General features: G+C 43.3%; 712 protein-coding genes, 2 tRNA genes, 3 rRNA genes, 6 pseudogenes and 1 riboswitch (1 of these 724 cut by a window edge). Of the genes and pseudogenes, 461 read left to right on the top strand and 262 right to left on the bottom strand.

The window, feature by feature from the left end; genetic code table 11:
• Nucleotides 1-12: 12 nt before the first annotated feature.
• The 8 genes from murG (at nucleotide 13) to ABID99_RS21620 (ending at nucleotide 10,401) form a co-directional block, all read left to right on the top strand.
• A complete protein-coding gene (gene murG / locus ABID99_RS21655) occupies nucleotides 13-1,161 on the top strand; it encodes an undecaprenyldiphospho-muramoylpentapeptide beta-N-acetylglucosaminyltransferase (protein WP_090531263.1) in 1,149 nt (382 codons plus the stop codon).
• A 53-nt stretch (nucleotides 1,162-1,214) separates the two neighbouring features.
• Nucleotides 1,215-2,573 (top strand): UDP-N-acetylmuramate--L-alanine ligase, encoded by a 1,359-nt coding sequence (gene murC / locus ABID99_RS21650; protein ID WP_373615082.1) that lies wholly within the window; start codon nucleotides 1,215-1,217, stop codon nucleotides 2,571-2,573.
• Nucleotides 2,566-3,429: a cell division protein FtsQ/DivIB gene (locus tag ABID99_RS21645; RefSeq protein ID WP_175490020.1), complete on the top strand. Its 864-nt coding sequence runs from the start codon at nucleotides 2,566-2,568 to the stop codon at nucleotides 3,427-3,429. Before murC ends, ABID99_RS21645 begins: the two co-directional genes overlap by 8 nt.
• A gap of 1 nt (nucleotide 3,430) precedes the next feature.
• Nucleotides 3,431-4,774 (top strand): cell division protein FtsA, encoded by a 1,344-nt coding sequence (ftsA, locus tag ABID99_RS21640; RefSeq protein ID WP_090529889.1) that lies wholly within the window; start codon nucleotides 3,431-3,433, stop codon nucleotides 4,772-4,774.
• Between the two features lie 130 nt (nucleotides 4,775-4,904).
• Nucleotides 4,905-6,512, top strand: coding sequence for a cell division protein FtsZ (gene ftsZ / locus ABID99_RS21635; protein WP_090529886.1), 1,608 nt, complete (start codon nucleotides 4,905-4,907; stop codon nucleotides 6,510-6,512).
• A 428-nt stretch (nucleotides 6,513-6,940) separates the two neighbouring features.
• The gene (locus tag ABID99_RS21630) at nucleotides 6,941-8,185 is read left to right on the top strand and encodes an aminotransferase class I/II-fold pyridoxal phosphate-dependent enzyme (RefSeq protein ID WP_373615081.1); all 1,245 of its coding nucleotides are present in this window, start codon (nucleotides 6,941-6,943) and stop codon (nucleotides 8,183-8,185) included.
• 284 nt (nucleotides 8,186-8,469) lie between these two features.
• A complete protein-coding gene (locus ABID99_RS21625) occupies nucleotides 8,470-9,906 on the top strand; it encodes a glycoside hydrolase family 125 protein (protein WP_373615080.1) in 1,437 nt (478 codons plus the stop codon).
• A gap of 315 nt (nucleotides 9,907-10,221) precedes the next feature.
• Nucleotides 10,222-10,401 (top strand): histone H1, encoded by a 180-nt coding sequence (locus ABID99_RS21620; protein WP_090529881.1) that lies wholly within the window; start codon nucleotides 10,222-10,224, stop codon nucleotides 10,399-10,401.
• A 219-nt stretch (nucleotides 10,402-10,620) separates the two neighbouring features.
• Here the strand turns inward: ABID99_RS21620 and dapA are convergent.
• Nucleotides 10,621-11,518, bottom strand: a pseudogene (dapA, locus tag ABID99_RS21615) (4-hydroxy-tetrahydrodipicolinate synthase).
• A gap of 489 nt (nucleotides 11,519-12,007) precedes the next feature.
• Nucleotides 12,008-13,846, bottom strand: a complete 1,839-nt coding sequence (locus ABID99_RS21610) for a UbiD family decarboxylase (RefSeq protein ID WP_373615079.1) — start codon at nucleotides 13,844-13,846, stop codon at nucleotides 12,008-12,010.
• A gap of 171 nt (nucleotides 13,847-14,017) precedes the next feature.
• Here ABID99_RS21610 and ABID99_RS21605 point away from each other — a divergent pair, with 171 nt between their 5' ends.
• The 3 genes from ABID99_RS21605 (at nucleotide 14,018) to ABID99_RS21595 (ending at nucleotide 15,647) form a co-directional block, all read left to right on the top strand.
• Nucleotides 14,018-14,854 carry a sulfite exporter TauE/SafE family protein gene (locus ABID99_RS21605; protein WP_373615078.1) on the top strand — a complete coding sequence of 279 codons (837 nt, stop codon included), beginning with the start codon at nucleotides 14,018-14,020 and terminating at the stop codon, nucleotides 14,852-14,854.
• Nucleotides 14,855-14,995: 141 nt separating this feature from the next.
• Nucleotides 14,996-15,376, top strand: coding sequence for a DUF1634 domain-containing protein (locus tag ABID99_RS21600; RefSeq protein WP_188834409.1), 381 nt, complete (start codon nucleotides 14,996-14,998; stop codon nucleotides 15,374-15,376).
• 43 nt (nucleotides 15,377-15,419) lie between these two features.
• Nucleotides 15,420-15,647 carry a KTSC domain-containing protein gene (locus ABID99_RS21595; RefSeq protein WP_090529865.1) on the top strand — a complete coding sequence of 76 codons (228 nt, stop codon included), beginning with the start codon at nucleotides 15,420-15,422 and terminating at the stop codon, nucleotides 15,645-15,647.
• Here the strand turns inward: ABID99_RS21595 and ABID99_RS21590 are convergent.
• Nucleotides 15,644-18,088, bottom strand: coding sequence for an outer membrane beta-barrel protein (locus ABID99_RS21590; protein ID WP_373615076.1), 2,445 nt, complete (start codon nucleotides 18,086-18,088; stop codon nucleotides 15,644-15,646). The genes ABID99_RS21595 and ABID99_RS21590 overlap by 4 nt on opposite strands.
• 286 nt (nucleotides 18,089-18,374) lie before the next feature.
• On the opposite strand from ABID99_RS21590, the gene ABID99_RS21585 reads away from it, so the two are divergent.
• Nucleotides 18,375-19,691 carry an alpha/beta fold hydrolase gene (locus ABID99_RS21585; protein WP_373615075.1) on the top strand — a complete coding sequence of 439 codons (1,317 nt, stop codon included), beginning with the start codon at nucleotides 18,375-18,377 and terminating at the stop codon, nucleotides 19,689-19,691.
• A gap of 132 nt (nucleotides 19,692-19,823) precedes the next feature.
• Here the strand turns inward: ABID99_RS21585 and ABID99_RS21580 are convergent, their stop codons facing one another.
• Complete coding sequence (locus tag ABID99_RS21580) at nucleotides 19,824-20,294, bottom strand: DinB family protein (RefSeq protein WP_176625066.1); 471 nt, start codon at nucleotides 20,292-20,294, stop codon at nucleotides 19,824-19,826.
• Between the two features lie 136 nt (nucleotides 20,295-20,430).
• Between ABID99_RS21580 and ABID99_RS21575 the strand changes: the two genes are divergently transcribed.
• Nucleotides 20,431-22,212: a DUF885 domain-containing protein gene (locus tag ABID99_RS21575; protein ID WP_373615074.1), complete on the top strand. Its 1,782-nt coding sequence runs from the start codon at nucleotides 20,431-20,433 to the stop codon at nucleotides 22,210-22,212.
• An 84-nt stretch (nucleotides 22,213-22,296) separates the two neighbouring features.
• Here ABID99_RS21575 and ABID99_RS21570 read toward each other — a convergent pair whose 3' ends face one another.
• The gene (locus ABID99_RS21570; RefSeq protein ID WP_090529851.1) at nucleotides 22,297-22,539 is read right to left on the bottom strand and encodes a hypothetical protein; all 243 of its coding nucleotides are present in this window, start codon (nucleotides 22,537-22,539) and stop codon (nucleotides 22,297-22,299) included.
• A 153-nt stretch (nucleotides 22,540-22,692) separates the two neighbouring features.
• On the opposite strand from ABID99_RS21570, the gene ABID99_RS21565 reads away from it, so the two are divergent.
• On the top strand, nucleotides 22,693-23,613 hold the full coding sequence (locus ABID99_RS21565; RefSeq protein ID WP_090529847.1) for a DUF6263 family protein: 921 nt from the start codon (nucleotides 22,693-22,695) through the stop codon (nucleotides 23,611-23,613).
• 67 nt (nucleotides 23,614-23,680) lie between these two features.
• Here the strand turns inward: ABID99_RS21565 and ABID99_RS21560 are convergent, their stop codons facing one another.
• Both ABID99_RS21560 and ABID99_RS21555 read right to left on the bottom strand, forming a co-directional pair.
• Nucleotides 23,681-24,016, bottom strand: coding sequence for a hypothetical protein (locus tag ABID99_RS21560; protein ID WP_090529844.1), 336 nt, complete (start codon nucleotides 24,014-24,016; stop codon nucleotides 23,681-23,683).
• A gap of 19 nt (nucleotides 24,017-24,035) precedes the next feature.
• Entirely contained in the window at nucleotides 24,036-24,650 is a 615-nt protein-coding gene (locus ABID99_RS21555; protein ID WP_090529841.1) for a TNT domain-containing protein, read from the bottom strand.
• A 199-nt stretch (nucleotides 24,651-24,849) separates the two neighbouring features.
• Between ABID99_RS21555 and ligA the strand changes: the two genes are divergently transcribed.
• The 7 genes from ligA (at nucleotide 24,850) to ABID99_RS21520 (ending at nucleotide 35,501) form a co-directional block, all read left to right on the top strand.
• Complete coding sequence (ligA, locus tag ABID99_RS21550) at nucleotides 24,850-26,862, top strand: NAD-dependent DNA ligase LigA (protein ID WP_373615924.1); 2,013 nt, start codon at nucleotides 24,850-24,852, stop codon at nucleotides 26,860-26,862.
• Nucleotides 26,863-26,990: 128 nt separating this feature from the next.
• A complete protein-coding gene (locus ABID99_RS21545) occupies nucleotides 26,991-27,221 on the top strand; it encodes a hypothetical protein (protein WP_373615073.1) in 231 nt (76 codons plus the stop codon).
• A gap of 83 nt (nucleotides 27,222-27,304) precedes the next feature.
• Nucleotides 27,305-29,755 carry a DUF5686 and carboxypeptidase regulatory-like domain-containing protein gene (locus tag ABID99_RS21540; protein ID WP_373615072.1) on the top strand — a complete coding sequence of 817 codons (2,451 nt, stop codon included), beginning with the start codon at nucleotides 27,305-27,307 and terminating at the stop codon, nucleotides 29,753-29,755.
• Between the two features lie 55 nt (nucleotides 29,756-29,810).
• Nucleotides 29,811-31,790, top strand: coding sequence for a gliding motility-associated C-terminal domain-containing protein (locus tag ABID99_RS21535; protein ID WP_373615071.1), 1,980 nt, complete (start codon nucleotides 29,811-29,813; stop codon nucleotides 31,788-31,790).
• Nucleotides 31,791-31,941: 151 nt separating this feature from the next.
• Entirely contained in the window at nucleotides 31,942-32,640 is a 699-nt protein-coding gene (locus tag ABID99_RS21530) for a hypothetical protein (RefSeq protein WP_373615070.1), read from the top strand.
• A 132-nt stretch (nucleotides 32,641-32,772) separates the two neighbouring features.
• Complete coding sequence (locus ABID99_RS21525; protein ID WP_229701744.1) at nucleotides 32,773-34,152, top strand: pitrilysin family protein; 1,380 nt, start codon at nucleotides 32,773-32,775, stop codon at nucleotides 34,150-34,152.
• Between the two features lie 17 nt (nucleotides 34,153-34,169).
• On the top strand, nucleotides 34,170-35,501 hold the full coding sequence (locus ABID99_RS21520; RefSeq protein WP_188834400.1) for a pitrilysin family protein: 1,332 nt from the start codon (nucleotides 34,170-34,172) through the stop codon (nucleotides 35,499-35,501).
• Between the two features lie 91 nt (nucleotides 35,502-35,592).
• Here the strand turns inward: ABID99_RS21520 and ABID99_RS21515 are convergent, their stop codons facing one another.
• Together ABID99_RS21515 and ABID99_RS21510 are read right to left on the bottom strand one after the other, a co-directional pair.
• A complete protein-coding gene (locus tag ABID99_RS21515) occupies nucleotides 35,593-36,714 on the bottom strand; it encodes an AI-2E family transporter (RefSeq protein WP_090529820.1) in 1,122 nt (373 codons plus the stop codon).
• Nucleotides 36,715-36,915: 201 nt separating this feature from the next.
• Nucleotides 36,916-38,397, bottom strand: coding sequence for a glycine--tRNA ligase (locus ABID99_RS21510; protein ID WP_373615069.1), 1,482 nt, complete (start codon nucleotides 38,395-38,397; stop codon nucleotides 36,916-36,918).
• A 385-nt stretch (nucleotides 38,398-38,782) separates the two neighbouring features.
• Between ABID99_RS21510 and ABID99_RS21505 the strand changes: the two genes are divergently transcribed.
• The 11 genes from ABID99_RS21505 to ABID99_RS21455 all read left to right on the top strand — a co-directional run bounded on the left by ABID99_RS21505 (nucleotide 38,783) and on the right by ABID99_RS21455 (nucleotide 48,699).
• Complete coding sequence (locus ABID99_RS21505; RefSeq protein WP_188834398.1) at nucleotides 38,783-39,448, top strand: FAD-binding oxidoreductase; 666 nt, start codon at nucleotides 38,783-38,785, stop codon at nucleotides 39,446-39,448.
• 450 nt (nucleotides 39,449-39,898) lie between these two features.
• Nucleotides 39,899-40,606: an ATP-binding cassette domain-containing protein gene (locus tag ABID99_RS21500; protein ID WP_188834397.1), complete on the top strand. Its 708-nt coding sequence runs from the start codon at nucleotides 39,899-39,901 to the stop codon at nucleotides 40,604-40,606.
• Nucleotides 40,607-40,787: 181 nt separating this feature from the next.
• Entirely contained in the window at nucleotides 40,788-41,294 is a 507-nt protein-coding gene (locus ABID99_RS21495) for an outer membrane beta-barrel protein (protein ID WP_112654104.1), read from the top strand.
• A 103-nt stretch (nucleotides 41,295-41,397) separates the two neighbouring features.
• The gene (locus ABID99_RS21490; protein ID WP_176625038.1) at nucleotides 41,398-41,907 is read left to right on the top strand and encodes a hypothetical protein; all 510 of its coding nucleotides are present in this window, start codon (nucleotides 41,398-41,400) and stop codon (nucleotides 41,905-41,907) included.
• 72 nt (nucleotides 41,908-41,979) lie between these two features.
• On the top strand, nucleotides 41,980-42,570 hold the full coding sequence (locus ABID99_RS21485; protein WP_188834396.1) for a hypothetical protein: 591 nt from the start codon (nucleotides 41,980-41,982) through the stop codon (nucleotides 42,568-42,570).
• A 319-nt stretch (nucleotides 42,571-42,889) separates the two neighbouring features.
• Nucleotides 42,890-45,286, top strand: coding sequence for a gliding motility-associated ABC transporter substrate-binding protein GldG (gene gldG, locus ABID99_RS21480; RefSeq protein ID WP_373615068.1), 2,397 nt, complete (start codon nucleotides 42,890-42,892; stop codon nucleotides 45,284-45,286).
• A gap of 33 nt (nucleotides 45,287-45,319) precedes the next feature.
• Nucleotides 45,320-46,444 (top strand): DNA polymerase III subunit beta, encoded by a 1,125-nt coding sequence (dnaN, locus tag ABID99_RS21475; RefSeq protein ID WP_090529793.1) that lies wholly within the window; start codon nucleotides 45,320-45,322, stop codon nucleotides 46,442-46,444.
• A 113-nt stretch (nucleotides 46,445-46,557) separates the two neighbouring features.
• Complete coding sequence (locus ABID99_RS21470; protein WP_188834394.1) at nucleotides 46,558-47,247, top strand: DUF4397 domain-containing protein; 690 nt, start codon at nucleotides 46,558-46,560, stop codon at nucleotides 47,245-47,247.
• 8 nt (nucleotides 47,248-47,255) lie between these two features.
• Nucleotides 47,256-47,996, top strand: coding sequence for a DUF4397 domain-containing protein (locus ABID99_RS21465; RefSeq protein ID WP_373615067.1), 741 nt, complete (start codon nucleotides 47,256-47,258; stop codon nucleotides 47,994-47,996).
• A 45-nt stretch (nucleotides 47,997-48,041) separates the two neighbouring features.
• Nucleotides 48,042-48,509 carry a VTT domain-containing protein gene (locus tag ABID99_RS21460; protein WP_373615066.1) on the top strand — a complete coding sequence of 156 codons (468 nt, stop codon included), beginning with the start codon at nucleotides 48,042-48,044 and terminating at the stop codon, nucleotides 48,507-48,509.
• Nucleotides 48,490-48,699, top strand: coding sequence for a hypothetical protein (locus ABID99_RS21455; protein ID WP_373615064.1), 210 nt, complete (start codon nucleotides 48,490-48,492; stop codon nucleotides 48,697-48,699). The genes ABID99_RS21460 and ABID99_RS21455 overlap by 20 nt, the downstream gene beginning before the upstream one ends.
• A gap of 91 nt (nucleotides 48,700-48,790) precedes the next feature.
• On the opposite strand, the gene ABID99_RS21450 is transcribed toward ABID99_RS21455, so the two are convergent.
• From ABID99_RS21450 to ABID99_RS21430, 5 genes are all read right to left on the bottom strand, one after another.
• On the bottom strand, nucleotides 48,791-50,152 hold the full coding sequence (locus tag ABID99_RS21450; protein ID WP_175490016.1) for a VWA domain-containing protein: 1,362 nt from the start codon (nucleotides 50,150-50,152) through the stop codon (nucleotides 48,791-48,793).
• 4 nt (nucleotides 50,153-50,156) lie between these two features.
• Nucleotides 50,157-52,268 (bottom strand): LamG domain-containing protein, encoded by a 2,112-nt coding sequence (locus tag ABID99_RS21445; RefSeq protein WP_090529778.1) that lies wholly within the window; start codon nucleotides 52,266-52,268, stop codon nucleotides 50,157-50,159.
• A gap of 390 nt (nucleotides 52,269-52,658) precedes the next feature.
• Nucleotides 52,659-53,618: a zinc dependent phospholipase C family protein gene (locus ABID99_RS21440; RefSeq protein WP_139159996.1), complete on the bottom strand. Its 960-nt coding sequence runs from the start codon at nucleotides 53,616-53,618 to the stop codon at nucleotides 52,659-52,661.
• A 15-nt stretch (nucleotides 53,619-53,633) separates the two neighbouring features.
• The gene (locus tag ABID99_RS21435; RefSeq protein WP_090529774.1) at nucleotides 53,634-55,319 is read right to left on the bottom strand and encodes a hypothetical protein; all 1,686 of its coding nucleotides are present in this window, start codon (nucleotides 55,317-55,319) and stop codon (nucleotides 53,634-53,636) included.
• A gap of 87 nt (nucleotides 55,320-55,406) precedes the next feature.
• The gene (locus ABID99_RS21430) at nucleotides 55,407-56,165 is read right to left on the bottom strand and encodes a class I SAM-dependent methyltransferase (protein ID WP_090531254.1); all 759 of its coding nucleotides are present in this window, start codon (nucleotides 56,163-56,165) and stop codon (nucleotides 55,407-55,409) included.
• A 246-nt stretch (nucleotides 56,166-56,411) separates the two neighbouring features.
• Here ABID99_RS21430 and rpsT point away from each other — a divergent pair, with 246 nt between their 5' ends.
• From rpsT to ABID99_RS21380, 10 genes are all read left to right on the top strand, one after another.
• Complete coding sequence (rpsT, locus tag ABID99_RS21425) at nucleotides 56,412-56,666, top strand: 30S ribosomal protein S20 (RefSeq protein ID WP_090529771.1); 255 nt, start codon at nucleotides 56,412-56,414, stop codon at nucleotides 56,664-56,666.
• Between the two features lie 84 nt (nucleotides 56,667-56,750).
• Nucleotides 56,751-57,449, top strand: a complete 699-nt coding sequence (gene radC / locus ABID99_RS21420) for a DNA repair protein RadC (RefSeq protein ID WP_129571679.1) — start codon at nucleotides 56,751-56,753, stop codon at nucleotides 57,447-57,449.
• A gap of 154 nt (nucleotides 57,450-57,603) precedes the next feature.
• Nucleotides 57,604-60,003 carry a phenylalanine--tRNA ligase subunit beta gene (pheT, locus tag ABID99_RS21415; RefSeq protein WP_373615063.1) on the top strand — a complete coding sequence of 800 codons (2,400 nt, stop codon included), beginning with the start codon at nucleotides 57,604-57,606 and terminating at the stop codon, nucleotides 60,001-60,003.
• Between the two features lie 78 nt (nucleotides 60,004-60,081).
• On the top strand, nucleotides 60,082-60,372 hold the full coding sequence (locus ABID99_RS21410; RefSeq protein ID WP_090529765.1) for a hypothetical protein: 291 nt from the start codon (nucleotides 60,082-60,084) through the stop codon (nucleotides 60,370-60,372).
• 21 nt (nucleotides 60,373-60,393) lie between these two features.
• The gene (locus ABID99_RS21405) at nucleotides 60,394-60,684 is read left to right on the top strand and encodes a cell division protein ZapA (RefSeq protein WP_090529762.1); all 291 of its coding nucleotides are present in this window, start codon (nucleotides 60,394-60,396) and stop codon (nucleotides 60,682-60,684) included.
• A gap of 242 nt (nucleotides 60,685-60,926) precedes the next feature.
• Nucleotides 60,927-62,492 (top strand): ribonuclease Y, encoded by a 1,566-nt coding sequence (gene rny / locus ABID99_RS21400; protein WP_090529759.1) that lies wholly within the window; start codon nucleotides 60,927-60,929, stop codon nucleotides 62,490-62,492.
• Nucleotides 62,493-62,555: 63 nt separating this feature from the next.
• Complete coding sequence (locus ABID99_RS21395; RefSeq protein WP_373615061.1) at nucleotides 62,556-63,101, top strand: Mpo1-like protein; 546 nt, start codon at nucleotides 62,556-62,558, stop codon at nucleotides 63,099-63,101.
• 310 nt (nucleotides 63,102-63,411) lie between these two features.
• On the top strand, nucleotides 63,412-66,723 hold the full coding sequence (locus tag ABID99_RS21390; RefSeq protein WP_373615060.1) for a carboxypeptidase regulatory-like domain-containing protein: 3,312 nt from the start codon (nucleotides 63,412-63,414) through the stop codon (nucleotides 66,721-66,723).
• Between the two features lie 150 nt (nucleotides 66,724-66,873).
• A complete protein-coding gene (locus ABID99_RS21385) occupies nucleotides 66,874-67,572 on the top strand; it encodes a hypothetical protein (RefSeq protein WP_373615059.1) in 699 nt (232 codons plus the stop codon).
• A gap of 2 nt (nucleotides 67,573-67,574) precedes the next feature.
• Nucleotides 67,575-68,501 carry a hypothetical protein gene (locus tag ABID99_RS21380; protein ID WP_373615058.1) on the top strand — a complete coding sequence of 309 codons (927 nt, stop codon included), beginning with the start codon at nucleotides 67,575-67,577 and terminating at the stop codon, nucleotides 68,499-68,501.
• A 185-nt stretch (nucleotides 68,502-68,686) separates the two neighbouring features.
• Here ABID99_RS21380 and ABID99_RS21375 read toward each other — a convergent pair whose 3' ends face one another.
• Nucleotides 68,687-70,441: a lysophospholipid acyltransferase family protein gene (locus tag ABID99_RS21375; RefSeq protein WP_090529750.1), complete on the bottom strand. Its 1,755-nt coding sequence runs from the start codon at nucleotides 70,439-70,441 to the stop codon at nucleotides 68,687-68,689.
• 77 nt (nucleotides 70,442-70,518) lie between these two features.
• Here ABID99_RS21375 and ABID99_RS21370 point away from each other — a divergent pair, with 77 nt between their 5' ends.
• Both ABID99_RS21370 and ABID99_RS21365 read left to right on the top strand, forming a co-directional pair.
• Complete coding sequence (locus ABID99_RS21370) at nucleotides 70,519-71,388, top strand: helix-hairpin-helix domain-containing protein (RefSeq protein ID WP_373615057.1); 870 nt, start codon at nucleotides 70,519-70,521, stop codon at nucleotides 71,386-71,388.
• Nucleotides 71,385-71,912 carry an adenine phosphoribosyltransferase gene (locus ABID99_RS21365; RefSeq protein ID WP_373615056.1) on the top strand — a complete coding sequence of 176 codons (528 nt, stop codon included), beginning with the start codon at nucleotides 71,385-71,387 and terminating at the stop codon, nucleotides 71,910-71,912. The genes ABID99_RS21370 and ABID99_RS21365 overlap by 4 nt, the downstream gene beginning before the upstream one ends.
• Before the next feature lie 343 nt (nucleotides 71,913-72,255).
• Here ABID99_RS21365 and ABID99_RS21360 read toward each other — a convergent pair whose 3' ends face one another.
• The 4 genes from ABID99_RS21360 to ABID99_RS21345 form a co-directional block, all read right to left on the bottom strand.
• Complete coding sequence (locus tag ABID99_RS21360) at nucleotides 72,256-73,149, bottom strand: DUF4835 family protein (protein WP_090529741.1); 894 nt, start codon at nucleotides 73,147-73,149, stop codon at nucleotides 72,256-72,258.
• The gene (gene coaBC, locus ABID99_RS21355; protein ID WP_176625001.1) at nucleotides 73,146-74,348 is read right to left on the bottom strand and encodes a bifunctional phosphopantothenoylcysteine decarboxylase/phosphopantothenate--cysteine ligase CoaBC; all 1,203 of its coding nucleotides are present in this window, start codon (nucleotides 74,346-74,348) and stop codon (nucleotides 73,146-73,148) included. The genes ABID99_RS21360 and coaBC overlap by 4 nt, the downstream gene beginning before the upstream one ends.
• Nucleotides 74,349-74,469: 121 nt before the next feature.
• A complete protein-coding gene (locus ABID99_RS21350; protein WP_090529735.1) occupies nucleotides 74,470-74,802 on the bottom strand; it encodes a DNA-directed RNA polymerase subunit omega in 333 nt (110 codons plus the stop codon).
• A 31-nt stretch (nucleotides 74,803-74,833) separates the two neighbouring features.
• The gene (locus ABID99_RS21345; RefSeq protein WP_176624999.1) at nucleotides 74,834-75,760 is read right to left on the bottom strand and encodes an outer membrane protein assembly factor BamD; all 927 of its coding nucleotides are present in this window, start codon (nucleotides 75,758-75,760) and stop codon (nucleotides 74,834-74,836) included.
• 1,366 nt (nucleotides 75,761-77,126) lie between these two features.
• Between ABID99_RS21345 and ABID99_RS21340 the strand changes: the two genes are divergently transcribed.
• The 11 genes from ABID99_RS21340 (at nucleotide 77,127) to ABID99_RS21290 (ending at nucleotide 89,646) form a co-directional block, all read left to right on the top strand.
• Nucleotides 77,127-78,647 (top strand): 16S ribosomal RNA (locus ABID99_RS21340).
• A gap of 211 nt (nucleotides 78,648-78,858) precedes the next feature.
• Nucleotides 78,859-78,933, top strand: a tRNA-Ile gene (locus ABID99_RS21335).
• A gap of 99 nt (nucleotides 78,934-79,032) precedes the next feature.
• Nucleotides 79,033-79,109, top strand: a tRNA-Ala gene (locus ABID99_RS21330).
• A 242-nt stretch (nucleotides 79,110-79,351) separates the two neighbouring features.
• A 23S ribosomal RNA gene (locus tag ABID99_RS21325) occupies nucleotides 79,352-82,231 on the top strand.
• 226 nt (nucleotides 82,232-82,457) lie between these two features.
• Nucleotides 82,458-82,569 (top strand): 5S ribosomal RNA (gene rrf / locus ABID99_RS21320).
• The 16S, 23S and 5S rRNA genes sit together here with 2 tRNA genes alongside, the layout of an rRNA operon.
• A gap of 208 nt (nucleotides 82,570-82,777) precedes the next feature.
• Entirely contained in the window at nucleotides 82,778-83,017 is a 240-nt protein-coding gene (locus tag ABID99_RS21315) for a hypothetical protein (protein WP_090535008.1), read from the top strand.
• Between the two features lie 441 nt (nucleotides 83,018-83,458).
• Entirely contained in the window at nucleotides 83,459-84,526 is a 1,068-nt protein-coding gene (locus ABID99_RS21310) for an AAA family ATPase (protein ID WP_373615055.1), read from the top strand.
• Between the two features lie 182 nt (nucleotides 84,527-84,708).
• Complete coding sequence (locus ABID99_RS21305; protein ID WP_373615054.1) at nucleotides 84,709-85,593, top strand: hypothetical protein; 885 nt, start codon at nucleotides 84,709-84,711, stop codon at nucleotides 85,591-85,593.
• 424 nt (nucleotides 85,594-86,017) lie between these two features.
• Nucleotides 86,018-87,382 (top strand): ATP-binding protein, encoded by a 1,365-nt coding sequence (locus ABID99_RS21300; protein ID WP_373615053.1) that lies wholly within the window; start codon nucleotides 86,018-86,020, stop codon nucleotides 87,380-87,382.
• Between the two features lie 6 nt (nucleotides 87,383-87,388).
• Nucleotides 87,389-88,393 (top strand): O-methyltransferase, encoded by a 1,005-nt coding sequence (locus ABID99_RS21295; RefSeq protein WP_373615052.1) that lies wholly within the window; start codon nucleotides 87,389-87,391, stop codon nucleotides 88,391-88,393.
• A 62-nt stretch (nucleotides 88,394-88,455) separates the two neighbouring features.
• Nucleotides 88,456-89,646: a DNA cytosine methyltransferase gene (locus ABID99_RS21290; protein ID WP_373615051.1), complete on the top strand. Its 1,191-nt coding sequence runs from the start codon at nucleotides 88,456-88,458 to the stop codon at nucleotides 89,644-89,646.
• A gap of 267 nt (nucleotides 89,647-89,913) precedes the next feature.
• Here the strand turns inward: ABID99_RS21290 and ABID99_RS21285 are convergent, their stop codons facing one another.
• The 6 genes from ABID99_RS21285 to ABID99_RS21260 all read right to left on the bottom strand — a co-directional run bounded on the left by ABID99_RS21285 (nucleotide 89,914) and on the right by ABID99_RS21260 (nucleotide 99,300).
• Nucleotides 89,914-90,954: an IS110 family transposase gene (locus ABID99_RS21285; RefSeq protein WP_091169225.1), complete on the bottom strand. Its 1,041-nt coding sequence runs from the start codon at nucleotides 90,952-90,954 to the stop codon at nucleotides 89,914-89,916.
• Between the two features lie 1,317 nt (nucleotides 90,955-92,271).
• Nucleotides 92,272-93,840, bottom strand: coding sequence for a hypothetical protein (locus ABID99_RS21280; RefSeq protein ID WP_373615050.1), 1,569 nt, complete (start codon nucleotides 93,838-93,840; stop codon nucleotides 92,272-92,274).
• A complete protein-coding gene (locus ABID99_RS21275; protein ID WP_373615049.1) occupies nucleotides 93,837-95,690 on the bottom strand; it encodes a glycosyltransferase family 2 protein in 1,854 nt (617 codons plus the stop codon). The genes ABID99_RS21280 and ABID99_RS21275 overlap by 4 nt, the downstream gene beginning before the upstream one ends.
• 163 nt (nucleotides 95,691-95,853) lie before the next feature.
• Nucleotides 95,854-97,272 (bottom strand): cellulose biosynthesis cyclic di-GMP-binding regulatory protein BcsB, encoded by a 1,419-nt coding sequence (locus tag ABID99_RS21270; protein ID WP_373615923.1) that lies wholly within the window; start codon nucleotides 97,270-97,272, stop codon nucleotides 95,854-95,856.
• A 190-nt stretch (nucleotides 97,273-97,462) separates the two neighbouring features.
• Nucleotides 97,463-97,942, bottom strand: coding sequence for a cellulose biosynthesis cyclic di-GMP-binding regulatory protein BcsB (locus tag ABID99_RS21265; RefSeq protein WP_373615048.1), 480 nt, complete (start codon nucleotides 97,940-97,942; stop codon nucleotides 97,463-97,465).
• 11 nt (nucleotides 97,943-97,953) lie between these two features.
• Entirely contained in the window at nucleotides 97,954-99,300 is a 1,347-nt protein-coding gene (locus ABID99_RS21260) for a sensor histidine kinase (RefSeq protein WP_373615047.1), read from the bottom strand.
• A gap of 705 nt (nucleotides 99,301-100,005) precedes the next feature.
• On the opposite strand from ABID99_RS21260, the gene ABID99_RS21255 reads away from it, so the two are divergent.
• Together ABID99_RS21255 and ABID99_RS21250 are read left to right on the top strand one after the other, a co-directional pair.
• On the top strand, nucleotides 100,006-100,233 hold the full coding sequence (locus ABID99_RS21255; protein ID WP_373615046.1) for a hypothetical protein: 228 nt from the start codon (nucleotides 100,006-100,008) through the stop codon (nucleotides 100,231-100,233).
• Between the two features lie 302 nt (nucleotides 100,234-100,535).
• Nucleotides 100,536-101,516: an acyl-ACP desaturase gene (locus ABID99_RS21250; protein WP_091172035.1), complete on the top strand. Its 981-nt coding sequence runs from the start codon at nucleotides 100,536-100,538 to the stop codon at nucleotides 101,514-101,516.
• Between the two features lie 201 nt (nucleotides 101,517-101,717).
• Here ABID99_RS21250 and ABID99_RS21245 read toward each other — a convergent pair whose 3' ends face one another.
• Nucleotides 101,718-103,331, bottom strand: coding sequence for a mechanosensitive ion channel family protein (locus ABID99_RS21245; protein ID WP_373615045.1), 1,614 nt, complete (start codon nucleotides 103,329-103,331; stop codon nucleotides 101,718-101,720).
• A gap of 66 nt (nucleotides 103,332-103,397) precedes the next feature.
• Nucleotides 103,398-103,724, bottom strand: a complete 327-nt coding sequence (locus tag ABID99_RS21240; protein ID WP_188834777.1) for a hypothetical protein — start codon at nucleotides 103,722-103,724, stop codon at nucleotides 103,398-103,400.
• A 499-nt stretch (nucleotides 103,725-104,223) separates the two neighbouring features.
• Here ABID99_RS21240 and ABID99_RS21235 point away from each other — a divergent pair, with 499 nt between their 5' ends.
• Together ABID99_RS21235 and ABID99_RS21230 are read left to right on the top strand one after the other, a co-directional pair.
• On the top strand, nucleotides 104,224-104,520 hold the full coding sequence (locus ABID99_RS21235; RefSeq protein ID WP_373615044.1) for a GIY-YIG nuclease family protein: 297 nt from the start codon (nucleotides 104,224-104,226) through the stop codon (nucleotides 104,518-104,520).
• Between the two features lie 86 nt (nucleotides 104,521-104,606).
• A complete protein-coding gene (locus tag ABID99_RS21230; protein WP_090534274.1) occupies nucleotides 104,607-105,626 on the top strand; it encodes an aldo/keto reductase in 1,020 nt (339 codons plus the stop codon).
• A 196-nt stretch (nucleotides 105,627-105,822) separates the two neighbouring features.
• Here ABID99_RS21230 and ABID99_RS21225 read toward each other — a convergent pair whose 3' ends face one another.
• From ABID99_RS21225 to ABID99_RS21210, 4 genes are all read right to left on the bottom strand, one after another.
• Nucleotides 105,823-106,581 (bottom strand): DUF4846 domain-containing protein, encoded by a 759-nt coding sequence (locus ABID99_RS21225; RefSeq protein WP_373615043.1) that lies wholly within the window; start codon nucleotides 106,579-106,581, stop codon nucleotides 105,823-105,825.
• A complete protein-coding gene (locus tag ABID99_RS21220; RefSeq protein ID WP_373615042.1) occupies nucleotides 106,578-107,303 on the bottom strand; it encodes a M23 family metallopeptidase in 726 nt (241 codons plus the stop codon). Before ABID99_RS21220 ends, ABID99_RS21225 begins: the two co-directional genes overlap by 4 nt.
• A gap of 454 nt (nucleotides 107,304-107,757) precedes the next feature.
• The gene (locus tag ABID99_RS21215) at nucleotides 107,758-108,324 is read right to left on the bottom strand and encodes a pentapeptide repeat-containing protein (RefSeq protein WP_373615041.1); all 567 of its coding nucleotides are present in this window, start codon (nucleotides 108,322-108,324) and stop codon (nucleotides 107,758-107,760) included.
• Between the two features lie 179 nt (nucleotides 108,325-108,503).
• Entirely contained in the window at nucleotides 108,504-109,436 is a 933-nt protein-coding gene (locus ABID99_RS21210; protein WP_373615040.1) for a hypothetical protein, read from the bottom strand.
• 152 nt (nucleotides 109,437-109,588) lie between these two features.
• On the opposite strand from ABID99_RS21210, the gene pruA reads away from it, so the two are divergent.
• On the top strand, nucleotides 109,589-111,226 hold the full coding sequence (gene pruA / locus ABID99_RS21205) for an L-glutamate gamma-semialdehyde dehydrogenase (protein ID WP_176622226.1): 1,638 nt from the start codon (nucleotides 109,589-109,591) through the stop codon (nucleotides 111,224-111,226).
• Nucleotides 111,227-111,459: 233 nt separating this feature from the next.
• Here the strand turns inward: pruA and can (ABID99_RS21200) are convergent, their stop codons facing one another.
• From can (ABID99_RS21200) to ABID99_RS21180, 5 genes are all read right to left on the bottom strand, one after another.
• Entirely contained in the window at nucleotides 111,460-112,116 is a 657-nt protein-coding gene (can, locus tag ABID99_RS21200) for a carbonate dehydratase (protein ID WP_373615039.1), read from the bottom strand.
• 20 nt (nucleotides 112,117-112,136) lie between these two features.
• Nucleotides 112,137-112,889 carry a YoaK family protein gene (locus tag ABID99_RS21195; RefSeq protein WP_373615038.1) on the bottom strand — a complete coding sequence of 251 codons (753 nt, stop codon included), beginning with the start codon at nucleotides 112,887-112,889 and terminating at the stop codon, nucleotides 112,137-112,139.
• A 284-nt stretch (nucleotides 112,890-113,173) separates the two neighbouring features.
• Nucleotides 113,174-113,890 carry a carbonate dehydratase gene (can, locus tag ABID99_RS21190; protein WP_090534255.1) on the bottom strand — a complete coding sequence of 239 codons (717 nt, stop codon included), beginning with the start codon at nucleotides 113,888-113,890 and terminating at the stop codon, nucleotides 113,174-113,176.
• Between the two features lie 14 nt (nucleotides 113,891-113,904).
• Nucleotides 113,905-115,509, bottom strand: a complete 1,605-nt coding sequence (locus ABID99_RS21185; RefSeq protein ID WP_373615037.1) for a SulP family inorganic anion transporter — start codon at nucleotides 115,507-115,509, stop codon at nucleotides 113,905-113,907.
• Nucleotides 115,510-115,589: 80 nt separating this feature from the next.
• Nucleotides 115,590-115,922: a hypothetical protein gene (locus ABID99_RS21180; protein ID WP_176622231.1), complete on the bottom strand. Its 333-nt coding sequence runs from the start codon at nucleotides 115,920-115,922 to the stop codon at nucleotides 115,590-115,592.
• 151 nt (nucleotides 115,923-116,073) lie between these two features.
• Between ABID99_RS21180 and ABID99_RS21175 the strand changes: the two genes are divergently transcribed.
• Nucleotides 116,074-117,570 (top strand): acyl-CoA carboxylase subunit beta, encoded by a 1,497-nt coding sequence (locus ABID99_RS21175; RefSeq protein ID WP_373615922.1) that lies wholly within the window; start codon nucleotides 116,074-116,076, stop codon nucleotides 117,568-117,570.
• Between the two features lie 187 nt (nucleotides 117,571-117,757).
• Entirely contained in the window at nucleotides 117,758-118,192 is a 435-nt protein-coding gene (locus tag ABID99_RS21170; protein WP_090534315.1) for a GNAT family N-acetyltransferase, read from the top strand.
• 67 nt (nucleotides 118,193-118,259) lie between these two features.
• On the opposite strand, the gene ABID99_RS21165 is transcribed toward ABID99_RS21170, so the two are convergent.
• Nucleotides 118,260-119,156 carry a DUF6340 family protein gene (locus tag ABID99_RS21165; protein ID WP_373615036.1) on the bottom strand — a complete coding sequence of 299 codons (897 nt, stop codon included), beginning with the start codon at nucleotides 119,154-119,156 and terminating at the stop codon, nucleotides 118,260-118,262.
• Nucleotides 119,157-119,399: 243 nt separating this feature from the next.
• Between ABID99_RS21165 and ABID99_RS21160 the strand changes: the two genes are divergently transcribed.
• Together ABID99_RS21160 and ABID99_RS21155 are read left to right on the top strand one after the other, a co-directional pair.
• Nucleotides 119,400-120,515 (top strand): M42 family metallopeptidase, encoded by a 1,116-nt coding sequence (locus ABID99_RS21160; protein ID WP_090534250.1) that lies wholly within the window; start codon nucleotides 119,400-119,402, stop codon nucleotides 120,513-120,515.
• Between the two features lie 96 nt (nucleotides 120,516-120,611).
• Nucleotides 120,612-121,514, top strand: a complete 903-nt coding sequence (locus tag ABID99_RS21155) for a sugar phosphate nucleotidyltransferase (protein ID WP_090534248.1) — start codon at nucleotides 120,612-120,614, stop codon at nucleotides 121,512-121,514.
• A 76-nt stretch (nucleotides 121,515-121,590) separates the two neighbouring features.
• Here ABID99_RS21155 and ABID99_RS21150 read toward each other — a convergent pair whose 3' ends face one another.
• Nucleotides 121,591-121,977, bottom strand: a complete 387-nt coding sequence (locus ABID99_RS21150) for a hypothetical protein (protein WP_090534246.1) — start codon at nucleotides 121,975-121,977, stop codon at nucleotides 121,591-121,593.
• A gap of 344 nt (nucleotides 121,978-122,321) precedes the next feature.
• Between ABID99_RS21150 and ABID99_RS21145 the strand changes: the two genes are divergently transcribed.
• The 6 genes from ABID99_RS21145 to ABID99_RS21120 all read left to right on the top strand — a co-directional run bounded on the left by ABID99_RS21145 (nucleotide 122,322) and on the right by ABID99_RS21120 (nucleotide 131,287).
• Nucleotides 122,322-124,586: a glycoside hydrolase family 31 protein gene (locus ABID99_RS21145; protein ID WP_373615034.1), complete on the top strand. Its 2,265-nt coding sequence runs from the start codon at nucleotides 122,322-122,324 to the stop codon at nucleotides 124,584-124,586.
• A gap of 318 nt (nucleotides 124,587-124,904) precedes the next feature.
• Nucleotides 124,905-125,705: a hypothetical protein gene (locus ABID99_RS21140; protein ID WP_373615033.1), complete on the top strand. Its 801-nt coding sequence runs from the start codon at nucleotides 124,905-124,907 to the stop codon at nucleotides 125,703-125,705.
• 337 nt (nucleotides 125,706-126,042) lie between these two features.
• Entirely contained in the window at nucleotides 126,043-126,819 is a 777-nt protein-coding gene (locus tag ABID99_RS21135) for a hypothetical protein (RefSeq protein ID WP_188834762.1), read from the top strand.
• A 133-nt stretch (nucleotides 126,820-126,952) separates the two neighbouring features.
• On the top strand, nucleotides 126,953-128,200 hold the full coding sequence (gene dctA, locus ABID99_RS21130) for a C4-dicarboxylate transporter DctA (protein ID WP_176622243.1): 1,248 nt from the start codon (nucleotides 126,953-126,955) through the stop codon (nucleotides 128,198-128,200).
• A gap of 550 nt (nucleotides 128,201-128,750) precedes the next feature.
• On the top strand, nucleotides 128,751-129,629 hold the full coding sequence (gene sucD / locus ABID99_RS21125) for a succinate--CoA ligase subunit alpha (protein ID WP_090534235.1): 879 nt from the start codon (nucleotides 128,751-128,753) through the stop codon (nucleotides 129,627-129,629).
• 119 nt (nucleotides 129,630-129,748) lie between these two features.
• Entirely contained in the window at nucleotides 129,749-131,287 is a 1,539-nt protein-coding gene (locus tag ABID99_RS21120; protein ID WP_373615032.1) for a serine hydrolase domain-containing protein, read from the top strand.
• Nucleotides 131,288-131,554: 267 nt separating this feature from the next.
• On the opposite strand, the gene ABID99_RS21115 is transcribed toward ABID99_RS21120, so the two are convergent.
• Nucleotides 131,555-132,736: an asparagine synthetase B gene (locus tag ABID99_RS21115; RefSeq protein WP_218117107.1), complete on the bottom strand. Its 1,182-nt coding sequence runs from the start codon at nucleotides 132,734-132,736 to the stop codon at nucleotides 131,555-131,557.
• A gap of 275 nt (nucleotides 132,737-133,011) precedes the next feature.
• On the opposite strand from ABID99_RS21115, the gene ABID99_RS21110 reads away from it, so the two are divergent.
• The 3 genes from ABID99_RS21110 (at nucleotide 133,012) to ABID99_RS21100 (ending at nucleotide 134,509) form a co-directional block, all read left to right on the top strand.
• A complete protein-coding gene (locus ABID99_RS21110; RefSeq protein WP_373615030.1) occupies nucleotides 133,012-133,515 on the top strand; it encodes a hypothetical protein in 504 nt (167 codons plus the stop codon).
• Between the two features lie 104 nt (nucleotides 133,516-133,619).
• Nucleotides 133,620-134,057: a peptidylprolyl isomerase gene (locus ABID99_RS21105; protein WP_090534226.1), complete on the top strand. Its 438-nt coding sequence runs from the start codon at nucleotides 133,620-133,622 to the stop codon at nucleotides 134,055-134,057.
• 77 nt (nucleotides 134,058-134,134) lie between these two features.
• Nucleotides 134,135-134,509 carry a DUF5606 domain-containing protein gene (locus ABID99_RS21100; RefSeq protein WP_373615029.1) on the top strand — a complete coding sequence of 125 codons (375 nt, stop codon included), beginning with the start codon at nucleotides 134,135-134,137 and terminating at the stop codon, nucleotides 134,507-134,509.
• A gap of 370 nt (nucleotides 134,510-134,879) precedes the next feature.
• Here the strand turns inward: ABID99_RS21100 and ABID99_RS21095 are convergent, their stop codons facing one another.
• The 5 genes from ABID99_RS21095 to rlmH form a co-directional block, all read right to left on the bottom strand.
• Nucleotides 134,880-135,599 (bottom strand): hypothetical protein, encoded by a 720-nt coding sequence (locus ABID99_RS21095; RefSeq protein WP_373615028.1) that lies wholly within the window; start codon nucleotides 135,597-135,599, stop codon nucleotides 134,880-134,882.
• Nucleotides 135,600-135,686: 87 nt separating this feature from the next.
• Nucleotides 135,687-136,094: a Dabb family protein gene (locus ABID99_RS21090; RefSeq protein WP_176622251.1), complete on the bottom strand. Its 408-nt coding sequence runs from the start codon at nucleotides 136,092-136,094 to the stop codon at nucleotides 135,687-135,689.
• A 64-nt stretch (nucleotides 136,095-136,158) separates the two neighbouring features.
• Complete coding sequence (locus ABID99_RS21085; protein ID WP_188834759.1) at nucleotides 136,159-136,440, bottom strand: hypothetical protein; 282 nt, start codon at nucleotides 136,438-136,440, stop codon at nucleotides 136,159-136,161.
• Nucleotides 136,441-136,506: 66 nt separating this feature from the next.
• Entirely contained in the window at nucleotides 136,507-137,445 is a 939-nt protein-coding gene (locus ABID99_RS21080; protein ID WP_188834758.1) for a cation diffusion facilitator family transporter, read from the bottom strand.
• A 156-nt stretch (nucleotides 137,446-137,601) separates the two neighbouring features.
• A complete protein-coding gene (gene rlmH, locus ABID99_RS21075) occupies nucleotides 137,602-138,075 on the bottom strand; it encodes a 23S rRNA (pseudouridine(1915)-N(3))-methyltransferase RlmH (protein ID WP_129568404.1) in 474 nt (157 codons plus the stop codon).
• A gap of 63 nt (nucleotides 138,076-138,138) precedes the next feature.
• Between rlmH and ABID99_RS21070 the strand changes: the two genes are divergently transcribed.
• Nucleotides 138,139-139,947: a DNA mismatch repair protein MutS gene (locus ABID99_RS21070; RefSeq protein WP_373615026.1), complete on the top strand. Its 1,809-nt coding sequence runs from the start codon at nucleotides 138,139-138,141 to the stop codon at nucleotides 139,945-139,947.
• 194 nt (nucleotides 139,948-140,141) lie between these two features.
• Here the strand turns inward: ABID99_RS21070 and ABID99_RS21065 are convergent, their stop codons facing one another.
• The 5 genes from ABID99_RS21065 to ABID99_RS21045 form a co-directional block, all read right to left on the bottom strand.
• Complete coding sequence (locus ABID99_RS21065) at nucleotides 140,142-142,652, bottom strand: outer membrane beta-barrel family protein (protein ID WP_090534211.1); 2,511 nt, start codon at nucleotides 142,650-142,652, stop codon at nucleotides 140,142-140,144.
• Between the two features lie 349 nt (nucleotides 142,653-143,001).
• Complete coding sequence (locus ABID99_RS21060) at nucleotides 143,002-143,814, bottom strand: DUF4249 family protein (RefSeq protein WP_373615025.1); 813 nt, start codon at nucleotides 143,812-143,814, stop codon at nucleotides 143,002-143,004.
• A complete protein-coding gene (locus ABID99_RS21055; protein WP_373615024.1) occupies nucleotides 143,805-146,606 on the bottom strand; it encodes a carboxypeptidase-like regulatory domain-containing protein in 2,802 nt (933 codons plus the stop codon). Before ABID99_RS21055 ends, ABID99_RS21060 begins: the two co-directional genes overlap by 10 nt.
• A gap of 272 nt (nucleotides 146,607-146,878) precedes the next feature.
• On the bottom strand, nucleotides 146,879-147,583 hold the full coding sequence (locus tag ABID99_RS21050; RefSeq protein WP_373615022.1) for a LytTR family DNA-binding domain-containing protein: 705 nt from the start codon (nucleotides 147,581-147,583) through the stop codon (nucleotides 146,879-146,881).
• Entirely contained in the window at nucleotides 147,580-148,614 is a 1,035-nt protein-coding gene (locus ABID99_RS21045) for a sensor histidine kinase (RefSeq protein ID WP_373615021.1), read from the bottom strand. The genes ABID99_RS21050 and ABID99_RS21045 overlap by 4 nt, the downstream gene beginning before the upstream one ends.
• A 228-nt stretch (nucleotides 148,615-148,842) precedes the next feature.
• On the opposite strand from ABID99_RS21045, the gene ABID99_RS21040 reads away from it, so the two are divergent.
• Both ABID99_RS21040 and ABID99_RS21035 read left to right on the top strand, forming a co-directional pair.
• Entirely contained in the window at nucleotides 148,843-149,211 is a 369-nt protein-coding gene (locus tag ABID99_RS21040; protein WP_373615020.1) for a glyoxalase superfamily protein, read from the top strand.
• A 108-nt stretch (nucleotides 149,212-149,319) separates the two neighbouring features.
• Nucleotides 149,320-149,877 carry a transposase gene (locus tag ABID99_RS21035; protein ID WP_373615019.1) on the top strand — a complete coding sequence of 186 codons (558 nt, stop codon included), beginning with the start codon at nucleotides 149,320-149,322 and terminating at the stop codon, nucleotides 149,875-149,877.
• Nucleotides 149,878-150,068: 191 nt separating this feature from the next.
• On the opposite strand, the gene ABID99_RS21030 is transcribed toward ABID99_RS21035, so the two are convergent.
• The 4 genes from ABID99_RS21030 to ABID99_RS21015 all read right to left on the bottom strand — a co-directional run bounded on the left by ABID99_RS21030 (nucleotide 150,069) and on the right by ABID99_RS21015 (nucleotide 154,635).
• A complete protein-coding gene (locus tag ABID99_RS21030) occupies nucleotides 150,069-152,168 on the bottom strand; it encodes a putative porin (protein ID WP_373615018.1) in 2,100 nt (699 codons plus the stop codon).
• Entirely contained in the window at nucleotides 152,168-152,983 is an 816-nt protein-coding gene (locus ABID99_RS21025; protein ID WP_090534201.1) for a purine-nucleoside phosphorylase, read from the bottom strand. Before ABID99_RS21025 ends, ABID99_RS21030 begins: the two co-directional genes overlap by 1 nt.
• The gene (gene lpxK / locus ABID99_RS21020) at nucleotides 152,967-154,010 is read right to left on the bottom strand and encodes a tetraacyldisaccharide 4'-kinase (protein ID WP_373615017.1); all 1,044 of its coding nucleotides are present in this window, start codon (nucleotides 154,008-154,010) and stop codon (nucleotides 152,967-152,969) included. Before lpxK ends, ABID99_RS21025 begins: the two co-directional genes overlap by 17 nt.
• 169 nt (nucleotides 154,011-154,179) lie before the next feature.
• A complete protein-coding gene (locus ABID99_RS21015) occupies nucleotides 154,180-154,635 on the bottom strand; it encodes a hypothetical protein (protein WP_373615016.1) in 456 nt (151 codons plus the stop codon).
• Nucleotides 154,636-154,721: 86 nt separating this feature from the next.
• Between ABID99_RS21015 and ABID99_RS21010 the strand changes: the two genes are divergently transcribed.
• Complete coding sequence (locus ABID99_RS21010; RefSeq protein ID WP_373615015.1) at nucleotides 154,722-155,633, top strand: serine hydrolase; 912 nt, start codon at nucleotides 154,722-154,724, stop codon at nucleotides 155,631-155,633.
• A 378-nt stretch (nucleotides 155,634-156,011) separates the two neighbouring features.
• On the opposite strand, the gene ABID99_RS21005 is transcribed toward ABID99_RS21010, so the two are convergent.
• The gene (locus ABID99_RS21005; RefSeq protein WP_373615014.1) at nucleotides 156,012-157,010 is read right to left on the bottom strand and encodes a polysaccharide deacetylase; all 999 of its coding nucleotides are present in this window, start codon (nucleotides 157,008-157,010) and stop codon (nucleotides 156,012-156,014) included.
• Between the two features lie 562 nt (nucleotides 157,011-157,572).
• Between ABID99_RS21005 and ABID99_RS21000 the strand changes: the two genes are divergently transcribed.
• Complete coding sequence (locus tag ABID99_RS21000; RefSeq protein ID WP_373615012.1) at nucleotides 157,573-158,304, top strand: pyridoxine 5'-phosphate synthase; 732 nt, start codon at nucleotides 157,573-157,575, stop codon at nucleotides 158,302-158,304.
• On the opposite strand, the gene ABID99_RS20995 is transcribed toward ABID99_RS21000, so the two are convergent.
• The 4 genes from ABID99_RS20995 to ABID99_RS20980 all read right to left on the bottom strand — a co-directional run bounded on the left by ABID99_RS20995 (nucleotide 158,287) and on the right by ABID99_RS20980 (nucleotide 167,396).
• Nucleotides 158,287-158,451, bottom strand: coding sequence for a gliding motility-associated C-terminal domain-containing protein (locus ABID99_RS20995; RefSeq protein ID WP_373615921.1), 165 nt, complete (start codon nucleotides 158,449-158,451; stop codon nucleotides 158,287-158,289). The two genes, ABID99_RS21000 and ABID99_RS20995, sit on opposite strands and share 18 nt — an antisense overlap.
• Nucleotides 158,444-160,645, bottom strand: a complete 2,202-nt coding sequence (locus ABID99_RS20990; RefSeq protein WP_373615011.1) for a hypothetical protein — start codon at nucleotides 160,643-160,645, stop codon at nucleotides 158,444-158,446. Before ABID99_RS20990 ends, ABID99_RS20995 begins: the two co-directional genes overlap by 8 nt.
• A 175-nt stretch (nucleotides 160,646-160,820) precedes the next feature.
• The gene (locus tag ABID99_RS20985; RefSeq protein WP_373615010.1) at nucleotides 160,821-164,315 is read right to left on the bottom strand and encodes a gliding motility-associated C-terminal domain-containing protein; all 3,495 of its coding nucleotides are present in this window, start codon (nucleotides 164,313-164,315) and stop codon (nucleotides 160,821-160,823) included.
• Between the two features lie 117 nt (nucleotides 164,316-164,432).
• Complete coding sequence (locus ABID99_RS20980) at nucleotides 164,433-167,396, bottom strand: gliding motility-associated C-terminal domain-containing protein (RefSeq protein WP_090534183.1); 2,964 nt, start codon at nucleotides 167,394-167,396, stop codon at nucleotides 164,433-164,435.
• Between the two features lie 127 nt (nucleotides 167,397-167,523).
• On the opposite strand from ABID99_RS20980, the gene gcvP reads away from it, so the two are divergent.
• From gcvP to ABID99_RS20965, 3 genes are all read left to right on the top strand, one after another.
• On the top strand, nucleotides 167,524-170,415 hold the full coding sequence (gene gcvP / locus ABID99_RS20975) for an aminomethyl-transferring glycine dehydrogenase (RefSeq protein ID WP_090534181.1): 2,892 nt from the start codon (nucleotides 167,524-167,526) through the stop codon (nucleotides 170,413-170,415).
• A gap of 60 nt (nucleotides 170,416-170,475) precedes the next feature.
• Complete coding sequence (locus ABID99_RS20970) at nucleotides 170,476-170,850, top strand: antibiotic biosynthesis monooxygenase (protein ID WP_373615009.1); 375 nt, start codon at nucleotides 170,476-170,478, stop codon at nucleotides 170,848-170,850.
• Between the two features lie 177 nt (nucleotides 170,851-171,027).
• Nucleotides 171,028-171,447 (top strand): response regulator, encoded by a 420-nt coding sequence (locus tag ABID99_RS20965; protein ID WP_090534180.1) that lies wholly within the window; start codon nucleotides 171,028-171,030, stop codon nucleotides 171,445-171,447.
• Here the strand turns inward: ABID99_RS20965 and ABID99_RS20960 are convergent.
• Nucleotides 171,444-172,214 carry an MBL fold metallo-hydrolase gene (locus tag ABID99_RS20960; RefSeq protein WP_090534178.1) on the bottom strand — a complete coding sequence of 257 codons (771 nt, stop codon included), beginning with the start codon at nucleotides 172,212-172,214 and terminating at the stop codon, nucleotides 171,444-171,446. The two genes, ABID99_RS20965 and ABID99_RS20960, sit on opposite strands and share 4 nt — an antisense overlap.
• Before the next feature lie 83 nt (nucleotides 172,215-172,297).
• On the opposite strand from ABID99_RS20960, the gene recJ reads away from it, so the two are divergent.
• From recJ to ABID99_RS20940, 4 genes are all read left to right on the top strand, one after another.
• Nucleotides 172,298-174,001: a single-stranded-DNA-specific exonuclease RecJ gene (recJ, locus tag ABID99_RS20955; protein ID WP_373615007.1), complete on the top strand. Its 1,704-nt coding sequence runs from the start codon at nucleotides 172,298-172,300 to the stop codon at nucleotides 173,999-174,001.
• 156 nt (nucleotides 174,002-174,157) lie between these two features.
• On the top strand, nucleotides 174,158-174,898 hold the full coding sequence (gene lptB / locus ABID99_RS20950) for an LPS export ABC transporter ATP-binding protein (RefSeq protein ID WP_090534174.1): 741 nt from the start codon (nucleotides 174,158-174,160) through the stop codon (nucleotides 174,896-174,898).
• Nucleotides 174,899-174,905: 7 nt separating this feature from the next.
• The gene (locus ABID99_RS20945) at nucleotides 174,906-176,447 is read left to right on the top strand and encodes a GH3 auxin-responsive promoter family protein (RefSeq protein ID WP_188834616.1); all 1,542 of its coding nucleotides are present in this window, start codon (nucleotides 174,906-174,908) and stop codon (nucleotides 176,445-176,447) included.
• A 197-nt stretch (nucleotides 176,448-176,644) separates the two neighbouring features.
• Nucleotides 176,645-177,175 carry a transposase gene (locus ABID99_RS20940; protein ID WP_308421711.1) on the top strand — a complete coding sequence of 177 codons (531 nt, stop codon included), beginning with the start codon at nucleotides 176,645-176,647 and terminating at the stop codon, nucleotides 177,173-177,175.
• A gap of 159 nt (nucleotides 177,176-177,334) precedes the next feature.
• Here ABID99_RS20940 and folP read toward each other — a convergent pair whose 3' ends face one another.
• Nucleotides 177,335-178,189, bottom strand: a complete 855-nt coding sequence (gene folP / locus ABID99_RS20935) for a dihydropteroate synthase (protein WP_373615006.1) — start codon at nucleotides 178,187-178,189, stop codon at nucleotides 177,335-177,337.
• Nucleotides 178,190-178,365: 176 nt separating this feature from the next.
• On the opposite strand from folP, the gene ABID99_RS20930 reads away from it, so the two are divergent.
• The 4 genes from ABID99_RS20930 to ABID99_RS20915 are packed head-to-tail and all read left to right on the top strand — an operon-like array spanning nucleotide 178,366 to nucleotide 181,606.
• Nucleotides 178,366-178,857, top strand: a complete 492-nt coding sequence (locus tag ABID99_RS20930) for a DUF1599 domain-containing protein (protein ID WP_090534301.1) — start codon at nucleotides 178,366-178,368, stop codon at nucleotides 178,855-178,857.
• Between the two features lie 5 nt (nucleotides 178,858-178,862).
• Nucleotides 178,863-180,026: a BT_3928 family protein gene (locus tag ABID99_RS20925; RefSeq protein ID WP_274986810.1), complete on the top strand. Its 1,164-nt coding sequence runs from the start codon at nucleotides 178,863-178,865 to the stop codon at nucleotides 180,024-180,026.
• 4 nt (nucleotides 180,027-180,030) lie between these two features.
• Nucleotides 180,031-181,089, top strand: coding sequence for an ABC transporter permease (locus ABID99_RS20920; protein WP_373615005.1), 1,059 nt, complete (start codon nucleotides 180,031-180,033; stop codon nucleotides 181,087-181,089).
• A 10-nt stretch (nucleotides 181,090-181,099) separates the two neighbouring features.
• Nucleotides 181,100-181,606, top strand: coding sequence for a shikimate kinase (locus ABID99_RS20915; protein ID WP_373615004.1), 507 nt, complete (start codon nucleotides 181,100-181,102; stop codon nucleotides 181,604-181,606).
• 110 nt (nucleotides 181,607-181,716) lie between these two features.
• Here ABID99_RS20915 and ABID99_RS20910 read toward each other — a convergent pair whose 3' ends face one another.
• The 5 genes from ABID99_RS20910 to creD all read right to left on the bottom strand — a co-directional run bounded on the left by ABID99_RS20910 (nucleotide 181,717) and on the right by creD (nucleotide 186,335).
• Nucleotides 181,717-181,872, bottom strand: a complete 156-nt coding sequence (locus tag ABID99_RS20910) for a hypothetical protein (protein WP_373615003.1) — start codon at nucleotides 181,870-181,872, stop codon at nucleotides 181,717-181,719.
• A gap of 152 nt (nucleotides 181,873-182,024) precedes the next feature.
• Nucleotides 182,025-182,537, bottom strand: a complete 513-nt coding sequence (locus ABID99_RS20905; RefSeq protein ID WP_129568425.1) for a phosphoribosyltransferase family protein — start codon at nucleotides 182,535-182,537, stop codon at nucleotides 182,025-182,027.
• A gap of 133 nt (nucleotides 182,538-182,670) precedes the next feature.
• The gene (locus ABID99_RS20900) at nucleotides 182,671-183,066 is read right to left on the bottom strand and encodes a hypothetical protein (RefSeq protein ID WP_373615002.1); all 396 of its coding nucleotides are present in this window, start codon (nucleotides 183,064-183,066) and stop codon (nucleotides 182,671-182,673) included.
• A gap of 160 nt (nucleotides 183,067-183,226) precedes the next feature.
• Nucleotides 183,227-184,633 (bottom strand): 23S rRNA (uracil(1939)-C(5))-methyltransferase RlmD, encoded by a 1,407-nt coding sequence (gene rlmD, locus ABID99_RS20895; protein WP_373615001.1) that lies wholly within the window; start codon nucleotides 184,631-184,633, stop codon nucleotides 183,227-183,229.
• A gap of 334 nt (nucleotides 184,634-184,967) precedes the next feature.
• Entirely contained in the window at nucleotides 184,968-186,335 is a 1,368-nt protein-coding gene (creD, locus tag ABID99_RS20890; protein WP_373615000.1) for a cell envelope integrity protein CreD, read from the bottom strand.
• Nucleotides 186,336-186,491: 156 nt separating this feature from the next.
• Here creD and ABID99_RS20885 point away from each other — a divergent pair, with 156 nt between their 5' ends.
• Complete coding sequence (locus tag ABID99_RS20885; RefSeq protein WP_090534157.1) at nucleotides 186,492-186,803, top strand: hypothetical protein; 312 nt, start codon at nucleotides 186,492-186,494, stop codon at nucleotides 186,801-186,803.
• Nucleotides 186,804-186,926: 123 nt separating this feature from the next.
• Here ABID99_RS20885 and ABID99_RS20880 read toward each other — a convergent pair whose 3' ends face one another.
• The 4 genes from ABID99_RS20880 to kbl all read right to left on the bottom strand — a co-directional run bounded on the left by ABID99_RS20880 (nucleotide 186,927) and on the right by kbl (nucleotide 190,256).
• Nucleotides 186,927-187,508 carry a TetR/AcrR family transcriptional regulator gene (locus ABID99_RS20880; protein ID WP_090534155.1) on the bottom strand — a complete coding sequence of 194 codons (582 nt, stop codon included), beginning with the start codon at nucleotides 187,506-187,508 and terminating at the stop codon, nucleotides 186,927-186,929.
• Entirely contained in the window at nucleotides 187,508-187,921 is a 414-nt protein-coding gene (locus tag ABID99_RS20875) for a hypothetical protein (protein WP_090534154.1), read from the bottom strand. The genes ABID99_RS20880 and ABID99_RS20875 overlap by 1 nt, the downstream gene beginning before the upstream one ends.
• The gene (pheS, locus tag ABID99_RS20870; protein ID WP_175490108.1) at nucleotides 187,918-188,952 is read right to left on the bottom strand and encodes a phenylalanine--tRNA ligase subunit alpha; all 1,035 of its coding nucleotides are present in this window, start codon (nucleotides 188,950-188,952) and stop codon (nucleotides 187,918-187,920) included. Before pheS ends, ABID99_RS20875 begins: the two co-directional genes overlap by 4 nt.
• Nucleotides 188,953-189,065: 113 nt before the next feature.
• Entirely contained in the window at nucleotides 189,066-190,256 is a 1,191-nt protein-coding gene (kbl, locus tag ABID99_RS20865) for a glycine C-acetyltransferase (protein ID WP_373614999.1), read from the bottom strand.
• Between the two features lie 130 nt (nucleotides 190,257-190,386).
• Here kbl and ABID99_RS20860 point away from each other — a divergent pair, with 130 nt between their 5' ends.
• From ABID99_RS20860 to ABID99_RS20830, 7 genes are all read left to right on the top strand, one after another.
• Nucleotides 190,387-192,867 carry a DUF5686 and carboxypeptidase regulatory-like domain-containing protein gene (locus ABID99_RS20860; RefSeq protein WP_373614998.1) on the top strand — a complete coding sequence of 827 codons (2,481 nt, stop codon included), beginning with the start codon at nucleotides 190,387-190,389 and terminating at the stop codon, nucleotides 192,865-192,867.
• 167 nt (nucleotides 192,868-193,034) lie between these two features.
• The gene (locus tag ABID99_RS20855; RefSeq protein ID WP_373614997.1) at nucleotides 193,035-193,991 is read left to right on the top strand and encodes a rhodanese-related sulfurtransferase; all 957 of its coding nucleotides are present in this window, start codon (nucleotides 193,035-193,037) and stop codon (nucleotides 193,989-193,991) included.
• A 102-nt stretch (nucleotides 193,992-194,093) separates the two neighbouring features.
• Nucleotides 194,094-196,988 (top strand): triple tyrosine motif-containing protein, encoded by a 2,895-nt coding sequence (locus tag ABID99_RS20850; RefSeq protein ID WP_373614996.1) that lies wholly within the window; start codon nucleotides 194,094-194,096, stop codon nucleotides 196,986-196,988.
• A gap of 248 nt (nucleotides 196,989-197,236) precedes the next feature.
• Entirely contained in the window at nucleotides 197,237-200,260 is a 3,024-nt protein-coding gene (locus tag ABID99_RS20845) for a TonB-dependent receptor (protein ID WP_090534144.1), read from the top strand.
• 11 nt (nucleotides 200,261-200,271) lie between these two features.
• Nucleotides 200,272-201,753 carry a RagB/SusD family nutrient uptake outer membrane protein gene (locus ABID99_RS20840; protein WP_373614995.1) on the top strand — a complete coding sequence of 494 codons (1,482 nt, stop codon included), beginning with the start codon at nucleotides 200,272-200,274 and terminating at the stop codon, nucleotides 201,751-201,753.
• A 117-nt stretch (nucleotides 201,754-201,870) separates the two neighbouring features.
• On the top strand, nucleotides 201,871-203,223 hold the full coding sequence (locus ABID99_RS20835; RefSeq protein ID WP_090534140.1) for a glucoamylase family protein: 1,353 nt from the start codon (nucleotides 201,871-201,873) through the stop codon (nucleotides 203,221-203,223).
• A 102-nt stretch (nucleotides 203,224-203,325) separates the two neighbouring features.
• Nucleotides 203,326-204,123: a dienelactone hydrolase family protein gene (locus ABID99_RS20830; protein WP_090534138.1), complete on the top strand. Its 798-nt coding sequence runs from the start codon at nucleotides 203,326-203,328 to the stop codon at nucleotides 204,121-204,123.
• A 145-nt stretch (nucleotides 204,124-204,268) separates the two neighbouring features.
• On the opposite strand, the gene ABID99_RS20825 is transcribed toward ABID99_RS20830, so the two are convergent.
• From ABID99_RS20825 to ABID99_RS20805, 5 genes are all read right to left on the bottom strand, one after another.
• Nucleotides 204,269-205,441: a hypothetical protein gene (locus ABID99_RS20825; protein ID WP_354486488.1), complete on the bottom strand. Its 1,173-nt coding sequence runs from the start codon at nucleotides 205,439-205,441 to the stop codon at nucleotides 204,269-204,271.
• A gap of 104 nt (nucleotides 205,442-205,545) precedes the next feature.
• Nucleotides 205,546-205,761, bottom strand: coding sequence for a DUF2442 domain-containing protein (locus ABID99_RS20820; RefSeq protein ID WP_090534135.1), 216 nt, complete (start codon nucleotides 205,759-205,761; stop codon nucleotides 205,546-205,548).
• Between the two features lie 168 nt (nucleotides 205,762-205,929).
• The gene (locus tag ABID99_RS20815; protein WP_373614994.1) at nucleotides 205,930-206,655 is read right to left on the bottom strand and encodes a YebC/PmpR family DNA-binding transcriptional regulator; all 726 of its coding nucleotides are present in this window, start codon (nucleotides 206,653-206,655) and stop codon (nucleotides 205,930-205,932) included.
• A 151-nt stretch (nucleotides 206,656-206,806) separates the two neighbouring features.
• Nucleotides 206,807-207,760 (bottom strand): NAD-dependent epimerase/dehydratase family protein, encoded by a 954-nt coding sequence (locus tag ABID99_RS20810; RefSeq protein WP_373614993.1) that lies wholly within the window; start codon nucleotides 207,758-207,760, stop codon nucleotides 206,807-206,809.
• A 250-nt stretch (nucleotides 207,761-208,010) separates the two neighbouring features.
• Nucleotides 208,011-208,463, bottom strand: coding sequence for a type I restriction enzyme HsdR N-terminal domain-containing protein (locus ABID99_RS20805; RefSeq protein WP_373614992.1), 453 nt, complete (start codon nucleotides 208,461-208,463; stop codon nucleotides 208,011-208,013).
• A 378-nt stretch (nucleotides 208,464-208,841) separates the two neighbouring features.
• On the opposite strand from ABID99_RS20805, the gene holA reads away from it, so the two are divergent.
• Nucleotides 208,842-209,864 carry a DNA polymerase III subunit delta gene (gene holA, locus ABID99_RS20800; protein ID WP_176629129.1) on the top strand — a complete coding sequence of 341 codons (1,023 nt, stop codon included), beginning with the start codon at nucleotides 208,842-208,844 and terminating at the stop codon, nucleotides 209,862-209,864.
• Between the two features lie 7 nt (nucleotides 209,865-209,871).
• Here the strand turns inward: holA and ABID99_RS20795 are convergent, their stop codons facing one another.
• On the bottom strand, nucleotides 209,872-210,894 hold the full coding sequence (locus ABID99_RS20795) for a hypothetical protein (protein WP_176629128.1): 1,023 nt from the start codon (nucleotides 210,892-210,894) through the stop codon (nucleotides 209,872-209,874).
• 92 nt (nucleotides 210,895-210,986) lie between these two features.
• Between ABID99_RS20795 and ABID99_RS20790 the strand changes: the two genes are divergently transcribed.
• The gene (locus ABID99_RS20790) at nucleotides 210,987-211,364 is read left to right on the top strand and encodes a hypothetical protein (RefSeq protein ID WP_373614991.1); all 378 of its coding nucleotides are present in this window, start codon (nucleotides 210,987-210,989) and stop codon (nucleotides 211,362-211,364) included.
• 11 nt (nucleotides 211,365-211,375) lie between these two features.
• Here the strand turns inward: ABID99_RS20790 and ABID99_RS20785 are convergent, their stop codons facing one another.
• The gene (locus ABID99_RS20785) at nucleotides 211,376-212,020 is read right to left on the bottom strand and encodes a hypothetical protein (RefSeq protein ID WP_373614990.1); all 645 of its coding nucleotides are present in this window, start codon (nucleotides 212,018-212,020) and stop codon (nucleotides 211,376-211,378) included.
• A gap of 339 nt (nucleotides 212,021-212,359) precedes the next feature.
• On the opposite strand from ABID99_RS20785, the gene cysC reads away from it, so the two are divergent.
• The 12 genes from cysC to ABID99_RS20725 all read left to right on the top strand — a co-directional run bounded on the left by cysC (nucleotide 212,360) and on the right by ABID99_RS20725 (nucleotide 222,129).
• The gene (gene cysC / locus ABID99_RS20780; RefSeq protein WP_373614989.1) at nucleotides 212,360-212,920 is read left to right on the top strand and encodes an adenylyl-sulfate kinase; all 561 of its coding nucleotides are present in this window, start codon (nucleotides 212,360-212,362) and stop codon (nucleotides 212,918-212,920) included.
• A gap of 24 nt (nucleotides 212,921-212,944) precedes the next feature.
• A complete protein-coding gene (locus tag ABID99_RS20775) occupies nucleotides 212,945-213,775 on the top strand; it encodes a sulfotransferase (RefSeq protein ID WP_373614988.1) in 831 nt (276 codons plus the stop codon).
• 212 nt (nucleotides 213,776-213,987) lie between these two features.
• On the top strand, nucleotides 213,988-214,575 hold the full coding sequence (locus ABID99_RS20770) for a hypothetical protein (RefSeq protein ID WP_373614987.1): 588 nt from the start codon (nucleotides 213,988-213,990) through the stop codon (nucleotides 214,573-214,575).
• Between the two features lie 137 nt (nucleotides 214,576-214,712).
• A complete protein-coding gene (locus ABID99_RS20765; RefSeq protein ID WP_090528071.1) occupies nucleotides 214,713-215,120 on the top strand; it encodes an EVE domain-containing protein in 408 nt (135 codons plus the stop codon).
• Nucleotides 215,117-216,253, top strand: a complete 1,137-nt coding sequence (locus ABID99_RS20760; protein ID WP_373614986.1) for a carbohydrate-binding family 9-like protein — start codon at nucleotides 215,117-215,119, stop codon at nucleotides 216,251-216,253. Before ABID99_RS20765 ends, ABID99_RS20760 begins: the two co-directional genes overlap by 4 nt.
• On the top strand, nucleotides 216,250-217,338 hold the full coding sequence (locus ABID99_RS20755) for a family 10 glycosylhydrolase (RefSeq protein WP_373614985.1): 1,089 nt from the start codon (nucleotides 216,250-216,252) through the stop codon (nucleotides 217,336-217,338). Before ABID99_RS20760 ends, ABID99_RS20755 begins: the two co-directional genes overlap by 4 nt.
• 377 nt (nucleotides 217,339-217,715) lie before the next feature.
• Nucleotides 217,716-217,940 carry a hypothetical protein gene (locus ABID99_RS20750; protein ID WP_188834594.1) on the top strand — a complete coding sequence of 75 codons (225 nt, stop codon included), beginning with the start codon at nucleotides 217,716-217,718 and terminating at the stop codon, nucleotides 217,938-217,940.
• 299 nt (nucleotides 217,941-218,239) lie between these two features.
• Nucleotides 218,240-218,800 (top strand): NUDIX hydrolase, encoded by a 561-nt coding sequence (locus ABID99_RS20745; protein ID WP_090533975.1) that lies wholly within the window; start codon nucleotides 218,240-218,242, stop codon nucleotides 218,798-218,800.
• A 39-nt stretch (nucleotides 218,801-218,839) separates the two neighbouring features.
• Nucleotides 218,840-219,571, top strand: a complete 732-nt coding sequence (locus ABID99_RS20740) for a lysophospholipid acyltransferase family protein (protein ID WP_373614984.1) — start codon at nucleotides 218,840-218,842, stop codon at nucleotides 219,569-219,571.
• Nucleotides 219,572-220,124: 553 nt separating this feature from the next.
• A complete protein-coding gene (locus ABID99_RS20735; RefSeq protein WP_090533971.1) occupies nucleotides 220,125-220,598 on the top strand; it encodes a ribonuclease H-like YkuK family protein in 474 nt (157 codons plus the stop codon).
• Between the two features lie 59 nt (nucleotides 220,599-220,657).
• A complete protein-coding gene (locus tag ABID99_RS20730) occupies nucleotides 220,658-221,494 on the top strand; it encodes a sulfurtransferase (RefSeq protein ID WP_373614982.1) in 837 nt (278 codons plus the stop codon).
• 161 nt (nucleotides 221,495-221,655) lie between these two features.
• Complete coding sequence (locus ABID99_RS20725) at nucleotides 221,656-222,129, top strand: SRPBCC family protein (protein WP_188834591.1); 474 nt, start codon at nucleotides 221,656-221,658, stop codon at nucleotides 222,127-222,129.
• 32 nt (nucleotides 222,130-222,161) lie between these two features.
• Here the strand turns inward: ABID99_RS20725 and ABID99_RS20720 are convergent, their stop codons facing one another.
• Nucleotides 222,162-222,911 carry a DeoR/GlpR family DNA-binding transcription regulator gene (locus ABID99_RS20720; protein ID WP_188834590.1) on the bottom strand — a complete coding sequence of 250 codons (750 nt, stop codon included), beginning with the start codon at nucleotides 222,909-222,911 and terminating at the stop codon, nucleotides 222,162-222,164.
• A gap of 66 nt (nucleotides 222,912-222,977) precedes the next feature.
• Between ABID99_RS20720 and ABID99_RS20715 the strand changes: the two genes are divergently transcribed.
• Complete coding sequence (locus tag ABID99_RS20715) at nucleotides 222,978-223,538, top strand: 5'(3')-deoxyribonucleotidase (protein ID WP_373614981.1); 561 nt, start codon at nucleotides 222,978-222,980, stop codon at nucleotides 223,536-223,538.
• Between the two features lie 74 nt (nucleotides 223,539-223,612).
• Here the strand turns inward: ABID99_RS20715 and ABID99_RS20710 are convergent, their stop codons facing one another.
• The 19 genes and pseudogenes from ABID99_RS20710 to metK all read right to left on the bottom strand — a co-directional run bounded on the left by ABID99_RS20710 (nucleotide 223,613) and on the right by metK (nucleotide 243,467).
• Nucleotides 223,613-224,461 (bottom strand): hypothetical protein, encoded by an 849-nt coding sequence (locus tag ABID99_RS20710; RefSeq protein WP_373614980.1) that lies wholly within the window; start codon nucleotides 224,459-224,461, stop codon nucleotides 223,613-223,615.
• 21 nt (nucleotides 224,462-224,482) lie between these two features.
• The gene (locus ABID99_RS20705; RefSeq protein ID WP_373614979.1) at nucleotides 224,483-225,859 is read right to left on the bottom strand and encodes an acetylxylan esterase; all 1,377 of its coding nucleotides are present in this window, start codon (nucleotides 225,857-225,859) and stop codon (nucleotides 224,483-224,485) included.
• A complete protein-coding gene (locus tag ABID99_RS20700) occupies nucleotides 225,834-227,066 on the bottom strand; it encodes an acyltransferase (RefSeq protein WP_176622443.1) in 1,233 nt (410 codons plus the stop codon). The genes ABID99_RS20705 and ABID99_RS20700 overlap by 26 nt, the downstream gene beginning before the upstream one ends.
• Nucleotides 227,067-227,652: 586 nt before the next feature.
• Nucleotides 227,653-228,604 (bottom strand): annotated as a pseudogene (locus ABID99_RS20695) (TIGR01212 family radical SAM protein).
• 477 nt (nucleotides 228,605-229,081) lie between these two features.
• Nucleotides 229,082-229,873, bottom strand: coding sequence for a DUF5995 family protein (locus ABID99_RS20690; RefSeq protein WP_188834584.1), 792 nt, complete (start codon nucleotides 229,871-229,873; stop codon nucleotides 229,082-229,084).
• A 66-nt stretch (nucleotides 229,874-229,939) separates the two neighbouring features.
• Nucleotides 229,940-230,686, bottom strand: coding sequence for a sulfite exporter TauE/SafE family protein (locus tag ABID99_RS20685; protein WP_188834583.1), 747 nt, complete (start codon nucleotides 230,684-230,686; stop codon nucleotides 229,940-229,942).
• 72 nt (nucleotides 230,687-230,758) lie between these two features.
• The gene (locus ABID99_RS20680; protein ID WP_188834582.1) at nucleotides 230,759-231,241 is read right to left on the bottom strand and encodes a DoxX family protein; all 483 of its coding nucleotides are present in this window, start codon (nucleotides 231,239-231,241) and stop codon (nucleotides 230,759-230,761) included.
• 202 nt (nucleotides 231,242-231,443) lie between these two features.
• Nucleotides 231,444-231,887 carry a hypothetical protein gene (locus ABID99_RS20675; RefSeq protein WP_373614977.1) on the bottom strand — a complete coding sequence of 148 codons (444 nt, stop codon included), beginning with the start codon at nucleotides 231,885-231,887 and terminating at the stop codon, nucleotides 231,444-231,446.
• A gap of 842 nt (nucleotides 231,888-232,729) precedes the next feature.
• Nucleotides 232,730-233,755, bottom strand: a complete 1,026-nt coding sequence (locus tag ABID99_RS20670; protein ID WP_090533947.1) for a hypothetical protein — start codon at nucleotides 233,753-233,755, stop codon at nucleotides 232,730-232,732.
• Between the two features lie 148 nt (nucleotides 233,756-233,903).
• Entirely contained in the window at nucleotides 233,904-234,479 is a 576-nt protein-coding gene (locus ABID99_RS20665) for a hypothetical protein (RefSeq protein ID WP_188834580.1), read from the bottom strand.
• A 148-nt stretch (nucleotides 234,480-234,627) separates the two neighbouring features.
• Nucleotides 234,628-235,158, bottom strand: a complete 531-nt coding sequence (locus ABID99_RS20660; RefSeq protein WP_373614976.1) for a hypothetical protein — start codon at nucleotides 235,156-235,158, stop codon at nucleotides 234,628-234,630.
• A gap of 642 nt (nucleotides 235,159-235,800) precedes the next feature.
• Complete coding sequence (locus tag ABID99_RS20655) at nucleotides 235,801-236,289, bottom strand: hypothetical protein (protein WP_188834578.1); 489 nt, start codon at nucleotides 236,287-236,289, stop codon at nucleotides 235,801-235,803.
• A gap of 3 nt (nucleotides 236,290-236,292) precedes the next feature.
• Nucleotides 236,293-236,706 (bottom strand): hypothetical protein, encoded by a 414-nt coding sequence (locus ABID99_RS20650; protein WP_188834577.1) that lies wholly within the window; start codon nucleotides 236,704-236,706, stop codon nucleotides 236,293-236,295.
• Between the two features lie 372 nt (nucleotides 236,707-237,078).
• Complete coding sequence (locus ABID99_RS20645; RefSeq protein WP_188834576.1) at nucleotides 237,079-237,516, bottom strand: hypothetical protein; 438 nt, start codon at nucleotides 237,514-237,516, stop codon at nucleotides 237,079-237,081.
• Nucleotides 237,517-237,527: 11 nt separating this feature from the next.
• Entirely contained in the window at nucleotides 237,528-239,222 is a 1,695-nt protein-coding gene (locus ABID99_RS20640; RefSeq protein ID WP_188834575.1) for a hypothetical protein, read from the bottom strand.
• A 220-nt stretch (nucleotides 239,223-239,442) separates the two neighbouring features.
• On the bottom strand, nucleotides 239,443-240,483 hold the full coding sequence (locus ABID99_RS20635) for an AAA family ATPase (protein WP_373615920.1): 1,041 nt from the start codon (nucleotides 240,481-240,483) through the stop codon (nucleotides 239,443-239,445).
• A 761-nt stretch (nucleotides 240,484-241,244) separates the two neighbouring features.
• Nucleotides 241,245-241,763: a hypothetical protein gene (locus ABID99_RS20630; RefSeq protein WP_090533938.1), complete on the bottom strand. Its 519-nt coding sequence runs from the start codon at nucleotides 241,761-241,763 to the stop codon at nucleotides 241,245-241,247.
• A gap of 52 nt (nucleotides 241,764-241,815) precedes the next feature.
• Entirely contained in the window at nucleotides 241,816-242,061 is a 246-nt protein-coding gene (locus tag ABID99_RS20625) for a hypothetical protein (protein ID WP_354486516.1), read from the bottom strand.
• A 155-nt stretch (nucleotides 242,062-242,216) separates the two neighbouring features.
• Complete coding sequence (gene metK, locus ABID99_RS20620; RefSeq protein ID WP_373614975.1) at nucleotides 242,217-243,467, bottom strand: methionine adenosyltransferase; 1,251 nt, start codon at nucleotides 243,465-243,467, stop codon at nucleotides 242,217-242,219.
• Nucleotides 243,468-243,684: 217 nt separating this feature from the next.
• On the opposite strand from metK, the gene ABID99_RS20615 reads away from it, so the two are divergent.
• The 31 genes from ABID99_RS20615 (at nucleotide 243,685) to ABID99_RS20465 (ending at nucleotide 274,541) form a co-directional block, all read left to right on the top strand.
• Nucleotides 243,685-244,572, top strand: a complete 888-nt coding sequence (locus ABID99_RS20615) for a diacylglycerol kinase family protein (protein ID WP_090533934.1) — start codon at nucleotides 243,685-243,687, stop codon at nucleotides 244,570-244,572.
• Between the two features lie 5 nt (nucleotides 244,573-244,577).
• Nucleotides 244,578-244,913, top strand: coding sequence for a translation initiation factor (locus tag ABID99_RS20610; protein WP_090533932.1), 336 nt, complete (start codon nucleotides 244,578-244,580; stop codon nucleotides 244,911-244,913).
• 431 nt (nucleotides 244,914-245,344) lie between these two features.
• The gene (locus ABID99_RS20605) at nucleotides 245,345-246,178 is read left to right on the top strand and encodes a MotA/TolQ/ExbB proton channel family protein (protein ID WP_090533930.1); all 834 of its coding nucleotides are present in this window, start codon (nucleotides 245,345-245,347) and stop codon (nucleotides 246,176-246,178) included.
• Nucleotides 246,179-246,265: 87 nt separating this feature from the next.
• Entirely contained in the window at nucleotides 246,266-246,889 is a 624-nt protein-coding gene (locus ABID99_RS20600) for a biopolymer transporter ExbD (protein ID WP_112654858.1), read from the top strand.
• 6 nt (nucleotides 246,890-246,895) lie between these two features.
• Nucleotides 246,896-247,441, top strand: coding sequence for a biopolymer transporter ExbD (locus ABID99_RS20595; protein ID WP_090533926.1), 546 nt, complete (start codon nucleotides 246,896-246,898; stop codon nucleotides 247,439-247,441).
• Nucleotides 247,442-247,481: 40 nt separating this feature from the next.
• Nucleotides 247,482-248,312, top strand: coding sequence for an energy transducer TonB (locus ABID99_RS20590; protein WP_090533925.1), 831 nt, complete (start codon nucleotides 247,482-247,484; stop codon nucleotides 248,310-248,312).
• 223 nt (nucleotides 248,313-248,535) lie between these two features.
• On the top strand, nucleotides 248,536-249,456 hold the full coding sequence (locus tag ABID99_RS20585) for a substrate-binding domain-containing protein (RefSeq protein ID WP_354486518.1): 921 nt from the start codon (nucleotides 248,536-248,538) through the stop codon (nucleotides 249,454-249,456).
• Between the two features lie 17 nt (nucleotides 249,457-249,473).
• Complete coding sequence (locus ABID99_RS20580) at nucleotides 249,474-251,171, top strand: lipopolysaccharide assembly protein LapB (RefSeq protein ID WP_090533922.1); 1,698 nt, start codon at nucleotides 249,474-249,476, stop codon at nucleotides 251,169-251,171.
• 176 nt (nucleotides 251,172-251,347) lie between these two features.
• Entirely contained in the window at nucleotides 251,348-251,719 is a 372-nt protein-coding gene (locus ABID99_RS20575) for an NADH-quinone oxidoreductase subunit A (RefSeq protein ID WP_090533920.1), read from the top strand.
• 123 nt (nucleotides 251,720-251,842) lie between these two features.
• Nucleotides 251,843-252,385: an NADH-quinone oxidoreductase subunit B gene (locus ABID99_RS20570; protein ID WP_090533918.1), complete on the top strand. Its 543-nt coding sequence runs from the start codon at nucleotides 251,843-251,845 to the stop codon at nucleotides 252,383-252,385.
• Nucleotides 252,385-252,888 carry an NADH-quinone oxidoreductase subunit C gene (locus ABID99_RS20565; RefSeq protein WP_373614974.1) on the top strand — a complete coding sequence of 168 codons (504 nt, stop codon included), beginning with the start codon at nucleotides 252,385-252,387 and terminating at the stop codon, nucleotides 252,886-252,888. The genes ABID99_RS20570 and ABID99_RS20565 overlap by 1 nt, the downstream gene beginning before the upstream one ends.
• Nucleotides 252,889-253,026: 138 nt before the next feature.
• Nucleotides 253,027-254,238, top strand: coding sequence for an NADH-quinone oxidoreductase subunit D (locus ABID99_RS20560; RefSeq protein WP_354486519.1), 1,212 nt, complete (start codon nucleotides 253,027-253,029; stop codon nucleotides 254,236-254,238).
• Nucleotides 254,231-254,755 (top strand): NAD(P)H-dependent oxidoreductase subunit E, encoded by a 525-nt coding sequence (nuoE, locus tag ABID99_RS20555; RefSeq protein ID WP_090533912.1) that lies wholly within the window; start codon nucleotides 254,231-254,233, stop codon nucleotides 254,753-254,755. Before ABID99_RS20560 ends, nuoE begins: the two co-directional genes overlap by 8 nt.
• Before the next feature lie 3 nt (nucleotides 254,756-254,758).
• On the top strand, nucleotides 254,759-256,117 hold the full coding sequence (nuoF, locus tag ABID99_RS20550) for an NADH-quinone oxidoreductase subunit NuoF (protein ID WP_090533910.1): 1,359 nt from the start codon (nucleotides 254,759-254,761) through the stop codon (nucleotides 256,115-256,117).
• 115 nt (nucleotides 256,118-256,232) lie between these two features.
• The gene (locus tag ABID99_RS20545; protein WP_371328329.1) at nucleotides 256,233-257,222 is read left to right on the top strand and encodes a 2Fe-2S iron-sulfur cluster-binding protein; all 990 of its coding nucleotides are present in this window, start codon (nucleotides 256,233-256,235) and stop codon (nucleotides 257,220-257,222) included.
• Complete coding sequence (nuoH, locus tag ABID99_RS20540; RefSeq protein ID WP_112654853.1) at nucleotides 257,222-258,253, top strand: NADH-quinone oxidoreductase subunit NuoH; 1,032 nt, start codon at nucleotides 257,222-257,224, stop codon at nucleotides 258,251-258,253. The genes ABID99_RS20545 and nuoH (ABID99_RS20540) overlap by 1 nt, the downstream gene beginning before the upstream one ends.
• Before the next feature lie 17 nt (nucleotides 258,254-258,270).
• Nucleotides 258,271-258,768 (top strand): NADH-quinone oxidoreductase subunit I, encoded by a 498-nt coding sequence (locus ABID99_RS20535; RefSeq protein ID WP_090533905.1) that lies wholly within the window; start codon nucleotides 258,271-258,273, stop codon nucleotides 258,766-258,768.
• Between the two features lie 57 nt (nucleotides 258,769-258,825).
• Nucleotides 258,826-259,329: an NADH-quinone oxidoreductase subunit J gene (locus ABID99_RS20530; RefSeq protein WP_090533903.1), complete on the top strand. Its 504-nt coding sequence runs from the start codon at nucleotides 258,826-258,828 to the stop codon at nucleotides 259,327-259,329.
• A complete protein-coding gene (nuoK, locus tag ABID99_RS20525) occupies nucleotides 259,329-259,658 on the top strand; it encodes an NADH-quinone oxidoreductase subunit NuoK (protein ID WP_090533902.1) in 330 nt (109 codons plus the stop codon). The genes ABID99_RS20530 and nuoK (ABID99_RS20525) overlap by 1 nt, the downstream gene beginning before the upstream one ends.
• A 143-nt stretch (nucleotides 259,659-259,801) precedes the next feature.
• Nucleotides 259,802-261,715 (top strand): NADH-quinone oxidoreductase subunit L, encoded by a 1,914-nt coding sequence (gene nuoL, locus ABID99_RS20520; RefSeq protein WP_176622465.1) that lies wholly within the window; start codon nucleotides 259,802-259,804, stop codon nucleotides 261,713-261,715.
• Nucleotides 261,716-261,740: 25 nt separating this feature from the next.
• The gene (locus ABID99_RS20515; RefSeq protein ID WP_373614972.1) at nucleotides 261,741-263,216 is read left to right on the top strand and encodes a NuoM family protein; all 1,476 of its coding nucleotides are present in this window, start codon (nucleotides 261,741-261,743) and stop codon (nucleotides 263,214-263,216) included.
• 22 nt (nucleotides 263,217-263,238) lie between these two features.
• The gene (locus ABID99_RS20510) at nucleotides 263,239-264,621 is read left to right on the top strand and encodes an NADH-quinone oxidoreductase subunit N (protein WP_188834565.1); all 1,383 of its coding nucleotides are present in this window, start codon (nucleotides 263,239-263,241) and stop codon (nucleotides 264,619-264,621) included.
• 55 nt (nucleotides 264,622-264,676) lie between these two features.
• Nucleotides 264,677-265,321 carry a DedA family protein gene (locus ABID99_RS20505; protein ID WP_090533894.1) on the top strand — a complete coding sequence of 215 codons (645 nt, stop codon included), beginning with the start codon at nucleotides 264,677-264,679 and terminating at the stop codon, nucleotides 265,319-265,321.
• Between the two features lie 33 nt (nucleotides 265,322-265,354).
• Nucleotides 265,355-265,903, top strand: coding sequence for an inorganic diphosphatase (locus ABID99_RS20500; protein WP_090533892.1), 549 nt, complete (start codon nucleotides 265,355-265,357; stop codon nucleotides 265,901-265,903).
• 4 nt (nucleotides 265,904-265,907) lie between these two features.
• The gene (locus ABID99_RS20495) at nucleotides 265,908-267,248 is read left to right on the top strand and encodes a hemolysin family protein (protein WP_090533890.1); all 1,341 of its coding nucleotides are present in this window, start codon (nucleotides 265,908-265,910) and stop codon (nucleotides 267,246-267,248) included.
• 14 nt (nucleotides 267,249-267,262) lie between these two features.
• Entirely contained in the window at nucleotides 267,263-267,973 is a 711-nt protein-coding gene (locus tag ABID99_RS20490; protein ID WP_373614969.1) for a 16S rRNA (uracil(1498)-N(3))-methyltransferase, read from the top strand.
• The gene (locus ABID99_RS20485; protein ID WP_373614968.1) at nucleotides 267,970-268,629 is read left to right on the top strand and encodes a DUF4159 domain-containing protein; all 660 of its coding nucleotides are present in this window, start codon (nucleotides 267,970-267,972) and stop codon (nucleotides 268,627-268,629) included. Before ABID99_RS20490 ends, ABID99_RS20485 begins: the two co-directional genes overlap by 4 nt.
• A 218-nt stretch (nucleotides 268,630-268,847) precedes the next feature.
• Nucleotides 268,848-269,348: a biotin/lipoyl-containing protein gene (locus tag ABID99_RS20480; RefSeq protein WP_373614967.1), complete on the top strand. Its 501-nt coding sequence runs from the start codon at nucleotides 268,848-268,850 to the stop codon at nucleotides 269,346-269,348.
• Nucleotides 269,349-269,500: 152 nt separating this feature from the next.
• Nucleotides 269,501-272,584 carry a SusC/RagA family TonB-linked outer membrane protein gene (locus ABID99_RS20475; RefSeq protein ID WP_373614966.1) on the top strand — a complete coding sequence of 1,028 codons (3,084 nt, stop codon included), beginning with the start codon at nucleotides 269,501-269,503 and terminating at the stop codon, nucleotides 272,582-272,584.
• An 18-nt stretch (nucleotides 272,585-272,602) separates the two neighbouring features.
• A complete protein-coding gene (locus tag ABID99_RS20470; protein ID WP_373614965.1) occupies nucleotides 272,603-273,985 on the top strand; it encodes a RagB/SusD family nutrient uptake outer membrane protein in 1,383 nt (460 codons plus the stop codon).
• A gap of 169 nt (nucleotides 273,986-274,154) precedes the next feature.
• Nucleotides 274,155-274,541: a hypothetical protein gene (locus tag ABID99_RS20465; RefSeq protein WP_373614964.1), complete on the top strand. Its 387-nt coding sequence runs from the start codon at nucleotides 274,155-274,157 to the stop codon at nucleotides 274,539-274,541.
• A 68-nt stretch (nucleotides 274,542-274,609) separates the two neighbouring features.
• Here the strand turns inward: ABID99_RS20465 and ABID99_RS20460 are convergent, their stop codons facing one another.
• Complete coding sequence (locus tag ABID99_RS20460) at nucleotides 274,610-276,268, bottom strand: SUMF1/EgtB/PvdO family nonheme iron enzyme (RefSeq protein ID WP_090533880.1); 1,659 nt, start codon at nucleotides 276,266-276,268, stop codon at nucleotides 274,610-274,612.
• Between the two features lie 242 nt (nucleotides 276,269-276,510).
• Here ABID99_RS20460 and porV point away from each other — a divergent pair, with 242 nt between their 5' ends.
• Together porV and ispF are read left to right on the top strand one after the other, a co-directional pair.
• Nucleotides 276,511-277,680: a type IX secretion system outer membrane channel protein PorV gene (gene porV, locus ABID99_RS20455; RefSeq protein WP_354486528.1), complete on the top strand. Its 1,170-nt coding sequence runs from the start codon at nucleotides 276,511-276,513 to the stop codon at nucleotides 277,678-277,680.
• The gene (gene ispF, locus ABID99_RS20450) at nucleotides 277,680-278,162 is read left to right on the top strand and encodes a 2-C-methyl-D-erythritol 2,4-cyclodiphosphate synthase (RefSeq protein WP_188834556.1); all 483 of its coding nucleotides are present in this window, start codon (nucleotides 277,680-277,682) and stop codon (nucleotides 278,160-278,162) included. The genes porV and ispF overlap by 1 nt, the downstream gene beginning before the upstream one ends.
• A gap of 139 nt (nucleotides 278,163-278,301) precedes the next feature.
• Here ispF and ABID99_RS20445 read toward each other — a convergent pair whose 3' ends face one another.
• The 8 genes from ABID99_RS20445 to ABID99_RS20410 all read right to left on the bottom strand — a co-directional run bounded on the left by ABID99_RS20445 (nucleotide 278,302) and on the right by ABID99_RS20410 (nucleotide 287,727).
• Nucleotides 278,302-281,757, bottom strand: coding sequence for a glycosyltransferase (locus tag ABID99_RS20445; RefSeq protein ID WP_373614963.1), 3,456 nt, complete (start codon nucleotides 281,755-281,757; stop codon nucleotides 278,302-278,304).
• A gap of 66 nt (nucleotides 281,758-281,823) precedes the next feature.
• Nucleotides 281,824-282,003 (bottom strand): FeoB-associated Cys-rich membrane protein, encoded by a 180-nt coding sequence (locus ABID99_RS20440; protein WP_243770706.1) that lies wholly within the window; start codon nucleotides 282,001-282,003, stop codon nucleotides 281,824-281,826.
• A 41-nt stretch (nucleotides 282,004-282,044) separates the two neighbouring features.
• Nucleotides 282,045-283,238 (bottom strand): hypothetical protein, encoded by a 1,194-nt coding sequence (locus tag ABID99_RS20435; RefSeq protein WP_188834554.1) that lies wholly within the window; start codon nucleotides 283,236-283,238, stop codon nucleotides 282,045-282,047.
• Between the two features lie 292 nt (nucleotides 283,239-283,530).
• Nucleotides 283,531-284,358, bottom strand: coding sequence for a type 1 glutamine amidotransferase (locus ABID99_RS20430; protein ID WP_188834553.1), 828 nt, complete (start codon nucleotides 284,356-284,358; stop codon nucleotides 283,531-283,533).
• Between the two features lie 131 nt (nucleotides 284,359-284,489).
• On the bottom strand, nucleotides 284,490-284,936 hold the full coding sequence (locus ABID99_RS20425) for a hypothetical protein (protein WP_373615918.1): 447 nt from the start codon (nucleotides 284,934-284,936) through the stop codon (nucleotides 284,490-284,492).
• Nucleotides 284,937-284,961: 25 nt separating this feature from the next.
• The gene (locus ABID99_RS20420; protein WP_373614962.1) at nucleotides 284,962-285,588 is read right to left on the bottom strand and encodes a YbdK family carboxylate-amine ligase; all 627 of its coding nucleotides are present in this window, start codon (nucleotides 285,586-285,588) and stop codon (nucleotides 284,962-284,964) included.
• A 135-nt stretch (nucleotides 285,589-285,723) separates the two neighbouring features.
• Nucleotides 285,724-286,881: a RimK family alpha-L-glutamate ligase gene (locus ABID99_RS20415; protein WP_373614961.1), complete on the bottom strand. Its 1,158-nt coding sequence runs from the start codon at nucleotides 286,879-286,881 to the stop codon at nucleotides 285,724-285,726.
• A gap of 138 nt (nucleotides 286,882-287,019) precedes the next feature.
• Nucleotides 287,020-287,727, bottom strand: a complete 708-nt coding sequence (locus ABID99_RS20410) for an esterase family protein (RefSeq protein ID WP_090533863.1) — start codon at nucleotides 287,725-287,727, stop codon at nucleotides 287,020-287,022.
• Nucleotides 287,728-287,891: 164 nt separating this feature from the next.
• Here ABID99_RS20410 and ABID99_RS20405 point away from each other — a divergent pair, with 164 nt between their 5' ends.
• Together ABID99_RS20405 and typA are read left to right on the top strand one after the other, a co-directional pair.
• Nucleotides 287,892-288,680, top strand: a complete 789-nt coding sequence (locus ABID99_RS20405) for an esterase family protein (RefSeq protein WP_229701760.1) — start codon at nucleotides 287,892-287,894, stop codon at nucleotides 288,678-288,680.
• A gap of 115 nt (nucleotides 288,681-288,795) precedes the next feature.
• Entirely contained in the window at nucleotides 288,796-290,607 is a 1,812-nt protein-coding gene (gene typA, locus ABID99_RS20400) for a translational GTPase TypA (RefSeq protein ID WP_176622498.1), read from the top strand.
• 32 nt (nucleotides 290,608-290,639) lie between these two features.
• Here the strand turns inward: typA and ABID99_RS20395 are convergent, their stop codons facing one another.
• The 10 genes and pseudogenes from ABID99_RS20395 to ABID99_RS20350 form a co-directional block, all read right to left on the bottom strand.
• A complete protein-coding gene (locus ABID99_RS20395; RefSeq protein WP_188834550.1) occupies nucleotides 290,640-293,450 on the bottom strand; it encodes a S8 family peptidase in 2,811 nt (936 codons plus the stop codon).
• Nucleotides 293,451-293,547: 97 nt separating this feature from the next.
• The gene (locus ABID99_RS20390; RefSeq protein WP_090533853.1) at nucleotides 293,548-294,378 is read right to left on the bottom strand and encodes a M57 family metalloprotease; all 831 of its coding nucleotides are present in this window, start codon (nucleotides 294,376-294,378) and stop codon (nucleotides 293,548-293,550) included.
• Nucleotides 294,379-294,637: 259 nt separating this feature from the next.
• A complete protein-coding gene (locus tag ABID99_RS20385) occupies nucleotides 294,638-295,111 on the bottom strand; it encodes an aspartyl protease family protein (RefSeq protein ID WP_373614960.1) in 474 nt (157 codons plus the stop codon).
• 249 nt (nucleotides 295,112-295,360) lie between these two features.
• Complete coding sequence (locus tag ABID99_RS20380) at nucleotides 295,361-295,504, bottom strand: response regulator transcription factor (RefSeq protein WP_373615917.1); 144 nt, start codon at nucleotides 295,502-295,504, stop codon at nucleotides 295,361-295,363.
• A 152-nt stretch (nucleotides 295,505-295,656) separates the two neighbouring features.
• Nucleotides 295,657-295,989: pseudogene (locus ABID99_RS20375) on the bottom strand (response regulator transcription factor); the annotation flags it as partial.
• Nucleotides 295,990-296,062: 73 nt separating this feature from the next.
• The gene (locus ABID99_RS20370) at nucleotides 296,063-298,888 is read right to left on the bottom strand and encodes a two-component regulator propeller domain-containing protein (RefSeq protein WP_373614959.1); all 2,826 of its coding nucleotides are present in this window, start codon (nucleotides 298,886-298,888) and stop codon (nucleotides 296,063-296,065) included.
• Nucleotides 298,889-299,292: 404 nt separating this feature from the next.
• Nucleotides 299,293-300,792: a T9SS type A sorting domain-containing protein gene (locus ABID99_RS20365; protein ID WP_373614958.1), complete on the bottom strand. Its 1,500-nt coding sequence runs from the start codon at nucleotides 300,790-300,792 to the stop codon at nucleotides 299,293-299,295.
• 49 nt (nucleotides 300,793-300,841) lie between these two features.
• A complete protein-coding gene (locus ABID99_RS20360; protein ID WP_373614957.1) occupies nucleotides 300,842-303,124 on the bottom strand; it encodes a BamA/TamA family outer membrane protein in 2,283 nt (760 codons plus the stop codon).
• Nucleotides 303,125-303,128: 4 nt separating this feature from the next.
• Nucleotides 303,129-305,969 (bottom strand): translocation/assembly module TamB domain-containing protein, encoded by a 2,841-nt coding sequence (locus ABID99_RS20355; RefSeq protein ID WP_373614956.1) that lies wholly within the window; start codon nucleotides 305,967-305,969, stop codon nucleotides 303,129-303,131.
• Nucleotides 305,947-308,301 (bottom strand): AsmA family protein, encoded by a 2,355-nt coding sequence (locus ABID99_RS20350; RefSeq protein ID WP_373614955.1) that lies wholly within the window; start codon nucleotides 308,299-308,301, stop codon nucleotides 305,947-305,949. Before ABID99_RS20350 ends, ABID99_RS20355 begins: the two co-directional genes overlap by 23 nt.
• Before the next feature lie 223 nt (nucleotides 308,302-308,524).
• On the opposite strand from ABID99_RS20350, the gene dnaE reads away from it, so the two are divergent.
• Both dnaE and ABID99_RS20340 read left to right on the top strand, forming a co-directional pair.
• Nucleotides 308,525-312,109, top strand: a complete 3,585-nt coding sequence (dnaE, locus tag ABID99_RS20345; protein ID WP_090532008.1) for a DNA polymerase III subunit alpha — start codon at nucleotides 308,525-308,527, stop codon at nucleotides 312,107-312,109.
• A gap of 13 nt (nucleotides 312,110-312,122) precedes the next feature.
• Nucleotides 312,123-312,296, top strand: a complete 174-nt coding sequence (locus ABID99_RS20340; RefSeq protein WP_090532006.1) for an addiction module protein — start codon at nucleotides 312,123-312,125, stop codon at nucleotides 312,294-312,296.
• Nucleotides 312,297-312,418: 122 nt separating this feature from the next.
• On the opposite strand, the gene ABID99_RS20335 is transcribed toward ABID99_RS20340, so the two are convergent.
• Both ABID99_RS20335 and ABID99_RS20330 read right to left on the bottom strand, forming a co-directional pair.
• Entirely contained in the window at nucleotides 312,419-313,021 is a 603-nt protein-coding gene (locus ABID99_RS20335) for a hypothetical protein (protein WP_090532004.1), read from the bottom strand.
• 129 nt (nucleotides 313,022-313,150) lie between these two features.
• Nucleotides 313,151-313,561: a helix-turn-helix domain-containing protein gene (locus ABID99_RS20330; protein ID WP_090532002.1), complete on the bottom strand. Its 411-nt coding sequence runs from the start codon at nucleotides 313,559-313,561 to the stop codon at nucleotides 313,151-313,153.
• Nucleotides 313,562-313,692: 131 nt separating this feature from the next.
• On the opposite strand from ABID99_RS20330, the gene ABID99_RS20325 reads away from it, so the two are divergent.
• From ABID99_RS20325 to ABID99_RS20315, 3 genes are all read left to right on the top strand, one after another.
• Nucleotides 313,693-314,457: an SDR family oxidoreductase gene (locus ABID99_RS20325; protein WP_373614953.1), complete on the top strand. Its 765-nt coding sequence runs from the start codon at nucleotides 313,693-313,695 to the stop codon at nucleotides 314,455-314,457.
• Nucleotides 314,458-314,993: 536 nt separating this feature from the next.
• A complete protein-coding gene (trxA, locus tag ABID99_RS20320) occupies nucleotides 314,994-315,314 on the top strand; it encodes a thioredoxin (protein WP_090531998.1) in 321 nt (106 codons plus the stop codon).
• Between the two features lie 104 nt (nucleotides 315,315-315,418).
• Nucleotides 315,419-316,339 carry a DUF58 domain-containing protein gene (locus ABID99_RS20315; RefSeq protein WP_373614952.1) on the top strand — a complete coding sequence of 307 codons (921 nt, stop codon included), beginning with the start codon at nucleotides 315,419-315,421 and terminating at the stop codon, nucleotides 316,337-316,339.
• Nucleotides 316,340-316,542: 203 nt separating this feature from the next.
• Here ABID99_RS20315 and ABID99_RS20310 read toward each other — a convergent pair whose 3' ends face one another.
• Both ABID99_RS20310 and ABID99_RS20305 read right to left on the bottom strand, forming a co-directional pair.
• Complete coding sequence (locus ABID99_RS20310; RefSeq protein ID WP_090531994.1) at nucleotides 316,543-317,862, bottom strand: HAMP domain-containing sensor histidine kinase; 1,320 nt, start codon at nucleotides 317,860-317,862, stop codon at nucleotides 316,543-316,545.
• A 13-nt stretch (nucleotides 317,863-317,875) separates the two neighbouring features.
• Complete coding sequence (locus tag ABID99_RS20305; RefSeq protein WP_091172639.1) at nucleotides 317,876-318,553, bottom strand: response regulator transcription factor; 678 nt, start codon at nucleotides 318,551-318,553, stop codon at nucleotides 317,876-317,878.
• Nucleotides 318,554-318,765: 212 nt separating this feature from the next.
• Here ABID99_RS20305 and ABID99_RS20300 point away from each other — a divergent pair, with 212 nt between their 5' ends.
• Together ABID99_RS20300 and ABID99_RS20295 are read left to right on the top strand one after the other, a co-directional pair.
• A complete protein-coding gene (locus tag ABID99_RS20300; RefSeq protein WP_354486546.1) occupies nucleotides 318,766-320,223 on the top strand; it encodes a glycoside hydrolase family 130 protein in 1,458 nt (485 codons plus the stop codon).
• A 178-nt stretch (nucleotides 320,224-320,401) separates the two neighbouring features.
• The gene (locus ABID99_RS20295; protein ID WP_354486547.1) at nucleotides 320,402-321,070 is read left to right on the top strand and encodes a hypothetical protein; all 669 of its coding nucleotides are present in this window, start codon (nucleotides 320,402-320,404) and stop codon (nucleotides 321,068-321,070) included.
• On the opposite strand, the gene ABID99_RS20290 is transcribed toward ABID99_RS20295, so the two are convergent.
• Nucleotides 321,067-321,750 carry a phosphatase PAP2 family protein gene (locus ABID99_RS20290; protein ID WP_373614951.1) on the bottom strand — a complete coding sequence of 228 codons (684 nt, stop codon included), beginning with the start codon at nucleotides 321,748-321,750 and terminating at the stop codon, nucleotides 321,067-321,069. The two genes, ABID99_RS20295 and ABID99_RS20290, sit on opposite strands and share 4 nt — an antisense overlap.
• Before the next feature lie 80 nt (nucleotides 321,751-321,830).
• Between ABID99_RS20290 and ABID99_RS20285 the strand changes: the two genes are divergently transcribed.
• Nucleotides 321,831-323,765 (top strand): amino acid permease, encoded by a 1,935-nt coding sequence (locus ABID99_RS20285; protein WP_373614950.1) that lies wholly within the window; start codon nucleotides 321,831-321,833, stop codon nucleotides 323,763-323,765.
• A gap of 5 nt (nucleotides 323,766-323,770) precedes the next feature.
• Nucleotides 323,771-324,184, top strand: a complete 414-nt coding sequence (locus ABID99_RS20280; protein WP_373614949.1) for a DUF5655 domain-containing protein — start codon at nucleotides 323,771-323,773, stop codon at nucleotides 324,182-324,184.
• A gap of 186 nt (nucleotides 324,185-324,370) precedes the next feature.
• Here the strand turns inward: ABID99_RS20280 and ABID99_RS20275 are convergent, their stop codons facing one another.
• Nucleotides 324,371-326,320 (bottom strand): KUP/HAK/KT family potassium transporter, encoded by a 1,950-nt coding sequence (locus tag ABID99_RS20275; RefSeq protein WP_373614948.1) that lies wholly within the window; start codon nucleotides 326,318-326,320, stop codon nucleotides 324,371-324,373.
• A 257-nt stretch (nucleotides 326,321-326,577) separates the two neighbouring features.
• On the opposite strand from ABID99_RS20275, the gene ABID99_RS20270 reads away from it, so the two are divergent.
• The 12 genes from ABID99_RS20270 to ABID99_RS20215 all read left to right on the top strand — a co-directional run bounded on the left by ABID99_RS20270 (nucleotide 326,578) and on the right by ABID99_RS20215 (nucleotide 339,527).
• Nucleotides 326,578-327,033, top strand: coding sequence for a T9SS type A sorting domain-containing protein (locus tag ABID99_RS20270; RefSeq protein ID WP_175490060.1), 456 nt, complete (start codon nucleotides 326,578-326,580; stop codon nucleotides 327,031-327,033).
• Between the two features lie 246 nt (nucleotides 327,034-327,279).
• Nucleotides 327,280-327,891: a fumarylacetoacetate hydrolase family protein gene (locus ABID99_RS20265; protein ID WP_129570998.1), complete on the top strand. Its 612-nt coding sequence runs from the start codon at nucleotides 327,280-327,282 to the stop codon at nucleotides 327,889-327,891.
• Between the two features lie 2 nt (nucleotides 327,892-327,893).
• Nucleotides 327,894-329,612, top strand: coding sequence for a M23 family metallopeptidase (locus tag ABID99_RS20260; protein WP_373614947.1), 1,719 nt, complete (start codon nucleotides 327,894-327,896; stop codon nucleotides 329,610-329,612).
• Nucleotides 329,613-329,627: 15 nt separating this feature from the next.
• Nucleotides 329,628-330,089, top strand: a complete 462-nt coding sequence (gene bcp, locus ABID99_RS20255; RefSeq protein ID WP_091221880.1) for a thioredoxin-dependent thiol peroxidase — start codon at nucleotides 329,628-329,630, stop codon at nucleotides 330,087-330,089.
• Between the two features lie 52 nt (nucleotides 330,090-330,141).
• Nucleotides 330,142-330,987 carry a transketolase gene (locus tag ABID99_RS20250; protein ID WP_090531971.1) on the top strand — a complete coding sequence of 282 codons (846 nt, stop codon included), beginning with the start codon at nucleotides 330,142-330,144 and terminating at the stop codon, nucleotides 330,985-330,987.
• A gap of 95 nt (nucleotides 330,988-331,082) precedes the next feature.
• Nucleotides 331,083-332,048 carry a transketolase family protein gene (locus ABID99_RS20245; RefSeq protein WP_090531969.1) on the top strand — a complete coding sequence of 322 codons (966 nt, stop codon included), beginning with the start codon at nucleotides 331,083-331,085 and terminating at the stop codon, nucleotides 332,046-332,048.
• A 31-nt stretch (nucleotides 332,049-332,079) separates the two neighbouring features.
• Nucleotides 332,080-332,634, top strand: a complete 555-nt coding sequence (locus ABID99_RS20240) for an RNA polymerase sigma factor (RefSeq protein WP_090531966.1) — start codon at nucleotides 332,080-332,082, stop codon at nucleotides 332,632-332,634.
• A 51-nt stretch (nucleotides 332,635-332,685) separates the two neighbouring features.
• Nucleotides 332,686-333,729 carry a hypothetical protein gene (locus tag ABID99_RS20235; protein ID WP_373614945.1) on the top strand — a complete coding sequence of 348 codons (1,044 nt, stop codon included), beginning with the start codon at nucleotides 332,686-332,688 and terminating at the stop codon, nucleotides 333,727-333,729.
• A 17-nt stretch (nucleotides 333,730-333,746) separates the two neighbouring features.
• Nucleotides 333,747-334,253, top strand: a complete 507-nt coding sequence (locus tag ABID99_RS20230) for a hypothetical protein (RefSeq protein ID WP_090531962.1) — start codon at nucleotides 333,747-333,749, stop codon at nucleotides 334,251-334,253.
• Nucleotides 334,254-334,603: 350 nt separating this feature from the next.
• The gene (locus ABID99_RS20225; RefSeq protein WP_373614944.1) at nucleotides 334,604-335,797 is read left to right on the top strand and encodes an aspartate aminotransferase family protein; all 1,194 of its coding nucleotides are present in this window, start codon (nucleotides 334,604-334,606) and stop codon (nucleotides 335,795-335,797) included.
• A 448-nt stretch (nucleotides 335,798-336,245) separates the two neighbouring features.
• The gene (locus ABID99_RS20220) at nucleotides 336,246-338,522 is read left to right on the top strand and encodes a glycosyltransferase (RefSeq protein ID WP_373614943.1); all 2,277 of its coding nucleotides are present in this window, start codon (nucleotides 336,246-336,248) and stop codon (nucleotides 338,520-338,522) included.
• The gene (locus ABID99_RS20215) at nucleotides 338,523-339,527 is read left to right on the top strand and encodes a glycosyltransferase family 4 protein (protein WP_373614942.1); all 1,005 of its coding nucleotides are present in this window, start codon (nucleotides 338,523-338,525) and stop codon (nucleotides 339,525-339,527) included.
• Nucleotides 339,528-339,605: 78 nt separating this feature from the next.
• On the opposite strand, the gene ABID99_RS20210 is transcribed toward ABID99_RS20215, so the two are convergent.
• From ABID99_RS20210 to yihA, 5 genes are all read right to left on the bottom strand, one after another.
• On the bottom strand, nucleotides 339,606-341,309 hold the full coding sequence (locus ABID99_RS20210; RefSeq protein WP_373614941.1) for a M3 family oligoendopeptidase: 1,704 nt from the start codon (nucleotides 341,307-341,309) through the stop codon (nucleotides 339,606-339,608).
• Nucleotides 341,310-341,493: 184 nt separating this feature from the next.
• Nucleotides 341,494-342,420 carry an NAD-dependent epimerase/dehydratase family protein gene (locus ABID99_RS20205; RefSeq protein ID WP_373614940.1) on the bottom strand — a complete coding sequence of 309 codons (927 nt, stop codon included), beginning with the start codon at nucleotides 342,418-342,420 and terminating at the stop codon, nucleotides 341,494-341,496.
• 160 nt (nucleotides 342,421-342,580) lie between these two features.
• Nucleotides 342,581-343,186 carry a Crp/Fnr family transcriptional regulator gene (locus ABID99_RS20200; protein ID WP_373614939.1) on the bottom strand — a complete coding sequence of 202 codons (606 nt, stop codon included), beginning with the start codon at nucleotides 343,184-343,186 and terminating at the stop codon, nucleotides 342,581-342,583.
• Entirely contained in the window at nucleotides 343,174-344,028 is an 855-nt protein-coding gene (locus tag ABID99_RS20195) for a UbiA-like polyprenyltransferase (protein ID WP_373614938.1), read from the bottom strand. The genes ABID99_RS20200 and ABID99_RS20195 overlap by 13 nt, the downstream gene beginning before the upstream one ends.
• Nucleotides 344,025-344,666 carry a ribosome biogenesis GTP-binding protein YihA/YsxC gene (gene yihA, locus ABID99_RS20190; RefSeq protein WP_373614937.1) on the bottom strand — a complete coding sequence of 214 codons (642 nt, stop codon included), beginning with the start codon at nucleotides 344,664-344,666 and terminating at the stop codon, nucleotides 344,025-344,027. The genes ABID99_RS20195 and yihA overlap by 4 nt, the downstream gene beginning before the upstream one ends.
• A gap of 295 nt (nucleotides 344,667-344,961) precedes the next feature.
• On the opposite strand from yihA, the gene ABID99_RS20185 reads away from it, so the two are divergent.
• Nucleotides 344,962-345,450 carry a VOC family protein gene (locus ABID99_RS20185; protein WP_354486563.1) on the top strand — a complete coding sequence of 163 codons (489 nt, stop codon included), beginning with the start codon at nucleotides 344,962-344,964 and terminating at the stop codon, nucleotides 345,448-345,450.
• Nucleotides 345,451-345,674: 224 nt separating this feature from the next.
• On the opposite strand, the gene ABID99_RS20180 is transcribed toward ABID99_RS20185, so the two are convergent.
• Together ABID99_RS20180 and ABID99_RS20175 are read right to left on the bottom strand one after the other, a co-directional pair.
• On the bottom strand, nucleotides 345,675-346,412 hold the full coding sequence (locus tag ABID99_RS20180; protein WP_373614936.1) for a DUF1080 domain-containing protein: 738 nt from the start codon (nucleotides 346,410-346,412) through the stop codon (nucleotides 345,675-345,677).
• Between the two features lie 23 nt (nucleotides 346,413-346,435).
• The gene (locus ABID99_RS20175) at nucleotides 346,436-347,806 is read right to left on the bottom strand and encodes a Gfo/Idh/MocA family protein (RefSeq protein ID WP_090531940.1); all 1,371 of its coding nucleotides are present in this window, start codon (nucleotides 347,804-347,806) and stop codon (nucleotides 346,436-346,438) included.
• Nucleotides 347,807-348,164: 358 nt separating this feature from the next.
• Between ABID99_RS20175 and ubiE the strand changes: the two genes are divergently transcribed.
• The 6 genes from ubiE to ABID99_RS20145 all read left to right on the top strand — a co-directional run bounded on the left by ubiE (nucleotide 348,165) and on the right by ABID99_RS20145 (nucleotide 352,826).
• Entirely contained in the window at nucleotides 348,165-348,896 is a 732-nt protein-coding gene (ubiE, locus tag ABID99_RS20170) for a bifunctional demethylmenaquinone methyltransferase/2-methoxy-6-polyprenyl-1,4-benzoquinol methylase UbiE (RefSeq protein WP_175490059.1), read from the top strand.
• Nucleotides 348,893-349,627 carry an outer membrane beta-barrel protein gene (locus tag ABID99_RS20165; RefSeq protein WP_373614935.1) on the top strand — a complete coding sequence of 245 codons (735 nt, stop codon included), beginning with the start codon at nucleotides 348,893-348,895 and terminating at the stop codon, nucleotides 349,625-349,627. The genes ubiE and ABID99_RS20165 overlap by 4 nt, the downstream gene beginning before the upstream one ends.
• A 175-nt stretch (nucleotides 349,628-349,802) precedes the next feature.
• Complete coding sequence (locus tag ABID99_RS20160) at nucleotides 349,803-350,561, top strand: SDR family oxidoreductase (protein WP_373614934.1); 759 nt, start codon at nucleotides 349,803-349,805, stop codon at nucleotides 350,559-350,561.
• Nucleotides 350,562-350,722: 161 nt separating this feature from the next.
• Nucleotides 350,723-351,172 (top strand): GatB/YqeY domain-containing protein, encoded by a 450-nt coding sequence (locus ABID99_RS20155; protein ID WP_091172583.1) that lies wholly within the window; start codon nucleotides 350,723-350,725, stop codon nucleotides 351,170-351,172.
• A 217-nt stretch (nucleotides 351,173-351,389) separates the two neighbouring features.
• Complete coding sequence (locus ABID99_RS20150; protein ID WP_091172581.1) at nucleotides 351,390-352,163, top strand: alpha/beta fold hydrolase; 774 nt, start codon at nucleotides 351,390-351,392, stop codon at nucleotides 352,161-352,163.
• Nucleotides 352,164-352,826, top strand: coding sequence for a CBS domain-containing protein (locus ABID99_RS20145; protein ID WP_373614933.1), 663 nt, complete (start codon nucleotides 352,164-352,166; stop codon nucleotides 352,824-352,826).
• A 98-nt stretch (nucleotides 352,827-352,924) separates the two neighbouring features.
• Here ABID99_RS20145 and ABID99_RS20140 read toward each other — a convergent pair whose 3' ends face one another.
• Nucleotides 352,925-353,587, bottom strand: a complete 663-nt coding sequence (locus ABID99_RS20140) for a response regulator transcription factor (RefSeq protein ID WP_373614932.1) — start codon at nucleotides 353,585-353,587, stop codon at nucleotides 352,925-352,927.
• 263 nt (nucleotides 353,588-353,850) lie between these two features.
• Here ABID99_RS20140 and ABID99_RS20135 point away from each other — a divergent pair, with 263 nt between their 5' ends.
• The 18 genes from ABID99_RS20135 (at nucleotide 353,851) to ABID99_RS20050 (ending at nucleotide 374,326) form a co-directional block, all read left to right on the top strand.
• Nucleotides 353,851-354,732 carry an NAD kinase gene (locus ABID99_RS20135; protein WP_354486567.1) on the top strand — a complete coding sequence of 294 codons (882 nt, stop codon included), beginning with the start codon at nucleotides 353,851-353,853 and terminating at the stop codon, nucleotides 354,730-354,732.
• A 9-nt stretch (nucleotides 354,733-354,741) separates the two neighbouring features.
• Nucleotides 354,742-355,527, top strand: coding sequence for a DUF6089 family protein (locus ABID99_RS20130; protein ID WP_373614930.1), 786 nt, complete (start codon nucleotides 354,742-354,744; stop codon nucleotides 355,525-355,527).
• 165 nt (nucleotides 355,528-355,692) lie between these two features.
• Nucleotides 355,693-356,214 carry a biopolymer transporter ExbD gene (locus ABID99_RS20125; protein ID WP_090531923.1) on the top strand — a complete coding sequence of 174 codons (522 nt, stop codon included), beginning with the start codon at nucleotides 355,693-355,695 and terminating at the stop codon, nucleotides 356,212-356,214.
• 381 nt (nucleotides 356,215-356,595) lie between these two features.
• Nucleotides 356,596-357,336 (top strand): isoprenyl transferase, encoded by a 741-nt coding sequence (locus ABID99_RS20120; RefSeq protein WP_090531922.1) that lies wholly within the window; start codon nucleotides 356,596-356,598, stop codon nucleotides 357,334-357,336.
• Between the two features lie 63 nt (nucleotides 357,337-357,399).
• A complete protein-coding gene (bamA, locus tag ABID99_RS20115; RefSeq protein ID WP_373614929.1) occupies nucleotides 357,400-359,952 on the top strand; it encodes an outer membrane protein assembly factor BamA in 2,553 nt (850 codons plus the stop codon).
• Nucleotides 359,953-359,968: 16 nt separating this feature from the next.
• Entirely contained in the window at nucleotides 359,969-360,499 is a 531-nt protein-coding gene (locus tag ABID99_RS20110) for an OmpH family outer membrane protein (protein ID WP_121232083.1), read from the top strand.
• A gap of 48 nt (nucleotides 360,500-360,547) precedes the next feature.
• Nucleotides 360,548-361,060, top strand: coding sequence for an OmpH family outer membrane protein (locus ABID99_RS20105; RefSeq protein ID WP_090531918.1), 513 nt, complete (start codon nucleotides 360,548-360,550; stop codon nucleotides 361,058-361,060).
• Nucleotides 361,061-361,284: 224 nt separating this feature from the next.
• Entirely contained in the window at nucleotides 361,285-361,797 is a 513-nt protein-coding gene (locus tag ABID99_RS20100) for an OmpH family outer membrane protein (protein WP_176622575.1), read from the top strand.
• Nucleotides 361,798-361,863: 66 nt separating this feature from the next.
• Nucleotides 361,864-362,709: a glutamate racemase gene (gene murI, locus ABID99_RS20095; protein ID WP_090531914.1), complete on the top strand. Its 846-nt coding sequence runs from the start codon at nucleotides 361,864-361,866 to the stop codon at nucleotides 362,707-362,709.
• A 313-nt stretch (nucleotides 362,710-363,022) separates the two neighbouring features.
• On the top strand, nucleotides 363,023-364,093 hold the full coding sequence (gene nuoH / locus ABID99_RS20090) for an NADH-quinone oxidoreductase subunit NuoH (RefSeq protein ID WP_373614928.1): 1,071 nt from the start codon (nucleotides 363,023-363,025) through the stop codon (nucleotides 364,091-364,093).
• A gap of 132 nt (nucleotides 364,094-364,225) precedes the next feature.
• Nucleotides 364,226-364,816 carry a 4Fe-4S binding protein gene (locus ABID99_RS20085; RefSeq protein WP_373614927.1) on the top strand — a complete coding sequence of 197 codons (591 nt, stop codon included), beginning with the start codon at nucleotides 364,226-364,228 and terminating at the stop codon, nucleotides 364,814-364,816.
• Between the two features lie 26 nt (nucleotides 364,817-364,842).
• Nucleotides 364,843-365,361: an NADH-quinone oxidoreductase subunit J gene (locus ABID99_RS20080; protein ID WP_373614926.1), complete on the top strand. Its 519-nt coding sequence runs from the start codon at nucleotides 364,843-364,845 to the stop codon at nucleotides 365,359-365,361.
• On the top strand, nucleotides 365,358-365,663 hold the full coding sequence (gene nuoK, locus ABID99_RS20075) for an NADH-quinone oxidoreductase subunit NuoK (protein ID WP_373614925.1): 306 nt from the start codon (nucleotides 365,358-365,360) through the stop codon (nucleotides 365,661-365,663). The genes ABID99_RS20080 and nuoK (ABID99_RS20075) overlap by 4 nt, the downstream gene beginning before the upstream one ends.
• 100 nt (nucleotides 365,664-365,763) lie before the next feature.
• A complete protein-coding gene (gene nuoL / locus ABID99_RS20070) occupies nucleotides 365,764-367,824 on the top strand; it encodes an NADH-quinone oxidoreductase subunit L (RefSeq protein WP_373614924.1) in 2,061 nt (686 codons plus the stop codon).
• 5 nt (nucleotides 367,825-367,829) lie between these two features.
• Entirely contained in the window at nucleotides 367,830-369,434 is a 1,605-nt protein-coding gene (locus ABID99_RS20065; protein ID WP_373614923.1) for a NuoM family protein, read from the top strand.
• A gap of 7 nt (nucleotides 369,435-369,441) precedes the next feature.
• Complete coding sequence (locus ABID99_RS20060; protein WP_188832894.1) at nucleotides 369,442-371,421, top strand: mucoidy inhibitor MuiA family protein; 1,980 nt, start codon at nucleotides 369,442-369,444, stop codon at nucleotides 371,419-371,421.
• 7 nt (nucleotides 371,422-371,428) lie between these two features.
• On the top strand, nucleotides 371,429-372,922 hold the full coding sequence (locus tag ABID99_RS20055) for an NADH-quinone oxidoreductase subunit N (RefSeq protein ID WP_373614921.1): 1,494 nt from the start codon (nucleotides 371,429-371,431) through the stop codon (nucleotides 372,920-372,922).
• Nucleotides 372,923-373,018: 96 nt separating this feature from the next.
• Nucleotides 373,019-374,326: an ammonium transporter gene (locus ABID99_RS20050; protein ID WP_373614920.1), complete on the top strand. Its 1,308-nt coding sequence runs from the start codon at nucleotides 373,019-373,021 to the stop codon at nucleotides 374,324-374,326.
• A 200-nt stretch (nucleotides 374,327-374,526) separates the two neighbouring features.
• Here the strand turns inward: ABID99_RS20050 and ABID99_RS20045 are convergent, their stop codons facing one another.
• A complete protein-coding gene (locus tag ABID99_RS20045) occupies nucleotides 374,527-375,051 on the bottom strand; it encodes a dihydrofolate reductase family protein (protein ID WP_373614919.1) in 525 nt (174 codons plus the stop codon).
• 305 nt (nucleotides 375,052-375,356) lie between these two features.
• Complete coding sequence (locus tag ABID99_RS20040) at nucleotides 375,357-377,366, bottom strand: KUP/HAK/KT family potassium transporter (RefSeq protein WP_373614918.1); 2,010 nt, start codon at nucleotides 377,364-377,366, stop codon at nucleotides 375,357-375,359.
• Between the two features lie 314 nt (nucleotides 377,367-377,680).
• Between ABID99_RS20040 and ABID99_RS20035 the strand changes: the two genes are divergently transcribed.
• The 3 genes from ABID99_RS20035 (at nucleotide 377,681) to ABID99_RS20025 (ending at nucleotide 382,468) form a co-directional block, all read left to right on the top strand.
• Nucleotides 377,681-378,289, top strand: a complete 609-nt coding sequence (locus tag ABID99_RS20035; RefSeq protein ID WP_373614917.1) for an alpha-ketoglutarate-dependent dioxygenase AlkB — start codon at nucleotides 377,681-377,683, stop codon at nucleotides 378,287-378,289.
• 118 nt (nucleotides 378,290-378,407) lie between these two features.
• Nucleotides 378,408-380,387: an amidohydrolase family protein gene (locus ABID99_RS20030; RefSeq protein ID WP_373614916.1), complete on the top strand. Its 1,980-nt coding sequence runs from the start codon at nucleotides 378,408-378,410 to the stop codon at nucleotides 380,385-380,387.
• 173 nt (nucleotides 380,388-380,560) lie between these two features.
• Nucleotides 380,561-382,468: a class II glutamine amidotransferase gene (locus ABID99_RS20025; RefSeq protein ID WP_176622594.1), complete on the top strand. Its 1,908-nt coding sequence runs from the start codon at nucleotides 380,561-380,563 to the stop codon at nucleotides 382,466-382,468.
• Between the two features lie 147 nt (nucleotides 382,469-382,615).
• On the opposite strand, the gene ABID99_RS20020 is transcribed toward ABID99_RS20025, so the two are convergent.
• Both ABID99_RS20020 and ABID99_RS20015 read right to left on the bottom strand, forming a co-directional pair.
• A complete protein-coding gene (locus tag ABID99_RS20020; protein ID WP_176622597.1) occupies nucleotides 382,616-383,005 on the bottom strand; it encodes a hypothetical protein in 390 nt (129 codons plus the stop codon).
• 55 nt (nucleotides 383,006-383,060) lie between these two features.
• Nucleotides 383,061-383,717, bottom strand: a complete 657-nt coding sequence (locus ABID99_RS20015) for a LysE family translocator (RefSeq protein WP_373614915.1) — start codon at nucleotides 383,715-383,717, stop codon at nucleotides 383,061-383,063.
• A gap of 168 nt (nucleotides 383,718-383,885) precedes the next feature.
• On the opposite strand from ABID99_RS20015, the gene ABID99_RS20010 reads away from it, so the two are divergent.
• Entirely contained in the window at nucleotides 383,886-385,520 is a 1,635-nt protein-coding gene (locus ABID99_RS20010; protein ID WP_112654787.1) for an MFS transporter, read from the top strand.
• A 110-nt stretch (nucleotides 385,521-385,630) separates the two neighbouring features.
• Nucleotides 385,631-386,086, top strand: a complete 456-nt coding sequence (locus ABID99_RS20005; protein ID WP_112654786.1) for a dCMP deaminase family protein — start codon at nucleotides 385,631-385,633, stop codon at nucleotides 386,084-386,086.
• Between the two features lie 218 nt (nucleotides 386,087-386,304).
• Here ABID99_RS20005 and cmk read toward each other — a convergent pair whose 3' ends face one another.
• A complete protein-coding gene (gene cmk, locus ABID99_RS20000) occupies nucleotides 386,305-386,982 on the bottom strand; it encodes a (d)CMP kinase (protein WP_090531876.1) in 678 nt (225 codons plus the stop codon).
• A gap of 71 nt (nucleotides 386,983-387,053) precedes the next feature.
• On the opposite strand from cmk, the gene arfB reads away from it, so the two are divergent.
• Nucleotides 387,054-387,464, top strand: coding sequence for an alternative ribosome rescue aminoacyl-tRNA hydrolase ArfB (arfB, locus tag ABID99_RS19995; RefSeq protein ID WP_373614913.1), 411 nt, complete (start codon nucleotides 387,054-387,056; stop codon nucleotides 387,462-387,464).
• A 155-nt stretch (nucleotides 387,465-387,619) separates the two neighbouring features.
• Here arfB and ABID99_RS19990 read toward each other — a convergent pair whose 3' ends face one another.
• The gene (locus tag ABID99_RS19990) at nucleotides 387,620-388,579 is read right to left on the bottom strand and encodes a lipid A deacylase LpxR family protein (protein WP_373614912.1); all 960 of its coding nucleotides are present in this window, start codon (nucleotides 388,577-388,579) and stop codon (nucleotides 387,620-387,622) included.
• Between the two features lie 191 nt (nucleotides 388,580-388,770).
• Between ABID99_RS19990 and ABID99_RS19985 the strand changes: the two genes are divergently transcribed.
• Nucleotides 388,771-389,202 (top strand): hypothetical protein, encoded by a 432-nt coding sequence (locus ABID99_RS19985; RefSeq protein WP_373614911.1) that lies wholly within the window; start codon nucleotides 388,771-388,773, stop codon nucleotides 389,200-389,202.
• Nucleotides 389,203-389,337: 135 nt separating this feature from the next.
• On the opposite strand, the gene lon is transcribed toward ABID99_RS19985, so the two are convergent.
• Nucleotides 389,338-391,812 carry an endopeptidase La gene (lon, locus tag ABID99_RS19980; protein WP_090531869.1) on the bottom strand — a complete coding sequence of 825 codons (2,475 nt, stop codon included), beginning with the start codon at nucleotides 391,810-391,812 and terminating at the stop codon, nucleotides 389,338-389,340.
• A 367-nt stretch (nucleotides 391,813-392,179) separates the two neighbouring features.
• On the opposite strand from lon, the gene ABID99_RS19975 reads away from it, so the two are divergent.
• Complete coding sequence (locus ABID99_RS19975; RefSeq protein ID WP_090531867.1) at nucleotides 392,180-392,830, top strand: tetratricopeptide repeat protein; 651 nt, start codon at nucleotides 392,180-392,182, stop codon at nucleotides 392,828-392,830.
• 21 nt (nucleotides 392,831-392,851) lie between these two features.
• Here ABID99_RS19975 and ABID99_RS19970 read toward each other — a convergent pair whose 3' ends face one another.
• Both ABID99_RS19970 and gpmI read right to left on the bottom strand, forming a co-directional pair.
• The gene (locus ABID99_RS19970) at nucleotides 392,852-393,376 is read right to left on the bottom strand and encodes a hypothetical protein (RefSeq protein ID WP_139160021.1); all 525 of its coding nucleotides are present in this window, start codon (nucleotides 393,374-393,376) and stop codon (nucleotides 392,852-392,854) included.
• Nucleotides 393,377-393,404: 28 nt separating this feature from the next.
• Nucleotides 393,405-394,928, bottom strand: a complete 1,524-nt coding sequence (gene gpmI / locus ABID99_RS19965) for a 2,3-bisphosphoglycerate-independent phosphoglycerate mutase (protein WP_373614908.1) — start codon at nucleotides 394,926-394,928, stop codon at nucleotides 393,405-393,407.
• Between the two features lie 195 nt (nucleotides 394,929-395,123).
• On the opposite strand from gpmI, the gene ABID99_RS19960 reads away from it, so the two are divergent.
• From ABID99_RS19960 to ABID99_RS19940, 5 genes are all read left to right on the top strand, one after another.
• Nucleotides 395,124-395,519, top strand: a complete 396-nt coding sequence (locus ABID99_RS19960) for a DUF4783 domain-containing protein (RefSeq protein ID WP_373614907.1) — start codon at nucleotides 395,124-395,126, stop codon at nucleotides 395,517-395,519.
• A gap of 168 nt (nucleotides 395,520-395,687) precedes the next feature.
• Nucleotides 395,688-396,533, top strand: coding sequence for a carboxylating nicotinate-nucleotide diphosphorylase (gene nadC / locus ABID99_RS19955; RefSeq protein ID WP_373614905.1), 846 nt, complete (start codon nucleotides 395,688-395,690; stop codon nucleotides 396,531-396,533).
• A 103-nt stretch (nucleotides 396,534-396,636) separates the two neighbouring features.
• Nucleotides 396,637-397,290, top strand: coding sequence for a glycerol-3-phosphate 1-O-acyltransferase PlsY (gene plsY, locus ABID99_RS19950; RefSeq protein ID WP_176622607.1), 654 nt, complete (start codon nucleotides 396,637-396,639; stop codon nucleotides 397,288-397,290).
• Nucleotides 397,291-397,295: 5 nt separating this feature from the next.
• Nucleotides 397,296-398,096 carry a M48 family metallopeptidase gene (locus ABID99_RS19945; RefSeq protein ID WP_373614904.1) on the top strand — a complete coding sequence of 267 codons (801 nt, stop codon included), beginning with the start codon at nucleotides 397,296-397,298 and terminating at the stop codon, nucleotides 398,094-398,096.
• A 51-nt stretch (nucleotides 398,097-398,147) separates the two neighbouring features.
• Nucleotides 398,148-398,879 (top strand): YqjF family protein, encoded by a 732-nt coding sequence (locus ABID99_RS19940; protein ID WP_373614902.1) that lies wholly within the window; start codon nucleotides 398,148-398,150, stop codon nucleotides 398,877-398,879.
• Between the two features lie 164 nt (nucleotides 398,880-399,043).
• Here the strand turns inward: ABID99_RS19940 and tnpA are convergent, their stop codons facing one another.
• A complete protein-coding gene (gene tnpA / locus ABID99_RS19935; RefSeq protein ID WP_373614900.1) occupies nucleotides 399,044-399,511 on the bottom strand; it encodes an IS200/IS605 family transposase in 468 nt (155 codons plus the stop codon).
• A 290-nt stretch (nucleotides 399,512-399,801) separates the two neighbouring features.
• On the opposite strand from tnpA, the gene ABID99_RS19930 reads away from it, so the two are divergent.
• Nucleotides 399,802-400,599 (top strand): DUF3050 domain-containing protein, encoded by a 798-nt coding sequence (locus ABID99_RS19930; protein WP_373614898.1) that lies wholly within the window; start codon nucleotides 399,802-399,804, stop codon nucleotides 400,597-400,599.
• Nucleotides 400,600-400,684: 85 nt separating this feature from the next.
• On the opposite strand, the gene ABID99_RS19925 is transcribed toward ABID99_RS19930, so the two are convergent.
• The 6 genes from ABID99_RS19925 to ABID99_RS19900 all read right to left on the bottom strand — a co-directional run bounded on the left by ABID99_RS19925 (nucleotide 400,685) and on the right by ABID99_RS19900 (nucleotide 412,067).
• The gene (locus tag ABID99_RS19925; RefSeq protein ID WP_373614897.1) at nucleotides 400,685-401,479 is read right to left on the bottom strand and encodes an FHA domain-containing protein; all 795 of its coding nucleotides are present in this window, start codon (nucleotides 401,477-401,479) and stop codon (nucleotides 400,685-400,687) included.
• A 24-nt stretch (nucleotides 401,480-401,503) separates the two neighbouring features.
• Nucleotides 401,504-405,580, bottom strand: a complete 4,077-nt coding sequence (locus ABID99_RS19920) for an FtsW/RodA/SpoVE family cell cycle protein (protein WP_373614896.1) — start codon at nucleotides 405,578-405,580, stop codon at nucleotides 401,504-401,506.
• A 3-nt stretch (nucleotides 405,581-405,583) separates the two neighbouring features.
• Nucleotides 405,584-407,017 carry a protein phosphatase 2C domain-containing protein gene (locus ABID99_RS19915; protein WP_090531841.1) on the bottom strand — a complete coding sequence of 478 codons (1,434 nt, stop codon included), beginning with the start codon at nucleotides 407,015-407,017 and terminating at the stop codon, nucleotides 405,584-405,586.
• Between the two features lie 91 nt (nucleotides 407,018-407,108).
• A complete protein-coding gene (locus ABID99_RS19910) occupies nucleotides 407,109-408,074 on the bottom strand; it encodes a hypothetical protein (RefSeq protein ID WP_188832904.1) in 966 nt (321 codons plus the stop codon).
• 18 nt (nucleotides 408,075-408,092) lie between these two features.
• On the bottom strand, nucleotides 408,093-409,520 hold the full coding sequence (locus tag ABID99_RS19905) for a serine/threonine-protein kinase (protein ID WP_090531837.1): 1,428 nt from the start codon (nucleotides 409,518-409,520) through the stop codon (nucleotides 408,093-408,095).
• Between the two features lie 249 nt (nucleotides 409,521-409,769).
• Nucleotides 409,770-412,067, bottom strand: a complete 2,298-nt coding sequence (locus ABID99_RS19900; RefSeq protein ID WP_373614894.1) for a family 20 glycosylhydrolase — start codon at nucleotides 412,065-412,067, stop codon at nucleotides 409,770-409,772.
• A gap of 180 nt (nucleotides 412,068-412,247) precedes the next feature.
• On the opposite strand from ABID99_RS19900, the gene ABID99_RS19895 reads away from it, so the two are divergent.
• The 12 genes from ABID99_RS19895 (at nucleotide 412,248) to ABID99_RS19840 (ending at nucleotide 432,728) form a co-directional block, all read left to right on the top strand.
• The gene (locus ABID99_RS19895) at nucleotides 412,248-413,183 is read left to right on the top strand and encodes a ring-cleaving dioxygenase (protein WP_188832906.1); all 936 of its coding nucleotides are present in this window, start codon (nucleotides 412,248-412,250) and stop codon (nucleotides 413,181-413,183) included.
• Nucleotides 413,184-413,191: 8 nt separating this feature from the next.
• Nucleotides 413,192-413,815 (top strand): alpha/beta hydrolase, encoded by a 624-nt coding sequence (locus ABID99_RS19890; protein ID WP_373614892.1) that lies wholly within the window; start codon nucleotides 413,192-413,194, stop codon nucleotides 413,813-413,815.
• 275 nt (nucleotides 413,816-414,090) lie between these two features.
• Entirely contained in the window at nucleotides 414,091-414,675 is a 585-nt protein-coding gene (locus ABID99_RS19885; RefSeq protein ID WP_176622628.1) for an RNA polymerase sigma-70 factor, read from the top strand.
• Nucleotides 414,676-415,036: 361 nt separating this feature from the next.
• On the top strand, nucleotides 415,037-415,993 hold the full coding sequence (locus tag ABID99_RS19880) for a FecR family protein (protein WP_373614891.1): 957 nt from the start codon (nucleotides 415,037-415,039) through the stop codon (nucleotides 415,991-415,993).
• A gap of 28 nt (nucleotides 415,994-416,021) precedes the next feature.
• Nucleotides 416,022-416,198, top strand: coding sequence for a DUF4974 domain-containing protein (locus tag ABID99_RS19875; protein ID WP_373614890.1), 177 nt, complete (start codon nucleotides 416,022-416,024; stop codon nucleotides 416,196-416,198).
• Between the two features lie 268 nt (nucleotides 416,199-416,466).
• Nucleotides 416,467-419,790 carry a TonB-dependent receptor gene (locus tag ABID99_RS19870; protein WP_188832910.1) on the top strand — a complete coding sequence of 1,108 codons (3,324 nt, stop codon included), beginning with the start codon at nucleotides 416,467-416,469 and terminating at the stop codon, nucleotides 419,788-419,790.
• Between the two features lie 57 nt (nucleotides 419,791-419,847).
• On the top strand, nucleotides 419,848-421,341 hold the full coding sequence (locus ABID99_RS19865) for a RagB/SusD family nutrient uptake outer membrane protein (RefSeq protein WP_373614889.1): 1,494 nt from the start codon (nucleotides 419,848-419,850) through the stop codon (nucleotides 421,339-421,341).
• Between the two features lie 176 nt (nucleotides 421,342-421,517).
• Nucleotides 421,518-424,289, top strand: a complete 2,772-nt coding sequence (locus ABID99_RS19860; protein WP_373614888.1) for a family 78 glycoside hydrolase catalytic domain — start codon at nucleotides 421,518-421,520, stop codon at nucleotides 424,287-424,289.
• A gap of 14 nt (nucleotides 424,290-424,303) precedes the next feature.
• Nucleotides 424,304-425,464 carry an acyltransferase family protein gene (locus tag ABID99_RS19855; protein WP_373614887.1) on the top strand — a complete coding sequence of 387 codons (1,161 nt, stop codon included), beginning with the start codon at nucleotides 424,304-424,306 and terminating at the stop codon, nucleotides 425,462-425,464.
• 22 nt (nucleotides 425,465-425,486) lie between these two features.
• A complete protein-coding gene (locus ABID99_RS19850; RefSeq protein WP_373614886.1) occupies nucleotides 425,487-427,757 on the top strand; it encodes a beta-N-acetylhexosaminidase in 2,271 nt (756 codons plus the stop codon).
• A 480-nt stretch (nucleotides 427,758-428,237) separates the two neighbouring features.
• On the top strand, nucleotides 428,238-430,541 hold the full coding sequence (locus ABID99_RS19845; protein ID WP_373614885.1) for a glycoside hydrolase family 3 N-terminal domain-containing protein: 2,304 nt from the start codon (nucleotides 428,238-428,240) through the stop codon (nucleotides 430,539-430,541).
• Nucleotides 430,542-430,550: 9 nt separating this feature from the next.
• Nucleotides 430,551-432,728, top strand: coding sequence for a GH92 family glycosyl hydrolase (locus ABID99_RS19840; RefSeq protein WP_373614884.1), 2,178 nt, complete (start codon nucleotides 430,551-430,553; stop codon nucleotides 432,726-432,728).
• Nucleotides 432,729-432,828: 100 nt separating this feature from the next.
• Here ABID99_RS19840 and ABID99_RS19835 read toward each other — a convergent pair whose 3' ends face one another.
• Nucleotides 432,829-433,629 (bottom strand): NAD(P)H-binding protein, encoded by an 801-nt coding sequence (locus tag ABID99_RS19835; RefSeq protein WP_373614883.1) that lies wholly within the window; start codon nucleotides 433,627-433,629, stop codon nucleotides 432,829-432,831.
• A gap of 112 nt (nucleotides 433,630-433,741) precedes the next feature.
• On the opposite strand from ABID99_RS19835, the gene ABID99_RS19830 reads away from it, so the two are divergent.
• Nucleotides 433,742-434,260, top strand: a complete 519-nt coding sequence (locus ABID99_RS19830) for a lipocalin family protein (protein ID WP_373614882.1) — start codon at nucleotides 433,742-433,744, stop codon at nucleotides 434,258-434,260.
• A 109-nt stretch (nucleotides 434,261-434,369) separates the two neighbouring features.
• On the opposite strand, the gene ABID99_RS19825 is transcribed toward ABID99_RS19830, so the two are convergent.
• Nucleotides 434,370-434,984 carry a YhcH/YjgK/YiaL family protein gene (locus tag ABID99_RS19825; RefSeq protein ID WP_188832917.1) on the bottom strand — a complete coding sequence of 205 codons (615 nt, stop codon included), beginning with the start codon at nucleotides 434,982-434,984 and terminating at the stop codon, nucleotides 434,370-434,372.
• Nucleotides 434,985-435,250: 266 nt separating this feature from the next.
• Between ABID99_RS19825 and kduI the strand changes: the two genes are divergently transcribed.
• From kduI to ABID99_RS19810, 3 genes are all read left to right on the top strand, one after another.
• On the top strand, nucleotides 435,251-436,081 hold the full coding sequence (gene kduI / locus ABID99_RS19820) for a 5-dehydro-4-deoxy-D-glucuronate isomerase (protein ID WP_176622652.1): 831 nt from the start codon (nucleotides 435,251-435,253) through the stop codon (nucleotides 436,079-436,081).
• Between the two features lie 30 nt (nucleotides 436,082-436,111).
• Nucleotides 436,112-436,927 carry an SDR family oxidoreductase gene (locus tag ABID99_RS19815; RefSeq protein WP_112654753.1) on the top strand — a complete coding sequence of 272 codons (816 nt, stop codon included), beginning with the start codon at nucleotides 436,112-436,114 and terminating at the stop codon, nucleotides 436,925-436,927.
• A gap of 496 nt (nucleotides 436,928-437,423) precedes the next feature.
• Nucleotides 437,424-438,284: a DUF4350 domain-containing protein gene (locus ABID99_RS19810; protein ID WP_373614881.1), complete on the top strand. Its 861-nt coding sequence runs from the start codon at nucleotides 437,424-437,426 to the stop codon at nucleotides 438,282-438,284.
• A gap of 60 nt (nucleotides 438,285-438,344) precedes the next feature.
• On the opposite strand, the gene ABID99_RS19805 is transcribed toward ABID99_RS19810, so the two are convergent.
• The gene (locus tag ABID99_RS19805) at nucleotides 438,345-439,280 is read right to left on the bottom strand and encodes a type VI secretion system baseplate subunit TssG (protein WP_373614880.1); all 936 of its coding nucleotides are present in this window, start codon (nucleotides 439,278-439,280) and stop codon (nucleotides 438,345-438,347) included.
• A 114-nt stretch (nucleotides 439,281-439,394) separates the two neighbouring features.
• On the opposite strand from ABID99_RS19805, the gene ABID99_RS19800 reads away from it, so the two are divergent.
• Together ABID99_RS19800 and ABID99_RS19795 are read left to right on the top strand one after the other, a co-directional pair.
• Complete coding sequence (locus tag ABID99_RS19800; protein ID WP_091172409.1) at nucleotides 439,395-440,288, top strand: TssN family type VI secretion system protein; 894 nt, start codon at nucleotides 439,395-439,397, stop codon at nucleotides 440,286-440,288.
• A 21-nt stretch (nucleotides 440,289-440,309) separates the two neighbouring features.
• Nucleotides 440,310-441,449 (top strand): hypothetical protein, encoded by a 1,140-nt coding sequence (locus ABID99_RS19795; RefSeq protein WP_373614879.1) that lies wholly within the window; start codon nucleotides 440,310-440,312, stop codon nucleotides 441,447-441,449.
• Nucleotides 441,450-441,534: 85 nt separating this feature from the next.
• Here the strand turns inward: ABID99_RS19795 and ABID99_RS19790 are convergent, their stop codons facing one another.
• From ABID99_RS19790 to ABID99_RS19775, 4 genes are all read right to left on the bottom strand, one after another.
• Complete coding sequence (locus ABID99_RS19790) at nucleotides 441,535-442,512, bottom strand: ankyrin repeat domain-containing protein (RefSeq protein WP_373614878.1); 978 nt, start codon at nucleotides 442,510-442,512, stop codon at nucleotides 441,535-441,537.
• A 20-nt stretch (nucleotides 442,513-442,532) separates the two neighbouring features.
• Nucleotides 442,533-443,969, bottom strand: coding sequence for an ankyrin repeat domain-containing protein (locus tag ABID99_RS19785; RefSeq protein ID WP_373614877.1), 1,437 nt, complete (start codon nucleotides 443,967-443,969; stop codon nucleotides 442,533-442,535).
• Nucleotides 443,970-443,971: 2 nt separating this feature from the next.
• Nucleotides 443,972-444,463 carry a hypothetical protein gene (locus tag ABID99_RS19780; protein ID WP_373614876.1) on the bottom strand — a complete coding sequence of 164 codons (492 nt, stop codon included), beginning with the start codon at nucleotides 444,461-444,463 and terminating at the stop codon, nucleotides 443,972-443,974.
• Nucleotides 444,464-444,599: 136 nt separating this feature from the next.
• Nucleotides 444,600-444,932, bottom strand: a complete 333-nt coding sequence (locus ABID99_RS19775; RefSeq protein ID WP_373614875.1) for a DUF4870 domain-containing protein — start codon at nucleotides 444,930-444,932, stop codon at nucleotides 444,600-444,602.
• A 231-nt stretch (nucleotides 444,933-445,163) separates the two neighbouring features.
• On the opposite strand from ABID99_RS19775, the gene ABID99_RS19770 reads away from it, so the two are divergent.
• The gene (locus ABID99_RS19770) at nucleotides 445,164-447,083 is read left to right on the top strand and encodes a LuxR family transcriptional regulator (protein WP_373614874.1); all 1,920 of its coding nucleotides are present in this window, start codon (nucleotides 445,164-445,166) and stop codon (nucleotides 447,081-447,083) included.
• Between the two features lie 104 nt (nucleotides 447,084-447,187).
• Here the strand turns inward: ABID99_RS19770 and mnmE are convergent.
• Nucleotides 447,188-448,653 (bottom strand): annotated as a pseudogene (gene mnmE, locus ABID99_RS19765) (tRNA uridine-5-carboxymethylaminomethyl(34) synthesis GTPase MnmE).
• A 203-nt stretch (nucleotides 448,654-448,856) separates the two neighbouring features.
• Between mnmE and ABID99_RS19760 the strand changes: the two are divergent.
• A complete protein-coding gene (locus ABID99_RS19760) occupies nucleotides 448,857-449,915 on the top strand; it encodes a nucleoid-associated protein (RefSeq protein WP_373614873.1) in 1,059 nt (352 codons plus the stop codon).
• A 136-nt stretch (nucleotides 449,916-450,051) separates the two neighbouring features.
• Nucleotides 450,052-450,363: a hypothetical protein gene (locus tag ABID99_RS19755; protein WP_373614872.1), complete on the top strand. Its 312-nt coding sequence runs from the start codon at nucleotides 450,052-450,054 to the stop codon at nucleotides 450,361-450,363.
• Between the two features lie 11 nt (nucleotides 450,364-450,374).
• On the opposite strand, the gene ABID99_RS19750 is transcribed toward ABID99_RS19755, so the two are convergent.
• The 4 genes from ABID99_RS19750 to proS all read right to left on the bottom strand — a co-directional run bounded on the left by ABID99_RS19750 (nucleotide 450,375) and on the right by proS (nucleotide 454,368).
• Complete coding sequence (locus ABID99_RS19750) at nucleotides 450,375-451,196, bottom strand: TIGR02757 family protein (protein ID WP_373614871.1); 822 nt, start codon at nucleotides 451,194-451,196, stop codon at nucleotides 450,375-450,377.
• An 18-nt stretch (nucleotides 451,197-451,214) separates the two neighbouring features.
• Complete coding sequence (locus ABID99_RS19745; protein WP_354486607.1) at nucleotides 451,215-451,622, bottom strand: SMI1/KNR4 family protein; 408 nt, start codon at nucleotides 451,620-451,622, stop codon at nucleotides 451,215-451,217.
• A gap of 28 nt (nucleotides 451,623-451,650) precedes the next feature.
• Nucleotides 451,651-452,790 carry a cystathionine gamma-synthase gene (locus tag ABID99_RS19740; RefSeq protein ID WP_373615916.1) on the bottom strand — a complete coding sequence of 380 codons (1,140 nt, stop codon included), beginning with the start codon at nucleotides 452,788-452,790 and terminating at the stop codon, nucleotides 451,651-451,653.
• 105 nt (nucleotides 452,791-452,895) lie between these two features.
• Nucleotides 452,896-454,368 (bottom strand): proline--tRNA ligase, encoded by a 1,473-nt coding sequence (gene proS, locus ABID99_RS19735; protein ID WP_373614870.1) that lies wholly within the window; start codon nucleotides 454,366-454,368, stop codon nucleotides 452,896-452,898.
• 100 nt (nucleotides 454,369-454,468) lie between these two features.
• On the opposite strand from proS, the gene ABID99_RS19730 reads away from it, so the two are divergent.
• From ABID99_RS19730 to ABID99_RS19720, 3 genes are all read left to right on the top strand, one after another.
• The gene (locus ABID99_RS19730) at nucleotides 454,469-455,404 is read left to right on the top strand and encodes a hypothetical protein (RefSeq protein ID WP_373614869.1); all 936 of its coding nucleotides are present in this window, start codon (nucleotides 454,469-454,471) and stop codon (nucleotides 455,402-455,404) included.
• A 33-nt stretch (nucleotides 455,405-455,437) separates the two neighbouring features.
• Entirely contained in the window at nucleotides 455,438-456,919 is a 1,482-nt protein-coding gene (locus tag ABID99_RS19725; protein WP_176622915.1) for an OmpP1/FadL family transporter, read from the top strand.
• A gap of 229 nt (nucleotides 456,920-457,148) precedes the next feature.
• The gene (locus tag ABID99_RS19720; protein ID WP_373614868.1) at nucleotides 457,149-458,933 is read left to right on the top strand and encodes a DUF885 domain-containing protein; all 1,785 of its coding nucleotides are present in this window, start codon (nucleotides 457,149-457,151) and stop codon (nucleotides 458,931-458,933) included.
• Between the two features lie 190 nt (nucleotides 458,934-459,123).
• Here ABID99_RS19720 and ABID99_RS19715 read toward each other — a convergent pair whose 3' ends face one another.
• Together ABID99_RS19715 and ABID99_RS19710 are read right to left on the bottom strand one after the other, a co-directional pair.
• Entirely contained in the window at nucleotides 459,124-460,971 is a 1,848-nt protein-coding gene (locus ABID99_RS19715; protein ID WP_090531705.1) for a type VI secretion system baseplate subunit TssF, read from the bottom strand.
• Nucleotides 460,972-460,975: 4 nt separating this feature from the next.
• The gene (locus tag ABID99_RS19710; protein WP_373614867.1) at nucleotides 460,976-461,410 is read right to left on the bottom strand and encodes a GPW/gp25 family protein; all 435 of its coding nucleotides are present in this window, start codon (nucleotides 461,408-461,410) and stop codon (nucleotides 460,976-460,978) included.
• Between the two features lie 220 nt (nucleotides 461,411-461,630).
• Here ABID99_RS19710 and ABID99_RS19705 point away from each other — a divergent pair, with 220 nt between their 5' ends.
• The 32 genes from ABID99_RS19705 (at nucleotide 461,631) to ABID99_RS19550 (ending at nucleotide 508,578) form a co-directional block, all read left to right on the top strand.
• A complete protein-coding gene (locus ABID99_RS19705; RefSeq protein ID WP_090531702.1) occupies nucleotides 461,631-462,149 on the top strand; it encodes a type VI secretion system TssO in 519 nt (172 codons plus the stop codon).
• Between the two features lie 8 nt (nucleotides 462,150-462,157).
• The gene (locus tag ABID99_RS19700) at nucleotides 462,158-462,646 is read left to right on the top strand and encodes a type VI secretion system transmembrane protein TssO (protein WP_373614865.1); all 489 of its coding nucleotides are present in this window, start codon (nucleotides 462,158-462,160) and stop codon (nucleotides 462,644-462,646) included.
• A 37-nt stretch (nucleotides 462,647-462,683) separates the two neighbouring features.
• On the top strand, nucleotides 462,684-463,646 hold the full coding sequence (locus tag ABID99_RS19695) for a PKD domain-containing protein (protein WP_090531699.1): 963 nt from the start codon (nucleotides 462,684-462,686) through the stop codon (nucleotides 463,644-463,646).
• 31 nt (nucleotides 463,647-463,677) lie between these two features.
• Nucleotides 463,678-466,041, top strand: a complete 2,364-nt coding sequence (tssR, locus tag ABID99_RS19690) for a type VI secretion system protein TssR domain-containing protein (RefSeq protein WP_090531697.1) — start codon at nucleotides 463,678-463,680, stop codon at nucleotides 466,039-466,041.
• A 3-nt stretch (nucleotides 466,042-466,044) separates the two neighbouring features.
• Nucleotides 466,045-468,522 carry an ATP-dependent Clp protease ATP-binding subunit gene (locus ABID99_RS19685; RefSeq protein WP_373614864.1) on the top strand — a complete coding sequence of 826 codons (2,478 nt, stop codon included), beginning with the start codon at nucleotides 466,045-466,047 and terminating at the stop codon, nucleotides 468,520-468,522.
• A gap of 95 nt (nucleotides 468,523-468,617) precedes the next feature.
• Entirely contained in the window at nucleotides 468,618-469,058 is a 441-nt protein-coding gene (locus tag ABID99_RS19680; RefSeq protein WP_188832938.1) for a type VI secretion system contractile sheath small subunit, read from the top strand.
• Between the two features lie 32 nt (nucleotides 469,059-469,090).
• Nucleotides 469,091-470,473: a DUF5458 family protein gene (locus ABID99_RS19675; RefSeq protein WP_176622928.1), complete on the top strand. Its 1,383-nt coding sequence runs from the start codon at nucleotides 469,091-469,093 to the stop codon at nucleotides 470,471-470,473.
• Between the two features lie 224 nt (nucleotides 470,474-470,697).
• The gene (locus tag ABID99_RS19670; protein WP_090531690.1) at nucleotides 470,698-471,270 is read left to right on the top strand and encodes an NAD(P)H-dependent oxidoreductase; all 573 of its coding nucleotides are present in this window, start codon (nucleotides 470,698-470,700) and stop codon (nucleotides 471,268-471,270) included.
• A gap of 107 nt (nucleotides 471,271-471,377) precedes the next feature.
• The gene (tssD, locus tag ABID99_RS19665; RefSeq protein WP_090531688.1) at nucleotides 471,378-471,776 is read left to right on the top strand and encodes a type VI secretion system tube protein TssD; all 399 of its coding nucleotides are present in this window, start codon (nucleotides 471,378-471,380) and stop codon (nucleotides 471,774-471,776) included.
• 74 nt (nucleotides 471,777-471,850) lie between these two features.
• Nucleotides 471,851-472,243 carry a type VI secretion system tube protein TssD gene (tssD, locus tag ABID99_RS19660; protein ID WP_090531686.1) on the top strand — a complete coding sequence of 131 codons (393 nt, stop codon included), beginning with the start codon at nucleotides 471,851-471,853 and terminating at the stop codon, nucleotides 472,241-472,243.
• Nucleotides 472,244-472,355: 112 nt separating this feature from the next.
• Nucleotides 472,356-473,255 (top strand): hypothetical protein, encoded by a 900-nt coding sequence (locus ABID99_RS19655; RefSeq protein ID WP_090531684.1) that lies wholly within the window; start codon nucleotides 472,356-472,358, stop codon nucleotides 473,253-473,255.
• A gap of 3 nt (nucleotides 473,256-473,258) precedes the next feature.
• A complete protein-coding gene (locus ABID99_RS19650) occupies nucleotides 473,259-473,870 on the top strand; it encodes a hypothetical protein (protein ID WP_373614863.1) in 612 nt (203 codons plus the stop codon).
• A 19-nt stretch (nucleotides 473,871-473,889) separates the two neighbouring features.
• Nucleotides 473,890-475,761: a type VI secretion system Vgr family protein gene (locus ABID99_RS19645; protein ID WP_373614862.1), complete on the top strand. Its 1,872-nt coding sequence runs from the start codon at nucleotides 473,890-473,892 to the stop codon at nucleotides 475,759-475,761.
• Between the two features lie 2 nt (nucleotides 475,762-475,763).
• Complete coding sequence (locus ABID99_RS19640) at nucleotides 475,764-476,639, top strand: hypothetical protein (RefSeq protein ID WP_373614861.1); 876 nt, start codon at nucleotides 475,764-475,766, stop codon at nucleotides 476,637-476,639.
• 36 nt (nucleotides 476,640-476,675) lie between these two features.
• A complete protein-coding gene (locus ABID99_RS19635; protein WP_373614860.1) occupies nucleotides 476,676-478,046 on the top strand; it encodes a PAAR-like protein in 1,371 nt (456 codons plus the stop codon).
• Between the two features lie 18 nt (nucleotides 478,047-478,064).
• Complete coding sequence (locus ABID99_RS19630) at nucleotides 478,065-478,841, top strand: PoNe immunity protein domain-containing protein (RefSeq protein WP_373614859.1); 777 nt, start codon at nucleotides 478,065-478,067, stop codon at nucleotides 478,839-478,841.
• A gap of 231 nt (nucleotides 478,842-479,072) precedes the next feature.
• On the top strand, nucleotides 479,073-480,728 hold the full coding sequence (locus tag ABID99_RS19625) for a glycoside hydrolase family 28 protein (RefSeq protein ID WP_373614858.1): 1,656 nt from the start codon (nucleotides 479,073-479,075) through the stop codon (nucleotides 480,726-480,728).
• On the top strand, nucleotides 480,728-481,720 hold the full coding sequence (locus tag ABID99_RS19620) for a pectinesterase family protein (RefSeq protein WP_373614857.1): 993 nt from the start codon (nucleotides 480,728-480,730) through the stop codon (nucleotides 481,718-481,720). The genes ABID99_RS19625 and ABID99_RS19620 overlap by 1 nt, the downstream gene beginning before the upstream one ends.
• Before the next feature lie 8 nt (nucleotides 481,721-481,728).
• Nucleotides 481,729-483,630, top strand: a complete 1,902-nt coding sequence (locus tag ABID99_RS19615; RefSeq protein ID WP_373614856.1) for a glycoside hydrolase family 105 protein — start codon at nucleotides 481,729-481,731, stop codon at nucleotides 483,628-483,630.
• Nucleotides 483,631-483,654: 24 nt separating this feature from the next.
• On the top strand, nucleotides 483,655-485,151 hold the full coding sequence (locus ABID99_RS19610; RefSeq protein ID WP_373614855.1) for a tagaturonate reductase: 1,497 nt from the start codon (nucleotides 483,655-483,657) through the stop codon (nucleotides 485,149-485,151).
• A gap of 8 nt (nucleotides 485,152-485,159) precedes the next feature.
• Nucleotides 485,160-486,812 carry a UxaA family hydrolase gene (locus ABID99_RS19605; protein ID WP_373614854.1) on the top strand — a complete coding sequence of 551 codons (1,653 nt, stop codon included), beginning with the start codon at nucleotides 485,160-485,162 and terminating at the stop codon, nucleotides 486,810-486,812.
• Nucleotides 486,813-487,089: 277 nt separating this feature from the next.
• The gene (locus ABID99_RS19600; protein ID WP_188832947.1) at nucleotides 487,090-488,103 is read left to right on the top strand and encodes a zinc-binding alcohol dehydrogenase family protein; all 1,014 of its coding nucleotides are present in this window, start codon (nucleotides 487,090-487,092) and stop codon (nucleotides 488,101-488,103) included.
• Between the two features lie 3 nt (nucleotides 488,104-488,106).
• Nucleotides 488,107-489,654 carry a glycosyl hydrolase family 65 protein gene (locus tag ABID99_RS19595; protein WP_188832948.1) on the top strand — a complete coding sequence of 516 codons (1,548 nt, stop codon included), beginning with the start codon at nucleotides 488,107-488,109 and terminating at the stop codon, nucleotides 489,652-489,654.
• Nucleotides 489,655-489,875: 221 nt separating this feature from the next.
• A complete protein-coding gene (locus tag ABID99_RS19590; RefSeq protein ID WP_373614853.1) occupies nucleotides 489,876-492,632 on the top strand; it encodes a hypothetical protein in 2,757 nt (918 codons plus the stop codon).
• A gap of 5 nt (nucleotides 492,633-492,637) precedes the next feature.
• Complete coding sequence (locus tag ABID99_RS19585; protein WP_373614852.1) at nucleotides 492,638-494,536, top strand: glycoside hydrolase N-terminal domain-containing protein; 1,899 nt, start codon at nucleotides 492,638-492,640, stop codon at nucleotides 494,534-494,536.
• Nucleotides 494,463-495,446: a glycoside hydrolase family 95-like protein gene (locus tag ABID99_RS19580; protein ID WP_373614851.1), complete on the top strand. Its 984-nt coding sequence runs from the start codon at nucleotides 494,463-494,465 to the stop codon at nucleotides 495,444-495,446. The genes ABID99_RS19585 and ABID99_RS19580 overlap by 74 nt, the downstream gene beginning before the upstream one ends.
• A gap of 2 nt (nucleotides 495,447-495,448) precedes the next feature.
• Nucleotides 495,449-499,270: a malectin domain-containing carbohydrate-binding protein gene (locus tag ABID99_RS19575; protein WP_373614850.1), complete on the top strand. Its 3,822-nt coding sequence runs from the start codon at nucleotides 495,449-495,451 to the stop codon at nucleotides 499,268-499,270.
• Nucleotides 499,271-499,279: 9 nt separating this feature from the next.
• A complete protein-coding gene (locus tag ABID99_RS19570) occupies nucleotides 499,280-502,042 on the top strand; it encodes a family 78 glycoside hydrolase catalytic domain (protein ID WP_373614849.1) in 2,763 nt (920 codons plus the stop codon).
• 13 nt (nucleotides 502,043-502,055) lie between these two features.
• Entirely contained in the window at nucleotides 502,056-503,177 is a 1,122-nt protein-coding gene (locus ABID99_RS19565; protein ID WP_373614848.1) for a glycosylase, read from the top strand.
• 33 nt (nucleotides 503,178-503,210) lie between these two features.
• Nucleotides 503,211-505,604, top strand: a complete 2,394-nt coding sequence (gene galB, locus ABID99_RS19560; RefSeq protein WP_373614847.1) for a beta-galactosidase GalB — start codon at nucleotides 503,211-503,213, stop codon at nucleotides 505,602-505,604.
• A gap of 480 nt (nucleotides 505,605-506,084) precedes the next feature.
• Entirely contained in the window at nucleotides 506,085-507,641 is a 1,557-nt protein-coding gene (locus ABID99_RS19555; RefSeq protein ID WP_373614846.1) for a sodium:solute symporter, read from the top strand.
• A 10-nt stretch (nucleotides 507,642-507,651) separates the two neighbouring features.
• Nucleotides 507,652-508,578, top strand: a complete 927-nt coding sequence (locus ABID99_RS19550; RefSeq protein ID WP_373614845.1) for a dihydrodipicolinate synthase family protein — start codon at nucleotides 507,652-507,654, stop codon at nucleotides 508,576-508,578.
• Between the two features lie 84 nt (nucleotides 508,579-508,662).
• On the opposite strand, the gene ABID99_RS19545 is transcribed toward ABID99_RS19550, so the two are convergent.
• Entirely contained in the window at nucleotides 508,663-509,556 is an 894-nt protein-coding gene (locus ABID99_RS19545; protein WP_354486636.1) for an AraC family transcriptional regulator, read from the bottom strand.
• A 436-nt stretch (nucleotides 509,557-509,992) separates the two neighbouring features.
• Here ABID99_RS19545 and ABID99_RS19540 point away from each other — a divergent pair, with 436 nt between their 5' ends.
• The 25 genes from ABID99_RS19540 (at nucleotide 509,993) to ABID99_RS19420 (ending at nucleotide 553,282) form a co-directional block, all read left to right on the top strand.
• Entirely contained in the window at nucleotides 509,993-510,658 is a 666-nt protein-coding gene (locus ABID99_RS19540; RefSeq protein WP_188832957.1) for a DUF3826 domain-containing protein, read from the top strand.
• Nucleotides 510,659-510,764: 106 nt separating this feature from the next.
• Nucleotides 510,765-513,950, top strand: a complete 3,186-nt coding sequence (locus tag ABID99_RS19535; RefSeq protein ID WP_373614844.1) for a SusC/RagA family TonB-linked outer membrane protein — start codon at nucleotides 510,765-510,767, stop codon at nucleotides 513,948-513,950.
• A gap of 12 nt (nucleotides 513,951-513,962) precedes the next feature.
• Nucleotides 513,963-515,771: a RagB/SusD family nutrient uptake outer membrane protein gene (locus tag ABID99_RS19530; RefSeq protein WP_373614843.1), complete on the top strand. Its 1,809-nt coding sequence runs from the start codon at nucleotides 513,963-513,965 to the stop codon at nucleotides 515,769-515,771.
• Between the two features lie 62 nt (nucleotides 515,772-515,833).
• A complete protein-coding gene (locus ABID99_RS19525) occupies nucleotides 515,834-517,495 on the top strand; it encodes a polysaccharide lyase (protein ID WP_188832960.1) in 1,662 nt (553 codons plus the stop codon).
• A gap of 76 nt (nucleotides 517,496-517,571) precedes the next feature.
• On the top strand, nucleotides 517,572-520,664 hold the full coding sequence (locus tag ABID99_RS19520; RefSeq protein WP_373614842.1) for a DUF6298 domain-containing protein: 3,093 nt from the start codon (nucleotides 517,572-517,574) through the stop codon (nucleotides 520,662-520,664).
• A gap of 621 nt (nucleotides 520,665-521,285) precedes the next feature.
• Nucleotides 521,286-522,668, top strand: coding sequence for a glycoside hydrolase family 140 protein (locus ABID99_RS19515; RefSeq protein WP_373614841.1), 1,383 nt, complete (start codon nucleotides 521,286-521,288; stop codon nucleotides 522,666-522,668).
• Nucleotides 522,669-522,670: 2 nt separating this feature from the next.
• Nucleotides 522,671-523,621, top strand: coding sequence for a glycoside hydrolase family 43 protein (locus ABID99_RS19510; protein ID WP_373614840.1), 951 nt, complete (start codon nucleotides 522,671-522,673; stop codon nucleotides 523,619-523,621).
• Nucleotides 523,614-525,449: a six-hairpin glycosidase gene (locus tag ABID99_RS19505; protein ID WP_373614839.1), complete on the top strand. Its 1,836-nt coding sequence runs from the start codon at nucleotides 523,614-523,616 to the stop codon at nucleotides 525,447-525,449. Before ABID99_RS19510 ends, ABID99_RS19505 begins: the two co-directional genes overlap by 8 nt.
• On the top strand, nucleotides 525,449-526,903 hold the full coding sequence (locus ABID99_RS19500) for a sialate O-acetylesterase (protein WP_373614838.1): 1,455 nt from the start codon (nucleotides 525,449-525,451) through the stop codon (nucleotides 526,901-526,903). Before ABID99_RS19505 ends, ABID99_RS19500 begins: the two co-directional genes overlap by 1 nt.
• 8 nt (nucleotides 526,904-526,911) lie before the next feature.
• Nucleotides 526,912-529,698, top strand: a complete 2,787-nt coding sequence (locus ABID99_RS19495) for a glycoside hydrolase family 2 TIM barrel-domain containing protein (protein WP_373614837.1) — start codon at nucleotides 526,912-526,914, stop codon at nucleotides 529,696-529,698.
• 3 nt (nucleotides 529,699-529,701) lie between these two features.
• Nucleotides 529,702-532,455: a family 78 glycoside hydrolase catalytic domain gene (locus ABID99_RS19490; RefSeq protein WP_373614836.1), complete on the top strand. Its 2,754-nt coding sequence runs from the start codon at nucleotides 529,702-529,704 to the stop codon at nucleotides 532,453-532,455.
• Nucleotides 532,456-532,467: 12 nt separating this feature from the next.
• Nucleotides 532,468-533,193, top strand: a complete 726-nt coding sequence (locus tag ABID99_RS19485) for a DUF3826 domain-containing protein (RefSeq protein WP_373614835.1) — start codon at nucleotides 532,468-532,470, stop codon at nucleotides 533,191-533,193.
• Between the two features lie 7 nt (nucleotides 533,194-533,200).
• Nucleotides 533,201-534,331 carry an exo-alpha-sialidase gene (locus ABID99_RS19480; RefSeq protein ID WP_373614834.1) on the top strand — a complete coding sequence of 377 codons (1,131 nt, stop codon included), beginning with the start codon at nucleotides 533,201-533,203 and terminating at the stop codon, nucleotides 534,329-534,331.
• Between the two features lie 298 nt (nucleotides 534,332-534,629).
• A complete protein-coding gene (locus ABID99_RS19475; protein ID WP_373614833.1) occupies nucleotides 534,630-536,030 on the top strand; it encodes an acetylxylan esterase in 1,401 nt (466 codons plus the stop codon).
• Nucleotides 536,031-536,033: 3 nt separating this feature from the next.
• Entirely contained in the window at nucleotides 536,034-536,918 is an 885-nt protein-coding gene (locus ABID99_RS19470) for a sugar phosphate isomerase/epimerase family protein (protein ID WP_373614832.1), read from the top strand.
• A gap of 9 nt (nucleotides 536,919-536,927) precedes the next feature.
• Nucleotides 536,928-537,527: a hypothetical protein gene (locus tag ABID99_RS19465; protein WP_373614831.1), complete on the top strand. Its 600-nt coding sequence runs from the start codon at nucleotides 536,928-536,930 to the stop codon at nucleotides 537,525-537,527.
• Nucleotides 537,528-537,537: 10 nt separating this feature from the next.
• Nucleotides 537,538-538,851, top strand: a complete 1,314-nt coding sequence (locus ABID99_RS19460; protein ID WP_373614830.1) for a hypothetical protein — start codon at nucleotides 537,538-537,540, stop codon at nucleotides 538,849-538,851.
• Nucleotides 538,848-539,597 carry an L-rhamnose mutarotase gene (locus tag ABID99_RS19455; protein WP_373614829.1) on the top strand — a complete coding sequence of 250 codons (750 nt, stop codon included), beginning with the start codon at nucleotides 538,848-538,850 and terminating at the stop codon, nucleotides 539,595-539,597. The genes ABID99_RS19460 and ABID99_RS19455 overlap by 4 nt, the downstream gene beginning before the upstream one ends.
• A 23-nt stretch (nucleotides 539,598-539,620) precedes the next feature.
• Nucleotides 539,621-540,700, top strand: coding sequence for a Gfo/Idh/MocA family protein (locus ABID99_RS19450; RefSeq protein WP_373614828.1), 1,080 nt, complete (start codon nucleotides 539,621-539,623; stop codon nucleotides 540,698-540,700).
• An 8-nt stretch (nucleotides 540,701-540,708) separates the two neighbouring features.
• Nucleotides 540,709-542,298 (top strand): sodium/solute symporter, encoded by a 1,590-nt coding sequence (locus ABID99_RS19445; protein ID WP_373614827.1) that lies wholly within the window; start codon nucleotides 540,709-540,711, stop codon nucleotides 542,296-542,298.
• Between the two features lies 1 nt (nucleotide 542,299).
• Complete coding sequence (locus tag ABID99_RS19440; RefSeq protein WP_373614826.1) at nucleotides 542,300-542,527, top strand: hypothetical protein; 228 nt, start codon at nucleotides 542,300-542,302, stop codon at nucleotides 542,525-542,527.
• Nucleotides 542,528-542,543: 16 nt separating this feature from the next.
• Entirely contained in the window at nucleotides 542,544-544,499 is a 1,956-nt protein-coding gene (locus ABID99_RS19435; RefSeq protein ID WP_373614825.1) for an alpha-L-rhamnosidase C-terminal domain-containing protein, read from the top strand.
• Nucleotides 544,496-547,804, top strand: a complete 3,309-nt coding sequence (locus ABID99_RS19430) for a glycoside hydrolase family 2 TIM barrel-domain containing protein (RefSeq protein WP_373614824.1) — start codon at nucleotides 544,496-544,498, stop codon at nucleotides 547,802-547,804. The genes ABID99_RS19435 and ABID99_RS19430 overlap by 4 nt, the downstream gene beginning before the upstream one ends.
• Nucleotides 547,801-551,142, top strand: a complete 3,342-nt coding sequence (locus ABID99_RS19425) for a glycosyl hydrolase (protein ID WP_373614823.1) — start codon at nucleotides 547,801-547,803, stop codon at nucleotides 551,140-551,142. The genes ABID99_RS19430 and ABID99_RS19425 overlap by 4 nt, the downstream gene beginning before the upstream one ends.
• Nucleotides 551,143-551,239: 97 nt before the next feature.
• Nucleotides 551,240-553,282, top strand: a complete 2,043-nt coding sequence (locus tag ABID99_RS19420) for a glycoside hydrolase family 127 protein (RefSeq protein WP_373614822.1) — start codon at nucleotides 551,240-551,242, stop codon at nucleotides 553,280-553,282.
• A gap of 597 nt (nucleotides 553,283-553,879) precedes the next feature.
• Here the strand turns inward: ABID99_RS19420 and ABID99_RS19415 are convergent.
• Genes ABID99_RS19415 through ABID99_RS19385 form a run of 7 tightly spaced genes read right to left on the bottom strand, consistent with a single transcriptional unit; the run spans nucleotide 553,880 to nucleotide 563,504 of the window.
• Nucleotides 553,880-556,192, bottom strand: coding sequence for a DUF5703 domain-containing protein (locus ABID99_RS19415; protein WP_373614821.1), 2,313 nt, complete (start codon nucleotides 556,190-556,192; stop codon nucleotides 553,880-553,882).
• A gap of 2 nt (nucleotides 556,193-556,194) precedes the next feature.
• On the bottom strand, nucleotides 556,195-557,616 hold the full coding sequence (locus tag ABID99_RS19410) for a sialate O-acetylesterase (protein WP_373614820.1): 1,422 nt from the start codon (nucleotides 557,614-557,616) through the stop codon (nucleotides 556,195-556,197).
• Nucleotides 557,617-557,625: 9 nt separating this feature from the next.
• Nucleotides 557,626-559,191, bottom strand: coding sequence for a sodium:solute symporter (locus tag ABID99_RS19405; protein WP_373614819.1), 1,566 nt, complete (start codon nucleotides 559,189-559,191; stop codon nucleotides 557,626-557,628).
• Nucleotides 559,188-560,354: a four-carbon acid sugar kinase family protein gene (locus ABID99_RS19400; protein WP_373614818.1), complete on the bottom strand. Its 1,167-nt coding sequence runs from the start codon at nucleotides 560,352-560,354 to the stop codon at nucleotides 559,188-559,190. The genes ABID99_RS19405 and ABID99_RS19400 overlap by 4 nt, the downstream gene beginning before the upstream one ends.
• 4 nt (nucleotides 560,355-560,358) lie before the next feature.
• Nucleotides 560,359-561,399, bottom strand: coding sequence for a 4-hydroxythreonine-4-phosphate dehydrogenase PdxA (gene pdxA, locus ABID99_RS19395; RefSeq protein WP_090531597.1), 1,041 nt, complete (start codon nucleotides 561,397-561,399; stop codon nucleotides 560,359-560,361).
• Nucleotides 561,396-562,328: a dihydrodipicolinate synthase family protein gene (locus ABID99_RS19390; protein ID WP_090531595.1), complete on the bottom strand. Its 933-nt coding sequence runs from the start codon at nucleotides 562,326-562,328 to the stop codon at nucleotides 561,396-561,398. The genes pdxA and ABID99_RS19390 overlap by 4 nt, the downstream gene beginning before the upstream one ends.
• Before the next feature lie 9 nt (nucleotides 562,329-562,337).
• On the bottom strand, nucleotides 562,338-563,504 hold the full coding sequence (locus tag ABID99_RS19385) for an iron-containing alcohol dehydrogenase (RefSeq protein WP_373614817.1): 1,167 nt from the start codon (nucleotides 563,502-563,504) through the stop codon (nucleotides 562,338-562,340).
• A 419-nt stretch (nucleotides 563,505-563,923) separates the two neighbouring features.
• On the opposite strand from ABID99_RS19385, the gene fbp reads away from it, so the two are divergent.
• The 21 genes from fbp to ABID99_RS19280 all read left to right on the top strand — a co-directional run bounded on the left by fbp (nucleotide 563,924) and on the right by ABID99_RS19280 (nucleotide 603,431).
• Entirely contained in the window at nucleotides 563,924-564,967 is a 1,044-nt protein-coding gene (gene fbp / locus ABID99_RS19380; protein WP_188832977.1) for a class 1 fructose-bisphosphatase, read from the top strand.
• A 126-nt stretch (nucleotides 564,968-565,093) separates the two neighbouring features.
• Entirely contained in the window at nucleotides 565,094-567,571 is a 2,478-nt protein-coding gene (locus ABID99_RS19375; RefSeq protein WP_373614816.1) for a TonB-dependent receptor, read from the top strand.
• Between the two features lie 287 nt (nucleotides 567,572-567,858).
• Nucleotides 567,859-570,072 carry an alpha-N-acetylglucosaminidase gene (locus tag ABID99_RS19370; protein WP_373614815.1) on the top strand — a complete coding sequence of 738 codons (2,214 nt, stop codon included), beginning with the start codon at nucleotides 567,859-567,861 and terminating at the stop codon, nucleotides 570,070-570,072.
• Nucleotides 570,072-571,244 (top strand): acyltransferase family protein, encoded by a 1,173-nt coding sequence (locus ABID99_RS19365; RefSeq protein ID WP_176623019.1) that lies wholly within the window; start codon nucleotides 570,072-570,074, stop codon nucleotides 571,242-571,244. The genes ABID99_RS19370 and ABID99_RS19365 overlap by 1 nt, the downstream gene beginning before the upstream one ends.
• 555 nt (nucleotides 571,245-571,799) lie before the next feature.
• Nucleotides 571,800-572,759, top strand: coding sequence for a family 43 glycosylhydrolase (locus tag ABID99_RS19360; RefSeq protein ID WP_373614814.1), 960 nt, complete (start codon nucleotides 571,800-571,802; stop codon nucleotides 572,757-572,759).
• Between the two features lie 14 nt (nucleotides 572,760-572,773).
• Nucleotides 572,774-574,756 (top strand): alpha-L-arabinofuranosidase C-terminal domain-containing protein, encoded by a 1,983-nt coding sequence (locus ABID99_RS19355; protein ID WP_373614813.1) that lies wholly within the window; start codon nucleotides 572,774-572,776, stop codon nucleotides 574,754-574,756.
• 36 nt (nucleotides 574,757-574,792) lie between these two features.
• A complete protein-coding gene (locus ABID99_RS19350; RefSeq protein ID WP_373614812.1) occupies nucleotides 574,793-576,934 on the top strand; it encodes a family 43 glycosylhydrolase in 2,142 nt (713 codons plus the stop codon).
• A 186-nt stretch (nucleotides 576,935-577,120) separates the two neighbouring features.
• On the top strand, nucleotides 577,121-577,936 hold the full coding sequence (locus ABID99_RS19345) for a DUF6597 domain-containing transcriptional factor (RefSeq protein ID WP_373614811.1): 816 nt from the start codon (nucleotides 577,121-577,123) through the stop codon (nucleotides 577,934-577,936).
• Nucleotides 577,937-578,007: 71 nt separating this feature from the next.
• Nucleotides 578,008-578,388 (top strand): nuclear transport factor 2 family protein, encoded by a 381-nt coding sequence (locus ABID99_RS19340; protein ID WP_373614810.1) that lies wholly within the window; start codon nucleotides 578,008-578,010, stop codon nucleotides 578,386-578,388.
• 234 nt (nucleotides 578,389-578,622) lie between these two features.
• Complete coding sequence (locus tag ABID99_RS19335) at nucleotides 578,623-579,411, top strand: isocitrate lyase/phosphoenolpyruvate mutase family protein (protein WP_373614809.1); 789 nt, start codon at nucleotides 578,623-578,625, stop codon at nucleotides 579,409-579,411.
• A 304-nt stretch (nucleotides 579,412-579,715) separates the two neighbouring features.
• A riboswitch (SAM riboswitch) is annotated at nucleotides 579,716-579,829 on the top strand.
• Nucleotides 579,830-579,950: 121 nt separating this feature from the next.
• The gene (locus tag ABID99_RS19330; RefSeq protein ID WP_373614808.1) at nucleotides 579,951-580,520 is read left to right on the top strand and encodes a TlpA disulfide reductase family protein; all 570 of its coding nucleotides are present in this window, start codon (nucleotides 579,951-579,953) and stop codon (nucleotides 580,518-580,520) included.
• A gap of 444 nt (nucleotides 580,521-580,964) precedes the next feature.
• Complete coding sequence (locus ABID99_RS19325; RefSeq protein ID WP_373614807.1) at nucleotides 580,965-584,039, top strand: SusC/RagA family TonB-linked outer membrane protein; 3,075 nt, start codon at nucleotides 580,965-580,967, stop codon at nucleotides 584,037-584,039.
• Between the two features lie 6 nt (nucleotides 584,040-584,045).
• The gene (locus ABID99_RS19320; RefSeq protein ID WP_373614806.1) at nucleotides 584,046-585,482 is read left to right on the top strand and encodes a SusD/RagB family nutrient-binding outer membrane lipoprotein; all 1,437 of its coding nucleotides are present in this window, start codon (nucleotides 584,046-584,048) and stop codon (nucleotides 585,480-585,482) included.
• A 172-nt stretch (nucleotides 585,483-585,654) separates the two neighbouring features.
• Complete coding sequence (gene idi, locus ABID99_RS19315; protein ID WP_254780176.1) at nucleotides 585,655-586,197, top strand: isopentenyl-diphosphate Delta-isomerase; 543 nt, start codon at nucleotides 585,655-585,657, stop codon at nucleotides 586,195-586,197.
• A 173-nt stretch (nucleotides 586,198-586,370) separates the two neighbouring features.
• Complete coding sequence (locus ABID99_RS19310; RefSeq protein ID WP_373614805.1) at nucleotides 586,371-590,558, top strand: two-component regulator propeller domain-containing protein; 4,188 nt, start codon at nucleotides 586,371-586,373, stop codon at nucleotides 590,556-590,558.
• A gap of 469 nt (nucleotides 590,559-591,027) precedes the next feature.
• Entirely contained in the window at nucleotides 591,028-594,210 is a 3,183-nt protein-coding gene (locus tag ABID99_RS19305; RefSeq protein WP_217633183.1) for a TonB-dependent receptor, read from the top strand.
• 14 nt (nucleotides 594,211-594,224) lie between these two features.
• Nucleotides 594,225-595,928, top strand: a complete 1,704-nt coding sequence (locus ABID99_RS19300) for a RagB/SusD family nutrient uptake outer membrane protein (RefSeq protein ID WP_090531381.1) — start codon at nucleotides 594,225-594,227, stop codon at nucleotides 595,926-595,928.
• Nucleotides 595,929-595,996: 68 nt separating this feature from the next.
• Nucleotides 595,997-597,499: an RICIN domain-containing protein gene (locus ABID99_RS19295; RefSeq protein ID WP_176623039.1), complete on the top strand. Its 1,503-nt coding sequence runs from the start codon at nucleotides 595,997-595,999 to the stop codon at nucleotides 597,497-597,499.
• A gap of 54 nt (nucleotides 597,500-597,553) precedes the next feature.
• A complete protein-coding gene (locus ABID99_RS19290) occupies nucleotides 597,554-599,089 on the top strand; it encodes a glycoside hydrolase (protein WP_373614804.1) in 1,536 nt (511 codons plus the stop codon).
• A 22-nt stretch (nucleotides 599,090-599,111) separates the two neighbouring features.
• Nucleotides 599,112-601,544, top strand: a complete 2,433-nt coding sequence (locus tag ABID99_RS19285) for a glycoside hydrolase family 2 TIM barrel-domain containing protein (RefSeq protein ID WP_373614803.1) — start codon at nucleotides 599,112-599,114, stop codon at nucleotides 601,542-601,544.
• Between the two features lie 48 nt (nucleotides 601,545-601,592).
• Nucleotides 601,593-603,431: a beta-galactosidase gene (locus ABID99_RS19280; RefSeq protein ID WP_373614802.1), complete on the top strand. Its 1,839-nt coding sequence runs from the start codon at nucleotides 601,593-601,595 to the stop codon at nucleotides 603,429-603,431.
• Between the two features lie 81 nt (nucleotides 603,432-603,512).
• Here the strand turns inward: ABID99_RS19280 and ABID99_RS19275 are convergent, their stop codons facing one another.
• The 5 genes from ABID99_RS19275 to ABID99_RS19255 all read right to left on the bottom strand — a co-directional run bounded on the left by ABID99_RS19275 (nucleotide 603,513) and on the right by ABID99_RS19255 (nucleotide 610,424).
• Nucleotides 603,513-604,355: a hypothetical protein gene (locus ABID99_RS19275; protein WP_373614801.1), complete on the bottom strand. Its 843-nt coding sequence runs from the start codon at nucleotides 604,353-604,355 to the stop codon at nucleotides 603,513-603,515.
• Between the two features lie 68 nt (nucleotides 604,356-604,423).
• Nucleotides 604,424-605,005, bottom strand: coding sequence for a cupin domain-containing protein (locus ABID99_RS19270; RefSeq protein ID WP_373614800.1), 582 nt, complete (start codon nucleotides 605,003-605,005; stop codon nucleotides 604,424-604,426).
• Between the two features lie 284 nt (nucleotides 605,006-605,289).
• The gene (locus ABID99_RS19265) at nucleotides 605,290-605,469 is read right to left on the bottom strand and encodes a histone H1 (protein WP_090532015.1); all 180 of its coding nucleotides are present in this window, start codon (nucleotides 605,467-605,469) and stop codon (nucleotides 605,290-605,292) included.
• Between the two features lie 156 nt (nucleotides 605,470-605,625).
• Complete coding sequence (locus ABID99_RS19260; protein WP_373614799.1) at nucleotides 605,626-608,028, bottom strand: glycoside hydrolase family 127 protein; 2,403 nt, start codon at nucleotides 608,026-608,028, stop codon at nucleotides 605,626-605,628.
• A 26-nt stretch (nucleotides 608,029-608,054) separates the two neighbouring features.
• Nucleotides 608,055-610,424, bottom strand: a complete 2,370-nt coding sequence (locus ABID99_RS19255) for a beta-L-arabinofuranosidase domain-containing protein (RefSeq protein ID WP_373614798.1) — start codon at nucleotides 610,422-610,424, stop codon at nucleotides 608,055-608,057.
• A 347-nt stretch (nucleotides 610,425-610,771) separates the two neighbouring features.
• Between ABID99_RS19255 and ABID99_RS19250 the strand changes: the two genes are divergently transcribed.
• The 13 genes from ABID99_RS19250 (at nucleotide 610,772) to ABID99_RS19190 (ending at nucleotide 635,481) form a co-directional block, all read left to right on the top strand.
• Nucleotides 610,772-613,798 carry a SusC/RagA family TonB-linked outer membrane protein gene (locus ABID99_RS19250; RefSeq protein ID WP_373614797.1) on the top strand — a complete coding sequence of 1,009 codons (3,027 nt, stop codon included), beginning with the start codon at nucleotides 610,772-610,774 and terminating at the stop codon, nucleotides 613,796-613,798.
• Between the two features lie 25 nt (nucleotides 613,799-613,823).
• Entirely contained in the window at nucleotides 613,824-615,215 is a 1,392-nt protein-coding gene (locus ABID99_RS19245) for a SusD/RagB family nutrient-binding outer membrane lipoprotein (protein WP_354486681.1), read from the top strand.
• A 122-nt stretch (nucleotides 615,216-615,337) separates the two neighbouring features.
• Complete coding sequence (locus ABID99_RS19240; RefSeq protein ID WP_354486682.1) at nucleotides 615,338-616,276, top strand: dihydrodipicolinate synthase family protein; 939 nt, start codon at nucleotides 615,338-615,340, stop codon at nucleotides 616,274-616,276.
• Between the two features lie 6 nt (nucleotides 616,277-616,282).
• Nucleotides 616,283-617,284 (top strand): 4-hydroxyproline epimerase, encoded by a 1,002-nt coding sequence (locus ABID99_RS19235; RefSeq protein WP_354486683.1) that lies wholly within the window; start codon nucleotides 616,283-616,285, stop codon nucleotides 617,282-617,284.
• Nucleotides 617,285-617,386: 102 nt separating this feature from the next.
• Nucleotides 617,387-618,739 (top strand): NAD(P)/FAD-dependent oxidoreductase, encoded by a 1,353-nt coding sequence (locus ABID99_RS19230; RefSeq protein ID WP_373614796.1) that lies wholly within the window; start codon nucleotides 617,387-617,389, stop codon nucleotides 618,737-618,739.
• 427 nt (nucleotides 618,740-619,166) lie between these two features.
• Nucleotides 619,167-620,069: an AraC family transcriptional regulator gene (locus ABID99_RS19225; protein ID WP_090531406.1), complete on the top strand. Its 903-nt coding sequence runs from the start codon at nucleotides 619,167-619,169 to the stop codon at nucleotides 620,067-620,069.
• A gap of 39 nt (nucleotides 620,070-620,108) precedes the next feature.
• Complete coding sequence (locus ABID99_RS19220) at nucleotides 620,109-621,908, top strand: DUF885 family protein (RefSeq protein ID WP_373614795.1); 1,800 nt, start codon at nucleotides 620,109-620,111, stop codon at nucleotides 621,906-621,908.
• 72 nt (nucleotides 621,909-621,980) lie between these two features.
• Nucleotides 621,981-623,414 carry an APC family permease gene (locus tag ABID99_RS19215; protein WP_373614794.1) on the top strand — a complete coding sequence of 478 codons (1,434 nt, stop codon included), beginning with the start codon at nucleotides 621,981-621,983 and terminating at the stop codon, nucleotides 623,412-623,414.
• Between the two features lie 26 nt (nucleotides 623,415-623,440).
• Complete coding sequence (locus ABID99_RS19210; protein ID WP_373614793.1) at nucleotides 623,441-625,663, top strand: putative Ig domain-containing protein; 2,223 nt, start codon at nucleotides 623,441-623,443, stop codon at nucleotides 625,661-625,663.
• A 196-nt stretch (nucleotides 625,664-625,859) separates the two neighbouring features.
• Nucleotides 625,860-627,344 (top strand): aldehyde dehydrogenase (NADP(+)), encoded by a 1,485-nt coding sequence (locus ABID99_RS19205; protein WP_373614792.1) that lies wholly within the window; start codon nucleotides 625,860-625,862, stop codon nucleotides 627,342-627,344.
• 90 nt (nucleotides 627,345-627,434) lie between these two features.
• Nucleotides 627,435-628,835: an aminopeptidase P family protein gene (locus ABID99_RS19200; protein WP_373614791.1), complete on the top strand. Its 1,401-nt coding sequence runs from the start codon at nucleotides 627,435-627,437 to the stop codon at nucleotides 628,833-628,835.
• Between the two features lie 675 nt (nucleotides 628,836-629,510).
• Nucleotides 629,511-631,808, top strand: coding sequence for a prolyl oligopeptidase family serine peptidase (locus ABID99_RS19195; protein WP_373614790.1), 2,298 nt, complete (start codon nucleotides 629,511-629,513; stop codon nucleotides 631,806-631,808).
• A gap of 97 nt (nucleotides 631,809-631,905) precedes the next feature.
• Nucleotides 631,906-635,481 (top strand): family 43 glycosylhydrolase, encoded by a 3,576-nt coding sequence (locus ABID99_RS19190; RefSeq protein WP_373614789.1) that lies wholly within the window; start codon nucleotides 631,906-631,908, stop codon nucleotides 635,479-635,481.
• A 94-nt stretch (nucleotides 635,482-635,575) separates the two neighbouring features.
• Here ABID99_RS19190 and ABID99_RS19185 read toward each other — a convergent pair whose 3' ends face one another.
• From ABID99_RS19185 to ABID99_RS19140, 10 genes are all read right to left on the bottom strand, one after another.
• Entirely contained in the window at nucleotides 635,576-636,481 is a 906-nt protein-coding gene (locus ABID99_RS19185; protein WP_175490047.1) for a PepSY-like domain-containing protein, read from the bottom strand.
• A 246-nt stretch (nucleotides 636,482-636,727) separates the two neighbouring features.
• Nucleotides 636,728-637,348, bottom strand: a complete 621-nt coding sequence (locus ABID99_RS19180) for a tetratricopeptide repeat protein (RefSeq protein ID WP_090531421.1) — start codon at nucleotides 637,346-637,348, stop codon at nucleotides 636,728-636,730.
• The gene (locus ABID99_RS19175; protein ID WP_090531423.1) at nucleotides 637,336-638,514 is read right to left on the bottom strand and encodes a M48 family metallopeptidase; all 1,179 of its coding nucleotides are present in this window, start codon (nucleotides 638,512-638,514) and stop codon (nucleotides 637,336-637,338) included. The genes ABID99_RS19180 and ABID99_RS19175 overlap by 13 nt, the downstream gene beginning before the upstream one ends.
• The gene (locus ABID99_RS19170) at nucleotides 638,496-640,652 is read right to left on the bottom strand and encodes an urea transporter (protein ID WP_188833001.1); all 2,157 of its coding nucleotides are present in this window, start codon (nucleotides 640,650-640,652) and stop codon (nucleotides 638,496-638,498) included. The genes ABID99_RS19175 and ABID99_RS19170 overlap by 19 nt, the downstream gene beginning before the upstream one ends.
• On the bottom strand, nucleotides 640,649-642,004 hold the full coding sequence (locus ABID99_RS19165) for a diaminopimelate decarboxylase (protein ID WP_188833002.1): 1,356 nt from the start codon (nucleotides 642,002-642,004) through the stop codon (nucleotides 640,649-640,651). The genes ABID99_RS19170 and ABID99_RS19165 overlap by 4 nt, the downstream gene beginning before the upstream one ends.
• A 9-nt stretch (nucleotides 642,005-642,013) precedes the next feature.
• Complete coding sequence (locus ABID99_RS19160; protein ID WP_188833003.1) at nucleotides 642,014-643,069, bottom strand: ATP-grasp domain-containing protein; 1,056 nt, start codon at nucleotides 643,067-643,069, stop codon at nucleotides 642,014-642,016.
• 2 nt (nucleotides 643,070-643,071) lie between these two features.
• On the bottom strand, nucleotides 643,072-643,314 hold the full coding sequence (locus tag ABID99_RS19155; RefSeq protein WP_090531431.1) for a PqqD family protein: 243 nt from the start codon (nucleotides 643,312-643,314) through the stop codon (nucleotides 643,072-643,074).
• Between the two features lie 72 nt (nucleotides 643,315-643,386).
• A complete protein-coding gene (locus ABID99_RS19150; RefSeq protein WP_090531434.1) occupies nucleotides 643,387-643,764 on the bottom strand; it encodes a PleD family two-component system response regulator in 378 nt (125 codons plus the stop codon).
• Between the two features lie 103 nt (nucleotides 643,765-643,867).
• A complete protein-coding gene (locus ABID99_RS19145; protein WP_188833004.1) occupies nucleotides 643,868-644,563 on the bottom strand; it encodes a LytTR family DNA-binding domain-containing protein in 696 nt (231 codons plus the stop codon).
• Between the two features lie 10 nt (nucleotides 644,564-644,573).
• A complete protein-coding gene (locus ABID99_RS19140; RefSeq protein WP_188833005.1) occupies nucleotides 644,574-645,767 on the bottom strand; it encodes a sensor histidine kinase in 1,194 nt (397 codons plus the stop codon).
• A gap of 482 nt (nucleotides 645,768-646,249) precedes the next feature.
• Here ABID99_RS19140 and ABID99_RS19135 point away from each other — a divergent pair, with 482 nt between their 5' ends.
• On the top strand, nucleotides 646,250-646,933 hold the full coding sequence (locus ABID99_RS19135) for a Type 1 glutamine amidotransferase-like domain-containing protein (RefSeq protein WP_188833006.1): 684 nt from the start codon (nucleotides 646,250-646,252) through the stop codon (nucleotides 646,931-646,933).
• A gap of 7 nt (nucleotides 646,934-646,940) precedes the next feature.
• Here the strand turns inward: ABID99_RS19135 and ABID99_RS19130 are convergent, their stop codons facing one another.
• Both ABID99_RS19130 and ABID99_RS19125 read right to left on the bottom strand, forming a co-directional pair.
• Entirely contained in the window at nucleotides 646,941-647,552 is a 612-nt protein-coding gene (locus tag ABID99_RS19130) for a hypothetical protein (protein ID WP_188833007.1), read from the bottom strand.
• A 47-nt stretch (nucleotides 647,553-647,599) separates the two neighbouring features.
• Complete coding sequence (locus ABID99_RS19125; protein WP_188833008.1) at nucleotides 647,600-648,319, bottom strand: 2OG-Fe(II) oxygenase; 720 nt, start codon at nucleotides 648,317-648,319, stop codon at nucleotides 647,600-647,602.
• Between the two features lie 113 nt (nucleotides 648,320-648,432).
• On the opposite strand from ABID99_RS19125, the gene ABID99_RS19120 reads away from it, so the two are divergent.
• The 8 genes from ABID99_RS19120 to smc all read left to right on the top strand — a co-directional run bounded on the left by ABID99_RS19120 (nucleotide 648,433) and on the right by smc (nucleotide 658,319).
• A complete protein-coding gene (locus tag ABID99_RS19120; RefSeq protein WP_218117122.1) occupies nucleotides 648,433-648,786 on the top strand; it encodes a DUF488 domain-containing protein in 354 nt (117 codons plus the stop codon).
• A gap of 99 nt (nucleotides 648,787-648,885) precedes the next feature.
• A complete protein-coding gene (locus ABID99_RS19115; RefSeq protein WP_188833009.1) occupies nucleotides 648,886-649,737 on the top strand; it encodes a methylated-DNA--[protein]-cysteine S-methyltransferase in 852 nt (283 codons plus the stop codon).
• Nucleotides 649,738-650,031: 294 nt separating this feature from the next.
• Nucleotides 650,032-650,355: a hypothetical protein gene (locus ABID99_RS19110; RefSeq protein ID WP_139160014.1), complete on the top strand. Its 324-nt coding sequence runs from the start codon at nucleotides 650,032-650,034 to the stop codon at nucleotides 650,353-650,355.
• Nucleotides 650,337-651,002 carry an ATP-binding cassette domain-containing protein gene (locus tag ABID99_RS19105; RefSeq protein WP_176623099.1) on the top strand — a complete coding sequence of 222 codons (666 nt, stop codon included), beginning with the start codon at nucleotides 650,337-650,339 and terminating at the stop codon, nucleotides 651,000-651,002. The genes ABID99_RS19110 and ABID99_RS19105 overlap by 19 nt, the downstream gene beginning before the upstream one ends.
• A gap of 61 nt (nucleotides 651,003-651,063) precedes the next feature.
• Entirely contained in the window at nucleotides 651,064-652,038 is a 975-nt protein-coding gene (locus ABID99_RS19100; protein WP_188833010.1) for a pepsin/retropepsin-like aspartic protease family protein, read from the top strand.
• Nucleotides 652,038-653,471: a hypothetical protein gene (locus ABID99_RS19095; RefSeq protein WP_188833011.1), complete on the top strand. Its 1,434-nt coding sequence runs from the start codon at nucleotides 652,038-652,040 to the stop codon at nucleotides 653,469-653,471. Before ABID99_RS19100 ends, ABID99_RS19095 begins: the two co-directional genes overlap by 1 nt.
• Nucleotides 653,472-653,652: 181 nt before the next feature.
• A complete protein-coding gene (locus ABID99_RS19090) occupies nucleotides 653,653-654,438 on the top strand; it encodes a PhzF family phenazine biosynthesis protein (RefSeq protein ID WP_176623103.1) in 786 nt (261 codons plus the stop codon).
• 338 nt (nucleotides 654,439-654,776) lie between these two features.
• Nucleotides 654,777-658,319, top strand: a complete 3,543-nt coding sequence (gene smc, locus ABID99_RS19085; RefSeq protein WP_354486712.1) for a chromosome segregation protein SMC — start codon at nucleotides 654,777-654,779, stop codon at nucleotides 658,317-658,319.
• A 230-nt stretch (nucleotides 658,320-658,549) separates the two neighbouring features.
• On the opposite strand, the gene ABID99_RS19080 is transcribed toward smc, so the two are convergent.
• From ABID99_RS19080 to ABID99_RS19065, 4 genes are read right to left on the bottom strand one after another with little or no spacing between them, the layout of a single operon-like run.
• Complete coding sequence (locus ABID99_RS19080) at nucleotides 658,550-660,076, bottom strand: S41 family peptidase (protein ID WP_090531456.1); 1,527 nt, start codon at nucleotides 660,074-660,076, stop codon at nucleotides 658,550-658,552.
• Between the two features lie 54 nt (nucleotides 660,077-660,130).
• Nucleotides 660,131-660,739, bottom strand: a complete 609-nt coding sequence (locus tag ABID99_RS19075) for an HAD hydrolase-like protein (protein WP_354486713.1) — start codon at nucleotides 660,737-660,739, stop codon at nucleotides 660,131-660,133.
• Nucleotides 660,739-661,038, bottom strand: coding sequence for a hypothetical protein (locus ABID99_RS19070; protein WP_091163022.1), 300 nt, complete (start codon nucleotides 661,036-661,038; stop codon nucleotides 660,739-660,741). The genes ABID99_RS19075 and ABID99_RS19070 overlap by 1 nt, the downstream gene beginning before the upstream one ends.
• Nucleotides 661,039-661,042: 4 nt before the next feature.
• Nucleotides 661,043-661,702 carry an ABC transporter ATP-binding protein gene (locus ABID99_RS19065; RefSeq protein WP_090531462.1) on the bottom strand — a complete coding sequence of 220 codons (660 nt, stop codon included), beginning with the start codon at nucleotides 661,700-661,702 and terminating at the stop codon, nucleotides 661,043-661,045.
• A gap of 395 nt (nucleotides 661,703-662,097) precedes the next feature.
• On the opposite strand from ABID99_RS19065, the gene sucC reads away from it, so the two are divergent.
• Complete coding sequence (gene sucC / locus ABID99_RS19060; protein ID WP_354486715.1) at nucleotides 662,098-663,291, top strand: ADP-forming succinate--CoA ligase subunit beta; 1,194 nt, start codon at nucleotides 662,098-662,100, stop codon at nucleotides 663,289-663,291.
• A gap of 122 nt (nucleotides 663,292-663,413) precedes the next feature.
• Here the strand turns inward: sucC and ABID99_RS19055 are convergent, their stop codons facing one another.
• Nucleotides 663,414-664,127, bottom strand: a complete 714-nt coding sequence (locus ABID99_RS19055; protein WP_354486717.1) for a PH domain-containing protein — start codon at nucleotides 664,125-664,127, stop codon at nucleotides 663,414-663,416.
• A gap of 122 nt (nucleotides 664,128-664,249) precedes the next feature.
• Nucleotides 664,250-665,236 (bottom strand): acyl transferase, encoded by a 987-nt coding sequence (locus ABID99_RS19050; RefSeq protein WP_373614788.1) that lies wholly within the window; start codon nucleotides 665,234-665,236, stop codon nucleotides 664,250-664,252.
• Nucleotides 665,237-665,467: 231 nt separating this feature from the next.
• Here ABID99_RS19050 and ABID99_RS19045 point away from each other — a divergent pair, with 231 nt between their 5' ends.
• Entirely contained in the window at nucleotides 665,468-665,947 is a 480-nt protein-coding gene (locus ABID99_RS19045) for a DUF1203 domain-containing protein (RefSeq protein WP_373614787.1), read from the top strand.
• Between the two features lie 93 nt (nucleotides 665,948-666,040).
• Entirely contained in the window at nucleotides 666,041-666,718 is a 678-nt protein-coding gene (locus ABID99_RS19040) for a lipid-binding SYLF domain-containing protein (protein WP_354486722.1), read from the top strand.
• 53 nt (nucleotides 666,719-666,771) lie between these two features.
• On the opposite strand, the gene ABID99_RS19035 is transcribed toward ABID99_RS19040, so the two are convergent.
• Entirely contained in the window at nucleotides 666,772-666,912 is a 141-nt protein-coding gene (locus ABID99_RS19035) for a hypothetical protein (RefSeq protein WP_167516217.1), read from the bottom strand.
• Here ABID99_RS19035 and ABID99_RS19030 point away from each other — a divergent pair.
• Nucleotides 666,911-667,132: a hypothetical protein gene (locus ABID99_RS19030; RefSeq protein WP_373614786.1), complete on the top strand. Its 222-nt coding sequence runs from the start codon at nucleotides 666,911-666,913 to the stop codon at nucleotides 667,130-667,132. The two genes, ABID99_RS19035 and ABID99_RS19030, sit on opposite strands and share 2 nt — an antisense overlap.
• Here ABID99_RS19030 and ABID99_RS19025 read toward each other — a convergent pair.
• The 3 genes from ABID99_RS19025 to ABID99_RS19015 form a co-directional block, all read right to left on the bottom strand.
• On the bottom strand, nucleotides 667,118-669,553 hold the full coding sequence (locus tag ABID99_RS19025) for a penicillin acylase family protein (protein ID WP_373614785.1): 2,436 nt from the start codon (nucleotides 669,551-669,553) through the stop codon (nucleotides 667,118-667,120). The genes ABID99_RS19030 and ABID99_RS19025 overlap by 15 nt on opposite strands.
• Nucleotides 669,554-669,586: 33 nt before the next feature.
• Nucleotides 669,587-670,165 carry a thermonuclease family protein gene (locus tag ABID99_RS19020; RefSeq protein WP_373614784.1) on the bottom strand — a complete coding sequence of 193 codons (579 nt, stop codon included), beginning with the start codon at nucleotides 670,163-670,165 and terminating at the stop codon, nucleotides 669,587-669,589.
• 167 nt (nucleotides 670,166-670,332) lie between these two features.
• On the bottom strand, nucleotides 670,333-670,683 hold the full coding sequence (locus ABID99_RS19015) for a VOC family protein (RefSeq protein ID WP_090531475.1): 351 nt from the start codon (nucleotides 670,681-670,683) through the stop codon (nucleotides 670,333-670,335).
• Nucleotides 670,684-670,933: 250 nt separating this feature from the next.
• Here ABID99_RS19015 and ABID99_RS19010 point away from each other — a divergent pair, with 250 nt between their 5' ends.
• The 3 genes from ABID99_RS19010 (at nucleotide 670,934) to ABID99_RS19000 (ending at nucleotide 673,174) form a co-directional block, all read left to right on the top strand.
• Nucleotides 670,934-671,194 (top strand): (2Fe-2S) ferredoxin domain-containing protein, encoded by a 261-nt coding sequence (locus tag ABID99_RS19010; RefSeq protein ID WP_091163031.1) that lies wholly within the window; start codon nucleotides 670,934-670,936, stop codon nucleotides 671,192-671,194.
• 104 nt (nucleotides 671,195-671,298) lie between these two features.
• Nucleotides 671,299-672,243 carry a helix-turn-helix domain-containing protein gene (locus ABID99_RS19005; RefSeq protein ID WP_373614783.1) on the top strand — a complete coding sequence of 315 codons (945 nt, stop codon included), beginning with the start codon at nucleotides 671,299-671,301 and terminating at the stop codon, nucleotides 672,241-672,243.
• Nucleotides 672,244-672,328: 85 nt separating this feature from the next.
• Nucleotides 672,329-673,174: an SDR family NAD(P)-dependent oxidoreductase gene (locus tag ABID99_RS19000; protein WP_373614782.1), complete on the top strand. Its 846-nt coding sequence runs from the start codon at nucleotides 672,329-672,331 to the stop codon at nucleotides 673,172-673,174.
• Between the two features lie 231 nt (nucleotides 673,175-673,405).
• On the opposite strand, the gene ABID99_RS18995 is transcribed toward ABID99_RS19000, so the two are convergent.
• Together ABID99_RS18995 and ABID99_RS18990 are read right to left on the bottom strand one after the other, a co-directional pair.
• Nucleotides 673,406-673,936, bottom strand: coding sequence for a ferritin (locus ABID99_RS18995; protein WP_373614781.1), 531 nt, complete (start codon nucleotides 673,934-673,936; stop codon nucleotides 673,406-673,408).
• A gap of 127 nt (nucleotides 673,937-674,063) precedes the next feature.
• Nucleotides 674,064-674,423 carry a hypothetical protein gene (locus ABID99_RS18990; RefSeq protein ID WP_373614780.1) on the bottom strand — a complete coding sequence of 120 codons (360 nt, stop codon included), beginning with the start codon at nucleotides 674,421-674,423 and terminating at the stop codon, nucleotides 674,064-674,066.
• Between the two features lie 349 nt (nucleotides 674,424-674,772).
• Here ABID99_RS18990 and ABID99_RS18985 point away from each other — a divergent pair, with 349 nt between their 5' ends.
• The 8 genes from ABID99_RS18985 (at nucleotide 674,773) to ABID99_RS18950 (ending at nucleotide 688,621) form a co-directional block, all read left to right on the top strand.
• Nucleotides 674,773-676,635 (top strand): glycoside hydrolase family 13 protein, encoded by a 1,863-nt coding sequence (locus ABID99_RS18985; RefSeq protein ID WP_373614779.1) that lies wholly within the window; start codon nucleotides 674,773-674,775, stop codon nucleotides 676,633-676,635.
• Between the two features lie 42 nt (nucleotides 676,636-676,677).
• The gene (pgmB, locus tag ABID99_RS18980) at nucleotides 676,678-677,328 is read left to right on the top strand and encodes a beta-phosphoglucomutase (protein WP_373614778.1); all 651 of its coding nucleotides are present in this window, start codon (nucleotides 676,678-676,680) and stop codon (nucleotides 677,326-677,328) included.
• A gap of 116 nt (nucleotides 677,329-677,444) precedes the next feature.
• A complete protein-coding gene (locus ABID99_RS18975) occupies nucleotides 677,445-679,754 on the top strand; it encodes a glycoside hydrolase family 65 protein (RefSeq protein ID WP_373614777.1) in 2,310 nt (769 codons plus the stop codon).
• 95 nt (nucleotides 679,755-679,849) lie between these two features.
• Nucleotides 679,850-681,568, top strand: a complete 1,719-nt coding sequence (locus ABID99_RS18970; RefSeq protein ID WP_373614776.1) for an alpha-amylase family glycosyl hydrolase — start codon at nucleotides 679,850-679,852, stop codon at nucleotides 681,566-681,568.
• 210 nt (nucleotides 681,569-681,778) lie between these two features.
• Nucleotides 681,779-683,149, top strand: coding sequence for an MFS transporter (locus tag ABID99_RS18965; RefSeq protein WP_373614775.1), 1,371 nt, complete (start codon nucleotides 681,779-681,781; stop codon nucleotides 683,147-683,149).
• 110 nt (nucleotides 683,150-683,259) lie between these two features.
• Entirely contained in the window at nucleotides 683,260-685,734 is a 2,475-nt protein-coding gene (locus ABID99_RS18960) for a TIM-barrel domain-containing protein (RefSeq protein ID WP_373614774.1), read from the top strand.
• A 406-nt stretch (nucleotides 685,735-686,140) separates the two neighbouring features.
• Complete coding sequence (gene glgB / locus ABID99_RS18955; RefSeq protein WP_373614773.1) at nucleotides 686,141-688,330, top strand: 1,4-alpha-glucan branching protein GlgB; 2,190 nt, start codon at nucleotides 686,141-686,143, stop codon at nucleotides 688,328-688,330.
• A 99-nt stretch (nucleotides 688,331-688,429) separates the two neighbouring features.
• Nucleotides 688,430-688,621: a hypothetical protein gene (locus tag ABID99_RS18950; protein ID WP_090531498.1), complete on the top strand. Its 192-nt coding sequence runs from the start codon at nucleotides 688,430-688,432 to the stop codon at nucleotides 688,619-688,621.
• A gap of 14 nt (nucleotides 688,622-688,635) precedes the next feature.
• Here ABID99_RS18950 and ABID99_RS18945 read toward each other — a convergent pair whose 3' ends face one another.
• Together ABID99_RS18945 and ABID99_RS18940 are read right to left on the bottom strand one after the other, a co-directional pair.
• Entirely contained in the window at nucleotides 688,636-689,412 is a 777-nt protein-coding gene (locus ABID99_RS18945; RefSeq protein WP_176623145.1) for a DUF6348 family protein, read from the bottom strand.
• A gap of 225 nt (nucleotides 689,413-689,637) precedes the next feature.
• Nucleotides 689,638-690,297 carry a hypothetical protein gene (locus ABID99_RS18940; protein WP_373614772.1) on the bottom strand — a complete coding sequence of 220 codons (660 nt, stop codon included), beginning with the start codon at nucleotides 690,295-690,297 and terminating at the stop codon, nucleotides 689,638-689,640.
• A 396-nt stretch (nucleotides 690,298-690,693) separates the two neighbouring features.
• Here ABID99_RS18940 and ABID99_RS18935 point away from each other — a divergent pair, with 396 nt between their 5' ends.
• The 11 genes from ABID99_RS18935 (at nucleotide 690,694) to ABID99_RS18885 (ending at nucleotide 704,972) form a co-directional block, all read left to right on the top strand.
• On the top strand, nucleotides 690,694-693,111 hold the full coding sequence (locus ABID99_RS18935; RefSeq protein WP_373614771.1) for an ABC transporter permease: 2,418 nt from the start codon (nucleotides 690,694-690,696) through the stop codon (nucleotides 693,109-693,111).
• A gap of 226 nt (nucleotides 693,112-693,337) precedes the next feature.
• Nucleotides 693,338-693,889 (top strand): acyl-CoA thioesterase, encoded by a 552-nt coding sequence (locus tag ABID99_RS18930; RefSeq protein WP_090532037.1) that lies wholly within the window; start codon nucleotides 693,338-693,340, stop codon nucleotides 693,887-693,889.
• A 50-nt stretch (nucleotides 693,890-693,939) separates the two neighbouring features.
• Complete coding sequence (locus tag ABID99_RS18925) at nucleotides 693,940-694,140, top strand: YqaE/Pmp3 family membrane protein (RefSeq protein ID WP_090531506.1); 201 nt, start codon at nucleotides 693,940-693,942, stop codon at nucleotides 694,138-694,140.
• A 118-nt stretch (nucleotides 694,141-694,258) separates the two neighbouring features.
• Complete coding sequence (locus ABID99_RS18920; RefSeq protein WP_373614770.1) at nucleotides 694,259-695,605, top strand: sigma-54-dependent transcriptional regulator; 1,347 nt, start codon at nucleotides 694,259-694,261, stop codon at nucleotides 695,603-695,605.
• 699 nt (nucleotides 695,606-696,304) lie between these two features.
• Nucleotides 696,305-696,382, top strand: a complete 78-nt coding sequence (gene kdpF / locus ABID99_RS18915) for a K(+)-transporting ATPase subunit F (RefSeq protein ID WP_083879072.1) — start codon at nucleotides 696,305-696,307, stop codon at nucleotides 696,380-696,382.
• Between the two features lie 9 nt (nucleotides 696,383-696,391).
• Complete coding sequence (gene kdpA, locus ABID99_RS18910) at nucleotides 696,392-698,107, top strand: potassium-transporting ATPase subunit KdpA (protein WP_373614769.1); 1,716 nt, start codon at nucleotides 696,392-696,394, stop codon at nucleotides 698,105-698,107.
• Between the two features lie 2 nt (nucleotides 698,108-698,109).
• Complete coding sequence (gene kdpB / locus ABID99_RS18905; protein ID WP_373614768.1) at nucleotides 698,110-700,140, top strand: potassium-transporting ATPase subunit KdpB; 2,031 nt, start codon at nucleotides 698,110-698,112, stop codon at nucleotides 700,138-700,140.
• Between the two features lie 109 nt (nucleotides 700,141-700,249).
• A complete protein-coding gene (locus ABID99_RS18900; protein WP_373614767.1) occupies nucleotides 700,250-700,816 on the top strand; it encodes a K(+)-transporting ATPase subunit C in 567 nt (188 codons plus the stop codon).
• 129 nt (nucleotides 700,817-700,945) lie between these two features.
• Nucleotides 700,946-701,992 (top strand): porin, encoded by a 1,047-nt coding sequence (locus tag ABID99_RS18895; protein WP_373614766.1) that lies wholly within the window; start codon nucleotides 700,946-700,948, stop codon nucleotides 701,990-701,992.
• Between the two features lie 125 nt (nucleotides 701,993-702,117).
• Nucleotides 702,118-703,248 carry a sensor protein KdpD gene (locus ABID99_RS18890; protein ID WP_373614765.1) on the top strand — a complete coding sequence of 377 codons (1,131 nt, stop codon included), beginning with the start codon at nucleotides 702,118-702,120 and terminating at the stop codon, nucleotides 703,246-703,248.
• Nucleotides 703,249-703,250: 2 nt separating this feature from the next.
• Nucleotides 703,251-704,972 (top strand): ATP-binding protein, encoded by a 1,722-nt coding sequence (locus ABID99_RS18885; protein ID WP_373614764.1) that lies wholly within the window; start codon nucleotides 703,251-703,253, stop codon nucleotides 704,970-704,972.
• A 22-nt stretch (nucleotides 704,973-704,994) separates the two neighbouring features.
• On the opposite strand, the gene ABID99_RS18880 is transcribed toward ABID99_RS18885, so the two are convergent.
• A complete protein-coding gene (locus ABID99_RS18880) occupies nucleotides 704,995-705,756 on the bottom strand; it encodes an NUDIX domain-containing protein (protein ID WP_090531523.1) in 762 nt (253 codons plus the stop codon).
• A 189-nt stretch (nucleotides 705,757-705,945) separates the two neighbouring features.
• Here ABID99_RS18880 and bglX point away from each other — a divergent pair, with 189 nt between their 5' ends.
• The 11 genes and pseudogenes from bglX to ABID99_RS18825 all read left to right on the top strand — a co-directional run bounded on the left by bglX (nucleotide 705,946) and on the right by ABID99_RS18825 (nucleotide 726,932).
• Nucleotides 705,946-708,252, top strand: a complete 2,307-nt coding sequence (gene bglX, locus ABID99_RS18875; RefSeq protein WP_188833034.1) for a beta-glucosidase BglX — start codon at nucleotides 705,946-705,948, stop codon at nucleotides 708,250-708,252.
• A gap of 937 nt (nucleotides 708,253-709,189) precedes the next feature.
• Nucleotides 709,190-712,462: a TonB-dependent receptor gene (locus tag ABID99_RS18870; protein WP_090531529.1), complete on the top strand. Its 3,273-nt coding sequence runs from the start codon at nucleotides 709,190-709,192 to the stop codon at nucleotides 712,460-712,462.
• 28 nt (nucleotides 712,463-712,490) lie between these two features.
• Nucleotides 712,491-714,260, top strand: a complete 1,770-nt coding sequence (locus ABID99_RS18865) for a RagB/SusD family nutrient uptake outer membrane protein (RefSeq protein WP_090531531.1) — start codon at nucleotides 712,491-712,493, stop codon at nucleotides 714,258-714,260.
• 77 nt (nucleotides 714,261-714,337) lie between these two features.
• Entirely contained in the window at nucleotides 714,338-717,952 is a 3,615-nt protein-coding gene (locus ABID99_RS18860; RefSeq protein WP_373614763.1) for a VCBS repeat-containing protein, read from the top strand.
• 10 nt (nucleotides 717,953-717,962) lie between these two features.
• Nucleotides 717,963-719,285, top strand: coding sequence for a vanadium-dependent haloperoxidase (locus tag ABID99_RS18855; RefSeq protein ID WP_373614762.1), 1,323 nt, complete (start codon nucleotides 717,963-717,965; stop codon nucleotides 719,283-719,285).
• Nucleotides 719,286-719,300: 15 nt separating this feature from the next.
• On the top strand, nucleotides 719,301-720,866 hold the full coding sequence (locus tag ABID99_RS18850) for an FG-GAP repeat domain-containing protein (RefSeq protein ID WP_373614761.1): 1,566 nt from the start codon (nucleotides 719,301-719,303) through the stop codon (nucleotides 720,864-720,866).
• Between the two features lie 16 nt (nucleotides 720,867-720,882).
• A complete protein-coding gene (locus tag ABID99_RS18845) occupies nucleotides 720,883-722,436 on the top strand; it encodes an FG-GAP repeat domain-containing protein (protein WP_373614760.1) in 1,554 nt (517 codons plus the stop codon).
• A 169-nt stretch (nucleotides 722,437-722,605) separates the two neighbouring features.
• On the top strand, nucleotides 722,606-723,067 hold the full coding sequence (locus ABID99_RS18840; protein WP_373614759.1) for a hypothetical protein: 462 nt from the start codon (nucleotides 722,606-722,608) through the stop codon (nucleotides 723,065-723,067).
• Nucleotides 723,068-723,079: 12 nt separating this feature from the next.
• Nucleotides 723,080-723,343, top strand: a pseudogene (locus ABID99_RS18835) (hypothetical protein); the annotation flags it as partial.
• Complete coding sequence (locus ABID99_RS18830) at nucleotides 723,341-725,395, top strand: glycoside hydrolase family 2 TIM barrel-domain containing protein (RefSeq protein WP_373615915.1); 2,055 nt, start codon at nucleotides 723,341-723,343, stop codon at nucleotides 725,393-725,395. The pseudogene ABID99_RS18835 and the gene ABID99_RS18830, both read left to right, overlap by 3 nt.
• A 217-nt stretch (nucleotides 725,396-725,612) precedes the next feature.
• A complete protein-coding gene (locus tag ABID99_RS18825) occupies nucleotides 725,613-726,932 on the top strand; it encodes an NAD(P)/FAD-dependent oxidoreductase (RefSeq protein ID WP_354486780.1) in 1,320 nt (439 codons plus the stop codon).
• Between the two features lie 111 nt (nucleotides 726,933-727,043).
• On the opposite strand, the gene ABID99_RS18820 is transcribed toward ABID99_RS18825, so the two are convergent.
• Both ABID99_RS18820 and ABID99_RS18815 read right to left on the bottom strand, forming a co-directional pair.
• The gene (locus ABID99_RS18820; protein WP_188833038.1) at nucleotides 727,044-728,246 is read right to left on the bottom strand and encodes a glycosyl hydrolase family 8; all 1,203 of its coding nucleotides are present in this window, start codon (nucleotides 728,244-728,246) and stop codon (nucleotides 727,044-727,046) included.
• Nucleotide 728,247: 1 nt separating this feature from the next.
• Nucleotides 728,248-729,198 carry a LysR family transcriptional regulator gene (locus ABID99_RS18815; RefSeq protein WP_188833039.1) on the bottom strand — a complete coding sequence of 317 codons (951 nt, stop codon included), beginning with the start codon at nucleotides 729,196-729,198 and terminating at the stop codon, nucleotides 728,248-728,250.
• 89 nt (nucleotides 729,199-729,287) lie between these two features.
• Between ABID99_RS18815 and ABID99_RS18810 the strand changes: the two genes are divergently transcribed.
• From ABID99_RS18810 to ABID99_RS18795, 4 genes are read left to right on the top strand one after another with little or no spacing between them, the layout of a single operon-like run.
• Nucleotides 729,288-730,028 (top strand): TolC family protein, encoded by a 741-nt coding sequence (locus ABID99_RS18810; RefSeq protein WP_373614758.1) that lies wholly within the window; start codon nucleotides 729,288-729,290, stop codon nucleotides 730,026-730,028.
• Entirely contained in the window at nucleotides 730,021-730,692 is a 672-nt protein-coding gene (locus ABID99_RS18805) for a TolC family protein (protein WP_373614757.1), read from the top strand. Before ABID99_RS18810 ends, ABID99_RS18805 begins: the two co-directional genes overlap by 8 nt.
• An 18-nt stretch (nucleotides 730,693-730,710) precedes the next feature.
• The gene (locus tag ABID99_RS18800; RefSeq protein ID WP_188833040.1) at nucleotides 730,711-733,956 is read left to right on the top strand and encodes an efflux RND transporter permease subunit; all 3,246 of its coding nucleotides are present in this window, start codon (nucleotides 730,711-730,713) and stop codon (nucleotides 733,954-733,956) included.
• Nucleotides 733,949-735,076 carry an efflux RND transporter periplasmic adaptor subunit gene (locus tag ABID99_RS18795; protein WP_373614756.1) on the top strand — a complete coding sequence of 376 codons (1,128 nt, stop codon included), beginning with the start codon at nucleotides 733,949-733,951 and terminating at the stop codon, nucleotides 735,074-735,076. Before ABID99_RS18800 ends, ABID99_RS18795 begins: the two co-directional genes overlap by 8 nt.
• A gap of 346 nt (nucleotides 735,077-735,422) precedes the next feature.
• Here the strand turns inward: ABID99_RS18795 and ABID99_RS18790 are convergent, their stop codons facing one another.
• The 8 genes from ABID99_RS18790 to ABID99_RS18755 form a co-directional block, all read right to left on the bottom strand.
• On the bottom strand, nucleotides 735,423-736,853 hold the full coding sequence (locus ABID99_RS18790; protein ID WP_373614755.1) for a serine hydrolase domain-containing protein: 1,431 nt from the start codon (nucleotides 736,851-736,853) through the stop codon (nucleotides 735,423-735,425).
• A 72-nt stretch (nucleotides 736,854-736,925) separates the two neighbouring features.
• On the bottom strand, nucleotides 736,926-737,465 hold the full coding sequence (locus ABID99_RS18785) for a hypothetical protein (protein WP_090531554.1): 540 nt from the start codon (nucleotides 737,463-737,465) through the stop codon (nucleotides 736,926-736,928).
• Nucleotides 737,466-737,480: 15 nt separating this feature from the next.
• Entirely contained in the window at nucleotides 737,481-738,413 is a 933-nt protein-coding gene (locus ABID99_RS18780; RefSeq protein ID WP_090531556.1) for an aspartate carbamoyltransferase catalytic subunit, read from the bottom strand.
• A 167-nt stretch (nucleotides 738,414-738,580) separates the two neighbouring features.
• On the bottom strand, nucleotides 738,581-739,129 hold the full coding sequence (pyrR, locus tag ABID99_RS18775) for a bifunctional pyr operon transcriptional regulator/uracil phosphoribosyltransferase PyrR (protein WP_090531558.1): 549 nt from the start codon (nucleotides 739,127-739,129) through the stop codon (nucleotides 738,581-738,583).
• 89 nt (nucleotides 739,130-739,218) lie between these two features.
• A complete protein-coding gene (locus ABID99_RS18770; protein WP_373614754.1) occupies nucleotides 739,219-739,614 on the bottom strand; it encodes an ACT domain-containing protein in 396 nt (131 codons plus the stop codon).
• Between the two features lie 194 nt (nucleotides 739,615-739,808).
• Entirely contained in the window at nucleotides 739,809-741,776 is a 1,968-nt protein-coding gene (rpsA, locus tag ABID99_RS18765) for a 30S ribosomal protein S1 (RefSeq protein WP_090531562.1), read from the bottom strand.
• A 193-nt stretch (nucleotides 741,777-741,969) separates the two neighbouring features.
• Nucleotides 741,970-742,392: a lipocalin family protein gene (locus tag ABID99_RS18760; RefSeq protein ID WP_090531564.1), complete on the bottom strand. Its 423-nt coding sequence runs from the start codon at nucleotides 742,390-742,392 to the stop codon at nucleotides 741,970-741,972.
• A 40-nt stretch (nucleotides 742,393-742,432) separates the two neighbouring features.
• The gene (locus ABID99_RS18755) at nucleotides 742,433-743,104 is read right to left on the bottom strand and encodes a hypothetical protein (RefSeq protein ID WP_090531567.1); all 672 of its coding nucleotides are present in this window, start codon (nucleotides 743,102-743,104) and stop codon (nucleotides 742,433-742,435) included.
• A gap of 239 nt (nucleotides 743,105-743,343) precedes the next feature.
• Between ABID99_RS18755 and tyrS the strand changes: the two genes are divergently transcribed.
• From tyrS to ABID99_RS18740, 3 genes are all read left to right on the top strand, one after another.
• On the top strand, nucleotides 743,344-744,627 hold the full coding sequence (tyrS, locus tag ABID99_RS18750) for a tyrosine--tRNA ligase (protein WP_373614753.1): 1,284 nt from the start codon (nucleotides 743,344-743,346) through the stop codon (nucleotides 744,625-744,627).
• Nucleotides 744,628-744,795: 168 nt separating this feature from the next.
• Entirely contained in the window at nucleotides 744,796-745,515 is a 720-nt protein-coding gene (locus ABID99_RS18745) for an antitoxin Xre-like helix-turn-helix domain-containing protein (protein ID WP_229701613.1), read from the top strand.
• Nucleotides 745,515-745,967 (top strand): RES family NAD+ phosphorylase, encoded by a 453-nt coding sequence (locus tag ABID99_RS18740; protein ID WP_373614752.1) that lies wholly within the window; start codon nucleotides 745,515-745,517, stop codon nucleotides 745,965-745,967. Before ABID99_RS18745 ends, ABID99_RS18740 begins: the two co-directional genes overlap by 1 nt.
• 130 nt (nucleotides 745,968-746,097) lie before the next feature.
• On the opposite strand, the gene ABID99_RS18735 is transcribed toward ABID99_RS18740, so the two are convergent.
• On the bottom strand, nucleotides 746,098-746,958 hold the full coding sequence (locus ABID99_RS18735; RefSeq protein ID WP_090466905.1) for an RNA polymerase sigma factor RpoD/SigA: 861 nt from the start codon (nucleotides 746,956-746,958) through the stop codon (nucleotides 746,098-746,100).
• A 228-nt stretch (nucleotides 746,959-747,186) separates the two neighbouring features.
• Here ABID99_RS18735 and ABID99_RS18730 point away from each other — a divergent pair, with 228 nt between their 5' ends.
• Together ABID99_RS18730 and ABID99_RS18725 are read left to right on the top strand one after the other, a co-directional pair.
• Entirely contained in the window at nucleotides 747,187-747,834 is a 648-nt protein-coding gene (locus ABID99_RS18730; protein ID WP_090531573.1) for a DUF2975 domain-containing protein, read from the top strand.
• A 3-nt stretch (nucleotides 747,835-747,837) separates the two neighbouring features.
• The gene (locus ABID99_RS18725) at nucleotides 747,838-748,038 is read left to right on the top strand and encodes a helix-turn-helix transcriptional regulator (RefSeq protein ID WP_090531574.1); all 201 of its coding nucleotides are present in this window, start codon (nucleotides 747,838-747,840) and stop codon (nucleotides 748,036-748,038) included.
• A gap of 374 nt (nucleotides 748,039-748,412) precedes the next feature.
• Here the strand turns inward: ABID99_RS18725 and ABID99_RS18720 are convergent, their stop codons facing one another.
• Entirely contained in the window at nucleotides 748,413-750,656 is a 2,244-nt protein-coding gene (locus ABID99_RS18720; RefSeq protein ID WP_090523258.1) for a sodium-translocating pyrophosphatase, read from the bottom strand.
• Nucleotides 750,657-750,811: 155 nt separating this feature from the next.
• Between ABID99_RS18720 and ABID99_RS18715 the strand changes: the two genes are divergently transcribed.
• From ABID99_RS18715 to ABID99_RS18700, 4 genes are all read left to right on the top strand, one after another.
• On the top strand, nucleotides 750,812-752,248 hold the full coding sequence (locus ABID99_RS18715) for an APC family permease (RefSeq protein ID WP_090523263.1): 1,437 nt from the start codon (nucleotides 750,812-750,814) through the stop codon (nucleotides 752,246-752,248).
• Nucleotides 752,226-753,632 carry a D-alanyl-D-alanine carboxypeptidase/D-alanyl-D-alanine-endopeptidase gene (gene dacB / locus ABID99_RS18710; RefSeq protein WP_373614751.1) on the top strand — a complete coding sequence of 469 codons (1,407 nt, stop codon included), beginning with the start codon at nucleotides 752,226-752,228 and terminating at the stop codon, nucleotides 753,630-753,632. Before ABID99_RS18715 ends, dacB begins: the two co-directional genes overlap by 23 nt.
• 68 nt (nucleotides 753,633-753,700) lie before the next feature.
• Nucleotides 753,701-754,156, top strand: a complete 456-nt coding sequence (locus ABID99_RS18705; protein WP_373614750.1) for a hypothetical protein — start codon at nucleotides 753,701-753,703, stop codon at nucleotides 754,154-754,156.
• Between the two features lie 25 nt (nucleotides 754,157-754,181).
• Nucleotides 754,182-754,493: a hypothetical protein gene (locus tag ABID99_RS18700; protein WP_373614749.1), complete on the top strand. Its 312-nt coding sequence runs from the start codon at nucleotides 754,182-754,184 to the stop codon at nucleotides 754,491-754,493.
• A 168-nt stretch (nucleotides 754,494-754,661) separates the two neighbouring features.
• Here the strand turns inward: ABID99_RS18700 and ABID99_RS18695 are convergent, their stop codons facing one another.
• Both ABID99_RS18695 and ABID99_RS18690 read right to left on the bottom strand, forming a co-directional pair.
• On the bottom strand, nucleotides 754,662-755,705 hold the full coding sequence (locus tag ABID99_RS18695) for a response regulator (RefSeq protein WP_373614748.1): 1,044 nt from the start codon (nucleotides 755,703-755,705) through the stop codon (nucleotides 754,662-754,664).
• Nucleotides 755,702-756,889, bottom strand: coding sequence for a PAS domain S-box protein (locus ABID99_RS18690; protein WP_373614747.1), 1,188 nt, complete (start codon nucleotides 756,887-756,889; stop codon nucleotides 755,702-755,704). The genes ABID99_RS18695 and ABID99_RS18690 overlap by 4 nt, the downstream gene beginning before the upstream one ends.
• 186 nt (nucleotides 756,890-757,075) lie before the next feature.
• Here ABID99_RS18690 and ABID99_RS18685 point away from each other — a divergent pair, with 186 nt between their 5' ends.
• The 5 genes from ABID99_RS18685 (at nucleotide 757,076) to ABID99_RS18665 (ending at nucleotide 765,661) form a co-directional block, all read left to right on the top strand.
• Nucleotides 757,076-758,317 (top strand): YdcF family protein, encoded by a 1,242-nt coding sequence (locus ABID99_RS18685; protein WP_373614746.1) that lies wholly within the window; start codon nucleotides 757,076-757,078, stop codon nucleotides 758,315-758,317.
• 71 nt (nucleotides 758,318-758,388) lie between these two features.
• Nucleotides 758,389-759,267, top strand: coding sequence for a hypothetical protein (locus ABID99_RS18680; protein WP_373614745.1), 879 nt, complete (start codon nucleotides 758,389-758,391; stop codon nucleotides 759,265-759,267).
• Nucleotides 759,268-759,645: 378 nt separating this feature from the next.
• Nucleotides 759,646-762,918 (top strand): SusC/RagA family TonB-linked outer membrane protein, encoded by a 3,273-nt coding sequence (locus tag ABID99_RS18675; protein WP_373614744.1) that lies wholly within the window; start codon nucleotides 759,646-759,648, stop codon nucleotides 762,916-762,918.
• Between the two features lie 24 nt (nucleotides 762,919-762,942).
• On the top strand, nucleotides 762,943-764,472 hold the full coding sequence (locus ABID99_RS18670; protein WP_373614743.1) for a RagB/SusD family nutrient uptake outer membrane protein: 1,530 nt from the start codon (nucleotides 762,943-762,945) through the stop codon (nucleotides 764,470-764,472).
• Nucleotides 764,473-764,719: 247 nt separating this feature from the next.
• Nucleotides 764,720-765,661 (top strand): helix-turn-helix domain-containing protein, encoded by a 942-nt coding sequence (locus tag ABID99_RS18665; RefSeq protein WP_373614742.1) that lies wholly within the window; start codon nucleotides 764,720-764,722, stop codon nucleotides 765,659-765,661.
• 285 nt (nucleotides 765,662-765,946) lie between these two features.
• On the opposite strand, the gene ABID99_RS18660 is transcribed toward ABID99_RS18665, so the two are convergent.
• The 5 genes from ABID99_RS18660 to ABID99_RS18640 all read right to left on the bottom strand — a co-directional run bounded on the left by ABID99_RS18660 (nucleotide 765,947) and on the right by ABID99_RS18640 (nucleotide 769,613).
• Nucleotides 765,947-766,642, bottom strand: coding sequence for a Crp/Fnr family transcriptional regulator (locus ABID99_RS18660; RefSeq protein WP_373614741.1), 696 nt, complete (start codon nucleotides 766,640-766,642; stop codon nucleotides 765,947-765,949).
• A 269-nt stretch (nucleotides 766,643-766,911) separates the two neighbouring features.
• The gene (locus ABID99_RS18655; RefSeq protein WP_090523305.1) at nucleotides 766,912-767,559 is read right to left on the bottom strand and encodes a response regulator transcription factor; all 648 of its coding nucleotides are present in this window, start codon (nucleotides 767,557-767,559) and stop codon (nucleotides 766,912-766,914) included.
• Nucleotides 767,560-767,585: 26 nt separating this feature from the next.
• Nucleotides 767,586-768,392, bottom strand: coding sequence for a histidine kinase (locus tag ABID99_RS18650; RefSeq protein ID WP_354481199.1), 807 nt, complete (start codon nucleotides 768,390-768,392; stop codon nucleotides 767,586-767,588).
• Entirely contained in the window at nucleotides 768,376-769,029 is a 654-nt protein-coding gene (locus ABID99_RS18645) for a hypothetical protein (protein ID WP_354481201.1), read from the bottom strand. Before ABID99_RS18645 ends, ABID99_RS18650 begins: the two co-directional genes overlap by 17 nt.
• Nucleotides 769,030-769,064: 35 nt before the next feature.
• A complete protein-coding gene (locus tag ABID99_RS18640; protein WP_129569397.1) occupies nucleotides 769,065-769,613 on the bottom strand; it encodes a hypothetical protein in 549 nt (182 codons plus the stop codon).
• Nucleotides 769,614-770,025: 412 nt separating this feature from the next.
• Here ABID99_RS18640 and ABID99_RS18635 point away from each other — a divergent pair, with 412 nt between their 5' ends.
• Nucleotides 770,026-770,574 (top strand): inclusion body family protein, encoded by a 549-nt coding sequence (locus ABID99_RS18635; protein WP_090523319.1) that lies wholly within the window; start codon nucleotides 770,026-770,028, stop codon nucleotides 770,572-770,574.
• Nucleotides 770,575-770,676: 102 nt separating this feature from the next.
• Here the strand turns inward: ABID99_RS18635 and ABID99_RS18630 are convergent, their stop codons facing one another.
• Nucleotides 770,677-771,837 (bottom strand): hypothetical protein, encoded by a 1,161-nt coding sequence (locus ABID99_RS18630; RefSeq protein WP_373614740.1) that lies wholly within the window; start codon nucleotides 771,835-771,837, stop codon nucleotides 770,677-770,679.
• A gap of 314 nt (nucleotides 771,838-772,151) precedes the next feature.
• Here ABID99_RS18630 and ABID99_RS18625 point away from each other — a divergent pair, with 314 nt between their 5' ends.
• The 3 genes from ABID99_RS18625 to ABID99_RS18615 all read left to right on the top strand — a co-directional run bounded on the left by ABID99_RS18625 (nucleotide 772,152) and on the right by ABID99_RS18615 (nucleotide 776,804).
• Entirely contained in the window at nucleotides 772,152-774,650 is a 2,499-nt protein-coding gene (locus tag ABID99_RS18625) for a glycoside hydrolase family 9 protein (protein WP_373614739.1), read from the top strand.
• Between the two features lie 4 nt (nucleotides 774,651-774,654).
• Nucleotides 774,655-776,241: an AGE family epimerase/isomerase gene (locus ABID99_RS18620; RefSeq protein ID WP_090523330.1), complete on the top strand. Its 1,587-nt coding sequence runs from the start codon at nucleotides 774,655-774,657 to the stop codon at nucleotides 776,239-776,241.
• 197 nt (nucleotides 776,242-776,438) lie between these two features.
• Nucleotides 776,439-776,804, top strand: coding sequence for a hypothetical protein (locus ABID99_RS18615; protein ID WP_090523334.1), 366 nt, complete (start codon nucleotides 776,439-776,441; stop codon nucleotides 776,802-776,804).
• 152 nt (nucleotides 776,805-776,956) lie between these two features.
• On the opposite strand, the gene ABID99_RS18610 is transcribed toward ABID99_RS18615, so the two are convergent.
• Nucleotides 776,957-777,376, bottom strand: coding sequence for an OsmC family peroxiredoxin (locus ABID99_RS18610; RefSeq protein WP_090523343.1), 420 nt, complete (start codon nucleotides 777,374-777,376; stop codon nucleotides 776,957-776,959).
• A 111-nt stretch (nucleotides 777,377-777,487) separates the two neighbouring features.
• Nucleotides 777,488-778,558: an NADH:flavin oxidoreductase/NADH oxidase gene (locus ABID99_RS18605; RefSeq protein WP_090523348.1), complete on the bottom strand. Its 1,071-nt coding sequence runs from the start codon at nucleotides 778,556-778,558 to the stop codon at nucleotides 777,488-777,490.
• Nucleotides 778,559-778,762: 204 nt separating this feature from the next.
• Between ABID99_RS18605 and ABID99_RS18600 the strand changes: the two genes are divergently transcribed.
• Both ABID99_RS18600 and ABID99_RS18595 read left to right on the top strand, forming a co-directional pair.
• Entirely contained in the window at nucleotides 778,763-779,299 is a 537-nt protein-coding gene (locus ABID99_RS18600; protein ID WP_373614738.1) for a GNAT family N-acetyltransferase, read from the top strand.
• A 61-nt stretch (nucleotides 779,300-779,360) separates the two neighbouring features.
• Nucleotides 779,361-779,930 (top strand): hypothetical protein, encoded by a 570-nt coding sequence (locus tag ABID99_RS18595; protein ID WP_090523357.1) that lies wholly within the window; start codon nucleotides 779,361-779,363, stop codon nucleotides 779,928-779,930.
• A gap of 303 nt (nucleotides 779,931-780,233) precedes the next feature.
• Here ABID99_RS18595 and ABID99_RS18590 read toward each other — a convergent pair whose 3' ends face one another.
• From ABID99_RS18590 to ABID99_RS18575, 4 genes are all read right to left on the bottom strand, one after another.
• Nucleotides 780,234-781,121 carry an esterase family protein gene (locus ABID99_RS18590; protein ID WP_090523363.1) on the bottom strand — a complete coding sequence of 296 codons (888 nt, stop codon included), beginning with the start codon at nucleotides 781,119-781,121 and terminating at the stop codon, nucleotides 780,234-780,236.
• Nucleotides 781,122-781,182: 61 nt separating this feature from the next.
• On the bottom strand, nucleotides 781,183-782,004 hold the full coding sequence (locus ABID99_RS18585; protein ID WP_373614737.1) for an alpha/beta hydrolase: 822 nt from the start codon (nucleotides 782,002-782,004) through the stop codon (nucleotides 781,183-781,185).
• A gap of 98 nt (nucleotides 782,005-782,102) precedes the next feature.
• Nucleotides 782,103-783,065 (bottom strand): MBL fold metallo-hydrolase, encoded by a 963-nt coding sequence (locus ABID99_RS18580; RefSeq protein ID WP_188833059.1) that lies wholly within the window; start codon nucleotides 783,063-783,065, stop codon nucleotides 782,103-782,105.
• Nucleotides 783,066-783,414: 349 nt separating this feature from the next.
• Nucleotides 783,415-784,509 (bottom strand): AI-2E family transporter, encoded by a 1,095-nt coding sequence (locus tag ABID99_RS18575; protein WP_373614736.1) that lies wholly within the window; start codon nucleotides 784,507-784,509, stop codon nucleotides 783,415-783,417.
• A 324-nt stretch (nucleotides 784,510-784,833) separates the two neighbouring features.
• Between ABID99_RS18575 and ABID99_RS18570 the strand changes: the two genes are divergently transcribed.
• Nucleotides 784,834-785,010 carry a DUF6496 domain-containing protein gene (locus tag ABID99_RS18570; RefSeq protein ID WP_167516215.1) on the top strand — a complete coding sequence of 59 codons (177 nt, stop codon included), beginning with the start codon at nucleotides 784,834-784,836 and terminating at the stop codon, nucleotides 785,008-785,010.
• An 85-nt stretch (nucleotides 785,011-785,095) separates the two neighbouring features.
• On the opposite strand, the gene ABID99_RS18565 is transcribed toward ABID99_RS18570, so the two are convergent.
• From ABID99_RS18565 to ABID99_RS18555, 3 genes are all read right to left on the bottom strand, one after another.
• A complete protein-coding gene (locus ABID99_RS18565) occupies nucleotides 785,096-786,067 on the bottom strand; it encodes a Gfo/Idh/MocA family protein (RefSeq protein ID WP_373614735.1) in 972 nt (323 codons plus the stop codon).
• 122 nt (nucleotides 786,068-786,189) lie between these two features.
• On the bottom strand, nucleotides 786,190-787,182 hold the full coding sequence (gene mgrA, locus ABID99_RS18560; RefSeq protein WP_373614734.1) for an L-glyceraldehyde 3-phosphate reductase: 993 nt from the start codon (nucleotides 787,180-787,182) through the stop codon (nucleotides 786,190-786,192).
• A gap of 80 nt (nucleotides 787,183-787,262) precedes the next feature.
• Nucleotides 787,263-787,610: a winged helix-turn-helix transcriptional regulator gene (locus tag ABID99_RS18555; RefSeq protein ID WP_373614733.1), complete on the bottom strand. Its 348-nt coding sequence runs from the start codon at nucleotides 787,608-787,610 to the stop codon at nucleotides 787,263-787,265.
• 106 nt (nucleotides 787,611-787,716) lie between these two features.
• On the opposite strand from ABID99_RS18555, the gene ABID99_RS18550 reads away from it, so the two are divergent.
• Nucleotides 787,717-788,235 carry a lipocalin-like domain-containing protein gene (locus ABID99_RS18550; RefSeq protein ID WP_373614732.1) on the top strand — a complete coding sequence of 173 codons (519 nt, stop codon included), beginning with the start codon at nucleotides 787,717-787,719 and terminating at the stop codon, nucleotides 788,233-788,235.
• Nucleotides 788,236-788,343: 108 nt separating this feature from the next.
• Here ABID99_RS18550 and ABID99_RS18545 read toward each other — a convergent pair whose 3' ends face one another.
• The 7 genes from ABID99_RS18545 to ABID99_RS18515 form a co-directional block, all read right to left on the bottom strand.
• Complete coding sequence (locus ABID99_RS18545; protein ID WP_373614731.1) at nucleotides 788,344-789,675, bottom strand: folylpolyglutamate synthase/dihydrofolate synthase family protein; 1,332 nt, start codon at nucleotides 789,673-789,675, stop codon at nucleotides 788,344-788,346.
• Nucleotides 789,676-789,820: 145 nt separating this feature from the next.
• The gene (locus ABID99_RS18540) at nucleotides 789,821-790,639 is read right to left on the bottom strand and encodes an energy transducer TonB (protein ID WP_090523406.1); all 819 of its coding nucleotides are present in this window, start codon (nucleotides 790,637-790,639) and stop codon (nucleotides 789,821-789,823) included.
• Nucleotides 790,640-790,914: 275 nt separating this feature from the next.
• Nucleotides 790,915-791,316, bottom strand: coding sequence for a biopolymer transporter ExbD (locus ABID99_RS18535; protein WP_090523411.1), 402 nt, complete (start codon nucleotides 791,314-791,316; stop codon nucleotides 790,915-790,917).
• Nucleotides 791,313-792,026 carry a MotA/TolQ/ExbB proton channel family protein gene (locus ABID99_RS18530; RefSeq protein ID WP_090523416.1) on the bottom strand — a complete coding sequence of 238 codons (714 nt, stop codon included), beginning with the start codon at nucleotides 792,024-792,026 and terminating at the stop codon, nucleotides 791,313-791,315. The genes ABID99_RS18535 and ABID99_RS18530 overlap by 4 nt, the downstream gene beginning before the upstream one ends.
• Nucleotides 792,023-793,090: an SPOR domain-containing protein gene (locus tag ABID99_RS18525; protein ID WP_373614730.1), complete on the bottom strand. Its 1,068-nt coding sequence runs from the start codon at nucleotides 793,088-793,090 to the stop codon at nucleotides 792,023-792,025. Before ABID99_RS18525 ends, ABID99_RS18530 begins: the two co-directional genes overlap by 4 nt.
• A gap of 40 nt (nucleotides 793,091-793,130) precedes the next feature.
• Nucleotides 793,131-795,002, bottom strand: coding sequence for a hypothetical protein (locus tag ABID99_RS18520; protein ID WP_373614729.1), 1,872 nt, complete (start codon nucleotides 795,000-795,002; stop codon nucleotides 793,131-793,133).
• A 27-nt stretch (nucleotides 795,003-795,029) separates the two neighbouring features.
• Nucleotides 795,030-798,122: a tetratricopeptide repeat protein gene (locus ABID99_RS18515; RefSeq protein WP_373614728.1), complete on the bottom strand. Its 3,093-nt coding sequence runs from the start codon at nucleotides 798,120-798,122 to the stop codon at nucleotides 795,030-795,032.
• A gap of 271 nt (nucleotides 798,123-798,393) precedes the next feature.
• On the opposite strand from ABID99_RS18515, the gene ABID99_RS18510 reads away from it, so the two are divergent.
• From ABID99_RS18510 to ABID99_RS18490, 5 genes are all read left to right on the top strand, one after another.
• Nucleotides 798,394-799,491, top strand: a complete 1,098-nt coding sequence (locus ABID99_RS18510; protein ID WP_354481247.1) for a hypothetical protein — start codon at nucleotides 798,394-798,396, stop codon at nucleotides 799,489-799,491.
• Nucleotides 799,492-799,678: 187 nt separating this feature from the next.
• Entirely contained in the window at nucleotides 799,679-800,713 is a 1,035-nt protein-coding gene (locus ABID99_RS18505) for a LacI family DNA-binding transcriptional regulator (RefSeq protein ID WP_354481250.1), read from the top strand.
• Between the two features lie 108 nt (nucleotides 800,714-800,821).
• Complete coding sequence (locus ABID99_RS18500; protein ID WP_354481252.1) at nucleotides 800,822-801,871, top strand: glycoside hydrolase family 43 protein; 1,050 nt, start codon at nucleotides 800,822-800,824, stop codon at nucleotides 801,869-801,871.
• 191 nt (nucleotides 801,872-802,062) lie between these two features.
• Nucleotides 802,063-802,920, top strand: coding sequence for an SDR family oxidoreductase (locus tag ABID99_RS18495; protein WP_354481254.1), 858 nt, complete (start codon nucleotides 802,063-802,065; stop codon nucleotides 802,918-802,920).
• 67 nt (nucleotides 802,921-802,987) lie between these two features.
• Nucleotides 802,988-803,569 carry a Crp/Fnr family transcriptional regulator gene (locus tag ABID99_RS18490; RefSeq protein WP_354481257.1) on the top strand — a complete coding sequence of 194 codons (582 nt, stop codon included), beginning with the start codon at nucleotides 802,988-802,990 and terminating at the stop codon, nucleotides 803,567-803,569.
• Here the strand turns inward: ABID99_RS18490 and ABID99_RS18485 are convergent.
• Complete coding sequence (locus tag ABID99_RS18485; protein ID WP_373614727.1) at nucleotides 803,566-804,156, bottom strand: HD domain-containing protein; 591 nt, start codon at nucleotides 804,154-804,156, stop codon at nucleotides 803,566-803,568. The genes ABID99_RS18490 and ABID99_RS18485 overlap by 4 nt on opposite strands.
• Nucleotides 804,157-804,323: 167 nt before the next feature.
• Here ABID99_RS18485 and ABID99_RS18480 point away from each other — a divergent pair, with 167 nt between their 5' ends.
• Nucleotides 804,324-804,764 (top strand): hypothetical protein, encoded by a 441-nt coding sequence (locus tag ABID99_RS18480; protein ID WP_090523456.1) that lies wholly within the window; start codon nucleotides 804,324-804,326, stop codon nucleotides 804,762-804,764.
• Between the two features lie 23 nt (nucleotides 804,765-804,787).
• Here ABID99_RS18480 and ABID99_RS18475 read toward each other — a convergent pair whose 3' ends face one another.
• The 3 genes from ABID99_RS18475 to ABID99_RS18465 are packed head-to-tail and all read right to left on the bottom strand — an operon-like array spanning nucleotide 804,788 to nucleotide 807,563.
• On the bottom strand, nucleotides 804,788-806,335 hold the full coding sequence (locus ABID99_RS18475) for an FAD-dependent monooxygenase (RefSeq protein ID WP_354481265.1): 1,548 nt from the start codon (nucleotides 806,333-806,335) through the stop codon (nucleotides 804,788-804,790).
• A 57-nt stretch (nucleotides 806,336-806,392) separates the two neighbouring features.
• Nucleotides 806,393-806,632, bottom strand: a complete 240-nt coding sequence (locus ABID99_RS18470; protein WP_176623248.1) for a hexameric tyrosine-coordinated heme protein — start codon at nucleotides 806,630-806,632, stop codon at nucleotides 806,393-806,395.
• Nucleotides 806,633-806,690: 58 nt separating this feature from the next.
• Nucleotides 806,691-807,563, bottom strand: a complete 873-nt coding sequence (locus tag ABID99_RS18465) for a helix-turn-helix domain-containing protein (protein WP_090523469.1) — start codon at nucleotides 807,561-807,563, stop codon at nucleotides 806,691-806,693.
• A gap of 655 nt (nucleotides 807,564-808,218) precedes the next feature.
• Here ABID99_RS18465 and ABID99_RS18460 point away from each other — a divergent pair.
• The 9 genes from ABID99_RS18460 to hmpA all read left to right on the top strand — a co-directional run bounded on the left by ABID99_RS18460 (nucleotide 808,219) and on the right by hmpA (nucleotide 814,256).
• Entirely contained in the window at nucleotides 808,219-809,040 is an 822-nt protein-coding gene (locus ABID99_RS18460; RefSeq protein ID WP_373614726.1) for a sensor histidine kinase, read from the top strand.
• 163 nt (nucleotides 809,041-809,203) lie between these two features.
• Complete coding sequence (locus ABID99_RS18455; protein WP_373614725.1) at nucleotides 809,204-809,611, top strand: hypothetical protein; 408 nt, start codon at nucleotides 809,204-809,206, stop codon at nucleotides 809,609-809,611.
• Nucleotides 809,612-809,622: 11 nt separating this feature from the next.
• Nucleotides 809,623-809,955: a hypothetical protein gene (locus tag ABID99_RS18450; RefSeq protein ID WP_176623254.1), complete on the top strand. Its 333-nt coding sequence runs from the start codon at nucleotides 809,623-809,625 to the stop codon at nucleotides 809,953-809,955.
• Nucleotides 809,956-809,977: 22 nt separating this feature from the next.
• Nucleotides 809,978-811,096 carry an ATP-binding protein gene (locus ABID99_RS18445; RefSeq protein WP_373614724.1) on the top strand — a complete coding sequence of 373 codons (1,119 nt, stop codon included), beginning with the start codon at nucleotides 809,978-809,980 and terminating at the stop codon, nucleotides 811,094-811,096.
• Between the two features lie 86 nt (nucleotides 811,097-811,182).
• Nucleotides 811,183-811,620, top strand: a complete 438-nt coding sequence (locus ABID99_RS18440; RefSeq protein WP_090523487.1) for an Rrf2 family transcriptional regulator — start codon at nucleotides 811,183-811,185, stop codon at nucleotides 811,618-811,620.
• Between the two features lie 373 nt (nucleotides 811,621-811,993).
• Nucleotides 811,994-812,380, top strand: a complete 387-nt coding sequence (locus ABID99_RS18435) for a group III truncated hemoglobin (RefSeq protein WP_373614723.1) — start codon at nucleotides 811,994-811,996, stop codon at nucleotides 812,378-812,380.
• 31 nt (nucleotides 812,381-812,411) lie between these two features.
• Nucleotides 812,412-812,705, top strand: coding sequence for a cupin domain-containing protein (locus ABID99_RS18430; RefSeq protein ID WP_373614722.1), 294 nt, complete (start codon nucleotides 812,412-812,414; stop codon nucleotides 812,703-812,705).
• Between the two features lies 1 nt (nucleotide 812,706).
• Nucleotides 812,707-813,003, top strand: a complete 297-nt coding sequence (locus ABID99_RS18425; RefSeq protein WP_373614721.1) for a hypothetical protein — start codon at nucleotides 812,707-812,709, stop codon at nucleotides 813,001-813,003.
• Nucleotides 813,004-813,041: 38 nt separating this feature from the next.
• Nucleotides 813,042-814,256, top strand: coding sequence for an NO-inducible flavohemoprotein (hmpA, locus tag ABID99_RS18420; RefSeq protein ID WP_373614720.1), 1,215 nt, complete (start codon nucleotides 813,042-813,044; stop codon nucleotides 814,254-814,256).
• 77 nt (nucleotides 814,257-814,333) lie between these two features.
• On the opposite strand, the gene ABID99_RS18415 is transcribed toward hmpA, so the two are convergent.
• The gene (locus ABID99_RS18415; RefSeq protein ID WP_373614719.1) at nucleotides 814,334-815,674 is read right to left on the bottom strand and encodes a polysaccharide deacetylase family protein; all 1,341 of its coding nucleotides are present in this window, start codon (nucleotides 815,672-815,674) and stop codon (nucleotides 814,334-814,336) included.
• Nucleotides 815,675-815,887: 213 nt separating this feature from the next.
• Here ABID99_RS18415 and ABID99_RS18410 point away from each other — a divergent pair, with 213 nt between their 5' ends.
• On the top strand, nucleotides 815,888-822,370 hold the full coding sequence (locus tag ABID99_RS18410; protein ID WP_373614718.1) for an alpha-2-macroglobulin family protein: 6,483 nt from the start codon (nucleotides 815,888-815,890) through the stop codon (nucleotides 822,368-822,370).
• 383 nt (nucleotides 822,371-822,753) lie between these two features.
• Here ABID99_RS18410 and ABID99_RS18405 read toward each other — a convergent pair whose 3' ends face one another.
• The 7 genes from ABID99_RS18405 to ABID99_RS18375 form a co-directional block, all read right to left on the bottom strand.
• On the bottom strand, nucleotides 822,754-823,308 hold the full coding sequence (locus tag ABID99_RS18405; protein WP_373614717.1) for a carboxymuconolactone decarboxylase family protein: 555 nt from the start codon (nucleotides 823,306-823,308) through the stop codon (nucleotides 822,754-822,756).
• A gap of 17 nt (nucleotides 823,309-823,325) precedes the next feature.
• Entirely contained in the window at nucleotides 823,326-823,871 is a 546-nt protein-coding gene (locus ABID99_RS18400; RefSeq protein WP_373614716.1) for a carboxymuconolactone decarboxylase family protein, read from the bottom strand.
• 66 nt (nucleotides 823,872-823,937) lie between these two features.
• Nucleotides 823,938-825,224, bottom strand: coding sequence for an MFS transporter (locus ABID99_RS18395; protein ID WP_373614715.1), 1,287 nt, complete (start codon nucleotides 825,222-825,224; stop codon nucleotides 823,938-823,940).
• Nucleotides 825,225-825,229: 5 nt separating this feature from the next.
• Nucleotides 825,230-825,532 (bottom strand): hypothetical protein, encoded by a 303-nt coding sequence (locus ABID99_RS18390; RefSeq protein WP_373614714.1) that lies wholly within the window; start codon nucleotides 825,530-825,532, stop codon nucleotides 825,230-825,232.
• A complete protein-coding gene (locus tag ABID99_RS18385; RefSeq protein WP_373614713.1) occupies nucleotides 825,493-828,000 on the bottom strand; it encodes a TonB-dependent receptor domain-containing protein in 2,508 nt (835 codons plus the stop codon). The genes ABID99_RS18390 and ABID99_RS18385 overlap by 40 nt, the downstream gene beginning before the upstream one ends.
• A 27-nt stretch (nucleotides 828,001-828,027) precedes the next feature.
• A complete protein-coding gene (locus tag ABID99_RS18380; RefSeq protein WP_373614712.1) occupies nucleotides 828,028-828,540 on the bottom strand; it encodes a carboxymuconolactone decarboxylase family protein in 513 nt (170 codons plus the stop codon).
• Between the two features lie 236 nt (nucleotides 828,541-828,776).
• Complete coding sequence (locus ABID99_RS18375; RefSeq protein ID WP_176623271.1) at nucleotides 828,777-829,325, bottom strand: hypothetical protein; 549 nt, start codon at nucleotides 829,323-829,325, stop codon at nucleotides 828,777-828,779.
• A gap of 278 nt (nucleotides 829,326-829,603) precedes the next feature.
• On the opposite strand from ABID99_RS18375, the gene ABID99_RS18370 reads away from it, so the two are divergent.
• On the top strand, nucleotides 829,604-830,080 hold the full coding sequence (locus ABID99_RS18370; protein WP_090523523.1) for an organic hydroperoxide resistance protein: 477 nt from the start codon (nucleotides 829,604-829,606) through the stop codon (nucleotides 830,078-830,080).
• Nucleotides 830,081-830,180: 100 nt separating this feature from the next.
• On the opposite strand, the gene ABID99_RS18365 is transcribed toward ABID99_RS18370, so the two are convergent.
• From ABID99_RS18365 to ABID99_RS18345, 5 genes are all read right to left on the bottom strand, one after another.
• On the bottom strand, nucleotides 830,181-830,861 hold the full coding sequence (locus tag ABID99_RS18365) for a metal-dependent hydrolase (RefSeq protein WP_373614711.1): 681 nt from the start codon (nucleotides 830,859-830,861) through the stop codon (nucleotides 830,181-830,183).
• Nucleotides 830,862-830,888: 27 nt separating this feature from the next.
• On the bottom strand, nucleotides 830,889-831,311 hold the full coding sequence (locus tag ABID99_RS18360; protein ID WP_373614710.1) for a hypothetical protein: 423 nt from the start codon (nucleotides 831,309-831,311) through the stop codon (nucleotides 830,889-830,891).
• A 233-nt stretch (nucleotides 831,312-831,544) separates the two neighbouring features.
• A complete protein-coding gene (locus tag ABID99_RS18355) occupies nucleotides 831,545-832,345 on the bottom strand; it encodes a DUF1223 domain-containing protein (RefSeq protein ID WP_373614709.1) in 801 nt (266 codons plus the stop codon).
• A 192-nt stretch (nucleotides 832,346-832,537) separates the two neighbouring features.
• Nucleotides 832,538-833,299, bottom strand: a complete 762-nt coding sequence (locus ABID99_RS18350; protein WP_373614708.1) for a LytR/AlgR family response regulator transcription factor — start codon at nucleotides 833,297-833,299, stop codon at nucleotides 832,538-832,540.
• Nucleotides 833,280-834,302 carry a sensor histidine kinase gene (locus ABID99_RS18345; RefSeq protein ID WP_373614707.1) on the bottom strand — a complete coding sequence of 341 codons (1,023 nt, stop codon included), beginning with the start codon at nucleotides 834,300-834,302 and terminating at the stop codon, nucleotides 833,280-833,282. The genes ABID99_RS18350 and ABID99_RS18345 overlap by 20 nt, the downstream gene beginning before the upstream one ends.
• A 403-nt stretch (nucleotides 834,303-834,705) precedes the next feature.
• On the opposite strand from ABID99_RS18345, the gene ABID99_RS18340 reads away from it, so the two are divergent.
• From ABID99_RS18340 to ABID99_RS18305, 8 genes are all read left to right on the top strand, one after another.
• Complete coding sequence (locus ABID99_RS18340) at nucleotides 834,706-835,245, top strand: RNA polymerase sigma-70 factor (protein WP_175489876.1); 540 nt, start codon at nucleotides 834,706-834,708, stop codon at nucleotides 835,243-835,245.
• Between the two features lie 83 nt (nucleotides 835,246-835,328).
• Entirely contained in the window at nucleotides 835,329-836,399 is a 1,071-nt protein-coding gene (locus ABID99_RS18335; RefSeq protein WP_373614706.1) for a FecR family protein, read from the top strand.
• A gap of 195 nt (nucleotides 836,400-836,594) precedes the next feature.
• Nucleotides 836,595-839,963 (top strand): TonB-dependent receptor, encoded by a 3,369-nt coding sequence (locus ABID99_RS18330; RefSeq protein ID WP_176623289.1) that lies wholly within the window; start codon nucleotides 836,595-836,597, stop codon nucleotides 839,961-839,963.
• A gap of 4 nt (nucleotides 839,964-839,967) precedes the next feature.
• The gene (locus ABID99_RS18325) at nucleotides 839,968-841,446 is read left to right on the top strand and encodes a RagB/SusD family nutrient uptake outer membrane protein (protein WP_090523568.1); all 1,479 of its coding nucleotides are present in this window, start codon (nucleotides 839,968-839,970) and stop codon (nucleotides 841,444-841,446) included.
• A 74-nt stretch (nucleotides 841,447-841,520) separates the two neighbouring features.
• Complete coding sequence (locus ABID99_RS18320; protein ID WP_373614705.1) at nucleotides 841,521-843,719, top strand: alpha-N-acetylglucosaminidase; 2,199 nt, start codon at nucleotides 841,521-841,523, stop codon at nucleotides 843,717-843,719.
• Nucleotides 843,720-843,784: 65 nt separating this feature from the next.
• Nucleotides 843,785-846,742, top strand: a complete 2,958-nt coding sequence (locus tag ABID99_RS18315) for a beta-galactosidase (RefSeq protein ID WP_373614704.1) — start codon at nucleotides 843,785-843,787, stop codon at nucleotides 846,740-846,742.
• Between the two features lie 14 nt (nucleotides 846,743-846,756).
• Complete coding sequence (locus ABID99_RS18310; RefSeq protein ID WP_373614703.1) at nucleotides 846,757-847,884, top strand: acyltransferase family protein; 1,128 nt, start codon at nucleotides 846,757-846,759, stop codon at nucleotides 847,882-847,884.
• 129 nt (nucleotides 847,885-848,013) lie between these two features.
• Nucleotides 848,014-851,241 (top strand): GH92 family glycosyl hydrolase, encoded by a 3,228-nt coding sequence (locus tag ABID99_RS18305; protein WP_373614702.1) that lies wholly within the window; start codon nucleotides 848,014-848,016, stop codon nucleotides 851,239-851,241.
• A gap of 48 nt (nucleotides 851,242-851,289) precedes the next feature.
• Here the strand turns inward: ABID99_RS18305 and ABID99_RS18300 are convergent, their stop codons facing one another.
• Together ABID99_RS18300 and ABID99_RS18295 are read right to left on the bottom strand one after the other, a co-directional pair.
• The gene (locus ABID99_RS18300) at nucleotides 851,290-852,318 is read right to left on the bottom strand and encodes a LacI family DNA-binding transcriptional regulator (protein WP_354481305.1); all 1,029 of its coding nucleotides are present in this window, start codon (nucleotides 852,316-852,318) and stop codon (nucleotides 851,290-851,292) included.
• A 473-nt stretch (nucleotides 852,319-852,791) separates the two neighbouring features.
• Complete coding sequence (locus tag ABID99_RS18295; RefSeq protein ID WP_373614701.1) at nucleotides 852,792-853,022, bottom strand: helix-turn-helix domain-containing protein; 231 nt, start codon at nucleotides 853,020-853,022, stop codon at nucleotides 852,792-852,794.
• Between the two features lie 304 nt (nucleotides 853,023-853,326).
• Between ABID99_RS18295 and ABID99_RS18290 the strand changes: the two genes are divergently transcribed.
• From ABID99_RS18290 to ABID99_RS18255, 8 genes are all read left to right on the top strand, one after another.
• Complete coding sequence (locus ABID99_RS18290; RefSeq protein ID WP_373614700.1) at nucleotides 853,327-853,521, top strand: hypothetical protein; 195 nt, start codon at nucleotides 853,327-853,329, stop codon at nucleotides 853,519-853,521.
• Nucleotides 853,522-853,851: 330 nt separating this feature from the next.
• Complete coding sequence (locus ABID99_RS18285; RefSeq protein WP_373614699.1) at nucleotides 853,852-854,481, top strand: RNA polymerase sigma factor; 630 nt, start codon at nucleotides 853,852-853,854, stop codon at nucleotides 854,479-854,481.
• Between the two features lie 104 nt (nucleotides 854,482-854,585).
• On the top strand, nucleotides 854,586-855,683 hold the full coding sequence (locus tag ABID99_RS18280) for a FecR family protein (protein ID WP_373614698.1): 1,098 nt from the start codon (nucleotides 854,586-854,588) through the stop codon (nucleotides 855,681-855,683).
• Nucleotides 855,684-855,878: 195 nt separating this feature from the next.
• Nucleotides 855,879-859,157, top strand: a complete 3,279-nt coding sequence (locus tag ABID99_RS18275) for a SusC/RagA family TonB-linked outer membrane protein (protein ID WP_373614696.1) — start codon at nucleotides 855,879-855,881, stop codon at nucleotides 859,155-859,157.
• Between the two features lie 68 nt (nucleotides 859,158-859,225).
• Nucleotides 859,226-860,575, top strand: coding sequence for a RagB/SusD family nutrient uptake outer membrane protein (locus tag ABID99_RS18270; RefSeq protein WP_373614695.1), 1,350 nt, complete (start codon nucleotides 859,226-859,228; stop codon nucleotides 860,573-860,575).
• A gap of 22 nt (nucleotides 860,576-860,597) precedes the next feature.
• Nucleotides 860,598-861,728, top strand: a complete 1,131-nt coding sequence (locus ABID99_RS18265) for a redoxin domain-containing protein (RefSeq protein WP_373614694.1) — start codon at nucleotides 860,598-860,600, stop codon at nucleotides 861,726-861,728.
• A 3-nt stretch (nucleotides 861,729-861,731) separates the two neighbouring features.
• Nucleotides 861,732-863,234 (top strand): redoxin domain-containing protein, encoded by a 1,503-nt coding sequence (locus ABID99_RS18260; RefSeq protein WP_373614693.1) that lies wholly within the window; start codon nucleotides 861,732-861,734, stop codon nucleotides 863,232-863,234.
• A gap of 342 nt (nucleotides 863,235-863,576) precedes the next feature.
• Nucleotides 863,577-866,528, top strand: a complete 2,952-nt coding sequence (locus tag ABID99_RS18255) for a M16 family metallopeptidase (protein ID WP_373614692.1) — start codon at nucleotides 863,577-863,579, stop codon at nucleotides 866,526-866,528.
• A 105-nt stretch (nucleotides 866,529-866,633) separates the two neighbouring features.
• Here the strand turns inward: ABID99_RS18255 and ABID99_RS18250 are convergent, their stop codons facing one another.
• Entirely contained in the window at nucleotides 866,634-867,095 is a 462-nt protein-coding gene (locus ABID99_RS18250; RefSeq protein WP_373614691.1) for an Lrp/AsnC family transcriptional regulator, read from the bottom strand.
• A gap of 215 nt (nucleotides 867,096-867,310) precedes the next feature.
• Here ABID99_RS18250 and ABID99_RS18245 point away from each other — a divergent pair, with 215 nt between their 5' ends.
• The 3 genes from ABID99_RS18245 to ABID99_RS18235 all read left to right on the top strand — a co-directional run bounded on the left by ABID99_RS18245 (nucleotide 867,311) and on the right by ABID99_RS18235 (nucleotide 870,621).
• Nucleotides 867,311-868,333 (top strand): PLP-dependent cysteine synthase family protein, encoded by a 1,023-nt coding sequence (locus ABID99_RS18245; RefSeq protein ID WP_373614690.1) that lies wholly within the window; start codon nucleotides 867,311-867,313, stop codon nucleotides 868,331-868,333.
• Nucleotides 868,334-868,347: 14 nt separating this feature from the next.
• Nucleotides 868,348-868,797, top strand: coding sequence for a protein-disulfide reductase DsbD domain-containing protein (locus ABID99_RS18240; protein WP_373614689.1), 450 nt, complete (start codon nucleotides 868,348-868,350; stop codon nucleotides 868,795-868,797).
• 150 nt (nucleotides 868,798-868,947) lie between these two features.
• The gene (locus ABID99_RS18235; RefSeq protein ID WP_373614688.1) at nucleotides 868,948-870,621 is read left to right on the top strand and encodes a protein-disulfide reductase DsbD family protein; all 1,674 of its coding nucleotides are present in this window, start codon (nucleotides 868,948-868,950) and stop codon (nucleotides 870,619-870,621) included.
• 501 nt (nucleotides 870,622-871,122) lie between these two features.
• Here the strand turns inward: ABID99_RS18235 and ABID99_RS18230 are convergent.
• The 3 genes from ABID99_RS18230 to ABID99_RS18220 are packed head-to-tail and all read right to left on the bottom strand — an operon-like array spanning nucleotide 871,123 to nucleotide 872,131.
• Nucleotides 871,123-871,734, bottom strand: a complete 612-nt coding sequence (locus tag ABID99_RS18230; protein ID WP_373614687.1) for a hypothetical protein — start codon at nucleotides 871,732-871,734, stop codon at nucleotides 871,123-871,125.
• The gene (locus ABID99_RS18225; protein WP_373614686.1) at nucleotides 871,718-871,894 is read right to left on the bottom strand and encodes a hypothetical protein; all 177 of its coding nucleotides are present in this window, start codon (nucleotides 871,892-871,894) and stop codon (nucleotides 871,718-871,720) included. The genes ABID99_RS18230 and ABID99_RS18225 overlap by 17 nt, the downstream gene beginning before the upstream one ends.
• A gap of 36 nt (nucleotides 871,895-871,930) precedes the next feature.
• Entirely contained in the window at nucleotides 871,931-872,131 is a 201-nt protein-coding gene (locus ABID99_RS18220) for a hypothetical protein (RefSeq protein ID WP_373614685.1), read from the bottom strand.
• Nucleotides 872,132-872,287: 156 nt separating this feature from the next.
• Between ABID99_RS18220 and ABID99_RS18215 the strand changes: the two genes are divergently transcribed.
• Both ABID99_RS18215 and gap read left to right on the top strand, forming a co-directional pair.
• A complete protein-coding gene (locus tag ABID99_RS18215) occupies nucleotides 872,288-873,316 on the top strand; it encodes a GlxA family transcriptional regulator (protein ID WP_373614684.1) in 1,029 nt (342 codons plus the stop codon).
• Nucleotides 873,317-873,329: 13 nt separating this feature from the next.
• Complete coding sequence (gene gap, locus ABID99_RS18210; RefSeq protein WP_373614683.1) at nucleotides 873,330-874,307, top strand: type I glyceraldehyde-3-phosphate dehydrogenase; 978 nt, start codon at nucleotides 873,330-873,332, stop codon at nucleotides 874,305-874,307.
• 800 nt (nucleotides 874,308-875,107) lie between these two features.
• Here the strand turns inward: gap and ABID99_RS18205 are convergent.
• Entirely contained in the window at nucleotides 875,108-875,884 is a 777-nt protein-coding gene (locus ABID99_RS18205) for an SDR family oxidoreductase (RefSeq protein ID WP_373614682.1), read from the bottom strand.
• A 52-nt stretch (nucleotides 875,885-875,936) separates the two neighbouring features.
• Nucleotides 875,937-876,515, bottom strand: coding sequence for a TetR/AcrR family transcriptional regulator (locus tag ABID99_RS18200; RefSeq protein WP_176628695.1), 579 nt, complete (start codon nucleotides 876,513-876,515; stop codon nucleotides 875,937-875,939).
• Between the two features lie 1,135 nt (nucleotides 876,516-877,650).
• Between ABID99_RS18200 and ABID99_RS18195 the strand changes: the two genes are divergently transcribed.
• The 10 genes and pseudogenes from ABID99_RS18195 (at nucleotide 877,651) to ABID99_RS18150 (ending at nucleotide 892,128) form a co-directional block, all read left to right on the top strand.
• Entirely contained in the window at nucleotides 877,651-880,761 is a 3,111-nt protein-coding gene (locus tag ABID99_RS18195) for a SusC/RagA family TonB-linked outer membrane protein (protein WP_373614681.1), read from the top strand.
• 17 nt (nucleotides 880,762-880,778) lie between these two features.
• Nucleotides 880,779-882,401 carry a RagB/SusD family nutrient uptake outer membrane protein gene (locus tag ABID99_RS18190; RefSeq protein WP_373614680.1) on the top strand — a complete coding sequence of 541 codons (1,623 nt, stop codon included), beginning with the start codon at nucleotides 880,779-880,781 and terminating at the stop codon, nucleotides 882,399-882,401.
• 135 nt (nucleotides 882,402-882,536) lie between these two features.
• A complete protein-coding gene (locus ABID99_RS18185; RefSeq protein WP_373614679.1) occupies nucleotides 882,537-883,547 on the top strand; it encodes a winged helix-turn-helix domain-containing protein in 1,011 nt (336 codons plus the stop codon).
• 22 nt (nucleotides 883,548-883,569) lie between these two features.
• Nucleotides 883,570-885,168 (top strand): solute:sodium symporter family transporter, encoded by a 1,599-nt coding sequence (locus ABID99_RS18180; protein ID WP_373614678.1) that lies wholly within the window; start codon nucleotides 883,570-883,572, stop codon nucleotides 885,166-885,168.
• Between the two features lie 57 nt (nucleotides 885,169-885,225).
• Entirely contained in the window at nucleotides 885,226-886,683 is a 1,458-nt protein-coding gene (locus ABID99_RS18175; RefSeq protein WP_373614677.1) for a hypothetical protein, read from the top strand.
• A gap of 112 nt (nucleotides 886,684-886,795) precedes the next feature.
• Nucleotides 886,796-888,766, top strand: a complete 1,971-nt coding sequence (locus ABID99_RS18170) for a hypothetical protein (RefSeq protein WP_373614676.1) — start codon at nucleotides 886,796-886,798, stop codon at nucleotides 888,764-888,766.
• 216 nt (nucleotides 888,767-888,982) lie between these two features.
• Nucleotides 888,983-889,114, top strand: a pseudogene (locus ABID99_RS18165) (NAD(+)--rifampin ADP-ribosyltransferase); the annotation flags it as partial.
• Nucleotides 889,115-889,197: 83 nt separating this feature from the next.
• Nucleotides 889,198-889,356: a hypothetical protein gene (locus ABID99_RS18160; protein WP_373614675.1), complete on the top strand. Its 159-nt coding sequence runs from the start codon at nucleotides 889,198-889,200 to the stop codon at nucleotides 889,354-889,356.
• 212 nt (nucleotides 889,357-889,568) lie between these two features.
• Nucleotides 889,569-890,504 (top strand): M1 family aminopeptidase, encoded by a 936-nt coding sequence (locus tag ABID99_RS18155; protein ID WP_373614674.1) that lies wholly within the window; start codon nucleotides 889,569-889,571, stop codon nucleotides 890,502-890,504.
• A 25-nt stretch (nucleotides 890,505-890,529) separates the two neighbouring features.
• The gene (locus tag ABID99_RS18150) at nucleotides 890,530-892,128 is read left to right on the top strand and encodes a M1 family aminopeptidase (RefSeq protein WP_373614673.1); all 1,599 of its coding nucleotides are present in this window, start codon (nucleotides 890,530-890,532) and stop codon (nucleotides 892,126-892,128) included.
• Nucleotides 892,129-892,984: 856 nt separating this feature from the next.
• Here ABID99_RS18150 and ABID99_RS18145 read toward each other — a convergent pair.
• The gene (locus ABID99_RS18145; RefSeq protein ID WP_373614672.1) at nucleotides 892,985-893,542 is read right to left on the bottom strand and encodes an ABC transporter permease; all 558 of its coding nucleotides are present in this window, start codon (nucleotides 893,540-893,542) and stop codon (nucleotides 892,985-892,987) included.
• A gap of 66 nt (nucleotides 893,543-893,608) precedes the next feature.
• Between ABID99_RS18145 and ABID99_RS18140 the strand changes: the two genes are divergently transcribed.
• Together ABID99_RS18140 and ABID99_RS18135 are read left to right on the top strand one after the other, a co-directional pair.
• Complete coding sequence (locus ABID99_RS18140) at nucleotides 893,609-893,872, top strand: TraM recognition domain-containing protein (RefSeq protein WP_373614671.1); 264 nt, start codon at nucleotides 893,609-893,611, stop codon at nucleotides 893,870-893,872.
• A 26-nt stretch (nucleotides 893,873-893,898) separates the two neighbouring features.
• Entirely contained in the window at nucleotides 893,899-894,243 is a 345-nt protein-coding gene (locus tag ABID99_RS18135; RefSeq protein WP_373614670.1) for a hypothetical protein, read from the top strand.
• Between the two features lie 71 nt (nucleotides 894,244-894,314).
• Here ABID99_RS18135 and ABID99_RS18130 read toward each other — a convergent pair whose 3' ends face one another.
• Nucleotides 894,315-894,905, bottom strand: a complete 591-nt coding sequence (locus tag ABID99_RS18130) for a TetR/AcrR family transcriptional regulator (protein ID WP_373614669.1) — start codon at nucleotides 894,903-894,905, stop codon at nucleotides 894,315-894,317.
• Between the two features lie 290 nt (nucleotides 894,906-895,195).
• Here ABID99_RS18130 and ABID99_RS18125 point away from each other — a divergent pair, with 290 nt between their 5' ends.
• The 17 genes from ABID99_RS18125 to ABID99_RS18045 form a co-directional block, all read left to right on the top strand.
• Complete coding sequence (locus ABID99_RS18125; RefSeq protein WP_373614668.1) at nucleotides 895,196-896,260, top strand: efflux RND transporter periplasmic adaptor subunit; 1,065 nt, start codon at nucleotides 895,196-895,198, stop codon at nucleotides 896,258-896,260.
• Nucleotides 896,261-896,269: 9 nt separating this feature from the next.
• The gene (locus tag ABID99_RS18120; RefSeq protein WP_373614667.1) at nucleotides 896,270-899,377 is read left to right on the top strand and encodes an efflux RND transporter permease subunit; all 3,108 of its coding nucleotides are present in this window, start codon (nucleotides 896,270-896,272) and stop codon (nucleotides 899,375-899,377) included.
• A gap of 10 nt (nucleotides 899,378-899,387) precedes the next feature.
• Nucleotides 899,388-900,680: a TolC family protein gene (locus ABID99_RS18115; RefSeq protein WP_373614666.1), complete on the top strand. Its 1,293-nt coding sequence runs from the start codon at nucleotides 899,388-899,390 to the stop codon at nucleotides 900,678-900,680.
• 27 nt (nucleotides 900,681-900,707) lie between these two features.
• Nucleotides 900,708-901,286 (top strand): TetR/AcrR family transcriptional regulator, encoded by a 579-nt coding sequence (locus ABID99_RS18110; RefSeq protein WP_373614665.1) that lies wholly within the window; start codon nucleotides 900,708-900,710, stop codon nucleotides 901,284-901,286.
• Between the two features lie 174 nt (nucleotides 901,287-901,460).
• The gene (locus ABID99_RS18105; RefSeq protein WP_373614663.1) at nucleotides 901,461-902,051 is read left to right on the top strand and encodes a TetR/AcrR family transcriptional regulator; all 591 of its coding nucleotides are present in this window, start codon (nucleotides 901,461-901,463) and stop codon (nucleotides 902,049-902,051) included.
• 212 nt (nucleotides 902,052-902,263) lie between these two features.
• On the top strand, nucleotides 902,264-903,358 hold the full coding sequence (locus ABID99_RS18100) for an alkene reductase (RefSeq protein ID WP_373614662.1): 1,095 nt from the start codon (nucleotides 902,264-902,266) through the stop codon (nucleotides 903,356-903,358).
• A gap of 50 nt (nucleotides 903,359-903,408) precedes the next feature.
• On the top strand, nucleotides 903,409-904,188 hold the full coding sequence (locus ABID99_RS18095) for an SDR family oxidoreductase (RefSeq protein WP_373614661.1): 780 nt from the start codon (nucleotides 903,409-903,411) through the stop codon (nucleotides 904,186-904,188).
• 17 nt (nucleotides 904,189-904,205) lie between these two features.
• Nucleotides 904,206-905,210 (top strand): NADP-dependent oxidoreductase, encoded by a 1,005-nt coding sequence (locus ABID99_RS18090; RefSeq protein ID WP_373614660.1) that lies wholly within the window; start codon nucleotides 904,206-904,208, stop codon nucleotides 905,208-905,210.
• Nucleotides 905,211-905,493: 283 nt separating this feature from the next.
• Nucleotides 905,494-905,979: a hypothetical protein gene (locus ABID99_RS18085; protein WP_373614659.1), complete on the top strand. Its 486-nt coding sequence runs from the start codon at nucleotides 905,494-905,496 to the stop codon at nucleotides 905,977-905,979.
• A gap of 14 nt (nucleotides 905,980-905,993) precedes the next feature.
• The gene (locus ABID99_RS18080) at nucleotides 905,994-906,590 is read left to right on the top strand and encodes a hypothetical protein (protein WP_373614658.1); all 597 of its coding nucleotides are present in this window, start codon (nucleotides 905,994-905,996) and stop codon (nucleotides 906,588-906,590) included.
• A gap of 810 nt (nucleotides 906,591-907,400) precedes the next feature.
• Nucleotides 907,401-909,758 (top strand): TonB-dependent siderophore receptor, encoded by a 2,358-nt coding sequence (locus tag ABID99_RS18075; protein ID WP_373614657.1) that lies wholly within the window; start codon nucleotides 907,401-907,403, stop codon nucleotides 909,756-909,758.
• 1 nt (nucleotide 909,759) lies between these two features.
• Nucleotides 909,760-910,962 carry a PepSY-associated TM helix domain-containing protein gene (locus ABID99_RS18070; RefSeq protein ID WP_373614656.1) on the top strand — a complete coding sequence of 401 codons (1,203 nt, stop codon included), beginning with the start codon at nucleotides 909,760-909,762 and terminating at the stop codon, nucleotides 910,960-910,962.
• A 659-nt stretch (nucleotides 910,963-911,621) separates the two neighbouring features.
• Complete coding sequence (locus ABID99_RS18065; protein WP_373614655.1) at nucleotides 911,622-914,738, top strand: SusC/RagA family TonB-linked outer membrane protein; 3,117 nt, start codon at nucleotides 911,622-911,624, stop codon at nucleotides 914,736-914,738.
• A 10-nt stretch (nucleotides 914,739-914,748) separates the two neighbouring features.
• Nucleotides 914,749-916,152, top strand: a complete 1,404-nt coding sequence (locus tag ABID99_RS18060; protein WP_373614654.1) for a RagB/SusD family nutrient uptake outer membrane protein — start codon at nucleotides 914,749-914,751, stop codon at nucleotides 916,150-916,152.
• 19 nt (nucleotides 916,153-916,171) lie between these two features.
• Complete coding sequence (locus ABID99_RS18055) at nucleotides 916,172-918,109, top strand: hypothetical protein (RefSeq protein ID WP_373614653.1); 1,938 nt, start codon at nucleotides 916,172-916,174, stop codon at nucleotides 918,107-918,109.
• 15 nt (nucleotides 918,110-918,124) lie between these two features.
• A complete protein-coding gene (locus ABID99_RS18050) occupies nucleotides 918,125-921,763 on the top strand; it encodes a hypothetical protein (protein WP_373614652.1) in 3,639 nt (1,212 codons plus the stop codon).
• Between the two features lie 90 nt (nucleotides 921,764-921,853).
• Nucleotides 921,854-922,746 carry the 5' portion of a GDSL-type esterase/lipase family protein gene (locus tag ABID99_RS18045; RefSeq protein ID WP_373614651.1) on the top strand. Its footprint extends 655 nt past the window's final position, so the window shows 893 of its 1,548 coding nt (coding positions 1-893); it begins with the start codon at nucleotides 921,854-921,856; its stop codon lies beyond the right edge, outside the window.

The following is a 922,746-nucleotide window of genomic DNA, read 5'->3' as shown; positions in this document are numbered from 1 at the left end:
GATAAAAGCAGTATGAAAGCAGCCAATCAAAAGCACCCCCTTCAGGGGGCGGGGGGGGCGTCGCCGCGTATCATCATAAGCGGTGGCGGAACAGGAGGACATATCTTCCCGGCTATCTCTATTGCCAATGCTTTAAAACATATTGATCCCAATACCGAAATCCTGTTTGTGGGCGCTAACGGCCGCATGGAAATGGATAAGGTGCCGGCGGCGGGTTACAAGATCATCGGTTTGGATATTCAGGGGATTCAGCGCGGTTCTATCGTAAAAAACCTAATGTTCCCTATCAAACTTGCCAATAGTGTACGCAAGGCTATCAAAATCATTAAAGATTTTAAGCCCGACGCTGCAGTAGGTGTAGGTGGATATGCATCGGGTCCGTTATTGTATGCTGCATCACTGAAAGGGATCCCATACCTCATACAGGAGCAAAACTCGTATGCAGGTATTACCAATAAATGGTTAGGTAAACATGCCCAAAAAATATGCGTGGCCTTTGATGGTATGGAGAAGTTTTTTCCTGCCGACAAGATCATCAAAACAGGTAACCCTATCCGTAAGGATGCGGTGAACATTGCCGGTAAGCATATGCAGGCTTTGGAGTTGTATCATTTGTCGCACTTTAAAAAAACGATACTGATAACCGGCGGTAGTCTTGGCGCGCGTACGCTAAACAATAGTATCATGAACGGTATAGATAAGCTGCTGGCTGCCGATGTACAGGTGATATGGCAAACCGGTAAGTTTTATTATAAAAGCATTATCGAAAAACTGGGCGAAAATTATCACCCTGATCTGCAGATCAGGGAGTTTTTAACCCGGATGGATTTGGCTTACGCCGCCGCCGATATTATCATATCAAGGGCGGGTGCAGGCACTATTGCCGAGCTGTGTGCCATTAAAAAGCCGGTGATCCTGGTGCCTTCGCCAAATGTGGCCGAAGATCATCAAACAAAAAACGCGTTAGCGCTGGTGCATGAAAACGCAGCCGTTTTTGTTGCCGACAGAGATGCTGAGGCAAAACTGGTTGACCGGGCGCTTGAATTACTGGAAGACCGCGACCTGCAAAAAAAATTGAGCACAAACATTGGTAAAATGGCCATGCCAAATGCCGATGAAGTAATAGCAAAGGAACTTATCCAAATAATAAGTAACAATTAAAATGATGGTCCTCCTCTTCCAAAGGGAGGAGGGCCTTTTTAAAACAAATTGAAATGGAACTGCACGATATAAAAAGAGTTTATCTCATAGGCATAGGCGGCATCGGTATGAGCGGCCTGGCACGCTATTTCCATCATTTGGGTTGCATTGTTTGCGGATATGACAAAACGTCGACTGATTTAACAAACCAGTTGCACAACGAGGGGATCCAGGTTGTTTTTGAAGATCATGCGGATTATATCCCCATGAGTTTCCAGAAACCATGCAACGATACGCTGATTATTTATACACCGGCGGTACCGAAGGATTCGCACATTGTTAACTATTTTAAAAACCACGGCTTTGAGCTCTATAAACGCTCGCAGGTTTTAGGCTTGATCAGCAAGAGCTCATTTACTATTGCTGTGGCGGGTACACATGGCAAAACTACCACCTCAACCATGGTAGCGCATTTGCTTAAGGCATCGGGTAATGATTGCTCTGCTTTTTTGGGTGGTATTTCATCAAATTACCAAACCAATGTGCTGTATGGCAAGAACAACGTAATGGTGGTTGAGGCCGATGAATATGATCGCTCGTTCCTTACCCTATATCCGGATGTGGCTATCATCACCTCAATGGATGCCGATCATTTGGATATCTATGGTGATCACGCGCATCTAACCGAATCGTTTAAGCTGTTCGCTTCGCATATAAAACCGGGTGGTACGCTGGTGCACAAAAATGGTTTGCCTTTGGATGGTGGTTACACCTATGCTTTCGAAGATGAAACTGCTGATGCACATGCTTCAAACGTGAGGATCATTGACGGCGATTTCTATTTCGATTATAACAGTAATGCGGTAAATATCACGGATATAAAAATGGGCATAGCCGGCACCCACAATGTGGAGAACGCCGTAGCAGCCATTGAAGCGGTGCTGAAACTGGCTATATCACCGGAAAATATTAAAGCAGCATTAGCATCTTTCAGAGGGGTTAAACGCAGGTTTGAATACATAGTTAAAACGCCAGAGCATATCTACATTGATGATTATGCGCATCATCCCGAAGAATTGAGGGCTTGTATATCATCAATAAAAAGATTATACCCGGCTAAGAAGTTAACGGCCATATTTCAGCCTCATTTATTTACCCGCACCCGCGACTTTGCCGATGGTTTTGCCGAGGTGCTGGATATGGTAGACGAGCTGATATTGCTGGAAATTTATCCGGCGCGCGAATTGCCGATAGAAGGGGTTAACTCGCAAATGCTGCTTAACAGCATGCAATTGCAAAATAAAAAGATACTGAGTAAAGAGGCCGCGGTAGCCGCTGTAGCTGCCGAAAAGCCCGAACTATTGTTAACGGTAGGTGCCGGTGATATTGACACGCTGGTACAACCTTTAAAACAAGTATTAAGCAATGAATAAAAAACTCATTTGGAAGCGTCTGTTAATAGGTTGTGCCTGGGTAATAAGCCTGGGTGGCCTTGTGGTGCTTATGAGTTTTATTGAAACAAAAAAAGCGGGTGTAAAGTGTACCGCGGTAAACGTAAGCATCCCCGGCGGGCAATATTTTATTGACAAGCAGGAGGTTGATCATATTATTGAAGTTACCAGTCACTCATTGGTAGGCAGGCCTATCGAAAATATCAATATCCAGGAACTGGAAGATAAATTGAAAGCGAACCCGTTTATTGAGTTTGCTAAAGTTTATACCGAAATGGACGGTGTACTGAGGGTTGAAGTAAGCCAGCGCCAGCCGATATTGCGCATCATGAACCATTATGATATGGATTTTTATGTAGATCAAAACGGCTTAAAGATTCCGCTATCATCAAACTTTACCGCGAGGGTATTGGTAGCTAATGGTTTTATCGAAGAGCTGTTTACCAACCGGGTTGATTCGTTACATACGCGCCTGGCTAAAGATTTGTTTAAAACGGCTGATTATATCCGTAAGGATTCGCTTTGGGATGCACAGATAGCGCAGATGTATGTGAACAGTGAGCGCGAGATAGAGCTGATTCCGAGAGTGGGCAACCAAAGGATCCTGATCGGTAATGCGGATTCGCTTAACGTAAAGTTGAACAACCTGCAGGCTTTTTACAAGCAGGTGCTGCCAAAGGTAGGCTGGGATACTTATAAAGTGATCAATGTAAAATATACCAACCAGGTTATTGGTATAAAAAATGAAAATATAAAAGCAGATTCAATTAAGGCAGCTAAAACTGCCAAACAGGATTCGCTTAGGACGAAAAGGGATACATCTCAAATTAAATTGTAATATGGACAAAAGCTCAACTCAGGAAAAAAGTTCGCCAATTGTAGTAGGATTGGATATCGGGACTACCAAGATATGTGCCATTGTTGGGCGCAGGAGCAAGAACGGGAAGATTGAGGTTTTAGGGATTGGCAAGGCCGAATCTGCGGGTGTGACGCGCGGCGTGGTGTCAAATATAGATAAAACAGTACAAGGCATTCATCAGGCGGTGGAGGTGGCGGGCTCGCAATCAAATGTAGAAATCAGGGTAGTGAACGTAGGCATTGCAGGTCAGCACATCAAAAGCTTGCAACACCGCGGTTTAATAACCCGTCGCGATCTGCAATCAGAGATCGGTCGTAAGGATATTGATAAGCTGATAGAGGATATGTATAACCTGGTGATGCCTCCGGGCGAGGAGATCATCCATGTGTTGCCACAGGAGTTTACTGTGGATAATGAACCTGGGATCAAAGATCCGATAGGTATGGCTGGCGTTAGGCTTGAGGCTAACTTCCATATTATATCTGGTCAGGTTACGGCCATCAAAAACATCGTAAAATGTGTTAACAAGGCCAGCCTGGAAAGCCAGGAACTGATCCTTGAGCCGCTTGCATCTTCAGAGTCTGTATTGAGCGAAGAGGAAAAAGAAGCGGGTGTAGTATTGGTTGATATTGGTGGTGGTACTACCGATGTGGCCATCTTTCACGAAGGTATCATTCGCCATACAGCCGTTATTCCGTTCGGCGGCAACAGCGTAACTGAGGATATCCGCGAAGGCTGTTCAGTAATGCGCAACATTGCCGAGCAACTGAAAGTAAGGTTTGGATCTGCCCTGGCCGATGAGAACAAGGAAAATGAGATTGTATGTGTGCCAGGTTTGCGTGGCCGTGAGCCAAAAGAAATTTCGGTGAAAAACCTGGCTTATGTAATTCAGGCCCGTATGGAAGAGATTGTAGAGCATGTTTACTACGAGATCAAATCATCAGGCTACGAGAAAAAGCTGATTGCTGGTATCGTGATAACAGGTGGTGGTGCGCAGTTGAAACACTTGCGTCAACTGGTTGAGTTTGTTACCGGTTTGGATTGCCGCGTAGGTTACCCAACCGAGCACCTGGCTAAAAACGAAGTGCTGCCGAAAGGTACATACGAAGAATTGCAGAGCCCAACTTTTGCTACCGGTATTGGTTTGCTCATTAAAGGGATCCAGAAAATGGAATACATGAATGAAGCGATCCCTGCCGAAGTGAAAACGGCTAAGCCAAAGTACGATGCGAAAAGTAAAGAAGGGGGCTTGTTAGACAGGCTGCTGAAAAAAAGCATCACATTTATTAAGGATGACATTAAGGATGAGGACTTTCTGAAATAATATTTATTCACAAGGGTTAAACTTATTCACATTGCTCACAAATGTGGATAAATCTTGTTGAAAAAGTGTTATTATTACGATGGTAAAATCTAATGTTGGGTTGAATTACATATAGCTGAAAACGAAGATTATGCATTTTGAAATGTTAAAAGAAAAATCGTCAATCATCAAGGTAATTGGTGTTGGCGGTGGTGGTGGTAACGCGGTAAACCATATGTACAGGCAAGGAATTACCGGTGTTGATTTTATAATATGCAACACTGATGCCCAGGCATTGGAGCTGAGCCCTATACCTAACAAGGTGCAATTGGGTGCCAGTTTAACCGAGGGCATGGGTGCAGGCTCAATACCCGAAGTAGGCAAAAATTCGGCTATTGAAAATATCGACGATATTAAACAGATGTTGGGCGTTAATACCAAAATGCTGTTCATTACAGCGGGTATGGGCGGTGGCACGGGTACAGGCGCAAGCCCTATCATTGCCAAGGCAGCGCGCGAAATGGATATATTGACGGTGGGTATCATAACCACACCTTTCTCTTTTGAAGGTAAACGCCGTAAAATGCAGGCCGATGCTGGTTTGGAAGAACTGCGTAAATATGTCGATTCGTTCCTGGTGATCTCGAACGACAGGTTACGTCAGATCTTCGGTAACCTGACAATGAGCTCTGCATTTGCCCAGGCTGATAATATATTGACTACAGCAGCTAAAGGTATTGCCGAGATCATCACCTTGCCGGGCTATATCAACGTCGACTTTAAAGATGTGCGCACGGTAATGAAGGATAGCGGTGTATCTATCATGGGCAGCTTTAGCGCAGATGGTGAAAACCGTGCCCTTAAAGCTGTTGAAGGTGCATTGGCATCGCCATTGTTGAAAGATAATGAGATTGAAGGTGCAAGGTATATATTGCTGAACATCAGCTCGGGCCTTAAAGAGGTTACCATGGATGAGATCAGCGTAATTACTGATTATATCCAGGAAGAAGCCGGCTTAGCTGCTGACCTGATCTGGGGTAACTGTATCGACGAAAACCTGGGTGAGCAATTATCGGTAACCATTATTGCTACCGGTTTCCAAACCAAAGATGAGCGCGAAAAGGAAAACAGCAACAAGAAAATAGTTTCAATGCTGGTTCCCGAAGAGCCTCAGCAGGCAAGGCCGGTTAACGAATTTATTAAACCAGTTAAGGTTGATGCTCCTGCCGAGCCTTATGCTAAAGCACCTAAAGAAGATGCAAAGCAAGCTGGGTTGTTTGATATGTTTGCCGGTAGTCGCCAGGAAGAACCTGCTGTTGTAAGGCATAGCCTAATGAATGAAGAGCCAGAGGTTGATAACGAGCCGGATACTGCTGGTTTCACTTTTAAAATGAGTGAGCCGGTGAGCTATGAGCAGCCTGTAAGGGAACAGCCACGTATGCCCGAGCCTGAACCAGAGCCAACTCCTGCACCGCAACCTGTTGGGGCTGATGATAACAAAACCAACGAATCTATAGAAGAGCAGTTAAAAAAATCGCGCGAGCGCATTATGAGACTGAAAGACCTGAGCATGAAACTGCGTACAGGTAATATTCAGGAATTGGAAAATGTACCGGCTTACAAACGTAAAGAGATAGCCCTGCAGGATACCCCGGCATCTGACGAAAGCCAGATCTCACGTTTTTCCCTGATGCAGGATAGTGAAGGTAACGTGGAGATCAGGAATAATAACTCGTATTTGCACGGAAACGCGGATTAAGAAGAGATGCAAGACTTTTAGAGTCAAGAATCAAGAGAAATAAAAACCACAATAATTGAAAGGGAGATCAACAAAAGAATTATATCTGAGCGTTGATCTCCCTTTTTGTTATTATAGTAAAAAAATGTCATTTCGATAGAGCAGGGCGGGGCAGAGGACGTTGGGGCGAAAGAGAAATCTTGTACGCTATACGATAGTGCGTTGTATGTAGTAATTGCAGAGCGTACAAGATTTCTCCTCACCCGATCACACAGGCCATCACTCTGTTCGTCGAAATGACAGCAGTTTTATATTTAGGGAAAGAATATCTCTTCTCTTGATTCTTGCTTCTTTCCTCCAAGTTATAACCTATTCTAAAAAGTTATAGCTATTGTTTAAAGGTGTTTTAACGGCTATATTTGCATTTAAATTTATAAAAACAATTCATTTTGGATTTATTTGATAAAATAACAAAAAGCTTAGGTGGGCCGATAGGTCAGCATCAAAAGTGGTCGCATGGTTATTTTTCTTTTCCTAAGCTGGAAGGTGAGATAGGCCCGCACATGGAGTTTAAGGGAAAAGAGCATTTAGTTTGGAGTCTTAACAATTACCTTGGCTTGGCTAATCATCCCGAAGTAAGGCAGGCTGATGCGCAAGCCGCTGCCGATTACGGTATGGCTTACCCTATGGGTGCAAGGATGATGTCGGGAAACTCAATTCATCACGAAGAGCTGGAGAACAACCTCGCTGCTTTTGTTGGCAAGCAATCGGCCTTTTTGCTAAATTACGGTTACCAGGGAATGGTATCTATAATTGATGCACTGGTTGACAGGAATGACGTTATTGTTTACGATGCCGAATCGCACGCCTGTATCATTGATGGCGTACGTTTACATATGGGTAAACGCTTTGTTTATCAGCACAACGATATTGAAAGCTGCGAAAAACAGCTGGAACGTGCAACTCGCCTAACCGAACAAACCGGCGGCGGGATTCTGTTAATTACCGAAGGTGTTTTTGGTATGTCGGGCGCGCAAGGCAAACTTAAAGCAGTTGCCGATCTTAAAAAGAAATTCAACTTTCGTTTATTGGTTGATGATGCGCATGGTTTTGGTACCATGGGTAAAACCGGTGCCGGTACGCATGAAGAGCAGGATTGTATGGATGAAGTGGATGTGTACTTTGCTACCTTTGCTAAATCAATGGCCGGTATTGGCGCTTTTGTAGCTGCCGATCAGGATATCATCCATTATCTGCGTTACAATATGCGTTCGCAAACTTTCGCCAAAGCATTGCCTATGCCAATGGTATTAGGTTTAAAAAAGCGCTTTGAAATGCTGAAAAGTCAGCCGGAGCTTCGTGAAAAATTGTGGCAGATTGCAAATGCTTTGCAGCAAGGTTTACGGGAACGTGGTTTTGACCTCGGAGTATCAAATACTATGGTTACCCCGGTATTTCTAAAAGGCGATCTTTTTGAAGCCACCGCCCTAACCCGCGACCTGCGCGAAAACTATGGCATCTTTTGTTCGATAGTAGTGTACCCGGTTATCCCTAAAGGATTAATTGTACTAAGGCTGATCCCAACAGCGGCTCATAGTTTGGAGGATGTACAACGTACCCTTGATGCTTACAGTGCTATCGGTGAAAAATTAAAGGCCGGTTATTACAAAGAGAATAAACTGGAAATTGCTTAAACGCATTTGATAATACTTAGAAGCCTCGGAGAGATCCGGGGCTTTTTTTGTTTTTTTTTGCATCTGATGTAGAGGCGCATCACATGCGTCTCTCGTTTGAAATGCCGCTATGGTGAATAAATTACGAGGGGCTTTTGCCCTTTTAGTAGACGTATGTGATGCGTCTCTACGTTGAAGATTACCACCCCTTGAAAATCCTTGATAAAACGTTCCTAAATTATTTTAGCAAGCTTTTTTGTTTAACAAAAACCCTTTTCTATTTTTACGCCTACCATATCAAAACCATGAAATTAACCAGACGACATTTTATAAAAATTAACAGCGTTGCGGCTGCCGGTATCGGTTTAGGTGTAACTCCTGTATTTGCTTCGGCTGTGGCTCCTGCCTTTGAAAGCCAGCGCCCAAAACTGGCCGACCGTAAGTTTACCAGTAAGGCGGTTGAGGCCATCATTAAAAAAGTTAAGGCCGATATTAAAGACCCTGAAGTTGCGTGGCTTTTCGAAAACTGCTATCCAAACACTTTAGATACTACCGTAAACTATTCTGAAAAAGATGGTAAGCCTGATACCTTCGTAATCACGGGCGATATTAATGCTATGTGGATGCGCGATTCGTCGGCACAGGTTTGGCCATATTTGCCACTCATTAAAAATGACCCAGCATTAAAAAAATTAATCCAGGGTGTATTGAGCCGCCAGGCTAAGTGCGTGATCATTGACCCATATGCAAATGCCTTTAACGAGGGCCCAACCGGCAGCGAGTGGGACAGCGACCGCACCACCATGAAACCCGAATTGCACGAGCGCAAATGGGAAATAGATTCACTTTGCTACCCTGTAAGGCTGGCTTATAATTACTGGAAAATAAGTGGCGACAGCAGCTTTTTCGACGAGAGCTGGCAAAAAGCAGGTAAGATCATCCTGGCTACTTTCAAAGAACAGCAACGTAAGGATGGTAAAGGCCCCTACTTTTTCCAGCGCAAAACCGAAACACAAAGTGATACCGCACCAAACAGAGGCTATGGGAATCCCGTTAAACCCGTTGGTTTGATCTGCTCTATCTTCCGTCCGTCGGATGATGCAACCATTTATCCATTCCTGATCCCCTCAAACTACTTCGCGGTAGCAAGCTTAAACCAAATGGCCGAAATGTACAGTACCATCGGTCATGATAATGCTACCGCTGATGCTTGTAAGGCTTTAGCAACAGAGGTTCAGGCGGCACTTAAACAATATGCTGTTGGCCATCACCCGCAATTTGGTCAGGTTATCCCGTTTGAGGTTGATGGTTATGGAAACCAACTTTTCATGGATGATTCGAACGTTCCAAGTTTGTTGGCTCTGCCTTATCTTGATTCGGTAAAAGTTGATGATCCGTTGTACCAAAATACCCGTAAATTTGTACTGAGCGATAGTAATCCTTACTACTTTAAAGGCACCGCTGCCGAAGGCATTGGAGGTCCGCACGTGGGTATAGGTTATATTTGGCCAATGGCAATCATTATGCGCGGTATTACATCAACTGATAAAGCAGAGATTGTACAGTGTATCAAATGGCTGAAAAGCACACATGCAGGCACCGGTTTCATGCACGAATCCTTTAATAAAGACGATGCAAAGGACTTTACCCGCAAATGGTTTGCCTGGGCTAACACTTTATTTGGCGAATTGATACTAAAAGTGCACGAACACTACCCTGACATACTACAACAGACTTTTTAAACCAGCTGAATATGTTAATACTTAATAGTATTTAAAATACTACGTTTAAGTTGTATGGTTTGCTGTAAATATTATTTATGCCGAATTATGGCTTGTATTTTAATTATTAATGAATCTTATTTTTAAATATAGGTTTGATTTAAACTTTTTAATAAAAAATAAGCAACGGTTAATAAATCAAAATGGGCAAAAATGTGGAAAAAAACCACTGTTAAGGCCGTATTTTTTGGCTTCAAAAGTTTTTAATTACCAAAAAACATTTTAGCTTAGCTTTAATTAAAACAATAAACCTCAAAATTTAAAAGGAGTAATTAAATGAAAAAATTTACTGAAGTAAAAGAGCTTGTAGCAGCTTTAGAGGCCGACGCCGACAAATTCTACAATAAAGGAAACAGCGCTGCCGGTACACGTGTACGTAAAGGTATGCAGGATCTTAAAAACCTGGCACAGGCAATCCGCCTTGAAGTTCAGGAGGCGAAGAATAAAGAGGCTTAGTAAGATTTTTATCATCTTATTCCAATAAAAAACCCGGTCCATGGACCGGGTTTTTTATTTTATGGAAAGCTTTCGACATGTGACTAAAAAAGCCCTCCAGGGAATATAAAAAACGTCATTGCTATGTACGAAGCAATCGCAAACTTTACAGGGTATACCTGCTAATAGGGAATTGCTTCGTACCTCGCCATGACGCCTGTAGAGGATGATTCTTGTATTTTATGCTTTTACTGCTACCGGAGCCAGCTTTTTAAGCTCTTCCACAATAGCACCGGCAGTTTTTTCGCTTACCTGTACCAATGGTAGCCGCACTGTATCGCCGCAGATGCCTAATTGTTTTAGGGCAGTTTTAACACCTGCAGGGCTACCTTCGGCAAACATTAATCGGGTAAACTCAATCAGATCAAAATGCGCGGCATGTGCTGCTTTGTAATCGCCGTTCAGCAAAAGCCTAACCATGTCAGATAATTGACGCGGCAAAGCATTACCAATAACAGATATCGCACCAACTCCGCCTAAAGCCATCATGGGCAAAGTAACCGGATCATCGCCTGATATAAACAGGAAATCCTCGGGCTTGTCGCGCATCAACTGGTTAAACAGGTCGAAATTGCCCGATGCTTCTTTGATACCGATTATGTTTTTAAACTCCTTTGCCAGGCGTACAGTTGTTTCAGCGCTGATGGTACTGCCTGTACGGCTTGGTACGTTATACAGGATTATAGGTAGTTTAGTATTTTGTGCTATAGCCCTGTAGTGCTGATAAATACCCTCCTGGGTAGGTTTGTTATAATGCGGACTTGCTGAAAGTATAGCATCATAGCCTTCTGTATCAAACGATTTTATTTGCTCAACAACTTCATGAGTATTATTACCGCCAATACCCGCCACCAGGCCAACGCGCTTATTTACCACTTCGGCTGTGAAAGCCCAAACCTGCTTTCGTTCAGCCTCGCTCAATGTGGCACTTTCGCCGGTTGTACCTAACGACACCAGGTATTCCACCCCGCCATCAATCAAATGTTCAATCAGGTTTCTCAACCCGTTGTAGTCAATTTGACCATCCGCATGAAAAAGGGGTTACCATAGCTACCCCTGTTCCGTAAAATATATTCATGATTAAAATTAAAAGGATGCTAATATAGTGATTAGTGATTGTAGATTAAGAGTTTATTAGAGGTTTATTTTTTGAAAAAGTGCCTTGATTGCGTTTAAAGTTAGATTTTGGATAATTGGGATGTTTAATTTGAATGGATTGAAATACATCTTTAAATATTGGGCTAATGTAAAGGTTACCGTGGGGACACGGCAACGGGGATGTATGTATCTTCTTTTGGCGCAAGTGTTGTGCGGTTGATTGTGTGAGGGTTCACTTGTGACTTTTTAGTACAATAACATCTCAAATCCGAAATTAATAATGGCGTTGCCTGCGGCCGGGCTATCCGCTCATACGCCTGCAGGCATTCCGCTCATGGCCGGTATCCGCTACTATCCCTAAGCAAAAACCTTAAAAAAATAAAACAAAGCATTTCAAAACGCATTGCCTTTAGCCTTTAGCCTTTAGCCTTTAGCCTTTAGCCTTTAGCCTTTAGCCTTTAGCCTTTCCTCAAATAATCCCAAACAACGATCCACCCTTTTCACCAAGCTTATCAACCGTTTTCTCTACTTCCGGTACCCGCTCCAACACGGGGGCGTGATGTGGTTTTATCCGGGCATCAATAATCAGTGGACCTTTACAGCCCCAGTGTTTATGCTCGGTAATGCTGCCAACACCATAAATATCATGCGACGGGTTGCTGCGGGTAAAGGTTACCCAGACGAAATTGTTAATGGTTTGGGCGGCAAAACCGGCATCATCACAAAGCACTATTAAAGGCAAGCCGGTAAGGTCTTCATCCTGCAGGCTGTATTCTATAATGCTGATAATATTATCTATGTCCTTGTGATTTACATGTTTGGGCACTTCAACCATGAGCACACCAGGCATGGCCATTTTGTAAGCGCTGATAGGGCGGGGGAGACTAAACCAATCGGGCAGCTCAGCCCACAGTTCACGCTTGATTTCGCCGGCTACGGTAACAGCTATTTTACTACCCGAGTTTAAGCCTTCGCCGCTATAGTCAAGCGTATCGATAGTTGTATTGGTATAAAAATGCAGGTCGCGGGTAAGATCTATCCTTTGCAGAATGTGCTTCAGGAAACCGCCAATATCGTTTACATTAAGTTTTGGGTCATCTTCCTGCGCGGCAATGAATAGGTATTTAGCAAGACTTAGCTGGCCTTTGCCCAATATGTGATTGGCGATAGTAACTATCTCCTGCGGCTTACGCTCTTTGAGATAGGGGGTATAGCGCTCGCTGCCAATGGCAAAAAGCAGGGGATGCACACCTGCCGCGTCAACCGCATTCACAGCATGTAGGCCGGGGATTTCTTTAGGAATAGCCGAACCTGTAATTTCATGGATCAAAGCCCCAAAGCTGGTGTCCTCCTGCGGCGGGCGACCAACCACAGTGAACGACCATACAGCATCTTTACGGTGATAAACGTTATGTACTTTCATCAGCGGGAAAGGATGTACCAAACTGTAATAGCCCAAATGATCGCCAAAGGGCCCTTCAGGTTTATTTTCGTGCGGCATAACTGTGCCGGTGATCACAAAATCAGCATCAGCCGAAATACAGAAACCTTCGGCATCATAAAAATATCGGAAGCGACGGTTCCCTAATGCACCTGCAAAAGTCATTTCTGATAAGCCTTCGGGCAGGGGCATTACGGCAGCTACCGGATGTGCCGGTGGCCCGCCTACAAAAATGCTGACTTTTAATGGTTGCCCTTTGGCATTGGCTTTGGTTTGATGCACGCCAATACCCCGGTGTATCTGGTAATGTAAACCGATCTCCTGGTTTTGTACATAGTCATTACCGGCAAGCTGGATGCGGTACATGCCCAGGTTGGCGTTCATAATGCCCGGTTTGTCGGCATCCTCAGTATATACCTGGGGCATGGTAACAAACGGGCCGCCATCCATAGGCCAGTTTACAATTTGAGGGATATCGCTGATGTTGCATTTGCCAAATTTAATTGGCGCACTTGTGCCACTTTTCAAGGGTAATGTCGAGAGCGCCGTTAAGCCAACACCAGCATATTTAAAAGGATTTTTTAAAGCCTTTATGGGATCGTTTTTAATATCGACCAGAACCTTGATTTTTTCGAGCGTGTCCCTGAATATGAATTTCGACCTGTCGAGCGTACCAAACAGGTTTGATACTGCGGGGAATTTGCTGCCTTTTACATTCTCAAATAATATAGCGGGCCCCTCATTTTCAAATACACGTAAATGTATTGCAGCCATTTGCAGATAGGGATCAACCTGTTCTTTGATACGAACCACGTGACCATTTTTTTCGAGATCGGTAATGCAGGCTTGTAAACTTGAGTAACCCATAGGGCGAAATTAAGAAATTAGTTCATTGGGAGGATTCATTTCATTGTCATCAGGATATTTTCAATAGTTGTATTACAAATAGTAATCTACGATTAACACAAGCAATGATTTGTCGGCTCCCTGACCTAATGATAAATTCCTTACTTTAGCTAGCAAATATCAATCGCCCCTATGTCGGTAACTATACTAACGCTTATTATACTTGTTGGGTCGTATTTGGCGGGCTTGCTGGGGTCGTTAACCGGGCTGGGTGGCGGGGTTGTTATTATTCCGCTGCTTACTATTTTACTTAGGGTGGATATTCAATACGCCATCGGGGCTTCGCTGATCTCGGTTATTGCTACATCATCAGGTTCTGCAGCAGCTTACGTTAAAGAAGGTATCACTAATATCAGGCTGGGCATGTTCCTGGAGATTGCCACTACGGCAGGTGCTATGGTTGGTGCATTGATAGCCATTTATATTCCCACAAATTTTATAGCTGTTTTATTTGGTGTCATCCTGATCTTATCGGCGGTAATGTCGTTACGAAAAAAATCGCAACAAATCCATCAGCAAAAAAGTGTATTGGCCGAGAGGCTGAAACTAAACGGCAGTTTCCCCGGCCCGGCAGGCGAAATTACTTATTCGGTAAGGAACGTAGGTGGCGGCTTTTTCATGATGCTTTTTGCGGGGGTAATATCAGGCTTGCTGGGCATAGGTTCGGGAGCGCTGAAAGTTTTGGCGATGGATGGTGTTATGCGCATCCCTTTTAAGGTATCAACTACTACCAGCAATTTTATGATAGGGGTCACCGCAGCAGCAAGCGCGGTAGTTTACCTGCAACGGGGGTACATTGATCCCGGGCTTTCGATGCCGGTAGCTATTGGGGTTTTATTAGGTGCCTTAAGCGGATCAAAAATATTGGTACATACTTCATCGTCGGGATGGCTACGTGTAGTTTTTGCCGTGGTGGTTACGTTTTTGGCATCGCAAATGATATATAAAGGAATTACAGGGACTATATAATTTGTCATTAGGTCATTGCGTCATTAAGTCATTTTTGTGTGAGGTTAAGTGACATGGCTGGTCGACCTGATAAGAAAAATGACTTAATAAAGCAATGGCGGGTAAGAATGACTTAATGACCAAATGACATAATGATATAAAATGAGCAAATTCAAAGATACCGATATGCAGGCCGTGATAGGCTGGATACTGCGCGCGGGAGTGCTGGTATCAATGAGCGTTATTTTTATTGGCGGGGTTATTTACTTGTACAGGCATGGGCAAACCCATGTTGATTACAGCAAGTTTGTTGGTGTGCCCGATTTTGTGAGTAATCCTGGTGGCATTATACACGGTATCTTTACTTTACGTGGCCGGGCAATTATACAGGCGGGGATAATTTTGCTGATAGCTACGCCGGTTATCCGGGTGTTATTTTCGGCCATTGGCTTTATTATGGAAAAAGATTACCTGTACACAGCCATCACTGTACTTGTGTTGCTTATTATTTTAACCAGTATGATAAGCGGTCACGCGGGCTGACATTTTAAAAACTTTTTTGTATTTAATATAGTATATATAATAAATGCAACGACGTACAGTACAATCATCGGCTTTAAGCAGCGTTGGCTACGATCCGGACGCCCGCATTCTTGAACTTGAATTTCGGGAAAATGGCGGTGTGTGGCAGTACTTCGGTTTTCCTTTATCTGCCTATAATAAGTTTATTGGCTCCGATTCGCTTGGGCATTTCTTTGTTACCCGTATAAAGGGTAAATACCCCGAGTTAAAGGTTAGGTACGCACATCATTAATTTCCGGTGCGGCGGCGCTCATCATCATTACCCGTATTGCGTTTGTTAGCCGATTTAATGGTGCTTTTGCCAAAACGATAGGTAAAATTGAGCCTTACGATGCGCGTATCGCGTTTATTTACCTCCGAAAGATCAATGTTTTGATAATTGGCATGGTTGCGCCCCCTGTCGGTATTAAATACATCGTTTAGTGCTAATTTAATAGTGGCCCGCTTATCCAATATTTGCTTGCTGATACCCGCGTTTACCGAATAGCTTGCTTTTAATTCATTGATGCCGTAAATGGTTGGGGTTTCATACCTGCCCGATATTTCACCAAGTAATGTACCGGTGATGGTGAAGTTTTGTGTACTGCCAAAAATAATATCCTGCTTACCCCTGTCAAAATCCCCGTTTTGTGCGTAAGCTTTGTAACGCACATAAATAGCATCAAGATTAAAACTGCCCGACCACCACCTGGTAAATTGTACAGGCGCGTAGAATGAAGCCCCGTAAACAAAGATCTGCCCGAAGTTTTTACGGAGAGTTATGTTAACCTTAGTCGAATCGTTTTGTTGATATACCGGGAAATCATAAGCATTATTGGTAACTGTATAATACAGTTCGGTTGAAAAGGTTTGATTATAAGTATGGGAGATTTGTATGGTGTTGGTATATTCCGGCTTTAGCTGTGGGTTGCCGGCCCGATAATCATATAGGTCGGTGTAGTACAAAAATGGATTGATATCTTCGTAAAGTGGCCTGTGAATACCTCGGTTATAACCAATACCGATAATGTTTTTTTTATCGGCCTCATAACTTATCTGTACCTGCGGAAAAAGGTTAAAATAATTATTGGTGTTTATCGCCGGTACCCGCTCATTTAATCCCCATGATTTACCGGTTGCATGAGTGTTTTCGGCACGTATACCTGCCGTAATATCCCACTTACCTATTTTATTTAAATAATTGATATATCCCGCGCTCACCGCTTCGGTATAAAGGAACCTGTTGCTGAAGTTGGGGTCGGCCTCATATATGTTGTTTATTTTGGGGCCAAAAATGAGATTATTATTGCTGCGGGTGTTGTTATATTTAATGCCTGTCTCCAATCGTGAGGTTTTGTTTAATGGGTTAACAAAATCAACTTTTGATGTCCAGATGTGGATATCTGACGGCGAAAGGTTTTCCAACTCAAGATCATCGCGGTAAGTATTGCCCGCCGGGGTGAAAAAGCTATTGGTAATGAATTCATTAGAGTGACGGGTGTAGGTTGAATAGTTACCATCTACCGAGATACTGCGGCCGCTTTTATCCAACACCGCGTTATAATTGATATTGTAGTTTAAATAGTTGCTGCCCCTGTCAAGGTTTGAACGGGCCCTGATTATTGAATCGAGCTGATGCTGATTGCTGATGTACAGGTCGTTGTGCTTTGTAAAATCATCACTCCTGATAATTCCGCTTACTAAAAAGCCTATAGTTTGCTTTGGGTTGATGGTATAATCGGCCCCTATTTTAAAGTTGTGGTTAGTGGTTTTTTGAATATTGTTATAATCAACATCGTAATTACTCAGGGTTTCGTTATAAGTAATGTTACGGTTGGTTGTAATAGTGCGTGTGCCTTTATTATTATCGTAAGTGTAATTTCCAAAAATATTGAGCTTACCGGTGCGGTTGTTGAAAACAATGCCTGCTGTACTTTTGTAATACTTTCCATAACCCGCCATGGCAGTAACCGTACCGTTGGTGCCCAGGTTTTTACCCTTTTTTAAAATGATGTTGATGATACCTCCGCCCGAGGCGTCATATTTGGCCGACGGGCTGCTGATCATTTCAACCTGGTCGATAGTGCTGCTTTGCATACTGCGGAGCAAACTGGTAAGATCATCGCCGGTAAGGTTGGTAGGTTTACCGTCGATGGTTATTAATGCTGCTTGTCTGCCATTAATACTTAAAGTTTCGTTACTGTTAACCCTTACCCCAGGCGATTGCCTTAGTATATCAAAGGCCGAGTTTCCCTCGGCCAGGATGCTGTTTTGTACACTTAATACAATTTTGCCGGGCTTTACCTCTATGTAAGGCTTCCGGGCAACTACTTTAACTTCCTGCAGTTGGTTGTTTGAAAGTTTTAAAACAATATCATTGGCAGTTATTATTTGACCAGCGTTAACCTTATATGGCCCCGTATAAACTTTTACGTATCCTATTTTACTGATAAGTATTAAATAGCTGTCGGGTTGCAGGCCGGTAAATTCAAACTGCCCGTTTTTATTTACAAGGTTTGATTTTAATATAGATGAGTCGGCAGCCGCAAGGAGAATGGCTGTAGCTGCATCGGCGGGCTGGTTGTTTTCTGTTAAAACTTTACCCTGTATTATTGAAGATTTTGTTTGGGCGAACGAAATACAATACCCTCCCGCCAGGAATGCAAAAAATAAGCCTGCTATTAAAACCCTCATTAATCAGTAATGTAGAAAATTGCTATAGTTTAAAAGATTATAAAAATGTACCGCAATATAATACAATATATATAAAATTATATGTATTGTATTGGTATTTTAATTATATAATATAAAAGAATGTTGCAACATTAGTATGGATTATGTCGGGTAAAAGGTTTTTACAGTGCAGCATCAAATATTGTTTACAAAAAAGCATGCAACAGTATAAATAAACAAAACAACCTGATTTTTTCTTTATTTTCGGCCTCAATACATCATCGCACTGTATATTGACCATTATAACATGAAAAAACTTTGTCTGTTTATATTAGTTGCCTGTTTTGCAGGGGATTTATTTGCACAAACACCTCCGGACAATTATGCTACAGCTTTAAATAAATTTAAACAGCTATACAATAACAATCAGCCGGATAGCATATACAGCTTGTTTGGGCCAGAAATGAAGAAGGCACTTTCACAAGCCGATTTCAAAAGTACAACGGTGCAGTTAAAAACACAATTGGGCTCATTGTTACAGGCTGATTTTGAAAGCTATGAAACCCCGATAGCGCATTATAAAGCTACATTTCAGAAAAGTGTTTTTTTATTAAATCTGTCGTTAAATGCCGATAATAAATTTACAGGCCTGTCATTGACACCGTACAAAGCGTCGGCTACAACTGCTGCGGCAAGTACCGCGGCGGGTACAACCATAGCTACCGATCCTTCTCTGGTCGAATTACCTGTAACGGTTAAAACTTTATTGGGTTCAATATCGGGAACGCTGGCTATGCCGAAGGACGCTAACGGTAAAGTGCCGTTGGTATTGATCATCGCCGGCTCTGGCCCTACAGACAGGGACGGTAACAGTCCAAAACTGGGCCTCCATGCCAATGTTTATAAGATGATAGCTAACGAGTTGGGAAAAAAAGGCATAGCATCCTTGCGTTATGATAAACGTTTGGTAGGGCAAAGCACTACATCCATTAAGGAAAACGAGATCAGGTTTGAGGATTATGTAGAAGATGCCGCCGCCTTGCTTAACATGCTTTCGTCAGATGAGCGTTTTTCACGGATAATTATTCTGGGGCACAGCGAAGGTTCGTTGGTTGGCATGATGGCTTCGCTTGATGAGCCGATAAAAGGCTTCATATCAGTGGCCGGTGCCGGTGATTCGGCAGATAAGATTCTCACTGAACAGATGAAAGCGCAACCTGCTTTTATATCTGAAGGCTTTAACCGGATGCTTGATAGTTTGAAACGTGGTAAAACAACCGATAATATCGACCCCGCTTTGTATTTTATAGCCCGGCCGAGTATTCAAAAATATTTGATGTCATGGTTCAGGTATAATCCGCAACGCGAGATCAGGAAGGTAAAAGCACCAATATTGATCATCCAGGGAACCACCGATTTACAGGTAACTGTTGGTGACGCCGAAAAGTTGAAAAAAGCAAAGTCAGATGCTATACTTGATATTATCCCCAACATGAATCATGTGTTGAAAGAAGCCCCGGCAGATAAGGAAAAGAACAAAGCGACTTATAATGAGCCTGATTTACCGCTTAAACCGGAGTTTGTAACGGCGATAACAAACTTTGTGTTGAAGACAACGAGGTAACCTTATTAAACATACGTCATTGCGAGGAACGAAGCAATCCCAAGCTGTACAGAGAAACTTTACATAGCCGCTCTGCTAATTGGGGATTGCTTCGTTCCTCGCAATGACGGTTGTATATGGTTATCTTACATATCACCAAGCCCCCAATAACCTCCTGATCACGATGATCTCGGCAACGTGGTAAGCATTGTGATCGGCAGCTTGTAACGCTTCCCGAAGTATAGTTTGCCCGTCGCCATGCGGAATTTTTTTATAGATATCCCCGCTTTTCACCAGTTCTATTAGCTCTTCCAAATCGCTGTCAATCTGTTCAAGGCTGTTATCCCAGGCTGCATCATCTTTTGGTGAAAGCTCTTTTGGCCAGTAATCATCGGGCCAGTTTGGTGATTCGTGGCTGCCGTCTTTGCTAAATTCAAGCATATCCCACTGGGCTATCCGGATATGTTCAACCAGTTGCCATATAGTATAAGGAAGTTTATCAACTTTAACCCCGCGAAGATTGGGCGGTAAACCATCGAGCGCTTTTTTCAGATCTGCATGTGCGTTGCCACCTTGCAGCAAATGCACAATTTCATTTACTAAGACTTTATGTTCATTATTCATAGGTAATCCAAATTATAACGACTAATTCTCGCACCCCTTTAGGGGGCCGGGGGCTTAAAGTAACAAATTCGTCGCCGGTTTGATTTATTTGGCTTAAAAGTTTTAAGTTTATGCTTCATTGTAAAACTCATCAGTTGTGGTCAGAAACATATTCTTAAAATTAGCACTCGCCGTTGTTTTATTCATGGTTGCCTTTATCGGCTGTAAAAAAGATGGGGGCAGCGGCACCGGCCCATTGTTAGGGAAGGATGATGAAGCTTTTATTAAATACGAGAACACGTTTCTGGATAACTTCTGGAAGTTGAACCCCGATTGGGCAACTTCGGCAGGATATCACAAATACGATAGCTTGATGGTGTTGCCTAATGAGCAAAGCCGCGATAAACTGGTAACCTTTGCCAAATACCAGGTTGATTCGTTAAGCCGCTTTGAGGTAAACACTCTTTCTGAAGCCAATAAGATAGATTACAAGATTCTGCAAAATCAGCTTGAATACCTGCAATGGCAGGTGCGCCAGTTAAAACAATATGAGTGGGACCCATCGTCATATAACGTTATCGGCACCTTTGCTTACATCCTGAACGAGCACTATGAGCCTTTGCCAAAACGTTTGCGTCATTTTTATCAGCGTATGTCGTTTATTCCGCAGTATTACAAAGACGCCCAAAAACAGATTAAAAACCCGGTGGCCGAACTTACCAGCCTGGCTATTGAGCAAAACCTGGGTGGGCTTGATGTAATAGGAAAAGACTTCGCCGATTCGCTTAAGAAAACCAATATCCCCAAAGCTGAGCAAAAGTTAATGACCGACAGGGCTGCGCAGAGCGTGGTTGCCATTAAAGCCTATGCCGATTGGCTTAAAGCACTTAAAAATGATCACCCAAGAAGTTTCAGGCTGGGTAAGGATTTATATGAGGATAAGTTTAAATACGAAATTGTAGCTACCAACACTGCCGAGAAAATCTACAATGCTGCCGTTGAACGTAAAAAATACATTCACCGTGAGATGACTAAGATCAGCAAGCAACTTTGGCCAAAATACTTTGGTAAACAGGCTGCACCAGCCGATAGCCTGCTGATAATAAGCCAGCTGATAGATACCCTATCATCAAAGCATGTAAAGCCTGAAGATTTTCAGTCATCAATTGAACAAATTATACCAAAGCTTAATGCCTTTGTTAAAGCTAAAGACCTGTTAACGCTCGATCCGTCAAAACCATTGATCATTCGTAAAGAGCCTGGTTATATGGCGGGTGTGGCAGGCGCATCTATGAGCGGCCCTGGCCCGTACGATAAAAATGGTAATTCGTACTATAACGTAGGCAGCCTGGCCGGCTGGAGCAAGGAAAAGGCCGAAAGCTACCTGCGCGAGTACAACAATTATATTTTACAGATCCTGAGCATTCATGAAGCTGTGCCGGGGCATTATGTACAGGGCGTATACTCCAATAAAGCCCCAAGTATCATCAAAGCTGTATTTGGCAATGGTGCCATGGCCGAAGGCTGGGCCGTATACACCGAGCAAATGATGCTGGAGAACGGCTTTGGCAATAACGAGCCCGAAATGATGCTAATGTGGTATAAATGGAACCTGCGTTCGGTATGTAACACCATTTTGGATTATAGTGTTCATAGCGGCAGTATGACCAAAGATGAAACAACTAAGTTATTAACCCGCGAAGCTTTCCAACAACAGGCCGAAGCTGATGGCAAATGGAAGCGCGTTAGCGTAACCAGTGTTCAGCTTACCAGTTATTATACTGGCTATAAAGAAATCATAGATTTGAGGGATGCCTATAAACAAAAAATGGGTGATAAATATAAACTGAAAGAGTTTAACGAAAAGTTCCTGAGTTACGGCAGTGCACCGGTTAAATTTATCAGAGAAGCCATGCTGGCTAAAACCAGCGGAAATTAATTGATAGTCCACGGGTATAAACTCATGGACTATGAACCATGGGTTTATCTCCCATGAACTATCAAATTCTTTTTTATTAACAGCTTATGCGTAATGATTTTTTATCTGGTGCTCAAGCTGGGCCATGACGTTTTTCTTTAGCTTACCCTTATAGCAGGTACAGCCGTCCTTATCCAGGTTAAGTTCGGCAATTGTCTTACCCTGGTAAATCACGCGGAAATTTCCTGCTTCGTTGGGTAAAATTGCCAAAATACGTTCATCTTCTCCCGAAAAATTGATCAGCACATGAAACTGGTGCTGTGGTATAAATGCTATCTGCTGTAACATAAAAACCTCTCTTTCCGCTAAATTAGGTGTGTGAAAAATTAAAGAGCCGAGCGCAGTATAAAGTTAACGAATTTGTTTTTAATTAATTGTTAGGAATTTTAAGTTTTTTGTAAGAGATATTATAATATATTTAGCGCTTACATATTACCAATCATGAAGAAAATTTTGATGGCCGGTTTACTGGTTATAGGAGCGGTAACCGGTTATGCGCAGAAGGTAAAACCGGCTTTAAAACTAATTAAAGGTAATAGTTATTACTTATCTACTACGGCACACTCTGTTGTAAAGCAAACTATAAATGGGCAGGTTAATAATATCGATATGACGATTGACGGCAAAATGTCATTCAAAGTATTAAATGCTAATGATTCTCTTTATTATATGGAGGTTAACTATACCAAAGTGGGTATGAAAATGCAGCTGCCTACGGGTAATGTAACTTTTGATTCTGATAATAAGGATACCACAAATATTATGGCCAGAATCATGTCGGGCATAACCAATAAACCATTTACGGCAACGCTAACCAAAAGCGGCCGGATTAGGTCGATAGAGAACGCCGAGAATATGATCACATCTATGATAGATGGCTTTAAGGAGGTGCCGGCCGAAAAGAAAGAGCAATTGAAAACGCAGCTAACCCAATCTTTTGGATCAGGGGCGCTTAAAAGCAACCTGGAAATGGCCATGTCGGTGCTGCCCGAAACGGCGGTGGCAAAAAATGATAAATGGACAATTAAAAATAACCTGGAAGGTGCTATGAGCGCGAAGGTCATATCTGTTTATCAACTGGTTGATATCACTCCGCAGAGCTACCTGATACACGGAAATGCCACACTTGAAACAGATAATACTGCCGGTTATAAAACCGTTAGTAATATGCCCATGAAATACAATATGAAAGGTACTATGGTAGCTGATGTTGTTGTTGACAAGGCTACCGGCTGGATCTCCAGTTCAAAATTAAAGCAAAACATTGACGGTACTGTCGAAATAAAAGATAACCCGCAAGTTCCGGGCGGTTTAACATTCCCTATGAGTGTTACCAGCGAAACATCAAGTACCGACCATTAATTAAAACAGATAGTAATAAAAAAACCTGCCGTAACCGGCAGGTTTTTTTATTGTATAAACAGTGGTATTACAATATCCAAAAGCCTTCAAAATAAAGTTTATACCTTGTTGGCTGAAACTCGCCATATGCGAAAACAGCAATAGAGTTCCCCTTTTTAGTATAATATAGCCTGAGCCTTTCGCTGCCCTTGTATAAATTAAGAAAGTCGGCATTAAAGCCGCCTGTTTTTACAATGGTTTTAAAGTCGTCGGGTGTAATTACCTTATGCAGATCTTCAAAATTATTATTGGCAAAATCACCGAACTTTATATCACCGGCAGGCAGTTTAAATGTTTTATGTATTACCTCGGCTTCGTCTCCATCAAACAACAATGATTTTGTTACTTCATATTTTGTGATCATATTTTAATATATCGCGTTTTTATTGTTTTACCTCTTCAATGTAACCGCCTGCTTTCAGGTCGTTAACAGTGGCTGGTACTTCATACTGGATACCCAAGCCCGGTTTGCCAAACCATGGAATAATTTTACCCTCCCTAACTTTGGCTATAGGCTTCAGGATCTTGTAAATTTTGTACGGCTTGCTAAGAGTATTATCCGGCAAAGCACGCATTGGGAAAGGTACGCCTTTTGGCGATACAAAAGTGCCTTTATCCTGAAAAGTGCCGGTAGAATCGCTATAACCGCCATAGCGGTCAATCAACACACCCTTTTTTAGAGTAATGATGATAAGATTTACTGCGCCACGATTTGGAGGCCAGCCGCCATTAAGGTTGTTGGCGGTAAAGAATTTTTCAAGCGCGTCCCATTTTTCGGTTTTCCAGAGCAGCCAAGCCGAATCGGCAAGGGCTTTTTTACTGCTGGTGTCGGCAAAATCAGCAACCGAGCTTTTAAAGTCATCATAAGTAATGCCCCGTACCGGCAGTTTGTGATGGTTTGCAGCAGGGTTGTGGGCATGTTTTAGTGGTTTTGTTTGCGCGGTTGCCAAAAAAGGCATCAACCATACTGACAGGATCAGGATTTTTAGTGTTTTCATTCGATGTAGTTTTTTGTTTGATAAATCTACTATGTGCTCCGCGTTTATGAAAGAGATTTATCATATTTATTTTATTGGTATTATATGCAATATCATATGCTAATTATTGTTATTGCATGCCAAAAAAACGTTATTGCCAAAAGCCGGTATTTACCGTGGTGAAAAGGATGAAATAAAGGAAATTATTACCTTCGTACCTATGTCATCAGCTGAAACAAAAAAACAAATAGAGGTATTAACCGCCGAACTTAAACAGCACAATTACAACTACTATGTGCTGGCTATGCCAACCATTTCTGATTTTGATTTTGATAAAAAACTGGAGTTGCTTAATAAACTCGAAAAAGAATACCCGGAGTTTGCTGACCCTGATTCGCCAACACAAAAGGTAGGCGGTGATATAACCAAGGAATTTGTAACCGTTAGGCACCGCTGGCCGATGTTATCGTTGGGCAATACCTATAATGAACAGGAGCTATTTGATTTTGATCAGCGGATCCGCAAAGCCATTGGTGATAACTTTGAGTACGTATGTGAGCTTAAGTTTGATGGTTTGAGCATGAGCCTCACTTATGAAGACGGCAAACTGGTGCGGGCCGTTACCCGCGGTGATGGTGTACAGGGTGATGAGGTTACCACCAATATTAAAACCATTCATACCATACCTAAGCGCCTGCATGGCGAAGGCTATCCCGGCTATTTTGACATCCGCGGTGAAGTGTTCATGCACCGCAAAGCTTTTGACAGGTTGAATAATGAACGTATCGAAAGTGGGGAGGTTCCTTATGCTAATCCCCGTAACTTTGCCTCAGGCACAGTAAAAATGCAGGATTCGGCCGAAGTAGCCAAACGCCCGCTTGATTGCTTCCTGTACTTTTTGTACACCGAAAAAACAGTATTTAAAACCCATTGGGAAAGCCTGCAGGCTGTTAAAACCTGGGGGTTTCATACCAATGAGCATAGTGAGCTTTGCGGGGATATTAATTGCGTTTTGGAATTTATTAATAAATGGGATAAGGAACGTTTTAACCTGAGCTATGATATTGACGGCATTGTTATTAAAGTAAATAATTACTCACAGCAGCAGGAGCTTGGCTTTACCGCCAAATCGCCGCGCTGGGCTATATCTTACAAGTTTAAGGCCGAAAGGGTGGAGACCGAGCTCCTTGAAGTGACTTACCAGGTAGGCCGTACAGGTGCTGTAACCCCGGTGGCCAATTTAAAGCCTGTACTGCTTGCAGGCACTACGGTAAAACGCGCGACGCTGCATAACGCCAATGAGATCATCCGGCTTGACCTGCATGAGGGAGATACCGTTTTTGTTGAAAAGGGCGGTGAAATCATCCCAAAGATCATTAGCGTAAACCCTGAAAAACGTAAGGCCAACGCTGTGCCTGTTGTTTACCGCGTTACCTGCCCGGCCTGCGATACTCCGCTTGAGCGCAAGGAGGGCGAGGCTGCGTTTTATTGCCCCAATGATGAAGGCTGCCCGCCGCAGATTGTTGGAAAGATGCAGCATTTCATTGGCCGTAAAGCAATGAATATTGATGGGCTGGGTGATGAAACTATCGAAACCTTATACAGCAAGGGCTTTATAAGCCACATCAGCGATATCTATGAGCTGCATACCCATGCTGCCGAATTGAAACAGTTAGGCCGCTTTGGCGAAAAATCGATCAATAATATGCTTGATGGTATTGAGGCATCCAAGAAAATGCCTTTCGAAAAAGTGCTGTTTGGTTTGGGCATCCGTTATGTGGGCGAAACGGTGGCCCGCAAGCTGGCTTTCCATTTTAAATCGATAGATAAATTAATGGGAGCGTCGGCTGAAGAACTTACAGCTGCCGAAGAAATAGGCGAACGGATAGCCCAAAGTATAACCGAATATTTTGCAGGTGAAATCCACCGGCAGGAAATACAAAAACTAAGGGAGCAGGGCCTGCAATTTATTGCCGAAGAAAAAGAAGTTGTACTGGCCAGTGAAAAGCTTGCCGGGATGAACTTTATTATATCGGGAACATTCGGCAACTTTTCGCGTGATGAGCTGAAAGATATCATTGAACAAAACGGTGGCAAGATATTGAGCAGTATCTCGGCTAAACTCAATTACCTGGTCGCGGGTGAAAATATGGGCCCTGCCAAGTTAGAAAAAGCTAATAAACTTAATATACCCATTATCAGCGATGACGATTTACTCGCACTGATAAAATAAGCATTCCCGTGTTGTTTATTTTGTTTATTAATGAGGAATTTTATTTTTTGAGCTCAGAAATTACGTTATTTGTATTACCGAAAGGACCCCATAATTAATTAAACGTACTAATGTTCGAATAATTTACTATGGAAAAATTTATACCTATACAAGAAAATATCTTTTGTGAACCCTGTAAGGAATGCGGCGAAAGGCCAGTTATAGAGCAGGTTAAAGGTAAATTTATTGTGAGGTGCCCTGAAAGCAAATCGCATTATCAAACAAAGCCAGGCCTGGTTGATATTAAGGATTGGAACATCAAAAATAAGCCACATCCGCCTCTTGGCAACAAAGATATATCAAAGAAAAAGGCATCCTAACCGGGTGCCTTTTCACATTATTTAACAATTTGGCGCTGTAACAATCAATTAATAAGTTTCATCTTAGCATAAACATCTGCTTAATGAAGCCAGCCTTAGTTGCGTTATTTTTAATATTCAATTTTTCTTCATATGCCCAGCAATTCAGCATTAGTGGTAAAATAACCAACCAGGAAGGTAAGCCCGTCCCCTTTGCATCCGTTTTTATAAAAAATACTACTATAGGGGTATCCGCCAACAGCGAAGGAACCTACCTGCTGCGTTTAAATGGCGGCATGCAGGAAATTCAATACAAAGCAGTTGGCTATGCCCAGCAAAGCAAAATAGTTAACCTTGCAGCTAACCAGGTTATCAACATCAGCCTGCAAACAGAAACTTACCAGCTTAAGGATGTTACTGTGCATGCAGGGGCTGAAGATCCAGCTTATGCAATTATGCGTAAGGCCATTAAAAAACGCAAAACCTATCTTAACGAAGTTAAAGCCTATACCTGCGATATCTACATCAAAGGCTTACAAAAACTATTGGCCGCCCCAAAAACTTTTATGGGTTTTGATGTGCAAAAAGCTACCAGTGAAGCCGGTCTTGATTCAAACCGCCGCGGGATAGTTTACCTTTCTGAGTCGGAATCAAAATATAGCTTTATAAGGCCCGATAAGGTGCATGAGGAACAGGTGTCGTCAAAAGTGTCGGGCCGTAACCGGGCGTTCAGCTTTAACCGGGCATCGGATATGGCGGTTAATTTTTACCAGAACTATGAAACCTGGCGGGGTATGAGTAACCGCCCGCTGGTATCGCCGGTGGCTGATAACGCCATGTTTTATTATAACTATAAGTACATAGGTACTTCAGTTGAGAATGGCGAAACTATTAACAAGATCCAGGTAAGCCCTAAACGGGCACATGACCCATGTTTTGAGGGGTATATTTATATTTTGGATGATAGCTGGCGCATTTACGGGTTGCAGCTTTACATCACCAAAAAGGCTAACATCAATTTTGTTGATACCCTTAAAATTAACCAGCAGTTTTTCCCTGTTAGCGAAAAGATTTGGATGGCATCCTCTGTTAAATTTGAATTTACAGGAGGTTTGTTTGGATTTAAATTAGGAGGTTACTTTATTTCGATCTATAAAAACTACAACCTCGACCCTGCATTAAACAAAGCCGATTTTAACGAAGTGCTCCGGATCGCCAAAGGCATCAGCAAAGATTCTGCTTACTGGAACCAGGCCCGGCCAATCCCGCTTACCGCCGAAGAGGTTACCGATTATACCAATAAAGATAAACTCGCCATAAAACGGGAATCAAAAGAGTACCTCGACTCACTGGATAAAGCCAACAATAAATTTAAACCGGTAAACCTGCTTTTCACCGGCATCAATACCCGCAATCGATACAAAAAAGAATATTTTCATTACGATCCAATCATCGGCTCCCTGCTTTATAACACAGTAGAAGGTTTGGCTTTTGATTACGGCGCATCGTACAGCAAATTGATTGATACAGTCAATAACCGCTATTTTATGCTGAGCGGCAAGGTGCGCTATGGCTTCTCCAACCATTTGTTCAATGCTTCGGCAGGTGCGGCTATCCCGGTAATGCAGCGGTTTACGCTGGGTTTAAGCGGTGGTTCGGATATAGCTGACCTGAATAACCAGGCTCCCATGTCTACCTTTGTGAATACAGTTCACAGCCTGTTGGCACAACAGAATTTTAAGAAATTGTATCAGAAGCAGTTTGCTTTGGCTTCACTTTCGGGCAGGGTGACCGGCGGTTTGCGCGGCAGCGCATCGGTTGAGTGGGCTAACCGTAAATCGTTGTTAAACACGGCTTCATTCAGTGTTTTTGATCCGCACGCCCATCAGTTTACGTCCAATAACCCGTTGGATCCTGATCATAATACGCAGTTGTTCGCCGAAAATCAGTCGATCACCGTAAACCTGCAGGCCAGTTATGATTTCAGCAATAAATACGAAACCTATCCTTCAGGTAGGCGCTATCTGCCATCCAAATATCCAACCATCAGTTTAAACTACACTAAAGGCATCAGCAATGTATTGGGTTCAGATGTTAATTATGATAAAATCAGCGCGGAGATTTCAAGGGCAGATATTAGCATGGGTTTTTATGGCAGTAGCTCATTTTTTATAGGAGCCGGTAAATTCCTGAATGCTAAGAGCGTATTCTTCCCCGATTATTTCCACTTTGCAGGCAACGAGGTGCTTTCATACAAGCCGAGGTTAAACCGATTTCTCTTACTGGATTACTACGATTTCAGTACGCCTGATAAATATCTTGAAGGGCATTTTGAACACAACTTTTCTGGTTTCATCACCAATAAGATCCCGCTGATCCGCAAGTTTAAACTGCAGGAGATCGTGGACGTAAATTACCTGTACACTCCCACGCTTAAAAACTATACCGAACTGGGTTTTGGATTGCAATATCTTAATATCCGTTTGATGTATGGCGTATCATACAATGGAGGTACTGAGGCAAAATCGGCAATAAGGCTTGGGATAAGCTTGTAATATGCTAATTATTAATTGCACTTAATATGGTGTAGATATTAGTAATACTGTATATTTGGCTCAAACTATTGTGCCTGAACATATCATCAACTTGAACCTTTTACTAAAAAGAGCTGCATTGCTGTTTGGTGTTATACTTTTAACTTTTGTTAAAGTGTATGGACAGCAGTTTTATGCCGCTACTCAAGAGGGAATTTTACAACAGGTAACCATTACCCCTAACGGCCCGGTTTCAAAAAATGTTAACGGTTGTGGGTCGGGGTATCTTTCCATTGCACTTTGGGGTAATAAAATTTATTATACCCAGGCTTCTGGTGAATTGAGTGTAGCTGATATAACCGGAGGTAATACCCCCCAGGTAACTAATTGCCAGTATTTAACATCGGTATCCTTCGTGAATTCAATGACGGTTGATAAAAATGGCATTCTGTACATGGCCAACTTCAATTCGCTGTACAAACTCGATCCTAAAAATCCCGTGCTTGTTAACCTGGGAATCATGCCGTACGGAGCTTCAGGCGATCTTGTGTTCTATAACGATAAGCTATATATGGCAAGTTATAGTGGCATTGTCGAAGTCTCCCTCGATGATCTCTCCCAAAGTAAATTAGTTATACCTATTACAGATGGGTTTGTATATGGTTTAACATCGGTAGCTTCCAGGGGGGCTGTAACGGTATATGCTATTGATGTAAACAATAGCAAGTCGGAGCTTATAGAGCTCGACCTGAAAAATATGCATATAAAAGGTATTGCCGGTTCACTGCCCTATATAGTTTATGATGCCGGCAGTACTGTTGAAACAGGTGAAATACCGGTAATTAAGCTTCAAAGCATTAATGTGACCCGAGAGTGCAATGTGGTGAATAAAGGGCGGGCCGAAATTATTTGCGCCCCACACGGAAATCAATACACTTACAAACTTAATACCGGAGAAAGTAACACAACGGGTATTTTTGATAACCTGCCTCCTGGTAATTACCAGGTTACTATTACCTCATTTGGTGGTGAAGAGCCTAAAATATTTCCATTCACTATTCCTGATTTTTCACTACAAGACCCCGTTGTTACTTTTAATAAAACGGATCCGGTTTGTGATATCGCGGGTTCGATTAAATTGGAAACAAACGCCGATAAAGCGTTATACCGGGTACAATATAACAACGCGGTTTACCCCATTGACCATGTTTTTGCAAATTTAATCCCGGGTTTTTATCACTTTTCAATTATAACACCAAATGGCTGTTTGCTGTACGAAAAAGATTGCACCCTCGTACAGGAAGTATGCCCGCCAATTGTTGTAAATGATATTGTCATCAAACCTGAATGCGATTTTTACGGCGAAGCAAGTGTTACCGTACTCACAGCAGCTCATCCGGATAATTATACATATAGCTTAAACGGTATAAGCAATACCACAGGCGTGTTTAACAGGGTGCAACCAGGTTCCTATCAATTGGTGATAGTTTCATCTGGCGGAGATAGGGTTGGAAAACAAGTTCCCGTACCCGATTTTACTTTGACCAAACCTTATGTAACATATACCGCTAAAAACGCAATTTGTACATTAGCGGGGCAGGTAAAGTTTAACACCTATGTAGAAGGGGTAGCTATCGGCACTATTAAGCATGGCGACCAAAATTATACACCCGATGAAACAATAAGGGGCCTCAGCGCCGGCACCAACCACTTTGTCCTGCTGGATAAGCAAGGTTGTATCATTACCGAATTGGATATAACGATAACGCAGGATTCATGTGAGCCGGTTACGTTTTTCAATACTTTTACACCCAACGGCGATGGCGTAAACGACTTATTCAGGCCCAATCAAAGCAGTAATCCCATAGCGTATAAACTTACGGTTTTTAACCGCCTGGGTCAGCGGCTATTTGAGTCGGAAAGTATATATGATGGTTGGAATGGCAATTATAATGGGAAACCTGTGCCTACAGGTGTTTACTACTGGATGTGCAACTATACCATGGGCGATGGACAGGTTGAGGTTCAAAAGGGACATGTAACCTTGCTGAGGTAGCTTGAATGTGTTTGTTTACAATAGGCGAGCTAAATGACAGGCTTAGTCTGTTTTTCCATGATCAGTGTTGCTGCAAATGGATATTATAACCGCGGCAAAAATCAGCGAAATCACCATCATTAAATTCAAACCAACGGTTTAACTTTGCCACATGATCAAGAATATCTTCGCTTGCTTAATAATCATGCTTGTAGCTTTTGGCTGCACTAAAAAAAATGTGCCGCATTACACCATATCAAGGGTTACCAAATCAGATACAGCCACCCAGTTAACCGTTAAAATAGATGGCAGGCTTAAATGGGCCGAACTGCTGAGCATCACCTCACAAATTAAAGCCGACAGCGCTAAGCTGAGCAACCTGCAGCTTAACTTTTTGCTTCCTGGTCATAATGATAAAAGTACCGGTGCTAATACCTTTTACGCCGTAGCCCGCTATCCGCAAGGAGATAAAGTTACCATGCAGGATACCACTAAAGATGCTGATGGCAATATCGTTAGGCTAAACATACTTGGCCTGTCGCCCGAAAAAGCAAAATACCTGCTTGGTTTAAACCCTGCCGACCTCAACGGGAAAAATATCATAGGCAGGTTTATTGACGATAATAACCATACTGTTATTGTTCCGTTTACTGATATGGCAGGCGAAAAAAAAGAAACTTATATTATTGAGCTTGATACCACCGGCACAGTAGTATCCCGTACCATTCCCCTCATGGACAACCGCGATGGCATTGAAAAGCTGCATGTAAGCCAGGCAGGCGATTATATTACCATAAAAGACAGCGTGCTTACCCAATACGCCGCTCATGACATGGGTTTGCCTTATAATAGTATTAAAGCCGGTATTTAACTGCTGTTTGTAAATATGCCAAAATCACCACAGGCTTAATTTCGTTTTAAAAAATTAGGGATAAGCGGTTAAATCATTCATTTGTTTAAGATTATACCGATATATTTATAGTGTTAAAAACATTGTAAATATATGAACCGAAATTTTATCAAAATTTTTGCATTAGGCATGGCCGCGGTTTTTAGCGCCGGCATTGCTAATGCCCAGGTGAGGTTGCCGGAAGGCTACTTCCTTAAAACATTGCCAAACGGCCTGGATGTGCTGGTGATTGAAAACAGCAAAGTACCTTTAACTACCATTGAAATAGCTGTAAAAAACGGTGCTTACACAGAGGGGCCGGAGTTCAGCGGCCTGTCGCACCTGTTTGAGCACATGTTTTTCAAAGCCAATAAAGATTATCCAACCCAGGAGAAGTTTTTAAAACGTACGCAGGAGCTCGGCGCTATCTGGAACGGTACCACTAATACTGAGCGCGTAAATTACTACTTCACTTTTGACAGGGACAGTCTTAAAGCAGGGTTAAAGTTCATGAACGCGGCTATCCGTTTCCCAATTTACCGCGAGGAGGATATGAAAAAAGAGCGCCCGGTGGTTGACGGCGAATTTCAGCGAGCCGAAAGCGATCCTGGTTTCCAGCTTTGGTATGGCATGCAGCAAAAGCTTTGGGGTGATCTCATTACCCGCAAAAACCCTATCGGAGTGCACGAAGTGATCAACACGGCTACGCCCGAAAAAATGATGATCATTAAGGATAAATATTATTTTCCTAACAATAGCTTGCTGACTATTTGCGGCGATGTTAAGCATGATAACGCTTTTGCCCTTGCCGAAAGCATTTTTGGCGACTGGGCCAACAGTGGTTTCGACCCGCAAACCAAATTCCCTATACCCGCATTTAAGCCTTTAACCAAACCTGAGTATTTTGTAAAGGAAGCCACCATTGCCCAAACACCTTATATGGAGTTTACCTGGCAGGGGCCTTCATATCCAACGGATTCAGCTTCAACTGTTGCTGCCGATGTGTTTTCGACCATTGTGGGCTTAAACTCATCAAAACTGCAGCAGGCATTGGTTGATAAAGGTTTGGCCAGCGGTGTCTATGTAAACTACACTACCAGCCGTTATGTAGGCCCTATCGATATTTTCGTGGTGCCTAACCCTAACAAGCTTAAAGAATGCTATACCGAGTTAATGAACCAGGTAAATATGTGGAACAAGGACGACTATTTTACCGACGAGCAAATGGCTACTGCTAAAGCTATCCTGCACCGTAATGACATTAAAGCTAAAGAAAAACCTTCATCATTGCCAAGCCAGATCAGCTACCAGTGGTGCAGCACCTCGTTTAATTTTTATACCGACCTTGATGCCAACTATCAGAAAGTTACCCGTGCCGATATTAAAAAGTACCTGGAGACTTACGTAATTGGCAAGCCATATGCTGCCGGTATGATCATAGCGCCCGAGTTAAATAAAACAGTAAACGCGGCTTCATTTTTTGCAGCCAAGTAATTTAAAACTACCTCATCATGATGAAAAAATATATAATTGCCCTGCTGGTAGCAGCGGCTATAGGGAATACAGCCAAGGCGCAAAAACAGGCCTATGAAACCACGGTAGATGGCGTAAAGGTTATTGTACAGCCAAGCGGCAACGATATTGTTGAAGTACAAACCATCATAAAAGGCGGCGTGCAAAACTACCCGGCTACCAAAGCGGGTATTGAGTCGCTGGCAATGAGCGCCCTTACCGAATGCGGTACTTTAAAGCACGATAAAAACAGCTTTAAAGATGAGCTGGATAAAGTAAGCGCCACCGTTTACGGCAGCAGCAACAAAAACTATTCGGTAGTGCGCATGAACTGTATTAAAGGCGACTTTGACGTGGTTTGGCCTTTATATGTGGAGGCTATAACCCAGCCGAAGTTTGACGAAAAGGAGTTTGCGCGCATTAAGCAGGATGCCATCAATAACATTAAGCAAGAAGATTCACAGCCCGATAATGCCATTGATAAGTATGCCGATAAGGTAGCCTTTGCTGGCACCAACTACGCTAAAGACCCAAGCGGGACCGTAGCTATTGTTACAGCCTTAACCCCTGCCGAAACAAAGGCTTATTATCAGTCGATACTGACCAAATCTCGCATGGTAATTGTTGTGGTTGCCGATCTTGACCAGGCTGCTATTGAAGCTAAAGTAAAGGGTATGCTGAGCGGTATTAAACAAGGCCCGGCTTTCGCGTTTAAAAAATCGACTTTCAGGGCCGACAAAAACAGCATCAATGTTGAAAAACGTGATTTGGCTACCAATTATGTAGAAGGTATCGCCAGTGGTCCTGCCGCCGGTACGCCCGATTTTAACGCTTTTAATGTAGCCATGCGCATCTTCTCGAACATGCACTTTTTAGAGGTACGTACTAATAACGGTTTGTCATATGCCCCACAGGCATGGTTTAGCGCGGGTCAAACCTCAACTGCCAAGTTCTCTGTTTCAACAACCGAGCCTGATAAATACATAGCTGTGTTTGATAAGCTGGTTGATAAAATTAAACGCGAAGGTTTTAAACCTGAAGATGTAGCCGATATGAAGGTTACTTACCTTACCGGTTTTTACTATAAAAACGAAACCAACAGCGCCCAGGCATCATCAATAGCAGCAAATGAAGTATTGCATGATAACTGGAAACGTTCATTAACCCTGGTTGATGATGTAAAGAAACTCACTCCCGATGATGTGAGCAATGCATTCCGTAAGTATATCAACAATATTGTATGGGTATACCAGGGCGATCCTAAAAAGGTAAATCAATTGCTGTATATTAACGGTACACTGCATAATGGAGATAATCCGGTGATGCACTAATTTAGGTAAAAGGTTAAAGGCGAAAGGTTAAAGGTAGCTGTATCTGTGCTCATCTTTAACCTTTCGCCTTTTGTTTTTGGCCTTTCGCCTTTCAGCTTTTGCCTTTCACCTCATCCTCCGGCAGCACCGCTTTTTTCCTGGTTTTAGTCCAGCCGGCCCCTTTAGGTCTGGTGGGTACAGTATCGCCGAGGAGTTTGCCCCAGGGTTTCAGGGTGTCAATCCTGTCGAAGATGATTTTGAGGACTGCTACAAATGGAATGGAAAGAAACATGCCCGATAAGCCCCAAAGTAAATTGCCTAACAACACAACCACAATGGAGATAAGCGCGTTGATCTGCACTTTTGATGACACAATGCGCGGTACCAGGATATTATTATCAATAAACTGGATAACAAGATAAGCTATGATCACTCCTAACTGCGTTGTGTAACCGTCTTTGGTAACCGTTGCCATCAGCACGGGAAGTGAGATGGCTATAATGCCGCCCAGGTAGGGCAGCAGGTTAAGGATAGCGCCTATTACACCTATCAGGATGCCATACTTAACACCCAGTAATATCAGGGCCAGCGAATTCATGACAGCAACTATCACCATCTCAATCAATAAACCCTGGATATAGCTTTGGATGGCCGATTTGGTTTCTTTCAAAACATCGGCAACCTGTTTGGAGTTTTCTTCAGAAAATACTTCGTAAATAAAATTCAGGAGCAGGGTTTTGTAAAACAATACCAGGAAAACATATACGGGTACCACAAATATCAACCCAAACGTGCTTAACACATTGCCAAGTGTGCGGCCTACCAGCGCCTGGCTGTTATCCATAGCGTCTTTGATAAGCTTATCCTGCTTTTGAACTGAGTAGTTAAATGTGGTAGCTACCCAGTCTTTAAAGGTGATGAACATTTCACCAAACTTCTTTTTAAGCGTGGGCAGCGAATCTCCAAACTGGATGATCTGGGTAGAAAGAAAATAGAACAACCCTGTCAGTAAAATAGCGCCAAGCAGCATAGCCAGGCATATAGACAAAATTTTGGGCACTTTATGTTCCTGCAGCCAGTTGCTAACAGGGTTAAGCAAAATAGCAATAAAAGCCGAAAAGGCAAGCGGGATCATCACATCTGCCAGTTGGGCAAACACGTAAACCAATAATATCAATCCAAAAAGTATAACAGTACTTTTAAGGTAAAAGGGGTATTCTTTAACAGCAGGCATAGACGCAGGATTTTACACTGAAAGGAACAAGACAAACAATTGTTTGCTTCGCCGATAATTAGCCCGGAGGGATGCAGATTGGGTTGGTATGGTGTCCGTCCGTTTTGTGAACGAAACAGCTTGTCGGGAATTGCAAAAAAGCCTGCACGGTTAATGCAGGCTTTGGACATATTATGATTACTTGTTAATCTATTAACTCTACTAACTCAACACATTCCGCCAGCTAACCAAATCGCCGATGATCTTATCCAACTGATCGGCAGGAACGCGTTCCTGGGCCATGCTGTCGCGGTGGCGGATAGTTACGGTGTTATCTTCTAAGGTTTGATGATCTACCGTGATGCAGAAAGGCGTGCCGATAGCATCCTGCCTGCGATAGCGTTTACCGATAGCGTCTTTTTCTTCGTACTGGATATTGAAGTCGAGTTTTAGTTTATCCATGATCTCGCGTGCTTTTTCGGGCAGGCCATCTTTTTTAGTAAGCGGGAAAATAGCGGCTTTAACCGGTGCCAGGCAAGGGTGCAGGCGTAACACAGTGCGGCTGTCCTGTTTATCTTCGGTGCTTAGGTCTTCCTCTTCGTAAGCGTTGATCATGGTAAGCAGGAACATCCTGTCTAAACCTATCGATGTTTCAATTACGTAAGGTACATAGTTGCCAAAAGGCTTACCTGTTTCAGGATCAACCTCGGGGTCAAAGTATTGAAGTTTTTTGCCCGAAAATTTTTCATGCTGACTTAAATCGTAGTTTGTACGGCTGTGGATACCTTCAACCTCTTTAAATCCGAATGGGAATTCAAACTCAATATCAAATGCAGCATCGGCATAAAAAGCAAGTTTGGCGTGCTCATGATAGCGATATTTAGCGGCATTGGTACCCAGTGCAAGGTGCCATTTTAAGCGGGCTTCTTTCCACTGGTCAAACCACTCTTTTTGTGTGCCGGGGCGAACAAAGAACTGCATCTCCATTTGTTCAAACTCGCGCATGCGGATAATGAACTGGCGGGCAATAACCTCGTTACGGAAAGCTTTACCTATTTGCGCAATACCGAAAGGGATTTTCATCCTGCCCGATTTTTGCACGTTAAGGTAGTTTACAAAGATCCCCTGCGCGGTTTCAGGACGAAGGTAAATGGTATCGGCATCATCAGCCACAGCGCCCATCTGGGTGCTGAACATCAGGTTAAACTGGCGCACTTCTGTCCAGTTGCGGGTGCCGCTTACCGGGCAGGCAATTTCATGCTCAATGATCAGATCGCGCAGGCGGGTCAGGTCTTCGGCTTTCAGGGCCTCATCCATGTCATGCTGCAGTTGTTCAGCTTTATCGGTTTTGCCTTCGCTGTCGTATTTAGCTATCTTGTCTTCCAGCAATTGGTCGGCGCGGTAGCGTTTTTTGGAGTCTTTGTTGTCGATCATCGGGTCGCTGAAGCCATCAACGTGACCGCTTGCTTTCCAGATCTTAGGGTGCATAAATATGGCCGAATCAATGCCTACAATGTTATCATTCATTTGCACCATGGCTTTCCACCAGTAGGTTTTGATGTTGTTTTTGAGTTCGGCGCCATTTTGGCCATAATCATAAACTGCGCTTAAGCCATCATAAATCTCGCTGGAAGGGAAAACAAAGCCATATTCCTTGGCGTGCGATATAACATTTTTAAAAAGTTCGTCGGTTGATTTGCTCATAATAGCTGCAAAGATAATTTTTGATTTCGGATTTGGGAATTTCGATTTCGGATTTACTTTGAGATAAGTGTTACCTAAAAATATCGTTTTCTTAAAAGCTGCTTCTAATAAAACCTTATTTCCAGGTATCTTTTTTTCTGAACGCGTATGGAGAGAGCATTCATAACTATACAAACCAGTCCGGTAAATAGGATTGCATTCATTGTTTGTTATCAAACGATGCTTTAAGGGGTGTTAACTTTTGAGAAACCTTACCTTCATATATTCCGCATATTCAGTCAGCCATTTCTCATAATTTGTAAACCATCTACAATTATTGTCAATAGTTATAAACTATTGGCTGTTTTGCATTATTATTGTATTAAGCCTGCGATACCGATCACAAATGGAACAAATCGTAAAAATACTTTCCGCAAAATATGTTACCCACAATGTGAGGCAATTCAGGCTTGAAAAACCTGCCGGTTACAGCTTTATTCCGGGTCAGGCTACCGAATTATCAATCAATATGGAGGGCTGGCGTAATGAAACACGTCCCTTTACTTTTACTTGCCTTAACGATGATAATTATCTTGAGTTTACCATAAAAACTTATACCGACCATGATGGTGTTACCAATAGGCTAAGCAAGGTTAATGAAGGTGATGAGCTTATTATTCGCGACGTTTGGGGGGCTATTGAATATAAAGGACCCGGTTACTTTATTGCAGGTGGTGCAGGTATTACCCCTTTTTTGGCTATACTAAGGCAATTAAATAGAGATGGTTCAATTGCCGATAACAAGCTTTTCTTTTCCAATAAAACTGATAAGGATATCATTTTGAGGGATGAACTGAAAAGCATCCTTGGTGCAAACGCGCATTTTACTATTACCGGCCAAAAGGACAGTATGTATGATCAACGGCGCATAGATGCCAAATTTCTGAAAGCTGAAATAAAAGATTTCTCAAAGCATTTTTATATATGCGGCCCTGACGCGATGGTTACTGAGCTCAGTGACATATTAGGGCAACTCGGAGCTGATAGTGACTCCGTGGTATTTGAAAGGTAGTTTATGCGGAGACGCATCACGTGAGGTCTTCTATGCTTTGTCTTGCATGTTATCCCTGCATATTACAGACACATGTGGTGCGCCTCTGCAAAACACCTTTATTATTGGTTGGCATTTATAAAGCTGTACTGTTGTCCGTCCGCCCCGGGGATCATACTCCGAAGGACAAAAGCAGACAAGCTTTATAAACTATTGAATTGTAATACGTTTTTTACAAAGTATATGTTGCCTTATCGCCTCAAAAGGTTTTCAGAATGACATTCACATGAACTTTTTAACCTTTGAGGTACATAACAATCTTCTGATTTTTAGGCTGTAAACTACCATCCGGAATGGTTTGCAGCGAACCGGCTCCTCTAGACGGACGGACACCACAAAAGAACTCTCCGCTTTGCATGAATCTCAAATCTCCCGTCTCAAATCTCATATCTAAAGCATATTTTTACAGCCATGAGTATCAGTGTTGAGGCATTAACCAAGGTTTATGGTGTACAAAAGGCTGTTGATGGCATCAGTTTTACTGCCCAGCCGGGTGTATTAGGTTTTTTAGGGCCTAATGGTGCAGGTAAATCAACCACCATGAAAATCCTTACCGGCTTTATCCCGCAAACATCGGGTATGGCATCTGTGTGTGGGTTTGATGTGGCTAAGCAGCCACTTGAGGTTAAACGCCGTATCGGTTACCTGCCTGAAAGTAACCCGCTGTATACGGATATGTATGTTAAAGAATCGCTGGGCTTTGTTGCGGGCATCCATAAAATTCATGAACCTGCCAAACGTATGGCCGATATTATTGAACAAACAGGCCTCGGCCCCGAGCAGCATAAAAAGATAGGGCAGCTATCCAAAGGCTATCGTCAAAGGGTAGGGCTGGCACAGGCCATGCTGCATGACCCGGAAGTACTGATACTGGATGAGCCAACTTCCGGCCTCGATCCAAACCAACTGATAGGGATCCGCCAGCTGATCCTCGATTTGGGTAAAAGCAAAACCATTGTACTATCAACCCACATTATGCAGGAGGTTGAAGCCGTTTGCAGCCAGGTGATTATCATTAATAAAGGAATTATCGTAGCCAATGATACGCTGCAGCAACTCCGGAAAAACAACGGCGGCAAATCGTTGGAGGAGGTGTTTATCAGCCTTACCAATAATTAAAAAACAAATCATCGCTCCGTATCCGAAAGGACGTAGTGGAGTAATTATCATCTATAACTATTACCCATTTAATATTTTTTTAACATTTTTTGTAACGAATTGCTGGTTTGTAACATCTATATAGGCGAACCGGCAAGGCGGAGGTACCCCGCCATGCCAAACTTTATTACATTATTGTTATATGAAAAAACTATTATTATCATTAGCCTTTTTAGGCTTTACCGCTATCGCGGCCCACGCTCAATCAGCAAATTCAGACGGCGGAAAATTCAGTATTGGTGTTGATGCAGGTTTGCCTGTTGGTGACGCCCACAAGATTTCAAACTTCGCTATTGGCGGCTCATTGAAGTATGATCATCCAATTGCCGATCAGTTATTTTTAACAGGTTCGGCAGGTTATACACGTTTCCTATATAAAAAAGAGATCAAAGATTTTTTTGGTAAATCAGGAGCGGGTTTTATCCCGGTTAAAGCAGGCGTTAAATATTATTTTGACGATGCCTTTTTTGCCGAAGGTCAGTTGGGTGCGGTATTCGGTACAGAAAGTGGTGCCGGCACCGCGTTTGCTTACTCACCTGGTGTAGGCTATAGCTTTGCAGGTGGACTGGAAGCTGGTGTACGTTACGAAGCCTGGTCAAAAAACGGCACTACAAGCCAGGTTGCATTGCGCGTAGCTTTTAGGTTTTAATTAAACTACTGTCAACCTTTAGAATAAGCCCGGGAAATGTTTTCCGGGCTTATTGTTTTTCTTCATAATTATTAGCCGGGCAATATTGTATTTTCGGCCCGATATGAAAAAACTGTTATTGCTGTTCCTTATCCTCCCTGCTTTTAAAACCTATGCCCAGGATGTACCGAAACCTTCTACCGCTTTTAGTGCCGGGGTTGAATTTGGTATTCCATCGCGCAGTTTGTACAATGTAGGTGTTGGTGCATCGCTAAAGTTAGAGCAACCTGTTGTAAGCCCGGTAAGCCTAACGCTCACAGCGGGGTTCAGCAGTTTCTTTCGCAAAGATTCGCCTTTTAACTACGGCCATTCGGGCGGTGATGTCTTTGTACCGATAAAAGCAGGTGTACGGTATAATGTAGGTTCGGGCGTGTTTTTTGAGGCCGAAGCAGGTAGCGCCATCGAACTTAATTATGACGAGCGTAAATTGTTCGCCTTTTCCATTGGCCCGGCAATCATGATCCCTACCGGTACCGATAGCCGCAATTTTGAATTGGGCTTGAGGTATGAAAGCTGGTCGGCCCATACCTTGCAGCAAACAGCTATCAGATTTGCTTACAGATTTGGCAGGTAAATATTTTATTTTTAGCCGATATATTGCAGAAGGGCGTATTTTCGTTAAATAGCACCTGTAATCTTACATAACATGACTTATAAACCTATCCACATCACATTCATTTTATTGTTTACTGTATTTTCATTTGTAGCCAAAGCGCAGCGTGGCGAACAAACATCGTTAAGTGCAGGGTCTGGAATAATAGCTCCGCTTAACATGAATTACCGCAATGATAACGGTACCGATTTTAATGTAGATGCCGGCTTTAGCGTTAACCTGAAGCTGGAAAAGCCGATCACCGAAACCCTGCATTTTACAGTCGGCACCGGCTTTGTTTTTACCGCATCAACCCCGCAGTATTTATTTTCAAGCAACTCGTCAAACGTTTTCTACGATGACCACTATCATGATCTGTATGCTTACCTGCCGCTAACCGCGGGTTTGAAATATTACTTTACAAAATACCTTTATGTAAATGCCGAAACAGGCAGCGCTTTCAGCATCAATAGTAGAGCACGTACCTCATTTATTTACGCAGGAGGGGCAGGAGCTGTTGCGCCTATTGGCCCTCATCACGGGCTCGATTTTGGTTTGCAATTTGAAAGGGGATACAAGAATACCGATTACGACCATGCTATTAATCAGTTGGTGTTAAATGTGGCTTATAAGTATAGGTTTTAGGATTGGGTAGTTGTCCGGCTTTTGGCCACAGGTGGTTGGGTCCTGGAAACGGACGGACAGAGGTTTTAGTAGCAGATATTAAAGTGGCAGTTGCAGTAGTGTTGCCCCACAAGCTCAAAAGTCCCCCGGCAAGTTCAAGCGTCCTTCGCTTGAACTACGCTTTAAAAGGAGCGTCCACGCTTAAACCCGCAAAGGGGTTTTAAAATAATTAAATCCGATATCTCTCCCCGATATCCGATATCTCTCCCCGATATCCGAGCACACTTTGCTTTGGCGCATTATTGTTGTAATTTCGGCGCTTAATACAATATAATATAACGTGCTGAGTATCCTTAAAAAAGAAATAGCATCCTACCTCAGTTCGCTGGTGGCCTATGTTACCATCGGTGTATTTTTACTGGTGCTTGGCCTATTTTTGTGGGTATTCCCTGATTCAAGTATACTGGAGTACGGGTATGCCGGGCTCGAAAGCTTGTTCAGCACTGCGCCGTACCTGTTCATGTTCCTTATCCCGGCCATTACCATGCGCTCCCTTGCCGAAGAGCGTAAGGAAGGCACTTTTGAACTGCTGTTTACCCGCCCTTTAAAAGATTGGGAAATAGTACTGGGCAAATACCTTGCCTGTTTGTTAATAGTACTTTTTGCTTTACTGCCCACACTGGTTTACTATTATTCGGTAAGTGCATTGGGCATGCCGCAGGGCAATATTGATACCGGCGCAGTGATAGGCTCATACATCGGTTTGTTTTTATTGGGAGCAGTATTTGTGGGGATAGGTTTGTTTACCTCATCCATCACTAAAAATCAGATCATTGCCTTTACGATATCCGTTTTTCTGTGTTTCTTTTTTTACAGTGGGTTTGATTCAATTAGTCAGTTGCTCTCATTGCAGGACCTGGGATTGCAGAATTTAGGTATCACCCAGCACTATGATTCGGTAAGCCGTGGTGTGCTGGATACCCGCGACCTGGTTTATTTCATCATCACCACCGGTATATTTATATGGCTTACCCTGTTTGTGCTGGCAAAGCAGCGCCAAAAGGGGGTAGGCGGTACTGTGATGATCGGCGTTTTAGGAGTTTTGTTTTTTCTGGGGATCCTGTCATCATTTACTTTTACCCGTTTTGATTTTACTGCCGAAAAGCGTTATACCATATCGTCCATCAGTAGGCAAATCATGGATAAGCTGCCTAAAAAAGTAAAAGTGGTGGTGTATTTACAGGGCGATAACCTGCCGGGCGGCTTTAAACGCCTGCAAAGCGCTACACGCGATATGCTGAGCGATTTGCAAGCTTACAGTAAAGGTAAAATTCAGTTCGAGTTTCGTGACCCATTGAAAGGTTTAAACAACGATCAGCAGAACGAAGTGATCCAAAACATGGCTGCCGAAGGTGTTGAGCCAACCAACCTGAGCGTTAAAACTGATAATGGCGTAAGCCAAAAGCTTATATTTCCGTCGGCGTTGGTATCGGCAGATGGTAAGGATATCCCGGTAAAGCTATTGCTGAGCAGGATAGGCCTCTCGCCCGATGAAGTACTGAATAACTCTATCCAAAACCTGGAATATGCATTTTCATCGGCCATAAAAAAAGCGGTTAACGGGGGCAGGCCACAAATCGGCTTTACCGAAGGCCATCATGAACTAACCGATTTACAACTGAACGATGCCATGAAAACCCTTGCCGATGGTTTCCAGGTAGGCCGGGTTGATTTGAATGCAATTTCCTTTGCCGATCTGCAAAAGATCAAATTGCTGGTGATAGCTAAACCAGATCAAAAGTTTTCGGAAATAGAGAAATTTAAGCTTGATCAGTATATCATGCACGGAGGCCGGGTATTGTGGACTATTGACCAGGTTAGCGCCGAACTGGATAGCCTTCGCGGGCATGGCGGCGAGCAGCTTGCTTTTCCAAAACAGCTTAACCTGGATGATCAGCTTTTCCGTTACGGCATCCGTATCAATTATGATCTGATTGCTGATATGAACTGCTCGCAAATTCCCATCAGCACCGGCAATGTTGGCGGGCAGGCGCAGATCCAGATGCTGCCATGGCTGTATTACCCGGTATTTATTCCGCTAAGCAAACACCCGGTGGTGAAAAATTTGGACGGCATCAGCAGCGAGTTTGCAAGCACTATTGATATCCTCGATACCAAAAATGTAAATAAAACGGTGTTGCTAACCTCATCGCCCTATAATAAAAAGTTAACAGCTCCGCACATATTATCATTGCAGGCTTTGGAGCAGGAGCCAAACCCTAAAGAATTTCAAAGTACACCTAAAATAACGGGTGTATTATTGGAAGGCAGTTTTGTAAGCGACTGGCAAAACCGTCCGCTGCCCGAAGGGCTTAAAGAGCAAGTTGCCATAAAGCAACAAAGCGAGCCTACCAAAATGATAGTGATTAGCGATGGTGATATTTTAAAGAATCAGGTAGGCAGCGATGGTTCGCCTTATCCGCTGGGTTATGATCATTATACCCATCAAACCTACGGTAATAAAAACCTGCTGCTTAACATAGCCGATTACATGACCGACGACTCGGGGCTGATAGCCCTGCGTACCAAGGAAATTAAGATCCGCCTGCTGGACAGGGCACGTATCCGCGGCGAAAAATTGTACTGGCAGCTGGTTAATACTGTTGCACCGCTGATTTTAGTGTTAATATGTGCTATTTTTCAACATTATTTACGCAGGCAAAAGTATGCCCGTTAAATTTTCTATTTTTGATAGATTAATTACAACCATATGAGATTTATTGTTTCTACCTCAACATTACTCAAACAACTGCAATCGGTAAGTGGTGCGTTAAGCAGCAGTACTGTGCTGCCGATACTGGAAAACTTTTTGTTCGAGATAAAGGATGGGAACTTGACCATTTCTGCTACCGACCTGCAAACCAGCATGACCACCTCTTTACCGGTTGAGGCTAAAGAGAACGGCAGGATTGCTATCCCGTCGCGTATATTGTTAGAGACCCTGAAATCATTACCGGAGCAACCTGTTGCTTTTTCGGTTGATGATAAAACCTTCGCCATTGAAATTAATGCCGGCGATGGTAAATACAAACTAAGCGGCGAAAACGGCGAGGACTTTCCAAAAATCCCGGTTGTTGAAAACGCTTCATCAGTAAATCTGCCTGCTTCAGTTTTAGCCGAAGCTATCAACAAAACTATTTTCGCGGTAAGTAATGACGAGCTTCGCCCGGCTATGACAGGCGTTTACTGCCAGCTAACAACATCGGCCCTTACTTTTGTTGCTACAGACGCACATAAACTGGTTCGTTACCGTCGTAAAGATGCAAAGGCTGCAAGCACTACATCATTCATTCTGCCTAAAAAAGCGTTAACCCTGCTTAAATCATCATTGCCAAGCGATGATGTGAATGTATCTGTTGAGTATAATTCCACCAGTGCTTTCTTCAAGTTTGGCAATATCAACCTGGTATGCCGTTTAATTGACGAGCGTTACCCTGATTACGAGGCGGTTATTCCTCAAAATAACCCTAATAAATTAAATATCGACAGGCTTACCTTCCTGGGGTCGTTAAACCGTGTGGCTATTTACGCTAACAAAACCACCCATCAGGTAAGGCTTAAAATAAATGGCAGCGAGTTAAATATCTCGTCAGAAGATATCGACTTTGCTAACGAGGCCCACGAGCGTTTAAGCTGTCAATATGAGGGCGAAGACATGGAAATTGGCTTCAATGCAAGATTTTTAATAGAAATGTTGAAGAATTTAAGCTGCGAAGAAGTATCTTTGGAAATGTCAACTCCAAACCGTGCCGGCTTATTACTGCCGCAGGGAGGTGATGAGAATGAAGACGTGCTGATGCTGGTTATGCCGGTGATGCTCAATAGCTATGCTTAAGTGTAAACTTAAATTATAAATCCAAAACTAAGTCCGGTATCATAAACCGGACTTTTTTTGTTCAGCACCCGATACCAAAAATTACAGTAAGCAGTTATAGCTTATAATTGTATATGAATATTAAGGTTAAAGCTTTATTGATCATTATAGCCATAACGGGCTACCTTACGTCTTGCAAAAAAAATAATGATAAGCCCGATGCCGTGGATTCGTCAACGTCATCGCTAAACGTTATTAATGCCAGTTTTAATAATGTTAATATTTATGTTAATGGTACGAGAATAAACAATACAACAACATTTTATCCGGGAGGCACGCTCGGGTATATTTCGGTAAAAGCGGGTACACAAAGCTATTCGGTTAAATTAGATGGGCCAAATAATCCCAATCCGCTGTTTAGCCTGCCTTTAACTTTAAGTAAGGATTCTGTATATTCATTTTACGTAGCTGGTAATACGGTCGACCAGGTTTTTAAAACTACAGATGTATTGGTTGCCGATACAAATAAACAGGCAAAGATCAGGTTTGTAAATGCTTCGCCAGATGCCGGAAATATAAGCGTGCACTTTGAAGGTACAACAGCTGCCCTGGATACCCCAAAAATGAAAGATCTGGGTTTTAAAAGTACTTCAACTTTTTATTTGGTAGCGCCCGGGGAGCATAATATGGCGCTGCATTCGGCCGCCTTTCCGGGTACCATTGTAAGGGATACGGTATCGCTAAGCGCCGGTAAGATATACACTTATTACGGTTACGGCAATAAAAGTACAGGCCTGGCAACCGGTTTGTTCATCAATCAATAATTACATTAATGGTTAATAAAAATAAAAGCAAGGTACTGGTTTCGTTTTTTATAGCTGTGCTATGCGGACTTTTTATCTGTGCTGTTTCTTCGTGCGGTAAGGGGGGCAATGCATCATCAGTAGGCCTCAATACCCAGTTTCAAATCGTTAATTTAAGTCCCGATATCCAGCCGGTATACCTTTATCAGCATTTTATCAGGTATAATACCACTACCTATACTTATCCAAATAGTTCGGGATATTTTTACCTTTCAACACTTGAACCGCCGTTACAGTTACGTACAGCTACCGCGGCGCCGGTTATTTTGCTGCAATTTGATACTACGCTTAAAGCCAACAGGAAATACACGATGTTTATAACCGGCTTCAGAAAGGATAGTTCGTTTGTCAGTTCATTTATACTATCTGATAGTACCGGTTTGCCAGCCATAGGTAAAGGAAAAGTAAGGTTTGTGCATACTTCACCCAACACATCAGCCCTGGATCTGCGGGCTAATGACACCCTTGTGGTTAGAGGTACTACCTTTAACAAGGTATCTAAATACGTTGAACTTACTGCCGGTAATTATAACTTTACCATTACCACTACCCGAACGCCCACGACAATTGAAACAACCCTGCAAAATATAACTATACAAGACGGGCGCGCCTATACCATTTATACCAAAGGTATTGTTGGCAGCGCCGACTCATTGGCCTTTGGCGCGGGGGTACTTACTAATAATCTGCTTAGTAAGACACTTCAGTAGCGGCGTTTTGTTTAATATTTATATTTTTGGGCAAAATTTTAGCCTGTGGAAGTAATAAAAAGCATAATCGACTTTATACTGCATATTGATAAGCACCTGGTACAAATAACCAGCGCTTACCAGGGATGGACCTACCTGATCCTTTTCCTGATCATATTTGCCGAAACAGGTTTTGTAGTAACCCCTTTTTTACCAGGCGATTCACTGTTGTTTGCGGCTGGCGCGTTAATAGCCGGTGGTAGTTCGGGTTTGGATATCTGGCTGCTGGGCATCATATTAATTGCCGCTGCCTTTATCGGCAATACCGTCAATTATCTTTTAGGCAACTATTTAGGCCCTAAAGTTTTTAAAGAGGAAAATAAGATCCTAAAGCTCGAATACTATCTTAAAACCAAAGCTTTTTTTGATAAACACGGCGGCAAGGCGGTGATTTTTAGCCGTTTTATGCCTATTATCCGCACTATCGCACCTTTTGTGGCCGGGTGTTGGCAGGATGCCTTTTTTAAAGTATAGCCTTTATAACATCGTCGGCGGTGCATCATGGATCATTGTGTTCCTGTTTGCGGGTTACAAATTAGGGCAGGTACCGGTGATAGCTAAAAACTTTTCGCTGGTAGGAGTGATCATCATTCTCATCTCGATATTGCCACCCATTTTTGCCGCTATAAAAGGCCGTAGCGCCAAAGTTTCTGAGGGGCAATAAAAGCCTGTTCAGCATTTTCAAATATCAAAAGCCTGTGCAGGATATAATTCCGACACAGGCTTTTTGTTTATTAAACAGGATGGTGGTTTATTCAATCGCCATCGGTAACCACTACATTAAAGCGACGACTTCTGGAAAACGGCGTTTTGGATTTGTCTGAAAATCCGGTTACTTCAAGTTCGATTGTGTAACTTCCGGCCTCGTGCGTTTCATGTATAGTACCGGCGTACCCACCTTGCTTTGCCGCCGACAGGATACTCCCGCCCTTTATGTGCGGCAAAAGGTCCTCCTCCGTCAACCGCTGCCTGTAAAGCAGATCGAGCTTCGCCAAATCGGGATGTTGTATAGTGTCCATTGTTTCTTCAGGCAGCTTTATGTTTTTAAGGTCTGATGCATAAGCTTTAATTGCGCTATTCTGACTTAGTTTGGGACGGGTAACCAAAGCACGTATTTGTTGTCCGGTTATCGGCTTTCCATCATCCGTTAAATGTGCATGATAAGTAATAGGCTGTCCTTTGCGTACAATAGCAGGGGCATCAACTGTAAGCTGAAGCGGAGCGGCATTGCCTGAAGGTGCGTATTCAAAAGCACCGCCTGTCAGGCCCTGCGGGGTTGTACCGCCATACATGATCTGGATATACCATAGGCCTACCGCCGGGTTAGGAATGTTAAATACCACATAGGCCCCTCCCTGTAAGGTAGGCATTGGTGTAATTACCACGCCGGCCGGCGTTACAAGTGTTACACTTAATTGATTAAGTCCGGGCTGGCCGTTTGTGAACGTATAATTAGGATCACTCCATACAACCGAAAACTGCCCGAGGTCGTTGCCTGCAGATACGGTGGCCGGAATCAGCAGGTAATCATAGGCCTGGGCTACTTTGTATCCGTTTGCAAGTAATTGTGCAGCAGGAGTTTGCGCCCTGATCTGGTTGTAAATTTGCATCATATTGAAAACATAGGGGGCATAATAATACTGGCCGCCGCTCTGGGTTGCAATTTGCTGCATTAAGTTTTGGTCAGACGCCGGCCCCATTGCACATGAATATACGGGAGGGGTGCCGGCAGGTAATGGCAGGGGATTGGTGCCGCAGTTTTGATAACCGTCAGAAAGCAGCACCAGGCCTTTATTTACACCGGCAGGAGCACTTGAAAGCATATTTACAGCGGTTTGAAGCCCTCCTCCCATATTGGTGCAGCTTCCGGTGAAACTTAGGTTTTGTACAGCTGCAGCTGCTGTAACCGGTACGGTAAGGTTTTGATCAACCTGTGCCAGGTTATAGGTTACTCTTCCGTTGGTGTCGTAGGATGCCACGCCAATATAATCGCCAGGGAGCGCATTGTTCAGGAAAGCTTTGGTATCGATGACTGTGATTGCGACATAATTTGAAGTTGTCATGCTATATGAAGTGTCTACCACAGGTATAGCGACAACAGGTGTTGAAGTTGGCATGGCTTTATGAATTAAAAGAAGGTGAAACATTAGTTGATTGGAGAAGCTGACCGCATGCGGTATTGTATTTAAGTGAAAGTATGGTAAGCTGAGTAGCCCATACAATAAAACCGGCAAGTATGGCGGCTGCTTCCAGGCCTGTTACTATGGCTATTACTTTACGAAGGATCCAGAATAAGGCATACCATCCTGCGGATGTCAGCACAAACTTGATAATGGTCCACATAAGTCCCTGCTGATATATTACACCTACAAAACCAATAGCGGCTGTGGCGCTGATTGCTTTTCCGGCCATTGAGCTCATGGCATTCATTACCGTTTGATTTGCACGGAGCAGATTATAAATACGCGTGGCGATATTGCCGGTGGTAGGTGCCAGCCCCACAGCCTGAAGGAAACCTACAGTAAGCGCAAAGATGAATTGGATCCACCAGAGCGTACAGTCTGATTCGGCGCCTATAGCCCCTTCGTAAACGAGCATGTCTGCCTTTACACCATGGTAAATAATACGGGTTATGCCATTGGTATCGGTGCGGGTAAAAACGCGGGACAGATTGGCATTTTCGTCAAACATTTGCCGGGCTTTTTCATAAGCGTTATCAAACTGCTGGCGAAAGCCTTCTGTTGCCGGGCCTCCGTTTTTACTGCCGAACCAATCTTCAAATTGTGCCCAGCTTTCCTCTTTATGATCTTCGGTAAAAACTTTGGGCTGACTGGCAAATAGGATATCAGTAGGCGGCGGTACAGGCGTTTCTACGTTTTGATTGAGATAAATAGCGTTGATGGATTGTGGGATGCCCAAAAGCGCAATCTGCTCGGTAGTTAAAACGTTTACGGTTTGGAGCTGCTGCACAGCACCGTTATCCAGTTCAAGGGTTGATTTGTCGGTTGTATCTATCGGCGGGTTAACGGTGAAATCAAAATTTGAAATTAAACGGTTATCGGTTATCACGTCATTGTACATCCATTGAACAATTTCTGATTGTTCCAAACATACATTCCAGATGCGCAGGTTTTGGATAGAACCGCCGAAGTTGTCGATGATATTTCCGTTCGAATCATATTGAGCGCCTACGAGTACATGCCCGTTTGGAACCGCGGTAACCGGCGAAGGAAAATAATCGATAGCCTGAAGGTTACCGTTTACGTACAAGCTAAGGGCTTTAACATCGCTATCATAACTTAGTGCAAAATGATAATAGCTTAGCGGCAAAACTGAGGCTGCTGATGCTAAAGAAATACTGTCGCTGTTACGCTGGCCTATAACCTGGTTGTTTTGATAGCTTACTTTGTATTCCCATGCGCCGTTCAGGCCATAACTTAACAGGATACCGTTGCTGCTGCTGCCCGGGAAGAACCAGCCTTCAATGGTATAAGGGGCGTTTCCGGGAATGCTGTATTCGGGAAAGGAGCCGCAATCAACATAACCATCCGCTCCCAGTACAACAGATGGAACATTGAACGCGTATTGTACATTGTTTTTGAAATTAAGGGCTATATTATTTCCGGAACTGTCTACCCCCGGCATTTCCGAAAAGTCGCTGTAAAATATAAGGTTGGGATTTTGGACAGCGCTATAATTATTCACCTGTACCGAATCATTAAGGATATCTTCAGCGTCGCGCACGCTATTCCAGATCATAATCCTTCCAAGCTGGCCCTGTAGGTACCAGATCGGGCTACTCTGCTGCATTACAGCCCCCAGCAGCATATTGGTACCGCTTGCAGGCAGCGTTCCCGAAAAGGTGCTTTGCGCAACAGCCACGCCATCAACATAAAGCGATAAGCTGGAAGTTGTACCATCAAATACAGAGGCCAGGTGGTGCCATTCGTTGACAGTGATGGGTAAAGTTGATTTGATCAGATACGGTGCGATGCCTACATAGGCGTAAACATAACCGGATTCAAGAAATAATTGGTATTGTCCGCCAACCGCATTGTCAACATTGCCAACTACGGATTGAAATCCGTTAAGGCTCGACACGTTTACCCAGGCCTCCAGGGTAAAGGAGGTTAAATTGTTTAGTACGGTTGGTGTACCGCAATCTACATAAGCGGTGTTTCCGAGTTGCAGCACACTTGATGCCCATCGTGGTGCTAAAGTTAAATTTGCCATAAGATGATAGTTTATAGATGTAAATATTCAGTGATATAAAATGCCAGTCACTCGATATGGCCTCCTGTTTATTTAATTCTCTATTAGGTTTAGGGCTTGTGGCTAAAAGGGGAGGTCAAATCAACTTCCTGATTGATTTAACTAAGTTAGGAGGGTTGTAAACCGGGTAATAGCGTATAAATACCTAATGGAAAAATTGCGTATAAATACCAATGATAACGGGAAATGAAGCAGATGAGGCAGCAATTTCTAATGATTGATTATGCTGCCATGTTACGATTGTTTCAGATAAGAAAGGTGATAACTGGTGTTAGCCCTTTCGCTGTTTTCGTGGAGCTGATACGGAGAATATAAAGAAGGCAGGGGAAGGCTGCCGGGTTTGATCGTTAACTATTTTATTATTAATGCTTTGCCTGATCGGTAAAGCATTTCTTCTTGCCGAAGCTTTGCCTTTTGTTCGATGCTTAAAGGCTGTGCGATAAGCTTGTTCAGGTCGGGCTGCCCTGCATCAACCCAGGCCGAGTACCAGAAACTACCCACGGAAAGAATAGATGCCCGCATTTGCCTTGCCACCATCCCCTTCAGCATTTTGTGATAAGTCAGGCTATAGGCCACGGAGTAATCGGTAATTTGCTTTTTGCCATGCTGTACCAACGCGTACTTTTTGTCCTGCGGGTAGGTTTTGTTCAGTATGCGCTCAAAGCGTAAAACCGTATCAACGGTTTTGTAAGTAGCCTTGCATATACGGAATGCTTCGTTCAACGGGTTTTCAATATACCGGGCCTTGCCAACGTAGTAATTATAATGATCGGCAAATAACTCGGGCAGGCGGCTTTCCCAAAGGGCATGGATGCCGGTTTGCCCCGTAAGCTGGCCGTTGTAGTTTTGGGTTAGGTGCAGCGGTACGTGTGCATCGGCAATATAATGCCCTAAATAGGCAGATGCATTAAGGATGGCCGTTGTATCATGGGCTTTCAAAGCCCGTACCAGCCTGTAATACTGGTACTGAATGGTCCAGGGAACAGTGCCGTATTTAATGATGGTATCTTTTGAGTATTTGGCAACGGCATCCTTCCATTTTTTAGGCATAGCCTCAAAGGGTTTTTTGCCGTAACGGTCGGCATCAAAGAAATGGCGTGGCGCTTCTGATGAGTCAACATAGCGGCGTTTGTCGGCGCTAACGGCATGTTCGGTTATATAATCGATATTGCATCTGTAAAAATCTGCCATGGCCTTCGGTAATGTGAAAACTGCCAGCCGGTTAATACGATAATGTGCAAAGAATCCCCATGATGAGCATAACATGATTAAACAGGTACCAGTTATGCTTAAAATTATGCGGCGGTTCATGAGGCAAAGATGCAATTAAAGGGGGAGTTTTAAATTATACTTCTCCCTTAATTGGCTGCTTACCTTATTGGCTTCATCAATAATACTCTCCGGGAAACCGACGCCTTTTAAAACAGCGATGCCATTTCGGTTTTTGAGCAATCCCTCTTTAATTTTATAATCAAATACCAAGCGGTCATCACCAATCACTTCCTCAAAAGAGAAAACTTTGTAATCGCTGCCCAGTAATTCGGCCAGTTCCAGATCGTGTGTAGATACAAAAACGAAGCTTTGATTGTGGATAAAGTAGCTTAGTACGGCTTTCGCGGCGGCTATCCGTTCAATGGTATTTGTACCCCTGAAAATTTCATCAATGATTACGAGGCTGTTTATGGGTTTGCTGGCAATGGTTTGTGCCACTATATTTTTAACAGCTAATGCCTCGGCCTGGAAATAGCTTTTATTATCGCCCAAATCGTCGGTCATATCAATGCTGGTAAATATTTTGAGCGGAGGAGCCTGGTATACTGTAGCAAAACTGGTGTTAATGGTTTGCGATAGCAAAGCGTTTATAGCAATAGCCCTGATAAAAGTGGTTTTACCCGACATGTTGGAACCAGTTACCAAAATGCCTTGTGTATTATCTATAGCGATAGAATTTGACACGCAGTTTTCAATAAGCGGGTGATAAAGATTTTTAATAATGATATGAGTATTGCCGGTTGTAAGTTGAGGTTTGCAATAATGAGCCGCGCCATCACGTACCGATTGGATGGAAATGGCAACATCAACCTCAGCCACCGCTTCATAAACAACTTTAATGTCACTAAGGTATTTGTTTACCTTGGTGATGGATTTTATAAATACCAGCGGCTCAATAAGCAGGAACATTTTCAGCCATTCGGTAACCAGGTAGTAAATATCGGTAGGGTCAATAGCGGCTTTATTTTGCAGGGTGATATAATTTAACGAATTTTTGAGTTTGCCCATATTAACCATACTGAGGCGGGTATTTTCATTATCCCTGAGCAGGTTGTGGTTCTTAAGCCAATTTGATACCTTGAATAAAACCAATAACTGCGGTAGCGAATGTGTGTAGTTCAGCATCTGGGTTTTATTACTGTAATGAATAACTACATTGGCTATCATTAATACCAGCAATAGCAAGAGCATAAACTGGTTGGGAACAATAAAAAGGCTAAATGCCACTCCAATGATCAAAAACGGCGCTATGCTGATATAAAAATTGCCAATTGCCGGAAACATGGAATGATGCGGTTTCTTAAAAAGCTCCGGTAAGTAGTAGGCATCACTGTTCCCTAACTCAGATAATTTAAGCTCGGCTGCCTCTCTCAATTCTTTGTCGGCGGTGACATTGCCGATCCGCTGTTCAAGCGTTTCAAAATACTCTTCTGAAATTTGCGGGGAGTGTAATTGCTTATATAGGTATTGTTGCCCGGGTTTTGAATTGGTACGGTCGATAAATTCAAATACGCTGTCGATGTCAAGGTCGGTGGCAGTATCGGCAGAGATCCCGCTTGAGCCGCCATAAGCTGTAAGGTAGGTGCTGATCGGTTTGAAATTTCTGCTTGCAATTATGGGTTTGCCCCAGCGTTCTTTTATTTCGGTAAGTTTCTTTTTTTGTTGGGCTTTGTTTTTTAAATGGCTTATTAAAATAAATATAAAAGGCAGCAGTATTATAATAATGATCCAGTATATCATGTTTAAGTAGTATTAATAAGCCACTGTGTTTGCTAATTAGATAATACCCGCGTGCAATTGTTTCACCGATACGAAATAATGTTGATCTTACAGTTTCCCCGAATAAACCTTCGTATCGTAATTAATAACGATAACGCCATCCTGCTGAAATTTATCAAAAAGTGCATGCAAATCGTTAATCATTGGCCCGTACCCCTCATCGCCACGTGCAGGCATGTATGATGATGACAGCAGCCTGCCTTTTAATCCTTCAAAATCAAATACCTGTTTATTGGCGAATATTTCCAGGTGAACGGGTTGCGGCTTAAAGAAAGCAGCGATATGTTCGGTATCGATGTTGCGGTGATCAACCTTTACGTAATCGCGGGCATGTTTTACAATGAGTTCATCATATTCCTGTTCAAAGGCCGATGTTGTTTTTCTTTCATTCCAGATGAGGGCAACAATGCCATCCGGTTTCAGGATCCTTTTAAATTCAGCACAGGTTTTTACGGCATCAAACCAATGAAAAGCCTGTCCGGCTATAATAGCATTAATGCTATTACTCTCGATGCCGGTATTTTCTGCAGTGCCGTTTCGGGGGATAAAACCGTTATATGAACCGAGTAACTCGATAGCTTTTTCGCGCATCTCCAAATTTGGTTCAATGGCAATTACCCGGTAGCCTTTTTTCAGGAACAATGCGGTAGAGATCCCTGTACCTGCACCAATATCGGCAATGAGCTTATCCTGTGTTAAGCCGTAAGCGTCATGTAAAAACTTAACAAGTTCGTCGGGGTAGCCGGGACGGTATTTTACATAATCTTCAACCCGGTTGCTGAACCTGGTGGTGCTGTTGGTAACCATAAACGCAATAGTTTTAATTAATAGTAACGCAGCAAAAATCATTGTGTTGTATAAACACTTCGTGAATGCGGGGTTAACAGCTTGTTAATTTGAGAGGTCTTCACGTCTTAAGGGTTCAGGTAATCAATCACATTATCAACCTAATCATCCTGAAATATAAATCAAAAAACCACTTGCATATTAAATTTAATCGCTCTATATTTGCAGTCCTTAAAATAAGTAGAAAAGAATAACAAGCTATACGAGATGGCAAATCATAAATCATCATTAAAAAGAATCAGGGCAAACGCTGCGAAGCGTCTGCGCAACAGGTACCAGGCTAAAACAACCAGGAACGCTATTAAGAAATTAAGAAACACTACTACCAAGGCCGATGCTTCTGCACTGTTGGGTAAAGTGATTTCAATGCTTGACCGTTTAGCTAAAAAGAACGTTATTCACAAAAACAAAGCTTCGAACAATAAATCAAAGCTTACTAAATTTGTTAACGGCTTAAGCTAATCTTAGCTATTAAAATATACCAAAGGGGATAGTGTACCAACGCTATCCCTTTTTTTGTTTGGCGCTTTTTCATACTTTAATGCCGTGGAAAACTACGAAAGCAAGATCAGTATTAAATCATGGGCTGAGGAAGACCGCCCGCGTGAAAAACTTAGTGGACAAGGGCGCCGCGCCCTTACCGATGCCGAGCTGATCGCCATCCTTATCGGCTCGGGCAGCCGCACCGAAACCGCGGTTGAACTGAGTAAGCGCATCCTGCGCCATTATGATAACGACCTGAACAAGCTTGGTAAGGCTTCCATAGCCGAATTATCCAAATTTAAAGGAATAGGGGAAGCCAAAGCTATATCTATTATTGCCGCTCTGGAGATCGGCCGCCGCCGTAATGAATTTGAATCGGGTGCCATTGAGGTGATCACGTCAAGCAGGGATGGGTACAATATTATGCGCCGCCATTTGATGGACCTGAACCACGAGGAATTCTGGATCATACTATTAGGCCGTTCCAACAAAGTATTAGGGAAGGAGCTGATCAGTAAAGGAGGTTTGTCGGCTACGGTATGCGACCCGAAGATCATCTTTTATTCAGCCCTGCAATACCAGGCCAGCGGCCTCATACTGGTGCATAACCATCCGTCGGGTAACCTGAAACCCAGTAACGAAGATATCCAGCTCACCAAAAAAATAAGCGCCGCCGGCCGGATGCTGGACATGGGCGTGTTTGATCATTTAATCATTACCGACGCCGGCTACTTAAGTTTGGCCGATGAAGGGTTGATGTAGTTTTAATTTGAAGATTTGAAAATGAGGCGATTTGAAATTGACCTAACATTTTCAAATCTTCAAATTGGATTAATTTTTAAATAAAATACCTTTTACCTTTCGCCTTTAACCTTTCAGCCTAAATCGTATCTTTGCCGATTATCATTTCGGAATAATGAAAATATCTTATAACTGGCTTAAAGAATTTATTGATACTGATAAAACGCCCCAGGAGATTTCTATCATCCTTACCGGAACCGGTTTGGAGGTTGAAAGCCTGGAAAAGGTACAGGCTGTTCCCGGCGGACTGGAAGGCCTGGTAATTGGCTATGTGAAAGAGTGTGTTGACCATGCCAATTCTGATCACCTGCATGTTACCAAAGTTGATGTTGGCGGTGCGGAAGACCTGCAGATTGTTTGCGGCGCTGCTAACGTAGCTGCCGGGCAAAAAGTGGTGGTTGCTGTAGTAGGTACTACTGTTTACCCAACCGGCGGCGAGCCTTTTGCTATCAAAAAATCAAAGATCAGGGGCGAAGAATCTCACGGGATGATCTGTGCCGAGGATGAGATAGGTTTAGGAACCAGTCATGCCGGTATTATGCTATTGCCGGATGATGCTCCTGTAGGTACTCCTGCTAAAGAATACTTTAAGCTGAACGACGATTACATGTACGAGATAGGCTTAACCCCTAACCGTGCCGATGCGGCTTCGCATTTAGGTACTGCAAGGGATATTGCCGCTTTCCTGAAAATTGGTATCAATAAGCCCGATGTAAGTGCGTTTAAAGTTGATAATACAAGCCGTACTATAAAGGTTGTAGTGGAGAACGAGCAAGCTTCACCGCGCTATTCTGGCTTAACCATCAGCGGTGTTGAGGTTAAAGAGTCGCCACAATGGTTAAAGGAGCGTTTGGCTGTTATTGGCATCCGTGCTATCAATAACATTGTGGATGTTACCAACTATGTACTGCATGAGCTTGGTCAGCCCTTACATGCTTTTGATGCCGATGAAATAACCGGCGGTAAAGTGTTGGTGAAAAACTATGCTGAAGGCACTATATTTAAAACTTTGGATGATGTTGACAGGAAACTATCTGCCGATGACCTGATGATTGGCAATGCCGAAGAGCCAATGTGCATAGCAGGTGTATTTGGCGGTGCTAAATCAGGTGTTAAAGAATCAACCAAAAATATCTTCCTGGAGAGTGCCTATTTCAATTCTGTATCTGTTCGTAAAACTTCAAAAAGGCATGGTTTAAAAACCGATGCTTCATTCAGGTTTGAGCGTGGTACCGATCCGGACATGACCGTTTTTGCATTGAAACGTGCTGCATTGTTGATTCAGCAGGTGGCAGGTGGTGAGATATCGTCAGAAATCTCCGATCATTACCCAGCACCGGTTGCTCCCTTTGCTGTGGAAATCACCTACAATACCATTGATAAGCTGATTGGTAAAAAGATTGGCCATGATGAGATCAAAGGTATTATCACGGCACTTGATATCAAGATAGTGAATGAAACTGCGGATTCATTATCGTTACAAGTGCCTCCATATCGTGTGGATGTTACCCGCGATGTGGATGTGGTTGAAGAGATCCTGAGGATCTATGGTTATAACAACATCGAGATCCCTACACAGATCAGGGCATCCCTAAATAACTCCATTCGTCCGGAGAAAGATACCGTTCAAAACCAGTTATCTGATTTGCTGAGCGCGAATGGTTTTAACGAGATCCTGGCTAACTCACTTACAAAATCTGCCTATTCGGATAACCTGGATACTGCCGTTAAGATTCTGAACCCACTGAGCAGCGATCTGGATGTAATGCGTCAAACCCTGCTGTATTCTGGTTTGGAAGCTATAGCCTATAATCAGAATCGCCGTAGCTCAGATTTGAAATTTTACGAGTTTGGAAAGGTGTACAGTGTTAAAGATGATAAGTACACCGAAACCCAGCGTTTCAGTATTTTGATCACCGGTGCTAATACTGCCGAGCAATGGAACCAGAAATCAAAACCGGTATCATTCTATAATATCAAGGCTGTGGTTGATGGTGTTTTGCAGCGCCTGGGCATCAGCAACTTTACAGTTGAGGATGCAACGTGTAAAAAAATGTCGTTTGGCATTCAATACATGTTAAATGGTAAGCAATTGGTGAAATTTGGGTCGGTAGCTGCAGCTTCTTTAAAAAAGGCGGATGTTGACAAAGAGGTATTTTATGCTGATTTTAATTTCGACCTTGTGCTGGCAGCTATCCGTAAAAATAAGATCGTTTACCAGGAGGTTTCAAAATTTCCGGCTGTTAGGCGCGATCTTTCTATGTTAATAGACCAAAGCGTATCATTTGGCCAATTAAAGCAAATTGCCCAGCGTACCGAGCGTAAATTGCTGAAGGAAGTTGATGTGTTTGATGTTTACCAGGGTGATAAGCTGCCTGCAGGTAAAAAATCATATGCTTTGAGTTTTATCATCCAGGATCTGGAAAAAACGTTAACAGATAAGGCAATTGATTCTATTATGCAGAAATTAATTTATAATTTAGGAAAAGAAGCCGGAGCAGAAATTAGAAAATAGTGAATGGTTGATTGGGTGAGTGGTTGATCTGGTAGTTTAACCATTCACTCAATCAACTTAATCAACCAATAACCAAACATGGCCTCATTAGCAGAGCAGTTAAATAAAATTGTAGATAAAACCGAGCGCCTGATTGAACTGTGCGCTGCTTTGCAGGAGGAAAATGACCTTTTAAAACTGGAAAGTGAGGCACTTACGGTAGCTCTGAACGCCAGTAAGGCCAAGACAAAAGAACTGGAAGAAAAATTAAAAGTTGTTAAAGTTGCCAAGTCTTTTTCTGAAACAAATGAAAAAAGTGTTGACATTAAGCAAAAAATTAACGACTTTGTGCAAGAAATAGATAAGTGTATTGTATTATTGAAAAAATAGTACAAAAAGTGAAAAGCTCAAATGGGAGAAATCTCAATAAAAATAAATATTGCTGACCGTGTTTACCCCTTAAAGGTTAACATGGAGGAAGAAGAAATAATACGCAGGGCGGCTAAGCTGATCAACGACCGGATAAAAGAATATCAGGAAAATTATGCGGTTAGGGATAAGCAGGATTTACTTTCAATGTGTGTGCTGCATTACGCAACGTCATCATTGAAGGCAGAAAAGAAAGTTACCGTTGAGGATACAGAGGTGACTGAAAAAGTTTATCATTTAGATCATTTGTTGACCGAATTTTTTTCGAAGTAATAAACGTTCTTTACATAAATATACAAGAGCACATTAAGATTTAACCGCAGTTAAATTTTAGGTTTCACTATTAAAAACTTAACGCTTCAATATTAAGCGGATCAAGAGGCATGCGTTAGTTGCGATTAACGTTAACCAACCCATGGTCCCCAATATCCGGAATGAGGTTTTAAATACATGATACTTAAAAATTAGTTGCGGTTTTTTTATTTACATACATATATAACACCACCAAACCTAAAATGGACATATTACTATACGTCATCATCGGCCTGCTGGCAGGCGCCATCATTGGCGTGCTCATAGGTCGCTTCCTATTATTAAAGCTTTTTAAAGACCAGGAAACATCGGCTCAGAATAAAGTGAAAAAGATCTTAAAAGACGCTGAAAACAATGCCGAGATCCTGAAAAAAAACAAATTGCTTGAAGCTAAAGAGAAGTTTTTACAAATGAAAGCTGAGCATGAGCAGGAAGTAAATAATAAAAACAATGCGGTAAATCAGCGCGAAAATAGTGTTAAACAAAAAGAGCAATCATTAAATCAGCGCCTGGAAAATGTTAACCGCAAGGAGAGCGAACTTGATAACACCCGCAAAAATCTTGAAAAACAAACTGAAATAGTTGTTAAAAAGCAAGACGAGGTAGAGCACCTTAAAAACCAGCACATTCAACAGTTGGAAACCATTGCCGGCCTATCAGCCGAAGATGCCAAAAACCAATTGGTTGATACCCTGCGCGAGGAAGCCCGTACCAAAGCGATGATCCAGATCAAGGATATTGTTGACGAGGCTAAGCTTACTGCTACTAAAGAGGCTAAGAAAATAGTTATCCAAACCATTCAGCGTACTGCTACCGAAAGCGCTATCGAAAACACAGTGTCTATTTTCAATATTGAAAATGATGAGATCAAGGGCCGTATCATTGGCCGTGAAGGGCGTAATATCCGTGCACTGGAAGCCGCAACAGGTATCGAAATCATTGTTGATGATACCCCCGAGGCTATTATCCTTTCGGGTTTTGACCCGGTAAGGCGCGAAATTGCCCGTTTGGCTATGCACCGTTTGGTTACTGATGGTCGTATCCACCCGGCACGTATTGAAGAGGTAGTTGCCAAAACCAAAAAGCAGATAGAAGAAGAAATTGTTGAAATTGGTGAACGTACCGTTATAGACTTGGGCATTCATGGTTTGCACCCGGAGCTGATCCGGATGGTTGGCCGTATGCGTTACAGGTCATCATATGGGCAAAACCTGTTGCAGCACTCACGTGAGGTTGCCAACTTCTGTGCTACCATGGCTGCCGAGCTTGGCTTGAACGTTAAAATGGCAAAACGTGCGGGCTTGCTGCATGATATTGGTAAAGTACCTGATGATAACCCTGAACTGCCGCACGCTATTTTGGGTATGCAATTGGCTGAAAAATATAAAGAACACCCTGAAGTTTGCAATGCTATAGGTGCCCACCATGATGAAATTGAGATGACCTCAATGTTATCGCCGATAATCCAGGCTTGTGACGCTATATCAGGCGCACGTCCTGGTGCACGCCGCGAGGTTGTTGAAAGCTACATCAAACGTTTGAAAGAACTGGAAGAACTGGCATTATCATATCCGGGTGTCGAAAAAACATTTGCTATCCAAGCCGGCCGTGAGTTACGTGTTGTGGTAGAGAGCGAAAAGATCAGCGACGCGCAATCAGAAGTTTTGGCTGCTGATATTTCAAACCGGATCCAGACAGAAATGACTTATCCTGGTCAAATCAAAGTTACCGTTATCCGGGAAACCCGTTCGGTAGCATTTGCCAAGTAATCATTATAAAATTAAACGAGACCCTTTCGGCACAAAACCGAAGGGGTTTTTTATTTTTACAACGTGGCAGCAAAAGCAGATAACAAACAGAAGGCAGCAGTTAAAACTACTGCAAATATTGATGAACGCCCTGTGGATCGTTATTTCAGGGAATATGAAGAAGCTCACCAGGATAGGGTTAACAAAATCATACACTATGTCTTTATCCCAACTTTGGCATTTAGTCTCTTTGGGTTGATCTGGGCTATTCCTTTTCCTCATTTAGGCTTTTTAGGAGCCTACAATGACTATTTTAACTGGGCTTCTTTTATTATAGCAATTGCCATCTATTTTTATTTAAAGTTATCGCCAATTATATCTTACTTCATCTTATTTATTTTATTAGGGTTTAGTTATGGTATAATAGAACTTGTAGCGTGGCAGCAAGCGGGAGGGCCCGTTATGTGGCTATTATGTGTTTCTGCGTTTATTCCCTCTGCAAGCGCGTTACTTATCGGCAATAGCCGTGAGCCGCAGTTTGCAGCAAACGGACTCAACATTAAATCATTAGCTATAGCGCCTGCTTACTTACTGAAACAATTGCTTAATAAATTGAGAATCAAAAGTTGATTTTAGTATTTACGTATTAAGTATTTGTTAAAATGCTCATTACCGTTGCCCTTTAAATACTATATAACAGGGACATTTTTTAGCTGTGACGAACATAATTGTGTAATTTATCTCCGATAGTAGATAAATAAAAACTTAATATTTCGGCGCATTATATTTGGTATTTTATTGATAATCAGTATTTTTCTATTGGGTTTCGGGCGTCTGTGTCAGGTAAAGAAGAAATCATTAAGTAGTTGTTAATATAATAATCTGATGTTAATGTAGAATTAACATTGGTAGGGCAATTTTGTGCAATAAAAATTCACAAATGAAAAAGCTCTACTTTATTATTTTAACACTAATAATTATTGGGGTTGGGGGCGTTGCAAACGCTCAGATCACCACCTCGGTACTTACCGGTAAAGTTACAGATCAAAAAGGTACCACTCTTCCGGGTGTAACCATTACTGTACTTAATACCAGCACAGGTACCAGGTATGGTGCACAAACCAACGGCGAGGGCCGTTTCTCGGTTAATAACATTAACCCGGGTGGCCCTTACACGGTAACCGCTACTTTTATCGGTTATAAAAAAGACGAAAAAAGCGATCTTACCCTTCAGTTAGGTAATGCTACTTTAAACTTTGTATTGCAGGATGCAACTACAACCCTGCAGGAAGTTAAAGTAAAAGCATCTGCTGGTCCGGCCAAAACAGGTGCAAGTACCCGCATTGGTCAAAACCAGATCCGTACTGCTCCTTCAATTAACCGCAGCTTGCAGGATTTAACCAGGAATACCCCTCAAAGTAACAATAACTCATTTCAGGGTACCAACTACCGTTATAACAACGTAACACTTGACGGTGCTATCAATAACGACGCCATCGGTTTTAGCCCATCATTAGGTGGTCAGAACAATGCGTCAGGCCAGGTAGGCAGCAGTACCCGTACAAGTCCTATTTCTCTTGATGCTATCCAGGACATCCAGGTGTATGTTGCCCCTTATGATATTAAAATCGGTAACGTATTAGGTGGTAGTATCAATGCTGTAACCCGTAGTGGTACCAATAACTTCAGCGGAGCGGTTTACGGTTATGGCCGTGGCTCGTTCATGGTGGGGCCAAACAACGCAGCAGCTGCTTCTGGCGGTGATGGTTCAAAGCTTAATGATTTTCATGATTACCAGGCCGGTATCCGTTTAGGTTTCCCTATCATTAAAAATAAATTATTCTTCTTTACCAATGAGGAAATCGCCCGCCGGCAGGACCCTGTTATCAGAGGCCTTGACCACAACGGGGCGTCTAATATACTAAGTCAGGCTGATGGCGATAAATTGGTTACCGCTTTTAAATCATTTACAGGCGGTTTGGATCCGGGTACATATAACAATACCACGATTTTCTCTAACTCAAACAAATTCTTTAACCGTTTGGATTGGAATATCGATGACCACAACCAGTTAACTATCCGTAACAATACCATCAGCTCAAAAGCTACTAACTTAGAGCGCGATCAACAAAACTTCCGTTTCAGCGGTATCGATTACACTTCACACAATAACTCAACTTCAACTGTTGCTGAGTTAAAATCAAGATTCAACAGTAGCCTAAGCAATAGCCTGGTATTAGGTTATTCAAATGTACATGACTACCGCGATCCTAATTCAGATCCGTCTTTACCACAGATCGAAATCACAGGCCGTACTCCTGGTACAACTATTTTCATGGGTACTGACCGTGAGGCAGCTATTTTTGACATGCACCAGAAAACAGCTGAGTTCACTGATAACCTAACCTGGACAAAAGGCAAACACACTTTTACTTTTGGTACACACAATGAGTTTTATAATATCACCTATAATTTCGTAAACTCATGGAACGGTAGGGTAGCTTATAGCAGTATTGAAGATTTTATCGCCAATAACCCCAGCCGAGTACGTACGAACTTTAATTACACCAATAATACCCGCGATTATATCCTGGCTAATCCTTCTGCTCAATTCAAAGTTAACCTAATGAGTTTGTATGGACAGGATGAAATTCAGTTAACAGATAACTTCAAGTTAACGGTAGCTTTACGAGCCGACTATGCAGGTGTGCCTAACAAACAACCGTTAAGCGATAAAACAACCAACGCACCGGTTGATCCTAACTACGGTAACACTTATACTTATACCAAACCAAAAGATATTAAACAGAATTATCTGGGTAATATAGAGTGGAACCCACGTGTATCATTTAACTATGACCTAAACGGCGATCAAAGCGTTGTTTTACGTGGTGGTAGTGGTTTCTTCACTGGTCGTGTTCCATTTGCATGGTTTGGTTACGCATTTTATAACAACGGCAGAACGTATGGAGCTTATGACGTAAAAGCTCCAAGTTCTGGTATTTCAGGCCAAACACCAGGTACCAACCCGGTGCAAACTGCTGCTAATGGCGAACTGAATTATGTTAACAAGCAAATACCTGCTGTAAATACCTCCGCTTCAGGTGCAACGCAAGTTGATATGATCGACAATAACTTTAAAATGCCACAAGTTTGGAGAAGCAGTTTGGCTGTTGATTATACTACTGATGATCAGTGGAAATTTACGGGCGAAGGTATTTATACTAAAGTTATTCATGACTTGAAATTTCAACAGGTAAACACGCTTGATCAGGTAACTTATTACGTATACGATACACAAAAACAACAGCCCATATTTAATAATACCGCCACCGCCCTTAATAAAGGTAAGATCAATACGGCGTATACCAATGCTTACCTATTATCAAATACAAGCGAAGGCTACCGTTACAGCTTAACCGCACAGATAGCTAAAAACACGCAATTTAGCCCAACCAGTGCTTTGAACGTGTCTGTTGCTTATACTTTTGGTCACTCAAAAGATGTTACGAATGGTATCCGTAACTCAATGGAATCAAACTGGCAATTAAATCAGGCTTTAAATCCTAATAACCCGGGTATAGCCAATTCAAACTTTGATATCCGCCACCGTATCGTATCAAACTTGAATTTCAAACATGATTGGGATGCGGCTCAAAAATATACTGCAAACTTTACCTTCTTCTTTAGCGCACAATCTGGTAATCCATATACTTATGGTTTCTATCCAAATGCTATCGATGGAACAGGTCAGCAAGTTAGCTTAGCTTATGTCCCTAAGCATGGTGAAACAGTGAATTTCTTCTCTGATATAATAGGTGGTCAAACTGCAGCGCAACAGGCGGCAGCATTTGATGCATTTATTGATAAGAATTCTTATCTGTCATCTCGTCGCGGTAACTTTACTGAACGTAATGCTGCATTTACACCTTGGAATAATCAATTGGATTTCCGTTTTACTCAAGACTTTAAATTTGGTGGCAAACACAAACAAATGATCACCTTTACTTATGATGTTATCAATCTGACCAACCTCTTGAATAAAAAATGGGGCCAATATTATTTCTCGGCTAATACATATAACTCAACATCAAGCATTGGTTTAACACCTGCAAAAGGTGGAACCCCTTCATTTGAAAATGCTCCTACAACTTATCCTAAGTATGTATTTAAGGATCCGGGAGTACCATACTCAGTTGATTTGTTCGCTTCACGCTGGCAAATGCAATTTGGAGTACGTTACAGCTGGTAATCGTAAAACAAAATACAGTTATAGCAAAAAATTACAAAGCGCCTTGTCGGTATCCGGCAGGGCGCTTTTTTTATTAAATGTTATATTCATTTGCGGCAATGCAATTAGTTGCAAATGTTGTTTCTTTGCACCAAACTTTATCACAACGTAATGTATATTATTCTTAGCGGGGATTCCCGGCTTCCTATTACCGCGGCGGTATGTCGCGGTGTATTCATGTCTTTTATTTTTTTGTTAATTAGCTGCGGCGATGCAAAAGCACAGCGTTTTTTTAGGGATAACTATGATGATCCGACAAGTGGCATCGGTGTTAATATAGCCTATGATGCCCCGGTTGGTAATTTGCAGTACACTTATAAACCGGCAATTAATTATGGTTTAAACTATTACAAATTTGAAGATGATTTCACCATCACCGCTGGTATTGGTTACCGCATCTACAAGCCTAAGCAGGATGTTTTTTATTATGCTGTTGGGGATAACGATTATGGAACGATCACTTATTCTGATTTCAGGAGTTACATTGGGTACATTGGGGGAGCCTATAATATTGAAGTAGCCGAAGGTTTTAAATGTTTTGGAGGCTTTAACTTTGGTTTGTACATAACAAAATTCAGCTTGCATTCGGTTGATGCTTTGCGCGACGCCACAACGGTAATAGACGGCGAGCAGGAGATCTATATCGCTCCAAAGCTGGGCCTTGCAATTGATCTCAGCGATGATCTTCAATTGAATTTGCAGGGGGCCTATAACGTATTTGCCACTACCGGAAAAAAAAGATGGAATGATAGGGTGGGCACGATTTATTCATCATTCACAATTGGTTCGGGCATAATCTTTAAGTTTTAAGTATGAAAAAAATATATTATATACTGGTTTTTTTTGCAATGTATGCAGTTAACAGCTGCCAAAAAGGTCCTTATCCCTACATTACTGTAGACCAAGCCAAGCAAATAGACAGCGTGAGGCACCCCGCGGTGCAAAACGTTGCGTTTATATACAATAATGAAGTTTATTTTGTAGCTGATTTTCCGGGTAAGGCGCTGCGCATAACAAATTCGGGCGGGGGCAAAAAATTTGTAAAAAGCTCACATGATCATACTAAATTCGCATACTTAAGCAGCGGTAGTGTAATAGAAATAATCGACCGGACAGGTAAGGTTATAACTGCACTGACGAATTATAAGGACGTGCGAAATTTTGATTGGAGTGTAGATGATAAAACATTATACATAGTAAATGGCGAAGATATAGTTTTTTATGGCCCGGCTTTAAAGGTGCCTTCCATAACCTACGAGGGTGGATACTATGATTTTATATCGGCAGCGATTTCTGATAAAGGTGATTTTGCTTATATATTGAAAAAGTACAACTTTTCGGCGCTTGACCAATATGAAGTTGTGATTAAGCCCGCCAACGGCGGTACAATGAAGATATTTAAAGACGATAATAACGATTTCCCGATGGCATATATCAATTTCGCCGCCAACGGTAATGATATGATGCTTGGTTTCAGAGAGCTTCATTCCGGAACTGATGATCTGGACAAAGTTTATTTGTTTGATGGACTAAGTGCTTATCCTACTGTAAAAATCGGCGCTACCAGCTCACGGTATAGTACACCTGTTTATAATAGTAAGGTGCAGTATCTGCTTTGGGGTATTGATAACGATCAGGATAAGCATCAAATAGTGGCTACTTATCTGAAAGATGACGTACCTGATAACAATAAAATCCTTGCTGATTACGATGGGGTACAGTATCTCGATTGGAAATAAAGAAACGAGGATGCGGATTATTTTTGCGCCCTCGTTTTTCGTTACCTGAAGACATCTTTAGCCTGTAAACAGTAAACTGGGATGGCAGTTTGGTTGCCTCAGATAACTCGCATTACCACTGGAACACAAAAAATGCCGCTGCAAAATCTGAAACGGCATTAATAGGTTTGATGTAAATTTGGCTACTACAAGTTTTTACCAAGCTTATCCAGTATATCCTGCGGTACTTTTTCAAGATCGAGTACCAGGAAACCGTCAAGGCAGTCGGCAAATTTAGGGTCGATGTTGAAGCTGATGATCTTAGCGTTAAGGGCAATGTATTGACGGAGCAGTACAGGTACTTTCATATTGCGGGTTTCTACTTCCGATATCAGGTTGTCGAGACCTTTAAAGCTGTCTTCACCGGCCATAAGCAGGTCGGTATCAATTTTGGCAAAATCAACCTTGAATTTTTTGCGTGGTTTAACATACTGCGCCATTTCATGGTCAAAGTGGTTGCGGTTAATATAATCGACAATAAGCGATTTGGAAAACTTAGAAAAGGAGTTACTGATACTTACCGGGCCTATCAGGTAGCGATACCTGGGGTTATCTATCAGGAATTTAAGGATGCCTTTCCAAAGTAAAAACAGCGGAAGCGGTTTAGTCTGGTATTCTTTGCGGATCCATGAGCGGCCCAGTTCAAGGCTGCGTCGTAACACTGGTATAAACTGGGTTTTAAGTTTAAACAGCTCATTTACGTAAAAGCCCTTTTTGCCTACGCTGTAAAATATCTCGTCGCCCAAACCAATGCGGTAAGCGCCTACAATCCGTTTGGCTTCAAAATCCCAGATGAACAGGTGATGATAATAAATATCATATTCATCAAGGTCGATAGCTTTGTTTGTACCTTCACCAACCTCGCGGAAAGTGATCTCGCGTAGCCTGCCTATTTCCCGTATCACATTAGGGATGGTTGACGTCGGAACGATGAACACCTCGTAGTTCTTCTCAGTCCAAACTTTATAGGTTTCGCGCAGCGGTTCAATTTCTTTCTCAAGAATGGCGCTATCTATTTCAGGAGAAACCTCTTCGGCTTCGCGTTTAATTTTAAACAGGTTTCGCGGGTTGAAGATCTTTTTTTCCTCTTCCAAACCTGTGCCTAAAGCATAGGTACGGGCGCGTAAAAAGTTGAGCAGTTTGGCACTGTTGGTATAGTCGGGGATATCGGTCACATTAATGGGTTTCCCAATGCGCAGCTTAATAGTATGCCCATGTTTGTTAAATAACTCTGACGGTAATTTTGCCGTACGCAGGGTAGGGTGCAGCAAGCTAAGAAAGTTAAATAACAGGCCATTATTGCCGTGGAAATAAATAGGCACCACCGGGACTTTGGCTTTGGCAATGATCTTACCTACAACCGGGTGCCACATACGGTCGGTCACCTGTTTTTGTTCTACCTTAAAGGTTGATACCTCGCCGGCCGGGAAAATACCTATCGGGGTGCCCTGGTTTAACAGCTCAAGGGTGTTTTTTAGGCCGCTTATGCTTGATGAATGTTCAACATTTTCAAAAGGGTTTACCGCTATAAAATAGTCGGCAAGGTTGGGGATTTTTTTAAGCAGGAAGTTGGCCATCAGCTTTGAATCGGGGCGGGCCATGCACAGAACTTTTAATAACACCATACCCTCAATACCTCCGTAAGGGTGATTGGCAATAGCTATAAAGGCTCCGTCTTTAGGTATGTTACGGAGCTCACGCTCATCAAACTCAACATCAATACCACAACCTTCTAATATGGCATCAACAAAGTCGGGGCCTTGCTTGGGCTGTGCCTGGGCAAACAGGTCATTAACCTGGTTTATTTTCATTAGCTCCATCAATAAAGCGGCCAGGCCCGGCATTTTCAACTTATCCAGTTTGGTGGCTTTGGCAAACTCTTCGGTGGTTATAACTTTCATTGTTTTTTATAGCAGTATGTTTTAACAAATAAATATCCTAAATTTTTATTTAATTTAACGCCTGGAACATATCATAAATGAGGCCGCAAATTAAAAACTACCTGTCTGTCACAAAAAAAGAGTGGAACGGAATGGTAGTGTTGATTATTTTAATTGCAATGGTTTTGCTGACCCCTTATTTGTTTCAGGCAAACCACAAAGATAATATAATAAATTTTAAGGCTTTTGATAAAGCGGTAACCGATTCCGATAAAACGGGCGATATCCCGGCAAAGGATGAAGTTTTTGCGGGTAATCGCAATGTCCGTTCTGCTACACTCTTTCAATTTAATCCCAATAACTTACCTCTTGCAGGTTGGATAAAGCTTGGCCTTACTGAACATCAGGCAGAGGTAATTAAACATTACGAGCAAAACGGCGGACGATTTTATACCAAAGGCGATGTGCAGAAAATGTACAGCGTTAGCCCGGCAGAATATAAAATCCTTGAACCGTATATTAACCTGCCCGATGGGGCTGCTTATCACACAAAAAAAGTTAAACCGGGAGAAGCAATAGAAATTAATACCGCCGACTCGGCGAGGCTTACCATGATCCATGGGATTGGCCCTGCATTTGCCCGGCGTATCGTACATTATCGCGAACGGGTTGGCGGCTTTTATAATAAGGAACAGTTAAAAGAGGTTTATGGCATCGACGAACAAAAGTATAACCAGATCAAGGCTGATATTGCTGTTGATGGTAGGCATGTTATTAAAGTGAATATTAACACAGCTACTTTTAATGAGCTTAAGCGCTTTCCCTATCTCAGTTACAAACAAATGGATGCTATTGTAGCTTATCGCGATGAGCACGGTAACTATAGTGCCCTGAACGACCTGAAAAATATTGCAATACTTAATGACGGAATTTTGCGTAAAATTGGGCCTTATTTAGTTTTCAAATGATAGCCCAGCAAATTAAAGCAGCCATAAGGGATATTCCCGATTTCCCGAAACCGGGAATTGTTTTTAAAGATATCACGCCCATACTGAAAGACCCCGGATTATGCGAAAGCATCATCGATGCTTTTGTTGAACAATTGCAGGGAACCCGGATTGATGCGGTGGCCGGTATCGAAAGCAGGGGCTTCCTGTTTGGGCTTACGCTTGCAACCAAATTAGGGGTGCCGTTTGTACCCGTGCGCAAAGCAGGTAAGCTGCCTTTCACTATAAAACAAAAAGCTTATAAGCTGGAGTACGGCACCGCCACCATCGAGCTGCATACCGATGCCTTTGAACCCGGTCAACATATATTACTTCATGACGATTTGCTGGCTACCGGTGGTACAGTAACTGCGGCCAGCGAGCTTATCAAGGAAATGGGCGGTATAGTTTCCGGTTTTTCCTTTGTAGTGGGGCTTGGTTTTTTGACTGGTAAAGAAAGGATTACGCCTATTTGTGATAAGCTGATAGTGCTGGCGGATTATTAAGCCGTAACAAAATGGGGTATCCATTTTGTTGATTCTTTGTCGGAGGGCATGGACAACGATTGTCCTGCTTACAGTTGCGGGCCTGTGCGGGGGCGCGTTAGATTGCAGTGAAAAGCCCGCAGTGCGCGGAGGCTTTTGCAATGGGAACGGGAGGACTTGCAACGGAAAGCCCGGGCCGCAGGCAACGCCCATGTTATAAAGTCAATCGAAATAACACGCTCAATAATCAGTGACTTACAAATTGTAATTATCAATAAGCCAAACTAAAAAGCCTGCTCTTGTAAGTAGGGATTACTTTGCCGTTCCTCAACTTCTTTATTTGTTTTCAAACTAACAGTAAGGATTATTTCTGCAACGTTTGATATTTATTCCCATTCGCAGGGTCGAGCTTTAAAAATAGGTTCATGGCGGTTAACCGTTCCTGGTTATCGGCCTTGCTATAAATGGAAACCAGTTCATCACTTTTTGCTGTGTAAAATATAAGCGGAAGCATCGCGCCCACACGTTGCCGGTCTATTTGCTGTAGTAAAGGTAGCAGGGCATCAATAGCTTTGCGACCTTTGCTCACATTATCGGCCATCAGATCGAGGCCGTTGCGGTGATAATCATACAAAAAGCTGCGCAGCGGATTATATAGTTTATTATTCAGGTTTTCGGATAACCAGTAACGGTTTACATTGCCATCAAAGGCTTTCCAGCCACCGTATGATGATGTTTGCGCATTGGTTACGATGGTCTGTGCAGCTAAAAAATATGGCGTGCCTCCAAACTTTGAAAACGTGTCATAATCAAGGCCGATAATAATGTTGGCGTAAAAAGCCATGATCGAACTTAAATTTCCCTGAAAATTTTGATCGGTATAGTCAATGGTCTGACCCTCGGTATAACTAAAGCTAATATCTTTATCATTAAGATTTAACAGGGTGGAGGTGTATGATGTGCCATAAACCGGCCGGGATGATTGTACCTGCAGTTCGCCGGTAAAATTACTGCTGCCATCCCAGTTGGTAATGTTCAGCACAAAATTGCAATCTATTCTCTCCTGCGGCAAAATTGGATCAGCACTCCATTTGCGGCCGTTCAGGAAATCCTTCATGGCAGTTTCCAACGTTTGAAAAACGCGCTTATTCGCAACCTGTATCTTGGGCGATAACACTTGTATACGTGCATTCAGGTCCTGGGCTACAGTTCGGCAGCAAAGAAACATCAGCAAAGTACAAAGCAGCAATTTTTTCATCCGTTTATCAGTTGGGCAACTCTATTGCAAATATCGCGGGCTACCGCTTCCTTGCTTTTCAGGTCGAAAGTAGTTTTCTTAAGCTCACGATCAATAATGGTTATTTTATTGGTATCGCCTGCAAAACCGGCACCCGCGTCATTGAGCGAATTTAGTACAATAAAGTCGAGATTTTTCTTTTGCAGCTTGGTTATCGCGTTCATTTCCTCATCGTTGGTTTCCAAAGCAAAACCAACCAATATTTGTCCTTCGCGCTTAGCCTCGCCAAGAGTTTTTAATATGTCAGTGGTTTTCTTCAATTCTATGCGGAGATCGTCGTCTCTTTTCTTGATCTTTTGAGTGGCAACATCAGCCGGGGTATAATCGGCAACGGCAGCGCTCATAATGCAAGCCTTCGCATCGCCATAAGCGGTTAAGCAGGCCTCTAACATTTGTGCCGCCGAAATAACATTAACCCGTTTTATATTTTGCTGCTTGCTGATTTGCGCAGTAGGACCGGTCACTAAAGTAACTTCGGCCCCCATCAAAGCCAGTTCATCTGCGATAGCAAACCCCATTTTGCCCGACGAATGGTTGCCGATAAACCGTACAGGGTCTATAGCCTCGTAAGTAGGCCCGGCGGTTACCAGTATTTTATGACCGGCTAAAGGGAGTTTTTTTTTTGATTCCGCTTCCAGGAAATCAACAATTTCTTCAGGTTCGGCCATCCGGCCTTCACCATGCAAACCGCTGGCAAGTTCGCCGTTACCGGGCGGAATCATGATGTTATCAAATGATTGCAGCCTGCTTACGTTTTGGCGGGTAGCCTGGTGCAGCCACATATCCAGGTCCATAGCCGGAGCAAAATAAACCGGGCATTTTGCCGAAAGATATACCGCGCTAAGCAGGTTATCGCAAAGGCCGTTAGCCATTTTAGCAATGGTGTTGGCCGTGGCGGGGGCAATAACCATCATATCAGCCCAAAGCCCAAGTTCAACATGGTTGTTCCATTCGCCGGTATCAGCCTTAAAATAATCAACCAGCGCCGGGTTTTTTGAAAGCGTTGAGAGTGTAAGCGGTGTAATAAAGTTGGCGGCATCGGCAGTCATCACCACTTTAACGTTAGCGCCGGCTTTAACCAGCAGCCTAACCAGCAGTGCCGATTTGTAGGCTGCAATACTGCCGCAAACTCCTAAAACAATGTTTTTGTCTTTAAGCATAAGCTCAGATCCGCCAATAGGCGAAAGGATAAATATAGGCTAAAATAGAAAAAACTCCCGATAGGGGAGTTTTTCACGATATAAATAAATTTCCGAAGCTGCTTTTTTAGGAGCCGGGAGACTAAACTTCTTTAGTTGGGTTACGGTAGTATACTTTACCATCTAAAAATTCCTGAACGGCAACTAATGACGGTTTAGGTAATTTTTCGTAGTATTTTGAAATTTCAATTTGCTCACGGTTTTCAAACACTTCTTCAAGGTTATCATTTGATGATGCAAATTCAGAAAGTTTCTGGTGAAGCTCTTCTTTAATGTTGTTCGAGATCTGGTTTGCCCTTTTTGACATAATCACAAGCGACTCATAGATGTTCTCTGTTTTGGTATCCAGCTCGCGTAAATCGCGGGTTACAGTGCTGCTGGCTGCTGCTGGTTTATTACTGTTGTTAGCTGTCATATCTTAATTTAAACTCTTTAATATATCTTAATTAATATGGTATTTTTTGCGGCTGATTTTTTTCAGATGGCGATGTTGTTGTTACGGTATCTTTCTTTAAAAGTTTCTTTGCGGTTTTTTCATTGCTCATTGCTTCGGCAATTAAACGCTGCGCCTGTTTTATGCCCTGCTGGCTGTCTTTTATATATGCCTGAGTTTCGTGCAGGTATTTACTATTCGGATATTTTTCTGCAAACTGGTCGGCATAAGCTATGGCCTGGTTAAAACGGTCTTCCTGTTTGGTTTCAAAGCTATGGTAAGCATACTGATATTGCGCTTTAACAATAAGGTATTCCATTTCTTCGCCATATTTGGTATCAGGATAGTCGCGCAGTGCATTGTTGAACGCAATCACTGCCGATTGATAATCGCTGATGGTTAAATAAAGTTTGGCGTTGGCATAAGCTTTGGTTTCCAGTTTGTCACGCAGGTTCTGGATCAGCTTGCTGGCCTCGGCTACACGGTCGCTTTTGGGATAAAGGTTAATAAACAACTGCAAAGCGTCGATAGCTTTTAACGTATTGTCCTGGTCAAGCGAATATATCGGCGAATCAAGGTAGTAGCAATAAGCAGAGAAAAAGCGGCATTCCTCAGCCCTTGGGCTTGAAGGATAGGTATCGGCGAACGTTTTAAAATGATATCTTGCCGATGTATAATCTTTTTGTTTGTAATACGTAAACGCGTAGTAATAAAAGAGGTCTTCTGCCCCTTCACGGCCACGGTATCGCTCCACCAATACCTCAAATAAACCTAAAGCTTTGTTATAGTCCTTTTTATTATAGTACTTAATAGCTTCCTGGTATTTTTTAGCGTAATCGTTACTGGCTTTTAACTTTTCGTATTTGCTTTTACAACTGCCAAGCGTAATAATTACGATAGCTAAAACACTGGCTAATAACGTTAGTTGCTTTTTAAACATTCTGCAAAGATAGTTAATAATATAAATCAATCAATTTTTATTTAGCCGCTAATATATAACGAGGCTTTGGCTCGGTATCTATATATATAGTGTATTTAACATCTTTTAACTATTGTCGGGTTGGAAGGGTAAGCTTCCTGGATTAATACGATTAAAATGTCCGTTTCTTATATCGTGTATATGTTTTTTTGGGGTTTCATTAACCTGAGGGTTTTAAGGAGGAGAATTATAGTATGAACATTTGATTTGTAGAATAACTATGCATAGCTTAATGTTAATTTTTTGAGTGCAGGTTGAGACCTCGCAGTCTCTTAAGTTAATAGCCTTGGGTGGCAGTTTAACAATAGTGGAATTGAAGGCATATGTTATGAATTGATAAGTTACGCCAGAGGTACAAAAGGTTTGTAGATATCGAATTGATAAAATAATCTTTAGTGTGCCGGAGGTATGCAAGTCATTGTTGGGGGAGTTTCCGGCGGTTGTCTTCCTAAGTATATAGTAGAGTTGCAAATGGATAAGTTATCTATAGTCCCGATGTTGATGAGTCCTGATTTTTGTAAGTGTTAACTGCGGTGCTCAAAACAGCAAGCTGAATGAGGGCGTTGCCTTCGGCCGGGCTATTCGCTCATACGCCTGCAGGCATTACGCTCGTTGGCCGGTACCCGCTGCTATTCCTAACGCTGGTTTTCGAGGCTTGTATAAACTTTTTTGCCTGATGTATAGTATGTTAAGGAAACATTAAGGGAAATAGGTAGAAATAATTTGGAGAAGGCGTAAAAGTGGCTACCTTTGCAGCCCGCAAACGAGGAAGTGAGTTAGCGGGTTAGTACATTAAAAGGATAGAAAAGTAAAGGAAAAAAAAGATTAAAATCTTTTTGTGGGAATGAAAAAAAATCCACACCTTTGCAGCCCGCAAACGAGGAGAAGAAGAGAGAGAAGCGGGTCTGAAACTTTAAAAATAAATAAAAAAAAGTTTTGGAAATAAGAAAAGGTTTTCTACCTTTGCAGACCCAAACGGAAGGGTGCTTGAGAGAGCGAAAGAAGTTGAGGCTGAGCGAGTTCAGTCAATAAAAGAAGGGAGAAAGTTAACGATGGTTAATGAGTAAAACAAAAGAGCCGGAAGCGATTTTCGGGGAAACAAACTGACAAGTTAAGCAATGCGAATTGCGACGACATAATAGCTGATTCGGATGATGAAGCGAGCAAGTTCTTTTAAGAAATGGAAATCATGTAGCGTAACGGGAGGCGAAGTCTAACCAAGGTTAAACAAAGCTGAAGAGTTACAAAAAGAAGAGAGACTGTATAAAGATATATAATACAGATTCTATTAATTAATAATAGGGTCAGTGGTTAAACAAAACATTTTACAATGGAGAGTTTGATCCTGGCTCAGGATGAACGCTAGCGGCAGGCCTAATACATGCAAGTCGGACGGGATTTGGGAGCTTGCTCCTAATGAGAGTGGCGCACGGGTGCGTAACACGTATGTAACCTACCTTGATCAGGGGGATAGCCTCTCGAAAGAGAGATTAAGACCGCATAACATTATGATATGGCATCGTATTATAATCAAATATTTATAGGATCAAGATGGGCATGCGCAACATTAGCTAGTTGGTGTGGTAACGGCATACCAAGGCGACGATGTTTAGGGGATCTGAGAGGATGACCCCCCACACTGGTACTGAGACACGGACCAGACTCCTACGGGAGGCAGCAGTAAGGAATATTGGTCAATGGACGGAAGTCTGAACCAGCCATGCCGCGTGCAGGAAGACGGCCCTACGGGTTGTAAACTGCTTTTGCAGGGGAATAAACCCCGGTTCGTGAACCGGGTTGAATGTACCTTGAGAATAAGGATCGGCTAACTCCGTGCCAGCAGCCGCGGTAATACGGAGGATCCAAGCGTTATCCGGATTTATTGGGTTTAAAGGGTGCGTAGGCGGCTTTTTAAGTCAGGGGTGAAAGACGGTAGCTCAACTATCGCAGTGCCCTTGATACTGAAGAGCTTGAATGTACTTGAGGTAGGCGGAATGTGACAAGTAGCGGTGAAATGCATAGATATGTCACAGAACACCAATTGCGAAGGCAGCTTACTAAAGTATGATTGACGCTGAGGCACGAAAGCGTGGGGATCAAACAGGATTAGATACCCTGGTAGTCCACGCCCTAAACGATGAACACTCGATGTTGGCGATATACGGTCAGCGTCTAAGCGAAAGCGTTAAGTGTTCCACCTGGGGAGTACGCCCGCAAGGGTGAAACTCAAAGGAATTGACGGGGGCCCGCACAAGCGGAGGAGCATGTGGTTTAATTCGATGATACGCGAGGAACCTTACCCGGGCTTGAAAGTTAGTGAATGTGACAGAGACGTCACAGTTCTTCGGAACACGAAACTAGGTGCTGCATGGCTGTCGTCAGCTCGTGCCGTGAGGTGTTGGGTTAAGTCCCGCAACGAGCGCAACCCCTATGTTTAGTTGCCAGCATTTAAGGTGGGGACTCTAAACAGACTGCCTATGCAAATAGAGAGGAAGGAGGGGACGACGTCAAGTCATCATGGCCCTTACGTCCGGGGCTACACACGTGCTACAATGGATGGTACAGAGGGCAGCTACCTGGCAACAGGATGCCAATCTCATAAAGCCATTCACAGTTCGGATCGGGGTCTGCAACTCGACCCCGTGAAGTTGGATTCGCTAGTAATCGCGTATCAGCAATGACGCGGTGAATACGTTCCCGGGCCTTGTACACACCGCCCGTCAAGCCATGGAAGCTGGAAGTGCCTGAAGTGCGTAACCGCAAGGAGCGTCCTAGGGTAAAGTCGGTAACTGGGGCTAAGTCGTAACAAGGTAGCCGTACCGGAAGGTGTGGCTGGAATACCTCCTTTCTGGAGCAGTATCTCTGAGTAATTCGGAACTGTTACCTACATGATATTTCTTAAAACACAAAAAAAAGACAAAAGGAAACCCAGAAGATGAAGCCATCTGTGGAATGTGTAAACGAAAGTAAGCACAGGACAAGTGGCAGTAAGCAGTGGCAGCAGCAGTAGGCAGAAAAGTCCTGCAAACTGCAACTGATAACTGCAACTAAAAACAAATAGTCCTGTAGCTCAGCTTGGTTAGAGCACTACACTGATAATGTAGGGGTCAGCAGTTCAAATCTGCTCGGGACTACAACAAGGCAATTAGCGAGTTAAGGAATTAGTGAGTTAGTGAATTGAAAAGCAATCACTAATTCAATAAATCACCAAATCACTAATTAATTTATCCTTCGGGGGATTAGCTCAGCTGGCTAGAGCACCTGCCTTGCACGCAGGGGGTCAACGGTTCGAATCCGTTATTCTCCACCAAGTATTCTACAGTAACTATAATATAGGTTACGCTACAGATGAAAACTAACGTTCTTTGACATATTGGAAGAAGTAATTGAAAACAAGAGAAAACAACAGATAGGAAGTTGTTTGATTGAGAACCAAGATTACAAGAATAAAGAAACAAGAGTAATCTTGCTTCCTGACTCCTGAACTCTTGACTCTGTCGAACGACGGACTAAAATAAAGACATACCTTGCGGCGCAAAAGGCGCAAGAGTAGAAGAAAGTAAGAAAGGGTACACGGGGGATGCCTTGGCTCTCAGAGGCGAAGAAGGACGTGATAAGCTGCGATAAGCTGCGGGGATTAGCAAATATGAATTGATCCGCAGATTTCCGAATGGGGAAACCTAGTTATTTGAAGAATAACTGCATAAATGCGCTAACCTGCCGAACTGAAACATCTAAGTAAGCAGAGGAAGAGAAAACAATAGTGATTTCCAGAGTAGTGGCGAGCGAAATGGAAGAAGCCCAAACCTGTTATGTTACGGCATAGCAGGGGTTGTAGGACCACAACATGAATATTAAATAGAACCGGAAGGGGGTGGGAAACCCTGCCATAGAGCATGAGAGCTGCGTACGGGTAATAGATAATAGGATAGTGGTATCCTGAGTACCGCGAGGTCGGAGACGCCTTGTGGGAATTTGCCGGCACCATCCGGTAAGGCTAAATACTCCTGAGAGACCGATAGTGAACCAGTACCGTGAGGGAAAGGTGAAAAGAACCCCGAACAGGGGAGTGAAATAGAACCTGAAACCGTGTACTTACAAGCGGTCGGAGCCTGGTAACGGGTGACGGCGTGCCTTTTGCATAATGAGCCTACGAGTTACTCTTCCCTGGCAAGGTTAAGTGTTTAAGACACGGATCCGAAGCGAAAGCGAGTCTGAAAAGGGCGTATAGTCAGGGGAGGTAGACGCGAAACCTTGTGATCTACCCATGGGCAGGTTGAAGGTGCCGTAACAGGTACTGGAGGACCGAACCGATAAACGTTGAAAAGTTTCCGGATGACTTGTGGGTAGGGGTGAAAGGCTAATCAAACTGGGAAATAGCTCGTACTCCCCGAAATGTTTTTAGGAACAGCCTGGCGGTTGAGTTATAAAGAGGTAGAGCTACTAATTGGGTGCGGGGGAGTCAAATCCTACCAAATCCAGATAAACTCCGAATGCTTTATAATATACGCTGGAGTGAGGCTATGGGTGCTAAGGTCCATGGCCGAGAGGGAAAGAACCCAGACCATCAGCTAAGGTCCCTAAATTATTGCTAAGTTGAACTAACGAGGTCCGATTGCACAGACAGCTAGGATGTTGGCTTGGAAGCAGCCATTCATTTAAAGAGTGCGTAACAGCTCACTAGTCGAGCGATCGGGCATGGATAATAAACGGGCATCAAGCAGTATACCGAAGCTATGGATTCACAGTAATGTGACTGGTAGGGGAGCATTCTATTTGTCGGAGAAGCAGGAAGGTAACTGACTGTGGAGGGAATAGAAAAGCAAATGTAGGCATAAGTAACGATAAGGCGGGAGAGAAACCCGCCCACCGAAAGACTAAGGTTTCCTGATCAACGCTAATCGGATCAGGGTTAGTCGGGGCCTAAGGTGAAGCCGACAGGCGTAGCCGATGGACAACTGGTTAATATTCCAGTACTTTTTATTACTGCGATGCGGTGACGGAGTAGTGACACTGACGCGAACTGACGGAATAGTTCGTTAAAGGCTGTAGGTATAGAGTTTGTAGTTAAGTACGCAGACTTTGCTGAAAGCTGATAGTACACCGAATCTTCGGACAAGGTGATAGTTCAGGTAATCAGACTTCCAAGAAAACCCGCTAAGCTTCAGGTAATAAAAACCCGTACCGTAAACCGACACAGGTAGTCGAGGAGAGAATCCTAAGGTGCTCGAGTGAATCATGGCTAAGGAACTCGGCAAAATGGCCCTGTAACTTCGGGAGAAGGGGCGCTGGCAGCAATGTCAGCCGCAGTGAAAAGGCCCAGGCGACTGTTTAACAAAAACACATGGCTATGCAAAATCGCAAGATGACGTATATGGCCTGACACCTGCCCGGTGCTGGAAGGTTAAGAGGGGATGTTAGTCGCAAGGCGAAGCATTGAATCGAAGCCCCAGTAAACGGCGGCCGTAACTATAACGGTCCTAAGGTAGCGAAATTCCTTGTCGGGTAAGTTCCGACCTGCACGAATGGTGTAACGATCTGGGCGCTGTCTCAGCCATGAGCTCGGTGAAATTGTGGTATCGGTGAAGACGCCGGTTACCCGCAACGGGACGGAAAGACCCCATGCACCTTCACTATAGCTTAACATTGATATCGGATACAGGATGTGTAGGATAGGTGGGAGACTGTGATCCGGCTTCGCTAGGAGTCGGTTAGTCAACGTTGAAATACCACCCTTTCTGTATTTGGTGTCTAACTCTACAAAGTGGAGAACATTGTTTGGCGGGTAGTTTGACTGGGGTGGTCGCCTCCAAAAAGGTAACGGAGGCTTTCAAAGGTAAGCTCAGTACGCTTGGTAACCGTACGCGGAGTGCAATAGCATAAGCTTGCTTGACAGTGAGACAGACAAGTCGAGCTGGGTCGAAAGACGGATATAGTGATCCGGTGGTTCTGCATGGAAGGGCCATCGCTCAAAGGATAAAAGGTACGCTGGGGATAACAGGCTGATCTCCCCCAAGAGCTCATATCGACGGGGAGGTTTGGCACCTCGATGTCGGCTCGTCACATCCTGGGGCTGGAGAAGGTCCCAAGGGTTGAGCTGTTCGCTCATTAAAGTGGCACGCGAGCTGGGTTCAGAACGTCGCGAGACAGTTCGGTCCCTATCTGTTGTGGGCGCAGGAAGTTTGAGTGGGGCTGACCTTAGTACGAGAGGACCGGGTTGGACTAACCTCTGGTGAATCTGTTATGCCGCCAGGTGTACTGCAGAGTAGCTACGTTGGGAATAGATAAGCGCTGAAAGCATCTAAGTGCGAAACTAGCCACAAGATGAGACTTCCATTGAGGGTCGTAGGAGACTACTACGTTGATAGGTTACAGGTATAAAGGTGGTGACATCATAGCCGAGTAATACTAATTGCCCGAAGCTTTCTTCAGATAGAAAAAAGGGTTGATAGTAATTGGATCATAGTTCATAGTAATATGGAGCGATGAACCATGAACTATCAACCACAAACAAACAACAATGCTGTTGTTTTCTCTACATTCAATTCCTTCTTTCAATAATATGTCATTTATGAGGCTGAAAGGCCAAAGGATAAAGGCGAAAGGTAAGAAACCTTTAACCTTTTACCTTTAAGCTTTCACCTTAATAAAAAGAAATTCAGGTGCCTATATCGGCGGTGTCTACCTCTTCCCATTCCGAACAGAGAAGTCAAGCCCGCCAGAGCCGATGGTACTGCGGTAAAACGTGGGAGAGTAGGTCGGTGCCACCCTTTATCACCTTCAATGGTGCTACATCGCAAAAGCCTTAGTTAATTACTAAGGCTTTTTTGCGTTTAAAGGACTTTTTCATAAGCCTATCGTACTTTCCATAGCGCGCTTCAGCGGCAACAAAAAATACAAGTTAATACACATACTTTTTATTGTGGTAATAATAACTTACGATGATTTTTTTATGTTTGCGCTTCCAAAAATAGCCCCATGGAATTTGAAAAATTAGCAGCCCAAATTAAAGCAGAAATAGCAAAACTGGATACCACGCCCGAGCTTGATAAAATCAACAGGGCTTTTGACGAGAAGATCCGCAAGGTGGAGGAAGCCCGCCGTGAGAAGCTGGCTACCGTGCCCGACAACGCCGTAGAACGCAAAAAACTCATCGCCGCGCTTGAAGCCCTTGGCGAAAAATATGTTGAACCGGCTAAGAAGAAAAGCAGGGAATAAGGGATTGGTTTTGTAGAAGAACTTAAAAGGTCTGCCAGGTTTGGCGGGCCTTTTTTGTTTGTTGGGGTGTCTGGTTGTGGGAGGCAATGATGGTTTCGGAGCATTAGCACTTACTTGTATTGTACTGTTCAATTTTTGAAAGTGTAAACACCTGGTGTTTTATAGTAAAAATGAACGCCTGATAATCAGTGTGTTATAAATTGGTAAGTCTGTTCAAAATCACGATTTGAACAAATTGTATTTGATAATCAGTTGTTTATGTAAATTGGTTTTTTAACGTTGAACACCCGGTTTTTAAAAATTGAACACTAACAAAATGCTGTCACCATTGGGGGGCTTTTTAGTGGGTAAATTTGAGTGCCTTTCATGATTGCCGGCGGGTTGGCGGCAAATAACGATGGATGTTTCGGGCTTTTGAGCTGCCGGACGGCGCGACAAATTATGGACCATACTGCAGAAAAACCCCTGGTTATTCAAATGATTCAAAATGAGGTGCGGGAAGCGGCGGCTAAGCTTGGGCGAAAGGGAGAGGTGATGATCTCCGACCCGGATGCGGTGGTTGAGTTGTTTGATATTTACCCGGCCAATGAGTGGATGGCCATGGAAACTGGACACGAAACGCCGCAAATGCTGTTTGGTAACTTCTGGCTGGAGGGCGAGCTGTGCATCCTGTTTGCCGATACCAATATGGGCAAAAGCCTGCTGGCGGTGCAGCTGGCCGACAGCATTACCCGGGGCGAACCCATTGCTCCCTTTACGCTTGGGGCCGAGGCCTCGCCGGTGTTGTATATTGATTTTGAACTTACGGGCAAGCAGTTTGAACAACGCTATACAGACGGTCAAAACCGTTACCAGTTTGCCACCGAGTTTTACCGCGGCGAATACAACCAGTTTAACCGTGCAAGCTCGCATTATCAAAAGCTGGACAGGTATGTGATTGAAGCTTTAACGCGGGGCATTAAGCGTACCGATGCCCGGGTGCTCATCATTGATAATATTACCTGCCTGCGCAACGGAACCGAGAGCGCCGGGGCTGCCCTGTTGCTGATGAAGGAACTGAAAAAGCTTAAAACCCGCCATGGCGTGAGTATCCTGGTATTGGCCCATACGCCTAAGCGTAACCCGCGGCTGCCGCTGAGCCGCAATGATTTGCAGGGGAGTAAAATGCTCATCAATTTTTGTGACAGCGCTTTTGCCATGGGCGAAAGCCACTTGATGCCCGGCCAGCGGTATTTAAAGCAAATTAAGCAGCGCAGCACTGCCGAAACTTATGGTGCCGACAATATATGCCTTGCCCAACTGGAGCGGCATCAGGGCTTTTTAAAGTTTGTTTTTACAGGCCATGACTGCGAGAAAAACCACCTGCGCGATGCCTCCAGGCAAGAACGCGAACGCATGCACCGGGAGGCTAAAAAATTAAGCGATGAAGGTTTAAGCCAGCGGCAGGTAGCAGAGCGGCTCGGGATGAGTGTGGGAAGTGTGAATAGGATGCTGAATAGCCGGCTGTAAACCTCCAGGTATGTATTAAGCTGGCGTACGCGTGTAGCGTGTGTCTTATCGGTTGTGTGATGATTCAGAGTTAGTATGCGAAGCACACGCGACACGCTTGCGCCAGCGAAGAGCCGGTTTGCTTAATTTACCTTGTCAGAGCAAGGGGAATTTCCTAATATTGATAATCTAAACTCAAATATATGTCCAAAAGTCGTAGCAATTCTGAAGTTGCTAAAAACGCACCCGAAATATCTCCAGAATTAAAAAAATGCTTTATAGTGACCCCAATCGGAGAACCTAACTCGGAAATTAATCAAAAAGCCTTTGGATTAATAAATGCCGTAATGCGACCCGCATTAGAGCTATTTTCTTATCAACCCATTGCGGCAAGCGATATTTCAACACCTGGTTCCATAAATAAACAAATAATAATCAGATTATACGAGGATGACTTAGTAATAGCTAATCTGACGGGCTTAAATCCTAATGTAATGTACGAACTTGCTGTTCGTCACGCAATAAGGAAACCGGTTATTATCATGGCTGAAAAAGGCACCAAACTACCTTTTGATTTGATAGATCAACGCTGTATCTTTTACGAAGATAGTTTGTATGGCGTTGAAAAAGCTAAAGAAACATTGTGTAACTTTTTGGGAGAAGTGTTGAAAGACTCGGATATTAATAATCCAATTTATGACAGCATTCAAGAACAACAAGTAATTAAGAAAATTGACATTAAAGACGATTTTAATAGCTATATTATTTCACGATTTGATAAACTTGAAAGGTTCATCGTTGAATCGCAATCTAATCGTAGCCCCAAATCTTTCTTTAATAATATTACTCGACCTTTTATCCGTATAGCAGTAAAGACTGGTGATGAGGACTCTGAAACAACAAAAGAAAAGATTTCAAAATTAAGTAACATGTATTTACCATATATAGAAGGTGTGACCAGTCCTACGAATGGGGAATTTTCGATTGTGTTAAACTCCAATAGACCCGTTGGGATTCTCGAGTCTATAAAGTCTCTTTTGCAAGAATTTAACTATGAATCTGACATACGTCGGATAATCATGGACTAATTATCATCATATGATCGGCGCGAGTATTCAGCTTAGGACAGAACGATGAGTACTTATGAAATATCAAATTGCAGTACCGCCAAGATTTTGCCTATGCTAACACCCACTCCTATCGGTTGGATAGTACATGTTAATTTAAAAAAAAGACATCTACGCTTGCGTACGCGCGTCGCGTGTGCTTAATATGCCAAGTATGTGACGGAATTTGACAGGATTCTTTTATTGTTGAATTGGTATTGGGGGAATAAGAGATTGCAAGTTTGGGGATGAGGTAACTTAGCAGTCGAGGCACAGGCTGTACTCATGGGCCAGTAAAGGGCTTAATAGAACTGATTAGGTAATTATTCACCAGTATAGATAATGTCAAAATAATATTTGTTTTTATTTAATTTATATATATAATTACGTGCTTATCACATAGTTTATGGAAAATGAAGGTTTAGCATTTCAGCCCCCAAACGATTTTTCAATAAAAGTTTATCCGACAAAGGAGCTTTTTATAACAATGCTCGTTAAGGATATCACTATTAGGGACGCTATTGGCGATTTGGTGGATAACTCTGTCGATGCCATTAAAAAAAATTCCGGTAATCCAAGTTCTCTTTCAAACTTCGAAATTCATATTGAGGCGAGTCAGAAATATTTTTCGATATCAGACAACGGAGGTGGTTTAGAAGTTAAAGTTGCGAAAGAATCGGCTTTTTGTTTTGGCAAACCTAAAAATTATGTTCAAGGAGTTCACACGATAGGCCAGTTTGGAATTGGAATGAAAAGGGCTTTTTTTAAATTAGGTAATTATGTCGATATCCATTCAGATGCATTAACGTCGTCCTTTGAAATGCATATAGATGTAGATATATGGAGAGAGAAAGAGGAATGGGATTTTACATTTGACAAATTTCAAGAACATATCAGTAATCCGATCGAGAAAACAAGGACATTAATTAGCGTATCTAAGTTAAATTCAGATGTTCAAGATCAATTTAATGATAAGCAATTCATGATAGATCTTAAAAATGAAATTGCTTTGGAACATATGTACTCGATTAATAGAGGCCTAAATATTTTTATTAATAATGAAAAGTTGGTCTCAAAAAATATTACATTAATCTATGACGAAGAAAAAGGTATAGTACCGGCATATTGGAAACATAGTTTTAAGAATACTCTGCAAGCAGAGATTTTAGCGGGTATATCTGATGATATTAATAAAGAGGGAGGCTGGTATGTTTTCTGTAACGAGAGGTTAATACTTGGACCCGATACTTCTGAAAAAACTGGCTGGACCGGAGCTAATGGCAACGAACTTCCGAAATATCATGATCAATATTTCCGATTTCGTGGATATGTATTTTTTAATGCAGATGACTCTTCTCTCTTGCCATGGAATACGACTAAAAATGGCATGAATATGGACTCTCCCGATTTTTTATATGTGAGAAATCAGATGATTATTATCGGCAAGCAGGTTAAAAAGATCATGGATGACATGAAAAAGGAAAGAGAGCGAGGAAACCCTGAATCGAAGCAGAATTTAAATAATGTGGTTAAAAGAGCCGCTGTAGTCCCAGTTGTTAAAGTGATGTCTAACAAGCAAAGTCTCCCAACTGTATATAAATATCCCGAAACTATTATTTCACCAGCTCCAAAAGCAAAAAAGGGGACTAAAATAACATTTTATAAACCAGACCCAATAGTACAGAAGGCAAAAAAGTATTTCGAAACAGATGACAAAGACGTTGCTGGAGAGTTAGCCTTTGATTATTTTTTTGAAAATGAAATAGAATAAGGTTTTATGGGCAAACAGATAAGCAGACCAAATTTTGAATCAATAAATTATACAATACGACCGGGTAAGAGTGTTGAACGTAAAATGCTTTGTGAAGCTTTTGCTCGTCTGTCGATTTTGGATAATATTAAAGACTATATCTATATTGGCTTTGGATCTACCTATTTTACAGATTTTAATTTGTTTCATAAAACATTAGGTATTTCAAAGCTAATAAGCATTGAGAAGGAGACAGACTTTGAAGATCGAATTAATTTTAATAAGCCTTATTCGTGCATTGATGTGAAATTCGGCGCGTCATCTGAAGTACTGCCAAGATTACCATGGAAAGATTGGACCCAAAAATCCATCATCTGGTTGGATTACACCCAACCGTTAATGAACTACATGTTAGGTGATATAAGAACGGTAATTTCTGAAGCAAAGCCTGGGAGCTTGGTTTTAATTTCAGTAAACATAAACCAAGATAAAAGGGATAGTAATGAAAATAAAGAAGGCGATAACGGTTTAACGAATAAACAATTAAGAATTAAGTATCTTGAAGATAGAGTAGGAAAAGAACATATTCCTCAGTATGCATATGGACTTAACTTAAACGTGGAAAATAATAAAAAGGTCATTCGTGAAATTATAAATAACATGATTGATTCTTCGCTTCTTTTAAGAAATGTGGATTGTGATGAGGAAGAAAAATTATCATACCTTCAGCTTTTTAATATTCACTATAAGGATGGTGCTGAAATGCTAACCGTAGGAGGAATTATTCATAATTCAACTCAAATGCAAAAAATAAATGAGATGAATTTTTCCAATCTTGAGTTTATAAGTTTTGATGATAAGTGTTTCAATATAGTTGTACCTAATCTTACTTTGAGAGAGGTTCATGCTTTGGATATGTTTCTTCCTTCAGTGGATAAAAAGTCTATTGAGTTACCCCTTTTTGAAGAAGACATAAAAAATTATTCTAAAATATATAGATATTTTCCAAATTTTACAGAAGCTAATTTATAACTACAGTAGATAATTTGCATATTGGATTTTAACGCCACGATTTTTTACCTTTGCGCTCCAAAATGGTAAAAAAGTATACAGTAATTGATCTATTCGCAGGAGCAGGCGGATTTGGCTTGGGGTTTTCAATGGCTTCTTTTAACTTGCTTTTGTCTTTAGAAAAAGATAAATGGGCGGTAGACACTTTAAGACATAACAATCCTGACCACTTAGTGATCCAAGATGATATAAGATCTTATAAGACTAACAATGAAATTTTAAATATCGTCAAATCTCCGCCTGATGTAATCATCGGAGGACCTCCCTGCCAAGGATTTAGTCTTGCCGGTCCATCAAAGGATCCAAAAGACCCTCGAAATTCACTATTTAGATATTTTGCCCGTTGGGTTAGTGTAATTCAACCCAAAGTCTTCGTTATGGAGAACGTTACAGGGTTACTGCATAGAAAAAATGCTAATGGCGATAAAGTATTAGATATAATACAAGCCGATTTCAGAAGTAAAGGTTATCATACTGAAGTCTGGCAACTCAACGCGGCTAACTACGGTGTTCCTCAATTGAGAAACCGTATTTTTATCGTAGGGAATTTATTTAATAAAAAGATTGGGGCTCCTCCACAAAGCCATTACACCACAGCCCCCATTAATGTTAACAATTTATTACCGGCAGTTACTGTTTGGGATGCAATTAGCGATTTGCCCAAAATTGAAGCAGGAGAAGGTATAGAATATATGCCTTACACTGAAAATTCAATAAGTACTTATCAGGAATGGGCAAGGCTAAATTCAGAATTGGTATCCAATCATGTTGCTATGAAACATACCAAAAGACTCATCAATAGATTTAAATCTATACAGGAGGGAACTGATAGAGATGAATTACCTGAAGAATTAAAAGTTCGTAAAAGAAATGGAAATGGGAAAATTTCAGAAATAAGTTATCAATCAAACTATAGACATTTAAAGCCTCAAGCAATTTCTTACACAATACCGGCATCCTTCTACTCAAATTTTATCCATCCAACGATTCCAAGAAATTTAACATCGAGAGAAGCTGCAAGGATTCAATCATTTCCTGATAACTACGTTTTTCAAGGTAAGCGAACGATGATTTCAAGCAAGCTTTTGAAGAAATTAGGAAAGGAAGACCTCGATCATCTTTCTCAATACAATCAAATTGGAAATGCTGTTCCTCCATTGTTGTCAAAAGCTATCGCAACCCATATTAGAGCATTTTTAAATGTAAACACATAATCCATTTTTGCTTCTTGCAACCTATACTTAGCCCACCAACTCCAAGCTACCTCCGCTGCTGCAAGCAAAACCTGTACATAGCAACTGACCACAAGGCACAGCATTGCGGTAGCAAAAAATCCTGCAATTATATCCGCGCCTTCCGGGCTTTGCGCCCCCGGCCGCGTTAGATTCTGTGTTGATATGCAAAAGTTATTTTTTATTTTTGAGTCTTAGGCAGCTTTATGTTAGCCTGTTTAGGGCAGTCCTTCAATTGAAGCGACTGCTCTAACTATTTTCGGATATGTGTGCATTCTGTTGAAGGTAGTCTTTTTCGAATGGTTTGTTGGTTTTGTATATAGTGTATACCATCTCCAATAATTTTCTTTGTACTGCTACAGTAGCTTTCATTTTCACGCTATTTCGGGATACGATCCGGACAAATATAGCTTTATATCTTTCTGAATGTCTTATGGCCGCTAATGCAGGTAAGTGCATGGCTTTTCGTAAATGCTTGTTCCCCCTTTTAGATATCTTGGGTTTGCCCTTAACGGATGAGCCGGATTCTTTTTCCCTGACATCCAGCCCGGCGTAACTGGTCAGCTGCTTTTTACTCCTGATCAGCTCAAAGCCGTTTGTTTCGGCTATGATCACAGTGGCCGTTAATAAGCCGACTCCAGGAATAGTGGTAATGGTAGCCAGTGTTTGTTTTAAATGTTTGTCCTGTGCTACAGCTGTTCTAATCTCAGTAAGTATTTCTTTAAGTTGTTCACCAATCATCTTTATCCTGTCCATCATTCTGCGGATAGTATCTTCCCCCGGAAAAGCTTCGGACTGTTCAGCATGTAGCTGGTTCTTGATCATGGTTCTTTCTGCAATAAGTTGTTCTCTTTCACGGGTTATCTGCCGCAGGGTCCTGAACACCCTTTTGGGTTGTACCCAGTTATCCAGTTTCTTTTCAAGTCCGAACATGGCTATGGCAAAAGACATTGATTTATCGGTAATTGTTTTGATCTCCAGTGTCTTGAAGAAGTTTGAGATCTTGTTGGGCATGACAATACTTACAGCATACCCTTTGCCGGCCAGATAATAAGCAAGGCGCTCGTGGTATACACCTGTGGCCTCCATTACATATCTTAATGGATATTGGGGGATGCTTTGCTTGTTTATCCATACTTCCAGGTTTGCAAATCCTTTTTCATTGTTTGGAAAAATCTTGTTCGCATAAACTGTTATAACTGCCTGCTCATCCATCTTGCCGATAGAAACCACCAGCTCTTTTTGAGCCACATCAATACCTACTACTTGTTTTAATAATCTGCTTGCCATTGATCAAAGTTTTTAACTGTTATAAGTGAAAACCTTTCTTCGTTTTTCCTCCTGTTGGTTATCCTGGATATACTGCCTGGTCGTATTCCTTACATTCTGTTCAAACTCAAAAAAGTAAAGGAGTGAGGCTATATCTAACGCTCAACATGCTCAAGGCTGTTTGGGATTGCTGTGCTCTCACTCTTTTCACTCATAAAATCATTACAATAATATTAGATGTAAACATAGGAGGGATTGCAGCGGAAAACCCACAGCCTTGCTCAGGCCTTGGCGAAGGGGCAAGGCGAGGATTTGCAGCGTAAAGCCCGGGCCGCAGGCAACGCCATTATTTGATTTCGGAATTGGGATTTTCGATTTCGGATTTAAGGCATTAAGAGACAGCTGTTATGCTGAGTGTTTAAATCCGTGGCTCTGAAGGTGAAATGATATCTCCACCACGTCATTGCTGAGTTACGAAGCAAACCCCAGCAGGCAGATAAAAGACTTTATTCTATAAACTTACATCGTCGCGCTCCTGGCCGCGCGGGGCCAGTTACGTTTTTCGCTATTGTTCATTTTTTAAGGTGCTCAAGAAGGCTCCGCCGTTTGTCGCCACAAAAGTAACCAAAAAGGCTTGCAGCAGAGAGGCTTCTTTGCGCGCAACCTGGCCCCATAGCCATCGGCGCGGCCTTTACCCTGCAAAACGAACAGAACCACGGGCTGCAATTATTTTGCCCCGATTCGCACGCTATGCCTCCGCTTCTGCAAAAACTTGCTATGCCCCTGCAGCCGCACCGCCCAGCATCGTTCTGCTCGTTTTCACCCGAAGCTGATCTGCTGCGAAAAAACACATTTTTTATCTTGTCATGGGTAGCTTGTCGAAACATAGTGGGTAGGGCCTCTGCGCGCGACCCTTCGACAAGCTCAGGCTGACAGGCCTTTGCACTCAGGTTGACAACATTAAAACGGGTGTCATGCTGAGGTTCTCGAAGCATGGTGGGTGAGGCCTCTGCGCGCGACCCTTCGACAAGCTCAGGGTGACATGCCTTTGCACTCAGGTTGACAACATTAAAACGGGTGTCATGCTGAGGTTCTCGAAGCATGGTGGGTTAGGCCTCTGCGCACGAACCTTCGACAAGCTCAGGCTGACAGGCCTTTGCACTCAGGTTGACAACATTAAAACGGGTGTCATGCTGAGGTTCTCGAAGCATGGTGGGTTAGGCCTCTGCACGCGACCCTTCGACAGGCTCAGGGTGACAGGCCGCTATCACTGCAACTGCCACTGCTACTGCCACTAAAAAACTAACTGCAAACTGCCCACCAAAAACTGCCCACTGATTACTGCAACGTCACAACCTTATACAAAATCCAACCGTCGGTTTCGTAGGCGCGTTTATAGTTTACACCACTGTTGAGGCGGCGGATTTCGGGGATGTACCTGTCGCTGAGCTGGGTGTAGCCGGTGAAGGGGTTTTTGGGGGTGGCTATCAGGATATAGTCGTCGTATTTGTATGGGGTTTCAATGGCCGACAGAAACGAGTTGAGCTGGTAGGGCAGGGTTAGTTTTTTGATATTGTTGGTAAAGGCCACAATGGGGTATGATACGGCATCGTCCATGAGGATGTGCGTACCATTGGGCAGGCTATTGATATAGGCTGCTATTTCTTTGCTTTCGTTTTGATCGGTATTAGGTTCCAGCCGGCTAAGGGTGGTGATGAAGCGGCGCTCGTCGGTAATGAGCGAGTTGGTTAAAAAGGTGTAGCCGGTATACAGCTGCAGTACCATTACAAAGGCCAGGCCCAGTTTAAGGGGCAGCATATTTTTAATGGTACGCACCTTAAATATGATACACAGCAGCGCCACAAATAAAAATATAAGGTAGTACTGGTAGGTGAGGAACAGCTTATCGTACTTAATGTGCAAAAACTCAACAAAGGCAAACAGGGTGAGCACGGTTAGCACATGATAAGTGCTTTCGCGCAGCAGGTACAGGCCAAACAGTATCAGCGGACAAAAATATATCACCCTTAATGATACCAGGATGCTGAGTTCGGGCAGCTGGTAGTTTACGGCAGTGGCGGCGGTGTCATAATTCAGCTTGTCGACCAGTACGTTCCAGGTGGCCAGGGGGCTTTCCATAAAGTAGTTATAGTCGCTGGCGTGGGTTTGGTTAAGCAGTTTATAGCAAACCAGCGATACCACGGGCAGGATAAACAGGATCACGTAAATGGCAAAAGTTTTATTGATAAGCTTACGCCTTAACGACGGACTGTTAAAGCTCATGAACAGCCTGAAAATGGATTCCTTTTCGCCCAGGTTAAGGCTGGCCAGCGTGATAGACAGTACCAGCGGAATAAAGAACAGCGTAAGCCAGATAAAGCGGTAATCGCAAAAAATGAGCAATACCAAACACATGCTGGCTATGGATACGTGGAACGTGGTGTTTGAGCGGTAAAACTTAAGCAGGTTAAGGAAAAACAGGTACACGAAGATCACTACCAGGTAAATGGCTTTGCCCGAGCAGGCCATGTAAATGATACCGGGATGCAGCAAAAATAGCAGGGCTACCATGATGAGGTAAAAATCGTCCTTCACCCTGATAACAAACGAGCGCGAAATAAGATAAAAGAAGCCTGCCGTACCCAGCGCCGATGCGATGACCGGGGCGAGGTAACTGTTTACCCACGAAAATATAAGCGAGGAGTAAAAGGGCAGCAGCGGGGCGGTTAGGCCCATTACTTTAAGGCGGTTGCCCAACCCCTCAAACACGATCTTTGTTTTTTCGACATAAAAAAGGCTTTCCTGGTTATAATAGCCTAAGTGGTTAAGGTATACGCCGATAACCAGGTACCAGGCGGCCAGCACCAGGGTAAATATAAACAGGTATGTACTTTTGGCAATTTTCATTTAATAACGTTTGTGGGGTTATTAACCTTACTTAAACCGTGGTTGGTTTTTTCCCAGTAAAACGGATTGGTGATAAGCTGGTACAGGCCCATATAGGCCGCTACCGAGTGCATGAGCCAGTAAACCGGGTTGGCAATGGCAAACAATATGAGCTCGAAATAGCGGCGTTTAAATACGGCCATCATGTTGATATAGATCATGAGGATATTACCCACCATGAGGTTAAATATCGACATGAACAGCACCCAGTCCGGAAACAAATTGCGGATGGTTGAAAAATCAAATATGAGGTAACAGATAAAGATGATGAGCAGCACCGGGTAAATTAAAAAGGTGGCAGATGTGGCGCCGATGAAAAAGTTAAAACCCAGGAAACCGCGAAAGCCTATTTTACGGATGAGGGCCGGCGGGTTGCGCATGTGCACCAGGTAGGTTTGCATGTAGCCCTTGATCCAGCGCGAGCGCTGACGGATCCAGTTCCAGAAGTTGTTATTAGCTTCCTCGTACGTGGTGGAGTTTACTATGGCCACCTTATAGCCTTTGGCATAGGCGCGTACGCCAAGGTCGGCATCTTCGGTTACGTTAAAGGGGTCCCAGGCGCCAAGCTCAATCAGCGCGTCCATTTTAAAGTGATTGCTGGTGCCGCCCAGCGGGATGGGGATATCCAGCGTATCCAAACCGGGCAGCATATAATCAAACCAGTACGAATACTCGAGGGTGAACATCCGGGTGAGGAAGTTTTCGTTGCGGTTAAAGTAGTTTAAGGCGCTTTGGATGCAGATATAGTTTTCGGGCAGCTTATGAAACAGGGCCACCACTTTTTTAAGCTGATCGGTATCGGGGATATCCTCGGCATCATAAATGGTGAGGTATTGGCCCCTCGAAAAATGCAGACCGTAGTTACACGCTTTGGGCTTGGTTTTAGGCATGTGGAAAGGCACCACAATAACTTCAAACACAGCGGGGAAATCGAGGTTTTTTACGGCGTTTAATGTTTTATCATCATCTTCTTCAATAAGCAGCTTGATATCCAGCTGCTCGCGCGGATAGTCGAGGCTTTGCAGGTTCCAGATGAGTTTTTTGATCAGCTTATCTTCCTTGTAAACGGGCAGCAGGATGGTGTAAACAGGCAGCTCCTCGTTTACGATAGCGCGCAGATCATTTTTGGTGACGGCCTGGTGCAGCTCAAACCGGGAGCCTACCAGCGCCAAAAACAGTTTGAAGATGATAGCTATCAGGAAAAACGAACTGATGATTAAGTTAATGGTGATGGATACGTTTTTGAAGTTGAGGAACAGGCCGATGGCGGTAATACCCCACAAGGCAAAAATGAAAACAAGCTGTGATGTGGTGAACGTTGTTGAGGCCGAGCTTTTTGGGTCGCGCTTAAGGAGCTCGAAAACGGATGCCTTCACATATTTTTGCCCGGTAAGCTTGTGGCTTAGCCAGGTGATCTCCAAATCGGATGCTACGATAACTTCGGGTTCCATGTCATAGGTAAACCTTACAAAATCAAGGAAGAGTTCATTGCCGGGGTCGGCCATAACGGTAACCACCTTATTGTTTTCGATGCGGAGAGGGAGGCCCAGCTGGTCGTTGGCAAATTTAAGGTCAACCTGGTCGAGGATTTTCTGGTCGAAGGCTTCCTGGCGGATTTCGGCAAAGTGGTAGCCCGCGTTGCCTAAGGCGCGTTCATAGTTTTTGCGGGAAACATAGCCGAAGTTAAGGGCTATTTTGAGGTATGACATACCCGATCTTTCCGAAAAAGCATGGATCTTTTCCTGGTCGGCCGGCGAAATAAATCCGTGGGCAACCAAAATTTCAGGAACAGAAATACTCAATGTATCCATATTAGGTGTTTTATAACCTCACCCCCCGCCCTCTCCAAAGGAGAGGGAGCTTTTTTTAAGCCTTCTCCTTTCGAGAGGGCAGGCGGTTTGTCATTGTATTTATGATGATGCCTTAGCGTCATTTTCTTAAAACCCTCTCCTTTGGAGAGGGCAGGGTGAGGTACTAATCGTTAAACAGATCCTGCGATTTTTGAACTTTTGACCGCACATACAGGAACGAAAGCAGGATCAGGATCAGGATGCCCAGCAAAATGTACAGGTTATAGCTGTCCCAGAAACGGGTAAGGCCGCTCTTGGTATCGATGTATTCCAGGTTTTCGCTGGATTTGTTGATGTTGAACAGGTACTTGTTGGAGTTAACATCCGAGATACAAACGTTGCTCGACAGGGTTGAAAGCTGCTCGGTAATGGATTTGGATACCGCCAAAAAAGCTTCAGAAACATGCGTGCCGGTAGCGGTAAGCACCAGGGTAGCATTGTTGCTTACGCCGTAAAAGATTTGCGCCAGGCCGTTTGATACCGTATCCGAAAGCGCGTAAACCGGTTTATTATTATCGGTGTTGTACAGCCTGAAGTTCCTGTCGAACTGGATAGGGGCATCGCGAAACTCCTTAAGTATTTTATCATCTTTTGACAGCAGGGCTATGATATTGTATTGCTTGAAGTCAGTTTGTTTCAAATCTTTCGAGTAAACAAACTCGGGGAAGTTGTTGGCGTTGATGTTATTGTTAAGCTCATAAATGATCTCGCCCATAGCGCCGGCGGCATATTTGGCGTATTCCTCGCTTACTACAATTTTGGTTGTTCCGTTGTTAAAGGCCTCGGGATATTGGTAAAAGCTCAGGTCGCTGGTGATGAAGGGGTTTTTTGATTCGAGGTATGATTTGTCAACGTCAACTTCGGCAAAAAAGTTGGTGAAGCTGTTGCGGCAGTTGCCGTTGGTAGGGTAAAACCTGAATTCGGCCTCCAGCGTGTTGTATTTATGGTGCTGATAACGGTTAATGGTGATAGAGCTGTTCAGCTTGCCCGATGCATCCAGTTTTTCGCTGCTGATGAGCAAACCGTTAAGGTATATGTTGAAGAAACCGCGGTCGCCGGGGGCAAGGCCGCTGTAATTGGCAACAAAACGGATCTCCACTTCTTTAGGGGTGAAGCTGAAATCACTGTTTTTAAAGCTGTAAGCGCTTTTCAACGAGCCGATGCCCGACAGGAAGTCGCTCACGCCGCCAATTTGTTTTAAGGATAGCTTTGAACGGTTTTCATCGATAGTTTTAAAGAAGGTGTTCTCGGCCTTGTTGATCAGCAGGTAATCGCCATAGGTTGAGTTCAAGATGTTCATGTTGCCCAGGGCGGTGATGGCCTTTTCATAACCTGTATCGTCGCCGCCGGTAACAAACAGCACCTCTTTGGGCGATTGCTCCTGCGTTACGGTTTTAACCGGCACAAACCGGCCTTTTACATCAACCATGTGCACAATGGTATCAGTGAGCAGGCTTACCGATTTATGCAGGTAGAATAAACCCTGCGCGTTTTGCGGGGTAACTTTTACCAATGCGCGCGCATCGGCAGGTAATTTATCAATGGCGCCTACCCTGATGTAGTTACGAACGCTGTCGGGCAGTTTGCTTTCTTCGTAAACGGCAATTTCACGTGTTTGGGTCTTTTTTAACCTTGAATAGGCCCAGGCTACGGCTTTAAGGTCATGCAGGCTTGGGTTTGACGGGTAAACGATAGCTTTTTTGGAGTCGAAGCAATTGCTGATATTTACGTTATCAAAAAAGTTTTTTATTGCTTTTAACCAGCGACAGGTATGAGTAGTTTTTGATCCTTAACCACATAGCCGGGTTATCCAGGTCTTTACACTGGTCGTCGGTAATGGTGAGCAGGGTTTTGATCTGGATCTTGAGGAACTTATCGGGGCTCAGGTCGGCACGGCTCAGGTTAAGGGTGATTTTCTGGATAGAATCGGGGCCCAGGCGGCTGCTGTATGCCGGTTTGTTATTAATAACCAGGTTAATGTACGAATGCGATTTTATCAATGCCTGCGACGGTTCAAAAAATAAAACCAGTTTACTGCCATTCATTTCAATCAAAGGGGTGATCTTGAAGTAAAATGAAATAGCGCCGCTCATGCCGTATACCACCTCATCGTCATGGCCGTAGGCTTTAAAGGATGCAATGCTGTTGCCCTGAGCCTGCGAAGCCGTGTTGAATAATAGGATAAAGGCTAATAAGGTAAAAAACTTATTCATTGATATCAATATTAATTTATTACGTAAAATTCTACTCTGAAATAATTGCCGTTGTCATCGCTGCGGTAGCTGAGCTCGCCGCCCATTTCCTGTGTCATCAGCTTGGCAATGGATAAACCCAAACCCAGGCGGCTTTCGGTAACGCCGTGAGTATCGTTAAGCGTTTTAAGCTTGTTGAACATCATGTCCAGCTCCTGCTGGCCTATGGCTATACCTTCGTCAATGATCTCGAAAACAAAACGCTGGCGCTGCAGGCTGGTTACTACCTTAATGCTGTTATTGGTTTGCGAAAATTTGATGGCGTTTGATAGCAGGTTTTGAAACACCTGGCCTGCAAATACTTTGTCGAGCCGCACGTTGAGGGGCAGCTTCAGGATGTTATCCACCAGGTGGATGTTTTTCATGAGGGCTGTTTCGTACAAGCCTTTAAAAACATGCATTACTTCAACGTTGATATCAAAGATCTCCATGTTGAATTTCATATCCGGCGATTCGATCTCCTTAACATCCATCAGCTTGTTGAGCATATACTGCATCTTATCAGCCGATTCGGCGATGTAGCCCACAAATTCTTTCTGGTCGGTGCTGAGCCTGAAATCCTCTTCCCTGATCATGTTGTTGCTCATTATAATAGAGCCGATGAGGTTTTTAAGGTCGTGCCCGGCAATATTGATAAAGCTGTTCTTTTGGCTGTCGAGCTTGCGGAGCTGCTCATACTGATGATCGATGAGGTTATTTTTTTCGTTGATATCCTTGTTTTGCTGTTTAAGCTGCTCGTTTGATTTTTCGATCATGATCTGCGCGCGTACTTCACGCTGGATCACCTTGTAACGCGCCCGGGGGACCAGGCATGATATGCCCGCGATAATGAAAAATATTTGGCCGCCATTACTTAATATAAGGTCTAAATTATATTCACTTAAAAGGTTGTAAAAAATAGCTAGCAGCAAAAAGGCCATTAAAGTTTGTATAATGGAATTCAACGGTTCCCAAAAAACCTGTAAATTAAAGAATAGTATAATGGTTGCAAAAAGCAGGAAGTAAATATTAAGGTGTTGTATGTTCACAAGGTTGCACAACATGGCTGTTGTGGCCGATAGCATAAAAAAGCTGATATGGAGCAGTATGCGGTAACTGTACTTTTTTGCTTGGAAAAGGTTATGTAAGCCTAAAATGAGCATGATAGTAATTAACCTGCCAATAAGAAACTGCAACCAAATATTAGGTTCGTATATATAGTCAATTATGGAAAAGGTAGGGTAAAGCAATATAATTGTCCAGATTATATTATTGGTTTGATACCATGCTTTTTTGGAGGTCTCTCTAATTAATTCTTCGTTGCTAATTTGAACAAACATTATTTGTTATCTTGAATTGTAATTAAAAATTAAGGCCGCTGTTTAAATTAACTCCGTTAATTATTTGATAGACAAATATATTCGTTATACGATAATTTAAACAGGTTTGTTGTTACTGTTGCCAACAGTAATAATTGCCGTTGCAAAAAGCCGTCCAATTCCCCGGCAAGTTCGGAAGGTCGCTTTTAAACCGGGCCAAAGTTTAAGCAAGGGCATCAGTATTTATGGCTTGCGCAAATCCAGAACGAAAGCTCAACGGCCCAAACGCCATTAAAAAATCCATTTTTCTGCTGTTCAAAAAGCTGGGCTTTAAAAGCATCAGGCTGCCTGTGGCTTTTACTTCCTTTTGGCCCGGCGACAACTGCGCAGCTATTTACCTATATAGATAAAGGTGTTGAGCAATGCAATACTTACGGATTTAGGTTAGTTATAGATTATCATTACGGCCGCTTAAATGATAATAATTACCTTACAGAAACACCCCTGGTAATTGATTTGTGGCTAAAATTAACTAAAAGGTATAAAAACGCAGATTATAGTAACCTGTTTTTTGAGAATTATAAGGAACTGCCCCATATTAACCCCAAACTGTGGAAAGTTGCCGCGGATAATATTGTTACGCTTATCCGTAGATTGATAAACAACAAACCCTGATCGTAAGTGCATCAAATTATATCAGCATCTATGAGCTAAGCAGGTTGTAAGGTGGCCGATAACCATATCATCTGCAATTTTCACTTATACGAGCCTTTCTTTTTTATTCACCAGGGCGCAAGCCGGATAGGTGACCAGGTTTCAATCACCGGGGTATCATTTCCATACAATGCGGAAAATTTTCCTGCACTTAATCCAAAAGCAAAAAATACCTGCGACCAAAGCAATTACCGGACGTACCCGCGAGATGGTAACGGACAATCTATAAATGATAAATAGCAAATTATAAAAAATCGGGTCTTGAAATATAATGTACCCATTATTGTGGTGCGTAAAGCGTCTATAACAAATATGCCGATGCACATAGCCGCCGCCGTTATATTAAATCTGTACGCAAGGCTTTAAAAGAGCTTGATATTTTTGGCATGCTTTGGGATTATAACAGTAGTTTTTCACTGTTTAACGGCAGGCCGGTTATGGGAAATTTCCCCTTGTGTATGAAAGACGCAATTAGCGCCGTACAGTGAAATTTTAAACATTAATGTTACAATTTTATTACCTTTGCTCACTAATATACAGTTATGAGATTTTTTGAAGAAAAGCGCAGAGAAGTAATGGTGCATATCGAAAAGTTCATGTTAGAAAAGATACATGAATACCTGAAACCGATTGATACCATCTGGCAGCCGTCTGATTTTTTGCCCGACTCTTCAAGGGACTCGTTCTTTACTGAAATTAAGGAATTGCAGGAAAGCGCCGCGGGCCTTTCATATGATCTGATCGCCGTTTTAATTGGCGATACTATTACCGAAGAGGCCCTGCCTACTTACGAATCATGGCTTACCATGGTTGAAGGGGTATCTGACAATGAAGAGGGCGGCTGGATGAAATGGACCCGCCACTGGACCGGTGAAGAAAACCGCCATGGCGACCTGCTTAACAAATACTTGTACCTGTCTGGTCGTGTGGATATGCGCATGATGGAGATCTCCACCCAATACCTCATCTCCGATGGTTTTGACATCGGTACCGGTCATGATCCGTACCGTAACTTTATATATACCTCTTTCCAGGAGCTGGCAACCAATGTATCGCACCGCCGCGTGGCCTCACAGGCCAAGAAATACGGCGATCCGCTGCTTTCAAAAATGTGCGGTGTTATCGCATCTGATGAAGCCCGCCATGCCAAAGCTTACAAATACTTTATCGAAAAAATATTTGAGGTAGATCCAAGTGAGGCTATGGTAGCTTTTGAGGATATGATGCGTAAAAAGATTGTGATGCCTGCCCACTTCCTGCGTGAGGTTGGTTTAAAGGTTGGTCAAACTTTTGGTCACTTCACCGATGCTGCACAGCGTTTGGGGATCTATACAGCTATCGACTATGTGGATATCCTGAAAGAGCTTTTGACCGACTGGCACATCGAAAGTATCACAGGTTTGGACGAAGCGGGCGAAAAGGCCCGCGATTACGTGGTAAACCTTCCGGCCCGCTTACTGCGTGTAGCCGAGCGCATGAAAAACCCAATGCTGGAGTATAAGTTTACCTGGATTAACGGTTGATTTTAGCTTAAAGCTTTGCTTTGCAATCGGTTTGATAAGCTTCTTTTTCACTTTTCTGGCGCAAGTCTTGTGTGGCTGGCATGAGGGTGAATGACTTGTGCCCTATCCGATAAAGCGCTTCTTTTTCATAGCTTTGTGCTTTAAGCTTTTTGCTTATAGCTTCTTTCCTATAGCCTTCGGCTTTCGGCTTATTAATGGCTTTTAGCTTTCTTCCCGTTCTATCTTATACCCCGGTTTTTTATACCCATTGGCAACGTAGTTTTCGGGGATCTGGATGTGGCTTCCATCGCGTACAGCTGTAAAATGCGGCGACATGATCTCCATGCCTGCTTCGTTAAACTTATCCTGTATGTTTTGATACAATGCCGAATAGATCACGGCCATTTTGCCGGGCTGATCGGTATAAGCATTTATCTGGTAGCTTACATTAAAATCATTCAAAGCGGTTTGCAGTACAAACGGTTTTGGGTTGGCAAGAATGCCTTCTGTTGCTTCAGCCGCGCTGATGAGCAGGTTATGAATGGTTTCCCAGGGGGCATCGTAGCCTATAGTAACACTGGTATTCAGTATCAAACCCAAAGTTTTTGATGATGAAGTATAGTTAACCGTAGCACCGCTTAAAATGGTAGCGTTGGGCACGGTTACATCTTCGTTTTTAATGGTACGCACACGGGTAACCAGAAGGTTTTTCTCAATCACATCGCCCATAATTTCGCCAACTTTGATGCGGTCGCCAATTTTAAAGGGGCGCATATAGGTAAGCACAATGCCCGATACCATATTGGCAATAGCCGAGGAGGAACCTAACGAAAACAATACGCCTATAAACACGGTAACCCCCTGGAACACTTTAGACTGCGATCCCGGCAAGTAAGGAAATATCACCACAAACATAAACGCGTACATCAGTACCCGGATGATATTGTAAGTTGGGATGGCCCATTCAGGGTAAAAGCCTTTTAAAGCGATGGCCCCGTTTGCTATTTCGGTAGCTATAAATTTTACCAGTTTTACAATGTAGCGGGTAACCAGATAAATAACTGTTATGGTAAGCAGGTTGGGTATAAAACGGACAATGGCCAGCAGGATACTTTTCAACGGGTTAACCACAAAGCCGATCAACTGTGTGGCGATAGGCTGCGAGGAAGGGAAAATATAAAACAATACCGGTAAGGCCAGGTAAACCAGCAACAGGATAATGAACAGGCGCGCAATATTTATCAATCCACTGATAAACGGAAGTAGCCGCGAGGCATAGGCTATTGGAGCTCCTTTTTCTGCCAGCTTTTTAACACGGTTTTCCCATCCCCGTATAATTTTAAGTTTTATCCACCTAAAACCTTTATTAACAATCCAGATCAGCACAATAAGCAGTATAATAACCGCCACGGCCTCAAGCACGTTTGTAATTAGTTGTTTAGGGCTGTTGCTTTCAAAAACGTTGCCGAGCTTATTTTTTAATATAGACAGATAGCTTGCTGCCAGCTGCGGCCGGTTCAGTTCGGAGTAAGAGGCATCGGTATTATTAACGCCCATGATCATCTGGCCGTTGTAGGTTATTACCGATATGGACGTATCGTTTTTAAGCGTTAACGAATCCGGGTTAAAATCTATCCGGCTCATCAGGGCCTTAATGCGTTGGGTAACAATCCCGGCGCGCTCTTTAGGATCAAACAATCCCTGCGGGGCATAAAATTTAAACAGGGTATCCCGGTTAATGATCACCGGTTCGCCGTTTTTTTCAGGGAGTTTTTGTGCCCGTGTGGTAAATGCAGCAAACAGAAAAAGGATGAGCAGGCTATAAATTTTAGGCATAGGGATGTTTTTCTGTTAAAGCTAAAAATTATTTGGCTCATTTCAATTTGCTTAGCGTTATGCCCACTATCCTTCTTGTACCAGATCCGTCCCCAAATTACCGGCAATTTTGCTGAACAGATCGTTCAGGATCGATTCGACGGTGAGCGAATTTACGTCATCAACATAATGCTCATTCCGGGTAATCCAAAGTTCGTTACCGTTAATCGCGATGCTGAACAGTGCGCCTTCATAAACAGCAGGCAACGAAATTTCAACCGCCCCGCCTTTGCGCTCAACGGTGAAATTTAATTCGCTTTTTCGTTGCTCCTGAAACAGCGGGTTAAGTTTTTCGTGCAGTAACTGGTATAACTGGTTGATGTCGGTATTGGTATGGAGGGTGATGATTTTCATAATTTGGTATATTAGCGATGTATTAAATAGTACAAAGTTGAAGGAGGGATTGTTTGTACTCGACTTTCCTCTGATTATAAAAAAATATGTCATTGCGAGCGAAGCGCGGCAATCTCGTAGCTATGCTCCGCGACTTTGCATATCACAGAGGCATAACGAAGAGATTGCCACGTCGCCCGAATGCTCTTTAGCCCGTGCTGCTCCTCGCAATGACATAACTTTTAATGGTTGGATTATATATGTGCCAATCCAATATGTCATTGCGAGCGAAGCGCGGCAATCTCGTAGCTATGCTCAGCGGCTTTGCATATCGTAGAGGCATAACGACGAGATTGCCACGTCGCCCGGACGCTCTTTTGCCCGTGCTGCTCCTCGCAATGACATAACTTTTAATGGTTGGATTATGCATGTGCCAATCTGCCTCCCCGCAATGAGGTGGATGTTTAAAAATGGTGTAGTTTAATATTAATTCTTTTAGATTAGCGCCAAACCTTATCTAATGAAAGTACACCAATACTTCGCTTATATTTTAACAAACAAAGCTAACACAGTGTTGTACGTAGGAGTATCGAGTGATTTACATAACAGGATATTAGAGCATAAGAAAAAGATCTATAAAGGTTATACGGCAAAATATGCGTGCGATAAATTGGTATACTTTGAACAATTTCAATGGATAGACGATGCCATAGCCAGAGAAAAACAATTGAAAGCAGGATCAAGGCAAAAGAAAATTGATTTGATAGTGGCAGCTAATCCATCGTGGGGAGATTTAAGTGTAGACTGGTATGATTGATCTGCATAGCCGCAATGCATTGGCTACAAGATTGCCGCGCTTTGCCAATAACATATTTTAAAACGTTACACAAAACATCACCATATATGAACTACAAATTATTAGGCCGCTCGGGCCTTAAAGTTTCTGAATTATGCCTGGGCACTATGGGCTTCGGTACCGAAGGCGGGTGGGGCGCCGAAAAAGATGCCAGCTTTGCCATTATGGATGCCTTTGCCAATGCAGGCGGCAATTTTATTGATACCGCCAATGTTTATAAACTGGGTACCAGCGAGAAGATCATTGGCGAATACCTGGGTAATCATGACCGCGATTATTTTGTGCTGGCTACCAAGTACACCCTAAAAGATAATACTACCAATCCCAATGCATCGGGCAATAACCGCAAAAACATGATGCGGAGCGTGGAAGAAAGCCTTAAACGCCTCAAAACTGATTTTATTGACGTGCTGTACCTGCACATCTGGGATAATATTACACCTATTGATGAGGTGCTGCGCGGGTTAGACGACTTGATAAAACAGGGCAAAGTAACCTATGCCGCTATCAGTGATACGCCCGCATGGGTAGTATCAAAAGGGAATACCCTTGCCGGGCTGATGGGCTGGAGCCAGTTCATCGCTTTACAGGTGGAGTACAGCCTGCTGGCCCGGACTGCCGAGCGGGAGCTGATACCGATGGCAAAACATTACGGCATGACGGTTACCCCATGGGCCCCGTTGGCAGGTGGTGCTTTAACCGGTAAATACCTGCGCGGCGAACAGGGACGTGTAAAACCGGAAAGTAACCGCCGTAACGACAGGGCTAAAACTATTACTGAAGTGGTTGTTGGCATCGCCGCTGAATTAGGGGTATCCGAAAGTACTGTTGCCCTGCAATGGATGATGGACAGGGATTTTAGTTGCATCCCTATTGTGGGCGCTACCAAAATTGACCAGTTAAATGATAACCTCAAGGCCATCGATACCAAATTAACTCCCGAACATTTCAAAAAGCTCAATGAAGTTAGCGCTATTGAATTAGGTTTCCCCGGCGACTTTTTCAATGAGGATGCCGTGAAAATGAACAGTTTCGGTGGGTTTTATGACAGGGTTGAAAAAAGATAATTATCTCCTGCATTATATAAAAATTGTCATTTCGACTGAGCAAGGGCTGGTTTGAGCACTGGGGCAAAGGAGAAATCTCCTATGGTGTACAACGTTGCTACTTATCTACAGCATGGCGTAGGAGATTTCTCCTCACCAGCCCCGCGCTTTCCCCAACGGGTTCGTCGAAATGACAATTGGGTATTTATTATTCCTCCTAAAACCGCTTCAGATAATTTTTACTGATCAACTCGCCATACATGATCCCGCTGTGCTGGTCCATAGCAAACCAGGGTGAATCATATTTTAGCACCTGGATATTTTGGGCCGGCATAAAACTCTGCGCCAGTAAAAATTGCTTTTGATGAGCGGCATTTTCTACAACATCGAGCACAATAAAACAATGCCCGGGCGAGCCCCCACGGATGAACACATCACCTGGTTTTACATCATTGGGGTTAGCTACAGTTTTTAATTCTTTTTGCAGGGACAGGGTGCCGGCATAACTGAACACCAGGTTCATGTAATTTAAAAATGCCGGGTACGAATAATCGGGTTTGGCTTTCAATACCCAATGGTCGTTTTTGTAGCGATAGCCCTTGGCATAGTGAGCATAGTCGCATTTAAAACCACTGGTAAAGTTGAAAGAAATTTCGTCGAATTTTTTTTGCTGATAAAGGTATTCGGCACGGAGGCGCATCACTGCGTCGGCGCATTGCTGTAAGTCCTGGTTGCCTATGCTCATGTCAATAACCGCAGCGGTGTAAACATCGGTGCGGGCAATATCGCCTTTGTAAGTTTTGGTTGGTGTGCCCGCCGGCTTTAAAGGTAAAGCCTGCAGCCATGCCCCAAAACTGCCGGGCGACGCTGTTATACGCTGATAGCCTGCCGGTACCGCGAACCTTTTAATCACATTATCCGGAGGAGCAATGTTAATATTCAAAAATAAGAGCAGGCAGGTGATCAGGATTTTCATAACGTTTTGACTTTTTTTAGCTGTTCATATGGGTTATAAGGAACGGGGATACCATCTATCAGTTTAAATGCCGAAAAATGCAGGTGGGTAGGCGAACGTTTTTTATAAGCGTTATAACCCGTGCGGCCAACTTCGGCTATTTTTTGTCCCTGCGTAACGTAGTCACCCGGTTTTACAAAAATCTGCTTATTGTGCGCATAGTACGTAAAAATATGAGTTGCCGGATGATAGATCCAGATAAATTTGCCTCCCCGCATATTGCTGTTGGGTTCCCATTGATTGGTACAGGCTATCACCCAGCCGTCATCTACACTAACTACATCAACAGGGTTACCGGTACGGTCATCGATACAATCCTGGTTTTTATCATTAATAAAAATGTCATGTGCAGGATGGGCGCCATGCTTGTTGCCGTCAAGATAGCGGTAACCCTTATCGAAGTAACCATTACCGTGAGTACCGCCAATGGCGCTGCTTTTATAGCCCTTTAAGGGGAATACCCATTGTGTTTTTGGAATGATCCGCTCAGCACGGATCATTTCCAGGATGTTAATTCGTTTTAACAGGGTTTCAAATTGCTTTTGAGCTTCCGGTTTTTTGACACCACCGTTTAAAACCAGGTTATTAAAATCATTGAATTTGGTAAACGCAGAAGTGTCGGCCTGAGCTAAAGCCCCGGTGCTTATCAACAGAAAAGAAAAAAACAGGACAAGTTTTTGCATAAGGTTTGTGGTCAGTAAGTAGTTTCAAGATGTCAAACGCGTCATTGCGAGGAACGAAGCAATCCCAGATTAGCAGATCCGCTCTGTATAGTTCGCGATTATTAATATCTATAATTTGTTTTTTATAGGTATTAATGAGTTCGCTTCGCTCGGTTGTCTTCGTTTCTTATAATGACGTGATTGTAAGTTATTAAGTATATTTTTTTCGATCAGTTGTATAACATGGGCGTTGCCTGCGGCCCGGGCTTTCCGTTGCAAGTCCTCGCTTTTCCTGCCCGCAACTTCTCTACACGCTGCGGGCTTTACACTGCAATCCCTAACGCGGCCCACGCGCAACACCGCTAAAATATATTTTACATGTCATTAGGTTTTTTTCAGGGCTTCCCTGATGGTTACTCGCAATGACGATTCTTAATTTTATGCTTTTGATATTAACTAATAAGTCGCCAAAATATTATCCTATCCGGATATCATATTTGGCAAGCAATCCTGGTAAACCATGAAGCGAGAACTTTGCTTTTTTGATGATGTTATCATCCGGATCGATGATGAAATTATAGGATGTGCTCAGGTCGGCGTTTTTAAGGATGGTACGACTGAAGAAGGCGTTTTTAAGATTACAGTTAATGAATTTACAATCGCTCAGGTCGGCCTCGGTCAAGTCGGTTTCCATCATGGAACAATCGGCGTAGGTAGCCTTCTTGTTCTTCTTTTTATAAAACACGGCATTATCTAAAATACAATCCTCAAAATGCACTTCGAACAAAAAGTCGTTAGCCTTACCAAAGTTTACGCCGCTTATTTTGCAGTGCTTAAAACGAATGTTCTGCAAACCGGTGTTGCCTAACTCTGCAAGAAGCAGGTTACATGTATCAAACAGGCAATCGACAAAAGTAATGCCCGTAAGGTGGACATGCGCAAGGTCGCAGTTGATGAATTTACAGTTTTCGTAAGTGGTGCCGTTGAGTTGGCCAGCGGTTATTTTGGTGAAAGTTTGATCTTCGTAGAGTAGCGGTTGCATGGGGGCAAATGTAAAAGGTTAAAGGGAATGGGATGGTTTCCGGTCTCTTTAAATTAAATGAAAATGATCAACCACCATGCTTACCGGATTTGCATGGCGTACAAGATTCTCTTTCGCACCTGCGCAATCTTGCTTCGCTCAATCGATAAATCAGGTTGTAATTAACAAAATAGGAGTTATCATTCAGCCATATTGTTCAGCACTTCCAAAAACTTTTCCGATGGATAAATCTCGATATTATTATTTTTTATTTTATACCGTAGTTGTTCAAAAACACCATCCTTATACCAGATCAGATTATTGCTAACCCCTCCGGGCCCCTGTTTACTCATATTATCAACGACGGGGATAATCGAAGTAACAGCATTGACAACCGCTAATGTTTCAAGCGGATATATAATTGCAGCATGCCTGTGAGGTACCCCGATAATCGCTCCCCAATTGCCAACAATACTTTGTTTCTCCAGGTCAAATACAATATTCGGTGCGAAAAAATGATCGCCCTGGGCAAGTAGGACTTCAAATTCGCCTATTTTCTCCCTCGAAATACTGCACGGATATTTCTGCCTTACATTTTCAACGCCTTTTTCAAACAGCTCATCGTAGGTTTTATTCCATTTTTCCGCTTGCTCAGGTGTTATTGTCTGAATTGCATCCGGCAAATCAAATACTAATACCTTAGCTATTTCGCCTGCAATCATGCTATAGATCTTATTTTCTTCGCCTCCGTATTCCAGGTAGCCTAAAGGGTAAAGGCGGGTGGCAAGATATTTCTCTATTGCTTCGTAATCGTCAACGATCGCGTTAAAATCCTTATCGAACAGATAAGTCCTTATCAGTGCATCAAAATGGCCGGAAATTAATTCATAGTAGTTTCGCCTCTCGTCTTGCTTGCATAATTGTGCAACATTTGTTAAACCTAAAATATTCAATCCAAAATCGTTAGGCCCAACCTTTATTGAAGCATCATCTTCTATCTTGTAACTGATGTTCTTCTTGTAAAAAAACTTATCAATTGCCTTAATAAAATCCCGGTATTCAGCGTCACTAAAAAAAGAAGCCCATTGGGGTGCTACAACATTATTACGAGGGCGTTTAAAAAAGGAAAACATATTTAGGATTTTATGTTAAAGATGCCGAACTTTTTTCCATCCACAAATAAATTAACTACAACTACGGGTTTCCTCCACCATTATTTTGACATTCGCCTACCCAACCTTCCCCTGCAAAATCCCTATCTTTGCGGCAACATAAATTATCATCTATGCTTAAAGGATTTTTTAATGTTCCGGCACCGGTAAATGAGCCCGTTTTAAATTACGGTCCGCGGAGCTTGGAGCGTGTGGCGCTTAAGGCAGCTTTAGAAGCCGGTCGTGCCCAACAATTAGATATACCTATGTACATTGGCGGCAAGGAAGTACGTACCAACACTAAGCTGGAAATTCGTCCGCCGCATGATCATAAACATTTGCTGGCTACCTTCAGCGAAGGTGATGCAAGTCACGTCACAGCCGCTATTGATGCAGCCCTGGCAGCTAAAGCCGACTGGGAAAACCTGGCCTGGGAACAACGTGCTGCCATATTCCTGAAAGCTGCCGAACTGATTGCCGGCCCATACCGTGCCGAAATCAACGCAGCCACCATGCTTGGTCAGTCAAAGAACGCTTATCAGGCCGAGATCGATTCGGCTTGTGAGTTGATCGACTTCCTGCGTTTCAACGTGGAGTACATGACCGAGATCTACAAACAACAGCCGCCGGTATCGGGCAAAGGTGTTTGGAACCGTGTAGAACAACGCCCGCTTGAAGGATTTGTGTTCGCGCTTACACCATTCAACTTCACGGCTATTGCCGGGAACCTGCCTGCATCTGCAGCCATGATGGGCAATGTAGTGGTTTGGAAACCTGCTTATACGCAAATCTACGCTGCTAACGTGATCATGAAGATTTTTAAAGAAGCCGGCGTACCTGATGGCGTTATCAACCTGATCTACGTTGATGGCCCTGTTGCAGGCGAAGTGATCTTTAACCACCCTGATTTTGCAGGAATCCACTTTACCGGTTCAACCAAAGTATTCCAGAACATCTGGCAAACTATCGGTACCAATATCCACAAATACAAAACCTATCCGCGCATTGTGGGCGAAACCGGCGGTAAAGATTTTGTACTTGCCCACCCGAGCGCCAACGCCGATGTGGTAAGCACTGCCCTTGTTCGCGGCGCTTTTGAATACCAGGGACAAAAATGTTCGGCTGCTTCAAGGGCTTATATCCCGGCTTCATTGTGGCCTGCGGTAAAAGCAAACATGCAGCGCGACATTACTTCGTTTAAAATTGGCCCGGTAGAAGATTTTGAAAACTTCATCAATGCCGTGATCACCGAATTGTCGTTTGACAAACTGGCCAAATACATCGACGCTGCTAAAACCGATGAGGGCGTTGAAATTGTTGCCGGCGGTAACTACGATAAAAGCAAAGGCTGGTTCATTGAGCCAACTGTGCTAAAAGTTGAAGACCCATATTACGTAACCATGTGCGAGGAGCTTTTTGGCCCGGTACTAACCGTATATGTTTACGAAGATGATAAATTTGATGAGATCCTTGAGGTGGTAGATAAAACTTCCATATACGCGCTTACAGGCTCAATCATCTCGCAGGACAGGTATGCTATTGAAAAAGCTACCACCCGTTTACGCAACGCGGCAGGTAACTTTTACATTAATGATAAACCTACAGGTGCGGTAGTTGGTCAGCAGCCATTTGGCGGCGCAAGAGGGTCGGGCACTAATGATAAAGCCGGTTCAATGATTAACTTGCTTCGCTGGGTATCGCCACGCACCATCAAAGAAACCTTTGATCCGCCAAAAGATTACAGGTATCCGTTTTTGGCTAAAGAAGTGTAGTTGAGAAGAGAGTCAAGAAACCAAGCTTCAAGAGACAAGAAGAAGCTGGTTTAAGAATCTTTAGGTCATAGCTTAGAAATAAAAAGAGTCGAAGATCGGAAATGTTAAAACCCGATTTTTCGACTCTTTCTTGTTTTCTTATAAGCTATTGAATCTTCCGGTCTTGATTCCTGACTCTTGACTTCTTGAATCTATATTCTCGATTCCTGACTCTTGACCTCTTGCTTCTATTCTCACTTGAATTTAAACACAGCATCCATATTCTCATTGCTGGATGTGCTTACTTTCATATCGTTGATAAGGCCGGTGCTGAGGCTGTAAACCCAGCCGTGTACCGAAAGTTCCTGGCCGTTTTTCCAGGCATTTTGCACGATAGATGTTTTGCAAAGGTTGTTCACGTTTTCTATCACATTCAGTTCAACCAGGCGGTTACTGCGCTCAGTTTCATCGGTAATAGCATCAAGCTCATCGGCATGTAAACGGTAAACGTCTTTAATGTGGCGCAGCCAGTTATCAATCAGGCCGAATTGGTTGTTACTCATAGCGGCATTAACTCCACCACAACCGTAATGACCGGTCACTATTACGTGTTTTACTTTCAATACGTTCACGGCATAGTCAAGTACGCTCAGCATATTCATATCCGAGTGTATAACCATGTTGGCGATGTTGCGGTGCACAAAGATCTCGCCCGGGGCGGTATTGGTGATCTGGTTGGCAGGTACGCGGCTGTCCGCGCAGCCTATCCAAAGGATAGGGGGCTTTTGCCCGTTAGCCAGCTTATCAAAATATTGAGGGTCTTCGGCTAAAGCACCTTCAATAAATTTTTTGTTCCCTTCCAGTAAGCCTTCATAGGTGATATGACTGGTATCATGAATTTGAGCGCACATATATTTTTGAGATTGATGTTTTAAGATGCGGTTTGACGTTTTCTGCCCGATGCAAACATACGGCTAAGTTTATGCAAAGCAAGCGGCGAAACGTCATAATACATAATGGTGAGCAAAATAACAGGGATAAAATAAAATATGGCAAACTCATACAGGTTAAAAAAGTATCCGCCTGCCAGTGCACCAAACAGGTAAAAGCCAAGCACTGTAAACCTGATCAATATTTTATTACCTGCCGTTTCGGTATTTTCTGTGCGGGGATGAAACCATTCGGCCACCTCACTGCCCAGATCGGTAAATAAACCGGTTAAATGACTCGATTTGATCAGGCCGCCCGAGATATTGGAAACCAGGCTATTCTGCAATCCCATCGAAAACAAAATAGCGCTGATCACAATTTCGCGCTCCATCTGTGTTTCCCGGTAAAAATTATGCCCGTAAATGGCAACTCCCAGTAAAATAACAGCTTCAATTACCATTGGGGTGGAGTTTGCCCGCCACCTGCTTTTATCATCAAATGAACGTACAATAAAACTGGATACAAAAGCCCCGGCAAAGAACATCAGCAACCAAACTAAAAAGATGATCATCTGGCGGTAGTTTTGTTCAATAATGTGTTTGGCGAGGTTAGCCACATGCCCGGTAATGTTAGATGTAAAAGCCAAAAAAGCCAGCATGCCCGCCACGTTGGTAACGCCCGCTACAAATGCCGTTGACGAGGCCAGCATCAGGTTTTCTTTAAGGGTACGTTGTTCTTTTACAGCTTTAAGCATAGATATTTCACGGCAGGGGTTCAGTTACAATTTACAAAACCTTAACCAAGTTTATATAAGCTTGTTTGATGCAACGGATAATATTTTAACAAGCCCCCTCTAAATCTCCCCCGGAAGGGGAGACTTTTAAAATCAGCTTAGCTTTTTAAGCCCTCCCTTCCGGGGAGGGTTTGGGTGGGGCCGGCTAAAAAAAATCCCGGCCACTTCCTAAGAGCCGGGATCAACTTAACAATCAAACCTCCCTACGCCCCTTACAGCGTCGGAAGCACTGATCAAATTATATTTTAGTGTGCAGCTACAGCTTCAACGTCAAGCTCGTATACGTAGCCTAAATTATGCGGGCTGCTGCTGCTTACTTTAAGATCCTTCACCAATCCGCTGCCCAGGTCAATTACCCAACCGTGTACTTCAAGGTCATGGCGTTCTTTCCACGCGTTTTGGATAATGGTGGTTTTACACAGGTTATATACCTGCTCGGTAACGTTAAGCTCAACCAGGCGGTTAACTTTGGTGGTCTCGTCGGTTATACGGTCAAGTTCATGGCTATGCAAACGGTACACATCCTTAATATGGCGCAGCCAGTTGTCAATTAAACCAAATTGTTTGCTGCTCATAGCAGCGGCAACACCGCCGCAACCATAGTGCCCGGCAACAATAACGTGTTTTACTTTTAGTACGTTAACGGCATAGTCAAGTACGCTCAGCATGTTCATGTCTGAGTGTACGCATACGTTGGCAATATTGCGGTGCACAAATACTTCGCCGGGTTTGGTTCCGGTTACTTCGTTAGCCGGTACACGACTGTCTGAGCAGCCTATCCACAGCACTTCAGGACTCTGACCTTTGGCCAGGTTCTTAAAGTACTCACCATCCTCGGCAAGTTTACGCTCAACCCAGGCGGCGTTGTTTTTAATTAAAGTACTGTAACTGCTTGATTGGGCCAGTTTAATATTGTTTGTATCTATTACGGCTTTGCCGTTTGTTTTTTCTTGTGTTGACATTGTTTTTCGATTTTTTAGTTAGGGTTATAAACCAGTTCTTTTAAAGGAGGTACGTCATACTTGTCCTTTACATCGTTCAGTTGCACAATAATGCCCTTGGTATAGGCATTGTGCTTGTAATTATGGATGATCTCCAGCACATCCGGATCGATGTACCTTGAGTTCGATCCGTCGATCACCACTTCGGCGCCTTGCGGTAAACTGGTAAGCGTTACCTGTATGGCAGCCTTGTTCAGGAAGGATACTTCCTCGGCCAGCTTAATCCTGATAACTTTTTTGCTGCCGTTCTTTTCCAGATGATAGAAATAAGGGTTACGCAGGTTGGTACGCAGAATATAAAAGATCCCTACCAGCATGCCTATGCCCACACCAATAAGCAGATCGGTCATAACAACGGCCACAATGGTAACTACGAAAGGGATAAACTGGCTCAAGCCCTGGTGCCACATGTGCTTGAAAAGACTTATACGAGCCAGTTTATACCCAGTCATCAGCAGGATCGCTGCCAAACACGACAGCGGGATATGGTTAATTAAAGACGGTATCGCCAGTAAAGCAACCAATAACAATATGCCATGCAGTATGGCGCTCACTTTAGTGCGGGCACCCGCATTCACGTTTGCCGACGAACGAACAATCACCGCCGTCATGGGTAAACCGCCAAGCATACCGCTAACTATATTGGCCGTTCCCTGTGCAAGCAGTTCGCGGTTAGTGGGCGAGATACGTTTGATAGGATCTATTTTATCTACAGCCTCCAGGCTCAGAAGTGTTTCTAAACTGGCAACCACCGCAATGGTGAAGGCCGTTATCCAAACCTGCTTGTTGCCTATCTGGCTAAAATCTGCCGATTTAAACAGCGCAAAAAATTCGGCACTGCTGTTCACCAGCGGTATGCGTACAAACTGCTTATCAAGCAAGGCGAAGCTTGTGCCGTTAAAGGCCAGGCTTAAACCTATCCCGGCCAGCACCACCAGCAATGGCGCCGGAACAACAGCCAGCTTTTTAAACTTAGGCCAGTAAATCATGAATGCCAGGGATACCACGCTGATGATCACCGCGCCATAATTGATCCGGGCAAAAGCCCTCGTTATACCTGAAAAGGTATTGTGTTCATCAATCTGGCTGAAGCCCTCATCGCCCTCAAAATCGGCATCATAGCCAACCGCGTGCGGAAACTGCTTCATGATCAAAATAATACCTATCGCTGCCAGCATCCCCTCAATAACCGATGACGGGAAGTAATTGGCAATGGTACCGGCTTTAACAATTCCAAGTATGATCTGGAAAACACCCGCCAGTACCAGGGCCATTAAAAAGGTTTCGTAAGCGCCAAGCGTAGTAATGGCATTAAGTACAATTACTGTTAAACCGGCTGCAGGACCGGCTACACTTAATTGCGAGCCGCTAAGCGTACCTACCACTATACCGCCAATAATGCCTGTTAATACGCCTGCGAAGAGCGGTGCGCCCGATGCCAGCGCTATACCTAAACACAGCGGCAAAGCCACCAGGAAAACAACGACACTTGAAGGAATATCCCTTTTTAAATTTTTGGGCAGAAAATATTTTTTTAGGTTGAGATTGCCCATAGCAGCCTCACCTTGCTTGATTTGCATAAGAATGAAAAATTGAGTAAAACTTTAAAATGAATTAAATAGCATTGCTATCCGGATAGGGAAGTATCCGGTTAATCATTTTAAACGTTGGGCGGCGGCGTGGGGACCACAGGGTGATATACCTGCTTATATAAGGCGTTTTCCTGGTTATGGAGAACTTTGGTTTCGGCAATAAATGTGATGAAGTTTATGGTATGAAGGTCATACTCATCGAAGATTTTTTTCTCCTTCACAAGGTCTTTTTCGGGGCTGTCTTTTTCAGTTTTGCTTTCCTGCTCCAGCTGAAGGATCACCGCGCTTACCGTTTTATTATCAAGATATAAAAAAACAGGTGCAAGCGAAATGCCCATCTTTATTACAAAGACGGTCATGAACAGCGCCACTACCCATATTTTATTGTTCCTGATCTTCATCAACACAAATATATAAAAATCCGTTATTAAACCACCAGAATAAGTAAGCAAAAGCTATTCTTACAATATAATTACTATTTTTAGACAATTACTAACAACCTGAATTGTGGATAAAAAGCTTGATCTGTTAAGGCTAAAACGTCATGAAGCCATGCAGGGCGGAGGCCCGGTACGTATTGAAAGTCAGCATAAAAAAGGAAAATTAACGGCACGTGAACGTTTGCATTTTTTATTGGATGAAGGCTCTTTCCAGGAGATAGGGATGCTGGTTACCCACCGCTCCATTGATTTTGGTATGGAGAAAGAAAAATATCCCGGCGACGGTGTTGTTACAGGTTATGGCACCATAAACGGTCGGCTCACCTACGTATTTTCCCAGGATTTTACAGTGTTTGGCGGCTCGCTTTCCGAAACCCATGCCGAAAAGATCTGCAAGATCATGGATCTCGCCCTAAAGAATGGCGCTCCTCTTATCGGCCTTAATGATTCGGGCGGTGCGCGCATCCAGGAAGGTGTGGTATCCCTTGGCGGTTATGCCGACATTTTTTACCGTAATACTATGGCATCCGGCGTTATTCCGCAAATCTCGGCTATTATGGGGCCATGCGCAGGCGGTGCTGTTTACTCGCCCGCCATTACCGATTTTATTTTAATGGTTGAGCATACCTCATACATGTTTGTTACCGGGCCCAATGTAGTAAAAACGGTTACGCATGAAGTGGTAACCTCCGAAGAACTGGGCGGTGCCAATACCCACGCCAGCAAATCGGGCGTTACTCATTTTGCCTGTGCCAATGAAATAGCCGCCATTCAGCATATCAAAAGCCTGCTGAGCTATATGCCTCAAAATTGTGAGGATAAAGCTCCTGCCGCTCCCTACGAAAACGGCGACGAGCTTAGGCCTGAGCTAAACGCCATCCTGCCATCAATAGCCTCACAACCCTATGATATCCGTGAGGTTATTGATCATATCATCGATAAAGCTTCGTTTTTGGAAGTGCATAAAGATTTTGCCGAAAACATTGTGGTGGGCTTCGCGCGTCTGGCAGGCCGCAGTATTGGCATAGTGGCTAATCAGCCCGCTTTTTTGGCCGGGGTATTGGATATCCATTCATCAACCAAGGCTGCCCGTTTTGTGCGCTTTTGCGATTCCTTCAACATTCCGCTGCTGGTGTTTGAAGATGTTCCCGGCTTTTTGCCCGGTACCGACCAGGAATGGAATGCTATTATCACCAATGGCGCTAAACTATTATATGCTTTTTGTGAAGCCACCGTTCCGCGTGTTACTGTAATTACGCGCAAGGCTTATGGAGGTGCTTATGATGTGATGAACTCCAAACACATTGGTGCCGATATGAACTTCGCCTGGCCATCGGCCGAAATTGCGGTGATGGGAGCCAAAGGTGCCGCCGAAATCATTTTTAAACGGGAGATCACGAAGGCCGAAGACCATGAAGCCAAGTGGCTGGAAATGGAACAATTATATTCCGATACCTTTGCCAATCCCTACCGTGCTGCCGAACGCGGATTTATCGACGAAGTTATTGAACCTGCCGAAACGCGCATTAAACTGATCCAGGCATTCAAAATGCTGGAAAATAAAGTAGTGAATAACCCGAGGAAGAAGCACGGGAATATTCCTTTGTAGGTTAAAGGCGAAAGGTAAAAGGCCAAAGGTTTGCACGTCCGTTTTTTCCGGCGCAAGTATTGTAGAGCTGCCAGTGCAGGGATTACTTGTGCCTTTTAGCCTATCCGGTGTCATTAAAAGCTTTGCGTTTGGCGAATTTGAAAAAAACCTTTTACCTTTCGCCTTTTACCTTTCGCCTCAAAAAAAAATGAAAAACATCTCTATCGAACAAATCCGTCCGGAGCTTACCTGGCGGTTAAGGCAACGTATCTTATATCCCGAAAGCAAACTTTATGAAATGGAGATGGAGGAGGATAACCACGGGTATCACTTTGCTGCATTTAAAGATAATCATATCATAGCGGTAGTATCCCTCTTTAATAAAGGCACCGAATGGCAGTTTCGCAAATTTGCTGTTGATGAAACAGTTCAAAAAATGGGCATCGGTAAAGCAATGCTGGAGCATATAACCGATTTTGCCCTTACTAATGGAGGCGCGTTATTATGGTGTAATGCCAGGGTATCGGCCATTGGTTTCTATTTAAAACATGGCTTCACACATACCGGCAAGCTTTTTTCAAAAAACGGCTTCGACTACGAGATCCTCGAAAAACAACTTATTCCTTCCCCAGGCCAGCAATAACAAGAGTGGTAAGCTATCGAGCGCACAACTGTTTTAGGCTTTGTGCATTTTGCTTTCCGCTTTATAATTACTCTTTCATCAAATCAACAATAATAGCTTTGGCAAAATCATTCGGTTGCTTTTGGTTTGAGATCTTAGCCACCTCAAGTGCGGCGTCAATATCTCCCTGCGCTTCATAAACCACCGCAAGGTTGTAAGCAGCTCTGCTGGCCAGTTTTAGGTCGGGCCCGTCAATAAGCGGGTTTAGTACCTTGAAAGCCTGATCAAATTTTCCGGCTTTGATCAGTTCTACCGAGCTGCTTAGCTGGTCGCCATTAGTATACAGGGGCCTGTCATGATAATCGGTGTACGGCAGGTAATCCTTTAGGGCATCCAATGCCGAATTACGGATAGCATCAAATAAAGGCCCGCCATGGGCAAGTAAGCTGGATGCATTACCATAAGGATTATTGTCATTTATTTCAGCCTCGCCGTTTAGCCTTTTAAAGTAGATGCCATTGGCTTCATAAAGAGTAAAGCTGGTTTTAACCACCGATACCCGGTAAACCGACGGTACGCCGTTATAATAATCCTGCTGCAATTTGGTTTCGCCTTTAAAATCCTCAAACGCGAGCACATAAGAAGCGTTGTATTTTTTTGACAGAAATTTCACCGAATCGGTATTGGCGGTAAAGTTAACCGAATCAACCAGTTGTACAACTTTTACACCGGGCAGCGCATGCAGCTGTACCGCTGCATGGTTTATAGCGGTATAAGCGGCGGCTTTAAATGTAGTTAATACGCGTTTATTGCGGTTACGGGCCGAATCGGGCATGTAGTGGTTAATGACCACGATGGTTGTTTTTGCCCTGTTAAAATTCAGCTTCGGCGCGTAATCAACCGGAACATTTACATATTGAGGTACGCTGCATGCTGCTAAAAAACATGCCGCAAATAGGATACAAGTTAGCCTGAATAGTTTCACCTTATTAAAAATTAAATATCGCGGAAAGGTATAACATAAGTATGAATGCTTTATGAAATAACCGGTCATTTTTGTATCAAAACAAACCAGCGCCTTCATTGTGACTAAATATTTTCAAAAACGTTTAATATTGATTTTATATAATTGATATACCGCTTATATCCCGTTTAATTTTAGTGCAATGTCATGAGCTTTATTATATTTGCTGTATTACTACATTTAGATTGAAAACATTAATTCAATATGGCTAAAAAGAAATCTGACGCCCCACAGCATACTTCCGTTGTAAACGAAACTTCACTCGCGTTTTTTGAAAAATATATTAACAACCCCTCACCTACAGGTTTTGAATGGAAAGGCCAGGAGCTTTGGCTGGAATACCTGAAGCCCTATATTGACACCCATTATGTTGATAATTATGGCACCGCGGTTGGCATCATCAATCCTAAAGCCGATTACAAAGTAGTTATTGAAGCTCATGCAGATGAGATTTCATGGTTTGTGAATTACATCACTAACGATGGCTTGATATATGTTATCCGCAATGGCGGCTCCGATCATCAGATAGCACCTTCAAAACGTGTAAATATCCATACCGATAATGGCGTGGTTAAAGCTGTTTTCGGCTGGCCTGCTATCCACACCCGCCTGGGCGGCGATAAAGAAGAAGCGCCTACCCTTAAAAATATCTTTTTAGATTGCGGTTGCACCTCAAAAGAAGAAGTTGAAAAACTGGGTATCCACGTAGGTTGTGTTATCACTTACGAAGATGAATTTATGGTGCTTAACGATCGCTATTATGTTGGCCGTGCGCTTGATAACCGTGCAGGCGGGTTCATGATTGCCGAGGTTGCCCGTTTACTTAAAGAAAACAATGTAAAACTTCCTTTCGGTTTATATATAGTTAACGCGGTACAGGAGGAGATAGGTTTACGCGGTGCCGAAATGATAGCGCATAAAATTAAACCCAATGTGGCTATTGTTACCGATGTTACGCATGATACCCAAACACCAATGATCAACAAAATTACCCAGGGCGACTTAGCCTGCGGTAAAGGCCCTGTTGTATCATATGCTCCGGCAGTACAAAACAACCTGAATAAGCTGCTTATTGAAAGTGCTCAAAAAGCGGGCATACCGTTCCAGCGTCAGGCATCATCACGGTCAACAGGGACCGATACCGATGCTTTTGCTTACTCAAATGACGGCGTGCCATCGGCATTAATCTCATTACCTTTACGGTATATGCATACCACGGTCGAGATGATCCACAAAGAAGATGTTGATAACGTAATCCGTTTGATATACGAGTCGCTGCTGAATATCCAGGCCGGCCAGGACTTTAGGTACATCAAATAACAAAAAGTACAATTTGTAAAACAATAAGGGCAAAAATCCATTCCTTATTAACATTAATTATAAAATAGCTTTTAACAAATACCCCCGATACTATCTATGAAACCAACCTTACTGATATTGGCCGCAGGGATGGCCAGCCGTTATGGCAGTATGAAACAAGTTGACGGCTTTGGCCCCAACGGCGAAACAATTATTGATTACTCAATATATGATGCTATAAAAGCGGGCTTTGGCAAGGTGAGTTTTATTATACGCGAAGAGTTTGCCGAAAACTTCAAGGCGATTTTTGAGCCTAAGCTTGCCGGCCGCATTGAAACAGACTATGTATATCAAAGCTTTGATCTTAAGCCATTTGGTATTGATAAAGAGATTGAACGTGCCAAACCATGGGGAACAGCCCATGCCGTGTTAGCGGCCCGCAACCAGATCAACGAGCCTTTTTGTGTGATCAATGCTGATGACTTTTACGGCTATGATTCATTTGAAAAAATGGCTAAATTTTTAACCACCGACGTTAAAGACGACCAGTATTCAATAATCGGATACCAGATTGACCGTACATTATCTGACTATGGCTCGGTATCGCGTGGTGTTTGCAGCGTTGATGATAATGGTAACATGGTTGAAATTAACGAACGCACTGAAGTTTATTTTAAAGAGGACGGCAGCGTAGCTTATAAAGACGCAACCGGCGAACATCCGCTTGATAATGAAACACGTGTATCGATGAATTTCTGGGGATTTACACCGGCTATTTTCAAGCAAAGTGAAGATATGTTCAGGGAGTTTGTTGCTGCTAACGAAAACAACCCGAAATCGGAGTTCTTTATTCCCCTGGTTGCCGATAAGCTGATCAAAAATGGTACAGCCTCTTTTAAGGTGATCCCAACCGGTGCAAAATGGTTTGGAGTTACTTACAAGGAAGATAAACCAATAGTGCAAAAATGTATCTCCGACCTGGTTACAGGCGGCGTTTACCCCGAAAAACTTTGGGACTAATTAATATTTGCTCCTTCAAACAAAAAGCTCCCGTTCGGTTGGAACGGGAGCTTTTTGTTTGATATGGCTTCCTAAATTAGTCCTGGTAAATAAAGAATGTTTTTTGATCACCGTCTTCATAAACGTGCAGGGTTTTCTTAACCACCTGGTTATTGGTTTTAACTTCCATAATGTAATCACCATCTTCAAGGTTGGTTAAAACATAACCCCTTTCAACATCGGTTTTGGTTGATACAACGTCTTTCAGCAAAAGTTCATTTTGTTTGCTGTAAACGCGTACGAATGAACGGCCGTTTTCTGATTTTGCGAGCGTTAACTTAACACCGCGGTCGTGATCAAGGGCTTTAAAGGTAACAACCTCTTTAGCTTTAGGAGTTACATCGGCGGCTTTAGCTGCTGTAGTAGCAAATACACCTGCGCTTAATAAGAAGAATAGTGCTGATAATTTTATTGAAGTTTTCATAATTTTGAGCTTTTAAGTATGTTAAATATTTTGTGTTTGTTATTTTCAATGATCAAATGAACAACATTAATTTTAAGTGCTAAAAAGTGTTATACCAGCACCGAAAAGATATAGACCAATACCCAAAAGCATTCGGCAAACACCAAAAACACACTAATTATCAGTATTTTACAAGTTGGTCGAAAATTAAAGGGTGTTGATCGGGCAGGAAAGCGGGTTGGTCGTTTTCGGGGATGAAATAGAAAAATCCATGCAACGTTTTCAAAATCTACATTTAACAAAACCAACCTAACCAAACAACGTTGCCTTTAAGTACCTTTATCTATTCCGGGTACCCCACAGGCATGAATTTAGAAATTGCAGGTAATGTACAGGGCTTTAAACAACAGGATGGTATTTTAACAATTAAAACCGCCGAAGCCGAAGCAAGGGTTTATATCTATAGCCCTACAATTATCAGGGTAAGCATCAGTAAAAATTTCAACCCGGATGATCCTTCCTTTGCGGTAATCAGGCAGCCACTGGCCGATTTCGATTTTGATGAGTCATCGGCCAATATTGATATTACTACACCAGCCTTGAAGCTCAGTATTCAGAAATCGCCTTTAAGGTTCAACTTTTTCACGGCTGCAGGTAGCTCGCTGAGTGAAGATGACGCCCGCTTTGGTACAAACTGGCAGGGCGAACGGGTGACCTGTTATCGCCGGTTGTTTGAGGGTGAACGGTTTATTGGCCTGGGCGAAAAAACCGGTAACCTCGACAGGCGTAGCGCGGCCTACGTAAACTGGAATACCGATGCGCCAAACCACACGCCCGAATCCGATCCGCTGTATAAAACCTTTCCTTTTTTTATAGGATTGCACAGCGGGTTAACTTACGGTTTGTTTCTTGACAATACCCATAAAAGCTACTTCGACTTTGGTGCATCCACAGATGAGGAAACAAGCTGGTTCGGGGCAGATGGCGGCGATTTGAATTACTACTTTTTCGGGGCACAAGGTGTTGCGAAAATAATTGAAGATTATACCTGGCTTACCGGCAGGATGGAAATGCCGCCGCTCTGGAGCCTGGGCTATCAGCAATGCCGATGGAGTTATATGAGCGCCGATGAAGTATTGAACATCGCCCAAACCTTCCGCAAAAAACAGATCCCTGCCGATGTAATGTACTGCGATATCGACTATATGGACGATTTCAAGATCTTCACCTGGAACAAAAAAACTTTCCCTAAACCCAAGCAAATGCTCGATAAACTAAAGGCGATGGACTTTAGGCTGGTTACCATTGTTGATCCGGGAATTAAGGTAGAAGAAGGTTATAAGGAATACGATGAGGGTATTGAGCAGGATTATTTTGCCAAATATCCCGACGGCGAAAATTATACCGGCTATGTGTGGCCGGGCCGCTGTCACTTTCCGGATTTTTTCAGGGGAGAGGTACGCGAATGGTGGGGAGCAGCCTTCACCGCTCTTACTCAACCCGGCGTTGAAGGTTTCTGGAATGATATGAACGAGCCTGCCGCCTGGGGGCAAAATATCCCCTGGATAGTAAAATTTGGAGATAAGTTTATGCCGGAAGTGCGTAATGCCTATGGCATGCAAATGGCCCGCGCCACTTATGATGGCACAAGAAAGATCATGGGAAACAAACGACCGTTTGTACTTACCCGGGCAGCCTATTCGGGCACGCAGCGCTATTCGGCCGTGTGGACGGGCGACAACACCGGCACCGATGCCCATATGCTTTTAGGACAACGACTGGTAAATAGTTTGGGCATTACAGGTATGAGTTTTATCGGGGTGGATATCGGCGGCTTCAGCGGCAATCCTACGCCTGAGCTCATGGTACGCTGGAACTCCCTGGGTGCATATACCCCAATGTTCCGCAATCATGCCATACAAGGTAGTAAAATGCGCGAACCGTGGGAATGGGGTAAAAACAATGAACAGATCATTAAGAAGGACATTGAACAACGGTACAAACTCCTGCCCTACCTGTACAGCAGCTTTTATCAATCAACCCAAACCGGCCTGCCGGTAAGCCGTACATTAGCTATTGAGCACAGTTTTGACGGGAATGTTTTTGATGAGCGCTTTCAAAATGAATTTATGTTTGGCGACGCGATGCTGGTTGCTCCTGTTGAAAGCACTAAACTAACCGAAGATGTTTACCTGCCCCGAGGCTCGTGGTATAGGTTAAGCAGCGATAAGTTTTATGAGGGAGAACAGATTGTTAATGTTCAGGCGCCATTAACCGATCTGCCGGTATTTATAAAAGCAGGCGGCATTATCCCTATGCAAAGTGTTGTACAAAGCACCAATGAAAAAGGCGACGGTATATTGCAGGTACACGTATGGAACGGCAGGGAAGCAAATAGTTTTATTTATTATGAAGACGATGGCGTATCATATGATTATGAGCAGGGTGTTTATTATAAACGTGTTATCAGTTTCAATCCCATAGAAAAGAGCCTCAGTTTATCATCAGTTGAAGGCTCATCTAAATCGAGGTTTATGCAGCTGAAATTTGTTTTGCATGGTTTTGATGGGGTTAAGCTTCAGGAAGAAATAATAGAGAATAAAAGCGGAGAGATTGAAGTGAAATTATAATTGTTGTTTCATTTCTTGGGTAGTGATCGAACCAGTCTCATGGTTTGTAATACGCGGCGGGAGGGGGGCTCAGGCGCTCTAAACAGGCCGGCCTGCCATTCGGCCTCAGAGAGCTCTGATAAGTTATAGAAACTTTAAAGAATGGCAGGCTCCAGCCGAGTCTCCTAACCGTGGGCGACACATTGGCTAACCTTTTGCCCTTACTCATCGTTCAAAATGGGTATGAACAACATTATAGCATTCTGCTCCTAAATATTTTCAAAATTTCTTTAATTAATTGATAATAAGTTAACTTTGCGCGGAATTAAAATCCTAAACATGAAACACAAGTACAAAATTATAGTATTGCTGCTTGCCGGTATTACTGCCATTTACACTTCGTGCCATAAGCTTAACATGGCGCCTAACAATCAAAGTACAGTAAGTAAGAAAGAAGCGAGTGTGCAAATTGCGCAAAGCCTTGTTGGCATTTTTAACCCCGAAAACGGCGGGTTTGATTTTAAGAGCGGTTTAAGTATGCCAACCGATCTATCCCTGAACAAAAAAGGTAAGATCAAAGTACAATCTATTGACCCTCAGCCACAGTGCGGCGCCAAAATGGATACTACGATCGCATTTAATTTAGATCAAAGCGATACCTCAAAAATAGATATCTGGGCTAAGGTTAAATATGAGCTTACCTGTACCAATGGAGTACCTTCAGGTGTTACGGCTAATGATAGCTTAAATATGACTATGGCAGGCAGCGGTTTTACGATGGTTTTAAAAATGGGTGAAAACCTGATACTTAGAAGCCTTAATCCGGGTGTTGAACACGCGCAATACTCTTTTGATGGCCCTGTGAATTATTATGCCAGGGTTAACTACACCAAACCTACAACAGACCAGCCAAATGTTGAAGGCACCTTTAACTACAATTTCAAATCAATTGTTGTTGATCCAACAAAAGACCCCGATTTTATTTTAAGCGGAAGTGCTGCCTTTTCGAGTAAAGGAAGTATCGGAAAAAATGTCTGGAACTATAAAGGGACGATAACGTTTTTAGGGGGGCACAAAGCTAAGATCACTATCGACGGCACGGTTTATACTGCCGATCTGATGACAGGCGAAGTTAATTAAATTCGTTTTTAAATATATGTAGAGCCCTGCTCCCTAACCGGAGGCAGGGCTTTTTGTATGCTATGGTTTTTCAAAACGGCATGCTTTTTATCACCTGTGTATTTGTTAAAAAAACGGGGAATATTTTCCACGTATTTTTCCCCGAAGCGGGGAAAGCAGGTAGTGGGTGTGTTTTGTGTTCCGTTGCTATCAGCAGTATAAATCTTTAACTGTTTTATAAAAAAGAAAAATGAGCCTAAAAACACATATCCCGGCCGTTTTTTTTGCGAATTTTTTACCTGGTGGTATGCTTATTGCCAATTGAGGCAAAGAGATCTAAACTTTATCTTATACGTTTATGAAACTAAATCTACGCAGTGTATTACCTTTATTAACAGGTGTGGCTATTCTTTATTCAGCCTGTACAAAAACAGGAATTAATGTAAAATCCGATCCATCAACTGTAAAAGCAAGCGATAATGTAGCCAGTTCGGCAATTGCAGATAACCTGGCAAAATCATTGGCCGGTTCATTTGGAGGGGCCAGCCTTAACGACGGTGTTACCCCCTCAACCAATGCCTCATCAAAGCTTAAAGTACAGAGTACATATAGTTGCGGTTTTTATATTGATACCAGCCTGAACCGTGTATTTAATCAGGGTGATACTTTAAAAGCAACCAAAACAGGCGGTACCAAATATTATTTTATTTGTGACGGCAACAAAACTGTTGGTTATGATTCGGTTGATTCATTAAACACGGTAGGCAGTGGTCCGGGTTATTCATTCGTTTACAATATTGTGCAGAAATATAAGGTTAGGGGCCTTAACACCAATAACTCAAACTTCTCGCTTGATGGCCCTATGAAAGCCTATGTTGATAACGAATACACTAAATACAAAACGTTTAGCAGGGTGCATAATACCTATGTGTTTACTAACCTGTATGTACATGGCAACGATAAGTTTGATATCACCAGCGGTACAGCTACTTTCCGTTCGGAAGGAAAAACAAACGGCGGGGGCTGGGATTACAGCGGCACTATCGTTTTCCTGGGCAACCACAAGGCAAAGCTGACTTTCCTTAATAAAATTTTCTTAATTGATTTACTAACCGGTAAATCAACGCCTGCATAATCACGATCTTTCAATCAATCAATTATGCCCTGTGCCGGTTTTCGGTACGGGGCTTTTTTGTGCCTGAAACAATAACTTATTATATTGCCGTCCCATCCTGTTGCTCCCCCTTTAGGGCGCCGGGGGATCAATCATGAAACGCCTCTTATCAAACCTAACTTTTCAGGTACTTATTGCCATTGCCCTTGGGGTAGTGGCCGGCTTATACGTTAAAGGCTTTGCCCCAACTGCCGAACTGATTAGCAAGAAGTTCATCAGTCTCATCACCATGCTGATTGCGCCTATCATCTTTTTAACCATTGTGCTGGGCATTGCCGGCATGAGCGATATGAAAAAAGTGGGCAGGGTAGGCGGTAAAGCTTTGTTATATTTCGAGATCGTAACCACCTTCGCGCTTGTCATCGGCGTTACCGTAGCCAATATTATTAAACCCGGTGCCGGTTTTGAAAACCATGCTGCAAAAATGGATACCGGCAAATTAGCCGTATACGAAAAAGCCGCCGCCGAAATGCACTGGGGCGACTTCCTGGCCCACATAGTACCTTCAAACATCTTCAAAGCTTTTGTTGAAGGCGATATTTTGCAGATCCTGTTTTTTGCGATACTGTTTGGTTTTGGGTTAAGCCGGATGGGTAAAAGTGGCGAAGCGGTTATTCAGCTATTTGATAAGCTTTCGAAAGTGTTTTTTAATATCATGAAAATAGTGATGAAGGTAGCGCCGATAGGGGCCTTTGCGGGGATGGCTTTTACGGTGAGTAAATATGGCATCCAAACATTGAAGCCATTGGCCCTGTTGATGGGCTCGGTTTATCTGACCATGTTCCTGTTCATATTTGTGGTATTGAATATTATTTGCCGGCTGTTTAAGTTCAGTCTTTGGGAGTACCTGAAGTACATCAGGCAGGAGATCCTGATCGTACTGGGCACATCCTCGTCGGAGTCGGCTTTACCGGCCATGATGGAGAAGATGGAAAAGTTTGGCTGTTCCAAATCGGTAGTAGGTTTGGTGATCCCAACGGGGTATTCTTTTAATTTGGATGGCACTACCATTTACCTGTCTATGTGCGTGATATTTTTGGCGCAGGTGTTTAATATCCCGCTTTCGCTGGGGCAGGAGCTAACCATAATCGGGATACTCATGATCACCTCCAAGGGCGCGGCGGGTGTAACCGGCAGCGGTTTTATTGTATTGACCAGTACGCTTACAGCCATCAAAATAATACCGGTAGAAGGTTTGGCGATATTAATAGGGGTCGACAGGTTTATGTCGGAAGCACGGGCCATTACCAATGTGATAGGGAACGGTGTTGCTACTATTGTGATTGCGAAGAGTGAGGGGGAGTTTGTTGAACAGCCGGCTGAAAGGGGAGTTAATGAATAAATCGGATATATATATATTATTAACAATTTTCAAATCACTGGTATTGTTAACTGGTTTGACATTTACTGCGATCAATTTTATCCCGGGTATTTCTGGCGATAAAGTGAAACTTAAAAAAGCCGGGATTATATTTCTTGCTACGTTTTTGGTGTTCGTTTTAATTACAGCGGTTGAATTTGCAATTGCATTCAATTAGTAATTAGCCACGTTATGGATGGCAGTGTAATGATTTCGGATTTTGTCTGAACCCGAATCTACCAGAATGAAAAGCAAATTCAATAAATTGCTAAAATTCGCTTAATTCGAGTTCAGACAAATAGCCTGGGCCGCAGGCAACGCCCTAATTTAGTTGGCAGTAGATAGTTTTCAGTTGACAGTTTTATTCAACGGGAACTTTATAATCATAAAAAATTTAAAACACATAAACACCCTATAACCACATCCAATCCCCTTAAAAGTCACTTTTATGTTAACATATAAATTTAGATTACAATAGGGTTTGACATTCGGGCAAAAACTTTAGCTTTGCCGTACTAAAACGAAAAAACCAATGAGTGTACTCGTAAATAAAGATTCAAAAGTTATTGTACAAGGTTTCACCGGTAAAGAAGGGTCATACCATGCCGAGCAAATGATTGCTTATGGTACTCAGTTAGTTGGTGGTGTTACACCAGGTAAAGGTGGTCAAACCCATTTAGACAGGCCGGTTTTTAACACGGTTAAAGATGCCGTTGTTGCAACCGGTGCCGATGTATCCATCATTTTTGTGCCTCCTGCTTTTGGTGCAGATGCTATTATGGAAGCTGCTGAAGCCGGCATTAAGGTTATTGTTTGTATTACCGAAGGGATCCCTACAAAGGATATGATCGCAGTAAAAGAATATCTTACAGATAAGGATGCACGCCTGATTGGTCCTAACTGCCCCGGTATCATCACTGCTGATGAGAGCAAAATTGGTATCATGCCTGGCTTTATTTTCAAAAAAGGTAACGTTGGCGTGGTTTCAAAATCAGGTACTTTAACTTATGAAGCGGTTGACCAGGTGGTTAAAGCCGGTTTGGGTATCACTACAGCTATCGGTATTGGTGGCGACCCGATCATTGGTACACCAACCAAAGAAGCTGTTGAATTATTAATGAACGATCCGGAAACTCATGGTATCATCATGATTGGCGAAATTGGCGGAAATATGGAAGCTGATGCTGCCCGCTGGATCAAAGCGAACGGTACTAAACCGGTTGTTGGTTTCATTGCTGGCCAAACAGCGCCTCCGGGCCGCCGTATGGGCCACGCAGGTGCTATTGTTGGCGGTGCTGACGATACTGCTGCTGCTAAAATGAAGATCATGGCCGAGTGCGGGATCCGTGTGGTTGAATCACCAGCCGAAATTGGCGCTGCCATGGCTGAAGAACTGGCTAAGTTAGCGTAAAGCTTAAGGCGTAAAGCCGAAAGCGAAAAGCTTTTTAATATTGAAGATCCCGGTCATGATTTGGCCGGGATTTTTTAGTTTTAAAAATAATTTGGAGTACTTTTTCCGTATCTATGTATATGGTCAAAAATCTGCTTAAATCCGCTTTTGCCCTCTTGTTGGCTACGGTAAGTTACACCTCCACTGCCCAACCCTACAAGCCCGCAGTGTTTACTGATCCCGACAGATTAAAAAAGATTCAGGCTACTTTCCCGGTAATCGATCAGCTTTATAAAAAATATGCTGAAGATAATCACTGGCCGGGATTGGTGTATGGCATTGTGGTTGATGGTAAGCTGGTACATACCGGTGGTTTAGGATATACCGATATTGATGCCAGGATCAAGGCTGATTCATCGTCGGATTTTCGGATCGCCTCCATGACCAAAAGCCTTACCGCTATGGCTATCCTAAAACTCAGGGATGAGGGCAAGCTAAAACTGGATGATCCGGCTTATATTTATATCCCCGAGATGAAGGGGTTGAAATATTTGACCAAAGATGCTGTCCCGGTAACCGTAAGACACCTGCTTACGCATACAGCAGGTTACCCGGAAGATAACCCATGGGGCGACAGGCAACTTGCAGTTAGCGATGAAGAACTCCTGGCGTTATACAAAAAAGGTGTTTCATTTTCCAATGATCCCGGTCAGGGCTATGAGTACAGCAACCTTGGTTTTGCTACGCTGGGATATATCATCAAAAAAGTATCGGGCAAAACTTACGAGCAATACATCACAGAAAATATCCTTAAACCGTTAGGTATGATACATACCTATTGGGAATATGCCAAAGTGCCCAAAGATAAACTGGCGCATGGCTACCGCTGGCTTGATGGTAAATGGGTTGAACAACCTCTGCTGCATGACGGGGCTTACGGTGCGATGGGCGGCCTGATCACCACTATTGAGGATTTTAGCAAATACATAGCTGTGCATATGGATGCCTGGCCTCCGCGCGATGATGCCGAAACCCTGCCAGTAAAACGTAGTTCTATCCGGGAAATGCAGTACCCCTGGGATGTGAATTATTTAACTGTAAATGCCAAAACAACCACGGGCAGACCATGCCCCAATGTCAGTGCCTATGCCTACGGTTTGCGTTGGGCAAAGGATTGTGATAACCGCGTATACATTGGTCATACAGGGGGCTTACCGGGTTTCGGCAGTCAGTGGAATATCTTGCCGGAGTACGGTGTGGGCGTTGTTTCATTTGCCAACCTGACCTATGCCCGTGCTGGTTATCCCAATAACCAGGCTCTGGATACTTTACTGGCTCTTTCGGGTATAAAATCACGGCAATTGCCGGCATCAGCCATATTAGAGCAACGTAAAAATGATCTGCTTAAAGTTATTGCTGATTGGAGCAAGGCTAAAGAAAGCGGCATTTTTGCTGATAACTTTTTTATGGATTATTTCCCCGATAAACTTCAAGCAGCCGCAACTGAAGCTTTTGCAAAAACAGGCAGAATAATAAGTGTCGGTGATATTGTTGCCGAGAACCAGTTGCGCGGTTATTTTATTATCAAATGTGAAACTGGAAATATCAAAGTGAGTTTTACACTTACACCCGAAAACCCGCCATTGGTACAGGAGTTTCATTTTGATGTGGTGCAATAATAATTGTTAAAATCTTGGGCTCGTTTGTAACGAGTGCGCTTAATATGGTTTGGTGATTGCATTGCCTCTTGCGTTATAAACGCAAACCCAGGTTGCGCACTCGTTACAAACGAGCTCGAGTATAAAGCTTGTTTGCAAATGAGTGCAAGTAGGAATCTCAAAAAAATGTCATTGCGAGAAGGAACGACGAAGCAATCGCATGCTATACAGAGCGGCTATGCTTCCGTGCGATTGCCACGCTACGCTCGCAATGACATTTTTTTGGTATCACGTTTTCTGTTTTTTCTTCTTCGCCGCCGGGAAAAGCACATTGTTTAATATCAGCCTGTAGCCAGGAGAATTGGGATGAAGTTTCAAATCTGTCGGCGGATCATTTACAGCATGTTGATAATCTTCAGGGTCATGACCGCCGTAAAAGGTCCATTGGCCTTTGCCGTATTCGCCGTGAATATAGCGGGCTTCATTGGCGGTTTTCATTTCGCCCATAATGGTAACGCCCGGTTTGAGCATGCTTTTGTTATAAGCAGTAGTTAAACCCATAAAACCTTTAATTACTTTGTCATGATCCTGCGTAAGCATACTCGGCACCACATCCCATTTGGCCGAAAAATCAAACAGTGTGAAAAAATCACGGGTGCGGTCTACCTGGCGGGTAGTGGTAACATCAATATTGCTGAAGGAATGCGAAATGGGGTTCATATCCAGCGTAAAATTCTGAAAGGCGAACGTTTGACTAAAATCGAGTTTGGATTGCGCGTCCTGGTCGGCAGCATCACCGTCGAACATACGTTCGCAGATATCTGTATTAGCAGCCGATAGTGCAATGTCAAAAGTATCGGTACCTGAGCACATGGCAAACAGGAAGCCGCCGCCTGCGCAAAAATCTCGGATGTTTTGGGCTACGGCCAGCTTCATTTTTGATACCTTGCTAAAGCCCAGTTTATGGGCCATGGTCTCCTGGATTTTGATATCATCGGTATACCATTGCGCGTAACGGAAGGCGCCATAAAACTTGCTGTATTGCCCTGTAAAATCCTCGTGGTGCAGGTGCAGCCAATCATACTTAGGCAGTTCGCCGTGGATCACCTCTTCGTCGTAAACTACGTCGTACGGAATTTCGGCATATTTTAAAACCAAGGTAACTGCATCATCCCAGGGCAGCTTGTTTTTGGGGGAGTAAACCGCCATGCGGGGGGCTTTCTCCAGTTTAACCAGGTCCATATTTACCGATGGATCGCTTACTTCGGTAATAATTTCGGTGGCTTTGGCATCGGCAATAACTTCGTAGCTTACCCCGCGGATCTTGCACTCTTCCTCAACTTTTTGCCCGTACTTCATCATGAAACTGCCACCACGATAGTTGAGCAGCCAGTCGACTTCTTCGCCGTTTTTGAGCACCCAGAAAGCTATCCCGTACGATTTCAGATGGTCCTTTTGCTCATCATCCATAGGGATTAAGATAGATGCAGCCCGCGACGTTAAAGGTAAAAGGTAAAAGGCGAAAGGTAAAAGGAACTTTAGCTTTATAAGTAATAGACGAAATGTAAGAGGTGAAAAGTTATTGCCTGATGAATTATTCACGATCCTTGTTAATTTGTTTACTGCCGGGTTATCAAATGTAACGAATAAAGGGCTAATGTATTTTAACCATTTTTAACACATAAGGGCTTCTGGCTATATGCATGTTGTTTTAGCTTTATGGCGTTGTTAAATCTGGTCCTTAAATGAGTTTATCTGTTATTGTCAGAAATATTTTCCTTGTCGGTGTTTTATTAATATCCTGTTTGGCCGCGCACGCGCAGAACGGAAGTTCGGGTATGCGCCTCAATCGTGATGCGTTGATTAAAAAGCTTACAGAAGCCGACAGCAGTCTTGTTTTTAAGCAGGACACAGATATCAGCCTGTTGCCAAATTTTGTCGCCACAGATGCCAATGGAAGCCGGGCCCAACTAATTGGCAAGCCCGATGAGCTGGCAATAGTTAAATGGACTTACGTTTTTACCACCGACGAAAAAGTGAACCTCGCCGAACTGCAAAAACTGGCCTGGTTTGCCAATACTTTGGGTGATCAGGAAGGACTCGACTGGTTTTTTGCCCAACTGGCCGAATTGGGTAAAGATTATAAAAAGCCGCTTTCGGAAATTAAAATGTTTGATTCAAAAAGAAAAGGCGAGATTAGTTATTCGCCAAAACAAAGATTACTTACCATGACTTTTACACCCTGGTAATTAATAAATATTCAAACCTTTCACCTTTAACCTTTCGCCTTTAACCTTTTTCTTTAATCCTCAATTTTATTACCTTTGCCAACTGTTTTCTAAAAAACAAAAACATGAGCAAAGCAATAATCAAAACCGAAAAAGGCGACATGACCGTAGAGTTTTACGATCAGGATGCCCCTAATACCGTTGCTAACTTTAAAAAATTAGCAAAATCAAACTTTTATGATAACGTGATATTTCACCGTGTTATCCCTAATTTTATGATTCAGGGCGGCGATCCAACCGGTACCGGTGCTGGTGGCCCAGGCTACAAAATTGATTGCGAGCTTACCGGCAACAACCAATACCATGACCGTGGTGTGCTTTCAATGGCACATGCAGGCCGCAACACTGGTGGCTCACAGTTTTTCATCTGCCACAATCGCACAAACACTGCCCACCTTGACCGTAACCACACCGTTTTTGGTAAAGTGATTGAAAATGTTGACGTTGTTGACGCTATTCGCCAGGGAGATAAAATTTTAGGAATCGAAGTTATTGAAGATTAAGTGAATTTTGATGAGGTGAGTAGTTTATTGGTTAAACATAATAAACTACTCATCTAATCAGCCCCAACAAAAAATATATGAATTTACAGGGAATTGTATCGGTATCAGGAAAACCGGGTTTATGGAAAGCTTTGGCACAAAATAAAACCGGCTATGTGCTGGAAAGTTTAGATGCACAGAAAACAAAACTGATAGCCAACCTTTCTACAGCCAAATTAGCTGCTTTAAGTGAGATCACCATTTTTGGTGTTGAGGATGATATCAGGTTAACTGATGTGCTTGAGCGCATGAAATCAGCATCAAACATACCTGACGTTAAAGCCGACGGTAAAGCGTTGCGTACCTTCTTTTATGAAGTAGCGCCAGATCATGATGAAGAAAAAGTTTACTCATCTGATATTAAAAAGGTAATAGCCTGGGTTCCAGATATTAAAGCCGCTTCCAATTTTTGAAGAGGCCGATCCTACCCAGGCACCTGCCCCGGTTGCAGAAGAACCCGTTGCCGAAGCTGTAACAGCTGAACCGGAAGCTGAGCCAGCAGCACCAAAAGCAAAAGCTAAAAAAGCCACAAAAAAAGCCGAATAATCGGCTTTTTTTAGTTATAGCGATTCCCATCGTCCTGCGTGCTTTAAATGATGTCATTTCGAAGCCTGGAAGGATGGAAATTGTGAAGGCAAGGCCGAGAAATCTTATACGCCCTGTAAAACGTTGATTTTATGTCGTAGAAGATTTCTCCTCACCCATCCCGTTTGTTCCCCGGCCGGTTCGTCGAAATGACATCTTCTTTATGATATTATAAGAACATACGGGTATTTAAGAGCATTACTCGGTATCAGTATAAGCATCGCCCCCAATAAAGATCATTGTATTTGTTGCGTGTGCAGGTGAACCCGAAGCACCTAAGGCAAATGATTTTTTGATCACCTTGCTGCCATAATTCAGTTCGATGGTGTTGCCGTAAATTTTGTAGGTGCCGCCTTTGCCTCCGGTTTTTTTCCAGGCGCTGGCAGCAGGTGTCATGATTCCGCCGTTTGATCCTTCAGTAAAATGAGTATCATCAATAAAATTGATCTTTTTGATTACCAGGGCATTTGTGCCGTTGCCATAATCGCTGCCGCTTACTTTTTCATATCCTTTTTTTAGCTTAATACTGCCTGTATACGGATAGGCCGGGAACCAATTGCCTTCACCCAACTTATAATCATAGGTTTTTCCTTCGTTATTAGTAAGATAAAAGGTTGCGCCCGTTTTTTTCCAGGTTCCCCAGGCTTTAGGGCGGCTGCTTTTAGCGGCTGTTACATCCAGCGTTTCAATTGGCTCATCACCAACGTCAAAGTATTCGCCGTTTTTAAATAATACTACGGGTTCAAAGGCAATGGCAGCAGGATAGCCACTTACAGCCCTGAAATACCATCCTTCAACGGCAGGAGCAGCCTTTGCTGGTTTGTGATAGGCGCCTCCGCTTTTTGCATTAGCGGTGGCGCTTAAATGTAATGTGAAGCTTGAAATAGCAAGGCAAATAGCCAGGTGTTTAACTTTCATATCATTTAGTGTTTTGGTTAACTTGTATTAATTAACTCAAACATAAATGATTGGTTTGCAGGAATCTGATTAAGCTTTTGTTAAAAGCTATACATCCATCGCATCATAAACAATAACCTTTTCCCAAAGATGGCTGCAGTTTTTAATAAACTCCAGGTGGATAGGATGGGTTTGATAAGTGGCTTGTCCGGCCAGATCGCTGAAAAACATCAGTTCGGACACCGCCCAGGAGTTATCTACTACGTCGCGTTTTTCGGTACTGGCTACGATACCTACGCGAAGTTTGCGTATGGTTTCAATTTTGGCAAGGGTTTTAACTCCGGCTACCAATTTATCACGGTCTTCTGTTGATCCCGGATTTTTAAGCCAGAAAAACACATGGTGAACTATTGGCCATTCTTCTTTTTGCTCTTTCAGCGATATTGCCGATGCTGTAACTGTACCTGCAGCCAGTGCCGCTGTTGTGGTTATGAATTTTCTTCGGGTTGATTTCATGACAGGTTAAATAATCGCTTTCAAGGTAGTAAGAATTATTTAAAACGTTTATAAGTTGTTTCAATCAAAACACATCCAAAACATAAAGCAGCACAATAACAGGCAGCACATTTAAAAATATCACAAGCCCGATGTTCTGATCCTGCACATCTCTCTGCGCATAGCGGGACAGGAATATGATAAAAACCACATAGTAGATAAGCGGAAAAACGAATATTACGGAAAGCAGCAGTCCCGCCGAGCTCATAAGCTGCCCCCAGCCTAATATAACCGGCCATGCCATCATTCCGACGATTTCAAGAAAAGTGATAACGGATAGTACTTTTAAGGTTTGGGCTTTGCTCATGTTAAGGTAATTGTTTACCTCAAAAATAAGAAAACTGAGGGGTTTTATGAAATATGAAGAAGCAGCCTACAAACACTCCGGCTGCTTGCACCCTTCTTCCGAAAATTCGGGTTCAAAAGTGCTGTGGCTGATATCAAGATGTTCCAGTCGGTGGCGAAGGTCATGCTTGATATTATCAAAATCGGCCATGGCTTCAGGCTTGATCACCAGGTGGGCAGTAAGTGCGTTTTCGGTGGTGCTGAGTGCCCAAACGTGCATGTGGTGAACATCAACCACACCTTTGGCTTTTTTAAGTTCGGCTTTGATCTTGTCAAGGTCCATTTCGGCAGGTACGCCGTCCATTTCCAAACGCAGGCTGGCTGTAAGCAAGCTCCAGGTGCCGCGTAATATCACAAAACCTATTATCAGGCTCACTGTGCTGTCAATCCAGTACAGTTTGGTAAAGTATATGATAATACCAGATATCACCACACCAAAGGATACTATGGCATCAACAGCCATGTGCAGGTAAGCGCCTTTAATATTGAGGTCGGTATCTTTATCTTTAACAAACAGCCACGCTGTAAAAGCGTTAATGCCAATGCCTATAAAAGCAACCCAGGCCATGGTGCCGCCCGATACTATTTCGGGGTTCATGAAGCGCGTAATAGCCTCATAAATAATAAAACCAACGGCCGCAAATAATATTACCGCGTTAAAAAAAGATACGATGATGGTCGACCGCTTATAGCCGTAGGTATACTTACTGTTAGCGCTTACTTTGGTGAGTTTAAAAGCAAGCAAGGCTAACGCGAGGGAGGCCACATCGCTCAGGTTATGGCCGGCGTCGGTTAACAGGGACAACGAGTGTGTAATAAAACCTGTAATAGCCTCAACCACCACAAACACCGAGTTAAGCACTATGCCCCAAATAAAAGCCGAATTTAAATGATCAAGCTTAGGGGCATGGTCGTGATGATGGTGCCCGTGCGAATGTGAGTGTGAATGATCGTGACCTGCTGACATTTAACAAAGGTAGGTAAAAACCTTGATTCGCATGATTTTAGGATTTCCTGAAATAAGCATTTGCTGTAACATCGTTGTGGTCATAATCCCGCTCCGTATCTGTTTATTTGATCAATCATCAGGGCAATCCTTAAATCCTAAAAATCATGGTTCGGATTATTCATGATGATAAGGCTCTCCCTTCATAATGGTATATGCCCTGTACAGTTGCTCCACAAAAAACAGGCGTACCATCTGGTGCGAAAATGTCATGCGCGAAAGAGAGATCTTGTCGTTAGCCCGCTGGTAAACGGAGGTATCAAAGCCATAAGGCCCGCCTATGATGAATATTAAATTGGCAGATGTGGTAACTTCTTTTTTATTGATATAAGCTGCAAACTGGGTTGAGGTAAATTCAGAACCTTTCTCATCCATCAGGATCACAAAATCAAGCGGGGTGATTTTCTTGAGGATCAACTCGGCTTCTTTGGCCTTTTGCTGCTCGGGGCTCAGCGCTTTGGTGTTCTTCAACTCGGGGATTTCGGCAAGCTCCAGTTTGGTATAGTGTTTTAGCCGTTTTACATATTTATCAATGCCTTCCTTTAAATAGGCATCCTCTGTTTTTCCAACGGTAAGGAACGTGATCTTCATATCTGCAACAAATAAACGTTTATTTAAAATATATGTGTTTATTTTGGTTGAATTTATCTGCAAATGGAACAAACAATTATAAACGATTATACTCAAAGAGCAAGCCTCGCCGCTGCAGAAGCGGCCAAATATAAAAAGCTTGCCAATACCTATTCACTGCTGAGGCTCGGCATTTTTGCCATGGTGGCTGTAACTATAGCCTTTGCCATTCACTTCGATAATTTTAGTATTATCGCCATAGCCTTTGTATTGCTGGTTTTTGCCTTTGCCTGGCTGGTAGCGCGACAAAGTGCGTTTGAAAAGCAGAAACAGTATTATGACGATCTGCAGCAGGTAAATGAAAACGAGATAGTTAGTATCCAAACCCACGGAACTATCTACAACGATGGCGCGCGCTACGCTAACGACAAACACTTCTACACTTCCGACCTGGATATTTACGGTAATGCATCGTTATACCAGCTCATCAACCGTGCAGCTACTACCCCGGGAAATAATAAACTGGCAGGTTGGCTCAATGCCCCGGCAAGCAAGCAAACCGTATTACAGCGGCAGGAAGCCGTTAAAGAAATAGCCGCTAAGCACAGCTGGAAGCTCGATCTGCAAACACGGCTCATTTTCGCCATAAAGCAGGACGTGAACCAGCTTAAAAACCTTTTCAAATACCTGCACATTCCGCTCGATATGCCAGGCGAAAAATGGCTTGCCGCTTATACCAAAATAGCGCCTTACTTGTTTACGGCGTTGTTGGTTGTCGCTTATTTTTATTCGCCGGTGAAGCTTGCGGCCATCGTGGTTGGCTTGTTTAATATGGGGGTGGTGTTTTCAAAAGCAGCCTACATCAGCAAAGCCGATCTTATTGCCGGTAAAATAGGTGATACTTTATCCAACTATGCAAATGTATTTAAGTGCATTGAAGACCAGCAATGGCAGGCCGGTTATAGCAACACCCTGGCGCAACAGCTAAAAACAGACAAGACATCGGCCAAAATAAAAGAACTGGGGGAGTTGATCAATAAGCTTAATTATCATCTTAACCTGTTAATCGGCTTTGTGCTCAACCTGTTTTTCTTATGGGATATCCGCCAGATCATCGCCATTGAAAACTGGAAACGTCAAAACCAGGACAGCCTTGAAGCCGCTTTTGATGTCATTGCTGAATTTGAATCGCTGTTAAGCCTGGCCGGTTTGGCCGTAAACTATCCGGATTGGAGTTTTCCTGTTATTGACGACAGGCCGGGCTATACCCTTACAGCTAAAGCCATTGCCCACCAGCTTATTGACGCCACCAAACGTATAGAAAATGATTACGAACTGGATAACACCTTTAAGGTTGATATCATCACCGGATCAAACATGGCCGGTAAGAGCACCTTTTTGCGTACCGTGGGCATTAATACCGTGCTGGCCTTAAGCGGTGCCCCTGTTTGCGCCCAAAGTATGCAGGTATCGGTGATCACCATGATCAGTTATATGCGCATCAAAGATTCGCTCAATGAAAGCACCTCAACCTTTAAGGCCGAGCTTGACCGCCTGCAGATGCTGCTGGCCGCGGTTGAAAATGAGCCTAAAGTGTTTTTCCTGATTGATGAAATGCTGCGCGGTACCAATTCGGTTGATAAATACCTCGGCTCAAAAGCGGTTATCGAGCAGCTCATCCACAAAAATGCGGTGGGTATGGTAGCCACTCACGATTTACAGATAGCCCATCTCGAAACCAAATATCCTGATTACGTACGTAATTTTTATTTTGATATCCAGGTAGTGAACGGCGAAATGCTGTTTGATTACAAGATCAAGCACGGTGAATGCAAAACTTTTAACGCCTCGCTATTGCTTAAACAGATAGGGATTGAGGTGGACGCAGAATAGAACCGGGATTTTGTCTGAACTCGAATTAAACGAATTTTAAGAATTTATCGAATTTTAAAATTCTGTCAATTCAATGAATTCAACAAATTCGAGTTCAGACAATCCTGGTTCAGAAAAAGAGCCGGAAGCATTTACGCTCCCGGCTCTTTAATTTTTTCTTATATCCTGACTCTAACAGTCTTGACTCTTAAAGATTATCGGCCTCCTGTAGGTGAACCGCCGGCACCCTGGTCGCCTTGTTTCATGTCATCATTGTTGATGCCTTTTTTCTGCTGTTGCGGGTTGCTGAAGCTTAATTTACCGAAGCTGTAGCTAAACGTTACACCAAACGAACGGAATGGGAACGCAAATTTGCTGCTTTGCGTAAATGTTGGTGTTTTTATGTCGGTATTAAAGTTTTTGTAAGTATTGAATGGCTCAATGGCATTAATACCCAATGCAAGTTTCTTTTGCATAAACTGTTTTTTAAAGCCAAAGCCCATAATGCTGAACGATGGATTTGAGCCCTGAATGGTGCGGCGTGCCGAATTTTCAACAGCAAATGCCTCAGCTATAAAGTTGTTTGGCAGTGTAAGCTGAGCACTTAAAAATGCGTTGTACTGCACATAAGTATTGGTTTGTGTTTGTTGATGCGTAAACTGGTCGATAGCGGTTGGTTTGTAAGTGTAAGCGTTGATTTGTCCGCGTATGGTCAGGATCTTGAATGGGGTTACCGAACCAAAAAAGCTTGCGCCATATGAGTTATTTACACCAATGTTTTGATAGGTAGTTAAAGTAGCGTTCTGATCACCATTAGGTGGCAGGTTTTCAACTATACCTTCAATTAGGCCTGATGTATGCTTATAATAAGCCGACAGGTTGATCACAGACGATTTTATGAATGTGTTATAACCCAATTCAACTGTTTGCGATATTTCGGGCGCTAAGTCGGGGTTACCAACTGTTTGCGCTGTAATATTGCTCCTGTTAACAAAGGGGTTCAAAAACTGTAAGCTTGGGCGTGTTATACGCTTGCTATATGATAATTTGATAGTTTGAGTAGGTGTAAGCGCCTTTTGAAAAGTTAAGCTTGGTATAAACGTATTATAGTTTTGATCAAAAGGGCTAAGATTTTGAGCACTATTGATTGGCTCGCCGTGAATATCCGTATTTTCAAGCCTCGCACCTGTCATGATGGAGTAGCCTTTAGGCAGAGAGAAAGTTAATACGGTATAACCGGCCCAAACTGTCTGATTATAATTATACCTGTTTGAGTTTGGATCGCTGAATACAAAACCGCCGTTTCCGTCCGGTACAAAATAATCCGAAATACTTTTTATCCTCCTGATGATGTTTTTGCCGCCGGCTTCCAGCTTAAGCAGTTTGCTTACAGGTAAAGTATAGTCGGCTTGTATGGTATACTCGTTGTTTTTACCGTTAATATTGTTTTGAAGGGAATCAAACACCGCCGAATACAAGTTAGTATAATCGGTAACAATTTTGCTATGGCTCCATTGTGCAGACAGGTCCAATTCATGACCTTCTTTTTTAAATTTGTGCGTGTAATCAATGTTCCAGTCAAAGCCACCAAAACTATTGTGACCGCGACCATCAGAAGTGTAAGACTGATCTTTGGTGTGATCAAAATAATAGGTTTGATTTGTGGTTGACAGCGAATGCGGATCAAAACCACCCTGATTTAAACGGATAGAAGTACGTAAGTTGTTGTACGCGTTAAAATCATAGCCAGCCGAAACAGAACCTATTACGCCGTGACGTTTAACGCGGCTGGTTCCGGTAGATGTTTGCTCATAGTGTTTGGTAGGGTCGTTATAATTAAAGTTCTGATCGCTTGAGGTAAGCGAGGTTTGAGGCCACGTTGCGTTACCACCGGCGTTTGCCGATAAGCTAAACCTGTTGTGGTTATAGTTGATATTGGCGTTGCCGTTGTTTTGACGTGTACCAACACCACCGCTGATTGAACCGCTGATACCCGAAACATTTTTTTGCTTGGTAATGATGTTCAAGATACCGGCCGAACCTTCTGCATCATATTTGGCAGATGGTGAAGTTACCACCTCGATACTCTTGATCTGGTCGGCGGGGATGGTTTTCAATACATCCGATAAGCTGGCAGATGTAGCACCGGATGGCTTGCCATTGATCAATACGCGTACGTTTTGGTCACCACGAATAGATACGTTACCGTTAAGGTCGACAGCAACCAAAGGCACTTTCTGTAACACATCGGTAGCGTTACCGCCTACCGATGTAAGATCCTTTTCGGCGTTATAAACTATCTTATCGATCTTGTTTTCGATTAATGCGGCCTGGCCAACTACGGAAACTTCTTTAAGCGCGTGTGAGCTTGGGGCCAACAGTACCTGACCAAGCTTGGCATCTGGTTTTGATGGGGTAGTGGTTACCTGGTCAATATATTTAGTTGGGTAACCTATAAAGGAGATAGCCAGCTTATATACGCCCGGCTTTATATTGTCCAATTTAAAGTTACCTTTTTCATCGGTTACAACACCGGTAATTGGCGATTTGCCCCCGCTGCGATATAAACCAACCGAGGCGTAGTCCATTGGTTTTTTGGTTAGCGAATCAATGATAGTGCCTGATATTCTGCCTGTTGTTGTAGGTCCGCCGCCGCCCACACCAAACTGGGCCTGAGCCGATAACGCGAAGCAGAATAATGCAATAAGTATGTAAAAACGTTTCATTTAGTATTATTTTGGTAATTGGAGGCGAAAATACTTTAAATGTTACATGCTGAATTTTTATTTTTTTACAAATAGTGCATTTGTAATGTATAAGTTACACTATTATGATGTAACCGGGGATTTTACAATGGGGGATTAAAAGGGGGATTTGCGACGAGGCGACAATATATAAACCATGTCAATTACGAGTGATAAAACTTAGGGGAGATAAATGACAACACCAGGGAAGATTTACAAAGTTTTGAAACTTCGTAAATCTGGATTCAACGCTGTTTTTTAGGAAAAGCGCAAGTCAGCCCGGACCGGGGAAACTTGCGCCAATAGATGATTCAATACCAATTATCAGATTTTACTCTGTCGTTACCCTCAAATTCAAGGTATCGGCTTGCATAGCGGTAAAAATACCGAGGCCGTTAACAACATTGGTTGGGGTATTTACCAGGTTTTGTGAGCTGCCGCGGGTATTGCTGGTTAATATATTAATGTATTCGTCGTTTACCCTTAGCAATATTACTTTATAAGCCCCGTAGTATTTGAAAGTGGTTTGCGTTATGCTGTAAGTAGAGGCTCTTTCGGTATTGATCTCGAAGCTTGGGTTCCTGTTGTTCCTTACCGCTATAATCTCAAAAGGATTACTATCGGTGTTTTTGAAAAGCAGCATATGCTGCAACGAATCGGGGTTGGTCCAGGTAATGGTAGCGCGCACCTTATCGTTATAAGCCTGATCAAGCGTATTGGGCTCATGAAATACACTGTCGGTTAGTTTAAATCCAACTGGTTTGCCCGGCATCACTGTTGACGCGCTCACAACCATATTGTTATAGGTAAACTGCATGGAATAAGTTTTCCCTGCAGTTATGAATGAGGCATCAGCATATGTGTAAGTTCCGTTTGTTCCTTCGGTGAGTTTTACAGTCTGTGTACCATTGCTTACATTAATTGTCAGCCCGGTAATGGCCGATCCATAAGTAGCAGTATCCGTCAGGTCTTTTTGCTGATAAACTTTTACTGAAAGCGGTTGGCCGGCAATCAGGTATGCTTCAACAACAGGTTTGTTCACCGCATCCGTATCAGAAGAGTTTTTTTTGCAGGCCGATGCCATCATCAGGCAACCGGCTATCAGTGCAAAAAATGTATATCGTATGTATGTTTTTATTTCCATCTTAAGCTTAATGTAATGTTAGGGGTAAAGCCGAGGTAGTTAACATCGGTAGTGATAACCTGATTGTTTTGCATTTGGTATTCGCGGTACCAGGTGTTGGTATGATTGTAAACGTTGAACAGCGACAAGCCTATAGAGCCTATTTTATGCCCGTCTATCTTCAGCAGGTCATATGAAACCGACATATCCAATCTGTGATAAGCCGGCAAACGTTCGGCGTTTTTATCGCTTATGTTGAGGTAAGTGATGCTGTTGCCGTCAACCGTTTTAATGGTGTAGCTGGATAAGGGGGCAGTATAAGGATGCCCGGTGCTGAACAGGAAAGTAGCAGCAAAATTCCAGCGCTGGTAATGGTACATGTTAATGGATTTAAACTCATGGCGCACATCTTGGTCGGCAGCGTAATAATCGGTTCCAAAAGCTAAGAATTTATTCTGGGCCTGGGCAAGGGTATAGCTGATCCAGCCGGTATAACGCCCCATCTTTTTCTGTACCAAAAACTCAATGCCTTTAGCACGACCGGTTCCCTCATAAAAGTTTTCAGTTACGGTTTGTGTTTGATTTTGGTTGGCCTCCATCCTGAAACCGCCGCCGGCAGGCTGTGTTTGCCTTACGGTGTACTGGGTAAGGCCGCTAAGCGTTTTGTAGTATCCTTCAACGCTGAATAAAAGCTCGTCCGTTTCGTAGCTGGTACCCAATATGAAATGCCTTGACATCCCAACGGGGATATTGCTGTTGTTTGATAGTACCCAGAAATTACGGTTCCCGGCTAAAATATCCTCGCGGATAACCTGGTTTTCAAACTGGTAAAACTGCCCGGTAGCGCCTTTTATGGTAAATTTATCGGTAAGGCTATAACTTGCCGACAGCCGGGGCTCAAAATAAGGCTTGGATGTAGGGCCGAAATAACTGGCCCGCAAACCAGGCTGAATATGAAATTTATTGTTTGGGTCGATAGCCAGCTCGGTGTAGAAACCCGCTAATATGGCATTATTATGCTGGTTGATGAGCTTGCTGGTATCGTTTTGGGTATACTCGTAATCTATTTTTTTATAAGATGCAAAACTACCGAACAGTAGCTTGTATTTGTTGCTGGCCGTCCATTCCCATTCAGATTTGTAGCCTACATCCTTCAGGTTGTTAGTCTCCAAAGTTCCGTTGCTCAGTGTGTGCGAAATGCCGTTGGTATCAATCTGTGCAAAGCCCGAAGTGCTCCTGTTCCTGTCGTTGAAATAGGATGAGTAGGTGATGTAGTTGTTGGAGTATAGTTTCTTATTCCATTGCCTGAACCATTTGATACTGCTGCCCAGGTTTCCGTATTTGGTATAATCGGTTATGTTGATACCGCTGCTGCCCGACGACAGGAACGATGGCAGGCCCAGTTCCCTGCTGTTATCTGTTTTATCTGTACCTGTGTACAAAGTCCATGATACCTTATCTTTTTGACTGATGCTGTACGTGTACTTGGCATCAAAATCATAAAAGTAGGAGCTTGGGGTAATCTGGTTAGCAAAACCGCCGCCGCCAAAGCCTCCCCGGCCACCACCACCCGGACCGCCGCCCTGCGTGGTTGATGTTTGATTAAACTGGTTGAAGATCTTGTTGTAAAACGGCCCCTGGTACGAGCGCCTTACCGCTAACAGCAAGGTCGATTTATCAGAAAGCGGCGTTTCCAGGTAACCGCTTGCGCTCAATAAACTCAAATCGGTACCAATATTAGTTTCGTTCTTGTTACCCTCCTTGCCGTTGAGTTCGGTAACGCTCGAAAGCCTGCCGCCATATTTGGCCGTAAAGCCGCCTTTATATAATTGCACATCCTTAATGGCACTGGCATTGAAAGCACTGAAAAAGCCATACAGGTGATCAACCTGGTAAATGGTAAAACCATCCAGTACAACCAAATTTTGGTCGGGGGTACCGCCGCGTACGTATGCACCTGATGATGACTCGTTGGTACCGCTTACGCCGGGCATCAGCTGAAATGCACGCAGCACATCCTTATCACCCATGGTTGGCAGCTTATCTAAATTAGCCGGCGAAAGCTGTAACACGCCAACCTGCCTGCTATCGGTATTCATAACGCCGCTTTTTTTACCGGTAATAGTAACTTCATTTAAGCTGTTGAGCGATGAATATAACCCAAAGATCAGCGGCGAATTCAGCTTTTCGCTGCTCAGCCTAAAATAGTCCGTTTGGTAACCTGTATAGGAGACCTCCACTACCGATGTATCTGAAGGTACCCTGAACATCGTAAAATAACCATCAGCATTGGTCATAACGTTGAGGTCGGTTCCCCTGATCTTCACCGTAGCCGATGGCAGCGACTCGCCTGTTTGCTGATCAATTACCCGCCCGTTAATACTCACCAAAAAATGTTTGGGTTTGGCTTTGGGCGCCTCAATCTCTTTAGCCTTTACCGCATTGGCTGCCTGCAGTGAGAGTTTGTTGAGTTTTTGCAGCCGCGCCAGATCGTCGGTGTTTTGGAGGATGTAGATAGTGCCGGTTGATTCTATCCAGTAATGCAGGTTGTTTTCATTACAAACCTTGGCAATTACATTTTTAAGCGGTTCTTCAAAAAAGTGCTCCACAACGTCCATTTCATGTAAAGGCTCCCGTTCAAATACTATGCGGACTTTATAGTTCATGGCCAGTGTATCAAAGAGCTCATCAAGCGGGCACGAAAAAAAATGGTTAACTACAATCTTTTTTAGCTTTTGTTGGGTTTGCTGACTATGGGCCACCGTACCGCACAAAATCAGGGAGCTTATTAACATTAGGGAAAATTTCTTCATGTAGGGGTATATTTTCTTCGATGCCGAAAATGCAGCATGTTTTGAAGCACCTCAAATAAAATCGACCATGGGAGGTTTTCTGTAGACCAGATGCCCGGATGTGTGGCAGGGGGATTTTGCTTAGTAGCAGTTGTTAGTGGCAGTTGCAGGTTGGAAAAAGAATATTAGTTAGAGGCAATGGCGGGTGGTTGCATATGTTAATTGGAAATTGCCTTTAACCTTGTCTGAAGGCAAAGACCTCAAAAACAGAACCAAGATGATTAGGAAATACCCTACACCTTCCCAATCATCCTGTTGATCACATCGCGATATCCGTCGCTTAAAGGTATCTCGGTATTGATGAGTTTGATACGGGCACGGCGCATTTGGGATACATGGTCGAGGTTAACGAGGTATGATTTATGTACCCGGAAAAACTGGTCGGGCGGTAATTGCAGCTCAATAGCTTTGAGGCTGATACGGGACAATACCGGTTTTTGCTGATTGATGAGGTGTACTTTAATATAATCTTTAAGCCCCTCAATGTATTCAACCTGGTCAAAGCTGATCTTAACGAGGTTATAATCAGCATGCAAAAAGAAATAGTTTTTAGTGGTTGGCTGCGGCACATAACTGCGGCGAAGCTCATATAAGTCGAGCGCTTTGTGGCAGGCCTTCAAAAAGCGGTCTAAGGGTACGGGCTTAACCAGGTAGTCAACCACATCAAGTTCAAAACCTTCCAACGCAAATTTTTCATAAGCGGTTACAAATATCACCATGGGCTTTTGCGTCAAACTCCTGATGAGTTGTAAACCATTGATGCCGGGCATGTATATATCGCTGAAGATAAGGTCTATCTGTTCTTTTTGCATGGCAATGATCGCCTCGCCCGCGTTGCGGCAACGCGCCACTACCTGTATGGTGTTTACATGCTTCAGGTTATCTTCCAGCAAGTCGAGCGCAAGTGGCTCATCGTCAATTATTAAACATCGCATCATTTAAGTTCCAGTTGTAGCATAACTATATAAGCCTGCTCGTTTTTGTTGATATATAGATTGTGTTTGCCGGGGTATAACAGCTCAAGCCGGCGTTTAACATTAGCCAGACCAATACCCGAGGCATTATCTTTACTTTCTTCGGTTGGGTTGTACACGTTTTGTACACTGAAACGCAGGTTCTTTTCGTCGGTAAAGAGTGTGATAGCTATAGCAGGGGCTTCAATATCTCCAGTGCCGTGTTTAAAGGCATTTTCAACAAAAGGGATCATCAGCATGGGTTCGATGCTTTTTTCGGGAGCTTTGATATCCGAACTGAAACTGATCTTCACCTGGTCGCAGAAACGGAGTTGTTGCAGCTCGATATAGCTGCGGAGGTAGTCTTCTTTTTGGCACAGCATAACTTTTTCGGCATCGGTTACATAAAGCATATACCGGAGCAATTTCGAAAGCTGGATGAGCGTAGGTTCAACTGCCGAAGGGTTTAACCGCGAAAGCGCAACCGCACTGTTAATCACATTAAAAATAAAATGCGGACTGATTTGTGAGCGTAAAAAAGCCAGTTCAGAGATCAGTGATGCATTATCAATATCCTTTTTTTTGTTGATAGCCTTAAATTGATCGGCCAGGTAATGATAGGCAAAGCTGCCGGCGGTAACAGATAATAAGGGGAAAATAACCAGGAACGGCCCCGGGGGGCGACGATGATGCCCCATCCAGGGAAAATGAGGCACAGGGAAATAATGCCGTACTTCCGTTAGTATTACATTGAACACCACAAAGGAGGCGAGCAAGGCAAAAAAGTAAAGCCAGATATTATTTTTTAAGATCCTGGGAATAAGGAAAAACGCATTCAGGTAGAATTCGGCCGCGAGCACCAGGTTAAAACTGATAATGTGCCCAGGTGAAAAAGCAGGCTGCGGAAAGCCGCGCATATCCGGCCTGGAAATGATGGGCGTAAAAATGATCAACGCCCAAAATAACAGGTGGATACAAATTTCGATAATCAGCGCCGGCTTTATCCGTTTAAACATATCATGCTAAGGTAGCCTCATTTTAAACCCGCATTCAATGTAATAGACGATGGGGCAAAATGTGCCGACGAAAGTACGGTATCTGTTGTATGGAAACCTAATTTCAGGTGCTGCACAAGGCATATTTAACATCTATTAACATTTGAAGGCAGCTAATTGAAAACAAGCGGTTTCGCTGTATAAAAAAGGTGGCATTTTCCGTTAAATTTGTTTAACAACTAATTACCTATGTCAATAACAAAACCCATCCTCCGAATTTTTGATTATGATAAAGCCATTGAATTTTATATCAACTGGCTTGGCTTTAAAACCGATTGGGAACACAAACCCGAAGGTGTGCCGGTATATATCCAAATTTCCCTGCGCGATGTAGTGCTTTACCTCTCCGAACACCATGGCGATGCCAGTCCGGGCAGCCATATAGCTATTGATGATTTTAACGAGCTAAGAGATTACCACGCCCACCTCATCGCCAAAAAATATAAATATAACCGTCCCGGTTTGGAAGTACCCGAATGGAATGACAAGGCTATTATGATGACGGTTCACGACCCATTTGGTAACAGGTTAACCTTTAGTGAGGAGTTGAATAGGTAAGCCTGTTGATCCTTCCTTTTTTAGCGCAAGTGTTGTGTGGTTGGCTGGAGGGGCGCTCACTTGTGCTTTCTTTATGCTTTTATAATTGTATTTAACTATTTTCAGTGCGTGAGTACTAAATACAAATTCGCTAATCCGGAGGGGATATACTTCGTGACTTTCGCCGTTGTTCATTGGGTCGATGTTTTTACAAGAAACATTTATCGTGATATCTTACTTGATAGTTTTCGTTATTGTATAAAGGAAAAAGGTTTAATTATTTATGGGTTTGTCATTATGAGCAATCATGTTCATTTGCTCATAGGCAAAAAAGCTGATCAAAGTTTATCAGCCATTATGCGGGATATGAAAAAGTTTTCATCTGTTAAGATTATCAGGGAAATTATAGAAAACCCGGCAGAAAGCCGAAAACTCTGGATGCTTAAACTCTTTGCTGACACAGGAAAAGCAAATACAAATAATACCCATTATCAGTTATGGCAACAAGAAAATCATCCGATAGAAATTGAGCCACACTCAAATATGTTTGATCAAAAGTTGAATTATATTCACCAAAATCCTGTTAAAGCAGGATGGGTTAACGAACCTTCAGCATATGTTTATAGTAGCGCCGCTAATTATGAAGAAAAAGGAGGGGTTTTGTTGGAAGTTGAGGTGGCATATTGATATTAGTTCCAGAAGGCACAAGTCATCCACCCTCATGCCAGCCACACAAGACTTGCGCCAGAAAAGGAAAGGGGAATAAATTCGTTTTCGGCAGCTTCTCGTTTTTTAACGCAAGTCTTGTATAACAGAAAATAAAAGCCCGAAACTAACACTTAATTGGTTTCGGGCTTTTTAATATCCGATGATCTTTATTAATTATAAAATGTCCATGAAACACCGAATTTCAGGATGGCATCCTGTTGTGGGTAACGGTTAACCGTGTAATAGCCTTTACTCCAGGCACGCTGGTTGATGTAATCATAAGCAACAAACAGGTTGGTACGCTGCAAGGTTGCTTTGAAAAATACGCCAAATATCGGATAGGATGAAAATGTTACGTTTGCGCCGTTATAAAACTGGCCCAGTCCCGGGGCATATGACGGGGCAACATATTCTGTATTATACCTTCCATTTATACCCATACTGGCATGCAGTACATTAAGCAAAACCCTGTTAACATATAAGCTGCTGTAAGCATATACTTCCGGTGTACGAAGCGTATTCTGATAATCGGTTTTTTGATATACCACATAGTTATCAAAATGCAGGCTCCGGTAAGTGAAGTTTTTACCCAAACTTACTTTTAAAAGGTTGATAGAGTTGTTAAGCTGAGCCGGGCGCACATCGGTACCGCCATCTTGTGCTGTAAAATACAGGTAATTGCTGATCAAAAAGTATTCGGCTTTTAAATCAATTTGCAGGGCATTGTTAATGTAATTAAACGATGCGCTGGTAGTTTTTTGATTACTGAAATCATTATGAAAAATATAATGATTGGAGATCCAGTTATTATAAACCAGCGGGGGCGAGCTGTTTTGTGAATAGGCTTCTAAAATGATCTTGCCGGTTTTTTTGCCGCCTGCCAGGGTAAGTTTGGCATCGTATAAATAATTGCCAAAGTCGCGGCCCTGGGCAATTTGCCTGAAATCGGCATCAAGGGCTATACGATCGCTGAAACGGTAGCCCAATTTAGCTTTCAGCGTAATGTCCTGGAAAGTATTGTGCTGTACTTTATCCTGATGAATATATTTTGCGCCATACTGGTTAAGGGTGGTATCGCTAACATATTGGTTGTACGAATAAAAATCATGTACAAGCCCTAAGTCAAGCTTAAGCTCGTTCTTTACAAATTTTACCGATTTACTTCGCAGATAAAAGCTATACGAAAACTCATTTTGAATATGCGTGACGACTGTTGAATCCCTTGACCGATTATTGCTGTAATAATAGTCAGGGAATACATTATAGGTATCAACACCGCTTTGCTTGTACAGGTACCTGCTGTTTGATATATGAAGGGTATGCGATACACGTTGGGTAGGCAGGATCTTTGAATTGTCCTTCCCCTTATTCAAACTATCTATCCGGCCTAAATAATAAAACTGCTTAATGTAAAGGCCCTTATCATTCCAGTTTTCATAACTATACGGTAAACGTACCGCTGCCCTGTCTTTTGAAAAGGCGTTGTTTACATTGGTACTGGTAAATACCGAATCGTTGAGAATGCTGCCGGTTTCGGGGGCCTTAAGATTGTTGAACAAAAGGTTGGCCAGCAAGTTATACCGTTTGCTTTTTGATTCGTACCACGTAAAAATAGAAGCATTCAAATCGCTCACGTTTTGGCCCAGCACGTTGTTAAAGTTGTAGAAACCCTTTGATCCGTTGAAATTAAGGTTAAAACCGATGTTCCAGTTGGGCTTTATGTTTTGGGTATGAACGATATTAAACAGTTGGATGGCCGAACCACCAAAGGCATTATACAATGTTAGTTTGGTATAAGGTACACGCGTGTTATAGTAATTAATATCCTGGGGCTTTAAAGCGTAAATATCAAGCGCATGCAAGCCGAGGTCAAAGCCTATGGCCCTGCTGGGCTCAAAAAGCAAAGGCCGTTGTGACAAACCAATATTACCTAAATGAATTCGGGGACTGCGCGGATCAATAAGCGGGCTATAAATCTCAAAGTTGGTGATACCAGTGTCAATCGGGAACAGCTGCGTACTATCATTCAGCAAACGCTCGTTGGTAACACGGATAAATTTGGAGCTAAAAACTACCGAATCTTTTTTGTTTTCTTCCTTTCGCCTTAAACTGTCCAGCAGCTGATCGTCGGTCATTTGTTTTTCCTGCCGGCGCGCGGTATCACGGGTAGGCAGGTTACGCGGGTTAGTGCGGTTGCCATACTGCGCAAAAGCAGCCTGTACCGACAGGCACATCAGCAATAAAAAAATATATTTGAGCTTTTGGCGCATTAATTACCGGCTATCAGTTCTTTAAGTATCAGGGTCATTTTGGGCTCGGCTTCCTGCGCAATAGCAATAATCTCCTCCAATGTTATGGGCTTAAGCACTTCCGGGAAGCCTTCATCTGTTAATACCGAAATAGCAAATGTTGGGATGCCCATGTGGTTAGCAACAATTACTTCGGGTACGGTGCTCATACCAACGGCATCGCCGCCAATGATACGCAGGTATTTGTATTCGGCACGGGTTTCCAGGTTAGGGCCGGTTACGGCTACATATACTCCTTTATGGCAGGTAATGTTATTTTTTTGAGCGATGGCTAAACCCTTTTCGATCATATCATGACGGTAAGGTTCGCTCATATCCGGGAACCGTGGGCCAAGCTCTTCATAATTGCGGCCAACCAGCGGGTTTTGAGGCTGCAGGTTAATATGATCTTCAATGATCATCAGGTCACCCTTTTTAAAATCGGGGTTAAGCGAGCCGCTGGCGTTTGAAACATACAGCGTTTTAATGCCCAGGTATTTCATCACCCTAACCGGGAAGGTGATCTGCTGCATATTGTAGCCTTCGTAATAATGCAAACGGCCCTGCATGGCCACAACTTTAACGCCTGCAAGGGTACCAAAAATCAGCTTACCCGAATGGAACTCTAATGTTGAGATAGGGAAATCAGGAATGTTGGAATACATCAGCTGTTTTTCAACTTCAATTTCTTTTACCAGGCCGCCAAGGCCGGTACCTAAAATTATACCCACTTCGGGTTCAAAATCGCCTATCCGGTTTTTGATGTACCGGGCGGTGCCTTCAATATTGTCTAACATATGTTTGTACTAATTCGTCAAATTGTTGTTGCCCGTTATTTAAAAAACTAATGCCTATGGGTAGCACCAAAATGGGCAGTTTTTTAACCATCGCAAGCAGGTCCTGTTCCCCTAAACGCTGTGCATCCTTTTCTGTTGTGATGATCACTTTTTTTTGTGATGCACAGGCCGAAAATTCATCGGCAAGTTTACTGATATTTTTTAAGCTAAAACGGTGATGGTCGGGATAATTGTGATGAACAACCAGTGGTGTTTGCTTTTTCAGGTGCGCCAATAAGGGTTTTGGATTAGCTATTCCCGTAAGCAGGAAAACCGCGGTTTTATCGTCGATGGCATTTGTAACCGGGGCCCCATAGATAGTTTGGGCCGGCAGGTACCTTATGGTGGTGAAAAATAGCGACTGGTGCGGAAACGGTTTGACCCGTTTAATCACGCGGCCTTGTTCCAGATCGGTAAGCGAAGCCGGACATTTACTGATGATGATGACATCCGCCCTTTTACGCCCGCCGAATGGTTCGCGCAGGTTACCCGCCGGGAGCAGGAAATGAGGTTCGTTAACACGGCTGTAATCAAAAAGTAAAATGCTTATGCCCGGCTCAAGCGCGCGGTGCTGGTACGCATCATCCAAAATAATAACATCATGATGGTCTTTTAACTGCTCAACGCCATCAACCCGATTTTCGCAAACGGCAACATCAAGATCCTGAAATTTATGTTTGAACTGCGCAGGTTCGTCACCGATATCTGAGGCTTTGCTTTCGCCGGATGCCAGTAAAAAACCTTTGGTAATACGACCGTAGCCCCGGCTAAGCGTGGCAATTTTATAATTATCCTTCAACAGCCTGATCAGATATTCGGTCATAGGGCTTTTGCCGGCACCGCCAACATCCAGGTTGCCGACTACGATCAGCGGCATGTCAAAACCAGTGCTTTTGAAAATTCCCCGGTCATAACACCAGTTGCGAATAGTCGTAACCAGGCCATAGATCAGCGAAAATGGGATTAAAAGCCAGCGGAGGAATTTCATAAATGATTTTGCGGGCCGTCATTGCGAGGTATGAAGCAATCCCCGATGTGCAGGTCGGCAGTGCAAGCCCCCCTGTATAGTTTGGGATTGCTTCATACCTCGCAATGACGTCTTTCTTCTTTTAAATTTCTGAAGAACAACAAAGTTAATATTTGATGCCGATTTACTATCAGTCTATCACCCCAAACTGCTTTAAATGATGTGTAAAATGCTTTCCGTGCCATATGGTCCACTCGTAATAATCCATAGGGCCAAAAGCACCGTGGATCACTTTAACATCGGGGGTATTGAAATACCTGTCGAATGTGTCAAGCTCTTTCATTAGCTGATTAATAGCTGTTTCCAAATTGGGGTAGATTAAGGTATCAGCCAATTCTTCCAAAAAGATATTACGGGGTATTTCGGCATCGGTATAAACGGCGGCGTGTTTACTTGCAGCTGTATTATCATCCGGGCCATCCCAGGCTGGTATTTTTACACCGTTGGTATACTGAACCTGGTCAATAAGGTGTTCGATCATTTGCTGCGGTTTCATTTTGCCCCAAAGCGGCGCTGCTTCGGGCTGAAGATTAAGCATTAAGCGGTACAGCACTTTGCGGTTGGTAATATCAACAAATTGGTTCACGGGTTAATGGATGTTTTAGCAAATATAAAGGAGTGATTGCTTGTTATATTAAAATTTGTATTTTCATTTTTTTAGATCGCCATCACATGAAACATAAACTTACCTTACTGTTGTTAACATTGTTAGCTGCACCGGCATTTGCACAAACCGATAGTAAACTCAGCGCTAAATTAAATGAAGCTGTCAAAGGTTTTCAGGGCCAGGTTGGCATCTATGTACATAATTTAAAAAACGGCAAAACGGCGGAGATCAATGCAGATACGCTGTTCCCTACAGCCAGTATGATCAAAGTGAGCATTCAATGCGGGGTGATGGATAAGATAGAAAAAGGTGAGCTGAAGTATAATCAAAAATTAGTTTACCGCGATTCATTGCTTTATGCGGGTGAGGATTTGCTGGGCTCGTTCAAAGATAAAGACACGGTACAATTGAGTAAAGTGGCTATGCTCATGATCACCATGAGCGATAATACCGCAAGTTTGTGGCTGCAAAAGCTGGTGGGCGGCGAATATATCAACAACTGGCTCAATCAAAATGACTTTAAGGTAATGCGGGTGAATTCACGTGTGCCGGGCAGGGAAGCTATCCGCAGGATCTATGGTTGGGGAGTAAGTACCCCGCGCGAAATGTGCCGCCTGTTCGCCATGATCCGCGAAGGGAAGGCGGTAAGCCCGGCAGCCAGCGAGCGGATGTACCGTAACATGGGCCGCATTTACTGGGATGAGCACGCGTTGTCGCAAATTCCGCCTTATGTACATACCATTTCCAAACAGGGGGCGGTTGATGAATCAAGGTCGGAAACTGTGTTGGTAAATGCCCCGCATGGAGATTATGTGTTTTCGATCATTACTAATCATAACAAGGATACCAGTTGGACACCCGACAATGAAGCCGGATTGCTGATCAAAAAAGTATCGGCCCTGCTTTGGCATTATTTTGAACCTGGAGATAAATGGCAACCTGCACAAGGAGTTGACAAGTTTATGTTGAATGAGTAAATAAATTAAAAGGTCATTGCTGCTTCTCATAGCGTAAAGTCTTGAGAGAAAGCTGATAGATAGATGCAGGCCTCTATTGTGAATATACTGTTAAATTAAGGTGAAAAAAATATGAGATTTATATAAATGGATGTTATATGGTGCAAAAGAATTAAATTGTAACAAAGCCCATAAAATTATTAAAAATCATGTTTATATTTACAATTCAATTACGGGTATCCAAACCCGGATTTGTGATAAGGTTTAGGTTTAAAGCCCCATGCAGCGAGTGCTATGGGGCTTTTATTTTAGGGTATCATACTCAAAAAACTTAAAAACTAAACTTCGTAAGTCTGCGCATTTGCACTGCTAACTGCCACTGTGCACTGCCAGCTTCCCTCATGGCGCTTCACTAAACTCTTCATCCACACTTTCGCGTAAATCATACAGTAACCATTGCTTACCGGCAATCGATCGTGTTTTTGACTGCAGTAGTTTAATGAAATCGTTAACGCCCACAGGTTCATTGCCGTTTCCATGTATCAATACAATGCTGCCATTTTGAGGCTGTTGGCCTTTAGCCAGCCATGCATCGGTACCAACCGGGATCAAGCCGAAACCGGTAATCCGGTATACCAGTTGCTGATCAGATACCAGGCCGGGAAACCTGAAAAATACGGATGGTAATAGCCCATTACGCAGCATGGCCTGTTCTGTTTCCAGTACTTCATAACTAATATCTGTTCCTGGTTCAAGTAAAAAGTTTTCTTTAAGCGGAGCTTTCAGGCTAACCCGGTGATTGAAGGAATGATTGATCCAGGTGATGTAGATCTCACGGTTGGCCTGCATTTGTTTTAGCCAGTCCAGGTCCTGCGGGTGCTGGCGCATCCAGATGCCGGTTATGGAAAGCGCTATTGGTACAGGGCGCTCTACCTTTTTAAATTCAGTGAAAATATCAGTGAAAATGCGTTTATCCAGCGGGCGGTGCGATGGGCAAAGGTCGGCGGTAAGGCTGATGCCTGTTTGTTTGGGGATGCCGCTTTCGATGCCTGCGTCCTGAATGTTGACAGATTGTTTTTCGGCTTTACTGAGCGCCTTTTGATAAGGCGTACTTTTAAAAAACTCACGCGCCTGCTCCATCGTCATGGGTTTGATCTGGTAAAAGCTGCTTTCGTTTATTTTGGTTTCCAGTGTTTGCGGGTTCACCATCAACAGGTAATTGCGCCCCTCATTATCAAAGCGGCGAAGGATCATCCAGTCTTGCGGATAGTTGTGCGCCCAGCCATAGTAAGCCTTGTAATTCCCGATTTTACGGTAGATGGTTTGCGCTGATGCTTCGCGGCAAAGAGGGAGTAGAATAAAAAGTGATAGCGTTATTTTAAGAAGGTGTTTGTTCATGGGCATTTGTTTTCCAGTTTCTGCCGGTAAGTATACTGCTTACAACTAATATCAACATAAAAATGGTTATTGGAACAAACATGTAATTATCAAAATGTTGATGTTCAACTTTTGATGGCGGCATGCTATTTAATCCCGAAAGCGGGGGGTGTCCACCCCGGCGACTTTGCATTCATGGGTTGTTCCAAAAGCAAAATCAGGCGGTATATCTTTATCAATGTTATAATCAACAAAAAGTTGCTGCCAATTAAGATGGCATTCACAATATTGTTTTTATAACCTCGGATAATGGCCCTGCTAAAATAAACTAATGTACTTATGGATGAAAAAGTCCATATTACTAAATAATCCCACGGTGAGGCTGACATTACAAAGTAGGTATCGTGCAAATTGAAATCATAGATTACGCTTCTTTTTACTATTTCAAAAAAGGCAGGCCAACAAAAAGGCCAGCGCATATATGGCAAACAGTACGCCCAGTTCGATAATGACTTGTTTAGGCTTCATGGTTTAAAGTTAAATATATCTGCCAACTTATCTAAATGATCTATAACTTTGAAGTATGACCCGTCTATCTGTCAACATCAACAAAATAGCCACCCTTCGTAATTCGCGGGGGGGCAATAATCCCGACCTGATCCACGTTGCTAAAGACTGCGAACGTTTTGGCGCGCAGGGAATAACGGTGCACCCCCGGCCCGATGAGCGCCACATCCGTTATAACGATGTGTTCGAACTTAAGAAAATTGTTACTACCGAGTTTAATATTGAAGGCAATTGCCAGGAACAAAAATTTATCGACCTGGTGCTTGCCAATAAACCCGAGCAGGTTACCCTGGTACCTGATGTATTAGGGCAGATCACCTCTAATCATGGCTGGGATACTATCACTAACTATCATTATTTAAAAGATATGATAGCGGTATTTAAAGAAGCCGGCATCCGGGTATCTATTTTTGTTGATCCAATACCTGCAATGGTTGAGGGCGCCGCCAAAACTGGTACCGACCGTGTAGAACTTTATACCGAAGGCTATGCTACTCATTTTCCGCAGGGGAAAGAGCTTGCTATTGCTCCATATATCGAGGCTGCAAAAGTTGCGCAACAGGCGGGATTAGGCCTTAACGCCGGGCACGATTTGGATTTACATAACCTGAAATATTTTGCAGAAAATATACCCGGTCTGCTCGAAGTAAGCATTGGTCATGCCCTGGTAAGCGATGCCTTGTATTATGGTTTGGAAAATACTATCCAAATGTACCTGAGGCAATTATCGCTAACGGATAATGCTTAAACTGCCCGATAATAAGCCACAGCCCGAGCTGAGGTTAATAATATAATAATAGCTGCCCGCAGGTAATGGTTTGCCATTATAGGTACCGTTAAACGGGTGGCTATATCCTATTGAGTTAAAAACGTTTTTGCCATACCGGTTAAATATTTTTACGGTGGCCGCCGGATAGTTCTCCCATACCGGCTATCTGCCAGTAATCATTGATACCGTCGTTATTTGGGGTAATTACATTGGCAATATTAAGGTTTGAAAGGCCCACGCTTACATCAACCTTTGTGCGGGTGCTTTCACAAGCGTTGCTAAAACGGCTTATATAATAGCTTCGGTTGGCGGTAACGTTTACTTTAAATTTGCCATTAGGCTCTTCATCAAGCGGAGTAGTGCTGGTTTCACTATCATAAAGCCTGTAGGTTGACGTTGCTACTGGGTTTTTTACTGGTATTATTGTTTCGCCCGGGCCGCACAATTGAAAGCTGCTTATCACAGGCGGATCGATAACAAGCTCCTGGTTAAGCAGGGTAATGTGATAGGGCACAGCGCAGCCGTCCGGATCTATGGTTAGCGTATATGTTCCGCCGGGAAGCCCGTCGATATCTAGTGTGTTGCGTATTACATCTCCGGCTTCATTTGTCCACCTTAATGGTGGTGTACCGCCGTTTGTATTGATAAGCTTTAAATTACTGATGCTGCCATTCGCTGCATCGCAGGAAGCATTCACTTTTTGAAGCCCTGAATCATCAATGCCGGGATTTGAACTGGTTAAGGTGATGAGAATAGATTTGGCAAAACAATTTCCGTTATAGCATTTGGCGTAATAGGTGCCAACGCCAACGCCATCCAGTTTAGGGCCGCCGGACTGTACTAATTGATCCTGGTCATTATACCAGTCGATGCCAATAACATTCTTTAAATTTTGCAGGGTGATTGATCCGTTGTTTTTAAAACAAGTTGGATTAACCTTCACATAATCGGCGGCCGATGTCGAAATCACCGGTTGGGTAAATTCAGATGAGCTGTTATTAAGTGTAGCATTTGCCACCAGTTTTTTATTGTGAAAATCGCCGGTAAACTTCCAATTACCCGTCGCATCTGCAACAACCGTAACCAGGTATTGTACCGGGTTACAAACCTGGCAATCAGTATTGTCATTATAAATGTAAATAGCAGCTCCGGGCGATGCCGTTCCTGAAAATTCGGCGGCACTGTTTACAACTATATTAATGTCGGGAATGGCTGTGCCACTTGATATCAGGTATGGTGTTGTATTACATGAGATACTGTTTTTGGCTATAGTAATATTGGTTGACTCGACCGCATAGAAAGCGCCGCCGTCGTTACTAAAGATATTGATATCGTCATCATTATCATCGCCAATAAAAGCATTATTGCATTTAAATAAGTACATACCCGAATTACCCGGTATACTGCTTTGCTTATTACGCATAAAAGTGAAGCTGTTTACAGATATAAACTGAAATTGTGTAGAACAAAAATCATTGTCGGCTACCTGTGTATTGCTTCCCTGAAACCGTACAAGTATGGATGCCCCGTTTACGCGGTTATCCTGACCGTTCACATCAAGTGAAAGTGAGTTGTTGATAAACTTATTATCAGTTCCGTTTAAGGCTATCGCGGTAGCAAAATAGTTTCTTTCTTTGGAGGTAGGGCCACCCACTAATGAGTTATCGGCGGTTATATCAAGTGCATACCCTAATTCAACAACATTTGTTCCCGATTCGTCATAACCAATAAAATTTGATTGGATATTGATATTATCATTATTCTTTGAGTCGGTTAGTGAGTTGGTGCCGCAATACACACCGTAGATGTTATCGCAAAAAACATTTCCTTTATCCGGTGCGCCTATGGTAATATTGGTACAATCGTAAGCCGATATAGCGGTGAAAAGCAGGTTGCCGTTAAAGTTTGTGAGTTTGCTGCTGTAACCTTTTATGCATAAGCCATATATTTCCACATTGGTAACTTCGGTCATCAACAGGGCTGCTGCCTTAGTCCCCGGAAAAGTATAGCTTATATCGGGTATGATATAAACCCTGGCGTCACTTCTGCTGAGTTTGGGTGTCGGCTGCGTGCTGCCGTCGATAATTAAATTGGAGGTAACCTCGGGGAGCTGCGTAAAAAGTGTGATGGTCACGCTGCCCGGCAGGTTAAAATTAATAATATCCTGCTGAATTGTGCCGTTGGCTGCTGCATTAGTAAGGGCCTCACGCAGTGTGCCTGTTCCTGCATCGGCATTACTCGTAACGGTAAATACCGTGGCCTCTGCATTTAAACAGGTCAGCAATAAAAATAGCGTAAACAGAAACAACTTGTGTTTCATGGCGGCAACACAATTTGGAATGTTAGTTTATAAATTGATTTGGGCAATAAACTGGTTCGTTAATATTGGTTGATATTGCCTGCCAGTAAGTTACGATTTTTGTTTAATATCCTTTATAATATAATATGCCCGCCGCAAAACGGAGCGGCAGGTTATTCATGATATTGTTAAAAAATTACCTGATCAATGTAAGGTTGCCCGATAGCAGCTTACAAGGAGTATTTAGGTTAATGATATAGTAATACACTCCCGAAGGCAGCAGCCAGCCATTAAACTGCCCTGAAAATGGTGTGGCGTATTCTTTTGACTCGAACACCCTTTTTCCGTAACGGTTAAAGATCTGAACTAAAGTGCCGGGGAATTTTTCAAGGCCTTCTATCTTCCAGTAATCGTTTATACCATCGCCGTTGGGGGTTATGGTATTGGAGAATTTTACATCGACCAATACAACTTCGATATGTGTTTTGGTGCGCGGGCTTTCGCATGATCCTATGCTGTATGAGATATAATAATCACTGGTTTCGGTTATTAATACTTCAAAATTGCCGGTATTACTGGTTTGAAGCGGCGTTGTTGATGTAGCATCGGCATATAAATTATACATGCCTGTAGTTTTGTTTAAAACAGACAGGCCTACTTTTCCGGGCAGACAGATCCTTTGGTCGTTTAATACCGGTGCATCAGGAATGAATTTTTGGTTGCCAACCTCCTTGCTGAATGGTAACGGAATTGCACAGGTAGTGTTATCAGTAACTGTCAATGAATAAGTGCCTTTGCCCACATTTGTTAAATCTTTATCGTTCCCCACGGTATTGCCGGTGGCGTCGGTCCAGATAAATTTATATGGAGGCACACCGCCGGAAACATCGATGCCTGTAATGCTGCCCAATAGCTGGTCGCACTCATCTGTTTTGGCTACCGGGGCATTATTTGCCGAAAATTGTAACAAAGGGGTTGCCTGTATTACCCAGGTGCCCAATACAGAAGCACATCCGTTTTTATCGGTTACATGAAGCGTATATGAACCGGGGGCGGCGTTTGGAACATCGGTACCGTAACTTACTGTTGTACCGGCTGCATCAACCCATTGATAAGAACTTGGCTTTATACTTCCCTCAAAATCAATATGCAGGCTGCCATTGTTGAGCCCGCAGGTAGTAGGTGTGTTAATAAGGTTTTTAATGGTAAATACCTCGGGTGCCAAACGGTTAACCGTAAAATAGGCATCGTTGCTGCATTGCGTTTGAGTATTTAACGCGTTCAGCCGGTATGTGCCGTCGGCGAGGGGAGAAATATCCAGGTTTGCAGGGTTAGTAGGTATTGGGTTACCTTGTGGATCGTACCATTGAAATTTATCGGCATTTGGTGCTGAAACCCCGGTTATAGCACCATTATTTTCACCGCATTTCGCGGGGGTTACAACACCACCATAAAAAATTACCGAATTTGTTTCTGAAATAGTTATCGGCGGGGTAGAATAAGGACTGCACTCGCTTTGATCTGTGAGTACGAGGGTATAGGTACCGCCTTTGACTCCTACCAGATCTTTTGAAGTCCTAACGGTTTTGCCCGCGGCATCCAGCCATTTGTAGGTAAGTGTACCTATCCCTGAGGGGATGGGTGTAATGTTTTTTATGCTGCCGTCGGCTACCCCGCATTGAGCAGATTTTACCGTCATGGTTGAAAGGTCATAATCAGGACCTGGCTTGGCTTTAATGTTTACAGCCGGGCTTGAGGTTACAGCGCAGCCAGCCTCGTCATAAATGGTTACCGTGTAAGTGCCTTGGGGTAAAGAGGCCGACTTGGTTGTTGCCGCGATATTGCCATTCTTATCTTTCCACGCAAAAGTGATATTACCTGTACCTCCTGTAAAGTTCACATCAAACGGAAATTGTTTCTGACGGCATTCCGGTACCGGCACAATTACATTCTGTATTTTGATCCGCGAATCTTTTACCTCAAAAAGCTGCGTAACTTTCTGGCAGCCGCCAGGGTATTGCGCTGTTAACTGGTAAGTGCCTGGTAAAAGATTTTTTATACTCTGACCATCGCCAACGGATGCAAGACTGCCATTTTGTTCCTTTTTATCCCAATGGTATAACAGGCCGCTCCGGTTTTGCTGTATGGTAATACTACCCTGGTATGCACAAGTGTAATTTTTTATTACAATATCACTTTCCCTGATCACCAATGATGAAAAAGGCGAGGTATTTTTATTAGCATCAGTTGCCGTGGCTATTACAGCCTTACTGATAGTTCCCGAGTAAGACCATTTACCGCTCCCGTCAGACTGTACGGTAGTAATATAGGTTTTACCCTGGCATATCGTTCCGCAATCGTCCGAAAAGAAAAGCTCGATAGCCGAGTTTGGTGTGGCTATTCCAGATACAGCTGTGCTGCCAAAATTAAGCACCTGCACATAGGGGACTGTATAATAGTTGCTAATGGCACTTATACCATAGTCACTGTTACAAAAAATGCTGTTTCGGGTTATCAATGTATGAGCGCTGTTAAGGGCTTCGATGCCGTACTGATTATAACCTATATAATTTTTATCGGTAGCAAGCGGGCCGCCAATGGTACCCGATGAGCTTTCGCCGGCCCTGATGCCCTCGCCATTCCCGAGGTTGGCGGTACCGGTGATATCAGTACCAATTTTGTTGCCGGTGATATTGAATGTGGCCCGTTCAATATAAATGCCGCAATAACGCTGGCCCGATATGATATTTGCATTAATGTTCACAGTGGTGTAATCGGTGGTTACATTAATGCCGTATGCTTTGATAAAGGCGCTTTGCTGAAACAGCAGGATGTTTTTAAAATCTTTTTTCCCGGTATAATCCGTACCTATTTTATTGTTTTGAATGTCAACAACGCTTGGGGTAACATTGAAATTATATCCGCGTATGATATTAATATTAGTAACATTGGCCGATATAACATTGCCCATGTTAGCAGCTGTACCACCTATGGTGGCTGTTTTGCTCAGTACCAGGTTAACACCGTTAATATTGCTTGCCGCGGTATAGCCATCATCCAATAAACCTATGATATTGCTTTGAATAAGAATATCGGCAAGCCCGTTATTATAGTAATAAGAGTTGTTAACAATGCCGTTGATGTTGCCGCATATGACGTTGCCTTTACCCGGCGCGCCTATAATAATAGCCGAAGCATCGCCCTGGATCACAATGCCCGAACCCTGTCCGAGGTCAGGATTGGCAAAGCTGGTAATGCGGGCAAAATTGCGGATATATAACCCATAAATCCCGATGCTTTTTGCCGTTGCCCCGCCGCTGTTAATATCACCGTTAATGAAAAGGCAGTTAAAGTAGGCTGGCGAAGTTTCAGGTTCGATGATAACCCTTGCATCAGACACGCCAAAGGCTATACCGGGCTGACTTGTACCATCAATTACTAAATTTGAAGTTACCGCGGGCAATTGGCTTTTTAACCTGATGGTGCGGTCAGATACAAGCGTTCCCGGTAATTTAAACTGGATGATATCAGGCGTTGCAGTGCCATTAGCCGCGGCGTTGGTTAAAGCCTCGCGCAGCGTTCCCGGACCGGTATCGGCATTGCTGGTTACTATAAATGTAGCGCCTGAGGCTACATTGCAAAACAAGATCGATATTAGTAGTACTAAAAGTGATAATTTCTTAACAAACATTGATTTAGGTAATCAGCTGCAAAATACACTTTTTTGCTGTAAGTACACTGTGAATATTATATTGATCAGGTGGTGGTTATACAATAAACAACATCAAAATAGTGAAATGCTGTATGGTTACCTGATGATTGACAAACTGCCTGAGAGCAAATTGCAGCTTTTACCGAGATTTAAAATATAATAGTACACTCCCGAAGGAAGTTTGGTGCCATTATAAGTTCCGTCAAACGGTACGCTATACCCTTTTGATTCAAATACTTTTTGCCCGTACCTGGTAAATATCTGGACTATTGCCTGCGGATAATTTTGAGCATTGTTTATTTTCCAGTAGTCATTTTTACCGTCGCCATTAGGTGTGAACGCGTTTGGGATATCAATAGCAGATAAGCTGATGGTTATTTGCGCCTGGGTTCGTTCGCTTTCGCACTGGCCGCTAACCTTGCTTATATAATAAATGCTATTGGGGTTTGCTTTGATTTTGAAGATGCCATTGGTTTGTTCATCCTGGTATTGAGTGCTTGTTTGCGAATCATAAAGACGATAGGTATTCCCGGCAGATGGAGAACTGACGGATAGCAAAGCTTCGCCCGGAGCGCATAATTGCAAGGGGGCAATTACCGGCGCATCTATGCTGCTGTTTTCATTTAAAACAGTATAAATGCGACTTGCCATAACGCCGCAACCACCGGCGTCCTGAACCTGCAGCGTGTAATCCCCGGCACCGACGTCTGTAAGATCTTGCGATGTAACCAAATGCTCACCGGCTACATTAAGCCATAAATAGGTGTAGGGTTGTGTGCCGCCTTTAACCTGAATGTTTTTTATACCCCCCGTATTTAATCCGCATTGATCATCGGTACGGGTTTCTGAGTTTGCCACTATTTGCAGGGGATCAATTTCGTTAACGGTAAAATCATGCGGATAAAGCGTTTCACAGCCGTTTGCATCGGTAAAGTAAACTTTATAAGTGCCGGGTTTAAGGTTTGGGACATTTAACCCCGTACCTGCAGGTTGCCCTTCGGCGTCAATCCAGCGTGCTGTTTTAACAAGGTTATCTGTAGGTATTACGGTAATTGAGCCGTTGTTTTCACCTGTGCAACTGTTGTTAATATTAGCGTTATAATTTGGATAGACGGTTGCAGGAGTAGCATCAATAGTGTATTCCGGACTTTTCTCGCTACAGCTAAAATCATTGCTTGCAATCAGCTGATAAGTACCAGGTCCAACATCCCTAAGATCGCTTGAATTACTTGCAATTTGGTTGTTGATTTTATTTATCCACTGATAATGGGTTGCGTTTGGCGCGGTTATGCCGGTAATTGAACCGGTTGGTCCATTACAGCCTGCATTTGATTTATGGATGTTTGTTAAATCAATCGTTATTGTTTTTGACTTTAGCGTTATAGGGGCAGTTGTTATCGTGCCGCAGCCGGGGCCGGTAATTTTTAAGGTATACGTTTCTTCTGGTACCTCGTTGAGGTCTAGATTATGACCAACGACCTGATTTTGGCTATTAGTCCATGTGTAGGTATAAATATCAGTTGGCTGGGTAAAGGAGGTGACCCTGATATTAGTTATTGAACCGTTACTTCCATTGCAATCGGGTGTGTGCTTATTTATTTGACTGTCATCTACATTGGCCGACAAAGAGGGTTGCGTATATTCGGACGTGGTTCCGTTTATGGTTGCGGTAGCTAAAACCGAGCCGGTTAAATGGGTGTTGTAAACCCATTTTCCGTTATTATCGGCAATCGTTGATGCAAAATATGTTTTGGGAGAACAAGTGCCACAGTCATCTGCATAAAATAATTCGATAGATGAGTGTGGAGTTGCGGTACCGCCAATGCTGTTATTGGTAACATTAGTGATGCTTGCCTGCGGCAGCGGACTGTACAGGCTATAGCTGTAAATGGGGTAAAAATCTTTGGCGCAAAAAAAACTGTTTTTGTTAAAAGACACCTTAAGAGTTTCTGTTAATTGTAATGGTTTACAATATCCAACTACATTGGCATCTTTAGGGTCGGTAGTGCCTATTTGCACATCACCCTGATAGTAAAAAACAGCTATTCCTGCACCCGGTATATTTAGCTTATGAGTGAGCGTTTTATCTATACCAATATAGTTTCTTAATATGGTGAGTTTACCGATACAATTAGAGGCAAATAAAGGTCCCTGGAAACCCGCTAGCTCGTTATCCGCTATAGTAATAGTGTTTTTTCCGGCAGGACTTCCACTTCCTATGTTAAGCCCAATACATGAGGGTATAATATCGTTAACCAGGTAATTTACACCGACCTTGTTATTCCTGATCAGAAAATTAGCAGGCGGTGAATCATCGTAGGAGTTCCACTGATAAATGGTCAAACCATTGGCAAATAAATTACCTTCGCCAGTCGTGCCACCAATGTCTATTTGTCCGGCAAGAAAGAAAAAATAAGCGCCTTGGTTATATTGTAAATTGGGTGATGTGGTAATTCCGTCAATTTCAATGTCGCAGATATTATCTTTTAAAGAGATGTTTTCACAGGTTTGACTTTTATGGTCAAAGTTAGTAGCTATCGGGAAATAAAATCCAACGATAATATTACCTTTTCCTGCCTGGCCAATTTGTATATTTTTACTGTTTTCTATATTGATACCTTGCCAGAAATAGTTGGTTTGCGTAATTGTATAGGTTGCGCACTTAATATATAAGCCAAGTACGGCTACATCAGTTTGATCATGAATGAACAAGCCCGAGACCTCCTGTGTATAATCGGCCGTTTGAAAAAGTGCAACTTTAGCGTCACTTATGCCAAATTTATCACCCGGTTGTGTGCTGCCGTCAATAATTAGGTTTGATGAAACATCCGGCAATTGGGTTAACATTGTTATCGTCCTTCCCGCCTCGCTCAAATCCGGTAAATTAAAATAAATATAATCCTTCTCCGCACTGCCATTGGCTGCCGCCAGGGTGAGTGCCTCGCGCAAGGTACCCGGCCCCGAATCAGCATTACTGGTTACCGTGAAAACAGCTGAAAAGCTTTTAAAGCTGATAAAAAGAAAAATCGTGATAAAAAGTAAAACTCGCCTGCCCGTCATGTTTAGGTATTCAAGAGCCAAATTACATTTTTTTCCTGTAAATGCATTGTCAATATCATATTAGCTAATTGTTACTCATGTTGCAAAATCGTACCTTTGCGGTAAATTTAAGAGGGACGATTAATTCATGAAGTTGAATACAACCTATCAGGAGCAGTTTCAGTCGAGGCACATTGCTCCAAGCGCGGCCGACACGGCCAAAATGTTAAAAACCATCGGTGTAAGTACGCTTGATGAATTAATAGAGCAAACCATACCGCAAAAGATCAGGCTTGCCAAACCGCTTAACCTGCCCGCGGCAAAAAGCGAGTTCGATTACCTGAACACCTTAAAGCAAACAGCTTCAAAAAACAAAGTTTTCAAGTCATTCATCGGCAAAGGTTACTATGATGTGATTGTACCGGGCGTTATTCAGCGCAATATTCTTGAAAACCCCGGATGGTACACGCAGTACACCCCATACCAGGCCGAAATTGCACAGGGCCGCCTGCAGGCTTTGTTAAACTTCCAAACCATGGTTATTGACCTTACCGGTATGGAAATTGCCAATGCTTCATTGCTTGATGAAGGTACTGCCGCTGCCGAGGCTATGTTTATGCAATATACCTTGCGTAAAAACAACAGCGCCAACGTTTTCTTCGTTTCTGAAGAAGTGTTCCCGCAAACTATTGATATTTTAAAAACCCGTTCAGAGCCTTATGGCATTGAACTGAGAATAGGCGACCACCGTACCGTTGAATTAACCGACGATATGTTTGGCGCTATTGTACAATATCCTGCCGGCAATGGCGCGGTTTATAACTACGCCGATTTTGCTGCAAAAGGTCATGAAAAAGGTATTAAGCTTACCGTTGTTGCCGATATCATGAGTCTTGCGCTATTAACCCCTCCGGGCGAGTGGGGTGCCGATATCGTTGTTGGTTCATCGCAACGTTTTGGTGTACCGATGGGTTTTGGCGGCCCGCATGCTGCTTTCTTCGCTACTAAAGAAGAGTATAAACGTTCTATCCCGGGCCGCATCATCGGCGTTACTATCGACAGCGCCAATAATTATGCCCTGCGCATGGCCCTGCAAACCCGCGAGCAGCACATTCGCCGCGATAAAGCTACATCAAATATCTGCACCGCACAGGCACTGTTAGCTATTATGGCTGGTATGTATGCCGTATATCATGGTCCGGATGGTATTAAGCTTATAGCAGAGCGCATTCACGGCTTAGCAATATTATTAGCCAAAACCTTAGGGCAGCTTGGCTATGAGCAATTGAACGATGCTTACTTTGATACTGTTAAGTTTGATGTGGGGAACCTTGTTGGTCCTATCCATTCGGAAGCATTAAATAACGAAATGAACCTTAACTACGAAGGTTCAATAGTAACTATAGCAATTGATGAAACCACTTCGGTTGAGGATATCAAAACCATGGTAAGGTTCTTTGCCAAAGTTAAGGGTAAAACATTTAACGATGTTGATTTCGATGGCGTTAATGCAAGCCTTGAAACTGTTATTCCTACAGAACTTCAGCGTACTTCTGCATATTTAACGCACAGTCTGTTCAATACCCACCGGTCTGAACATGAAATGTTGCGTTATATCAAATCATTGGAGGCGAAAGATCTTTCGCTTTGCCACTCTATGATAGCTTTAGGCTCTTGTACCATGAAACTGAACGCTACCACCGAAATGGTACCTGTTACCTGGGCCGAGTTCAGTAAAATTCATCCATTTGCCCCAACCGACCAGGTTGGCGGTTATATGCAGCTGTTTGATGAGATCAACAATTGGCTAAGCGAAATCACCGGTTTTGCAGCCATGAGCCTGCAGCCAAATGCCGGTGCGCAAGGCGAATATGCCGGTTTAATGGTAATCCGCGCTTATCACAATGACAGGGGCGATAGCCACCGTAATATTGCTCTGATCCCTTCATCGGCACACGGTACCAACCCTGCATCTGCAGCTATGGCCGGTATGAAGATAGTGGTGGTTAAGTGCGATGATAACGGAAACATTGATGTTGCCGACATGCGCGCCAAAGCTGAGCAATACAAAAACGAGCTTTCATGCCTGATGGTTACTTACCCATCAACTCACGGCGTATTTGAAGAAAGCATCATTGAAATTTGCGAAATTATTCATGAAAACGGCGGCCAGGTTTATATGGACGGTGCTAACATGAACGCGCAGGTAGGTTTAACAAGTCCGGCCAATATCGGTGCCGACGTTTGTCACCTCAACCTGCATAAAACATTCTGTATCCCTCACGGTGGCGGTGGCCCCGGCATGGGCCCGATCGGTGTTGCAAAACATTTGGTTCCTTATTTGCCGGGTCATGCTGTGGTTGATATCGACAGAGGTAAATCAATCCATGCTGTTTCTGCAGCGCCATGGGGTTCTGCATCTATCCTCATCATATCACATGCTTACATTGCCATGATGGGTGCCGAAGGCTTGACTAACGCTACCCGTTATGCTATCCTGAATGCCAACTACATTAAAGCCAGGTTACAGGAACATTACCCTGTACTATATGCTGGTGCTAATGGCCGTTGCGCGCATGAAATGATCCTGGATTGCCGCTCATTTAAATCGGCAGGTATCGAGGTTACGGATATTGCTAAACGTTTAATGGATTATGGTTTCCATGCACCAACCGTATCATTCCCGGTTGCGGGTACGGTAATGGTTGAGCCGACTGAATCAGAGCCTAAGCATGAGCTCGACCGTTTTTGCGATGCCATGATCTCTATTCGTCATGAAATTGCCGATGTGGTTGACGGCCTGGCCGACAAAATAAACAATCCTTTAAAAAATGCGCCACATACTGTAGCTGTAATTACCGGCAACGAATGGGAGCACCCTTATACCCGTCAAAAAGCGGCATTCCCGCTGCCTTATGTTGCTGCCAACAAATTCTGGCCTTCGGTGGGCAGAGTTAATGACACTTATGGCGACAGAACGCTGATCTGCTCATGCCCCCCGCTGGAAGAGTATGAGTTTGAAGAAAGCGTGATTGAATAGCTTTTAAATCAACCCTCCCCTAAACAAGGAGGGTTTTTATTTTTCACACTAATATATATTATGAGTTTAGCTAATCCTGAAGGTAATTCAAAAGTCTCTCCCTTTAGGGGAGATTTAGAAGAGCTTATCGCTCAAACACCACAGCCCCCTTATTATGCGGTAATATTTACATCCCTACGTACCGGTGTAGAGCAAGGCTATAGCGATATGGCTGTTGAAATGGTTGAACTGGCCCGGCAGCAGGAAGGTTTTCTGGGCGTTGAATCGGCGCGTAACAATGTTGGAATAACGGTGTCTTATTGGCAGTCGGTAGAAGCTATTAAGAACTGGAAAGCTAATGCCCGGCACCTGTTTGCCCAGCAGCAGGGGCGCGATAAATGGTACCTGAATTATAAAGTACGCATTTGCCGGGTGGAGCATGACTACGCCTTTTAAATTCAATGGCTAATTTCTGTTCCGTATTTTTTTGAACTTTATTTAATTGGCCAGATTAAATAAAATATTCACGTTGCGGAGCCGTTTTAATGTATTGTTTTTTATAATTTACAACTATAAGGAATATAACCTTTTGAATTGTGGTCTCGTATAAAACAACGCGCTTAAATTTTAGATATGAATGTTAACAATAAAGCCATAAGTGTATTGCTGGTTGATGATGATGAGATAAATAACTTTATCTCCATAAAACTGATAAAGAAAGCTTTACTTAATACAGAAATTATGGCCTGCCTGAACGGAAAATATGCGATTGAGCAACTTTCTGATATCCAGAGAAAAGACCCTAATAAACTACCCGATTATATTTTGCTTGATATTAATATGCCCATTATGAATGGCTGGGAATTTTTGGATGAGTATAAGCGCCTCAACCTCGATCCCCTGGGCAAAAGCAAGATCTATATTATTTCATCATCTGTTTTCAGCAACGATATTAACAAAGCGCGTTCATATCCGTTGGTTAAAGATTTTATCTCCAAGCCGCTCAACGTTGAAAAGATAAAAGAACTTTTTGAGGTAGCTGCCGAAAATTAAGCCGGTTTAACCTTAAAATGGTCTCCTTCTGTTTCAACGGTTCCGATAGTGAATGATTTAGCATGGTAAAACAGGCATTTCCATCCTTCGGCGGCAGCCTTTTTACCATATTCTTCGCGCAGCATCATAGCCTTGCGGCCGTCCATATCGTATTTGGCTATGAATTTCCTCAACAGTTGCTCTGGTTCGGGAAGCTCATCACCGCCAAAAAATACTTTTTCGCTTTCTATATCAAACCAAAATACCTGATGCGCCGGGCAATGACCACCCGAATGTTCATACCTGATCCCTGGTTTAAACTCACCGCTGCCTTCAACGAAAGTTATCTTAGCTCCGGCCTGTAATGCTTCAAATATTTCAACATGGTATGATGAGCCTTTCCCGCTGATCCCAAACTCCCATTCCTGTTTATTGATCACATGTTCGGCCTGCGGGAAGCTGGGTACTAATTTACCGTTCCGCTCAACTACCAAACCGCCAGAGTGGTCATAATGCAGGTGCGACATCATCACCAGGGTTACGTCATCCGGATCGAAACCCGCATTACGGATGTTTTGGTGCAGCATGAGCTCGTCGCGGGTATCTTTAAAGCCCAGACCGGTATCCAATACAATCAGATCGGTTTTTGTTTTGATGAGGAAGGGGTTAACGTGAATAAACAACGAAGCCGGGCGATCTTTGGGGTTATCGGTTTCGGGATTGAACGGGATAAATTTCTTGGTTGCATCAACCGAATATGAGCCCTCACCTAAAGCAAAAAATTCCATAGTAAACGTAGTATCAGATTTTGAATGTACCTTTGGCTCTTTAACAGAGCATAAGTATATTTACTGTTTCAAGCTGCAAAGATATGAATAAACGTTGGGCGCTAAAGGATAATACAAACCATGATGATGTAATAAAATTAGCCGCCCAACTCAACATTGATACCGTACTAAGCGCTATGCTTGTGCAGCGTGGTATTACCACCTTTGAAGATGCCCGCTATTTTTTTAGGCCCGATCACCGGCACCTGCATGACCCATTCCTGATGAAGGATATGGAAAAGGCCATCCTCCGTATAGAACGGGCCATGGCAGCAGGCGAAAAGATCATGATCTACGGTGATTACGATGTGGATGGCACCACAGCGGTGGCGCTAACCTACAGTTTTTTCAGAAAGTTGTATACCAATATTGAATATTATATCCCCGACCGTTATAAAGAAGGATATGGGATATCTACCCAGGGAATTGACTATGCTGCTGAGCACGGTATTACCCTGATCATAGCGCTGGACTGCGGCATTAAATCAGTTGATAAAATTGACTATGCCAATGAAAAAGGCATTGATTTTATCATCTGTGATCACCATTTACCCGGAGCATCTATCCCGAACGCGGTAGCGGTGCTTGACCCCAAACGCGAAGATTGCGAATATCCATATAAGGAATTATCCGGCTGCGGCATTGGCTTCAAGCTGATCCAGGCCTACGCCGAAAAGAATGATATCCCGGTTGAAGAAGTAAACTGCTATCTCGACCTGGTGGTGATCAGCATCTCATGTGATATAGTTCACATCACCGGCGAGAACAGGGTGCTGGCTCACTTCGGCCTGCAAAAAATAAATACCGATCCGTGTATAGGCGTTAAAGCTTTAATGGAGATAGCAGGCAAGACAGGGACATATACTATATCAGATGTAGTATTTTCGCTGGGTCCGCGCATTAATGCAGCCGGCAGGATAGACGACGCCAAACATGCGGTTGAATTGCTGATAGCTACCGATAAAGACGTTGCCAAAGAAAAAAGCGCCATGATCAACGTGCGCAATACCGAGCGAAAAGGGCACGATCTTAACATTACCGACGAAGCGCTTGGCATGATAGAAAGTGATGAGGTGTTGATTGCCCGTAAATCGACGGTGGTTTTTAATGAAGACTGGCACAAAGGTGTTATCGGTATTGTGGCTTCGCGACTAACCGAAAAATATTACCGACCAACCATTGTGCTTACCCGTTCAAACGGGCATGTAGCCGGGTCGGCTCGTTCTGTTTTAGGATATGATTTGTATGAAGCGCTTTGTGGCTGCAAAGACCTGCTGATCCAGTTTGGAGGGCATAAGTATGCGGCCGGCCTTACCATGGCCCCCGAAAACCTTGAAGCTTTTATTGAAAGGTTTGAAGAGGTGGTAAGCTCTACCATAAAACCCGAACAATTGATACAGCAAATACAAATTGACGCCGAATTACGTTTAAGCCAGATAGAACCAAAATTTTTCAGGATCCTGAGCCAATTTGCTCCTTTCGGACCCGAAAATATGGCGCCGGTTTTCATAAGTAAAAATGTGTATGTTAGTGGTAACGCGGGTTTGGTTGGCGGCTCGCACATTAAAATGAGCGTAATGCAGGAAGGATCGGCAGCATTTGATTGCATAGCCTTTAACCACGGCCAGTACCTGGAACAATTAAGGCCGGGTGTTCCGTTCGAAATGTGCTATTCGATAGAAGAAAATGTTTGGCGCGAAAGAAGAACCATACAGTTGAATGTGAAGGGGATACGATTTGGAGATTAGAGGTTGGTGATTGGAGATTAGTTGGCTTGGTTCATGGTTGATAGATCATGGTTCATAGTCTGAAATTTTAATCAACAGAATCAGCAAAATCAAAATCATCAACGGTTAAATATCAGGGTAATCCATGAGTCCCATAAATCATGGTTCAGACAAAAAATGATACTAAGAGCAGATAATTTAGTTAAGAAATACAAGCAGCGTACCGTTGTTAACGACGTGTCTTTTGATGTGGCACAGGGCGAAATTGTTGGTTTACTTGGGCCTAACGGCGCGGGTAAAACCACATCATTTTATATGATAGTAGGTTTGATAAAACCTAACGAAGGCACTATTCACCTGGATAATGAAAACATAACCCAGGACCCCATGTACCGCCGTGCCCAAAAGGGCATAGGCTACCTGGCGCAGGAAGCGTCGGTATTCAGGAAGCTTTCGGTTGAGGATAACATCAAGGCCGTGCTGGAAATGGGCGATATGTCTAAAGAAAAGCAAAAAGATAAGCTGGAAGAACTGATCGATGAGTTTAGCTTGCACAAAGTGCGTAAAAACCGGGGCGACCTGCTATCGGGTGGTGAGCGCCGCCGTACAGAAATAGCCCGCGCGCTTGCTGCCGAGCCAAACTTTATCCTGTTGGATGAGCCTTTTGCCGGGGTTGACCCGATCGCGGTAGAGGAGATCCAGGCGATGGTGGCCAAACTGCGTACCCGCAACATCGGTATATTAATAACCGACCACAACGTGCAGGAAACGCTGTCGATTACCGACCGCGCATACCTGCTTTTTGAAGGTAAAATATTAGAATCAGGCGTGCCCGAGGTATTGGCTGAGAATGAAATGGTGAGGAAAGTGTATCTTGGGGCAAACTTTGTGCTTAAACGAAAGGTTTTTCCTCAATAATAACCCTATGACCCTCTTTAACTCCGTATTTACCTGGTTCATGAAAAAGCGTATCCACCAGATAGAGCTTTTTATGAAGTACCCTAATGAAGTGCAGGAAGAATGGTTTGAGCAACTGGTATCGGTTGCCGAAAATACAGAGTGGGGAAAAAAATACCAATATAAAAGTATCGAAAACCTGAACCAGTTCAAGGAACGGGTGCCTATACAAAATTACGATACGTTAAAGCCTTACATTGAGCGGATGCTTAAAGGTGAAAAAAATGTGCTGTGGCCTTCAGAGATCCGTTGGTTTGCCAAATCATCAGGTACTACCAGCGACAGGAGCAAATTTATCCCGGTAAGTGAAGAAGCGTTGGAAGAATGCCACTTTAAAGGCGGTAAGGACCTACTTACCATTTATTTCAATAATCAGCCTAACGCCCGTATGTTTACGGGGAAGATCCTAACACTTGGGGGCAGTCACCAGATCAGTCAGTTAAGTCCGGATACTTCCTTTGGAGATCTTTCGGCGGTGATCATGAAAAACCTGCCCATGTGGGCCGAATTTCACCGTACACCGCATTTAGACATCGCCCTGCTCGAAAACTTTGAGGAAAAAATTGAGAAGATAGCCCATGCTACCAAGGATGTTAATGTTACCAGTATCAGCGGCGTACCCACCTGGAACCTGGTGTTATTTAAACGCATCCTGGAGATCACCGGCAAAAATAACCTGCTTGAAATTTGGCCCAACCTGGAAATGTATTTCCATGGCGCGGTGAATTTTACACCTTACCGCGAGCAGTTTAAAAAGCTGATCCCTCACGAGGATATGTATTACCTCGAAAATTATAACGCTTCCGAAGGCTTCTTCGGCATACAAGATACCAAAGAGCCCGGCGATATGCTGCTGATGCTTGATTACGGTGTTTTTTACGAGTTTTTACCGATCGAAAACCTTCACGATGAAAACCCTGAAACGCTTACCCTTGATGAGGTGGAACTGAACAAAAACTACGCGCTCATCATATCAACCAATGCGGGCCTGTGGCGCTACATGATAGGGGATACCATTAAGTTTTCGTCGCTTTCGCCGTTCAGGATCCAGATCACAGGTCGTACCAAACATTTTATCAATGCCTTTGGCGAGGAGGTAATCATTGACAATGCCGAACGTGCATTGGACGAAGCCTGTTCACAAACCGGTGCCGTTATCAGGGAATACACGGCAGCTCCTGTTTATTTTAACGGCAATGAATGCGGTGCCCATGAGTGGATTATTGAATTTGAAAAGAAACCGGCCGAGTTTGAGCGTTTTGTTGACCTGTTGGATGAAACCCTGCGCCGTATCAATTCTGACTACGACGCCAAACGTTTTAAAGACCTGGCCCTTCGCCGCCCGATGGTACGCCGCGCACCTGATGGTACTTTCTTTAACTGGATGAGAGAAAAAGGAAAATTAGGCGGTCAGCATAAGGTACCACGCCTGGCTAATGACAGGGAATATGTGGACGCTATTTTGAAAATGATGGAGGGGGCTTTTCAGAATCAGGACTTTAAGAATTAAGAAGCAAGAAAAATATAAAGTTGTTATAGTGAGTAGCAGGCCGGAGGCCTGGGGATAGTTACCACTCGGCTGGAGCCGAGCGGTGGCGGAATAATAAAAAAATATATAAAAAAAACACGCTGATGCTCGGCTCCAGCCGAGTATCGACTATCAAGCGGCCTCTGGCGGCCGTAGTCAAAGCCTAAAATCAAACCTAAATCATATCAGAATTCAGAAAAGCCAATACAGATCGCCCGTTTTTCGTAACCCTCACGATAGTTGGCTGGATAGATATTTTCACCCGGTCTGAATATTGCGAAGAGTTTTTAAATAACCTGGAATTTTGCAGAAAAAACAAGGGCTTAAAGGTGTATGCTTATTGTATAATGAGTAGCCATATTCATTTGATTATTGAATGGGAGGAAGCAAAACTTCCGCAAATTATAAGAGACCTCAAAAGTTATACAGCTAAGCGTATTATAGCATTGATAACTAATAGCTATACGGAAAGCAGAAAAGAATGGCTGCTTTACATGTTCAGGTACTTCGCGAACAGCACTCAACAAAACAGCGAATATCAATTTTGGCAAAAGACCATGCATCCTACTGAACTAATAACTGCCAAAGTATTTGACCAGAAGGCAGAGTATATCCATAATAACCCGGTTGAAGCGATGATCGTTAATGATCCGATAGCATATGTGTATAGTAGCGCTAATCCTGACTCTGTGTTTAAGGTTGATGAGTGACCTTTTGTTTTGGTTACTGCGGCCGGGAGGCCGCGAAATAGTCGACACTCGGCAAGAGCCGAGCGTCAGCGTGGTGTATGTTGGGGAATAAACAAAAGGCGCCGGCGCTCGACTCCTGCCGAGTGCCAAACTATCAAGCGGCCTCCCGGCCGCCGTAGCTCAAATCTGGCAAGCCTCCCAAATCTTCACCGCCTCCACGGCCTCTTTCACATCATGTACCCTCAAAATATTGGTACCTTTCGTCAATGCAATAGTATTTAAAGCTGTAGTACCATTCAACGCCTCTTCCGCCGTATTCCCCAGTAAACCGTAGATCATCCTTTTACGGGAGATACCAGTAAGCACCGGTAAACCCAACATATTAAATTCATTCATCCGGCTCATCAGTTCATAGCTATGCTCCGCTTTTTTGGCAAAGCCAAAGCCCGGGTCGAGGATCACGTCATGTACGCCAAGCCGTTTTAATTCGCTGTATTTCGAGAGAAAATAATCAAACACTTCGCGAAATACATCATCATATTCGGTCAGTTGGTTCATGGTTTGCGGTGTGCCTTTCATGTGCATCAAAATATATGGCACTTGCAGGCGGGCAACAGTAGCAAACATGTCACCATCAAGCATGCCGCCTGATATATCATTGATAATATGCGCGCCGCCTTTTATTGCCGCTTCGGCAACCTTTGCCCGAAAAGTATCTATCGACATGATAGCTTCCGGGAATTGGGCAGCAATAGCTTCAACAACAGGCAATAGCCTGTCTGTTTCTTCCTGTGCTGAAATATCAACCGCTCCGGGGCGTGATGAATACGCGCCAATGTCTAAAAACGTTGCACCATCGGTCAGCATTTTTTCTGCTTGTTTTAAGGCTTCATCAACACCGGGTTTGCGGCTATCGGCAAAAAACGAATCGGGTGTAATATTGATAATGCCCATCACTTTTGGCGATGAAAGATCAATCAATCGGCCCCCGGCATTAAGTGTAACTTTTTTACTGAAAAATGTATTTTTAGTCACGGTTAGTTAAGTGTTGCAAAGTTATAATACGGCAAAGTTAACTAACTTTACAGGCGCAGGCTTCAAAACCTCCCAACATTTAAGCTTTACAACGTACAACAAACAAAACACATCATCTTTTGACTAATACAGCAGCAGAATACGAAGGCGTAATTAATATATGTAAGGGCCTTTTCATGAAAAAGACCCGCGATTACGGCACCGCCTGGCGCATCCTCCGTCCGCAATCCATTACCGATCAGATTTTTATCAAGGCCCAGCGCATCCGCACTTTGGAAGAGAAGAAAATTTCAAAAGTGGGCGATGATATCACCGGCGAATACATTGGCATTGTTAACTATTGTGTGATTGCCATGATGCAGCTGGAATGCGGCCCCGAAATGTCGACCGAGCTTAACCCTGATCATGTGAGCCAGATGTTTGACGAGAAGGTGAATGAAACCAAAGAACTGATGTTTGCCAAAAATCATGATTACGGCGAAGCATGGCGCGATATGCGCATCAGTTCATTGACAGATCTGATACTGATGAAACTGCTCCGCGTAAAACAAATAGAAGATAATCAAGGCCTTACAGAAGCTTCAGAAGGTGTAAAAGCCAACTACCAGGATATGCTGAACTATGCCGTTTTCGCGCTGATCAAGCTTAATATACATCTGGGCAAATAAAGCTTATGAAAAATACATCATCAAATAGCGCTGTAATATGGATCCCACGCTTATTGGTGGGCTTATTGTTTATATTTTCGGGAGCGATCAAAGCCAATGATCCGCTGGGCTTTTCGTATAAGCTGGTTGAGTATTTTGAGGTTTTTCATATGACTTTCCTCAATGGGCTTGCGCTTACGATGGCTATTGTGTTATGCGCGCTTGAAATGTTGCTGGGTTTCGCTTTACTAATAGGTGCCCGCGCTGTTAAAGTTGCCTGGGGCTTGTTATTGTTGATTATCTTTTTTGGCTTTTTAACTTTTTACTCGGCCTTTTTTAAAGTGGTGCAAACCTGCGGCTGCTTTGGCGATGCCATTCCCTTAACACCATGGCAGTCCTTTAGTAAGGATATGGTTTTGCTTGCTTTGGTGCTGGTATTGTTTGTAAAGCGCAAAGAAATTAAGCCATTATTTAGCGCGAAGGTTGGCGATAAGTGGCTGATCTGCGCTGCCGTAGTTTCGGTTGGCATCGGCGTATACACCTACAACTTTTCGCCGGTCATTGATTTTTTGCCATATAAAATAGGTGCTAACCTACCCGATGAAATGAAGATCCCGCCTGGTGCACCTCTTGACGAGTTTGAACTTACCTATCACCTCAAAAACAAAAAGACTGGCGCTACCAAGGTAATGAACGATAAGGAATATCTTAAAAGTAATATCTGGAAGGACGCCAGTTGGGAAGTTGTTGGTGACCCGGAAAACCGCCTGGTGAAAAAGGGATATGAGCCTAAAATTCGTGACCTGGCTATCCAGGATGAACAGCGGAACGATTATACCAAAGAATTACTTTCGAGCCCTTTTTATAGCCTGTTCATTGTAGCCTATGATTTGAGCGAAACAGATAAAGATGCGATCAACCGTCTCAACGCATTGGCAATCAATTTAACCGATAATTATAATATCCGTACCGTACTGCTCACCTCAAATTCCGCAGCCGATGCCAAAGCGTTTGCCAAAGAGCATAAGCTGATCAGCGAAATCTTTTATGCAGATGGTGTTCCGCTGAAATCAATGGTGCGTTCCAATCCGGGCGTTTTGTTAATTAAGAATGGCACCGTTATTAATAAATGGCATTATCATTCGGTGCCTAAATACGAAGACATAGTAAAGGAATACTTACAGAAATAACCAAATGATCCCCTACCTGCTCCGCAAATTAATGTACGGGCTGGCAGTAATGCTGGGGGTGGTGTTTGTTGTTTTTTTCCTGTTCAATATTTTACCTGTCGACCCTGCCCGCATGACCCAGGGACAGCGTGCCGACGTACAATCGCTTCAGGCCGTACGCAAAGAGTTTGGGCTGGATAAACCGGTACCGGTGCAATTTGCCTATTATCTGAATGATCTTTCCCCATTAGGTATCCATCTTAATACGGCTGACGAGCAACAGCGCTACGGCTATGTAAAACTATTCCCGGTGAGCAAAAGCAAAGTGCTGGCGTTGAAATGGCCTTATTTAAGGCGTTCATACCAAACCCGTAAAGATGTAGCTTCATTATTGATGGAAGTGATCCCGAATACACTGGTGCTTGCCGCGGCTGCCATGATCTTCGCTATTATTATCGGTGTTTTTTTAGGCGTAGTAAGTGCTGTAAACAAAGACACCTGGATTGATAAGCTGGCTATTAGCTTTTCTACATTAGGCATTTCGGCTCCGTCATTTTTTGCCGGGATTATCATTGCGTGGATCTTTGGTTTTGTGCTCAGCAATTACACGCATTTAAACATGTCGGGCAGTTTGTATAGCTATGACCCGTTTAAAGGCGAAGTGATCACACTGAAAAACCTTGTACTGCCGGTAATTACTTTGGGCTTGAGGCCGCTGGCCATTATTGTACAGCTTACCCGCAATGCGATGCTTGATGTTTTGGGGCAGGATTACATCCGAACTGCCAAAGCGAAAGGATTAAGTAACCGGACGATTATTTATCGTCACGCGCTTAAAAATGCCATGAACCCGGTAATTACCGCCATTGCCAACTGGTTTGCGTCGCTTTTGGCAGGTTCGTTTTTTGTGGAATACATTTTTGGTTATAACGGATTAGGCAAAGCTACTGTTGATGCTTTGGAAATGTCGGATTTTCCGGTGGTGATGGGCTCTATATTGTTTATCGCGTTTATATTTGTGGTGATCAGTATCCTGGTGGATGTTATCTATGTTTGGATTGACCCTCGGGTAAAATTAAGCTGAAGAAATTTTTATGAAATATTTTATTGTGGGCTTTATGGGGTGTGGCAAAACAACCTGGAGCCGCAAACTTGCCGCCAAATGGGGCTACGAATTTATTGATCTTGATCATGTGCTCGAAGCCAAAGCAGGCATGAGCATAGCCGAATATTTTTCCTCATTTGGCGAGGATGCATTCCGTAAACTGGAATCGCAGGTATTAAAAGAAACTGAATATGCCGAAAATACGGTGGTATCGACCGGTGGAGGATTGCCTTGTTTTTTTGATAACATGGATTGGATGAATGCCAACGGTAAAACTCTCTACATAAAGCTATCTCCCAAAACCCTGGCCGACAGGTTGGAGAACAGCAAAACCATTCGTCCGGTATTGCAAGGGAAAAAAGGCGATGAACTGGTAGAATTTATCACCGGCAAACTGGCCGAGCGTGAAGGTTTCTACCTGCAGGCAAGCAACATCGTTGAAGGGATAGATATGTCGGTTGAGAAGCTGGAAGAGGCGCTGGGGGTTAGTATTTAAAATTATGCTATAGTTTGCGTTAGGGATTGAAGCGGATACCGGCCTGTGGCTAATGCCCGTGCAGTATGAGCGGAAAGCCCGGCCGAAGGAACGCCCAAAACACGAGAATACTAATTCTCATTTTGTCCTTTTAGTTTATCCCAAAACTCTTTGGAAGAAATTTTTCTGCCATTTTCGGCATCAGCTATACCTGCATCAATATGCCGTTTTTCAGCTTCAGATAAATTTCCCCACCAGTCTCTTGTATAATTAATCTTTTCTGCCATTTTTAAATTATAAAAACCAAGAAGAGGAAAGTGTCATAACCTTTGTGTTGCTGCTCTGCTTATGCCGGATTGCTTCGTATTTCTTACAGCAATGACGATCTCTATAAAATGATTTATTGAATAAAAACCAGTTGAATAAGACAGAATTCATCCTACCTTAAATAAACCGCATCCTCTTCACCGTCTTCTTCGTCAAGCACTACATCAACATGCTCCTTAATAACAGTTGAAAGGGCTACCCCGGCAAAGTCGGTTGTAATGGGGAAGCTTTTATGATTGCGGTCAACCAATACCGCGGTACGGAGCTTTTTCAGCGGAACATCCAAAAATACACCAAAGCCGTAAGCAAGGGTTTTACCGCTGTTCAGCACATCATCAACCAGTATCACCACTTTATTACTGCATTCTTCTACCTCAAAATCAATATTGGCGCTTAAGCTACTGCTTTGTTTTTCAAGTTCGATAGTAAGCAGGCGGCTTTTGAAAGGCGCAATGCCATCGAGGATGGTTTTCAGGCGCTCGGCAATGTGGTTACCACGCGGTAGGATACCGGCTATCAATATTTCATTCTCGTCAAAATTATCCTCCAGTATCTGGTAGGCCATCCTGTCGAGCTTTTGCTGGATCTGTTGCTTATTTAGTATGAGAAGCTTTTTTTCAGGCATGTTATTGTTGGCATTATTTGATGCTCTCTTATAAGGAGCTTTTATGCGGAAGCAGGATTCAACTAAAATAGTCCATTCCATATTGCGTCTTCGGGAGAAGGGGCCGCACGTCTCAAATTTATATAAATAAAACTTACTTAGCGTAAGGGAAAAACACAAAGTTTGCGCCTTCGGGAACCACTACAAATACGCACATAAATTGGTACGGATCTTTGTAGCTGTTAATAAAGCGTTCTTTCAGTACAGGCTTTATAACGTCTCGTTCTACAAATTCTTCCAATGTAGAAGCATGAATACTCCATTCCGAGTTTAAATCATGACGATCAAGGATTAATTCGCCTAAACTAAGTTCGTGCTGATGAGCTATGAAAATAGGGTAGGAAGAGAGTCCTTCGTTAATGATCTCTTCGGCTATTTCTTTAATTGAGTCGTTAAAATATTTCAGGTCACGCTCCAAACTTATCAGCGGACTATCAGCCGCCGGTTTGTTGCGTTCATTTCCTTCGTTAAGCAGTTCTTCAGGGTTCATGACCGTTGATTTTTTTGATTACGCTGATTTCGTTGATTTTTTTGGGATTACACCGATTTGTTTTTGTGATCGTACCGATTCTTAAACATCATAGCTATGAACTATCAACAATGAACCATACGCTAAGAAAAACTAATCTCTAACCTCTAACCTCCAACCTCTAATCTCTCAAAACAAGCAACACCACATTCTCCACGTGCTGGGTATGCGGAAACATATCTACCGGCTGAATTTTAACCGTATCATATTTTTCTTTTAGCACCAGCAGGTCACGGGCCTGGGTGGCGGCATTGCAGCTTACATAAACAATTTTAGGAGCTTCAATTTCCATTAAGCGGGCTACTACATCAGGGTGCATGCCTGCACGTGGCGGGTCGGTAATGATCACATCCGGCTTGCCATGCTCAGCTACGAAATCGGCCACCAATACATCTTTCATATCACCCGCATAAAACTTGGTGTTGGTGATATTGTTAATGGCCGAATTTACCTTAGCATCTTCAATAGCGGTAGGCACGTATTCAACACCAACAACTTCGCGCACGTGGCCGGCAACAAAGTTAGCGATGGTGCCTGCGCCGGTGTAAAGGTCATATACCAGTTCATCGCCTTTAAAATCAGCGAAATCACGGGTTATTTCATATAGCCGAAGTGCCTGTACAGAGTTGGTCTGGTAAAATGACTTAGGCCCTATACGGAACTTGATGCCATTCATTTCCTCGTGGATATATTCGGGGCCTTTAAAGGCTACAACATCCTGGTCAAAAATAGTATCGTTCTTTTTCTGGTTTACGATATATAACAATGAAGTTATTTCCGGGAAACGGGCGTCAATATGGCTCATCAGGTTATCGATCTCGCTTTGTTCTGCGTAAGCAAAAACTACAATCACCATGATCTCGCCGGTTGATGAGGTACGTACAACCAAATTACGGAGCATGCCGCTGTGATTGCGCAGATCGTAATAAGTATAACCTTGTTGTACAGTAAAATCACGGATCTCGTTCCGAAGGCTGTTTGATGGTTCGGCCTGCAGATAGCAATGGTTTACGTCCAGGATCTTATCAAACCTGCCCGGAATATGAAAACCCAGAGCATTCATGTTCAGTGTACCATCTTCTTTGTTTTCACCATCGTAAAGCCAGCGTTTGTTGGAGAAGGTAAATTCAAGCTTGTTGCGGTAATATCTGTCGGCCGGCGAAGGCACGATAGGCATGATACCTTCAACGTTGATCTTGGCCAAACGGCTTAAAGCATCGACAACCGATTTTTGTTTGAATTTAAGCTGGGCCTCGTAGGTCATGTGCTGCCATTTGCAGCCACCACAGGTGCCGAAATGCTCGCAAAAAGCTTGCGTTCGGTATTCAGAAGCTTGTTTTAATTCGGTGATCTTGCCTTCGCCGAAGTTTTTCTTACTACGGTATACCTGTACATCTGCCACATCGCCGGGTACGGCCTTATCTACAAAAAGCACAAAGTCATCGGCTTTGCCTACGCCTTTGCCTTCTTCGGCAATGTCAATGATCTGTACGTTCTCAAAAAACTTTGGTTTGTTAGCTTTACTCATCAGGCTGCAAAGTTAACCCTATTTATTTAATCCTGAAAATGGGAGAGGAGGGACAAAAGAAAGCCGGTCGCCTTTAAAAGACGTTACGATCTTAAGCAGGATCTCTAAGCAAATAAACTTAGCAGATAGTTAACCATATTATCGTCAACGGTAATATCTTCTATCTCAAATTGCTCATCAATCAGGTCGGAAAGTTCTGTTAGTTCGCGGCTCATAAAACAAAAAATTACTATGCTAACATAGTAATTTTTAAACTAAAAACCAAATCGGTATAAGGTTTAATTACCAATCAGTAAAGATTTATGAAAACTTTGCTGATTGGTATATGCAATGCTTAATTTTTATCCCAATTTATCTTGCGCGAAAAGTACATCAACACGGCTATAATGATAAACAGCGCGATACTGCCAACCATTAAGGCAAGATCTTCCAGTTGAATGATGACAAAAATAAAGGCATAAAACACCGCTAAAATAAAAGCGAACAGTAACGCCGCCTTCCCGTTTTTTAGCAGGGATGATATAAATACGGATATAAGTGCTATGGTTGACACAGAAGCAATTAGATAAGCCATGTTGTAGCCAACCTGCTCAGAAAACGACAACAGCAACGTATAGTAAATAACCATAGTCGCGCCAATCAATATGTAGTTGAACATATGTATCGGTTGTTTGCGGATAACCTCAGTTAAAAAGAGAGATATAAAGGTAAGGAGGATAATGAATATAGCATACTTACTGGTACGCATGGTTTTCTGGTACTGATCAACCGGGAGGCGAAGTTTTACACCAAAAGTGGCCTCTTCCAGTTTTTTGTCGTTATCCAACGTTTTTTGCTGACCGGTCCACTGTTGCGGGAATGGCCGGTTGTAATACATCATCCGCCAGCTGGCGCTAAAGCCGCTGGTATCAACTTTAGAATCATCGGGGAGGAAATTGCCATCAAAGCTCGGGCTGCTCCAGTTGCCATTTACCCGCACATCGGTAGTTTTACCCATTTGTAAAAAGCTTAATCCTTCACTGCCTTTCAGATCAAGCGTGTAATCAAATGGAATTTCGTTATTGTTTATTGCTGAAAGGTCAACACCGGCTTGCAAACCATTGCCAAATACGGATTCAAATGAAGGCTCGGCGCCAAGTATGGGTTGAGTGGTTTTTATAACCGGGTTGCTTTTCAAACCTTTCAGGTCGCTCACACTAAATTCAAACCTGGCTTTATTTAAAAGGAGCTGGTTTATATTTATACCGAGTGAGGAGAGATCAAGTTTGGCAAAATTGCCGCTTATTTTTACCTGCGTATTATATACAGCTACATCAAAAATGCCCCGGTGCCTAAGCTGTGTTGTAAGGCCTGCCTTAATGTGAAGGTTGTCGGGGAGTATATACAAGTTTTCTATAAGCGCCTGCTTAGTGGTGTCGGTCATATTTATTCCTTTTTTATAAGGGATAACCAATATCGGGCCTTTGATAATCTGGCTGGCCGACCAGCTTTCTGATACCTCTTTGGCCGTTTCACCCTGTCTGACTGCACGTTCGGTTACCAGGTTTTGGACGAAGGCTGATGGAATTAAGAGTAAAAGCGCCAATAGCCCGATAAAGATCAATTTAAATGTTGCCGACTCCCTGAGCCAGCCCAATGTTGTTTGTTTTGGTGATTGTTCCTCTATCATGATTGCTTGGGTATAAAGTACTTTGTATTTCAAAGTTTCTGATTAAAAAGAAAGGCTTTGCTTAAGCCTGTGACAAATATAATGTAAAGTACTTTGTATTTCAAAGTAATTGTCGATTTTTTTAGGATTAGAAACTCTCTTCTTTAATGATATGTACCAGATCACCATTTTTTGATAGTTTTATTGCTGATGAAAAAGACCGATGAATATATGTTGAATAGAATAATGTGGAAAGCTGACAAACATGAGATTTGTACAATGTTAGATGACCATACATCTTTTTTCAACGATCTTTCAGAACCGATTAAATTATACCTGAAATCTAATTTAATAGCAGGTTTGAGCGGGATCCCGGTGCTTTTCTTTACTAAATCTTCAAACCAATGGACATTACTTTGTACGAAACAGGTGATAGGTTGTAGCGGAGAAAATATTTTCAGAATCAATTTTCAGAATATTGCTAAAATAGAGGCCTTTCAAACCAATAGAAACATGAAATAAAAAAGAATGGGATAAGTTATCCGTTTTTGATGATGAGGGCAACTGTCATATTTTATATGTTAGTAACGGATATATTCATAATGTCTTGCACAATATTCTGTTAATGTGCCGCCAATTAGCTACTTAAACCGAAACCGCCGCCTTAACCAGATAGGGCAGGATCTCTTTCTGAAAAGAAACAAAATTTTTCCGCACATCCGAATCACTTACCGAAGTAAATGCAAAGCTAAACACGATGCTTTTACTGCACTTGATCAGGAAGCGTAAGCGCTGTTGGTAAGTTTCGTGCTTGCGGATGCCGGGCAATTGGATAAACGATGCCATGAGCAGTTCTTCCAGTTCGTTAGATAGGTTCTTTAAAAAATCCTGTGAGTTAGTTGACTCTCGGATGAAATCCCAGCCGATAAACTCGTTACAAACAGTATAGGAGAGGCGGCAGGTTTTCATGATGAGGTTATTGAGATAAACCTCTTCATCAATATCATTCCAATTGCTTTGTACCAGGTCGTCAACGCTGGCTTTAATGTAGTCCATCAGCAGTACGTGTAATACGGCCTCTTTGCTATCGAAGTATTTATAGATGGTTGCCTTGGCAATTTTTGCCTTTTTGGCAATCTCGTTAACACTGGTTTTATGGTACCCGAATTTGCGGAAAAGTTCCTGTGCCGCCCGCTTAATACTATCTTTTATTTTATCGGCTTCCATTAATTAGTTACTTGAATTTCAAACTGGGTAACAGCTACCCTATAGGTTCTTAATGCCTTTGTGGCCGGGGCTTTTACCGGTGTGCCATCTTCAAGGCTAAACTTTGAACCGCTGCAGGGATCGGTTACCGTAAAGCCTGTATTGTCAATTGTTACGGCGCATTTTTTTTCGGGCTGATAGCTGCTACACCGGTCGTAGGCCGCATAAGTGCCGTTCACTTTACGGTAAATGATCAATCCGGACACACCATAACCATTAACGGCCACCGCGCCGCCCGCAACGTTAAGGGGGCTCAATGCCGGTGTGCCCAATGCGGCCTGGAAATTAACAGGTACACTCGGTACATTATCGGTTGCTTTTCCGCACGAAAAGCAACCGATAACTACCAATAATATTATAGTGAGTTTCCTCATAACATTTCAGTTTGGAACTGTTTAAGGAAACGTACATCGTTTTCTGAAAACAGGCGCAGGTCGCGGATTACATATTTTAAGTTGGCGATACGCTCCATACCCATACCAAAGGCAAAGCCTGTATATTTTTTACTGTCGATACCGCAGTTTTCCAAAACGTTAGGATCAACCATACCGCAGCCTAAAATTTCCACCCAGCCACTGTGTTTACACATGTTACAACCGGCACCGCCGCAAATGGTACACGAAATATCCATCTCGGCTGATGGCTCGGTGAACGGGAAGTATGACGGACGGAAACGTACCCTTGTACCTTCGCCATAAAGCTCCTGCACAAAGTGGTAAAGGGTTTGTTTCAGATCAGAGAAAGATACATTCTCATCAACATACAAACCTTCAACCTGGTGGAAAAAGCAATGCGCGCGGGCCGAAATAGCCTCGTTACGATAAACCCTGCCCGGCATAATTGCACGGAACGGTGGTTTGCCGGCTTCCATCATCCGTACCTGTACAGATGAGGTGTGGGTACGCAGCGCAATATCATCTTTACCATTATTCTTTTTAATAAAGAAGGTATCCTGCATGTCACGTGCCGGGTGCTCTTCGGGGAAGTTCAGGGCCGAGAAATTATGCCAGTCATCTTCAATTTCCGGGCCTTCGGCAACAACGAAGCCTAAACGTTTAAAAATATCGATGATCTCGTTACGCACCAACGATAACGGGTGGCGTGAGCCAACAGTGAAACCGTCACCGGGTAAAGTAAGATCGATTTCGGATTTTGCAGAGCCCGTATCCGCTGTAACATTTTCCTTCAGCTCGTTATATTTAGCCTCGGCCAGTTGTTTAAACTCGTTAAGTACCTTGCCGAAAGTGCGTTTCTCTTCCGGACTAACGCTTTTAAACTGCTCAAAAAGGTCTTTAATAATACCCTTAGTGCCTAAAAATTTAATCCGGAACGCTTCCAGTTCGTCGGCATTAGCAGGCGAGAAAGCATTGATCTCGGCGGTATATTGGTCTATCTGAGCTTGCATTATAATGTATTGTTTGTAATTCTTTTTGTTGTTATCTCTGCCCCCTGATTATTGGTGGCTAAGGAGATAGCTGTTATAGATTGATATTTGTGCGCAGGGCAGCAAATATACGACTATTTAAGCACTCCCAGTTCCTTACCCACCTTAGTAAACGCTGCAATAGCTTTATCCAAATGGTGCATATCATGCGCTGCCGAGATCTGTACCCTGATCCTTGCTTTACCTTGCGGTACTACCGGATAGTAAAAGCCTATTACATAAATACCTTCGTCAAGCATTTTGGCTGCAAATTCCTGGGCCAGCTTGGCATCATATAACATAACCGGGACTATAGGATGTACGCCGGGTTTAATATCAAAACCTGCTTCCGTCATTTTTTTACGGAAGTATTGCGTATTGCTTTCCAGTTTATCGCGAAGCTCGGTGGTTTCGCTTAGCATATCCAATACCGCTATCGAAGCACCGGTAATGGCAGGTGCCAAAGTATTTGAGAACAGATATGGGCGTGAGCGCTGGCGCAGCATGTCAATGATCTCTCTGCGGCCCGATGTGAAACCGCCCGAAGCACCACCCAAAGCTTTACCTAATGTACCGGTGATGATATCGATCCTCCCCATCACATTATGGTGCTCATGCGTACCACGACCGTTTTTGCCCATAAAGCCCGAGCAATGGCTCTCATCGATCATGACCAGCGCGTTGTACTTATCGGCCAGATCGCAGATTTTATCTAACTGGGCAATGGTGCCGTCCATGCTGAAAGCGCCATCGGTAACGATGATTCGGTGACGCAGTTCCTGCGTAGCTTTTAATTTTTCTTCCAGGTCGGTCATATCATCATGCTTGTAACGGTAGCGCTGGGCCTTGCAAAGGCGCACACCGTCAATGATCGAAGCATGGTTCAACTCGTCAGAAATTATGGCATCCTGATCATTAAATAACGGTTCAAACACACCGCCGTTGGCATCAAACGCTGCCGCATATAGAATGGTATCTTCAGTGCCCAAAAATTCAGCTATCTTTTTTTCAAGCTCTTTGTGTATGTCCTGTGTACCACATATAAACCGTACAGACGATAAACCGTAACCATGCGTATCCATGGCATCTTTGGCGGCCTGTACTACTTTGGCATTACCCGATAGGCCGAGGTAGTTATTGGCGCAAAAGTTAATTACTTCGGCACCGCCCTGAACAGTAATATCGGCGCCCTGGGGCGAAGTAATGATCCGTTCTTTTTTGTATAACCCGGCGTTTTCAATTTCGGTTAACTCCCGTTGTAAAACCGGCTTTAGTGTGTTGTACATAGCATGCGTGTTTTAAAGAGGGCAAAATTAAGCATTCGCGGGCATTTGATAAGGTTTATTAAACCTTAAATAATTATTAACTGAATAATAAAACATTTTTAGGCCATAACACATTACCCATAAGTAACATATGAGAAAATATATACTACTATTAATCACTGCTTTTTGCGTAATAAGGGCCTCTGCACAGCAATCGCTTTTGACAGGAAAAATAACCGATAAGGATGGACAGGCCATTCCTTTTGTTTCTATTTATATCCGTAATTCCACCTATGGTACTACCGCCAACGAAAACGGAATTTACCAGTTTAAACTTGCTCCCGGTACCTATAATGTCATATATCGCTATGTTGGATATACTGAAAAGATAGAGCAGGTCACCATAACAGATCAGGATCAGGAACATAATGTACAAATGGCCGATGAAGTATTTGCCACCAACAGGGTAGCCGAAACCTATCGTAAAAACCGGGATGCTGCCGATACCATCATGAAGCAAGTGCTGAAAAAGCGCAAATACTATATTGAGGAGGCCACTTCATACTCCTGTGCTGTTTATATCAAAGGTGTACAAAAATTACTGAGCGTACCTAAATCATTGTTGGGCCAGGAGGTAAGGAAAACGCTCGATTTGGATACAAACGGTAGGGGGATACTCTACCAGTCCGAATCAATATCTGAATACAATTTTCAAAAACCAAACAAGGTACGGGAGATTACTATCGCCAACCGGATGGCTGGCCAGAATACAGCATTTGGCTACAAAAAGGCATCTGATCTACAGGCTAATTTTTACCAGAATGTATTTACTATAAACGGGTTAGCTACCCGTGGCTTTGTTTCTCCGGTTGCTTCATATGGTCCCAGGTTTTATAATTACAAATTGCTTGGAACCTCAGTTGAAAATGGCCATACCATCCACAAAATCCAGGTGATTCCGAAACGCGGGCATGGTCAGTATTTTCAGGGCGATATTTATATTGTTGACGGCGACTGGCGCATTTACAGCGTTGACCTGTTTGTTGAAAATAAAACGAGCAACCTCAATCTGGTTGATACATTAAAGATCAGGCAGCAATACGTAGCCATAACCGATAGCGTATGGATGCCTGCATCAACCCAATACAGTTTTAAAGGGGCCGTCTTCGGATTTAAATTTGGCGGATATTATGCGGCTGTTTATAATAACTATAAAATCAACCCGACATTTCCTGATAACTTTTTTACCGGTGAGATCCTGAAAATTGATACGGTAGCTAATAGTAAAAAGCCGGGCTACTGGGCCGATGCGAGGCCCATACCCTTAACTGCTTTTGAGGATCGTGATTACAAAAAAAAGGATGCCTTTGAAGAATATAAAAAGACGGATACTTATCTGGATTCGCTTCAGCATCATAAAAATCATATCAACTATCCTGGCTACCTGATTTTTGGTTATGCTGCCAGCAATAAAAGCAACAGGGATTCATTGTATATTTTTCCGTTTATACAAACCTTTTATTACAACACGGTTGAGGGCTTTGGCATTAATGCAAAGGTAAGCTATATCCGTACCATTGATGATTTTCATTCATTGACAATTACACCCGCCTTGCGTTATGGTTTCTCTAACAAAATCTTCAGCGCCAACATAGGTTTTGAGTATAAGAACGATCCTTTCCATAACGCTAAGTTTTATGCTGATTTTGGCAGCGATGTGCTTGATCTTAACAATGTAGGCACGCGTTCGTTATATTTCAACACGCTGAGTACGCTTCTGAGCGAAAATAACTATGTTAAATATTACCGAAGCCATTATGGCGATTTCGGCTATCAGCGCGAAGTGTTAAACGGCGTGTTTTTAAAAGGAGGTTTGTCGTATTCAAGTCGTTCGCAGCTTTACAATACGTCTTTTAGCAAGATAAAGGATATTAAAGATCGCCAGTTTACATCAAATAATCCATTAGCTCCGCCGGGTACTCCGGCTGATGACCATTCCTTTTTGTTTCCTGACAATCAGGCGCTTGTATTTAACGCGTCAGCTACTTTTACTTTTGATCAGCGGTACGAAACCCGGCCCACCGGCAAGTTTAACCTGCCGTCAAAATATCCAACCTTAACGGTAAACTACCGTAAAGGGTTTAAAAATATCATCGGCTCGGATGTAGATTACGATTTTGCCTCTGTCGATCTTTCGCAGGACCATATCCGTGTCGGTCTTTCGGGCTATTCATCATTTAAAGTATCGGGCGGAGGCTTTTTCAATAACAACAACCTGTACTACATGGATTATAACCACTTTTTAGGTAACCAGGGTACCACTTTTGATCCTACCTATGTAGGTAGTTTCCACTTCCTGCCTTTTTATACCTATAGTACCAACGGTGCGTTTTTAGAGGCGCATTACCAACATAATTTTGCAGGTTCACTATTTAATCATATCCCGTTGTTAAGAAAGTGGAAGCTTGAAGAAATTATCGGTGCCAACTACCTCACCACGAAAAATAACCGCAATTACCGCGAGTTTTACGTAGGCGTACAGCGCCTAATTTTCCGTGTTGACTATGGTATCTCCTACGCCGGCGATAAAAAATACATCCAGGGGTTTAGGATCTTTTACGGGATAAGGTAAGGGAGTCCGGAAGTCGGAAAGTCCGCTTAAGTCCGAAAGTTTTGCTCTTGATTTAATGGTTGACTTCTTACTTACGGACTTTCTGACTTCAGACTTTCGGACTACGAACAAAGTTCGTATCTTTGCGCCGCTCATTTAACACTGTTTGCAGCAGTATCAATGATTTTATGAAAATGTATAATACCCTACTATACTATTGTTATTCGACAATAGCTAATGCGGAGCAATTTGCTGCCGATCATTTAAAATTTTGTAAAAGCTTAGGTTTAACCGGGCGCATTATTGTGGCCGATGAAGGGCTTAACGGTACTGTTTCGGGTACTGTTGAGGCATGTAAAACTTATATGGATACTGTACACGCCGACGAGCGTTTTGCCGGTATCGACTTTAAAATTGATGAAGTAGATACGCCTTCCTTTGTAAAAATGCATGTGCGTTATAAATCAGAGATTGTACATTCAGGTCTTCGTGATCCGAATCTGATCGACCCGAAACAAAAAACCGGTAAACACCTGGAGCCGAAAGAGTTTTTGGCGATGAAAGACAGGGAAGATGTGGTTGTTTTGGATGTACGTTCAAATTACGAACACTCTTTAGGCAAGTTCAAAAACGCGGTGACCCTTGATATTGATAACTTCCGTGATTTTCCGGCCATGATCAACGAGCTGGCCAAGTACAAGGATAAAAAGATCCTGACATACTGCACCGGTGGCATTAAATGCGAAAAAGCATCGGCGTTGTTGTTGCACGAAGGTTTCCCCGAAGTGTACCAGTTGCATGGCGGCATCATTAAATATGGTAAAGAAGCCGGCGGCGAGGATTTTGAGGGCAAATGCTATGTATTTGATAACCGCCTTTCGGTTGATGTAAACAGCGTGAACCCGGTTGTTATTTCAACCTGTTTAAATTGCGGCAAAACCACACCAAAAATGATCAATTGCGCCAACCCTGAGTGCAACGAACATTTTACCCAGTGCGATGAATGCGGAACCGCTATGGACGGCTGCTGCAGCGATGCTTGTAAAGAGCATCCGCGTAAACGGGTTTATGATGGTACCGGGTATTATGTAAAAGTACCTCAACCGGTAAATGTGAGTAAAAACAAACTGCAGCCAATAGCATAACAGCTGTGGCACAATTAATTATATAAGGCTTACCCTCAAGGGTAGGCTTTTTTATTTTGTCGGGTACAAACACTACTTTAGCAAATTGAGCCGCTACATCCCATGCGTAAAACCCTGTGTATTATTATCGTTCTTGTTTTTATATCAGTTTGGCCCGCGTGGTCGGTAGATATTAAAAGTGTAGGTGTTCCTTATATTCAAAACTATACCAAGGCAACTTACCAGTTTGGTAACCAAAACTGGTCGGTAACGCGCGATGAGCACGATATTATGTACTTTGGTAATGCCGAAGGCCTGCTCACCTTTGATGGTAAATACTGGCAGCAATACCACATGCCCAACGGCTTAATTGTACGCTCAGTTAGTGCTGATGGCAAGGGCAGGGTGTATGCCGGCGGATATGGTGAATTTGGCTACTGGCATAACGATGGTAAGGGCATTTTAAAATATACCTCACTCGTTAACCTGGTGCCGAAAAACTTTTTACCGGTAACCGAAGAGATCTGGAAAATATATTGCGATAACAACAGGGTGCTTTTCCAATCATTTGGTGCTATCTATATTTATTCGGCTGGTAAAATTGAGGTGGTAAAAACACATGAGCCGTATTTGTTCCTTTTTAAATGTGGTAGCCGCTTTTTTGTAGAGCAATTAACAAAAGGGCTTTTTGAGCTTAAAGGTTCAAAGACTGAATATATTGAAGGCAGCAGTATTTTAGGCGCAAGTGGTGTGTTATCTATTTTGCCATTTCAACAGCGTAAATATCTCATTGGTACGGCAAAAAATGGTTTATTTATCTACGATGGTAAAACAGTTAAGCCATGGGTGAGCCAGGCAAATGATTTTTTAAAAACCTACCAGCTGAATAATGGCGCGGCCATCGCCGATAAGTATTTCGCCTATGGTACCATTCTTAATGGTATTGTGATCGTTGATACTGCCGGTCGTGTAGTGCAGCATATCAATAAAGCCAGCGGTATGCAAAACAATACGGTGTTAAGCCTTTATACCGATGCCAGCCAAAACCTTTGGGCCGGACTGGATAATGGTATCGATAGAATTGAGGTTAACTCGCCTTTGTATTTTTATTTCGATAAAACCGGGAAATTCGGTACGGTTTATTCAAGTATCATTTTTGATAAAAAGATCTATCTCGGCACTAACCAGGGGCTGTTTTACAGCGATTGGCTGCCCGATAATCATAACAGCCCCTTTCAAACATTCGACTTTAAACTGATTCCCGGTTCGCAGGGGCAGGTGTGGGATTTGTCGTTACAGGATAACAGGTTGCTTTGCGGCCATAACGACGGAACCTACCAGGTAAATGGAGCTTCGTTAAAAAAGATCTCGGATGTAACAGGCGGTTGGACCATTAAGAAAATGGCCCCCGATATGCTCATGCAGGGCACTTATACCGGCCTGGTGATCTACCGGAAAGATGCCGCGGGCAATTGGCAATTCAGCCATAAATTAGCGGGTTTCAGTGAACCTTCACGCTATGTTGAACGTGATGCCAAAGGTCAAATTTGGGTAAGCCACGCTTATAAGGGTATTTATAAACTTACTTTAAGCGCCGATCAGCGCACTGTGGTATCACACGTTTATTACGACCAAAAACATGGTTTGCCGGGTAGTTACAACATTAATGTATTTGATCTCGATAGCCGCACGGTTTTCTCGTCAGATTTGGGTTTTTATATGTATGACGATATTACCGACAGGTTTTATAAATATCAGCAGCTTAACAGCAAACTGGGCACATTTGCCACCTCAAGTAAGATCATTAAGGCTATAGGTAAAAAATACTGGTTCATTAACCAGGGCAGGGTTGGTTTGGCCGATATGTCTGTTACCGGGAAGCTAACCATCGATACCAACAGGTTTTCTATCCTGAACGGACAGATGGTACAGCATTATGAAACCATTAACCGTATCAACAACTCAACCTATTTGATAAGTGTTGATGACGGGTTTGTGATATTAAACGATGCAGATGCCCAACTGCCCAATAGGATCAAAATACCTGATGTTTTGATCAGGAGGATAGAGAATGTTACCGATAAGGTATCGTTGATAACTGAAGCAGCAGAACAGAGTAACAATATTGAGGTTCCTTACGCCGAAAACAACATCCGCATAAGCTATTCTTTGCCTTACTATACGCAAGCCAAAATAAGGTTTCAGTATTATCTGGAAGGTTATTCGCATCAATGGAGCGAATGGACGCCGCAAAGCCAAAAAGAGTTTACCAACCTTAACCAGGGTACCTATAGTTTTAAGGTGAGGGCTAAGGTGAATGATCAGTACCAATCTGCTGTTTCAACAATAACTTTTACGGTATTGCCGCCATGGTATGCCGGCAAAATAGCGCTGGTGTTTTATGTATTGCTGGCTGTATTGCTATTTTATGTGATCAGGTATTACTACGGGCTTAAATTGAAAAAACATCAGCAGCAGATTCAACAAAAGCTGCAGAAAGAGAAGGAAGAATTTTTGAAGCAGGAGGCTATAGCCAATGAGCAGCATATCATCAACATAAAGAACGAGCAGTTGCAAGCCGACCTGGCCAGTAAAAGCCGTGAACTGGCAAATTCGGCTATGAACATAGTTTACAAAAATGAGCTGCTGCAAAAGATAAGCGACGAGCTAACTCACCTCAAAGGAGAAGATGGTAAAAAGCTGGCCGACGAACAATTGCGCCGCATCCAGAAAGTGATTGATGAAGGTATGAGCGATGAGCGTGACTGGAACATATTTGAAACCAGTTTTAATGAAGCGCACGAAAATTTCTTTAAAAAATTAAAAGCCGGTCATCCGGACCTTGTACCCAATGACCTTAAATTATGCGCTTACCTGCGCATGAATATGAGCAGTAAGGAGATGGCATCGCTGCTCAATATTTCATTGCGGGGTGTCGAAATTCGTCGTTACAGGCTGCGCAAAAAGCTCAATCTGGAGCATGATAAAAACCTCACCGAGTTTCTCATCGAGCTTTAACACTACATCATTACCTCTCATTGTGCTATTTAGTGGTATTGGGTACTAAGCGGGCTGTGTAGTAGTTGGTTTTATTTTAACTGTCTGTTAAATAGGTGTTTGTGTTTTATAAAAACATTTCGTGTGAAAGTATTCTTATGCTGATGTATTAATGTTGAGTTACATTATTTGCTAAAGGCTGATTATCTGTACAGCTTTGCAAATCAATAAACCAATTATTTTTCGATCCGTATTATTTATTAACCACTATGAAAAGAATATTTACTATTTCAGGGTTGATGTTGTTACTGTTGTTTTGCTATGACGCGGCGTTTGCACAAAACGTTACACTAAAAGGTAAAATAACTGACGGAAAAACAGGCGAGGCTTTAATAGGCGTGTCTGTTTCAGTTAAAGGAACAACTATAGGTACCCAAACAGACGTAAACGGAGCCTTTACCCTCCAGGCACCGGGTAATGCAACTTTATCAATTGCTTATATAGGTTATGCTACACAAGAGGTAGCAGTTAACGGGCAAACAACCATAAACGTAGCCCTGCAGCCAAAGACAAACGAATTGCAGCAGGTAGTTGTTATTGGTTATGGTACGCAGCGAAAGCTTGACGTAACCGGTTCGATAGCTACTGTTAAAGGCGCCGATGTTGCCAAACAAGCTTCACCTAACGCATTGAGCGGTTTACAGGGTAAAGTATCAGGTGTACAAATCACCAACAGCGGTACACCGGGTAAATCACCAGACATTACTATTCGTGGTTTAGGTACTATTTATGGTAATACCAAACCGCTGTTTGTTGTTGACGGTGTTTGGTATGATGATATCAGCTTCCTTAATCCGCAGGATATCGAAAGCTTCAGCATTTTGAAAGACGCGTCAAGTACAGCTATCTACGGTATCCGTGCAGCCAACGGTGTAGTTTTGATAGGTACTAAACGTGGTACAAAAGGTAAACCGGTTATTAATTATAATGGCTATGTAGGTTTGCAGGCTGTTACCAACCAGGTAAAAATGGCAAATGCCAATGAATATGCCACTGCGGTAAATGAGCTTTCGGCATTAAATGGTGGCGATCCGATATTCAGCAATCCTTCATCATACGGTAAAGGAACCGACTGGTATAAACAAATATTGCGCAAGGCATTTACTACAAACCATGAGGCTTCAATAAGCGGTGGTACCGATAAGTATACTTACAACTATTCGTTTGGTTACCTTAACCAGGATGGATTAGCCAAAACCAACAATTATCAGCGTTACACCGTTCACTTGTCAAATGATTTTAAGCCAACTAAAAACTTAAAATTCGGATATACCGCAAGTGGGTTGTCTGACGTATCGCGCGATGTGAATGGCGATATCTTTCACCAGTTATTTGGCGCGGCCCCTACACTACCCGTACGCAAAGCCGATGGCAGTTATGGCGATCCTAACGACTATGGAACCGGCGATGGTAATAACTATAACCCGCAGGCTACTATTGATTTTTTTAATCAGCGCACAAAAAACAAGCGTTTTACTTATAACGCTTATGGCGAAGTTACCTTCCTTAAAAACTTCAAATTTAAGTCGAGCTTTGGCGGCGATATCAGCCAGAATGAAGTACGGGGATATTCTCCTCAATACTTTGCTACCTTAAAACAACAGAGTAATAAAACCAATCTGGACATCAACCATACTGATGTACGTAACTGGATCTGGGAAAATACATTAACCTATGATGTTAAAATAAAGGATCATAAAATTACAGCCCTGGTGGGTTACAGTGCTCAAAATTACCGAACTAAACAAATAGATGGTAAGGCCGATAATGTTCCGTATGTAAAAAACGGCAGTATCAGGAGTTCATTTCCGGATACCGCCAATATAAATTTCTTTCCAACTCCCGGCAGTCAGGCTCACAACCGCGCATTATCACAATTTGCACGTGTCAATTACTCGTTTAAAGACAGGTATTTGTTGAACGCCTCCATTCGTCATGATGGTGCGTCGCAGTTTTATGGCCAGCATACTTATGGTAATTTCCCGTCAATTGGTGCCGGTTGGGTAATTACCAACGAGGATTTTATGAAAAATCAGAAGGTATTCAGTTCGTTAAAGGTTCGGGGAAGCTGGGGAAAGATAGGCAACTCTGGTGTGCCTATTAACCCGACAGTACAAGTTATTGCCACCGATCCTTACCTCACTGGCTTATTTGGTAACCCGCTTAAAACTTATCCGGGTGCAAGTATTAACTCCATAGTACCCCCATCTATCGTTTGGGAAAACACCGCGTCGTCAGACTTTGGTATCGAGGGCGGCTTGTTTGATGGCAAACTTACTTTCGAAGGTGATTATTACGATCGTAAAACTGAACATGCTATTTTCGCAATTCCAGTGGCTGGTTCATTAGGTACAAGTAACAGTTCATTGATAGGTAACCAGGCAACTATCCAGAATAAAGGTTGGGAGTTTTCATTAGGATGGAGAGATAATCCGTCAAAGGATTTCACTTATAGTATCAGCGGTAACCTCGGTATTAATACTAATAAGGTCCTTAATGTAATAACCGGCCAAAACCCAATTTATGATGGTGGCGAAGGTATTGCCAACGGCGCATTGGCTACCCGCACCGTGGTTGGCCAGCCGATAGGCCAGTTTTATGGCTACAAAGTAACAGGCATTTTCCAAACAGCAGCGCAGGTTGCAGCTTCAAAACAACCGGGCGCAGCCCCTGGCGATTTCATTTACCAGGATACCAATAACGATGGCATATTGGATAGCCGCGATCGCGTTGCACTGGGTAGCCCGCTGCCAAAATATAACTACGGTATAAACACATCATTCACCTACAAAAACTTCGACCTTGCGTTAGATTTTCAGGGCGTTGCCGGTGTAAGTGTTTATAACGCCAATATCGCTTACCGCTTCGGCAATGAAAACTTTACTCAGGATTTTTATGAACACCGCTGGCATGGAGCAGGTACTTCAAATACCTACCCTTCAGTAAACGTTGGTAAAAATAGTAATGCCGCCCCTAACTCTTTCTATGTTGAAAGCGGTGCATACTTCAGGATGAGGAACGCGCAGCTGGGCTATACCATTCCGGGCGAATTCCTGAAGAAACTGAATATTTCAAAAGTCAGGATCTATGCAAACGCGCAGAACGCCATCAACCTGTTTGGTTACAAAGGCTTCTCGCCGGAGATTGGTGGTGCTGTAGGCAGCCGTGGTATTGATGCAAGTGTGTATCCGTTATTTGCTACCTATAATTTTGGTGTTAACGTTACTTTTTAATCAATATAAAGATGAAAAATAGTACAAAATATTCGCGTAAGGTCGTTGCTTTAGGTCTTATCGCTTCAATTATATCGTTTCAAAGCTGTAAAAAAAGCTTCTTAAATGTTGATCCGGCTCAAAATACCGCGGCAACCCAATTTTTCAAAACCCAGGATGATGCTACTAAAGCGGTTAGCGCCATGTATGCTAACCTGCGCGAGTGGAACAATATCGCTTTTGCACCTATTGCTGTAGAGAGCATGGGTTCTGACGATGTAGAAAAAGGCAGTACCGCAAGTGATGCTACCTTCTTTAATGACTATCACAAATTTACCATTACTGCGGGGGATGCCCAATTGGGTGGTTTCTGGAAAGGTCAGTACCAAAACATCAATTTTGCTAACCAGATCTTGACCAACGTGCCAGGTATTACCATGGACGAAACTTTAAAGGCAAGGTATTTGGCCGAAGCTAAGTTTATCAGGGCTTATTCATATTTTAGGTTGGTTAGGGCTTTTGGCGATGTGCCATTGCGTTTAACCTTACCTAAAGATGCGTCAGAATATAACCTGCCGCGTACAGCAAAAGCACAGGTTTGGGCTGCCATTGAAACGGATTTGACTGATGCAGCCAATGTGTTGCCGCAAACCTACAGCTCGGCCGATATCGGTCATGCTACTAAAGGCGCCGCTATTGCATTGCATGCAAAAGTTGCCATGTACCTGAAAAAGTGGAGCGATGTATTGAATTATACCAACCAGGTAATGGGCATGGGCTATTCGTTGTTTCCTGATTACGAACAAATGTTCCGTACCAATCATAAAAACAATCAGGAATCGGTATTTGAAATCCAGTGCGCATTGATCCCTAACAATCCCGATGCTTCAAACTCACAGTACTCGCAGGTACAGGGTGTACGTGGTGTTACCGGAGGCGGCTGGGGCTTCAACGTGCCAAGTGCAGGTTTAGCTGCTGCTTACGAAACCGGCGACCCACGCCGTGATGCGACTATCATTTTCAGGGGCGAAACTACGCCGGAGGGTGATAAGATCCCGGCCAGCGGAGATAACCCGATGTATAACCAAAAATCATACGTTCCTTTTAGCCTGTATGTATCTGGCTTTAATGAAGGCTGCCAGCAAAACAAGATCGTTTTACGCTATGCTGATGTATTGCTGATGAACGCTGAAGCTAACAATGAGCTTGGTAATTCAGCAGCTGCCTTAATTCCGTTAGAGCAGGTTCGTGCCCGTGCCCGTGCCGGTAACGCCGCTATCTTACCAAAGATAACCACAACTGATCAGGCAACCCTTCGTAAAGCTATATACCAGGAAAGAAGGGTTGAACTGGCTATGGAATTTGAACGTTATTTCGACGTGATCCGTCAGGGTAGGGGTACCGAAGTTTTTGGCTCACGCGGTTGGAAAGCCGGCAAAAACGAAGTTTGGCCGGTGCCACAAAATGAAATTGACCTGAGCGGTGGCGCATTAACACAAAACCCTGGTTATTAATTAGCCAATAAAATACACACAGTTGATTGATGATGAGGTTGCCTTGTTGGGTTTAACGGGCAACCTCTCTTTTTTTAATGAAAACCCTGTTTTTCATATCCAAATGCAAATAGCTTTATGAAAAAACTATTTATTACTCCGGTATTTATATTGGCTGCCATTTGCGCCTTTGCCCAAAAGCAAACAAAAAAATCAGAAGACGGCATTAAGCCCGTTGGTATTATAAAAAACCTTACCGATAGCGCTTTGCTGGATGTGGTGCAGCGCCAAACGTTTCGTTATTTCTGGGACTTTGGTCACCCGGTGAGCGGTCTGGCCCGTGAGCGCAGCAACACTTCTTTTGATTACGGTAACGAGGTGGTGACTACCGGCGGTTCGGGATTTGGCATCATGTCGCTCATTGTGGCCGATAGCCGCAAATGGATCACCCATGAGCAGGCGGTTGACCGTATGGTTAAGATCGTTAACTTTTTATACAAGGCCGATGCTTTTCACGGCGCTTTCCCGCACTGGTTAAACGGCGAAACCGGTAAAGTGATCCGTTTTGGCCGTAAGGATGATGGTGGTGATATTGTTGAATCAGCTTATCTTTTCCAGGGTTTATTGTGTGCGAGGCAATATTTCAACGGCGATGCGCCCAAAGAACGTCGCATCCGTGATGTGATTAGCTGGATGTGGGGTGAAATGGAATGGAACTGGTACACCCGCGATGGCCGCGACTACCTTTACTGGCACTGGAGCCCCAACAATGGCTGGGCCATGAATTTCCCGATCCACGGTTTTAACGAATGTTTGATCACTTACGTGCTTGCCGCATCTGCCGAACGTTACCCCGTTAGTGCCAATGTTTACCATAATGGTTGGGCGCAAAGCGATTTCTTTAAAAATGGAAAAACTTTTTACGGTTTTAAATTGCCGCTTGGTTTTGATTACGGCGGTCCGCTATTCTTCTCGCAATATTCTTTCCTCGGCCTTAATCCTAAGGGATTAAAGGACGAGTATGCCGACTACTGGGAACAAAATAAAAATCATACTTTGATCAATCATGCTTACTGCGTTGATAATCCTAAAAAATTTAAAGGCTATGGTGAAAATTGCTGGGGCTTAACTGCCAGTGATAACTTTGAGGGGTACAATGCACATTCGCCAACTAACGACCTCGGCGTAATTACGCCTACGGCCGCGTTATCCGCATTCCCATATACCCCGGAATATTCGATGAAAGCGTTGCGTCATTTTTATTATGACCTGGGCGATAAGATCTGGGGCGAGTATGGCTTTACCGATGCCTTCAGCGAGTCGCATAACTGGTACGCCAACTCCTATTTAGCCATCGATCAGGGCCCGATCATTGTGATGATTGAAAACTACCGGACCGGTTTGCTCTGGAAACTTTTCATGAGCTGCCCCGAGGTTCAGGGTGGTTTGAAAAAACTGGGTTTTGAAAGCCCTGCTATCGTGAAAAATTAATTCGGCATAAAAAATAAACAAAAGGCCGTTAAAGAGGTTAAATTTGTTTTAAAGCAACGGCGGTAATTACGTCGGTTGCAAAACAAAGAAGCATTTTAACCCATGATCAAAACAATACGAATTACAGGAATGCTAAGCTTACTCTTAGCATTCTCTTTTTTAGCCAAGTCCCAAAATTTGACCTCGTTTGACAGGGGCAGCTTTATTTTTAAAGTAGACACACTACCATACCGAATTTTATTTCCAAAGCATTTTAATCCGGGTCAAAAGTACCCTTTATTGTTTGTATTACACGGTTCGGGCGAACGGGGAAACAATAATGAGTCGCAACTGGCTTATGGGGCACAACGGTTCTTACAGGACAGCTGCAGGGAGTTATACGAGTCTATCGTTGTTTTTCCGCAATGCCCGGCAAAAAGTTACTGGAGCAATGTAAAGCAGGTTACGGATTCGGCAACCAATAAGCGCAAATTTATTTTCCAGGAAAATGCGCCGCCAACAATGGCGATGATCATGCTGATGGGACTGGTTGACCAGTTTTTAGATAAGCCATTTGTTGATAAGCACAAAGTTTATGTGGGAGGCCTTAGCATGGGTGGTATGGGGACATTTGAAATCATTGGCCGCGAACCTAATGTATTTGCAGCAGCCTTTGCCATTTGCGGCGGCGATAATACGCTGAACGCGAAGAAATACGCTAAAAAAGTTCCGCTCTGGATCTTTCACGGTAATAATGACCCGGTAGTACCTGCCGATCACTCGCAGGTAATGGTTGATGCTATTAAAGAGGCGGGAGGCAAGCCGCGATTTACGCTATATCCAGGTGTAGGGCACAACAGTTGGGACAACGCGTTCAACGAGCCTGATCTGTTGCATTGGTTGTTTTCGCATAGTAAGTAGGAGACGGGTAATACAAAAAACATGTCATTGCGAGGAGGAACGACGAAGCAATCGCATGCTATACAGGGCGGTCACGCTTCCGTGCGGTTGCCACGCTACGCTCTCAATGACATGAATTTTTAGCTTGATTGGAAAAGCTATTAACCTATTCTTCTCCCTCTGATTTTTTAGGAAGATTTTTGGCGTTAAAACGTGGCTTGAATCCCAATTTGGGTGCGGGAGTTTCGGCGGATGGTGTCTGAGGCTCTTCCGATGGAGTTTCTTCTTTTTTTTCTTCTACAGGTGTTTCTTCAACTTCAGTAGCTTTAGGCTTTATCATTGCCGCGTTAAACCGTGGTTTAAAGCTAAGTTTTGGCGCAGATACCTCAGCAGTCGGTTTTTCTTCTTCAACTGATGGTTGCTGAGTTTCGGCTAATGGTTCTACCTTGCTATTTTCAACAGGTTCCTGCTCTGATTCAGCTGACTTCGGCTTCCTCATAGCGGCATTAAACCGTGGTTTAAAGCCCATTTTGGATGCAGGTGATTCAGGCTCCTGTATTTTAGGCTCTTCAACTACCGGTGCTTCTTCTTTTTGCTCTTCAGCAGTTACATCGTTTTCAATCGGCTTAGGTTTTACCATGCCGGCATTGAAGCGTGGTTTAAAGCCCATTTTAGGCGCTGGAGTCTCTGCAGGTGGCGTCTGTGGTTCAGCCACCGGGTTTTCCTCTTTTTTATCCTCTGCCGGTGCTTCAGTTTCGGCTGGCTTCGGTTTTACCATTGCAGCGTTGAAACGTGGTTTGAAACCGGGTTTGGCTGGTGTTGCCGGTATTTCAACAGTGGGAGCAGGAGTTTCGGTCTGTGGCTCTTTATCTGTTTCGGGTGATGTTTCGCTTTCCGCCGGTTGAGCCTTCGCCATGGCAGGGTTAAAACGCGGCTTGAATGCTGGTTTTGGTGCAGTTTCAGGCGATGAAGCTTCTGATGCAGTAGGCTCCGTTGCTTGTTCCTTAGGCTCCTCAGCAGAAGGAGCAGGCTTAGGTGTCGTTGCCGGACGGAACTTCGGCGTAAAGCCAACTTTGGCCGGCGTAGCGGGTTCTGTTAAACTTTCGGTTATGGTTTGTTCGGCCAGCGGGTTTTTGATATGTGCTTTTTCGGTTTTAACTTCAAGCGGAACCGGGAACCGCCGCCTTAGTTTATTAAACCAGTATTTTTTGGTATGGTCGAAGCTTTTTTCGCCCATCTGTTCAAAGTGATCTTTAAATTCAGAAAACAAAGCAGGTTCGCCCTGTTGCAGGGCGGCAAGATCAATTCTTTTCTTCTTTAAAAATTCTTCAAAAACCATTTTGTTTAGATATGAGATGTTAGATAGGAGATTTGAGATAGGAGATTTGAGATAATTGAAGGTTTAGAGCCTTGTCTCATATCTCACGTCTCATATCTCAAATCTTATAATGTTACATCTACACCCAGCTTGTTAAAACGGATGCCTTTTTCGGTTTGGCCCCAGTCTTCACGTTCCTCATCGGTAGCGTTTAATAACTGTGGAAACCATTCCAATGGGAAAGCCTGCGGCTTGCCACCATCAGTTTCCACAAAAAGAAGGCCGTTAGCAAAGGTAACCTTTACTTTTTTTTCTCCTTTACGTGTGTTGAATAGTGGCATGATGTTTCTTCTTTATGTCATTGCGAGGAGGAACGACGAAGCAATCGCATGCTGTACAGAGCGATGATGCTTCTGTGCGATTGCCACGCCATCGCTCGCAATGACATGGTGTTTATTGTTTGAGTGGAACTAAATCCGAAATCGAAATTCCGGAATCCGATACCAGGATTACTCCGCCATGTTATGGTAAACAGCCTGCACGTCGTCGTCTTCTTCCAAACGGTCAATCAGTTTCATAATTTCAGGAACCTGATCTTCGCTAACAGCGTGGAATGATTGCGGGATACGCTCCAGCTTGGCCGATTTTACTTCGATACCCATCTCTTCTAACGCTTTTTGCATTTTACCAAAATCTTCAAAAGCTGTATGGATTACCGCAATATCGTTGCCATTTTCATCGGCTTCAACAAATATTTCTTCCAAACCTGCGTCTATCAATTCAAGTTCAAGCTCCTCCAGGTCGCGGTCGCCTGGCTCAAAAGTGAAAACTGATTTACGGGTAAAGATAAAATCAAGAGAGCCGGTTTTGCCTAATGAGCCACCGTATTTGGTAAAATAGCTGCGTACGTTGGCAACGGTACGGTTAGTGTTATCGGTAGCGGTTTCAACCAACACTGCAACACCGTAAGGTGCGTAACCTTCGTAAACAAGCTCTTCATAATCTTTTTCGTCGCGGCTGCTGGCGCGTTTAATGGCGGCTTCAACACGGTCTTTAGGCATGTTTACAGCCTTGGCGTTTTGTACCGCGGTACGTAAGCGTGAGTTGGTGTTAACATCGCCGCCGCCGGCTTTTACAGCCATTACAATTTCCTTACCTAAACGGGTAAATTGCACTGCCATTTTGGCCCAGCGCTTAAACTTTCTTTCTTTGCGGAATTCAAATGCTCTTCCCATGTTTTTTTAGTTCATTGTTCATGGTTGATAGTGATAGATCAACCTTGTTGTATTACAAAGCTTTGCCTTATAAAGACAAGGCGGTAAATATAATATTTGTTTATATAACGACGGATAAAAACCTTTATCCTTTATCCTTTCGCCTTTAACCTTAAATTATCGTTTTCAAATTGGTCAACATGTCGGCCACCATTTTTGGTAAGTCATATTCCAGTTTCCAGCCCCAGTCGTTTTGCGCGTAGCTGTCGTCTATTGACTTTGGCCAGCTATCGGCGATGGCTTGTCGCGGGTCGTTATTACTGTAACTGATCTCAAATTTAGGGATCAGTTTTTTGATCTCTGCTGCCAGTTGTTCGGGCGTGAAGCTAATGCCAGCCAGGTTATATGATGAGCGGATGCTGATCTGTTCGGCAGGTGCATCCATCAAACTGATGGTAGCTCTGATGGCATCATCCATATACATCATGGGCAGGGCGGTACCTTCAGCCAGAAAGCTTTCATAGCTGCCGGTTTTTAATGCCTGGTGAAATATATGTACGGCATAATCGGTAGTGCCGCCGCCTGGGTTTGCTTTCCAGCCTATCAGGCCCGGGTAACGGATACTGCGTACATCAAGGCCGTATTTATTAAAATAATATTCGCACCAGCGCTCGCCGGCCAATTTACTAAAACCATAAACCGTGTTAGGATCCATTACACAATACTGCGGCGTATTATGCTGCGGCGAATGCGGACCGAAAACCGCTATTGAGCTTGGCCAAAAAACTTTACTTACCTTAAACTCAACTGCAAAATCAAGCACATGCAGCAAACCGGTCATATTCAGGTCCCAGGCCATTTTGGGTTTTTGCTCGCCTACTGCCGAAAGAATGGCAGCTAACAGGTAAACTTGTGTGGGGCGGTGCTTACCAAATATATGGTGCAGGTTGTCTTTATCAAGTACATTGATCAATTCAAATGGTCCGCTGCTTCCGCGCATGGCATAGGTAGGGCTGTTAATATCCGAAGCTATAACCGTTTCGGCCCCATGTATATTTCTCAAAGCCATTACCAGTTCGGTACCGATCTGGCCGTTGGCGCCTATCACTAAGATCTTTTCGCTCATGCAATATTGAGTTTACCGCGCAAAGGTAGGAAATTGGTTTATTAAGTGAGTGGAAGTGAGTCCGAAAGTCAGATGTCCGTAAGTCTGGAAGTCCAAGCCAATTTTAATCTTTCGGACTTACGGACAATTGGAGAAGTTACAAGTCAGCCATAGCGCTACCCTACACTCAAGACTTGCGCCAGTGAGGGCAGAAAATGCTATACACATTCCATAAATTCTTCAAATTCGTTTAATTCGAGTTCAGACAGCTTCAGCCCTTCACATACCCTGGCAACTCTTCAATAAACTGGTAAGTACATTTTTCGTGGTCGATAGTACAATAATAATGCTGCAAACCGTTGCTAACCGCCAGCAAGGATACTTTATGAACCATATTATACCGGGCAATCTGATCGAAGGTTTTTTGATCGATAGTTACAGATGGGGCTTTACATTCAACCATTAAAATGCGTTGCCCGTCGGGGTTAAATACCACAATGTCGGTACGTTTTTGCAGGGTGTTGAGCTTGAGGCCGCCTTCCAGCTTAATTAATGAGCGGGGATAGTTTTTTTGTTTGATAAGGTATTGTACAAAATGCTGGCGTACCCACTCTTCGGGTGTAACGATGATGGTTTTCTTACGGATCTCGTCAAAAAGCGTTAATGTTCCGTTATCGTCGCTTATTTTAAAAGGATAGGGTGGCAGATTAAGCGGTTGGAGCATTTTTTATTTAGTAGTAAATAATAAGCTGATGTTGTAAACAAAGAACATTGGCCCGCTCAATTGCCGCGGGAGGGCTGTTACTTTTGTCTTGATACAAAAGTAACCAAAAAATCAAGTCAGCAGATAGGTTTCTTTGCCGCACAATGCCCGTGCTGCAAAACATGCAGAACCACGGCTGCTGAATTTTGCCCACCCACACAATCCTTTGTAGCAAAATTCGCTAATGCCCTTGCCATCACACATGGCCATCATTGTTCTGCAAGTTTTCGCCCGAAACTTTTCTGCTGACGGAAATTTAAGATGTATCGATATCTTATCGCCCTAAATTAAAATACATTCCACTTTTGACTTTTGACTTAGTACTTTTGACTGCGAAATATGACTGCTGCCGAGATATTAAAGGACCTTAAGAACCGTAAGTTTAAACCGCTGTACCTGCTGCATGGTGAGGAACCTTATTTTATCGACTTGGTAAGCAATTACATTGAGCATCACTTGTTGCCCGAGCATGAGCGCGGCTTCAATCAAACCGTGGTTTACGGCAAGGATACCGACATCATGACCGTGCTCAATGCCGCCAAGCGTTACCCCATGATGGCCGATTACCAGGTGGTACTGGTAAAAGAGGCGCAGGACATGAAATGGGGTAAGGACGATGATAACAAAAAAAGCATCGACCCTGTATTGAGCTATCTCGAAAATCCGCTGCCAAGTACTATTCTTGTTTTTTGCTATAAATACGGCAAGTTTGATAAGCGCAAGAAAACATACAAAGCCATTGAAAAGAACGGGCTTATTTTTGAGTCGGCCACTTTATATGATAATAAAGTGCCGGCCTGGGTTGAAGGTTATGTAAGCGAGAAGGGTTACAAAATGAACCAGCAGGGATCGGCCATGATTGCCGAGTACCTGGGCAACGATCTGGCTAAAATTGCCAACGAGCTCGAAAAACTGATGCTGAATGTTAGCGCCGGGCAGGAGATTACCCTGAAGCATATCCAGGATAATATTGGTATCAGTAAGGAGTACAATGTATTTGAGCTGCAAACGGCCCTCACCAAAAAAGATGCTTACAAGGTAAACCAGATCATCAATTACTTTGAAGCCAATCCCAAATCAAATCCCATTGTTTTGGTGCTCGGCAACCTGAATAACTTTTTTAGCAAGGTGCTGGTGTACCATTACGTAAAAGACAAAACCCCGCAAAACCTAGCCCGCGAAATGGGCGTTAACCCATACTTTATTAAAGATTATGAGCAGGCCGCCCGTAACTACCCGCTTGGTAAAATTTTCCAGGTGATCAGCTATCTGCGCGAATATGATTTGAAAAGTAAAGGCGTTGAATCAAACGCGCCGCACGGTGAGTTGATGAAGGAGCTGATGTTTAAGATACTGCATTAGTTCACAACTAATTGTTGCTGAATAGTTTTGTGGATATGGAAGTGGTTTCCCCTTTATTTATCCGTATGTTTGGGATTGTTTTGCGTACGGATAACTGTAAGCCCGAATAACCCTCTATTTTTAGTGTGACAGGAGTTTGGGTGTTTAGTACTTTACATGAAAGACTGTAGTTTGATTCACCCGAGTAGTTTTTCGTAACGTATGAGGTCAAATTATTTCTTGTTCCTTCGGCATGGGCTTTATCCATACTAAAGTCGTACAGTTCATTATCGATATAGATTCGGTAGTAGCTTGCCTTTTGTGGGGTATGGTCTTCAATGTTTATTGACAATTGTCCAATTATGCGTTCAGGAACTATAGTTTGTTCTATATTGTTTTTTGATACTTTTAATACAGATTTATAAAAGAAAGCATCTTCCATAAGGTTGTAATTAACGTTATGATCATCGGAGGGAAAAAATTTCGCATCGGAAAGTGGAGTTTCGGGAAATAAACCGTTGGGCGAAGGTATTTGCCAAAATTCTCCCAGCTTATTTAAGCTACCTTTTTGGGTGCCGGCGGTGATAATTAAAGTGTAATCGCCAGCTTTTAGAGAATCTTTTATGGTTCCGAAAGGTGTTGAGTTGTTTATTTCTCTTCTGAAGTTTTTATTAATCCTGAATAATTTACCATTATCTTCTGGCGATAAGTTTTCTTCCAGGCGGCTTACCTGCGTACCTGTGCTGTCATAAACAATATACATGATCTTAGCATAATATTTATCATCCGATGGTAAGACAACCACGTTTGGTATTATCGCATTGGTTTGTAAAGCTGATATGATAGGAGTTGCTTCTTTAGTAAAACCGGCCACCGTAAACAATACCTGATATTTTTTATTTACATCGGTCAGTGTACTACCACCGGGGGTGTTCCCATTATCTGGATGTTTACTTGTGTCGGTTGGTTTAATAGTATTCGGTAAGGCTTCTTGTTTTTTACAAGAACAAATGAATGCTAATAAAGACAAAAACAGCAGGATACGTTGCATGACAGATTTAAGTTATCTATCAAAAATACAAAATAATTATATACTGTATCGGCAGTTAATGATGATCTTTGGCAAGATTTATTCTGATTAAAATGACCCTATCCTCGCAATCAAAAGTTAATATAGCATCCGGCATGATCCGCGTATCGGCGGTTTTGTACCTGGTTTATTATTATTTGAACGGCGGAAGGTCGGCTTCTTTTCCAATCGCTTTAGCAACGTGCATAGCGCTGGGCATTTTACTTTTACTGGCTTTATTTATCAGGCGGGGTTATAAATGGGCAAAATGGCTGCTATTAGGCTTATTAATCTTAACTATAACGCCTGACGCTATAAATCTGCCCGCAACTTTTAAGGCAAACTTTTATGCAGGCTGCATCGCTGTTATAATTGACCTGTTACAAATAGGGGCGCTTGTTTTACTTTTTATGCCGGATAAAGAAGAGCCGGTTGCCGAGGATGCTGAATAGTTTTTTAATGATTATTTGTTAAAAGGTACCCGGCTTATGATAGCATACATGAGGCCGCCAATTGTAACAATAAACCATAAGAAATATAAAGACTTTTTCAGGTCATTTATTTCTCTATCCTCTTTCAATACTAATGCCCTGAAAGCCGGTGAAAAAAGTGTCAGTGCGATCATAAAAAAAACGAACAGGAGTGAAACGAGCGAATAATTTGCAGCACGGCCAACCCCTTCTTTTATAGAACCGGCAATAAGAGGGATATTCCAGCCCGCTAAAAACACAATTAATGCTGCAGTTTTAAATGGTATTCTGCCCTGCCCCTGCATTTTCTTAACCTGGTAATATTGTACCTGGTTATTGACGGTTTTATTAAAGAATCCTGTTGCTTTTATGTTTTCAATTATGTCATTGTAAGGCATGTTTGCTGTAAACATAACTTTTTTAGGGTATGACGATACGTTGTGTATTATCTTGATGCCGCTGCCGGCAATTGAGGATGCATATTCGATTTGAACAATATCATCAGCGTTGAAAAATAACTGACCTAACAAACCAAGGTTAATCTTGAGTACAGAAGTATCAGCTTTCAAAGCTGCAAAAGGTTTGGAGACTTTGGTATTGCCAACATAGGCACCCCCGTTAAGTAAAAATTCGTTCATGTTTATTGTGATAGGTTCTTTAGCCCACAGTAAATATTTCATAAAAACGGGTCCTCAAATAATCTCCAAAATCATTTCTGATAAATTAAATAACGTAACATTTTTGTTAAGTGTAGCGTTGGTTAGTGTTTGACCGTATACATCCATTTATTCATTAAATCTTCATTTTTAGCCGGTATTGGTTACTTTTTTCTCCTGACTTTCCGTTGTTCAGTGTTGCATGTAATTGATTATTTACAATGTAACAAAATTCATCAGCCAATTAATTTCCTAAGTTCACTTATCCTAAGCAATATGTTAAGCTGATCACTAAGGCATATTAAATAAAAAAATTAAGGCATGATACTTTTATTTTGCGGATTATCAGGTACGGGAAAAACTACTTTGGCAAAAAGTGTGGCCGCCGAATTAACAAGCCTGGGTATTAAAATTGAAATTATTGATGGTGATGAATACCGCGCGGCACTGTGCCGTGATCTCGGCTTTAGTAAGGAAGACCGGAACGAGAACATCCGCCGCCTGGGCTTTGTAGCCAGTCGTTTCAGCGCTCAGGGTATTGTTACCATAGTGAGTGCTATAAATCCATATGACGATGTCAGGCAGGAGCTTGCCGAAAAATATGATCATGTAAGCATTATCCACGTGGATTGCCCGGTGAACAAGCTGATAAGCCGCGATACCAAAGGCCTGTATAAAAGGGCGTTGCTGCCCGATGGGCATCCTGATAAACTACCCAACCTGACAGGTATTAACGATAGGTTTGATGTACCTGTTAAGCCCGACCTATACATTGATACCTGCAATTATACCATACAACAAAGTACCTCATCACTGCTCTATTATATTATAAATAACCTGCATCCTGTTAAGCAGACCAATAAGATACCAAGCTACTCCTGATAAAAGGACGCTAATAACAGATTTATGCAAAAAAGAGTACTGATCATTACCGGGATGCACCGTTCCGGAACCTCGCTTATTACCCAGTGGTTGAGCAAATGCGGCCTGCAAACAGGCGAAAAACTGGTACCCGGTGGCCATGGCAATGTGGAAGGGCATTTTGAAGATATTGAATTTTTAAAAATGCACGAAGAGATCCTGGCCGGCCATAACCTGCCCAAAACCGGGCTTACGGTTGAGCATGTGGCCCAGTTTACCTTGTACGAAAGGGAAAAGCTTAAAAGCATTATTAAAGTTAAACAACAGTTATACGACCAATGGGGCTGGAAAGACCCGCGGACCTGCCTGTTTCTGGATGTATATAAAGAACTGCTGCCCGATGCCTGTTACCTGGTTATCCTGCGTGATTATCAGTCGGTAGTTAGTTCACTTTTGCGGCGTGAATTTAAGTGGATGGAAAACAGGTACATGGCGCGTAAATATTTTTCAAGGCTGGTATGGACAAAATTTCGCCGCGGCCGCCGCATGGTGCAGTTTTATAATGATCATGCCACCGAATACCTGAAAGTTTGGATAGCCTATAACCAGGATATTTTAAAATGTATTGAAACACTGCCCCGGGATGCATTTGTAGTTGTTAATTATTCGATGCTGAAAGACGCGGATGAACAGGTTTTTGAGTATCTGAAAGACAAGTGGAACCTGGTATTAAAATACTCCAGATTTAAGGACATTTTTAAGGAAAACCTGATCGGCCCCGATGTCGCTTTTGAACAATATATCAACGATAAAACCCTCATTACGCAGGCCATAAAACTACAGGCCGGGCTTAAAGAATATATGCCGACTGATTAGTATCAAAAGTTTTTTGCGGTTTATTATACATTGTTGCGAAAGAAGTAAACAGGTATCTGTGCAATAAAGTGTAAAGGTAGCTCAATTTGTGATACAATCGTTATTATGGTTTGATAATCAGTTAATTATTTCTCCAAATTCGTTTTACTCAATGGCTTAAGTACCCCTTGTTACGGTGCTGATTTAGCCGTTGTAAAACGAAGGAGGAGGATATGAAAGCTAAGTTTTTTTGCTACTTGCCCTACAGAGTAGTTACGGGGCTTTTGATCATCATGTGTTTACATTCGCGGGGTTTTTCGCAGGCGGCGAAAATCGGGTCGCTGGCATATTTAAGGGCGCGCAACGGAATTGGCGGGTTTAACCTGGGCGGCTTGTTAACCGGCGAGCAGGAACAGGCTTTAACTTACATTGATGGAGAAGGCAGCAAGCCCGATGCGGATAGCTGTGTTACCTATGAATATCATCCGGATAAGCAGCTGGAACTGGAAGACGGGCTAACCGCAACTCATATTTGTGTACGTACATGGCAAAATAAAATAGTAAATATTTATGTTTTCTTTAACCGTAACCAGGGCTATAAAATGCTCAGTAAATTTTTGCACTGGTACGGTACCTTCACTGCAAAGCCAAATGATTACCAGGACGTTTATCTGTGGGATTCGCGCACGGTAAAACTATTGTTGAGCTATCACCCCGATGATGACCAGGGAATTGCTGTTTACACTTCTGTTCCTTTAACAAACACTATCAACGCACAAAATGCTAAAAGGCTAACCCAGTTGTTAACCAGTAATGAATAAGTGAAGACTTTATTAACCCCTACTTCACCACTCCACCCCGTAATTTCATTGTAACAATACCCTGTATTGCCTGTAGCGCATTTTAGTTTACGCTCCCTTTTTTACATTTTTACGTTACAAAAATTTATACCGTACAAATGCAACATTGGTTAGTAAAAAGTGAGCCCTTTAAATACAGCTGGGAAAAATTCAACAAGGATGGTCGTACCTTTTGGGATGGTGTGCGCAATTACCAGGCACGCAATAACCTGAGGGAAATGAAGGAGGGCGACCTGGTGTTATTTTATCACAGTAACGAGGGTAAAGAGATTGTAGGCATAGCCAAAGTTGTTAAGGAAGCCTACCAAGACCCCACAACCGATGATACCAATTGGGTAGTGGTTGACCTGGCCCCGGTTGAAGCCCTGAAAACCCCGGTAACCCTTGAACAGATCAAAGCCGACCCTAAATTACAGGATATTGGCCTGGTAAGGCAGGGGCGTTTATCGGTAATGGGAGTAAAGCGCGAAGAGTTTGATTACATCTTAGCGCTGGGCAGTAAATGAAATGTGGAAGCATCTTAACGGGTTATTTTGTTAAACCGGGCCTTGTCGCCGTTTTATTGGTATTGCCGGGACTTGCAAAAGCGCAGGATGCTTTCAGCGCCTTTCCCGATCTGTTTACCACCCCTTACGGCTATGTTGCGAAACATGTAAAGCAAGCGCCGGTAATTGATGGCGATCTGGAAGATGCTGTATGGCAGCAGGCCAAATGGACCCGGGATTTCCAGGATATTGAAGGCCGCCTCAAACCGCAGCCACCACTGCAAACCAACGTTAAAATGCTTTGGGACGATAGCTGCCTGTATGTAGCAGCCCGCATCAGAGATCCGCATGTTTGGGCTACGCTTAGCCATCATGATGATATTGTTTACAAAGACAATGATTTTGAGCTGTTTATCGATCCTGCCAACAGCACGCATAGTTATTTTGAAATTGAGGTGAATGCCCTCAATACCATTTTCGATTTGTTTTTGACCAGGCCTTACCGAAATGACGGCGCCGCGGTAACCGGTTGGGATGCGCACGGCTTACGGTCGGCGGTAAAAGTTGAGGGCACACTGAATGATCCTACGGATACCGACAAAGGCTGGACGGTTGAAATGGCTATCCCATTTAAAGCCATAGCCGGTGGCTTTAACCGGGCTGTAATAAAAGATGGTACTTTGTGGCGCATCAATTTTTCGCGGGTGCAGTATGATACCAAAGTGCAGAACGGAAAATATGTAAAGCTGCAGGATAATACCGGGCATAACTTGCCCGAGTATAACTGGGTTTGGAGCAACCAGGGGCTTATCAATATGCATTACCCCGAACGCTGGGGCTACCTCCTCTTCAGAGATCATGAGGCCGATGACGCGAGGTTTAAAATGCCTTATGCCGAAGAGCAAAAAAAATACCTATGGCTGGTTTATTACAAGCAAAAGCAGTGGTTTAAAGATCATCACCAATACTGCACCTCGTTAAACAACCTGGGTGTTGAAAATAAGGTAACAATAACAGGCTATACTAACGAACTTAAGCTGGAAGCAACTGCCCATCAGTTTATAGCTTATATTGCCGATAGTAAAACCAAAGCGACCTATAAAATTGACCAGGAGGGCCTGGTGCAGCAGCAGATAATCCCTAAAACTCCATGAATAAGCGCGAATTTTTAAAGGCTGGTTTACTGGCCGGCGTGGCTGCCCAGTTGCCCTTAGTAAGCAATGCCGCTGTTGAAGCTGCCAAGAGCGGCAAGAAAAAGGCCATGAAAAACTGGGTATGGATCAACCCTAACCCCAAAGATACAGATGATGAGCTGGCCACCCGCTACGCTTCCTATAAAGCATCGGGCATCACCGGCATATTTTTCGAAAACGACAGCGAACGCCATTTTCGTGCCGCTAAAGCTAAAGGACTGGAGGCCCACCGCTGGATCTGGACTTTTAACCGTGCCGAACTGGTAAACGAAAAGCCCGAATGGTACAGCAAAAACCGCAAAGGCGAATCATGTGCCGATCATCCGCCTTATGTGCAGTATTACCGCTGGCTGTGCCCATCGCGCCCCGAAGTTCAGGAGTATTTAACCAAAACTGTCGATGATATTTTAGCTAAAGATTATATCGATGGTATCCACCTGGATTACGTGCGTTACTGCGATGTGGTGTTACCGGTAAACCTTTGGGATAAATATAAAATTGAGCAAACCAAAGAGCTACCCGAATATGATTTTTGCTACTGCGATGTTTGCAAAGCCAAATTCAAGGAAGAATATAACCAGGACCTCGATCAGATCCAATACCCAGAAGCCAGCCTTTCATGGCGCTTGTTCAGGTATAATAACATAACCCGGGTGGTTAATGGTATTTCGACAGTTGCCCATCAGCATAAAAAGCAGATAACAGCAGCCGTATTCCCAACACCCGAAGTTGCCCGCCGCAACGTAAGGCAGGACTGGACAAACTGGAACATGGACGGCATTTGCCCCATGATATACCATGGTTTTTACAAGGAAGGCGTGAGCTGGATAGGCAATGCCGTAGCCGAAGGCGTTCATTTCCTGGCCGGAAGGTTCCCGCTGTATGCAGGTCTGTATTTATCCGATTTTAAGAGTGATGATGAAATTCGCACCGGTATACAGGTGGCGCTTAAAAACGGCGCGATGGGCGTGTCTTTCTTCGGTAATGTAAGGCCGGAAGTGCTGGCAATACTGAAGGATGAAGTTGCGGCGTTTAAGGCTTCGTAACCAATTAAAGTTTATACATGATATGTCATTGCGAGGAGGAACGACGAAGCAATCTCGTAGCCGATGCAGATCGTACATGCATTGGCTACGAGATTGCCTCGCTACGCCCGCAATGACATGTTTTTATTTTGAATTTAAGGGTAATAACCTTTCGCCTTTAGCCTTTTCCCTTTCACCTAAAAAATCATCCCCGCATTTTGTCCAATAGATCGCTTAGGGTCGCGGCTTCATCTTCGGTGAGGTTATTGCTCAGAATTTCTTTGGTTTTGTATACGTCATGCAGATCCGATGTTTTAAATATCTGTTAGATGTGTCTTTGAATGAGGAGAACCTCAGGGTCTCCCGCAGAGGACCCTGAGGGAACAAAATAAATACATATGATCAATAATAGTAATTATCACGTTGCGTGGTGCCCATTTTGCAATCAGGGTTGGGTTGATATTATAAAAGACTCTTTAACCAGTAAACTGTTTTTACTTTGTGCCGAATGTGATACTCTTTGGGATGATCCTATTGATGTTGAGTTAGGCAATCCTATAGTATCGAAGATGGAAATTAATATGGAAGAACCAATATTGAAAGAAATTAAAGACAACGGTTGAGATAAGTTTCTGATTTCTATCAACGATTTTTGACTTTAAAGGCCGGAAGTGCTTGCTATACTTAAGGACGAGGCGGCTGTGTTTAAGGGGTACCATTGTATTGTAAGAAAGTGTCGTTTCGACGAACCCGCTGGGAAAAGTGCAGGAGGGTGAGGAGAAATCTCCCATACGCCATGCTTCCCAACATGCATAGCCACTGGCAGGGTGTACAAGATTTCTCTTTCGCTCCGGGCGTTCATTCCCTTCCCTGCTCTGTCGAAATGACATTTTTTTAATAAAAAGATGTCTATTTTTAGGCCATGCATCACCCTGAAGATAACCCCTGGAAAATAACGTCCCAAAAAAATATCTACGATAACCCCTGGATCAACCTAACCGAATACCAGGTTATTAACCCTTCCGGTAATCCCGGTATTTATGGTAAAATACATTTTAAAAATGTGGCGATTGGTGTTTTACCCTTAGACGCTGAACTAAATACTTATCTTGTAGGGCAATTTCGCTTCGCATTAAATCAGTACAGCTGGGAAATGCCAGAAGGTGGTGGCCCTGAAGGTACGGATCCGCTCGAATCGGCCAAACGTGAATTGCTTGAAGAAACCGGGTTAAAAGCCTCTCAATGGACGGAGATCCAGCGCCTGCACCTCAGCAATTCAGTAAGCGATGAGTTGAGCATATTGTACCTGGCCCGGGGCCTTGAACAGTTTGAAGCCGAACCCGAAGAAACCGAACAGCTGATTATCAGAAAAGTGCCTTTTGCTGAAATTTACCGTATGGTTTGCGATGGCGAGATTACTGATTCCATGACTGTGGCCGCGGTACTTAAAGTGCGACTGTTGCTAACAGAAAACCGTTTGTAAATTATTGCATTACTGAAAAAAATATAACTTTGCCCATTGATGAAGAAGTTATTAGGTTATATCCTGTCGCCCTTTGCCATAATTGCATTTTTTTTAGCCCTGGTTATTTTTCAGCCCATCCAGTGGATCTGCTTTCGTTTTTTTGGCTATGCCGCGCACAAACGTTCGGTTGATATCCTGAACTTATGCCTGTTCCGCACTTTTTATATCATTGGCGATACGGTAACTTTTATCAATAAGCAAAATTTGCCGATGGGTAGGCCAATTATATTTGTGGCCAATCATCAAAGCCTGCTCGATATCCCCCCGCTTATTTATTACCTGCGCAAGTATCACGCCAAGTTTGTTTCTAAAATAGAGCTTACCAAAGGGATCCCCTCTATCAGTTACAATCTGAAACACGGCGGCGGTGCTAATATCGACAGGAAAGACTCCCGCCAATCCATGACCGAAATGATAAGTTTAGGTGAGCGCATGAAAGCCAATAACTGGTCGGCAGTGATCTTTCCGGAAGGTACCCGCTCTAAGGATGGTGTAGTACGGTCTTTTCAGCCGGGAGGTGTTGCCATGCTGCTAAAAAAATGCCCTGAAGCATTGCTGGTGCCCATCGCCATAAAAAATAGCTGGAAGGTTGTACAATATGGCTTTTATCCGCTTAATACTTTTATATCCATGACCTGGACGGTACTTGAACCGATTGAGCCCGGTAAAACCTCGATTGGCGACCTGGTATTGGAAGCCGAGAACAAGATCAAGGCTGCGTTGTCCTGATTTCGGATCTCGGAATTTCGATTTTGGTTTTTTTTATTTTTGGCTCGCGCGGATAAAAAGCGCGGGATTGAGCGATTCCCTCCCTTGGGAGGGGTAGGGAGGGGTTTCATAGACTTGTTTACATCGTCAAAATAGCGGATAAACCCCTCCCTGCCACTACACTTCTCCAACGCACCCCTCCCCAAGGAGGGAATTCGAACCTCTTCCGAACATCCCAACTGGTCGAAGTTTAGCGATAGCGTAACTTCGTCCTAAAATGCCTTAAGCTTTCAGCTTAACTATACAATCAATTTACTTTTCCGCTTCCGCAAGCAGAATTCTTGCCCTGTTTTGGGACGAAGTTACGCTATCGCTAAACTTCGACCAGTAAAAAAACTCTTTCCTCTTTAATTTCGAAATCCCAAATCCGATATTCGAAATGCAACCAACCTGTTAATAATCAGATAAATGTTAACAAATAAATCACACGTTATTTACGTTAATATGAAACGTTATCGCTTATTTTTATAGACCCATAAAAGAGGTCGCCTAAAATTTACCTAAAATAATTTTTATGACCTGGAGAAAATTCAGCGGCGAAGTAATCCAATCGCCCATTATGGAAGAGGTTGAAAAGGCAATTGAACGCGAAGCCCTCCTTGGCAACAAGCTAAAAGTATGTATCGGCACCGACTCGCAAGTTAAAGGATCCGTAACGGATTTTGCAACGGTGATTGTGTTTCTGCGCGAAAAACGCGGCGCTTTTATGTTCATACACCAGGAGCGTACTTCGCAAAAAATGAGCATTAAAGAAAGAATGCTGAGCGAGGTGCAGAAGTCTATCGACATTGCTTACAAGCTTTGCGATTTGCTCGACCTGTATGATGTGGAGCTTGAGGTACATGCCGACATCAACACCAACCCGATGTTTAAAAGTAACGCGGCCCTGCACGAGGCTATGGGTTACATCCTGAGCATGGGTTTTGTGTTTAAGGCCAAGCCCGAGGCTTTTGCAAGCTCATACTGCGCCAATAAAATAGTGCAGTAAATTTGCCGAAACCCAAAGCGTGTATCTATATTTGATATTAAAACATATCAGATATACCTATGTCGCCACTTATTGAAATCAACGACCCGGCTTTAGCCGCACAGGATACTATTCTTATTGATGCCCGCGGAGGGCAGGACTCTTACCAGCGTTACCTGGCAGGCCATTTAAACCACGCCATCTACGCCGACCTTGATCAGCACCTTACCACTAAACCCGATGACCCTGCCTTTGGCGGCAGACATCCGTTGCCTAATATACAGGAGTTTGCTGTATTGTTAGGTAACTGGGGCATTACACCCGACAGTCACGTAGTGGTTTATGACGATAAATCAGGCGCGTTCAGCGCATCACGTTTGTGGTGGATGCTGCGGGCAATTGGTCATGAAAACGTACAGGTACTAAATGGCGGCTTACAGGCCGCTAAGGATGCAGGTATAACATTGAGCACAGAAGCTTATACGCCGGTTGCGGTTGATCCGTATCCGGTAACACACGAATATGCAAATACTGTTGAGATAGCGGAGGCTGGAGAAGCTGCACAGGATCCCTCACGACTGGTAATTGACGTACGCGAAACGCCACGCTACCTGGGCCAGACAGAGCCTTTGGATTTGATAGCCGGCCATATCCCCGGTGCTTTAAACCTGCCTTATATCAACAACCTCGGTGCCGACGGTAAGTATTTACCCGCTGATGAGTTGCGCAAGGCTTATGATGCTGCAATTGGCGATGTAGCGCATAGCGAAGTAATAGTTCACTGCGGTTCGGGTGTTACAGCCTGCCATACCTTACTGGGTATGGATTACGCAGGCATCAACGGCCCAAAGCTTTACGTTGGCTCCTGGAGCGAATGGTCAAGAAGGGATTTGCCAATAGGGAAGGAAGATCGGTAGGGTCAGAAAAAAATGTCATTGCGAGGAACGAAGCAATCGCACGGACGCAGAGCGGTTCTGTATGGTATGCGATTGCCGCGCTACGCTCGCAATGACATCATTTTATAGCCCATTGGGCGAGTCGACCAAAACACTTATCCGTCCCTTCTTGTTACGTCATCGTGAAAACATACGTTTTAAAAAAAGAACAATCCATTCCTGTCAGCCTTGATCAGGCCTGGGATTTTTTTTCGTCGCCATTAAATTTGGCTAAGATCACACCCAGTGACATGAGCTTCGTAGTAACATCTGATTATACCGCCGAGACAAAAATGTACCCCGGAATGATCATCACTTATAAGATCTCGCCGTTATTAGGTATTAAAATGAACTGGATGACAGAGATCACTCATGTTGATGATAAAAAGTATTTTGTTGATGAGCAGCGTTTCGGGCCATACGCTTTATGGCACCACCAACACCATTTTAAAGAAATTGACGGTGGAGTGCACATGACCGACCTCTTACATTACGCTATCCCTTATGGTGCAATAGGGAGATTTGCTAATGCCGTTTTCGTTAAAAGCAAGGTTGAACAGATTTTTGATTATCGTACTAAGGTTATTGAGGAAATGTTTGGGAAGTACAAGTATTAAACCACGGGTTGAAAGCCAGCGGTAGTGTTATATTAAAAGATATTAATGCCTGCTTCCCTGTATGCCGAAAGTTCTTCATTGTCGGGAGAAACATCGGTAATGATGGTATCCAGTTCTGTTACCGGGCCTATGTAATAAGAATCGGCTTTGTTTATTTTTTCTAAGGTGGATAAGGCGATGGTTTCTTTAGATACTTCGATCATTGTTTTCTTGATCTCGGCCTCTTCATAATCCCTTGTTGTGATACCAATGGCAGGGTGCACACTGCAAATCCCGAAAATACAAAGATCGGCCCGGATATTCCTGAAGGCATTGATGGTTTCATGGCCGATGGTAGTAAAGGACGATTTATACAGACGCCCACCGGCAAATATGACCTCAACCGTTGGATGATCTTCAAGCGCGCTTGCAACAGGAAAGCTGTTGGTAACCACGGTGATCCTCAAATCATCCGGCAGGCTTTCAGCCACAGCTAAGGTTGATGTACCGCCGTCAAAAAGTACAACCTGTCCGTCTTTTAAAAAGCTCAACACTTTTGATGCGATGACTTTCTTAGAGGCAATATCATGCTTTTCCCTCGCGCGGTAATGGTGCGGAATGGGAGAGTGGGCAACCGCGCCGCCCCTTACTGCTGTTAGCAACTTCTGGTCGGCCAATACTTTAATATCCCGGCGTACAGTATCTTCCGAAACATTGAGTTTTTCGCTCAGTTCGGCAAGCATAACTTTGTTGTCTTTTGATACGTGATCTAAAATGATCTGGAGTCTTTCTTCTCTTACCATGTTTGCAATATGATGCAAATTTATAAATAATTTGCAAAATATTGCAATTTTGTTTTGATTTGTTGCATGAAAACGCAAACAAAGAAAACTATCGCCATCGATATGGACGGTGTTATGGCCGATGTTGAGCCGCAACTGATCAAATATTATGAACAGTTGTACGGTATTACGAAAACCCTTGAGGCTATTGATGGCTTATCACATGCCGAGGCTTTTCCCTTAGATGCTGCAACGAAGGCTTCCCTGAACCTGCCCGGATTTTTCCGTACGCTGCCGGTTATGCCCGGCGCTATTGAGGCTGTTAGAAAACTGATGGAAGATTACGAGGTATACATTGTATCCGCCGCAACGGAATTCCCGCTGTCGTTATCCGAAAAGTTGGAATGGCTTCAGGAATATTTCCCGTTTATCAGCTGGCGTAATATTGTGCTGTGTGGCGATAAAAGTATCATCCATACCGATTACATGATAGATGACCATTGTAAAAACCTCGACTATTGCAGCGGCAAAGCCATCATGTTTAACGCGCATCACAACAAACATGAGCACCAGCACGTGCGGGTTCACAATTGGGATGAGGTGTTGAACCTGTTTGAAATGGAAAAAACTTCTGCAGATTTAGCATAGCAGAATCTAAAGGAGTTTTTTGACTACCCTATTGCTTTAAGCTTTATGCCTTCCGCTTTTAGCTTTTTATAAGGCTATTTCGTATCTATCCGGTAATTAAGTGATGCCGAAAAACTGGTGCCCGCGCCGGTATTGCGCCCGGTAATAAAGGTGCCGCCTGTTAAAAACAGCGACAGGCTTTTAGCGAATGCATGACCGTAGCTTAGCGATACCTGGTTAAAGGCAAAGTTTTTACTGGCGCTTGGGTTTACGTTAAAATCCTTATTGATACTGGTAGTATAAAAGCCGCCCACGCTTAGGGAGATCTGCTCGCGGAACTTTTTATCAAGCGTTAAACCATAAGTGGCATTGTACCTGTCCTGGAAAACACTTTCGTAACCAAAGTACTCGCGTACACCGTTTTCAAGAATGAAGAATGAGTTTTTGCCGAATAAATGCCCGCTGCCGGCAAAGGCCAGTTTAAGTTCTCCCCCTTTTTGGTTATAGCCAAGTGCGGTGTTGGTATACATAGGTACAATAGCCGTGCCCTGTAAGCTGAAGTAATATTTATAACTGATATTGGCCAGGTAATACCTGATACCCACTTCCAGGTCCTGGAAACCTGAGCTTTTGCTTGTACCAAGATCAGTACTAAAAGTATTTATTACATAAGGCGCAAGTACTGATAGGGTAAACCTGCGGCTTAAGCCAACTTCTGAGTATAAGGAATAGCTCCATGAGCTGAACTTGCCATTATTGGCAAAGGCACCTTTATGGCTGTCGGCATCCCAGGCTTTATTGGCAAAAAAGTAAGTTGCTGATGGCGATAGTGAGATCCTGCCCGGCCTTACCGGGAACCCTCCTGCATAACTTTTACCGGTAGCAAAGGCGAATATTACTATCCCCGTAAGCAAATATTTTGATAAAGTATTTTTCAAGGTCATGTGTTTAAGATTTTAAAAGTTTTAAAACAAACCAAAGGTATCGCGCATCCAACGGCCCTCATAATCTTTGTATACCTGGCTCACCTCATGTGCAAGGTTTTTAAATACCAATACGTGTTTATCAGTATTTATTGAGTTGAACACCGCGTAACCATTGGCTGGCGGTACGTAGGGATCTAAAAGGCCCAAGCCTAAAATTGTTGGACATTTTATAGTTGTTGCAAAGTTTTTTGCATCGTAATAATCAAGATTGTTTAATACCTGGTTAAAGGTTACGCCGGGTTTGCTTAAAACATATTTTTTAATATCGTTAATGGGCCATTCAACAGCGCCAACCAAATTGCGGATATCGCTCATGATGGGGTTTTGTGCCGAGCAAAGGTTTATACGACGATCGACGCCTGAAAGTGCAAGCGATAAATAACCGCCCATACTACCGCCGGTTGCCAGGATCTGATCGTGTCTTAAATTGGGCTGCGCGTAAATAAAATCAACAGCGCGTACACAATCCATAATTACGCCGCGCATCACATATTTGTTTTTATCTTCAATATGATAGGAGATAAAGGCATCCCGCTCGGTGTGGATCACATCGCGACTGGTACCTTGTCCGCGCGTGTTTAGGGTGATGATCACGAGGTCGGGGTCATCACCTACAATGGGATATAGCTTTACCTGGTAGCCGGGCAAACCCAGCAGTACCGAAAATTTCTTGTTTTTGTTTTTGCTGATAGGTACCGTCATGTAACCGCGGATGGTAAGGTTATCCAGCGATTTCATTTCTATTTCGTAAACCTTGCGGTTTTCGGTGTTCATGGATGGCACTTCGGTGATTTTGTAATTGGGTTTCACTTTGGCCAGCTCATCTTTGGCGGTTTGCCAAAACTGGTCAAAGTCGGCCGGCCTGGCATATTGCGACCGGATTTCCTCCGGCCTGATCCCAAAAGCGCGGCGAGTGGTATCGTCATAATCGCTCACATTGATCATCATGTTAACCTTGTAAAAACCTGTTTTTAGGTTGGGTACCTCAAAATCATATTTGGAAGTGCTTTTTTTGCCCAGATTTACCGGCTTTGACAGGGTTTTAACAATTTGCCCATTTTCGGTAGTGATATTGTATGATATGCTGCCTTCCTGGTTAGTATCATAAGTGTTTTTAATTTCAAAGCTGAACGAGGCTGTTGAACTGAATATACCATCCTTATTATTGATAGTTAATACCGTTGATACTTCATCATCACCACCGCTTTTGCCGGTATTCTCCGCCGGGTCTTTTTCGGTTTCCTGTGCCATGGCCGGTAGGGCGGCACACCAGGTCAGTAAAACGAAAGCAATGATCAGTAGTTTGTTAGCGTTTTTTAGCATGTTGTAATTAGGCTTTAATCTTAGCTGATTCATTTTCGGGATTACGTGCTTTGTTTTTAATCAGGAAATCAGACTTACGGATATAATGATTAAGTGGTTCTTCAATTAATTTAAACAACGTTATGGAAACGACATTTAAAACGATAAAGGCATACAAAAGGTTTAAGCTATCATACTCAAAAGGCGAATGCCAGTCGACACCCCATTTATCATAAAGCTCAAAAACATAATCGTTAAGACTGTTCATGCCCTGATGGATGAAATTGTACATAAAGCCTAAGTGGATCAGGTAAAATATGTAGGAGCTTTTGCCCAGCAGTTCAATAAAAGGGTGTGCTAAAAACTTTTTAAGGAGGGTAGTTTCGGTGAGCAGACCATAAAAGAAAATGGCAATCGAGGTAGCCAGCAGATAGTTATTAGTTATAATGCCCCAGGGATTATGCAAGCCTGCCTCATATCCTTTCGGGATGGTCAAGGTGGACATGATCCACACGCAAAAAAAGATCATGAAAAAACCCAGGTAAGTGAACTTCTTTTTGCTTGTACCCTCCAGTTTTTGTTTCCGAACAATAAGCGCCAGCTGAATGCCCGCGTAAAACTCAAAGCATCGGCCTAAAAAGGTGTACAGCATCATGAACGTAAAGTTGCCGAAGAAACCGAACCAGTTTACATGACTAAAGATGAATACAAGCAAAGCCCCTAAACCGGTAACCGCGATAGGCTGTATATAAAACTTTTTGTATTTAGTGGCGATAAGGAAAATAAATGGCGCCGAAAAGTAAAAACATTCTTCAACCGTGAGCGACCAGCCCTGTGCAATGCCTGTAAACTTAAACTGATCAAAAAAGCCGCGCACAAAAACGATATTCATGAAAAACATAACCACCGGGTTTTGCCCTGCCGTTACTGTTGGACTTTGCGTAAAATGATAAGCTATGAACGCCCCAATGGTAAGCAATGCATACATGGGATAGATGCGCGCCACCCGGTTTTTAAGGTATTGCAGAAACCAGGCTTTTGTTAATTTAAAACTATCAAAATAACGAAATGCGATCAAAAAGCCCGAAAGCACAAAAAAAATGGTAACCCCGATATGGAACTCATTAAAGAAACGTTGCACAGAGTGGGGAAATTTCTCATCAAACACATAGGCAAAATGCGATATGAAAACCAGGTAAGCTGCCATGGCCCTTACACCTGTTAACGCCGGAATATAATTGGATTGTGCTCGTTGTGACAAAATGGACGTATTTTAACTTTCAGATGAATTTAATTATACGTAAATGTTTGCAAAAGAGATACCAATGTTTAAGAAGCAACAGCCGGCAAGTGGTGATATTTTAAGTTGCAGTGGCAGTTTTTAGTTGCAGGGAGAAGAGTATTGATTTGCTTATTCGTTAAACCAGAACCGGGATTTGGGGGGACTGGCCGGATTGATGGATTTTGTTGACTCGTAAGTTTCCAAAGCTTTTTTATAACATCGTCATCGCGAGTACCCATCAGGGAAATCCTGAAAAAAACCGTGATGACGTATAAAGTATATCTTAGCGATGGTGCGCTGGGCGCGTTAGTGATAGTAGCGGATACCGGCCTTGTGGCTAATGCCCGTGCAGTATGAGCGGATAGCACGGGCCGCAGGCAACGCCCATATCACAAAACAGATCCAAAAATACCTTTGATAATCAATACTGCGCTATTGTTGGTGTTGTCACCAACAACTTCTATTTGTTCAATATACCATTATTCTTAATTGCTTTACCATTAATAGCCGAGGGGTAAATGTTGTTGGTGACAACACCAACAACGGCAGAGTAATCCGGCAAATCCTATAAATCAAGGTTCAGGCGGCTTCCCTGCACCACACCTCTGCTTAAAATTCTCTGATCAATGTAATACTGGATCTCTGATTTTTTCAATCCCCAGTTGGGGGCGATGAGCAGTTCGCGGTCGCTGAGGCCGAAGAGGCGCTGGATCACGATATCCGGGCGAACAAGGGGCAGTAACTCGCACAGAAAATCGGCATATTCATCAATGCCAAACAGGTGAAATGGCTCGCGTTTGTATTTTACGCCCATTACCGAGCCTTCAACAATATGCAGGTGATGGAATTTTACAAACTTGATCTGTTTAAAACGGTTGATCTCGTCGGCATATTTTCAGCATCATTTCTTTAGTTTCCCAGGGGAAACCGAAAATAGTATGCACGCAGATATCCAGTTTCGAGTTTTCGACCAGGCTCAGGGCTTTCACCAGTTCTTCGTGGCTGCAGCCCCGGTTGATCTGGTTTAGGGTTTCGTTATAGATGCTTTCCATACCCATCTCCAAATCAACATCAAAACGGTCGGTGTAGCTTTCCAACAGGGCAATCTTTTCGGCGTCAATACAATCGGGCCGGGTACCTACCGAGAGGCCTACAATATCTTCGGTACCGTAGCTTAGGGCTTCATCGTACAGCATTTTCAAATAATGCGCCGGGGCGTAGGTATTGGTATTGGGCTGAAAGTAAATAATAAACTTATCGGCCTTATTGCCTTTACGGGCGCGTTCCATACCTTCCTCAACCTGTTGGCGTACGGTGGGGGCGTTGCGGCTTACAGAAGGCGTAAATGAATCAACATTACAATAGGTACAACCGCCGTAACCTTTTGAGCCATCCCGGTTGGGGCAGGTAAAACCACCATCAACAATTACTTTAAACACACGATGGCCTTTGTATTTTTCCTTAAGCCATGGCCCGTAATTGTTATAGCCTTTTTCCCAGGTTGTTATTGTTTGCATTTATGATTTCACCGATTTTTGGATGAAGGCACCAATTAACAGCTGCTTTCATCGATCAGGGGGCAAAGATAATGAATTTTGATGAGGGAGAGTTTATTGTTAGGAAGGCTTATATAGTACGTTATATACTTTATATTTAATTGACTGCCCGGCGATACACAATATTAATTATTATTGTATTATAAATAATCTAAATTCCAAAGTGTGTTACACATAGGCTCAACGCTCGAAACAATTGGTTTACTTGGTGTATACCTGTGTAATATTCCGCTATATATTTATAAAATACTGTGTGCAGTGTTTACAGGGCAACACCTTCCCAGCTATCGGTATCTCTTTTATGTACCTCAATGGCTTAACGATTATGTGAAGTTTTTTGGTGGAGGAATGCTGGTATTGTTTTTTGTGCTGATCGCAATTTACAAATAGGATCTCCCACCTCTTCTTACAATTTAGCGTTTACCCAGCGCTAAACATCTAATTCACCTTTAAATAAGTCTTTTTATAAGTACTCAAAATCTCAGTTATTTTGGATGGGTCCCGTTTTTCAAACAGGTGAATGATCCATACGGTAATACGCAGCATCCCAACCGGGTTAACAATGCCAAGTCCCAGTTTATTGATATCACTATCCCTGCTGGCAATTTGCTTAGGATAAGCATCCCCGTTACGGGTAAACAGATCTTCGGCAAAGCACCAGGCGCCATCGCGGGCGTTGCTAAGGGCAAACTGGATGAGGATGGAATTATTTTGCGCATGCAGGCCCGCCAGTGACAGCAGCGGCGAGATCCGGTTCAGCTCGCTGATCACCTCGTAAGTAAGTGCCGAAAGTATAGTATTGATGGAATTAAAATCATTATGGACCTCGGTTAGCGGTTGGTTAAGATTTCGCGCTACTTCAACAACAGCAACACCCAAATCAAGGTTGATATGCGCGTTCATTCCAATGAGCAGGTGCTGCAGTACCAGTCTGGATGATTTATCAAAAATACTGAAAGCCAACTCCCACGACTGTGAGCAGGGCTGTTTTTGCTGCCAGCAATAGTAAGCCATAATGTACCTGTTGGCGAAGATCACGTCCAGTTGTTCCATGCGGGCAGGGTTTTCAAACTCACCGTTTTGGATGCCTTCCCTTACCTTGCAGGTAACCTTATGGTACAGGGCCGCGAAATACCCCGCCCTGCTGTCGGTTTTTATAGCGTCGGCAATAATAGCCTCTAACTGTTCAATAATCTGGTTAATAGTTTGGGCTGGTGCAATAGGTTCCATAGCAGGCAGATAAGTCCAGGTAAATTATTTATTTTAAAGATAGGTTTTTTGTTGATGGCTTGTACATCAGGTTTTTATGTTGAACAGGCAAAATACAATTAAAAATAGCCCGATAAGCAGTAAACCCCAATATACATACCTGAAAAATGAAGCGCTATTTAGCTTGTGATTAAGATATCGTCCTAAAAAAATCGCGGGGAAAACAGCCGGTAGCGACATGATAAAATATTTCAATACTTCCCCGGTAATTAGCCCTTTAAAAATATAGCCTGCTACACCAATTAAGCTTACCGGTAAAAAGTATCCCTGAAGTGTTGCCCTGAAATTTTGAGCGCTCCATTTGCGCATGTTACCATAAACAACCAGCGGTGGCCCGTTAACGCCATAGGCCCCTCCCAAAACTCCTGATAGAAACCCACAGATAAACAACCATAATTTACTATCATGATTAAGCTTAAAGCTGTTTTTGCCAAACATGGCATATAACGAGTAAAGGATGATGAGGGCACCCAGCCCTGTTTTTACCCAAAACTCGTTGCCATATATTAAAATCAGCAAGCCGATGGGGATGCCTGGTATAGCAAAAATGATAAGCCATTTCGCGCTGTTAAACTGGATGCTGCTATGATCCTGTATCACCACTACCAGCGCAATCAAAACAGAAATGAGTACCGAAAGCGGAACGGCAACGCCAAGAGGGATAAATATGCTTAGTAGTGGTACAGCAACCAGCGACTCGCCAAAACCAAAGGTCGATCGCACCAGTGTAGCAATAAAACTTATAATAAAAATGTAAAGAAAAACAGTGTACATATCAATGTGTATTAAACCTATTGATCATTTGCCGGGGAGGCTTAATGATCAATAGGCTGTTATTATTTTTTATTACGACTTAGTTGTGCCTCGTTTAGACGACAGAATGGAATCGACAGAAAATATGCCGCCTCCCGAGATCAGCAGCGAGATTAGTCCGGCGATATACAATAAATTGATCTCATATCCCGGTGGACCGAAAATTGGTCCGTTGGGAGTTAAACCAATGGTTTTTACCGAACTGAAACCATAATCAATTTGAATACCGAACATGGCTACAAGCATAATGCCGATAAGTGGCAAGGCGGTTAAGCTTACCATAAACCCGGCAAACATGGCCAGGCCGCCAACCAGTTCTGTTACGGTTGACATCCATGCCATAGCATGCGGGAAAGGGACATGTATCTGGGCCAGCAGGTTTCCGAAGGCTTCGGGACCTTTAATTAATTTTGCCCAGCCATGTGCCATAAAGCCGAAGCCGATAGTCAGACGCAGAAACAGGGGAGCTGATTGCCGGTAATTTTTACCGGTTATTGAAAAAATATGTTTGATCATGATTTAAAAAAAATTGATATGCAGTGATCATTTAGGCCGTGTATACAGATGCCGCTGCAGATAGCAACATCAATAACAGAAAAGCCGGGGATCATTAAAAAATTGAATACAAAGAGCCGTAAGGCGTTAGTGGACAATGCTTAAATTAAACGCACAACTTAATTGTTGCATGGCGAGAAGCATAAAATGGGGCAGGAAAGGTTCAGATCAATAACGACCTGTTTGCCAAATAAAGCGGGATGGTATTTAAACCCCGGGCAGCGGGGTAGGGGTATAAAACAACAAGCCTTTTTAACGGGGCTATGCTCCCAAAAAATGCTGCCGCAACAACAATTGCCAGGAGCAAGGGGATTGTTGTTTTTGATACAACTTCCTGGTATGGTATAATTTTATCGCCGCTATTGTATGCGTTACATACGTCATCAACAATAGCTTTGATATCGCGCGGGGCCTTTTGCTCTTTATTTTGAGACGAATGGCTGGCGAGCGAACACAAAGTATTCCTTACCGGGCAGTAGCCAAGCACCAGGAAAATCACCATCATCATCAAACTTAGTGATGAACGTATGGGCTTAATGTTTTTTCCGCGTATCATGCTTTGGCCTTTAACAATGTTTTTGGCGTAATGGTTAAACAGGTATCGCAAAGATAATATGTTTTAAAGAACGGTATTGTAACAAGATAATGCACAACAGGAGGAGATTAAATTAAAACCAGGCCGCGTGAGATATGCGTGGCTGCGTTTTGAAAGCTAACAAAGGTAAAATTCAGGACTTTTTGCCAAAAGCGATGAGCTTGATAACATGCATAACACGGCAGCAAACGCTAAAGATTTATATAAAGCGCCGAATACGCTGTAATTTACGGCACAAATAAGTGTAAAGTTATTTTGATTTTGTTGCGTGTTGGAGGTTTATTGCTAATAATATCCTAATTTTTTAACCTGAAAGAAATAATAATTGTAAAAGTGCCTTTCGTATATCAAAAAACGACTGTTTAATAAAACTATAGCCAGTTTTATACGTACTAATTATTGTATTAATTAATTATTCACCTAAAATTAAACACTATGATTACGTTATTATTGGCATTAAGCGCAAGTGCATTATGCGGTTTTTTTGTTGCGCACAGTACAAAGGAAAATGAATGTTAAATGTAATAGACTAAACGGGGTAATTATGTGAAAAGGCTGATCAGAGATGATTAGCCTTTTTTGTTGGATACTTCTTTCGGTACGAACGTTGGCTTTCGCTACCGCAAGGCCAATGTCATTAAGTTAAGGAATCCCCCAGAGGGGGTACAGGTTTGTAGCAATATAATAACACCAAAATAACCGTGCCAGAGGTACGGAACACCGGAGTTGTGTACCTCTGGCACACCGGAAATTCATTCCTATCCATCTCTACAAACCTTTTGCACCTCTGGTGCAGCCTGTCAATTTCTTAACTTAATGACATTGCGCGTGCGCCAGCGAAAGGGCAGGGTTTTTTAAAGCTTTTCGATATTTATATAGTTGATTACACTTTCGGTCAAATAATCAAACAAAGCGAGATCTGATTTTGGGAAATAAGGGGTGATAGGATAGAATCCTTTATCGTCTGCCGAACCTTTAACGATTTTTGGAGGAGCTTCAGTAATATGGTACCAATAAGTGCTCAGGTCGCGCATGAAAAATTCGTAAGCAGCCCCTATTATCCCAATTCCTGGTTCAAAAACAAATCGGTCCATACCGCGATAGTAACTTACGCCGTCCTGTATCCAACTGTCAAGCAACCAAAATTTGTATGCCTTTTTGCCTTTATCCGAAATTATATAAGACAAATTGAGCATCGGGCCGCCTTCTACGCCCAGGCTGGTTTCAGAATCATACTTGTTGTAGTTTGAAGAAAAAGCACCATTCGCCCGGTAATATGCAGATTCATATTCGGCCGTACTTCGCATTTTTGCATTCAAATTAAGTCGAAATCCGGCAGGCTGTTTATTAGCACTATCGCCAACTGTTAAAAACTCTGTAAAACAATCGGTAGCATTACAATAATAGCCGTCGTTTTTTTTAAGTATCAACTCGTAATTAAAATATTTCAATCTATCCAAGCCATCTTTTCCCTCGTTCTGGTATCTTGAAAATTTGTTTTTCATTATATCATATAACTCATTCAAGTTAATTACTGGTGCTTTCAAAGTATCAATGTCTATTTTCTGCCATTTCGGGTCTTTGCTAAAAAGAGAAGGCATCACAGAAAATACAGCTAAGTCCTTTTGGTTAAACAAAATGTTAAATATTTCAATTGTCAGGTCGGTTTGTGGTTGTGTAAATAGGCTACTTTTAAGGGTCACTCTGTGAGCCGAGGTGCCTTTTGGTAAAGCAGCAGCGTCGAGCAAAACATATCCGGCAGGCGGAATTTGAAAATTTCGGAACATCATCCCATTATTATTAAACCCTTTCGGCGGTTGTTGAGCCGTCGCGATTTTAATTGTACCGAAAAGCAGTAGTATTAAAGCTTTTTTTTTCATATTTATAGTGTAGATATAATACCAACGTAGCAATTGCCTCAATAATCTTAGTGAACATGCGTACTTCAGCGGAGAATTTCCAAAGTAATTAACAACCCCGTTATATGTTTACAATTAGCCATTTCATAGTTACATACCCTGGTAAATTCTAATTCATCGCGAGAGGCATCACTATCGACTTAAGTAAAATACAATCAATAAAATTCAGTTTCTCATTATCGCCGAAATTGATGAGGTTTTGTATTGAATTTCCAAGCTGATCATACCGTTCCTGCCGTTTTTCATACATCAATTTTGTTTTTTCATCCAGTTTGCTTTGATAATCGTTATTTTCCCAGCCCGTCATAAATCCGCAACCAGCATTATTTGTAATCATCAGCGGTAAAATATAAGTTCGACCACGTAGGTTCTTTACCTGGTCTATATTTACGCCTTGCTGATTTATTATTGTAATAACTTTCGCAATCCCATCTTTTATAAAAATGGGGGTGGTTGTGGTATAAGTAACATTGGTAAGTTGATGCTGATTGTTAATATTAAAACGTATAAATACACAGCCTTTCCAACAGGTACTTTTTGCTGAATCAATGTCAGGTTTGTAATTATTTATAAAAGCATACTTTATTCCATCAAAACCCCTGATCACATTATCCTTAGAATGGATTTGCGCCATAGATAATTGGGACAATAACGGAAACAAAAAAAACAAGAACAACTTTTTCATAATGTTTGATTAATTGCAGCTTTTTCCAGTTAAACCTTCTCTTTGAAACTCGGTATAACACCAACCAAGAATAGTAGTATCGCCACCGCTTCATAGTATTTCTCTTCATTATGACGCCCCATGGCTCCACCAAAGCCCTTTTACAGCATTACCTATTACCTTTGGTGAGCACCGGTATGAAGATCGGAGACAACATAACGGCTTTTCCGGTAAAGTCTTTGTTATTGAACTTCAAGTACGATTCCAAATACCCATTGGTGTAATACTTATTGGAATTAGGTAATTGGGGCTCATAACTCACCGGGATCAACAAAGAAACGTCTTTATAGGATTTTATCCTGGCATACTTTTCAAGCGTCGCCTTGTCATCATGCCATTTTTTCCTGTTATCGAACGCCCTAACAAACGTAGAATCTGCACTGTCCGAGAACCGCATGTCTACCACCTTTCCATTCTTGTCAATGTCAATTTTCAACACCGCAAACGTCGGTGTTGTGGTAGACATATACGACGGATTATAAAAGGAGTTGTACACGGTACCGGAGAATTCAGTTAAAAGACTATCAGACAGGGTATGTTTATATTTGCCTTCACCCAGCATTTTGTCTTGCGCCTTCACTGTATTTATCCCAACACAAAAGGAAATTAAAACAGCAATACTTTTTAACGGATTTTTCATATCAAATTTATTTACATCTTGTACCTAATGAGCCAATTGAATAGGCAGATTGAGTAGCTGCAAAACTGCCCGATAATCCCATATCTTTTGCGACTGTGTATAGGAAAGTAGTTGTCTGATCGAGTCCACCCAAAGATAAATTCTTTGCATCATTAGGAGGTATTCCAGGAAACATCGTCGTTAACGACGCGCTCATTTTGTTAACGTAATCAATAATTATATTCTCATGTTGATTCTTAGGATCGACTCCTTCCGCTTCCAGATAGGCATGTAATGCCTCATGTATGATAACCGTTAAAATTTATTAAAATATACTGCAAATATTTTTTTATAAATGCCCCGTCAGTATTGATATATATATATAAACGATATTGAGAGTATACATTTGTGACTATAAAGCCTCTTAATAATAGTTAATATATGCCGTTATAGGTGGTTTATTCTGAGCGTAATGCATTTAAGGGTTTGATATTCAATATTGCCCTATAATTTTTAACCGGCAGGAGTATGTAGCGCTTGATGCTGTGGCCCGAGTATTCACTCCTTTCCGGTATTGAGCTTATGATGTTACAGAAGTCATAACAATAAAAAATAGTATTGCTATAAACTTTTTTCATAGTCGTCTTATGCCGTATGGCTTGTTCAATGTCGACTGTCCCTTTTCTTATCCGTTACAGGGAGTATATTTTCTTTATCTATAGTGGTTACTTGTTGACGAGTGGGTAACAGTCTTATTTTATGGCTTACATACTCATTCGCATCACTTTTTTCGACGATGTAAAAGACATATAATGTCTGTGCGGTTAAGTCACTGGTCTTCTTGGCTCGCTCTATGAGGCTGGAAAGGCTGACAAAGTTGAAAGCGGTTATTTGATCACCACTTATCTTCCGTCCCGGGTCTTTTACATTGAATACGAAGGTGGGATAATTGTTAAATTTTAGACAAGGACATTGGATTGCATAATATTTATACTGCGACTCTACGCCAATATCCCACATCCGATCTTTTACCGGGGTATTAGCCGTATCGAGAAGATAGTAAATCGTATCTATATTACTCACAGCCTTTTGAGCCGATGCCGAAAGAGCGACACAGAATAAAATTAGTGTTGTTAAAAGATTTTTCATCATACTTTAATCGTTACAGTTTCCAGGCAATTTATCTGTTGAGTTAAGGGAAGATAAATAAAAACCATTTATTTGAGTATCAGTAAGCGAATATTTGGTTTTAATGGCATTGTATGCTTGCTGTAAATTGGCTGTTTGAGCTGCGGTTGTGGTAGGATCAGAGGTGTTCAGTCCATATAGCATTGCCATGGCATATTCTCCATCGCTGTGAGCCCTGTTGTCCCACGATTTTAACGAACTAACCGCCTGATCGAAGTATGAAGTCAACATCACCGAATGATTGCTGAAGTTAGAAGGGAGCCCGTCTATCGTGCACCATTGGTCTATAGAAAGCAGCCAGTTATTTTTGCTAAAATCTGTGTATCCTTGCGATGCATTATCTTGCGCAGTGGCAAGTCCATAATTTATATAGGCATGCATTGTTTCATGAATTATTGTAGCCGCAATTAATAACCGCGAGCTATGCAATAACATTTGTGTATTTAATGTAACAGTGGCACTTTGACCAATGCCTGTCGGCTGTGACCTTGTTTCTCCTAACTGATATGTTAATTGCGTGCTACCAGGTTGCGTAGCTGCCCAGGGCAGTGCCGCATCCCGTAATCGGTGAAGGGCTCCAAATTGAATTCGGCGTTTCGTTGTCACAGTTCATGCATCCTAAAAATTGGTCGTGATTTTTGCCTCCGTAAATATTTAGCTTGCTTTGCGCTTTTGCAGTACAAGCAATAATGATAATTAGAAGGTATGACTATTTCCAGTTTTTTCATGTTATTTATATACTGAAATTGTCGTTCAATTACGAAAGTCGTGAAAATTGTCGTTATAATATTTAGGTATATCCTTAACTATTTGCTGCCGTTCTTCGCTCACCGCATTTACAAACGGTTCCCATGATCGTTTCGGATTCTTTCTATTTACGGTCATATATCCTTTAGACTTACCATTTTCGTCAAGTATAATCGGCGGACATTTTGCTTTTTTATTGAAAGGGGAATAATCACTCTTAGTACTTCCGTACACGCCATTCGGATTCCATATTGAGTTAGTCTCGTGGGTAGACCCATATCTCCCCAGTGTGTTCCAGATGGAATTAGGATCATCATTTGTACACGTGACACACCCTAAAAATTGATCGTGATTTTTGCCTCCGTAAATATTTAATTTAGACTGGGCTTTTATTGACAATGCGGACGATAAAAAGAACGCAAGCGAGATGATAATTTGTTTCATAATCAATTATATTAAGGACATTTTGTTCCAACTGAGTTGCCTTTTCTGACATCTCGTTCCGAGTCGTTGGCATATTTAATACTGCTATCATCCACGATTCCTCCTTTTGCAAGCGCCAGCGCCTTATCAGCAGGAAAGGAAGGATTATATGCTAATATCGCATCTTTAAGCTGTCCAATGAAGTATTCAGCCATAGTTATGTGCCCGCCTGTTACGACCTTGGTTTCGTATCCGGCTCCCGGGTCGATCCAATAATCGTATGGGTCAGCGCCGACCACGCTGGTAAAATTGGAGTGAGCAACAACTTTTACCATCGGATACTTGGCACTGAAACCAGCATCACCAAGCGTTTTGTGTTCTAAGTTTAAATAAGCGTGAATGGCTTCATGATAAAGCGTTACGAGCCGGTATTCGTTCGATGAATTGGCAAGCACAAAGGGGTTGAGATATACCTTGTAGCCGATCGTATGTCCGTCTTCTGTTGCATTATTGCCGGTAAAATCAGCCGCAGGGCCATCAACAAACGTAATGCTTTTACTGCTTGTTGTGCCGAAGGCTTGATACAGTATCCTTGCAATATTAGTGTTGAGAGTGGTCAACTGCGCCACCAATGCCCGGGCGCATTGGTAGTTCGTACTGATACTATCTCGTATGTCTGTGTTGGGAATGGTAACCTGAGTTGATGTTACAACGGTTGCACATGGCACGTTTCCATTTGGTGGAGGAAAGCCATCTCCAGGAGGATCGGTCGGAAGCGGTTGTAGCTGGTTCACCGTCACACTGTTAACACTGATCTTGCCAAGGTTATCAATCGCGTTTGTTGGCACACATGGTGCAGGAGAAGGAGGAGTTGTCGTCCCTCCGCCGCCCCCTCCACCGCCGCCAGTTCCGGGAATAGACCCGCCACCACCGCCACCGCCTGAATCCCATGTGCCCGAATAGGTGGTGACACAATAGCTGTCAAGCACGACGGTTCCCGTGCTTTGCCCATTATAGGAGCTTGTTTGTGTCCAGGTGTAGCAGGTTGTAATCTCCGTTAAGTTGGCTTTTATCGCATCAGTCTGGGTTTTGCCGGTAGTAGCAGAAGTAGCCGAAGCACTGTCAGGCGATATCTGCCCACTGATCGTACCGTTTTTGTACGTCCATGCATTCACAAACTTACCTTTTGGAGTGGAATAGAGCACTACGCCGGTAAAGGCGCTGTCCCGCTTGTTGTATTTGTTGCGATCAAGTTTCCTGAGATCACCTTTGAGATATGACGGGTCGCCGATAATAGTCATAATGTAGGCTTGATAGACGCCAAGCGACTTTATCAAGAGGAATGAGCTTTTACTGTTCGCTGCTTTGTATTCCGTCCCGGTGGTTTGTTCTTTTATGCCAAGGGCAAGCTTTCCCGAGGTCACTGCGTCTATCGGCATTTCGAGCACCTCGTCATCGAAGCGTGTATATGTTGTACCGTTGTTCCAATCAGGCTTTACACCTTGGCTCCAATCTTGGCCGACTGATGCTGCCTGCACAGAGAGTTTGGTGCTGGCAGGATACGATTTTTCGTACCAACTTTTTGCTTCGTTGACAGCGGCAGGATTTGCAGCAGGCGGCGTAGTCACATGGTTATCTTTTTTACAACTGCCGATGATTACGGCGATGAGCGTGATAGGCGCACATAGAAGTAGTAGCTTTTTAAAAGCCGGTTTAGGTTGTTTCATTATTTTAGTAGATTGTCTTTAGGCAAGATAATAACTAAATAATAAATTAAAGAATATTTAATATTTTTATTTATGCACATGGAGCCTATTAGGGAAAGGCATTAAAATGGTATTACCTATGCGCTACCATGATTTTGCTAAAATATTGTAGTTTTATAGTAAGTATTTGCTAATGATATCGATTAACGTGAATACCTTTGCTGCAATATCCCAAACCACTTTATCCCCCCGCCACCCCCAACACCCTGTTTACCGCCGATAAGCTCATTTCCAACCTGCCGGCAATCTGCCTTTGGCTCAAACCCTGCTTATGAAGCGCGAGTACATCTGCGGCCCGGCGTTGCCGTTCTACCTGGCTGTAGCGGCGCAGGTGTTTTACCTCGTTATCGGTATGGGAGAATACAAACTGCAAAAAGCCATTTTGCCTTTCCAGCCGGCCAAGGCATACGTTATGGCTGCCGTACATTTCGGCGGTGCTGCGTTGTTTTACCTGTTTTAGGTAGCGGTAGCCGGGCAGGGTTTGGCTTTCGGCCATGGCGAAGGCGCTGTCGGCAAAGTTGATGAGCATTTTGCTGCCCTGCAGGTCGTTACGGGTAATAGGCAGTGAAGGGTTGCGTTTAGGGGTGTGGGCCAGCACCAGGATGCTGAGGCCATGGCGGGTTTTAAGCAGTTTGAGCTGTTTCATGAGCGAGAGGGCCTGGCTGCTGCGTTCGGTGCCGTTGCGCAGGCAGGTAATATTATCAATAATGAGCACCCTGGCATCGGTACGCTTGATTGCGCGGCTAAGGCCGTGGGTGATAAACTCATCAAATGTTTTAAAATCTTGCGGCAGGCCGGTCATTTGGTTAAACTCACCCCGGTAAAAATTTTCGTGAAAGGTATGGGTGGTGCTGCCATCGGTATAGCGCTGTTCAAATTGTTTGCCGATGAGTTCAAAATCAATGTAGAGAACCGGGCTGGGTTCGGCATCCATTTTAAAAGGTGTGATGGCTTTGCCGCGGGTAATGCTGTCGCCCAGTTGTACGGTCAGCAAACTTTTGCCCATGTTGGTATCGGCAAACAGAATGCACAGCTCACCCTCAAGCCAAAACTCGCCGAACAGCATCCGGGGCGTTTGGCGTTCGCGTTCCATCTCCATCCATGTACTGGCCTGGTGAATAATAAAAGCATCGGGAGGGATAGCGTCAGGGTCATAAACCCTCGGGCGGATCCCTCTTTTAGCGTCTCTTCGCGCCGCCTCGCGCACATCGGCGCGGATCATTTCCACAACCAGTGGTCGTCCATTTTTTTCAACATAGTGTTATGTCGTTGATAAATTAATGCTTGGTGTTTAGGGCAAAGTCGTAAGTCCCGGGTAAAGCGGCATAAGGGTTCAGAAGAAATAAAAAAAGCGAAGGATTGCGCGATTCCCCTCTTGAGAGGGGTGGAGGGGTGTGTTACTCTACGCGCGACTTATCGCTTGTATAACACACCCCTGCTCCCGCTTTTTCCAACGCGCCCCCCCCTCTCGAGAGGGGAGTTTGATGTGTTTAAGCTGAATTAACCTCATAAGGTAACGGCTATGCTCCCAGCGGAGGGAATTAAAAACCTTCCGAACACTTACGGCATAACCCCGACTTATGGCTTCCGGCTCAGAACTATTGACTTAATGCGCCCGGGGAAATTTTCATAACCCCTCTCCAAAGGAGAGGGGTGTGTGAGGGGCAAATTTAGCTGTAGGTTTTTGCAATATTGGTGGCGCTGTTTTGTCAGTACCTTTCGATAAAATGGAGGGTTCAAATAAAAAACTCAAAAAAACAGCAAAAAATACATGAAAAATACAAGGCAAAAAACGCGTTGAACCGCTGCTTTAATGAGCGGTTAAATTTACTGGTGAAAAGCTTTAATTGTTGATAATCAAATATTTAACTATGTTTCACCAAAAATGCTAAATAGTTGATTTTTAAGATGTTTCATTAAACGCTTGTTTCGCGTTTCGGCTCTCAAAAAATGGAACACTTGTGATTTTTAAAAAAAGAAGGATCAGGAAATTTCACTTTTTTTTCGGGAATCAAAAAAATGGGACACCTCATTTGTTACAATTCCGGGGTGCAGGCTAAACACCACTTTAACTTGCAGTACCATACTTATAACAAGGCAAACCAACCATGCCGCAAACCATTTAAGTGATAGCCTGGTGTTTATAACGGCCTTAAAAAAGAATACGGTCATTACCAGCAAGGCTAAAGCTATAGCATACGTAAACTGCTCCCAACTGCTCACCGGTATATACCTGAACACATACACAGAAAACATGGCGCAGCTGCCCGCCAGGCTGGCAAAGCTCATACGCCTGATGAAGACCCATTTGTTGGTTTCGAGCAATATGATAGCCGCTATAACCATGACTACCCATTTACTGCATGCAACAACGTTGGATAACAATATGGCCTCGGGCGTAACCACATAGCCAAACTTTTGTTCAATGAACCATGCGGTTATCATGACTGATGCGGCAAAGTTTATGATGGCGGTTATGGCGTTTCGGGTGTTAGCAGGCATTTAAATTGGGCTCGGGGATTTTGGGTGATAAATGTATGTATTTATAATTTAATTAGGAAAGCGGGAGTTTGGTTCGAATGGTGTTGTTTTTGTCAGCAGGAAAGCTTTGGGCGAAACCGGGCAGAACAATGCGGGGGTTGCGGGTACGGAAGGGCATAGCAAGTTTTTGCAGAAGCAGTGGCTGGAGGGAGCGAAGCAGGGCAAAATAATTGCAGCCCGTGGTTCTGGCTGGTTTGCAGGTAAAGGCCCGTGCGGCAAAAAAGCCTCCCTGCTGACTTGATGTTTGGTTACTTTGCATCTAAGGTAAAGTAACAGCCCCGGCGGTAACTGAGCGGGCCAATGATTTTTGTTATTACTAAAGTACTTTCCTGTCTTATAAACAGGATGGCCCCAAAACAACAATAGCGACAGGTAAGCCCGTCGCTATTGCGTATATTATATAGGTGTAATTAATTACAACCCGAAGGCTGCTTTAACCTGATCAACATGATCAAGCTTTTCCCAGGTGAACAGCTCAACTTCGCGTTCCAGTTTGCTGCCGTCGTGGCCAACAAAAGTTTTGGTAACTACCTCGTTAGGTCTGCCGAAGTGGCCGTAAGCCGCGGTTTCGCTGTAAATGGGGTTACGCAGTTTAAAGCGGGTTTCAATGGCGTATGGGGTCATATTGAAAATGCCTTCTACCTTTTTGGCAATGTCGCCGTCGTGCAGGTCGACCTTGGCGGTGCCGTAAGTATTTACGTAAATACCCATTGGCTGTGCAACACCTATAGCGTATGATACCTGAACAAGCACTTCATCGCACAAACCGGCGGCAACCAGGTTTTTAGCGATGTGTCGGGTAGCGTAAGCGGCCGAGCGGTCGACCTTTGAAGGGTCTTTACCAGAGAAAGCGCCGCCACCATGTGCACCTTTACCACCGTAGGTATCCACAATAATTTTGCGGCCGGTTAAGCCGGTATCGCCATGCGGCCCGCCGATAACAAATTTACCGGTTGGGTTAATGTGGTATTTAATATCATCGTTAAAGAAGTGGGCGTATTTAGGGTATTTAGCTTTAACACGTGGAATCAGGATACTGATGATGTCGGCGCTGATTTTGGCAAGCATGGTTGGCTCGTCGTCAAAATCATCGTGCTGGGTTGATATAACGATGGCATCAATACGCTGCGGTTTGTTGTCGTCGCTGTACTCAAGCGTAACCTGCGATTTTGCATCCGGGCGAAGGTATTTGATCTCGTTGTTTTCGCGGCGGATGGCTGCAAGCTCAATTAATAAAGCGTGGGCTATATCAAGGGCAAGCGGCATATAGTTGTCGGTTTCAACAGTGGCATAGCCAAACATCATACCCTGGTCGCCGGCACCTTGTTCTTCTTTGGCGGTGCGGTCGACCCCCTGGTTAATATCGGGCGATTGTTCGTGGATGGCCGATAGCACACCGCATGAACTGCCGTCAAACATATATTCGCCTTTGGTGTACCCGATCCTGTTGATCACCTCGCGGGCAATCTTCTGTACGTCGAGATAGGCTTTTGATTTTACTTCGCCGGCTAAAAAAACCTGGCCTGTGGTTACCAGCGTTTCGCAGGCAACTTTCGATTCGGCATCAAATGCTAAAAAATGATCAATCAGCGCGTCCGAGATCTGATCGGCCACTTTATCCGGGTGACCTTCTGATACAGACTCTGAAGTAAATAAATATGACATAAAATTTAAATAAGTAAAGTAAAAATCGACTGGGAGGGTTTTAAGACGGATCGGGCAGTAAAAAGAAGCATGGTTTTAGCACTTTTTTACGTGGTTGCAATCCGGCTCCGGTGTAAAAAGGAGCATTAAATCAGTCCACATTCGGGCGGTAAAAATAAAACAAATTTCACAAAGCCGAAAATACATTTACTTTTGAAGATTGAAATAATATATATAGTTGAAACGGAAAGCGTTATTTATAATAAACCCAATTTCGGGCGGGAAGAAGAAGGACGGGGTGCCTGAACTGATTAAAGATACTGTTGATGCCGGTGTAATGGAGCCGGTTATAGCGTTTAGCGATGGCATAGCCCATGCGCGGGTAATAGCGGCCGAGGCTGTAGGCAAATTTGATACCGTGGTGGCCGTTGGCGGTGATGGCACGGTTAATGAAGTGGCTTCGGCCATTGTAGATACTGATACGTCGCTTGGCATAGTGCCATTTGGCTCGGGCAACGGGCTTTCGAGGTTTTTAGGGATCCCTATGGATACACGGGATGCTATTAAAAACCTTGCCTCTGGCCGTACCGAAATTATTGATTCGGCCAGGATTAACGGGCAGCCGTTTTTTAATATGGCAGGCATGGGGTTTGACGCCCACATCAGCGAGATCTTTTCGCATGGTAAAAAGCGCGGTTTTATCAGTTATATAAAATCGTCGATAAAAGAGGTGGTTGGCTACCAGCCGCAAAACTATCACCTGGATATCGACGGAAAGAAATATGATTATAAGGCATTTATGCTCAGTATAGCCAATTCTTCGCAATATGGCAATAATGTGCATATATCGCCCAAAGCAAGCCTGCAGGATGGTTTGCTGGATGTTTGCGTGATAAAGCCTTTTCCGTTGTGGAGGTTTCCGGAGATGAGCATGCGCATGCTGATTAAAGCAACCGAAAGCTCCAAATACGTAGAAATTATCCGCGGTAAGCAGATCCTGATAAAAAGGGAGCATACCGGCCCCATTCACCTGGATGGCGAACCGCAAGTGGCGGGTACTGGCATAGATATTACTATATTGCCAAAATCATTAAAGGTTATAGTTGGCCCGTCATTTAAAAATTGATCAATATGGCTAAGAAAAATTTTACAGGCGTAGTTTACTCAACCGACCCCGATTTTCAATACCAGGAAAACGGCGGGGGAGGGGCCGAAACATTGCCGCCACAGCAGCAAAATCTTAAAATATATCTTGACCGTAAAGGAGGCAGCAAACTGGTTACCCGCATTGCCGGGTTTATTAGTGCCGATGCTGACCTGGAAGCTTTGGGAAAAAAGCTAAAATCGAAATGCGGGGTTGGAGGTTCGGTTAAAGATGGCGAAATACTGATCCAGGGCGATTTCCGTGATAAAATACTGGTATTATTACAAACCGACGGGTATAAAGCTAAAAAAGCCGGCGGGTGATCTGAAAAAATAAACAATTATAAACCGGTAGTTTAACAGACTTATTTAAAAGATGCGCTTTTAAACAAAATGTACAACTATCTGTTACAAAGCTTGCATCATAGTTAAAAGGTACAGATACCTTTTATAAACTTAAAAAAAACGGGCTATTTTAGCTTGGTAACACAAATTTTATGTGTTATCACTTGCTATTTTTAAAAAAAATGGTTTTCATTGCATATAATTGTGTTGGTAACACACAATAAAATTGTAATGTTGCGTTTATATTCACCAACAATACACAGAATGATATTCTGTATTAAAAAATTGTAAAGAATAACATAAATGGTTTTTTTAATTCAATAAAATTCTATTTTTGTTATTCCCAACAAACAGCGCATTTTAACTAACTTATAAAATAAACAAAAACAAAAACTAAAAATTCAAAAGTAATGGCAAACGCACCAACAAAACCAACTACTCCTGTTAAGAAAGAAAGCTCAAGTGCATCTGGCATGTTTGCTTCTTTAACCATTCCAATCTGTCTTATTGTTACAACCTGTATCTTTATATTCATTTTAGGCGATCCAAGCCACTTTAAAGGTGGTGATGTTAACGCTTACCCAACAGACATTTTCGGCACAGTTCACAGTGGTGGTGTTATCGTACCGGTGATCATGGGTTTCTTATTAATGGTTATCGTTTTCTCTATCGAGCGTTTCATCGTTATCAGCAAAGCTTCAGGTACTGGTAGTGTTGATAGCTTCGTAAGGAAAATCCAATCTCTTTTAAATGCCGGTAACATTGCAGGTGCTTCTGCAGAGTGCGACAAACAAAAAGGTTCTGTTGCTAACGTTATCAAATCAGCACTGAAAAAATATGGTGAAATGGAAGCTGAACCAAACCTTGACGTTGACCAAAAAACTTTAGCTATCCAAAAAGATATCGAAGAAGCTACAGCTTTGGAAATGCCAATGCTTGAGCAAAACTTAACTATCATCGCTACTTTGGTATCTATCGGTACATTAACTGGTCTGTTAGGTACGGTTGTGGGTATGATCAAAGCGTTCTCTTCATTAGCAACTGCCGGTGTACCTAACCAGGTTGAACTATCGGCTCACATTTCTGAAGCCTTGATCAACACTGCATTTGGTATCAGTACTTCAGCTATTTCAATTGTTATGTACAACGTATTTACATCAAAAATTGATAAGTTGACTTACGCTATTGACGAAACCGGATTTAGCATTGTACAAACATTTGCTTCATCTCACAAAAATAAATAAGAATATATTAGTGCTATGCCTCATGCACAATAAGTTAGGGGCAAGATAGTTAATACTGAAACACTATATATTTTTAAGAAATTTAACATGGCAAGGATAAAAGTTCCAAGAAAGAGCACCGCAATTGACATGACCGCTATGTGCGACGTGGCGTTTCTGCTGCTTACTTTCTTCATCATGACCGCAAAAGTAAAAACCGAGGATCCGGTACCTATTGATATACCAAAGTCTTCAATCCAGCAGCCAGTGCCTGAGTCTGATTTTGCTACAGTATCTGTAGGTAATCAAAAAGCTTTCTTTGGTGTTGAAGGTGTTGATATCCGCAAGGAAATGTTGAATCAGATGGGTTCAATATATCATATGACCTTTACACCTGAAGAACAAACAAGGTTTTCTTCTATCAATTCATTTGGCGTGCCAATGAACCAGTTGAAACAGTTTATCGCTTTGTCTGCTGATCAGCAAAAGAAATATGCACAGCCGGGTATCCCGAGAGACTCTGTTTCGGCAGAGCTTACCAACTGGATTCGCCAGGCCCGTATAGCTACCAAAGCCTTACATAACAAGGAACTTCGTTTAGCTATTAAAGGTGATAGCAAAGAGGAATATCCGGTTATAAAGGATGTTATCGGTATTTTGCAAAAGCAAAAAGTTAACAAGTTTAGTTTAATTACGGATTTGGGCAGCGCCGGTGGTGCTCCAAAAAAATAAAAGACCATGGCAGAATTAGATACCTCCGGGGGAGGCAAACATAAAGGCGGTAAGGTTCGCAGTAAGAAGCAATCAACCCGTGTAGATTTAACCGCGATGGTTGACCTGGCTTTCTTGTTGATCACCTTCTTCATCATGACCACTACACTCGCTAAACCAAAAGCGATGGACTTGGCCATGCCTGATAAGGATGAAAAAACAAAGGATCAGATGGATATTGCCGCTTCTCGTTCGATGACCATTTTATTGGGAAGCGACGATAAATTGGAGTGGTACATCGGCGAGCCGGGAAAATCAGCGCCCACAATTGACAATTTTGGCCCTAACGGGTTACGTAAAACGTTAATTGAAAAAAGCAAAGAAGTACAGCAAAAAACAGGCAAATACATGTTTGTTGTGATTAAACCAAGCGATAAATCAAAATATAAAAATATGGTTAGCACGCTTGATGAGATCAATATCGCCAATATCCAAAGCTATGGTATCGTTGATATTTCAGCACCGGAGATTGAGTTGCTTAAAAAAGACGGCTTGTACAACGATAATAAATAATATTAAATAACGTTATAAACTTCCATTAAAGCCTTAACAGATGTTAGGATCAAAATTAGACATACTAAAGCAGGAATGGATCGACGTTGTTTTTAGTAATCGTAATAAAGCCTATGGCGCTTACGAGCTAAGGAAAGAGAATTCAAAAAACACCAGCAGGTCGTTGATCATTGCTATTGTGGTTTTTGTATTTATAGTTTCTTTGCCAACTATCATCAACAAGATCAAAGGTCTTATCCCAGCGAAAGACGAAAAAGTGAAGATAACAGACGTGGTTCTGTTGCCTCCGCCACCGGTTGACCAAACCAAAAAACCACCTCCGCCGCCACCTGAACCGCCAAAACCAAAGGTAGACCAGGTACGTTTCCCTCCTCCGGTTGTAAAACCAGATAACGAGGTTAAGGAGAAAGATCCACCAACAGTAAAAGAGCTTGCTGTTGCTGATCCTGGTCAAAAAGACCAAAAAGGTGATCCTAACGCCGACATTAGAATTGATGAGCCGGTAGGTAACTCAGACGTTAAGCAGGTTGTCGAAGCCGATCCTAACCAGATCTTTACTTCTGTTGAGCAAGTTCCTGAATTTGCCGGCGGTTTGGAGAAATTTGGTCAGTATTTGAGCAAAAATATCAGGTATCCGGCCGTAGCCCGCGAAAACAATACACAAGGACGTGTAATTTGTACATTCGTTGTGGAAAAGGATGGTTCTTTAACCGATATAAAGGTTGTAAGAGGCATCGGTAGTGGCTGCGACGAAGAAGCAGTTCGTGTATTGAAAAATTCACCAAAATGGAAACCGGGTATACAAAACGGTCGTCCGGTTCGTGTACAATACAGTGTTCCAATCAGCTTTACTTTAGCATCTGAAGAATAAGTAATGCCATTTAATTACAATAAAGAGCAAAAATCGCCCAAAAGGCGGTTTTTGCTTATTTTAGGAACTGCTGCATTTATTTGCTTTGTGGTTTTAGGTCTCATGATCATGTTTTGGGACGCGCTCCCGCTGCAACTGCAACATTATCAACGTTTACTTTTCGGTGCGTTTATTATAGGATATGCGATTTTGAGGTTTTCGAGATTGTTTAAGAAGGATCAGTATGAAGATTAAATTAGGGGTTGTATATGTATTGGTTTTAATTGTTTTAATAGCCGGTTTACAGGCTTGTAAGCAAAAACAAGTAAAATCCGTACCAACCGACAGCTTCAACGCCGGAAGAGCAACTTTCGTAGCCGATGAATCTTTTTCGCCTATAGTAGCACAGGAAGAATATGTTTACAGAAGCCGGTACCCCAACGCCGACCCGGTATTTATTTATAAAACAGAAAACCAGGCTGTAAATATGTTGTTAAACGACAGTGTTAGGCTTGCGGTATTATCGCGCACGCTTGATACCGCGGAGCGTAATATAATAACGCGCCGTACGTTGAGTGTTGAGGTAGTACCTTTTGCGGTTGATGCAATTACATTAATAGTTAATAAGTCATCAAATGATACCGCTATTACTGTCGCTCAATTAAAAAAGGAGCTTAAAGGCCAGGGGAACGGAAATAAAACTATAGTTTTTGACAATCCGAACTCAAGTTTGGTAAGGTATTTGAAGGACTTCTCTGGTAATAAGGAGTTTAAGCAAAAGAATATATACGCGCTTAAATCAAATATCGAAGTTATTAAGTATGTAAGCGAACATCCTGACGCATTAGGCATTATAGGCTTTAGCTGGATTAATAACCCAGAAAAAGAGTATGCGGATTATGTTGAAAAAGTGAAAGTTGTAGGGGTTAGAGATGAAGGAAACAAACAGTATCCTAATGAATATTTTAAACCTTCGCAAGAATCACTTGTCTTAAAACAGTATCCCTTGAGCAGGAGTTTATATTTGATCAATTGCTCAAGTAAGAATGGTTTGGCAGCGGGATTTGTTACGTTCCTGGCCAGTGATGTGGGGCAACGGATAATACTGAAATCGGGTTTACTGCCTGATTCAATTCCCCCGAGAGAGATAATTTTAAAAAAGTAAACTATAACTAAATAAAGATGAAAATGATCAGTAAAATAGCTAAGGCTTCATTAGGACTGGTATTTTTAGGTTCATCATCAGTTTTTGCGCAAAGTCTTGCCGACGCCAAAAAAGCTATTGACGCCGAACAATATCAGAAAGCAGAGTCGATGCTCAAAACGCTTACTACTACTCAGCCAACCAAAGATGAGAATTTCTTTTATCTGGGTTGGGTGTACATTAAACAGGACTATGCTGATTCGGCGAAAGTCGTTTTCAATAAAGGTATTGCTGCAAATCCAAAATCAGCATTAAATTATGCCGGTTTAGGTGCTGTTGCCCGTTTGGATAAGGATAATTCCGGAGCAACAACCAACTTTAATCAGGCTGTAGCTTTGGCAGGTAAGGACGCAAAACCTTACACGTATGTAGGTTTATCATATTTGCTGCCTACTACCACCGATAAAAAAGTTGCGCCCGCTGATGCAGATGCTGCTATTGCAGTACTGACTAAAGGAAAAGCTATTAATGCGAAAGATGTTGATTTGCTTATCGCTTTAGGTGATGCTTACCGCTCTGTGTTAAAAAGTAACGAAGCGTACTCAAACTATTCTGACGCTTCTACGCTTGATCCTAAAAACCCGGCTGCTAAGGTTGCAACCGGTGTATTGTATAAATTTGCTAATAACTTTGATGGCTCTGAGCAGCAATTTAAAGACGCATTGGCTATCAACGCCAACTATGGCCCTGCTTACCGCGAGTGGGCTGAAACCGACCTGCGCTGGTCATTAACTGACCCTAAAATGGCTTCTGCTAAAATTAAGGAAGCTGTTGATCACTACAAACAATACCTGAGCTTAACAGATCAGTCGGTAGAATCTCAAATGCGTTATGCCGACTTCCTGATCCTTGCAGGTGATTATAAAACTTTACAGCAGGTGGCTACTGATCTGTCAAAATCAGCAAGCACTAATGCAAGGGTTTATCGTTATCTGGCATATGCCGCTTACGAAAATAAGGATTACCAAAACGGTTTAACCGCCATCAATACCTGGTTCCAGAAAGCTGATCCGAAACGTATCATCCCGCGTGACTATTTATATCAGGGTCGTTTGCAGGTTGCCCTTAACCAGGATTCGGTAGGTATACTTACTCTTAAGAAAGCTTTAACACTTGATAGCACCCAAACTGATGTGTATGCTGAGATAGCTAAATCATATTTCCGCCAAAAGAAATATGCTCAAGCTGGTGATGCTTACAGGGAAGTTACTCTTAAAGGTGGTCACAGCGTTAAATTAACCGACTATTTTTACGAAGGTATCAGCTATTATTATGGGTACGATACAAAAGCTCCTAACGATTCACTGCTTACACGTGCCGACAGTGCATTTAGCTATGTAATTGCCAAAACAGCTACCAGTCCGTTTCCGGATGCATTTTTATATCGTGCACGTGTTAACGACCTAAAAGAAAAAGACCGTAATAACATTTCAGGATACGCGAAGCCATACTACGAAAAGTATATCGAAGTAGTTAACGCAAAGGGCGCCCCTGACGAAAAAACCAAGAAAAGTTTAGCGGAAGCCTATGCTTATCTGGGTACTATTTACCAGTATAAAGAGAAAGACGACGCTAAAGCATCCGAAAACTTTGCTAAAGCGCGCGAGCTGGATCCTGCTAACAAAAGTGCCGCAGCTTACTTTCAACACAAAGGTGGCGCTGGAAAAGGCAAATAACATTATAAATTAACAGATATGAAGGGTCTCCTAAAAAGAGGCCCTTTTTTTATTCCGGTTTGAGAAATTGATTAATGACGGCGATTTGTAATCAATATTAATAACGAATTGCAGAAATGATTAACAACCTTATAAATCACACTTTTTTATTATTAAGGCATTAGTATATTTGCAGCATGGAAGCACAAAGTTTACCGGTTAATTATTTACCCATCATATTTCAAATGGTGGTTGCTTTAGGGTTTGTGGTAACAACAATGTTTGTAACGCATAAAATAGGCCCCAAAAGAAAAACAAAAGATAAGCTGACCCCTTTTGAGTCGGGTATTGAGGTGGTGGGTAATGCCCGTACTCCAATCTCCATTAAATATTTCCTGGTAGCCATTTTGTTTGTGCTGTTTGATGTGGAGGTTATTTTTATGTACCCCTGGGCGGTAAATTTCAAGGCATTAGGTACTACCGGTCTTATTGAAATGTTTATTTTCATGGCGACACTTCTGCTGGGTTTTATCTACGTAATAAAAAAGGGAGCTTTAGACTGGGATTAAGTTTAGATTGATTCTAAATATACCCCCTCTATACCCGTAGTGTACTTTTTACATCGTTATTATTGTAAATTTGCTGCTATTATCCACATTTAGTGGTGATGGTTTTTCTATCAATTTAGTTCAATGAGTGATATTCAATTAGTTGATGCCCCTGCCGGAGTTGAAGGCGCCGGGTTTTTTGCTACCTCGCTTGATAAAGTAATAGGCATAGCACGCTCAAATTCATTATGGCCTTTGCCGTTTGCCACTTCATGTTGCGGTATTGAGTTTATGGCCACCATGGCATCTCATTATGATCTTTCGCGTTTTGGTGCCGAGCGTTTAAGCTTTTCACCCCGCCAGGCCGATTTATTAATGGTTATGGGTACTATAGCCAAGAAAATGGCTCCTGTACTGCGCCAGGTATACCTGCAAATGGCCGAGCCACGTTGGGTAATGGCTGTTGGCGCCTGCGCTTCAAGCGGTGGTATATTTGATACTTACTCCGTTTTGCAAGGTATTGACGAGGTTATCCCGGTTGACGTTTACGTACCTGGTTGCCCGCCGAGGCCAGAGGCTATTATAGATGGTTTTATGAATATTCAGGAGCTGGTAAAAACGGAATCCCTGCGCCGCAGGAGCGAGCCTAAATACCAGGAGTTATTAGCTAAATACGGAATTCAATAATGGCTAAGATACCTAACGAAGAGCTTATTAAAGCTATAGCCGATAAATTTGATACTTTAGTAACGGTTGTTGGTGAGCCGTATGAACTGCTTACCGTTGAAACTGGCCGTGAAACAATCATCGATCTGCTTACTTTCCTGAAAACGGATCCGGCCCTTAAATTCATTTTCCTGACAGATATTACAGGTATTCATTACCCTGAACAGGAAAAGCCGATAGGCGTTATTTATCACCTGCATAGCCTCACTACTAATACCCGTATCAGGATCAAGGTATTTTTGGCTGATGCTGATGTGCATATCCCAACTGCTACGGTGCTTTGGGATGGTGCAAACTGGATGGAACGCGAAACTTATGACCTTTTCGGGGTGCTATTTGACGGTCACCCGGATTTGCGCAGGATTTTGAACGTAGATGATATGACCGCTTTCCCAATGCGTAAGGAGTTTCCGCTGGAAGATCCTAACCGTGTTGACAAGAAGGATTTCTATTTTGGAAGATAATACATAGATGGAAACAAGAAATTGAGACATAAGAAACAAGAAATAGGAAAGTAAGAAAGGGGGAGGAAGTTTCCCGTCTTGACTCTTTATTTCTTGATTCTTGACTCTGAAAATTCCTGACTCTAATTAATAATACTGATGCAAAATCATCCTGTATATACAGATAACGATCCGCAAAGCGAGCTATCAACCCTTAATCTGGGGCCAACTCACCCTGCTACCCACGGGGTGTTTCAAAATGTGCTCCAGCTTGATGGCGAACGCATCGTTAGCGGTGTATCAACCATTGGTTATATACACCGCGCATTTGAAAAAATTGCCGAGCACAGGCCTTTTTACCAGATAACCCCGCTTACCGACCGTTTAAACTATTGCTCATCGCCTATCAATAACATGGGCTGGCATATGACAGTTGAAAAGTTGTTAAATATCCAAACTCCAAAGCGCGTTGATTACCTGCGCGTAATTGTGATGGAGCTTGCCCGTATAGCCGATCATATCATTTGTAACGGTGTATTGGGTGTGGATACCGGCGCGTTTACAGGCTTCCTGTACATGATGGAGCACCGTGAGGCTATTTATGAAATATATGAAGAAGTTTGCGGATCGCGCCTTACAACAAATATTGGCCGTATCGGTGGTTTTGAGCGTAACTTCAACAGCCGTGCGTTCGATAAGCTGCGCGCATTTTTAAAGAACTTCCCTAAAACCCTTAAAGAGTTTGAAAGCCTGTTTAACCGTAACAGGATCTTTGTTGACCGTACCAGGGACGTAGCTGCTGTTAGCGCGGAAACTGCTTTGAGCTACAGCTGGACCGGGCCGCTTTTACGTGCTGCCGGTGTTGATTACGACGTAAGGGCTATGAACCCATATTCATCGTACGAAGACTTTGAATTTGAAGTTCCGGTAGGCGACAATGGTGATGTTTACAGCCGTTTTTTGGTTCGCAACGAAGAAATGTGGCAAAGCTTAAGGATCATTGAACAGGCTTTAGCCAAACTTGATAAAGAACCAAGCGATATTTTCCACGCTGATGTACCTGAATTTTACCTGCCTCCAAAAGAGGAAGTATATAATAACATGGAAGCTTTGATCTATCACTTTAAAATTGTGATGGGCGAAATTCCAACCCCCAAAGCTGAAGTTTATCATTCGGTTGAGGGAGCTAACGGCGAGCTGGGATTTTACCTGGTTAATGATGGTGGCCGTTCACCGTACCGTTTGCATTTCCGCAGGCCAAGCTTCATCAATTACCAGATGTATGCGCCAATGAGCCGCGGTATGTTATTATCAGATGCTATTATTAACATGAGTAGTTTAAACGTTATAGCCGGAGAGTTAGATGCTTAGAGTTGACGAAGCTCAGGAACCGGTTGAATTTTCGCCGGCACTGATCAGCAAATTTGATGAAATAGTTAGCCGTTATCCGCAGGGGAAGCAAAAATCGGGCTTACTGCCGATCCTTCACCTGGTACAGGCCGAATTTGGCTGGGTAAGCGCGCCTGCAATGGATAAGGTTGCCGAATATTTAAGCATCCTGCCTATTGAGGTATACGAAGTTGCTACATTTTATACCATGTACTTTTTACGCCCGCAGGGCAAGTACGTACTGGAAGTTTGCCGCACAAGCGGCTGCTGCCTGGTAGGTGCCGAAAAGATCATGGATCATATAGAGGAAACCCTTGGTGTAAAAGAAGGTGAAGTTACTCCCGACGGCTTATTTAGCTGGAGAGGGGTAGAGTGCCTTGCTGCCTGTGGTTTTGGCCCCGTATTGCAAATTGGCCCTGAATATACTTTTTATGAAAACCTGACCAACGAGTCGGTAGATAAGTTGATCAGTGATTTAAAAGCGAAAGCTAAGAATTAAGTTATGGGACGGAAATTACTTTTAGAACATATAAACGTACCCGGCATCAACACATTTGATGTTTACCGTTCAAAAGGTGGCTATGCTTCTGTGGAGAAAGCATTGAAAACCATGTCGCCTGAGGCGATTGTTGAAGAGGTTAAAAAATCGGGCTTACGCGGTCGTGGCGGTGCGGGTTTCCCTACCGGTATGAAATGGAGCTTTTTGGCTAAGCCCGAAGGCGTTGCGCGTTACCTGGTTTGTAATGGTGACGAATCGGAACCTGGTACTTTTAAAGACCGCTACCTGATGACTTATATCCCTCACTTGCTGATTGAGGGCATGATTGTATCAAGTTTTGCGCTTGGTGCTAATACATCATACATCTACCTGCGCGGCGAAATGATGCCGCAGGTAAGGATCCTGGAAAGAGCTATCGCTGAAGCAAAAGCAAAAGGTTTCTTAGGAAAAAACATCTTAGGTACCGGTTACGATCTTGAGCTTTACGTTCAGCCAGGCGGTGGCGCTTATATCTGCGGTGAAGAAACCGCTTTATTGGAATCATTGGAAGGTAAACGTGGTAACCCGCGCATCAAACCTCCGTTCCCGGCTATTGCAGGTCTATACGGTTGCCCTACAGTGGTAAACAACGTTGAATCTATAGCGGCAGTTGTACCTATCATTAACGAAGGAGGCGACGAATATGCTAAAATAGGTATCGGTCGTAGTACAGGTACCAAATTGATCTCTGCAGGTGGTAACCTGAAAAAACCAGGGGTTTATGAAATTGAACTCGGTGTACCTGTTGAAGAATTTATTTATTCTGATGAGTATTGCGGTGGTATCGCCAACGGCAAACGCTTGAAAGCAGTTGTTGCAGGTGGTTCATCAGTGCCGATTTTACCGGCTAACCTGATCCTGAAAACTATCAATAACGAAGCCCGTTTGATGAGCTATGAGTCATTGTCAGATGGTGGCTTCGTAAGTGGTACTATGTTGGGTTCGGGTGGTTTCATCGCTTATGATGAGGATGCCTGTATTGTACGTAATACCTGGAACTTTGCCCGTTTTTATCATCACGAAAGCTGCGGACAATGTTCGCCTTGCCGTGAAGGTACCGGCTGGATGGAAAAAGTATTACATCGCCTCGAGTATGGTCATGGCAAAATGAGCGACATGGACCTGCTGGTAGATGTATCTAAAAAAATAGAAGGAAATACCATTTGTCCGCTGGGTGACGCGGCAGCATGGCCTGTGGCCAGTGCTATTCGCCATTTCAGGGATGAGTTTGAATGGCACGTAACTAATGCGAGCGAAGCAACTTCAACAAACTATGGTTTAGCGCATTATGCTGATCCGCTGAAGGTTGTAGAGACTGCGTAACCCCTCTAAATCTCCCCGATGGGGAGACTTAAAAAAGAATGAAACCCTATTAAGCCCTCCCCAAAGGGGAGGGTTGGGTTGGGTGATTTATAAACGACGTTATTATTAAATGTCAATGAAAGTAACAATAGACGGAATAACCGTTGATGTAGAACCCGGAACAAGCATCCTGAACGCCGCAAGGCAAATAGGAGGTGATATTGTTCCGCCTGCAATGTGCTATTACTCTAAGCTACAGGGTAGCGGCGGTAAATGCCGTACCTGTTTGGTTAAGGTTACCAAAGGATCAGAAAAAGATCCGCGCCCTATGCCTAAACTGGTGGCTTCATGCCGTACCGGTGTTATGGATGGGATGGAGGTACAAAATATTACTTCGCCGGAGGTTATTGAAGCCCGTAAAGGCGTGGTAGAAATGCTGCTGATCAATCACCCGCTTGATTGCCCTGTTTGCGACCAGGCCGGCGAATGCCACTTGCAGGATCTGGGCTTTGAGCATGGAGCAGCTAAAACGCGCTATGAATTTGACCGCCGTACATTTGAAAAGATAGACATAGGTGACAAAATTCAGCTGCACATGACCCGTTGCATCCTTTGCTACCGTTGTGTGTTTACTGCCGATCAGATCACCAATACCCGTTTACATGGCATCCTGAACAGGGGCGATCATTCTGAAATTTCCACTTACATCAGCAAGGCTGTTGATAACGATTTTTCGGGTAACATGATTGACGTATGTCCGGTAGGTGCTTTAACTGATAAAACTTTCCGCTTTAAAAACCGTGTTTGGTTTACCAAGCCTGTTGAAGCACACCGCGATTGCGATAAATGCTGCGGTAAAGTAACGCTTTGGTACAAAGGCGAAGATGTGATCAGGGTAACCGGTCGTAAGGACGTTTATGGTGAGGTTGAAGAGTTTATCTGCAATACCTGCCGATTCGATAAAAAGAAAACTGCCGATTGGGTTATTGAAGGCCCACGTAAAGTATCTCACCACTCTGTGATCAGCGCTAACCATTACGAGTTTACACCGCTGCCGGTTGTTAAAACCAACCCGGTACTGATGGAAGCTAATAAAGAACAATTTGAAAGGGAGACCCGCTTATAATGGAAACTACCGATTTAATATTCAGGATCGTACTGATCGTTGTGATTTTCGCTATCAGCCTGGTTGTGGCTATGTATTCAACCTATGCCGAACGTAAAGTTGCTGCATTTTTCCAGGACAGGATAGGCCCTAACCGTGCAGGTCCATGGGGTATTTTACAGCCCCTTGCCGATGGCGGTAAGATGTTTTTGAAAGAAGAGATCATCCCTACCAATGCAACTGGTTTTCTGTTCATTGTTGGCCCTTCGCTGGCTATTTTAACTGCTTGTATTGGTTCGGCTGTTATTCCATGGGGATCAGCTATTCAAATTGGCGGTCGTACTTTTGATTTACAGGTTACCGATATTAACGTAGGTGTACTCTACATTTTTGGTGTGGTATCATTAGGTGTTTATGGTATTATGATTGGTGGCTGGGCTTCCAACAATAAATACTCATTATTAGGCGCTATCCGCGCGGCATCACAAAATATTAGCTACGAAATTTCGATGGGTTTATCCATTATCGCATTGCTGATGCTTACCGGTACTTTAAGCCTTAAGGAAATCGCGGAGCAACAACATGGTTTTGCCTGGAATGTTTGGAGACAGCCACTTGGCTTCCTGCTGTTCCTGGTGTGTGCTTTTGCCGAAACTAACCGTTCACCATTCGATTTGCCTGAGTGTGAAACCGAGCTTGTAGGTGGTTATCATACTGAATACTCATCAATGAAATTAGGTTTTTACCTGTTTGCCGAGTATATCAACATGTTCATTTCATCGGCGGTAATGGCTACCCTGTACTGGGGTGGTTACAATTACCCTGGTATGGATTGGGTTGCGGCTCATGCCGGACCAACCATTGCACCGCTTATTGGCGTTGTTGTATTATTTGGTAAGATCTTCTTCTCTATCTTCTTTTTCATGTGGGTACGCTGGACTATCCCGCGTTTCCGTTATGACCAGTTGATGGACCTTGGCTGGAAAATATTAATTCCTTTGGCCATCACCAATATCGTGCTGACAGGCGTGATTAGTACATTACTTAAATAGATTGGAGTTTTTAAAAAATGGAATCATTAAGCAATAAACGAAAAGTACTGGAAGTTAAGCCACTCAATTTTTTAGAGCGTGCTTATCTGCCGGCCATTGTGGGCGGTTTATCCACTACAATGAAACACTTTTTCAAAAAGCCGGTAACCATCAGCTATCCTGAAGAAAAGCGTGAGTTTTCAGAGAATTTCCGTGGCATGCATTCGCTTAAACGTGATGAGGATGGCAGGGAACGTTGCACAGCCTGCGGCCTTTGCGCATTATCGTGCCCGGCAGAAGCTATTACCATGACAGCTGCCGAACGCCAGAAAGGTGAAGAACATCTGTACCGCGAAGAGAAATACGCTGCTGTTTATGAAATCAACATGCTGCGCTGCATTTTTTGCGGTTTATGCGAAGAGGCCTGCCCTAAAGAAGCTATTTATCTTGACGGTGATATCGTACCTGCCGACTATTTAAGGAAGGATTTTATTTACGGTAAAGACAAATTAGTAGAAGCGCCCTTAAATCAATAAAGAAGTTTTATACCTTTGCCCTGCCTAAAAGGGTAAAGGTATTTTGTAAATAAAAACATGAGTACATTTTACTTCATCGCATTTTTGTCCATATTCTTTTCGATATTGGTAATCTCGGCCAAAAATCCGGTACATAGTATCCTTTATCTGATCCTTACTTTTTTTACTTTCACCATTCACTACATTTTGCTTAACGCTCAATTTTTGGCGATAGTAAACTTCATCGTGTACATGGGCGCTATATTGGTATTGTTCCTGTATACGCTGATGCTCATCAACCTTAACAAGGAGTCGGAACCTGTAAAGCCTTTCATGGTTAAAATAGCCGGTGTTTTTGGCGGCGGCATCTTGGCTGTAGCTGTTGCATCTTCACTTAAACTGATGGGCGCATCAAACCCGGTATTGTTACAAAACCCTGATCTGGGCCTTGTAAAAAACTTAGGTAAAGTATTGTTCAACGAATTTTTATTGCCATTCGAAGTATCATCTGTATTGCTTTTATCAGCTATGGTAGGTGCGGTATTATTGGCCACTAAAGAAAAAGAACCTAAAGCAGCATAATGGAAAGTTTAACAAATACTATGCACGCCGTGCCGCTTAATCATTACATATTGTTAAGCACAATCATTTTTGCTATAGGCGTAATGGGCGTATTGATCCGCCGTAATGCAATCGTGATCTTCATGTCAGTCGAGTTGATGCTTAACTCGGTTAACCTGCTGCTTACCGCGTTTTCGGTATACAGGGGTGATGCAACCGGGCAGGTGTTCGTGTTTTTTATCATGGCGTTGGCCGCTGCTGAAGTTGCAGTTGGTTTGGCTATTATCGTGATGATCTATCGTAACACAAACTCAATTGATATCAACGTACTGAACAGGTTGAAGTGGTAATAGTTATTTCGGATTTCGAAGTTTCGATTTCGGAATTGTAATAGCTGATTAGTAATAAAACAAACGTTGTTGCCTCTTTCCCGCAATAGCGATTAGATAATTAAAAACGTATAACGTAACGCGTAAAACGTACAACATCGAACATGGATAAATATATCTGGCTTATTCCAATACTACCGTTAGCCGGTTTTGTTATAAACGGACTTGGCCGTAATTCATTATCAAAAAGTGTAATTGGCTTTATTGGCAGTTTGCTTGTACTGGTATCATTTGGTTTAAGCATTGCAGCTTTTTTCCAGGTAAAATCAACCGGAGTTCCTATTAATGTCAACTACTTTACCTGGTTTGCGGTTGGGTCATTAAAATTTCCTTTCGCATTCCTTATAGATCAGTTAAGCGCTATCATGCTGCTGATCATTACAGGCGTTGGCTTCCTGATCCACCTGTATTCTATTGGCTACATGCATGACGACGAAGGTTTCGGGAAATTTTTCGCTTATCTCAACCTGTTCGTTTTCTTCATGCTGCTGCTGGTTTTAGGTTCAAACTACCTCATCATGTTTATTGGATGGGAGGGCGTAGGCTTGTGCTCATACCTGCTGATCGGTTTCTGGTTTACCAATCCTGATTATGCAGATGCAGCGAAGAAAGCGTTTGTAATGAACCGTATCGGTGACCTTGGTTTCTTATTAGGCATCTTCACCATTATTTATGTTTTCGGTAGCATCCAGTTTGCAGAGATCTTTCCGAAGGCAGCTGTTATGAAATCAGGCGCTGGTCCACTGTTTATCATTACCATTTTACTATTTATTGGTGCCTGCGGTAAATCTGCGCAGTTGCCGTTGTTTACCTGGTTGCCAGATGCGATGGCCGGCCCAACTCCAGTTTCGGCTTTGATCCACGCTGCTACCATGGTTACAGCCGGTATCTATATGATTGCCCGCTCAAACATATTCTATACTTTATCTCCGGATACAATGGAGATTATTGCTTATGTAGGTTTGGCCACGGCTCTTATTGCAGCACTTATTGCGTTAACGCAAACAGATATTAAAAAGGTATTGGCTTATTCAACAGTATCTCAATTGGGGTATATGTTTTTAGGCCTGGGTGTTGGTGCTTATACAGGTGCTTTCTTCCACGTGTTAACACACGCTTTCTTTAAAGCTTTATTATTCCTTGGTGCAGGGTCAGTGATCCACGCCATGAGTGGTGAGCAGGATATGCGTAAAATGGGCGGCTTGAAAGGCAAGATCAAAACTACGTTCACCACCATGATGATCGGTACTGTAGCTATCGCCGGTATCCCTCCTTTGGCAGGTTTCTTTTCAAAAGATGAGATCCTGGCACATGCTTACGCCCATAGCCCTATATTCTGGGCTGTAGGTGTATTAACTGCTATGCTAACCTCATTCTACATGTTCAGGATGATGTACCTTACATTTTACGGAAAATTCCGTGGTACCCATGAGCAGGAGCATCATTTACATGAATCGCCTCCAACCATGACTATTCCGCTTATTGTGTTGGCTATACTTTCATTTTTTGGTGGTTTTATAGGTGTGCCGGAAGTATTACACGGGCATCACGAACTGGCACATTTCCTTGAACCAGTTTTCAAAAAATCAAATGAGATTTTGGGCGAACATCATTTGTCCGAATCACTTGAGTATGCTTTAATGGGTACTTCGGTAGTATTGGCTTTAGCTGCTATGGCATATGCTTATGTTAAATATGCTAAAAATGGTAGTGTACCTGTTGCCGATACTGAAGAGCGTCCGGCGTTGACCAGCTTATCATACCACAAGTTTTACCTTGATGAACTTTATGACCTGATTGTTCGCAAACCACTCGACTGGCTTTCAACCTTCTTCTATAACATCATAGAGCGTTTAGGTATCGATGGTTTGGTGAACGGGATTGGCAGAGGAACAATTGAAACCAGTAAAGGCTTGCGCCTGCTGCAAACAGGTAATGTAGGTTTCTACATATTTATAATGGTACTGGGAATTATCGCGGTATTACTGTATAGCGTATTTGGATTAACTAAAATATAAACGATAAGCGTTTAGCAACATAAAAATGACCGTTAGTATATTACTTTTTTTGCCAATAGTTGCCGCTGTTATAACTGCCCTGCTTAAAAACGGGATAGCTAAACATGCTGCATTATTTTTCTCTGTTGCCCAACTGGTAATAGCGCTTATATTTTTAAGCAAATTTGTTCCGGATGCATCAACCCAGTTTGTAATTGATGTGCCATGGATCAGCAGTTTTGGAATTTACTTCAGTGCCGGTATTGACGGGATCAGTATGATCCTGGTTTTGTTGACCACTGTGCTTGTACCATTAATTATTTTAACAACCTATCAGCATCAACATAAAAACGAAGGTGCCTTTTATGGTCTAATTCTGTTTATGCAGGCTGGTATGCTGGTTGTATTTACCGCCCTCGACGGATTTTTGTTTTACGTTGGATGGGAAGCGGCATTGATCCCGATCTACTTCATTTGTGCCCTTTGGGGAGGTGAAAACCGCATCCGTATTACCATTAAATTTTTCATCTACACCTTTGCCGGTTCGTTGTTCATGCTGGTAGGCATTATCTACCTGTACCTCCAATCTCCCGACAAAACTTTTGATATCCACAATTTCTATAAAATGACTTTGGATGTTAAACATCAGAGCTGGATCTTCTGGGCGTTTTTTCTGGCCTTTGCCATCAAGATGCCTTTGTTCCCTTTCCATACCTGGCAGCCTGATACTTATACCGAAGCTCCATCTGGCGGGACCATGATGTTATCAGGTATCATGCTTAAAATGGGTATTTACGGTGCTATCCGCTGGATGATCCCTAATGCCCCGCTTGGCTTTTATCATTTCCAGGCGTTGGCCATGATCCTTGGGGTTATAGGTGTAGTTTATGCTTCTATTATCGCCTTTAAACAAAAAGACGGAAAACGCCTGGTGGCCTATTCATCAATAGCACACGTTGGCCTGATTGCTGCGGGTATTTTTGCCTGGAATATTGCCGGTGTTCAGGGTGCCATGATTCAGATGCTTAACCACGGTATTAACGTTGTTGGTATGTTCTTTATCTGGGATATCATCAGCCGCAGGCTAAATACCCGTGAGATAGATCAGCTTGGCGGTATCGCGAAGGTAGCCCCTAAATTTGCAATAGGTTTCCTGATCATATTATTAGGTACAGTGGGATTACCGCTTACCAATGGTTTTATTGGCGAGTTCCTGTTGCTGAAAGGTGTATTTGATTTTAGCGTACAGCATTATGTAAACCTGGTACTGGCTGCAGTTGCAGGTCTTACCATCATTTTTGGTGCGGTTTACATGTTACGCCTTTATAAAAACGTAATGCAGGGTGAAACCAACCCGCTTACAGCTACTTTTGCTGATGTTAGCGGTACTGAAAAGTTAACGTTGTGTATCATTTGTGCCCTGGTTATTGTATTGGGCATTTATCCTCAGCCTATTCTGCATATATCTGAAGCTGCGGTAACGCAACTGGTAAATCAGATAGGTTCAAAGTTTACAATGTAGGTTTAAGATTTTAAAGAAAAGAATGAATACTATAATCATCATATCTGTTTTACCTATAGTGCTGCTGTATTTAGGGCTATATAAAGCGCAAAAGGCTTTGCTGCCCGTTACTGTTATAGGATTGCTGGCTGCCTTGGGTTTTGCAATTTGCCAATGGACTTCAAAAGATACAGCTGAGCCGCTTTATACCGGCATGCTGTTGTTCAATAATTTCTCGGTTGTATTTTCAAGCGTTACCATTATATCTACTATCCTGATCCTGTTGCTGTCAAAAGGTTACTTTGAGCGTATCAGCAGGCACACGGCGGAATATTATGCTATTATCCTGTTTTCACTGACAGGCATAATCGTAATGGTATCGTTTAATAACCTTGTGATGCTGTTTATCGGCATCGAGATCATGTCGGTGAGCTTATACATCCTGGCGGGTATTAAAAAGAGCGATTTCGCTTCAAATGAAGCAGCTTTGAAATACTTTTTGATGGGTGCTTTTTCAACCGGTTTCCTGCTGTTTGGTATGGCGCTGTTGTACGGATCGTCAGGTTCATTCAATATCGATACTATCAGGGAGTATGTAATTAACCATCCACATATCGATCCTATGTTTTATACAGGCATAGCCCTGATCATTGTAGGTTTATGTTTTAAAGTAGGTGCAGCCCCCTTTCATTTCTGGACACCGGATGTATACGAAGGTGCGCCTACGCTGATCACGGCTTTCATGTCTACAGTAGTTAAAACGGCGGGGTTTGCAGCTTTCCTGCGTTTATTTTCAGCCTGTTTCCAGCCATTGTCTGACTTCTGGACACCAATAATACTTGTAATCACTATTATTACCTTATTTATAGGCAATATCACCGCGTTGTATCAGCAAAGCTTTAAGAGGATGCTTGCATTTTCAAGTATCTCTCACGCCGGCTACCTGTTATTTGCAATCGTGTCATTAGGCGCTGCTTCAGGTAATTCGGTATTTGTATATGCGACAGCATACTCGATAGCTTCAATCATCGCGTTTGGCGGTTTAATATTAGTACAGCAACAAGGTGGAAGTGATAACTTTGAAAGTTTTAATGGTTTGGGTAAGAAGAACCCGTTCCTTGCCTTTGTATTAACTGTAGCCATGCTTTCATTGGCGGGGATTCCGCTTACTGCAGGCTTCATCGGTAAATTCTTCATGTTTTCGGGAGCGGTAGGCCGTTATCATATCGGTTTAGTTATTATAGCTGTGATTAACGCTATCATTAGTATCTTTTACTATTTCAGGGTCATCATCGCCATGTACTTCCGTACCGACGAACGCGCAGAGCTTGCTGTGCCGGTTTATTATAAAGTAGTATTCGCACTTTCAGCTCTCGCTACAATCCTTATTGGTGTTTATCCCGATCTTATAGCCCGTTTCATATAATCGGTATTGATAACTGCAAATTGATATAATATTTGTAGTTTTACAGATATAGTGAATGGAAAGTTTCTGGGAATACCTTCAAAATTTAACTGACGCACAATCCATAATAAGCAGGGGTGGTTTTTATCTCTTGCTTATTGTTGTTTTTGCTGAAACCGGTTTATTCTTTGGTTTCTTTCTGCCCGGCGATTACCTGCTGTTTATGGCTGGGTTATTGTGTGCCGCTGGTAAAGTTGATGTTTCTATAACTACGCTGGTATTGTCATTGATAGGCGCCGGAGTATTAGGCAATTTTACCGGGTATTGGTTTGGTTACCGAACGGGGCCGGTATTATTCAATAAAAACGACTCACTATTTTTTAAGCGGCGCTACGTAGTACTGGCCAGTGAGTTTTACAACAAACATGGGGGGATGGCGCTTATTTTAGGGAGATTTTTCCCTATTGTTAGAACATTTGCTCCTATATTTGCAGGTGTTGTTAAGGTTGATATTAAAAGATTTTCGGTTTATAACCTTATTGGCAGCGTGGCCTGGGTATGTGTATTTACGCTGGGCGGTTTTTTTTTAGGGCGAAGGTTCCCTCAACTGCAGGATTATCTGCAATACATTGTACTGGGATTGATAGTAATTACAACAATTCCGCTGGTTATTGCTTATGTTAAAAAGAAACTTCGTGAAAAAAACGAAAAAATAGATTAGTTAATAATTTTATATACTATATAATAAAGATAAATGAGTACTCTGCATCCATGGCACCAGGTTTCACCAGGTGATAATATCCCTGAAATAGTAAACGCTATTATTGAAATTCCAAAAGGATCAAAAGCGAAATATGAAATTGATAAAGAATCAGGCTTGCTGAAGCTCGATCGTGTGTTATTTTCATCTGTAATGTACCCGGCTAACTACGGCTTTATCCCTCAAACCTATTGCGATGATAAAGATCCTTTGGATATCCTTGTACTTTGCTCAATTGATGTTTTCCCAATGTCTATCATTGAGGCTAAGGTAGTAGGTGTAATGCACATGGTTGATAACGGAGAGCAGGATGATAAGATCATTGCAGTGGCTAAAAATGACATGTCGGTAAATTATATTAACGACTTAAACGAATTGCCTCCACATGCCATGACCGAAATTGTTCGCTTTTTTAAAGACTACAAAAAATTAGAAGGCAAAAACGTAACCATCGAACATTTGTTAGGTGTGCGTTACGCACATAAAGTGATAAACGAGAGTTTGGAGCTGTACAAGTCTACGTTCCCTGTGTATCAATCTTAAATAAATGGACCCCGCACATTACGAGATTAGTTTATTTTACATTTTCGCTACCATATTTTTGGTTTTACTCAATGGCTTTTTCGTAGCTGCGGAGTTTGCCATGGTAAGGGTTCGGGGTTCGCAAATTGAAATTAGGGCTAAAGGCGGCAGCGGCGTAGCCAAAGTTGCCAGGGGCATACTGCATAATTTGGATGGTTACCTGGCTGCTACACAGCTGGGTATTACCATTGCTTCACTGGCCCTTGGTGTTGTGGGCGAGGAGGTTGCGACCAACCTTGTGATCCGCGCTTTCCTGAGCGTAGGCATAACTCTTTCTCCCGGTTATATTACGGCCAGTCATATCCTGGCTTTCAGCTTTATTACCATCATGCACATAGTTTTTGGTGAGCTTGCGCCTAAATCGTTAGCTATCCAGAAATCGGTACGTACAGTGATGGCTGTTTCATTGCCGCTCAGGTTCTTCTTTGTGGTTTTTAGGCCATTTATTTGGGTGCTTAATAATTTCGCAAATTTCATCCTGAAATTGTTGGGTATAAGCACCGTTGAAGGCAGTGAAACCCATCATAGTTCGGAAGAACTGCAATACCTGTTGGAGCAAGGTAAAGAGACTGGTGCACTTGATTCAAATGAGCACGAACTTATCCAGAACGTGTTTGATTTTAACGAGCGGGTGGTAAAAAACATCATGGTACCACGTACCAAAATTTCGGGAGTAGATATTGCTTCAACCAAAGAAGAGCTGCTGGATATGATCATCAACGAAGGTTATTCGCGGATGCCGGTTTATGACGATGTGATAGATAAGATCATAGGTATAGTACACGCAAAGGATATTTTGCCACTACTGGCCCGGAACGAGGAGATTGTACTGAAAGATATTATCCGCAAACCATATTTCATACCGGAAACCAAAAAGATCAACGATCTGATGGCCGAATTGCAGCAAAAGCGTATCCAGATAGCTATTGTACTTGACGAGTTTGGCGGCACTGCCGGTATGGTTACGCTGGAGGATATTGTAGAAGAATTGGTTGGCGAAATCCAGGATGAGTATGATGAAGAAAAGCCGATTGTCGAAAAAGTAAATGAGCGGGAGTTTATAGTTAATGCGCTTGCATCTATTTACGATGTGAACGAGCATTTACCACATGATTTACCTGAAGATGGCGACTTTGATACCGTATCGGGCTGGCTTGGAGATATCTTCGGAAAGATCCCCGATGTAGGCGAGCAGAAAGAATCGAACGGGTACAATATCACTGTACTGAAAAAATCCGACCAGAATATTGAATCAGTTAAACTCGAATTACTGATAAATGAAGAAGATGCAGTAGATTTACATTAATCTGCTTTTCCAAAATGCAACTTTTTTATACGCCTGATATTAACGCCTCGCATCCCCAATACTTTCTAAGCGAAGAGGAAAGCAAACATGCTATACGTGTGCTGCGCCTTGAAGCAGGCAACGAGGTACAATTGATTGACGGCAGGGGCGGTTTATACACAGCCCTGATCCATGACGCGCACCCCAAGCGTACCATTCTTAAAATTACATCCGTATCTACCGAATTTGAAAAACGCAACCATTACCTGCACCTCGCGGTAGCTCCGACCAAAAATATCGAACGCCTGGAGTGGTTTTTAGAGAAAGCTACAGAAATAGGTATTGATGAGGTGTCATTAATTATCACCCAGCGGTCGGAACGTAAGGAAGCCAAAACAGAGCGTTTAAATAAAATTATTACGGCGGCTATCAAGCAATCCCTTAAGGCTTATCACCCCATATTAAATGAGCCGGTAACGCTAAATCAGCTACTTGATAAACCTTTTGAGGGGCAAAAGTTTATTGCCCATTGCGAACCCGGAGAGAAGTTCAATCTGAAAGACGAAATAACCCCGCAAGGCCGTTATTTAATATTGATAGGACCGGAAGGGGATTTTGCTCCGGCTGAGATTGATAAGGCTTTGCACAACGGGTTTAAACCAATATCTTTAGGTACAAGTCGCCTGCGTACGGAAACCGCCGCATTAGAGGCTTGTTTTGAGATAAATTTTTTAAATAGGGTATGAAAAAGGTAGCAGCATTGGTTATTTTATTTGCGGTTATAGCTATGAGCAGCTTTAATGCCCCCGCCTATAAAATTGCACGCCTTAAATACAGCGGTGGCGGCGATTGGTATGGCGACCGCACGGCTTTACCTAACCTGATCAAATTCTGTAATGAAAACCTCAAAACCAATTTTGATGATGACGATGAGGTAGTAGAGGCGGGCAGTGCTTCTTTATTTAACTATCCGTTCACTTTTATGACAGGGCATGGTAACGTGATCTTTTCCGATCAGGAAGCCCGTAACCTGCGTAAATACCTCACCGGCGGCGGCTTTTTGCATATTGACGATAACTATGGGCTCGATCAATATATCCGCCCGCAAATGAAGAAGGTGTTTCCCGAGCTCGATTTTGTTGAATTGCCTGTTAACCACCCCATTTACCATCAAAAATATGACTTCCCGAACGGCTTGCCCAAAATTCATGAACATGACGGTAAGCGCGCTCAGGGTTTTGGTTTGATATACAAGGGCAGACTGGTTTGCTTTTATACCTATGAGTGCGATTTAGGCAATGGCTGGGAGGATTATGGCACCTATGCCGGCGATACCCAGGAAGCCCGCCAAAAAGCTCTTAAAATGGGCGCAAATTTAATTCAGTATATTTTTACTCAATAGGAGCTGCTCTTATCCGCAGCTTTCAATCCCTTTTAACACTATCGGGGATCGAATTTACTTATTGCTGCATTGTAAGTGAAATTATATATAAAGCAATTGAATAATTATAAGCTATAAGCTTTTTGCATTTTGCTTTCAGCTTTTATATAATATGTTTAGCTTTATACCAATCCCCTAAACAAATAATATATAAACCGCTTATCCTCAATCCAAATCCTATGTATAAATTGAGTATTAATGACCGTTACAGTATTGAAGCTGAAAGAACCGTTGCGACAGGCCTACTTATTAACGGGGTTAAAAGTAAAGCCGATATTAAACAATTAAGGCCCGGAATCTATCATGTCATTGAAAACAACCGCTCATACAATGTCGAGATAGTTAGTTTTAACGGTAACGAGAAAACTGCTGAAATAAAGGTTAATAACCATATTTATCATATTACCGCTAAAGATCAGTTTGATATATTACTTGATAAGCTTGGGTTTAGTGATTTAAACAGTGCCAGGATTAGTGAAATAAAAGCCCCCATGCCGGGTTTGGTGTTGAAAGTGTTTGTAAATAAAGGAGATATCATAAAAAAAGGTGATAATCTCTTTGTGCTTGAAGCCATGAAAATGGAAAATATTATCAAATCGCCGGCTGATGTTGTTGTTGAAAAGATATTAATAAAATCAGGAGATAAAGTTGAAAAAGGGCAGATCTTAATGTCGTTTTAACTGAGTGTTATAGCTTAAATATGCGATAATAACATTTTTGTAACGAACTGAACGTAATTTTAAGGCTTTTGTTGTTTCTGCACATTTTTTTTACGAACTTACTTTCTTAATTAACAATATTAACTTTTATGAAGAAACATCTACTAACAGTCATGTTACTGTTTTCTTGTATGGCTATGGTTTTTGCTCAAAACCGGGTTATTACAGGTAAAGTAACAGACCAGAAAGACGGCTCGCCCTTACCGGGAGTAAGCGTAACCGTAAAAGGCGTAACCGGGTTGGGCACCCAAACCGATATCAACGGTAGTTACAAGCTCAGTGTTCCAGCCACTGCAAAAGTTTTAACTTTTAGATTTTTGGGATATAAGCAAGCTGAACTTGCTGTTGCCGGTTCGGTACTTAACGTGCAATTAGAGAGCGATTCTAAGCAACTTACAGAAGTAGTTGTAGTTGGTTACGGAACCCAACAGCGTCAGGCTATTACAGGGTCCATAGCAACAGTTGGTTCGAAAGAAATACAGAACACGCCGGTTACAACACTTGAGCAGGCCATTCAGGGTAAGGCGGCAGGTGTAAACATTCAGGCCAACAATGGTAAACTGGGGCAGGGGATTAAAATCAGTATTCGTGGTAATGCTTCCATAACTGCAGGCAATCAACCATTAATTGTTGTTGATGGTATTGTTATAACAAGCAGCGATTTATCATCTACTTCGGCTTCTACCGATCCGTTGGCCGACATTAACTTTAATGACGTTGAATCAGTTCAAATATTAAAAGATGCTTCTGCATCTGCCATATATGGTGCGAGGGCATCTAATGGTGTTTTGCTTATTACAACTAAAAAAGGTAAAGCCGGCGATGCAAAAGTAAATTTAACAGCGCAATGGGGTACAAGCAATCCTTCCCGTCACAGGAAGTTCCTTAATACAACGCAGTGGCTTGCATTATTTGAACGTGCGGCGCAAGGGGCAGGTAAGCAAGATTTCTTAAATCAGGATCCGGAGAACCCAACTTATGCTACTGTTGAGGACGCAATTGCAGATGAAAAATCATTTGTTGAAAGCAGGTTTACCAGGTACTCAGCCGGCAGCACAGATTGGACAAAAAACAATACAGATTGGGAAAAGCAAGCTTTTCAGCATGCACCTCAACAACAATATGATTTAAATATTTCGGGAGGAACGGAAAAAACTACCTATTATATAGGAGGCCAATATCTTGATCAAACAGGTATCCTTAAAGGGAATAATTTCACACGTGCTTCGGGCAGATTAAATTTGACAACCAAGTTATACAAAAACCTTGATGTGGGTATGAACTTTAATTTTACTCACTCATTAAATAAGCGGGTTGATAATGATAATTCCTTTGGTACACCTTTGCAAATAGTAGCGTTGTCGCCGGTTACACCCGTAATTGATCCCCGCAGCGGCTTGTTGAGCGGTACTCCTCCCGGAGCTTCGAGCAATTATCCGCTGTATTACAACCCATTAATTAATGTTGATAATGCGTATTACCATACAAACGTTTACAGAACATTAGGAAATATTTACGGAAACCTGCAAATAGCAAAGGGTTTAAACTTCAGATCGGAGTTTGGTATTGATCAAACAAATCAAAATGAAGACAGCTATTCAGGTGTTGCAACTTTCAGAAATACAAGCCAGGCTAACGGGTCCGGAGAAAACACCAACACCAATATTGTACATTATACTATAAATAACTATTTCTCATATAAAACTTTATTTGGGACCGATAATAGTTTGGACGCTACCTTGGGTACAAGTTATGAATATAACCACTTTATGGGTAATGATATTCAGGGAAACCAGTTTCCTTCAGATGCTTACAAACAAATAGTATCTGCTGCAATTAAATCAGGAGGATATTCATCTCAGTCTGAATATAGCTTCGTTTCATATTTTGCCAGGGCAAACTACGCGTATAAGAGTAAATACCTTTTATCGGCCAGCGCACGTACCGATGCATCATCAAGGTTTAGCAAAAATAACAGGTACGGCTTTTATCCTGCTGCTTCTGCCGGTTGGGTAATAAGCCAGGAAGACTTTTTGAAGGATTCAAAATCACTGAGCAACTTGAAACTTAAATTAAGCTATGGTTTAACCGGTAACGCTGAAATTCCAAACTACGCTGCTTTAGGTTTGTTTTCAGGTGACGCTGGATACAATGGCGTGCCCGGTCAGCGTTTTTATCAACTGGCAAATCCTAATTTAAAATGGGAAACAACAGCACAGATAGATGCGGGTTTAGAGTTAGGTTTTTTTAATAACAGGTTAACGGCAACTTTTGACTATTACCGCAAAAACACCAGGGATTTGTTACTTGATGTAAATGTGCCGCAAACACTGGGCATAGCCACCCAAACGCAAAATATCGGCAAGTTATATAACCAGGGATATGAAATAACTGTATCCTCAGATAATTTTGTGGGTAAGTTTAAATGGTCTACCGCGTTTAATATTGCATACAATAAAAATGTTGTTACCCATGTAAATGGTTTAATTATTGGATCTAATGATTTAAATAGGGTTGTCGAAGGCCAGCCAATTGGGGTGTTTTACGGACCGGAATACGCCGGCGTTGATCCGGCAAATGGTGATGCATTGTACTGGACAAATACACATGATGCAAACGGTAAGATTATTGACCGTACAAAAACGAATGATTACAATAAAGCAGAAAGAGTTGTTTTAGGTAACCCAACTCCAAAGGTTACTGGTGGCATAACCAACACATTTTCATATGCAGGCTTTGATCTTGCCGTCACTTTTCAGGGGGCATTTGGTAACAAAATTTATAACAGTGGCGGGCAGTATATGAGCGACAATGGAAGCAATGGGTTTGATAACCAAACACTTGATCAATTAGCTTATTGGAATAAACCTGGCGATATTACGAATATTCCTGAGCCCCGCTTGTTTTATGCTAATGGTGCAAGTCCGTCAAGCCGTTACCTATCAGGAGGCTCATATGTTCGGTGCAAAACTGTAGCTTTTGGTTACAATATCCCTAAAGATATTCTGTCGAAAATCAAAATTGACAGGGCCCGTGTTTTTGTCAACGCTTACAATCTATTCCTGATAACTAAATATAAAGGTTGGGATCCGGAAGTTAATTCAGATTACCAGGCAAGTAATATTAACCTGGGGGTTGATTTTTACTCCGCACCCCAGCCCCGTACAATTACTTTTGGTGTGAACATAGGATTGTAATACTTAATAACTACAGAGATGAAAAAAATTAGATCATATATAAAGATAATAACAGCTTTTGGCATCGTTATTACATTAGGGGCTTGTAAAAAACAATTGGATCTTAAACCATTTAACTATACAGATGCTGCAGATGCTATAAAAACTGAAAAAGATGTACAAAGTACCCTGGTTGGAACCTATAACCGTGCAGGACTCGCTTATGTATACGGCGGGGATGTATTTTTAATGCCCGATTTAATGGCGAGTCAAACTGTGATTGATTGGGCCGGCACTTTTCAGGACCTTACACAAATGGTAAGCCAGAAAATTACAATAAGTAACCAGTATGTCAACAATTTTTGGCTTGATGCATACAGGATAAATAACCAAGCCAATAACGTGCTGGCGAATATAGATAAAGTAAGCAACGCAAATAAAAATTCAGTAGAGGGGCAGGCTAAGTTTTTGCGCGGTTTAATTTACTTTGATTTGGCCCGCTTATTTGGTAAAGCCTGGAATGATGGCGATCCTAATACTAATCTTGCTGTTCCAATTGTACTTAAGCCTACAACTATAATTGGCTCCGATTCATATCCTGCCAGAGCAACAGTTGCAGCGGTTTATGCACAGGCTATTTCCGACCTGACTGATGCCGAAGCTAAAGCAACTAAAACTGTAAACTCATCTTATTTTTATGCCAGCAGTTATTCTGCATCAGCTATACTTGCCCGTATTTATTTACAGCAAGGGCAATATGCCAAAGCAGCACAGGAAGCTACCAAGGTAATAAGCAGCGGTGCTTACAGCTTAGTTGATAGTTATGCAGCAGAATTTCATTTGCCAAACCAAAATCCAACCCATTTTGATAATACTACAGAAGATGTTTTTGCAATACAGGTTACTGCTCAACAGGGAGTTAATGATTTAAATACTTTTTATGGTTCTGCCGATTATGGTGGCCGGGGTGACATTTCTTTAAAGAGTAGTTTTCTTAACGACTTTGAGGAGGGTGATGATCGTTTGGCCGTTTATAATGAGGATTCGGATGGGTCGCTTCGGGTTGACAAATTTGATAACTTATACGGAAATGTAATAGTTATCCGTTTGGCAGAACTTTACCTTATTCGTGCTGAAGCGAATTTCAGGTTAGGAACATCTACAGGAGCTACACCAGTTGCCGATATTAACGCAATAAGAACCAGGGCTAAATTGGCCCCCCTTGCAACTGTTAACCTGGCTCAGATATTAAAGGAAAGGCGTTTGGAACTTGCTTTTGAAGGAGGGTTCTTTTTACATGACGCTAAGCGTCTTCAGCAGAATGTTGGGGCTTTGAAGTTTAATGACGATGCATTAGTGTTCCCAATTCCGCAAACAGAGATGAATGCTAACAAGAATCTCGTGCAAAATCACGGCTACTGATAGTCAAAAGAAATTTTATAGCCAAGGTAAAATCCCGGATAACATATTGTTTTCCGGGATTTTTTTATCGATTTTATTTTGACATCTGTAGTTGTTAATTACTGCCTAAATGTGATTAACTTGTTATAGTTATACTAATCAACTAAAGCACAAGAAAACCTAAAACACCATGAAAGATGAGCAAATCCTTACAGCCCTGAATGCCCACTGGCAAGCATCGGCCGCTGGCGATATCAACACAGAGCATGATATTTACGATGATGATGTGATCTGTGATTATCCCCAGTCGGGTGAGCGAATTTTTGGGCGAATTAATTTACAGGCCTTGCGCGGGCATCATCCCGGTAAACCATCAGGTTTCCGTGTCAGGAGGATTCTGGGAAAAGGTGATACCTGGATCACGGAGTATATGATCAACTATCAGGAAAAGCCGGTCTACACGGTAAGCATTATGGAGTTTCGTGAGGACAAGGTAATACATGAAACACAGTACTTTGCCGATCCCTTCGAAGCCCCCGCCTGGCGAAGCCAATGGGTTGAGCCGATTGATGGATAGATAAAACTTTAAAACAAATAAGGCCTCTCATTACTGAAAGGCCTTATTTCAAATATCTGCTATAAAAATTATCTTGTTTTAAACGGTTTAGCTTTTTTAACCGGGTAATGTGGTTTGCCATTAGGGTTAATTTCAGGAGCACCAACTAAGGTCATTGCACAGCGGAAACCAACCTCGGCACTAGCCTCGTCCTGATCCATAAAACGACGGGTAGCAGGGTTTAGCCAAAACGCCATATCGTTCCATGATCCACCTTTGTATACTTTAGAATGGTCATTAACCAGCGTGGTTGTGCCGTAAAGAGCTTTATTAACTTCGTCTTTTTCGCCTCTCGCATCCGGGTTGTAAGCTTTACCCGAGTTTTTAGGCAGCAATGAATCAACCGGCAATGACCCTGTTTGAGGAGTTGCAAGCGGCGCGTTTGGATTGGCGCTTTGCGCGACTGTATTTTGTTGCTGTAAAGCTAAAAGTTCGCTGTATTTTAGTTTCTTATTGGCATGTGCGGGATCTTTGATTGGCTTGCCGTATTTATCTTTTGCATAAAGTCCTTTGCTTGGATCTGCAAGGCGTTTGTTTGAAAACTCATTACCGCGGAAAGGGTTAAAATCTTCAAACTCCTCAAATGATGTTTGGCGGTAGGTATCAGCAACCCATTCGTTAACATTACCCGCCATGTTATATAAGCCAAAATCATTAGGTGCATATGAACGTACGGGGGCGGTAATGTCTGCCTTATCGTTCAGGTAACCGCCAACACCGGCGTTATCACCGTTGCCGCGTTTAAAGTTTGCCATGATCAGGCCGCGTGTTTTCTTTTTTGCCGAACGTACACCCATACCGTTCCATGTATATATTTTGCCATCATCGATGTTTTCAAACTGGGTGTTTCCTGCAAGCGCCAATGCTGCATATTCCCATTCGGCTTCTGATGGTAAGCGATACGCTTGCTTAAGGATCCCGTCTTCCATACGTACAGGCCTAACGGCTTTGCCGCCCTTCCCTGTACCTGCCTGGGCATTAGGGCTCAGGTTAGGCATCATTTTTTTACCATCAATGCCTGCCCCGGTCATCTGGCCGTTCAGGTAAATATCAGTATTAAAAGGCTGTCCGTTTGCTGCAATGCCGGCGTCACCGCCACCGCCTTTTTTGCCCATATCTTTCCACGCTACCATTTTTCCGGTTTCGCGTAAAATGTTTTCGTTGGTACGGTCGGTGCGCCATGAGCAATAATCCTGTGCCTGGTCCCAGGTTACGCCTACAACAGGATAATCCTGAAAAGCAGGGTGACGCAGGTAGTTATCTACATATGGCTCATTATAAGATAAGGGATGACGCCAAACCAATGTATCCGGCACCGCATTGTAATATAACTCACGATCCTGCGGGAAAGTAATGTTTATCCAATGCAGGTAATCAAGCCAATCCTGATTCGATACTTCGGTTTCGTCCATGTAAAAAGAGGGTACGGTAACCCTGCGGCGTACATTATTGTAATCGTAAGTTATGTCCTGGTCGGCGCTGCCTCCCATAACAAAAGTACCACCCTCAATAGGCACCAATCCGGGTCCTGGAGATGGATGGCTTTGCCTGAAACGCTCATAGCCGCCGTTGTTTTTATCGTTATAAGTTATACCCGTTTTTTGCGATTGCTCACGTTTACTGCAGCTACTCATCACGGCACCTAAAGCCAACAATCCCAGAGCAGTTTTAGTAAAAAGTATTTTCATATTTTTACAGTTATATTAAGTGGTAAATTTATAAAAAAATGGATACAGTGCTTATGCTAATGAACCATTATTTAGAAATAAATACTACAATTATCAGGGGTTTTAACGAAAAATTAATGAAATTAGTTGCGTTGATTTAAATTTTTGATTTAACTTTCAGCAAAAGTGCGGACTTGAAAATGTGAAGCAAGTCATGGTCCTATGTTTATAAAATACAAATTGTTAAAACCTAACTCCTACAAATGAAGTTTTTTACATTTCGAGGCCTTGCTATTATTACCCCATTTTTATTGCCACTTGCTGCAACTGCGCAAACAAATCCTAACGGAAGTAATATCAATGCAATTCCCACCGAGGTCCCTTTTTTAAATATTTCACCCGATTCGCGTTCGGGAGCTATGGGGGATGCGGGCGTGGCTTTGTCGCCGGATGTAAATGCGAATTTTTGGAATCCGTCAAAGCTTGCATTTTTAGAAAGTAATGATGCGTTGTCTGTATCATACAGCCCCTGGTTAAGGCACCTTGTTCCTGATATAAGCTTATCATACCTGAGCTATGCCCATAAAATTGATGAGCGGAATACAATAGGCGCTTCGCTCCGCTATTTTAATTATGGTTCTATCCCACTTGCCGATGAAAATGCCAACGATCAGGGTAATTACACGCCAAACGAGTATTCATTAGATGTTTCATTTGCCCGTAAGTTTGGCGATAACTTTTCATTAGGCCTTACCGCGCGGTATATTCATTCAAATATATCAAGTATCGCGTTTGCTACCAGCTCAAGCCAGACAGCCAGAGCAGGCAATGCTTTTGCGGCAGATGTTTCATTGTACTATACAGCGCCCTATGGCGATGGTAACCTTTTTGCCTTTGGTACACATATATCCAATATTGGTACAAAAATCAGCTACAGCGATGTGGGCAACAAGTATTTTTTGCCGGCCAATTTGAAATTAGGGGTGGCTAACACCTGGCAGTTAGATGATGTTAATGAGTTTACAGCAACCTTTGACATCAACAAACTGATGGTACCAACCCCGCCCCTCCGCGACAAAGATGGTAAGATCATTAAAGGTAAGGATGATAATGTATCGGTGCCGGCGGGTCTTTTTCAGTCGTTTGGCGATGCACCGGGTGGTTTCAGTGAAGAGTTGAAAGAGATCAGCTTTTCGCCGGGTGTTGAATATTGGTATAACAAACAGTTTGCTGTACGGGCAGGCTATTTTTATGAAAACCCCAACAAAGGCGACAGGCATTATGTTACCATGGGTATTGGGTTTAAGTACAGTGTTTTTGATTTTGATTTTTCGTACCTGGCAGCCAGCCAGCAAAATAGTGCCCTGGCCAATACTTTGCGCTTCACCTTGTCGGCAAATTTTGGCGGTACAACAAATGCTTCTAAAAGATAATGGGTAAAATTAAGGTAGGTTTTGGGTTTGATGTACACCAGTTAAAAGAAAATCACCCCTTCGTTTTGGGCGGAGTTAAACTTGAGCACCATGCCGGTGCTTATGGCCATTCAGATGCCGATGTATTGTTACACGCAATTTGTGATGCCCTGCTGGGGGCGGCAAACCTGCGCGATATAGGCTTTCACTTTTCAAATAAGGATGACAGATGGAAAGGTATCAGCAGCCTGGTCCTTTTGCAGCATGTAGTTGCCCTGATCAAAGAAAAGGGTTTCACAATCGGCAATATTGATGCTATGGTATGCCTTGAGGCTCCGAAGATCAACCCGCATATCCCGGCAATGAAAACCTACATAGCCGAAGCTGCGGCTATTAGCGAAGAAGATATTTCCATTAAAGCTACTACCAACGAGCAAATGGGTTTTATCGGTAGGGAGGAGGGCGTTGTGGCTTATGCGGTTTGTTTGATTGAAAGGGAGTAAGGAAGCAATCTGTAGTTACAAACTAAGGGCATAGTCGTCCGAAGTCTCCGACTTCGGACAGCGGAATTGAAAAGAAAATGCTATTCGAAGTCTCTGACGTCGAATCTGTTGTAGTTTGTAACTACAGGCTCTTTTAATTCTAACTATAATGTTTATACAACAAATACACAATTGCCGCAACTATCGCCACGCCAATTATCATATATATCGGCTGCGCTTTTTTGCTTCCCGAACCATCAACTTTCACATTACCCGTACGCTTAAGCACTCCCCATCCGCTCAATTCGCCTTTCAATGCTTTTCGTAGCGATTTAAACAGCACGTAATACATTAACTGCCGCCACATAAAACGCTGCGGAATGATATAGATGAGTTTCTTGTAGTCTTCCTTTTCCATCCGGAAAGCGATGATACCTACTATAAAATCAACCACCACAAATGCTACGTAATAAAGCAGCATCTTTTCGGGTTTTTCACCGAACAGGGCGAATAGCATCATCAAATCTGCCAGAGGGGAAAACAGCGGCAATATGATCTGGAAGATAAGGATGTTTGGCATCCCCACCATCCCGAAGAACTTGTACTTTTTGTTAAACAGCGCGTCGCGGTTTTTCCAGAAACTTTGCATCACACCAAAACTCCAACGAAAACGCTGTTTAAGCAACATGTTTATCGTCTCCGGCGCTTCGGTATAAGCAATGGCTTCGGCGCAGTTACGCACTACGTAGCCTTGTTTCAGGATACGCATGGTAAGATCACAATCCTCGGCAAGAGTATCATAGGTAAACCCGCCTGCACGGAAAATAGCCGATTTACGGAACGCACCAATAGCCCCCGGTACAACCGTAATACTATTGATGAGATCAAACGCGCGGCGGTCCATATTTTGCGCAGTAATATACTCTATCGACTGCCAGCGGGTGATGATATTGGTTTCGTTGCCAACTTTAACCGTTCCGGCCACAGCACCTATTTCCTCATCGGTAAAGTAGGTCATGAGCTGATAAACAGCATCAGTTTTGAGTTGGGTATCAGCATCAATACAAACCACAAAATCATTTTGGGCATGGGTGATACCAAAGTTTAATGCTGATGCCTTACCTCCGTTTGGTTTGGTTAGGATCTTGATGAGCGGATTACCTTTATAGGCGGATTCTACAACCTCAAATGTTTTATCTTTTGATCCGTCATCAACAAAAATGATCTCGAACGATGGATAATCGGTTTTAAGCAAGCTTTGTATTGTTGCTACTGCGTTAACTTCCTCGTTGTAAGCAGGAACAATGATGCTCACCGCAGGCATCACATCGGCATCGCGATCAAGCTTTTTGGATTTTTTATCCACGCTTCGCTGCCTTACAGCCAAAATGCCAATAAGCACAATGCGGCCAATAGCCAGGAATATAGCCGACAGGAATATATAGATCAGCGCCCAGTTTATATAGTAATAACCATGAATAAAAACATCATAGGCGGGCCCGAAAATGCCTGTGCTTGGATCCGGTTTAATCGGCGGCATCAGATCATCCTTAGTTTTGCCCAGCACATCGGCAATAGTGGTAAACTGGTATCCTTGCGATTTAAAGTAATGAATGATTGCAGGAAGGGCTTTAACGGTCTCTTCACGGGTATCACCTCCTGCATCATGCAGTAATATCATCGATCCGTTATCTTTTTGCCTTATGGTGCGGGCAATAATACTATCGGCAGTTACGCCGGGCTGCCAATCCCAGGGATCGATAGATTCGCCGATGGTGATATAACTTTGACGGCGGCTTTCTGCAACCGGAATAACCTCGGCAAGGGTTTGCGGCTCGGCATCGGCATTAAATGGCGGGCGGAACAGGATAGTGCTTCGGCCGGTTACCGATTCAATAAGTTTACGCGTGGAGTTAAGCTCCAGGATCACCCTTTTTAAGCTGATGGTTGAAATATCGGGGTGGAAAAACGTGTGATTGCCTATTTCATAGCCTTCTTCGTATTCGCGCCGCAGCAACTGTATGTTTTTTTCGGCCATGGAACCCACAACAAAGAATGCTGCCGGTACCTTTTCGGCTTTAAGGATATCTAAAATACGTGGGGTAAAATCGGGGTCGGGGCCATCATCAAAAGTTAAAACTACTTTCTTAGGAGCATAACCATACCTGCGGATCACATATTTAGTGGGAAGTTTTATATAATGCTGATCGAGAATGGTAAATGTAGATGTATCCATTTTTACATCAATTACCCCGGTGGTAGGCGTGGTAATGAGATCAAGCACCTCGCCATCACCATCGTAGTCAACATTTACACGGTTGTTTAAACCTACAGATGTAAGTTTCCGCATATCCACACCTGTCTTTTTCAATGAGTCTATCGACAGGTTTTTCTGGAAAAATGTCCACAAACGCGGATCTTCGGCACCTAAACGCCATAAAGCCACGCCGCCGGTGGCCCAGTCGTCGGCCATGCGGATTACATTAAAGTTTGTTGCCGCGTCTGTAAAGTATATGGAATGGTCAAGACTGTCCTTGTCCATATAAGTGAAGTGTAAATTTGCCGAATTTGGATCAAAGGTGATCTTGCTTTTTTGCTCTTCGGCGGTACTGATAGCCTGCTGATAACCTATAGTTTTACCTACACTGCCTTCGGGCCAGTCATAGGCGCCGCCTGCGAATGTTAAAATTATTTTTTCTGACGGAACTTTCGAACATACATCATCGAGGATTTGCTCAACCCAGCGCTGATTTGAAAGATCGCCGGCATTAGTTGCTTCATAATGTTCATCAATAGCCATGATGAATAGGAAATCGTTTACATGCTGGAGCTTTGTGATATCAAAGCTTTCATCCTCCGGCACTACGTTTTGAGTAACCAGGAAACCTTTGGCATGCAAGGTTGCATAGAGCTCATTTTGAAAAGCTATGTAATTTTTACTGTTGCGGTCCCTCACTTCATCAAAATCAACATTGACTCCCTTCAACTTGTTTTTGGTGAGCGAGTTAGCTATGCTGTTAATAAAATTACTACGAAGTGTTTTATTGTTAACAATACGGTCTACATCTTTAGTATCATAGCCGCCGTGTGTGTTGTTGTAGTTTACGTAGTTTGACAGTGATACAATAATCGGCTTGTTGTATTTTTTATTGAGGTTCATCAGCCCGGTATCGAGCTTGGTTACAACGGTATCAGTTTTAGGTAATATAGAAAAGCCTTCGCTCACTACCATATCCAGGTGGCCAATATTCACCACCAGCGAGTTATAAGCCTGGGGTTCCCACGCACGATAAAAAGCGGCGTTTATACGGTCTTTATTGTTAGGTTGTTTAAGCTGGTGTAATTTTTTTGCCCTCTCAAGTGCTTCTATTTCAGATTTTTGAATTTTGAACGATTTGAACTTCGTTGACTTTTTTAATTGCTCGAGTTCCTCCCTGGTCATTTTTTTGGGAGCAGGGTTAAGGTTGGGAAGCTCGGGGTAATAGGTTGAGCGGATAGTAACAATAACGGCTATTATACCAATAATCAATGCAGCCAGTAGTACACGGCTCAACCATTTAAAACGGTTCCACCTACCGGGATTATCAGCCTGAAAAACTTGCTTGCTTGATGACATTAAGAAAAATTACTTTATTAAAAGTATGGGTTACTTATGAAGATTGTATGAAATAAGAATTGGGCATTATTTGGTGGTTTTTCCGGGTTCGATACCTGAAAAATCAACACCGCATTTGCAATTGCCACCGCAGCTTTTTTTAGTAGTAAGCGCCCTGTACATCATACGGCCAATGTAAAAAACAGCGCCTGCAAAAAGTATCGCGATAATGATGATCTGCATATTCATAAAGACAAAATTAAGCATTATTTAATATATACGTACAGACAGGGTAATTAGTACAAAGTTTAACGGGGCATAAAAGCAACCGTGCCGCCAACCCAGTTGTAATCTTTATTATAACGTACGCCTATCATTTTTCCACGGCTTAACCGCGCAAGGTTTATGGCAAGTGTGGGTTTTTTATCCCCATCGGGCCAGAGATAAAGCAACCTGATCTCGGCCTTTACGCCGCCTTCCGGCGATTGTACAACAGGTTCGTAATTTACCTTTTCCTGTAAAATCCAGTTTTCAGGATCTGTAATAGTTGTTATGTCTTCCTTACTAATATCGATAATTACACCCTGACCCGCAAAGGAGAACAACGGTTTAAGCACATAGTTTTCCAAATTGGCAGGGATTTGTTCTAACTGGTGCAAAAACTGAGTTTTGGGAATGTAATTGCCTGTTAAAAAAGGCATGGTGAATTTACTGACCCGATAAAACCAGTTGGGATGAGTGATCCATTCAACCTCAAGGGGCTGCCTGATATCGGCCACTTTGGTAAAGATCTCCGGATCGCCCGCTATCTCATCAAATATTAAACGATTATAAATGCGTTTAATTTGTTTCTTTTGGTCGCCCACCATGTAGTAAAGCTTTTTGCCATCCTGGATCAGGTCGGACAATGACACAACCGGCGTGCCGATGTACTTTTGGGTAAGGTAAAAATCAACCGATGTTTTTTGCTCAGGGGCGTTTACATCCATTAGCACAACTTCATCAGGATGGTAAGTACCTACGATTGTCTTTTTGAGCAGATCGAGATAGTTTTCCCTGTCCAACCCTCCGAAAAAGATAGTTTCGTCGGCAGGGATATCATAAATTTCCCGGTAGGTATTGCCCAAATGTACCTGGAAGCCATAAAGTGAAGGAAAGCCCTGTAATTCGATGAGTTTGGGTACGATATTGCCCTGCTCATCCTTACAGATGCCAAAATCCAGGGCGATAAAATGCGGGTGATCATTTTCATTGGCCACCCGCCAAAAATCAGGAATAGCCCGTTCGGTCAGTTCTTTGAAATTGGGCTTGAGGATAGTATCAACAATATCATTACCGGCGGCGATGAGCTTATTACGAAAATCGGCAGTCAAAAACACCGGTGTTTCCGCAACACGGAACGGAACAGGTTTACGTAGCCCTTCATTAAGAAGATTCAGAAATTGACTGTACTTTTCCTCGCTGAATGTGTTGTTAAATGTTTTTCTGGCTGATGGATTCATCGATAATTATTTTTAAATCAAAGTCATATTGAGTTTTAAATCCGTGACCTCTAAAGCTGAAATGACATCTCCACGCCGTCATGCTGAACTTGTTTCAGCACCCCACAAGAAAGGTAGGCGATTTGCTTAGCATGTGGCTTAGCAAGTGGGGTGTTGAAACAAGTTCAACATGACGATAATTTATTAATCGGGTCATGCTGAGCCTGTCGAAGCATAGTGGACAGGGCCTCTGCGCGCGTCCTTCGACAGGCTCAGGATGACAGTCCCGCTACACAAAAAATGAAATTACAGTTTATATCACACCCAACGCACTTTCTACCGCCATATCCAAAAAATTAGGAATAAGCGTATGCTGGGTATGTGTTATTTTATCCGGATCGTCGAGGCGTTCCAGCATCTCGCGGTATTTAACTTCTCCATGCTCGCTGATCACTTCGTCCTTTTTTTCTTCGCGAAGCAACATGCCTTTCATGCCCCCGGCATCGGCCTCGGGGTGAAATTGGGTGGCAAAGAAATAATCGTTATACCTGATGGCCATCATTGCCCTTGGTAAATCAACATGCGGACGTTCTTTTTCTATCGCCACCAGTTGCATACCCAGCTCTTTAAAGCGTTTTTCATCCGGGTTGATCACCTGCCAGCTGCGCGAATCAACAGCGTAAAAAGGTTCGGCTAAACCTTCAAATAATGGCTCATTTAACCCAAGCCCGGTTTTATTTACCGGCAGTACGCCAAACGACGGCGAGCGCCGCATATTAATATCGCCGAGCTTGTAATAACGGCACATTAACTGAAACGAGTGGCACACAAAAAACACATGCTTTTTATTGCTGTTGTTAGATAAGTTGTGATCTTCCAGTTTATTAACCAGGTTAAAGTATTTCTTTTCCCACTCGGTACCCTCGGTTTCCAATGGATTGCCGGGTCCTCCGCTTGATATATAAATATCAAAATTGAGATCGGCCATTTCGCATTTGCGGCGTACATCAAAGATCTGGTAAGTTAAATTCAGATCGTGTTCGGTTCGGTATCGCTTTAAAATATCCTGGAAACCGCGCATACCCTCGTTCGCTATCCCATCATACAGATCAAGTATGGCCACTTTTATTTCCGGTTTCATATGCCCCCTCTAAATCTCCCCTGATAGGGGAGACTTTTTGTTTTAATGTTTAAAAAATAATCTCCCCTTTTATATCCCAAACTGTTTAAAGCCCTCCCTTCCGGGGAGGGTTTGGGTGGGGTGAGTGGGGCTTACAACCCCTTCAAAGTTTGTGAGGTGATATAATCCACCACGTCGGCAAAGTTATTGTTTTGCTGGTAAATGGCCAGCTGCCTGTCGGCTCCAGTGCCATGCTCCAGGATATTGTGTACATATTGCAGGTCATCGCGTGAGCCGAGTTCATCAACTACATCATCTACAAAATCAAGTAGCTCCAAAATCAGCGAACGGGTGTTTACCTCCATTTCCTTACCAAAATCTATCATTTTGCCGTCGATACCGTACCGGGCTGCACGCCATTTATTTTCGTTAATGAGCGCGCGCGAATAGTTAATAAACTTCATGTTTTGCGCCCTGAGCTTGTACAACTTGGCACATAAAGCCTGGAATAAAGCGGTAAACGCAATGGTTTCATCAACCAGCATAGGGCAGTCGCAAATGCGGAACTCAATAGTCTCAAAGAAAGGATGTACCCGGATATCCCACCAGATTTTTTTGGCGTTATCAATGCAATTGGTTTTTTACCAGCAGTTTAATGTAGCGGTCATACTCCTCGATACTGCTAAAATAATCGGGGATACCGGTGCGCGGAAACTTATCAAAAACCTTGGTACGGAATGATTTGAAGCCCGTGTTCCGCCCTTCCCAAAACGGCGAATTGGTTGAAAGGGCATACACATGCGGCAAAAAATAGCGCACCTGGTTGGCAATATGAATAGCCATATCGCGCGACTGGATGCCAACATGCACATGTAAACCAAAAATGAGGTTGGAGCGGGCCGCCTCCTGCATCTCATCCACAATTTCAAAATACCTGGGGTTATCGGTAATTAATTGATGCTGCCAGTGCGAAAACGGGTGTGTACCCGCGGCGCCAATCCGCAGACCAATATCACCCGCCAGTTGCGCTACCGTGGTACGAAGCTTACTTACCTCCTTGCGGGCTTCCTGGGTATTGCGGCAAATATGTGTACCTACCTCAACTACAGCCTGGTGCATTTCGGCTTTCACCTGGTCTTCATGGATTTTTTGGGCTGCATCCACAATTTTTTGCTCATGCGATTTTAGCTCCCGCGATACCGGGTCAATCACCATAAATTCTTCTTCAACGCCTAAGGTAAATTCGTTCATAATTGGTTAGGGTTATGATATTTCAAATCCCCTCTTGAGAGGGGGGCGCGTAGGGTTGTGTGATAGCAGGGGTGTGTTTCTGCGAGCGATAACACACCCCTACACCCCTCTCAAGAGGGGAATCGCACATGCCCTTTATTTCTTAGCCGCTTTTTTGGGCTTAGTCACTGCTTTTTCTTTCACTGCGGCAGCTTTTACCGCCGGTTCTTTTGCCATAGCTGCTTTTGCTGCGGGTGCTTTGGTTGTTTTGGTTTTCTTCGGTTTACCCTCGTCTTCAATAGCATGGTCAACCACAGCCACGGAAACATCTGCTTTAACAGCCGCTTTTTTTGCAACTGCTACCAACGGCATTTTTGCTGCCGAAGTTTTTACAAATTCGCCCCAGGTAAGGTTGTCTAAGTCGTCTTTTTGTTTTTTTGCGCGTTCAATGGCATAATCGGCGGCTGTTTCAACCACCCATTCAAAGTTTTCCTGGCCTACGCTGGTAACTTCGGCGTCGGGAGCAGGGTTACAAAAATCAATAGCGTAAGGTATGCCATCGCGAACGGCAAACTCCACTGTATTAAAATCGTAACCTAAATATTGGTTTAGTTTTATCACATAATCTTTAATGGTGTCCAATAGCTTTTTAGATGCAGGTGCTTTACCATGCTCATAGCGCAGGTGGTGCGGGTTGCGTGGCTCATACTGCATAATGCGCACATGCTTGCCGCCAATGCAATAGCAGCGAAAGTAATCGTCAAAAACAACCTCTTCCTGCAGCATCATTACATACTGTTTGGTTTTATCGTATTTGCTGAAAAAATCTTTCTCATTTTCCAGTTTATAAACTTCTTTCCAACCGCCGCCGTCAAAAGGTTTCATATAGGCAGGGAAACCTACATAGTTGAAAATGCCATTCCAATCTAACGGGTAGGCCAGGTTGCGGAATGATTTATTGGTGGTATCATCAGGAAGTTCCTTTGATGGCAGAATTACGGTTTTAGGTACAGGCACTCCAATTTTTACAGCAAGGGCGTTGTTGAAAAACTTTTCGTCGGCACTCCACCAAAAAGGGTTGTTGATTACCGCTGTACCGCAAATAGCCGCGTTTTTTAGGGCCGCGCGATAGTAAGGCACATCCTGCGAAATGCGATCGATGATCACAGCATAGTCAAGCGGTTCGGCCTGCATTACCTTATCGAGCCGCACAAACTCGGCACTGATGCCTTTTTCTGCTTTTTGGTTCACACGGTCAACAAATGCCTGCGGAAACGAATCTTCCTGTCCGAATAAGATACCAATTTTTTTCATGATAGTAGGTGTTTATATGTTTGTTTTTCTTTGGGTTTCAGGTTGATGTAAATCTTGCTCTTTATTTTTCCATTTTTTTCCTGTCTCTTAAACTCTTGCTTTTTATTTTCTTGTTTCTTGAATCCTGATCTCTTGTTTCTATTTAATCGTTGATAAATAATGCGGGAACATTTCGCGCCAGATGGGCCAGTCGTGATTGGCAAAAGGGCGGATATCCAGCCAGTGTTTAATGTTTTTTTGTTTTAAAATATTTGAGAGCTGGATATTATACCCTTTACATATGTCATACTCGGATGTACCAAGTACAATGTTCATTTGCCAAAGGTCATGATGGTTACTGCCCGGCAAAAAATCGACCGGGTTATTATAAAAAATGTTATCATCATAATAACCATCGGTAAACATTTTAATATCAAAGGCCCCGCCCATGGTAAACAAATGCCTCACCTTTTCAGGATGTTTGAACGCGAAATTGGCGGCATGATAGCCCCCAAAACTACAGCCGGCGAGAGCTACCTTGCCAACGCCTGTTTCATGCATGACCCAGGGGATGAGCTCGTTTATCAACATGCGATCGTATCCTGCATAGGTTTTGGCCCTGTCGGCCGGGTGGATGCCTTTATTGTACCAGCTGCGGTCGTCGATAGTATCGGGGCAGTAGATTTTCACCAGTCCATTATCAATAAACCATTTTACACTCTCGATCAGGCCGAAATCTTTGTTTTGATAATAGCGGCCTTTGGTAGTAGGGAAAACGATCACAGGATAACCGCGGTCGCCGAATACCAGCATTTCGAGGTCGGTGTTGGTGTTGGGTGAGTGCCAGCGGTGAAATTTTTCGGTCAAAGCTTGTAGTTTTTATAATGATTGTAAGTTAGGAGGTTTGTTTGAAAAAGGCAACAGCCTGATAATATTAATCCTTAGCCGCCAAAAAGTAAAAAGTATAGCTTATTTTTGCGCCCTTAATTTTAATTTAGAAAGAGATGTACCCGGGCTGGCTTGATACTGAAATGACAATAACCGAACAAGAAATAAATATAACCTCGGCACTGCTGGAGCGGGAAGTGACCTTAACCATCCTGAAGCCGGAAGACAGTGATATCGCCGAACCGCTAAACCTGCTGCTGCTTAATGACGGACAGGAGCTTGAGAACCTCGGATTAAAAACCACGCTCGAAACATTATATAATACCAATCGCCTTAAGCCGCTGCTGATCGTAGCTATCCATGCCGGAGATAGCCGCCTGGATGAATATGGCATTGCTGGTAAACCCGATTTTAAAGGCCGGGGTGCCAAAGCAGGTGTATATACACAATTTATAAAGGAAGAACTATTGCCTCAATTACTACAATTAACCAGCTTTACTGAATTTGATGCAACGGCCTTTGCAGGCTTTTCGCTCGGCGGTTTATCCGCATTTGATATTGTTTGGAATAATCCGGCATTGTTCAATAAAACAGGCGTTTTTTCCGGTTCGTTTTGGTGGCGGGGAAAAGACCTGTCCAAAGGCTATACCGACGCCGACAGGCTGATGCACCAGGTGATCAGGGAAACTAAAACCAAACCGGCTATCAATGCCTGGCTGCAAACCGGCACTAAAGATGAAACCAGCGATCGAAACAAAAACGGCATTATTGATGCCATTGACGATACTATCGACCTGATCAAAGAAATGGAGATGAAGGGCTTTAAACGCCCTGAAGAAATTCAATATGTTGAAATAGTAGGAGGCACCCATAATCCCGCTACATGGGGCAAGGCGATGGCCAAGTTTTTGGTTTGGGCTTTTGGGAGATAAGGTATTAACTGCCTTTTGATACTTTGATTACATTAATTATTACCTATAACTTCTGAACGCTTTATAATCTCATATATTAAGCGTACCTTTGCGCCAAATTTTAGGGAGCATTTTCATGCAAAAAATAAGAAATATCGCGATTATAGCGCACGTTGACCACGGTAAAACTACTTTGGTTGATAAAATTCTGCACAGCTGTGCCATTTTCAGGGACAATGAGCAAACCGGAGAGTTAATCCTTGACAACAATGACCTTGAACGTGAGCGTGGTATCACCATCGTTTCAAAAAACGTATCTGTAAGGTATAAGGATGTTAAGATCAACATTATTGATACCCCTGGTCACGCCGATTTTGGTGGCGAGGTTGAGCGTGTATTGAAAATGGCCGATGGTGTATTATTACTTTGCGACGCTTTTGAAGGCGCTATGCCTCAAACTCGTTTCGTAACTCAAAAAGCTTTGGCTTTAGGCCTTAAGCCAATTGTAGTTGTAAATAAAGTTGATAAAGAGAACTGCCGCCCCGAAGAAGTTTACGAACAAATTTTTGAATTATTCTTCAACCTTGAAGCTACTGAAGAGCAACTGGATTTCCCGGTTATCTACGGTTCATCAAAACAAGGCTGGATGAGCACCGATTATAAAAAACCAACAACGGATATTTTCCCGTTAATGGATGCTATTTTGGAAAACATTCCTCCGGCGCCTATTGCTGAAGGTACTTTACAAATGCAGATCACCTCTTTAGATTATTCATCTTTCGTAGGTCGTATCGCTATCGGTCGTGTGGCACGTGGTACCATTAAGGAAAACCAACCGGTATCTTTGGTAAAACGCGACGGCACCATCCAAAAATCAAGAATAAAAGAGCTTTATACATTTGAAGGCTTGGGTAAAGTACGTGCTACTGAAGTTAGCTCGGGCGATATCTGTGCCGTAGTTGGTATTGAAGGTTTTGATATTGGCGACACCATTGCCGATTTTGAAAACCCGGAACAACTGGAAGTAATTAAAATTGATGAGCCAACAATGAACATGTTGTTCACCATCAATACTTCACCTTTCTTTGGTAAAGAAGGTAAATTTGTTACTTCACGCCACCTGCGCGATCGTTTGTACAAAGAGATGGAAAAAAACCTGGCGCTTAAGGTTGTTGAAACCGAATCGCCTGATTCATACCTGGTTTATGGTCGTGGTATCCTTCACTTATCAGTATTGATCGAAACTATGCGCCGTGAAGGTTATGAATTGCAGGTTGGTCAGCCGCAGGTTATTATTAAAGAGATCAACGGTGTTAAATGTGAGCCGGTTGAAACCCTGATTGTTGACGTACCGGGTGATGTTGCAGGTAAAGTAATTGAACTTGTAACTCAACGTAAAGGCGATTTGTTGATCATGGAGCCTAAAGGCGATTTGCAACACCTTGAATTTGATATCCCTGCACGCGGCATCATCGGTTTACGTAACAACGTGTTAACTGCAACAGGCGGCGAGGCTATCATGGCACACCGTTTCAAAGCATACGAACCATGGAAAGGTCAGATCCCGGGCCGTTTAAATGGTGTATTGGTATCAATGGATACCGGTAAAACTACTGCTTTCGCAATTGATAAATTACAGGATCGTGGCAGGTTTCACGTTGATCCCGGAGTTGATATTTATGAGGGCCAGATTTTAGGTGAACACATTCGCGATAACGATTTGGTTATCAACCTAACCAAAGGCAAGCAGTTAACCAACATGCGTGCATCAGGTAGTGATACCAACGTACGGATTGCTCCGGCTATCAAATTCTCGTTGGAGGAATCAATGGAATATATCCAGGCCGATGAGTATATTGAGGTTACGCCGCAAAGCATCCGCTTGCGTAAGATCTATCTTAACGAAAACGAACGTAAGATCAACGCTAAGAAATTTGTTAGTCAATAATTTTCAATAAACAAGTATATGAAGCCCTTCGGTTAACCGGAGGGCTTTTTTGTTATCAGTTTACCATTGTAAACTACTTTGCCATTTAGTTCGATGGTATAAACATATATGCCTGCCACGAGGTTTACGGGGATGGTGTTTTGTAATTCATTGATGCTTTTAACCAGAGTTAACTTACCATCGATGCTGTATAGTTTAAATTCGTAATTATTGATATCGCCGCTGATGATATTGATCTGTCCGGCAACAGGGTTGGGGTATATAACAAATTGGTGGGGCTGTAAATAAACAGCATCGGCTATGTTGGAGTATATGATATCGCCGTTGATTGTGGTGAGTTTTGCCCGGTAATATTGTTTGCCCCGCCGGGGATTATTGTCGGCGTATATATAATCTACCGCTGTACTAACCGGGATGGTATTTAAAGTATCGTATTGGCCGGCAGCTGTTGTTTTTTCCCAGGTGATGGATTTAAGATTATAAACACTGCCCAACTGCAGGTTGAGCACAACGGTATTGTTAACTACATTTGCCAATAATGTTTTTACATAGCAGCCAACCCCCTGTGTGGTAGCATTAATGGTATAACTTTTTATGCCCTCAAAACCACCGCCTGTAGCGCTCACCGCAAAATAAGTTGAAGTTTGTTGTTGCGCGGGTATGATGATGCTGGTATCAGCAGTTGATACAAGTTTTTGAAGCAGGTTATCTTTAATAGTATAAACGCTGTAGCCTATGCTGCCTGGCTGGGGTTTCCATTGCAGGAGTGTGCCGCTGGCGCAATTATACCCTATATCAAGTGTTAAAGGTTTTGAAATGCTGAATTCCGCACTGGTAAAAGTTTGACCCCCGATATCCATTTTAAGCATGGTTTTGGTAAAAACATCGGGCGTTGTCCAGGTATAATAGCGGTTTTTAAGGGTGGCATTATTAATGGCCTGCCAGGTTTGGCCATGATCATAGCTAACGCTTATTGTACCCGATGCGGTATTGAATGAGCTTTGCCATCTCAGGTAATTATCCTCGGCGGCAAAAAGCTGGTCGCCGGCCGAGGGGTAGATCCATTCGAACCGGTTTGAAATAATCTCCTGGTGGGCAACATGAAATTTTTGAGCACCGGCAGTAACCCTCCTGCCCTTAACATGCACCATATATATGCCAGCCACGGGGTTTTGTAAACTTATTTGTTCTGTATTGTTTAATGTATCCACTCGTCTTTTTGCCGGGGCAGATAACGAATCGGCAGAAGGGAAGCTGCTAAGCACCCATGGTAAAATTTGCTGCCCGGATGGTGTTGTGACGGTAAGATCAAGATCATTTACCAATGCCCATGGTGCGTTAACGGCCGCCGCGGGGTCATTCCAGGCCAACGAAACTTTAAGCTCACTGCAATTCGCGGGGACCGTTATGGAATAGTCTGTTTGTGTAGCATTGCTGACAGAGCCGGTAAAAGTGCGTTTTTCATTGATGGTACGCAATGCTTCCAATGCATTCAATAAACCATAGCCTGTTTTATGGCTGGGACCTGATGAGCCTGTTTCATTGGCCGAGTTAATGAGTACACTTTTTATAAGCGCGGCAGATGGCATCTGTTTATATTGTGTTTTATAAGCTTGCTGCATCAAAGCTACCGTGCCTGATGTCAGGGCTGCCGCGCCAGACGTACCATCTTCACCATCCGCGATTAATTCGGGCTTGATGCGGCCATCATATGCCGGTCCTGCCGAGCTTAAGGGTTCGGGGACACCCGTCCTGCCGGTGCCGCCAACCACCAATACATTTTTAGCCTGCTTAAAGTCGCCCGAGAGGTTGGCTACCCCGCTTATGCCGCTGTAAACCCCGCTTTCGGGTGCAGAAGTGCCGATATTGCCCGATGAAAATACATGCACCAGCGAATCATTTTCAAAGATCTGCTGATCATAAGCGGCACTTTCGGCCCCATAATAATTTTCAATGCCAGTACCATACGAGTGGTTTTGCACCGAAATCCTGAATGATTTAAAAACGGTAGTGCTATCGGGCATTAATTGTACAAAAGATGATGACGTGAAATTTACTTTGGGTGCAACTCCCAGGCCTTTGATATATGAGTTGCCGTTGCCGCCTATGAGGGTTGCCATGGTGGTAGCATGCCCCGATGTGATATCAGAGGTTTTAAAGGATGTGAAGCTGCGGCCTAACAGATCGAGATCATTATCGTAGCGGTCTTCTTTTACCGAAACGTTAACGCCGGATCCGGTTATACCCGGAAAATTAGCCCCTATAGCCGATATGGTATTTAAGCCGAGATCTATATCGCTAATGGCAAGTTCTTCATGAGGTTGGCGCACCTCATTGGCAAATAATATATAGTCCTGCTGAAGTAAGGCAGGTAGGTTTTCTAATTTGATTTTAAGACGTACTAAGTTGCCGGTTTGGCCGGTAATGGCTCCGGATTGTTGAATGTGCTTAATAACGGTGTCATTAACAGCTGTAACTGTAACCTCAATGGCTTGTGTGTGTGCCGGGTGCTGCTTCCAGTTTTTTGCAAGGTTATCCGAAGCTTTCCAGATGGGGGAAGCGGCGCTGTTATTTATAATATTAGCATCGCTTTTGATAGCCGAGGCTGATGATACTACATAATAGTTATAGGAAACCCGTTTGATGATATTGTATTTCCGGTTATCGATATGTGCCGGATCTTTAAATTTTACAAGGTGATACTGGTTGGGATTTTTTTGCGGAGATAAAGATGTTGCCTTATAAAGTGAGACAATTGCCTCGTCGCTCATGTGTTTTTGTGACCATGACACTTTAAAGCTTAAAAAAAGGAGCAATATGGTAACAGGTAGTCTTTTTGTCATAGGCGGTAATGTGATCAAACCAATAAAGGGGAGCTGCAGCATCCCCTTTATTGATAAAGCTATTTAGTTGAAATGTAAAAAACAACTATAGGCGCTATTAGTATAAATAGTTTAACGCTATCTGATCGTTGGCATTAAACGTACGGTCGGTACCGCTTGAGCAGGCTAACATCCAAGAGCCGGCATCTGCCTTGGTTGGTGTGCCCGGAATGTTGATAGCGCCTATGCCTGCCGAACCTTCGTTTACATGTCGGCCGCCGCAGCTGAACGCGCGGTTCATATAGTCGGTATGACGGAAACCGATACAATGGCCCAACTCGTGCTGAATAACTGATGTTACATAACCCAGATCAGGGTTAGTGCCATAAGCCTGTTCGTTGGTGTTCATCTGGATTTGGCTATACGGGTCGCCCGATGAAGTAGGGAAGCCTGATGAACCTAAAGTGATATAACCGCCGCTTGGGCCCTCGTTAAAGCCGATGATATCGATTGTGCCGCCACTGCTAACCATTTGAAATTTAAGCGTGAGGTTTAAAGCATTGTAACGTGCAACCGCCGCGGTAGCCGCGTTAAGGTAAACAGTAGGCAGGTTTGTAACTGATACGGTTACTGTCCTGGGCAGATTTTTAACCAGGTTTGTGGTACGGTACTGCTCAACATCGGCAATTCTTAAGGTAGGGCTGGTGCTTGCTTCGGCTAAATTAGCTTTAGTGAGCAGGATATCTCCTTCAACAAGATAGCCATCGCCCTGCCTGCGCACTTCATCGGTGCTGAAGCCTAAGTTTGTAATACTTTTCAGTACATCATCCGGAATAGCGGTTGGGCTGGTGGTTGTAGTTTTTGCAGCCTTGTCTTTTGAACAGGAGAATAGTACAGAGACTCCGACAAGCACGCTTAGTCCGATCCCTAATAATAGTTTTCTTTTCATTGTTTTCGTTACGTTTTAGATGTAAAAGAAGAATTAATTTCAGCAGCCGGCCAGCGCTATTAACTTATACGCAATATATAAATAAAATGTTATGAATTTATTAATAGAAAATAACAAAAAAATATTCTTTTTAGGAATTATTGTCTTTTTATTCGATTGATATCGAAATTATAATTGTCATTTTGACTATTATGCCAATTATAGCTTTGTTATAACCCAATGGGTATTTTTGGAGCAGACCCTTGTTGATTAATTAAAATTACCTTCGAATATATAAGGCCCCGCGTAAGCTTGACAAAGGCTTTTTTAGTTTCAGTACCCGTTTCCCATAGTCAATAACGGCTTTATATTTCATTAAAATATCTCCGCCCAAAACACCCAATACCTGCGGGTACCCCATTTGGCCGTAGGCGACATTAATAGTGGAAAGATCAAGCACAGCTACTTCAAATTCGGCGATAGGCAAGTCGCCGATGTGCAGGTCGCTGACTGTTGCTGTAAAAGATTCCATGGTATTAGTGCCGAGGCCAGTGGAGAGTTTATCGCTGGCTAAGATGTTCATGGTTTCATTGGCTTCGGAAAGCACCGTTTGATCAAAAGCGGTTTTTGACGCGCCGGTATCCAGCACCATAATAAAAGTTTTTTCAAACAGCATAACTTCAACCAGCGGGTGGAAACCATCGTCATGCAGGTCGATAATACGGAGCGGGACAGATATAATCATTGCAGGCATGCCAATTACAGATGTGCAAATGTGCAGATTAAAGCAGTGATTATTATTGATCCTGTTAGAAAAAAAATCCGGCAGTAGTTTTAGGATTTAATTAGATGGCATCTTTCACGGTGTGATCTTTCAATTGTGATAAGGTTTAGGCTTTAAAGATCACCAACAGGGAGTTAATTTTAACAACGCCTTTTAGTTTCTTTATAACGCTAAATTAGCGTTAACCATTAAGCCCTGCAATACTGAAAAAGTGGTATATCAGAATGCGCGGAATTTATTAATAGCTTCTACTTTATTTTGTACCTGCAGTTTGATGTAGGTATTGCGGATGTGTTTTTTAACGGTTCCGGTAGAGATATCGAGGCGATCGGCGATTTCTTTGTACTGGAGGCCGCGGGCCAGGTGGTTAAGTACTTCAACCTCGCGTTCGGTGAGGCTTTCGGCAGCAGGGGCAGGCAGTTTATCGGGTCGGCATTGAATGATGCGATGACCCTTCGCGAGATATAGGCGCTCATGGGGGAACCGCCTGCAGCAATTTCGGTAATGGCGTTCCTAATCTCATCGGCCGAAGATTCTTTGAGCATATAGCCGGTTGCGCCGCTTTTTAAAGATTCAAAAATATTGGTGTTGTCATCGTTGATGGTGCACATCAAAAATTCGGCATGCGGGACAAAGGGCTTGGCCCGCCGTATAAATTCAATGCCCGACATGCCTTCGAGGTTTATATCCACGATAAAGATATCCGGTTTAAGCTGGTCAATTTTTTTTAATACGGCTTCGGCATTGGAATAAGAACCAATTAAAGTTACACCGCTCATATCATGAATAATCTGTTCCAGCCCGCGCCGGTAATGTAAATTATCCTCTAACAAAACTATCTGGAGCATGCTTTTCGGTAAATATAAAATGCTAATTTCCTAAATTATCCCGGCTTTCTTTATACCTATTATGGGGTATACGCTAAAGGTTTAGTTTAAGGCCGATGGATGTGCCTTTACCGTGGGCGGTATCAATTTTCAGTTCGGCGTTCAATCTTTTTGCCCGCGTGTGAATATTCCGGATGCCCATGGTTTCGTGCTTGCGCACATCAGGGTCAAATCCGCGCCCGTCATCACGGATGCTGATCTGCAGCCGGTTTTTGTAAAGATTGATTTCCAGAAACGCGTTTTGTGCCTCCGAATGTTTAACAATATTGTTTAATACTTCCTTAACAAGGAGGTATACCTGGCGCCTTTTTTCGCCGCTGATGGTAACCGGGGTTTCGCTGACGGAGGCATTTACATGGAGGTCAATATTGCTGTATTCAAATATTTTAATGGCTTGTTTATGAATAAAGCCGGCCAGGTTGCTTACTTCGTCGTTTTCAGCATCAAGGCTCCAGATAATTAACCTTACCTGGGTAGATATATCGGTAATGGCTTCATGAATAGCGTCAATCTCCTTAAAAGCAGGCTGATCGGCTGTTTTGCGGCTGAGCAATTCGGTCCTGAGCTTAATACCGGAGATGCTTGCCCCTAAATCATCATGCACCTCACTGCTGATGCGCTGTCGTTCGCGCTGCAGGGCAAGGGCATTTTCATAGTCCTTTTTTTGTAAGCCGATGATGGATTGATAATATTTCCGTACCAACAGGAAAGCGATGATTATGGCACTTAATACAGCCACCACCTGCAGCCATAGCTGTTGGTACCATAAAGGCATAACGTCAAATTTAAAAATGAGCGGCTGGCTTAACTGGTTAAAACGGTCGGCAGCCAGGGCTTCTAACTCATAGTTTCCGGGGGGCAGCAGGTCGAACCGTTTTTCGCCGGAAGGCGCGACGCTCCAATTTTTATCAACCCCCTTAAGCCTGAAGCGGTATTGTATTTTGCCCATGCTTTTGTAGGATAGGGCAACGCAGTTAAATACAACAGGCCGGCCGTAAGTAAAGCTGTTTTGAGTTCCGGGTATCCCATCATTAATCAACACCGGTTTAGGCAGGGCGGTGTTCCCTAAATTTTGAGTAACGGCTATGCCCTGATCTGTAGCTATATAATAATCATGACCGTTCTGTACCACATCGGCAACGTTATCTGAAGGGAGCCCGTTACTGGTATTGAGTAAACTTATCCGGTAATTTTGATAATGATTATAGAAGCTGATAATGCTTACACCGTTTGCGGTGCAGACCCATAGTGTATTGTCATCTGTCCATACCAGTTTACGGATATCGCCTGAAAAAATAGCAGGAGATCTAAATTGAACAATTTTTTCGCCGACCAGCAAAAACACCCCCTGAGCTTCTGTGCCTATCGCACATACATCATTATTTGATGCCAGGCTCTTAACAACATTTATTCCTTTATCGGCCAGGATACGAATAGAGGAAAACTTGCCAGCGCCCCCGAAAGGTACAAACTGGTATAACCCGTAAAGTGAGCCTACGAGCATCTTACTCTTATACCATGTAACAGATGTCATACGTATAGGCTTAAAATTGTACCCCATTTGATGTTTCAACTCATCTGTCAAAACGCCAACTGCATTTTGTGTAAGAAAATATACTGTGTCGGATCGTGCAGCAATTCCTTTTATCGGGCCATAAAAAATTTTTACAGAATGCCATGATAATGGGGCCTTATTCGAAATATCTAATCTGAATATACCATTATCGGTACCAATCATGAGCCTGTTGCCCGGAATTGTAAGCAGATTGGTTATCCGGTTAAAGTCAGACCTGTCTTGATTTATAGTTATAGTACCAATCGGAGGCGTTTGATTTGCGCCAAGTTTCATATAACTCAGTGTGCTTAAAACATGCCCGGTAAAAAGGTAGCCTCCTGCAATGGCCAGTTTTAAAACATCTTCATTGGCCAGCCCGCTTTCTTTGTTAATGATTTTTACTTCGGGGTTAGTACTTAAAAAGAAGCCTTTGTCATAGCTGCCAAACCATAAATTATTTTCCCGGTCAATAACCGTGGCGGTAGTGATGTTATTATTAAGGTAATTTTTCCGTTCGCCGGTAAGATAGTTAATAATGTAGGTGCCCTGTTTTACCGTTGTAACGGCAAACGTATTTTTGCCGGTAAGGTAAACCGAAGTCACATTGCCGGTAAAATAGATCTTATTGAGCGGGATGATGCCGCTTTTTTGATACCGATAAACGTGTACCCAGTCCTTTGTTATCAGTAACAAATAATTTTGCTGTAAAGCCAACCGGTAAGGTTTGGTATTGGTATTGGCGGTTTGAAAACTTAACTGGCCGGCCTTAAGCTCTTCTTCGAGGATATCAAGATCATTTTCAGATAGGACGATCTCTTCTCCGTCAGAACCATAAATGTACCCGTTCAAATGCCGAATAGCATGTCTTTCCGATTTTAACTCTTCAAAATGATATACTTTGGTACTAAGCCCGTAATTTACACAGAGCTCATTATAACGGTTAAAAAAGAAATTGGCGAAGGGTGAAACGATTACTTTTTGAGATGAATTAAGCTTATGTATAAGCCCGTTTTCATAGTAACATACCCGGTAGTTATTACAGTAAAAGAAAATCCGGTGATAATTATCCTCGGCAATCCGGAAACACTCATTGTTTTCCAGCCCATCGGCCGATGTGAAGTTTTTAAAATGCTGGCCGTCAAACCTGCTCACGCCTTTATCGGTGGCCAGCCAGATAAAACCCCTGCTGTCCTGCATTAAATAGTTAACCCTTGAACTGGGCAGGCCATCAGGGGCGCTATAATTTTTCAGGTAAACTAACTGATATGGAATGTCGGCATATACCCGGCCCGGGAATAGAAACAATGTTAATATTAAAAGTTTAAAAAAAGGGCTTTTTAGCGGCATTCTATAATTTGTATCAATTTAACATCGCTGCTTTTTATCAATATGCAATGATACGGTGTATCGCTTTGTTTTGTTGTATCACCGATAAATTTAAAAAGAAATGATTTGCATTGAAATACAGTTTGAAAGCGGCGAGGGAGCAGATCCAGTGTAAAACGGACGTGTATATATGATTGATTGCCCATTAAAGCAAACAGCACAATAGCTTTTGGCTAATTGTGCTGTTTGACACTATGCTGTATGCTAAGATTAACTTTCGTTACATTGGGACGTAAAATTAAAACGGATACCCGATTGCGAGGTTAAATACGCTGCGGTTAAAATTAAAATCTCAACCGGTTGGCCAATACTATTATCTTTAATCAATGATTTATTATTATTTTTTGTTTTTTCATTATATCGTCGCCGTTTATAACGTGCAGGAAGTAAATCCCATTCGGAATATCTGCTGTACTTATTTTTATTTTACCTTTGATGCTAATGCCTGATTTTAACACCTTCCCTTTCTCATTATATAAAGAAACTTTATAATTTTCATATGAATTGCCAGGCACATCTGTTACATCCATGTCCGACGAGAGGTTTTTAATGTCTATATTTAATTCAGAGTTTGCTGGATTGGGATAAGCAACCAATGAATTGTTGGCAAATGAACTGCCACAATAAGTGTTATAAGCAACCCCTCGATACAAATCTATACCACATGGTTGCGTTACTTCGCATTGATAGTAAAATCTTGTGCAGGGAGCCATTGGATAACTTACAATCTGTAGTCCTGAGTTAATTAAAGCACCACGGGTTCCTCCCGTATTTTCTACATACCATTTATAATTGCCTGGTACTGTACCTGGTATTTGCTGAGCGGTTGCTGTTAGATATTGATAATGACTTGATTGATCGGACCTATCAACAACATTGCTTACAGTTAATGTTTGCAACCCAACGGCGATATTCTTTGTTAAAACTGCATTTTGCAATGTGGCTGTTAAGTCTCCATATTGAGAGAATGATGAAGGATTGTTTGTTACAGTAACGGAGTTTCCTGTAGATGATCCAACAATATTCACGTTGCCAGTTGTGGACCAAGTAACGGCTCCCGAATATAAATTGCTTCCTTGGTTAACTTTATAGACAGTATTCGTTCCGTTACAAAAATTATCCGGCCCAGATATGCTGACATCCAATGATTTGTAAATTACTATTTTATATATGTATATGTTGCCGTAGTTCTCAAAAGCAGTTGTAGTTCTGGAATTAATCCAAACGTGTGAATAGTCGATTCCCGGTGTGAATATAAACTCAGGTGTTTGTGGGCCAACAATAGTATTGTCTCCATTGAATTGCAGTGCTGGATTTGAAGAATTGGTCATTAAATCATAGGCTGGAATGGGAGTTGTATCGACATAACAATCCCTCCCGTAAGTGTAATCAGGAGTGTTAGTTAATTGCAGTTGTAACGCAGGAGGATGTGGCCCATAATTAGGATCGCCATCACCAAAATTACATTTCATTACAATCCTATATTTATATCCCTTTTGAAATAAATATTTAATCGTAAAGCTGTCTTGTTCTTTTTTCCATCCATGATCTGGATAATAAATTCCGGAAAGCGTCAGTGGATTTTTATCCAAGTATGCTGCGCCAGGGTTCCCTGTTACACCCCGCCACTCGTAACCAAAAATTGTCTGAGCATAAGTTCCGGCAGGTACGCATTGTCTATACGAACTACAGTGTTGAGAACCGGCAAAAGTTTGAGCGAAATAACTGTTATAAATATCAAATACTGTACTGTCAACTTTAATTTGTGAATAAGTGTTAAAATGTAGCAGGGTTGTGATTAAAATAATAAATAATTTTTTCATGCGTAAGGTTTATATTGGTACGCATAAATATATAAATATTATATATTAATTAAAATGGATATCCTATAGCTAAATTAAATACACTTCGATTAAAGTTGAAATCCCAACGAGGCTCGTTAGCACGAACATAAGGTGTTCGTAACGGGATACCTAAATCGGTACGAAGTACCAGTACCGTTAAATCAAACCTTAAGCCGAAGCCGGCATCAACGGCAAAATCGTTATAAAATTTCTTGCTGAACACTGCTCCCGGTTGTAGGCTGTTGGAGTGCAGCAGCCAGATATTACCTGCGTCAACAAATAAAGCTCCGCGTACAATGCTGAACAATTTTGGGCGGTATTCGATATTAGCTTCTATTTTGATATCGCCCGATTCATCTGCCAGGAAACCTCCGGTACCTAAGCCGGTTTGTGGGTCAAATGAGCCTGGTCCGATGGCCCTCGCCCTGAATCCCCGCAGGCTGTTTGGTCCGCCAATAAAAAACTGCTGGCTGTATGGCAACTGGCTTGAGTTGCCATAAGGTAAACCAACACCCACTATGAACCTTGTGGCAATAGTGCTGTTGGGTGCGGTTTTATGGAAATACCTGATCTCGTTTTCAAACTTTACAAACTGGTTAAATATCGCGCCGAAAAGTTTTTTAGGTTTTCCACCGGCACTATCGGCACCGGTTACCAAACCATATATGTTATTTGAGAGGGTTACTTTGCCATTGTAATAGAACGTATTGGTGCGGTAATCTTCGTTGGTATTGGTAAAGGTATAGCTGTAGCTTGGGCCCAATATAAACTGCTTGTCAATTACATGCTTTAAGGCCGGATTAACAGGGCCATTAGCCGGATTAATACTTGCCTTATATTCGTCGGATACGCTCAATGGATTTACAAATTGAAAATTGATGAGGTTGAGCTCATGCGAACGATGTTCTGTTTCGCGCCATTGATAACCAAATGATAAGTTATATGAATTTAAGTTGTATAGTTTTTGACGGTTTACTATGGAGTAACCAAGACTCAGGTTAGTATGCGGGATATAAGCATCGGCAGCCTTCGGGTAAATAGGCCCTATAAAACGTGGCCACGACAGTGTGGTTTGAATACCGGCCTGGTACACGTTATAGCCGGCATTTTGCCCCCCTGCCTGCACGTCGGTACTACCAAATAGGGTTACTTTCAAAGCCTCGGCGCCTTTAAAGGCATTACGGTTAAGCCAGTTGAGGTTAACCTGAGTACCTGTATAGTTTGCAGAGGTGGTACGACCTAATATATCAAGCGAGAGTGATTTCTTTTTGTATTGTGTGAGGAAGTAATAAACATCCAGCTTTGATGAATCGGCAGATACATCCTCAAACCTGTTTTTTACAAATTTGTAAGGGCCGAGGTTAATGAAGCGGTTAAGCGAGTTGTTATGCGCGGTGCGGTTGTAAACCTGGCCCGGGCGCATCAGCACGGTATTGGCAAAAGTGTAAGTATGCACTGTGTTGCGACGCTCAACAATGTTATACCATTTATAAAAAATGGCTTTGTCCTTCATCAGCGAAGTATCCCTTAACGAGTAACTCGGATACACATAAATATTGTTGATGGTATAAATGTTTTGGGCGCGACCAGGTGTTTCATTTTTAACAGCCACAAAAATATCAACCTGGTGCCCGGCTATAGTGCTATCCACGTGCATGATCAAATCTTCGGGCGAGAAATAATAAAAGCCTTCTTCTTTCAACCGGGCGTCAATACGCAGGCGTTCGGTTTTAATAACATCAAGGTTATATTTATCGCCAACTTTTAGCAGCGTTTTTGCCGATGTTCCGGCTACGGCGGTATCGATAGTGCGGTTACCCTGCGGAAATACTACTTTCCTGATTTTATAGCCCGGCCCGGTTACCGCGGTATAAACCGCTTTGGCAACTTTTGACGTTGGTTTTTTACTTACCGTATCACCGCTAACCTGCGCCTGAAAATAGCTTTCATTTTGCAGCCTGTTTTGCAGGATTTTGCTGTTTTGATCAAGGTTAACAGAACTAATAAGCACAGGAGGCTCACCTTTTTTATTAAGCCAGTGGGCAAGGCCTTTGGTTTTATTGGTTTTTGTTTTAAAGTACAGCCACAGTTTAAATCTCAAACCTAATATGGTACTGTTGGGCACAGGCCTTAGTAAAGCCCCAAGCTCTTCACTTAAAGCTTTTTTCTCGCTCTTTTTCAACACCGAATCTTTGATCACAACCTCGCCGCCTGTGTATAGTTTTTGGCCGGGCGCCAGGAACTTAGTGGTACTGCAGGCACTTAGTAAAACACATGATGAAAGCAGTATATATTTTAAATGTTTGGTCATGGGCTTAGTTTGAAGTAGTTTGCGGTTTGTTATCCTGTTGCTGCTGCATATTTTTTTGCTCCAGTGCTTTATCTGCTTCGTCCTGTTTTTCTTTTTTTTCTTTTTGTTCCTGTTTGTATTGGCGGCGTAACCGGCGTTCTTCAGGGGTAAGTTTGCGGAAGATCTCGCGGAAGCGGTTATAATCAACTGTTAAGGTAAAGCCCACACCGGTTTCAATGATCTGTCCCTGTATCACAATAAATTCGTCGCGGCGATAAGCGCGCAGGGTATAGCGTCCGTCTTTACTTAGTTTGTAGGCTATAGACACGTCGCCGGCTATATTAGATGCTTTTTGGCCCGGCTGATTGCCTTCCAGGTTAAAGTTATTGCCCACACTTACGGTAAGCCTGTCGTTCAGGAACCGTTTAGACAGGCCAACGTTGAGGTCGGTACGATTGGTGGCCGTGCCAGATGAATAATCCTCACCTGAGGTTAAACCGAAATTCAGATCAACTCCTGATATTAAACTTCCTGCGAGCCTGTTTAACTGGTCAGATAACAGGCTGCTTACGCTATTACGGATGGTGCCCTCTACGGTAGTACCCGCACCCTGGCTTTGCAGCGGATTATCGCCAATAAAGTGCCCCAGTACAAGTACACCTAATACTTGTTTATTAAGCTCGTTAGGATCCTGGCGTATCTGGGTAAGGCGGGTATTAACTGTGCTTACCACATCGGATGACACAGAATACGAGCTATCGGGCAATACAATGTCAAAGCTGATAGTTGGTGTGAGCAACTGATCTTTCAGGTTAAGGTTAACATTGAAAGGTAGTTTTTGCTTGTACATCGTACTATTTTGCGCATCCGAAAGCTGGTTTGAAACCAGGTCAATAGGTGGTACATTGGCTACGTAAATAGCGGTAAGATCAATATTGGCACTGGTTGGGTCGCCGGTCCAAACAATGGTGCTGCCTTTTTTAAAGTTAAAAGTGCGCTTGACAGTTGCATAGGCCAGGTTGTACGAGCCCGAGTTAACCACATAAGTACCGGTAAGGTTTATTTTGCCGCTTGGATCAATGCCGCCATTCAGGCTGGCCTCGCCTTTAAGATGTACGATATCGCCGTTTCGCTCATCAACTACAATAGTAAACGCTGCATTTTTGTTTACGTTGATAGTTGCAGAAACATCCAAACCCGTAACATCCGATTTCTTGAGCGAATCCAGTTGCCTGGCCAGCAAGATGGAATCCATTTTAGGGGCATCTTTATCAATAAAGTCAACCACACCCTTCCGGTCTTCCAGCGCCGGGTCGTTGGTAGGCAGCACAAAGGTCATGTCGGTTTTGTCATTAACAGTAAGGTTGGCATCAACCACCGGCTTAGTCATATTGCCGCGGATCTTGATGCGGGTATCCACGTACAGTTTACCGTAGTAAAGTTTGTTATCGACCTGGGTGGAGTTGGTCACCCTGAAGTTATTGGCGTTAATATCCATGCCGAAGGCAAAATCGGTGTAAGTTTTGGTGTAGATACTGCCGCTTACCACAGCCTTGTTGCCGGTCGAATCAACCAACGTAAAATCATTAAAGCGGATGCCTTCGTTGTTAAACGTAATGCTTTCCTGCGGCATGCGGAAGTAGGAGTTAAGCATAGCCACGTTGAAGCCTACTTTGCTAAAGTTGATATCTCCCCGTACCGAAGGCGCATCTGTAGTGCCTGATATTTTAAGTGCTCCGGTAATATTACCCGTGGCATTACGCAGGTTACCAAAGCTAAATCCCTCGATGCTCTTCATGCTCAGGTTCACGATATTCAGGTCGAGATCAAAACGGCTTTCGGGCGAGGTGTAGTAAGTGCCGTTCAGGTCAACCTGGTTGCCTTTGCCGGTTATACTCATTTGTGCTGCATACGCATTCTCGGTTTGGTTATTTACTTTGAGGGCAATGTTGCCCACAGTATCGCCCTTAAAGTTAAAATCATTAACGTTGATAGCAGCTGTAAATACTGGTGAGGCCTGGAAGTTACTTACCGTGGCATCTCCATTAATAACGCCACCTACCTGTAAGGAATCCTGCTTAGCCATTTTGGTAAGGGCTTCAATATGGAAGTTATCGAATTTGATATTCAGCGGACTGTTAAATTCCTGCGTACTGCTGTTAACACTAAGGATCTGGTTGTTGTTGCTGATGGTGAAGTTATGCGCCAGGATCCCTTTTGGCCCATATTGTAAAAAGTTATCGTCACTAACGGCCCATGGCAAATAATCCAGCAATAGGCCATCTTTATTAAAGCTGAACTGGTATTCGTTAGGTAATATGCTGAAGGTACCAGCTATACGGAAGCGTTCTTTTTTTGCCGCATCGCGGATTTGAATGTTTAAGCCTGCTTTGTTGTCCTGCGCAGCTCCGGAAATGCTGGCATACAACAGGTCGACAGACGATCCAACTTTAACCTCATCAACTGAAAGATTATAGTTAAGCGCGTTGTTAGCGGTGTTAATGTTAAGCGACGCTTTATTAATGGTATTAGTGCCGTAAACCACTTTGGGTATGGAGCCTTTAACAACAAGTTCACCGCTTTGGCTGTTGAAACTGCCATTCAGCAAAACAGGGTCGAGCTGTTTCAGATCGGGGGCAAACTGGGTAAGCAATGGCGTTTTAACCAGTTTGGCTTCAAACGTAAACTGCTGCGGAGAATATTTAACTGCAGGTGCCGGCTTGGTTTTGACGGGTTTACCGCCTTTGGTTTTTACCGCCACTTGTTGACCACCGGCGATAGCAGTGTTAAAATATTTATTGATCACATCCTGCAAGGCCGGAGCAATTTGGGTAAACTTGTACTTACCGGCCATATGGGCTGTCATTATAGATGTTTTTCAGGTGTAATGTACTACTATCAGCGCTGGCGGTAGAGATGAGGCTGATGGTATCCATCTGGATCCGTTGACCTTTGTTCACCACCAATAGATCGGTAGCTTTAATATCGGCGTTCAGGTAATCCGGATCGGCGGTTGGTACATCGGCCACGATCTTGCCATGGAAACGCATATCGTCCTTCACAAAATTCAGGTTTTTAAGGTTGATGCTATCCACATTAAGAGTAGCCTTCACTGCTGGATATTTTTTATTGAGATCAGCCTTCGCATTTAGGCTAAAATTAATGTTAGGATCTTTCATGGTAGCAACAGCGGTATAAGCCCCGTTGCTCGATGTACCTTTCATTACCAGGTTTTTGTACGTATAGCCTTTAACATAAGCCTTTGCAATATTGCCATTAAAAGCGATGCTGGCTTTTTTAGGATCGAGGCTTGTGCCTTTCACGTTGGCGCTCATGGTTATGCGGCCAACCATTTGCGGCTGTTTGGTAAGTGCGCCCACATTAAGTTCATTCGCCTTAATGTTGGCGGTATAAGTGGCCGCGTTTTTGTTTTTCCCGTTTTTTAAAGCAGCTACCAGATCAACTGCGCCATAACTCGAGCGCAAGCCCATTTTGGTATTAAAGCTGTACATGCTGCCTTTAAAAGTACCTTTCAGGTTCATTTTTTCGGGAATGCTCACATTTGGCGGGATGCTGCCGGCGGGGGCCAATTTGGCAATATCACTGCGACTGGTGCTGAAATCGGCAATGTTTACATCAAAGGTGGCCTTGTTTACGTCGGGCAGCCCTTTCATTTTAGCTGAAGCCTTGATATGCGTGCTGCTTAAGCCGGTAACTTCCAGGTTGGGGATCTCGAGGTTGTTCACTTGTCCGCTTACCCGGCCGTTGATCTTAAACACCGTACCCGGCGATGATTTAAAGGGCTCCATATTGGCCATGGTTGGCATCAGCAATAAAACATCCTTTAGGCCCAAACGGCTACCATCTAAATTGGCATTGATACCCAGCCCGCCAATGTTTTTGGTGATGGCATCAATAGAAGGGTAACGTACCTGTACCGACTTTTGCAATGTGGTATTCGGCGTTTCCAGTAACAGGTCATTCATATAAGCGTTAGTTGGCCCGTACAGGAAGGCAGTATGGAATTTATTGATCTTTAAACCGCTTTTTTCGGTAAAAGTAAAGGAGTTAATCTTGCCCGAAATGGTATCCGGGCTGTAGGAAATATTTTCGGCTTCGGCATTCAGGCTGCGGATATCCATGTGCCCGAAATCCAAGCCTTTGGGGATCGCTTTCTGCGCTTCGTTATCGAACTTAATATTATCGTTAGTAAAAGTAACCTTGCCAATGGTAGCCCTCCAGGCCGATTTGGTTGGTGATGATACCAGCGTATCCAGCTTTTTAATTGTTTTAACAACTTCTTTAACTACAGTTTTGGGTTTTGCGAGGGTCAATCCGGCTTTGGTATTGCTTAGCTCAATATTTTTAATTCCTACTTTTTGATTTTTCAGATCGATCTTATCCATCTCCACCAAAAATTTGCTTAGGTCTACCTTTGCACCCATTTCGGCGCTTTGGTAATCGACTTTGATTTTGGAGATATCGATCACGCCTAAATTCAAATCCATATTTAGTGGAGTGGTGGCGGTATCAGGTGGTGGGATAGCTTTGGTTGGTGTTTGGATGATCTTCGCGTTTACATCGCTCAGGGTAATTTTGGGTATGGTAAATTTCATTTTATCCATATCAAAATCCTTAACGCGGGTGTCAAAATGGCCTAATAAAAATTTCACATCGTTGCCGGTAATAGCATCCTTATATTTTACGTTGATCTTATCGAGGATGATCTTATCAACAGAAAACTTCATGGTTGATGTAGTATCGGTAGGTTTTACTTCTTTCTTTTGTTCGCCAACAAAAGCTTTGATGATGTAATCGAAGTTGAAAACGCTATCGGCACCCCGGTTTACATTGGCAGTGATGCCCTGCAGGTTTATCTCGTTCACTTCAACCTGGCTATGTAGCAGCTTGAGCATGCTGATATCAACCTTTAGTTTTTCGCCGGCTATAAGGGTGTCTTTTTTCTGGTCTTCAAAGTATACATCTTCCAAAACCAGCAGCTTGGGCAGGCCAAGGCTTATATGACCAATCTTAACCTTGGTATGGATCTTATTTTGTAAAAAAGTTACCGCTTTGTCTTTCGCAAAGTTTTGAACAGCAGGAACCTGTATTAAAATTACTACAAGGATAACCAGCAGAACTACACTAACCAGTATCCAGAGTATTGTTTTAAGGGCTATTCGTAGTGTTTTTTTCAATTGTATACGTATTTCAAAGGTGAAGATAGGGTTGCTTAATATATGCAAATAATACGCCACAAGCCCCCTCTAAATCTCCCCCGGAAGGGGAGACTTTAAAGCCCTCCCTTCCGGGGAGGGTTGGGAGGGGCTGGTCGCTTTTGTTTTTCAACATCCAAAACCATAAACTTGTTTTTTTGAATAACTTTGTAACTCATAAAGATTTTGTTGAAACGGATTAACTATGCCTGATTTTTCTCACCTCCACGTACATACTCAATTCTCCCTGCTCGACGGTGCAGCCGATATATCCAAGCTGTATAAAAAAGCCGCTAAGGACGGAATGAAGGCCCTTGCTATTACCGACCACGGCAACATGTTCGGCGTATTTAAGTTTGTGGCCGAAGCCGGCAAACACAATGTAAAACCCATTGTAGGCTGCGAGTTTTACGTGGTTGAAGACAGGCATAAAAAACAGTTCACTAAAGAAAATAAAGACGTACGCCGCCACCAGCTGATGCTGGCCAAAAACCCTACGGGCTACAAAAACCTGGTGAAGCTATGCTCATTAGGGTATATGGAAGGCCTGTACAGTAAATGGCCGCGTATTGATAAAGAACTTATTTTAAAATACCACGAAGGTATCATTGCTACTACCTGTTGTATTGGGGCTTCGGTACCACAAGCTATTTTAAGGGATACGCCCGAAAATGCCGAAAAGGAGTTTAAATGGTGGCTGGATTTGTTTGGTGAGGACTTTTACATCGAGTTGCAGCGCCACGAAATTCCGGAGCAGCAAATTATCAATAATGTGCTGCTCACTTATGCCAAAAAGTATAACGTAAAAGTGATCTGTTCAAACGATTCGCATTACGTAGATCAGCAAGACTCAAACGCGCACGATATTTTGCTTTGCGTAAACACAGGCGATATGCAAAGCACCCCAATAGCTACCGACGAGGAAGGTGGTAAAGGTTATCGTTTCGGTTTCCCTAACGATCAGTTTTACTTTAAAACACAGGAGGAAATGGGCAAGCTGTTCCATGACCTGCCCGAGTCACTGGATAATACCAATGAAATTGTTGACAAGGTGGAGGTGTTAAAGCTAAAACGCGATATCCTGCTGCCCAACTACGTAATTCCTGAAGAGTTTAAGATCCACAAAACACCCGATGCCGATACTTTAAATCAATGGGAATACCTGAAGCACCTTACCTTTATGGGCGCCAAGGAGCGTTATCGTGATATTAGTCCGGAAACCGAAGAACGCATCAATTTTGAGTTGTTCACCATTCGTACTATGGGTTTTGCAGGGTACTTCCTCATCGTGGCCGACTTTATCAGGGCTGGTCGTGATATGGGCGTGTTCATTGGCCCGGGCCGTGGTTCGGCGGCGGGATCGGTAGTGGCTTACTGTACCGGGATCACCAATATTGATCCGATGAAGTACAACCTGCTGTTTGAGAGGTTCCTGAATCCCGACCGTAAATCGATGCCCGATATTGATACGGACTTTGACGATGCCGGTCGGCAAAGGGTTATTGATTATGTGGTTGATAAATATGGCAAAAACCAGGTAGCGCAGATCATTACCTATGGTTCGATGGCTGCCCGCACCAGTATCCAGGACGTGGGCCGTGTATTGGATATGCCGCTGGCCGATGTAAGTGCCATGAAAAAGCTGGTGCCCGAAACCCTGGGTATCACCCTGAAAGATGCCATTGAACAGGTGCCTGAACTGAAGGAGATCCTGAACGGTAACGACCTTAAGGCACAGGTACTGCGTGAAGCTGAAAAACTGGAAGGATCGGTACGTAATACCGGTGTACACGCCGCAGGTATCATCATTGCCCCTTATGACCTTACCGAGATTGTACCGGTAGCAACAGCAAAAGATTCAGACTTACTGGTTACCCAATATGATGGCCGTGTGATTGAGGATGCCGGTGTAATTAAGATGGACTTTTTGGGTTTAAAAACCCTTACCATTATAAAGGACGCGCTGCGCATGATCAGGCAAAATCATGGTGTGGTGATCGATATCGACTACATCCCGCTTGATGATATTAAAACTTATGAGCTTTATCAGCGTGGCGATACCAACGGTACTTTCCAGTTTGAAAGTGATGGTATGCAAATGTACCTGCGCGAGCTTAAGCCCGATAAGTTTGAAGACTTGATAGCCATGAACGCCCTTTACCGTCCGGGCCCGATAGAGTATATACCAAACTTTATTGCCCGTAAGCATGGCCGCGAACCTATCGTGTTCGACTTGCCCGATATGGAGGAATACCTGGGAGAAACCTATGGTATTACCGTATACCAGGAACAGGTGATGCTTTTGTCGCAAAAGTTAGCAGGCTTTAGTAAAGGCGATGCCGACGTTTTGCGTAAGGCGATGGGTAAAAAGCAGATTGAGGTACTCAACAAAATGGAAGCCCAGTTTATGGAGGGCGCCGTTGCCAAGGGCCACCCTAAAGATAAGCTTACCAAAATCTGGACCGACTGGAAGGCATTTGCCCAGTACGCATTCAATAAATCGCACTCTACCTGCTACGCTTTCGTGGCATACCAAACGGCTTATTTAAAAGCGCATTACCCATCTGAATATATGGCGGCGGTTTTAAATAACCAGAATAACATTGAAAAAATCACCTTCTTTATGGAGGAGTGCCGCCGTATGGGCGTTGAGGTTTTAGGACCGGATATCAATGAGTCGGATATGGCTTTTGCGGTGAATAAACGCGGGCAGGTACGTTTCGGGTTAACCGGCGTAAAAGGTGTGGGTGATAAAGCGGTGGAAAGTATCATTGAAGAACGTAATGCCAATGGCCCGTTTGAAACGGTATATGATTTTGCACGGCGCTCAAACACCCGCAGTGTTAACCGTAAATCGTATGAAAACCTGGTTTATGGCGGCGCGTTTGATGGCTTCGGGATTCCCCGTGCCCAGTTTTTTGCCAAAACCGAGTTGGGTACGTTAACCGGTGTTGAACGGCTCATTAAGTACGCTAATGATTATCAAAACGTGCAAAGCAGCTCTCAATCATCATTATTTGGCGGTTCGGTAGCATCATATGTACCGGAGCCGGCTATGCCCGATGTTGAGGAATGGCCGTTGATAGAGAAGCTGAAGTACGAGAAAATGGTTATCGGGATCTATTTAACCGGTCACCCGTTAGATAATTATAAGGTTGAGCTTAAACGTTTCTGTAACGCTACCATCAGCGATCTGAAGCTAATGCAAAAAGCCCGCTCGGGCGAAGGCGGTGAAGATGTAACCGCTGCTTTTAATGAACTGCGCCGTCGGGGTGAGCTGCGGATTGGTGGTTTAGTATCAAGCGTTCAGCATAAAATGACCAAGACCGGTAAACCCTTCGGCACGTTTGTGTTTGAGGATTACAATGAATCGTACGAGTTTGCTTTGTTTGGTGATGATTATGTCAAGTTCCGCAATATGATGATGGAAGGCTACTTCCTGCATATTAAAGGAAACATTGAAGAGAAATTCCGCCAGAAAGATAACTGGGACCTGCGCATCGCGGTAATGGACCTGCTATCAGAAATGCGCGATAAGCTTACCAAATCATTAACGGTTTGCATTGATGTGCAAATGCTCAACAGCAAACTGCTGGATGATATTCAGCATATGATAGATGATAACAATCAAAAGTACCCGGTAAAAAACTGTAAGCTTCGTTTCCAGATCAAGGATAGAGAAGAGGTTATGCTTGTTGAGCTGTCATCCAAATCATTTAAAGTAAATCCAAGCGATGATTTTATGGCCGGGATCCTTAGCTTGACAAATGAGGAGCCGGTGTTGAGTTAAAAAGTTTTTTACTATGGAAGAAAAGAATCAAAACGAACCGCAAGATCATTGGGATGATGAAGATTTTTTGAATGAAATGCAATCACGAGTTGACGATTATGAAAGTGGTAGAGTAAAAGGTATTTCGTGGGAAGAGTTTAAAGCTAAAATCAGAAACCGTCATAATGATCTACTTTCAGAAGGGTAAAAATAGCATCACTGTCTTGAATTTGCGTGATACATTAAAATCAATAACTTGTGGTAGGTGTTTTCAACGTACTACAGGCTAAAAAAAAGACCATTAACTTTTCGATGAGGTTTTATTTGTTTTTATTCCCTAAATCTTCTCTTAGGTATATTAAATATTATTTTTGGAATTTCAGGCTTAGTTCTCTCGACAAGATAGTCTATAAAACAAATTGAATCTGTCAATAAAACGTCGATCAAATTTTCCCGGATTTTTACGTCAGTTGTCAAATTGTAAGATTCAATTGATTTAAACAAGCCTAAACAGCTTAACAAATAATAATCCAGTTCATCAGTTAGAAGTCCCACAGAATTTGGATCAACATCATATCCATATTCACTACCATAATATTTATCATATTCAGAATCTATTTTGATCTGAATACTTTTGGCCACTTTTAAATAACTTTCAAACTCATTAAAAAATTCTTTAGATGGGAAGTGCTTGTTTTTTGCCGATAATTCACTTCTTTCGCTAACATAGGAGTCATGATTATATTTACTATCGATATTGGGGTAATTCCAAGAGTATTCAGATTTGACTATTCCGCCAATTATTTCGAGCTTTTCGGAACTTACAAATTTTTCGATTCTTAGTGCCTCGATGATTTTTTCTAAATCAATCGCTTTTTCAGCGGATTCAAGGCTTTTTAAACGCTTAGAGAAAACTTCAAGTATTTCTTCCATCACATTAGTTTAATATTTCAACTCGCGCTCGTTTTTAACGAGTGCATAACCTTGGTTTGCGTTTATAACCCAACGGGCGATACAATCGCCCAACCATATTAAGCGCTCGTTGCAAACGAGCGCAAGAGCTTATACGCTTTCCTTCACCACGTCATCATCCTGTTTCACTAAAGTATAACAAGTATAATCAGGCTGAATTACTTCGCCGTTGGCGTTAGTAATGGTCATGTAGTGGCTGCCCCATCTTTCGAGGGTATAAAATATAGATGATAACTCCTGGCCTATGGGAGTAAGGGAATATTCAACCCTTGGTGGTACTTCGGGAAAAATGTGGCGGGATACTATGCCGTCTTCTTCCAGTTCGCGGATCTGTTGTGAAAGCATCTTTTCGGTCATGCCGGGAATGGCCCGGTTTATCTCGCTGTAACGCTTCTGACCACTTAATAATTGGTTGATTATACTCAGTTTCCACTTACCACTAATTACGCTTAGCGCCGCTGCCATAGTGCAGGAGTGATCGGAATGTCTGTTTTTTGTCATAATGAAAAAGGCGATATATCGATTGCATCAAACCGGCCCATAACCTACCAAAAAGTATGTTGCACACAAAATGGTGCATTCTTGTGGGGAGCTATAACTCACTGTACCTTTGATGTATCAAAACAAAGATAATGAAAAAGTTACAAGGAAAAACAGCAGTAATAACAGGCGGCAACAGTGGTATAGGCCTGGCCACAGCACAGGAGTTCATTGCACAAGGTGCAAAAGTGATTATCACCGGCAGGAACCAAAAATCAATCAACGAAGCGCTTGAAACACTTGGTGCCGATGCTCATGGTGTAATTGCCGACAGCGGCGACATCAACCAGGTTAAACAACTGGGTGAAAAAGTAAAAGCCATTGCCGAGAAAATTGACATCGTATTTGTTAATGCAGGTATTGGCCAGTTCAATTCAACTGAGCAGATGAGCGAGCAGATGTTTGATGATATCATGAACATCAACTTTAAGGGTGCTTACTTCAGTATTCAGCAATTGTTGCCTTTAATTAATGACGGCGGTTCTATTATTTTAAATACATCAATCAACGCGCATATTGGTATGGCCGGTGCAACTGTTTATGCAGCAAGTAAAGCAGCATTGCTTTCATTAGCTAAAAACATTTCGGCCGAGTTGTTGCCACGTCGTATCAGGGTTAACTCAGTAAGCCCTGGCCCGGTTGTAACACCTTTACACACCGCCGATAAATTAGGCTTAACACAGGAACAGTTAGAAGGCATGGGCTCTGAATTGATCAAACAGATCCCAATGGGCCGTTTTGGTTTGGCCGAAGAAATTGCCAAAACAGTTACTTTCTTCGCTTCCGACGATTCAACATTTATAACCGGTGCCGAGTTGATTGCCGACGGTGGTATGGCTACTTTGAAAGGCGCATAAGCCCCCTCTAAACGGCGTAGCCCTCATGAGCACTAAAAGCAAATTAACTGCGAATAATCTCCCCCTGAAGGGGAGACTTTAAAAATTGCTCCCGGAATAAATTGGGTGAGATATAGTGAATCGGAGTAATACATTAAACGACTGGTGGTTTAACTGCCAGTCGTTTTTTTGTCTGAACTCGAATTTCGATAATTAAACGAATTGACAGAATAAAAGGCAAATTCAATAAATTCAAATAATTACTTAAAATTCTTGTTCAGACAATAACATATTGCAGAGCGTAATGTTAATTAATACCGCCAATGTTAAAAAGTAACCCGCCCAAACAGTTGTATATGTGCTTTGTAAACAGGTTATTTGTGTTAATACGTCATGTCGCAAAGCTATATCTGAAGGTGTAAATGCGACAAATGGTCATGCCTGCGTTAAGGGCGTGGATTATAATAATATAATTGTCACATTGTCAGTAACGCACTTGTGGCAAGCAATTTGAATAGCATATATTTGTAAATACAAAATTTAAACAAATAGAAATCATGGCTTTAGAAATAACTGATGCAAACTTTGACGAGCTTGTCCTGAAATCAGACAAACCGGTATTAATTGACTTTTGGGCTGAGTGGTGTGGTCCTTGTAGGATGGTAGGTCCGGTAGTTGAAGATATTGCAAAAGAATATGAAGGCAAAGCTGTTGTTGGTAAAGTAGATGTTGACAACAACCCAGGCATATCTGTAAAATACGGTATCCGTAACATCCCTGCCTTATTGTTCTTCAAAAACGGCGAAATTGTTGATAAACAAATCGGTGCTGTGCCAAAATCAGTATTAACTGATAAACTGGTAAAACAGTTAGCATAACTCAAAGAGGCTTATTTAATGCTACACACTGTAGCATTAACACAACATATTTTTTGAAAAAGCGTTGCAATTTTGCAGCGCTTTTTTTATGTCTATATTAGCCTATGCCCAAATTAAACGATGATCAGCAAATAAGGCAACTGGCCAATCTCGAATTGCTGGCCCGGCAGGTGGTTGAAGGTTTTATCACCGGCCTGCACCAAAGTCCTTTTCATGGCTTTTCTGTGGAGTTTGCCGAACACCGGCTGTATAACAACGGCGAATCGGTAAAAAATATCGACTGGAAGCTGCTGGCCCGTACTGATAAATTGTTTGTAAAGCAATTTGAAGAGGAAACTAATCTTCGCTGTTTTTTGCTGCTGGATACATCATCATCAATGAATTTCCCCGAAACGGGTACCAATAAACTTCAGTTTTCTGTTTATGCCATAGCATCGCTGATGTACCTGTTCAAAAAACAGCGCGACGCTTTTGGGCTTTGTTTATTTTCGGATAAGATAGACTGGATCAGCGCGGCAAAATCAACCACTACGCACCTGTTTTATTTATATGCCGAGCTGGAAAAAATGTATGCCAGTCCTAAAGTAAACACGCAAACCAATATCACCAATGTGCTGCATCATATTGCGCAGGAAATTCATCAGCGTTCGCTGGTGATCATTTTTAGCGATATGCTGGAGAATAATCTGAATGCCGAAAAGCAGCAAGCTTTATTTGCGGCAATTCAGCATTTAAAGTTTAATAAGCATGAGGTAGTAATTTTCAATGTTACCGATAAGCAAAAAGAACTTGAGTTTAATTTTGATAACCGTCCCCATCATTTTGTTGATATCGAAAGTGGTGACGAGCTGAAGGTGAACCCGGCCCGCATCCGCGACGCCTACAGGGCATCGTTAAAAGAGTACCGCCATCAGTTGGAGTTAAAATGTGCACAGTATCATATTGATTTGGTTGACGCCAATATTCATGAAGGCTACCATCATATCTTGAACACGTACCTGGTTAAGCGGAATAAGATGATATAAAGTATTTTCATTATTAAAACGGATCATGAGCGTTTCGGAATATGCAATGCTGTAATTCAATAGTAAGACACATGTGATGCCTCTCTACGGAATAAAAAAAGGCTGTTACCACCGGAAAACAGCCTCTATAGTTAAATAGGGGATCTACTTATAAACTAAACCTTGTAAAGGTATTGATACAATGTGAAGATTAAGTGAAGTCGTTACTCACGGTTAAATATGAGGAATATGCTCGTTCCCCTGTCTTTTACCGAATCTATTTTTACCCTGATGCCATGAAAAGCGGTAATACTTTTCACAATAGCTAAGCCAAGGCCGTAGCTTTCCTTTTCTTCGGTCTCAAATTTTTCAAAGCGGTTAAAAGCGTTTTCTATTTGTTGTTGATCCATCCCCGCACCTGTGTCTGTAATTTCCAGTGCATACACATCTTCCTTCAATTCATCGGCAACGGTGATACTGCCTTTGGGCTTATTGTATTTAATAGCATTGTTTATCAAATTGAACAATAGGGTATGCATTAGGGGGCGGTTACCCATAATGGAGTAGATGTATTTAATGTTATTGTTGAAGGTGAGATGTTTTTCTTCCAAACGGTCTTCCAGTTCTTCCTGTATCTCCATAATTACACCTGCTATCATCACCACTTCGGCTTTGTCATATTGATTATTTTCAACTTTTGAGATGAGCAGCAGGCTGTTAATAATAGATTTAAGCCGGTTTAATGTTTTCAGCGAAGCGTGCATCTTGTTTTCGCTGGCTTCGCTGAGTTCTTCCTGCAATAAAATATTCTCCAGCCGGGAACTGATAATTGATATGGGCGTAAGTAACTCATGCGATACATTGGCAATGAACTGTTTTTCCAGCGCAAACAGGTTACTGATCTTTTTCATGAGTGTGCTGATACTGTCATCAAGCAGTTCAAAATCCTGTGTGGTGGTCTGGATCTTTTCATAATCAAAGTTCATAGGATCATTTACTTTGATCAGCTTGCGGTCGATGATCTTATAAAAGGGCGCAAGCAAAAATTTGGTAAACACCAGGTCGCTTACCAGTGTGAGGGCGAGTGCTATTATCAATGTCAAAAGGGTAAACCTTTTAATGATGGATTTTAATTCCTCAATGGAGGTAACTGACACGCCAATTTCAAGCAGATAGGTATGGTTGTTAAAATTAAACTGGTGAGTCAGGATGCGATAAGTTTGCGTAACCAGGTCACTGGTACGGGTTTCGGTTGTGAACTTTACAGCTTTCGTTTCGGTGGGTTCAAATTTAACAGGGGTTATAATAATGAACTCCTCTTTTAAAATATTATAATCGGTATAAGGCTTTTGATTAGCAAGCTTGCTGCTAATCTCTTTTGAACTGAGGTTTTTAAGCGTTTCTCTTTCATTTTCCTCAAGCCTGAGCTCTACATGATTATACGAGATCTTCTCGATAGAAAGCAGGATAAGCAGGCCAGTGAAAAGTATAATGGCTAATTTGGTTAACGTATTATAAAGGGCCAGTTTTACCTGTAATTTCATGAGGCTGTTAATTTCAAATGTTGATGCGGTAGCCGATGCTCCTTACTGTTTCAAACCAATCGATGGGAATATATGCCGACAGCTTTTTACGCAGGTTTTTAACGTGCACATCCACAAAGTTAGAGTCGGAATTTATTTCCAATACATCGCCCCAAACATGTTCGGTGAGGTTGGTGCGTGATATTACCCTGTTTTTGTTTAGCACCAGGTAGTTGAAAATTTCAAACTCTTTTTTGGTGAGGGTTATACGCTCATCATTGTAGGTAACGGTACGGTTTTGTATGTTGATCTTTAACCCTTTTACATTAATGTCATTACTCTCCAGGCGGTGTTTGCGGCGGGTGATGGCGTGCATGCGGGCTAATAGCTCGTTTAATGAAAACGGCTTTGCCAGGTAATCGTCGGCACCCTGTTCAAGGCCCGATACCCGGTCGTCAACAGCGCCGCGGGCGGTGAGGATAATTACAGCATCTTCGCGTTCGTTCATGCCTTTCAGCATTTTAAGCAGGTCAAAGCCGTCACCGTCGGGCAAGCCCAGGTCGAGCAAGATAAAGTCATAATTGTTTACGAAGATTTTTTCAGATGCCGATTTTTTGGTGCGGGCATGTTCAACCGTAAAACCTTCGTGGCTTAAAAATTCATCAACCTCAAGCGCAAGGCCTTTTTCGTCTTCAACAATTAGTACGTTCATAATTGTGTATTTACAGGAACTATCAATAAGGGTTACAGGATCAAGATTATTCACGGCAGGCAAAGTACCGTACCGAAGATTAATAAAGTATGAAGATAGGCTTTTATAGCGGCCTGTAAAGTGTCATTTTTTAAATCTTGCGTTTAAATTAAAAAAGCGCAAATCAATTTGCGCCGATTGGTGTTACAAACTAAAAGCTACCACTTCATTGTATGAGACTTTCTATCGAACGCAAACCCATCCGGGTAAATCCAGATCCGAAACGTGTAATAGCAAGATTTTTTTTTAATGGTAACGACCGTGCTAAAGAGGTTATTGAGCGTGTAATGCTGATCAGCGAAGATGATGCTTTTGGCATTGTATCTCCCTTGCTGCAGGAATATTCCAAAAGGCACCGTAATATAACCCGGGTGCTCAACAGGCATTGCAGCAAGCTTAAACCCTTGTTTTTAGAGCTCAATATTGATTTTGATACGCTTACCGTTTACCGCAAGCTGCTCATCGGCTCTTATTTTACGCATGAGTATTCAATAGAATCGGCCGCCTTCTTTAATCCCTCGATAGTTGAAGATCCCGACCAAACCGAGCTTGAAGACGGCCAGCGCAGGGTGATCATCAGCTTCCGGGCGGTAGGCGAGGGGCATATCTCTTCCATAACTTTTCGCCGGGCCTGGATAGATAAGGATAACAACATCAGCATACAACCTGCGGGCAGTTATATTGATGAAGCCGAAATTGTGAGGAATGCCGTTTATAATAAAAAGCTTTTTTTTGAAAAAGCAGCCATCACCCAAATTAATATTGATGTTATAAGCGAACTGGAATCAAAACTCGATCATCATTTTGAGTACGCCAACCTGCGCCGGATCATTATGGATTCGCAAAAATTACAGGAAGACGATATGAAGCGGCTGGAGTATGATAAAGTGCTTTGGCTCGCCGATTCCTATTATGAAATTGTTTTTTCACTGGATACCGATATTTCCGACAGGGTGATCTTCCCGATATCTGAATATGAACGTAAGGGTATTGAGGATGCCCGTTTTGTACAGTTTACCAACGATGACGGCAGCAAACTATATTACGCTACCTATACAGCTTATGATGGCTCGCTGATTATGCCCAAACTGCTGCAAACAACTGATTTTTATAATTTTAAGATCATGCCTTTGTACGGAGCCGGTGCGCAGAATAAAAACCTGGCCTTGTTTCCGCGTAAGGTGAACGGCAAGTATGTGATGATATCGCGGATAGACGGCTGCAATAACTATATCATGTATTCGGATAAGATCAATATCTGGGAAAAGCCGGTGATGCTGCAACAGCCTAAATTTAGCTGGGAGTTTGTGCAGATAGGTAATTGCGGCTCGCCCATTGAAACACCCGATGGATGGATCATGATAACCCATGGTGTTGGTCCCATGCGCCGTTATGTGCTGGGTGCAAGTCTGCTTAAACTGGATGACCCAACGGTTGAAATTGGCCGCCTGCGCGAGCCTTTACTAATCCCCAACAGTGATGAGCGGGAAGGCTATGTACCTAACGTGCTTTATTCATGCGGGGTAATTGTACACAACAATAAACTCATTATTCCATACGGTGTTTCCGACTCATCAACCGCCTTTGCCGAAGTATGCCTGGATGAGCTTTTGAAAAAGCTTAAAGCCTGAAAAGAGCTTAATGCTGAAAGCTCAAAGCAGAAAGCTTTGTGTTTGAAAAGCTTTCAGCCTTAAGCTTTCAGCTTTTAGCCTGTATTTATATTGTTGATTATAAGTCATTTAACTTTCACGTAAATCTCATGATGTATTATTAGTTAAAACTTATTCTTCTTTTTCAAGTTAAATAAATATGAAAAAGATAATTTTAAGCTTAAGCATAATACTGTTTTCGCTTACAGGTTTTAGCCAGGCACTTAAACCTGTAAAGATAGATAGCCTTGTCACGGTTTCATTACCCGAAGGCTTTACTAAAAAGGATACATTAGGCCAGCAGATATACCAGGGTAGTGCATCATTAGGTAATATTCTTGTTTTACGCGTGCCAAACGTTAATACAAAACCTTTAAACAAGGAGAGCGACTTGAAAGATGTATTTAAAACCTACATCAAAGGTATTCAAAAACAATCTGTTAATGGCAGTGTAATGTATCCGCGTGATACCACTATCGGTAAACTGGAAGGAAAGGTATTCACTCTCAGGATTGATAACAGCGGTTCAACCGGCGAATCTCCGGAGTTAAGAAATTTTATCCTGTTATATACCCAGGACGTAACCTATACTTTTGAATATAACTATCCGGAGCAAAGACTTGATCTGGCAAAGGCCGAACTGAAACAATTTTCCAGTTCTATCAAAATCGCACCTACTTTAGATCGCCGCGATCAGTATTTGTCTGACGCAAAAGGCATGTCTGCCCCGGCCAAAATAGGTATTTATGGCGGCGGCGCAGTTATAATACTGATTATCGTGTTAACCGTGATCAAACGTAAAAACAGTCAACTGGAAGCTGGAGTTTAATTGGCGACAGGGGCTTTTTTGAATACGTTATCGAGCAGGCCCCGGTTCCATTTGGCCGAATTGATGAACTGCTTACCATCAAGCCATGTTAACCAAAATATAGTAACAAACACACCAATAGCCGAGCCGGCAAGCACGTCTTCATAAAAGTGCTCGGTTAAATAAATTCTTGAATAGCCAACCATTATGGCAACAAACAAGGCTGGGATTCCCCAGCTTTTGTTTTTACAGAGGTACGTTATGACCAACGCGGCAGAAAAAGCACTCACCGTATGCCCGGACGGAAAACTGTATTTCTCCAATATATAAACTCCTTCTACGGTATGTACCCTGCTCCACTGGCTGGCAAAGTATAGCTTTGGCCGGGGAGCGATATAAATGTATTTAAGGATTTGTGCCGCGATGGATGTTATGGCATAGCTGGAGGCCATTAACAGCCAGCTGCGGTAGCTGAATAAAAGCATAGCAAGTGATACTATCACGGCTGTGGTGCCGTCGCCGATATCTGTAACATAAGGCTCAATGGTATCAAGCCAGGGGTGGTGCCAACCATTTACGGTAAAAAAAATAGCTTCACGGGTAAATAGCAGTTTGATAGTCAGGCAGGTGGCTAAGACGATAAGGTAAAGGATAAAAAAAGGGCGGATCCTGTGCAACACGTCTTTTATTCCTATCTTCATGTTGCAAAGTAAGCATATACTTATTCAATGCAAAAAAATGATTAATTTTGAGATTGGTTAGCACTTATTAATTAAACTACATGTCGAAAAGTATCTTTCGTAAAAAGTCGGTAGCAAAAATTTTAAATGATGTTGAATGTGGTTTTAGTGATAGTGAGCATCCCGGTACAACGTCATCCCAACTCAAAAAAGAACTTAACGTAAAAGACCTCACCCTCATGGGGATAGCCGCCGTTGTGGGGGCAGGTATATTTTCGACAATTGGCGAAGCCTCTTTCCACGGCGGCCCCGCGGTTTCCATCCTGTTTATTTTAACCGCTGTTACCTGCGGCTTTTCGGCTCTTTGTTATGCCGAGTTTGCCTCGCGTATCCCGGTTGCGGGCAGTGCGTATACCTACGCTTATGCCTCTTTTGGTGAATTGATAGCATGGATCATTGGCTGGGACCTGTTAATGGAATACGCCATTGGCAACATCGCGGTAGCCATTTCCTGGAGCGAATACTTTGTAAACCTGCTGGAAGGCTTTCATATACATATGCCCAAGTTTCTGACTATGGACTATGTTTCGGCCCTGCGCGGGCATGAGCAGGTTCAGGCAGCAGGTGCAAACCTGGCTGATATCAGTGATAAAGTAAAAGCAGAAGCACTGGCCTGGGATCAGGCGCCGGGCATAGGTGGTTTTAAGCTCATTGCCAATTTACCCGCCCTTTTAATTGTTATCATCATCACTTACCTGGTTTATGTGGGCATCCGCGAAACAAAAAAGGCCACCAATGCTATGGTGGTTTTGAAGATAGTGATTGTTATAGCAGTTATAGTAGTCGGCTTTTTTTATGTAACACCTGCCAACTGGCACCCATTTATGCCTAACGGTTTCAGTGGCGTTATGAAAGGCGTATCGGGGGTGTTTTTTGCTTATATCGGCTTTGACGCCATCTCAACCACAGCCGAAGAATGTGAAAGGCCCCAGCGCGATCTGCCCCGCGGCATGATCTATTCGCTGGTGATTTGTACAGTATTGTATATCCTGATAGCATTGGTGCTTACCGGCATGGTAAGTTATAAAGACCTGCAGGTTGGTGACCCACTGGCCTTTGTTTTTGCAAAGGTGGGCTTAAATAAGATTAGCTATGTGATCTCCATTAGTGCGGTTGTTGCTACAGCGAGTGTATTGCTGATATTCCAGTTAGGCCAGCCCAGGATCTGGATGAGCATGAGCCGCGATGGTTTATTGCCTAAAGCATTTTCACGTATCCATCCAAAATATCAAACACCTGCTTTTGCCACGGTAGTAACCGGTTTTGTGGTGGCTATACCGGCCCTGTTCATGAACCTTACCGAAGTAACTGATTTGACCAGTATTGGTACCCTGTTTGCATTTGTACTGGTTTGCGGCGGTGTGTTGTTGCTGCCGCGTGAAGAGGCTGTTAAAGGCAAATTCCATTTACCATACGTGAATGGTAAATTTATTATACCAATTATCACACTGGTGATTTTGGGTTCGGTCGCCTGGTTTAAACCGGCCGCGCAAGTTGAGATGATGCAGTTTAAGAAACTAAAAGACCGTAGCGACATCATTGATAATATGGATAACAATGACAAGCTGAGCCTGCTTAAAACTACCAATCAGCTTTATAACGCTAATGTAACTGCCCAGCCCGACTCGGCTAAAAAATATTTTAAGGATATAGAAGAGGATAAATTCAATACCGCGCTAAGGAAAACGAACGATATCAGCGATGGTAAGAAGTATTATTTAGGTTTTGATGGCTTCCTGTATAATTTCCCTAACTATCTTTTCTTTATCCTGATCATTATTATAGCGGTTTACAGCTTTATTAAAAACTTCTCGCTCATCCCTGTTTTGGGGCTGATGAGCTGTTTTTACCTGATGACGGAACTTGGCTATACTAACTGGCTCAGGTTTTTGATATGGCTGGTGATAGGTCTGGTAATTTATGCTACTTACAGCTATAAAAACAGCGTGCTGGGCAAAGAAATCAAAACCGCGTAAAACTTATGTGGACCTGCCCTTTATGCGAACGTGAATTTACCGCCACCAACCAGGCGCATTCATGTCGCGACAGGGAACTATCGGAAGCGCTAAGTGGCAAAACGCCCCACACCATAGCGCTGTTTGATCATTTGATTGATGAGTACCTGCAAATTACCGAAATTAAAGTTTATCCTACCAAAAGCATGATAGCATTGGGAGCAAGGATAAACTTTGCTTATGTTACCCAATTAGGTAAAAACTTTATTGATGTGGTATTTCCCTTTAAACAGGTTTATGACGATAACCTGTGCTTCAGTAAAATAAAACAAGTGCCCGGCACCGATCAGTATAATCACTACTTCAGGATGTATTTTAAGGAAGATATTAATGATGAAGTGCGGAAATATATGCGGATGGCTTGGGAAAAAAGTAAATAACTATATAACTACCGCAGGCTTTCAGCCTGTGGGTGGCATAATGTAAGCTTTCAGCTTACACCCTTGAGCTGAAAGCTCAAACCATGGTATACCACGGGCTGAAAGCCCGCGGCAGATTGAGCGACAGAATGTAAAAAGAAAAGCCTCCCGTTTCCGGAAGGCTTTCAATATTAAAAAGGATTGCAATTAATTAACCCGGTGGATTTCAATGGCCTCAGGTATGGCAAGTACCAGCGGTACTTTCTCTACCGTTACAAAACTCAGGTCGAGTCCAAAACCGCGCTCTTCGGATAAGCTCACTTTTTTAAGCTGCTTGTAGTAATCCATTATAAATCTTTCGATGAAAGACAGGTTGTGTGAGCGTGAGAAGATCTTTTCGATCACCACAAAACGGAAATCGCCCACAATTTTATGCCTATTCAGTGACTTGTAGGTACTGGTAATATCAACCTCGCCTTTTTTAACAAGGTCTTCCACTACTTTCCTGAATAGCAGGTTTATTTGCTGTTCAACGCGGAAGCCGAGCTTAAAGTCAATCCGGATGAGTTTATTTGGCACTAAATGGTCAACTTCGTATTCGCGTTTGTAAGGCTCGTCCACTACGTCAACGTGTACCAGCCAGTAGACATCGGCACGTTTAGGCTGCTTTTGAAGTATGGAATAAACAATTTTTGATTCAATTTCTGAATTGAAGTTGGCACTGGTTAAGTACACCAATTGAGAGGCGTATTTAGGTACACTTTCGTCGGAGCTTAACTCCTTTATAATGTCAAAATAGTCTTCTATCTCAACAAACTTCACATAGCGGTTCCTGATCTTGCGGGCGGTATGCCAGGTCCACATCACAGTAAACAATACAAAACCTATCGACAGTGTAAACCAACCGCCATCTAAGAACTTATGCAGGTTACCGGTAAGGAAGGTTCCTTCAATAAGCAGGTAAACCGCCAAAAACGTATTGATGATATAATTGGGCACTTTTTTGCGCTTCAGGAATTTGGATACCAGTATGGTAGTCATAAGCATGGCTACGGTAATACTTAAGCCGTAAGCAGCCTCCATTTTATCCGAGTGTTTGAATATCAGCACCACACCTAAACAACCGGCCCAAAGCAGCCAGTTAACGCTGGGCACATATAACTGTCCTTTTTGCTCTGATGGGTAGTTGATCCTAACTTTTGGCCAAAGATTAAGCCTTACCGCTTCGGCAATGAGCGTAAACGAACCTGATATCAGCGCCTGGCTGGCAATGATGGCCGCTACTGTAGCTATGCCGATACCATATATCAGGAACCATGTTGGCATGATTTGATAAAAAGGGTTTTGAGCGTTAAGGTCCATAACGTGCCCGTTACGTTGTAGCAGCCAAACTGCCTGGCCTAAATAGTTTAGGATAAGGCAAATCTTAACATAAACCCAGCTTACGCGGATATTGGCTTTACCGCAATGACCAAGATCGGAGTACAATGCTTCGGCACCCGTGGTACACAGGAACACCGCGCCTAATATAATGAAGGCGCCATCGCTTGAGCTTGAGGTAAGCAATTTAATGGCATAGTACGGGTTTAACGAGCGGATAACCCATGGATCATGTACGATATAGGTAACACCTAAAAAGCCCATCATCGTAAACCAGACGAACATGATAGGCCCGAATGCCTTACCTACCAGTGATGTGCCGAATTGCTGTATGATAAATAAAGCGGTAATAATGGCCATTACCACATATACAGTAGGCAAATTAGGGTAATAGGTTTGCAAACCTTCAATGGCCGATGATATGGTAATTGGCGGGGTAATAATGCCATCGGCCAAAAGGGCGCAGCCCCCTACAATCGCCGGTATAATAAGCCATTTTGCTTTACGCCGTACTAATGAAAACAGCGAGAAAATGCCGCCCTCACCCTTGTTATCGGCCCTTAGGGTTATCACCACATACTTTAAAGTGGTTTGCAGGGTTAATGTCCAAAAAATGAGCGAAACACCTCCAAGAATTAATGTTTCTGAAATTTGACGCTGGCCAACTATAGCCTTGAATACGTATAATGGGGAGGTACCAATATCACCGTAAATTATTCCTAAACTGATTAGAAAGCCCGCGGCCGACAGTTTATGCAGATCTTTATGATTTGACACTTTTATGATTTAGAGATGGCAAAAATATTAATTTTTTTGGTTAAACCATTAGAATGATTAAACGTATAAGGAAATTATGTGTCTATTATACAATAAGGCTGTGCATTTTGTTAAAATTTGTTAAAAAGTTTTACAAAAACACTAATATTTAATGGGATGAGGGCATTATTTATACTTTTGTAGAATCATACTAAATAATGAGGCGAAATTTTACATATTCTTATGTTTATACCTATACATGGGTCGTGATAATTGCGATGGCAATTTTCGTGAACTTCGCCTTTGTTGCCGATGGTCATTCGCTAAAGTCTGATACCGTGTATCTTAGGGGTAAAACTAAAGCTGCCAAAACCTCTTATTTAAAGAATGGCTTGCACCTTTCGCTTCCTCCATTAAAACCCGCTGTTACTTCAAGTGTAAAATTGAATGTATCCCGGCCCGATGATAAACTACTAACTGATGTGCAATTGTACCCTAACCCGGTAACTGACCAGATCAATCTTAAATATTCCATTTCGCGCAATACCAACGTAACCATTAAAATAATGGATGTGCTGGGCAATGATATTTCTACCCTGTTTTCGCAAAGGGTTGAATCCGGCGATCATAATCTGAATTACCCGATCAGCAATAAGCTGGTCCGCGGCTTTTACTTTGTGCGCGTTGTAGCCGGTACCGAATCTGTTATTAAAAGGATTTCGGTTATTAATTAACAAATAGCTAAAGATTATGTCATTATAAGCGAAGCGCGGCAATCTTGTCGTCAATGCATGTCCGATCCGTATAGCTACGAGATTGCTTCGTTGCCCCAAGCGCACTTTACCTATGCCGCTCCTCGCAATGACATGATTTTTAATGTAGAAGTAATAACGCAAAAAATGTCAATTATTAATACACCTTCAAAACCTTCCTCCCAAACCCATCAATTTTTTTAGCTTTGGCGATTATAGCGTTCATTTATGAAAATTATTGCCATTGGCCGCAACTACGCCGAACACGCCAAAGAACTCAATAACCCGGTACCCACAACGCCGGTTATCTTCATGAAGCCCGATACGGCATTATTAAAAGAGAACAAGCCTTTTTACCATCCCGATTTTTCGGAAGATGTTCACCATGAAATTGAATTGGTTTTGAAGATCAGTAAAGAAGGCAAGCACATCAGCGAGAAATTTGCCGCTAATTACTACGAAGAAATTGGCTTAGGTATTGACTTTACCGCACGTGATGTTCAGGCACGCCACAAAGAAAAAGGCCTTCCCTGGGAACTGGCTAAAGCCTTTGATGGCTCGGCGCCCATCAGTACTTTTGTGCCTAAGACCAAGTTTGAATCTGTTTATGATATCAACTTTAAGCTGGATATTAACGGCGAAACCCGCCAGCAGGGCAACACCCGCGATCTGCTTTTTTCGTTTGAGAGCATCATCGCCTTTGTTTCAAAATACATCACCCTAAAAAAGGGCGACCTGATATTTACCGGCACCCCACCAGGTGTATCAAAAGTAAAAATCGGCGACAGACTTGAGGGATACCTCGAAGATGAGAAAATGCTCGATTTTTACGTTAAGTAAGCATGATAAAAAAAATATTGGTTACAGGCGCAATGTGTTTGGCGCTTTATTCAAACGCATTTGCTCAAAATATTATACAAAGCAGGGCTTACCCGCAAAATTATTTCAGGTATCCGCTTGATCTTACGCCACCCACTACAGCCGGTTCATTTGGCGAGTTAAGGCCGTCACATTTCCACTCCGGGCTCGATTTTAAAACCAACCAGCGGACAGGCTACCCTGTGCATGCAGCTGCCGAAGGTTATATATCAAGGGTACGTGTTCAGTTTGGCGGTTTTGGGAGGGCTATTTATATTACCCACCCCAATGGGTATACTACGGTTTATGGTCACCTGCAAAGTTTTAGTCCAGCGGTTATTGAGCTGGTAAAGAAATACCAGTACGAGTACCAAACCTACGAAGCCGATTTTAAACTTACACCAACACAGGTGCCGGTAAAAAAGGATGAGGTGGTAGCCATTTCAGGAAATGCCGGTGCATCGGCCGGGCCGCATGTGCACTTTGAGATCAGGGACAGTAAAACAGAGGAAACTATCAATGCACAGCTATTTGGTTTAACCATTCCTGATAAAGTGCCGCCTACAATTACCGCTATTGGTATCTATCACCTCAACGGAAAACCGTTCAGCGAAAAAACGCCCAGGGAGTTTTTAGGCGTTACGGGCTCAGCAGGTAATTATCATCTCCTTAAACCACAAACGCTGGAACTAAGCGGCAATATCGGATTCGGGATTAATACCACCGATATGAACAGCACGTCGTTTAATCATAACGGCGTTTATTCTATAGAGCTAAAACTGGATGGCAAAACCGTGTATACCTTTGCGGTTGAACGTTTCGCGTTTGATCAGACCCATGCCATCAATGCGTATATAGATTACCCTGCATTTGAATCATCCCGCAGGTGGATGCAGAAATGCTTCATCCTGCCCGGCAGCCGGATTTCATTGTATCCGCAATCGGTAAATAACGGCATTATTACGTTCGATGATAACGCGACGCATGATGTGGAGTATATTGTAAAGGATGTGGCGGGCAATACAGCATCGCTTAACCTTAAGGTTAAATCATCTCCGTTTACAAACCCACAGCCTGTAAAACCTACCGGTACTATGTTTTACTATGACAAGCGGAGCGAGTTTAGCAACGACAAAGTGAAAGTGGTCATTATGCCAGGTAACCTTTATGATGACCTTGATTTCCAATATTCAGCATCAGCCAAACCTGCAGTTGCTTATTCTGCCGTGCACCATATCCATAACCGGTTAACGCCCATTCACGATAATTATGAAATCTGGATCAAGCCCGATGTCGACCTGGGTAAGTACACTGATAAGGCGGTTATTGTAAGTTCATGGGGAGGCTGCCAGGGCGGTTACTTTAAAGATGGCTATGTGATATCGCAGGTAAGTGCCTTTGGCGACTATTATATCAAGGTAGATACGGTAGCCCCGGTTATTCGCCCGCTCAATATCAAAAATGGGAGCAATATGAAGACTGCCCGCAGTATTAATCTCAGAATGAGCGATAATTTATCAGGAATTAAGAGCTATACAGGCACAATTGATGGTAAATGGGTGCTAATGGAGCATGATTATAAAACTAAAATATTAAGTTACACCTTTAATAACGATATTGCGCCCGGTAAACACGTGTTTAAGTTGACTTTAGTTGATAACAAGAATAATTTTTCGGAATTTTCCGCCGATTTTTCCAGATAAGTACCTAAATAAGCCATGACAACATTAAAAGAAGGCGATAAAGCTCCTGCTTTTACCGCTAAAGACCAAAACGGCAAAGAAGTATCCCTTGCCGATTATAAAGGCAAAAATGTGATCCTTTACTTTTATCCTAAAGATGATACCCCCGGCTGTACTGCCGAATCATGCGATTTCAGGGATAACTATCAATCGCTTTTAAGCAAAGGTTTTGAGGTGATAGGTGTAAGTACCGACGATGAAAAATCGCACAAAAAATTTGAAACCAAATACAGCCTGCCATTTACCCTGATAGCCGATAATGAACTTAAAATTGTTGAAGCTTACGGCGTATGGGTTGAAAAAAACATGTACGGCAAAAAATATATGGGTACAGCCCGTACCACATTTATAATTGATGCAGAAGGGGTTATTACGCATGTGATCAGTAAGGTTGATACTAAGGCCTCGTCACAACAGGTGCTCGATCTTGTAAAATAAGTGTTAAAAACACAATCAAAATAGCTACTTTAGCAGTTCCTAAATTCCATTAATGAAAGCAGACTTACAAACATTAGAAAAAACCGCGTCACAAATCAGGCGCGACATTGTACGCATGGTACATGGCTGTCAATCAGGCCACCCGGGCGGCTCATTGGGCTGTACCGATTTCTTTACCGCATTGTATTTTTCGGTAATGAACCACGATCCTAAATTTAATATGGATGCAGTTGGCGAAGATATTTTCTTCCTGTCAAACGGCCATATTTCCCCCGTGTTTTACAGCACATTGGCACATGCCGGTTATTTTGATAAAGCCGAACTTGCAACTTTCCGTAAACTGAACGCGCGTTTACAAGGTCACCCAACCACACATGAGCACCTTCCGGGTATCCGTATTGCTTCGGGTTCATTGGGCCAGGGTTTATCAGTAGCTATCGGCGCTGCATTGGCAAAAAAATTAAATGGTGATAAATCATTGGTGTTTACCCTGCATGGCGATGGCGAGATCCAGGAAGGCCAGATTTGGGAAGCTGCGATGTTTGCCCCGCACAATCATGTTGATAACCTGATCTCAACTATCGATGTTAACGGTCAGCAAATTGATGGTCCTACCAAACAGGTACTTTCATTAGGCGATCTTCGCGCTAAATGGGAAGCTTTTGGCTGGGATGTATTGGATATGAAAGGTAATGATATGGCCGATGTGGTTAGAGTACTTGAAGAAGCAAAAAGCCGCACAGGTCAGGGTAAACCGATCATGATCCTGATGCATACCGAAATGGGTTACGGTGTTGACTTTATGGTAGGCAGCCACAAATGGCACGGTGTTGCGCCAAATGATGAGCAGCTTAAACTGGCTTTAGATCAGTTAGAGGAAACACTGGGCGATTATTAACCCCCCGGCCCCCTGAAGGGGGAGAGTCAAAAACATCAGTTTATATTATCACGATTTAATTCCAATCCTTCCCGATTGCGGAGGGAATTTGAACAATGAAAAAATACACTTACACAGATAAAAAAGATACCCGCTCGGGCTTTGGCGCCGGGTTGCTGGAAGCAGGCCAGAAAAATGATCAGGTTGTTGCACTTTGCGCCGACCTTATTGGTTCGTTAAAAATGAACGATTTTATTAAAGCATTCCCTGAACGTTTTGTACAGGTTGGTATTGCTGAAGCTAACATGATCGGTATTGCTGCCGGCATGACCATCGGCGGTAAAATTCCTTTCACCGGTACTTTCGCCAACTTTTCAACAGGCAGGGTTTATGATCAGATCCGCCAGTCGGTGGCTTATTCAAACAAAAACGTTAAAATTTGCGCTTCACACGCCGGTTTAACTTTGGGCGAAGACGGTGCTACCCACCAGATTTTGGAAGATATAGGCCTGATGAAAATGTTACCAGGCATGACTGTTATCAACACTTGCGATTACAACCAAACCAAAGCCGCTACTGTTGCTATTGCTGAGTATGACGGCCCGGTTTACTTACGTTTCGGCCGCCCGGTTGTTCCGATCTTTACCGATCCCGATCAAAAATTTGAAATTGGTAAAGCGTGGATGGTGAACGAAGGCGCCGATGTAAGTATCTTTGCTACAGGTCACCTGGTATGGCAGGCTATCCTTGCGGGCGAAATTTTAGCTGAGCAGGGTATCGATGCCGAGATCATCAACATCCACACCATTAAACCGTTGGATGAAGAGGCTATTTTGAAATCGGTGGCTAAAACAGGTTGCGTAGTTACTGCCGAAGAACACAACCGTTTGGGTGGCTTAGGCGACAGCGTTGCCCAGGTGCTTGCAGTGCACAATCCATCACCACAGGAGTACGTAGCTGTAAATGACAGCTTTGGCGAAAGCGGTACACCTGAACAACTGATGACCAAATACGGCCTGGATGCAGATCATATTGTGGCAGCGGTGAAAAAGGTGATAGAAAGAAAAAACAAAAAAGGTTAATTAAACCTTTAACATTAATAAAATTCTAAAAATGTCGGTACAGGTTGAAGATTCAGAGATATTAAGCAAGTTTCAGGACGAAAAAACCCGGAATGAGGCATTTAACCTGTTGTTAAAAAAATACCAGCAAAAAATATACTGGCACATCAGGCGCATGGTTGTTGATCATGACGATGCTGATGATCTGGTTCAGGATGTTTTTGTAAAGGTTTGGAAAAACCTGGCCGGTTTCAGAAACGACGCGCAACTGTACACCTGGATGTACAGGATAGCATCCAACGAATGCATTACTTTTTTGAATAAGAAAAAACAAAAAAATAATGTTTCGTTGGATGATGTTGCTTATGAGCTGGCCGATACGCTGGCCGACTCAACCTATTTTAACGGCGATGCGGCGCAGCGGAAGCTGCAGGAGGCACTGCTTACCCTGCCCGAAAAACAACGGCTTGTTTTCAATATGAAATATTATGAAGACATGAAGTATGAAGAAATGTCGCAGGTTTTGGGTACCAGTGTGGGGGCTTTAAAGGCTTCGTTTCACCTGGCAGTCAAGAAGATAGAAGCTCATTTGCTTGGCAGGGATTAATTTTTTAATTTACGTTAAACCTTTTAGCACTATACCAATCTATAGTTGTGTATGAAAAGCGATATGGACAATAGGGAATGGCTGGATGATTTCATCGCGCTGAAACAGGTTAGCAAAACTAACCCGTTCACAGTGCCTGAAGGCTATTTCCATGAGTTAGCGCAGCACATTACAACACGTATAAGGCTTGAGGGATTAAAAAATTATCCATCTGCAGGGTATACCATACCCGAAAACTACTTTGACGAGCTAAGCAGCAACATCCGGAGCCGTATAAATATTGAGCGTGCTTTAAGCGCCGGTGATTCGGGATTTACCGTTCCCGAAAATTATTTTGATGAGCTGAGCAGCAATATTCAAAGCCGGATTGTGGTTGATGAAGCCATGAATGCGGGAGAGGGCTTCACGGTACCCGAAAACTATTTTGACGAGTTAAGCAGCAATATCCAAAGCCGTATAGCGGTGGGGGAGGCCATGAACCTGGCTGATGAAGGCTTCACCGTACCCGAAAATTACTTTGATGAACTGAGCAGCAACATCCAAAGCCGTATCGCGGTTGAGGAAGCCATGGGCGATGAAGGGTTTACTGTTCCTGAAAATTATTTTGAGGAGCTAAGTGCCAATATTCAAAGCCGCATAGCAGTTGAGGAAGCAATAAATGCCGGGCACGAAGGTTTTGTTGTACCGATAGATTACTTTGATAAGCTTAACCAGCGTATCCTGGATAAAACAGTTAATGCTGAAGTTGAAGAGGAGCAGGAGATTGATAATGTTATAAGCATTAACAAAGCAAAACCTGTACAGAAAAAAGGAATAGTGAGGAGGCTTTGGTTGTCGCCAACCATCAGGTATGCTACAGCGGCCTGCTTTGCTTTAATATTAGGTGTGGGTGTTATTTTCAGGGGAGATATCCAGGCGCCGGATCATAACCATTCTTACTTGCATGAGCAGGTATCATCGGTGCCGGTTGATGAAATAAAAAGCTATCTTCAGTTACACATGGACGCAAGCGATACCCGTACGCTGATAGATGCAAACCAAAAAAGCAACACAAGTAATGCAGACGAAGATCTGTCGGATTATATAGATAATTAAACAGAGGAAAAAATTTAATGAGTAAATTGATCAGGCATATTTGTATTGTGTTATTTGTTATGGCATTAGGCTATGAAGCTGTGGGACAGGTTAACCGCTTTGTTCCGGCTCAAACGCCCTCAAGGCCCCAACTTAACCCGGTACGTCCTAATGGCAACAAAAAGGGCGCTATGGGTAAAAGACTTGAGGCTGCCCGTAACAGGTATATCAGCCGCCAGCTTGATCTTACTGATGAAGAGGCTAACAAATTTTGGCCGCTTTATAATCAGTACCAGCAGGAGCTTACTGCTGTACGCATTCTGAAGCGTTTAAATAACTCCACTTCATCAACCAACGGCACCGAGCAAATAGATAAGGAAATCTATTACGAAAGCCAGCTGGTTGGGATCCGTAAACGCTACCGCGATTCCTTTGCCAAGATCCTTCCGCCCGAAAAGGTGAGTGTCCTGTACAAAAGCGAACAGGAATTTAACGATGAGCTCATCAAACAACTTAGCGAACGCAGCGAGAGAGCGGGGAATTAGGGGTAGTGATTAGAGGTTGGAGTTTAGAGATTAGGTTTCTTTTCTTCCTAATAAATCAAGATCATTTTAAAAATACGTTTACAGATGGATTTTCGTCCATCTGTTTTAGTTTATCTTTGTCGGTAAATCTAAGTAGGTCATCATTGCGGACCTAAGACTTACGAAGTTTTTAAAACTTCGTAAGTCTTAGCTCTACTACTCGTCATTGCGAGATACGAAGCAATCCCCTATAAGCAGAGCCGCTCTGTATAGTTCGCGATTGCTTCGTATCTCGCAATGACGTCTTCTCTTAAAACCTGCATTGGATAATTGACTTAAAACTTTGTACTTAAGACTTAGAACTTAACAACATGCCTACTCTTCGCCAGCTTTTTTTAGCCAATAACGCGCAAACCACTAATTTTCCTTTATTGCTTGAATTTGAGCGTGCCGAAGGTATTTATATGTACAATGCGGAGGGCAAACCCTATATCGATCTGATCTCAGGCATCGGTGTAAGTAGCTTAGGCCACAGCAACCCCTATGTTATTGAGGCTATTAAACAGCAGGTTGATAAATACATGCACCTAATGGTTTACGGCGAATATGTACAAACCCCGCAGGTGCGTTTTGCCGAAAAGCTTGTTTCCGTATTACCGGCGCCCCTCCAGTCGGTATATTTTACCAACTCGGGTGCCGAGGCCGTTGAGGGGGCATTAAAGCTTGCCAAGCGTTTTACGGGCAGGCAGCAGGTTGTTGCTTGTCTTAACTCGTATCATGGCAGCACACATGGCGCATTGAGTGTTATGGGCAATGAGGAGTTTAAACAGGCTTATCGTCCTTTATTGCCGGGCGTGAATTTCATCCGTTTTAATAACCCGGAAGATCTTGTGCTGATAACTGAAGAAACCGCCTGCGTGATTATCGAAACCATCCAGGGTGAGGCCGGCATCCGTGTGCCGGATCTTGCATATATGCAGGCTTTACGTGCCCGTTGTACCGAAACCGGTACGCTGTTGATCCTGGATGAGATCCAGGCGGCGTTTGGACGAACAGGAAAGCTTTTCGCGTTTGAGCATTTTGATATCGTACCAGATATCCTGTTACTGGCAAAAGCTTTAGGCGGCGGGATGCCGATAGGGGCGTTCATTTCATCAAACCAGATCATGGACGCGTTAAAGGAAAACCCGATCCTTGGTCATATCACTACCTTTGGCGGGCACCCTGTATGCTGCGCGGCAGGTTTAGCGGCACTGGAGTTTCTGCTGGATAACAACCTGGTATCCGGCGTAGCCGAAAAGGAAGCTTTGTTTCGGGATTTGCTTGTACACCCGGTTATACAACAGGTACGCGGCAAAGGCCTCATGATGGCTATCGAACTGGAAAACTTCGAGCTCAATAAAAACATAATTGACCGTTGTATCGAAAACGGTGTAATAACCGACTGGTTTTTACATTGCAGCAACTCCATGCGTTTGGCGCCTCCTTTGATCATTACCCACGACGAGATCAGGAAAGCTTGTGATGTAATTATAGAAGCGATTGATTTCTACACTAATAAATAAAATATAACATTCCTCCTCGTGAAATGAGGAGAAATCTTCTGCGGACAGTTAAGAAACCATGCAAATCCAGCCTCGATTGTGTATATGATTTCTCTTTCGCGTTAACGCGAAATCTCATTACTGCTCTATACTAAATGAAAAGAAGTTTTCTTCAGCCCATTTGCGAATCAAAGAAAGCCGACAAGCACAACGATGTTGGCTGAGTCAATTCTGTGCTATTCTTCCTTGTAAATTGCCTGTTACAACACCTTCATAATTCATAAGGATTATAGTTTGAGTTAAATTGGTATGGTTTGTGTATTTATAGCAATGCCTATAAAAACAATGCTTTCGGTGTCCTAAAGGCAATAAATAAGGTCACTGATGCATCTTTTTAAGGTCACCCTGCTTTTACAATTAATTAAATATTGTAAAACGAACTATCAAAGCATCTATACACAATCTACATATGAAAATAGCATATATATCAACCTATCCCCCCCGCGAATGCGGCCTTGCAACATTTAATAATAATTTGATGCGTGCCATCAGTTCAAATTTTCCTGAAAGGCACACCTTAGCACAAAATGGCTTTGTTGTGGCACTTAATGATTCGGAAAACCTACAGGAATATGAATACCCGGAGGAAGTTAAATATATCATTCGCCAAAATCACCAGAAAGATTATATCCGTGCAGCCAATTATATCAACACCAGTAATGCCGATGTATGTATTATGGAGCATGAGTTTGGCATTTACGGCGGCGAAAGCGGCATTTATATTTTACCGCTGATCAATCGTCTTGAAAAGCCGCTGATATCCATTTTACACACGGTATTGAAAGATCCGAGCTATGTGCAGCGCATCATTATTCGCGAAATTGCCGAGCAATCATCGAAGGTTGTGGTGATGAGCAAACGTGCTGTAGATTTCCTGACCAATATTTATGAGATCCCTGCCGACAAGATCCAGATCATAGAGCATGGCGTACCTGATGTGGAAGCCCCTGCCGAGAATCCGGTGAAAAGCTTGTCGGCTTTTAAAAACAAAAGGGTGATGTTAACCTTTGGTTTGCTAAGCCGTAACAAAGGTTTGGAAACTGTAATAAAAGCATTGCCTAAAGTAGTAGCGAAGCATCCTGATGTGATGTACGTGGTATTGGGTAATACACATCCCGGGGTTATCAAAAGTTCGGGCGAGGAGTACCGCGATCATTTGAAATCGCTTGCGGCGCAGTTAGGCGTTTCGAAGAACCTGGCATTTATCGCCAAGTTTGTTTCCGAAGAGGAATTGGTAAACTATTTAACTGCCTGCGAAATTTACGTAACACCATATTTAAACGAAGCACAGATCACCAGCGGTACCTTATCATATGCGGTTGGTGCGGGTGCAGCTGTGGTTTCGACTCCATACTGGCATGCTACCGAATTGCTGGCCGAAAAGCGTGGCAGGCTATTTGATTTTAAAAATTCGGAAGCGCTGGCCGATACCGTTATTGAATTACTTGATCAGGACCGAGTGCTGAACGAACTGAAAGAAAACGCTTACCAATATGGTTTGCATTTACGCTGGCCTGTTATTGGTGCCGAATTTATTAAAGTGGCTCAGGAATCACTGGTACGTTTTGATTTCAGTGATAAAATTCTGCGTAACAGCATCGTTGATCCGGAGATCCTGCCGAAATTCAGCTTGACCCACGTATTGCGGCTAACCGATGATACCGGGATTGTACAACATGCCAAGTACGGGATCCCGAATTTAAAAGAAGGTTATTGTTTGGATGATAATGCCCGTGCGCTCATTATGGCACTAATGGCTTATCAACGTAACGGGAGCCGGGAAGCATTTGAACTGCTGCCTATTTACCTGAGCTACATCCACTATATGCAAACTGATGATGGTAATTTCCGCAACTTCCTGAGTTTTGACAGGCGCTACCTGGACGAGGTTGGGTCGGAAGATTCATTTGGCCGTACCATTTGGGCCCTCGGCCATTTGATTGGCTGTGCGGCCAGCAATTCATACCGTGAATTCGCCCTGGAGATCTTCCATAAATCGGTGCCGCATTTTTCAGCGCTGAAACATTTAAGGGGTGTGGCAAATACTATAATTGGTATCAGTCTTTACCTGCAGGTTTATCCTACAGATGAAGGCATGGTTAAAATATTGGCCAACCTTACCCAGCCATTGATTGATGCTTATAACAACACCCAGTCTGATGATTGGCAATGGTTTGAGGAAAAGATGACTTACGATAACGCCATCCTGCCGCTGGCCTTACTGCACTCATGCGAGATTACAGGTAATGAAGAGGCCAGGAAAATAGCTTTGGCAACTATGGCTTTCCTTGATCAGCTTACATTATCAAACGGGTATTTAAGTCCTGTTGGTAACGATGGCTGGTATTACCGTGGCGGCACATTCCCTACATTTGATCAGCAGGCTATTGAAACCATGGCTATGGTGCTGATGCATTTCCAGGCATACCAGATCTTCAGGATACCGCAGTATATTGAAAAAATGTTCCTGAGCTATAAATGGTTCCTCGGCGAAAATACTTTGCGGGCACCGTTGTATGACCATGAAACCAAAGGCTGCTGCGATGGTTTGCTGCCTGGCGGTATTAACCGTAACCAGGGAGCTGAAAGTACACTGGCTTATCTGATATCGCACCTTACGGTGTTGAAAGCCTTTGAGCTGGAATATGAGTACAATAAATACGGCCAAAAAATGCAGATCTGTTAAATGAAGGTAGCTGTATTAGCCCCTGTTGCCTGGCGCACGCCGCCCAGGCACTACGGGCCCTGGGAGCAAATAGCATCAAATATAACCGAAGGGATCATCAAAATGGGGGCGGAGGTAACTCTCTTCGCCACGGGCGATTCGATAACCGCGGGTAAGCTTAATGCCATTTGCGACACGGGTTATGAGGAAGACAGAACACAGGATGCCAAAGTGCTGGAATGCCTGCATATCAGTAACCTGATGGAAAAGGCCGGTCAGTTTGACATTATTCATAATAACTTTGACTTTTTGCCGCTTACATACTCAGGCCTGATTAAAACGCCGTTACTCACTACCATTCACGGGTTTTCATCATCAAAGATCATCCCTGTTTATAAAAAATATAATAGCCGGGGGCATTACGTTTCTATCAGCAATGCCGACCGTAGTCCTGAGCTTGATTATTTAGCCACGGTATATAACGGCCTCGATACCCGTGATTTTCAGTTTTATGAACAGCCGGATGATTACCTGTTGTACTTCGGTCGTATCCATCCCGACAAAGGAACTGCCGAAGCTATCGATATCGCCAAAAAAAGTAAACGGAAATTACTGATAGCCGGTATAGTTCAGGATACCAACTACTTTAAGGAAAAGATAGAGCCATTGCTTTGTGCCGATGTGGAGTATATAGGCCATGCCGGGCCTGATAAGCGGCGGGAGCTTTTAGGCAGCGCTTATGCACTATTGCATCCCATCAGCTTTGATGAACCTTTTGGCCTGAGTGTGGCTGAAGCAATGCTATGCGGTACGCCGGTCATAGCTTTTAACCGGGGCTCAATGCCTGAATTAGTCAAAAACGCACAGACCGGCTTTTTGGTTAATACGGTTGATGAAGCCGCCGAAGCAGTTGGCTGGCTCCGTCAGATTAGCAGGGCTGATTGTTATGACTGGGCAAATTCGCAGTTTTCGAGCGATAAAATGGTGAAGGATTATTGGGAGTTGTATAATAGGGTATTGGATTAAAAGCAAAAACTGCCGCGGCAGACAGGTATAAAACAACAAAAGCGCCACTGGCGCTTTTGTTGTTTATGAGAGAAAATTTTAATTTAATTTATCCAACTCTGATTTAACAAACTCAGCCAGTTCTTTTACATAGGCCGCGCTAAAGTCAAACTTGATCCCTGCGGTTTCGTAAATCTCTTTAATAGTTTTAGTGTAACCGAGTTTAAGGGCGTCTAAATATTGTTGCAAGCCCTTTTCCGGATTTTCTTTGTAGTTTTTCCATACAGCGATAGCGCCTAACTGGGCCATGCCGTATTCGATATAGTAAAATGGCACCTCGAAGATGTGTAGCTGTTTTTGCCAAAGATTTGCTAATGCTTCGCGATGTTCGCTCCAATCGGTAAAACCCGCGCCGAATGGTTCAAAGATCTCGATCCAGGCGGTTGTACGGTCGGCATCGGTATGGTCGGGGTTGGTATAGATCCAGTGCTGAAACTGATCGACAACGGCCACCCAAGGCAGGGTTTTCAAAACATCAACTAACTGATCACGTTTGGCGCGTTTAAGATCTTCCTCGTTATCAAAATACACATTCCAGTTATCCATCGAGATCAGCTCCATCGACATGGAGGCTAATTCGGCAACTTCGGATGGGCAATGTTTAAAATCATTCAGTTCCAGATCGGCAGTAAGGAAAGTGTGTACCGCGTGACCGCCTTCGTGTACCATAGTAGTTAAATCGCGGAAGGTATTGGCCGAATTCATGAAGATGAAAGGCGCGCCGGTTTCGGCCAGCGGATAGTTGTAACCACCCGGGGCTTTGCCTTTACGGCTTTCCACATCAAACAGGCCGTTATCTTTCATGATCTCCAAACGTTCGCCTAAATAACGATTGATGTTGCTGAAGCACTGGATAGATTTTTCGATCAGGTCTTCGCCATTCTGAAATGGTTTAAGGGCTGGTTTGCCAGAAATATCCACATCCATATCCCATGGCTTAAGGGCAGGTAAGTGCAAAGCCTCGCGGCGCTTTTCGGCCTGGGTTCTTAGAATAGGCACTATTTCGGTTTCGATAGCTGCATGAAAAGCGTAACAATCCTGCGGGGTATAATCAAAACGGCCTAAAGCCTGGAACATATAATCGCGGAAGTTTTCAAAATTGGCGTTTGTTGCTACTGTGTGACGAAGCTTACGCAAATGGTCGAAAAGTTCATCGAGTTTGTCTTTATCCTGTAAACGGCGGCTGGTGATCTTTTCCCAAACTTCCTGGCGTTTAGCACGATCAGTGCCTTTTAAAAATACGGAAGCTTGTTCTAACGTAAATTCCTTATCATCAACATGAACAGACATGGAACCGGTTATAGACTGGTACTTCTGCTGTTCCACCTGGATTTCAGTTTGTACCGGGATATTTTCCTCGCGGAAAAGTTCCAATGCTTTTTTTACAGCCCGTAAAAAAATAAAATATTTTTCGCCATCCAGTTTATCAACAAATGCGCTGGCAACCAGCTTTTTATTCAGTTCGTTACTATATGGAGCAATTTTGGGCTCAATTTCGGTAGCAAAGTACTGGAACTTTTGAAGCAAGTCTTCGCTGGTGGTATCGCAGGTCATGCGGATATAGCGCCATGCGAAATCTTCTTCCAAAGCTGCTTCCAGCTCACTTTTATCGCGCAGCCATTTCTCCAGTTCTTCAACTGAGTGGATTGGACGATCTAATAATTCTTTATAAAAAGGCTCAAGGGTTTCCCATTTAATATCAAGGGAAGCCGGGATATATGTTCTTGTTTTTTTGTGGATCATGGTTTTTAGATGTGCAGATATGCAAATATGCGTATTTAGTCCGTAAGTCCGCAAGTCGGAAAAGTCCGTAAGTTGGAATTAAAAAGAAGATATTCCTATTAAAAAAGCCCGAAAGTTACATCTTGACTTCGGACTTGCTGACATCGGACTTGCCGACAAAAAAACAACTTTCGGACTTTCGGACTCACCCTTTATGAAGCGTTTTCGATATCTCAGTTATCGCATCCTCGTAGCTTGTTGGTTTAAAGTTGAACGCTTTCTCAAATTTGCTGCTATCGAAAATATAATCGTGATCGTACTGGTAATACATCTCCACTGTACCCATTACCACCTTTTTAAATAAACCGAACAGCCACAGCATAACTTTATTAACGCGTGTATATTTTGGTTCAACTTTATAAACCCCGGCGGCTATAGCCAAAAACTGTTTACCGGTGATGGCCGGCGGGGTAGGGAGGTGCCAAATCTGGTTGCCGCTATTGGGATTTTGACCAAGCATGAACATAGCTTTACCTGCATCGGGCACATAAATAAAATTGTGTTTACAATCCGGATTGCCTATCCATTGCGCGTTTTGTTTTTTGGCGTAATTGCTAAGCACCATCATATCAATAAAGCTGTTGACCGGGGCGCCATAAAAATCAGATGCGCGGGCTATGGTTGCGTTGATATTGCCGGCTTTAACTTCATTCATGAGCATTTCGGCGATGCCCGCTCTTATTTCGCCTTTAACGCTGCTGGGTTTATACGGGGTATCTTCGGTCATGGAGCCGTTAACCAGTCCGTACATGTAAACGTTATCAAAAAATATTAAACGGGCACCGGTGGCTTTGGTAACATTGATCACATTCTGCATGATCACCGGCCATTGCGCCCGCCAGATGTCTTTATCATAAACCAGGCCGGCAACGAGATAAATTACTGTCGATCCTTTTGCTGCCGACAGTACTTCATCGTAATTGAGCAAGTCGGCTTTTTGCCAGGTTACTTTATCATTATTATTTGTGTTAACCGGTTTGCGGCTAACTAAACGGATGGTTTCGTTATGGTTGATTAATTCTTTGGTGAGGATGTTTGCTACCGGACCGCCGGCTCCTAATATAGTATGCATGATCTTTTTCGTTTTGTGTATTACAAAGGTAGGCTGCCTTTGTAAATCAAAACGTTAACAAAAGATAAGGAATTTCACCTCTCCTAAATCCTCTCCAAAGGAGAGGACTTTAAAATTTATGCCTTTACTCCCTCTCCTTTGGAGAGGGCAGGGGTGAGGTTTAAGCGCTTATTTTCATGATCCTTCTCCTGATCCGCGAAAGCGAAACCGGAGTGATCCCTAAATAATTGGCAATATAATGCTGGGGGATGCGGTATAAGGCTTCGCCACCTGTTTGTAAAAGATCGGCATAACGTTCTTCGGGCGATTGGGTGATAAAGGAAGTAATACGTTCTTCGTAACAGATGAGATAGTGTTCGGCTGTTAATCTTCCAAAACGCTCCATCTTAAAACCGAGCAGCTCATTCATGCACGCTTGTTGTAAGTTTTTGTGGCTTAAATTTACGATTACCGAATCTTCAAGTGCCTGGATATAGTTTGCAGCCGGGGTGCGGGTAAGGAAACTTTTGTATGAGCTTAGCATTTCATCCTCAAAGCTGAAATAGCCGGTTATTTCCTCGCCGTCTTTAACATGATAATAGCGTACGGATCCTTTTACTACCAGGCCGATGTGATCGCACACTTTACCGGCCTCTACATAAAACCTTTTCTTTTTTAAGGCATCTACCGTTAGGTATTGCGATAAAGCCTGCCACTCGTCGTCGGTAAGCGGAACATATCTCTCAAAACACTCCCGAAACTTGTTAATGGCCTTTAGTGAATCCATATCCTGTCGAGCAAAAACAATACAGCAAATACTACGCTGGCAATGCCATTGGTAGTCATAAAAGCAAAGTTAACGCGGCTCAGGTCGTTTGGTTTTACAAGCAGGTGCTGGTAAACAAGCATGGCGCAAAAGAACGCGATACCAATGTAGTACAGGAAGCCTACCTGAGTTTCAAATGCGGGCATCATGATAAAAACAGCCGAAAGCATATGTAAAAAGGTAGATAGTCTTAAGGCGTTCACTTTACCTAAATACGCCGGGATAGAGTGCAGGTTTTGGCTTCGGTCAAAATCTTCATCCTGCAGGGCGTAAATAATATCAAAGCCGCTTACCCAGCAAAGTACGGATAGTGAAAAGAATATGGGTGTAATAGCAAACTGACCGGTAACCACTAAGTAAGCACCGATAGGAGCAAGCGATAAACCCAATCCTAATACCAGATGGCAGAGCGCGGTAAAACGTTTAGTTGCGCTGTAGCCCATTACCACAAATAAAGCTACCGGCGATAAAAAGAAACAAAGCCTGTTGATGAACCAGGTAGCTGTAATAAACAGCAGGCAGTTGATAATAACAAATGTTAAAGCAGCTTTTGGGCTGATCCGGCCGGCTGGGATATCGCGCTGTTTGGTACGTGGGTTTTGAATGTCAATATCCCTGTCAAGGTAGCGGTTAAAGGCCATTGCCGAATTACGGGCAAATACCATACATAAAACCATCAAAACCAGCTTTAGCCAGTCGAAATGATATTGGGTGGTAGTTACTGCCAAAAAGAAGCCGATAAATGCAAACGGCATGGCAAAAATGGTATGAGCGAATGTTACTAAGGATAAGTATTTTTTCATTGTTTATTATTCTCAAGAGGGGAACTAAAAAACTGCGGTACTTCAAAATTTTGATTTACTGCATCAATAAACTCAAGTATCTCTTCGCGGCCTTGCTGTGTTTCTGACGATGTGATAAAAAACTGTGGCATTTCATCAAATGTAGCCAACAGGGCTTTTTTAAACCGGGCAATAGTTTGATCGGTTTTAATGTTCGATTGTTTATCGACTTTGGTAAATACCAGCACAAATGAAAGGCCTTTTTCGCCAAGCCAGTTGCAAAATTCAAGGTCGATCTTTTGTGGCTCGAGGCGACTATCAATCAGCACCATTACGCATTGCAAGCTTTCGCGTTCGTCAAGGTAAGTATGGATGAACTTATCCCATTTGGCTTTTTCCGTTTTTGATGCGCGGGCATAGCCATAACCGGGTAAATCGACAATGTACCAGCTCTCGTTGATCAGGAAATGATTGATCAGTTGCGTTTTGCCGGGAGTTTGCGACGTTTTGGCAAGGCCCTTTTTACCGGTTAATGTATTGATAAGGGATGATTTGCCCACATTTGAGCGCCCGATGAAAGCGTACTCCGCTTTAACGGGTGGAGGTAACTTGCTTACCTGGCTGTTGCTGCAAATAAATTCGGCCGATTTTACGATCATTCTGCAAAGGTAGGGTTTTGTTTTGGATGTTATAAAGTCGGATTTGTTGTTATAAAGTTGTAATGTTTTAAAGTTGAAATGTTATTAGATTGTTGATGGTTGTAATGTTTTGTTCAAGCCAGCGTAGTGCTTCAGGTTTGAAACTGAATCAAAATTAATAAAAATAGATGTTTAAACATATTTTACATGTCGCCGACACGGTCCGGATTAAAATAGCTTAAATTTGTGACAGTTGATGATGTTTGTAGGCAACATTCCAACTTTACAACATTTTAACCTTCCAACAAGAAACAACATGAACAATTATAAAATACCCGCCCAAACTCGCATTGGTCACGTACATTTAAAAGTAAGCGACCTGCAAAAATCTCTTGATTTTTACTGTGGTTTGTTAGGCTTTGAAAAAATGGTGATGTACGGCGATCAGGCTGCATTTATATCTGCAGGTGGTTATCACCATCATATTGGCTTAAATACCTGGCATAGCAAAGGCGCTTCACCGGCCCCGGAATACGCACCGGGCTTATACCATACTGCCATCTTATATCCCGAAAGAAAAGACCTGGCCATTATACTTAAAAGGCTGATTGATGCCCGTTACAATATTACAGGAGCATCTGATCATGGTGTATCTGAAGCCATCTATCTTAACGATCCCGATCAAAACGGGGTTGAGCTCTACTGGGATCGCCCCAAAGAACAATGGCCTGTAGATCAGGAAGGGAATTTGACCATGTTTACCCGCAGGCTGGATATAGAAAATTTACTGCAACTGGCTAATTAACAGATAAGAAGCAAACAAAAAAACTCATTGAGGGTTATATATTCAACGGGGGATTAAAAAGATAATTCATCTTTCCCGGTCATTGGGAGGCGGAACGGCGAAGCAGTCCTCTGCCGGCGATATTGCATGGTTGCCTGCTGTTAAGGATTGCTTCGTACCCCCAATGAGTTTTTTGATAAAGATAAAACTGTTGCGCGAAGGTACGAAGCAAAAAATTATAAATATTATAATTCCTTTATTTTAATGCTCCTGAAATAAGCTTTATGCCCATGGTCCTGCAGTGCGATCAACCCGGTTTTGGCGTTGCCATAGTCGGGGTAATCTTTCCATTTACCTTCGGCTTTTTTCCTTTTCCAGTCGCTGGTCCAGGCTTCAAAAGCTAAAATCTTTTTGCCGTTTAGCCAGTGTTCAACATGTCCGTTATTGAAAATAATTTTACTGGTGTTCCAGGTGCCAACCGGGGCTACCTTTTTTGAAGCGTTTGGCAGGTACATGGCATAATCACAGCCAGTTTTTTGCCAGTCTTCCAGTTTTTCGGGCCAGCCTGTATCGTCAATGATCTGGTATTCGGGGCCGGTTTCATAGGGGCCATGGTATTTTGGATCTTCAACCACATGGTATATTACACCGCTGTTACTGCCTTTTTCTATCTTCCATTCCCATGAAAGCTCAAAATTGGTATAAGCTTTATCGGTTACTATATCACCGCCGGTATCACCCTGCGCTGCTCCAAGACAAACCAGGGCACCATCAATAATAGTCCAGTTTTTTACCGGACCTTTTTTATTAAAGCCATGCCAGCCTTTTAGTGTTTTGCCATCAAATAAATTTATCCAGGTACCTTTTGCAGGAGTAGCTTGTTTAGGAAGTTTAGCGTTATGAACCGGAATCCCTGACGTTTGTACGCAAACTAAGCCTGCAGCAGCCAGTGCCAAACCCAATTTTTTAAACTGTTGTTTCATAATAAGGTATTTGCTGTGATCTGTTATTTTTTGACAACCTGCATTTTTTCCGGATCCCAGAACATGGGGCTGTTATTGTAATAGCTGTCATTACACAGCAGGGCAGGGGCTGCCGCACGATAGCCAAATATCGCATCTTCAGTTACCTTGCCTTTATTGCGGATAGCCGTAAAAAAGTTCACCATATGATCATATGGCCCACCTTTGTATCCTTTTTCGGCATCATACGTGATCTCTTCGGGCGGTAGCATTTTTTTGCGTTCGGCATAACCGCTGCCTGCTTTTTTGAGTTTATCAAGATAGAATGGATCATCAGAGTCCATCACTTTATTGCGTTTAAGCGTCACTTTATCCCATGTTATATCCATTGAGCCTTCGCTGCCTACCAGTTTAAGATAAGTGGTACCGCTGGTGCCATCCACGAAGTTGCAACGTAAGGAAAGATTAAAGGCTGGATGAGCCTGCGTTTTGCCGTAATCAAAAGTGCCTAAAAGTACATCAGGTACTTCGCGGCCATCATTCCAGAAACGTAAGCCGCCGGATGCATAAATTTTATTAGGGCCAACTGAATCGGTTATAAAATGCAGGCTTGAAAAAAGGTGAACAAAAAGGTCGCCCGCCATGCCGGTGCCATAATCAGTATAGTTTCTCCAGCGGAAAAAGCGTTTTTCATCAAACGGACGCTTTTTGGTATTGCTGATATAAGTTTCCCAATCAACAGTTTGGGGTGAGGCATCTTCAGGGATGGGGTATTGCCAAACCTCAAGCGGCGCGCGACGGGCCCAGAAACCTTCGGCGTAGTTTAATTCGCCGATAGCTCCGCTTTTTAACAGCTCATGTGCTTTTTCATTGCCTAATGATGATACCCCCTGGCTGCCTACCTGGAATATCATTCCTGTTTCTTTTTGCGCTTTGATCACCGCCGGCCCTTCGGTAATGGCGTGCACCATCGGTTTTTCGCAATATACATGTTTACCGGCGTGCATGGCATCAACAGAAATTTGCTGGTGCCAGTGATCAGGTGTGGCAATGATTACAGCGTCAATGTCTTTACGGTTCAGGATCTCTTTGTAAACCCGGGTAGTAAAAATGTCGGCTCCCCAGCGGGTTTTAGCATCTTTTAAGCGACCGTCATACAAATCGCATACGGCTACCAGTTTAACACCGGGCACCTGCAGGGCGGTGATGGTATCCTGGGTACCCATACCACCGGCGCCAATGAGGGCGATGTTTACCTGGTCGTTAGGACTGTTGCCGATGAGGCGTTTTTGGATGGAAAAAGATTTGGCCTGGCTTTGGCTGGCTAAGAGGCCCGATCCGGCAGCTACGGCCGCGGTTGCAGTGGTTAGTTTTTTAATAAAACTGCGGCGCGAGGATTCTTGTTCGTCTTTCATAAGGATAAGGAAACAAATTTTAAATGTGATTTGCCGGAGTGTGCCGGCTGAAATTGGTTTTTAAAAATAATGAATTGACTTAACATTTTCATAATTGTAGTAATATAAAATCGGTTTAGTTACAGCGTAACGCATAGGTGGTCCATTTGGCCTGCGCTGCGTTGGGCCACCATCCTCTATCCTTCGGATAAAGAGGGTAAGAAAATATATAAATTAAAATCCCCTCTTTGCGAAGCAGAGAGGGGTGGCGAGCGTAGCGAAGTCGGGGTGAGTTAACTTGTCAGCCCTGTTTCAGTATTCGTTTTTCACCCGTGTTAGTGTTAATGCATTCGGTATACAATCATTATCTTTGCCCGCGATGAGCAAAACCATAACACCGTACCATGACGAGCAGGCTACCAAAAAAGAACAGGTGGCAGATATGTTCAACAATATATCAAAAACCTATGATTTCCTTAACCATTTCATGTCGCTTGGTATTGATATCATCTGGCGTAAAAAGGCCATTAACGAATTAAAGAAGGATAAACCCAAACTGATACTTGATGTTGCTACCGGTACCGGCGATTTTGCTTTTGAGGCTTTATCTATCCTGAAACCTGAAAAAATTATTGGTGTAGATATTTCAAGGGGGATGCTTGACATCGCGGAGCAAAAAATAGCAAAACGGGGTTTAAGCGATAAATTTGCTGTAAAACTTGGCGATTCGGAAAAACTGCCGTTTGAGGGCGCGGAGTTTGACGCTGTTACGGTTGCCTACGGTGTACGTAATTTTGAAAACCTGGAAAAAGGCCTTGCTGATATAATCCGGGTGCTAAAACCCGGAGGGAAGGTGGTGGTGCTTGAGTTTTCAAAGCCTAAAGTATTCCCGGTAAAGCAGTTGTATAATTTTTACTTCAGCTATATTACCCCGGGGATTGGTAAATTGTTTAGCAAAGATGCAAGGGCGTACAGCTATTTGCCCGAGTCGGTAGCTGCTTTTCCTGATGGGCGGGCTTTTGTGGGTTTGATGGATAAAGTAGGCTTTAAGAATACCAAATGCCGGCCTTTAACGTTTGGTATCTGTTCAATATACACCGGTATTAAATGATTATAAACCGTTACCTGCTTGTAGTTGTACTTATTTTTAGCAGCAATTTATTGTTTGCTCAGCATGTACCTGCATGGGGTGGCGGTGCCGATCAGCAGGATCTGAGCTTTGGCTTCAGTTTCACGTATGTAAGCACCGATTTTAAGATCGTCAATCAACCCAATTTTCGCAACGCGTTTTTAGATGAGAACGGTGTGCAGGTTAAAGGGCCGCTTAACAGGATCAGCTCAAAAAGTTCACCGGCTTTCGGAGTAGGTTTTTTGACCCGGTACAGGATCACTGAGCACCTTGAGGTACGCACCACACCTTCATTAATTTTTGCCGACAGGGTTTTGCATTATTCTTATGTCGATCCCTCGGAAGATGTGGATAAAAAAATACAAACCACTTCGGTTGACATTCTCCTGCAATTGAAATTAAAATCAGACAGGCTGGGCGATTTCAGGGCTTATGTTGTAGGCGGCCTGAAATATACCCAGTCCATAGGCTCTAAGAAAAACGCGGATGCCAATCTTGACCTTTCAGAGAAGCTGGTTAAAAACGTAGGTGGCTTCGCCTCGTATGAGGCGGGCGTGGGTTGTGATATTTATTTTGAATTTTTTAAGCTTTCGCCCGAGATTAAGATCTCCAATTCATTAGGCAACGTACTGATGCGCGAGTATAACCCTTATTCGGCGCCCCTCAGCAGGTTGGGCTTACGTACCATTATGTTTAGTTTGATTTTTGAGTAGAATGTAATTTTCCTAAATCTCGCGCTCATTTATAATGAGAGCGTAAAATAGACTTGCGTTTTCAACCCGATATTGGGGTGAGTAAAATCCTCCCTTTCAAAAAACATCCTTACTCCCAACCGACAATATTTTAAAGTAAAAAACATAATTTCGCTGTTTATAGTTATCAATACCTATGAGTAAGATTGCCTTAATTACAGGAGCTACCGCCGGCATTGGCGAGGCATGCGCACACGTTTTTGCCCGTGAAGGCTATGACCTGGTATTAACCGGCCGCCGGTTAAACAGGTTAGAGAAACTGGCCAAACACCTGAATGATAAGTATAACGTAGAGGTTGCGGTTTCGTCATTTGATGTGCGTAACCGCGAAGATACCATCAACAGCCTGGAAGCTTTGCCGGCCGAATGGAAGAAAGTAACTGTATTGGTTAACAATGCAGGTTTAAGCCAGGGGCTTGACCCCATTCAAAAAGGCAGCATTGATGATTGGGAAATCATGATTGATACTAATATTAAAGGTCTGCTGTATGTAAGTCGCGTAGTATCAAACTGGATGATAGAAAATGGTAAGGGACACATTATAAATCTTGGTTCGATTGCCGGTAAGGAAGTTTATGCCAATGGAAATGTATATTGCGCTACCAAACATGCAGTTGATGCTTTAAATAAAGGTATGCGGATTGACCTTTTACCTCATGGCATTAAGGTAACGGCGATACATCCGGGGGCTGTGGAAACCGAGTTTTCGGAGGTGCGCTTTAAGGGTGATAAGGAAAGGGCCAAAAAAGTTTATGATGGTTTTAAACCATTGGTGGCCGAAGATGTGGCCGAAACCATCTGGTTCATTGCATCACGACCGGCACATGTTAATATTAACGACCTCGTGATCATGCCTACGGCACAAGCTAACGCAGGTACGATATTTAGGGGGTAGAGGGGAAGTCTGAAGTCGGAAAGTCAGTAAAGTCCGAAAGTAAGACAAGGCTGCTTTATTAACCAAACAAATCCTTCGGACTTTCGGACATCGGATTTCCGGACTAAAACGAAAAACTTCCGGACTTTCCGACATCGGACTTCCGGACTAACATAAAACATATGTCATTAATTACACAAATAGACCAGGACATTAAACTGGCCATGCTTGCCAAGCAGGCAGATCGTTTACAGGGGTTGCGTGCCATCAAATCGGCATTGCTTTTGGCTAAAACCGAAAAAGGTGCTGCCGATGAACTAACCGAGGATGCTGAAATTAAAGTATTGCAAAAGCTGGTAAAACAGCGTAAGGAATCGGCCGATATTTATAAGGAGCAAAACCGCGACGACCTGTACCAGGTGGAAATAGCCGAAATGCTGGTTATTGAAGAATATCTTCCGCAACAAATGAGCAAGTTTGAAATTGAAGGCTACCTTGAAGAGCTTATTGGCAGGATAGGCGCTACATCCGTAAAAGATATGGGCCGCGTAATGGGTATGGCCAGTAAAGAGCTTGCGGGCAAGGCTGACGGTAAAACAATATCAGAGGTGGTTAAACAGTTATTGGGTTAAGCTTTTACCATTTAATTAGTACAGCGCTTTTTGCGTAATGTTGTGTTAATGTTAATCTTATTTAATAAAAGCTTAACATTACTACATTGGTAAATAATTACTATACTTGCTAAATGTCGTTCGTAATAAACTAATTTTACAGCGGAATAACAGGAATTTGTACTGAAAGCGATTTTGGTATAAGATAAGTTTGAAAAATTAATTTTTAATATTTTATATGGAGTTCGTGCTTAAAGAGGAACACGGTTTTAGTTACATCGATGAGGGCGAAGGAGAGGTGCTGTTACTGCTGCATGGTTTAATGGGGGCACTGAGCAATTGGGATGGTGTTATTAATGAGTTTAAATCAAAATACAGGGTTATTATCCCTATGCTGCCTGTTTATGACATGCCGCTGATCAGTACCGGGGTAAAAAGTTTATCGAAATTTGTACATAAGTTTATAAAGTTTAAAAAGCTCAGCAATATTACCTTATTGGGTAACTCGCTTGGCGGGCATGTGGCACTGGTTTATTTAACCACGCATCCCGAAAACATAAAAGCCCTTGTTTTAACCGGTAGCTCAGGCTTATATGAAAATGCTTTCGGCGGCTCTTTCCCGCGCAGGGAGAGTATAGATTTTGTGCGCGAAAAAGTGCAATTTACATTTTACGATCCGGCTATTGCCACCGATGAGTTGGTGCTTGATGTTTTTCAGACCATTAACGACAGGCATAAGGTGATCCGCTTGCTGGCCATGGCAAAATCAGCCATCAGGCATAATATGAAAAAAGATCTGCATAAGATCACTATCCCGGTATCTTTGATATGGGGACGAAATGACAAGATCACCCCGCCCGAGGTAGCTGTTGAATTTCATGAACTGCTGCCCGATTCGGAACTTCATTGGATTGATAAATGCGGACACGCCCCTATGATGGAGCACCCTGAAGAATTTAATACTTTACTTAAACAGTTTTTAGCTAAATTAGAAACCAAAGTAAATGCATAGATGATAGCACTTGACCTGATAGCTGACTCAATACCGCCGGTACACACTTCTGACACCATTCAGAAAGTGCTTGACCGAATGATTGAGTTTCGCCTCAGGCATTTGCCTATTGTAAATGAAGAGCAGTTTTTAGGTTTGCTTGCCGAGGATGACCTGATAGCCGAAAGTGATTATCAAACGTCCATAGGTGCGCTGGCCCTTTCGTTGGTTAATCCCTACGTGCTGGAAGATCAGCATATTTATGATGTTATCCGGCTGTTTTATGAGCAGCAGCTTACCATTGTACCGGTGCTTGACGCTAAAAGCAATTATCTTGGGTTGATATCTATTAACGCCATTACAGAATATTTCGCAAAAATAACTTCAGTATCCCAACCGGGAGGCATTATTGTACTGGAGATCAACAATAAAAATAATTCGCTTGCGCACATGGCGCAGATAGTTGAATCGGACAATGCGCAGATCCTGAGCTCCTATGTTCAGTCCTTTCCCGATTCAACCCGGATGGAAGTTACCCTTAAGGTTAACAAGCAGGATATTTCGGCCATAACTGCCAGCTTTCTTCGGTATGAGTATGATATCAAAGCTACCTTTAATCATACCGATATCAACGATACCACCCGAGATAGGTATGATTCGCTCATGAATTACCTTAATTTGTAGTATTAAGTCATTAGTCCGAAGCCTTGAGTCGGCTGTGCATGACTTTTTCGCACAATTTAAACTACTGACTTAAGGCTCAGAACTTCCGACTTGGGACCTTAAACCAAATTATAAGCCTGCGCAAACATCACTGCATCATAATTATTTTTCAGGTGCAGTTTGTTCTTGATGTTTTTACGGTGCGTTTCGGCCGTAGCCGGGGCAATGAACAGCTTCGCGCTGATCTCTGCCGAACTCATACCCATGGCAATATATTTCAGAATTTCTTTTTCGCGCCGGGTAAGTGTTAAAAATAACAGGTTATTATGGCGTAAAAAAGCGATCTCATTCATAAGCCTGTTTACCTTGGTGGTGATATGATGCACAGGATCAAGCTTGCTGGCTATAGTTAGCATGTATGTAGCATCGCCTGCTTCATTGCGTGCAAAAACCTTGGTATTGCTCACAAACAATTGCCACTCCGGGTTATCAGGTACACGTACCTGCTGAAAGTAGGATACCTGCTCCTGTGTTTTGCTTTTTATCAGGTGCAGAATTTTAGGTACGTACTCGTCGCTGTCTTCAGTGTTAAAATATTTCAGGTGATATGTTTCAGGGCCCATGGCCTGCAGTTCGCCGAGCGTGGTACCCAGTATATCGAGGCCTACACTGTTCATATACACTATCTGCAGCGTTTCAACCTCATGAATTATTAATGCAGAAGGAAGGTCATCAGCTATTGACTGTATATCCGATAGTTTTTGGGTAAAAGTTTTATCCATCAATAAAATAACCGTTGTTTAAATATTGGTAAGGTAGGCCAAAATAGTTAAACTTAATTATTTTACTTTGAAGTTATTTATCTGTTAAAGCAATTAAAATGGCTTTATTAGGAAATATAAGCAAACAATTGTGCACAATTTGCCATTATAAGAAAAATGTATGGGGATGGACGGATTATGGTGTTTACCGTATGGCGGTATTAATTATTTATGCCTTGCTGCATTAATGTACTTTCAAAGTTCGATATTCGCTTTTTTAAAAAATGAAAATAGCAGTTTACGGCAGGCCGTTTAATGAGCCATCTGTTTTACCTTTTATACAGCAGGTTTTTGATAACCTTGCACAGCATGGTGTTGATATTTATGTTCACCAGCAACTCCACGAATATTTGCAGGATAAACTAACCACAGTGCAATATAAAGTGTTGCGCCCGGCCGAAACCTTAAAAGGCTTTATTGATATTTTTATAACGCTTGGAGGCGATGGTACCCTGCTTGATACGGTTACCTTGATTCGCGATTCGGGGATCCCTGTTATTGGTATTAACTTTGGCCGCCTGGGCTTTTTGGCCAGTGTTAATAAAAGTGATATTACGGCAGCCATTCATGCCGTGGTGAACAGGCAGTTTACCTGCGATTGCCGCGAATTGCTTACCGTCGACTCGGACCCTAATGTTTTTGGCAGCAATAATTTTGCTCTTAATGATGTAACCATCCATAAACGCGATGATGCCGCCATGATCATAACCCACGTATTTTTGAACGATGAGTTTTTAAATTCATACTGGGGCGATGGTATTATCATCTCAACATCAACCGGCTCAACAGCTTATTCATTAAGCTGCGGAGGGCCTATTATTTTCCCGCAGTCAAACAGCATAGTGGTAACCCCGGTATCACCTCATAACCTTAACGTGCGGCCTATAGTGATCCCTGATACCAGTAAGCTTTGTTTTGAGGTGGAAAGCCGCAGCGCTAATTATATCATCTCCTGCGATTCGCGGACGGAAGTTTTAGATCAAACAGTTAAGTTTCATGTTCAAAAAGCCAGTTTTCAGTTAAATTTAATTCGCCTTAGTAATGAAAGCTATTTAACTACGTTAAGGAATAAACTGCTTTGGGGCCTTGATGCCCGTAATTACTAAATTTGATTGATGCCTAAATTTTTACTTTTTGCCATATTCTTGTTTTTTACTTATCAGCTGCAGGCCCAAACCTGGGAAATAGGCGGATCGATAGGCGGTGCGGGGTACATAGGTGATCTTAACCCCAATAACCCTGTTAAAATAAGCGGCGTTTCGGCGGGTATCTTTGGTAAAAGAAATTTTAATGGCTATTTTTCAGCTAAACTGAATATTGGTGTTGGTAATATATCGGCTTATGATAACAGGTCCGGCTACAAGCAGTTTCGTGATCGTAACCTTAACTTTAAAGATCAATTGCGGGAGGTAAGTCTTATCGGCGAGTTTAACTTTATGAACTATATCCCCGATGCCGGACGAAACAAATACACACCTTATATATTTACAGGTATTGGCGTTGCATCTTACGCGCCGCGTGCACAGGATTTTGACGGTCGTGAGATTAGCTTAAGGCAGCTAAAAACCGAAGGCCAGGCTAAGCCTTATGGCAATAACACCGTCGTAATCCCGTATGGTTTAGGTATCAAGTATAATTTATCCGGTAAGTTTACAATTATGGCCGATATGGGTTACCGCTATGCATTTACAGATTACCTGGATGATGTAAGCGGTGTATATGCCGATAAAAGCAAAATGACCACGACCGGCGCTTTACTCTCTGATCGTTCGGGCGAAAAAACCGGCAATTATATTGGTACCGTTGGTTCTCAGCGCGGCGACTTTAAATCGCATGATACCTACTTCTTCCTTAACTTTACAATCTCATTTACTTTTGTAACAGCAAACTGCTACTTCTAATTACATTAGGCCTGTAACAAGTGTTGTGGATTTATTGCGTCTCTTTAGATAATAATTCAATATTTAATTCGTTTTAAATTTAAAATACAATATTTAATTCTGTGTGTATATTGTATTTTGAAATTTAGTATTGTAATTGATTATTAACCTAAAATCTTTAAAGTCATGGCCGAATTAAACTCATCTCCCCAAAATGGCGGCGGAAAGCACAAACGCAAAAAAATAAACGCCCGCGTTGATCTTACTGCAATGGTCGATCTGGCATTCCTGCTTATTACCTTTTTTATCATGACCACCACGCTGGCTAAACCAAAAGCTATGGATTTGGCTATGCCAGATGACGGTGGCGACGGAATGCCGGTTCCGGCAAGCCGAACACTGACTGTTGTTTTGGGCAAAAATAATAAGGCCATGTATTTTCTGGGCGAGCTTAAAAATCCGATCATTGCACCTTCGGTAACCGATTTTTCAGCCAATGGCATTCGCAGGGCCATCATCGAAACCAATAAAAAAGTACACGACGGCTCGGGCAAAAGCATGATAGTATTGGTAAAACCAAGCGATAAATCACAATACAGCAATTTGGTGAGTACGCTTGATGAGCTGGCTATTACCGGCATTCAGCAATACGCTATAGTTGATATTATGCCCGCCGATGTTGACGCGCTTAAACAAAAAGGAATATAAAAGTGTAACGCAATTGTAAGCAAATTTACAGGCGGTTTTTTGAGGCCGGCAGCTTTCATTATCAGGCAGATAATGGCTGCCGGCTTTTTTATTTTTTGAGCTTTAAACCAAAAATTATGAAAAATCATGGTTTTGATGGCTGTTTAGGCAGTTTTAATATATTATTCGCAATAACATTTTCTTTTAACGCGGGATACTAAAAAAATACAAAGTAAGTTTTACCTTTGTACCCTGAAAAATCCGTCAATTTGCGTGACAAAAATGGCAGATGCAGGTAATTAATAATTGATTAGTCTAACAACCGAATATCGCAGACCATAGTATTGATGAAAAATTTTACACAGGTGTGTTTGTACAGGGTGGCTTTTGATAAAGAGTAATATGGATTATTTGGATCAGATTGATTTGTCGAGACTACCACAGCACGTAGCTATTATTATGGATGGCAACGGGCGTTGGGCAAAAGGGAAAGGCAAATTAAGAATATTTGGCCATCACAACGGTGTAACATCTGTTAGGGATGTTGTTGAGGGGGCCGATAAATTAGGTATTAAATATATTACCTTATATACATTTTCGTCCGAAAACTGGAACCGCCCCAAGCTGGAGGTTATGGCTATTATGGAGTTAATGGTAACCACTATTCATAAAGAGGTTCCCGGCTTTATGAAGAACAACATCAGGCTAAATGCCATCGGCGATCTGGACACATTGCCCGAAAAATGCCTTCGCGAACTTAATAACGCTATTGAAACAACAGCCGGTAATACCGGTGTTGTGCTTACGCTTGCTTTAAGCTATAGCTCGCGCCGCGAAATTGTACGGGCCGCAAAAAATATAGCCATAAAGGTAAAAAACGGCGAGTTGAATGCGGAAGATATTAATGAAGAGGTTTTTGAACAAAACCTTTTTACAGGCGATATGCCAAACCCCGAACTGCTGATCAGAACCAGCGGTGAATACCGTATAAGTAATTATTTATTATGGCAGATTGCTTACGCCGAGTTGTATTTTACAACCAAATTATGGCCCGATTTCAGGAAAGAAGACCTGTATGAAGCAGTGATCGATTTCCAGAAACGCGAGCGCCGTTTTGGCTTAACAAGTGAGCAGGTGAACTAAATTTTTACTTTTAACAAATTTTAACAACTGTATAAATTATTTTTAGCCCACTAAAATATTCGAATGTATAAATTTCTTTTTGCTATTCTTTTCTCGGTTTTGGCTACTACGGCTTTCGCCCAGATATCCAATGGGCCGAGGCCTACGCTTACAAAATCGATACCGGCTGATAGTTTAAGTTATCTTAATCCTAAAGATTATATTATTGGTGGCATTTCTGTTAGTGGCGCAAAATATCTTGATAAAGACATCCTGATCCAGTTATCCAAATTAACCAAAGGCGATCGTATCAACCTGCCTGGCGAGCGTAATGCCGAGGTAATTAAAACCTTATATCAACAGGGCTTATTTGATGATGTTCAGTTAAACATCACCAAAATTAATATGGATACGATTTACCTGGAGATTGCCGTATTGGAGCGTCCGCGTTTATCACGCATGCACTTAACCGGCATCCGCAAAGGCGAAATTGAAGATGTTCAGAAAAAATTGAACGACCGTGTAGGCAAGATCGTAAATGAAAACCTCATCAGCACAACAACTGCTATCATTAAAAAGCATTTTAACGAAAAAGGTTTCTTAAACACTACCGTTACCATTACCCAACGCAAGGATCAGGGGGATGTTAACAGTGTTATATTGGATGTTGCCATTGATAAAAAGACCAAGGTTAAAATTAACGACGTTATTTTTGAAGGCAACAAAGCATTTAAAACAGGTACGTTGCGCGGATTTTTAAGTAAAACCCGTAAACGTAAATGGTATAACCTATTTGGTTCAAAGAAATTTAAACAGGATAAATACGAAGAAGATAAACAAAACCTGGTTGAAAAAATGCAGGCCAGGGGATACCGTGATGCTGAGATCCTGAGCGATTCTGTATGGAAACATGACGATGAAACCGTAAACGTAAAGCTGAAAGTATATGAAGGCCCTAAATATTACTTCGGTAATGTTAAGTTTTCGGGCAATGCCAAATATAATACCGACCTGTTAAACAGGATCCTCCATGTTAAAAAAGGCGATGTGTTTAGCGAAGACGAATTGAACAAACGTTTAAGCGGCCCAACTCCGGGCAATGATGATATTTCGTCGTTATACCTTAATGACGGTTATCTAACCTTTAATGCGGATCCGGTACAAACAAGGGTTTATAATGATACTGTAGACGTTGACGTAAGAATTTATGAGGGCCCTCAGTATACTATTAACCGCGTTATGTTAAAAGGTAACGATGTTACCAACGATAAGGTGGTAATGCGTGAGATCCAGACTAAGCCCGGTCAAAAATTCAACAAAGACTTGCTGATCCGCAGTGCGCGTGAAATTGGCCAGCTGGGCAACTTTGACGAGCAAAAAACCGAACCTAAACCAACCAACATCAATCCGCAGGATGGTACTGTTGATTTGGTTTACAACGTAGTTGAAAAACCTTCAGACCAGATCGAGCTTTCGGGTGGTTTTGGTGGCGGCCAGTTGGTAGGCACCTTGGGTTTAACCTTTAATAACTTCTCTATCCGTAATATCTTCCACCTTAAAGCTTACAAACCGCTACCAAAAGGCGATGGTCAGAAACTGAGCTTAAGGGGGCAATCGAGCGGTCGTACTTATCAAAACTTCTCGTTCACATTTTCCGAGCCGTGGTTAGGCGGTAAAAAGCCAATCTACTTTGCATTGTCGGCTTATACACAGGGAAGCTCAACCGGTCAGTACTATCCAAAATCAAGCCCTTACTATAATAAATTGCGTATTAATGGTATTGGGGTTACCTTAGGTAAACGTTTAAAATGGCCTGATAACTATTTCCAGTTAAACTACTCGCTTAACTTTGACCATTACAGTCTTGATAACTATGGTGGTTACCTGTTTACCAACGGTACATCATATAATATTAAGTTAACCCAGGAGTTAACCCGTAACTCTATTGACGCGCCTATCTTCCCGACACAGGGTTCAAACATTAAGTTTACGGTACAAGCTACGCCGCCATACTCATTGTTTAACAATATAAACTATAAAATAGCTACGCCGGAAGAACGTTACCATTTTGTTGAATATTATAAATTTAAATATGATGCGCAGTGGTTTTCGAAACTGGTAGGTAAGTTTGTATTGATGTCGCAGGTAAGGTTTGGTTTCCTTGGCCAGTACAATCACCAGGTTGGCCCATCACCGTTTGAACGCTTTAAATTAGGTGGCGACGGTATGCAGAGCTACCAGTTTTTACAGGGTAGCGAGATCATCGGTTTACGTGGTTACCAAAACTTCTCAATAGTGCCTGAAGGCTCAAACGAAACTCAAAATAATAATACAGGTAGTGCGATCTACAATAAATACACACTGGAGCTTCGCCACCCGGTTATTGCAAGCCAGTCGGCAACGATTTTCTTGCTGGCCTTTGCCGAAGGCGGTAACGCATGGAACCAGTTTAGCCAGTTTAATCCGTTTAACGTAAGGCGTTCGGTAGGTGTGGGCGCAAGGATATTTTTGCCTATATTTGGCTTACTGGGGTTAGATTATGGTTATGGCTTTGACAAAATACCGGGACAACCGGATGCTAATAAAGGCCAGTTCCATTTTACAATTTCTCAGAGTTTATCCGGCGGATTTAATTAATTTGCGTACCGAATATATGAAGAAGATAATTTTAGTGGCCTTTTTAACGTTAACTGCTTTTGCAGGCGCTTATGCGCAACGTTTTGCTTATGTTGATTCGGAGTATATATTAAAGCACATGCCCGAATATGCCTCATCACAAAAGCAATTAGCTGCATTATCTGATCAGTGGCAGAAGGAAGTTGATGGCCGTTTTCAGGAAATTGACCGTCTGTACAAAGCCTACCAGGCCGACCAGGTGTTGATGACCCCTGATATGAAAAAACGTCGTGAGGCTGAAATTGTAGAAAAAGAAAAGGCGGCGAAAGATTTTCAACGCCAGAAGTTTGGTCCGGATGGCGAGCTTTCACAAAGAAGCACAGCGCTGATTAAACCAATTCAGGATAGGGTGTCTAAAGCTGTACAAGCAATTGCCGAAGGCGATAACCTGGATATGATTTTTGATAAAAACAGCGAGGTTATTATGTTATATGCTAACCCGCGGTATGATAAAAGCGCGGATGTTATAACCAGATTAGGACTAAAACCCGGGGTATTTGCTAAATAATTTGAATTAAAATAAATCGAACTATTATTTAAACACAGAAAAAGGAAAATGAAAAAACTATTTAAAGTTGCCTTAGTTGCAGTAGGTTTGTTATTTGCGGGCAGCTTTGCAAATGCTCAGACTAAGATCGGCCACATCAACTTCAATCAGCTGATTGATATGATGCCCGAAACTAAAACTGTAACTGCTTCGATACAGGCTTATCAAAAAACATTTATTGATCAGCTTACTACAATGAATAATGAGTACCAGACAAAAGGCCAGGACTACCAGTCAAAAAGGGCAAGCATGACCGATGCTGTACGTACTGCTAAAGAAAACGAGCTTACCGATATTCAAAAACGTATGAATGATTACCAAAACAATGCCCAGCAACAGGTTGATGCTAAAAGGCAGGAATTAGGTAAACCGCTTATTGATAAAGCTACCCAGGCAGTACAGGCTGTAGCTAAAGAAAAAGGCTATGCTTACGTATTAGATTCATCACAGATCACCTTATTGGTATCTCCTGATGCTGATGACCTGATGGCAGCTGTGAAATTAAAATTAGGTTTGAAATAAGAAATACAAAAGACATAAAAAAAGCGCCCTGATTAAACGGGACGCTTTTTTTATGTTTGCCATTTAAATTACACATTGTTATTTTAGCCGGGTAAGGGTAGCTGTCAAATGTTCCTGTTCATTGTAAGCTCTCCCCAGGTTAGTTCATGAGTAATTTGCTGATACACGTTACAAAAACAAACAGATAATTATTATCCATTATTAAACACAGGACACAAAACAAAATGAAAAAACTATTTAAAGTCGCCTTAGTTGCAGCAGGTATGTTGTTCGTGGGTAGTTTTGCTAAAGCGCAAACAAAAATAGGCTATGTTAATTTTAGCCAGGTTATTGACCAGATGCCTGAAACTAAAACTGTTTCTACAACATTACAGGCCTATCAAAAAACATTCATTGATCAGTTAACCACTATGAACAATGAGTTACAAACCAAGGGTGCCGATTTGGAAAAAAACGGTTCAACTTTGACAGATGCTGCCCGTTCAGCAAAAACTTCTGAACTGCAGGATATTCAGAAACGCATGAACGATTACCAAAACAATGCTCAGCAACAAGTTGATGCTAAAAAACAAGAATTGGGCAAACCAATTATTGATAAAGTATCGGCTGCTGTACAAGCTGTAGCCAAAGAAAAAGGTTACGCTTATGTACTGGATTCATCACAGGTTAGCATGATCGTATCTCCTGCAGGCGACGACCTGATGGCTGCCGTGAAATTGAAATTGGGTTTAAAATAAAATCACCTTTAAGTAAATTATACAAAAGCGCCCCGTAATTACGGGGCGCTTTTTTTATGTTTGTATATGTCAAATCAACCAATTGGTATTTTTGATTCGGGTTATGGCGGGCTAACAGTGTTCCGTTCTATCATTGAACAACTGCCCGGCTATGATTATATTTATATGGGCGATAATGCCCGTGCTCCCTATGGTAACCGCTCATTCAGTACCATACACCAGTATACCTGGGAATGTGTGCAGTGGATGTTTGACCAGGGATGCCCCTTAGTGATCCTGGCGTGTAATACGGCATCGGCCAAGGCATTACGTACCATTCAGCAGCAGGACCTTAAACAGATAGATGATCCGTCGAAAAGGGTATTGGGCGTTATCCGCCCTACGGCCGAGGTTATTGGCGATTATACTAAAACCAAAGAGATTGGGGTGCTTGGTACAAAGGGCACCGTACAATCTGGCTCATACCTGCTGGAGATCCAGAATTTTTTCCCCGACATAAAAGTTTACCAGCAGGCCTGTCCGCTTTGGGTGCCGTTAATTGAAAACGGGGAATACGATAAACCCGGTGCGGATTTTTTTGTGCAGCTGTACCTGGACCAAATCATGGCACAATCGCCCAACATCGATACCATTTTGTTGGCTTGCACACATTATCCTATTATCCAGGACAAAATAAAAGCACATTTGCCCGAACGCATTAATGTTATAGGGCAGGGCGATATCGTGGCTAAAAGCCTTGTTAGTTATTTAAACCGCCACCCCGAAATTGAGCAAAAACTTAGTCGGAACGGCGAAAATAAGTTTTATACCACTACTGATGATACTGCCGATTTTGACCATCATGCTTCGCTGTTCTTCTCGGCCCCGGTAAAATCAACGTTTATATCGGCAAATGATTTGGTGAAGTGTTGATTCCCACACGTCATTGCGAGGTACGAAGCAATCGCGAACTTTACAGAGGCTCTACATATCGGCTCTCTATTTTGGGGATTGCTTCGTACCTCGCAATGACGTCGCGACGAAACCCTGCATGTTACGTAGAAGGCACAAGTCAGCCACGCTAATCCCATCACACTAGACTTGCGCTAAAAAACGAAATTAAACCATCCACCTAATCAACCCAATCAACCATTCACCTGATAAACCCTATCAACTTAATATATAATTTAATCATTCTAAATAACTCAACATTTAGTAAGTTTGCACCCTTAAGCAAATATTCCTGTTGAACTATTATTTTACATATTTTATTGCAGCAATTGGGTTGTTCAGTTTTTCGGCCTTTTTCGCTTTATTCGGTGTATATGCCGAGCGTAAAATATCAGCGTTTATACAAGACCGGCTCGGTCCAACGGAAACAGGAAAATATGGTTCACTGCAAACGCTGGCCGATATTTTAAAAATGCTTCAGAAAGAGCTGATCGTCCCGGCCGCTGCCGATAAATGGTTGTTTATGCTGGCCCCGGCCGTAATATTCATAGCCGTATACCTCGGTTTCGCCGCGCTACCCTGGGCCCCCGGGCTTATCCCTTCAAAGACTAATATCGGCCTGTATTATATCTTTGCCATTATTTCCATCGAAACATTGGGCATCCTGATGGCAGGCTGGGGATCAAATAACAAATACTCTATCCTGGGCGCTATGCGCTCGGCAGCACAGATCATTTCGTATGAGATCCCTGCCGGTTTTGCCATTATAGCTGTTGTGATGATAGCACAAACGCTGGATTTGCAGGTGATTTCGGCCCAGCAGGGGATCCTGGCGACGGAAAAAGTTAAATTCGCTGGTTTTTGGGACGTATCTCAAATAGGCGGTTTTTTTAGCTGGAACATATTCCGTGCACCTCATTTACTCATCGCATTTGTGATCTATTTTATAGCTTCATTGGCTGAAAGTAACCGTGCGCCTTTTGATATTCCGGAGGCGGAGTCTGAATTGGTAGCCGGTTTCCATACCGAGTTTACAGGGATTCGCTTCGCGCTGGTATTTTTGGCCGAATATTCGATGATGTTCCTGGTATCCATGATAGCAGTAATATTGTTTTTAGGTGCCTGGAATACGCCGCTGCCCAACATAGGCGGCGTTAAATTGGCAACATGGACTACCAATGTGCCTTGGGGGATATTATGGGTAGTATTAAAAACATTAGGCCTGGTGGGTGTTCAAATGTGGATCAGGTGGACATTACCCCGCTTGCGGGTTGACCAGCTCATGAACCTTTGCTGGAAAGTATTGACCCCGGTGGCTTTCGCTTGTATGCTGATATCGGGTGTATGGAGGTTGTGGCTGATGTGATTTTTAATTTCGGATGTCGGATGTTCGATTTCGGATTTAAAAGAATTAAGTTTTATAATTAATTGAATAATAAGAAACAAGGATTAGCAGTAGTAAAGGAAATATCCTGAGCATCCTAAAATCCTAAAAATCATGGTTCAGAAAGTAATAAAAGCGTTTACAACGGCGTGGAAAGGTTTAAGCCTTACCATCCGGCATCTCTTTGCGGGTAACGGCAAAAGGGAGATTGTAACCGTGAGCGATAGTAATTACTTTAAGCAACTGGAGCATGGCACAAATACCATCCAATATCCTAAGCAGCAACTGCCGGTACCTGAAGTGGGCCGCTACCAGTTGGATGTGGAAATGGATGACTGTATCGTATGTGATCTGTGCGCCAAGGTTTGCCCCGTTAATTGTATCGATATTGAATCGATCAAGGCTACGGAAGCTATCGGCCAAACATCCGACGGCACTACCAAACGTTTGTATGCAGCCAAGTTTGATATTGATATGGCCAAGTGTATGTATTGTGGGTTGTGTACTATTGTGTGCCCAACTGAATGCATTACCATGACCAACCAGTACGATAAAACAGTTTTTCAGCTAAGCGATCTGGTTTACCAGTTTTCGGATATGACGCCCGAAGATGCCGCCGAAAAGCGTGCCCTTTTTGACAAACAACAGGCCGAAAAACAGGCTTCCAAATTAGCCGCCATGAAACAAAAGGAGGGTGGGGCATGACCTTGATGCGGGTGTTGTTTTATCTGATGAGTTTTATCGCGGTTGGCTCGGCGCTATATGCTGCTTTAAGTAAAAACCTGGTCAGGAGTATTTTTATATTTTTTGTGACCTTGTTTGCATTAGCTGGTTTGTATGTATTGGCCCTTGCAGATTTTGTGGCGGTAACCCAAGTGGTGATCTATGTAGGGGGCATCCTGGTGCTCATCCTTTTTGCATTTATGCTTTCTGGTCGTGAAACGCTAAATGTGATAGAGCAACACAAAGGAAAATTCATTAACATGGCTAAAGTACCGGCGGTTATACTGGCTGCGCTGTTTTTAGCGGTGATTGTAAACATTATCCTTAAAGCCGATGCTGATAACCTGCCATGGGTAAAACAGGCCATCGCACAAAAAAATGAGACAACGCCAATCTCTTCAACTATAGATAATATAGGCGTTAACCTCATGACCACCTACCTGCTGCCTTTTGAAGCCATTTCTGTTTTATTGCTGATGGCTTTGGTAGGTGCGGCGCATTTATCACGTAAGGAGGGCAGGGCATGATCACGTCAACCGATTTTTTACTCGTAGGCGCGTTATTGTTTTGCACAGGCATGTACATGATTGTATCCAAACGTAACTCCATCCAGGTGTTGATTGGTATTGAGCTGATGCTGAATGCCGCCATTTTAAACCTGGTAGCTTTTGGTAAATATGATAAGCTGAATAACGGCGGACAGGTGTTCGCCTTGTTTGCAATTGTGCTGGCCGCGGCAACAACAGCGGTTGCGCTGGCCATCGTCCTGAATGTTTACCGGCGATATAAAACCATTGACCCGGATGAGATTAAAAATTTGAGGGATTAAAAAAACGTAGAGACGCATAATTGCGTCTCCCGCAAGACAAGCGGATATGTACATTCGGAGACGCAATTATGCGTCTCTACAGAGAAGATAAAAAAACTAATTGGGCACCGCGCTTTTACATACCGATCCAACCATCATCAGCTACACCATTGCAGCTGTGGCTTTGCCGCTGTTTGCTGCTTTGATCAATTTTTGCCTGCCTGTAAAAAGTAAGGCAGCTGGCTGGGTCTCAACCCTGACTATTTTGGTTGGTTGTGTATTATCGGCTATGGTATTTGCAGCGGTTTGGAACCGGCAACCTTTGCATACACAAACACTTTGGTTTACCATTGGTAACACCAAAGTTTTCGCGGGGATCTTGCTTAATAACCTCTCGGCGATGATGTTGCTGCTGGTATCGCTGATTGCCTTGCCGGTACATATCTACTCTACGGCATACATGAAGCACGACGACAGGTACAGTCGCTATTTTACCTACTTAAGTTTCTTTTGTTTCAGCATGCTGGGTTTGGTTGTGGTAGATAGCCTGGTGTTGTTCTATGCTTTCTGGGAGCTGGTGGGCTTTTCGTCATACCTGCTTATCGGTTTTTGGTTTACCAGGGATAAAGCCGTACAGGCCAATAAAAAAGCCTTTATCATGAACCGCATTGGCGATATCGGTTTGCTAAGTGCTATCATTATCCTATTTGCCCAGTTCCATACGTTTGATATCGCTACGCTTTTCATTAATGATAATCTGGTATTTAAATCGGTTATTCATGATGGTTTGTGGATCTCTGCTTCAGAGCAGATTCCCGCTGTATGGCAATACGTGGCCTGCATTGGTGTATTTATGGCTGTTGCGGCAAAATCGGCGCAGTTCCCTTTACATACCTGGCTACCTGATGCCATGGAAGGGCCAACCTCGGTTTCTGCACTGATCCACGCGGCTACTATGGTGGCTGCCGGTGTATTTCTGCTGGGCAGGGTTTATCCTTTGTTTACCGATACGGAGTTAACGGTTCTTGCCGTAATAGGTTGCTTTACCGCTTTCATGGCCGCCACTATCGCGCTTACACAAAACGATTTGAAACGGGTGCTTGCTTACTCAACCATATCGCAACTGGGTTATATGATCCTGGCGATGGGGGTTGGGGCTTATGGCTCTTCTTTATTCCATTTAGCCACGCATGCTTTCTTTAAATGTTTACTGTTTTTGGTGGCCGGTGTTGTGATCCACGAAATGCAGCATATCAGGGAGGAAAATGACCTGGATATCGACCCGCAAAATATTCAGTACATGGGTGGCTTACGTAAAAAGTTGCCGCTGACCTTTGTGGTCGCAGTTATTGGTTCACTGGCGCTTATAGGTATTCCGCTTACTTCGGGCTATCTGTCAAAAGATGGCATCCTGATCCAGGCGTTTGAATGGAGCGAGGGTAGAAACGCATGGCTTAAACTGATCCCGGCAGGTGCATTATTTACCAGTTGGCTTACTGCCTTTTACGTATCAAGGTTAATAGTGAAAATATTTTTCGGAGAGTTTCGCTTGTTGAAACATCACCCTGACATTAAACTACATATCAGCGATGGAGGTTGGCAATATCGTGTGCCATTGATCCTGCTGGCGGTTTGCAGTTTGTTCCCCTTGTTTTCGCTTAATCCTTTCTTTTATGAAAAAGCCTGGCTATTCGAAAACTTAAAACCTGCCGAATTCATGGCCCGCGAAAATATCTACCATACCATTATTCCGATAGGGGTGAATATCTTAAGCGTTTTTGTAATGTACGCGGCCTATGCTATCTACGTAAAAAGAAATACTTTCTCGTTTCCGCAAACCGGCTTCTTTTACCGCTTATCCTATAATCAATGGTATCTGGATAAGATCTATAAGAAAGTGATTGTAAAACCAGTACTTGGCCTGGGCAAAACCTGTTTTTGGTTTGATAGGAATATCATTGACGGGCTGATCCATTTAATTGAAAGGCTGAGCAGGAAGGTGGCAGACCTTACCGCCTGGTGCGATAAATATATTGTCGACGGATTTTTGCATTTAATGGCTGCATTAGTGCAAAGTATTGGCAATTTTGCACGTAAGTTTCAAAACGGCAAGGTGCAGTATTACCTGTATAGTATGCTGCTCATTGTGTTGGTACTCTTTATTTTAAAAATACTGATCTGAATTTAATGAACCTACTAACCCTACTCATATTTATACCTGTACTGTTTGCGCTGGTGATCGTATTGCTGCCATCGTCGGTTCGGGGGAGTTTTAAATATATTACCCTGCTGGCTACGCTTTTGCAGCTGGGTATCAGCATCGCGATCTACCTTAACTTTAAAACAGGTGCGGCAACGGCAGGTATTAACCATGAAGACCAGTTTCAGTTTGTACAGAAACTGCCATGGATTGCCCTTAACCTGGGCAGCATGGGCAAAATGCAGATAGATTATTTTGTAGGGATAGATGGCATTTCGGTAACCCTATTGGTAATGTCGGCACTGGTGATGGTGGTTGCTACGCTGGCCTCCTGGGAAATCAAGAGCAATCTCAAAGGTTTCTTCCTTTTGTTTTTACTGTTGGATATGGCCGTGATGGGTGTATTCTGCGCTTTGGATTTCTTCCTGTTTTACCTGTTTTATGAGCTCATGTTACTGCCGCTCTATTTCCTGATCGGAATGTGGGGCGGTGTACGCCGGGAGTATGCGGCCATCAAGTTTTTCTTGTATACCCTGTTTGGTTCAGTATTTATGTTACTGGTGATGGTAGGTTTATACCTATCAGTAAATGATCCGGCTACAGGTAGCCATACTTTCAATATTATCCAGATGATGAACCCTGCCAATTATACCCAAGGTTCGGTATTTTCAGTGGCGGCACATCAAACTATATTGGGGATGCCTGCGCGTACGGTTGGTTTTGTGGTATTGTTTATTGCATTTGCCATCAAAGTGCCGGTTGTGCCTTTACATACTTGGTTGCCCGATGCGCACGTTGAAGCGCCTACACCGGTATCTATCATTCTTGCCGGTGTGCTCCTTAAAATAGGCGGTTACGGCATCATCCGCATCTGTCTGGGAATTTTCCCGGAGATAGCATCATCCGGCGCTTTTTGGCTTGGGTTGATTGGGGTTGTTTCGATATTATATGGTGCCTGCAACGCGCTGGCCCAGCGCGATCTGAAGCGGATGATCGCTTACTCATCGGTATCGCACATGGGTTTTGTGTTACTGGGTATTGCCTCGCAAACTGCCGAGGGGGTAAGCGGCGCGGTAATGCAAATGGTAAGTCACGGCTTTTTATCATCAATGCTGTTCTTTTTGGTAGGTGTAGTTTATAACCGCGTACACGACAGGGATATTTATCATTTTCGCGGGTTGGGCACTCAGATGCCTCAATATACAGCCTTTGTTATGGTGGCTTTCTTTGCCTCACTGGGGCTGCCGGGCTTTTCGGCATTTGTGGCCGAAGCATTTACACTGACGGGTACATTTAAATCGCCAACGGTTAACGGTTTGCTGCCATACTGGATGGCTGTTTGCGGTTCGGTAGGGATCCTGTTGGGAGCGGCTTATTTCCTGTGGACGCTGCAGCGCATGTTCTTCGGAAAAGTATCACTTAAAGGCGGCGAGGTTTGGAAAATAGCACTTACCGATGTAAGCATCCGCGAAAAGCTGGCATTGATACCAATGGCTGCCGCAGCATTGGCTTTAGGTTTGATGCCGTCGTTGGTGTTTGGAAAAATCAATGATTCGGTATTGGCATTGATACAGTTTTTACAGGCTAAATAAAAAAATAGTGTTTCAACATAAATTCATTTATGGAAAAGTGCATACACCTGCATCTTTTATTTACGCTGCCCCCGGCAACCCGGGCATAAGCGAAATAACAGATGGTATGTATTTAACCGAAGGAATTATGTTTAAAAAATTATCTATCGCAGCAGCATTGCTTTTTATCGCTGCAGCAACAAGGGCCGATGAAGGCCAGAAGGTAGCCTCAAAAGTTCAGAAAGTAACCGTGTTTTTGAACGGGGCGCAGGTAAGTCGTACAGCGTTAGTCAATATCAGCCCCGGCACATCAACGCTGGTGTTTGAAAACCTGTCGCCTGGAATTGATGTGCAGAGTATCCAGGTAAATGCAGGCGGCGATTTTACCATTCTTTCGGTTAATCACGAACTTGATTTTGCCGATAATGACATCAGGCAAAAAAACATACAGGCTATTGAGGCGAAGGTAAAACTGGTAAGAAACAAAATAGCCTTGCAAAATAACATGCTCTCTATTTACCAGGAAGAAGCTAATACACTGGCTAAAAACCCGGTGAGCAACGGTACTAATGTTGCGCTGGATCCGATCAGGCTGAAACAGACACTCGACTTTCAGACAGCTCGCTTAAACGAGATCAAAAAGAATCAGCAAGCCGTAAATGATCAGATAGATTTGTTTAACGACGAGCTGGAAGATTATAACAAACAAATTGCAGAGATAAACAAAGCAGGTGTTAAAACAACCAGTAATGTTTTGGTCACCGTATCGGCAAAAGTTGCGTTGCAGGCAAATTTTACTTTAAGTTATCTGGTGCGAAACGCCAACTGGTTCCCTACCTACGATATCCGTGCTAAAAATGTGAACAGTCCAATAACTATCGTTTACAAAGCCAACGTGTCGCAAAAAACGGGTGAGGACTGGAAAAGCGCTAAGCTTACCTTATCAACCGGTAACCCAAGCGTAAATGGGGCGAAGCCCGAGCTTACGCCTACCTATCTTAACTTCGGTATGTACTATTCAGGTACTGGTGTTCCAATAACTAAAGTAATGGGTAGAATAGTGAGCAGGGATGATAACAGCTCCATCCCTGGTGTAAGCATCAGGGTAAAAGGTACATCAATAGGGGCCGTAAGTGATGCCGGTGGAAATTACAGCATCCAGATACCTAACGCCAATGCTGTGCTTACTTATAGTTTTATTGGATATGAAACATTAGAAAGGCAGGCCAATGCGCCAATGATCAACGTGGCGCTAAATCCGTCTTCACGACAGCTTAACGAGGTGGTTGTTGCAGGTTATGGCACGGAATATAAAAGGGATTTGACCGGTGCTGTTGCGAGAATACAAGATAAAAATATAATTAACACGGTTCCTATCGAAGTAAAAAAAGAAGAGAACCAAACCAATATTGAGTTTAACATCGCTAACCCTTATACGGTACCAAGTGATGGCAAACAGTATGCGGTTGAAATTAGCCAATATAATATTGATGCTACTTATCAATATTACGTGGCGCCAAAATTGAGTACCGATGTATTCCTCACCGCGCAGCTTACCAACTGGAATAAATACAGTTTTCTTTCGGGCGAGGCCAACCTGTTTTTTGAAGGAACATACATTGGCAAGTCGCTGATTAATACCGATGCTACTACCGATACACTGAACCTATCGTTAGGTACCGATAAAAATATTGTTGTTACCCGTACGCTGGAGAAAGGTTTGGCCATGCGCCAGTCATCAGGTTCAAACCAAAAGGAAACCCGTAACTGGCTTATCGACGTAAAAAACAGGAAAAGCCAGTCGGTTAATTTATTGGTTGAAGACCAGGTACCTGTTTCGCAAAATAAAGATATCGAAGTAGAGGCGCAGGAAACATCAGGCGCAAAACCTGATGCAACAACAGGTAGGGTTTCATGGAATTTCATGTTAAATTCGCTCGATGAAAAGAAGGTGAAACTAAAATACCAGGTTAAATACCCCAAAAATCAATCAGTAATAGTACAATAAAATATAAATGCACGATCTGCTTCCCCATATATCAGTTCAGTTAACCAATGTTTTTGGCAGCATACCCTATTTTATGCCCGAAATTTATTTAACCGGGCTGTTTTTGGTAGTGCTGATAACCGACCTGATATTTGGGCGCAGATCTGTAAAGCTTTGTAAAATAGTAGCCTGCGCCGGCTTGCTGCTGGTGTTGTTTAAAGACCTGCAGCAGGTAGCCCTGATCCTTGACGGCGATCATGTTATCTTCGGCAGTATGTTACTGCTGCGCCGGTCGGCGGTATTTTTCAAGATCATTATCGATCTGCTTTCATTCATTCTCCTGTTAAATTTTACCTGGGATGACAAGCTGAAGGTGCATCCAAAAGGCTTATCAGACCTGTATACCATTTCCATAGCATCTATTTTAGGTCTGCATTTAATGGCTATGGCTATTAACCTGCTCTCGGTTTATCTTGCCATCGAGATGGTATCCATAGCATCATACCTGATGGTGGCTTACCGGTCTGAAACTGCTTTAAGTACCGAAGCCGGTTTAAAGTACGTGCTTTTTGGCGCGGCATCATCGGCTGTTATGCTATACGGGATCTCGTTATTGTACGGCTTCAGCGGCTCGCTGGATCTGCCGGGTATTGTAGCCCAGTTGCCTAATGTAAACCCGGTGAGCGCTTCATTTGCTTTAGTACTGGTGCTGATTGGCATAGGGTTTAAATTATCATTTATGCCAATGCATTTTTGGGTACCCGATGTTTACCAGGGGGCGCCCACGCCGGTTACCGCATATCTTTCAACCGTACCTAAAATAGCAGCTTTTGCGCTGCTTGTAAATGTGATGCCTTTGTTCCTGTTTTCGGCCGACTGGAAGGGGATTGATTTTAGCATTGTTTTATCAGCTATTGGTATCATCACCATGATAGCCGGAAATTTTGCAGCCGTTTTGCAAAGTAATGTAAAAAGGATGCTGGCCTATTCAAGCATCGGCCATACCGGCTTTGCTTTAATGGCGGTAGTTACCTTTAATTTACAGGGCTTATCATCATTAACCTATTACCTGGCCGTTTACGCGCTGGCCAATATTGGGGCGCTGGCACTGGCATCATACTTCAGCAATATTGTGGACGCTGAAGAGGTGGAAGCTTACAAAGGGCTGGGCTTAAAATACCCTGTAGCCTCGGTTTGTTTTGTAATTATCCTCATTTCTTTAACAGGGATCCCGGTTACTGCGGGGTTTACGGGTAAACTGTTTGTGTTTTCGGCGGCTTATAGCGCTTATGAGCAAACACACAGTATCTGGCTGTTGTCGCTGATGATAACCGGTGCTTTAACTACGGTAGTATCATTGTTTTATTACCTCAAAATTCCTTTGTATTTATTTCTGAAAAGGACAGAAAATGCCGAAGTTGCCAGTGAAAGATCTTATAATTTACTTGTTTTAGCTATTGTTATTAGTTTTCTGCTCGTTTTATTGGGGATTTTTCCGAATTCTGTCCTGAAATATCTGTAGTTGTTGTTTTTTTTCAACAAAAGTCAATTAGTTTCTTTTGTTTTTAGAAAAAATCATACCTTTCGTGCTGATTTAAAACATATTTTTTCTGAATACATGAAGAGGTATTTCCCTTTTTTCCTGATCTTAATTATACTTTCACTTACTTTCGTTTTTCCGTCGGTTGATTTTAAGAATTCCGGTCATCCCAATTTTAATACGGGCGATATAGCCTGGATGCTGATGTCGACGGCGCTGGTTTTGATCATGACTCCCGGTCTCGCGTTTTTTTACGGGGGAATGGTTAATAAAAAGAACGTGATCTCCACCATGCTGCAAAGCATCATTTGTATGGTGATCATTACAGTAATGTGGGGCATCTTTGGATTTAGCTTAGCCTTCGGCGATAGCTTTTATGGCCTTATCGGTAACCCCGGAACTTATTTCATGATGAAAGGCATGTTAGGTAACGCCACCTGGAAAGCCGCGCCAACCATTCCTTTACTGCTTTTCGCTATGTACCAGTTAAAATTCGCCATTATTACCCCGGCGCTTATCACCGGTGCATTTGCCGAGCGTATCCGTTTTAACTCGTACATTATTTTCCTGGTACTGTTTTCTATTTTCATATTCTCGCCGCTTGCGCATTGCACCTGGCACCCGGATGGCATATTAGCCAAATTTGGTGTGCTTGACTTTGCAGGCGGTACGGTAGTGCACATGTCGGCCGGATGGGCTGCTTTGGCATCGGCCTTGTATTTAAAACGCCGTAACGAGGCTAATCATTCTCCGGCACGGATTACCTATGTAATGATAGGTACGGGCTTGTTGTGGTTTGGCTGGTTTGGTTTTAATGCCGGTTCGGCTTTTGGCGCTAACGCTTTGGCGGTTACCGCCTTGGCAACCAGTACCACTGCTTCGGCAGCTGCCGGTGTTACCTGGATCTTTTTTGATATGCTGCTTGGCCGCAAACCATCTGCAATGGGTACCTGTATTGGCGCTGTTGTAGGTTTGGTGGCAATTACGCCTGCCGCCGGCTTTGTATCGGTACCGCACTCGCTGGCTATCGGTATCATATCGGCTGTGGTGAGTAACCTGGTTGTGGAATGGCGTACCCGTACTTCTATTGATGACACGCTTGATGTATTCCCTTGTCACGGCGTTGGCGGTATGGTGGGGATGCTGTTAACCGGCGTATTTGCCAGTCAGCATGTAAATGCTAATAATACAACAGGCAACGGCTTGTTTTTTGGCGAGACACACCTGTTCCTCGTACAGTTGGTAGCATTGGTGTGCGTATCGATATTCGCATTCTTTGGGTCATTATTATTGTTAAAGATCACCGACATGATCTCGCCTTTAAGGGTATCGGCCGAAGAAGAAGAACAAGGCCTTGATATCAGCCAGCACGGCGAAAAATTATAATCACGTATTTCCAACCAATCCAATAAATCTAATGAAATTCCCGGCCGCAAGGCCGGGTTTTTTGTTTTAAGGGGTAATTGAAAATATTAACGCGGGTTCAGGCGGCTACATTTGAATGACTTTTTAACAGGAGCGTACACGCTCCCTGATATTATGGTAAGCGTGAATCCATTAGGGAAAAAAAACTTAAAAATCTCCCTTTACGCCCTGGTATAATAAAGCAAAGCCGCACCACAGGCAAATGGTTTACAATTCATCAACTTTAACTCTAAATCATTTTTTAAAGGGTTAAAGGTTTGTTGTCCGTTACCGATCTCAGCGGGGTTTACAAGCAAATAAAACTCATCAACCAAATCATGTTGAATTAAGGATGATACAAACGAATCTCCCCCATAAACAAGGATGTCTTTACCATTTTTCTTTTTCAATGTTTCTATCGCCTCCTTTACGTCACCGCCTATTATTGTTGTATTGTCCCATAGGCTTACTTTAAGGCTGTTTGAAAAAACAACATTTGGAATATCCGCGAAACGCCTTCCAAGCTTATATTCAGCGTCATTAGGGTTGTTTGCTATTGCTGTCCAATAGGGAATAAAACCTTCAGCTGTTTTTCGTCCATGTAAAATACAGTCCACATTCTTAAGATTATCGATACTGAAATCAGACATTCTGCTGTCCCATTTATTGTTGAGTGCAAGGTTCATTTGTAATTTTAACTTTCTCATGCCGATCCGTTTTAGGGTAAATTGATATTACAAAGTTACAGGCCCAGCGGCTGCAGAATAAGGCATGATCACGACATTATACCGTTATGATTGCGACATTTTAGAAGTATTCGTCCCGCGTTCGTTTGCAACGAGAGCTTAACCTGGATTAGCGTTTATACGCGATGGGCGATGCGATTGCCCGGCCGGAATAAGCACTCGTTGAAAATAAGCGCAAAAGGGAGAAAAATAAAGCCCCTCTTTGCAAAGCAAAGAGGGGCAACACATGTAGTTAGGTAGTGGAAGTTAATACATAATGGTTAGCCCTACGCAAAAACTTTCTTACCCATACCTTCAACCGCTTTATGCGTAACCGGGTCAACCCTTTTTATGTGGATATTATTAACCGGTTTTACCACCAGCGGAATCTTTTCAATGCGTGTTTCACTGGTATCAAGCCCAAAAGCCTTAGCTTCTGACTGGGCCAGTTTTTTAATGGCAAAATAGCTGTTGAGGATAAAGCTCTCCGATACATTGAACACGTTATTATACGACAGGAATTTCTCCATGATCACAAACCTGAAATCGGCAGCCATATTGTGTTGTTTTAATGATGGGTAATTGCTGGAGATATCAATCTCGCCACGTTCAACCATATCTTCAACTACTTTACGGAACAATACGTTTACCCGCGGCTGGATCCTGAAGCCCAAACGGAATTCTACGCGGATGACTTTGCCCGGCTCAATTTGGTCAACACTGTACTCCATAGTGTATGGCTCGTCGGTGCGTTCAATGTGCACAAACCAATAGGTGTCGGCACGTTTAGGACGGCGGCTCATGATGGAGTAGATGATCTTTTCTTCAATCTGTTTGCCATTATTGGCTTTGGTAAGATAGATCAGGTGCGTAGCGTATTTGTTTATGGTAGCATCATTGCTCAGCGCGTTTAGTAAAGGCAGTTTCTCCTTGATATCGGTAAAATGAAGGAAGCGGTTATTGATTTTACGGGCCTTAAACCAGGTGTACATCGTAAAGATCAGACCAACTTCAAATCCCACAAAAAACAAACGTTTTAGTATTTTAACCGCGTTAGCTACAAAAAAGGAGAATTCGACGGTTACAAATAAGCACAGGATAATGGTAACCAGCCATACAGGCCAGTGCTTTACATAGCGCATAAAGTAATACATTAAAATTGTAGTGCTAAGCATAGCAATGGTGATGCTGAAGCCGTAAGCAGCCGTCATTGCGCTTGAGGTACGGAAATAGAGCGATACAAGGATACAACCAATACACAGTATCCAGTTAATGCTTGGAATATAGATCTGCCCGCGGATATTTGACGGGTATTTGATGGTGATCCTTGGCCAGAAATTCATGCTCACCGCCTCACTAATGAGCGTAAATGAACCACTGATCAACGCCTGGCTGGCAATAATGGTTGCCAGTGTAGCCAAAGCTATCGCGGGTAGCAGGAAGAAATGGGGAACGATTTCAAAGAAAGGGTTAACGCCGGTAAAGTTCTTACCCGGTGCTTGTGACAGCACCCAGGCGCCTTGCCCCAGGTAGTTTAATATCAGGGTTGTTTTCACAAAGATCCAGCTTACCTGGATGTTACGCCTGCCGCAATGGCCCAGGTCGGAGTATAGGGCTTCGGCACCCGTAGTACACAAAAATACCGCGCCTAACAACCAGAAACCTTTAGGATGGTCCATCAGTAAATGGGCGCCATAATAAGGATTGAGAGCTTTAAAAATAGAGGGGAAATGTGTTATTTGTATAGTGCCCAATACGCCCAGCATAATAAACCACATCAGCATGACCGGCCCGAATGCCGAACCGACCACCTTGGTGCCAAACTGCTGAAAAAAGAACAGCAATAAAATGATGCTAATTACAATAATGAGGATCAGGTTATTGCCAGGGACAATAACAGTTGAAAATGCCGGTACTAAATTTAAACCTTCGATGGCCGATGTTACAGAGATGGGTGGGGTAATGATACCATCGGCAAGCAAAGTACCTGCGCCAATTATAGCTGGGATTGCCAGCCATTTACCGTAACGTCTTACCAGAGCATATAATGAAAAAATACCGCCCTCGCCTTTATTATCAGCCTGCAGCGTAATAACGATATACTTGAAAGTGGTTTGCAGTGTGAGTGTCCAGAAGATACAGGAGATAGAGCCTAATACCAGCGCGGGGTTCACCTTACCGCCTTCAACCAACAGGGTTTGAAAAACATACAGGGGAGAGGTACCAATATCGCCAAAAATAATACCGAGAGTAACGATCATACCCGCGAAAGTGAGTTGCTTAACGTGCGAATTCATGAAGTGTATAAATTGTTAGGGGAAAAGAGGGGATGATACCAGCTGCAATGAAGGAACTTATTGTCCGTTTTGTAAATTTTGCTGTAGCAGCGATAAACAATGCCATCGTAAATTTATTTTGTATTGTGAGGCCGCATGGCCAATAAACATGCCACAACGTTTTTTGCTTTATTTACAGGCTTGTGTTATAGGAGTTTATCAAAATGAGAAAGATTTTCTCAATATGAGGAAAAGCTATCAAAATGATAGGTTTTATCATTCTGATAGCAGAGTGGCCCATCGTGTTTTATGGTATGTAATACAGATATTTGAACATGGACCTATTCAATAATGACCAGCTGAACCTGTTTGGCGCACCAAAAAACTTATTACCTTTTGATGGAGAGGTATTGCTTTATCCCCATTTTTATAAGGAAGATGTATTTACGCGGCTGGTTGAGGAAACCCCATGGAAGCAGGATAAAATGAAAATCTATGGCAGGGAAGTGAACTTCCCCCGGCTTACGGCCTGGTACGGAGAGCGCGATGAGGTATATGTATATTCAGGTGTGGTAAATGTGCCGGTTAAATTTAGCCCGCTGCTCAATAGCATTAAGCAGGCGGCGGAGCAGCAGTGCGGTCGCCGGTTTAATACAGCGCTGCTTAATTATTACCGTGACGGTGGCGATAGTATGGGCTGGCATAGTGATGATGAAAGCGAGCTTGGCGGTAACCCTGTCATCGCTTCGGTATCATTTGGCGCTTCGCGGGTTTTCCAGTTTAAGCATAAGCGGCAAACGAATGCTAAAGTATCTGTCGTACTTAACAACGGCGATCTGCTGATTATGCAGGGGCAAACGCAGCATCACTGGCTTCACCAGGTACCCAAAACAAGCAGGATGCTGGGGGCGAGGATTAATATAACGTTTAGAAGTATTGGGTGAAGATTTTTTGCTTTGATGATGTGATTGGTCAGAAAGCGCATTTAAGCGTCCCCGCACAAAAAAACTGTTTTGTAACATCCCAAACAAACCGCTATCTTACATTAACATTACTGACCTTATGAAAACACCTTTATTATTATTTGCCGCCTTTTCGGCCTTAATAACAAACGCCAATGCGCAAACCGATTTGCCAACCGACAGCGGTACCTTTTTTCTGCATAAGTTTGAGCAACACATTGGTAAGGAAACCTATTATGTGCACAAGTATAAAGATGCCGTTCATTATAATGTCAATTTTAAGTTTGTTGACCGCGGTTCGCCGGTGCCGCTTACTGCCGAGTTGAAGGTGAACCCCGTAGCCGATCCGTTGGAATTGACTATAAAAGGCAATACTTCAAGGTTTTCGACCATTGATGATAAAATAACCATTCGCGGAGGTGAGGCTGCAATCAGGGTTAACGATTCATCATATACACAAAAAGTACTGCCGCTCAGCTTCCCGGTAGCGGGCTATTCGCCGGGCACTGTGCAGCAGGTGCTCATCCAGTATTGGAATAAACATAAACAACCTGCAAGCATCCATACACTGCCATTTGGCGCGGTACAGATCAAAAAAGCAGGTATTGATCAGTTTACGTTTAACGGTAAACCACTTACACTTAACCGGCTCACCATAAGCGGACTGGTTTGGGGTAACGAACTGGTTTGGACTGATAATGAGGGTAAACTCATATGCCTGATCACTAATGACGCCGAAGGTGACAAACTGGAAATGATGCGGGTACCTTACGAAGAACTGTTACCACAGCTCATCAGTAAGGCGGCTACCTACGGTATGGAACTATTTGCGAAAGCGGCCGCACCAACAGGTAAAACAGATAAGATAATAGCTATTACCGGTGGTAACCTGGTTGACGTAAATACAGGTACAAGCATACCTAATGCCGTTGTATTGATAGAAAATGGCATTATCAAACAAACAGGTAAGGTTGGCACAGTTAAGATACCTGCAGGGGCTAAGCTCATTGACGCCAAAGGGAAAACCATTTTGCCCGGCCTGTGGGATATGCACTCGCACTTTGAACAGGCCGAGTGGGGGCCGGCCTATCTTGCAGCAGGTGTAACTACTGTGCGCGATTGTGGTAACGAATTTGGTTACATCAACGCTATAAAAGCCGCTATTGATGGAGGCAAAGGCGTGGGCCCCAACATCATTAAAGCTGGTATTATTGACGGCAAAGGGCCTTATGCATTGGGGATTATCCAGGCTGATACTAAGGAAGAGGCTATAAAGGCTGTAGACCGTTATAAAGAAAATGGCTTTCAGCAGATCAAGATCTACAGTTCGGTAAAACCGGCTATAGTTAAAGTTATTTGTGATGAGGCACACCGGTTGGGTTTAACTGTAACGGGCCATATCCCGCAGGGGATGACCCTTCAGCAAGGGGTTGATTCGGGGATGAATATGGTTAACCACGTGCAGTATGTGTATGCCATCATGAAACGGGATAAGGACAGGTCGGTTATTTTCGATGACTCGGTAAGTATCGCGGCTATTAAGTTTATAAAAGAACATCACGTGGTGATAGATCCTACGATAGGTGTTTTCGAGCTCGCCTTCCGTAACGTTAAGGATGATATAACCAAACTGGAGCCTAATTATTATACACTGCCGCTGCCGCTTCAGGCACTGTTTAAAAACATGGGCGAAGAACCGGAGAAGGCCGCTAAGCTGAAACCCTTGTATGAAAGCATGAAGAAGACCGTTAAGGTATTGCATGATGCCGGAGTTACTATTGTTGCAGGCACAGATATGGGGTTCCCCGGCTATAGTCTTGACCGCGAACTTGAATTATATGTTGAAGCCGGTCTTACCCCGGCGCAGGCTATCAAAACAGCAACGATAACACCGGCTATGGTGATGGGACTTGATAAAACAACAGGTTCGGTTGAAGCGGGAAAGCAAGCCGACCTTGTTATTATCGATGGTGATCCGCTGCGTAATATCAGGGAAATCAGGAAGGTATCAGTAGTAATAAAAGAGGGCAGGATCTATGACCCGGTTAAGCTGCACCAGATGGTTGGGTTTAAGAAATAGGTGTGTGGTTTATTGGGTTGATTAGGTTAATGGTTGGTTATCAGTGTAATAACTACTCACTAAATCAACCATTCACCAAATCAACTTGGCAATCAATAAACTACTAATTTATGACAATAGATTTTACCGATACTTCATTTTAAAATGATACCTTTGCAGCCTCATTCCGAATCATGAGCGATCAGATTAAACATGAATGCGGTGTGGCATTTATCCGCTTACTAAAGCCACTATCTTATTATCAGAAAAAGTACGGAACTGCACTGTACGGCCTGAACAAACTTTATCTCTTAATGGAAAAACAACACAACCGCGGCCAGGATGGCGCAGGTGTTGCTACCATTAAACTGGATATTGAACCGGGCAAAAGATACATCAGCCGTCACCGCTCAATGGCCTCAAATGCCGTTGCCGATATTTTTGAATATATCCAAAAGAAATTTGCGGAAATTCAAAAAGAAACCCCGGAAAAGATGGCTGATGCTGAATGGCTTAAAGAACACGTTAGCTTTACCGGCGAGGTTTTGTTAGGGCACCTGCGTTATGGTACCCATGGCAAAAACAGCATTGAAAGCTGCCACCCGTTTTTAAGGCAAAACAACTGGATGACCCGTAACCTGGTTATTGCCGGTAATTTTAACATGACCAATGTTGATGAATTACTGCAACAACTGTATGCGTTAGGCCAGCATCCAAAAGAAAAGGCCGACACAGTTACTGTGCTCGAAAAAATAGGCCACTTTATCGATACCGAAAACCAGGGCTTGTTTGATCAGTACAAACGCGAGGGATTGGACGATAACAGGGAGATCAGTAAGCTTATAGCTAATGATATGGATGTTGCCAAGATCCTCCGTAAATCGGCCAAGAACTGGGATGGCGGCTATACGATTGCCGGGATCCTTGGCCATGGAGATGCCTTTGTAATGCGCGATCCGGTGGGTATCCGCCCTGCATTTTATTATTATAATGATGAGATCGTTGTTGCGGCATCTGAACGCCCTGCTATCCAAACGGCATTTAACGTGCCGATGGAGGAGATCAGGGAAATCCGCCCCGGCCATGCCTTGATCGTTAAAAAGAATGGTAAGATAACCGAGGATATGTTCAGCGAGCCAAAAGAAAAGAAAGCCTGTTCTTTTGAACGGATCTACTTTTCGCGCGGCAGCGACTCGGCCATTTACCGTGAGCGTAAGCAATTAGGTCGCCTGCTTTGCCCGCAGATATTGGATTTTGTTAATCATGATATTAAAAATACGGTATTCTCCTACATACCAAACACCGCCGAAGTGGCCTTTTATGGTATGGTTGAGGGCATGCACAAGTATGTAAAGAAATATCAGCACGAAAAACTGCTTGAGCTTGGAAGCGACATTACCGAAGAAAAGCTTACCGAAATATTACAGGTAGCCCCAAGGGTTGAAAAGATAGCCATTAAGGATGTTAAACTGCGTACTTTCATTACCCAGGACGCGGATCGCAGCGAAATGGTGGCCCACGTATACGATACTACTTACGGATTGATCAAAAAAGGCACCGATACCTTAGTGGTATTGGATGACTCTATAGTTCGTGGTACTACGCTGAAACAAAGTATCCTGAAAATCCTTGACAGGCTTGGCCCTAAAAAAGTAGTTGTGGTTTCGTCTGCTCCGCAGATCCGTTACCCCGATTGTTATGGGATCGACATGTCACGTATGGGTGAATTTGTGGCATTTGAAGCAGCAATCAGTTTGTTAAAAGAGATGGGCAGGGAAGATGTGATCCTGGATGTTTATCAAAAATGTAAAGACAGCCAGAAACTGCCGAAGGAGGAAGTTGAAAATTATGTGAAAGAGATTTATGCCTTGTTTACCGATCAGCAGATCTCTGACCGTATTGCGCAGATCATCACACCTAAAAATGTGAATTGCGAGGTACAGGTAATTTATCAAACATTAGATAACCTGCACATCGCTTGTCCTGATAACCTTGGTGATTGGTATTTCAGTGGTGATTACCCAACCCCAGGTGGTAACAAGGTTGTTAACCGCGCCTTTGTTAACTGGATGGAAGGTAAAAACCAAAGAGCTTATATGTAATGCCCCCTAACCCCCTAAAGGGGGAATGATATACGAGGCGATGAGTTTTTCATCGCCTTTTTTGTTTTAAAAGAAAATCATTGTTTAGACAATGACAAGAAATATGTCACAGCGCACGTAGTGACAATACCAACAACCACGAAAGTTTTATTTTATGAGTGAAAGGATAATCGATACTTGCATAATCAAAGTCATTGCATAAACAAGCTTTAAAAAAAAGAAGGAGAATACTTTTAGGCCGGTAGAAATAAAGTTTTCGTTTTGCGGTGTTGTTATCCTGTGTATTCTTTTGACCGCAAAATAAGTAAACCAGAAATAAGTGAACAGGGGAAATAATGAAAAGAAAATAAGCCCTGAAAAAGTACGCATTGGCATTAGGAATGGGAGGTTGAAAAAATGTAGTAAAATCAATAATATAGTGCCTATAAGAAATAGCTTGAATTGTTTTGCATTTACCCATTCGGTTTTATTCAGTTTTGAATAAACAACTAAGTCAACCGCAATAAAAAGAAGTATATAAATGATTTCCTGGAACATGACAAAAAGGTTTATGGTTTAAAGTAAATGTAGCGAATACTGATAGAAAAGTTTCCTATGATCCTACCGGTGCCGCAAATACAAAATGTGTAACCAGCTTATCAATCAGCACCAATGAGGCGATAATGAGCGCGATACCGGCAACCTCATTTAAACGGTGGATAAATTTAACCGAAATACGTGCCCGGAGTTTATTAGCATAAAAAGCTTTGAGGGTATCCATACCAAACTGGATGATGAGTATGGTAAGGAACATAACGGCTATATGAAAGGATCTGTGCGGGGTGCCCACCAGGAATGTGGTACTGGCCGCGCCGATCACTACCGTCCAGTGGAAGAGGAGGGTAGGATTAAATATGCACATCAGGAAGCCTTTAAGTACATAACCAAAGCGGTCGGCGCCTGATGGGACTTTGTTTTCATAATTGATCTCGCTTTTTTTGAACATGTAATATAGGCCAAGCGCGAATAATATGGCGCTGCCTACAACGCCTGCTATAACTTTGGTATGGTCAGATACATCGATATATTGCGAACCAAACAGGATTGCTCCTACAAAAACCACATCGCTGCAAACCACGCCAAGGGCAAGCGAAACACCGGCATGAAACCCTTTTTCGATACTGGTTTTAATGAGCGCAAAAAAAACCGGGCCGGTAATAAATGTAAGTACTAATCCAAACCCGATACCCGAAACAATGGCTTTTATCATTAAGTTAAGCTTTGTTCTTTTTTGAACATTGCGAATATGCAATTTTATCTCATAAACAACGAAAGTTAAAATTGTGATTTAATTTATTTAAAAAAAGACCAGAGAGTTTTACCAAAATTGAATTATGTTTAGAAATTCAAAAATCAAATCTGTACAACCTATTTTAAAATGGAACAAAACAATGCTAAGAACTACGGTACAGCCCTGTATACGCTGATTACCGTGTTTTTCTTTTGGGGCTTTTTAGCCGCCTCCAATGGTATTTTCATACCTTTCTGTAAAGAGCACTTTCACCTTACCCAGTTCGAATCACAACTTATCGACTTTACATTTTACGGTGGGTATTTCATCGGTTCATTGATACTTTACTTTGCATCACAAGCCAGTAAAGTTGATATTATGAACAAGTTAGGTTACAAAAATGGTATCATTTTAGGCCTCGTTGTTTCGGCAGTTGGTGCATTGGCTATGATCCCTGCTGTAGCTTCGGGCGCGTTTGGTTTCATTTTGGCTGTATTCTTTATTATAGCTGTTGGTTTTTCGTTACAGCAAACAGCTGCAAACCCATTTGTTGTTGCATTAGGCCCCCCTGAAACCGGTTCAAATCGTTTAAACTTTGCAGGCAGTATCAACAACATAGGCGCTTTATTAGGCCCGGTAGTAGTAAGTGTGGTATTATTTGGTTCGGCAACCGCAAAAACTGCCGCTGCTGATGTTAAAATATCATCAATCAATAATCTCTATTACCTGTTAGCTGGCTTGTTCATTGCTGTTGCTTTGTTCTTTTGGTTTTCGAACCTGCCAAAGGTTACCAGCGATGAAAAGATCGAATCAAGCTCAAAAGCAAATACACCATTGCTGGTGATGTTTGTAGCGTTTTGTTTGATACTTGCAGCCGATCCTATCAGCAAGGCTATAGGCATACCGAGCCAATATTTTGTATATGCTTCGTTAGCTATAATTGTATTTACACTGATAGGTACCATTTTCGCCGCTAAAAAGAGTAAAGAAGGCTGGGGCGCCATGCAATACCCGCAGTTAATATTGGGTATGCTTGCTATATTTACTTACGTAGGTACTGAGGTTACTATTCAAAGTAATATGGGTTCATTATTAAAGACCCCGGAATTTGGTTCTTTTGCTGAGTCAGACATTGCTCCATATATCTCATTATACTGGGGTAGTTTAATGATCGGTCGTTTTGCGGGATCTATTGATGCGTTTAATCTTTCAAAATCGGTTAAATACGTTTTATATATTTTAATCCCTTTCCTCGCATTTGGCATAGTGCTGCTGGTAAATGTTTTCTCGGGCGCTAACGTAAGCCACCTGTACGCTTATGCAATTTGCGTAGCCATCCTGATCGTTGCTTTCTTTATCGGTCAGCAAAAACCAACCCGTACTTTATCGGTACTCGGTTTATTGGGCGTGGCGTTCATGCTTGCAGGTTTATTTACTACAGGCAAGGTAGCTACCTTCGCGTTTATCAGCGGTGGATTATGTTGCTCAATCATGTGGCCGTCAATCTTCTCGTTAGCTATTACCGGTTTAGGAAAATACACCAGCCAGGGCTCGGCGTTTTTGATCATGATGATTTTGGGCGGTTCGATCATCCCGCCGCTGCAAGGTAAAATTGCCGATGGTGCCGGTAATGTTGTTCCGGGTATGAGCGGTATCCACTTCTCATACATCGTACCTGTAATAGGTTTCGCATACCTTGCTTATTTTGCATGGAAAGTTAGCCGTGAGCTCCGTCATCAGGGTATCGATCTTGACCACGTCGAAGTTAAAGGCGGACATTAATCTTTTTAGAAATTAGAGGTTGGAGATTAGAGGTTAGGCCTTTAATTTTCAACCTCTTTTCTTTTTATAATAATTTTAACTAATCTCAACTCTTTAACCTCCGATCACCGATGACAAAACCCAGCTTCGATCAGATTTTTATGAACCTGGCCACTGATCTGGCCGAGCGGTCGCATTGTGTTAAGGCGCATGTGGGGGCGGTTTTAACGCGTGATACGCGCATTATTTCCATAGGCTATAACGGTCCGCCGGCTGGAACACATAATTGTGATGTGGAATGGCCCGAAACAGGTTGTGCGCGCGATTCAAAAGGCAGCTGTTCACTTGCCCTGCATGCCGAAGAAAACGCGATACTTTATGCGGTAAAAAATGGGGCGCGACTTGAAGGCGCTACGTTGTATACCACGCTGTCGCCATGTTTGCCTTGCGCAAGGCTCATCTATTCGGCCGGGATCACCCAGGTTTATTATGATAAATCATATGCCGAGTATAAAGGCTTAGCAAGCGACGAAGGGGTAGATTTTTTAAACAGGTTTGGGGTGAAAGCGGAGAAGTTTAACCGTTGATTTTTTGATTACGTTGATTTCGCTGATTTTTTCCGGGATTTCACCGATTGATTTTTGATTACACTGATTAATTGGGGGGCTGATATAATCATCAGTTTCTGAATAAAAAAAGCGTCATAAGGTTTTTGCTTATGGCGCTTTTTATTCAAGGGTTGAATCTAATCTCTGATCTCTGAAAAGAAACTAATCTCCGATCTCCAACCTCTAATCACTAACCGCTACTCCGCAATAAACGGTTCAATATGGCTTATGGCAAACATCAATTGCTCATCCTGGCTCAGGTCGGTGTTGTCTAATATAATGGCATCTTCGGCGCGGGTAAGGGGGCTTTCCTCGCGGGTGGTATCCTGGTAGTCGCGGTGTGCCAGGTTATCAAAAACCTCTTCCAAAGTAATGTTAGGGTTGGTTGGTAATAACTCTTTATAACGGCGTTCGGCACGGATCTTTGGATCGGCAGTCATGAACAGTTTCACCTGCGCGTCAGGGAACACAACGGTACCAATATCCCTGCCATCCATAATAATGTTTTTGGAGCGGCCTAAACGCTGCTGCTGCCTTACCATGGCCGCGCGCACTTCTTTTATAGCTGCTACCGAGCTAACTTTATCAGCTACGTGCATCTGGCGGATCTCTTCAGACACGTCCTCTTCATTTAAGGTAATAAAGGTTTTATAATTTTGCGTATGAAAATTAAGATGGATATTATGCAAGGCATCCGCTATCTGGGCATGATTTTCAAGATCAATGTTATGCCTTAAAAAGTATAAGGTTACGGCACGGTACATAGCGCCGCTATCAACATAGATAAAATGAAGCTCTTTTGCTAAAGCTTTTGCCAGGGTGCTTTTCCCGCACGAAGAATAACCATCAATGGCTACTACGATATTGTTGTTCATAGAGCTGCTAAAATAGCAAATTATTAGCAAATGGCCTGATAGCGGTAACTCAATAAGGCTTATTTTTGAAGATGAATTTTACTAAAGCAGATCTTCAAAAGGAAACAAGCTACAAAACATCAAGAAGCGGAGGAAAGGGCGGCCAAAACGTAAATAAGGTTTCGAGCAAGGTTGAACTGTTATTTTCAATAGGTTCATCCGCTTTGTTTAACGATGAGGAAAAGCTGCTGCTAACCGAAAAACTACAGAACAGGCTTAACAAAGATGGTTACGTGCAGGTAATATGCGATGAAGAACGAAGCCAGTATCTCAATAAAGAAAAAGCAATTGAAAGGTTAACATCGCTGCTAACAAAAGCCCTTCAAAAGCCTAAAGTGCGCAAACCCACCAAAGCAAGTAAAGCTGCAAAAGCCGCAAGATTGGACAACAAGAAAATGCAATCGGTAAAGAAAGAGAATAGGAAAAATGATTTCGGGGAATAGTTAAGCGAACTCTCTAAAGCTATGTCATTGCGCAGCGTGGCAATCGCATACTCTACAGAGTGGCAATGCTTCCGTGCGATTGCTTCGTTCCTCGCAATGACATGATGGTTCAGGTAGCGGTTCTTCTAATCACTGACCTCCAACCTCTAATCTCTTTATTTAAACCTATAAAACCCGGTAATTGATCCCCATTGATGCGAGCGGAACATTTCCTTGGTGTCTTTGGTGTGGAATATAGCTGCTATATCAAACGCGAAACGGCTGGTTGTAAAAGCTACACCTACCTGCTGGCTAAATATAAACGGTTTCTTTTCTGAAACAACTTCCAGGCTGTTTGGATCGTCATGTTTGCGGAACAGGCTGCCCTGGATGGTTGCATCATAACCAACCAAATTGGCTAAAGGCTTGTAGTAAAAAAAGATCTCGTGCTTGTGCAGTAATTTTTCCTCGCCACCGGTTGATACCGTACTTTGGGTACTGATGGAATTGAACAGCTGGTTAAAATTACCCAGGCGTACCATACCCCCGGCACCCGCACCGGTAAAGCCGTTACCCAGGTTGGCATACGAGCTAAAGCTCAGGTCAATCCATGAGGCACGGGCCAGCAGTTTATTATACTCGGCCGAAAGATTGAGCTCCACATCATTTTTGATCTGGTATTGCCAGCCGTTAAGTTTGTAAAAACCGAAAGTATTGTGAATAAGCTTCTGAACAGGTTCGCCGCCCGCAGCCGGGCCTACCAGGCCTATCTGGGCACCAAGCTTCAGATTACTTTCGTTTTTGTACAGTAAGTTAAGTGTTGAACCTATATAAGTATATGCAGCAAACGGCCTGTCAATATCAAAGGGACCGCGAACATAGCCCGATTGGGGGTTGAACATTTTTTGCCCTAACTCAAATCCTAAAACTTTGTTTTGAAGATCGTTTTCGGTTGGTTTAACTGTAAGCGCTTTTCGGTAATAAAAGAAAATGCCATTGGTGTAATACCTGTCAGATCCCTGACCAAGGAATGAATCATTGTCAGTTTGGATACCAAATTCATGACCGCGGGTTTGTGCAAATAAACAGGTAGCGCTTAACAGGCATACCAGTGTTAAAAATAGTTTATTAGGCATTGGGGTTTATATAGTATAATAGTATATATGTGCGCTAATATATAAAAAACCCGATGCAAATAAAGCAGTTATAAATTTAGGGAATGTTACAGTTTGAAATTTGGTTGATGAGAAAGAAATGAATTAGGGTTTTACTAAAAATAAAACGAAATTTAAAAGGCAAATCAAACAACCCATAATACCATATTTATATGAACGTGCAGCAGCAAACCGGAGAGTATATTGCCAGCCAACCCGAACCCAAACGTGGTGATATGCAAATTTTACATAAACATATACTTCAAATATTACCGGGATGTAAGCTATGGTTTGAGGATGGCAGAAACGCTGAAGGCCGGATTGTTAGCAACCCTAACGTGGGATATGGATCTTACACCATAAAATATGCTAACGGAACAACCCGCGAGTTTTTTCAGGTTGGTATGAGCGCCAATACTACGGGGATTTCTATCTACATACTTGGTATTAAGGATAAAAAATATTTACCCCAAACATATGGAAAAGAAATAGGCAAAGCGAGCGTGACAGGGTATTGTATTAAGTTCAATAATTTGAACGATATAAACATTGATATACTTGAAGCGGCAATAAGGGATGGGGTTGAGATTACCAATGAAAATTAAACTTCAAGCCGGGGATTCTATTTTAAGTTGGGCGTTATGTTTCGATACCTTGTCATGAAGAACTTCTAAAACAAAAAAGTTTTACAGCGTGTAACTGTAAAACTTTTTTGTTTTATGCCGGGAAATAGCCCCGCTTTAATTAATGGCTGTTTTTTCGTCTTCTTTAACAGTAAGATTTATTGGATTTTTAACCTTTTCGTTAAGCAGGGCTAGGGTTATCACATCTCTCATATCGGTAACGTAATGAAAGCTAAGGTCTTTGATGTAATCTTCCTTAATTTCCAGAATGTCTTTTTGGTTTGATTTGCATAGGATGATCTCTTTTATGTTGGCACGTTTTGCAGCCAGGATCTTTTCTTTGATACCGCCTACAGGCAAAACCCGACCGCGGAGGGTGATTTCGCCCGTCATGGCCAAATTAGGCTTTACTTTACGCTGCGTAAATGCCGAAACCAGTGCTGTAAGCATGGTAACACCCGCCGACGGGCCATCTTTAGGGGTAGCGCCTGCCGGTACGTGTACATGCACATCCCACTGATCAAACAGTTTAGGGTTGATGTCAAAATCGGCAGCGTGGGCGCGCAGGTAAGCGAGGGCAATAGTTACCGATTCTTTCATTACATCGCCAAGGCTGCCTGTAAGTGTTAAGCGGCCTTTTCCGGGGCTTAAACTGGCTTCAATAAACAGGATGTCGCCGCCTACAGAAGTCCAGGCCAGGCCTGTTACAACGCCTGCAACGTCATTGCCTTCATAAAGGTCTTTATCAAAAATAGGTGCGCCCAGTATCTTTTCGATATCTTTTTTACTTACAACACTGTTGTAAGGCTCTTCCATAGCTATGTTCTTAGCCACGCCGCGCACAACCGATCCAATCTTTTTCTCCAGTGAACGTACCCCCGATTCGCGGGTGTAATCAACTATCACCTTTTCGATAACATCTGCTTTAAGGCTTACATCTTTTATTTTTAAGCCATGTGCTTCGCGCTGTTTAGGCACCAGGTGTTGCTTGGCTATCTCAATTTTTTCTTCAATGGTATAGCCGTTCACTTCAATGATCTCCATCCTGTCTAACAAAGCAGGCTGGATCGTGCTCAGCGAGTTGGCGGTAGCAATAAACATTACGTTTGAAAGGTCGTAGTCCATTTCAACATAATGATCAGAAAAAGTGCCGTTTTGCTCGGGGTCAAGTACCTCAAGCAGGGCAGATGAAGGATCGCCCCTGAAATCGTTGCCTACTTTATCTATCTCATCCAAAATAAATACCGGGTTTGATGCGCCCGCCTTTTTTATCGACTGGATAATGCGACCCGGCATAGCACCAATATATGTTTTACGGTGACCCCGGATCTCCGCTTCATCGCGGATTCCGCCTAATGCCATGCGCACATATTTACGGCCCAAAGCTTTGGCTATTGATTTACCTAACGATGTTTTACCAACCCCCGGAGGGCCAACCAAACAAAGTATCGGAGCTTTCATGTCGTGCTTTAATTTCAATACGGCCAGGTATTCGATAATACGTTGTTTTACCTTATCTAAACCAAAGTGATCTTTATCAAGGATCCTTTGCGCCCGCTTAAGGTCAAAGTTATCTTTGGTAAACTCGTTCCAAGGTAAATCAAGCAACAGTTCAAGGTAATTGATCTGAACCGAGTAATCGGCGGCTGCGGGATTGGTACGGCTCAGTTTTTCAAGCTCTTTGTTAAAATGATCTTTAACTTCTTTTGCCCATTTCTTTTTGATGCCACGCTGGCGCAGGCTCTCAATTTCCAGGTCGGGCGTATTGCCGCCCAGCTCTTCCTGTATAGTTTTTAGCTGCTGGTTAAGGAAATAATCCCTTTGCTGTTTATCCAAATCGACACGTACTTTGGTCTGGATCTGGTTTTTTAATTCCAGCATTTGCAGGTCGAGCGTTAAATGCTCAAGCACAAGGTTGGCACGTTCGCGCAGGTTGGCAATTTCAAGCAGGTGTTGCTTAGCGGTCATATCAGCGTTCATATTTGATGATATGAAGTTGATCAGAAACGATGTACTTTCGATATTGCGGATTGCGATCCCTGCTTCACTCGGGATATTTGGCGAAAGCTGGATAATATTCATGGCCATATCCTTAATGGATGATACCATGGCTTTAAACTCTTTATCTTCCTTGATTTTTATCTCATGAAAAGGTTCAACTGTGGCTTTTATATAGGGTTCGCTCTGTACTTCTTCTTTTAAATAAAAACGTTTTTTGCCCTGGATGATAACGGTGGTGTTACCATCAGGCATTTGCAGCATTTTTATAATGAGTGCTATAGTGCCAACTTTGTTAAGCTGGTTAAAAGTAGGGTCTTCAATCCCCACATCCTGTTGCGAAACCACCCCAATCATGCGGCTGCCTTTATTGGCATCGCGGATTAGTTTTATTGATTTATCCCTGCCAACTGTAATTGGGATCACAACACCCGGGAAAAGTACAGTATTGCGCAAGGGTAAAATAGGCATTACATCGGGCAGTTCCTCATTATTCATCTCCTCCTCATCTTCCGATGACATTAGCGGGAAAAATTCTGAATCCTCGTTTATAACCGGTAAAGCATTTTTAAAATCAAACGGATCGAAATTCATTATTATATTTTGTAGAATAAAACGTCATGTTGTCAGCCTGTAAGATAGTATCCACTTCAATTACAGGTTAAATTGCGATTATCAATCGCACATAACAATGGTTCAAGAGCTGTGCCAAGTTACGATAATAAATAACAACAATTAATCTGGTGATTTAACGTACTGGGTATATGTTTGTTACAAATTTGTAAAACGAATTGTAAATAAATAAGATTTTATTGGTAAAGATGAAAAAAAGTCATAGTATCGCTGTGCTTAAATTATTTGTAGGTGTAAAAATTTTTACACAAAACCACAATATGGCATAATAATTTAGGGTATTAATAGTTAATATTATACCATATTTGTTTTACCAGTAATCCGTTTAATGAAGTTATCAGTTATCCTGCCCCTTCTGATCATGTCTTCGCTCGAGTCGGCTATAGCGCAAAACGCTTATGTACGGCTCGGCCAGCAGGCGCTTATGGATGGCGATTTCCGTTCGGCGGTGTCACACCTGGAAAAGGCGTGCATAACTGATTCAACAAATGCAAACGCTATGTGGATGCTGGGCTACTCATACTACCACAGCGATAACTACAAAAAATCGATACTGGCATATACCAAGGTAATTGCCGTAAAGCCGGCCGATGCAACAGCTTATTATTACAGGGCAAGGGCAAAAAGCTACCTGGGGAGAGATAGCCAGGCTTCGGCGGCGGATAAGGAATTGTACCTGTTAGGCGCTATTGTGGATCTTACAAAGGCCATTTCTATTAACAGCGATCTCAGGGATAACAAATACTACCAAAACAGGGGCATAGCTTACCGCGACTACGGTATGTTTAAATTGCAGGCGACATCTCGTTTTTATGACAAAGCAAGGGGAATAAACTCGTTAAAGGCTTCAGTTGCCGATCTGGAAAAAGTACTGGCAGATAACCCGGGCCGCATGGACATTTCCGCACTGATCGATCAGTCAAAAGAGAAACTCATCCAGGCTACTACAGGGGTTAATACTTTAGTGAAGCAGCACTAAAATCCGGTTAAACTTTCTCTTTTACCTTTTAGGCAGGGTTCCCTGCACTTTGTAATCGTTCCGACCCATCAATTTCACATGTTGTGTTTTTTGGATCAGGTAAAGCGAATCGGGAAAATAACTCAATTTTTCGTTGGTTTCGTACAGCAGGTTTTTGGTGTGGTTATAGATCAGGATCCACGCCACTTTATCGCCGGCTTTTTTGATGATGATGCGGCGGGTTTTAAGCTCGGGGGTACGGGCCTTATAAATAATAGCGCTATCGCTTGTACTAACTGTATAACTGTTTTTCCAGGCCGGGCGGTTAATGTCCGACTGGATAAACAAATTAAGCTCCTGGTTCCAGTTGCCAATGTGTACTACTTTGGTTTCGGTAACGCCATTGTGGGTAACCGTTTTGTTTACCGCGGGGTTTAACCTGGTAAGCCGTGCCGAATCGGCCCTGAAAAACTCTTTCAGGTCAAAGTAAACCAGTTTGGCACCGCTTTGCCTGTTATCGGGCCGGCAGGAATATAAATTTGCTATTAACAATAAAAAGCCGCCCATCAGGGCGGCTTTGCTTATGTTTTTTGGATTACACCAATACATTACCAGTCATTTCGGGAGGGATGGCAACACCTAATATACTTAATATGGTTGGCGCCACATCGCCCAGTTTTCCGTCTTTTACTTCTTTTACATCTTTGTCAATCACGATACATGGTACCAGGTTGGTAGTATGTGCCGTATTGGGCGACCCATCTTCGTTGATCATGTAATCGGCATTGCCATGGTCGGCCAGGATAATGAACGAATAACCATTGGCCAAACCTGCTTCAACAACAGCTTTGGTGCAGCTGTCGGCAGTTTCGGCTGCTTTAACCACCGCGCTGAAAACACCGGTATGGCCAACCATGTCGGTATTGGCAAAGTTAAGGCAAACAAAATCAGGCCAGCCGGTTTCCAGTTCAGGGATAATGGCGTCACGGATACCCGCAGCGCTCATTTCTGGCTGAAGATCATAAGTAGCCACTTTTGGTGATGGTACTAATAAACGTTTTTCGTTATCAAATTCTTTTTCGCGCCCACCCGAAAAGAAGAAGGTTACGTGAGGATATTTTTCGGTTTCGGCAATCCTGATCTGTGATTTACCTGCGTTTTGCAGGATCTCGCCCAATGTTTTGGTCAGATCTTCCTTGTTGAAAACAACCTGAACATTCTTAAACGTTTCATCATATGGTGTCATAGTGATGTAACGGATAGCCAGCGGGTGCATGTTGTATTCGGGGAACGACTTTTGAGTTAGAGCGATACTGATCTCTCGGCCCCTGTCGGTCCGGAAGTTAAAGCAGATCACCACGTCGCCATCTTTAATAACGGCTAAAGGTTTACCTGCGTCATCAACAGCAACTATCGGTTTTACAAACTCATCGGTAACACCTTCAAGGTAGGAGTGTTTGATGAGGTCGGTAACGTTTTGGGTTGATGTGCCAATGCCATTAACCATCAGGTCGTAAGCCAGTTTAACACGTTCCCAGCGGTTATCACGGTCCATAGCATAATAACGGCCTATCGCCGAAGCTATCTTAGCGCCGGTACCTGCAATATGCTCTTCAAGTTCGGTAACAAAGCCCAAGCCCGATTTAGGGTCGGTATCGCGGCCATCTAAAAAGGCATGGATGTATACATTGTTAACATCCAGTTGTTTAGCGGCATCGCAAAGGCCTTTCACATGGCGAATGTGCGAATGTACACCACCGTCAGATACTAAACCGATAAAGTGTACGTCTTTATTGTTTTGTTTCGCGTATTCAAACGCATCTTTCAATACAGGGATAGTTGGCAGCTCATTGTCATCAACTGCCTTATGAATGCGGCCAAGTTCCTGGTAAACCACGCGGCCTGCACCAAGGTTCATGTGACCAACTTCCGAATTGCCCATTTGCCCGGCAGGTAAGCCTACTGCTGTTCCTGAAGCTTCAAGCTTTGAATTTGGATATTGTTTAAGCAGGCCATCAACAAAAGGAGTATTGGCAGCCAGTATAGCGTTTGATTGATCGTTGCGGCCATAACCCCAGCCATCAAGTATTATTAGTGCGAGTTTCTTTTTGTTTTCCACAATGCAAATATAAAGGCAACTGGGTACTTTATATATAATTTTTTAATTTAGGTTAGCAGCCTGAAATAAAACTTAAATTATACTGTTAGTGTTTATTATACAGTTTAATGAACATAGCTTTTTAGTTTATTAAAAAACGAGTAAACACTTAACCGCTCTTTGTAACTTTAGCACCCATTAGTACGTTATTATTGTATGAAATTAATATACCTGCCGTCGTTTATTTTTTTACTGCTGCTCCCATATGTCTCATCGGCAGATGCTATAGATAACGTAGCCAATCTTTTAAAAACAGGTAATACTAAAGAGCTTTCCAAACTATTTGCCAATAATGTGGAGATCACCATTATGGAAGACGAGAATGTTTATTCGCAAAACCAGGCCACGGTTATACTGGATAAGTTCTTCGCAAGGAATAAGCCTAAAGGTATTAAGCTGTTACATAAAATAAATTCGGGGGGTAATTATCATTTCGGTGTTTATATTTTGAGTACCGATAAGGGCGAATTTCGGGTCGCCATCACGCTCAAGGATGCAGGCAAAGGCACCAATGTTGTCGAATTAAAAATTGAAGACGAAAAGGTGAAATGACTTAGTTCATGGATCATGGTTAATGGTTCATAGCACCTGTTTGGAGCTGAACCGTTTTCATAGTCAGAGAGTTGCCATGAACCATGAACAATGAACCATTATCTTTACCGTAATCAATCCCCTCCATTTAAAAATTGTTGTTACTTTTGACACTCAAAAAGTACACAATTGGATAAAGAACTCATACACCAGTTTATAAATAATACTTTAAGTGAGGATGTGGGCGATGGCGACCATACCTCGCTTTCAACTATCCCGGCCGACGCTACCGGCAAAGCAAAACTTTTAGTTAAGGACGAAGGAATACTGGCCGGTGTTGAGCTGGCCGCCGAAATATTTCATGTGGTTGATCCAAACCTTAAACTTAACGTGTTTTTGCAGGACGGAGCCCCGGTTAAATATAACGACATAGCTTTTGAGGTTGAGGGCAATTCGCGCAGCATTTTGACCGCCGAGCGTTTGGTACTAAATTGTATGCAGCGTATGTCGGGAATTGCTACAAAAACCAGACAGATAGTTGATTTGCTGAAAGGGACTAATACTAAAGTTTTAGATACCCGTAAAACCACACCGGGGCTTCGTTATCTCGAAAAATGGGCGGTACGCATAGGCGGAGGCGTAAACCACAGGTTTGGTTTGTACGATATGATCCTGATTAAGGATAACCATGTAGACTATGCCGGCGGGATAAGGCAAGCTATTGAAAGTGCTAATCAATATTTAACCGACAATGGGAAAAAACTTGCCATTGAAATTGAGGTGCGCAACCTTGATGAACTGGAGCAGGTTTTACAAACCGGCCGGGTTAACCGCATACTGCTTGATAATTTCAATTTTGATGACCTGCGGCAGGCTGTTGGTATAATACAAGGGCGTTATATTACCGAAGCTTCGGGCGGTATCACCATTGATAATATACGTGAATATGCCGATTGTGGGGTCGATTATATTTCTGTAGGGGCGCTTACTCATTCGGTTAAAAGCCTTGACCTTAGTCTGAAAGCCGTAAAATAGGGTAATTAAAATATCAAATAACACATTGTTAAACAAAGTTTAGTGGTAAAAGCGCTGTGATTAAAACGCTTTTACCGCTTCAATTTTGTAATATTGCAGGAGAATGATAACCGTTTACTCTGTTACAGCACTTATAATGGCTTATCTGTGCGGCTCAATACCTACGGCTGTTTGGATTGGTATGGCTTTTTACAATGTGGATGTACGCGAGTACGGAAGCGGTAACGCAGGTGCTACAAATACTTTTCGTGTGCTTGGTAAAAAGGCGGGCATCCCCGTGATGCTGCTTGATATATTTAAAGGCTGGGCAGCAACAAACTTCGCTTATTTCATTGGTGCATCTGCTACAGGTGCTATCAATTCAACCGCATACACCAATTATGAACTGGCTTTAGGCATAGCGGCAGTTATGGGCCACCTGTTCCCTATTTTTGCAGGTTTCAGGGGCGGCAAGGGCGTAGCAACTTTGTTTGGAATGATTTTGGCTATACATTTTCATGCTGCCTTATTATGTATAGTGGTTTTTATAACGGTGTTACTGATCTCAAAATATGTGTCGCTTAGCTCAATTGCAGCTGCCTTTACTTACCCTATAGGCGTTACATTTGTTTTTCCGACACCTATCCGGTCGATAGTAATTTATGGCATGTGTATTTGCGTGCTTGTGCTGGTAACCCACCAAAAAAACATTGAACGCTTAATAAGAGGCAAAGAATCGAAAGTTAATTTTTTTAAGAAGAAAACAACAGTTGCCTAATCACCATGAAAAAGTTTAAACCTGTATTAGTCCTGATAGCCATCATGGCTGTCTTTTCCTGTTCAACTGTGCCGTTAACCGGCCGTAAACAGCTGAGTCTTGTTGGCGATGCCGAAGTGAACCAGTCGGCAGCGGCAAGCTATAAGCAACTGCTTTCCGACCCTAAAACTAAAGTGGTGGCCAGCGGTGCCGATGCGCAACGTGTTAAAACCATTGGTAACAGACTGGCGGTAGCCATTGAAAAATACCTCAAAGAAAACGGTTATGGCGATCAGTATAGCTTTAATTGGGAGTTTAACCTGATCCAGAGCAGTGAGGTTAACGCCTGGTGTATGCCTGGCGGTAAAGTTGCGGTTTACAGCGGGTTATTACCTGTAGCCAATACCGATGCCTACCTTGCCGTAGTTATGGGCCATGAAATTGGGCATGCTATTGCCCGTCACTCAGCCGAACGGATCTCGCAGGAGATGTTGGTGCAAGGGGGCGGACAACTGGTAGGAGCGGCGACAAGCCAGCAGTCGCAGGCTACACAAACCGCCATAAGTACTTTATATGGTGTTGGAAGCCAGCTGAAATTGTTGGCCTATTCCCGTAAACAAGAATCGGAAGCCGACCGTTTAGGGTTGACCTTTATGGCCATGGCCGGTTATGACCCGCATAACGCCATTGCTTTTTGGCAACGCATGGCAGCCCAAAATAAAGGCGGTGCTCCACCCGAATTTTTGAGCACTCACCCTGCTGATGCAACCCGTATTGCCAATATCCAAAACCTCATACCCGAGGCCATGAAATATTATAAAAAATAATTAATCATTTTAGTGGATCCCGCCCGTAAAAAAGGCGGGATTTTTCTTTTTATGGCTAAAAGCGAATTTTTAAAAGCCCGGTGGAAAAATCTCGTAATGCTAAATTACGAGGTTGATGCGGCAATATTAAAACCTTATACGCCGGCAGGCACGCTGCTCGACCTTTGGGAAGGCAAAGCACTGGTAAGTATGGTTGGTTTCATGTTTTTGGATACCCGGGTACTGGGTATTAAATGGCCCTGGCATGTAAACTTTGAAGAAGTTAACCTGCGATTTTACGTGCGATACTTTAATGGTACCGAATGGAAGCGCGGCGCTGTTTTTATAAGCGAAATAGTGCCTAAAAGCATGATTGCGCTCATTGCCAACAATCTTTATAAGGAACATTACCGCGCCTTGCCCATGCGAAGCTCTATAACCGCGACAACAGATCACCATACCCGATTTTTATACGAATGGAAACTTAACGGGCGCTGGAATAAGCTTGGCGCTACGGCAAGCGACACCCTGGTTGATATTAAGCCCGGCAGCCCGGAAGAGTTTATTTTAGAACACTACTGGGGATACAACGGTTTAAGCGAAATAAAAACAATGGAGTACCAGGTTGAGCATATTTCATGGCAAACCGGTTTGGTGCGCGATTATGTTTTTGACGCTGATGTTGCCCCACTCTATGGTGAAGCATTTAAGCCGTTTTTGGAAAAAGAGCCGGTTTCGGCCTTTTACGCGCTTGGGTCGGATATCAACGTACGAATGGGGGAGAAGATAGTGGTGGGGAGGTAAAGAGTTATGTGAAAGGGAGTGATGCTTCGAGTCTTTATGGTAAACTTATGGAAGTGAATTATTAAGCATGACAATCTGCCCCAGAGGGGCAAAAGGTTTGTAGAAAAAATAAATGCCCTTCCTTTTACAGCCCCCAGAGGGGCTGAACAAAGCCAATAAGTTAATTATTGAGGCAATTTAAAGATATATTGTTCGTCAAATTCTATATTGAAATCATTTAGCATTTTCCTGTATTCGTCTAAAAACGTAATTTTTCGATGATGCTCTTGCTGGTTTGCTATGTAGTTTACCACTTTATCAATTTGCGACCTGCTATTACTAAAAGCTCCATATCCTTCCTGCCACTGAAATCCGCCATTAGCTAATTTTTGTTTATTAACCCATTCGGACGAGTCGCTTTTTATAAATCGTACAATTTCGGAAATAGATTGTTTAGGATTTAATCCAATAAGTAAATGCAGATGATCAGGCACATTGTTGATAGCAATTAGTTTATGCCCCTGGTTTTGAACAATTGAGGTTATATACATTCTTAACCGCTCAGCCCATGTATCTTCAATTAATGCCATACGATATTTTACGGCGAAAACGATGTGGATATATAACTGAGAATAAGTGTTATTACTTGCCATACATTGTGATCAGGTTCGTTAAGTTGAGCACCTCTGGTGCTCTAATCAAATTTACATTATTTTTCTACAAACCTTTTGCCCCTCTGGGGCAGCCTTTCAATTTCTTAAATTTAAGTTAATGATATCGCTTGTAGCAGTAATCTGATCCGTTCCGAGTTAGCTGTGCTTTAAATCCTTATTAAAGCAACTATAATTAAATAATCCCCCATCACCCCGTCGTCAAAAAAAATAATCAGTTCATTAATAATCACGTTGTTTGCTATTTTTGCCACCCATACAATTTTTGATACATGGCAAATTACAGCAACCGCATTGCACATTTGAAAAACGAGATCCAGCCTTTACGCGATCAGCTTATCAGTCACGAGCTTTATAAAAATATTACATCGCTTGATGAGCTTACTGTTTTTATGGAGCATCATGTGTTTGCTGTTTGGGATTTTATGTCGTTGTTAAAAGCTTTGCAGCAAAAGCTTACCTGTACTGTTACCCCATGGATGCCAACCGGGAACGCCAATACCCGTTATCTTATTAATGAAATTGTTGCGGGCGAAGAAAGCGATATCGATGAACAGGGAAACCGTGCAAGCCATTTCGAACTTTATCTGCGTGCCATGCAGCAAGCGGGGAGTACCGCCGAAGGCATCAATAACCTGTTTAATGAATTAAACTTCGGTAAGCATATTGATGAAGCGCTGATCATTGCCAATATTCCTGTTGCCGCCCGCAATTTTGTGCAGCACACATTTGATGTTATCGATACCAATAAAGATCATCTGCAAGCTGCGGTATTCACCTTTGGCCGCGAAGATTTGATTCCGGATATGTTTGTGAGCATAGTAAAAGAGCTGAGCCAACAATTGCCGGGTAAGGTTGATATATTGTTATACTATCTTGAGCGCCATATAGAAGTTGACGGCGACCATCATTCCCAACTGGCCTATCAAATGACTGCCGAACTTTGCGGCGATGATGACAGCAAATGGGCCGAAGCGACTGTTGCTGTTAAAGAAGCATTACAGGCGCGCATTGCACTTTGGGATGGGATTTTGGAAGCGATTAAAGTACAGGAAATAAGTTCCCTTTAACCATATACCGATAGAAAAGGTTATTTCGACAGCGCATGGTTGGGGATTTTTCTTTCGCCTCCTAACGCCCGTTCTTGTCCCAGCTCTATCGGTTTGCTATCGTAGTATACAAAAACACCGCCGATTCTCCCAATATTACCTGGTCGCCTTCGCTTAGGGGGTGGCCAATTTGAGTGGAATTGAGTTTGATCATTTTGCCATCGGCCGCGATATGGATCTTGGTTTTATTGCGCGGGGGCACGCCGCCTTCATCGGCAAAGATCATGAAGCGCTCGCTTTCGCCGTCCCATTCAATATGGGCATGCTGCCTGCTGATGTATTTATTACTTTCGTCCCTGCTCTCTCCCGGAAAAACAAATTGATTTAGCCTGAACGATCCATTTTCGGTAACAGACTTTTTATCCCTCCCGATGTAGAGTTTGGGGTCAGTAGCTTTGATCAGGTATTCTTCTTTTTCGGCCTCACCGCTCAGGATGCGTAAATAGGCTGTAAAGGAGGCTGCATTGTGTGCAACCTGCTTGCGGGTATTCATGATAAACGCAGCATCCAGGTCGGGGATCCTTTTCGCGTCTGCCGGGAGCTCATCGGTGAACTCAACATCCAGCGTCCAGTCAGAAGGTAAATTGATGTCAAAATCGTCGGCTATTTTTTGAACCTCGTTTTTGAACAGCGCTTTATCATGTACATAAACCGCACCCTCATAAATAGGCTTATCCTCGGCATCGGCAACTATAAAAAGCTTCAGCTCTTTAATATGGCCGCCTTCTCCACCTTCTATCTTTTGTAACGATTCTTTAATGAAACGTAATATAGCCTCACGTAAGCTTTTTACATCCCAGGGTTGTTTTTCGCCGCTTCTTTTAAATAAACTAAATGCCATTTGCTCTTCCTTTCTGCTTAAACACTATTCTTCGGTAGTGGTTTCCGTTTCCATGCTTTTTATGTAACCTTTTTTAAGCAGGAAAGGGATCACATGATTGCCGGCCAGGTGTACCGCGTCTGATGATCCGCGGGTTGATTCTATCCGGATACAAACCACCATATAGCCGCTGCCTTTTTCTTTTGGTGCAAAGAAAACATACCAGCCATCGTTAACGCTCTGGTTCCTTACAATACGTTCCGGCGTACCGGTTTTGCCCGCTACCTTGATGCCTAATATAGGCGTTTTAGGCGCGCTTTGCTCAATCATATATTGTTTTAACAAAGCAGCATAACGCGGATCTTCGGCCAGCTTGATACCGCTTTTTACAGCCACTGTTGAATCGGCAATTTTTAGCGCGTACCTGTTGGGCAGTAACATACCGTCATTAGCCACGCCTGATACCAGCCTCGCTACCGCCGCAGGAGTAGCAATCAGTTCGCCCTGCCCCCAGGCCATACCCGAAATACCTTTAGCCCTTGTTTTATGGATATTGTTAGGATCGTACCGTGGTTTGGTATTAAATTCGGTTTTACGCCATAAGGTGCGCCATTTATCTTCCTGGGTGGCGTTCAATACCGGTTTATTATAATAGTAACCGCCTACACCATGTAAAAACATCCCTGTTTTAAGGTACAGCGTTGCCATGTACTCTTCCAGGTGTTCCTGGTTGGCCAGTTTAATAAAATATACGTTGTTTGATTTGGCAATGGCGCGCTCCATGGTGATCATCCCGGTTTCGTCGGGCTCGATGCCCTTGGTACGGATCCGCTCCTGGGTGCTTACATGATATTGTATTGCAGATGCAGCGATGCCTAATTTATTAAATGCCGACATCGCCGTTAAAACTTTAGCCGTTGAACCCGGCTGACTGGCATAGGTAAAACCCAGATCGGTAGTGGTTAACCAGGTAGCCAGTTTATTTTGATCGGCCAGTGGCATAGTCAGCTGGTCCCAGTTGTGTACAGGAGGCAGCGGGTATTGTGCCGATGTAAGCACATCGCCGGTGTTGGATTCCATGATAACTACCGAAACCCTGTTATCATACAGCGAAGTATCGGAAGCGATAGATTGCTGAATACTGGTTTGCAGATCGGCATCCATCGTAAGCTTTACATCGCGGTTTTTGTTTTTGAAAGCCTCGACTTCAGGGCCGTTGATATCACTTACCAGCAGGTTGGCCAAAGCGCTGTAGTCTTTTTTAGCTACGGTCATTTCTTTCATTCCGCGGGGCAAAAACCGGTCTTCCTGGTAACGTGATGCCTTCACATTATAATTGGTGATAGGCATATGAAACCCGCGAAGTTCGGCGGCATGCTCATACTCGGCAAAATAACCGTTGGTGCTGCCATTAAATACCCCGGTGTTTTGATCGCCCGTCCAAAAAAACGTTTGTTCTTCAAAAGGATAAAACCTATCCAGGCGCTTATGCATTGCCGAATCCAGGTCATAATGCAGCATGCCCGAAGCGCTTAATTTGTTCTTTTGTTTTTCGATAAGTTCGGGTTTGCTGGTAGCGAGGATAAGGCCGTTACGGTCATATATAGTACCGGCCTGCAACCTGTTCATCAATATAGCGATACGCGGGTTATAACTAAACATCCGCAGGCCGCTTTTATCGGCAACCAAAGCAGGTTTTACAACCCATTGCTTATTATCTGTTGTGTAGCGCGATACATTCACCACCAATAATACCACTCCGGCAAGCGCGGCTGCCAATGCAGGTACCAGGTTTTTATCCTGCTGTTTGGTGATATAATCCATTTGCACAGCGGTTCCCCTTACTGATGAAACCGACAGCAGGAAGCCCGCGGCCAGCAGATTTATTACCAATGATGAGCCGCCGTAACTTTCAAAAGGAAGGGAAACGCCGGATAACGGCAATGCCCCGATGGAGCCGCCCGCAATCAGCAAAAACTGCACAAAAGTACATACGCCTATGCCCGCGCTGAGGTAAAACAGCAGGGGCATCCCCGTTTGCCTGCCTATGATGATGGAACGGTGCAGGTACAACAAAAACAAGATGAACACCGCGGCCATGCCAGCCCAGCCAAACTCTTCACCAATGGATGGCAATATCATATCGGTATGTGCTTCGGGGATAGTTTTGGCAAAACCCTGCCCAACACCTTGTCCGCTTGCCCCTCCACTGGCCATGGCCCAAAGTCCGTTAGCTACCTGGTCGCCGCCGTAAACCTCATTATTCCAGGCGTCCTGCCAAATGGCCTTACGCTCAACCAAACGCTCCACCGGTCCGGGGATAATTTTATCGAGACCGGGGATTTTATCGATGGTTAAAAAAGCAGTGATCACCACGAGCGCCATAATGGCCGATTCACTCAACCTCCTCCGCCTGAAAAATACTACGCTCCCAAGCGAAAAAAATGTGATGCCGGCGCTAAGCCATATATTATCAAAAAACCAGGTAGTGAGCACAAATAGCACCACAAAGCCCGCCATATACAGGAAATCGCCCCGTGAAAAAGAGAACAGGATGATGAACGTAAAACAAATCACCATGGCCGGCCCCAGATCGCCCAAAACCAAAAACAGCAGCAGGGTTATTATCGTGGCGATAAGTGCAAAAGAAAAGAACGACCAGCGCTTGCTCCAGCTGGCGTATTGACTGATGAATTTTTCGTTGGTGGCAAAAAATCCGGCAAGGAAAATAACAATGAGGTATTTTACAATTTCGCTTGGCTGAAAACCCAGCAGGTTAACTTTTACACCGCTACCCTCGGGGCCGGTACCAAACAAGATGGTGGAAAACAGGATGCCCATGGCAACAATAGCCCAGGGCCAGCCGTTGGCGGCGCTCCTGCTCCATTTAAAAACAAGCAACCGGTAAAAGCCCGAGTCGGGGTTAAGGCGGCGAAGGTTAAACAGCTGAATGATGCAGATCCCCGCCATGCCGATGCCCAAATAAACAAGCGTATCTTTAGCCAGGAACCTATCGCGCAGTGGGTCTTGCAGGCTTAAAAGCGTAAGGAATGAGATACCGGTAAGCATCATGATCAGGGGTAAAATGATCTGATCAGCATTAGGATACCGGGCGCTGAGTAACAGGTGTACGATGATAAAGCTTGCAAAAAAGCTTCCGGCTATAATCCAGTACCACATGTTAAACTCCTCCTGGTAGCGCACAATAAAAGCACCCTCTTTTTTCAGGATGTTAAAATCGCGGGTAGAGAGCAGCTTGATACTATGAGGTGCCTGGCTAAATTTAAAGGTTACGTCTTTGTCCAGTTCGTCAACGCCCTGCGAGCGGCCAAACTCAAAACCCGGCTGCATGGGCAATACCGAAAATGCTTTGCCGGTTGGCAATTTGGCAAATACAAACCGCCCTTGCTCATCGGTACGGGCAAAAGCTGTTAGTGACTGCAGTACCTTCTTTTTCTGATCGTTAAGTACATACAGTTTTTTGTATGATGAGGCATTTTCCGAATAAGAGGTTTTAGCCCCGGTCTCCTCATCGCTGAAAATACTATCACGGGGTAATATCATGGTTAGCTTTACCAGTACACCGGGCACAGGTTCGCCTTTGTGGGCTATTGTACCTTTAATGCTGTATTCGCCAAGGTTGAGATCGGTTTGAGCGCCCAAAGTAGGAGGATTTTTCAATTCCTGTTCAAAGCGGATGGAATCATCGCCGGTATAGCCTAAAAGTGTGCGGGAGGTAAGTACGCGTTTCTTGAAAGTTTCACCGCCTTTTTCAAAGGCCTCGTCGGCATTTACGTAGTATTTACGTTTGTTAAGTTCGCCGGTATTATCTACCAGGTCGCCGGTTGTTTTACGCGATGCTATTACCGATTCAATGTAATCAACATCCTTCGGATCGTCAAAATAATACCCTTTTTTAAGCAGCGCCTTTACGTTTTGAGCGGTATTGGGCGAGTTAAGGTTTACGATGGTTCCGTCCTTCAGACGCTTATCAACATCAGTGAATTTAAGTTGCAATACGCTGAAAAGCTTCACAAATAAAACGGCCAGCAATATGCCTGTAAGCAACAGGAACAGCCGTTCCATTCTCCTGCCGGGTACTTTGGGGTTTTCCTGGGCCATTTATCAGTGAGTAGCTTTAGTTGGGACAGAATCAGTTTTGAACATGCTGCCAAACAACCTGCCCGAGATGTATTTTTTATTAGGGAACATGTACAATGCCTGCACCGGCGTTAAGCAGTTATTGAACTGCACATTTTTTAGCACAAGGGCATCGTTATGTGTTACGATAGCTGTACCAAAGCCATCAAAAGCAACGCTATCCAGCACTACATATTTACAGTTGGCAGCCAGCGCGATAGCCGGGCCAGAATAGGTGGAATCTTTTTTAAATACGACGGCGCCCTTTGTTTTAATATACAGGCTATCCTTATTGATATGCAGCGTATCGCTCAGCACAATAGGCTGCTGAAAATCAGCCGCTGAAAGTAACAACGTATGGCCTTTTAATTTATTGATAGTATCCTGGAGCTTGAGCTCCACCGCGTTTTTAATATGCTGAGCTACCAACGTATCTGTTTTTTTAGGAACAGCAGCCTGATCTGCATTCTTTTTAAACTGCCAGATAAATCCACCCAAAAAAATAAAGCAAAGCAGGGTAAGTACAGCCACTGTGCCGCCATTGCCTTTGGTTTTTACCACAGGATCAGGCTCTTCTTGCCTTTTTACCGGGGCGGGTGCAATTGCTTCCGGCTGTTCGGCAACTTTTACAGCAGCAACCGCTGGTTTCGTGGCGCTGTGTTGCTTGCGCTCCTTATCGTTATGTACCAGTACAACGGTCACATTATCTTTTCCACCACGGTTATTGGCTGCATCAATCAGTTTTTTTCCCTTTTCGGGCAGGTTATCGCTGCTGGTAAGGATATTGGTGATCTTGCTTTTATCAACAAGGTCGGTTAAGCCGTCGCTGCAAATGAGCAGGATATCGCCCGGCAAAAAGGGCGAGTTACCTGTCTCTACAAAATCGGGGTCCTGGCCTATTTGCCCGGCAAAACCAAGCGCTTTGTTGATCTCGTTGCGTTTGGGGTGGTCCATGGCCGCTTCCTCGGTCAGCCGGCCCGAATCTTCCAGGAAGCCCACAAAAGAGTGATCTTTCGAGATCTTGATCAGCGAATAATCTCGCAGCAGGTACAGACGGGTGTCCCCAACGTGGGCATAATAAAATTTATTGTTGATCATATCAACCACGGCCAGTGTAAGCACACAGGCCATGTTTTCAAGATCTTTGTTCTGTACTTTTTCGTCGTAGATCCGTTGATTGGCAATGGTAAACGTATTTACCAATAGCGGCACAATATCGCCGGCTATATATTGCAATTGCTCCAGGATGGTGGCGCGGGCAATTTCGGCAGCTATTTCGCCGCCGGCATAACCGCCAACCCCATCAACCACACAGGCAATGATAAAATTACCATCACCAGATTTTTCGGCAATAAAAACGTCCTCGTTATTTTGCCTTTGCCTACCGGTATCTGTTATCCCGAAAAAATTATTTGCCATGGTTTTAACTGGATTTTTTTATGTCGATAAAATGAGCTACCAATAACAGCACACATATTGCCAGCAGCCCTATTGATAATACCTGTGACATTTATGGTTCGGGTTTAAATATGTTAATACCTACTATGCCATTGAGCAGAATCCTGGAGTTGAACGGCAGCTCAACCCATTGCGGCGAGTTCACGTCGCTCCCGGCTACTTCCAGTTCGTTGATCAGGGTGCGCTCGCCAAAAGACGCCATGTAAAACTTACCATCGGCTTTATTTAACCTGATGCGCAGGTGGGGGGTGTTCACCCATTCAGACGGCACCTTAAACACGGCCTGCTCGTCCCTTTCCTCATCACTGCCCGATACAACAATATCATCATCCTTGATCAGGTACTCCACCTTGCGGCCAACAAACTGCTTATCGGGCATAATGGTTTCCAGCCGGGCCAGTACTTTGGTTCCGGGCTTAACTACGTCCTTTTCATTGTGCTGCAGGTCGTTAGCATAAGGCAATTCGTAATAACCTTCGCTGTAATAAGTAAAGCCTTTTAAAACCTCGTTACTGATATCCAGGGTTTGGGCAACACCCGTTTGGCGCGGAATGAATGTAACCCGCAGGTTCTCATCTTTTTTAGCGCTTGTGCCGGGCAGCAGTTTGCCTATAAAACCCTTATCGCCGCGTTTATAATCCGGGTGCGATACCAGCCTGAATACCCATTTTGAGCTTGAAGGTTCCACCTTTTTGCCTACTTCCTGGTGTTCGCGCAGCAGTTCATAGAATTTTTTAACAGATTCATTAACGATAATGCCGAACAGGCCAGAGCGGTTATTTACAAAATCCTGGTAATCTTCTTCGTTAAAGCTGATGATAAATTCGTGGTAAAAAACTATCCTGTCGGCAAAAGAAAGCTGCTTGATCGATTCCTTGAATTTTTCGATGATGTACAAATACACGTCATCGGGCGTTAGCGCTTTTATTTTTACAGCCTCCTCGTTTACTGGTTTTCCGTTTGGTAAAAACCAGTCCTGAAGGCCTATCCGTTTCCAAAATGTTGATTTAGGTTCCATTCTGTATTTGCTAAATCATTAAAAGTTTAAGTTAGAGGTATCCGCTTTTTTCACACTATCGCGATAAAACTGGGTATCTTCCTTTTGTTGTTTTGCCCGTTGTATGTTACGCAATATCGAATCGGCGGTTGAATCAACTTCCGGTGGAATATTGCTCTCATCTTTGTAATCACTGGCCTTAGGCTGCTGTACAGAGTCTTTTTTTTGGGGTGGGATAATTTTACTACTTGCAGCCGAATCGGTTGCCTTTTTTGAAGGTTTAAACAGCCTGCTAACCACCCCATTATAAATACGCCCGCCAAACTTATCCATCACCACTGCCGAAAACACGGTAAAACCGCAAAGCAATATTATGAACATAATGAAGATCGGCTTTGACATGCGCACGGCTTTGCTATCAGCAGGCTCGTTGCTAACTACCTGTGCCGGTTGCTTGTTCTCGTTTTCCTGGTAATATAGCACCAGCCCCTGCAGTCGTTCATTTTCCTTCAATAAAACTTCGGTATTCCACGATTCATCGGGGTGCGTTGGACTGATAGCGCCGATACTGCCCTGCATCAAAGCTTCCTGCAATTCAATGCCGTTGGCATACCGGTTATTGATGTCTTTTTGCAGACATTTAGCTACAATCTGTAATAACCAGGCCGGAACCTGCATCTGCATTTCCTTTTTCTCGTCCGACCAGCTTTCGGGCAGGTTTTTGCGGCGCAGCTCCATTACATCAGGTATCTCCGACTCCATGTGGGCCAGCATCACGGCGTTGCGTGCTGTTTCGCCATTATCTTTTAGCGGGAAAGGCACCTGCCCGCCAATCAATTCATACAGGATGATGCCGTAGCTGTACACATCTGTTTGGAAATACATCAGGCCTTCATTTTGCTCGGGCGCCATAAATTCAATAGCGCCCGCATGACGGATACTGGTACGGCGCTGATCATCAGACATGGCCGAAAGACCAAAATCAAGCAGCACGTAGTTACCGGTATGTACGTTGAACTTTACATTGTTGCTTTTGATGTCGCCGTGCTTTACCGAAACTTTGTGACAGTGTGATAACGCATTTGCCAGCTGATCGGCCAGTTTAATGATCTCTTTAATGCTGAAGATAGCCTCATGCGGTGGTTTCAGCAGGTCTTCCAGATCGGGGCCATCAATATATTCCATTTCGATAAACGGGAACGAACCACTTTCGGTAATGCCCGAATTAAGAATCTTAACCACATTTGGGTTAGGCTCTTCGTTTACCTTTTTTAGTTTTTCGACCTCGTTCTGGAAATTGCGAAAATTTTTATCGTCGGTGCTTTCGGTATGAATAGGAGTGGGCAGGAGCTTTACCGCTGTGATAATAGGCCCATAGCGGCGACCTTTATAAACAGAGCCCTGACCGCCCGTTCGTAAAGCCCCCATGTTTTCCAAACCTTCGGTAATAGTAAATACTTTGCTCATTGAGTTATACTTGGGGAATGAGTATTCGTGACAAATATTAAAAACTTTTTACTCAACATAACGCAGGCATTAGTGTTTGGTATAAAAATATAAAAAAATAACCGCTGATTAGGGTGATTTCGTTGATTACGCTGATTATGAATGTTGTCTGAACTCGAATTTATTGAATTAAAAGAATGGACAGAATGCTCAGCAAATTCAATAAATTCCCTTAATTCAATAAATTCGAGTTCAGACGACCATAGTTCATTAATTCACAATTATCTCATCCACCATCAACCAGGCCTTCGCTCCGGCAATATACTCACCCGGCGGAATAATCCCTTTGTTAGTTGCTTTTACCCTGATATATCTTGCCTGCTGTGCTTTGATGTTTGCCCTTACAGCGTTGATGCCGTTATCCGGGAAATCAGTCTGGCGGTAAACTTCGGTATAATTGCTTCCATCTGTTGATACCTCAAAGGTAAGCAGCGTTGGCTCCCACATTTTTTGCCAATGGTATTTTAATATGTTAATGCCAAGCTTTGATACGTTTTGCACGTTTCCCAGATCAACTACCGCTTCAAGGTCATCTCCACTGAAGCCATGCCATTGCCCGTCATTATAAAGCTTGCTGCCGAAGATGCCGTTCACCAAACCAAAGGTATTACCCGGATTAAACCCTCCCTGCGGCTGGTTTTTAAGCGTTACCGTTTTGCCTATGGCCTTGTGAATGGTAAATGACTTTTCATAGGTTCGGCCCTGCTGCCTGCCATTATTAAAAACAGCTGCTTTAATAATCCCTGGTGATGCTATTGTAATTGCACCTGTGTAACCTTTGCTGTTTAAGCCTGGCTCAGTACCATCTGTTGTATAAAATATTTTAGCGCGGGGTAAAGTTGTTTGGAGATTTAACGCTACCCGATGATCTGCAGTTTCTGTTACCGAATCGGTGATCTCATCAAATACATCAGCCGCGTTTATATTTAACTTTTTGAGCAAAGGCTGCTGGTACCTTAGTCGCTTCAAAAAATCCGGATAGCTTTTATTTTCCTTCGAACTCCAGGCAACTTCGGCCAAAGCCAGCATTCGCGGGAACAATTGCCGCTCGGCCTGTGCGGGGCTGGCCATGTATTCGCTCCAGGCGTTGGCTTGTACACCTTTAATATATTTTGCTTCCTCGCCGCTTAATTCATTAGTTATTGGTTCGTAATTATAGACCTTGCTTAATGGTGTGTATCCGCCGCCGGCTAATGGCTCGGCCCGGTAAAGTGACTGGTAGTAATCCAGGTATACATATTTTTCGGGCGTCATGATGGCATCATGATGCTGTTTGGCGGCGGCTATTCCACCTTCTTCGCCAGTCCAGCTCATGACGGTTGCACCAGGGGTAAGCCCGCCTTCCAGAATCTCGTCCCAGCCTATGATCTGCCGGCCTTTACTGTTCAGGTATTTTTCCATGCGGCCGATGAAATAACTTTGCAGTTCCTTCTCATCTTTCAGGTGTTCGTCCTTAATGCGCTGCTGGCATTTGGGGCAGACCTTCCATTTGGTTTTAGGGCATTCATCACCGCCGATGTGAATATATTTTGAAGGGAACAACGGCAGTACCTCATTCATCACATTTTGTAAAAAGGTAAACGTTTCGTCATTGCCGGCGCAATACACATCGTCAAAAATGCCCCAAAATGTTGCGGTTTTATATGGCCCGCCTGTACAGCCCAATTGCGGGTAAGCAGCCAGCGCCGCCAACGCATGGCCCGGCATTTCAATTTCCGGGATTACGGTAATGTGCCTTTGGGTGGCATATTCTACAATTTCTTTAACCTCATCCTGGGTATAATAACCGCCATAACGTTTACCATCAAACCTGTGCGGACTATCCTTTTTGTGGCCAATGATGGTTTCATCGCGGTAAGCCGAAATGCTTTGCAGTAAAGGATATTTTTTTATTTCGATGCGCCAGCCCTGGTCATCAGTTAAGTGCCAGTGAAAAGTATTGATCTTGTATAGTGCCAGCAGGTCTATCCATTTTTTAATGGCTTCGGGTTTAAAAAAGTGGCGGCTTACATCTAAATGCATTCCGCGGTATGCAAAACGGGGGTAGTCGGTAATGGTATAGCCTTGTATGGTTACTTTTCCGTTGGTTACCTTTAATAGTTGCGTAAGTGATTGTAGACCGTAAAACACACCGGCTGCATCATGGCCGCTAATTTTTATCTGTTTAGCAGTAACCGATAGTTTATATCCCTCTGGTTGGGTAACATATTTATCATCTATATTTAATTGAACAGGAGCATTCGACCTATGATTTGCCCGGAGGCTGAAACCTGAAACAGATTTAAACCAGGTATTGAAAAATGTAAGGTTATCCCGGCCGATGTTGGGTGTGGTACCTATTGCTGTTGATTGATTAAAAGTAAAAACCTGGTTTGCGTTTGTCTTTACCATTATAACCGCCTTAGGGATAATACCTTCCTCCTTTACCTGAGCGTTAGTTACCGCTGCAAAAAGCAAGCATAACGGAATACAACTGAGAAATTTGCGGAATGTAAACAGGTTGACCATCAATGTAAATGTAAAACCGAATATACTTTTTTTGCCGAAAGGCGGATAATGAAATCGTTTAATAATAAAAAACACCGTCCCGTTTTTCTTATCCTACATCAAGTGCCGCCGGCGATTTTGACCGTAATTTTGAATCATAATAACACAGCAAGTATTAAAATATTTAAAACAAGGAAAACAATGGAAAACACTATAAACGGCATTCACCACATCACTGCAATTGCAGGCAATGCCAAAAAAAACTATGATTTTTATACCCGTGTATTGGGCTTAAGGTTAGTTAAAAAAACCGTAAACTTTGATGATCCCGGTACATATCACTTATATTATGGCGATGGCAACGGTACTCCCGGCTCCATCCTTACTTTCTTCCCATGGGAAGGCATTACAGCAGGTCGCCGGGGTGCAAGGCAGGTGACTGAAATTGGTTATTCGGTACCTGAAGGTAGTTTGGATTTCTGGTTGAAAAGGTTTGAGGATAACAATGTGATCTACAACAAACCGGCCGAAAAATTTGGCGAACAGTACCTTACTTTTCTTGATCCTGATGGGTTGAAATTTGAGCTTATCGTTCCCAAAAAAGCCGATGACCGCACGCCATGGGAAACTGCCGAGGTAACCGCAGCCAATGCTACCAAAGGTTTTCACAGCATTACTATTACATCAAATAAAATTGAGGCTACTGCCAAAATATTAACCGGTGTATTAGGCTATCGCTTGCTGGAACAGCATGTTAACCGCTACAGGTTTATTACCGATGCTGTCGAAAATGCAGCTATAGTTGATTTGGTGGAAGTTCCGGGAGAAGTTGCCGGTCATGTAGCGGGTGGTTCTGTTCACCACGTAGCATTCCGCGTACCAAACGAAAAAGTATTGATGGAATACCGTGAAAAGATAGCAAACCTTGGCTTGCATATCACCGACAAAATAGACAGAAACTATTTCTACTCATTATACTTCCGCGAACCAGGTGGTGTTTTGTTTGAGATAGCAACCGATAACCCAGGCTTCGCGGTTGATGAACCAGCCGAATTATTGGGCACAGGTTTAAAATTACCTGCACAGTATGAAAACCTGCGCGGCGAGTTGGAAAAAACATTACCATCATTAGTTTAATCAAACAGATGTACAGGCACACAAAACAGCTTGTTTCGGCGGGAGTTCCCGCCGAACAGGCCAAAAAAGCCATCATTATGCTGCATGGCCGCGGCGCATCGGCAAGCAGCATGATCTCGCTTAAAGATCATCTTGAATTAGATGGATACGCTATCTATGCACCACAGGCCAATCAACATAGCTGGTACCCCTACAGTTTTATGGCCCCGGTTCAAAATAATCAACCGGCACTTGATTCGGCCCTTGAAGTAATTGACGAACTGGTTGAGGACCTCAGGCAAAAAGGAATAGCGCGGGAAAATATCTATTTCCTCGGTTTTTCGCAGGGCGCATGTTTAACGCTTGAATATACCGGCCGAAATGCCGGCAGGTACGGGGGGATTATCGCTTTCACCGGCGGATTGATAGGAGAGAAGCTGGTTAAGGAAAGCTACAAAGGCGATTTTAACAATACCCCGGTACTGATCACCACCGGCGACCCCGACCCGCATGTACCGGTTAGCAGGGTTAATGACAGTGTTGAAATATTAAAAGAATTAAATGCAGATGTAACCCTCAAAATATATAAAGGCCGCCAGCATACTATTTCCCGTGAAGAAATTGTGTTGGCAAACGAAATACTGAAGAATTGATTGTTTTCAAAGTTGAGTGTTTAAGAGTGGAGAGCTGCCCGGAGGGGTGGCTCTCTTTTTTTTGCCGGATAGTATTGACCAACCTGTATAATAAATAAGTTATGCCTATGCTTCTGACAACCTTTGGGTTATTTTATATTAATAACCAGTACTTTGAAATGATGGTTAAGTTATTCATAATTAGTAGATAAGCTTATTTTTACTTTTTAAATATATTAAATTAATATTTAAGTAATTTTAGCCTTTGTTTCCCGGACGAACTTAATTAGTAAACTATGCCCGACAAAATTGTGATGAGCGATATGCAGCTCATCAGCCGGTTAAAGGCTGATGATGAAGCGGCGCTTACCATGATTTACAGGAGGTACTGGGCTTCACTTTTTAAAGCGGCTTATAATATCTTAAAAGACAGGCAGGCATGCGAGGATATTATCCAGGAACTGTTTATTAAGCTTTGGGATTGCCGGGCCGAAGTGGAGATCAATATATCGCTTAAAGCCTATCTGTATGCATCGGTACGTTATGGGGTTTACAGGCAAATCCGCACAGGTACCCCTGTAAGAAGCGAGATTTTTGACGATCTGATAGAGCGCCTGCACACCCCAGCTACCCACAACACCATTGAGCATAAAGAACTGCTATTGCAAATAAACCAGGTAATTGATACCCTGCCCGAAAAATGCCGGGAAGTTTACAAACTGAGCCGCGAAGAATGCCTTACCCATAAGGAAATAGCCCTGCAGCTAAATATATCCACTAAAACCGTCGAAAATCATTTAACCAAAGCGCTTCGCCAGTTGCGCGGCTCGTTAGGCTCTGCTTTTATCCTGGAAGCGTTGATGTTTTTTTTAGATAAATAGCATCAAATGAAATCTTAGCTATTTAAAAATGTAAAATATTTATTCCGTTGGTTTTAACCAACAGTGAAATAATTCGAAAAGTCTGGCTTTAGCCCAATTATACAGGCGGGTTTAGGCTAAAGCCCTCTTTATCGCTATTTAATATTCCGTTGGTTAAAACCAACGGCAATGAAAATTCTATTGAATGATTAGAGACTTGATTGTTTTTACACAGCTTTTCACCGGATTTTTTTTGGGGGAGATAATTGATTTTCGGCTAACATTCGTTTGTTAAAGCCTATTTACAAAATCTTTTAATTTTTTTTCATTTCGACGTAGGGGATACCCCCGTTTTTTTACTCTCCCTAACAAAACCACATTTGTGCAAAAAGAAGAATTTTTACAACTGATAGATAAATACCTGGCCGGGCAGGCAACTGCCGCGGACAAGGAACAGTTGTTGAATTTTTTCGAAAGCTTTCAGGGTGATACCGACGAATGGGATGAAAAAATAATTGGTGTAAAACAGGAACTGGAAGACCGCATGTTAAGCAACATCAGGCAGGCGATAGCCGAGCCGGTGGCTAACAAGGGCCCAAAAGTTATAAGGTTACATTTTTTCAGAAATGTTGCCGCTGCTGTTATCCTGTTGGCCGTGTCGGGCATTGCTGTTTATCATTGGTGTATTAAACATGAACAGCAAAAACTGGTTGCTCAAAACAAAGCAATTGTAAAGCATGACGTTGAGCCTGGCGATAACAGGGCTGTTTTAACCCTTGCCAATGGCTCCAAACTGATACTCGATTCGGCTAAGATCGGCTTGCTCAATCAATCGGGTAACACCAGCATTAATAAAACGCAGGATGGGCAGGTGGTTTACACCGCGGATAAAGATCAACAGCAAAATGGACCGGTTGCCTATAACACCATTAGCACCCCCAGGGGCGGCCAGTACCGGGTAGTGCTTCCTGATGGTTCAAAAGTTTGGCTTAACTCTGCCTCTTCACTGAAATTCCCTACGGCATTTACAGGTACCGAACGTGATGTTGAACTCACCGGTGAAGGATATTTTGAGGTGGCCAAAAATAAGGCGAAGCCTTTTAATGTAAAGGTTAAAGATATTAACGTGGCCGTATTGGGCACGCATTTCAATATCATGGCTTACAACGATGAGGCCGCTGTTAAAACCACTCTTCTTGAAGGATCGGTGAAATTAACACAAGGTAATACGAGCAATTTATTAAAGCCCGGTCAGCAGGGCATTATAAATGATAAAAACATTAAAATTATTGATGTTGATACCGACGAAGCGGTAGCCTGGAAAAAATGGCTTCTTTGACTTTGAGCGGGCAAACATACAAGTTATTATGAAGCAGCTTTCGAGGTGGTATGGTACCGAAGTAATATACGAAGGTAAAATACCTGATGATGAGTTTGTAGGTAAGATCAGCAGGGATGTAAAACTATCGCAGGTATTGCACATCCTTGAATTAAGCCACGTGCGTTTTAGGATTGAGAACAAAAAAATAATTGTTGCGCCTTAAATACCGGCAGCTGATTTTTAACTACTAAACCCAAACTATGAAGAAACACTGACGATATAATCTCAAAATATTCCAACCTAAGCTCCCCTTATCTAAATGAAAGAAAAGCCGGAAGCGCTGCAACGCTTCCGGCATAATGAATTGGATCAAGCTTTCCTGAGTTTTCAATAACAGATTTTTTTAACCCAAACATCACGAAGTTATGCATTTAAACTTTACTGGTAAAGTATTTAGTGCCTTTGGTACACATTCAAAACTGTTTTTGACGATGAGATTAACCGTCTTATTATTAACCCTCGGCTGCCTGCAGCTAAGTGCTAAGAGCTTTTCACAATCCATAACCCTGAATGCGAGGGGAATAGCGCTTGATAAAGCTTTTAAAGCAATTGAAAAGCAAAGCGGCTATTATTTCTTTTACAGGTATAAGGATATTTCAAAAACCAAACCGGTTAATCTTTCACTAACTAACGCTTCATTACAGGAAGCGTTGCAGCAATGTTTTAAGGATGAGCCTTTAACCTATATTATAGATGATAAAAATATCATCGTAAATAAAAAGAAAACGCCCGATGTAAGCCCTGCCCAGGTACCCATAACCATAAGCGGTATTGTGGTAGATGATAAAAATCAAGCCTTACCAGGTGTTAATGTTAAAGTAAAAGGTACCAATGTTGGTGCCATAACCGGGGTGGACGGTAAGTATACCTTAAATGCCGAAGATAACGCAGTTTTGGTATTTACATTTATCGGTTTTCAAACCAAAGAGGAACCGGTTAATAAAAGAACAACTATCAACGTTGTTTTAAGTGAAGATAACAAGGAATTAAAGGAGGTAGTTGTTGTAGGCTACGGCAACCAGGAGCGTAAGGATGTAACGGGCGCTGTAGGTTCGGTAAAAATGGGCAATATCAAAGAGATCAAAACAGCGAGTCTTGATCTGAAACTGGCTGGCCAGCTCGCGGGCGTAACCGTAAACCAGGTAACCGGCACTCCGGGCGGTGGTGTATCTGTTAATATACGTGGCGCGGGTTCAGTGGGTGCCGGTGATGACCCTTTATATGTAATAGATGGTTTCCCCATTTCTCCGGGGTTTGATCAATATCAAAACCCTTTAAGTACCATCAACCCCGACGATATAGAAAATATCAGCGTATTGAAAGACGCTGCTTCTACAGCTATTTATGGTTCGCGCGGTTCAAACGGTGTAATATTGATTACTACCAGGAGGGCGAAAAAAGGAGAATCATCAGTTACGGTAAATACTTCAACAGGTATCCAAACCATATTGCCTAAAAGCAAATTAAAAATGATGACCGCCGAGCAATTTGCACAGTGGCGTAAGGAGGCTATCCAGGATGCCAATGCTGTTAACGGAACAAATAACCCGATTCCCGTTGAGTACCAAAATCCGGCAGCTTTAGGCAAGGGAACAGATTGGTTTGACGCAGTAACCAGGGTGGCGCCGATACAGAATTATGACGTAACGGTTTCTAACGGTACTGAAAAAGCACGCTCCTTGTTTTCGATGGGGTATTTCGACCAACGGGGAACGGTACTCAATACCGGGTTTCAGCGCTATTCTTTAAAAGGCACAATGGATGCTGATGTGGCAAAAAATGTTATTATTGGCTTAAGTATAGCGCCCACGTACAGTTTACGTAACCAGCAGCAAACAGATGGGCATTTTCTGTCGGCAGCATTAAGCCAGGCTTACCTTGAAAGCCCGCTTACCCCCGTAAAACAACCTGATGGTTCGTATACCAATGTTATAGGATCACCCGGTACTTTCCAGAACGTGAACCCGGTAAGCGCGCTGGTTAATACAACAAACATGTATAAGCAATTCCGTACGCTGGCCAATGCTTATGTGGAGTGGAAAGTAATTGACGGGCTTACACTACGGTCGACCTTTGGTGTTGACTATCAAAATAGTAACGGTGATTATTTCCGGCCGTCGTTTTTAGGGGGCTTTAATGCACCTAACCGCGATGGTAAACAAGTAAAAGCTGTTGGTTCATTTAACTCATCAAACACATTTAACTGGCTTAATGAAAATTCAGCTACCTATAAAAAAACTTGGGGCAATCATACATTGACTGTTTTAGGCGATTATTCGATTCAGCAGGAAACCAATCGTTACCGCTTAACATATGGTACAGATTTTCCTGATGATGCAATCCAATCCTTAAGCTCTGCAACAACTATAACCGCAAACACTATTAATGAAGAATGGAGATTGCTATCCGTAATAGGGAGGGTTAACTACGCTTATAAAGATAAATACCTGCTGAGTGCCTCTATCAGGCGCGATGGTTCATCAAGATTTGCCCCTGGGCACAGATGGGGTACGTTTCCTTCGGTTTCGGGCGGATGGCGTATTTCGGATGAATCATTCTTTCCTAAAACTTCTTTTATCGACCAGGTTAAATTTTCGGGCAGTTATGGCCATGCGGGTAACAACAACGTAGCAAGTTATATGTGGGTATCGCAGGTTGACGATACTAACTACACATTTGGCGGCGCACTTTCGCCTGGCAAGTCGCTAACAGATCTTGGCAACCAGGAACTTGGCTGGGAAACCACTAAACAGTTTGATTTTGGTGTTGACATCTCGTTATTAAAAGGCCGTGTTTATTTAATAGCCGAGTATTATAACCGTTATACCGAAAGGATGCTTCAATATATCCAAATACCAATAGTTTCCGGTTATAGCAGTGCTTTAACAAACGTGGGCAATGTGCGTAACAGGGGTTGGGAGTTTACCCTTACAACCAAAAATATCGTTGGAAAGGGATTTAACTGGAGTACCGATATGAACATTTCGTTCAACCGTAATAAAGTAATCAGCTTGGGCCCTACACCCTACATATATGATGCACCAATTAACGATAACCCTACCAGCATAACGCAGGTGGGGTTACCATTGGGGCAATTTTATGGTTATATTTTTGAAGGAATATTCCAAAACCAGGCCGAACTTGACAAATACCCGCATTTTGACGGTGAACAGGTTGGTAATATCAGGTATAAGGACGTTAATAATGATGGTATCATTGACGGGCATGATCAGGTGCCTATCGGTAATCCGTGGCCAAAGTTTACTTTCGGTTTCAACAACCACCTATCGTATAAAGGCTTTGACATGAATATCATTTCGGCAGGATCTGTTGGTGGGCACGTATTTGATATGTACAAGCAATTTACCACCAACCTTGATGGGGTATTTAATGTTGAGCAATCGGTAATACAGCGCTGGCGGTCGCCTCAGCAACCGGGGGCGGGCAAATTGCCAACAACGGTATCTAACACTAACCTTGCACGTGATTATTACCCTTCATATTGGGTTGAAAGCAACTCATACCTGATGGTTAAAAATATTGACCTTGGATATAATTTCAAAACCAAATTCAGCAAGAATTTCAGGGTTTATTTTAGTGCCCAAAATGCTATCCTGATTACAGGCTACAGAGGCGGAAGCCCCGAGGTAGGGATTGAGGGGCAGGATGGCAACCGGTCTTTATCGCCCAATGTAAACTTTACAGGTTATCCGGTCTCGGCTGTTTACACATTGGGATGTAACGTAACATTTTAAAGTATAAAAGCTTTTAACGGATCAATTGATAAGTTCAAACTTTAACAACTGAAAAGCATGAAAAAATACATATACCTTTTGGTTTTTCTTTGTGTTGCGATGTTAAGCAACTGTAAAAAAGATTATCTGAGTCTTCAGCCCACCGATACTCAAAATGGTATTAACTTTTTTAAAACCAAATCTCAGTTCATTCAGGCCACTAATGGTGCATATGCCCCGCTTCAGGGCTTATATAATGGTTCATTTTGGGCCATGGCCGAAATGCGTTCCGACAACACATCGTATGAGTATGACCCTGATGACCGCTCCGGAACAGGTAACGAAGAAATAGATGAATTCCGGGAGTTGAATAACAATGGCATCGTAGAGTCTTTCTTTAACGCTTGCTATATAGGTATTGGCCGGTGTAATGTTATTCTTGAGCGTTTGCCCGCGGCTAAACTTGATGCTGGAGTTTCAGATACGATAGCCGGACAGGCATCGTTTTTAAGGGCGTTTAACTATTTTAATATTGTGCGTATGTTTGGCGATGCCCCTTTGGTACTCACAGAAGCGCAATCTGTAGCTGATGCTTTTAAAGTTGCCACTAAAAGTCCGGTCGCTAAAATTTACACCCAGATAATAGCTGACGCGCAAACTGCCATTGCCAAGTTGCCGGTGAAGTATACAGCCACCGGCGATAAAGGGCGTGTAACCAAGGGCACAGCCGAAACTATGCTGGCCGAAGTTTACATGACCCAAAAGAAATTTGATTTGGCCATCCCGCTGCTTCGTGCTGTTATTTCATCGGGTGTTTATAGCCTGAATGCTGATTATGCCGATAACTTTGATATTCATAAAGAAAACGGCTCTGAATCGATATTTGAGATCCAGTATATAGAAGGCCCGAATGGTTTGGGCAGCGATTTCGTAGACACATTTATCCCCTGGGATTATTATGATACTGATATTACCGGTCATGACATAGCTAATGGGGCTCAAAACGGTTGGAACATCCCTACCCAGGACCTTGTAAATGCTTATGAAGAAGGTGATAAAAGGAGGGATGCTTCGTTGACTGATTTTACATCAGACGAGTACGGCATCGATCTGCCTTTCATAAAGAAGTATCAGAGCATTGCATCGGTACCAGGCATTACCGGCAACAACTTCCCGGTTTATCGTTATGCAGATGTTTATCTGATGCTTGCGGAGTGTTTAAACGAACAGGGCTTCGCAGCAGGTGGCGATGCTTTCAAATACCTGAACCTGGTTAGGCAGCGCGCCGGTCTTGAACCTAAATCAATGGGCAATGCCAATCCCGATTTAAATGTTACCAGCCAGGATGGGTTTCGCGCGGCGATAGCTCACGAACGCCAGGTTGAACTTGCCTTTGAAAATCACCGCTGGTTTGATCTTTTGCGTACAGGTAAAGCAACAGAGGTAATGAAAGCGCATGCTACCCGCGAACGGGCTTACAAAAATAGCTCATGGCAAATTAATTCTGCTGCGTATAGCAATATCCGTTTGCTTTTCCAATATCCTGTTAATGAGGCTAACCTCGAACATTAATAATGTTACATGGCCGGGGTGAAACTTTTACCGGGCTATATTACGTTTATAGGTGTATATTGCGATGAACGCACATTTTGTGGGCAGGCTCGATGAAAAATTTCAGGTGCATATCAAAACAATATTGCTGTTAAAGTATATTTAATAGCATGAACTATTAAAACCCCAAAAAAGGTATGTGTAAAAAGGTATGCACACGCGTTATTATATTGTTTTTTTCTTTTCTGCCAATAATTGTACAAGCACAAAAAGTGCCGCCGGTTCCTCCGCCGTTCCGGGTTGATAACCTGGTTTGTGAATACAAAATAAATCCCATCTCTGTCGACGATGCCGCTCCCCGTCTTGGCTGGAAACTAATAACCCGGGATCGCAACATTCAGCAAATTGCCTATGAAATAAGGGTAGGCAGTAATGCCGTATCCTTACTGAAAGGCAAAGACCTGCTCTGGACCTCGGGAAAAGTTAATTCCAATGAATCGCTGCATGTTTACTATGGCGGCCCCGCGCTCGCTTCACGTCAGAAAGTTTACTGGCAGGTACGCGTCTGGAACAACAGGCTGCAGGTTACCCCATGGAGCATGGTTAACTCATGGAAAATGGGTCTGCTTAAACCCGCCGACTGGAGTGCCAAATGGATAGAAAATAATTACCTGTCGGATACTACCGGTGGCCCATGCCCCATGTTCAGGAAAACATTTAAGCTTGATCATAAGGTACGTGCGGCGCATTTATACATTACTGCCCACGGTTTATATGAGGCGCAATTTAATGGTAAACGAATTAGCAGCGACTACTTTGCTCCCGGCTGGACGAGTTACAATAAACGCCTGCAATACCAGGTTTATGATGTAACTGCCGACCTGCTAAAAGGCGATAACGCTGTTGGCGTAACCCTTGGCGATGGCTGGTACCGTGGTTATACCTATAATCGAAAAAAGAATGTGTATGGCACCAAGCTCGGTTTGCTTTTTCAGTTAGAAGTGGTGTATACTAACGGTAAACGGATACTCATTAATTCGGATAAAACCTGGAAGGTAGCCTATGGACCGATCCGTTCATCATCATTTTTTGATGGCGAAGTTTATGATGCCCGCAAGGAGAAGAAAGGCTGGTCGACCATTGCTTACAAAGATTTAAACTGGGATTCGGTGCGCACCGTTGATACCGTTAAAGAAAATTTAGTGGCCACATTTGGTCCGCCGGTGCGCAAACACGAAATGTTTAAGCCGCTTAAAGTGTTTACCACTCCCGCGGGCGAGCATGTGGTTGACTTTGGGCAAAACCTGGTTGGCTGGGTACAGTTTAAATTAAAGGCAAAAGCAGGCGATACGGTAAAGCTGTTCCATGCCGAGGTTTTGGATCAGAAAGGGAACTTCTACACAAAAAACCTGCGTACAGCCAAGCAGGAGAACGTATATGTTTTTAAGGGCGATAGTATTGAAACATTCGAACCTCATTTTACCTTCCAGGGCTTCAGGTACCTGAAGGTTGAAGGATATGAAGGCCAGTTGGATTCGACCAATGTGGCTGCCTTTGCCTTGTACTCGGATATGGCGCAAACGGGTATGTTCTCTACCTCCAATCCGCTTATCAACCAGTTGCAGCATAATATTCAATGGGGGCAAAAGGGCAATTTTATCGATGTACCTACCGACTGCCCCCAGCGCGACGAGCGTATGGGTTGGACGGGCGATGCCCAGGCTTTTTCCCGTACCGCTACCTTCAATATGGATGTGGCCGGATTTTTTACCAAATGGCTAAAAGATCTTTCGGCCGACCAGCATAAAAACGGCGCGGTACCCTATGTGATCCCTAACATGCTGGATAGCGCTTCGGCAGCAGCCTCAGGATGGAGCGATGTGGCAACTATTGTCCCCTGGAATATTTACCTGGCTTACGGCGATAAAAAGGTATTGGAAAACCAGTACCCAAGCATGACCGCCTGGGTGGGTTACATTACCCGGCACACCCGAAACGGCCTTTGGGACACCGGTAACCACTTTGGCGACTGGCTTTTTTATGCCGGCACCGACTATGAGGATGGTGCCGCCCTTACCGATAAAAACCTGATAGCGCAGGCTTTTTATGCCTATTCAACTCAACTGGTTATCAATGCTGCCACCATATTGGGTAAGGAAGATGATGTTAAAAAATATACCGCGCTGTTAGCTGATATCAAAAAGGCTTTCCAGGCAGAATACGTTACACCTAACGGACGTATGATCTCGGGCACACAAACATCATATGTACTGGCCCTTAACTTCGACCTGCTGCCCGAAAACCTGCGCGAATCTGCCGCCAAAAGGCTGGTAAACAATATTGAAGATTATGATGAACACATTACAACAGGCTTTTTAGGCACGCCGTATATCTGTCATGTGTTAAGTCGTTTCGGTCACACCGATATTGCCTATGACCTGTTGATGAAAGAATCATACCCTTCATGGCTTTATCCCGTAAAAAACGGGGCTACTACCATTTGGGAGCGCTGGGATGGCATAAAACCCAATGGTACTTTTGAAGACCCGGAGATGAACTCCTTTAACCACTATGCTTATGGCGCCATTGGCGATTGGATGTACCGGGTTATTGCAGGGATCAATACCGACGAGAGTAGCCCTGGCTTTCATAAAATAAATATCTTCCCGCATCCCGGCGGTAAATTGACCAATGCCAATGCCGAGCTGGAAACATTATACGGAAAGGTAAAATCGGCCTGGAGTATTGATAACGGTATTTTTACCCTTGATGTAATTGTGCCGCCAAATACTACTGCTACGGTCACTTTGCCCGCGGTTGATGGCCCGGTAACAGAAAGTAATATCGACATTAATACCAATAAAGATATCGCTAACATCAAACCGGCCGGCGGCGATATGCAGATGGATGTGGGCTCGGGTATTTACCAGTTCAAATACATTTTAAAAACCCATAAAAAAAATAGCTAATGGTACTATAATACATGGCAACTATGGTAATCAATCAGCAGGAAGCGCTTAAAAACACAGGCACAACAAAGGCAAGCCGCCCAAGGCTTTTGTCGCTTGATTTTTTCAGGGGATTTACCGTAGCTGCCATGATCCTGGTAAATGATCCCGGCGATTGGGGCCATATTTACTGGCCGCTTGAACACTCCAAATGGAACGGCTGTACCCCAACAGACCTGGTGTTTCCCTTTTTCCTGTTTATGGTAGGCGTATCTATCGTATATGCCATGGAAAGTAAAAAAGCGGATATAGCTAATCATAACAAATTGCTGTTATCCATCCTGCGCCGTACGCTGATTATCATAGTCCTTGGCGTTTGTTTACCACTGATCAACGATTTTCAATTCGCGCATCTGCGTTTTCCCGGTGTGTTGCAGCGCATCGGGCTTGTTTTTGGCATAACTGCCTTGCTGTACGTTAAAACCGGCATCCGTACACAGGTAATTATTGCTGTAAGCTGTTTAATTGGTTATTATTTATTGATGACGCTGGTACCTGTACCGGGTTTTGGTACACCTAACCTTGAACCGGCAACCAATTTGGGCGCCTGGATTGACAGATCGGTATTTACCGAAAACCACCTTTGGAGTTCCTCCAAAACCTGGGACCCGGAAGGCTTGCTTGGGACAATCCCATCTGTTGCTACCTGTTTGTTAGGTGTATTCACCGGTACCTGGCTCAAAATGGGCAAGCTTGCAACCCGTGCTGATCTGTTTAAAATAATGGGAGCCGGCATCGTATTGATCATACTGGCCTTGATCTGGAATCCATTTTTCCCCATCAACAAACAATTGTGGACAAGCTCGTTTGTTCTGCTTACCGCGGGTTTGGCTATTAATATTCTTGCATTATCATACTGGTTTATCGATATCAAAGGGAATAAAGCCTTACTGCCTCCATTTTTAGCGTTCGGGCGTAATGCCATTGCTGCCTATGTTTTGGCCGATATTATCCCGGCTTTAATAGCTGCCATCCCGGTAGGTAAAACCAATTTATGGTCGTTCACTTATGATCAGTTATTTGTGCCATATCTCTCGCCCGAAAACGCTTCACTGGCCGGAGCTATCCTAACTGTGCTGATCATTTTTATCCCGGTTTGGATCCTTTACAAAAGGAATATTACCATTAAGGTATAATCTTTATCCATCATCTACCGAAATGAAGAAAACACTATCTTTTAAACATATTTTACTATTCACCTCACTGCTTTTATTGGCAATAACGGTAAACGCACAGTTTCATATTATTCCGCAGCCGGTGAGTTTAAAAGCAGGGAAGGGCAGTTTTATTTTAAGTAAGTCTGCCGTGATCGGGGTTAATAAAGAGACAGAACCAATAGGCAAATACTTGCAGGATTACCTTAATCAAAACTACGGCCTGCAAACAACGGTGAAAGTTTTTGAAAAGATCCCTGCCAAAACAGCCATCAGGTTAAACAATGTTTGGTCGAACGCGGAGAGTGCCTACACCATGAATATAAATCCTGCATCGGTAAGTATCAGCGGTAGCGGGGCTGGTGTTTTTTACGGGGTACAATCACTAATTCAGTTGTTGCCGACAGATAAAGCAGCACCCCTAAAAGTTACTGCCTGTACCATAGCCGATCAGCCACGTTTTGGCTGGCGTGGCCTAAGCCTTGATGTAAGCCGCCATTTTTTTACGGTTGATGAAGTGAAAAAATACATCGACGTTATGGCGCATTACAAACTGAATACTTTTCACTGGCACTTAACCGACGATGAAGGCTGGCGCATCCAGATTGATAAATATCCGCGCCTTACCGAAGTTGGTGCCAGGATCAGCTACTATGCCAAACGGGGCGAATTCCGTAAGCTGGACAATCTGATAGATGACGGTCGCGACGGGTTTTATACCAAGGATGAAATTAGGGATGTGATTAAATATGCGCAGGACAGATTTGTAACCATCCTGCCCGAAATTGAAATGCCGGGCCATAGCGAGGCTGCTATTTTTGCTTACCCGCAACTGGGCTGCCAGGATTCAACAGGGGCTAAACACCGCGTGCGGATGCTTGACCCGAGTGAATATACTTTCAAATTTATGGAAGATGTGCTGACAGAAGTGATAGCGCTGTTCCCGAACCAATACATTCATATCGGCGGTGATGAGGCCGAGATGGCCGACTGGCTCAAAAGCCCTACAGCCGTTGCCCTCATGAAGCGTGAGCACCTGAAAAGCGAAAAAGAAGTGCAGAGTTATTTTATTAAACGGATAGAAAAGTTCCTGCTGTCAAAAAATAAGAAGTTGGTTGGTTGGGACGAGATTTTAGAGGGTGGCCTTGCCGAATCCGCAACAGTAATGAGCTGGCAGGGTGAAGCCGGGGGCATAGCTGCCGCCAGGATGCATCATCATGTAGTAATGACGCCGCTGCCATACATGTACTTTGATGCCCCGCAAGCCAATGAGGATCTGGAACCAATAGGCTGGAACCCGCCGGTTACCTGGCAAATGGTTTATAACTATGAGCCGCAGTCGAAAGAGCTGACCAATGCCGAAGCCGGGTATATCTTAGGTGCCCAGGGCAATATCTGGAACGAAAAGGTGCCCAACGCGCAGCACCTGCAATACATGGTTTACCCTCGTGCCCTCGCCGTGGCCGAACTCACCTGGAGCCCGAAAAATGAAAAAAACCTGGAACGTTTCGGCTGGAAAATAAAAAACCAGTACGGCCTGTTTAAGTTGTGGGATTTCAACGCCCGTCTGCCTGATATTGACGGCGTAGGCAATATAATTACCAATAAAAGCCGGTTTAAACTAACGCTGAGCTACCCGCTGAAAGGAGCTAAAGTGCGGTACGCGTTAAACGGCAAAATGCCGGATGCCAATGGCCCGGCTGTACCTTTCCCGGTAAATATCAATGTACCCTTAAAAGACAGCATCGGTTTAAGAACCTTCACCACCTGGACATTGAATGATCAGCACATTCGCCAAATGGCCAGCATCAGGCGGGTGAATATCAAGCCTGCACATGAAAAAGTTGCTAACCTCAAACCCGGTATGGCTTACGAGCTTTTTAAAACGAGGGAACGCGATATAGATAAGCTGAGAAATGAAAAGCCAACGGAAACCGGCGAAACAAGCCTGATTGTACCCGTTAAAATTGCAACCGAAGGTTTTATCAATTGGGTTAAAATTAAAGGTTTTATCAAAATAGACAAGGAAGCGGATTATGAATTAACTACCGGTTTTGAGGTTAGCCCCGCTTTGTTTTTGGATGAAGTACCGGTAATTAAACCCGGGCTAAATACTTATGTAGAACCGCAAAAAGCTCTATTACATTTAAAAAAAGGCATCTATGCTTTAAGCGGACATTACATGGCTGATAAAGCTAATGAGAATCAAACCCTGATAGAATTGAAGGTAGCCGGAGGGGAAAAGCTTTATCCTAAGTTTTATTTGATGCATTAAAAATAAAAAGTGTCATTGCGAGGAACGAAGCAATCCCCGATTTGCAGGTCCGCCCTGTATAGTTCGCGATTGCTTCGTTCCTCGCAATGACGGTTCTCATTGTGCATTTATAGGGTAATTAACCACCAAACCACTTACCTATGCAAAAGAAAATATGCTTACTTAACGTCCCATCAGGGTCTCTCGCAGAGGACCCTGATGTCTACGCCACGCCGGTTCGCTGTTCTGAATATCCTGGTAAATGTTTAGAACGCAAAGAACCTCAGGGTCCTCTGCGAGAGACCCTGAGGGAACATGATGAAAATATGCCGTTGTTGGTGTTGTCACCAACAACTCCTATGATTTTTATTTTCTGAAATGCCGCATGAAAAGTTGTTGGTGACAACACCAACAACGGCGAGGAGGACAAGCAACGATGCTTTGCATGTGGGAGACGCATGTGATGCGTCTCTACATTTGAAAATTAAATATCTGGATACTATGCAAAAGAAATTATGCCTACTGATCGCGTTTGCTTTTGTAATTAACATCGCAGCCGCGCAGGTTTATAAAGACCCCAAGGCACCTGTGCCTGTACGCGTGAAAGACTTGCTAAGCCGTATGACGCTGGAAGAAAAGGTGGGCCAGATGAGCATGAACTCGTTAAAAGGCTCGATGCAAAACCCAATTGCTTATGGCGTTTGCGAAAGCCCTTTTACCAATATCAATGATGTAGCATCACGCTCAATCGCTGCAAAAAAATATGCTAAAGAAAAAACAAGACTTGGTATCCCGCCTATACAAATAGGCGAGTGCCTGCATGGGCAACTGGCAGCAGGCGCTACCATCTTTCCACAGGCTATAGCGCAGGGCAGCACCTGGAACCCGGCGCTGATTGAAAAAATGGGTTCGGTAATCGCTTATGAAGCGTCCTCGTCAGGAGTTGACCAGGCGCTTTCGCCTTTGTTCGATCTCATCCGCGACCCGCGTTATGGCCGTAATGAGGAATGTTATGCCGAAGATCCATATCTCGTAAGCAGGATGGGTACATCGTTTGTAATTGGGATGCAGGGTGATCCTTCGCAAACAATAAACGGTATTGGTAAAAACAAAGTGATGTGTACAGCCAAGCATTTCGCGGCCTACAGTATCCCCGTGGCAGGTATCAATTTAGCCCCGGCATCAGTAGGGGAAAGGGAGCTACGGTCGATGTTTTTGCCGCCTTTTAAAGATGCCGTGCAAAATGCAAATATTTACGCTGTGATGCCGGCTTACAACGAAATTGACGGCGTGCCTGCACATGCTAACCATTTCCTGCTGCAAACCATATTGCGGGAGGAGTGGGGTTTTAAAGGCTATGTTTTTTCGGACTATGAAGGTTTAAAACATTTATACACTTTTCATCATATTGCCAAGGACGCCGAAGGCGCTGCTCCAATTGGCCTGAACGCCGGAGTTGACCTGGAAGCGCCAAGCCCCGATGTATATGATAAACTGATTGGCCTGGTGAAAAGCGGAAAAGTAAAAGAAGCGTTGGTTGATAGCGCTGTTGCCCGTATCCTTACTATAAAATTTAAAGCAGGTTTGTTTGAAAAGGCATTGCCCGATACATCAGCGCTAAAGAAACGGGTACACACGCCGGATCATATCGCCCTGTCGCAGCAGATAGCCGAGGAATCGATCATCCTGCTTAAAAACGATAAACGGCTTTTACCGCTCAATATGAACAGCCTGAAATCGTTGGCGGTTATCGGCCCCAATGCCAACCAGGTTCAGTATGGCGATTACAGTTCAACCCGCGACAGCCGCTCGGGCACAACAGTGCTTGATGGCATAAAACAGTTGGCCGGCAATAAAATAAAAATCAATTATGCTAAAGGCTGTGCCCTGTCGGGCCAGGACAAAAGCGGCTTTGCCGAAGCCATCACAGCAGCAAAAAACAGCGATGCTGTGGTTGTAGTTTTGGGTACCACCAGTGTGGTATTCTCCGGTGTTGGCTGGAACGGGCATGCACCCGAAAGTGAGCCTAAAGACCCATTCACCTGCGGCGAAGGCTATGATGTAACCGACATTGATCCCGATGGGGTACAACGTGAACTGTTGCAGGCTGTTTATAAAACAGGTAAACCTGTAATTTTGGTACTGGTACACGGCCGGCCGCAAAGCATCAGTTGGGAAAAAGAAAATATCCCGGCTATTGTGGAGACCTGGTATCCGGGCGAAAGGGGAGGCAATGCCATTGCCAACATCCTGTTCGGCAAGGTAAACCCATCAGGCAGGCTTACGGTATCTATCCCGCAGTCAACCGGGCATATCCCGGTTTTTTATAATCATGTGGCATCCAACAAAGGTTTTTATCACAATCCGGGTTCAACCGAAAAACCGGGACAAGACTATGTTTTTTCATCGCCGGATGCGCTGTTCCCCTTTGGTTATGGATTGAGCTATACTTCATTTAAATACAGTAATCTGCAGGTATCGGCAGCTTCGTTCCGAAAAAATGAGACTATAACGGTTTCGGTAGATGTAACCAACAGCGGCAGCATGGCCGGTAAGGAAGTGGTACAAATGTACCTGGGCAATAAGTTAAATTCGGTAACTACGCCTGTAATGGCCCTCAAGGGTTTTGACAAGATCAGTCTTAAACCCGGCGAAACCAAAACGGTAAAGTTTACGGTAAAGCCCGAAGATATCGCTATCTGGAATAATCAAATGAAACAGGTAACCGAACCCGGTACATTTGATGTGATGATAGCACGCTCGGCCGAAGATGTTGTGTTAAAAAAGACAATTGAATATAAATAGTAAAAGGTCATGAAAAAGCTGATTGCCGTTTTATTAGTGTTGACTTTGGCTGTTGAGGTTAATGCGCAATCGTATAATAAATACGTAAACACCTTCATTGGCACTTCCGCAACAGGGCATACCTTTCCGGGCGCTACGGTGCCTTTTGGTATGGTTCAGCTTAGTCCTGAGACCGGGAATTTTGGTTGGAACTACTGCTCGGGATATCGTTATGAAGATAACGTGATCACCGGTTTCGCGCATACCCATTTAAGCGGTACAGGTGGTATTGATTTAGGAGATGTGCTGTTTTTTCCCTTTCAGGGCGATCAACCTCAAAATTTTCAAAGCAAATTTTCTCATCAGGAAGAAAAAGCATCGCCCGGTTATTATGAAGTGATTTTGGGCGATAACAATATTAAGGCTCAACTAACTGCTTCTGCCCATACTGGTTTGCACCGGTATACTTTTACAAAAGCCGGTAAAGCACATTTGCTTGTTGATATGCAAAGCGGACTGGTTGATAGCCCGGAGCAATTGGCTGAGCATGTTTCTGACGGGGAGATCACTATCGATAGCAAAATAACTATCAGTGGTTATGCCTTCACCAGCCAATGGGTAGATAAAAAAGTATATTTCACGGCTGTTTTTAACCGCCCGTTTACCGGACAGCATTTTATTGATGGCGATAATAAACGCCGCTTAATATTGGATTTCGATCTGAAACCCGGTGAAACTATTGAAGCTAAAGTTGGGGTATCGGGTGTAAGTATTGCCGGTGCGCGTAAAAACCTGCTGGCCGAAACACAGCACAAAACATTTGAACAGGTAAAAACGGAAGCAGCCCGTACATGGGAAAATAATCTTGGTAAACTTAAAGCCAAAGGCAGCAAAAAAGAGAAAATAGCATTTTATACCAGCCTGTACCACGCCTTGATCCAGCCTAACAACATTGCGGATGTTGACGGTCAATATCGCGGAGCCGATAGCCTGGTGCACCGATCCGCTGATAAAGTTTTCTATTCTACGCTATCATTATGGGATACTTACAGGGCCGCCCATCCACTGTATACTATTATTTGTCCTGAAAAAGACGGGCAAATGGTAGAGAGCATGTTACAACACAACGGCGTGGCAGGTATGCTGCCAATCTGGACGCTGTGGGGTAAGGAAAGCTACGCCATGATCGGTAACCATGCCGTACCGGTAATTGTAGATGCCGCGCTGAAAGGGATTAAAGGTTTTGATCGGCAAAAGGCATTTGCTGCCATTAAAAACACGCTCACACATAATAAAAATCCAAAATACGATTGGAGCCTATATTTGCGTTATGGCTACCTGCCATCAGATACTGTAAAACGCGAAGCTGTTTCCCGTACACTGGAGGCCGCTTACGACGATTGGTGCGCCGCTCAATTAGCCAAGGCGCTGAACAAACAAAGTGACTACAATTATTTCATCAAACGATCTCTGTTTTATAATAGCCTGTTTGATAAAAGCACGCGCTTGATGCGTGGCCGAAAATCAAACGGCGAATGGGTACAGCCTTTTGCCAATTTAGATAGTGGCCAACTGGCCATTGGTGGTGACTATACCGAAGGCAATGCCTGGCAATATACCTGGCAGGTTCAGCATGATATTCCGGGTTTGACTAAACTCATGGGCGGCAAAAAAGCATTTTCAGGCAAACTGGATTCATTGTTTACTATGGATTCAAAAGTGTTTGGAAAAGGCTCAACGCTTGATGTTACCGGGTTAATAGGCCAGTATGCACATGGCAACGAACCTAACCATCATGTGGCTTATTTGTACACGCTTGCCGGGAACCCTGCCAAAACACAGGAACTGGTAAGGCAAATTGCCGATCAGTTTTATATAAACAAACCCGATGGCCTCTCTGGCAATGATGACTGCGGACAAATGTCGGCCTGGTATATCTTTACTGCTATGGGTTTTTATCCCGTTAATCCGGCAGATGGCCGTTATGTTTTTGGTGCGCCGCTATTAGATAGGGTTAGCATTGCTTTACCTGGCGGCAAAAGTTTTGTGATAGAAGCAAAGGGGCTATCCGAAGAGAATAAATATGTGCAAAACATCAGCTTAAATGGTAAACCTTACCCCAAAGAATATATTACACATAAGGATATTATGAAAGGGGGGAAGCTGGTATTTGTGATGGGCGATAAGGCGAAAGCGCCGGGGTTTTAAGGTTTTTGAGTTCAAGCGTCCACGCTTACTATTTGTTAGATGTGAGCGTGGACGCTCACGCTTTGAGATGGTTCAAGTGTGGACGCTTAAATCTGCGTCATTAAATCAAGACCTGGTATTGATGAGCTAATACCGGTCCAACGTTTATACTCTCCACAACTTTCCATTCCTTCAACTCCCTGATAAACTCCGGTTTTTCAAAGCCTGAATCAATAGCAGCTCGTGTATAAAAATCAGCCTTTGCGGGGTGCTTGGGCGAGCATCCGTTAAAAAGATAACCGAATGCCTCTTTCGCCAATATCGCTTTGCTAATGCCGATACAATCATCAAGATGGATGAGGTTTACTGGCGCGTCTCCATTAGGGATCTCCTTTTTACCGGCAAAAAACCTGCCGGGATCGCGTCCGGGGCCAATCAACCCTGCAAAACGGATGATGGTTGTTTTAAAGCCATCCTCAGCACGGAAAAGGTTCTCAGCTTCAAATAATATCCTGCCGGCTTCCGTATTGGGCTGTGGATCGGTTTCTTCATTCACGTGCCTGTTGTTATCGGCATAAACCCCTGTGGAACTGACGAAAATCACTTGCTGTATAGCAAACCTTTTTATGGCATGGACAATGCCTTTAACCTTCTGTAAAAAAAAATCACCCTCACCGCTGCGGCTTTTGGGCGGAATGGCTATCCACAAAACATCGCAATCAAAAAAATCGGCATCATATATTTCCTCGTTCGGCGAAAAGTTAACTACATAGGGCCGGATGCCCAAAGCAGCCAGGTTATCCATTTTTGCGGTAGAAGTAGTTGAGCCTTTTACCTGCATGCCATCGGCAATTAACGCTTTACACAATGCGCTGCCGTACCAGCCGCAGCCTAAAATACTGATCTTTGTTTTACCGGGCATGTTATAAAAATAATGCTTTGGCGCAAAGGTAATTAAATAATGATATGGTGTTTGGCTGCCGTTAATATGCTTTTGTTTTAAACTTTTTGGGCATAACAGGCGTTATTGGTTTATGAAGAAAGAGATCATTGCAACCTCTGTAGCATTAGGTTTAACTGCTTTAGCTTTACAAGCAACCCGCTGCAAACCGCTTGAAACTGTTCCTTATGTCGATTTGAAAAAATATGTTGGTTCCTGGTTTGAAATTGCCGCTTTCCCGCAATGGTTTGAGTCGGGTTGCACTTTTACTTCGGCAGCCTATGGTTTAGCAAAAGATGGTAGTATCATTGTTAAAAACCGTTGTATAAAAGATAATAAGATAAAAATTGCCGAGGGCAGTGCTGTTGTTGCTGATAAAACAAGTAACGCAAAGTTGGAAGTACAATTTCAGTGGCCATTTAAAGGTAAATACTGGATCATTGCTTTGGCTGATGATTACAGCTATGCCATGGTAGGGCACCCGAATAGAAATTACTTATGGATCCTGAGCCGCCGTTCAACACTTGATGAACAGATCTATAATCAGTTGGTGGTACAGGCTGCCAATCAGGGATTTGATGTGCGAAAGCTGGTGAAAACGGTGCAGGTGTAGGTGAAAAAAATGTCATTGCGAGCGTAGCGCGGCAATCGCACGGAAGCAGGGCCGCTCTGTATAGCATGCGATTGCTTCGTCGTTCCTCCTCGCAATGACATGAAAAAATTTACTTCACCACTTTTATCTTAATAACCAATTTCTTCACCTTATCATAACCATCAACCTTGATATTAGGGCGGTGGCCATCACTGGGGAAAAACAGGAAAAATTCATTGGGAGTGGCGGTGTAGTATTTACCCTCGCCGCTGTAGTTGGCACCGTCTTTAGCCGGGTCATAGGGTTTAGTAACGGTAAGGCTTTCAATAGGGGCGACACCGATCTTTTCCTTGCCTTTGATCACATATTGCAGGTCGATATAGTTTTGGTGCGATTCCCAGGCCGATTGTTCAAACTCTTTGGAAGGGCCTTCAGTAACGGATGCATAAACATTATCGCCATCTATAGGATATTTGCCGGGAGCTATCTGATCAAGATTGCGTTCGCGCAGAAATTCAAAAGCCTTATCCCATACCGCTTTATTGGCGGCATATTGTTTCGCAAATTCGAGGTTATTGGTTGATGAGTTTAATTTAAGCTTTAACCCATTAGCCCAAATGCGGCTTTTTACCCATGTTTTTGCGCTTTTAGCTGTAAGCTCCTGCTGCTGGGCATTAGCAATGCCTGCAATAAGTAAAAAGACGGTTAGTAGCGCGATGTTTTTATAGGCTGCTAATTGTTTCATAGTTTATTAGTTTACCGGTTATTGAATTGGCGTTGCCCTGGTTCGGCAGCTCATTATGTACCAATAATACAAGCTTAATTAATTAAAATGATATATGATCTGTTAAATATTTACTTTAACGTTATAGTTTAGCTTTTAAATGGTTTAGTAATCGTGTTATCACTATAACGTTGGAGTGAAAATAAGGCTTAAATGGCTTTTGAAATCGTTTATAAGATTGTAGAATTGTATTTATTAACAAAAGATTTTCTAAAACAACATTTGCTTTGAAAACAATACACAGCGTCCACCCAACGGATTTTAAAAGCTACGATACCACTACCATACGCGAAAGATTTTTGATAGATAAACAGGTTCAGCCCGATCAGATCAATTGTACCTATACCCATTACGACAGGATGATCGTTGGCATGGCTAACCCGGTAAGTAAAACACTTGAGCTGCCAAATTACCCGAACCTGCGCGCCGAATATTTTTTAGAGCGACGCGAGATCGGGATCATTAACGTAGCCGGTGCCGGTGTAGTAAAAGCCGACGGAGAAGTCTTTGAAATGAATAAGCTTGATTGCCTGTACATTGGTAAAGGGACAAAAAGCGTGACTTTTGAAACTGCCGATCCATCAGTGCCGGCTGTATTTTACCTGCTGTCATCGCCGGCACACGCGGTATACCCAACAACCCTGCTTACCCACGCTGATGCGGTTAAGGTTGAACTGGGTTCGGTAGCAACGGCAAACAAACGCACTATCAATAAATATATCCACCTGGAAGGTGTACGGAGCTGCCAGCTGGTAATGGGACTTACCATATTACATGAAGGCAGCGTTTGGAACACTATGCCGGCGCACGTGCACGACAGGCGTATGGAGGCATATTTTTATTTCGATGTACCTGCCGGCCAGAAAATTTTTCATTACATGGGCGAAGGACAGGAAACAAGGCATATCACCATGGATAATTACGATGCCGTGGTATCGCCGCCGTGGAGCATCCACTCGGGCAGCGGTACGGCAAATTACAGCTTTATTTGGGGTATGGCAGGCGAAAACCTCGATTACACCGATATGGACGCCATAGCTATAACAGATCTGAAATAATTATACATCAACCTTAAAAATATAGTTTAAGTGGAGAATCAATTTTCATTAGCCGGTAAAGTAATTGTAGTAACCGGCGGAACAGGCATATTAGGCAAAGCATTTATAGATGGTATTGTTGAGGCGGGGGGCGCGGTAGGCATTCTTGGCCGTAATGCCCAGGTAGCAGAAGAACGTGCCAACGCCATAAATGCAGCCGGGGGCAAAGCCATAGCACTGGTGGCCGATGTAATGAACGAGGCCGAACTGGTAGCCGCCAAAGATAAATTGCTGGCAGCTTTTGGCAGGATAGATGGCCTGGTGAACGGTGCGGGCGGCAACATGCCCGAGGGGGTTTTGCAGCCCGACGAGGATATTTTTAAAATGAACATCGATGGCATGAAAAAAGTAATGGAGCTGAACCTTTGGGGTACACTGATCCCTACACAGGTTTTCGGCGAAGCCATTGCCAAAACGGGTAGAGGCAGCATTGTTAATATATCGTCAATGAACTCAAAACGCGCCATAACCAAGGTGTTAGGCTATAATATAGGCAAGGCCGCTGTTGATTGCTATAACCAATGGTTTGCGGTTGAGCTGGCTAACCGTTATGGTGATGCAATAAGGATGAACGCGTTGGCACCTGGTTTTTTCCTTACCGAACAAAACCGTTACCTGCTCACCAAACCCGAAGGCGGTTATACCCAAAGAGGCGAGCTGGTGATCAAACAAACGCCGTTTAAACGCTTTGGCCATGCCGATGAACTGAAAGGAGCACTGGTATGGTTGCTGAGTGATGCCTCGGTATTTGTAACCGGTTCGATGATCTGCGTTGATGGCGGGTTCTCGATTTTTGGAGGAGTTTAGGGGAATAAGATAACTAAGGTCATCCCGAATTTATTTCGGGATCCCATTGTTAAGGTCAGCTTCATACATGACAGTTACTTGGCGGGTGGGGTGCTGAAACAAGTTACCCATGACATAATAAAAAATACAGTCATGCTGAACTTGTTTCAGCACCCCACATGCAAGACCGCTTGCATAGCCGCTCAGCGCGTGGGATCCCGAAATAAATTCGGGATGACGGGTAGTGTAAATGTCATTTCACCTTCAGAGGCCTCCGGATTTAAACACTCAGCATGACCGCCGAGATATATGGCCGTAAAACTGGGCACAAACACAAGTGTTCAATTTTTTAAAAAACAAGGTGTTCAATTTTTGACTTTGTGAAAAATTAACTTGTTGATTATCAATGGTTATGTGTTCATTTTTGCTAAAGAGGTGCTTTTTACTAAAGTTAACTTGTTGATTATCAGTATTGTTTTTTTTTGAAGGTGAGTGAAAGTGTTTACACCTAAAAAAATTGAACACCTGGAAAATAGATAAAAAAGTTAATTCTATGGTGATAACACCTACCGCAGGCTTACCAAATAATAAAGCTACTATGAAACTAAGATCATCCCTTATAGCCCTGTTCTCCCTTGCCGGCTTTGCCGCAAGCGGTCAAACAGTAACGCTCGATTATTATTTTAACCATGAGGTACACAAAGGTGTCAACGGGCAGTCGGAGCGGTTCCATTACCTGTGGGATGAAGCGGATAATAACGGTTTCAAGATCTTTGGCGAGGCTTTTACAAGCCGCGGCGCTAAGCTGGATACGCTTGGCACAGCGCCTACATTGGAAAACCTGAAAGGTTCATCAGTTTATATCATTGTAGACCCTGATACCAAAAAGGAGAGCCCGAACCCAAACTATATCCAGGAAGATGATATTGAGCAAATTGCTGCCTGGGTAAAAAAAGGTGGTGTGCTGCTGCTGATGGCTAACGACAGCGTTAATGTGGAACTGCCTCATTTCAATAACCTTGCTGCTAAATTCGGGATGCATTTCAATAACGATCTGCAAAACCATGTAATTGATGATGCTCATTTTGAGGATGGTGCTGTCTACGTAAAAAACAATCCGGTATTGAAGACAGCCACTAAGGTTTTTATGAAAGATGCCTGTTCAATTGGCTTAAGCGGTGTTGCTGTATCTGTGCTTAAAAATAAAGAAGGAGCAACTATTATAGCATCTGCCAAATATGGTAAGGGGACAGTAATAGCTGTTGGCGATCCATGGCTTTACAATGAATATGTGAACGGCAGGCTACCTGCCGGATATGAGAATGATAAGGCAGTGAATGATGTTGCCTACTGGCTGTTGAAGCAGGCGAAGAGGTAATTATATATGAAAGTCATTTCAAACATACTCCGGGGTGTAAAAATGAGATTGGTATCATCATCACCCCAAATAAGTAGTATAACCAAGCGTAGCATTGGCCCCTGCTCCGCCGATAACCAATTTTTGCGAGGCAGGATCGGCAAGAAGGTTAAATTGCACGCCGGTGCCTAACGGTATAAAGTAGGATAACAATACGTCAATAGCTTTTGCAGCAGATGTGCCGGGTAAAAACTCCAGCATCCGGGTGGCGCTCACCGGGCCTATGTTCATGATTAATTTTCGCTCGGCCGCAATAACCTGCCCGGCAATAAAGTTTACACCTAAAGTACCGGCGCCAAGGGCTGTTCCGCCATTTGTAATCGTATTGTTTTTTTGTTTCGGGTATACCGTTTTGTAATGCAATGATAAGGGTACATTGAACATCATATTAATGATACTGCTTACAAAATTTATATTATTGCGCTGCTCATGTATTACAGGTAAAACATGTATTAAAATAAGCATCTGCTTTTTTGTAAAACACTCAAACTCCTGCCATTCCGTTAAAAATATATTGATCAGCTCATCGTATTCATTTTTTTTGTCGAGCCGGTTTTCATAAAGCTCGACCAGTGTTCTGAAATAGTTAAGCTCGGCCTCAAATGGGGCAAAAAAGCGGCGGGTTTGTTTTTCTTCCTCGCGGCGGGCTTTAATATCTTTGATCATGTCCTCCTCGGTGATCATCACACTCGAAGCAGGCGGCCGGTGAAACAATCCCTCGGGCAGCATATCATAAAACCCATCGCGGTTAACCCAAATGGTGGTTACCGGTTTTTTACTTTCAGTTTTTTTATCAGCCGTTATGCCTGCTATCTCCTTATCATAGGCACGCTTTTTAGGGCCTTTGGGCAGTATTATTACATCGCCGGTACTAACCATTTCATTTTCAATAATTTCTGCCGCTATAGCTGCCGCTTTAAAGTCGGTATCAATTTGATTAGGCTTTTTTATTCTCATTTGTGATTTAAATAATTGATGCTATCCAAAACAATAACCAATATTATCGGTAATTGATTATACTAAATTGAAATTTATATAAGATAGCTGCCCGGGCCTACATATTTGATACTCATGAACCTTAAATCGTTTTTTATAAGTTATCTGATAGCTCCTGTCCTGTTCTTCATTGCTGCGCTGATCATGTCGGTAGTGAACAAGAAAAACAAATATCTAAGTAACAGGCGCCTTATCATCACTTTACTTTTAACGGCTGTTATATTGGGAGTTCCGGGCTTTTTGGGCTTTTTAGGTATGCAGTTTATGCCGTGGGGGTACTTATTTTGCCAACTGATATATTTAGGTATGGGTGTATTTTACACCTGGCTTGCAGGCAAATACCATGAAGATCAGTTTCTCGATAAAAAATGGTTTTTCCTCGTGGCTTCTTTAATATCATGCTTGCTGGGGATGTTTCTTTTCAAGCTGGCATTTAACTGGCTTAATGATATGCAATATGGCCTGTGGGCCTCAACCAGTATCCTGATATTTTTATTACCGCCGGTTTTTTGGTGGGGGTACATCGCCTTTTTAAGCATCCCGCTCGAAATTTACAAGGTTTGGCAATATCCCCGTACGCCTGAAGAGATCAGTATGGAACACCTGGATTTTGACAGGCTGATGGTGCTCGAACTTGATCTGTATAAAAACACCGACGATCCTGAACCGCTTAAAGTAAAGGCCAAAGCACCGCCAAATATGAACTTTGGCCAGTGGTTTCAAAAGTTTATTGATGATTATAATCTTAAATTTCCAAAATCAACGGTGCAGTATAAGCTTAATAATAATGAAAGCTATAAGTGGATCTTTTATATTAAGCCGTCGTTTTTTAAGCAACGCCACTTTATCGACCCGGACCTTAATATTACAGAAAACCGGATAACCGAATCGGTAACCATATTTGCCAAACGTGTATCGGAAGTGGTAAGTGAACCCGCCCGTACCGGCGACCAGGCCATTTACCTGTAAACTTGATTAAAACAAAAAAACATGATCAGCCCACTAAAACATAAACCTGTGAACTGGATAGATGGAATGAAAATTTCCAGCGCACATTTTGTTAATACTGATAATTTTATTCATGATATAGTACGCGACGCCAATTCGCTGCTGCTCAACAATAATAATTTCGGGCTGCTTCCACCCGCACAAGGGCAAAGCTCATCGCTGGATATCCAGATCACCGAACGGGCATCAGGCCAGGTTCAGGTAACTTTAAACCAGTGTAACGCCATTACTGCCGAAGGTTTCAGGATTGATATTACCCGTGCCGAACAACCGTTAACATTTAGCCATTACTTTGGCCAGGAAACTATCAATGAAGCATCAGAAACCTATTATGTGCTGCTTACCGTAAACCCCTTTGAACGTGTACCCTCAGGCACACCCGACCCGGAAGAACAACCCATCCGCTATCCCGATATCAGCAAACATTACAGTATCACTATTTTGCCGGCGTCACAATTGAACAGCATGGGGGCGCACTTTATGGAGGTTGGTAAATTTGTACGAAGCGGAAGCACCTTTCAGGCCAATGTAAGCTATATCCCACCATGTACCGCGCTGATAAGCCATGCTGGCCTGATGACCTATTATGAAAACTTTGGGGCACAGATCAACAACCTTCAGCTGCTTTCGTTCCGTATTATTGACAAGATCACCTCAAAAGATTCGGTATCTACCATCGGTAAAAATGTAAAGATGCTGTGCGATAAAATGCTTGATTATATCGCGAGGATCTATTTTTCATACCGAAACCTGATCTATCTTCAGCCGCCTATCCAACTGGTTTCCTGCTTTTCGGAAATGGCACATCTGTTTTTCAGTACTGTTAAAAGCATGCCGGGAGCCGAACGGGAAGAATTGCTTAAATATTTTTATGAATGGAAGGATGTAACACCCGGTAATTTTGAAGAGCTTTTAGCCCGTTTGATCGAAATAGTTTATAATCATCATGAGATAAACTCGTCAATGACAGCGATTGATGAATTTATGCGGGTAATTGTTGCTCTGTGGAATAAGCTTAGTACATTAGAATACATAGGGCAGCGTAAAGAGAATATTGTAGTTGCCGAGCAGCAAGCCATACAAACCATACAAACTAAACGTACCTGGACATTGCTTGATTAAGTATGGTTAAAAGGTTTCAATAAAATAAATGCCTGCCGTTTCCATATATTGCGGCAGGCACTCATCATAAATCAGTATCGTTTTATTACCGACTTTCGGCACCCGCCATTAACAGTTGTTCCAATATTTCGGTATAACCGCGCTCACTGGCAAAATCCATAGCGTGCCGGCCGTTATTATCTACAGCGTTTACATCAGCGTTGTTTTCGATTAAAAAAGCTGTAAAATCATTAAATCCGCACTGTGCTGCCACAATAAGCGGAGTTTCGCTAAAGCTGTTGCGCGAATCGACCTCGGCCCCCGCCTCAAGCAGCATTTTGCCAAGATGATAGTTGCCCATACCCGCCGCGTAGTGCAGTGCCGAATTGCCATTCTGTACATGCAGGTTAACATCGGCGCCATTTTTAATCAACAGTCCGGCTACGTGTATATTGGAGTTATTAACTGCAAATATCAGTGGACTAACGCCGTCGTTATTTAATCCGTTTACATCCCATATGCCCGACTTGAGCAAAGCGCTTATCGTTTCGCTATGGTTATTGTAAACCGCCTGGTGAAGCGGTGTGTTGCCGTTGTCATCCTTTTGCGCGGTTTCACCGGCCGACAATTTTGCAACCAGGTCGCGCATGCCGTTAGCTGTAGCGTGATCGAGCAAACTGTAACCGGCATTGTCTTTAACGGCGATATCGGCACCTAATGAGATCAGGTAAAGCGAGGTTTCTGTTTTACCCGCAAGTACAGCATAAAAAAGAGGTGTTTGCCCATGGTTATTACCAGCATTCACATCGGCACCGGCATCAGTTAATAATTTAATCAGGTCTTTACTGCCGCTGCGCGCTGCGCAATGCAGGGGTGTTTCGCTTAGGTTATTGCCCATGTTAACATCAGCGCCGGCATCTATAAGCATTTTGGCAATATCCTTTGCACTTTTTAAGCATACATAATATAAGGGTGTATTGCCCAGGCTATCGCGTTTGTCAACATTAATCCCTCCCTTTTTCAGCAATGTTTGTACTATCCCTTTTTGTGCGTTTTTACACGCGTTTAAAAACATATTATCCATAGGTATCTATTTATTACAGGCTATGCAAGCATCAGTTTAACAACAGCTTCGTTATTATGCTGAACTGCTACATCAACCGCTGTTTGCCCCGCATTATTTACATTTTCAACCGTCGATCTGTCTTTATCCAACAACAACGAAACTATCTTTTTGCCCGACATTTTATCGCCATTTGCAGCAGCATACATCAATGCGGTGTTACCGGTTTTATCGGCGTAGGTGGTATCGGCATTATTGTCAAGCAGCAGTTCGGCAATATTGTATTTAATTTCATTGCCTTTTTGTGCAAAATTCATCAGCGGTGTTTTGCCCCAAACGTTAGGTTTATTGATATCGCAGCCGGCTTCAACCAATTCTTCTGCCAGTACAATATTTAAATCGGCCAGGTAACCGGCCTGGCATACTATGTTTAAAGCAGTGTCTCCATCGTTATTCACCGCTGCGTCAAGATCAAGTCCGTGCTTGATCAATATACGCAGCATTTTCACAATATCTTTCAGGTCGCGGCTCATGCCCCTTCCAAAATTACTCACGGCCTTTGTAAGCAGTATAAAAACAACGGTATCACCATTACCTGTCCTGAAATTCACATCTCCGCCACCTTCGGCCAGTAAACGGACCATTGGCTCTGAGGGATACTCGCAGGCCAGCATTAAAGGTGTGCGTTTGTACTGATCAGAAAAATCATCCAGGTCTGCACCGGCTTTGATAAGTGCTTCCACGGCTGTGAAATCACGGTTCAATACAGCTTCATGAATGCTCATCCCTCCGGTAGCTATGTCGGTTTCATCGCCCGATAGCAGTGCAGCTATTTCCTTTACCCCGCTGCGTTGCGCGTAAGTAAGGGGCGTTGTATCAAATATATCTTTATCTTCTGTATCAATGCCGCTGTTTTCTATCAATATCTTTACTGTTTTCGTTGCTGCATCTATGGCTCCGGGTATGGTTTTGCGGTGGACGAGTTTATCACAGATAACATGTAAAAGATTTTTTCCTTCCGATTCCGTTGCATCCATCTTTACGCCGGCATTGCCCATAGCCTCGATAAAAGGGTACATATATAACTGGCCGGCCTCAAAATAGGCTAACTTGCCCGAATCGTTTTTCTTTTTAGGGTTGATACCGAGTTCCAGCAGCGCAGTGGCGGTATCAAATATTTTCTTCGCCTTATCCTCAGGTGAAGTACCCTGCAAATCAAACCTGGTGCCAGTGAGTGCGTGCAAAGCCGTGTTGCCGTATTTGTCGGCCGTGGGTTTCAAACCCGTACCTGTTAAAAACCGGATGGCTTCCGGATCGGTAAAACGGGCTGCAAGGTGGAACAGGTTTTCTTCCTGCTCATTTACTATATGAATATCAGTTAAATTCTGATACATGCCCATCACATCAATGGCATTGGGCGCCGGATTAAACATGTTGCGATGATAGGCATCCCTGATCTGGTTAAATTCGTTTGTCATATTTAAATTCGTTCTTTGGCTATCTGCAACGCATCGTCAATGTTTTTATAATTTTTGTGCGCAATGGGGGTAGCAATCTCAATAACCTTTTGATATACTTCAAGCTGCAGCCAGCAATCTGTTTTAAGCCGCGTTATATTATCCTTCGCCAACTCACCAAACAAAGCAATATATTTTGACGTAAGGGGCAGTTTGTATTCATCTGCAAGATTTTGCTTTTCCCTGATGGCTTTGTAAAAATTATCGCTGTTAAGCCTTATCCCGCCCTGATCAATCGGCATTAACATCCGGGCCTTATCAAGGCATACCAGTGTTTCACGATAGCTGCCAAGCCAGTAAAAACATAAAGCCAGGTTAAACATACCTGCCGGCCGCTGGGGCGTTTCCGTTTTTAAAAGCAGGTATGCTTCGGCGTAACGGCCCTGGTAAATCAGGTTAATAATTAAAAGCTCTTCAGCACCCTCCGGAGGCACCTGTGATGATTGTAGCAGCATAAAGCCTGTTGAATTGATTTAAACCCGGAAAGCCGACATTTGTTGGCGGTCCGGGTTCGTTAATTAAAATATAGTGACAGGTAAAAGGTAAAAATGACTTTCCGGACATCGCCGTTTGCTTGCCTTTGTATGAGAATTATTTGGAGAAATCAAATTTGCCTTCAAACAATTTACCCACCACCGGCAAGGGTTTAATAGCTTCATTATTGGCGGTTATAATACCCAGCAGCAGCAATACAAACGTAAGGGCACTGATAACCAGCGATACAACCGAAAGGGCCGGGATAATAGCTGCCAATACCGCGAGAGCAACTCCCAGGATGACTGATAAAATAATGAGGCCGAGCGACTGCCCAAGGTGATAATTAACCAAAGGGCTTTTATCGGCGCGCTTTTTATATTCAAGATAAGATACGATCCAACCAATAATAGTGATGTAAGCCATAATGGACATGCTTTTGTTTGTCATAACTTTTTGTTTTTTAAGGTTAAACGATAAATGATGTGACCCAAAATTAGCTGCCCATATACCCTCACTCAAAAAAAAGGGCGACTACAAGCCGTCTACAATCTTGATTGACAGCGTCTACAAATCATCTACAACAATTACTTAAACTTCTGTGTTATAATGCTGGTAATTAATTATCAGCTTAATATCCGGGTAATACCTAAAGCAAGAAATAATACTTTTTATATGCCTTTGAAGAATAAAGTCGCCGCAATAACCTCCTTTTTTTTAGTATCATACATAACCATAGCCCAGGCCCAATCACTCGTAACTGATTCTTTACAGCAAGTTTTAAAAACTGCCGGTAACCACGAAAAACCGGTTGTAATGGCTGAACTTGCCCGAGCCACTGTTGAAAAAAACATTGATGCATCCATAGCAAACGCAGGCAAGGCCCTAATCATGGCAAAAGAGAACGCCGATGCCGGTGCGACCGCTTTTTGTTATGCTACCATGGGGTATTTGCTAATGCAGAAAAACCAGCAACACCGGGCTTCCCTTTTTATCGACAGCGCGGTACAGATTGCCGCAAAATCAAAAAATAACGTGCTGGTTTCTTTTGCCTGGCTGCGCAAAGGCTGGCTGGAACTGGTAAAAGGAAATAATGAAAAGGCCATGTCAGGTTTGCTGAAAGCCGAACAACTAATACAATACGCCGACGGTCGGCGCGCATTTAGCTATAAGACGCTCATCAACCATTACATCGCCAGTATTTACGCTTATGGCAGCGATACCCTTAAACAGCGCAAATACGCGTACGATTGCCTTTCGGCGGCTAAGCAAAGCTTATATCCGGATGATTTATTGTTAGGTTACATGACGCTGGGCCACAGTTTTTTCTCCGCATTTGAAAAGAATAGGTCCAGGCGTGTGCTGCTTGATTCGTCAATGGTATATTACCGGATTGCGTTAGCCACCTACCGGCATAATGCAGAAAAAATACTTTTGCAAAGTAACGCTTCGGCAACGGCCCTTAATATCGCAAACAGTTATTTCAAATACTATCCTCCCGCTTATAAAGACAGCGCTAATAACTATGTTAATATGGCACTTGATATTGCCAGGCGTACCAACGGTAAAGAAATAATTGCCAATTGCTACGGCATATTGAGCGAATATGCGCTGCGCGAAGGGTCGCCCAAAAAGGCAGAACAGTACCTGCTCACAGGGATATCCGAATTAAAGGATTCTGCCCCCGGCGTCGCTATCACACGGTCGCGGTTAATGTTAGGACTTGCAAACGTAGCCGAAAAAAGCGGCGACAAGGCCAAAGCGCTCGATTATTACAAAAAATATATCGACTACTACAGCAAGGTATTTGACAGCCAGAAACTGGCTACCGTTCAGCAACTGGAAGAGGAATATCAATCTGTACTTAAAGAAAATGAGATTGCCCGCCTGCGCGAACGCGCCGATTTTAATAAGCAACTCAACTGGCTTTATGTAGCTATCGGGTCGGCAAGTATTATTTTACTCGGGCTGTTGTTAAGCTCTTACCATTACAAACTAAAAGCATCGCAGCAGCAAAAACAGCTTACCGAACAGGAGAAAGAAGAAATAAAGCTTTTGGCACAATTACAACAAGCCGAAGCCCGGCGCTTAATGCTCGAGAAACAGGAAGCCGAACTGCAGGTTTCCCTGCGCGAAAAGGAACATGCCCATGCAAAGGCCCAACAGGAGTTGTTACAGGACCGTACTGAATGGCTGGGAAAAGAGTTACTGGCCGGTTCATTGAAGATTGAAGAGAAGAACGCTATACTCGAGTTGTTAAAAGAAAAATCGCGCAAAGCCGATTCGCCGGCTGTAGCCAGGCAGATGGGCCGCATCATTAACCAAAACCTGCGGATGGATAAAAGTATTGATGAGCAGCAGGTCATAAGCCAAAGTCATCCCGGTTTTTTCAATGCCCTGCAGCAACAGGCCGAAAACAGCCTTACCCGCCTCGACCTAAAATATTGCTCATATATTTTAATGGGGCTTGATACCAAGGAAATAGCTAACCGCCTTGGCGTTGAGCCAAAAAGTATCCGCATGGCCAGGTACAGGCTTAAACAAAAACTTAAATTAGCTAAAGACGACGATCTTGACCAATTTATCGGCAGGGTTGGTTAGCGTAAGGTAGAAGTGCAGGTGAACGCTCTCAATATTAGCAAAAAGGAATAATACCTTATTTATGAATTAATGTTTAAGTGTAAGCATTTGTCAACTTGCGTAATTTACTTGCCGATACAAAACTTACTAAATATATTCTCCAGCAAATCATCCGTAGTAACAACACCGGTGATCTCACCGAGGTAGTGAAGCGCCTGTTTAATATCCATCGACAAAAAATCGGAAGTTATGCTGCCATCAATACCGCCCAATACCCTTACAAGCGCCTCTTCAGTTTTTTGTAAGGCTTCGAGGTGGCGGATATTGGTTACCAGGGTTTCGTCACCACTGAGCTGGTCTTTTACCGCAGAGGAGTAGATCTTGTGTTTCAGATCGTCAATATGATGTTTTTCTCTTTGGCAGAGATAAAAATTATGTCCAGAAGTCCGAAAGTCCGAAAGTCAGGGGATGGAGAAGTGAATAAACTTCGTTCCCCGAAACTGTAAGCATTATCGAATAAATCAGCGAAGCTTCTTTCGGACTTTTCGACTTGCTGGCTTTCCGACTTATTTAACAAATCTGCTTTATTGGCTACCACTAACATGGTAACCCCGGGTTTTTGCAGGCTGGCGATATCACTATTCAGTTCTTCAATAGTAATTTTAGCGGCGTCAAAAACGTAAACCAACAGGGCCGACTGGCCGATCTTTTCCATGGTGCGCTGTACGCCTATCTGTTCAATGGCATCGGTAGCTTCCCGGATCCCGGCAGTATCAATCAGCCTGAAATTAATGCCCTGGATATTCAGCACCTCCTCAATCGTATCTCTTGTGGTACCGGGGATATGGCTCACTATGGCACGCTCTTCATTAAGCAGGGCGTTCAGCAGGGTTGATTTGCCCGCATTTGGCCTGCCTGCTATTACCGTGTTTACACCATTTTTAATGGCATTACCCAACTCAAATGAATTAATTAGCCGGCCAACAATTTTGGTAATCTCGTGGATCAACTGTTTCAGTTGGTCTCGGTTGGCAAACTCTACATCTTCCTCAGCAAAATCGAGTTCCAATTCAATGAGCGAAGCAAAGTTTACCAGTTGCTCGCGTAGGGCCTGTAACTGAGTGCTGAAGCCTCCGCGAAGTTGTTGCAAGGCCACCTGCTGCGATGCTTTGGAATTGGAGGCGATCAGATCGGCCACAGCCTCGGCCTGGCTCAGGTCGAGCTGACCATTGAGGAATGCCCTTAGCGTAAATTCGCCGGGTTTGGCCGACCGTGCTCCTTTTTTGATGAACAGCTTAATGATACTTTCAATAATATAACCCGAAGCATGACATGAAATCTCAACTACATTTTCGCGGGTGTATGACCGCGGACCAACAAACAACGATACCAGCACCTCGTCCAAAATCAAATCGCCATCGGTAATACTGCCGAAATGGATAGTATGCGATGCCTGTTTGCTCAGGTCTTTGCCTTTAAAAACACTGTTGGCTATGTTTATGGCATCAGGGCCCGAAAGGCGGATCACAGCAATGGCGCCCACGCCGTTTGGTGTGGCAAGGGCAACTATGGTATCGGTATTATCTGTCATTTTTTAGTTGATAGTTAATGGTTCATAGATCATAGCCTAAGCCCGCCTAATTTACCAAAGTGCAAAGGTCGTTATTTCGTGGTGATTTTTCTCACCTACTCCTCCTAATCCATCTCCATATGACTTGAACATGAAAAACGCGGGCACACCATGAACTATGATCCATGAACCATTAACTAAAATCTTTACCTTCGCAGGCAATTATGGTAACTTTTTTTGAAGCTTCGCTCGAAACTATTTCGGTACATCACGTTGGTAATCAGTCGCAGGAAGAGACGTATGCACTTTCCGAACAGCCATTGGAATTAAAGGATGAGATTATTCCCAACCTGCTTATGCAATATTTTCTGAAACCTTTTGAAAAGGCTAACGAGGTTTATCACCTGATGCACAGCAGTGGCGACCTTGAACTAAACGAGCTGCACCACTTTGCCACACAGGTATTTGATGACAACACTAAGTTTCATGAGGCATCTGAGAAAATAGCGAAGCATTTATACAAGGTTACCAATCACCCTAATATTAAAGGCGGCGAGCTTTATGTGGTTTACTTTAATAAAGTGCAAATTGAAGGCAACCCACTGGATGCCATCGGTATCTTCAAGTCGGAAAACAAGGAAACTTACCTTAAAGTTTACCCCGACAAAGGTGGTTTCCAGGTTGACTATGAGCAGGACGCTATCAACATCAATAAGCTGGATAAAGGTGTATTGATCTTCAATATCGAAAAAGAGAACGGCTACAAGGTAGTTGTGGTCGATAAAACCAACGGCGGGCAGGAAGCCGCCCGTTTTTGGAAGGACGATTTTTTGCAGTTGAAGATCCGCAATGACAGTTTCAACCAAACCAACAATACCTTGGGCATTTACAAAAACTTCATCACCGAAAAAATCGATGAAGAATTTGAGATGAGCAAGGCAGATAAAATCGACCTGCTGAACCGCTCCATGAAGTATTTTAAAGAAAAGGAAACCTTTGATATGGATGAGTTTTCAAATGAAGTGATCGGCAACGAACAGGCCATTGAATCATTCAAAACTTTCAAAAACCAGTACGAGCAGGAATTTGACAGCCCTATTGCCGATAATTTTATTATATCAGAAAATGCGGTAAAGAAGCAGGCCCGTATTTACAAAAGCGTTTTAAAGCTTGATAAAAACTTCCACATTTATATTCATGGCGATAAGGAACTGATTGAGAAAGGTTTTGACGATGGGAGGGCGATGAATTATTATAAGGTTTATTTTAAGGAGGAGGCGTAGAAGATTAAGCTTTAAAATTTAATAAACCTGATACACTGCAACATCGCATCTTCAAACAGATGTTTAGTAAACCTTTCCATTTGTGAAAAGTCATACTGGTACAACACAGTATTACTAACCAAATCACAACACACAAATGAAAAGGTCATTCATAATCATCTCATTGTTATTCGTCATTACAAGCTGCAGCGTATTACAAAATGGGGGCGTTCCGCAATATGCACTTGGCATGAGCGAAAAAGATTTTACAGCCTCTCAACGGTTTAACCTCTCGCTGGTCGAAGCCACACCAGGCCATTCTATTTACAAGCGTACTATTGAAGCCGATGCCCAAAGGGTAATTGCAAACATGTATTACTATTTTGATGATGGTAAATTAGTGCGTATGCGCCGGGTAGAAGAACCCAAACCCATAGTTATAGTTGAGCAAAAACCAGCCACTTTATAACCGATAAATGATCAAAACTGCACTCCCCAACGCTCTTCAATCCCCAAACCAAACAAGGCAAAATCATATTTAACCGGATCGTTAGGATCGAACTCACGGAGTCTTTCGGTCAGTTCAACGGCCGTTTGCCAGTCGGTTTGTTTTCGAGCGATAAGGTTGAGTTTGCGCGATACCCGGTCCACATGTAAATCAAGCGGACAGATCAGGTCGGAAGGTTTGATGCGGTTCCAGATGCCAAAATCAACGCCGTTATCGTCCTTCCGCACCATCCAGCGTAAAAACATATTCAGCCTTTTGCAGGTTGATTTTTGCGATGGCGACGATACATGCTTTTTAGTACGATGCGGAAAATCGGGCAAAGAAAAGAAATATGATCGAAAGCCCCCCAACCCCCTAAAGGGGGAGTAATCGCCATCTTCGGGAATAAACGCGTCTTCGAGGGACTCAAAGCGCTCATAATGCTGCCTGAAGAAAGCGATAAAATATAAAGTATCCACATCATTAAAAGTGCGGTGCTTGAACTTTAACAGCTTTTTCAGATCAGGCTCTTCATGATTGATGATGAAATCATAAGGCGCGCCATCCATCAACGTAATAAGTTCTTTGCATTTTTTGATAATGGTAACCCGTTGTCCCCAGGCCAGTGTGGCAGCCCAGAAACCCATGATCTCGATATCCTGCTTTTGGCTAAACATGTGCGGGATGGTTACCGGATCATTCTCAATAAATTCGGGGCGATTGTATTGGGCAACTTTAGCGTCGAGGAAGGATTTGAGAGCTTCGCCCCCTGCCCCCCTAAAGGGGGAACTGTTCTTATTGTATCCTATATCCATGTGCCGAAATGTTCACATTTAATATATTTCACGTGAACCACTGTTTATCATACCTATTGCTTCCATAAAAGTAAGAGCAATAGGTTCGTAGTCGGTTGAGTAATCATTAAAAATGCCCACTGCATTTCGCTTAAAGCCAATAACGTGGCTCATTATTAAAAAATCACAAAAGCCTATAATATTCTTATTCTCGCTTTCGACAAATTCTTCTATAATCCTATTGAGTGACCAAAAAGAAAACATATACTCCTGCCATCCATAATCATCAAACCCGTTTACAACAGAATAAAGCGCTTTAAAATCATCGGGAAAGCTAAAACTTAAAATAGTTTCAGCTTTCTCAAAATCCGCGGCAGTTGCGGGTGGCTTCATTTTCACCTCACATTCATCCCAAAACTCAATAGCTTCCTTTATCCAATCCTCCATAAGAAAGTTTTGATTAAAGGCTCATTTTTTAGCTTAACGCCTGTTTAATATCCTCCAGCAAATCTTCGATATCTTCTACACCTACGCTCAGGCGCAGCAGGTTATCAACTACGCCTGCTTTTTCACGTTCGGCTTTAGGAATTGAGCCGTGGGTCATGCTTACCGGGTGGTTGATCAATGATTCAACACCACCTAATGACTCGGCCAATGAAAACACTTTAAATGATGATGCAATACGGAAAGTCTCCTGCAGATCGGCACCTTTCAATACGATGCTGATCATGCCACCAAAATCGCGCATTTGTTTTTTGGCGATATCATGATTAGGATGATCGGTAAAGCCCGGCCAGTAGATCTTTTCAACTTTTGGATGATCTTTCAAAAACTCGGCTATCTGCTTTCCGTTTTCGCAATGAGCTTTCATGCGCAGGTGCAGGGTTTTGATACCACGCAAAACTAAAAAGCTATCCATAGGTCCTGGTGTAGCACCGCAGGCATTGTAGATGAACCAGAGCTTTTTATAAAGATCCTCATCGTTCAGCATCAATGCGCCCATCACCACATCACTATGGCCGCCAATGTATTTGGTTACCGAATGCATTACAATATCAGCACCCAGATCTATAGGATTTTGCAGGTATGGTGATGCAAAGGTATTATCAACCACAAAAAGCAGATTCTTTTCTTTGGTGATCTTACCTATAGCTTCTATATCCACAATCCGCATGGTTGGGTTGGTAGGTGTTTCAATCCAAACCAGCTTGGTTTTATCATTTACATGGGTACGTACAAGCTCCGGATCAGACAGATCCAAAAAATGGAACTTGATACCGTAATTGGCAAAGATCTTAGTGAATATCCGGTACGAACCTCCGTAAAGGTCATTACCGGTAATAACTTCATCGCCAGGCGCAAGCAATTTCATCACCGCATCAGTTGCACCCATTCCGCTCGAAAAAGCCAAGCCAAACTTTGCATTTTCCAAGGCAGCCAAACAATCTTCCAAAGCCTTACGGGTAGGGTTAGTACCACGCGAGTACTCATAGCCCTTATTATCTCCCGGCGATTTTTGCCAGTAGGTTGATGTTTGATATATCGGCGTCATAATAGCGCCGGTAGTTGGATCGGGCTCCTGCCCTGCGTGTATTGCTTTAGTTGCGAATTTCATGGTTGTGCTGTAAGCACGGTCCATAGTCGATAGTTCATGGACCATAGTAAAAAACAATTAATCATAGCTATGGACTATCGACCATAAACTATGGACTTTACAAAACTAATATGCCCTCGCAAACAACACCCGCTGCGTCGATGGCTTACCTGTGAAGATACATTTACCTTCTTCCTGTTTATTATTCAAAGGTATGCAACGGATTGTCGCCTTAGTTTCCTCTTTTATTTTTTGTTCGGTTTCGGATGTGCCGTCCCAGTGCGCGCTGATAAAGCCTGGCTGTTCGTCGAGCATGCGTTTAAACTCGTCCCAGGTATCCACCTCGGTGGTGTTTTCGGCACGGAAATCAAACGCTTTTTTATAGATATTTTGTTGGATCTCTTCAAGCAGGTTTTCGATAGTTTGTGCAAGACCTTCCTGGTTAACAGTTTCTTTAGTCTTGGTATCACGACGGGCCAGTTCAACTGTTCCGTTCTGCATATCACGGCTGCCTATGGCTACGCGTAATGGAACACCTTTCAGTTCGTATTCAGCAAATTTAGCTCCCGGGCGATGAGTATCGCGGTTATCAAACTTAACCGAAATACCTTTAGCCTTAAGTTCCTTTTTTAACGAATTAACATAGGCGCTGATATTATCCAGCTCTTCCTGGTGCTTGTAAATCGGAACAACCACTACCTGAATAGGTGCCAGCTTTGGAGGCAATACTAAACCCGCGTCATCGCTGTGGGCCATAATAAGCGCTCCAATCAAACGGGTTGAAACACCCCATGAAGTGGCCCAAACGTGTTCAATTTTATTTTCTTTGTTGGTGAACTTTACATCAAAAGCTTTTGCAAAGTTTTGTCCCAAAAAGTGTGATGTGCCGGCTTGCAGGGCTTTACCATCCTGCATCAGCGCCTCAATACAATAGGTATCCAAAGCCCCTGCAAAACGCTCGTTAGCTGTTTTACGACCTTTCACCACCGGCAAAGCCATCCAGTTTTCGGCAAAATCGGCATATACATTCAGCATTTGCTCGGTTTCGGCTATGGCCTCATCAGCTGTTGCGTGGGCTGTGTGGCCTTCCTGCCATAAAAATTCACTGGTACGCAAAAACAAACGCGTACGCATTTCCCAGCGCATTACGTTTGCCCACTGGTTAACCAGGATAGGCAGGTCGCGGTATGATTGGATCCAACCCTTGTAAGTGTTCCATATAATAGTCTCTGATGTTGGACGGATGATCAGTTCTTCTTCAAGCTTGGCTTCCTCGTCAACAATAATATTTCCTTCGCCATCATTTTTGAGGCGGTAATGGGTTACAACAGCACATTCTTTGGCAAAACCGTCAACATGGCTGGCTTCTTTACTAAAGAATGACTTAGGTATTAAAAGCGGGAAGTAAGCGTTGCTGTGACCGGTGTCTTTAAACATCTCGTCAAGTACCGCCTGGATCTTTTCCCATATCGAATAACCGTACGGTTTAATGATCATACAGCCTCTAACCGGCGAATACTCGGCCATGTCAGATTTAATTACTAAGTCGTTAAACCATTGCGAATAATCTTCGTCTTTACTAATAACACCTTTGTTCATATTGATTGGATAGAATTTGGACTTGTGTAATTGTTGTATATTGCTGCCAAATTTATAAATTTAAAACTTATTTGACCTTGCACTTTTTACTTACCTGTATATGAAACGGAACATCGCGATAGGAATGTTTATTATCGGTGCCATGGCATTGAGTTCCTGCTCTACAACCAAGCTTGCATCAAACCAAAGTAATGACAACGTTTATTTTTCTGATGCACGAGCGGGCGATGAACCTGTTTATGCACAACAGCCGACTTACAACCAAACCCCGGTTGCAGAGGATGGATATAGCGATGACGACGATGATTACTTTTACTACGATGATTATTCGGCACGTATAAACCGTTTCAGTTACTTTTCTCCTTTCGGCTATTATGACGACTTTTATTCGGCGTACAATAACTATCCTTACTACAACTATGGATTGAGCTATGGTGGTTTAGGATATTATGGTGGTGCTGGTTATTACAACGGCTGGGGATTGGGTTATGGCGGCTACTACGGCGGCCTTGGCTTAGGATTAGGTTATGGATACGGCGGTTATTATGGTGGCTGGGGCTTAGGCTACGGATATGGTGGATACGGCGGTTATTACGGCGGCGGTTATGGATACGGTGGATATGGCGGTTACTATGGTGGAGGCTATGCTTCGTCAGGTACAGCACGGCCTTATCGTGGTAATGGCAATCCTTTTGCAGGCAGCGGACGCCGCCCTGTTAGCAGTGCCACTTCCGGTATAGGCTACATTCCCGGAGGCCGTAACAGACCATTGGGCAGCAGAACGAACACTTACAGTAACGGCAGCAGCAATAGCGGAAATAACAGTTATAATAATAACAATGGCACCCGCTATGCACGCCCGGCCCGTACGGACGCGGCGCCTACCCGTGATGCACAGCCGGTTTACAGACAGCCACAGGTTGAACGTACATCGCAGCAACCATCGTATACGCCATCACCAAGCTCAAGCGGCGGCAGTTCACGCAGCACCGGCAGCAGCAGTGGCGGCGGTGGCGGCAGACCATCAAGACCATAAACCTAAATCTTATATTTTATTTACCTGAATTTTATGAAAATCAAGTATTTACTAAGCATAATTGCTATAGTAGCAATTACTAAAGATAGTTTTGCGCAATACTCACAGGATGCCATCAGGTTTTCAACCTTTCAAACCGGTTCAACCTCACGTATCAAAGCTATTGGCAACGCCGGCACAGCTGTAGGCGGCGATTTAAGCTCAGTTAGCGGCAATCCTGCCGGCTTAGGCTTTTTTACACACTCGGAGGTTAGTATTACCCCTGAGTATGATAACTCCAAAATAAGCTCCAGCTTTTTTGGGCAGGCAGGCAGCGCCAACCGTAACGATGTGAACATGAGCAACGCAGCCATCGTATTTTATCAGCAACTAACTACCCGTGGGCGCGACAAAAGCAAAGGCTGGCTAAGCATCAATTATGGCGCGGGCTACAGCCGTACCAATAACTTTTATGAAAACGTTGCTTACGGCGGTACAAACCAAACCAGTTCTATTTCTGATTACTATGCCGGTATTGCCAAGCGCGAAGTATCTCAATATGGCAGTGTTAACCCTAAGGGCCTTGATGGATGGGCATATGATCATGTCCTGATCGATAATTTCGGCCCGGCATCAGACCCGAACTCATATTCAAGCACAGTGAATGTTCCGGTAAGGCAATTGGCGGGGATTACCCGTACCGGCGGCCAGTCGGAGTTTAACCTTTCGTTCGGTGCCAATTACAGCAATAAGCTTTACTTAGGTTTGGGACTGGCTATTACCGATATCAGGTATAATTCGCACGCCAGGTTTACCGAAAATGGCAACGCCATTATAACCAATGGCGGCAACCCTACCGACTTTTCATCCACTTTTGCGCAAGACCAAAGCACCAAAGGCTCGGGCTTTAACGCCAAATTAGGTATTATTTATAAACCTATACAAGCTTTACGCCTGGGCTTTGTATTTACCTCACCAACGTTTTATAATATTGATGATTCATATTCCGAAGGGCTTGCCACGCAATACACAGGTGGCAAGAGTCATCAAAACGAATCCGAACCATATCAGCTAAGCTACAATCTGCGTACGCCGTTAAAATTAGCAGGTGGCGCGTCTGTTTTCATAGGCAAATATGGTTTCATAAGCGGCGATGTTGAATATATCGATTATACCACTACTCATTTAAGCAGTAACGACAGTTATACTGCCGATGGTGACAACAGTGATATCAAATCACTTTACCGTTCAACAGTGAACCTTCATGTGGGCGCCGAAGTAAACGTGAACAGCCTCGTTTATCTGCGCGGCGGTTACAGCCAGCAGGGTAACCCGATGAAAGACCTTGGCAGTGATATTAAAACAGTTAGCGGCGGTATAGGCTTTCATTTTGGTGCTTATTTTGTTGACGCTACTTACGCCAGGGTAACCGGCAAGCAAACCATTTTCCCTTATGAGGTAGGTGCAACCAGTCCTTTTGCCGATTTGAAAAAAACTAACAATAATGCATTCCTTACTTTAGGGTACCGCTTTTAACCGTTGATTTTTTTGATTGATTACGCTTATTGCGTTGATCTGTTGTACAGCCTGTCTTTTCGCTACGAAAAGACAGGCTGTTTCATTTAACGTATATCGTTGTGCCGTTGTTGATGTCGTCGCCAGCAATGCCGAAAGAGTCAAAATGTGCTATTATCAGCGAAATCAACGTAATCAAAAATATCAACGGTCAAATTAAGTAACTTGCCATTCATAATTTAAATTGACCATGAACAAAAATCTACTTAAAAGCACCGGTTTGTTAGTGTTATTGACTGGTATCGGCATTAATGCCCGGGCGCAGCAATCAGCCGAAACAAAAGCATGGGTAGCCAAATCAAATGAGTATACCAAAATCATTATTGATCTGGATAAAAAATACTCGCCCGAATACGGATCATCACAAGGCCTGGCCGAGTATGACAGTGACATAGCTATACCAACCCTCCAAAACATCATGGCCGAACGCAAGGATGAAGAGGCCGTTGTCGCTAAACTTACCGAAGCCCTTAAGACTGAAAAAAATACTTTTATTCAACAGGATATCAATATCATTATAACCCACCTCAAACTGGGTTTTCGCCAGCAGGACTTTGAGTTGAGCCGTCAGGTCCCTTTTTTGAATGCGTCCTCAACCATTTACAGCGGACTGGAAACACTGCTTGACGATCAAACCCCCGAAGCCCGTCGCCAGGCAGCGGTAATGCGTATCCGTAAATATGCAGGACTGGAAAAAGGTTATAAACCATTGACAACCATTTACAGGGAACGCCTGCAGCACCAGATGGGCGGCAAAAACATGATCTATCCGTCAAAACAACGCATGGAAACCGATCTGTCACGCAATGCGAGTATCGTGAGCGGCATTGCCGAGCTTTGCACCAAATACAAGGTGACCGGCTGGGAACAACCTTATGCCACTTTGAAAAAACAGCTGGAAGATTATGACAAATGGGTAAAAGCAAACGTACTGGTAAAAGCCCGTACAGATTTCAGGCTCCCACCCGAAGAGTATGCTATGAACCTCGAAGCTTATGGTATAGATATTCCCCCTGCAAAGGTAGCAGAGATGGCCCATATGCTGTTTAAACAACTGCAGGATGAAATGCAACCTATTGCTGAACAGATAGCAAAAAAAAGGAACCTGCCATCAAGTGATTATCGTGCTGTGATCCGCGAACTAAAAAAAGAGCAGATTCATGGTGATTCTATTATTCCGCTGTACGAGCAGCATTTAAAAGATATTGAAGGCATCATTCGCGATCATCAACTGGTAACGCTGCCAAACCGCCCGGCTATTATCCGTTTAGCTACGGCCGCCGAAACTGCGCAGAGCCCGGCCCCCCACATGGTGCCACCACCATTTCTGAACAATACCGGCCAGCGTGGCGTATTTGTACTGCCATTAAACATGCCCGCATCACCCGGCGAAAAAGCTACAGACAAGTATGACGACTTTACTTTTGATGCCGCTTCATGGACCATCATAGCCCACGAAGCTAGGCCGGGCCACGAATTACAGTTTGATAAAATGGTAGAAGAAGGGGTATCGCAGGCACGCGCCCTGTACGCTTTTAACTCAACTAATGTGGAAGGCTGGGGCTTATATTCCGAATACATTACCCGCCCTTACATGCCTTTAGAAGGACAGTTGGTTTCGTTAGATTATCGCTTGCTCAGGGCCGCGCGCGCCTTCCTTGATCCTGAATTGCAGGCTGGTAAGATAACCCAGCAACAGGCGCTTGATGTATTGATGAACGATGTAGTACAATCACGTGCCTTTGCCCGCCAGGAAGTTGAGCGTTATACCATTAACGCTCCCGGCCAGGCCAATAGCTATTTTTATGGTTTTACCAAAATGATTGCCCTGCGCAAAGATACCGAGGCTGCATTAGGCAACAAATTCAACGCTTTGCATTTCCATGATTTCATCCTGTCGCAAGGGATCCTGCCGCCGGCATTGATCCGCGAGGCGGTAATGAATGATTTTGTGCCGAAGGAGAAGGCGTTGTAAGTTTTCTATAAAACGCAAAAAGCGGGATATTTTAAAATTATCCCGCTTTATTAGTTATTTACGATGTCGCGATAGAGCAGGGGGAGCAAGCGTGACAAAATAATGCAGCCCGTGATTCGGTCCGATTTGCAGGGCCAGTCGCTTAATAACAAAAGAACACAAGGGCGATGACGGTATCGATATGTATACCTTATTCCGTAAACACCCTATAATTAACATCCATTACGCTCCGGCTTTGCAGCTTTGATTTTAGCAGCTCAAGCAGCGTGGCCCATTCCGGTGCCGAAAGTTCATGATCGGCCGGGGTTATATAAATATCGGTTGTTTTAATAAAACCTTCTCTGGGATTGGCTGAGATACTTACCCCTTTGCTTACGCGGATGTTTTTCATTTTTGCTCCAAGCTCATATCTGCAGAAACTTGTTAGATCGGCAAGGGTAACTATGCGGTCTTTAGTGGTGAGGCCGTATTTATAGGCCTGGATCCGCTCGGAAGCTCCAAGGCTGTTTCGGCCGCCCGTGGTCGTGGTAAGGAGCCTTAAAGTATCCGGCTTAAGTTTAATGGCTTCCGCCTGTTGTAGCTTTGAGCCTTTGCGGATATTGTTGGCATTATCGGCAAGTGTTGTCCAAAAACTGAGGTATAACATGGCCGCTTTGTTTGCCGGTTTTAGTACCAGGTAATTTACCAGTTCATGATTATCTTTTGAACTTTTGGATTTTTTTTCGATAACGGAAATATTTTGCTCCAGTGTTTTTAGGGCCGTTGTTAAAAAGTCGCTTCCGTATGCGGCAAAGGCCGCTTTTTCGTCGCGAAGCAGCTCAAACAAATATTCGATGGTTTGCCGGGCGTTACGTGCATCAAAACGCTCGGCGCCACCGTTCCTGATGGAGTAACTGCCCTCATAATTAATACCGGCCTGGCTATACGGGATCTCGTTATACCGAACGTCATTGTCGTCATGCAGCTCATGGATCGATAAAAAATGATCATAAGCACCTGGTTTTATTGGGATGATATCGCTGATCTCCTTGATCCTGAATTTTTGTTGGTGAAGCCGCCTGCTCATTACCGGGAAACAGTTTAAATGTAACTGCAGTTCATCAATGGCATTTGCCGGGATTGCCGCCGGGAATACGATCTTGAACCACAGGCAGGGCTTAAGTGCTTTCAAATCCTGCTCGTTAAAAAACGACAGCAACTCAACCGGATAATTTGCTTTGAAGTCGGTAATATTGCTTAGCCGCTCATCGGTAAGCGAAATAAAATGATTGTTGTAATAGGTCCTGACGTCGCGGGTTATAAGGTTAATGATATGCTGATCATAAAAAACAGGTTTCTGATCGTCGGCTTGTTCATCAGCGTAAATGAGGCCAGGTTCAGTATCAAGCTGTGAACCATCCAGGTAAAATTTAGTTACCTGGAGCAGGCTGTAAAAATCGGTATTGCTGATGTAAACAGGCCAGTCGAAATAGATTCCTGCATTTTTAAAAGTATTCAATGCTACTGCTGTTTCAATGCCTATCCAAAGGGTGTTAGGTTCGCCAAAAGCACCGGTGCGGACGTTTAGCAATGTATTCTTCTGCCCATTTTCAATATGTTCCTGCAGCCTGCCCCCGTTGAAGCTGTATTTTATTTCTGCATTAAATACAGAGTTAGCACCTGCCGGTGTAAAGTAAATGTCCAGTTGGTCCGGGCTGGTTTTGCCAACCTCTGCTGCCAATTGTTTCCGGAAATAAAAATGATTGCCGATGTTCAATATTTCTGAAGCCTCGATGGGTTTACCTTTTAATATGGCATGGGCGGGGAGCGGGGCCGTTAAATAGTCGGAAGCCAGGATCCTGGATATTTTGTTCAGGATGCGATGCTCCAGGTTTTTAACATCATTGTTTAAGTTGAACAACTCGGTGCTTAGGGCTTCAATCAAAAGCTTTACCAGCGGATCAACATCATTTACGTTTTGAACGCCCCAAAACTCGGTAGCGTTCTTCAGCATGCGGTTCCTGATCTCTTCTTTTGAATTATAAAATATAGCGCTCATAGGTTTATGCTGATAGCGGGCTTAGGAATAAAGCAGTTTTGAACAAATATGTTTCGCCGGTTTTGTTCAATTTGCCTTTAATAGTAATATCTACTTTCTTTTTTATTTCGCTCACATTGCGCAAGGGGTAAAATTTGTTGATCTCGGTAATGTTCACGCTGATATCAATATCATAAATCCTATTTTCAAATTTGCTGATAGAGCGCAACAACGATTGCCTCAGCTTTTCTTTCCAAATAGTCTCACTCATAATGAGTTCAAAATCCATATCCCAAATCTCGCAGCCAAATTCGGGGTTGTAACGGTGCTCGCCAAAACGGGTAAAAATAATGAGTTCGATGTATTGCGATATAGACGCGCCAAGGTCTTGTTTATCAAGGTCCTGGCCATTATTGATATGGCTAAAACGGATCGGTTTTGAATAAAGCGGGTTTAGCATAAATGATATTATTGGATTTCGCTTATGTTAAATTTTAACTTTTTATAAACATTTATTTTCAAAAATAGTTGTAGATATGTTTTATTGGTTACAAATAGTTGATAAAGTGTTGATTTTTTGATAATTATTACACTATTGGTTAATTAATAAATAATGAGTTAAGTATTATAAATGCAGCTTTTTTAGCTGTAAATAAACCGAACCGATACTATAATATTAGATGAAACCTGTAAACAATAGCGACCTAAACCGGGCTTATCGCAAATTCATGATGTACCTTATTACATTACTGGGTTTGGCCATCATTATCGTTTACTTCTTTTTTGCAACCTCGGGCCGTGAGCTTGAATTATTAAATGACCGCGTTAAAAAAACAGATCAGCTGATAGCGCTCCGTACCGATATCAATAACAGCTTTGAATTGATCCTGCTGCGCATGCAGCAACTCTCGCAGTATGCAAAAATGAATTCGCAGGAGCTTAATAACCAAACGGTACTGCTCAATGATATCCAGGAGAGCAATCAGCATATCCGTGAGCGGCTGCAAAGTAACCCTTACCCGCTTAAAAGTTTTGAACTGTATAAAAAGCTCAGCAACGATATTGAAACCATTGCCAGCATCAAAGATTCGCTTTTTACCACACGTTTCCAGATCGAAAGCCTTCGCTCACAGTTAGAGTCATGCAGCCGGGTAAATAAATCGGCTATTAACCAGTTAAACCATCACTATCCGCATTAATAAGCCATATGTTAAAATTTAGTTTAAAAGAACGGAGAGAAAAATTCCTGTTTTTCATGGGGATGTTTTTAGTGACGTCGGTGATATTGTGCGTGGCTATATTTTATAATTATGGCAACGAAGGGTTAGTATCAAAAAACGAGTTTGCTAAAAAAGTAAACGAAGAAGAGCAGTTTGAAAGCCTTGTTACAGAAGCGTTACCAACCGTTGATACCACGTATCATAAAATAGTAAAGTTTAACCCCAACGTGCAGGCCGTTTTTTTGGAAAATGACATCAGCGGTTCAATAGGTGCTGTAAAATCATATTACAACCGCCGCCCTTATGACGCGCGGTATAAATGCTTTATCCACGCTTCAAAACTGTTGCAGGCTCTTTTTTATGATAAGCGCGAACTAACGGGCAATTATAACGATATCAGGAACATAAAAGGATCGGTTGATGACTGCCACATTGCACAGCGGCAATTGCAGCAAAACATGAGCATGGCCCGGTAAGCATCATCATACATCTACCATATATAACCTAAGCAAAATGAAAAACGATTACAACGACGGGAGGCCCGTCGATACTAACCGGAACACCTACACCTTTCTATACATTTTTACTGGTGTAGTTGTTATTGCCGGTATCATTTTCCTGCTGCGTAGTTCATTGTTTGAAAAGAGAGTGATCAACGCCCGTATCCTGAAGGACGAGATAGCCCTGAACGAGCACCTGGTTTACTCGGATAATACGGCTAATGCAAAAAGCTGGCTTTGGGAGTTCGGCAATGGCGATAAATCAATTCAACAAAACGGGAGCTACCGCTTTAAAAAAACAGGCGACTATATCATACGGCTTACAGTAGACGGCAATTTGACGCAGCAATTCCCGGTTAGCGTAAAAGATAGTACCCCAACCATAGCTGCCGATACCCTGATTACAATTAACGGCCCCACACAGGGAATTGTAAATGAACAGGTAAGGCTTGAGGCGCAGGGTAACGCCCGGATTTTTGAATGGTCATTTGGGGAAACCGGCCGGGTGGATGTTAAAGGACCAACTGCACTCTACACCTTTCATAACCCCGGTACCTATTTCATCAAACTGAGCACGGATAAAAGCAGGCGCCCGGTCTATCACCGCATGCGTATTACCAATCCCGATTCAACATTTGCCAACCAGATCGTAAACCCTGGTGAAAGTGAGCGCCGTGTAATCGATGATATCAGGGCACACCTGCAGGCCATAGCCAACGGCGGTGATTTTAACCGTCATTATTATTACCTGGTTAGGAGGTATTTCTGCGGAGATGAGAAAGTTACCGTAAACCTTGAAGATAACGGCGAAAGCAAACGGACTGATTTTTACTCCTACTGTATGCGGTTAACTTTTGGAGGTGGCATCAGTGTTGACGAAGCACAAGTTACCCTAAAGCCAAAATCAAACTGTTCAAGCATGCTTTCGGTAAGGCAGCATGCAACCACTGCCGCTCCCGAAAAGAGGCCCAGATAATCTATTTTAAAACCTATTTGCATCAACCAACATGAAAAATATATTAAGCTTCGTTTTTTTAACCTGTATAGTAATTGCGGCCCGGGCGCAATCGCCGGTATCGCTTGGCAAAACGGTGGTAACGCTACCCAAAGCTTTTGAAAAACCTGATGAGCGTACCAGCATTTACAATACCGACGACCGTACTTCCCTGCCATGGATCGTATTTTCGGACAGGGCCGAAAATTATACATATACCTCGCCGGGCGGAACGCTGGTAATGAAAAAAATAAGTTTCATGGAGCCTTTTTATGTAAGTGAACAAAAAAACGGTTTTATAAAACTGATTAAGTACCAGGCAGGCATGGTACAGGGTAAAAAGCTTACCAATAAAAAAGGCTCGCAAAGTTACGGATGGATCAGCATTTCAAAGGTGTTGCCCTGGCAGTCGGCTTTTACCAGCACAAATGGTTATCCCGAAAAATATATCACCATTATAAGTGGTGCCGGCCCGCTTACTATGCCCGATTATTATTATGACAAAACTGATTCGGCATACATTTTTGCCGGGCCCGATCAAAGCCAGAAAAAAACCAAAGTGGCCCTGCACAATGTAGTTTATGTATACAAAAAATCTGACGACGGAAAAAAAGTATTGGTAGGGTCCGATCCGCAGTTGATTGCCGATAATGCAGCTGGCAGTGTTTATGGCTGGATAGCCGCCGACGCCGTTCATAGCTGGGGCGATAGGCTATATATCGGGTCGGCAAGGGAAAACCAGCCATTGATCAATGATTCTATTGCAAGGTATATCAACAGTTCCCTGAAAACCAATAATAGCAAGGGAGGTACGGGCTATTTTGCTTTTGATCCCTTACTGGCCGATAATGCTCCCTTGTTATTGAGCATGCCTGTAAGCTCATCTGCTTCGGGTAATCTTAGCCTCGGCTTCGCAACCGATGTTTATGATAAAAGCCATAACAGTGTGCTTAATATCAAAGGCGGGCATTTAGCATATAAGGATTATCTCAAGATCCGCAGCAATGTTCACCACGTTAACATTGTGTTTGTGGTTGATGGCGGCAGCCCTATGCGCAATTATTTTTCGGGTATTACCAGCACTATTCAATCATTTGAAGATATTTTTGATGCGCATGCCAGGGGTAACCAGGTTAGATATGGGGCTGTAGTTTACCGTAACGCGTCCGGCTGTCAAACCGGGGGCATCCAGTCAACCCCGCTTAACGCCGATTATCGTAACCTGGTAAAATACCTCGAATCACAGTCAACAGTAACAGGTAACTGTGCCCCGGTGATAAGTTCCCAACCTGTTTTTGATGGTATCCGCACGGGCTTAAGCCTTTTTGGCAATCATCCCGACGAAACCAACCTGGTCATCCTGATTGGTGCCACCGGTGCTTTAGATCGTAATTCGGTAGGGGTTAATACGGTGGCCAGTCAGATAGCGGCCGCCAACGCCCGCTTGTTAGCTATCCAGGTATTTAGCGATTACAACCCTATCTACAATGATTTTGTAATCCAGGCAAGACAAATTGTATCACAATCTGCGGTAAAGCTGGCCGATTATAAAAAACAGCGCATGGTGAATGGAGAAGGCCTTACCAACGTGCAGCAATTCAATACATCACTGTCCGATTCGGTTTCTTTTTACCTCGATTATCCCAAAAAGAGCCTGATCCAGGGCGCTGTGGTGTTTCCGCCCAAGAGAGTGGTAAAATCAAACCAGGCCATGAGTTTGGCAGTTGAACGCCTGATGCGCGAAACAGATTATGATATCCGTAACCAGATCCATACGCTCGACAGCGCATTCAGGCTTACCGGGCGCGAAAACCGTTATGTACAGCCGCTGGTTATGCAGCAGCAGGGGCAGCCATCAACCGATTTGGGAAACAATATGCCGCATAATGCTTTCAAATATTACCTCAGCGCCGAAGCACCCAGGAACCTGGTAAACGAAAGCAAGGGGCAGCTGCAATATCTGCTGATATTGAACGAGCAGGATTATAAGCAGCTGACAGATCTGCTGTCGCTCATGATAGGCGAAAACCTGCAGCGGGACGCGTCCGATTACCGCTCAAAGCTGGTTGATAATTATGTTGACATCGCTGCGAAGCATTTAGGGCTTAACTTATCTGGCGGTGATATTAAAGACATGACCCTGGCCGATTATTTTCTGCGGGTTACCAGTTTACCCTTACCCGGCAAAAAAGATTTCTATAATAAAAAGGTGAATGATCTTAAACACAACGATGATATGCCGCAGGCACAGTTTGAGGAATATATCCACTATTTGATCCATAGCAGTGATGTTATTAAACAGGCTGCTATTACCAACCAACACTTTACGTCAAACGGCAAAACCTATTATTATATAACCCAGGCTAACCTGCAATAGCATATGAATATAGTTAATTTAAGCGAGTCGGTGAAAACGGCGGTGCGGGTAGCGCAGTCATTAGCCAAAGAATATCACCATAAGGAATTCGGTCCGGCGCACCTTTTAAAAGGCTTGATGTACCAGGAAGTGGGGTTGAAGAACCTGCTTCAATCCATCGGGAAGGACACGGCTTACATAAGCGATTGGGCCGAAGTGCGCATTGAAGATTATTCGGCCGCGTTAACCGTGCCCGACGAAATGTTAGGTAACAGCCAGGTAAAGCAGGTATTTGAAGAAGCCGATAATGTGCGCATAAAATTAGGCCAGGATTTGATTACGCCCGTTTGTGTGTTGATTGCGTTAATAAAGCCCAATGTGGGTTTTGATGCTAACCAGCTAAAATCCTTCCCGGTAAAAGAACGCGAGTTACTGGATATTTATTTGAGTAATGAGGATGTTAACCATGCGGTAAATCCCTCTGCGCAGGCCACAAACGGCAGCGATGCACTCAAACAAACAACAGCATTACTCAAATACTGTGTAGACCGCACAAGCCTGGCCAAACAGGGTAAGGTAGATCCTATCATAGGCCGGGAGCGCGAAACACGGATGGTGATGGAGATCCTGAGCCGGCGCACCAAGCCCAATGTGATGATCACCGGCGATGCGGGCGTTGGCAAAACAGCCCTGGTTGACGGGTTCGCGCTTAGCATTGTAAACGGACAGGTACCGGCGTCGCTTAAGAATGTACAGCTTTTTGAACTTGATCTGGGTTCATTGATCGCGGGGGCATCTTACAAAGGAGAAATTGAAGACAGGTTAAAAAACATCCTGCGCGAGATAAAGCAGTTTGAAAAAGCGATCCTGTTCATTGATGAGATCCATACCCTGCTCGATAATAAAGGGCCGATAGGCGGCGGTGTTGGTAACCTGCTGAAACCGGAGCTTGCCCGCGGCGAAATAACGGTGATTGGTGCCACTACTATCGACGAATACCGCAAAGTGATTGAGCCCGAACAGGCATTTAGCCGCCGGTTTGAGGTGCTGCAGGTAAATGAGCCCGATACGCCTACAGCTATAAAAATGCTTAAAAAACTGGTGCCCCAATATGAGGAGCACCACAACTTAAAGATAGATGATAATACTGCAGAAGAATGCGTAAGACTGGCGCAGCGCTACATGAAAGACCGTCGCCTGCCCGACTCTGCCTTCGACCTGCTCGACCGTACCATGGCTGCTATCCGTTTAATGAACGATACCACCGATACTGCCCTTTCCGAACTCCGCACCGAACTGAACGAATTAAAAGCACTGAATGATGCGGGTGATTTGATCGGAGCGTACAAATGGCTTTACACCGTGTATCGCAATAAAATAAGCGCGGTGTTGTTAGGTCAGCTGGAAGATGAAACCCAGGTTGATACTTTTGAAACGCCTGATGAATACATCGCTTACTTTGAACGCAATTTGAGCCGGCTTGAGGAATTGGCTCAAAATAAAACCGAGGTAGTAGATAAACATGATATTGCCGCTATTATCTCCTATAAAACAGGCATTCCCTTAGGCAAGATCCAGGCACAAGAGAAAGAAAGGCTTTTAGGCATGGAAGGCTTCCTGAAAAAACGGGTTGTTGGGCAGGACCAGGCGTTGAAAGCCGTTTCTGATGCCATACTCGAATCGCGGAGCGGACTGAACAAAAAAGGGCAGCCCATCGGCTCATTCTTTTTGCTTGGCCCAACAGGCACCGGTAAAACGGAGCTGGCCAAATCAATAGCCGAGTTTTTATTTAATGACGAAAAAGCGATGATCCGCTTTGATATGTCGGAGTTTAAGGAGGAGCATTCGGCCGCATTGCTGTATGGCGCGCCGCCGGGCTATGTGGGGTATGAAGAGGGCGGCTTGCTCGTAAACAAAATAAGGCAGCAACCTTATTCGGTTGTGCTGTTTGATGAAATTGAAAAGGCACACCCATCGGTATTTGATATCTTTTTACAGATCCTGGATGAAGGGCATATGCACGACAGGCTGGGCAAGCAAGGCGATTTTTCAAACGCGCTGGTGCTATTTACCTCAAACATTGGCAGCGAGTGGGTATCTGAGCAAATTAGCCGGGGGCATATGCCTACATCAAACCAATTGATGGAAGTGATGGCCAATAAGTTCAGGCCGGAGTTTTTGGCGCGGTTATCAGAAATTGTACCCTTTGCACCTATACATGAAGAAAATGTAGTACGCATCTTTGAGATCCAGCTCAAAAGCCTTATACAGGCGCTTGATAAAATGGGCATAAACATGCAGTTAAGTGCCGAAGCCAAAAATATGCTGGCTTTAAGCGGTTTTACACCCAAATATGGTGCACGGCAGCTATCGGCGGTGATCCGTAACCAATTGCGCAGGCCAATATCACGCTATATTATTTCAGGCGAACTGAAAAAAGGTAATACTATCGCCATAGATAAAAAAAGCGATGATACTGAATTATTGTGGAGCATTAGTTAAGTAATTTAACTGAAATACATACTGTTAAAAACAATTTTATAGTTATTGCATTATAACATAAACACTTTCATACTTATCATTTATTAAATAAAGCTATGTTTAATTACGAAATAGGGGGAAACGAAACAAAAGTTGATTCCTCAGAAGCATTTGGTGAGATAGCTCCCAATAAAACTTTGTTTATTCAAAAATTAACTGATAATGAGCCGCTGAGACCGGAGAAGGTTGAAGGACTTAAAAATGTTGAAGAGGTTTTTGCTCATTACAAGCCAAAAGTAAGCGTTGAGCTTGAAAGAGAAAACGGATCAAATGTTACTGAAACCCTGCACTTTAATAATCTTGGCGATTTTGCCCCAAAAAACCTGGTACAACAAAGCAAATACCTGCATAAACTTAATATTCAGCGCGAGATGTACCTCAATATCATGAAGCAGCTGAAAACCAACAAAACGCTGAAGTCAACCCTTGATAACGCCGAAACCAAACAGGCCTTTATTGAGGCGTTAAAAAATATAGTAACCGAGCTTGACCAATAATTAGCTAATCCTAAACATTTAACAACACGATCATGGCAACACCAAACGAGCAGATCCTGAATGAAAATTCAACAGACCAGGCTCTTAAAATAAAAGAAAGAAGCGGCGCGGCACCTCTATCAACCAGTTTAGATAAACTATCAAAAGTTGGTGGTTTTGATTTGCTGGAAGCTACTATTGATGGCCTTCAAAACCTGAACCCCGAACGCAAGGCCCGTAAACAGATCTTTTTAACTGATGATGAGAAGAAAGGGGAGCGCGAAGAACTTAAGCTGAAGCTTAATCAATGGATAGAAGCTTTGGAAAGCGGCGAATCAGTTAGCGATACTATTCAGAAAAGCGCCGAAAAACTGCAAAGCGTTGAAGAAAACCTGAACAAAAATTTACTCAATGTATTGGAAAGCACCCGCGAGCTTGAACAGGCTTACCGCACAGTGCATTTGTTTTATAAAAACACCGAACAGGATAAGCTGAAGAATGTGGTATTAATGAATGCCACGATCGATCAGTTGAAAGAGCTTGATAATCCGCGCTTTATTGAATATGCTGCAAATGAACTCAAGCAAAATTATGACAGGCTGGATCTTCGTCAAAATTATTCAATCCTGGTTGTACCCGGCTACCTTGGCTCAAACAAGGTAGTTGAACGCTGGTCAAAAATAGCCTATGATAATAAAGTAATGCTGGTGACCGATTTTGCGGATCTTGAACAACCGGATGATGTGATAGACCTGTTTACATCAGCCAATTTAACCGGCGGCGATGCCTTTAAATCAAACACCATCATGACTTGTAACTGGCTGGTAGGCCGCGGCAAAGTTGCCGAAGCGGGTGAAGAGGATGACTTATATATCCCGGGCTCTGCAGCATTGGCGGGTAAAATGTATTATACGCTGATGTCGCAGGTTACCGCCGGTAAAAAACACGGAGCGGTTAACGAGGTGGATGGTGTACGCTTTGACCTTAAAAAGAGCGAGATCTCGCACCTGGAGCGCATTGGCCTGGTACCTATGGTGAATGAGTACGGCAAGGTAATGGCATTCTCGGCCAAAACTTTGTTTAACGGCGATAATATCGGTTTGCAAACCTATTCGGTAGTGAGGGTATTTGATTATATCACCAAAGTATTATTCGACTTTTTGAACCGCCGAGCTTTTGAAAACTGGACTTCAAAAACAGAGCAGGACCTGCGCTCGCAAATTGTGAAGTTTTTGGATAACATCCAGGGGCCCGACAGGCTTATCGAACGCTTTAAAATAATCAGGTTTGAGCGCGATGAACAGCAAAAGGACCGCATTCACCTTGATATTAATATCACGCCATATTTTCCCGCTAAAAGCTTTGTGGTAAAGCTTGACGGGCAAAAAGGTGAGGATGCAAGCCCAACCTGGAACAGCGAATATAAACAGCAGTAATATCGCGGTACACAACGTTGTGAAGTGGTAATGAATCCCTTTTAAAATAAGGAAGCACCTACTGGAGCGATATCGGATATGTGCAAAACAATATATTGGCTCCGTAGGTGCCTCCTGTTAGGAGGTGGGTTTTAAAAGCGATATTCAACCGTTAAACCAGCGCTGTGTGCATTTTAGGTTAATTTAACCGAAGGCCTAACTTTATTTATTGTTAAATATGGTTTATGTTTGCATTGATGAGGCAGCTATTGATCATTAATGCAGATATAGATAAAACACCAACAACAGCGGCATTGATCAATGCCTATAAAGACGGGGCCCAGGCCGCCGAAGCTGTAGTAAAAGAGATAGCCATCGCCGATCTTAAATTTAATCCCAACAAGCAATTCACGCTAAGCAATAACGAGCCCGAACCCGACCTGGTGCAAGCTGTAAACGCGATAAAATGGGCATCGCATGTGGTTATATTTTGCCCGGTTTATAAAGATTCGATCAACTCAAAAATTAAAGGTTTTTTTGATCGCGTTTTTATGCCCGACCAGGTTTTTATCAGCGGCTCGTCGGTTAATTTCAATGGCCGGTCAGGACGTGTGGTTTCTATATTGGATGAAGCTGCCTGGCAGGACTGGCAGGTTGATATGAAGCCAACCTATCTGGCAGTAAAAAAACTAACCCTCGAAAAGCGCGGCATCAAGCCTGTGCATACCAGTACCATCGGGCATCTCTATAACCTCGATAATGAGTACAGTAAAAAGTGGATTCAAAAATTATATTCTTTTGGGTTAAAACTTATTTAAATAAATATTTAATATTTTCTCAAAACAATAAATTAATTACATTGTAGTTATTAAAGTAATGCGCAAAGCATCTACTTTAAATTATTAACCTCTTAAAATTTATCATTATGGCTTTCAAAGCAAGATTAAATTTTTCGGGCAAGGACTACGATGTGCTCACTTGCTCCTATGCATTAAACCGCGATGTAGACTCAAAAGGACGCCCGTCCTCAGGTATTTACGGCGGTACTATCGATATCGAGATCGAGTCGACTGAAGACACCTCCATTATCGAATCAATGGTTAACAACCAGTACAAACCGATTGCCGGAACTTTGCTGATCAAAAAATCTGAGGAAGACGCTAAAATGAAAGAGTTGTCTTTTGAAGATGGCTACATCGTGAAGTATTCTGAAGGTATCGACATTACAGGCGCAACTCCAATGAGTTTGAAGTTTGTGATCTCGGCCCGCAAGTTGAAACTGGGAAGCGCCGAGCACGTGAACGATTGGCCAGGTAAAAACTAAGCCCGGCCGATTTTGTTATCTGTTTGTGCCGAAGGGGCACTTAATTTATTTATCTACTTAAAACTTTATTGATCATGGCTTTCAAAGCAAGAATTAGTTTAGGATCGAAAGAATTCGATGTGCTGCAATGCAGCTATTCATTAAACAGGGACGTTGATTCAAAAGGCCGTCCGTCATCAGGTGTATATGGTGGTACTATCCAGGTTGAGGTTGAATCAACCGAAGATACTTCGGTTATCGAATCAATGGTGAACAGTCAGTACAAACCAATCCACGGCACTATTACCTTCAAAAAATCTGAAGAAGATGCCAAAATGAAGGAGCTTAATTTTGAGGATGGTTACATCATTCAATATAACGAGGGGATATCGATTATCGGTAACAACCCAATGTCGTTAAGCTTTGTGATATCGGCGCGTAAGCTGAAAATAGGCAACGCCGAGCACGAAAACGACTGGCCTAAATAATATATCAGTACAATTGATTTGTACTGTCTTTTAAAAAGATACGGAGGAGATAGTAACATATTTTCCTCCGTGTTCTTTTTACAGCTTTTGTTTAGGTTCAGTTATAAACCTTATGAAAAGAAAGAAGAGAATAATAAACCCAGCCTTACCCACTACAAAGAAAAAGGTGAAAAAATCGTCGGTTCCAACCCCCATGGAATACGTGCAGCTTTTTAATACCTGTGTTATTAAAAAGGAAAAAATTGCTGCTGTCGATAAGATCATCGATGAAAAGGTAACCGTAAACCGCCCCCGTTACGAAAGTATTTCAAACCTGGTACGCCTTGGTACTAATGCGCCGTCGGCTGCCGGAAATAAAAATCTTTTCGCATCGGTGTATACCCCTTTTTTTGATCGTTATAACACCACACCGCTATCATTAAACCCAACGGCGGCTAATGCCAAACCCGAAAGTGTTTTGGATCTGATGATCAAACCGCAAATGACAACCGGCCTTTTGGGAGGTAATTTTTTTGATACCGGGAGGTTTACTCCAAACGATCCGTTCACGTTTATGAACCTTTTTGGCGGCGGCGGAGCTATCCCCTGGTATTTTATTGCCTGCGTACATTATATGGAGTGTTCGTTCAGTTTCAAAAAACACCTGCACAACGGCGATCCGCTTACCGGTTATACGGTACAGGTGCCCGCCAATCGCCCAAAGGTAGGTCATGGCCCTCCGTTTACTTTTGAGGAGAGTGCTGTTGATGCTATTAAACTGATGAAGTATGATAAGGTAACCAATTGGAGCCTGCCGTTTATTTTGCAAAAGCTGGAGGGATATAATGGTTTCGGTTATAACAAAAAGGGCATTCACACGCCTTACCTCTGGAGTTTTTCGAACCAGTATGTCAAGGGCAAATATGTCAAAGACGGTGTTTTTGATGCCGAAGCGGTATCCCAGCAAATGGGCGCGGCAGTTATCCTTAAACGCATGGAAGACAGGGCACTGATCAGTATTCCCAGAAATTAACCAATGAAAAGGATCGTTAAATATATGGTATTATTACTGCTTGCTACCGGGTTGGCAGGTTCGGCCGTGGGCTGCAGTGGTAACCCTAAAGCCCCGGTTGCTGATACTGTCAAAACCATAGCTAAGTCGGCCTCCCGAACCGTACATAAGTCGGCCCTTACCGACGAGCAGTTGTTCCGAGCCTGCCTGAAACAGTTTAAAGCCGCTGCCCTGCAAAAAAACAAAAAACAACTGGCCGCCATGTTTTACTTCCCGCTGCAAACAGCACCCCAATGGTCGAACGAAGATTTACGATCTGCTACGGTTAACCCTGCTGAGGGACTGGTGAGCGGGGCAGAATATCCGCAGTACGAGCCTACTATATTGAGTGCTGACGCGCTTCGTCTTATACCCAAAAGTACCGAAGACGATCTGTCGGAAATTGACGCTGCTACCGACGAAAATTATTATAAAGTTATTGCAAAAGTTACAGATAAAGGTAGTAAGCTTTACGAGTTGCAGCAACAATATGAGCAAAAAAATGGTAAGGAAACATCGTACGGGTTTGTTTTTGGCAAGGTTAACGGGCAATATAAAATTATAAGTTACTACAGCCCATGGCCTGTTAAAGGTTAATGGATTTTATAGCCGAATTATGGAAAAGAAACTAAAAGTAGATATCAATATTGAAGGTACCCAGATCACCCATTTCTCTACCTTTAACCTTGACCAGCGTTTTAATGAGCACCATACTTTTCAGCTCAGGTTTAACCATGATATGGTTGAAGAGTACAACGCTGTTACGCTCGAAAACTCAAAGGACTTTATTGGTAAAAACATTACCGTGCAATTTGGCACAGCTGATAGCGGCGAAAATAAATTTAGCGGTATTGTTACCAAGGTAGAGCTTTCGCAAAGCCATGGGTTTCATGGTGATATCCTGGTGAGCGGCTTTAGTCCGACCATCCTGATTGACCGGGGTCCCGATCTCGGCTCGTATCTTAACAAAAGCCTGAGCAGCATTATTCAGTTAGCTACCCAGGATGCACCGGCAAATGATCTGAACCTCAACATCAAACCAACCAATACTTCGCCCATTGATTATATCATTCAATATCGTGAAAGTGATTTTGAGTTTATCAACCGTCTTTCGGCCGAGTATTACGAATGGTTTTATTACGATGGTGCTAAACTAAATTTCGGTAAGCCCGATAAGCTGGAGGAGGTTGCTCTTATTTACGGTCGTGATCTGCACAGCCTGCAATATGCAATGCAGATAGCCCCCTTAAAGCATAACAAGTTTGCTTACAACCCCAAGCAGGATGAACTGCTTTCGTCAGAGCCGCAAGGCTCTTCGGGCAGCACGCCGGATCTTTCGCATGCCATCAGCGCGTCAAACAAAGTTTTCAGCAAAGTTTATAATGAACCATTGGCTGTTAGGGTAAATAACAAAAAAGAAATAGATGATTTTGTTAATAACCAGCAAAAAGCGCTGATATCCGAATTGCTTACCATTGTAGGCAATGGTGACAACCCTATGGTGGGCCTGGGCAAAATACTTAATGTAAGCATGAGTGTAAGGGGTACAGGGGCTTTTGAATTACAGGATTTTGGCAAGTTCCTGGTTACTGCTGTTTATCACCAGATCGACGGTGTTGGCCATTACCAAAATACGTTTGAAGGCGTTACTGCCGATACGGAGCGTATCCCGGTTGCTGAAGCCGAAAAGCCAAACCCGGATATGCAGCTGGCCGATGTTACCGACAACGCCGACCCGGATGGGCATGGCCGCGTTAAAGTAAAATTTAAATGGCAATGTACCGCGAATGATGTTACCGAGTGGCTCAGGGTAGTTTCTCCTGACGCAGGCAGCTCGGATAAAGTAAGCAAGAACCGCGGCTTTGTTTTTATCCCCGAAGTTGGCGACCAGGTGCTGGTAGCATTTGAGGAGGGTAATATTGCCCGCCCGGTTATTATTGGCAGCATGTTTAGTGGTAAAACAGGCACAGGCGGCAGTCAAACCAATAAAACCAAAGCGCTTACTACCCGAAGCGGTAACACCGTGATACTGGACGATAGCAATGGCAGCATTAACGTTAAAGATCCCAGCGGTAACGTGGTAACCCTTAATGGCGACGGTACGGTAACCATTTATGCGCCAAACACCTTAACGCTGGTATCAAAAGATATTAACATTAATGCGGGCAATAGCATTAACATAACATCATCGCCGGCCAAAGAAGGCGGGGGTGACGGTGTTATCAATGTTACAGCCAAAAAATCGATAGCGGTAGCGGCGCAGGATGAAGGTATTACTACAAATGCGAAAAAAGATATTGCCTTTACCAGCGAAACCGAAAGCATCAAACTTTCTGCATCAGCCAAAGACATCACTTTTGATGCGGCGGCCGGCAAACTTTCATCAAGCAGCAAATCGGCCGAGATCAGCTCGACCGACAAAATGCATCTCAATGGCGGCAGCCTTGCGCATATTATAGCAGGCGATGTTGAAATTAACCAATCATGATCATGAATATATTACCGGTAAATATAGCTCAAAGCTCATGGTACCAGCTTAGCTCATCCAACCGTACTATAATCGGCACAAAAGTACTTGAGTTTGTGCAAGACAGGTGGATTGAAATAAAACTCATTAGCCATGACGATAAGCAACGGGTTTATGAATATACCCTGCTTGATCAAAATATGGATGGTTCGGCGCTGATCCATGAATGGGCAGCAGATATGGAATGGTTCCAGTCGCCGGTACAGATCATAACAGATCTGGAAGGGAAATTTATCGGCATCAATAATTTTAATAGTATCGCTAATTGCTGGCAGCAGGGCTTCCGGTCAAAAATCGCCAAAAAATATCGTCAGCAGGATGGTATCGATGTAATGCTGTCCGAAACAGACAAATTGCTGCAGGATCCTAAACGCTTTCTGCAATCATTTATGGGGTACAGCCATTACCGGTGCTTTTTTCAACCGTTTTACAGGGAATGGCAAGCTAATGAAAGCTCTTCCCTGATACTAAAAGGTTTTTTCGGCACAATTGACCTGCCGCTCGTCATCTACAGTTTTACCGAACAACATGGCAACACCGTAACCATAATTAACGAAGCCGAGGTTGACGAAGAAAGGTTTGAAAGACCTGTTTTAGTGAGGATGCTAAAGGACCTTACCAATACCTATAACCTGAAGGTTGACCTGCAAACCGAGATGGAAGAGATTTACAAATTTGAAAACAACATACTGCAGGAGGCCGATTTGTTTTTGCAATTACATGTGCCATCATTTTATACCGTTGTAACGGCACATCAATGCAGGCGGATTGAACAGCATGAGCTTCCGAAGGAACGCGTTGATAAGCACGAGCTGAGCAACAGTATACTGCATGTATAAGGCTGAAGGTTTAGTACTAACAAAAAGTAATATCCGATGTCAAAAAAATATATTCCAAATAATAGCTGCCTTAAGTGCGATAAAGGGTCGGCTCCTGTGCGGTTAAAGGTAACGCATCATAATAACACAAAAATTTATGGTGAGTTCCTGGCCAGTGAGGCCGATATGGTGCCGGGTGAAAATATTTTGCCTATGGGCAGGTGTTCGGTAACGGGTGGCAGCTGCAAATTTGACCCTGTTTACTGGGACAAGACCAATAAAGGTGTTAAGGTTAACGGCTACAAATTATTATTTGAAGATGCGAACCTGTTGTGCAAACAAGGCGGCAAAATAAGTGTTGACTTTAATGCGCCAAGCGGTATGAGCACAGCCGGGGCGCTTGTTACGGGTGCCGGTGCCGGAACGTTCAACTATGGTTCGTACACCAACACCCTTGATATATTGCAGCGCGGTACCATTTATGATGTTGAAAACGGCAAGATAAGCCTGGTACGGAGCAACAGCGAAAGTGATTACCGCAGGCACGGTAATTACGGGGAGATGAAGGACAACGTTTATCATCGGCAGGAAGGTTTTCGCGACGTAAGAAGCGAGCACCCTGTAATTGATATTGATAAACCTACGGCTTCGGGCATTGATGGAGCTTACGCCAAAGATAATGGGTATAAAATTACAGACGGTAAATACAATACAGCATCGATACAAAATACGACAACCGGCCGCGAGTTAAGCGAGCGATGGACGCGAAATCACATCGACAATAACGGGGCGATAAACCCGGCAGACGAAGCAGGGGTTAGACTGGCAAATACAGATGGCAGCCTGAACCGAGAGGTGATCAGGGTTAAGCCCGACGGAACCATGCAGTCAGAAACTATAAACTCCAACGGCTTTAAAGCTACCCGCGGACAAAGTGAGGCTTTGGAGATAAAAACCAGCAGGGCAGGCAATTTTATGAATGGTGTCAGGTCGTCCATGCTCAATTCAAAACCTCTTACAGCCTTGTCCGAATCTAATTTTTCGCAGGCGGTACGTAATAGCAGAATTGCCACTGGCGCAAATGACGGCCTGTTTAAGGCAAGCCAGGCAATTGCACGTTCTCCGGCTTTAAGTGTGGCTGGCAAAGTTGCCGGCCGGGGGCTTATAGTTGTTGGTATCGCCCTTGATGCAGTAAGTATCTATTCGGCGTATGAAGAAGAGGGCGGTTTTGGCAAAAAAACAAAAGAAGCGGTAGGCGGTGCTGCCGGTGGCCTTGCCGGCGGTATAGCCGGCGCCGAAATAGGTGCAATGATAGGTACTGCTATATGCCCCGGGGTTGGTACGGTGGTTGGTGGTATTGTTGGCGGGGTTATCGGAGGCCTGGCCGGAAGCGGCATTGGTAAATCAATTGCAGGATGGTTCTCATAAATTTAAACAATTTATAAAATGGGTTTTTTTGATAAATTATTTGGCGGAGGTGGAACCACGGCAACACCCGAAACGCAGTTAAGAGCAGAATATAAAGACGCTGCTTTCTTTAAAAAAATGTTTGATAAGAAGCAGTCGATAATAAAAATGTACCAGGAACAAAATGTCACCCTGAAGCAGCAGGAAAAGTTTCGTCCGATAAACAACTGGGTGCTTGCTATGGAACATCTTGACCTGGTTTATTTAAACTATTCTGCCGGGAATGATATCAGCCTGTGTTATAATGAATATATAACAGCTGCCGGATACTACGGAGAAGGTTGGGATGCCGACGCGTTTTATGCTGATATGATTGATATGGTAGCCTTAGGCAGCCTACTTGATGTACCCGACGAGGTATACGAGCCCGTTATTAATTATATCCGCCAGTCGGATAGTGGTTCCAGTTACCCAACCTGGACACCGGATGCTTTACTATGGTATATCATCAACACCAAAAAGCCGGGGAGCGGCCCGCAGCCGGATACGCTTATCACCGAAGCTTACAGGGATATTTATGATTTAACAAAAATGCCTAAAGCCGATGCGGAGCGCGAAATGAAACTTTATCTCGACAAATGGTACAGGTTGCATAAAGACGATTCATGGTATGAAAACCACAAAAAAGAAGGCTCATATAAAGGCTACTGGAGCTGGGAGGCAGGCGCGGTAACTAAGATATTGGGGCTTGATGATAGCGGTTACGCTAATCATCCAAATTATCCTTATGATATGGTGCACTGGTCGGCTTCCTAATTGCGCGGTATCAAATAAAATCACCATAAACCGGAGTTGATTTGAGTTTTACTGAAGCAATCCGGTACTCCTTTTAGGCCGCTCAAATTTACGCAAACGTTTCTGGGAACGTTTGCGCGGTTTTAGTTGGGCAAATCCTTTTTTTTATTGCCGTCAGCCTTTAATCTTGTTTAGGCTTTAATGTTCCTTCACCAATTATAGGGCGATAAATAGCTGTTTTAAAATAAAAACATGTCGGTAGTAAAAACAAGGATAGGGATAGCGGTTTTGCTTTTGGCGGGTTGCGTCACATCGCGGGTACAGGGTCAGCAGTATTCCTGGCAACATTTGCCGCGGGTAAATAAACCTGAATTTAAAAAGGATACCATCAACATTTTAAAATACGGAGCCAAAGCGGATGGCATTACGTTAAATACAACAAGTATCAATAAAGCGATAAGCGCCTGTAGCGCCAAAGGGGGCGGGGTAGTGCTTATTCCGCAAGGCTTGTGGCTAACCGGGCCGCTGGTGATGAAGAGTAATGTAAACCTGCACGTAAGCAGGGCGGCGCTGTTGCAGTTTACCGATGATAAAACTCAGTATAAACTGGTTGAAGGTAACTATGAAGGCCATGCCGCTGTGCGCAATGAATCGCCGATATCGGGTACCAACCTTACCAATATCGCTATTACCGGCGAAGGGATCATTGATGGTCACGGCGATGTTTGGCGGGCTATCAGTAAAGAAAGGCTTACCGAAGCCGAATGGAAAAAATTAGTAGCCTCGGGTGGGGTGGTGAGTGAAAACGGCAAATCATGGTATTCTTCTGAAAGTTACGTTAAGGGGTTAAAAACACCCGGAGCAGGAGTGATAGGTAACGGTAAAACAATTGCTGACAACGAACCTTTTAAAGATTTTTTCAGGCCTAATATGCTGGTGCTTACCAATTGTAAAAAAGTATTGCTGCAGGGCGTTACACTTCAAAATTCGCCCGCATGGGATATCCATACTTTACTATGCGAAGATCTTACCGTACAGAACGCAAGGGTCAGGAATCCCTGGAATGCCCAGAACGGTGACGGAATCGATGTAGAATCATGCCGGAATGTGTTAATTGAAGGCAGCACTTTTGATGCCGGCGATGATGGCATCTGTATTAAATCGGGCCGGGATGAAGAAGGCCGCAAACGCGGTAAGCCCACTGAAAATGTCATTGTACGGAATAACGTGGTTTACCGTGCCCACGGCGGTTTTGTGATAGGTAGTGAAATGTCGGGCGGGGCGCGTAATATTTTCGTGTCTAACTGTACGTTTATTGGTACTGACATTGGCCTGCGTTTTAAAACCACCCGCGGCAGGGGAGGCGTGGTAGAAAATATTTTTATCAAGGATATTGCCATGAAAGATATTCTTCATGAGGCTATTCTTTTTGATATGTACTACGGCGGCAAATCGCCCGGCGAAGCGGATGATATAAATGACCAGGCTGTTGTGCCGGTAACCGAAGCCACACCTTCGTTCCGAAAGTTTTATGTAGATAATGTAGTATGCAACGGTGCTGAAAAAGCGCTCATGATTCGGGGGCTACCCGAGATGGGGATTAAGGACATCCATATAGAAAACAGTACTTTCAAAACTGTTAAAGGAGCAGATGTGATAGAAGCACAGAACATCTTTCTGAAAAATATCCACCTCGAAAATAAAGAAACCAACCCGCTCATCAATGTTCAAAACAGCAGCAGCCTTACGTTTGATCATATTACCTATGGCAATACAGAGTTGTTGTTTAAGATCAGCGGTAAAAAATCGCAGCAAATAAAATTGCTGAATACCGATGCCGCCAAGGCTAAGAACAAAGTTGAGTTTGCTTCAGGAGCAGCCGAAAATGTAATAACCGGTTCAAAATAATGAAGAGAGCGGCGCTATTGATATGGATTGTTTTTGCACCGGCATTATTGCTGGCGCAGGCTGTTGTTTATCCGAAGCGCTTTACCGTAGCGCAGGATGGCAGCGGCGATTTCAAAACTATTCAGCAGGGCGTAAACGCTGTTCGTGATCTGTCGCAGCAAAGGGTTAGCATTTACATAAAAGCCGGAATATACCACGAAAAACTGGTAATCCCCTCCTGGAAATGTAATATCGAACTGATAGGCGATGGCCAAAATAACACCATCATCACCAACAGCGATTTCTCGGGTAAAGCAAACCCGCAGGGTAAGGATGCTTTCGGAAAAGCCGAGTTTACAACCTATACTTCGTACACGGTTTTGGTGCAGGGTAACGATTTTATCGCCCGGAATTTAACCATAGCAAATGCCGCAGGCCCCATAGGACAGGCCGTGGCTTTACATGTTGAGAGCGACAGGTGTGCCATAATCAATTGCCGGCTGCTTGGCAACCAGGATACGCTTTATGCCGGTACCGAAAACATCCGCCAGTTTTATAAAGACTGTTATGTGGAAGGTACAACCGATTTTATTTTCGGCGAAGCCACCGCGGTTTTCCAAAACTGTGTAATCAAAAGTCTCCGAAATTCTTTTATTACAGCTCCCGCAACTACACCGCGACAGCGATTTGGTTTTGTGTTTTTGAACTGCCGGCTTGAAGCAGCTGATACCTCTGTAACAAAGGTTTACCTGGGCAGGCCCTGGCGGCCATACGCCAGATCTGTTTTTATCAATACAACAATGGGGAGCCATATTTGCGCCCAGGGCTGGGATAACTGGCGTAACCCGGAAAATGAAAAGACCGCCTTTTTTGCCGAATATAAAAGCAGCGGCACCAATATCAGCAAACGTGCGCCATGGTCGCACCAATTAACTGAGGCCGAAATGAAAAAATATACATTGAATAATATTCTTGCCGGGAGTGATAACTGGGATGTAATGTCAATAAAATGAGCTGTATAATGAAGAAAATATTATTGTTATGTGCTTTCCTGTTCGCGGGCCTGGGGCTAAGGGCACAAACGCTGCCATGGTCACAGCGGATGGCTAACACGGCTATACATATCTGGGCAGATTCGTTACCGGGCGCCAACTGGTCGTATGACCAGGGGATTGTTTTGCAGGGGCTGCAAAGCGTTTGGCAGCAATCGGCCCGGAGTGAGTATTTTACTTACATCCAGAAATCGATGGACAGGTATGTGGAGGCAGATGGATCCATCCGTACCTATAAAGCCAAAGATTATACGTTGGATAATATTTTATCAGGCCGTAGCCTGTTGTTTTTGCAACAAGTATTAGGTACTGAAAAATACTACAAAGCTGCTTCATTACTTCGCAAACAGTTGGACGAACAGCCAAAAACTCCTGAAGGCGGTTTCTGGCATAAAAAAAGATACGCTAACCAAATGTGGCTCGATGGCTTATACATGGCCGAGCCTTTTTATGCCGAATATGCTTCCGTTTACCATGAGGATGCGGACTTTGATCAGATAGCCGATCAGTTTATCTGGATGGAGCAGCATGCGCGCGATGCTAAAAAAGGTTTGTTGTATCATGCCTGGGACCAGAGCAAAAAAGAACGCTGGGCTAACCCGCAAACCGGTCTTTCGGCCAGTTTATGGGCCCGTGCCGATGGCTGGTACGCGATGGCACTGGTTGATGTGCTGTCGTATTTCCCGGCCAATCATCCTAAACGAGCGGCACTCGTTGCCATTTTAAAGCGCCTTGCGGTGGCTATACAAGCTTGCCAGGACCAGGGCACAGGTTTGTGGTACCAGGTGCTCGACAAGGGTAACAAAAAAGGTAATTACCTGGAAGCATCGGCTTCGTGCATGTTTGTGTATGCGTTGGCTAAAGGTGCAAGGGAAGGCTATCTGCCTCAAAAATATTTGCCTGCTGCCCGAAAAGCTTATGATGGTATCATCAAAAACTTTATTGAAACCGATGCCGATGGACAGGTAAACCTGAAAGGCACGGCAGGTGCTGTAGGCGTAGGTGGCGAACCATATCGCGATGGCAGTTACGAATACTATACCGGGGTAAAGACTGTCACCAACGAAACCAAAGGTGTTGGTTCATTTATGCTGGCCAGTGTAGAGATGGAACGTTTAGCCAATCTGAATGCCGGTAAAGGCAAAACCGTACTTTTAGATAGTTATTTTAATAACGAATACCATAAGGATATTACCGGTAAAAGCATCCAGTTCCACTACAAGTGGGAGGAACAGGATAATAACGGATTTTCGCTTTTTGGACGGATCTTTAATAATTACGGATTACATACCAAAACTTTAAGTGAGGCGCCGGATGATATAAATTTGAAGAAAGCTTCGGTTTATATTATTGTTGACCCCGATATCCCGAAGGAAAATCCGGATGCTAACTATATTGAAGAACCACATATTAAAGCCATCAGTAATTGGGTGAAAAATGGCGGCGTACTGGTGGTTTTAAACAACGATACCGGTAATGCCGAATTTACGCACCTCAACAAACTGATGGCCAAGTTTGGTATCAGCTTTAACCTAAATAGTGTTAACAGGGTTGTCGGCCGCAATTTTGAGCAGGGAGCTATAAACATCCCTTCGGATAATTCCATTTTCAAGACGGCGCACAAGGTTTATATCAAAGAGTTGAGTACCCTGCAGCTAACCAAGCCCGCTGTACCGCGGTTAACTAACGGCAAAGACATCATCGTAGCTACCGCCAAATATGGTAAAGGCACTGTGTTTGCCGTTGGCGACCCCTGGTTTTATAACGAATATACAGATGGCCGAAAGCTGCCACCCGACTATGACAACTTTAAAGCAGCCAACGATTTGGTAGGCTGGCTGGTGAAGCAGATTCCTCAAACAAAAAAATAGTAACTTATTACAATTCAAAAGAACATGATATTATCAAGATATAACCTCAACAAAACAACCGTACCGGCGGCAGAATTACCTCCTGCTAACGTATTTGACCTGCCCGAAAAGGTACTGCAATTTGGTACCGGCGTACTGTTGCGCGGCCTGCCCGATTATTTTATCGACAAGGCTAACCGTGCCGGCATTTTTAATGGCAGGGTGGCAGTTGTTAAATCAACCGATAAAGGCTCAACTACCGATTTTGATATGCAGGATGGTTTGTACACCATTTATTCAAAGGGGATTGAAAACGGCGAAGAAGTTAATGAGCAGGTGATCTGTTCGGCGATCAGCCGGGTGCTTTCAGCCTCAGGCGAGTGGGAAGAGATCCTGGAGATAGCGCGCAGCAAAGATTTACAAATAGTGATCTCCAATACAACCGAGGTTGGCATCCAATTGGTGAAGGAAGATGTACGTAAGCATCCGCCGGCATCATTCCCCGGCAAATTGCTGGCTATTTTATATGAACGATACAGGGCATTTAACGGCAGACCGGATACCGGTTTGGTGATCATCCCAACCGAGCTAATTATCGATAATGGCAAAAAGCTGGAAGCCATAGTTTTAGAGCTTGCTCACTTGAATAAACTGGAGCCTGCTTTTATGGATTGGCTGGAGAGCAGCAATAGTTTCTGCAATTCGCTGGTGGACAGGATTGTGCCCGGCAGGCCGGATCAGCAGTTAACTGACGCCATGGAAACCGAGCGTGGTTATACCGATAACCTCAGTATCATGTCCGAAACCTACAGTCTTTGGGCTATCCAGGGCGATGAGAAAATAGCCGAAGTGCTATCTTTTGCCCAGGCTGATAAGGGTGTTGTAATTACGCCTGATATTGAACTGTTCAGGGAATTGAAACTTCGCCTGCTTAATGGTACGCATACCTTGAGTTGTGCCGTAGCTTATCTTTCAGGCTTCAAAACGGTTAAGGAAGCCATGGACGATGCGCATTTCACCAAATTCATCACTCAACTGATGTTTACGGAGATCATGCCATCTATCCCATACCAGATTGATGAAGATGTAGCCCGTGATTTTGGTAACAAGGTGCTCGACAGGTTCCGCAACCCCAACATCAGGCACGAGTGGCTGAGCATTTCGGTGCAGTACGCTACTAAAATTAAAATGCGGGTTATTCCGTTATTATTGAACTATTACAAACAAAACAATAAGGCGCCTCAAATGATGGCCCTGGGGTTTGCAGCTTTTATCCGCTTTATGCAGATTACCGAGACGGCTGATGGTAAATATACCGGAACAGCACATTCGGATAATTACGCGGTAACTGACGACCAGGCACCTAATTTGAGCAAAGCATGGAACGGAGCTGATGCGGAAACAGCGATTGCAGCTATCCTTAAAAATAAAAGCCTTTGGGATACCGATCTGACAACGTTACCTGGCTTTACAGAAGCAGTGACAGCACAGTTTAAACTTATTAACGAACAGGGAAAGCTGGAAATAAGCGCTATTAAATAGTAGGACAGATGAAACAGAATATATTAAAAGTACACCCTGCCGATAATGTGCTTGTAGCACTTACAGATCTGCAGGCTAATGAGCAGGTTACTTACCAAGGTGAAACTTATATAGTAAAAGAGTTGATCCCGGCAAAGCATAAATTCGCTGTTACCGAGATTCCCGAAGGTGGCGAGATCATCATGTATGGCGTACTGGTGGGCAAAGCTCAAAGCCTGATCCCGGTAGGCGGATTGCTCAGTACCGCTAATGTAAAACATGCGGCAAACAGCTTTTTAACAGGCCAAAGCCATACTGATTGGCACAGGCCTGATATCAGTAAATGGGAAGGCAAAACATTCAACGGCTATCACCGCGGAGACGGCAGCGTAGGTACTGCGAACTATTGGTTGGTAATACCGATGGTTTTTTGCGAAAACCGAAATATTGAAGTATTGCAGGAGGCCCTGGTAAAACCTTTGGGTTATGGTCGCAAAAAAACATACGAGATCAAAGCGCAGGAGTTGATAGGTAAAATAAAAGCAGGGGCGGAGATAGATGAGGTTTTATACACCGAAATAGGCAGCGATACTGCTCAAAGCGCTGGTAATAAAGTTTTCCCGAATGTTGATGGGATTAAATTTCTAACGCATACAGGCGGTTGCGGGGGGACCCGCCAGGATTCAACTGCGCTTTGCGGTTTGCTGGCCGGGTATATTACGCACCCTAACGTTGCAGGGGCAACAGTATTAAGCCTTGGCTGCCAGAATGCCGAAGTGAAGACCTTGCAAGAGGAGATCAATAAACGCTCGCCGGAGTTTAACAAACCACTTTACATTTTAGATCAGCAGAAAACAGGTAAAGAAGCCGATTTAATGGAGCTGGCTATCAGGCAAACACTTGCCGGTTTGATGCAGGCTAACCAATATACCCGTAAACCGGCCCCTTTAAGCAAGCTGACCATCGGTTTGGAGTGCGGCGGGTCGGATGGCTTCTCCGGTATTTCGGCAAACCCGGCTATTGGTTATACTTCTGATTTGTTGGTGGCCATGGGCGGTTCAGTTATTTTGGCTGAGTTCCCGGAGCTTTGCGGTGTGGAACAAAACCTGATTGACCGTTGTTTGGATAAAACTAAAGCCGAGCGCTTTGCCGATCTGGTACGTACCTACAGCCAACGGGCCGAAGAGGCCGGTTCTGGTTTTTACATGAACCCGTCGCCGGGTAATATTAAAGATGGCCTGATCACTGATGCCATCAAATCTGCCGGGGCAGCCAAAAAAGGCGGCACATCGCCGGTTGCGGATGTGCTGGATTATCCCGAAAAAGTAACACAGCCGGGGCTAAACCTGTTGTGTACCCCGGGTAACGACGTGGAATCGACCACGGCCGAGGTTGGCTCGGGCGCTAATATCGTATTGTTTACTACCGGTTTAGGTACGCCAACCGGCAATCCAATAGCTCCGGTTGTAAAAATCGCCACTAATACTGCATTATTTAACCGAATGAGCGATATTATTGATATCAATACCGGTACTATTGTAGAAGGTGACGAAACCATTGAACAGGCGGGCGAACGCATCCTGGATTATGTGATAAAAGTAGCCAGCGGCGAAATTGAAGTTCATGCTGTGCGCCACGGTCAGGATGATTTTATTCCCTGGAAAAGAGGGGTTTCGTTGTAAAAAGATAAAAGTCTCAATTCATAAGTTCTGAGAGTGGCTTGAATTTATTGAATGTAGTTTACAGACAGATAAAATCATAGCCATTGGTTTTAACCAACGGAATAATGTGCAGCAATAAGAGGGCTTTAGCCTAAATTCGCTTGTATAATTGGGCTAAAACCAGGACTTTTAGCTTTTAGCGTTGGTTAAAACCAACGGCAATGAATATATTTAAAATAGTTTCTAAGTATAAAAAGTTGAATTTAACTTCAGACTTAGTACTACTAACTTAACACCAATGAAAATACTAACCTGTACAACACCCGGTCAATTGGATTATGGCACTGCTGATGTACCCCAATTAAAACCGGGTAATGCACTACTCAAAATAAAACGTATAGGCATTTGCGGCACCGATCTGCATGCCTTTGAAGGTACTCAGCCCTTTTTTAGCTATCCACGAATTTTAGGCCACGAACTTGCTGCCGAACTGGTTGAAGCTGGCGATGCCGAAGGTTTTGGAAAAGGTGAGGCTGTTACTTTTATTCCGTATTTCAATTGCGGGCATTGTATCGCTTGCCGTTCGGGCAAACCAAATTGTTGTGTAAATATCCAGGTTTGTGGTGTACATACGGATGGCGGCATGGCCGAATACCTGCAGGTACCATCACATTTATTGGTTCATGGCGAAGGTTTGAGCTTTGACGAACTGGCCCTGGTTGAGCCCCTTGCTATTGGTGCTCACGGGGTACGACGGGCCGATGTAAAGCCGGGTGAATTTGTACTGGTTATTGGTGCAGGCCCAATCGGCTTAGGTATTATGGAATTTGCCCGCATTGCCGGAGCAAAAGTCATTGCTGCCGATGTGAACGAACAGCGTCTTAATTTTTGCAGAGAAAATTTGAAGGTTGATTATACCATCAACGTAAAAAACGAAGATGTGAATGAGCGCCTGAAAGAGATCACCAATGGCGATATGCCTACCGTGGTGATTGATGCTACCGGCAATCAAAAGGCTATAAACGGCGCGTTTTTGTACCTGGCGCATGGCGGCAGGTATGTGTTGGTTGGTTTACAGCGCGATGAAATTATAGTAAGTCACCCCGAATTTCACAAACGCGAAACTACGCTGATGAGCAGCCGGAATGCTACCCGCGAGGATTTTGAACACGTGATCCGGTCGATGAAAAACGGCCTTGTCAATCCTCAAACTTATATTACCCACCGGGTAAAATTTGATGAAGTAAAAGATCAGTTTGAAAGCTGGCTAAACCCGGCGAATGGGGTTATTAAAGCTATTGTAGAGGTGTAGGTGATGATAAAAAAGACGTTTTTTACCGGGCTGTTTTTTTGCATGATAGGTAGTGCTTTTGCGCAGCAAAAGCACGTGTTGGGTTTTGATAAACTGAAAACCTATGTCAATAGCTTTAACAAGACAGACACTGAAACGGTTAAAAACTACATCACTAACGATCATGCTTACGAATGGCTTGCCAAAAATGTGCCTTTGTTTGAGTGTCCGGATTCGGCCATTCAAAAAATCTATTACTATCGCTGGTGGACATTCAGGAAACACCTAAAACAAACACCCGATGGCTTCATTTTTACCGAATTTATAACGCCGGTTAGCTTTACCGGCGTTTATAATAGTTCAAGTAGTGCGCTTGGTCACCAAATTTATGAGGGGCGCTGGCTGCATGATCCGCAGTACATCAATCAGTATATCAACTTTTGGCTATATGTTGATCCTAAGCAAAAGAAGCCCCATTTGCATGCGTTCAGCAGTTGGATAGATGACGCGGTTTACAATTATTACCTCGTAAACCTTAATAGAAAATTTGTTGAACAAGCCTTGCCTTTGCTTAATACTGATTATTATGTTTGGGAAAAGGAAAAACAGCTGCCTTCCAAATTGTTCTGGCAGTTCGACGTGCGCGACGCGATGGAGGAAAGTATCAGCGGGGGGCGCAAAATAAAAAACATCCGGCCTACTATTAACAGCTACATGTATGGCAATGCCGTGGCTTTGTCAAAAATGGCTGCGCTAACAGGTAATGATTCGCTAAAAACAAAGTATACACAAAAAGCAATCGAGCTAAAAAAACTGGTGCAGGATAGTTTGTGGAACGACAGCGCATCCTTTTTTGAAGTACGTAAACCCGACGGGCATTTTGCCAACGCCCGCGAGGAATTGGGCTTTATCCCCTGGTATTTTAACCTGCCCGATGATAAACCTGTTTATGCCAAACAATGGGATCAACTAACCGATATCAAAGGTTTTAACGCTCCATGGGGCATTACCACTGCCGAACGCAGGCACCCTTTATTCCGTACCCATGGTACCGGGCACGGCTGCGAGTGGGACGGTGCGGTATGGCCTTTTGCCACTACGCAAACATTAAAGGGCCTGGCTAACCTGCTTACGGCTTATCAAAATAAAGGCGCTATGACACCCGGTATTTTTTATAATGAACTGCATAAATATGCTCTTTCGCACATCAAACGCGGACTGCCTTATTTGGGCGAGTATCAGGATGAAAAAACAGGTTACTGGCTTAAAGGGGATAACCCAAGAAGCAGCTATTACAACCACTCCGGTTTTTGCGATTTGGTTATCAGCAATCTCGTTGGCCTGAAACCTCGTGAAGATAATCTACTCGAAATTTTCCCGCTCATCCCCCAAAACCAATGGAAATGGTTTGCGCTGGATAATGTGCTTTATCACGGGCATACTATCAGCGTAGTTTGGGATAAAACCGGTACTAAATATCACAAAGGCAAAGGTTTTATCATTTATGCCGATGGTAAGGCAATATCCCGGAGTACGCAACTGAAACATGTACTGGTGAAACTCCCGGGTTAAATCCTGACTCATTTTCTCTCTTTTATTGGCTTGTTGGCTTTAATGATGATAATATCGTATAGTAGATAGAGAAAATATCAGATGAAATTGCAGCAGCGTACTGATATTTTTGAATACTATACAACCAATTAAGTTCAAAACTAAAGAGTAGGTTTAAGAAGCTAATTCGCTTCAAATATTGAAAACCGGCTCTGCGTACGCCTGTCTAAATACCAATGAAAATGAAGATGTTTAACCGTTTCCTGCTGCTGTTGCTTATATTAATCTCTTGTTTTCATTCAAATTTAAACGCACAGGGAAAGTCAAAAAAAGTCACCATTGTTACCTTATCTAAGCATCATGCAAGGATAAGCTATGGCGTACAAAAGTTGATTCAGGCTTTACAGCATGCGGGATATTCAGTTACTGAACAAACTTATAAAGGCGCAATGCCTTCCGGTAGCGCAATAGTTATTGGGCTGCTTACCGATGCTCCGGTTAAGAAATTCGCGGCTGCTGCAAATAGTCAACCCCGAAAAGAGGGCTTTATCATCAGTGATAGCGGCCTTAAAAATAAACTCCTGATAGCAGGTGCCGATAATTCAGGTGCGCTTTATGGCTGTCTTGAACTGGCGGATAGGATCAATTTAAATAACAAGCTTCCCGTAAATATCAACCTGCATGATCAGCCCGAAATGGTTTTGCGGGGTACCTGTATTGGGGTGCAAAAGCCTGCGCTACTTCCCGGTCGGGGTACTTATGAGTACCCATACACGCCGCAAAATTTCCCATGGTTTTATGATAAAGCTTTGTGGATCCGTTATCTGGATTCGTTGGCGCATAACCGAATGAACTCTTTGTATTTGTGGAATGGTCACCCTTTTGCCTCGCTGGTACGGGTAAAGGAATATCCTTACGCTGTTGAGGTTGATGACGCTACTTTCAAAAAAAACGAAGAGATCTATAGTTTTTTGGCCGAGGAAGCTGATAAACGTGGCATCTGGCTTATTCAGGGTTTTTATAACATCATCGTATCCAAACCCTTCGCCGAAAAAAATAACCTGAAAACGCAGGACAGGAACCGACACATCGTACCCGTCATTGCCGATTATACCCGTAAATCTATTGCTGCTTTTGTACAAAAATACCCTCACGTTGGATTGTTGATTACACTGGGCGAGGCTATGGAAGGTGCGGGTCAGGATGATATCGACTGGTTTACGCAAACCATTATTCCGGGCGTAAAAGACGGGTTAAAAGCCTTGGGTCGCACGGATGAGCCGCCGATTGTGCTCCGTGCGCATGATACCGATGCGCCCACAGTGATGAAATACGCCAAACCTTTATATCACAATCTGTACACCATGGCCAAATACAACGGCGAGGCGCTTACTACTTATGAACCACATGGTCCATGGGCTGATCTGCATCGTACTTTGAGTAATATCGGTACCGTGCAGATAGAAAATGTGCATATCCTTGCCAACCTGGAGCCTTTCCGCTATGGCTCGGCCGATTTTATTCAGAAATGTGTGCAGGCCATGCATACTGTTTATGGAGCAAATGCCCTGCACCTGTATCCGCAGGCGTCGTACTGGGATTGGCCTTATACAGCAGATAAAACGGATGGTAAGCGCCTGTTGCAATTAGAGAGGGATTGGATCTGGTACAAGGCATGGTCGCGCTATGCCTGGGATAGCAAAAGGGAAAGGTTCGGCGAAATAAGTTATTGGGCAAAGCAATTGGCCGATAAGTATGGCTGCGATCAGGTTCATGGCGAAGCAATTTTAAGAGCTTATGAACAATCAGGCAATATCTCGCCCGAGTTATTGCGGCGTTTCGGGATCACCGATGGTAACCGCCAAACCATGACTTTGGGGATGCTGATGAGTCAACTGGTTAATCCTGAAAAGTATGGTTTGTTTTCGCTGCTGTATAACTCCGAAAGCCCTGTTGGTGAAATGATGAGCGAGTATGCCGAGAAGGAGTGGAAGCACCAGCCGCACATAGGCGAAACACCGGTTAAAGTTATCGATAGTGTAATAGTGCAAGGGAAAAAAGCTGTTGAGGCTATCGACGAAGCATCACTGAAAATTAGTAAAGATAAAGCCGAGTTTGCCCGCTTAAAAAATGATATGTATTGCTATAACGCAATGGCCAATAATTATGCTTACAAAGCAAAAGCAGCTTTATGGGTGTTGCGCTATAAATATTCAGATGATGTTGCCGATCTGGAAAAGGCTTTACCCGAGTTGCAAACCAGTTTGGATTATTATAAGCAATTGGTGAAACTAACTGAAAATGCTTACCTGTATGCCAACAGCATGCAAACCAAACAACGCAAAATCCCGGTTGGAGGCAATGATGCCAAAATGAAAACCTGGGCCGAGCTTTTGCCGGTTTATCAAAAGGAACTGGATAATTTTAAAAGAAATATCGATTCATTGAAATCGCCTCAAACACAGCAAAAACAAAAGGAGGTTGTAGTTTTGAAAGATGCACTTGTGAGGTTTGAAAATAGTGGCAGTAGCAGTTATCAGGTCAAAGCCGGCGAAGTGGTATTTTCCGATACAGCAGCAGCCATCAAAAATATCGCAAAAGAACTGGCGGCTCTAAAAGGTGTAAAACTATCCAAGACCGATCAGCAGAAGAACGGTACAACAATCAGTTTTAAAAATGATAGACCAGTAAAGGTACTGGTTGGTTTTTTCAATAGTAAATTGCCTCAATACCTGCCCGAGCCGCAATTGGAAACAGATGCCAGCGCCAATGATTTTGGCCAGGCCGATATTAAAATTGCCAATGCCATTCAAATTGATGGCTTGCCGCCCGTAAATATTCATACCTATACCTTCAAAGCGGGTTCAAATACGCTTACCCTGGGTAAAGGTGCGGCAATGGTTTTAGGCATTGTTGACGCGGACGCAAATGTGCCTGTATATGATGCAGGCCTGAGCAACGAAGGTAATATCAAAGATTTACGCTGGCTTTTTAACTGAGATCTATGAGTAGCAGAAGGAGCTTATTTATTGTAATATTCATTCTTGGGGTTGTACAAGCTTTTGCCCAGCAGCCCCTTAAGCTTTGGTATAAACAACCCGCTCAAAAATGGACGGATGCTTTGCCTGTCGGTAATGGCAGGATAGGAGGCATGATTTACGGTGGGGTTACCGAAGACCATATCCAATACAACGAACAAACCCTATGGACAGGAGGCCCGCGCGACTATAACCGCAAAGGTGCAGTAAAATATTTAGAGCCCATCCGCAAACTCCTTTCCGAAGGCAAACAAGCCGAAGCAGAGGCCATGGCCCAGCAGCATTTTATGGGTACGAAAAGCAATGAAGCTACTTATGCGGCTGACTCGGCGAAATGGTTCAATATGATGAGTTCGTATCATTTACCGCAGGACGTGCTATTTCATGATAATAACCTTAGAACTATCAGTTTGCCAACTGAACAGGGCTGGGAAATAACACCCGGTTTTGAAGGCTTGGATGGTGCATTTTGGTTCATTAAGCATTTTAATATTCCTGCCGGTTGGAAGGGGAAAAACCTAATAATTAGCTTAGGAAGGATACGAGATATTGACCGGACCTGGCTTAACGGAGATTACATCGGCACAACATCGGGTAACGCTTACAGGAAATACATTATCCCTTCTGATAAGGTACATATCGGCGAAAACAGGATCGCTGTACAGGTAGTTAATTTTTACGATAAAGGTGGATTTACAAGCAACGCTAAAACTTTATCGGTTTATCCCGAAGGAAACGAAAGTGATGGGATTAGCCTTGCCGGTCAATGGAAATATTTCATCCAGGATGATAGCCCGCCGGCATATCCCCGTTACAATGCCGATTACCAGCCCTTCGCCGATCTGTACCTGCAATTTCCAAAACAGGATATAACTGATTATAAACGCGATCTTGATCTTACTAATGCCACCTCCCATGTAAGCTACAAAGCCAACGGTGTTACCTACACTCGTGAGTATTTCAGCAGTACGCCCGATCAGATGATGGCCGTACATCTTACTGCCGATAAGCCGGGTAAAATTACGTTGAAGGCGTTAATGAGCAGTCTGCATAGAAACTATGTAACCCGTAAAATTGATGACTATACACTCGCGCTGTCTTTAAAAGTAAAAAGTGGTGTTTTGCGTGGCGTAAGTTATCTGCATGTACAGGCGGCAGGAGGCAAGCTTATAGTAAGCCCCAAAAATATAACTGTTACAGGAGCTAACGAGGCTACGTTTTACCTCACAGCTGCAACCAATTTTAAAAATTATCACGATGTCTCGGGCAATCCCGAGGCTATCTGTAAAAAACAAATTGCGGCTGTAACCACTAAGGGCTATGCAACTATCAAAGCTGCTCACATCAGAGATTATCAAAAATATTTCGATGCATTTTCCATTGATTTAGGCAAGGGAGAAAACGCGGAGCTGCCAACGGACGAAAGGATTCTGAAGTTTAGCCAATCACCTGATCCTTCGTTTATCAGTTTATATACGCAATATGGCAGGTATTTGCTGATCTCCTCATCCCGGCCGGGCGGTGGCCCGGCGAATTTGCAGGGTTTGTGGAATAACCTGCTTACACCGCCATGGGGCAGTAAGTTCACTACTAATATCAACATCGAAATGAATTACTGGCCTGCCGAGGTACTTAACTTATCTGCTTGCAGTCAACCGTTTTTTAGCATCGTTGATGACCTTTCCAAAACCGGGCATGAAACCGCGGTTGAGCATTACGGTGCTCCGGGTTGGGTGCTGCATCACAATACAGATCTGTGGCGCGGTACTGTACCTGTTAACGCATCCAATCATGGCATTTGGGTTAGGCGGCGCTGCCTGGCTTTGCCACCAGTTATGGGAACATTATTTGTATACCGGCGATAAAGAGTTTCTACAAAAACGGGCTTATCCCGAAATGAAGGGTGCAGCCGAGTTCTTTGTGCATTTTTTGGTGAAAGATCCTAAAACTGGCTACCTCATTAGTACGCCATCCAACTCGCCGGAGCATGGGGGTTTGGTTGCCGGGCCAACGATGGATCACCAGATCATTCGCGACCTGTTTAAAAACTGTATCGAAGCTGCCAAAGTGTTGAATATTGATAAGGCTTTCGCCGATACACTCAAATTCAAATACAGTCAGATAGCACCTAATAAAATCGGCAGGTACGGTCAGCTGCAGGAGTGGCTGGAAGATAAGGACGATACGACGGATACCCACCGGCATGTTTCGCATATGTGGGGTGTCTACCCCGGCACTGAGATCTCGCTTAAAACTCCCGAACTGTTAAAGGCTGCCGAACAATCTATGAAATACCGTGGCGATGAAGGCACTGGCTGGAGCATTGCCTGGAAGGTAAATATCTGGGCACGGATGCACGAGGGTAATCATGCTTATCTGATGCTGAGCAAACTGTTATCACCTGCGGACGTAACTTCCGGGAAAGAGAAGGGAGGCGTTTACCATAATCTGTTCGATGCACACCCGCCATTTCAAATTGACGGAAATTTTGGCGGCGTAGCAGGTTTAGCCGAAATGCTTTTACAAAGTCAGGGTGATGTTATTGAACTGCTTCCAGCTTTGCCAACTGCATTACCGCAAGGTAGCATCAAAGGTATTTGCGCAAGAGGTGGTTTTGTACTTGATTTTGAATGGCAAAATGGTCGGTTGAAAAGCCTGCAGGTGCTTTCCAAACTGGGTAAAACCTGTCGCTTAAATTATGGCGGAAAGACCATAGATGTCGAAACTCAAAAAGGTAAAAGCTATCGCTTTGACGCCGATCTGAAACAATTATAAAGATGGGCAAAACTCAAAAATATCACAGAGAGATCGCAGAAAAAGAACTAATTGTTTGGGAGCAGTGCGATTCTCCTTTTGAGAGAGTAATAACCTATAAAAAGACAATAGAGGAGTTTAAGGTGTGGAGGGCTGTGCGATTCCCTCCCCTGGGAGGATGTAGGGAGGGGTTTCAGCGAGATGCCTTGTCGTTACAAAGGCGTATAAACCTCTCCCTGCCAACACGCAATCCTAACGGGCCCCTCCCAAGGGAGGGAATTGCCAATTCATTGACTATTACTCTTGAGATGAGCAGAGAGGAGTGTTTCTCTTTTTTTAAACTGATCACCTCACTGCTGTTTTTGCTCCTTTTTTCACATAGTTACCTTTTTGCACAGCGTAGTGATATCTCATTAAATACCAACTGGAAAAGTATTGCCGATGATAACAACCCAAAGGCAAACGCCGGTTTTGAGCAAACCGGTTTTAATGATGCTAAATGGGAAACGGTAAATGTTCCTCATAACTGGGATACATACGGCGGCTATCGCCGCCTGAAACATGGCAACAGACATGGTATCGCACGGTATCGTAAAATATTCCCGCTTGAAAATAAGCAAAATGATAAGCGGTATTTCCTGTGGTTTGAGGGCGTTGGCTCATACGCTACGGTTTGGCTTAATGGTAAGCAAGTTGGCTATCACGCGGGCGGGCGCACGTCATTTACCATTGATGTAACGGATGCTATCAAAGCAGGCAAACAAAATCTGTTATGCGTTAAGGCTGATCACCCTTCGTTTATCAAAGATTTGCCATGGGTTTGCGGGGCCTGCTCCGATGATCCGGGTTTTTCGGAAGGTTCGCAGCCAATGGGTATTTTCAGACTGGTGCATTTGATGGTCACTAACGCCGTCAGGATTGAACCTTTTGGTGTACATATCTGGAATGATACCACCGTCCGTGAAAAATCGGCCACGCTTAATCTCGAAACTGAAGTTAAAAACTACAGTGGTAAGCCGTCTGCGATAACCGTGACAAACAGCATGGTTGATGCCGCTGGCAATACTATCGCGCAAGCAAAAGCAAAAAAAATATTAAAAGCCGGTGAGGTTAATACGGTAAGTCAACAATTTTCCGATGTTAAAAATGTGCATTTATGGTCGTTGGAAAAACCTTATTTATACAATGTGGTAACAGAGGTTTGGGCCGATGGAAAAGTGATTGACAGAACTCAAACCTCTTACGGTATCCGCTGGATCAACTGGCCCATTGGCCGAAATAATAAGGATAATCGTTTCTACCTCAATGGCAAGCCTGTTTTTATCAATGGCATTGCCGAGTATGAACACCTTATGGGCAAAAGTCAGGCTTTTGAAGCGCAGGAAATCAAAGCCCGGGTAATGCAGGTAAAGGCTGCAGGTTTTAATGCTTTTCGGGATGCTCATCAGCCTCATAATCTTGCATATCAGCAGTATTGGGATAAGCTGGGCATTTTATGGTGGCCGCAATATTCGGCACATATCTGGTATGATTCGCCGGAGTTCAGGGCCAATTACAAAGCTTTACTGATTGACTGGGTGAAAGAACGGCGCAATAGCCCGTCGGTAATATTATGGGGATTACAAAACGAAAGTAAGTTACCGGCCGATTTTGCCCGGGAATGCAGCGATCTCATCCGCAAGCTTGACCCTACAGCCTCATCGCAACGCAAAATAACAACCTGTAATGGCGGCGAAGGTACCGATTGGGACGTACCTCAAAACTGGACGGGTACCTACGGCGGTAACCCGCTTACCTATGGAGATGACCTGAAAAAACAAATCTTAGTAGGCGAATATGGTGCATGGCGAAGCCTTGGTTTACATACCGAAGGCCCTTTCAATGCAAATGGGCCGCTGAGTGAAGACCGTATGACCCAATTGATGGAAACCAAAGTCCGCCTGGCCGGGTCTGTAAAAGATCAGGTTGCGGGGCATTTTCAATGGCTGCTCTATTCGCATGAAAACCCTGGTCGCACACAAGGCGGCGAAGGGCAGCGGGAACTGGATAGGGTTGGCCCTGTTAACTATAAAGGTTTGTTTACACCTTGGGGGCAGCCAACCGATGCGTTTTACATGTACAGGGCCAATTATGCGCCTAAAGGTAGCGAGCCGATGGTTTACATTGTATCGCACACCTGGCCCAACCGTTGGCTTACTCCGGGTAAGAAGGATAGCATCATTGTTTACTCCAATTGCGATGAGGTTGAGCTTTTTAATGATCTCAACCATGAGTCTTTAGGTATACGAAAACGACAGGGTATCGGCACGCATTTTCAATGGCATGGCGCAGATATCAAATACAATGTGCTGTATGCTGTGGGATATGTTAATGGTAAGCAGGTAGCGCATGATGAGATCATGCTGAACCATCTGCCTTTTGCACCTCATTTATCTAAAGAAAATCCTTCTATCCTTAAACCGGAAGCGGATTACAACTATTTGTACCGCCTCAATTGTGGCGGACCGGATTATACTGATACCTACGGCAATACCTGGATGGCCGACAAACACCAGGATAATAAACATCAACCCGGCTCCACATCATGGACGGATGATTATCCGGGTATGCCTCAGTTTTTTGCCAGTCAGCAACGCACTTTCGATAGAATTGGTAATACGGCTGATGATGCCTTGTTCCAAACATTCAGGTATGGTTTGAATAAATTGAAATTCAACTTCCCGGTGCCGGACGGTGATTATCATATCGAACTATATTTTACCGAACCCTGGTATGGCACAGGCGGCGGGATGAACTGCTCGGGCTGGCGTTTGTTTGATGTAGCCCTGAATGGCAAAACCATGATCCGCAATCTTGATATCTGGAAAGAAGGTGGGTATGACAAGGCACTTAAAAAAAGTATCACTGCGCATGTTACAGGCGGGATGCTAACCATATCTTTTCCAAACGCTGCAGCCGGCGAAGCAATCATATCTGCTATTGCTATCAGTACTTTAAACAAAACAGTAAAGCCACAACAGGCAGGTAATGGAATAATTAGTCAGCTACAGGGAAATAATAAATGGGTAGTAAAAAGCTGGATGGACATCGGCCAGAAACAATACACCGATGCGGGGGGAACCTTTAACGATCTGCCGCCAATATTTTACGGGGCCGATTGGATAAGCACTGCTAATTCAGCCCAGACGCAAACCGGTTCATTTATTTTAAATGCCGATGCTGATGTTTATGTTGCTATGGATGTACAGGCATCACAAAGGACAGATTGGGTTGCCGATTATGAATATACCGGTTTATTTGTAAAAAATGATTACGATGGGGGGCATCAACTGGCTGTTTACAGGAAACGTTTTAAAAAGGCTGATGTAGTTACGTTAGGCGAAAATAAAGGCAGGTTCATGTACACTGTGGTGGTGCTGCCTGTTACTTCGCTGCAACCTGCTACTGACCTTCGTAAAACCGTAAGTTATAAAGCGGAGACGGCTGAGATAAAAGGCGATGGTTTAATAGCCGACACCCTGAACGGAAAAAAAGTAATTAAATTTAACAGCGTGGCAAGCGGCAGTGTGGCATTCGTGTTAACACCGGGTGTTGCCGATCTGTACGCCTTGCGCATAAAATATTATAACCAGAGCAATCAAACTTTTACGGCAAAAATGCAATTACTGGCCGCCGATGGTACGGTGATGAAGGAGGAGGAACTGAGTTTTAAACCGGTTGCTAAAAATAAATCTGGCACGGTTGCAACCAATACGGGCACAAGTATCAACGCGGGGAATTATAAGCTGGTAATCACAGGAATTAAGGCCGATGGTTTGGCTGTTTCGGGTATCGAAATGCAATAAAATATTAACATGAAAAAAAGGATCAGCCTGTTGTTTTTGTTACTGCCCTTCGGCCTTTTTGCGCAAAGCCTGAAGGTGTTAAACCTGCAATGCGAGTACAAAACCAATCCGTTGGGTATCGAATCGCTTAAGCCAAAGCTGAGCTGGCAAATGCAAAGCGATGCCCACAGCACCCTGCAAACCGCTTACCGGGTTTTGGTTGCCGGTGACGCTGCTAAACTCAAAAGTAATATTGCCGATATATGGGATTCGGGAAAGGTATCATCCGGTGCATCGCTGCAGGTTTCATGTAATGGTAAGCCTATGCAAGCCGCAAAAACATATTACTGGAAGGTAATGGTTTGGGACAACCATGGCAAAGCATCGGCATGGAGTAATACTGCCAGCTGGCAAATGGGCCTGCTTATAAAAAAAGACTGGCATGGTGCCGATTGGATAGCTTATGATAAATTACCTGATTCATCGGCCATTGTTCCCTTTTATCATGGCAAAGGGCCCAAAAAATTGGGTGCTGCTAATGATGTTTTGCCTTTGATTAGGAAGGCATTTAATGTGGAAGAGAAGTTAAAAAAAGCTACACTTTTTTTATGTGGGTTAGGCCATTTTGAGTTGAGTTTGAACGGAAAAAAAGTTGGCGATCATTTCCTTGATCCCGGGTGGACAAAATATGATAAGCAGGCACTATATGCGCCTTTTGATGTAACTGAGCAGCTTATCGCCGGAAAAAATACCATAGGCGTAATGCTGGGCAACGGATTTTACTATATCCCGCGGGATAAGCGTTATCGCAAGCTCACCGGTGCCTTTGGTTATCCTAAAATGATTTGCCGTTTGATGCTGGAATATGATAACGGCAAGGTAGAAAATGTTGTTAGTGATGGCTCATGGAAAACGGCACCTTCGCCGGTTACTTTCAGCAGCATTTATGGTGGCGAGGATTATAACGCTAACCTTGAGCAACCGGGTTGGAATACCAACAATTTTGACGACTTAAAATGGCGAAATGTTGTTAAAGTAGATGGCATACCCGAATTGAACGCGCAAATGGCCGAGCCTTTGAAAATTATGCAGGCGTTGAAGCCTCAAAATAAAAAGCAACTTGCTAATGGTGCATGGATCTATGATTTGGGCCAGAACTTTTCAGGAATCCCGCAAATTACTGTGCAAGGTAAAAAAGGAGATACCGTGCGTATTATCCCCGCCGAATTGGTGAATGAAGATGGCAGCGCTAATCAGAAAGCTTCCGGCAGTCCACATTATTATGATTATGTGTTGAAGGGCAACGTTGTTGAAACCTGGCACCCCTTGTTTACTTATTACGGTTTCAGGTATTTGCAGGCGCAGGGCGCTGTTCCCCAAGGAGAAACCAATGTATCGAAGCGACCCGTGATCGTTGATATTAAAGGGTTGCACACCCGTAACAGTGCCGAAACCGTGGGCAGTTTCGCCTGTTCAAATGAGCTGTTTAACAAAACGTTTAAACTGATTGACTGGGCCATGAAAAGTAATATGGCCAGCGTATTTACCGATTGCCCTCACCGCGAAAAACTGGGCTGGCTGGAAGAAGCGCATTTAGTCGGCAGCTCCCTGCATTACAATTATGATATCGTGGGCCTTGCCCGCAAGTGTATTAACGATATGTGTATTTCTCAAACAGAAGATGGGCTGATCCCCGAAATTTCGCCTGAATATGTAAAGTTTGACGAGCCTTTCCGCGATTCGCCTGAGTGGGGGAGCAACGCGGTGATCCTGCCATGGTATGTGTACCAGTGGTACGGCGATAAAGAGGTGCTTACGCAGAACTATGATATGATCAAGCGATACCTGGCTTATCTCGACAAAAAATCAAAAAATCATTTGCTGTATCAGGGTTTGGGCGATTGGTATGATCTTGGTCCAAATCCTCCCGGCGTTTCGCAGTTAACACCACAAGGAATTACGGCAACTTCGCTGTATTATTATGACCTTGATATAGCCAGAAAAATAGCTACGCTGCTTGGCAAAAACGATGATGCAGCATCATACAAAAAACTGGCTGCTGAAGTTAAACGGGTCTATAACAAAACGTTTTTTAATACTGACACTAAACAATACGGCACAGGCAGCCAGGCTGCCAACGCTATGTCGGTTTATGCCGGTTTGGTTGAACCACAATATAAAACTGCTGTGGTTAACAATATTGTAAAAGACATCCGCGACCGTGGTAATGCCCTTACCGCCGGTGATATTGGTTACCGTTACCTGCTGCGCGTGCTGGATGATGAGGGCCGTTCGGATGTGATCTACGATATGAACAGTCGTGCGGATGTACCTGGCTATGGTTATCAGTTGGCTCACGGTGCCACAGCCTTAACCGAATCATGGGCGGCATTGCCTTCGGTATCCAACAACCATTTTATGTTGGGGCACCTGATGGAGTGGTTTTACAGCGGTCTGGCCGGGATCCGTCCGGCAGATGATGCCATCGCATTTAATAAAATCGAGATCAGACCAGAAACAGTAGGCAACGTTACCTGGGCTAAGGCTAATTATCAATCGCCCTATGGCAATATTTCAAGCAGCTGGACGAAGGGCCAGGGGCAGTTTAAATTAGAAGTGAAAATCCCCGCAAATACTATCGCAAGTATTTTTCTGCCCGTAAAAAGCAATGCCGCTGTTATGGTAGATGGGCAAAATATCAAAACCCGCCATGATCTTAAGTTTATCGGCTATCACGATGGAAAAGCAGAAATCAAGGTGGGATCGGGTAATTACACATTTATCGCCAAATAATATTAAAACTAAAATGAAACACATTTTTAAATCATCTGCATTCCTTATCTGTACTTTGTTACTACTTAGGGCACATGCCCAGGAAGTACCCGAAAAGGTGATGAAAGATATTTACGAGCAGGTTAAAACGCCTTACAAATATGGCCTGGTGATAGCTCCCGAAGATAATAGCCAAAAGGCTGATTGCCCTACGGTTTTTCGCCAGGGTAACAGCTGGTATATGAGCTATATTATTTTTAACGGTCGGGGTTATGAAACCTGGCTGGCCGATAGTAGGGACCTGCTGCACTGGAAAACACGGAGCCGCATCCTTTCATTTTCGGACGATACTACCAAATGGGACAATAACCAAAAAGCCGGTTATGTCGGTTTGCAGGATTATAAATGGGGTGGATCATACAAATTGCAGCAGTATAATGGCAAATATTGGTTATCGTATTTTGGCGGGCAAAGCAAAGGCTATGAGAAAGGTTTACTATCCATAAGTGTGGCTTCTACCGATAAAGATCCGGGTACGGTTCACGAGTGGCAGGGATTAGATCATCCGGTATTGTCAAGTATTGATAAAGATGTAAGCTGGTGGGATAACCATACGCAATACAAACAAACCATGATCTGGGATAAAAAGAAGCTAACCGGTCACCCGTTCATTATGTACTACAACGCCAATGGCGACAGCGTTAATAAAAAGCGAGGAGCGGAGCGCATTGGCATGGCTGTGTCTGATGATATGCTGCACTGGAAACGCTTCGGTAAAGACCCGGTATTGAATCACGGCGACGGTATTACCGGCGACCCGTACATTCAGCAAATAGGAAATGTATATGTCATGTTTTATTTCGGCGCTTTCTGGAAAACCGGCGACTCAGGCGTGTTTAACCGCTTTGCCTGCTCGTATGACCTGGTGCACTGGACAGATTGGACAGGGGAGAAGCTCATTCAATCGTCTGAGCCTTATGATAATATGTTTGCCCATAAATCGTGTGTGGTGAAATACAAAGGCGTGGTTTATCACTTTTATTGTGCTGTAAACAAAGCAGATCAGCGCGGTATAGCGGTTGCCGTGTCGAAAGATCTGGGTAAAAGTGAGCTCAACTTTGTTGCGCCGCCTGTTAAGAAAAGCAAAACGAAATAAATGAGGTTTCATTATCTATATACGCTGTGTTTAATGTTTTTAGTAACCGGCTTTGCATCGGCGCAAAACGTACGCAGAACCGAAAGTTTTAACACCGGCTGGAAGTTTTTTTGGGGAGATGATTCGGCTGCAAACGCGGCGAAATATGAGGATAGCCGCTGGCGAAAACTTGAGCTCCCACACGATTGGAGTATCGAGGGTAAATTCGACAGTAAAAATCCTACTACACAGGCCGAGGGTGGATTGCCTGCAGGTGTTGGCTGGTATCGTAAAAGCTTTCTGATCCCTGCATCGTCAAAAACTAAAACTATTTTAATTGATTTTGACGGCGTTTTTCACAACAGCGAAGTTTGGATCAATGGACATTATTTAGGCAAGCGGCCCAACGGCTATATTTCGTTCAGGTATGATTTAACACCTTACCTCAAATTCGGTACACAACAAAATGTTATGGCCGTGAGGGTTGATAACAGCGATCAGCCTAATTCACGCTGGTACACTGGATCGGGCATTTACCGCAATGTTTGGCTAACCACTGCCAATAAAATCCATCTGCCGCAATGGTCGTCATTTATAACCACGCCGCAGGTTGATCATCAAAAAGCAGAGATTTATATTCGTACGGTTTTGCCGGTTTCTGTTAACTCAAAGTTTAAGCTTAAAGCTTCTGTTTTGGATGATAATGGCAAGATTGTTGGATCTGTCACTACTACCGTAAAGGACACTGTAATTCAACAAAACGTTCAGGTAAACAATCCTCAATTATGGTCGATAAATCACCCCTATCTGTATAAAGTAAAACTGCAGTTGTTTGCTGCTGATAAGGTTATCGATGATTACACAACTACCACAGGTATACGTTATTTCAACTTTGATACAGATAAAGGTTTCAGCTTAAATGGTGAGCCGATGAAAATTCATGGCGTATGTCTGCACCATGACCAGGGAGCTTTGGGTACTGCCGTTAATACCCGCGCAATCGAACGGCAATTGCAGATCTTAAAGGATATGGGTTGTAATGCTATCCGTACATCTCATAATCCTCCCGCGCCGGAATTACTCGACCTATGTGATAAAATGGGTTTCCTGGTGATGGACGAGGCTTTTGATATGTGGAAGAAGAAAAAAAGCAAGCATGATTACCACGAAGATTGGGATAAATGGCATGTGAAAGACCTGAAAGACCAGGTTTTACGCGATCGTAACCATCCATCTGTTTTTGCATGGAGTATTGGTAACGAAATAAGGGAACAGTTTGATAGTACAGGTGTAAGTATTGGTCGCGAGCTGGTTAAAATTGTAAAGCAACTGGATAATACCAGGCCGGTTACATCGGCACTGAGCGATGCCGATCCTAAAAAGAATTTCATTTATCAGTCGGGCGCGCTTGACCTAATTGGCTTAAATTATCACCAGGAGGTTTATGTAGATTTTAAGAAAAACTACCCCGGTCAAAAGTTTATCGGTACCGAAAATATGTCGGCCCTGGCAACAAGGGGGCATTATGATATGCCGTCGGATAGTATCAGACGCTGGCCCAAAGATGGCAAAACACCTTTGAAGGATGGCAATGCTGATTTGACGGTATCAGCCTACGATAATGTTTCAGCCTATTGGGGCTCAACGCACGAGGAAACCTGGAAGATCATCAAAAAGTATGATTTTCTTTCAGGGCTTTTTGTGTGGACAGGCTTTGATTACATCGGCGAACCAACCCCGTACTTATGGCCGGCCCGCAGTTCGTACTTTGGCATTGTTGATTTGGCCGGTTTTCCGAAAGATATTTATTACATGTACCAAAGCGAGTGGACAAATAAGCCGGTTTTACATCTTTTACCGCACTGGAACTGGAAACCCGGACAAATGATTGATGTATGGGCTTATTACAACAATGCCGATGAAGTAGAAGCATTTCTGAATGGCAAGTCGATAGGTGTGAGGAAAAAAAATGGCGAAGATCTGCATGTGATGTGGCGTGTGAAATATGAACCGGGAGTTTTGAAAGCGGTATCGCGCCGTAATGGTGAAGTGGTGTTGGCAACGGAAGTGGTTACAGCGGGCGAGCCTTATAAAATACAGCTAAAAGCAGATCGGGATAAAATTAAAGCCGATGGTAAAGATCTTTCGTACATTACCGTATCTGTTTTGGATAAAAACAACGTTCCGGTGCCCGATGCTAATCAGTTGGTGAAATTTAAAGTAACCGGGCAGGGAATACTAAAAGGTGTGGATAACGGTTCACAAACAGATCTGGAACCTTTTGTATCTGATCAGCATCGCCTGTTTAATGGTTTGGGATTGGCTATTATCCAATCTAAAGCTGTTGCCGGGGAAATTACCATTACTGCTACGGCTGGTGGACTGAAACCGGCTCACTTAATTATTGAAAGTAACCGTATCGCTTTTAAATTACAATTACAAAAATAAAGAGTGAATATGAAGTCCTTAAAAATAGTTTCAGGTGTAGTTTTTATAATTATAGGAGTTCTTTTCTTTATCTTTTTAAGAATGCTGAATGACCCGGAAATTGAAGGTGAATCTGGAAGGATCGGTTTAGATACATATTTCATTTCCCTTATCCCCATAACAATAGGTCTGATTATTTTATTCTTTAAAAAAAAGTGAAAAAAAATTGCAGCCGCCGCTTGGCTCCGGCTGAGTGGCAGCTATCAAGCGGCCTCTGGCCGCCGTAAACAAGTGTGGTGTATACCGGCCGGAGGCCGGAGAATAGTTGCCACTCAGCCGGAGCCAAGCGGCGGCGTTTTTTGTTTGTATATTTATTTGTTGGTGATAATATCCTACAATAGCAGGCGAAAATATTACAGTAAAGGCTAACAGCAGTACGTTACATTTGTTATGCAATTTATAAACCATAACATTAAATTTACTGTACTACCCGATTAACGCATGAAAGTGTTGCCCGTGTTAGATTTTACCATTATAGGTATTTACCTTATAGCTATGGTGCTGGTGGGTTTTTATTTTTCGCGTAAAAATAAAAATGCCGAGCAGTTCACCGTTGCATCTGGTTTAATACCGGGCTGGGCTATCGGTTTATCAATTTATGCTACTTTTTTAAGCAGTAACACCTTTTTAGGGGTACCCGGCAAAGCCTACGGCGGCAACTGGAACGCTTTTGTGTTTAGCTTATCGATGCCATTTGCAGCCTGGATAGCCGTAAAATATTTTATACCATTTTATCGTAATACCGGCAATATTTCAGCCTATACACATTTCGAAAAACGCTTTGGTCCATGGGCCAGGGTTTATGCGGTTATTTGTTTTTTGCTTACGCAGATAGCCCGCATGGGATCTGTATTTTTTGGTATAGCGTTAAGTCTGCAGGCGCTTACCGGTCTGTCTATGAAGTCCATTATGGTGGTAATGGGAATCTCTATTATCCTGTACACAGTATCAGGAGGGATCAAAGCTGTGATCTGGACAGAAGTTGTGCAGGCCATCATCAAGACTTTAGGAGCGCTGCTGATCATTTATTTGGTGGTAAACAGCATCCCCGGCGGCTTTGATAAGATCGTAGAAATTGGCAAAGCTGATCACAAATTCAGTCTGGGTAGTTTTTCATTGAACCTTACCGAACCAACTTTTTGGGTGATCCTGTTCTACGGTTTCTTCATCAATCTAAATAATTTTGGGATGGATCAAAATTATATCCAGCGTTATCATGCGGCTACATCTACTAAGCAGGCTGCCAAATCAGTTTGGCTTTGTGTTGGTATTTATGTGCCCGCTTCTTTCCTGTTTTTTGTAATAGGGTCATGCTTATATGCTTACTACAGCCAGCATCCTGATCTGATCTTAAGCCTTAAGCACCAGGTAGCTATCGAGCGCCTGCCTGCAACGGCTTCGGCAACCGATGTTTCGGCATTTATGAACAAATTAACCCCTGCCGATTACGGTGATAAGATCATGCCGCATTTTATGGTTACCAAAATCCCGGCAGGATTGGTTGGTATTATTGTAGCTGCTATTTTATCAGCTGCCATGAGCACCATCAGTTCGGGCATGAACTCATCAGCTACTGTTTTTACCATCGACATTTACAAACGCTACTTTAAGCCGCAACTCAATGATAAAAATACATTGAACGTCCTGCACATTGGTACCGTACTTTTTGGCTTTGCAGGCATGGCGGCAGGCATAGCCATGATAGGGGTAAAAAGTATTCTTGATTTATGGTGGCAGCTTTCGGGGATTTTTGCAGCAGGTATGCTCGGTTTGTTTTTGCTGGGCATTATCAGCAGGCAAACCCGTAACCATGAGGCCATCATTGCCAGTATCATAGGTGTTTTGGTGATCCTTTGGCTTACTTTTCCGTCACTCATTCCCGAGCAATACGCCGTTCTTCGCAGTACGCTCAATACCAACATGATCATTGTTGCGGGTACCCTCGCTATATTTTTAACAGGAATATTTTTAACCAAAACAAGGCAGTTAACAGTTTAATAATCATCAAATGGAACAATCAAAAAAGGGTTTTATCCCGGTAATGTTAACGCCTTTTAAAGATAACGGTGCTATTGATTATGCAGCGCTGACCCGCTTAACCGAAATGTACCTGCGCGCGGGTGCGGCCGGTGTGTTTGCCAATTGCCTCTCGAGCGAAATGTTTGAACTGAGCGGTGAGGAGCGGTTAGCAATTATCAAACACGTGGTTGAAACTGTTGATGGCGCTGTTCCTGTTGTAGCTACCGGTACCTTTGGTGGCCCGGTTGAAAAGCAAGCTGATTTTATAAAGAGGGTGTATGATACCGGCACTTCAGCGGTAATTGCTATTACCAGTTTAATGGCCGATGCAAATGAGCCGGATACTGCGCTTAATGATCGCGTTTTTGATCTTTTTGATCAAACAGAAAATATTCCTTTAGGGTTTTACGAATGTCCCGTGCCATACAAAAGGTTATTATCGGCAGAACAGCTTCATCATTTTGCAGCAACAGGCAGGGTAATATATCATAAAGATACCTGTCTTAAAATTGACGTGGTAAAACAGAAATTGGAGGCAAGTAAAATTAACTCAGCTTTTGGTTTGTATGATGCTTACATGGTTCATGCGGTTGAATCGCTTAAAGCAGGTTCGGCGGGATTGTCATGTATCCAGGGGAATTTCTTCCCTGAGCTTATTGTTTGGTTATGCAATCATTATGCCGATGCATCGCGCCAGCATGAGGTTGCCATGGTACAGGAATTTCTAACCGAAAATATGGATGTGATGCATAATGTTTACCCGGTTATTGCTAAATATTATCTTACCAAACGCGGTTTGAAAATATCTACCACCACCCGGCGCGATGTTGGCTACTTTTCGCCAGCCATCCGCAATAAGATCGAGGATCTGTATAGTAGTTATACTATGTTGCAAAGTGAGATAGGTATTGATTAGTCTTAAGTCGAAAGCCTTAAGTTCTAAGTAAGAAGTCATGATTTGACTCAAGACTTTCGACTAAGGACTTGAGACTTAACCAAACTAAGCAGAAATCGCCTGCTTTTGTCCTTTAATATACCGGCGTTTATACTCAAGCGGGGTCATGCCGGTAACCCGTTTAAAGTGTCGGTAAAAATTAGAGATGTTGTTATAACCGCATTCAAAGCACAAAACCTCGGTGGGTAATTTGTCCTCAATCAAAAACCGGCAGGCATGACTGATCCTGATCTCGGTTAAAAAATCAAAATACGTTTTCTTGGTCATCAGTTTAAAATATCGGCAAAAGGAGGTGACACTGAGGTTGCCAATGGCCGCTATTTTTTCCAGGCTGATCTCCTGTTTATAGTTGGCCAGCGTATAGGAGCATACTTTATTAAGGCGAATGGTGTCCGACTCATTAGATTGGTGAAAATCGCTGTGTGATAAAGTTATCGGTTCAAAATCTTCATTTTCGGCCAGTACTTTTAGTATGGATAGCAGGATAATGATCCTGTCGAGGTTGGTGGCTTCCGCTGCCTGCCGCATCAGTTTGGCCAGTTCGGTTCTTGCTTCGCCCTTAATTACCATTCCGCTTTTAGCTTTCTCAAACAACTTGGGCAGCATGAACGCTTCGGGTAAATTTAACAAATAACGACCAAGGCAGTCGGGCAAAAAGTGGATCACGATCACCTCAACATTCAGCCCGGAATCAGGTAAAAAATATTCGTCCTTGCACCGCCAGCAGTGTGGGAGGGCCTCTCCCAGCAATGTAATTTCGCCTGGCGAAAAATTGCTGATATTATCACCAATAAACCTAACCCCTTCGCCCTTTATTACGTAGTGTAATTCAAGCTCGGGATGGTAGTGCCAGATACCCCGGAAGGTGGGCAAAATATCATGCCTGATACTGAATGAATTTTGCGGTTTAACCGCGACCTTGAGAAAATGGGGCTTCATTTTGTAAAAATCAATAAAGATTAGCAGGTGAGCGGACAATTAAGTATGCGTCGCGCTGGTTTATATTTTAAAAGTAGTAATTTTTAATCAAACTCAATTTGCACCAATGTAATTTTCTTTTGACAAAAAATTACGTTAACACGAAAAGCGGGTTATGATAAGATTGTATAATAAATAGATAAATACAAATAGGAAAGGCAAAGGCTAACCATTGATATTTGTTAAAGCAACTTGTAAATCAGGCTGCAGGATACCAGGAAATATAAACCAATAAAATTAATTATACTTTTTATCAGGCTTTTAGAACTGACAAGATTTTAACAGTTAATTAATTGTGATATGAACAATTAATTGCGTAAAAAAAATTGCAGGACACCATATACTTTTTTAAGGGCTTTTATAAAAACTGTAAAGAATTTAACCAATTGAAACAACCATGAAACACTTTAAATACATAGTGATATTGTTATTATCAGTTGCAATCAGTGAGGCTTTCGCGCAGGCACCAGTGGATAACAACTACCTAAAAGTTATAACCGAACGTTCAAATAAAATTGTTACAGGAGCAGGCATTACCGACTCGGTAAAATTTAAGAAAGTGCGTGATATTGTAGTTGCCCAATACAGTGATTTGAACACCATTTATGATGCGCGTAAAGCGAAAGTAAATGATATTAAAACCCAGATGCCCGATGATAAAGCAGGTGCCAATGCCAAAATCGCCCTTGTAGATAGTAATGTGGCTAAGCAGGTTAAGGTTTTACATACCTCATATATCAATAAGCTGAATAAGGAATTAAGCGCTGATGAGGTTGATAAAATAAAAGACGGTATGACCTACCGCATTTATCCAATCACTTATACCGCTTACCAGGATGAAATACCTACCCTTACCGGGGAGCAAAAAGACAAAATTAAAGGATGGCTGCTTGAAGCCAGGGAGAATGCTATAGATGCCGAATCGGCAGAGAAAAAACATGCCTGGTTTGGGAAGTTTAAGGGCCGCATTAATAATTACCTATCCGCACAGGGCTACGATATGAAAAAGGAGGGTGAAGAGTGGCAAAAACGGATCAAAGAGCGGCAGGCAGCAAAACAATAATTTTTGAACTAACCTAAATATCCCGGTATCATGAAATAAGCTTTAGCCGGGCAAACCAATTATACTAATTAATTAACCTGATCATGAAAATTAAATTATCAAGTTTATGAGAAAACTTTTCCTCTTACTTTCGGTGTTGCTGTGCTTAGGCAGCGCGCTAAAAGCCCAGGACCGTAATATAACAGGTACGGTTACGGACGAAAAAGGTGCTCCCCTGCCAGGGGTTGCCATCCAGGTAAAGGGCAGTACTACAGGTACTATCACCAATGCCGATGGTAAATATTCAATTAAGGCTACTAATCTGCAGGCCATTGTGGTTGGGGCTAAATTTCTTGGATACAATTACCAGGAAAAAACACTGAAGATTGGCGAAATGAATGCCGACTTTAAAATGGTACCATCACAAAATGCCCTCGATGAGGTTGTGGTAGTAGGTTACGGTACTCAAAAGAAGGTCCACTTAACAGGTGCTGTTGCCGCGGTGGATATGAAAACTATCCAGGATATACCAACCACTAATCTTGCTGCCGCATTACGCGGAACCAATGCTGCGGTAAGTGTTACCGGTGGTATTGCAAGGCCAGGCCAAAGCGGAACCATCACTATCCGTAACCCTGTTTTCCTGGCAAAGAATGGCGGTAGTACAACACCATTATACATTATTGATGGTGTACAACGTAGTGAAGCAGATTTCAACCTGCTTGATCAAAGTGAGGTGGAGAACATTTCGATATTGAAAGATGCAGCCGCTGCCATATACGGTATTTTAGGCGCGAACGGCGTTATCGTTGTAACAACCAAACGCGGCCAGGCCGGCGGGCCAAAGGTAAGCTTCAGTTCATCAGTAGGTATTGCCGATGCAATTCAGCTTCCTAAAATGATGTCGGGCTTTCAGATGGCTACTTATTTGAATGATATTGAGCAAACCAGGTATAACCACACCATAACACCCGAAGGTTATATCAACGGCGATTTAAGCAATAAAGACTTAAAATATTATACGCCGGATGAGCTTGAGTACTTTAAAAATAATAATCAAAATTTCCTGGAGCAGGCATTTAAACCGGCAGTAACCAGCAGGAACGCGTTGAGCATAACCGGCGGTAATGATAAGGTTACTTATTTCGCAGGCGCAAATTATGTAAACCAAAACTCCAACTTTAAAGGCGTAAATACCAACCGCTTTGGCTTCAGGGCCAGTGTCGACGCAAAAGTGGCGAAAGGTTTAAAACTGTCATTGTCATTGAGCGAAGATCTTGCCAAAAGCAAAATTTACTGGTATAAACTATCAAGTACCAGCGAAAGCCCCGATAACGACTTTCTGTCGCTTAACCAGGCACCACCATGGCAAAAATATTTTATCGACGGGCATCCTGTATATTTAGGAACCAGCAATAACGATAACCTTAACTTTTTTGCTGTTCAAAATTCTAACAACTACACAGGTAACAATAACACTGTATTTAATGGTTTAGCCAATTTGAGTTACGAAATTCCGGGTATTAGCGGCTTAACTGCCAATGTTAGCTACAACCGTAATCTTAATAATGCCTTTAACAAGCAATATGGCTCAACGTTTTATTACAACCAATACTCGGGCGAAGGCGACAATAACCATATTCCGGGAGGAACTGTGGTAGGCGTAAAAGCTATTAAAAATGGCGACAGGGTGCGCCTTACCCCTACAATGGCAGATAATTACCAGTTCAACGCCAACCTTACTTACCATAAACGTTTTGGGGCGCATGAAATTACTGCACTGGCTTTGTATGAGCAATATGAGTCATATAGTGAAGGTGTAGCTGCCGAAGCCGACGGAGTAATTGTAGGCGGAAAAGATAACCAGACATTCACCATCGGTGATCAATCGTCAAACCAGGCCACATTGGTGAAGGAATATGGCCGTAAAGCTGTTGCAGGTAGGATAAATTATGCCTACGCCGATAAATACCTGGTTGAATTGGCCATGAGGGCGGATGCCAATACCAACTTTGCACCGGGCCACCAGTGGGGATATTTCCCTTCGGCTTCAGCAGGCTGGGTAGTTTCAAAAGAAAACTTCTTTAAATCAGTAAGCTTTGTTGATCTTTTGAAATTCAGAGGTTCGGTAGGTTTGTTGGGTTCTGATAATACACCGTCATTCTTATACGCGGTTAACTACCAGTTTGGTACCGGCAACAAAGGCGGTGCTGTTTTCGGCGGCAATAGCGACAGGGGCCTCGGCGCACTGCTAAATATCGCTATCCCGAACGCTAATTTAACCTGGGACCATGACCTGAAAACAAACTACGGTTTAGATGCCGCTTTCCTGGGTAACCGCTTATCAGTTTCGGCCGATTATTTCTGGGAGCACCGCTATGATATGCTTGCATCGCTGAACACTTCAGTTCCTGTAACTATAGGCGCAGCGCCATCTGCCGAAAATTATGGTATTGTCAATACTTTCGGATACGAGATCTCTGTAAGCTGGAAAGACAAAATCGGTTCTAATTTTAGCTATAATTTTAGCCCGTTCTTTTCCTGGAGTGATAATAAATACATTAAATACGATATCGCTGCAGCGCAGGTGGGTACCATTCAAGATTTGACCGGTAAATCAAGCGATCAGGGAACACTGGGATACAAATCACTCGGTATTATCCGTACACAAGCCGATGCCGACGCGATCATTGCAGAAAGGGCCGCAGCAGCTGGTGGCGCGCAAAACGTTAAGATTTTTGGTTACGTGCCTTCACCTGGTATGATCAATTACGTTGACAAAAACGGCGACGGTGTTATCAAACAAAACGATCTCAACGACCAGTTTTATTTAGGTAAGAAATCATCAAACCACTACAATCTTGGTCTGAACTTTGGCGGTGCGTATAAAACATTAAGCTTAAATGTGGTTATGGGAATGAGCTGGGGTGGCAACCAATCAATTGAGAGCGCCGCCATTAAACAAGCCACGGCTAACCAGAACAGGCCTGTATTCTGGGCTGATCACTGGACCCCATCTAATCCAAATGCTAAATATCCCGACCCTTATTACTCGGACGATGTGAGTGCTACAAGTGATTTTTGGTTTGTTAGCCCCTTCACCTGGAATATCTCCAGTGCTAACTTAAGCTATACCCTGCCTGCTTCCATCACCAAAAGGCTCGGCATGTCAAGCATAAGGGCGTATGTGGTAGCTACAAACCCAATCAACTTTGTAAACCCGTTCCCCGAACATTATCGTGATATTTCATCACCATTTGGGGCATATCCCAACTTACGCACAGTATCTTTTGGTTTAAACTTAGGCTTCTAAACTTTGAAAGACATGAAATTATTTAAAACCATATTTGCAGCTTTGATCGTATCAGCCCTGTTTACAAACTGTAAAAAAGTGCTTGATAAGGAAGATCTTACACACAGCACCCCCGGCCAGATTTTTAATGACTCAACGGTGGCTATTTTAAACATCAATTACCTGTATACAGCAAACCAGCCTGGCTGGTTTGGCGATACCGGCGGCGCTATTGGCAGCGGAGGCGACAAATGCGACGAATTTTACAGCGATAACGCATACGTAAAAGGCACGGTTACCATCGAAACTGTTGGTGACATCGGTACCTCGGTGAATATCAGCAATAACTACGGCCGGATCCGTAACATTAACCAAACCCTGCAGGATCTCGACGCCAGCACCTTGCCTGCCTCTACCAAAAACAGGTATAAAGCACAGGCTTATTTTTGGAGGGCTTTCAGGTATTTTGACCTGGTAAGGTTATATGGAGGTGTTCCATTGGTATTAAAACCGCTTGATGCTATTGGTCAGGACGCCAAAAACGCGGCGCTTTTGCCTCGTAACAAAACCTCAGAATGTTTTAAACAAATTGTGAGCGATCTGGACAGCTGTATAAAATATCTGCCCGCCAAATGGAGTGGCAGCGATTACGGTCGTATTTCATCGGCTGCTGCGGCTGCCTTTAAAGGAAGGGTGTTGCTAACTTATGCAAGTCCTCAATTTAACCCCAGCAACGATGCAGCCCGCTGGCAAACAGCTGCAGACGCCAATGATAAGGCAATGCAGATATTATCCGCTAATAACTACGGTTTAAACCCTTCGTATGATAATATGTGGTTTACCGAAAACAGCAGCAATCCTGAGGCAATTTTAATAACAGGTTTTAACACGTCATCAACCGATCAAAACCAGAATAACAATACCTATGATAACGCGACCCGTCCGGCCTATTTAGGTACTAAAGGCGGTTCCAATCAACCTACATGGGATATTGTAAAATCATACCCGATGCTTGACGGAAAAGCACCAGGTACCTCGTTAAAGTATACATATGATGATGCAAAGTTTTTTGATAACCGCGATCCAAGGTTTAACAAAACTATTGCCTACAACGGTTGTAACTGGCCTATAAACGGCAATAGCTCTTATCGCCTGTGGACTTACTTTTATTACAATAAAGCGGATGGTTCCGGTGTTAAAACCACTGAACCGGCATCGGCAACAGGCTCAGGTTTCTACCTGCGCAAAGCTATTGACCCTAACGTCAGTGTGGCAAATACACCATATGTTGGTACAGATTGGATGGAGATCCGTTATGCCGAAGTTTTATTGAACCAGGCCGAATGTGCCGCAGCGTTAGGCAACGTAACTACCGGTTATACCAATATAACAGCTATCAGGAAACGTGCCGGTATTGAAGCAGGTGCCGATAACCTTTACGGTTTAGATGCAGGCATGAGCCCTGATCAGATGATCAACGCTATCATGAATGAACGTAAAATTGAATTTGCCTTTGAGGGTAAACGCTATTGGGACCTTCGCCGCCGTAAACTGCTCGAAAGCACATTGAACGGTAAAAAGAGAACGGGGCTTACAGTTACCCTTAATAACAACGCAAGCGGTAAAGATTATCTTACCGGTACAAGAGATGCTTTAGCAGCTACATCATTGGATGCCCTGTACAGCACATCTTTCACCGTTAAAACTAAAACTATGGATTCTTATAACATTGCGGTTCAGTCGGGCGATTACTTTTTCGGGATCCCTTCGGCGGCATTGTTAAATAATATCAATTTACAGCAAAATAACACCTGGGGTGGGCCGTTTGATCCGCTTCAATAATAAATTAATTGAACGATGGGTGCCTGCTAACCATTTAACAAAAGAAGATTACGAATACAAATATGAAAAAACACACAGCTTTATTTTTAGTAGCAGCGGCATTGGGTTTAGCTAAACCGGCTTTTGCCCAATACCCTGAAGTGCCGGAGAAGGTTAAAGCAGAGAGTGAAGCTTTGATGAAAGAGGCTACCCGTCGTTCAGATTCAGCATGGGCGGTCGCCCTGCCCATTATCCAGGCCGATCAGCGCCGTGGCAAAGTATACGTACCATGGGCCGCGCGCCCGACCGATTTGCCGCAGGCCAAGATCCCGGCTTTTCCGGGTGCCGAAGGCGGTGGTAAGTTTACCTTTGGCGGCCGCGGTGGTAAGGTATATGTAGTTACCAGTTTGGCAGATAATGGCCCCGGCACTTTGCGTGAAGCTTGCGAAAAAGGCGGCGCACGTATAGTGGTATTTAATGTTGCGGGCATTATCCGCATCAAAACACCGATTATCGTGAGGGCTCCGTATATTACTATTGAAGGCCAAACTGCTCCGGGTGATGGCGTTTGTATTGCAGGCGAATCATTTTGGGTGAATACACATGATGTTGTGATCCGTTATATGCGTTTCCGCCGCGGCGAAACCAATGTTGGCCGCCGTGATGATGCTTTGGGTGGCAACCCGGTGGGCAACATCATTGCCGATCACGTATCTGCAAGCTGGGGCCTGGACGAAAACTTTTCCATGTACCGTCACATGTTTGATCCCGGCGATGGCTCGAAAGAAGAGAAGCTGGGTACCGTAAATATCACTATCCAGAATTGTATTTATTCAGAATCATTGGATTACTGGAACCACGCTTTCGGCTCAACAACAGGCGGCGAAAACAGCTCATTGATGCGTAACCTTTGGGCCGATAATACCGGCCGTAACCCATCTGTTGGCTGGAATGGCGTATACAACTTTGTAAACAATGTGGTATTTAACTGGCATCACCGTTCAATGGACGGCGGCGATTATACCACCAATTACAACGTGATCAATAACTACTTTAAACCTGGTCCGGTTACACCTAAAGATGAGCCGGTTGGTCACCGTATCCTGAAACCGGAATCGGGCAGGAGCAAGCTGAAGGAAAAAGTGTTTGGTCGTGTTTATGCATCAGGTAATATTATGGAAGGTTATCCCGAAGTAACTAAAGATGCGTGGAACGGTGGCATCCAGGTTGAAGGCCCTGGTGGCAAAGAATTGCCTGACGCCGGCCAATACAAGGATTACATGAAATCGGATGTTCCGTTCCCTATGCCTCCGATGACTATCCTATCGGCAAAGGATGCCTTTAAATTTGTTATCGCTAATGCCGGCGCAACACTGCCAAAACGCGATCCGGTTGATGTGCGCATCACCGAACAGGTACGTACAGGTAAGATCACTTACAAAGAAATGAACACCGATACTGCTTACCAGTTTAAAGTGCGTAAATTACCTAAAGACTCGTACAAACTGGGTATCATCACTGCTCCATGGCAGGTTGGTGGTTATCCTGAATATAAAGGCACGCCTTACAAAGATTCGGACAATGATGGCTTGCCCGACAATTGGGAACTGGCTCATGGCTTAAACCCTAAAGATGGTAAAGATTCGGCCCTGCCTGCAAAAAATGGTGGCGGTTATACCAATATCGAAGTATATTTAAATACAGTAGCCGCTAAAGGCGAAAAGAAATTGGCTTCGTTAAAATAATAAAGACACTATAATGCGGGGATTGAGGTTTATAAGGATTTATTTTTGGGTTGGTTTAATGACTGGGGGGATGTTTATGCATTCCCCCTTATTTGCACAAGATAAGAAAAAAGCCCCTAAACCCCAACCGCCTGTTGCTGCCGATAAAAACGGCAAATTAAATTATACCGTAGCGCCCAACGGCGACCGTATTCCTGATTATTCATATTGCGGATATATGGCTTCCGAAAAGCCGATCCCTTTTGTAGCTGTAAAAGTTGTGGTGCCTGTAAAAGCAGGTGACGCAACATTGAGGATCCAGGCTGCCTTAGATTACGTAGCTGGTTTACCTGCAGATAAAGATGGTTTTCGCGGAACGGTGCTGCTCAACAAAGGCACATATCAGGTTAACGGCAGCCTTAAAATAAATGCATCCGGCGTTGTATTGCGGGGAAGCGGGATGGCCGCCAACGGTACCATACTATTCGCTGCCGGAACGGATAGGGAAACCTTTATCCATGTTACCGGCAAAAACGACCGGCTAATATCCAAAGAAATTAAAATTACCGATGCATACGTGCCGGTAAATGCTAACACTCTACACATTGCCGATGGTGCAGATCTTAAAAACGGCGATCTGGTTTTAATTCACCGTCCAAGCACACAGGCATGGATCAGCACCATTAAAACCGACCATTTTGGCGGCGACTTAACTGCCCTGGCCTGGAAACCCGGTGAGCGTGATGTTTACTGGGATCGCAAAGTAACATCAGTTGACGGCGACAAGATAACCCTTGATGCACCTTTAACCACGGCTTTAGATTCGACTTATGGTGGCGGTTTGATAGCATCTTACCAATGGCCCGGCCGAATAGCCCGGGTTGGTATCGAAAATTTAAAACTGCAATCTGCATATAACACTGCCAATGCGAAAGACGAAGCTCATCGCTGGATGGCAATCACCATAGAAAATGTGAGCGATGCCTGGGTACGCCAGGTAACATTTGAGCATTTTGCAGGTTCGGCGGTGTTTGTTGGTACTACAGGTAACCGGGTAACGGTTGAGGATTGTAAATCGCTCGCGCCTGTTTCGGAAATAGGGGGACAGCGTCGCAACACTTTCCTGACTATGGGGGGGCAAAACCTCTTTCAGCGTTTATATTCCGAACAGGGTTTTCATGATTTTGCTACCGGGTATTGCGCGCCAGGGCCAAACGCCTTTGTGCAATGTATGTCGGTAGGTTCGCTGGGCTTTAGCGGAGGTATTGATAGCTGGGCATCGGGCGTTCTGTTTGATATCGCTAACATCGATGGACAGCCCTTAAGTTATATGAACCGGGGACAGGACGGACAAGGCGCCGGATGGAGCGCCGCCAACAGCCTGTTCTGGAATTGTACCGCAGCCCGTATGGATTGCTATCAGCCGCCAACGGCTCAAAACTGGGCTTTTGGTACCTGGGCGCAATTTGCCGGCGATGGCTACTGGAGCACATCAAACAGCACCATAAGCCCACGCAGTTTTTATTACACGCAGTTAGCTAACCGCTTAAATAAAGATATAAGCAAGCAAGCTGATATCCTGTATCCGGCTACTGAACCTTCAAGCAGCCCGACAGTTGAGCAGGCCGCCGAATTGATGGCCGCTGCCCGCAAACCGGCTGTCACAATCAGCAACTGGATTGATCAATCACCTAAAAGAAATTTGATTAGTATAGAATCGGCAGGTGCCAAAACTATTGACGAGGTAGGCTATAAAAATGCTGCACCTGTAGCATTAGCACCAAAAATGGTTGTTACCAATGGCTGGTTAACCCGTGGCAATGTTGTATTAACAGGCAGGCACTTTGAAACCCCGTGGTGGAATGGCACGGTTCATCCCGATTATACTGAAAAGGAAGCCAAACCCGCCATCTCCCGTTGGGTACCCGGCCAAACCGGCACAGGGTTAACGGATGATCTGAACGCGGTAACCGATTGGATGCGGAAAGATAATATCGTGGTATTTGAACACAACTATGGCTTATGGTATGATCGCCGCCGCGACGACCATGAGCGCATCCGCCGGATGGACGGCGATGTTTGGGCCCCGTTTTATGAGCTACCTTTTGCCCGCAGCGGTAAAGAACTGGCTTATGATGGTCTAAGCAAATACGATTTAACTAAATACAATAGCTGGTACTGGAACCGCCTGAAACAATTTGCCGACCTGGCCGATGAGAAAGGTTTGGTATTGGTTCACCAAAATTATTTTCAGCACAATATTATTGAGGCTGGCGCACATTACACTGATTTTCCATGGCGCACGGCAAACAATATCAATGGCACCGGTTTCCCGGAGCCTGTACCTTATGCCGGCGACAAACGCCAGTTTATGGCTGAGCAGTTTTATGACGAAACCGACCCGGCAAGGCGCAAGCTTCACATTGCCTACATCAATAAATGTATGGACAACTTTGCAGGTAATACCGGGGTGATCCAGCAGATTGGAGCGGAATTTACTGGTCCGCTGCATTTCATGAAATTTTGGGTAGAAACCATTAAACAATGGGAAACCACACATAAAAAGAAACAGATTATCGCTTTAAGCGCTACAAAAGATGTGCAGGATGCTATCCTGTCCAATCCGGCAACAGTTTCGGTCATCAATGTTATAGATATTCGTTATTGGTATTACCAGGCCAACGGAACGGCCTATGAACCCATTGGCGGCCAAAGCCTGGCCCCACGTCAGCAGGCCCGGATCTTTAAGCCAAAGGCTTCATCATTTGAGCAGGTTTATCGTGCGGTACACGAGTATCGCACCAAATACCCGGATAAAGCTGTGCTTTATTCTGCCGATGGTTATGATCATTTTGGCTGGGCGATATTTATTGCCGGGGGATCATTGCCCGTACTGCCCGCTGGAACCAATAAAGCTTTTCTGACCGATGCAAGCAACATGAAACCGGTTGATCTGCCTGGTTCGCCTAAAGATCAATGGGGGCTGGCTTCATCAAAAGGATATATAGTTTACAGTAATGGTGGTGGTATCCACCTTGATTTATCTGCAGGTATTACTTACAAAGCACAATGGATCGACCCTAAAACCGGCGAGCTTTTACCCGGTAGCGAGACGATAAAAGGCGCTGCAAATACAGAAATTAAAGGACAGGGGAATGGGGCTGCAATTTTGTGGCTGAGCAGGAATTGAAAGGTTAGGAAAAAATAAAAGCGGAGGGCTTGCACGATTCCCCTCTCGAGAGGGGCGGAGGGGTGTATTTAACAAAGCGGTAATAAACGCGGACGAAACACACCCCTGCCAACGCTCAGCCAAACGCGCCCCCTCTCAAGAGGGGAGCTCGAAAAAATAGAGGGATTAAAGAAGAAAGGGCCAGTGCGATTCCCCTCTTGAGAGGGGTGGAGGGGTGTGTTTAACAAAGTGATAATGAACGCGGACGAAACACACCCCTGCCAACGCTCAGCCAAACGCGCCCCCTCTCAAGAGGGGAGCTCGAAAAAATAGAGGGATTAAAGAAGAAAGGGCCAGTGCGATTCCCCTCTTGAGAGGGGTGGAGGGGTGTGTTTAACAAAGTGATAATGAACGCGGACGAAACACACCCCTGCCAACGCTCAGCCAAACGCGCCCCCTCTCAAGAGGGGAGCTTGAAAAAATAGAGGGATTAAAGAAGAAAGGGCCAGTGCGATTCCCCTCTTGAGAGGGGGCGGAGGGGTGTGTTTAACAAAGCGATAATGAACGCCGAAGAAACACACCCCTGCCAACGCTCAACCCAACGCGCCCCTCTCAAGAGGGGAACTTGATAAATTTATAATTATGCTTAAAAAATCTACCATATTAATTGCCATTGCTTTAGTGCTTTTTTCATTCAAAAGCAACGATGTAATGCCTCGTTTAAGCATATCCGCTAACCACCGCTATTTTATGGCTGGTGATAAGCCATTTTTTTGGCTGGGTGATACAGGATGGCTGCTGTTCTCTAAACTGAAAAGAGAAGAGGCCGAGCAATACCTTGATGTCCGTGCCAAACAGGGTTTTAACGTGATACAGGTAATGGTGGTGCATAGCATCAAAGAAACCAATGCCTATGGCGATTCTGCCCTAAGCAATAAGAATATCGCATTGCCAAAAACAACTCCCGGCAATGCCTTTGGCAAGGGAAACGAATATGATTATTGGGATCATATCGACTGGATCATCACCAAAGCTGCCGAAAAAGGATTATATCTTGCGTTGGTTCCTGTTTGGGGATCGGTAGTTAAGGAAAGCCATATTGGTGCTGATAAAGCAAAAGCTTATGCCGGATTTTTGGCCAAAAGATACCGCGATCACCCCAATGTGATCTGGATGAATGGCGGCGACATTGCCGGTTCAGATTCATTAAAAACCTGGAATGCTATTGGTAACACTTTACATGAACTGGATGGAAAACATCTGATAACTTACCATCCGCGCGGCCGTACGCAATCATCGAAATGGTTTCATAATGAAGATTGGTTAAGCTTCAATTGCTTTCAATCCGGCCATCGTACTTATGCGCAGGATACTTCTAAAAAAGATTTAAGATACGGCGAAGATAACTGGCGTTATGTTGAAACAGATTACAATCTATCACCCATAAAACCAACGCTTGATGCCGAGCCATCCTATGAAAAGATCCCTTACGGATTACATGATATCAAGCTACCCCGCTGGACAGCTGCCGATGTAAGGCGCTATGGCTACTGGTCGGTTTTTGCCGGGGCCTGTGGGTATACGTATGGCGATAATGATGTGATGCAAATGCACAAACCAACAGATAAAGGCAGTGCTTACGGCTCAAAAGGATATTGGTACAATTCGGTAAATGATCCGGGAGCAAAGCAGATGGTCTATCTGAAAAAGTTAATGCTGTCCCGCCCATACCTTGATCGTGTGCCGGATCAATCGTTGATCGCCGGTAATAACGGTGTAAAGTATAACAGGCTGATAGCTACCCGCGGTAAAAACTATGTCTTTGTTTATACCTATACCGGCAGGGAGATCAATATCAATGCTGATAAACTGGAAGGCACAAAACTGAAAGCATCATGGTTTAACCCACGCAACGGGCAAACTACGACTATCGGAACCTTCGCGAAAGCTAAAATAATCAAATTTAAGTCCCCAGGAAAAGTACCAAATGGTAACGATTGGGTGCTCATTATTGACGCGATATAACAGTGAAAAAAGGAATTAAACATATCACTTTACTATTTGCCATTGCATTGATATTTTCATGCAAGGCAAGTAAAAGCGTGTACCTTTTTACTTCATTTCATGAGCCTGCTAATGAAGGCCTGCGCTTTTTGTACAGCTATGATGCTTACCACTGGAATGCTATTGACCACATTTTCATTAAACCGGAGGTTGGCAACGCGAAAATCATGCGTGATCCATCCATAGCCCAGGGACCTGACGGGGTTTATCACCTGGTATGGACAACCGGCTGGAAAAACGATAAAGGCATCGGCTATGCCAGTTCAAAAGATCTGATCCACTGGTCGGCCGAAGAGCATATTGAGGTGATGGCTAATGAGCCCACCGCGGTGAATGCCTGGGCACCGGAGTTGTTTTATGACGAGGAGAACAAATATTTCATTATTGTTTGGGCTTCAACCGTACCATTCCGCTTTCCGAAGGGACACGAGGATGAAAATAACAATCACCGACTGTATTACACCACAACTAAAGATTTTAAAACTTTCAGCCCCTCACAGCTTTTCCTTGATCCGGATTTTAGCGTAATTGATGCTGAGATCGTAAAGCGGGCCAAAAATGATTATGCACTGGTGATGAAGGATAATACCCGGCCTAACCGTAATATCCTCGTGGCCTTTAGTAATAATCCTCTGGGGCCTTATAGCAATTATACTCCGCGATTTACCGAACCTTTCAGTGAAGGCCCCAGCATGACCAAAGCCGGTGATAACTGGCTGATTTATTATGATTCGTACCGTTTAAAAAGATATGGCGCCATGCGTACAACCGACTTTGAAACTTTTACCGACCTGGCCGATAGCGTGAGCATACCGGTAGGGCACAAGCACGGCACCATATTTAAGGTTACCAAAAAACAGCTTAGGCAGCTTTTACAGGCAGCCGGGCAAAACAAAGCAGCTAAACATGAATAAGTTCATCATCATATTGTTTTTTTTATCGATGGCCGGGATAGCCAGTGCGCAGGATACCGTGCATTACAGCGGCAATACCTTAGCCAATGTCGATTACCATCATGGGCAATTAAACCCGGCGATAGGCGTGCACAGCCAGCAGATCTTCAGGGCTAACCGTGAACATCCGGAACTGGCCGATGGGTTTGGCTTTACCTACAACCATGCGCCCATGCTGGCCTACTGGAACAATACTTTTTATGTAGAATACCTGAGCGACAAGGTAGGCGAAAGCGTGCCACCGGGACAAACCCTGCTCATAACCTCAAAAGGTGGTGAAGCATGGTCGAAACCAACGGTAGTTTTTCCTCAGTATAAAATTCCTGATGGAACTACCAAAGAGGGGCACCCAGGCGTGGCGAAAGACCTGTATTCGGTGATGCACCAGCGTATGGGTTTTTATACGTCGAAATCAAAACGCCTGCTGGTGCTTGGTTTCTATGGGATTTGCCTGGATGGTCATGATGATCCGAATGATGGTCTGGGCATTGGTCGCGTAGTGCGCGAGGTATTACCAAACGGCAAATTCGGACCGATTTATTTTATCCATTACAATCCAAAATGGAACGAAAAGAATACCTCGTATCCTTTTTATAAAACAAGTAAGGACAAAGGTTTTGTACAAGCTTGCGATGAGTTGATGGCCAACCCGCTGATGATGATGCAATGGGTTGAGGAAACCGACAGGAAAGATCCGCTGATCCCGCTGCATAAGGATTATAAAGCATTTAACTTTTATCACTTACCCGATGGCCGCGTGGTTGGCTTATGGAAATACGCGCTTACCGCTATCAGTACTGATAACGGCAAAACCTGGCCGACAAATGCTGCCCGTGCACCGCGTTTTGTAACTGCCAATGCTAAGATCTGGGGGCAGCGCACATCCGACGGCAAATATGCTACAGTGTATAATCCTTCGGAGTTCCGCTGGCCGCTGGCCTTATCGGTTAGTAAAGACGGATTAGATTATACCAACTTGCTGTTAGTTAACGGCGAGATCACCACCATGCGTTATGGCGGCGCTTATAAATCATACGGGCCACAATATACACGCGGCATTGAAGAGGGGAATGGCATCCCGCCGGGTGGTAAGCTTTGGGTTACTTACAGCATGAACAAGGAGGATATCTGGGTATCATCCATCCCGGTGCCGGTTACCGAAAAGGCGGATGCGCATGCAAACGAGGTTTTTAACCAATTGCCTGCCGGCAAAGAACTGGAGAAATGGAATACCTATAGCCCGCAATGGGCCCCCGCGGCTATCGATAAATCGCCCGATGGTGAACGCGCGTTGACCCTAAAAGACAGCGATCCATTTGATTTTGCCAAAGCTGAACGTGTTGTGCCTGTTTCTAAAAAATTAATGACCGATTTCACCATCACTGCCGGGCAAAACAATACCGGTATGCTGGACATCGAATTTCAGGATGAAAAAGGCACCGCTGCTATCAGGCTTACGCTTGATTCTGCGGGGCAATTCAGGACCAAGGCCGGTTATCGCAACAAAAACTTCATGAAGTATGAAGCCGGTACGCAATATCATGTAGTGATCAAGCTGAATACCGATACCCGCTTTTATACTGTGAATGTAAACGGCAAGGATGTACTTACTGGCCTGTTTTTCGCGCCGGTGCTAAGCGTAAACCGGGTGGTGTTCCGTACCGGGGATATCCGAAGGTTTCCGGATGCAGATACGCCTACCGATCAGGATTTCGACCGGCCAAATGCCGGAGAAGCAGCGAAGCAAGCCGTGTTCTACATCAAATCATTTAAAACAAGCAATTATTAATGTTACGCTTAATAAAATATTGTTGGTTGACGATCTGCCTGCTTAGCCCCGGACTTGCAGGGGCGCAGGTTGTTTTGCCTAAAATATTGGGCAACAATATGGTATTGCAGCGTAATGCTCCCGTGCCCGTTTGGGGAACAGCCTCGCCGGGCGAAAAGGTAACAGTAAAGTTTGCTAAACAAACAAAGGCAACTACGGCTGATGCGGCGGGTAAATGGATGGTAAAGCTCGAGGCGATGCCCGCATCAGCCAAACCATCAACATTAACTATAAAAGGTATCAACACTATCCAACTGCAAAATATATTGGTAGGCGAGGTATGGCTCTGCTCCGGCCAGTCGAACATGCAGTACGAAATGCGCAAAAACAGCAAAGTGAAAAAGCCGGATACCAGCACGGAAAACTCGCCGGTTGATGAACTTGACCACGCACATAACCCGCAGATCAGGATTTTCCTGGTTACGCAGAAAAACTTGTTAAAGCCCGATTCTAACCATTCGGGATGGAGCGTGGCCGAAGATTCGGCTTTGAGGGCTTTTTCTGCGGCAGGGTATTTCTTTGCTAAAAACCTGCAGCATGATTTGAAAGTGCCGGTAGGTATTATTTCATCGGCGGTGAGCGGCAGCAGGATTGAGCCCTGGGTATCACAGGAGGGTTTTGATGCCATTCCGTATTTTAAGGCCAACAACATTAAAATTGAGGGTAATCCCGGTAAGTTCTACGCCAAAATGATTGAGCCGGTTGCCCCCTTTGCGCTGAAGGGCTTTTTATGGTACCAGGGCGAAAGCAATTGCTTTTTAGGCGAAACCATCAGTTATACCTATAAAATGGAGGCGCTCATCAACAACTGGCGTAAGCTATGGGGCGATAAAACGCTGCCATTCTATTACGTGCAGATAGCGCCTTATTATTACACCCAGGGAAAAGGGCCGGTAACTTATACGCCATTTACAGAACCCGAATTGCGCGACGCCCAGGCCGCTGCACTGCAGATCCCACATACGGGGATGATTATCACTACCGATCTGAATGATGACCTTAAAAACATCCACCCGCCATTTAAATGGGAGATAGGCAGGAGGCTTGAATTACAGGCACTTGCCAATACCTACAAAAAGCCGGTAGTTTTTTCGGGTCCGATGTACAAAAGCATGAAAATAAACGGCGACAAGATCATCCTTGAGTTTGATCACGTGGGTGCCGGCTTGGTAAGTCACGACGGTAAACCGCTCACCGATTTCACCATTGCTGGTGCCGATGGAAATTTTGTAACCGCCACCGCCATAATAAAAGGAAACACGGTTGAGGTATCGGCCCAATCGGTTGCCAAACCTGTAGCCGCGCGCTTTGCCTGGTCGGAGTCGGCTCAGCCTAATTTTTATAATAAGGAGGGGTTACCTGCCGCGCCATTTCGCACGAATAACCCTTTGAAATTTACTTTAACTGCTAACTGAATATATAAATGAGATCTGCCTGCTTTAAAATATGGATTGCTTTGCTGTTTGTCATCAACTGGTCGGTAAGCCGTGCCCAGGAAACACAAAAGCTGTTCCTGTCGGGTACAGGGAGCGACCATACCGTAAACTGGCAGTTTTATTGTACAGCGGGCAACAATTCAGGCAAGTGGACAACGATCCCGGTGCCTTCAAACTGGGAATTTCAGGGTTTTGGAAAATACAACTACGGTCTTGCTAAGGATAGTTTAAGAGGCAAGGAACAAGGGCTTTATAAGTATGAGTTTAATGTGCCGGCGTCATGGCGGGGCAAAGCCATAAACATTGTTTTTGATGGCTCGATGACCGACACAGAGGTGAAGCTAAACGGTAAATCGGTCGGGCCAATTCACCAGGGATCATTTTATCGTTTTAAATATGATGTAAGTGCGTTGCTTAACTACGGCAAATCCAATCTGCTTGAGGTTACGGTATCCAAACACTCCACCAATGCATCGGTAAACGCGGCCGAACGTAAAGGTGATTTCTGGATCTTCGGTGGAATTTTCAGGCCGGTGTTTTTAGAAGCTGCCCCTAAAACGCACATCAGTTACTATGCCGTTGACGCTAAAGCTAATGGTAATTTAAAAGCACAACTAAAACTGGTATCTGTAAAAAGCGGCACGGTAACAGGGCAGGTGTATACCTTGGCGGGGCAAAAATTTGGTGCTCCATTTTCTGTTAAGGTCAATGCGGGTGATACTGTTGCCAATCTAAGCACACATATTGCTTCGCCTAAATTATGGTCGCCGGAGTTTCCTAACCTGTATAATGTGGTGTTTGCCCTAAATGAAAATGGTAAGCCTGTTCATACAGTAAAGCAACGGATCGGTTTTCGTACGGTTGAATTAAGAGAGCACGATGGCATTTATGTAAACGACGCAAAGATCAAATTTAAAGGCGTAAACCGCCATTCTTTTTGGCCAACTACAGGCAGGGCATTAAATAAAAAGGTAAGCATCGGGGATGTTCAGCTGATGAAGGATATGAACATGAACGCCGTACGCATGTCGCACTACCCGCCCGATGATCATTTCCTGGATGTATGTGATTCATTAGGTCTTTTTGTACTGGACGAACTCACCGGCTGGCATCATGCTTATGACGATGTGGTTGGTTCAAAATTGGCTAAGGAAATGATCGAAAAAGATATTAATCATCCATCCATCGTGCTATGGGATAATGGTAACGAAGGAGGTTTTAACTTCAACCTCGATCATTGGTTTGATGAATTGGATATTCAAAAACGTCCGCTCATCCATCCCTGGGGCATCTTCCGTGGAACGAATACACAGCATTATATCAATTATGATTATGGCACCAACACCGGTATAAACGGTCACGATATATTTTTCCCCACCGAGTTTTTACACGGCTTGTACGATGGCGGCGCGGGTGCCGGATTGGATGATTTCTGGAAACAAATGTGGCATACACCAATTTCGGCAGGTGGTTTTATCTGGGATTTTGCCGATGAAGCTGTGGTGCGTACCGATAAAAACGGAGAATTGGACAGCGATGGCGATCATGGTCCCGATGGTATTGTTGGCCCTTACCATGAAAAAGAAGGCAGTTATTATGCCATTAAGGAAATCTGGAGCCCGGTTTATCTCGAACCCCGCAAAATAACTCCGGCATTCAATGGGACATTACGTTTAGAGAATAGATATTCCTATACAAATCTTAAACAATGCACATTCAGCTATAAACTGGCAACACTTAATGGAGCGAGTTCAGTAAATAAAATAGGTACTATTGCTTCACCAGATGTTGCGCCGGGGCAGTATGGAAACCTGCAGCTACAATTACCTAAAGATTGGCAGAATTTCGATGTGCTTTATGTATCTGCTCTTGACGTAAACAAGCATGAACTGTTTACCTGGAGCTTCCCGGTGAGCAATCATGATAAGATCACTAAGCGCATCATTACCAAAACCGGCGGAAGCAAGGCTGTAATTGCTGAAACAGATTCGCTGTACAAGGTGAAAACCAGTAACGGGATCGAGCTGGCGTTTAACCGCAATTCGGGCATATTGGTTAGTGTGAAAAACGCCAAGGGCGATATCCCTTTTAACAATGGTCCTGTGTTAGTTGAAGGGCAGGATCAAACAGGTTTTGAAAAGCTCAGCTATCATTACGAAGGCGATAACCTCGTGATTGAAGCCGTATTCCCGCCAAAAAAATCAGAGCCTTTGTTGAGGTGGACAATCTACCCTCCGGGCTGGGTGCAGCTTGATGTTAAATACTGGCCAATTGGTGAGGATGCCACATTAATGGGCGTTAATTTCTCTTTCCCCGAAAGAAATATCAAAGGCGTAACCTACATGGGCGATGGTCCTTACAGGGTATGGAAAAACCGCATGAAAGGTACATCACTTGGTGTTTGGGATAAAACCTACAACAATACCATAACGGGGCAGGGTAAAGTTGTTTACCCTGAGTTTAAAGGCTATTACTCTAACTTATACTGGATGAAGCTGCAAACCACCGGGCAGCCGGTAACCATTGTTTGCAACAGCCGCGATGTTTTTATGCGCCTGTTTACGCCGGCAAATCCTGCAAAGGTTTACAATACAGCACCGGCTTTCCCTTCGGGTGATATCTCGTTTATGCACGGTATAACGCCGATAGGCACCAAATCGCAAAAGCCTGAAAAACTTGGCCCGGGCGGACAAAAGAACCAATATTTTAATTACGACAGGAATATAGAAGACGCGCTTTCGCTGAACCTGTATTTCGACTTTTCGGGTAAATAATCAATGAGAAGGTTCGCACATATCAGTTTGGCTGTGGCAGTTATGTTAACCTGCCTGGGCAACTGCTATGCGGATGCGCATATCGGCCTGCAAAACCTGAAATGTGAAATGTTGAATAATCCTTTAGGCATTGGCACCGGTAAGCCCCGGCTTAGCTGGCAGATCACCAGCGATACACGGAATACCAACCAGGTTGCCTATCAAATTTTAGTGGCTTCAACTCCCGAAAAGCTAACAGCAGGGCAGGGTGACTTGTGGGATTCGCGCAAAGTAAATTCAGCTGAATCCATCATGGTCAACTATGCAGGCAAACCGTTAATCAGCCGTGCTGCATGTTACTGGAAAGTCAGGGTATGGACAAATAATGGTGCAAGCGGCTGGAGCCAGCCCGCTAAATGGAGTGTGGGACTTTTAAACTCCGCCGATTGGAAGGCTAAATGGATTGGTTGCGATCGTGGTTTTTCCTGGGATAGCATTTCTAAATTTTCCCGTCTTTCGGCACGTTATTATCGCCGTGGGTTTAGTTTAAATAAAGGGATCAAACGCGCCACTGCTTATATAGTTGGTTTGGGACATTACGAGCTGTATGTGAATGGGAAAGCCATTGGCGATCAGGTTTTAGCCGAAGCACCTACCGACTATACCCAATTGGTTAAGTACAATACTTTTGACGTTACGGACTACCTGAGGCATGGCGATAATGCCATCGGAGCGGTATTAGGCAATGGCCGGTATTTTACCATGCGGCCAAAATATAAGCCTAAAAAGATCAAGGAATTTGGATTTCCCAAAATGCTGCTGCAACTGGAAGTTGAATACACTGACGGAACAAAGCAAATCGTCATAAGCGATGATACCTGGCATTTTACTGCCGATGGCCCCATCCGTACTAATAACGAGTATGACGGCGAAGAGTATGATGCCACTAAAGAATTTCCGGGATGGAACAGCGTGGGTTTTGATGACAGCCAATGGCTTAAAGCCGAACTGGTGCAGGCACCCGGTGGCAAGCTTGACGCGCAAATGAACGAGCCGATCAGGGTGATGGATACCATCAAACCTATTAATATAACTCAGCTCAAAAAAGACGTATGGATCCTGGATCTGGGGCAGAATATGGCGGGCTGGGTACAGATGCGTGTAAAAGGAAACCGGGGAGATAAAGTAACCCTTCGTTATGCGGAAACACTGCAACGCAACAATGAACTTTATGTTGCAAATCTTCGCGATGCTAAAGTAACCGACGTTTATACGCTTAAAGGCGGAGTGGAAGAAGTATGGCACCCGTTATTTGTGTACCACGGGTTCAGGTATGTGGAGATCAGCGGTTATCCCGGTAAGCCTGAATTAACCGATTTTGAGGGACAGGTGAGTTACGATGCCTTGCCGACCATCGGTCGTTTTGAAACATCTAACGCTATCGTCAATAAGATCTATCACAATGCATATTGGGGCATCCTGAGCAATTACAAAGGTATGCCTGTCGACTGCCCCCAACGTAACGAACGTATGCCCTGGCTGGGCGACAGGGCGGTAGGTTCGCTTGGTGAAAGTTTTGTATTTGCCAATGGTAATTTCTACGCTAAATGGCTGGATGATATAGCGCAATCGCAAAAGCCGGATGGTGCCATCCCTGATGTGGCGCCTGCTTACTGGAATTATTACAGCGATAACATGACCTGGCCCGGAACTTATATCCTGGTCGCCGATATGCTTTACCGCCAGTTTGCCGATAAAGCGCCCATTGAAAAGCATTACACCTCCATGAAAAAATGGATGGATTACATGCGGGTTAAGTACATGAAAAATAACATCGTCACCAAAGATAAATATGGCGACTGGTGTGTACCGCCCGAATCATTGGAGCTGATCCATGCCAAAGATTCATCATTAAATACCGATGGGCAACTGATTGCCACAGCCTATTACTATCACCTATCCGGCTTGATGGAAAAGTTTGCCGTAATGCTGCACAGACCTGCCGACGCACATTTTTTTGCCAATATGAATCGGAATGTAGCCAAAGCATTTAACGATAAATACCTTGATGAAACTACATCGAAATACAGCAACAATACGGTTACCGCTAACCTGCTACCGTTGTATTTCGGGATCACGCCAACAGCCAGTAAACAAGCGGTATTTAAAAATATAGTGGCTAAGATCAATGAAGCTCATGACCATATCAGTACCGGCGTTATCGGAACCCAATGGCTGATGCGCGGGCTTGCCGAATTTGGTCGCCCAGATCTGGCCTGGAAAATTGCATCTAACACCTCTTACCCAAGCTGGGGCTACATGGCCGAAAGGGGCGCTACTACCATCTGGGAATTATGGAACGGTGATACAGCTAATCCGGCTATGAATTCACGTAACCACATCATGCTGCTGGGCGACCTGATTGCCTGGTTTTATCAGGATATAGCCGGGATAAAAACGGTTAATGCCGGCTTTAAGCAAGTAGTGATGCAACCGGCAATTATTAAAGGGTTGGATAGTGTTAACACTTCGTATCAAACAGCCTATGGTATTGTAAAGAGCAATTATACCAATACTAAGAACAGTTTTAACTGGCATGTTACTGTGCCGCCAAATAGTTCGGCGCTGGTTTATATACCGACAAAAAACATGGATGAAGTAACCGAAAGCGGGAAGAAAATATCTGCCTTTAAAGATATTAAACAAGTAAAGATGGAGAATAGTAGAGTGGTACTCAGCATTGGCTCAGGTGATTATGATTTTGAAGTAAAATATTAAAGCAACATTGATATGGAAAAATTAAACATGGCGGGTGCAATGCTGATAGCTTTACTATCGCTGTCGGGTACGTTGAAAGCCCAGGAGCAACAGGCAACCAAAGCAGCTCCATCTCCCGAAGCACTGGCCAAAGCCGATGCTGAAGTGGATAAGAAAGCCTCGGATTGGGTTGCCTCCTTGTCGCTTACGGACACAGCAAAGGCTACCCGGGTGAAAAATGTAATTGCAACCCACCTCAAAGCCATCCGCGACTGGAATAACAGTCATTCGTATGAGTCAGTACCGGCAGGTATTGATCCGGCTACCGGCAAAGCTTTGAGCACTATGGACAGGCAGATTATCATTAATTCGTCGCTGCCAAAATCGGTACATGAAAACCTCATGGCTGGTTTGCGTAACGACCTTACCGAAGAACAGGTTGAAGCCGTACTTGATAAATACACCATTGGTAAGGTAGCCTTTACACTGGCCGGTTATAAAGCGATTGTACCGGATCTGACACCTGTTGAAGAAGCAGCGATCCTCGCTAACCTGAAGCAGGCCCGCGAACAGGCTGTCGATTTTAAGAATATCAAACAGGTATCGGCCATTTTTGAGATTTACAAAACCAAAAACGAGCAATACCTCAACAGCAACGGCCGTAACTGGCACAAGCTATACGGTGATTATACTAAAGCCATCATCGCGAAAAAAGCTGCTGACAAAGCAGCAAAGGATAAAGCCGCCAACCAAAAATAATTGTACTATGTTAAAAAAAATCTTGTTCGCCGGTGCGGTAAGCTGTTTATTCATGATCACTGCCTTTGCTCAAAATCCATGGCGCAAGGGGATTGTGAAGGATGAGTTTATATATGATAAAGCACCGTACCCGGAATGCCATGCGGCAACCATAGTCGAAACACCAACCGGCCTTGTGGCCTCATGGTTTGGCGGCACTAAAGAACGCAACCCCGATGTATGTATCTGGGTTAGCAGGTTTGTTAAGGGCAAATGGACAGAAGGTATCAACGTAGCCAACGGCATCCAGAACGATACTTTACGCTATGCCTGCTGGAACCCGGTGTTGTACCAGGTGCCCAAAGGCGAATTACAGCTTTACTACAAAATAGGACCGAGCCCTGCAAAATGGAAAGGTTTTGTAAAAACATCCAAAGATGGTGGCATCAGCTGGTCAGAGCAAAAAGCCTTGCCCGATGGCTTTTTAGGGCCGATCAAAAACAAACCGGTACTGCTTAAAAACGGCACGCTGTTAAGTCCGGTAAGTACCGAAGGCAAAGCATGGCAGGTGCATTTTGAGGCCACCAAAGATTTCGGTAAAAACTGGACAATGATAGGCCCTATCAGCGATGGCAAGGATATGAAAGCTATACAACCGAGTATTTTAACTTATAAAGATGGCCGGCTGCAGGCACTTTGCCGCAGTCAGAACAGGGCGATATTGAGCACATGGTCCAAAGATGGGGGACAAACATGGTCGCCTTTGGAAAAGACCAGTCTGCCGAATAACAACTCCGGTACTGATGCGGTGACCTTGAAAGATGGCCGCCAGTTATTGGTTTATAACCATGTTTTGCCCCCGGGAAACCTGGCTAAAGGTGCCCGCACGCCATTAAATGTCGCTGTATCTAAAGATGGTATTACCTGGTACGCAGCCTCGATCCTGGAGGATTCACCAATCAGCCAGTATTCTTACCCATCGGTTATCCAAACTTCGGATGGGATGGTGCATGTGGTTTACACCTGGCGCAGGCAAAAAATAAAACATGTGGTTATCGATCCGGCAAAATTAGAGATGAGGGAAATAAAGGATGGTATTTGGCCTAAGGTGGATGGTTATACGCCGCCGGTTCCAACGGGTGAGACTAAGGATTTGTAAGGAGTGAGGATAGTATCATTAGGCAACTCGGTTGATAAGTAAACCGGGTGTCATGCTGAGGCCCTCGAAGCATGGTGGGCGGGCCTTTACGCGCGACCCTTCGACAGGCTCAGGGTGACAGCCCTGTGTGAAGAGTGAATTTGCATGGCGTATACATCAGGGTCCTCTGCGAGAGACCCTGATGGGACGGTGAAAATACGGTATGTAGAGACGCATCACATGTGTCTCCTTTAGGATAAGCAAATATGACTGACACACGGAAGACGCATGTGATGCGTCTCTACAAAAAAATAAAACGATGAAAAAACTGATCTATGCACTGGTAACCTGCCTCACGGCGATGAGTTTCACTGCCCATGCGCAGCAAACTACCGATGCCATGTACAGGAAAACCCTGAAAGAGGTGCTTGATGAAGTGCAGGAGAAATACCACGTAAAGATCAAATACACTGCTGCCCAGGTTGATGGTAAATGGATTAATTACGCGCAATGGCGTTTAAGGCCCAATGTGGATACCACGCTGGCCAATATCCTTACCCCGCTTGATTTGAAGGTAAACAAAGAGGCTCCCGGCAGGTATAAATTAAAAGAATATGAATACTTCCGCTGGTCGGTTAGTGATGGCTGGAAAGAGCTTGACAGGATAGCCGCCCAGTATCATGACCGTGACACCTGGGAGCAACGCAAGGCCGTATTAAAACCAGAGCTTTATAAAACTTTAGAACTATCCCCGCTGCCTCCTAAACCTGCTTCCAAGCCTATCATTACCACTAAAAGAATTTTTGATGGCTATACAGTTGAGAATATCGCTATTGAAATTTTGCCCGGCTTGTACATCAATGGCTCATTATATAAACCATCCAAAATAAAAGGTAAGATCCCGGTGATATTAAGCCCGGATGGGCATTGGGAACACCAGCGTTACCGTGCCGATTGCCAGATCCGCTGTGCGTCGCTGGCGCGGATGGGGGCGATGGCTTACAGTTACGACCTTTTTGCCTGGGGCGAATCATTGCTACAATTTAAGGATGAAGATCATCGCCGCAGTCTGGCGCAAACTATCCAGGCACTTGGCGCTATCCGGATCCTGGATTATGTGCTTTCGCTTAAGGAAACCGACCCTGAGCGGGTAGGGATCAGCGGCGGCTCGGGAGGCGGAAGCCATACCGTTTTAATGACGGCACTGGATGACCGGATCAAACTAAGCGCCCCGGCTGTATCGGTGTCATCTTATTTTTATGGCGGATGCCCTTGCGAAAGTGGCATGCCTATCCATCAATGCGGCAACGGAACCGACAACGTAGAACTGGCAGCCATGGCAGCACCCAGACCTCAGCTACTGATCTCGGACGGGCAGGACTGGACGGCCAATATGCCAGAACATGATTTTCCGTACCTCCAGAAAATGTATGGCTACTACGGAGTTACCGATAAGGTAGAAAATGTGCACCTACCCAACGAAGGGCATGATTTCGGTCCATCAAAACGGGCCGTGTTATATGCTTTCGTAGCTAAGAATTTTCACTTGGATCTTAATAAAATTAAAAATAGCAGCGGCGATTTCGATGACCAAAAGGTCACCATCGAAAAAGAACCTGCTATGTATGTATTTGGCGACAAGGGCGAAAAACTTCCCGCAAATGCAATAAAAGGTTTTGATCAGTTGGAGAAAGTATTTGCGCGGGCAATAAAAAAATAGGTTATGAAAAATAGATTGATATCAGGTTTTTGGATAGTATTAATGGTATGTGCCTGCAGTGTGCCTGCAATGGCTCAAACCGCATCAAACCAGCGCTACAAGGTTGCGGTAGTTGATTTGATGATCCTTAAACGGCAAAAGTTAGGTGCATTTCAGTTAGCTAAAGAGATTGGTGCCGATGGCGTAGAGGTAGATATGGGCGGCCTCGGCGACCGCGAAACATTTGATAATCAACTGGCGAAGGATTCGATCAGAAATGTATTCCTGAATAAGGCAAAAGAGCTGAACCTGGAAATCCCATCCATGGGCATGACCGGTTTTTTCGCCCAATCATTTGCCGAACGGCCAACAGCGGTCAAAGCTGTTACCGACTGTATCAACACCATGAAACAAATGGGAGTTAAAGTGGGCTTTTTGCCGATGGGGATAAAAGGTGACCTGATGAAATTCCCCGAACTGCGTCCGGCTATTGTTTCCCGCCTGAAAGAGGTTGGCAAAATAGCCGAAAAGGCAGGAGTTGTAATAGGCATTGAAACAGCGCTGGATGCCAAAGGCGAGTTGCAGCTATTGAAAGATATAGGCTCGCCTGCCATCAAAAGCTATTTCAATTTTGAAAACGCCATCAGGAACGGCCGCGATCTGGATAGCGAGCTGAAAATTTTGGGTAAAAAACACATTGTTCAGATCCATTGTACCAACGATGATGGCGTTTGGCTGCAAAACGACCCTAAAATCAACATGGAGCATGTAAAAGCCACTTTAGATAAAATGGGCTGGACAGGCTGGTTAGTGATTGAACGCTCGCGCGATGCCAAAGACCCACGTAACGTAAAGTGGAATTTCAGCGCGAATACCACCTATGTAAAATCAATATTTCAGGCTAAGTAATTAACGTAAATGAATATCCGCCGCATAGTTGTTTTGTTAATGCTGTTAAATGTTAGTTTGACAGGTAGCCTCTTTGCGGCCGAAATCTGGGTATCGCCTAAAGGCTCCGATACAAATACCGGCACCCGCGAACAGCCGCTGGCAACTGTAGCCATGGCCATCAGGAAAGCCCGTGAACTGAGACGGCTAAACGATCCATCAATAAAAGGTGGCATTTATATCAAAGTCGCGGCTGGAGTTTATATGTTAGATGAACCGTTATTTATCCGCCCTGAAGATTCTGGTACTGCCGATAGCCCAACTATTATTGAAGGCGAGGGCATAGGTAAAACTGTTTTAAGTGGAGGCATTAAAGTAAGTGGTTGGCATAAAGTTGATTATGCAATCCCCGGTCTGCCTGCGGAAGCCAAAGGTAAAGTATGGGTTGCTGATGCACCAATGATTGGCGATGAACCTTTTCAATTCAGGCAGCTATGGGTGAATAATGAAAAGGCCATTCGAGCCCGGGATACCGAAGCACCGTTTATGAACCGCATCCTTTCCTGGAATCATAAAACCCCAAACTTGTGTAATCCCGTGGCCAGCCTCTGCGGATACGTCTCACCTTAAGGGTATGGAGATGTTTATTCATCAGTGGTGGGCTATCGCTATTTTACGGGTTAAGGCGGTTAAAATGATGGGAGATAGCGCCCGCTTGTTATTTTATCAGCCCGAAAGCCGCATCCAGTCAGAGCACCCCTGGCCTGCGCCCTGGATCTCCAAAAAAACGGGTAACTCCGCATTTTATCTCAGCAATGCCATCAGTTTTCTGAACAAACCCGGCGAGTGGTATCACGACCGGAAGGCTAATAAAATTTATTACAACCCTCGTAAGGGCGAAGATCTGCAAACGGCCACAGTAACCATTCCCCAATTGGAAACATTGGTGAAAATGCAGGGTACTGTTGATAACCCGGTAAACTATATCAACTTTAAAAATATCAGTTTTGAACACAGCGGCTGGCTACGGCCATCCAAAGAGGGCCTGGTGCCGCACCAGGCGGGGATGTATATGCTGGATGCTTACAAACTGAAAATTCCCGGTACGCCGGATAAAAAAGGATTGGAAAACCAGGCATGGGTAGGCCGGCCAAAGGCTGCTGTTGAGGTGGCGTATGCGTCGCACATTGTATTTGATGGCTGTGGTTTTGAACATATTGCTTCAACCGGACTGGATTTTCAGCGCGGCACACATAATGATATAATTAAAGGCAGCCTGTTTAAAGATATTGGCGGCACCGCGATCCTTGATGGCGTTTATTCGGATGAAGCACAGGAAGTGCACCTGCCTTATAACCCAAGCGATAAACGGGAGATCTGCACCAATGATACCATTGCCAATAATTTAATCACCAATACTACTAACGAAGACTGGGGCTGTGTCGGCATCGGCGCGGGTTATGTTAGGGGTATCAGCATAACGCATAACGAGGTTTGCGATGTAAACTACACCGGCGTCAGCATGGGCTGGGGCTGGACCAAGATTGTTAACGCCTTGGGCGATAACAGTATCACGGCCAATAAAATCCACCATTATGCCCGCAATATGTACGATGTGGCTGCTATCTATACACTATCGGCACAACCCGGTTCGGTTATCAGTGATAACTATGTGGACAGCATTTACAAAGCCCCTTACGCGCATGACCCGCAGCATTGGTTTTACCTGTACACCGACGAAGGCTCGTCGTACATCACCATAAAAAACAACTGGTGCCCGGCAGATAAATTTCTGAAAAATGCCAACGGTCCCGGTAATGTTTGGGAAAATAACGGTCCGCAGGTTGATGCTGCTGTTAAAAATGCCGCCGGGTTGGAGGCAGCTTATAACTACCTGCTTAAATACAAATCGCTAAACCGGGACAATTGGCCCATTAATCACAAAACAGAATGAGACAGTTGAGAAAATATTTGCTGTTTGTAATCGCTTGCAGCGCTTTTTTTATATCAATAAGCGGCTGTGATTTTCCGGTTAAACACAAAGCCGGCCGAACAGATACTGTGGCTACAATAAAGCCGCATTTGATTGCGCGGCCGGTTGTTATTGAAGTTATAGCTCATGATAGGGCAAGCTTCGATCCGCATCCCATTTACGATATGACCAAGGGCATATTGAATGATGTGGATGATATCCGTAAATGGAAAAATCATGTTACCATTTATCTCCACATTCCCAATCCGGAAGATGCACTTAAGGAAATAAAGAAGGCTTATCCCGAAGACTCGATCAAATACTACGAAAAACCTTTCTACTCATTTAACCGGAAAATGTGCGCAGATACCATTAGCTCTAAACAATGGGAAAATATAGTCATGACCGCTAACCTGGTTCGTGATCCAAAGCTTCAGCAGGAGTATTTAAGCTACCACGCCACGCAGTTTAAAAACTGGCCCGAGGTAGCTCACGGCTTTTGCAACGCTAATTTTCAGCAGTTGCTCGTGTTCAAAAACGGCAGGCAGTTAATGTTGGTCATCAGCATACCCAAAGGGGAAAGCCTTGATAAGCTGAACCCTAAAACCACAGAAAATAACCCAAGGGTAAACGAATGGAACCGCCTGATGAAGAAATACCAGGAAGGCATTCCCGGCACAAAACCGGGCGCGGTTTGGGTTGAATTTAAACCTTTCCATACTAATTAAAGCATCAGCAATAAGATATAAAAATGAAAATAGGAATATTAGGATTAGGCGAAGGGCGCAGTACCATGTCGGCAGTATTGAAAAGCAAAAAGCTTGAACTGAAAATGGTATGCGATATGAATATTGAAATGTGTAAACACCGCGCGGAGGAGTTTAACTTTCATCAATACACCACCAGCTACCAGGACATGCTCGATGATGCCGAAATAGATATCATTGCCATTTACACACCCGATCACTTGCATGCCGAACATGTTAAACAGGCTCTGCTGCATGGTAAACACGTGGTATGTACCAAACCATTTATCGATGATTTGAGCAAAGCTGCCGAACTGCTTGAACTGGTTGAGCAAAGCTGCAAAAAAGTTTTTGTAGGCCAGAGTTCGCGCTTTTTTGAGCCGATGAAGAAGCAGCGCAAAGATTATGAGGCAGGTTTGATAGGGGACTTAATAACCATCGAGGCTTATTATCATGCCGATCACCGTTGGTTTTTGGAGAAGCCATGGTCGTTACAACAGGCTTTTAAATGGCTGTATGGAGGTTTAAGTCACCCGGTTGATTTTATTCGCTGGTATTTGCCTGAGATTGAAGAGGTAATGGGGTACGGTATGTTGAGTACCAACGGCGCTAAAGGCGGCCTAAAAAACCCGGACACCATGCACTTTATATTTAAAGCAAAAGATGGTCGTATTGCCCGCGTAAGCGGTTGTTATACCGGTCCGGTGCAACCCGTTACCCGCGACAGTGAAATGAGCTGTATTTTACGTGGTACCGAGGGTTGCAGTCAGGGCGATTATATGGACCTGCGCTATGCCATCACCGATAATACCGGCGAAGAACGCATCATCACCTGGGAACATAAGCTGAAACACTACTTCAGGTTTGAAGGCAAAAGCCACCACGCCGGGGAGTATCAAAATTACCTCGAATACTTTGCGGATAGCATCACCGAAGGCTATACCGCTTACCCTGATATTAAGGAAGGGATAGGCACTATTGCCCTGCTTCAGGCTATGGACAGATCATTGCAAACTGGTAAGCCTGTAAAGGTTGATGACATTCTTACTGAGTTTAATTTAACGGTAAATGAGTTAAGCGCATGATATTAGGCATGAGCAATATCGTATCGCGCCTTACGCTGCTGGATTACTCGGTGGTGGCTGTGTACCTGATTGTCTTGATGATAATCGGGTTTCGCGCCAGCTTTAGTAATAAAAACAAAACAGACGAAACGCTTTTCCTCGCCAATAAATCATTGGGTTGGGCGAGCATTGGTTTTAATATGTGGGGCACCAATGTGGGGCCATCAATGTTGCTGGCCTTTGCCAGTATTGGCTATAGTACGGGTATAGTGGCGGTCAACTTCGACTGGTATGCCTTTGTTTTCCTGATGCTGCTTGCCATGGTTTTTGCGCCTAAATACATAGCGGCCAAGGTATCAACCATGCCCGAGTTTATGGGCAACCGCTACGGAGATTCAACCCGTAATATTTTGGCCTGGTACGCGCTTATCAAAATGCTCATCTCGTGGTTGTCGTTAGGTTTGTTTGCCGGTGGATTTTTAGTAAGACAGATCCTTGGCATCCCCATGTGGCAATCTGTTATTGTGCTGGTATCATTCGCAGGCTTATTCGCATTTACCGGTGGCTTAAAGGCTATTGCCAAAGTAAATGTTTTCCAGATGTTGCTGCTCATCGGCGTATCGCTCACATTAACCGTTTTAGGTGTAAGCAGGGTCGGCGGGTTATCAGCGTTATTCCATCAAACGCCTGCAAATTACTGGAACCTCATCCATCCGGCAAGCGATGTTAAATACCCATGGTATGCTATTTTGTTGGGCTACCCGGTATCGGCTGTGGCCTTTTTTTGTACAGATCAGGCTATGGTACAATCGGTATTAGGTGCTAAAAACCTGGAGCAGGGGCAGCTTGGCGTTAACTTCATTGGCTGGCTCAAAATATTATCGCTGCCGCTGTTTATTCTTACGGGTATATTGTGTTTCATTCTGTTCCCGCATCTCAGCGATCCGGCATTAGCTTACATGACTATGGTTACCAATCTCTTCCCTCCGGGGATGAACGGATTAGTTATCGTGGTATTGATAGCTGTTTTGATAGGTACCGTCGGCTCGTCCTTAAACTCGCTGAGCACAGTGTTTACGATGGATATCTACGCCGAAAAGATCAATCCTAACGCCACTAACAAAGATCTCATCAGAGTAGGGCGTTACACCGTAATTGGTGGCTGTCTGTTTGCTATAGGTATGGCCCTTGCTATCGACAGTATTAAAGGACTTAATTTGTTCGATGTATTTCAATCGGTATTGGGTTTTATTGCGCCGCCATTGGCCGTAGTTTTTTTGCTTACTGTTTATTGGAAACGTACTACCCGAAAAGCGGTAAATATCATTCTTTCGGCAGGTTCGGCTTTTAGTTTGGGGACTGGTGTGGTGTACCTGTGGGTATTACCGCCCGATAAGTATAGCTTTTGGCCGCATTACCTGATGCTGTCGTTTTTCATATTTGTGTTCCTGGCGGCATCTGCCGTGTTTATTTCGCTGCTTGATAAAACACCTGCCGTTTACGTTGCAACAGAATCTGAAATGGAACACACTTTAAAGCCTACTAAACGCGTGAAGATTGCCTGGGGACTCCTCACTATAATCATGATCGCTTTATACCTCATTTTCAACGGACATTAAAATGCATAAAATATCTACCCATGTAAAATTTAACAGGCTTCATGTTTTCATCATGTTGTTAAGCTTCATGTTTTTGGCTGATATGGCAAAAGCGCAAAAGGCTACCTGGATCTGGTATCCCGGCGATTATGAAGTGTGGCTGAGCAACCGGATGCAAAACCGACGCACCGAGCGAGGTGCATTTCTTTCCGCCATTCTGGAAACTGGACAGCCATTATGTACTGGTTGATTTTCATAAGGATTTTATGCTTGCCAATCCAGAAACCGTTGAACTGGCTGTTGAAGGGCAATACAATGTAAAGCTTGATGGTAAGGCATTGGCGGGGTACCCTAAAAATATCCATGTGCCGGCTGGCAGGCACAGGCTTAGTCTCAAAGTCTATAACCAGGCTGCTGCCCCTTCTATATTTGTTAAGGGGCAGCAACTGGTGTCAGATACTTCATGGCTGGTAACTTATGAGGACAAGGAATGGATTGACGAATCGGGGAAAACCTCAGATATCTCGGCCACAAAATATGTAAATGCCGGCAACTGGAATTTTGACTCGGCAGATAAGCTGCCCTCAGCATTCCGCCTACCCACAGAGGAACATAAGCCGGAAAAAACCGAGCGGAAGGAACATTCCATTTTGGTTGATTTTGGAAAAGAAACATTTGGTTACGCCAAGCTTATCGGCTTAAAAGGCAAGGGCAATATTAAACTCTGCTACGGTGAATCAAGAGAGGAAGCCTTATCCTTAACTAATTGCGAACTGCTGGATAGCGTTTATATCGATCAGCCACAAAAAGCCGATTATACCATGGAGGGTTCGCGTGCTTTCCGTTACATCAATGTATTGTTTGATGATAGTGTGAGTGCTGACGATGTTGCTATGCTTTACGAGTATTCGCCGGTTGAGCAGCGTGGCAGTTTCAAATGTTCCGATGAACTGGTTAATAAGATCTGGGATGTTTCGGCTTATACCCTGTACCTGAATACCCGCGAGTTTTTTATCGACGGCATCAAGCGTGACAGGTGGATCTGGTCGGGCGATGCTTATCAAAGTTATTTGATGAATTATTACCTGTACTTTGATTCGCCAACGGTTACCCGCACCTTGTATGCGCTGCGTGGTAAAGACCCCGTAACCAGCCACATCAATACCATTATGGATTACACTTTTTACTGGTTCATGGGTATCTATGATTATTACCAATACACCGGCGATAAAAGTTTTATTAAACAAATGTACCCCCGCATGCAAAGCCTGATGAGCTACTGCCTGCAACGCCGCGATAAAAATGGCCTGATGGAAGGCCTTCCCGGTGATTGGGTATTCATTGACTGGGCCGATAAACTCAGCAAAAAAGGTGAAGTAAGCTTTGAGCAGTTACTGCTCTGCCGCAGCCTGGAAACCATGGCTTTATGCGCCAATATCATGGATGATAAAACGGGTAACGATCAATATCAAAAACTGTCGGCCGGTCTCAAATCAAAGATCTTCTCCCTGTATTGGAATAGCGATAAACATGCCTTTGTGCATAGCCTGGTTGACGGTAAGCAAAGCGATAATGTAACCCGCTATACCAATATGTTCTCCATATTTTTTAACTACCTCAACCCAGGTCAGCAGCAGGAAATAAAAAAATACGTGCTGCTGAATGATAACATCCAGAAAATAACCACCCCATACATGCGCTTTTACGAACTGGAAGCCCTTTGCGCCATGGGCGAGCAAAGCTATGTGCTTAAAGAGATGAAGGATTATTGGGGCGGGATGCTCAATTTAGGCGCAACCTCTTTTTGGGAAGAATACAATCCGGCTAAAACAGGCACCGACCGCTACGCCATGTACGGGCGACCATTTGGTAAAAGCCTTTGCCATGCCTGGGGTGCCAGTCCGATATACCTGCTGGGTAAATATTATCTCGGCGTAAAACCAACTGCACCGGGTTATCAGCAATATGTGATCGAGCCTAAATTGGGTGGCCTGCAATGGATGGAGGGTAGTGTACCGACTGCTGATGGAGATATCAAAGTATCATGCAGCACCAAACAAATTAAAGTGAGCAGTAATGCAGGAACTGGCCTTTTGCGGTTTACCAGTACAGCAAAGCCAGTTTGTAAGGAGGGGGAATTAGCTGCTAAGGGAAACGGCATTTATGAGCTTATCATCCAAAAACAAAAACAGTACACCATAAATTACAGCGCAAAAAAATGATGAAACGGCTCTTATCTATCCTGCTTTTAACAGCATTTTCATCAACAGGGCTTTACGCGCAACTGGTTGATAAAACGCCCGCGCCCATCCCTAACGTGCCTATGGTTTATGATGCCGAACCCTGGGAAAATCCTTTGGTTGATGGCATCAACCGGGATGCGGCACGGGCTACAGCGTATTCGTACAGCAGCATCAAAGAGGCATTGGCTGGCGACAGGGAAAAATCAGGCAGGATGTTGTCCCTGAATGGTTATTGGGATTTTAGCTACGCTGCTAAACCGGCCGATGCGCCGAAAGATTTTTATAAAAGCCGGGTAAGCGGTTGGAAAAAGATCATCGTTCCCTCAAGCATTGAGATGCAGGGTTATGATAAACCCATTTATAAAAGTGCGGTTTACCCGTTCCGCCCGGTTAACCCGCCTCATGTGCCGCAGGATTATAATGGCGTTGGCAGTTATCAGCGTACGTTTACCCTGCCAGCCAACTGGAAGGACATGAACATTACCCTGCATTTTGGCGGGATAAGCTCTGGTTTTAAGGTTTGGCTCAACGGTAAGTTTTTGGGTTATGGCGAGGACAGCTTTTTACCATCGGAGTTTAATATTACCCCATACCTGCAGGCTGGCGAAAATGTGGTGTCGGTACAAGTGATCCGCTGGAGCGATGGTTATTTTCTGGAAGACCAGGACCAGTGGCGCATGAGCGGCATCCATCGCGAAGTAATGCTTTTGGCAGAACCTAAATTGCGCATAGCCGATTTTCAATGGCAGGCTAAACTGGATAAGCAATACAAAGACGCTGTTTTCAGTATTCGCCCGCGCATTGAAAACCTCACGGGCAAAGCAGTACCCGGATATAAAATTGAAGCAAGGCTTTTCGACAGGAACAACAAAGAAGTATTGCAGAAGCCTTTAGAGCGAAGTGTGGAAAGCATCATCAACGAGATCTACCCGCGATTGGATAACGTGAAATTTGGTTTGCTGGAAACTACACTGAAAAATCCGGATAAATGGAGCGATGAAAAGCCAAACCTTTATACACTTACTTTATCATTAGTTGACAGCACCGGCCAAACATTGGAAGTTAAAAGCTGCAAGGTGGGCATCAGGAGTATCGAGTTTAGTAAAGAGGATAGCAAGCTGCTGATTAATGGCAGGGTAACCTACCTGTACGGCGTAAACCGGCCCGATCATGATCCCGCAAAAGGAAAAGCATTATCGCGCGAAGATATTCTCAACGACGTGCGCACCATTAAACGTTTCAATTTTAACTGCATCCGCACCAGTCATTACCCTATGGATCCGTACCTGTATGACCTGTGCGATGAGTATGGGATACTGGTCATAGACGAAGCCAACCTGGAAACTCATGGGCTGGGTTCAAAGCTAAGCAACGACCCCATGTGGACCGGCGCTTACCTCGACAGGGCTACCCGCATGATAATGCGTGATAAAAACCACCCGAGTGTGATTATCTGGAGTTTGGGTAACGAGGCCGGCAGAGGGCCAAACCATGCGGCAATGGCCGGTTGGATCCATGATTTTGATATCACCCGCCCGGTTCATTATGAACCTGCGCAAGGCACGCCACAAGCCGAAGGATATATCGATCCAACTGATCCGCGGTATCCTAAAACTAACGATCATTCGCACAGGTTGCAGAACCCCATAGATCAGCCTTATGTGGATATTGTAAGCCGGATGTATCCCGGCATTTATACCGCACCTTTACTGGCCAATCAGCAGAATGGCGATACCCGCCCGATATTTTTCGTGGAGTATTCGCATGCGATGGGCAACTCCAATGGAAATTTAAAAGAGTTTTGGGATCAATGGCGATCAACAAAGCGGGTTATTGGTGGGGCGATATGGGAGTTTAAAGACCAGGGTTTACTAAAACATGATTCGACAGGTAAGGCATACTATGCCTACGGCGGTGATTATGGCGAACGTTATTTTGATAATTTTACCATCAAAGGTATCGTAGCATCCGACGGTCGCCCGAAACCTGCCATTTACGAATGCAAGCATGTTTTTCAACCTGCGGTTTGTGAACTGGTTGATGCCGATAAAGCAACTATCCACATCAAAAACTGGCATAGCGTAGCTTCACTGGGCGATTATGACGTTACCCTGCAATTAAGAGAGGACGGAGAGATCATCCTGAAAAAACAAATTCCCCGTATCAAACTTGCAGCCGGGCACGATACAACCATCAGCATTAAACAATACCTGCCTGGTTTAAAACCCAATCACGAATACCTGGCCGATATTCATTTTGCCCTTGCCGAAGATGAGCCCTGGGCCAGCAAAGGCTATGAAATAGCAAGCGACCAAATTCAGCTAACCCAGCCTAAAACATCAACTACAAATGTGGATGCCAAGCATTATCCGGAAACCAAACTATCCGAAGATGGCAAGGCTTACCACATCAGCGGAAAAGATTTTGAGATAGGCATCAGCAAAACAAATGGCGCTTTAACCTCGTACGTGTACAAAGGTAATCAGCAGGTATTTGCTCCTCTATTGCCTCACTTTACCCGCCCGGTTACAGATAACGATCATCGTGGCTGGAAAATGGAAAAGAAACTTGCAGCATGGTTTAAAGCGGTGCCCGTTTTGAAGAAAATCTCCGGTCAAAAAACAGGAGGCGGTTCAGTGGTGGTTACAAGCGTTTATTCTATGGTTAACGATAGCGCTTCGGTACAAGTAAATTATACAGTCCGTGGTGATGGCTTGTTAAATGTTGCTTATGCTCTTGATGTTAAACCGGGTTTGCCAAACCTGCCTAAGGTTGGCATGCAAATGGGCATTGCGCAGGCCGACAGCAATATTAGCTATTACGGGCGGGGGCCGTATGAAAACTATATCGACAGGCGTACAGGCTCGGAAGCGGGGATCTACTCGCAATCCATTAATCAATTCATGGAATCTTATGTAGTTCCGCAGGAAAACGGTAACCGCACCGATGTACGCTGGATGTTGCTGCATCATAAAACAGGTGGATTGCTGGTAACTGCCGATAGCTTGCTGAGTATGAGCGCCTGGCCTTATACTGAAGAGAATATTCAAAAGGCAAAGCACACCAATAAACTAAAAGATGCCGGTTTTATTACGCTGAATATCGACCTCATACAGATGGGTGTAGGAGGAAATGATAGCTGGTCGGAAGTGGCAGAGCCTTTGGAACAGTACCGGATCCCGGCAAAAAAATATAGTTACAGTTTTTACCTGAAGCCTTACGAGGGTAAACCCGATGCAGCAGGTAATACGGCATATCAGATCAAATTTAACAGGAAGCCATGAGGAAATACGTTTTTATAATTTGCCTTTGCTGCCTGTTTTTACCGGGTATAGCCCAGCAGCGAAAAGTATCTCTTAAAAATGATGATTTGAAAGAGGCCTTTTTGCATCCGCCGGAATCGGCAAAGCCATGGGTGTTTTGGTACTGGATGCAGGGAGCAGTAAGTCGGGAAGGAATAACTGCCGATCTGCAGGCCATGAAGCAGGCCGGAATTGCCGGGGCTTATTTAATGCCCATCAAAGGCCCTGCTAATCCGCCGTTTATTACACCATCAATTAATCAGTTAAGCCCCGAATGGTGGGCAATGGTAAAATTTACCATGCAGGAAGCCGATAGGATAGGCGTAAAACTGGCTCTGCATGATAGCGATGGCTTTGCGCTGGCCGGTGGCCCATGGATAACGCCTGAGCTTTCTATGCAAAAGGTGGTATGGTCAAAAGTTGAGGTTGAGGGCGGCAAAGCTTATCATGATACTTTGCCTGTTCCAAAGCACTATAAAAACTATTATAAGGATATCGAAGTACTGGCCTATCCGTCGCTCCCGGGCGAGGGAGTAAGTAGTTATGATGAGCATCTGAAGGTGAGCACCAGCGTGCCAAATACCGATGTGCAGTATCTCACTGAAAAAGGAAATACCAAAAACTTTACCAGCAACGAGCATTGTTGGCTGCAGCTTGAATTTGAAAAGCCCTTTACCTGCCGCTCGCTTGTTATACATACTTCGGCAAGTAATTATCAGTCGCAACGGCTGTTGCTTGAAGTGAGCGATGATGGTAAAAGTTTTCGCTCATTAGGTAGGTTGGAATCTCCACGCCACGGCTGGCAGGATGGCGATGCGGAGATCACCCACGCCATCGCACCTACAACAGCAAAATATTTCAGGTTTACTTATGATAAAGAAGGTTCTGAACCGGGAGCCGAAGACCTTGATTTTGCAAAATGGAAGCCAACGCTAAAACTATCGCGCATTGAGTTATTGGGTGAGCCCCGCATCCATCAATATGAAAGTAAAACTGGCGAGGTTTGGCGTTTAAGCAAGCAAACTACAGATGTTCAATTACCGGCTGATCTTTGCGTAGATAAAAGCAAGGTTATCAACCTTACTGATAAATTAGGAGTAGATGGTAAACTGAACTGGCAGGCACCTGCCGGTAAATGGACTATCATTCGTATCGGTCACACTTCAACCGGGCATACTAATGCTACAGGCGGTGGCGGCATCGGTTTGGAGTGCGATAAGTTCAATCCCGAAGCGGCTAAACTACAATTTGATAACTGGTTTGGCGAAGCGATAAAACAGGTTGGCCCGGACCTGGCTAAACGGGTTTTAAAGATTTTTCATGTGGATAGTTGGGAGTGCGGAAGTCAGAACTGGTCGCCGGTTTTTGCTGCTGAATTTCAGAAGCGGAGGGGATATGACCTGCTACCATATCTTCCATTAATGGCCGGTATACCAATGGAAAGTGCTGAAAAATCTGAAAAAGTACTGGCCGACGTAAGGCAAACGATAGCCGAATTATTGGTAGATAATTTCTACGGTACGATGGCTAAGCTGGCACACGAAAAAGGCTGCACATTTACAGCTGAAAGCGTGGCCCCAACCATGATGAGCGATGGCATGCTGCATTACCAAAAGGCAGATATCCCGATGGGGGAATTTTGGTTCAGGAGCCCTACGCATGATAAGCCCAATGATATGTTGGATGCCATTTCGGGAGGGCATATTTATGGCAAAAATATTATCCAGGCCGAGGCTTTTACCGAGTTGCGGTTATTATGGGACGAGCACCCCGGCATGCTTAAAACTGCTGCCGACCGCAATTTTGCCCTTGGTATTAATCGTTATGTTTTTCATGTAAATGTGCATAACCCATGGCTTGACCGCAAACCGGGTATGACGCTGGACGGCATCGGCCTGTTTTTTCAGCGCGATCAAACCTGGTGGGAGCCGGGTAAGGCATGGTTTGATTACATTAGTCGTTGCCAGGCCATGCTACAGCAGGGGCATCCGGTTGCCGATATCGCTGTTTTTACCGGCGAGGAAACACCGCGCCGGGCTATATTACCCGATAGGTTAGTGAATACTCTGCCGGGGATTTTCGGTGCCGAAAGGGTGAAGCAGGAAAAGGAGCGGTTAGCCAATAAAGGTGTCCCTATCATCAGTTCGGTTGAAGATGCAAGCCACTCGGCTAATACGGCACTGCCCGAAAACTGGATAGATCCATTGAGAGGCTATGCCTATGATTCTTTTAACAAAGACGCTTTACTGCGTTTAGCTACAGTAAAAAAAGGCAGGATCATTCTGCCCGGCGGGGCAAGTTATGCCATGTTGGTGATACCGGGTGTAAGCCAGATGTCGCCTCAGCCATGGCAGTTATCGGCAGAAGTAATAAAAAAGCTTCAGCAATTGGTAAATGAAGGCGCTACGGTTTTATTGGGCGATGAGCGGATGAAAACTACTTTATCTAATGGCTCAGCAGGAAAGGTACTCATCAGCCCATATCAAAAAGAGACGTTTGATGAATTAGGTCTCTCCCGTGATCTGATAGCGAGCGACTCCGTTGATCAAACGGCAAAAGGCATTGCATGGATACATCGTAGCCACAACGGCCTTGATATTTATTTTATTTCCAATCAGCAATCTTTGAATCGTACAATTAATTTGTCATTGAGGACGGCAAGCCGCGTGCCCGAGCTTTGGGATCCTTTAACCGGTGAAATAAAGCAGTTGAGTAGTGTGAGCAAATCCGGTCGTACAAATATTACGCTTGATTTAGCAGCAAATGGTTCTGCGTTTATCGTTTTCAGAAAGGGAGCTTCCGTTTTAAAAAATGTGAATGATAAACCTGCTCATTTTAAAACGGTACAAACTTTTACAAACTGGCAGGTACAGTTTGATCCTAAATATGGCGGCCCTGCAAAACCGATTATGTTCGATAAACCTGAAGATTGGTCACGGAGCGAAAACGACAGTATAAAATATTATTCGGGAACGGCGGTTTATAATCAAACACTTCAGTTTACCGCAAAAGCAGGAGCCAAAACCTATCTCGATTTAGGAAATGTTGCCAATATGGCCGAAGTGTATTTGAATGGTATCAACTGCGGCACAGCCTGGACATTTCCGTATCGGGTAGATCTCAGCAAAGCCATCAAATCAGGCGAAAATAAACTGGTAATCAAAGTAACCAACACCTGGGCTAACCGCCTGATGGGTGATCATGCCCTGCCCGAAAATAAACGTATTACCTGGACAAATGCGCCTTACCGTTTGGAAGGGCGCTCATTGTTGCCGGCCGGCTTGTTAAGCCCAGTGAAGTTGCTCACATCTATCCCTTAATGATATGAAATGGATTTTTAAATATATTGGAATAACCACGTCTTCGTCCCCACAGGGTCTCTCGCAGAGGACCCTGTGGTCTTCGCTTACTCCCGAAATGAAAACATTGTATAAGTATTTTATCATCCTATTATTGATAATTGCCGGCAATGAACTATCGGCCCAAAACAAAGCCCTGGTAAACACCAGTAAAAGCAGTTACGCCAAACTAAGCAGCCTTGATATGGGCGCGGTACAATGGACAGGCGGCTTTTGGGCCGACAGGTTTAAGGTTTGTCGTGATACCATGATCCCCAACCTGTGGCGCGTTTATACCGATCCGAAGATCAGTCATGCTTACCGCAATTTTGAGATAGCCGCCGGGTTGGATACCGGCTCACACGAAGGCCCGCCATTTCATGATGGTGATTTTTACAAACTGTTTGAAGCCGTGGCCAGTATGTACGCTAATACGCATGATCCCAAACTGGATGAACTGATGGACAAAACCATAGCCGTTATTGCTAAAGCGCAGCGGGCTGATGGTTATATCCACACACCAACCCTTATTGAAGAGCGCAAGAACAGCGACAAGGAAAAAGCTTTTAACGATCGTCTTAATTTTGAAACGTATAACCTTGGTCACCTCATGACAGCGGCCTGTGTACATTATCGGGTTACAGGCAAAACCACTTTGTTGAAAGTGGCTATCAAGGCTACAGACTATCTCTATAAATTTTATAAAACGGCCTCGCCCGAACTGGCGCGGAATGCCATTTGCCCTTCGCATTACATGGGCGTAGTGGAGATGTACCGCACCACGCGCGATCCACGATACCTGGAACTGGCTAAAAACCTGATAGACATCCGTGGCTTGATGAAGGATGGTACAGACGACAACCAGGACAGGACACCTTTCCGGCAGCAAACACAGGCGATGGGGCACGCGGTGAGGGCCAATTATCTTTTCGCCGGTGCTGCCGATGTGTATGCCGAAACAGGTGATACAACCCTGATGCATACTTTAAACCTGATGTGGAACGATGTGGTTAACCGCAAAATGTACATTACCGGTGGTTGCGGGGCCTTGTATGACGGTGTTTCGCCGGATGGTACTTCTTACAATCCTAACGAGGTGCAAAAGGTACATCAGGCTTATGGGCGGGATTACCAATTGCCAAGTTTTACAGCGCACAACGAAACTTGCGCCAACATAGGCAATGTACTCTGGAACTGGCGCATGCTGCAGGTAACCGGCGATGCCAAATATGCGGATGTAATGGAACTTGCGTTGTACAACAGTGTACTTTCGGGGATTAGTCTTAACGGTCGTAACTTTTTATATACCAATCCGCTGGCTTATTCGGATAGTTTGCCATTTAAGCAGCGTTGGTCTAAGGATAGGATAGGGTATATCAAACTTTCTAACTGCTGTCCGCCAAATGTGGTGCGTACCATTGCCGAGGTAAGCGATTATGCGTACAGCATATCAGATAAAGGGTTGTGGTTTAATCTGTACGGCAGCAACACCATAACCGCTAAATTGAAAGATGGCACCCCGGTAAAACTCACTCAAACTACAAATTACCCCTGGGATGGGAAGATCCATATCAGGTTTGATGAAGTACCGGGCAATAAAGCATTCTCAGTATTTTTGAGGATCCCTGGCTGGTGTAAGGGCGCAAGTATCAAACTCGAAGGTCAGCCGGTGCCGCAGTTAGATACTACGCCTGGAACTTATACGCAAGTTAACGCCGTTTGGCGAAAAGGAATGACGATTGATCTCGACCTGCCAATGCCGGTAACCCTAATGGAAGCAAACCCGCTGGTTGAGGAAATCCGCAATCAGGTAGCGGTAAAACGCGGCCCGGTGGTTTATTGCCTGGAATCGGCCGATCTGGCTAAGGGGCAAAAGGTTTTCAATGTGGCTTTATCTGCCAATAATCAACTTAAGCCCGAAATGATCAGGATAGATAACAGTGAGATCATGAGCTTAGCCGGCAAAGCTGACCTGCGCGATGAAAACAATTGGAGTAACCGGCTTTATAAAGTAGTATCCGCGCCAAAACAAAACGCTGTTGATATCAGGCTGATCCCATATTATGCCTGGGGTAACCGGGGACATGTGGATATGGAAACGTGGATGCCGTTGGACAGGTAGTTTCGAGGCCAAAGGTGAAAGGTGAAAGGCAAAAGGTGAAAGGTCAAAAAAGCTCCACGCCGCCGCTCGGCTCCCAGTCGGGTGGCAACTATCAGGGCGGCCTCTGGCCGCCGGGACTAAAGCAGCCTTTTGTTCTTACACTTAAAACTTCGGCCGGTAATTGGTGGCGGTTGTTTTTTCGTCCCAATATGTGTTAGCTGAGCTTCAGCCGGATGGTATGAAATATCGATATTCACCCCCGCAATTTTGGTGGCATTATTTTGTCAGTGCTATTTATAAATGAGGTGATCAATTCCAAAAAAGCCTAAAAACCTTTAAAAAAACAAGAAATAAAAAAGGTTTTTTTACCTGTCTTTGAAATAAGGAAAGTTTACTCTTTAAAGTTTTAGTCATTGATAATCAGGTATTTAATGATGTTTTGGGTAGATTGTTATCTATTTGATTATCAGTGTGTTTCATTTTTAAGGTGTTCCGCGCTTTCACTCTCAAAAAATGGAACAGTCTCTTTTTACAAAAAAGAGCAGCGGGAGTTTTTTCAATTTTTTTTTGAGAATCAAAAAATTGGGACACCCTTTTTGTTACAAATGAACGAGGGAATTATTGGGCTAACATCATTGTAATATCCTTCTTTCTATCTTCGGGGAGAACTTTTAAATCAACCACTTTGCCATCCTTCAGCGTAGCTTCAACCGTAGTGTTATAAGGTGCATGAAGTTTAAAATGCACATCCCAATCCTTTGGCCAGGCGGGGAACAGCGTGATCTTTTTATCGTCAACCTGCATCAGCATTTCCTGTAAGCCGATCATGCCTGATCCTCCCCAATTATGATCAGGTGTCCAGTCGAAGCCCGGCCCCCAAAATGCCGGAAAGCGCCTGCCCGAGTTTTTGAGCTTGAAGGTTGTTAGTTTGGCTGCCTCACCGGTAAGACCTAAACGGGCCGCAAAAATATTGTCCTGTTTCCAGCCAATGCCGCTCCTGAATTTGGCTACAAGGGTGTCCAGTTTCCATGTATTCAAAGCGGTATCCAATCCCGGTTTGCCCAAGCCAAATATGCCCCATGGAAATACCGGGTAAAATTGCGTGTTTTCCTCGTTGTTAACCCGCTCCCATGATTTTGCCGGGGTAAGGGTTTTATGCCCGTTAATCTCAGCAAATGTAATAGGAGGGATACGTTTTAAAAAGCCTTCCAGTTTGCCACGCTCTTCTTTGCTCAGGTAATTATCCGGTAACGCCAGCATCCGTTTGGTGATGGTTTGCAGGGCAGCGATAGTCGAGTTGGAATTATAGGCCATTTTGAAAGTCTCGGCAGATGAACCGGGATATAATACAAGATGCCCATTGCCATCAAGCGCTTTGGCGCTGCGCTTGCGCGAAAGGTATTGGTAATGCTCATCAAAAAAACTGAGGCAGCTTTCAATAAAGGGAATGTATTGGTGGATATCGTCGCCTTTGTAGCGCTCGGTTTCCAGCATCATGAGGCAAAACTCAAATACGGTGTCCCAGGTATATTCGAGCCAGGCGTTGTACTCTAATCCTTTATCAAAATCGGCAGGGCGTTTCCAGGTATACTCGGCGCTATTGGGCAGACCGAAGTTCTCCACTTGCTCGGTAAAGCATGCGCCATTATGGCCCCAGTAAACCTTACTGCGTAACTCTGCGTTTTTTAGGGAACGGAGATAGAAATCAAACTCCGGCTTCATCATATCAATATCGCCGCTTTTGAGCATCGGGAAATAAACCAACCGCTGGTTTTGGGCCGTCATCAGGCCACCGCCCCAGTTGCGGAAATCAGGTGTAAAAGCATATTGACGATTGACAAAAACTGGATCGTAGGTAAAAAATCCGCCGTTAAATTTGGTAGGCGCTTGTCCGTAAGCATTACAGCCAAGCATGTACCTGAAAAGCTGGTAGTTTTTACCGGTTTGCCAGGCTGTGGTATCATTGTCAGGCTTGTTAGTATTGATGTAGATAAAACTTCTGTCCCAATATTGTTTCCACCAGTCGGCTGTTTTTTGCCAGGCGGATTTGGTGTTACTTTCAGCTTCTTTAACTACTTTTTCGAGGCCTTGCTGCCATTCATTTACAGATCCAGTTTGTTGGGTATTGAGATAGATCTCGATATCCTGCTTGGTTGCTGGTTTAATGCTCTCCAATTTCCATCCTTCAAAATCGGCGTTGAGGTATTGGCCTTTAGTGTTACCTACAGGTTTTAGATTTTTACCCTGCATCAGCCCGCCAAAGGTTAAATTTTTAAGCGGATTGTACATTTGATCCTTAACCGCATCCATCCCCTGCTGCTTTACCGTAACATCAAATATGGTAGAGTCAAGGTTGTGGTGATAGAACTGAATGGCATTGCCTTTAAAGGCGATGTTATCCTTCAGCGTTCTGACATCATTACGCGGGGCAAACTTCCAGGATCCCTCATTTTTTTCCAGGCCTTTCACTTCCCGGTCACGATAACGCCAGCTTTCAAAAATGGCTTCGGTTTTTATGGCTTTATTGCTGCTGATGTTAAGGTGGATCACCGGGCGGTAAACATCAACCCAAAGCTTTATTTCAGCTTTTAAATCGCCGTTTTTTCCGTTGATGAGTACCGAACCATTTTGGAGTTTCAGCTCCTGTTTAAAATCGTTGCCGTCAAAAGGATTGGGTGATAGTTTGATCCTAACACGGCCGGGTTTGAGCATGGCGTTATTTTCGTCAAAAGTGCCACTCCTGGCGATGTAAAAAATCAGCTCGCCTTTTTCAACCCATACGTTCAGCCCTATATCGCCGCCTCCGCAGGGCATGGACTGGCCTGAATTTTGGCTTTGGCTGGTCCACACTTCATTGTATTGTTCAATGCCTTTATTTTGAGCTAACACGATGTTGCAGTACAGGAAGCAGAGTAGCAGGAGTTTTTTCATAATTACCAGTCGTCGGTTCTGAAGGAAGAAACGGGAAGCCCATTGGTACCGAACAGATCACCCACAACAAAATCTTTGAAGGCGTAACGCACGGCCACAGGCTCTTTTACTAAGGGTGAAGATACAATAATTACACTGCCCGATATCATGGCCTGCGCAGGGTAAAACATTTTGTCTTTACCTGCTATCTCAAAGTTTTGGATAGGTTTGTTGAACGAGGTAAGCCCGTTTTCGGCATGCTCAAACCTGATGGTCGCCTGGTTACCGTCAACAGTCATTTCCTTATATAGCGGACTTGCATAATCGAAACCTTTAATGCCATAAGTTTGGGCTAACGCCAAGTAGGCCAATCTTGTGCCGATAGGTTCTTTGCGCGGAGGGTGGATGAGTGCTTGCTCACCCATATCAAGCGATACAGCCATACCGCTGTTAGGTATAGTTGTTAGCGATTTTCGCTGAGCATCACGCAGATAGGCCGAATTATATTTACCTCCACTATTATAAGGCGGAAGCTGCGCATAATCATACGGGGCTATCTGCACATAATAAAAAGGGAAATCACCTTGCTGCCATAGCTCACGCCAGCGTTTTACCATGGCGGGGAATAGTTTTTCATATTGATCCGGCCGGTCGTAATTTGATTCGCCCTGGTACCAGATGCAGCCTTTGATGCCATAACCAATCACCGGGTTCAGCATACCGTTGAACAGGGTAGTAGGCGTGCGTGATACAGCTTTAATGGAGTCTGTTTTGGCCAGGATTTTTATCTCCGGAAAATCTTTCAGTCCGTCAGCATCCATCCAGGCTTCGGCGTTCGAGCCCGCGTAACAATCACTGATTAAACCTATGGGTACATGAAGTACCTCATTTAATAATCTGCCGAAATAATAACCTGTAGCACTAAAGTTGGAGACAAATTCGGGGGAGGCGACATGCCATTCTGATGGTTTGCTATTGTCCTGTACTTCGGTTACTGATGAGTGGGGAACGGTGTAAATATGGATGTTGGCGTTAGATGATTTAAGTATAGCATCAACAGAACCGCTTATTGGCTGGCTTTTATACCCCTTCATAGGGATCTCCATATTTGATTGCCCGGTGCACAGCCAAACTTCGCCAATAAGCACATTGTTTAATGTTATAGTATTACCATCGCTGATGGTGACGGTGTACGGGCCGCCGTAAACGGGGGTGGCAACTTTAACAAGCCATTTGCCATTGGGGTTTACTTTGACTTTGTAGCTTTTTTTGTTCCATGAGGTGTTAACGGTAACCGTTGAGCCTGCCTTGTCCCAGCCCCAGATTGGGGCCGCACTTTGTTGCTGCAGAACTACGTTGTCGGTAAAAATGGATGCCAGTTTTACTTGTGCCTGCGATGATATAAATAGGAGCAAACCCAGGCCTGATGCAAGTAATTTTTTCATTGCTATAAATTATTTGGTAAGCTTTCCGGCTCGCTTAGCCTCAAGCCATCCGCTGAAAAGGAGGTTTTTATTCAACTCGGGTTTAGGGAAAAACAAGCTGGCCACATAGCCTACTATGATTACCACCAGGTGACTATACACCCCGAGCATGTATTTATGCTGATTGAAATTGTACCTGCCTAAATCAAGCAAGATGTGTTTGTCCGTACCCAAACCAATTTTAGTTGATGTTAAAAAAGCATAGCCCGTAAACAGGATGCAGGCAATAATGCCGATGTTCACCCCCTGGCTATTAGCCCGGCTGCTGAACAGTCCCAATAAAAAAATTCCCGCAATACCGCCCGAAAATATAGCGTACAACGTGAATACAATGCCCAATGCACCTTCATCGCCGGCAAGCAGGTAAAGGGTAGCTATGCCCATCGCGCCAAATCCGGCCAGTACTACTATCCATCGTCCTGCTTTTAGGTATTCTTTATCCGATTTATTGGGCCTGAATTTTTTGTAGTAGTCTTCTACGCCAATGGCAGAAAGGCAATTCAGATCGGCGCCGAGGCTGGAGATCGCCGCCGAGATCAGCGCAGCTAATATCAATCCTACAACCCCGGTAGGCAATTTACTCATGATAAAATAGGGGAAAACTGCGTCGGCTTTAATGCCTGCCGGTAGGGGATTTTGTTGGTAGAAGGCAAACAAAGCAGTGCCGATAAACATGAACAAAGCCCATAAAGGAACGGTAAGTGCCACACCCAATATCGATGCCCTGATAGCCGCTTTGTCAGTTTTAGCGGTAAGGTAACGCTGCACCATGGTTTGATCTGTGCCGTATTTTTGGATGGCGTAAAACACACCGTTTATGGCCATTACAATAAATGTGAGCTTTTTGAAATCCCAGGAGTAAGGGCCAAAGTTGTTTTTGTGATTTACGCTGGCAATATGCCAAAGCTCGGGAAAGCCGCCTTTGATTGAACAGATGAGGATGATAAATGAGGCTATACCGCCGCCTATCAGCAGAAAACCCTGTACCACATCTGCCCAGATTACAGCCTCAATCCCACCAATAAGTGTGATGACGATGATCACGAATCCTATCACCCAGATAATGGCGAATGTGTTGGTGTTGGTCATGTTGGATAGTGCCAGTGCCAGCAGAAAAAACACAGTACCCATTTTTGAAAAATGGGTTAATACAAAACTGATAGAGCTGTAAAAACGGGCAAACAAACCAAAGCGTTTTTCAAAGTACTCGTAGGTGCTTACGCCTATAACCTCGCGGTAAAGGGGGACGATAAACCATACCATCAACAGCAATACAATAGGTACCATTAAACCCTGAACAAGCAGGATCCAGTTAGAGGCAAAGCCCTCACCCGGGTAGGCTAAAAAGGTTACACTGCTGATGAGTGTTGCCATTAACGACATGCCTATTGCCCATGCCGGGATGGAACCGCGTGATACGAAATATTTTTTGGTTGAATTTTGTCCTTTCGAAAACTTAAGACCGATGGTTAATGAAATGGCCAGTGCCAGGGCTATGATGATATAATCTGCCAGGTGCAGGGTTTCATGTTTCATATGCAGGTATAATTATTGGTTGCCCAAACGGGGGCAGGCCAGGGGTAGCTGCCGGGTTTTAAAGTTAAACATAATTGGTTATCGCCCGCTATGCGCATATGAATAACTCCCGGAGCTATTAGTTTTGAGGGATATAATTTTTTGATGTTTAAACGTTCAAGTATGGCCCAGGCCGTTGCGCCGCCCTCAATCAGCAATTCGTGAAGATCCGTGTGGTCAATAACCTGTTTTACAATAGCGGCCATTTTGTGGCTCAGCAATACCGGGTCTACCTTTATATCCTTTATAAAATCGGGATTTATGGCGATGATGGCGTTGTTGCCAGATACAATGCTTGATGCTACATGACTGGCAAAAAGGGCATGAACATTGTCACCGCTGGTTTCGGCACAGATGGTTGCTGCCGGAACGTAATGTACCGGGATATTGTTATGCTTGCCATCTTGAAGATTCAGCTTACCCTGAAAAAAAGTGCTGCCAAATACGAACAAACGCCTGCCTGTGGTTTCGGGGTCAGGGGTTTCGATCTTTTGCGGTGATGTTAAGTATTCAAGTAGCGTGGTAAACAAATTTGCTGAACCCGCCAAAAGCGTATTGTTATCTGTTTTGCTGATCCAGTATTTAAGATCATCCTCGTTTTCAGCCGCTCCTATAATAATTCCCGTAGATGGAAATTTGTCTTCTTTTTTTATTAATGAGATACTTTCATCAGCTCTCAATAATTCAACAATATTTGAGCTTAAGGCGGGGAAGGTTGGGTCGTTGGCGAAATCACTCAGGTGAATAGGTTGGCCATTGTAGTGAAATGTATCGCCTATGACTTTTTTTGAATGGTGAGGATTGCCGGGCACAATCAGAGCTCTTTTTAAACCTGATGCCGTCAACTGGCTTTGCAGTTCCTCAATAATGTTCCCCCGTAAAACGGAATCTATCTTCTTGAAAAGAAACCGGGGTTTTAACCGCTGTAATCGGATGGTAAGATCATGAACAATATTCTTCGCTTCATTTACAGCCAGTGAACGGGTATCGGTAGCGATAACAAGCAGGTCGGCATCGCAGTATTCATCAACAGTAGTGCTCACCTCGGTTCTTAACCCGTGGTTAAGACCTATGCCCGCCAGCTCGGCGGCTCCTGTTAAATCATCTGCAATTACAGCGATCATATACTTATACTTTTATCCGGTTTTTGCTCAACTGTACCGCCGATTCAATTGCCAGTATCATAGCATCGCTGCTGGCCACGCCTTTGCCTGCAATTTCAAAGGCTGTCCCATGATCAACCGAGGTGCGGATAATAGGCAGTCCCATAGTGATGTTAACGCCTTTCACGCTGTCCATTTGCTGCTTTTCGGCGTTCCATTTAAAACCGGTAAGCTTAAAGGGGATGTGGCCCTGGTCGTGGTACATAGCTACCACACCACCATAATACCCGGTTGATGCTTTGGAAAATAAAGTATCGGCAGGTACAGGGCCTTCTGCATCGTAACCTAATTTTATTGCTTCCTGAACAGCAGGGAGGATCTCAAAATCATCTTCGGTACCAAACAAACCTGAGTCACCTGCATGGGGGTTAAGTCCGGCTACACCTATCTTCAGGTTTTTTTCTCCAAGGGAAATAAGGCCATCCTGTAAAAGTTCGATTACTTCAATAATGCGGTCTTTCTTAACCAGGTCACAGGCCTGCCTTAGTGATACGTGGGTGGATACATGGATCACCTTCATGTTATGCTCAACTAGTAGCATGGCATATTTTTTTGTACCGGTATAATGGGCATAAATTTCGGTATGTCCGGCAAAATGATGCCCGGCTTCGTTAATTGATTTTTTGTTGATAGGCCCGGTTACCGTTGCGTCAACCTCTCCGTCAAGAGCCAGTTCAATCGCTTTTTTTACTGCTTCAAATGAGGCATTGCCTGCCATTGCCGATATCTCACCAAACCGCAACTGTTCCATATCCACATTTTGCAGATCAAATACATCAGGCTTGCCAAACTCAAAGTTTGCGTTGCGGATATCTTTTATCGAATTGATGCGTGCATCGAAACCCAACCGTTTTACGATATCAAAAAATACACCGGTATCGCCAATGATCACCGGGCGACAAATTTCAAACAGCCTTTCGGTAAGCAGGGCTTTAACAGCTATCTCAGGGCCGATACTGGCCGGATCACCCATGGTTATAGCTATGATCGGTCTTTCGGCTGTCATTGGTAAATCGGTAAACTAAGATTTTCAACATTGAGCATACGCTGCAGTTTTCTTTGCAGATCGGCAGCTTCAGCTTCATTAACTTGCAATAAAGGGGGCATCATGTAAGTACGGCATAACCCAGCGCTTTGCATTAATGATTTTAATGCGGCCAATGATTCGCCCAGCAGGCGTTTGCCCTGGTAAATATCACCGATAAGATTGGAATGCCTTTGTAGTTGCAGCGCGGCGGCTTCGTCGTTATTGTCGGCAGCAACTATCATTTTGTAATAAATATCCGGGAACAGGTTTCCTGTACTTGGCACCAGGCCGTCGCTGCCGGTAAAAAGCGCGTGGGCAGATTGCGCACCCCAACCCAAAAAGTGACTGAAATCGGCTCTGTCGGCCCATAGTTTAAGCGAATCTTTTAAACGCTCGTGATTCCGTTCCGAATCTTTAGTCCCAACAATATTTTCGTGGTGACTTAATTCGTCGAGAAGGTTTAGGTTTATCGATACATTGGTTGTAGCCGGTATGTTGTAAACTATCAGCGGGATAGGTACTTCGTTTGCCAGCGTTTCAAAGTATGTTTTAATTTCGTATTCAGTTAAAGTGAAATAGGCAGGTAAGTGTGCTACTGCAACGTCAATACCTTCGTCGGCACAGCGTTTGGCGAGGTCAATTGAATCGGCCAGGCAATTGGATGAAATGCCTGCATAAAGCAAGCGGCCAGGTTGCCTTATAGAAACAGCACATTTAATGAAATCGAGCTTGAGCTCGTTTGATAGCGACGCTGACTCGCCGGTAGTTCCCAATATGAAAGGTACGCCTCCGTAGTTAAAGATGCTGTCGAATATTTTTTCAACTGCTTCGTGGTCAAGTTTGTAGTTGTCGGTAAGTGGCGTAATTGATGGCACTACCAGGCCGTTATATTTCTTTTTTAGTTTCATTAGTATGTTTTAATAAGCAGCCTCGTAAATGTTAACGGCATCATCTATGTTTATCGGTCGCGGATTGTTTTTAAGCAAGCGCGTAATTTTCATGGCATCGGCGGCCATTTGGGGTATGGTGTTTTTATCTATGTCTATTTCTTTCAAGCTTGCGGGGATTCCGCAGTCCTTAATCAGTTGCCTGATCTTTTCAACACCGGCATGAGCCGTTTCAAAATCGTTGATGCTGCTGTTACAACCCAATGCACGGGCAACGGCAGCATATCGCTCAGGTGCTGCCGGAATGTTGTATTCCATTACAAACGGCAGTAACAACGCGTTTGATAAACCATGGGCAATATGATACAGGCTGCCCAACGGATAGGAGAGTGCATGTACGCCCGCAGTGTTAACCGGGCCTAAACAAAAACCACCCATTAAACTGCCAATAGCCAATTGTGTACGGGCATCTTCATCAGTGCCGTCATTTACTGCTTTAACCAGGTTATCAGCTATAAGCCTGATCCCTTCAAGTGCATACATATCTATAAAAGGATGTGCGTATAGATTGGTATAAGCTTCAAGGCAATGGGTTAATGCATCAAGACCTGTGGCCGCGGTAACCTCTGTTGGGAGACTTATCATCAATGCCGGATCAATGATCACCACATCCGGAACCAGGTGAGGGCTTATAATGCCTTTCTTCTGGTTATCCGCATCATCTATCAATATAGCGTTGGGTGATGCTTCGCTGCCTGTACCCGCTGTTGTAGGTACACAAATGAGTTTTTTATTGCGATTTTTAAGCAAACCGATTCCTGTTATATCTGCCAATGTTTGATTATTGTCAATCTGTGCAGCTATGAGCTTAGCCACATCAAGCACACTGCCGCCGCCAATGCCTATGATCACATCGGCTTCAGTATGTTTTACAGATGCAAGCAAATCTCCAAAATCCTTGAACGAAGGCTCCCGTACTATGGAGGTATCAACACGAGCGTTAATCCCTGCTTCTTTAAATTGAGCCAAAAGTGGTTCAAGTTTATTTAATAGCGGACTGATGGTAATAATTAAAGCTGATTTATACCCGCCGCTGATAACATCACCGGTTAATTTAAAAAGCGAGTTTTTGCCAACAATTACCTGGCCCGGAAACCGGATAGTGATGTCGCGATAAGGATGTACAGTTTGCGGCATATACTTATATATTAATAATAGCTGGCCCTGGTTAATTGGTTTTGATATAAAACAAAGATGGATAATGCCGCCTCCCATTTTTATCCAACCGTTATCCAATTATTATACGATATTATCAAAAGGGATATCTGCCGGTAAGTTATTATGATATGATCTGCCTGTAATTTGCTTTAACAGGTAGTTGGAGTAGTAAATAATCGCTAAAATATAAGGAGACGGGGCATGACAGTTCGGCAACTAAAGGCCGGTAACTTAGCAAAAAGTTGAATATAAGGATAAAGGGCCAAGTTTATAAAGGTCGTTTATCTTTTAATGCTTTTATTCATCGGTGGTCAAACCGCCATCTCCTAATTATAAATCATCCGGCTAAACTCCGGTATTTTTTAATATTTCTGTTAACCAATTAAATACATATCTCCATGAAAGTAGTAAAAACGTTAGGACAATTTATTATAGAGAAACAAGCAGATTTCCCTTTTGCCAAAGGCGAACTGTCAAGGCTTTTGCGGGATATAGGCATTGCCGCTAAAATTGTTAACCGCGAGATTAGTAAAGCAGGACTTATCGATATCATAGGCGAAACCGATTCTGTGAACTCCCATGGTGAACGTCAGAAAAAGATGGATGTTTATGCCAATGAACAATTCATTTCGGCATTGCGCAGTGGTGGTGAATGCTGCGTTGTGGCTTCTGAAGAGAATGATGAACATATCCTGATAGAATCAGAGATCTCAAAACATGCCAAATATATTGTGGCGATTGACCCGCTTGATGGCTCATCAAATATTGATGTGAATGTAAGTGTGGGCACCATATTTTCTATCTATCGCCGTAAATCAACCGAAGGTGCAGCTAAACTGGAAGATGTATTGCAAAAAGGTACTGAGCAGGTAGCGGCCGGTTATGTAATTTACGGCTCATCAACAATGCTGGTTTATACAACTGGCAAAGGAGTTAACGGCTTTACACTTGATCCATCAATAGGCGAGTTTTGCCTGTCGCACGCTGATATTAAAATGCCTAAGGATGGCTATATTTATTCTATTAATGAGGGGTATTATACCCATTTCCCTTTAGGCGTAAAAAAATATATTAAATATTGCCAGGTTGAAGATATCGCTACCAACCGTCCGTACACTTCAAGGTACACAGGTTCAATGATTGCGGATATCCATCGCAACCTGATTAAAGGCGGAATCTTTTTATATCCAACTACCGCGCAATATCCAAATGGCAAACTAAGACTGGTTTATGAATGCAATCCGATGGCCTTTATTATTGAGCAGGCGGGTGGTTTAGCGTCTACAGGTTATGAGCGGATCCTTGATTTGGATGTTAATGAACTTCACCAGCGCTCGGCTATTTTTATCGGTTCAGAAAATATGGTTAAGCGGGCCGAAGATTTTATGCTGGCCTTTTCTTCGCAACAGTCAGCCATAACCCAACATAAACAGGTTATTTAGTTAGCAAAGAGCTTCTGTTTACAGTTTGGTTATTATCAGGCTGATAAATGAAGTTATTTCATGCGCTTTGATATAAAAATTAGGTAAGACTAATTTTTTTTATTTGTTTTGTATATTGTTTACAATATGCCAAAGCGAATGAAGGTGTTGTTTTTACTGTCTCTTTTGTTAATGCCGGTAGTGGTTTTTGCCCAGCATGGTTCCCTCAGGGGAAAGCTTACCGCGGGTAGTGAACCGCTTTCTTTTGCTACCGTTGCCCTTTTCGGAACTTCTATTGGGGGTACAACAAATGATAAGGGTTATTACCATTTGAAAAACGTTCCGGCAGGTACATACACGGTTGTGTTTTCTAATGTCGGGTATGTAACCGGGCGTTACAATGTAAGCGTAAAACCGGAGGAAGCTACCGTATTGAATGGTAATCTCCAGGAAAGCAGTTCTAAATTGAATGAAGTAACTGTGACTGGAGTATCCCGGAAAACAGAATTGAGAAGTAATCCCATACCTATCGCGGTAATGACCCGGAAAGAGATGGATCAGAATGTAAATAACAACATTATTGATGCTATAGTAAAAGGGGTGCCGGGGGTTAACGCGGTTACTACCGGACCTAATATCTCCAAGCCATTTATCAGGGGATTGGGCTACAATCGAGTTTTAACTTTGTATGATGGTGTGCGACAGGAAGGACAGCAATGGGGCGATGAACACGGTATTGAGATAGACCAGTACGGTATTGGTCGCGCAGAAGTAGTGAAAGGACCGGCAAGTTTAACCTATGGCTCGGATGCACTGGCGGGAGTGATCAACATAATCCCTTATCTGCCGGCTGGCGAAAACAATGTTTTGAAAGGTGACTATACTGCCGATTACCATACCAACAATGGAATGATCGGTACCTCATTGGGTTTATCTTATAAGAAGAACGACTGGCGGTACGCCTTTCGGGCTACCGCAAAAGCCGCACATGCTTATCATAACAGCGTTGATGGTTATGTATATAATACAGGTTTCCGCGAGTTTAATCTATCGGGCATGGCGAGGGTTGATAAAAACTGGGGGTACTCGCAAATTGCCGCTACAGTTTATGATAATCGGCAGGAAATTCCTGACGGTAGCAGGGATTCGCTTACGAGGCAGTTTACCAAACAAATAGCCGAAAGTAGTACAGACAATATCAGGAACCGGCCAATTGTTAGTAACGATGAGTTAAGATCATACAGCATAACGCCACTACATCAGCGCATTCAGCATTATCGAATTTACTCGCATAATGAATTTAAGTTGGGCGAAGGAAGCAGTATCAATGCTTCGTTCGGGCTGCAGCAAAGCGTCCGCAGAGAATATAATCATCCCACACAGGTAGATCAGCCGGGATTGTACGTAGTGCTTAATACACTTAATTATGATCTGAAATACAATTTGCCAACTATTGCAGGTATTGAAAGCACCCTTGGTGTAAACGGCATGTACCAAACTAATCGCAGTAAAACGGCAACTGACTTCCCCATCCCGGATTATAACCTGTTTGATGCGGGGACTTTTTTCTTCGCAAAAAAAAAAATCGGAAAAGTTGATATTTCGGGCGGCTTGAGGTATGATAACAGGCACATCCGCTGGAATGATTTTTATGTGGGGCCAAACTCCAAAAACGGGTTTGAGCAGCATGTGAAATTGCCGGATACGGCAGGTGCGCATTTACAGTTTCCGGCTTTTAAGCATGTTTACCAGGGTGTTTCAGGGAGTTTGGGGATAACTTATAATATTAGCGAACGCTTGTTGTTTAAGGCTAATATTGCCCGGGGGTATCGTGCGCCAAATATCACTGAAATAGGCTCGAACGGGCTCGACCCAGGTGCACATATCGTATATTTAGGCAACCGTAGCTTCAATCCCGAATTTAGTTTGCAGGAGGACTTGGGCTTCATCGCCTACCTGAAAGATGTTGACCTAATTGCCGAGCTGTTTAATAATCACATCAATAATTACATTTACCAGGCTAAACTTACTGATGCCAATGGCAATCCTGTGGTGATTGTACCGGGTAACAGCACTTATCAATACCAGCAAAGCAGTGCCCGCTTGTATGGGGCCGAGTTTACGCTAAATGTGCATCCCCAAAATGTTAAATGGCTGGCTTTTAACAACAGCCTGGCTTATGTAACGGGAATCAACGGCAATAAACAGCTTATTGATGAATCTAACGGCGCAGCTAAATATCTGCCATTTATCCCGCCACTGCATATCCGGTCGGAATTTAAGGCGAGTTTTCAGAAAGCGTATGGTGCTTTTTCTAAGATTTACTTTAAGGCCGAGATGGATGCTTATACTACCCAAAACCGCTTTTATGCTTTGGATAACACGGAGACAGCTACGCCCTGTTACGCCCTCTTTAATATCGGAGCAGGCACTACTATCAAAAATAAATCGAACAAGCCTGTTTGCGAGCTTTTTTTACAGGTGGATAATTTGTTTGATAAAGCCTATCAATCCAACCTTAACCGTTTAAAGTATTTTGAATATTACCAGTCGTCGCCGAACAGGCACCTGGGTATTTATAATATCGGGCGAAATATCAGTTTTAAAGCTGTTTTTCCTTTTTGATTTATTTTTAATGAAATATGGCTTTTTTTGTTTTTATTGCCTTGTGTTTCTGCACATCATGTAAGCGTGCGATAATAACGTGCCATCAGGGTCTCTCGCAGAGGACCCTGATGTATACACCGGGCAAATTCGCCGTTCTGAATGCCCTCGAAGAAGTATAGAACGCGGCTGAACCTCAGGGTCCTCTGCGAGAGACCCTAAGGGGACGTGAAAGTGTGCGATAATGATTTCAAAATTTATCGGGCGATGTGCCTAAAACTCAATAATCATAAAAATATCTAAAGTAAATGATATATAAAACAAAGGTTTTCATTTGTATGCTGCTGTGTGGCATATGCGGTGGGGTGATCAGCGCTCAGGCGCAATTGCAAGTGCCGGCTTCTTATGATTTAATTAAACGGGTGGTGCCCGGTCATGCACAAAATTTTGTTGTTCAACCGCTTTCTGAAAATGAAGCCAAAGATGTTTTTGAAGTAGAAGGTGCTAAAGGCAAAATTGTACTCAGGGGCAATAATGGTATCGCAGTGGCATCGGCCTTATACTATTATCTCACCGAATATGCACATTGCCAAATCACCTGGAACGGTACAAATCTGAACCTTCCCGTAAAGTTACCTATACCAGCTCAAAGGGTTCATAAAACTACGCCTTACCAATACCGGTACTATCTTAACTATTGTACCTATAGCTACAGTATGAGCTGGTGGAACTGGAAACGGTGGGAAAAGGAAATTGACTGGATGGCGCTGCACGGAATCAATATGCCGCTGGCCATAACCGGGCAGGAGTATGTGTGGGATAAAGTTTATAAAGGCATGGGCTTTAGCAGTAAAGATATGCAGGACTTTTTTACCGGCCCCGCATATTTTGGCTGGTTTTATATGGGCAATATAGATAAATGGGACGGTCCGTTGCCCGCAAGCTGGATAACCAGTCACCGGGATTTGCAGATCAAAATATTGCAGCGCGAACGCGAACTGGGTATAAAACCGGTACTACCCGCATTTACAGGTCACGTGCCGGCATCGTTTAAAAAACATTTCCCCAACGCCAAACTAAAGCAAACCAACTGGAACAACGGCTTTGCCGATACCTATATCCTGGATTCGGAAGACCCGCTATTTGCGGAGATCGGAAAGAAATTTATACAGGAGCAAACCAGGGTTTATGGTACCGATCATTTGTACTCTGCCGATACCTTTAACGAAAATGAGCCGCCGTCAAACGATCCTAAATTTCTTTCGGAACTAAGCGCGAGGGTTTATGACGGTATGAAAGGGGCCGATCCGAAAGCTGTTTGGGTAATGCAGGGCTGGTTATTTTTTAGCGACCGTAAATTCTGGCAAAACGAGCAGATCAAAGCGCTACTGAATGCTGTACCTGATGATCATATGATCGTACTTGACCTCAATACCGATTATGAACCGATATGGAAACGGACTGAAGCATTTTACGGCAAACCCTGGATCTGGAACATGCTGCATAACTATGGCGGTAACAATAGCTTGTTTGGCAGGATAGAGGCGGTAGCAACGCAGCCGGCGCAGGCCCTTAATGATCCTAAATCGGGGAAAATGGTTGGCATTGGTTTAACAATGGAGGCCATTGAACAAACCCCCGTGCTTTATGAACTGATGACGCAGCATACCTGGCAAAACAAGCCAATTGACCTTGATCAATGGCTGCCGGAGTACTTGTTTAACCGCTATGGTGTAAAAAGCCAGGATGCGCTTGATGCCTGGCAAACACTCAGGACTACCGTTTTTAACGGCAAGGATATTCGTGATGGTGCTGAATCGATCATTACCGGCAGGCCAACGCTTGATTCGGCCGCTATATGGACACGTACCCGTTTAAATTACAACCGCAAAGACCTGCTGCCTGCCTGGGATAAAATGATTGCCGCCATCCCTGTATGCAGACAAAGCAGCGGTTTTAACTACGATCTGGTAGATGTAACCCGGCAGATATTAGCTAATTACGGCAGGCCGCTGCAGCTAAAATGGATCAAAGCCTACAAGGATAGGGATGAAAAGGCTTTTGACAAGTATACGGTCGAATACCTTAACCTGATAACAGATATGGACAGGCTGCTGGCTACCCGCAAAGATTTTATGCTGGGCCCATGGATAGCCGATGCCCGGAGCTGGGGAACTACCCCCGGTGAAAAGGCGCTTTATGAAAAAAATGCCCGTAACCTGATAACGCTTTGGGGCGGTGCTGATAGTCCATTGCATGAATACTCGTGCAGGCAGTGGAGCGGTTTGCTCAATGACTTTTATAAAGTACGCTGGCAAAAATTCTTTGATTTATTGAAGGGATCATTTAAAACAGGTAAAGAACCCGATTTTAAACAATTTGATAAATCGATAAGCAACTGGGAATGGCAATGGGTTAATTCATCCAAAACTTATCCCGTTGCTCCTGCCGGCAGCAGCACCATTGTTGCAAAGCAGCTTTATGAAAAATACAGAACAAACATGGGTAACGATCTTAAGTAATGGATACATCGACAGCTAAATCTGCAACTACCGTGGCAAAGCCCGCAAGGTTATTATCGTTAGACGCCCTTCGTGGGTTTGATATGTTTTGGATCATGAGTGGGGAAGGGGTAGTGCATGCGCTTGCTAAAGCTACCGGCTGGCCGCTGTTGGTATGGATGTCGGGACAGCTACATCATACCGAATGGAATGGGATCACCTTTTATGATATGATCTTTCCATTGTTTTTGTTTATTGCCGGGGTTTCCATGCCTTATTCAATGGGCAACAAAGTTGCTAAACATGGGGTAGCTCACCCATATCTGTTGCCGTCCTCAGCCAAAGGCGAAATTTATCGCTCCATGATCAGGCGTACCATTATCCTGTTGTTTTTAGGGGTGGTTGTTAACGGCTTGTTTAAGTTTAACGGTTTAGAGAATACACGCTTTGCGAGTGTGCTTGGACGTATCGGCCTGGCCTGGTTTTTTGCGGGTGTAATTTATCTGAATTTTGGTACCCGGGGGCAAATTTTATGGTTTGGCATTTTACTGCTGGGCTATTGGGCTGCCATGGAACTGATCCCCGTACCTGGTTACGGGGCAGGGGTTTTAACCATGAACGGCAGCCTGGAATCTTACATCGACCGTTTATTACTTCCCGGTCGCCTGCATGATAAGGTGCATGACCCTGAAGGTATCTTATCTACCATTCCCGCTATTGGTACCGCCATGCTGGGGATTTTTACAGGCCAGTTCCTGAAGCTGGAATCTGCAAAATGGCCAATGTGGAAAAAGGGTGTTTGTTTATTAGCAGCCGGTATTTTATTTATCGGGTTAGGGATGCTTTGGAATCTTGCTTTCCCCATCAATAAACGTTTATGGACAAGTTCGTTTGTAATGTTTGTAGGTGGATGGAGCCTGATTTTCCTGTCTGTATTTTACCTCGTGATTGACGTTGCCGGATACAAAAAATGGGCATTCCCTTTTGTGCTCATCGGGGTAAACTCTATCCTGATCTACCTGGCATCTGAAGGGATGGTTGATTTTCAGCATACAGCTAATTTTTTGTTCGGGGGAATAATAAGTCATCTTGCTCAAAGCTGGCAACCGGTGTGGGCCGCTATATCTATTGTATTTGTACAGCTTGCTTTGTTGTACTTTTTATACCGAAATAAGATTTTCCTGAAAATATAAACTAAGAAGCTGTTTGAATGTAGAGACACATAATTGCGTCTCCCGCATGCAAGGTCAAAGTAGTTTGAATTCTTTCAACGGCTCTCGTAAGTTTAAATTTTCCCTTAAAGATGCATTGTTGTTTAATCTGCAATGCGTGTTGTTTTGCCCCTCTGGGGCAAAGGATATTTCTATAATTTTTTATGCTACAAACCTTTTGCACCTCTGGTGCACTTGTCCTTAAGAACATCTCAATTAATATCATTTGTCAAATTATAAAAACCCCCCTCTGGTGCACCTGTCCTTAAGTACATTTCAATTAGTATCGTTTATCAGTTTATAAAATCCCCCAGAGGGGGAAAAGGGTTGTAGTAGACAATTTTCAACCTCTTATCCGAACCCCAGAGGGGTTCAACTTACGCTGGTTACTCAATTAGCTATAGCCATTTGACTATTAATTTGTAAGCTAACTTGAGTCTGCGAGTGACGAAATCAGAAAAATAATTAAGATAAAATCGTATTAAATTAGTTAATTGTTAAAATAACACTTAATATTGAATTGTTTTTACCTTTATTATGACCAGGCGCATACTTTTCTTTTTTACACTTGTTTTGATTGGCACAGCTTCACGTGCGCAAAAACAAATGATCCCAAATCCAATAACCGGGGGATACTTCGCCGATCCAACTATTGTGAAAGATAAAGGCCGCTATTTTATTTATGCCACAATTGATCCCTGGGGCGATAAAGAGCTGGCTGTGCTGGAAACTACTGATTTTATTAAGTTTACACGTCATCATATCAACTGGCCTACCAAACAAACCTGCACTACTCCAGCCTCGCTCAATGAAATGGTTTGGGCACCATCTGTAGTAAAAGGAAAGGACAACAAATTTTACATGTATGTAGCCGTGGGCGGTGAAGTTTGGGGAGGTGTAAGCGATACACCGCTTGGTCCATGGAAAAATTTAAAGAGCGACAATACGCCTATGGTAAAATCTACAGATTATCCGCAGGTGCATAATATCGATCCGGATTGCTTTATTGATAGTGACGGCAGTGCTTATTTGTATTGGGGATCAGGATATAAATGGATCAACGGACATTGTATGGCTGTAAAGCTAAAGAATGATATGGTGTCGTTTGACGGGGTGCCGAAAGACATTACCACGCCTCATTTTTTTGAAGGTGCGCATATGATTAAACGTAACCAAACTTATTACCTCATGTTTTCGGAAGGTAAAGCCATCGATGCCACTTACCAGGTGGGTTACGCTAAAGGAAACAGTCCGCTGGGTCCTTTCCTTGAGGATGAACACAGGGTTATATTGAACACGTCTGCCGATAGTACTGTGATTGGTCCCGGCCACCATACCACCTTTGTTGAAAAAGGACAGCGCTATATTTTATACCACCGCATTTTTCCGCAAAAAGAATCCTTTGTATTACGACAGCTGTGCCTTGATAGTTTAAATTTTGATGCGGATGGTAATATTAAAAAGGTAAGCACTAAAGGAGTACAAAAGTTCAATTAACCCTATAACCTGTTATGATGAAAAAAATAGCCTATACAGCGCTGTTATTAACACTTGCATTTACCTGGTTTGGAGCCTCTGCGCAGCAAAAAGCAGATGCCACAAAACCCAAAAAGATTAGTCCTGACCTTTTCGGGATCTTTTTTGAAGATTTAAGTTATGCGGCAGATGGAGGCCTTTATGCCGAACTTATCCAGAACCGCTCATTTGAATATAACCCGGCCGATAACCGTGACTGGAACTCGATGACCGCCTGGAAATACCAAACAGATGGGTTTGGTTATGGTACCATTTCTGTAGAAACGGCTGCTCCAGTTCACCCCAATAACCCGCATTATATTTTACTTGATATTCAGGATGAAGGGCAAAAGGGAGTTGGGCTCGAAAATTCAGGGTTTGACGGGATTCCTGTAAAGGCGGGTAAAAACTATGATTTTTCCGTTTTTTTAAATGTGATTTCAGATCAGTCTTTACCTGTAAAGGTCGCCCTGGTTGACAGGAAGGGTAAAGAATTAGGCTCTTCTTCATTTACGACATCTGATAAAGGCTGGAAAAAATATGCCGAACAGATTCATGTTAATTTTGACAACGACAGTGCCAAACTGGTATTGTTGATTAAAGCGAAAGGGAAAATCGGGATAGATATGGTGTCATTGTTCCCGGAGGAAACTTTTAAAAATCATAAAAATGGATTGCGGGCTGATTTGGCGCAGGTTATCGCCGATATAAAACCAAAGTTTATGCGTTTTCCCGGCGGCTGCCTTACCCATGGGGATGGCGTCGCCAACATTTATCGCTGGAAAAATACCATCGGCCCGGTTGAGCAGCGGGTAGAGCAACGTAACATCTGGAATTATCATCAAACAGCAGGTTTAGGTTATTTTGAATATTTTCAGTTTTGTGAGGATATCGGTGCAAAGCCTGTTCCTGTACTTGCGGCAGGAGTGAGCTGTCAAAACTCTGGCGGTACGTGGAGGATAGGTTCTACCGGGCAAAAAGGTATCCCGATGGAAGAAATGAAAGCCTATGTACAGGATGTACTCGATCTGGTAGAATATGCCAACGGGCCCGTTACATCTACCTGGGGCGCAAAACGTGCCGCGGCGGGTCATCCGGCACCTTTTAACCTGGAATACCTTGGTATAGGTAATGAAGATAAGATCACCGGCGTATTTGAAGAGCGTTTCAGAATGATCTATGATGCCGTGCACAAGGCCCATCCCGAAATTAAAATCATCGGTACGGTAGGCCCGAGCCCTAGCGGCGATGACTTTGAGAAAGGCTGGAAACTGGCCGATCAGCTTTCGGTTGGTATTGTTGATGAACATTACTATGAAAAGCCGCAATGGTTTTTAAAAAACACCCAACGTTATGATGCATACAACAGGCTTAGGTCAAAAGTTTATATAGGCGAATATGCTTCGTGGGGTAATACCCTGTTCAATGCCTTATCAGAAGCGGTTTACATGACTAGTTTAGAACGTAACGGAAATGTGGTTAGAATGGCGTCATACGCACCGCTTATTGCCAGGATTGGCCACACTTCATGGAACCCCAATTTGATATATTTTAATGGCAATAAGGTTTTTCCAACGGTTAACTATTACATTCAGCAGCAGTTTGCTGCTAATTCGGGCAATGAGTATTTGCCGGGTGTAATAAAGCTTAAAGGTGAAAAAGCGGTTATTGACACTACCGCGGGTGTTTCAACCGTACGCGACTCCGCGACAGGAGATGTTATTCTGAAGATTGCCAATGCAGGTAATGCAGCCGTTTCGGGAGAGGCTGATCTGTCAAAAATTAACAAACTGCCCAAGTCGGCAACACTTACTGTTATTACAGGCAATCCGGAGGTGAAGAATTCTGCCGATAATTCGCAAGCCATCGTCCCACAATCATCAGTAATAAAATTGCAAAAGAAGTGGGCTTTCACCGTACCTGCCTATTCATTGACGGTTGTCAGAATTAGCGGCAGAGAGATAGAAAAGCACAAATAATTATCCTGAATATTCGAAAAAAACAAATCATTATACATGAAAAAAATAGTTTTACTGGGCGTTTTAGTCAGCTTTTACACGGCGGTCATAGCGCAGCCGCAGCAAAAGTTCAGCGCCTACCTGTTTACTTATTTTACAGGCGGTAAAGGCGGCGAAGAAATTCGTTTTGCCTTGAGTAATGATGGTTATCATTTTCGCGCCTTGAATAACAATCACCCTGTTTTAAATTCGGCTGATATCAGTGCTACCGGCGGTGTACGCGACCCGCATATCATGCGTGCTGCCGATGGTAAAACTTTTTATATGGTAGCCACAGACATGAACACCGAAAAATATGGCTGGGGACCGGATTATTCAATGGTATTGCTAAAATCAACCGACCTGGTACACTGGAGCTCTAAAACAATTGACATCACCAAAACTTTTGCAAAGTTTGCAGGTGTGAACAGGGTATGGGCACCGCAAACCATTTATGATCCGCAGAAGAAACAGTATATGATCTACTGGTCGATGCGTTTTGGCGAAGAGGCAGACAAGATCTATTATGCTTATGCCAATAAAGATTTTACAGGCCTTACAACCGAGCCTAAACAGCTTTTCTTTAAGCCGGATGGCGGTGCCTGTATAGACGGGGATATTGTTTATAAAAACAATAAATACTACCTGTTTTTCAAAACAGAGGGATCAGGTGCAGGTATAAAAATAGCCGTATCGAATAAGCTAACTTCTGGCTATGTATTGCGTGATAAATACGTACAGCAAACCAAAGACCCGGTAGAAGGGGCGGGTACTTTTAAATTAAACGATGGCAGCGGTTATATTTTGATGTATGACCTATATACACAAGGTAAATACCAATTTACCAAGACAACCGATCTTGAAAACTTTAAACTGATTGACGACGAGGTGTCCATGAATTTCCATCCGCGCCACGGTACGGTGATGCCAATAACTTCAAAGGAAGCCGCTGCACTGACTGCTAAATGGGAAACGCCGGAAGATGTCATACTTTCACCGATAAACAAGCAAATTAAAACCATCAATATTGTTTTAGATACGGCGAACCATAAAGCTCACCTGCCTGTAATGCCGGGTACTGATTTAAAATCATTTGATCCTCATTTTACCTTGTTTCCAGGTGTTACTATCAGCCCGGCAAAACCACAGGATTTTACCAAAGGCCCGGTTAAATATTCTGTAACTATAGCAGGTAAAAAAGCGCAGGTTTTTGAGGTTACTGCCCAGGAAACCCATAACCCGGCTATTGCAGGATACTATGCCGATCCGGAGATCCTGTACGCCGAAAAAACAGGCAAATTCTATATTTATCCTACCAGCGACGGCTTTGATGGTTGGTCGGGCAAGTATTTTAAGGCTTTTTCTTCAGATGATATGGTGAACTGGAAAGATGAGGGTAAAATTCTTGATTTGCCGCAGGATGTGAGCTGGGCAAAAAAGAATGCCTGGGCTCCTTGTATCATCGAAAAAAAGATTGGCAACGAGTATAAATATTTCTACTATTTTGCCGCCGCTCAAAAAATAGGGGTGGCAACGGCAAATGACCCGGCTGGGCCATTTACAGATTCGGGTAAACCTTTAGTGGCACAATTGCCTGAAGGTGTTAAAGGCGGACAGCAGATTGACGCCGATGTTTTTGCCGATCCGCAAACAGGTAAAAACTATTTGTACTGGGGCAATGGCTATATGGCAGTGGCCGAGTTAAACGATGATATGATTTCATTAAAACCGGGTACTACCAAAATCCTTACTCCTTACTCGCATTATAACGAAGGTACATACGTGTTTTACCGCAATGGAACTTATTACTTCATGTGGTCTGAAAATGATACCCGGAGCCCTAATTATAGTGTGCATTATGGTACTTCTAAATCTCCACTTGGGCCAATAGAGGTTCCGGAGCAAAATACAGTTATCGCCAAAGATGCAGCAAAAGGTATTTACGGTACCGGCCATAACTCAGTGATCCAGATCCCGGGTACCGATGAATGGTATATTGTTTATCACCGGTTCAACTACCCCAAAGGCATTACCATGGGCGATGCCGCAGGATACAACCGTGAGGTATGTATTGATAAAATGGAATTTGATGGCAATGGATTGATCAAACAGGTACCCCCTACACATGAAGGTATAAAACCTGTACAGGTTAAAAAGTAACCTCGGTTTATATAAATAATGGTATAGCTGCTATGTGAACGTATTGAAGGTTCACATGGCAGCTTTTGTTTTATATAAAATTAAACACGTATTAGCTTTAAGCTTTGTGCCTTCCGCTTTAAGCTACTAAAAATATGTTCCGTTTTTTACAATTTGACGACTTCGTTGTATCCTATATTTGTAATCATGGTTTTCAAAGAGATGCTTCCGGAGCCAAGGCTGCAGCCTTACATCAAGTGCTTCTATCTGTATGAATCTGATTCGGACAGAAGCTACGATGATATTGTGTTCCCGAGCGGTACCATGGAGGTAATCTTTAACCTCGGTGCCGGAATTTGGAAATCAAAGAAAGGTGATACATTTTTTACCACTCCTCCAGTTGAACTTTGGGGCCAGATCACTAAACCTTTGCCCATTCAATCTGTAGGGCGCAATATTATGCTCGGCTTCCGTTTTTACCCGCATTCGGCTGCTTACTTTTTTGATGAAAATGTATCAGAATTTAACAACGAAATCGTTGATGCCACGCACGTATTCGGACCTAAATTAAGAACGCTTTATTTAAAATTATTGGAGACCGCCGATCTGAATGCGAAGGTGGCCATGATTGAAGATTATTTGCGGAGCCGTTTATCGGCAACCGAAAAAAAACATTCGAAGATCAAATTTATCGGGGATATTGTCAGTAGTCTTAAAAAGAATTACAGCGACGATAATATCCTGTCTATTTCCAGCCGTTATAACATTTCCTCACGGCACCTTAATACCCTTTTTTCGCAGTATACAGGTTTACCGCCAAAATTATTTTACAAAATAAACCGCTTTCAGCATAGCCTTAACCTGGTTAGCGCTAATGAAGAAAAGCTAACGAATGTAGCCTACAGCGCCGGTTATTTTGACCAGGCACATTTTATAAAGGAATTTAAGCTTTTTACAGGTTTTACACCTAACTCATTTGCTGCTCAGGCGTCGCCTATAAACCAGGCGTTAGCGGGCAGTTAATACTCTTCCGTTTTATACAATTTTGGGCTATTCGAGCCACATAGTTTTGCTGATATAAAAAAAACAACAAAATGAAATCAGCAAAAACACCACAGGAGGTGCACGCGGTACTTGCAGCCGCTTTTAACACCAAAGATGTAAATGTAGTTATGAATGTGTATGATGCCAACGGTATTATTTTTCCCGAGCCGGGAAAAGAAGTATCAGGCAAGGCTCAATTTGAAGAGGCCGTTAAAAGCATCTGTGCGGTTCCGGGAGTAATGGAAATCAAAACCGTTTACTGTCTGCAATCGGGCGATGTAGCGGTAGGCCGGTCGGAGTGGAGCGTCACCGACAATGGCAAAACACAGATTGCCGCAAAAGGGATAGAGTTAATGAAACAACAACCCGACGGCAGCTGGAAAATTGTCATCGATCATGCATTCGGAGCTGAGGCTAATCTCGTAGCCTGATTTTCTCTATCTGAAACAAAAAATGACCGGATTTATCCGGCCATTTTTTGTTTCACCTTTCACCTTTCACCTTTCACCTTTCACCTTTCACCTTTCACCTTTCACCTTTCACCTTTCACCTTTCACCTTTCACCTTTCACCTTTCACCTTTCACCTTTCACTAATCTCTTCCGTTTTATACAATTTTTAGAAAAGCGCCCAGCCTAATTTTGAGCATAAAATAAAAACAAGAACATGAAAAATAGATTCAATGAATTTTTAGCCCTGCATCATCAAACCGAACCTTTGCAAATTGGCAATGTATGGAATGCACAAAGCGCCCAGGTTTATGATAAATTAAATTTTAAAGCAATCGGCACATCAAGCGCGGCTGTTGCCAGCTCATTAGGCTTTGCAGATGGCGAAGAGATGAGTTTTGAGGATTACCTTTTTGTTGTTAAACGCATAGCTGCAACAACATCAGCCATGCTAACAGTCGACCTTGAAGGTGGTTATGGTGAAACACCGGAGGCTATCTGCAGTAACATCACAAAACTATATAATATTGGTGTTGTGGGTATCAATATAGAGGATTCGATAGTGGTGAATGGCCAGCGAAGTATTGTTGGTGCCGAAGGCTTTGCCACAAAACTTAAACAGATAACTGCATTGTTAACCGCCACAGGGGTAGAGGTATTTATAAATGTAAGGACCGATTCCTTTCTGCTTGGTTTACCTAACGCACTGGAAGACGCTTTGACCCGTGCTAAACTTTACCAGGGTGCAGGTGTGCATGGTTTGTTTTTTCCGTGCATTACCCAAATAGCAGATATTGAAAAAATAACGGCCTTATCGCGCCTCCCGGTTAGCGTAATGTGTATGCCTGGCCTTCCGGATTTTAAAGCGTTGCAAAATGCAGGCATTAAAAGGATTAGCGCAGGCCCATTTTTGAATATGAACATCTACCGGTCACTGGAAAATTTGATCGAAAAAATAACAGCCGAAAATAGCTTTGCAGCCCTTTTTAATGGGACTGCCAGTTAACAGGCGAATAAAAGTGCTAAATAATTAAAAACCTAATTGCCTTGTTTTACCTTATTATAAGGTAGTTTAATAATCTGCAAAATAAGTTTAGGTTAAAGTCCCGGCAGCGAACGTTAGGGACTTTTTGTTGTTATGGAATTTATCTTCAAAAAGTTTCAGCTAATCCAATCAGTAAACAAATTCTGTAAATAAGCCTGCAGAATTTTAAAGTGTTAATTCATTTTATTGCAATAATTATATAAAATCTATGGTTTTAGTAGAATTTATATATATTTGCATCGTCAAATCGGTTCTTTGAATATTTTAATTATCAAGAAAGACTGAGGGAAAGGCCCTGTGATGTCTTAGCAACCTGTAAGCCCACTGTTATAAAGGTGCTAATTCCTGTCTGCCCAAAATAGGGTAGAAAAGATAATGTAATACGCTATGGCCTTGTATAGTGCAAGGTGTTGTATACTTCTTTTCCCTCTTCATTTTTCTTGCTAATTAAAATATTGAAAATATCACCGGGATGATATTACGGTTTAACCTGTATAGCAATGAACATTAAACAATTACTTTTTACCTGTTTGCTTTTCATAACAACATTGCCGGCTGTTGCGCAGATCACCAAGGCAATTGATCCGACAGCTGACGACCGCGGTTATATCATAAAAACCGGTGATCTTGCTCCTGCCGATTTTGAGCTCGTATTGACCAATGGTATAAAAACTTCTTTAACGAAGTTGCATGGTAAGGTGGTTATACTGCAGTTTACCGCAAGCTGGTGCAGCGTATACAGAGAAGAAATGCCGCATTTGGAAAAAGAGATCTGGCAGGCTTATAAAGATAAAGGCCTTGTGTTAATAGGCGTTGACCGCGATGAACCGCTCAACAAAGTAAAAAGTTTTCACCAGGTCATGAATATAAGCTATCCGTTGGCACTCGATCCTGGTGCTGAGATTTTTGGCCGGTTTGCCAGCAAAAAGAGCGGTGTTACCCGCAATGTGGTTATCGATCGGGATGGGAAAATTGTTTACCTCACCCGCTTGTACGATAAACAGGAATTTGCGTCCATGTTAAAAGCTGTGGACGCTTTGGTAAACAACAAAACAGCGTCCATCAATTAAAAAGAATCTATCAGTACTTATTTAATACCCGTTTTATGAAAACAGAATCTACTTTTTTACACAAGAAAACTTTAGTTTCGGAAAGCCAGTCAATCTGCAAATCCTTCTGTCTCAATATGCAAAGCATGCATTGTTGCTGTTAATCATTTACAGCATGCATGGTGTTTAAATGCGGGCTTGCTGCAGTTTGTCTTAGCTTAATAATTACCATCCCCTAATCAATTCTTTACAGTTACGATAGGCTTATGAGCCGGGCAAATTATGCCCGCTAAGGCGATAGCCATGTCTTTTGTACCGGTAAAGGCATCAAAAATTAATCTCAATTATTAATTATCATGTTAAAAATTTACAAGCTATTACTGGCAATTATATTGCCTTTTATTCTCGTCCAGACGGTTGCGGGGCAATCCGTTAAAATAAGCGGGGAGGTAACCGCCAAATCCGATGGGTTGCCGTTGCGCGGGTGTCAGCGTATCTGTTAAAGGTAAAACCACGGGCGCACAAACCAATGTTGATGGTAAGTTTATCATCAACGCCAATGTTAATGATGTGCTTAGGGTTAGCTACATTGGCTTTACAACCCAGGAGATCCCGATTACGCAAGGAATAACTACCTTAAACGTGGTTTTGGTTGAAGCACCAAATTCTCTGAATGAGGTAGTGATAACGGCCCTCAATATCTCAAAGGATAAAAAATCGCTGGGTTATGCGGTGCAAGGGCTTAAATCGAAAGATATCTCTGAAGCCAAAGAAACCAACTTTGTAAACGCTCTGGCGGGTAAAATTGCCGGTGTGCAGGTTACCAACAGCCAGGGCGATATGGGTTCATCCCGTATCGTTATCCGTGGCGAAACTTCTATCTCGGGCAATAACCAACCCTTATTTGTGGTTGATGGTGTTATAGTTGATAACAGCCAGTTTTTAGGGAATAACGGCTCAAGGGATTTTGCTAATGCTATTTCGGATTTAAATTCTGAAGATATTGAATCTGTAAGTGTATTAAAGGGCCCGAATGCAGCAGCGCTTTATGGTTCACGTGCAGCCGCGGGTGTTATCCTCATCCGCACTAAAACAGGCAAAGGGGCAAAAGGATTAGGTGTTACTATAAACTCCAATACCAGCTTTTCAAACGTACAGGTATTGCCCGAATATCAAAATCAATATGGTCAAGGCTCAAATGGGAAATTTAGCTATGTAGATGGTAAAGGCGGCGGCGTTAACGATGGTGTTGACGAAAGCTGGGGACCTGCGTTGGATGGTTCACTGATTCCACAGTTTTATTCAAATGGGCAGGCCGTACCTTTCGTGGCACACCCCGACAACGTAAAAGATTTTTTTAAAACCGGTGTAACACTCAATAATGGCATTGCTATTGCGAGCAGCAGCGATAAAAGTGATTTCAGGTTATCATACAACAACCTGCACCAAACCGGTATTGTACCTAATACTTCACAAGGGCGTAACTCGTTTGCTTTAAACTCAAGCTATCGTATCAACAATAAATTAACCGTTAATACAATTGTTGATTACAGTAAAGATGATGCTGATAACCTGCCTGGTGCATATGGAAAACGTGCAACCAGCACCATGCTGCAGTTTACCTGGTTTGGCCGCCAGGTTGATATCAACAGACTTAAAAATTACAAGGATGCCAATGGTAATACCTTTAACTGGAATAACAGTTACTATAGCAACCCTTACTGGCTGGCCTATGAAAACACGGTTGGTCAGCATAAAAATCACTTAATAGGTAGTATTGAATTAAACTATAAGATCATCGATGGCTTATCAGCAAACTTCCGTACAGGAACTGATTATTATAACGACCGCCGTAAGATCAAAGTAGCCTACGGCACTAACGGAACACCCTTCGGCTCGTACGAAGAGGATGCCTACAGTGTAAATGAAAACAATACCGAAGCCAGATTACAATACACCAAAAAGCTGAACAATGATTTCTCGCTTGATGTATTTGGTGGTGGTAACATAGCTGTGAGGACAACCGAAAATAATGATCAGTTGGCTCCGAAACTTGCAGTTGCTGGCTTGTACACGCTGAGCAACTCCCGTGATCCATTGGTCTCTACAAATTACTACGGGAAACTTAAAACCTATAGCTATTTTGGTTCGGCACAGCTTGGTTTCAGAAATTACGCGTTCATCAACTTCACAACCCGTAATGATTGGTCGTCAAGTTTACCGGCAGATGCCTTGTCATATTTCTATCCTTCCGTAAACGGCAGTTTAACATTATCTGAAGCATTAGGTATTAAAAGCGATGTGCTTAGTTATGCTAAATTAAGAGGTGGGTGGTCAAAAGTAGGTAAGGCGACAGATCCATTTCAATTAATTAACGTTTATACATCTTCAAACCTCTTTGGCTCAAATCCGCAACAAAGTATATCTACTATTGATCTGAATGATCATCTTAAGCCTGAAACCACTACATCGGCAGAGGCTGGTTTCGAATTAGGCTTTTTCCATGATCGCGTACATTTAGATGTAAGTGGTTATAATACCAATAGCACTAACCAAATCCTTACTGTACAGGTAAGTTCATCAACCGGTTTCAGCCAAAAAGTAATAAACGGTGGCCGTCTTAATAACAAAGGCATTGAGGTTCAGTTAGGCCTTACGCCAATTAAATCAAAGAGCTTTACCTGGGATATTACCACCAATTATTCATTAAATCGCAGTAAAGTAGCTTCGCTTGATGCTGATGGCCGATTGCAAAGTGTAGTACTTGGAACGGATCGTACCGTGCAGGTTGTAGCGGCTCTTGGTCAGCCTTATGGTGCGTTGTACGGTACTGCTTATACGCGTAATGCTTCAGGCCAGATCGTTATTGATGCCAACGGTACACCTGTATTTAATACCACCAAACGTTACCTGGGTAAGTTCACCCCAAATTGGCTGGGAAGCATCAATAATAGCTTTACCTACAAAGGCATTAACCTGAGCTTTTTGGTTGATGCACGTTTCGGCGGATCCATTTACTCAAACACCAACCGTACTGGTACCTATACCGGCGTATTGGCCTCTACCTTACCAGGCCGCGGTGCTGCTAATGGTGGTTTAAGCTATTACTATCCGGATAATAAAACAACAAATCCAGCGGTGCAGGTAACCGGCGCTGCTCCTGCCGGGGTGACGGTATATAATGATGGTATGATATTTAAAGGTGTAAAGGCTGATGGCTCGCCAAACACTACTATTATCCCTGCGCAATCATACTATAAAGGCTTTACTAATATTGATGAAGCCTTTGTTTACAATGCCTCATACATTAAGCTTCGCGAAGTAAAACTGGGTTATTCTTTACCTGCTAAATTGGTGAATAAAATAGGCTTCCAGGGAGCTACATTTTCGGTAGTTGGCCGTAACCTGTGGATCATCCACAAAAACGCGCCGAACATTGATCCGGAAACAGCCTTTAATGCAGGCAATGGTCAGGGCCTCGAAGATCTTACCCTGCCTACTGTACGCAACATCGGTTTTAACGTAAACCTTAAATTTTAAAGCATCATGAAACTTAAATATATCAGCATATTATCCGCCGCGGTTTTATTATCGGTAACATCGTGCAAAAAGGATCTGTTAAAGATCAACAAAAACCCTAACGGCTCACAAACAGCACAACCCGACTACCTGTTGACGGCAGCCACCAAAGCAACCTCAGATACCTATTGGGGCGTAGCTAATAACATGGATGCCAGCTTGCTTTTTGTACAATATTGGTCTAAGATTCAATATACCGATCCCGACAGGTATATTTATGCCAGCAGTGCATTTGAGGAGCTGTGGAGCACGGGCTATTCAAAAAGCATTGTAAACCTTAACCAGATCATTAAAATTGCCGATGCCCAGGGTAATACCAATTACAAAGGCGTTGCGCTGGTACTGCGTTCGTGGGCATTCAGTTTATTAACAGAGGCATACGGCAATATCCCTTACAGGCAGGCCACCAATATCGATCAGTATCTTACCCCGGCTTATGATACTCAGAAGGACGTTTATTTTGCTTTGCTGGATGACTTGAAAGCAGCTCAAACAGCGCTCGATCCTTCGGGCAAAGCCATAGCGGGCGATGTGATCTATAGCAATAATATTGCCTCATGGAAAAAGTTTGCCAACTCGTTAAGGCTTCGCATCGCCTTGCGAATTGCCGATAGGGAACCAGCCAAGGCTAAACAGGTGCTTGCAGATATCCAGGCCGAAGGCGGCTCATACATCAGTTCGAATGCCGAAACCGCGCAGTTGGTTTATTTAGATTCGCCTAACCAAAATCCGGTAAGCAATCTGTTTGATACCCGTGACGATTACCGTATCAGTAAAACTATAGTTGATAAGCTGTTTGCACTCAATGACCCACGCTTATCTATATACGCAGCCAAAACGCAGGACCCCACACCTCAAACTTATGTTGGCTTGCCAAACGGTTTGTTGGTGGGCGATGCCAGCAATTACGGCTTCACCAAAACTTCTAAACCAGGCACTTATTTTCGTGCACCACATGCCCCTGCTGTAATATTAAGCTATGCCGAAAGCTTGTTTGATAGGGCTGAAGCTGCCGCTCGCGGTTTTACTACCGAAGATGCCGCTTCATTATACAGTCAGGCGATTACTGCTGCATTGACACAATACAGTATTGCTTCCGCTGATATCGCTACTTATATAGCGCAACCGGCAGTGCAATATGATGCCTCTAATTATAAAAAATCAATTGGCGAGCAAAAATGGTTAGCCTTGTTTGGCCAGGGATTGGAAGGCTGGACCGAATGGCGCAGGCTTGATTATCCTCAACTGCAACCCGCCGTTGCAGGTACACTGAATGGTAAAATACCGGTAAGGTTTATTTATCCAGGTACAGAGCAATCGCTGAACAAAACTAATTACCAGTCGGCAGTGGCAGCACAGGGAGCTGATGCGCTTACCACCAAGCTTTGGTTTGATGTAAACTAAACAAGTGTCGCTTCATAAAATAAAACGGGTTTCTCCAAAAGGAAATCCGTTTTTTATTGAAAATAAAGCTGAAATTTGCGACATGACTTTAGCCCTGTTTTTAAGATTAACAAAAAAACAAGAAATTCCAGAGATCAGCGTTTCTCATCAGGAAGGTAACAAATTATAGCGAGTGAAGATAGAAGAAACCGTGATTTTGGTTGATCGCGATGATCAGGAAATTGGCACTATGGAAAAAATGGAGGCGCATCTTCAGGGGAGCCTGCACCGTGCCTTTTCAGTTTTTATTTTTAATAAAAAAGGAGAGCTGCTATTACAGCAACGCGCCGAAGGCAAATACCACTCGGGTGGTAAATGGACAAACACCTGCTGCAGCCATCCAAGGCCCGGCGAACTCACATTTACAGCAGCCCATCGCAGGCTAAAGGAGGAGATGGGAATGGCCGCCGAACTTAACTTTGTATTTTCTTTTGTTTACTGTGCAGCTATCCAGGACGACCTGGTTGAAAATGAATACGATCATGTGTTTTTTGGCATCACTGATGCTTTGCCGATCCCTGACCATGACGAGGTCTCCTCATTTAAATACATAACGATGGCCCGGCTGGCAGTCGACCTGAAAGAAAACCCGGGCGATTATACCAGGTGGCTCGCCATATGTTTCGACGAGGTAATGGATCATTATCAGCAATTACAGATCGCTGATGGGCTGTGATCGTCGTCGTAAATAACGCCGGACTGATAATTTGCTATGTAGCCCGAATAAGCAAATCTTCCCTTATTGTAACGGGTATTTTACATTTTTGTAATATTATTGTTTACTTTACAATTAATTAGGTAGCTTTAATCTTCCAATTATTTGTGTAATTCACAGCCTGCAACTTGTTAATGAAAAAGGGATCCTTTGTCTGTTTTGTTCTTTTTTTGATCATTTCTTCGGCCCATGCGCAGTCGCCCATCAAAAATAAGATCCTCAATTATTCTTTAAAAAATGGTCTTTCTTTTGGTATTGTAAATAGCATTACACAGGATGATAAGGGTTTTATGTGGTTTGCCACCAATGATGGGCTCAATCGTTTTGACGGTACAACTTTTAAGATTTTTAAATCGCGCCTGGGCGATTCAACTGCGCTGGCCAGTAACTATGTACAAAAGGTTTTGTGCGATGTTCATGGCAGTATCTGGGTGTCGTCAAGAAACGGCCTCAGCAAATTTGATAGCCGTACAGAAAAGTTTATCCATTATAAATTCACCTCTAACAAGGCCGTCAAAAACGATATCAGTAATATCATCCAAAGCCATGATGGTAATTTATGGATCACATCTTATGGGCAGGGATTTTCTTATTTCAATACCAAGTCAGTAAAGGTTGTTAATTACACCCAAGCCAATTTGTCCCGGCTGTCAAGTAACAGGGTGCTCTGTTTGTACGAAGATTCAAGGGGCCTGGTATGGGTGGGTACACAGGAAGGCAGCATCAATGTTTTTAGTCATAAGGATGGTGTAATAGCCAACCTTGCGGGCATAGGCCCTCCAATAGCCAACCTGCCGGGTACCCGGATCAATGATATTTTTGAAGATCATTTTCACAACATGTGGATAGCAACCGGAAGCGGGCTCGGCTACTACAACAGGCAATCAAATAAATTTACCTTACTGCAAACCGGTCAGCAGGGTATTAAAAGTAAACGATACATATCAGTTATTGAAGATAGCGATAAGCAATTGCTTGTAGGTCTGCAGGATGGGGGGCTGTTTAAAGTTAACATTGGTACAAGCTCCAACTACAACATTAATAACTTTTTTCTTCAGCCGGTAACCGGCGATGACGGGTATTACCTTACACAGCGCTCTGTTCAAACGCTTTATATAGATAAGGATAAAAATGTTTGGGTAGGTACCTATGGCGATGGCATTTACATGGTGAGCAGCATTAAGGAGAAATTTTCAAAGATTGCTAAAAAGCGATATGGGGCCAGCGGCGAAAGTTTGGTAAGGTTTTATGGCCTGTGCCAGGATCGCGACGGCTTTTTATGGCTGGGCACTGATGGCGAGGGGATTTACAAAACCAGCCACAATGGCACCCTTATAAAGCAATACAAAGCAGATGGGCAGCCCGGCAGCATTACCGACAATGCCATTTTATTCGGCTATACCGATCAGGATGGTGATTTATGGTTTGGTACTTATGCAAAGGGACTTTTGCAATATAACAAGAAAACGGATTCGTTTGTCAACTACCTACACACCCAGACAGATAACAAAAGCCTGGGTGGTAACGACGTACGGGTTATCTACCAGGACAAGCATAAAAATTTATGGATTGGCACCAACGGCGGCGGCTTGTGCCTGTTTAATGCCGTTACAAAAACTTTCACCAACTATACACCTGCCAATAGCGGACTTACTTCGTACGATGTAAGATCAATTGCTGAGGATGATAATAGTAATTTATGGGTTGGTACTTATGGTGGGGGACTTGATTTTTATAACGCCGGGCAAAAGAAATTCAGCAGGTATTTTAAACCCGCCGATGAAAAAAATAATTTACCCGGCCAGGTGATATTTTCACTACATCCCGACAAACAACACAGGTTATGGATAGGAACCGAGGGCGATGGACTAATTTCATACGATCTTCAAAACCGGGTTTTTAAAAAGTTTAATGAAACTAATGGTCTGGCTAATAATACAGTATCGGCCATTAAGGAATCATCTGATGGTTCATTGTGGCTAAGTACCAATAAAGGCTTATCAAACCTTGATGTACGGAATAATAAGATCTTAAATTATGATCAGTCGGATGGGTTACAGGCCGGGCAGTTTAACGCAGGGTCTGTTTTGTTTGATTCTGCTAATGGATTAATGTATTTTGGGGGAACAGAAGGGCTTAACTTTTTTGACCCTGAAAAAGTAAATCAAAGCGATTATAAACCAAAAGTTATTATAACAGGTTTGCAGATTTTTGGTAAGCAGGTTGAAGTTGGCGGGCTTGACAAGGACCGCACCGTATTGCCCGAAGCCATTAACCAGGCAAGGCAGATCACGTTACAGCCTGATCAGTCGGTGTTTTCTATCCAGTACGCCTCGTTGAATTATACTTACCCGGATAAGGGGGGCTTTGCTTATAAACTGGATGGTCTTGATAAAACCTGGAACTATGTTGGCGATCAGCGGCTTGCAACTTACCGCTACCTTGAACCCGGGGAATATACGTTCAAGGTAAAAGCATCCAACCAGGATGGCTTGTGGTTTGATAATTATGCCACCTTACAGGTTAAGATCCTGCCGCCCTGGTATAAAACCTGGTGGGCTTATTTAATTTATATAGCAGCAGCAGGGGTTGTAACTTATTACTATATACTTTACAGAAGCCGCCAAACCAGGCTTAAATACGAGGTTAAAGTAGCCCAGCTTTCGGCCGAAAAAGATAAGGAGCTTAACGAGCGTAAACTTTCTTTTTTTACCAATATTTCGCATGAGTTCCGCACGCCGCTAACGCTGATCATTAATCCGGTAAAGGATATGTTATTTGGTAAAGGAGAGGCTACCGACTACTCGGGGAACCTGCACCTGATTTACAGGAATGCGCGCCGTTTGTTAAGCTTGGTTGACCAGCTTTTACTGTTCAGGAAAGCCGAAAGCGATACCGATAAGCTTAAAATAGTAAGGCTCAATATCGTATCGCTTTGTCATGAGGTGTTTTTATGTTTTAATCACCAGGCACGTACCAAACATATTCAGTTTGATTTTGTAAGTCAAAGGGATGCGATAGAGATTTATGCCGACAGGGAAAAAATGGAAATAGCCCTGTTTAACCTCATCTCGAATGCGTTGAAGTTTACACCGGAGTATGGCATAGTAACTTGTACAATAGCCGATTTTAACGATAAAATTACCATCGAGATAAAGGATAGCGGCTGTGGAATAGCCGAGGGTACCGGCGATCAGTTATTCGGCAAGTTTTACCAGTTGCAAAATTCGGCGCCAATGGCAGGCGGGTTTGGCATTGGGCTATACCTGGTTAAAGCGTTTATTGAAAACCATAAAGGCAGCATCGGTTATACCAGCCAGCAGGGGCAGGGCACGGTGTTTCATGTATCGTTGTTAAAAGGCAGGGAGCATTTTGGGCAGCAGTTTGTGTTTGAAGACGTTGCCGAAACTTCGGTGTTCCTGGATGAGCTAATGGAGAATAAGGGTGAATTAGCCGCCGTTGAGACTGAAAACGCCGTCGCAGCCAAAAATTCTGAGGCTTTAAGCTCCGATACCAAAACCATGCTGCTGATTGATGACAATCAACAGATCCGTACTTACCTTAAACAAATTTTTACAGGCGAATTTGAGGTTTTTGAAGCCGATAATGGTACAGATGGACTTGAACTTGCTTATCACCTGGTGCCCGATATTGTAATAAGCGACGTAATGATGCAGGGGTTAAGCGGTATTGAGGTATGTAGCCGTATTAAGGAAGATCCTGTGCTGAACCACATCCCCGTGATATTGCTTACCGCCAGTTCCTCGCCCGAAATAAAGCTTAAAGGTATTGAAGGAGGGGCGGATGATTATATCAGCAAGCCTTTTGAAAAAGAGATCCTGGTGGCCCGTGTTAACGGGATCCTGAAAAGCAGGAACAACCTGCAGAAGTATTTCTATAATGAAATAACCCTTAACAAATCAAATGATCTCAAGATTTCGCAGGAGTACAAGGAATTTTTAGAAAAATGTTTGCAGATAGTTGAGCAGCACTTAACCGACCCGGATTTCAGCATCAAAACACTGGCTGCCGAAATAGGCATGAGCCACTCTAACTTATACAAGCGGATCAAATCTATTTCCGGGCAATCTGCAAATAGTTTTATCCGTTTTATCCGCTTGCGTAAGGCGGCCGAGATCTTGCTGACAACCGATAGCACAGTTTACGAAACGGCCTATAAAGTGGGCTTAAATGACCTCAAATACTTTAGAGAACAATTCAACAAGCTGTTCGGTATAAATCCGTCCGATTACATTAAGAAATATCGTAAGCCATTTCACAACAATTACAACGTGAACCGGGATGTGATTAAGGAGAATTAATCGTGTTTATCGGTTGGTTGATTCACCTGGTTCATACCTCGCCGGACCAACTTCCCTTCGGCTTCAGTTTCACAGCTAAGCTAAGAGTTGTTTTTGTGGCCCTTCTTTACAAAGTGATGAGCGGACGACAAGCGCAGCAATGTTTGGGGGCTAAATACTACAACTTATTTTTGTCCCCCTGCCAGTATTGATTTACCCCCTCTTTAAAAAGCGCCCAAAATGCTGTTTTTAAGCGCTTTTTTATGAAATACCCCCTGTCTTATTCAGAATTTACCCCTCACTCATTTTTGCTTTAAAACGCAATTTAGCCCTACCAATAACCAAGGTTTAAACCAAACTTTTGTACCGTGTATAAATAATAAGGTCAAAATGGGGCGGTAGTTTATCGATGCCGAATCCACTTTCTTGTTTTTATGCACCTCGCTTTGCAAGGTTTGAGCCGATTAAAAAACCAATTTTTTAAAACCATATGAAACTAAATTTACATGTAAAGGATTCTCCCCATCGGAAAAGATCACCCCGCTTTTTCGTAGTTGCGGCCGGCATGGCCGTTGCTTGTTTCGCTACAGTCCAAATGCCGGTAATGGCTTTTGCGGGTACCATTAATGAACAGCGCTTACCTGATGCCAGAATAACGGGCCAGGTTACCGACGAAAAAGGCCAGACCCTGCCAGGTGTAAGCGTTGCCTTAAAAGGCACATCAACCGGGGTTGTTACCGATGTTAACGGTAAGTTCAGCCTTAACGTGCCCAGTGCTTCATCAGGCATTTTAGTGTTTAGCTATATTGGCTACAACACGCAGGAAATTATCCTTAACGGGCAAGCTACTCTTAACATTCAATTACAGGCCGATTCTAAATCATTGAACGAGGTTGTGGTTGTAGGTTACGGTACACAGAAAAAAGCCACTTTAACGGGTTCAATTTCGCAGGTTAAAGGCTCTGAGCTGGTAAAAAGCCCTCAGCCAAATCTTTCAAACGGTATTGCCGGTCGTTTTTCGGGGGTAGTGGTTAATAACCGCAGCGGTGAACCTGGTTATGATGGTTCAGGTATTACTGTACGTGGTTTGGCCACCAGCGGCAGCAACGATGTATTAATTGTTGTTGACGGTATTCCGGCTCAGATAGGCGGTTTGGAAAGGCTTGATCCTAATGACATTGAAAGCATGTCGGTACTAAAAGACGCTTCAGCTGCAATTTATGGTAACCGTGCTGCTAACGGTGTTATCCTCATTACTACAAAACGCGGTAAAACCGGTAAACCAACTATCAACTATAGTTTCAACCAGGGCTTCAGTTCGCCAACCCGCTTGCCAAAAATGGCCGACGCGGCAACTTATGCCCAGATCATGAACGAGATTAATTACGACTCGAACCCGGCCGGCGGCTTAAACCAATCGTATACTGCCGAGCAGATCCAAAAGTTTAGGGATGGTTCTGACCCGTTAAATTATCCAAATACCGATTGGGAAAAGCAAACGCTTAAAGGTTCGGCTTTGCAAAACCAGCATAGCCTTTCTATTGCCGGTGGTAGTGATGATATCAAATACTTTGTATCATTAGGTACGCTTTACCAGGATGGTATTTATAAAAATGGTGCTACCAAATATCACCAATATAATTTCCGGTCAAATATTGATGCTAACGTTACTAAACGCTTAAAAGTAGGTTTATCACTTTCGGGCCGTGAAGAAGACAGGCAATTTCCGATAACCGGTGCGGGCGATCTGTTCCGTTCTGTTTACCGTGCTAAACCTATTGTAGCCGCTTATTATCCAAATGGCTTGCCAACTACAGGTATCGAAAATAATAACCCGGCAGTACAGGTAACGAGTCTTGGTGGTAATGCCAACAATCCTAAACAGGTTTTTAACGGTATTTTAAAAGGTAGCTACGCTATCCCTGGTATTGAAGGTTTATCAGTTGATGGTTTCTTTTCTGTTGATAAATCGTATAACTTGAATAAAAACTTCAGTAAGCCGTATGTTCTGTATAGCTATGTTCAGAGTTCAAATACTTATAATAAGGTTACAGTAGGCGGCAATAACAATGCGGCAACTTTATTCGAGTCGCAAAGGAACGATATTTTGCTTACCTCGAATATTAAATTAAACTACGCGCATAAGTTTGGTTTGCATGATGTGAGCGCTTTTGTTGGTTATGAACAAAGCAAAAACCACATCGAGTACTTTGATGCTACACGTTTTAACTACCTGTCATCGCAATTGCCTGATCTGTCGCAAGGCGGAAGCGCAGCTACCGATTACCTTAATTCGGGCTGGAGCTCAAATTACAATCGAGCCAGCTATATCAGCCGTTTAACATACGCTTATGATGAAAAGTATTTGTTTGAAGGCCAGTTACGCGCTGATGGTACATCAATTTTTCCGGGCGCAAAACAATGGGGCTATTTTCCTTCTGCTTCGGTAGGTTGGAGAATTACTAAAGAAGATTGGTTTAAAAACAGTGTAGGATTTTTTGATGATCTGAAAATCAGGGCTTCTTATGGTTCGTTAGGTAATGACGCTGTTGGCCCGTTCCAGTATTTTAATAACTATACTTTAGTTCCCAATGGTTTTGTGGCAAGCAATCCGGGTAGCGGCTCGAACGTTATTCAGCCAAACGTTAATCTTGTTAAATTGGCAAACCCCGGCATTACATGGGAATCCTCTAAAAAGCTCGATATCGGTATCAATGCCACTTTTTTGCATAATTTTACAGTGGAGGCCATCTATTTCCAGCAAAGAAGGCGTAATGTACTTACAGCCAGGAATGCGTCGATTCCCGGATCATCAGGTATAGTTAACCCTTATGGCTCAGATCCTCTGGTGCCACTTGAAAATATAGGTAAGTTTAACAGTGATGGTTTTGAGGCAACTTTAGGTTATAACCATACCGGCCATGAATTTACGTGGGGTGTAAGCGGTAATATTACTTATGCCAAAAGCAAAATTGTTTTCATTGATGAGGCACCCGGTGCTTTATCTTATCAGCGCCAAACAGGTTTACCGATAGGTACGTCATTACTTTACAACGCGATAGGTATATTCCGTACCCAGGCCGAGCTTGATGCAACGCCGCACGTAACCGGCGCTAAAGTTGGCGACTTGATATACCGTGATGTTAATAATGACAAGCAAATAAATGCCGATGACCAAACCCGTAGCAAATACGGCAATATCCCGCAAATTACTTATGGCTTTAGTTTAAACGCAGCATACAAAAACTTCGATCTTTCGGTACTATTTGCAGGCCAGGCGCAGGTTAGCCAGTATGTATTGCCCGAAGCAGGTAGTGTAGGTAACTTTTACAGCAGCTGGGCCGATAACAGGTTTAGCCCCTCAAACACCAATGGAACTTATCCACGTGTAACAGACCGAGCATCGAACGCTATCAGTGGTGGTTTATATAACAATACTTTTTGGCTTAATGATGCTTCTTTCCTTCGGTTAAAGAATGTGCAATTAGGCTATAATTTCAATGCGCCGTTCCTGTCAAAACTTAAAATAGGTGGTTTAAGGGTTTACGCAAGTGCGTTCAACTTATTCACCATTACCAAAGTGAAGGATTACGATCCTGAAGGAACCAGTGGCAGCGGTCAGTTTTATCCGCAACAGCGAATTATAAACTTAGGTGCTAACGTGAAATTTTAATCAAGAAGACGATAATGAAACTACAATATAAAACTCCGCTTTTATTTTTAATGATGGGCGGTATGCTGGGCATCACAGCATGTAAAAAGAATTTACTTGATGTAACCCCTACGGATAGGATCGCATCATCGGCCATTGCTTCGGATACCGCGGTGTATGAAGCTTATGTTACCAACCGTTATATCGGTGCTAAATTGCAAGATAAAGAGGGCGATGGCTCAAACCCAGGCTTCGGCCGTGGCTTCGAATATAGCATGTGGAGCTCACTTACAGACGAATCGATCTATAACAATGATGATGCTACCTGGCTGATACAAAGGGGCCAGCTTGCTCCCGAAAATTTAGGTGGCGCAGGTGTGCTTTGGGGACGTAGTTATCGCAGCATCCGCGAGGTTAATTCGGCATTAGCGCTTTTGCCAAACATGCCGTTCAGTGCCGGGCACAAAATGCATCTTGAAGGCGAGCTGAAATTTATCAGGGCTTTCCGTTATCAGGATCTGATCCGTAATTACGGCGGAGTTGTTTTAGTGGGCGATAAGGTAACCAACCTTAATGATAACCTACAGGACCCTTCACTATTCAAGCGTGCCTCCATTAAAGAGTGTATCGATTACGTATCTGCTCAGCTTGATGATGCCGCTGCTAAGTTGCCGCTAAACAACGATGGTAGCTGGCTGTTAGGCCGTGCTACAAAAGGTGCGGCGCTGGCTTTAAAGTCAAGACTAAAATTATATGCTGCAAGCCCATTATATGCTGCAGGTACCTGGGCCGATGCGGTTACCGCCGCACAGGCAGTTATCAGTTTGAATAAATATGGTATCTACACTGGTGGCTATAATAATCTGTTTTTAGTTAACGAAACCAACGAAACCATTTTTGAACGTTTATATACTAAAAATGCAAACCATACGCACCTTGAAATAGCCAACGGGCCGAACGGCTATGGCGGCTGGGCAGGTAATACACCGCTGCAAAATTTGGTTGATGATTACGAAATGGATAATGGTAAAGCTATTACCGATCCAACATCAGGTTATGATCCGACACACCCTTATGATCACCGCGACCCAAGGTTTGCAGCTACTGTATTATACAATGGTGCGATGTACAGGGGCCGGGCTATTGAATCTTTTATTCCAGGTGGTAAGGATAGCAAAGACGGAGCAGATAACTGGAATACTACCAAAACAGGTTATTACCTCAAAAAATATATGAATGATGCATATCCGCTTCAAAATCCGTGGGGTAACGCGGGCTTCCAGCCATGGATCTATTTCCGTTATGCTGAGATCCTGTTGAACTTTGCTGAAGCGGCTAACGAAGCTTACGGACCGGATGTGATCCCTTCGGGTTCAACCTTATCTGCACGTACAGCGATTAATCTGATCCGTTCTCGTCCAAGTGTTAATATGCCGGCTTTGGCTTCAGGTATGTCGCAATCACAGATGCGTGATGCCGTACGTTACGAGCGTCGTGTTGAGCTGGCATTTGAAGAACACCGTTTTTACGATGTACGCCGCTGGAAAATTGCTGACGTTACCGAAAATAAACCGGCGGGTGGGGTGATCATCACGAAAAACGCTGATGGCAGCTTTGCTTATACACCAAAAGTAGCCTTGGATGGCCGTTCTTTTGCAACCAAACATTACTGGTTGCCGATACCAAGGGCCGAGATCCAGGCGTCTGGTGGCCAATTGCAACAAAACGCTGGTTACTAATAAAATATTCCGGGGGAAGAGCTTCTTTCTTCCCCCTTTTTTCTCCCAATTCTAACCTATAACAAATTATGAAGAACTTAAGTATTGCATTATTAGCGATGTGTTGTTTGGCGGCCGGGTGTAAAAAGGATATCGTATCAGTAAAAAAATCATCAAACCAGGATGAAGTAAAAACAGGAGATAAAACAGTAACTACAGATTCAACACCGGCAAGCGCGCTGAAAGGCGTGAATTGGGCTGCCGATGGCGATAATTTTAGCGATGGGATACTGGTATTAAGCGGTTTAACATCTGCTGATAGTTATGCCACGGTATCGGCTAAAGCTGATGCTGTATTAACAGGCATACAGGCTAATACAGGGGCAAATACGGTAAGGCTGCCTGTAAACTATTCAACCGTATCGCAAACCTGGTGGAACTCTTACACAGGTGTTATTGATAAAGCATTGAGCAAGGGGATGAATGTGATACTGGGTTATTGGGAAGCCAAATCATCCGAAGATGGGAAGATAGATAATACCACCGAATTTTGGTCGATGTGGCAAACCATTGTTACCAAATATGGCAGCAATGCCCACGTGTACTTTGAAATTTTTAACGAGCCACATGGGTATACTTTAACCGACTGGACAACCATCTGTGCCCAGTGGTTAAGTAACTATCCTTCTGTTCCGCAGGGAAGAATTTTGATCAGCGGTACGTCCTATTCGCAGGATATAACCGGGGTAGGTGCCGACAGCCGTTTTTCGGGTTGTTTATTGTCGATACATGATTATACTTTTTTTAGCAACGGCACACTGACAACCGCTTTGCAATGGGAAAATCGCTTAAAAGGCAATATCGGTGCATATAGTAGCCGCGCGGTACTTACCGAGTTCGGTATCCCGATGACAGGTGGTAAAAATTACACCGGCGCTATTGGCGGTGACCAGGAAATTGCGTACCTGCAGGGATTAACCAACCAGGCACGTGCCTACGGCATGGGCGCGGTTTACTGGCCAGGCGTACGTACGGGCGATAGCTATGCTATTCAACAACTAAACGGGACTGGCACCGGCCTTACTGTATCAACCACAAATGCATCGGGGTTAAGTCGCATTAAATATGCCTGGGGCGTAGGTGCCGGTGGTACCGATACATTTTATACCGGTGCATACTACAGGTTTTTAAATGTTAACAGCGGCCAGGCGCTTGATGTTAATGGCGGCTCAACCACCAACGGCGCCGGCATCATACAATGGCCTCAAAACGGGGGCAATAACCAGCAATGGGTTATTGCTGCCAATGGCGGTGGCTATTACAAAATAACTAACCGCAACAGCACGCAGGCGCTTGATGTTAATATGAGTTCAACAGCCAATGGCGCGGGCATTATACAATGGCCGTGGAACGGCGGCAACAACCAGCAATGGCAGCTTACTGCTACCAGCGATGGCATTTATAAAGTACTTAACCGTAACAGCGGGCTTGCGCTTGATGTTAACGGCGCATCAACCACAAATGGTGCAGGCATCATTCAGTGGCCTTATGGCGGCGCTACTAACCAGCAATGGCAAATAGTGCAACAATAATATTGCAATAAAACAGCGCTAAACAGTGCTGTTTTATTTGTTGATTTAAACACGATGATAATAAAAACTACTATAAAAAAAATACTGCTGGCTGCGGCCGTTTTGGGGATTAATATTCCTTTTGTAAGCGGCCAGGGCAAAGAGGTAACTATTGATATCAATTTTTCAAAAACGCACCAAACCATTAGCAATTTTGGTGCTTCGGATGCGTGGGCTTGCCAGTTTGCGGGTAACTGGCCTGATGATAAGCGCAATAAAATTGCCGACCTGCTTTTTAGCCGGGATACTTATGCCGATGGCTCGCCTAAAGGCATAGGCTTGTCGTTATGGAGGTTTAACATTGGTGCGGGCAGTGCCCAGCAGGGAAACGAAAGTGGCATTAAAGACGATTGGCGCCGTGCTGAATCGTTTTTAAACGGCGATGGCAGCTATAACTGGCAAAACCAGGTCGGGCAGTTGTGGTTTCTTGAGGCCGCCAAACAACGCGGAGTTAAACAATTTTTAGGTTTTAATAATAGTCCGCCGGTGCAGTTTACCATTAATGGAAAAGCGTACGCCAGTGGAGGCAAAGTTAATATAGCACCCGATAAATATGATGCTTATGCCGTGTTCCTGGCTAAAGTTGTAAAGGGAGTTGAGCAGGTAAGTAAAGTAAAATTTGATTACATAAGCCCGGTAAACGAACCCCAGTGGGATTGGAGCGATGGCGGTCAGGAAGGTGCCCCATATAATAATGCCGAGGTAGCAGGATTGATACGGGCCATCAATAAAGAATTCGTAAGTAATAAGATTAGCTCAAAGATTTTGGTTGGCGAGGCCGGGAGTATCAACTATTTATTTACTAAAGGTGATAAGCCGGGTAAAGGCAGTCAGATAACCGATTTTTTTAAACCGGGATCGGCCAATTACGTAGGCGACCTGCCTTCGGTAGCCAAAACTATCGCGGCGCACAGCTATTTCACTACGTCGCCAATGGCATCGTCAGTAAAAGCTCGCAGGGCATTGGCCGATAGTGTTGCGACTATTAATGGTCTTGATTTCTGGCAATCGGAGTATTGCATCTTAGGCGATAATGCGGGTGAGATAGACGGTAACAAGCGTGATCTGGGTATTGATGCCGCGCTATATTTAGCATCGGTGATCCACACCGATCTTACAGCGGCCAACGCGTCGGCCTGGCAATGGTGGACAGCCATTTCGGCCTATGATTATAAGGATGGCCTCATCTACATCGACAAAAATAAAACCGACGGCAATTTTTACGGCAGTAAAATGCTTTGGGCCATGGGTAACTACAGCAGATTTGTTAAACCCGGAGCTGTGAGGGTTGATGCCGAAGTTTCATCAGTAGCCGAGGGAAAACCCTTGCTGGTATCGGCATTTAAAAATGGAAAAAACTTAACCGTGGTTGTAGTTAACCAGGGTGCCAATGAGGTAAGCGCGACATTCCATATAGATAATGCTAAAGTTCAGTTTACATCATCCTATTTAACATCGCAGGTTAATGAGCTTAAAGCCGGTAAAATAACCGGTGATAAGAATGTTGTTCCGGCACGTTCTATTGTCACGTTTACAGGTGTCATCAAATAGCATTTTATCTCTCTATCATCAAATGAAAAATAAAAAACATCTGCTTCTTTTTGTACTTGGCATGTTAATGCTGCCTGGCCTACTTAAGGCCCAGGGCATTGGCAGGCCGGTTTTATTTAATGCGGCATGGTCTTTCCACAAGGGCGATATCAGCACGGGGATCAGCGGGATCGCTTCCGAAACGCAATGGAGAACTGTCGATCTGCCGCATGACTGGAGTATTGAAGGTCCTTTTAGCGACGAATGGGCAAGTGCTACCGGTTATTTGCCCGGGGGGATTGGCTGGTACAAAAAGAGCTTCGCCGGTAATAATGCATGGAAGGGGAAGCAGGTTTATATTTACTTTGATGGCGTATATAAAAATAGCGAGGTATGGGTCAACGGGCATTATTTAGGTAAACGTCCAAATGGTTTTATTTCGTTTCAGTATGAGCTGACCAAGTATCTAAATTTAACTGGAAAAAATACGATAGCTGTAAGGGCAGATCATAGCGAATTTGCTGATTCGAGGTGGTATACCGGTTCTGGTATCTATCGTAATGTATACCTCATCGTTAAAGACCAGGTACACATAGCCCCCTGGGATGTGGCCTTTTCCACGCCCGATGTTTCGGCAGCTAAAGCTACAGCAAAAATTAAGGTGAGTGTTACCAACAGCGACAAAGTTGATGCTTCTGTATTAGTGAACGTAAACCTGCTTGATGGGAAAGGAAAAGCGGCTATTGCCCTCCAAAAACAAATAAAAGCAAAACCGGGAGTATACGAGGTTGAGTTTGAGAAAGAATTATCGTCCCCCAAACTATGGGATACCGAAAAGCCCGAGCTCTATAAATTACAGGTTTCACTTAGCCGCAATGGTAAAGCATTTGACGAGGTAACGCAATCTGTAGGGATCCGCAGTATCCGTTTTGATAAGGATAAAGGTTTCTTTTTGAATGATAAAAGCACCAAGCTCAAAGGCGTATGTATCCATGATGATGCCGGTGCCCTGGGTGTAGCTGTTCCACAGGAGGTTTGGGTACGCAGGTTGAAATTATTAAAGGATGCGGGAGTAAACTCACTCAGGTTAAGCCATAACCCTCATGCAGATTATTTATACGATTTGTGCGATAAGATGGGCTTTTTAGTAATGGACGAAGCTTTTGATGAATGGGAGGTAGGAAAAAACAAATGGGTAGCAGGCTGGAATGTTGGTACGCCATCCAAAAACGGATACCACGAATATTTTAAAGAATGGGCAGACCGGGATGTAGCTGATATGGTACTGCGAGCGCGTAACCATCCATCTATCATTATGTGGAGCATTGGTAACGAAATAGATTACCCCAACGACCCATATACCCATGAGGTGTTAAACACGGGCCGCAACCCGCAGATCTATGGTAAGGGCTACCTGCCTGATCATCCAGCGGCAAGCGGGCTAACACCGATAGCCAAACAATTAGTTAAAGCTGTAAAAGCCGTTGATCAAACCCGCCCGGTAACGGCCGCGCTGGCCGGTGTGGTGATGTCGAACGAAGTTGGCTACCCTGATGTATTGGATGTTGTGGGCTATAATTACCAGGAATACAGGTATTCTGAAGATCATAAAAAATATCCCAACCGAATCATTTACGGCAGTGAGAACGGCATGCAAAAACAAGCCTGGAACGCTGTTGACAGTAACGAATATATTTCGGCCCAATACCTGTGGACTGGTATAGATTACCTGGGTGAGGCCGGTAAATGGCCGCAGCGTAGCAATGGAGCGGGACTTATTGACCTGGCCGGTTTTAAAAAGCCGGAATATTTCTTCAGGCAAAGTCTTTGGTCGGACAAGCCCATGGCTTATATAGGTGTACGCCTTATTACCGGAACTGATGACAGAGGGATCTGGAGCCACCGTACTGCCGAGGCTGTTTGGAATTGGCAATCCGGTAGTAAAGTAAAAGTTGATTGCTTTACCAATTGCCAGGAAACAGAATTGTTCCTGAACGGCAAATCTCTTGGTAGACAAATAAGCGGCGCCGCAAGAGGGCAGGTTCCATCATGGCAGGTTGACTATGAGCCGAGCGAGCTGGTTGTTAAAGGTTACAACAACGGTATTGAAGTATGCACTAACAATATCAAAACAGCCGGCGATGCTTATCAACTTAAAACGGTAGCTGATAATACCCTGTTTAACCATAACACAAAAGGCTTGAGCCAGATTGAGGTTTACATCACCGATAAAAACGGGAACCCTGTATTTACTGCTACCGATGAGATAACAGTAACAATTAACGGCGCGGCTAAACTATTAGGCCTTGAAAGCGGCAGCAACAGCAGTCATGAAAGCTACCAATCAAACAAACGTAAAGCATTGCATGGGCGCTTATTGGCCTATGTACAAACTATAGGTAAACCTGGCGTGGTACAGGTTCAGTTTAGTGCCGGTAATCTTAAATCATCAACTATAACATTAACAGTAAAATAGTCAACCCCTTATACAAATAAAAACTAAAACCCTGCATTTTTTCCATTTATGAAACTTATAAAACTACTGTTCCTCTTTGTTATCCTGTTTGCATCCGCAAAGCTGCAGGCGCAAAATGCCAAGCATACTTTTGCTCTTGGCGATACCACATTTCTGCTTGATGGTAAACCGCTGCAGATCATTTCAGGCGAAATGCACTATACCCGCGTTCCGCGCGAGGCCTGGCGCCAGCGTATGAAAATGGCCAAAGCAATGGGTTTAAATACTATTGGCACCTATGTTTTCTGGAATGTTCACGAGCCACAAAAAGGGCATTATGATTTTACAGGCAATCATGATATAGCTGAGTTTGTTAAAATAGCAAAGGAGGAAGGCCTTTGGGTGATACTGCGCCCAAGCCCGTACGTTTGCGCCGAATGGGAGTTTGGCGGCTACCCATACTGGCTTGAAAAAGAGCAGGGCTTAGTGGTACGCAGCAAGGAGCCTAAATACCTCGAAGCTTATAAAAAATATCTTACCCAGGTAGGTAAGCAATTGTCGCCACTGTTGGTGAACCACGGCGGCAATATTTTAATGGTACAGATAGAGAATGAATACGGCTCGTACGGAAGCGATAAAGATTACCTGGCCCTTAACCGCAAAATGTTTATAGACGCCGGTTTTGATGGCCAGCTTTACACCTGCGATCCTGAACCGGCTATAAAGGATGGGCATTTACCGGGCTTGCTGCCTGCTATAAACGGCGTTGATGATGTGGCAAAAGTTAAAAAATTGATTGGCGAAAATTATAATGGTAAGGGCCCTTATTTTATTGCCGAATGGTACCCGGCCTGGTTCGATTGGTGGGGAACTGCGCATCATACTGTACCGGCGGCTAAATTTATACCAAAGCTTGATTCGGTATTGGCAGCAGGTATTTCCATTAACATGTATATGTTTCATGGCGGTACAACACGCGGCTTCATGAACGGTGCAAACTATAATGATCAAAATCCATATGAACCGCAAATCAGTAGTTATGATTATGATGCCCCGCTTGATGAGGCAGGTAACGCTACCGACAAGTTCATGAAGTTTAGAGAGGTGATTAGTAAACACCTTCCGGCAGGCGTAACCCTGCCCGAAGTTCCGGCTGCTAAACCTGCTATGGGTCTGCCGGCGATTAAATTTACTAAATCAACCAGTTTGTTTAATGTGTTGCCGCTCGCGAAGACCAACGGTACTCCGCTTACTTTTGAAGATCTGAACCAGGCTTACGGTTTTGTGTTGTATCGTACAACCATTAACGGCGGCAAATCTGGTCTGCTTAAACTTAAAGACCTGCGTGATTATGGCGTGATCTTCGTAAACGGTAAACGTGTAGGGATACTCGACAGGCGCAAGTACCAGGACAGCTTGATGATCAGCTTACCAAAAGGTAAGGTGACACTGGATATTTTGGTTGAAAACCTTGGCCGCATCAATTTTGGGCCTTATCTGCTTAAAAACAAAAAGGGTATTACCGAAAAAGTACTTTTTGCCGGTACTGAGCTGAAAAACTGGAAAATGTATTCACTGCCTTTTGATGATATCAATAAAGTGAAAACAAATCCGGCAATTAAAAAGGTTGCAGCTAACAACACACCGCAATTGAAAAAAACAGTTTTCAAGGTTGATAAATTGGCTGATACCTATCTTGATATGAGTACATGGGGTAAGGGTATTGTTTGGCTCAACGGACACAACTTAGGCCGCTATTGGAATTGCGGTCCTCAGCAAACCCTGTATGTGCCGGTTGAATGGCTCAAAAAAGGTAACAATGAAATTACCGTACTTGAACTGATAAAACCATCAGAAAATACATTGAATGCTATTGATCACCCTATTCTGGATGTTTTAGGGAAATAGGGTCGGGGTAGTCAATTAAAAAGAAGGGGCTGTTACTTTAGAGAAAAAGTAGCAGCTCCCTTTTTTTATATTACAATTTAACTAATCAGCTTTAGCATGCTTTAACAGGTGTATACCAATGAGGTATGGCATTATAAAAGGAATGGCCGGTATAGCAACAAGAAAACCGGCGGTGCCGAATGGCTCGGGCCAGTAGGATGGTAATAAAACCAGCACCATGCCGATTAAACCGAAGATGATATAATACCGGCAGGCAATCGGATTAAAAAGCCCGGCGACTTTAAGTGAAACGGCAAAAAATACGGTGCCAAGGTACATCAGTAATACTTCGGCTATACTGATCACATAAAATAAACTTTTTATCGGTCCATGCAAGTCAGGACGTTTTGTGCCGCCTAATTTTATGAAAACCCTGAATGCGTCTGTGAAGTAATATCCCCAAAATGCCATATTAATAATAAATAGCGGCACTGCAAGATTGATCGCTGCTGAAGCCATTACCGAATATAGATTTTCGCCTGCCGCCTGTAATTTTACTTTCAACAATGCCGAACCCAGCGCGAATAAAATACCGCCTGCTATGAGTATAGTATACCGGATCTGCTGCTCGGTAGCTGAATTAACCCAGCCTTGCAAGGTTGCAGGAGGGGGCCCCATCCCCGCGAAAATGGAAAAGAATAGCCAGGGTGCAAATAGTAATAAAGCTGTGATTACCTGCTTCTTTATCTCCTGGTTATTGTTTCGGAGTTGATAGCCACCTAAATGCCACGTTGCTGCTACCATTAAACAGGCGTTAGCAACCCAGATTGGCAAATAAATTTTATAACTCACATGGCCTATCCCAAATCCTATAGCTACCACTGCTAAAGGTATAAGGCATATGTAAACCAGGCTCAGTTTTTGTTTAAAAGCAAACCACTTCATGATAAGTAAAAAGGTATATAAATTAACATCAGAAATAAATTATTGGGTAAAAATGATGGTTGGGCCGGCTAAAACTTTTTATAGTAATCAAGCGGTGGGCCCACCCGCTCAAAACCATGTTGTTTCCTAAATTCATCAAGTTCGGCTTCGGTTTTACCTTTCATCAAACCATCGCTCAGTGCCTGGAAACAAGCTTCCATTTTACCGGCCGGCTGAAACGTGGTAATCATTTTGGCAAGCGTATCATCGCCTATTTTCGTAAACGCATGCGGAACGCCCCTTGGGCCAAATACGCTGTCGCCCGGTTTGGCATGGAATAGCTGGTCGCCTACTTTTATTTGAAATTCGCCTTCCAAAATATACCACCATTCGTCCTGTTCATAATGTACATGCAGGTTAGGCCCGCCTTTTTTAACCCGGGTTGATTCATAAACATACATATCACCATCAGTATCCCTGGTTGAAACTTTGGTATAGAAAGTATCGCCATCAAATAAGTGCATTGGATTTTGAGCGCGATCAGCTCCTGCATCGGTTTTACAGCCTTTCTTTTCCCTGGTTTTGAATAGGTTATTGGCAACTCCATCAAATGGAATGGCTAAAAATGTGGCAGCGCCCGTCAAAGCGCGTACAAATGTATTCCGTTTCATATCGGGTTGTTTTGATTATGAATGTTTTTTCAGAAGGTTTACAAAGAAAGATCAGCGGGAGTGAAAATACTTTTGAGTTTGTTACAAATACTTTCTGGTTCGTTACATTTTAAACCTGTGTGTCGGGCAGTAGGTTGTACTTGCTATGCCTTGTTGTGCTTTAGGCAGTTCGCCGGCGTGGAAAAACCCAAGCGAGTGATTGAAATGGCAGTGGGATCAAAAAAAAATAAAGCGGGTACATGGAAAACCAGGCCCGCTTTATCTAAAAACATTTTTAACAGTGATTAAGCTGCTGCGTTTTTCTTTTCAGTAACTTCTTTACGGATATCCGTAGCTAATACTTTTAACTGTTGCATAGCATTACGCAACCTTGTACCGGCAGCTTTGTTGCCTTTTTCATAAAAGCTTGCCGCATCAGCTTCAGCCGCTGCGATTACTTCTTTCACTTTTTCGAAATTTATCATTTTTTTATTTTTATTAAGGCCGCAAATGTAGGGAATATAAGTTTATAGGTAAAATGGGCTTTTTCATACTTAAAGTATTCCGTTGCGGTGTAATTAAAATAGTAAAGCCTTTCGCATAAACGGAAAGGCTTTACTGTTATTATGGATAACAGGAGGTTATTTAACCGCCCATTCGTGGATCCCGGTAGAATTATCAACCGGTAACTGAATTTCCATCCGCAAGGCTGTGGTAGCAACCGGCTCAAAAGTAACTACGTTAAAGTTGTCTTTACTTATGGCGTAGGGTGTGGTGTTTTTTACAGGAACCCACTGCCCGTCTTTTTTATACAGGATTTTGTACGATACCGGGATGCGGCAGCCACCCCATGGGCCGTCATCGTACCAGTAAACTTTCGATTCGCTAACGGTGTGTTCAGTGTCAAAATCATACTGTACAAACTCATTGGTGTTTTTAGCGGGCCACCAGTGCAGGTATGGGTAGTTGGTATCTTTGGAATCGGCAGGTTCATACTGGTCTTTTATGGCAGCAAACATCCGTACATTTTTTAACGAGGCGCTTACTTTACTGGTGCTGGCAATGGTAGGTGCTGGTTTAGGGCGCACTGCCGAAGCTTCATACGGGATCCAAACGGTCATTTCGCTTGGGCCGCGGTTGGCCCAGGCATAGTAGGGGATGGCCTTCACCATTTGGTCTGTTTGTAAAATGCTGTCGGTTTTTAGTTGGCGTTTGGCGCTTTTTCCTTCGGCACTGATTACATCGACGCCATTGAGCAGGTCGGCATGATAGTTGGCATCGGCAATGGCATTTTTATCAATCAATATGTTTTGTACCAGGCTGTCCTTGTTATCAGGGCCTTCAAGACAATAAACAATTGGGCCGCGCTCAAAAGCAAATCTGCCACGGTCGTCTTTAACCTGTTGATTGGCCAATACCTTTTCGGTTTCCATCGGTAATAAAAGTGAAACCTTATCGCCTTTTTTCCAGGTGCGTTTTAATATGGCGTAGCCTTTTTCTGTTTCAAATGATTTTGCCTGCCCGTTGATCATCAGGGTAAGCGGGAATGACTTTTTTTCCATGAAGGTATACAGGTCACCCGGTACTGGTTGTTGCTTCGCCCAGCCCGGGATACGCACCCTTAATGTAAATTCACCGGCTTTATCGGGGTTAACGGTAATGTCAACCCTACCTTTCCATGGGTAATCCGTTTGCTGTACAATGTTTACATTACCCTCAGCAAGTTTGATGTTACTTGAGTTGCTCATAAACAGGTTAACGTACAGGTCGTTTTTGTTTTTGGCATACACATAACCCGGTAATGAAGGTAAAAAGCGGGTCATGTTGCTGATACAGCAGGCACAACTGATCCATGCGCTGCGCTGATGCTGGAACATAGAAGCCAGCGGGTTGGGGTAAAAGAACCTGTTACCGCTTAGCGATACGCCTGACAACAGACCGTTATAAAGGGTTCTTTCCAGTACGTCAATGTATTTTGAATCGCCATGCAGCAAAAACATCCTGTTGTTCCAGTAAACGTTGCCAATGGCCGCACAGGTTTCTGCATAGGCCGACATATTAGGCAATTGATATGCTTCGCCAAAAGCTTCACCTGCCCCGGTTGCACCGATGCCGCCGGTGATGTATAATTTCTTGGTTACCACATCGCTCCAGATATCATCTATGGCTGCCAAATATTTGGTATTACCTGTCAATGCAGCAATATCGGCCATGCCGGTGTACATGTAAGCAGCCCGTACCGCGTGCCCTTCGGCTTCATGCTGGTCAACTACCTTTTTATCGGCCTGGTTGTAAGCATCTCCTTTTGGTCCGCGTACATCTAAAAAGAATTTAGCCAGGTCAAGGTATTGTTTGTTGCCGGTAACCCGGTACATTTTTGAAAGACCGATCTCCACTATCTGATGCCCCGGATACTCCTCAATTTTGCCCGGCCCGAAGGTTTTAACCAGTAGGTCAGCATTTTTTATGGCAATGTTGAGCAGTGTGCGTTTACCGGTTGCCTGGTAATGTGCTACAGCGGCTTCGTAAAGGTGGCCCGCGTTATATAGTTCGTGGCTAAGGTCCTCTTCCTTTTCCCAGCGTTTGGAACCTATCCACTCATGAGGCTTTTTAGCGTTAACTGTCCTGAAAGTATACAGGTACCCATCCGGCTCCTGGGCCGCGCCGATAATGGAGATGAGGCTATCAATGGATTTATCAAGTTGCGGGTTCCTTTTATTCTGCATAGAATAGGATGCACCTTCAATGGCCTTATATACGTCTGTATCATCAAATGGAAATTCACTTAACTTATCACCATCCAGTTTTTTTGCCGCACGTAAAAAGTTATCCATGCGCCCGTTTGCCTTACATTGCGCCAGTACATACGGAATGGTAACGGTGGCATTTACTTCCATTTTGGGCTGCCAAAAGTTGTCGTTCACGTGTACGCTGGTAAAGGCAACCGGTTGAATAGGGTAATCTTTTTGCTGTGCCAATACCGGACTTGTAAGTGCAGCCAGTGAAAAGGCAAGCGCACTGGCAACTTTTTGTTTATTGATCATGATATTCAAGTTCTTTTACTTTAAAATTAGTTTTTAACCATCCGGCTGCCGTAAACCGGGCCTGCACTGTTTTCTTTTTGCGGCAGCAGTTTTACGGTTACTTTTTGTTTGCCTTTTGTCAGTTCAATAGGTAAGGTGTAGCTGATATCATAAAAGCGGCTTTCTTTGTACTGGTTCAAATCTTCAGAAGCCAGCTTAACGCCATCAATCAGGATGTCAAATTTTCTGCCGCGGTTATCCATGCCCCAATAGCTGTTAATTAGCGTGTTTTGTGCATTGGCATCAACCTTCATTTCGTATTGCAGAAAGCCTCCGTTCTCTGTCGACCGCCATTTCTTTTGGTGATCTTCGCCTGTAGTGGCGTTTTCACTGCTGAAGTTATGATCGCGCTCGGGCTGCATTTCGCCTACACGTAAAATGTCCATGGTGCGGGCTTCTAACTCCTGTTGTTTTTTCCTTTGCTCGTCATACGCTTTTTGCTGCACAATCCAGGCCTGTGGTGTAAATACGTCCCAGTAAACAGAATAGTATTGATTTTGGGTTTGATTAAAAGGGATTAGTGTAACTTCTTCAGGTTTTGAAATATTCACCGTACGGAAGCTCAATTGTTTCTTGTCAACCATTTGCAGCCATTGGTTAGGGTCAGTTTCGCTGGTTACAAAAACCGGAACACCTTTCAACGGATCGGGCTCTGTATTGCCTAAAACACCAGCTAATAATACCGGGCCGTAAAATACCGCGCGCCTGTTGGCATTGTCGGGCATGGCTTCGGTATAAAGCTTTTCGGGTGTTGTAAATTCAATTTTATCGTTGTTGCTCCATTTGCGGTTTAGCACAATATATCCCTGGTCATCAGTGGCAGCATTTTGAGTTTTCCCGTTAATGCTGATGGTAGCAGCGCCAGTCCATTTTGGTTTACGGATGCGGATAGCCATGGTAAGCGGCTTTTTGGTGTTCACCGTAAATGTGATGTGATCGTCATTAGGGAAACTGCTTTGCTGCTTCACCGATAAACCTTTTGATGCCCAGTTAAGTACTGAGGGGATAAACAGGTTTACATATAAGCTGCCATCGGCACCTTTAAAATAAATGCTTTCGTTGTATTTAACATGGTTTTCCATGCCCGAACCAACGCAGCAGGTAAAATCATCAAAAGGAGTGCTGTAATGTTTAGTGCCGCCCATTCTAAGCGGTACAAAGTAACACATCATTCCATCTGAATGATTTTGTGAAGCGAGGATGTGGTTATATAACGCCTTTTCATAATAATCCATCAGCATGGCCGAAGGCTCAACCGCAAACAAATGCCGGGTTAATTTCAGCATGTTGTAGGTATTGCAGGTTTCGGTAGTGTTTTCTGTTAGCTTATCGTTCAGTTTGTCTGCATCGCTCAGGTATTCATAATTGCTGTTACCTCCTGTTGCGTAGGAATGGTGGTTAACAATGGTTTCCCAAAAGAAATCGGCAATGGCCTTATCTTTTTTATCGCCGGTAAGCTCATATCTGCGTGCACTGGCTATTATCTTAGGGATCTGGGTGTTGGAATGTTTGCCGGGCAGTATATCCTGTTTTTGTGATAGCGGATCGAGGATCTTTTTATCATAAAATTTGTACGATAGTTCCAGGTATTTTTTATCACCATTGATAGCGTAAAGGTTAGTTAATGTTTCTGCCATACCTCCATATTCACACAGTAGCATTTTTTGCAGTTTTTCGTCATCAAGGTTTTTGATGGTTTCGCCTGTCCAGTCGGCCATGCCTTTGCATACTTTTAAGGCCTCGGCATTATTGCAATATAAATAGGCATCAAGTAAACCGGCCATAATTTTATGCACAGTATACCATGGCGACCAGCCACCGTTTAAATCGAAGCCACGGGAGCGGATCTCGCCTTTGGCAACCTCGGCCCAGATGGTGTCTTCTTTGGGGATTGCGCCCACGTAACCTGTTTTACGGGCTACCTGGCATTCGGCAAGTTCTTTGACTATATAATTTACGCGCTTTAAAAATTCAGGGTCGCGGGTTGATGCGTAGTGCATGGAAATGGCCGACAGGTAATGTCCTAATGTATGCCCTGCCAAACCTGATGACTCCCAGCCTTCATACATCTTACCTTTAGGTTTAAGGCCCGAGTGTGAACGGAAAGCCGAAAGTAATCTGTCAGGCTCTATAGATAGCAGATATTTAACATCAGCATCCATTGCCGTTTTAAAAGGGCTTTCCAATAATTGAACGTCCTTTAAATTAAAAGAATAGGCTTTAACCGGAACTACCGGTTTTATCTTTACCCGGGTATCGTTCAATTCGGGTACGTAGGATTGTGCCTGGATAGTTTGTGCCCCTGCTAAGCAGGCTACGAGGCATAAGTTCAATTTAAACCACTTTTTTATTAGCATGATATGTTTGTGTAACGGTAAGAATAACTTTCAACTAAATTAGTGTGCTTTGCACAATTATTTTGAATAATATTTTGCAGTTGATAGCAGGATTTTATCCGTTTTTTTAACGCGCGGATTATTTACAGTAAGTTTATTAGTGTTATTGCGAATTAACTATCAATATATTAACGTTTTAATGGGTTTTTATATAAATATAATATCAAATTAATGCTATTGTAACAGTAATGTTAAGATACGGGCAGTATTGGCAAATTTCATAAAAAAACAAGGGGCGGCTCGCGGATAGTTTTACGTGTCTGAAATACAGCATGTAATATATAGTTTTTAACCCCAAAATTTAATTTATGAAGTTTAAACAATTACTAAAGAGGTTCATTTTGCCTTTACTAAGTGTGTTTGTGTTTTGTTACAGCACCTACGCGCAAACAGTAACATTAAAAGGAAAGGTAACCGACGAGAAGGGCGAGCCTATAGTTGGCGCTTCCGTTAAAATAAAAAATACAAGCGCCGGCTCTGTTACCAACGGTAGTGGTATGTTTAGCCTTAACTATACCGGACAGGGTACACTTATGGTAACCGCTATCGGTTTTACATCGCAGGAAGTTAAATTAACCGGTCAGGTGCAAATTAACGTAGCCCTTGCCGAGGATAACAAAGTGCTGAACGAAGTTGTTGTTACCGCTTTGGGTATAAAACGCGACAAAAGGATCTTAACTTACAGCTCCCAGGAGGTAAAAGCCGAATCGATTGCGCAATCAAAAGAGCCCAACCTGGTAAATGCTCTTGCCGGTAAGGTTTCAGGCGTGCAGGTTACAAGCTCATCGGGTACGCCGGGTAGCTCCGCAAGGATCGTGATCAGAGGCGCAACTTCATTTTATGGCGAAAATGGACCCCTAATGGTTATTGACGGGGTTCCTGTTGATAACGCTGAAACAGGTAACCTCAATTCCGGGCCGGGCACGAATAGGATAGCTGATATTGATCCATCTATTATTACCAGTATGAACGTATTGAAAGGTGCGGCAGCTACAGCCTTATATGGTTCAAAGGGTGCCAATGGTGTGGTTATCATTACCACAAAAACCGGCGCCTTAAATCAAAAGCCGCTTATCACTTTTTCGTCCGACTTTTCTTTTGAAAACCCGTTGTTGCCTCAAATTCAAAATAAGTATTCGCAAGGTACAAACGGTATTTATTATGATGGTGTAAATCAAAAAACAAGTACATCATGGGGTGCGCGCATGGACACCCTGAAAATAAATGGGCAACCCGCGAAAGTTTATAACCAGTCTGATCTGTTTTTTAAAACCGGCCACACGTATAATAATACTGTTAACATCGGCGGTGGCGGTAACAATTCTACTTACCTGGTTTCGTACTCTAATTTTAACCAGCAAGGTACCGTGCCAACAACTAAATTTTTGCGTAATACATTCTTCGCTAAATACAGTGCACAAGTGCTTAAAAACCTGACTACTACATTTCAGCTAAATTACTCCAATTCACAAAATGACAGGTTGCCGGAAGGTTATGCGCTGGAAAGCCCGGTTTGGACAATTTTTACAGCGCCGGTTTCATACAATCTGCAGCCTTATTTAAATCCAGATGGTACACAGCGACTGTATCGTTTCTCAAGAAATAACCCTTATTGGGTATTGGATAACATCAAAAACCATTCGGGTGTTAACAGGTTTTTACCAACTTTTACTGCAGATTATAAACCCTTTTCATGGTTAACTATTACTGAAAGGTTTGGTGCCGATGTTTATAGCGAAATGGACAGGTACCATGAATCAACCCAGTCGGTGTCGAACCCCAACGGCAGGTTGGTTGATCAGAACCTTACTTACCGCCAGTACAATAATGATTTATTAATCAGTGCTAACAAGCAGTTTGGCAATTTCAATGTAGATGTTGTGCTGGGTAATAACCTGATCTCTACCTATGGTGAAAGTACATACGCAAATGGTGTTGGCTTAACTGTACCCGGTTTGTATAATATGGCTTCCGCATCAACAGTTAATTATAGTGAAGGCTCATCATTGCAGCGCAAAGTGGGTTTCTATCTGCAATCAAATATCGAATATAAACGCTTCCTGCTATTGTCATTAACCGGACGGTACGATGGTAACTCTGTACTTTCGATAGACCACAGCTTTTATCCATATGGTTCTGCCGCCGGTAGCTTCATATTCTCGGAGTTTTTTAGCCCCGAATTTTCAAAGGTCATGAACCTGGGTAAGGTAAGGGTTTCATATGGTACTGTGGGTAATGACGGCAACATTGGCGCGTATGGTTTGTTAACGCCTTATAACAAAGCAACTATCCGGAACCTCTCTTTCCCTTATAACCAGCAGGCTGGTTTTTTAATCAACGATGTACTGGGCAATCCTAATCTTAAAAACGAGCGTATCAATGAGTTTGAAGCAGGGTTTGAGGCGGGTTTCTTTAATAACAGGATCAGTCTTGAGGCTTCATTCTACAATAAAAAAACAAATGGTGGTATCATACCTACTGTGGCGCTTCCGCCCTCAACAGGGTATTCTGCAACTAGTGTAAACTCTGCAGTAATGCGTAACAGGGGTATTGAAGTATTGTTAAATGTAAACCCAATAAAAAGCCGCGATTTTAACTGGGACCTTACTTTAAATTTTACTCGTAACAGGAATAAGGTGTTATCTATTTATAAAGACCTGTCATTGATTAGCAATGGCTTCACTAATGTGATAGTTGGGCAGCCCTATGGTGTTATTTATGGCACCCGTTACGCCCGTAACGCCGCGGGTAAGTTATTGATTGACGATTCGGGTTTGCCATATGCAGATGATAATCAGGGCATAGTAGGCAATATTAACCCTAACTGGCTTGGTGGTATCAATAACAACTTTAGGTATAAACAATTCAACTTCAGTTTCTTCTTTGATATCAAACGTGGTGGCGATATCCAAAATAATGTTGATGGTTATGGTTATTTCTATGGCACGCCAAAAGTTACCGAAAACCGTGGTTTAAGAGTAGTTGATGGTGTAAATGCAACTACCGGACAACCAAACACAGTAGCAGTTAACGGTCAGGCGTATTATCAGCGCGCAAACGGTGTGCTGGAGTCTGTTATTCAGGACGGCAGCTATGTTAAACTGCGTAATGTGAGTTTGGGTTACACGTTAAAACCATCATGGTTAAGCAAAAGTCCTTTCAAATCGGCAACATTTAGTGTAACGGGCCGCAGCCTATGGATCCATGCACCGCACTTTACCGGCGGCGACCCGGAAGTTAGCTCATTTGGCTCATCAAATGGTTCACAGGGGATCTATTCATTCTCAACCCCAACCTCAAAATCAGTTGATTTTAGCTTGAAAGTTACCCTATAATTTAAATCACTAATAAGAAATTGTCATGAAAAATAAATATATCACGTTAATAACATGCGCGTTGGTAAGCTTTACGGGCTGTAAAAAATACATTGATGTAAATCACGATCCCAACAGACCTATAGATGTTAAAGAATCACTGATCCTGGCCCCGGTTGAAGCTGCCATATCACAAAATATCACCGCCGGCGGTAACCTTCCGATAATATTACAGCAATACCTGCAGGTCATAGCCTTAAACCAGGTGCCACCAAATTTTGGCACCTATCTCATGTACCATCAGGATATGGACGGTGACTGGTATAACTTTTACACGCAGGTAATGAACAACCTGGTTCTGCTAAATAAAAAAGCCGAGGCCGATGGTAATGCGAATTACGCAGCCATATCAAAGATCTTGCTGGCTTATACACTTGGCTCGGCTACTGATGTTTGGGGCGATGTTCCCTTTTCAAAAGGTTTTCAGGGTATCGCCAACGTTACACCAACCTATGACAGCCAGGAATCTGTTTATGGGCAAATACAAACCCTGCTTGATAATGCCATTGCCGATATTGCCAAAAATAGCACCACGGTGCCATCAGGCGATGATTTCTATTATACCGGTGATATGGGCAAATGGAAAAAGGCGGCTTATACGCTAAAGGCACGTTATTACATGCACCTTACTAAAGCACCCGGTCATACGGCAGCAGCACAGGCGCAGTTGGCACTCACTGCCCTTCAAAATGGCATGGCAAGTAATGACGATGATATGAAAATGCCTTTCGCCGGCGGGGCCGGAGCCGAAAACCCATGGCAGCAAAACTTTTTGCCTGGTTCAACGCTGGTATTGGCATCAACATTTGTTGACGGTTTTGAAGCCAGGAAAGACCCGCGCAAATCAAAAATGGTAGCGCCTGCAATTGAAACCGGGTTGTATACCGGACGGGTGATCGGCTCGGACGACATTGGCAGCTTAGAGTCGTACTCATTAGGAGGCACTTTTTATGCAAGTACGAGCTCAAATAACTATATTGTTACTTATTCGGAAGCGCTATTTTTAAAAGCCGAAGCTACGTTTATAATATCCGGGGCTACTGCTGCGCAGCCGGTATATATGCTGGCTGTTAAATCGCATATGTCAAAACTAGGTATTGCTGATGCCGTTGCGGATAATTATTTAACTTCAAGGGGAACGCTTACCAGCGCCAACGCCATGAAGCTTATTATTGAGGAAAAGGTTGTTGCTAATTTCCTGTCGATGGAGAACTATACCGATTGGAGGCGTACAGGCTTCCCTGCATTAACCAAGGTTAAGAATGCGCTGTCGGATATTCCGCGCAGGGTGTTGTATCCTCAGTCGGAAATGACTTCAAACCCGCAGCCGCAGCAAAACGCTAAGCTTACCGACAGGGTTTGGTGGGATGCGCAATAGGCGTTATTTAGCAGGCGCATTGCCGGTAAGTAACATTATAGGTTAAAATACGGTTAGTGTCTGCTAAATTGTTAAATAAACATATTTAATACTATTTTTAGTTTTGTGAAAAATAATATACAATGATAACTTTTGATTGGAAAGGCGTACTCCCTGCAGTAACTACTAAATTTACAGATAATGACGAACTTGATTTTGAAGCTTTTGATATAAACCTGAATGCCCAGCTTGAGGCCGGTGTTGACGGATTTATATTAGGCGGCTCATTAGGCGAAGCAAGCGTTTTAAGCGATGATGAAAAATTCGCGCTGCTTACCCATACTGTTGAGTTTGTAAAAGGAAAAGTACCTGTTGTACTGAACATTGCCGAGCAAACTACCAAAGCTGCTGTTGCATATGCACAAAAAGCGTTTGATAAAGGTGCGGATGGCCTGATGTTATTGCCGCCAATGCGTTATAATAGTGAAGCCCGCGAAACGGTGGCTTACCTTACTACTATTGCGAAAAGTACCGAATTGCCAATCATGATCTACAATAACCCTGTTGATTATAAGGTTGAGGTTACTTTAGATATGTTTGAACAGCTTGCTGCTTATGATAATATCCAGGCAGTAAAAGAATCAACCCGTGATATATCAAACGTTACCCGCATGATCAACCGTTTTGGTGAAAGGTTCAAGATCTTTACCGGTGTTGATCCGCTGGCTATGGAAAGCCTTGTGATGGGTGCAGATGGCTGGGTTGCCGGTTTGGTTGATGCCTTCCCTAAAGAAACCGTGGCTATTTACCGTTTGGTTAAAGCAAAACGTTACGACGAGGCTTTGGCTATTTACCGTTGGTTTTTGCCGGTACTTGAGCTGGATATCCACCCTAAGCTGGTACAATATATTAAACTGGCCGAGGTTGCAACCGGTATTGGTACCGAAAATGTACGTGCGCCACGTTTGCCGTTAATTGGTGCAGAGCGCGAAAAAGTTCAGAAAATTATAAATGACGCACTTGCCGCAAGGCCCGAATTGCCTGTAGGTAGCTGGGGTAAATTAACCGAAGTAGCGTTATAATAACATATGTCAAGTAAAACTTTCTTTTGTGTTGACGCCCATACCTGCGGCAACCCGGTAAGGCTGGTTGCAGGCGGTGGCCCTGCGCTTAAAGGCGATAACATGAGCCAGAAACGTCAGCACTTTTTAAAAGAGTATGATTGGATCAGGACCGGCCTGATGTTTGAGCCCCGCGGTCATGATATGATGTCGGGCAGTATCCTGTATCCGCCTCATGATCCGGAAAATGATGTTGCTGTTTTGTTCATTGAAACCAGCGGTTGTTTACCAATGTGCGGGCACGGAACCATCGGCACAATCACCATAGCCATTGAGGAAGGGTTGATCCAGCCTAAAACTCCGGGTATTGTGCGCATGGAGGCGCCCGCTGGCCTTGTATTGATCGAGTATAAGCAGGAGGGCAAAAAGGTAACCTCGGTGAAACTCAGAAATGTGGCCGCATATCTTGCTGCAACTGATTTAGAAGTTGAATGCCCTGACTTAGGTACACTTACTATCGACGTTTCGTATGGTGGTAACTATTACGCCATTGTTGATCCTCAGCCTAACTTTAAAGGTATCGAGCATTATACAGCAGGTCAGCTGATTGCCTGGAGCCAGGTGTTGCGCAAACGTATTAACGAAAAATACCAGTTTGTACATCCGCAGGATCCTACTATCAATACCTGTACGCACATCCTTTGGGCAGGTGCTACCTTATCGGCAGATGCAACTGCACGTAACGCGGTATTTTATGGAGATAAAGCTATCGACAGGTCGCCTTGCGGAACTGGCACATCAGCGCGTATGGCGCAGTGGTTTGCCAAAGGTAAGTTGAAAGTGGGTGAGTCTTTTGTTCACGAAAGTATCATAGGCAGTAAATTTACAGGCAGGGTTGAGGATCTGGTTAAGATCAATGATATCGACGCCATTATTCCAAGCGTTGAGGGTTGGGCTAAAGTTTACGGTTACAACACCATCAAGATAGACGATGATGATCCATATGCTCACGGTTTCCAGGTAATTTGAAGTAGTAAATAAAAGGTTCATGTTCCCTCAGGGTCTCTCGTAGAGGGCCCTGAGGTTTCCGCATTCTAAATATCTAATAAATGCTCGGAACGGCGAATCTGCATGGCGTATGCATCAGGGTCCTCTGCGAGAGACCCTGATGGGACGTTTAAAAAAGAATTATTAACAAGCTTTCGGCTTTCCGCCCTAAGCTTTCAGCTTAAAATAAAAATGGCAAAAGTGCTGATAATAGGAGGTGGGATAGTAGGGCTTAGTTCGGCTTATTATTTACAAAAAGCCGGGCATGAGGTTACTGTGCTGGATAAAGGTGATATGACCGATAGCTGCTCATATGGCAATGCGGGCATGATAGTGCCAAGCCATTTTATCCCGCTGGCAACGCCGGGGATGGTTTCGCAGGGGATTAAATGGATGTTTAACAGCAAAAGCCCGTTTTACGTAAAGCCATCCTTAAACCCCGAACTGATTTCATGGGGACTAAAATTTTTAAAGAAAGCCAATGCCGCGCACGTTGAAAAATCGGCAGTTCCATTAACGGAGCTTTCCCTGCTTAGCAAAAAGCTTTATGAAGATCTGAGTAAAGAGCCCGGCTTTGATTTTGACCTGGTTGAAAAAGGCATCCTGATGTTTTATAAAACCGAAAAGGCTGGTGAGGAAGAAGCGCACATGGCCGAAAAAGGCAGGGAATTAGGTTTGGATATGGCGGTGCTTAGTGTTAATGATTGTAAAAGGCTACAGCCAAAGCTTGAGCTTGACGTGTTGGGCGCGGTACATTACCGTTGCGATGCACACCTTTCGCCAAATAAGCTGATGGCCGCATTGATCAGGCACCTGAAAGCTGTTGGTGTAAAATTGCTTACCAATAAAGAGGTAACTAAAATTGAAACCAAAGGTGGTAAAGTGAGCAGGGTATTGGCAGGCCATGAAGAGTTTACTGCTGATGAATATATTATTGCGGGTGGTTCATGGTCGCCTGCTATTGGTAGATTGTTAGGTTTAAAAATCTTGCTGATGCCGGGCAAAGGATATTCATTCAATGTAAAAGATGATAGCGACACCATGCACATCCCTGCATTGCTGGCCGAAGCAAGGGTTGCCATTACGCCAATGAATGGTGGTTTACGCTATGGTGGTACTATGGAGCTTGATAAGATCAACGACCGGATTAACATGAACCGTGTTAAAGGTATTGTAGAATCCGTGCCAAAATACTTCCCGGGTTTAAAACCTGCTGTTCCGGAACAAAAGAATATTTGGTTTGGTTTCCGGCCTTCATCTGCCGATGGTTTGCCTTATATCGGCAAAAGTAAGCAGTACGGTAATCTTACTGTTGCAACAGGGCACGGCATGATGGGTTTAAGCCTTGGTGCTGCAACCGGTTTGCTGGCAAGTGAAATTATATCTGGCAAACCAACTTCTATTGATATTAAAGAATTTGCTCCCGAAAGATTTTAATTTAAACAATTAATTACCCTTCCGGCTTGCCGGAAAACGGAACCGTTCATTCACCCCTGATGAACGGTTTTTTTATGTTAACAGGAGTGCGTTTTATTACCTGTATCATAAAAAATAGGTGAAAAAGTTGGTTTTCTGCGTAAAATGCATGGTTAGTGTAAAATGTATAATAGTTGTATTCTACACAATTAAAAATATTTTATTCGGCCAAATAGTGGCTATGGTGCCTATAATTTTGATTTTAATTGTTTATATAACATTTAATTTACTTTCTGTTTGTTGGATAAAGAAGGGTTTTTCGGTCAATTTAGGCACTGGTATCAACCATAAATTATCAAATATTGCCCGTATTTTATCCTTTTAAGTTCATTTATTAGCAAATTAAGTTAAGTAATTGTAAATTCAACAAGTGATAATCAAGTAGCAGATGAAAGTTTTACAATTTACTATCCCGGTTCCGCACGATAAAAGTGTGATAGCAGAAAAGGTTAGCTTGCCTTACCATTACCCCTACCTGCACCGTCATAAAGAAATTCAGCTCACGTGGATCCAGCAGGGTGAGGGGACTTTGATTGCAGGAAATAACATGCATGATTACTCTGCAGGCGATTTGTTTTTAATAGGCGCCAACCTGCCGCATGTGTTTAAAAGTAACCCCGAATATTTTGCGCCCAATGCCAACAAGCAGATAGAGGCGCTTACAATATTTTTTAACCCGGAAGGGGCTTTGGCACCGCTGTTTAATTTACCTGAGCTTAAACCGAGCCTCATATTTATGCAGCAGCATCAACAGGGTTTTAAATTACCGCATTCTGTTGTTGACAAAATATCGCAGATCATGATCGCATTGCAAAAAGCTTCCGGCCCTGACCAGTTGATCCAGTTTTTTCATCTGCTTAAAGGGCTTACCAATATCAAAAGCAAATTGGATCCTTTATCAACCTATGGCAACCTGCCGGGGATAACCGAAAATGAAGGGATCAGGATTGGTAATATCTATAATTACATTATGCAGCACTACAGTGAGCCTATTACGCTTGAGGACGTTGCTAAGGTGGCCTATATGACGCCGGAGTCGTTTTGCAGATATTTCAAAAAGCATACTGGTCATACTTTTATTTCGTTCCTGAACGAGATCAGGATCAACGAGGCCTGCAAAAAATTGATTGCCCATAAATTTGAAAGTATTAACACCGTAGCTTACAAGTGCGGTTTCAAGAGTATTACTAACTTTAACCGGGTATTCAAATGCGTAATAGGTAATTCGCCACGTGGCTATCTCGACTCATACAACAACAATCTGATAAGCCTGAACAGGGCTGCAAGCTAATAGCTACTTTAATTTTCTTACCTCAAACCAAAATATATCGTGCTAATTAATACTAAAACAACCATAAAAGGTTTGGCTCTTTACGCCCTTACTATTGGTACCCTAACCGTTAAAGCGCAGACCGCTCCTGCCGGCAATTTGTATGAGCAAAGCAGCGAAGTAGCGGGTACCATTATCAGATACGGGCAGGATATGAACGCTATTCATGACTTTTATTCGCCGTATAACGTTAATGATCGTGCCGAAGAACAATACAAACAGGATGTCATTAACTCGCCAGAACAACGTAAAAGATTAATTGAGGTTGACAATGATTATCTGAAACAGCTGGAGCAAACCGACTTTAATGCCCTGAGTATTTACGGCAAGGTTGATTATATCCTGTTGAAGAAACGCATCAACTTTGATCTGAAAGATCTGAAGAAAGAAGAAGGCCTGTATAGCCAGGCTGCTAAATACATTTCATTTGCCGATGAGATTTACGCGCTTGAACAAAAGCGCCGCCGCGGAACGTTTGTTGATGGCGAAAAAGTTGCTGGCGACCTGAACAAGATCCTGAAAGAACTTAAAGCAGATACGACGGCATATTGTAAGCTTCCGTCGGTAGACATGCCTGTAGCAAAAGTTACCAAAGCTGCATTAGTTGGTTTAAAAGGTCGTTTAAAGGACTTTTTTGGGTTCTATAATAAATACGACCCTTCATTTACCTGGTGGGTACCTGAACCTTATAAAGCCCTTGATAATGCGCTGAACAGGTACAGTGAGCTGGCTATAAGCAAAGGAAAGTTGAACACCAGCCAGAAAAGCGATAGCAGCGGTATAAAAGGTGTGCCCATCGGCAGGGAAGAGTTGATCAATCAGCTGCAAGCCGAAATGATCCCTTACACGCCCGAAGAGCTTATCAAGCTTGCCAACAAAGAGTTTGCCTGGTGCGATAAGGAAATGCTGAAGGCATCGCAGGAAATGGGTTTTGGCAGCGACTGGAAAAAAGCGTTGGAGAAAGTAAAAAACAGCTACGTGCCGGTAGGTCATCAGCCCGAACTGATTGTTAAATTATATAACGATGCGCTAAGCTTTATCAAAGAGCGCGACCTGATCACGATACCGCCACTGGCCGAGGAAACCTGGGGCATGGTAATGATGTCGCCGCAAAGGCAATTGGTTAACCCATTTTTTACCGGTGGCAAGGAAATCAGCATCTCGTACCCAACCAATACCATGCAGTATGATGACCGACTGATGAGCATGCGCGGCAACAACCCTTACTTTTCAAGGGGGACGGTGCAGCACGAATTGATTCCCGGTCATAACCTGCAATATTTTATGAACAGCCGTTACAAAGCTTATCGTCAGGATTTCGGTACCCCATTCGCGGTTGAAGGCTGGGCTTTGTACTGGGAACTTTTACTCTACGATAAAGGCTTTGCCAAAACACCTGAAGAACGTGTAGGTATGCTGTTCTGGCGTATGCACCGTTGCGCCCGCATCATATTTTCACTTAACTATCATTTAGGTAACTGGACTCCACAGCAATGTATCGACTTTTTGGTTGACCGTGTAGGTCATGAAAAAGCCAACGCCGAGGGTGAAGTTAGACGCTCATTTGAGGGAGGCTATAGTCCGCTTTACCAGGTGGCATACCTGTTAGGTGGTTTGCAGTTGACAGAATTGAGGAAAGAACTGGTTGACAGCGGTAAAATGACCTACAAGCAATTCCACGATGCCGCCATTAAAGAAAACCTGATCCCGGTTGAAATGTTGCGCGCCACGTTAACCAACCAGGCATTAACTAAAGATTTTACAACAAGCTGGAAGTTCTACGATTTTGGAGCTAAATAATCACAAAAACTATTAATAAGGTTATCAGCTTTAAGCCTTGTGCCTTTAGCTTTAAGCTTTTATATAAAACATATGGAGAACAGCACTTCTTTTAAGCCTTCGTTGCGGTTAATGGATGCCACCATGCTGGTGGCGGGCAGTATGATTGGCTCCGGTATTTTTATTGTGAGCGCGGATATTACCCGCAATGTGGGCAGCGCAGGCTGGCTGCTATTTGTGTGGCTCATCACCGGTTTTATGACCCTAACTGCGGCCTTAAGTTACGGTGAACTGAGCGCCATGTTCCCAAGAGCAGGGGGGCAGTATGTTTATCTGAAGGAAGCTTACAGTCCTTTGGTGGGCTTTTTATACGGATGGAGTTTTTTCACGGTAATCCAGACGGCTACTATTGCGGCCGTGGGCGTGGCCTTTGCCAAATTTACAGCTTACCTCATCCCCCAATTGAGTGAAAGTCTTGTTGCTATTGATCTGGGTTTCGTTACCATATCACCGGCGCAACTGCTTTCAATCCTGGTGATCGTATTTTTAACCTATATCAATACCCGCGGCGTTAACAGCGGAAAAATTGTGCAAACTATTTTCACCATGGCTAAGCTGCTGAGCTTGCTGGGTTTAATTGTGTTTGGCTTATTTGCTTTAAAAGCTTCGGTATGGGATGAGAACTGGAAAAATGCCTGGAGCATGCATAGCTTCAGCGCTAATGGTTCCATTGCTTCTTATACTACCATTGCAGCCCTGGGCGCAATAGCCTCGGCCATGGTTGGCTCCATATTCAGCAGCGACTCATGGAATAACGTAACTTTTATTGCCGGCGAGATCAAAAATCCGAAAAGGAATATCGGTTTAAGCCTGGCGCTGGGTACACTGATCGTGACGGTGATTTACATTTTAACCAATGTAATGTATACTGGTGTGCTTTCCCTGCATGATATTGCCAGCGCCGATAAAGATAGGGTAGGCGTGGTTGCTTCGCAGCATATTTTTGGCAGCTCGGGTACGGTGATCATTGCGCTGCTTATCATGGTATCAACCTTTGGCTGTAATAACGGACTCATCATGTCGGGAGCGAGGGTTTATTATTCGATGGCTAAAGACAGGCTCTTCTTTAAAAAAGTAGGAACGCTGAATAAAAACTCGGTACCGGGTTTTGGTTTGTGGTTGCAATGTGTGTTTGCCTGTTTGTGGAGCCTGAGCGGTAAATACGGCGATCTGCTGGATATGATCTCCTTTGTGGTGGTGGTTTTTTATGTGCTTACTATCATCGGGATTTTTATACTCCGCAAAAAAATGCCCAATGCGGAGCGGCCTTACAAAGCTTTCGGCTACCCAGTATTGCCGGTTATTTATATCATTATGGGCATTGCCTTTTGCCTGTTGCTCATCAAATACAAACCTGCTTATACTTATCCTGGCTTGATCATCACTTTAACAGGCATCCCGGTTTATTACCTGATAGGTGGCAGTAAACAACGCAAAAGCGCCGAACTCCCGGTTGAAAGTTTGTAGACCGGGGACATTCATTATATCAATTCATGAAAAAGATCTTATCGCTGCTATGGCTTTTAACTATTGCCATAGCAGTTCATGCTCAAAACGGAAATTTTATTAAGCTGGGCACTGCAAAGTTCTCTACCGGGAATGATGCCGCCTGGAAAGAAGCTGCTTTCAACGATACCCAATGGAAAAACATCAAAGTTGGTGACGTTTGGCAGGAGCAGGGCTATCCCGATTACCACGGCTTTGCTTGGTACCGGATTCATGTGGTAATTCCATCATCGTTGAAAAAGCAGGCGGTGTGGGCCGATAGTTTGCGGGTATTCCTCGCCCATGTTAATGACGTTGACGAAACGTATTTTAACGGTAAGCTGATAGGTAAAACCGGGGCATTCCCTGAAGATAAAGGCGGTTACATAAGTAAATGGCCTGCCGTGCGTAATTACTGTATTGCGGCAGATGATCCGGCTATTAAATGGGATGGAGAAAATATCATAGCCATCAAGGTATACGATGGCGGAGGCTCAGGGGGGATTTTTATGGGCGCTCCTTTTATTGATATGCTGGAGAAATTTGACGGTATTGTTTTCACTCAAACCGACATTAGCTTTTTACCCAATGCACAATCTGTTAGGAAATTAACTGTAGGTAATAGCTTTAGAACCAGTATCACAGGCAAGTTTCACTATAAGATAATCGATGAGGTTACTGAAAAAACAATCGCCGAAAAAACTGTAAACGCAAATCTGCCACCGTTGGGTAAGGAAACCTATACGCTTACCTTCCCGCACCGCGAGGGCATTAAACTGTTTTACGAGTTTACCGAAGCGGCATCCGACAAGACCAAAACCTTTGCCGAAATAGCGCCGTATTTGCTTACTCCTAAAGCATCTTTAAAGCCAATGATTAATGGCGCTTCAGTTTTAGGCGTTCATCCCGGCTCACCGGTACTTTATAAAATTGCTGCAAGCGGACAACAGCCCTTGAAATATATGGTTAAGAATTTGCCTCAAGGTTTAGTACTTGATAATAAAACAGGCATTATAACGGGCATCGCACCGAACGTAGGGGAGTATCAGTTATCCGTTTCCGTAAGCAATACTTTAGGAAAAAGCGAACGAATGCTAACTATTAAATCGGGCAAATTATTAGCACTTACCCCGCCCATGGGTTGGAACAGCTGGAATTGCTGGGGATTAAATGTGAGCGATGAAAAGGTAAGGCTTTCGGCCAAGGCCATGGTTGATAAAGGCCTTACCGATTACGGTTGGAACTCTATTAACGTGGATGATGGCTGGCAGGCACCCGCAAGGCAACAGGATGGAGAAATCGTCGCAAATGAAAAGTTTCCGGATATGAAAGCCCTTGGTGCGTACCTGCATCAACAGGGATTAAAGTTTGGTATTTATTCATCGCCGGGAGCTAAAACTTGTGGTGGGTATCTGGGGTCGTTAGGGCATGAAGGACAAGATGTCAACACTTACTTTAACTGGGGTGTTGACTATTTAAAATATGATCTGTGCAGCTATTCCGACCAAACGGCAGGTGACACAACGCTGTTCGCCCAGCAAAAGCCATACATGGTCATGCGCGATGAACTGGCAAAGCAGCCACGTGATATTATTTACAGCATTTGCCAGTACGGTATCAAAGATGTTTGGAAATGGGGCGCAAAAATGAATGGCAACCTATGGCGTACAACCGAGGATATTACCGATACCTGGGAAAGCCTTTACGGCATCGGTTTTAGCCAAACCAATAACGCGGCCTATGCCGGGCCGGGAGGCTGGAACGACCCCGACATGCTTATTTTAGGCAGGGTGGGTTGGGGCGAAAACCTGCACCAAACCAATCTGACACCTTATGAGCAATATACCCACATGAGCTTATGGAGCCTTTTATCGGCACCCCTGCTTATTGGCTGTGATATGGATAAGCTTGATGAGTTTACCCTCAACCTGTTAAAAAACCGGGAAGTAATAGCTATTGATCAGGATGTAGCGGGTAAACAGGCCGAACGAATGATTAACAATAGGCAAATTCAGGTTTGGGTTAAACGACTGGCAGACGGTAGTAAAGCCATAGGCATTTTTAATCTTGGTGAAAAATACGCGAAGTATACGCTTGATTTTAAGAAAATCCATATGGGCAAGGTTAAAATAGTGCGGGATCTATGGCAGCAAAAGGATCTCGCCAAAAATATTACCGCTATATCATGTAATATCCCTCCACATGGGGTAAGGTTTTATAAATTGATGTAAACAAGACTGTTATCTGCTTGTTGAATACCGGACGTCTTGACCGTTTTTTAATCTGTTTTGAGATTGCGATGTGTAAATAAGATAAAATCCTGCTATAACTGGTTAGGAATGTTCAGTGCACATCATAAAAAGGTTAAATATATTTGCTTGCGCAAAATAATGGCGTAAGCCCTCGTTTTTTACTAAAATATCTGCCATGGCTAACAACTTTAAAGAAGAAAGCACCGAAGAAATAAATATCATCATGCAGCAATCGCAAAGCGCGTTTGAGGCTTACCAAAAAACAAGTGCCGAACAAAAGGCCCTGTTTTTGGAAGCTATTGCTGATGAAATAGAAGCAGTAGGCGACGCCCTGCTGCAAAAAGCATCCGAAGAAACCAACCTCCCGCTACCCCGTTTAACCGGCGAACGTGCACGTACCACCGGTCAGCTGCGCATGTTTGCAGGGATGCTGCGCGAAGGCAGCTGGGTTGAGGCGAGTATTGATACCGCCTTACCTGATAGAAAACCATTGCCACGCCCGGATCTACGCAAAATGCTTGTTCCGCTGGGGCCGGTAGTTGTTTTTGGTGCAAGTAATTTCCCATTCGCTTATTCAACCGCCGGTGGCGATACTGCAAGCGCGCTGGGTGCAGGTTGTTCGGTAGTGGTAAAAGCCCACCCTGCTCATGCCGAAACGTCTGAAATGGTTTACCAGGCTATTAAAAAAGCGATAGCGAGCAGCAATATGCCCGAGCATGTTTTTCAACATGTACACGGCACTTCGTTTGAAAGCGGTAAAGCATTGGTTCAGGCAGATGATACCGCTGCCGTTGGCTTTACAGGTTCAACTGTTGGCGGACTGGCATTGCTGCAATATTCATCAGAACGCAAAAAGCCTATCCCGGTATTTTCAGAAATGGGCAGCATAAACCCGGTTATATTTTTACCGGATACTTTAAATAAAAACGCCGCCGACCTGGCTGCGCAATATGCAGGTTCCATTACTTTAGGTGTTGGTCAGTTTTGTACCAATCCGGGCTTAATGCTTGCTATTGAAGGCGAAGGCCTTGATAATTTCTATAAACTTTTGGGTAATGGTATCGAAGGTATTAAACCAGCCAAGATGCTGCATGCCGGCATCCATTCGGCTTATGAGAAAAAGAGCCATGCTGCTTTGGAGCAGGAAGGCATAACGAGCGTAGTAAAATCAGCTACCGAAGCTGTTGACATTGAGGCTCAGCCAACCATCGCCCTCGTAAGCGCCGAAACTTTCCTTGAAAATCATTTATTGCACGAAGAGGTGTTCGGGCCATATTCATTAATGGTAGTTTGCAAAGATGAGCAGGAACTGATCAAAGTATTAAAATCAGTATCAGGTCAACTCACTACTACTGTAATGGGCACCGATGAGGATTTTGCGGGCCACTCCAACCTATTGCAATTATTGCCGACCATAGCGGGCAGGGTATTGTTTAACGGCGTACCAACAGGTGTTGAAGTTTGTGCCAGTATGGTGCATGGTGGTCCGTTCCCGGCCACTACCGATAGCCGTTTTACAGCGGTAGGTATTAATGCGGTTAAGCGATGGGTACGCCCTGTTTGCTACCAAAACTGTCCGGATGCTTTGTTGCCTTTAGCTTTACAACAGGCCAACCCAACAAACATCTGGCGCTTGTTTGATGGCGAGTGGAAGAAATAATGGTCCGTTAATCATCATCAGATAATCAAATTTAAATTATACTTGCACATGCCGGTTCCTGAACAGAGCCGGCATGTTTAATTTTGCGTTATGAAACTTCAACTTTTTGATCAGCAGGTTTACGTACAGCGCCGCAATGTTTTAAAACAAAGCATGGGCGCTAACGGCATCCTCGTTTTGTTAGGGAACGAGGATAGCAGCATGAACTATAAAGACAATACCTACCTGTTTAGGCAGGATAGCAGCTTTTTATATTATTTCGGACTTGATGTTGCCGGCTTGGCCGCCATTATTGATACCGATACAGGCGAGGAAGTAATCTTTGGTAATGATCTCACTATTGATGATATCATTTGGACAGGTACTTTGCCATCTGTTAGTGAAATGGCCGCGCTGGTTGGCGTTTCGCAAACAAGGCCTTATGCCGATGTGAAGCATTATATTCATAAAGCGGCTACCGGCAGTCGCCCGGTTCACATTTTGCCGCCTTATCGCCCTGAAAATAAAATTAAGCTGGCCGATTGGTTAAATACCAGTCTGGAAGATGTGGCTGGTCGCGTTTCATTGCAATTGGTAAAAGCGGTAATAGCCCAAAGGGTGATAAAAACGCCGTTGGAGGTTGCTGAGATAGAGAAAGCAGTATCCATAAGCGTTGATATGGAACTGGCGGTGATGAAGTATGCCCGCCCCGGTATCAGGGAGTATGAGCTGGTAGCTAAAGCACATGAAGTGGCTATTGCTAATGATTCACGTTTAGGTTATCCGGCCATCATTACCAAGTACGGCCAAACGCTGCACACGCATTATTACGGCAATATTTTGGAAGAGGGTGATATGGTGCTAAGTGATATCGGTGCCGAAAACGCCATGCACTACGGTGGTGATTTGACACGTACCTTCCCGGTAGGCAAACAGTTCAGCACCCGCCAAAGGGAGCTGTACGATGTGGTTTTGAATTCGATGGATCACGCCATCAGTATGCTGAAACCGGGCGTACGGTACAAAGATGTACATATACAAGCATGTCAGAAACTGGCCGAAGGCCTGAAAGCGGTAAACCTGATGAAAGGTGATCCTGCAGAGGCTGTTGCAGCTGGGGCACATGCCATGTTTTTCCAATGCGGCTTAGGCCACATGCTGGGTATGGATACCCATGATATGGAAGATTTGGGCGAACAATACGTAGGCTATACCGATACCTTGAAAAAGGAAACTGTTTTCGGCCTGAAATCATTAAGGCTGGGCCGCGAACTGGAAGCCGGCTACGTGCTTACTGTTGAGCCGGGTATTTATATTATTCCGGAACTGATTGACCGCTGGCAAGCCGAAAAGAAATTCGCTGAGTTTATTAACTACGATGTGCTGAATACTTATCGTGATTTCGGCGGTATCCGCATTGAAGACAACTTTTTAATAACAGACACCGGTAGCCAGTTGTTGGGTAAATATTTGCCTAAAACACGGGAAGAAATTGAAGCGTTGAGAGGGTAAATAGATCTCTGCTAATCGGTGAATCTATATCTGTTATTTCATTGCCGTTGGTTAACCAACGATGAAAAGAAAAACCATCCAGGCTTTAGCCCCAAAATCTTCAATGGGATTTTGGCTAAAGCCTTTTATTTGATTGCTTGTGTTCCGTTGGTTAAAACCAAGGCAATGAATACTACTCGCACAGTCGTCAAGCGTCCACGCTTGATCGTTTGCTTTTATTAGGCGTCCACGCTCGCATAAACGTTAAAATAAGTAAGCGTGGACGCTTACTTTAAATTTAATTCAAGCGAAGGACGCTTGAACTTGCATAAGATTTTTTAAATCCTTTGTTTGTTTAATTTCTAAAGCTGTCGGCCACCCAGCTTCAACTGAGCGGTGGATTTAGGGGTAACCCTGCCTCTTGTTTAATTAATTGATTTTCAGTTGTTTGTAATTTAAAATTGAATTTCTGTTAACCCTGTTAACCCCCTCGACTCCCTTGCCGGCTTTGCCGTGAACACTTAGTTATTTTATAATTTAAGCGAAGGGCGCTTGAACTTGCAAAAGGGATTAACCAAACAAATCGGCCCGCATCCAAAAGCCGCGGGCCGATTTGTTAAATGCCTGCTATGATGTGTTAATTTATGTAAATTTAAACGGGTGGTGTTTGAGTAACTTTACCTAACACTATAACTTATGACAAGGTACCACCAATATTTACTGTTAACCATTTTTTTAGGGGCTGCAGGTCAATCAGCCGAAGCTCAACATAAAGCTACTCCATATTACCCCACCCACGCAGAAGTGCTGCAAAACTACAAAGCGGCCGATGCGCTTGATTCTGCCTTAAAAAAGATCCCCTATGTTGCCAACGTTAAACCCAATTGGCAGGTGGATGGTAATCAGTTCTGGTACGGCAAAAGGATAGCCGGCAACCAAACAGCTTATGTTTTGGTTGATCCGGAAAAAGGGATTAAGAAAACCATTTTTGAAAGCAGCCAGCTAAGCGCGGAGGTAAGCAGAATAACAGGCAAAACCATAAAGGACGGCAGCTTTAAAATTGACGATATGTTTTTTAGCGCCGATAAAAAGGAAGCTACCTTTAAAACAAATAATACCTGGCTTAAGTGCGATCTGAGCACACTGCAATGCAACAAAACTACCGACACCGTACACCAAAGTTATGATAACGAGAAGCCGCTGCAGGAGCGCCATTACCGTTGGGAAAATGCTGCTACCGATTCTGTATCTCCCGATAAACAATGGGCTGCCTTTGTGAAAGGTGGAAACATTATAGTTAAATCCTTAAAAAATGCGACGGAGATCAAGTTAACTACTGATGGTAATTTAGATAAGCCTTACGGCGAACTGAGCTGGTCGCCGGATAGTAAGCACGTTGTTGGTTACCGCATCGACCCCAAGAAAACAAAAGAGGTTTATTACCTACTGAGTTCGGTGCCGGGCACTACGCGGGCAGTTTTGAAATCACATGAATACGATCAGCCGGGCGATGAATTTACATCCTATCAGCAGTATATATTCAATATCACCGATAAAAGCGCGATAAAAACCGATGCTGAAAAGATAGACTTTTTTGGCGCACCACGATTACACTGGCGCGATGGTAATAGCCGTTATTTTACTTATGAAAAGGCCGACCGGGGCCACCAGCGCTTCAGGGTGATTGAGGTTGATGTTACCAACGGCAAAACCCGCAACATCATTGATGAAAAAACAAATACCTTCATTTACGAACAAAGGATCTACACTTTTTATGCCTCAAAAACGCATGAGATAGTGTGGATCACCGAGAAGGACGGATGGCGTCATATTTACCTGGTTGATGAATTGAGCGGCAAAGAAAAGCTGGTAACCAAAGGCGATTGGGTAGTACGTGATATTGACAGCGTTGACGTTAAGAAAAGGCAGATCTGGTTTAAGGGAAGCTGTAAAAATGCAGGTGAAGATCCTTATTTCATGCACTATTACCGCATTGGTTTTGATGGTAAAAACCTTGTTGACCTAACGCCCGAAAAAGGCAACCATAGCCTAAGCTTTTCGCCCGATAGAAAATATTACATCGATACGTATTCGGAAGTTAATATAGCTCCCCGCATTGTGATCAAAAACACTGCCGACCTGAAAACGGTTATGGAACTTGAACACACCGATTTGACTGGTCTTATAGCCACGGGTGTTAAACTGCCAGAGGTGTTTGTTGCCAAAGCAAGGGATGGTAAAACTGATATCTGGGGCGTGGTCTATCGTCCGGCAAATATGGACCCTAACAAGAGTTACCCGGTAATTGAAAACATTTATGCCGGTCCGCAGGATTCATTTGTACCTAAAAGCTTTTCGGTTGTTAACGAAATGCAAAGCATGGCCCAGTTGGGCTTTATTGTGGTACAAATGGATGGCATGGGTACGGCCAACCGCTCAAAGGCTTTTCATGATGTATGCTGGCATAACCTCGCTGATGCCGGTTTCGCCGACCGTATTTTATGGATGCAGGCGCTTGCTGCTAAATATCCGCAGGTTGATATCAGTAGGATAGGCGTTTATGGAACATCAGCAGGCGGGCAAAATTCGGCAGGGGCATTGCTGTTCCACCCTGAATTTTATAAAGCTGCGGTATCTGCCTGTGGCTGTCATGATAACCGCATTGATAAACAATGGTGGAATGAGCAATGGATGGGCTACCCGGTTGGCCCACATTACGAGCAGCAATCAAACATTACCAACGCCGGTAAATTGCAGGGCGATTTGATGCTGATAGTAGGTGAGGCCGATAACAATGTTCCGCCTGAATCAACTTTCCGTTTTGCGGATGCGCTGATCAAAAACAATAAAATGTTCGACTTGCTGGTGGTGCCGGGTATGGGCCATAGCGATGGTGGCCCTTATGGTCGTAAAAAGAAACGCGACTTTTTTGTAAAGCATCTGCTTAACGCAGAGCCGCCTGCAAGAAACACGGATGAGTTAGCACATAATTAAATAAAATCCTCTACATGTATTTTAATATTTGATAAAGGGTAGTTAGCTTTTGGCGTTGTGCCTTCAGCTTTTAGCTTTACCGATGTAACAAGGTACAATGCATAAATTTCAATTAACGGTTTTTCTTTTCTGGTATATGTGTTTGGCTGTATTAAACAGTTTTGCACAGCAACAATCAGCAACAGTGCCGGGTAATGGCAATCCCATTATTCCCGGCTACTTTGCCGACCCAACTGTACGCAAGTTTGGCGATACCTACTACATTTATGCTACCACCGATGGCAATGGCGGCGGGCACGGGCCATCACAGGTTTGGACATCCAAAGATTTTGTGAACTGGACCATGCATGATATGAACTGGCCAACCTCCAATTACTATTGGGCTCCCGATGTAATTAATGGAAACGACGGCAAGTATTATATGTACTACTGCCAGCCTGTTGATATCTATGGCGCATCGTCAACAAGCCCCACCGGACCCTGGACTCCCTTACTGCCCGACGGCAAATCGATGATCCCCAATTATTTTATCCCAGGGGTGATTACGCTGGATGGACAAACCTTTAAAGATGATGACGGCAAGATCTATATGTTTTGGGGTACCTGGGGCATCTATCCTGATCATGGCTGCGGTGTAGGCTTGTTAAACGCAGATATGCACACCTTTGCCAAAACAGCAAAGATCCCCAATACTATTGCCAAAGATTTTTTTGAAGCGCCTTTTATGTTTAAACGCAAGGGCATCTACTACTTTACCTATTCATCCGGTCTTTGTGAGGATTCTACTTATCGGGTACAATACGCCATTAGCAAAACCGGGCCGATGGGGCCATTTGAGTTCGGCAAAAACAGCCCAGTGCTGAGTACCAATGCTGATGGAACTATTCACGGACCGGGCCATGAGTCGGTAGTGCAGGTTGGGGATGATTTTTATATGGTGTATCATCGCCATAATAACCCGCACTCCAACGGGGGCTATCACCGGCAGGTTTGCGCGGATAAGATCGTGTTTGATGCCGAAGGCAATATTGAAAAGATTGTTCCTACCCATCTTGGAGTTGGGCTATTAGGAAAAAGTACTATTAATGCTCCCGACGAAGCTTATCAAAAAAAGGTGACAGCCTCATCTTTTTACAACGAAAATTATAAGCCATCATTTGCACTTGATAACAATAACGGCACCTTATGGAAACCTGCCGATAACAGTCGCAAGACGGCTTGGATCACCATCGATTTAGGTGCGATAAAGACCGTGCAGCAGGTATTAACGCAATTTGAATATGCAACGTGGTACTACCAATACCTTGTAGAATCATCGGTAGATGGCAAAAACTGGAAGCCTTTTGCTGATAGAACAGAGAATAAGCAACATGGCTCGCCGATGGTAGATTCAGGAAATGCGCAGGCCCGGTTTATACGCTTAACAATTACCGGCACAGAATATCCGGGTTTATACAAAGCGATTTGGAACGTAAAAGTTTACGGTGAGAGGGTAGTAACTGGCAACGTTGATCCTGTCAATAAAAAAGAAATATCAACGGCTGTAGTTTCAAACGAGAAAGAAGGTTTATTGGTAAACCTAAACGCCGATAATTTTCAGGCCGGCGAAGCGGTAACCCAATGGGTTAACAAAGGTGCCTTGAGCGGTAGTTTTACTGCGAATGGTAAACCTCCTGTTATTGATATCATCGTTGGTAAAAAGGCATTGTTGTTTAACGGTACGCAATCGCTTGAATCAACTGTAGCCGTACCCCGGTCGCTTGCCGGCAACAACAGTTATACTGTATCGTATGAGGTTTACGCCGATCTGATCAAAGATGAAAACCCGGTATTAAGCTGGACAAACGGCGAATCAGATCATCGCAGCGCTACTTTCGGCTATGGAAGCAATCGAACTGCCGGCGCTGTTCAGCATTTTGGTGTTTCCGACTTTCAATACAAAACAATGCCCGCTGCCGGGAAATGGCACCAGGTTGTAGTTACGTTTGATGGATCGTTCGAAAAACTATTTGTAGATGGCGAGCTGAATAATGCAGAAAACAAGATGCTGTTTTTACAGCTTGCAGATAAATTTATCATCGGTGCAAAAACAAACCGTTCGGCTTATTTTTCAGGTGCTATTTCCTCGCTTAAAATTTATAATCAACCGCTGGCCGATAGTGTGATAAAGCAATGGGCTTTACACCCTGCCAAATCAGATATCTCCCTTTACCTCGATGCCGCAAAACTTAACTATGGTCCGCTTCAAAAATGGATAAACAACGGAGGTGCAGGCGGGGCGTTTCAATCTGCTAATGGGCGGGTAGCAGAAGTAAGGGATATTAAAGGAAAAATAGCTGTTAGTTTTAATGGCAAAAGCCCGCTTATGTTTAATAACGATGTTGCTGTTAATAGCGAAGAAGGTTACAGCGTAGCATTAAGCGTTTATCAAAGTGCATCAACGCAAAACGGTTCGATACTGAGAGCACAATCGTTGAAAGAGCCTTTCATCAATGCCGGTGAATATTTAGGTACGGGCAAATGGCACTATGTTATAAAAGCTGTTAGCGGAAATGTCGCTAAATTATATGTAGATGGTGCTCTGGTTGCAACAACATCAAATACAGACAAGCTCACCGGCAAGCTTTTACTGGGCGATGGTTTTAATGGTGCGGTATCTAATCTTGTGGTCTATAAACATAGCTTATCATCAGCAGAAATTAAACAATTGAGCCTGGGTTGGAAACAGAACTATCATCCGCCTATAGCAGGTTCGTTTGCATTTAAAGCTGCTCCGACGGCTGTAACACCCGGCATGGTTGAAATGGAGGCGCCCGAATATGCTTCTGTAAAATCAAACCTGCAATATGATTTTATTAACGAGACAGATAACCGCAAATCAAGCGGCTGGCAGGCTGATCCGCATTATATCAGTTATGGGCTTGCGGCCGATAAAAATTATAGCTACTCTTTTAAAGTTAAAGACAACTATGGTAATGTAAGTTCAAAAACTGCCGCATTGCCGGTGAGCACATCATCAGCATTATTTAATGTTATTGCAGATGGGTTTACGGTTAATAAAGATTTTGTAATCAATGGCACAACCGGCACTATATGGAATGGTTTGACAGGTGGAGATAAGCCGGATGATAAGGTATTTATAGGAGACGGCGTGCTAACTCTGGAATCAAAAGGTTCAAACTGGGACGGTAACTTGCCTTATGGGCCATTTTTATACCGTAATGTTTTGGGCGATTTTGTGGCCGAGGTAGAAGTAGCTGACGTAAGTGGCCTTAAGGACAAAAAGGTGGCCGGTAACAGTGATATGGGCTTGATGGTACGCAAAGCAAAACGACCCGGTACTGAAGGCAGCGAAAACCTGATCCAGAACAGTATTTTTCCGGCCTGGAATTGTGGCAACATGCTCACCAATTTTAAAACCGGCGACCGGATGCAAACCAATACCCAAACCGGCTGGAATTATAACCGTTATCTGCAGATCCAAAAATCGGGCGACGTATTTTACATCAGGAGCAGCAACGACGGCATACATTGGACCGATCTGCCCGGAAGCCCGGTTGTTAGGCCTGATTTAATTGGTGCTGATCTGCAAATCGGCCTTTACCATAGTACCTACGGGCCGCACCGCTCGTATGTTAAATTCTCCAATTTTAAATTCATCAGTAGGAAATAAATATGTAATCCGCTGTTTGAGGCTCTGAAATTAAGCAAGTAAGCCATGTTTAATTAAAAACATGGCTTACCAACAGCGCTATAATCTTGATTGTTTAGTGGATAGGCAGGACTCTGACAAATGTACCAGACGCATTAAAAATTAAAGCGTATTTGGTATTGTTTGATGTAATCAACACAACGTAACCTTGCAGGGTTCCGCCGGGGCTTTCAGAAAATGCTTTATCAAATACGTAGCCCGGATAAGTAGCAGTAAGATAAGTGGTAATAGCAGCCGGTAAGTTAGCTTCAGCTACTACAGCATGTTTTAAATCGTGTTTTTCTATCTGAATACGTTTTACAAGTTTGCCTGCCGCGGTTACCGTTGTTGAGTAAAGTACCCCGTTCTGGCTTATCAAAATGTATACGTTATCAGGTGCGATAGAGGCATGCAACAAAGTATCTGTTGGATAGGTTGTTGAAAAATAGCTGCTTACAGCAGCAGGAAGGGCCGAAATAGCAATGGTATCGCGGTGTTTACTGTCACGATTATCAAAGAATCCGCCTAAGTGCCATCCTGGTCCTTTAAGGTCAACACCTTCGCGTTGCTCAAGGATGCTTACAAACGTACCAGCAGCAGTGAATTTGAGGCCAACCAAAGCGCTGTTGTATTTGATAACTACAATGTAGTTGATAACTGTTTTAGTACTATCAGTAATGGAGTATGCTTTTTTGAATGTATAACCGCTGTAATTAGCTGTAAGGTAAGTGCCGATAGCTGTAGGTAATGTGCTAAAAGCAACGGAGTCTTTGGTATCATGCTTGCCATAGCAGCCAACCATATAAACGCTGTCGGTAGTAGTTCCGGACGATGCAAGGCTAATAGCGATGGCGCCGGTTGATGTGACGGCTGATGACGAAACGCTGCCGGCCGAAGCTGATTTTGAAGCGTTTTCCTTTTTACATGATGCCAGGCCGATTATTGTGCCGACCATCAATAGTGAGGCGTAAAATGATTTCATTTTCATAGAATTAATTTAAATTGATAATTAGCGCTGCCTTTTTTCGGACAGGTTTAATTAAAATTAATTTGGAAAATCGGGCCGTCGGGAAATGTGTCGACAAATGAGTGATTTAAATCGACGTATGAAGAATATGTTTTTTGTTGTAGAGACGCATCACATGCGTCTTGCGCATGAAGGTATTTAATGCGCAAATTTGCTGTCGGAGACGCATGTGATGCGTCTCTACGAAAAATTTAAACCGGGCTAATTACATCTGGCTAAGCCATCGGTGCTGGAAGCATCAGCAGGTTTGATGATCAGCGCTTTTTCAAAAAAAGGTTTTGCTTCCGATTTTTTTCCAGCCATAAGCATCGACCAGGCCAGCATATGGTTGCCGTCATAATCAAAAGGATAAAGCGTTACTACTACCCTGAAAAGCTTAATAGCGGGTTCGTATTGCTTACGGTTATAATAAATTACGCCGGCCCAATAATTGGCCTGTGTGTTTTGAGGGTCTATTTTCAGGATAGCAAGATATTGTTCCAGCACTTTATCCCAGTTTTGCAAAAAGGAGAGCGGCTTTATATAGCCAAACTTAGCCTCAATAGCGCCGGGCTTCAGGTTAACTGCTTTTTGATAATAGGTTTGCGAAGCAGTGTAGTTTTTATTGAGGTAATGAAGCCAACCCAGCCTGATGGCTATCTCATAATTATTTTCCGAATAGTAGGGGTAAATATCGGCAATGGCAGCAACGTAGTTTTTGTTTAATTCATTGGTATAACTGTTGTGAAAAGCTTTTTGAAGCACCACATTTGTCTGTGCCTGCAATTGTGCTGCAAATACAAATAAAAAAATGGGAATAAAGGTCTTCTTTAAAATTTCCATGTTATACCTAACGTAACAGAGTTTTGGTTATAGTTAACAGCACGGTAAATGTCTGTTTTCTTTTCATAAAAGTAATTTAAATTCAATAAGGCATGGTTACCTAACTGATAAAAAACGCTTTCACCGCATTTAAATTTTGTAGGATCGATGGCGTTATACACATAAAGCCCGTCTGCATCCAGGTAATCATCCTGGTTGCCAAAAGTAGCGGCTGTTTCCAGCCACGTTTTGTTTAACACTTTAAATCCCACCGACTGGCTATAAATGAAATGCGTTACTCCGCTTAAATTCAGTACCGATGCCCTGCTTGTGGTGTATAAATTCAAGTTTCCCAGTGGATAAAAATCCACTTTGGCATCATATTGTTTTAAGGTTTTATTAATGAGTTTGCCCAAATTAACATCGCCCTGCAAATCAATGTAGCGGGTATCATATTTTATTCCTAACAGCCCAAGGTTACTTTGGTAAATATTGCTCCGGTAGCTGGTGTGTAAATAATGGTACGCGCCAAGTAAATTGATGTTTTTAGTCAAAGAATATTTCGCTTTAGCATAATATTCAAACTGGCGGTCGGTTTTGCCTGTTTGGTTAATGTAATCAATATAGCCCGATCTGAATATATTCTGTTTGAAAAACATAAATGATTGATCCAACTGCAAACGCCACGATAATCTTAAACCGATACCCGCGCGTTCAAAAAAGCCGTTGTCGCGTTCGTGGTTATTCGGCAATTTTATGCCGCTTTCTAAAACCGCATCAGTTAAACCAAAGGGTGATAACTTGATAGCACGCAGGGTTGCTGTGTCTAAATGCGATGCATTGTAAAACGCGGTGTTATTGTTGTTGATATAGGTGTTGCAGTAGTAAGCATACAAATATGCAGTGACATTTTGGGGCTCTTTAAGTAAAACCCGGTTAAACTGATAGATGGCCGCTTTATAGTTACCGGTAAGCATATAAGCATACCCGGCCTTAAAGCGCAAGGTAGGAGAGTCTACACTTTTAGCAACCGATTGATTTACAAACCTGATAAGTTGTTTCCAGTTGCCGGCATTGTACAATTGTTCGGCGGTACTATCGGCCGTGGCAAGTTTATTATCTTGTGCACGGGTTACAAGAGCAGCAAATAGCAAGGCAAAAAGTATGGTTAATTTTCTGTACTCCATTGTGCTTCAATATGCTGACCGTTTGTATTTATAATGAGGGCTTGCAGGCTGCTATGATCTACAAAAATGGTTGCCTCTGTAAGGGACAATGTTCTACCTGCAATTTCCTGGTATTGTTTGGATACAATGTTTAACCCTGTTTTTTTTAACTGTATCCCGCTTTTATATTTTATGCTGATGAACCGGTAAAAAGGCGCAATAAAATCCTGCAGCCAAAGCAATGTTTTGTTATGGGTAAGCGGTACCGGGAACTCATCATTAGCCGGGCTATACCCGGCATCGTTAAAAATAACTTTATATGCGGCAAGGTAAAAATAGTGGAGGAGCGACGTTTTATCGCCATAAAAGCTGGTGAAGTAAAACATAGTTCCATTGTTAATAAAATAAGCAACGGCACCTGTTGTTTTGCAGTAGATGTATGACTGTCCTAATTCATCTTTAAAAACTTCCCATTCTTCGGTTGAGCCGTTTCCGTTAACTAATTTAGATACGAAGCCCGGTTGCAGGTCGAATGCTTTTTTGAGTGGCGTATTGATTTCGGGGTTGCTTATTAATTCGTTTTCATTTGGGATATTGTAGCTTACAAAGATGGTTTGATCAGCTTTTTTGGTAAAATAATAGGCGAGCGGATAAGGCAGTGTTTTAGATCCTATATAAGGCGTAGCCTGCAACTGGAAATGCAAATGCGGCTCGGGCGACCGACCCGAATTACCGCAGAAACCCAGCAGATCACCTTGTTTTACGATATCGCCGGGTTTAACTTTTACAGAGTTTTTTTTGAGGTGCGAGAGTTTGGAATAAAGCCCTTCGGCGTGGCGTATCACTACGGTGTTCCCCCAGTTTTCCTTCAGGTTTTCCTCGCCTATGTCGTTATCTTCTACATGGTTTACAACCTGTTCTACAATGCCGTCGCCGCAGGCCAGTACCGGCTTATTGAAACAATAAAAATGTTCAGGAAGGGTACCGGGATGCTGAAATGTTTTTTGTTCATCATCCGTAATCACAAAATCAAGCGCCTGGCCCCATTCGCCTTTGTGGGTAATGCTACCATTATAACCCTGCGAAACCGTCCAATAGCCCATAAACGGCAAATTGAGCCTCATGTATTTCAGATCGTTCAGCCTGTTTTGCAGGTTTAAAATATGATAAAGATTTTTTTCGGGCGAGTAATGCTGTGCTATGGTTAACTGCAATTTGGGGTGATGACCGGTTAACTTTAAAAAATAAAGCAGGCTGATATTAAGCACGCAAAACGGTAATGAAAAAACAGGCAGCGCATGCAAGGCCATGAGTGTGGTAAGGGCATTAATGAGTATGAAACCCAAGGGGATGCAAAGAATTGCCAGCAGGTAAGAGCGTAACGATGGGATGGTGAAAAAGCTGCTGATGGCCATTGAAGCCATCATTAAATTGGCACCAAGGTGGTAATAGCTGATACCCTCTGGGTAGGTATTTGTGATGTTGTTAAACCCGCAGGCCGTTAAAAAGCTAATGATAAGCAGGCTGAATGCAATGCGCGAATGCACAAGTATCCCTATAGCAATAAGCATTCCGGTTATGATATTATGCTGAAATAGAATTGCGCTCAATGAACGGAAAAATAAGCTCATCAGTTTTGGTAACGTTGTGGCAAGATAACCTTCGGCGCCGGCCAGGTTACCCGGGCCAGTGTAAATTTCTTCGAGCAGGGAGCTGCTTTTTTGTGATAATCCAGTGTTGAAGATGCTGTTGGATGCCAGCAGTACAAGCCAGAAAACCAGGATAAATGGCAGTGAAAGTATAGGTAAACCCGGTTTACTCATGCGCTTTGACATAATGATGGTAGCAAGCACTACCAGGCAACAGGCAACCGCCAGCCAGGTCACAAACATGACGTTAACCTGGAAAAAAGCACCAAATGCTATCCCTGATAATAAACAGTTAAAGCTGTAAATTCCTGCCCGGTAATCTTCGTTATCCTGTTTTGCTGATTTTGTTATCAGCAAAGAGAAAATGACGCAACTCAACCCTGCAAAGCCGGATACCGGGTTGAAAAATGATACCAGCAGCAAAATAACCCCCAATACCCGGTTTTGAGAAAAAAACAGAACCGAATAGGAATTGATGACGGTTTTTATGAATGCTGGAATTTGCTTCACTTGTTGTTATTTAAATGAGCGGGTACTAACTCTGGTTCGGCAGTATATTCCAATGTTTCGTTTTTGCGGATGAGATGCGTACGCAACTTCTCGTCTATCAACACAACAGCAGGCCTTAAAGTGATGAATTGCATCCATTGGGTCATGTTGTAAGCGCCAACCTTGTGCACAACAACCTGGTCGCCGGGATTTAGCAGGGGCAGGTTAATGCTTTCCCTGATCACATCAATGTTCATGCAAAGCGGCCCGTATATCACTGTGTTTTCGGTATGTGCTGCAAAATCATTAGCAGGGCTTACCTGGTGTTCATACCAAAAAGATGTAAACAGGATATTGACCCCAAAATCAACTATGACAGCGCTTTTGCCATTGGCTAAACGTTTGTTGGCAATAACAGTGCCCAGCAGGTAACCGGCATCATCTATTAAAACGCGCCCGCTTTCCAATATCAGCAGCGGCAGGTCATCATTGGCAAAGCCAAAATTGAGCAAAGCCGAAGTTATGACTTCAGCAAAGTCGTCAACCGTCGGCACGGTATCATTCCCCGGCAGGTAAGCACCTTTTAGTGTATTAGTTGAGGGGAAACCGCCTCCCAGGTCAAGATATTCTATTTTATGATTAAGTTCGGTCTGGCAGCGAACAGCCAGTTCGGCCAGTTTATTAGCTGCTATACCATAAGCATCGGCAGAGAGCATATAGGTACCGATATGGCAATGCAGGCCCACCAATTGCAGACTTCCCGAGCCTGTGATCTTTGTAACCGCCGACCAGGCTTCTCCATTTTCATAGTTAAAACCAAAGCGGTCCCAAAGTGGGTAAACGCCGGTATCCATATTTATACGGATGGCCACACGTGGCTTATTGGCCATGTTTTTACTTAAGGTAAGCAGCAGGTTAAGCTCATCAAAATGATCAATATGGATCAGCGAATCATGCTCGATGGCCAACTGCAGATCGTTGAGAGATTTGCCCGGTCCGTTAAAAATGATCTTGTTGCCCGGTACGCCATTGCCCAATGCTTTACGGTATTCAAAGCCCGAAACAACCTCCGCCCAACTGCCTTCCTGGTGAAAAATCTGACAAACAGCATTGAGGTAATTGGTTTTATAGCTCCATGCAAATTGTACCTTTGGGTAGCGGGTGCTAAAAGCGCGGTATGCTGCCCGGTAGTTTTTGCGGATTTGTTTTTCGGACAATACAAACACCGGCGAACCGTAGTTTTCGATCAGGCTTTTAACCGAAACGCCATCGATGCTTTTAACGGGCTGCACACCGGTGCGGGAGCCGAATTTATTAAGGGCACCGGCCTGTAGTTTTTTTATATATGGTTTCTCGTATGGCAGCTTTTCCATCGTTATAAATTATAATTCGCCAAACGCCGAGATCTGCTGAAAATCGGCGATGTCGGCAATATGGTCCCACGAATAGCGGACAAACAGTTTGCCGGCCTGGTAATCGGCATAGGGCTCAACGGTTTCACCCATCGCTATTTTGGCCAATGCCGCAGGCTGGTTTTGGCCGGCGGCGGCAGTTAAATAAACCCATGCCGGAAATCGGGGATTAATTTCCAATATGTATAAATGTCCGTCGGCATTGCTCATGACCTCCATTTCGTAACCGCCTTTCCAGTTGCTTACGCGGGCAAAGTTGTCGGCCAGTTGGGTAAGCTTATCATCTTTAATGGTAACGCCCGCCCAGGCCTTCCCTTTATCGGTAATATAAAGCTTGCGCATAGCCACCAAGCTGATGTTGTTGCCATTACCATCGCCAAGTGCCGCGATGTTGATTTCGTTGCCCTTGATGTATTGCTGGGCTATTACCGGCACGCCCCAGGCTGCATACAATTGATGAAAGGCTTTCAATGCCTGATCCATCGTGTATACAACATAAGCCTCATAAAACTTGCCTTTTATTACCATAGGAAAGTTGAACTCAGCAGCCGCTTTTTTAATATCATCGGTTGTGTAAAGCTTATGGTCGGCGGGCACGTAAAAACCATTTTTTGTGCCGAAATTTTTTAGGTTCACCTTATCTCTCAACGCCAGTTGCTGGTATGTCGGAAGATAGGTCGCAATACCCATTTGCTGCAATTGCGGCGCTATCTTTATAAAATTGAACAGCTCCGAATCAAAATTGGGGATAATGAGATGAAGCTTTTCCTGCCGGTTGATATATGCCAAACGTTCAGCGAGGGCTGCCGTACCTTCGGTGGGATAGGGGACCTGGTAAGTTTTATTTACCTGATCCCGTAGGTAAATCCCGGGCTCCAGCGACTCGTACGACAGTCCAATTATGCGCAAACCATCTCCAAAATACTCTTTTAAAGAACGGATGACCGCCATCCCCGGCCCCGGATTGTCATTGGCATTGAGCCCGGTAACAGCAATACATAAATCAGCGTACTTGTTTGGCATCATCCTTAAATTTCGAGCAGGTTTGCTTCTTTTAGCTGCAGCATCCAATTATCCCAATCCCTGTTAAGCTGGCTTTCGCTCACTTCATACCTGCTCAGAATATCCTGCTTGATATCATCTTCGGTTTTGCCGCTTTTCATAGCCTCAAGCAGTTTTGCCGCCATACCGTTACCGGAAAATGAATCGCCGGTGGCAGGGTTAAAAATAAACCCGTTTTCGCTAGTGGCTATGTTGCTCTTGAGTTTCATTTTATAAGTGCAGGGTTGTTTAATTAATAAAAGCTAAACTTAGCAGGTTTATATGAGTTTACAAAACCAGCTTCAGGATGCCATCAGGTATTCTATCCTTGATGCAAGCACTTCCATATCCAGCGGTTTTACAAACAAGGCATCGCATTTATAAGAATCGGCCTGTGCTTTTTTTGTTTTAAAAGCGGTTACAATAATGATAGGTACATTGCATAGCTGCTTATCATCCTTAAAGTCCCGGCAAACCAGTTCACAATCGTTATCTACCAACAAATAATCCAGAATGATCAAATCCGGATTAATCATTTTAGCTTTATCATATATAGCATTAGGGTCAAAAGTTAAATGCACATTAAAATCGCCATAGTACATAATGTCATCAATGACGGATAACATCCGGCTGTTTTTATCAAGTACTAAGATGGTTTTTTTATCGCCTGCTGTTTTCATGACTTTAAGGATTAGTGTCAATTTTAACAATATAAAGTTGAGGCTATTTAAGGGGTTGTAAAATAATGTGTCGTTCAACGCCTTTAATGTGCCGATGAATTGATTATTTGTGCCAGTATTTGATAAAATCGGTATAGTTTGTACCTACAGGAAGCTCCACATCGGTTAGTTTTACCTTGCGGTTGTGGATAGACCTGATCTGATCACGCGCTACCACGAAGCTGCGGTGAATACGAATAAACTTTGACGCAGGCAGCTTTTCAATTGCACTTTTCAATGGCATCAGTGTTAGTATGGGTTTGGCTACACCCAATATATGGATCTTGATGTAATCCTGCATGCTTTCAATATATTCAATGTCTTTGATATTGATCTTGATGAGCCTGTATTCTGAATGCACATACAGAAAGTCGCCTTCGTTTGTGGTATCGGCGTGCTTATACTGATAATAACCAATTGCTTTTTGAACTGCCGTGTCAAAGCGCAGGTTATTGATTGGTTTCAGCAGATAATCTACCGCTTCCAGTTCGTAACCTTCATATGCGTAATTTTTGTAGGCAGTGGTAAAAATGATCATTGGTTTATCAGTCAATGATTTTACCAGGTCGATACCGGTAATATCAGGCATGTTAATATCTATAAACAGCACATCTACCTTGTTCATTTTCAGGTATTCCCCGCCCGATATGGCATCCTCAAAAGTATTAACCAATGTTAGCGCGGGATATTCAGCTACATATTTTTCAATTATTTGAAGGGCCAGCGGCTCGTCATCAATAGCTACACATTTTAATTGCATTATAAACAGTTTAAGCGTTAATCTCCAGTTCAACAATGAAATTGCCATCGGCTATGCTAATGTCAAGCCGGTGTTTGTTAGGATAAATATGTTGCAGGCGCTGGCGGTTATTGGCAATGCCAATCCCTTTCCGTTCGGTGGCAGGTCGTTTTTCGAAAATGGTATTTTTGCAGATGAACAGCATTTGGTTGCCGTTTACCCTTAAGCAGATATTAATAACTGATGGCTGGTGTTTACTTACGCCATATTTAAAAACGTTTTCAATAAAGGTCATCAGTATCAGGGGCGGAATTTTTTGATTGTCAATCTTGCCCGAAACTTCAAAATCAAGCTTTGTTTTTTTGCCGAGTCGCAGGCGTTGCAGATCGATATAATCGTTGATACAATCAACTTCATTTTGCAGTAAAACAAAATCCTCCGTTACCTCATCGGTTACATAGCGCATGATGTTAGAGAGTTTCATGATGCTCTCGGAAGTATGCTCGCTATTGGTAACCGATAAGGCATAAATATTATTCAGCGTATTGAATAAAAAATGAGGATTGATCTGGGCTTTAAGAAAAGAGAGTTCGGCATGAGCTTTTTCGGCCTCGGCACGGGTAACCATCTGCTCGGTAAGCTGCCATTTTTGAACCGTGGCAATGGCAACGCTCAATCCCATTACAATGATAAAAATAAATAAGCCTACCATATCAATATTACCGGATTGATGAATAAAAATAATGCGGTTGGTGGGTTTAAGGCTGGGGTCCTGCATCCGCAGATCTTCGTGCGGCAACGGGCCAAAAGGCATGTTTTGCTGATTAGGTGCTGAGCTGTCAATGCCCGTAAGCGTAATTTGCGGCCCTATAGGCTGTGGATTAGGGGCTGTTGTTGCTACAGGTTTATTCCCTTTAACAAGGTTGTGAAGGAGCAGGTTATCAAAAGGCTGCAAAAAGTAAACAAAGCCTGAAAGTAATAGCACAATAAGCCCATACCAGACATATCTTTTACGGAACACGAACTTTGGCACCAGATACCAGGCGTTCAGGTAAAACATAAATATATAGGTGAGACAAAACAGCCAGTAGTAAGGCGAAAACAGGACGGTATAGGTGCCGGCACTGCTTTGCTGTGTGCGGTTCATGAATAATAGCGGGAACCCTAAAAACACAAGCCAGCCTGCAGCATGAATGAAAAAAGTGGTTGCTTTTGAGCGGATCATTTTATTTTAAGATTCTTTTATTCATCAATGCCGGAGCTACTGGCTGGCACATATTTTAGCATCGAATTTAAAAAAAGCACCTGTACATTGCACAGGTGCTTCATCTTATACGAAAAAAACTATAATTCAGTGTCCCTGCTTCTGAATTATAAATCAAAGGTGAAGATGAGCGGGGGTTTTAACAACCATGTGTCGGTGAATTGGGAAATTGTATAGATGAACGGGGTAGCGGCGTGTTTTACCTAAAAATTGGGATGAGTGGATTATATAAGAAAGCCCCCTTGCACTCGCTGTTTGGGGGCTATCACCTAAACCTTATCACTGATCAAATTATTATTTGATGGTGTAAAGGTAGCCCTGAGGTTTTAATCTGAAATTTTGTACCGACGAACAAGGTAATTGAATGGATGGAGGGGGAGTTTTGGATATTTTATGAATTTAATTCAGCGTTTTTATTAACATTGATTATAATCCAACAAATTATGAAGCTACTTCTTACATCTGCCGGAATCAGCAATATGAGTATTCAAAATGCTTTGATAGAGCTGTTGGGCAAACCGTTTGCCGAAGCGAACGCCCTTTTTATCCCTACCGCGATATACGCTATACCCAACGGTGGCGACATAGTACGAAGGGTTATTTGCGGGTCCTTAGGTGATCCCTTTTGCCAATTGGGTTGGAAGTCGCTGGGCTTATTGGAACTTACCGCCTTACCCAGTATCAAAAAAGAGTTATGGGTTGATATGCTCCGGGAAACCGATGCTTTACTGGTAGGTGGTGGAGACTGCCAGTACCTGACCTATTGGATGCAGCAATCCGGGCTGGCGGATCTGCTGCCCTCGCTTTTACAAAAGATGGTATATGTTGGCCTGAGTGCCGGTAGTATGATCATGACCCGCTTTGGTACTACCTATGGCAACCATATGCTGCCGGCTGATAGTGATAAGTCATTAAGTTTTGTTGACTTTGCTATCCACCCGCATTTGGATCATGAGTGGTTCCCGAACAATTCCCTGGCCAATATTGAGAAACTGGCTGCTTCCATACCAGTACAATCATACGCTATTGACGATCAAACCGCGATTAAAGTGATTGACGGAGCCGTCGAGGTTATTTCTGAGGGGCATTGGAAATTATTTACTCCTGAGATTATGGCAGGCCGCTAAAGGATATTCAAAGCCCCGTTTGAGGTACATACCCTGCACTGAACATGTTCACAATTGACCGGGGAGTTAGTACTGTGATTATATCCACATTGGGGAGCCTTATTCCTTTTTGGTATCCGGCAGGGCTCCATAAATACAACAGGTTATCTTTGAGTAAATGTGATTTGTCATCATAAATTACAAATGTGCCGTTAGGCAGGGCTTTTAGTTTTTCTTGATAGGTAACTTTTGACTTATCAGCTGTAATGCGCTCTGCCTGCAAAATGTCATCTATTTTGGCTACCGGTGTTTTCATGTCAAAACCGTATTGAGGGTTGCCTTTTAGCCAAAACTCTTTAAATCGCTGATGATCCTTATACCTGCATTGAAAACAAGGCCGGTGCCCTGCTGAAAATGCCGTGGCTTCATCAAGGAAGAAGAGTTCAGTCCAGCGGTCGGACTGCATGATTTCCCGGTGTCGGCCCCTGAACTCCAAAGCGCAGGTTATCCAGGCTTTAATTTTAAAAGCGCGCACAATTTCCTTGTCTTCATTATGGATTACGCCCCGGTTACCGAGCCAGGAACCTCGCGCTGTCGTTTTAATAAGTTGTCCAAATGGATTTACGCGGTTCTGCAGCATGTTATACGTTGTTTTCAATGGTGAGGATCAAAGTCACATCAATCAGTTTAAGACAGCGCGTCATGAAATATAATGCCCAGGCTATGGCGCTTACCGCTGTGAACCGGGCTTACACCATGCTTCATATTTACCCTGTAATAACCTTTGCTGCCTTTTACCGGCCTAAAGTTAGTGGTCAATAAAACCATATCACCCATGTCAGGAGTAAGTACATTAACTTTTGATTGCGCCCGCGGAATTTGCTCGGTGATTACAAATTCGCCGCCTGTATAGTCTCTGTTGTGCTGATCGAGCATGAAAACCATTTGGACGGGGAAATATACTTCACCGTAAAGGTCCTGGTGCAGGGTGTTAAATCCGCCTTCTGTGTATTGCAATATCAGGGCTGTGGGTTTGGTTTGCCCGGCTTCATGGCTTAACTGTTTCATTTCTTCATGGGTGCCAGGGAATCGTTTGTCAATACCAAGCTCTTTCATCCATTTATTGGCGACAGGTACGATGTACGGATAAACGCTCTCCCTTAAATCGGTTATAATAGCAGGCAGCGGGTAATTATAATATTTGTATTCGCCATATCCAAATCTGTAGCGCTCCATGCTGACGGTTTTGCGGTAAGCATCTGCGTCATAATCGCTGATTAATGTATCGCAGTAGCGTTCACCTAAAACCTGTTTAACAATTGCAAAACCGTTGTCATGTAATGTTTTATTAATTTGATCCCAATCAAGATTTTTGATACGATCTTTAAGTGTTTGTTCCGGTGTCATTTTTGTTATTTTGAATAGGACCAAAACTATCGTTAGGCAGATTGGCGGGCAATCCGATTCTTGCGGAATTTATACTGTCGGTTTCATTGAAGAGAAATTATTAAATACATATCATGGAGATTAAACTTAAACGGGTTTACGAACCTTATGCCGAGGCAGATGGCGTTAGAGTTTTGGTGGACCGCCTTTGGCCGCGGGGGATAAAAAAGGAAGACCAACGGATTGACAAGTGGTTTAAAGGTGTAGCACCATCTAACGAGCTAAGAAAATGGTATAACCATGATCCTGAAAAATTTGAAGCCTTTAACCAAAAATACCGCGCCGAAATTGAGGGTGCAAAGGTTTTGGATGAATTGGTAGATTATATCAGGCAGCATAAAACAGTGACGCTGGTGTTTTCTTCAAAAGAGCCGAAATTAAATAATGCGGTAGTTTTAAGCAAGATAATCGAAGAGCATATCGCCTGAAAACTCCGCAAGAATCGGATTGTTGAGCATGGGCGAGGCCGGTACCTTTGTGTTATAAATACTAAAAAACACAATTGAATTATTTAAATATAAGGCTTTATGAAAACTCAACAAGAGATAGATTATACCCGCATAGCCGATGCGATTGGCTTTTTCAGGGAGAATTTTAAGGCACAGCCTAAACTGGATGAAGTTGCGGAACATGTTAATTTAAGTCCCTTCCATTTTCAGCGGATGTTTAAGGATTGGGCGGGGGTAACGCCTAAGCAGTTTCTGCAATATTTAAGTGTAGAACATGCCAAGGAAATATTAAAGCAGGACAACACCAATGTTTTTAATACCGCGCTGGAGACAGGGCTTTCGGGAGGTGGCAGACTGCATGACCTGTTCATTAAGGTAGAAGGTATGACCCCTGGCGAATACCGCAACGGCGGGGCTATGCTGCAGATCAATTATTCATTTGCCGATACGCCTTTTGGTAAGGTGATCGTGGCATCAACGGGCAAAGGTATCTGCCATATGGCTTTTGTTGATGATGGGGAAGAGAAAGCTTTGGAGCAGTTGAAAATAAGTTTCCCAAACGCCGGATACAACCAGTTAGTTGACAGAATCCAGCAAAATGCCTTGTTTATTTTCACACAGGACTGGAGCCGTTTGGACGAGATCAAGCTGCATTTAAAAGGAACCGATTTCCAGATCAAGGTGTGGGAGACGTTATTGAAAGTACCTCCCGGCGGATTAACCACTTATGCCTCACTTGCCAAAAAAGCAGGCAGCGAAAATGCTTACCGAGCAGTCGGCTCAGCGGTAGGTAGTAACCCCGTAGCGTTCCTGATCCCTTGCCACCGGGTAATAAAATCAACCGGCGAAATAGGTCAGTATCATTGGGGCAGTACCCGTAAAAACGCAATAATAGGCTGGGAAGCAGCGCTAAAGGAGCGGGTTGAATAAGGTTTGTGAGCAAAGGGGATATGTAATTCCCTTCAAGCGTCCGCGCTTACATAGCAACGCTAAAGTAAGCGTGGACGTAAACATAAAAATGAGTATGTCCGGTTTTACAGATCGCTGGAACAACACATCAGTGTGGAGTAAAGTGCCGGGCTCATCAAAAACTGTGTCGGCAATTACCGCATCCCCGAACCTGTTCGCCAGGTGAACCAGCAGGCGAACAAAATAGAATTGCCTGCGAGGAAAATTTTAAGCCACAACCTGCGTTATTTTAGCTCACCTGTCATGATTAGCTGAATGCGTAACACCATAAAAATCACCTGGTATTTTTATAAGTCGATGTTGTTATGGTGCATGACCATCAACATGATCTGCATCTACTATTTGTTTCGCGGAGAGGTTAATATTGTAGAATCATACATTTTTAAAATAATGAGTTATGGTTTAATCATCGGCTTCCGGTATTATAATTACAACTCAACTAAAACCTTCTTCTACTTCCGTAATGCAGGTTACGGGATCGACAGGTTATACCTGTACGCCCTTACGTGCGATGCCCTGGCCTACGGAATACTGTTATCGCTCTTAAAACTGGTAAAATATTGGGTCAGTATATTTTAAAAACCGACAGCGTTCACCTCGAGTTTGATGGACGCAAGATTTTACAAGATATTTATCTCGATTGCCGCCAGGGTGAGGTGGTAGGTTTGCTTGGCCGCAACGGTTGTGGCAAGTCATCGCTGCTGCGGGTTATTTTCGGTAGCCTAAAGCCAACTTACAAGCACGTCAGCATCGACGATAAACACATTTATAAAGGTTATGACGATGGTCGGGTAGCTTATTTGCCCCAGCACAATTATCTGCCGCAAAATATAAAGATCCAAAGCCTTGCTGGTACCATTATCGATCCTCAATTTACTGATGAATTTACCTCATTGTCAATTTACCAGGATCATCATCACAAAAAGCCCGGCCAGCTATCCGGCGGAGAACTCAGGCAATTGGAAACCCTGATGTGTATTTACAGCCGGGCAGATTTTATATTGCTCGATGAGCCATTTACTCATGTTTCGCCGGTGCAGGCGGAAATGTTTAAGGGTATCATTCGTAAATGCGCTAAGGTAAAAGGTATCATTGTTACCGATCATCAGTATTATAATATCCTTGACGTGGCCGATAGAATAGTACTAATTACCGACGGGAGCACCAAAGCCATCAACAACCCTGATGATCTGATCAGGTACCGGTACATCAGTCACATTATTTAATTGTTAGACTGTGTAACTTAAGACATAAAATGAGGGTCTATTAGGTATAGTATTTAATACGATGCCTAAGGTTTATCTGTTGATCTTTTTTTTAGTTTTCTGTTGCTTCAGTGCGGCGGGCAGCGAGAAAGTGACTATCAATGGCATCACCTTTAAAAATGCAAAGCCCGATCCTGATCCATCGCCCACCGGTGATTTTAAAACTTTAGTCATTCCGATAAAAAGGGCTGGGAACCTAATTCTTATTGAAGCTCAGATCGATACCCTTGAAGGTAATTTTGTGCTGGATACCGGCGCGCCGTACCTGGTTTTAAATGAAACCTATTTTAGGGATCTGCCACACGTAGCTGAGCAGGAATCTGCAGGAATCAACGGGGTTGCCGGCAGCTCTTTTACTACTTATATCCGTAATTTTAACATCCTTGACCTACATTATCCAAGGCTCAGGGCCGATGTTACCGATCTGTCTTCTATCGAAAACAGCAAAGGGATCAAAATATTGGGATTGCTGGGTACCCGGTTATTTTCAGATTTTGCCATTACAATCGATCTGTTCCGTAATACACTATATATTCAAAAGCTTGACGAAAACGGCAATATCCCTCCGGCTGAGAAAGTATTTCATGACCGGTTTATGGTAAGCCCTTTCCGCATACTTAATGATGTTATTTTAATGAAGGGTACTGTTAACGATAATTCGCTTTGGTTCGCTTTTGACAGCGCCGCAGAAACCAGCTTGCTCGATTACAGGAGATCAAAAAAGCTAATGCCCGATATGGAGGTAGTTAGCCGCTCAAAAATTATGGGGATTGGCGGTACTTCTATCGAGGTGATCTATACCCGTTTTGATAACCTGGTTGTGGGCGACCGCAAGTATATGAAAAACCGGATCCTGATCACCAATCTCGAAAAAATGGGGAACGCTTATGGTTACACAATAGATGGTGTATTGGGTTACGATTTCTTTGTAAGGGGCATATTCACTATCAACTTTGTTAAAAAAGAATTTGAAATGTACATTTACAATAATCAGTAATGAAAAGAGGGGCCTATATAGTTATTGTTTTTTTTGCGATGGTTTGCATGGCTTTGTCTGCAAGCGCGCAAAAACGCGGTAAGCTGGTTATGGGCGGCGATAACCTGAGGCTGCTCATTGATATGCGGTCGACTAAAGCGGAGGTAGATAGCTTGCTCAAAAAAGCCGGGTTAAAAGGTGCAAATGCCGCTGCTATTTTGAAGGGCGATTTTACCGCCCTGAAAAAAGACGGCTGGACAATGGCCGAAAAACAGGGAAATGTAATAGAGTTCGACAGGCCGCTTGAGGCCCTTAACCTGAACCCACAAGTTACTCCTTACCTGATAACTACTAAAATAGATAACAATGATAATGAGTCGCCGGGGTATCCGGCTGATGTTAATTTCGGTATCAATAACTTTGCTAAAGTCACTGTTCATGAATTAGCATCTGGTTTAACCCGTTTCTTTTTGCCCGGCTACGCCCAAAGTAAAAGGGTACTGCTATCAGGCAACTTCAATAACTGGAGCACCCTTAAAGGTATCATGGCCAAAACCGACAGCGGTTGGATTGCCGACATAAAGCTGAAACCCGGCAAATATGAATATAAATTTATTGTGGATGGCCATTGGATCAGCGACCGTTATAACAACCTGGTGAGCGATCATGACGATAATTCGATATACTTTCGTTATAACTACACCTTTAAGCTGAACGGATACGTCAATGCCCGTAAAATAACACTGGCGGCGAGCTTTAATGATTGGGACGCTAATAATATCGTCCTCGATAAAAGCCCCAAAGGCTGGCAAAAACAGCTTTACCTGCACGAAGGCACACAGGCGTATCGTTTCCTGGTTGATGGCAAATGGATCACCGATCCTGCTAATCCCAATAAGATCCAGGCCGCTGATGGATATACAAACTCAATACTGAACCTTGGCGAAACGGTTGTGTTTAAGCTTGATGGTTATACCAGCGCAAAGAAAGTGTACGTAGGCGGAAGCTTCAATAATTGGGAGCATGGCTTGATCCCGCTTACCAAAACCAAAACGGGCTGGGCATCGTCCTTAATTATTCCGCCGGGCAATTATGGCTATAAGTTTGTTGTGGATGATAACTGGATCACCGACCCCAAAAACCCTCGTAATATGATGGAGGGCGGCGTTGTTAATTCATATATTTCGGTGAAGCCAAATTATACGTTTAAGCTAAGCGGTTTCAATAATGCTAAAAAGGTTCATTTAGCGGGCAGTTTTAACAACTTTGATGATTTTGGTTACACACTTGCTTTTAACGGTAAAGAGTGGACGGTAAGTGTTTACCTGAAGCCAGGCAAGCAACTGTACAAGTTTATTGTGGATGGTAAATGGATGATAGACCCTGGCAATAAACTTTACGAACCTAACCAATATAATTCGGGTAATTCCGTTTTATGGATCGAACAATTATAGAAGCAGGATTGCAAGAATCAAGATACAAGAATAAAGAAGCAAAAAAAATAAAGAAGCTGGATAAGAAAGATCTTGATTCTCATAGTCTTGCATCATGATTCTCGTATTCTCGCATCTTGGTTCTCATATTTTTGCATTTTGACGCTCACCTCGTTATATTAGCTAAAATACCATATCTGTTATGACCATCCCTATATACCAGGCCGACGCATTTACCGATAAGCTTTTTGGCGGTAACCCGGCGGCAATTTGTCCGCTTAATGAATGGTTGCCCGATGTTACCATGCAAATGATAGCCATTGAAAACAACCTTGCCGAAACCGCTTTTTTTGTGAAAAACGACGATGGTTATAAGCTTCGCTGGTTTACGCCCGAGTATGAGATAGATCTTTGCGGGCATGCTACCCTGGCATCTGCTCATATTCTGTTTTCGGAACTGGGCTATGAGGGTGATACCATTCATTTTGAAACTGTAAAAGCCGGAACGCTCACCGTAAAGCGTGATGGCGATAAATATACGATGGATTTTCCATCGCGTCCGCCAATCCCCATTGAGGCGCCGAATGGATTAGCCGAAGCGCTTGGCGAAAAGCAACCGGTAGCATTTTTGCGCTCGCGTGATTATTTCATTGTTTATGAAACCGAGCAGGATATCAGGGAGCTTACGCCCGATTTCTTCGCCATGTCAAAAATGGATACGGTAGGGATCATAGCTACCGCACCTGGCGAAACCTCTGATTTTGTTTCCCGCTTTTTTGCGCCCGGCGCAGGCATCCCCGAAGACCCGGTTACCGGATCTGCACATTGTAACCTGATCCCGTATTGGGCAAAACGCCTGGGTAAAGATATGCTTCATGCCTATCAGCTCTCAGCCCGCCGCGGTGAACTTTGGTGCGAGCTTAAAGGTGACCGCGTATTGATGAGTGGCAAAGCGGTTACTTATTTGAAGGGGGAGATAAGGGTTTAAATTATAAATTGTCATTGCGAATATCTAAAAGTCCGGGCCGCTAAAGGTAAATGGCAAAAAAGGAGTTGTCACCCTGAGTTGCCGAACGGTTGTGTGCAGAGGCCTGCCCACCATACTTCGATGAACTCAGTATGACACCCTTTTTGAGTTGTCATCGGTAGGAACAAAGCAATGACGTTATACAAACCCTGCCAGTAACCTTTTGCCTTTATCCTTTTACCTTTCGCCTTTTTCCTTTCGCCTTTTTCCTTTCGCCTCAAATCAAAATATACTTTCAAAACTCAATTATTTATAATTACTTTGGAGGTTTGGACTTTGCAAGGTACTTAATAAATTAAATGCAGCTTACCCGTTTAGAAATCAAAGGCTTCAAAAGTTTCGGCGACAAAATAACCATCAATTTTAATGAGGGTGTTACCGCTATTGTAGGGCCTAACGGTTGTGGTAAGTCGAACGTTGTTGACAGTATCCGCTGGGTTTTGGGTGAGCAAAGCACCCGGATGCTCCGTTCGGAGAAAATGGATAACGTTATTTTTAACGGCACCAAAAGCCGTAAATCGGCTAACCTTGCCGAGGTTTCCCTCACTTTTGATAATACAAAAAACGTACTGCCAACCGATTATTCGCAGGTAACACTTACCCGTAAGCTTTACCGCACGGGCGAAAGCGAATACCGACTTAACGATGTACAGTGCCGTTTAAAGGATATTACCGATCTTTTTTTGGATACGGGTATCGGCTCCGATTCCTATTCTATCATCGAGCTCCGGATGATCGACGAGATCATCACCAATAAGGAGGGCTCACGCCGTAACCTGTTTGAGGAAGCATCGGGCATCTCCAAATACAAACTCCGTAAAAAGCAAACTTTCAGCAAGCTGAAGGAAACCGAGGCCGATTTGGCCCGTGTTGATGACCTGCTGTTTGAGATTGAGAAGAACCTGAAATCACTGGAGAACCAGGCGAAGAAAACTGAACGATACTATCGTCTCAAAGAACAGTATAAAACGCTGAGCATTATGCTGGCTTCGTTCAGGATCGTGGCTTTTAGCGAATCATTGAAAAAGATAGAGGAGCAGGAGCTAAGGCATAAAGCCGAGAAAGGCGATATTATTATCCAGATAGATACTTTGGAAGCAACGCTGCAACAACAAAAGCTGGATAGTATCACCAAAGAAAAGAACCTTTCGGTTCAGCAAAAAACAACCAATGAGTTTGTTTCAAAGATCCGGGCTTACGAAAGCGAAAAGAAGATCAAGAATGAACAGTTGAAGTTTCAACAAGATAAAGAATCGCGTCTGACTGAAGAGTTAGAACGTGATAAAAACCAGCTGAACCACGTTTTATATAACATTAAACGCTTAAACGAGGAAAAGGCCACCGAGGATGAAGCGCTGCAAACCATCCAAAGCAAACTTTCTGATTTAAAAGAAGCCGTTGATGAATTACGTGCACAACAAACCGAAGCCCGTAATGAGCTCAACGAGCTTAATAATATCAATACCCGCCTGCAAAACCAGGCTTATAAGGCAGAAAAAGACCTGGATATATTGCAAATTCAGCAACAGGCTTTGGAGCAGGAAAGCCAGCGTAATATGGAAGATACCACCAATAAAGAGGTGGAGCTTTCGCACTTTAACCAGGTGGTTGCCGAGCTGCAATACCGCAAGGAAACACTCGACGATGAATTTCAGCAGGCTGTTGAGTTTGAAAATAAATTAAAAGAACAAATTGCCGAAACCGATGTTGAGTTGAACTCGGTTAAGGATACCATTATAAAAGAGAGCCGTCGCCTTGATGCCAAGCAAAACGAATACAACCTTACCAAAAGTATGGTTGATAGTTTGGAAGGTTTCCCGGAGTCAATCAGGTTCCTGAAAAAGAATACCGATTGGGCTAAAAATGCACCTTTGTTTAGCGATGTGCTTTTTTGTAAGGAGGAGTTTCGTGTAGCCATTGAAAACTACCTTGAACCGCTCATGAACTATTACGTGGTTGAAAGGTACGACGATGCAGTAAAGGCTATAAGCCTATTGAGCAATTCGGCAAAGGGCAGAGCAAATTTTTTTGTGCTGAATAACTACGCTGATGAATCGCCTGCACAAATCAGCTTCGAAAAGGAGGGGGCTATCCCGGCACTGAGTGTTATTGAGGTTGAAAAACGTTACCTGCCGCTTTGTAATTACCTGCTTAAAGGTGTTTACCTGGTTGATGACGATAAAGAAGGCCAGATCAATAGCGAAACTTTACCGCAGGGCGTTGTGTTAATCGGCAAGAGCGGTAAGTTCAATAAATCAAAACATACCATGGCCGGTGGTTCGGTTGGTTTGTTTGAGGGTAAAAGGATCGGGCGTGCTAAAAACCTGGAGAATTTGGCTAAAGAGATCCGGGGAATAGAGAACCAGGTGGGTTCATTTCGTACGAAGTCTGAAGAATTACAGAATAAGCTTGCAGCTTTACGTTCGTCAACCAAGGCAGCTGAGATTAATGAGCAGCAACAGATCCTGAACCGTTTAAATAACGAGTTGATCACTGTAAAAACGCGCCAGGAGCAATATCAAACTTTTATTGAAAACAGCCTTAACCGTAAAGAAGATATCGCCCGTAAAATTTCCGGGATAAAAGATGAAATGGCTGCCCTACAACCGCAATTGGCCGAGCTAAAAACTCAACGCCAGATCCAAAGCGATTTATTGGCCGATAAGCAGATGGCTTTTAACGAGCTGAACGAATACGTTTCCGTACAGTCAAACGCCTACAATCAGGAAAACATCCGTTTTCATCAGCAACAAAATAAGGTATCGGGTTTAATGAAAGACCTTGACTATCGGGATACCCAGCAGGAAAGCCTTGAAACACGTATAAGGCAAAATAGCAACGAGCTTGAAAAAGTAAAAGTTGCTATACAGGAAAACCTGAAGCTGGCCGATAACTCCGACGATAACCTGCTCGAAATGTATGAGCAGAAGGAAAACCTGGAAAAGGCCACACAACAAGCCGAACAGGAGTACTATCAATGGCGCGGCCTCATCACCGAAAATGAGAGTCAGGTAAGCTCATTGAGGCGCAAAAAAGAGAACAGCGAAGTTATTGAGAATGAGCTGCGCGACGAACGAAATAATTTAAAGATAGACCTGAACGCGCTGAAAGAGCGTCTTTCGGTTGAGTTTAATATAGATATTGAAGACCTGCCCGAAAGCGAAGTACCCGAAGGTGAAAATGAGCAGGACCTGCGTGAGAAAGCCGAAAAGCTAAAAAAACAGCTGGATGATTTTGGCGCCATAAATCCAATGGCGGTAGAGGCGTATAACGAAATGAACGAACGTTATACCTTTATCCAGGCGCAAAAGAAAGATCTGAGCGAAGCTAAAGCATCATTACTTGCTACCATTCAGGAAATTGACGATACCGCCAAAGATAAGTTCATGACGGCCTTTATGATGGTGCGTGAAAACTTTATCAAAGTATTCCGCTCATTGTTTAATGAGGAAGATTCATGCGATCTGATCCTGACTGATCCTGATCATCCGCTCGAGTCAGATATTGATATCATCGCGAAGCCAAAAGGGAAACGTCCGCTATCCATCAACCAGCTATCTGGAGGGGAGAAAACACTTACCGCAACGGCTATACTTTTTTCGCTGTACCTGCTAAAGCCTGCACCTTTCTGTATTTTTGATGAGGTTGACGCGCCGCTTGATGATACCAACATTGATAAGTTCAATAACATTATCCGTACCTTCTCCAAAGATTCTCAATTCATCATTGTATCCCACAACAAACGAACTATTGCAAGTACAGATGTTATTTACGGCGTAACCATGGTTGAGCAGGGGATTTCCCGCGTTGTCCCTGTTGATTTAAGGGAACTGGCTGATTAGAGCTTAAAGCCTAAGGCGGAAAGCTAAAAGCTCGCGCCTTTCGCCGTTATTGGTGTTGTCACCAACAACTTGTTATACCTGTAGGATTTTATTAACCACTAAAGCCGGTACGCATAGCATAAAGTTGTTGGTGACAACACCAACAACGGCAAGCGCATAGCGTAGCTTTAGCATAATAAAAAAGGCGAAAAGCTTTTCAGCCCTCCGCCTTTAAATGATACGGAAAAATTTTAGTTCTTCTTTCTAAACACCGATGGTGTTTTAAGCATCAAACCTTTTACTTTGCTGCGAGTGAACCTCTGTTCCATCGCGCGTTTCTGATCGGCCGAAAGCACGTTTTTTGATGAGGTAGCCAGGCTTTGTGTGGTTACTGAACCGGTTTTATACTTACCGGTCGAGATATAGCTCAAAGCCTGTGCTAATAACCCTTCGGTAGGGTCGCCGAAATCTTTGGTCAGGTCATCTACAGCGCTAACACCTTTATAAATGCCTTGTCCTGGTGTCATACCGGTATAATAATCGCCATTGTTTGCCGAATTTCTTGTGGAGAACATTGGCATATACAATTGGTATTTATTGATATCAATACCATAAAAACCAACAGGCTTGCCATAGGTGACAGAGCCGATCAATTCAACATCCAGTTCAGGGATCAGGTTATTAATGGTTAACTCACTTGCCGAGGCAGTACCGCTACCAACTATAAAGAATATCCGGCTTAAATTAAGCGACCCTTGTTTTTGGAAATTGACAGTTTGGTTGCTTACCGAAAAAAAACCTTTGGGTATTTCGTAAAGGTTTTTAAACAAGGTATAGTTATCATTTGTAAGCTTATCATTAAAATAAGCTGTGTACATCTTAGTGCCGTTCTTAGCCGATGGTACTAAAAGGTTATCAAAATATTCTGCAGTTTCAACGGATCCGCCACCGTTATACCTTAAATCAACGATCAAATCGGAAATGCCCATGAAGCTGTTTAAGGCCTCTAATATTTTAGGACCGGCATTGGTTTTATCAGTAAACGAATTAAAAACCATATAACCGGCTTTTTTGCCCGAGCCGGCGTCCAGTGTTTTATAAGTAATAACAGGGTTTATGGTATAGTTAGCAGTATTAAGCGTTACATCAACGGTAGTATTATCCGGTCTGGCCAATGTCATGCTGATAGTTTTGCTGTATGCATAGGCTTGTATTACAAACTGGGTAGTCGTACCTCCGTCATCGTAAGTAAGGTCGGTACGTCCATTTATTTTGGTGATCTGATACCCGCGTTTAATACCAGCTTTATCAGCAGGCGAACCAGGGTATACATATTTGATTCTCAGATCCGAACGCGTAGGGTAGAATACCGAAAAACCGAAGTCGCCGCCATTGCCGCTCAATTCGTTTGATACGGATCCATCATCAATAAACGAGTATTTGGCCGTACCGGTATTATCATAATATTCATACGGTTGAGAGCTTGCCGGATTTATGGCATATTGCGATAAATGGTCAACCTCGCTGCTTAAGCCGGTGATGGTATCGCTGCTTACATAGTTACGGGGCTGAAAGTTTTTATAGGTAGGAAGCTGATTGTACCACAAATAGGTTTCCTGCGGATACAGATAAACCGAGTCCCTTATACGATCAAGCGCGGTACCGGTGCTTGGCGGGCCGGTAGTACCATCATCGCCGTTATTAATAGGTTTATTTTTTTTACAGGCAGATATCGATGCAACGGAAATAAGGGCTAAAAAGTAAAATATTTTTCTCATACACTTGAGTTTAAGTATTAAAACGCCTTGTTAGTAAGTATGTTATAGGTAATACTATAAAAAGTCTTCAACACTGATACAGTCAATGCCGCTGGCTTCGGCACAAAGCTTGTCTGTTTCCGAATTTTCAATCATCACTATTTCTTTACGCTGGAGGCCATGTTCCTGAATAAGCAGGTTAATTACATCTGGTTCGGGTTTTGGTACGGTTTCTTCGGTAAAATAGCAGCGGAGATATTTTTCCAGCCCGTGCCATTCGGTTTGTTTAATTTTATTTACCTGTTCCTGAACATTGCCGTTAGTTACAATAAACAATTTTTTGCGGTCGACCACAATATCCTGCATTAAGGTAAGTATATTTTGATATAAAAGCAGTTTTAGCGGTAATTTGGCAGTTAAAAGCAGGTTTTCAAATTTATCGCGGTATTGTTCGGCCACCGGGAACTGCTCCGTCAAACGGTTAAATGCGGTATCCTTTCCTTCAGCTATATACGTATCAGTTAATACTTTGGTTGCGGCCTTTGCATCTATCAGCTCAATATATTCAAGCATGTTTGCAAACAGGTAATAAGCCTGAAAGTAATAATCCTTTGCCGGATAAAGCACATCATCTAACTCAAAAATAAAAGCTGTTTTACGTTTATCAATATCCTTATAGTCCATTAAGCAATTACGTGTAGGTTTATATCGTATTCATTAAAAAGGGTTTCGGCCTTTAGCAAGAGTATTGTTTCATCAGGCCTTAATAAATAAACCGAATCGATGCTTTTATCCAGGCAAAGCGTTAGCATTTCATGTGTATAACTTGCCGAAGCTGGATTGGGCAACAATATCATTTTGCCGGTTTTTATCATAAAATCAGGCAGGTCCATATGATCACCCAAAATAATATTTTTTCCTTCCAGTTTGTTTTTGAGCTGGTAAGCTTGTGCCGATGTGGCGGCGGTAATTAAAATGCTCATATGGTTATTGACCGTTAACAATTAAACCATCCCTCATTGTAACTGTGCGGTCTGACAGGTTTGCAAGATCTTCATTATGAGTAACAATTACAAAGGTTTGCCTGAAATCATTCTTCAACTTAATAAATAATTCATGAAGCTCGAGCGCGTTTACCGAATCAAGGTTGCCTGAAGGTTCATCGGCAAAAATAAGTGCCGGATTGTTGATTAACGCACGTGCCACAGCTACCCGTTGTTGCTCGCCGCCAGATAGCTGGTTAGGTTTATGGTGCAACCTGTCTTTCAACCCCAACAGGTCAAGCAACCCGGCCGCTTTTTTTTCTGCTTCAGATTTTGATTTTCCTGCTATAAAGGCCGGGATGCAAACGTTTTCAAGAGCGCTGAACTCGGCCAGTAAATGATGAAACTGGAATATAAAACCAATCTGCCGGTTCCGGAAATCGCTTAGTTGTTTGTTATTTAGTTTGTTTAGTTCAATATCATTAATGGTTAAAGTGCCCGAATCTGGCCGGTCAAGGGTACCTAATATGTTAAGTAATGAGCTTTTTCCGGCACCCGAAGCCCCAACTATGGTTACGATTTCGCCCTTTTGTACCTCAAGGTCAACGCCCTTTAATATTTGTAACTGTCCGTATGATTTATGGATAGATCTGGCTTTAAGCATTTGGCAAAGTTAACGGATTAGCTGGATTTATTTTGTTGGGATTACACCGATTGATTTATGATTTCAGCGGTTTTTACCGTTGATGATTTTTTGATTATGTTGACACCCGATTTTTCTGATTTGACGAACATTCTATTAATCTTAAAATCCTGTAAATCCTGATTCTGACAAAGAGCTGAATGAAATGATTTAAGGAGGATCTCAGCTGAAAACAAATTCTCCCACTTTCTTTGCGGCGTTGCGCCTTAGCGTGCTTAATATTCAATTACCTAAGTTTCCCGTACTTTGCATCCTTTGTAAATACAATGTTATTACCCCGATAAGGGCAAATAAACTGAAACAAGGTGTTTACCGTTTCAAACAAAATTGTAGCTTTACCGCAAATTCTTCAAAACATGAATATTCACGAATATCAGGGTAAAGCTATATTAAAAAGCTATGGCGTTAGAGTTCAGGAAGGCATTGTAGCCGATACTGTTGAGCAGGCTGTTGAGGCTGCCCAAAAATTGAAAGAAGACCTGGGCTCAAGCTGGGTAGTGATCAAAGCACAGATTCACGCAGGTGGCCGTGGTAAAGGCGGCGGCGTTAAGCTTGCCAAAAACATCGACCAGGTAGAAGAACATACCGGCAATATTTTAGGTATGCAATTGGTAACTCCGCAAACTGGTCCTGAAGGTAAAAAAGTTAAGAAAGTTTTAGTTGCACAGGATGTTTACTATCCGGGCGAAAGTGAAACTAAAGAGTTTTACATGAGCGTATTGCTTGACCGCGCACGTGGCCGCAACATTATCATGTACAGTACTGAAGGCGGTATGGACATTGAGGAAGTAGCACACTCAACTCCCGAGCTTATATTTAAAGAAGAGATTGATCCTAAAGTTGGTTTACAGGGTTTCCAAACCCGTAAAATAGCCTTTAACCTTGGCCTTGAAGGCGAAGCGTTTAAAGACATGACCAAATTCATTGCTGCTTTATATAAAGCCTATGAAGGCACCGACTCATCGCAATTTGAAATTAACCCGGTTTTAAAAACCTCTGATAATAAAATTTTAGCTGTTGACGCTAAGGTAAACCTTGACGATAACGCGCTTTACCGTCATCCGGATTACGCTGCAATGCGTGATACTGATGAGGAAGATCCAACCGAAGTTGAAGCCAGCAAATCAAACCTTAACTATGTGAAGCTTGACGGTAACGTAGGTTGTATGGTTAACGGCGCCGGCTTAGCTATGGCTACTATGGACATCATTAAAATTGCCGGCGGTGAGCCTGCCAACTTCCTTGACGTAGGCGGTACGGCCAACGCGCAAACTGTAAAAGCAGGTTTCAATATCATCCTTTCAGATCCTAACGTAAAAGCCATCCTGATCAACATCTTCGGTGGTATCGTTCGTTGCGATCGTGTTGCGCAAGGTGTAATTGATGCTTACAAAGAGATCGGTAATATCCCGGTGCCAATTATTGTTCGTTTACAGGGCACAAACGCTGCTGAAGCAAAAGAACTGATTGATAATTCGGGTTTAAAAGTTTACTCGGCAATATTGCTGAAAGAAGCTGCAGACCGTGTTAAAGAGGTTTTAGCGCTTTAATTCTTTTTAGAGATTAGCGACTGGTGATTAGAGATTAGTTGCCAGCCTATAGATAAAAAGGAGGCTACATCACATTTGATGCAGCCTCCTTTTTTATAAGGATACCATGCCCGCCTGAAAGATTATAAGTCACTCAGAAGGTCAAGTTTTTTGGCATTATATTCTTCCTGCGAGATAAGACCGTTGTCGAACAGGGTTTTTAGCTTTTTTAGTTTTTCGGTAAGTTCATCGGGCTTTGGTGATGCAGGCGGAGGTGTTTCCTGTACAACAGGAGCAGGGGCCGCGACTGGTGCGGGTGGCGTTACCGGTGCGGCAGGTGCTGTGTAGCCATTTGGTTGAGAAAAGGGCTGCGGCGATGCCGGTGCTACAAAAGCGCGGGCAGGCGAGTTTTCCAACTGGATAGCGCCTGATTCGGCACGTTTTTGCTCCAGGTCGCGCTGACGGCGGGCTTCACGCTCAACTTCCTTACGTTCCTGGGCGTACTGGTATAATTTACGGCCCTGAACTTTAGGTAGGTAATCAACAGCCATTTCGGCGCCACCGGTGGTTTTTACGCTGAAAATGGAACCGATAATTTCTTCCTTGGTATATACGTCAACGATATCTTTCCAAACAAAATCGACAAACTTGATAGATAGCCCAAGGTTGGCAGGGGTAAAAAACAATACACGTTTGTTGGTAATAGCTATACAGTCAGGAAAAAGGTTTACCAGCGGCTTTTTCTGAACGGCAATGTAGATAACCTCTTCGCCTGAAGAAAGCAGGTCAACAAGGCGTGAATAAACCTTTTCAACTGTTTTAGGGTCCTGTTCCTCGTTTAAAAATTTCTCAATCATATTTTTAGCATTTATGATGCGCGCAAAAATAACAATTATACCTGTTAAAGAGTCAAGAATCAAGCGTTAAGAATCAAGTTTTCCTGAAACGTGATTCCTGACGTCTTGATTCTCAAATGGTATTAAGCAATCAACAAATTACATCCGCGGATGTCTGACTGGTCAAACCGGCCCAATACTTCAAAAGAGCCATCAGGGTAAATCCTGCCCAAATCCTGCGTGGCAATAAACGCGCAGGAGTTGATATTGGCCAGGTCAATAACGCTGATACCGCCTGTTTTACCAGTTTGTAACGTACTGAGCGGATCGTTAGTATCCCGGATGATGATCTTCATCCAGGGAGGGCAATTAAAAATACCATCGCCTTTGGAGTAAGCTTGTGACAGCAGTTCCGTCATTCCATATTCCGAGTGGATCTGCTTTACACCAAAGCCTTTGCCCAAAATGGCATGCAGCTCCTCGCGGATCATTTCCTTACGGCGGCCTTTCATGCCGCCGGTTTCCATTACAACAAGCTCAGGAAAGTTAACGCGATAGTTTTCAATAAAATCGAGCAGGCCGAAAGTAACGCCAATTAAAAGCGTAGGTTTCGCGACATCCTGCTGTTTTTTAAGTTGATGAAACAGCTCGTCATGATTGTACAAAAAGAAACCGCTATCCGGATGATTTGATTGTTTAATGAGGTCATTAACCATGTAAATGAGCGATGAACCTTCGCGCTCCAGGTACGATGGGAGCAGAGCCAGTACAGTAAAATCCCTGATATCACCATAAAAAATATTGAATGCACGCCGAAAGCTTTCCTCATACCAGGTTATATCGGTAACCCGGTGGCTGCTGGTGATCATCCCGGTGGTACCTGAACTGGTAAAGGTTACTTCAACGGGCGCATCGGTACTTAATATAGTATGTGACTTAAAAAATTCAATAGGTAAAAATGGGATCTGGCTGTAAGATGTAATTGATGCGATGTTAATTTTTAATCCCTCAATAAACTGCCTGTAAACCGGGTTATGCTGTGCCTGGTAATTGAAAACCTGCAAGGCAGCGTCGTTAAATTGCTCTTCGGTGCTAATAGAAAATATTTCCTGTTTACCTGGTTTGTCCATTGAGGCAAAGATAAGGAAATGTGCAGATGTGCGGATTTCAGATGTGCAGATTATCTGAACCGGGATTAAACTGATGTTTGGGATTAACGGATTTGCTTTCAAACTATTTATTGGCATCCGGTGCCCCCTTCAATCCTATAAATCAACGTTCGTTCAAATAAACTCCGCAAGTTTCGGGTTGAAACGCTTTGTTTATCGCGCGACCTTTGATCTATCTAAAAAACAATAATCATGAACATATTTAAAATTGTACCGCTATCAAAATCATTCGCCAAAAAAATAAGGGCAAGCATGACCGACGATTTTGGAGGCGAAGTGGTTGAACAACTGGCTACCGGGCTTGGGCCATGCCGGGTTTCACTTAAACCCTTTGAACGTAACGTGGATAAACGCCTGTTGCTAAAACATTCGCCTTTTGAAATCGAAAATGCCTATAACCAGCCGGGACCTATTTTTATTCACGCTGAAGAGGTGGAGGAGTACAGCGATATTTATCGTTTCCCGCCGGAGATTAAGGCTAATAAAGTGAGTTTCCCGCTATCGCTCATAGGTTACAGCAAAGCGCAGCAAATGGTTTTAACCCGGCTTGTTAGTGATGCCGATGTTGATGAACTGATCAGCGAAATATTTGCCGAGAATGATAATGTTGAGTATTTGCATGCCAGGAATGCCCAGGCATGTTGTTTTATATGCAAAATTGAGCGTGTTTGACGTTCCTATTACATAAAATAAAAAAACAAGTACGTGTTTTGGGGGTTAGTTAAGTATTGAATATATAATTAATAATATTAATCATCCATCCCCATGAAAACATTAAAATTCTTGAGACTCCCGGTTTTGTTAGGTCTCTTTTTTGTAATGATATCGGCAAAACCGGCCGACGACAGCAAACAGACAGAACGCATCCATAATTCGTCAAATGTGTTGAAAGAGTTTGCCAAGATGAAGGAAAGCATCCCGCATCAGCTATTGGAAGAATACGAAGGCATTGTTATCATCCCCAAACTCATCAATGCCGGGTTTGGCATTGGCGGTAAACGCGGTAAGGGCGTAGCCATGGTGAAACTGGGTAATGGCAAATGGAGTGATCCGGTGTTTGTTACCTTAACAGGCGGTAGCTTTGGCTTGCAAATCGGCGTACAATCCGTTGATCTGGTGCTGGTGTTCCGCCATAAAGGTGTATTAACCAAAGTCAAGAATGGCGATTTCACTATCGGTGGCGATATTTCTGCAGCAGCCGGCCCTGTTGGCCGCAGTTCGACTGCAAGTACCGATTATAAGCTGCAGGCCGAGGTTTACTCATACTCACGCAGCCGTGGTTTGTTTGCCGGGATAACCATCAATGGCTCAAACCTGGGCATCGATAAGGATTCAAATGCTGCTTATTATGGAGCTAAAGCTACCTCGCAGGATATTTTTGCGCAGGCGAGCAGCAATACCGAAGCAGTTAAAACGTTAAAAGAAACATTGGCTTCGTTTTAAAAACAATGCATTGATAAACAAAAATACCCGGCTAAGTTCCGGGTATTTTTGTTTTAATGCTTTTGAAATGCCCGTTTAAGCAGTAGCCCCGAAAGTGCTGACATTCCACCCACTAAGCCTCCTAAAATGCCGGTTACAGCTAATATGTAACCCCAGCCGGGCAGATGGAATAAGTGCGCTATCCTTGTAGCCATGATATGGTCATTGGGTATGCTTTTAAAGAGAGCCAGCACTATCCACACCATCAAAACCGCTGTAAAGGCTTGCCAGAAAGAACTTTTTGCTGTTGTGCCAATAAAAAGGGCCGTTAAAAATGATATGACGGCAACTATCCACCAGGGTAAAAAATATCCGCTGGCAAATGAAAGTATAAGTATGATGAAGAACAACATGGTGCTATTATTTACCGGTTAATATATAAGTTGATTTAATGCGTGGTGACTGTTCATTTACTGATTGCATGAAAAGCAGTTCTTTTAACTTTCCCTCATTCCAGGTTTTGAACATATCGTTATAGAAAAAACTGCCGGGATTACCTGATTCGCCGCCGGGAAAAATACCGTAACCTTTTACTTTGGGGCCCATTTGCACCACCATGCGCCATGAAGGGCCATGTCCGTCGTGAAGGGCATTAACTGTTGATGCCGTGCCTCCTGATTCAAAATTACCCGAACCAAAAGCCGGCTGGCGTGACAGGCTCGCTATCTCCATTGTTTTAAATTTACCCCATTGCCAGTTTGCTCCGGGTTTACCACATTTGTCGGTAATTTCCTTTACTGCAGCTGCAAAAGCTTTATTAACGATGTCCACCGCGGTTTCCTTTGCCGGTGTGCGAATGTCATCAAACCACTTAGAAGCCGGCTCCTTAAGTAACAGTTTTTCCGTACGATCTACTGAAGGAAAGTTCTTCTGTAAGGTCTTATCTGCAAAATCATCCCCCCACACAGCATTGTACAATTGCGACCACCAATTAGTAAACACAGTAGCACCTATTGAATTCGGTGCGAAATTTTTGTCCCACATATTGATTTGATCATAAGCGCTAAGTTGTGTAGCATTAAGTTTAGTTGGGTCGATATATTTAAGCAGGGTTGGTAAAATGTCCTGTGCCCGGATACTGTATACATCTGTTTGGAGGATGCGCATACTATCAACGGTGGCTTTGGTCATAACGGAAAGTCTGTCATTAATGCGTTTACCGCGTTCATAGGGTGCAAATGACCAGTTGATATAATAAGGATAAGAAGGATCTGTTGACGATTGATTGGCCGAGCTTACAAACCCACGAGCCGGATTTTTAATGGTGGGGTCCTGCCCAAATGGTACCCAGCCATGCCAGTCGTCGGCCGGGTCGGTTCCATCTAAAATATATTTCCCCTGGTCTTTGTATTTAAGCGGATATTTACCGTTTGGCGTTATGGCGATATCATCTTTACTGGCAAAAACAAAATTTGAAGCAGGAGCGCTGAAAAAGGTAAGCGCCTTGCGGTAATCGTCATAGTTTTTGCCTGTATTAAGCAGGTACATAGCCATCAATTCGTTGGACGATTCGTGCGCTATCCACCTTAAAGAATGTCCAACCGGAACAAAATCAGGGCCATCGGCTTTTTGAGCATTGTTTTGATACACAACCGGGCCATGGTGCGTATAAACTACTGTATCATAAACCGGTTTTTGACCAAGTACTTCAATTTTTTCAACACGGCGGGTAGTTTTATTCCATTTGTTGTTGTACCAGTATTCCTCCATTTTGGTATCCCTGAATTTTTCCTGGTACCAGTCCAATACGTCGGCATCAACATTGGTAATACCCCAGCTAATGTTATTGTTAAAACCTAAAATGACACAGGGCGCACCCGGTAATGATACACCATAAACATTCATACCCGGCGCCGAAAGCTGTACCTGGTACCAGATAGAAGGTAGTGTGAGGTTAAGATGCGGGTCATTAGCTAAAATAGGATACCCGCTTGCTGTTTTACTGCCCGCTACCGCCCAGTTATTGCTGCCAATACCTTCAACACGAGGCTTAGTATTTGTACTATCTGCCATTCCGGCTAAAAAATTAGCAGATGGTTTGGGAATGGGCAGTGGTTTAAAATAATCCCATTTTGTCCCTGTTGGGATGATGGGATCTTCGTGCATAGGATAATCGGGAAAAAGATCATTTGTAACGGCCGGGCCAAATTTGCGCAGGATATTGGTCATGGCAAATTCGTTTGAGCCGCCGGCCAATGTTTCCGACATCAGCTTAAGCAAAAAGGCGCAGTTGATAGGTTTCCAGTCTTCGGGGGCATAGTTCAGGAGTTTAAACTCTATAGGATAACTCCTCGGGCTTAGCTGATGGATATAACTGTTGATGCCATCGGTATACGCCAGGATCATGTTGCGCACTACTGGATCGGCCATCATTGCCTTTATTGTTTTTTCGGCGCCGTAAACCATTCCCATGCGGCGGTGATAGCGGTCAATATCCAATACTTTGGGGCCAATAACTTCAGCCAGCCTGCCTGCTGCCTGCCGGGTTTGGATATCCATTTGCCAAAGACGGTCGGTGGCGGTCATGTATCCCTGGGCAAAGTACAGGTCGTGCTCGTTCTGTGCGAAAATGTGCGGGATATGATTCTCATCAAATTTAATGGTAACCTTACCCTGTAAGCCTTTGATTTTCAGGTCGAGCATTGGTAAAACGTGCTTGCTTTCAGCATTTTGCCAAAAACCATCAGCCGGGCTCAGGAATTTTCCTAATGGTGGAACGACGCTTATTTTAGCTTGCAGTGCCCAGATGAGCAGTAGTGTGAAAAAGATGGATATGAATGCTTTAGTAAACTTCATTGTTTGGGTGATGATGCCCCTAAAGTTAACCATTTAGGCTGCATATTCAAGTCTTGGCTTACGCTTGTGATAATGTTTTTTAGGTTTAGGGGTTTGAAGTGAGTCTGTCTTAGGTTGTTTCTTTTCCCGGCGAAAATCCCAGGGTGGGGTAGGATTGGCATCCTGCCATAAACCAAGTTTATCTTCGCGGGCCTGTTGTTCCAGAGCAGCCAGTTCGGTGTTTTTGGAATAGGCTTTATACTGCCATGCGTAGCCATTTTTTACCAGCGCATAATTTACATTGGTGCCATCGATAAGTACTACCTGCGCAACAGTACGGCCATAGCGATCATGCTCGTTGCCAATTAATCTCACCTCTTTACCAAAACACAGATCGGAAGTGAATTTTTTAGCTGCCTGTCCAAAGGCCTGCGATTTTTCAGGGCAGTCAATTTCGGCAAGCCTCACAGTAATCTGCTGGTTATCGCCGGTAAGCAAACCCAAAGTATCACCATCTTTTATTTTCACAACTTTATAAACACTGGCATCGGGTTGTTTGGTATTATTGGGATTACAACCGGCAATTATAAGTAATATGAGGAGAAGTAGGGCAGAGTACTTTTTAAATGTCATATATTAATGTGCGGATTTTGGATGAATTTATAGATGTGCAGATTTCAAATGCGCAAATATGCAGATGAATTTATAGATGTGCAGATTTCAGATGTGCAGATAGATTTGATGAGCTTATCTAACAAATAATCTGCGCATTCAAAATTTGCATATTTGCGCATCTGAAATTATTTCGCATGCAGGCTCAACGCATTTCCGTCGGGATCCTTAACAGTGGCAAAGCGGCCCCATGGGGTTGTGTCAACATTGCCTACTTCAAGGCCTTTGGCTTTAAGGTCTGCTATATCTTTATCCAGGTCGTCGGTTTTAATTACAAGGCCGCGTACACTACCTGCAGGCATTTCCGGGAACCAGTTTACCAGGGTGATGGAAACAGGCGAGCCCGGAAATGCCATCTGGATCCAGGTTTGTTTTTCAAAGTTAGCTTCAACTAATATTTCAAAACCAATTTTTAGGTAAAACGCTTTGGCTGCCTGCTGGTCGGTTACTGGGATGGAGATAATTTCAATTGCTTTCATATACTTAGCTTTGTTTAATGCTAATGGGTTGGCTTAACCCCGCATTGAATTTCAAATTTATCTTTTAAAATATACAATTAAAAAAAATTGGCATCGGCACCATGTCGATGTATGCGTATCGAATTGGACAGCGGCACTGTAATAAAGCCCTTTCAATCTTGTAAATCCAATTAAATCCCGGTTCAGATAAAATTGGAACATTAAAGCATTAACTTTGCTGATTATTAACATAGTCTTAATAATTGCCATTATGAGCAAATTTACCATACCTGATAAAGTGTTGTACGTATGCGTAGGCAGCAAATGCGGAAAACGAGGCGGTAAGGACATGTACAAGATCGCAAAATCGTACATTAAACATCATCATGGGCCCGAAGAGTTGGAGGTAATTGAAACCGAATGCACCGACAGGTGTAAATATGCCCCTGTGTGCAGTATCCAGCCCGGTAATACCTGGTTGAAAGAATATCACCCTAAAGAGGTGTTGAAGTTGATGGATCTGATTGAGTAACCTCTCTCATAGAGGCGGTATCATAAGCCCCGGCTTTGTCAGGCTTGGACAGCGCTATTAAAATTCACTAACTTTGCGCCGAATCAAATTACATTACCGGTCCCATGGAAAATTCAACGATTCCCCGTATGCCATTGGAAACGTTCGCAGCGGACAACTACCAGCAGCCGTTACTCAACGTAGAGCATTACCCGGTTGATTCGCAATACTTTGTCATTCAAAACCGGGACAATTACCCGATTAAGGATTATATATCGCCGCACCGTCGTAAATTTTACAAGATCTTCCATATGACCCGGGGCACCGGAGTTTTGACCATCGGCCTTCACCGCTACGAAATGGGGAGGAATGAGATCGCTTTTCTCCACCCTGACGAGATCATGTCCTGGCAAACCACCTCAGCAGAGACAGGCGGACATTTCTGCCTGATCCATCCGAACTACTTCGGGCTCGAAGCCGACCATGTGCTTCAGTTGTTCCGGCAGTTCCCGAACTTTGAGACTGATAAGGCGGTGATCCAACTGACCGAAGAACAGTCGGCCACGATCAACGGTTATTTCGAAACCATGCACCGGGAAGACCGCGGTAACAGCGACGATAAAAAGCAGGCGATTTTATTACAGTTGCAGTTGCTGTTGCTCGAAAGCCGGCGCGCTGGCAAGAACCTGATGCGCACGAAGGCTCCGAAAGGTTATAGCTATATCTACCGTTTCTTATCCTTACTGGAATCATCCTTTCAGGTACAGGAACGCGACTCCTACGTCAGGCTTAAAACAGCGGCTGAATTTGCAGACCAACTGCATGTGCACCCCAATTATCTGAATTCCCTTGTTCGCAATCAGACAGGAAAAACCCTGCGGGAACACATACAGGATCGTCTGATCCATGAGGCCAAATCCTTACTCGTGCAAACCAACTGGGGTATCAACGAGATCAGCGACGGGTTGGGCTTCTCCGGCCAGGCCGCCTTTACCTCCTTATTCAAAAAAAAGGCCCTTGTTTCCCCTTCAGAATTCCGCAGAAATGCGGCTGTTTCAACTCATATTTGAAACTCACAAATATTCCTGTGATTTGAATAAGTCCCTTCAGGCCCTTCCTACGCAATTTTGTACCATACAATTAATGATCAAGAAAATGAAAACACAGAAAGTATGGTTCGTTACAGGGGCCTCAAAAGGATTAGGTTTAAGTTTAGTAAAACGGTTGTTAACTGAAGGCTACAAGGTAGCGGCTACTTCAAGGGATGCAGAAGCCTTACGTACCGAGGTGGGCTACAGCGGCCATGATTTTCTTCCGCTGCAGGTGAACCTGCCCGACAATACCAGTGTAGCTGAAGCGATTACTACGATAGTTGCCAAATTCGGCACAATCGACGTAGTTGTGAATAACGCCGGTTATGGGCAGCTCGGCACATTGGAGGAACTGACCGACGACGAAGCCCGCAAAAACTTCGACGTGAACGTATTCGGTTCACTGAATGTGATCCGTAACGTAATGCCAATATTTCGTGCGAAGAAATCAGGTGCGTTCTTTAATATCTCTTCAATAGCCGGTTTCCTGGGCACTTTCCCCGGATGGGGTATATACAACGCCACCAAATTCGCGGTTGCCGGCTTTACCGAAGCGCTTTCGGCTGAAGCAAAATCACTGGGCGTAACTGCTACCATCGTTTATCCCGGCTATTTCAAGACCAATTTCCTGCTGCAAGGCTCATTGCGCACCGCAGCAAACCCGATCAATGATTATAAGGAAGCCCGCGACCTGGAAGTGATCCACAACGAACAAGTCATCGGCAACCAGCCCGGCGACCCTGAAAATGCGGCTTTAGCCTTCATCAAGGTGGCTGAAATGGAAGAGCGCCCGCTGCACTTATTCCTGGGTTCAGATTCATTCGGTATGGCGCAAAACAAGATCGAAGCCGTTCAGAAAGACCTGGCTGCTTTCGAGAGCATCAGCAAATCGACCGATTTCAGAAAATAAGCTTTTTTCCACCCTTATAAAAAGCCGGCCAGCACTCGCCGGCTTTTTTATGTTTTGCAGGGTAATGCCGAAGGTATCATATGAAAAGGAAAGAGCCACCAAAACAAAAAAGACCGCATCATTTGATTTATGATACGGCCTCCTTAAAATAAGATGTTAAAAAAATGCCTTTCGTTTATCGAAAGGCATTTCGTCTGGAAACCTCTCCTTCTGGAGAGGGCAGGGTGGGGCTTAAGCCTCACTATCATATTTTATCTGACCAACGTGCTTGTCAATCTGCCATCTGCCGGTACCTTCTTCGCCGATAACTTCGAATAGTTCGAGGGCACGACGGGCTTTATATTCTTCTTCGCGTTGTTCTTTAAGGAACCAGTTAAGGAATTCCATCGTAACAAAATCCTGCTCTTTCATACAGCGGGCATATATGTTTTTGATAGAGTTGGTTACGCTGATCTCCTGGTCGAGGGCGTCTTCAAACACCTCACGAAATGAGTTGTATTCCTGTTTAATGCCAGTTACCTCAGGTGATACAGCACTGCCGCCCATATCAAGGATATATTTATAAAATTTTAGCTGGTGATGGCGCTCTTCTTCGGCTTGTTTGAAAAAATATTCTGACGAAAAATCATAACCGTTGCGATTGCACCATGATGCCATGGCCAAATATGCTGATGAAGAAAATGCTTCTTTTTTAACTTGCTGATTTAAAAGTGCTTCGATATCTGATGATATCAGGCTTTTTATGCGGAGTAGGTCTTTCATGGTCTTAAATTAATGTTATATGTCTTATCGCAGGAAATTATATACAATAATAATGCGGTAAAGGTATATTAGTTTAATTTAAAGACAATATGAAATTAATCTAAATTGTGTTGATAATTAGTCTAAATTACAGTGAGTTACTGTGCAGGCGGTCATGAATAATGTGGTTGAGTTCCAGCATTACAAAAGTACCTTCTAAAAGCTCTTTCAGGCTGATGATCTGAGCCAGTGAAAGTACATAACAATGATCGCAGGCGCAGATGAAAATGATCTCCACGTCGGGATCGGTAGTGGTGTTAAGCAGTTTTTGCTCAATGTCGATGGCATAAACCGCTTTGCGTAATTTTAAGAAATTGCGATGATCAAACCGGGCAACCTTACCGGCGAAATCGACATACCAGCAACGCTCTGTATCGCATTGGTAAACGGCACCTGTCTTGGTGCTGAAAACGTCGGTCCATAAAGATAGTTCGGTGGTCGCAATCATATAATGGTTGCAAATATTGGTATTATTTGTAATCAATCCAAATAAAGATAGAAAATAATTTCAACACGAATGTCTTGCATGTTCAATACAATTTAATCGAATTACACGAATTATTGCGTAGAGGCATTAATGTAATTTAATTAGCCAAATTAGTATGGGAATTTATTAGTACGAATGCTTCGGGATCGACAAATTATGATGGATAAGCAAATTCGTGTAATTCGCTCTAATTCGAAATAATTAGTGTGAGTTATTTTTTTTCATACAAGCAATAAATTTTATTATAAATTTGGAGCGTGGTTATGGGCTTGTCTGTAACCTAACCAATTATCCTTTTATCATTTTTTATATGAGAAAAACCTTACTATCCGCCTTATGCTGCTTGCTGGCTGCTTTGGGTGTAAAGGCACAAACGCCTGCACTTGAGCGAGTTGAGCCCATGTCCTGGTGGGTTGGCATGAGCAATCCCAACCTCCAACTGGTTGTGCATGGCAACAACATTGCCGCCCGTAATGTAGTGCTTACTTACCCCGGTGTAAAGCTTAAAGCAGTTCATAAAGTTGAAAATCCGAATTATTTATTCATCGACCTACAAATTTTTTCATCGGCCATTCCGGGAACGTTCCCGATAAAATTTAAGAAAGCAGGTGAAAAAGACCTTACATATAATTATACGCTTAACAAACGCGACAGATCTGCAGGCAGGGCGCAGGGCGTTACCAATAAAGATCTGATCTATCTCATTATGCCCGACAGGTTTAGCAATGGCGATGCCGCCAACGACTCATTTGATAACCTGCGTGAGCGAGGCATCCACCGCGATTCGATGTTCAGCCGCCATGGGGGGGACCTTCAGGGGATCATGAACCATTTGGATTACCTGAAAAATTTAGGGGTAACTGCTATCTGGCTTACACCCGAAATTGAGAACGACGAGCCAAGTGCTTCGTACCACGGTTACGCCGTTACCGATTATTACAAGATCGATCCCCGTTATGGCACCAACGATCTGTACAAAAAGTTTGTTGAAAAATGCCACAGCATGGGGCTTAAGGTTATTAAAGACCTTGTACACAATCACGCAGGTACCGAAGGTTACCTGATACAGGATATGCCGATGAAAAGCTGGGTACACCAATGGCCAGCGTACACCAAATCAAACTTCAGGGATGCTGCGGTGATGGATCCGCACGCCTCGCCAATGGACCGCAAACTGATGCAGGACGGCTGGTTTGACCACCGCATGGCCGATTTAAACCAAAATAATGTTTACGTGCAAAACTACCTTACCCAAAACCACATCTGGTGGGTGGAGTATGCTGGTATCGACGGTTTCAGGCTCGATACTTATCCTTATAATGAACCTGTTTATATGGCCAAATGGGCGAAAGATGTAAAAGCCGAGTTCCCTAAGCTTTCCATATTTGGCGAAACGCTGGTATGGTCTGCCGCTAACCAGGCATTTTTTACGCAGGGTAATACGGTTAACCGGGGTTTTGATACGCAGCTACCCGGCGTAACCGATGCTGTTTTAAAAGATGCCATTTATGAAGCTATTAATGGTAACGATGGCTGGACAGACGGCGTTGGTCGCTTGTATTCGGTAGTGGCTCAGGACTTTCTATACCAGGATGCTACCCGCAATACCATATTTATGGATAACCACGATATGAGCCGTTTATTATCAATGGTAGGGGAGGATATTACCAAATACAAATCGGCTATGGCTATGCTGCTTACCATGAGGGGCGTGCCGCAAATGTATTATGGCGATGAGATCCTGATGAAAAACTACTCGAACCCAGATGGTTTGGTACGCGAGGACTTCCCGGGTGGCTGGGCCGGCGATAAGGAAAATAAATTTACCGCCGAAGGCCGTAGTAAAAAAGAAAATGACGCTTTTAATTATGTGAGTAAGCTGGCTAATTACCGCAAAGGCACTACTGCCCTGCAAACCGGTAAAATGATGCAGTTTGTACCCGAAAAAGGTATTTATGTTTATTTCAGATATGATGCCCAAAAAACGGTAATGATCATGTTCAACAACAGCGATAAGGAACAGGAAACTACTACCGCACGGTATTTTGAGCGTATTGGCGATGCCAAAAAAGCGAGGAATGTACTAAAAGATGAAATGATTGGTCTGGATAAAGTCACTATACCAGGCAAGACAACTTTAGTGTTAGAATTAATACCCGGTGTTACCCATTAAAATAATATCTTAGGGGACTAATTCCCTGTGTTTTACCAAAAAATGAATACAATAAAAGCCTGTATTTTTGACCTTGACGGTGTGATAGTCGATACCGCCGTTTATCATTATAAAGCCTGGAAAAGGCTGGCCAATTCGCTTGGCTTTGATTTTACTGAACATCAGAACGAACAGCTGAAGGGCGTAAGCCGGGTACGTTCGCTGCAATTGATCCTGGGCTGGGGCGGCATTACCAAAACAGAAGCCGAGCAGGAGCAGTTGGCTACTCAAAAAAACACCTGGTATATGGAAATGGTAAACCAGATGAAACCCGAAGAGATCCTGCCTGGTGCCAAAGAGTTTTTAACAACCTGCCGTGCGGTAGGTCTTAAGACCGCGCTGGGTTCCGCCAGTAAAAACTCAATGACCATATTGGAGAAAATTGGTATCACCGATATGTTTGATGCTGTGATTGATGGCAACAAGGTAAGCAAGGCCAAGCCCGATCCTGAAGTGTTTTTGGCAGGTGCACAGGCCCTGGGCGTTCAGCCCGAAGAATGTGTGGTTTTTGAAGATGCCATTGCAGGCGTTGAAGCGGCCATTGCCGGTGATATGAAAGTGGTAGGCATCGGCTCGCCCGATGTATTGAAAGGCGCCAACCTGGTTATTAAAGGTTTGGATGAAATGACACTGGATAAATTGTATAAGTTGTAAGCCCCACCCAACCCTCCCCTAAAGGGAGAGGGCTTTTGAATTGCATGGAGGCATAATAAACTATTAACTATTAACTAAAAGTCTCCCCTTTTAGGGGGAGATTTAGAGGGGGCTCAATGAAAAACTATATAAAAGCTGATGAGTGGAAGATAATTGAAGAAGGCTTCGATGCTCATTACAATAAAATTTCTGAAAGTATATTCAGTTTGGGTAACGGCCGCATGGGACAGCGTGCCAATTTTGAAGAAGCTTACAGCGGCGATACTTTGCTGGGTAATTACGTTGCCGGGGTTTACTACCCGGATAAAACCCGAGTAGGCTGGTGGAAAAACGGTTATCCCGAATATTTTGCCAAAGTACTCAACGCTGCTAACTGGGTTGGTATCGATGTTGTAATTGACGGCGAGCAGATTGACCTTGCCAAATGCCAAGTGCTCAGTTTTCGTCGGGAACTGAACATGAAGGAAGGTTACCTGAAACGAGATTTTCATGCTAAAACCGCATCGGGTAAAGAAGTAAAAGTTGAGGCCATCCGCTTTTGTAGTATGGCCGATGATGAAACCGGTGCTATTAAATATACGTTCACCCCTTTAAATTTTAGCGGCGCTATCACCTTAACGCCATCAATTGATGGTGATGTGGTAAACAAAGACTCAAATTACGATGAAAAGTTTTGGGACGAGGTAAGCAAAGCCACACAAACCGACGGCGGTTACATCGTAATGCGCACCAAAAAAACGGGTTTTGAGGTTGCTACGGGGATGCGATTCAGTATCCTTCAAAATGGTGAAATTATTGAACCGGTTACAGAAGCTATCGAAAAAGAAAAATATGTAGCTGCTAAAATTGATTTGCAGGCAAAACAGGGTGAAAGCATTGTGGTTATCAAATACGCCGCTAACCTGTCATCCCAAAACTATAAGCCTGAAGAGCTGGTTGACCAGTTGAATGCTACTTTAGATCGGATCAGCGCTAAAGGTTTTGATACCATGCTGGCCGAACAAGCTGCTGCCTGGGCCGAAAAATGGAAACACAATGATATCATTATTGATGGCGATGTATCTGCCCAGCAAGCTATCCGTTTTAATATTTACCAGCTTAACCAAACCTACACGGGTGAAGATGATCGCCTGAATATCGGCCCCAAAGGTTTTACAGGAGAAAAATACGGAGGTTCAACCTATTGGGATACTGAGGCTTATTGTGTGCCTTTTTATCTCTCAACTGCACCACAAAAGGTTACCCGTAATTTGCTGCTTTACCGCTATAAACAATTGGGTAAAGCAATTGAAAACGCGCAATTATTAGGATTTAAAAATGGCGCTGCCCTATATCCAATGGTTACGATGGATGGTACCGAATGCCATAACGAATGGGAGATCACTTTTGAGGAGATCCACCGTAATGGGGCTATTGCGTTTGCTATTTATAACTACGTGCGTTATACCGGCGATGAAGCCTATTTAGGCGATTACGGTTTTGAAGTATTGTTGGGTATAGCCAGGTTTTGGTCGCAAAGGGTTAACTGGTCGGAGGATAGACAGCAATATGTAATGCTGGGTGTAACCGGGCCAAACGAATACGAGAACAACGTAAACAATAACTGGTACACCAGTACTATTGCTACGTGGTGTATGCAATATACCGTTGATGTTGCTGATAAAATAAAAGCAGCTGATCCGGAAAAATACGCCGTATTGGTGAGCAAGGTAAGCCTGAATGAGGAAACCGAATTTGGCCGTTTCAGGGATATCATCCAAAAGATGTATTATCCGTATGACGAGAAACGCCAGGTGTTTTTACAACAGGACGGCTACCTGGATAAAGAGCAGATCCTGGTAAAAGACCTGCCGGCCTCAGAGCGTCCTATCAATCAAAAATGGAGCTGGGACAGAATCCTGCGTTCATGCTACATTAAACAAGCCGACGTATTGCAGGGAATTTACTTTTTTGAAGATCAGTACGATATAGATACCATTCGCCGCAACTTTGATTTTTATGAGCCGCGTACGGTGCATGAATCATCGTTATCACCATGCGTGCACGCTATTTTGGCTGCCAAGCTCGGCGATGAAGCCCGTGCTTATGAGTTTTACCTGCGCACGGCTCGCTTAGACCTGGATGATTACAACAACGATACTGAAGATGGCTGCCATATCACTTCTATGGCCGGCACCTGGATGGCTGTTGTTGAAGGCTTTGGCGGGATGCGTGTAAGAGATGGAAAGCTGGTATTTCAGCCATTCATTCCCGAAAAATGGTCGTCATTTTCGTTCCATATTGGTTTCCGCGGTGCCTTGCTGAATATTAAAGTGAGCAAAGAAGGTGTGCAGATCAAAAATGCCTCGGATGTTGAAACTACGGTATTGGTTTACGGAAAAGAGCAATCGGTGAAAGCCAATGATGAACTCCTGGTTGAAGCGTAATGAAAGGCAATAAGGTATTTACGTGTTTTATTGCTGCAACAATGTTGCCCGTTATTACGTTGGCACAGGTAAAACCACATCATACAAAAAAACGCATGGAACAAACTACCAACCATAAGCTCATCATATACCAGTTATTGCCCCGCCTGTTTGGCAATACCAACACATTTAATAAAACCAATGGATCTATTGAGGAAAACGGTATAGGCAAGTTGAACGATATCAATGATAAGGCCCTTCAGGAAATTAAAAAAATGGGCTTTACCTATGTTTGGTATACCGGGGTAATTGAGCATGCAACCATGACTGATTATTCGCAATATGGTATTAAAGCCGATGATCCGGATATTGTAAAGGGCAGGGCAGGTTCACCTTATGCTATTAAAGACTATTACGATATCGATCCCGACCTGGCTGTTGATGTTAAAAACCGTATCGGCGAGTATGAGGCACTGATCAAGCGTAGCCATAACAACGGCTTAAAGGTACTGATGGACCTGGTACCTAACCACGTAGCCCGTACCTATGGTTCGGACGTTAAGCCTGCCGGTGTACGTGATTTTGGCCAGGACGATGATAAGAGCAAAGCTTTTAGCCCAACCAATGATTTTTACTATATGCCCGGTCAGCCTTTTGTTGTGCCGTCAGGCTATAATCCCGGAGGCGATGAGTTTAAAAGCCCGCTGAAGGATGGAAAATTTGATGAAAATCCTGCTAAGGCAACCGGTAATGATGTATTCAGTGCTGCACCATCAATCAACGATTGGTTCGAGACCATGAAGCTGAACTACGGCGTTGACTACGTGGATCATCGCCGCGGCCATTTTGATCCAATCCCGCCGCTTTGGAATAAGGTTTATGATATCCTGCATTACTGGAGCGAAAAAGGCGTCGACGGTTTCCGCTGCGATATGGTGGAGATGGTGCCGATTGAATTTTGGGGATGGGTGATCCCCAAACTAAAAGCCGAACATCCTGGTTTGGTATTCATTGGTGAAGCTTACGATAAAGGAAAATATAACGATTATATTTATAAAGGCAAGTTTGATTACCTGTACGATAAGGTAGGCCTGTACGATGCCATCAAACGCCTTACCCGCGATGAGCATAACTCATCAACCTGGGAAATCAATGCTGTTTGGAACCATGATAGCAAAGGCATCGACGAGCACATGCTCCGGTTTATGGAAAACCACGATGAGCAGCGCATTGCTTCAAATGATTTTGCGGGTAACCCTTGGCTGGCCGTTCCCGGCATGATCGTAACAGCCACTTTAAATACCGGCCCGGTGATGGTTTACTTTGGCCAGGAAGTAGGCGAACCTGCTATAGGCAACGAAGGCTTTAGCGGTAATGACGGCCGCACTTCCATATTTGATTACTGGGGTGTTCCGCAGCATCAAAAATGGGTTAATAACCATAAGTACGATGGCGCGAAATTATCGGCAGATCAACAAAAGCTTCGTGGCTTTTACCACAACCTGCTTACTGCAGTGCACAATAGTGCAGCTCTTAAATCGGGCGCTTTCTATGAGCTGATGATAGCTAATGAACATCAGCCGGGCTTTGATACCCGTTTGTATATCTACGCCCGCTATACCAACAATCAACGTATATTAGTAATAACCAATTTTAACCGGAGTGAGCGTAAACTAACCGTAAAGCTTCCGGAAGACCTGTTAACAAAATTAAATCAAAGCGGCCATAAACAATTCACCGATCTGCTAAGCGGCGCTAAATTCAATACCGATGATATACGTAATGGTGTTGAAGTAAGCCTGCCAGCCATGGGCGGATTGTTGCTGGAGTTTTGATCAGAATTTACAGAATTTTAGAATTGACAGAATGCTTGTCATGTTGTGAAAGGTCATAGTGTTCCGTGCGGGCCTGTCACCCTGAACTTGTCGAAGGGTCGCGCGCAGAGGCCTTCGCCGCCATGCTTCGACAGGCTCAGCATGACACCCTGATATTCTGAAAATCCAAAAAAATCTGTGAATTTTGATTCTGACATTATAAAACCAATTATGAGTAAACCAACCATCGCGCAAAAGCCACGGTTAAGCTTTTGGCAGATCTTTAACATGAGCTTCGGCTTTTTGGGCATCCAGTTTGGTTTTGCCTTACAAACGGGTAACGCCAGCCGCATCCTCCAAACCTTTGGTGCCGATGTGGAGCATCTGTCGTGGTTTTGGCTGGCCGCGCCTATTACAGGGATGGTTGTTCAGCCCATCATTGGTCATTACAGCGACAGGACCTGGAACCGTCTCGGTCGGCGCCGCCCGTATTTTTTAACAGGCGCTATTTTATCGGGTTTGGCATTGTTTTTTATGCCCAACTCATCTATGTTGGCAGGGCTGATCCCGCCGATAGTAGTAGGCGCGGGCATGCTGATGATCATGGATGCTTCATTCAACGTAGCTATGGAACCATTCAGAGCTTTGGTAGCCGATAACCTGCCCGATAGTCAGCATACAACCGGTTTTTCCATGCAAACCTGTTTGATAGGTGTAGGCGCTGTAATTGGTTCATGGTTACCTTATGTTTTTGCCGAATGGTTTGGAATAGCCAAAACAGCCAATCAGGGCATTGTGCCTAATAATGTGCTGTATTCATTTTACATTGGTGCCGCGGTTTTAATAGGCGCTATTTTGTGGACTGTGGTCCGCACAAAAGAATACCCCCCCGAAGTTTATGCAACCTTTCATGAGAAGGACGAAACGGTATCTGGGCATAAGGGCGGTTTGTTGGAGATCTTCTCCGACCTGGTCAACATGCCCAAAACTATGAAGCAATTAGGGTTGGTACAGTTTTTCTCCTGGTTTGCACTTTTCTCTATGTGGGTATTTACTACCCCGGCAGTTGTTGACCACGTTTACCACATCCCGGCGGGGGATACGTCCTCTGCGGCCTATAATGATGCTGCCAACTGGGTAAATGTATTGTTTGGTGTATATAATTTAGTATCGGCAGTGTATGCTTTGCTATTGCCCCGCATAGTTAAAAAACTGAGCCGAAAAAAAGCACATGCGTTTTCATTAACTATGGGCGGTTTAGGGTTAATCTCAGTATTCTTTATTCCTGATCCCCGTTTGCTGATCTTGTCAATGATCGGGGTTGGTTTAGCCTGGGGTAGTATCCTTGCTATGCCTTATGCTATTCTATCGAGCTCAATACCAGCCAAAAAGATAGGCGTATACATGGGTATTTTTAATTTCTTTATTACTTTTCCGCAAATAGTTAATGGCATTATTGGTGGTCCGATAGTGAAGTATGCATACAGCGGGCATGCCATTTATGCTTTGGTAATGGCCGGTATTTTTATGTTCCTGGGGGCGATAGCTGTTCTTTTTGTTCAGGATGGTAAGAAAATTCAAATAATTGAAGCTGCAAATTGAATAAAAATTAAGGATTTGGCACGGTTAATGGTTTTTCGTTAATTCAATTATTGTATATTGCGTAGTAAGTACACTTTATACATCTTTGCAGAAGCCACTAATTTGTTTGAATGGAAAGTAATACCCCAAATCCGGAGTTGATAACCAGTAAGTTAATTGAAGCAGAAAACTTACTTGAAGAAGAAGAGGAATTTCACCATCTTAATAACCCTGCCGATGGTATTAAGCCGGTTGTAAAAAAGTATCTCGGTGTACCTAATCATGCCGATCAGGTGGGGAATAAGTTCTACTTTACTGATGGCGATGCTAAAGTTGAAGTAATAGTTGTTACCGACGAGATTATCCGTGTGAGGCTTGCGCCGCATAGCGTTTTTTTAGACGATTTTTCATACGGGGTGCCTAAGCTGCCAACCAAGGCGGCAGGTTTTACTCTGCATGAAGATGATAATGAATTTCGGGTATCTACTTATAAAGTGAACTGCCATATCCGCAAAAAGGATTTCTTTATCTCTTTTTCAGATAGCAGTAACCATGTAACCAGCATCGATGCTGTGCCAATGCATTGGGAAGAGAACGTGCAGGCGGGCGGTTATTATGTGTTTTGCACCAAAACCTGCGCACCCGACGAAAGCTTCTTTGGCTTAGGCGATAAACCAACCGAATTTAACCTGCGTGGCAAAAGGCTAAAAAACTGGAACACTGATGCCTACTCGTTTCAGTGGAACCAGGACCCTTTGTACCGCAGTATCCCTTTTTATATCAGCGTAAACGAGGGTATAGCACACGGTATCTTTTTTGATAATACATTTAAAGCGCAATTTGACTTTGGCGCCGAAGACAGGACTAAAACAAGTTTTTGGGCTGATGGCGGCGAACTGCAATATTACTATATCCACGGGCCGCACATGATGGACGTGGTAAAAAGCTACCATACCCTAACCGGTACACACCCCATGCCGCCGCTTTGGGCATTGGGTTACCATCAATGCCGCTGGAGCTATTATCCGGAGGCCAAGGTTAGGAAGATAGCTAAAGGTTTCCGCGAAAACCAGATCCCATGTGATGGCATCTATCTGGATATCGATTATATGGATGGTTACCGCTGCTTTACCTGGAACCGTAAGTATTTCCCCGATCCTAAAAAAATGATCAGCGAGCTTGCGGCTGATGGCTTTAAAACGGTGGTAATTATTGATCCGGGGATCCGTGTGGATGACAACTACGAGGTATTCAGAGAGGGTAAGGAGAAGCGATATTTCTGCCGCCGAAGCGATGATTACTTTATGGAGGGGCACGTATGGCCGGGCCGTTGCCAGTTTCCAGATTTTACCAATCCTGAAGTGCGCGAATGGTGGGGCGGTTTGTTTGACGAATTGGTTCAAATGGGCGTTGCCGGTGTTTGGAACGATATGAATGAGCCCGCTGTATTCGGTGCCGGTACCTTCCCTGATGATGTGCGTCACCAGTATGATGGTTACCGTGGATCACACCGCAAGGCGCATAATATTTATGGCATGCAGATGGTACGCTCAACCTACGAAGGCTTGCGCAAGATCATGAAAAACAAACGCCCTTTTACTATTACAAGGGCAGGTTATTCAGGTGTACAACGCTTTTCATCGGTGTGGACCGGTGATAACGTGGCCTCATGGGAACACCTTAAGCTGGGTAATATCCAGTGTCAGCGTTTGTCGATATCAGGTATACCGTTTTGTGGTACCGACATTGGCGGTTTTAGCGGTGAGCCCGATGGCGAACTGTTTACCCGCTGGATTCAGATGGGCACCTTTTCGCCGTTTATGCGTGCACACTCGGCAGGTGATACCAAAGAGCGTGAACCGTGGAGTTTTGGGGAGCCATTCACGGCAATCAACCGTAAGTTTATCGAATTGCGTTACCGCCTTATCCCTTACCTGTACTCCACTTTCTGGGAGCATCACCGCTATGGTTTCCCTATTTTGAGGCCGATAGTGATGCATGAGCAGGACACACAGCTAAACCACTTCCGCCAGGATGAGTTTACTTATGGAGATAAGATCCTGGTTTGCCCTGTAATGGAACCGGGCCAGATCAAACGCAACGTATACCTGCCTAAAGGTAAATGGTACAACTTCTGGACTCACGAGGTTGTTAACGGCGGCCAGGAAGTATCAGTAGATACCCCACTTGAAACCATGCCTCTATTCATTAAAGCAGGTTCGGTAATCCCTGAATACCCGGTAATGCAGTATGTTGGCCACAAAGAGATTGAAGAAGTAAAGCTGAATATTTACTATACCGATTATGAAGTAAATTCATTCCTGTTTGAAGATTACGGCGAAACCTTTGCTTACGAGCAGGATATTTATCTGGAGAAAAAGTTTGTGGTAAATGGCAGCAGCAAAAATTTAACCATTGATCAGAGCCTGGAAGGTTTGTATACCCCACGCTATGACGGCTATCATTTTAACCTGATAGGTTTGCCGTTTACGCCATCAAAAATAAAAGTAGATGGCAAAGAGGTAAAAGAATTTCAACTAAATGATGATAAAACGGTAGAATTTAAATACAGTAAAAACTTTAAACATATTGAAATAAGCAGATAGTATTTAGAAGAGGTTAAAGCTGAAGAGCAAAAGGTTAAAGGTAGCTGTAGCCTTGTAAATCAAGAAAAAAAACCTTTATAGCTTTGCTCACGTTAAGGCTATCTCATTAAAACGCCATTGCTACTGCAATGGCGTTTTTTGTATGAATTCGAATTTATTGGATTAGATGAACGGACAGAATGCTTAGTAAATTTAATAAATTCTCTTAATTCAATAAATCAGTTCAGACAAGTTATCCTGTTAATTCTCAAATTCGGTAAATTCTGATTCAGACAATCTTCCCTTCAAAAATAAATCTCCAAAACCCTGCATAATATATTAATCCTGTTATATTTGATTACATATAAACCAAACTCATTCCTGTGATTTGGGTTATCTACTAACACCCTAACAGGTTATCTATATCATGGCCAAAAAAACAACTAAAACCGAGAACCCCTTACCGGATACAAAGCCTGTAAAGGAAAAAAAAGCCGTCACTAAGGTCAAAGCCGATAAAGTAACGCCTGAAACAGGAGCCCCGGAACCTAAAAAAGCAGTTAAAACAAAAACAGCGGCTGCCGAAAAGCCTTCAGCCGTTAAAAAAGCTGCGCCGGTTAAGTCGAAAGCGGTGAATGCCAATAACCCGACAGAAATTACCCCGCAACCTGTAAAGCTTAAAGCCGTTGAACCATACAGCCGTTTTACGGATTTTGATATCAGTTTATTTAAGTCGGGCAAACATTATAAGCTGTACGAAAAACTGGGCTCGCATGTAGTGGAATATCAGGGTGTTATTGGGACTTATTTTGCCGTTTGGGCTCCAAACGCACAATACGTAGCGGTAATTGGCAACTTTAACGGCTGGAACCGCGGTTCGCATAGTTTGAATGCCCGCTGGGATTCATCGGGTATTTGGGAAGGTTTTATTCCAAATGTTGGCAATGGCGAAACGTATAAATACTATATCAAATCATCAACCGGCGAAGACCTGGAAAAAAGCGATCCCTTTGCTTTACGCTGGGAACTGCCGCCGCGTACTGCCTCTATAGTTGCTGATACTTTTTATGAGTGGAAGGATCAGGATTGGATGCAGAACCGTCATGAACATAACGCGCTCGACAGGCCATATTCGGTTTACGAAGTGCATTTGGGCTCATGGGCGCGTAATCCCGAAAGTCCGGACGAGTTTTTAACTTACACTCAACTTGCCGAAAAAATGGTGCCTTATGTAAAGGAAATGGGCTTCACCCATGTGGAGTTTATGCCTATTATGGAACACCCGTATTATCCGAGCTGGGGTTACCAGGTAAGTGGTTATTTTGCAGCGGCATCACGCTACGGTACACCACAACAACTGATGTACCTGATTGAAGAATTCCACAAAGCCGGTATTGGCGTAATCCTGGATTGGGTGCCTTCGCATTTTCCGGGAGATATCCATGCGCTGTATAAATTTGACGGTACACACCTTTATGAGCATGCCGATGCCCGCAAAGGTTTTCACCCCGACTGGAAATCATATATTTTTAACTACGGCCGAAACGAGGTAAGGGCTTTTCTGATCAGCAACGCTCTGTTTTGGCTGGAAAGGTATCATGCCGATGGTTTACGTGTTGACGCGGTAGCTTCAATGCTATACCTTGATTATTCGCGCAAGCATGGCGAATGGGAAGCTAACAGGTATGGCGGTAACGAAAACCTCGAAGCTATATCATTTCTGAAAGAATTTAACGAAGCTGTTTATAGCCATTTCCCATCGGTACAAACCATAGCTGAAGAATCTACGTCATTTACCGGCGTTAGTCGCCCGGTTTATTTAGGTGGCCTGGGCTTTGGTATGAAATGGATGATGGGCTGGATGCATGATACTATCGATTACTTTCATGAGGATCCTATCCATCGTAAATATCATCATAACGAAATAACTTTTAGCACCATATATGCCTTTACCGAAAACTTTATGCTGCCTTTCTCGCATGATGAGGTTGTTTATGGTAAAGGTAGTATGTTGCGCAAAATGCCCGGCGATGAGTGGAGGCAGTTTGCTAACCTGAGACTGATGTACGGATACATGTTCACACACCCCGGTTCAAAACTACTCTTTATGGGCGGCGAATTTGGGCAGGGCGATGAATGGGATTTCGGCAAATCGTTACAGTGGCATGTGCTGCAGTATCCAAATCACCAGGGTATTAGCGAAACAGTTAAGGCGTTGAACCATTTATACCGTACAGAGCCTGCGCTGTATGAAAAAGCCTTTTCGCACCAGGGTTTTGAATGGGTTGACGGCGGCAATGCCAATGATTCCATACTGGTTTACCGCCGGATGGGACACAACAGTAAAAACGACCTGATGATCATTCTGAACATGACCCCTGTTGTACGCCGTGATTATCGCATAGGCGTACCCGCTGCCGGTAAGTGGAAAGAGATCTTTAATTCGGATAATGAAAAATACTGGGGCAGCGGCATCATCAATTATGAGCCTGTAAACAGCGATCAGGTAAGCTGGCATGGCAAAAGCCAGTCTATCAAAATTACTATACCGCCGCTTGCGGCTGCGGTATTTAAACTGGTACCTGATGTGCCTGCTAAATATGAATTGAAACGGTAAGCAGCTTTGAAAGACTTACGAAGTTCCAAATACTTCGTAAGTCTTTCAAAACTAAGTAAACAAGTTAAGGATGCCCTGTTGTTAGTATGTAAATGACCTATGAACCCCAAATTCAAATATCTTTATCTTATAGGTGGTATAGTTGCCACGATATTGTTTATTGTGCAAATAGTGTCTACCTATCCAAAGCCTAATACAGTTGGGATAATCCTTGGCGCTCTGCCAGCTTTGGCCTTGTTTTACTTATCGTACAAGGCTTATCATGTTAAAAAGGATAATGAGTTGATGTGAGGATTTGGTAACCGCTACAAACCATCATAAACGTCGCATCTCCTGAACATAATTACTTGTTTCAAGGCCATAAAGTCACCTTTCACTACCCAGGTTTCTGCGTGTTTGGTCATTTCGTCAAGGCCATCGTTCCATTGCTGATTATTAAAAACGCATTCGCCTATTATAGTGCCATCGGCTCGTTTGGAAATATAAATTTTTAGAGAGTTAAATTTTTTGTCGATTAAAACCGGTTGAATTTTCTCTCTTAAAGTTTCAAAAAGATATTTTCCGTCCGGCATTTCCTCCCATTGCCCCTGCACCATTAAGTCGCCTAACTTAGGGTGCCAAAGTATCTCCCGAGCATTTGTAATTACCAGCATATCAGCTTCCGGGTCATGAGTATCCGTAAAGCCCTCCATTATTGGCGGAAACACAATGTTAAGGTAATTATCTAAGGCCGAAGTAATCCTCTTATCCATCGTTTCGCCAATACCGGCTAAACATTCATATATCCCTTGCTCCAGATATAAAGGATGCCTGGTTAAAATATTAAGTTGTATCAAAAATGGATGTGCATCTGGCACGTCAATGATTGAAGTGGATATTTCTAAGCCCGAATCAAGTATCAAAGTAAGATATTGCGGATGACGTTCAACCTGGTGCCCCATTTCAACTAATCTGTCTTTAAGTACCTCTATGAGGTAGCCATTATAATCGCTATATTTTGCAATAGGTTCTTCTTTCTGAGGCTGTGCAGTTGGTTGGATTTGTTCTGGTGGTTTTTTCCTGAAAAGGTCGAATAGCCCCATGATGACTTGTTTTGATTATCGGTTTAGTTGCTTCAGCAAAAATAAAGAATCTTATATAATACGGTATTTTCATTTTTATCATTATTTGTCCACCTGCCGGTATCAACCCTTTTTTATTTGCCTGGACATGAGATATCTGATGCAGAGGGCGTAAGTAAGCCTCCCTACAGGCAAAAGCACAATGTTTGCGCAAGGAAATGATCTACTACAAACTTAAAATTCTATTTAGCCCGGAAAATGCTGGCCAATCACGAAAATTGCAGCCATTAATGCAATAATAGCGGCCAACACTCCCCATAGTTGAGCAGGTTTCATATTTGATAGTAACTCGCCGACAGTTAGCTCGTCCGGGACAATTTTCCTTCTTTCGGCAGCAGTATTATTTTTGCTAATGCTGAGTGCCTCCACTTTGCTCTTCCAACTGGCCAAAACACCATTAAACTCTACTGTTGATAACGAATTTTGGTTGGGTTTTACTGTCATCACATACCAGTCGTAGCCTTTTTCTAATAAGCCCTCGGCACGTATTCCTTCCTCCACGATAACTAAAATCGGAAGATTCTTAGTGTATGCTATCGCTGATTCAATTTGATTCCAGGGAGTAGCAAATTTGGTTGTTGATAGTGTTATTTCATTAGCGCTGCCCCGTTTTTCAATCCCGCTTTCAAAATAGATTCGCTCAAGTGCAATAACTAAGATGCCTGAACATTCATCCATCAATCCCTTTATTGATTTTAAAGGCGAATCAGAACTGAATGTATTTCTTCCGATGGTGTTGGGAATCAAATTTTCGCTTCTAAGTCTGTCTTCTATAGATTTTACAAAATCTTCCTGGCTGGGAGTTGAGGTTCCCCCAACACTGATAAATACTTTGGGTTGATCCATGGTAATTGAAAATAAGGTTGATTGTATTGATTGATAATCAGGTTTATAATTGTCTGTAAGTTAGTTATAATACTTAATCAATACAAAACACTAAACAATCCACTACACGAGGTAATGATGTTTAGTCAAAGCCTTCTCTGTCCGTTCATTTGCTTGTGTCCAACGATTTCAAACTACCCGGACAAGATGCAGAAGGCGCAAGTAATCCTCTCATAGGCAGCCACACAATACTTGCGCAGTAAAAATAACCGAACCTCAAATCTCTAACCACAATCGCACAATAACTGTGCGGAAACGAACAGTTTCGTTGATTGATTTTGATTTAAGTTACTTATAGTCAGTGATTTAAAAATAAGGCACGCGATTAGCTGAATTGCCAGTATAAACCCCACAATTATGCTTAAAAATTACCTGCTGGTTGCTTTTAGAAACCTTTCAAAAAACAAAGCTTTCTCCGCTATAAACATAGTAGGACTGGCTATTGGCATGGCGGCTTGCTTGCTCATTTTGCAATATGTTAGCTTTGAGCTTAGTTTCGATGATTTCCATGTCAACAAAGATCGTGTATTCCGTATTAACCAGGATAGGTACAACAATGGCAAATTGAGCACTCAGTGGGCCGGTGGGGCCTTTGCACCCGGCACAGCTTTTAAAAATGCGCTCCCCGATATTGAAGAGTACGTAAAGATTGTAGGAGCAGGGCAAACCATAGCCAACTACAAGGATCAGAAAATGGTAATCCGGAATGTTTACTATGTAAGCGACGCTTTTTTTAAAACCTTTTCTTTCCCGCTAATAAACGGCGACGGAAATACCGCACTTAAAGAACCCAACACTGCGGTAATTACCCGGCAAATTGCCGATAGGCTTTTTCATGGCATAAATCCCGTTGGGCAAACCTTGTATATTAATACAGATAAGCCGCTTAAAATTACCGGCGTAATGGAAAATATGCCTGCCAATACGCATATGAATTTCGATATCATGCAATCCTACGCTACGCTGCTTAAAGAAAATCCGCCTAATAAAGATTTTAATCTCGATAATGCCTGGCTAAATGACGGCTGCACAACATACCTGCTGCTTAAACCCGGAGTTGATCCGCGTGCTTTGGAAGCTAAGTTTATCCCTGTAGTAAAAAAAGCATATGATAAATATCCCGGTACGGGCGAAGGTGGCATTTATACACTTCAGCCGGTAAAGGATATCCACTTGTACTCCAACAGGATGCTGGAGTTTCAGCCCAATGGCGATGGCAAATCGGTGTACCTGCTTTTGGGGATTGCCATCTTTGTGATCATCATAGCATGGATCAACTATATCAACCTCGCTACTGCCCGTGGAATTGGCCGGGCTAAAGAAGTTGGGGTACGTAAAACTTTGGGCTCGGCAAAAGCGCAGTTGATTACCCAGTTCATGTTGGAGGCTATGATGCTTAACGCCATGGCTATTGGCCTCGCATTGCTTATCATTATGGCCTGTTTGCCTGCATTCGCCAATATTTCCGGCATGCAGATGGGCTTTACCTTATTTACTAAAGCAACTTTTTGGCTGGCTGTTTTGGGAATCTTTGTGTTGGGCTCATTCTTCAGCGGCTTTTACCCGGCTATAGTGTTATCGGCGTTCAGGCCGGTTGAGGTGATGAAAGGCAAGATCCTGGCATCGCCAGGGGGAGTGATATTACGTAAGGCAATGGTGGTATTCCAGTTTGCTGCCTCGATATTTTTACTGATAGGATCGCTTACGGTGTTCAAACAACTTAAATACATGCAAAGCCAAAAGTTAGGGGTAAAAATAGATCAAACACTGGTCATTAAAGCTCCGTTGGTTAAGGTAGATTCGTTTTACCGCAGCATGAGCTCATTTAAACACGAATGCCTGGCACAATCTGCCGTTAAAAGTGTAACCGTATCTACTTCTATCCCCGGCGAACCTGTGCAATGGAACGCTGGCGGTATTAAGTTGGTTGGCTCCGATCAAAGCACAAGCAAACAATACCGCATTATTGGTGCCGACTATGACTACCTTAACGCTTATGATATTAAACTAATTGCCGGGCGTAAGTTTTCAAAAGAGTTTGGCGACGAGCCCCACAAGGTGGTATTCACCCAAAAAGGGGTTGAACAGTTAGGCTTTAGTAAACCTGCCGATGCCCTTGGCAAACGCATCGATTTTTGGGGACAGGTTTATGAGATAATAGGAGTGGCTGATAATTTTCACCAGCAATCCTTACATGATGCCTACGATTCCATGATCTTCCGTTGTATCCCTGATGTTCGGGGCCCGGTATCGGTAAAGGTAAGTACAACCAATATGCCGCAAACCATCGCCGACTTAAAGAAAACCTGGGCCAGTTTTTTCCCAGGCGACCAGTTTGATTATTTCTTTTTAGATCAGCATTTTAACGAGCAATACAAAACTGATCAGCGCTTTGGGCAGGTGTTTGGCGTATTTACCGGCATCGCCATTTTTGTGGCCTGTTTAGGTTTATTTGGCCTCGTATCATACACCATTGTACAGCGCACCAAGGAAATTGGCATACGCAAGGTACTGGGAGCTTCAGTAAACAGTATTTTAAGATTGTTGTATAAAGACTTCGCCCTGCTTGTAGTGGTATCGTTTGTGATTTCGGCACCAATAGGCTGGTACGCTATTCATCAATGGCTGCAAACATATGCTTTCAGGATGGATATCAACCCCTTCCTGTTTGTTATTCCATTTTTCCTGGTGTTGCTGGTTGCCTTTGCAACGGTTTCGTTTTTGAGCGTGAAAGCCGCGCTGATGAACCCGGTAAAGAGTTTGAAGACGGAGTAGTAAACAAAAAACACGTTATTATAAGGTACGAAGCAATGGTACGAAAGCACGGTCACCCTGTATTGCGTGCGATTGCTTCGTCGTTCTTCTTATAATGACATGTTTTTATTTCAGGGCAAAGGGATTTCGGCAGGGGCAAAACATTTACAAGGTACGTTCAGCCAATCCCCAAAAGAGAGGGTTGGCTGAGGTTTTTTCCTATCTTTGCCCCAAAAGCAGACTGAATATGACCGGAAAATCGCCGCAGGAATCATACACCATCATGAACGAACTGGTATTGCCCAATGATACCAACACTTTAAACAACCTGATGGGTGGCCGTCTGCTGCATTGGATGGATATTGCCGCTGCTATTTCGGCACAAAAGCACTGTAACAGGATCGTGGTGACAGCTTCAGTAGATAACGTATCGTTCCAGTCACCGATAAAGCTGGGTGATGTGATCAGCATTGAAGCAAAGGTTACCCGCGCGTTCACTACTTCGGTTGAGGTAAGGATGGATGTATGGGCGCAAAACATTCCATCGGGCACTAAAGTAAAAAGTAATGAGGCCTATTATACCTTTGTTGCTTTGGATAAAGATGGCCAAAAGACGACTGTGCCCGAGCTGGTACCTGAAACGGATAAAGAGCGCGCATTGTATGAGGGGGCGCTTCGCCGTCGCCAATTAAGGTTAATATTAGGCGGAAAAATGAACCCGAATGATGCTACTGAATTGAAAGCGCTTTTTTTTGGTGACCAGTTGCCACCTAATCTTGGTGAAGAAATAAAGCAGTAACAAATTTCCCGGCGCATTGTCTAAATGGTTTAAACATTAAAACTACTGCCATGCGATATTTTCTATGCTTTTTACTGCCACCGCTTGCCATCCTCACCACCGGCAGGATAGGTGCATTTATATTGAATATATTTTTAACACTTTTCTTCTGGATCCCGGGCGTGATCCATTCCATCCTGGTAACCAGCGACTATTATGAAGCAAAACGTCACCGGCAACTGATGCGGGCGACAAGGCGTTACCGTTGGTAACCTTGATTCGCTTGATTATAGGATTCCCGGATGTTTTGATTGAGGCTGTTTAGGACTATTCTATCAAGAAATCCTCAAATCCTAAAAATCATGGTTCAAAATTATCATATTTGCCACGATGCAGAAAGGTAAGCTATTAATAATTGACGACGAGGAACGCCTCCGCAACCTGCTTGCGCGTATTTTACAGCTGGAAGGCCATGAGGTAATTACTGCGGCTACAGCCAAAGAGGGGCTTAAAAAACTCCAGCAGGATACGATACAGGTGGTACTAAGCGATGTAAAGCTGCCTGATATTGATGGTATTACCCTTTCTGAAACCATCAAAAAAAACTACCCAAATACCGAAATCATTGTTTTGACAGCATACGGCACTATTAATGATGGCGTGAAAGCCATAAAAGCCGGTGCGTTTGACTATATCACCAAGGGCGATGATAACGAAAAGATCATCCCGCTGGTAAGCAAGGCCATGGATAAAGCCCTGCTACAGCAAAAGGTTGCCGAATTGCAAAGCAAGCTGAATGATAAGTTCGGCTTCGACAGGCTTATTGGCCGGTCAACGGCTATTAGCGATGTAATTAAGCTGGCCCAAAAGGTGGCGCTTACAGATACTACAGTATTATTATTAGGCGAAACAGGTACCGGTAAAGAAATTTTTGCCGAAGCCATTCATCAGGCCAGCAACCGCAGCGCAAAATCATTTGTGGCGGTAAATTGCAGCGCATTTACTAAGGAATTATTGGAAAGCGAATTGTTTGGCCATAAAGCAGGCTCGTTTACCGGGGCGGTAAAAGATAAAAAAGGACTTTTTGAAGAAGCCAACGGCGGCACTATATTTTTAGATGAAATAGGTGAGCTCGATCACGATTTGCAGGCCAAACTGCTTCGTGTACTCGAATCGCAGCAATTCATTAAAATAGGGGATACCAAGCCTACACAGGTTAATGTGCGCATCCTGGCGGCAACCAATCGTAACCTGCTGAACGAAATTAATGACGGCCATTTCCGGTCGGATTTATATTATCGTCTTTCAGTTTTCCAGATCACGCTGCCTGCCCTGCGCGAGCGTAAAAAAGATATCAAACTACTTGCCGAATACTTTATGCAGCATTTTGCCCTTAAAGTAAAAAAGCAGGTAAATACCCTCAGCGATGAGTTCATAGAAAAACTGGAAGCCTATCCATGGCCCGGTAATATCCGCGAGCTGAAGAATATTGTAGAACGTGCGGTGATCCTGACCGATAGTAATGTGCTTGATGAAAGCCTATTGCCTTATGAAGTTCAGCAGCAACAGGTGAAAAGCGGTGCACCTATTTCGGCATTTGATCTTTCCTCTGTAGAGAAATTACATATTCAGAGGGTGTTAAACCACACCCACGGTAACCGTGCAGAAGCAGCGCATCTGCTAAATATTGGCGTAGCTACGTTGTACAGAAAGCTGAAGGAATATAACCTGGAGTAATTTCGGATTTCGGAATACCGATTTCGGATTTTTCTAAAAACTCCGCTGACGCCCGGCTCCTGCCGGGTGTCGACTATTAAACGGCCTCTGGCCGCCGAATATAGGTTTAATAGTTAATACTGGTTGAAGTTTAGCGATAGCGCAACTTCGACCTTAAACAATGGAAGCATTCTGCTTCCGAAGCTGGGCTGATACTTTAGCTGGTATTTATTAAGGCCCTTAGTTAAACTGAAGGCTTAAGCTATTTTGGGGACGAAGTCACGCTATCGTTAAACTTCGACCAGGAGCAGACATAAATTACACATTAGTTTATAACCCCACGCTTACACCCAACTTCAGCCGGGTGTCCATTATCAAGCGGCCTTTGGGCGCCTTACGCAGGCCAGAGGCCTGGAAATAGTTGCCACTCGCCAGACGCGAGCGGCGGCGAGTGGTTTTAAATCCCACTTTGATAATCCCCTATCAAAATGATAGGTCAATTCTCCCTAAATAAATAAAACCTTAATTTGATATATGTATAGATTATTGATAGTCAATCATTTATATAGTTTTTAATTTTCTTGGCATCCGCTTGGCAAAGCCCTTTGCAAAAACACATAAAAATGGATGCTTTACTCACAATCGCTTACCTGGCCACATTTGTAGTGGTGTTCTGGATCTTTTTTAAATCTGTAACGTACTTCGAAAAAATCTAAAATCATGGCAGCATTATTCATCGTAGCAATAGCCGTGTTCATTTACATGGTATACGTACTTCTTAAACCCGAAAAATTTTAAAATTAAACTATGAACACTGAACTAACGGGTGTAATTTTCACCTACCTGCTCACCTTAGCCATCGCCATTCCCCTTGGCCGTTACATAGCTAAGGTATTTAAGGGCGAAAAAACCTGGCTCGATTTCCTCGCCCCGCTTGATCGTTTTATTTTCCGCTTCAGCGGTATCGACACCAAACGCGAAATGAACTGGAAACAGCACCTGCTGGCCCTGCTTACCATTAACAGCGTTTGGCTGATATATGCTTTTGTTTGTTTAATGGCACAAGGTCATTTGCCGCTTAACCCGGATGGTAACCCCGGTCAATCGCCTGATACTGCTTTCAATACCGCTATCAGCTTTTTGGTAAACTGTAACCTGCAGCATTACTCGGGCGAAAGCGGTGCTACCTACTTTACACAGCATTTTGTATTCATGTTCCTGCACTTTGTATCAGCTGCTACAGGTATTGCCGCGCTGGTAGTTGTGTTCAGGGCCATGAAAGATAAGGTTACTGATAAGCTGGGCAACTTTTGGGAGTACTTTGTAAAAACCATTACCCGCATATTATTGCCTATCTCATTTGTGATAGCTGTGATCTTCGCATTTAACGGCATGACTACCAGCTATGCAGGTAAAGATACTTTCATCAGTATGCAAGGTGATACCGTTCACATATCCCGTGGACCAGTTGCCCCACTGGTTGCTATTAAACACTTAGGTACCAATGGCGGTGGTTGGTTTGGTGCAAACTCTGCCCACCCTATCGAGAACCCTAACTATTTAACCAATACTGTCGAGCTGGTAGCACAGGTTGCTATCCCGATCGCGTTGGTGTTTGCATTGGGTTTTTATCTCAATAAAAAGAAATTCGCTTATGTGATCTTCGGCGTAATGACGCTGGGTATGCTCATGCTGTTGATCCCGACTATGAATGCCGAACTGAACGGAAACCCTGCCATCGCAAAAATGGGTATCAGCCAGCCAACCGGTGCTATGGAAGGTAAGGAAGTAAGATTTGGTCCGGCTAACTCGGCTTACTGGAGCATCGTGACTACTATTATCTCTACAGGTTCGGTAAACTCCATGCATGACAGTGCTATGCCGGTATCAGGTACTATGATGCTGCTGGGTATGATGGTTAATTGTTTTTATGGTGGCTGCGGCGTTGGTATCCTCAACTTCTACATATTTATCATAGTAGCAGTATTTATTTCAGGACTGATGGTTGGCCGTACGCCTGAGTTTTTAGGCCGTAAGATAGAGGCGAGGGAGATGAAAATAGCTTCGCTGATCGCTTTGCTTCACCCGTTCATTATCCTTGTAGGCTTGGCCATATCATCATATTATGTGGTTAACGTAGCCGGTGCCGATTGGGCTGTTAAACCTTCGGCCTGGTTAAATAACCCCGGTACACATGGTTTCTCCGAAATGTTGTACGAGTATACTTCAGCCGCAGCCAACAACGGTTCGGGTTTTGAAGGTTTGGGCGATGGTAATATCTTTTGGAACTATACCACCGGCATCGTGATGATATTAGGCAGGTTCCTGCCAATAATTGGTCCGCTGGCTATTGCCGGATTGTTGGCCAATAAAAAATATATCCCTGAATCGGCCGGTACGTTGAAGAGCGATACCTCAACCTTTGGGTTGATGATCTTCGCGGTGATCGTAATTATTGCAGCGCTGTCGTTCTTCCCTTCACTGGCTTTAGGCCCAATTGCTGAACATTTTTCATTAAAATAATCATGAACTCAACTCAAAATACATTGTTTCAGGGCGATCAGATGAGGGATGCTTTAAAACAATCCTTTATCAAGTTAAACCCTCGTGTGCTGTTCCGCAATCCGGTAATGTTTACTGTGGAGATCGGTACAGTTGTAATGCTCATTGTGAGCATATTTTCGCTGACCAATAAAGGCCAAGGTAGCTTTGCCTACAACTTTACGGTATTCATTATATTATTGTTAACTGTGCTGTTTGCCAACTTTGCCGAGGCCATTGCGGAAGCACGTGGTAAAGCCCAGGCCGAAAGCCTGCGCAAAACCCGCGAAGAGACACCTGCCCGCTTACTGGTTAATGGCAAGGAAGAAAGGGTGATGTCATCACAGTTAAAAAAAGGTGATGTTTTCATTTGCGAAACAGGGGATAATATCCCTACCGATGGTGAAATTATTGAAGGTATCGCTACCATTGATGAATCGGCCATTACAGGTGAGTCCGCCCCGGTGATCCGTGAGGCCGGGGGTGATAAATCATCTGTTACGGGTGGTACCAAAGTACTGTCCGATAGGATAAAAGTATTGGTTACTACCCAGCCGGGCGAAAGCTTTCTGGATAAAATGATCGCTTTGGTTGAAGGTGCTTCCCGCCAGAAAACCCCTAACGAAATTGCTTTAACTATTTTGCTGGCAGGTTTTACACTGATATTCGTTATCGTGTGTGTTACCCTGAAGCCTTTCGGCGATTATTCAAATACGCCCATCACTATAGCCGCTTTTATATCGTTGTTTGTTTGTTTGATCCCTACCACTATCGGTGGCCTTTTATCGGCCATCGGTATTGCCGGGATGGACAGGGCTTTACGCGCCAACGTGATCACCAAAAGTGGTAAAGCTGTTGAAACAGCGGGCGACTTAGACACTTTATTACTGGACAAAACTGGTACCATAACCATTGGTAACCGTAAAGCAACGAGCTTTTACCCAACCGCAGGTGTAAATGAGCAGGACTTCGTAATGGCCTGTGTACTAAGCTCGCTGGCCGATGAAACTCCCGAAGGTAAGTCGATTGTTGAGCTGGCCGAGCAAGGCCCGTACAAATTGAAAATCTACGCTCCGGCCGATTCGGTGTTTATCAAATTCACTGCCGAAACCCGTTCAAGCGGTTTAGATACCCCCGATGGTTTACGCATCCGCAAAGGTGCTTTTGATTCCATCCGTAATATAGCCTTAAAAGCGGGTAATCCGTTTCCGTCGGATGTTGAGGATAACGTTAAAAAGATCTCATCAAATGGTGGTACCCCATTGGTAGTATCGCAAAATGAAAAGATCATGGGTGTGATCGAGCTGCAGGATATCATTAAAACCGGTATCGCCGAACGTTTTGAGCGCTTGCGTAAAATGGGGGTTAAAACAGTGATGGTTACGGGCGATAACCCGCTTACAGCCAAATTCATCGCCGAAAAAGCCGGTGTAGATGATTTTATTGCCGAGGCAAAGCCCGAGGATAAAATGAACTACATTAAGAAAGAACAGCAGGGCGGTAAACTGGTAGCCATGATGGGCGACGGAACAAATGATGCCCCCGCACTGGCCCAGGCCGATGTTGGTGTAGCCATGAACAGCGGTACCCAAGCCGCTAAAGAAGCGGGGAATATGGTTGACCTTGACAATGATCCAACCAAACTGATTGAGATTGTGGAAATAGGTAAACAGTTGCTAATGACACGTGGTACGCTCACAACTTTCAGTATAGCTAACGACGTGGCTAAATACTTTGCTATTGTTCCTGCACTGTTTATGGTATCGATGCCTGCTTTAAAGGCGCTAAATATCATGGACCTGCACAGTCCGCAATCGGCTATACTTTCGGCAGTGATATTTAACGCTATTATTATCCCGCTACTGATCCCGTTGGCTTTACGTGGTGTTGAGTATAAACCGATAGGCGCAAGTGCGTTGTTACGCCGTAACCTGCTCATTTATGGCTTAGGCGGTATTATTATACCTTTTATAGGCATTAAATTAATTGATTTAGCTGTTTCAATTTTTATATAGATGTGAGATGTTAGATATGAGATTTGAGACTTTTTGAGTTATAAGTCACGCATTTCGTATCTAACAAAATCTCATGTCTCAAATCTCATATCTCAAATCTAAAAAGAAAATGAAAACATATTTGTTGCCATCCATCAAGCTTACCTTAATACTGATAGTATTAACAGCAGGCATCTATCCTTTAGCTATAGCCGGTATAGGTAAATTTACCCCGGGTAAAGGTGATGGTGAAACCATTACATACAAAGGCCGTGTAGTTGGCTACGCCAACATTGGTCAAAAGTTTACTAAAGACGAGTATTTCTGGGGCCGTCCGTCAGCAGTTGATTATAATGCTGCCGGTTCAGGAGGCTCAAACAAAGGCCCGTCAAATCCTGATTACCTGAAACAGGTTGAAGGCAGGATTGAGGATTTCCTGAAACATAACCCTGGCATAACACGCTCACAAATTCCTGCCGAACTGGTTACAGCGTCAGGCAGCGGTTTGGACCCTGATCTTTCACCAGCCGGAGCAAAAGTACAGGTAGCCCGCGTAGCCAAAGTTCGCGGTTTATCTGCCGATGTCGTAAGTAAACTGGTTGATGAGCATACTGAGCAGCCTTTGTTAGGTTTGTTTGGTCCTGCTAAAGTGAATGTATTAAAGCTGAATGTGGCTTTAGATGGATTGAAGAAGTAAAAACCAGGCTGCCGCAGTTTTAGCGCAGCTCAAATCCTCGCCGGGGTTAGCAATAATTAGCAACGGCGAGGATACAAACACAATTTGGGTTACCAATAAGGAACCCGGAAATTTTAATACCTAACTTAAATGAAATTTTTCCTGCTATTGATATTTTCGATGTTAACCTGTGCTTTTATAGTTAAGGCTCAGGATACGGTCAAAACCACATCCGATGCGCCTTTGGTGGTTTATGGCTCGGTTGATACCTATTTTAAATATGATTTCGCAAACAGGGGATCGCAGATCCCGACGAGTTTTGCAACGGATCACAATTCAATTTCTATCGGGATGATAGATCTGGGTTTAAAGAAAAAGGTTGGCAGGGCCGCTTTTGTAGGCGAGTTATCATTTGGTCCGAGAGGACAAAGCCAGTCGATACCAAACGGATCTGATGGCGATTCGTATCATATTCAAAACTTGTATGTGGCTTATGATGTAACAGATAAATTTGTACTTACTGCCGGATATATGGCTACTTTTATAGGTTATGAAGTTGTGAGCCCGGTTGGCAATTTTAACTACTCAACCTCTTACCTGTTTACCAATGGCCCGTTTCAAAACGCGGGTTTTAAAGCCGCATATTCGTTTTCGGATAAAGTGAACGTGATGGCCGGTGTGTTTAATGATAATTGGAATTATTACCGGTCGTCAAATCAAGTAAACAGTTTTGGCGCTCAGCTAGTATTAAACCCGGTTAAGGGCTGGACCGCCTACTTAAACGTAATTACCGGAGGGATTGTAGGCACCGAGTTTGATTTAACAACTGCCTATCAAATAACAAACGCGTTTAAGCTGGGCCTGAACGCGGCCGACTTTTCGGCAAACAAAGGTGTTACCGGCGGTTTTTCGGGCGTAGCTTTGTATCCGCAACTGGCAGTTTCAAAATATGTTACACTTGGTTTAAGGGGCGAATATTTTAAGCATAAAACGGGTACTTATACCGCAATTGCAGGGCCGGCAAATGGTAAATCGGTTACAGCGGCAACGCTTACTGCTAACGTTAAAGCAGGCCCGTTAACATTAATACCCGAGGTGAGATTGGATCACGGATCGGTAGAGCAGTTTAAAGCACGCAATGGTGATCTGACAAAGTCTGCATCACAGTTTGTGCTGGCAGCCGTTTATGGGTTTTAGCAGCAATTAAATGCTTAACTATTACAGCAAATCCAGGCATCGTGACTAAAGCATGTGCAAAGTGAGCGGAAAGCCTGACCGGCATGGAACACCATAAAAACTAAAGGAAGATTCAAAGGCGACTTATGAATGAGGACACTAAAGAGCAATCTGTAGAGCATTTCCTGGAGCTGATCAAAAAATCGCGCCGCGGAAAGTTCAAGGTATATATAGGCATGAGCGCCGGTGTTGGGAAAACCTACCGGATGCTGCAGGAGGCCCAAACCTTGCTGCGCAATGGTATCGACGTGAAAATTGGCTACATCGAAACCCATAACCGTAAAGAAACCCATGCCTTACTGGAAGGTTTGCCTGTAATACCCCGCCGTAAACTGTTTTACAAGGGAAAGGAACTGGAGGAGATGGACCTGAAAGCTGTAATAAGCCTGCGCCCGGAGGTGGTGATTGTTGATGAGCTGGCGCATACCAATATTGAGGGTAGCAGCAATGAAAAGCGCTGGCAGGATGTGCTGGAGATTTTGAACGCGGGCATTAATGTGATCAGCGCGGTGAACATTCAGCACATGGAAAGCCTTAATGAGGAAGTGGAACGGATAACCGGTGCAACCATCCACGAGCGTGTACCCGATAAGGTTCTGCAACTGGCCGACGAGGTGGTAAACATCGATCTTACCGCCGATGAGTTGATTGAACGACTTAAAGAAGGCAAAATTTATGATGAGAAAAAGATCCCGACAGCGCTAAGTAACTTTTTCCAGGCGGAGCGGATCTTGCAGCTGCGGGAGCTGGCCCTGCGTGAGGTGGCCCACCAGGTGGAGCGGAAAATTGATATTGAGGTGCCCAAAACAATTAAGCTAAGGCCCGAGCTGTTTTTGGCTTGTATCAGTACTAATGATGAGTCAGCCAAGGTTATTATCCGTAAAACGGCGCGGTTATCGTCATACTATCGCTCCAAATGGTATTTGTTGTATGTGCAAACATCGCGGGAGAGCAGTGATAAGATTAACTTAGCCGCGCAAAGGCACCTTATTAACAACATGAAGCTGGCCACGCAACTGGGGGGCGAAGTGTTGAAGGTAAAAGACGATAATGTAGCCCGCACCATTTGGGAAACGGCCGAAAAATATGACATCACCACGATTTGCATTGGCAAGCCGCGGTTTAAATTTTACCAGCTTATCATGAAAACAGCGGTGTTTACACAGCTACTAAATAAAATGTCGAAAACTGATATTGACCTTGTAATACTTTCATAGCCATGACTATAAAAAATAAACTCCGGGCAGGAATAGGTTTCCTGTTTGTACTGGCAATAATTTGCTGCGGAATGTCGATATATTTCCTAAACCGGCTATCTGTCGACGCGGGGGCCGTATTAAAAGATAACTATAAAACAGTAAAGTATATGCAAAATATACTTACGGCTATTGATTTGCGCACCGACAAACTATCGGCAGACCAACAAAAAACGATAAATGACAATTTGGTATTGCAGGAACATAATATTACCGAGGTTGGCGAGCTGCAGCTTACTGATTCTTTGCGTGCTATTTTTGAACGTTTAACGCAGGAACCTGATAATAAAATAACCGAAGACGACTTACGCAATCGCCTGCACAGGCAGGTATATGGGATAATGAAGCTCAACATGGATGCCATCGCGCGAAAGAATGAGATAGCTAACACAACTTCAAAACGAGGGTCGTTGCTGGTGGCATTTTTAGGCGCGTTTTTGTTTTTGGTGGCATTCAGTTTCGCGGTTAATTTCCCGGGATACATCGCCAACCCAATTAAGGAGCTTACGGTCCGTATTAAAGAGGTATCAAACAAAAACTACCATCAGCAGATTCATTTTGAGTCGGACGATGAGTTTGGCGAACTGGGCCAGGCTTTCAATAACATGACCCGCAAGCTTGATGAGTTTGAAAACAGTAACCTGGCCAGTATCCTGTTTGAGAAAAAGCGGATTGAAACTATTATCAATTCCATGCATGATGCCATTATTGGTCTTGACGAAAAAGGTGTTATCATTTTTGCCAACCAGGTGGCCTGCAACCTGATCGGCATGAAGCCAGATCAGCTCAACGGTAAATACGCGCCAGATATTGCCATCGAAAATGACCTGATGCGCAAGCTGCTTGTTAATGACCAGGCAAAGCTTCGGATCTTTGCTGATGAGCGCGAAGGTTTTTATTCGCGCGAATCATTATCGGTAAGCAGCAGGGATAAAGTGATAGGCAAAGTGATTATCCTAAAAAATATTACCGAGTATCAACAGTTGGATGAGGCAAAAACTAATTTCATCGCTACCATATCGCACGAGTTAAAAACCCCTATCTCATCCATAAAAATGAGCCTGAAATTATTGGAAGATGAACGTATAGGCGAAGTAAATGCCGAGCAGCGCCAGCTGATAGGTAATATAGAAGACGATACCCGCCGCCTGTTGCTCATCACCGGCGAGCTGCTGGATATGGCACAGGTTGAAACAGGTAAATTACAACTTAACTTCGGCAGTACGCATCCTCAAAATATTGTGGATTATGCCGTAAAAGCCATTAAGTTTATAGCCGATCAAAAGCATGTAGAAATTAAGGTGAAATGCGATCAAAGCCTCCCCAAAGTACATGCCGATTTGGATAAAACAACCTGGGTGCTCATCAACCTGCTTTCGAATGCTATAAAATATAGCCACGAAAAATCGACAGTTGAACTGGTTGTTAAAAAACATAAGAACGATGAGATAGAGTTTTCGGTAACTGATCATGGCAAGGGAATAGAACAGCAATATCTGCCCCGTTTGTTTGAGCGCTATTTTAAGGTGCCTAATGCTACATCCGAGCAAAGCGGCACGGGTTTAGGCCTTGCCATCGCCAAGGATTTTATTGAGGCGCAAGCAGGTAAAATTAGCGTGGATAGTGAAATAGGTTCGGGCAGTACATTTTATTTTACATTAAAACGGGCGATAGCCGCGGCGTGAGCCATAACCCTTTTATCGGCAATTACCAACCGCCTTTAAACCCTTCGGTTAAGGCGTGTTGGTAATTTTCTATATCGAACGAATACAGGTACGGCGCCTTATGCGCACCGCCTTTACGTGGCTCTTCAGACCGGTTAAGGATGCCAAAAGCTAAGATCCGGCGTTGAAAGTTACGCCTGTCCAACTTTTTACCTAAAATGGCTTCATACAATTTTTGCAGCTCGGGCATGGTAAATTCTCTCGGCATCAGGTTGTAACCTATGGGTTGATAGTTAAGCTGCAGGCGCAAGGCATCCAAAGCGCTTTTATAAATATTTTCGTGGTCGAGCTGCATCTCGGGCATGTCATCCAGGTCGCGCCAGGCACAAAGCTCCGAAAACTGATCGGGGTGGGGTATAACGCCAAAAAAGTCGACCAGCGCGTAATAGCCAATAGATATAAACCGGCCAGAAAACCAGTTTTGTTCTTTTGGCAGCATATCGGCATACATATCGTTATGGACCTTTGAACGGTCGGGATCACCAAATACACGAAACTGCTGTAAAAATATTTTATCTAAACCGGTACGTTCCTGTAGTATCCTTACAGCGGCATTGTCTATCGGTTCTTCCTTAAGTACAAAACCGCCGGGCAAATACCACTTCTCTTCGTCATGGGTTTTTAATAGCAGCACTTTCATTTGCCCCTCATGAAATCCAAATACAACACAATCAATAGAAATGTGGTTTACGTAATTTTTGCGGGCATCCTCGCTGTACTCAATAAGTTGCTGTTTACTTAACATTTGTGCTATTGTACAAATAAAGTTTGATTTTTTAATTATAATATTTACAATTGTGTACTTAATACACTATGATAAATGCCGTAGCATCCTGTTTCTAAAATTGTCAAAAATATTTAAAGGCGCAATGAAATGCTCTGATTATTAGTCATATTTGTTAACCAATTATTTACTACCCACATAAATTAAAAAATGAAAAAGTATTTTTCAAGTCGGCTTGTTATAGCCATTACGCCACTTTGCTTGGCGTTGATGCCTTATAATAAGGTATTGGCCCAAAGCAAAACCGAAGATGCAAAAATGAATGCCTATGTTAAAGGCCTGATGAGTAAAATGACACTCGATGAAAAAATTGGGCAGTTAAACCTGGTAACCATCGGAGCGGCAACAACAGGATCGGTAGTAAATAAAGGGGTTGAAGAAAATATAAAAAATGGATCAATTGGTGGAGTGTTTGGTGTTTGGGGTACAGCACAAACCCGCCAGATCCAGGATATAGCCGTTAAAAACTCAAGGCTGCACATTCCGCTTATTTTTGGTTTGGACGTGATCCACGGTCACCGTACTATTTTCCCTATCCCCTTGGGCATGTCGGCAACGTGGGACATGGGCCTGATCAAACAGTCGGCACAAATTGCAGCTAAAGAAGCAACCGGCGAAGGTTTGAACTGGGTGTTTTCGCCAATGGTTGATATTGCCCGCGACCCGCGCTGGGGCCGTATTTCTGAAGGCTCGGGTGAAGACCCATGGTATGGTTCACAAGTGGCAAAAGCTATGGTGCAGGGTTACCAGGGTACCAGTATGAAAGATGCCGATGCCGTGATGGCCTGCGTTAAACACTTTGCACTTTACGGTGGCGCAGAAGCCGGCCGTGAGTATAACACAGTTGATATGAGCCGCATTAAAATGTACCAGGATTACCTGCCGCCATATAAAGCAGCAGTTGATGCCGGTGCGGGCAGTTTCATGAGTTCATTTAATACAGTTGATGGTGTGCCTGCAACAGTTAACCAATGGTTGTTAACCGATTTATTAAGAAAACAATGGGGTTTTAAAGGTTTCGTGGTATCTGATTATACCGCTGTAAACGAAGTGACAGATCATGGCCTTGGCGATTTGCAAACAGTATCTGCCCTTGCGCTGAAAGCCGGCTTGGATATGGATATGGTAGGAGAGGGGTTCTTGAAAACGTTGAAAAAGTCACTTACACAAAAGAAAATCACCCAGCAGGAAATTGACCAGGCCTGCCAGCGTGTATTGGAAGCTAAGTACAAATTAGGTTTGTTTGATAACCCTTACAAATCGATGGATGCCGGTAAAGAGGCTAAAGAAGAGCTATCAGTTGCGAACCGCGCAGCTGCAAGAGAGATTACTAAACATTCCTTCGTATTATTAAAAAATGATAATCAAACGCTTCCGCTTAAAAAAGGCGGTAGCATCGCATTGGTAGGCCCATTGGCCGATAATCACCGCGATATGCTGGGTACATGGGTTATTGCCGGCGAGTGGCAAAAATCGGTGAGCGTAATGGAAGGTATTAAAAATGTTGTGGGTAACAATGTTGCCATTAACTATGCTAAAGGTGCTAATGTAACTGAAGATAGTTTGTTTATTAAAAGGCTGAACTTTGGTCCCGGAATGGTTTCTTTAGATGCTAAGCCGGCTGACGAATTATTGAAAGAAGCGGTTGACGCTGCTAAAAAATCGGATGTGATTGTGGCTGTTGTTGGTGAATCCCAAAGCATGTCGGGCGAATCGTCAAGCCGCTCGGATATCGATATTCCCGAAAGCCAGAAAAACATGCTGAAGGAACTTTCAAAACTGGGCAAACCGATGGTGATTGTGCTGTTTAACGGTCGTCCGCTTACCCTAACCTGGGAAGATAAGCATGCTAACGCGATACTTGACGTTTGGGCGCCCGGCACCGAGGCCGGTAACGCCATCGCCGATGTATTATTTGGCGACTATAACCCGGCCGGTAAATTAACTGCTACATTTCCGCGCAGCGTAGGGCAAATACCTATTTATTACAACCACAAAAACACGGGCAGGCCATACAAAGGCGGTCCTTCAAAATTCAGGTCAAATTATCTTGATATTTCAAACGATCCGCTTTATCCGTTTGGTTACGGCTTAAGCTATACCACCTTTAACTACAGCGCTGTTAGCGTAAGCAAAACCAAATTAAAAGGTAATGAAACCTTAACGGCTACTGTTACAGTAACCAATACGGGTAAATATGCGGGGGAAGAAGTGGTACAGTTATATATAAGCGATCCTGTAGCAAGTATCAGCCGTTCGGTAAAAGAGCTTAAGGGTTATCAAAAAATAAGCCTTAAGCCGGGTGGGTCAAAACAGGTAAGCTTCACTATTACTCCGGAGCTATTGAAGTTTTATAACACGCAGCTTAAGTATGACTGGGAACCAGGCGAATTTGTAGTTGAAATAGGAACCAACTCGGCCGATACGCATAATACATCGGTTTGGTGGGCTAAATAGTGCCATTTAAAGTGTAATACATTTTTAGCACTTTGTTAAAAATAGTAAAGGTATTTTTTGATGCACGAAAATATCTGAACGGCACCGGTAAGTAAAGTTTACCGGTGCCGTTTTGTTTTGGAAAAAGTGTATAAAATGTTGTATAATGGCGTGAAATCGATTGTAATAAATGTAATCTGAACATTTATTGTTTGAAAAGTACTGCTTGGGTAAATGTATATTTAACATTTATTATTGTATAATTAATAATAAATGTTGACCTGACAGTATTTGCAAAGTATAATGATATTTTAACACTTTGGTAAATTATGGCAGGGAGGGCCCGCACATTAAACTAAGGGCAAAATATTTAAGATAACAGCTCGGTTGGGGTAATATTTATTGTTTCAACAACTTTTTTGCACTGGTTACAGAATAATAGCAACACTTTTACAATACGATATTTTTAAAAAAGTAGGCCATGTGTTAGCAATGTATTAATGAAATATTCTCAATTTGTAATTTTAGTGGATAAATCGACCTATAAATAATTAATTTGTAAATCTACCTATTTTACTTGTGTATACAGTACACACTAATTACATTAGTTCCATAGCCAATATAAATTTCTGTTTTGGCAGAAATCGTTCAAAATCTAATATTATTATAACATTTTAACTTTAATGTTGCTTCGGTTGCGGTAGCATAAAAAAGGTGACTACACGGATAAAAAGTTTAAAAAAAATTATACGAGAGAAGTTCATATGATAAAACTTTTACATTTTTTACTTTCCAACACTTCATCTTCCATTAATCTGTTTAACAGAGCTTATCTCACAATCGCTCAGTTCAAACAGGCTACCCGCAAGTGTGCAATTTTCTATTTTAAAACTTAGCAATACCAATTATCGACTTAAAAGCTTAAATCAAATATATTAATCAACTAAATCTCAATCTCATGTTTAAAAGTTTACTCCTAAAAGGAAGATACTTGGGTTTGCTGCTATGCTGCCTGGTATCTTCATTGGTAGTTACAGCACAAACAAAGTACAAAGGTAAAGTTATCGGCTCCGACGATAAATTACCTGTTGTTGGCGCTTCTATACGCGTCAAAGGTACAAGTACAGGTACTGTAACTGATGTTAATGGTGAATTCACCTTAACCCTAAGCCCGGGCAATACACTGGTAGTATCTTACATCGGTTATCAAACTACCGAAGTCAAGGTAGGTACCGATGTAAACCTTCGGGTTACGCTACAATCAGGCAGCAGCACGCTTAATGAGGTGGTTGTTACTGGTTACGGTTCACAACGTAAAAAGGACATTACAGGTTCGGTAGCGGTTGTTAACGTGGCGAGTTTAAAAACTGTGCCTTCTGGTAACACAACCTCTTTACTTCAGGGCCAGGCAGCCGGTGTAACAGTTACCAATTCCGGTAACCCGGGTGGGGGAACATCTGTTAATATTCGTGGTATCAGTTCTATTTACAGCACAGCCCCGCTGGTAATTATTGACGGTACACAAGGTAACCTTGATAACGTTAACCCTAACGATATCGAATCAATCCAGGTATTAAAAGATGCCGGTGCTGCGTCGGTTTATGGCGTACGTGGTTCAAACGGTGTAGTTGTAGTAACTACTAAAAAAGGTAAATCTGGTGTTGCCACTATAACTTATGATGGCATGTATGGTACCCAAAGGCCGCTTGCGGATGGTTTTAAACTTGCGGGCACTCAAACTTATATGCAAGCGGTGTATGAATCATTTAAAAATTCAAATGCGCTTACTACAAATACCCAGTTTGATCCAAAGAACACTAAAACCTGGACAATACCTGATTTCATACAGCCTGCAGGTGCGCATGTAGGTGATCCTGGTACTACCGCTGACTGGTACAACCTGAACACACTTACCGGGAAACCGTTGAACCCCGACCGTTTGGGTCCGAACGGCATAGATAAGCTGGATGTAAATAATATTACCAGGGCAAATAAAGTAGGTACAGATTGGTTTCATGAAGTGTTTAAACCTGCACCTATACAAAGCCATAACATTACTGCAAGCGGTGGTAGCGAAAAATCGACTTATTTGTTCTCGATAGGTTACTATAATCAACAGGGTACGCTTATTGATACTTACATTAAGCGTTATTCATCAAGAATTAATACCAATTTTAATGTTGGAAAAAATATTCGTGTAGGTGAAAACGCATACATCTTCTACAAAAGAAATCCCAATGTAAGCAACAACCAAAATGAAGGCAACGGCATATCATATATTTATCGCGAACCACCTATAATTCCGGTTTACGATATCATGGGCAACTATGCGGGTACACGGCCTGGGTCTTTGGGTAACTCAAGCAATCCGGTTGCCCGTCAGGAACGTACAAAAAACGACAGGAACAACAACTGGGATATTACCGGTAACGTATTTGCTGAGGTTGACTTCCTGAAACATTTCACTGTGCGCACCCAGTTTGGTGGAACGGTAGATAACTACTACTACTACTACTTTACTCCAACCGCGTATGAAAACTCTGAAGGTAATACCACCAACAATTCGTTCACTGAGGTTGCAGGCTATAACAGCTCATACACATGGACCAATCAATTAAGCTACAACCAGCAATTTGGCAAACACAGTATTAAAGCTTTCGTTGCAACTGAGGCTATTACAAATTATGGCCGTGGTATAAGAGCTGGTAATACTACCTATGCGCTAAGCTATGATCCTAACTACGTAACTGTAGAAAATGGTGATGGTACACCAACAAACGCTGTCGACCAGCTTTACAACAACACATTATATTCACAATTCGGTCAGGTTAACTATAACTATGATGAAAAATATTATATCAGTGGTATTATTCGTCATGATGGTTCATCGTTCTTTGCTCCTGGCCATCAATATGGTACGTTTGGTTCAATAACTGGTGCATGGCGTATTTCTAAAGAAAACTTCCTGAAAAACGTAAGCTGGCTGAATGACTTAAAAATCAGGGGAGGTTACGGAACCCTGGGTTCGTTATCGGGTGTTAATCAGCGCCAAAGTAATGCTTATAGTTTATACGCAAAATCAAATGGTAATGCTAACTACGATATAACAGGTACAGGCAACTCAACCTTAACCGGTTTATATAAATCTCAAATTGGTAATGAATCAACAACCTGGGAAACTGATAAGGTGACCAACGTTGGTTTTGATGCAACTTTTATCAATAACAAGTTTACCCTTTCTGTGGAGTTGTATAAAAAAGATATATCTGGCTTACTATTCCCTTCATCATTGTTCGCACCGCAAGGTGGCGCATCTGCACCTTATGTAAACGGTGGTAACATCAGTAACAAAGGTATTGATATTGACTTCGGTTACCACGGTACGGCGGGTAACGGATTGAGATATGACATAGGATTAAATTTTAGCCATTACAAAAATAAAATGGTTGCTTTGGGTGGTGGCCTGAAATATAAAGACTACAACAGCTCAGGCTCAACCCGTTTGCAAAATTTTGTTAGGTTGCAGCCAGGCCAACCTGTAGGTGAGTTTTTTGGTTATCAGGTATCGGGCTTATTTCAAAACCAAGCCGAAGTTGATGCTGCGCCAGCCCAGCCTGGTAAAGCACCTGGTGCATTCAGATATGTGGATGTAGACCATAATGGCACCATTGATGATAAGGACAGGACGTTTATAGGCAATCCTAACCCTAAATTTACCGGTGGTTTAACCTTAGGAGCAAGCTACAAAGGTTTCGACTTTAATGCGTTCTTCTACGGTACTTATGGTAATAAAGTAGTTAATTATATTAAATACTGGACTTATTTCCCTCAGGTGTTTAACGGCAACGTAAGCGCCGACATTTTAGGTCCTAATGTTTGGCGCGAAGGTGCTGATAACAGCCATGCAACTGTACCTCAGTTAAGCAGAAATGCCAACTTAAGTACTTCGAGCGTATTCAACTCATTTTATGTTGAAAATGGATCTTACTTAAGACTTAAATCATTGACATTAGGCTATACTATTCCTCAATCAAAAATTAAAAGTTTAGGTGTCAGCAGAATAAGGGTATATTTATTAGCCAATAACTTATTTACCATAACAAAATACAAAGGTTTAGATCCCGAGCTTCAAAATTCAAACTTACAGGATAACACCAGCTTCGGAATTGATTTCGGTAACTATCCTGCAAATCAGAAAATTTATAACGTTGGTGTAAACGCAACATTCTAATACTAATAGTTATATTATCATAAAAGTTATGAAAAAATTAAACATAAAAGTAATTATACCATTAGCCGTATTGTTAGTGTGTATGGTTTACGCCTGCCAGAAGGATATTTTGAACAGGCCTATACAACGCTCGTTAAGCCCGAGTATCGTAGCTAATAAAACAGGTGTTGAGAGTTTGCTTATAGGCACTTATTCATTGCTTGATGGTGTAGGCGGTCGCGGCGGCGGTATTAACGCGGCCGGTTCTAACTGGTTATTTGGCAGCGTGGCTGCCGGAGATGCCTATAAAGGCTCTGAACCATCAGACGGCGGTAACGACGCGTTGCCGGTGGGTAATTTTACATTAGCAACCTCAAATCCGTATATCACTTCAAAGTATACATTATGCTTTGATGGTGTGGCCCGTGCAAATGACGTTTTGCGTACGCTTGCCCTTGCGAAAGATATAGGCGCTGATGATGTTAAAAGGATAACTGGTGAAGCTAAATTTTTAAGAGCGTATTATTATATGGAGCTTAAAAAAATGTATAACATGATTCCTTATGTTGACGAAACTGCCACCAATTACAACTTGCCTAACGACAAGGATATATGGCCAAATATTGAAGCTGATTTGCAAGCCGGTATTGACAATATTCCTGTTACCCAGGCACAAAAAGGCCGCGCTAATAAATGGGTTGCCGTTGCATATTTGGCAAAAGCAAAAATGTTTCAGCATAAATTTTTAGAAGCCAAGAAGCTGTTTGATGACTTAATACCAAACGGGATAAAAGGTGACGGTAGCAAGTTTGCGTTAAACGTGAACTTTCAAAGGAACTTTAGTCCGCAGGCTGCCCAAAAAAATAGCCCCGAATCAGTTTTTGCAGCACAGGCTTCGGTAAATGATAACTCGGGTGGTAACAATGGTAATACCGGTGATGAGCTTAACTTTCCCTATACCGGAGGCCCTGGCGCTTGCTGCGGCTGGTTTAATCCATCTCAATCACTGGCTAACTCATTTAAAACGGATGCCAGTGGTTTGCCGTTGTTTACTACTTTTAATGATGGTCAATTAGTTAGTGGAAAGACTAATCCATATACCGGTACTGTAGATCCTCGTATTGATATCACCATGGGCCGCCCAAATATTCCGTATCTTGATTGGGGTAATCCTCCGGCTGCCTGGATCCGTGACCCTACAGACGGTGTATTTAACCCGCGTAAAAACGTTTACTCGTCTGCCGAAAAAGGTACCAATTCAAGTACCGAAAACTATTGGGCAGCTAACGAGGTTACTTCAAATAACGTAAACCTGATGCGTTGGAGTGATGTACTTTTAATGGCTGCTGAAGCCGAAGTTGAAGTTGGGGATGTTAATAAAGCTTTGGATTATGTGAACCTAGTCCGTAACCGTGCTGCCGGCAGTTCATGGTGGGTTTACAAAAACTCTGCTTATGATCCCTCAAAATCTGAGTATACAGTTAAAACTACTCCGGCTGATAATTATCTGATCAAACCTTACCCTGCCGGTGTGTTTGCTGATAAAAATTATGCGCGTACAGCCATACATTTTGAGCGTAAGCTTGAACTGGCGATGGAAGGTCAGCGTTTCTTTGACTTACAACGCTGGGATCAGGGTACTGGAAGCATGGCAAATGAGATCAACGCCTTCTTTGCATATGATATCAATATCAACCTACAGCTAAAAGGCGCTCATTTCACCAAAGGCAGAAACGAATACTATCCAATTCCGCAAAGTGAAATTGATTTGTCTGCATCAACCGGACAAGGTGTATTGAAACAAAACCCTGGTTATTAATTAACCATTGATTTTAAATATTTAACTTTAGGTGGAGATAGTTATCTCCACCTTTTTTTATAGTTTACTAACCAATAATGAAGTATACCCTTCCCTTTATATGCCTGGTTGCCGTTTTATTTAGTGCCTGTAAAAAAGCTACACTTTTTGAACAGGTACCTTCTTCGCACTCGGGTATCACCTTCAATAATAAAATCGTTGAAAATGACACCATAAACCCGCTTACCAAACTTAACCTGTATAATGGCGGTGGCGTGGGCATAGGCGATTTTAATAATGATGGCCTGCAGGATATCTACTTCGTAGCCAATACTACATCAAATAAGCTATACCTTAACAAGGGCGATATGAAATTTGATGACGTTACCGACGTAGCCGGTGTAAAGGGGAGTGGCGGCTGGGGCAGGGGAGTGGCTGTTGTTGATATCAACAACGACGGCCTTATGGATATATATGTGTGCTATACTTTGCTTGATGATTCGGTTAAGCGCACTAATCTGCTTTATGTAAACCAGGGAATAGGTAACGACGGCGTACCGCGCTTTAAAGAAATGGCTAAAGCGTATGGCCTCAATGTAAAACTTCACTCAACCATGGCGTCGTTTTTTGATTATGATAACGATGGCGACCTGGATATGTACCTCACCGTTAATGAGGCTGTAGCCGGAGATAATCAAAGTACTTTCAGGCCGATAATAACTAATGGAAGTCACCGGAGTACCGGGCAGCTTTACCGCTGCGACTGGGATCCGGCGTTAAAACACCCGGTTTATACCAACGTATCCAAACGGGCAGGCATTGGGACCGAAGGCTATGGACATGCTGCCACCATTGTAGATATTAACCGAGATGGCTGGAAAGACATTTACGTAACCAACGATTTTTTAACCGATAACATTTTATACATCAATAACGGCGACGGCACTTTTAGAGATAAAGTGAAGGAGTATTTTAAGCACACCGCCTTCAGCTCCATGGGGCAGGATATTGAGGATGTAAACAACGATGGTCTTGCCGATGTTTTTGAGGTTGACATGAACCCCGAGGATAACTACCGTAAAAAGATGTTCATGCCGCCTAATAATTACCAGATATTTCAAAATTTCGACAAGTATCAATATCAATATCAATACACCCGTAATACTTTACAATTAAACAACGGCCCGCGAATTGGCGGTAATGATTCTATTGGCGACCCCTCATTTAGCGATGTGGCTTTTTTAAGTGGTGTTGGACAAACAGACTGGAGCTGGGGACCCATGATAACCGATTTTGATAATGACGGGTATCGCGATATTGTAATAACCAATGGCTATCCGCGCGATGTAACCGATCATGATTTTATAACTTTCAGGCAAATGGCCTATTCGGTAGCGTCAACCCAACAGGTGCTTGACCAAATCCCGATTGTGAAAATACCCAACTATGCTTTCCGCAATACCAATGGTGTGCAGTTTGAAGATGTAACCCAAAGCTGGGGACTTGATGCTCCCTCGTTTTCAAACGGATGTGCCTATGCCGATCTGGATAATGACGGCGCAATGGATATGGTGATCAACAATATTAATGATGAAGCCATGGTGTACAGAAACACCTCCCGTAATAAAGCAACAAACAGTAGTAACTACTTACATATACAGTTTCACGGCGGTACTAAAAACCTGAACGGTCTTGGTGCTTTTGCCGATATTTATTACGATCACGGCAAACATCAATATTATGAAAATACACCTTACCGTGGTTATTTATCAACCATACAGGATATCGCCCACTTTGGCCTGGGTAACATATCTCAACTCGATTCGGTAGTGATCCGCTGGGATAACGGTGAAAAACAGGTGCTTACCCATGTTAAAACGAATCAAACACTCCAGGTTAAAATTGGCGATGCGAAGCTTAATTATACCAATAAACAGCCCTCTGTTGATAACACTGCGTTGTTTAAAGATGTCACTCAATCGGCAGGAATAACCTATAAACATAATGATCAGGATTATATCGATTTTAATGTTCAGAAACTGCTTCCGCATAAACTGTCGGAATATACGCCGGCCGTAGCGGTTGGCGATGTAGATGGTAACGGCATTGATGATATGGTGGTAGGCGGCACTACAAAATATCCGGCTCAGTTATTATTGCAGCAAGCCAGCGGAAAATTTATTCAGCGCGATTTAGTGCCTCAACCTAAAACTATCATCCCGGTTGGAAATCCCAACGATATGGCACATATGATATCGCCTGTAAGAGTGAAAGACGAAGGTATGTTGCTTTTTGATGCCGACGGCGATGGCGACCTTGATCTGTACGTTGCCAGCGGCGGTTATGAAAGCGAGCCTGGTTCATCAAATTACCAGGACAGGCTTTATGTTAACGATGGTAAAGGCAACTTCAAACTGCAACCCGATGCCCTGCCTAAAAACTTTACCAGCAAACTGTGTGTAAAAGCAGCAGATATAAACCGCGACGGCAAAATGGATCTGTTTATCTCCGGCCGTGTGGATCCCTGGAACTATCCTAAGCCGGTTTCAAGTTTTATTTTGCGTAACGATAGCAAGAACGGCGTTATCAAATTTACCGACGTATCCGCATCAGCGGCAAAAGAATTGAATAATATAGGTTTGGTTTGCGATGCCACATTTACCGATTTTAATAATGACGGATGGCCCGACCTGATTCTTACCGGCGAATGGATGCCGATCACATTCCTTAGAAACGATCATGGCATATACAAAAATGTAACGCAAAGCACCGGCGTTGAAAATAAGCTTGGTTGGTGGAATACAATTGCCTCAGGCGATTTTGACCACGACGGCGATACAGATTATGTTGTAGGTAATACCGGCCTCAATACTTTTTATAAAGCAACCGATCAATACCCGATTTATATTACTGCTAAGGATTTTGATAAGAATGGCAGCTACGATGCTTTCCCCTCTGTTTTCCTGAAAGATCAGCAGGGCCAATTGCAGGAATTTCCGGCTTTCGGGCGCGACGATATTGTGAAGCAAATGATCAGCATGCGTATCAGATTCCAGAATTATAGGTCATTTGCAACAGCGACAATGGATTCGGTGATAACCCCAAAAATGCGTGAGGGGGCATTGCGTTTAAAAGTGAACTACCTGCAATCGGTATACTTACGCAATGACGGGGGAGGGAAGTTTACGGCTATTCCGCTGCCGGTTGAAGCGCAAATGTCTGAACTATGTGGCATTACCGTTGATGATTTTGATGGAGATGGCAACCTTGATGTTGCACTGAACGGCAATGACTACGGCACCGAGGTTGCAACCGGCCGTTACGATGCTTTTAATGGCTTATTGCTAAAGGGAGACGGCAAGGGAGGTTTTAAACCGCTCAGCATTATGCAAAGCGGTATTTATATTCCTGGCAATGGCAAGGCCCTGGTTAAGCTTAAAGGAGCCCATGGTAACTACCTGTTGGCAGCTACTCAAAATCGTGACAGTATGAAATTGTTTGAGCTGAAACGGCCAGTTAAAACCTATAATCTGGAGCCGCTTGATGCATTTGCAACCATAAAATACAAAAATGGTAAAACTGCTAAACAGGAGTTTTATAATGGTAATTCTTTCTTGTCGCAATCGGGCAGATTCATTAATATTGATGATAACATGGCATCGATAACTGTAACCGATAGTTATGGCCATCAACGTAATGTACCAATTAAATAAACTATTATAAATGAGATGCTTTAAAATATTTATAGCCGTTGCGGGTTGTGCCCTTGTTTTAGGTTGCGGTAGTAAGCCTAAAAAAACACCGATGATGAAAGATGCTGATGTTATACATAACAACATTGATCAGCTTACGCAGGTTATTATTTATGATGTGTTCAGCCCTCCCGTAGCAAGCCGTATTTATGGATATACCTCGCTGGCTGCTTATGAGGCAATACGTTATTCTAATCCCGGATACAATTCAATTACAGCTCAGCTGCGGGGCTTTGGTAAACCTCCCGAACCAAAGGCAGGGGTAAAGTATAATTATACGCTTGCGGCTACATCAGCGTTTTTTGCAGTAGCTCATAAGGTTACCTTCTCTATCGATTCGCTCAAAAAATATGAGGCCAAGGTTTACGCCATGTATAAAGACAACATGGATGATTCAACCTATGCCCGCTCAATGGCATTTGGCGAAAAAATTGGCAAGTACATCTTAAAAAGAGCAGCAGTTGATAATTATCCCCAAACCCGTGGCAAGCCAAGGTTTTTGGGCAACGATAATCCGGGTAACTGGCATCCTACTCCTCCCGATTACCTGGATGGTGTTGAGTTTTGCTGGGGTACTATGCATACTTTCGCCGTTGACACCTCAACCATGTTCCCTTTGCCTCCGCCACCTGCTTTTAGCGAGGATAAAAACAGCGAGTATTTTAAACAAACAATGGAGGTGTATAACCAAAGCAAAAACATTACGCCCGAGCAAAAAACTATTGCAAAGTTTTGGGATGATAATCCTTTTGTTATTGAGCATAATGGCCACATGATGTTTGCCAACAAGAAAATCACCCCGGGCGGTCACTGGATCGGCATAACCGCAATTGCCTGCAAGCAAACCCATGCTGATGTTGTAAAAACTGCGCAGGCTTATGCGCTTACCTCAATAGCTTTGTTTGATGCTTTTATTTGCGGCTGGCAGGTTAAGTATGAAACTAATTATATAAGACCGGTAACCATTATCAATGATAAAATTGACCACGACTGGCTGCCAATGCTGCAAACACCGCCATTTCCTGAGTATCCGAGCGGCCACAGCGATATCAGTGGCGCGTCGGCTGTGGTGCTTACGCATTTATTTGGCGATAACTTTGCCTATCAGGATACCAGCGATCTGCGTTATATAGGCATGCAGCGCCATTTCGACTCATTTTTGAAAGCTGCCGACGAAACTTCAATAAGCAGGTTTTATGGTGGTATACACTTTCGTAAAAGTGTTGATCTGGGCGCTGTACAGGGCAGGCAGGTAGGCGAATACATTTGGAAAAAATTAAAACTTAAAAATTAAGGGCTGAGCTATTTTATGAATTTTAAAAAAAGCTTATTAACCATATCATACCTTTTTTCATTCTCTGCATTAGTGGCCGGTTTAACGCTCATGAATAGCTGTAAGCGTAAACCGGCATATCAACCTTATAAATTTACCGGGGACGTGATGGTTGACGGTAAAAACCTGGTGCAATTAAAGTGCACCCGCTGCCACTCGTTGGTGCCTGTTGATGCATTACCTAAAGATGTATGGCTTAACCACACACTGGTTAATATGGCGCCGCTGCTGCATATTTCAACTTATGGCGGTTCGTCATACTATAAAAATAATCCGCTTGATACCAGTGGTGCAACCATTGCTGAGTGGACAGCTATTTTAGATTATTATAAAAAAGCTGCACCCGATACCTTGCTGCCGGCTAAAAAGCCCATTCCATTAATAAATGATTGGGCCGGCTTTACGCTTAAAAAGCCTGCACGGGTAGGTTATACCGCTTTTACTACTATGCTTGCTGCCAATGCAGCTACAGGGCGTATGTATAGTGCCGACGCTGTGGATGAAAAATTGTATACCTGGGACAGTAATTTAAAAATGGACTCCCTCGCCAAATTTCCATCAGCCGCAGTTGGGGTTAGTTTTGACAAGGATAGTGCCGGGAATAATATAGGCTTTTTCGCCTGTATTGGGCGTATGGCACCGGTTGATTTTCCGAATGGTAAAGTAGTTAAAGTGAACCTTGATGCGCAGCATGTTAATAACGAGCAAACTTACCTTGCATCTGATTTGCCCCGGCCTGTTGGCACAATAACAGGCGATTTTAATAAGGACGGTTTGCAGGATGTTGTAGTTTGCGGTCAGGGCAAATTTAAAGGAGGCGTTTACCTGCTTAAGCAAAATAAGGATCATACGTATGAGCAACAAACCATTTATGACAAGCCGGGCGCTGCACAAGCTTTAGCCGGCGATTTTAACAACGATGGCTGGACAGATGTAATGCTGTTAACCGGAAGCGGCGATGAAGGCCTTTGGTTGTTGTTGAATGATCAAAAAGGAGGATTTACAACCCGGAACCTGCTACATTTTCCGCCGGTTTATGGTTCAAGCAGTTTTCAATTGGTTGATATGGATCATGACGGCAAACTTGACCTGGTACTAACCTGCGGCTACAACTACCGTGATTCGAGGATTCTGAAACCTTACCACGGCTTATACATTTTTACCAATACGGGCGACTGGAACTTTAAACAACGCTGGTTTTACCCTATAAACGGTTGTACCAAAGCCATTGCCACTGATTTTGATGGTGATGGCGATATCGATATTGCTACGATAGCTTTCTTTGCCGATATGAAAAATACGCCTGCCGAAGAGTTTGTTTACTTTGAACAGGCTAAACCTTTAGATTTTAAACCTCATGCTTTGCCGATTAGCAACCTTGGTCATTGGATGTGTATGGAAATGACCGACCTGAACAAGGACGGCAAACCCGACATTGTATTAGGTAATTATGCAGATGGTTTTATGTTCCAGGATGGTTTTAAACCTAACTGGGATCAGCACCTGCCATTGATAATGCTTGAAAATCACACCAAAAAGTAAAGCGATACCGAACTGTATGAGGAAAGCAGGAGGGGTGAGCATAATAAAACGAAACGTATTGTTGCTGACTATAATATTCGCAGCTGTTGTTATTGCCGCATTGAATAGTTGCGGCGATAATGAACCGAGCGACGAAGAACTTTTGGCCGACGCTAAAAAAACGGCGTTCCAACATTGCGGCAGCTGCCATGAACCACCCGATGCTTCTTTACTGGATAGTGCCACCTGGGACAAGCACATATTACCGGCCATGGGAGCAAAACTTGGCATGCGCTCCTTTATGGACCAGTATATAGCAGGTCCGGGGGCCACGCTGTCTCTTGCTGACTGGACAAAGATTGTTGTGTACTATAAGTACGCCTCACCCAAAAAACTAAAAATTCCCAAACCGGATGCTTTACTCGATTCGGCTATATTTTCGGTGAAAAGACCTGTTAATGTTGACACAAAATCAGGGGAGGCCATGACCACCATGGTTAAGTTTAATGATGTTGATAAGCACTTTTATACAGGAGATGCCGGCAATAAGCTTTACCGCTGGAATAGTGACCTTACAGCTACCCTGATAAAAAAATTCCATTCGCCAATAACCGATGCTACCTTTTATCAATCGGCAACCGAACCTAACAGCGTCGTAGTTACCTGCATCGGGATACTTCCGCCTAATGATCAACTCAAAGGAACCTTAACACATATTAATCTCGACAAGAAATCAAAAGATACCACCCTAATGGCCGATAGTCTGCCACGCCCGGTTAAAAGTGGGACGGCCGACTTTAACAAAGATGGCCTGATGGATTATGTTAGTTGCGGTTTTGGCCGCGACCGGGGTGGTTTGTTCCTATTACAGCAACAAACTAATCATACATTCAAAAGAAAGATCATCCGTGCAGTTCCTGGTCCTGAAATAGTTTATACCGGTGATTTTAACGGCGATGGCTGGCCTGATATTGCCTGCCTGTTTGCCCAGGCCGATGAAGGGATCTGGCTGTTTCTGAACGATAAAAAGGGAGGATTTACTACCCAAAATATCATACGTTTTCCATCTGTATATGGGTCGAGCAGTTTCCAGTTGGTGGATGTTAACAATGACGGCAAACTCGACATTGTATATACCTGCGGCGATAACAATGATTACTCGCCTATATTTAAGCCCTATCATGGAGTTTATATATTTACCAATCAAGGCAACTGGAAATTTATACAAACCTACTTTTACCATATCAACGGCTGCTCCAAAGCAATAGCCGCCGATTTTGATAAGGATGGAGATCTTGATCTTGCTGTAATAGCTTTCTTTCCTGATTATAAATATCATCCTACCGAAGGTTTTACCTATCACGAGCAGGTTAGTCCGGGAAAGTTTAAAGTACACGAGGTTCCGGTTAATTTATTAGGCCGTTGGATTTCGATGGAAGCCGGTGATATTGATGGCGATGGCGATACCGATCTGGTTTTGGGCAATTTTTCGGTAGGGGCGCAGGGCCTGATGAACCAAAAGGATTATAAACCCAACTGGGATATGTACGAGCCAATTATTGTACTGCAGAATAAAACAATCAAGAAGTAGGGTTTCATTAACCGTTTTAACAAGGACAGAGGTTGTCTTGATAAGAAACTGGTAAATTGATTACTAAAGCCCCAAAACGTATCATTTGTACAATAAATTGATAAATAAGTACCGCTGTATCTGGTTGTATGTTAAGTAGTTTTACCATACTTATTTATTGATATACTAAATGAACAAAAGTATCCGCTCTGCTTTAAGTGTTATGGCAGCCTGTGTTTTGCCCGCCATTGTTTCGGCACAATCAGGAGTTGTAAAACAAGTTAAATTAAGCAATTTCGATCTGCAATTATCGGCTTTGGTAAGTGCACCAGGCACTGAACTTTCCAATACACAATACCACTCGCCGGTATACTGGTTTCCTGTAAAAGTACCATCTACAGTACTCACCGGACTGGTAGCCAATCACATTTATCCAGACCCATACCAGGGCCTTAATAATATGCTGATCCCCGATGCCTCCGATCAGTTTAATAAAGAATATAATCTGGTACAATACAGTCATTTATCCAATGACCCTAATCCCTGGAAAAAACCATACTGGTACCGCACTACTTTTAAAGTGCCTGCCGCAGATAAAGGCCGTCGTTTCCAATTGATCTTTAAAGGTATCAACTACCGAGCAGCTGTATGACTTAACGGCAAGCAAATTGCCGACAGTACCCAGATGGCTGGTATGTTTGCTGAACATAACCTCGATGTGAGTGGTGTGGTTAAAGCGGGTGTCGAAAATGCTCTCGCCGTAAAAATTTATCCGCTTGATTATCCGGGATATCCTGCAAAGGAGCAGTTGAAAGCCCTCGGTCCGTTTTATGAAAATGGGGGCCCAACGGGTGATATTGGCAAAAACGTAACTATGCTTTGCTCATCAGGATGGGATTGGATCCCGCCCGTGCGCGACCGTAATATGGGGATCTGGCAGCCGGTGTTTTTACGCACAAGTGGCGCGGTAACTATCGGCAGGCCAAAACTGGTTACGGATCTGCCAAGCCTACCTGATACCGGTACAGCCAAGCTTTCATTAAATCTGACATTAACCAATAATACAACTGCAACACATGGCGGTAAACTAATCATCAGTATAAAGCCCGAAAATTTTGCAGGCACACCGGTTTTGTTTAGCCAGCCTGTAGTGGTACCGGCGGGTGAAGAAAAAGCGGTCGACTTAAATGCCGATAAGATTAGCCAGCTGATAATCCATCAGCCTAAATTATGGTGGCCTAACGGTTATGGTAAAGCAAACTTATACCGGATCCGTATGCAATACGCTGAAGGGAATACTGTAAGTGACGATACCACTTTTGTATTTGGCATCCGCAAGGTGGCCTCAAAAGCCGAAACTACAGCCAATGGTTTTGTACGCCGTAAGTTTTATGTTAATGGGAAGGAAGTGCATTTGGTAGGTGGCGCCTGGGTACCGGATATGATGGTGAACCGCGATTCGGCCCGTTATGATTATGAGATGCACCTGTGCCGCAATGCTAATGTTAACCTGGTACGTATTTGGGGCGGTGGCGTTACTGAGCCGGACGCTTTCTGGAATGCTGCCGATAAATACGGGCAGATGGTATGGTCGGATTTTTGGATCACCGGCGATACCCAGGGCGAATTTAAAGGTTCGCCTGATTGGCCGCTGGCAGGTAACGTATTCATCAAAAACGTAGAAAGTACCATCTATCGCATCCGTAACCATCCGAGTTTATTGGTATGGACAGGAGGGAACGAAGGCCATGCCCGTAAAGAGCTATATGATGTAATGCGTAATGATATCATCACTTTAGATGGTACGCGTCCGTTCATTCCAAGTTCATCGGGTTTTGCCAAACTGCCTGCCGGCTGGAAGGGCTCGTGGCCTGATGAGATGCCATCGGGTGTTTACAGCGGTGGCCCGTACGAGTGGAAGGATCCTAAAGACTATTATAAGCTGGCCGATGATGCTAAGGATTGGGTATTTAAGGATGAAACAGGCTTACCGTCGCAGCCGCCTTATACTACCCTGCCAAAGATCATCCCTAATTTGGTTTGGGATACAAATTTGCCATTCCCGCTTAATAATTCATGGGGCTACCATGACGCGGCAACCGGAGCCGGTAAATATGATAAGTATTATGAAGAAATGACCAAAAGGTATGGCAAACCAAGTAGCATCGTTAATTTTTCGGACAAGATGCAGCTCATGAACGCCGTAGGCTACCAGGGTATTTTTGAAGCCGATGGTCATAAACTGAACGAAACCGGCGGCGTAATGCTCTGGAAGTTAAATGCGGCCTTGCCAAGTGTAATATGGCAGATCTACGATTGGTACCTTGAACCTAACGCAGGCTACTATACAATGCAAAATGCTTGCGAACCTGTTCACATTCAATATAATTATGATAATTCATCGATAGCTGTCATCAACCGTACGCACCATGCAACAGGCAGCTTAACTGCAACGGCCGATATTTATGATATCAACAGTAAACTGATAAAATCAGAAAAGGTTGGCAATGTAGGATTAGCACAAACCGGAGTTAAGGAAGTGATCCAGCTCAAAGATGCACTTGCCAATACCAAAGGCGTAAGCTTTGTTGTATTAAACTTAACTAATGCCACAGGCAAAAATGTATCACATAATGTTTACTGGTTATCGGCCACTGATGACTTTACATCATTGAATGATATGAAACATGCGCAGGTACAAGGCAAAGTGATCAAAGCTGAAAAAGGAGTAAGTGAAAATAAATGGACTATGCAGTTCACCAATAACTCCAATCAACTGGCATTTTTTGTCCGCCCGCAATTGATGAAAAACGGTGAGGAGGTAATGCCAAGCTACTGGACAGGCAATTACTTTAGCTTGGCGCCGCGTGAAAGCATCACGGTATCCGTTAGCGCTCCTGTAGCCAAATTGGGCATGGTAAAACCAACGATATTACTTGAAGGCTGGAATTTGGATAAGCAGGTGATAACGCTACCGTAAAACTTTTTAAACTTAATATTCTCGCAAAGGCGCGAAGACGCAAAGATTTTTTCTTAGCGGCTTTGAGCCTTTGCTTTTTGTCTTTGGCGCAAGTCTTGTGTGCTTGGATAGTGGTTGGGGGGACTTGTGCCGCGTTCTGTTTTCAAAGTTAAATTTTGTTTAAGAATGACTTGTCATACAGGCGGAGCTTTAAAAATCTGCTTATCTTGCTCAACGCATTTTACATATGGAAAATACAGATGTAATTATCATTGGAGGAGGAGCAGCCGGCTTGATGGCCGCCCGTACGCTTGCCAAAGCTGGGAAGAATATTGTATTGCTTGAAGGGCGTAACCGACTTGGAGGTCGGATCCATACGCTGGAACATGGTACATCTTTAGAACCTGCAGAGCTGGGTGCCGAATTTATTCATGGCGATTTACCTATAACCCAAAGCTTGCTTAATGAAGCCGGCATTAAATACACCCCCGCCTCGGCCTCCATGTGGAAGTATGAGGACGGGAAGTTTATAGCCGAAGGACACGTTATTGAACATTGGGACGAATTTCTGGAAAGCATTATGCAGCTGAAGCATGACATGAGTATTGAAGCGTTCCTGCAACAGGAATTTTCGGGCGAAAAGTATGCAGGTCTCCGTGAATCAGTGAGAGGATATGTATCTGGCTATGACAACGCCGATCCAAAAAAAGCCAGCGCCTTTTCTATCCGTAAAGAATGGCAAAATGAGCACGAAGATGCGCAATACCGTGTGGAAGGTGGTTATTGCCGGTTGATCAGCCACCTGGCAGATGAATTTAAACAGGGAGGTGGGCATATCTACCTAAATGCCGTTGCAAAAGACATTGACTGGGGCCAACATCATGTTACGGTAAGCACAGACATAGGGATAACCTATCAGGCCCGACAATTGCTGATTGCTGTACCGCTTGGAATTTTACAGGCCGAAGCGGGACTGAAAGGCACCCTGAGTTTTGATCCCCCGGTTGATTATTATATTAATGCGTTGAAATCGCTTGGCTTTGGTGCGGTGATCAAAGTTTTGCTTGAATTTGACGAAGCGTTTTGGTACAGCGATGAAACCCGGAAAATGACCGGTGCCGATCTCGAAGATATGGGCTTTCTGTTTTCAAACGAGGTCATACCCGTTTGGTGGACCCAGATGCCTGTACATCGCCCGCTGCTTACCGGTTGGCTTGGCGGGCCACCCGCTGCAGCCCGTATAAATACAAGCGATGAAGATATGCTGATAGAAGCCCTTGGTTCTATCTCGAATATCTTTAAGATAGATATCGCGAAGCTGAAAGAAAAACTCCTTACCTGGAATGTAATCAACTGGACAGCCGATCCATTTTCGCGCGGATCATACAGCTACGATACCACAGAAACGGCTGAAGCAAGGAAGATTTTGAGTCATCCAATAGGCGATACCTTGTTTTTTGCAGGCGAATATTTATATGAGGGTATAGCTATGGGGACCGTTGAGGCTGCGCTTACCAGTGGTTTAAGGGCGGCGGAAATGTTGTTGGATTATGAGTAATTAAAACCATGTCATTGCGAGCGTAGTGTGGCAATCGTATACTATACAGAGCGGCCTTGCCTCCGTGCGATTGCCACACTACGCTCGCAATGACATGAACAGTTGGAGGCGCTATTCCACCTTCCAATAATTCCCACTCACAATAATCATATCCAACATTTTGATAGTATTATCGTAATAATCATAATCCTTCAGTTTAAAAGCCACGAGATAGTCCCATACCTTGTTAAGCCACTGCTGATTACTTTTGTCGACCATGGCAGATACCGTAAAGGGAGCAATAAAACTCAATGCTTCAAAGTATCGCCCTTTAATATCATTTCCTTCAAGCGTATACCCTGCCGAAATATTATCAGGGTCGCCGTTGGTAGTTTCTTTGATCCATCGGTTTATCGGGTTTACAAAAGCTTTTGCGCGCTTATCGCCATATAATAAATAATCAGTTGTTATGCGCCATGGAACACGACATGCATTGTAATTATAATAACCATCATACTTTGACTCCATGTAGTTGGGCTGAGCAGGCCGGGCTTTAGTCTTTATTCCTCTGATAAAATCGGGCACCAGGCCTGCATCCGGGCTGTAGTTTTTTTGCAGATAGCCGAATAAGCGGTAGTTGTTATCAATGACTTTCTGCCATTTACCGGTTTTTGAGGCACTTTCAAATGCTTTAAAGTTGGCAGGCATAAAATCAGAAGCGCGCATATCATAATAATCTTCGCTATCTCCGTCGCTGCCATCGCTTAATAAAACAGAAAACGTTTTAGGATTGATTTCATAGTGCATAATTGCCGCCATCGCGATCCTGGCTTCCTGCAGGTAGTTGATATGGCCTTTGCTTCCCCATTGCTTATCAGCTAACAGAAGGGAATATGCGATATCTATATCACCATCGGTGGCGGCATCCCGGTCGTGGTTTTTACAGTTCTTTAGCTGGGCCCAGGCCATTAAATAAGGGGATGCTTTGGCCGGATGAGCTTTGTAATAATTATACAAGCCGTCGTAAACGGTTTTTGCCTGTTTATCATACCCGGCCATTAGCGCGGTAATCACCATACCGTAACCCTGCCCTTCGGATACGCACTCTTTCCCGGGCTTTTCAAACCAAACATAAAACTGTTCTTTATCGCAGCCCGGTTTTATATACCTGTGTTTCCATTGATCGTAAAAACTGGTTACCTGCCTATCCAACTGTTGCTGATTGAGGTGATTGGGCTTGATTGTACCGGAAGTATACTTACAATGTTGCGGAAACGGCCTTAATGCAACCTGTGCATGAAGGCCGTTGAGTATAAATATAGAAAGTAGCAGCATGCTATATCGCACGCAGTTCGGGGTAAGTAGCAACCTCTTCAACATTATTACATAGTAGCTCGGTTTTGCAGAAATGGTTTTTTAAACAGCTCAAAAAGTTTTGAATTACCGGTGTATCCTTACAAGTAGCGGCATACCACGTGCGTTTTGCTATACTGTGATGTAATGGTTTTGTAACAATGTGTTTACCGGGGAGGTATGGCTTCACTATCCAGTCGGCCATAACGCTTATTCCGAGGCCTGCATTTACCATCTCAATAGTGGCATCAGTATAGTGGATCCGGTTAAGTGTTTTGGGCTTTACATGCTGCTCCTGGATCAGCGTTTCGATGACCGGAGTCTCCTGGTAAGAGGGGTCATAAAGGGCCAGAATTAACTCCTGATCCTGGAAGTCGCAGATGTCAATAACGGCCTTTTTTGCAAGCGGATGATCGGCCGGTAAAATGCATATCAGGCGGTCTTCAAAAATGGGTTCATAAACGATTTGTGTGTTCACCATTTGGGTGCGCACAATACCCAGGTCAAGGTCGCCACGCATGAGGTATTCGAGCGGTCGGCGGCTGGCATCCGAAACTATATTTATGTTAATATCAGGCCATTGGCTCTTGAAATCCTTAATTACACCAGGCAGCCAGTGGTACGCTGTATAACACTGCATACTGATATTGAGCTTGCCTGTTTTGCCATTTTTATAGTTGTTAATATCTTCTTCAAGGGTGCGTATTTCGGCCAATATTTTTTCCGAACTTCGTAGAAAACGATAACCCACTTCGGTAAGCTGAAGCTTCTTTCCCTGGCGATGGAACACCTCTATATCCAGTTCCTTTTCCAGCTCTTTTAACTGGTGGCTCAGGGCCGATTGAGTTAGGTGTAAAGCGCTTGCTGCTTTGGTCAGCGAACCCTCTTTTGAAATAGTATCAACTAACCTGAAATGATGTAGTGCAATATTCATTATTAGTTTTGCTAATGATTTACACAAAATTAATTCATTTTTTTCATGAATCATATAGATATACATTTGCCGTGTATAAAATACACCTCATGTTAAACACAAATTCAAAAAAATTACTCCTGTTTTTTTTGAGTGTTTCATATGTCTTACACGTACAAGCTCAGCAAAAAGTCCTTTCCATTAAGGATGCTGAACAAATGGCCCTTGCTAACTATGCTTCCATCAAGTCGAAGGCAAACCAGCTTAACGCCTCTAAGGCATACCTCAAAGAAACAAAAACGGAGTATCTGCCGGATGTAAATTTCTCCGCGCAGCAGGACTACGGAACAGTGAACGGCCAAAACGGACCATCGTATGGTTACCGTGGCTTGTCGGTATCCTCATCGGGGCCAGCTTTGGCCAAACAGAACTGGAATGCCGCTTTTGGGGCCCTCTATTTAACCAACGTTAGCTGGGACTTTTTCGCCTTCGGCAGATCAAAGCAAAGGATCGGCGTACAGAAAACCATCGTATCGCGCGATGAAACAGATCTTGCACAGGAGCAATTTCAGCACCAGGTACGTGTTGCTGCTACTTACTTAAACCTCCTTGCGGCTCAGCAACTTGCCAAAGCACAGCAGGATAACCTCAACCGTGCGATGGAACTGCAAAAGGTAGTAGTTGCCCGCGTAAAGAACGGTTTAAATCCGGGCGTGGATTCATCATTGGCCAATGCCGAGGTATCTAATGCCAAAATAGCGCTTACCAACTCACAGCAAGCCGTGCAGGACCAAAGTAATCAGCGTATCTATTTATTTAGGGATACCCGCGCAGGAATTTCAATTGGATAGCGCTTTCATTACCAGGCAGCCCAATAACCTGGAAGCGTTAAGTGCTGTTGCCGCGACCGATCATCCAACTTTGAAATTCTATCAAAACAGGGTAAACGTGAGCGATCAGCAGGCTAAATATCTCCGCACTTTCGCCTTGCCAACCTTTAGCTTGTTTGGTGTTTACCAGGGCAGGGGATCGGGCTTTAAGTCGGATTATGGCGTTGATCAATCAAGCTATACCGGCAGCTATGGTGCAGGTGTTGATCCAACCCGTTATAACTATCTGTTTGGTATTGGCATGATTTGGAACTTTACAAACGTTTTCAGGACGCACTACCAGGTTCAATCGCAAAAGTTCACTTCAGAGCAATTGAAAAACGACTACGAACTGGTTGATAAGCAACTGGAAGCGCAGCGTACCCTGGCCGAAACACGCATAAGCAATGCCCTTAAAAATGTAAACGAGGTACCGGTTGAAGTATCGGCCGCTAACAACGCTTATATTCAAAAATATACACTGTACAAAAACGGACTATCAAATATAGTTGATTTTACACAGGCGCTTTATACCCTTAACCGGGCCGAGGTTGACAAATACATAGCCCTGAACAATGTATGGCAGGCGCTGCTGTTCAAATCAGCAGCTACCGGCGATTTCGGGATTTTTATCAATAATTTTTAACAGTTACACACATATACAATGGGAATGATAAAAGGGGCGCTGCAAAAACCAATTACCATATTGGTTATAGTAGCCGGGCTGTTCTTCTTCGGTATAAATGCGGTACGGACTATCAAGATCGATATATTTCCCGATCTGAACCTGCCGGTTATATATGTATCGCACCCATACGGCGGTTTCACCCCAAACCAAATGGAAGCTTACTTTGGTAAGCAATATGTTAACCTATTGCTTTTCGTATCGGGCGTAAAAAGCATCGAAACAAAAAACATACAAGGCTTAACATTAATAAAAGTTACTTTTTACGAGGGCACAAACATGGCTCAGGCCGCGGCGGAGGTCACGAGTTACACCAACCGGGCGCAGGCCGCATTCCCCCAGGGCTCGCAGCCACCCTTCATTTTGCGCTTTGATGCCTCAACGCTGCCGGTTGGTCAGCTGGTGTTGAGCAGCGCTACCCGAAGCAATAACGAATTGCTCGATTATGCTTTGGTTTACGTACGTTCGTCATTTACCTCAATCCCCGGCCTTGTTGCGCCGGCTCCTTTTGGTGGTAACCAGCGTACTATCCTGATTAAGGTCGATCCAAACCTGTTACGCTCGCACAATTTAACACCCGACCAGATCGTGGCCGCCCTGCGCGAGAATAACCAGAACACCCCGGCAGGTAACGTGCGTATAGGCGATTACAACTACCTTGCACCTTCAAACACCACGATAAAGAAAATCCCGGATTTTGGAGATATCCCGCTTTATAAAAATGGGATCCAAACCGTATTTATGAAGGATGTTGCCACTATAGAAGATGGCGCCGATATCACCAACGGCTATGCACTTATTAATGGTAAGCGTTCGGTTTACCTGCCAATCACCAAATCGGCCACGGCCTCAACCTGGGAAGTAGTGCAAAACCTGAAAAAAGCATTGCCAAAATTCCAGGCCTTACTACCCGATGATGTGAAGCTGTCGTTCGTGTTTGACCAGTCGGTTTATGTAATTAACGCGGTAAAAAGTTTGGCCGAAGAGGGCGCGATAGGGGCGGTACTTACCGGGCTTATGGTATTGCTGTTTTTAGGTGATAAACGCGGGGCGCTTATCGTGATCCTTACTATCCCCACCTGTATTATCTCGGCTATTTTCTTCCTGTCGCTGGCACACCAAACCATCAATATTATGACGCTTAGCGGGCTTTCGCTGGCGATAGGTATTTTGGTGGATGAGTCGACGGTGACAATTGAGAATATTCACCAGCATTTTGATATGGGCAAGCCGAAAGCTTTGGCTATCTGGGATGCCTGTAAGGAGATCGCGTTCCCTAAATTGTTGATCCTGTTCTGTATCCTGGCGGTGTTTGCACCTGCATTTACCATGAACGGGATTCCGGGAGCATTGTTCCTGCCGCTGGCGCTGGCTATCGGTTTCTCGATGATCGTATCTTACTTCCTGGCGCAAACCTTTGTACCAATCATGGCCAACTGGATCATGGTAAACAAACATGAAGACCACAGCCATAAAGATGGTTTTGCACTGGAGGATGAAGGTGAGCCATGGGAACAAAAAGAAAAAGCCATGAAGGCTGCCCTTGAACATACAGGCGACGAGGTAACCCGCTTTGACAAATTCAGGGATAGCTTCATGCGCCTGATGGACCGCATGTTGCCTAACCGCAAGATACTGGTAACGATTTATGTAATCGTTGCCTTTGGCCTTGCTTTCCTGTTATTCAATATCATAGGCCGTGACGTGTTGCCTAAGGTAAACTCAGGTACCTTCCAGGTACGTTTGCGGGCCGCTGATGGTACGCGTTTAGAGCGTACGGAATTAATAGCTGTTAAGGCGCAACATATATTGGGCGATATTGTGGGTAAAAACCACATAGCTATAACTTCGACATTTGTTGGCTCGCACCCTTCATCATTCTCAACCAACCCTATCTATCTGTTTATGGCTGGTCCGCAGGAGTCTGTGATGCAGGTGAGTTTAACGGAGGATTATAAGGTTAATCTTGATGACCTGAAGGAAAAATTCAGGCACGAGATGGCAAAACAGTTACCCAACGTTAAACTATCATTTGAGCCGATTGAGTTGACTGATAAGATCCTGAGCCAGGGTTCGCCAACGCCTATTGAAGTAGCTATTACCGGTAAAAACAAAAAGCAAAATGTTGAGTATGCCTTTAAGGTTATCAATAAACTTAAAGATATCAAATACCTGCGCGATGTGCAGATAGGTCAATCATTTAATTATCCAACTATCGATATTAATATCGACAGGCAACGGGCCGCACAGCTTGGGGTAGGTTTAAATGATATATCACGTTCATTGGTAGCTTCAACCTCATCATCAAGGTTTACCGAAAAGAATAACTGGATTGATGAAAAATCAAACTTAAGCTACCTTGTGCAGGTACAGGTACCAGAATACCAGATGGCCAGTTTGAATGATGTTAAGGAGATCCCTGTACTGGCAAACCAGGCCCGCCCGGTTTTGGGTGATGTAGCTGATGTTAAAACAGGTACCACCTTTGGCGAAAACGATAACGTAGGCGCTGTGCCAACATTATCAGTAACGGCAAACATCAACAAAAAGGATTTGGGTACTGCAACCAATGATGTGCAGAAAGCCATTGACGAATTAGGCAAACCACCGCGCGGTTTAACAGTTGAGATGCATGGCATGAGCCAAACCCTTACCGATACGCTTAATAGCTTACAATCGGGCTTATTGGTAGCCGTATTGGTGATCTTTTTGATGCTGGCTGCAAACTTCCAGTCGTTCAAAATGTCGATGGTGGTATTATCAACTGTGCCGGCTGTTTTGTTTGGTTCATTGCTGCTGGTAAAAATCACCGGCGCTACACTTAACCTTCAATCATACATGGGTATGATCATGTCGGTGGGTGTATCTATTTCCAACGCAGTGCTACTGATCACCAATGCCGAAGAGTTACGTAAACACAACGGCGATGCATTAAAATCAGCCCGTGAAGCGGTGGCATTACGTCTTCGTCCTATTTTGATGACCAGTTTGGCCATGATTGTGGGTATGATCCCGATGGCATCAGGCTTAGGTGAAGGTGGTGATCAAACCTCACCGCTTGGTCGCGCCGTTATTGGTGGACTTATCGCATCAACTTTTGCTGCGCTGCTGATATTACCATTAGTTTTTGCCTGGGTACAAGGTAATGCCACTACCCAATCTGTTTCATTAGACCCGGAAGATAAAGAAAGTAAATTTTATGTCCCTTTGCACCACCATGAATAAGCTAAAAAATAAATCAATACTGCTGCTTGCCGTTTTAGCAATGGCAATAGGCTCATTGAGTGCCTGCCACTCGGATGATAAAGAAAAGAAAGAACAACAGGAAGAGCAGGAGCAACAGGAAGCTGTTGAAACGCCCACTGTACAAATTGTGCCGGTAACCAAAGGCAGGTTAAGCAGCAACATCACCATACCTGGTGAGCTGATCCCTTACCAACAAGTTGACCTGTATGCCAAAACCAACAGCTATGTTAAAAAGCTTTTGGTTGATATCGGTTCAGAAGTTAAGCAGGGCCAGTTATTGGCTGTGCTTGAAGCGCCGGAAATTAACTCGCAATTGGCTGCGGCGCAATCTCGCATTAAACAATTTGAAGCGGTTTACTTTGCCAGCAAAGCCACCTATGACAGGTTGGTAAGCACCAGCAAAACGCCGGGTACTGTTTCGCAAAACGACCTCGAGCAAGCCGAAGCTAAAAAGAACGCCGACCAGGCTAATATTGATGCCGCTAAATCCGGCTTAAAAGAAGTATCAGCTAATTTGGCTTACCTGGAGATCCGCGCCCCTTTTGATGGCGTGATCACCAGTCGTAACGTTAACTTGGGTGCCTATGTTGGTCCAGGAGGAAAAAGTACCGATCCATTGTTTACAGTTCAGGATCAGGGCCGTTTACGTTTAGTGGTATCAGTGCCTGAAATTTACACAGGCGCATTGAGCAACAAAAGTGAAGTTAATTTTACCGTAAGAGCCTTGCCAAGCCAAAAATTTACCGCCCAGGTAAAACGTATAGCAGGTGCGCTTGATGAAAAATTACGTGCCGAACGTTTAGAAATGGACGTTTACAATAAAGACAAAAAGCTGATCCCGCACATGTTTGCCGAAGTAAGTGTACCATTGCCTGCCGGCGACAGTACTTATGTTGTACCTAAAACAGCCGTAGCAACTTCGACCGAAAAGGTGTTTGTGATAAAAGTTGTTGATCATAAGGCCGTTTGGGTTGATGTTAAAAAAGGCCTGAGTAATGGCGATAGTATCGAGATCTTCGGTGGCGACCTGAAACCTGATGACAAGCTGGTAAAAGTAGCTTCAGACGAGATCAGGAACGGATCGACCTTGAGATATTAATAAATTGAAGTTCGATTAGATTCAGCCTTTTGGATAGTGCGAAGAGAAAAGAGCCCGAAAACTGAAAAGTTTTCGGGCTCTTTTTATGCGAGTGATTAAATTCCCCCCTTGAGAGTAATAGACCAGCATTAGACAATTAGAGAAATTTAAGGGCGGGGATTGAGCGATTCCCTCCCCTGGGAGGGTGTAGGGAGGGGTTTAAGCGAGATACCTAATCGTTATCAAGGCGTAGAAACCCCTCCCTGCCAACACAGAATCCTAACGCACCCCTCCCAAGGGAGGGAACTGTCAATTCATGGGCCATTACTCTCGAGAGGGAAATCGCATAATCCCTGTTTCTTTTGTTCTATTTCCCCTCCGCCTGCAACTTCTTAATAATCCCCGTCCCCACAGCATCCGTACTTTCAGCAGCATTGGATAGTATAACCACTGCCAGTTTCTTATCAGCATTAAAAGCCAGGAAGCTACTGCTGCCGTAAGTGCCACCGTTATGGAAAATGTATTCTACACCATCAACCAAAATAATGTGCCAGCCGAGGGCTATTTTGGCATCTTTGCTGTAGGTGATTTGGTGGGTTAGCTCAAAAGCCTTTGATAGCTTGTCTGTACCATTTGCCATGTTAGCCTTTGCGTATATCAGCAGATCATTTACCGTTGAATGGAGGGCCCCGCAGGCGGCAAGGGCGTTAAAATCCCAGGCTACTGTCGCATCACCGTATTGGCTATATACTTTAGTAAAGTGGGGGCGTTGTAAAGCACTTAAATGCTGTACTGTATTTTTCATCCCCAAGGGACTGCAGATCACTTCCTGTACCATCTGATCAAATGTTTTCCCGCTTACCTGTGATAGTATCATTCCTAATAAACCAACTCCCAAATTGGAGTATGCGTATTGTTCTCCTGGCTTACTGTTGAGTTTGCAGGTTTTTAGATAACTAAACAGTAGCCTTTTATTATAACTTTTATAGGGATTTGCTGCACTGGCAGAATCAAACTGAAGGTTTTCCGGGATCCTTGCCAACCCAGAAGTATGATTGCTTAGCGTTTGCAAAGTTATATCATTCAGTGCGACATTGGTTTTTACTGAATCGGGCAGGTATTGGGTTATGGGATCAGTTAACTTTACTTTGCCCTCGTTGGCGTAATAAGCCAGTAAAGTAGCGGTAAATGTTTTGGTAATAGAACCAATTTCGAAGATTGTATTGCCCGTTGGTAGCTGGTTATTGCCGCGGGCGGTTTCTCCGTAATTATAAGTGCTGATCTGTCCGTCTTTTAATATGCCTATGCTCAAACCTACTGTATTTACTTTTTGAATATACGGGCGGGCAATTTCATCAACCTGTTTATCCATTGGGTTGAGCAGTTTGTTGGAGGTAGGTACCTGTGTGGTTTTATCGGCTGTGACATCTTTAAATGGCTGAAACAGAAAAAGTTCAATTTTATTACCTGCATCGAGGCTCATAAGCAGTTGCAATGTTGCCGACTGAAATACCAGTTTGTAGGTACTTACTTTATTGTTAACAAAGCTGATTACTGTTGAACCTTTAATTTCATTTAAGGGGAACAATTGTTGCTCGGTAAGACTACGGAACTGGCCCGCGCTTACGGCATGCCTGAAGTTCGGCCCGGTTAAAGCATAAATGGAGTCGGCCTGCTTGGCGTTGAAGAATTTTTTCACCAGTACAAATACCGAATCGGTTTTAAATTGCTGATGACTTTGGGCGAAGGCTATGCCCGGGATAAACAAAAGTAAGATAAAGCAGAACCTGAGTTTCATGAAATAATTCGTGTTTAATTAATGTCGTTTAGTCTTTATCCTGAAGGGAAAAGTTGACTTACGACTACTGACTTAAATATCCTGGTAATCTTTGGCAAAGTAATTATCGGCCAAAGGATCGGTTAGGCGCACAAAACGTTTCTCATTGTATTTCCATTTCATACGGAATATGATAACGGCAATACCGGCTCCGATGATATAATTAAAACCGATAAAAGCAAACATATCGCCGGGTTCGGCAAGTAATGTGTGCATGTCTTTGCCTTTGAAAATTAGCCAGGCTACACTTGTGATAAGGGATATTGCCAATCCGAAAATAAACCCGCCGTCGATGATACAATAGTTCCACATACCGCGTTGGCGCGAGTGCTCCCACTTTTTTACAAAGCTAATGTTGTCGATGTCCTCTTCGGTGAGGCCTTTGGCCTTAAGTTTTTCGGCCTGGGTTAATTTATACTGATAACGATAGTAACCCTGTACAAACGAGAACGGGAAAAATAAAAGAAAGATGATATTGTTGTGGTCGTAAAAATACAGTGCAACAATAACGGCAAGATAAACCAGTTCGGTTTTGTAAGTATGTTTCAGATATGTTTTAAAATTGAATTTCATATCTGAAACATGCGCTTATATGGTTGGTGTTTGTCCGGCCAGCAGGTAAAGTACAGCCATGCGTACGGCAACACCATTTTCTACCTGGTCGAGAATGATAGACTGTTTGCTGTCGGCCACATCGCTGGTGATCTCCACACCACGGTTAATAGGGCCGGGGTGCATCACAGTGATTTCTTTATCCAGCGAATCCAGAATGGTTTTGTTAAGCCCGAAAAGCATGGTGTATTCCCTTAGTGAAGGGAAATATTTAATATCCTGACGTTCCAGCTGAATGCGGAGCATATTGGCAACATCGCACCAATTAAGGGCTTTAATAAGGTTGTGTTCAACCTTTACACCTAACGAGCCTATGTATTTTGGAATAAGCGTGGTTGGGCCGCAAACCATTACTTCGGCACCCAGTTGTTTAAGGCAAAGGATGTTGGAAAGTGCCACGCGTGAGTGCAGGATATCGCCCACAATCACCACTTTTTTTCCAGCTACATCGCCGTATTTTTCACGGATAGAGAAAGCATCAAGCAAGGCCTGGGTAGGGTGCTCATGTGCACCGTCTCCTGCGTTTACGATTTGTGCTTTAACATGTTTTGACAGGAAGATCCCGGCGCCTGCGTACGGATGACGCATTACTACCATATCAACCTTCATAGCCAGGATGTTGTTTACTGTATCGATCAGCGTTTCGCCTTTGCTTACAGAGGATGATGAGGCCGCGAAGTTGATCACATCAGCCGAAAGCCTTTTTTCGGCCAGTTCAAATGATAAACGGGTACGGGTTGAGTTTTCAAAGAAAATATTAGCGATGGTAACATCCCGTAACGACGGCACTTTCTTGATCGGTCGGTTTAAAACAGATTTAAAGGTATCTGCAGTTTCAAATATCAGCTCAATATCTGCTTGGTTCAAATCTTTTATACCCAATAAGTGTCGTGTGCTCAGTCCTGCCATGTTATTTTGATTTCGGATTTCGGATGTTCGATTTCTGAATTTTTATTTTTATTCCGTCATTGCGAGGTACGAAGCAATCCCCGATTAGCAGAGACTTCTTGCATGATAGCTCTGTACAATTTGGGATTGCTTCGTACCTCGCAATGACGCTTTGTGTATATTATATTTTATTCCTGTACCTCTGAAACAAGAACGATCTTGTCCTCGCCGTCAGTATCCTTCCAGCTAACTACCACTTTTTGTGATGCGATAGAATCGACCTCGATACCCACATAATCGGCAGATACCGGGATGTGGCGCGAGTAACGGCGATCAACCAAAGCCAGTAGCTCTATTTTTTCAGGCCTGCCGAATGCCTGCATGGCATCCATAGCGGCGCGAATAGTACGGCCTGTCCACAGCACATCATCCATCATGATCACTTTTTTACCTTCAATAATAAAATCTATTTTGGTTTGATTAGGTACCAGTTGTGATTCGCGGCGGCGGAAATCGTCGCGGTAAAAGGTGATATCAAGATCGCCTTGCAGTATGTTTTTATCGGGAAGGATTTTTCTAAGTTCTTCTGCAACGCGTTTGGCTAAATAAATGCCACGCGGCTGAATACCAATTAATACTGTATTTGAAAAGTCGTTATGATTTTCAATTAACTGGCGACATAAACGTTGTATGGTAATTTGAAACTTTTGTCCGTCGAGCAGTGTTAGATTTTGCATCGTATGGGTGGATTTGGGCAAAAGTAATAATTTGTTTTCAAAAGCCCCCTCTAAATCTCCCCCGATAGGGGAGACTTTTTACAATTCAGTTATTCGGCAAGTTTTCTTAAAGTCAACATCGCCCTTTCTGCATCTTTTTTCGCCACAAAAATATGATCATGATAATAAGCAGCTACTACGTTGCAGCTGATATTTTCATTCGCCAGCGCAGTTGCAAATGCAGCGGTTAAACCAGTCGCTTCCAGTGATGAATGGATGGTTAAAGTAATCCAGGCGGCTGTGTAGTTATATTCAAGCTTTAACTTATCGGCGGTTTCTTTTTTTAAGATGAGGGTTACCGCTTCTTGCTCTTTAAAAAAAGCTATGATATCATCTGTGTTGATGTTGTTTAATGATGATGTTGTGCAATAAACATAGTCACCTTCATTAATTACGGGTGTCATGTTTTTAAGTAGGGTATTGAGGTTGGTTTCGCCGGTGATCATATCCCAAATATACAAAACTAACTCGCGCTCGTTTTTAACGAGTGCATAACACGGGTTTGCGTTTATAACGCCACTGGCGATACAATTGCCAAGCCCTATTAAGCGCTCATTGCAAATGAGCGCAATAAAATGAAAGGGAAACAAAAAGCCCCTCCGGATAACCAAAGGGGCTTATATAATTGCTTAAGCTAAAATTATGCTTCTTCTTCAGAGCTGTTAGCAGCAGGTGCAGCCTTGCGGGCTTTGTTTTCAGCACCTTCCATTTGCTCTTTTAACTGAGCTAATACGCTAAGATCGCCTAAAGTTGATTTTTCAACAGAATCTTTCACTTTTTTCACCGCGTTAGTAGCAGCTTTTGCTTCTTTTTTACGGTTTTCAAATTCCTGTACGCGGGCATCAGCGCGGGCTTCTTCCCAGATACGTGAGTGTGAAATAACGATACGTTTGTTTTCTTTGTTAAATTCAATGATTTTGAATTCAGCAGCTTCTTCAGCTTTTAAGCTCTTACCGTCTTCTTTAACCAGGTGTTTGGTTGGCGCAAAGCCTTCAACACCGTAAGGTAAAGCTACGATAGCACCTTTGTCGGTTACTTTGATAACAGTACCTTCATGGATCGAGTCGATAGTGAAGATAGTTTCAAAAGTATCCCAAGGGTTTTCTTCAAGCTGTTTGTGGCCTAAGCTCAGTTTGCGGTTTTCAACATCAAGCTCAAGTACAACCACGTTTAATTTTTCACCAACTTTAGTGAATTCGTTAGGGTGGTTAACTTTTTTAGACCAAGAAAGGTCAGAGATGTGGATTAAGCCGTCGATGCCGTCTTCCAGTTCAACAAATACACCAAAGTTGGTCATGTTTTTAACTGTAGCTACGTGCTGAGTACCAACTGCGTACCTTTCAGCAGCGTTTTGCCATGGATCAGGAGTTAATTGTTTAACACCTAATGACATTTTGCGCTCTTCACGGTCTAAAGTCAATACCTGAGCTTCGATCTCGTCACCAACTTTCAGGAATTCCTGAGGGTTGCGCAGGTTTTGTGACCATGACATTTCTGATACGTGGATCAAACCTTCAACACCAGGGATGATTTCAAGGAATGCACCGTAATCAGCAACGGTAACGATTTTACCTTTAACTTTTGAACCAACCTGAATGTCTTCAGAAAGGCTTTGCCAAGGGTGAGGGGTTAATTGTTTCAAGCCAAGAGCGATACGTTTTTTCTCGTCATCAAAGTCAAGCACAACAACGTTGATTTTTTGATCCAATGATAAAATTTCGCGTGGGTGCTCAATACGGCCCCATGAAATATCTGTAATGTGCAGTAAGCCGTCAACACCACCAAGGTCAATGAATACACCAAAGTCGGTAATGTTTTTAACGGTACCTTCCAATACCTGACCTTTTTCAAGGCGAGCAACAATTTCAGTTTTTTGGTTTTCCAGATCGTCTTCGATAAGCACTTTGTGCGATACCACAACGTTCTTGAATTCGTGGTTGATTTTAACAACTTTGAATTCCATAGTTTTACCTACATACACATCGTAATCCCTGATAGGTTTGATATCGATCTGTGAGCCAGGTAAGAAGGCTTCAACGCCCATAATGTCAACAATTAAACCACCTTTAGTACGGCTCTTAACAAAACCGGTGATGATTTCATCGTTATCAAGGGCTGAATTAATGCGCTCCCATGATTTTTGAGTTTTTGCACGTTTGCGTGAAAGTACTAACTGACCGTTAGCATCTTCCTGCGATTCAACAAAAACGTCAACTTTGTCACCGATCTTCAGATCAGGTGTGTCACGGAATTCTGATACTGATACTAAACCGTCTGATTTGAAACCTACGTTAAGTACAACATCTTTGTTGTTAACGTTAACAACAGTACCGGTGATGATTTCGCCTTTGGTGATAGAGCTGAAAGTTCCATCATACAATTTCTCAAATTTCTCACGGTCGTCATCGCTGTAGTTACCAAATTTTTTGTCGTCAGCATCCCAGTCGAAATCTTCGCTTGGTGTAGCCGCGATTTTTGATTTGATCTCTTCAATTGATATTGAATCAGCTTCTGATTCAATAGTTTCTTTTTCGCCAGCCGCTTTAACTGTACCCAGTTCAGCTTCTTTCGCTTTTAATTCTTTTTCTGCTTCTTGTTTTTTTGCCATTAAATAATTTTTCTCCTTTTCCCAATTTGTTAATTGGGACTGCAAAGGTACGGATATATTTTATTGAAAAAAGAAATTTTTTAATGTTAATTGCTTATATTCAGGCAATTTTAGGTCAGAAACGAGTTAGAATAACTTTTGATACTAATTGCCACTCTTGTAAGTCTTGATATTAAGGCCAGTTAACAAATAATTATTGCCTTTTCATAGTGTATTCTACTTCTCCCCGGTATATAGAGGAACTGCCAGAAAAATGTATGACCAGGCTTGAGCTTGTAATTTTTTTTATAGCATACCGAGTGGCCTTTTGGTCAATATCCCTTTTTACAAATAAGCTATCGCCAGCAATTTGATATTTGCCATATTCAAAAAGCCCATTACGATCTTGGGGGTTTTCAATGAATGTACCATCGACTTTAAATTCAAAATAACTAAGCGGGTCAAGCGTAGTGGTATAATCACGATGATCAGTCAATTTATCATTAGTGTAATCATCATAGGTTTGCTCAACCCAATACCATTTTCCTATTATAGATGCGGTCTCCTTCTTGTCTTTTTTACAGGAGTAGGTTAAAATTGAATATACCGATAACAGTATGCAGATTGTTTTTTTCATTGAGATAAGGTTTTTTAACCAGTAAATATAAAGACAAACTTTAATTTGCGTTGAGTTTATTTTCTATCTCTTGAAAAATCTGCATAAAATCATTCAGCATTTCCTCGCGGTAACTGCTCAATATTTCATCCATGATCACCTCCTGCTCTGGTGTGAATGGGTTTTTCCAAACGCGCATACAGATCCGTTTTAATGCATAGGCAATCTGGTGCGTTTCGGCATAAGTATGCAGATACTGGCTTTTTTTAAAACCTTCATAAAATTTAAAGAAAACGGCAGTATCCTCAAGCCCGGCAAAGGTTAAAAAGCTTTTTATTTTATCGTCCTGACAACCTTCTAAATGGTCGTAAAATTCAGTGACACTTATTTTGCCAGTGGTCAGCAGCAGGTTATCAATAATTAACTCAAGTGCGATGTGCCCTAAAAAAAATGGTTTTACCGGCGAGTTTATTAAGGCCGGGGCTAACAACTTTTTAAGCTCATGCGAACGGGTGGTGAAAAAAGCAGATGAGTGAAAATACCGGTCGACATCAAGGTGTTTGTTCCATCCTGCTATGATCGAATTAACCTTGTTATCAGTGTGGTGCAGTTTTTCGGGATGAAGGATGATGTTTTTATCGGCGTTTTTCAGCAGGTCGGGCAGCACCGTTCCCAGCACGTGGTAACAGTTGGTCGTATCCCTGTCGAAATAAAAATGCGATAAAAAATTCATAAGCCTTGCCTTGCAAAATACCCGGTTTTGCTCAAGATACAAAATATAAGTAATTATTTGAAACAGATTTTACCTGTAGTTAACCTATATAAGCACGGATTTTTTCACGAATAGATAATTAAATCGAATTAAACGAATTTTTCAAAGGGGTATCTGCAATTAGTGAAATTCGATTCAATTAGTGAAAATTAGTGTATCAATTTCATTTATATTTGCACCTTTTTGAAACAGAACTTGATATGAACTTTGTTGAAGAATTACGCTGGCGCGGCATGCTGCATACCGAAATGCCGGGAACCGAGGATATGTTAAATAAAGGTATGGCTTCGGGGTATATCGGGTTTGATCCAACTGCCGATTCATTGCATGTTGGTCACCTTACCCAGATCATGACCCTGATCCACTTTCAGCGTTCAGGTCATAAACCATATGCTTTGGTTGGTGGGGCTACCGGCATGGTAGGCGATCCGTCGGGCAAATCTGCCGAGCGTAATTTATTATCAGAGGATGTGCTGCAGCACAACCTGGAAGCCGTAAAAAAGCAGCTTACCCGTTTCCTCGATTTTAATACCGGTGCCAACAGTGCCGAAATGGTAAATAATTACGATTGGTTCAAAAACTTTACTTTTCTTGATTTTATCCGTGATGTGGGTAAACACATTACGGTTAACTATATGATGGCCAAAGATTCGGTGAAGAAACGTTTGGAAGGCGACACAGGTATGTCGTTCACAGAGTTTACTTACCAGTTGGTACAGGGCTATGATTTTTACTACTTATGGAAGCACCATAACTGCTCATTGCAAATGGGTGGCAGCGATCAATGGGGAAACATTGTTACCGGTACTGAGCTAATCCGTCGCAAAGATAGCGGTGAGGCTTTTGCCTTAACTACCAACCTTATCAAAAAAGCTGATGGTACCAAGTTTGGAAAAACAGAAAGCGGAGCAGTGTGGCTTGATGCCGAACGCACCTCGCCATACCAGTTTTACCAGTTTTGGTTAAACACCACCGATGTTGACGCTAAGTCATATATCCGCATTTTTACTCTGCTTGATCGTGAGGTTATTGAAGCGATGGAGGTTGAGCATGATGCTGCACCACATACCCGAGTATTGCAGAAAGCACTGGCTAAGGATATCACCATCCGTGTGCATAGTGAGGCCGAATACGAAAAGGCAATAAAATCATCAGAGTTTTTATTTGGGAATATCGGGATTGAGTTTTTGAATGAGCTTAGCGATGCGGAAGTGTTAGACTTATTTGCCGGTGTACCTAATTATAATATAGCATTGAGTGAACTGGAGCAGGGCATTAATGCTGCTGATCTTTTAGCTGCTAAAACAGCTGTTTTTGCCTCAAAAGGCGAGGCTAAAAAGATGATACAAGGTGGTGGTGTTGCTATCAATAAAGTCAAAATAGGTACTGCCGATGATGTTTATAATGCAGATGCTTTGATTGGCGGTAAATTCATCGTAGCTCAAAAAGGTAAGAAGAACTATTTTTTGATAATAGCAGAATAAACTCTTAACCAGACTTACGAAGTTTCCAAAACTTCGTAAGTCTTAAAATCACAGGTCAATAACTTAATGAACAATGACTCAGTGATAAAAAGCGATAGGTTAAAACTTATCGCTTTTTTGTTGGCTTGATATTTGTAAATGCGACAAATGGTAGTTATATTTGGATAAATGTCAAAAAAGGTTTTCCATAAACAAAACGCAGCTGAAGCTAAAAAATTGGATAAATCTCCTATAGATAAGCTTTTAGGCGATTTGGAAATAACGGTAGAGAAAGAAGTTAGAATTGGCAAAAAAGTAGCTAATGAGTCGACAGAATCTATTGAAGATCAGCTTCGCAAATCACGAGAGCGTATTATGCGGTTGAAAGACCTCAGTATGAAATTGCGTGCCATTAATGCTGAAGAATTACAAGCTGTACCTGCTTATAGATCGAGCAAAATAGACTTTGAGCAAGATATAGTTGTAAAAAATAAGTCAAATCAATCAAATTCAGATGCTTTGTCTGACATTAATAATTTAAGTGATTTTGATATTATCAGTCTTGCACGTAAAGGGATCGCTAAAAGCGCTTTGCTTTCCTTCGCAAAAAAAATCTCCCTAAACATCCAGGAGCTCGCCAATATATTACATATCTCTGAGCGTACTTTACAACGCTACGAGGATGACGCCATTATCAAAACCGAGTACGCCGAAAAGGCTATTGAACTTGCACGGCTTTATACCCGCGGCGAGGAGGTTTTTGAATCGATGGATAAATTCAAGATTTGGGTTAAAACGCCATCGGTAGTTTTCAGGGGCGAGGCACCTGTAACTATCCTGGATACATCAGCCGGCTTCGATATGGTTTTTAAAGAGCTTGGCCGTATAGAGCACGGTATTTTTGCCTGATGATACTTTACCGTATTACCAAATGCAATTATGCTGCCGACCTGAGCGGCACTGGGGCTCGCTTGTATGGAGGTAGGTGGAATAGTGAAGGTAAGCCGATGCTTTATCTTGCTTCATCCCGGTCGTTAGCAGTGCTTGAGGTTTTGGTACATTTAGATCCGCTGATAATTCCGGGAAATTATTGTCTTACTGAAATAGAAGTTCCCGATAGTAAAATAATTACTGTTGAGGTTGAACAGCTACCTGCGGATTGGCGGGATATCACCGGTCCGGTAATTTTGCGCCAACTTGGCGATGCCTTTCTTAAAAAACAGGAGTATTTATTAATGAAAGTACCATCGTCAATTGTCCCTGCCGAATATAACTATCTGCTTAACCCCTTGCATCCCGATTCTTTTGGAGTGAAACTTTTAAAAAGAGAACCTTTTAGTTTTGACAGGCGGCTTATTTAGCCATTAAGTCATTTTGATAAATCGTCATTAGTCGTTGAGGGGCAGTCATTACATCGCGGCTAACCATGCCAAAGAAAAAAGCCACCGGTTATATAACCAATGGCTTTTAATATCTCTTTTTAGCTTGTGATTAACCTAAATATGATTTCAGGATCTTGCTCCTTGAAGTATGGCGCAAGCGTTGCAAGGCTTTGTCTTTGATCTGACGCACGCGCTCGCGGGTTAGGTTAAATTTCTCGCCAATTTCCTCTAATGAAAGAGGGTGGTTAGTTCCTAAACCAAAGAACAATACAATGATCTCGCGCTCGCGCTCAGTTAAGGTTGATAATGAACGTTTGATCTCTTCAGATAATGACTCATTGATCAGGATCGAATCGGTGTTTGGTTCCTGGTTTTCCAGTACATCAAGCAATGTATTCTCTTCACCTTGTACAAACGGTGCATCCATTGATACGTGGCGGCCCGAGTTACTCAGTGTGTCGGAGATCTTATCAACGGTGGTCTCCAATATATCAGCAAGTTCTTCGGGCGATGGTTCGCGCTCGTACTCCTGTTCGAGCTTTGAAAAAGCCTTGCTGATCTTACTTAATGAACCTACCTGGTTAAGTGGTAAACGCACAATACGCGATTGCTCGGCAATGGCCTGCAATATCGACTGGCGGATCCACCATACAGCATATGATATAAATTTAAAGCCTTTGGTTTCATCAAAACGCTTGGCGGCTTTAATCAGGCCGAGGTTGCCCTCGTTAATTAAATCGCCCAGTGTGAGGCCCTGGTTTTGGTATTGTTTAGCAACAGATACAACAAAGCGAAGGTTAGTTTTGGTTAAACGCTCCAATGCCGCCTGGTCGCCCTCGCGGATCTTTTGCGCTAAAATTACTTCTTCTTCGGCGGTTATTAGGTCTACCTTACCAATCTCGTGCAGATATTTATCAAGCGATTGCGACTCGCGATTGGTAATGGATTGCGTTATTTTGAGTTGTCTCATCTATTTAATAAACCTCTCTATTCGTTATATTCTGAATAGAACGTGCAAAGCTAATATTTTGTTTCTAAAATAAAACATATAAATCAGAAATAGCAATACCAGTGTAAAATTTTATATTCAAAATTTTAAATTTATGTATATCGCATAAAATTTATTGTAAAACAATGAATTTATTTTGTTATTTAATAAATATTGTTTTTATTTGAATTGAATTAATATTGTAGTGTAATGAAAAAGGTACGTGCCCTGCAAATACTTGTTTATATAGTGTTTGGTTTGTTTGTTTTTCAGAATATGGCTGCCGATTTCTGGCAGGGGTTTAAGGATGGATACAATGATGGAATGGGTACAATAGATGGCGCTAAAAGATACGGGCCAACATTGCAAGCCACTATTGACGGAAGCTTCATTTCGCAAAAAAATGGGGGCGAAATGAAGATAGGTGAAAACTATACTTTAAAGAATATAATTATAAACAGTGATATAGTAGTTAATAATGATAATATATCTGTAAGCTGGCCATTAAACGCGATTGAAACTGGGCTGATACTTATTACAACTCTGATAGTAATAAGAATAGCCTATCTTATTAATAAGGTTATTGTAAATATTGTAGAGGGTACTTTATTTGAGCAGCGATGTATTAGGCTGATCAAAAGCACAGGGATGCTGTTATTGCTGTTTACATTGACTGATTATATAGGGCAGCAGGTATCCTATCAGGTGTTAATAGCTAAATTGCATGTGCCGCTAAAAATCATCAATACATCGGCATTTAATTTTGGCACGCTGGTATTTGCTATCTTGATATTTATCCTGGCCGAAGCATTTAAGCAAGGGGCGAGGCTTAAAGAGGAGCAAGCTTTAACTATTTAAGTCATGCCGATAATAGTAAATCTTGATGTGATGATGGCAAAACGAAAAATGTCATTAAATGAACTGAGCGACAGGGTAGGGATCACCATATCAAACCTTTCTATCCTAAAAACAGGCAAGGCGAAAGCCATCCGTTTTGAAACACTCGAAGCCATATGTAAGGCGCTTGACTGCCAGCCGGGGGATATTCTGGAATACAGGTGAAAGGTGAAAGGTGAAAGGTGAAAGGTGAAAGGTGAAAGGTGAAAGGTGAAAGGTGAAAGGTGAAAGGTGAAAGGTGAAAGGTGAAAGGTGAAAGGTGAAAGGTGAAGGGTGAAAGGTGAAAGGTGAAAGGTGAAAGGTGAAAGGTGAAAGGTGAAAGGTGAAAGGTGAAAGGTGAAAGGTGAAAGGTGAAAGGTGAAAGGTGAAAGGTGAAAGGTGAAAGGGATTATGTTAAATAGAGGTTCTCAAATCTCGTCTATGTTCTCCGCGGCCCGTTCTTATTAATAAACCGATAATCCGGCAAATCGTATAAATTCTGGTTCAGACAAAAAAAGCCGCCCTCAACAGGCGGCTCTCTTTATTAACTATAAAAACTATTAAACGCTTTTCTCTGCTTTAACAACCATATGGATGCTCATAGGTTGTTTGTTCATTTCTTTTTGGATACTGGCGCTGGTTGCAGCCGGATGGCTGTTCAGGTGCGGGGCAATAACCAGTGAAACTATCGACATTAACTTAATAAGGATGTTCATGGATGGGCCTGAAGTATCTTTAAACGGATCACCTACAGTATCACCTGTTACTGATGCTTTGTGCGGTTCTGATTTTTTGTAGAAGATCTCGCCATTGATATCGCAGCCTTTCTCAAATGATTTTTTAGCATTGTCCCATGCACCACCTGCATTGCTTTGGAAAATTCCCATCAATACGCCCGATACGGTGACACCGGCCAACAAGCCGCCTAACACTTCGGGGCCAAAGGCAAAACCGATGATAATAGGGGTGATCAGTGCGATTAAACCAGGGGCAACCATTTCGCGGATCGACGCTTTGGTGGAGATAGCCACACATTTTTCGTATTCTGGTTTACCCTCGTAAGTCATGATACCCGGAATTTCGCGGAACTGACGCCTAACTTCTTCTACCATGGCCATGGCGGCCCTGCCCACGGCTGCTATCGCCAAGGCAGAAAAAATGAATGGAATCATTCCGCCAACAAACAGACCTGCCAGTACATTGGCTTTATAAATATCAATATGTTCAATACCAGCAACGCCCACAAAAGCCGCAAATAAGGCTAATGAAGTTAATGCTGCCGAAGCAATAGCAAAACCTTTACCGGTAGCGGCCGTAGTGTTACCAACAGCATCCAGGTTGTCGGTACGGTGGCGTACTTCTTCGGGCAGGCGGCTCATTTCGGCAATACCCCCGGCATTATCCGCAATTGGCCCAAAAGCATCTATTGCCAGCTGCATGGCCGTTGTTGCCATCATACCGGCGGCGGCGATAGCTACACCATATAAACCGGCAAAATAATATGACCCGTAAATACCCGATGCCAAAACAAGGATAGGCAGTACGGTTGATTCCATACCTACTGATAAACCACCAATAATATTGGTAGCGTGACCGGTTGACGACTGCCTGATAATGCTCAATACCGGGCGTTTACCCATGGCGGTATAGTACTCGGTTATAATCGACATTAAAGTACCTACTACCAGGCCAACTAATATCGATCCAAAAACACCGTTTTTTGTAAAAGGTATCACGTCTGTTTTTACCACCCCGTTAACTTCATCACGTACCATGTGAAATTCGCCCGAAGGCAACATCCATTGTACAACAAAATATGTAGCTATAGCAGTTAGTATAATTGATGCCCAGTTACCTATGTTCAATGCTTTTTGCACACTGTCGGTTTCAGATTTGATTTTCACCATAGCCGCGCCCACTATCGAAAATATCAAGCCAAGGCCGGCAATTACCATTGGCAGCAATACGGGGGCAATACCACCGAAATTATCGTGCGATACAATCTCGCGTCCCAATACCATGGTAGCAAGCATGGTAGCTACATATGAACCAAAAAGGTCGGCACCCATACCGGCAACATCGCCTACGTTATCACCTACGTTATCTGCAATGGTGGCCGGGTTGCGCACGTCATCCTCGGGGATACCGGCTTCAACTTTACCAACAAGGTCGGCACCTACGTCGGCCGCTTTTGTGTAAATGCCGCCGCCAACACGGGCAAACAGCGCTATGGATTCTGCACCTAATGAAAAACCGGCTAAAACGTCAAGCGCTTTTGCCATGGCTTCGCCGTTAACACTGCTGCCTGCTACTTTAACAACATAAAACTGATAAAAAACAATAAAAAGCGATCCTAAACCAATAATGGCCAAACCGGCAACGCCTAAGCCCATTACTGTTCCGCCGGTGAATGATACTTTTAATGCCTGTGCCAAACTGGTGCGTGCAGCCTGTGTAGTACGTACGTTAGCTTTGGTAGCAATACGCATCCCCAGATAACCTGCAAAGGCAGATAGAAACGCGCCTATCAGAAATGATATGGCAATAACAGGACTTGAAGTGGTAACCGTTGTGCCCGACCATGCCAGCAAAATACCGGCAACCACAACAAAGCCGCCTAATATTTTCCATTCGGCACGTAAAAAGGCCATAGCGCCATCGGCAATGTAACCGGCGAGTGTGGCCATGTCGCCGTCACCGGCGTTTTGTTTGGTAACCCAGGCGGCTTTAATAGCCATAACAAGGATCCCGATAAGCCCCAAAACAGGAATTAAATAAATTAAATAATTGTTCAGAAAATCCATATCACAAATTTGGTTTAATAAAGTAGTACTGCTTGGTTTAACAGTGTGTAATAACAATTGGTGATTGCAAAATAGTAATTTTATTTATTTACTATAGTGATCGTTAATATTAAAGTTTTTTGAATAGTTTAGAGATTTAAACCCTAAAACAATATATGGCGAAAAACTCATCGCAACCAAAAATGAAACATGAGCTTAGCTTGCTGGACGGTACCATGCTGGTATCAGGATCCATGATAGGCTCAGGTATTTTTATTGTTAGTGCAGATATTACCCGTAACGTAGGCTCGGCAGGCTGGCTGATAGCTATCTGGGTTATCACCGGTTTCATGACCCTTACCGCGGCCCTTAGCTACGGCGAATTGAGCGGTATGTTTCCCAAAGCTGGCGGCCAATATGTTTATTTAAAAGAGGCTTACAACAAGCTCATCGCTTTTTTATATGGTTGGAGCTTTTTTGCAGTGATCCAAACAGGTACTATTGCGGCGGTAGGGGTGGCCTTTAGTAAGTTTGCTGCTTATTTGATTCATCCGCTTAGCGAGGAGAACATTCTTTTTCAACTCGGTTTCTTAAAGATCAGCGCCGCTCAGTTGATGTCAATTTTCATCATTGTATTACTTACTTATATTAATACCAAAGGAGTAAAAAGTGGCAAACTTATCCAAACCACATTCACACTTACCAAGCTTTTAAGTTTGTTTGGTTTGATCATATTTGGTTTTGTAGCGCTAAAGCCTGAAATATGGCATGCCAACTGGAGTAACGCCTGGGATATTCATAACCTTAAAGCGGATAATACAACTGTTAGTCTTACCCTTGCTGCTGCCATGGGTGCTATTGCAGCTTCGATGGTAGGTTCGATATTCAGTAGTGATGCCTGGAATAGCGTAACCTTTATAGCGGGTGAAATGAAAAACCCTAAAAGGGATGTTGCCCTAAGTCTTGGTTTAGGGACTTTAATAGTAACTATCATTTACGTATCAGCTAACGTTGCTTATACTGGCGTGCTATCTATGCATGATATCGCAACTGCCGATAAAGATCGTGTTGCTGTAGCTGCATCGCATATCATATTTGGTAATCTCGGTACTTATATCATTGCAATAATGATCATGATATCAACTTTTGGCTGCAATAACGGCCTGATACTTTCGGGTGCAAGGGTTTATTACACTATGGCAAAAGATGGGTTATTCTTTAAACAAACAGGTGAATTAAATAAATCTGGCGTGCCCGAGTTTGGTCTATGGATTCAGGCCGTGGTAGCTTCGATACTTTGCCTAAGCGGCCGTTACGGTGATTTGTTGGATATGATATCCTTTGTAGTGGTTATTTTTTATGTTCTTACCATCTTCGGCATTTATATCCTGCGGAGAAAACATCCAAATGCTGAGCGCCCTTATAAAGCACTGGGATACCCAATTTTGCCTGCTATATACATTATTATGGGACTGATATTTTGTGTATTGTTGATCATTTACAAACCGCAGTTTACCTGGCCGGGCTTAATTATTGTATTGATTGGTGTGCCCATATATTATATTTCGCAACGGAACGTTAAAAAACAGGATGAGGCGCTTACTGGTAATTAGTTTTTTATTTATAGGAGAGTCTGTTGCGGCGCAAACGCTTCAGCAAAAAATATCAAATGCTTTTGGGAGGTTGCAGGCGGATAGCCAGTGCAATTATGCTTCAGTATCATTAACCGTACTTGATGCCAAAACCGGGGAACAGGTGTTTGGCGGTAACCCTAACATGGGTTTGGCTACCGCCTCAACGCTTAAAACCATTACCAGTATTACGGCTTTTAATATTTTAGGTCCCGATTTTCAATATCAAACGCAATTGGGTTATACCGGCGAGATTGGAGCCGATGGCACCCTGACCGGCGATATCGTCATTAAAGGCGCCGGCGACCCAACCCTGGGCAGCTGGCGTTATGAGCAAGCCAAAGAGGGGCATGTATTGGCCCTTATGGCCGACGCCTTGCGAAAGGCCGGCATCAAAAAAGTTAACGGTCGCATCATTGGCGATGACAGCATTTTCGGTACCCAATCCATTCCCGAAGGCTGGATCTGGCAGGATATCGGCAACTATTACGGAGCCGGTACATCGGGCCTTTGCTGGCGCGAAAATCAGTTTGATATAAAGCTGCGTACGGGTGCGGTTGGTAGCCCGGTTGGCATATCACGTACTGTTCCGCTGATGCCATACCTTGCATTTAAAAGCGAGTTGACAAATGGTTCTGCCGGATCAGGAGATAATGCTTATGCTTTTTTACCGGTTGGCAGTAAAGTAATATATCTGCGCGGAACTTATGCTGTTGATCAGGAGAAAAAAAGTATTTCTGCCGCTATCCCTGATGCCGCTTATGATGCTGCGTTGCGGCTCAATGATACGCTGAGGAGTTTAGGTATCATTATCGGTAATGAGCCGGAATCAGCCAATACTTTGAGTGCTAAAAACCTGCCATTGACCATAATTACTAAAAATCTGGCAACTATATCATCACCAACTTTAAGCAAAATAATTTACTGGCTTAACCAGAAAAGTATTAACCTGTACGCCGAGCAGTTACTCAAAACCATAGCCTGGAAACAGGGACGCAAGCCTACAACGGCAAATGGTGTGGATGAGGTACAAAAGTTTTGGGCGGCCAAAGGTATAGATACCCGCAGCATGAATATTTACGACGGCAGCGGCCTTTCGCCCGGTGACAGGGTAACTACGTTAACGCTGGCCCGCATCCTGCAATCGGCAAAGAAGGAAAGCTGGTTTGCCGATTTTTATACAAGTCTGCCGGTTTATAATGATATGAAAATGAAAAGCGGTAGTATCAATAATGTGTTGTGCTATGCCGGTTATCAAACCAAAAACGGGCGAGAGCTTTGTTTTTCTATCATGGTTAATAATTTCAGCGGACCGAGCCGGGGCATAAAAGAAAAAATGTTCAGAGTGTTGGATGAGTTGAAGTAGTAAGAGTTTACAGGAATAATTTTGATGATTTGACGTTATATGGTGAACTTAATACTATAAACCTCATCATGAAAATATTAACCTTAGCTCCCCACAAACCTATTGCCTACGCTCCTGGATTAATTAGCCTGGTTTTATTTCCTGTGCTTTGCGTGCTTTTCTTTCACAAGCATAAAGTGTTTACACAGCGGAACTGCATTGATTTGGTGATGTGTGATCCTTCGTGGCCCAAACTGACGCCTGCAGAACATAAGGTTAGGTTTCCGCCCGATAGAAGTTATATCGATGTTAACCTCAATGGAAATCCTGCGAGTGACAGGTCATTGCTTGACTTTGCCCGTATGGAAATCCGTACCATGCTTAAAACCAGGAATACTACGCTTGGCATACGCTTTCATTTTGGCAATAAATCGCGATATTGGACATACGTGAATGCCCTTAATATTTGTTATACTGAAAAGGTGCAGTCATGGATGGCTTATCAGGATTATATTTACGTTGTATACGTAAAACCCCGATATTAGTACAAGTTGAAGAACATACAAACCAATGAAAAAACTTAATATCCTTTTGTTATTTGCGATAGCATCATTCGTTGCCTGCAAAAGCAAATCCGGCTCAAATGATGACGTGCAATCCATCAAATTTAAGTTCACCGAGCTTGGCCGCGAAACGCAGTTCAGGATCACCTGCGATAAGTTTGATTATTACTTCCCCGAAGGGAAAGAAAAAAACTTTAACAAAAAGCCGGGAATTGATAGTGTTATGCAATTGCTAACCGGTATGAAGATGGTGAGTGACGGTACAGAACCGGACGTGCGCGGGAAGATCTATATTACACTCACTACCAAAAACCGTTGATACCGTATGCGTTGGCGCTAAAGTACTCAGCTACAAAGGTACAACTTATGAAACGCCACAGGAGCTGTTGGTGTTGATACAAAAATAGGTTGCACAGGGGTGCAAATGGTTTGTTGTAATCAAGCCATTGCTCAGTGAATGAGCAGGATCATCTAAAAATAGCAGCGGTCAGTTTTTCATTTTGGCCAGCCGTTCGGGCGAAAGTACGATGATCTGGCTTCCTTTTTTATCGATTAGGTTTTCATCTTTAAAATCGGTAAGGGTACGGCTCACAGTTTCAGTTGCCACACCGGCCATAGCAGCAAGGTCTTCCCGCGAAATTTTGAAATCCCCACCCTGCTGTTTATGCAGTCGCACCAGGGTATCGGCCATCCTTTTCCGTACTGAGTTATACGCAAGCTGCAATAATTGCTCTTCCCGGTCGCGGATATGATTAGAAAGCAGTTTGATAAACTCACGCGCAATATCAGGGTATAAATTGAGCAGGTTATCCAGTTGGTCTTTCGGGATCAGGCACAGCTGGCTATCCTCCAGGGTGGTTGCTGTATCTGTGTAAGCCTCGTTCGAGAGCATGGCATTTACCCCAAGGTATTCCTCGGCAGAGTGGATGGCGGTCATCAGCTCACGGCCATCGTTTGCCAGTTTAACGGTTTTAACTCTGCCTTTCAATATCAGGTACAAGCCATTCCCCTTATCACCATCGTAATAAATTACCTGGTCTTTTTTAAACAGGCGCACCTTGCGTTCGCTAATAATACGTTTAAGTTCAGTGAGACCGCTATTCTTCGATACAATTGAGTTTAGGTTTTCGAGAGATTGACTATAAAAGCTTTGCTGGGCAGTTTTTTTCCTGAGCCTGCTTTCAATGGCGTTCAGCAGTTCAATATCATCAAAAGGCTTGATTAAGTAATCATCGGCACCCATTTCCATGCCTTTACGTTGGTCAATCCGTTCGGCCTTTGCGGTTAAAAATATAAAAGGTATGGCGGCGGTTTCGGGATTTTTATTCAGCATAAATAAAACGCCATAACCATCAAGCTCGGGCATCATGATATCGCAAAGTATTACATCGGGCAGGTTGTTAACGGCCAGTTCAATACCGGTTTTACCATTATCGGCTTCAAATACCGTGTAACCGGCCAGTCCCAGTATTTCTACCACGTTTTCGCGGATATCTTTGTTATCTTCGATGATCAGGATTTTTTGGTTCATGATGCGGAAAATGAAATGGTGAATGAAGTACCCTCGTTTACGTTACTTTGAAAATCAACCCTGCCGTTCATAAGGGCAGTGTACCGGGCCACAATATTAAGGCCTAAACCGGTACCCGCTATATTGCCTGTATTGTGCGCTCTGAAAAATGCTTCAAATAAATGCTTCTGGTCGCTTTCGGGAATGCCTATGCCATTATCTTTTATAGTAATGGAACAGCCGGAAGCATTTATTTCAGTACTAAATTCAATAAAGCTGTCCTCGCCCGAATATTTGATGGCGTTTGTGATGAGGTTGATGATGCAGTTTTTGAGCAGGTTAATATCGAGGTAAACCATACTATCTGTACCTGTATGCTGATAAAGGATATTTTGGTTTTGCTTGGCCATAATCTGCATTTCTTCAGTTAGCTCTTCGGCCAGCTTAACCAGGTCAAACCTGGTGTATGACGGTTCAATACGCCCGGCTTCCAGTTTTTCGAGCGAGAGAAAATCATTCAGAATGGTAGTGAGGTTGCCAACGGCGTTTTTGATTTTATTAACATGCTTGCTAATCTGCAGGCTGTGCAAAGGCTCGGCATATTTATCAATAAGCGAGGCCGATAATTGAACAGCGCTTAGTGGCGTACGAAACTCATGCGATGCCATGGAAACAAAACGGCTTTTCAATTGTCCCAGTTCTTTCTCTTTTTCGAGGGACTGGCTCACTTCTTCTTTGGCTTTTTGCAGTTCAAGAACAAATTGTTTTAAGGAGAGCGTGCGTTCCTCTACCACTTCCTCCAGGTGTGATGTGTATTCCTTTAGCTTGTCCTCTGCTTCCTTCTCACGGCTAAGGTCGTGTATAAAACCGGCATATATTTTACGCCCCGAAAAATTTACGTCACTAACCCCAAGTCTGAACGGGAATTGGGTGCCGTCTTTACGCAAGCCTGTTACTTCACGACCTATACCAATGATATGTGGTTTACCGGTAGTTTGATATCGATTGATATAATGATCATGTTCCTGCCGGTATGGCTGGGGCATCAGTATCGATACATTTTTGCCGATAACTTCATGAGGCTCATATTGAAATAACCTGCAGGCCGAAGGATTTATAGATTCGACTATTCCCCGTTCATCGATAGTAATAATGCCATCGATAACATTTTCAATAATGGCTTTTAATAAGGCAGTATTTTCCATAGATGAAGTTTGAAAGATTTATCAGCTTTTGCAAATATCAAATTTGATATGGATTTTTTACGCCTAAAGATGGTATATCTTAATTAAAATTGAAATTAGGCCTGTTTTGTAAGAGGAAAGTTACCGGTAGTTAACTTTGAGTTTATCTGCTTAGACGTTATTTGCGGCTTGTTAAAAAACAGCTTAATGAAAAAACTCCTGCTACTAACCATGCTTGGATTAGGCGGTATAAGTGCCTTCGCGCAAACCCAGGCCCCTGTTAAAAATGCCCCGACAGATTATATAAAGATTAAAAACTACGGCCTGCTGACTTTACTTGAGCAGGATGCCGAAGTAAGCACTTTACTTAAAAACGATCCTGAACTGGCACAGCTCACTCAGAAAAAGCTAAGCGCCCTTAGCACTTCCCTCACTGATTGTAAAGACGCGGCGTGCTTAGTAACTGCGGCAAAACTAACTGATGATGACATCAAAACCGTAAGCGACCGGCTTGCAGCACTATATAAAACAGGTAACGCGCTTAACAGGATGGTTAAATCGAAACTGATCCCATCGGGTCTTTACAGCTTGTATAAAAAACTATCGTCGGAGCAATTGCTTATAAAAGCATGGGAGCAGGACGCAGGTAGCATCAATTACACTATTGGCGTTTATGCTGAAGGCAAAAAGCCTAATTATCCGCAGATAGACTCTATCAGCTACAATATTAAATCGAGAGCATATTTTACGCTGATGTATGATGGTTCTGCTACATTGTTAGGTGATATTAAAGGAACAAAGCTGTTTTTTGAACCCGCTATGCAGGCAGCCCTGCTCTATCTGCAGATCAACGAGAGGCATGATCCTGCCAATTACGAGCCAATGGAGCTAAACGCAAACAAGGCCGCGGTAACACGTGCAAAAACCATTAAATGGGCCGATTATCCTTATTCAAATATTCTTGTACCCGGTGCTGGTCCGGATAATTTGACATCGCCATTGAGCGGGGAGGGGATGCTGCGTTGCAGGCTGGCGGTACAGGAATATAAGGCGGGCAAAGCCCCGTTTATCATTGTATCGGGCGGCAATGTGCATCCATATAAAACAAAATATAATGAAGCCGGGGAAATGAAGGTTTATTTAATGAAAACCCTTCATATTCCTGAAAATGTGATCATCATTGAACCTCATGCACGTCATACTACAACAAATATGCGTAACAGTGCCAGGCTTATTTATAAATATGGCATCCCTGCCGATAAGCCCGGTATTGTGGTAACCGATAAATCACAAACCGATTTTATTATGAATATGGATGCCCGCTGCCAAAAGGAACTGAACTATGTGCCTTACAAACTGGCCAAGCGTAACTCCGAGACCGAAGTTGAATATTACCCGGTAGAAGAAGCCAAACAAATTGATCCTGACGAACCACTTGACCCCCGTTAGGAGCTGAAGGCAGAACGCGAAAAGCTTAAAATTATCATCTGATCACTAATGTAATTACTTTATTTAAACTTATGCAAAAGCTTAATTTAACTATAATAGTCGTTGTTTTAGGTATTGGCAGCATCACCACCGGTACGATTGATCATAAACTTAACCGTGCCATAACAATCGACTCGTTGGGCGCCTGCCAGGGCATTTCATACCAAGACGGTCGCATATTTTTATATGGTGACAGGGAAGTTGGAATGATCCGGGAGTTTAAGCTGGAAAATGACAGCCTGGTATATCTGCATAAGGAATATAAGCTAACCCAAAACGGGCAGGATATTATTAACCACCCAACCGGTATAGCTTATAACAATGATAAGGGCCTGACATTTATAGGTAATTCCATCCGCCTTAATGCAGCGGGCAGCCAGTGGAGGGCAGTAATTTATAATGTGAACTGGAAGGGCCTGCTTAAAACCGGTACGCTTGATGGTAATTTAATTAATACCATTGAGGATGATGCCTGTATCCAGGGCACCCGTCCGGAATATGTAAAATATAATAATAAGTGGTATGTAGCCACTGCAGATTATGGTGATCACGGCAACGAAGTACGTTTATACGACCCAGAAAAACTGGCCAAAGCCAAAAGCACGAAGGAACCCGGCGTGCTTTACAAAAAATTTACATGTACACCCTGGGTACAAAATCTGTTTTGGAAAGCTGATAAAGGCATTTTAGTGCTGATCCAGAATAAGCTTGAGGGCAGGCAATGGCGGTTTACTTATGTTGATCTTAAAAAATCAATTGAAGCCGGTAAACAGGTGGTGCTAAGTCAGGTTGATGGTATTGACAGGGGCGATGAGCTGGAAGGTTTTTCCTTGCTCGGTGGTGGGGAGAAAGGGATAGCCGTAACCTCATCACGGAAAAATAACGTGAATTTTACCACTACTTCATGGTAGTATTAAACAACTGGCTAAAGTAAAAAATCCTGCAAAGAGGCAGGTATTTTTCTATTTTTTGTTTAATGTAAATTTAACACTAAGGTATCCTTTGGTTAAGATAGCAGGTTTAGCTTTGCTGTCATTATTACAATATTAACAACTCTGTATTAATATTATTTAATGATAACGCAATAATAATTATTAAATTATTAATTTTTTGCTCACGTCTTTAAAAATATCGCCTATGTAACATAACTTCAACTTAACATCGGGCCCGGCGATAAAACTAAGAACCGGTGAATGCGCTAACACTCACCTGGTCCGGGATAATTGTCAAATAACTCAAAAGCGGTCCAAGGCTTTAAGTCATTTCTTTCAACAATCAATTTTAAAAATATGAATAAAAAGATTAATCCAAATCTTTTGAGCAGGTTTTTTTTAATTCCTGTATTGTTTTTACTGGTTTTGCTAAAACCTTTTATCTCAAACGCTTCGGCAAAAAATATTATATATAACGTAAACCAAATCACCGGTATTGTTACCGACGAAACTAATCTTCCGTTACCCGGCGTATCAGTTCGGATCAAAGGGACTGATAAAGGTACTGCAACTAACACAAATGGTAAATATACCATTTCGGCCGATGAAGGCGCCGTGCTGGTTTTTAACTTTATTGGTTATGAGCAGCAGGAAATAACTGTTGGCGGTTCATCAACCATTAACGTTAAGATGAAACCAAAATCAAACATGCTTAACGAGGTGGTGGCCATCGGTTATCAGTCTATTCGTAAAAGTGATGTTACCGGTTCTATTGCCAGCGTTAAAGCCAGTGATCTTAATCTTTCTGCACCTTCATTGGGGCAGGCCCTTGCTGGTAAGGTATCAGGTGTACAAGTGTCCCAAACCAGCGGTGCTCCATATACAAGCACTAAAATCAGGGTAAGGGGCGTTGGCTCATTCAACGCCAGCTCTGATCCCCTATATGTAATTGATGGTTACCCGGCCGGTAATGATATCTTCATTAACCCTGATGACATCGAAAGCATCGATATTTTGAAAGATGCTGCATCTGCCGCTATCTACGGTTCACGCGCATCTGGCGGTGTGGTATTGATCACTACTAAAAAAGGTAAAGAAGGTAAAGGCCGTTTTGAGTATGACGTGCAAACAGGCGTTGACCAGCTTGCCCACAAAGTGAAACTGCTTGACGCAGATCAGGCAGCCCTGTTGGTTATCGACGGTCGTAACAACGCTTATCATGACCTTTGGATAAACTCAGGCCATACCTGGAACGACGCCATGTATTCTGATAACAACGCAACCCGCGTTACTAATGTTGGTAACTCGGGCAGTGTAAGTATTCCTAATGGCTTATATGATTTTGCTTCGCAAACCCCTATTAAACAAACAGTACATACCGATTGGCAGGATGAGTTATACCGCAACACATTTTTTCAAAAACACACTTTGTCGTTTTCAGGTGCTTCAAATGGTGTTCGTTATTATGTAAGCGGTGCATACCAAAATCAACCGGGTATTATTTTAAATACAGGCCAGCAACGTTATAACTTCCGTACCAATATCGATGGTGATGTAAGCAAACGTATTCACATTGGCGCAAACATATCTTACACTCAAAATACCAACCAGGAAACACAGGAAGGCCGTTTTGACCATAGCCCAATTTTAGGGGCTTTGATCTATATGCCTTATCTGCCTGCTTATAATGCTGATGGCTCATACCAAACCAACGTTGAAGCAGCAGGTTCATCTCAATATGGCTACCAAAGTATTGAAAACCCGCTTGCCCTTGCCGATCGTATTAAAATAACCCGAAAAGGTTATCGCAGCACTTATAATGCAAATGTTACTTATAACATTTTACCTGGTTTTAACTTCAAAACCAATTTGGGTACGCAGGCTTATACTGAAAAATACGATTATTACTATCCAACTACTTTAAGCTCGGGTGCTAACCCTCCGGGATCGTCGCAGGCTATCAACGCGGCCAACGCGCAGGCGTCGTATCTGCTCAATGTTGACAGGCTGGCCGAGTTTACCTTAAACTATACCAAACAATTTGGCAAACATCATTTTGATGCTTTGGCCGGTTACACTGCTCAAAAAACTACAAGCGATTACACGAGTGTAAAAGCAAACGGTTTCCAAAGTGATTACGTGCCCGAAATTTCAGGCAAAGGTGCAGATGCGGCTTTCTTTAGCTTAAACTCAGCTTCTAAAAGTACTTACACTTTATTATCCTATCTTGGTCGTGCAAATTATAATTACGCCGGTAAATATTTCTTAACCGCATCATTCCGTGCGGATGGTTCATCACGTTTTGGTTTAACAAACAGGTATGGCTATTTCCCGTCGGTAGCCGCCGGGTGGAATTTATCTGATGAGTCATTCTATCACAATTTCCTTGGCGATCAGTCAACAGTTAAGATCCGTGCAAGCTGGGGTAAAAGCGGTAACTTCAATATCCCTAACTATGCTATCACCCAAACATTGGCCAGTCCCGTTGGCGCGGTGTTAAACGGTGGTATTGCAACTGCTACATATCCTGGTGGTTTAAAGGATCCAAAATTAAGCTGGGAAACTACATCGCAGTATAACTTTGGTACCGATATCGGTTTATTTAACGGCCGTTTACAGATCATTGCCAACTATTATTTAAGTTATTCATATAACCTGTTGTATAATCAGCCAATTTCGGCAATATCCGGCAGTACCACTATCTTAACTAACCTGCGCGATTCAAAGATCCGTAACACCGGTTTTGACTTGCAGTTAGATGGCAAGATAGTTAACACTAAAGATTTTACCTTGGGTGCAAGCGGCAACATCTCATTAAACCGCAACAAAGTAGTTAAACTGCCTGCTCAAAACACCCTGATCATCAACGGTGCCGAGCGTTCGTACCTTACCAGCATAACTACCCAGGGCCAGCCTATCGGTATGTTCTATGGCTTCCAGGTTGGTGGCATAATCAATGCCTCTAACGTAGGTAAAACTGCTCCGTCTGCTTCACAAACTAACCCGGCCAAAATCGGCGACCTTTGGTTTGTAGATACCAATAAAGATGGTATTGTCAACGACGCTGATAAAACCATAATCGGTTCGCCATATGCTAAATTTACTTACGGTTTTGCCCTTAACAGTACTTACAAACGCTTTGACTTTGGTGCGTCATTCAATGGTTCATATGGTAACAAGATCCTTGACGGACAGGATTACTATTTGTACAACGGCGAAGGTTCCGGTAACCAATACGCTAATGTTGCACAACGTTACCGTAATGAAGCTGAACCGGGAGATGGTTCATTTTACCGCGCTTCACGTGCCGGTACACAAAGTAACAGCACCCGTTTATCAACTTTCTACCTGCAAAGCGGCTCATATCTGCGTTGTACCAACCTTACCTTAGGTTACACACTGCCTAATTTTTTACAGCAAACTTTAGGTTTAAGCAAAGCACGCGTTTTTGCCAGTGTTGTGAATGCCTTCACAATCACCAAGTACAAAGGTTATAACCCTGATGTGGATTATAACTATTCAGGCGCTGCGTCAAACAATACCCAGCCTGCCAACCTTGCACCAGGTATCGATTATGGTACGTACCCGCTGGTTAGGTCATACAACTTAGGTGTTAATGTTACTTTTTAATGAATTTTTTAAAGAGATATAGAGATGAATAAAAAATTTGTAGCTATTGCCTGCCTTACGGCGGCTGTGGCGATAAGCCCGTCTTGTAAAAAAGACTTTTTAAATCAGAGTGACCCCAACGCTATAACGGTTGATGCGAGTTATAAAACCCCTAACGATGTGTTGTTAGCAGTAAACGGCATCTACCAATCATTACGCAGCGGTAACAACGTTGGCGAAAGTAGCGACTTATGGACAGATCAGCGCTCGGACGATACCGGTACGCAGGATAACCAGTCAAACGCAGGCGAACCATTCCAGTTCGGTAACTTTTCAATACTTCCGAGTAATACCTACTTGAAATCTCACTGGGTATCATTATATGGTACAGTTACCAGGGCCAACGTGGTATTATCGCATATTGATGCTGTGCCATTCCCCGATAACAGTGTAAAGTTGCAATATATTGCAGAAGCTAAATTTTTACGTGCGTTTACCTATTTTGAATTAGTACGCCTTTGGGGTGATGTGCCATTGGTTACCAAACAATTGGGTTATGCTGATTTGCCTGCAGCTACTTTTCGCGAAAAACAAGCTGTGGTTTATCAGCAAATAGTGGCCGACTTGCTCGATGTTATCAATAACAGCCCGCTACCTAACCTGCAGGCTTCTACAGGCAGAACTTCAAAAGCCGCTGCTAATTTCTTGTTAGGGCAGGTGTATCTTACTATGGCAACTGCTCAGGATCAGGCAAACCGCACAACTAATTTAACCAACGCTAAAACATATTTAACGAATGCTTACAACATGCGTACTTTCGGTACATTGAGTACCATTCCTTATACTGATGTTTTTGACGTAGCCAAGAAAACCACATGTCCCGAACTGATCTTCCAGATCGCGAACATCCAGGGAGATATTAATTATAGTTCGGCAATAGCCGGCAACTTTCAGGCTAAAGGCGAAACTATAAATTCCAGGGTTAAATCTTCAGGTGCGGGTTATAATGTTACCCACGATTTGATTAATGAGTATGAAGCAAATGACCCACGTATGGCTTTCTCGGTAAAATTCGCAAACGACCCAACTGTAAAAGATTGGTTTGTAACCAAATTCAGAGATAACAGTGATAAAGCAACCGACAAAGGTTACGGTGGTAACGACTGGATCTTGATGCGTTTTGCTGATGTAATGCTTTCATTGGCTGAAGTTGACAATTACCTTGACGATCAGGCTGCAGCTATCAATTTGCTTGACCAGGTGCGTGTACGTGCAGGTATGCCAACTTACGCGGTATCAATAACTAACAGTGATTATGCTACAAGGTATCCAACCCTTAAATTGGCTATTTTGCACGAGCGCCGCGTAGAGCTTGCATTTGAGCATCACCGCTGGTATGATCTGTTGCGTACCTTTAACGATGCTGAACTGGTAGCTTATTTCCACGCCAAAAAGCAAACTGATTTTGGTTTGGCTTCATTAGCAAACTTCACTACTAAAGATCGTTATTACCCGATTCCGTTTGATGAGTACAAGCTTGATCCTGTTAAGATGTACCAAAACCCGGGTTATTAATACCGGTGTTAAATAAAAAGAAGCCGCCTCGTAAGTCAATTATGAGGCGGTTTCTTTTTATTATCTGTTAGTGGTATTTATTAAATTCAAATAACATTTCTGTTATGTATTAAGTTTGTTTTGCCTCCGGAAAATATAAAGTGTTGATCTACTGAAAACTTTTGTTTGGGTTTTGTAAGAACTGATTTACCTGAAGTAAATAGTGATGTAGTTATCATTAAGTTTGTGTAGATCATTAAAGCAAAAGGTGAAAACAGTAACAGTAGAGGATTTTTATAAAAACGCCGCCGAGCGTACCAACAGCACGGTGGGAGACCTGCTTCCGGCTGATATCAATAACCAGATAGGGCATTTTAATGTATTCAACCTTAGCGATATCATTGCTAAAATAAACAAGGATCCTACCCATGTGCCTTACAATCGCAGGTTATATTATAAAATAAACCTGGTGAGGGGCAGGAATATTGCTGAGTATGCAGATAAGGTTATTAATATTGAAAAGAATGCATTAGTGTTTGGCACACCCAAAATTCCTTATAGCTGGAAACCACAGAGTATGGATCAATCCGGATATTTCTGCATTTTTACTGATGCATTTTTGGTGCAATCGAAAAGCGGTGTGGTATTAGATGCTTTACCGATCTTTAGTCCCGGAGGGTGCCCGGTGTTTATGCTTACCGATGAACAGGCCGATGAGATCACCCTCATTTTTAAAAAGATGCAGCATGAAATAGCATCCGATTACCTGTACAAGTATGACCTGATCAGGAACTATGTACTGGAGCTAATTCATTATGGCCAAAAATTGCAGCCCTTTACCAATTATAATAACAGTCATAATGCATCTGCAAGGGTATCATCCCTATTTATTGAATTGCTGGAGAGGCAGTTTCCAATAGCGTCACCCGATCAAAGAATCCTCCTGCGTACAGCTAAAGACTACGCCGACAGGCTTGCTGTTCATAGCAATCATCTTAATAAAGTATTAAAAGAGAGTACCGGCAAAACTACAACTGAGCATATAGCCGGCCGGCTCATCCAGGAGGCCCGCATCCTGCTTAAACAAACCGACTGGAATATCTCGGAAATAGCCTATAGCCTGGGTTTTGAACAGCTGTCTCATTTTTCCAGTTTTTTTAAGAAGCAAACATCATTATCGCCGGTTGAAGTACGGAATTTGGTTGGATGAGGGCTGGCTGCCGATAATTATCTAAATGTTAAAAATGATTGTCGTTAATTGAAAGAGAAACTGAGTCTATATAAAAACCGTTGACCATTTGAACGAGAGATTAAATGAATTTACCTTGAATAATGGGTATAGATTTGACAGGGGGGAAGCTAAGGATTATGAGTTATATCGCAATTGATACCAATATTCTGCTTTACACCTTAGATGATTTTTATCCCCAAAAAGCTAAAACAATAAACCCATTTAAGGCAAAAGGAAAATAATATTTTGAAGTAATTATCCCATTTACAACTCATCATCCTGAGTTAAAAGAAAAAGTTTATCATGATTGATAATACTGATCTTTTTGCCATTTGTGCTAATCAGTTTTTCCTGTAACAACTCGTTAACTACCCTGAACACAGTTTCGTAAGTAGCGCCGGCGTATGAGGCCAGGTCCTGCCGGGTAAGTTCTACATCAATATGGCCTTCCGGGTTTGTACCAAACTGATTCCTGAGGCTTATGAGTGCCTGGGCAACGCGACCCTTTACCGGCATATGCGCAAGATTACGCATCTTGCGTTCGGCTTCCTGCAGCTCGTCGGCAAAAAATAACATTAGCTGGTAGGTAAACTGAGGGTTTACTTTTAAAGTAGCCTCAAAAAACTCCATATCAATGTAGCATATAACGCCTGCTTCCAAAGCTGTGGCTGAAATAGGGTAGTGGGTAGCATGTTTACCCAGCACGCGGTGACCAAAAATAGCGCCCTTATTGGCAAAGCGAATAATAAGCTCTTTATCTGCCCCCCATTTTTTATGAACTTTCACATTGCCTTCATAAACAAAGTAAATTCCTTTCACCGGGTCGCCTTCACTGAAAATAACCTGTCCTTTTTTTACATTAAAGTTTTTTTTGTTGGCTGCAATTGCCGGCAGCCACTCTTTTATACAGCCTTTACATAAAAGACAGGTTTGATTATCGCACTGGATATTTCTTTTCATTCAAATCTTGATCAATCAGTCAACGTTTTGTTGTAAAAATATCAATGAAAATTGTATTTTTTATCAAAAAATTGAATTTTCATTGAATAGTTTTTTGCTATTATTGATTTAATTGATTTTAAACCCGATAAATCAGGTTTTTTGTTGGATGAAAAGACCAATTGTTTGCTTTTACGATTTATTTGAAGTTTGTATTTTGTGTATTTATTAAAAAAAAAGAAATCTCGTCTTAAGATGACATGCAAAATGGCATGGCTAATTTAAAAGCATCATATTATCCCATTTTTTACAGCAAACATTACCAGCCCGGCGGTGTTGCGTACGCCCACCTTATCTATCAGGCGCTGCCTGATCCCTTCAACCGAGCGCGGACTAAGAAACAGTTGTTTGCCCATTTCATTGGCAGTTTTTTCGGCACAAATTAATTTCAGTACATCCTGTTCCCGTTCGGTGAGTTCAACGCCTTCTTTAAAGGATGGTTTGATATTGCCTTTTATCACCAATTTCTTTAAAAGTGCGTTGCTTACTATATTGTTAAAGTAATAGCCTGTTTCGTGTACCGAATATATCGCTTTCCTGATTTCTTCAGCTTCCGCGTTCTTTAGCAGATACCCGTTGGCGCCAATCTCCATTAAATGAATTACGAACTTTTCGTCATCGTACATCGTCACCACTAAAATTTTCATATCAGGATACTTCTTTTTAATGTGTTTGGTAGCTTCCATGCCATCCATAACAGGCATTTTAAGGTCCATGATAATTACATCGGGCATATTGGTTTCAATGCCTTTTATCAGGTCTTCACCATCGCCGGCCTCAAGCATTACTTCCAGGTTCTCATCCTGGGTAAGTCCAATTTTGAGGCCGTCCCTGTATATGGTATAATCATCGGCTATGGCAATTTTAATAGGTTTCATCGCCTTCTTTTTGATTGTTATAATGGTTAAATAGTAATTGTTCGGGGGATACTGATGTTAATGTAGTATCCTTCGGGCTTGTGATTGAATGATACCTCGCCTTTCAGCAAAATGATGCGGGTTTGGATAGCTTTGAGGCCAAGGCCCTGTTTATTAAACTTCAGTTCTTCATATTGTGCATGGCTGAGCCCCTTCCCATTATGAAAAATACTAATGTTTAAAGCATCGTGGTTATAAGTTGATGTGATATGTATTTTTTTAGGTCTGGCATGTTTAAGTATATTGTTCATTAACTCCTGCACCATGCGGTATATGCTAATATCATTTTCATTAGCCTGGGTTGTATATGAATCATCAAGATCGGTGGTAATAAATATGAGGTCGTTATTTGTTATTTTCTCAACAAAATGCCTGATTGCTTCATTTAGCCCGAACTCTTTCAGAATACTGGAGTGCAAATTGTGCGAAATACCACGCACCTGTTTAATGGCCATGTCAAGCAGCTCCTGTCCTTTTTCATACCTCGGCTCATTGTTTTTATCAATAACGTTGATCTTTACTCCTTGTAGATGCAGCTTTGATGCCGATAAAATGGCGCCCACTTCATCATGCAGCTCTTCGGCAATACGATGACGTTCAGTTTCTTCACTGCGCACAGCTGCCTCTATCAACTGGTTTTGCTGGGTTTGATGCAGCTTTTGTATTTTTTGCTGATACTGGTATTTTTTACGCTGAAAAAATATAAAAATGAGCAATATGCTCGCGAATAAGGAAAGCATAACCGCAATGCCCATAAAGAGCAGGAGCCTGATATCATCATTCGTTTGTTTCATATAACCCTTTCGCTATAAATACACATAAAATAGTATACGTGAAATTGTGGATATTCCACAGGTTTATGGCAAAATTGTGCAGGCGTATTGTGAGTTCATTGTATAACAGAAAAATAAAAAAATTTACAGTGTAGTAAATACCCAGGCCGGTTACTATCCAAAAGTCGGGCTGTTTCTTACCGGGTTCTTCATCGTCGGTTATTTTAAACAGATAATATTGCATACAATAAAACATCATAATTACCGCCTCAAATGATAGTAATCTGCTGCTCAATTGTCCGTAATCAAAAAAATTTTGATAAAAGCTGAAATTGATAAGTACAAACCCTAAAAAAATATACGGTGCTATCCTTTTTGTTTTGGACAAAAACTGCTGGTTTAACTTTATAAAAAAAGAGCTGAATAATAACACCCTGATTATGGAGTGTATATTATACAGATAATTATTGGTGTTGTATGGATGCGGTAAAATTGTTTTAAGCTTCCATATGGCATCAATAGTTACATTAATTGCCAGCGCTGTCCATAAATATATAACAACAGGTTTGTTAAAAACTGGTTGTTTTTTCTTCAAACAAAGAATGGCCAGGGGAATGAGCAACGCCCAAACCTCCGACCAGTCAGATATACCTTTCATTAGCTGTTCCACTTTGCAGCAGTTTTGTAACGCTATTACATTTTTGCCGGAGGTGATGGATTTGAATCAACATCCCCGGTGTCTGAGTCGCGGTAATCAATAGGTACACCGTTTTTTATAAGGCTGATGGCGTATACAAGGTGCTGGTTGGAAGCTATGATCTTAGGAGTAAAAACCAGGAAGTCATAATCACGTTTTTTTCCGCTATCGGTTGAGATAATCGCCATAATAGCTTTTTTGGTTAGATACGTATTGCCTAAAACCACCGGGCCGGTTAAGTTAACCAGTGTATCTTTTGTAATAGCCAGTGTATCGGGATGCATCGGGTTAAGATAGCCTCCGGCTGTATCCAGAATATATGATACGAGCTGATATGGCTTTTTAACGTCATCGATCTGGGGGCTGTAAAACTGAAAAACAAAATTGTCAGTTTTGGCCGAGTCGAGCCAGTGATTAACCTGTGTAGCGGTATACTTTACCTGGGCAAATTTGGTAGCCTGCCTGCATGAAGTCATGGCAAAAAACAAGCAAATAGTAATCGCGGCAGCGATCGGTCTGAATAAGTTAAAAGGTCGTTTTTTCATGATATAATAGGTTTAATATGCAGGTAATATAGTTGTATTATTTGTATTTTATGTTGATAATAATAAATTATATAAGTGAGAAATTATTTATACTACTGTGAAAAAATTTCTCACTAATTATTTATTGTTCGCTTCGTTTTCTGTTGATTTTCCTATACCGCAAAGTTAGTAGGTGTGAAATAGTGTGAAAGGGTGTTTTTATGGTTTGTATACGTATAAATACTTATTTTTTTTATCTGGTATTTTTTCTCTAATAAGCCTGTTTAAATAAGCGGAGGTTTGTATTGTGATAAGCGAATAAGAAAAACCGGTTAAGAAGCGCTTCGGTTCTGTTCGCTCTGATCAAAGGAGCTAACCCGAAAATCCTTTAAAAGAGTAGGGGCATTTATTTATCCTAATAACCCTTTTAGTCATGGCAATTAACAGTGAATTTCTCTCCACCTCGCAGGAGATCATCAACATCCAGGTAGTTATCGATACCGATGCAATTACTACCGATTATCCAAACCCAAGCCAGGATCCTAACAATCCAACAGGTTTGCCTCATAACTATATGTATATGGTTGCTACCCGTGGCAATACCATTACCGGTTCGGGCGGGGCCGACCTTAACATCAAAGCTGATGTAGGCGACGTTATACGCTGGTATGCGGTATCGGAATATGGCAATTTTGATTCGGCCGTGGTTATTTACAAATTAGCATGGTATGCACAAGATGTAGTATTTGATGGTGAAACCTTCAGTGTATATAAACGCACAGGTATTTTACCTACTAATGGCACTGCACTTCCTGTTGGGTTCTCCGATCAATATTTTTGGTTTAACCAGGCAACTGTAATTAGCAAAGGCACCGAACAATACAACGTTCAGTTTGCACTTTATGTACGCCAGAGAGGCGTTAACGATCCGGTATTATTTGGTTACTATTACTGGGATCCAACCGTTACCGTACAAAGCTAATTCCAGCTTAAACCTAAATTAAAAAACAGGCATAGATCCGGTTTGTCATGTAATGATACCGGGTTTGTGCCTGTTTGTATTAAAAGGCTTTAAATGCATTGCTTATTTTGTTTTGCCTCCGGTTCCCTTACTGTCATCTCCGTCGGGCTTATCGACCGGTTTTTCGTTTCCAATAGTTGTTGAATCATGTTGTTCCGTAACCTGGTCTTTGGTGGGTTCGGTGGCTTTTAAGCCGGCATAGGTGCCTGCGCTAATACCCATCATCAGTAAAATGTTGTTGTCAAAATCAGGTAACAAATTTGATGAAACTGTTTTTTGTATAAAGATCAGTCCGAACAGAATATTGAACAGTACATTTTGAAGCCGCTGGATATTAATACTGCTTCGGTCGGAGAGGATATCGTGAAAAAAACCTTCGCTATGTGCTTTAGGATCAATTTCCGTTTTAGGTTTTTGGTCGTTTTCTATAAGCTTACCTGTGGCCATTGTTGCGGCACTGATACCGAGGATAGCCAGCAGTGAGCCTGGGATATCCGGCAAAGCGCCCGTTTCATTACATATGTACAGGTAAGTAACGGAAAAAATAACCGTCCAATACAGGAGTTGTGTGCGGCTCAGGCTGTAATATAAATTGGCGTCATCCTTTAAGATGTTATTTTTTAGGCCCATTGCCAGGAAACCGGCCATTACAACGGCCATTATCCATACCCATATCCGGCTTATTTTTTGTTTAACTTCAAGCTGTGTTTTTATTAATCCTTTGGTTATGTAGCCACCTGAATAGCCTACAGAAAAATACACCGGGATACGGGCTTTATCAATGGATTTGCTGGCTAAAAACTGCACGGCGAGGTTCTGTACCGACTCGTCTATTTTGAAATACACGATCTTTTCGTAGTCGTTACTGCCCCAAAAAGCAGTTTCTCCTACTTTGATGTCGTCAACATACAGGGTTTTGAACGAATCGATTGGGAGTGTAGTTTTGAGCCTGATAGCGATGATCTCATTAAGCCTGGCCGAATCTTTTCTTCCGCTTAGGTTGTAAATATTTAATATAGAATCAGGAAGAAGGGCTTTAGTTACTGAATCTTTTTTAACCCTGTTATTTGTTACACTATCGGGGTTTGCAGGCTGAGCATGAACTGCTTCAGAGAAAGTAAGAATAAAAAAAACAGCTGTAAATAGTTTAAAAACTTGTTTTTTTAAATAGGGGTTCAGTAACAGCAGTGAAGCTATTACAGCTAAGCATAACAGGAAGGCCATCGGTTGAATAATTGTTGCCTACTCTTTGATCCCTTTTTCGGCACACAGGTATTACTGGTAATCAAATTTAAATTAATTACTGAACAAAATGAATACCTAATATCAGGTATTTTTATTTTTAATTAATTGGTAATAAGTTAATTGCAGTATCATTGGCTGCTGTTTATTAATAATGATTTTTAATGTAAAATCCCTGTTATTGTATAAAATCGGCAACAAAAGGTTAATATATCATTATACTGAGCCCTTGTCACAGAGGTATTTTTAGCCGTGCAAATATCTTGTTGCATATTACCGGTTAATCCATTATCCTGATGAGATCTAAATTTACCTTCAGCGCGATTATTGCTGCTTGTTGTTTACTGCCCAGTTTTTTGTATGCACAGGTTAAGCCCGCTGCAAACTTAATGAAGCTTAACGCACAGGAATATCTTGAATATAAGGGCGTAAACGTAATGCTTGCACATGATTTTTACCCCGAGGGGCACCAGGGTGGGGTAGGCATTATTCAAAACGGACAGCGTGTAGCTACCAATGGTGATATCAGGCTGGAGCCTACGCCGGGTCAATGGTCGCCTATACCCAAAGTAGGTAAGCGTGTGGTTAATAAAGCTACCGGCGAAGTAAGCGTACGCATGGAGCTCCCCAACCCGGATATGAACCGCCATGGTTTTAACCCTATTATCTATCCGGATCTGAATTTTGCTTATCATATTCGGGTGATCCCTGCAGGAAAGGCGTTCAGGATCATTGTTGATTTGGATAAGCCATTGCCCGATAATTGGATAGGTAAAGTAGGTTTTAACCTGGAGTTATTCCCGGGGATTTTGTTTGGCAAATCTTATTACATGGATAAGCAATTTGGCATATTCCCTCAACAGGCCGATGGACAAACTTATATCGACAAAGAAGGTGAAACCCAGGTTATGCCCATGGCCGAAGGCAGAAAGCTCACTATTACGCCCGAAACCGATTTACAGCGCATGACTATCGAAAACCTTTCGGGCGGCAGCCTGCAATTGTTGGATGGCCGGGCCAAGCATAACAATGGCTGGTTTGTGGTACGTTCGTTAGTGGCTAAAGGCGCGTCAAAAGATGCTGTAGAATGGCGGGTAACCCCAAATGCTGTAGAGGGCTGGCAATCGCAACCGGTAGTGCAGGTATCGCAGGTAGGGTATCATCCCGCGCAGCAAAAAATTGCAGTAATTGAACTGGATAGAAATGATAAAAAAGTATTGCCGGTTTCCCTGATGAGAATAAATGAAAACGGCGGACTAATAACCGCTTTGAAAGCCACACCCACCATTTGGGGGGATTTTTTAAGGTATCATTACCTGCAATTTGATTTTACAAAGATCACCAAACCGGGTATGTACTTGGTAAAATATGGCAATTATCAAACGGAGCCATTCCAGATCAGCACTGATGTATTTAGAAACGATGTATGGCAGCCAACGCTTTCATATTTCCTGCCTATACAGATGTGCCATATGCGTGTTAACGAAAAATACCGCGTATGGCATGGCTTATGCCATATGGATGATGCCCGAATGGCGCCGGTTGATTCCAACCATTTCGACGGCTATATTCAGGGGCATAGTACACTCAATAAATATAATCCGGGGGATAACGTACCGTTTCTCGACCGTGGTGCATGGCATGATGCAGGGGATTTTGACCTGCGGGTTGAATCGCAGGCAGAAACGGTTCACGGACTTACATTAGCTTATGAGGCTTTCGACGTAAAATATGATAACACAACTATCGATCAAAAAAACCACATCGTTGAAATTCACCAGCCCGATGGCAAACCGGATATGCTGCAACAGATTGAGCACGGTTTATTAGCCATTACAGGAGGCTACCAGGCCTTGGGACGTTTTTACCGTGGAGTTATTGAGCCAACCATCAGGCAGTACACCATTTTGGGTGATGCCGCCAATATCACCGATAACAAACCTTTTGTAACCAATGCTTCAAATACTAACCCTGTATTGAAAACGCCCGCGGCGGCTGATGACCGCTGGGTGTTTACCGAGGAAGACCCTGGCCGTTCGTTAGAAACAGCCGCCGCCTTGGCTGCTGCAAGCCGTGTAATGAAGGGCTATAATGATACGCTTGCTACGCAATGTCTGCAAATAGCACAGGAAGTTTGGAAAAACACACCTGACCATACTTTGCGCCATGGCGTTGCTTTGGCGGTAGAATTACTCATCGCCACAAAAGATAAAACCTATGCCGATTACCTGGTAAACAATACCGATGCGATAGCCAATAGTATTGATAACACCGGCTGGCTGGTTGGCCGCACCATGGGGTTGATCAACGATGCAAATTATCATGATAAAATAACCGAAGCAGTAAAAAAACTATATGCTCAAATTCAGCAGCAGGGAACTAAAACCCCTTATGGAGTTCCGTATGAACCCAATATTTGGGGAGCGGGATGGGGTATCCAGAATTTTGGTTATAAACAATACTTTTTATACTCCGGTTTTCCGTCTGTTTTTAGTGATACCTATATGCTGCATGCCATTGATTTTGTGCTGGGCTGCCATCCGGGTTCCAATACAGCTTCGTTTGTATCGGGCGTGGGTTCAAAATCAATGACAACAGCCTACGGCTTTAACCGGGCCGACCGCTCATATATTCCCGGTGGTATTACCTCCGGCACGGCGCTTATCCGGCCTGATTTTCCCGAACTGCTTAACTGGCCTTACCTATGGCAACAGGGCGAATACGTTTTGGGCGGTGGCACAACCGACTACCTGTTTTTAGTTTTAGCGGCCGATCATGTTTTAAATAAAAAGTAAGCTTATGAAATTGAAGATCAGTTTGCTATCGGCTTTAACCAGCGCCGTGTCGATTGTATTTGCGCAAAATAATCAGAGCGAAAAGCAAAAGATAGCCCATGAAATGCAAATATCCATGGTTGATGAACTGCTTAAGCCCTGGTACCCGGCCGCTTTTGATACTGCCGATGGTGGCTTTTTAAGTGCTTTCACCTATGATTTCAAGCCAACAGGTAACCAGGATAAAATGATAGTAACCCAGGCACGCCACGTTTGGAGCAACAGCAAAGCCGCTGAGCTTTTCCCCGCAAAAAAATATTATATAGAGGGGGCCCGCCATGGCTATGAGTTTTTGCGGGATAAATTGTGGGATAAGCAATACGGTGGCTTTTACATTTTTACGGATAGACAAGGCAATCCCAAACAGGGTGGTTTTGCTCCTAAAGAAGCTTATGGTAATTCTTTTGCAATTTACGCGCTTGCAGCATATTACCAGGCCTCGGGCGATACCAGTGCATTAAATTTGGCTAAGCAATGTTTTTGGTGGTTAGAAAAACACGGTCACGATCCGGTTTATAAGGGTTACTATCAGCACATGCAGCGTGATGGAACACCAATTGTGAGGGATGCAACCATAAAATCTACTGCCGAAACGGGTTATAAAGATCAAAATTCATCCATCCATCTGCTGGAGGCGTTTACCGAATTATACAGCGTGTGGCCGGATGAATTGCTTAAAATCCGCCTGAAAGAAATGTTAATGCTGGTGCGTGATAAGATCACTAATGATAAGGGAAATCTTATTCTGTTTTTTCAACCCGATTGGACACTGGTATCTTACCACGATTCTACCCTTGCCGTTTATAAGCAGCATCATAGCCTTGACCATATTTCGTACGGACATAATGTAGAAACGGCTTATCTGATGCTCGAAGCTTCACATGCTTTAGGTATTGAAGGGGATATCAAAACCTTGCAGGTGGGCAAAAAAATGGTTGATGATGCGTTGGATAATGGTTGGGATAATAAAGTGGGCGGTTTTTACGATGAGGGCTATTACTTTAAAGATAAGCCCGGACTTACCATTACTGAGGATACCAAGAACTGGTGGGCGCAGGCAGAAGGGCTCAACACGCTGCTCATTATGGCTGCCAGGTATCCGCAGGATAAGCACCAGTACTTTGAAAAGTTTAAAACCCTGTGGCTATACACGCAAACCTACCTCATTGACCATGAACATGGCGACTGGTACCAGGGCGGCATAGATAAACAACCACAGTATAAAACAGCTCTCAAAGGCCAGATCTGGAAGGGAACTTACCACACTTTCCGCGCGCTGATGAACTGTGTGACGCAACTTGCCCCGGATAAAATACCACCCACTGCCCCAAAGCAGGTAAAACTGGCCAAAGCTACCGGTACCTTAAAATGGCAGGCATCTAAGGATAATAAGCGGGTGTTGGGTTATAATATTTACAATAATGGCAAACGGATAGGTTTTACGCCGTTAAATTATTTTGTGGTGGATAGGAGTGCGGCTGGTAAAGGCAAGTTAACAGTGAGAGCGGTTGATTTAGAGGGTAATCAGTCTGCTTTGAATAAAGCTTTTTAAATTAGTAATCAATAGCTTATGGTAATGCTATTGTGAGTTGGTTAATGTTCAAATGCCTTAACCCGGTTTTTATTAGGGTGCATTTTGCTCTCAGCCTTCAGCTTTTGAAAGTGACCACGATCATTTTTTTAACGCGCCATGGTCATGTTACAGGTAAGCGGTACCAGCCATCTTTGTATCATTAAAAGATAACAATCATGGCAACTTTAAAAATAAATGCTCCTGAATGGACCGCTGCAAATACCAATACCGTTAACACCGCCAATACTAAAGCCGGCAACAATACCTGGAATAAGTTAATGGCCTTTGCCGATAGCCAGGCCCCTAATAAAACAGTTTGGTTCATGTTTTCACTTGTTTCACAAGGTGTGCTCTTTTTACCTGTACCTGCTTTCCTGCTGTATTATTACAACGCTCCGATAGCCGTGCTGGCAGTAACTCTTGTGTTATTCTTTGCCAACATTATAGCCGGCATGGGCGGCTCCGGTATCCGTACACTGCTTGGTTTTTTCGCATTCAGCGTCCTGGTACATATTGCCATGCTGCTTGTATTTATGTTGTAATATAGCTTATTGACCCCCTGATTTAATATGTGTTGAAAAGTCGCCGGTTTACCGGCGGCTTTGTTGTTTTAAAAAGGAGTGGATAGGGGATGAGTCAACAAAAAGGGGATTGTGCACAGCACAATCCCCTTTTTGTATTTTGTAAAATGTAGTTAAGCGTAAGTAACACTTAAAGTAATTGGCACGCTCAGTGCTTTTGAAATAATGCAGTTAGCTTTGGCGCCTTCGGCAATTTCTTTGAATTGTTCTTCAGATACACCATCAATTGCTGATCCTTTTATTTCTAAATGGATGCCTGTAACTTCTAAAGCCTGCATATCAAGGTCAAGAATTGCATCGGTAGTTAAATCATTAGGAGTAAAGCCTGCCTGGGTTAAAGCAGCGCCAACGGCCATAGTAAAGCAGCCTGCATGAGCAGCAGCTAATAACTCTTCGGGGTTAGTACCGATGCCATCGGCAAAGCGGGTTTTAAATGAATACTGGGTTTTGTTTAATACAGTGCTCTGGGTAGTGATCTCTCCCTGCCCTGCCTGTAATGTACCGTTCCAATGGGCGTTTGCTGTACGTTTCATAGCGTGTGGTTTTATATTAGTTCATAGTTTATGGTTCATAGTTCATGGCTGGTTTTGGGGGAAATAGTTTCAGGTTTTGCTATGAACCATAAACTATTACCTATAAACCAATTAATGCCATTTAGCGCGTTCATACTGAACAGGCCATTTTATTTCCTCGCCAAGCTCATGTGCCGCGCGCAGGGCAAAATGTGGATCACGAAGCATTTCCCTTGCAAAAAACACAAGATCGGCACGTTCGTTTTCTATAATTTCATTAGCCTGGTCCGATTTGGTGATCAAACCTACCGTACCTGTAAGTATACCGCTTTCTTTTTTAACTTTTTCGGCAAATTCAACTTGATAACCCGGTGTTAACGGGATTTTAACATTTGGTATGTTGCCGCCTGTTGAGCAGTCAATCAGATCAACACCTTTTCCTTTTAAAATATTGGCTAATGCAACAGAATCACCTGCCGTCCAGCCGCCTTCTACCCATTCGGTTGCCGAAATCCGTACAAACAGCAGGTTCTCTTCAGGCCAAACTTCCTTAACACTTTCAATTATTTCGAGGAGTAAACGAATGCGGTTTTCAAAACTTCCGCCATATTCGTCTGTACGTTGGTTACTGAACGGTGAAAGAAATTGATTGATCAGGTATCCGTGTGCACCATGCAATTCTATCACTTGAAAACCGGCGTCAATAGCCCGTTTAGCAGCGGCTTTGAAATCGGCTTTTACTTTTTCAATACCCGCTTTATCTAAAGCTATGGGTGGTTCTTCATTTTCAAAAAAGGAAATGGCACTTGCCGAAACACTTTGCCAGCCGTTTGACTGATCGGCAGGGACCTGTTTACCGCCGTTCCATGGTTCCTGGTGACTTGACTTACGTCCTGCATGCGCCAGCTGGGTACCCGGAACAGCGCCCTGAGCCTTTATAAAATCAGTGATCTGTTTTAGTTTTTCAACATGTTCGTCTTTATACAAACCCAGGTCGGCGAAGGTAATGCGGCCTTCGGGTGATACCGCGGCGGCTTCGGTAATGATTAACCCTGCACCGCCTGTAGCAAAGCTACCAAGGTGTACCAGGTGCCAGTCGTTGGCAAAACCATCCTGGCTTGAATACTCGCACATAGGCGATACTACGATGCGGTTTTTTAGTTCGATGTTTTTTATTTTAAGGGGAGAGAATAGTGTAGACATGTTTTTTGTTTTTGCAAATATGCGTACTAACAAGCAGTGTGTATGTACTGTTTTTGTAAAATGATATTGCAGTGAGAGGAAAGAAGCGTTTTGTGCCAGGCGGAATTGTCCGAATCAGAATTACAGAATTATTCAATTTTCAGAATAAGGTCATTCTTTAATAGTGCAGGTTGTGCTATTTACTAAAACGTTACATTTACCACCATGTCTGCCATTACAACCCGCTTAGCAACTTTTAATGATATCCCCGAATTGCAGGGGCTAATCGCTCTTTCTGTTCGCGGATTAAGCACTAATTATTATAATCAGCAGCAAATTGAAAGTGCTATTAAGTACATTTTTGGAGTGGATACCCAATTGGTTACCGATGGTACTTATTATGTAGCCGAAATAAACGGCGTTACCGTAGGCTGTGGCGGCTGGAGCAAACGCAATACACTTTACGGTGGCGATCAGCATAAAGAAATTGAAGACCCATTGCTTGATCCCAATCATGATGCTGCCAGGATCAGGGCTTTCTTTGTTCATCCGGACTATGCCCGGAGGGGTATAGGTAGTTATATCATAAAGGTTTGCGAAACTGCTGCACAAAACAACGGCTTTAAGAGCCTGCAATTAGGAGCTACGTTGCCTGGTGTGCCGCTTTACGAAGCTATGGGATACAAAGCCATGGAAAATATAGATCAGCCGATGCCTGATGGGGTGGTATTGCCTTTGGTTAAAATGTTTAAGGTTTTATAGTTTTGGTTTTCATATTAAACACTCCCTTTCAGCGTTATAGCTCAGAACCAAGCCCGCAATCATGCCCAGGAAAATACTGACGGTAATAATCTTATTAATGGCTGTTACCTTAACACAGGCCCAAACTGCTGAAGATACCTACAACAAATACCTCGACTTTAATTTGGCGCGTTTGCAGGGTGAACAGGATAAGGCAATGGAATTATCCCGGCAAATTATGCAGGATACGGCCAGACTATCAGCCAAAGTTAAGATCAATTTTTTCAATTCACTGGCCAGGCTTTATGAAGATGACAATCAAAGTGTAAATGCGATACCCTTATATGAGCGCGTAGTTGCTGCCGAACCTGATTATTATGTGGCCCACCGGGCTTTGGGATACTTGTATCTCAAAAATATCCCCGATGCGGATAAGCCTTTGAATACCCCATCTACAGATGCCGAATACATTAAGGCTGTCAAAAAAGCCCTGCCTCAATTGGAGAAGGCACAGGCCTGCGATGCTGACGACAATACTTTAGCCCTGATAAAAACGCTTTATAAGAACATTGGTAATGATGCCGGGTTGACCGAACTGAATAACCGTTTGAAGGTTTTGAAAGAGAAATGTGAAGATATTTTGAGTGATTAGCGCCAAATTACTCCATCCAGAGTAATGCTGAGTGATTAAATCCAGGGGCCTCTGAAGGTGAAACGACAAAAGAGGGCCTGTCAGTCTGAGCCTGTCGAAGACTCGTGTGCAGAGGCTTGCCCGCCATACTTCGACGGGCTCATTATGACACCCATTTTTTAAGTTGTCATGGGTAACTTGCTTCAACACCGCACTCGTTATGCCTCCGGGCGTGCTGATCAAAGCGTTGACTGACCTGTGGGGGGCCGAAACAATCTCCAGAGGCCTCAGGATTTAATAGCTATTTTATTATATTCCTACGTCCTACTTTTGCCTAAAGCTATCACCAATAAATGCTAATGCATCGGTGATGCCGGTGCGCCAGTAGGTCCAGTTGTGGGCTCCGTCGCGGATGCGGAATTCGTGTGGCACTTTCTTTTCTGTAAGGGCTATATGCAGCAGGCTGTTCCCTTTGCTTAGCGCGTCATCATCACCGCAATCTATCCAGTAGCGCACATTTTTCAGATCATCGGTTGTTTTGCTTTGTACCAATCCCAGTATGGAGTTAGCCTGCCAGGTAGCATTAAGGCGTTCTTTTCCTTTAAGATCGGGGCCAAATACCTTGCTATATACATCCTTCCAGCGCTCGTCAGGTATCGCCATAAAATCATCATCGCTACGTACCGCAGCACTCAAAGCCGCCGCTGCTGAGAACATATCGGGATGTTTAAGGCTATATACCAGTGTGCCAAAGCCTCCCATGGATAAGCCCGCCACGCCGCGGTATTGTTTAGTACCTTTTATACGGTATTCTTTTTCGATAGATGGTATAAACTCCTTGAAAAAGAAGTCCTCATAGTTTAGTTTGTCCTGGTATGCATTGATAAAGAAGCTTGTGCCCCCGTCGGGCATTACAATGATCATCGGTGGAATGGTACCATCGGCAATAGCTTTATCGGCATAGCGGTTAACTTCACCAAATTGCAGCCAGCCGGTATGGTCATCCCCATAACCATGCAACAGGTATACTACGGGGTAGGTCCGGTTTGATGTTTCATAATCAGCAGGGAGGTATACTGCGTATTTTACATTATGATTTAAAATATCGCTTTTTATATATTGCTCTTCAATCACCTTACCGGTAGTTTGCGGAAATACATTTGCCGAAATCAGCAATAAACAAACCAGCAAAATCCTTTTTATAATACTCATATTCTAATTGATTCAATTAATCGTCATTTACACATCCGCATATCTGAAAACAGCGCATCTGCTACTTTTGCCTGAAACTATCACCAATAAATTGCAGTGCGTTGGTGATCCCTGTACGCCAGTAGGTCCAGGTGTGGGCGCCATCGCGCATGCGAAATTCATGCGGTACATTTTTTTCGGTAAGGGCAATATGCAACAGGCAGTTGCCTTTGCTCAAAAAGTCGCCGTCGCCGCAATCTATCCAGTATCTTACAGATTTTAACTCATCGGTAGTTTTGGTTTGCACCAGGTTTAAAACCGAATTACTTTGCCAGGCATTGTTAACCCTGTCTTTCCCCTTTAAGCCCCGGCCGTAAAGCTGTGCAAATATTTTTTCATAAGTATCATCAGGAGTGCTTACGAGCTGATCGTCGGGAAATACAGCGGCACTTAAGGCCGCACCGGCTGCAAACAGATCGGGATGTTTAAGTGTATAGATCAGCGTTCCATAACCGCCCATTGAAAGGCCTGCAATTCCCCGGTATTTTTTTTCAGCCTTGATGCGCAATGCCTTTTCAATATAAGGCATAAACTCTTTGATGAAAAAGTCTTCATATTTTTCCTTACTGTCATAAGAGTTGATGTACCAGCTCGAATCGGCATTTGGCATTACAATGATCATGGGCGGGATAGTGCCATCGCTAATAGCTTTATCGGCATAGCGGTTAACTTCGCCAAATTGCAGCCAGCCGGTATGGTCGTCGGTATAGCCGTGCAGGAGGTAAACTACAGGGTAGGTGCGGTTAGCCGTTTCATAATCCGGAGGTAGATAAATCGCGTAATTTACATTGCGCTTTAAAATTTTGCTTTTGAGGCTTTGCTCTTTTGAGGCTTTGCTCTTCAAGTACCTTGCCCTGCTGCGCAAATAAATTGAAGCTGCTTACCAGCAACAGGAATAAAAAAACAGGTTTAAGTATTTTCATGGTAATGGATGTTTCAGGTTTAAAAATTAAGGGCCTTTCCCTGTTGCGGATATACCAGGTTTAGCTGTAATTTATTAGCAGCTTTTAACTGAGTTTTGATTTTGCTGATGCTGGTCATTGGCGGCTTTAAATGAGTTATTACAATGTTTAAGCCTTTTATAGCATCTGTGCCAGTAAACGAAGCCAGTTTATCCATCTCGGCCATTAACCATTTTGGCGTAAGGTGACCGAACAATGTTTTATCCGGCTGCTCATTAGGGAAAGATACCTCTATTAAAATAGCCTTTAATTTTTTACTTTTTATCAGCGGAGCAGCGGCCTGCCACAGGTTTTGCATGTTGCTGCTTTTTTCTATCTCATCGGGGCCGGTATCACCTAAATAAAGCAAATAATTGTTATTGCTATTCACCAAAAAAGCAGTACTGGTTAAATTGGAATGACTGAGCGGGAAAGCCCGGACCTTAAGCTCAGTATTTTCGATTGCTGTTTCGGTACCAGGTTCCAGTACTTTATAGTGATATTTTTTCAGTGCCGGTGTTTCACCCTGGTCGGCAAAATTGGCCCAGCTTTTCCATGTAAAATAGTGCGTCTTTATCGTTTCAATACAATCATTAAGTGCATAGATGTTTTTGATGCTGTCTTCGGGCGAATTAATGATAAGCCCAGCAATATGGTCAAGATGTGGATGGGATATAAAATAGCCTTTAATGTACTGCCTGAGTACAGCATTGCCGGGTACATTAAAGCTTTTACACGTTACAGCTTTTTCAATTCCATAATGGATTGTGCCCGCATCAAGGCAGATGTAATTATTGCTGCCTTTGGGTGCAAGCATATAAGCCGATAGGTTACTTTCATCAATACCTCCGAGCACACCTAAGGGTACCAGCCTGAAAGTTGAGGCCTTTGGAGTTTGAGCAACCAAAATTACAGGAAAAAGGAAAATATATAAAAATGGCAGTAATTTATACTTGAGGTTCATTTTAGGCAGATTTAGCTTTAGTATGCTACGCTACTAAATTAAGGATATGCATAAATAATTAAAGTAAATGCCGCCTGTTTTTATGAACAGTTACATTACATAACGGGTTTTAAGGCATCGTTCACAAAAAAATTTGCGAACGGGAAGCCAAAACAGGGTGATTTTTAATGCAAAGCTACGCCTACGCCTGGTTTTTAAAGGCTCATTACATTTTTTACACCTGTAAATAGCACGTGGCGTATCTCTTACAATTTCCATTGTTAGGGGGGGAGCAACAGTTTCTGCAAAATTAAAGTTCAGTATATTTAAACGAAAGTTTACAGGTTTAGGTTTGTCTTTTTTTGAGAATTTATTCTGTTTTCATGGCCTTCGCAGCAGGTTTTTTATATTCATAATCGCCACCTAACAGATATCCCCATGGTTTAAGTGTTTCAATGCGGTCAAATATGATCTTGAATATGGCAATAACAGGAATAGAAAGGAACATGCCCGAAAGGCCCCAGATCATTTCGCCTAAAATAATGCCTATAAAAGAGATGAGGGCATTGAGCCTAACCTTTGAACCGACTATAGTGGGCAGCAAAAAATTGGCATCAACTGCGTGAATACCTATAACACTAACAGCCACCGCTACAGTGTTGCTGATACTGCCGGTAGCAAAAGTTATAACAGTACTTAAAAGCAAAGCGGTGAAGATCCCGATGTATGGAATAATATTGAAAAGACCGACTATAATGCCCAGCAAAGCGGCATATTTTATACCTATCATCCAAAAAACGGTAATGGCTACTCCGGCCACTATTACCATTTCTAACAGTAACCCCAATATATATTGCCTCAAAATACTTTGAATATTTTCAACAATATCCATTACCACGTGCTCATTTTCATCTCTGAAAACCCATACCATAAAACGGATGAGCAAACGCCTGTATAACAGTATAAAAAAGGTGAAGATCAGGATGAACACATAAAACAGCATGATCGATGAGATGGCCCCAAAAGTAGTGCCCAGTACATCAGTGCCCGACTCCATGAGTTTTTTGGCGGTGTCATCAACATAGGCCATTTGCTTGGCAGCGTTAACATGAAACGCGTGTTGAATCCATTGTTGCAAGTCCTGTATTGATTGTTTTACCTGCTTTTGAAGCATCGGCCAGTCGTTAGCCATGTTTGAGATCTGTGACCCTACCAGGTAGAGGATCCCCCCAACAACACCAACCAATAATAATATAGAAACCAGCGATGCCATGCTGCGGGGTAATCTCAGCTTATTTTCCAGAAAATTACAAACGGGAAGCAACAGTATGGCGAAAATAAAACCAAAGATCATGGGATCAAGCAGATCCTTGCCCATAATAATCAGGTAACCCAGGGCCATAAAACCAATAAGTACTAAAGCAAGACGTTCGTAAAATGGAGCGATGAGTTTTTTTGTTGGCATATGGGGCAAATGTAGGGGGATTTATGATGGCTTAACACGTAATTACTTCAGAAGTTTGAAGATAAGTAATAATCGGGAACAGATCGGGTGAAAATTAATAAACGTTTAAATCATGCCGGATTGAGCAGCAGTTGCAGTTTTAAGTAGCAACGGGAACAGTTTGGTGTACTTGCTATTACAGTCGTTAACTCTACCTATACAGCAACTGCCACTCAGTAACTGCTACTAAAATTGTCGCTGTAACTATTAAAAAATCACCACTGATTTTATATTTTGGCAAATATTTTGCATTGTAATATTATCATTTACTTAAAAAGTAACATTATGGCAAAGTATTCAGAAAAAGCCGGAGAGAAGGTTGAGAAAACCATGCACGAAATGAAGGAAGGCAAGCTGAAAAGCGGCAGCGGCAAAAAAGTAACCAGCAAAAAGCAGGCAGTAGCTATAGGCCTTTCAGAAGCGCGAAAAGAAGGCGCCAAAGTGCCGAAGAAGAAAAGTTAATAGATTATAACCGGAAAAATTTCGGCACCTGTCGAAGTTTGATGAATTTAAACATCATGCTTCGACAGGTTTTGGCCTGATCCTTTTACTTTTTTAATGTAAACGCGTCGATGATATCCATCAGCGTCACAGCTTCATCAATGGAGCAGGGGTTGGGCCCTTCGCCATTAAAGTAAGCTACTATTTTGGATATGAAAGGCTGCTGGATATGCTCGGGATGAGTGAAAGTTATAGTGTCTTCTTCACTATCAGTTTTCCAATTGATGTAATTGCCAAAAAACGGGAAGATGATTTTTCCTTTTGTGCCTATGATCTCGCAGGTATCGGTGGTTTCACTTTCGGCTACATTAAAACACCAGGAACCGTTAACCACTACCTTGTTTTTAAATAGGATCTGCCCGCAAACATGATCGTCGGCAGGCGTTGAGCTTGATTGATTGAGCGAAAAACCATGATACATTTCAGGCTCGCCGAAATAATACAACATCAAATCGAGCTGATGTGGGGCAAGATCATGGAAGTAGCCGCCGCCTGATAATTCGGGCTGTACACGCCAGTTGGTTTCCACGTCGGCAATCAAAGTTGGTTTGCGGCTTTGCCACATCCTGATCTGCACGGTACGGATCTCGCCAATCAACTGCGTGTCAATTAATTCTTTAACCTTTAAAAACATAGGTAAAGCCCGGCGGTAATGGGCAACCGTAAGTTTTGAACTGCTTTCCTTTACCGCCTCCGCCATAGCCCTTGCTTCGGCCGAATTACGGGTGACCGGTTTCTCGACATAAACGTTTAACCCTTTTTTTAATGCGGTAAGTGCATAATCGAGATGGGACGCGGGAGGGGTGGCTATGTAGATCGCGTTTAGCTCCTGGTCGTTCAGTAATTCACTGGCATCGCTGTACCATTTGCTTACACCATGGCGTGCAGCATAATCGGCCGCTTTTTCTGCATCGCGGCGCATAACTGCCACAAGGTTACTTCCCGCCACTTTTTTAAATGCAGGCCCGCTTTTTTTTTCAGTTACGTTGCCGCAGCCTATAATGCCCCAGTTTATCATTGTTAGCCCCTCTAAATCTCCCCTAAAGGGGAGACTTTAATTTTTATTTAAGGAAAGATATTAAAATTACTTGTCGAAAAGAATAGAAATTGACGCTCCACCATAGTTCCCCCTTTAGGGGGTTAGGGGGCCAAAATTTCTTCTATCCTTGCTAACTCCTCTGCCGAAAACCGGAGGTTATCCAAAGCTTTTAATGAATCGGATAATTGTTCGGGCCTGCTGGCACCTATCAATACAGATGTCACGCGCTCATCTTTCAGGATCCAGGCCAGTGCCATTTGGGCCAGCGACTGCCCGCGTTGCACTGCCAGGTTGTTCAACTCCCTGATTTGCCTCAGGCGTTCGTCCGTTATATGGCTTTTTTGAAGGAAACCGGTCGGTCGGGCAGCCCTTGAATCTTCGGGGATGCCATGAAGGTATTTATCCGTCAATAAACCTTGCGCCAGTGGTGAAAAGGGGATACAGCCTACGCCTTCGTTACCTAAAACATTCAGCAAACCGCCTTCAACCCAACGTTCAAACATGGAGTATTTAGGCTGATGGATAAGGCACGGTGTGCCAAGCTCTTTGAGTATTTTGATAGCTTTCGAGGCCAGTTCGGCAGGGTAGTTGGAAACACCAACATACAAAGCTTTTCCCTGGCGAACAATGAGGTCCAACGTAGCCATGGTTTCCTCAAGCGGCGTGTTTGGATCGGGGCGATGGTGGTAAAAGATATCCACATAATCAAGCCCCATGCGTTTAAGACTTTGATCAAGGCTGGCTACCAGGTATTTCTTCGAGCCCCAGTCACCGTACGGGCCCGGCCACATGGTGTAACCGGCTTTGCTTGATATAATAAGTTCGTCGCGGTAATCGCGGAAATCTTCCTTCAGGATCTTTCCAAAATTCTCTTCGGCCGAGCCGGGAGGCGGGCCATAATTGTTGGCCAGGTCAAAATGGGTGATGCCGCTGTCGAAAGCGAGATGTAATATTTTGCGGTAATTATCGGCAACGTCAACATGACCGAAATTATGCCAAAGGCCTAATGAAATAGCCGGAAGCTTGATGCCACTGTTACCACAGCGGCGATATTGCATTGTTTGATACCTATCGGCAGATGCTATATATGTCATATTTTTAGGTAAGGATCGGGCCGTAAAAATAGAACTTTAGGCAGATTAATAAAGGTATTTTTGACTTTACTGAAATTAAATTATGGCATGGCTACTATATCATTAACCTGCATCTGATGTTTGGCCCAATCGCGTAGTAATTGTAAAAAAGGAAGTAATTCCCGGCCTGTATCGGTAAGAGTATATTCAACCCTTGGAGGTACTTCAACATGCACCTGCCGAACGACGAGGCAATCATTTTCCAGCTCACGCAGGGCCTGGGTAAGCATTTTAGAGGTTACCCCTGTTACAGTGCGACGTAACTCGCCGTAACGCATGGTGCCATTTCGTAAACGCCACAGGATGCGACCTTTATATTTGCCACCTATCCGCTGAAAAGCGTAGTCGATACCGCATTTTGGGGCTTCGTGTTTTGATTTTTTATCCATCAATTAAAAATAATATAACTGATTTACAGCATGGTAACTTTTTAGTAATCAGGCTACTTTTTTGTGCCTTATTGCTAATGGAATATAGCAAATATAACTTTGCTACATGAAATATAAATCGCTTTTGATCCTGATGCTGGTTACCATATGTACGGCATCGGCACAGAACAAACCCCCTGTTTATAATTTGACCGGAACCTATGAATTGGTAACAGTTGATAATATTGCCGCCGACGGCAGCCGCACCCATCTTTACGGGGATTCGCCGAAGGGGACCCTTATAGTTGATGCTATGGGGCATTACGCTTTACAGATCTATAGCGAAAACCGGCTAAAGTTTGCATCGGGAGATAAAGCTAAGGGTACCGATGATGAGAACAGAGCCGCGATAAAAGGATGTAATGCTCATTACGGTACCTATAAAGTTGAAGGGAATAATATCATTTTCAATATCGAACATGCATCGTTCCCAAACTGGGAGGGCACACAGCAAAAACGCCCCTTTACAATTTCGGGCGATATTTTTAAGTACACTGTACCTGCGCCAACTACCGGTGGGGCGATAACAGGGGAGGTGGTTTGGAAGAAAATGTCTGAGTCAGAATTTACAGGATTTAAGAATTAACAGCATGTTTTACTTCAAGCCCAGATTTTACAGGATTTGAATTAGCAGAAAACCCTGCCAATTCTTATATCAAAATTTTGAAAATCCTAAAATTCTGTAAATTCTGATTCAGACAACCTCAGCCACCACAAAAGTGCTGCCGCCTACAAAAACAAGATCATCATTAGCTGCATTTTTTTGTGCCGATAACAATGCTTCTTTTACAGAGAGGTAGGCCTCACCAATTAAACCATGAGCCCCCGCCTGTGCTTTCATGCTTTCAGCGTCCAGGCCTCTTGGAATGTCTGGTTTGCAGAAATAATAAGTAGCATCTTTAGGCAGCAGCGATAACACTTTGCCGGTGTCTTTATCATTTACCATCCCGATAACCATATGCAGGTGATTGTATTTAACAGATGCAATATTTTTCATCACTTCCTCAATGCCATCGGGGTTATGCCCGGTATCGCAAATGGTAAGCGGGTTATGGCTTAAGGTTTCCCAGCGGCCATGTAAGCCGGTGAGGTTTTTGACCTGCCTTAAGGCTGTTTCGAGGTGCTCATCGGTAATTACAAAGCCTTGCTCGCGTAATTCATGAACGGCGGATAAAACGGTTTTTACATTTTTAAGCTGATAGCTACCTGTTAGGTCGAGTCCGAAAGTCCGGAAGTCCGAAAGTCCGGAAGAGGTATGGCCCAATGGGTTTCGTTTCGCAATAATTTTAAGTAGCCCTTCGTTTTCTTTCCGACTTTCGGACTTCCCGGCTTCCGGACTTGAAATCGTCCACTCTCCTGATGCAAACCGAATGCTGCTGTTAGTTTGCGCAGCTTTATCGATAAACACGTTTGATACCGCCGGTTGTTGTTCACCAATGATCACCGGGATGCCCGGTTTGATAATGCCTGCCTTTTCGCCGGCAATAAGCGGCAGGGTATTACCCAGCATATTCATGTGGTCCCAGCCAATGTTGGTGATTATAGAAAGGAGTGGGGTGATCACATTGGTGGAATCCAATCTACCGCCTAAACCTACTTCAATGACGGCTATATCCACCTTTTCTTTGGCGAAAACATCAAAGGCAAGTGCAACGGTCATCTCAAAAAAGGAGGGGGCTATTTCATCAAAGTCGGCCCTATGATCTTCAACAAAGTCAACTACGGTTTGCTCGCTGATCATTTGCCCATTAATACGGATCCGCTCGCGAAAATCTTTGAGGTGGGGTGAAGTATAAAGCCCCGTTTTGTAACCCGCAGTTTGTAAAATGGCCGCCAGCATATGTGATGTTGAGCCCTTGCCATTGGTACCACCCACGTGCACACTTCTAAATTTATGCTGAGGATTGTCCAACCGCCTGCAAAGCTCGAGCGTATTGGTAAGGTCTTTCTTAAATGCCGAAGCCCCGTCCCGTGTAAACATAGGGAGCTGGGTGTAGAGATATTGTAGGGTTTGTTCGTAGTTCATGGTTCATGGTTCATGGTTCATGGTTTGAACCACTACTTTACGAGGCAAAAATAGTACTGAAGCTTACTAAAAGACAACGGGTAAATGTAATATTATTTCGACATCGCTATGAACCATGAACTATGATCCATTCGCTTTTCCCGAATTAATTTACCTTAAACACAAAAACAACGGTACCCTGTTGCTGATCGGGGGCATTATCAAGCGGGTTGAGTTTGGAATTTTTTACAGCATCTTCGCATTTTTGAAGCAAGCCGGCATCTGATATGGTGGTACCACGGGCACCAGCACGGGCATACGTAACGTTGCCATCTTTATCAACCCTGATATCAACTACAATTTTACCGCTTTGACGGTTGTCGTCACTTACAGAGGGTCGGCTCACAAAGTTGCGCTGCGCCATGTTCAGACTACCGCCATTGCCTGATCCTGTGCCATTATAGTTATTGGTAAGCGTAGTACCTGTGGTTTTACCCTGGTTGCCCGGAGTTTTGCCTGTCCCGTCGCCCTCACCTGTGCCCGTTGATGCTTTTCCTTTGTACAAAGCATTTTGATTAACGGTAGGTTTTGCCGGCGGTGTTTTTACAGGAGGGGTAGGGGCTACATTCTGGCTTGGTTTTTTGGTAGGCGCGGCCACTTCAGGCGCATCCTCATTATTTTGTGTAACTACCGTTTTTTCGCTGCTTTCGGGTGTTGGTTTTTCTTCGGTAGGTTTGCTTTCAGTAACTTTATCGGGTTTGGTGTGATTGGCTTTTTCTGCTACCGAAGGTTCTTCAGTGCTCATATAATCATCTCCCATACCTTCATCAACTGTACCGTAGTTAACCAGGATACCGCCTGTTCCGTTCTCTTCAACCGGCGGATTTTTGAATACGATAAAATAACATGCCGCTATCAGCACAGCCATAATAATGCCTGTTGCTATAAACGCTTTCGGATAGTTATTTTCTTCCCTGTACTCCATTTTTATAATTAGTGCAATTTTTTTATTAGCAGTATTTTCTTACTTGCAGTGGCAGTTTTTAGTAGCAGTAGCACTTTGCAGTAGCAATACCACTGCAAAAGTTAAAAAAATCAAGCAAATAAACTGCTTCCTTGAAACTGCAACTGCTACTTAAAACTGCTACTTAAAACTGCTACTTAAAACTGCTACTTTTAAAAAGAGTGGCAGTTTGTTTAAACGATTACAGTAACTTACTGCAATAATCTACTATAAACTTTAAACTGCAACTGCCACTGTTATCCCTTAGGTTCTGTCGCCAAAACCAGTTTAATGTTCAATTTTTGTGCCACGTCCATCACTTGTACCACATCCTGTATAGCTACAGTTTTATCAACATATAAAACTATGGTAAGTTCGGTTGCCAGGGTTTTGTAACCCGCCAGCGTAGTTTGCAAAGCATCGACCGGGATCTCCTTTTTATCTACGTAGTACTTGAGGTCTTTGGTTACTGAAACAGTTATGGTTTTTTTAGACACCGACTGCCCTGTTGATGATTTAGGCAACACCAGCTTAATAACATTAGGGTTGGTAACTGTTGAGGCTATAAGGAAAAACAGCAGCAGGAAAAACATAATATCATTCATTGCCGATGTATGTACCTCTGCCGATGCGCCCCTGTGTCGTTTTCTTAAATTCATTTGCTCGGCTCCTCTAACAGGTCAATAAATTCAATGGCATCGGTTTCCAGCTTCAGGATCACCTTATCAACCATCATATTTAAAATGTGATAGCACACATAAGCTACGATACCCACAAACAAACCTGCGGCTGATGTTACCATTTTTACATATAAACCGCCAGAGATTACACCCATGCTGATGTTATCGGTTTTGGAGATATCATAAAAGATCTTGATTACACCGGCAATGGTACCCAGGAAACCAAACATCGGCGCTATACCGGCTACGATACCTAAAATTCCAATATTTTTTTCCAGTTTGGATACTTCCAGTTTACCAACGTTTTCAATAGCCCCTTCGATATCTTTTATAGGGCGACCAATGCGCAATAAACCTTTTTGCAGCATGCGCCCAAGCGGCGTGTTATTGTTACGGCAAATAGCAATGGCCGATTCCAAATTGCCCGAGTGGATACTTGAACGTACCTGTACCATCAGGTTTGATTCATCACGAGATGCTTTACGGATAGTAAAGTAACGTTCAAAAAATATTACCAGCCCCAGTACAGCTAAAATACCTATCGGGATCATTACCCAGCCACCCTTGATCAGCAGGTCGCCAAAGCGAAGTTCTTCAGTTGGCAGTGCTGCGGTTGTTACGGCGTGGTTTGCGGTATCTGCCAGGTGTTTGGCGGTATCTGTAATTTGCTGAATTAATAATAAAGTCATTTCGTGGAATCAGTAATTTGTTTTGAGTATGTGTCTTTAGTTATTTTTCCTTGTGATATGAGTTTTTTTCTCACGGTTTCTGCTTCCTCAGATGAGGAAAACCCCCCAATTATGATCTTGATCCGCGGACCGGTTCCTGGGCCTTTCAGCAGGCGGGCATCAATCCCCCTGCTTTTATAATCTTTAACCGCCTCATTGCTTTTGGTTATCGTTTTAAACGATCCTAAAAATATCGCAAACTCCGGCTGTGCTACGGTATCTGTTTTAGCTGCCGGATTATTTAACGCTTCAACCGGTTTAGAAATTGCCTTTGCCGTGTCAGCAACAGTTGGAGTGGAATCCTTTTGGATACTATCCGGCTTAATTAAGGGAGCAGCTTTGGGCTTTTCAACCTTTGGTTGTTCTTTAGGGCCGTCATTGTTAAGATGTAATAGTGCGGGGTTATATTTATATACGCCAAAAGCCGCTGCGGCAAGTATAATCACTGCAATTGCTATTATAACCCAAATGCTGATACCCCGCTTAACTTCGGGTTTATCATCAATATACTCAGGCTGCTCAACAAGGGTTGCGTTTGCAGGCGGCGGTGTATAGGTTTGCTGTAGAGATATAGCCGTAGGCAAAGGCGGCGGCGGTGGTGGCGGGGGCACATAGTTAACCTTGTTAATGGTTACCGGGGTAAGGCCAAAAAACAAAGGATCGCTGCCCGGTGCCTGTTCCTGCGGTCTGAAAGCAATTTTGCCTTCCTGCATATAAAACCAACCCAATTGGGCAAAAGGTACTTCATGCAACACCAGTTCCTGCTTAAGGCTGTTGATGTATTTTTCGGTGAAATATTTGGATGATGCCAGCGAGATCTTTTTCTTTTCGGCAATATGACGTGTCAGGATCTCATCGTCTTTAACCTCCTGATCAAAATGCAGCTTATGACCGGGGGGATAAAAAGTTGCCTGTACATCATCATAATAGCCATTTACGCGCAGGCGCGAAAAGCAGCCCAAGCCAGGTACACTTATTTCGGTGTACCGGCCGAGTAGTTCGCTTAAATAATTGGCTATATCCATCCGGTAAAAATACGGTTAATTTTAAAACATCAAACAGGGCTTAAAACGAGTACCCTACCCCGCCAAAGATATTAAATCCGTAGTTAGGGTAGTATAACCAATTTTGATACGAACTGCTCAGGATATTATTAGCCTGCGCAAATACCGAAAACCTGCTGTTTATCCTGTATTCTACACTGCCGCTCAGGTCGCCAAAGCCCTTAATAGGCTGTTTAATCTGGTTGTAAACCGGGCTTCCCGGGGTAGAAGTTGGTGCCAATACCAATAACCTGTCGGTTGTTGAGCCGCGGATAAGCAACGAACCTGTAACGGTCAATTTGCTGTCGATATGTATAGCAGTACCTGCAGTTAATAAAAATTTAGGCAAATTCCATGGCTCACTTTCTTTAGCCATTTGATAGTCTTTTATTTCAACGCGGCCGAAAATGTTAAAATCGTCTGTTGCTTTAAAATCCAGCTCGCCATTAAAGCCGTTTACGCGGGCTTTGCCATCATCATAAATAACAGTGAATTTGTTGCCTTCGGCGTTGAAGTTACTCACCATTAAAGGCATGTTTTTAATGCTGTTGCGGTACACGGAAGCTTTGAAGCTTAAGCCGGGGGCCAGGGTGCCTTTTAAACCGGCACTGATATCCAGTTGATCAACTGAGTTTTTGATGTTGATGTTTTGGCCGATGAAGGGATTGATCATGGCAAAATCATGCAGTGAAGAGCGGTTTACATCGCCCTTAGCTTCAACAAAAAGGCGTACATATTTAGGGATTACCTGTACCTCCAATTTAGCGGCTGGGAAAATGTAAAACTTACCAAAATCGCCAAACTCTTTTACGATGTTAACGCCTGCATCTATTTTATAGTTATCGCCCTGAAATTTAATATAAGGGTTGACACGTGCAATGTTATTACCAAGACTGTAAAGGCTGTCTTTCTGGCTGGCCAGATCCAACGATCCGCTTAAGCCTGCATAAAACTGCTTAACAGTTTGATTTAGAAAGCCTGAAATAACTACATTGTTTTCACGTGCCTGGTAAGCATTGCTAAATGCGTATCCTTTTAACTTTACAGCATAGGTAAAGTCGTTTTCAACGTCTTTGTAATTCTTTGCCAGTTCAACCTCGCCGCTTATGGTATTGAAGTGCTGTTTTGTCGGTACAAAATTGTTGTCGGGAGCATCCTGGTTGTAACCGTAAAAATAGGTACCTAAACGATTGTAGTTGATGCGGCCTGAGATATTGTTATCGCCAATGATACTTTTGCCGAAAACGCCAACCTCATCGCGGCTTTGGGTTTGTTTTTGCAGTGAGCCAGATTGCGACAAATGTTTTATGAAACCGCCAAATTGTAAAGCCTCATCCCGACCGTTGGCAAAATAGCCTTCGCCATAAATGGTTTTCAGGTTGCCAAAACCAACTTTAGCAAAGTTGTTGGTTAAAACAGAATCCTGTTCTGCCGGCCTTTTCATTGGGTCAAGCTGCCTGATCTCGGAGTTTTGCTCCTGGCGTTTATCAAGCGGGGCATAGGTTAACGGTGCTTTAAAGGGCGCTTTATCTTCCAAATCAGGGTTACGACGGATCTTTACCGCATCGGCCAGCACCGGTTTATAAGCAGTGGTCACTACAATTTCTTCTGATAAGCTACCGCCATTGGCAGCGTTGTTGGGATTATTGCCGCCGCCCTTCTTAGTAGTATCCTGCGCTGTTTTTGCAGCGGCATCGCCCAAGCTTTTGCTGTCGGTAGCTTTTTTAGTTACAGGTTTGGGCGCGGCCTTTTTTGGTGCCGGTTTGGCGGCAGGCTTTTTAGTTGCAGTTTTTACTGTTGCTTTTTTGGTAGATTTCTTTGTTTGTGCCTGGGCAGGAACAAAGTATAATGCTATTATTAAGGTAAGCAGCGTATATGTGTATCTTGAGTTCATTGCTTGTCTTTTTTATATTACTCTTTGTTACTGTTTGTTAGTTGTATCGGGCTGGGCAGTTTCTTTAGTGCCTGTGGCAGGGGCTTTGGTTTTGCGGCCGCTCAGTTTATCCAGCTTCTCTTTAGCAGTAGGTAATATGTCGTCATCGGCTTTATAGTTATCAATGATACTTTGCAGGGTTGCCTTGGCCTGGAAGGTATCTTTTAAGCCCACATAGGTGTCAGATAACAAAATGTATGTTTTGGCCACCCAGTAATCGTAGTTTGGCATTTCCTTGGCCAGGTCAAAACACATTTTTTGTGCTGTTTTATAACGGCCTTTTTCATACTCAATAAGTGCAAGGTTGTAACGGGCTTCGGCAGCGGCAACGGTTTTGGTGTTGGTTGCAGTATAGGTGAACTGTTTAACAGCCAGGGTAGTATCGCCGGTTGCCAGGTAAGCTTTACCTTCGTACAAGCCGGTTTTAAATTTATCCTCCTGCGATGTTTTATCATTGGTTTTAACCAGCTCTGCGTATTTGATAGCGTCGTCGGTCATTAACATTTCCGAGTAGCAGTACATCAGGTTGGTGATGGCAAAAGTGTAGTCGGCCTTATATTCGGAGTTGGTTTCCAGACGTTTCAGGAACACTACGGCTTCGTTATATTTCTTTTGCTGCATGTATAATTTAGCCATGCTGATCAATGCTTTCTCGCTGTAGGCACTGGTCCAGTCGTTCAGGATCACATTGTAGTCAACAACGGCTTCGTCTGTGCGGCCCAAGGCTGCTAAGCCTTGCGCGCGGATAAAGCGGGCCTGTTTTTCGTAGATCTGTTTGCCTGGGAACTTATCGAAATAAGCGTTCACCGCGCTTACAGTACCCTGCCAGTCACCTTTAAGGTAAAGGTTGTTGGCTGCGGTGATCATGATGCTTTCCTGATCGGAGGTGGTATAATTACCGATAGGGGTGGTACCTGCATAGTTAATAAATGTTTGGGCGTCACCTTTATCAGTGTAGATCTTTTCGATCTGTTTTAAAGATTGTTTGGCCTCATCGGTTGACGAGTAATCCTGTACTACTTTTTTGAATGATTCAATAGCAAGGTCATCGTTGCCCGCGTTGTAATCAATCAAACCGATAGTAACCAGTGCGCGTGGTACATAGCTGCTGCGCGGATATTTCTGGATCATGGCCTGCAGATCAGCTTTGGCTTTATCACCGTCTGTTTTCAGGAAATAGGTATAAGCTATCTCGAATGAAGCGTCATCCGCATAATCAGAGTTAGAGAATTTGTTCAGTACATCATTCAATGTACTGATCTTGGTATCCAATGAACCCTGTAAACCCTGGATCATACCACGTTGAAACAGCGCATAATCTTCGCCCTGGTTGTGCATGGCTATAATGCGGTTATAGTAGGTCATGGCACTGCCATAGCTCTTCATTACAAAATAGCTATCGGCAAGGCGGGTGATGGCATCATTCTGGGTGTTGGCGTCTTTTACATCGCCTTGTAAAAACTTCTCGAAGTAATTGGCTGCTTTTTTGTACTGCTCGTCGCCAAAGGCCGCGTAAGCCAAAGCATAGTTGGCATAATTGGCTACATCAGTTTCCTTAGCCTCGGGCATGCTCAGGAATTTCTCGAAATTCTCTACCGATTCGCCATACTTACGAACCTCAAACATCGCCTCGGCCATCCAGTAAGTAGTTAAAGCTTCTGTTTTACTATCAACCGGATCTTTTAGCGAACGCAGGAAGATACCAATCGCATTCTCGAAAGCACGCTCGTTATAAAATTCCAAACCGCGGTAGTAGGTAACTTTTTGATAAGCTAAACGTGCACTCTGGCTTTTATTAGGGATAGGCTCCAGGATCTCCACAGCTTCTTTATAGCTGCGTGAGTTTAGTAATTCTTCACCCAATAATACCTTAACCTCATCAATACGTTTTGAACGTGGGTAGGTAGCCAGGTATAACCTTGTAGCGCCCAAGGCCTGCAGGTTAAAGTCAAGCTCGTATGATAGTTTGGCGTACTCATAAAGGGCATCTTCCTGTAATTGCTTATCATAATCAAGCTTGGAGGCGTTGAGGAACGCATTACGTGCGCTCTGTTTATTGTTCATTTTCAGGAACACATCGCCCAGGGTATAGTTACCGCTTTGGCTGTAAACATCGTGCTGTTCAACCAATTTTTCCAATTCGCTGGCAGCTTTGGCATAGTTGCCTACCTTATAATAGGTATAACCCATCTGGTAGCTGTCCTGCGTGTTTTGGGTACGGCCCTGATCCCGGTCTTCAAAACGGCCATAATACTTCACCGCGTTGTCATAATCAGCCTTGGCAAAGTACGATGCGGCGATGATACGCAGCATTTCCGTTTCGTTTTGCTGATGGGTTTTATTTACAATAGGCACAGCGTAGTTAAGCACATCATCGTAACGCTTATCTAAAAAGTAAACTGCCGAGATGTAGTAAGGGTAGCTGTTTTCGTATTTTTTTGAGTTTTTAAGCTTTTCAAAATTTACCAGTGCCAGGTGATAGTCCTTGTTTAAATAAGCTATATAAGCAAAGTAATAAGTAGCATCCTCAGTAAATTCCGACCTTTTGTTTTTAACCTCGCCAAAAAGCAGTTGGGCATTTTTGTAATCCTTTAACTCAAAATAGGCGTAACCCTTACGAAATTTATACTCGGTATTGTCATGGCCGTTAAGCTCGCCTGCCTCAACCTTGTTAAACCAGCGGATAGCGTCTTCATATTTACCTTGTTTAAAATACGATTTACCAATCTGGAAAAAAGCCTGTTTGGTAAGCGGATTTTCAGGATGTTCTTTTATAAAACGGAGAAACATGCTTTCGGCATCATCATTGCCCAGGTTAAGGGCGCAGAATGCTTCATAATACTGGCAGTTTTCTTTAGTGAGCGATAGCTCAGTTTCAAACTGTGGCTGGGTGCTTGTTTTAATTTTGTAAGCTTCAACCAGGCGAAATTGTTCGGCCGCCGAAGCAAATTTTCCTTTGTCCATCAAATCAATAGCCGCATGATAAGTGCGGTAAATTTGAGTGGAAGGATTTTGCTGGGCTCGTGCTGTTGTAACTAAAAATACGGGAATGAGCAGGGTGATGTATCTTGTTTTGATCATAAAGCGCATACTAACGATAGTGCGAAAATAGCTAAACCAAAAAGAGGCTTTTCACATTAGAAATTAACAATTGTGGATAACACTTCTTTTAACGAAGGTAATACTTAAGATAATATCCATGTGGAAAACTTTAAAATTGTTGAGTACTGCCGTGGTGCCGGCTATGGATAATCAAAAGTAATAATTACACGTTAAACAGTGCAATTTATTTGTATTTTGAGCATTATAATACCCTGGGGGCGGCGTGCCCCATCCATTATTTTTACCAATTATGAATAGCGTTCTTAACAGAGGGGGGGGGTGGTTGCCGGTTATTTTGTACATGTTGGTGTTTTGTCCGTTAAATTCAAAAGCACAAAAAACAAATGCCGAAATTGTTTTAACAAACAGGCAGTTAAATGATAAACCGAACGAATTTTATATCGCAAATGTTACTGATGAACGGCCCGACCGGAGTGCCGTCGCCTGGTTATTATCAGCCACAGGTAATTTGCCGGCAGTAAAACATGAAGTTGATTTACAGGGAGGCACAGCAACAGCTGTTAAACAATTTGCTGATTATGCTATCCCTGTTAATAAGATGTTACGCCCGGTGGTCATCCGCATTAAGAAGTTAAAGCTTACTGAAACGGCAATGGCCGATGGCAGGATAGAAGGCCGGCTGGAGATACAATTATGGTTTGAATTGAAAAAAGCTGAGGACAATGTGCATTTGATCGATTACCCGGCAGCTACAACATACTATCGCGGCGCGGGGCAACAGTATGATACCGGGGTGCTGTTGAGCCGGGCCCTTGAAGCTGGCCTGATGTATTTTAACAGATGGATGAATCGTGAAGCCGACACTAATATTAAATTGGCTAAAGGAGTAAAATTAATCTTTACCGATTATTCTGAACAACCGGAAGGCGATACCATCTACTACTCGGCCAAGCGGCCTTTAACCTGGAATGATTTTCAGGATAAAGCCCGGGGCGCAAAGTATATTGCCGAGGTGCAGCCAAGTTTTGGTTACACAGAACAGGTAGAAGTAGTGAAGTCGGTAGTGGTAGTGAAGATAAGCATGCGCGTGTTTTTGCCTAAAAGTGCCGCCTGGGTAAAGCCGGAAGGACGTACAGACTATGCTCTAAATCATGAGCAGCGGCATTTTGATATTGTAGCGGTAATAGCCCGGCATTTTAAGAGGGCCCTTATGACTATGAAACTCCCGGTTGATAACTATGATGGCTATATTAATGTACAATACCTTGACTCGTACCGTGAAATGAACCAGCTACAAGATCAGTATGATAACGAAACCAGTCACGGTACAAACCAATACTACCAACAGGAATGGAATATGAAGATAGATGGATTTTTAAGAGATTAAGACAGGAGACTCAACACGCCCGAGCCCGGGGGATAAATAGCACATATATGAATTTAAATTCGTGGATGTCAGCATAATGTTACATGGCATAATACATCCTTATACTGTGCAGGACTTATTTTTCTTATGTTTACTCTCCTTTATATAATTGGATTGTTAATTTTAGGATCATAAGCAAGGGGGCGAAATGAATTTTGGCGGAGTTACCATAAAGGATATTGCTAAAGAGTTAGGGATCTCACCGTCAGCGGTTTCCAAGGCGCTTAAAGACAGTCATGAAATTGGCGAAAAAACTAAGGCGCTTGTACTGGAGTGTGCTAAAAGGCTTAACTATCAGCCCAATCTTAACGCTCAAAGCCTTAAACGGGGCAACAGCAAATCTATCGGCATTGTGGTTTCAACTATTGAGAACCAGTTTTTTTCGCAGGTGATCAATGGCATCGAATCAGTAGCACACAGTAAGGGATATAATGTGTTTATTACACAAACGCATGAATCGTATGAGCTTGAAATGCAAAATGTACGTCACCTGACTTTTCGCTCCATTGATGGTTTGCTGATCTCCCTCTCAACCGAAACCCAAAATATTGATCACCTGAAAAACCTGCATGAAAAAGGTTTGCCTATTGTTTTCTTTGATAGGGTAAGCGATGAAATTGATACGCATAAAGTAGTAGCCGATAATTTTGCCGGGGCATATAAAGCCACAACACAATTGCTTGAAGCAGGATACCGTAAAATAGCTCATATTACCAGTTCGGTAAACGTATCCATTACCGCCGAACGCTTGAGGGGATACAAAGATGCACTTGAACAACATGATATAATACCTGATGAAAAACTGATCAAGTACTGCCCGCATGGTGGTAAAGACCTTGCTGAGATCGAAAACGCGCTAAGTGAATTGTTTTCTGAAAGTAAACCCGATGCTATTTTTACAGCCTCTGACAGGATCACGACTACGACCTTGTCCCTTCTTCATAAATTAGGCTTGCGGATCCCTGCTGATATCGCTTTGCTCGGCTTCACCAATACCCAACTGGCCGAAGTTTTAAACCCGCCGCTAAGTGCTGTTTATCAGCCCGGTTTTGAAATGGGAAAAAAGGCAACCGAAATGCTGATCAGCATTATCGAGAGCAAGCGGCCTGTTACAGAGTTTGAAACTACCGTATTGCCTACCCGGGTTTTTATCCGCGTTTCCTCTCAACCGGTAAAAGCTTAATATTAAATACCTGATTGGTAATAAATGTATGCTTAACATTTGTTGTTTTTGTGAAAACTTTTACAGATTTTTAGCGCATTATAAACTACGCTAAAACCTTTCAGCTCTATGAAAAAAATGTTCACTGCCTGTTTGCTGCTGCTTTTATTTTCCAGCGCGGCAATTGCACAAAATACCGGCAATAAAACTTTTACCAACCCGTTGCTGCCATCAGGCGCCGATCCCTGGGTGATCTGTAAAAACGGGTTTTACTACTATACCAATTCAACAGGGGGCAATATTGTTATCTGGAAAACAAAAGATATTACCAAGTTGAGCACTGCACCTAAGAAAGCTGTTTGGGCGCCGCCGCCTGGTACAGCTTATTCCAAAGACATATGGGCGCCCGAACTCCATTTTATAAATGGCAAATGGTATGTATATTTTGCCGCGGATAATGGCGATAACAATAACCATCGCATATATGTACTGGAAAATAGCTCGGCCGACCCAATGGAAGGTACCTGGGAGTTTAAAGGAAAAATAGCAGATAGCACCGATAAATGGGCTATTGACGCTTCGGTATTTGAAAATAACGGTAGTTGGTATATGATCTGGTCGGGCTGGGAAGGAGACCATAACGGTCAACAGAATATTTACATTGCTAAAATGAAAGACGCAATGACCATCGGCAGCGAACGCGTGAAAATATCGAGCCCGGCTTATCAATGGGAAACCAATGGCGATCTGCATGATGCCGGTAACCCGGCACATGTAAGCGTAAATGAAGGACCGGAAATTTTGAAACATAAAGATAAGTTATTCCTGATCTATTCGGCCAGTGGCTGCTGGACTGACTTTTATGCATTAGGCATGCTTACCGCTTCTAAAAATAGTGATCTGTTGAACCCTGCCTCATGGATCAAAACAGAGGAGCCGGTATTTAAGCAATCGCCGGAAAACAGCGTTTACGCGCCCGGTCATAACTCATTCTTTAAATCGCCAGATGGAAGGGAAGACTGGATCCTGTACCATGCCAACTCAAACCCTAACGAAGGCTGCGGTAATAAACGTTCGCCGCGTGCGCAAAAATTTACCTGGAATAAGGATGGTTCGCCAAATTTTGGTGTGCCATTGAAAGATGGACAGCCGTTGGCTGTGCCTTCGGGAACGAAATAACATTCGGGAATAACCGGCGTCGCCATTTCGATAGAGCATAGGAAGGAATGAGCGCTGGGGCGAAGGAGAAATGACATTGATTTAAATCTCTCCTCCATTTTCTTGATAAATGTCAATTCCCTTCTTATCAAATGTCAATGTACAGGTTATAGCATCGCGGTAGATTTGTATCAACAAAAGAACGATACAAAATGTCAAAAACAATTTTTATAACCGGAACAAGCACAGGATTTGGTAAATTAACCACTATAACCCTTGCAAATGCAGGCCATACCGTAATAGCAGGTATGCGCGGAATAAATGGCAAAAATGAAACTGTAGCCAAAGAGCTTTCAGCCTTGCCAAATGTTGAAGTAGTTGAGGTAGATATTACTGATGATAATTCAGTTAAAGCTGCTTTTGAATATACATTAACAAAATACGGCCATATTGATGTGTTGGTGAACAATGCCGCAGTTTCAGGCTTTGGCGTACTGGAAGCTTACTCGCTCGATCAGATCAGGCAGATGTTTGAAGTGAATTTTTATGGAACCCTGCGCACCATCTTTGCGGTTTTGCCGGGGATGCGTAAAGCTAAAAATGGCCTTATAATCAACATTACATCGGGTGCAAGTGGTCATACCCTGCCGTTCATGATCCCTTATCTTGCATCAAAATTTGGGGTAGAAAGTATTACCGAAGGTTTAAAGGATGAGCTTGCACAGTTCAACATCGAGAGCGTTAGTATCCAGCCGGGCGTATATCCAACCGAAATGAATAATGGCAGCAAAACAGGCATCCATGCCGATAAACCAGAAGTTGTGGCCGAATACGGCGAGACCTCAGCACAGCAATTTAACGCTATGGGCACCGCGCTTTTCAGCAAAATGGCCGAGTTTAACATGGACCCGCAAACTATTGCCGATGGTATATTGAGGCTGGTTGAAATGGAAAAGGGTACCCGCCCGCTGCGTTATCCGCTTGATGCAGTAGCGCAGGGTACCGACCAGGAATTTATTGATGCCCGCGCCGCTATCAAAACAAAATGGTTAAGCAAATACACCGCATAACCTAATTATAAAAATATGACCCGAACAAAAGCAAATATCCCCGGATAAAGGAGATATTTGCTTTTATATGTTTGAGCAATTTAAAGAGTACATTGGCCAGAAAGCAACACTCACCGAAGCCGACTATGCTAAAATTGAAGCAGTTTGTATTTTTAAAAAACTCCGTAAAAAGCAGTATTTATTGCAGGAAGGCGATGTTTGGAAGTATAACGCTTTTATAACCAAAGGCTTGGTTCGATTTTACAGCGTTGATGAAAATGGCCGCGAAAACATAGTAAGTTTTGCCAAAGAAAACTGGTGGACAGGCGACCGTGCCAGCCTGCTTACCGGCGAGTCTTCTAAAAATAATATTGATGCTATTGAGGATACAGAACTGATACTGATTACCAAAACCAACTTCGACAGGCTTTGCCGTGATATACCGGCTTTTAACGATATGGTTAATGCCATTCTGAACAAAAGTTTCATCACCAGTCAAAACCGCATTCACTCGGCCATTGCCTTTACTGCCGAGCAAAAATATCTTGATTTTGTGCAGAAATATCCCGATCTCTCGCTAAGGGTGCCACAGGCGATGATTGCATCTTACTTAGGCATAACACCCGAAACCTTAAGCCGTGTACGAAAAGAAACTGTAAAGAAACATTAACCCTGAAACTTCATCAGTTCAATGTTTTTCTTTTTCATGGCTTGCAATACCGTTTTACCGTATTCTGTAAAATATTGGTGCTGTTGTAACAGGCTTAAATTAAGGGTATGCCATTCTTTGTCGCTATACTGCTTATCCAGATGTACTTCCCATTCCTGTTTTAAATCATGGGCAAAATCCAGGTAGTTTACAGATGCCAGGTGGTGCATATCGGCATCGCAAATAATTTGCTGGATAAGGTTTTGGGGCGATTGCGGTACTTTTGTAGCTTCAATACAATCCCATACCTGTTGTATAAAATCATTATTATAGTGGTGCTGCATTAAAAAAGTACCGGCAATGATCATGCTGGTGTCTTCATGGCCGTTATAATGATAGAGGTAGCCTGTATCATGAAACCAGGCAGCTATTGTTAAAATGGTTAGTTCCTGCTTTTTTAATTTGCAGTGTGCTGCAATTTCTGTTGCTGCGTTAACAACGCCCAATGTATGTTTAAGGTTATGAAAGTACATGGTTGATGGTAGGTTTTCTTCCATCAGCGACGTGACATAGGCAGCAGCCCTTTTTACTATACTTATTGCAGGCATAAGATAGTTGCGATACTACCCTCATATTCTGTAGGAATTCTGGATAAATATTAACCCGCCAAACTCTGAACAAAAAGATGACACTTTTATCTTATTTGTGTAAACATGGATTTTGCGTTTTTAAGCGGGATTTTAAACCTGTATTTTAGATGCATAAATGTTGATAGATGAAAAATACACTTCAAATAGCACAACTTTATTTGCGCTTTGCTTTAGCGATTGGTTTTTTGCTGCCCGTGGCAGATCGCTTGGGTTTCATGGGGCCGGCAGGGCAAAATTCAGTAAGCTGGGGTAGTTGGGATAATTTTGTGGTTTATACCAATACGTTGATGCCATATTTGAGCCGGTGGATGGCAGGTGTCATGGGTTTTTTAGCAACAGTGGCCGAGGTTTCAATAGCCATCATGTTTATTGTAGGTTTTAAGACTCGTACGGCGGCTTATGCAAGTTTTGCCCTTACGCTTACTTTTGCCCTTTGCATGACCATATTTTCAGGAATCAAGGCTCCTTTTAACTATTCGGTTTGGGCCGATAGCGCGGGTAGTTTATTACTGGCAAGTATAGCTACTTATCGCTGGAGCATTGATTTTATATATGATGAAGCTTAGTGCTTGTTAAGGTCTTTTAGTATTCATTTACCTTTGAAGGTATCAAAATAACCGCTTATCAAACCTGGGCTTATTTCATCGCTAAGCAGGCCTATATAATTGTCGGGCCGTATTAACAGGTATAAACCTGATTGTACCCCTAATTTTTGCCAGCTTTCATTAAGGGGTAAATTAACTACTTTGATATAATTTATTAAGTGATCAGGAATTAGGCCGTCGTACCCAATGCTGCCAATACATAACAGGTGAAATTTGGGTTCCATGAGCAAATGATAGATGCTTTGTAGTTTGCCTTCGTTAGTGGTCATAACGTAGGGGCACCTGTCGCCGGCACTAAATTTTAGCTTCTGTTTAATAAACTGCAGGGAAAGCGGGCTTTTTCTGTACGAATACCAAATTTGGGACAAGATCCTGAAAATGCGTTTTGAGATGCATTGGGTTGACAGTACGAGGCGTAAAATATTGGGCATAACGTAGGTGCGTAATTGATATAAGAACCAGTTACAGCTTGTCATGAATGCAAATATTTTATCGGTAAATTTCATGAGCCATTGGGCAAAAGGGTACCGTTCGTCATGATAGGTATTAATAAGTTTATCATCAGCAACGCCCTGCAGCACCAGGGCCAGTTTCCAGGCCAGGTTATGTGCATCCTGCAAGCCGGTATTCATGCCCTGTCCACCTGCGGGACTATGAATATGTGCGGCATCGCCCAATAAAAAACATCGGTTTATCCTGAAACTGTTAACACAGCGGTGATGTAGTTTATAAACTGAAAACCAGTTTAATTTTTCTATGTTCAGCGACAGCTTAATGTTGGCCGTGATCACATCTTTAAGATCATCAAAAATAACATTTTCTTTGCCTGCAAAACCTTCGGGGAGGGTACCTAAAATGCGGTAATTACCGTTGCCATACATGGGGAAAAAGGCGCAGAAATTAACATGCGACAGTGATGCAATGAGCTTGTTTGCTGGTTGCAGCCAGCTAAGCTTTACATCGGCCACAAAAAATTTATTTTGGTAGGTGCCTCCTTCAAAACTTAATCCCAGTTGCTGCCTTACCGGGCTCGATGAACCGTCGCAAGCCAGCAAGTAGGAGGCTTGAATACTTATTTTCCTGAACGGATCACTTTTATCGTAAAGACTGGCCACAACGTGATCATCATGCTGTTCAAAACTAACCAAACTGGTTCGCCACAAAACGTCACGGCCTGTAGCTTTTAATTGCTCGTAAAGCAGTTCCTCGTTTTTAAACTGTTCAAATGCCTGCAGGTTGGGGAAATCGGTGAGTCCGTTGCCTGCGTTGGCTGTTTCAAGTACTGCTTTTTCCCGGCCATTCATGTAAATGGCGAATTTGCCAATCACCTGTCCCTGTTCAAAAACAGTATCAGCCAAGCCCATTTGCTGGTAAATTTCCATGCTGCGTGCCGTAACCAGCATAGCCCGCGACTCATGGGTAGGTGCCGGCTTGGTATCGATAATAATAAAATCAACGTTAAAGCGGGCCAGCTGGCAGGCGGCCATTAAACCGGTTGGCCCGGCACCGATAATAATTACTTGTGTATGCACGATGTATTACCGGGCTTAAAATATGAAATTAATTGGCAAAGCTCGGCCATTGTTGCGCTATCGCCAGTAATTATTAGCTGCAGCTATTGTAGCAAATTCGGTTGCCACTGTTTGCCCTACGGCAATGAGCATCGCTGCGTCTTCGGCGTAAACACCTCTTAGCTTACCACGAATTTCGGCATCGGGCTGAGTTACTTTGATGATGAGCCTTGCCATTTTAATAGCAAGTTCACGGCCTTCCTGTGGAGTTGCTGTGATTAAGGAGTTGCCCGGGATTAATTGTACTTCTTCTGACATGATGATAAATTTAATTAATTGGTTATTAGGTTGATTAAATAAGATTGTGAATAGCTTATTAAAAAACAGGTTGCAATACAGTGCCCCTTTTCTTAAAATCAGAAAAGCTGATCCCGGTAGCATTTTTAAAGAATTTACTGAAATGGGCCATGTCGCAAAAACCCAGGTCATACGCTATTTTTTTCATGCAGTTGTCGGGGTGTATAGCTTGTTTTTTAGCTTCGGCTGCAACTCTTTGCCTGATGTGATGGCCGGCCGATTGTCCGGTCAATTTTTTTACCACTTCGTTAAGGTAATTGGGGGTTACAGATAATCTGTCGGCGTAATCGGCCACCATTTTATACTCCCTGAAGTTTTTATCGAGCAAGCTTATGAAGTTTTGTAATATGGAGGTATTGCGCGACTGTTTCGGCGCTTGTTCCATCGATTCCAACTGGCGTGAAAGATAGATGAGGAAGATCTTAAAATATCGTTTTAATATTTCGGCACGGTAAAGATTGTGCCGGCTATATTCTTTCATCATTATTTCGGTAATATCATTCATATCATCGGCCAGTTCGCTGTTAATGGTAACGATTGGTGTTTGATTAAATATTTGATGGATAGGGCTGTATATAAGGTCGCGGCCATAATCATCTACATCCAAAAACGAATCGGTGAACGATATTACGTAACCGTGCAGGCCATTGCTAAATTTAAGATCATGCAACTGGCCGGGTTTTATCAGCAGCAACTGATTGGTGTTAACCGCCTCCTTTTGCAAATTGAGCCTGTAATAGCCGTTGCCTGAAACTATCCATATCAGCATGAAATAATTGTTGGGAAGATCGACGCCGTTTTCTTTGATCCATTCGATAGTATGGATTTTGAAAGGGAGGCAATAAGATGCTTTCTCAAAATGTAGTGGTGCAAAATCGTTAAATTGTTTCATGGCTGCGAAGTTTAAAGCTTGTAAGGCATGTGCCTTCTCTCTATTTTCGTGCCGATGTTTTTATTTTATTGATAATCAGTTATTTGCATTGTGTTTTGAATAATGGAGCTTAACGAAATATCATCATATTGTTACTTGAGGAACGAAATATCGCATCTTTTTTATGTCACTAAACACATATTCCCCGGCCATCACTTGTCAACAGAACGGGTTGTTAAATGGTATCAGGAAAAATAATTTTACCGTTTATACCGACATGAACGCGGCTTAAGGTTGGAGTATAATATATAATATCGCGGGGTATTAATTATATAAATTAATATTGGTTTTATTGCAGGCAGGTAAATGCGATATGTAATTTATACATCAAAATCCATGTTTAATACATCGGCCGGTTTTATGAAGTATATTATTTTTATAAGTTGAATTTGAGTACAGGTTTATGTGTGTGGAGTTATGTGTAGCGAACAAGAACCTGTTAGTTTTAGGCTGACCATAAAAATAATATCAAGTGAATATCAATAAAAACTTATCGCGGTTTTATTGCAAGCTGACACTAACGGGCATTTTGCTTTTGATATCCACAAACTCGCCGGCGCAGCGTCACGATCATATCTTCCAGGCTGTTTTGTGGGCAAAAAATAGTGCGTTTGTTATGAGATGGGATCTTATAATTGTCGGCATTGTGGCGTTGCTTTTCGTTTTTGGGGGGGCTTATGTTGGTTATTGGCAAAAGCAAATAAACAGTAAACGGTTGCAGCTAAAGGAGAAGGAGATCAGTGAGCAAAGTCAAATGCTGCAGCTTTTAACTGCGGATAAAAACCGCTTGCTTGATGAAAAGGACTGGTTACTGAAAGAGGTGCATCACCGGGTAAAAAATAACCTGCAAATAGTGATGAGCCTGCTTAACACCCAATCGGCATTTTTAAAAAATAACGCGGCACTTGCTGCCATCCGTGAAAGCCAGAACCGTGTACAGGCTATAGCGCTTATCCATCAAAAATTATACAGCAGCTCAAACGTAGCCTTTATTGATATTGCTGTTTACATCAACGAACTGGTTAATTATCTTGCCGATTGTTACGACGCTCATGAACGGGGAATCAGGTTTGAACAGCAAATTGAACGTGTTAAAATAGACGTTGCCCAGGCCGTACCTGTCGGCCTTATGCTCAATGAAGCTATTACCAATGCTATTAAGTATGCTTTTCCGCACAAGCGTGGCTTTATAAACATCTCGCTTGGTACACTTGATGATAATAATATCATGTTGAGCATTGCCGATAATGGTATTGGCCTGCCGCAAGGTTTTGATATTAAAGAAGCGTCGTCATTGGGTATGGAAATGATGAAGGCCCTGAACAAGCAGCTTGGCGGGAATTTTAAAATGGAAAATAGCGAGGGCGTGTCAATAACCCTGGTTTTCCGTGCCGAAAAGAATTTCGGGAATATCGAAAATGAATACTATCCTATATAGTATTAACGTCCTATTTGTCTTGGGTCATATGTAATTTGTACTACTGAAACCATAATTAGTACATTGATTTCGGGTATTTCCGGCCCGAACTTTACATTGTTAAATAACAGTTAATAATTAAGCATTAATTAATTGTGCGATAAAAGTGTAAAGCCCTCATGCTATGAAAAAGTTTGTTTGTTTGGCAGTTGCCTTCTTTACAAGTGTGTTGATGTTTATAGCAACAGGTTTATTTAATAAGCTTAACACATGTTTGATGGAACAACTGGTGCCCGCCAGGTTTTTCATAATCGTGCTTTATAGTATATGTTCATTGAAATTTGTTTTACTGGTTATTATGCTTATGCCGGACAAACCCGTGCTTAAGCAAATAAGCCTTGGTTTTATATCGGCCGATATGTTTTTACTGCTATCGGGCAGCGTCACCGATTTGGCAATAAGTGTACCTGTGCCGCTTATTGCAATACAAGCATTACTCCTGCTTTTTTACATGGCTTTGCAAGGCCGTTTATGGCTTTATAAGGCCAATGCAAACACTATTGAAAATGAATTGATGGCATCACCTATTTAATGAATGGCAATATGCATCACTATGATGAACAATTGATTAACCTCATTATTGATCTGCAGGAGCGGGGCTTTAATCACGATTTTGTAATTGAGAATGAATATATCAGGTGCTTACAATACAACGAGCTGATTTCTCCCGATGATTTTGATATCCTGGAAACCTATCACTGCAAATCATCGGGAAAGAATAATGATTGTAGTTTGGTGTATGCCATTCGGTTAATTAACCATGACATGAAGGGCATATTAATGAGCGATTACGGGGTGTACATTAAAGGGATGTCATTAAGCTTATGGTCAAAATTTAATAATGTAATCAGGTTAAATCTATCAGTAATAAAATAAAATTTAAGAAAAACATATCCAAATGAACAGGGAAATCAGAAATATGGAAAGCCGGGCGGGGCTAATGCCCGAACATACCATAGGAGCAGCATACATAGGCAATTGGAAAATCCAGCTCCGGTCAAATAGGGTATCCTTTTGCCCGCGGATGCGCAAGATGCTTGAGCTATCAAAGGGATATGATGAAAATATCGAACAACTTTTTGGGCTGGTTAAACCCGGGCAGTTGAGCGGACTTATCCATGAGTTTAAGGTTGCCTCCTTTAATGGTACCAAATTTGAAAAGCAGGTGCAAATTGTAACCCCATCCGGTACCGAAAAATGGGTCCGGCTTACAGGTGTTTTATACTCACGCAGGTGGGGTACTGCCGAACAAATGATTGGTACCATTGAAGATGTTACTCAGAAAGTTAACGAGGAATGCCTGAGCATGGCTATTGTAAATCATGAACTGCGTGCGCCGTTAACTATTATAAAGCTCAATACCCAGTTTTTAATTAACCATCTTGCACTCAGCATCAATAAACAACCGGTGAGGTTGCTGAACATGGTTGATCAGCACATTAACGGGATGACCAAACTGATTGATGAATATTTATCACCATCAACCGGCGAGGACAGATCAACACAGCTCAATTATAGCCTGTTTGATATTAACGACCTGGTTGATACAGTGCTTGGTGAAATGAGGATCCTTTATCCCGGGCACCGCTTTTGTAAATATCCCACTGCCGATAGCATTTTGGTTAGGGGAGATAAATACAAGATTATCCAGGTGCTGATCAATTATTTAACCAACGCTGCCAAATTTTCGCCACCATGCTCACACATTAACATTAATATAGACTGTAACGAAAATGATGTTGAAGTATCGGTGCATGATGAGGGGGTAGGGATTAATGAGGAAAGCAGCCAGGCGCTCTTCCAGAAGTTTTACCAGTGCAATCAAAAATCGATAAGGCAAAAAAACAGCAAAGGCCTGGGTTTGTATATTGTGAAAAGCATTATCCAAAAACATGGCGGTACAGTGAAGGCCGAAAACGGAAAGGATGGAGGTGCTGTATTTTCTTTTAGCTTGCCGCTTAACCAGCAAAATAAATTTAACGTCACCAGCCCGGAAGCAATAAAACTAATGGCATAAACTGTCAGGTTTAAGTAAACGAAACAATAAAAGATATTTATATCTTTTATTGTTGATTTAAATAATTACTTTTGCTTTATAAAGCAATGGGAATATTTTCAAAAACATGTGAGTATGCGGTAAGGGCGGTATTTTTTATAGCCCAGCGCACCGCCGACGGCAGTAGGGTTGGCATAAAGGAAATAGCCGTAAACATTGATTCGCCCGAGCATTTCCTGGCTAAAATACTTCAGGATTTAAGTAGAAGAGGTATTATTCAATCGGTAAAAGGGCCCAATGGCGGTTTTTATCTTGATGCACAAAGCCTGGCCCGCCCACTATCAGATGTAATAGAAGCGGTTGATGGCGGTGGCATATTCAGGGATTGTGGTTTAGGGTTAAAAGAGTGTTCGTCAAAAAATCCATGTCCCTTGCATCATGATTTTTTAGATGTAAGGAACCGTTTACAAAACATGCTTGAATCTATCACCATAGGCCAGTTCAACGAAGACCTGAACCTGGGAATTGTAGTACTGAAAAAATAACCCTCCCCGCCAAAAAGGTTACAGGCGGGGAGGGCAAAGCATCAAGTTTAGTAAATTAAATAAAACACGATGTTGAATAGCTAATTATAGGATAAAAAGGTATTAATATATTATATTAAACTAAATTAATGCCCCAAAAGAAATCCGATGGACTTTGAGGTGATATGAAAAAGTACAAGACTTACGAAATTTCAAAAACTTCATAAGTCTGGGCTCTGCAACTTGTCGCGAATAGCCGGTTGAAATACACTAAATGGTCTTTTTACGCGCGATTCTTAGACCGGTTTATACTGGCAAGGTGGTTAGGCTCAATGGAATAATAATTGTGATGGTTACTGCTAAATAGCGTGTATTTCAACAAATAAACAAACTAATGAACGATATAGAAGACCTAACATCAATTAAGATACTGGTTGATGAATTTTATACCAGGGTGCGTCTCGATGGACTATTGGGGCCAGTTTTTGCCGAAGTTATAAAAAACGACTGGCAGCCGCACCTTGATAAAATGTACGCCTTCTGGAATGCCGCTTTATTTGGTGTTCCGGGGTTTAAAGGTAATCCTTTTGCCAGGCATGCGCCGCTACCTATCGGTAATGCTCATTTTGATCGTTGGCTGGATCTGTTTAAAGAAACTGTTGATGCTCATTTTGTCGGTCCTATGGCCGATGATGCCAAGAACAGGGCGGGCTTAATGGCGGTAATGTTCATGAGTAAGCTGGCCAATATGAAGGGTGGATCAGGAAGAGTTATTATGTAGCCGATATTTCCAGATATAAAAATCAAATGTTATGAAACAACTTGAAGTAAACGAACACTTCCAGGTGGTTAAGGTTGAGCTTACCGCAGGTGCAAATATGAAAAGGCACATAGCAACTTCAGATGCCTGCCTGATTGTAGAGGAGGGGAACGCCCTGCTCGTCTACGCTGGCGAAACCTATGAACTTGGCAAAGGCGAAACTTTTCTGATCCTGGCCAATGAGCAGCATATGCTTAAAATAATCAATGATTTTAAGGCCTGGATTGTACTGGCTAACGGTGCGCAGATCAAATACCTTGAAGCTGATAACATTTACATTAATTGATATGATTATAGAACAAGTGCGGGGGCAAATGCCCTTAGCTACAGGGCCGATAGTTAAAATACTAAAACAAGGCAGTCACTATAAAGTGATAGCAATCGGCCTTAAAAAAGGAACGGTTTTAAAGGAGCACAAAACCGCAGTACCCGCCACGCTGATAGTAACCGAAGGAAGCGTGTTGTATAAAGAACATGAACGCTCTGTTGACTTAAAGCGGGATACTGATTTTGAAATACCAATAAACATGCTGCATAGCTTGCTGGCCCTAGAGGATAGTATTTGCCTTTTGATACAGGGTTAAACAGGCACAGCAATTAATTATAAATATATACTGTTAAAATGATGATTACTAAAGAACAAAAAGAGCTGGTTAAAGCCACGGTACCTGTATTGAAGGAGCATGGAGTATTGTTAACAACTCATTTTTACAACCGGATGTTTACCTATAACCCCGAACTTAAAAATGTGTTTAACATGGGCAATCAGCAAAACAGCAAACAACAAACCGCTCTTGCCATGGCTGTACTGGCTTACGCCGAGCATATAGAAAATCCGGGCGTGTTAATGCCCGTGCTTGATGGCATTGGTCAAAAACATACAAGTCTTGATATCAGGCCTGAGCATTATGCTATTGTTGGCGGTCACCTGATTGCCTCAATCAGCGAAGTATTGGGCGATGCCGCTACACCCGAACTGCTTGAAGCATGGACTGTTGCCTACAATCAGCTGGCGGCCATTATGACTGGCCATGAACAAAACCTTTACAGTAAACAAGTGGCTAAAAAAGGTGGCTGGACAGGCTGGAGACCATTTGTGGTAAAGCAGAAAGTAAAAGAATCGGCAGAGATCATTTCCTTTTACCTTTATCCCGCGAACGGTGGAGCGGTACCTGATTTTACGCCCGGTCAGTTTTTAAGCGTGCGTTTGTTCTTGCCTGAGCTTAACCTTTTGCAACCCCGTCAGTACAGCATCTCAAGTGCACCTAATGGCGAGTATTACCGGATCTCAGTAAAACGCGAAGCCGGAACTGAATTGCTTGCCGATGGCATGATCAGCAATCGTCTGCATAATTTTGTTAATGAAGGTGATATCATCGAGGTATCTGCCCCAGCTGGCGGCTTTGTGTTAAATGGCGATGGTGACCACCCGATAGTTTTTATAAGTGGTGGCGTTGGCCAAACCCCATTAATGAGCATGATGGAAAGCTTGATTAAAAGCGGCAGTAAACGACCAAAAACATGGGTTCACGGCTGCCGTGATAAAAATGTGCATGCCTTTAAAGAAGTTATTGAACATTGGGAAGGTAAAAACGAAGAGGTTAAAAAGCACATTTTTTATAACCAGATTGAAGAAGGGGTGACTGATGATTTATATGAAGGCTGGGTTGACCTGAACCAACTGGGTGATGAGATATTTGAGCCTAATACAGAATATTACATTTGCGGTCCGGCTGGCTTTATTGAACTGCATTACCGCGAACTGGTTAAAAAAGGGATCGATAAGCAACTGATCCATTTTGAAGAGTTCGGCCCGCAAACTTTGCAGTTGAACTAAAAGCAATTGTTAATTGGTGCTGAAGCAGGCTATTTTATCAAAAACTACTTCAGCATCAATTAAACTATCCAATATAATTATCCCTTCTTTAGCGTTACTATGCCTTCATTTGGCTGAGCCTGATAGAGTACATAGGTACCGTGCTGATCTTTAGCTGTGTTAATCTTTTTGCTTTTTGAACCCTGGGCCACTGTTGCATTTGTCCAGCCTGGTGATACGTAGGTTTTGAGCGTTAACGGCAGATAATACATTTTGCCATCAAGGCTATGGCTTACTTTTACCTGTATTATGTTTCCTGTAGTTAAAGCATCGGCCTTGCCGTGCTCACGTTCGCGCATGTAGCGGGCTACATCGCCAAAAGTTGCTACCCATAGTTTGTCGTTTTTGCTTTTGATGTATTGGAAATATTCATCGAGCAGAGTGCTTGGCAAGGCTTCGTAACCCATGCCGTCAATACCATGGAAAACAAGTACCAGCCAGGTATTGGTATGATTAAGCGTAGTATCAACCCAAAGCTTCATCATAGGTAGTGGTGTTTTTGTAGTTGCGCCACGCTGCCATTGAATATAATCTTTATCTGTTGAGCCGGGTGTTTGTTCGCTGGCGCGATCAATTTCCTTTAGCCAGGACTCGGGCATTCGGTTGCGCAAGGCCGGATAAGTTTTCAGGGCATAGCTCATTACCCGGTCGTTTTCAAAACCGTACGGGCACTCGGCCGAAAAGGTATGTTTTGGCCCAAGCTGGGCCAGGATATCGGCTTTGCTTTTTTCCAGTTCCCAAAGCAGGTTTGGCTCATCAAGTCCAGGCATACTGGGGTGGGTGATAGAATGGCTGGCAAACTCGTAACCTTTGGCGGCATCCTTCCGGAAATCATCCCAGGTTGAACCTATGGATTGTTTAAACTCGTCATTAGGTTCGTAACCCGGTTTCAATTCGCCATTGCGGGCTTTAGCATAGATGTCATCCAGCACTTTAAAAGCTTTTTCCTTTTTACCACTATCGTACAAACTTCCGGCCTGCGTATGCGAAGCGATGGTACCCATATAACCCAAATACCCTGTGGCCGAGCACCGCTCAAAAAAGTTCTGATCGTTGGTTGGTACGGTTGCCGATTCTTTGATGATCTCCTTTACCCGGCGGCCAATAAATCTCCCATGGTATTTGGATCCGGGGATAGATCCGGTAATGATGAAAAATGTGGCCGGCATTTTAAGGCGTTCCATTACGGGTAGGGCTTTCCTGAACTGGTTCATGGAGCCGTCATCATAAGTAAGGGAAACAGCTCCGGTTTTGCCGTATTGCCATTTAGTTATTTCGGTTGTACCCGCTTTGGTTTGGGCATTGCTTTGCAAGCTTTGCAGGCCGATAAATGCTGTGAGCAGCAGGGTTTTAATTGGTTTATGATTGGTGGTAAGCATAACTAAAATTAACTTTTTAAATTAATTTACAAAGTAATATTGCTGTTTCAATTGGCTGGATATGAGGTCTGAAAACTATTTATGGAAAAAGATTTGTAATTGCATCTTAAAGGTAGAGTGATTGATCAATCGTTAAAAAACGTTAAATTTTAACCTATGGATATTTTATATCTTGGTACGTCGTTTAAACATCAACCAAAACCATTATCCAGCATGTTACCACAACTTGCCAAAACCCTTGCCTGCTTGCTTATCCTAAGCTTAATTATTTCGGTTAACCCGATATCGGCACAAACTAAATATGACGTGCTCAATTTCCGGATCGATTCATTGGCCGCAGTAGGCTTGCCCAGGTCGGCTTTGAAAGAGGTTGATAAGCTCGACAAGCTGGCCCACGATGAAAGTAATGCGCCGCAGCAAATTCGTGCAGTAATTTACCGGATGACATTTCAGTCGTACATTGAGGAAAATGCCTTGTCTGCCATTATCTCCCGGTTAAAAGCGGATATTGATAAGGCGAAGTTCCCCGTAAAGCCGGTGCTGCAATCAATGCTGGCCGAAATGTACTGGAATTATTACAAGGACAATCGTTACAATTACAGCCAGCGGAGCCGCCTTGAAACGCCCGGCAACGATTACACCAAGTGGGACCTGCAAACCATCATTTCAGAAACAGCAAAACAATACCGGCTATCGCTTGCAGATACAAAACAGTTACAGGCCACGCCAATCGGCACTCTTGATGGTGTTTTAAAGGGCGATAAAAGCATCCGTTATTTGCGGCCCACACTTTATGACTTACTGGTACAGCGGGCTTTTGAATTCTTTTTGGCTGACGAACCGGAAATCATCAAACCCAAAATGGCGTTCTATTTGGATGATCCTGCTTTTTTTGGAGATGGCGGTTCATTTGTTAAGTTGAACGTCAATAGTGTCGACACCGCTTCGTCCTGGTATCAGGGAATTAAGTTGTTGCAGCAGGTTACAGCATTTCATCTGCACGAAAACAATACAGATGCCCTCGCTGATCTGGAACTGCAACGTCTTAAATTTCTGCATATAAAATCTACTTTAAGCAATGCCGACTCGTTGTATCTGGCGAGCTTAAAACGTACAACAGCCAATTATGCTGCTAAACCGATAAGTGCCGAAGCTTTAGTACAAATGGGGCTTTACTATCAAAATATTGATAGCCTGGTTACAGCGCATAGTTATTATGAAAAAGCTAAAGAGTTATTTCCGAACAGTATAAGTGGAAAAAACGCGAAGGCTTACATTCATGAGCTAGAGCAACAGGCCTTATCAGCCCAAGTTGAAGAGGTATATGCTCCCGGCAAACCATTATTAGCAAGCTTGCAGTATGCTAATATTAAACAGGCAAAGTTTGCAATTTATAGGGTTACCGATGCGCAAATAAATCAGCTGAAAAAAGGCAATAACCAGGATGAAGAATGGGAGTTAAACATCAGCAAAAAGGTGTATGATTTTGTAACCAAATTAAAGCCCGCGGAAACCGGCGAACTTTTGCTGCCTGATATGCACGATTATAAAAACCACCATGCCGAATTTAAAATAGCACCGTTGCAGCCGGGCAATTATTTTATTGTAGTTGATGATGCTTTGCAAAATAAGCCTGCATTAACCGGTTTGGCGCGTTTTAGGGTAAGTGGTTTAGCCTGCGTTACACGGCAATGGCTTAACGGAGTAAAAGAGATCAGGGTACTTGATCGTGATAGCGGAAAACCGCTTAAGGATGTAACGGTTGATGTATACAATACTTATAACGGTAAAGACAAAATGTTAAGGAACCCTATCAGTAAAGGCAACTCCGATGCTGACGGAGTATTCACTTTTACATGTAGAGGCAATTACTATAATGTGGACCTTTCAACTGACAATGATCGGCTAACCGGCAGGCAAAACTATGTTTATGGTGTTGTAGAAACATCGCAGCCGTCTGCCGAGCCTGTCGAAAAAACAATTTTGTTTACCGACAGGCAGATCTATCGCCCGGGGCAAACAGTTTATTTTAAAGCGTTGCAGATAAGTACGTTGAATAATAAAAGCAGCATTGTGCCTAACGCGCAGATTATTGTTAGTTTGTTTGATGCCAACAGACAAAAGCAGGGCAGTCTGAACCTTAAAACCAATGAGTACGGTACCGTAACAGGTTCATTTATTATACCTCAGCAAACGCTGGGTGGAATGATGTCTGTAATTACTGATCATGGCTCGGTAACGATCCGCGTTGAGGAATACAAACGGCCTACCTTCCAGGTAACATTTTCGCCGGTAAAGGAAACGTATAGGTTTAATGACTCTGTACGTATCAAAGGTAAAGTTACCGCGTTTTCTGGCTACGGGTTATCTGGCGCAGGAGTAGCTTATCACGTTAAGCGAACACCAACATATCGCCCTTATTATTTAAAAATGGGAGGTAACGACTACATCGTAGGAGGCACGCCGGCTGAGATAGCATCTGATACCATTAAAACAAATACCAATGGCGAATTTCAGTTTGCATTTAAAGCTTCACCCGGTAACGGAAAAGTTCCGGATATGTATAATTACAGTATCGCCGCCGATGTAACTGATGGAAGCGGTGAAACACAGTCGGCAAATACCGAAGTCAAAGTAAGCGATAATGTGCTCGATCTGGAACTGACAGTGCCTGAAGAACTTTCAGTCAAGGATAAAACTACCATACATGTAAAGCTTAGCAACATAAATGGCCAACCGCAAAACGGTATGCTGAATGTGAAGGTGTATTCGTTGAGGCAACCAGAAAGCGTGTTCAAAAAACGCTTATGGGAAGCGCCTGATCAACACCTGATGGATGCCGGTGAGTTTAAAAAGCTGTTTCCGGGCTATGCCTATAAAAAAGAGGACAAACAGGAAACCTGGCAAACAGATAAAACTATTATCGACGACCGCATAACTGTTGCAGATAGTACCTATAGCCAACTTGATCTGGCGGCAATGAAACAACAGCCAACCGGCGTTTATAAATTGGTTATAAATGCCAGGAGCGGTAAGGGCGATACTACATCGCAAACATATTTTATCAAATTTCACGCTGAGGCTGGCAGGGCACCGGATATGGATAGCTGGGCAACTGTCATTAATGATAAAATAGATAAGGCCGGGCAAACTGCCGAATTTTGGTTGGGCACAAGCAGGGAAACCCATATCCTGGTTGAAAAATATGAGGGGCCTAAAATGCTATCGGCAGAGTGGCTTACTGTTAGCGGCGGTCAGCAGCGGAGCTTAAAAATACCTGTGCCTGCAACCGCTAAAAACAATTTCGCGGTGCAATTTTTAATGCTGAACGATAACCGTTTGTACCGCAGCTATACCCACATCAAAATAAAAGACACTACATCGGCATTAAAGGTCCGGTTGCTTACTTTCAGAAATAAGTTACAGCCCGGCGAAAAAGAACAATGGAAAGTACAGGTATCGGCGCCTGGTAAAGAAAAGGAGCAAGCCGAATTATTGGCCGGTATGTATGATGCCTCGCTTGATGACGTTGCAATTCCACAAACCTGGGATAAGCAATTACCAACATATGACGGCAACAATATCTATTATTTTAGTTGGGAAAATTATGATCAATTTGTAGAGTTAATTAGCACTGCGCCCTTTGATTATTCCCGATACTATCAAACACCCATTGTTGCAAGTTTTAATTATGAAACGTTGGATTGGGCGGACTACAATTACTTTGGCGGTTATAACTATGGTTACAATAACTATCTCGCATCTGTATCAAATTATAAAAATGGTTCTGCTAAAGACAGGCAGATAGAGGCTTTGTTCATCAAAAACTCAGCCCTTGTAAAAAACGGCTCAATAGTAAGCGGCCGGGTGCTTAACCTGTTTAAAATGCCAATAGCAGATGTTAAGATCGCGATCAAAGGCACAAATATTAGTACAACATCCAATTCATTAGGTTTTTATAAGATTAAAGTACCCAAAAATGCTACACTGGTGTTTAGCGGAAAGTACCTGGCTACGTTATATATGAACCCGCCGGTAAATGGGTATGTGCGGATGGGTTTGAAAAATGCCGCTCGTGTAAGATTTAACGGAAAGGATTATCTGAAGAAAACGTCTGCGGATACGGATGGATACATGGCAGTTAGTGAGCCGGTTGGCAATAGTGATATGACAGGAGTTGTCGAAAGTGAACCTAACGCAATGTACGCGTTGGCGGGAAGAGCGCCCGGGCTACAGGTTGCTTACGATGTAGCATCGGTAAATCAATATGCTAACAATAAAGTAGTTTTGCGGGAAATAGCCGTAAAGCCTGTTGGGAAATTTGATAGAGAATTATTATCTGTTGGTTATGGTACACTTAAACCAATCGCTACCCGCAAAAACTTTAACGAAACCGCTTTCTTTTACCCGCAGCTCCGTACAGATGAAAAAGGACAGGTATTGATTGAGTTCACCATGCCCGAGGTGCTTACCAAATGGAAGTTTAGGGCTTTCGCACATGATAAACAGCTACAGCTTGGCTATACCGAGGCAGAAGTTGTTACACAAAAACAATTGAGCATAAACGCCAATATGCCCCGCTTTTTACGTGAAGGTGATACGGTGACCGTTTCCGCCCGGTTAGCTAATCTGGAAAAAGAGCCGTTAAAGGGGCAGGTGGAATTACGGCTCTTCAATGGTATTAATATGCAACCCGTGTCATTATTTTTAAGTAATGATGAGGCGCGGCAAAAATTTGAAATAGGAGCTTCGGCAACAAAACCAGTTTCTTTCAAATTGGTAATTCCGTCTGGCCTTGATGCGCTTACTTATCGCTTAACTGCCGATGCGGGTAAATACAGCGACGGCGAAGAAAATACTATCCCGGTATTGCCAAACCGCATGTTGGTTACCGAAAGTTTGCCGATGATGGTAAGGGCCGGGCAAACTAAAACATTCAATTTTGATAAGCTAATTAACAATAGCAGCACTACGTTAAAAAGTAAAACCCTTACGCTGGAGTACAGTCAAAATCCGGCCTGGAATGCTGTGCAGGCCATTCCTTACATGATGGAGTTTCCGTATGAGTGTTCGGAACAATTGTTTAGCCGTTATTATGCCAATAGCTTGTCGACAGATTTGATCAGTAAAATGCCGTTGATCAAGCAGGTGTTTGATCAGTGGAAAAGTGGCGACAGTAAAGAATTGCTCTCCAATCTCGAAAAGAACCAGGAATTAAAAACCACACTGCTCGAAGAAACACCATGGCTGCAGGATGCCCTTAGCGAGTCGGAGCAAAAGAAAAGGATAGCCCAGCTTTTTGATCTCAATAAAATGAGCTACGAAATGAAGGCTAACCTGGATAAACTGAAACAAAAGCAATTACCGAACGGCGCTTTCCCCTGGTTTGGGGGAAATTATGCCGATGATTACATCACCCGCCATGTTTTGGAAGGAATAGGACAGCTTTATCATCTGAAGATAGCCACAGCTGATAATAAAATATTAAAAGAGATTGCCGGCAAAGCGCTTGGGTATATGGATGCCGGGCTGATAAAACAGGATAAAGAAGAGAAGAAACAAAAGGACTATCAAAAAAGAGAGATTGGTTACGATGAAGCCCATGCGTGGTACGTGCGGAGTTACTACACTGATAAGCCAATGGAACCGGCGTTAAAATCTATCTTCAATAATTATCTGAAACGAGCCGAAGATCAATGGGTAATGCAAAGCATTTATGAGCAGGGAATGATAGCCGTGACTATGTTGCGCAACGGCAAGCCATTGGTGGCAAAGGCCATCATTAAATCGCTGATGGAAACTACACAAACTTCGGATGAGATGGGAATGTACTGGGGTAAAAACATGGTTGGTTATTACTGGTACCAGTCGCCGATTGAAACGCAAAGTTTAATGATAGAGTTGTTCACTGAGGCTGGTAATAACGCGAAAACGGTTGAGGAAATGAAAATATGGCTTATGCGCAACAAGCAAACCAATAACTGGAAAACTACCAAAGCGACTGCCGCTGCTGTATATGCCCTATTGCTAAAACAGGAAGACTGGCTGCAAGGTGGCGCATCTGAAATTAAGCTCGATAATAAGCCTGTCGCCGATTTAAAACCGGATGTAAAGGCTGATGCAGGTACAGGCTATATCAAAACCAGTTGGGGTGACGAGCAAATAAAGCCGTCATTAGGCAAGGTGGAGATCAAAAATAACGGGAAATCCATCAGCTATGGTGCAATGTACTGGCAGTACCTGGAGCAAATGGATAAGATCACCCCATCGCAAACGGATATTCATCTTGAACGTAAATACTTTATTAAAAAACAAACAGATGCAGGGCCTATATTACAGACAGTTGATGCGGCTCATCAGCCTAAAACCGGCGATCTGCTCAAAGTGGTGATTTATTTAAAAGCCGGTCGTGATTATGAATATGTTCAGTTGAAAGATCTTCGCCCGGCGGGTGCAGAGCCCGTATCAGTTCTGTCCGAATATAAATATCAGGATGGCTTATCCTATTACCAGGTAAATAAAGATGTCGCTACCAATTTTTTTATTAGTAATTTAAATAAAGGCAATTATGTGTTTGAATACGAATTGCGGGTAGTACAGCCTGGCAATTATTCAACGGGGATTACCAGTATCCAATGCATGTACGCGCCGGAGTTTAATGCACATAGTGAGGGGAGCAGGGTGGTGTTTAAGTAGAATGATAAGTTTTGATGTAAAAAGTGAAGTCTCCGACGTCGGATGATTATGCCTGTAATCTTCAGACTACAGTGGTTCAAATAGCGAGGCTGTATAAATCAAATTTACCACCCTTGACGTTATGTTACCTGTGAATTGAAATTTGACCGATAATATTTATCCAAAAAGGGGGTTAACACTTTTTTACATAAAAATCAATCAACTGATTGATTATAAGTAATATAGTAAAAGCATAACCCCGAATTCTGTTAACCCTGTTAACCCTGTTAACCCCCTTTTTGTCAGTAAGGCAATCCGAAACTATCGCTTAAGTATCCAGATAAGCCAACAAAAAAACCCGGAGCTTTTAACTCCGGGCCGTAGATGTGATAAAAACGCAGGTATTAAACCTTCTTAAAAATGCTTGATATGTAGCCGACCTCTGCACGTTCGGGTGCCCGGTCAATGTAGGTTTGTCTATCTTGTGGTGCCCATGTACCTAAGCCGTCAACATAGCGATTGAACATGCAAAAAGCCGCGGCAATTAGTACAGTGTCATGGATCTCCTTATCACCAGCTCCCTCCGAGCGAGCGGCTTCAATTTGTTGGGTGGTTACTTGCTTACCGCCTTTTTGTACGCTGCCGGCAATGGCCAATAGGGCTTTCATTTTCGCTGAAAGATCAGTTGCCGAAAAGTTGGCTTTGATGGCGTCTATCTCATCAATATTGCAGCCAAGGTAATAGCCGGCTACTGCACCGTGTACATTTTGGCAAAAGAAACAATCGTTGAGGTAGGATACATAGGTTGCTATCAGTTCCCGTTCTCCGCGCGATAGGGAATTGTTGTCATCGCGAAGCAGTTGTTCGGCAAGGGCATTTAACGGGGCCTCTGTTTCCGGACTATAAAACATCAGGCCGCGGATGCCGGGCAGGTCGTTATTTAATTCTATATGTGCCATATCTGTCTGGTTAAAAATTAATGCTGCGGTTGTGGTAATACATAGCCTTTAGCCATACGTTTGCCCATTTCGGCATAAGCTTCCGGATCGGTAGGGGTGAGACTGGCGAGGCCGTCAACATAGCGGTTAAACATGCTGAAGGCGGCGGCTATTAACACTGCATCGTGGATCTCGCGGTCGGTAGCTCCTTCTGCACGTGCTGCGTCAACATCTTCCTGCTTTACTTCTTTACCCAGGATCTGAACCTTACCTGCAATATTCAACAGGGCTTTCAATTTGGCGCTGATAGGGGCTTCGGTCATGTTGCGTAAAACTTCGTCAACAATAAGGGCGTCATCTTCATAAAGGCAACGGGCGGCAGCGGCATGACTGCTGTAGCAAAACGTGCAGTTATTACGATAGGATACGTAGGTAGCAATCAGCTCGCGGTCGGCCGGACTTAAGGTTGACTCTCCGCGTAATAATACTTCGGCAAGTTCATATAGATACTGACCAGTTTCGGGCCTGAACATTACCAGCGAACGGATGCCCGGAACGCCTTCGGGTACATTGATGTGTGCCATATTTTTAATTAGTGAATTAGTGAGTTATTGAATTAGTGATTTTTTTAATTTTCTAAGCTTTCGGCTTTAAGCCTTCAGCTTTTTGCTTTTTGCTTTTTCCTCGCCTTCGGCTTTCTCCTGTACAAATAATACTACCAGCAAGCCTATTATAAATACCAGTGAAAAGATGAATAGCGAGTTACCGTAGCCTCCCAGGGTTGATACCAGCACGCCTACAAATAAAACCGCGGTAGCTGTAAAAATACGCCCGATGTTGAAGCAAAAGCCTGTTGCAGTTGCTTTGATGCCGGTTGAAAATAATTGGGGGATATAGGCTGATAATACGCCCTGGCTCGCCCCAAAGAATAAAGCCAGTATGATGATCTCGATATAAACTGCTGTACTAAATGTAGTATTAGTTTTAAACAGGATAAATGACATACCCGCGCAAACCGCGAAACAGATCACCATGGAGCGCCTGATGGATAGTAAGTTAACAAGCCATCCTGAAAAGAAACCACCGATTAAACCACCCATGCCCATACACATCATGCTCAGGCCGCGTTCTTTTGCGGCATCATGGTCGGTAATCAGGCTTTGCACCCAGGTAGGCAGCCATGAAAATATGGCCCATAAACCTATCAGCATAGTGCCAAAGGTTAAGGAGCCTACAATAAGCTCGCGGCGATGGCTTTTAGAGAGCAGTTTATTCAAGGGATTTTCGCGGTTGGCGATATCGTTACGGTAGTTGAGCCAGTTTTCAGATTCATTCAAAACCAGGGCGCCTATCAATGCCAGTGCAAGAGGGATCGCCCCGACAAAAAAGCCCGACCGCCATGATGATACAATAAAGTTGATTAGCCCTGCGGAGAAAATACCTACCGGGAAGGCTATGGAAAGAATGCCTATGATCACTGCTTTGCTTTTGGCCGGCCAGACTTCGCTCACCAGCGTTATGGATGTTACCAAAACGCCGCCTACGCCAAAACCGCTGAAAAAGCGGCAACACAGCACGCCCCACCAGGTTGGCATTAACCCGGTTAAAATGGTAAATACGCCATAGCTGCCAATGGCGAGCAGCAGGGCTTTTTTCCGACCCATTTTATCGCTGATTACCCCCCAGGTAAAACCGCCAAAGGCCCAGCCGAATATAAAAATGGCATTGATGTACCCACTTATGGCGTTGATCTCATCAGCAGGCACAGTTCCCTGCAGGTCTTTTACCACAACGGGCAGGTAAACCGACATCAGTGTTGATACGGAGCCACCCAGAGCAGTACTAAAAAAACAGATTGCAAACAGCACCACCCTATAGGCGGCGCTGAGGTTTGTTTGAGGTTTTACAACCTGCTCATCAATTGTTAAAGTGCTCATGTTGTTTATTTTAAAAGGTCATCAAATATTATTGATACATAATAAATAGCGCCAATTGCCGGCGAACCATATGATTGGTAAATACGGTTGTTGAAAATATTGCTGCCACCAACTTTAATTGTTGATTTAAATTTTGGCAGTTTTTTGTTGAACTGCAGATCAACAACTGAATAAGCATCAACGCGACCGGGACGGGTACCGTTAAATGTGCCGTACCAGTCGTAAGCGGTTTGCCAATGCCACGCCGCGTTAAAGCCAAAATCATTGATTACGTTTTGCTGTTGCCAAATGTAGCATTGGTGCTCCATTTTGGTGTATTGAAAGCCGCAATATTGTTAGGATTAGCGTTGCGAAGGTTAAATACTGATAAAGTTGCGTTACCACCCAAAGCGTAACCGCCGTTAAGCAGGTATGTTAAACCGGCGCTTGCTCCTTGGGCCGATACTTTATCCGGTGCGTTGGTATACAACTGGAAGGCGTGAACCTTACCGTTAGGAATATCAGTTGCGGAGGCTGTGGTAATCTGGCCATCAGAACCAAGAATTGGATTGCTGGGTTGAATAACCACAGTATTCAGAATAAAGTTGGTGTAGCTGCTGTAATAGTAGTTTACGTCAATCAGTAATTTATCCATCATCAAGCCTTTATAGCCCACTTCAAATGCTTTTTGCTGCTCTGGTTTAATGTAGGCTACGCTTGCTTTTTGGAGCAGCCCCTTGTTTTGTTCGATAGCCTGTGGGAATGACGTACCGCTTTGTACCGCCTTGCCAAACGCAGCGCCAAAAGCGCTTACCGATGACGAAGTGAACGAGTTTTCATAAACGTTTAAGCCCTTGCTGTTATTAGGCGCACCGCCCAAAATAGTGATAGGGCCCACGTTGAGATGAATGAACTGATCAACAGGAGTTGGGTTCCTGAAACCGGTTTGGTATGATGCCCTGAAATTGGAGGTTTTATCAACTGTATATACTGCCGAAAAACGAGGGGTGAAGCTTCCTTTAAAGTTTTCGTTTTTATCATAACGGATAGAGGCTGTTAGTTTCAGGTTGTCATCAAACAGTTTTTTGCCGGCTTGTAAAAATGAGCCGTACTCTTTAATGGTTACACGATTTACCTTATCATCAAACAAGCTGCCGTTGGTGAACATCCTGTAATTGCGGAAACTGCCTCCGGCCAAAAGCTCAAACACTTTTAAGGCGCTGGTAAAATCATACTGGCCTTCAGCATGGTAAAATTTACTGTTACTGAAAACGCCTGCACCGCTCAAACCATAATTATGGATAGAAGCATTTTTGGCATTGTTAAATTCAGTTGTGCCTGGTAAAAAACGGCCCTGATCGGCAAAGGCCCTTGCTGAGGAATTGCTATTAGGAGTAACACCACTTACCGTGCCGTTAAATGCCGCGGCATAACGGGTAAACCAGGTGTCATCAGCTTTATCAGGAGTTACGGTGTTGCCGTTCAGGTCTTTTACCCAGTCGCGGTTAATGAATTGGGCCAGTGAGCGGGTGTTGTACGAGTCGTGTGAGTTTTCTTCAACCGAGTAGCCACGGATAAAGAAATTACTGCCTTTTAACTCAACCCTGTGCGTTTGCAAAACAAAGTTATTAAGATCGAAACGGCTGCTGCCGGTATAGCTTGCAGTACCGCGACCGTAGTTGTACTGGTAAATAGCCTCAAGGTTATTGCTGAAACGGTATTGCAAAGCACCGTTCAGTTTAAGGCTGTAAACGTTATAGTTCATCAGGTCTTTTTCTTCATAACCTGTTCTGGAAACCAGGCCAATGCCGGGTAAGGTTTTTGTAACCTCATCTCCATAAATATTTAGCGCATCGCGCCCGGGGTTGTTGGGCCCACGTTGCGCTGCCGGTGTTGAAGCGCTAACGTCGGTATAGTTATCGGCATACCAATCGCGGCCGGTGAGGTACGAAGCATTGATCTTAAACGCGAATTTATCGTTGAATGCCTTAGCATAGCGAGCTGCAAAATCATACAAGCCCTGTGGTTTTACGACCGATTCGCTGAAGTGATTAAGGCCTGTTTTTACCTGCACGGTTAAGCCCTGGTATTTGAAAGGGTCTTTGGTTTTAAGCGAAAGTAAGCCGTTAAAAGCTACCGGGCCATACAATGCCGAGGCAGCGCCCGGAATAACTTCCACGCTTTCGATATCAATATCCGAAGCGCCAAAAAGGTTACCAACTGAAAAGTTTAAGCCTGGTGTTTGATTGTCCACGCCGTCAACCAACTGCAAAAAGCGACTGTTACCCGTGCTGTTAAAGCCGCGGGTGTTGATCTGTTTATAGGTTAAACTGCTGGTAACCGATTCAAGGCCTTTCAGGCTTTGTAAACCATCATAAAAAGTAAAAGAAGGATTTTCCTTAATGGCCTTGAGGCTCATTTTTTCGATACTCACCGGCGATTGTAAAATGCTTTGGTTGATCCGCGTGGCAGATGATACCACCTCGTTAAGCACAATCGCCTTTTGGGTTAGTTTGATGTTGATATTATTACTGGTAGATGTTACCAGGCTTTCCTGTACTTCAAAGCCCACGGCGGATATAACGATAGTAAAGGGCAGCTTTAATCTGTTGGCATTTAAAGTGTAGTTACCCTTCGAATCTGTAGTGGTGCCTGTAAGCTTTCCTTTAACAGAGATGCTGGCACCCGAAACAGGCCTGCCTGTAGCGACATCAGTAATGTTCCCCGTTATCTTAATTTCCTGGGCAAACGCGTTTATGGAGGTGAGCAATAATAAGACGAATAAAAGTTTTTTCATTGTGATTGGTTTTACTTAAATCAGGGGTTAGGATTGTTTTTTTAAATGGTCATATCCTTGCGGCAGGCGGGTATAACCATGGTTAACAAGGCGTTCGGCCAGTACGTTGTAGTAACCGGCATCGACAGGCAGGGCGGTGGCCAGGCCGTCAACATAGCGGTTGTAATAGCAAAACAGGGCAGCTATCAGTACGGTATCGTGAATTTCAACGTCTGTAGCACCGGCAGCTTTGGCCCAATTAATGGCCTCGGTAGTTACGCTCCGGCCGTTTTGAGCAGTTAGTTTGGCAATGGTAAGCAGCGCTTTCATTTTCTCGGTAACCGGGGCGGTTTCAATATTTTCCTTTACTTTTTGCGCTGTTTCGGCTTCACCAGCCAGCAGATCGGCAGCGGCGGTATGTGCCGTTGTACAAAAGGCGCACTGGTTGTTGTGCGATACCACGATGGCAATCAGTTCACGATCAGCTTCGGATAGGGTTGAAGGACCACGTAATAAAAATTGTTGTAAGGTTACGGATAGGTTGTGCCGGTTCTTTGGCATATTCCAACAGGCCGGTAATGCCCAGCAAATGGCTTTCAAGGGTAATATAAGGCATAAATAATGGGTTGAATGCTGAATTTAGTGAGGGGGGCGTACCTGTCCGGAGGTTATTGATGCTATCGATATATAATTGTTGTCATAGCGTTTGAGCTACGAATTTAGCTATCGACAGAAATAAATAACACAGCAGGGTAGCAATCGCTACCCCCCGAAAATGAATTAAAACACGGAGAAGATTAGCAAACGACCCTTGGTGGTTGCTCTGGAATGTCCTGGTGAGCAGGAATTAACTGTTGAACAGGGTGAACAACGGTTTGTTGAGTGTATTTTATCGGGCAACTAAATTCAAAATGCACAAAAGCGAAATTGAGGTTGTCCTGCATTATTATTTTACCGAAAGGCACATGTTCTTTTTGCGGTACCGGGTTTTCTTTTACATCCTTTGCGTTAATGATGTTCTTATCGGCCAGCCGGGTGGTTTCGTAGTTTGGGATGCACATCAAATAAATTGCGCGACTGGTTACGCGCATTTTTTGATAATTGTAGCTGTTGTTGCCAAACCGGATCTGCCCATGAATATTTTCGTAGTTTTTCCAGTCGGTTATGCCAGGCATGTTTACCGGGATTACTACCTCGGTAAGGTCTTTCACATTGTAAAAGCCTTTGGCAGTTTGTTCGGCAAAGTATTTATTGCTTTTGTAAACCATGAACTGATGCAATGCCAGTTGCCCGCCTATATTAAGCAGGTGAAAACCGAGCAGCATTAGGGCAATAAACTTCTTCAATTGGTTTACGAACAATGAGTTGCTTAAAATTGCTGTTTATAAACGTAGTATCCAAATTTATTTAGAATAATTACGCGTAATGTGTAGCTGGTTTTCTTATTCTTTACCGGTTGTGATTAAAAGTTTCAATAGCTCTCGTACTGGTTGAACTTTCGGCTTAAAGAATGTCTTGTTCACGACATGGCTTGTCCGGTTCACATAGTTAGTGATAGGGCACCGGGCGATATCAGGGTATCTTTGAGCATACAAAAAACAAAAATTAATAAATAAATAACACAATGGAAACTATTCAAGAATCAGGTATCAGTAAGATCAAGGTTATCAACGCTATCTCAGCTAATAAAATCGACAAAGTATTATATACCGGTAAAGTTCGTACAGTTGGCGGTCGTGACGGTGGTTCATCTGTTAGTACCGATGGCCAGTTGGATATCAAACATTCAACTCCCGGAACCCCTAAACCAGGCACAAACCCCGAGCAATTATTTGCAGCAGGCTGGTCAGCATGTTTTGAAGGCGCCATCGGTATTGCTGCCGCTAAAAAAAGGATTGCACTCCCTGCCGAATTGGCTATTGATGCCGAAGTGGATTTGGGTATTACTACCGGTGCCTATTTTCTGCAAGCCCGTTTAAACGTAAGCTTACCAGGCCTGGATGTTGAAGTTGCCAAAGCATTGATTGAAGAAGCACACCAAACATGTCCTTATTCAAAGTTAACTTATGGTAACATCAACGTTGAGATCAATTTAGTATAATTCGCTCCCTCCGCCCCCTGAAGGGGGTACTTTAAAAGTCATAAAAAGGCCTGCTCCTGTTAAAGAGAGCAGGCCTTTTTATGTATGGAAAATCACAGATTTAAATCTCTATACTTTCGCCAATGGCTGGTAAAAACAATTTTATCCCTGCCTGTTCAAATTGTTTAAAAGCTTTGTCCTTATCTATTTTAATAAAGCCAAAAGTATCATAGTGAACCCCCAAAACCTTATTGGCCTTAACAAGCTTTACCGCTTCAATGGCATCTTCAATACCCATTGTTAACATGTCCCCGATAGGGAAAACCGCGAAATCGAGATCAACCCATTTGGCCACCAGTTCCATATCTAAGGTGAGACCGGTATCGCCGCTGTAATACAGATTGCCATCATCAGTCTTTAAAGCATAACCGCAGGCCACGCCTGCATAGCTGCCATCCGGAAAACTGGCCGAGTGCTGCGCGATGAATGATTTTGCTGTGCCGAAATCAAAGGTCACTTTACCACCCGGGTTTAAAGGATGTACATTTTTAACGCCCTTTTTGCTGAAGTAATCGTAAACCTCATAAATGCCTACAACCATAGCGCCCGTACGGTTGGCTATAGTTTCTACATCCAAAATATGATCGTAATGCCCGTGTGATACAAAAATGTAATCAGCTTTAATTTCATCAATGTTGATTTCTTTTGCCAATTCGTTACCTGTAATAAAGGGATCAAACAAGACGTGTTTACCCCCGGCAACTACCGAGAAGCATGAGTGACCGTAATAGTTGAGTTTCATTGGTTTGCTTTTTTATGTTAATGATGATTAGTTTAAGAGCGGAGTTAAGGCGTTTAAGACAGGCATTGGCAATAGCTTAAAATGATCGTAGGCTGTGTAGGTAAATTTACCTGTTACAGCGTTTATTTTAGGATGTAGAAATGTCATCTTTTTAAGCAGGATATTATCGGCCGAAGAATAAGCTGTGTATGGATCAGGTTTTTTGTTAAAGCCGGCAGGCAGAATGCTATCCGCTTGATTTTGTTTACTGGTATTAGCACCCGGCAACCTGAACTCCGGTGATAATTGCGAAGCGTCAAAGCGGTCTATTTCAGATGAATAGTTGCGTCCACCCGACGGCAGGTTTATTTTAAAAGTAAATGCCTGCTCGGTGCAATTTAGTTCGTTTGCCTGGGCATAAACCCCAATGCTTAAAAATGTTGCTATGGCAATTAGCAGTAATGTTTTCATGATAGTATTTATTAAAAACAGGATCGGCCCTGCGAAGGGCCGATCCTGTTTATGTTAGATTTAATTATTTGTTGCCGGTTTTTTTCTCTTTCCCGTAACGCAGATCAATTCACAATCCTGCGGGTTACGTTCAAACGGTGCCCTTGTCAGGAATGATAAAGAGAACAGTGATAAGAATCCCATTAATAACCGGCCCTGTTTCAACTTGCTCATGATTTTTGAATTTATGGTTGTTATATTTTGGCTACGGCTTCGCTGGTTAAAACAGCTTTTGTTGCAGTTAAAACCTCACCGCTATCTTTATTTTGTATAAAGCCCACTACTTCCCATTCTTGCTGGTTAAATTCTTTAGGAACGCTAATAATGGTTTGGCCTGTTTTTACCTCGCTTAGGGCAACTGTTTTTAAGTCGCGCACTATTTGGGTGTGCAATAAGGTTCTGCCTTCGTTTTCGCCGCGGGCAACTTTGCTGATGGCTGTTTTTTGTACAATGGCTATCAGCAATTGTTGGTTATCAGTATTGCCCGATAGTTCGTAATTTACAGCAAGCTTATCGCCGGTTTGTTGTGCTTTTAAGGAAACCTGAGCGGTTTGTGCGGTTGTTAGTGCATTCGAAATCGCTTCACGAAGTGCCGGCTCATCCGAGCCAACCATCTCGGTTTTACCATTAACTATAACTTGAGGTGTATAAACCTGGGCATTTAAATGGTAGCTATATTCTTTTTGGCGTTTTGAAAACATGGCATTGCTGAATACATCTTTCCAGCCGAGGTTATTCCAATAATCAACGTGGTAAGCTAATATGTAAACAGGCTTTTCCTGTGACTCTTTTTGGATCCTCGTCAGCAATTCATCAGCAGGAGGACAGCTTGAGCATCCCTCTGAAGTAAACAATTCTACCAAAGCAAAACCTTTTCCGGGAGTAGTGTTGTTTTCGGTTTTAGGCGCATTTATTTTACGATTAGCGTAAGCTGCGGTAGCAAGTGCCAGTGCCACGGTACCAACACAAAAGCTAAAAATTTTTAAGGTTTTCATATTTCTTGATTTTTTATTTACTTCAAAATTATACCCTAAATAGCCGCAGAAACAGCATAAAAAAGCCCAACCAGACATATCTATAGCTCAGTTGGGCATTTGTTAAGTCGAAAGTCTTAAGTTCTAAGTCTCAAGTCGGAAATCTTGAGTCAGAAATCGTTTTATTTAGAACTTAAGACTCAAGACTTAAAACTATCTATTCTCGAGCCAGCTTAAAAATACCGGCGCTTTTTCTTTATTGATGAGTAATTTCTCGGGAGTTGGAATTGTTAGTTTCACAAACAGCTTACGCATAAAATAATGCTCCACCTCTTTTATCGCACTGAAGTTAACTATGTATTGCCTGTTGAGCCTGAAGAACTGCTCCTGCGAGAGCTGACCGCTGATCTGATCAAGCGACTGGTTAACCACATATTCCTGCTGATCAAAAGTCATGATGGTCGAAAGTTCATTGCGGATGTAGAAGAAGGCTATATTATTGGACGCTATGGTGATATACTTATTATTTTTAAATACCAGGAAGCTTTTTTTACCGGCAGGAGGCGTAACCTGCGATAGCAGGCTGCTGATATCAGGAGATGAACCCTGCTGAAAGAAATTACGCAACTCGTCTACTTTTTTAAAGGCATCGGCAATATCTGTTTTTGAGAAAGGCTTGAGTACATAATCAACGCTGTTGGCCTTAAATGCCTCTAACGAATATTCATCAAACGCGGTGCAGAAAATAATAGGGCAGGACACCTTTACCGATTTAAAGATCTCAAAGCACAAACCATCCGACAGCTGGATATCCATAAAAATAAGATCAGGCTGCCTGTTTTCTGAAAGATAGGTAACTGAGCTTTCAACACTCTGCAGTTTGGTAACAATTTTTGAGTGTGGCCTTAATTCTAATATGATCGTTTCAAGCGAGCGTGCAGCCTTTAGTTCGTCTTCAATGATGATAATGTTCATGAATAATAGGTAGTTTAACTTTGAATATTTTGTCTTCTGCAATGATCTCTATGTGTTTATCAAGCAGGTGATCATAACGCAGATTGATGTTTTTAAGTCCGACACCTGTTGATGGCTCTTCAAAGCGCTTGGGCTTTATCTCGTTTTCCATAACGATGTTATCGCCCTCAACATACAATTTAATATGCAGCGGATGATCGAGCGATACCACATTATGCTTAATACAGTTTTCTATTAGCAACTGAAGGGTGAACGGGGGGATCAATGTGCCACGGTATTGTTCATTGATGGTGTTGCTGAAAATAAAACCATCTTCAAACCTGGCTTTCAGTAAAAAGTTGTAAGCGTCTACAATTTCCAGTTCGTCCGATAAATGAATGAGGTCTAATTTGCGGCTCTCTAACGTAAAACGGTAAAAATTGGAGAGTTTCAGGATGAAATCAACCGAGTGTTGGTCATTTGTCTCAACCATCGCCTTCAGGGTATTGAGACTGTTGAACAAGAAGTGTGGGTTGATCTGCTGTTTGAGCAGCTCATATTGCGCGCCAAGGTTATCGGCCTTAATACGTTCCAGTTCAACGTTAACCTGCTGGTTTTGATAGTTCTGGTACAGCAGGTTTATAAGCATATAAAACACCAGGTTTATCAGAATACCCCTTACCTCAATCATCAGCATTACCGGGCCGAAATTCAGGTGCGATAATATCAGTTGCTGTATGTAGGCTAAGGCCAGCATTACCCCCATACCTATTACCAATGTAGTAAGGAGCCGTGAATAAGAGATGCTTTTATTCAGTTGTTTATTGCCCGACTGCTTTGGTAGTGTATATATATTATAGTACCATACAAACAGCGAAAACGATGCGGTAACTGCCGAGTTCACTGCTGCTTCGGCGGGTTTGAAGTGGCGTTCGGCTATTTGGGGAACAGAAGCCAGCAGGCCAAGGAAAATTGAGCTGCTCCATATAATTCCGGGAGAAATTTTAAATGCTGTATCTTTCATTTATTGCAATATGTTTACGGAAATATGGATGGTTGCCGGACAAATATAAAGTTAATTATGGCCTGTAAGCCAAATCAGCTATCGAGATAGCCCAGGCAGTGATAATCTTTAATTTGTTTTGACTAAACACCGTAATTATTTCCTGTTGTCGCTAAATTATAACTGGGCTGGCTATTGAAACATAGGTTTATGGCGCAACCGGACATTTAGCTTCCTGAATCAGGCAATTGGGGGCCTTAATAATCAGTATGTGCAGATAAGTATGATAATGCTGGCCTATGATATTTACTGTTGATCAATGTGAGTTTCTAAATCAACCTAAAATAGTTTTGATCGAGATTTTTTAATTAAAATTGTACATTATTTCAGTTAACTGTGCTCTTTAAAAGCAAGCCGCCCAACATTGGAAATTAAAGAACTTATAGATTCTATTCATTATAATAATGATGAATCTGCCTTTAATGAACTATATAAGCTGCTGATCAATAACCTGAATCAGTTTGCCTGGTCCTTTTTGGGCGATAAGGAAGCTTGCGAGGAGATTATCAACGATCTTTTTGTAAATATCTGGACTGGCCGCCACAAGCTTAACAAGATCTCGAACCCTAAAGTATACTTTTATGTGGCTATAAAAAATGCCTGTCTTAACCATATCCGAAGTAATACCTCAAAAAGAAACCGCGACGCTCAACTTGCCGAAACCTATTATTTTCATTTATCGGTGGATCCCGCGCAATTGCTCATCAGCAAAGAGCTGCAGGCCGGAGTTCTAAACGCTGTAAACAGTTTGCCGCCCCGTTGTAAGCTCATTTTTAAAATGGTTAAGGAAGATGATCTCTCCTGCAATGAGGTAGCCGATATCCTTGGTCTCTCTAACAAAACTGTATTTGCCCAACTGGCCATCGCGTTGAAGAAACTGGATGAGGCGCTTGGGAATAAATAGGTTAATCCCCCTCAAAAAATATTTTAATTTCTTTTAGGAAAAACCTGAGGTAGCCGTGTCCTTAATGCAGAATACCAATTACTATGAGCAAATCCAGGTTTATTGAGTTAATGGCCAAAAGCATGGGCAAAACTGCCAGTGCTGAAGAATTGACCGAACTCGACATGTTTCTTGAACAATTTCCCGACTATAAAAAAACGTACAATGTTACCAATGCTTTAAAAGGAAACGGCACTGAAGCAACAGAAACAAAACCGGAAGAGATTAACGGAAACCTGGAGGAAATCTGGAACCGAATTAAAAGCTTGAACGAAAATTCGGCGAATGATGCTAAGATAAAACCAATGTTCAGGTGGCAATGGGTGGTTGCTGCTGCGGTACTGGTGCTTGTTACTACAGGCGTTTTATTTTATAACAGAGCGGCACAGCAGGATACTTTAACCGCCGAAAATATATTACATGAAATTCATGTGCCTTATGGTAAAACCGAAAAGCTCAAACTGCCCGACGGAACACTGGTTACCCTGAATGCAGGCAGTACTTTTTCGTATCCAGAAGCTTTTGAAAAAAACAGCCGGGATGTAAGCCTTACCGGCGAAGGTTTTTTTGAGGTAACTAAAAATTCTAAGAGGCCTTTTCTGGTACATACGGCCAGGCTTGTTGTAAAGGTATTAGGAACCGTTTTTAATGTAAAAGCCTACAATAACGATAAAACTGTAGAAACAACATTGCTAAAAGGTAAGGTACAGGTTGAATTAAAGAACAATCCCGAAAAAAAGATTATCCTGTTGCCTAATGAAAAGCTGATTGTTGTTAATAACCGGGAGCCTAAAAGTGTAAAGAGCAAGGAAGGTAAAATTGAATACCAGGTAACCGAATTGCCTGATGTTAAGCCGGATGAAGTGAAAGAAACAGCCTGGGTTGATAACCGCATCCTGTTCACCAACGAGATGTTTGAAGATGTGGCTGCTCAAATTGAACGCAAATACAACGTGCAGGTTGTGTTTGAAGATCGGGCGCTTCGTACCGAGCAAATAAGCGGTTTACTTGATAAAGAAACGTTGAAGGAAGCTTTAGGCATTATTGAACTGACCACGCCGTTCAATTTTAGGGTTGATGGACAAACGGTGTACCTGTCAAAGAAAGATAAATAAAAACAAAATAAACTAACTAAACACTTAATTAACAGCTTATGATATTGAAAACTTACCTGTCAGATTCCTGAAACATCCTCAAATAAACAAGGGAAGAGCTGCCACTCCTCCCCGCAAACAAATAGGATTTTATTAACGGAGTAAGCTATTGTAACACAGCACTTACTCCATCCATTTATTTTCAAAACAAATGTAATGAAAAAAACAAGAAGGGTGTTCCCGCTTCGTGGCGCGCCCGTGTGTCTCAAAGTTATTTTGCTGATGAAAGCAGTATTTTTATTGGTCATGGTTACCTGTGTGCAAGTTTCTGCAAAAGTGTACTCACAGCAGAAATTTACGCTTAACCTAAAGCAGGCCGAAGTAAGCAGTGTCCTTACCAAAATTCAAAAACAAAGTGATTACCGTTTCTTTTACAACTATGCCAGTGTTAAAAAGTTGGGCAGGGTTGATGTGGATGTAAAAGACGCAACTATTGATGAGCTGCTTGCCGTTATCATTGATGATAAGCTCTCCTATAAAATGAGTGACGATCATGTAGTGATCATTGCCAACCAGGAGGATGCCAAAAACCTTGCCCTTATAAAAGGAAAAGTTGTTGATGCCAAAGGCGAACCGCTTATTGGCGTGAATATTCGATTACAAGGGACTAATCAGGGCACTACTACCGATGCAAATGGTAATTTCAGTATTGATGCACCGGTAAATGGTGTGTTGGAAATATCTTATATCGGGTATGAAAAAAAGGTAATTACCATAACCGGAAGCCAAACTTTAAATATTACCCTCGTTGCCCTGCCATCTGCCTTGACCGAAGTTGTGGTTGTTGGTTATGGTACCAGCAAAAAGGTTGATGTTACGGGTGCAGTAGCAAGCGTTAAAGGATCGGATATTCAAAACTTGCCTGTTAGTACAGCGGCCCAGGCTTTAGATGGCCGTGCAAGTGGTGTAAGTATTGTTCGTAACGATGGTTCACCTGGCGCTGCGCCGAGCATCAGGATCCGTGGAACAGGTACAGTGAATGATGCCAATCCGTTAATTGTAATTGACGGTGTACCTACCAGTAACCCTGACGCGTTAAGTGACATTAACCCCAACGATATTGCCAGCGTCGACATTTTGAAAGACGCCTCTTCAAGCGCTATTTACGGTACACGTGCTGCGAATGGTGTGGTTTTGGTAACTACGAAAAGAGGTACTTATAATCAAAAGCTGGCAACCACTGTTAACTTTTATAGTGGGTTTTCCAACACAACTAAATATCTTAATCTGCTAACGGCTCCAGATTTATTTAAATTAAAAAGGGAACGTTATACAAATGACGGCGTAGCAATTGATGCTCCATGGGATGATAATTATTATGCTACTCAAAGAACAGATTGGCAACGGGCTATTATGGGTACAGGACATGTAACCAATGGAGATGTTAGTATACAAGGAGGTAACGATGCCTCTAATTATTACTTTTCAAGCTCTATTTATAACGAGGATGGTATTATTGATAAAACCAACTTCAAACGATACAGTACACGTATCAATTCCGAGCATAAGATAACTTCATGGTTAAAACTGGGAGAGAACGTTCAACTGACCTACGGTAATAACAATGGCTTTGATAACAATAATTCGCAAACGGGTTTGATATTTTCGGCTCTACGTTTTAACCCGGCTATACCGCTGGTAAATCCTGATGGTACTTACGGTACATCAAAGGCTTTTGCTAATCAGTTGGGTGATATCAACAGTCCCTATGCTACTATCCAAATGGCCGACAGGTACACTAAAAAGTACAGGGCCTTGGCCAACGCGTTTGCTGAAATTACCTTTTTAAAGGAGCTGAAATTGAAGGTTAACTATGCCTTTGACGGTACATTTATCCGCAATTATAATTTTAGTATCGCAGATAATAATCAAACAAGGCCAAATCCAAATTCTACCTTAACTCAATCTGAAGAGGAAGTATCGTCACAGTTGCTTGAATCTTTTCTTACGTATGATAAGGTGTTTGGCAAAAGTCACGTAACTTTTACAGGTGGTTATTCTTATCAAAACTTTAAAGATTACGGTTTTAACGCTCAAAGGGTTGGTTATGACGATACCGATCCCGATCAGCGGGTGCTTAACCAGGGCAATGGCCAATTCAATTCAAATATCTTGCCTCAACCATCTTCACTACAGTCGGGCTTTGCAAGGTTATTTTATGATTTTGACAGCAGGTACCTGGCAACCGTTACTTTTCGTGCAGACGGTTCTTCCAAATTTGCGCCCGGCAAACAGTGGGGGTACTTTCCTGCATTCTCCTTGGGCTGGAGAATTACCAGTGAAAAATTCATGAAAAATATCACCTGGATTAATAACTTGAAATTGACGGGTGGTTATGGTGAGTTGGGTAATCAAAATGTACTGCCTTTTCAGTATCTAAGCTTGATCAAAATTGGCAGTACTTATGAAAATGGTGGTTATGCCTTTGGCGGCACGGGAGTAAGTGGTGCAGCTGTTACAAGTATTGCAAATCCGGATATTACTTGGGAGCGTACTGCTATGACCAACATTACCCTTGATGCTGGTTTCCTGAATAACCAGTTAAATACCACACTTACGTATTTCAATAAGAATACTAAAGATATGCTGATATCACCGCCGGTAGTAGGTTCAGCGGGTTCGGTAGCTATTCCAAATCAAAACATCGGTACAATGAATAACAAAGGTGTCGAAGTTGAAATTAACTATCAAGGCGGCGATAAACTAAAATATTCATTCGGTGCCAATGCTTCGTTTATCAAAAATAAGGTAACTAAACTTAATGGAGAAGGTACTTTCATTGGTTCGACAGTTTACGGGCGTTCAAGCCAGGAAATCTCAAGAACATATCAGGGTCAGCCGATAGCTTCTTTTTACGGATGGAAAACAAATGGCCTTTACCAAACCCAGGCAGAAATTGATAACGATCCGGCGCTTAAAAATGATTCGCGCAAGGCTAATATCAAACCCGGCGATGTGCGTTTTCTGGATTTAAATGGCGATGGCCAGATTGATGGTAATGACCGCACCAATTTGGGCAATCCAAATCCTAATGCTACAGTTGGTTTGCAAGGCAGTCTTTCATACAAAGGTTTTGACTTTGCAGCAAACTTTACCGGCGTATTTGGTGTAAGCCTTTATAATGCCGATAGGATGCAAGGTATTGATCCAACCTATCCGTTTAATCTTTATGCCGAAGACATGAACCGCTGGACAGGGCCGGGCACAAGCAACTCGATCCCGCGTATGTCATTAGATCGTGCTAACGACAATTATCGCACATCCGATCTGTTTGTCGAAAGCGGAAATTACTTTGCCCTCAAAAATGCCACTTTAGGTTATACTTTACCTGCAAGCTGGGCTAAAAAAGCGACACTGAAAAGCGTAAGGTTATATGCATCAGGTCAAAACATATTTTTTATAACCAATTATAAAGGATACACCCCTGAGCTTGGTTATACTAACGGCAACCTGCAGCGTGGGGTTGATGTGGCCCAGTACCCTACGGTACGTACAATTACATTCGGTATAACTGCTAAACTTTAAAATCATGAAATCGAAAATTACAATATATATGGTTATAGGGCTGGCGTTACTCAACAGCGCCTGTAAAAAAGCACTTGATCTTAAACAACAAGGGGTTTATACCTCAGATAATTATTTCAGGAACGAAGTTGATGCTGTAAATGCGGTTTCCGGTATTTATAGCCTTTTGGAAGAAGAGGATTATGTTGGCCACGCGGAGGCTACATTTGATGTTCCATCTGACGATTACTGGCGTTCAGGTGATCATAGCGAGGATGAGGGCATTGAGAACTTAACTTATGATGCTTCAAATGCAGCCATCAGGTATCCATGGAAATGGAGGTATGAAACCATCAACCGGGCAACCAATTGCATCATTAACATCCCAAAGATCACCGCAATATCTGCCGATATTAAAAATCGGAGTATGGGCGAAGCTTATTTTTTACGTGCCTTTGGCTACTGGCGTTTAATGATCATTCATGGCGATGTACCTATCATTACCGAAGATGATTACTCAAAACAAACTTTTAATGTTCCAAAATCGCCAATTGAAGAAGTACGAAAACAGATCGAGTCGGACTTGTTGAAAGCGGTGGATCTTTTGCCTGAAAGCTATGGCTCTGCCGACCGCGGCCGTGTAAGCAAAGGAACTGCATTGGGCTTATTAACCAAGCTTTACATGTATTGGGAAAAACTTCCTGAGGCAATTGCAACCGGTCAAAAAGTGATTTCCAATTCACATTACGCGTTGGCTGCTAACTACGCCGATAATTTTACCCGTGCTAACGAAACCAGCACCGAGTTGCTTTTTTCGATCCAGGCTGTACAAACCGTTGTACAAAATGACTTTACAGTTTATTACATTCCAAGATCATGGAACGGTTATGGCTTTAGTCAGCCATTACAGGGACTTGCCAATGAGTTTGAGGCAGGGGATCCGCGTAAACAGGCTACTTTATTAAGCGTTGGCGACAAGGTTGATCTGGGTGATGGCAAGGGCTTGACAACGTTTACCGCCGATCTTTCTGCTACTGGTTATGCATTTAAAAAGTACGCTGTATTTAATACTGAAGCTGATGGCGGTGGAGTTGACCACAGTTATGCTGTGCCTCTAATGCGTTCTGCAGATATTTATTTATTAGTTGCCGAAGCCTTGATCCGTACACAAGGTGCCGGAGCTGGTGACGCTTTGATCAACCAGATCAGGCATAGGGCTTCTCCACTGTTAAAACCTGTTTCAGGAGCTGGCATGAAAGAGCTGATCCATGAGCGTCGAGTTGAACTGGCGGGTGAAGATCAACGCCATCAGGACCTGATGCGCTGGGATAAAGCTAAAATTGTGGATATAGCGGCAATTTATAACCTTGCTGTTTCCAAAGCTCCGCTTGATCAAAACAAAACGGTAACCTTTGTACGCCCTAAAAACTATTACTTCCCAATCCCCCAGGTTGAGATTGATAAGAGTAAAGGTGTGTTAGTACAGAACCCTAATTTTAAATAATTATATCCTTATACCGGCAATAGGGGAGAGCCTCCTGTTGCCGGTATTTATTTCCAGCGTTTAATTATCTGTTGATGAGAAAGTGTTTACTTGTTTTAGCTGCTATTATTTCATTCGGCCTTAAAGCCGGTGCCCAGGTTGATCAGAAAGCCTCGTACGATTTTATTGAAAGAGTAATTCCCGGCAAAGGTAATTTGTTTGTTGTTGAGGCTATCCCGCAACAAAACGGCAAAGATGTATTTGAATTGGAAAGCCGTAATGGTAAAATTGTGCTGAGAGGTAATAATGGCCTTTCTATAGCATCAGCACTAAATTACTATCTTAAAAATTATTGCTTTTGCGATATCGGCTGGAATGGCACAAACCTTAATTTGCCTGCTACTTTGCCGTCAGTTAAAGGCCTCATCCATAAAACCACGCCTTACCAATATCGCTACTACTTAAATTACTGCACGTTTAATTACACCATGGCCTGGTGGGATTGGGAACGCTGGCAAAAAGAAATTGACTGGATGGCCCTGAACGGTATCAATATGCCGCTGGCCATAACCGGCGAAGAAGCCGTTTGGCAAACCGTTTACAAAGACATGGGGTTTACTGATAAACAACTATATGAGTTTTTTAGCGGCCCTGCTTATTTTTCATGGTTTTGGATGGGGAACATTGATGCCTGGGGCGGCCCGCTGCCGCAACATTGGATGGACTCGCATAAAGCATTACAAAAAAAGATTTTAGAGCGCGAACGCTCATTTGGGATGACGCCTGTATTGTCGTCATTTACCGGCCATGTGCCGCCATCATTTAAAGATAAATTCCCCGCTGCTAAGGTTAAAAGAACCAACTGGGATGCCGGGTTTCCAGATGTTTTTATACTTGATCCCGACGATCCGATGTTTGAAACCATCGGTAAAAAATATATAGAGGCACAAACAAAAGAGTTCGGTACCGACCACCTGTACTCGGCCGATACTTTTAATGAAAACGTGCCGCCAACAAATGATTCAACCTACCTGGATGGTATGAGTAAGAAAGTATTCAACTCTATGGTTGCTGCCGATCCTAAAGCTATCTGGGTAATGCAGGGTTGGATGTTTCACTATAATAACAAATTCTGGCAGCCGCAACAGATTAAAGCGCTGCTTAACGCTGTGCCAAACGAGCAGATGATCGTGCTTGATTTGTACAGCGATGCCCACCCGGTTTGGAACCGTACGGAAGCTTACTATGGCAAACCATGGATCTGGAGTATGCTCCAAAACTTTGGCGGGAACATCAGCCTGTTTGGTCGTATGCGCCATGTAGCTGCCGATCCGGCCATGGCCCTGCATGATCCTGAATCAAAAAATATGCGTGGCATTGGTGTTACACCCGAAGGTATCGAACAAAACCCTGCGCTGTTTGCACTAATGTTGGAAAACGTTTGGAACGATACCCCGATTGATGCCGATAAATGGGTAGCTAACTATGCGCAGCGCCGTTACGGACAAGCTAACAATCAGGCAGATGAAGCATGGCACATCCTGTTAAATTCGGTGTACTCAGGCGGCCTAACCGAAGGCGGCCCAGAATCGATCATTGTGGCAAGGCCGACAATAAAAAAATATATCGACAGGGTAATGACCAAACTGGATTATGACCCTATGCAATTGGTTAAAGCCTGGACGCTACTCATAAATGCTGCCGACAGCCTAAAACAAAGTGATGGTTTTCAGTATGACCTGGTTGATGTTACCCGGCAGGTGTTGGCCAATTATGCAAGTCCGCTACAGCAGAAAATGGCTCAGGCTTATCAGAATAAGGATCAGCAACAATTTAAATTATATAGCAGCCAATTCCTGGAGCTCATGGATGATATGGACGCGCTGCTAAGCACGCGCAAAGATTTCCTGTTAGGCAAATGGATCAACGAAGCAAGGACTAACGGAGTAACTGATAAGGAGAAAAACCTTTACGAGTTTAACGCCCGCGATTTGGTTACCCTTTGGGGCGATAAAGAAAGCGGTTTGCGCGAATATTCCAATCGCCAATGGGCGGGCTTAATTAAGGAATATTACAAACCACGTTGGGTAATGTACTTTGGGCAGTTGGATAAGTCGTTATCAACCAAAACCGACTTTAATGCCGAAGCCTTTGATAAGCAGGTAAAGGATTGGGAGTGGCAATGGGTGAACAAGCATGATAATGCTTATACCGATGCAGTAAAAGGTGATGCCATTGAAAAATCAAAGCAATTGTTTGCTAAGTATAACGCGGTGATTTTACGTACGCGATAAAAAAATATGAAGTTGAAGACTTACGAAGTTTTCAAAACTTCGTAAGTCTGGATTTTTGAAGAATCATGAGAATACGCTACGCTATATTTACATTTATCTTACTACTAACCGCTTTCACAGCAGCCCACAGCCAGGGCTCAAACGATCATATTTTTCCAGCCACAGCAGTTGCAAAGCCTTATATTGATTTTGACAGCAAAGGCTTTATTGTTCAGGGTAAACGCACATTTATCGCATCGGCCGGGTTGGAATACGCCCGCATCCCGCATGAACTTTGGTATGATAGATTACTGCGGATAAAACGGGCGGGTTTTAACTGTATAGAGATCTATACCATCTGGAATTTTCATGAAGAGCAGCCCGGTAAATTCAATTTCAACGGCGACCGTGACCTTGGGAAATTCCTGGATATAGTAAAACAGTTGGGCTTATATGCTATTGTTCGCGTTGGCCCGTATTACTGTGCTGAGTGGGATAACGGCGGCTACCCGATATGGCTTAAATTTAAAAAAGGCCTGAGGGTACGTGAGGACAATAAACCATTTGAGCAATATGTAGATCGCTTTTTCGATCATCTTTTGCCGGTAGTATTCCAAAGACAGATCAATAAAGGTGGCGCAGTAATACTGGTTCAGCTTGAAAACGAGCATCCTAATGGTTGGGGAACTGTAATGCCTGATGGTTATTTCAAACACCTGCAGGCGAAGGCTTCGGATCTGGGCTTGCAGGTACCATATTTCTTCAGCGGTTTACATCATGCCAGCGACCCGGCGGGCGATGGAAAGCTTGACGATGATAAACGGCCAAACCCGTGGTTTTCTACCGAGTTCTGGGCCGTTTGGTATTCGCAATATGGTGCTAAGCCGGGCGATGCTGAGCTTTATGACAGGCGTACCTGGAAAATCATTGCTCACGGTGGTAATGGTTATAATTACTACATGGCCCATGGCGGTTCAAATTTTGGCTATACCAATAATGATGAGGACGCAGCTTCATACGATTATGGCACTGGTATAGGCCAGGCCGGTGATCTGCGACCAATCTATTACACTTTTAAACGGGCCGCATGGTTCTCCCGCAGTTTTCAGAATGTATTGGAGAACAGCACTAACGCTGCGGAAACATACAAAGGCATTGCCGTTAACACAACGGTTAAAATATCTGCCCGTACAAGCCCGGCAGGTGATCTGATATTCCTGGATAATCCGGGTACATCTAAGGTAAGTTCATCATTAAATATCAAGGGTAACGAGAACCTGTTTGCGGGAAAAAAGATCAGCCTACAGCCCAAAGAGATTTATCCGTTGGTACACAATTATAGGCTTAACGATGAGGTTACGCTTGATTGGGCACTTACCCGCGTGTTTGCTATTGTTAAGCAGGCTAATACCACAACTATAATTGTTGAGGCTGAAGCCGATGATCCGCTGCTTCTTCGTTTCAATACTAAAGAGACAGCTTCATCAGCAAAGGCTTCGGTAAAAATCGATAACAATAATGTGCTTATCGATGAGCAAATGCCGGCAATCGCGGAAAAGGTTGTTGAATATAGTTTTAACGTTGGTTCGCAAACTGTAAGGGTTTTAGTCATGAATCGTGCTTTAACCGATAAAACGTGGATTACCGAAAGCGAAGACAAAAACTACATCATCACTGGGTTGAACTATGTTGGTGAGGCATCGGTTAAAAATGGCCAGTTAAAATTAATAGCAGAAACGCCTTTAACCGAGAGCATAATTCAGAAAGCGGTATTATATACTGATCGCAAGGAGATACCATTCAGCCTTGATGCGCAGAAAGGCAATCAGCAGTCAACTATCAGCTTAGCTAACTGGCAATATAAAAACGCAGCCGTTAACGCGGCAACAAATGTAAACACAAGCAGCTGGCTCAAATCAAAGGATCCGAAGCCAATGGGAGCGGATGACGATATAACTGCCGATGCCTGGTATAGGACTATCATAAATATACCATCCAACGGAAAATATACCCTGCAGGTAAAAGGTGGCGGCAGGGGTCAAGCTTTTATTGACAGCAAACCCACGGCTAAATGGAAACTGAATGATAATGAATTAACGCTTAACCTTATCAAAGGCAAACATACACTGGCCGTTTTTGCGGCACATGATGGCCGCGATAAGCTGGCTGCCTATCTTGGCCCGATAGATGAAGTAGACAGCAAAGGCCTTTTCGGTAAGGCCTTGATCAAAAAGGGCGGACCGTTCATTTCTGAGCTTGGTGACTGGTATTTTGCCAAAGCCAACAAAAAAGACGATGTAAAGCAAGGACCACCGGCATTTGATACATTGATATACAAAAAATATAAAATAGGCAATGATGTTTTTAACCTGAAAGAGGGTTTTGCCTGGTTTCACACAACTATTCCGCAGCAGCCGGCGGGGACTTCAAAATTAGCAGTGCTGTTTAAAAGCGTTGACGAAAACGCCACCGTATTTATTAACGGTAAACAAGTAGCCCATCATGACGGCTGGAACCAGCCATTTGAAGTGAACATTATTGATGCAGAAACCTTAAAACACCCGGTTGATCTTATCCTTTTTATTGAAAATTACTCAAATGAAGGAGGCATCGATCAATCTGTAAAAATCAATGCCATAGGTGATGCCACAGCGGTAATTAACTGGCAATTAAAAGGTGGTCCGGGTGATGCGCAAGCTATTCAGGGCTGGACTAAGCTTGACGCAGCAAAGCAAATGAAAAATGCTCCGGCCTTTTATCGCACAACTTTCAACTTGCCTCAATCAAACGGAAATACATTCATCTGGCGTTTTGATCCTGTTGGTTTAGGTCACGGTTCTGTTTGGGTTAACGGTCATAACCTTGGCAGGTATCCCGAAAAACTGGATCTGAAAAGCCTTTATATCCCCGAATGCTGGCTTAAACCGGGTTTAAACCAGGTGGTGGTTTATGACGAAGAAGGCAATAGTATCAATAAAACCCGCATTGTGGCCGAAGAAGCAGCGGGCAGATCAATCAAAGAAATTTCAATACCCCTTAATTAATAGAATAGCAGAAAATGGCTACAATAACCGAAAGATTTACCGCACTTGATGTTTTCCGTGGTATGACCATTTGCTTCATGATCATCGTTAACGCCCCCGGCTCGGGGGCAAACGTATGGTCGCCGCTTGACCATGCATCCTGGATTGGTTTTACACCTACCGATCTGGTTTTTCCATCATTCCTTTTTGCAGTTGGCAACGCGCTTAGTTTCTCTAAAAAGAAATTTGAAACGGATGCCGCTTTTATAGGCAAGATCTTTAAGCGCACGGTGATCATTTTCCTGCTGGGGTATCTGATGTACTGGTTCCCTTTCTTCCATCGTGAAGCGGGTAATTGGGTGTTTAACCCACTAAGCCATACCCGTATCATGGGCGTGTTGCAGCGAATAGCGCTGTGCTACTTTTTTGGCGCACTGATAGTTCATTATTGCTCGCAAAAGACGGCCATCGTTATCTCTGCTGTGCTTTTATTGGGCTACTGGGCATTCCTGATATTTTGCGGCGAACAGGGTAAAGAGTATACCATGCTTGGCAATGCGGGCACCCGATTAGATATTGTGTTAATGGGAAACGATCATTTATATCACGATAAAGGCGGTCCGATAGCTTTTGACCCGGAGGGTTTACTCAGCACCATGACAGCCATTGTGAATGTAATTGGCGGTTATCTGGCCGGAGCGTTTATACAGCGTAAGGGTAAAAACTATGAGTCGGTTGCCCGTTTGTTTATGTGCGGTGTTTTACTGATTGCTATTTCCTTATTCTGGGCGCAATTTTTCCCAGTTGCTAAAAAACTATGGACGAGCTCATTTACACTACTTACTATCGGTATTGATCTTTTACTGTTAGGCTTCATGGTATTTGCTATCGAGATAAAAAAGATCAAGAGTGGTACAAATTTCTTTCAGGTTTTCGGGCGCAATTCACTGGCTATTTACCTGCTTTCGGAGTTGCTGTTAACAGTTTTTCAAACCATTTGGGTAAAACCACAGCTAAGCTTTTACGACTGGATAAACCAGGTGCTTTATCAAAAGATCTTCCCCGGCGCATTTGGTACACTGGTATTTGCACTATGTTATATGATGCTTTGCTGGCTGGTGGCTTGGGTGCTTGATAAAAAGAAGATCTATATAAAAATATAACAATTTACGTAGAGATGCATAATTGCGTCTCTAATTGTACAGAGACGGCATACACTTTAAATGCCCGTGCAAAGCAGGAGACGCAATTATGCGTCTTTACATTAGTGTTTTAAATTATTGATTGCGCAATTGAAGAAGATATTCTGTTTAGTTTCAGTCATTACATTATTGGGCAGCAACCTCTATGCCCAGCATACAGACCATCTGCAATATGTTGATCCGTTTATCGGTACATCACTTAGCAATGTGCTTACCAAATGGGGTAATAATGGAGGTTGTTATCCGGGAGCTGTTGCGCCGTCGGGCAGCGTACAACTAAGTCCCGAAACAAGGACTACAGGGACAAGGGGATATAACTACACCGATAGCTCAATTTATTATTTCAGTTGCTTTGGCCACATGAGCGGTTTTCCTGAAGGATCATCAGGCCGCTTTTTTGTGATGCCGTTTAGTGGTAGTGAAAGTTTTGAACCGGGAAAGTCAAGCCTGCATTTTTCGCACAAAAAAGAAACTGCCGTACCGGGCTATTATAAAGTGGATTTTGATAACCAGCGGATTACCGCCGAAGCTACAGCTACTACGAGAACTGGCATGTTTCGGTTTATGTTCAATGGAAGCACTAATCCACAAATTTTCGTTGGAAATGCCGGTGAAATCCAGGCGATATCAAGTAAAGTGATCCATACTTCAGTTGCAAACGCTGTGATAAACTTTAGCGAAGGATATACGGAAAAAAAGGAAGTTAAAGGGGGCTGGGTTTTCACTTTCCCGAAGACTAAAGTGATTACTTTGCGCTTAAGTAAATCATCAGTTAGCTATCTCAATGCACAGCATAATATTGATCAGGAAATCGGTAGCTTAACTTTTGATGAGGTTCGCGCGAAAACCGGCGGCGAATGGGCTAAAGTATTATCGGTAGTTGATATAATCGACGGTAACGAGCAAAACAAAACAGTATTTTATACGGCGCTTTACCATTCGCTGTTATTGCCCTGGGTTGTTGATGATGCTGATGGCAATTATCGGGGGAATGATGGCGAGGTTCATCAAAAAACAGGGCAAAATCAGTACGGGGCTTTCTCTCCATGGGATACTTTCCGGTCGCTGCATCCGTTACTTACGCTGCTTTATCCACAGAAGCAGCAGGATGTGATCTTATCCCTGCTTGATGTTTACAAGCAAAGCGGGCATCTGCCAACAGAAAGCATGACGGGCAATCATGCTATTCCTATCATTGTTGACTCATACTTAAAAGGCATTACCGGTTTCGATAAAGAGCTTGCTTACAAGGCTATGAAGAAGGATTTGATTGATGGCCCATTCGTGCAATCGGACATGGAAGTGTACCATCAAAAAGGCTACGTTCCATTCACCAAACCTGAGTCGGTTACCCGCACTGTAGAATATGCTTATGATGATTGGGCTTTATCGCAATTTGCCGAAAAGGCGATGGGGGATAAACAAATCGTTCAATTATTAGCAAACAGGGGATTTAGTTACCGTAATCTTTTAAATAAAGATGAACTCTTTATACTTCCGCGTAATGGTGATGAGTTTAAACTGCAGCCCGGTACATCAGGATATAAAGAGGGCGATAAATGGGTGTACTCGTACTTTGTACCTCAAAACGGTAAAGACCTTATTAACATGACCGGCGGCAACGAACAATTCTCCGCCCGGCTTGACCCTGCCCTGCGCAATAATGTTATTCTATTTGATAACGAAACTGTTTTCCATTTGCCTTATATGTTCAATCAGGCAGGTAAGCCTCAGTTAACACAAAAATGGGTGAGGGATATTATGCTCAACAGGTTCAGCGCCACACCCGGTGGTTTACCCGGTAATGATGACTTGGGTTCAACATCAAGCTGGTATGTCTTTAGCTCGCTCGGGATATATCCGGTATGTCCTGGTAATCCGCTTTACGCTATCGGTGCGCCTTTGTTCAAATCTGTAACGCTTCATTTACCCAATGGCAAAAAGTTCATCATCGGCAGTAATAATTCATCTAAAAAAAATAATTACGTACAGGCTCTGCATGTGAATGGCAAAGCCTGGCAGCAATTGGCCCTGCCACATTCGGTGTTGGTTAACGGTGGTGCAATGACTTTTGATATGGGGAAAGCCCCAGGTAACTGGCCAACCGATAAAGATCCGATTGAGCTATCGGCCACACAAAAAAATACTGCCTTTAGTATAGCGAGTTATTCGGTCGATAAAAAAAATGCAGTGCCTGACGAGCCGCTTGTGATAAGGTTTAAACTTAAAAATACAGGTAGCAAGGGCATTAAAACCATAAAGCTGTTGGTTAACGGAAAGCCATATAGTTATAAAAACTGCTTGGTTGAGCCGGGACAAACTGTTCAGGATTCTATTGAGTTTCGCCTTTACCCTGTGGGAAAAACGGTACTGAAGCTTGATAATACACTACCGTTGATTGTCGAAGTGAATCTGCCTGCAAAACCGCAGGAGCAAGCTTTTAAAATATCGGGGCTGGAAGTAAAACCGATGATCAGGTTGAATGAAAGCCAGGAAATAAAATACCGGATAAAAAATACTGGCGGATTAAAGCAAACCTTTATTATACCTGTAATCCAGAATGATTCGGTTGTTTTTACCGATAATATTAAACTTGATGCCGGTGAAGTTAAAACCATTAGTCATCATATAAAAGCTTCCAAAAACGGATTTGAATATGTGAGGGTCGATACGGCGAAAACTATCTACAAGGTTTATGAAAATGCTACAGAATCATTATTACTTGATTTCGCATCGATAGTCCGTGGTAAGATAGTTGCTGATAGTTCGGGCTTTCATAACAACGGAAATGTTATTTCATCTTCAGTAACGACTACTAATGATAAACTGTTATTTAGCGATAGTACTTATGTGGAAGTCCTAAACTCACCATCTTTGGACAATATGGATGAATCCATTACTATGATGGGATGGGTTTACCCGATGGGCAATGAGAAAGGTCTGGTTGATATCATTACCAAAGGCGATAACCATGTATTGCAAATGACCGATAACAGAACCCTGACTTTTTTTGCGGGCGGATGGGGCAGGGGGGACTGTACCGTAAACCTTCCTGCCGATTGGAAGCAGCACTGGCACCACATAGCCGGCGTGTGCAACGGCAAAAAGCTGTATGTTTATATCGATAATATTTTGGCCGGAACCACGCTGTTAGAGGTAACCGCTGATCTGTCGGTAAATAACAAATGGACATTAGGCCGAAATGAAGAGTTTCCATCGGAACGCGTGTTTCATGGCTTTATAAACAGGGTAAAAGTATTCAAAGCTGCATTATCTGCTAACGATATCAAAAATATAGTGTCCTCAGAAAAACAGTAAGCCGGTATTAGGAGCGTCTCCTACGTTTAAGAGGATAATTAACAGCCTCTAACGGGCTGTTGATGCCCTCGCTATTAATTGTGATGGCATTATCAGTTCCTGCTTGGCTTCATTAAGTCGTCCAGACAAGCGGCCGAAAAGTATTTCGGCCGCTTGCTTGCCCATATCATATGCAGGTTGTAAAATAGTAGTGAGCGATGGGTTAAGTATTGCCGCGGTAATTTGATTGGTAAAACAAACAACTTTTACATCACGGGGAATTTGTAGTTTCAGTTCATCGCAAGCAAGATAAGTTGCGGTTGCCAGCTGCTCAACTGTAGCTATGATACCATCGGGTTTAACGGTTGCCAAATGCGCTTTGATCATGTTTACGTTTTCCTCTGTATATTTATTGGCGCAGGTTACTATTCCTGCATCTTTAGCTACAAACCCATTGTCAATTAAAGCGTTGCGATATCCTTGTTCCCGGGCGGTTAAAATAGTAGGATAACCGCTGATGGTAACCAGTGAGATGTTTTTACATCCGGCTTGCAATAAGTGGGTGGCTGCGTTGTAAGCGCTATTATAGTCGTCGGTTACTATTTTATCTGCAGTAATATCCTCGCACACCCTATCAAAAAAAACTATGGGAATGCCCGTTTCCTGTAATGTTTTAATATGTCCGGTATCCTGGGTGCTGCTGGCTACCGACATAATTAGGCCATCAACGCGTCCGCTGGCCAGGTCGTTAAACATGGATGCTTCCCGTTCATAGCTATCATGAGTAAGGTAAATGAGCGCATGATATTTTTTTGGGGCGACAATACTTTCAATGCCGTTAATGGCCTGGCTAAAAAAGCTGTCGGCAATTTCAGGTATGATGATGGCTATAGTATTGCTGCTTTGTTTGCGGAGGCTGCTGGCATAAGCGTTAGGTACGTAATTTAAGCGCCTGGCGGCTTCCATTACTCTCAGTTTGGTTTCAGGACTTATATCATAGCTATCGCGCAGCGCTTTAGATATGGTTGCGGTTGAAAGGTTAAGCTCTTTCGCGAGCGTTTTCATATTCACCTTATCGTTCTTATTACCGCCGGTCATTTTAGTATTGGTTGTGCTTAATTGTGGAGCAATATAGCGAAAAAGATGTTCAGTAGTTTCGACGCGACTCAACCTGAACGGAAGAAGGGCGTTTATATGTTAAAACAATGCGGGGTACGGTTTAAATGAGAAAAGGCACAATTTCTTGCGCCTTTTGTGATCCCGCTGGTACAAAACTCGAATCATTTGGTAAATGATTTGAAGTTATTAGCTTCAATAAAATCGTTAAATATATAGATCCGATAGAGAAATATATCGTTTAAAATGTATCGTTTGTCTTCAAATGGGAAAGTATTTGCCCAATATTTAGGTCTTCAGTAAAATTAAACAAGATGGCCATAATGAATTGTATATCAGTATGTTACTTCGCGAGCCGGACAGCAATCGTCAGGGCTTTCCTGGATTCAACTGTGAAATCCCCGTCCAGTTGTTCCGACAGACCTTTGATAAGGGTGATTCTCAGCGAATCCGCTTTAACAATGGCGATAATAATAAGTTCCCCCAATCTTGGAGTAAGATAATCTGCCCCCTGTCCGGAGATTTTGCAAAGTGCCCTGTGATACTTTCAACAGTTGCCTGACTTCAGCACCTTTGAGCCATTCTTTTGGGATATCTTTTTTTGTGTTCAACAAATCATAGATATCATTAAGTAATTGCAGCCTGAAATGCTGCAGATCTTCTTTGGTAATAATCTCTACACTCATGGTCTATACGATATGGTAATGTTGTTGAATGGATTTCTTTTGAATGATGGTATTGATAAATATTCCGAGGTCGAGCAGACACAGGATACGCTTACGATAATTCATACTACCTGAATTCTTTGCGATATTTATAATTTTATATGCAATGGTTCTCGTCATGTTGTACATACGGGCATTATGATTTTTTTTAATTTCCTGCAATTACTTTTTATCGCTTGCAAACAGGTAGATCCCGGGGAACAAGAATGATTTTACTGCGCCTCTTCTTGTTGAAAGATGGGAAATATTGTAAATAACCAAAGTCATGCAGGTCCCGGATACAGCGATGATAAGTAGCCCGAGAAGAAATCCGGGCCGCCTCCATCACCTCGTAACTATAAACCTCGATATGATCCGTAAACCCGCCACGCTGCCACAACTGCAGGAGCGTAGCAAAAAGGCCAATATGGGCAATACAGATCCGGGGATCGCTGCCGACCCGTTCAAAGAATACCCATAAAGACCCTATGGACGAAAGTCTGATGCCAGCTAAGATGGAGGCAGACTATGTCCAGGTATAAAAGATATCGAGGGGGTATTAATAGAAAACCTGATTATTCGGGCGTTTAATTGCCGAATTATTTTTTCAACTAGCTGCAATCAAGAACTGAAGAGCTTTATTCATTACGCAAGATGAACGGTACCTGAAATGATGGATGAACATCCCGATATTTTAAACCGAAATCGCTGCCAAAAGCCAGTATACCCATCAGCTCCTGATAATTTAACGTTAACAGATATTTAGACAAGATAAGGGGCGATTTTTTTACAATAAGTTTATATTTGGGAAATGGAGGCCCCTAACTTACATAAGACAACCTGGCTTGAATTTAAGAGCGGGAGCGAAGCGGCTTTGCATAATCTATATAAGCAACATTACCTGGGACTGATTAATTACGGAATTAAATTTAGCGGGGACAGGCATTATGCAAATGATTGCATCGTGGAAATGTTGCTCGGCCTTTGGGAAAAACGTGCTAAACTACCAGAAGTCGAAAATGTAAGAAGTTATTTATTAACCTGTTTGCGAACTATTATGTTACAACGCATCAGGTCTGATAAATTGAGAGAAGTTAAGGAACGTCACGCTCACTCTCTAACGGATCACCAGGAATTGTCCTACGAAGAGCACATCTCTAAAATTCAAACCGATCTAATAATCAAGGATAAACTAACTAAAAGCTTAAACAGACTTACTGGACGCCAAAAGGAATTATTGCAGTTGAAGTTTTTTGATAACCTTGATTATGACGAAATAGCCATAAGATGTAAGATATCCAAGCGTACGGCTTATAATATTGTGTACGATGCCTTGAAAATTCTGAAAGACGACCTGGAAAAAGATGGTAAAAAAAATTCTTTTTACCTCTCATCCATTATAAGTTTGTTAATATTTTCAATCGAGGCTAATATTTTCTAATTTATTTTGAATAAGGCGTCTATTTTGTTAAATAATTAAAAATTATTTCAATTTTCGTAGTAAAAATTGGGGTGCCAAGCATCAATAGGGAAATTTTAAGCAAAATGAACTATTCGAAGTTTGGTATTGAAGATTTCTTATCCGATATTTCGTTTCAGGAGTATTGTTTGGGAAATAATGAACAAGCTATTGCCTTTTGGACCCAATGGCTAAAAGAACATCCTGAAAAAGCAAACACTATTCACAGCGCTAAAACGCTTTATTATATTCTTAACGGAAACATTACGGATAAGGACTTCCGTGCAGACTATGAATTTTTTCAGAAGGCCTTTGGGCCACGACATTCTAACTCGGATTCGCATCTGCCATTGCAGCAAAAGATAGTTCCGCTTAAGCGGTCAAACAGGAAACTGGTGATGACTTTAACTGGTATTGCAGCATGTTTTCTGATCGTATCAGCTATTTACTTATTCAATCTCAAAAATAGTAAACAATCTGTAGCTGATAGAGCACTCAGTTTTTCGAGCCCTTTAGGAAAAAAGAAAACGATTACTCTCAGCGACGGAACAAAGATCATATTGAATGGCGGCAGTAAGCTAACCGTTGCGGATAATTATAATATCAGCCGTCGCGATGTAACACTGGAGGGCGAAGGCTACTTTGACATCGTGCATAATGCTCAAAAACCGTTCACCGTTCATACAGCTAAGATCAGCATCAAAGACATTGGGACAATATTCAACGTAAAGGCTTATGCTATGGACAAAACAACAGAAACCTCTCTCATAAAGGGTGCCGTTGAAATTATCCTGAATAACAAAATGAAAAGCAAAATCCTGCTAAACCCGAACCATAAACTGGTTTTGCTTAACAATAAGGATTTGAATGTAAATCAGGGAGAGGAAACTGCTGAAGGTCTCTTCACTGTTCGTAAAGTTACGAAAAACACAGACGACAATTCTGTAGTTGAAACCAATTGGACTCAAAATAAACTCACATTTTATGATCAGTCCTTTGATGAAATAGCAGTTCAGATGGAAAGGTGGTACGGCGTTAAAATCAATATCATCAATCCCGCTGTGAAGGAATACCATTACACGGCCACATTTGACCATGAAGACATTGCACAAGTGTTAGAAGCTCTTAAATTATCCGGGAACTTTAATTACAGAAAGGAGGATAATGTAATTAGTATTTACTAAAATTCTCTGATCGTAAAAAAGGGAAATACGAATGTATTCCCCCGCGAATTAAAATCCTCACTGAAGACAGGTTAATCAATTGGCGTTGTCGCCTGCTTCAATTGTTAAACTTTTAAATCATGTAAAATTATGCAAAAAAGCACAATTAATAGTGCCGTTTTTCCTGCAACCCCTATTGGTAAAATTTTGATTGTTATGAAATTAACTTTTATGCTAATTCTCATCAGTTGCCTGTCCGTTTCGGCCACGGTATACTCCCAGGAGGTGCGTATGTCACTGAATGTAAAGGACGCTGAGATTAGTAAAATTATAAAGAGTATTGAAAAAAATACGCCTTATAAGTTCGTTTATAATAACAACCTGTTTAAATCTGATACCCGGATCAGCCTCTCGGTTACGGATGTAACCGTAGCTGATATATTAAATAATATGTTACAACACACCGGTTTTACTTACAAAGTACTTGATAATAACCTGATCGTACTCACAAAAAAAGATTCCGAAGCTTCGGCTATTTTAATCAGTGGCATCGTTGTTGACGATAGCGATCAGCCGCTGCCGGGTGTTACCATCAGTATCAAAGGCAACAGAATGGTAAGTTCCGCCACTGATTACAACGGGCATTTCAACATCACAGTGGCATCCGCAAACGATATTTTAGTGATTAGCTACATCGGTTTTGTTACCCAGGAAGTAGCACTTTCAGGGCAACGATCAGTTAAGATCAGGCTAAAACCTGCTCAAAATGGTTTAAATGAGGTTCAGGTCATAGGCTATGGTATTACAACCAAAAGAAACAATACCGGCGCCGTCAGTTCCATTACTGCTAAAGACATCGAAAATCAACCGGTTGCTAACCCTCTTGCCGCCATGCAGGGTAAACTTCCGGGCGTACAGATCTCCCAAAACAATGGCTTGCCCGGTAGCGGCTTCCGGGTGCAGATAAGGGGGGTTGGTTCATTATCAAGCGGCACCCTGCCTCTTTATATAGTTGATGGTATTCCATTCACACTGTTCAATGGTAGTGCACCCGCGTCAGACGGGCTCAATGCCTATGGCGTTAGCGGTGCTAATGGCGGGGAGATCAGTCCTTTGGGGATGATTAACCCTGATGATATTGAGCGGATCGATGTTTTAAAAGATGCTGATGCCACAGCTATTTATGGGTCGAAAGGTGCTAACGGCGTTGTGTTAATAACCACCAAAAAGGGTACAGGCGGCAAAACAAAATATAGTGTAAACTTTTACCAGGGTGTTGGTAAGGTAGGTCATTTTATTGATATGCTGAATACAACCGATTACCTGGCGATGCGCAAAGCCGCATTCGTGGCTTCGGGTGTAACCCCAACTGCAACTAATGCACCCGATTTACTGGTTTGGGATCAAAATGCAAATACTAACTGGCAAAAACAGTTCATAGGCGGTACGGCCCATACCACCAACGCGGACATAGCTGTTTCAGGCGGCAGCGCACAGAACACTTTTTTATTCAGCTCAAATTATCGTCACGAAGGAACTGTTTTTCCCGGGAGTCTTGGGGCTAATACGTTTTCAAACCGTTTAAACGCAGGGCATAAGAGTGCAGATGGCAATTTTGGCATTAACCTTAACGTGAACTACGGTTATATGCAAAATAATCTGATCGGGACTGATCTTTCTACCTTATACAGTTTGCCACCCAATTTGCCTACTCGTAATGCAGACGGATCCCTGTATTGGAGTAATTCAGTAACCAACCCATTAGCCTATTTGTTACGGCCAACGGCCAATACCACAACCAACCTGATTAGTAATATGAATGTTTACTATCATTTACTGCCAGGTTTAAGCGTAAAGGCAAATTTAGGATACTCGGCAACCGGTCTTAAACAAACCCTGGAGACGCCGCTGACTTCCCTGAACCCGGCCAACGTTGTTTTATCCGCACCCAACAATAGGTTGCAATATGCCAACAACACTTATTCCAACTACATTGTGGAGCCGCAGGTTGAATACCGGAAGAAAATACTAAAAGGAGATTTACAGGCATTAGCAGGTACAACGTTTCAGCGTACGCTTACGGACGGGTTAAATTTATTGGGAACAGGATTCAGCAGTGATGCCCTGATCGGCAATTTAAACAATGCGGCATCGATCATTAATTACGGCAGCAACAACTCCGATTATAAATACGCCGCCGTATTTGCCCGGTTAAATTATAACTGGGATGGCAAATACCTTTTAGATGGCACTTTCCGCCGGGATGGCTCATCAAGGTTTGGAGCGAACCATCGCTTCGGGAATTTTTGGGCCTTGGGAGCCGCCTGGATTTTTTCGCAGGAATCTTTTATGAAGAACCTTTCATGGATAAGCTTTGGTAAATTACGCAGCAGCTATGGTTTAACCGGTAATGATCAGATTCAAAATTACTTATACGATGCTTATTTTAACACAACAGGTTCTGCCAACAGTTATCAGGGGCAATCTATTATTTATCCAGCCTCTGTTCCCAATGCCAATTTACATTGGGAAACCAATAAAAAGTTGGATGTTGCTATCGAGCTTGGATTTTTTAAAGACCGGGTTTATTTGAAGGCAGATTACTTCCGTAACCGCTCATCTGATCAGTTGATTTCCGTAGCCTTGCCAACACAGGCCGGTTTCAATAGCTATACCACAAATTTTCCTGCAGTTGTTCAAAACAAGGGCTTCGAATTTGAATTAAGCACTACAAATATCCGGCATAAAAACTTTAAGTGGGTAACCGCATTCAATTTAACTATTCAGCGTAATAAGATCTTATCGATTGAAAACCCCGGCCAGCTTTTTAATAGCTCAAGCTATATCGTGGGACAGCCTGTTAATGCCGTTTTAGTGTATCATTTTACAGGTATTGACCCTGCAACCGGAGTGCCCACCTATCAGGACCTGAATGGCGACGGGGCAATAACATATGCCGGCGACCGTAAGCCTGCACCATTAGGACACCCCTATTATGGAGGTATGACAAATAGCTTCACTTATAAAAACATACAATTGGATGTGTCCTTTTTGTTTAATCACCGCATGGGCTATGTTAACAACACCTCTTCGTATCCCTACGGTACCGGTTTAACCAACCAAAATGCAAGCGCGCTGCAGCGCTGGACAGCACCGGGCGACAACTCAGTTTATCCGGGAGCAACAACTATAGGCACCACTCCATATTATAACTATAATTCATCAGATGCCAATTGGGGTGATGCTTCATTTCTTAAGCTAAAAACGGTGAGTTTGAGTTATGCGCTACCAAAATCATGGGTTCGTTCCATCAGTTTATCCGGCCTGACTGTGTTTGCAAGGGGAGAAAACCTCGTTACCTGGGCTAAGCAAAAATATACCTATGACCCTGAAACGGCCGTTTCAGGCGCCGCCCCTGGATTGGGAACGGGGCAGTATATAGCGATGCCCCAGCTACGCACAATGGTTATTGGTCTCAACTGTTCATTTCAATAATTCGGAACAACATGAAATTAAAATATAATATATCAATATGGTTATTGACCGGTCTAGCTTTTCCGGCAATGATCCTATCCTCTTCCTGTAAGAAATTTGTGGAACTGGATGCTCCTCAAAATAAAATAAATGCCTCTACCGCCTATCAGACAGATGCTACGGCTACCGCGGCCGTAATTGCATTGTATAATTATGGCATCTATGGTTCTATGGTCCCATGGCAACAGGGCATCGCCTTTTATGGTGGCGTAAGCGCTGATGAGCTTCATTATACCTTAACAACCACTCCTGAAATTACGGAGATCGAAAATAATGCCCTGTCAATTGGCAGTACTACAAATGCTACTTTTTGGTCAAATGCTTATGCCGAGCTGCTTGGGGTTAACAATGCCATTGCAGGTATTACAAATTCTACTACATTGACTCCCGCCGTAAAGTCGCAGTTATTAGGCGAAGCCAAGTTTTTCAGGGCATTCGTGAATTTTTACCTGGTTAACTTTTACGGCGGCGTGCCTTTAACAGGTAATGATCCGTTAACTAATTCATACCTGCCAAGGTCATCCGCCGACCAGGTTTGGGCCTCTATCATCAGTGACCTGAAAGATGCGCAGGGTCTATTGCCTGCAACTTATGTAGGAACGCTTAGGGCGCGGGTAAACCAGCTATCGGCTACGGCATTACTGGCCCGGGTATATTTATACCGTAAAGATTATGTCAATGCCGAAGCAATGGCAACGCAGGTAATCGGTTCCGGAACCTACAGCCTTGCGCCAACGGCTTCTGTATTTATTAATACCAGCACTGAAACAATTTTGCAGTTCGCTACCTATTATGGTTATTCATCATTTGCGCAATCCTATCGCACATCTACATCGGCCGCAACTATAGCTCCGCCCATTTATGTCCTCACCAGTACTATTGCCAATAGTTTTGAGGCAGGGGATAACCGCAAAACCAATTGGGTGGATTCAACGGTAAGTGGTTCCAAATTCTATCGCATCAATAAATACAAAATTTATACTGCTGCAACCGCTGGTGCCGGCAATGAATTTAACGTTGTGCTGCGCCTGGCAGAACAATACCTCATCCGGGCTGAAGCAAGGGCACAGCAAGGAAACCTAAGCGGCGCTGCGGCGGATGTTAACATTATTCGGGGCAGAGCAGGTTTGGCCAATCTGCCGGGATCTGTAACTTCGACTTCAACTACATTACTTACTGCAATCGCCCAGGAAAGAAAGGTTGAGCTATTTGGGGAGTATGGCCACCGTTGGTTGGATCTGTTGAGAACAGGTCAGGCGAACGCAGTGTTAAGTGCCCTGAAGCCGGCTACCTGGAATGTTACCCGCTCTGTATTATTCCCGGTTCCGGACGGACAAAGACAGCAGAATAGTACACTTACACAAAATCCGGGCTATTAACAGTTCCATTATCTAATTAAATATGAAATTCAAAAACTTGGGTTTTACGGCTACCGGCGTTGTGCTGGCAGCCGTGCTATACACTTTTTCGGCATTTAAGAATGGCGATGGGTTTATAATTAAAGGACATATTGATGGCGTTATTTCAGGTAAAGTTTACCTTATTCATCAGTATTTAAAAAATGAAGTCACCGATTCGGCAACGATCAGGGACGGTGATTTTGTATTCAGGGGCTCCACACCTGAGCCGTTGGAATACCGGATGAAGTTGTCTGGTAATGACCGGCAGCAAATATTGCTATTTGTTGAGAATACGAATATGACAGTTCATGCCAATAAAGACTCGCTTTTTAAAGCAGATATAAAAGGCTCTCCGACCCAGGATACATGGAACGCCTATTTAAAAGCCTGGAGGCCGGTAACACAATATGCCGGCAAATATTATCACCTGTCTGATTCAGTTAACAAGGCGTATCGAAATAAACCCGATTCGGCAGCCAAAGCGTTTCTCAAAGGCGAATATTCAAAATTAGAAGATCTGGATTTTCAGATGCACCAGGAGTTTTTCAAAGAACACCCGGCATCGGTTATTTGCGCTTACGTGATTAATACGCATTTTATCTCCTATTTTCAGTTTGATAAAGCAGCCAAATTATTTGCCTTGTTAAAAGACAGTGTTAAAAAATCATATTACGGCAGGCAGATAGACCAAAGTTTTGAAATTGAAAAACGATCCGGGATCGGGGCAAAACCCGATTTTGTGATGAACGATGTAAACGGAAAACCGGTAAAGCTCTCCTCATTTAAAGGGAAATACGTATTGGTTGATTTTTGGGCCAGCTGGTGTGGCCCCTGCCGCAGGGAAAATCCTAATGTATTAGCGAATTACAATAAATATCATGCTCAAGGACTGGAGATCGTAGGGGTTTCTTTGGATAAAGATAAAGCTGCCTGGTTAAAAGCCATACAAACCGATGGTTTACCCTGGACACATGTATCTGACCTGAAAGGATGGAACAATGCCGCAGCAGTGGAATTTGGTGTGAAAGTCGTGCCTGCCAACTTTTTGTTAGATAAGGATGGCAGGGTTGTCGCGAAGAATATCCGGGAAGAGGAACTGGGTAATAAATTAAAATCAATTTTTAACAACTAAGAAATGATGATCAAAAAGAAATTAATGACCGGTATCGCTGCTCTTGCATTCGTGGCCGGTATATTTATGAATGCGGCAGCGCAAACAAAAGCTCCCGCGGACAGCACGAAAAGGTACCTGGATAAGTTGCTGTCCTCAACGGATGAGGGTGACAAGGTGCTATTGAATACCCAATTAAATAAGCTGGTTGCAAGTAGCAGGGAAAGAGACATGATCCTGGCTGCCCAATATTACTACCGCTTAAAGAATACCAAAATGGCTGATTCTGTAAGGCAGATGGAACTGCAGAAATTTCCGGAAGGTGAAGAAGCAAGGCACAGGGGCCAAGAGGCTATTTACAAGGAAAAAGGCGCAGCCAATATGGAAGCTGCCTATAAAAATTGGTTGAAAAAGTTCCCGCCGCAAAATTTTATTACAGGTGAGATTGATGAAAGGCTAATCTATGACTACGTAAGGGCCCTTATTGCTACAACCTATGCCGAAGAGAAAAATACGGCAAAGGCCGTTGAATATGCGAATTCACTGGAGACTGATTTTTGGAAAGGTAACGCCTATAGTGGATTATCTGAGGCATTCCACAAGACAGGGGATTTAGCCCATGCAGAGATCTATGCGAAAAAAGCTATGGAGAGCGCCGGCGAATATACCGATGGTAAAAAAGGGGATAGCAATGCTGCTAAGTTTGCAGCTTCGGGATATGCAGGCCTGACCAGCACCTATGCCACTATCTTATTGGAGGAAAAGAAATACAACGAAGCCTTAAAATATGCTGAATTAGCTTACAAAAGCGCTACCGAATTAAATCCACGGCTTAGCTACAGGTATGCGCAGGTACTCATGGCGCTAAACCGGAACCAGGAGGCTTTTGACAAACTGGACGAAGTAGTTAAAGCCGGAAAAGCGACACCTGAAATGTCTGACGATTTTAAAAAGCTGTACATTAAGTTAAAAGGCAGTGATGCAGGTTTTAATGAATACGCTGCTGCTATACGTAAAGGTGTGATAGCGGATTTGAAAAAGAAGCTAACCAGAGCGATGGTTAAAGAGCAAGCCGCAGACTTTACGCTAACTGACCTGGATGGCAATAAAGTTTCGCTGGCCGGTTTAAAAGGTAAAGTCGTTATTCTTGATTTCTGGGCGACCTGGTGCGGCCCCTGCAAGGCTTCGTTCCCGGCCATGCAAATGGCGGTAAATAAATACAAAGACGATCCTAACGTTAAATTCCTGTTCATCCATACCTGGGAAAAAACGGCTACCGCAACAAAAGATGCCGGTGACTATATAGCGGGTAAAAAATATAGCTTTCAGGTACTGATGGATTTAAAAGATCCCGAAACCAAGGAAAATAAGGTGGTCAGTAGCTATAAGGTATTTGGTATTCCTGCAAAGTTTGTGATTGACGCCAATGGTAATATCCGCTTTAAACTAACCGGATTTGATGGCAGTAACGAAGCCGCGGTTGATGAATTGTCCATGATGATTGATATGGCCAAAGGTAATTCATAGCGGATAATATATTAATTCCTGAAATGTATTGCAGTAAGCTACTCGAAGCAGGTGAATCTTATGTAGCCCGGCTGAAGTGGAAAAAAGAAGGGTAACTAATTAAATAGAACCGCTAAAGCAGAAAAAGTACAGTATAAAATGATTATTCAATAAAATTTCCAGTTTTCAGGGTAATCATTGTTATAATAAGTAGTAATAGTGATTTTTACTGAACTATATAACGGTGCAGGAATGTTTAAAGGTTTCCGTACCCGTTTAATCTTTTGAAATCAAGCCCTGAGAACTATTAAGATAACCGCTATCAGCGTTAGGGAAGGACATAAAAATACCAGACATACAAAAATGAACTACAACAAAGGAAAATTTCTGTTGGGATTTATAGGGTTTATCATTGCAGGTATATCTGGGGTAAATGCCCAGGTAAAACACGAATGGAAACAGGCTACTGAAGCCGGTTACACGTATCGTTACGTAACCGGAGACCCCATGCATGCCAGGTTTTACAAGCTCAAAAATGGCTTAACAGTTATCCTGAGCGTTAACAAAAAGGAGCCGCGCATACAAACCCTGATTGGCGTGCGTGCAGGAAGTAACAATGACCCTAAAGAGCATACCGGGCTTGCACATTACCTGGAACACTTACTTTTTAAGGGAACTGATCAATACGGCTCGCTGGATTGGGCTAAGGAGAAACCCTACATGGAACAGATCGAGCAACTGTATGACCAATATAACCATACTACCGATGGTGCATCTCGCAAAACAATTTATCATCAGATTGACAGTGTATCGGGTCTGGCTTCGCACTATGCCATAGCCAATGAATATGAAAAGTTAATGGCCGGTATGGGTGCACAAGGTACAAATGCCCACACTTTTGTTGAGGAAACCGTTTACCAGGAGGATGTTCCTGCTTCATCAATAGATAAATATCTGGCAGTGCAGGCCGAACGTTTCCGATACCCGGTATTCCGTTTGTTCCATACCGAGCTGGAAGCGGTATACGAAGAAAAAAACCGCGGATTGGATAGTGATCCGCGTAAGGTGTATGCGGCTATGTTAGACGGCCTTTTCCCAACTAATAATTACGGTCAGCAAACCACTATTGGCACTATAGAGCATTTGAAAAACCCTTCATTAACTGCCATTCGCAATTTTTACAATACCTGGTATGTGCCTAACAATATGGCCATCATCATGTCAGGGGATTTTGATCCCGCTTACGTGATCAAAAAAATTGATGCTGATTTTGCCTATATGCAGCCCAAGCCTTTGCATGAATATACACCAGCTCCTGAACTACCAATCAAAGCTCCGGTAATTAAAGAAGTAGTAGGGCCCGATGCAGAAAGCATAAATATGGCCTACCGTATGCCCGGCGTACAGGATAGCCACGCGCAGGTAATGCTGGAAGTAGTAAGTCAGTTGCTGAGCAATGGCAAAGCAGGTTTGCTTGATCTGAACCTGAATCAACAACAGAAAGTACAAGGCGCGGGAGCTTATGGTCAAAGCTTTAAGGATTATGCCATGCTGGTATTAAATGGCAGAGCCAAAAAAGGTCAAAGCCTTGATGAGGTTAAAGCGCTTTTGCAGGCTCAGATTGAACAAATTAAAAAAGGAGATTTTGATGCTACGCTGGTGAAAGCCATCGTAAACAACGCCCGTCTTTCAGATATCAAAGACCTCGAAAAAAATGATAACCGTGCCAATAACCTGATGGATGCTTTTATCAAGCATAAAGGCAATGACTGGCAAAACGATGTAGGGCTGCTTGATGAAATGGCCAAAGTCAACAAGCAGCAGGTGGTTGATTTCGCGAATCAATACCTGGGCAACAATTATATATTGGTTTATAAGCGCACCGGTGAAGATAAAAGCATTGTGAAGGTCGAAAAGCCGGTAATTACACCAATCTTTATCAATAAAGAAGCGCAGTCGCCATTTTTAAAAGCTATTGCTGCCATGCCGGCAACACCGGTACAGCCGCAGTGGTTAGATTATCAAAAGGATATACAAAAAAGTAAAGCAGGTATAGCCGATGTGCTGTATGTACAGAATAAGGACAACTCACTCTTTACACTGTCTTACCGTTTTGATATGGGCAGCTGGAATAATAAAACGCTGCCCCTTGCCGCACAATACCTTCAGTTTTTAGGTACGGATAAGGCATCGGCAGCGGCAATCATTAAAGCATTTTATAACATTGCCTGCAACTACAATATAGCAGTAGGTACTGATGTAACCACAGTAACCATTACCGGTTTGCAGGAAAACTTTGATAAAGCGGTATCGTTATTTGAAAATCTCGTAGTTAATTGTAAAGCGGACGAAGGTGCCTTCACCGCTTTTAAGGCACGTATCGAAAAGGCGAGAGAGAATAACAAGCTTAATAAGACAACTATCATGCGCGGGCTGATACAATACGCCATGTATGGTCCCAATAACCCTTATAATTATCAATTAAGTAAAGCGGAATTGAATAGCGTAACGGCAGAGCAGCTCACTACCATGCTGCACAACTTCATGAGTTATAAACACACGGTGCTTTATTATGGTCCGGCGGCAATCACATCGTTAGCAGCTACACTGGGTAAACTGCATGCCATACCGGCCCAGTTTGTAACAATCCCGGTTGCCAGGGTATTTGACAAAACCAGCCAGAGCAGTAACCAGGTATTGTTTGCTGATTATGACATGGTCCAATCAGAAGTATACTGGGTGCGTAACACAGGCAACTATAGCCCGGATAATACCACTACCATCAATGTGTTTAATACCTACTTTGGTGCAGGCATGGGCTCTATTGTATTTCAAACGATCAGAGAGTCAAAAGCACTGGCTTATTCAACCTTTGCGCAATACTTATCGCCAGATAAAAAGGACGGCAGGTATTCAGCGGTAGCTTATGTAGGCACACAGGCCGATAAAATGAACGATGCCATACGTGGTATGAATGAGCTGTTAAACGATATGCCTGAAAATAACACGCTGTTACAAAATGCCCGGCAAGGTATTAAGCAGGATATTGCGACAGAGCGCATTACCCAGGACGGTATTATTTACAATTACCTGGCTGCACAAAAACTGGGATTAGATTATGATTACCGGAAACAGGTATATGAAACGGCTGACAAGATTAATTTTGCCGATATTCAAAAATTTCACGACGATAACCTGAAAAACAAGCCTTATAGCTACTGTGTTCTGGGGTCGGAAAAGAAGATCACTCCGGAAATATTAAAACAGTACGGAGAGGTTAAAAAACTAACATTAGAGGAGATTTTTGGCTATTGATATAACACAAGCCGGTCATATAAATCACCATAAACTTCCGGATAAGTGAACCCATAAAACAGGCAACATCCTTACAAGTGTTGCCTGTTTTATTAAACAGAAAAATTATAACGGATAGGCTGTATCGCTCTTGGTTTCAGACAAAACAAAGAAGCTTTGCACGGTGGTGATATTGGGTAGGGTTGCCAATTTGTTCCGGTAAAAATGATGATAAGCCTCCATGTCACTCGTGGCTATCCGCAGGATAAAATCAAAGGTCCCGGTCATCTGGAAACATTCCATCACTTCGGGGAACTTGGCAACTTCTGCTTCAAAGTTATTTAGCGTATTGGCGGTATGGTCATTTAAAAGTACGTGGCTAAAAGCAATCAGGTTTCTGTTGATCTTTTTGCTGTCAAGAATAGCTACAATGCGCTTAATGTAACCCTGGTCTTTCAACCGCCTGATTCTTTCATGAATAGTGGCAATTGATTTATGAAGCTTGTAAGATATTTCCTTGTTGGTTAATGAAGCATTTTGCTGTAAAAGCTTTAAAATTTCAAGGTCAGTTAGGTCTAAATCATTCATTTATAAAAGTTTAAAAGCTGGGCTGCTGAAAAAACATACAAGGATAGGAACTAATAATTGTAAAAGCCGAAAATAAACAAACTATGAATGCAATTCACCATAAAATTTACGGTTTTTTTTTAAATGATTGTTACTATTATAGGATATGCTGAAATTTAAGCATTAAAAATTTAAGTATGAGAGACGGGGTAGCAGTATCGGATCTAACAATAAATATGGAAAAGAAGTTTCAGGACTTATGGTATCTGGTGGGCAATACGCCGATGTTAAAATTACAGTATACCTATAAAGGGAAGCCTGGAGAAATTTATGTGAAATGCGAACATTATAACCTTACGGGCAGTGTAAAGGACAGGATGGCGCTGTATATTTTATACAAGGCTTATAAAAATGGGAATATAGCACCTGGCGATACCATTATAGAGGCTACCAGCGGCAACACGGGTATTGCGTTTGCAGCAATTGGAAGGACACTGGGGCACAATGTAAAAATAATTATGCCCGATTGGCTAAGTAAAGAGCGGATTGATATTATCAAAAGTATGGGAGCCGGGGTATTATTGATCAGTAAAGAACAGGGTGGCTTTTTAGGCAGTATCAAATTAAGTGAAGAATTAGCTGTTAAGGGTGATGTTTTTTTACCCAGGCAGTTTGAAAATAAGGATAACGCTGAAGCACACGAAATGACTACCGGGCCCGAAATATGGGAGCAGCTTGTCAGCATGGGCCTTAAGCCCGATGCATTTGTAGCCGGTGTAGGCACAGGCGGTACGGTTATGGGAAGCGGTAAATATCTGAAAATGATGAACCCTGAAATTAAAATTCACCCGCTTGAGCCCGCGGAGTCGCCCACGTTAACAACGGGCCACAAGGTTGGGAGCCATCGGATACAAGGGATTTCAGATGAGTTTATACCTGCAATTGTACGGTTGGATGCCCTGGATGACGTAGTGCAGGCAAGGGATGGCGATGCTATCATTATGGCGCAAAAGCTATCCAAGCAACTTGGACTGGCAGTAGGCATATCGTCAGGTGCTAATGTTATTGGTGCCATTAAATTAAGAGAACAATATGGGGAACATGCAATAGTAGTTACACTGCTATGCGATAGCAACAAAAAATACTTAAGTACCGATCTGATAAAAGATGAGCCAGTTGAACAGGGATATCTGTCAACAGATACCGATTTTACAGGTTACCAACCTATTCCCCGCTTAAACGAACCTATTATTCAATAATTAATAAAAACAAAATGCAGAGAATTACCACCATATTAACCGTACTGATCCTGTTCGCACTGCAAATCAAAGCGCAAATTTTGCAACCGGTAAAGTGGAGCTATGCCGCTAAGAAAACCAGTGCAACCGAGGCGGTTGTATTCATCAAAGCAACTATTGATGCCGGCTGGCATGTATACTCCCAATTTGTTAAAGATGGCGGGCCGGTAAAAACCACTATAGATTTTAATCCGTCGAGTACTTTTGCCTTAGCAGGTAAAACCACCGAACCGCAGCCTGTAACCCGGATGGAAAAGGCTTTTGGGATGGAAGTTAGCTTTTTTGAAAACACTGTAATTTTTCAGCAAAAGATCAAGCTAAAGGCGAAACAGGTAATGGTTACCGGTAAGTTGGAATACATGACCTGTAACGATCAGAAATGCTTACCGCCGGATAATATCGAATTTAGCATACCGGTAAAATAAACCTGTAAAATTCATGGCATAAATGCAGATTTTGGGGATACCCAGGCTACGCCTTTGCCTGGCTTTTTCAAATCTGATCAAATACAAGAATGGCATGCCGACCTTGCTTACAGGAATTATAACCAATACGGGGATTAAAAAAGAAGTTTAATGAAGCGGATCATATTATTTATTTTACTAACAACCGGGATCTTGTCTACCCAAGACGCGGTAAAAGCACAGGACACTTCTTCTGCCTCGGGCATAGAATTTACCCCTATTAATTCATCCCCGGCTGCAAAAACCACCGGGACAACAAAAAAAGACGGCAGCCGGGAAAAAGCAGTGGACAAAAAAAGCGGCAAAACATTAGCTGCAACTACCAGGGAGCAGAGTAAACAAACCTTATGGACTATATTTTTAGCCGGTTTAGCCGGTGGATTTGCAGCCTTGTTAATGCCCTGCATTTTCCCCATGCTGCCTTTAACGGTTAGCTATTTTACCAAATCAGGTGAAAAAAAGGATAACGCGGTAGGTAAGGCTGCCATTTACGGAATCAGCATAATAGCCATATATGTGGTGATGGGACTCCTGGTAACCGTCATTTTTGGCGCCGACGCCTTAAATAGTTTATCAACCAATGGCATCTTTAACTTTGGCTTCTTCCTGTTGATCGTGGCGTTCGCCGCATCTTTTCTGGGTGCTTTTGAAATTACCCTGCCTTCGGGCTGGGTAAATAAGATGGATCAGAACTCGGACAAAGGCGGTTTGGCAGGGCTATTTTTTATGGCGGCCACCTTGGCGCTTGTATCTTTTAGCTGTACCGGACCCATTATTGGTACCTTACTGGTTCAGGCCGCCACAACAGGGGCATTGCTGGGGCCTGCTATTGGTATGCTGGGTTTTGCACTTGCACTTGCTATTCCGTTTGTATTATTTGCGATGTTTCCCAGCTGGCTTCGATCGCTTCCCAAATCGGGCGGGTGGCTTAACAGTGTGAAAGTAACATTGGGATTTCTGGAATTGGCACTATCCCTCAAATTTCTGAGCAATGTAGATCTGGCTTATCACTGGCACTGGTTTGACCGCGAAATATTCCTGGTGCTATGGATCGTGATTTTTGCACTTATGGGCTGCTATTTGTTGGGCAAGTTAAAGTTTAGTCATGACAGCGATCTGAAGTTTATTTCGGTTCCCAGGCTTTTTTTAGCTGTTGTAGTGCTGGCGTTCAGCATGTATATGGTGCCCGGTTTGTGGGGTGCTCCACTCAAATCAATCAGTGCTTTTCTTCCGCCGCAGGCCACCCAGGATTTTGACTTATCTGCTCAGGCTATGGCTCCTAACAATCAAATCAATAGCAATGGCGCAGCCGATATGAAACCGCATAAATATGCCGACCTGTTTGATAAGCCAAAGGGCTTTAATCCCTATTTCGATTATGATGAAGGTCTTGCCTATGCAAAAAAAGTACATAAACCAGTAATGATAGACTTTACCGGCCATGCCTGTGTAAACTGTCGGAAAATGGAGGCTGATGTTTGGTCGGATAAACAGGTCTATCAACGAATTACCCAAGACTATGTGCTGATACAATTATATGTCGACGATAAGACAGATCTGGCTGAAAGAGAACAGACCACTACGCATGAAGGCAGAAAAATCCAAACTGTCGGCAATAAATGGAGCTATCTGCAAATTTCAAAATTTGTATCCAATTCGCAGCCATTTTATGTGTTGCTTGATCCGGATACCCAAGAACCCTTGGTCGCGCCGCAGGGAGCAGAGTATGACCCCCTCAGCTATCTGAAATACCTGGACAGTGGTTTAAAGGCGTATGTTGAATAACAGGTTGATACAATTATATCACTAAACCGCCAAAAAAGAAAGATGGGTTTGACGGTTTACTAAAGAAAGCTTCAGTCGTTCTTTATTCAGTTAATAGTTTATAAATTAACGACATCCCAGAAGCGGATGTCGTTATGTGCAATAACATAGTTACACTTCACTTTGGTAAATTGAATATCATCAGGATGTTAGACAGGAACTTCATCCGGTATATATTACTGTCCAAGGATAGTCTTTTTTATTTATCAATACCTGATAACAATATGGTGTGCTCGACTTTATGACCCGGAACCTTATTTAGACTTTACATATTAATTATGAGCACTAACATCATATTATACAAATATTGATAACGAGGTTGTTACTGAGCAACGGCTGAATGACCGGGGGCGCTACTTAAGGCACGTCTTTGAAGAGGAAAAACTAGTGAAATCAGCTCCCGGCTGTAATGGGCCTCCTTTTTGCAGGACACAAATATTTCTGCGATCTCCATGTGGCAAGTTACAATAAATTCACCCGTATTAAACTTTCCGCTGCCGCCAGGATGGCTGCTTTGGGCGAGCGCGGCGACCAGCCCAGTTGGTGAATAGGCCTGGCACTGGTCAGGTCCATCGGGATACCCAGCAAAGGGATCATGCTTTTGACCATGGGGTCTTTTAACGCCGCAATGCGCAAGGCAAGGTTCGGCAATTGCTTCACCTTTACTTTACCGGCGGACGCACCCAGGTTTTCTTTTAATATGCGCGCTACCTCTACCAGCCAGATACTTTCGCCGCCGGTTGCGATAAAGCGCTGGCCTTTGGCTTTAGGGTCGATCATGGCCCGCAGGTGCAGATCGGCCACATCACGCACATCTACAAAACAGGCATTGATCTTCGGACAGCCGGGCATCTTGCCGCTCAGCAGGTTTTTGACCAGGTAAATGGAATGCGAATATTCCGGTCCCAGTACCGGGCCCATTACCGCTGCGGGGTTTACAACGGAAAGTTCTAGCTGGCCGCCTTTCTGCGTTATAAATTCCCAGGCCGCTTTTTCGGCCAGCGTTTTGGATTTTTGGTATGCGGGCGCACTGGTAGTATTCGTCCAAAAGGGTTCGTCATACGACCGCTCCAATGGCTGAGGTTAATACAACACGCGATACGCCCGCATCCCTGGAGGCTCGCAATACCCGCAGTGCGCCTTCCCGCGCTGGGATGATCATTTCATCCTCATGCTTAAAGTTTAACTTGGGCGTGGGTGAAGCGATATGAAGGACGTAAGTACAGTCTCTCACCGCTTCATCCCAGTTGACATCGCCGGATAGGTCAGCTTAGATAAAGGATAACCGTTCACCAACTTCCACACCGCCTTCGCGCAGCATGGTACGCACGATTTCTTCCCGCTTGAGTTCACGCAGGGCCGCTCTGACCCCGTAGCCCGCGTTTAAGAGTTGCAGGATACAATGCACGGCGATGAAGCCGGCGCCGCCGGTTACCAGCACTAATTTTTCAGTGTTTGAATCAGTGTTCATATTTTACTTATTTGATAAACCAAAGTTCGGTTGATCGCCGGTGCGGCGTTTTGTTAAAAAGGCGCAATATACTTTGTTAAAAAGGCGGGTTGATATGGCTCAAATTGATTAATTTATGTCCTTTGAGACAGGTTGTTTCCTGCCTAACTTTGAGGTATGGAAACAAAGGCTGAGCAAAAGCGGATCGTTATCGTGGTGATGTCCGGCAATATGTTGCTAAACTTTGCAGGACCGTCAGATGTGTTTACCCATGCGAACAGTTGTTTAACGGCAGCCGGTCTACCGGCGGGTTATGACGTGATGATCGCGGCGCCTGTCCCCGATCGTAAATTGACAGGCAGCACCGGCGTCGAAATTCATTGTCCGTATTACGCTTTGGAGATCGTTCAACCCATCGACACGCTGATCATTGCAGGGAATGACCGTAGTGCGGACGGTATAAATCGCTTTGCCGGGTTCCACCGGTGGCTGGGCGAAATAGATACTTGTAAAATCAGGCGTATCGCTTCGGTTTGTGGCGGGGCGTTTGCGTTGGCACAGGCAGGCTTGCTGGATGGTAAAAAAGCGACTACCCATTGGGAACGGACCATGCACCTTCAAAAAGATTATCCAAGAATACGGGTAGCAGGCGATCAATTCTTCGTTAAGGATGGCAATATTTATACTTCCGCCGGTGTTTCCTCCGGTATTGATCTGTCTTTGGCCATGGTGGAAGAAGATTATGGGCGCGAAGTTGCCATCCGGGTAGCCCGTAAGCTGGTCTTTTACCTGAGCCGGCCGGGGTTTCAGTCGCAATTTGGCACCCTGCTTCCTGCATATGAAGCCGAGAATATCGGTGCGAAGGTACAGCACTGGTTAAAGGATCGTTTGCATGAGCCGTTGGATGTGGCCGGTATGGCGAATCAGTTTAACATGAGCACGCGGAACTTTACCCGTGTATTTCATAAACATACGGGTATTCCACCTGCGAAATTTATTGAAAAGCAAAGGGTGGAAGCGGCCCGTAAATTATTAGAAAATACGGATATGCCTTTAGAGCGAATAGCTGAACGTTGCGGCTTGGTTAACCTGGTAGGGATGCGGCGTACCTTTTTGCGGCACCTTAATGTGACGCCTTCTGATTACCGGCGGACTTTTCGGACGGCCCTGAAAGATGCGGGTATCGCAGAATTACTCATTTCATAAAAAATAATATAACATGAAAATAGCTATCAATGGTTTCGGTCGCATAGGCCGGATGACTTTACGCGCGCTGCAATCTCACCCTGAAGTAGAAGTTGTGGCCATCAATGACCTGACGGATGTGGCAACGCTTGCGCATCTCTTAAAATATGATACCGCACATGGCCGCTTCCCCGCGGAGGTGGCCACGGAAGGCGATACTTTAAAAGCTAATGGTAAAAATATCAGGATGTTTAAGGAAAAGGACCCCACGAAATTGCCCTGGGGCGAATTGGGTATTGATGCGGTGATCGAATCAACGGGCCGGTTCACGGACAAAGCGGCGGCGCAGGCGCATATTGATGCAGGAGCCAGGAAGGTCTTGATCACGGCACCGGCTACCGGTGGCGTGAAGACCATCGTGCACGGCGTAAATAATGAACTAATCGGTGGCGACCAGATCTATTCTACCGCGTCGTGTACCACCGGCAGTATCGCGCCTGTACTACTGGCGCTGGATAATGAATTTGGTATCGAATCGGGTTATATGGTTACTGTTCATGCTTTCACAGCTGATCAGAACCTGCAGGATGCGCCGCATAAAGACCTGCGCCGTGCGCGGGCAGCGGCTTATTCCATCATCCCGACCACGACCGGGGCGGCAAAGGCCATCGGGAATGTATTGCCGAGTTTGAAGGGGAAGATGGATGGCTATTCCTATCGCGTACCGGTGATCGACGGTTCGATCGTTGATCTATCCATCAACCTGAATAGGGAAGTGACAGCGGCTGAGGTAAACGACGTTTTAAAACGTTACGCCGATACCTCGCTTAAAGGTATCATGGAATATACCGAAGAGCCTTTTGTTTCCGCTGATATCTTAGGCAACACCCATTCGTCGATCGTGGACGGCGGAATGACAAAAGCCATGGGCAAACTGGTTAAGGTTGTCGCCTGGTATGATAATGAGGTGGGCATATCCAACCGGATTGCAGAATTGGTTTCCCTGATATGATTTCTGTTATGGCAGATGTTTGTTATCCGTAGTCAGGGACGACCCAGTGACACTGGAAAACTGCTGATCATCCGATGAACGGGAGCGCTTTTGCCATCCTGACGCCGTGCAGATTGAATAGCCGAACACGCTCACGCGTAACCTGGCCAATCGAAATCTGCAGGAACTAAAAGCGGCGTCTTGTCGCGGCTTTTAGTTCCTGCAAAAAGACAGTCAGGGGGTGGTACGGCTGTTTCAGTGCGGCAATACCGTCATAGCGGAAATAATCTGGCGGGCAGGCTGAACGTAGCTTTGGGTAATATTCAAGTGTTTCCAGTCTTGCAAGGCCTTAATATTGTTTATCTGGGTGTCGGCCTGTACTCATCATTTTTCCTGCTATGACAGCCCCATTCGTGCTGGTCAAATAGCGTTGACCCATAAAATTTCGTGAACCTTTTGCTGCTTCTGATTTTTGCTTTACGTCATAAGCATACATCGACAAAAAAAACGCTTTCTTAGCGGCTTAGATCATTCTTCAAACTTCAAATTGTTACCATTTGGTAAAAAACGCATATAAACCGGCGGTAGCCTTAACGCACAGTCACTGTTGCCGGTAGGACGTCCGCGATCCGTCGGTTCAGGCTGCATTATCCTGCCCATGACTCGCCGGGTAATACCCCATCGTACCAGTATGAATTCCACAACTTTCTAATATCTCCGGTTAAAGTTGACTTACCGGTACTTTTCATGCTTTAATCAAAAATAGCAAAAGCCTTTAACCAACCGTTAAAGGCTTTCCATTTACAACTTCGCTTTTGCGTTTAGCCGACAACCGGTAATGAGCCGCCGTCAATCGCATAATTGCTGCCGGTAAGATAAGTCGCCGACGGTGATACCAAAAAGTGGATTAATTGAGCGACTTCTTCCGGCTCAGCCATGCGCCCCATCGGGATGCCGCCGGTTTGTGCCATCAGTTGTTTCATCCCTTCCCCTGGGGTGATACCTGCTGAAGCTGCGTAATCATTCAAAAACCTGACCATTGGTTCTGTTCTGGTAGCTCCGGGTGAAACGGTCAGTACGCGTATACCTTTATCGGCCAGTTCTGTAGCCAGGGCTTTGCTGTAACTGTTCAGTGCAGCTTTAGCTACCGCATAAGCCATATTCAGGTTCCAAATCGCCTGTTTACCGGCGACAGAAGAGATATGGATGACCACCCCGCTTTGCTGTCTGATCATTTGCGGCAGTAAGATCCTGTCAAGCCTGATAGCGGAGATCAGGTTCAGGTCCAATTCCTGTTGCCAATGGGCATCGCTTAAGGTACCGTGGCCACCGCCCGGCGTGGTCAGGCCGCCTACGTTATTGATCAGGATATCAATCCCGCCGAATGTATCCGCAATCTCCTTCGAAAGCCCGGCTACCTGGTCGGCATCTGTCAGATCTGCCGCGATGAAATGATGGGATTTCACTTCCGGTTTCGTCCTGGCGCTTACGATCACCTGTGCACCCGCAGTCGCTAATTCATCGGCGATCGCTTTACCAATACCTTTGGTGCCACCGGTTACCAACGCCTTTTTTCCTTTTAGATCTTTTGTTTCCATGTCGTGTACTTTGATATTCTGAAACATTTGTTTCAGAATTCGTTAAAAAAAATTATTTAGTTAATTGTTTAATGAAATATTCCGCCATACGCTTGATCTTGACCGGGTCGCGATGCAGGATGAAGGATTCATACCAGCCGGTCCAGGTGCTGTTAAAATAATCTGCGAGCAAAGCCGGGTCTTCATCATTGCGGATCTCGCCATGGTCCATGGCTTTTTTGATCAGGTTATGTAAGAACTGGTAAGAGCGCTGATCGTCGGCAGCCAGTATCTGTTTGACGCGCTGATCATTGGTAGCCACCTCGAATGCGCTTTTAACGGCCATACAACTGTCTTCGCCATTGATGATCACGTTCACCGCTTCATGAATGTAGTCGACAAGAACGGCTAATGGCGACCTTTTGCTTGCCAAACGTTTGTCCCAATCCTGTTTTCGGATGTCCGTATAGTGCTGCACACAACGTACGAACAGTTCCTGTTTGTCACCTATCGTATTGTACAGGCTGCTGCTGTTGATGTGCATGGCATCCGTCAGGTCACGAAGCGAGGTCGCGTGATAACCTTTCTTCCAGAAAACTTCCATTGCTTTCCGGATAGCGAGCGATTCGTCAAATTCTACGTTCCTGGCCATGACGATGCAAAGATAGGTAAATCTGAAACAATTGTTTCAGATTTGCGTCATAAATGCTCCGTAAACGATTATGACGCCCTCACACGGCTTTCGCGCTTTTGGCTACAATCTGGCGACTTTGTTTACAGGTGTGCAACATGGAAGCCCCAACTTTGCTGTCATCAAAAACAGCAAACATGGAAGCCCCAACATAACACAGTCATGATCATCGGCAGTACCAGCGGCTTCGGTTTGTAGTTCGCCTCCCGGCTCGTAGCAATGGGTAATACCGTCATCATCACCGGCAGGAATGCTCAAAAACTGGAGGACACCCGGTAAAAGTTACCGGCAGTGCACACCACACAAAGCGATGTCAGCAAAGCAGAAGATATTATTGAGCTGTTCGAAACTGGTCGAAAAAGCCAAGGGAAAGCTTTCTATGACCGAACTATCCGTCAGTGAATTGCCTGCAGCCCGGGTTTTGGGCATTCCCAATCCTTCAGCAAACTGTTCAAAAAATAAAACACGGCAGCCTCCGCCGGAGTTCAGGTCGCATTTAAGTAATTGGCGTTAAAATGGGACTGATTTGACAGAAGCCGGCCTGCGGCCTGTTAACTTTGCGACCTGGCAACGATCAACTATTCAGTGCTCGACCTGGCAACGGTCATCCAGGGACACACCATTGCAGACAGTTTTAATTATAGCGTGGCGAATGCACAACAGGCGGAGGCTTTAGGCTACACGCGTTACTGGTTCAGCCGAACCTCATCATATGGTGAGCGTCGCCAGTTCTGCTACTGAATAGATATCCCGACTTTTTACCATCCCCTCATGGCGTACTTGAAGTGCATGGCATCGAGCCAGATAACCAGGTACACAGTTTCCAGAGGACGATTCTGCCATTCCTTGATGGAGTTCAATCAATTCAGTTCGGCAATTCTGCCAGAATCTATTGCTGCATTGCCCGTTGGACGATAATATCCGCTATATCTTTCATCGTGCATATTGATTACGTTAATGCAATATTGCTACAACAACTATCTTCCAATATTATCCCCCGCTATCAAATTATTAAAAAAAGTTTGACGGTGTCTAAAAAGTTTCTACTTTTATATCATAATAGACCAGAATAGACCAGTTAAATCAAAAATCAATTATGAAAAGAAAAGTACCTAAAACACTGGGGCTTGCTATGTTTTGCTGTGTTATGTTATGCAGCATTCAACAAGCTTTTTCCCAGCAGCTTAAATCAATTTCGGGGCTCGTGAAGGATGAGCAGGGGATACCTATGCCCTCGGTAGGTGTAAGCCTTGTGGGCACTTCGCAAGGCACCGTTACCAGTACTGATGGGGCTTATAAGATCAGTGCGCCCCAAAATGCCACTCTTTTATTTTCTTTTATCGGTTATGAAAAACAAACGGTAAAAGTCACCGCCAACTGGGATGGGAACGTAATCATGGTCCCGGATAAAAAAACAAAAAACCTGAATGAGGTTGTTGTGGTAGCTTACGGTACGCAAAAAAAAGCTAACCTGACCGGTTCGGTAGCCTCAATAGGCTCAAAGGAGCTGCAGGACAGGCCCGTTACCAATCTTAATGACGCTTTGCAGGGCACCATGGCCGGCGTTACCGTTACTACAACCGGCGGACAGCCGGGCACTTCGGGTAACATTAATATCCGCGGTATCGGAACGTTAAACAACAGCGATCCGATGGTGGTGGTTGATGGGATCATTGGTAGTTTATCAGATGTGAACCCGAATGATGTGCAGTCTGTTTCAGTATTGAAGGATGCGGCATCAGCGTCAATTTACGGATCGAGAGCTGCTAATGGCGTGATACTGATCTCTACCAAACGCGGTAAAAGCGGCAAAATGCAGGTAAACTATAATGGTTATTTTGGTAAACAGAAACCATCGAACCTGCCCGATTTTTTACCATCGTGGCAGGCGGCTACCCTTTACAATCAGGCTCTGGCCAACGAAGGTCAAACTCCTTACTGGACAGCCGACGACATCACCAAGTTTAAAGATCAAACTGACCCTGATACGCACCCCAATACCGACTGGCAAGGTTTCCTATACAAAGGGAGCGGCTTTCAGCAAAATCATGCTGTCCATATCAGCGGGGGAGATGAGAAAACCCAGTACGCCTTTTCACTCGGTTATTTTCAGCAGGATGGTATTATCGCGAAATCAAATTTCAAAAGATATTCTACCCGTATGAATATCAATTCGGCCTTAACAAAAAAATTTAATATTAACGCCAACTTATCGTTCTTATACGCGCCAACTGAAGCGCCTGATGGTTTGGGTGGCGGCGATATCGGCGGTATTATAGGTACAACGGCTGCCATGAGCAGCACAGTGGTAAACCAGTATAAAAACGGAGTTTATAACTACCTGTCGTTTGGTAACCCTATTGCCTGGCTTAATTCGCCGGGGTATAACAATAATCAAAATACGCTTTTTACCGGTAATGTTGGTGCAGATTGGGAACCAGTTAAAGGTTTGCATTTCAAGCCTTCATTCGCATACAGGCATAATACAAATCCCGCGCAGGAGTTTAAACCGGCTGATGTTTATTACGATCCCAAAAATCCTTCATCGGTACTTACTACCATTAGTCAAAGCTCACTGGCTAATGCCAATGTGGTTAACAGTTACTACAACCTGCAGGGTTTGCTGGAATATGACAGGACTTTTGGCAAACATAGCATCAATGTATTAGCGGGCGCCTCGCAAGAGCTTACCAATTACCAGTACCTGTATGCTTATCGGCAAAACTTTTTAAATAGTTCGCTGTCGCAAATTGACGCTGCACCATCCCTTGGTCAGCAAAATGCCGGTACCGCCAGTCAATTAGCATTGCTTTCTTACTTTGGTCGTGTAAGGTATTCGTACAATGATAAGTATTTGCTGGAAGCTAATATTCGCGATGATGGTTCATCCCGTTTTGCCAGGGGGCAACAATGGGGCGTATTTCCTTCTTTTTCCGCCGGTTGGAATATCTCCAAAGAATCGTTTTTCGAATATTTATCCAGTACTATTCCCTTGCTTAAGCTAAGAGCTTCGTGGGGTAAATTGGGTAACCAAACTTTGGTAAATCCCAATAACGGCAGTCAAACGCTGGCCAGTATGGGCGCGCTGAATATAGTTAGTCCTTATCCTGCTATTTCAACTATTTCAAGCGGGCAAAACTATTCATTTAACCAAACGCTGGCACCAGGTATTGCACTAAATAACGGCGCTAATCCGCTCATCACCTGGGAAAAATCGACCACTACCGACGTTGGCTTCGATATGGAGTTGCTGAACAGTAAATTGAACTTCACAGCCGATTATTTTGTTAAAAATACCCACGATATCCTGCTGCAACTGCCTGCCAGCAATGTTTATGGTTTTACCACACCTTACCAAAACGCAGGCTCGGTGCGCAACAAAGGCTGGGAGTTTGCTGCCGCGTACCGCGATAAAATCGGTAGTGTTTCGTACAACATAGCGGTAAACGCGTCATTCATAGCCAATAAAATAACTGATCTGGCCGGTACCGGCTCTATCTCGAGCGGACTGGTTGTTGGCGAGCCTATCAAAGCCTTTTACGGTTACCAGGTTGAAGGTATTTTTCAGACGCAACAACAGGTAGCCCAGCATGCTAAACAAAGTGGTGGTGTTATTGGTCCAGGCGATTTGATGTACAAAGATATCAGCGGGCCTAACGGCACACCCGATGGTGTTATTGATGGTAACGATCGTGTATACCTGGGTACGCCTTTCCCAAAAACAACATTTGGTTTTACACTTGGCGCTGGCTGGCATGGTTTTAATGTAAGTGCCTTTTTTCAGGGAGCTTTGGGTGTTAAAAACTATGTTCAGGGCTTCGAGTTAGGTTCATTGCAACAGCCTAACATCGGCAATCCGACTAAGGCATTGCTCGATGCCTGGACTCCGGAAAATACTTCGGCTACTTTCCCAAGGTTATGGTCAACGTATTCGCAAAATAATCCGCAGAACTTTGTGTCATCTTTTTGGGTTAGGAATGCTTCTTATTTAAGGCTCAAAAATTTATTGGTAAGCTATAACATTCCAGGCAAGCCACTGCAGCGAATAGGCGTGAAAGGAGTGAGGATTTATTACAGCGGGCAGAATATCCTCACGTTCACCAGCTTTTATAAATGGGTTGATCCTGAAACCAGCGCCGGTAACAACGCGTACGGATCTTATCCGCAGTTAAAAACTAATACCCTTGGTATCGAGGTATCATTTTAATTATTAAAAAAATGTCGATGAAAAAAATATTCATAACCGTAATTATATTAGGTTCGGTGGCCGCATCGGGATGCAGAAAGGCTTTCCTAGACAGAGCGCCATTAGATTCGTACACCAATACCGTACTCTGGAAATCATCCAACGATGCCCTTGCTGCTTTAAATGGCTGCTATTCTAAATGGGGAGGCAGCAACAACGGCTACTACGGAATTTTTGCTGATAATAACTCTGATAACACGTTCGATCAGTTCCCCTGGGAAAACTGGCTGTCGCTTTCGGCGGGGATAGCAACCCCAACCAATACGGGATACTCGAAATGGAATTATAAATGTATCCAAACCTGTAACTGGTTTTTGGATAACGTTGGCAGCACCGATATGGATGCCACATTAAAGGCCAGGCTTATTGCTGAGGCCCGTTTTTTAAGGGCTTACGAGTATTTTACGCTTAGCCAGTTATATGGCGCAGTTCCGCTGGTTGAGCACAATGTTTCGCCCGATGAGGCCAATAAAGTGGTACAGGCAACCAAGGCTGATGTTGTAGCCTATATACTTAAAGAACTTACTGCCATTGCGCCCGATCTGCCGGTTAGCTATTCAGGTGGTGATATTGGCCGTGTAACCCGTGGTGCTGCCATTGCTTTAAAAGCCAGGATTGAGCTTTTTAATAAAATGTACACCGACTGTATTGCCGATTGCCAGGCGTTGATGGCGCCGCCGTTTACCTATAGCATTTATCCAAGCTATGTTAATCTGTTCCGCCAGCCTTTTGCTGACAACCAGGAAGTGATACTGGATGTTCAATTTAAAGCGAGCGATAATAACTTTGGATGGGCCAGGAATATGACCATCAACTCATTGGGAGGCTATAACTCCATAGCTCCAACCCAAAGCCTGGTAGATGCTTATGAAACAAGCAACGGTAAAACCATTGATGATCCTGCATCGGGATATGATCCAACGCAACCTTATAAAAACCGCGATCCGAGGTTGAGCGCAACCGTTTTTTATCCGGGTGCGCAATATAGCAGCAGGTTGCCTTACGGGCAGTACTATGATCCTCTGTCAGGCAGTCCTAAAACTATCGACCATTGGGGCGATAACAATTGTAGTCCATCGGCTTATGGTTTAAGGAAATATACTCCTGTAATTGCCGACTTCCCGAACATGGACCAGGTAGGCATGAATGTAATTCTGATTCGTTTTGCCGAAATTAAATTGATGGATGCCGAAGCCAAGATCGAAAGCAATAAAATCGATGCTACGGTATATGATGATATCAACTCGGTACGAAAACGTCCTGACGTAAACATGCCTGCTGTTGATCAGACCAAATATAACGACCAGGCAAGTTTACGCACCTTATTACGCCGTGAACGTCGGGTTGAGCTGGCAGTTGAAGGCTTGAGGTGGTTTGATATCCAGCGCTGGCAAATTGGTCAGCAGGTAATGAACGGGCAGGTTACCGGCAGTTTGCAAGGGAGCGTGAGCCAAACTAATGGCGCGCTGACCCTTATGCCGGGCACTACTATTAAAGTAGGAACACCGCGTGTATTTAATGCAGCTAAAAATTACTTATTCCCAATACCTCAAACAGAGATAGATTTGAATAAAAATCTAAAACAAAATCCCGGGTATTAATTAAAATACAAATGTTTGGCAGCCCCGGCTGCCAAACATTTGTATCCGATCGGAATTACAGGCCGATTGGTAACGGCGAAAAAGAGCGACGGGTTTGCCGCCTTTTTCTTACTTTGGCTAAAATGTACTGGCACAATGGATAAAATTTTTCAGGAGATCAAAAAGCTTACAGATATCCCTTCCTATTCCAAACACGATAGGTTTGTGCAGGGCATTATCAACGCTATTAACGAGAAGGTTATAGGCCAGGACGAGATGCTGCCATCTGTAAACAAGTTGATTAAGGAGTTGGGGTTTTCGAGGGAGACGATCATCAAAGCGTATCGTGAACTGATTAGCAGGGGCATTGTTGAATCCAAAAACAGGCATGGCTATTTTGTGGCCAACAGTAACGCGGAACAAACACTGAATGTAGCCCTGTTAATGTATAATCTGGATAGCTTTGAAGAGCAGTTTTACCGCAATTTTCGTTATGAGCTTGGTCCTAATATCCGGTTAAACCCTTACTTTCACCATGGTGATATCGAGATATTCGAAACCATTCTTAACCAGATCAGGGGAAAATATGGCATGTATGTAATAGCGCCTATCCCTCATCCAAAAACAAAAGAACTGCTGCGAGCTATCCCCCCAAATAAATTCCTGATGTTTGACAGGTATGAACCTGTGGATGGCGATTTTAACCACATTACCCAGGAGTTTGGCCAATCATCATACCGTATCTTCGCCGAACTGGCCCCTAAGATCAAAAAGTTCAATGAGATTATATTTTATCATTCGCCGGCGTCGCTCGATCCGAAAGAGATCGTACCATCGTTTAAGAAATTCCTGAAGGATTTTAACATCAAAGGGCGTATCATTAAGGAGTATACCCATGGTTCGGTTGAAAAGGGGAAAGTTTATTTTACCTTAGACAACTTTGCTTTATGGCAAATTATGCGCGATTGTAAAAGCATGCAACTTATTCCCGGTGAAGATGTGGGTGTACTATCGAGCAATGATGAGCCGGCCAAGGAGATCATCGGCATTACTACTTTTTCGGCCGATTTTGCCCGTATGGGTACGCTGGCCGGGCGGGCTATCGTCAATAAAGAAAAGATCAGCTTAACGATGCCAACCATTTTATTTGAACGGAGCACACTTTAATTTTTACCAAAAACAGGGCGAGGTGAATTGGACCATACTAACCAGTTTTCTTTTTTTTACAGGTATAGTTGGCCTGTTATCCTGGTATAAAACCCGCAAAAACAAGCTCAACACACTTAATGGTTTCTTTTTTGCCGATAGGAGCCTGGGGTTTTTACTGGTTGGCGGAGGCCTGCTGTTTACTAATATCAATACCGCCACTATTATAGGCGAAAACGAGCTGGCCTACACGCACAATATGTCTGTAATGGCCTGGGGCATGACATCGGTGCTGGCTATGCTGCTGGTATCGGAGTTTTTGATGCCCATGTATCTTAAGCTGGGTATTTCAACCACTCCCGATTATCTTACCGCCCGTTACGGCGCAGGCATTGGAAAGCTGGTTTCCTGCATATTCCTTGTAAGTTACATTATTAACCTTTTACCATCGGTTTTATATAGTGGTGCGGTTGCTTTCAATGGCCTGTTCCATTTTTCTGATGTTTGGAAAACCGATTACTGGACAACCATCTGGATCCTGATCTGGATAATGGGAACAATCGGCTGTCTGTATTCATTGTTAGGAGGATTGAAGGCGATATCTACCTCAGATACCCTGCTCGGCTTTGGTATATTCGCCGGAGGGTTTTTGTTACCATTTTTGGGTTTACGGTACCTGGGGGAGGGCAATATGATGCAGGGGCTGCATATTTTGCTGAATAACCACCGTGAGCATTTAAACAGCATTGGTACGGCTACCGATCCAATCCCATTCAGCACCTTATTCACCGGCATGCTGCTGGTAAACCTGTATTACTGGGGTACCGAGCAATATATAGTTCAACAGGTTTTAGCCTCGCGGGATTTAAAAAGCAGCCAGCAGGGTATAGCGGTAGCCTGTTTGGGTAAGCTGATCTCGCCGTTATTGCTAAACTTGCCGGGCCTGATAGCTGTGCATGTTTTTACGCATTTAGATAATACAGCCGAGGTATTCCCGAAACTGGATAGTCTTGTATCGCCGCCTTTTATAGCGGGTTATATCGCTGCTATCATTTTTGGCGCAGCCCTCACTACTTTTAATGCTGGTCTTAATAGCTCAAGTACATTGTTTATATTAAATATCTATAAACCCTGGACGGAAAAGAACGGCAGAATATCTAACGAGAGGCATATGGTCCGCGCAGCGCGACTATTTGAGATAGCGATTTGCCTGCTGGCTATGTTCATTGCACCTTTTATCATATTCGTAAAAAACGGCTTTTACACTTATGTACAAATGGTGAACGGCTTTTTTAATGTGCCCATTTTTACCATTATGTTTATCGGGTTGGTTACCAAGAGGGTGCCCGCCAAAGCAGCGAGCATCGGGTTGGCCTTTTTTATTACAACCTATGCGCTTACACAAACAGTGTTTGATCTGCATATCCACTTTTTGCATATCCTCGCCATATTATTTTTGATAACCTGTGGGCTGATGCTGCTTATCGGTAAGTTTTTTCCTATGGCAGAGCCCTATCAACTGCAGATCAATACCCTGGTTGATATTAAGCCATGGAAAAACCGGCATATCTACAGTTGTATATTATTGCTGATCATGGTATTGATGTTTATTGTGTTTTCTCCACTTGTACTTGCAAAATAAGTTTGGACAATAAATAAAATTATCTATTTTTATAAAATAGACCAGAATAGACCAATTATGAATTTTCAACTTTTCTTAATTCACAGGCTTTTGGCGTCCGCGGTAATGCTGTGCATATTTAGCAGTTTGCCATCTTTTGCCCAGGACGTAAAATTTACCTCATCTGATAAAAGAATAGAACAGGCATTTGCCTGGGCCAAAGATATGGCGCTGCATTATAAAGGACATCCTGCCGACCCGGTAGGACCCTGGTACGAATCGGCGCTCCCGCCACGCGACGCCTTTTGTATGCGTGATGTATCCCACCAAAGCATAGGCGGGGAGATACTTGGCTTAAAGCGCGAAAATAACAACATGCTCACGCTATTTGCCCGCAATATATCCGCTTCAAAAAACTGGTGTTCATACTGGGAGATGAATAAGACAGGTAAGCCTGCTCCCGAAGATTACCGGAACGACCGCGAGTTTTGGTATAATCTCCCGGCTAATTTTGATGTGCTGTATGCCAGTTGGCGAATGTATTTGTGGACGGGTAATAAATATTATATTAACGATCCGGTATTTGTCAATTTTCAGGAAAAAACAGTTAAAGATTATATCGATACCTGGGTGCTGTCGGCAGATTCTTTGTTGAACAGGCCTGCGCACCCTAATGCGCCTGTGCCTTTTAATGAAAGTGATCCGTTCCACCGGTGCCGGGGATTACCTTCCTACTCGGAAGGCGTACCTAATTTAAAAACCGGTGCCGACCTGTTAGCTGCCCTTTACCAGGGATTATCAACGTACTCGGCCATATTGGCCAGCAAAGGTAAACTGGCCGAATCGAAAGCCTACGCCCTGAAAGCCGAAAAGTATAGGCACAAATTAGAGGCGGATTGGTGGGATACCAGGGATAATTTGTATTTTACTTATTACGGCAGGGATGGCAAATTTGGCAGGGACGAAGGCGAGACTTTTTTGCTTTGGTTTGATGCTTTGAAAGATACTACGCGTATCAAAAAAACGCTGTCTCACCTGGCCTCCAAAACCTGGAATGTTGAAAATACTTCCTACCTGCCCTTAATATTTTATAATAATGACTCCTGGGATAAGGCCCGCGATTACCTGTTGTATCTATCTGATAAAAATACCGGAAGACGGGAATATCCTGAAGTTTCATTTGGTGTAATTGAAGGCATTGTACAGGGCATGATGGGGATAACGCCCAATGCCCGTTCGCAAAGCATTACTACCATTTATAAAACAACCGGTAACGGTGATGCAGCTATCAGTAATTTACCCATGCTCGGTACGATGATCAATGTTGTTCATCAGGGTACACAACAATCTTCGCTAAACAATAATGGCAAATTACAGATCATTTGGAAAGCAATGTTTTATGGTACTTATAAACAGGCCTATGCTAACGGCAGGCCGGTGCCTGTTAAACATGTAACCGACAATTGGGGGAAATACATATCCTTTGCTGAAGTTACAGTTAAGCCCGGTCAGCATATTAAAATCAGTGTGAAATAATAAAGTCAGTTACATCCATATCTACTACTATTTAATGAATTTTTGCTCGCGAAAACATTGCTTAATCATACTCGTTTTTCTAGTACAACTGCGTTTAGTTTCGGCGCAGCAATTGGTTCTACCACAACAGAACGACAGGTGGGTTTTACAACCCGACGGCAGTATCACCTGGAACATTAACGGTCGTCTCCCACATGCTGATCATATTGAAATGTCGGGCGAAAAAGTATCCTTATGGATTGCTTATAATGTGGATGAAGCCGGTTTATGCCATCTTTCACGCACGGTAGTTTTCCCGACATTCCGGATGCTTCCTGATGATACCCGGAGCCACATCGCGTATACATTTGATGACAATGCCCTGCCACGAATGTACGTTGATGATGAACTTTTATGGCCCGATGCCGCAAAAGGAGGAATAAGTTTACCGGTGAAAAGTATTAACCAGCACGGCTTTATGCGCATTGCTTACCGCGCAGACAGGTTAAAGCAGGTTAGTATTGAGCACAGCCTGTTCCCATCAACAGATAAACCAATGTCTCTTGAAACTTATAAGTTTACCAACGTTAGCAATAAACCGGTTTCGGTAGCGATGGAGCACTTAAAGCGCGAAGTAACTACAGATAGCCTTAAAAGTAAAGGCGCGCCGCATACGGTTATTATGCAATCGGTAAATGATGGTAGCAAAATATTGCAGCCCGGCCAATCATACACGTTTGTTATCGGCTACCAGGCTACTGATCATCCAGAATTGCTAATGCCCGTAAGGGCCGATCTTGAAGAGCAGGCGCGGCAACACCGTATTGAAGAGATCCTGAGCCCTTTACAATTGAAAACACCCGATAGTGTTTTGAACGCCATGTTTGCATTTGCCAAGATCAGGGCTACAGAAAGCATTTTTAAAACAAAGAGCGGTTATATGCATGGGCCTGGCGGTTTATCGTATTACGCAGCTATCTGGGCTAATGATCAGGCCGAATATGTTAATCCTTATTTTGCTTTTTCGGGGGATAGGATAGGCAACCTATCGGCTATGAACGCATACCGCTTGTTTGCCGGTTATATGAATCCCGATTATCAGCCCCTGCCAAGCTCTATCGTAGCCGAAGGCGATACGGTCTGGAAGGGCGCCGGTGATAGGGGCGATCAGGCCATGATAGCTTACGGCGCATCCCGCTATGCACTTACTTTAGGAAATATCGATTCGGCAAAAAAACTTTGGCCGTTAATATCATGGTGTCTGGAGTATAACCGCAGGCACATTAATCAACAAGGGGTAGTAGAATCGCAAAGTGATGAATTGGAAGGTAGGTTTCCATCAGGTAAAGCCAATTTATCTACCAATGGTTTGTATTACGATGCCCTGGTCTCAGCAAGTTTTTTAGCTCAGCAACTACATCTGCCAAAAAATGAAATAAAACAATACACAAAAAAAGCGGCGGCGCTTAAAGATGCTATTGAAAAATACTTTGGGGCTGATATAGCCGGCTATCATACTTATAAATATTATGAAACCAACACCCTATTGCGCTCCTGGATCTGTGTTCCGTTAACCATGGGTATCTATGACCGCAGCAGGGGTACGATAGATGCCCTGTTTTCGCACGAGCTATGGACAGCCGATGGCCTGGCCACCCAAACCGGCAATGGTACATTTTGGGACCGCTCAACCTTATATGCACTTCGTGGCGTATTACAGGCGGGCGAAACCGAACAGGCTGTAAGGTTTCTGAAGTACTATTCACAGCGGCGACTTTTAGGTGAGCATGTTCCATATGCCGTAGAGGCTTACCCGGAAGGCAACCAACGCCATCTTTCGGCCGAGAGTGGATTGTACTGCCGCATTTTTACCGAAGGTTTGTTTGGGATGAAGCCCACCGGTTTCAAGAGCTTTTATTGCACTCCCCGCTTACCCCACGCCTGGGATCATATGAGCCTGGAGAATATTCATGCATTCGGTACGGTTTTCGATCTGGCGGTAAAGAGAAAGGATGCGAGTCACCTGTTAGTTACCATTACACGTAACGACCACAGTTACCGGTACGTGGTTAAAAATGGAGATGCTGTAAAGATATCCGTTTAAGAAAGTGTATTAAAATCCTGGTTTTGATAAGTTTGAACTACCGATTAGTGACAGGATCGGCATGAATTTCAATCTACATCAATATGCCTGAAGTGCATTTCAAAGTTATGATGATGAGATATCTAAGCTGTTTTAATGGGGATTCATCTTTTATGAAAGCACTATGCAGATTGTCCCACCTCTTGGATTACCGTAAGGTCCAGTCTTATTGAAGGCTTGGCTGCTGAACTGGCCAAGAGCAAGGGTTGTGCGCATGTTTATATTGTTGAACCCACCTGCTGCTTCGAGGACAACCCCAATGTGACCAACGAAAAGTTTCCGGGCAACCCGACTCGCTCTTATCGAACGATCTGACCGCGCCTACAACCAAAATGTTGCCCATCGGCCGCCGGACAAAAAAAGGACAGGATCGGGCCACGCGGTTGCCCGTCATGAAGGAAGAAGTGCCGGCTACCGTGAAATTGTACCTGATCGGTGCTATAGAGCAATGGTATATCAAGCCGGATATCAGTGGTGTGGTATTTGTCATGAATGTGCAAAGCACAGATACCGCCCAGGCGCTGCTCGGAAGGCCGGGCAGCTCCCGTTAAGCGGGGTTTTAACGATACCCCGAACTTTTATAAACTCCCAAAACTCGTAAAAGCTGATCGGATATCCGGCCATTTTAAGTTCATCGGACGTTTGCTTAAGCATTGTTTATATCGTCTTTTCAAAGGCTCTTTACTGCGATCCCTAACGAATTATTTGTGTTTGAATTTAAGCGGTACGAAAGTCTTATACAGCGTATATTAGCTACCCAGCTATGAAAATATTTTTAACCGCAACCGCGATCCTTTTATCGCACTTCTTCGTTTCAGCACAGGAGACCGCATTACCTGTTCAGCCGGGCGTATCGCTGTCTCTGGCTAAGTACCGTAAGGCGGCTGTACACAATATAAAATATAAGGTAGAATTTAAGGTTCCTGAATTGAAGAACGACCCGGTTGACGGGAGTGTTAGTATTAGTTTCAGCCTTTCCGATAATGCCCAGCCGTTGCAGCTCGACTTTAAGCAGCCGGTAAGCCAGGTTATAAAAATGGGGGTCAATGGGCACCCGGCAGCGGTTAACCTGAAACATGAACATATCTTAATTGAAACACCGGCATTAAAAAAAGGGGCTAATGAAATTAAAATTAATTTTATAGCGGGGAATGCTTCGCTCAACCGCAACGATGACTACCTGTATGCGCTTTTTGTTCCGGATCATGCCCGCAGCGTTTTTCCCTGTTTTGATCAGCCCGACCTCAAAGCGATATTCCAATTAAGTCTTCGTGTGCCGGCAGGGTGGAAGGTGCTTGCCAATGGGATATTGAAAGATTCCCTCGCGGAGGGATTTTATAAAATTTATCATTTTATGCCCAGCGATCAATTGCCGACTTATCTGTTTTCGTTTACGGCCGGTCAATATGAGTCGGTTAAGAAACGTATAGGTGGCCGGGATATGGAATTCCTCTACCGGGAAACGGATGAAAAGAAAATCAAACTGAGCCTGGACAGCGTTTTTGATTTGCATAGCCGGGCAATCAACTTCCTGGAAAACTGGACGGGGATTAAATATCCGTTTCAAAAGACCGGTTTTGTTGCTATCCCTGATTTCCAGTTCGGCGGCATGGAGCATCCGGGGGAAGTGCAGTATAAGGCCTCAAGCCTTTTTCTGGACGATGCGGCGACGAAGGAACAGCTTATTTCCCGGGTTTAACCTGATTTCCCATGAAACCGCTCATATGTGGTTCGGCGATATGGTCACCATGCGCTGGTTCAATGATGTCTGGATGAAAGAAGTGTTTGCCAATTTTATGGCAGACAAGGTTACGGAAAAACTGATGGGCGAGGAGACCTTTAACCTTAAATTTGTACAGGATCATTATCCGGCTGCCTATGCGGTAGACCGGACAGCAGGGGCGAACCCTATCCGTCAGCAGCTGGATAATCTCTTGGATGCGGGCTCTATGTATGGCAATATCATCTACCATAAAGCGCCCATCATGATGCGCCAGTTGGAACAATTGATGGGGGCGGATAATTTCCAGGCAGGGGTAAGGGAATATCTGAAAAAATACGCTTACGGGAACGCCAGCTGGCCTGAAATGGTTGCCTGTCTGGGGCATCATACCAGGGCTGATCTCGATTCCTGGAACAATGTCTGGGTCAATGAAACGGGCAGGCCGGTTATCAATGCAGAGGTGCAGTATGCCGGTGACAAGATCAGCAGTTTCTCTGTTTCCCAACATGCAGAGAAGGGGACAAATCGGATCTGGCCGCAGTTATTTGAACTCGCTTTGGTTTATGCGGATCACCAGGAGGTTGTCCCGGTCAATTTAAACACGCAGGTGATCAATCTGAAAAACGCGGTTGGTAAAGCGAAACCGCTTTATATCATTTACAACTCCAACGGGTTGGGCTACGGTTTGTTTCCCGTTAATAAAGATCTTCGGCCGGATCAGCTTTTCGCTTTGAAAAGCCCGGTGCAGCGTGCGGCTATTTACATCAATGCTTATGAGAACATGCTCAATGGAACAGGTTATACGCCAACTGGTCTATTGGAACTTTTTGAGAAAGGCCTTTGCCTGGAGAAAGAGGAAACAAATCTGCGGATGTTAACAGGTTATGTCGCTACCTTGTACTGGGAATTCATTACGCCCGCTAGCCGCAACGCGTGTGCAGAGATCCTGGAGCAACTGTTATGGACGGCTATGCAGCAGCAGCCGGCCGCTAATAACAAAAAGGTCCTGTTCAGTGCTTATCAAAATATTTATCAAAGCCAATCCGCTGCGAAACGTATTTATGAGGTTTGGAAGGATCAGCTTCCGCCGGATGGCGTGAAGCTGACGGAAGAGGACTATACCGGTATGGCTCTTGGCATTACCCTGAGAAGTGATACCCTTACACCGGTATTGAAACAGCAGGAAGAACGCATAAAGAATGCAGACCGCAAAAAAAGACTGGAGTTTCTGATGCCGGCTTTATCCCCGGATGTTAGTGAGCGTGATGCCTTTTTTAATACTTTAAAAGAACGCAAAAACCGGGCAAAGGAGTCATGGGTATTATCTGCGTTAGGTTACCTTCATCATCCGTTGAGGCAGTCGACCGCCCTAAGATATGTGCCGGAAAGCCTGAACCTGCTGGAAGAGGTCCAGGCGACAGGCGATATTTTCTTTCCGCAGTCGTTCATCAATGCTACGCTCGGAAGTTATCAATCTGCTGAGGTGGCAGGCATGGTGAATGCCTACATCAAAGCACACCCTGACCTGGATCCTAAATTAATGAATAAGTTATTACAGGGGGCTGATCATGTGATGCGGGCGCAAAGCATTGTTTGGTGAGTTGCTGATAAATAGTTCGAATTATGTGATCAGCTTTTTGTACACGTTGCCTCCGGACGGCTGGGTACCGATCTGCCGGGCTTGGGTTACCGGACAGGGCAAAGAGATCAAAAGCTGGCCGGCAGACGATAGTTCGTGAGAGATACTAATGGAACTGAAGAGTCAGGCAACAATAATATATTTAACTTCTGCTGTAAATCAATGTTTTGTATTTTTATTCAATTAGAGGTCACCTAACGGATCACCCATAAATAATCAAATCGCCTGTACTTATTTAAGAAAGATATAGCTATTTTAAAAAATAAAAACTTGCCAACCTAATATAAAGGAATTCACAGATGGGCTAATCGCTAAAGCTGTTGAAGCTGTGCTGGTTCGACTTCGTTTAGGGTACAATTTTAGGAAAGTTGTCAACTTTATTGGCAATATTTTTTAAGAGGCAATCTGCGACGTAATTTGATTTACTGAGCCATCGCCATATGAAAATTTCTTTTTCCTTCAACGTGGATACTAATACTACTTGGATGAACCTTGCCTAATGTAGAACCGGTCCTGATTTTTAAATACTTTTAAAATACTTTTCCATTAAGGGCTTTAAGAGCAAGGTGTCGTTTTCTTCATATCCTTTTCCGCTAATGGGATCAAGGTTTTACCGTAATGGATATCTCCGGGGCTGTCAACAAAAGCAGAAAAGGAAAAATAGAAATTTGAAAATGCCAGGTCAATAGTGATATAGAAGGAATAATACATCTAATCATCGGATATGTCAAAGCTGTTCAAGATATCACCTATAGCGTGACGGGGCGTTATTTTATCCAGGCTGCTTTAACTGGTTTTTAAGAAATTGAAGGCAGGTTTATTCATTTCTTAAACTCTTTACCGGGTTGGCCAAAGCGGCTTTTATAGCGTGTGCACTAATAGTTAGCAACGCAAATATAACCGCTGTGGGTCTTGAAATGACAAAAGCCCAGGCGTTTATATTTATTCTATAGCTGAATGCCATTAACCATTTATTCATCATATACCATGCAATGGGCGATGCGATCAAGATAGCTATCATTACCAGTTTCAAAAAGTCGCCTGTCAGTAATTTGGTGATTCCTGGCACACTTGCACCAAGTACTTTCCGAATACCTATTTCTTTTGTTCGTTGTTCCGCAATAAATGTGGCTAATCCAAACAGCCCTAAGCATGCAACAAATATAGCCAACAGCGAAAACACGGTTGCGATACTGGCCGTATGCTGTTCAGAGGTATACAGGTTTTGAATATGTGTATCCAAAAACTCATAGTCGAAACTGGAATTGGGCAGGTCGGTTTTAAATTTATCCTGTACCTGCCGTATAAGCCGCGATAAATCCCTTGCATTATACCTTACCAATAAAGTCCTTAACGATTCAGGCGCTTTATTCATTGTGTAATAAACATAGCCGCCAACTGCATTTTTGAGCGATTGATAATTGAAATCTTTCACTACAACATGGATAGCCTAATCGCGACAGCACGCAGCAATAAAGTGGCGACGACTTTGGCGGTCCAGGATTTTAGTCCATTAAAGAAAGGTTACGGCGCGGAGCAGGCAGATATGATTATGGGTATTGTGGGTAATATCGTTTGCGGGCAGGTAGTAGGCGATACCGCCAAAACCTTGGCAGATAACTTCGGCAAGATCGTACAGGACAAGAACAGCTTAACGATTAATAGTGGCGACACTTCCTTTTCCAAAGCCACGCAATTGGATTAGCGATACCGGCTTCTAAAATTGCGGCATTGTCATCGGGCGAGTTTGTCGGTATGGTTGCAGATAATCCGGAACAAAAGATTAGCCTGAAAATGTTCCATAGTACCATACAAAATGATCATGATGCTATTGCTAATGAAGAAGCATCATTTAGATCTATCCCAGTTATTACTAAAGTAACCGATGAGGATATCCGCGAGAATTATCACAAAGTCAAGGAAGATATTCAGAATTTGCTTTTTTTTGAATTGGCTTTACTAAAAGCCAAGAATGATACAGAGCAAGATGAATCTGTCAAGAGGGGGATAAATGAAACTTTAAGTTCAGATCACATGGAAAGTAATGAGGAACAAGGCGAGTCAATGTCGATGTGAGTTGACATGTAGGCCCCTCTCCAAAAAGACCATAAGACCCACGAATTATATCCTATCACTAAACCGGATTACTAGCTTAGACCTTTGTGTAAAATCTGAGCTAACCATGTTATTTTGCTTTCAAATTGAGGAAACCTGCCAAAAAGAATGATTTCCTGATCAAAACACTTGAAAACAGTTTGCAAAGTCTCCGCCAAAAACTGGCTGTCTTCTACACTCAGTGGCGTTATTTCTTTGTTTTCCATAGCCCAATTAATCATAAGCTTAATAGCCTGAATCTCTTCTTCAGCCATAATGCGGGATTGCATAATCAGCAAAGAGGGGTCCTGCCTCATGTCCTCTATCACCAGTTTGTATTTCAAAACCAGTTCTCGCAGACGTCTGATCTTTACCTCGTTAAATGATTCTATGTTGGCCGAAAAAGAACGCCTCTTACTTATTGTAGCTTTACTTTCCTCCAGGCATCGGGAAAATATTTTGTGGCATAAGGCATCAAGCACCTCCGTTTTATTCTTAAAATAATGATAAAGTGTACTCCGCCCTTTTTTGCATTCATTTGATATATCCTGCATAGACACCCTTACGAAACCGTAACGCTCAAATACAGCATCGGCCCCCGCAATGATTTCTTCTCTTATAATATCGTTCTGCTCCACATTCATAATTCGACAAAAATACAATTTTTGTTTGTTCTTTTCTAAACTTCAAAGCTTACCGTATTTGCATTTTTTTTATTAAATGACATAAAGATTAAATAAAACATAAAACAAATAGTGTATAATTGTCGAATTATTCAAACATGTCCTCTATTCAAAGATATCCTTGATTTAGAGGGAATATGCCTGATATTAAACTGAATTTTAATGTTCAATAATCCAGCGCGGTCAATTTCGGGTAATCAAATATTGAAATAGCTATCGACATAAATACAAATAATGTTCAATTTAATTATATGAAAACCAAATTTACACTTGCAGGGGCAATAGCGGTAGCTATCTGGGTATCCGGCTGTTCAGGCAAAAAAGAACAAAAGACTGGCCCGGACACTTTAGCCGTAAATGTATTTTCTCTGGGAGCAAAACCTATGTCACTCGGTGATCATACTATCTACGATGGAACTCTTGAAGCAGATAAGACAATTGACTTGAGCTTTCAGGTTTCAGGAACCATTCTATCCCTTCCGATACAGACCGGTGACTATGTAAAAAAAGGACAATTGGTTGGAGTCATAGATGAAACAGTATACCGCAATCAGTATAATGCACAACTGGCTCAAGCTAAACTCGCCCAGGAAAATTATACCCGTATTAATGAGGTATTTAAAAAAGGCAGTGTCGCTGAAATAAAAATGCTGGAGGCGAAATCAAATTATGAACAGGCGACTTCTGCCACAAATGCAACCTACCAGAATATAGCCCACACCCGTCTTTATGCACCGGCAAGCGGATATATCGGTGAAAAAAAAGCTGAAGCAGGAGCTGTTGCAAGCCCGGGACAGACCGTTTTGCAGTTACTTGATACTCGTTCAGTGAAGGTATTGGTTGCTGTTCCCGAAGGTGAGATTAACCGTTATAAAACAGGAACTCCGGCTGCGATAAAAATTGATGCTTTGGGAAGTCAGCCGTTGCAGGGCAAGGTATCCGAAGTTGGTGTTTTGGCACTTAACGGCAGCGCTAATTATAATCTTAAAATATCCCTGGTCAATAGTGATATGAAGTTAAAACCTGGAATGCTTTGCAAAGTGGTATTTAACCAAGCAGCTGATGCTGCTACTTCATCTAACAATGGTAGTAAAGAAATTATTGTTCCTGTTCAATCCGTTCAGGTGGATGAAAAAGGGAGCCACTTTCTTTATGTAGTGAACGCGAACCGTAAAGCGATACGGAAGGATGTAACAACAGGGCAGCTTTACAGTAACGGTATTGTCATCCAGTCTGGCCTGGCTGGAAACGAGCAGGTGATTACCTCCGGTTATCAGAAACTTGCCGATCAAACCCCTGTCACCATCAGTAAATAACCGCAGACTATGAAAAAGAAAGGTAATTTAATTGAATGGGCCATGGAGTACCATATATTCCCGCTCGCCCTATCTGCTATATTTTTCATTCTTGGCATTGCCGCACTATTCAACATGCCGAGAAACGAGTTTCCTGATTTTACTATCAGACAAGGATTGATTATAGGTCAATATCCTGGCGCTTCGTCAAAACAAGTAGAAGAACAGTTGACTAAGAAAGTAGAGGAATACTTATTCAGCAATAACGAAGTCAACAAGAAAAAAACATATTCGTATTCACGCGATGGTGTGATGTATGTATTTGTTGAGGTTGCCGATAATTTGAATGCTATACAAACCAAGGCATTCTGGAATAAGATAAAAAACGGGATGCTCGTTTTACAAAGCCAGTTACCCAAAGAAGTAAAGGGATTTTATATAGACAGTGAGTTTGGAAATACATCGGCAATGGTGATGGCTGTTGAATCAAAAACCAGACCCTATAAGGAACTGCTTCGTAATGTGGAAGATATTGAAGCCGAGCTCAGGCAGGTACAGGATGTTGCCAAAATTTCGCATACTGGGAACCTGAATGAGCAGGTAACGGTTTATGTGGATAACAACAAACTGATACAAAAAGGTGTATCGATAAACAATATTATACAGATACTGCAAAACGAAGGCGCCATAAATGCCACCGGCAAAGAAGAGGGCAAAGTAGTAGATGAGCCTATCCATCTCAATACGTTTTATAAAACAGAAGCAGAGCTTGCCGAACAGATCATAAGGCAGGACGCTAACGGGAACTCGGTCCGTCTAAGAGATGTGGCAACATTGAAACGGGAATATGATGAGCCGGACAATTACGTTACCTCAAACGGTACCAAATCCATCGTGATTTCCCTGGAGATGATAACCGGAAAAAACATTGTCCAGTTTGGCAAAGAGCTGGACGAGCGAATAGACAAAATAAGCAGGCATTTGCCATCTGATGTTAAGTTGGTTAAGCTGGCGGATCAACCGCAGGTAGTGGATGATTCAATTAGTCATTTCATGAAGGAATTTGCTTTTGCCCTTATTGGTGTAGTCTTGGTTGCCCTGCTGTTATTACCTTTAAGAGTAGCCACTGTTGCAGCTGCTACTATCCCAATTACAATCGCCGCTACTTTGGCTATTATGTATATGACCGGCATCGAGTTGGATACTGTAACACTCGCGGCATTGATAGTGGTGTTGGGGATCGTCGTAGACGATCCGATCGTAGTGATCGATAACCATGTGGAAAAACTGGATCACGGCATGTCGATATGGGAGGCCGCCAAAAGCAGCGCACAGGAATTGCTCCCTTCTGTATTCACCGCCACCCTGGCTATATCGGCGACTTTTGTTCCGCTTGCTTTTTTCATGACCGGCGTGTCCAAAGATTTTATTAGGCTCTTTCCGGTAACTATTATGATCGCACTTACACTATCGTTAGTAATCTCCATGTTGCTGGTGCCGTTTTTCAATACGCTCTTTATTAAAAAAGGGCTATTGCATGGTAAAGACGATGAAAAGCGATCATTCCTTGACCGGTTACAGCATTTCTTTAACAGCCATATCGGCAATTCGATGAAACACTATAAGCTGACCATTTTTTTTGGAGCAATGGCCGTGGTTGTTGGGATCGCTATAATGGGCGTATTGCCACAACAATTATTCCCCAAAGTAGAACGGAATCAATTTGCGATGGAGATCTATCTGCCCAGCGGCTACAACCTGGCACAAACAGATAGCGTGGTGAAAGGCATGGAGCGGATATTAAAACAAGACAAGCGTATAGTTAATTATACCAGTTTCATCGGCAGCAGTTCTCCGCGTTTTCATTCAGTGTATGCTCCTAATCTACCAGCTAAAAATTATGCACAGATATTAATTAAAACAGAATCTGAGGACGCTACAGCAGAGGTTATCGTAGACTATCAACGTAAATACAGTAATCTGTTCCCCTCTGCTTATGTGCGTATGAAACAATTGAATATGATCAATGCGCTTGCGCCAATTGAGGTTAGGATCAGCGGAAACGATATCCCTGCCTTAAAGCAAGTTGCGGAACAAGTTTTGGCCATCGGCAAGACACATAAACAGGTGACCTGGGCCAGGACTGATTATAACGAAATGCAGCCAACTCTACAAGTCGATGTAAAAACGGGGGAAGCGGCGCGGCTTGGACTGAGCAAAGGTGATATTGCCAATGCAATATCGATGCACTCAGAAGGTATTACCGCGACACAACTTTGGGAAGACACCTATGCTGTAGATGTAAAAATCAAATCGCCAAAATCTGCCAGAAGTAGTCTTGCAGATCTACAGAATCTTAATATCGTTTCACCTCTAACAACCTCAGTTATACCGCTAAGGCAAGTAGCTGACGTGAATGCCGAGTGGAACGATGGGCAAATTACCCGCAGGAATAGCGTACGTACGCTAACTGTACGAATGGACGTAACTCAGGACGCGGTGGCAAATAGTGTGTTAATGGATATTCAGCCAGCCATTGAAAAGATCAAACTCCCGCAAGGCGTTGAGATTCACTATGGGGGTGAGTTTGAGCTGCAAGGCGAAAACCAGGGGCCGATGGGTATAGCATTAGGAGTAAGTATTATACTCATATTTCTTATTCTGCTTTGGCACTTTAAACACTTGAAACACGCTCTGTTAAGTATAACCACCATGCCGCTAAGCATACTTGGAGCCTCATTCGGCTTACTTGTGGCAGGCTATCCATTTGGATTTACTTCATTTCTTGGATTACTTGCCCTTTGCGGGATTGTGGTACGTAACGGTATCATCCTGATAGACTTTGCCGAAGAATTGCGGATACATGGTGGCAAATCGGTCTTCGAGGCGGCAAAACTGTCTGCGGAACGACGGATGCGCCCTATTTTCCTTACCTCTTCAGCCGCAGCAGTCGGTGTTATACCGATGGTTGTCAGCAGGTCATCACTTTGGGGGCCGCTCGGTACTGTGATTTGTTTCGGTTTGCTGGTTTCCATGCTGCTCACACTATTCGTATTACCAACCCTTTACTGGCTGTTCTTCCGCAAGGAAGATCAAAGAGTTTCAGAAAGTAAAACACCGGAACCTGTAACTGTATAAGCTCATTAACATGAAAACATTCTTATTTTCAATATTTATTTTAACCTGTCTACAGGTGGACGCCCAAAACCATGTCATATCTCTGCAGGAAAGTAAACAGGCTGCCATAGCCTACAGTTACACTTTAAAAAACAGTGAATTGAGGATTACTTCGGCAAAAACTGATATAGCGGCAGCGAAGTCAGACTATCTCCCTTCAGTCAGCGCAACCGGAGTAGGGTTATTGGGTTTTAAAGATTTCGTATCTGCAATGCCACCCCTATTAGAAAAAGGCATCAACAATTTCTACCTGGTTGGCGTAACTGGTACGCAATCTCTATATGCAGGTGGTAAAATCAAAACGGGTAACCAATTGGCAGCATTGCAGTTACAAGTGAGCCAGATCAGGAGAAAACAATCAGCTGATTCTGTAATGTTGCTAACTGAGCAGAAATACTGGAACCTGGTGAATATACAGGAACAACAAAAAACCATACTGGCTAATGAAACATTACTCAACGAAGTATTGAAAATGCAGAAAGATATGCTGGCTGCTGGTTTAATAGCAAGGAACGATCTACTAAAAGTGAAAGTGCAGCTTAGCCAGTTAATGGTTAATAAAAGCAAGCTGCAAAATGGCCGACGGGTGGCTCTGCTTGACTTTTCAATGTATACGGGTCTTCCATTCGACTCGCTTATGGTCATGCAGGATACACTTAATAAAAATAGACTCCCAGTAATCCCAAGCGTTCAACCAGATACAAGTCTGGACCGTAACGCCAATTATCAATTACTTACAAAACGTATAGAAGGCGAAAAGTTGCAGACGCGGTTAGCTAACGGCGACAACCTACCGAGTCTCGCAATAGGTTTAAGTGCATCGCAAACCGGATCAGTTAACAGCGGTATCGAGAGCAACTTTGCCCCGGCAAGCTTTGTTACATTAAGTATTCCTATCTCTAACGGCTTATGGGGCCGAGGAAAGCAAAAAGTACAGAAGCAAAAAATTAATGAACAAATAGCTCAGAACGATTTCCGGGATGGGCAAAACCAACTTAGAGTAGGCATTATCCGCTATTGGTATGACATGCAGGATCAGATTACACAAATCACCTATGCAAAAGATAACCTTGAGCAGGCTACGGAAAATCTGAAAGTCAATAAGGACAATTATAAAGCTGGTTTAGCAACCATTTCAGAGGTGCTTGATGCCCAAACCGCTTATCAGCAGGCGTCCAGCACGGTGGTAACTGCGTTTGCCGATTTCTATGTAAGGGTTGCTATTTATAATTATGTGACTGCAAAAACTGAAGATCATCCCTAAAAAATATAGGAACAAAAAAAAGTTGAAATGGAGGCCAGGCGAAACCTTTTGATTGATAATGCAACTGCGCTTTTTATTGATCGTGGCATAATTAGTGTAACGATGGATGAACTGGCAAAAAGCTCGGGTATGTCCAAGAAAACTATATACCAATGTTTTTCCAATAAAGGAATTCTTGTAGAAGCGGTAATTGATCATCTGATCGAACAGTCTAAGAATATCATTCATTCAAATATCGATGCCTCAGACAATCCTGTGCAAGAGTTAGTTCTTCAACGGAGTCTTTTTAATTATCTAATAGCCTTAAGGCATATTTTTAACGACGTTATGTTAAAAAAATACGCGAGAGCGCTCCGTGCAGTCCGAGAATTTAAAAACAATCACCTGAAAACAGTGATTGAGTTAAATTTAACTGACGGTATTTTAAAGGGGATTTATCGGCCAGGCTTAGATGTTTCAATGATCGCCGCAATTTACGTATCGATAGCAGACTTATATCTATTTAATAATAGAAAGTCTCAAGTTGAAATATTTGAAGCACTCCACTTATTTATAAATGGAGTTATATCAAATGATGGGCGGCGTATTCTTGAAAACTATGAGTAAGCCTTTATGCTATCTTATAAATGAATATCAGGCTTATAAAATAGCCAAACCTCTGTTAAACTATTGAAACACAAGGATTGTCATATTCAATTCATAAAGAACTAAAAAGTGCTTAAGAATTTTTAAAATAAACTTTTTAGTATATTTTTGTTGGGGATTATAAATGGTATTAATATGCTTACTAAAGCGGAGAGAACAAAACAATTTATTCTGGAAACAGCTGCGCCTATTTTCAATCAGAAAGGAATATCTGGGGCGAATATAGACGATGTGCTTGCTGCCGCGAAACTGACAAAAGGATGCCTTTACGGCCATTTTGAAGGTAAAGAAGACTTGGCCGTACAGGCTGTTGATCACATGCTGCAAAATAACGGCGAAAAAATGTTGTATACCATAAGCAAAGGCAAAACGGCAAAGGCTAAGGTGTTTGCTTTTCTCGATTTCTATAAAGATCCTATAAATACCTATATTAAAGGTGGATGCCCAATATTTAATATTGCGGTAGAATCGGATGATAATTTTCCGGTCATTAAGGAAAAGATAGCAGGTGTCATCCGACACGGCCAGGAGCTTTTTGTTAGTATTTTAAATCAGGGTATCGCTAACGGTGAGTTTTCAGAAAAACTCGATCCGGTCGTTTATGCATTCAAAGCGGTGGCTGCTGTTGAAGGCGGCGTTGTCATGTGCAGGTCGATGAATACGGCCAAACCAATGGCCGGTTTGATCAAAAGCCTAAAAGCGGAATTGGAAAGTTACGTGGTGTGAGTTTTTATTGGTATAAAATATACTAAAAAGTATTTTTATTGACCGAATGGGATAAAAAGATTAAAAAAGTAACTATTTACGATTGATTCCTTAAAATATATAATCAAGGGATTTGAAACGGGGTAAAATATACTAAAAAGTACAAAATAAAAAATAACAAGAATGGCTATGATGCCGGTCAGGATATCTGACATGATTTAAAACTAAAAACAATGAATGATCAAATAATTTTCGAACCCTATAATTTAAATGGCCTTGCACTGAGCAACCGCATTGTTATGGCACCTATGACCCGCAGCCGGTCAGCTAACCCCGGAAGTGTGGCCACCGAATTAACGGCACGCTACTATCAGCAACGTGCTTCGGCTGGCCTGATCATCACCGAAGGAACTTACGTCAGCCGTGACGCTGTAGGGTATGTTAATGTGCCCGGGATTTATACCGAACAACAAGTTGAAGGCTGGAAACTGGTCACCGATGCGGTGCACGAGCGGGGCAGCAAAATTTTCGCCCAGCTATGGCACGTAGGGCGTATATCGCACCCAGACCTGCTTAACGGGGCGCTTCCGTTGGCGCCATCGGCATTAAATCCGCTTGCCAAAGTATTCACGCCCGGAGGCTTCAAAGACACAGTTGATGCCAGGGAGATGACAACGGCGCAAATCCAAAAGACCATTAACGATTTTAAACAGGCTGCCGCAAACGCGGTAGAAGCGGGTTTCGATGGTGTTGAACTGCATGCCGCCAATGGCTACCTGCTGCACCAGTTTTTCAATCTTTACTCCAATAAACGCCAGGATCAGTACGGCGGCTCGATAAAGAACCGTGCCCGCATCTTATTTGACATACTGGATGAACTATATACGGTGATCAACATCAAGAAAGTAGGTGTAAGACTAAATCCTTCTCTTCACGGTATCCAGGGCATGATGCTTGACGAAGAAACTGTGGCTGTGCATGATTACATCGTTGCCAAATTGAATGAATATGACCTGGCTTATCTTCACCTGACCGAGCCTTTTACCAATATATCGGGCAATCCCTGGGGTATTGAAGAAGTTGCCAAACGTTACCGCCCACTTTATGATGGCACTATCATCATTAACCGCGGGTTCAACAAAGCAACAGCCAGCCAGGTATTGAACAACGGTGATGCCGATCTGGTATCGTTCGGGGTTCCCTTTATTGCAAATCCAGATCTTGTTGAACGCTTTAAGACAGATGCGCCCCTCAATCAGCCCGATCCATCGACATTTTATACGCCTGGTGAAAAAGGTTATACCGATTATCCAACACTGGCCCAATAAGCATAATCAAAAAAGCAGTATTCAACAGCACTCATAAAAAATTTAAAACAATGCAATTAAAAGGAAAAACAGTATTGATCACAGGAGGTGCATCAGGTATCGGGCTGGAAGCAGCCAAACAATTTTTAGCCAACGGCGCCCAGGTAATTATTACCGGCAGAAACCAGGGGAAATTAGATGAAGCAAAGAAAGTATACCCTGCCATTACGGCAATTAAAAGTGATCTATCAGATGCAGACGACACGAAAAAGCTTTTCGGGCAGGTAACGCAATTAGGCGGTATAGACATTTTATACAACAACGCGGGGGTACTAACTGATCCGATCAACCTCGGACTGGCGGATGACCGGCATTTTGAAGACGCGGCGTATGAGATAAACGTTAATTACCTGGCGGTGATCCGGCTTAACAACCTTTTTATGGATATGCTGAAATCAAGGAAAGAAAGTGCGATCATCAACACGACTTCCATACTTAGTTTTGTTCCGTCGTTGCTGGAAGCCACTTATGCAGCTGCCAAAGCAGCGTTGCATTTTTACACTGTATCGCTTAGAGAGCATCTGCAAGCGTTGAGCAGCAGCGTAAAAGTATTTGAACTAATACCGCCTCTTGTTGCTACAGAAATGGCAGCTAACATGGAGGGAAAAAGAATAACTACTGAAACCCTGGTCAAAGCGTTTATCAACGGACTTCAAAAGGATCAACTTAATATTCGTGTAGGCGATACCAAATTAGCTGCTGTCCTCAACCGACTTGCTCCAAAACTGATCTTTGGCTTAGTTAATCCTGAAAGAAGTTACAAGGTAATAGCATCACAGAATACCTTATAACCATAAAAAATAAAATCATGCGGGCATTCATCGTAAAAAGCTACGGCAAAAAAGAAAAACTACATCTGACCGAATTACCGGAACCGAAGGTAAAGGAAAATGAAGTATTGGTACAAGTACATTCAGCAGGTGTCAATTTATTGGAATCAATTATTAGAAACGGTGATTTCAAATTATTTTTACCCTACAAGCCACCGTTTGTAAACGGGCATGACCTGGCAGGCGTGGTAACCAAAGTGGGTTCAACAGTCAGCCGGTTCAAGGTTGGCGATGAAGTATATTCCAGAGTGGGCGACCATAGGATAGGCACTTTTGCCGAATATATTGCTGTAAATGAAGCCGACCTGGCTTTAAAACCCAAAAACCTTACCATGGAAGAGGCGGGTTCCATTCCATTAGTTGGCCTAACCGCCTGGCAGGCGCTTGTTGAGACAGGGGATGTAAAAAAAGGCCAGAAAGTTTTTATACAGGCAGGCTCAGGAGGTATGGGTGCATTCGCCATTCAGCTGGCGAAGCATTTAGAGGCGTATGTTGCCACAACCACGAGTACAGGTAATGTAGATTGGGTTAAAAAGCTTGGTGCCGACCTGGTGATCGATTACAAAACAGAAGATTTTGAAACCAAACTTAAAGATTATGACCTGGTGATACATAGCAATCGTGATCCCAAAATCCTTGAAAAATCATTCCGCGTTTTAAAAGCCGGAGGGCAAGTGATCTCATTGGTTGGTCCCCCAACCCCGGAATTTGCTCAAGAACTGGGTTTGCCCTGGTATTTAAAATTCGTAACAAAATTATTGAGTTTCGGCGCGAAGAGAAATGCAAAAAAAGCAAATAGCAGTTTCCGGTTCCTGTTTATGCGGGCAGATGGCAATCAATTAGGAAAAATTACATCATTGATAGAATCTGGCGTAATTAAACCGGTGATCGACAAAATATTTCCGTTTGAGCAAACCAACGAAGCGTTGGCTTATGTAGAAACAGGCCGGGTTAAAGGGAAAGTTGTGATCAAAATTAAATAAAAAGTACTTCTTGTAGATTACAGCGGTTACAAGAAGTGCCCCCAACTCACAATCTCCGTTGTGCTATTAAAAATAAAAAAAATAAAATGAAAGCAGTACGATTGCCGCGGATGCTGGTAAACAACAATCTGTTATTGACAACACTCCGGTAAACGAATTTGGTATCCCATGTATTTACCCGCAAATACCCAATATTTTACCATATCACAATAACGCTGTATGGCTCTTTGTTGAAAGTTATTGGGCAATGGCATCGGCAAAGGCGGGGAATCAAACGTCCTTAATGCGAGCCATAGTCGCTATTTATCGCCCTGCTGCGCTTTGGCTTACCAATAAAGAAAATTTTGTGGCAAGTGATGGCGATTTCGCAGGTACACAGATCAACAGCAGTAACATGCTGTGGAGCCTGTCGGGAAATATCGCATTGGTATATAAGGTTCTTTTCGGTATCCACTACAACGAAAACAGTTTGGAATTTAAGCCATTTGTCCCCGAGGCTTTGGCGGGCGAGCGTTCATTACATCATTTTAAATACCGTGATGCCATATTGGATATTAAAATAAGTAGCTACGGTAACCAAATAAAAAGCATAAGCCTTGACGGAAGGAATATGAGCAGGGCCTTACTTCCGGCAGATCTGAAAGGAAGCCACCAGGTAGGCATAGTTCTCGCCAACAATACAGTCTCCGGAAAAAGCAATCTGGTGCCGGGCTATACCGCGCCGGAAACACCTGTAGTTACCTATGCTAAAAAAAGCTGTCCTGGTTAAAAACGAAAAATGCGGTGAGTTATCGGGTTATCAAGAATGGGCAACCGATTGGGCTGACCAAATCATCAACCTTTAATATAATTGCCGGGAAGTACGCCGAATACCAGGTTGTTGCGGTAGATGCTAAAGGAGTAAGCTCATTCGCAAGCGAACTTGTTTCCGTAATTCCGGCAACGGCACAGCAAATCATTGAAGCTGAAACGATCACCGGAAAATCAGAACTTCCTTACCAGGGTTTTACGGGCGACGGTTACGTAGAGGTCAGTAAAACCACGAATACTAAGTTGGATATACCGGTAAATATCATGAAGGCTGGTAACTATGTTATTGATATGCGATATGCTAACGGTAATGGGCCTATCAATACTGACAATAAATGCGACATACGCACATTGAATTTGGATGACAGTTTTGCAGGGACTATCGTGCTGCCGCAACGAGGCAAAGGTGACTGGAGTAATTGGGGGTACAGCAATGGGATAAAGCTTAAATTAAGTAAGGGTAAACATGTTGTGTCGCCTTGTTTTAAAGACACCAATGAGAACATTAATATTAATGTTAACCAAGCTATGATTGATCATTTTAGATTGATCAGTACTGGTTACAATTGATATCATTTGATTTTAAACTGAGATTGTGCGATCACTTTTCCATTGAACAATTTGCGTTATTTGAATAGTGCTTAAGTGAGATTGAGCATTTTAGTTAGTACATTTTACCTGATAACGCGTTACGAATGTGAGGCAGAACGCGTTATCAGGTGGTTTTTAGAATGACACCTGAAAGTGATCTGCATTTCTCCTGTTAATAACTGTTTGTTTTTTGTTTCATCAATTAATAATTGCACAGGCTATTTTTGATAGTGCAATTTTAGAAATCAACCTTATCGTAACAAAAGCGATGGTGATTACATTTAGCAATTACAGCTTCAGCTATTAATCGAAGTACGGTTCGACCCAAAACGGTTAGATATTCCGAAATCGGCCTTAATCATCAAATAAAGCTACAAACCTTTTAAGGTCATCTATAAATTGGTTCGTGTAGACAACGGGTTTGAGTACCGAGCCGGAGTTAGTTCTAATTTTAGTTCTGACTCCGGTTTTTTTCTTATGTAATCCGCGGTTTATCTGGAACATAAGTTGTGCTACTAAGTTCACCTCACCGGTTCGACCCGAATTTTAAGAATTATCATTTTTTCGGGATAGATCTAACGATGATAGTCCTTTCTTAGCTGACGACGGTTACCGTAGTCGTGCGACTGTTTTTATTTGGATTTATTCTAAATAACGTGTTTCTTTGCGACGAATAAGATATCGCCTATGTAATAAATTAATCCGCATAAAAAAGCCGGTGATCCGTCGCCAAACTTCCTACCGGCCAATGTTAACAGATCCTTCAACCCATTAATCATTTAAACAAAGATGTATTCTTTCTTATGCAGTAAAAAATTTTACTTTACTTTTCTTTCATTATTTTTTTCGGCGGTCCTGTTCGCCCAGACCGGGACCATCAAGGGAGCTGTCAAAACCTCAGACGGCCGCCCCGCCGAATTTGTGACCATCGGCTTGGCTGGTGCAACCAAAGGAACAACTGTCAATCAAAAGGGCAATTATCAATTAAAAAACATTTCCCCGGGTAATTATACGCTGACGGCCAGTTTTATTGGCTTGATCACCCAAAAAAAAGAGGTGGAACTTAAAGCCGGCGAAACGGTGACCGTTGATTTTGTATTATCCGAAAACAATGAGCAATTACAGGAGGTAGTGGTAAAGGGTGCTAAAACCAACAAATTTGCCAATAAAAAAAGCGAGCTGGTGGCCAGGATGCCGCTGGCCAATCTGGAAAACCCGCAGGTTTACAGCGTAGTGACCAGGGAACTGCTGCAGGAGCAGGTGGCAACCAATATCAGCCAGGCCACCGGTAACATTACAGGGGCTGCGCCAAATACTTACCCGGCGGGTGGCTTTGCTATTACTTCGCGCGGCTTTATTACGGGTATTAACGCCCGTAACGGGATGGAAACGGTAGCCAGCCGTTCCGGCCTGGATATCGGGAATGTCGAGCGCATTGAGGTACTGAAGGGTCCTTCAGGTACGTTGTTCGGCGCTAATATCTCTTCTTTCGGCGGAGTGGTCAATGTAGTCACCAAGAGGCCGTACGATACGTTTGGCGGTGCTGCCTCATACACGTTGGGCAGCTACGGATTAAACCGGATCAGTGCGGACGTGAACACTCCGCTAAATTCCGAAAGAACAGCGTTGGTTCGGATCAACACCGCTGTGAACCGCCAGAACAGTTTTTTGACCAGCGGTCATAATAACACCGTGCTCATTGCGCCCAGCTTGTCATACCAGGTCAGCGACCGCCTGACACTGAGCGCCGATTTAGAGTATTTCAATACTGACCAGACCAGGATCATGTATACCCGCGTGACACCGGCTTCAGGGATCACCGGCGCTGATCAGATTCCGCTGGCTTATAACAAGTCACTGTATCTCGACGATGCCAACGCGCTGACCAGTTCCAACAAACTATTTCTGGAAGGCAAATACAGGATTTCAGACAACTGGACCGCGACCACTTTATTCTCTTTCGCGAGCGAGAACGTGAAACAGAGCTACCAGTATTATCCGACCTGGATCTCTCCGACGAGAGTGGCCCGCAATGTGGTGCTCTATGGCCCGATGTTTAATAATTATACCAATTTTCAGGAAAACGTCAATGGAGAATTCAAAACAGGAGCAATCAAACATAAAGTGTTGATTGGCCTGAGCTACCGTTATTATAACGGCAATTTCTATAGTACGTCTACACCGGCTAACCGGTTTATCGACACGGTAGATGTCAGCAAAACCCCTAACCCGGTTGCTGTGAGCAAGGCTAACGTAGATGGGTATTTTCTTAAATACGGCACGCTTGCTCCATTCGGTATTTCAGACCAGTTTACCACCAGTGCCTATGCGACGGATGTGATCAGCCTGAATGAACGCCTTTTCGCCATGCTGAGCCTCCGCTTTGACCACTACCGCTATAAAGGCTACACCAGCCCGAGCGTATCAAGTCCTTATACCCAAAACTCAGTGGCCCCAAAGTTGGGTTTGGTGTACCAGGTGGTTAAAGACCAGGTTTCGCTGTTCGGTAATTACATGAGCGGTTTCCAGAATATCGCCCCGGCCCAACAACCCGACGGTACTTTATTCGTGCTGAAGCCCATCTTTGCCAACCAAACGGAGGGCGGGGTAAAGACCGAAGCATTTGAAAAAAAAGTGAACCTGACCTTAAGTTACTATTATACCGACATAGCCAATGCCACCCGTACGGATTCAAGAGGCTTTACCTCTCAGGATGGCCGGCAGGTTAGCAAAGGAGTGGATGCCGAGCTGATTGCCAACCCCTTGCCTGGTCTGAACATCCTCATGGGGTATGCTTATAATAACAATAAGATCTTAAAAACAACCAATCCTGCCCTGGAAGGCAATATGGCAGCTGCCGCGCCCGCAAGGATCGCTAACTGGTGGGCCAGCTACCGCTTCCGGCAGGCTTTAAAAAATGTCGGGATCGGCTTTGGCGGCAACTACGTAAGCAGGGCTTTTCTAACCGCAGACAACACTTACAGCCTGCCGCATTACACGATCCTAAACGCGGCTGTTTTTTATGACCAGCCGAAATGGCGCTTTGATTTTAAGGTCAATAACATAACGAAACAAAAGTATTGGGACCTTGCCGGTTCAGCCCAGCCTTTGGCCAATATAGCCGCTAATCTTACGATCAAGTTTTAATATGGTAACAAATAGAAAAAAGAAATCAGCCTTCCGCCGTGTAGCGGAATGGCTGCATTTATGGCTGGGGCTGATCTCCGGCCTGATCGTCTTCATCGTATGTTTTACCGGCGGGCTTTGGGTCTGGCGCTACGAGATCGGCTATTTCACGGAAAAATACCAGCGTGTTGAAGTACGTAATAAACCATATCTTCCGCCCTCCGTGCTTATTGCCAGGACCCGGGCTTATCTCGGGGTAAAAAAAGATACCGGGGCAACACTGAGCAATCTCATCAACAACGGCCCCGGGCGTTCGGTCATGATTGGCTATACTTTCGGTAAAAAAGGTATTGCCAATATCTATGTTGATCCGTATGACGGGCACATCATCCTGGATAAACGTAAGCCTTCGACCTTCGAATGCTTTATCCTGTTTGTGCGCGCAGGGCACCGTTTTTTATGGTTGCCGCAGAAGATCGGCAGTCCCATTGTTGGTTCGGCCTGTTTGGTCTTCCTGGTCACCATCATTACCGGCCTGGTCTGGTGGTACCCGCGAAGCTGGAACCAAAAGAACCGCGACAGGAGCTTTAAGATCAAATGGAACGCCAACTGGAAACGACTGAATATCGACCTGCATAATGTGGCCGGGTTTTATGCTTCCATTTTTATCTTTCTTTTAACGGTTACAGGTATCTACTTTACGTTCGACTGGTTCAAACACGGCATGTACCGTACGCTGACCTGGAAAACGCCCGTTGAACTCAAAGAAGATGAGCCGTTGTCAGATACGACGCTCACCAGCAAACCTGTGGTATCCGTGGCACTGGACGATATCTGGCGGCAAACGGCCAAACGCCATCCGGATTTCGGGCGTATTGTTTTAACCGCTCCCCATGAAGCCAAAGAACCTTACGAGGCGATGGTATTCTTTGGTGACGGCACCATTATTTATAACCGCGCTACCTATTTTTATGACCAAAGCACACTTAAACCATTACATTATATTGATCAGGAAGACCGCCCTTACGGCGAGCTGTCTGCGGGCGAAAAACTATACCGCATGAATTTCGATATCCATACCGGTCAGATCCTCGGGCTGCCGACCAAAATACTGGCTTTCTTCGCCTGTATGATCGGCGCAAGTTTACCGGTAACGGGCACGCTGATCTGGTATAACCGCAAGTGGGGTAAAAAGAAGAAAAAAGCAGCCTCGCCATTGGCCTAAGGATCAAAGTCCTGCCTGCCCCGGAGCTGATCTTCGGGCAGGCAGTTCAGGCGCTACGGTATTTATCCTAACTTCAGTTTACGTAAAAAGGCATGGTTAAGCATTCCGGTCAATGAACAAAGCGTGGAAAAGGCTTGTATGTATGGCCGGTAAACGCGGGCCGCTTTCAGTCCTATAATTATAATATACTGCTGGTAGACTACATGTCTTGACTGAATTGTCATGGTTTACCACCTCCTTCCGGCAGGTTTTGCACCTTATCCTGCCATCTTGCGCGTAATAAAAGCATCAGTAAAGTAACTTGTTGTAAGTTATTGATTGTTAAGCGATAATGAGTTTTCTTGACTTTGCATGTAAATGCCCGAATCTGCCTGATGCATTTTGATAGCGGTAATAATATGTTTGCTTTAACAATAGTCTCTATTTGCGCCCTGCATTAGTTGCAAATGATCCGGGGCAGTTTGGGATGATGTTGACCAATTATACTAATAGCGTTTTTTAAGAGGAAGCGGAGGATTTTTCTGATTCGGCTAAATTCATGATTGTCCGGCGTGCATGCTGCCTGGATAATGATTGCCGGCCGGGTAAATCATAAAAATTACAAAGCTCTTCAATTAGCGCCTTTAGTCAGGAAACCAATTGACAATTAACAACCAATTATGAAATTAATTTTACTTCAATGGAAGTATAGGCATAAGGCGTTAAGCTTTTGCGCTATACCTGCAGTGGTAAGCTGTATAGCCCTTAACAGTACAGCAGCTCCTGCAAACAGATATTCAGCTATGCATAACAGTAAATCCCGGCTTGTTCCGGATCATATTATCACGGGTACGGTAACCACAAAAGGGCAGCCGATGCCTGGTGTAACTGTAGCTGTCAAAGGGCTCAAGGGCGGAACAATTACCGATGTTAAGGGACGTTTTACCATCAAAGCAGGTGATAACGCTATCCTGATATTCAGCATGGTTGGTTTTGTGAAGCAGGAAATTCCTGTTGGTACGAAGACCAGTATCTCTGTTGAACTTGTTGAGGAATTAACATCGCTCAACGAAATTGTTGTTGTTGGCTATGGCACCCAAACCAGGAAAGATCTGACATCTTCTGTATCCTCCATCAAGGGCGAAGATATAGCCAGAGTGCCGGTAACAAATCTTGACGCCGCTGTGCAGGGTAAAGTTGCCGGTGTGCAGGTAGTTCAAAACTCTGGTGCCCCCGGCGACGAAACTTATATCCGGGTCCGTGGTAACGGCTCGTTATTTGGTGAAAACAGGCCTTTGTACGTGATTGACGGCGTTCCGATGAATAATATTCCGGCAGGAGTATCACCACTTGGAGGAGACGGGCAGCGGATTACAGCTACCAATGACATTAACCCCAATGATGTAGAGTCTATCGAGGTGTTGAAAGATGCTGCTGCAACGGCTATTTACGGTTCCCGCGCCGCTGCCGGTGTCATTTTAATTACCACTAAAAAAGGCAGGAGCGGACGGGCCCGGTTAAATTTTAATGCTTATACAGGCGTGGCCACAGTAACGAAGCGGCTTCCGCTGTTGAATGGTGATCAATATGTTGACCTGATCACGGAAGAACGCGCCAATGCCAATCTGCCTGCAGATCCCGCAATTGTTAAAACCGGCACCAATACCAATTGGCAGGATGCTATTTTCAGAAATGCACCTATTTCGGAGTACAATTTATCAGTTTCAGGGGGGGATAAGAACATTACCCATTATTTATCATTCGGTTACCTTGATCAAACAGGAACGGTTGTCGGACAACAACACTTTAAGCGCCTTAACGGCCGTGTAAACCTGGAATATAAAGCCACCGACAACCTGAAAATAGGCATCAGCGTTAATGGCATGCATTCATTGAACAATCGCATCGACAACAGCTTCTCCGGGCAATCGGTACTTGCAAATGCATTGATCTATAACCCCAACTATCCTATTTACAATACAGACGGCAGCTATTATTATGATATAAACCGCAGGGCTGTCAACCCGGTAATGCTGGCCAATAACCTCCGCTTTGTATCTGTTGTTGACCGTTATGTTGGAAATGTTTTTGGTGAATATACCATTTTATCAAACCTGAAATTCCGCACCAGTTTTGGTATGGATAACCAGGGGGTTCAGGACGATCGTTATCAATCCACCGAGATCAACAACCGGAGTGCGGCTACCGGTGCGGCTGATTTTTTCACCCAGATGCTTTGGCTGAATGAGAATACGCTGACCTATACAGCTAATTTGCCAAAGGGGCATTCATTGTCGGGAGTGATAGGCGAAAGTACCCAGGTTACGAGTATTCGCCGTATTGGTGCCGCCGGGAATACCGGCGCCACAGACCTGATTGAGGCAATAACCGGTTTTACTAACCGTACGGAAGCAAGCGATTACCGTTCAAAATCCGGATTACTCTCTTATTTCGGCCGTGTTAATTATAATTATCAGGACAGGTACCTTGTACAGGTGGCCGCACGTATTGACGGCTCTTCGCGTTTTGGTAACAATCAGAAGTACGGATTTTTTCCAACAATATCAGCAGGATGGCGTGTCAGCAATGAATCGTTCATGAAAAATCAGCACATCATCGACGAACTGAAATTGCGTGCAAGTATCGGTGTTTCAGGTAGTCAGGAAGGTTTAGGAAACGATTTTCCTTCATTGGCTACTTATGCTACAGCGGTCAACTATGGCACCGAGCCCGGGATTGCAGCTTCAACCTTGTCAAATAAGGATTTAAGTTGGGAGGCAACCACGCAAACCAACCTTGGGATTGACCTTTCACTTTTTAACAGCCGCGTTAACATTACTGTTGATGCCTACCTTAAACAAACCAATCGTTTGATCTTCAAACTCGATCTGCCTTATACATCCGGTTTTGCCCGCACAAATGGTGCAAACATCGGTAAGCTGCAAAATAAAGGCATTGACATCAATGTAAGTACTGATAATATCAGGGGCAAATTTCGCTGGAGCACAAACTATAACATGTCCTTCAACCGGAATAAAATTACTGATCTTCCTCAGTTGGTTGCAGGCGATCCGAGCAGCTCGGATTTTACCGAGAGTTTGCCGGGTCTTTATGGTACTACGCTGCCAACCAGTATTTACCGTGTGGGCGAAGCCGTGGGTTCATTCTTTGGTTACAAAAGTTTGGGCGTAGATCCCCTGACGGGGAATATGATCTACCAGGATACCAACGGCGATGGAAAGATCAATGCTGCCGACAGGGTTATTATCGGAAACGCGCTTCCAAAATTTACCGGTGGTTTTACCAATACATTCAGTTATAAAGGATTTGACCTGAGCGTTTTCCTTTATTTTTCTTATGGTAATCAGGTCTATAACCAAACCCGGGCAATCCTGGAGCGTATGGCCGGCTACAACAATGGCAGTACTACTGTTTTAGGACGATGGACGCCCGCTAATACCAATACCAATGTGCCGAAAGCAATTTTTAATGATCCGCTTGTGACCAACAGCCTTACCAATGGCGAAATGTCTTCGCGCTGGGTAGAGAATGGTTCGTTTCTCAGGTTGAAAAACATTACGCTGAACTACAATCTCCCTTCATCTTTTTTAAAAAGAATGCGGATCCAGTCGGCAAAAGTATTTGTGAGCGGACAAAACCTTGCGCTATGGACAAAGTACTCCGGTTATGACCCGGAGGCACAGAACCAGTCGGTTAAAAATTCGCAGTTGGGTATTGATTATGCTGTTCAGCCGCAACCACGTACCATCAGCGCAGGCATTAATGTTAGTTTCTAATTCAATCATTATGAAAAAGTTTTTAATAACACTCCTTATACCGGTATTGCTGTTTGACTCCTGTACCAAAGTACTCGACCAGGTTCCGCAGGATAAAATCACCGAAGAAAATTTTTATAAAACCCCGGCCGACGCGGAAGCTGCCGCCACAGGGATCTATGATGCTGTTCAGGCATTGTCTACCCAATATCCCGTAGCTTTTGATGCGTCCTCAGATTTGGCCAATGCTTTACTTATTAATTATAGTCCATTTTCACAGCATGGCATAACGGTGGATAATACCCTTGTTGCTTCATACTGGCAAAACAACTACACAGGGATTGGCAGATGTAATGACGTACTGAAAAATGTACCCAATATTGATGCCGGTTTGTTTGCTGCCGGCCAAAAAGAGCGGATTTTGGCCGAGGCATATTTTATGAGGGCATACTTTTATTTTAACCTGGTGCGGGCCTATGGCGGCGTACCCCTTGTAACCAAGCCTTATGATTCATTTAATGCCGATTTTACCATTGCCCGTTCCACAACCGATCAAGTATTCGCACAGATAATATCAGATCTGAAAATTGCCGAAACCAGTCTTCCCTTAAGTTATGCTTCCAATATAGACACGCGCGGCAGGGCTACTCAGGGCGGTGCAAAAGCCTTGCTGGCCAAAGTGTACCTGGGCATGAAGGATTATAATAACGCTGCTGCGAAAGCGCTGGAAGTAATGAATAATACTACCTACAGCCTCGTTTCCGGCGCTTCGGCATATTCGGCAATGTTTTCTGCTTCGTCTAAAAATAGCAACGAATCTATCTTTGAAATACAGTACGTAAGCTCATCGTCCGAAAGTAATGGCTTGTTTAGCCTGTATGTGCCTACACCCGCGCCAACGGGCATACAGGGCGGCAGCTACCAGATTGCACCTACAGATAAGATCATCAACGCTTTTGAGGCGGGAGATATCAGGAAAAATGTTTCTGTGAGCTACAGTCCGGCCACACCGCCCGTACCGTATGCGGGGAAATATCTAAGGCTTACCAATGGCACCGATCCTGATATAATAGCCATCAGGCTTGCCGACATTATCCTTGTACGTGCAGAAGCGTTGAATAACCTGGGGCAAACTGCAGAAGCTGCTGATGCACTGAACATCATCAGGAGGCGTGCATTCGGGTTAACGATAAATACAGCATCAATACGGGATTTTCCGAGTGCAAATGATGTAGCCAATAACTACAGTCTTACCCGGGCAATTGAAAACGAGCGGATGAAGGAGCTATGTTTTGAAGGGCAACGTTTTTATGACCTTGTCAGGACCGGCCGTGCCACGGCAGTACTTGGCATTTCGGCCAATCAAATGCTATGGCCAATACCCTTACGGGAAGTTGGCCGGAACCCTAAACTCCAACAAAATCCAGGTTATTAATTTCAATAAGGATATCTCTATGAAAAGGAAAGTAATTTATGCGCTGCTGGCTTGCATAGCAGGTTTGGGTACTAATTGCAAAAAACAAATCGTGGCCGGTGATGGCCACGTAAAATCCCCATTAACGACAGGTAATCAAAAATTGCCTGCTTTAGTAACCGATTATACGGTGACCTGGTTCGGGAATAATTTTCCGGACGTTAACAATCACGTAGGTAATGCGGCCCGGTCAATGTGGGTTTCGCCGGATGGCATCGTTTATACCGCATCGGGCTGGGACGAAAAGAGCAGGAATATTGGCATTTACCAAAACGGTGCAACTATTGGCGCAATGGGTGGTACCAAGGACTCGCAGGGTAGTGCCATTGGCGGCGATTCAACCTCTATATATACAGCGCAGCAGGCACCAAATGCAGGTTATATAGGTCGCTATGGCCGAAGCACCAAGACGCGTAACCTGCTTTTTAAAGCAAGTAACGGAACCGGGGGTGCCATTCGTGGCATCCTGGTTAACGGCAGCGAGGTTTTTGTAAGCGATTTTGCCGGGAACAGGATAGGGGTATATAGTAATGCGGGAGTATTACTCCGGGAATGGACAGTTACCGAACCGGGAGCTTTGGCCATGGACAGTCAATCCAATCTCTGGGTTGCCCAGATGAGCACCGGCCAGGTAAAGAGTTATAGTCCTACAGGCCTTGCCGGCGCAGTAATTGATATGGGGACCGGCAGCAGGCCGGCTGCACTTTACTGCGATAAAACAGCCGGGTTACTTTATATCGGCGATCAGGGGCCTGATCAAAACATCAAAATCTATTCAAACCTGGCTGCAACTCCGCAATTGCAGTCAACCTTTGGGGTTACCGGCGGCTACCTGGAATCTACAACCGGTATCCGCGGGCAAACGGGGGATAAGCGGTTTACCAGGGTGGTAGGTATAGGTAAAGATAGTACCGGAAAGCTGTATGTGCTCAATAATCCCTGGGGAGGGTCATGGGATTTAGGGCGCAACGGTGCTACCGATATTCATTGTTACAGCACCTCCGGGAATTTGTTGTGGGTATTGCAAGCCTTGAATTTTGAAGGCAATGCCGGTGCAGACTCAGGAACAGACGGGGCCGATTTTTATAGCGGGAATATGTTTTATACCTACAGCGGTACAGGAGGTGGTAGGTTTAAAGGCAATACGATAGATCCGTTCAGGTATCCGTCCGATCCCCGCATTAATTTAGGCGACCCGTCAAGAGGTCTGCATTTCGGGCATTTTGCCAATGTTGGCGGAAAAAGGATCCTGATAGCCTGTGGCCAAAATCCTGATACGTTCTATAGTTTTTATTTTAACAGGAACACTGATGGTTATATTGGCATTCCGGGCGATTCTTTTACCAAGGTAAGAAACGGTTTCGCCTTAGATTCGCTGGGTGGTGTCTGGATTTCGCAGGACAAGACCAATGCCATTCAATATTATGAGCTTACGGGCTTCGCCGGCAGCGGAAAACCGATCTGGGCTTCACCGGTGAGTACCGCTGTGCCTGCAAGTATAGCTCCCCTTAACCGTCTTGCATACCTGCCCAATGGCGATCGGATGATACTGGCCGGCGGAAGTGCCGACTGGACGCTGATCGGTAACCGGATAGAAGTTTATAACGGATGGAAAGCAGGTAACCGCATACCAAACACAGTTATAACCCTGACCAGGGGCCAGGCAAAATCAATGACGGCTTCAGGTAATTACGTATTTGTTGGCTATTATGCAGTACCTAATATCGATATTTTTGATCTTGCTACCGGAACCCTGGTATTGAGCATGACCACCAATAATGAGGTTTATGTAGGCAACGATGTCGATTCAATGTACGGCATTAATGCCTACAGGAAATCAAACGGGCAATACCTGGTAACCAAAGACGATTACAATGCGAATAAGGTGGTACTTTATCAATGGTCACCTGGTCAATAATAACCGCAGCTATAAATGAATACAATTAATCCGATGCTATTAAAATGCCTGTTTTTGTTGTTGTTGCTGGGAAGTCCGCTTATCGCCGCCGCGCAAATGACCTCCCCGGAGCAATGGGTAAATTACGACCAGGTTTTCAATCTTAAAACGGGCTTAAGGCAATATAATTATGATGTTGCCCTTATCCATTCCAATACCAATACCAATATACTCTGGCCCGGCGAACAGCCGGGCTATACCGTTCAGGTTGTCAACAACCTGGATGTTCCCATTGAGGTTAAGGGTAAATTGGAAATCATCCGGTATGGTACCAAAGGCAAGCCAAATGACGTTTGGCTGCCTGAAATGGTAAAGTTTGCTACAGTCTCATCGTCATATTTGCCGGTTTCTATTAAACCTAAGGGCTTTGCTAATATTGAAGTAAAACCAGTTATTCCCGCCACCTTTGGAGGATATGCCCTTATTCTTGATCTGGGACCATACGGCAGGCGCTTCATCTGCAGTGTGGTCAGGACGTTTGCAGCCAACCCGAAACGGCTGCAATACCCTAAGCAATCGTTGGATGATATGGATCCGGATTTTCTTCAGCGGCTTGGTATTCAGGCCGTAAGGATGGGCGTCGATTACTTTCCCACCACGGATGCTGATTATCAGAGCAAATTGTCGGCCCTTTATGAGAAATTAAAAAAATACCGAGATAGAAATATTACAGTGTTGCTGATGTTTGGCGCGGGCACGGCAAAATTGCCGCTTGACAGGCCCAGGCCGTTGTTAAACGATGAAGGGGTTATGCGTAAAACCAAACAGGATTTGGTATGGGCGCCTTCTGCCGATCCTGATTTTGCAAAGTTCGTCCACCGGTTCTGCATTGATCAGGGCTGGCCCAAGGGGCCGGTTACAGCGGTTTCTTTGTGGAATGAGCCCTGGGAGGGAAGTTCAATTTCGGGCTGGCAGTCCGATATTCCGCGGTACCGGGAAATTTATAAAAGCATGGCTGATGCAGTTTTGGATGCCCGTAAAAAGGGCGCAGATGTATTGATAGGAGGGGGTGATTCAAATTCCAACGCCTGGGATAAGCTTTTTGCCGATGGTAAAATGACTTTTCTGCCAATCTTTGACTTTTGTTCCATCCATTATCAGGGCATGGAAGCCCCCAGTATTTATCCCGAATGGATCAACCGGAAATCACCTAAGGGGCGGGTTAAAATATGGGATACAGAAAGCTGGGTGGGTAACACGGATGATCGTATCGGGCTAACTGTTGCAACTAACAGATCTGCCGGATATGACCGGTCTATGGGAATATATGCCGGGTACCTTTCAACGGGAGGCAGGGGATCTGAGCATTTTAAACAAAACGTTATGACAGATGCCGGTCATGTTATGATAGACCGGATCCCCGATGCCTGGTCGCCGGCTGTTGGAATAGGCGCGGTACAACATTTTATTGGTGAAAGGGAGTTTAACAGGCTGCTGTTCAAAAAAGGTTTGCCATGGGTGATGCTGTTTGATGGTTACGGCCATAATGCTGACGATGGCACCGCGGTTATATGCGGCGATATTGGCGAGGCTTTCGGCGCCGAACGTCTGCTTTTCAGAAACGTTAGGGGCCTTAAGGAAATTGAGGATAAAGAACGGATCCGCAGGCAATTAAATAACAAGTCACTTAGCCTGGCACAGAAAGATAGCCTGTTACGTTTGCTGAAAATTGCACAGCCGTTGTCGGGAGGTGCAATGACTATACCTGCCGATAAACACTTCAGGTTATATGATTTTTACGGTAACATCATTTTTCCCCAAGGAAGAAACATCCGCGTTCCGCTTAACACGCAGGGATATTATCTGCGCGCTGATGGAACCAAAGGTTCGTTCGGCAGGCTTGTTAAAGCTATGGAGCATGCCGGGATCTCAGGTTACGAGCCAATTGAAATTATTGCGAAGGATATGACAGCCCGGATTGAACAAAAAGCAATACTTAATCTGCGGCTAACCAATATCCTCAACAGGCCTGTAAACGGGCAATTGTCCGCCTCGCTTTCCGGCTTCACGTTATCATACAATAAAAACATAAGTATCCGCCCTCACGAAACTATCACTGTTCCGGTGCAAATAATCAAAGGCAAAGCTGATGTTACTAATACGTATCCCTTAAGTGTCCGTATCGAAACACCCAAAGATGGTATTGCTGTATTAAATGAGGAGATGCATGTCAATGTCATTTCCCGGATCCCTGTAAAGGTAGATGGCAACCTGGACGAGTGGCAGCCGGCCATACCACAAACGGTAAGCAGTAAGGGAAAGGAAAATGTGAGCCTTACCGAAGCTGCCTGGTATCCGTTCAAAAGCTTTGATAACAGGGCAGAGGGCTATGCAAACGGTTACTTTGCCTATGATGATCAAAATTTTTACTTTGCTGCCAAAGTAGCCGATAATACACCGCACCCGGGCACTTACCGTTTTGAAAACAGGCCCGACGATTCATTTTTTTATCCGGACACGGCATATATCATGGATATGGATAAAACATTGATGGCCAAAGAAGATAGTGTCCCGGCAAAAAGCGATGACAACGGCGCCTTACAGACGCCCCCTGGAAACGGAAGGATCATGCACTTTCTTTCCAGCAGTGATGTTGCTTATGCTTTCGGTATCGACCTGGACCTGCCGGCGCAAAAATATACCCGTGTATCTTTCTACATGCCCAATATAAGGGTGCCCAACGCTACAATCGAGGTGTTTGACGGGCAGACCGGCAATTTCCTTTTACGTAAAAAAATAGAAAACTTATGGCAGGGGGCTTTTGAATCGTTTGATCTTACAGGTAAGGTAAGGGTTGTTTTTCGCACTTATAACTGGTGGACATCGGTAAAAGTTGCCGGGATTTTCTTCGATAATTCAACACATGCCGAAGTTCATGATAAAGCCGTTTTTGTAAAGGAGGACCTGGATAGCAGGGGCAACTGGAAAGGTCTTTACGGACAAAATGGATACAAGATTATAGGAATAAACGCAAATATGCCCAATGATATAAAGCTTGGCATACCCGAAGTGAAAGTTAAACTTCCGCTTCCATGGCCGGATGGAGTACGTCATTATACCTCTCGTAAAAACCCGGTAACCCCGGATAATTCGGGACTTGGTTACTCGTATGATAATGTGATCCTTGCTTTCAATGTGTTACCCGCGGGAGCCGACGGTATGTTGGCAAACCCTCCGGGAACCATGCCGGGATATACAGGTTACAAGGATACGGATTATGAGTATGCGATGAATAGTGTAGCGCCTGAATATGGAGGGGGCGCAGAAATGTGGCGCTTGTTAACCCCGCAGCTCAACCGGAAACACTTCTTTCCCCGTCAGCCAAAATCAGCAGGAGAAGGGCCTGTAAAAAACAGCCGGCTGGTAATTAAAAGGACAGGGAACACGCTTGTCACAGAATGTGCCATTCCCTGGTCGGAAATACCGGATGTTTATAAAGCGCTGCAAAGCGGGAAGAAAATTAAGTTGTCTTTCCGGGTGAATGACAACGCATCGCCTGCTGCTACAATGGAACTGGCAAAGGACAGGAGTGTATCAAAAGTAAATGCCAGGGCCTTTCACCCCGACTGGAAAACGCATTGGGCAAATGAAGTAGAGTTTGGGTTTGAGAAGTAAGCGTTTCGGGATAAAAAATGCGTAATATCGTTTGAATTAAGGGAACTGTCCGCCGAAATCTTCGGCGGACAGTTTGATAAAAATGCACCTATGAAATTTAAGAGATTAACTTTACTTCTTGCTGTAGCAGCCCCGATATTTTGTTCTGCCCAGACAGCGGGGATTCACTGGACTGCGTTTCACGCACCGCTTCGACAGGTTTTGAATGGGCTATCTGGCGAAAAAGGAAATTACCCTTATTTGAATTTCGTTACGAATACCAATGATCTGATTGTTCGCCTGGTTTACGGGCAGGTTAAAAAAACTACAATCAAGTCAACAGACAGTAAATGCAGGCTATACGCTTTGGATGATGACGGAAAATGGACTGAATTTGAAGGAAGCCAGTCAGGAGCGGATTCGGTTACGTTGTTATTCCGGGATATTTCAAGGGATAATCATCAACCCCGTAAAAGCATCGAATACCGGCTGTTTTTGCCAATAGGGAGGGTGCCGGCTGAGATGGAGATAGGTACAGGTGCACAAAGCCAATTGGAGTTGCTGCCGCTTCAGCCCGAAAAACAAATTATTATATATAAGCAGGCAGGAGAAGACAAAGACATTGACCCAGGAGACATTTGGCCGGCCCGGCTGGAAAGAGACCTGGATCGTCCTGCTATCGTTTTTGATAGTAAGGCAGATCGGAAAGCATTTTTAGCACAGGCAGCAAGGCCCAGGACAAAAGCGGTTTTGCTGGAGGCTTGCGCTTACCGGGGAACTGGCAAGATAAGTCATATGATCAAAGATGCCCGCCAAATAGCGCGAGCCGGCATTCCTGTGTTTGTCATTCCTTGTGAGCATGAATCATTAAACGAATCAAAGCCGATATGGAACCAAATTACCAGGCAGACAGCAGGAACTAAAGATGTCTATACATTAAGCCGCCCCGCGGTTGATGACCGGGTCGCCTTCAATGCACAGGTACGCCTTGTACTTCAGGAACC

Source organism: Mucilaginibacter sp. OAE612 (assembly GCF_041806395.1).
Classification (GTDB): Bacteria; Bacteroidota; Bacteroidia; order Sphingobacteriales; family Sphingobacteriaceae; genus Mucilaginibacter; species Mucilaginibacter rubeus.
Note: the sequence above shows the minus strand (reverse complement) of the source record. Positions and strands in the feature narration are given on the sequence as shown.

Coding starts and splice junctions, on each gene's coding strand:
- murG (WP_090531263.1), top strand. CDS start 13: ATGAAAGCAGCCAATCAAAAGCACCCCCTTCAGGGGGCGGGGGGGGCG.
- murC (WP_373615082.1), top strand. CDS start 1,215: ATGGAACTGCACGATATAAAAAGAGTTTATCTCATAGGCATAGGCGGC.
- ABID99_RS21645 (WP_175490020.1), top strand. CDS start 2,566: ATGAATAAAAAACTCATTTGGAAGCGTCTGTTAATAGGTTGTGCCTGG.
- ftsA (WP_090529889.1), top strand. CDS start 3,431: ATGGACAAAAGCTCAACTCAGGAAAAAAGTTCGCCAATTGTAGTAGGA.
- ftsZ (WP_090529886.1), top strand. CDS start 4,905: ATGCATTTTGAAATGTTAAAAGAAAAATCGTCAATCATCAAGGTAATT.
- ABID99_RS21625 (WP_373615080.1), top strand. CDS start 8,470: ATGAAATTAACCAGACGACATTTTATAAAAATTAACAGCGTTGCGGCT.
- ABID99_RS21620 (WP_090529881.1), top strand. CDS start 10,222: ATGAAAAAATTTACTGAAGTAAAAGAGCTTGTAGCAGCTTTAGAGGCC.
- ABID99_RS21610 (WP_373615079.1), bottom strand. CDS start 13,846: ATGGGTTACTCAAGTTTACAAGCCTGCATTACCGATCTCGAAAAAAAT.
- ABID99_RS21605 (WP_373615078.1), top strand. CDS start 14,018: ATGTCGGTAACTATACTAACGCTTATTATACTTGTTGGGTCGTATTTG.
- ABID99_RS21600 (WP_188834409.1), top strand. CDS start 14,996: ATGAGCAAATTCAAAGATACCGATATGCAGGCCGTGATAGGCTGGATA.
- ABID99_RS21595 (WP_090529865.1), top strand. CDS start 15,420: ATGCAACGACGTACAGTACAATCATCGGCTTTAAGCAGCGTTGGCTAC.
- ABID99_RS21590 (WP_373615076.1), bottom strand. CDS start 18,088: ATGAGGGTTTTAATAGCAGGCTTATTTTTTGCATTCCTGGCGGGAGGG.
- ABID99_RS21585 (WP_373615075.1), top strand. CDS start 18,375: ATGAAAAAACTTTGTCTGTTTATATTAGTTGCCTGTTTTGCAGGGGAT.
- ABID99_RS21580 (WP_176625066.1), bottom strand. CDS start 20,294: ATGAATAATGAACATAAAGTCTTAGTAAATGAAATTGTGCATTTGCTG.
- ABID99_RS21570 (WP_090529851.1), bottom strand. CDS start 22,539: ATGTTACAGCAGATAGCATTTATACCACAGCACCAGTTTCATGTGCTG.
- ABID99_RS21565 (WP_090529847.1), top strand. CDS start 22,693: ATGAAGAAAATTTTGATGGCCGGTTTACTGGTTATAGGAGCGGTAACC.
- ABID99_RS21560 (WP_090529844.1), bottom strand. CDS start 24,016: ATGATCACAAAATATGAAGTAACAAAATCATTGTTGTTTGATGGAGAC.
- ABID99_RS21555 (WP_090529841.1), bottom strand. CDS start 24,650: ATGAAAACACTAAAAATCCTGATCCTGTCAGTATGGTTGATGCCTTTT.
- ligA (WP_373615924.1), top strand. CDS start 24,850: ATGTCATCAGCTGAAACAAAAAAACAAATAGAGGTATTAACCGCCGAA.
- ABID99_RS21545 (WP_373615073.1), top strand. CDS start 26,991: ATGGAAAAATTTATACCTATACAAGAAAATATCTTTTGTGAACCCTGT.
- ABID99_RS21540 (WP_373615072.1), top strand. CDS start 27,305: ATGAAGCCAGCCTTAGTTGCGTTATTTTTAATATTCAATTTTTCTTCA.
- ABID99_RS21530 (WP_373615070.1), top strand. CDS start 31,942: ATGATCAAGAATATCTTCGCTTGCTTAATAATCATGCTTGTAGCTTTT.
- ABID99_RS21525 (WP_229701744.1), top strand. CDS start 32,773: ATGAACCGAAATTTTATCAAAATTTTTGCATTAGGCATGGCCGCGGTT.
- ABID99_RS21520 (WP_188834400.1), top strand. CDS start 34,170: ATGATGAAAAAATATATAATTGCCCTGCTGGTAGCAGCGGCTATAGGG.
- ABID99_RS21515 (WP_090529820.1), bottom strand. CDS start 36,714: ATGCCTGCTGTTAAAGAATACCCCTTTTACCTTAAAAGTACTGTTATA.
- ABID99_RS21510 (WP_373615069.1), bottom strand. CDS start 38,397: ATGAGCAAATCAACCGACGAACTTTTTAAAAATGTTATATCGCACGCC.
- ABID99_RS21505 (WP_188834398.1), top strand. CDS start 38,783: ATGGAACAAATCGTAAAAATACTTTCCGCAAAATATGTTACCCACAAT.
- ABID99_RS21500 (WP_188834397.1), top strand. CDS start 39,899: ATGAGTATCAGTGTTGAGGCATTAACCAAGGTTTATGGTGTACAAAAG.
- ABID99_RS21495 (WP_112654104.1), top strand. CDS start 40,788: ATGAAAAAACTATTATTATCATTAGCCTTTTTAGGCTTTACCGCTATC.
- ABID99_RS21490 (WP_176625038.1), top strand. CDS start 41,398: ATGAAAAAACTGTTATTGCTGTTCCTTATCCTCCCTGCTTTTAAAACC.
- ABID99_RS21485 (WP_188834396.1), top strand. CDS start 41,980: ATGACTTATAAACCTATCCACATCACATTCATTTTATTGTTTACTGTA.
- dnaN (WP_090529793.1), top strand. CDS start 45,320: ATGAGATTTATTGTTTCTACCTCAACATTACTCAAACAACTGCAATCG.
- ABID99_RS21470 (WP_188834394.1), top strand. CDS start 46,558: ATGAATATTAAGGTTAAAGCTTTATTGATCATTATAGCCATAACGGGC.
- ABID99_RS21465 (WP_373615067.1), top strand. CDS start 47,256: ATGGTTAATAAAAATAAAAGCAAGGTACTGGTTTCGTTTTTTATAGCT.
- ABID99_RS21455 (WP_373615064.1), top strand. CDS start 48,490: ATGCCTTTTTTAAAGTATAGCCTTTATAACATCGTCGGCGGTGCATCA.
- ABID99_RS21450 (WP_175490016.1), bottom strand. CDS start 50,152: ATGCCAACTTCAACACCTGTTGTCGCTATACCTGTGGTAGACACTTCA.
- ABID99_RS21445 (WP_090529778.1), bottom strand. CDS start 52,268: ATGGCAAATTTAACTTTAGCACCACGATGGGCATCAAGTGTGCTGCAA.
- ABID99_RS21440 (WP_139159996.1), bottom strand. CDS start 53,618: ATGAACCGCCGCATAATTTTAAGCATAACTGGTACCTGTTTAATCATG.
- ABID99_RS21435 (WP_090529774.1), bottom strand. CDS start 55,319: ATGATATACTGGATCATTATTATAATACTGCTGCCTTTTATATTTATT.
- ABID99_RS21430 (WP_090531254.1), bottom strand. CDS start 56,165: ATGGTTACCAACAGCACCACCAGGTTCAGCAACCGGGTTGAAGATTAT.
- rpsT (WP_090529771.1), top strand. CDS start 56,412: ATGGCAAATCATAAATCATCATTAAAAAGAATCAGGGCAAACGCTGCG.
- pheT (WP_373615063.1), top strand. CDS start 57,604: ATGAAAATATCTTATAACTGGCTTAAAGAATTTATTGATACTGATAAA.
- ABID99_RS21410 (WP_090529765.1), top strand. CDS start 60,082: ATGGCCTCATTAGCAGAGCAGTTAAATAAAATTGTAGATAAAACCGAG.
- ABID99_RS21405 (WP_090529762.1), top strand. CDS start 60,394: ATGGGAGAAATCTCAATAAAAATAAATATTGCTGACCGTGTTTACCCC.
- rny (WP_090529759.1), top strand. CDS start 60,927: ATGGACATATTACTATACGTCATCATCGGCCTGCTGGCAGGCGCCATC.
- ABID99_RS21390 (WP_373615060.1), top strand. CDS start 63,412: ATGAAAAAGCTCTACTTTATTATTTTAACACTAATAATTATTGGGGTT.
- ABID99_RS21385 (WP_373615059.1), top strand. CDS start 66,874: ATGTATATTATTCTTAGCGGGGATTCCCGGCTTCCTATTACCGCGGCG.
- ABID99_RS21380 (WP_373615058.1), top strand. CDS start 67,575: ATGAAAAAAATATATTATATACTGGTTTTTTTTGCAATGTATGCAGTT.
- ABID99_RS21375 (WP_090529750.1), bottom strand. CDS start 70,441: ATGAAAGTTATAACCACCGAAGAGTTTGCCAAAGCCACCAAACTGGAT.
- ABID99_RS21370 (WP_373615057.1), top strand. CDS start 70,519: ATGAGGCCGCAAATTAAAAACTACCTGTCTGTCACAAAAAAAGAGTGG.
- ABID99_RS21365 (WP_373615056.1), top strand. CDS start 71,385: ATGATAGCCCAGCAAATTAAAGCAGCCATAAGGGATATTCCCGATTTC.
- ABID99_RS21360 (WP_090529741.1), bottom strand. CDS start 73,149: ATGAAAAAATTGCTGCTTTGTACTTTGCTGATGTTTCTTTGCTGCCGA.
- coaBC (WP_176625001.1), bottom strand. CDS start 74,348: ATGCTTAAAGACAAAAACATTGTTTTAGGAGTTTGCGGCAGTATTGCA.
- ABID99_RS21350 (WP_090529735.1), bottom strand. CDS start 74,802: ATGACAGCTAACAACAGTAATAAACCAGCAGCAGCCAGCAGCACTGTA.
- ABID99_RS21345 (WP_176624999.1), bottom strand. CDS start 75,760: ATGTTTAAAAAGCAACTAACGTTATTAGCCAGTGTTTTAGCTATCGTA.
- ABID99_RS21315 (WP_090535008.1), top strand. CDS start 82,778: ATGGAATTTGAAAAATTAGCAGCCCAAATTAAAGCAGAAATAGCAAAA.
- ABID99_RS21310 (WP_373615055.1), top strand. CDS start 83,459: ATGGACCATACTGCAGAAAAACCCCTGGTTATTCAAATGATTCAAAAT.
- ABID99_RS21305 (WP_373615054.1), top strand. CDS start 84,709: ATGTCCAAAAGTCGTAGCAATTCTGAAGTTGCTAAAAACGCACCCGAA.
- ABID99_RS21300 (WP_373615053.1), top strand. CDS start 86,018: ATGGAAAATGAAGGTTTAGCATTTCAGCCCCCAAACGATTTTTCAATA.
- ABID99_RS21295 (WP_373615052.1), top strand. CDS start 87,389: ATGGGCAAACAGATAAGCAGACCAAATTTTGAATCAATAAATTATACA.
- ABID99_RS21290 (WP_373615051.1), top strand. CDS start 88,456: ATGGTAAAAAAGTATACAGTAATTGATCTATTCGCAGGAGCAGGCGGA.
- ABID99_RS21285 (WP_091169225.1), bottom strand. CDS start 90,954: ATGGCAAGCAGATTATTAAAACAAGTAGTAGGTATTGATGTGGCTCAA.
- ABID99_RS21280 (WP_373615050.1), bottom strand. CDS start 93,840: ATGAAAATTGCCAAAAGTACATACCTGTTTATATTTACCCTGGTGCTG.
- ABID99_RS21275 (WP_373615049.1), bottom strand. CDS start 95,690: ATGGATACATTGAGTATTTCTGTTCCTGAAATTTTGGTTGCCCACGGA.
- ABID99_RS21265 (WP_373615048.1), bottom strand. CDS start 97,942: ATGAATAAGTTTTTTACCTTATTAGCCTTTATCCTATTATTCAACACG.
- ABID99_RS21260 (WP_373615047.1), bottom strand. CDS start 99,300: ATGTTTGTTCAAATTAGCAACGAAGAATTAATTAGAGAGACCTCCAAA.
- ABID99_RS21250 (WP_091172035.1), top strand. CDS start 100,536: ATGAGATTTTTTGAAGAAAAGCGCAGAGAAGTAATGGTGCATATCGAA.
- ABID99_RS21245 (WP_373615045.1), bottom strand. CDS start 103,331: ATGCCTAAAATTTATAGCCTGCTCATCCTTTTTCTGTTTGCTGCATTT.
- ABID99_RS21240 (WP_188834777.1), bottom strand. CDS start 103,724: ATGAAAATCATCACCCTCCATACCAATACCGACATCAACCAGTTATAC.
- ABID99_RS21235 (WP_373615044.1), top strand. CDS start 104,224: ATGAAAGTACACCAATACTTCGCTTATATTTTAACAAACAAAGCTAAC.
- ABID99_RS21230 (WP_090534274.1), top strand. CDS start 104,607: ATGAACTACAAATTATTAGGCCGCTCGGGCCTTAAAGTTTCTGAATTA.
- ABID99_RS21225 (WP_373615043.1), bottom strand. CDS start 106,581: ATGAAAATCCTGATCACCTGCCTGCTCTTATTTTTGAATATTAACATT.
- ABID99_RS21220 (WP_373615042.1), bottom strand. CDS start 107,303: ATGCAAAAACTTGTCCTGTTTTTTTCTTTTCTGTTGATAAGCACCGGG.
- ABID99_RS21215 (WP_373615041.1), bottom strand. CDS start 108,324: ATGCAACCGCTACTCTACGAAGATCAAACTTTCACCAAAATAACCGCT.
- ABID99_RS21210 (WP_373615040.1), bottom strand. CDS start 109,436: ATGTTTTCCTTTTTTAAACGCCCTCGTAATAATGTTGTAGCACCCCAA.
- pruA (WP_176622226.1), top strand. CDS start 109,589: ATGCTTAAAGGATTTTTTAATGTTCCGGCACCGGTAAATGAGCCCGTT.
- can (WP_373615039.1), bottom strand. CDS start 112,116: ATGTGCGCTCAAATTCATGATACCAGTCATATCACCTATGAAGGCTTA.
- ABID99_RS21195 (WP_373615038.1), bottom strand. CDS start 112,889: ATGCTTAAAGCTGTAAAAGAACAACGTACCCTTAAAGAAAACCTGATG.
- can (WP_090534255.1), bottom strand. CDS start 113,890: ATGTCAACACAAGAAAAAACAAACGGCAAAGCCGTAATAGATACAAAC.
- ABID99_RS21185 (WP_373615037.1), bottom strand. CDS start 115,509: ATGCAAATCAAGCAAGGTGAGGCTGCTATGGGCAATCTCAACCTAAAA.
- ABID99_RS21180 (WP_176622231.1), bottom strand. CDS start 115,922: ATGAAGATCAGGAACAATAAAATATGGGTAGTGGCGCTGTTCATGACC.
- ABID99_RS21175 (WP_373615922.1), top strand. CDS start 116,074: ATGCAGGGCGGAGGCCCGGTACGTATTGAAAGTCAGCATAAAAAAGGA.
- ABID99_RS21170 (WP_090534315.1), top strand. CDS start 117,758: ATGAAAAACATCTCTATCGAACAAATCCGTCCGGAGCTTACCTGGCGG.
- ABID99_RS21160 (WP_090534250.1), top strand. CDS start 119,400: ATGGCTAAAAAGAAATCTGACGCCCCACAGCATACTTCCGTTGTAAAC.
- ABID99_RS21155 (WP_090534248.1), top strand. CDS start 120,612: ATGAAACCAACCTTACTGATATTGGCCGCAGGGATGGCCAGCCGTTAT.
- ABID99_RS21150 (WP_090534246.1), bottom strand. CDS start 121,977: ATGAAAACTTCAATAAAATTATCAGCACTATTCTTCTTATTAAGCGCA.
- ABID99_RS21145 (WP_373615034.1), top strand. CDS start 122,322: ATGAATTTAGAAATTGCAGGTAATGTACAGGGCTTTAAACAACAGGAT.
- ABID99_RS21140 (WP_373615033.1), top strand. CDS start 124,905: ATGAAACACAAGTACAAAATTATAGTATTGCTGCTTGCCGGTATTACT.
- ABID99_RS21135 (WP_188834762.1), top strand. CDS start 126,043: ATGAAACTAAATCTACGCAGTGTATTACCTTTATTAACAGGTGTGGCT.
- dctA (WP_176622243.1), top strand. CDS start 126,953: ATGAAACGCCTCTTATCAAACCTAACTTTTCAGGTACTTATTGCCATT.
- sucD (WP_090534235.1), top strand. CDS start 128,751: ATGAGTGTACTCGTAAATAAAGATTCAAAAGTTATTGTACAAGGTTTC.
- ABID99_RS21120 (WP_373615032.1), top strand. CDS start 129,749: ATGGTCAAAAATCTGCTTAAATCCGCTTTTGCCCTCTTGTTGGCTACG.
- ABID99_RS21115 (WP_218117107.1), bottom strand. CDS start 132,736: ATGGATGATGAGCAAAAGGACCATCTGAAATCGTACGGGATAGCTTTC.
- ABID99_RS21110 (WP_373615030.1), top strand. CDS start 133,012: ATGAGTTTATCTGTTATTGTCAGAAATATTTTCCTTGTCGGTGTTTTA.
- ABID99_RS21105 (WP_090534226.1), top strand. CDS start 133,620: ATGAGCAAAGCAATAATCAAAACCGAAAAAGGCGACATGACCGTAGAG.
- ABID99_RS21100 (WP_373615029.1), top strand. CDS start 134,135: ATGAATTTACAGGGAATTGTATCGGTATCAGGAAAACCGGGTTTATGG.
- ABID99_RS21095 (WP_373615028.1), bottom strand. CDS start 135,599: ATGAAAGTTAAACACCTGGCTATTTGCCTTGCTATTTCAAGCTTCACA.
- ABID99_RS21090 (WP_176622251.1), bottom strand. CDS start 136,094: ATGAAATCAACCCGAAGAAAATTCATAACCACAACAGCGGCACTGGCT.
- ABID99_RS21085 (WP_188834759.1), bottom strand. CDS start 136,440: ATGAGCAAAGCCCAAACCTTAAAAGTACTATCCGTTATCACTTTTCTT.
- ABID99_RS21080 (WP_188834758.1), bottom strand. CDS start 137,445: ATGTCAGCAGGTCACGATCATTCACACTCACATTCGCACGGGCACCAT.
- rlmH (WP_129568404.1), bottom strand. CDS start 138,075: ATGAAGATCACGTTCCTTACCGTTGGAAAAACAGAGGATGCCTATTTA.
- ABID99_RS21070 (WP_373615026.1), top strand. CDS start 138,139: ATGGAACAAACAATTATAAACGATTATACTCAAAGAGCAAGCCTCGCC.
- ABID99_RS21065 (WP_090534211.1), bottom strand. CDS start 142,652: ATGAAACGTTTTTACATACTTATTGCATTATTCTGCTTCGCGTTATCG.
- ABID99_RS21060 (WP_373615025.1), bottom strand. CDS start 143,814: ATGGAAATAAAAACATACATACGATATACATTTTTTGCACTGATAGCC.
- ABID99_RS21055 (WP_373615024.1), bottom strand. CDS start 146,606: ATGAAGAAATTTTCCCTAATGTTAATAAGCTCCCTGATTTTGTGCGGT.
- ABID99_RS21050 (WP_373615022.1), bottom strand. CDS start 147,583: ATGATGCGATGTTTAATAATTGACGATGAGCCACTTGCGCTCGACTTG.
- ABID99_RS21045 (WP_373615021.1), bottom strand. CDS start 148,614: ATGTTTAAACGGATAAAGCCGGCGCTGATTATCGAAATTTGTATCCAC.
- ABID99_RS21040 (WP_373615020.1), top strand. CDS start 148,843: ATGTCAATAACAAAACCCATCCTCCGAATTTTTGATTATGATAAAGCC.
- ABID99_RS21030 (WP_373615018.1), bottom strand. CDS start 152,168: ATGCGCCAAAAGCTCAAATATATTTTTTTATTGCTGATGTGCCTGTCG.
- ABID99_RS21025 (WP_090534201.1), bottom strand. CDS start 152,983: ATGTTAGACAATATTGAAGGCACCGCCCGGTACATCAAAAACCGGATA.
- lpxK (WP_373615017.1), bottom strand. CDS start 154,010: ATGAAATTCCTCCGCTGGCTTTTAATCCCATTTTCGCTGATCTATGGC.
- ABID99_RS21010 (WP_373615015.1), top strand. CDS start 154,722: ATGAAACATAAACTTACCTTACTGTTGTTAACATTGTTAGCTGCACCG.
- ABID99_RS21005 (WP_373615014.1), bottom strand. CDS start 157,010: ATGAACAAACACCTTCTTAAAATAACGCTATCACTTTTTATTCTACTC.
- ABID99_RS21000 (WP_373615012.1), top strand. CDS start 157,573: ATGACCCGTCTATCTGTCAACATCAACAAAATAGCCACCCTTCGTAAT.
- ABID99_RS20990 (WP_373615011.1), bottom strand. CDS start 160,645: ATGAAACACAAGTTGTTTCTGTTTACGCTATTTTTATTGCTGACCTGT.
- ABID99_RS20985 (WP_373615010.1), bottom strand. CDS start 164,315: ATGTTTGTTAAGAAATTATCACTTTTAGTACTACTAATATCGATCTTG.
- ABID99_RS20980 (WP_090534183.1), bottom strand. CDS start 167,396: ATGACGGGCAGGCGAGTTTTACTTTTTATCACGATTTTTCTTTTTATC.
- gcvP (WP_090534181.1), top strand. CDS start 167,524: ATGAAGTTGAATACAACCTATCAGGAGCAGTTTCAGTCGAGGCACATT.
- ABID99_RS20970 (WP_373615009.1), top strand. CDS start 170,476: ATGAGTTTAGCTAATCCTGAAGGTAATTCAAAAGTCTCTCCCTTTAGG.
- ABID99_RS20965 (WP_090534180.1), top strand. CDS start 171,028: ATGAATGTTAACAATAAAGCCATAAGTGTATTGCTGGTTGATGATGAT.
- ABID99_RS20960 (WP_090534178.1), bottom strand. CDS start 172,214: ATGGAATTTTTTGCTTTAGGTGAGGGCTCATATTCGGTTGATGCAACC.
- recJ (WP_373615007.1), top strand. CDS start 172,298: ATGAATAAACGTTGGGCGCTAAAGGATAATACAAACCATGATGATGTA.
- lptB (WP_090534174.1), top strand. CDS start 174,158: ATGATACTAAGAGCAGATAATTTAGTTAAGAAATACAAGCAGCGTACC.
- ABID99_RS20945 (WP_188834616.1), top strand. CDS start 174,906: ATGACCCTCTTTAACTCCGTATTTACCTGGTTCATGAAAAAGCGTATC.
- ABID99_RS20930 (WP_090534301.1), top strand. CDS start 178,366: ATGAAAAAGACCCGCGATTACGGCACCGCCTGGCGCATCCTCCGTCCG.
- ABID99_RS20925 (WP_274986810.1), top strand. CDS start 178,863: ATGAAAAATACATCATCAAATAGCGCTGTAATATGGATCCCACGCTTA.
- ABID99_RS20920 (WP_373615005.1), top strand. CDS start 180,031: ATGATCCCCTACCTGCTCCGCAAATTAATGTACGGGCTGGCAGTAATG.
- ABID99_RS20915 (WP_373615004.1), top strand. CDS start 181,100: ATGAAATATTTTATTGTGGGCTTTATGGGGTGTGGCAAAACAACCTGG.
- ABID99_RS20910 (WP_373615003.1), bottom strand. CDS start 181,872: ATGGCAGAAAAGATTAATTATACAAGAGACTGGTGGGGAAATTTATCT.
- ABID99_RS20905 (WP_129568425.1), bottom strand. CDS start 182,537: ATGCCTGAAAAAAAGCTTCTCATACTAAATAAGCAACAGATCCAGCAA.
- ABID99_RS20900 (WP_373615002.1), bottom strand. CDS start 183,066: ATGAACCCTGAAGAACTGCTTAACGAAGGAAATGAACGCAACAAACCG.
- rlmD (WP_373615001.1), bottom strand. CDS start 184,633: ATGAGTAAAGCTAACAAACCAAAGTTTTTTGAGAACGTACAGATCATT.
- ABID99_RS20885 (WP_090534157.1), top strand. CDS start 186,492: ATGAAAAAGACCGATGAATATATGTTGAATAGAATAATGTGGAAAGCT.
- ABID99_RS20880 (WP_090534155.1), bottom strand. CDS start 187,508: ATGGAAGCCGATAAAATAAAAGATAGTATTAAGCGGGCGGCACAGGAA.
- ABID99_RS20875 (WP_090534154.1), bottom strand. CDS start 187,921: ATGAGGAAACTCACTATAATATTATTGGTAGTTATCGGTTGCTTTTCG.
- pheS (WP_175490108.1), bottom strand. CDS start 188,952: ATGCAAGCTCAGATAGACCAATATACCGCCGAGATCAATGCTTTCTCG.
- kbl (WP_373614999.1), bottom strand. CDS start 190,256: ATGTACAACACACTAAAGCCGGTTTTACAACGGGAGTTAACCGAAATT.
- ABID99_RS20860 (WP_373614998.1), top strand. CDS start 190,387: ATGAGAAAATATATACTACTATTAATCACTGCTTTTTGCGTAATAAGG.
- ABID99_RS20855 (WP_373614997.1), top strand. CDS start 193,035: ATGAAAATGTATAATACCCTACTATACTATTGTTATTCGACAATAGCT.
- ABID99_RS20850 (WP_373614996.1), top strand. CDS start 194,094: ATGCGTAAAACCCTGTGTATTATTATCGTTCTTGTTTTTATATCAGTT.
- ABID99_RS20845 (WP_090534144.1), top strand. CDS start 197,237: ATGAAAAGAATATTTACTATTTCAGGGTTGATGTTGTTACTGTTGTTT.
- ABID99_RS20840 (WP_373614995.1), top strand. CDS start 200,272: ATGAAAAATAGTACAAAATATTCGCGTAAGGTCGTTGCTTTAGGTCTT.
- ABID99_RS20835 (WP_090534140.1), top strand. CDS start 201,871: ATGAAAAAACTATTTATTACTCCGGTATTTATATTGGCTGCCATTTGC.
- ABID99_RS20830 (WP_090534138.1), top strand. CDS start 203,326: ATGATCAAAACAATACGAATTACAGGAATGCTAAGCTTACTCTTAGCA.
- ABID99_RS20825 (WP_354486488.1), bottom strand. CDS start 205,441: ATGGTTTTTGAAGAATTTTTAAAGAAGAAAAGAATTGATCTTGCCGCC.
- ABID99_RS20820 (WP_090534135.1), bottom strand. CDS start 205,761: ATGCCACTATTCAACACACGTAAAGGAGAAAAAAAAGTAAAGGTTACC.
- ABID99_RS20815 (WP_373614994.1), bottom strand. CDS start 206,655: ATGGGAAGAGCATTTGAATTCCGCAAAGAAAGAAAGTTTAAGCGCTGG.
- ABID99_RS20810 (WP_373614993.1), bottom strand. CDS start 207,760: ATGAGCGAAAAGATCTTAGTGATAGGCGCCAACGGCCAGATCGGTACC.
- ABID99_RS20805 (WP_373614992.1), bottom strand. CDS start 208,463: ATGCTCCAACCGCTTAATCTGCCACCCTATCCTTTTAAAATAAGCGAC.
- holA (WP_176629129.1), top strand. CDS start 208,842: ATGACTGCTGCCGAGATATTAAAGGACCTTAAGAACCGTAAGTTTAAA.
- ABID99_RS20795 (WP_176629128.1), bottom strand. CDS start 210,894: ATGCAACGTATCCTGCTGTTTTTGTCTTTATTAGCATTCATTTGTTCT.
- ABID99_RS20790 (WP_373614991.1), top strand. CDS start 210,987: ATGACCCTATCCTCGCAATCAAAAGTTAATATAGCATCCGGCATGATC.
- ABID99_RS20785 (WP_373614990.1), bottom strand. CDS start 212,020: ATGAACGAATTTTTACTTAACGGGGGTGCCTATGTTGGCAATACCAAA.
- cysC (WP_373614989.1), top strand. CDS start 212,360: ATGATACTTTTATTTTGCGGATTATCAGGTACGGGAAAAACTACTTTG.
- ABID99_RS20775 (WP_373614988.1), top strand. CDS start 212,945: ATGCAAAAAAGAGTACTGATCATTACCGGGATGCACCGTTCCGGAACC.
- ABID99_RS20770 (WP_373614987.1), top strand. CDS start 213,988: ATGAAAGCTAAGTTTTTTTGCTACTTGCCCTACAGAGTAGTTACGGGG.
- ABID99_RS20765 (WP_090528071.1), top strand. CDS start 214,713: ATGCAACATTGGTTAGTAAAAAGTGAGCCCTTTAAATACAGCTGGGAA.
- ABID99_RS20760 (WP_373614986.1), top strand. CDS start 215,117: ATGAAATGTGGAAGCATCTTAACGGGTTATTTTGTTAAACCGGGCCTT.
- ABID99_RS20755 (WP_373614985.1), top strand. CDS start 216,250: ATGAATAAGCGCGAATTTTTAAAGGCTGGTTTACTGGCCGGCGTGGCT.
- ABID99_RS20750 (WP_188834594.1), top strand. CDS start 217,716: ATGATCAATAATAGTAATTATCACGTTGCGTGGTGCCCATTTTGCAAT.
- ABID99_RS20745 (WP_090533975.1), top strand. CDS start 218,240: ATGCATCACCCTGAAGATAACCCCTGGAAAATAACGTCCCAAAAAAAT.
- ABID99_RS20740 (WP_373614984.1), top strand. CDS start 218,840: ATGAAGAAGTTATTAGGTTATATCCTGTCGCCCTTTGCCATAATTGCA.
- ABID99_RS20735 (WP_090533971.1), top strand. CDS start 220,125: ATGACCTGGAGAAAATTCAGCGGCGAAGTAATCCAATCGCCCATTATG.
- ABID99_RS20730 (WP_373614982.1), top strand. CDS start 220,658: ATGTCGCCACTTATTGAAATCAACGACCCGGCTTTAGCCGCACAGGAT.
- ABID99_RS20720 (WP_188834590.1), bottom strand. CDS start 222,911: ATGGTAAGAGAAGAAAGACTCCAGATCATTTTAGATCACGTATCAAAA.
- ABID99_RS20715 (WP_373614981.1), top strand. CDS start 222,978: ATGAAAACGCAAACAAAGAAAACTATCGCCATCGATATGGACGGTGTT.
- ABID99_RS20710 (WP_373614980.1), bottom strand. CDS start 224,461: ATGACCTTGAAAAATACTTTATCAAAATATTTGCTTACGGGGATAGTA.
- ABID99_RS20705 (WP_373614979.1), bottom strand. CDS start 225,859: ATGAATCAGCTAAGATTAAAGCCTAATTACAACATGCTAAAAAACGCT.
- ABID99_RS20690 (WP_188834584.1), bottom strand. CDS start 229,873: ATGGAACCTATTGCACCAGCCCAAACTATTAACCAGATTATTGAACAG.
- ABID99_RS20685 (WP_188834583.1), bottom strand. CDS start 230,686: ATGTACACTGTTTTTCTTTACATTTTTATTATAAGTTTTATTGCTACA.
- ABID99_RS20680 (WP_188834582.1), bottom strand. CDS start 231,241: ATGATCAAACATATTTTTTCAATAACCGGTAAAAATTACCGGCAATCA.
- ABID99_RS20670 (WP_090533947.1), bottom strand. CDS start 233,755: ATGAAAAAAAAAGCTTTAATACTACTGCTTTTCGGTACAATTAAAATC.
- ABID99_RS20665 (WP_188834580.1), bottom strand. CDS start 234,479: ATGAAAAAGTTGTTCTTGTTTTTTTTGTTTCCGTTATTGTCCCAATTA.
- ABID99_RS20660 (WP_373614976.1), bottom strand. CDS start 235,158: ATGAAAAATCCGTTAAAAAGTATTGCTGTTTTAATTTCCTTTTGTGTT.
- ABID99_RS20655 (WP_188834578.1), bottom strand. CDS start 236,289: ATGATGAAAAATCTTTTAACAACACTAATTTTATTCTGTGTCGCTCTT.
- ABID99_RS20650 (WP_188834577.1), bottom strand. CDS start 236,706: ATGCATGCCTATATAAATTATGGACTTGCCACTGCGCAAGATAATGCA.
- ABID99_RS20645 (WP_188834576.1), bottom strand. CDS start 237,516: ATGAAACAAATTATCATCTCGCTTGCGTTCTTTTTATCGTCCGCATTG.
- ABID99_RS20640 (WP_188834575.1), bottom strand. CDS start 239,222: ATGAAACAACCTAAACCGGCTTTTAAAAAGCTACTACTTCTATGTGCG.
- ABID99_RS20635 (WP_373615920.1), bottom strand. CDS start 240,483: ATGATCCGCGCCGATGTGCGCGAGGCGGCGCGAAGAGACGCTAAAAGA.
- ABID99_RS20630 (WP_090533938.1), bottom strand. CDS start 241,763: ATGCCTGCTAACACCCGAAACGCCATAACCGCCATCATAAACTTTGCC.
- ABID99_RS20625 (WP_354486516.1), bottom strand. CDS start 242,061: ATGCAAAGTAACCAAACATCAAGTCAGCAGGGAGGCTTTTTTGCCGCA.
- metK (WP_373614975.1), bottom strand. CDS start 243,467: ATGTCATATTTATTTACTTCAGAGTCTGTATCAGAAGGTCACCCGGAT.
- ABID99_RS20610 (WP_090533932.1), top strand. CDS start 244,578: ATGGCTAAGAAAAATTTTACAGGCGTAGTTTACTCAACCGACCCCGAT.
- ABID99_RS20605 (WP_090533930.1), top strand. CDS start 245,345: ATGGCAAACGCACCAACAAAACCAACTACTCCTGTTAAGAAAGAAAGC.
- ABID99_RS20600 (WP_112654858.1), top strand. CDS start 246,266: ATGGCAAGGATAAAAGTTCCAAGAAAGAGCACCGCAATTGACATGACC.
- ABID99_RS20595 (WP_090533926.1), top strand. CDS start 246,896: ATGGCAGAATTAGATACCTCCGGGGGAGGCAAACATAAAGGCGGTAAG.
- ABID99_RS20590 (WP_090533925.1), top strand. CDS start 247,482: ATGTTAGGATCAAAATTAGACATACTAAAGCAGGAATGGATCGACGTT.
- ABID99_RS20585 (WP_354486518.1), top strand. CDS start 248,536: ATGAAGATTAAATTAGGGGTTGTATATGTATTGGTTTTAATTGTTTTA.
- ABID99_RS20580 (WP_090533922.1), top strand. CDS start 249,474: ATGAAAATGATCAGTAAAATAGCTAAGGCTTCATTAGGACTGGTATTT.
- ABID99_RS20575 (WP_090533920.1), top strand. CDS start 251,348: ATGGAAGCACAAAGTTTACCGGTTAATTATTTACCCATCATATTTCAA.
- ABID99_RS20570 (WP_090533918.1), top strand. CDS start 251,843: ATGAGTGATATTCAATTAGTTGATGCCCCTGCCGGAGTTGAAGGCGCC.
- ABID99_RS20565 (WP_373614974.1), top strand. CDS start 252,385: ATGGCTAAGATACCTAACGAAGAGCTTATTAAAGCTATAGCCGATAAA.
- ABID99_RS20560 (WP_354486519.1), top strand. CDS start 253,027: ATGCAAAATCATCCTGTATATACAGATAACGATCCGCAAAGCGAGCTA.
- nuoE (WP_090533912.1), top strand. CDS start 254,231: ATGCTTAGAGTTGACGAAGCTCAGGAACCGGTTGAATTTTCGCCGGCA.
- nuoF (WP_090533910.1), top strand. CDS start 254,759: ATGGGACGGAAATTACTTTTAGAACATATAAACGTACCCGGCATCAAC.
- ABID99_RS20545 (WP_371328329.1), top strand. CDS start 256,233: ATGAAAGTAACAATAGACGGAATAACCGTTGATGTAGAACCCGGAACA.
- nuoH (WP_112654853.1), top strand. CDS start 257,222: ATGGAAACTACCGATTTAATATTCAGGATCGTACTGATCGTTGTGATT.
- ABID99_RS20535 (WP_090533905.1), top strand. CDS start 258,271: ATGGAATCATTAAGCAATAAACGAAAAGTACTGGAAGTTAAGCCACTC.
- ABID99_RS20530 (WP_090533903.1), top strand. CDS start 258,826: ATGAGTACATTTTACTTCATCGCATTTTTGTCCATATTCTTTTCGATA.
- nuoK (WP_090533902.1), top strand. CDS start 259,329: ATGGAAAGTTTAACAAATACTATGCACGCCGTGCCGCTTAATCATTAC.
- nuoL (WP_176622465.1), top strand. CDS start 259,802: ATGGATAAATATATCTGGCTTATTCCAATACTACCGTTAGCCGGTTTT.
- ABID99_RS20515 (WP_373614972.1), top strand. CDS start 261,741: ATGACCGTTAGTATATTACTTTTTTTGCCAATAGTTGCCGCTGTTATA.
- ABID99_RS20510 (WP_188834565.1), top strand. CDS start 263,239: ATGAATACTATAATCATCATATCTGTTTTACCTATAGTGCTGCTGTAT.
- ABID99_RS20505 (WP_090533894.1), top strand. CDS start 264,677: ATGGAAAGTTTCTGGGAATACCTTCAAAATTTAACTGACGCACAATCC.
- ABID99_RS20500 (WP_090533892.1), top strand. CDS start 265,355: ATGAGTACTCTGCATCCATGGCACCAGGTTTCACCAGGTGATAATATC.
- ABID99_RS20495 (WP_090533890.1), top strand. CDS start 265,908: ATGGACCCCGCACATTACGAGATTAGTTTATTTTACATTTTCGCTACC.
- ABID99_RS20490 (WP_373614969.1), top strand. CDS start 267,263: ATGCAACTTTTTTATACGCCTGATATTAACGCCTCGCATCCCCAATAC.
- ABID99_RS20485 (WP_373614968.1), top strand. CDS start 267,970: ATGAAAAAGGTAGCAGCATTGGTTATTTTATTTGCGGTTATAGCTATG.
- ABID99_RS20480 (WP_373614967.1), top strand. CDS start 268,848: ATGTATAAATTGAGTATTAATGACCGTTACAGTATTGAAGCTGAAAGA.
- ABID99_RS20475 (WP_373614966.1), top strand. CDS start 269,501: ATGTTACTGTTTTCTTGTATGGCTATGGTTTTTGCTCAAAACCGGGTT.
- ABID99_RS20470 (WP_373614965.1), top strand. CDS start 272,603: ATGAAAAAAATTAGATCATATATAAAGATAATAACAGCTTTTGGCATC.
- ABID99_RS20465 (WP_373614964.1), top strand. CDS start 274,155: ATGAAAGATGAGCAAATCCTTACAGCCCTGAATGCCCACTGGCAAGCA.
- ABID99_RS20460 (WP_090533880.1), bottom strand. CDS start 276,268: ATGAAAATACTTTTTACTAAAACTGCTCTGGGATTGTTGGCTTTAGGT.
- porV (WP_354486528.1), top strand. CDS start 276,511: ATGAAGTTTTTTACATTTCGAGGCCTTGCTATTATTACCCCATTTTTA.
- ispF (WP_188834556.1), top strand. CDS start 277,680: ATGGGTAAAATTAAGGTAGGTTTTGGGTTTGATGTACACCAGTTAAAA.
- ABID99_RS20445 (WP_373614963.1), bottom strand. CDS start 281,757: ATGTCATCAAGCAAGCAAGTTTTTCAGGCTGATAATCCCGGTAGGTGG.
- ABID99_RS20440 (WP_243770706.1), bottom strand. CDS start 282,003: ATGCTTAATTTTGTCTTTATGAATATGCAGATCATCATTATCGCGATA.
- ABID99_RS20435 (WP_188834554.1), bottom strand. CDS start 283,238: ATGAATCCATCAGCCAGAAAAACATTTAACAACACATTCAGCGAGGAA.
- ABID99_RS20430 (WP_188834553.1), bottom strand. CDS start 284,358: ATGAAACCGGAAATAAAAGTGGCCATACTTGATCTGTATGATGGGATA.
- ABID99_RS20420 (WP_373614962.1), bottom strand. CDS start 285,588: ATGAACGAATTTACCTTAGGCGTTGAAGAAGAATTTATGGTGATTGAC.
- ABID99_RS20415 (WP_373614961.1), bottom strand. CDS start 286,881: ATGAAAAAAATTGGTATCTTATTCGGACAGGAAGATTCGTTTCCGCAG.
- ABID99_RS20405 (WP_229701760.1), top strand. CDS start 287,892: ATGACAATAACCGAACAAGAAATAAATATAACCTCGGCACTGCTGGAG.
- typA (WP_176622498.1), top strand. CDS start 288,796: ATGCAAAAAATAAGAAATATCGCGATTATAGCGCACGTTGACCACGGT.
- ABID99_RS20395 (WP_188834550.1), bottom strand. CDS start 293,450: ATGACAAAAAGACTACCTGTTACCATATTGCTCCTTTTTTTAAGCTTT.
- ABID99_RS20390 (WP_090533853.1), bottom strand. CDS start 294,378: ATGAAAAGAAAACTATTATTAGGGATCGGACTAAGCGTGCTTGTCGGA.
- ABID99_RS20385 (WP_373614960.1), bottom strand. CDS start 295,111: ATGCCTGCAATGATTATATCTGTCCCGCTCCGTATTATCGACCTGCAT.
- ABID99_RS20365 (WP_373614958.1), bottom strand. CDS start 300,792: ATGAAAAAATTATTTATTATTTTAATCACAACCCTGCTACATTTTAAC.
- ABID99_RS20360 (WP_373614957.1), bottom strand. CDS start 303,124: ATGACCAAACATTTAAAATATATACTGCTTTCATCATGTGTTTTACTA.
- ABID99_RS20355 (WP_373614956.1), bottom strand. CDS start 305,969: ATGACAGCCCATATGGCCGGTAAGTACAAGTTTACCCAAATTGCTCCG.
- dnaE (WP_090532008.1), top strand. CDS start 308,525: ATGCCTGATTTTTCTCACCTCCACGTACATACTCAATTCTCCCTGCTC.
- ABID99_RS20340 (WP_090532006.1), top strand. CDS start 312,123: ATGGAAGAAAAGAATCAAAACGAACCGCAAGATCATTGGGATGATGAA.
- ABID99_RS20335 (WP_090532004.1), bottom strand. CDS start 313,021: ATGGAAGAAATACTTGAAGTTTTCTCTAAGCGTTTAAAAAGCCTTGAA.
- ABID99_RS20330 (WP_090532002.1), bottom strand. CDS start 313,561: ATGACAAAAAACAGACATTCCGATCACTCCTGCACTATGGCAGCGGCG.
- ABID99_RS20325 (WP_373614953.1), top strand. CDS start 313,693: ATGAAAAAGTTACAAGGAAAAACAGCAGTAATAACAGGCGGCAACAGT.
- trxA (WP_090531998.1), top strand. CDS start 314,994: ATGGCTTTAGAAATAACTGATGCAAACTTTGACGAGCTTGTCCTGAAA.
- ABID99_RS20315 (WP_373614952.1), top strand. CDS start 315,419: ATGCCCAAATTAAACGATGATCAGCAAATAAGGCAACTGGCCAATCTC.
- ABID99_RS20310 (WP_090531994.1), bottom strand. CDS start 317,862: ATGAAATTACAGGTAAAACTGGCCCTTTATAATACGTTAACCAAATTA.
- ABID99_RS20305 (WP_091172639.1), bottom strand. CDS start 318,553: ATGAACGTACTAATTGTTGAAGACGAAAAAGGCCTTGCGCTTGAGGTT.
- ABID99_RS20300 (WP_354486546.1), top strand. CDS start 318,766: ATGAGACTTTCTATCGAACGCAAACCCATCCGGGTAAATCCAGATCCG.
- ABID99_RS20295 (WP_354486547.1), top strand. CDS start 320,402: ATGAAAAAGATAATTTTAAGCTTAAGCATAATACTGTTTTCGCTTACA.
- ABID99_RS20290 (WP_373614951.1), bottom strand. CDS start 321,750: ATGAAGATAGGAATAAAAGACGTGTTGCACAGGATCCGCCCTTTTTTT.
- ABID99_RS20285 (WP_373614950.1), top strand. CDS start 321,831: ATGTCGAAAAGTATCTTTCGTAAAAAGTCGGTAGCAAAAATTTTAAAT.
- ABID99_RS20280 (WP_373614949.1), top strand. CDS start 323,771: ATGTGGACCTGCCCTTTATGCGAACGTGAATTTACCGCCACCAACCAG.
- ABID99_RS20270 (WP_175490060.1), top strand. CDS start 326,578: ATGGCAATTTTCGTGAACTTCGCCTTTGTTGCCGATGGTCATTCGCTA.
- ABID99_RS20265 (WP_129570998.1), top strand. CDS start 327,280: ATGAAAATTATTGCCATTGGCCGCAACTACGCCGAACACGCCAAAGAA.
- ABID99_RS20260 (WP_373614947.1), top strand. CDS start 327,894: ATGATAAAAAAAATATTGGTTACAGGCGCAATGTGTTTGGCGCTTTAT.
- bcp (WP_091221880.1), top strand. CDS start 329,628: ATGACAACATTAAAAGAAGGCGATAAAGCTCCTGCTTTTACCGCTAAA.
- ABID99_RS20250 (WP_090531971.1), top strand. CDS start 330,142: ATGAAAGCAGACTTACAAACATTAGAAAAAACCGCGTCACAAATCAGG.
- ABID99_RS20245 (WP_090531969.1), top strand. CDS start 331,083: ATGAAAAAATACACTTACACAGATAAAAAAGATACCCGCTCGGGCTTT.
- ABID99_RS20240 (WP_090531966.1), top strand. CDS start 332,080: ATGTCGGTACAGGTTGAAGATTCAGAGATATTAAGCAAGTTTCAGGAC.
- ABID99_RS20235 (WP_373614945.1), top strand. CDS start 332,686: ATGAAAAGCGATATGGACAATAGGGAATGGCTGGATGATTTCATCGCG.
- ABID99_RS20230 (WP_090531962.1), top strand. CDS start 333,747: ATGAGTAAATTGATCAGGCATATTTGTATTGTGTTATTTGTTATGGCA.
- ABID99_RS20225 (WP_373614944.1), top strand. CDS start 334,604: ATGCCTACTCTTCGCCAGCTTTTTTTAGCCAATAACGCGCAAACCACT.
- ABID99_RS20220 (WP_373614943.1), top strand. CDS start 336,246: ATGAAAATAGCATATATATCAACCTATCCCCCCCGCGAATGCGGCCTT.
- ABID99_RS20215 (WP_373614942.1), top strand. CDS start 338,523: ATGAAGGTAGCTGTATTAGCCCCTGTTGCCTGGCGCACGCCGCCCAGG.
- ABID99_RS20210 (WP_373614941.1), bottom strand. CDS start 341,309: ATGATCCACAAAAAAACAAGAACATATATCCCGGCTTCCCTTGATATT.
- ABID99_RS20205 (WP_373614940.1), bottom strand. CDS start 342,420: ATGCATACTATATTAGGAGCCGGCGGTCCGGTAGCAAACATCCTCACC.
- ABID99_RS20200 (WP_373614939.1), bottom strand. CDS start 343,186: ATGGATTCACTAAAGGCCATTAACAAGTTTCGGGAGTGTTTTGAGAGA.
- ABID99_RS20195 (WP_373614938.1), bottom strand. CDS start 344,028: ATGAAAAAATACTTATCCTTAGTAACATTCGCTCATACCATTTTTGCC.
- yihA (WP_373614937.1), bottom strand. CDS start 344,666: ATGATCGTAAAATCGGCCGAATTTATTTGCAGCAACAGCCAGGTAAGC.
- ABID99_RS20185 (WP_354486563.1), top strand. CDS start 344,962: ATGAACAATTATAAAATACCCGCCCAAACTCGCATTGGTCACGTACAT.
- ABID99_RS20180 (WP_373614936.1), bottom strand. CDS start 346,412: ATGAAACAACAGTTTAAAAAATTGGGTTTGGCACTGGCTGCTGCAGGC.
- ABID99_RS20175 (WP_090531940.1), bottom strand. CDS start 347,806: ATGAAAGACGAACAAGAATCCTCGCGCCGCAGTTTTATTAAAAAACTA.
- ubiE (WP_175490059.1), top strand. CDS start 348,165: ATGAGCAAAACCATAACACCGTACCATGACGAGCAGGCTACCAAAAAA.
- ABID99_RS20165 (WP_373614935.1), top strand. CDS start 348,893: ATGATTATAAACCGTTACCTGCTTGTAGTTGTACTTATTTTTAGCAGC.
- ABID99_RS20160 (WP_373614934.1), top strand. CDS start 349,803: ATGAGTAAGATTGCCTTAATTACAGGAGCTACCGCCGGCATTGGCGAG.
- ABID99_RS20155 (WP_091172583.1), top strand. CDS start 350,723: ATGTCATTAATTACACAAATAGACCAGGACATTAAACTGGCCATGCTT.
- ABID99_RS20150 (WP_091172581.1), top strand. CDS start 351,390: ATGGAGTTCGTGCTTAAAGAGGAACACGGTTTTAGTTACATCGATGAG.
- ABID99_RS20145 (WP_373614933.1), top strand. CDS start 352,164: ATGATAGCACTTGACCTGATAGCTGACTCAATACCGCCGGTACACACT.
- ABID99_RS20140 (WP_373614932.1), bottom strand. CDS start 353,587: ATGGATAAAACTTTTACCCAAAAACTATCGGATATACAGTCAATAGCT.
- ABID99_RS20135 (WP_354486567.1), top strand. CDS start 353,851: ATGAAAATAGCAGTTTACGGCAGGCCGTTTAATGAGCCATCTGTTTTA.
- ABID99_RS20130 (WP_373614930.1), top strand. CDS start 354,742: ATGCCTAAATTTTTACTTTTTGCCATATTCTTGTTTTTTACTTATCAG.
- ABID99_RS20125 (WP_090531923.1), top strand. CDS start 355,693: ATGGCCGAATTAAACTCATCTCCCCAAAATGGCGGCGGAAAGCACAAA.
- ABID99_RS20120 (WP_090531922.1), top strand. CDS start 356,596: ATGGATTATTTGGATCAGATTGATTTGTCGAGACTACCACAGCACGTA.
- bamA (WP_373614929.1), top strand. CDS start 357,400: ATGTATAAATTTCTTTTTGCTATTCTTTTCTCGGTTTTGGCTACTACG.
- ABID99_RS20110 (WP_121232083.1), top strand. CDS start 359,969: ATGAAGAAGATAATTTTAGTGGCCTTTTTAACGTTAACTGCTTTTGCA.
- ABID99_RS20105 (WP_090531918.1), top strand. CDS start 360,548: ATGAAAAAACTATTTAAAGTTGCCTTAGTTGCAGTAGGTTTGTTATTT.
- ABID99_RS20100 (WP_176622575.1), top strand. CDS start 361,285: ATGAAAAAACTATTTAAAGTCGCCTTAGTTGCAGCAGGTATGTTGTTC.
- murI (WP_090531914.1), top strand. CDS start 361,864: ATGTCAAATCAACCAATTGGTATTTTTGATTCGGGTTATGGCGGGCTA.
- ABID99_RS20085 (WP_373614927.1), top strand. CDS start 364,226: ATGGTTCAGAAAGTAATAAAAGCGTTTACAACGGCGTGGAAAGGTTTA.
- ABID99_RS20080 (WP_373614926.1), top strand. CDS start 364,843: ATGAGTTTTATCGCGGTTGGCTCGGCGCTATATGCTGCTTTAAGTAAA.
- nuoK (WP_373614925.1), top strand. CDS start 365,358: ATGATCACGTCAACCGATTTTTTACTCGTAGGCGCGTTATTGTTTTGC.
- ABID99_RS20065 (WP_373614923.1), top strand. CDS start 367,830: ATGAACCTACTAACCCTACTCATATTTATACCTGTACTGTTTGCGCTG.
- ABID99_RS20055 (WP_373614921.1), top strand. CDS start 371,429: ATGCACGATCTGCTTCCCCATATATCAGTTCAGTTAACCAATGTTTTT.
- ABID99_RS20050 (WP_373614920.1), top strand. CDS start 373,019: ATGAAGAGGTATTTCCCTTTTTTCCTGATCTTAATTATACTTTCACTT.
- ABID99_RS20045 (WP_373614919.1), bottom strand. CDS start 375,051: ATGAGAAAGTTAAAATTACAAATGAACCTTGCACTCAACAATAAATGG.
- ABID99_RS20040 (WP_373614918.1), bottom strand. CDS start 377,366: ATGAATTCGCACGTTAAGCAACTCACTTTCGCGGGTATGATCGTTACT.
- ABID99_RS20035 (WP_373614917.1), top strand. CDS start 377,681: ATGGACCTATTCAATAATGACCAGCTGAACCTGTTTGGCGCACCAAAA.
- ABID99_RS20030 (WP_373614916.1), top strand. CDS start 378,408: ATGAAAACACCTTTATTATTATTTGCCGCCTTTTCGGCCTTAATAACA.
- ABID99_RS20025 (WP_176622594.1), top strand. CDS start 380,561: ATGAGCGATCAGATTAAACATGAATGCGGTGTGGCATTTATCCGCTTA.
- ABID99_RS20020 (WP_176622597.1), bottom strand. CDS start 383,005: ATGTTCCAGGAAATCATTTATATACTTCTTTTTATTGCGGTTGACTTA.
- ABID99_RS20015 (WP_373614915.1), bottom strand. CDS start 383,717: ATGATAAAAGCCATTGTTTCGGGTATCGGGTTTGGATTAGTACTTACA.
- ABID99_RS20010 (WP_112654787.1), top strand. CDS start 383,886: ATGGAACAAAACAATGCTAAGAACTACGGTACAGCCCTGTATACGCTG.
- ABID99_RS20005 (WP_112654786.1), top strand. CDS start 385,631: ATGACAAAACCCAGCTTCGATCAGATTTTTATGAACCTGGCCACTGAT.
- cmk (WP_090531876.1), bottom strand. CDS start 386,982: ATGAACAACAATATCGTAGTAGCCATTGATGGTTATTCTTCGTGCGGG.
- arfB (WP_373614913.1), top strand. CDS start 387,054: ATGAATTTTACTAAAGCAGATCTTCAAAAGGAAACAAGCTACAAAACA.
- ABID99_RS19990 (WP_373614912.1), bottom strand. CDS start 388,579: ATGCCTAATAAACTATTTTTAACACTGGTATGCCTGTTAAGCGCTACC.
- ABID99_RS19985 (WP_373614911.1), top strand. CDS start 388,771: ATGAACGTGCAGCAGCAAACCGGAGAGTATATTGCCAGCCAACCCGAA.
- lon (WP_090531869.1), bottom strand. CDS start 391,812: ATGAATTTCGATCCGTTTGATTTTAAAAATGCTTTACCGGTTATAAAC.
- ABID99_RS19975 (WP_090531867.1), top strand. CDS start 392,180: ATGAAGTTATCAGTTATCCTGCCCCTTCTGATCATGTCTTCGCTCGAG.
- ABID99_RS19970 (WP_139160021.1), bottom strand. CDS start 393,376: ATGGGCGGCTTTTTATTGTTAATAGCAAATTTATATTCCTGCCGGCCC.
- ABID99_RS19960 (WP_373614907.1), top strand. CDS start 395,124: ATGAAATTAATATACCTGCCGTCGTTTATTTTTTTACTGCTGCTCCCA.
- plsY (WP_176622607.1), top strand. CDS start 396,637: ATGATAACCGTTTACTCTGTTACAGCACTTATAATGGCTTATCTGTGC.
- ABID99_RS19945 (WP_373614904.1), top strand. CDS start 397,296: ATGAAAAAGTTTAAACCTGTATTAGTCCTGATAGCCATCATGGCTGTC.
- ABID99_RS19940 (WP_373614902.1), top strand. CDS start 398,148: ATGGCTAAAAGCGAATTTTTAAAAGCCCGGTGGAAAAATCTCGTAATG.
- tnpA (WP_373614900.1), bottom strand. CDS start 399,511: ATGGCAAGTAATAACACTTATTCTCAGTTATATATCCACATCGTTTTC.
- ABID99_RS19930 (WP_373614898.1), top strand. CDS start 399,802: ATGGCAAATTACAGCAACCGCATTGCACATTTGAAAAACGAGATCCAG.
- ABID99_RS19925 (WP_373614897.1), bottom strand. CDS start 401,479: ATGGCATTTAGTTTATTTAAAAGAAGCGGCGAAAAACAACCCTGGGAT.
- ABID99_RS19920 (WP_373614896.1), bottom strand. CDS start 405,580: ATGGCCCAGGAAAACCCCAAAGTACCCGGCAGGAGAATGGAACGGCTG.
- ABID99_RS19915 (WP_090531841.1), bottom strand. CDS start 407,017: ATGGCAAATAATTTTTTCGGGATAACAGATACCGGTAGGCAAAGGCAA.
- ABID99_RS19910 (WP_188832904.1), bottom strand. CDS start 408,074: ATGGAACCTAAATCAACATTTTGGAAACGGATAGGCCTTCAGGACTGG.
- ABID99_RS19905 (WP_090531837.1), bottom strand. CDS start 409,520: ATGAGCAAAGTATTTACTATTACCGAAGGTTTGGAAAACATGGGGGCT.
- ABID99_RS19900 (WP_373614894.1), bottom strand. CDS start 412,067: ATGGTCAACCTGTTTACATTCCGCAAATTTCTCAGTTGTATTCCGTTA.
- ABID99_RS19895 (WP_188832906.1), top strand. CDS start 412,248: ATGGAAAACACTATAAACGGCATTCACCACATCACTGCAATTGCAGGC.
- ABID99_RS19890 (WP_373614892.1), top strand. CDS start 413,192: ATGTACAGGCACACAAAACAGCTTGTTTCGGCGGGAGTTCCCGCCGAA.
- ABID99_RS19885 (WP_176622628.1), top strand. CDS start 414,091: ATGCCCGACAAAATTGTGATGAGCGATATGCAGCTCATCAGCCGGTTA.
- ABID99_RS19875 (WP_373614890.1), top strand. CDS start 416,022: ATGAAGCAGCTTTCGAGGTGGTATGGTACCGAAGTAATATACGAAGGT.
- ABID99_RS19870 (WP_188832910.1), top strand. CDS start 416,467: ATGAGATTAACCGTCTTATTATTAACCCTCGGCTGCCTGCAGCTAAGT.
- ABID99_RS19865 (WP_373614889.1), top strand. CDS start 419,848: ATGAAAAAATACATATACCTTTTGGTTTTTCTTTGTGTTGCGATGTTA.
- ABID99_RS19860 (WP_373614888.1), top strand. CDS start 421,518: ATGTGTAAAAAGGTATGCACACGCGTTATTATATTGTTTTTTTCTTTT.
- ABID99_RS19855 (WP_373614887.1), top strand. CDS start 424,304: ATGGCAACTATGGTAATCAATCAGCAGGAAGCGCTTAAAAACACAGGC.
- ABID99_RS19850 (WP_373614886.1), top strand. CDS start 425,487: ATGAAGAAAACACTATCTTTTAAACATATTTTACTATTCACCTCACTG.
- ABID99_RS19845 (WP_373614885.1), top strand. CDS start 428,238: ATGCAAAAGAAATTATGCCTACTGATCGCGTTTGCTTTTGTAATTAAC.
- ABID99_RS19840 (WP_373614884.1), top strand. CDS start 430,551: ATGAAAAAGCTGATTGCCGTTTTATTAGTGTTGACTTTGGCTGTTGAG.
- ABID99_RS19835 (WP_373614883.1), bottom strand. CDS start 433,629: ATGCCCGGTAAAACAAAGATCAGTATTTTAGGCTGCGGCTGGTACGGC.
- ABID99_RS19830 (WP_373614882.1), top strand. CDS start 433,742: ATGAAGAAAGAGATCATTGCAACCTCTGTAGCATTAGGTTTAACTGCT.
- ABID99_RS19825 (WP_188832917.1), bottom strand. CDS start 434,984: ATGAAACAATTAGCAGCCTATAAAAACATCGCGCTACTAACCGTCTTT.
- ABID99_RS19805 (WP_373614880.1), bottom strand. CDS start 439,280: ATGAGAATAAAAAAGCCTAATCAAATTGATACCGACTTTAAAGCGGCA.
- ABID99_RS19800 (WP_091172409.1), top strand. CDS start 439,395: ATGAACCTTAAATCGTTTTTTATAAGTTATCTGATAGCTCCTGTCCTG.
- ABID99_RS19795 (WP_373614879.1), top strand. CDS start 440,310: ATGATCAGCCCACTAAAACATAAACCTGTGAACTGGATAGATGGAATG.
- ABID99_RS19790 (WP_373614878.1), bottom strand. CDS start 442,512: ATGGATAATATGTTTTTAAACGCGTGTAAAAACGCACAAAAAGGGATA.
- ABID99_RS19785 (WP_373614877.1), bottom strand. CDS start 443,969: ATGACAAACGAATTTAACCAGATCAGGGATGCCTATCATCGCAACATG.
- ABID99_RS19780 (WP_373614876.1), bottom strand. CDS start 444,463: ATGCTGCTACAATCATCACAGGTGCCTCCGGAGGGTGCTGAAGAGCTT.
- ABID99_RS19775 (WP_373614875.1), bottom strand. CDS start 444,932: ATGACAAACAAAAGCATGTCCATTATGGCTTACATCACTATTATTGGT.
- ABID99_RS19760 (WP_373614873.1), top strand. CDS start 448,857: ATGGTAACTTTTTTTGAAGCTTCGCTCGAAACTATTTCGGTACATCAC.
- ABID99_RS19755 (WP_373614872.1), top strand. CDS start 450,052: ATGAAAAGGTCATTCATAATCATCTCATTGTTATTCGTCATTACAAGC.
- ABID99_RS19750 (WP_373614871.1), bottom strand. CDS start 451,196: ATGGATATAGGATACAATAAGAACAGTTCCCCCTTTAGGGGGGCAGGG.
- ABID99_RS19745 (WP_354486607.1), bottom strand. CDS start 451,622: ATGGAGGATTGGATAAAGGAAGCTATTGAGTTTTGGGATGAATGTGAG.
- ABID99_RS19740 (WP_373615916.1), bottom strand. CDS start 452,790: ATGAAATTCGCAACTAAAGCAATACACGCAGGGCAGGAGCCCGATCCA.
- proS (WP_373614870.1), bottom strand. CDS start 454,368: ATGAACAAAGGTGTTATTAGTAAAGACGAAGATTATTCGCAATGGTTT.
- ABID99_RS19730 (WP_373614869.1), top strand. CDS start 454,469: ATGAAACGGAACATCGCGATAGGAATGTTTATTATCGGTGCCATGGCA.
- ABID99_RS19725 (WP_176622915.1), top strand. CDS start 455,438: ATGAAAATCAAGTATTTACTAAGCATAATTGCTATAGTAGCAATTACT.
- ABID99_RS19720 (WP_373614868.1), top strand. CDS start 457,149: ATGAACAAAAATCTACTTAAAAGCACCGGTTTGTTAGTGTTATTGACT.
- ABID99_RS19715 (WP_090531705.1), bottom strand. CDS start 460,971: ATGAGCGCTATATTTTATAATTCAAAAGAAGAGATCAGGAACCGCATG.
- ABID99_RS19710 (WP_373614867.1), bottom strand. CDS start 461,410: ATGCTAAACCCGCTTTATTCAAAACCGATCCGTTTTAGCCATATCAAT.
- ABID99_RS19705 (WP_090531702.1), top strand. CDS start 461,631: ATGAAACCTGTAAACAATAGCGACCTAAACCGGGCTTATCGCAAATTC.
- ABID99_RS19700 (WP_373614865.1), top strand. CDS start 462,158: ATGTTAAAATTTAGTTTAAAAGAACGGAGAGAAAAATTCCTGTTTTTC.
- ABID99_RS19695 (WP_090531699.1), top strand. CDS start 462,684: ATGAAAAACGATTACAACGACGGGAGGCCCGTCGATACTAACCGGAAC.
- tssR (WP_090531697.1), top strand. CDS start 463,678: ATGAAAAATATATTAAGCTTCGTTTTTTTAACCTGTATAGTAATTGCG.
- ABID99_RS19685 (WP_373614864.1), top strand. CDS start 466,045: ATGAATATAGTTAATTTAAGCGAGTCGGTGAAAACGGCGGTGCGGGTA.
- ABID99_RS19680 (WP_188832938.1), top strand. CDS start 468,618: ATGTTTAATTACGAAATAGGGGGAAACGAAACAAAAGTTGATTCCTCA.
- ABID99_RS19675 (WP_176622928.1), top strand. CDS start 469,091: ATGGCAACACCAAACGAGCAGATCCTGAATGAAAATTCAACAGACCAG.
- ABID99_RS19670 (WP_090531690.1), top strand. CDS start 470,698: ATGTTTGCATTGATGAGGCAGCTATTGATCATTAATGCAGATATAGAT.
- tssD (WP_090531688.1), top strand. CDS start 471,378: ATGGCTTTCAAAGCAAGATTAAATTTTTCGGGCAAGGACTACGATGTG.
- tssD (WP_090531686.1), top strand. CDS start 471,851: ATGGCTTTCAAAGCAAGAATTAGTTTAGGATCGAAAGAATTCGATGTG.
- ABID99_RS19655 (WP_090531684.1), top strand. CDS start 472,356: ATGAAAAGAAAGAAGAGAATAATAAACCCAGCCTTACCCACTACAAAG.
- ABID99_RS19650 (WP_373614863.1), top strand. CDS start 473,259: ATGAAAAGGATCGTTAAATATATGGTATTATTACTGCTTGCTACCGGG.
- ABID99_RS19645 (WP_373614862.1), top strand. CDS start 473,890: ATGGAAAAGAAACTAAAAGTAGATATCAATATTGAAGGTACCCAGATC.
- ABID99_RS19640 (WP_373614861.1), top strand. CDS start 475,764: ATGAATATATTACCGGTAAATATAGCTCAAAGCTCATGGTACCAGCTT.
- ABID99_RS19635 (WP_373614860.1), top strand. CDS start 476,676: ATGTCAAAAAAATATATTCCAAATAATAGCTGCCTTAAGTGCGATAAA.
- ABID99_RS19630 (WP_373614859.1), top strand. CDS start 478,065: ATGGGTTTTTTTGATAAATTATTTGGCGGAGGTGGAACCACGGCAACA.
- ABID99_RS19625 (WP_373614858.1), top strand. CDS start 479,073: ATGTCGGTAGTAAAAACAAGGATAGGGATAGCGGTTTTGCTTTTGGCG.
- ABID99_RS19620 (WP_373614857.1), top strand. CDS start 480,728: ATGAAGAGAGCGGCGCTATTGATATGGATTGTTTTTGCACCGGCATTA.
- ABID99_RS19615 (WP_373614856.1), top strand. CDS start 481,729: ATGAAGAAAATATTATTGTTATGTGCTTTCCTGTTCGCGGGCCTGGGG.
- ABID99_RS19610 (WP_373614855.1), top strand. CDS start 483,655: ATGATATTATCAAGATATAACCTCAACAAAACAACCGTACCGGCGGCA.
- ABID99_RS19605 (WP_373614854.1), top strand. CDS start 485,160: ATGAAACAGAATATATTAAAAGTACACCCTGCCGATAATGTGCTTGTA.
- ABID99_RS19600 (WP_188832947.1), top strand. CDS start 487,090: ATGAAAATACTAACCTGTACAACACCCGGTCAATTGGATTATGGCACT.
- ABID99_RS19595 (WP_188832948.1), top strand. CDS start 488,107: ATGATAAAAAAGACGTTTTTTACCGGGCTGTTTTTTTGCATGATAGGT.
- ABID99_RS19590 (WP_373614853.1), top strand. CDS start 489,876: ATGAAGATGTTTAACCGTTTCCTGCTGCTGTTGCTTATATTAATCTCT.
- ABID99_RS19585 (WP_373614852.1), top strand. CDS start 492,638: ATGAGTAGCAGAAGGAGCTTATTTATTGTAATATTCATTCTTGGGGTT.
- ABID99_RS19580 (WP_373614851.1), top strand. CDS start 494,463: ATGGCATTTGGGTTAGGCGGCGCTGCCTGGCTTTGCCACCAGTTATGG.
- ABID99_RS19575 (WP_373614850.1), top strand. CDS start 495,449: ATGGGCAAAACTCAAAAATATCACAGAGAGATCGCAGAAAAAGAACTA.
- ABID99_RS19570 (WP_373614849.1), top strand. CDS start 499,280: ATGAAAAAAAGGATCAGCCTGTTGTTTTTGTTACTGCCCTTCGGCCTT.
- ABID99_RS19565 (WP_373614848.1), top strand. CDS start 502,056: ATGAAACACATTTTTAAATCATCTGCATTCCTTATCTGTACTTTGTTA.
- galB (WP_373614847.1), top strand. CDS start 503,211: ATGTTTTTAGTAACCGGCTTTGCATCGGCGCAAAACGTACGCAGAACC.
- ABID99_RS19555 (WP_373614846.1), top strand. CDS start 506,085: ATGAAAGTGTTGCCCGTGTTAGATTTTACCATTATAGGTATTTACCTT.
- ABID99_RS19550 (WP_373614845.1), top strand. CDS start 507,652: ATGGAACAATCAAAAAAGGGTTTTATCCCGGTAATGTTAACGCCTTTT.
- ABID99_RS19545 (WP_354486636.1), bottom strand. CDS start 509,556: ATGAAGCCCCATTTTCTCAAGGTCGCGGTTAAACCGCAAAATTCATTC.
- ABID99_RS19540 (WP_188832957.1), top strand. CDS start 509,993: ATGAAACACTTTAAATACATAGTGATATTGTTATTATCAGTTGCAATC.
- ABID99_RS19535 (WP_373614844.1), top strand. CDS start 510,765: ATGAGAAAACTTTTCCTCTTACTTTCGGTGTTGCTGTGCTTAGGCAGC.
- ABID99_RS19530 (WP_373614843.1), top strand. CDS start 513,963: ATGAAATTATTTAAAACCATATTTGCAGCTTTGATCGTATCAGCCCTG.
- ABID99_RS19525 (WP_188832960.1), top strand. CDS start 515,834: ATGAAAAAACACACAGCTTTATTTTTAGTAGCAGCGGCATTGGGTTTA.
- ABID99_RS19520 (WP_373614842.1), top strand. CDS start 517,572: ATGCATTCCCCCTTATTTGCACAAGATAAGAAAAAAGCCCCTAAACCC.
- ABID99_RS19515 (WP_373614841.1), top strand. CDS start 521,286: ATGCTTAAAAAATCTACCATATTAATTGCCATTGCTTTAGTGCTTTTT.
- ABID99_RS19505 (WP_373614839.1), top strand. CDS start 523,614: ATGAATAAGTTCATCATCATATTGTTTTTTTTATCGATGGCCGGGATA.
- ABID99_RS19500 (WP_373614838.1), top strand. CDS start 525,449: ATGTTACGCTTAATAAAATATTGTTGGTTGACGATCTGCCTGCTTAGC.
- ABID99_RS19495 (WP_373614837.1), top strand. CDS start 526,912: ATGAGATCTGCCTGCTTTAAAATATGGATTGCTTTGCTGTTTGTCATC.
- ABID99_RS19490 (WP_373614836.1), top strand. CDS start 529,702: ATGAGAAGGTTCGCACATATCAGTTTGGCTGTGGCAGTTATGTTAACC.
- ABID99_RS19485 (WP_373614835.1), top strand. CDS start 532,468: ATGGAAAAATTAAACATGGCGGGTGCAATGCTGATAGCTTTACTATCG.
- ABID99_RS19480 (WP_373614834.1), top strand. CDS start 533,201: ATGTTAAAAAAAATCTTGTTCGCCGGTGCGGTAAGCTGTTTATTCATG.
- ABID99_RS19475 (WP_373614833.1), top strand. CDS start 534,630: ATGAAAAAACTGATCTATGCACTGGTAACCTGCCTCACGGCGATGAGT.
- ABID99_RS19470 (WP_373614832.1), top strand. CDS start 536,034: ATGAAAAATAGATTGATATCAGGTTTTTGGATAGTATTAATGGTATGT.
- ABID99_RS19465 (WP_373614831.1), top strand. CDS start 536,928: ATGAATATCCGCCGCATAGTTGTTTTGTTAATGCTGTTAAATGTTAGT.
- ABID99_RS19460 (WP_373614830.1), top strand. CDS start 537,538: ATGTTTATTCATCAGTGGTGGGCTATCGCTATTTTACGGGTTAAGGCG.
- ABID99_RS19455 (WP_373614829.1), top strand. CDS start 538,848: ATGAGACAGTTGAGAAAATATTTGCTGTTTGTAATCGCTTGCAGCGCT.
- ABID99_RS19450 (WP_373614828.1), top strand. CDS start 539,621: ATGAAAATAGGAATATTAGGATTAGGCGAAGGGCGCAGTACCATGTCG.
- ABID99_RS19445 (WP_373614827.1), top strand. CDS start 540,709: ATGAGCAATATCGTATCGCGCCTTACGCTGCTGGATTACTCGGTGGTG.
- ABID99_RS19440 (WP_373614826.1), top strand. CDS start 542,300: ATGCATAAAATATCTACCCATGTAAAATTTAACAGGCTTCATGTTTTC.
- ABID99_RS19435 (WP_373614825.1), top strand. CDS start 542,544: ATGCTTGCCAATCCAGAAACCGTTGAACTGGCTGTTGAAGGGCAATAC.
- ABID99_RS19430 (WP_373614824.1), top strand. CDS start 544,496: ATGATGAAACGGCTCTTATCTATCCTGCTTTTAACAGCATTTTCATCA.
- ABID99_RS19425 (WP_373614823.1), top strand. CDS start 547,801: ATGAGGAAATACGTTTTTATAATTTGCCTTTGCTGCCTGTTTTTACCG.
- ABID99_RS19420 (WP_373614822.1), top strand. CDS start 551,240: ATGAAAACATTGTATAAGTATTTTATCATCCTATTATTGATAATTGCC.
- ABID99_RS19415 (WP_373614821.1), bottom strand. CDS start 556,192: ATGAAAAAACTCCTGCTACTCTGCTTCCTGTACTGCAACATCGTGTTA.
- ABID99_RS19410 (WP_373614820.1), bottom strand. CDS start 557,616: ATGAAAAAATTACTTGCATCAGGCCTGGGTTTGCTCCTATTTATATCA.
- ABID99_RS19405 (WP_373614819.1), bottom strand. CDS start 559,191: ATGAAACATGAAACCCTGCACCTGGCAGATTATATCATCATAGCCCTG.
- ABID99_RS19400 (WP_373614818.1), bottom strand. CDS start 560,354: ATGATCGCTGTAATTGCAGATGATTTAACAGGAGCCGCCGAGCTGGCG.
- pdxA (WP_090531597.1), bottom strand. CDS start 561,399: ATGACAGCCGAAAGACCGATCATAGCTATAACCATGGGTGATCCGGCC.
- ABID99_RS19390 (WP_090531595.1), bottom strand. CDS start 562,328: ATGAAACTAAAAAAGAAATATAACGGCCTGGTAGTGCCATCAATTACG.
- ABID99_RS19385 (WP_373614817.1), bottom strand. CDS start 563,504: ATGCCGCAAACTGTACATCCTTATCGCGACATCACTATCCGGTTTCCG.
- fbp (WP_188832977.1), top strand. CDS start 563,924: ATGAAAGTAGTAAAAACGTTAGGACAATTTATTATAGAGAAACAAGCA.
- ABID99_RS19375 (WP_373614816.1), top strand. CDS start 565,094: ATGCCAAAGCGAATGAAGGTGTTGTTTTTACTGTCTCTTTTGTTAATG.
- ABID99_RS19370 (WP_373614815.1), top strand. CDS start 567,859: ATGATATATAAAACAAAGGTTTTCATTTGTATGCTGCTGTGTGGCATA.
- ABID99_RS19365 (WP_176623019.1), top strand. CDS start 570,072: ATGGATACATCGACAGCTAAATCTGCAACTACCGTGGCAAAGCCCGCA.
- ABID99_RS19360 (WP_373614814.1), top strand. CDS start 571,800: ATGACCAGGCGCATACTTTTCTTTTTTACACTTGTTTTGATTGGCACA.
- ABID99_RS19355 (WP_373614813.1), top strand. CDS start 572,774: ATGATGAAAAAAATAGCCTATACAGCGCTGTTATTAACACTTGCATTT.
- ABID99_RS19350 (WP_373614812.1), top strand. CDS start 574,793: ATGAAAAAAATAGTTTTACTGGGCGTTTTAGTCAGCTTTTACACGGCG.
- ABID99_RS19345 (WP_373614811.1), top strand. CDS start 577,121: ATGGTTTTCAAAGAGATGCTTCCGGAGCCAAGGCTGCAGCCTTACATC.
- ABID99_RS19340 (WP_373614810.1), top strand. CDS start 578,008: ATGAAATCAGCAAAAACACCACAGGAGGTGCACGCGGTACTTGCAGCC.
- ABID99_RS19335 (WP_373614809.1), top strand. CDS start 578,623: ATGAAAAATAGATTCAATGAATTTTTAGCCCTGCATCATCAAACCGAA.
- ABID99_RS19330 (WP_373614808.1), top strand. CDS start 579,951: ATGAACATTAAACAATTACTTTTTACCTGTTTGCTTTTCATAACAACA.
- ABID99_RS19325 (WP_373614807.1), top strand. CDS start 580,965: ATGGGTTGCCGTTGCGCGGGTGTCAGCGTATCTGTTAAAGGTAAAACC.
- ABID99_RS19320 (WP_373614806.1), top strand. CDS start 584,046: ATGAAACTTAAATATATCAGCATATTATCCGCCGCGGTTTTATTATCG.
- ABID99_RS19310 (WP_373614805.1), top strand. CDS start 586,371: ATGAAAAAGGGATCCTTTGTCTGTTTTGTTCTTTTTTTGATCATTTCT.
- ABID99_RS19305 (WP_217633183.1), top strand. CDS start 591,028: ATGAAACTAAATTTACATGTAAAGGATTCTCCCCATCGGAAAAGATCA.
- ABID99_RS19300 (WP_090531381.1), top strand. CDS start 594,225: ATGAAACTACAATATAAAACTCCGCTTTTATTTTTAATGATGGGCGGT.
- ABID99_RS19295 (WP_176623039.1), top strand. CDS start 595,997: ATGAAGAACTTAAGTATTGCATTATTAGCGATGTGTTGTTTGGCGGCC.
- ABID99_RS19290 (WP_373614804.1), top strand. CDS start 597,554: ATGATAATAAAAACTACTATAAAAAAAATACTGCTGGCTGCGGCCGTT.
- ABID99_RS19285 (WP_373614803.1), top strand. CDS start 599,112: ATGAAAAATAAAAAACATCTGCTTCTTTTTGTACTTGGCATGTTAATG.
- ABID99_RS19280 (WP_373614802.1), top strand. CDS start 601,593: ATGAAACTTATAAAACTACTGTTCCTCTTTGTTATCCTGTTTGCATCC.
- ABID99_RS19275 (WP_373614801.1), bottom strand. CDS start 604,355: ATGAAGTGGTTTGCTTTTAAACAAAAACTGAGCCTGGTTTACATATGC.
- ABID99_RS19270 (WP_373614800.1), bottom strand. CDS start 605,005: ATGAAACGGAATACATTTGTACGCGCTTTGACGGGCGCTGCCACATTT.
- ABID99_RS19265 (WP_090532015.1), bottom strand. CDS start 605,469: ATGATAAATTTCGAAAAAGTGAAAGAAGTAATCGCAGCGGCTGAAGCT.
- ABID99_RS19260 (WP_373614799.1), bottom strand. CDS start 608,028: ATGATCAATAAACAAAAAGTTGCCAGTGCGCTTGCCTTTTCACTGGCT.
- ABID99_RS19255 (WP_373614798.1), bottom strand. CDS start 610,424: ATGCTAATAAAAAAGTGGTTTAAATTGAACTTATGCCTCGTAGCCTGC.
- ABID99_RS19250 (WP_373614797.1), top strand. CDS start 610,772: ATGAAGTTTAAACAATTACTAAAGAGGTTCATTTTGCCTTTACTAAGT.
- ABID99_RS19245 (WP_354486681.1), top strand. CDS start 613,824: ATGAAAAATAAATATATCACGTTAATAACATGCGCGTTGGTAAGCTTT.
- ABID99_RS19240 (WP_354486682.1), top strand. CDS start 615,338: ATGATAACTTTTGATTGGAAAGGCGTACTCCCTGCAGTAACTACTAAA.
- ABID99_RS19235 (WP_354486683.1), top strand. CDS start 616,283: ATGTCAAGTAAAACTTTCTTTTGTGTTGACGCCCATACCTGCGGCAAC.
- ABID99_RS19230 (WP_373614796.1), top strand. CDS start 617,387: ATGGCGTATGCATCAGGGTCCTCTGCGAGAGACCCTGATGGGACGTTT.
- ABID99_RS19225 (WP_090531406.1), top strand. CDS start 619,167: ATGAAAGTTTTACAATTTACTATCCCGGTTCCGCACGATAAAAGTGTG.
- ABID99_RS19215 (WP_373614794.1), top strand. CDS start 621,981: ATGGAGAACAGCACTTCTTTTAAGCCTTCGTTGCGGTTAATGGATGCC.
- ABID99_RS19210 (WP_373614793.1), top strand. CDS start 623,441: ATGAAAAAGATCTTATCGCTGCTATGGCTTTTAACTATTGCCATAGCA.
- ABID99_RS19205 (WP_373614792.1), top strand. CDS start 625,860: ATGGCTAACAACTTTAAAGAAGAAAGCACCGAAGAAATAAATATCATC.
- ABID99_RS19200 (WP_373614791.1), top strand. CDS start 627,435: ATGAAACTTCAACTTTTTGATCAGCAGGTTTACGTACAGCGCCGCAAT.
- ABID99_RS19195 (WP_373614790.1), top strand. CDS start 629,511: ATGACAAGGTACCACCAATATTTACTGTTAACCATTTTTTTAGGGGCT.
- ABID99_RS19190 (WP_373614789.1), top strand. CDS start 631,906: ATGCATAAATTTCAATTAACGGTTTTTCTTTTCTGGTATATGTGTTTG.
- ABID99_RS19185 (WP_175490047.1), bottom strand. CDS start 636,481: ATGAAATCATTTTACGCCTCACTATTGATGGTCGGCACAATAATCGGC.
- ABID99_RS19180 (WP_090531421.1), bottom strand. CDS start 637,348: ATGGAAATTTTAAAGAAGACCTTTATTCCCATTTTTTTATTTGTATTT.
- ABID99_RS19175 (WP_090531423.1), bottom strand. CDS start 638,514: ATGGAGTACAGAAAATTAACCATACTTTTTGCCTTGCTATTTGCTGCT.
- ABID99_RS19165 (WP_188833002.1), bottom strand. CDS start 642,004: ATGGAAAAGCTGCCATACGAGAAACCATATATAAAAAAACTACAGGCC.
- ABID99_RS19160 (WP_188833003.1), bottom strand. CDS start 643,069: ATGATGCCAAACAAGTACGCTGATTTATGTATTGCTGTTACCGGGCTC.
- ABID99_RS19155 (WP_090531431.1), bottom strand. CDS start 643,314: ATGAAACTCAAGAGCAACATAGCCACTAGCGAAAACGGGTTTATTTTT.
- ABID99_RS19150 (WP_090531434.1), bottom strand. CDS start 643,764: ATGAAAACAGCAGGCGATAAAAAAACCATCTTAGTACTTGATAAAAAC.
- ABID99_RS19145 (WP_188833004.1), bottom strand. CDS start 644,563: ATGCAATTAAAATGTGTAGCTATTGATGACGAGCCGCTGGCCCTTCAA.
- ABID99_RS19140 (WP_188833005.1), bottom strand. CDS start 645,767: ATGATCCGCTCAAAAGCAACCACTTTTTTCATTCATGCTGCAGGCTGG.
- ABID99_RS19135 (WP_188833006.1), top strand. CDS start 646,250: ATGAAGCTACTTCTTACATCTGCCGGAATCAGCAATATGAGTATTCAA.
- ABID99_RS19130 (WP_188833007.1), bottom strand. CDS start 647,552: ATGCTGCAGAACCGCGTAAATCCATTTGGACAACTTATTAAAACGACA.
- ABID99_RS19125 (WP_188833008.1), bottom strand. CDS start 648,319: ATGACACCGGAACAAACACTTAAAGATCGTATCAAAAATCTTGATTGG.
- ABID99_RS19120 (WP_218117122.1), top strand. CDS start 648,433: ATGGAGATTAAACTTAAACGGGTTTACGAACCTTATGCCGAGGCAGAT.
- ABID99_RS19115 (WP_188833009.1), top strand. CDS start 648,886: ATGAAAACTCAACAAGAGATAGATTATACCCGCATAGCCGATGCGATT.
- ABID99_RS19110 (WP_139160014.1), top strand. CDS start 650,032: ATGCGTAACACCATAAAAATCACCTGGTATTTTTATAAGTCGATGTTG.
- ABID99_RS19100 (WP_188833010.1), top strand. CDS start 651,064: ATGCCTAAGGTTTATCTGTTGATCTTTTTTTTAGTTTTCTGTTGCTTC.
- ABID99_RS19095 (WP_188833011.1), top strand. CDS start 652,038: ATGAAAAGAGGGGCCTATATAGTTATTGTTTTTTTTGCGATGGTTTGC.
- ABID99_RS19090 (WP_176623103.1), top strand. CDS start 653,653: ATGACCATCCCTATATACCAGGCCGACGCATTTACCGATAAGCTTTTT.
- smc (WP_354486712.1), top strand. CDS start 654,777: ATGCAGCTTACCCGTTTAGAAATCAAAGGCTTCAAAAGTTTCGGCGAC.
- ABID99_RS19080 (WP_090531456.1), bottom strand. CDS start 660,076: ATGAGAAAAATATTTTACTTTTTAGCCCTTATTTCCGTTGCATCGATA.
- ABID99_RS19075 (WP_354486713.1), bottom strand. CDS start 660,739: ATGGACTATAAGGATATTGATAAACGTAAAACAGCTTTTATTTTTGAG.
- ABID99_RS19070 (WP_091163022.1), bottom strand. CDS start 661,038: ATGAGCATTTTAATTACCGCCGCCACATCGGCACAAGCTTACCAGCTC.
- ABID99_RS19065 (WP_090531462.1), bottom strand. CDS start 661,702: ATGCTTAAAGCCAGATCTATCCATAAATCATACGGACAGTTACAAATA.
- sucC (WP_354486715.1), top strand. CDS start 662,098: ATGAATATTCACGAATATCAGGGTAAAGCTATATTAAAAAGCTATGGC.
- ABID99_RS19055 (WP_354486717.1), bottom strand. CDS start 664,127: ATGATTGAGAAATTTTTAAACGAGGAACAGGACCCTAAAACAGTTGAA.
- ABID99_RS19050 (WP_373614788.1), bottom strand. CDS start 665,236: ATGGACAAACCAGGTAAACAGGAAATATTTTCTATTAGCACCGAAGAG.
- ABID99_RS19045 (WP_373614787.1), top strand. CDS start 665,468: ATGAACATATTTAAAATTGTACCGCTATCAAAATCATTCGCCAAAAAA.
- ABID99_RS19040 (WP_354486722.1), top strand. CDS start 666,041: ATGAAAACATTAAAATTCTTGAGACTCCCGGTTTTGTTAGGTCTCTTT.
- ABID99_RS19030 (WP_373614786.1), top strand. CDS start 666,911: ATGATATGGTCATTGGGTATGCTTTTAAAGAGAGCCAGCACTATCCAC.
- ABID99_RS19035 (WP_167516217.1), bottom strand. CDS start 666,912: ATGGCTACAAGGATAGCGCACTTATTCCATCTGCCCGGCTGGGGTTAC.
- ABID99_RS19025 (WP_373614785.1), bottom strand. CDS start 669,553: ATGAAGTTTACTAAAGCATTCATATCCATCTTTTTCACACTACTGCTC.
- ABID99_RS19020 (WP_373614784.1), bottom strand. CDS start 670,165: ATGACATTTAAAAAGTACTCTGCCCTACTTCTCCTCATATTACTTATA.
- ABID99_RS19015 (WP_090531475.1), bottom strand. CDS start 670,683: ATGAAAGCAATTGAAATTATCTCCATCCCAGTAACCGACCAGCAGGCA.
- ABID99_RS19010 (WP_091163031.1), top strand. CDS start 670,934: ATGAGCAAATTTACCATACCTGATAAAGTGTTGTACGTATGCGTAGGC.
- ABID99_RS19005 (WP_373614783.1), top strand. CDS start 671,299: ATGGAAAATTCAACGATTCCCCGTATGCCATTGGAAACGTTCGCAGCG.
- ABID99_RS19000 (WP_373614782.1), top strand. CDS start 672,329: ATGAAAACACAGAAAGTATGGTTCGTTACAGGGGCCTCAAAAGGATTA.
- ABID99_RS18995 (WP_373614781.1), bottom strand. CDS start 673,936: ATGAAAGACCTACTCCGCATAAAAAGCCTGATATCATCAGATATCGAA.
- ABID99_RS18990 (WP_373614780.1), bottom strand. CDS start 674,423: ATGATTGCGACCACCGAACTATCTTTATGGACCGACGTTTTCAGCACC.
- ABID99_RS18985 (WP_373614779.1), top strand. CDS start 674,773: ATGAGAAAAACCTTACTATCCGCCTTATGCTGCTTGCTGGCTGCTTTG.
- pgmB (WP_373614778.1), top strand. CDS start 676,678: ATGAATACAATAAAAGCCTGTATTTTTGACCTTGACGGTGTGATAGTC.
- ABID99_RS18975 (WP_373614777.1), top strand. CDS start 677,445: ATGAAAAACTATATAAAAGCTGATGAGTGGAAGATAATTGAAGAAGGC.
- ABID99_RS18970 (WP_373614776.1), top strand. CDS start 679,850: ATGGAACAAACTACCAACCATAAGCTCATCATATACCAGTTATTGCCC.
- ABID99_RS18965 (WP_373614775.1), top strand. CDS start 681,779: ATGAGTAAACCAACCATCGCGCAAAAGCCACGGTTAAGCTTTTGGCAG.
- ABID99_RS18960 (WP_373614774.1), top strand. CDS start 683,260: ATGGAAAGTAATACCCCAAATCCGGAGTTGATAACCAGTAAGTTAATT.
- glgB (WP_373614773.1), top strand. CDS start 686,141: ATGGCCAAAAAAACAACTAAAACCGAGAACCCCTTACCGGATACAAAG.
- ABID99_RS18950 (WP_090531498.1), top strand. CDS start 688,430: ATGAACCCCAAATTCAAATATCTTTATCTTATAGGTGGTATAGTTGCC.
- ABID99_RS18945 (WP_176623145.1), bottom strand. CDS start 689,412: ATGGGGCTATTCGACCTTTTCAGGAAAAAACCACCAGAACAAATCCAA.
- ABID99_RS18940 (WP_373614772.1), bottom strand. CDS start 690,297: ATGGATCAACCCAAAGTATTTATCAGTGTTGGGGGAACCTCAACTCCC.
- ABID99_RS18935 (WP_373614771.1), top strand. CDS start 690,694: ATGCTTAAAAATTACCTGCTGGTTGCTTTTAGAAACCTTTCAAAAAAC.
- ABID99_RS18930 (WP_090532037.1), top strand. CDS start 693,338: ATGACCGGAAAATCGCCGCAGGAATCATACACCATCATGAACGAACTG.
- ABID99_RS18925 (WP_090531506.1), top strand. CDS start 693,940: ATGCGATATTTTCTATGCTTTTTACTGCCACCGCTTGCCATCCTCACC.
- ABID99_RS18920 (WP_373614770.1), top strand. CDS start 694,259: ATGCAGAAAGGTAAGCTATTAATAATTGACGACGAGGAACGCCTCCGC.
- kdpF (WP_083879072.1), top strand. CDS start 696,305: ATGGCAGCATTATTCATCGTAGCAATAGCCGTGTTCATTTACATGGTA.
- kdpA (WP_373614769.1), top strand. CDS start 696,392: ATGAACACTGAACTAACGGGTGTAATTTTCACCTACCTGCTCACCTTA.
- kdpB (WP_373614768.1), top strand. CDS start 698,110: ATGAACTCAACTCAAAATACATTGTTTCAGGGCGATCAGATGAGGGAT.
- ABID99_RS18900 (WP_373614767.1), top strand. CDS start 700,250: ATGAAAACATATTTGTTGCCATCCATCAAGCTTACCTTAATACTGATA.
- ABID99_RS18895 (WP_373614766.1), top strand. CDS start 700,946: ATGAAATTTTTCCTGCTATTGATATTTTCGATGTTAACCTGTGCTTTT.
- ABID99_RS18890 (WP_373614765.1), top strand. CDS start 702,118: ATGAATGAGGACACTAAAGAGCAATCTGTAGAGCATTTCCTGGAGCTG.
- ABID99_RS18885 (WP_373614764.1), top strand. CDS start 703,251: ATGACTATAAAAAATAAACTCCGGGCAGGAATAGGTTTCCTGTTTGTA.
- ABID99_RS18880 (WP_090531523.1), bottom strand. CDS start 705,756: ATGTTAAGTAAACAGCAACTTATTGAGTACAGCGAGGATGCCCGCAAA.
- bglX (WP_188833034.1), top strand. CDS start 705,946: ATGAAAAAGTATTTTTCAAGTCGGCTTGTTATAGCCATTACGCCACTT.
- ABID99_RS18870 (WP_090531529.1), top strand. CDS start 709,190: ATGTTTAAAAGTTTACTCCTAAAAGGAAGATACTTGGGTTTGCTGCTA.
- ABID99_RS18865 (WP_090531531.1), top strand. CDS start 712,491: ATGAAAAAATTAAACATAAAAGTAATTATACCATTAGCCGTATTGTTA.
- ABID99_RS18860 (WP_373614763.1), top strand. CDS start 714,338: ATGAAGTATACCCTTCCCTTTATATGCCTGGTTGCCGTTTTATTTAGT.
- ABID99_RS18855 (WP_373614762.1), top strand. CDS start 717,963: ATGAGATGCTTTAAAATATTTATAGCCGTTGCGGGTTGTGCCCTTGTT.
- ABID99_RS18850 (WP_373614761.1), top strand. CDS start 719,301: ATGAATTTTAAAAAAAGCTTATTAACCATATCATACCTTTTTTCATTC.
- ABID99_RS18845 (WP_373614760.1), top strand. CDS start 720,883: ATGAGGAAAGCAGGAGGGGTGAGCATAATAAAACGAAACGTATTGTTG.
- ABID99_RS18840 (WP_373614759.1), top strand. CDS start 722,606: ATGAACAAAAGTATCCGCTCTGCTTTAAGTGTTATGGCAGCCTGTGTT.
- ABID99_RS18830 (WP_373615915.1), top strand. CDS start 723,341: ATGGGGATCTGGCAGCCGGTGTTTTTACGCACAAGTGGCGCGGTAACT.
- ABID99_RS18820 (WP_188833038.1), bottom strand. CDS start 728,246: ATGCTGCTACTTTCTATATTTATACTCAACGGCCTTCATGCACAGGTT.
- ABID99_RS18815 (WP_188833039.1), bottom strand. CDS start 729,198: ATGAATATTGCACTACATCATTTCAGGTTAGTTGATACTATTTCAAAA.
- ABID99_RS18810 (WP_373614758.1), top strand. CDS start 729,288: ATGTTAAACACAAATTCAAAAAAATTACTCCTGTTTTTTTTGAGTGTT.
- ABID99_RS18800 (WP_188833040.1), top strand. CDS start 730,711: ATGGGAATGATAAAAGGGGCGCTGCAAAAACCAATTACCATATTGGTT.
- ABID99_RS18795 (WP_373614756.1), top strand. CDS start 733,949: ATGAATAAGCTAAAAAATAAATCAATACTGCTGCTTGCCGTTTTAGCA.
- ABID99_RS18790 (WP_373614755.1), bottom strand. CDS start 736,853: ATGAAACTCAGGTTCTGCTTTATCTTACTTTTGTTTATCCCGGGCATA.
- ABID99_RS18785 (WP_090531554.1), bottom strand. CDS start 737,465: ATGAAATTCAATTTTAAAACATATCTGAAACATACTTACAAAACCGAA.
- ABID99_RS18780 (WP_090531556.1), bottom strand. CDS start 738,413: ATGGCAGGACTGAGCACACGACACTTATTGGGTATAAAAGATTTGAAC.
- pyrR (WP_090531558.1), bottom strand. CDS start 739,129: ATGCAAAATCTAACACTGCTCGACGGACAAAAGTTTCAAATTACCATA.
- ABID99_RS18770 (WP_373614754.1), bottom strand. CDS start 739,614: ATGATCACCGGCGAAACCAACCTCAATACCCTACTTAAAAACATGACA.
- rpsA (WP_090531562.1), bottom strand. CDS start 741,776: ATGGCAAAAAAACAAGAAGCAGAAAAAGAATTAAAAGCGAAAGAAGCT.
- ABID99_RS18760 (WP_090531564.1), bottom strand. CDS start 742,392: ATGAAAAAAACAATCTGCATACTGTTATCGGTATATTCAATTTTAACC.
- ABID99_RS18755 (WP_090531567.1), bottom strand. CDS start 743,104: ATGAATTTTTTATCGCATTTTTATTTCGACAGGGATACGACCAACTGT.
- tyrS (WP_373614753.1), top strand. CDS start 743,344: ATGAACTTTGTTGAAGAATTACGCTGGCGCGGCATGCTGCATACCGAA.
- ABID99_RS18745 (WP_229701613.1), top strand. CDS start 744,796: ATGTCAAAAAAGGTTTTCCATAAACAAAACGCAGCTGAAGCTAAAAAA.
- ABID99_RS18740 (WP_373614752.1), top strand. CDS start 745,515: ATGATACTTTACCGTATTACCAAATGCAATTATGCTGCCGACCTGAGC.
- ABID99_RS18735 (WP_090466905.1), bottom strand. CDS start 746,958: ATGAGACAACTCAAAATAACGCAATCCATTACCAATCGCGAGTCGCAA.
- ABID99_RS18730 (WP_090531573.1), top strand. CDS start 747,187: ATGAAAAAGGTACGTGCCCTGCAAATACTTGTTTATATAGTGTTTGGT.
- ABID99_RS18725 (WP_090531574.1), top strand. CDS start 747,838: ATGCCGATAATAGTAAATCTTGATGTGATGATGGCAAAACGAAAAATG.
- ABID99_RS18720 (WP_090523258.1), bottom strand. CDS start 750,656: ATGGATTTTCTGAACAATTATTTAATTTATTTAATTCCTGTTTTGGGG.
- ABID99_RS18715 (WP_090523263.1), top strand. CDS start 750,812: ATGGCGAAAAACTCATCGCAACCAAAAATGAAACATGAGCTTAGCTTG.
- dacB (WP_373614751.1), top strand. CDS start 752,226: ATGAGGCGCTTACTGGTAATTAGTTTTTTATTTATAGGAGAGTCTGTT.
- ABID99_RS18705 (WP_373614750.1), top strand. CDS start 753,701: ATGAAAATATTAACCTTAGCTCCCCACAAACCTATTGCCTACGCTCCT.
- ABID99_RS18700 (WP_373614749.1), top strand. CDS start 754,182: ATGAAAAAACTTAATATCCTTTTGTTATTTGCGATAGCATCATTCGTT.
- ABID99_RS18695 (WP_373614748.1), bottom strand. CDS start 755,705: ATGAACCAAAAAATCCTGATCATCGAAGATAACAAAGATATCCGCGAA.
- ABID99_RS18690 (WP_373614747.1), bottom strand. CDS start 756,889: ATGGAAAATACTGCCTTATTAAAAGCCATTATTGAAAATGTTATCGAT.
- ABID99_RS18685 (WP_373614746.1), top strand. CDS start 757,076: ATGAAAAAACTCCTGCTACTAACCATGCTTGGATTAGGCGGTATAAGT.
- ABID99_RS18680 (WP_373614745.1), top strand. CDS start 758,389: ATGCAAAAGCTTAATTTAACTATAATAGTCGTTGTTTTAGGTATTGGC.
- ABID99_RS18675 (WP_373614744.1), top strand. CDS start 759,646: ATGAATAAAAAGATTAATCCAAATCTTTTGAGCAGGTTTTTTTTAATT.
- ABID99_RS18670 (WP_373614743.1), top strand. CDS start 762,943: ATGAATAAAAAATTTGTAGCTATTGCCTGCCTTACGGCGGCTGTGGCG.
- ABID99_RS18660 (WP_373614741.1), bottom strand. CDS start 766,642: ATGAAAAGAAATATCCAGTGCGATAATCAAACCTGTCTTTTATGTAAA.
- ABID99_RS18655 (WP_090523305.1), bottom strand. CDS start 767,559: ATGAAACCTATTAAAATTGCCATAGCCGATGATTATACCATATACAGG.
- ABID99_RS18650 (WP_354481199.1), bottom strand. CDS start 768,392: ATGAAACAAACGAATGATGATATCAGGCTCCTGCTCTTTATGGGCATT.
- ABID99_RS18645 (WP_354481201.1), bottom strand. CDS start 769,029: ATGAAAGGTATATCTGACTGGTCGGAGGTTTGGGCGTTGCTCATTCCC.
- ABID99_RS18640 (WP_129569397.1), bottom strand. CDS start 769,613: ATGAAAAAACGACCTTTTAACTTATTCAGACCGATCGCTGCCGCGATT.
- ABID99_RS18635 (WP_090523319.1), top strand. CDS start 770,026: ATGGCAATTAACAGTGAATTTCTCTCCACCTCGCAGGAGATCATCAAC.
- ABID99_RS18630 (WP_373614740.1), bottom strand. CDS start 771,837: ATGGCCTTCCTGTTATGCTTAGCTGTAATAGCTTCACTGCTGTTACTG.
- ABID99_RS18625 (WP_373614739.1), top strand. CDS start 772,152: ATGAGATCTAAATTTACCTTCAGCGCGATTATTGCTGCTTGTTGTTTA.
- ABID99_RS18620 (WP_090523330.1), top strand. CDS start 774,655: ATGAAATTGAAGATCAGTTTGCTATCGGCTTTAACCAGCGCCGTGTCG.
- ABID99_RS18615 (WP_090523334.1), top strand. CDS start 776,439: ATGGCAACTTTAAAAATAAATGCTCCTGAATGGACCGCTGCAAATACC.
- ABID99_RS18610 (WP_090523343.1), bottom strand. CDS start 777,376: ATGAAACGTACAGCAAACGCCCATTGGAACGGTACATTACAGGCAGGG.
- ABID99_RS18605 (WP_090523348.1), bottom strand. CDS start 778,558: ATGTCTACACTATTCTCTCCCCTTAAAATAAAAAACATCGAACTAAAA.
- ABID99_RS18600 (WP_373614738.1), top strand. CDS start 778,763: ATGTCTGCCATTACAACCCGCTTAGCAACTTTTAATGATATCCCCGAA.
- ABID99_RS18595 (WP_090523357.1), top strand. CDS start 779,361: ATGCCCAGGAAAATACTGACGGTAATAATCTTATTAATGGCTGTTACC.
- ABID99_RS18590 (WP_090523363.1), bottom strand. CDS start 781,121: ATGAGTATTATAAAAAGGATTTTGCTGGTTTGTTTATTGCTGATTTCG.
- ABID99_RS18580 (WP_188833059.1), bottom strand. CDS start 783,065: ATGAACCTCAAGTATAAATTACTGCCATTTTTATATATTTTCCTTTTT.
- ABID99_RS18575 (WP_373614736.1), bottom strand. CDS start 784,509: ATGCCAACAAAAAAACTCATCGCTCCATTTTACGAACGTCTTGCTTTA.
- ABID99_RS18570 (WP_167516215.1), top strand. CDS start 784,834: ATGGCAAAGTATTCAGAAAAAGCCGGAGAGAAGGTTGAGAAAACCATG.
- ABID99_RS18565 (WP_373614735.1), bottom strand. CDS start 786,067: ATGATAAACTGGGGCATTATAGGCTGCGGCAACGTAACTGAAAAAAAA.
- mgrA (WP_373614734.1), bottom strand. CDS start 787,182: ATGACATATATAGCATCTGCCGATAGGTATCAAACAATGCAATATCGC.
- ABID99_RS18555 (WP_373614733.1), bottom strand. CDS start 787,610: ATGGATAAAAAATCAAAACACGAAGCCCCAAAATGCGGTATCGACTAC.
- ABID99_RS18550 (WP_373614732.1), top strand. CDS start 787,717: ATGAAATATAAATCGCTTTTGATCCTGATGCTGGTTACCATATGTACG.
- ABID99_RS18545 (WP_373614731.1), bottom strand. CDS start 789,675: ATGAACTACGAACAAACCCTACAATATCTCTACACCCAGCTCCCTATG.
- ABID99_RS18540 (WP_090523406.1), bottom strand. CDS start 790,639: ATGGAGTACAGGGAAGAAAATAACTATCCGAAAGCGTTTATAGCAACA.
- ABID99_RS18535 (WP_090523411.1), bottom strand. CDS start 791,316: ATGAATTTAAGAAAACGACACAGGGGCGCATCGGCAGAGGTACATACA.
- ABID99_RS18530 (WP_090523416.1), bottom strand. CDS start 792,026: ATGACTTTATTATTAATTCAGCAAATTACAGATACCGCCAAACACCTG.
- ABID99_RS18525 (WP_373614730.1), bottom strand. CDS start 793,090: ATGGATATAGCCAATTATTTAAGCGAACTACTCGGCCGGTACACCGAA.
- ABID99_RS18520 (WP_373614729.1), bottom strand. CDS start 795,002: ATGAACTCAAGATACACATATACGCTGCTTACCTTAATAATAGCATTA.
- ABID99_RS18515 (WP_373614728.1), bottom strand. CDS start 798,122: ATGATCAAAACAAGATACATCACCCTGCTCATTCCCGTATTTTTAGTT.
- ABID99_RS18510 (WP_354481247.1), top strand. CDS start 798,394: ATGAATAGCGTTCTTAACAGAGGGGGGGGGTGGTTGCCGGTTATTTTG.
- ABID99_RS18505 (WP_354481250.1), top strand. CDS start 799,679: ATGAATTTTGGCGGAGTTACCATAAAGGATATTGCTAAAGAGTTAGGG.
- ABID99_RS18500 (WP_354481252.1), top strand. CDS start 800,822: ATGAAAAAAATGTTCACTGCCTGTTTGCTGCTGCTTTTATTTTCCAGC.
- ABID99_RS18495 (WP_354481254.1), top strand. CDS start 802,063: ATGTCAAAAACAATTTTTATAACCGGAACAAGCACAGGATTTGGTAAA.
- ABID99_RS18490 (WP_354481257.1), top strand. CDS start 802,988: ATGTTTGAGCAATTTAAAGAGTACATTGGCCAGAAAGCAACACTCACC.
- ABID99_RS18485 (WP_373614727.1), bottom strand. CDS start 804,156: ATGCCTGCAATAAGTATAGTAAAAAGGGCTGCTGCCTATGTCACGTCG.
- ABID99_RS18480 (WP_090523456.1), top strand. CDS start 804,324: ATGAAAAATACACTTCAAATAGCACAACTTTATTTGCGCTTTGCTTTA.
- ABID99_RS18470 (WP_176623248.1), bottom strand. CDS start 806,632: ATGTCAGAAGAAGTACAATTAATCCCGGGCAACTCCTTAATCACAGCA.
- ABID99_RS18465 (WP_090523469.1), bottom strand. CDS start 807,563: ATGAAACAATTTAACGATTTTGCACCACTACATTTTGAGAAAGCATCT.
- ABID99_RS18460 (WP_373614726.1), top strand. CDS start 808,219: ATGAGATGGGATCTTATAATTGTCGGCATTGTGGCGTTGCTTTTCGTT.
- ABID99_RS18455 (WP_373614725.1), top strand. CDS start 809,204: ATGAAAAAGTTTGTTTGTTTGGCAGTTGCCTTCTTTACAAGTGTGTTG.
- ABID99_RS18450 (WP_176623254.1), top strand. CDS start 809,623: ATGCATCACTATGATGAACAATTGATTAACCTCATTATTGATCTGCAG.
- ABID99_RS18445 (WP_373614724.1), top strand. CDS start 809,978: ATGAACAGGGAAATCAGAAATATGGAAAGCCGGGCGGGGCTAATGCCC.
- ABID99_RS18440 (WP_090523487.1), top strand. CDS start 811,183: ATGGGAATATTTTCAAAAACATGTGAGTATGCGGTAAGGGCGGTATTT.
- ABID99_RS18435 (WP_373614723.1), top strand. CDS start 811,994: ATGAACGATATAGAAGACCTAACATCAATTAAGATACTGGTTGATGAA.
- ABID99_RS18430 (WP_373614722.1), top strand. CDS start 812,412: ATGAAACAACTTGAAGTAAACGAACACTTCCAGGTGGTTAAGGTTGAG.
- ABID99_RS18425 (WP_373614721.1), top strand. CDS start 812,707: ATGATTATAGAACAAGTGCGGGGGCAAATGCCCTTAGCTACAGGGCCG.
- hmpA (WP_373614720.1), top strand. CDS start 813,042: ATGATGATTACTAAAGAACAAAAAGAGCTGGTTAAAGCCACGGTACCT.
- ABID99_RS18415 (WP_373614719.1), bottom strand. CDS start 815,674: ATGCTTACCACCAATCATAAACCAATTAAAACCCTGCTGCTCACAGCA.
- ABID99_RS18410 (WP_373614718.1), top strand. CDS start 815,888: ATGTTACCACAACTTGCCAAAACCCTTGCCTGCTTGCTTATCCTAAGC.
- ABID99_RS18405 (WP_373614717.1), bottom strand. CDS start 823,308: ATGGCACATATAGAATTAAATAACGACCTGCCCGGCATCCGCGGCCTG.
- ABID99_RS18400 (WP_373614716.1), bottom strand. CDS start 823,871: ATGGCACACATCAATGTACCCGAAGGCGTTCCGGGCATCCGTTCGCTG.
- ABID99_RS18395 (WP_373614715.1), bottom strand. CDS start 825,224: ATGAGCACTTTAACAATTGATGAGCAGGTTGTAAAACCTCAAACAAAC.
- ABID99_RS18390 (WP_373614714.1), bottom strand. CDS start 825,532: ATGGAGCACCAATGCTACATTTGGCAACAGCAAAACGTAATCAATGAT.
- ABID99_RS18385 (WP_373614713.1), bottom strand. CDS start 828,000: ATGAAAAAACTTTTATTCGTCTTATTATTGCTCACCTCCATAAACGCG.
- ABID99_RS18380 (WP_373614712.1), bottom strand. CDS start 828,540: ATGCCAAAGAACCGGCACAACCTATCCGTAACCTTACAACAATTTTTA.
- ABID99_RS18370 (WP_090523523.1), top strand. CDS start 829,604: ATGGAAACTATTCAAGAATCAGGTATCAGTAAGATCAAGGTTATCAAC.
- ABID99_RS18365 (WP_373614711.1), bottom strand. CDS start 830,861: ATGAAACTCAACTATTACGGTCACTCATGCTTCTCGGTAGTTGCCGGG.
- ABID99_RS18360 (WP_373614710.1), bottom strand. CDS start 831,311: ATGAAAACATTACTGCTAATTGCCATAGCAACATTTTTAAGCATTGGG.
- ABID99_RS18355 (WP_373614709.1), bottom strand. CDS start 832,345: ATGAAAACCTTAAAAATTTTTAGCTTTTGTGTTGGTACCGTGGCACTG.
- ABID99_RS18350 (WP_373614708.1), bottom strand. CDS start 833,299: ATGAACATTATCATCATTGAAGACGAACTAAAGGCTGCACGCTCGCTT.
- ABID99_RS18345 (WP_373614707.1), bottom strand. CDS start 834,302: ATGAAAGATACAGCATTTAAAATTTCTCCCGGAATTATATGGAGCAGC.
- ABID99_RS18335 (WP_373614706.1), top strand. CDS start 835,329: ATGAGCAAATCCAGGTTTATTGAGTTAATGGCCAAAAGCATGGGCAAA.
- ABID99_RS18330 (WP_176623289.1), top strand. CDS start 836,595: ATGAAAAAAACAAGAAGGGTGTTCCCGCTTCGTGGCGCGCCCGTGTGT.
- ABID99_RS18325 (WP_090523568.1), top strand. CDS start 839,968: ATGAAATCGAAAATTACAATATATATGGTTATAGGGCTGGCGTTACTC.
- ABID99_RS18320 (WP_373614705.1), top strand. CDS start 841,521: ATGAGAAAGTGTTTACTTGTTTTAGCTGCTATTATTTCATTCGGCCTT.
- ABID99_RS18315 (WP_373614704.1), top strand. CDS start 843,785: ATGAGAATACGCTACGCTATATTTACATTTATCTTACTACTAACCGCT.
- ABID99_RS18310 (WP_373614703.1), top strand. CDS start 846,757: ATGGCTACAATAACCGAAAGATTTACCGCACTTGATGTTTTCCGTGGT.
- ABID99_RS18300 (WP_354481305.1), bottom strand. CDS start 852,318: ATGACCGGCGGTAATAAGAACGATAAGGTGAATATGAAAACGCTCGCG.
- ABID99_RS18295 (WP_373614701.1), bottom strand. CDS start 853,022: ATGAGTGTAGAGATTATTACCAAAGAAGATCTGCAGCATTTCAGGCTG.
- ABID99_RS18290 (WP_373614700.1), top strand. CDS start 853,327: ATGCAGGTCCCGGATACAGCGATGATAAGTAGCCCGAGAAGAAATCCG.
- ABID99_RS18285 (WP_373614699.1), top strand. CDS start 853,852: ATGGAGGCCCCTAACTTACATAAGACAACCTGGCTTGAATTTAAGAGC.
- ABID99_RS18280 (WP_373614698.1), top strand. CDS start 854,586: ATGAACTATTCGAAGTTTGGTATTGAAGATTTCTTATCCGATATTTCG.
- ABID99_RS18275 (WP_373614696.1), top strand. CDS start 855,879: ATGAAATTAACTTTTATGCTAATTCTCATCAGTTGCCTGTCCGTTTCG.
- ABID99_RS18270 (WP_373614695.1), top strand. CDS start 859,226: ATGATCCTATCCTCTTCCTGTAAGAAATTTGTGGAACTGGATGCTCCT.
- ABID99_RS18265 (WP_373614694.1), top strand. CDS start 860,598: ATGAAATTCAAAAACTTGGGTTTTACGGCTACCGGCGTTGTGCTGGCA.
- ABID99_RS18260 (WP_373614693.1), top strand. CDS start 861,732: ATGATGATCAAAAAGAAATTAATGACCGGTATCGCTGCTCTTGCATTC.
- ABID99_RS18255 (WP_373614692.1), top strand. CDS start 863,577: ATGAACTACAACAAAGGAAAATTTCTGTTGGGATTTATAGGGTTTATC.
- ABID99_RS18250 (WP_373614691.1), bottom strand. CDS start 867,095: ATGAATGATTTAGACCTAACTGACCTTGAAATTTTAAAGCTTTTACAG.
- ABID99_RS18245 (WP_373614690.1), top strand. CDS start 867,311: ATGGAAAAGAAGTTTCAGGACTTATGGTATCTGGTGGGCAATACGCCG.
- ABID99_RS18240 (WP_373614689.1), top strand. CDS start 868,348: ATGCAGAGAATTACCACCATATTAACCGTACTGATCCTGTTCGCACTG.
- ABID99_RS18235 (WP_373614688.1), top strand. CDS start 868,948: ATGAAGCGGATCATATTATTTATTTTACTAACAACCGGGATCTTGTCT.
- ABID99_RS18220 (WP_373614685.1), bottom strand. CDS start 872,131: ATGAACACTGATTCAAACACTGAAAAATTAGTGCTGGTAACCGGCGGC.
- ABID99_RS18215 (WP_373614684.1), top strand. CDS start 872,288: ATGGAAACAAAGGCTGAGCAAAAGCGGATCGTTATCGTGGTGATGTCC.
- gap (WP_373614683.1), top strand. CDS start 873,330: ATGAAAATAGCTATCAATGGTTTCGGTCGCATAGGCCGGATGACTTTA.
- ABID99_RS18205 (WP_373614682.1), bottom strand. CDS start 875,884: ATGGAAACAAAAGATCTAAAAGGAAAAAAGGCGTTGGTAACCGGTGGC.
- ABID99_RS18200 (WP_176628695.1), bottom strand. CDS start 876,515: ATGGCCAGGAACGTAGAATTTGACGAATCGCTCGCTATCCGGAAAGCA.
- ABID99_RS18195 (WP_373614681.1), top strand. CDS start 877,651: ATGAAAAGAAAAGTACCTAAAACACTGGGGCTTGCTATGTTTTGCTGT.
- ABID99_RS18190 (WP_373614680.1), top strand. CDS start 880,779: ATGAAAAAAATATTCATAACCGTAATTATATTAGGTTCGGTGGCCGCA.
- ABID99_RS18185 (WP_373614679.1), top strand. CDS start 882,537: ATGGATAAAATTTTTCAGGAGATCAAAAAGCTTACAGATATCCCTTCC.
- ABID99_RS18175 (WP_373614677.1), top strand. CDS start 885,226: ATGAATTTTCAACTTTTCTTAATTCACAGGCTTTTGGCGTCCGCGGTA.
- ABID99_RS18160 (WP_373614675.1), top strand. CDS start 889,198: ATGAAGGAAGAAGTGCCGGCTACCGTGAAATTGTACCTGATCGGTGCT.
- ABID99_RS18155 (WP_373614674.1), top strand. CDS start 889,569: ATGAAAATATTTTTAACCGCAACCGCGATCCTTTTATCGCACTTCTTC.
- ABID99_RS18150 (WP_373614673.1), top strand. CDS start 890,530: ATGTGGTTCGGCGATATGGTCACCATGCGCTGGTTCAATGATGTCTGG.
- ABID99_RS18145 (WP_373614672.1), bottom strand. CDS start 893,542: ATGAATAAAGCGCCTGAATCGTTAAGGACTTTATTGGTAAGGTATAAT.
- ABID99_RS18140 (WP_373614671.1), top strand. CDS start 893,609: ATGGATAGCCTAATCGCGACAGCACGCAGCAATAAAGTGGCGACGACT.
- ABID99_RS18130 (WP_373614669.1), bottom strand. CDS start 894,905: ATGAATGTGGAGCAGAACGATATTATAAGAGAAGAAATCATTGCGGGG.
- ABID99_RS18125 (WP_373614668.1), top strand. CDS start 895,196: ATGAAAACCAAATTTACACTTGCAGGGGCAATAGCGGTAGCTATCTGG.
- ABID99_RS18120 (WP_373614667.1), top strand. CDS start 896,270: ATGAAAAAGAAAGGTAATTTAATTGAATGGGCCATGGAGTACCATATA.
- ABID99_RS18115 (WP_373614666.1), top strand. CDS start 899,388: ATGAAAACATTCTTATTTTCAATATTTATTTTAACCTGTCTACAGGTG.
- ABID99_RS18110 (WP_373614665.1), top strand. CDS start 900,708: ATGGAGGCCAGGCGAAACCTTTTGATTGATAATGCAACTGCGCTTTTT.
- ABID99_RS18105 (WP_373614663.1), top strand. CDS start 901,461: ATGCTTACTAAAGCGGAGAGAACAAAACAATTTATTCTGGAAACAGCT.
- ABID99_RS18100 (WP_373614662.1), top strand. CDS start 902,264: ATGAATGATCAAATAATTTTCGAACCCTATAATTTAAATGGCCTTGCA.
- ABID99_RS18095 (WP_373614661.1), top strand. CDS start 903,409: ATGCAATTAAAAGGAAAAACAGTATTGATCACAGGAGGTGCATCAGGT.
- ABID99_RS18090 (WP_373614660.1), top strand. CDS start 904,206: ATGCGGGCATTCATCGTAAAAAGCTACGGCAAAAAAGAAAAACTACAT.
- ABID99_RS18085 (WP_373614659.1), top strand. CDS start 905,494: ATGCGAGCCATAGTCGCTATTTATCGCCCTGCTGCGCTTTGGCTTACC.
- ABID99_RS18075 (WP_373614657.1), top strand. CDS start 907,401: ATGTATTCTTTCTTATGCAGTAAAAAATTTTACTTTACTTTTCTTTCA.
- ABID99_RS18070 (WP_373614656.1), top strand. CDS start 909,760: ATGGTAACAAATAGAAAAAAGAAATCAGCCTTCCGCCGTGTAGCGGAA.
- ABID99_RS18065 (WP_373614655.1), top strand. CDS start 911,622: ATGAAATTAATTTTACTTCAATGGAAGTATAGGCATAAGGCGTTAAGC.
- ABID99_RS18060 (WP_373614654.1), top strand. CDS start 914,749: ATGAAAAAGTTTTTAATAACACTCCTTATACCGGTATTGCTGTTTGAC.
- ABID99_RS18055 (WP_373614653.1), top strand. CDS start 916,172: ATGAAAAGGAAAGTAATTTATGCGCTGCTGGCTTGCATAGCAGGTTTG.
- ABID99_RS18050 (WP_373614652.1), top strand. CDS start 918,125: ATGAATACAATTAATCCGATGCTATTAAAATGCCTGTTTTTGTTGTTG.